Annotated in this window: 815 protein-coding genes, 5 tRNA genes, 6 rRNA genes, 8 pseudogenes and 3 riboswitches (1 of these 837 running past the window's edge); of the genes and pseudogenes, 395 read left to right on the forward strand and 439 right to left on the reverse strand. The window is 66.0% G+C overall.

The window, feature by feature from the left end; all coding sequences use genetic code 11:
- Positions 1-26 precede the first annotated feature (26 nt).
- The 3 genes from Q8Z05_RS03940 to Q8Z05_RS03950 are packed head-to-tail and all read right to left on the reverse strand — an operon-like array spanning position 27 to position 1,682.
- Positions 27-938 (reverse strand): NUDIX hydrolase, encoded by a 912-nt coding sequence (locus Q8Z05_RS03940; protein WP_305942193.1) that lies wholly within the window; start codon positions 936-938, stop codon positions 27-29.
- Between the two features lie 16 nt (positions 939-954).
- Complete coding sequence (locus Q8Z05_RS03945) at positions 955-1,524, reverse strand: RidA family protein (RefSeq protein WP_305942194.1); 570 nt, start codon at positions 1,522-1,524, stop codon at positions 955-957.
- Positions 1,525-1,526: 2 nt separating this feature from the next.
- The gene (locus Q8Z05_RS03950) at positions 1,527-1,682 is read right to left on the reverse strand and encodes a DUF4177 domain-containing protein (RefSeq protein ID WP_009359196.1); all 156 of its coding nucleotides are present in this window, start codon (positions 1,680-1,682) and stop codon (positions 1,527-1,529) included.
- Between the two features lie 37 nt (positions 1,683-1,719).
- Between Q8Z05_RS03950 and Q8Z05_RS03955 the strand changes: the two genes are divergently transcribed.
- The 5 genes from Q8Z05_RS03955 to Q8Z05_RS03975 all read left to right on the forward strand — a co-directional run bounded on the left by Q8Z05_RS03955 (position 1,720) and on the right by Q8Z05_RS03975 (position 8,906).
- Entirely contained in the window at positions 1,720-4,008 is a 2,289-nt protein-coding gene (locus tag Q8Z05_RS03955) for a transglycosylase domain-containing protein (protein WP_305942195.1), read from the forward strand.
- Positions 4,009-4,016: 8 nt separating this feature from the next.
- A complete protein-coding gene (locus Q8Z05_RS03960; protein ID WP_305942196.1) occupies positions 4,017-4,961 on the forward strand; it encodes a metallophosphoesterase in 945 nt (314 codons plus the stop codon).
- Between the two features lie 136 nt (positions 4,962-5,097).
- Positions 5,098-6,918, forward strand: a complete 1,821-nt coding sequence (locus Q8Z05_RS03965; protein ID WP_305942197.1) for an ABC transporter ATP-binding protein — start codon at positions 5,098-5,100, stop codon at positions 6,916-6,918.
- Positions 6,915-8,747: an ABC transporter ATP-binding protein gene (locus Q8Z05_RS03970; protein WP_305942198.1), complete on the forward strand. Its 1,833-nt coding sequence runs from the start codon at positions 6,915-6,917 to the stop codon at positions 8,745-8,747. Before Q8Z05_RS03965 ends, Q8Z05_RS03970 begins: the two co-directional genes overlap by 4 nt.
- Before the next feature lie 82 nt (positions 8,748-8,829).
- Positions 8,830-8,906 (forward strand) — tRNA-Pro (locus tag Q8Z05_RS03975).
- A gap of 84 nt (positions 8,907-8,990) precedes the next feature.
- Here Q8Z05_RS03975 and Q8Z05_RS03980 read toward each other — a convergent pair.
- Both Q8Z05_RS03980 and Q8Z05_RS03985 read right to left on the reverse strand, forming a co-directional pair.
- On the reverse strand, positions 8,991-9,335 hold the full coding sequence (locus tag Q8Z05_RS03980; RefSeq protein ID WP_305942199.1) for a hypothetical protein: 345 nt from the start codon (positions 9,333-9,335) through the stop codon (positions 8,991-8,993).
- 98 nt (positions 9,336-9,433) lie between these two features.
- The gene (locus Q8Z05_RS03985; protein WP_305942200.1) at positions 9,434-9,664 is read right to left on the reverse strand and encodes a hypothetical protein; all 231 of its coding nucleotides are present in this window, start codon (positions 9,662-9,664) and stop codon (positions 9,434-9,436) included.
- Between the two features lie 131 nt (positions 9,665-9,795).
- On the opposite strand from Q8Z05_RS03985, the gene Q8Z05_RS03990 reads away from it, so the two are divergent.
- Positions 9,796-11,070, forward strand: coding sequence for a helix-turn-helix domain-containing protein (locus Q8Z05_RS03990; RefSeq protein WP_305942201.1), 1,275 nt, complete (start codon positions 9,796-9,798; stop codon positions 11,068-11,070).
- Here the strand turns inward: Q8Z05_RS03990 and Q8Z05_RS03995 are convergent.
- Both Q8Z05_RS03995 and purD read right to left on the reverse strand, forming a co-directional pair.
- The gene (locus Q8Z05_RS03995) at positions 11,067-12,020 is read right to left on the reverse strand and encodes a phosphoribosylaminoimidazolesuccinocarboxamide synthase (RefSeq protein WP_305942202.1); all 954 of its coding nucleotides are present in this window, start codon (positions 12,018-12,020) and stop codon (positions 11,067-11,069) included. The genes Q8Z05_RS03990 and Q8Z05_RS03995 overlap by 4 nt on opposite strands.
- A 1-nt stretch (position 12,021) precedes the next feature.
- Complete coding sequence (gene purD, locus Q8Z05_RS04000; protein ID WP_305943475.1) at positions 12,022-13,338, reverse strand: phosphoribosylamine--glycine ligase; 1,317 nt, start codon at positions 13,336-13,338, stop codon at positions 12,022-12,024.
- Between the two features lie 91 nt (positions 13,339-13,429).
- Between purD and Q8Z05_RS04005 the strand changes: the two genes are divergently transcribed.
- From Q8Z05_RS04005 to Q8Z05_RS04015, 3 genes are read left to right on the forward strand one after another with little or no spacing between them, the layout of a single operon-like run.
- A complete protein-coding gene (locus tag Q8Z05_RS04005) occupies positions 13,430-15,007 on the forward strand; it encodes a molybdopterin-dependent oxidoreductase (protein ID WP_305942203.1) in 1,578 nt (525 codons plus the stop codon).
- A 56-nt stretch (positions 15,008-15,063) separates the two neighbouring features.
- Positions 15,064-16,080 carry an asparaginase gene (locus Q8Z05_RS04010; RefSeq protein WP_305942204.1) on the forward strand — a complete coding sequence of 339 codons (1,017 nt, stop codon included), beginning with the start codon at positions 15,064-15,066 and terminating at the stop codon, positions 16,078-16,080.
- Between the two features lies 1 nt (position 16,081).
- On the forward strand, positions 16,082-16,483 hold the full coding sequence (locus tag Q8Z05_RS04015) for a sterol carrier family protein (protein WP_305942205.1): 402 nt from the start codon (positions 16,082-16,084) through the stop codon (positions 16,481-16,483).
- A 27-nt stretch (positions 16,484-16,510) separates the two neighbouring features.
- Here Q8Z05_RS04015 and Q8Z05_RS04020 read toward each other — a convergent pair whose 3' ends face one another.
- The 4 genes from Q8Z05_RS04020 to Q8Z05_RS04035 all read right to left on the reverse strand — a co-directional run bounded on the left by Q8Z05_RS04020 (position 16,511) and on the right by Q8Z05_RS04035 (position 21,340).
- A complete protein-coding gene (locus Q8Z05_RS04020) occupies positions 16,511-17,290 on the reverse strand; it encodes an SDR family oxidoreductase (protein WP_305942206.1) in 780 nt (259 codons plus the stop codon).
- Positions 17,291-17,383: 93 nt separating this feature from the next.
- On the reverse strand, positions 17,384-18,874 hold the full coding sequence (locus Q8Z05_RS04025; RefSeq protein ID WP_305942207.1) for an NCS1 family nucleobase:cation symporter-1: 1,491 nt from the start codon (positions 18,872-18,874) through the stop codon (positions 17,384-17,386).
- A gap of 90 nt (positions 18,875-18,964) precedes the next feature.
- Positions 18,965-19,723, reverse strand: coding sequence for an aspartate/glutamate racemase family protein (locus Q8Z05_RS04030; protein WP_305942208.1), 759 nt, complete (start codon positions 19,721-19,723; stop codon positions 18,965-18,967).
- A 48-nt stretch (positions 19,724-19,771) separates the two neighbouring features.
- Complete coding sequence (locus tag Q8Z05_RS04035; RefSeq protein WP_305942209.1) at positions 19,772-21,340, reverse strand: NCS1 family nucleobase:cation symporter-1; 1,569 nt, start codon at positions 21,338-21,340, stop codon at positions 19,772-19,774.
- Positions 21,341-21,647: 307 nt separating this feature from the next.
- Here Q8Z05_RS04035 and aceE point away from each other — a divergent pair, with 307 nt between their 5' ends.
- Together aceE and nboR are read left to right on the forward strand one after the other, a co-directional pair.
- Complete coding sequence (aceE, locus tag Q8Z05_RS04040; RefSeq protein WP_305942210.1) at positions 21,648-24,389, forward strand: pyruvate dehydrogenase (acetyl-transferring), homodimeric type; 2,742 nt, start codon at positions 21,648-21,650, stop codon at positions 24,387-24,389.
- A gap of 21 nt (positions 24,390-24,410) precedes the next feature.
- A complete protein-coding gene (nboR, locus tag Q8Z05_RS04045) occupies positions 24,411-25,019 on the forward strand; it encodes a nicotine blue oxidoreductase (RefSeq protein WP_305942211.1) in 609 nt (202 codons plus the stop codon).
- A gap of 4 nt (positions 25,020-25,023) precedes the next feature.
- Here nboR and Q8Z05_RS04050 read toward each other — a convergent pair whose 3' ends face one another.
- Positions 25,024-25,674, reverse strand: a complete 651-nt coding sequence (locus Q8Z05_RS04050; RefSeq protein ID WP_305942212.1) for a uracil-DNA glycosylase — start codon at positions 25,672-25,674, stop codon at positions 25,024-25,026.
- 105 nt (positions 25,675-25,779) lie between these two features.
- Here Q8Z05_RS04050 and Q8Z05_RS04055 point away from each other — a divergent pair, with 105 nt between their 5' ends.
- Positions 25,780-26,304 carry a DUF488 domain-containing protein gene (locus Q8Z05_RS04055; protein WP_305942213.1) on the forward strand — a complete coding sequence of 175 codons (525 nt, stop codon included), beginning with the start codon at positions 25,780-25,782 and terminating at the stop codon, positions 26,302-26,304.
- Positions 26,305-26,353: 49 nt separating this feature from the next.
- On the opposite strand, the gene Q8Z05_RS04060 is transcribed toward Q8Z05_RS04055, so the two are convergent.
- The 6 genes from Q8Z05_RS04060 to Q8Z05_RS04085 all read right to left on the reverse strand — a co-directional run bounded on the left by Q8Z05_RS04060 (position 26,354) and on the right by Q8Z05_RS04085 (position 34,758).
- Positions 26,354-27,337 (reverse strand): aldo/keto reductase, encoded by a 984-nt coding sequence (locus Q8Z05_RS04060; RefSeq protein WP_305942214.1) that lies wholly within the window; start codon positions 27,335-27,337, stop codon positions 26,354-26,356.
- Positions 27,338-27,344: 7 nt separating this feature from the next.
- Positions 27,345-30,206 carry a molybdopterin-dependent oxidoreductase gene (locus Q8Z05_RS04065; protein WP_305942215.1) on the reverse strand — a complete coding sequence of 954 codons (2,862 nt, stop codon included), beginning with the start codon at positions 30,204-30,206 and terminating at the stop codon, positions 27,345-27,347.
- A gap of 2 nt (positions 30,207-30,208) precedes the next feature.
- The gene (locus Q8Z05_RS04070; RefSeq protein ID WP_305942216.1) at positions 30,209-31,198 is read right to left on the reverse strand and encodes an FAD binding domain-containing protein; all 990 of its coding nucleotides are present in this window, start codon (positions 31,196-31,198) and stop codon (positions 30,209-30,211) included.
- On the reverse strand, positions 31,189-32,484 hold the full coding sequence (locus Q8Z05_RS04075; protein WP_305942217.1) for an XdhC family protein: 1,296 nt from the start codon (positions 32,482-32,484) through the stop codon (positions 31,189-31,191). Before Q8Z05_RS04075 ends, Q8Z05_RS04070 begins: the two co-directional genes overlap by 10 nt.
- A gap of 250 nt (positions 32,485-32,734) precedes the next feature.
- Entirely contained in the window at positions 32,735-34,249 is a 1,515-nt protein-coding gene (locus tag Q8Z05_RS04080; protein ID WP_305943476.1) for an NCS2 family permease, read from the reverse strand.
- A gap of 14 nt (positions 34,250-34,263) precedes the next feature.
- On the reverse strand, positions 34,264-34,758 hold the full coding sequence (locus Q8Z05_RS04085; RefSeq protein ID WP_305942218.1) for a nucleoside deaminase: 495 nt from the start codon (positions 34,756-34,758) through the stop codon (positions 34,264-34,266).
- A 400-nt stretch (positions 34,759-35,158) separates the two neighbouring features.
- Between Q8Z05_RS04085 and Q8Z05_RS04090 the strand changes: the two genes are divergently transcribed.
- Entirely contained in the window at positions 35,159-36,523 is a 1,365-nt protein-coding gene (locus Q8Z05_RS04090) for an 8-oxoguanine deaminase (protein ID WP_305942219.1), read from the forward strand.
- Between the two features lie 47 nt (positions 36,524-36,570).
- Positions 36,571-37,815: a non-homologous end-joining DNA ligase gene (gene ligD, locus Q8Z05_RS04095; RefSeq protein WP_305942220.1), complete on the forward strand. Its 1,245-nt coding sequence runs from the start codon at positions 36,571-36,573 to the stop codon at positions 37,813-37,815.
- Positions 37,816-37,858: 43 nt separating this feature from the next.
- Here ligD and Q8Z05_RS04100 read toward each other — a convergent pair whose 3' ends face one another.
- Positions 37,859-38,056: a hypothetical protein gene (locus Q8Z05_RS04100; RefSeq protein ID WP_305942221.1), complete on the reverse strand. Its 198-nt coding sequence runs from the start codon at positions 38,054-38,056 to the stop codon at positions 37,859-37,861.
- A 361-nt stretch (positions 38,057-38,417) separates the two neighbouring features.
- Here Q8Z05_RS04100 and pucL point away from each other — a divergent pair, with 361 nt between their 5' ends.
- From pucL to Q8Z05_RS04120, 4 genes are all read left to right on the forward strand, one after another.
- The gene (pucL, locus tag Q8Z05_RS04105; protein WP_305942222.1) at positions 38,418-39,326 is read left to right on the forward strand and encodes a factor-independent urate hydroxylase; all 909 of its coding nucleotides are present in this window, start codon (positions 38,418-38,420) and stop codon (positions 39,324-39,326) included.
- A gap of 191 nt (positions 39,327-39,517) precedes the next feature.
- Complete coding sequence (locus Q8Z05_RS04110; RefSeq protein WP_305942223.1) at positions 39,518-41,023, forward strand: nucleobase:cation symporter-2 family protein; 1,506 nt, start codon at positions 39,518-39,520, stop codon at positions 41,021-41,023.
- 104 nt (positions 41,024-41,127) lie between these two features.
- Positions 41,128-41,952, forward strand: a complete 825-nt coding sequence (locus tag Q8Z05_RS04115) for a MurR/RpiR family transcriptional regulator (protein WP_305942224.1) — start codon at positions 41,128-41,130, stop codon at positions 41,950-41,952.
- A gap of 103 nt (positions 41,953-42,055) precedes the next feature.
- Entirely contained in the window at positions 42,056-43,630 is a 1,575-nt protein-coding gene (locus tag Q8Z05_RS04120) for an NCS1 family nucleobase:cation symporter-1 (RefSeq protein ID WP_305942225.1), read from the forward strand.
- Positions 43,631-43,684: 54 nt separating this feature from the next.
- Here the strand turns inward: Q8Z05_RS04120 and Q8Z05_RS04125 are convergent, their stop codons facing one another.
- The gene (locus Q8Z05_RS04125; RefSeq protein WP_305942226.1) at positions 43,685-44,440 is read right to left on the reverse strand and encodes an IclR family transcriptional regulator; all 756 of its coding nucleotides are present in this window, start codon (positions 44,438-44,440) and stop codon (positions 43,685-43,687) included.
- A gap of 223 nt (positions 44,441-44,663) precedes the next feature.
- Between Q8Z05_RS04125 and Q8Z05_RS04130 the strand changes: the two genes are divergently transcribed.
- The 6 genes from Q8Z05_RS04130 (at position 44,664) to Q8Z05_RS04155 (ending at position 51,422) form a co-directional block, all read left to right on the forward strand.
- Positions 44,664-46,112, forward strand: a complete 1,449-nt coding sequence (locus Q8Z05_RS04130; protein ID WP_305942227.1) for an NAD-dependent malic enzyme — start codon at positions 44,664-44,666, stop codon at positions 46,110-46,112.
- A 26-nt stretch (positions 46,113-46,138) separates the two neighbouring features.
- A complete protein-coding gene (aceB, locus tag Q8Z05_RS04135; protein WP_305942228.1) occupies positions 46,139-47,737 on the forward strand; it encodes a malate synthase A in 1,599 nt (532 codons plus the stop codon).
- 3 nt (positions 47,738-47,740) lie between these two features.
- Positions 47,741-49,015, forward strand: coding sequence for a DUF6986 family protein (locus Q8Z05_RS04140; RefSeq protein WP_305942229.1), 1,275 nt, complete (start codon positions 47,741-47,743; stop codon positions 49,013-49,015).
- 10 nt (positions 49,016-49,025) lie between these two features.
- Positions 49,026-49,838 (forward strand): bifunctional allantoicase/(S)-ureidoglycine aminohydrolase, encoded by an 813-nt coding sequence (locus Q8Z05_RS04145; protein WP_305943477.1) that lies wholly within the window; start codon positions 49,026-49,028, stop codon positions 49,836-49,838.
- Positions 49,839-49,968: 130 nt separating this feature from the next.
- Positions 49,969-51,123: a serine hydrolase domain-containing protein gene (locus Q8Z05_RS04150; protein ID WP_305942230.1), complete on the forward strand. Its 1,155-nt coding sequence runs from the start codon at positions 49,969-49,971 to the stop codon at positions 51,121-51,123.
- 80 nt (positions 51,124-51,203) lie between these two features.
- Positions 51,204-51,422, forward strand: a complete 219-nt coding sequence (locus Q8Z05_RS04155; RefSeq protein WP_028271163.1) for a hypothetical protein — start codon at positions 51,204-51,206, stop codon at positions 51,420-51,422.
- A gap of 14 nt (positions 51,423-51,436) precedes the next feature.
- Here Q8Z05_RS04155 and Q8Z05_RS04160 read toward each other — a convergent pair whose 3' ends face one another.
- From Q8Z05_RS04160 to map, 3 genes are all read right to left on the reverse strand, one after another.
- The gene (locus Q8Z05_RS04160; protein ID WP_305942231.1) at positions 51,437-52,135 is read right to left on the reverse strand and encodes an HAD family hydrolase; all 699 of its coding nucleotides are present in this window, start codon (positions 52,133-52,135) and stop codon (positions 51,437-51,439) included.
- Positions 52,136-52,149: 14 nt separating this feature from the next.
- A complete protein-coding gene (locus tag Q8Z05_RS04165; protein ID WP_305942232.1) occupies positions 52,150-52,461 on the reverse strand; it encodes a YegP family protein in 312 nt (103 codons plus the stop codon).
- Between the two features lie 92 nt (positions 52,462-52,553).
- A complete protein-coding gene (map, locus tag Q8Z05_RS04170) occupies positions 52,554-53,321 on the reverse strand; it encodes a type I methionyl aminopeptidase (RefSeq protein WP_305942233.1) in 768 nt (255 codons plus the stop codon).
- A 66-nt stretch (positions 53,322-53,387) separates the two neighbouring features.
- Between map and Q8Z05_RS04175 the strand changes: the two genes are divergently transcribed.
- A complete protein-coding gene (locus Q8Z05_RS04175) occupies positions 53,388-53,690 on the forward strand; it encodes a helix-turn-helix domain-containing protein (protein WP_305942234.1) in 303 nt (100 codons plus the stop codon).
- Positions 53,691-53,715: 25 nt separating this feature from the next.
- On the opposite strand, the gene Q8Z05_RS04180 is transcribed toward Q8Z05_RS04175, so the two are convergent.
- Both Q8Z05_RS04180 and Q8Z05_RS04185 read right to left on the reverse strand, forming a co-directional pair.
- Positions 53,716-54,600: a fumarylacetoacetate hydrolase family protein gene (locus Q8Z05_RS04180; RefSeq protein ID WP_305942235.1), complete on the reverse strand. Its 885-nt coding sequence runs from the start codon at positions 54,598-54,600 to the stop codon at positions 53,716-53,718.
- A 105-nt stretch (positions 54,601-54,705) separates the two neighbouring features.
- The gene (locus tag Q8Z05_RS04185; RefSeq protein ID WP_305942236.1) at positions 54,706-56,499 is read right to left on the reverse strand and encodes a glycoside hydrolase family 15 protein; all 1,794 of its coding nucleotides are present in this window, start codon (positions 56,497-56,499) and stop codon (positions 54,706-54,708) included.
- A 47-nt stretch (positions 56,500-56,546) separates the two neighbouring features.
- On the opposite strand from Q8Z05_RS04185, the gene Q8Z05_RS04190 reads away from it, so the two are divergent.
- From Q8Z05_RS04190 to Q8Z05_RS04200, 3 genes are all read left to right on the forward strand, one after another.
- Positions 56,547-57,437, forward strand: coding sequence for an aldo/keto reductase (locus tag Q8Z05_RS04190; RefSeq protein WP_305942237.1), 891 nt, complete (start codon positions 56,547-56,549; stop codon positions 57,435-57,437).
- A gap of 31 nt (positions 57,438-57,468) precedes the next feature.
- Positions 57,469-58,200, forward strand: coding sequence for a DUF72 domain-containing protein (locus Q8Z05_RS04195; RefSeq protein ID WP_305942238.1), 732 nt, complete (start codon positions 57,469-57,471; stop codon positions 58,198-58,200).
- 73 nt (positions 58,201-58,273) lie between these two features.
- The gene (locus Q8Z05_RS04200; RefSeq protein ID WP_305942239.1) at positions 58,274-59,332 is read left to right on the forward strand and encodes an App1 family protein; all 1,059 of its coding nucleotides are present in this window, start codon (positions 58,274-58,276) and stop codon (positions 59,330-59,332) included.
- Positions 59,333-59,427: 95 nt separating this feature from the next.
- On the opposite strand, the gene Q8Z05_RS04205 is transcribed toward Q8Z05_RS04200, so the two are convergent.
- From Q8Z05_RS04205 to Q8Z05_RS04220, 4 genes are all read right to left on the reverse strand, one after another.
- On the reverse strand, positions 59,428-60,927 hold the full coding sequence (locus Q8Z05_RS04205) for a GH1 family beta-glucosidase (RefSeq protein WP_305942240.1): 1,500 nt from the start codon (positions 60,925-60,927) through the stop codon (positions 59,428-59,430).
- Between the two features lie 40 nt (positions 60,928-60,967).
- Positions 60,968-61,357, reverse strand: coding sequence for a hypothetical protein (locus Q8Z05_RS04210; protein ID WP_305942241.1), 390 nt, complete (start codon positions 61,355-61,357; stop codon positions 60,968-60,970).
- 35 nt (positions 61,358-61,392) lie between these two features.
- Positions 61,393-61,743 carry a J domain-containing protein gene (locus tag Q8Z05_RS04215; RefSeq protein ID WP_305942242.1) on the reverse strand — a complete coding sequence of 117 codons (351 nt, stop codon included), beginning with the start codon at positions 61,741-61,743 and terminating at the stop codon, positions 61,393-61,395.
- Between the two features lie 85 nt (positions 61,744-61,828).
- Positions 61,829-62,254 carry an Hsp20/alpha crystallin family protein gene (locus tag Q8Z05_RS04220; RefSeq protein ID WP_305943478.1) on the reverse strand — a complete coding sequence of 142 codons (426 nt, stop codon included), beginning with the start codon at positions 62,252-62,254 and terminating at the stop codon, positions 61,829-61,831.
- 139 nt (positions 62,255-62,393) lie between these two features.
- On the opposite strand from Q8Z05_RS04220, the gene Q8Z05_RS04225 reads away from it, so the two are divergent.
- Positions 62,394-62,690 carry a MerR family transcriptional regulator gene (locus Q8Z05_RS04225; protein WP_305942243.1) on the forward strand — a complete coding sequence of 99 codons (297 nt, stop codon included), beginning with the start codon at positions 62,394-62,396 and terminating at the stop codon, positions 62,688-62,690.
- Positions 62,691-62,698: 8 nt separating this feature from the next.
- Here Q8Z05_RS04225 and Q8Z05_RS04230 read toward each other — a convergent pair whose 3' ends face one another.
- Complete coding sequence (locus Q8Z05_RS04230) at positions 62,699-63,004, reverse strand: MmcQ/YjbR family DNA-binding protein (RefSeq protein WP_305942244.1); 306 nt, start codon at positions 63,002-63,004, stop codon at positions 62,699-62,701.
- 6 nt (positions 63,005-63,010) lie between these two features.
- Complete coding sequence (locus tag Q8Z05_RS04235) at positions 63,011-63,793, reverse strand: phosphatase PAP2 family protein (RefSeq protein ID WP_305942245.1); 783 nt, start codon at positions 63,791-63,793, stop codon at positions 63,011-63,013.
- A 149-nt stretch (positions 63,794-63,942) separates the two neighbouring features.
- Here Q8Z05_RS04235 and Q8Z05_RS04240 point away from each other — a divergent pair, with 149 nt between their 5' ends.
- Together Q8Z05_RS04240 and Q8Z05_RS04245 are read left to right on the forward strand one after the other, a co-directional pair.
- Positions 63,943-65,052 carry a DNA alkylation repair protein gene (locus Q8Z05_RS04240; RefSeq protein ID WP_305942246.1) on the forward strand — a complete coding sequence of 370 codons (1,110 nt, stop codon included), beginning with the start codon at positions 63,943-63,945 and terminating at the stop codon, positions 65,050-65,052.
- Positions 65,053-65,172: 120 nt separating this feature from the next.
- Positions 65,173-65,388: a hypothetical protein gene (locus tag Q8Z05_RS04245; RefSeq protein ID WP_305942247.1), complete on the forward strand. Its 216-nt coding sequence runs from the start codon at positions 65,173-65,175 to the stop codon at positions 65,386-65,388.
- Positions 65,389-65,392: 4 nt separating this feature from the next.
- Here the strand turns inward: Q8Z05_RS04245 and Q8Z05_RS04250 are convergent, their stop codons facing one another.
- The 4 genes from Q8Z05_RS04250 to Q8Z05_RS04265 form a co-directional block, all read right to left on the reverse strand.
- Positions 65,393-66,202, reverse strand: a complete 810-nt coding sequence (locus Q8Z05_RS04250; RefSeq protein WP_305942248.1) for an NYN domain-containing protein — start codon at positions 66,200-66,202, stop codon at positions 65,393-65,395.
- A 156-nt stretch (positions 66,203-66,358) separates the two neighbouring features.
- Positions 66,359-67,390: an aldo/keto reductase gene (locus Q8Z05_RS04255; RefSeq protein ID WP_305942249.1), complete on the reverse strand. Its 1,032-nt coding sequence runs from the start codon at positions 67,388-67,390 to the stop codon at positions 66,359-66,361.
- An 8-nt stretch (positions 67,391-67,398) separates the two neighbouring features.
- Positions 67,399-68,271: an NAD-dependent epimerase/dehydratase family protein gene (locus Q8Z05_RS04260; RefSeq protein WP_305942250.1), complete on the reverse strand. Its 873-nt coding sequence runs from the start codon at positions 68,269-68,271 to the stop codon at positions 67,399-67,401.
- Positions 68,272-68,479: 208 nt separating this feature from the next.
- Positions 68,480-68,869: a DUF3040 domain-containing protein gene (locus Q8Z05_RS04265; protein ID WP_305942251.1), complete on the reverse strand. Its 390-nt coding sequence runs from the start codon at positions 68,867-68,869 to the stop codon at positions 68,480-68,482.
- A 63-nt stretch (positions 68,870-68,932) separates the two neighbouring features.
- On the opposite strand from Q8Z05_RS04265, the gene Q8Z05_RS04270 reads away from it, so the two are divergent.
- The 3 genes from Q8Z05_RS04270 to Q8Z05_RS04280 all read left to right on the forward strand — a co-directional run bounded on the left by Q8Z05_RS04270 (position 68,933) and on the right by Q8Z05_RS04280 (position 70,824).
- Positions 68,933-69,412: a universal stress protein gene (locus Q8Z05_RS04270; protein WP_305942252.1), complete on the forward strand. Its 480-nt coding sequence runs from the start codon at positions 68,933-68,935 to the stop codon at positions 69,410-69,412.
- A 79-nt stretch (positions 69,413-69,491) separates the two neighbouring features.
- Positions 69,492-70,205: a hypothetical protein gene (locus Q8Z05_RS04275; RefSeq protein WP_305942253.1), complete on the forward strand. Its 714-nt coding sequence runs from the start codon at positions 69,492-69,494 to the stop codon at positions 70,203-70,205.
- On the forward strand, positions 70,186-70,824 hold the full coding sequence (locus tag Q8Z05_RS04280) for a response regulator transcription factor (protein ID WP_305942254.1): 639 nt from the start codon (positions 70,186-70,188) through the stop codon (positions 70,822-70,824). The genes Q8Z05_RS04275 and Q8Z05_RS04280 overlap by 20 nt, the downstream gene beginning before the upstream one ends.
- 57 nt (positions 70,825-70,881) lie before the next feature.
- On the opposite strand, the gene Q8Z05_RS04285 is transcribed toward Q8Z05_RS04280, so the two are convergent.
- Positions 70,882-72,552, reverse strand: coding sequence for a GAF domain-containing sensor histidine kinase (locus Q8Z05_RS04285; RefSeq protein ID WP_305942255.1), 1,671 nt, complete (start codon positions 72,550-72,552; stop codon positions 70,882-70,884).
- A gap of 286 nt (positions 72,553-72,838) precedes the next feature.
- On the opposite strand from Q8Z05_RS04285, the gene Q8Z05_RS04290 reads away from it, so the two are divergent.
- Complete coding sequence (locus tag Q8Z05_RS04290; protein WP_305942256.1) at positions 72,839-73,918, forward strand: glycosyltransferase family 4 protein; 1,080 nt, start codon at positions 72,839-72,841, stop codon at positions 73,916-73,918.
- Here Q8Z05_RS04290 and Q8Z05_RS04295 read toward each other — a convergent pair.
- Positions 73,870-75,207 (reverse strand): phosphoribosyltransferase, encoded by a 1,338-nt coding sequence (locus tag Q8Z05_RS04295; protein ID WP_305942257.1) that lies wholly within the window; start codon positions 75,205-75,207, stop codon positions 73,870-73,872. The genes Q8Z05_RS04290 and Q8Z05_RS04295 overlap by 49 nt on opposite strands.
- A gap of 385 nt (positions 75,208-75,592) precedes the next feature.
- Between Q8Z05_RS04295 and Q8Z05_RS04300 the strand changes: the two genes are divergently transcribed.
- Positions 75,593-76,336, forward strand: coding sequence for a GAF and ANTAR domain-containing protein (locus tag Q8Z05_RS04300; protein ID WP_305942258.1), 744 nt, complete (start codon positions 75,593-75,595; stop codon positions 76,334-76,336).
- 4 nt (positions 76,337-76,340) lie between these two features.
- Here the strand turns inward: Q8Z05_RS04300 and Q8Z05_RS04305 are convergent, their stop codons facing one another.
- Positions 76,341-76,745 carry a hypothetical protein gene (locus Q8Z05_RS04305; RefSeq protein ID WP_317783411.1) on the reverse strand — a complete coding sequence of 135 codons (405 nt, stop codon included), beginning with the start codon at positions 76,743-76,745 and terminating at the stop codon, positions 76,341-76,343.
- Positions 76,746-76,900: 155 nt separating this feature from the next.
- On the opposite strand from Q8Z05_RS04305, the gene Q8Z05_RS04310 reads away from it, so the two are divergent.
- The 4 genes from Q8Z05_RS04310 (at position 76,901) to Q8Z05_RS04325 (ending at position 80,450) form a co-directional block, all read left to right on the forward strand.
- Positions 76,901-77,077, forward strand: coding sequence for a CsbD family protein (locus Q8Z05_RS04310; RefSeq protein ID WP_011693297.1), 177 nt, complete (start codon positions 76,901-76,903; stop codon positions 77,075-77,077).
- Between the two features lie 181 nt (positions 77,078-77,258).
- On the forward strand, positions 77,259-78,209 hold the full coding sequence (locus Q8Z05_RS04315) for an ABC transporter ATP-binding protein (RefSeq protein WP_305942259.1): 951 nt from the start codon (positions 77,259-77,261) through the stop codon (positions 78,207-78,209).
- Between the two features lie 2 nt (positions 78,210-78,211).
- Positions 78,212-79,462, forward strand: coding sequence for an ABC transporter permease (locus Q8Z05_RS04320; RefSeq protein WP_305942260.1), 1,251 nt, complete (start codon positions 78,212-78,214; stop codon positions 79,460-79,462).
- Between the two features lie 4 nt (positions 79,463-79,466).
- The gene (locus Q8Z05_RS04325) at positions 79,467-80,450 is read left to right on the forward strand and encodes a CapA family protein (RefSeq protein ID WP_305942261.1); all 984 of its coding nucleotides are present in this window, start codon (positions 79,467-79,469) and stop codon (positions 80,448-80,450) included.
- On the opposite strand, the gene Q8Z05_RS04330 is transcribed toward Q8Z05_RS04325, so the two are convergent.
- From Q8Z05_RS04330 to Q8Z05_RS04375, 10 genes are all read right to left on the reverse strand, one after another.
- A complete protein-coding gene (locus Q8Z05_RS04330; protein ID WP_305942262.1) occupies positions 80,447-80,653 on the reverse strand; it encodes a hypothetical protein in 207 nt (68 codons plus the stop codon). The two genes, Q8Z05_RS04325 and Q8Z05_RS04330, sit on opposite strands and share 4 nt — an antisense overlap.
- A gap of 186 nt (positions 80,654-80,839) precedes the next feature.
- On the reverse strand, positions 80,840-81,685 hold the full coding sequence (locus Q8Z05_RS04335) for a CPBP family intramembrane glutamic endopeptidase (protein WP_305942263.1): 846 nt from the start codon (positions 81,683-81,685) through the stop codon (positions 80,840-80,842).
- A gap of 31 nt (positions 81,686-81,716) precedes the next feature.
- Positions 81,717-83,810, reverse strand: coding sequence for a S8 family serine peptidase (locus tag Q8Z05_RS04340; protein WP_305942264.1), 2,094 nt, complete (start codon positions 83,808-83,810; stop codon positions 81,717-81,719).
- Positions 83,811-83,940: 130 nt separating this feature from the next.
- Positions 83,941-85,821: an FAD-dependent oxidoreductase gene (locus Q8Z05_RS04345; protein ID WP_305942265.1), complete on the reverse strand. Its 1,881-nt coding sequence runs from the start codon at positions 85,819-85,821 to the stop codon at positions 83,941-83,943.
- Between the two features lie 48 nt (positions 85,822-85,869).
- Positions 85,870-86,694: an aldo/keto reductase gene (locus Q8Z05_RS04350; protein ID WP_305942266.1), complete on the reverse strand. Its 825-nt coding sequence runs from the start codon at positions 86,692-86,694 to the stop codon at positions 85,870-85,872.
- On the reverse strand, positions 86,646-87,527 hold the full coding sequence (locus Q8Z05_RS04355; RefSeq protein ID WP_305942267.1) for a sugar phosphate isomerase/epimerase family protein: 882 nt from the start codon (positions 87,525-87,527) through the stop codon (positions 86,646-86,648). Before Q8Z05_RS04355 ends, Q8Z05_RS04350 begins: the two co-directional genes overlap by 49 nt.
- On the reverse strand, positions 87,524-89,569 hold the full coding sequence (locus Q8Z05_RS04360) for an FAD-dependent oxidoreductase (protein ID WP_305942268.1): 2,046 nt from the start codon (positions 89,567-89,569) through the stop codon (positions 87,524-87,526). Before Q8Z05_RS04360 ends, Q8Z05_RS04355 begins: the two co-directional genes overlap by 4 nt.
- 9 nt (positions 89,570-89,578) lie before the next feature.
- The gene (locus Q8Z05_RS04365; RefSeq protein WP_305942269.1) at positions 89,579-90,748 is read right to left on the reverse strand and encodes a Gfo/Idh/MocA family protein; all 1,170 of its coding nucleotides are present in this window, start codon (positions 90,746-90,748) and stop codon (positions 89,579-89,581) included.
- A gap of 76 nt (positions 90,749-90,824) precedes the next feature.
- Positions 90,825-92,201 (reverse strand): MFS transporter, encoded by a 1,377-nt coding sequence (locus Q8Z05_RS04370; RefSeq protein WP_305942270.1) that lies wholly within the window; start codon positions 92,199-92,201, stop codon positions 90,825-90,827.
- Between the two features lie 212 nt (positions 92,202-92,413).
- On the reverse strand, positions 92,414-93,244 hold the full coding sequence (locus Q8Z05_RS04375; RefSeq protein ID WP_305942271.1) for an IclR family transcriptional regulator: 831 nt from the start codon (positions 93,242-93,244) through the stop codon (positions 92,414-92,416).
- 50 nt (positions 93,245-93,294) lie between these two features.
- On the opposite strand from Q8Z05_RS04375, the gene Q8Z05_RS04380 reads away from it, so the two are divergent.
- The 6 genes from Q8Z05_RS04380 (at position 93,295) to Q8Z05_RS04405 (ending at position 98,352) form a co-directional block, all read left to right on the forward strand.
- Positions 93,295-94,230, forward strand: a complete 936-nt coding sequence (locus tag Q8Z05_RS04380) for a LysR family transcriptional regulator (protein WP_305942272.1) — start codon at positions 93,295-93,297, stop codon at positions 94,228-94,230.
- A gap of 162 nt (positions 94,231-94,392) precedes the next feature.
- Positions 94,393-94,695, forward strand: a complete 303-nt coding sequence (locus Q8Z05_RS04385) for a YciI family protein (protein WP_305942273.1) — start codon at positions 94,393-94,395, stop codon at positions 94,693-94,695.
- Positions 94,689-95,807, forward strand: coding sequence for an alcohol dehydrogenase catalytic domain-containing protein (locus Q8Z05_RS04390; protein ID WP_305942274.1), 1,119 nt, complete (start codon positions 94,689-94,691; stop codon positions 95,805-95,807). The genes Q8Z05_RS04385 and Q8Z05_RS04390 overlap by 7 nt, the downstream gene beginning before the upstream one ends.
- Positions 95,804-97,480: an FAD-dependent oxidoreductase gene (locus Q8Z05_RS04395; protein WP_305942275.1), complete on the forward strand. Its 1,677-nt coding sequence runs from the start codon at positions 95,804-95,806 to the stop codon at positions 97,478-97,480. The genes Q8Z05_RS04390 and Q8Z05_RS04395 overlap by 4 nt, the downstream gene beginning before the upstream one ends.
- A 322-nt stretch (positions 97,481-97,802) precedes the next feature.
- Complete coding sequence (locus tag Q8Z05_RS04400; protein ID WP_305942276.1) at positions 97,803-98,033, forward strand: hypothetical protein; 231 nt, start codon at positions 97,803-97,805, stop codon at positions 98,031-98,033.
- A 73-nt stretch (positions 98,034-98,106) separates the two neighbouring features.
- Positions 98,107-98,352, forward strand: coding sequence for a hypothetical protein (locus Q8Z05_RS04405; RefSeq protein ID WP_305942277.1), 246 nt, complete (start codon positions 98,107-98,109; stop codon positions 98,350-98,352).
- A gap of 117 nt (positions 98,353-98,469) precedes the next feature.
- On the opposite strand, the gene Q8Z05_RS04410 is transcribed toward Q8Z05_RS04405, so the two are convergent.
- Complete coding sequence (locus Q8Z05_RS04410; RefSeq protein WP_305942278.1) at positions 98,470-99,036, reverse strand: type 1 glutamine amidotransferase domain-containing protein; 567 nt, start codon at positions 99,034-99,036, stop codon at positions 98,470-98,472.
- 250 nt (positions 99,037-99,286) lie between these two features.
- Between Q8Z05_RS04410 and Q8Z05_RS04415 the strand changes: the two genes are divergently transcribed.
- Positions 99,287-99,775 (forward strand): hypothetical protein, encoded by a 489-nt coding sequence (locus tag Q8Z05_RS04415; protein ID WP_305942279.1) that lies wholly within the window; start codon positions 99,287-99,289, stop codon positions 99,773-99,775.
- An 82-nt stretch (positions 99,776-99,857) separates the two neighbouring features.
- Here Q8Z05_RS04415 and Q8Z05_RS04420 read toward each other — a convergent pair whose 3' ends face one another.
- The 4 genes from Q8Z05_RS04420 to Q8Z05_RS04435 form a co-directional block, all read right to left on the reverse strand.
- Positions 99,858-100,514: a response regulator transcription factor gene (locus tag Q8Z05_RS04420; RefSeq protein WP_305942280.1), complete on the reverse strand. Its 657-nt coding sequence runs from the start codon at positions 100,512-100,514 to the stop codon at positions 99,858-99,860.
- The gene (locus Q8Z05_RS04425) at positions 100,511-102,352 is read right to left on the reverse strand and encodes a sensor histidine kinase (protein ID WP_305942281.1); all 1,842 of its coding nucleotides are present in this window, start codon (positions 102,350-102,352) and stop codon (positions 100,511-100,513) included. Before Q8Z05_RS04425 ends, Q8Z05_RS04420 begins: the two co-directional genes overlap by 4 nt.
- 63 nt (positions 102,353-102,415) lie before the next feature.
- Positions 102,416-103,126 carry a response regulator gene (locus Q8Z05_RS04430; RefSeq protein WP_305942282.1) on the reverse strand — a complete coding sequence of 237 codons (711 nt, stop codon included), beginning with the start codon at positions 103,124-103,126 and terminating at the stop codon, positions 102,416-102,418.
- Positions 103,089-104,468 carry a sensor histidine kinase gene (locus Q8Z05_RS04435; RefSeq protein WP_305942283.1) on the reverse strand — a complete coding sequence of 460 codons (1,380 nt, stop codon included), beginning with the start codon at positions 104,466-104,468 and terminating at the stop codon, positions 103,089-103,091. The genes Q8Z05_RS04430 and Q8Z05_RS04435 overlap by 38 nt, the downstream gene beginning before the upstream one ends.
- A 245-nt stretch (positions 104,469-104,713) precedes the next feature.
- Between Q8Z05_RS04435 and Q8Z05_RS04440 the strand changes: the two genes are divergently transcribed.
- Complete coding sequence (locus Q8Z05_RS04440) at positions 104,714-105,187, forward strand: sensor histidine kinase (RefSeq protein WP_305942284.1); 474 nt, start codon at positions 104,714-104,716, stop codon at positions 105,185-105,187.
- 112 nt (positions 105,188-105,299) lie between these two features.
- On the forward strand, positions 105,300-106,616 hold the full coding sequence (locus Q8Z05_RS04445; protein WP_305942285.1) for an LssY C-terminal domain-containing protein: 1,317 nt from the start codon (positions 105,300-105,302) through the stop codon (positions 106,614-106,616).
- Positions 106,617-106,619: 3 nt separating this feature from the next.
- Here the strand turns inward: Q8Z05_RS04445 and Q8Z05_RS04450 are convergent, their stop codons facing one another.
- From Q8Z05_RS04450 to Q8Z05_RS04460, 3 genes are all read right to left on the reverse strand, one after another.
- The gene (locus Q8Z05_RS04450) at positions 106,620-107,552 is read right to left on the reverse strand and encodes a threonine/serine dehydratase (RefSeq protein ID WP_305942286.1); all 933 of its coding nucleotides are present in this window, start codon (positions 107,550-107,552) and stop codon (positions 106,620-106,622) included.
- Positions 107,549-108,349 carry an IclR family transcriptional regulator domain-containing protein gene (locus Q8Z05_RS04455; protein WP_305942287.1) on the reverse strand — a complete coding sequence of 267 codons (801 nt, stop codon included), beginning with the start codon at positions 108,347-108,349 and terminating at the stop codon, positions 107,549-107,551. The genes Q8Z05_RS04450 and Q8Z05_RS04455 overlap by 4 nt, the downstream gene beginning before the upstream one ends.
- 114 nt (positions 108,350-108,463) lie before the next feature.
- On the reverse strand, positions 108,464-109,300 hold the full coding sequence (locus Q8Z05_RS04460; RefSeq protein ID WP_305942288.1) for a shikimate dehydrogenase family protein: 837 nt from the start codon (positions 109,298-109,300) through the stop codon (positions 108,464-108,466).
- A gap of 155 nt (positions 109,301-109,455) precedes the next feature.
- Here Q8Z05_RS04460 and Q8Z05_RS04465 point away from each other — a divergent pair, with 155 nt between their 5' ends.
- Entirely contained in the window at positions 109,456-110,784 is a 1,329-nt protein-coding gene (locus tag Q8Z05_RS04465; RefSeq protein WP_305942289.1) for an MFS transporter, read from the forward strand.
- A 3-nt stretch (positions 110,785-110,787) separates the two neighbouring features.
- Here Q8Z05_RS04465 and Q8Z05_RS04470 read toward each other — a convergent pair whose 3' ends face one another.
- A complete protein-coding gene (locus tag Q8Z05_RS04470) occupies positions 110,788-111,216 on the reverse strand; it encodes a hypothetical protein (RefSeq protein ID WP_371745924.1) in 429 nt (142 codons plus the stop codon).
- Positions 111,217-111,225: 9 nt separating this feature from the next.
- Positions 111,226-113,151: a primary-amine oxidase gene (locus tag Q8Z05_RS04475; protein ID WP_305942290.1), complete on the reverse strand. Its 1,926-nt coding sequence runs from the start codon at positions 113,149-113,151 to the stop codon at positions 111,226-111,228.
- A 125-nt stretch (positions 113,152-113,276) separates the two neighbouring features.
- On the opposite strand from Q8Z05_RS04475, the gene Q8Z05_RS04480 reads away from it, so the two are divergent.
- On the forward strand, positions 113,277-113,873 hold the full coding sequence (locus Q8Z05_RS04480) for a TetR/AcrR family transcriptional regulator (protein ID WP_305942291.1): 597 nt from the start codon (positions 113,277-113,279) through the stop codon (positions 113,871-113,873).
- Between the two features lie 130 nt (positions 113,874-114,003).
- On the forward strand, positions 114,004-114,963 hold the full coding sequence (locus tag Q8Z05_RS04485) for a helix-turn-helix domain-containing protein (protein ID WP_305942292.1): 960 nt from the start codon (positions 114,004-114,006) through the stop codon (positions 114,961-114,963).
- A gap of 18 nt (positions 114,964-114,981) precedes the next feature.
- Here Q8Z05_RS04485 and gdhA read toward each other — a convergent pair whose 3' ends face one another.
- On the reverse strand, positions 114,982-116,319 hold the full coding sequence (gdhA, locus tag Q8Z05_RS04490; protein WP_305942293.1) for an NADP-specific glutamate dehydrogenase: 1,338 nt from the start codon (positions 116,317-116,319) through the stop codon (positions 114,982-114,984).
- A 207-nt stretch (positions 116,320-116,526) separates the two neighbouring features.
- Between gdhA and Q8Z05_RS04495 the strand changes: the two genes are divergently transcribed.
- A complete protein-coding gene (locus tag Q8Z05_RS04495) occupies positions 116,527-117,228 on the forward strand; it encodes an AmiS/UreI family transporter (RefSeq protein ID WP_305942294.1) in 702 nt (233 codons plus the stop codon).
- Here Q8Z05_RS04495 and Q8Z05_RS04500 read toward each other — a convergent pair.
- Entirely contained in the window at positions 117,205-118,680 is a 1,476-nt protein-coding gene (locus Q8Z05_RS04500) for an APC family permease (protein WP_305942295.1), read from the reverse strand. The two genes, Q8Z05_RS04495 and Q8Z05_RS04500, sit on opposite strands and share 24 nt — an antisense overlap.
- Before the next feature lie 264 nt (positions 118,681-118,944).
- Between Q8Z05_RS04500 and Q8Z05_RS04505 the strand changes: the two genes are divergently transcribed.
- The gene (locus Q8Z05_RS04505) at positions 118,945-120,354 is read left to right on the forward strand and encodes an aldehyde dehydrogenase family protein (protein WP_305942296.1); all 1,410 of its coding nucleotides are present in this window, start codon (positions 118,945-118,947) and stop codon (positions 120,352-120,354) included.
- A 67-nt stretch (positions 120,355-120,421) separates the two neighbouring features.
- Here the strand turns inward: Q8Z05_RS04505 and nagB are convergent, their stop codons facing one another.
- The 3 genes from nagB to Q8Z05_RS04520 are packed head-to-tail and all read right to left on the reverse strand — an operon-like array spanning position 120,422 to position 123,747.
- Entirely contained in the window at positions 120,422-121,231 is an 810-nt protein-coding gene (gene nagB / locus Q8Z05_RS04510; protein ID WP_305942297.1) for a glucosamine-6-phosphate deaminase, read from the reverse strand.
- On the reverse strand, positions 121,212-122,483 hold the full coding sequence (locus Q8Z05_RS04515; protein WP_305942298.1) for an N-acetylglucosamine-6-phosphate deacetylase: 1,272 nt from the start codon (positions 122,481-122,483) through the stop codon (positions 121,212-121,214). Before Q8Z05_RS04515 ends, nagB begins: the two co-directional genes overlap by 20 nt.
- A complete protein-coding gene (locus Q8Z05_RS04520) occupies positions 122,473-123,747 on the reverse strand; it encodes a PTS transporter subunit EIIC (RefSeq protein ID WP_305942299.1) in 1,275 nt (424 codons plus the stop codon). Before Q8Z05_RS04520 ends, Q8Z05_RS04515 begins: the two co-directional genes overlap by 11 nt.
- Positions 123,748-123,931: 184 nt before the next feature.
- Between Q8Z05_RS04520 and Q8Z05_RS04525 the strand changes: the two genes are divergently transcribed.
- Genes Q8Z05_RS04525 through Q8Z05_RS04540 form a run of 4 tightly spaced genes read left to right on the forward strand, consistent with a single transcriptional unit; the run spans position 123,932 to position 126,323 of the window.
- The gene (locus tag Q8Z05_RS04525; RefSeq protein WP_305942300.1) at positions 123,932-124,162 is read left to right on the forward strand and encodes a PTS glucose/sucrose transporter subunit IIB; all 231 of its coding nucleotides are present in this window, start codon (positions 123,932-123,934) and stop codon (positions 124,160-124,162) included.
- A complete protein-coding gene (locus tag Q8Z05_RS04530) occupies positions 124,159-124,695 on the forward strand; it encodes a PTS sugar transporter subunit IIA (RefSeq protein WP_305942301.1) in 537 nt (178 codons plus the stop codon). The genes Q8Z05_RS04525 and Q8Z05_RS04530 overlap by 4 nt, the downstream gene beginning before the upstream one ends.
- Positions 124,696-124,699: 4 nt before the next feature.
- Positions 124,700-125,419, forward strand: a complete 720-nt coding sequence (locus Q8Z05_RS04535) for a GntR family transcriptional regulator (protein WP_305942302.1) — start codon at positions 124,700-124,702, stop codon at positions 125,417-125,419.
- 46 nt (positions 125,420-125,465) lie between these two features.
- Positions 125,466-126,323, forward strand: coding sequence for a prephenate dehydratase (locus tag Q8Z05_RS04540; RefSeq protein ID WP_305942303.1), 858 nt, complete (start codon positions 125,466-125,468; stop codon positions 126,321-126,323).
- Positions 126,324-126,350: 27 nt separating this feature from the next.
- Here the strand turns inward: Q8Z05_RS04540 and Q8Z05_RS04545 are convergent, their stop codons facing one another.
- Entirely contained in the window at positions 126,351-128,252 is a 1,902-nt protein-coding gene (locus Q8Z05_RS04545) for an FAD-binding monooxygenase (protein WP_305942304.1), read from the reverse strand.
- A gap of 222 nt (positions 128,253-128,474) precedes the next feature.
- Here Q8Z05_RS04545 and Q8Z05_RS04550 point away from each other — a divergent pair, with 222 nt between their 5' ends.
- The 8 genes from Q8Z05_RS04550 (at position 128,475) to Q8Z05_RS04585 (ending at position 138,804) form a co-directional block, all read left to right on the forward strand.
- Complete coding sequence (locus Q8Z05_RS04550; protein WP_305942305.1) at positions 128,475-129,989, forward strand: fumarylacetoacetate hydrolase family protein; 1,515 nt, start codon at positions 128,475-128,477, stop codon at positions 129,987-129,989.
- The gene (locus Q8Z05_RS04555) at positions 129,982-130,677 is read left to right on the forward strand and encodes a GntR family transcriptional regulator (protein ID WP_305942306.1); all 696 of its coding nucleotides are present in this window, start codon (positions 129,982-129,984) and stop codon (positions 130,675-130,677) included. Before Q8Z05_RS04550 ends, Q8Z05_RS04555 begins: the two co-directional genes overlap by 8 nt.
- 10 nt (positions 130,678-130,687) lie before the next feature.
- Complete coding sequence (gene hpaE / locus Q8Z05_RS04560; protein ID WP_305942307.1) at positions 130,688-132,199, forward strand: 5-carboxymethyl-2-hydroxymuconate semialdehyde dehydrogenase; 1,512 nt, start codon at positions 130,688-130,690, stop codon at positions 132,197-132,199.
- Positions 132,200-132,249: 50 nt separating this feature from the next.
- The gene (gene hpaD, locus Q8Z05_RS04565) at positions 132,250-133,353 is read left to right on the forward strand and encodes a 3,4-dihydroxyphenylacetate 2,3-dioxygenase (protein ID WP_305942308.1); all 1,104 of its coding nucleotides are present in this window, start codon (positions 132,250-132,252) and stop codon (positions 133,351-133,353) included.
- A 2-nt stretch (positions 133,354-133,355) separates the two neighbouring features.
- Positions 133,356-134,141 carry a 2-oxo-hept-4-ene-1,7-dioate hydratase gene (gene hpaH, locus Q8Z05_RS04570; RefSeq protein WP_305942309.1) on the forward strand — a complete coding sequence of 262 codons (786 nt, stop codon included), beginning with the start codon at positions 133,356-133,358 and terminating at the stop codon, positions 134,139-134,141.
- The gene (locus tag Q8Z05_RS04575; protein WP_305942310.1) at positions 134,126-134,956 is read left to right on the forward strand and encodes an HpcH/HpaI aldolase family protein; all 831 of its coding nucleotides are present in this window, start codon (positions 134,126-134,128) and stop codon (positions 134,954-134,956) included. The genes hpaH and Q8Z05_RS04575 overlap by 16 nt, the downstream gene beginning before the upstream one ends.
- A gap of 25 nt (positions 134,957-134,981) precedes the next feature.
- Entirely contained in the window at positions 134,982-136,487 is a 1,506-nt protein-coding gene (locus Q8Z05_RS04580; protein WP_305942311.1) for an NAD-dependent succinate-semialdehyde dehydrogenase, read from the forward strand.
- Positions 136,488-136,632: 145 nt separating this feature from the next.
- The gene (locus Q8Z05_RS04585) at positions 136,633-138,804 is read left to right on the forward strand and encodes a transglycosylase domain-containing protein (protein ID WP_305942312.1); all 2,172 of its coding nucleotides are present in this window, start codon (positions 136,633-136,635) and stop codon (positions 138,802-138,804) included.
- A 23-nt stretch (positions 138,805-138,827) separates the two neighbouring features.
- Here Q8Z05_RS04585 and Q8Z05_RS04590 read toward each other — a convergent pair whose 3' ends face one another.
- Complete coding sequence (locus Q8Z05_RS04590; RefSeq protein WP_305942313.1) at positions 138,828-139,562, reverse strand: FadR/GntR family transcriptional regulator; 735 nt, start codon at positions 139,560-139,562, stop codon at positions 138,828-138,830.
- A gap of 190 nt (positions 139,563-139,752) precedes the next feature.
- Between Q8Z05_RS04590 and Q8Z05_RS04595 the strand changes: the two genes are divergently transcribed.
- From Q8Z05_RS04595 to Q8Z05_RS04610, 4 genes are all read left to right on the forward strand, one after another.
- Positions 139,753-140,298, forward strand: coding sequence for a gluconokinase (locus Q8Z05_RS04595; RefSeq protein WP_305942314.1), 546 nt, complete (start codon positions 139,753-139,755; stop codon positions 140,296-140,298).
- 55 nt (positions 140,299-140,353) lie between these two features.
- Positions 140,354-141,757, forward strand: a complete 1,404-nt coding sequence (locus Q8Z05_RS04600; RefSeq protein ID WP_305942315.1) for a GntP family permease — start codon at positions 140,354-140,356, stop codon at positions 141,755-141,757.
- Between the two features lie 365 nt (positions 141,758-142,122).
- Entirely contained in the window at positions 142,123-143,484 is a 1,362-nt protein-coding gene (locus tag Q8Z05_RS04605; RefSeq protein WP_305942316.1) for an ammonium transporter, read from the forward strand.
- Between the two features lie 256 nt (positions 143,485-143,740).
- A complete protein-coding gene (locus tag Q8Z05_RS04610) occupies positions 143,741-144,025 on the forward strand; it encodes a DUF1540 domain-containing protein (protein ID WP_305942317.1) in 285 nt (94 codons plus the stop codon).
- Between the two features lie 95 nt (positions 144,026-144,120).
- Here the strand turns inward: Q8Z05_RS04610 and Q8Z05_RS04615 are convergent, their stop codons facing one another.
- Positions 144,121-144,498: a hypothetical protein gene (locus tag Q8Z05_RS04615; RefSeq protein ID WP_305942318.1), complete on the reverse strand. Its 378-nt coding sequence runs from the start codon at positions 144,496-144,498 to the stop codon at positions 144,121-144,123.
- Positions 144,499-144,665: 167 nt separating this feature from the next.
- On the opposite strand from Q8Z05_RS04615, the gene Q8Z05_RS04620 reads away from it, so the two are divergent.
- From Q8Z05_RS04620 to Q8Z05_RS04630, 3 genes are all read left to right on the forward strand, one after another.
- Positions 144,666-144,815, forward strand: coding sequence for a hypothetical protein (locus Q8Z05_RS04620; protein ID WP_305942319.1), 150 nt, complete (start codon positions 144,666-144,668; stop codon positions 144,813-144,815).
- Between the two features lie 6 nt (positions 144,816-144,821).
- A complete protein-coding gene (locus Q8Z05_RS04625; protein ID WP_305942320.1) occupies positions 144,822-145,136 on the forward strand; it encodes a DUF6221 family protein in 315 nt (104 codons plus the stop codon).
- A 71-nt stretch (positions 145,137-145,207) separates the two neighbouring features.
- A complete protein-coding gene (locus Q8Z05_RS04630; protein WP_305942321.1) occupies positions 145,208-145,849 on the forward strand; it encodes an NADPH-dependent F420 reductase in 642 nt (213 codons plus the stop codon).
- A gap of 65 nt (positions 145,850-145,914) precedes the next feature.
- Here Q8Z05_RS04630 and Q8Z05_RS04635 read toward each other — a convergent pair whose 3' ends face one another.
- Together Q8Z05_RS04635 and Q8Z05_RS04640 are read right to left on the reverse strand one after the other, a co-directional pair.
- Entirely contained in the window at positions 145,915-146,517 is a 603-nt protein-coding gene (locus Q8Z05_RS04635) for a J-domain-containing protein (protein WP_305942322.1), read from the reverse strand.
- A gap of 97 nt (positions 146,518-146,614) precedes the next feature.
- Positions 146,615-147,083, reverse strand: a pseudogene (locus Q8Z05_RS04640) (NADPH-dependent FMN reductase); the annotation flags it as partial.
- Between the two features lie 198 nt (positions 147,084-147,281).
- Between Q8Z05_RS04640 and Q8Z05_RS04645 the strand changes: the two are divergent.
- The 9 genes from Q8Z05_RS04645 (at position 147,282) to Q8Z05_RS04685 (ending at position 159,196) form a co-directional block, all read left to right on the forward strand.
- The gene (locus Q8Z05_RS04645; RefSeq protein ID WP_305942323.1) at positions 147,282-148,301 is read left to right on the forward strand and encodes a matrixin family metalloprotease; all 1,020 of its coding nucleotides are present in this window, start codon (positions 147,282-147,284) and stop codon (positions 148,299-148,301) included.
- A gap of 101 nt (positions 148,302-148,402) precedes the next feature.
- A complete protein-coding gene (locus Q8Z05_RS04650) occupies positions 148,403-148,654 on the forward strand; it encodes a DUF2630 family protein (RefSeq protein ID WP_305942324.1) in 252 nt (83 codons plus the stop codon).
- 92 nt (positions 148,655-148,746) lie between these two features.
- A complete protein-coding gene (locus Q8Z05_RS04655; RefSeq protein WP_305942325.1) occupies positions 148,747-149,475 on the forward strand; it encodes a FadR/GntR family transcriptional regulator in 729 nt (242 codons plus the stop codon).
- 208 nt (positions 149,476-149,683) lie between these two features.
- Positions 149,684-151,096, forward strand: coding sequence for an aspartate ammonia-lyase (locus Q8Z05_RS04660; RefSeq protein WP_305942326.1), 1,413 nt, complete (start codon positions 149,684-149,686; stop codon positions 151,094-151,096).
- Positions 151,097-151,179: 83 nt separating this feature from the next.
- Entirely contained in the window at positions 151,180-152,481 is a 1,302-nt protein-coding gene (locus Q8Z05_RS04665) for a dicarboxylate/amino acid:cation symporter (RefSeq protein ID WP_305942327.1), read from the forward strand.
- Between the two features lie 599 nt (positions 152,482-153,080).
- Entirely contained in the window at positions 153,081-154,679 is a 1,599-nt protein-coding gene (locus tag Q8Z05_RS04670; protein ID WP_305942328.1) for a PucR family transcriptional regulator, read from the forward strand.
- Positions 154,676-155,620, forward strand: coding sequence for a glutaminase (locus tag Q8Z05_RS04675; protein ID WP_305942329.1), 945 nt, complete (start codon positions 154,676-154,678; stop codon positions 155,618-155,620). Before Q8Z05_RS04670 ends, Q8Z05_RS04675 begins: the two co-directional genes overlap by 4 nt.
- A gap of 75 nt (positions 155,621-155,695) precedes the next feature.
- Positions 155,696-157,210 (forward strand): amino acid permease, encoded by a 1,515-nt coding sequence (locus Q8Z05_RS04680; protein WP_305942330.1) that lies wholly within the window; start codon positions 155,696-155,698, stop codon positions 157,208-157,210.
- Between the two features lie 255 nt (positions 157,211-157,465).
- Complete coding sequence (locus Q8Z05_RS04685; protein ID WP_371745925.1) at positions 157,466-159,196, forward strand: thiamine pyrophosphate-dependent enzyme; 1,731 nt, start codon at positions 157,466-157,468, stop codon at positions 159,194-159,196.
- Between the two features lies 1 nt (position 159,197).
- Here the strand turns inward: Q8Z05_RS04685 and Q8Z05_RS04690 are convergent, their stop codons facing one another.
- Positions 159,198-159,878, reverse strand: a complete 681-nt coding sequence (locus tag Q8Z05_RS04690; protein WP_305942331.1) for a DUF2306 domain-containing protein — start codon at positions 159,876-159,878, stop codon at positions 159,198-159,200.
- A 405-nt stretch (positions 159,879-160,283) separates the two neighbouring features.
- On the opposite strand from Q8Z05_RS04690, the gene Q8Z05_RS04695 reads away from it, so the two are divergent.
- Positions 160,284-160,481 carry a hypothetical protein gene (locus tag Q8Z05_RS04695; RefSeq protein WP_305942332.1) on the forward strand — a complete coding sequence of 66 codons (198 nt, stop codon included), beginning with the start codon at positions 160,284-160,286 and terminating at the stop codon, positions 160,479-160,481.
- A 109-nt stretch (positions 160,482-160,590) separates the two neighbouring features.
- Here the strand turns inward: Q8Z05_RS04695 and Q8Z05_RS04700 are convergent, their stop codons facing one another.
- Genes Q8Z05_RS04700 through Q8Z05_RS04710 form a run of 3 tightly spaced genes read right to left on the reverse strand, consistent with a single transcriptional unit; the run spans position 160,591 to position 162,077 of the window.
- Positions 160,591-161,088, reverse strand: a complete 498-nt coding sequence (locus Q8Z05_RS04700; RefSeq protein ID WP_305942333.1) for an SRPBCC family protein — start codon at positions 161,086-161,088, stop codon at positions 160,591-160,593.
- A 14-nt stretch (positions 161,089-161,102) separates the two neighbouring features.
- On the reverse strand, positions 161,103-161,435 hold the full coding sequence (locus tag Q8Z05_RS04705; protein WP_305942334.1) for an ArsR/SmtB family transcription factor: 333 nt from the start codon (positions 161,433-161,435) through the stop codon (positions 161,103-161,105).
- Positions 161,436-161,492: 57 nt separating this feature from the next.
- Complete coding sequence (locus Q8Z05_RS04710) at positions 161,493-162,077, reverse strand: adenylate kinase (protein WP_305943482.1); 585 nt, start codon at positions 162,075-162,077, stop codon at positions 161,493-161,495.
- Between the two features lie 220 nt (positions 162,078-162,297).
- Between Q8Z05_RS04710 and Q8Z05_RS04715 the strand changes: the two genes are divergently transcribed.
- Entirely contained in the window at positions 162,298-163,563 is a 1,266-nt protein-coding gene (locus Q8Z05_RS04715; protein WP_305942335.1) for an NYN domain-containing protein, read from the forward strand.
- Positions 163,564-163,659: 96 nt separating this feature from the next.
- Here the strand turns inward: Q8Z05_RS04715 and Q8Z05_RS04720 are convergent, their stop codons facing one another.
- The gene (locus Q8Z05_RS04720; RefSeq protein WP_043484223.1) at positions 163,660-163,923 is read right to left on the reverse strand and encodes a GlsB/YeaQ/YmgE family stress response membrane protein; all 264 of its coding nucleotides are present in this window, start codon (positions 163,921-163,923) and stop codon (positions 163,660-163,662) included.
- Between the two features lie 311 nt (positions 163,924-164,234).
- Here Q8Z05_RS04720 and Q8Z05_RS04725 point away from each other — a divergent pair, with 311 nt between their 5' ends.
- Positions 164,235-165,722, forward strand: a complete 1,488-nt coding sequence (locus Q8Z05_RS04725) for a hypothetical protein (RefSeq protein ID WP_305942336.1) — start codon at positions 164,235-164,237, stop codon at positions 165,720-165,722.
- A 15-nt stretch (positions 165,723-165,737) separates the two neighbouring features.
- On the opposite strand, the gene Q8Z05_RS04730 is transcribed toward Q8Z05_RS04725, so the two are convergent.
- Positions 165,738-166,670: a DUF817 domain-containing protein gene (locus Q8Z05_RS04730; RefSeq protein WP_305942337.1), complete on the reverse strand. Its 933-nt coding sequence runs from the start codon at positions 166,668-166,670 to the stop codon at positions 165,738-165,740.
- Between the two features lie 15 nt (positions 166,671-166,685).
- Positions 166,686-167,459 carry an oxygenase MpaB family protein gene (locus tag Q8Z05_RS04735; protein WP_305942338.1) on the reverse strand — a complete coding sequence of 258 codons (774 nt, stop codon included), beginning with the start codon at positions 167,457-167,459 and terminating at the stop codon, positions 166,686-166,688.
- Positions 167,460-167,525: 66 nt separating this feature from the next.
- Between Q8Z05_RS04735 and Q8Z05_RS04740 the strand changes: the two genes are divergently transcribed.
- Positions 167,526-167,999, forward strand: coding sequence for an NUDIX domain-containing protein (locus tag Q8Z05_RS04740; protein WP_305942339.1), 474 nt, complete (start codon positions 167,526-167,528; stop codon positions 167,997-167,999).
- 28 nt (positions 168,000-168,027) lie between these two features.
- Here the strand turns inward: Q8Z05_RS04740 and Q8Z05_RS04745 are convergent.
- From Q8Z05_RS04745 to Q8Z05_RS04755, 3 genes and pseudogenes are all read right to left on the reverse strand, one after another.
- Positions 168,028-168,282, reverse strand: a pseudogene (locus tag Q8Z05_RS04745) (TfoX/Sxy family protein); the annotation flags it as partial.
- Between the two features lie 38 nt (positions 168,283-168,320).
- On the reverse strand, positions 168,321-169,367 hold the full coding sequence (locus Q8Z05_RS04750) for a hypothetical protein (protein ID WP_305942340.1): 1,047 nt from the start codon (positions 169,365-169,367) through the stop codon (positions 168,321-168,323).
- Positions 169,368-169,422: 55 nt separating this feature from the next.
- Positions 169,423-170,301, reverse strand: a complete 879-nt coding sequence (locus Q8Z05_RS04755) for a phosphatidylinositol-specific phospholipase C/glycerophosphodiester phosphodiesterase family protein (protein WP_305942341.1) — start codon at positions 170,299-170,301, stop codon at positions 169,423-169,425.
- A gap of 229 nt (positions 170,302-170,530) precedes the next feature.
- On the opposite strand from Q8Z05_RS04755, the gene Q8Z05_RS04760 reads away from it, so the two are divergent.
- Complete coding sequence (locus Q8Z05_RS04760; RefSeq protein WP_305942342.1) at positions 170,531-172,177, forward strand: alkaline phosphatase D family protein; 1,647 nt, start codon at positions 170,531-170,533, stop codon at positions 172,175-172,177.
- Positions 172,174-173,454: an alkaline phosphatase family protein gene (locus Q8Z05_RS04765; RefSeq protein WP_305942343.1), complete on the forward strand. Its 1,281-nt coding sequence runs from the start codon at positions 172,174-172,176 to the stop codon at positions 173,452-173,454. Before Q8Z05_RS04760 ends, Q8Z05_RS04765 begins: the two co-directional genes overlap by 4 nt.
- 69 nt (positions 173,455-173,523) lie before the next feature.
- On the opposite strand, the gene Q8Z05_RS04770 is transcribed toward Q8Z05_RS04765, so the two are convergent.
- Entirely contained in the window at positions 173,524-173,742 is a 219-nt protein-coding gene (locus tag Q8Z05_RS04770) for a hypothetical protein (protein ID WP_305942344.1), read from the reverse strand.
- A gap of 104 nt (positions 173,743-173,846) precedes the next feature.
- Here Q8Z05_RS04770 and Q8Z05_RS04775 point away from each other — a divergent pair, with 104 nt between their 5' ends.
- Positions 173,847-174,419, forward strand: coding sequence for an MOSC domain-containing protein (locus tag Q8Z05_RS04775; RefSeq protein ID WP_305942345.1), 573 nt, complete (start codon positions 173,847-173,849; stop codon positions 174,417-174,419).
- Positions 174,420-174,471: 52 nt separating this feature from the next.
- Here Q8Z05_RS04775 and Q8Z05_RS04780 read toward each other — a convergent pair whose 3' ends face one another.
- A complete protein-coding gene (locus Q8Z05_RS04780) occupies positions 174,472-176,118 on the reverse strand; it encodes an HNH endonuclease signature motif containing protein (protein WP_305943483.1) in 1,647 nt (548 codons plus the stop codon).
- A gap of 307 nt (positions 176,119-176,425) precedes the next feature.
- Positions 176,426-177,013: an adenylate kinase gene (locus tag Q8Z05_RS04785; RefSeq protein ID WP_371745968.1), complete on the reverse strand. Its 588-nt coding sequence runs from the start codon at positions 177,011-177,013 to the stop codon at positions 176,426-176,428.
- Positions 177,014-177,215: 202 nt separating this feature from the next.
- Here Q8Z05_RS04785 and Q8Z05_RS04790 point away from each other — a divergent pair, with 202 nt between their 5' ends.
- A complete protein-coding gene (locus Q8Z05_RS04790; RefSeq protein WP_305942347.1) occupies positions 177,216-177,389 on the forward strand; it encodes a CsbD family protein in 174 nt (57 codons plus the stop codon).
- Between the two features lie 85 nt (positions 177,390-177,474).
- On the opposite strand, the gene Q8Z05_RS04795 is transcribed toward Q8Z05_RS04790, so the two are convergent.
- From Q8Z05_RS04795 to Q8Z05_RS04830, 8 genes are all read right to left on the reverse strand, one after another.
- Positions 177,475-177,873 carry a DUF6221 family protein gene (locus Q8Z05_RS04795; protein WP_305942348.1) on the reverse strand — a complete coding sequence of 133 codons (399 nt, stop codon included), beginning with the start codon at positions 177,871-177,873 and terminating at the stop codon, positions 177,475-177,477.
- Between the two features lie 198 nt (positions 177,874-178,071).
- Complete coding sequence (locus Q8Z05_RS04800) at positions 178,072-179,097, reverse strand: LLM class flavin-dependent oxidoreductase (RefSeq protein ID WP_305942349.1); 1,026 nt, start codon at positions 179,095-179,097, stop codon at positions 178,072-178,074.
- Between the two features lie 87 nt (positions 179,098-179,184).
- On the reverse strand, positions 179,185-180,663 hold the full coding sequence (locus Q8Z05_RS04805; RefSeq protein WP_305942350.1) for a mannitol dehydrogenase family protein: 1,479 nt from the start codon (positions 180,661-180,663) through the stop codon (positions 179,185-179,187).
- Between the two features lie 3 nt (positions 180,664-180,666).
- The gene (locus Q8Z05_RS04810; RefSeq protein ID WP_305942351.1) at positions 180,667-181,617 is read right to left on the reverse strand and encodes a carbohydrate kinase family protein; all 951 of its coding nucleotides are present in this window, start codon (positions 181,615-181,617) and stop codon (positions 180,667-180,669) included.
- Positions 181,618-181,619: 2 nt separating this feature from the next.
- A complete protein-coding gene (locus Q8Z05_RS04815) occupies positions 181,620-182,681 on the reverse strand; it encodes an NAD(P)-dependent alcohol dehydrogenase (RefSeq protein WP_305942352.1) in 1,062 nt (353 codons plus the stop codon).
- Between the two features lie 35 nt (positions 182,682-182,716).
- Positions 182,717-183,631, reverse strand: a complete 915-nt coding sequence (locus Q8Z05_RS04820; RefSeq protein WP_305942353.1) for a carbohydrate ABC transporter permease — start codon at positions 183,629-183,631, stop codon at positions 182,717-182,719.
- Positions 183,628-184,596, reverse strand: a complete 969-nt coding sequence (locus tag Q8Z05_RS04825) for a carbohydrate ABC transporter permease (protein ID WP_305942354.1) — start codon at positions 184,594-184,596, stop codon at positions 183,628-183,630. The genes Q8Z05_RS04820 and Q8Z05_RS04825 overlap by 4 nt, the downstream gene beginning before the upstream one ends.
- A 20-nt stretch (positions 184,597-184,616) precedes the next feature.
- On the reverse strand, positions 184,617-185,969 hold the full coding sequence (locus tag Q8Z05_RS04830; protein ID WP_305942355.1) for an ABC transporter substrate-binding protein: 1,353 nt from the start codon (positions 185,967-185,969) through the stop codon (positions 184,617-184,619).
- A gap of 277 nt (positions 185,970-186,246) precedes the next feature.
- On the opposite strand from Q8Z05_RS04830, the gene Q8Z05_RS04835 reads away from it, so the two are divergent.
- The 4 genes from Q8Z05_RS04835 to Q8Z05_RS04850 all read left to right on the forward strand — a co-directional run bounded on the left by Q8Z05_RS04835 (position 186,247) and on the right by Q8Z05_RS04850 (position 188,834).
- Positions 186,247-187,170, forward strand: coding sequence for an AraC family transcriptional regulator (locus Q8Z05_RS04835; protein ID WP_305942356.1), 924 nt, complete (start codon positions 186,247-186,249; stop codon positions 187,168-187,170).
- Positions 187,171-187,261: 91 nt separating this feature from the next.
- The gene (locus tag Q8Z05_RS04840; protein WP_305942357.1) at positions 187,262-187,561 is read left to right on the forward strand and encodes a DUF4193 domain-containing protein; all 300 of its coding nucleotides are present in this window, start codon (positions 187,262-187,264) and stop codon (positions 187,559-187,561) included.
- Positions 187,562-187,621: 60 nt separating this feature from the next.
- Positions 187,622-188,005, forward strand: a complete 384-nt coding sequence (locus Q8Z05_RS04845) for an RNA-binding S4 domain-containing protein (protein WP_305942358.1) — start codon at positions 187,622-187,624, stop codon at positions 188,003-188,005.
- 415 nt (positions 188,006-188,420) lie between these two features.
- A complete protein-coding gene (locus Q8Z05_RS04850) occupies positions 188,421-188,834 on the forward strand; it encodes a hypothetical protein (RefSeq protein WP_305942359.1) in 414 nt (137 codons plus the stop codon).
- 4 nt (positions 188,835-188,838) lie between these two features.
- On the opposite strand, the gene Q8Z05_RS04855 is transcribed toward Q8Z05_RS04850, so the two are convergent.
- Positions 188,839-189,624, reverse strand: a complete 786-nt coding sequence (locus tag Q8Z05_RS04855) for an alpha/beta fold hydrolase (RefSeq protein WP_305942360.1) — start codon at positions 189,622-189,624, stop codon at positions 188,839-188,841.
- 146 nt (positions 189,625-189,770) lie between these two features.
- On the opposite strand from Q8Z05_RS04855, the gene Q8Z05_RS04860 reads away from it, so the two are divergent.
- On the forward strand, positions 189,771-190,181 hold the full coding sequence (locus Q8Z05_RS04860; protein ID WP_305942361.1) for a VOC family protein: 411 nt from the start codon (positions 189,771-189,773) through the stop codon (positions 190,179-190,181).
- On the opposite strand, the gene Q8Z05_RS04865 is transcribed toward Q8Z05_RS04860, so the two are convergent.
- Positions 190,171-190,851 (reverse strand): GOLPH3/VPS74 family protein, encoded by a 681-nt coding sequence (locus Q8Z05_RS04865; RefSeq protein WP_305942362.1) that lies wholly within the window; start codon positions 190,849-190,851, stop codon positions 190,171-190,173. The two genes, Q8Z05_RS04860 and Q8Z05_RS04865, sit on opposite strands and share 11 nt — an antisense overlap.
- Positions 190,852-190,996: 145 nt before the next feature.
- Here Q8Z05_RS04865 and Q8Z05_RS04870 point away from each other — a divergent pair, with 145 nt between their 5' ends.
- The 5 genes from Q8Z05_RS04870 (at position 190,997) to Q8Z05_RS04890 (ending at position 197,170) form a co-directional block, all read left to right on the forward strand.
- A complete protein-coding gene (locus Q8Z05_RS04870; protein WP_305942363.1) occupies positions 190,997-191,896 on the forward strand; it encodes a MurR/RpiR family transcriptional regulator in 900 nt (299 codons plus the stop codon).
- A gap of 78 nt (positions 191,897-191,974) precedes the next feature.
- Positions 191,975-192,922 carry an NAD(P)-dependent oxidoreductase gene (locus tag Q8Z05_RS04875; protein WP_305942364.1) on the forward strand — a complete coding sequence of 316 codons (948 nt, stop codon included), beginning with the start codon at positions 191,975-191,977 and terminating at the stop codon, positions 192,920-192,922.
- Positions 192,923-192,966: 44 nt separating this feature from the next.
- Complete coding sequence (locus tag Q8Z05_RS04880; RefSeq protein ID WP_305942365.1) at positions 192,967-194,514, forward strand: aldehyde dehydrogenase family protein; 1,548 nt, start codon at positions 192,967-192,969, stop codon at positions 194,512-194,514.
- Between the two features lie 56 nt (positions 194,515-194,570).
- Positions 194,571-195,797 (forward strand): amidohydrolase, encoded by a 1,227-nt coding sequence (locus tag Q8Z05_RS04885; RefSeq protein ID WP_305942366.1) that lies wholly within the window; start codon positions 194,571-194,573, stop codon positions 195,795-195,797.
- Entirely contained in the window at positions 195,794-197,170 is a 1,377-nt protein-coding gene (locus Q8Z05_RS04890; protein ID WP_305942367.1) for a DUF3100 domain-containing protein, read from the forward strand. Before Q8Z05_RS04885 ends, Q8Z05_RS04890 begins: the two co-directional genes overlap by 4 nt.
- 190 nt (positions 197,171-197,360) lie before the next feature.
- On the opposite strand, the gene Q8Z05_RS04895 is transcribed toward Q8Z05_RS04890, so the two are convergent.
- The 4 genes from Q8Z05_RS04895 to Q8Z05_RS04910 all read right to left on the reverse strand — a co-directional run bounded on the left by Q8Z05_RS04895 (position 197,361) and on the right by Q8Z05_RS04910 (position 202,108).
- Positions 197,361-198,029 (reverse strand): GntR family transcriptional regulator, encoded by a 669-nt coding sequence (locus Q8Z05_RS04895; protein ID WP_305942368.1) that lies wholly within the window; start codon positions 198,027-198,029, stop codon positions 197,361-197,363.
- A 77-nt stretch (positions 198,030-198,106) separates the two neighbouring features.
- Positions 198,107-199,093: an ornithine cyclodeaminase family protein gene (locus Q8Z05_RS04900; protein WP_305942369.1), complete on the reverse strand. Its 987-nt coding sequence runs from the start codon at positions 199,091-199,093 to the stop codon at positions 198,107-198,109.
- Positions 199,090-200,430 carry an amidohydrolase family protein gene (locus tag Q8Z05_RS04905; protein WP_305942370.1) on the reverse strand — a complete coding sequence of 447 codons (1,341 nt, stop codon included), beginning with the start codon at positions 200,428-200,430 and terminating at the stop codon, positions 199,090-199,092. Before Q8Z05_RS04905 ends, Q8Z05_RS04900 begins: the two co-directional genes overlap by 4 nt.
- Before the next feature lie 187 nt (positions 200,431-200,617).
- Entirely contained in the window at positions 200,618-202,108 is a 1,491-nt protein-coding gene (locus Q8Z05_RS04910) for an amidohydrolase family protein (protein ID WP_305942371.1), read from the reverse strand.
- Between the two features lie 169 nt (positions 202,109-202,277).
- Between Q8Z05_RS04910 and Q8Z05_RS04915 the strand changes: the two genes are divergently transcribed.
- Entirely contained in the window at positions 202,278-203,729 is a 1,452-nt protein-coding gene (locus tag Q8Z05_RS04915) for a DUF3100 domain-containing protein (RefSeq protein ID WP_305942372.1), read from the forward strand.
- A 97-nt stretch (positions 203,730-203,826) separates the two neighbouring features.
- On the forward strand, positions 203,827-205,152 hold the full coding sequence (locus tag Q8Z05_RS04920) for an amidohydrolase family protein (protein WP_305942373.1): 1,326 nt from the start codon (positions 203,827-203,829) through the stop codon (positions 205,150-205,152).
- Here Q8Z05_RS04920 and Q8Z05_RS04925 read toward each other — a convergent pair.
- Positions 205,088-205,786 carry a GOLPH3/VPS74 family protein gene (locus tag Q8Z05_RS04925; protein ID WP_305943484.1) on the reverse strand — a complete coding sequence of 233 codons (699 nt, stop codon included), beginning with the start codon at positions 205,784-205,786 and terminating at the stop codon, positions 205,088-205,090. The genes Q8Z05_RS04920 and Q8Z05_RS04925 overlap by 65 nt on opposite strands.
- Positions 205,787-205,910: 124 nt before the next feature.
- Between Q8Z05_RS04925 and Q8Z05_RS04930 the strand changes: the two genes are divergently transcribed.
- Positions 205,911-206,384 carry a GNAT family N-acetyltransferase gene (locus Q8Z05_RS04930; RefSeq protein WP_305942374.1) on the forward strand — a complete coding sequence of 158 codons (474 nt, stop codon included), beginning with the start codon at positions 205,911-205,913 and terminating at the stop codon, positions 206,382-206,384.
- On the opposite strand, the gene Q8Z05_RS04935 is transcribed toward Q8Z05_RS04930, so the two are convergent.
- Together Q8Z05_RS04935 and Q8Z05_RS04940 are read right to left on the reverse strand one after the other, a co-directional pair.
- Entirely contained in the window at positions 206,365-207,267 is a 903-nt protein-coding gene (locus Q8Z05_RS04935) for an NAD(P)-dependent oxidoreductase (RefSeq protein ID WP_305942375.1), read from the reverse strand. The genes Q8Z05_RS04930 and Q8Z05_RS04935 overlap by 20 nt on opposite strands.
- A gap of 143 nt (positions 207,268-207,410) precedes the next feature.
- Positions 207,411-208,439, reverse strand: a complete 1,029-nt coding sequence (locus Q8Z05_RS04940) for a substrate-binding domain-containing protein (RefSeq protein WP_305942376.1) — start codon at positions 208,437-208,439, stop codon at positions 207,411-207,413.
- 277 nt (positions 208,440-208,716) lie between these two features.
- On the opposite strand from Q8Z05_RS04940, the gene Q8Z05_RS04945 reads away from it, so the two are divergent.
- Genes Q8Z05_RS04945 through Q8Z05_RS04965 form a run of 5 tightly spaced genes read left to right on the forward strand, consistent with a single transcriptional unit; the run spans position 208,717 to position 214,399 of the window.
- A complete protein-coding gene (locus Q8Z05_RS04945) occupies positions 208,717-210,069 on the forward strand; it encodes an NAD(P)H-dependent oxidoreductase (RefSeq protein WP_305942377.1) in 1,353 nt (450 codons plus the stop codon).
- On the forward strand, positions 210,066-211,331 hold the full coding sequence (locus Q8Z05_RS04950) for an ABC transporter substrate-binding protein (RefSeq protein WP_305942378.1): 1,266 nt from the start codon (positions 210,066-210,068) through the stop codon (positions 211,329-211,331). Before Q8Z05_RS04945 ends, Q8Z05_RS04950 begins: the two co-directional genes overlap by 4 nt.
- A 26-nt stretch (positions 211,332-211,357) precedes the next feature.
- Positions 211,358-212,305, forward strand: a complete 948-nt coding sequence (locus Q8Z05_RS04955; RefSeq protein ID WP_305942379.1) for a carbohydrate ABC transporter permease — start codon at positions 211,358-211,360, stop codon at positions 212,303-212,305.
- A gap of 4 nt (positions 212,306-212,309) precedes the next feature.
- Positions 212,310-213,203 (forward strand): carbohydrate ABC transporter permease, encoded by an 894-nt coding sequence (locus Q8Z05_RS04960; RefSeq protein ID WP_305942380.1) that lies wholly within the window; start codon positions 212,310-212,312, stop codon positions 213,201-213,203.
- Positions 213,204-213,205: 2 nt separating this feature from the next.
- Positions 213,206-214,399, forward strand: a complete 1,194-nt coding sequence (locus Q8Z05_RS04965) for an ABC transporter ATP-binding protein (protein ID WP_305942381.1) — start codon at positions 213,206-213,208, stop codon at positions 214,397-214,399.
- 38 nt (positions 214,400-214,437) lie between these two features.
- On the opposite strand, the gene Q8Z05_RS04970 is transcribed toward Q8Z05_RS04965, so the two are convergent.
- The 6 genes from Q8Z05_RS04970 to Q8Z05_RS04995 all read right to left on the reverse strand — a co-directional run bounded on the left by Q8Z05_RS04970 (position 214,438) and on the right by Q8Z05_RS04995 (position 221,175).
- Entirely contained in the window at positions 214,438-215,424 is a 987-nt protein-coding gene (locus tag Q8Z05_RS04970) for an amidohydrolase family protein (RefSeq protein WP_305942382.1), read from the reverse strand.
- Positions 215,425-215,478: 54 nt separating this feature from the next.
- Positions 215,479-216,555: an ABC transporter permease gene (locus tag Q8Z05_RS04975; protein WP_305942383.1), complete on the reverse strand. Its 1,077-nt coding sequence runs from the start codon at positions 216,553-216,555 to the stop codon at positions 215,479-215,481.
- Positions 216,552-218,057: a sugar ABC transporter ATP-binding protein gene (locus tag Q8Z05_RS04980; RefSeq protein WP_305942384.1), complete on the reverse strand. Its 1,506-nt coding sequence runs from the start codon at positions 218,055-218,057 to the stop codon at positions 216,552-216,554. The genes Q8Z05_RS04975 and Q8Z05_RS04980 overlap by 4 nt, the downstream gene beginning before the upstream one ends.
- A gap of 19 nt (positions 218,058-218,076) precedes the next feature.
- Complete coding sequence (locus Q8Z05_RS04985; RefSeq protein ID WP_305942385.1) at positions 218,077-219,135, reverse strand: sugar ABC transporter substrate-binding protein; 1,059 nt, start codon at positions 219,133-219,135, stop codon at positions 218,077-218,079.
- Positions 219,136-219,270: 135 nt separating this feature from the next.
- Positions 219,271-220,212 (reverse strand): PfkB family carbohydrate kinase, encoded by a 942-nt coding sequence (locus Q8Z05_RS04990; protein ID WP_305942386.1) that lies wholly within the window; start codon positions 220,210-220,212, stop codon positions 219,271-219,273.
- Positions 220,213-221,175, reverse strand: coding sequence for a sugar phosphate isomerase/epimerase family protein (locus tag Q8Z05_RS04995; protein ID WP_305942387.1), 963 nt, complete (start codon positions 221,173-221,175; stop codon positions 220,213-220,215).
- 315 nt (positions 221,176-221,490) lie between these two features.
- Here Q8Z05_RS04995 and Q8Z05_RS05000 point away from each other — a divergent pair, with 315 nt between their 5' ends.
- Entirely contained in the window at positions 221,491-222,480 is a 990-nt protein-coding gene (locus Q8Z05_RS05000) for a sugar-binding transcriptional regulator (RefSeq protein ID WP_305942388.1), read from the forward strand.
- A 124-nt stretch (positions 222,481-222,604) separates the two neighbouring features.
- On the forward strand, positions 222,605-222,916 hold the full coding sequence (locus Q8Z05_RS05005; RefSeq protein WP_305942389.1) for a putative quinol monooxygenase: 312 nt from the start codon (positions 222,605-222,607) through the stop codon (positions 222,914-222,916).
- Between the two features lie 427 nt (positions 222,917-223,343).
- Here the strand turns inward: Q8Z05_RS05005 and Q8Z05_RS05010 are convergent, their stop codons facing one another.
- The 5 genes from Q8Z05_RS05010 to Q8Z05_RS05030 all read right to left on the reverse strand — a co-directional run bounded on the left by Q8Z05_RS05010 (position 223,344) and on the right by Q8Z05_RS05030 (position 228,044).
- Positions 223,344-224,048 (reverse strand): hypothetical protein, encoded by a 705-nt coding sequence (locus tag Q8Z05_RS05010; RefSeq protein WP_305942390.1) that lies wholly within the window; start codon positions 224,046-224,048, stop codon positions 223,344-223,346.
- 125 nt (positions 224,049-224,173) lie between these two features.
- Positions 224,174-225,652 (reverse strand): HNH endonuclease signature motif containing protein, encoded by a 1,479-nt coding sequence (locus Q8Z05_RS05015; RefSeq protein ID WP_305942391.1) that lies wholly within the window; start codon positions 225,650-225,652, stop codon positions 224,174-224,176.
- 59 nt (positions 225,653-225,711) lie between these two features.
- Positions 225,712-226,596: an aminoglycoside phosphotransferase family protein gene (locus tag Q8Z05_RS05020; RefSeq protein ID WP_305942392.1), complete on the reverse strand. Its 885-nt coding sequence runs from the start codon at positions 226,594-226,596 to the stop codon at positions 225,712-225,714.
- 96 nt (positions 226,597-226,692) lie between these two features.
- Positions 226,693-227,019, reverse strand: coding sequence for a helix-turn-helix transcriptional regulator (locus tag Q8Z05_RS05025; RefSeq protein WP_305942393.1), 327 nt, complete (start codon positions 227,017-227,019; stop codon positions 226,693-226,695).
- On the reverse strand, positions 227,016-228,044 hold the full coding sequence (locus Q8Z05_RS05030; protein WP_305942394.1) for a TerC family protein: 1,029 nt from the start codon (positions 228,042-228,044) through the stop codon (positions 227,016-227,018). Before Q8Z05_RS05030 ends, Q8Z05_RS05025 begins: the two co-directional genes overlap by 4 nt.
- A 264-nt stretch (positions 228,045-228,308) precedes the next feature.
- Here Q8Z05_RS05030 and Q8Z05_RS05035 point away from each other — a divergent pair, with 264 nt between their 5' ends.
- Entirely contained in the window at positions 228,309-228,848 is a 540-nt protein-coding gene (locus Q8Z05_RS05035) for a TspO/MBR family protein (protein ID WP_371745926.1), read from the forward strand.
- A gap of 60 nt (positions 228,849-228,908) precedes the next feature.
- Positions 228,909-229,646: a VOC family protein gene (locus Q8Z05_RS05040; RefSeq protein ID WP_305942396.1), complete on the forward strand. Its 738-nt coding sequence runs from the start codon at positions 228,909-228,911 to the stop codon at positions 229,644-229,646.
- A gap of 55 nt (positions 229,647-229,701) precedes the next feature.
- On the opposite strand, the gene Q8Z05_RS05045 is transcribed toward Q8Z05_RS05040, so the two are convergent.
- Positions 229,702-230,502 (reverse strand): GOLPH3/VPS74 family protein, encoded by an 801-nt coding sequence (locus tag Q8Z05_RS05045; RefSeq protein WP_305943485.1) that lies wholly within the window; start codon positions 230,500-230,502, stop codon positions 229,702-229,704.
- Positions 230,503-230,580: 78 nt separating this feature from the next.
- Positions 230,581-231,021: a CBU_0592 family membrane protein gene (locus Q8Z05_RS05050; RefSeq protein ID WP_305942397.1), complete on the reverse strand. Its 441-nt coding sequence runs from the start codon at positions 231,019-231,021 to the stop codon at positions 230,581-230,583.
- 193 nt (positions 231,022-231,214) lie between these two features.
- Between Q8Z05_RS05050 and Q8Z05_RS05055 the strand changes: the two genes are divergently transcribed.
- The 6 genes from Q8Z05_RS05055 (at position 231,215) to Q8Z05_RS05080 (ending at position 239,624) form a co-directional block, all read left to right on the forward strand.
- Positions 231,215-232,138: a LysR family transcriptional regulator gene (locus Q8Z05_RS05055; RefSeq protein ID WP_305942398.1), complete on the forward strand. Its 924-nt coding sequence runs from the start codon at positions 231,215-231,217 to the stop codon at positions 232,136-232,138.
- Between the two features lie 192 nt (positions 232,139-232,330).
- Positions 232,331-233,887, forward strand: coding sequence for a phospholipase D family protein (locus Q8Z05_RS05060; protein WP_305942399.1), 1,557 nt, complete (start codon positions 232,331-232,333; stop codon positions 233,885-233,887).
- Between the two features lie 112 nt (positions 233,888-233,999).
- Positions 234,000-234,626, forward strand: coding sequence for a TetR/AcrR family transcriptional regulator (locus Q8Z05_RS05065; protein ID WP_305942400.1), 627 nt, complete (start codon positions 234,000-234,002; stop codon positions 234,624-234,626).
- 98 nt (positions 234,627-234,724) lie between these two features.
- On the forward strand, positions 234,725-236,263 hold the full coding sequence (locus tag Q8Z05_RS05070; RefSeq protein WP_305942401.1) for an aldehyde dehydrogenase family protein: 1,539 nt from the start codon (positions 234,725-234,727) through the stop codon (positions 236,261-236,263).
- Positions 236,264-237,919 carry a GMC family oxidoreductase gene (locus Q8Z05_RS05075; protein WP_305942402.1) on the forward strand — a complete coding sequence of 552 codons (1,656 nt, stop codon included), beginning with the start codon at positions 236,264-236,266 and terminating at the stop codon, positions 237,917-237,919.
- A 124-nt stretch (positions 237,920-238,043) separates the two neighbouring features.
- Positions 238,044-239,624 carry an APC family permease gene (locus Q8Z05_RS05080; protein ID WP_305942403.1) on the forward strand — a complete coding sequence of 527 codons (1,581 nt, stop codon included), beginning with the start codon at positions 238,044-238,046 and terminating at the stop codon, positions 239,622-239,624.
- Positions 239,625-239,714: 90 nt separating this feature from the next.
- Here Q8Z05_RS05080 and Q8Z05_RS05085 read toward each other — a convergent pair whose 3' ends face one another.
- Positions 239,715-240,995, reverse strand: coding sequence for a wax ester/triacylglycerol synthase domain-containing protein (locus Q8Z05_RS05085; protein ID WP_305942404.1), 1,281 nt, complete (start codon positions 240,993-240,995; stop codon positions 239,715-239,717).
- Between the two features lie 112 nt (positions 240,996-241,107).
- Between Q8Z05_RS05085 and Q8Z05_RS05090 the strand changes: the two genes are divergently transcribed.
- Together Q8Z05_RS05090 and Q8Z05_RS05095 are read left to right on the forward strand one after the other, a co-directional pair.
- Positions 241,108-241,674, forward strand: a complete 567-nt coding sequence (locus tag Q8Z05_RS05090; RefSeq protein ID WP_305942405.1) for a hypothetical protein — start codon at positions 241,108-241,110, stop codon at positions 241,672-241,674.
- Positions 241,671-244,535: an ATP-binding cassette domain-containing protein gene (locus tag Q8Z05_RS05095; protein ID WP_305942406.1), complete on the forward strand. Its 2,865-nt coding sequence runs from the start codon at positions 241,671-241,673 to the stop codon at positions 244,533-244,535. The genes Q8Z05_RS05090 and Q8Z05_RS05095 overlap by 4 nt, the downstream gene beginning before the upstream one ends.
- On the opposite strand, the gene Q8Z05_RS05100 is transcribed toward Q8Z05_RS05095, so the two are convergent.
- Complete coding sequence (locus tag Q8Z05_RS05100) at positions 244,525-244,677, reverse strand: hypothetical protein (protein ID WP_305942407.1); 153 nt, start codon at positions 244,675-244,677, stop codon at positions 244,525-244,527. The genes Q8Z05_RS05095 and Q8Z05_RS05100 overlap by 11 nt on opposite strands.
- 21 nt (positions 244,678-244,698) lie before the next feature.
- Complete coding sequence (gene metH / locus Q8Z05_RS05105; protein ID WP_305942408.1) at positions 244,699-248,349, reverse strand: methionine synthase; 3,651 nt, start codon at positions 248,347-248,349, stop codon at positions 244,699-244,701.
- A gap of 535 nt (positions 248,350-248,884) precedes the next feature.
- On the opposite strand from metH, the gene Q8Z05_RS05110 reads away from it, so the two are divergent.
- Complete coding sequence (locus Q8Z05_RS05110; RefSeq protein WP_305942409.1) at positions 248,885-249,262, forward strand: hypothetical protein; 378 nt, start codon at positions 248,885-248,887, stop codon at positions 249,260-249,262.
- Positions 249,263-249,375: 113 nt separating this feature from the next.
- Here Q8Z05_RS05110 and Q8Z05_RS05115 read toward each other — a convergent pair whose 3' ends face one another.
- Together Q8Z05_RS05115 and Q8Z05_RS05120 are read right to left on the reverse strand one after the other, a co-directional pair.
- Positions 249,376-249,684 (reverse strand): hypothetical protein, encoded by a 309-nt coding sequence (locus Q8Z05_RS05115; RefSeq protein ID WP_305942410.1) that lies wholly within the window; start codon positions 249,682-249,684, stop codon positions 249,376-249,378.
- Positions 249,685-249,805: 121 nt separating this feature from the next.
- On the reverse strand, positions 249,806-250,219 hold the full coding sequence (locus Q8Z05_RS05120) for a MarR family winged helix-turn-helix transcriptional regulator (RefSeq protein WP_305942411.1): 414 nt from the start codon (positions 250,217-250,219) through the stop codon (positions 249,806-249,808).
- A 343-nt stretch (positions 250,220-250,562) separates the two neighbouring features.
- On the opposite strand from Q8Z05_RS05120, the gene Q8Z05_RS05125 reads away from it, so the two are divergent.
- Complete coding sequence (locus Q8Z05_RS05125; protein ID WP_305942412.1) at positions 250,563-251,822, forward strand: prolyl oligopeptidase family serine peptidase; 1,260 nt, start codon at positions 250,563-250,565, stop codon at positions 251,820-251,822.
- A gap of 338 nt (positions 251,823-252,160) precedes the next feature.
- Complete coding sequence (locus tag Q8Z05_RS05130; protein ID WP_305942413.1) at positions 252,161-252,388, forward strand: hypothetical protein; 228 nt, start codon at positions 252,161-252,163, stop codon at positions 252,386-252,388.
- Positions 252,389-252,481: 93 nt separating this feature from the next.
- Here the strand turns inward: Q8Z05_RS05130 and Q8Z05_RS05135 are convergent, their stop codons facing one another.
- From Q8Z05_RS05135 to Q8Z05_RS05150, 4 genes are all read right to left on the reverse strand, one after another.
- Complete coding sequence (locus tag Q8Z05_RS05135; protein ID WP_305942414.1) at positions 252,482-252,811, reverse strand: hypothetical protein; 330 nt, start codon at positions 252,809-252,811, stop codon at positions 252,482-252,484.
- A gap of 105 nt (positions 252,812-252,916) precedes the next feature.
- Complete coding sequence (locus Q8Z05_RS05140) at positions 252,917-254,032, reverse strand: exonuclease domain-containing protein (RefSeq protein WP_305943486.1); 1,116 nt, start codon at positions 254,030-254,032, stop codon at positions 252,917-252,919.
- 59 nt (positions 254,033-254,091) lie between these two features.
- Positions 254,092-255,453, reverse strand: a complete 1,362-nt coding sequence (locus Q8Z05_RS05145) for a DUF4041 domain-containing protein (protein ID WP_305942415.1) — start codon at positions 255,451-255,453, stop codon at positions 254,092-254,094.
- Between the two features lie 331 nt (positions 255,454-255,784).
- Positions 255,785-256,462 carry an SDR family oxidoreductase gene (locus Q8Z05_RS05150; protein WP_305942416.1) on the reverse strand — a complete coding sequence of 226 codons (678 nt, stop codon included), beginning with the start codon at positions 256,460-256,462 and terminating at the stop codon, positions 255,785-255,787.
- Here Q8Z05_RS05150 and Q8Z05_RS21455 point away from each other — a divergent pair.
- On the forward strand, positions 256,379-256,639 hold the full coding sequence (locus Q8Z05_RS21455) for a helix-turn-helix domain-containing protein (RefSeq protein WP_371745927.1): 261 nt from the start codon (positions 256,379-256,381) through the stop codon (positions 256,637-256,639). The two genes, Q8Z05_RS05150 and Q8Z05_RS21455, sit on opposite strands and share 84 nt — an antisense overlap.
- Positions 256,640-256,933: 294 nt before the next feature.
- On the opposite strand, the gene Q8Z05_RS05160 is transcribed toward Q8Z05_RS21455, so the two are convergent.
- From Q8Z05_RS05160 to Q8Z05_RS05170, 3 genes are all read right to left on the reverse strand, one after another.
- Complete coding sequence (locus tag Q8Z05_RS05160; protein WP_305942418.1) at positions 256,934-258,667, reverse strand: AIPR family protein; 1,734 nt, start codon at positions 258,665-258,667, stop codon at positions 256,934-256,936.
- Positions 258,668-258,867: 200 nt separating this feature from the next.
- The gene (locus Q8Z05_RS05165) at positions 258,868-260,865 is read right to left on the reverse strand and encodes an ABC transporter ATP-binding protein (RefSeq protein ID WP_305942419.1); all 1,998 of its coding nucleotides are present in this window, start codon (positions 260,863-260,865) and stop codon (positions 258,868-258,870) included.
- Positions 260,862-262,610, reverse strand: a complete 1,749-nt coding sequence (locus Q8Z05_RS05170; RefSeq protein ID WP_305942420.1) for an ABC transporter ATP-binding protein — start codon at positions 262,608-262,610, stop codon at positions 260,862-260,864. The genes Q8Z05_RS05165 and Q8Z05_RS05170 overlap by 4 nt, the downstream gene beginning before the upstream one ends.
- Positions 262,611-262,771: 161 nt before the next feature.
- On the opposite strand from Q8Z05_RS05170, the gene Q8Z05_RS05175 reads away from it, so the two are divergent.
- The 3 genes from Q8Z05_RS05175 (at position 262,772) to katG (ending at position 266,732) form a co-directional block, all read left to right on the forward strand.
- On the forward strand, positions 262,772-263,827 hold the full coding sequence (locus Q8Z05_RS05175; RefSeq protein ID WP_305942421.1) for an LLM class flavin-dependent oxidoreductase: 1,056 nt from the start codon (positions 262,772-262,774) through the stop codon (positions 263,825-263,827).
- Positions 263,828-263,948: 121 nt separating this feature from the next.
- On the forward strand, positions 263,949-264,272 hold the full coding sequence (locus tag Q8Z05_RS05180; protein ID WP_305942422.1) for an antibiotic biosynthesis monooxygenase family protein: 324 nt from the start codon (positions 263,949-263,951) through the stop codon (positions 264,270-264,272).
- Between the two features lie 165 nt (positions 264,273-264,437).
- The gene (gene katG, locus Q8Z05_RS05185) at positions 264,438-266,732 is read left to right on the forward strand and encodes a catalase/peroxidase HPI (protein WP_305942423.1); all 2,295 of its coding nucleotides are present in this window, start codon (positions 264,438-264,440) and stop codon (positions 266,730-266,732) included.
- A gap of 2 nt (positions 266,733-266,734) precedes the next feature.
- Here the strand turns inward: katG and Q8Z05_RS05190 are convergent, their stop codons facing one another.
- Positions 266,735-267,700 carry a GlxA family transcriptional regulator gene (locus Q8Z05_RS05190; RefSeq protein WP_305942424.1) on the reverse strand — a complete coding sequence of 322 codons (966 nt, stop codon included), beginning with the start codon at positions 267,698-267,700 and terminating at the stop codon, positions 266,735-266,737.
- Between the two features lie 133 nt (positions 267,701-267,833).
- Here Q8Z05_RS05190 and Q8Z05_RS05195 point away from each other — a divergent pair, with 133 nt between their 5' ends.
- The 5 genes from Q8Z05_RS05195 to Q8Z05_RS05215 all read left to right on the forward strand — a co-directional run bounded on the left by Q8Z05_RS05195 (position 267,834) and on the right by Q8Z05_RS05215 (position 270,694).
- Positions 267,834-268,472: an isochorismatase family protein gene (locus Q8Z05_RS05195; RefSeq protein ID WP_305942425.1), complete on the forward strand. Its 639-nt coding sequence runs from the start codon at positions 267,834-267,836 to the stop codon at positions 268,470-268,472.
- A gap of 30 nt (positions 268,473-268,502) precedes the next feature.
- The gene (locus Q8Z05_RS05200) at positions 268,503-268,859 is read left to right on the forward strand and encodes a DMT family transporter (protein ID WP_305942426.1); all 357 of its coding nucleotides are present in this window, start codon (positions 268,503-268,505) and stop codon (positions 268,857-268,859) included.
- Entirely contained in the window at positions 268,856-269,176 is a 321-nt protein-coding gene (locus Q8Z05_RS05205; protein ID WP_305942427.1) for a DMT family transporter, read from the forward strand. The genes Q8Z05_RS05200 and Q8Z05_RS05205 overlap by 4 nt, the downstream gene beginning before the upstream one ends.
- An 87-nt stretch (positions 269,177-269,263) precedes the next feature.
- Positions 269,264-269,701: a hypothetical protein gene (locus Q8Z05_RS05210; protein WP_305942428.1), complete on the forward strand. Its 438-nt coding sequence runs from the start codon at positions 269,264-269,266 to the stop codon at positions 269,699-269,701.
- A 135-nt stretch (positions 269,702-269,836) separates the two neighbouring features.
- Positions 269,837-270,694, forward strand: a complete 858-nt coding sequence (locus Q8Z05_RS05215; RefSeq protein ID WP_371745928.1) for a PhzF family phenazine biosynthesis protein — start codon at positions 269,837-269,839, stop codon at positions 270,692-270,694.
- Between the two features lie 7 nt (positions 270,695-270,701).
- Here Q8Z05_RS05215 and Q8Z05_RS05220 read toward each other — a convergent pair whose 3' ends face one another.
- The 8 genes from Q8Z05_RS05220 to Q8Z05_RS05250 form a co-directional block, all read right to left on the reverse strand.
- Complete coding sequence (locus tag Q8Z05_RS05220; protein WP_305942429.1) at positions 270,702-271,022, reverse strand: YegP family protein; 321 nt, start codon at positions 271,020-271,022, stop codon at positions 270,702-270,704.
- 110 nt (positions 271,023-271,132) lie between these two features.
- Positions 271,133-271,528 carry a hypothetical protein gene (locus Q8Z05_RS05225; protein ID WP_305942430.1) on the reverse strand — a complete coding sequence of 132 codons (396 nt, stop codon included), beginning with the start codon at positions 271,526-271,528 and terminating at the stop codon, positions 271,133-271,135.
- Positions 271,529-271,540: 12 nt separating this feature from the next.
- Positions 271,541-271,768 (reverse strand): ANTAR domain-containing protein, encoded by a 228-nt coding sequence (locus tag Q8Z05_RS05230; protein ID WP_305942431.1) that lies wholly within the window; start codon positions 271,766-271,768, stop codon positions 271,541-271,543.
- A gap of 327 nt (positions 271,769-272,095) precedes the next feature.
- A complete protein-coding gene (locus Q8Z05_RS05235; RefSeq protein ID WP_305942432.1) occupies positions 272,096-273,160 on the reverse strand; it encodes a hypothetical protein in 1,065 nt (354 codons plus the stop codon).
- A gap of 91 nt (positions 273,161-273,251) precedes the next feature.
- Positions 273,252-274,163 (reverse strand): hypothetical protein, encoded by a 912-nt coding sequence (locus tag Q8Z05_RS05240; RefSeq protein WP_305942433.1) that lies wholly within the window; start codon positions 274,161-274,163, stop codon positions 273,252-273,254.
- A 380-nt stretch (positions 274,164-274,543) separates the two neighbouring features.
- On the reverse strand, positions 274,544-274,993 hold the full coding sequence (locus Q8Z05_RS21460; RefSeq protein WP_371745929.1) for an HIT family protein: 450 nt from the start codon (positions 274,991-274,993) through the stop codon (positions 274,544-274,546).
- 536 nt (positions 274,994-275,529) lie between these two features.
- The gene (locus Q8Z05_RS05245; RefSeq protein WP_305942434.1) at positions 275,530-275,907 is read right to left on the reverse strand and encodes an ArsR/SmtB family transcription factor; all 378 of its coding nucleotides are present in this window, start codon (positions 275,905-275,907) and stop codon (positions 275,530-275,532) included.
- Positions 275,867-277,153: an MFS transporter gene (locus Q8Z05_RS05250; RefSeq protein WP_305942435.1), complete on the reverse strand. Its 1,287-nt coding sequence runs from the start codon at positions 277,151-277,153 to the stop codon at positions 275,867-275,869. The genes Q8Z05_RS05245 and Q8Z05_RS05250 overlap by 41 nt, the downstream gene beginning before the upstream one ends.
- 221 nt (positions 277,154-277,374) lie before the next feature.
- Between Q8Z05_RS05250 and Q8Z05_RS05255 the strand changes: the two genes are divergently transcribed.
- The 4 genes from Q8Z05_RS05255 to Q8Z05_RS05270 are packed head-to-tail and all read left to right on the forward strand — an operon-like array spanning position 277,375 to position 281,290.
- The gene (locus Q8Z05_RS05255; protein ID WP_305942436.1) at positions 277,375-278,736 is read left to right on the forward strand and encodes a hemolysin family protein; all 1,362 of its coding nucleotides are present in this window, start codon (positions 277,375-277,377) and stop codon (positions 278,734-278,736) included.
- Positions 278,729-279,769, forward strand: a complete 1,041-nt coding sequence (locus Q8Z05_RS05260; protein ID WP_305942437.1) for a hemolysin family protein — start codon at positions 278,729-278,731, stop codon at positions 279,767-279,769. The genes Q8Z05_RS05255 and Q8Z05_RS05260 overlap by 8 nt, the downstream gene beginning before the upstream one ends.
- A 38-nt stretch (positions 279,770-279,807) precedes the next feature.
- Complete coding sequence (locus Q8Z05_RS05265) at positions 279,808-280,605, forward strand: hypothetical protein (protein ID WP_305942438.1); 798 nt, start codon at positions 279,808-279,810, stop codon at positions 280,603-280,605.
- 1 nt (position 280,606) lies between these two features.
- The gene (locus Q8Z05_RS05270; protein WP_305942439.1) at positions 280,607-281,290 is read left to right on the forward strand and encodes a DUF4166 domain-containing protein; all 684 of its coding nucleotides are present in this window, start codon (positions 280,607-280,609) and stop codon (positions 281,288-281,290) included.
- Positions 281,291-281,309: 19 nt separating this feature from the next.
- Here Q8Z05_RS05270 and Q8Z05_RS05275 read toward each other — a convergent pair whose 3' ends face one another.
- A complete protein-coding gene (locus Q8Z05_RS05275) occupies positions 281,310-282,023 on the reverse strand; it encodes a TetR/AcrR family transcriptional regulator (protein WP_305942440.1) in 714 nt (237 codons plus the stop codon).
- A gap of 230 nt (positions 282,024-282,253) precedes the next feature.
- On the opposite strand from Q8Z05_RS05275, the gene Q8Z05_RS05280 reads away from it, so the two are divergent.
- The 5 genes from Q8Z05_RS05280 to atzF are packed head-to-tail and all read left to right on the forward strand — an operon-like array spanning position 282,254 to position 290,970.
- On the forward strand, positions 282,254-283,765 hold the full coding sequence (locus tag Q8Z05_RS05280) for an amino acid permease (RefSeq protein ID WP_305942441.1): 1,512 nt from the start codon (positions 282,254-282,256) through the stop codon (positions 283,763-283,765).
- Positions 283,766-283,818: 53 nt separating this feature from the next.
- Positions 283,819-284,745 (forward strand): urea amidolyase associated protein UAAP1, encoded by a 927-nt coding sequence (locus Q8Z05_RS05285; protein WP_371745930.1) that lies wholly within the window; start codon positions 283,819-283,821, stop codon positions 284,743-284,745.
- On the forward strand, positions 284,742-285,416 hold the full coding sequence (locus Q8Z05_RS05290; protein ID WP_305942442.1) for an urea amidolyase associated protein UAAP2: 675 nt from the start codon (positions 284,742-284,744) through the stop codon (positions 285,414-285,416). The genes Q8Z05_RS05285 and Q8Z05_RS05290 overlap by 4 nt, the downstream gene beginning before the upstream one ends.
- On the forward strand, positions 285,413-289,084 hold the full coding sequence (gene uca, locus Q8Z05_RS05295) for an urea carboxylase (protein WP_305942443.1): 3,672 nt from the start codon (positions 285,413-285,415) through the stop codon (positions 289,082-289,084). The genes Q8Z05_RS05290 and uca overlap by 4 nt, the downstream gene beginning before the upstream one ends.
- A complete protein-coding gene (gene atzF / locus Q8Z05_RS05300) occupies positions 289,081-290,970 on the forward strand; it encodes an allophanate hydrolase (protein WP_305942444.1) in 1,890 nt (629 codons plus the stop codon). Before uca ends, atzF begins: the two co-directional genes overlap by 4 nt.
- A 1-nt stretch (position 290,971) precedes the next feature.
- On the opposite strand, the gene Q8Z05_RS05305 is transcribed toward atzF, so the two are convergent.
- Positions 290,972-291,892, reverse strand: a complete 921-nt coding sequence (locus Q8Z05_RS05305; RefSeq protein ID WP_305942445.1) for a 2-hydroxyacid dehydrogenase — start codon at positions 291,890-291,892, stop codon at positions 290,972-290,974.
- A 136-nt stretch (positions 291,893-292,028) separates the two neighbouring features.
- Complete coding sequence (locus Q8Z05_RS05310; RefSeq protein WP_305942446.1) at positions 292,029-292,517, reverse strand: SRPBCC domain-containing protein; 489 nt, start codon at positions 292,515-292,517, stop codon at positions 292,029-292,031.
- Between the two features lie 194 nt (positions 292,518-292,711).
- Between Q8Z05_RS05310 and Q8Z05_RS05315 the strand changes: the two genes are divergently transcribed.
- On the forward strand, positions 292,712-293,077 hold the full coding sequence (locus tag Q8Z05_RS05315; protein WP_305942447.1) for a VOC family protein: 366 nt from the start codon (positions 292,712-292,714) through the stop codon (positions 293,075-293,077).
- A 14-nt stretch (positions 293,078-293,091) separates the two neighbouring features.
- Here Q8Z05_RS05315 and Q8Z05_RS05320 read toward each other — a convergent pair whose 3' ends face one another.
- Positions 293,092-294,282, reverse strand: coding sequence for an MFS transporter (locus Q8Z05_RS05320; protein WP_305942448.1), 1,191 nt, complete (start codon positions 294,280-294,282; stop codon positions 293,092-293,094).
- A 140-nt stretch (positions 294,283-294,422) separates the two neighbouring features.
- Between Q8Z05_RS05320 and Q8Z05_RS05325 the strand changes: the two genes are divergently transcribed.
- Entirely contained in the window at positions 294,423-295,304 is an 882-nt protein-coding gene (locus Q8Z05_RS05325; protein ID WP_305942449.1) for a helix-turn-helix transcriptional regulator, read from the forward strand.
- Between the two features lie 186 nt (positions 295,305-295,490).
- On the forward strand, positions 295,491-298,184 hold the full coding sequence (locus Q8Z05_RS05330; RefSeq protein ID WP_305942450.1) for an exo-rhamnogalacturonan lyase family protein: 2,694 nt from the start codon (positions 295,491-295,493) through the stop codon (positions 298,182-298,184).
- Positions 298,185-298,225: 41 nt separating this feature from the next.
- On the opposite strand, the gene Q8Z05_RS05335 is transcribed toward Q8Z05_RS05330, so the two are convergent.
- Positions 298,226-299,686 carry a cation:dicarboxylate symporter family transporter gene (locus tag Q8Z05_RS05335; protein WP_305942451.1) on the reverse strand — a complete coding sequence of 487 codons (1,461 nt, stop codon included), beginning with the start codon at positions 299,684-299,686 and terminating at the stop codon, positions 298,226-298,228.
- 152 nt (positions 299,687-299,838) lie between these two features.
- The gene (locus Q8Z05_RS05340) at positions 299,839-300,078 is read right to left on the reverse strand and encodes a hypothetical protein (RefSeq protein ID WP_305942452.1); all 240 of its coding nucleotides are present in this window, start codon (positions 300,076-300,078) and stop codon (positions 299,839-299,841) included.
- A gap of 281 nt (positions 300,079-300,359) precedes the next feature.
- Here Q8Z05_RS05340 and Q8Z05_RS05345 point away from each other — a divergent pair, with 281 nt between their 5' ends.
- From Q8Z05_RS05345 to Q8Z05_RS05355, 3 genes are all read left to right on the forward strand, one after another.
- On the forward strand, positions 300,360-300,902 hold the full coding sequence (locus tag Q8Z05_RS05345; protein ID WP_305942453.1) for a hypothetical protein: 543 nt from the start codon (positions 300,360-300,362) through the stop codon (positions 300,900-300,902).
- A 184-nt stretch (positions 300,903-301,086) separates the two neighbouring features.
- Positions 301,087-302,220 (forward strand): serine/threonine-protein kinase, encoded by a 1,134-nt coding sequence (locus Q8Z05_RS05350; protein ID WP_305942454.1) that lies wholly within the window; start codon positions 301,087-301,089, stop codon positions 302,218-302,220.
- Positions 302,217-302,771: a mucin-associated surface protein gene (locus Q8Z05_RS05355; protein ID WP_305942455.1), complete on the forward strand. Its 555-nt coding sequence runs from the start codon at positions 302,217-302,219 to the stop codon at positions 302,769-302,771. The genes Q8Z05_RS05350 and Q8Z05_RS05355 overlap by 4 nt, the downstream gene beginning before the upstream one ends.
- 7 nt (positions 302,772-302,778) lie before the next feature.
- Here Q8Z05_RS05355 and Q8Z05_RS05360 read toward each other — a convergent pair whose 3' ends face one another.
- Positions 302,779-303,636 (reverse strand): hypothetical protein, encoded by an 858-nt coding sequence (locus tag Q8Z05_RS05360; protein WP_305942456.1) that lies wholly within the window; start codon positions 303,634-303,636, stop codon positions 302,779-302,781.
- A gap of 147 nt (positions 303,637-303,783) precedes the next feature.
- On the opposite strand from Q8Z05_RS05360, the gene Q8Z05_RS05365 reads away from it, so the two are divergent.
- Positions 303,784-303,960 carry a CsbD family protein gene (locus tag Q8Z05_RS05365; RefSeq protein WP_305942457.1) on the forward strand — a complete coding sequence of 59 codons (177 nt, stop codon included), beginning with the start codon at positions 303,784-303,786 and terminating at the stop codon, positions 303,958-303,960.
- A 124-nt stretch (positions 303,961-304,084) separates the two neighbouring features.
- Here Q8Z05_RS05365 and Q8Z05_RS05370 read toward each other — a convergent pair whose 3' ends face one another.
- From Q8Z05_RS05370 to Q8Z05_RS05400, 7 genes are all read right to left on the reverse strand, one after another.
- Positions 304,085-305,341: a Gfo/Idh/MocA family protein gene (locus Q8Z05_RS05370; RefSeq protein WP_305942458.1), complete on the reverse strand. Its 1,257-nt coding sequence runs from the start codon at positions 305,339-305,341 to the stop codon at positions 304,085-304,087.
- Between the two features lie 44 nt (positions 305,342-305,385).
- Positions 305,386-306,135 (reverse strand): ThuA domain-containing protein, encoded by a 750-nt coding sequence (locus Q8Z05_RS05375; protein ID WP_305942459.1) that lies wholly within the window; start codon positions 306,133-306,135, stop codon positions 305,386-305,388.
- 1 nt (position 306,136) lies between these two features.
- The gene (locus Q8Z05_RS05380) at positions 306,137-307,240 is read right to left on the reverse strand and encodes a Gfo/Idh/MocA family protein (RefSeq protein ID WP_305942460.1); all 1,104 of its coding nucleotides are present in this window, start codon (positions 307,238-307,240) and stop codon (positions 306,137-306,139) included.
- A gap of 63 nt (positions 307,241-307,303) precedes the next feature.
- The gene (locus tag Q8Z05_RS05385) at positions 307,304-308,203 is read right to left on the reverse strand and encodes a carbohydrate ABC transporter permease (RefSeq protein WP_305942461.1); all 900 of its coding nucleotides are present in this window, start codon (positions 308,201-308,203) and stop codon (positions 307,304-307,306) included.
- Positions 308,200-309,132 carry a carbohydrate ABC transporter permease gene (locus tag Q8Z05_RS05390; protein ID WP_305942462.1) on the reverse strand — a complete coding sequence of 311 codons (933 nt, stop codon included), beginning with the start codon at positions 309,130-309,132 and terminating at the stop codon, positions 308,200-308,202. Before Q8Z05_RS05390 ends, Q8Z05_RS05385 begins: the two co-directional genes overlap by 4 nt.
- A 2-nt stretch (positions 309,133-309,134) precedes the next feature.
- Complete coding sequence (locus Q8Z05_RS05395; protein WP_371745931.1) at positions 309,135-310,496, reverse strand: ABC transporter substrate-binding protein; 1,362 nt, start codon at positions 310,494-310,496, stop codon at positions 309,135-309,137.
- Positions 310,497-310,697: 201 nt separating this feature from the next.
- Positions 310,698-311,696, reverse strand: coding sequence for a LacI family DNA-binding transcriptional regulator (locus Q8Z05_RS05400; RefSeq protein WP_305942464.1), 999 nt, complete (start codon positions 311,694-311,696; stop codon positions 310,698-310,700).
- A gap of 343 nt (positions 311,697-312,039) precedes the next feature.
- Here Q8Z05_RS05400 and Q8Z05_RS05405 point away from each other — a divergent pair, with 343 nt between their 5' ends.
- The 8 genes from Q8Z05_RS05405 to Q8Z05_RS05440 all read left to right on the forward strand — a co-directional run bounded on the left by Q8Z05_RS05405 (position 312,040) and on the right by Q8Z05_RS05440 (position 320,368).
- Positions 312,040-312,840: a hydroxypyruvate isomerase family protein gene (locus tag Q8Z05_RS05405; protein ID WP_305942465.1), complete on the forward strand. Its 801-nt coding sequence runs from the start codon at positions 312,040-312,042 to the stop codon at positions 312,838-312,840.
- A 125-nt stretch (positions 312,841-312,965) separates the two neighbouring features.
- Positions 312,966-313,844 carry a 2-hydroxy-3-oxopropionate reductase gene (locus Q8Z05_RS05410; protein ID WP_305942466.1) on the forward strand — a complete coding sequence of 293 codons (879 nt, stop codon included), beginning with the start codon at positions 312,966-312,968 and terminating at the stop codon, positions 313,842-313,844.
- Between the two features lie 162 nt (positions 313,845-314,006).
- A complete protein-coding gene (gene gcl, locus Q8Z05_RS05415) occupies positions 314,007-315,797 on the forward strand; it encodes a glyoxylate carboligase (RefSeq protein ID WP_305942467.1) in 1,791 nt (596 codons plus the stop codon).
- 2 nt (positions 315,798-315,799) lie between these two features.
- Positions 315,800-316,990: a glycerate kinase gene (locus tag Q8Z05_RS05420; protein WP_305942468.1), complete on the forward strand. Its 1,191-nt coding sequence runs from the start codon at positions 315,800-315,802 to the stop codon at positions 316,988-316,990.
- On the forward strand, positions 316,983-318,326 hold the full coding sequence (gene allB / locus Q8Z05_RS05425; RefSeq protein ID WP_305942469.1) for an allantoinase AllB: 1,344 nt from the start codon (positions 316,983-316,985) through the stop codon (positions 318,324-318,326). The genes Q8Z05_RS05420 and allB overlap by 8 nt, the downstream gene beginning before the upstream one ends.
- Positions 318,327-318,337: 11 nt before the next feature.
- Positions 318,338-319,024 carry a winged helix-turn-helix domain-containing protein gene (locus Q8Z05_RS05430; protein WP_305942470.1) on the forward strand — a complete coding sequence of 229 codons (687 nt, stop codon included), beginning with the start codon at positions 318,338-318,340 and terminating at the stop codon, positions 319,022-319,024.
- 74 nt (positions 319,025-319,098) lie between these two features.
- Entirely contained in the window at positions 319,099-319,578 is a 480-nt protein-coding gene (gene bcp / locus Q8Z05_RS05435) for a thioredoxin-dependent thiol peroxidase (protein ID WP_305942471.1), read from the forward strand.
- Positions 319,579-319,861: 283 nt separating this feature from the next.
- Entirely contained in the window at positions 319,862-320,368 is a 507-nt protein-coding gene (locus tag Q8Z05_RS05440; RefSeq protein ID WP_305942472.1) for a hypothetical protein, read from the forward strand.
- Between the two features lie 130 nt (positions 320,369-320,498).
- Here the strand turns inward: Q8Z05_RS05440 and Q8Z05_RS05445 are convergent, their stop codons facing one another.
- Both Q8Z05_RS05445 and Q8Z05_RS05450 read right to left on the reverse strand, forming a co-directional pair.
- The gene (locus Q8Z05_RS05445) at positions 320,499-321,464 is read right to left on the reverse strand and encodes a polysaccharide deacetylase family protein (RefSeq protein ID WP_305942473.1); all 966 of its coding nucleotides are present in this window, start codon (positions 321,462-321,464) and stop codon (positions 320,499-320,501) included.
- A gap of 15 nt (positions 321,465-321,479) precedes the next feature.
- A complete protein-coding gene (locus tag Q8Z05_RS05450; protein ID WP_305942474.1) occupies positions 321,480-323,033 on the reverse strand; it encodes a purine-cytosine permease family protein in 1,554 nt (517 codons plus the stop codon).
- A gap of 108 nt (positions 323,034-323,141) precedes the next feature.
- Here Q8Z05_RS05450 and Q8Z05_RS05455 point away from each other — a divergent pair, with 108 nt between their 5' ends.
- Positions 323,142-324,752: a PucR family transcriptional regulator gene (locus Q8Z05_RS05455; protein ID WP_305942475.1), complete on the forward strand. Its 1,611-nt coding sequence runs from the start codon at positions 323,142-323,144 to the stop codon at positions 324,750-324,752.
- 173 nt (positions 324,753-324,925) lie between these two features.
- On the opposite strand, the gene purU (Q8Z05_RS05460) is transcribed toward Q8Z05_RS05455, so the two are convergent.
- Genes purU (Q8Z05_RS05460) through glyA form a run of 7 tightly spaced genes read right to left on the reverse strand, consistent with a single transcriptional unit; the run spans position 324,926 to position 333,854 of the window.
- On the reverse strand, positions 324,926-325,825 hold the full coding sequence (purU, locus tag Q8Z05_RS05460; RefSeq protein ID WP_305942476.1) for a formyltetrahydrofolate deformylase: 900 nt from the start codon (positions 325,823-325,825) through the stop codon (positions 324,926-324,928).
- Between the two features lie 3 nt (positions 325,826-325,828).
- Positions 325,829-327,202 (reverse strand): L-serine ammonia-lyase, encoded by a 1,374-nt coding sequence (locus tag Q8Z05_RS05465; RefSeq protein ID WP_305942477.1) that lies wholly within the window; start codon positions 327,200-327,202, stop codon positions 325,829-325,831.
- Positions 327,202-327,837, reverse strand: coding sequence for a sarcosine oxidase subunit gamma (locus tag Q8Z05_RS05470; protein ID WP_305942478.1), 636 nt, complete (start codon positions 327,835-327,837; stop codon positions 327,202-327,204). The genes Q8Z05_RS05465 and Q8Z05_RS05470 overlap by 1 nt, the downstream gene beginning before the upstream one ends.
- Complete coding sequence (locus tag Q8Z05_RS05475) at positions 327,830-330,793, reverse strand: sarcosine oxidase subunit alpha family protein (RefSeq protein WP_305942479.1); 2,964 nt, start codon at positions 330,791-330,793, stop codon at positions 327,830-327,832. The genes Q8Z05_RS05470 and Q8Z05_RS05475 overlap by 8 nt, the downstream gene beginning before the upstream one ends.
- Positions 330,790-331,212 carry a sarcosine oxidase subunit delta gene (locus tag Q8Z05_RS05480; RefSeq protein WP_305942480.1) on the reverse strand — a complete coding sequence of 141 codons (423 nt, stop codon included), beginning with the start codon at positions 331,210-331,212 and terminating at the stop codon, positions 330,790-330,792. Before Q8Z05_RS05480 ends, Q8Z05_RS05475 begins: the two co-directional genes overlap by 4 nt.
- Positions 331,213-331,239: 27 nt before the next feature.
- Positions 331,240-332,460, reverse strand: coding sequence for a sarcosine oxidase subunit beta family protein (locus Q8Z05_RS05485; RefSeq protein ID WP_305942481.1), 1,221 nt, complete (start codon positions 332,458-332,460; stop codon positions 331,240-331,242).
- Positions 332,457-333,854: a serine hydroxymethyltransferase gene (gene glyA / locus Q8Z05_RS05490; RefSeq protein ID WP_305942482.1), complete on the reverse strand. Its 1,398-nt coding sequence runs from the start codon at positions 333,852-333,854 to the stop codon at positions 332,457-332,459. Before glyA ends, Q8Z05_RS05485 begins: the two co-directional genes overlap by 4 nt.
- Before the next feature lie 157 nt (positions 333,855-334,011).
- Between glyA and Q8Z05_RS05495 the strand changes: the two genes are divergently transcribed.
- The gene (locus Q8Z05_RS05495) at positions 334,012-334,683 is read left to right on the forward strand and encodes a GntR family transcriptional regulator (protein WP_305942483.1); all 672 of its coding nucleotides are present in this window, start codon (positions 334,012-334,014) and stop codon (positions 334,681-334,683) included.
- 168 nt (positions 334,684-334,851) lie between these two features.
- Here Q8Z05_RS05495 and Q8Z05_RS05500 read toward each other — a convergent pair whose 3' ends face one another.
- From Q8Z05_RS05500 to hxlB, 3 genes are all read right to left on the reverse strand, one after another.
- A complete protein-coding gene (locus tag Q8Z05_RS05500; RefSeq protein WP_305942484.1) occupies positions 334,852-335,436 on the reverse strand; it encodes a hypothetical protein in 585 nt (194 codons plus the stop codon).
- 485 nt (positions 335,437-335,921) lie between these two features.
- The gene (gene hxlA, locus Q8Z05_RS05505) at positions 335,922-336,545 is read right to left on the reverse strand and encodes a 3-hexulose-6-phosphate synthase (protein ID WP_305942485.1); all 624 of its coding nucleotides are present in this window, start codon (positions 336,543-336,545) and stop codon (positions 335,922-335,924) included.
- Positions 336,546-336,593: 48 nt separating this feature from the next.
- On the reverse strand, positions 336,594-337,196 hold the full coding sequence (hxlB, locus tag Q8Z05_RS05510; RefSeq protein WP_305942486.1) for a 6-phospho-3-hexuloisomerase: 603 nt from the start codon (positions 337,194-337,196) through the stop codon (positions 336,594-336,596).
- Positions 337,197-337,382: 186 nt separating this feature from the next.
- Here hxlB and Q8Z05_RS05515 point away from each other — a divergent pair, with 186 nt between their 5' ends.
- The 3 genes and pseudogenes from Q8Z05_RS05515 (at position 337,383) to Q8Z05_RS05525 (ending at position 341,857) form a co-directional block, all read left to right on the forward strand.
- Entirely contained in the window at positions 337,383-338,672 is a 1,290-nt protein-coding gene (locus Q8Z05_RS05515; protein WP_305943489.1) for a helix-turn-helix transcriptional regulator, read from the forward strand.
- A 51-nt stretch (positions 338,673-338,723) separates the two neighbouring features.
- Positions 338,724-339,286 (forward strand): annotated as a pseudogene (locus Q8Z05_RS05520) (GNAT family N-acetyltransferase).
- A 630-nt stretch (positions 339,287-339,916) separates the two neighbouring features.
- Positions 339,917-341,857 (forward strand): BCCT family transporter, encoded by a 1,941-nt coding sequence (locus Q8Z05_RS05525; RefSeq protein ID WP_371745932.1) that lies wholly within the window; start codon positions 339,917-339,919, stop codon positions 341,855-341,857.
- Positions 341,858-342,346: 489 nt separating this feature from the next.
- On the opposite strand, the gene Q8Z05_RS05530 is transcribed toward Q8Z05_RS05525, so the two are convergent.
- On the reverse strand, positions 342,347-343,027 hold the full coding sequence (locus Q8Z05_RS05530; protein WP_305942488.1) for a GntR family transcriptional regulator: 681 nt from the start codon (positions 343,025-343,027) through the stop codon (positions 342,347-342,349).
- A gap of 121 nt (positions 343,028-343,148) precedes the next feature.
- On the opposite strand from Q8Z05_RS05530, the gene purU (Q8Z05_RS05535) reads away from it, so the two are divergent.
- The 4 genes from purU (Q8Z05_RS05535) to Q8Z05_RS05550 are packed head-to-tail and all read left to right on the forward strand — an operon-like array spanning position 343,149 to position 348,135.
- Positions 343,149-344,063: a formyltetrahydrofolate deformylase gene (purU, locus tag Q8Z05_RS05535; RefSeq protein WP_305942489.1), complete on the forward strand. Its 915-nt coding sequence runs from the start codon at positions 343,149-343,151 to the stop codon at positions 344,061-344,063.
- Positions 344,064-344,117: 54 nt separating this feature from the next.
- Entirely contained in the window at positions 344,118-346,607 is a 2,490-nt protein-coding gene (locus Q8Z05_RS05540; RefSeq protein WP_305942490.1) for a GcvT family protein, read from the forward strand.
- 32 nt (positions 346,608-346,639) lie between these two features.
- Positions 346,640-347,266, forward strand: coding sequence for a cyclodeaminase/cyclohydrolase family protein (locus tag Q8Z05_RS05545; RefSeq protein ID WP_305942491.1), 627 nt, complete (start codon positions 346,640-346,642; stop codon positions 347,264-347,266).
- A gap of 8 nt (positions 347,267-347,274) precedes the next feature.
- On the forward strand, positions 347,275-348,135 hold the full coding sequence (locus tag Q8Z05_RS05550) for a bifunctional 5,10-methylenetetrahydrofolate dehydrogenase/5,10-methenyltetrahydrofolate cyclohydrolase (RefSeq protein ID WP_371745969.1): 861 nt from the start codon (positions 347,275-347,277) through the stop codon (positions 348,133-348,135).
- On the opposite strand, the gene Q8Z05_RS05555 is transcribed toward Q8Z05_RS05550, so the two are convergent.
- The gene (locus tag Q8Z05_RS05555) at positions 348,132-348,809 is read right to left on the reverse strand and encodes a GntR family transcriptional regulator (RefSeq protein ID WP_305943490.1); all 678 of its coding nucleotides are present in this window, start codon (positions 348,807-348,809) and stop codon (positions 348,132-348,134) included. The genes Q8Z05_RS05550 and Q8Z05_RS05555 overlap by 4 nt on opposite strands.
- A gap of 188 nt (positions 348,810-348,997) precedes the next feature.
- On the opposite strand from Q8Z05_RS05555, the gene Q8Z05_RS05560 reads away from it, so the two are divergent.
- From Q8Z05_RS05560 to Q8Z05_RS05605, 10 genes and pseudogenes are all read left to right on the forward strand, one after another.
- On the forward strand, positions 348,998-349,870 hold the full coding sequence (locus Q8Z05_RS05560) for a methylenetetrahydrofolate reductase (protein WP_305942493.1): 873 nt from the start codon (positions 348,998-349,000) through the stop codon (positions 349,868-349,870).
- A gap of 12 nt (positions 349,871-349,882) precedes the next feature.
- Positions 349,883-352,210 (forward strand): FdhF/YdeP family oxidoreductase, encoded by a 2,328-nt coding sequence (locus Q8Z05_RS05565; RefSeq protein ID WP_305942494.1) that lies wholly within the window; start codon positions 349,883-349,885, stop codon positions 352,208-352,210.
- Complete coding sequence (locus Q8Z05_RS05570) at positions 352,207-352,371, forward strand: hypothetical protein (RefSeq protein ID WP_305942495.1); 165 nt, start codon at positions 352,207-352,209, stop codon at positions 352,369-352,371. The genes Q8Z05_RS05565 and Q8Z05_RS05570 overlap by 4 nt, the downstream gene beginning before the upstream one ends.
- 415 nt (positions 352,372-352,786) lie before the next feature.
- Positions 352,787-354,004 (forward strand): formaldehyde dehydrogenase, glutathione-independent, encoded by a 1,218-nt coding sequence (fdhA, locus tag Q8Z05_RS05575; protein WP_305942496.1) that lies wholly within the window; start codon positions 352,787-352,789, stop codon positions 354,002-354,004.
- A 126-nt stretch (positions 354,005-354,130) separates the two neighbouring features.
- Entirely contained in the window at positions 354,131-355,402 is a 1,272-nt protein-coding gene (locus tag Q8Z05_RS05580; RefSeq protein WP_305942497.1) for a molybdopterin molybdotransferase MoeA, read from the forward strand.
- A 94-nt stretch (positions 355,403-355,496) separates the two neighbouring features.
- Positions 355,497-356,009: pseudogene (locus Q8Z05_RS05585) on the forward strand (formate dehydrogenase accessory sulfurtransferase FdhD); the annotation flags it as partial.
- 293 nt (positions 356,010-356,302) lie between these two features.
- Positions 356,303-357,103 carry an IclR family transcriptional regulator gene (locus Q8Z05_RS05590; protein ID WP_305942498.1) on the forward strand — a complete coding sequence of 267 codons (801 nt, stop codon included), beginning with the start codon at positions 356,303-356,305 and terminating at the stop codon, positions 357,101-357,103.
- A 395-nt stretch (positions 357,104-357,498) separates the two neighbouring features.
- Positions 357,499-357,645, forward strand: a complete 147-nt coding sequence (locus Q8Z05_RS05595) for a hypothetical protein (protein WP_305942499.1) — start codon at positions 357,499-357,501, stop codon at positions 357,643-357,645.
- A gap of 9 nt (positions 357,646-357,654) precedes the next feature.
- The gene (gene purU / locus Q8Z05_RS05600) at positions 357,655-358,650 is read left to right on the forward strand and encodes a formyltetrahydrofolate deformylase (RefSeq protein WP_371745933.1); all 996 of its coding nucleotides are present in this window, start codon (positions 357,655-357,657) and stop codon (positions 358,648-358,650) included.
- Positions 358,651-358,677: 27 nt separating this feature from the next.
- Positions 358,678-361,185, forward strand: coding sequence for a GcvT family protein (locus tag Q8Z05_RS05605; RefSeq protein ID WP_305942500.1), 2,508 nt, complete (start codon positions 358,678-358,680; stop codon positions 361,183-361,185).
- A gap of 112 nt (positions 361,186-361,297) precedes the next feature.
- Here the strand turns inward: Q8Z05_RS05605 and Q8Z05_RS05610 are convergent, their stop codons facing one another.
- Positions 361,298-361,585: a hypothetical protein gene (locus tag Q8Z05_RS05610; protein ID WP_305942501.1), complete on the reverse strand. Its 288-nt coding sequence runs from the start codon at positions 361,583-361,585 to the stop codon at positions 361,298-361,300.
- A gap of 162 nt (positions 361,586-361,747) precedes the next feature.
- On the opposite strand from Q8Z05_RS05610, the gene Q8Z05_RS05615 reads away from it, so the two are divergent.
- Together Q8Z05_RS05615 and Q8Z05_RS05620 are read left to right on the forward strand one after the other, a co-directional pair.
- Positions 361,748-363,142: an alpha-amylase family protein gene (locus Q8Z05_RS05615; protein WP_305942502.1), complete on the forward strand. Its 1,395-nt coding sequence runs from the start codon at positions 361,748-361,750 to the stop codon at positions 363,140-363,142.
- Positions 363,143-363,175: 33 nt separating this feature from the next.
- Positions 363,176-364,873 (forward strand): alkaline phosphatase D family protein, encoded by a 1,698-nt coding sequence (locus tag Q8Z05_RS05620; protein ID WP_305942503.1) that lies wholly within the window; start codon positions 363,176-363,178, stop codon positions 364,871-364,873.
- Here Q8Z05_RS05620 and Q8Z05_RS05625 read toward each other — a convergent pair.
- Genes Q8Z05_RS05625 through Q8Z05_RS05635 form a run of 3 tightly spaced genes read right to left on the reverse strand, consistent with a single transcriptional unit; the run spans position 364,812 to position 368,901 of the window.
- On the reverse strand, positions 364,812-367,136 hold the full coding sequence (locus Q8Z05_RS05625; protein ID WP_305943492.1) for an FdhF/YdeP family oxidoreductase: 2,325 nt from the start codon (positions 367,134-367,136) through the stop codon (positions 364,812-364,814). The two genes, Q8Z05_RS05620 and Q8Z05_RS05625, sit on opposite strands and share 62 nt — an antisense overlap.
- A gap of 5 nt (positions 367,137-367,141) precedes the next feature.
- On the reverse strand, positions 367,142-367,762 hold the full coding sequence (locus Q8Z05_RS05630) for an MBL fold metallo-hydrolase (protein ID WP_305942504.1): 621 nt from the start codon (positions 367,760-367,762) through the stop codon (positions 367,142-367,144).
- Entirely contained in the window at positions 367,759-368,901 is a 1,143-nt protein-coding gene (locus Q8Z05_RS05635) for an S-(hydroxymethyl)mycothiol dehydrogenase (protein ID WP_305942505.1), read from the reverse strand. Before Q8Z05_RS05635 ends, Q8Z05_RS05630 begins: the two co-directional genes overlap by 4 nt.
- A 423-nt stretch (positions 368,902-369,324) precedes the next feature.
- Here Q8Z05_RS05635 and Q8Z05_RS05640 point away from each other — a divergent pair, with 423 nt between their 5' ends.
- The 8 genes from Q8Z05_RS05640 (at position 369,325) to purM (ending at position 377,551) form a co-directional block, all read left to right on the forward strand.
- Positions 369,325-370,728: an MFS transporter gene (locus Q8Z05_RS05640; protein WP_371745934.1), complete on the forward strand. Its 1,404-nt coding sequence runs from the start codon at positions 369,325-369,327 to the stop codon at positions 370,726-370,728.
- 62 nt (positions 370,729-370,790) lie between these two features.
- On the forward strand, positions 370,791-372,047 hold the full coding sequence (locus tag Q8Z05_RS05645) for an aminopeptidase P family protein (RefSeq protein ID WP_305942506.1): 1,257 nt from the start codon (positions 370,791-370,793) through the stop codon (positions 372,045-372,047).
- Positions 372,048-372,136: 89 nt separating this feature from the next.
- Complete coding sequence (locus tag Q8Z05_RS05650) at positions 372,137-372,943, forward strand: IclR family transcriptional regulator (protein ID WP_305942507.1); 807 nt, start codon at positions 372,137-372,139, stop codon at positions 372,941-372,943.
- A gap of 425 nt (positions 372,944-373,368) precedes the next feature.
- Positions 373,369-373,866 carry a 2-oxo-4-hydroxy-4-carboxy-5-ureidoimidazoline decarboxylase gene (uraD, locus tag Q8Z05_RS05655; RefSeq protein ID WP_305942508.1) on the forward strand — a complete coding sequence of 166 codons (498 nt, stop codon included), beginning with the start codon at positions 373,369-373,371 and terminating at the stop codon, positions 373,864-373,866.
- Positions 373,863-374,204, forward strand: coding sequence for a hydroxyisourate hydrolase (gene uraH, locus Q8Z05_RS05660; protein WP_305942509.1), 342 nt, complete (start codon positions 373,863-373,865; stop codon positions 374,202-374,204). Before uraD ends, uraH begins: the two co-directional genes overlap by 4 nt.
- A gap of 106 nt (positions 374,205-374,310) precedes the next feature.
- A complete protein-coding gene (locus Q8Z05_RS05665; protein WP_305942510.1) occupies positions 374,311-374,661 on the forward strand; it encodes a hypothetical protein in 351 nt (116 codons plus the stop codon).
- Between the two features lie 47 nt (positions 374,662-374,708).
- A complete protein-coding gene (purF, locus tag Q8Z05_RS05670; RefSeq protein ID WP_305942511.1) occupies positions 374,709-376,382 on the forward strand; it encodes an amidophosphoribosyltransferase in 1,674 nt (557 codons plus the stop codon).
- Entirely contained in the window at positions 376,379-377,551 is a 1,173-nt protein-coding gene (purM, locus tag Q8Z05_RS05675) for a phosphoribosylformylglycinamidine cyclo-ligase (RefSeq protein ID WP_305942512.1), read from the forward strand. The genes purF and purM overlap by 4 nt, the downstream gene beginning before the upstream one ends.
- Positions 377,552-377,638: 87 nt before the next feature.
- On the opposite strand, the gene Q8Z05_RS05680 is transcribed toward purM, so the two are convergent.
- Positions 377,639-378,433, reverse strand: a complete 795-nt coding sequence (locus Q8Z05_RS05680) for a VOC family protein (RefSeq protein ID WP_305942513.1) — start codon at positions 378,431-378,433, stop codon at positions 377,639-377,641.
- 320 nt (positions 378,434-378,753) lie between these two features.
- Complete coding sequence (locus Q8Z05_RS05685) at positions 378,754-378,987, reverse strand: DUF3073 domain-containing protein (protein WP_043484564.1); 234 nt, start codon at positions 378,985-378,987, stop codon at positions 378,754-378,756.
- 236 nt (positions 378,988-379,223) lie between these two features.
- Between Q8Z05_RS05685 and Q8Z05_RS05690 the strand changes: the two genes are divergently transcribed.
- The gene (locus Q8Z05_RS05690) at positions 379,224-379,991 is read left to right on the forward strand and encodes a septum formation family protein (RefSeq protein WP_305942514.1); all 768 of its coding nucleotides are present in this window, start codon (positions 379,224-379,226) and stop codon (positions 379,989-379,991) included.
- Between the two features lie 30 nt (positions 379,992-380,021).
- Here the strand turns inward: Q8Z05_RS05690 and clpB are convergent, their stop codons facing one another.
- Together clpB and Q8Z05_RS05700 are read right to left on the reverse strand one after the other, a co-directional pair.
- The gene (gene clpB / locus Q8Z05_RS05695) at positions 380,022-382,691 is read right to left on the reverse strand and encodes an ATP-dependent chaperone ClpB (protein ID WP_305942515.1); all 2,670 of its coding nucleotides are present in this window, start codon (positions 382,689-382,691) and stop codon (positions 380,022-380,024) included.
- Positions 382,692-382,868: 177 nt separating this feature from the next.
- Positions 382,869-383,654, reverse strand: coding sequence for a S1 family peptidase (locus Q8Z05_RS05700; protein WP_305942516.1), 786 nt, complete (start codon positions 383,652-383,654; stop codon positions 382,869-382,871).
- A gap of 351 nt (positions 383,655-384,005) precedes the next feature.
- Here Q8Z05_RS05700 and Q8Z05_RS05705 point away from each other — a divergent pair, with 351 nt between their 5' ends.
- On the forward strand, positions 384,006-384,533 hold the full coding sequence (locus tag Q8Z05_RS05705) for a carboxymuconolactone decarboxylase family protein (protein ID WP_305942517.1): 528 nt from the start codon (positions 384,006-384,008) through the stop codon (positions 384,531-384,533).
- 44 nt (positions 384,534-384,577) lie between these two features.
- Here the strand turns inward: Q8Z05_RS05705 and Q8Z05_RS05710 are convergent, their stop codons facing one another.
- Genes Q8Z05_RS05710 through Q8Z05_RS05725 form a run of 4 tightly spaced genes read right to left on the reverse strand, consistent with a single transcriptional unit; the run spans position 384,578 to position 387,703 of the window.
- The gene (locus Q8Z05_RS05710; RefSeq protein ID WP_305942518.1) at positions 384,578-385,636 is read right to left on the reverse strand and encodes a sulfate/molybdate ABC transporter ATP-binding protein; all 1,059 of its coding nucleotides are present in this window, start codon (positions 385,634-385,636) and stop codon (positions 384,578-384,580) included.
- Positions 385,633-386,487 (reverse strand): ABC transporter permease, encoded by an 855-nt coding sequence (locus Q8Z05_RS05715; RefSeq protein ID WP_305942519.1) that lies wholly within the window; start codon positions 386,485-386,487, stop codon positions 385,633-385,635. The genes Q8Z05_RS05710 and Q8Z05_RS05715 overlap by 4 nt, the downstream gene beginning before the upstream one ends.
- A gap of 2 nt (positions 386,488-386,489) precedes the next feature.
- On the reverse strand, positions 386,490-387,296 hold the full coding sequence (gene modA, locus Q8Z05_RS05720) for a molybdate ABC transporter substrate-binding protein (RefSeq protein WP_305942520.1): 807 nt from the start codon (positions 387,294-387,296) through the stop codon (positions 386,490-386,492).
- Complete coding sequence (locus tag Q8Z05_RS05725; protein ID WP_305942521.1) at positions 387,293-387,703, reverse strand: TOBE domain-containing protein; 411 nt, start codon at positions 387,701-387,703, stop codon at positions 387,293-387,295. Before Q8Z05_RS05725 ends, modA begins: the two co-directional genes overlap by 4 nt.
- Before the next feature lie 168 nt (positions 387,704-387,871).
- Between Q8Z05_RS05725 and Q8Z05_RS05730 the strand changes: the two genes are divergently transcribed.
- The gene (locus Q8Z05_RS05730) at positions 387,872-389,206 is read left to right on the forward strand and encodes an FAD-binding oxidoreductase (protein ID WP_305942522.1); all 1,335 of its coding nucleotides are present in this window, start codon (positions 387,872-387,874) and stop codon (positions 389,204-389,206) included.
- 12 nt (positions 389,207-389,218) lie between these two features.
- On the opposite strand, the gene Q8Z05_RS05735 is transcribed toward Q8Z05_RS05730, so the two are convergent.
- Together Q8Z05_RS05735 and Q8Z05_RS05740 are read right to left on the reverse strand one after the other, a co-directional pair.
- Entirely contained in the window at positions 389,219-390,889 is a 1,671-nt protein-coding gene (locus Q8Z05_RS05735; RefSeq protein ID WP_305942523.1) for an HNH endonuclease signature motif containing protein, read from the reverse strand.
- Between the two features lie 62 nt (positions 390,890-390,951).
- On the reverse strand, positions 390,952-391,899 hold the full coding sequence (locus Q8Z05_RS05740; RefSeq protein ID WP_305942524.1) for an alpha/beta fold hydrolase: 948 nt from the start codon (positions 391,897-391,899) through the stop codon (positions 390,952-390,954).
- A gap of 91 nt (positions 391,900-391,990) precedes the next feature.
- Between Q8Z05_RS05740 and Q8Z05_RS05745 the strand changes: the two genes are divergently transcribed.
- Both Q8Z05_RS05745 and Q8Z05_RS05750 read left to right on the forward strand, forming a co-directional pair.
- On the forward strand, positions 391,991-392,860 hold the full coding sequence (locus Q8Z05_RS05745; RefSeq protein WP_305942525.1) for a DUF4031 domain-containing protein: 870 nt from the start codon (positions 391,991-391,993) through the stop codon (positions 392,858-392,860).
- Positions 392,857-393,609, forward strand: a complete 753-nt coding sequence (locus Q8Z05_RS05750) for a 2-phosphosulfolactate phosphatase (RefSeq protein WP_305942526.1) — start codon at positions 392,857-392,859, stop codon at positions 393,607-393,609. Before Q8Z05_RS05745 ends, Q8Z05_RS05750 begins: the two co-directional genes overlap by 4 nt.
- Before the next feature lie 27 nt (positions 393,610-393,636).
- On the opposite strand, the gene Q8Z05_RS05755 is transcribed toward Q8Z05_RS05750, so the two are convergent.
- Together Q8Z05_RS05755 and Q8Z05_RS05760 are read right to left on the reverse strand one after the other, a co-directional pair.
- On the reverse strand, positions 393,637-394,038 hold the full coding sequence (locus Q8Z05_RS05755) for a YccF domain-containing protein (RefSeq protein ID WP_305942527.1): 402 nt from the start codon (positions 394,036-394,038) through the stop codon (positions 393,637-393,639).
- A 78-nt stretch (positions 394,039-394,116) separates the two neighbouring features.
- Positions 394,117-395,553, reverse strand: coding sequence for a TrkH family potassium uptake protein (locus Q8Z05_RS05760; protein WP_305942528.1), 1,437 nt, complete (start codon positions 395,551-395,553; stop codon positions 394,117-394,119).
- Between the two features lie 258 nt (positions 395,554-395,811).
- Between Q8Z05_RS05760 and Q8Z05_RS05765 the strand changes: the two genes are divergently transcribed.
- Complete coding sequence (locus Q8Z05_RS05765; protein WP_305942529.1) at positions 395,812-396,828, forward strand: magnesium and cobalt transport protein CorA; 1,017 nt, start codon at positions 395,812-395,814, stop codon at positions 396,826-396,828.
- Complete coding sequence (locus Q8Z05_RS05770; protein WP_305942530.1) at positions 396,819-397,934, forward strand: serine hydrolase domain-containing protein; 1,116 nt, start codon at positions 396,819-396,821, stop codon at positions 397,932-397,934. Before Q8Z05_RS05765 ends, Q8Z05_RS05770 begins: the two co-directional genes overlap by 10 nt.
- A 50-nt stretch (positions 397,935-397,984) precedes the next feature.
- Here the strand turns inward: Q8Z05_RS05770 and Q8Z05_RS05775 are convergent, their stop codons facing one another.
- The 3 genes from Q8Z05_RS05775 to Q8Z05_RS05785 all read right to left on the reverse strand — a co-directional run bounded on the left by Q8Z05_RS05775 (position 397,985) and on the right by Q8Z05_RS05785 (position 400,352).
- Positions 397,985-398,530: a YceI family protein gene (locus tag Q8Z05_RS05775; protein WP_305942531.1), complete on the reverse strand. Its 546-nt coding sequence runs from the start codon at positions 398,528-398,530 to the stop codon at positions 397,985-397,987.
- Positions 398,531-398,615: 85 nt separating this feature from the next.
- Positions 398,616-399,698, reverse strand: coding sequence for an LLM class flavin-dependent oxidoreductase (locus tag Q8Z05_RS05780; RefSeq protein ID WP_305942532.1), 1,083 nt, complete (start codon positions 399,696-399,698; stop codon positions 398,616-398,618).
- Positions 399,699-399,755: 57 nt separating this feature from the next.
- On the reverse strand, positions 399,756-400,352 hold the full coding sequence (locus tag Q8Z05_RS05785; protein WP_305942533.1) for a phosphoribosylanthranilate isomerase: 597 nt from the start codon (positions 400,350-400,352) through the stop codon (positions 399,756-399,758).
- Positions 400,353-400,442: 90 nt separating this feature from the next.
- Here Q8Z05_RS05785 and Q8Z05_RS05790 point away from each other — a divergent pair, with 90 nt between their 5' ends.
- Positions 400,443-401,069, forward strand: coding sequence for a HutD/Ves family protein (locus Q8Z05_RS05790; protein ID WP_305942534.1), 627 nt, complete (start codon positions 400,443-400,445; stop codon positions 401,067-401,069).
- Here Q8Z05_RS05790 and Q8Z05_RS05795 read toward each other — a convergent pair.
- Positions 401,062-403,032: a glycogen debranching N-terminal domain-containing protein gene (locus Q8Z05_RS05795; protein ID WP_305942535.1), complete on the reverse strand. Its 1,971-nt coding sequence runs from the start codon at positions 403,030-403,032 to the stop codon at positions 401,062-401,064. The genes Q8Z05_RS05790 and Q8Z05_RS05795 overlap by 8 nt on opposite strands.
- A 258-nt stretch (positions 403,033-403,290) precedes the next feature.
- Here Q8Z05_RS05795 and Q8Z05_RS05800 point away from each other — a divergent pair, with 258 nt between their 5' ends.
- Positions 403,291-404,418 (forward strand): LacI family DNA-binding transcriptional regulator, encoded by a 1,128-nt coding sequence (locus tag Q8Z05_RS05800; RefSeq protein WP_305942536.1) that lies wholly within the window; start codon positions 403,291-403,293, stop codon positions 404,416-404,418.
- Here Q8Z05_RS05800 and Q8Z05_RS05805 read toward each other — a convergent pair.
- Positions 404,392-404,841, reverse strand: a complete 450-nt coding sequence (locus Q8Z05_RS05805) for a DUF5956 family protein (RefSeq protein WP_305942537.1) — start codon at positions 404,839-404,841, stop codon at positions 404,392-404,394. The two genes, Q8Z05_RS05800 and Q8Z05_RS05805, sit on opposite strands and share 27 nt — an antisense overlap.
- A gap of 112 nt (positions 404,842-404,953) precedes the next feature.
- A riboswitch (guanidine-III (ykkC-III) riboswitch) is annotated at positions 404,954-405,019 on the forward strand.
- A 9-nt stretch (positions 405,020-405,028) separates the two neighbouring features.
- Between Q8Z05_RS05805 and Q8Z05_RS05810 the strand changes: the two genes are divergently transcribed.
- Positions 405,029-405,352: a DMT family transporter gene (locus Q8Z05_RS05810; protein WP_305942538.1), complete on the forward strand. Its 324-nt coding sequence runs from the start codon at positions 405,029-405,031 to the stop codon at positions 405,350-405,352.
- Positions 405,352-405,693: a DMT family transporter gene (locus Q8Z05_RS05815; protein WP_305943494.1), complete on the forward strand. Its 342-nt coding sequence runs from the start codon at positions 405,352-405,354 to the stop codon at positions 405,691-405,693. Before Q8Z05_RS05810 ends, Q8Z05_RS05815 begins: the two co-directional genes overlap by 1 nt.
- On the opposite strand, the gene Q8Z05_RS05820 is transcribed toward Q8Z05_RS05815, so the two are convergent.
- The gene (locus Q8Z05_RS05820) at positions 405,635-406,720 is read right to left on the reverse strand and encodes a LacI family DNA-binding transcriptional regulator (protein ID WP_305942539.1); all 1,086 of its coding nucleotides are present in this window, start codon (positions 406,718-406,720) and stop codon (positions 405,635-405,637) included. The two genes, Q8Z05_RS05815 and Q8Z05_RS05820, sit on opposite strands and share 59 nt — an antisense overlap.
- A 197-nt stretch (positions 406,721-406,917) precedes the next feature.
- Between Q8Z05_RS05820 and pulA the strand changes: the two genes are divergently transcribed.
- From pulA to Q8Z05_RS05845, 5 genes are all read left to right on the forward strand, one after another.
- Positions 406,918-409,998 (forward strand): pullulanase-type alpha-1,6-glucosidase, encoded by a 3,081-nt coding sequence (gene pulA / locus Q8Z05_RS05825; RefSeq protein ID WP_305942540.1) that lies wholly within the window; start codon positions 406,918-406,920, stop codon positions 409,996-409,998.
- A 21-nt stretch (positions 409,999-410,019) separates the two neighbouring features.
- Positions 410,020-410,670: a nucleoside/nucleotide kinase family protein gene (locus Q8Z05_RS05830; RefSeq protein ID WP_305942541.1), complete on the forward strand. Its 651-nt coding sequence runs from the start codon at positions 410,020-410,022 to the stop codon at positions 410,668-410,670.
- Between the two features lie 174 nt (positions 410,671-410,844).
- Positions 410,845-413,046, forward strand: a complete 2,202-nt coding sequence (locus Q8Z05_RS05835; protein WP_305942542.1) for a putative bifunctional diguanylate cyclase/phosphodiesterase — start codon at positions 410,845-410,847, stop codon at positions 413,044-413,046.
- 80 nt (positions 413,047-413,126) lie between these two features.
- Positions 413,127-414,146, forward strand: coding sequence for an aldo/keto reductase (locus tag Q8Z05_RS05840; protein WP_305942543.1), 1,020 nt, complete (start codon positions 413,127-413,129; stop codon positions 414,144-414,146).
- A 21-nt stretch (positions 414,147-414,167) separates the two neighbouring features.
- Positions 414,168-414,818, forward strand: coding sequence for an MBL fold metallo-hydrolase (locus Q8Z05_RS05845; RefSeq protein WP_305942544.1), 651 nt, complete (start codon positions 414,168-414,170; stop codon positions 414,816-414,818).
- Between the two features lie 133 nt (positions 414,819-414,951).
- On the opposite strand, the gene Q8Z05_RS05850 is transcribed toward Q8Z05_RS05845, so the two are convergent.
- Positions 414,952-416,853, reverse strand: a complete 1,902-nt coding sequence (locus Q8Z05_RS05850; protein ID WP_305942545.1) for a DEAD/DEAH box helicase — start codon at positions 416,851-416,853, stop codon at positions 414,952-414,954.
- 405 nt (positions 416,854-417,258) lie between these two features.
- Between Q8Z05_RS05850 and Q8Z05_RS05855 the strand changes: the two genes are divergently transcribed.
- Together Q8Z05_RS05855 and cycA are read left to right on the forward strand one after the other, a co-directional pair.
- The gene (locus Q8Z05_RS05855) at positions 417,259-417,426 is read left to right on the forward strand and encodes a hypothetical protein (RefSeq protein WP_305942546.1); all 168 of its coding nucleotides are present in this window, start codon (positions 417,259-417,261) and stop codon (positions 417,424-417,426) included.
- 415 nt (positions 417,427-417,841) lie between these two features.
- Positions 417,842-419,359, forward strand: a complete 1,518-nt coding sequence (gene cycA / locus Q8Z05_RS05860; protein WP_305942547.1) for a D-serine/D-alanine/glycine transporter — start codon at positions 417,842-417,844, stop codon at positions 419,357-419,359.
- Here the strand turns inward: cycA and Q8Z05_RS05865 are convergent.
- Positions 419,356-420,768 (reverse strand): MFS transporter, encoded by a 1,413-nt coding sequence (locus Q8Z05_RS05865; RefSeq protein ID WP_305942548.1) that lies wholly within the window; start codon positions 420,766-420,768, stop codon positions 419,356-419,358. The genes cycA and Q8Z05_RS05865 overlap by 4 nt on opposite strands.
- 185 nt (positions 420,769-420,953) lie before the next feature.
- Positions 420,954-421,985, reverse strand: a complete 1,032-nt coding sequence (locus Q8Z05_RS05870) for an Lrp/AsnC family transcriptional regulator (protein WP_305942549.1) — start codon at positions 421,983-421,985, stop codon at positions 420,954-420,956.
- 140 nt (positions 421,986-422,125) lie between these two features.
- On the opposite strand from Q8Z05_RS05870, the gene Q8Z05_RS05875 reads away from it, so the two are divergent.
- The 3 genes from Q8Z05_RS05875 to Q8Z05_RS05885 all read left to right on the forward strand — a co-directional run bounded on the left by Q8Z05_RS05875 (position 422,126) and on the right by Q8Z05_RS05885 (position 425,192).
- Positions 422,126-423,349 carry a M20 metallopeptidase family protein gene (locus Q8Z05_RS05875; protein WP_305942550.1) on the forward strand — a complete coding sequence of 408 codons (1,224 nt, stop codon included), beginning with the start codon at positions 422,126-422,128 and terminating at the stop codon, positions 423,347-423,349.
- Between the two features lie 28 nt (positions 423,350-423,377).
- Positions 423,378-424,670, forward strand: coding sequence for an MFS transporter (locus Q8Z05_RS05880; RefSeq protein WP_305942551.1), 1,293 nt, complete (start codon positions 423,378-423,380; stop codon positions 424,668-424,670).
- A 183-nt stretch (positions 424,671-424,853) separates the two neighbouring features.
- A complete protein-coding gene (locus Q8Z05_RS05885; protein ID WP_305942552.1) occupies positions 424,854-425,192 on the forward strand; it encodes a hypothetical protein in 339 nt (112 codons plus the stop codon).
- Between the two features lie 116 nt (positions 425,193-425,308).
- Here Q8Z05_RS05885 and Q8Z05_RS05890 read toward each other — a convergent pair whose 3' ends face one another.
- The gene (locus Q8Z05_RS05890) at positions 425,309-425,449 is read right to left on the reverse strand and encodes a hypothetical protein (protein WP_305942553.1); all 141 of its coding nucleotides are present in this window, start codon (positions 425,447-425,449) and stop codon (positions 425,309-425,311) included.
- 159 nt (positions 425,450-425,608) lie between these two features.
- Between Q8Z05_RS05890 and Q8Z05_RS05895 the strand changes: the two genes are divergently transcribed.
- Both Q8Z05_RS05895 and Q8Z05_RS05900 read left to right on the forward strand, forming a co-directional pair.
- Entirely contained in the window at positions 425,609-426,901 is a 1,293-nt protein-coding gene (locus Q8Z05_RS05895) for an MFS transporter (RefSeq protein WP_305942554.1), read from the forward strand.
- A gap of 224 nt (positions 426,902-427,125) precedes the next feature.
- The gene (locus Q8Z05_RS05900) at positions 427,126-428,319 is read left to right on the forward strand and encodes an ABC transporter substrate-binding protein (RefSeq protein WP_305942555.1); all 1,194 of its coding nucleotides are present in this window, start codon (positions 427,126-427,128) and stop codon (positions 428,317-428,319) included.
- A gap of 51 nt (positions 428,320-428,370) precedes the next feature.
- On the opposite strand, the gene Q8Z05_RS05905 is transcribed toward Q8Z05_RS05900, so the two are convergent.
- Both Q8Z05_RS05905 and Q8Z05_RS05910 read right to left on the reverse strand, forming a co-directional pair.
- Positions 428,371-429,717 (reverse strand): MFS transporter, encoded by a 1,347-nt coding sequence (locus tag Q8Z05_RS05905; protein ID WP_305942556.1) that lies wholly within the window; start codon positions 429,715-429,717, stop codon positions 428,371-428,373.
- Between the two features lie 31 nt (positions 429,718-429,748).
- Positions 429,749-430,342, reverse strand: coding sequence for a class I SAM-dependent methyltransferase (locus Q8Z05_RS05910; RefSeq protein ID WP_305942557.1), 594 nt, complete (start codon positions 430,340-430,342; stop codon positions 429,749-429,751).
- 141 nt (positions 430,343-430,483) lie between these two features.
- Here Q8Z05_RS05910 and trmB point away from each other — a divergent pair, with 141 nt between their 5' ends.
- Both trmB and Q8Z05_RS05920 read left to right on the forward strand, forming a co-directional pair.
- A complete protein-coding gene (gene trmB, locus Q8Z05_RS05915) occupies positions 430,484-431,455 on the forward strand; it encodes a tRNA (guanosine(46)-N7)-methyltransferase TrmB (protein ID WP_305942558.1) in 972 nt (323 codons plus the stop codon).
- A 6-nt stretch (positions 431,456-431,461) separates the two neighbouring features.
- Complete coding sequence (locus tag Q8Z05_RS05920; protein WP_305942559.1) at positions 431,462-431,869, forward strand: hypothetical protein; 408 nt, start codon at positions 431,462-431,464, stop codon at positions 431,867-431,869.
- Between the two features lie 22 nt (positions 431,870-431,891).
- On the opposite strand, the gene Q8Z05_RS05925 is transcribed toward Q8Z05_RS05920, so the two are convergent.
- Both Q8Z05_RS05925 and Q8Z05_RS05930 read right to left on the reverse strand, forming a co-directional pair.
- Positions 431,892-432,338, reverse strand: a complete 447-nt coding sequence (locus Q8Z05_RS05925; protein WP_305942560.1) for a hypothetical protein — start codon at positions 432,336-432,338, stop codon at positions 431,892-431,894.
- 63 nt (positions 432,339-432,401) lie between these two features.
- Positions 432,402-433,979 carry a hypothetical protein gene (locus tag Q8Z05_RS05930; RefSeq protein ID WP_305942561.1) on the reverse strand — a complete coding sequence of 526 codons (1,578 nt, stop codon included), beginning with the start codon at positions 433,977-433,979 and terminating at the stop codon, positions 432,402-432,404.
- A gap of 316 nt (positions 433,980-434,295) precedes the next feature.
- Between Q8Z05_RS05930 and Q8Z05_RS05935 the strand changes: the two genes are divergently transcribed.
- Together Q8Z05_RS05935 and Q8Z05_RS05940 are read left to right on the forward strand one after the other, a co-directional pair.
- Positions 434,296-435,045, forward strand: coding sequence for a DUF1206 domain-containing protein (locus Q8Z05_RS05935; RefSeq protein ID WP_371745935.1), 750 nt, complete (start codon positions 434,296-434,298; stop codon positions 435,043-435,045).
- Between the two features lie 31 nt (positions 435,046-435,076).
- Positions 435,077-435,556 (forward strand): SRPBCC family protein, encoded by a 480-nt coding sequence (locus Q8Z05_RS05940; RefSeq protein ID WP_305942562.1) that lies wholly within the window; start codon positions 435,077-435,079, stop codon positions 435,554-435,556.
- Here Q8Z05_RS05940 and Q8Z05_RS05945 read toward each other — a convergent pair.
- The 3 genes from Q8Z05_RS05945 to Q8Z05_RS05955 are packed head-to-tail and all read right to left on the reverse strand — an operon-like array spanning position 435,553 to position 437,970.
- Positions 435,553-436,725 (reverse strand): pyridoxal phosphate-dependent aminotransferase, encoded by a 1,173-nt coding sequence (locus Q8Z05_RS05945; protein ID WP_305942563.1) that lies wholly within the window; start codon positions 436,723-436,725, stop codon positions 435,553-435,555. The genes Q8Z05_RS05940 and Q8Z05_RS05945 overlap by 4 nt on opposite strands.
- A gap of 31 nt (positions 436,726-436,756) precedes the next feature.
- A complete protein-coding gene (locus tag Q8Z05_RS05950) occupies positions 436,757-437,473 on the reverse strand; it encodes an anti-sigma factor family protein (RefSeq protein ID WP_305942564.1) in 717 nt (238 codons plus the stop codon).
- Positions 437,470-437,970: a sigma-70 family RNA polymerase sigma factor gene (locus Q8Z05_RS05955; RefSeq protein ID WP_305943496.1), complete on the reverse strand. Its 501-nt coding sequence runs from the start codon at positions 437,968-437,970 to the stop codon at positions 437,470-437,472. Before Q8Z05_RS05955 ends, Q8Z05_RS05950 begins: the two co-directional genes overlap by 4 nt.
- A gap of 235 nt (positions 437,971-438,205) precedes the next feature.
- Here Q8Z05_RS05955 and Q8Z05_RS05960 point away from each other — a divergent pair, with 235 nt between their 5' ends.
- Positions 438,206-438,718 (forward strand): COG4315 family predicted lipoprotein, encoded by a 513-nt coding sequence (locus tag Q8Z05_RS05960; RefSeq protein ID WP_305942565.1) that lies wholly within the window; start codon positions 438,206-438,208, stop codon positions 438,716-438,718.
- Positions 438,719-438,755: 37 nt separating this feature from the next.
- On the opposite strand, the gene Q8Z05_RS05965 is transcribed toward Q8Z05_RS05960, so the two are convergent.
- The 5 genes from Q8Z05_RS05965 to Q8Z05_RS05985 form a co-directional block, all read right to left on the reverse strand.
- Positions 438,756-439,532: a hypothetical protein gene (locus Q8Z05_RS05965; protein ID WP_305942566.1), complete on the reverse strand. Its 777-nt coding sequence runs from the start codon at positions 439,530-439,532 to the stop codon at positions 438,756-438,758.
- A complete protein-coding gene (locus Q8Z05_RS05970) occupies positions 439,525-440,076 on the reverse strand; it encodes an RNA polymerase sigma factor (protein WP_305942567.1) in 552 nt (183 codons plus the stop codon). The genes Q8Z05_RS05965 and Q8Z05_RS05970 overlap by 8 nt, the downstream gene beginning before the upstream one ends.
- Before the next feature lie 131 nt (positions 440,077-440,207).
- Positions 440,208-440,867 (reverse strand): protein tyrosine phosphatase, encoded by a 660-nt coding sequence (locus tag Q8Z05_RS05975; RefSeq protein WP_305942568.1) that lies wholly within the window; start codon positions 440,865-440,867, stop codon positions 440,208-440,210.
- 560 nt (positions 440,868-441,427) lie between these two features.
- Positions 441,428-443,839: a phosphoenolpyruvate synthase gene (ppsA, locus tag Q8Z05_RS05980; protein ID WP_305942569.1), complete on the reverse strand. Its 2,412-nt coding sequence runs from the start codon at positions 443,837-443,839 to the stop codon at positions 441,428-441,430.
- 151 nt (positions 443,840-443,990) lie between these two features.
- Entirely contained in the window at positions 443,991-444,809 is an 819-nt protein-coding gene (locus Q8Z05_RS05985) for a pyruvate, water dikinase regulatory protein (protein WP_305942570.1), read from the reverse strand.
- A 65-nt stretch (positions 444,810-444,874) separates the two neighbouring features.
- On the opposite strand from Q8Z05_RS05985, the gene Q8Z05_RS05990 reads away from it, so the two are divergent.
- Positions 444,875-446,104 (forward strand): pyridoxal phosphate-dependent aminotransferase, encoded by a 1,230-nt coding sequence (locus Q8Z05_RS05990; RefSeq protein WP_305942571.1) that lies wholly within the window; start codon positions 444,875-444,877, stop codon positions 446,102-446,104.
- Between the two features lie 30 nt (positions 446,105-446,134).
- On the opposite strand, the gene Q8Z05_RS05995 is transcribed toward Q8Z05_RS05990, so the two are convergent.
- Together Q8Z05_RS05995 and Q8Z05_RS06000 are read right to left on the reverse strand one after the other, a co-directional pair.
- Positions 446,135-448,138 (reverse strand): glycoside hydrolase family 32 protein, encoded by a 2,004-nt coding sequence (locus Q8Z05_RS05995; RefSeq protein ID WP_305942572.1) that lies wholly within the window; start codon positions 448,136-448,138, stop codon positions 446,135-446,137.
- A 123-nt stretch (positions 448,139-448,261) separates the two neighbouring features.
- The gene (locus tag Q8Z05_RS06000) at positions 448,262-449,110 is read right to left on the reverse strand and encodes a DMP19 family protein (protein WP_305942573.1); all 849 of its coding nucleotides are present in this window, start codon (positions 449,108-449,110) and stop codon (positions 448,262-448,264) included.
- 178 nt (positions 449,111-449,288) lie between these two features.
- Here Q8Z05_RS06000 and Q8Z05_RS06005 point away from each other — a divergent pair, with 178 nt between their 5' ends.
- Entirely contained in the window at positions 449,289-452,765 is a 3,477-nt protein-coding gene (locus tag Q8Z05_RS06005) for a DEAD/DEAH box helicase (RefSeq protein WP_305942574.1), read from the forward strand.
- A gap of 44 nt (positions 452,766-452,809) precedes the next feature.
- On the opposite strand, the gene Q8Z05_RS06010 is transcribed toward Q8Z05_RS06005, so the two are convergent.
- The 6 genes from Q8Z05_RS06010 to urtA all read right to left on the reverse strand — a co-directional run bounded on the left by Q8Z05_RS06010 (position 452,810) and on the right by urtA (position 458,302).
- Entirely contained in the window at positions 452,810-453,208 is a 399-nt protein-coding gene (locus Q8Z05_RS06010) for a hypothetical protein (protein ID WP_305942575.1), read from the reverse strand.
- Between the two features lie 236 nt (positions 453,209-453,444).
- Entirely contained in the window at positions 453,445-454,137 is a 693-nt protein-coding gene (urtE, locus tag Q8Z05_RS06015) for an urea ABC transporter ATP-binding subunit UrtE (RefSeq protein WP_305942576.1), read from the reverse strand.
- Positions 454,137-454,940: an urea ABC transporter ATP-binding protein UrtD gene (gene urtD / locus Q8Z05_RS06020; protein WP_305942577.1), complete on the reverse strand. Its 804-nt coding sequence runs from the start codon at positions 454,938-454,940 to the stop codon at positions 454,137-454,139. Before urtD ends, urtE begins: the two co-directional genes overlap by 1 nt.
- Entirely contained in the window at positions 454,937-456,109 is a 1,173-nt protein-coding gene (gene urtC, locus Q8Z05_RS06025; protein WP_305942578.1) for an urea ABC transporter permease subunit UrtC, read from the reverse strand. Before urtC ends, urtD begins: the two co-directional genes overlap by 4 nt.
- Positions 456,106-456,990, reverse strand: coding sequence for an urea ABC transporter permease subunit UrtB (gene urtB / locus Q8Z05_RS06030; RefSeq protein WP_305942579.1), 885 nt, complete (start codon positions 456,988-456,990; stop codon positions 456,106-456,108). Before urtB ends, urtC begins: the two co-directional genes overlap by 4 nt.
- Positions 456,991-457,036: 46 nt before the next feature.
- The gene (gene urtA / locus Q8Z05_RS06035; protein WP_305942580.1) at positions 457,037-458,302 is read right to left on the reverse strand and encodes an urea ABC transporter substrate-binding protein; all 1,266 of its coding nucleotides are present in this window, start codon (positions 458,300-458,302) and stop codon (positions 457,037-457,039) included.
- 278 nt (positions 458,303-458,580) lie between these two features.
- Here urtA and Q8Z05_RS06040 point away from each other — a divergent pair, with 278 nt between their 5' ends.
- Positions 458,581-459,528: a ketopantoate reductase family protein gene (locus Q8Z05_RS06040; RefSeq protein ID WP_305942581.1), complete on the forward strand. Its 948-nt coding sequence runs from the start codon at positions 458,581-458,583 to the stop codon at positions 459,526-459,528.
- A 33-nt stretch (positions 459,529-459,561) separates the two neighbouring features.
- Here the strand turns inward: Q8Z05_RS06040 and Q8Z05_RS06045 are convergent, their stop codons facing one another.
- From Q8Z05_RS06045 to Q8Z05_RS06095, 11 genes are all read right to left on the reverse strand, one after another.
- Positions 459,562-460,395 (reverse strand): alpha/beta fold hydrolase, encoded by an 834-nt coding sequence (locus Q8Z05_RS06045; RefSeq protein ID WP_305942582.1) that lies wholly within the window; start codon positions 460,393-460,395, stop codon positions 459,562-459,564.
- 135 nt (positions 460,396-460,530) lie between these two features.
- Positions 460,531-460,953, reverse strand: a complete 423-nt coding sequence (locus tag Q8Z05_RS06050) for a heat shock protein transcriptional repressor HspR (RefSeq protein ID WP_305942583.1) — start codon at positions 460,951-460,953, stop codon at positions 460,531-460,533.
- A gap of 49 nt (positions 460,954-461,002) precedes the next feature.
- A complete protein-coding gene (locus Q8Z05_RS06055; protein ID WP_305942584.1) occupies positions 461,003-461,989 on the reverse strand; it encodes a DnaJ C-terminal domain-containing protein in 987 nt (328 codons plus the stop codon).
- A gap of 94 nt (positions 461,990-462,083) precedes the next feature.
- Positions 462,084-462,776 carry a nucleotide exchange factor GrpE gene (locus tag Q8Z05_RS06060; protein ID WP_305942585.1) on the reverse strand — a complete coding sequence of 231 codons (693 nt, stop codon included), beginning with the start codon at positions 462,774-462,776 and terminating at the stop codon, positions 462,084-462,086.
- A 2-nt stretch (positions 462,777-462,778) separates the two neighbouring features.
- Positions 462,779-464,647 (reverse strand): molecular chaperone DnaK, encoded by a 1,869-nt coding sequence (dnaK, locus tag Q8Z05_RS06065; protein ID WP_305942586.1) that lies wholly within the window; start codon positions 464,645-464,647, stop codon positions 462,779-462,781.
- Positions 464,648-464,948: 301 nt separating this feature from the next.
- A complete protein-coding gene (locus tag Q8Z05_RS06070) occupies positions 464,949-465,416 on the reverse strand; it encodes a hypothetical protein (RefSeq protein ID WP_305942587.1) in 468 nt (155 codons plus the stop codon).
- A gap of 83 nt (positions 465,417-465,499) precedes the next feature.
- Positions 465,500-467,035 carry an arabinosylfuranosidase ArfA gene (arfA, locus tag Q8Z05_RS06075; protein ID WP_305942588.1) on the reverse strand — a complete coding sequence of 512 codons (1,536 nt, stop codon included), beginning with the start codon at positions 467,033-467,035 and terminating at the stop codon, positions 465,500-465,502.
- Between the two features lie 63 nt (positions 467,036-467,098).
- The gene (locus Q8Z05_RS06080; protein WP_305942589.1) at positions 467,099-467,998 is read right to left on the reverse strand and encodes a carbohydrate ABC transporter permease; all 900 of its coding nucleotides are present in this window, start codon (positions 467,996-467,998) and stop codon (positions 467,099-467,101) included.
- Positions 467,999-468,000: 2 nt separating this feature from the next.
- Entirely contained in the window at positions 468,001-468,945 is a 945-nt protein-coding gene (locus Q8Z05_RS06085; protein ID WP_305942590.1) for a carbohydrate ABC transporter permease, read from the reverse strand.
- Between the two features lie 94 nt (positions 468,946-469,039).
- On the reverse strand, positions 469,040-470,371 hold the full coding sequence (locus tag Q8Z05_RS06090; protein WP_305942591.1) for an extracellular solute-binding protein: 1,332 nt from the start codon (positions 470,369-470,371) through the stop codon (positions 469,040-469,042).
- A 181-nt stretch (positions 470,372-470,552) separates the two neighbouring features.
- Complete coding sequence (locus Q8Z05_RS06095; RefSeq protein ID WP_305942592.1) at positions 470,553-471,278, reverse strand: TetR/AcrR family transcriptional regulator; 726 nt, start codon at positions 471,276-471,278, stop codon at positions 470,553-470,555.
- 158 nt (positions 471,279-471,436) lie between these two features.
- Between Q8Z05_RS06095 and Q8Z05_RS06100 the strand changes: the two genes are divergently transcribed.
- Entirely contained in the window at positions 471,437-472,366 is a 930-nt protein-coding gene (locus tag Q8Z05_RS06100) for an NAD-dependent epimerase/dehydratase family protein (protein ID WP_305942593.1), read from the forward strand.
- 122 nt (positions 472,367-472,488) lie between these two features.
- On the opposite strand, the gene Q8Z05_RS06105 is transcribed toward Q8Z05_RS06100, so the two are convergent.
- Positions 472,489-474,705, reverse strand: coding sequence for an MMPL family transporter (locus tag Q8Z05_RS06105; protein WP_305942594.1), 2,217 nt, complete (start codon positions 474,703-474,705; stop codon positions 472,489-472,491).
- A 182-nt stretch (positions 474,706-474,887) separates the two neighbouring features.
- Between Q8Z05_RS06105 and Q8Z05_RS06110 the strand changes: the two genes are divergently transcribed.
- Both Q8Z05_RS06110 and Q8Z05_RS06115 read left to right on the forward strand, forming a co-directional pair.
- Positions 474,888-475,439, forward strand: coding sequence for a MarR family winged helix-turn-helix transcriptional regulator (locus tag Q8Z05_RS06110; RefSeq protein ID WP_305942595.1), 552 nt, complete (start codon positions 474,888-474,890; stop codon positions 475,437-475,439).
- A 63-nt stretch (positions 475,440-475,502) separates the two neighbouring features.
- Positions 475,503-476,318 carry a methyltransferase domain-containing protein gene (locus Q8Z05_RS06115; RefSeq protein ID WP_305942596.1) on the forward strand — a complete coding sequence of 272 codons (816 nt, stop codon included), beginning with the start codon at positions 475,503-475,505 and terminating at the stop codon, positions 476,316-476,318.
- 19 nt (positions 476,319-476,337) lie between these two features.
- On the opposite strand, the gene Q8Z05_RS06120 is transcribed toward Q8Z05_RS06115, so the two are convergent.
- A complete protein-coding gene (locus Q8Z05_RS06120; RefSeq protein ID WP_305942597.1) occupies positions 476,338-476,859 on the reverse strand; it encodes a hypothetical protein in 522 nt (173 codons plus the stop codon).
- A gap of 79 nt (positions 476,860-476,938) precedes the next feature.
- Here Q8Z05_RS06120 and Q8Z05_RS06125 point away from each other — a divergent pair, with 79 nt between their 5' ends.
- Both Q8Z05_RS06125 and Q8Z05_RS06130 read left to right on the forward strand, forming a co-directional pair.
- Positions 476,939-477,217, forward strand: a complete 279-nt coding sequence (locus tag Q8Z05_RS06125; protein WP_305942598.1) for a hypothetical protein — start codon at positions 476,939-476,941, stop codon at positions 477,215-477,217.
- Between the two features lie 103 nt (positions 477,218-477,320).
- Positions 477,321-477,944: a LysE family transporter gene (locus Q8Z05_RS06130; RefSeq protein ID WP_305942599.1), complete on the forward strand. Its 624-nt coding sequence runs from the start codon at positions 477,321-477,323 to the stop codon at positions 477,942-477,944.
- On the opposite strand, the gene Q8Z05_RS06135 is transcribed toward Q8Z05_RS06130, so the two are convergent.
- The 7 genes from Q8Z05_RS06135 to Q8Z05_RS06165 all read right to left on the reverse strand — a co-directional run bounded on the left by Q8Z05_RS06135 (position 477,945) and on the right by Q8Z05_RS06165 (position 487,423).
- The gene (locus Q8Z05_RS06135; RefSeq protein WP_305942600.1) at positions 477,945-480,536 is read right to left on the reverse strand and encodes an ATP-dependent Clp protease ATP-binding subunit; all 2,592 of its coding nucleotides are present in this window, start codon (positions 480,534-480,536) and stop codon (positions 477,945-477,947) included.
- 129 nt (positions 480,537-480,665) lie between these two features.
- Complete coding sequence (locus Q8Z05_RS06140) at positions 480,666-482,258, reverse strand: acyl-CoA synthetase (RefSeq protein WP_305942601.1); 1,593 nt, start codon at positions 482,256-482,258, stop codon at positions 480,666-480,668.
- Positions 482,259-482,300: 42 nt separating this feature from the next.
- On the reverse strand, positions 482,301-483,692 hold the full coding sequence (locus Q8Z05_RS06145; protein WP_305942602.1) for an MFS transporter: 1,392 nt from the start codon (positions 483,690-483,692) through the stop codon (positions 482,301-482,303).
- Between the two features lie 54 nt (positions 483,693-483,746).
- Complete coding sequence (locus Q8Z05_RS06150) at positions 483,747-484,202, reverse strand: MaoC family dehydratase (protein WP_305942603.1); 456 nt, start codon at positions 484,200-484,202, stop codon at positions 483,747-483,749.
- 131 nt (positions 484,203-484,333) lie between these two features.
- Positions 484,334-485,557 carry an acyl-CoA dehydrogenase family protein gene (locus tag Q8Z05_RS06155; RefSeq protein ID WP_305942604.1) on the reverse strand — a complete coding sequence of 408 codons (1,224 nt, stop codon included), beginning with the start codon at positions 485,555-485,557 and terminating at the stop codon, positions 484,334-484,336.
- 1 nt (position 485,558) lies between these two features.
- Entirely contained in the window at positions 485,559-486,452 is an 894-nt protein-coding gene (locus Q8Z05_RS06160; RefSeq protein ID WP_305942605.1) for an amidohydrolase family protein, read from the reverse strand.
- Between the two features lie 2 nt (positions 486,453-486,454).
- The gene (locus Q8Z05_RS06165) at positions 486,455-487,423 is read right to left on the reverse strand and encodes an SDR family NAD(P)-dependent oxidoreductase (protein ID WP_305942606.1); all 969 of its coding nucleotides are present in this window, start codon (positions 487,421-487,423) and stop codon (positions 486,455-486,457) included.
- A gap of 125 nt (positions 487,424-487,548) precedes the next feature.
- Between Q8Z05_RS06165 and Q8Z05_RS06170 the strand changes: the two genes are divergently transcribed.
- Complete coding sequence (locus tag Q8Z05_RS06170; protein WP_305942607.1) at positions 487,549-488,037, forward strand: MarR family winged helix-turn-helix transcriptional regulator; 489 nt, start codon at positions 487,549-487,551, stop codon at positions 488,035-488,037.
- 47 nt (positions 488,038-488,084) lie between these two features.
- Here the strand turns inward: Q8Z05_RS06170 and Q8Z05_RS06175 are convergent, their stop codons facing one another.
- Positions 488,085-489,374 carry an MFS transporter gene (locus Q8Z05_RS06175; RefSeq protein WP_305942608.1) on the reverse strand — a complete coding sequence of 430 codons (1,290 nt, stop codon included), beginning with the start codon at positions 489,372-489,374 and terminating at the stop codon, positions 488,085-488,087.
- A 180-nt stretch (positions 489,375-489,554) separates the two neighbouring features.
- Between Q8Z05_RS06175 and Q8Z05_RS06180 the strand changes: the two genes are divergently transcribed.
- Positions 489,555-490,250: an ArsR/SmtB family transcription factor gene (locus Q8Z05_RS06180; protein ID WP_305942609.1), complete on the forward strand. Its 696-nt coding sequence runs from the start codon at positions 489,555-489,557 to the stop codon at positions 490,248-490,250.
- A gap of 167 nt (positions 490,251-490,417) precedes the next feature.
- On the opposite strand, the gene Q8Z05_RS06185 is transcribed toward Q8Z05_RS06180, so the two are convergent.
- The 3 genes from Q8Z05_RS06185 to Q8Z05_RS06195 form a co-directional block, all read right to left on the reverse strand.
- Complete coding sequence (locus Q8Z05_RS06185; protein ID WP_305943497.1) at positions 490,418-490,690, reverse strand: hypothetical protein; 273 nt, start codon at positions 490,688-490,690, stop codon at positions 490,418-490,420.
- 167 nt (positions 490,691-490,857) lie between these two features.
- Positions 490,858-491,277 (reverse strand): DUF302 domain-containing protein, encoded by a 420-nt coding sequence (locus Q8Z05_RS06190; RefSeq protein ID WP_305942610.1) that lies wholly within the window; start codon positions 491,275-491,277, stop codon positions 490,858-490,860.
- 47 nt (positions 491,278-491,324) lie between these two features.
- Complete coding sequence (locus Q8Z05_RS06195) at positions 491,325-491,582, reverse strand: metal-sensitive transcriptional regulator (RefSeq protein WP_305942611.1); 258 nt, start codon at positions 491,580-491,582, stop codon at positions 491,325-491,327.
- A 132-nt stretch (positions 491,583-491,714) separates the two neighbouring features.
- Between Q8Z05_RS06195 and Q8Z05_RS06200 the strand changes: the two genes are divergently transcribed.
- From Q8Z05_RS06200 to Q8Z05_RS06235, 8 genes are all read left to right on the forward strand, one after another.
- Positions 491,715-492,365, forward strand: coding sequence for a rhodanese-like domain-containing protein (locus Q8Z05_RS06200; protein ID WP_305942612.1), 651 nt, complete (start codon positions 491,715-491,717; stop codon positions 492,363-492,365).
- Positions 492,362-493,249, forward strand: a complete 888-nt coding sequence (locus tag Q8Z05_RS06205; protein WP_305942613.1) for a sulfite exporter TauE/SafE family protein — start codon at positions 492,362-492,364, stop codon at positions 493,247-493,249. Before Q8Z05_RS06200 ends, Q8Z05_RS06205 begins: the two co-directional genes overlap by 4 nt.
- The gene (locus Q8Z05_RS06210; protein ID WP_305942614.1) at positions 493,240-493,581 is read left to right on the forward strand and encodes a rhodanese-like domain-containing protein; all 342 of its coding nucleotides are present in this window, start codon (positions 493,240-493,242) and stop codon (positions 493,579-493,581) included. Before Q8Z05_RS06205 ends, Q8Z05_RS06210 begins: the two co-directional genes overlap by 10 nt.
- A 32-nt stretch (positions 493,582-493,613) precedes the next feature.
- Positions 493,614-493,910 (forward strand): rhodanese-like domain-containing protein, encoded by a 297-nt coding sequence (locus tag Q8Z05_RS06215; protein WP_305942615.1) that lies wholly within the window; start codon positions 493,614-493,616, stop codon positions 493,908-493,910.
- A 59-nt stretch (positions 493,911-493,969) separates the two neighbouring features.
- Positions 493,970-494,332: a thioredoxin gene (trxA, locus tag Q8Z05_RS06220; protein ID WP_305942616.1), complete on the forward strand. Its 363-nt coding sequence runs from the start codon at positions 493,970-493,972 to the stop codon at positions 494,330-494,332.
- Positions 494,333-494,349: 17 nt separating this feature from the next.
- Complete coding sequence (locus tag Q8Z05_RS06225; RefSeq protein ID WP_305942617.1) at positions 494,350-494,733, forward strand: rhodanese-like domain-containing protein; 384 nt, start codon at positions 494,350-494,352, stop codon at positions 494,731-494,733.
- 115 nt (positions 494,734-494,848) lie between these two features.
- Entirely contained in the window at positions 494,849-496,258 is a 1,410-nt protein-coding gene (locus Q8Z05_RS06230) for a rhodanese-like domain-containing protein (RefSeq protein WP_305942618.1), read from the forward strand.
- 109 nt (positions 496,259-496,367) lie between these two features.
- Positions 496,368-496,997 carry a dihydrofolate reductase family protein gene (locus tag Q8Z05_RS06235; protein ID WP_305942619.1) on the forward strand — a complete coding sequence of 210 codons (630 nt, stop codon included), beginning with the start codon at positions 496,368-496,370 and terminating at the stop codon, positions 496,995-496,997.
- A 42-nt stretch (positions 496,998-497,039) separates the two neighbouring features.
- On the opposite strand, the gene Q8Z05_RS06240 is transcribed toward Q8Z05_RS06235, so the two are convergent.
- Positions 497,040-497,444, reverse strand: coding sequence for an SHOCT domain-containing protein (locus tag Q8Z05_RS06240; protein ID WP_305942620.1), 405 nt, complete (start codon positions 497,442-497,444; stop codon positions 497,040-497,042).
- Between the two features lie 98 nt (positions 497,445-497,542).
- The gene (locus Q8Z05_RS06245) at positions 497,543-498,319 is read right to left on the reverse strand and encodes a class I SAM-dependent methyltransferase (protein WP_305942621.1); all 777 of its coding nucleotides are present in this window, start codon (positions 498,317-498,319) and stop codon (positions 497,543-497,545) included.
- Positions 498,320-498,626: 307 nt separating this feature from the next.
- Here Q8Z05_RS06245 and Q8Z05_RS06250 point away from each other — a divergent pair, with 307 nt between their 5' ends.
- Entirely contained in the window at positions 498,627-499,898 is a 1,272-nt protein-coding gene (locus Q8Z05_RS06250) for a hypothetical protein (protein WP_305942622.1), read from the forward strand.
- A gap of 196 nt (positions 499,899-500,094) precedes the next feature.
- Here the strand turns inward: Q8Z05_RS06250 and Q8Z05_RS06255 are convergent, their stop codons facing one another.
- From Q8Z05_RS06255 to fae, 4 genes are all read right to left on the reverse strand, one after another.
- Positions 500,095-501,468, reverse strand: coding sequence for an MFS transporter (locus tag Q8Z05_RS06255; RefSeq protein WP_305942623.1), 1,374 nt, complete (start codon positions 501,466-501,468; stop codon positions 500,095-500,097).
- Positions 501,469-501,577: 109 nt separating this feature from the next.
- On the reverse strand, positions 501,578-503,044 hold the full coding sequence (locus Q8Z05_RS06260; protein WP_305942624.1) for an NAD-dependent succinate-semialdehyde dehydrogenase: 1,467 nt from the start codon (positions 503,042-503,044) through the stop codon (positions 501,578-501,580).
- Positions 503,041-503,976: an NAD(P)-dependent oxidoreductase gene (locus Q8Z05_RS06265; RefSeq protein ID WP_305942625.1), complete on the reverse strand. Its 936-nt coding sequence runs from the start codon at positions 503,974-503,976 to the stop codon at positions 503,041-503,043. The genes Q8Z05_RS06260 and Q8Z05_RS06265 overlap by 4 nt, the downstream gene beginning before the upstream one ends.
- A gap of 3 nt (positions 503,977-503,979) precedes the next feature.
- A complete protein-coding gene (fae, locus tag Q8Z05_RS06270; RefSeq protein ID WP_305942626.1) occupies positions 503,980-504,492 on the reverse strand; it encodes a formaldehyde-activating enzyme in 513 nt (170 codons plus the stop codon).
- Between the two features lie 145 nt (positions 504,493-504,637).
- On the opposite strand from fae, the gene Q8Z05_RS06275 reads away from it, so the two are divergent.
- From Q8Z05_RS06275 to Q8Z05_RS06300, 6 genes and pseudogenes are all read left to right on the forward strand, one after another.
- On the forward strand, positions 504,638-505,483 hold the full coding sequence (locus Q8Z05_RS06275; protein ID WP_305942627.1) for an IclR family transcriptional regulator: 846 nt from the start codon (positions 504,638-504,640) through the stop codon (positions 505,481-505,483).
- A 313-nt stretch (positions 505,484-505,796) separates the two neighbouring features.
- Positions 505,797-506,809 (forward strand): annotated as a pseudogene (locus Q8Z05_RS06280) (DUF4113 domain-containing protein); the annotation flags it as partial.
- Between the two features lie 24 nt (positions 506,810-506,833).
- The gene (locus Q8Z05_RS06285) at positions 506,834-507,592 is read left to right on the forward strand and encodes a prolipoprotein diacylglyceryl transferase (protein WP_305942628.1); all 759 of its coding nucleotides are present in this window, start codon (positions 506,834-506,836) and stop codon (positions 507,590-507,592) included.
- A complete protein-coding gene (locus Q8Z05_RS06290) occupies positions 507,589-507,963 on the forward strand; it encodes a hypothetical protein (protein WP_305942629.1) in 375 nt (124 codons plus the stop codon). Before Q8Z05_RS06285 ends, Q8Z05_RS06290 begins: the two co-directional genes overlap by 4 nt.
- Position 507,964: 1 nt before the next feature.
- Positions 507,965-509,569, forward strand: coding sequence for a radical SAM protein (locus Q8Z05_RS06295; protein ID WP_305942630.1), 1,605 nt, complete (start codon positions 507,965-507,967; stop codon positions 509,567-509,569).
- Between the two features lie 8 nt (positions 509,570-509,577).
- A complete protein-coding gene (locus Q8Z05_RS06300) occupies positions 509,578-509,964 on the forward strand; it encodes a hypothetical protein (protein WP_305942631.1) in 387 nt (128 codons plus the stop codon).
- Between the two features lie 41 nt (positions 509,965-510,005).
- Here the strand turns inward: Q8Z05_RS06300 and Q8Z05_RS06305 are convergent, their stop codons facing one another.
- Positions 510,006-510,356, reverse strand: coding sequence for a DUF3846 domain-containing protein (locus Q8Z05_RS06305; protein WP_305942632.1), 351 nt, complete (start codon positions 510,354-510,356; stop codon positions 510,006-510,008).
- A 160-nt stretch (positions 510,357-510,516) separates the two neighbouring features.
- On the opposite strand from Q8Z05_RS06305, the gene Q8Z05_RS06310 reads away from it, so the two are divergent.
- Positions 510,517-511,065, forward strand: coding sequence for a low molecular weight protein-tyrosine-phosphatase (locus Q8Z05_RS06310; protein ID WP_305942633.1), 549 nt, complete (start codon positions 510,517-510,519; stop codon positions 511,063-511,065).
- Entirely contained in the window at positions 511,062-513,146 is a 2,085-nt protein-coding gene (locus Q8Z05_RS06315; RefSeq protein ID WP_305942634.1) for a chorismate-binding protein, read from the forward strand. Before Q8Z05_RS06310 ends, Q8Z05_RS06315 begins: the two co-directional genes overlap by 4 nt.
- Position 513,147: 1 nt before the next feature.
- Here Q8Z05_RS06315 and cls read toward each other — a convergent pair whose 3' ends face one another.
- Positions 513,148-514,623, reverse strand: a complete 1,476-nt coding sequence (gene cls, locus Q8Z05_RS06320; RefSeq protein ID WP_305942635.1) for a cardiolipin synthase — start codon at positions 514,621-514,623, stop codon at positions 513,148-513,150.
- Between the two features lie 103 nt (positions 514,624-514,726).
- Here cls and Q8Z05_RS06325 point away from each other — a divergent pair, with 103 nt between their 5' ends.
- Positions 514,727-515,671 carry an aminodeoxychorismate lyase gene (locus tag Q8Z05_RS06325; protein WP_305942636.1) on the forward strand — a complete coding sequence of 315 codons (945 nt, stop codon included), beginning with the start codon at positions 514,727-514,729 and terminating at the stop codon, positions 515,669-515,671.
- 25 nt (positions 515,672-515,696) lie between these two features.
- Here the strand turns inward: Q8Z05_RS06325 and Q8Z05_RS06330 are convergent, their stop codons facing one another.
- The 5 genes from Q8Z05_RS06330 to Q8Z05_RS06350 all read right to left on the reverse strand — a co-directional run bounded on the left by Q8Z05_RS06330 (position 515,697) and on the right by Q8Z05_RS06350 (position 521,618).
- Positions 515,697-516,281, reverse strand: coding sequence for a DinB family protein (locus Q8Z05_RS06330; protein WP_305942637.1), 585 nt, complete (start codon positions 516,279-516,281; stop codon positions 515,697-515,699).
- 110 nt (positions 516,282-516,391) lie between these two features.
- A complete protein-coding gene (locus Q8Z05_RS06335) occupies positions 516,392-517,432 on the reverse strand; it encodes an EAL domain-containing protein (protein WP_305942638.1) in 1,041 nt (346 codons plus the stop codon).
- Positions 517,433-517,685: 253 nt separating this feature from the next.
- The gene (locus Q8Z05_RS06340) at positions 517,686-518,720 is read right to left on the reverse strand and encodes a PLP-dependent cysteine synthase family protein (RefSeq protein ID WP_305943498.1); all 1,035 of its coding nucleotides are present in this window, start codon (positions 518,718-518,720) and stop codon (positions 517,686-517,688) included.
- Positions 518,720-520,318, reverse strand: a complete 1,599-nt coding sequence (locus tag Q8Z05_RS06345; RefSeq protein WP_305942639.1) for an aromatic amino acid ammonia-lyase — start codon at positions 520,316-520,318, stop codon at positions 518,720-518,722. The genes Q8Z05_RS06340 and Q8Z05_RS06345 overlap by 1 nt, the downstream gene beginning before the upstream one ends.
- Before the next feature lie 4 nt (positions 520,319-520,322).
- Complete coding sequence (locus Q8Z05_RS06350) at positions 520,323-521,618, reverse strand: NtaA/DmoA family FMN-dependent monooxygenase (RefSeq protein WP_305942640.1); 1,296 nt, start codon at positions 521,616-521,618, stop codon at positions 520,323-520,325.
- A 231-nt stretch (positions 521,619-521,849) separates the two neighbouring features.
- Positions 521,850-521,964: riboswitch (SAM riboswitch) on the forward strand.
- A 34-nt stretch (positions 521,965-521,998) separates the two neighbouring features.
- Between Q8Z05_RS06350 and Q8Z05_RS06355 the strand changes: the two genes are divergently transcribed.
- Genes Q8Z05_RS06355 through Q8Z05_RS06365 form a run of 3 tightly spaced genes read left to right on the forward strand, consistent with a single transcriptional unit; the run spans position 521,999 to position 523,947 of the window.
- Positions 521,999-522,331, forward strand: a complete 333-nt coding sequence (locus Q8Z05_RS06355; protein ID WP_371745970.1) for a DUF1737 domain-containing protein — start codon at positions 521,999-522,001, stop codon at positions 522,329-522,331.
- The gene (locus Q8Z05_RS06360) at positions 522,328-522,738 is read left to right on the forward strand and encodes a rhodanese-like domain-containing protein (RefSeq protein WP_305942641.1); all 411 of its coding nucleotides are present in this window, start codon (positions 522,328-522,330) and stop codon (positions 522,736-522,738) included. Before Q8Z05_RS06355 ends, Q8Z05_RS06360 begins: the two co-directional genes overlap by 4 nt.
- Positions 522,739-523,947 (forward strand): O-succinylhomoserine sulfhydrylase, encoded by a 1,209-nt coding sequence (locus tag Q8Z05_RS06365; protein ID WP_305942642.1) that lies wholly within the window; start codon positions 522,739-522,741, stop codon positions 523,945-523,947.
- A gap of 99 nt (positions 523,948-524,046) precedes the next feature.
- On the opposite strand, the gene Q8Z05_RS06370 is transcribed toward Q8Z05_RS06365, so the two are convergent.
- The 6 genes from Q8Z05_RS06370 to Q8Z05_RS06395 form a co-directional block, all read right to left on the reverse strand.
- Positions 524,047-524,370 (reverse strand): hypothetical protein, encoded by a 324-nt coding sequence (locus tag Q8Z05_RS06370; RefSeq protein ID WP_305942643.1) that lies wholly within the window; start codon positions 524,368-524,370, stop codon positions 524,047-524,049.
- Between the two features lie 28 nt (positions 524,371-524,398).
- Entirely contained in the window at positions 524,399-525,625 is a 1,227-nt protein-coding gene (locus Q8Z05_RS06375; protein ID WP_305942644.1) for a glutamate--cysteine ligase 2, read from the reverse strand.
- 106 nt (positions 525,626-525,731) lie between these two features.
- A complete protein-coding gene (locus Q8Z05_RS06380; protein WP_305942645.1) occupies positions 525,732-527,255 on the reverse strand; it encodes a UDP-N-acetylglucosamine 1-carboxyvinyltransferase in 1,524 nt (507 codons plus the stop codon).
- A 109-nt stretch (positions 527,256-527,364) separates the two neighbouring features.
- A complete protein-coding gene (locus Q8Z05_RS06385; RefSeq protein WP_305942646.1) occupies positions 527,365-528,165 on the reverse strand; it encodes an energy-coupling factor transporter transmembrane component T family protein in 801 nt (266 codons plus the stop codon).
- Complete coding sequence (locus Q8Z05_RS06390) at positions 528,162-529,808, reverse strand: ABC transporter ATP-binding protein (RefSeq protein ID WP_305942647.1); 1,647 nt, start codon at positions 529,806-529,808, stop codon at positions 528,162-528,164. Before Q8Z05_RS06390 ends, Q8Z05_RS06385 begins: the two co-directional genes overlap by 4 nt.
- Before the next feature lie 16 nt (positions 529,809-529,824).
- Positions 529,825-530,457 carry an ECF transporter S component gene (locus Q8Z05_RS06395; RefSeq protein WP_305942648.1) on the reverse strand — a complete coding sequence of 211 codons (633 nt, stop codon included), beginning with the start codon at positions 530,455-530,457 and terminating at the stop codon, positions 529,825-529,827.
- A 72-nt stretch (positions 530,458-530,529) separates the two neighbouring features.
- Positions 530,530-530,672: riboswitch (TPP riboswitch) on the reverse strand.
- 151 nt (positions 530,673-530,823) lie between these two features.
- Here Q8Z05_RS06395 and Q8Z05_RS06400 point away from each other — a divergent pair.
- On the forward strand, positions 530,824-531,087 hold the full coding sequence (locus tag Q8Z05_RS06400; protein WP_305942649.1) for a DUF4235 domain-containing protein: 264 nt from the start codon (positions 530,824-530,826) through the stop codon (positions 531,085-531,087).
- Between the two features lie 93 nt (positions 531,088-531,180).
- Here Q8Z05_RS06400 and mnhG read toward each other — a convergent pair whose 3' ends face one another.
- From mnhG to Q8Z05_RS06430, 6 genes are read right to left on the reverse strand one after another with little or no spacing between them, the layout of a single operon-like run.
- Positions 531,181-531,615, reverse strand: a complete 435-nt coding sequence (gene mnhG / locus Q8Z05_RS06405; protein WP_305942650.1) for a monovalent cation/H(+) antiporter subunit G — start codon at positions 531,613-531,615, stop codon at positions 531,181-531,183.
- Positions 531,605-531,883 (reverse strand): monovalent cation/H+ antiporter complex subunit F, encoded by a 279-nt coding sequence (locus Q8Z05_RS06410; RefSeq protein ID WP_305942651.1) that lies wholly within the window; start codon positions 531,881-531,883, stop codon positions 531,605-531,607. The genes mnhG and Q8Z05_RS06410 overlap by 11 nt, the downstream gene beginning before the upstream one ends.
- Positions 531,880-532,425, reverse strand: coding sequence for a Na+/H+ antiporter subunit E (locus Q8Z05_RS06415; RefSeq protein WP_305942652.1), 546 nt, complete (start codon positions 532,423-532,425; stop codon positions 531,880-531,882). The genes Q8Z05_RS06410 and Q8Z05_RS06415 overlap by 4 nt, the downstream gene beginning before the upstream one ends.
- Complete coding sequence (locus Q8Z05_RS06420) at positions 532,422-534,086, reverse strand: Na+/H+ antiporter subunit D (protein WP_305942653.1); 1,665 nt, start codon at positions 534,084-534,086, stop codon at positions 532,422-532,424. The genes Q8Z05_RS06415 and Q8Z05_RS06420 overlap by 4 nt, the downstream gene beginning before the upstream one ends.
- Positions 534,083-534,673 carry a Na(+)/H(+) antiporter subunit C gene (locus Q8Z05_RS06425; RefSeq protein ID WP_305942654.1) on the reverse strand — a complete coding sequence of 197 codons (591 nt, stop codon included), beginning with the start codon at positions 534,671-534,673 and terminating at the stop codon, positions 534,083-534,085. The genes Q8Z05_RS06420 and Q8Z05_RS06425 overlap by 4 nt, the downstream gene beginning before the upstream one ends.
- A complete protein-coding gene (locus Q8Z05_RS06430) occupies positions 534,670-537,723 on the reverse strand; it encodes a Na+/H+ antiporter subunit A (RefSeq protein ID WP_305942655.1) in 3,054 nt (1,017 codons plus the stop codon). The genes Q8Z05_RS06425 and Q8Z05_RS06430 overlap by 4 nt, the downstream gene beginning before the upstream one ends.
- A gap of 215 nt (positions 537,724-537,938) precedes the next feature.
- Here Q8Z05_RS06430 and Q8Z05_RS06435 point away from each other — a divergent pair, with 215 nt between their 5' ends.
- From Q8Z05_RS06435 to Q8Z05_RS06445, 3 genes are all read left to right on the forward strand, one after another.
- On the forward strand, positions 537,939-539,342 hold the full coding sequence (locus tag Q8Z05_RS06435; protein WP_305942656.1) for an MFS transporter: 1,404 nt from the start codon (positions 537,939-537,941) through the stop codon (positions 539,340-539,342).
- 64 nt (positions 539,343-539,406) lie between these two features.
- Positions 539,407-539,889 (forward strand): cation:proton antiporter regulatory subunit, encoded by a 483-nt coding sequence (locus Q8Z05_RS06440; RefSeq protein ID WP_305942657.1) that lies wholly within the window; start codon positions 539,407-539,409, stop codon positions 539,887-539,889.
- A 5-nt stretch (positions 539,890-539,894) separates the two neighbouring features.
- Positions 539,895-541,082, forward strand: a complete 1,188-nt coding sequence (locus Q8Z05_RS06445) for a cation:proton antiporter (protein WP_305942658.1) — start codon at positions 539,895-539,897, stop codon at positions 541,080-541,082.
- Positions 541,083-541,185: 103 nt separating this feature from the next.
- On the opposite strand, the gene dcd is transcribed toward Q8Z05_RS06445, so the two are convergent.
- The gene (gene dcd, locus Q8Z05_RS06450; protein WP_305942659.1) at positions 541,186-541,761 is read right to left on the reverse strand and encodes a dCTP deaminase; all 576 of its coding nucleotides are present in this window, start codon (positions 541,759-541,761) and stop codon (positions 541,186-541,188) included.
- 156 nt (positions 541,762-541,917) lie between these two features.
- Between dcd and Q8Z05_RS06455 the strand changes: the two genes are divergently transcribed.
- A complete protein-coding gene (locus Q8Z05_RS06455; RefSeq protein ID WP_305942660.1) occupies positions 541,918-543,711 on the forward strand; it encodes a CAP domain-containing protein in 1,794 nt (597 codons plus the stop codon).
- A gap of 24 nt (positions 543,712-543,735) precedes the next feature.
- Here Q8Z05_RS06455 and Q8Z05_RS06460 read toward each other — a convergent pair whose 3' ends face one another.
- Positions 543,736-544,182 carry an SRPBCC family protein gene (locus Q8Z05_RS06460; protein WP_305942661.1) on the reverse strand — a complete coding sequence of 149 codons (447 nt, stop codon included), beginning with the start codon at positions 544,180-544,182 and terminating at the stop codon, positions 543,736-543,738.
- Between the two features lie 265 nt (positions 544,183-544,447).
- Between Q8Z05_RS06460 and Q8Z05_RS06465 the strand changes: the two genes are divergently transcribed.
- The 3 genes from Q8Z05_RS06465 (at position 544,448) to Q8Z05_RS06475 (ending at position 545,933) form a co-directional block, all read left to right on the forward strand.
- Positions 544,448-544,521: transfer RNA gene (locus Q8Z05_RS06465), tRNA-Gly, on the forward strand.
- Positions 544,522-544,626: 105 nt separating this feature from the next.
- The gene (locus tag Q8Z05_RS06470; RefSeq protein WP_305942662.1) at positions 544,627-544,776 is read left to right on the forward strand and encodes a hypothetical protein; all 150 of its coding nucleotides are present in this window, start codon (positions 544,627-544,629) and stop codon (positions 544,774-544,776) included.
- Entirely contained in the window at positions 544,773-545,933 is a 1,161-nt protein-coding gene (locus Q8Z05_RS06475; protein WP_305942663.1) for a N(5)-(carboxyethyl)ornithine synthase, read from the forward strand. The genes Q8Z05_RS06470 and Q8Z05_RS06475 overlap by 4 nt, the downstream gene beginning before the upstream one ends.
- On the opposite strand, the gene Q8Z05_RS06480 is transcribed toward Q8Z05_RS06475, so the two are convergent.
- Complete coding sequence (locus tag Q8Z05_RS06480) at positions 545,866-547,338, reverse strand: MFS transporter (protein WP_305942664.1); 1,473 nt, start codon at positions 547,336-547,338, stop codon at positions 545,866-545,868. The genes Q8Z05_RS06475 and Q8Z05_RS06480 overlap by 68 nt on opposite strands.
- 142 nt (positions 547,339-547,480) lie before the next feature.
- On the opposite strand from Q8Z05_RS06480, the gene Q8Z05_RS06485 reads away from it, so the two are divergent.
- Both Q8Z05_RS06485 and Q8Z05_RS06490 read left to right on the forward strand, forming a co-directional pair.
- Complete coding sequence (locus Q8Z05_RS06485; RefSeq protein ID WP_305942665.1) at positions 547,481-548,335, forward strand: LysR substrate-binding domain-containing protein; 855 nt, start codon at positions 547,481-547,483, stop codon at positions 548,333-548,335.
- A gap of 228 nt (positions 548,336-548,563) precedes the next feature.
- A complete protein-coding gene (locus Q8Z05_RS06490; protein ID WP_305942666.1) occupies positions 548,564-548,944 on the forward strand; it encodes a hypothetical protein in 381 nt (126 codons plus the stop codon).
- Positions 548,945-549,056: 112 nt separating this feature from the next.
- On the opposite strand, the gene Q8Z05_RS06495 is transcribed toward Q8Z05_RS06490, so the two are convergent.
- Complete coding sequence (locus tag Q8Z05_RS06495; RefSeq protein ID WP_305942667.1) at positions 549,057-552,602, reverse strand: bifunctional proline dehydrogenase/L-glutamate gamma-semialdehyde dehydrogenase; 3,546 nt, start codon at positions 552,600-552,602, stop codon at positions 549,057-549,059.
- A 335-nt stretch (positions 552,603-552,937) separates the two neighbouring features.
- Positions 552,938-554,401, reverse strand: a complete 1,464-nt coding sequence (locus Q8Z05_RS06500; RefSeq protein WP_305942668.1) for an amino acid permease — start codon at positions 554,399-554,401, stop codon at positions 552,938-552,940.
- Positions 554,402-554,542: 141 nt separating this feature from the next.
- On the opposite strand from Q8Z05_RS06500, the gene Q8Z05_RS06505 reads away from it, so the two are divergent.
- The 3 genes from Q8Z05_RS06505 to Q8Z05_RS06515 all read left to right on the forward strand — a co-directional run bounded on the left by Q8Z05_RS06505 (position 554,543) and on the right by Q8Z05_RS06515 (position 557,073).
- Positions 554,543-555,478: a LysR family transcriptional regulator gene (locus tag Q8Z05_RS06505; RefSeq protein ID WP_305942669.1), complete on the forward strand. Its 936-nt coding sequence runs from the start codon at positions 554,543-554,545 to the stop codon at positions 555,476-555,478.
- 64 nt (positions 555,479-555,542) lie between these two features.
- The gene (gene panD / locus Q8Z05_RS06510; protein WP_305942670.1) at positions 555,543-555,971 is read left to right on the forward strand and encodes an aspartate 1-decarboxylase; all 429 of its coding nucleotides are present in this window, start codon (positions 555,543-555,545) and stop codon (positions 555,969-555,971) included.
- A gap of 178 nt (positions 555,972-556,149) precedes the next feature.
- Positions 556,150-557,073 carry an AEC family transporter gene (locus tag Q8Z05_RS06515; RefSeq protein WP_305942671.1) on the forward strand — a complete coding sequence of 308 codons (924 nt, stop codon included), beginning with the start codon at positions 556,150-556,152 and terminating at the stop codon, positions 557,071-557,073.
- Here Q8Z05_RS06515 and Q8Z05_RS06520 read toward each other — a convergent pair.
- The 16 genes from Q8Z05_RS06520 to Q8Z05_RS06595 form a co-directional block, all read right to left on the reverse strand.
- On the reverse strand, positions 557,070-559,697 hold the full coding sequence (locus Q8Z05_RS06520; protein ID WP_305942672.1) for a trehalase-like domain-containing protein: 2,628 nt from the start codon (positions 559,695-559,697) through the stop codon (positions 557,070-557,072). The two genes, Q8Z05_RS06515 and Q8Z05_RS06520, sit on opposite strands and share 4 nt — an antisense overlap.
- Before the next feature lie 203 nt (positions 559,698-559,900).
- Positions 559,901-561,001: a PP2C family protein-serine/threonine phosphatase gene (locus Q8Z05_RS06525; protein ID WP_305942673.1), complete on the reverse strand. Its 1,101-nt coding sequence runs from the start codon at positions 560,999-561,001 to the stop codon at positions 559,901-559,903.
- 133 nt (positions 561,002-561,134) lie between these two features.
- A complete protein-coding gene (locus Q8Z05_RS06530; protein WP_305942674.1) occupies positions 561,135-563,231 on the reverse strand; it encodes a hypothetical protein in 2,097 nt (698 codons plus the stop codon).
- A 5-nt stretch (positions 563,232-563,236) separates the two neighbouring features.
- Positions 563,237-564,319, reverse strand: a complete 1,083-nt coding sequence (locus Q8Z05_RS06535; RefSeq protein WP_305942675.1) for a glycoside hydrolase family 130 protein — start codon at positions 564,317-564,319, stop codon at positions 563,237-563,239.
- A gap of 3 nt (positions 564,320-564,322) precedes the next feature.
- Positions 564,323-565,264, reverse strand: coding sequence for a carbohydrate ABC transporter permease (locus Q8Z05_RS06540; RefSeq protein ID WP_305942676.1), 942 nt, complete (start codon positions 565,262-565,264; stop codon positions 564,323-564,325).
- Between the two features lies 1 nt (position 565,265).
- A complete protein-coding gene (locus tag Q8Z05_RS06545; RefSeq protein ID WP_305942677.1) occupies positions 565,266-566,246 on the reverse strand; it encodes a carbohydrate ABC transporter permease in 981 nt (326 codons plus the stop codon).
- 13 nt (positions 566,247-566,259) lie between these two features.
- A complete protein-coding gene (locus Q8Z05_RS06550) occupies positions 566,260-567,561 on the reverse strand; it encodes an ABC transporter substrate-binding protein (protein ID WP_305942678.1) in 1,302 nt (433 codons plus the stop codon).
- 93 nt (positions 567,562-567,654) lie between these two features.
- Complete coding sequence (locus tag Q8Z05_RS06555) at positions 567,655-568,674, reverse strand: LacI family DNA-binding transcriptional regulator (RefSeq protein WP_305942679.1); 1,020 nt, start codon at positions 568,672-568,674, stop codon at positions 567,655-567,657.
- Between the two features lie 316 nt (positions 568,675-568,990).
- Positions 568,991-570,382, reverse strand: a complete 1,392-nt coding sequence (locus Q8Z05_RS06560; RefSeq protein ID WP_305942680.1) for an ethanolamine utilization protein EutH — start codon at positions 570,380-570,382, stop codon at positions 568,991-568,993.
- Between the two features lie 25 nt (positions 570,383-570,407).
- The gene (locus tag Q8Z05_RS06565) at positions 570,408-571,682 is read right to left on the reverse strand and encodes a D-arabinono-1,4-lactone oxidase (protein ID WP_305942681.1); all 1,275 of its coding nucleotides are present in this window, start codon (positions 571,680-571,682) and stop codon (positions 570,408-570,410) included.
- Positions 571,683-571,750: 68 nt separating this feature from the next.
- The gene (locus tag Q8Z05_RS06570) at positions 571,751-573,250 is read right to left on the reverse strand and encodes an aminobutyraldehyde dehydrogenase (RefSeq protein ID WP_305942682.1); all 1,500 of its coding nucleotides are present in this window, start codon (positions 573,248-573,250) and stop codon (positions 571,751-571,753) included.
- A gap of 143 nt (positions 573,251-573,393) precedes the next feature.
- Positions 573,394-574,140: a PDC sensor domain-containing protein gene (locus Q8Z05_RS06575; RefSeq protein ID WP_305942683.1), complete on the reverse strand. Its 747-nt coding sequence runs from the start codon at positions 574,138-574,140 to the stop codon at positions 573,394-573,396.
- Complete coding sequence (locus Q8Z05_RS06580) at positions 574,137-574,934, reverse strand: FadR/GntR family transcriptional regulator (protein ID WP_305942684.1); 798 nt, start codon at positions 574,932-574,934, stop codon at positions 574,137-574,139. The genes Q8Z05_RS06575 and Q8Z05_RS06580 overlap by 4 nt, the downstream gene beginning before the upstream one ends.
- A gap of 70 nt (positions 574,935-575,004) precedes the next feature.
- The gene (locus tag Q8Z05_RS06585) at positions 575,005-575,994 is read right to left on the reverse strand and encodes an LLM class flavin-dependent oxidoreductase (RefSeq protein WP_305942685.1); all 990 of its coding nucleotides are present in this window, start codon (positions 575,992-575,994) and stop codon (positions 575,005-575,007) included.
- A gap of 198 nt (positions 575,995-576,192) precedes the next feature.
- Entirely contained in the window at positions 576,193-578,394 is a 2,202-nt protein-coding gene (locus Q8Z05_RS06590) for a PxKF domain-containing protein (RefSeq protein WP_305942686.1), read from the reverse strand.
- Positions 578,395-578,726: 332 nt separating this feature from the next.
- Positions 578,727-579,533 (reverse strand): hypothetical protein, encoded by an 807-nt coding sequence (locus Q8Z05_RS06595; protein ID WP_305942687.1) that lies wholly within the window; start codon positions 579,531-579,533, stop codon positions 578,727-578,729.
- 107 nt (positions 579,534-579,640) lie between these two features.
- On the opposite strand from Q8Z05_RS06595, the gene Q8Z05_RS06600 reads away from it, so the two are divergent.
- The 4 genes and pseudogenes from Q8Z05_RS06600 (at position 579,641) to Q8Z05_RS06615 (ending at position 582,094) form a co-directional block, all read left to right on the forward strand.
- Positions 579,641-580,342, forward strand: coding sequence for a type 1 glutamine amidotransferase domain-containing protein (locus Q8Z05_RS06600; RefSeq protein ID WP_305942688.1), 702 nt, complete (start codon positions 579,641-579,643; stop codon positions 580,340-580,342).
- A gap of 44 nt (positions 580,343-580,386) precedes the next feature.
- Positions 580,387-581,116, forward strand: a pseudogene (locus Q8Z05_RS06605) (transporter substrate-binding domain-containing protein).
- A 93-nt stretch (positions 581,117-581,209) separates the two neighbouring features.
- Positions 581,210-581,674 carry a helix-turn-helix transcriptional regulator gene (locus Q8Z05_RS06610; protein ID WP_305942689.1) on the forward strand — a complete coding sequence of 155 codons (465 nt, stop codon included), beginning with the start codon at positions 581,210-581,212 and terminating at the stop codon, positions 581,672-581,674.
- A gap of 9 nt (positions 581,675-581,683) precedes the next feature.
- Positions 581,684-582,094: a VOC family protein gene (locus Q8Z05_RS06615; RefSeq protein ID WP_305942690.1), complete on the forward strand. Its 411-nt coding sequence runs from the start codon at positions 581,684-581,686 to the stop codon at positions 582,092-582,094.
- Positions 582,095-582,200: 106 nt separating this feature from the next.
- On the opposite strand, the pseudogene Q8Z05_RS06620 reads toward Q8Z05_RS06615, so the two are convergent.
- Positions 582,201-582,803, reverse strand: a pseudogene (locus tag Q8Z05_RS06620) (F420-dependent methylene-tetrahydromethanopterin reductase); the annotation flags it as partial.
- A gap of 2 nt (positions 582,804-582,805) precedes the next feature.
- Here Q8Z05_RS06620 and Q8Z05_RS06625 point away from each other — a divergent pair.
- From Q8Z05_RS06625 to Q8Z05_RS06635, 3 genes and pseudogenes are all read left to right on the forward strand, one after another.
- Positions 582,806-583,102, forward strand: a pseudogene (locus tag Q8Z05_RS06625) (GNAT family N-acetyltransferase); the annotation flags it as partial.
- Between the two features lie 9 nt (positions 583,103-583,111).
- The gene (locus tag Q8Z05_RS06630; protein WP_305942691.1) at positions 583,112-584,851 is read left to right on the forward strand and encodes a helicase HerA-like domain-containing protein; all 1,740 of its coding nucleotides are present in this window, start codon (positions 583,112-583,114) and stop codon (positions 584,849-584,851) included.
- Between the two features lie 142 nt (positions 584,852-584,993).
- Entirely contained in the window at positions 584,994-585,986 is a 993-nt protein-coding gene (locus tag Q8Z05_RS06635; protein WP_305942692.1) for a hypothetical protein, read from the forward strand.
- 158 nt (positions 585,987-586,144) lie between these two features.
- Here the strand turns inward: Q8Z05_RS06635 and Q8Z05_RS06640 are convergent, their stop codons facing one another.
- From Q8Z05_RS06640 to rpmB, 16 genes are all read right to left on the reverse strand, one after another.
- The gene (locus Q8Z05_RS06640) at positions 586,145-586,972 is read right to left on the reverse strand and encodes a DUF559 domain-containing protein (RefSeq protein WP_305942693.1); all 828 of its coding nucleotides are present in this window, start codon (positions 586,970-586,972) and stop codon (positions 586,145-586,147) included.
- 222 nt (positions 586,973-587,194) lie between these two features.
- Entirely contained in the window at positions 587,195-589,228 is a 2,034-nt protein-coding gene (locus Q8Z05_RS06645) for an NHL domain-containing thioredoxin family protein (RefSeq protein ID WP_305942694.1), read from the reverse strand.
- Positions 589,228-591,399, reverse strand: a complete 2,172-nt coding sequence (locus tag Q8Z05_RS06650; RefSeq protein ID WP_305942695.1) for a cytochrome c oxidase assembly protein — start codon at positions 591,397-591,399, stop codon at positions 589,228-589,230. The genes Q8Z05_RS06645 and Q8Z05_RS06650 overlap by 1 nt, the downstream gene beginning before the upstream one ends.
- Before the next feature lie 133 nt (positions 591,400-591,532).
- Positions 591,533-591,817 (reverse strand): HU family DNA-binding protein, encoded by a 285-nt coding sequence (locus tag Q8Z05_RS06655; RefSeq protein WP_011693739.1) that lies wholly within the window; start codon positions 591,815-591,817, stop codon positions 591,533-591,535.
- Positions 591,818-592,460: 643 nt separating this feature from the next.
- A 5S ribosomal RNA gene (gene rrf / locus Q8Z05_RS06660) occupies positions 592,461-592,577 on the reverse strand.
- Positions 592,578-592,783: 206 nt separating this feature from the next.
- Positions 592,784-595,909, reverse strand: a 23S ribosomal RNA gene (locus Q8Z05_RS06665).
- 539 nt (positions 595,910-596,448) lie between these two features.
- Positions 596,449-597,972 (reverse strand): 16S ribosomal RNA (locus Q8Z05_RS06670).
- The 16S, 23S and 5S rRNA genes sit together here, the layout of an rRNA operon.
- A gap of 537 nt (positions 597,973-598,509) precedes the next feature.
- Entirely contained in the window at positions 598,510-601,473 is a 2,964-nt protein-coding gene (locus Q8Z05_RS06675; protein ID WP_305942696.1) for a glycoside hydrolase family 2 TIM barrel-domain containing protein, read from the reverse strand.
- A gap of 181 nt (positions 601,474-601,654) precedes the next feature.
- Positions 601,655-602,410, reverse strand: coding sequence for a glucose 1-dehydrogenase (locus Q8Z05_RS06680; protein ID WP_305942697.1), 756 nt, complete (start codon positions 602,408-602,410; stop codon positions 601,655-601,657).
- A gap of 170 nt (positions 602,411-602,580) precedes the next feature.
- Positions 602,581-603,606, reverse strand: coding sequence for a LacI family DNA-binding transcriptional regulator (locus Q8Z05_RS06685; protein WP_305942698.1), 1,026 nt, complete (start codon positions 603,604-603,606; stop codon positions 602,581-602,583).
- A 97-nt stretch (positions 603,607-603,703) separates the two neighbouring features.
- Positions 603,704-603,820 (reverse strand): 5S ribosomal RNA (gene rrf / locus Q8Z05_RS06690).
- A gap of 206 nt (positions 603,821-604,026) precedes the next feature.
- Positions 604,027-607,152: ribosomal RNA gene (locus Q8Z05_RS06695) — 23S ribosomal RNA — on the reverse strand.
- Positions 607,153-607,691: 539 nt separating this feature from the next.
- A 16S ribosomal RNA gene (locus Q8Z05_RS06700) occupies positions 607,692-609,215 on the reverse strand.
- A gap of 676 nt (positions 609,216-609,891) precedes the next feature.
- On the reverse strand, positions 609,892-610,197 hold the full coding sequence (gene rpsN / locus Q8Z05_RS06705; protein ID WP_043485315.1) for a 30S ribosomal protein S14: 306 nt from the start codon (positions 610,195-610,197) through the stop codon (positions 609,892-609,894).
- A 5-nt stretch (positions 610,198-610,202) separates the two neighbouring features.
- Positions 610,203-610,370 carry a 50S ribosomal protein L33 gene (gene rpmG, locus Q8Z05_RS06710; protein ID WP_011693743.1) on the reverse strand — a complete coding sequence of 56 codons (168 nt, stop codon included), beginning with the start codon at positions 610,368-610,370 and terminating at the stop codon, positions 610,203-610,205.
- Positions 610,370-610,606, reverse strand: coding sequence for a 50S ribosomal protein L28 (gene rpmB, locus Q8Z05_RS06715; RefSeq protein WP_011693744.1), 237 nt, complete (start codon positions 610,604-610,606; stop codon positions 610,370-610,372). The genes rpmG and rpmB overlap by 1 nt, the downstream gene beginning before the upstream one ends.
- 502 nt (positions 610,607-611,108) lie before the next feature.
- On the opposite strand from rpmB, the gene Q8Z05_RS06720 reads away from it, so the two are divergent.
- From Q8Z05_RS06720 to Q8Z05_RS06730, 3 genes are all read left to right on the forward strand, one after another.
- Positions 611,109-612,554 carry a ferredoxin reductase family protein gene (locus Q8Z05_RS06720; protein ID WP_305942699.1) on the forward strand — a complete coding sequence of 482 codons (1,446 nt, stop codon included), beginning with the start codon at positions 611,109-611,111 and terminating at the stop codon, positions 612,552-612,554.
- A complete protein-coding gene (locus Q8Z05_RS06725) occupies positions 612,551-613,108 on the forward strand; it encodes an FMN-binding protein (RefSeq protein ID WP_305942700.1) in 558 nt (185 codons plus the stop codon). Before Q8Z05_RS06720 ends, Q8Z05_RS06725 begins: the two co-directional genes overlap by 4 nt.
- 61 nt (positions 613,109-613,169) lie before the next feature.
- Positions 613,170-613,994 carry an FAD:protein FMN transferase gene (locus Q8Z05_RS06730; RefSeq protein ID WP_305943500.1) on the forward strand — a complete coding sequence of 275 codons (825 nt, stop codon included), beginning with the start codon at positions 613,170-613,172 and terminating at the stop codon, positions 613,992-613,994.
- Positions 613,995-614,019: 25 nt separating this feature from the next.
- Here the strand turns inward: Q8Z05_RS06730 and Q8Z05_RS06735 are convergent, their stop codons facing one another.
- Both Q8Z05_RS06735 and Q8Z05_RS06740 read right to left on the reverse strand, forming a co-directional pair.
- Positions 614,020-614,781, reverse strand: a complete 762-nt coding sequence (locus tag Q8Z05_RS06735) for an SGNH/GDSL hydrolase family protein (protein ID WP_305942701.1) — start codon at positions 614,779-614,781, stop codon at positions 614,020-614,022.
- Between the two features lie 70 nt (positions 614,782-614,851).
- A complete protein-coding gene (locus tag Q8Z05_RS06740; RefSeq protein ID WP_305942702.1) occupies positions 614,852-615,331 on the reverse strand; it encodes a MarR family winged helix-turn-helix transcriptional regulator in 480 nt (159 codons plus the stop codon).
- A gap of 66 nt (positions 615,332-615,397) precedes the next feature.
- Between Q8Z05_RS06740 and Q8Z05_RS06745 the strand changes: the two genes are divergently transcribed.
- Both Q8Z05_RS06745 and Q8Z05_RS06750 read left to right on the forward strand, forming a co-directional pair.
- Positions 615,398-616,030, forward strand: a complete 633-nt coding sequence (locus Q8Z05_RS06745; RefSeq protein WP_305942703.1) for an NADPH-dependent F420 reductase — start codon at positions 615,398-615,400, stop codon at positions 616,028-616,030.
- A 62-nt stretch (positions 616,031-616,092) separates the two neighbouring features.
- Positions 616,093-616,380, forward strand: a complete 288-nt coding sequence (locus Q8Z05_RS06750) for a YciI family protein (RefSeq protein WP_305942704.1) — start codon at positions 616,093-616,095, stop codon at positions 616,378-616,380.
- Here Q8Z05_RS06750 and Q8Z05_RS06755 read toward each other — a convergent pair.
- The 6 genes from Q8Z05_RS06755 to Q8Z05_RS06780 form a co-directional block, all read right to left on the reverse strand.
- Positions 616,377-617,228: an SGNH/GDSL hydrolase family protein gene (locus Q8Z05_RS06755; protein WP_305942705.1), complete on the reverse strand. Its 852-nt coding sequence runs from the start codon at positions 617,226-617,228 to the stop codon at positions 616,377-616,379. The two genes, Q8Z05_RS06750 and Q8Z05_RS06755, sit on opposite strands and share 4 nt — an antisense overlap.
- Before the next feature lie 292 nt (positions 617,229-617,520).
- Positions 617,521-618,561 (reverse strand): siderophore-interacting protein, encoded by a 1,041-nt coding sequence (locus Q8Z05_RS06760; protein WP_305942706.1) that lies wholly within the window; start codon positions 618,559-618,561, stop codon positions 617,521-617,523.
- Entirely contained in the window at positions 618,558-619,373 is an 816-nt protein-coding gene (locus tag Q8Z05_RS06765) for an ABC transporter ATP-binding protein (RefSeq protein WP_305942707.1), read from the reverse strand. The genes Q8Z05_RS06760 and Q8Z05_RS06765 overlap by 4 nt, the downstream gene beginning before the upstream one ends.
- Position 619,374: 1 nt before the next feature.
- Positions 619,375-620,406 carry a FecCD family ABC transporter permease gene (locus tag Q8Z05_RS06770; RefSeq protein WP_305943501.1) on the reverse strand — a complete coding sequence of 344 codons (1,032 nt, stop codon included), beginning with the start codon at positions 620,404-620,406 and terminating at the stop codon, positions 619,375-619,377.
- 110 nt (positions 620,407-620,516) lie between these two features.
- A complete protein-coding gene (locus Q8Z05_RS06775; protein WP_305942708.1) occupies positions 620,517-621,608 on the reverse strand; it encodes a FecCD family ABC transporter permease in 1,092 nt (363 codons plus the stop codon).
- A 10-nt stretch (positions 621,609-621,618) separates the two neighbouring features.
- Positions 621,619-622,695, reverse strand: a complete 1,077-nt coding sequence (locus tag Q8Z05_RS06780; RefSeq protein ID WP_305942709.1) for an iron-siderophore ABC transporter substrate-binding protein — start codon at positions 622,693-622,695, stop codon at positions 621,619-621,621.
- A gap of 231 nt (positions 622,696-622,926) precedes the next feature.
- Here Q8Z05_RS06780 and Q8Z05_RS06785 point away from each other — a divergent pair, with 231 nt between their 5' ends.
- Positions 622,927-624,876 (forward strand): MFS transporter, encoded by a 1,950-nt coding sequence (locus tag Q8Z05_RS06785; RefSeq protein ID WP_305942710.1) that lies wholly within the window; start codon positions 622,927-622,929, stop codon positions 624,874-624,876.
- A complete protein-coding gene (locus Q8Z05_RS06790) occupies positions 624,873-625,430 on the forward strand; it encodes a TetR/AcrR family transcriptional regulator (protein ID WP_305942711.1) in 558 nt (185 codons plus the stop codon). The genes Q8Z05_RS06785 and Q8Z05_RS06790 overlap by 4 nt, the downstream gene beginning before the upstream one ends.
- A 35-nt stretch (positions 625,431-625,465) precedes the next feature.
- On the opposite strand, the gene Q8Z05_RS06795 is transcribed toward Q8Z05_RS06790, so the two are convergent.
- The 4 genes from Q8Z05_RS06795 to Q8Z05_RS06810 all read right to left on the reverse strand — a co-directional run bounded on the left by Q8Z05_RS06795 (position 625,466) and on the right by Q8Z05_RS06810 (position 632,219).
- A complete protein-coding gene (locus Q8Z05_RS06795; protein WP_305942712.1) occupies positions 625,466-626,185 on the reverse strand; it encodes a hypothetical protein in 720 nt (239 codons plus the stop codon).
- Between the two features lie 304 nt (positions 626,186-626,489).
- Positions 626,490-629,954, reverse strand: a complete 3,465-nt coding sequence (locus tag Q8Z05_RS06800; protein ID WP_305942713.1) for an ATP-binding protein — start codon at positions 629,952-629,954, stop codon at positions 626,490-626,492.
- On the reverse strand, positions 629,951-630,769 hold the full coding sequence (locus Q8Z05_RS06805; protein ID WP_305942714.1) for a DUF4194 domain-containing protein: 819 nt from the start codon (positions 630,767-630,769) through the stop codon (positions 629,951-629,953). The genes Q8Z05_RS06800 and Q8Z05_RS06805 overlap by 4 nt, the downstream gene beginning before the upstream one ends.
- On the reverse strand, positions 630,762-632,219 hold the full coding sequence (locus Q8Z05_RS06810; protein WP_305942715.1) for a DUF3375 family protein: 1,458 nt from the start codon (positions 632,217-632,219) through the stop codon (positions 630,762-630,764). The genes Q8Z05_RS06805 and Q8Z05_RS06810 overlap by 8 nt, the downstream gene beginning before the upstream one ends.
- A gap of 305 nt (positions 632,220-632,524) precedes the next feature.
- On the opposite strand from Q8Z05_RS06810, the gene Q8Z05_RS06815 reads away from it, so the two are divergent.
- From Q8Z05_RS06815 to Q8Z05_RS06825, 3 genes are all read left to right on the forward strand, one after another.
- Complete coding sequence (locus Q8Z05_RS06815) at positions 632,525-632,827, forward strand: hypothetical protein (RefSeq protein WP_305942716.1); 303 nt, start codon at positions 632,525-632,527, stop codon at positions 632,825-632,827.
- Between the two features lie 64 nt (positions 632,828-632,891).
- Positions 632,892-634,877, forward strand: coding sequence for an acyl-CoA dehydrogenase family protein (locus Q8Z05_RS06820; RefSeq protein ID WP_305942717.1), 1,986 nt, complete (start codon positions 632,892-632,894; stop codon positions 634,875-634,877).
- Between the two features lie 157 nt (positions 634,878-635,034).
- Positions 635,035-635,868, forward strand: coding sequence for a hypothetical protein (locus tag Q8Z05_RS06825; RefSeq protein ID WP_305942718.1), 834 nt, complete (start codon positions 635,035-635,037; stop codon positions 635,866-635,868).
- Between the two features lie 13 nt (positions 635,869-635,881).
- Here the strand turns inward: Q8Z05_RS06825 and Q8Z05_RS06830 are convergent, their stop codons facing one another.
- Positions 635,882-636,268: a YchJ family protein gene (locus Q8Z05_RS06830; RefSeq protein ID WP_305942719.1), complete on the reverse strand. Its 387-nt coding sequence runs from the start codon at positions 636,266-636,268 to the stop codon at positions 635,882-635,884.
- A gap of 225 nt (positions 636,269-636,493) precedes the next feature.
- Between Q8Z05_RS06830 and Q8Z05_RS06835 the strand changes: the two genes are divergently transcribed.
- The 5 genes from Q8Z05_RS06835 to Q8Z05_RS06855 all read left to right on the forward strand — a co-directional run bounded on the left by Q8Z05_RS06835 (position 636,494) and on the right by Q8Z05_RS06855 (position 641,460).
- Positions 636,494-637,141: a hypothetical protein gene (locus Q8Z05_RS06835; RefSeq protein ID WP_305942720.1), complete on the forward strand. Its 648-nt coding sequence runs from the start codon at positions 636,494-636,496 to the stop codon at positions 637,139-637,141.
- A gap of 152 nt (positions 637,142-637,293) precedes the next feature.
- Positions 637,294-638,367, forward strand: coding sequence for an aldo/keto reductase (locus Q8Z05_RS06840; protein WP_305942721.1), 1,074 nt, complete (start codon positions 637,294-637,296; stop codon positions 638,365-638,367).
- A gap of 70 nt (positions 638,368-638,437) precedes the next feature.
- A complete protein-coding gene (locus Q8Z05_RS06845; protein WP_305942722.1) occupies positions 638,438-639,442 on the forward strand; it encodes an aldo/keto reductase family protein in 1,005 nt (334 codons plus the stop codon).
- A gap of 2 nt (positions 639,443-639,444) precedes the next feature.
- On the forward strand, positions 639,445-640,305 hold the full coding sequence (locus Q8Z05_RS06850; protein WP_305942723.1) for an SDR family oxidoreductase: 861 nt from the start codon (positions 639,445-639,447) through the stop codon (positions 640,303-640,305).
- Positions 640,306-640,350: 45 nt separating this feature from the next.
- Positions 640,351-641,460, forward strand: a complete 1,110-nt coding sequence (locus Q8Z05_RS06855; RefSeq protein WP_305942724.1) for a sulfite oxidase — start codon at positions 640,351-640,353, stop codon at positions 641,458-641,460.
- 29 nt (positions 641,461-641,489) lie between these two features.
- Here Q8Z05_RS06855 and Q8Z05_RS06860 read toward each other — a convergent pair whose 3' ends face one another.
- The 4 genes from Q8Z05_RS06860 to Q8Z05_RS06875 are packed head-to-tail and all read right to left on the reverse strand — an operon-like array spanning position 641,490 to position 645,447.
- Positions 641,490-641,981, reverse strand: coding sequence for a ribose-5-phosphate isomerase (locus Q8Z05_RS06860; RefSeq protein ID WP_305942725.1), 492 nt, complete (start codon positions 641,979-641,981; stop codon positions 641,490-641,492).
- Positions 641,978-643,759: a dihydroxyacetone kinase family protein gene (locus Q8Z05_RS06865; protein WP_305942726.1), complete on the reverse strand. Its 1,782-nt coding sequence runs from the start codon at positions 643,757-643,759 to the stop codon at positions 641,978-641,980. Before Q8Z05_RS06865 ends, Q8Z05_RS06860 begins: the two co-directional genes overlap by 4 nt.
- A 46-nt stretch (positions 643,760-643,805) precedes the next feature.
- Positions 643,806-644,582 (reverse strand): SDR family NAD(P)-dependent oxidoreductase, encoded by a 777-nt coding sequence (locus Q8Z05_RS06870; RefSeq protein ID WP_305942727.1) that lies wholly within the window; start codon positions 644,580-644,582, stop codon positions 643,806-643,808.
- A gap of 40 nt (positions 644,583-644,622) precedes the next feature.
- Positions 644,623-645,447 (reverse strand): sugar phosphate isomerase/epimerase family protein, encoded by an 825-nt coding sequence (locus Q8Z05_RS06875; RefSeq protein ID WP_305942728.1) that lies wholly within the window; start codon positions 645,445-645,447, stop codon positions 644,623-644,625.
- A gap of 195 nt (positions 645,448-645,642) precedes the next feature.
- On the opposite strand from Q8Z05_RS06875, the gene Q8Z05_RS06880 reads away from it, so the two are divergent.
- The 4 genes from Q8Z05_RS06880 (at position 645,643) to Q8Z05_RS06895 (ending at position 649,686) form a co-directional block, all read left to right on the forward strand.
- Positions 645,643-646,980 carry an MFS transporter gene (locus tag Q8Z05_RS06880; RefSeq protein WP_305942729.1) on the forward strand — a complete coding sequence of 446 codons (1,338 nt, stop codon included), beginning with the start codon at positions 645,643-645,645 and terminating at the stop codon, positions 646,978-646,980.
- 41 nt (positions 646,981-647,021) lie between these two features.
- On the forward strand, positions 647,022-647,888 hold the full coding sequence (locus Q8Z05_RS06885; protein WP_305942730.1) for a transketolase: 867 nt from the start codon (positions 647,022-647,024) through the stop codon (positions 647,886-647,888).
- Entirely contained in the window at positions 647,885-648,889 is a 1,005-nt protein-coding gene (locus tag Q8Z05_RS06890; RefSeq protein ID WP_305942731.1) for a transketolase family protein, read from the forward strand. Before Q8Z05_RS06885 ends, Q8Z05_RS06890 begins: the two co-directional genes overlap by 4 nt.
- A gap of 137 nt (positions 648,890-649,026) precedes the next feature.
- A complete protein-coding gene (locus Q8Z05_RS06895; RefSeq protein ID WP_305942732.1) occupies positions 649,027-649,686 on the forward strand; it encodes a GntR family transcriptional regulator in 660 nt (219 codons plus the stop codon).
- A 19-nt stretch (positions 649,687-649,705) separates the two neighbouring features.
- On the opposite strand, the gene Q8Z05_RS06900 is transcribed toward Q8Z05_RS06895, so the two are convergent.
- The 7 genes from Q8Z05_RS06900 to Q8Z05_RS06930 all read right to left on the reverse strand — a co-directional run bounded on the left by Q8Z05_RS06900 (position 649,706) and on the right by Q8Z05_RS06930 (position 656,168).
- On the reverse strand, positions 649,706-650,488 hold the full coding sequence (locus Q8Z05_RS06900) for an SDR family NAD(P)-dependent oxidoreductase (protein WP_305942733.1): 783 nt from the start codon (positions 650,486-650,488) through the stop codon (positions 649,706-649,708).
- 116 nt (positions 650,489-650,604) lie between these two features.
- Entirely contained in the window at positions 650,605-651,393 is a 789-nt protein-coding gene (locus Q8Z05_RS06905) for a class F sortase (protein ID WP_305942734.1), read from the reverse strand.
- An 80-nt stretch (positions 651,394-651,473) separates the two neighbouring features.
- Positions 651,474-652,298 (reverse strand): DUF4397 domain-containing protein, encoded by an 825-nt coding sequence (locus tag Q8Z05_RS06910; protein WP_305942735.1) that lies wholly within the window; start codon positions 652,296-652,298, stop codon positions 651,474-651,476.
- Between the two features lie 205 nt (positions 652,299-652,503).
- Positions 652,504-654,231 (reverse strand): DUF4389 domain-containing protein, encoded by a 1,728-nt coding sequence (locus Q8Z05_RS06915; RefSeq protein WP_305942736.1) that lies wholly within the window; start codon positions 654,229-654,231, stop codon positions 652,504-652,506.
- A gap of 40 nt (positions 654,232-654,271) precedes the next feature.
- Positions 654,272-654,718: a flavodoxin family protein gene (locus tag Q8Z05_RS06920; RefSeq protein ID WP_305942737.1), complete on the reverse strand. Its 447-nt coding sequence runs from the start codon at positions 654,716-654,718 to the stop codon at positions 654,272-654,274.
- Positions 654,715-655,770 (reverse strand): zinc-dependent alcohol dehydrogenase family protein, encoded by a 1,056-nt coding sequence (locus Q8Z05_RS06925; protein WP_305942738.1) that lies wholly within the window; start codon positions 655,768-655,770, stop codon positions 654,715-654,717. Before Q8Z05_RS06925 ends, Q8Z05_RS06920 begins: the two co-directional genes overlap by 4 nt.
- Positions 655,767-656,168, reverse strand: a complete 402-nt coding sequence (locus Q8Z05_RS06930; RefSeq protein ID WP_305942739.1) for a hypothetical protein — start codon at positions 656,166-656,168, stop codon at positions 655,767-655,769. The genes Q8Z05_RS06925 and Q8Z05_RS06930 overlap by 4 nt, the downstream gene beginning before the upstream one ends.
- Positions 656,169-656,445: 277 nt before the next feature.
- On the opposite strand from Q8Z05_RS06930, the gene Q8Z05_RS06935 reads away from it, so the two are divergent.
- A complete protein-coding gene (locus Q8Z05_RS06935; RefSeq protein WP_305942740.1) occupies positions 656,446-657,084 on the forward strand; it encodes an SRPBCC family protein in 639 nt (212 codons plus the stop codon).
- Positions 657,085-657,096: 12 nt separating this feature from the next.
- Positions 657,097-658,626 carry an amidohydrolase gene (locus Q8Z05_RS06940; protein ID WP_305942741.1) on the forward strand — a complete coding sequence of 510 codons (1,530 nt, stop codon included), beginning with the start codon at positions 657,097-657,099 and terminating at the stop codon, positions 658,624-658,626.
- Here Q8Z05_RS06940 and eat read toward each other — a convergent pair.
- Both eat and Q8Z05_RS06950 read right to left on the reverse strand, forming a co-directional pair.
- Positions 658,623-660,056: an ethanolamine permease gene (eat, locus tag Q8Z05_RS06945; protein ID WP_305942742.1), complete on the reverse strand. Its 1,434-nt coding sequence runs from the start codon at positions 660,054-660,056 to the stop codon at positions 658,623-658,625. The genes Q8Z05_RS06940 and eat overlap by 4 nt on opposite strands.
- Positions 660,057-660,164: 108 nt before the next feature.
- On the reverse strand, positions 660,165-661,205 hold the full coding sequence (locus Q8Z05_RS06950) for a phosphotransferase enzyme family protein (protein ID WP_305942743.1): 1,041 nt from the start codon (positions 661,203-661,205) through the stop codon (positions 660,165-660,167).
- A gap of 277 nt (positions 661,206-661,482) precedes the next feature.
- On the opposite strand from Q8Z05_RS06950, the gene Q8Z05_RS06955 reads away from it, so the two are divergent.
- Entirely contained in the window at positions 661,483-662,841 is a 1,359-nt protein-coding gene (locus Q8Z05_RS06955) for an aspartate aminotransferase family protein (protein ID WP_305942744.1), read from the forward strand.
- An 18-nt stretch (positions 662,842-662,859) separates the two neighbouring features.
- Positions 662,860-663,636 (forward strand): GntR family transcriptional regulator, encoded by a 777-nt coding sequence (locus tag Q8Z05_RS06960; protein ID WP_305942745.1) that lies wholly within the window; start codon positions 662,860-662,862, stop codon positions 663,634-663,636.
- Between the two features lie 85 nt (positions 663,637-663,721).
- On the opposite strand, the gene Q8Z05_RS06965 is transcribed toward Q8Z05_RS06960, so the two are convergent.
- Positions 663,722-664,228, reverse strand: coding sequence for a hypothetical protein (locus Q8Z05_RS06965; protein ID WP_305942746.1), 507 nt, complete (start codon positions 664,226-664,228; stop codon positions 663,722-663,724).
- A 158-nt stretch (positions 664,229-664,386) separates the two neighbouring features.
- Between Q8Z05_RS06965 and Q8Z05_RS06970 the strand changes: the two genes are divergently transcribed.
- The 3 genes from Q8Z05_RS06970 to Q8Z05_RS06980 all read left to right on the forward strand — a co-directional run bounded on the left by Q8Z05_RS06970 (position 664,387) and on the right by Q8Z05_RS06980 (position 667,711).
- A complete protein-coding gene (locus tag Q8Z05_RS06970; RefSeq protein ID WP_305942747.1) occupies positions 664,387-665,292 on the forward strand; it encodes an SRPBCC family protein in 906 nt (301 codons plus the stop codon).
- A gap of 125 nt (positions 665,293-665,417) precedes the next feature.
- A complete protein-coding gene (locus tag Q8Z05_RS06975) occupies positions 665,418-666,731 on the forward strand; it encodes an HNH endonuclease (RefSeq protein WP_371745937.1) in 1,314 nt (437 codons plus the stop codon).
- Between the two features lie 362 nt (positions 666,732-667,093).
- Positions 667,094-667,711 carry a uracil-DNA glycosylase gene (locus tag Q8Z05_RS06980; protein ID WP_011693794.1) on the forward strand — a complete coding sequence of 206 codons (618 nt, stop codon included), beginning with the start codon at positions 667,094-667,096 and terminating at the stop codon, positions 667,709-667,711.
- Positions 667,712-667,722: 11 nt separating this feature from the next.
- On the opposite strand, the gene Q8Z05_RS06985 is transcribed toward Q8Z05_RS06980, so the two are convergent.
- From Q8Z05_RS06985 to Q8Z05_RS07000, 4 genes are all read right to left on the reverse strand, one after another.
- Positions 667,723-668,952 (reverse strand): type II toxin-antitoxin system HipA family toxin, encoded by a 1,230-nt coding sequence (locus Q8Z05_RS06985; protein ID WP_305942748.1) that lies wholly within the window; start codon positions 668,950-668,952, stop codon positions 667,723-667,725.
- Positions 668,949-669,233, reverse strand: a complete 285-nt coding sequence (locus Q8Z05_RS06990; protein WP_305942749.1) for a helix-turn-helix transcriptional regulator — start codon at positions 669,231-669,233, stop codon at positions 668,949-668,951. Before Q8Z05_RS06990 ends, Q8Z05_RS06985 begins: the two co-directional genes overlap by 4 nt.
- Before the next feature lie 111 nt (positions 669,234-669,344).
- Positions 669,345-670,673: a DUF4241 domain-containing protein gene (locus tag Q8Z05_RS06995; protein ID WP_305942750.1), complete on the reverse strand. Its 1,329-nt coding sequence runs from the start codon at positions 670,671-670,673 to the stop codon at positions 669,345-669,347.
- 27 nt (positions 670,674-670,700) lie between these two features.
- Positions 670,701-671,114: a hypothetical protein gene (locus Q8Z05_RS07000; RefSeq protein WP_305942751.1), complete on the reverse strand. Its 414-nt coding sequence runs from the start codon at positions 671,112-671,114 to the stop codon at positions 670,701-670,703.
- Between the two features lie 120 nt (positions 671,115-671,234).
- Between Q8Z05_RS07000 and Q8Z05_RS07005 the strand changes: the two genes are divergently transcribed.
- From Q8Z05_RS07005 to Q8Z05_RS07055, 11 genes are all read left to right on the forward strand, one after another.
- Positions 671,235-671,942 (forward strand): FadR/GntR family transcriptional regulator, encoded by a 708-nt coding sequence (locus tag Q8Z05_RS07005; RefSeq protein ID WP_305942752.1) that lies wholly within the window; start codon positions 671,235-671,237, stop codon positions 671,940-671,942.
- 55 nt (positions 671,943-671,997) lie between these two features.
- Positions 671,998-673,047, forward strand: a complete 1,050-nt coding sequence (locus Q8Z05_RS07010; protein WP_305942753.1) for an asparaginase — start codon at positions 671,998-672,000, stop codon at positions 673,045-673,047.
- Positions 673,048-673,095: 48 nt separating this feature from the next.
- Positions 673,096-674,511 (forward strand): aspartate ammonia-lyase, encoded by a 1,416-nt coding sequence (locus tag Q8Z05_RS07015; protein WP_305942754.1) that lies wholly within the window; start codon positions 673,096-673,098, stop codon positions 674,509-674,511.
- A gap of 57 nt (positions 674,512-674,568) precedes the next feature.
- Positions 674,569-676,125, forward strand: coding sequence for an amino acid permease (locus tag Q8Z05_RS07020; RefSeq protein WP_305942755.1), 1,557 nt, complete (start codon positions 674,569-674,571; stop codon positions 676,123-676,125).
- 214 nt (positions 676,126-676,339) lie between these two features.
- On the forward strand, positions 676,340-677,287 hold the full coding sequence (locus Q8Z05_RS07025) for an L-lactate dehydrogenase (protein WP_305942756.1): 948 nt from the start codon (positions 676,340-676,342) through the stop codon (positions 677,285-677,287).
- Positions 677,288-677,357: 70 nt separating this feature from the next.
- Positions 677,358-677,888 (forward strand): hypothetical protein, encoded by a 531-nt coding sequence (locus Q8Z05_RS07030; protein ID WP_305942757.1) that lies wholly within the window; start codon positions 677,358-677,360, stop codon positions 677,886-677,888.
- A 137-nt stretch (positions 677,889-678,025) separates the two neighbouring features.
- Positions 678,026-678,643: a DUF305 domain-containing protein gene (locus tag Q8Z05_RS07035; RefSeq protein WP_305942758.1), complete on the forward strand. Its 618-nt coding sequence runs from the start codon at positions 678,026-678,028 to the stop codon at positions 678,641-678,643.
- Positions 678,644-678,727: 84 nt separating this feature from the next.
- Entirely contained in the window at positions 678,728-679,606 is an 879-nt protein-coding gene (locus Q8Z05_RS07040) for a F510_1955 family glycosylhydrolase (protein ID WP_305942759.1), read from the forward strand.
- 117 nt (positions 679,607-679,723) lie between these two features.
- On the forward strand, positions 679,724-681,040 hold the full coding sequence (locus Q8Z05_RS07045) for an ATP-binding protein (protein ID WP_305942760.1): 1,317 nt from the start codon (positions 679,724-679,726) through the stop codon (positions 681,038-681,040).
- Positions 681,041-681,101: 61 nt separating this feature from the next.
- The gene (locus Q8Z05_RS07050) at positions 681,102-682,352 is read left to right on the forward strand and encodes a low temperature requirement protein A (protein ID WP_305942761.1); all 1,251 of its coding nucleotides are present in this window, start codon (positions 681,102-681,104) and stop codon (positions 682,350-682,352) included.
- Positions 682,353-682,446: 94 nt separating this feature from the next.
- Positions 682,447-683,949, forward strand: coding sequence for a carboxylesterase/lipase family protein (locus Q8Z05_RS07055; RefSeq protein ID WP_305942762.1), 1,503 nt, complete (start codon positions 682,447-682,449; stop codon positions 683,947-683,949).
- Here the strand turns inward: Q8Z05_RS07055 and Q8Z05_RS07060 are convergent, their stop codons facing one another.
- Positions 683,950-684,555 carry a phosphohydrolase gene (locus tag Q8Z05_RS07060; RefSeq protein WP_305942763.1) on the reverse strand — a complete coding sequence of 202 codons (606 nt, stop codon included), beginning with the start codon at positions 684,553-684,555 and terminating at the stop codon, positions 683,950-683,952.
- Positions 684,556-684,564: 9 nt separating this feature from the next.
- Positions 684,565-685,461, reverse strand: coding sequence for a tRNA glutamyl-Q(34) synthetase GluQRS (gene gluQRS, locus Q8Z05_RS07065; protein WP_305942764.1), 897 nt, complete (start codon positions 685,459-685,461; stop codon positions 684,565-684,567).
- 342 nt (positions 685,462-685,803) lie between these two features.
- On the opposite strand from gluQRS, the gene Q8Z05_RS07070 reads away from it, so the two are divergent.
- The 3 genes from Q8Z05_RS07070 to Q8Z05_RS07080 all read left to right on the forward strand — a co-directional run bounded on the left by Q8Z05_RS07070 (position 685,804) and on the right by Q8Z05_RS07080 (position 688,520).
- Positions 685,804-686,262, forward strand: a complete 459-nt coding sequence (locus Q8Z05_RS07070) for an Lrp/AsnC family transcriptional regulator (protein WP_305943503.1) — start codon at positions 685,804-685,806, stop codon at positions 686,260-686,262.
- Positions 686,263-686,343: 81 nt separating this feature from the next.
- On the forward strand, positions 686,344-687,837 hold the full coding sequence (locus tag Q8Z05_RS07075; protein WP_305942765.1) for a WXG100 family type VII secretion target: 1,494 nt from the start codon (positions 686,344-686,346) through the stop codon (positions 687,835-687,837).
- Positions 687,837-688,520 (forward strand): hypothetical protein, encoded by a 684-nt coding sequence (locus tag Q8Z05_RS07080; RefSeq protein WP_305943504.1) that lies wholly within the window; start codon positions 687,837-687,839, stop codon positions 688,518-688,520. The genes Q8Z05_RS07075 and Q8Z05_RS07080 overlap by 1 nt, the downstream gene beginning before the upstream one ends.
- Before the next feature lie 34 nt (positions 688,521-688,554).
- On the opposite strand, the gene Q8Z05_RS07085 is transcribed toward Q8Z05_RS07080, so the two are convergent.
- Positions 688,555-689,010 carry an Lrp/AsnC family transcriptional regulator gene (locus Q8Z05_RS07085; protein ID WP_305942766.1) on the reverse strand — a complete coding sequence of 152 codons (456 nt, stop codon included), beginning with the start codon at positions 689,008-689,010 and terminating at the stop codon, positions 688,555-688,557.
- Between the two features lie 105 nt (positions 689,011-689,115).
- Here Q8Z05_RS07085 and Q8Z05_RS07090 point away from each other — a divergent pair, with 105 nt between their 5' ends.
- Positions 689,116-689,781 (forward strand): LysE family translocator, encoded by a 666-nt coding sequence (locus Q8Z05_RS07090; protein WP_305942767.1) that lies wholly within the window; start codon positions 689,116-689,118, stop codon positions 689,779-689,781.
- A 15-nt stretch (positions 689,782-689,796) separates the two neighbouring features.
- Here Q8Z05_RS07090 and Q8Z05_RS07095 read toward each other — a convergent pair whose 3' ends face one another.
- The 6 genes from Q8Z05_RS07095 to Q8Z05_RS07120 all read right to left on the reverse strand — a co-directional run bounded on the left by Q8Z05_RS07095 (position 689,797) and on the right by Q8Z05_RS07120 (position 695,454).
- Positions 689,797-690,156, reverse strand: coding sequence for a nuclear transport factor 2 family protein (locus tag Q8Z05_RS07095; RefSeq protein WP_305942768.1), 360 nt, complete (start codon positions 690,154-690,156; stop codon positions 689,797-689,799).
- A 61-nt stretch (positions 690,157-690,217) separates the two neighbouring features.
- Complete coding sequence (locus Q8Z05_RS07100) at positions 690,218-691,183, reverse strand: hypothetical protein (RefSeq protein ID WP_305942769.1); 966 nt, start codon at positions 691,181-691,183, stop codon at positions 690,218-690,220.
- A gap of 42 nt (positions 691,184-691,225) precedes the next feature.
- Positions 691,226-691,726 (reverse strand): DUF456 domain-containing protein, encoded by a 501-nt coding sequence (locus Q8Z05_RS07105; RefSeq protein WP_305942770.1) that lies wholly within the window; start codon positions 691,724-691,726, stop codon positions 691,226-691,228.
- Positions 691,727-691,872: 146 nt separating this feature from the next.
- The gene (locus Q8Z05_RS07110) at positions 691,873-693,096 is read right to left on the reverse strand and encodes an NAD(P)-dependent malic enzyme (protein WP_305942771.1); all 1,224 of its coding nucleotides are present in this window, start codon (positions 693,094-693,096) and stop codon (positions 691,873-691,875) included.
- Between the two features lie 305 nt (positions 693,097-693,401).
- Positions 693,402-693,977 (reverse strand): TetR/AcrR family transcriptional regulator, encoded by a 576-nt coding sequence (locus Q8Z05_RS07115; protein WP_305942772.1) that lies wholly within the window; start codon positions 693,975-693,977, stop codon positions 693,402-693,404.
- 160 nt (positions 693,978-694,137) lie between these two features.
- Complete coding sequence (locus tag Q8Z05_RS07120; protein WP_305942773.1) at positions 694,138-695,454, reverse strand: MFS transporter; 1,317 nt, start codon at positions 695,452-695,454, stop codon at positions 694,138-694,140.
- A gap of 96 nt (positions 695,455-695,550) precedes the next feature.
- Between Q8Z05_RS07120 and rraA the strand changes: the two genes are divergently transcribed.
- The 3 genes from rraA (at position 695,551) to Q8Z05_RS07135 (ending at position 699,608) form a co-directional block, all read left to right on the forward strand.
- On the forward strand, positions 695,551-696,078 hold the full coding sequence (gene rraA / locus Q8Z05_RS07125; protein ID WP_305942774.1) for a ribonuclease E activity regulator RraA: 528 nt from the start codon (positions 695,551-695,553) through the stop codon (positions 696,076-696,078).
- Between the two features lie 111 nt (positions 696,079-696,189).
- Positions 696,190-697,854 (forward strand): MDR family MFS transporter, encoded by a 1,665-nt coding sequence (locus Q8Z05_RS07130; protein WP_305942775.1) that lies wholly within the window; start codon positions 696,190-696,192, stop codon positions 697,852-697,854.
- Between the two features lie 314 nt (positions 697,855-698,168).
- Positions 698,169-699,608: a sugar porter family MFS transporter gene (locus tag Q8Z05_RS07135; RefSeq protein ID WP_305942776.1), complete on the forward strand. Its 1,440-nt coding sequence runs from the start codon at positions 698,169-698,171 to the stop codon at positions 699,606-699,608.
- 95 nt (positions 699,609-699,703) lie between these two features.
- On the opposite strand, the gene Q8Z05_RS07140 is transcribed toward Q8Z05_RS07135, so the two are convergent.
- The 4 genes from Q8Z05_RS07140 to Q8Z05_RS07155 form a co-directional block, all read right to left on the reverse strand.
- Entirely contained in the window at positions 699,704-700,225 is a 522-nt protein-coding gene (locus Q8Z05_RS07140) for a GNAT family N-acetyltransferase (RefSeq protein WP_305942777.1), read from the reverse strand.
- Positions 700,226-700,387: 162 nt separating this feature from the next.
- Positions 700,388-701,542, reverse strand: coding sequence for a mannitol-1-phosphate 5-dehydrogenase (locus tag Q8Z05_RS07145; protein ID WP_305942778.1), 1,155 nt, complete (start codon positions 701,540-701,542; stop codon positions 700,388-700,390).
- Positions 701,542-703,503, reverse strand: a complete 1,962-nt coding sequence (locus Q8Z05_RS07150; RefSeq protein WP_305942779.1) for a PTS mannitol transporter subunit IICBA — start codon at positions 703,501-703,503, stop codon at positions 701,542-701,544. Before Q8Z05_RS07150 ends, Q8Z05_RS07145 begins: the two co-directional genes overlap by 1 nt.
- Before the next feature lie 58 nt (positions 703,504-703,561).
- A complete protein-coding gene (locus Q8Z05_RS07155) occupies positions 703,562-704,290 on the reverse strand; it encodes a TetR/AcrR family transcriptional regulator (protein ID WP_305942780.1) in 729 nt (242 codons plus the stop codon).
- Between the two features lie 161 nt (positions 704,291-704,451).
- Between Q8Z05_RS07155 and ptsP the strand changes: the two genes are divergently transcribed.
- The 5 genes from ptsP (at position 704,452) to Q8Z05_RS07180 (ending at position 708,716) form a co-directional block, all read left to right on the forward strand.
- Complete coding sequence (gene ptsP / locus Q8Z05_RS07160) at positions 704,452-706,137, forward strand: phosphoenolpyruvate--protein phosphotransferase (RefSeq protein ID WP_305942781.1); 1,686 nt, start codon at positions 704,452-704,454, stop codon at positions 706,135-706,137.
- Positions 706,138-706,170: 33 nt separating this feature from the next.
- Entirely contained in the window at positions 706,171-706,449 is a 279-nt protein-coding gene (locus Q8Z05_RS07165) for an HPr family phosphocarrier protein (RefSeq protein ID WP_305942782.1), read from the forward strand.
- Positions 706,450-706,509: 60 nt separating this feature from the next.
- On the forward strand, positions 706,510-706,908 hold the full coding sequence (locus Q8Z05_RS07170) for a helix-turn-helix domain-containing protein (protein WP_305942783.1): 399 nt from the start codon (positions 706,510-706,512) through the stop codon (positions 706,906-706,908).
- 112 nt (positions 706,909-707,020) lie between these two features.
- Positions 707,021-707,251, forward strand: coding sequence for a hypothetical protein (locus tag Q8Z05_RS07175; protein ID WP_305942784.1), 231 nt, complete (start codon positions 707,021-707,023; stop codon positions 707,249-707,251).
- Between the two features lie 97 nt (positions 707,252-707,348).
- Entirely contained in the window at positions 707,349-708,716 is a 1,368-nt protein-coding gene (locus tag Q8Z05_RS07180; protein WP_305942785.1) for an FAD-binding protein, read from the forward strand.
- A gap of 36 nt (positions 708,717-708,752) precedes the next feature.
- Here the strand turns inward: Q8Z05_RS07180 and Q8Z05_RS07185 are convergent, their stop codons facing one another.
- Entirely contained in the window at positions 708,753-709,973 is a 1,221-nt protein-coding gene (locus tag Q8Z05_RS07185) for a PucR family transcriptional regulator (protein ID WP_371745938.1), read from the reverse strand.
- A 234-nt stretch (positions 709,974-710,207) separates the two neighbouring features.
- Between Q8Z05_RS07185 and ald the strand changes: the two genes are divergently transcribed.
- Positions 710,208-711,326, forward strand: coding sequence for an alanine dehydrogenase (gene ald, locus Q8Z05_RS07190; protein ID WP_305942786.1), 1,119 nt, complete (start codon positions 710,208-710,210; stop codon positions 711,324-711,326).
- A gap of 106 nt (positions 711,327-711,432) precedes the next feature.
- Here ald and Q8Z05_RS07195 read toward each other — a convergent pair whose 3' ends face one another.
- From Q8Z05_RS07195 to Q8Z05_RS07225, 7 genes are all read right to left on the reverse strand, one after another.
- Positions 711,433-712,521 carry a Gfo/Idh/MocA family protein gene (locus Q8Z05_RS07195; RefSeq protein WP_305942787.1) on the reverse strand — a complete coding sequence of 363 codons (1,089 nt, stop codon included), beginning with the start codon at positions 712,519-712,521 and terminating at the stop codon, positions 711,433-711,435.
- Between the two features lie 297 nt (positions 712,522-712,818).
- The gene (locus Q8Z05_RS07200) at positions 712,819-714,528 is read right to left on the reverse strand and encodes an ABC transporter family substrate-binding protein (protein WP_305942788.1); all 1,710 of its coding nucleotides are present in this window, start codon (positions 714,526-714,528) and stop codon (positions 712,819-712,821) included.
- A gap of 53 nt (positions 714,529-714,581) precedes the next feature.
- Complete coding sequence (locus Q8Z05_RS07205; RefSeq protein ID WP_305942789.1) at positions 714,582-716,870, reverse strand: dipeptide ABC transporter ATP-binding protein; 2,289 nt, start codon at positions 716,868-716,870, stop codon at positions 714,582-714,584.
- On the reverse strand, positions 716,867-717,850 hold the full coding sequence (locus Q8Z05_RS07210) for an ABC transporter permease (RefSeq protein ID WP_305942790.1): 984 nt from the start codon (positions 717,848-717,850) through the stop codon (positions 716,867-716,869). The genes Q8Z05_RS07205 and Q8Z05_RS07210 overlap by 4 nt, the downstream gene beginning before the upstream one ends.
- A gap of 2 nt (positions 717,851-717,852) precedes the next feature.
- Positions 717,853-718,839 carry an ABC transporter permease gene (locus Q8Z05_RS07215; RefSeq protein WP_305942791.1) on the reverse strand — a complete coding sequence of 329 codons (987 nt, stop codon included), beginning with the start codon at positions 718,837-718,839 and terminating at the stop codon, positions 717,853-717,855.
- Between the two features lie 357 nt (positions 718,840-719,196).
- Entirely contained in the window at positions 719,197-719,871 is a 675-nt protein-coding gene (locus Q8Z05_RS07220) for a TetR/AcrR family transcriptional regulator (RefSeq protein ID WP_371745939.1), read from the reverse strand.
- 34 nt (positions 719,872-719,905) lie between these two features.
- Positions 719,906-721,924 (reverse strand): hypothetical protein, encoded by a 2,019-nt coding sequence (locus Q8Z05_RS07225; RefSeq protein WP_305942793.1) that lies wholly within the window; start codon positions 721,922-721,924, stop codon positions 719,906-719,908.
- Positions 721,925-722,190: 266 nt separating this feature from the next.
- Here Q8Z05_RS07225 and Q8Z05_RS07230 point away from each other — a divergent pair, with 266 nt between their 5' ends.
- Together Q8Z05_RS07230 and Q8Z05_RS07235 are read left to right on the forward strand one after the other, a co-directional pair.
- Complete coding sequence (locus Q8Z05_RS07230; protein WP_305942794.1) at positions 722,191-722,757, forward strand: NAD(P)H-dependent oxidoreductase; 567 nt, start codon at positions 722,191-722,193, stop codon at positions 722,755-722,757.
- A gap of 180 nt (positions 722,758-722,937) precedes the next feature.
- Entirely contained in the window at positions 722,938-723,741 is an 804-nt protein-coding gene (locus Q8Z05_RS07235; RefSeq protein ID WP_305942795.1) for a GerMN domain-containing protein, read from the forward strand.
- A gap of 61 nt (positions 723,742-723,802) precedes the next feature.
- On the opposite strand, the gene Q8Z05_RS07240 is transcribed toward Q8Z05_RS07235, so the two are convergent.
- Positions 723,803-724,648, reverse strand: coding sequence for an isocitrate lyase/PEP mutase family protein (locus Q8Z05_RS07240; RefSeq protein WP_305942796.1), 846 nt, complete (start codon positions 724,646-724,648; stop codon positions 723,803-723,805).
- Between the two features lie 120 nt (positions 724,649-724,768).
- On the opposite strand from Q8Z05_RS07240, the gene Q8Z05_RS07245 reads away from it, so the two are divergent.
- The 3 genes from Q8Z05_RS07245 (at position 724,769) to Q8Z05_RS07255 (ending at position 727,062) form a co-directional block, all read left to right on the forward strand.
- Positions 724,769-726,061, forward strand: a complete 1,293-nt coding sequence (locus Q8Z05_RS07245) for an aminotransferase-like domain-containing protein (protein WP_305942797.1) — start codon at positions 724,769-724,771, stop codon at positions 726,059-726,061.
- Between the two features lie 66 nt (positions 726,062-726,127).
- Positions 726,128-726,559, forward strand: a complete 432-nt coding sequence (locus Q8Z05_RS07250) for a universal stress protein (RefSeq protein ID WP_305942798.1) — start codon at positions 726,128-726,130, stop codon at positions 726,557-726,559.
- Between the two features lie 164 nt (positions 726,560-726,723).
- Complete coding sequence (locus Q8Z05_RS07255) at positions 726,724-727,062, forward strand: hypothetical protein (protein ID WP_305942799.1); 339 nt, start codon at positions 726,724-726,726, stop codon at positions 727,060-727,062.
- 31 nt (positions 727,063-727,093) lie between these two features.
- Here Q8Z05_RS07255 and Q8Z05_RS07260 read toward each other — a convergent pair whose 3' ends face one another.
- The 5 genes from Q8Z05_RS07260 to Q8Z05_RS07280 all read right to left on the reverse strand — a co-directional run bounded on the left by Q8Z05_RS07260 (position 727,094) and on the right by Q8Z05_RS07280 (position 733,053).
- Positions 727,094-727,999, reverse strand: a complete 906-nt coding sequence (locus tag Q8Z05_RS07260; RefSeq protein ID WP_305942800.1) for a LysR substrate-binding domain-containing protein — start codon at positions 727,997-727,999, stop codon at positions 727,094-727,096.
- A gap of 27 nt (positions 728,000-728,026) precedes the next feature.
- Positions 728,027-729,520 carry a dihydrolipoamide acetyltransferase family protein gene (locus Q8Z05_RS07265; RefSeq protein WP_305942801.1) on the reverse strand — a complete coding sequence of 498 codons (1,494 nt, stop codon included), beginning with the start codon at positions 729,518-729,520 and terminating at the stop codon, positions 728,027-728,029.
- Positions 729,521-729,545: 25 nt separating this feature from the next.
- Entirely contained in the window at positions 729,546-730,526 is a 981-nt protein-coding gene (locus Q8Z05_RS07270; RefSeq protein WP_305942802.1) for an alpha-ketoacid dehydrogenase subunit beta, read from the reverse strand.
- The gene (gene pdhA / locus Q8Z05_RS07275) at positions 730,523-731,785 is read right to left on the reverse strand and encodes a pyruvate dehydrogenase (acetyl-transferring) E1 component subunit alpha (protein WP_305942803.1); all 1,263 of its coding nucleotides are present in this window, start codon (positions 731,783-731,785) and stop codon (positions 730,523-730,525) included. Before pdhA ends, Q8Z05_RS07270 begins: the two co-directional genes overlap by 4 nt.
- A gap of 149 nt (positions 731,786-731,934) precedes the next feature.
- Positions 731,935-733,053, reverse strand: a complete 1,119-nt coding sequence (locus tag Q8Z05_RS07280; RefSeq protein ID WP_305942804.1) for a histidinol-phosphate transaminase — start codon at positions 733,051-733,053, stop codon at positions 731,935-731,937.
- Between the two features lie 60 nt (positions 733,054-733,113).
- Between Q8Z05_RS07280 and Q8Z05_RS07285 the strand changes: the two genes are divergently transcribed.
- Positions 733,114-733,539: a phage holin family protein gene (locus Q8Z05_RS07285; RefSeq protein ID WP_305942805.1), complete on the forward strand. Its 426-nt coding sequence runs from the start codon at positions 733,114-733,116 to the stop codon at positions 733,537-733,539.
- A gap of 5 nt (positions 733,540-733,544) precedes the next feature.
- Here the strand turns inward: Q8Z05_RS07285 and Q8Z05_RS07290 are convergent, their stop codons facing one another.
- Together Q8Z05_RS07290 and Q8Z05_RS07295 are read right to left on the reverse strand one after the other, a co-directional pair.
- Positions 733,545-734,969, reverse strand: coding sequence for a hypothetical protein (locus Q8Z05_RS07290; RefSeq protein ID WP_305942806.1), 1,425 nt, complete (start codon positions 734,967-734,969; stop codon positions 733,545-733,547).
- A complete protein-coding gene (locus tag Q8Z05_RS07295) occupies positions 734,969-735,274 on the reverse strand; it encodes a hypothetical protein (RefSeq protein WP_305942807.1) in 306 nt (101 codons plus the stop codon). The genes Q8Z05_RS07290 and Q8Z05_RS07295 overlap by 1 nt, the downstream gene beginning before the upstream one ends.
- Positions 735,275-735,479: 205 nt before the next feature.
- Here Q8Z05_RS07295 and purB point away from each other — a divergent pair, with 205 nt between their 5' ends.
- A complete protein-coding gene (gene purB / locus Q8Z05_RS07300) occupies positions 735,480-736,922 on the forward strand; it encodes an adenylosuccinate lyase (RefSeq protein ID WP_305942808.1) in 1,443 nt (480 codons plus the stop codon).
- On the forward strand, positions 736,919-737,590 hold the full coding sequence (locus Q8Z05_RS07305) for a histidine phosphatase family protein (protein ID WP_305942809.1): 672 nt from the start codon (positions 736,919-736,921) through the stop codon (positions 737,588-737,590). The genes purB and Q8Z05_RS07305 overlap by 4 nt, the downstream gene beginning before the upstream one ends.
- On the opposite strand, the gene Q8Z05_RS07310 is transcribed toward Q8Z05_RS07305, so the two are convergent.
- From Q8Z05_RS07310 to Q8Z05_RS07320, 3 genes are all read right to left on the reverse strand, one after another.
- The gene (locus Q8Z05_RS07310) at positions 737,587-738,474 is read right to left on the reverse strand and encodes a serine/threonine-protein kinase (RefSeq protein WP_305942810.1); all 888 of its coding nucleotides are present in this window, start codon (positions 738,472-738,474) and stop codon (positions 737,587-737,589) included. The two genes, Q8Z05_RS07305 and Q8Z05_RS07310, sit on opposite strands and share 4 nt — an antisense overlap.
- A complete protein-coding gene (locus tag Q8Z05_RS07315) occupies positions 738,471-738,782 on the reverse strand; it encodes a hypothetical protein (protein ID WP_305942811.1) in 312 nt (103 codons plus the stop codon). The genes Q8Z05_RS07310 and Q8Z05_RS07315 overlap by 4 nt, the downstream gene beginning before the upstream one ends.
- Before the next feature lie 84 nt (positions 738,783-738,866).
- Positions 738,867-739,415 (reverse strand): MarR family winged helix-turn-helix transcriptional regulator, encoded by a 549-nt coding sequence (locus tag Q8Z05_RS07320; RefSeq protein ID WP_305942812.1) that lies wholly within the window; start codon positions 739,413-739,415, stop codon positions 738,867-738,869.
- 154 nt (positions 739,416-739,569) lie between these two features.
- On the opposite strand from Q8Z05_RS07320, the gene Q8Z05_RS07325 reads away from it, so the two are divergent.
- The 5 genes from Q8Z05_RS07325 (at position 739,570) to Q8Z05_RS07345 (ending at position 744,920) form a co-directional block, all read left to right on the forward strand.
- The gene (locus Q8Z05_RS07325) at positions 739,570-740,073 is read left to right on the forward strand and encodes a GNAT family N-acetyltransferase (protein ID WP_305942813.1); all 504 of its coding nucleotides are present in this window, start codon (positions 739,570-739,572) and stop codon (positions 740,071-740,073) included.
- A gap of 126 nt (positions 740,074-740,199) precedes the next feature.
- A complete protein-coding gene (locus Q8Z05_RS07330; RefSeq protein WP_305942814.1) occupies positions 740,200-740,634 on the forward strand; it encodes an acyl-CoA thioesterase in 435 nt (144 codons plus the stop codon).
- Positions 740,635-740,849: 215 nt separating this feature from the next.
- Entirely contained in the window at positions 740,850-741,911 is a 1,062-nt protein-coding gene (locus tag Q8Z05_RS07335; RefSeq protein WP_371745971.1) for an extracellular solute-binding protein, read from the forward strand.
- Positions 741,912-741,960: 49 nt separating this feature from the next.
- Positions 741,961-743,103, forward strand: coding sequence for an ABC transporter ATP-binding protein (locus Q8Z05_RS07340; protein WP_305942816.1), 1,143 nt, complete (start codon positions 741,961-741,963; stop codon positions 743,101-743,103).
- Complete coding sequence (locus Q8Z05_RS07345; protein WP_305942817.1) at positions 743,100-744,920, forward strand: ABC transporter permease; 1,821 nt, start codon at positions 743,100-743,102, stop codon at positions 744,918-744,920. Before Q8Z05_RS07340 ends, Q8Z05_RS07345 begins: the two co-directional genes overlap by 4 nt.
- Positions 744,921-744,951: 31 nt before the next feature.
- Here Q8Z05_RS07345 and Q8Z05_RS07350 read toward each other — a convergent pair whose 3' ends face one another.
- The gene (locus Q8Z05_RS07350) at positions 744,952-746,007 is read right to left on the reverse strand and encodes an FAD-dependent monooxygenase (RefSeq protein WP_305942818.1); all 1,056 of its coding nucleotides are present in this window, start codon (positions 746,005-746,007) and stop codon (positions 744,952-744,954) included.
- A 54-nt stretch (positions 746,008-746,061) separates the two neighbouring features.
- Between Q8Z05_RS07350 and Q8Z05_RS07355 the strand changes: the two genes are divergently transcribed.
- Complete coding sequence (locus Q8Z05_RS07355) at positions 746,062-746,601, forward strand: TetR/AcrR family transcriptional regulator (protein ID WP_305942819.1); 540 nt, start codon at positions 746,062-746,064, stop codon at positions 746,599-746,601.
- 94 nt (positions 746,602-746,695) lie between these two features.
- Here the strand turns inward: Q8Z05_RS07355 and Q8Z05_RS07360 are convergent, their stop codons facing one another.
- The 3 genes from Q8Z05_RS07360 to Q8Z05_RS07370 form a co-directional block, all read right to left on the reverse strand.
- On the reverse strand, positions 746,696-747,883 hold the full coding sequence (locus tag Q8Z05_RS07360) for a 4-hydroxybenzoate 3-monooxygenase (protein ID WP_305942820.1): 1,188 nt from the start codon (positions 747,881-747,883) through the stop codon (positions 746,696-746,698).
- 146 nt (positions 747,884-748,029) lie between these two features.
- The gene (locus Q8Z05_RS07365) at positions 748,030-748,785 is read right to left on the reverse strand and encodes an IclR family transcriptional regulator (protein WP_305942821.1); all 756 of its coding nucleotides are present in this window, start codon (positions 748,783-748,785) and stop codon (positions 748,030-748,032) included.
- 97 nt (positions 748,786-748,882) lie between these two features.
- Entirely contained in the window at positions 748,883-749,959 is a 1,077-nt protein-coding gene (locus Q8Z05_RS07370; protein ID WP_305942822.1) for an FUSC family protein, read from the reverse strand.
- A gap of 195 nt (positions 749,960-750,154) precedes the next feature.
- On the opposite strand from Q8Z05_RS07370, the gene mscL reads away from it, so the two are divergent.
- The gene (gene mscL / locus Q8Z05_RS07375) at positions 750,155-750,628 is read left to right on the forward strand and encodes a large conductance mechanosensitive channel protein MscL (RefSeq protein WP_305942823.1); all 474 of its coding nucleotides are present in this window, start codon (positions 750,155-750,157) and stop codon (positions 750,626-750,628) included.
- A 28-nt stretch (positions 750,629-750,656) separates the two neighbouring features.
- Here mscL and Q8Z05_RS07380 read toward each other — a convergent pair whose 3' ends face one another.
- Positions 750,657-751,877 (reverse strand): DegT/DnrJ/EryC1/StrS family aminotransferase, encoded by a 1,221-nt coding sequence (locus tag Q8Z05_RS07380; protein WP_305942824.1) that lies wholly within the window; start codon positions 751,875-751,877, stop codon positions 750,657-750,659.
- Between the two features lie 233 nt (positions 751,878-752,110).
- Here Q8Z05_RS07380 and Q8Z05_RS07385 point away from each other — a divergent pair, with 233 nt between their 5' ends.
- The 6 genes from Q8Z05_RS07385 to Q8Z05_RS07410 all read left to right on the forward strand — a co-directional run bounded on the left by Q8Z05_RS07385 (position 752,111) and on the right by Q8Z05_RS07410 (position 758,346).
- Positions 752,111-752,965 carry an amino acid-binding protein gene (locus tag Q8Z05_RS07385; RefSeq protein WP_305942825.1) on the forward strand — a complete coding sequence of 285 codons (855 nt, stop codon included), beginning with the start codon at positions 752,111-752,113 and terminating at the stop codon, positions 752,963-752,965.
- Positions 752,966-753,314: 349 nt separating this feature from the next.
- Entirely contained in the window at positions 753,315-754,592 is a 1,278-nt protein-coding gene (locus tag Q8Z05_RS07390) for an MFS transporter (protein WP_305942826.1), read from the forward strand.
- Between the two features lie 83 nt (positions 754,593-754,675).
- Entirely contained in the window at positions 754,676-755,359 is a 684-nt protein-coding gene (locus tag Q8Z05_RS07395) for a GntR family transcriptional regulator (RefSeq protein WP_305942827.1), read from the forward strand.
- A complete protein-coding gene (locus Q8Z05_RS07400; protein WP_305942828.1) occupies positions 755,356-756,159 on the forward strand; it encodes an aspartate/glutamate racemase family protein in 804 nt (267 codons plus the stop codon). The genes Q8Z05_RS07395 and Q8Z05_RS07400 overlap by 4 nt, the downstream gene beginning before the upstream one ends.
- A gap of 10 nt (positions 756,160-756,169) precedes the next feature.
- A complete protein-coding gene (locus Q8Z05_RS07405; RefSeq protein ID WP_305942829.1) occupies positions 756,170-757,609 on the forward strand; it encodes an amidohydrolase family protein in 1,440 nt (479 codons plus the stop codon).
- 8 nt (positions 757,610-757,617) lie between these two features.
- Positions 757,618-758,346, forward strand: coding sequence for a maleate cis-trans isomerase family protein (locus Q8Z05_RS07410; protein ID WP_305942830.1), 729 nt, complete (start codon positions 757,618-757,620; stop codon positions 758,344-758,346).
- Positions 758,347-758,368: 22 nt separating this feature from the next.
- Here Q8Z05_RS07410 and Q8Z05_RS07415 read toward each other — a convergent pair whose 3' ends face one another.
- The gene (locus tag Q8Z05_RS07415) at positions 758,369-759,277 is read right to left on the reverse strand and encodes a diacylglycerol/lipid kinase family protein (protein WP_305942831.1); all 909 of its coding nucleotides are present in this window, start codon (positions 759,275-759,277) and stop codon (positions 758,369-758,371) included.
- A gap of 110 nt (positions 759,278-759,387) precedes the next feature.
- Here Q8Z05_RS07415 and Q8Z05_RS07420 point away from each other — a divergent pair, with 110 nt between their 5' ends.
- Positions 759,388-759,852, forward strand: coding sequence for a pyridoxamine 5'-phosphate oxidase family protein (locus Q8Z05_RS07420; protein ID WP_305942832.1), 465 nt, complete (start codon positions 759,388-759,390; stop codon positions 759,850-759,852).
- 22 nt (positions 759,853-759,874) lie between these two features.
- Here the strand turns inward: Q8Z05_RS07420 and Q8Z05_RS07425 are convergent, their stop codons facing one another.
- The 12 genes from Q8Z05_RS07425 to Q8Z05_RS07480 all read right to left on the reverse strand — a co-directional run bounded on the left by Q8Z05_RS07425 (position 759,875) and on the right by Q8Z05_RS07480 (position 771,421).
- Positions 759,875-760,699, reverse strand: coding sequence for an IclR family transcriptional regulator domain-containing protein (locus Q8Z05_RS07425; RefSeq protein ID WP_305942833.1), 825 nt, complete (start codon positions 760,697-760,699; stop codon positions 759,875-759,877).
- 125 nt (positions 760,700-760,824) lie between these two features.
- Positions 760,825-761,520 carry a 3-oxoacid CoA-transferase subunit B gene (locus Q8Z05_RS07430; RefSeq protein WP_305942834.1) on the reverse strand — a complete coding sequence of 232 codons (696 nt, stop codon included), beginning with the start codon at positions 761,518-761,520 and terminating at the stop codon, positions 760,825-760,827.
- A 1-nt stretch (position 761,521) separates the two neighbouring features.
- Positions 761,522-762,196 (reverse strand): 3-oxoacid CoA-transferase subunit A, encoded by a 675-nt coding sequence (locus Q8Z05_RS07435; protein WP_305942835.1) that lies wholly within the window; start codon positions 762,194-762,196, stop codon positions 761,522-761,524.
- A gap of 3 nt (positions 762,197-762,199) precedes the next feature.
- Positions 762,200-763,411, reverse strand: coding sequence for a thiolase family protein (locus Q8Z05_RS07440; protein WP_305942836.1), 1,212 nt, complete (start codon positions 763,409-763,411; stop codon positions 762,200-762,202).
- Entirely contained in the window at positions 763,408-763,854 is a 447-nt protein-coding gene (gene pcaC / locus Q8Z05_RS07445; RefSeq protein WP_305942837.1) for a 4-carboxymuconolactone decarboxylase, read from the reverse strand. The genes Q8Z05_RS07440 and pcaC overlap by 4 nt, the downstream gene beginning before the upstream one ends.
- Positions 763,851-764,669: an alpha/beta fold hydrolase gene (locus Q8Z05_RS07450; RefSeq protein WP_305942838.1), complete on the reverse strand. Its 819-nt coding sequence runs from the start codon at positions 764,667-764,669 to the stop codon at positions 763,851-763,853. Before Q8Z05_RS07450 ends, pcaC begins: the two co-directional genes overlap by 4 nt.
- Positions 764,662-766,107 (reverse strand): lyase family protein, encoded by a 1,446-nt coding sequence (locus Q8Z05_RS07455; RefSeq protein ID WP_305942839.1) that lies wholly within the window; start codon positions 766,105-766,107, stop codon positions 764,662-764,664. The genes Q8Z05_RS07450 and Q8Z05_RS07455 overlap by 8 nt, the downstream gene beginning before the upstream one ends.
- Positions 766,108-766,118: 11 nt before the next feature.
- Complete coding sequence (pcaG, locus tag Q8Z05_RS07460) at positions 766,119-766,727, reverse strand: protocatechuate 3,4-dioxygenase subunit alpha (protein WP_305942840.1); 609 nt, start codon at positions 766,725-766,727, stop codon at positions 766,119-766,121.
- Positions 766,728-766,743: 16 nt separating this feature from the next.
- A complete protein-coding gene (pcaH, locus tag Q8Z05_RS07465; protein ID WP_305942841.1) occupies positions 766,744-767,652 on the reverse strand; it encodes a protocatechuate 3,4-dioxygenase subunit beta in 909 nt (302 codons plus the stop codon).
- A 49-nt stretch (positions 767,653-767,701) separates the two neighbouring features.
- Positions 767,702-769,633 (reverse strand): bifunctional sugar phosphate isomerase/epimerase/4-hydroxyphenylpyruvate dioxygenase family protein, encoded by a 1,932-nt coding sequence (locus Q8Z05_RS07470; RefSeq protein WP_305942842.1) that lies wholly within the window; start codon positions 769,631-769,633, stop codon positions 767,702-767,704.
- The gene (locus Q8Z05_RS07475; protein ID WP_305942843.1) at positions 769,633-770,514 is read right to left on the reverse strand and encodes a shikimate dehydrogenase; all 882 of its coding nucleotides are present in this window, start codon (positions 770,512-770,514) and stop codon (positions 769,633-769,635) included. The genes Q8Z05_RS07470 and Q8Z05_RS07475 overlap by 1 nt, the downstream gene beginning before the upstream one ends.
- A 166-nt stretch (positions 770,515-770,680) precedes the next feature.
- The gene (locus Q8Z05_RS07480; protein WP_371745972.1) at positions 770,681-771,421 is read right to left on the reverse strand and encodes an IclR family transcriptional regulator; all 741 of its coding nucleotides are present in this window, start codon (positions 771,419-771,421) and stop codon (positions 770,681-770,683) included.
- Between the two features lie 379 nt (positions 771,422-771,800).
- On the opposite strand from Q8Z05_RS07480, the gene Q8Z05_RS07485 reads away from it, so the two are divergent.
- Positions 771,801-773,120, forward strand: coding sequence for an MFS transporter (locus Q8Z05_RS07485; protein ID WP_305942845.1), 1,320 nt, complete (start codon positions 771,801-771,803; stop codon positions 773,118-773,120).
- Between the two features lie 80 nt (positions 773,121-773,200).
- Here Q8Z05_RS07485 and Q8Z05_RS07490 read toward each other — a convergent pair whose 3' ends face one another.
- The 4 genes from Q8Z05_RS07490 to Q8Z05_RS07505 all read right to left on the reverse strand — a co-directional run bounded on the left by Q8Z05_RS07490 (position 773,201) and on the right by Q8Z05_RS07505 (position 777,190).
- On the reverse strand, positions 773,201-774,283 hold the full coding sequence (locus Q8Z05_RS07490; protein ID WP_305942846.1) for an ATP-dependent DNA ligase: 1,083 nt from the start codon (positions 774,281-774,283) through the stop codon (positions 773,201-773,203).
- 68 nt (positions 774,284-774,351) lie between these two features.
- Positions 774,352-775,725 carry an NAD(P)(+) transhydrogenase (Re/Si-specific) subunit beta gene (locus tag Q8Z05_RS07495; protein ID WP_305942847.1) on the reverse strand — a complete coding sequence of 458 codons (1,374 nt, stop codon included), beginning with the start codon at positions 775,723-775,725 and terminating at the stop codon, positions 774,352-774,354.
- Complete coding sequence (locus Q8Z05_RS07500; protein ID WP_305942848.1) at positions 775,722-776,018, reverse strand: NAD(P) transhydrogenase subunit alpha; 297 nt, start codon at positions 776,016-776,018, stop codon at positions 775,722-775,724. The genes Q8Z05_RS07495 and Q8Z05_RS07500 overlap by 4 nt, the downstream gene beginning before the upstream one ends.
- Positions 776,018-777,190 carry a Re/Si-specific NAD(P)(+) transhydrogenase subunit alpha gene (locus tag Q8Z05_RS07505; RefSeq protein WP_305942849.1) on the reverse strand — a complete coding sequence of 391 codons (1,173 nt, stop codon included), beginning with the start codon at positions 777,188-777,190 and terminating at the stop codon, positions 776,018-776,020. The genes Q8Z05_RS07500 and Q8Z05_RS07505 overlap by 1 nt, the downstream gene beginning before the upstream one ends.
- 135 nt (positions 777,191-777,325) lie before the next feature.
- On the opposite strand from Q8Z05_RS07505, the gene Q8Z05_RS07510 reads away from it, so the two are divergent.
- On the forward strand, positions 777,326-778,312 hold the full coding sequence (locus Q8Z05_RS07510; RefSeq protein WP_305942850.1) for a TIGR03885 family FMN-dependent LLM class oxidoreductase: 987 nt from the start codon (positions 777,326-777,328) through the stop codon (positions 778,310-778,312).
- Positions 778,309-780,000 carry an alpha-amylase family protein gene (locus Q8Z05_RS07515; RefSeq protein WP_305942851.1) on the forward strand — a complete coding sequence of 564 codons (1,692 nt, stop codon included), beginning with the start codon at positions 778,309-778,311 and terminating at the stop codon, positions 779,998-780,000. The genes Q8Z05_RS07510 and Q8Z05_RS07515 overlap by 4 nt, the downstream gene beginning before the upstream one ends.
- Before the next feature lie 107 nt (positions 780,001-780,107).
- Here Q8Z05_RS07515 and Q8Z05_RS07520 read toward each other — a convergent pair whose 3' ends face one another.
- Positions 780,108-783,269 carry a glucan 1,4-alpha-glucosidase gene (locus Q8Z05_RS07520; protein WP_305942852.1) on the reverse strand — a complete coding sequence of 1,054 codons (3,162 nt, stop codon included), beginning with the start codon at positions 783,267-783,269 and terminating at the stop codon, positions 780,108-780,110.
- A gap of 157 nt (positions 783,270-783,426) precedes the next feature.
- Between Q8Z05_RS07520 and Q8Z05_RS07525 the strand changes: the two genes are divergently transcribed.
- Both Q8Z05_RS07525 and Q8Z05_RS07530 read left to right on the forward strand, forming a co-directional pair.
- Positions 783,427-784,653: an ROK family transcriptional regulator gene (locus Q8Z05_RS07525; RefSeq protein ID WP_305942853.1), complete on the forward strand. Its 1,227-nt coding sequence runs from the start codon at positions 783,427-783,429 to the stop codon at positions 784,651-784,653.
- Positions 784,654-784,841: 188 nt separating this feature from the next.
- Complete coding sequence (locus Q8Z05_RS07530) at positions 784,842-785,078, forward strand: hypothetical protein (RefSeq protein ID WP_305942854.1); 237 nt, start codon at positions 784,842-784,844, stop codon at positions 785,076-785,078.
- A gap of 5 nt (positions 785,079-785,083) precedes the next feature.
- Here the strand turns inward: Q8Z05_RS07530 and Q8Z05_RS07535 are convergent, their stop codons facing one another.
- Genes Q8Z05_RS07535 through Q8Z05_RS07545 form a run of 3 tightly spaced genes read right to left on the reverse strand, consistent with a single transcriptional unit; the run spans position 785,084 to position 786,775 of the window.
- On the reverse strand, positions 785,084-785,371 hold the full coding sequence (locus tag Q8Z05_RS07535) for a MoaD/ThiS family protein (protein WP_305942855.1): 288 nt from the start codon (positions 785,369-785,371) through the stop codon (positions 785,084-785,086).
- Between the two features lie 9 nt (positions 785,372-785,380).
- The gene (locus Q8Z05_RS07540; RefSeq protein ID WP_305942856.1) at positions 785,381-786,514 is read right to left on the reverse strand and encodes a WD40/YVTN/BNR-like repeat-containing protein; all 1,134 of its coding nucleotides are present in this window, start codon (positions 786,512-786,514) and stop codon (positions 785,381-785,383) included.
- Positions 786,515-786,574: 60 nt separating this feature from the next.
- Positions 786,575-786,775 carry a hypothetical protein gene (locus tag Q8Z05_RS07545; RefSeq protein ID WP_011693915.1) on the reverse strand — a complete coding sequence of 67 codons (201 nt, stop codon included), beginning with the start codon at positions 786,773-786,775 and terminating at the stop codon, positions 786,575-786,577.
- Positions 786,776-786,997: 222 nt separating this feature from the next.
- On the opposite strand from Q8Z05_RS07545, the gene Q8Z05_RS07550 reads away from it, so the two are divergent.
- The 8 genes from Q8Z05_RS07550 (at position 786,998) to Q8Z05_RS07585 (ending at position 795,372) form a co-directional block, all read left to right on the forward strand.
- Positions 786,998-789,328 carry a CHAT domain-containing protein gene (locus Q8Z05_RS07550; protein ID WP_305942858.1) on the forward strand — a complete coding sequence of 777 codons (2,331 nt, stop codon included), beginning with the start codon at positions 786,998-787,000 and terminating at the stop codon, positions 789,326-789,328.
- On the forward strand, positions 789,325-789,684 hold the full coding sequence (locus Q8Z05_RS07555; RefSeq protein ID WP_305942859.1) for a CU044_2847 family protein: 360 nt from the start codon (positions 789,325-789,327) through the stop codon (positions 789,682-789,684). Before Q8Z05_RS07550 ends, Q8Z05_RS07555 begins: the two co-directional genes overlap by 4 nt.
- A gap of 108 nt (positions 789,685-789,792) precedes the next feature.
- Positions 789,793-790,299, forward strand: a complete 507-nt coding sequence (locus tag Q8Z05_RS07560) for a universal stress protein (protein ID WP_305942860.1) — start codon at positions 789,793-789,795, stop codon at positions 790,297-790,299.
- Positions 790,296-790,829, forward strand: coding sequence for a DinB family protein (locus Q8Z05_RS07565; protein WP_305942861.1), 534 nt, complete (start codon positions 790,296-790,298; stop codon positions 790,827-790,829). The genes Q8Z05_RS07560 and Q8Z05_RS07565 overlap by 4 nt, the downstream gene beginning before the upstream one ends.
- A 220-nt stretch (positions 790,830-791,049) precedes the next feature.
- Positions 791,050-792,243 (forward strand): MFS transporter, encoded by a 1,194-nt coding sequence (locus tag Q8Z05_RS07570; RefSeq protein WP_305942862.1) that lies wholly within the window; start codon positions 791,050-791,052, stop codon positions 792,241-792,243.
- Between the two features lie 41 nt (positions 792,244-792,284).
- Positions 792,285-792,632, forward strand: a complete 348-nt coding sequence (locus Q8Z05_RS07575) for a metal-sensitive transcriptional regulator (protein ID WP_305942863.1) — start codon at positions 792,285-792,287, stop codon at positions 792,630-792,632.
- Positions 792,633-792,726: 94 nt separating this feature from the next.
- Positions 792,727-792,957: a heavy-metal-associated domain-containing protein gene (locus Q8Z05_RS07580; protein WP_305942864.1), complete on the forward strand. Its 231-nt coding sequence runs from the start codon at positions 792,727-792,729 to the stop codon at positions 792,955-792,957.
- Between the two features lie 57 nt (positions 792,958-793,014).
- Positions 793,015-795,372, forward strand: a complete 2,358-nt coding sequence (locus Q8Z05_RS07585) for a heavy metal translocating P-type ATPase (protein ID WP_305942865.1) — start codon at positions 793,015-793,017, stop codon at positions 795,370-795,372.
- A gap of 15 nt (positions 795,373-795,387) precedes the next feature.
- Here Q8Z05_RS07585 and Q8Z05_RS07590 read toward each other — a convergent pair whose 3' ends face one another.
- A complete protein-coding gene (locus Q8Z05_RS07590) occupies positions 795,388-795,660 on the reverse strand; it encodes a DUF2277 domain-containing protein (RefSeq protein WP_305942866.1) in 273 nt (90 codons plus the stop codon).
- 231 nt (positions 795,661-795,891) lie between these two features.
- On the opposite strand from Q8Z05_RS07590, the gene Q8Z05_RS07595 reads away from it, so the two are divergent.
- Positions 795,892-796,155 carry a hypothetical protein gene (locus Q8Z05_RS07595; protein ID WP_305942867.1) on the forward strand — a complete coding sequence of 88 codons (264 nt, stop codon included), beginning with the start codon at positions 795,892-795,894 and terminating at the stop codon, positions 796,153-796,155.
- Between the two features lie 123 nt (positions 796,156-796,278).
- Here Q8Z05_RS07595 and Q8Z05_RS07600 read toward each other — a convergent pair whose 3' ends face one another.
- Positions 796,279-797,223: an EamA family transporter gene (locus Q8Z05_RS07600; protein WP_305943505.1), complete on the reverse strand. Its 945-nt coding sequence runs from the start codon at positions 797,221-797,223 to the stop codon at positions 796,279-796,281.
- A 173-nt stretch (positions 797,224-797,396) separates the two neighbouring features.
- Here Q8Z05_RS07600 and Q8Z05_RS07605 point away from each other — a divergent pair, with 173 nt between their 5' ends.
- Positions 797,397-797,939, forward strand: a complete 543-nt coding sequence (locus tag Q8Z05_RS07605; protein ID WP_305942868.1) for a CGNR zinc finger domain-containing protein — start codon at positions 797,397-797,399, stop codon at positions 797,937-797,939.
- 42 nt (positions 797,940-797,981) lie between these two features.
- On the opposite strand, the gene Q8Z05_RS07610 is transcribed toward Q8Z05_RS07605, so the two are convergent.
- From Q8Z05_RS07610 to Q8Z05_RS07620, 3 genes are all read right to left on the reverse strand, one after another.
- Positions 797,982-798,374, reverse strand: coding sequence for a hypothetical protein (locus tag Q8Z05_RS07610; RefSeq protein WP_305942869.1), 393 nt, complete (start codon positions 798,372-798,374; stop codon positions 797,982-797,984).
- A gap of 82 nt (positions 798,375-798,456) precedes the next feature.
- Positions 798,457-799,053 carry a hypothetical protein gene (locus tag Q8Z05_RS07615; protein WP_305942870.1) on the reverse strand — a complete coding sequence of 199 codons (597 nt, stop codon included), beginning with the start codon at positions 799,051-799,053 and terminating at the stop codon, positions 798,457-798,459.
- A gap of 87 nt (positions 799,054-799,140) precedes the next feature.
- Complete coding sequence (locus Q8Z05_RS07620; protein ID WP_305942871.1) at positions 799,141-800,493, reverse strand: MATE family efflux transporter; 1,353 nt, start codon at positions 800,491-800,493, stop codon at positions 799,141-799,143.
- A 153-nt stretch (positions 800,494-800,646) separates the two neighbouring features.
- Here Q8Z05_RS07620 and Q8Z05_RS07625 point away from each other — a divergent pair, with 153 nt between their 5' ends.
- Entirely contained in the window at positions 800,647-801,081 is a 435-nt protein-coding gene (locus Q8Z05_RS07625) for a DoxX family protein (RefSeq protein WP_305942872.1), read from the forward strand.
- A gap of 109 nt (positions 801,082-801,190) precedes the next feature.
- Here Q8Z05_RS07625 and aztD read toward each other — a convergent pair whose 3' ends face one another.
- Positions 801,191-802,576: a zinc metallochaperone AztD gene (gene aztD / locus Q8Z05_RS07630; protein WP_305942873.1), complete on the reverse strand. Its 1,386-nt coding sequence runs from the start codon at positions 802,574-802,576 to the stop codon at positions 801,191-801,193.
- A 612-nt stretch (positions 802,577-803,188) separates the two neighbouring features.
- On the opposite strand from aztD, the gene Q8Z05_RS07635 reads away from it, so the two are divergent.
- Positions 803,189-807,487 carry a rhamnogalacturonan lyase family protein gene (locus tag Q8Z05_RS07635; protein ID WP_442781330.1) on the forward strand — a complete coding sequence of 1,433 codons (4,299 nt, stop codon included), beginning with the start codon at positions 803,189-803,191 and terminating at the stop codon, positions 807,485-807,487.
- A gap of 107 nt (positions 807,488-807,594) precedes the next feature.
- The gene (locus Q8Z05_RS07640; protein ID WP_305942875.1) at positions 807,595-808,581 is read left to right on the forward strand and encodes an acyl-CoA thioesterase; all 987 of its coding nucleotides are present in this window, start codon (positions 807,595-807,597) and stop codon (positions 808,579-808,581) included.
- Between the two features lie 18 nt (positions 808,582-808,599).
- Here the strand turns inward: Q8Z05_RS07640 and dnaB are convergent, their stop codons facing one another.
- Positions 808,600-809,982, reverse strand: coding sequence for a replicative DNA helicase (gene dnaB / locus Q8Z05_RS07645; RefSeq protein WP_043479700.1), 1,383 nt, complete (start codon positions 809,980-809,982; stop codon positions 808,600-808,602).
- Between the two features lie 683 nt (positions 809,983-810,665).
- Between dnaB and Q8Z05_RS07650 the strand changes: the two genes are divergently transcribed.
- Together Q8Z05_RS07650 and Q8Z05_RS07655 are read left to right on the forward strand one after the other, a co-directional pair.
- Positions 810,666-811,133 (forward strand): hypothetical protein, encoded by a 468-nt coding sequence (locus Q8Z05_RS07650; RefSeq protein WP_305942876.1) that lies wholly within the window; start codon positions 810,666-810,668, stop codon positions 811,131-811,133.
- A 2-nt stretch (positions 811,134-811,135) separates the two neighbouring features.
- Positions 811,136-811,762 carry a hypothetical protein gene (locus Q8Z05_RS07655; protein WP_305942877.1) on the forward strand — a complete coding sequence of 209 codons (627 nt, stop codon included), beginning with the start codon at positions 811,136-811,138 and terminating at the stop codon, positions 811,760-811,762.
- A gap of 42 nt (positions 811,763-811,804) precedes the next feature.
- Here Q8Z05_RS07655 and Q8Z05_RS07660 read toward each other — a convergent pair whose 3' ends face one another.
- Positions 811,805-812,179 (reverse strand): TFIIB-type zinc ribbon-containing protein, encoded by a 375-nt coding sequence (locus tag Q8Z05_RS07660; RefSeq protein WP_305942878.1) that lies wholly within the window; start codon positions 812,177-812,179, stop codon positions 811,805-811,807.
- A 76-nt stretch (positions 812,180-812,255) separates the two neighbouring features.
- Positions 812,256-812,882, reverse strand: coding sequence for an FMN reductase (locus tag Q8Z05_RS07665; protein WP_305942879.1), 627 nt, complete (start codon positions 812,880-812,882; stop codon positions 812,256-812,258).
- Between the two features lie 151 nt (positions 812,883-813,033).
- Between Q8Z05_RS07665 and Q8Z05_RS07670 the strand changes: the two genes are divergently transcribed.
- Complete coding sequence (locus Q8Z05_RS07670; protein WP_305942880.1) at positions 813,034-813,456, forward strand: DUF1801 domain-containing protein; 423 nt, start codon at positions 813,034-813,036, stop codon at positions 813,454-813,456.
- Positions 813,457-813,577: 121 nt separating this feature from the next.
- Here the strand turns inward: Q8Z05_RS07670 and rplI are convergent, their stop codons facing one another.
- The 4 genes from rplI to rpsF all read right to left on the reverse strand — a co-directional run bounded on the left by rplI (position 813,578) and on the right by rpsF (position 815,350).
- Positions 813,578-814,030 carry a 50S ribosomal protein L9 gene (gene rplI, locus Q8Z05_RS07675; RefSeq protein ID WP_050057159.1) on the reverse strand — a complete coding sequence of 151 codons (453 nt, stop codon included), beginning with the start codon at positions 814,028-814,030 and terminating at the stop codon, positions 813,578-813,580.
- Positions 814,031-814,047: 17 nt separating this feature from the next.
- Positions 814,048-814,287 (reverse strand): 30S ribosomal protein S18, encoded by a 240-nt coding sequence (rpsR, locus tag Q8Z05_RS07680; RefSeq protein ID WP_003800144.1) that lies wholly within the window; start codon positions 814,285-814,287, stop codon positions 814,048-814,050.
- Positions 814,288-814,413: 126 nt separating this feature from the next.
- The gene (locus Q8Z05_RS07685) at positions 814,414-814,989 is read right to left on the reverse strand and encodes a single-stranded DNA-binding protein (RefSeq protein ID WP_305942881.1); all 576 of its coding nucleotides are present in this window, start codon (positions 814,987-814,989) and stop codon (positions 814,414-814,416) included.
- A gap of 55 nt (positions 814,990-815,044) precedes the next feature.
- Positions 815,045-815,350, reverse strand: coding sequence for a 30S ribosomal protein S6 (rpsF, locus tag Q8Z05_RS07690; protein WP_011693941.1), 306 nt, complete (start codon positions 815,348-815,350; stop codon positions 815,045-815,047).
- Positions 815,351-815,616: 266 nt separating this feature from the next.
- On the opposite strand from rpsF, the gene Q8Z05_RS07695 reads away from it, so the two are divergent.
- Positions 815,617-816,285, forward strand: coding sequence for a DUF1345 domain-containing protein (locus Q8Z05_RS07695; RefSeq protein ID WP_305942882.1), 669 nt, complete (start codon positions 815,617-815,619; stop codon positions 816,283-816,285).
- A gap of 24 nt (positions 816,286-816,309) precedes the next feature.
- On the opposite strand, the gene Q8Z05_RS07700 is transcribed toward Q8Z05_RS07695, so the two are convergent.
- Entirely contained in the window at positions 816,310-817,653 is a 1,344-nt protein-coding gene (locus Q8Z05_RS07700) for a M18 family aminopeptidase (protein ID WP_305942883.1), read from the reverse strand.
- 63 nt (positions 817,654-817,716) lie between these two features.
- Positions 817,717-818,628, reverse strand: a complete 912-nt coding sequence (locus Q8Z05_RS07705; RefSeq protein ID WP_305942884.1) for an intradiol ring-cleavage dioxygenase — start codon at positions 818,626-818,628, stop codon at positions 817,717-817,719.
- Positions 818,629-818,886: 258 nt separating this feature from the next.
- Between Q8Z05_RS07705 and Q8Z05_RS07710 the strand changes: the two genes are divergently transcribed.
- Together Q8Z05_RS07710 and Q8Z05_RS07715 are read left to right on the forward strand one after the other, a co-directional pair.
- Positions 818,887-819,378 (forward strand): Hsp20/alpha crystallin family protein, encoded by a 492-nt coding sequence (locus tag Q8Z05_RS07710; RefSeq protein WP_305942885.1) that lies wholly within the window; start codon positions 818,887-818,889, stop codon positions 819,376-819,378.
- 77 nt (positions 819,379-819,455) lie between these two features.
- Positions 819,456-819,701 (forward strand): hypothetical protein, encoded by a 246-nt coding sequence (locus Q8Z05_RS07715; RefSeq protein ID WP_305942886.1) that lies wholly within the window; start codon positions 819,456-819,458, stop codon positions 819,699-819,701.
- 58 nt (positions 819,702-819,759) lie between these two features.
- Here Q8Z05_RS07715 and Q8Z05_RS07720 read toward each other — a convergent pair whose 3' ends face one another.
- The 10 genes from Q8Z05_RS07720 to Q8Z05_RS07765 form a co-directional block, all read right to left on the reverse strand.
- A complete protein-coding gene (locus tag Q8Z05_RS07720; RefSeq protein ID WP_305942887.1) occupies positions 819,760-821,175 on the reverse strand; it encodes an amino acid permease in 1,416 nt (471 codons plus the stop codon).
- Positions 821,176-821,404: 229 nt separating this feature from the next.
- On the reverse strand, positions 821,405-822,157 hold the full coding sequence (locus tag Q8Z05_RS07725) for a response regulator (protein WP_305942888.1): 753 nt from the start codon (positions 822,155-822,157) through the stop codon (positions 821,405-821,407).
- Complete coding sequence (locus Q8Z05_RS07730) at positions 822,154-823,470, reverse strand: sensor histidine kinase (RefSeq protein ID WP_305942889.1); 1,317 nt, start codon at positions 823,468-823,470, stop codon at positions 822,154-822,156. The genes Q8Z05_RS07725 and Q8Z05_RS07730 overlap by 4 nt, the downstream gene beginning before the upstream one ends.
- A gap of 29 nt (positions 823,471-823,499) precedes the next feature.
- Entirely contained in the window at positions 823,500-824,426 is a 927-nt protein-coding gene (locus Q8Z05_RS07735; protein WP_305942890.1) for an ABC transporter permease, read from the reverse strand.
- Between the two features lie 3 nt (positions 824,427-824,429).
- Positions 824,430-825,374, reverse strand: coding sequence for an ABC transporter ATP-binding protein (locus Q8Z05_RS07740; RefSeq protein ID WP_305942891.1), 945 nt, complete (start codon positions 825,372-825,374; stop codon positions 824,430-824,432).
- Positions 825,375-825,536: 162 nt separating this feature from the next.
- Positions 825,537-827,045, reverse strand: coding sequence for a bifunctional phosphatase PAP2/diacylglycerol kinase family protein (locus Q8Z05_RS07745; RefSeq protein WP_305942892.1), 1,509 nt, complete (start codon positions 827,043-827,045; stop codon positions 825,537-825,539).
- Positions 827,046-827,111: 66 nt separating this feature from the next.
- On the reverse strand, positions 827,112-828,314 hold the full coding sequence (locus Q8Z05_RS07750; protein WP_305942893.1) for an MFS transporter: 1,203 nt from the start codon (positions 828,312-828,314) through the stop codon (positions 827,112-827,114).
- On the reverse strand, positions 828,311-829,081 hold the full coding sequence (locus Q8Z05_RS07755) for a DeoR/GlpR family DNA-binding transcription regulator (protein ID WP_305942894.1): 771 nt from the start codon (positions 829,079-829,081) through the stop codon (positions 828,311-828,313). The genes Q8Z05_RS07750 and Q8Z05_RS07755 overlap by 4 nt, the downstream gene beginning before the upstream one ends.
- A gap of 196 nt (positions 829,082-829,277) precedes the next feature.
- The gene (locus tag Q8Z05_RS07760) at positions 829,278-832,103 is read right to left on the reverse strand and encodes an FAD-binding and (Fe-S)-binding domain-containing protein (RefSeq protein WP_305942895.1); all 2,826 of its coding nucleotides are present in this window, start codon (positions 832,101-832,103) and stop codon (positions 829,278-829,280) included.
- On the reverse strand, positions 832,103-833,851 hold the full coding sequence (locus Q8Z05_RS07765; protein ID WP_305942896.1) for an L-lactate permease: 1,749 nt from the start codon (positions 833,849-833,851) through the stop codon (positions 832,103-832,105). The genes Q8Z05_RS07760 and Q8Z05_RS07765 overlap by 1 nt, the downstream gene beginning before the upstream one ends.
- A gap of 144 nt (positions 833,852-833,995) precedes the next feature.
- Between Q8Z05_RS07765 and Q8Z05_RS07770 the strand changes: the two genes are divergently transcribed.
- The gene (locus Q8Z05_RS07770) at positions 833,996-834,688 is read left to right on the forward strand and encodes a GntR family transcriptional regulator (protein ID WP_305942897.1); all 693 of its coding nucleotides are present in this window, start codon (positions 833,996-833,998) and stop codon (positions 834,686-834,688) included.
- A gap of 12 nt (positions 834,689-834,700) precedes the next feature.
- On the opposite strand, the gene Q8Z05_RS07775 is transcribed toward Q8Z05_RS07770, so the two are convergent.
- The 4 genes from Q8Z05_RS07775 to Q8Z05_RS07790 form a co-directional block, all read right to left on the reverse strand.
- Complete coding sequence (locus Q8Z05_RS07775) at positions 834,701-836,383, reverse strand: ABC-F family ATP-binding cassette domain-containing protein (protein ID WP_305942898.1); 1,683 nt, start codon at positions 836,381-836,383, stop codon at positions 834,701-834,703.
- 46 nt (positions 836,384-836,429) lie between these two features.
- Positions 836,430-838,436, reverse strand: coding sequence for a penicillin-binding transpeptidase domain-containing protein (locus tag Q8Z05_RS07780; protein ID WP_305942899.1), 2,007 nt, complete (start codon positions 838,434-838,436; stop codon positions 836,430-836,432).
- 73 nt (positions 838,437-838,509) lie between these two features.
- On the reverse strand, positions 838,510-839,166 hold the full coding sequence (locus tag Q8Z05_RS07785) for a response regulator (protein ID WP_305942900.1): 657 nt from the start codon (positions 839,164-839,166) through the stop codon (positions 838,510-838,512).
- A complete protein-coding gene (locus Q8Z05_RS07790) occupies positions 839,163-840,440 on the reverse strand; it encodes a sensor histidine kinase (RefSeq protein ID WP_305942901.1) in 1,278 nt (425 codons plus the stop codon). The genes Q8Z05_RS07785 and Q8Z05_RS07790 overlap by 4 nt, the downstream gene beginning before the upstream one ends.
- 197 nt (positions 840,441-840,637) lie before the next feature.
- Here Q8Z05_RS07790 and Q8Z05_RS07795 point away from each other — a divergent pair, with 197 nt between their 5' ends.
- The gene (locus Q8Z05_RS07795; protein ID WP_305942902.1) at positions 840,638-841,720 is read left to right on the forward strand and encodes an FtsX-like permease family protein; all 1,083 of its coding nucleotides are present in this window, start codon (positions 840,638-840,640) and stop codon (positions 841,718-841,720) included.
- 42 nt (positions 841,721-841,762) lie between these two features.
- On the forward strand, positions 841,763-842,476 hold the full coding sequence (locus Q8Z05_RS07800) for an ABC transporter ATP-binding protein (RefSeq protein ID WP_305942903.1): 714 nt from the start codon (positions 841,763-841,765) through the stop codon (positions 842,474-842,476).
- On the opposite strand, the gene Q8Z05_RS07805 is transcribed toward Q8Z05_RS07800, so the two are convergent.
- Positions 842,437-842,841: a winged helix-turn-helix transcriptional regulator gene (locus Q8Z05_RS07805; RefSeq protein ID WP_305942904.1), complete on the reverse strand. Its 405-nt coding sequence runs from the start codon at positions 842,839-842,841 to the stop codon at positions 842,437-842,439. The genes Q8Z05_RS07800 and Q8Z05_RS07805 overlap by 40 nt on opposite strands.
- 78 nt (positions 842,842-842,919) lie before the next feature.
- Here Q8Z05_RS07805 and Q8Z05_RS07810 point away from each other — a divergent pair, with 78 nt between their 5' ends.
- Entirely contained in the window at positions 842,920-843,561 is a 642-nt protein-coding gene (locus tag Q8Z05_RS07810; RefSeq protein WP_305942905.1) for an NAD(P)-dependent oxidoreductase, read from the forward strand.
- Between the two features lie 8 nt (positions 843,562-843,569).
- Here Q8Z05_RS07810 and Q8Z05_RS07815 read toward each other — a convergent pair whose 3' ends face one another.
- Together Q8Z05_RS07815 and Q8Z05_RS07820 are read right to left on the reverse strand one after the other, a co-directional pair.
- Positions 843,570-845,009 (reverse strand): phytoene desaturase family protein, encoded by a 1,440-nt coding sequence (locus Q8Z05_RS07815; protein WP_305942906.1) that lies wholly within the window; start codon positions 845,007-845,009, stop codon positions 843,570-843,572.
- The gene (locus Q8Z05_RS07820) at positions 845,002-846,471 is read right to left on the reverse strand and encodes a glycosyltransferase family 87 protein (RefSeq protein WP_305942907.1); all 1,470 of its coding nucleotides are present in this window, start codon (positions 846,469-846,471) and stop codon (positions 845,002-845,004) included. Before Q8Z05_RS07820 ends, Q8Z05_RS07815 begins: the two co-directional genes overlap by 8 nt.
- A gap of 180 nt (positions 846,472-846,651) precedes the next feature.
- Between Q8Z05_RS07820 and Q8Z05_RS07825 the strand changes: the two genes are divergently transcribed.
- Positions 846,652-848,175, forward strand: a complete 1,524-nt coding sequence (locus Q8Z05_RS07825; protein WP_305942908.1) for a glycosyltransferase family 39 protein — start codon at positions 846,652-846,654, stop codon at positions 848,173-848,175.
- A 191-nt stretch (positions 848,176-848,366) separates the two neighbouring features.
- Here the strand turns inward: Q8Z05_RS07825 and Q8Z05_RS07830 are convergent, their stop codons facing one another.
- From Q8Z05_RS07830 to Q8Z05_RS07840, 3 genes are all read right to left on the reverse strand, one after another.
- Complete coding sequence (locus tag Q8Z05_RS07830; protein ID WP_305942909.1) at positions 848,367-848,510, reverse strand: hypothetical protein; 144 nt, start codon at positions 848,508-848,510, stop codon at positions 848,367-848,369.
- Positions 848,511-849,205: 695 nt separating this feature from the next.
- Positions 849,206-849,790, reverse strand: coding sequence for a histidine phosphatase family protein (locus Q8Z05_RS07835; protein ID WP_305942910.1), 585 nt, complete (start codon positions 849,788-849,790; stop codon positions 849,206-849,208).
- The gene (locus Q8Z05_RS07840; RefSeq protein ID WP_305942911.1) at positions 849,791-851,281 is read right to left on the reverse strand and encodes a CCA tRNA nucleotidyltransferase; all 1,491 of its coding nucleotides are present in this window, start codon (positions 851,279-851,281) and stop codon (positions 849,791-849,793) included.
- Positions 851,282-851,489: 208 nt separating this feature from the next.
- On the opposite strand from Q8Z05_RS07840, the gene Q8Z05_RS07845 reads away from it, so the two are divergent.
- From Q8Z05_RS07845 to Q8Z05_RS07870, 6 genes are all read left to right on the forward strand, one after another.
- A complete protein-coding gene (locus tag Q8Z05_RS07845) occupies positions 851,490-851,990 on the forward strand; it encodes an NUDIX hydrolase (RefSeq protein ID WP_305942912.1) in 501 nt (166 codons plus the stop codon).
- A 57-nt stretch (positions 851,991-852,047) separates the two neighbouring features.
- Positions 852,048-854,057, forward strand: coding sequence for a murein biosynthesis integral membrane protein MurJ (murJ, locus tag Q8Z05_RS07850; protein WP_305943506.1), 2,010 nt, complete (start codon positions 852,048-852,050; stop codon positions 854,055-854,057).
- 168 nt (positions 854,058-854,225) lie between these two features.
- Entirely contained in the window at positions 854,226-855,851 is a 1,626-nt protein-coding gene (locus Q8Z05_RS07855; protein WP_305942913.1) for an ABC transporter substrate-binding protein, read from the forward strand.
- Positions 855,852-856,023: 172 nt separating this feature from the next.
- Positions 856,024-856,980 (forward strand): thioredoxin-disulfide reductase, encoded by a 957-nt coding sequence (gene trxB / locus Q8Z05_RS07860; RefSeq protein WP_305942914.1) that lies wholly within the window; start codon positions 856,024-856,026, stop codon positions 856,978-856,980.
- A 36-nt stretch (positions 856,981-857,016) separates the two neighbouring features.
- The gene (gene trxA, locus Q8Z05_RS07865) at positions 857,017-857,343 is read left to right on the forward strand and encodes a thioredoxin (protein WP_305942915.1); all 327 of its coding nucleotides are present in this window, start codon (positions 857,017-857,019) and stop codon (positions 857,341-857,343) included.
- 3,587 nt (positions 857,344-860,930) lie between these two features.
- On the forward strand, positions 860,931-861,215 hold the full coding sequence (locus Q8Z05_RS07870) for a hypothetical protein (RefSeq protein ID WP_305942916.1): 285 nt from the start codon (positions 860,931-860,933) through the stop codon (positions 861,213-861,215).
- A 2,034-nt stretch (positions 861,216-863,249) separates the two neighbouring features.
- Here Q8Z05_RS07870 and Q8Z05_RS07875 read toward each other — a convergent pair.
- The 8 genes from Q8Z05_RS07875 to rpmH form a co-directional block, all read right to left on the reverse strand.
- Positions 863,250-864,419 carry a ParB/RepB/Spo0J family partition protein gene (locus Q8Z05_RS07875; RefSeq protein WP_305942917.1) on the reverse strand — a complete coding sequence of 390 codons (1,170 nt, stop codon included), beginning with the start codon at positions 864,417-864,419 and terminating at the stop codon, positions 863,250-863,252.
- Positions 864,420-864,484: 65 nt separating this feature from the next.
- Positions 864,485-865,552, reverse strand: coding sequence for a ParA family protein (locus Q8Z05_RS07880; protein WP_305942918.1), 1,068 nt, complete (start codon positions 865,550-865,552; stop codon positions 864,485-864,487).
- A gap of 87 nt (positions 865,553-865,639) precedes the next feature.
- Positions 865,640-866,290: a 16S rRNA (guanine(527)-N(7))-methyltransferase RsmG gene (gene rsmG / locus Q8Z05_RS07885; protein WP_305942919.1), complete on the reverse strand. Its 651-nt coding sequence runs from the start codon at positions 866,288-866,290 to the stop codon at positions 865,640-865,642.
- A gap of 19 nt (positions 866,291-866,309) precedes the next feature.
- Complete coding sequence (locus tag Q8Z05_RS07890) at positions 866,310-866,876, reverse strand: Jag family protein (protein WP_305942920.1); 567 nt, start codon at positions 866,874-866,876, stop codon at positions 866,310-866,312.
- Positions 866,876-867,850, reverse strand: a complete 975-nt coding sequence (gene yidC, locus Q8Z05_RS07895; RefSeq protein WP_305942921.1) for a membrane protein insertase YidC — start codon at positions 867,848-867,850, stop codon at positions 866,876-866,878. The genes Q8Z05_RS07890 and yidC overlap by 1 nt, the downstream gene beginning before the upstream one ends.
- Before the next feature lie 16 nt (positions 867,851-867,866).
- On the reverse strand, positions 867,867-868,262 hold the full coding sequence (gene yidD / locus Q8Z05_RS07900) for a membrane protein insertion efficiency factor YidD (protein ID WP_305942922.1): 396 nt from the start codon (positions 868,260-868,262) through the stop codon (positions 867,867-867,869).
- On the reverse strand, positions 868,255-868,665 hold the full coding sequence (gene rnpA / locus Q8Z05_RS07905; protein WP_305943507.1) for a ribonuclease P protein component: 411 nt from the start codon (positions 868,663-868,665) through the stop codon (positions 868,255-868,257). Before rnpA ends, yidD begins: the two co-directional genes overlap by 8 nt.
- 42 nt (positions 868,666-868,707) lie before the next feature.
- Positions 868,708-868,845: a 50S ribosomal protein L34 gene (rpmH, locus tag Q8Z05_RS07910; protein ID WP_003800212.1), complete on the reverse strand. Its 138-nt coding sequence runs from the start codon at positions 868,843-868,845 to the stop codon at positions 868,708-868,710.
- A 466-nt stretch (positions 868,846-869,311) separates the two neighbouring features.
- Between rpmH and dnaA the strand changes: the two genes are divergently transcribed.
- The 12 genes from dnaA to Q8Z05_RS07970 all read left to right on the forward strand — a co-directional run bounded on the left by dnaA (position 869,312) and on the right by Q8Z05_RS07970 (position 882,644).
- Positions 869,312-870,733, forward strand: a complete 1,422-nt coding sequence (gene dnaA / locus Q8Z05_RS07915; protein ID WP_043479795.1) for a chromosomal replication initiator protein DnaA — start codon at positions 869,312-869,314, stop codon at positions 870,731-870,733.
- A gap of 537 nt (positions 870,734-871,270) precedes the next feature.
- Positions 871,271-872,395: a DNA polymerase III subunit beta gene (dnaN, locus tag Q8Z05_RS07920; protein ID WP_305942923.1), complete on the forward strand. Its 1,125-nt coding sequence runs from the start codon at positions 871,271-871,273 to the stop codon at positions 872,393-872,395.
- A 107-nt stretch (positions 872,396-872,502) separates the two neighbouring features.
- A complete protein-coding gene (gene gnd / locus Q8Z05_RS07925) occupies positions 872,503-873,387 on the forward strand; it encodes a phosphogluconate dehydrogenase (NAD(+)-dependent, decarboxylating) (RefSeq protein WP_305942924.1) in 885 nt (294 codons plus the stop codon).
- Positions 873,388-873,423: 36 nt separating this feature from the next.
- Positions 873,424-874,629, forward strand: coding sequence for a DNA replication/repair protein RecF (gene recF, locus Q8Z05_RS07930; protein WP_305942925.1), 1,206 nt, complete (start codon positions 873,424-873,426; stop codon positions 874,627-874,629).
- Positions 874,626-875,183 (forward strand): DUF721 domain-containing protein, encoded by a 558-nt coding sequence (locus Q8Z05_RS07935; RefSeq protein ID WP_305942926.1) that lies wholly within the window; start codon positions 874,626-874,628, stop codon positions 875,181-875,183. The genes recF and Q8Z05_RS07935 overlap by 4 nt, the downstream gene beginning before the upstream one ends.
- Before the next feature lie 412 nt (positions 875,184-875,595).
- Entirely contained in the window at positions 875,596-877,686 is a 2,091-nt protein-coding gene (gyrB, locus tag Q8Z05_RS07940; RefSeq protein WP_305942927.1) for a DNA topoisomerase (ATP-hydrolyzing) subunit B, read from the forward strand.
- A 65-nt stretch (positions 877,687-877,751) separates the two neighbouring features.
- A complete protein-coding gene (gene gyrA / locus Q8Z05_RS07945; protein ID WP_305942928.1) occupies positions 877,752-880,460 on the forward strand; it encodes a DNA gyrase subunit A in 2,709 nt (902 codons plus the stop codon).
- The gene (locus Q8Z05_RS07950) at positions 880,457-881,128 is read left to right on the forward strand and encodes a DUF3566 domain-containing protein (protein WP_305942929.1); all 672 of its coding nucleotides are present in this window, start codon (positions 880,457-880,459) and stop codon (positions 881,126-881,128) included. The genes gyrA and Q8Z05_RS07950 overlap by 4 nt, the downstream gene beginning before the upstream one ends.
- Positions 881,129-881,226: 98 nt before the next feature.
- Positions 881,227-881,300: transfer RNA gene (locus Q8Z05_RS07955), tRNA-Ile, on the forward strand.
- Positions 881,301-881,323: 23 nt separating this feature from the next.
- On the forward strand, positions 881,324-881,476 hold the full coding sequence (locus Q8Z05_RS07960) for a DLW-39 family protein (protein ID WP_305942930.1): 153 nt from the start codon (positions 881,324-881,326) through the stop codon (positions 881,474-881,476).
- Between the two features lie 72 nt (positions 881,477-881,548).
- Positions 881,549-881,624 (forward strand) — tRNA-Ala (locus tag Q8Z05_RS07965).
- Positions 881,625-881,729: 105 nt separating this feature from the next.
- Positions 881,730-882,644 carry a DMT family transporter gene (locus tag Q8Z05_RS07970; RefSeq protein ID WP_305942931.1) on the forward strand — a complete coding sequence of 305 codons (915 nt, stop codon included), beginning with the start codon at positions 881,730-881,732 and terminating at the stop codon, positions 882,642-882,644.
- A gap of 49 nt (positions 882,645-882,693) precedes the next feature.
- On the opposite strand, the gene Q8Z05_RS07975 is transcribed toward Q8Z05_RS07970, so the two are convergent.
- Positions 882,694-883,569: a glycosyltransferase gene (locus Q8Z05_RS07975; protein ID WP_305942932.1), complete on the reverse strand. Its 876-nt coding sequence runs from the start codon at positions 883,567-883,569 to the stop codon at positions 882,694-882,696.
- Between the two features lie 133 nt (positions 883,570-883,702).
- A complete protein-coding gene (locus Q8Z05_RS07980; protein ID WP_305942933.1) occupies positions 883,703-884,659 on the reverse strand; it encodes a hypothetical protein in 957 nt (318 codons plus the stop codon).
- 154 nt (positions 884,660-884,813) lie between these two features.
- Between Q8Z05_RS07980 and Q8Z05_RS07985 the strand changes: the two genes are divergently transcribed.
- Positions 884,814-885,359, forward strand: a complete 546-nt coding sequence (locus Q8Z05_RS07985; protein WP_028271893.1) for a peptidylprolyl isomerase — start codon at positions 884,814-884,816, stop codon at positions 885,357-885,359.
- A 6-nt stretch (positions 885,360-885,365) separates the two neighbouring features.
- Positions 885,366-886,235, forward strand: a complete 870-nt coding sequence (locus Q8Z05_RS07990; RefSeq protein ID WP_305942934.1) for a rhomboid family intramembrane serine protease — start codon at positions 885,366-885,368, stop codon at positions 886,233-886,235.
- 891 nt (positions 886,236-887,126) lie between these two features.
- On the opposite strand, the gene Q8Z05_RS07995 is transcribed toward Q8Z05_RS07990, so the two are convergent.
- Complete coding sequence (locus Q8Z05_RS07995; protein ID WP_305942935.1) at positions 887,127-887,738, reverse strand: DNA-3-methyladenine glycosylase I; 612 nt, start codon at positions 887,736-887,738, stop codon at positions 887,127-887,129.
- A gap of 153 nt (positions 887,739-887,891) precedes the next feature.
- Between Q8Z05_RS07995 and Q8Z05_RS08000 the strand changes: the two genes are divergently transcribed.
- Positions 887,892-890,177 (forward strand): immune inhibitor A domain-containing protein, encoded by a 2,286-nt coding sequence (locus Q8Z05_RS08000; protein WP_305942936.1) that lies wholly within the window; start codon positions 887,892-887,894, stop codon positions 890,175-890,177.
- 67 nt (positions 890,178-890,244) lie between these two features.
- Here the strand turns inward: Q8Z05_RS08000 and Q8Z05_RS08005 are convergent, their stop codons facing one another.
- Positions 890,245-890,499: a cell division protein CrgA gene (locus Q8Z05_RS08005; protein ID WP_305942937.1), complete on the reverse strand. Its 255-nt coding sequence runs from the start codon at positions 890,497-890,499 to the stop codon at positions 890,245-890,247.
- A gap of 176 nt (positions 890,500-890,675) precedes the next feature.
- On the opposite strand from Q8Z05_RS08005, the gene Q8Z05_RS08010 reads away from it, so the two are divergent.
- From Q8Z05_RS08010 to Q8Z05_RS08020, 3 genes are read left to right on the forward strand one after another with little or no spacing between them, the layout of a single operon-like run.
- Positions 890,676-891,470, forward strand: coding sequence for a class E sortase (locus Q8Z05_RS08010; protein WP_305942938.1), 795 nt, complete (start codon positions 890,676-890,678; stop codon positions 891,468-891,470).
- Between the two features lie 4 nt (positions 891,471-891,474).
- Positions 891,475-891,645 (forward strand): hypothetical protein, encoded by a 171-nt coding sequence (locus Q8Z05_RS08015; RefSeq protein ID WP_305942939.1) that lies wholly within the window; start codon positions 891,475-891,477, stop codon positions 891,643-891,645.
- The gene (locus tag Q8Z05_RS08020; protein ID WP_305942940.1) at positions 891,642-892,280 is read left to right on the forward strand and encodes an aminodeoxychorismate/anthranilate synthase component II; all 639 of its coding nucleotides are present in this window, start codon (positions 891,642-891,644) and stop codon (positions 892,278-892,280) included. Before Q8Z05_RS08015 ends, Q8Z05_RS08020 begins: the two co-directional genes overlap by 4 nt.
- A 25-nt stretch (positions 892,281-892,305) precedes the next feature.
- Here the strand turns inward: Q8Z05_RS08020 and pknB are convergent, their stop codons facing one another.
- Genes pknB through Q8Z05_RS08055 form a run of 7 tightly spaced genes read right to left on the reverse strand, consistent with a single transcriptional unit; the run spans position 892,306 to position 901,881 of the window.
- A complete protein-coding gene (gene pknB, locus Q8Z05_RS08025; protein ID WP_371745943.1) occupies positions 892,306-894,198 on the reverse strand; it encodes a Stk1 family PASTA domain-containing Ser/Thr kinase in 1,893 nt (630 codons plus the stop codon).
- A 56-nt stretch (positions 894,199-894,254) separates the two neighbouring features.
- Entirely contained in the window at positions 894,255-896,081 is a 1,827-nt protein-coding gene (locus Q8Z05_RS08030) for a protein kinase domain-containing protein (RefSeq protein WP_305942942.1), read from the reverse strand.
- The gene (locus tag Q8Z05_RS08035) at positions 896,078-897,538 is read right to left on the reverse strand and encodes a penicillin-binding transpeptidase domain-containing protein (RefSeq protein WP_305942943.1); all 1,461 of its coding nucleotides are present in this window, start codon (positions 897,536-897,538) and stop codon (positions 896,078-896,080) included. Before Q8Z05_RS08035 ends, Q8Z05_RS08030 begins: the two co-directional genes overlap by 4 nt.
- Positions 897,535-899,004 (reverse strand): FtsW/RodA/SpoVE family cell cycle protein, encoded by a 1,470-nt coding sequence (locus Q8Z05_RS08040; protein ID WP_305942944.1) that lies wholly within the window; start codon positions 899,002-899,004, stop codon positions 897,535-897,537. The genes Q8Z05_RS08035 and Q8Z05_RS08040 overlap by 4 nt, the downstream gene beginning before the upstream one ends.
- The gene (locus Q8Z05_RS08045; RefSeq protein ID WP_371745944.1) at positions 899,001-900,653 is read right to left on the reverse strand and encodes a protein phosphatase 2C domain-containing protein; all 1,653 of its coding nucleotides are present in this window, start codon (positions 900,651-900,653) and stop codon (positions 899,001-899,003) included. The genes Q8Z05_RS08040 and Q8Z05_RS08045 overlap by 4 nt, the downstream gene beginning before the upstream one ends.
- 2 nt (positions 900,654-900,655) lie before the next feature.
- Positions 900,656-901,138, reverse strand: a complete 483-nt coding sequence (locus Q8Z05_RS08050; RefSeq protein WP_305942945.1) for an FHA domain-containing protein FhaB/FipA — start codon at positions 901,136-901,138, stop codon at positions 900,656-900,658.
- The gene (locus Q8Z05_RS08055; RefSeq protein WP_305942946.1) at positions 901,135-901,881 is read right to left on the reverse strand and encodes an FhaA domain-containing protein; all 747 of its coding nucleotides are present in this window, start codon (positions 901,879-901,881) and stop codon (positions 901,135-901,137) included. Before Q8Z05_RS08055 ends, Q8Z05_RS08050 begins: the two co-directional genes overlap by 4 nt.
- 365 nt (positions 901,882-902,246) lie before the next feature.
- Here Q8Z05_RS08055 and Q8Z05_RS08060 point away from each other — a divergent pair.
- From Q8Z05_RS08060 to Q8Z05_RS08080, 5 genes are all read left to right on the forward strand, one after another.
- Positions 902,247-902,329 (forward strand) — tRNA-Leu (locus Q8Z05_RS08060).
- Between the two features lie 320 nt (positions 902,330-902,649).
- The gene (locus Q8Z05_RS08065; protein ID WP_305942947.1) at positions 902,650-903,744 is read left to right on the forward strand and encodes an ABC transporter substrate-binding protein; all 1,095 of its coding nucleotides are present in this window, start codon (positions 902,650-902,652) and stop codon (positions 903,742-903,744) included.
- Positions 903,745-903,749: 5 nt separating this feature from the next.
- Positions 903,750-904,583: an ABC transporter ATP-binding protein gene (locus Q8Z05_RS08070; RefSeq protein ID WP_305942948.1), complete on the forward strand. Its 834-nt coding sequence runs from the start codon at positions 903,750-903,752 to the stop codon at positions 904,581-904,583.
- Positions 904,580-905,437 carry an ABC transporter permease gene (locus Q8Z05_RS08075; protein ID WP_305942949.1) on the forward strand — a complete coding sequence of 286 codons (858 nt, stop codon included), beginning with the start codon at positions 904,580-904,582 and terminating at the stop codon, positions 905,435-905,437. The genes Q8Z05_RS08070 and Q8Z05_RS08075 overlap by 4 nt, the downstream gene beginning before the upstream one ends.
- Positions 905,434-906,255 carry an ABC transporter permease gene (locus Q8Z05_RS08080; RefSeq protein WP_305942950.1) on the forward strand — a complete coding sequence of 274 codons (822 nt, stop codon included), beginning with the start codon at positions 905,434-905,436 and terminating at the stop codon, positions 906,253-906,255. The genes Q8Z05_RS08075 and Q8Z05_RS08080 overlap by 4 nt, the downstream gene beginning before the upstream one ends.
- Here Q8Z05_RS08080 and Q8Z05_RS08085 read toward each other — a convergent pair.
- The 3 genes from Q8Z05_RS08085 to Q8Z05_RS08095 all read right to left on the reverse strand — a co-directional run bounded on the left by Q8Z05_RS08085 (position 906,183) and on the right by Q8Z05_RS08095 (position 909,075).
- The gene (locus Q8Z05_RS08085) at positions 906,183-907,562 is read right to left on the reverse strand and encodes an MFS transporter (RefSeq protein WP_305942951.1); all 1,380 of its coding nucleotides are present in this window, start codon (positions 907,560-907,562) and stop codon (positions 906,183-906,185) included. The two genes, Q8Z05_RS08080 and Q8Z05_RS08085, sit on opposite strands and share 73 nt — an antisense overlap.
- 173 nt (positions 907,563-907,735) lie before the next feature.
- Positions 907,736-908,128: a universal stress protein gene (locus Q8Z05_RS08090; protein WP_305942952.1), complete on the reverse strand. Its 393-nt coding sequence runs from the start codon at positions 908,126-908,128 to the stop codon at positions 907,736-907,738.
- Positions 908,125-909,075, reverse strand: coding sequence for a 2-hydroxyacid dehydrogenase (locus tag Q8Z05_RS08095; RefSeq protein ID WP_305942953.1), 951 nt, complete (start codon positions 909,073-909,075; stop codon positions 908,125-908,127). The genes Q8Z05_RS08090 and Q8Z05_RS08095 overlap by 4 nt, the downstream gene beginning before the upstream one ends.
- Before the next feature lie 311 nt (positions 909,076-909,386).
- Here Q8Z05_RS08095 and Q8Z05_RS08100 point away from each other — a divergent pair, with 311 nt between their 5' ends.
- Positions 909,387-910,241, forward strand: partial view of an ABC transporter substrate-binding protein gene (locus Q8Z05_RS08100; RefSeq protein WP_305942954.1) — the 5' portion only. Its footprint extends 702 nt past the window's final position; the window shows 855 of its 1,557 coding nt (coding positions 1-855); the start codon lies at positions 909,387-909,389; its stop codon lies beyond the right edge, outside the window.

Below are 910,241 nucleotides of genomic sequence, written 5' to 3' on the forward strand. Positions count from 1 at the left end.
GGTGTCGCCAGGAAGTTTGTGTGTCGTTAGCGCTCGCGCTGAGGCTCGCCGGCGACGGTCTTGGCGGCCTCGACTTCGAGCATCAGCTTGCCGTCTTCTTCAACCAGCTTCGGCTGGTAGACGTGGGCCTTTCGCTTGTAGCTGAGGTAGGCGATGCACCCGTTGGCGGCCGCCATCTTTTCGAGCATGATCTCGGAGCCGGGCACCAGCAGCTGGCCGAGTGTGAGTCCCACGGTGTTTTCCTGGCCCACTTCGTCGCCCAACGCTGTGGTGTCACGTTCGGCGATGACCTTGCTGGCACAGACCCAGCGGCCCCACACGCCTTTGCTTTGCAGCAATGTGGGCTGCTGGTTCACCGGCACGGTGGCGGCGAAGTAGCGCGTGTTGAAACGGCGGTGCGCAAAGTCCGGGCTCAGCCAGTTGACCAACGGTTTCAGCAGGTCCGTGCGGATGGACAGTCCGCGCTTGGCGAGGACATCAGTGAAGGATTTCTCCTGTTCGGCAACGGCGATCCTGGCGCGCATCCATTCGGGTGTGGAGGTGGCCTCCACTGTTGTGGACAGATCCGGGCCGGCAAGGAGCACACCGGTTTCTTCAAAGAGTTCGCGGATGGCACCCACCACGTGGCGGCGCGCCAGGCCGACGTCGGACGTTCCCATCTGGTCCGCCCAATGCTGCGGTGTGGGGCCGATCCAGCCGACAGCGTCCTCGTCGGACGACTCCAGGGATCCACCCGGAAAGGCGAGGACGCCGAGCGGGGAGGAACCCGGACGGTAGCCCAGCCAGGTTTCAAGTCCGGTGGGAGCGTCACGGAGCAGGACCACGGAGGATGCGGGACGGGCGGCACGCGGGGTCCGCTCGCCGTGTTCGAGCCAGCTTTGTGCTGCCCCCTCGAGTTCGGGAGGCAGCACAAACAGGCGACGGGCTAACTGGGGCAAGGGAAGTGACCGGCCTTTAGCTGAATTCGGCGATCAGTTCGACTTCCACCGGCGAATCCAGCGGCAGCACCGACACACCGACGGCGGACCGGGCGTGCTGGCCGGCGTCGCCGAGGACCTTGCCCAGGAGTTCCGACGCGCCGTTGATGACTCCCGGCTGGCCGGTGAAGGACGGATCGGAGGAAACGAAGCCAACAACCTTGACGATCCTGGTGATGCGGTCGAGGTCGCCGATCACGCTTTTGACCGCTGCCAGTGCGTTGACAGCGCAGACCGCGGCGAAGCGCTTGGCGTCTTCGGGAGACACGGTTGGTTCATCCGCGAAGCCTTCGGTGCCCGTTGACACCTTGCCCGTAGCTTCGAGTTTGCCGTTAATAAAGGGCAGCTGCCCGGAGGTGTAAACATGGTTGCCGGAGATGACGGCGGGAACGTAGGCGGCCACCGGGGCCGCAACGTCCGGGAGGGTCAATCCCAGCTCCGCCAGCCGCTGTTCGACGGCGGAAACCGGGGCTCCGCTTTCCGCCCCGGAGGCCGGATTCTGGGCGTGGGCCGGGGTTTCCGGCGCCGTACCTGCAGGGGTTGTCATAACTACTGCTTCTCCCTCTTAAGGTAGGCAACGAGGCCGTTGCCGTCGGGACCGGGGACTACCTGGACGAGCTCCCAGCCGTCCTCTCCCCACTGGTCCAGAATCTGCTTCGTGGCGTGAATAATGAGCGGAATCGTGGCGTACTCCCATTTGGTCATGAGCTAAAGACTAGTCCTTGCCGGTAAAGTGGAAAACATGGCGACTGGTAAGAACCCTTTATTCGACACGGCCACCACCCTCGGAAAGATCCTTGCCTTCCTTGGCGTGAGCGCTATTTGTGGTGTCCTGGTGGCGGGCCTGCTGGTCCCGGCGGCCGCTGTTTCCGGCAGCACGGCCAGCGGATCCATCGAATTCTTCGACACCCTCCCGGCGGAGCTGCAGGTGGACCCGCCCAGCCAGTCCACCAAGATCCTTGCGGCTGACGGCAGCCTGATCGCCAACCTCTATGCCGAAAACCGCACCCGCGTTTCACTGGACCAGATGTCGCCATTCATCAAGGACGCAGTGATCGCCATCGAGGACAGCCGCTTCTACGAGCACGGCGGCGTGGACACCACCGGCATCATGCGCGCGCTGGTCAGCACGGCCCGCGGCAACAAGCAGGGCGCCTCCACCATCACCCAGCAGTACGTGAACAACGTCATCAACGCCTCGCTCGAAGCTGAGGGCAACACCGAGGACATCAAGCTCAACGGCGTCAACAAGGGCGTGGGCGACAAGCTCCGCGAGATGAAGCTGGCCATCGCCCTGGAGAAGAAGTTCACCAAAGAACAGATCCTCGAGGGCTACCTCAATATCGTGTTCTTCAACCGGGACGCCTATGGCATCGAAGCCGCGTCCAAGTTCTTCTTCAGCAGCTCCGCCAAGGACCTGACGCTCCCCCAGGCCGCACTGCTGGCCGGACTGGTCAACAGCCCGTCGTTCTACGACCCCATCAACAACCCTGACAACGCGAAGAACCGCCGCGACCAGGTGCTGAATGCCATGTACACCCAGGGCAAGATCCAGCAGGCGGACTACGAGGCCGCCGTTGCAACTCCGGTGGAAACCAAGGTCACCCCTGCCCGCCAGGGTTGCGCCTATGCATCCACGGCCCCGTACTTCTGCGACTACGTCCTGCACCTCCTGCTGAATGATCCCGCCTACGGCGCAGACGCCACCGAGCGTGAGCGCAAGGTCTTCCGTGGCGGCCTGACCATCACCACCACCCTTGACCCCAACGCCCAGAACGCGGCCCAGGCCCAGGTGGACGCATCGGCGGGCGCCAACCCGGACAAGTGGGGCGCTGCGTTGGTGTCGGTCCAGCCGAACACCGGCAAGATCATCAACATGGCCCAGAACACCGTGTGGTTCGCCGGTGACGGCAAGTTCGACAGCCAGCTCAACTTCAACGTCGACCAGTACGATGCCAACGGCAACGACCTCAACGGCCTCGGCGGTGCGCAACCCGGTTCAACCATGAAGCCCTTCACGTTTGCCCAATGGCTGAACGAGGGCAATTCGATGAACGCGGTCCTGAACGGCGCGGTGCGTCGCTATCCGCAGAACTTCCCGTGGAAGAACACGTGCGCGACCCCGACTGTAGGCTGGTACGACAGCACCAACGGCGAATCCAAGGACCTGCAGAACGCCGAGGAAGGCTACTACCGGTCAATGTCGGTCCTCGACGGCCTCGCAAACTCCATCAACACCATGACGTTTGCCACCGCGGCCAAGGTGGATCTGTGCGGAATCCAGAAGATTGTGGACGCAGTGGGCCTCCATGAGGGCCTTCCCCAGAGGGACGACACGGGAAAGGTGGTCAACGCCCAGCCGCCCATCACCATGACGACGCTGGGTAACCTCCTCGGCTCCAGGCAAACGTCGCCACTGTCCATGGCAAGCGCCTTCGCCACCTTCGCGAACGACGGCAAGTACTGCGCCCCGATCGCCATCACGTCGGTGACCGACCAGACCGGCGCACAGCTGCCGGCCCAGTCCACGAACTGCCGCGACGCGCTCAAGCCGGAAGTCGCCCGCGGCGTGAACTATGCCCTGCAGGAGGTCCTCAACCGAGGATCCGGCTCGCTCATCCAGCCCCGGATCTCCACCAGGACCAGCTTCCCGATCGCTGCCAAGACCGGTACGTCCAACAACAACGGGTCCACCTGGGTGGTGGGCCACACCACCGGCCTGGCCACCGCGTCGTGGTTCGGCGACGCGCTCGGGTCGCAGCAGCGGGCAGGCCAGAACGTCACCGTCAACGGCAAGTTCTACAAGGGCATCGACGGCTACATGATCGCCGGTCCGATGTTCTCCAACTTCATGACGCAGGTGGCGCCGGCGTACGGCACCAACCCGTTCACGGCACCGCCGTCCAACATGATCAGCGGGACGACGCGGCAGACCACCCCGACGACGCAGAGCACGGCGCCTGCACCCGCGCCCACCACCGCAGCCCCGGAGCCTTCGCCCACCAAGGACAACGGCAAGGGCAACGGGTAAGGGCCCCGATGGTGGACGCAACGTCGCTGGCAAGCCGCGCCCGGAGCATCGGACGCGGCTTTGCCGTCACGGCAGCCGCCGGTGCCGCAGCCGGCCTGGCCGCGGCCGGATACGGCCTCTGGGAGAAGAACCAGTTCGTCCTGCGCGAGGAAACGCTGCCCATCCTCCCCCCGGGGTTCGGTCCGTTCCGGGTCCTGCACCTGAGCGATATCCACTTCGTCCCGGGACAGAACCGGAAGGCACAGTGGCTGGCCTCGCTGGCTGACCTGGAGCCGGACCTGGTGGTGAACACCGGAGACAACCTCAGCCACGTCAAGGCGATCGATCCGCTGCTGAAAGCGCTGACGCCGCTGATGGACTATCCGGGCGTTTTTGTGCCGGGCTCCAACGACTACTTCGCACCCAAGCTCAAGAACCCGGCGTCGTACTTCATGGGCCCCTCGAAGGCACATGAGAAGCCCGTGGAACTCGACTGGCCCCGGCTGCGCTCCTACTTCGGGATGTCCGGCTGGGTGGACCTGACCAACCGCAACCAGTCCGTGGTCCTCAAAGGCCTGCGCTTTGACTTCTCCGGCGTCGACGATCCCCACCTGAAACTGGAGCGGTACGCCGGCTGGCCGCGCGGGACCAAGGGCCAGGACAGCACTCCCCATCTCCGGGTGGCGGTCATCCACGCGCCCTACCAGCGCGTGCTGGACCACTTCACCGAGGACGGCGCGGACCTCCTGCTCGCCGGCCACACCCACGGCGGCCAGATCTGCCTGCCCGGCTACGGCGCCCTGGTGGCCAACTGCGATATCCCCACGTGGCGAGCCAAAGGCCTCAACGACTGGCAAAGCAACGGACGCACGACGCCGGTGAACGTGTCGGGCGGGATCGGCACCTCGCGCTTCGCACCGGTGCGCATCGCCTGCCGGCCGGAGGCCGTCCTGCTGACTTTGACGGAGCGCTAAGCCGCCGGGTCATTACGAACCGCAATGACTGGGCAAGATTCCCGCGGCGTGTGGAATCCTGTGAACGGCGTCACTCCATGGCATAGGGTAGTTGCTAAAGGAAACTACATTCGCAGTTGAGCTTTAAGAAGCGGGCATGGCCAAGCAGCAGACTCCATTCTTCACGTCAATCAGCCGACTCTACCCCCATGTAAAGCCGATCATCCCGCGGCTAATTATGGGACTCCTGTGCGCCCTCCTGGCCAGCATCGTGGCGCTTGCCATCCCCCAGGTCCTGCGGGTGCTCGTCAATGACTCGCTGCGGCCGGGCGGAGCCACCGACGCTGTGTTGACCGCGTCCCTGATCATCCTGGGCCTGGGCGTCGCCGAAGCAGGGCTGGTTGCCCTCCGCCGCCAGTTCGTCATCAACCCTGCAACCACCGTGGAAACCCGGATGCGGGTGTCGCTCTACGGGCATCTCCAGGACCTGACGGTCTCCTTCCACGACCGCTGGGGATCCGGGCAGCTGCTCTCCAGGGCCATGACGGACCTGAACTTCCTGCGGCGCTGGATGGCGTTCGGCGCCATCATGCTGGTGGTGACCACGCTGACGGTGGTGATCGGCGTCGCCGTGATGTTCTCCATGAGCTGGCAGCTGGCGCTGATCTTCCTGGCCGCGGCCGTGCCCATCATGGTCTACGGATTCCGGTTCCGGACACGCTTCAGCAAAGTGGCCCGCCGCAGCCAGGACCAGGCCGGCGACCTCGCCACCACCGTGGAGGAATCGGTCCACGGCATCCGCGTGCTCAAGGCGTTCGGCCGCAGCCGAGAGGCCCTGGAAAACTTCAACGAACAAGCCGAGGAACTCCGTCAGACCGAGATCGCCAAGGCTAAACACCTTGCCACGTTCAGCATGGTGGTCACCCTCCTGCCCGAACTGGCGCTCGGTGCGGGCCTGGTGGTGGGCATCATGCTGGCCGCGGACGGACAGCTCAGCATCGGCGCCCTGGTGGCATTCTTCGCCACGGCGGCCGTCATCGCCGCACCGGTGGAATTCTGCGGCATGCTGCTGGCCATGGCGCTGACGGCCAAAACAGCCATTGACCGGCATTTCGAAGTCATGGACGCGGCCAACACCATCACCAGCCCGGAGCAGCCCCGCAATCCGGCGCAGCTCACCGGAGCCCTCAGCTTCAACGCCGCGACGTTCGCTTTTGAGGACGCCCCGGACAAGCCGATCCTCAAGGACGTCAGCCTGCAGATCCGCCCCGGCGAGACCATGGCCCTTGTGGGCATCACCGGCAGCGGCAAAAGTGCGCTGCTCCAGCTGGTCCCCCGCCTCTACGACGTCACCGCGGGCTCCATCACCATCGACGGCGTGGACCTGCGCGAGTTCTCCGTGGAGGAACTGCGCACCGTGGTGGGCGTGGCCTTCGAGGACACCACCCTGTTCTCCAATTCCGTCCGCGACAACGTCCTGCTCGGGGCCAGGGAGCGGAGCCAGGAGGCGCTGGAGGAAGCCCTCGACGTGGCCCAGGCGCACTTCGTCTACTCGCTTCCCGACGGCCTGGAAACGCTGATCGGCGAGGAAGGCCTCAGCCTGTCCGGCGGCCAGCGGCAACGCATCGCCCTGGCCCGTGCCATCGCGGCGAAGCCCAAAGTCCTGGTGCTGGACGACCCCCTGTCCGCGCTGGACGTCAACACCGAGGAGCTGGTGGAAACCCGGCTGCGCGAGGTCCTTGCCGACACCACCACACTGATTGTCGCCCACCGGCCGTCCACCGTGGCACTGGCGGACCGGGTGGCGCTGCTCGAGGAAGGGCGGATCGCCGCCGTCGGGACGCATACCGAACTGCTGGCTCACAACGAGCACTACCGCTACGTGATCGCCAGCCTTGAAACGGAACCCCGGGACCTGGATTCCGAACTGTCCGACCTCTCAGAACTAGAGGACGAGTCCGAGGAGATTTCCCGATGAGCACCGCTACCTTCGGCACCGCCAACGAGGACAACACCCGCCTGAGCAAGAGCGAAAGCAAAACCGTACGACGGCGGTCGCTCGCCTTGCTGGGGTCCCTGATCCGTCCCGTCCGGCTGCGGTTCTGGCTCACCATCACCATGGTGGTTCTCTCGCAGGCCGCCCGGGTGGCCGGCCCGGCACTGATCGCCTTCGGCATCGACCATGCACTGCCGGCTCTTCGTGCCGGGGACAACATGCCACTGGTCCTCACCGGCGTCGCCTACCTTGCCGCGGCGGCCGCCACTGCCGGCCTCACCGCACTGTACGTGACGTCCACGGCCAGACTGAGCCAGGCGATGCTGCTGGACCTGCGCGTCCGCGTCTTCCGGCACACGCAGCGGCTCAGCCTGGAGTTCCATGAGAAGTACACGTCGGGGCGCATCATCGCCCGGCAGACCTCCGACCTTGAAGCACTCCGCGAACTCCTGGACTCGGGCGTCAGCTCGCTGGCCTCGGGGCTGCTCTTCATGGTGTTCACGGCCATCACCGTGTTCGCCCTGGACTGGCGCAGCGGCCTGATTGTGCTGGCCGCAGGGGTTCCCATGTATTTCCTGGCCCGCTGGTACCAGAAGCACTCCCAGATCGCCTTCCGCGAATCCCGGGTGGTCTCGGCACGCCTGATCGTGCACTTCGTGGAAACGATGACCGGCATCCGTGCGGTAAAAGCGTTCCGCAAGGAACGCGAAAACGCCGAACGCTACGGCGTACTCTCCGAGGACTACCGCAGGGTGACCGTCCGTTCGATCAACCTCAACGGCGTCTTCCAGCCTGGCCTGGTGCTGATCGGCAACGTGTGCGTTGCCGTGGTGCTGCTGTTCGGCGGCTTCCGGGTGCTGGGCGGGGACCTCGCCGTGGGTGTGCTGCTGGCCCTGATCCTGTCCACCAAGCGCTTCTTCCAGCCGGTGGACCAGATGGCGATGTTCTACAACTCGTTCCAGAGCGCCCAGGCTGCCCTGGAGAAGGTCTCCGGGCTGCTCGAGGAGGTTCCCACCGTGCGGCCCCCGAAGAACCCGGTAGCGCTCCGTGACGCCCGCGGCACCATCGACTTCAACGGCGTGGAGTTCCGGTACGGCGACGGGCCCGTCATCATTCCGAAGCTGGACCTGCACATCCCCGCCGGACAGATTGTTGCCCTGGTGGGTCAGACCGGCGCCGGTAAGTCCACGCTGGCGAAGCTGATCGCCCGCTTCTATGACGTGTCCGAAGGCTCCGTGACCCTGGACGGCATGGACCTGCGGAGCCTCGCCACACCGGACCTGCGGCGGAACGTGGTGATGGTCACCCAGGAGGCCTTCCTGTTCAGCGGCTCCGTGGCGGACAACATCGCCCTCGGCCGCCCGGAAGCCTCCCGCGAGGAAATCGAGGAAGCCGCCCGGGCCGTGGGCGCCCACGAGTTCATCATGGAACTCCCCGAGGGCTTCGACACCGACGTCAACAAGCGCGGCGGACGCGTCTCGGCCGGCCAGCGCCAGCTCATCAGCTTTGCCAGGGCATTCCTGGCCCGCCCGGCCGTACTCATCCTCGACGAAGCCACCTCCTCGCTGGACATCCCCTCGGAGCGCCTGGTTCAGAGCGGGCTCGCCGGCCTCCTGGAGGGCGTCGCAGGGCACGACACCGGGCGGACGGCCCTGATCATCGCACACCGGCTGTCCACGGTGGAGACCGCAGACCGCGTCCTGGTGGTCCATGACGGACGCGTCGTGGAGGACGGCACGCCGGAGGAACTAATCGGCGGCGGCGGGCGGTTCGCCGAGCTGCACGGGGCGTGGAAGGACTCGCTGGTCTAGCTCCTGTGAAGCTTCAAGCCGCCGATTTCACATGGGGGCCGGAATCGGATACTCTTGTGAAGTTGCTTTTGAAGCAACGGATCGGGATGTGGCGCAGCTTGGTAGCGCGCGTCGTTCGGGACGACGAGGTCGCAGGTTCAAATCCTGTCATCCCGACCAAAAAGCAAGAGGGTCTTCCATTCGGAAGGCCCTCTTGCTTTTGTTCCGGCGGCTTCCACCCTGACGGGGGCACGCCCGCGTGAGTCAGAGGCCCTCGAACGTGGATCGTTGACTGGCCTGGCCGTCGCCCACCAGCGGAATCCGTGGCCGCCCGGAGCCGTCGTCCTCCCGGTAGTCTCCGCGGCTGTCATAGGTCCGGACCTGGTTTATGTAACGGTGCCTCAGCCGGAGTCCATAGGCAAAGAGCACCAGCGCCTCCAACAGCGACGCAATGCCTACGATCCCCCACGCCAGCGTTCCGCCATCGGCCGTTCCGTCCAACACCTCGATTATTGCCGACCCCGCAACGGCGGCCACGATCAGGGAGGTCCCCGCTATGGTCCACGCGGCATAGGCGCGCTTCAAGTCATTCGGTTCGCTGCGGTTCATGACACTCCCCTTGCGTCGTTTGGCCAAAAAATAGCTCCGGGACATGGTTCGCGCATGTCCCGGAGCCTGTGTTCCCTTGCGGGAAGTACATCAACCGCTTACATCGGGTCCGGCCAGTTGCCGATGTATGACGGGAAAGACATGGGGTCCGGCCAGTTACCGATGGCCTGGGCAACCTGCATGGGATCGGGCCAGTTACCGATGGCGATGGTGCTTCCCAGCTGATCCGCCCAATTGCCGATAGGACCTGCAGACAACACTGCGGGGGCTGCGGCTGAAAATGCCAGTGCGCCAGCCAGTGCGGCGGCGGCTGCAATCTTCTTCAACATTAGGTTTCCTCAATACGAGTCGGATTCGTTACAAAGTCAGCACTGCCCTTGTTGACATACATTGTAAAATGTTTTCCACAGAGACTGTCAAGCATTTGGTATAAAGACTGTCCGGAATAAGGAGGAAACCCGTGGGGAACGGATTCGGGGAGAAGCTCCGCGCCGAACGACTCGAACGTGGGTTGACGCAAGCAGAACTGGGAAAGGACCTCTATTCTCCCAGCTACATCTCCCTCTTGGAAACAGGCCGGCGTGAACCAACCGCCGATGTTATCGAAGAGTTAGCCCGCCGGCTCGAACTGGCCCCCAAAGCCTTGGAAGCCTGGAGCCAGCCCATCTCGGTCAGCGACGCCGAGTACGTGCTGGCAGGGCTGTACGCCCGCCAGGCCTGGGACCTCCGCGACTACCCGCTCGCGGCTGCGCACGCCGCCACTGCCGCCCAGATCGCCCTGGAGGGCAAGAACACCAGCGCCTGGTGGAACATGACCTACATGCAGGCGGAATGCCTCATGAAGCAGGGCCAGCTACAGGAATGCCAGAACATCATGCTGCACCTCCTGGAGCACCCCATGGCCACCGAATCCGCCGGCCTGGGAGTCCGTGCCCGGCAGATGCTTGCCGCGGTGTGCCACGGGCAGGGCCAGCTGGCCACCGCCGTCGAGCATGCCCAGAAGGCCGTGGAACTGTGCTCGCAGCTGCCCAAGGGGTCCACGCTGATCATCGGCGCGCTGCGTGCGCTGATTGGCGCCCTGGCCGAAAGCGGCCGGCTGGACGAAGCCTGGACCTACTGCCAGGCCATGAACGACCAGATGGACGACCAATCCATCTCCCAGCTCGCAGGGGAAGTGGCCTGGGTGATTGGCAATGTTGCCTTCATGCGGCATGACTACCCCGAGGGCATCAAGTACCACGAACGTGCCGCCAAACTGCTCTCCCCGGCCAACGACATCGAGCTGTGGGCCCGCTTCAACAAGGCCTCCGCGGCTGTCCGGCTCTCCTCCGGCATCGTGGAACCGGAAACCCTCTCCGCAATCGAGCGCGCCGAACTGGCCCTGTCCATCGTGGGCGGAAACAAGACGGACCAGCTGGAAGTCGCGTTCATCCGGGCGCGCTGGCTGTACCTCACCGGCGACATCCCTGCCGCAGTGGACAAGCTCCGCGAGATCCACGCCGAGCGGAAGGCCCTCGCCCGCCACACGGCCGGCGAAGTCTCACTGCTGCTGGGGAAATCCCTCAAGGCCGCCGGGGAATCCGACGAAGCTCTGGTGCTCCTGGAAGAAGCCCAGCAGGAGTTCAGCGCCGCCGGCGCTTCCGACCGTGTCCAGCAGGCCATGGACGCCGTGCTGGAGATCAAGCTCGCCCAGCGGCGTGCCGCGGCCGCCAAGGCCGCGGCAGAGGCCAGCTAGACGAACCTCAGGCCGGTGAGCTTTTCGTAGGCCTCAACGTAGCGGCCGCGGGTACGGCTCACCACGTCCTCCGGCAGTGCCGGCGGCGGTGTGTCCGAAGCGCGGTCCCAGCCGGACTCCGCTGACGTCAGCCAGTCGCGGACGTATTGCTTGTCATAGGACGGCTGGGATTTGCCCGGCTCATAGGTGGCGGCGTCCCAGAACCGCGAGGAGTCCGGGGTAAGCACCTCATCACCCAGGGTAATCACGCCGGTGGCCACGTCGAAGCCGAACTCCACCTTCGTGTCCGCCAGGATGATGCCGCGTCCGCGGGCGATTTCCTCGGCCTTTGTATAGATCGTCAGCGTCAGCTCCCGCAGCCGGGCGGCAACGTCCTCGCCCACCAGGGCCACCACGGCGTCATAGGTGATGTTTTCGTCGTGCTCCCCGACCTCGGCCTTCGCGGACGGGGTGAAGATGGCTTCGTCCAGGCGGGAACCGTCCACCAGGCCCTCCGGCAGCGGGATGCTGCAGACGGTCCGGGACTGCTGGTATTCCACGAGTCCGGAGCCGGTGAGGTAGCCCCGGGCGATGCATTCCACCGGGAACATATCCAGCTTCTTGCAGATCATGGCCCGGCCCTCGACCGCTGCCGGAACCCCGCCCTCCACGGTGGATGCGAGCACGTGGTGCTCCACGTCGAGCTGGTCGAACCACCAGAGGCTCAGCTGGGTGAGGATGCGGCCCTTGTCCGGGATCTCGCTGGAGAGCACATGGTCGTAAGCGCTGATGCGGTCACTCGCCACGACCAGGACGCACTCCTGGCCAAACTGCTCCACGAGGGATTCGTCCGCGGGAACGTAAAGGTCCCGGACCTTACCGGAATACACGTGGCGCCAGCCCGGCAGGTCCAGCGTAGCGGTGTCCAGGCCTGCCTTGGAGGCGGCCTCGAGGGGGGAATTCTCAGTCATGCTATGCCTTTGCCTTCGTTACGGGCAGCGAACCTGTTGCGCCGGACGAGACCTTGATTTCGCCGCGGGCCGCCTTACGCCCGATGTCCGTACGGAACTGTCCGCCTTCCAGCTGAACCAGCTCCACGCCGTCGTACGCCCGTTCGCGGGCCTCCACGAGGTCGGTTCCCAGCGCCACCACGGCGAGCACGCGGCCGCCGGCGGAGACCACTTTGCCTTCCTCGTCCAGCTTGGTGCCGGCATGGATGACGTGCACGCCTTCCAGCTCGTCCACCTTCTTGAGCCCGCGGATGCGGTCGCCGGTGCGCGGGGTGTCGGGGTAGTTTTCGGAGGCGATGACGACGGCGACCGCGGTGTCCTTGGACCAGCGCAGCTCTTCCGCCTTGTCCAGTTCGCCCTTGGCGGCTGCCAGCAGCAGCGAGCCGAGCGGGGTCTTGAGCCGGGCCAGGACGGCCTGGGTTTCGGGATCGCCGAAGCGGACATTGAACTCGATGACACGGGTGCCCCGCGAGGTCAGGGCAAGGCCCACGAACAGCACGCCCACGAACGGGGTTCCCCGCTGAGCCATCTCGTTGACAGTGGGCTGCGCCACGCGTTCGATGACTTCCTGGACCAGGCCATCCGGAGCCCATTCCAGCGGGGTGTAGGCGCCCATGCCGCCCGTGTTGGGGCCTTCGTCGTTGTCGAAGATGCGCTTGAAGTCCTGCGCCGGCGAGAGCGCCACGGTATTGCGGCCGTCGCACAGCACAAACACGGAAACCTCGGGACCGTCCAGGAACTCCTCGATCACCACGGAGCCGCCGGCCTCGAAGCAGGTCTGCGCGTGCGCCAGGGCTTCGTCCCGGTTGTTGGTGACCACCACGCCCTTGCCCGCAGCCAGGCCGTCGTCCTTGACCACGTAGGGGGCGCCGAAAGTGTCCAGCGCATCAGCGGCTTCCTCGGCGGTGCTGGCAACCCGTGCCATGGCGGTGGGCACACCGGCCTCGGCCATGACCTGCTTGGCAAAGGCCTTGGAGGCCTCGAGCTGGGCCGCGGCCTTGCTGGGCCCGAACACCGGGATCCCGGCGGCACGGACGGCATCGGAAACCCCTGCGGCCAGGGGTGCTTCGGGGCCCACCACGACAAGGTCCACGGTCAGCTTGGTGGCCAGGGCGGCTACGGCCGCCGGATCATTGCCGTCAATGTTGTGAGTGGGGACGAGTTTGCCGATGCCCGCGTTGCCCGGAGCCGCGTGGACTTCGGAAACGTTGGGGTCTGCAAGCAGGGAGCGGACAATGGCGTGTTCGCGGCCACCAGGGCCAATGACAAGTACCTTCACAGTCTCCAAGGGTACTTTGTGCACCCGGTCCGGTCCTAAGCCGTGACCTGTCCCGGTCAATCCTTAACGCCGGCAGCTACGAACCACCGGCATGAAGAAGCTCACGAATTGGCTCAAGGGTCCCGCCGCGCTGGCGGCGCTGGCAGGCGTGGCCGCGGCCGCCGTCGTACTTTCCGTTGCGGAACTGATCGGCGCCTTCTTCACGGCGCGGGCAACGCCGCTCATTGCCCTCGGCTCCACGTTCATCGACTTCACGCCGCCGTGGCTGAAGGACTTTGCCATCGCGACGTTCGGCACCAATGACAAGGCTGCTTTGTTCGCGGGCATGGGACTGACCATCTTCCTGCTTGCCTGCGTGCTGGGCGTGGTGGCCTACCGGAAGTGGGCGCTGGGTGCTGCCGGCGTTCTCCTGATGGGTGCGGTGATTGTTGCCAGCGTGGTCACCCGGGCCGGTGTGGACCCGCTGGACGCCGTCCCCTCGCTCATCGGCACCGCTGCCGGCCTGGTCGCGCTGCGCCTACTGATGAAGCGGCTGTGGCAAATGCGCCCCTGGCCGGGTGTTGCCGCGGACGTGGCCGCCAAGGACACCGAACGTCCGGCCACGACGCGACGCGGCTTCGTCGCCGCCACCGCGATCACTGCGGCAGCTGCTGCTGTCGCGGCCACCGGCGGGCGGCTGCTCAGCGCAGCCCGGAGCAACATTGCCCAGGCCCGCGAATCGCTCCAGCTGCCCTCGCCGGCCAAGGCAGCGCCCGCTGTCCCGGCGGGCGTGCAGTCCGCCGCCCCGGGAGTCACGCCGTGGGTCACCCCCAACGGCGAGTTCTACCGGATCGACACCGCCTTGAGCGTGCCGGAGATCAACGCCGAGGAATGGGAGCTCCGCGTCCACGGTCTGGTGGAACAGGAAGTCACGCTCACCTTCCAGGACCTGCTCGACGCCGACCTGATCGAATCCCACGTGACCCTCACCTGCGTGTCGAACCCGGTGGGCGGAAACCTCGCGGGCAACGCCAAATGGCTGGGCTTTCCCCTGCGCGAGGTCCTCAAGATGGCGCGGCCCAAGGACGGCGCCGACATGGTGCTCTCCACCTCCGAGGACGGCTTCAGTGCCTCGACGCCGCTGGAAGTCCTGCAGGATGACAGGGACGCCATGCTGGCGATCGGCATGAACGGGGAACCGCTGCCGCTGGAACACGGGTACCCCGTGCGCATGGTGGTTCCGGGCCTGTACGGCTTCGTCTCTGCCACCAAATGGGTTGTTGACCTGGAAGTCACCCGCTTCGCGGACAGCAAGGCGTACTGGACGGACCGCGGCTGGTCCGAACGCGGCCCCATCAAAACCATGGCCAGGGTGGAGGTGCCCAAGTCCTTCGCGCAGGTTCCGGCCGGGAAGGTGGCCATCGGCGGCACAGCCTGGGCGCAGACCCGAGGCATCACCAAGGTGGAAGTGCAGATCGACAACGGCCCCTGGACCGAGGCAGTGCTGTCCACCGAAGCCTCCGTGGTGACGTGGCGCCAGTGGTCCTTCGAATGGGACGCCACGCCGGGTCCGCACTACATCAAGGCCCGTGCCACCGACGGTACCGGCGAGGTCCAGACCGACAAGCGTGCCGATCCCGTACCCGACGGCGCCTCCGGCTGGCAGTCGGTCATGGTGACTGTTCAATAGCCGGCCATGGCCCCGGATTTCCCGGGTTTCCGGCAGCGGCACCATAGACTTTAGCCATGCCAGAAAATCCGCATGCCACATTCACAGTGGAGTCCGCCGTCGAACTGGCAGTCGTGGAACGAAGCGGTTTCGTTGAATCCCGGCACATCGGCTCGGCCGTGGTTCTTGCCGCCGACGGAACGGTAGTCACGCAGCTCGGCGACATCACCACCCCCATCTACGCCCGCTCTGCACTCAAGCCCCTGCAGGCCCTGGCGGCCATGCAGGCCGGCGTCCCACTGCGCGGCGCCCAGGTTGCCCTCGCCTGCGCCAGCCACACCGGGTCCCTGGACCACATGGATGTGGTGGAGGGGATGCTGAAGGCCGCGGGAGTCAAGGAAGACCAGCTGCAATGCCCCACGGCGTGGCCGCAGGACGAGAACGCCCGCCACTGGCTCATCCGGTCCGAACAGGGCAGGTCCAAACTCGCGTTCAACTGCTCGGGAAAGCACGCTGCTTTCCTCTGGGCCTGCACCGAAAACGGCTGGGACACCCACAGCTACCTTGAACCCAACCACCCGCTGCAGCAGCGGGTCCGCTCGGCAATCGAAGAATACTCCGGTGAGCGGATCGCGCACCTGGGCATTGACGGCTGCGGCGCTCCGGTGGCGGCCATCTCCCTGACCGGGCTGGCACGGGCATACTCACGGCTGGCCAAGGCCCCCGGCGACAAGAACTCCAATGCCCGCGCCGCCACCATCGCCACCTCCATGCTCGACTACCCCTGGGCCGTCCAGGGCAAGGGCGAACCCAACACCATCGTGATGGACGAACTGGAGATCATCGCCAAGATCGGCGCCGAAGGCGTCCTGGCCATGGCCACCACCACCGGAGTTTCGGTGGCCATCAAGGTGCTGGACGGAAACCTGCGCGCCACCACCCTGGTGGGCCTTACCCTGCTTGCTGCCTCCGGTGCAGTGGACATCCCGGGGGTCTCCAGCGTCCTCGAAAAAGTGGTGGAACCCGTGCTCGGCGGCGGCCGCCCCGTGGGCAAAATCCGGCTGGGCCACGCCGTCTCGGCGTTGTTGGACTGACATGGCTGTTTCACGACGACGCATTGACATCGAGGAAGGCCGCGCAGCCCTGGCCGCGTGGCTGGAAGCCGGCGTTCCGGCGTCGGGCGTTCCGGCGTCCGGCGTTCCGGCGTCGGGCGTTCCGCGCGCGGTGACCGCGACCGCGGTGCGCTACACGCTGGAGGAAGTCACGGCGAGGGCCCCGGGCAATTCCGTGGAGGTCCGCGTTCCGCCGTTCGGCGTCACACAGTGCGTGGAGGGCCCGCGGCACACGCGCGGCACTCCCCCGAACGTGATTGAGTGCGACGCCGCCACCTGGCTGGCGATGGCCACCGGCCAGTTGAGCTGGGCAGACGCCGTCGCCTCGGGGAAGGTCGCCGCGTCAGGCCTCCGGGCGGACCTGTCGGAGCTGCTGCCGCTCTAGCTGTGGGCCCGGGACGCCGGGAAGGTCCTAGCCGCGGCCGATGAACGGCATTCCTGCTGCCGTGATGACCACCGAACCGACGCTGGCCGACGGCGGCATGCTTGCCATCAGCAGCACCGCGCGGGCGGCGTCCTGCACGGGGAACGTGGGCTCCACACGTCGGCTGCCGTCAGCCTGCAGGGCGCCGGAATCCACGCCGATGGTGCCCATGATGTCCGTGGCGGTGTTGCCGATGTCGATCTGGCCGCATGTGATGCCGAACCCCCGGCCGTCCAGCTCGATGCTCTTGGTCAGCCCTGTCATGGCGTGCTTGGTCACCGTATACGCCACGGTCCGGGGCCGGGGGGAATGCGCGGAGATGGACCCGTTGTTGATGATCCGGCCACCCTGCGGTTCCTGGGCTTTCATGGCCCGCACCGCAGCGGCAGCACACAGCATGGAACCGGTAAGGTTCACCGCCACCACCGCGTCCCAGTCGGCCACACTGATCTCGTCCACGGACGCCGCCGGGCCGAACACGCCCGCGTTGTTGAACAGGACATCCACCCTCCCCCACCGCTGGAGGGCAGCAGCGAAAAGGCGTTCGACGTCGTCGGGCACCGTCACATCGCACGGCACGGTGAGCGCCTGGCGGTGGCCTGCCGCGGACTCCAGTAGCGGCTCCTCCCGGCGGCCGGCCAGCACCACGCGGTACCCGTCGGCCAGCATGAGCCGCGCCACTGCCCGGCCGATCCCGGAACCCGCACCGGTCACGACGGCGACTGGCCCCGGCCGGTGGGGTGGTACAGGCCGGTGGGTTGCAGTCATTCGTGGCTCCTCTTAGAAGTTCCGGCCACGCCGGAAATGGACGATGAATCGATCACGGCGCTCGCCGTTTGATGGTGGCAGCAACGATTCCTCTTACCGATCATTATCGGAGGGGTGGATTGCAATCTTCCGCATGGCGGCCCAGTGGAAGATGCCGCCCAACGCGGCGCCCAGGATCCACGCGAACCCACTCAGCTGCGCCAGCTGCGGCAGCCACACGGCGAGGATCGAGAATATGGCAGCCAGACCGAAAGCAATCAGCGCCCGCCGGTTCCATCCGTTGGTGTAGTGGTATGCCCCTTGGGGGGAGGCTGAATACAGGTCGTGGAGATTGAGGCGTTGCTTCCGCACGAAGTAGTAGTCGGCAATGATGATGCCGTAGAGCGGTGCAAGCACGGCTCCAAGCGTGTCCACGAACTTGGGCAGTCCGATCGTCGAGATGACCGCCACCCACAGCGCCCCGATCACGAAGCCCGCCACTGCGGTGATCATTCCGGCCTTACGGAACGAGATCCTGGCAGGGCTGATATTGGAGAGCGAGTAGGACGGGGGGATGAAGTTGGCCACAACATTGATGCCAAGGGTTGCGACCAGGAACGTCACGGCGGCCAGCACAGTGAGGGGGACGCTGTCCACAAGCCCGACAATGTCGGCCGGATTGGTCAGCGGCTCTCCCTGCCCGTCCTGGTAGAGGAGGAAAGCACCCGCCGTGATGAAGACGGAGAGGAAAGTGAAAAGTGCCAGGCTGAGCGGAAGTCCGGTGAGGTTGCCCAAACGCATGGCCTTCTCCGTCCGGACGTTTCGGGCGAAGTCTCCGAAATTGATAACGACGGCGGCGAAGTAGGCCACCATGGTGCCCGTCACTCCCGCGAAGGCCGAGAAGGCAGCCCACCCTGTGACATCGGCCCTGGAAAAAATCGTTCCGACGGCCTGGGGTAGTTCAGCGCCCACCTGTACCCAGATCGCAACGAGCAGGGCGATCATCACCGCGTAAACGGCCGGTCCGGCGACATTGAGGAAATGTGCAATGCGTTCGATTCCGCCCAGGAACAGCAAGACCTGCAGGGCGGAGGCGATCACGTAAGAAGCCCAGGACACCCAGTCCATCCCCAGGAACTCAGGGCCGCCGGGGCGTCCAAGAAGGGCGTTCAAAGCCAATGAAATGGCCGTCGAGGCGAAGTACGTTTGTGCCCCGTACCAGAAGATGGCTACCACGGCGCGGACAATTGCCGGGAACTGGGCCCCTCGCACGCCCATCGAGGCACGTGCGAGCACGGGAAAGGGGAAGCCGTATTTGACGCTGGGCCGGCCGCTCAGGTCAACGAGTACCTTGATGATGAACCCCGAGAGAAGGATGGCGGCGAAAACGAACCAGCCATTGATGCCAGCGGTGATGAAAAGGCTTGCTGCCAGCGTGTAGCCCGCCAGGCTCTGGATGTCGTTCGACCATACGTTGAAGATGGCGAACCAGCCCCACGTGCGTCGGGAAGCCGGCAACGGGGCGAGATCCTCGTTGTAGAGGGATGGATCCGCCGAGCTGAGGGCCAGCTCGGCATCCTCAAGGTCGTTTTTCCGGGTAGACATGGCGGCCTCGATCTGTTCTTTGAGGGCTATCCGGGACTACGTATCGCGGAACACTCCCTCTGGCGAGAATATGGTTCAGCCCACTTCCGGTCAATGCCCGGACGCCCGGCTGGTGGCCACCATGTTCCCCTCCGTGAGGGGCCAGCCTATGACGGTCTTGGGCCGCGGGGTGGCGTATGTCCGGACTTTGGACGTGGACAGCCCCAGCCGCACCAGGGACTCGGCGATCGTCACGGCCGCCGCCACTCCATCCACCACCGGGACACCAGCACGCTTGCGGATCTCCTCGTCCAGGCCGGCCATCCCGCCGCAGCCCAGGACAATGACCTCGGCCTTGTCGTCGCGGACGGCGATCAGCGACTGTTCAATGATCGCTTCGACTGCCCGCTCCGGCTCCTCTTCCAGTTCAAGGACGGCCATGCCGCTGGCCCGCACCGAGGCGCACCGCGCATCGAGGCCGGCCAGCTTCAGCCGGTCCTCGATGAGCGGAACCGCACGGTCAAGGGTGGTTACCACCGAATACTTGTGGCCAAGGAACATCGCCGTGGAAGCGGCCGCCTCGGTGATGTCCACGACGGGAACGTCCAGGAGCTCCTGCAGCCCCTCGCGGCCGTGCTCGCCGTACCCGGCCTGGATAACGGCGTCGAACGGCTCCGGGTAGTTGACCACGGCGTCCATGACGGCGATGGCGGCGAGGTAGCTTTCGAAGTTTCCCTCACAGGAGTCCGCGCCGAACCTTGGCGTGATCCCGACGATCTCGGTCCCCGGCGCCGCGACGGACCGGGCCTGGGCGGCGATCGAGTCCGTCATGGACTGCGTGGTGTTTACGTTGGCAACAAGGATGCGCATAGTGGGTCTTCCGTTTTCGTGCTGGACGGGGCGGTCGGTGGGTATAGGTCAGTGGGTGCTTGCCACGGCGATGGCTTCGCCGTCGACGTCTTCCAGCCGCTGCGAGCGGTCCGCAATGAAGTAGTACACCACCGCGGCGATGCCGGCCGCGAAGAACCAGGCGAAGGGGGCGGCAGCCTCGAGCGCCGGAACGAACGCTATCAGGAGCGCGACGGAGGCTGCCGGGACCATGGCGATGATCGCCCGGGGGTTGAAGCCCTTCTTGTAGTAGTACGCTCCGGCAGGATCTTCCGTGTACAGCTCAAGCACGTTGACCCGCCCGCGGCGCAGCAGCCAGTAGTCGGCCATCACGACGCCGAACAACGGGCCGAGCAGGGCCCCGAGGCCCCCCAGGAAGTACACGATCACCAGCGGGTTGTTGTACATGTTCCACGGCAGGATGATCAGTCCGATGGTGCCGCTGACCCACGCTGCCTTGCGGAAGTTCAGGTGCTTCGGGAAGAGGTTTGTGAGGGCGTAGACGGGAGCCACGAAGTTGGCCATCAGGTTCACGGCGATGGTCAGGATGAGCAGCGCGAGGCAGGCCAGGACCAGGAACAGTGTGTTCGGGATGGTCTGGACGATGTCCGACGGGCTCTGGATGACCGTGCCGTTGATCTTGAACTGGCCGCCGGCCATGACCACCACGATGGCGCCGAAGAGGAGCATGTTGATGGGGATGCCCCAGAAGTTGCCGCGGACCACTGCCTTCTTGGAGACGGCGGACCGGGTGAAGTCGCAGAAGTTCAGGACGAAGGTACCGTAGATGGCCACCCAGAGCGCACCGCCGGCGAAGATGGTGCGCCACATCTCCGCGCCTTCGAGGGCGTTGTCTGAAGCCCAGGCGATGGAGCCGCCGGCCTCCACGAAGATCCAGACGGCAATGGCCGCCATGGTCACCAGGATGACGGGGCCCGCAAACGCTTCGTACTTGCGGATCATTTCCATGCCGAAGCTGACGATGACCAGCTGGACGATCCAGAGGAACACGAAGGAAGCCCAGCCCAGCGTGGAGAGCCCGAGGACGGCGTTGGTGTCCAGCTCACGCAGTGAAGGGACCATGGCCACCAGCATCACGCGGAGCACCACTGACGCCAGGTAGGTCTGGATGCCGAACCAGGCCACCGCCACGGCGCCGCGCAGGAGGCTGGCAATCTGGGCACCCCTGATGCCGAAACTGATCCGGCTCATGACGGGGAACGGCACACCGGTCTTAACGCCCATGAAGCCCGAGAAGCTCAGGAGTGCGAAGAGCAGGATGGCACCGACGCCGAGGGCCAGGAGGATCTGCCAGCCGCCTAGGCCCAGTGCGAAGAGTCCGATGGCGAAGGCATAGTTTCCGAGGCTGTGGACGTCGTTGGCCCACAGGGTGAAGATGCTGTAGCTCGTCCAGCGGCGGCCTTCCCGCTTCGTCGGGGCAAGGTCGATGTTGTACAGGCTGGGGCTGATGTTGCGCCCGGACGCGGCGCTCGCTGTTTCACACAGGGCGTCGATGCCCGTTGCGGGATGGACCGGCTGGCCCGACAACTCTGTCGGGCCGGGAGCCGTTTCGACGCCGACTGATGGGGTCGTCTGCATCTGGTTCTCCAGTTCTAGGGGGTGGGTAAGGACGGAAGCCTGCGCTTCCAAAGTTATTTCATAAGGTGGAAATTAGGTTTTGAGGAGTGGAATAACTGTATGACCTAGATCACCTTGCGGTCAAGGAAGCCGCATCCGGGCAGGCTGTCACAATCCGTCCGGGGGACACTGGCCCTCACGGCGGGAGCCGGCACCCGGCCGCCGCCTTGACCGTTTGGCTGCTTCTGCATAATCTCGAAAGGCAAGAATGTTTTCTCACAATACGAAAACTTAGAGCCCAGACATTCAAAGATGAAAAGAGGCTGCCGTGGCTGCAGGAGAAGATACCTCCCATATCCTCAGCGGGTTGACTAACCAGCTGCCTGATCGTGATCCGGAAGAGACCGCCGAATGGATTGAGTCCCTGGATACGCTGATCAGGGAACAGGGCACCGAGCGTGCCCAGTACATCATGCGCAGTCTCCTGCAGCGTGCCGGCGCCCAGAGCGTCGGGGTTCCGATGGTCACCACCACGGACTATGTGAACACCATCCCGGCGGACCAGGAAGCTGAGTTCCCCGGGAACGAAGAATACGAGCGCCGTTACCGGGCCTACATGCGCTGGAACGCCGCGGTGATGGTGCACCGGTCCCAGCGGCCGAACATCGGCGTGGGCGGGCACATCTCCACCTACGCCGGCGCCGCGACCCTGTACGAGGTCGGCTTCAACCACTTCTTCCGCGGCAAGGATGCCCCCGGCGGCGGGGACCAGGTCTTCTTCCAGGGCCACGCCTCCCCCGGCATGTACGCCCGCGCGTTCATGGAAGGCCGGCTGACCGAGGAGGACCTGGACGGGTTCCGGCAGGAAAAGTCCAAGGCCGGGCACGCCCTGTCCTCCTACCCGCACCCGCGGCTGATGCCGGAGTTCTGGGAATTCCCCACCGTGTCCATGGGCATCGGGCCGATGAACGCGATCTACCAGGCCCAGTCCAACCGGTACCTGCACAACCGCGGCCTGAAAGACACCTCGGACCAGCAGGTCTGGGCGTTCCTGGGCGACGGGGAAATGGACGAGCCCGAGTCCCGCGGCCTGCTCCAGCTCGCCGCGAACGAGAACCTGGACAACCTGAACTTCGTGATCAACTGCAACCTCCAGCGCCTGGACGGGCCGGTGCGCGGCAACGGCAAGATCATGCAGGAACTCGAAGCGTTCTTCCGCGGCGCGGGCTGGAACGTCATCAAGGTCGTCTGGGGCCGGGAATGGGACGCGCTGCTCTCCAAGGACTCCGACGGGTCGCTGGTGAAGATCATGAACGAGACCCCGGACGGGGACTACCAGACCTACAAGGCCGAATCCGGCGGGTTCGTCCGCGAACACTTCTTCGGCAAGACCCCGCAGACCAAGGACATGGTCGCGGACCTGACCGATGACCAGATCTGGAACCTCAAGCGCGGCGGCCACGACTACCGCAAGGTCTACGCCGCGTACAAGGCAGCCACCGAATTCAAGGGCAAACCCACCGTCATCCTGGCCAAAACGGTCAAGGGCTACGGCCTCGGCCCGAGGTTTGAGGGCCGGAATGCCACCCACCAGATGAAGAAACTCACGGTGGAGGATTTGAAGGAATTCAGGGACTACCTGAGGATTCCGATTTCCGACGCCCGCCTGGAGGAGGACCCGTACAGCCCGCCCTATTTCCACCCCGGAGCGGACGCGCCCGAGATCGCCTACCTTCTTGAACGCCGCGCGGAACTCGGCGGCTATACGCCCGAGCGCCGTCCCAACCACGCGGCCATTGAACTGCCCGACGCCAAGACGTTCGACGTCGCCAAGCGGGGCACCGGCAAGCAGCAGGCAGCCACCACCATGGCGTTCGTACGCCTGCTCAAGGACCTGCTCCGCGACAAGAAGTTCGGGCACCGGGTTGTGCCCATCGTCCCGGACGAATCACGGACCTTCGGCATGGACGCTTTCTTCCCCACGGCGAAGATCTACAACCCCGGCGGCCAGAACTACCTGTCCGTGGACCGGGACCTGGTCCTGGCCTACAAGGAATCCGCCCAGGGCCAGCTGATCCACCCCGGCATCAACGAAGCCGGCGCCGTGGCAGCCTTCACCGCCGCCGGCACCGCCTACGCCACCCACGGCGTCCCGCTGATCCCGGTCTACGTCTTCTACTCCATGTTCGGCTTCCAGCGCACCGGCGACGCCTTCTGGGCAGCAGCGGACCAAATGACCCGCGGCTTCATCATCGGCGCCACCGCAGGACGGACCACCCTCACCGGCGAAGGACTCCAGCACGCCGACGGACACTCCCCCATCCTCGCCGCCACCAACCCGGCAGTGGTCACCTACGACCCCGCCTACGGCTACGAAATGGGCCACATCGTCCGCGACGGCATCGAGCGCATGTACGGACCGGACTCAACCGACCGTAACCTGATGTACTACATCACCGTCTACAACGAACCCATCACCCAGCCGGCAGAGCCTGAGGAACTGGATGTTGAAGGCGTACTCAAGGGCATCTACCTGCTTGCACCGGCCAAGATTGACGGCCCCCGCACGCAGATCCTTGCCTCGGGCGTCTCCGTCCCCTGGGCCCTCGAAGCCCAGCGGATCCTGGCCGAGGACTGGGGCGTCTCCGCGGACGTCTGGTCCGTCACGTCCTGGAACGAACTGCGCCGCGACGGCCTGGCCGCCGAGGAGGAGGCCTTCCTGAACCCGGGCGAACCGGCACGGATCCCGTTTGTGGCCCAACAGCTGGCCGAGGCGCAGGGCCCGGTGGTGGCGGTCTCGGATTACATGAAGGCCGTCCCGGATCAGATCCGCCAGTTCCTCCCGAACGAGTTCGCCTCGCTCGGTGCCGACGGCTTCGGCTTCTCCGACACCCGCGCAGCAGCCCGCCGCTTCTTCAAGAACGACACCCACTCCATCGTGGTGAAGACGCTGCAAATGCTCGCGGCGAGGGGCGACGTCGAGGAGGGCGCGCCGTCGTACGCCATGGACCGCTACAAGCTCCTGGACGTCAACGCCGGAACCACCGGCGGAGCAGGCGGCGACGCCTGAACCACGCGCTAGGGTTTGGGCATGGCTGACTCACCAAAACCGGGCACCACGGCGGTGCTGCTCGCCGCCGGTTCCGGGTCCCGCCTGGGGCTTGGGCCCAAGGCCCTGCTCCCCTTCCGTGGCCGCACCCTGGTGGAAATTCTCGCCGGGGTGCTGCTCGACGGCGGGTGCCGCGACGTCGTGGTCGTCCTGGGTGCTGAGGCGGCAAAGGTCCGCGACGCCACCGATCTGGCCCCGTACACCGTCGTCGAAAACCCGGACTGGCAGACCGGGATGGGCGGCTCGTTCCGGGCGGGCGTTGCAGCGGCGCCCGCCCGCGACCACGTGCTGGTGGCACTGGTGGACCAGCCCGGCCTGACGCCGGAAACGGTGGCCCGGCTTCTGGCTGTCCACCGGCCGGGCCGGGTGACGGCCGCCGCCTACCGCGGACCGGACGGCACCCTGCGGCGCGGCCACCCGTTGCTGCTGGACGCCACCCTCCGTGCCGACGCAGCGGAATCAGCAACTGGCGACGCCGGTGCCAGGCATTTCCTGCAGACCCACCCGGAACTCATCGACCCGGTGGACTGCACCGACCAGTCCGGCGGCGAAGACCTGGACACACCGGACCAGCTGGGACTCCTCGGATAACCCGTCAGGGCTGCATCCCCGCTGCCATCAGCTCCTCCAGTCCCCGTTTGAAGCCGGCCCTGCCGCCATGGGCCGGATGCCTGATCTTCGGCACGTCGAAGCCGCTCCGTTGCAGGCTGCGGTGCGCCACATTGCCCACGGCCACCACGGATTCGATCGGAAAGAGCTGAGTCAGCGCCTGCCAAAAGGGAGTTCCGAGGGCTGCTTCGGCCGGCTTCGGGGTGCGGTTGGACAGCGGCCGCCCGGGCACATGGGTGTGCCACGGGCAGGCACTCCATAGCAAGGGCAGGAATTCCAGCTCGGAGAGGACCTGCCACATCACCGTTGCGGTGGGCTCGGACGGGATGCCTGCAGCTTCCGCCGGCAGGACGTATCCCTTTCCCGGACCGAAGAGCCCGAAGCTGTTCGCCGGCCCCTCGAACATGGTGCGGTTGGTGAAAGGGACACCCGTGATCCTCATGCCCCTGAAACCGGGGGCCTCCCCCACCAGCAGCACCTTCGGGGAGCGGTCCAGCATTTCCTGCAGGTAGATTCCCAGGTTCCGCCGTCGCTGGGCATTGGCCGGGTCGGCGTGGTCGAAGAAGTTGTTGCACCCCGGCCCTGTGGGCACGGCAGCGAGCCGGTCAACAAAGCCCTGAATGGAGGGTGAGCTCATTTCCTGCCCCTTCCTTGGCCGCTCGCCGGGCAACCAGAATATCCGGACCAGAATATCCGCCCCGGCACACCCCTCATCCGGAAGCGGCGCCTTAGCATGGGGGTCATGACGGACATGACCATCTTCACGGTGGGGCACTCCACTCATCCCATCGGCGAATTCATCGGCATCCTCAAAGCCCACGGCATCAGGAAGCTGATTGACGTGCGCACCGTCCCCAAGTCCCGGCATAATCCGCAGTTCAACGGGGACGCCCTGGCGGCGAGCCTGCGTGCCAGCGGGATCACATACCGGCGGATGGAATCCCTGGGCGGATTGCGGCACGCCCGGAAGGACAGTCCCAACGGCGCGTGGCGGAACGAATCCTTCCGCGGGTACGCGGATTACATGCAGACCGAGGAGTTTTCAACCGCCATCGACAAACTGGTGGAGCGCGGGCGGACCAGCAATGCGGCGATCATGTGCGCGGAAGCCGTCCCGTGGCGCTGCCATCGCTCGTTGATCGGTGACGCGCTTCTGGTCCGCAACATCGAGGTGCTGGACATCATGACCGAGAAGTCCGCCAAACCCCACACCCTGACCTCCTTCGCGCGGGTCGACGGAAATCGCGTGTGGTACCCGGCTTCCTGACAGGCGCCGGATGGCCGGCGCCGGAAAGGAACAGCGGGCAAGAGCCCGGCTACCAGCGCGGGTGGATCGTCTCGCGGAAGTCGCGGTCGTAGATTTCGTGGACGCCGACGTCGAACGTTGCGTCAATGCCGCTGACCGCTGCGGCGGCGGCATTGGAGCGGGCCTGCTCCACATTCCGGGCGCCCGGGATCACCGTGCTGACGCCGTCCTGCGCCGCAATCCAGGCGATGGCCGCCTGGGCGGTGCTGACGCCGTCGGGCACCAGTTCCTCGAATTCGGCCACCGCTTTGAGGCCCTGCTCGAAATCCACGCCGGAAAACGTCTCCCCGACGTCGAACGACGAGCCGGTGCGGTTGTAGTTCCGGTGGTCGTTCTCCGCGAAGGCGGTATCGGACGTGTACTTGCCGGACAGCAGGCCCGAGGCGAGCGGGACGCGGGCGATGATGCCCACCCCGGCGGCCTCGGCGGCGGGCAGAACCTCATCCAGCGGCTTGAGGCGGAAGGCGTTGAGGATGATCTGCACGGTGGCGGTGCCGTCGTGGCGGATGGCCTCAAGGGCTTCGTCCGTCCGCTCCACACTGACGCCGTAGTTCCGGATGACGCCCTCGGCCACCAGGGTGTCCAAGGCGTCGTAAACCTCGGCGTTGCTGTAGACGGCGGTGGGCGGGCAGTGCAGCTGGACCAGGTCCAGCTGGTCGGTGCCCAGGTTGCGCCGGGACCGGTCCGTCCACTCGCGGAAGTTGGCGAGGCTGTAGTTCTCCGGCTGCTGCTCCATCCGACGGCCCATCTTGGTGGCCACCGTAATGTCCAGGCCCGGATTGTCCGCCAGAAAGGCGCCGATGGCCTGCTCGCTGCGGCCGTCGCCGTACACATCCGCCGTATCGAAGAACGTGACGCCCTCTTCCACCGACGCCGCCAGGATGGCCTGCGCCTGCGCGGGGTCAACGTGGCCCCAGTCCGCGCCAAGCTGCCAGGTCCCCAGTCCGACGATGGAGACGTTCCGTCCGGTCTTGCCCAACATTCGCTTTTCCATCATCCGACTATAGGCCGTTAGCGCTCTCACGGTGAGAGGCGAGCCCCGCTTCCTTCAGCCCCAGGTAGATCTTGTCCCGGGCGATGGGCAGTTCTGCGAACCTCACGCCGGTGGCGTTGCGGATCGCGTTCGCAAGCGCCGGCGCCACCGGGTTGAAGGGGCTTTCGCTCATCGACTTCGCCCCCATTGGGCCCAGCTTGTCGCTGGTTTCAGCGAAGTACACCTCGCTGCGGGGCACGTCCGCGAAAGTGGGGATATGGTACTGCCGCAGGATGTCCGTGGTGACCTTCCCGCCGTCGTCCACCTTCACTTCCTCGTACAGTGCGGCGCCGAGGGCCTGCGCGATGCCGCCTTCGATCTGGCCGCGGCATTGCCGCGGGTTGACCACCACGCCCGCGTCCGCCGCCTGGACGCTCTGCAGGATCTTCAGCTCGCCCGTGCCGGTGTTGACGGCCACGCGGAAGCCCTGGACGTTGAACGCGACCGACCGCGGCGTCCCGCCCCAGTGCCCCTCAGTGGCAAGCTCGACGCCGGCCGCTTCGGCGGCGTCGTAGATTTCCGCCAGCGGCACGCGGGTTCCCTCGCACACGACGGCGTCTTCCTCGAGCACGCAGCCGGAGGACTGGACCTGCCGGATGCCGGCGGCGAACGCGCGGATCCGGACCGCGAGCTCTTCCGCCGCGGCGAGGGTGGCCTTGCCCGCCACCACGGTTCCGGCCGACCCAAAGGCGCCGGTGTCGTGCTGCACGAGGTCCGTATCCGACTGGCGCACGGTGACGCGCCCCGCCGTCGTGGACAGCGCGGTGGCCGCGAGCTGCGCGTGGACAGTGGTGGTGCCGTTGCCGAATTCGGCGGTCCCGACGTCGGCGGCGTACGTGCCGTCCGGAAGGAGCCGGAGCCTGGAGTGGGCAAAGTGGCCGCGCGGCGGGACGGTGTCGATCATGGACAGCGCCGTCCCCTCCCCCGTAACCCAGTCCGGGCCCAGGTCGTCCAGGCCGGCGGCCCGGTACCGTTCGAGCCCCCGGGCCAAGGCGTCCTGCACCAGGCTGGTGCACTGGTCCAGGCCGTAGCTGCCGTAGTGCACGTCCTCTTCCGGCTCGGAGTGGGTGGAGAGCATGTCGTCGCCCTCGAGGACCATGTTGCGGCGGCGGAACTCCAGCGGATCCATCCCGATCCCGGTGGCGAGCTCGTCGATGCCGGACTCGATGGCGAAGATCATCTGGCTCAGGCCGTAGCCGCGGAACGCCCCGGACGGCACCGTGTTGGTGTACACGGCATGCGCGTCCACCTTCTTGTTGGCGCATTTGTACACGCCCAGTGATTCGCCGCAGCCGTGGAACATTACTCCCGGGGCGTGGTTGCCGTACGCGCCGGTGTTGGTGAGGACGTCCAGCTGCAGCGCCGTCAGCATGCCGTCTTTGCTGGCTCCGGCCTTGAGGTGGATGGTGAACGGGTGCCGGGTGGTGGCGGACGTGAACTGCTCGGTGCGGGTGAATTCGAGCTGCACCGGACGCTTCAATTTCATGGCGGCGAGGGCAACGACGTCTTCCGTGAGCACCTCCTGCTTGCCGCCGAAGCCGCCCCCCACCCGGCCGGCCACCACGCGGATCTGTTCCTCGGGCATGCCAAAGACGCGGGACAGGGTGCGCCGGACCAGGAACGGGACCTGGCTCGACGTGCGGACCTGGAGCCGGCCGTCGTCGTCGACCGAGGCGATGGCGGCGTGCGTTTCCAGCGCCGTGTGCTGCACGCGGTGGGTCCGGTAGGTCTGTTCATGGATGAATTCCGCCTCGGCGAACCCGGCGGCTACGCTGCCCAGTTCCGAATGCAGCTCCGCCACCACGTTCTGTTCGGGCCGGCTGATGCGCGCCGTGGTGGCGTCCTTTTCCCCGTGGACCGCCGGGGCACCGGGGCGCATGGCTTCCTCCGGGGTGAAGACGGCGTCGAGGACCTCGTACTCCACCTTGAGCGCGCGGACGCCGGCTTCCGCGGCCGCCACGGAATCGGCGACGACGGCGGCAACCTTCTGTCCGATGAACCGCACCACGTCATCCAGGACGCGCGTGTCATCCGGATCGTCCGTGTAGAGCTCGTGCTGGGCGGTGGAGAACAGCTGCGCGGGGGCGTCCTCGTGGGTGAAGACGGCCACCACGCCGGGTACTTGGAGGGCGGCGGTTGAGTCGATGGAGATGACCCGGGCGTGGGCGTGCGGCGACCGCAGCAGCTTCAAATGCAACAGGCCGGGCAGTTCCTCCGCGGGCACGTCCAGGGTGTAACGGGCCTTTCCCGTCACGACGGCGAGGCTGGCGGGGGCGGGCACGTCGTCTCCCAGCTGGCCCGGTTTCGGCTCGGGCTGGCCTTCGCCGGCGATGCCCGAACCGGGGCCCCGGGGGTCCGGGTGTCCTTCGCGGCCGCAGACGGCATCGTCGATGGCCCGGTAGCCGGTACAGCGGCAGAGGTTGCCTTTGAGGTTCCGGGGCAGATTTTCCTTCTGCTTCTCGGTGAACGTGGCGGCCGTCATCACCATGCCGGCCGTGCAGAATCCGCACTGGAATCCCTGGCGGTCCAGGAACTGCTGCTGCATCGGGTGGAGTGCCCCGGCGGCTTCGGAACTGCCGCAGGTGCCGGCGAGGCCCTCGACGGTAGTGACGGCGTGGCCTTCCGCACGGACAGCCGGGTAGATGCAGCTGTGCACGGGCGTGCCGTCCACATGGACCGTGCAGGCACCGCAGTCGCCGCCGTCGCAGCCTTTCTTGACGCCGAAGTTGCCCTGCTCCCGCAGGAAAGTGCGCAGGCACTGGCCAGGGCGCGGTTCGGCAGTGGCCGGGACGCCGTTGATGTCGATGGTGCGGGTGGTGGTGTTGGCCATGCTCAGGCCCCTTCCTGCTGAGGCGAAGCCTGCGGTGAAGCTGTGTGCTGTGCGTTGCGCTGCGGCGGCCAGAAGTCCCCGGAGACGCGGGCGGGCGGAACCCCGGCAGGGGCTGCCAGTTCGGCCCTGATTTCCTCCGCCAGCCGGACCGTCATGTCTTTCCGCCACGCGGGCAGGCCGTGGATGTCGTCGTGGTAGAGCTCGGTCGGAATGGCGGCGTCGAGGGCCTCGACGAGGGCAGCCGCCGACGTCGGGGCGCCGGATGACGCGTCTCCGGACGGTGCATCCCCCGCCGGTGCCGGAAAGCGCAGCTGCACGGGGCGCCGGGTGGCGGCGGTGACGGTGAGGACCAGGGTGCCGTCGGCGTCGAGCCTTCCGATTAACAGCACCCCCGACCGTCCCAGGTTGCTGAGGGACAGCCGGCGGAACGCCACGCGGGACGCGAGGGCCGACGCCGGGAGGTGGATGCTGCGCAGGAGTTCGCCGGGGACCAGGCAGTTCTTGCCGTCCCCCGTGACGAAGTCGGCCACCGGGACGGTGCGGCGGGAGCCGCCGGGACCGTGGATGGTGGCCACTGCGTCGAGCGCGGCGCAGAGCGAAATCATGGGGCCGGCGGGCAGGGAGGTGCAGAGGTTGCCGCCGACGGTGGACATGTTCCACACCTTGAAGGAGGCTACGAAGGAGTCGCAGCAGGGCCGGATGAGGTCCAGGGCGGGCCAGGCGGCTGCGTGTTCCGCCACCGTGTCGGAGGCAGGCAGCGCATAGAGCTCCGCCACCGTGCAGGTGGCCGCGAGTTCAATGCCGTCTTCACTGATTGTGACGGCAGGCCAGCCGGCGGCGCCGAGGTCCAGCAGGCGCCGGAGCGGTTCTTTTCCGAAGGCGAGGCTGCCGTAGGAGAAGAGGACCGTTCCGCCGGCGAGCCAGGCATCCCCGTCGCGCCATTCGGCCGGGTCCTCGGTGCGGACCACGGCCTCGATGGTGTTCATGTCCATGGTGTCTCCTGGTGTTGCGGGGTGGTGACGTTGGAAAAGGTGCCGTGAAGAGGGCCTGCGCCGTGGATGGGGCCGGCACCGTCCTTCAGGGACGCGGCCTGCACGGTGGAGCCCGCGCGGCGGTTGCGGCCGGCCACGAGTTCGGCCGTGATGGACACGGCCACCTCGGCCGGGGTAACAGCGCCAAGATCCAGTCCGATGGGCGAATGCAGCCGGGCAAGGTCCTCGGCGCTGACTCCCGCGGCGAGCAGGGAATCAACCCGTTGCCGGTGGCTGCGCCGGGAGCCCATCGCGCCCACATAGGCCAGGTCCAGGCCGAGGGCCGCCTGCAGCAGGGGGATGTCGAACTTGGGGTCGTGGGTCAGGACGCAGGCGACGGTCCGGGCGTCGATCCGGCCGGCCGCGGCTTCCTCGGCCAGGTAGCGGTGCGGCCAAGCGGTGACCACCTGGTCCGCGCCGGCGAACCGTGCCTGGCCCGCGAAGACCGGACGGGCGTCACACAGGGTCACGTGGTACCCCAGCAACTGGGCGCCGGGCAGCAGGGCGGCGCCGAAGTCGTTGGCACCGAAGATCAGCAGCCGGGCCGGTGGCAGCCGGCTCTCCACGAGCAGGGTGATGGGCTCCGGACTGGTCGCCGCGCTGGCCCCTGCTTTTTGTGGCACAGCCGTGTCGGAAAGGCAGCCCTCCGGCGGGGCGAGCCGGACCAGGCCGGTCCGGCCGCCGCGCAGCAGCGGTTCCAGCTGGGCAGCGGCAGCCCGCATCAGCCGGCGCGCCTCCCGCCCGTTGGCGCCATCCAGGCCCAGAAGTACTGCCAGTTCCGCTGATTGCCCGGGGAGAAACGTTGCCGGATCCTGGATCACGACGGCGCCGCCCCCGTGGGCGTCAACCCGCCGGATCAGGGCGAGGGCGCCGGCAGCTCCGTCGCCGGCAAGGGTTCGCAGGTTCTCCAGCCGGAGCCCCCCGGGCGCTGTGCCGAGCGGCTCGATATGGACCTCCAGCTCCCCGCCGCAGGTGAGCCCGGCGGCGAACGCGTCCTCGGTGCTGTAGCCGAAATACTCACGGCGCATGCCGCCGTCGTGCATTGCCTCCAGCGCCGCCTCCACGACGGCGCCTTCAACGCACCCGCCGGACAGGCTCCCCAGGACCTCGCCGGATTCGGACACGAGCATGGAGGTGCCCAGCGGCCTCGGCACGGATCCGCCGGCACCCACCACGGTGGCTACCGCGCAGCGCCGTCCGGAGACGGCGGGCTGCCATTCCTTCAGCGAAGGCATCAGATCCAACATTGCTGCACTCCCTTTTCCTGCGCGGCGATGGTGTCCATATTCTCGTTCCTATCCTGCGCCGGGGGAAGCACCGGCGGTTGTGGCGCCGGCAGTATTTTCCCTGCAGTCGGCGATGATGCAGTTTGGTGGATGTCGCCGCTGGCGATCATCAAGTTTGGTGGACCGGGGCCGGCCCCATCTGCCTGCCCCGGTCCGGTCTGTGTGGTCCCTCCGCGGTGGTCCCTGCGCGGGAGTGCCTGCGCGGGAGTGCCTACGCGCCCAGCAGCGCGTTGATGGGACCGCGGGCGAAGTACACCAGGAAGCCGGCCGTGACCACCCACATCAGCGGGTGCACCTTCCGGATCTTCCCCGAGCAGGCACTGATGACCGCCCAGGAGATGAAGCCCACGCCGATGCCGTTGGCGATCGAGTAGCTCAGCGGCATCGTGACGATGGTCAGGAAGGCCGGCAGCGCCACGGAGAACTTGCTGAACTTGATCTCGCGGATCTGGGCCATCATCATGGCGCCCACCACCACCAGGGCGGCTGCCGCGACTTCGAGCGGCACCACGGAGGTGAGCGGGGTCAGGAACATCGAACCCAGGAACAGCACGCCGGTGACCACGGAAGCCAGGCCCGTGCGGGCGCCTTCCCCGATGCCCGCAGCGGAGTCGATGTACACGGTGTTGGACGAACCGGAGGTGGCACCGCCGGCCACGGCTCCCAGGCCTTCGACGATGAAGGCCGACTTGAGCCGGGGGAACGTGCCGTCCTTGTGCGCCACGCCGGCGCTCTTGGCCAGGCCGGTCATGGTGCCCATGGCGTCAAAGAAGTTGGTGAACACCAGTGTGAAGACCAGCATCACCGCAGCCAGGGCACCGATCCGGCCGAAGGAGCCGAAGAGGTCGAACTGCCCCACCAGGGACAGGTCAGGGGCGGAGACAAGCTGGCCGGAGAGGACCGGGGTGTTCAGGTGCCAGCCGCCGGGGTTGCTTGCGCTGCCGGGCCCGATCTTCATGACCGCCTCGACCACGGCGGCCAGCACGGTGGTGGCGACGATGCCGATCAGCAGGCCGCCCTGGACCTTGCGGGCCACGAGGATGCCCATGACCAGCAGGCCCACGATGAACACCAGGGTGGGAACCGAGGTGATGGACCCGTTGTCGCCCAGCTGGACCGGGGGTCCCGCCGTCGTGGCCCGGACAAAGCCCGAGTCAACGAATCCGATGAAGGCGATGAACAGGCCGATGCCCACCGTAATGGCGGCCTTGAGCTCCTTGGGCACGGCCCGGAAGATGGCTGTCCGGGCACCGGTGACGCCGAAGAGGACGATCAGGATGCCGTTGATGACCACCAGGCCCATGGCCTCGGCCCAGGTGACTTCCTGGATCACGGCCACGGCCAGGAAGGAGTTGATGCCCAGGCCCGCGGCCAGCCCGAACGGCAGGTTGGCGATCAGGCCGAACAGGATGGTCATGATGCCGGCGGTGAGGCCGGTGACCGCACCCACCTGCGCGGCGGACAGCCAGCCCCCGGCAACGTCGGTGGGGGCATTGTCCGCGCTGAATCCGCCCAGGATCAGCGGATTCAGGATAACGATGTACGCCATGGTGAAGAAGGTGACCAGGCCGCCGCGCACTTCGCGGGCCACGGTGGAGCCGCGCTTGGTGATCTCGAAGAAGCGGTCCAGGAAAGCATTCGACGGCTTCGGGCGTTGGGGGGCTGCCGGCTGCTGTTGCCCGCCGTGCTGCGGTTGCCCTTCGGAAGTAGTGTCCAGGATTGTCATCTCAGCCACCGGCCCTAGTAGTCAATCCTGGAATCAAGAGTGTTCCAGGTGGTGAACGGTTCGAGGACGGGCGGCGCCTGGGGGTCCTCGAGGTGCAGCCTGGCCACCGGCATGAGCGCATCGCGCTGGTCGTTTTCGAAGTACTCGTAGAACACGGCGTCGTCGAAGCCCACGGAGGCGGCGTCGTGCCTGTCCGCCGCGAAGACCACGCGCTCAACCCGTGCCCACAGCGCCGAGGCCAGGCACATGGGGCACGGCTCGCAGCTGGTGTAGAGGGTTGCGCCGGTGAGGTCGAAGGTGCCGAGTTCGCTGCAGGCGCGGCGGATCGCTGTGACTTCGGCGTGGGCAGTGGGATCGTTGGTGGCGGTGACGCGGTTGACGCCGTCGAACGCTTGTCCGTCTGCCGTGACAATGACGGCACCGAACGGACCGCCGCTGTTGAGGACGTTGGCAGTGGCCAACTCGATGGATCTGGCCAGGAATTCCTGGGCCGTGACGGTGGTACTCATGATGCGACTCCCTTTGCTGGGAAGCCGGTACGCCGAGGTGGGACGAAAGGGCCAGTTGCGACGGTTACCAGGCTTCAGCATGTGCTTTTGAAGGTTAAGTTGCGCCTGGTAGATAGCTTCCCCGGAGTCCGGGGGCCCGCCTTTGGCAAAATCGAGATTAGCACCGGAACGTGAGCTGCGCCATAGATTTTCGGAAAGTTAATTTCGAGATGTGAAATTTGACTGTTGGCCTGGGGTTACTGCGGACGGTCACAAACGGCGCGTTGACGCGGCACTTCCTGGCGCCTTACGCTGATGCCCACCCGGCGGCGCACCTTTCCCCCGCGGGGACGCCTGGATCAGCAGACAGGCCCTCCCTGAGCTGGCATTTCGTCCGCACGCTCAGACAGGAGCCCGCCCCATGACCAACCACCCTGCCGATTCCCGGCTCTGGATCCGTAATCCGCTCGCGGCTTTCACCGCAAACGCGCTGGACGCCACCGGCGGAATCGTGGTGAGCGGCGGCATCATCACGGAAGTCCTCGCCGCCGGCCAGCTGCCCTCCGCACCCTGCCAGGAAACGTTCGACGCCGGCAGCCACGTCCTGCTGCCCGGCCTGATCAACACCCACCACCACTTCTACCAGACGCTCACGCGCGCCTGGGGTCCGGCGGCCAACGCCCCGTTGTTCCCGTGGCTGCAGAACCTGTACCCCGTCTGGGCCCGGCTCACGCCGCGGGACCTGGAGCTGGCCACCACGGTTGCCCTCGCGGAACTGCTGCTCTCCGGCTGCACCACCGCGGCGGACCACCACTACCTCTTCCCGGCAGGCATGGAGGATGCCATCGACATCGAGGTCCGGGCAGTGCGGGAACTGGGTATGCGCGCCACGCTGACCCGCGGTTCGATGACGCTCGGACAGGACGACGGCGGGCTGCCGCCGCAGTCCACCGTCCAGCCGCCGGACGTGATCCTGGCGGACAGCGAACGGCTGATCCGCGAGTACCACGAGCGGGGCGACGGCGCCGTCATCCAGATCGCGCTGGCACCGTGTTCGCCGTTTTCGGTGACCAAGGAGATCATGACCGAAAGCGCTGTTTTGGCGGACAGGCATGATGTCCGGCTACACACGCACCTCGCCGAAACCCTGGACGAGGAGGACTTCTGCCGGGAAATGTTCGGGCTCCGCACGGTGGAATACCTGGACAGCGTGGGATGGCTCGGCAACCGGACCTGGCTGGGCCACGGCATCCACTTCAGCGACGCCGAGATCGCTGCGCTGGGATCCGCGGGGACCGCCGTCGCGCATTGCCCCACGTCCAACATGCGGCTGGCTTCGGGTACTGCCCGGGTGCTCGAACTGGAGGACGCGGGAGTGCCCGTGGGGCTGGGAGTGGACGGGTCGGCGTCGAACGATGCCTCGAACATGATCCTGGAGGCGCGGCAGGCGCTGTACCTGCAGCGGCTGCGCTACGGCGCGCAGGTGCCGGTGGAGCGCGCGCTGGGCTGGGCGACGCGGGGGTCGGCGGCCGTGCTGGGCCGTTCCGACCTGGGGCAGCTGGCGCCGGGGATGCAAGCGGACCTGGCGCTGTTCAGGCTTGACGAGCTGCGGTTCTCCGGCAGCCACGATCCCCTCGCCGCGCTCCTGCTGTGCGGGGCGGACCGGGCCGACCGGGTGATGGTGGGCGGGCGGTGGCGCGTGGTGGACGGGCAAATTCCGGGGCTGGACGTTTGCGGTCTCATCGCGGAGCATTCGGCTGCGGCCCGGAAGCTGGTGAACGGCTAGGGCCGCGGGGCTATGCCGCGGCAGCCGATCGTTGCTAGCGTGGCGGAATGAGCCCGTCGAAGGCCCCGCCCGAGATCCTCACCATTGACGGCACCGAGGTTCGCATTTCGAGTCCGGACAAGGTGGTGTTCCCCGAGCCCGGGCTGACGAAGCTGGACCTGGTGCGCTACTACCTCGCTGTCGCGGACGGCGCACTGCGCGGCGCCGGCGGCCGGCCGATGGTGCTCAAGCGCTTCCCGAAGGGCATCGACGCCGAGCCGTTCTTCCAGAAGCGCGTGCCCGAAAACCACCCCGGCTTCATCGAGACGGCAACACTGCACTACGCGTCCGGGACGTCGGCCGAAGAGGCCGTCATCCGGGATGCCGCCGGCCTGGCGTGGGTGGTCAACCTTGGCTGCCTGGACCTCAACCCGCACCCCGTGCGCGCCGAGGACCTCGAGCACCCCGACGAGCTGCGGGTGGACCTTGATCCGATGCCGGGGGTCGACTGGTCGCAGATCGTCGACGTCGCCTATGTTGCGCGGGAGGTGCTCGGCGACGTCGGGCTCGCGGGGTGGCCGAAGACGAGTGGATCACGCGGACTCCACATCCTGGTGCGCATCGCGCCGCAGTGGTCATACCGCGACGTGCGGCTGGCCGCCGAGGCCCTGGCCCGCGAGGTGGAGAACCGCGCCCCCGGCCTGGCCACCGCGCGGTGGTGGAAGGAGGAGCGCGGCGAGAGTGTGTTTGTCGACTTCAACCAGAACGCCAAGGACCGCACCGTAGCCTCGGCGTATTCGATCCGGCCCCTGCCCGATGCCCGGGTCTCGACACCCCTGGCCTGGGACGAGGTCCGCTCCACCCGGCCGGAACAGTTCACGGTGCTGACGGTGCCCTCGCGTTTCGCGGAAGTGGGCGACCCCCACACCGGGATCGACGACGCGCCGGGCTCCCTCGACGGGCTCCTCGCACTGGCGGCCGAACTCGGGCCCGCCGAGAAACCGCCGCGCAGCGGTGACGGCTCCGGCCGCCGGCAGTCCGTGATGCCGCTCATCGAGGTGGCCCGCACCAGGACCAAGCCTGAGGCGCTCGAAGCGCTGGATCAGTGGAAGACCCGGCATGCCGACCTGGTCCCAGGCCTGCATCCCGCCGATGTGCTCGTCGACGGAATGCGCGGATCGAGCTCGCTCTGGTACCGGGTGCGGGTGAACCTGCAGCACATCCCCGAAGCGGAGCGTCCGCCGCAGGAGGAGCTCATTGCCGACTATGACCCGTGGGCCGGCAAGGAATGGCCGGGGCGTCCGGGCTCCTGATGCAGGAGACACGCAAAGTGCCCGTCAGCGCAGATGCGCGTCGTCAGCCTCGCGACGAACGTTGGCCGCCGAAGCCCGGCAGGCCGTGGACCCAGCGCGAGAAGCGGCCCGGGACATGCTCCCGGTCTGCGGGCAGGTAGAAGTCCGGATCCGTTCCGCCTCCGAGGGGGAGGTAGAACTCCTGGACTGAAGGTGCCGCCGTCTGTGCCGGTGCAACCGGCGTTGTGTCCTGCTGGTACATCTGATCCTCCTCCGAGGTGGTTGGTCACGCTCTCAAGATTCCGCAAAATGGAAAATAACTTTTGCTATGTGAAATAGCCTAGAGCCCGGCCCGACGGTTCGTCAATGGTTCGCGAGGCCGCCGGTCACAATCGGATTTTTCAATGAGTGATGTACACCACGGCGAAGCTCGGCTACGCTTTAAACCAACTCGTGGCGTAGGTCACGTAACCTGGGAGCAGCAGGCAGGGTCGTAATGAGCTGGCGTCATTGGATGCCGGCTCTTTTTTGTTGGGTCGGCTCCATCAGAAACGCGTGGGTAACACGCGCTTAATTTCAATGATGGAACCTTGGTTCCACATCACGGAAGTTGGGAACAGACCATGAGCAGCAAAATCATCCTCGGCCAGAACCAGTACGGCAAGGCCGAAGTCCGGGTCGTCAAGATCACCCGCGACACCGACCGCCACGAGATCGAAGACCTGAACGTCACCTCGCAGCTCCGCGGTGACTTCGCCGCCGCCCACCTCGAAGGCGACAACAGCCACGTCGTGGCCACGGACACGCAGAAGAACACCATCTACGCGTTTGCCCGGGAAGGCGTCGGATCCCCGGAGGCCTTCCTCCTGCGGCTGGGCGAGCACTTCACGTCCAGCTTCGACTGGGTCAGCGGGGGCCGCTGGGAAGCCGAGTCCTACAGCTGGGACCGGATCCAGGCCCACGGCGCCGAGCACGACCATTCCTTCGTGCGCAATGGCCAGGAGGTCCGCACGGCGGTGCTGGTCCGCGACGGCGCGGCAACGCACCTCATCTCGGGCCTGAAGGACCTCACCGTCCTCAAGTCCACCCAGTCCGGCTTCGTCGGCTACCCGCGTGACAAGTACACCACCCTGCCGGAAACCACGGACCGCATCCTGGCCACGGATGTCTCCGCGCGCTGGCGCTTCAACGCCAACACGGACTTCACATCGCTCGACTTCAACAAGAGCTACGAAGACGTCAAGAGCCTGCTGCTGGAGGGCTTCACCGAGAAGTACTCGCACGCCCTGCAGCAGACCCTGTTCGACATGGGCGCCAAGGTCCTGGAAGCGCACAGCGAGATTGACGAGATCAAGTTCTCGATGCCCAACAAGCACCACTTCCTGGTGGACCTCTCGCCGTTCGGCCTCGACAACCCCAACGAGGTCTTCTTTGCCGCAGACCGTCCGTACGGCCTGATCGAGGCCACGGTCCAGCGCGAGGACGCCGCCCCGGCGGACATCGCCTGGTCCGGCATCGCCGGCTTCTGCTAAGCGGCCAGTAGCGGGCCCAGCCCACCCCGCACCGCCGGAGTTTTTGTCCAGATATCGAGGCTTGAGCACGCTCAAAGGCCCATTATCTGGACAAAAACTCCGGCCCAGGCACACCCAAACGATTCACAACTGTTAGCCAGACACCGTTAGCCAGACAAAGACGTCTGCCATGAACACCAAGAAAGTCTGCCATGAACACCAAGAAGAAAACGGCTGCTGCATCGGCCGCCACCGGCCGCAAGCAGTCCGACCGCCCCGAAGACCAGCGGCTGCCACTCGGAAGCACCTTCGCCTACGGCTTCCAGCACGTCCTCACCATGTACGGCGGCATCATCGCCCCGCCGCTGATCATCGGCGCAGCCGCCGGAATGTCCTCGCAGGACATCGGCCTGCTGATTGCAGCCTGCCTCTTCGTCGGCGGCCTGGCCACCATCCTGCAGACCATCGGCATTCCCTTCTTCGGGTCCAAACTGCCGCTGGTCCAGGGCGTCTCCTTCGCCGGGGTTTCCACCATGGTGGCGATTGTCCACGGCGGCGGCGGAATCCAGGCGGTCTTCGGCTCGGTCATTGCAGCTTCCCTGATCGGCCTGCTCATCACCCCGCTGTTCTCCAAGATCATCCGCTTCTTCCCGCCGGTGGTCACGGGTACAGTCATCACCACCATCGGACTGACCCTGATGCCGGTCGCGGCCAACTGGGCCATGGGCGGCAACAGCAAGGCACCGAACTACGGCAGCATGGCCAACATCGGCCTGGCCGCAGCCACCATGGCGATCGTGCTGCTCCTGAGCAAGGTGGGCAACGCCGCAATCTCCCGGCTTTCGATCCTGCTGGCCATGGTGCTTGGCACGCTGATTGCCTTCGTCTTCGGCATGGCTGATTTTTCCAAGGTGGGCCAGGGCGAGATCGTCGCGTTCCCCACCCCCTTCGCGTTCGGTCCGCCCACCTTCGAGATTGCCGCGATCATCTCCATGTTGATCGTCATCCTGGTGACGCTCACCGAGACCTCCGCCGACATCATTGCCGTGGGCGAGATCGTGGGCACGAAGGTTGACTCCAAGCGCATCGGCGACGGGCTGCGGGCCGACATGCTCTCCAGCGCCATCTCGCCCCTGTTCAACTCCTTCACCCAGAGCGCCTTCGCCCAGAACGTGGGCCTGGTGGCCATCACGGGCGTCAAGAGCCGCTTTGTGGTCAGCGCCGGCGGCCTCATCCTGGTGATCCTGGGCCTGCTGCCGGTTCTTGGCCGGGTGGTCGCAGCGGTGCCGACTCCCGTCCTGGGCGGTGCCGGCGTCGTACTCTTTGGAACGGTTGCCGCCAGCGGCATCCGGACACTGGCCAAAGTGGAGTACAAGAACAACATGAACCTGATCATCGTGGCGGCGTCCATCGGCTTCGGCATGATCCCGATCGCTGCGCCGGCGTTCTATGACAAGTTCCCGTCCTGGTTCGGCACCATCTTCCACTCGGGCATCAGCTCGGCCGCCGTCATGGCCATCCTGCTGAACCTGCTCTTCAACCACCTCAAGGCCGGCAACTCCGAGAACCAGTCGGTCTTCGTGGCCGGCACGGGCCGCGTGGTCCGGGAGGAGGACCTCAAGTGCCTGGCCCACGGCGACCGCTTCGAAGACGGCAAGCTGATCGACTGCGACGGCAAGGAAGTCCCGGTGGAGTCGTCGTCGAAATCTGATCACTAAGCGCGCAGACCGCCACAAGAAGCGCGAACGGACAGTTGCGGCCCCTTTCCGAAGGGCCGCAACTGTCCGTTCGCGCTTTGCGTGGGCTGTGAGACGGTTGTTTCATGAGGATCGATGAACGAATCGAACGGCAGTATGCGGAGCTCAGCCCCCAGGAGCAGAAAGCCGCAGACACGCTCCTGGACCGCCTGGGCGACCTCGCCGTCTACAACGCCGCTGAACTGGCCAGGCTGAGCGGTGTTTCCAAAGCGACCATGAGCCGGCTGTTCCGGCGGCTCGGCTTCGAGGATTTTAACGAGGTCAAGGAGCACACCCGGTCCATCCGTTCCAGCGGCATGCCGCTGGGTCCGCAGTCATCCGACGGCGGCCTGGCCGCCCACCTGGCGCAGGAGCAGGAAAACCTGCGCCGGCTGGCTGAATCGCTCGACGAGGACAAGCTCTCGGAGGCCGGCAACAAACTCGCCGGCGCCGGAACGGTGCTGCTGCTCGGCTTCCGCAACAGCTACCCCGTGGCGCTGCACTTCCGGCAGCAGCTCCTTCAGTGCCGCCCGGGCGTTTCCCTGGCGCCGCAGCCGGGCCAGAGCCTGGGCGAAGAACTGGCGGGACTGGGACCGGGGGACGCGGCGGTTCTGTTCGGCTTCCGACGGCGGCCCGCCGGGTTCCGCAAGATCCTCCAGGCCGCATCGGCCACCGGGGCAACAGTCATCCTGATCGGTGATCCGAGCGCACGCCGGCTGGCCGCCGACGCCACCATGTGGCTCGAGTGCCCGGTGGACGGTACCCACGCCTTTGACAGCTACGCCGCGGCCATGAGCCTGGTGAGCGTCCTGGCAAACGGCGTGCTCATCGCACTGGGACGCAGCGGCCGCGACCGGGTCCGCGAGGTCACGGGCATGTTTGACACCCTCGGCGAGATCGAGGCGAAGTAAACAGGATTTGTTGCGCCGGAAACAGCTTTGAAACATTGGTTCCATCTAATTGAAAGCGTGAAACGGCCGGATCGGCGGCTGTCCCAATCTTTCTGAGGAACCCATGACAGACTCCGCAATGGCCGCAGCCCCGGTTGACGCGCCCGCCCGCACCGGCCAGCTCCCCGAGTACGATCCCCGGCTCAGCAACGAGGACCTGGTCCCCCTGAAGAACCAGCGCTGGACCAGCTACAACCTGTTCGCCTTCTGGATGTCGGACGTCCACAGCATCGGCGGCTACGTCACGGCGGGAAGCCTCTTCGCACTGGGCCTGGCCAGCTGGCAGGTCCTCGTGGCCCTGCTGGCCGGCATCGTCATCGTCAATATCTTCTGCAACCTCGTGGCCAAGCCCAGCCAGCTGACCGGTGTCCCGTACCCCGTCATCAACCGGGCCGTCTTCGGCGTCAAGGGCGCCAACATCCCGGCCATCATCCGCGGGCTCATCGCAGTGGCCTGGTACGGCGTCCAGACGTTCCTCGCCTCCGAGGCCCTGGTCATCGTCTTCCTCAAGTTCTTCCCCGGCATGGCACCGCTGTACGACGTTGAACAGAACGGATTCCTGGGCCTCTCCGCCTTGGGCTGGATCTGCTACGGCATCCTCTGGGTGGCCCAGGCCGCCCTCTTCTGGAACGGCATGGAAAGCATCCGCAAGTTCATCGACTTCGCCGGCCCCGCCGTCTACGTGGTCATGCTGATCCTCGCGATCTACCTCGTCTCCAAAGCGGGCATCGGCAACATCAGCCTGAACCTGTCCAGCGGTCCGCCACTGGACTTCGCGGCCTCCATCCCCGTCATGATCTCCGCCATCGCCCTGGTGGTGTCCTACTTCTCCGGCCCGATGCTCAACTTCGGCGACTTCGCCCGCTACGGCAAGAGCTACAAGGCGGTCAAGAAGGGCAACTTCCTGGGCCTGCCGGTGAACTTCCTGTTCTTCTCGCTCCTGACCGTCATCACGGCGTCCGCCACCATTCCGGTGTTCGGCCGCCTCATCACGGACCCTGTCAAGACGGTCCAGGAAATCGACACCGTCTTCGCCGTGCTGCTGGGCGGACTGACCTTCGTCATCGCCACCGTGGGCATCAACATCGTGGCCAACTTCATCTCGCCGGCGTTCGACTTCTCCAACGTCAGCCCGCAGAAAATCAGCTGGCGGGCAGGCGGCATGATTGCCGCCGTCGGCTCCGTCATCCTGACCCCGTGGAACTGGTACTCCAACAACGACGCCATCCATTACACCCTCGGTGTTCTGGGCGCCTTGATCGGCCCGCTGTTCGGCATCCTGATCGCCGGGTACTACGTGGTGAGCCGTCAGAAAGTCTGGGTGGACGACATGTACACGCTGAAGACCACCGGCCGGTACTGGTTCCGGAACGGCTACAACCCGAACGCAGTCAAGGCCGTTGCCATCAGCGGCGCCATCTCCATCGCCTCCGTGCTGATTCCCAAGATCCTTCTCGACACCGGCGCCACCGCGGTGAACGCCACCTGGATCGGCAACTACAGCTGGTTCCTCGGCTGCGCACTCGGTTTCGTCGTCTTCCGCGCCCTGGAGCGCCGGTCCCCGATGATCTCGCTCGAACCCGCCGCCGGGGGCGGCACGGTCAGCGACGGCACTCTCAGCGACAGCCGCCCGCTGTAGCGGCGGCCGCCGTCGAACTCGCCGACGTGACGCGGCGAGTTCGACGGCGGGAGGTCAGCCTTGGTTGAGCTCGTCGGAGATTGCCTGGGCTGCTTCGCGCAGGAGCGGGATGGCGCGTTCGGCGAAGGACTGGTCCACGCGGGACACCGGCCCGGACACCGAGATGGCCGTGGGCGTCGGCGCGTTGGGGACGGCCATCGCAAAGCAGCGGACCCCGATCTCCTGCTCTTCCTCATCAATGGAGTAACCGCGTTCCCGGATCAGCTTCAGGTCCAGCAGGAGGGAATCGATGTCGCCGATGCTCTTGGGCGTGGGCGTGGGCATGCCGCTGCGCTGGACGATCCCGCGGACGGTCTCGTCATCCAGCTGGGCCAGGATCGCCTTGCCGACGCCGGTGGCATGGGTGTGTGCGCGGCGGCCCACCTCGGTGAACATGCGCATGGAATGCAGGGACGGCACCTGGGCCACGTAGATGACCATGTCCGAGTCCAGCACGGCCATGTTGGAGGTCTCCCCCAGCCGGTCCACGAGAGATTTGAGCTGCGGCCGGGCCAGGGCGCCGAGCTGCTTGTTGGCGCCTTCGCCAAGCCGGATGAGCCGCGGACCGAGGGCATAGCGCCGGTTGGGCAGCTGGCGGATGTAGCCCAGCGTGACCAGGGTACGCAGCAGGCGGTGGATGGTGGGGAGCGGCAGATCGGTGGAGGATGAGAGCTCGCTGAGCGTGACGTCCCCGCCGGCATCAGTGATCAGTTCCAAAAGTTCGAAGACGCGCTCAACTGACTGCACGCCTCCCGGGGCTTTTTCAGCCATAACCGTGGTCTCCTGCGGTATTGATTCCGACAACTCTTATCCACATCGTGAAAAAAATTGCTTAGAAGACCCAAGATACAGCACGCATCGTTCTCCGTCGATGTTCAACCGGGGGCTTGTGTTTCCACAAAGTAGATAATAATATCCATAATACGAAAACATTTGATTGAGCACCACGTCCGGAGACGCTGCGCGTCCCGGGCCCGACCAGGAGGAACATTCAATGGCGAACCCGAGCCCCGGAAATTCGATCACCCTGCGCGTGGAAGCGCCGTCCAGCTTCACCGCGACAAGCGAGCTGGCCGCCGCCGTCGGAGCCGCCGGAGCAGCCATCACCGCCCTGGACGTCACCGAGTCCCATCACGAAACCCTGGTGGTGGACGTCACCTGCAACACCACTGACGACGAACACGCCGCCCGCGTCAAGGACGCCCTGAACGCGCTCGACGGCGTCACGGTCCAGCACGTCTCCGACCGCACGTTCCTGATGCACCTCGGAGGCAAGCTCGAAGTGGTCCCGAAGGTTGCCCTCCGCAACCGCGACGATCTTTCCCGTGCCTACACCCCCGGCGTCGCCCGCGTCTGCCTCGCCATTGCGGAGGACCCCTCAGCGGCCCGCAACCTGACGGTCAAGCGGAACACGATCGCCGTCGTCACCGACGGCTCCGCCGTCCTGGGCCTGGGCAACATCGGCCCGGCCGCGGCGCTCCCCGTCATGGAAGGAAAGGCAGCCCTCTTCAAGCAGTTCGCCAACGTGGACGCCTGGCCGGTCTGCCTGGACACCCAGGACACTGAGGAAATCATCAAGATCGTCAAAGCCCTGGCACCGGTGTACGGCGGCGTGAACCTCGAGGACATCGCGGCCCCGCGCTGCTTCGAAATCGAGAACCGGCTCCGCGAGGAACTCGACATCCCCGTCTTCCACGACGACCAGCACGGCACGGCAATCGTCACCCTGGCCGCCCTGGTCAACGCCCTGCGCGTGGTGGGCAAGCAGCTCGCCGAGGTCAAGATCGTGGTCTCCGGCGTCGGCGCCGCAGGCTCGGCCATCATCCAGCTCCTCAAGGCCCAGGGCGCCCGGCACATCATCGCCGCGGGACGATCCGGCGCGATCCACTCCGGTGCGGAATACGGCGACGAACACCGCACCTGGATTGCAGCCAACACCAACGAGGAAGGCTTCTCCGGAACCCTGCACGAGGCACTTGTCGGCGCCGACGTGTTCATCGGCGTCAGCGCACCGCACGTGATCGGCGAGGAGCAGGTTGCCGCGATGGCCCCGGACGCGATCGTGTTCGCCATGGCCAACCCCACACCGGAAATCGACCCGGTGGTAGCGTCAAAGCATGCGGCAGTGGTGGCTACGGGGCGCAGCGACTTCCCCAACCAGATCAACAACGTCCTGGCATTCCCGGGCTTCTTCCGCGGCCTGCTGGACGCCGGGGCCTCGGACATCACGCCGGACATGCTCGTGGCCGCGGCCGAGGCCATCGCCAACCGCGTGGCCGACGACGAGCTCAACGCCAGCTACATCATTCCCAGCGTCTTCGACCCGCACGTTGCGGCGGACGTGGCCGCTGCAGTGGCAAACGCAGCACACGCTGCCCAGGCGGCACACACCGCGCGCACAGCCACCGCAGCAGACGCAACCCTAGAACCCGCCAACGCCTGATTCGCAGCCCAGAAAGGACCCGGACAATGGCTCTCTCAGTCACAGACCCGCAGCCGATTGCACGAGCAGAGGAAATCCTCACCCCGAAGGCCCTGGCCTTCGTGGAGGAGCTCCACAAGCGGTTTGCGGGCACCCGCGCCGAACTCCTCAAAGCCCGCGTGGCCAAGCGCGAGCAGGTGGCACGGACCGGAAAGCTCGATTTCCTGCCCGAAACCAAGGATGTCCGCGAGGGCGACTGGAAGGTTGCGCCGGCGCCTGCCGCGCTGCAGGACCGCCGGGTGGAAATGACCGGTCCGGCCTCGCCGGCCAAGATGGCCATCAACGCGCTCAACTCGGGCGCCAAGGTGTGGCTGGCGGACCTTGAGGACGCCAGCACGCCCACCTGGGCCAACGTCATCGACGCGATCCTGAACCTGCGCGACGCGGCCACCGGAACCCTGAGCTTCACCTCCCCGGAGGGCAAGGAATACCGGCTCCGCACGGATGCCCCGCTCGCCGTCGTGGTGGCCCGTCCCCGCGGCTGGCACATGGACGAACGCCACCTCCTGCTCGACGGCGAACACACCGTCGGTGCGCTGGTGGACTTCGGCCTGCACTTCTTCCACACCGCCAAGCAGCTCGTCCTCAACGGCCACGGCCCGTACTACTACCTGCCCAAGATGGAGAGCCACCTGGAGGCCCGCCTCTGGAACGACGTGTTCACCTTCGCCCAGGATTTCCTGGGCATCCCGCAGGGCACCATCAAGGCCACGGTGCTCATTGAGACCATCCCCGCGGCGTTCGAGATGGACGAGATCCTCTACGAGCTCCGCGACCACGCGGCCGGACTGAACGCCGGGCGCTGGGACTACCTGTTCAGCATCATCAAGTACTTCCGCGACGCGGGCGCCGACTTTGTGCTGCCGGACCGCGCCACCGTAGCCATGACTGCACCGTTCATGCGCGCCTACACCGAGTTGCTCGTCAAGACCTGCCACCACCGCGGCGCTTTTGCCATGGGCGGCATGGCTGCCGTGATCCCCAACCGCAAGCAGCCCGAGGTCACCGCCCAGGCCTTCGAGAAAGTCCGGGCGGACAAGACGCGTGAAGCGAACGACGGCTTCGACGGTTCGTGGGTGGCCCACCCGGACCTGGTGCCGGTGTGCCAGGAAGTGTTTGATTCCGTCCTGGGCGAGCGGCCCAACCAGCTGGACAAGCAGCGTCCCGAGGTCAGCGTCACGGCGGACCAGCTGCTGGACATCGCCTCGGCCGACGGCACGGTCACGGAGGCCGGGCTGCGCCTGAACCTCTATGTTGCGGTCGCCTACACGGCCGTGTGGATTTCCGGCAACGGCGCGGTGGCCATCCACAACCTGATGGAGGACGCCGCGACGGCCGAGATCTCGCGTTCGCAGGTCTGGCAGCAGATCCGCAACAAGGTGGTCCTGGCCGACACCGGCAACACGGTGACGCGTGAACTGGTCAGCACCATCCTCGCCGAGGAAACGGAAAAGCTCCGCGGCGAAGTGGGCGAGGAAGCCTTCGCCAAGTACTACAAGCCGGCAAGCGAGCTGATCGGGGACATCTGCCTTTCCGAGGACTACACCGACTTCCTCACCACTCCGGCCTACGAACTGGTGGGCTGAGGCATGGCGGTACCCTCCGGTTCCCTCAGCGCAGCGGACCTCGCCCGGATCGACCGCCAGCTGGCCGCCACGGACCAGCTCCTGGAGCGCAACTACCCGGGCGATGACGGCACCCGCCAGCCAGTGCATACCGTGTATGTACCCGCTGACCGCTTCACGCCGTCGTTCTCTGCCGAGTGGGGCGCGCAGGCGCTGGCGACGGCGGACGCCCACGGCGGACTGGCCCGGCTGGGCCACCTGCTGGGCCAGGACGCCGAACTGGCCGAGGCCGTGGCTGTACGGGTCCACGCGAAGCTGGAAAGCGAACCGATCGAGGACCTGCGCCTGGACTTCGAGGACGGGTTCGGGGACAGGGGCGACGACGCCGAGGACGCCGCCGCTGTCGCTGCGGCTTCCGCCGTGGCTGCCGCAGTCGCGGCCGGCAGCGCTCCGCCGTTCATCGGCATCCGCTTCAAGTGCTTTGAGGCGGCCACGCGTGCCCGCGGCCTGCGCACCCTGGACCTGTTCGTCTCCGGCCTGGCCGCGGCGGGCGAACTCCCGAAGGGCCTGATCCTCACCCTGCCCAAGGTCACCACCGTGGCGCAGGTGCAGGCCATGGACTTTGCCGTCTCCCGCCTGGAGGAAGCGCACTCGCTGCCCGCCGGCCGGCTGCGGTTCGAGGTGCAGGTGGAGACGCCGCAGCTTATCCTCGGCCCGGAGGGAACGTCCCCGGTGGCACAGCTGCCGCACGCCGTGCCCGGCCGGATCAGCGGTTTGCACTACGGAACGTACGACTACTCCGGCTCGCTGCAGATCTCGGCGGAGTACCAGTCCATGGAGCACCCGGTGGCGGACTTCGCCAAGGAAGTCATGCAGCTGGCAGTGGCCGGAACCGGCATCCGGCTTTCGGACGGCTCCACGAACATCATCCCGGTGGGCGACAACGTGGAAGACGCCTGGCGCCTGCACGGACGGCTGGTGCGGCGCTCCCTGGAGCGCGGCTACTACCAGGGCTGGGACCTGCACCCGGCCCAGCTGCCCAGCCGGTTCTCAGCCACGTACGCGTTCTACCGCCAGGGGCTCCCGGCCGCCGCGGCACGGCTTCGCAATTACGTGGAACGCACCGGGGGCGGGGTCATGGACGAGCCCGCCACGGCGCGAGCGCTGGCCGCGTTCGTACTGCGCGGCGTCCAGTGCGGAGCCGTCGGCGCCGAAGACGTCCAGGCGCTTGCCGGCGTCGGAATCCCCCAACTGACCGGACTGGCCCACCCGCGGCTGGCCCACTCCACTTCGAAGTAAGGATCCCATGATGGGCAAGTACTACTACCCCCAGGGCGGCCTGCCGCCGCAGACCCAGCTCACCACGGAACGGGCCATCGTCACAGAGGCCTACACCGTGATCCCCAAGGGCGTCATGACCGACATCGTGACCAGCAACCTGCCGGGATTCTCCAACACACGCTCCTGGATCATAGCCCGGCCGATTTCCGGCTTCGCCACCACGTTCTCGCAGCTGATCGTTGAGATCGGCCCGGGCGGCGGGGCGCCCAAAGCAGAATTCGAGGCCGGTGTTGAAGGCGTCGTCTTCGTCACCACGGGCAAGGTCAACCTGACCCTGGACGGCGAGCTGCACCACCTTGAGGAAGGCGGCTACGCGTACCTTGCTGCCGGATCAGAGTGGGGCCTGGAGAACGTCTCGGACGACATCGTCTCCTTCCACTGGATCCGCAAGGCGTACGAGCGGCTCGAGGGCTTCGAGGCGAAGTCGTTCGTCACCAACGAGAAGGACGTGGAGCCGACCTCCATGCCGGACACCGACGGCGCCTGGAAGACCACCCGTTTCACGGACTCCAGCGACCTGGCACACGACATGCAGGTCAATATCGTCACCTTCCAGCCTGGCGGCGTGATCCCCTTTCCGGAGACCCACGTCATGGAACACGGCCTCTACGTGCTCGAGGGCAAGGCCATGTACCTGCTCAACAATGACTGGGTGGAGGTGGAGGCCGGGGACTTCATGTGGCTGCGCGCTTTCTGCCCGCAGGCCTGCTACGCGGGCGGCCCGGGTGAGTTCCGCTACCTGTTGTACAAGGACATGAACCGCCAGGTGCGGCTCACCTAACGCCACCGCTGTCCCCGCCGAGATCGCCGGAAGCCTGCCAATTCGCCGCTGACTTCCGGCGATTTCGCACGTTTCCGGCGATTTCGGCGGTATCCGCCGGCTATTGACTGGACCGCGGGCCCTGAGGAACATGAGTTTCGTGGCCATGGTTCGCGCACTGCCGTTCAGGACGGCCGCTGCGGCAACCGCCGTCGTGCTGGCCGCCGTACTGAGCGGCTGCACTGCGGCGCCGGAGCAGCCCTCCTCCATGGCGCGGCTGGCGGCCGCGCTGGAAGAGTTTGGCAATGGAATGCTCGACGACGGCGCACCGGCCGTCCTGATGCAGGCCAAAGTACGGGGTGAAGAATGGTCCCGCGCTTCCGGTGTCAGGAGCCTGGAGGGCACGGAGCCGGTGGAGATCGGTGATTCCGTGCATGTTGCCAGCGTGACCAAATCATTCGTCGCTGTGTCTGTCCTCAAACTGGCCGCCGAAGGCAAACTGGGACTCGAGGACCCCGTCAGCAAGCATTTGCCGGAATTTGAGGACATCATGCACCCGCCCGGGCCGGTCACGATCCGGCGGCTGCTGCAGCACGAGTCAGGAATGCCGGATTACGTCATCCCGCTCCTTCAGCAGGGCAGCCTCCCTGAGGTGCTGTCGACGGGCCGGACCCACCGGGAACTCCTGGCCCTGGCCGCAACCCGGCGCTGGGAAGGGAGGCTGGCCCAGGGTTTTGAATACTCGAACTCGAACTACATCGCGTTGGGCATGATCGTGGAAAGGCTGCGGGGGCGGCCTATCGGCGAGGTGCTGCGGACTGAGGTGGTTGAGCCGCTCGGCCTCAGAGCCACCCGGATGACCGGGCCCGGCCAGGCTCCTCCCGGGCTGGTCCACGGCTATGTCACCAGCTTCGGCGAGCGCCTGGACGTCAGCTACCCTGCGCTTCATTCAGGTGACCCCGCCGGCGGGCTGGTATCCAGCGTCGGCGACTTGAACACGTTCTTCGCCGGACTGCTCCAAGACCGGCTGATCCCCCGTCCCATGGTCACGGAGATGCAGGCCCCGCTTTACGCCCGCTATGGCCTGGGCATCCAGCGCTGGAACGATACCTGCACCAACAACTTCTACTACGGCCACGCCGGTGACACCGCCGGCTACGGAACCCTGTCGATGTCCAGTGCGGACGGAACCCGGCAGGCATCAGTTGCCCTTGCCTACCCGCCGCAGCCCTTCAGCTTCACCGGCAACGGCATCGTGGAAGAACTCATCGACGTCGTCGAGGAAGCCCTCAACTCAAGCTGCTAAGCACACTGAGTAAATTCCTTGCATGCGGGCATCGTGGACCTTAGCGTTGAAGCATCCGAGCATCGAGGAAAGGCAACGACATGACGCTGTATCAACCAGAGCCGGTGGAAATCTCAACACGCATGCGCCCCGGCGAGTGGACGGAATCCAGCCTTGAAGAGCTGGTCACCTCCTATCGGGCCAAGCTGATGGAAATGGGAGCGGGGCCCGCCGACGTCATCACCGAAGTTGAGCGGGACGACGACGGATCAGTCAGCGTCGCGGTGTCCTGGAACAAGGGCGCCATCGCGGACGCCTGAAATTTCCCGAGCCGTCAGGAGCTTCTGGCGAGCCTGCCGATCGCGCTGTCCCGCAGGTTCGCCAGGAGCTCCCTGGGGTTTCCGTAGGTTTCCACCGCACCGGCCGCCAACAGCTCAGCGGCCGAGGTGCCGCCGCACGTGAGGCCAATGGTGGGAATGCCAAGTCCCCCGGCAGCATAGACATCCCAGACAGCGTCGCCTACATAGACCACGTCTTCCGGCCGCAGCCCGACAGCGTCCAGGGCGGCCTGCAGGATGTCCGGCGCCGGCTTTCCCGCCTTGGCGTCGTGGGCGCTCGTGGCGGCATGGATAAAGGCGTCGGCCCGCAATGTCGAACGCAGCACGTCAAGGTCCTGCTTCCGGGCAGACGAGGCAAGCGCTACGGCAAAGCCGCTTTCATAGCACTGGGCCAGCAGGTCCCTGGCTCCGTCAAGCGGACGGAGCGCGGGCCAGAAAGTGGCAAAGACAGCGCCGTGGGATGACTTGATGGTGGCGTCGCCCGATTTGTCCCGGCCTGGCGGCAGCAGGTGGTCCAGCAGTTCGGTGCCGCCCATGCCCACAGAACGATGGATGGCCGCCATCGGAATGTCCAGCCCCGCCTCCCGGAACGCCTGCCACCAGGCGAGGGTGTGCAGGTAACAGGAATCGACCAGGGTCCCGTCGACGTCGAAGAGCACGCCGCGTTTCCGGCCGCCCGGCCCGTTAGGAGACACGGCTGGCCGGGCGCTCAGTAATGTGTGCGCGCACGTTTGAGTCCGGTGGCTCCGGTGGGCCTCCCGGACCCCAGGACGCCGATGTTCTTAGGCGCCTTGACGTGCTGCCGCACAGGCGGCTGCTTCAAGGGCTCGGAATCCTGGCTTTCACTGAGGTCACGGATCAGCCCGGTGCCCGCAATTTCCCTTGCCTTGGTCACGCCCGCTGCCGCGGCACGCTTCGTCGGGAAAGTCACTGAAATGGCCATCAGGTTTCCGTTTCCATCGATGAGCTTGACGCGGTAACCGCCGTCGGGCGCATCAACCAGCTCGAAATGTCCAGCCATTGCCAATCCTCCGCTCCAACCCCTATCTGGGGTATTAGTAAGTATACTTACCTGTCCGGTTTACGGAAGCCATGCGGACACTTCGAGTCCATTTACGGCAAGGTGAGGATTTCGGCTCCGACGCTGGTGATGGCGATCGTGTGCTCGCTGTGTGCCGTCCGGCAGCCGGTGGCGCTGCGGAGCGTCCACCCGTCGGCATCAGTGATGAGTTCGGCGGTGTCGGCCATGATCCACGGCTCCAATGCGAGCAACAGGCCAGGGCGCAGTTTGTACCCGCGGCCGGGCCGTCCGGTGTTCGGGACGTGCGGGTCCTGGTGCATCGTGGATCCGATGCCATGGCCTCCGAACTCCGTGTTGATCGGGTACCCCGCCTCGCTGAGGACCGCGCCGATGGCATGGGAGATGTCGCCAATGCGGGCTCCGGGTCCGGCAGCAGCTATCCCTGCGCTCAAGGCGCGCTCGGTGGCACTGATCATCGCCACGCTCTCCGCGGGCCTGGCGTCGCCCACAATGAAGCTGATGGCGGAGTCGGCGGCAACCCCGTCTTTGGAAACGGCGAGGTCGAGCGTCAGCAGATCGCCGTCGGCCAGCGTGTAGTTGTGCGGCAGTCCGTGCAGCACGGCATCGTTGACGCCCGTGCAGATGTAGTGGCCGAACGGCCCGCGCCCGAAGGACGGCGCGTAGTCCACGTAGCAGGACTGCGCCCCGGCGTCGAGGATCATGGCCCGTGCCCAGCTGTCGATGTCCAGGAGGTTGGTGCCCACCGCGCAGCGGCTCTTCAGCGCCTGCAGGATGTCAGCGACCAGGGCGCCTGACTCCCTTGCTCGGGCCAGTTCGGTCGGGTTCAGGATCTCGATCATGCGGCGCCTCTCTCACGCAACCAATAACTATCCCGGCCATATTATCCCGGTATTAGTATTGGAGCCATGGTCAGGTTGCCACTCACGTCCGAAGAGGTCGAGCGCGGACAGCGCCTCGGCGCCCTGCTGCGCCGCGCCAGGGGCGGGCGCTCCATGCTGGAGACCGCACTCGAGGCACACGTCTCGCCGGAGACCCTCCGGAAGATCGAGTCGGGCAGGGTCGCTACGCCTGCCTTCCCCACCATCGCGGCGATCGCCGAGGTCCTGGGCCTCTCCCTCGATGCCGTGTGGAGCGAGATCAACCGGCCCGAGCGTGGTGCTGGACCGGCCGGCGCCGGTCACACCACCCGTGAGCGGCTGGCCTCGTAAGCCTTAATCCTTAGCTGCGCCATCCTTAGCTGCGCGGGAAGCCTGCTGCCGTCCGGCGGAGAACCTGGCGCTGACGGCCCAGGCCCTCGGCCTCCAGCTCCAGCACATCGCCGTCCTGCAGGTAGGGGAAGCGCCCCGAGAGGGCCACTCCCTCCGGCGTGCCGGTCAGGATGACATCGCCGGCCTCCAGAACCATGAACTGGCTCAGGTGGTGAACCACCGCCGGGACGTCGAAAATAAGGTCCGCAGTGGATGAGTCCTGGCGAAGTTCCCCGTTCACCCAGGTCCGCAGCCGCAGCGCGGAGGGATCCAGGTCAGCGGACGGGACGAACCACGGACCCAGCGGAGTGGAGGCGGGAAGCGACTTTCCCTTGACCCACTGGCCCGCCGCGCCGGGCAGCTGGTAGTCGCGCTCCGACAGGTCGTTGGCCAGCACATAGCCGGCAACATAGTCGGCGGCTTCGTCGGCCGACGCCAGGTAGGAGGCGCGCCGTCCGATCACCACGGCCAGCTCAACTTCCCAGTCGTACTTGGCGGACGACGGCGGAAGTGGTGCCTCGTCGAACGGCCCCGCCACCGTGTTTGTTGGCTTCAGGAACACCACCGGAACCTCCGGGATGGCAGCCCCCGACTCCGCGGCATGGCCGGCGTAGTTCAGGCCGATTCCCACGACGGCACCCGGGCGCGCCAGCGGGGTACCGACGCGCAGCGCGACGGCGTCGGGGATCTCGGCCAGGTTCCCGGCCGCGAGGGCATCGCGGACGCGGGCGACGCCGCCGCCTTCAAGGAAGGCTCCGTCGATGTCCGCCGTCAGGCCGGCGAGGGAATACCACTTCCCGTTGGACTCAGGCCCGCCGGGCTGAACGGCCGGCTGTTCCCTGCCTGGATCTCCGAGACGCGCAAATTTCACCGGTCCACACTCCTTCGTGCCTGCTCCAATAGGTTTCGTGACCATGGAACCACGCAGCAGGCTCCCGACCCCAGCTGAACAAAATGTGACCGCCGGGGACTGCCGCTAGTGCCCGTGCACGGGGGTGTCGCTGCGCTGCACACTGTCCTCGTGGAGTTCCATGGCACTCATGACCAGTGCGAAGTGGCTGAATGCCTGCGGGGTGTTTCCCAGCTGCCGGCCCGTCTCCACGCCCCATTCCTCGCTGAGGAGGCCCACATCGTTGCGCAGCGTCAGCAACCTTTCGAAGAGCTCCTTGGCTTCCCTGCGCCGTCCCACGCCGATGAGCGCTTCCACCAGCCAGAAGGAGCAGGCCAGGAAGACGCCCTCATCGCCGGGCAGCCCGTCGTCGGCCTCCGCCGGGCGGTAGCGGAGCACGAACCCGTCGCGGGTGAGTTCGCGCTGAACGGCGTCGATGGTGCCCACCACCCTGGGGTCATCCGGCGTCAGGAACCCGACACGGGGAATAAGCAGCAGGCTGGCGTCCAGCTCCGGGCGTCCGTAGGACTGGACGAAAGTGTTGCGCTCGGCGTCGAAGCCGTTGGCCATCACCTCCGCATGGATGGTGTCCCGCAATGCTTCCCAGCGGTCGGCCGGACCCACCAGTCCGAAGTCCCGCACGCCCTTGACCATCCGGTCCGCAGCGACCCAGGCCATCACCTTTGAGTGCGTGAAATGCCGCTGCGGGCCGCGCATTTCCCAAAGGCCGTTGTCCGGCCGCTGCCAGGCGCCTTCAAGGTGTTCCATCAGGGCAACCTGGACGTCCCAGGCTTCCTCACTGTGCTCCAGCTGGGAATGGCGGGTGAGGGCCAGGCAGTCCAGCACTTCACCCCACACGTCCAGCTGGAGCTGACCCGCAGCTCCGTTTCCGATCCGGACGGGCGCGGACTTCTCGTAGCCTTCCAGCCACGGCAGCTCCATCTCCGGCAGCCGGCGCTCCCCGTGGATGCCGTACATGATCTGCAGGTCAGCCGGGTCTCCGGCCACCGCCCGCAGCAGCCAGTCACGCCAGGATGCTGCTTCCTCGGTATAGCCGGCGCCCAGCAGCGCCTGGAGCGTGAGCGTGGCATCCCGCAGCCAGCAGTACCGGTAGTCCCAGTTGCGCGGCCCGCCCAGCTGTTCCGGCAAGGACGTGGTCACCGCGGCCACGATGCCTCCCGTGGGGGCATAGGTCAGCGCCTTCAGCGTGATCAGCGAGCGCTGGATGGCGTCCCGGTACGGGCCGGTGATTTTGCACCTGGCGGACCATTCACGCCAGAACGACTCCGTGGAAACCAGGACCGCCTCCGGATCAATGGACCGGGGGCGGGGCACGTGGCTCGGTGTCCAGGTCAGCACAAAGGGGACCCGCTCGCCTGCGCGGACGGTGAAGTCGCTGACGGTCCGCAGGCGTTCGCCGCGCAGCGGGGCTTCCGTGACCAGGTAGGCGGCATCCGGGCCGGCGATGGCGTGGATGCCATGGTCATCGTGGCGGACCCACGGCACGACGTGGCCGTAATCGAACCTCAGCGCCAGGTCGCCGCGCATCCGGACGGAGCCGCGGACGCCCACCACGATCCGCACAATGTCCGCCGTACTGTCACGCGGGGGCATGAAGTCGATGACTTTCACCTTGCCGGTTGAGGTTTCCCATTCGGTTTCCAGGATGAGGGTCTGTTTGCGGTAATGACGCCGTGTGCACTCCCCGGCACCGGCGGGTGCCAGCAGCCACCGCCCTGCCCTGGGGGTGTCCAGCAGCGCGTTGAAGCAGGCCGGGGAGTCAAACCGCGGCAGGCACAGCCAGTCAATGGAGCCCTCGGTGCTGATGAGGGCTGCTGTCTGCAGGTCGCCTACTACGGCGTAGTCCTCTATGCGTGCCATGGACCTTACAGTGCCACAACCGGTCCGGGCCGACTACTATCCAAGGCATGCTGCAACGGAACTTCGGAGAATCTGCCCTGACCGTATCCGCGCTTGGGTTCGGTGCGGGCCATATCGGCTACGACGACGTCAGTGAGCAGGAGGCCCACGGGCTCCTGGACCGGGCACTGGATCTGGGCATCACCTTCATCGACACTGCCCGGGGCTACGGACTCTCCGAGGAACGGATCGGCACCTGGCTATCCGGCCTTGGTGGACAACGCGACGCCGTCGTGTTGTCCACGAAGGTGGGGTACGACGTCGACGGCGCGGAGGACTGGAGCGCTGCCGCGGTGACCGGAGGCGTCGACGAGGCCTTGCGCAAGCTGGGCACCGACGTGATCGACGTGGTGTTCCTGCATTCGTGCCCGCTCACCGTCCTGCAGCAGGGCGATGCGGTGGAGGCGCTGCTCCGGTGCGCGGAGGCCGGAAAGGTCCGGGTGCCGGGCTACAGCGGCGAGAACGACGCCCTCGCGTGGGCCGGGAACGCCGGCGTGTTCGGCGCCCTGCAGTCTTCCGTGAACGTCGCGGACCAGCGCTCGCGGAGTGGCGTCCTGCCCGCCGCCGGCCGGCAGGGGCTGGGGGTGGTGGCCAAGCGGCCGCTTGCCAACGCCCCCTGGCGCCACGCCGAACGCCCAGTGGGGGTGTACGGCGAAACCTACTGGGACAGGCTCCGCCGGATGGGCATCGAGCCGGAAACCGATGACTGGCAGGGCACCGCCCTGCGTTTTTCAGCCTTCAGCCCGGGGGTGAGCACGGCGATCGTGGGCACTTCCAAGGTGAGCAACCTGGAGGCCGCGGCGGCCGCCGTCGGACGCGGCCCCCTGCCCGACAGCGAGCGGCGGCGGTGGGAGGATGCGTTCGCACCCTATGCGGCCGACTGGGCCGGCGAAGTCTGAGCCGGCCGGCTGAGCAGCGTCCAGGCACACTATGGGGATCCACATCGGCACTTCCGGCTGGAGCTATGACCACTGGGAGAACGTGCTGTATCCGCCGGGGCTTCCGGCCCGCGACCGGCTTGCCTACTACGTGGCGCGCTTCGGCACGGTGGAGCTGAATGCAAGCTTCTACCGCTGGCCGCGGGAATCATCCTTCGCCAGCTGGCGGCGGCGCCTGCCCGAGGGCTTCGTGATGTCGGTGAAGGCCCCGCGCGGACTGACCCATGCGAAGAAGCTTTACAGCCCCGAAGTCTGGGTGGAGCGGATCATCAGGTGCTGGCATGAGCTGGGTGACAAGAGGGCGGTGTTGCTGGTCCAGCTCCCGCCGGGGTTCGGCCGCGACGATGCCCGCCTTGGCTATTTCCTCGCGGCGCTGCCGTGGTGGGTGCGGGTGGCGGTGGAGTTCCGGCACCCCAGCTGGGACCACCCCGACGTGTATGCGCTGCTGGAGCGCCACGGGGCCGCGTACTGCATCATGAGCGGCGCCAACCTGCCCTGCATCCTTCGGGCCACGGCGCCTTTTGTGTATGTCCGCCTGCACGGACCGGACCACGACTACCTTTACGGGGGCTCGTATTCGGAGGATGACCTTCGCTGGTGGGCTGACCGCATCCGCGAGTGGCAGGGCCAGGGCAAGGACGTGTTCGTGTATTTCAATAACGACGGCGGCGGCAACGCCGTGCGGAACGCCGAGACCCTACGGTGGCTGCTGGGGGACGGCTAAGTCCTTGTTACGGCCCGGCGCCTTAGTGGCACCGCACCGGCGCCGACGTGCCGCGTTGTGGCAGAGTGGAGGCATGAAATCGGCGCCGCAGGAATCATCGTTGTCCGGAAACCACGCTTTCCGGGCGGCACACAAGCTCTCGGACACGGTCAACAGCGTCCGCATCAAGCTGGCTCGGCGCTGGAATTTTGTTCCGCAGACCGTCGCCTACCAGGGGTACGGCTCCACATCGTGGGTGCGGGTCCTCGGCCGGGTGGTCCTGACCACCAAGCCGATGCCAGGCAGCCGGGCCGAGCACGCCGCGAAGAACGGCAACCAGAACATCCGCGGCTGGCGGGCGTTTACCAGCGTGCCCCTGCAGTTCACCGACGTGGAAATCGACATCGAGGGCGTGACCAGGCGCGTCAAGGCGGACCGCGGCGGTCTGATTGACACCGTGGTGGACGTTGAGCTCTCCCCCGGCTGGCACACTGCCACCCTGCGGGCCGAGGGAACCGAGCCCGTGAAGGCCAACATCATTGTCATCGGCCCCGACACCAAGTTCGGCATCGTGTCGGACATCGATGACACCGTGATGGTCACCGCGCTCCCCCGGCCGTTCCTTGCCCTGTGGAACACCTTCGTGCTGAGTGAGCGGGCGCGCATGGCCACGCCGGGCATGCCGGTGCTCATGGACCGGCTGGTGGTGGAACACCCCGATGCCCCGGTGATCTATCTGTCCACCGGCCCCTGGAACGCAGCCCCCACGCTGGCACGGTTCCTGACCCGGAACATGTACCCGGCCGGGCCCCTCCTCCTGACGGACTGGGGGCTGACCCAGGACCGCTGGTTCCGCAGCGGCCAGGAGCACAAGAACGGAAACCTGGAACGGCTCGCGCAGGAATTCCCGGACATGAGGTGGCTGTTGATCGGCGACAACGGCCAGCATGACGAACAAATCTACTCGAAGTTCGCCAAGGAACACGGCGACCGCGTAGCGGCCATCGCCATCCGCCAGCTCTCCGTGAGCGAGTCCGTGCTGGCCGGCGGTCACTCCGAGAACGGGGACCACACCGGCTCCACGGTTCCGTGGATCTACTCCCCCGACGGCGCAGGCATCACCAAGGGCCTCGCCGACCTCAAGATCGTCTGAGCCAAGAACCCGGAAAGGCCGGCCCCTTCGGGCCGGCCTTTCCGGGTGGGTCTAATCTTGTCGCATCGGATCCTGCTGCGTCAGATCTTGCTGCGTCAGGCCACCGGTTCCGGTTCGCCGGCCGCACTGGTGTCAACGGCCGCCGCGGCAGCGTCCTTGCGGGCTTCCTGCAGCTCCTGGAGCCAGTAGTAGGACGCCTTGGGTGTCCTGGTGAGCGTCTCGAAGTCAACATGCACGAGGCCGAAGGGCTGCTTGTAGCCCGCGGACCATTCGAAGTTGTCGAGCAGTGACCAGACGTAATAGCCGCGCAGATCAATGGACTCCGCGGGCCCTCCGGGGCTGGTGGCCTCCACTGCACTGGAGATGTGCTCGGCAAGATAGCGCAGGCGGCGCTCGTCCGGAATGATGATCCGGTCCCGTGCCTTGTCCCGGACCACCAGGTCCTCAAAGCTCGCCCCGCCCTCCGTGATGAAGACCGGAGGCAGGTGGGGATAGCGTTCGGCCATTTCCGCCAGCGCCACGGGCAGGTAGTCGGGCCTGACCGGCCAGCCGTAGGCCGTGGTTTCGGCGTCGGGAAACTCGGTGATGTGGAAGGGCGCACCGGGAGCGCTGCCGCTGAGGTCATCCCCCATGGCCTCCGCCATCCCGGCGGGAACGGCACCTTCGCCGGGGCCGGCAGCCACCCGCGTGGGCATGTAGTAGTTGAGCCCGTAGAAGTCCAGCGGCTGCGAGATCAGCTGCAGGTCCTCCTCGGAGGGGCTGAACGAGCTGAAGAAGGTGGCGGCCCGGATGAGGTCCGGGTATTTTCCGAGCAGCACGGGATCCGCGTACAGCCTGTTCTGGAAAACATCCATCAGTGACGAGCTCAGCTTGTCCAGCGGGTTGATCGAGGCCGGAATCATGGGCGAGTAGACGTTGGTGATGCCGATTTCGCCGGGGACGTTTGCTGCACGGAGTGCCTGCATTGCCAGTCCGTGTCCAAGGAGCTGGTGGTGCACTGTGGGCAGCGCGTTGAGCAACTGTGACTCGCCCGGCGCATGCAGGCCCAGGGCGTAGCCGTTGGTGGTCACGGTGGCAGGTTCGTTGACAGTCACCCACCGGGCCACGCGGTCGCCGAAGGCCGCGGCCGCAATGGAGGCAAACTCGCCGAGCCGGTACGCCGTGTCCCGGTTCATCCAGCCGCCGGCCTCGTCGAGCGCCAGCGGGGTGTCCCAGTGGTAAAGGGTGACCATCGGTGAGATGCCGCTGGCCAGCAGCTGGTCCAGCAGGCGGTCGTAGAAGTCCAGGCCCTTGGGATTGACCGGACCGCTGCCGCCGGGCTGGATGCGGGACCAGGACAGCGAGAACCGGTAGGAGTCGATTCCCAGGTCCTTCATCAACGCAACGTCTTCGGGCATGCGGTGGTAGTGGTCGCAGGCCGTAACGGGGCTGTGGTCGTCCACGATCGCGCCGGGTTTCCGGGCAAAGACGTCCCAGCCGGACGGCCCGCGTCCGTCTTCGTCGAGGGCGCCCTCGATCTGGAAGGCCGCGGTGGCAACGCCCATGGTGAACGACGGCGGGATCGTGGCAGCCACATCTTTGGCGGAGAATTTCATCTGCTGGATCCCTTATGTGGTTTCGGATGGTGGACTGATTTTAGTGCACCGCAGCGTCGGAGCCGAAGAGGAACTCCTTGGCGTGTGCCAGTGCTTTCTTGAAGGCATCGTTGCGGAGCGTGATCAGGTGCTCCGTGTCATCCGCTGCGGGTTCAAGGTAGCCCGTGAAGCCCGGGCGCAGCACCCAGATGTCACCGCCCGGCGGCAGATAAAAGACCCCAAAGGACCGGTGCTGGCTGTCTTCCGGGGTCCAGATAGGGACCACCGCCAGTGCCGCGCCCGTTTCCGGATGGATCCATTGTGCCCGCGGCAGGGGCTCCTCATGGGCCTCCGGATCCAGGAACGGGGCTGTGCCCAGACCCCACCGTTTCTCGAAGCGTTCGTGGAACGCCGGAATCAGATGGGAATCATAGCGGCGCCAGGCGCTCATCGAATACTCCTTCTTTGGTTATCAGGTACCTCTCGTTATCGCATCCCCGGCCGGGGACCGCGCTCCCAAAAGACGGGTGAGACCCGCAGCAACGGGGGCTCCGAAGGGTGAACCCGGCGGACCGGAACATCCCGGGGCCCTGCGCGGTTGATGCGGGGAACAGACAGTGCGCGGTCGTAGGCAGCACGCGTTTTCGCGTCCCGAAGCACCGCGAAAGCCTCCATGATTCGCAACAGCCCGCCGTCGCCCCTGCCGTCTTCGGTTCCGCCTTCGAGGTCGGGGTGGTGCAGGCGCATCAGCGCCCGGTAGGCACGCGAAATTTCCTGCTTCGTGGCCGTCGGGGCCACGCTGAGAATGCCGTAGTAGTCAGGTAGCTGGTTGCTCATGGCCGCGTCACCTCATGGCCGTGTCACACTGTCCGGTGCGTGGCGGGGCGGCGGCCGGCACCTGCCGGCTGCCGCCCCGGTTCGACTAGGCGCTGATCTCGTGCGCCGTGTCGTGCTTGGTTTCGATTTCGATCTTGCGCGGCTTCGCCTGTTCGGCGACGGGGATACGGAGGGTCAGCACGCCGGCGTCGTACTTTGCCTTGACGTTGTCCGTGTTCAGGGTGTCACCGAGGATCAGCTGGCGGCTGAAGACGCCGCGGGGCCGTTCGGAAACGACCAGTTCCACATTGGGCTGGGTTTGATCGCGCCGTTCAGCCCGCACAGTCAGTACGTTCCGCTCAATATTGAGGTCCACAGAGTCGACGTCGACTCCCGGCAGATCGAATGCGACGACGAACTCCCCGTCCTCCTGCCAGGCATCCATCGGCATGGCCGCAGGCCGGGCGGCGGTGCCAAACACCTGCTGGGTCAACCTGTCCAGTTCACGGAACGGGTCCGTACGCATCAACATCATTTCCCACTCCTTCAGCTTGTGGTTGTTCCATTTTTTCCGTGCCCGCCTCGGCTATCTGTATTGGCGGGTATAGATTTTTTATAGCACCGGTGAGAGACTGTTGCAAGACGCTTTTCAGGAAAATTTTGGGAGGACCATGGCAGCGCGCAGTTCGGAGACAGGCCTGTACGCGATCTCCGTGGTGGCCCATCTGGTGGGCACCGGCCAACAGAACATCAGGCTTTACGAACGGAAAGGCCTGCTCACTCCGGACCGCACCTCCGGAGGGACGCGGCAGTACAGCGATGCGGATCTCGCCGTGCTGAAACGCATCGGCGAACTGCTGGACGAAGGGCTCAACCTCGCCGGAGTGGCGAAGGTGCTGGAGCTTGAAGCGGCCAATGCCAAGCTCAGGATCGAACTCAAAAAGGCACGCTCACGTCCGCAGGGCTGACGCGGGATTCAAGGCCGGCCGCCGGCAATGAGGTACGACTCCTCAAGGAGTTCCGCCAACTCCTGCACGTCGATCCTGTCCAGCCTGACCAGGACCAGCCGGGGTGAGCGATCGTGGTGCGGAGTCCAGAAATACGTTTCGGGATCGGTCCCGGCCAGCGCTTCCCGTTCCCGCGTCTTGACCGTGAGGACGCCGTCCTCCCAGAGCCTGGCCATCAGTGTCCGCGCGAACCACGCAGGCTGGTTCCAGCTGGGGCGCTCCGTGACCCCCGGAAGTGCAAGGCAGATGCGGCGGACGTCTTCTTCGGTGGCCACCTGTCGCTAGCTTTCGATGGTGTCGGCCTTGGACAGTTCACCGGTGATCTGTTCTCCCGGGATGCGGGCCGTTCGCCACGTGTCCAGCGCGATGACGGCCCCCAGGACCACGAAAGAGATAAACAGTGAGGCCAGCGCGTCACTGACCCAGTGGTAGCCCAGGTAGAGGCGGCTGATGGAGGCAAGGACAATACCGACGGCGGCCCCGGCAAAGCCCAACACAGCGGGCCAGGTGCTCTGGCGCCGTGAGAAAACCAGGAACGCGGTGACCAGCAGGAAATCACAGGCACCCAGCACGTGCCCGGAGGGGAAGGAGAAGGTGACGTCCGGACCAAACAGCATGAGGTCCAAGGGCGGACGCTGGCGCCCTACCGAGCGCCCGATGATCTGGGCCAGCGCAACTCCTGTGAGCATGGCCCCCGCCAGCAGCAGGGGGCGCCACGCGTGCTTGGCTGCGATCCCCCAGGCCACGGTGACCACCAGGATGATGATGGGCAGCGCCACAGGGCCGAACACGATCGCCAGGAAGATCATGACGGCCGTGGCGGGCTCCGAGCGCTGGCTGACCAACCAGGAGCGTGCAGGCTCATCCAGCCCGGTCAGCCCGTCCCTGCCAAGGACGTCCGTCAAGGTCAGCAGGAAGAGCCCGGCACCAAGGACCATCAGGAGCACGGCGATGCGGTAAAGGTTCTTCCGGGAGGCAGCACTCATGTACCGCTCTTCAACCACGAACTTGTCGTGGAAGACCCGCCACCAGTGCGGTGATTTCCGGGTTCGATCGTCAGCCATGTGCCGCTACCGCCTATGCAGTCCAGAAAAAATTGTGTCCGCTGACATTATCCCGGTTCCGCGATTTTGGCTCGCGGCGGCCCCTGGCACTCCGGGCTGCCGGGGTGGGGCGACCCGTCGTACGACGGCGGCAGCGGTAGCCTGACTGCATGGGTGCCATGAATGAGCTGATTGACCGAGCGGCCGTTGACAGGCTGGTGCGCGTTCTGGCGGATGTCGCTCCCGGCGTGGCCTGGACCAGGGTCGCGGGGGCCGGTGCCTCGCTGGACGACCTGAGCCTCCGGGAACGCACCGACCACGTGAGCCGGGGGCTGCTGGCGGATCTCGCCGCTGCCGGTGAAGCGGACTATTCGACGGCGGCACGGACCTTCCGGAGCGCCCTTCGGGACGCTGCCTTCACCGGCTGGACCATTTGGCCGGTCACGGAATCAGCAGTAACGCTCGCCCTCGGTTCGGCCGGATCGGACGATTTTGAAGACTGCCTCCTGCTCCTTGCCGAACTGACTCCGCGGCTGACCGGAGAGTTCGCCATCCGCCGACTGCTGGCCGCCGACCTGGACCGCGCCCTCGCCGTCGTGCTGACCTGGACCGCGCACCCTGACGAGCATGTACGACGCCTCGCCAGCGAGGGGACCCGGCCCTACCTTCCCTGGGCGGTCCGGATTCCGGGCCTGATCCAGCGGCCGGAGGCCACGCTTCCCATCCTCGACGCGCTCTACCGGGATCCGGTGGATTACGTCCGGCGTTCTGTGGCAAACCACCTCAACGACCTGGCACGCCATTCTCCCGAGGCGGTGCTGGCGACGGCCGCGGCCTGGGCCGCCGCACCGGATGCCAACACGTCGTGGGTGCTCCGGCACGGCCTGCGCACCCTGGTCAAAAAAGCCCACCCGGGCGCCCTCGCCCTGCAAGGGTTCGCGCCGGCGTCCCTTGCGGTGACACCGCCCAGGCTGGACCGGGACACCGTGACGCTTCCGGCGGACCTCGGCTTCGAGTTCGAGATTTCCAACACAGGGGCGGGCCCGGCCAGGCTGGCGGTGGACTACGTCGTCCACTACATGAAGGCGAATGGCTCGCAATCGGAGAAGGTCTTCAAGCTGGCGGCATTGACCCTGGACCCCGGCGAAACCCGGACCATGACCAAGCGCCACGCCTTCCGCCAGATGACCACGCGGGTGCACCACCCGGGCAGCCACGCCCTGGAACTGCAGATTAACGGGGTCCGGTACGCACCCACGGAGTTCGTGGTGGAAGTCTAGGGAAGGCCTTCCCGGGATCCCCCGGGCCCGAAACACGCCACAGACCCGGTGTGATTTGCTTCACAGTGCTGGCCCGGATAGCATTTCAGGATTGTTAGCGATCACAGACAAGGACCCGGAATGACCGCCCCCGCCCCCGTTCCTGAACCAGCGGTCGATTGGCAGCAGCTGATTGGCAGCCGGGTTGAACTGCGGCTCGACGGCAGGCTTGTCCGCACCGGCGAGGTGGAGGACGCCACGCACGATTCCGCCGTGATGTGGCTTGCCTTCGACGGCAACCACGGCCGCCAGCTCGTGTCCAAGGCGGACGGCTACGAGGTCCTTCCCGCCGGCTGAGGGCTCACACCTTTGCCCGGGCCTTGGGCCCGGCGGCGGGGGTACTGACGACCTTGAGCCCGCAGCCTTCCTCGGCAAATGAGGTCAGGGTCTTGTATCCGAAGGTCTTGTAGGTGACGTTGGGCCAGCGGTCCCTCAGCAACTGCCCGAGCCGGGGAGCGTTCACCAGGCCCTTCTCCCAGAGCGTGGGATCGTCCTTCAGGAACGCGTGGACACTCGCTTTGTAGAGTTCGAGCTCGGTGTGCGGCGCTTCGTCCTTCTTCTTCGCCGGCTTACCCACCGCGGGGGCGGCAACCGGGGCAGCCGGCGGCGCGGGAATGTCGATGACATGGAAATGGTCGGCAACCGACTGCAGGATCTTGTTGACGGCTCCGGCCTTCGGCTGCGTCGTGGTGGCCACCAGCGAGCGCTTTCCCAGCGCATGCAGTCGGCGCAGGAGCGGGACGAAGTCCCCGTCGCCGCTGACGATCACAAAGAGGTCTATCCACGGCATGTCCGCGGCCACTTCCAGTGCGTCAACCACCAGCTCAATGTCCGCGGCGTTCTTGCTGCTCTGGTCAAAGGAAAAGATCTGCACGGGTTTGATGTTGTGCGCCTGCAGCTGGCTCCGGTAGCCGGCCATGTCAGCCCGGGCCCAGTTGGCATACGCCCGGGTCAGCGCCGTTCGCCCGCCGAGGTCCGTGTCCCGGACGACCTTCTCGATGTCGCGGACCACCGTGGCCAGCGGCACCGACGTGACGTCGTTCTTATACCCGCCGAACAGATTCTCCATATCCAGGAAAATAGCCACGTTCCGTTGCTGCGATCCTGCCACGTGATCCGTCCTCCCCCAGCGAATAGTAAACAGATCCTACCGCCGAAGGGGCGCGGCGGAGCCAGCGCCGGGCACCTGCGTGGCAAGAAAGGAGGCCGACGACGGCAGGCACGTGCCGCCGTCGGCCTCCTCCTTCAGGGGTGCAGTCCGCGCCGGCTAGCGTCCGCCTTCAATCTTCCGGTTGCGCTGCTCGTGGGCCATGGGACCGTACGGGTACACACCAACGCGGGGCTGGCTGGCCTCGGTCAACCGGCGGGTTTCCTCCTCGGTCAGCTCCAGGTGCGCGGCTGCGAGGTTGTCCGCCAGTTGCTCCGTGGTGCGGGCGCCGAGGATCACCGATGTGACCGCCGGCCGGTCCGCCAGCCATGCCAGGGACACCTGCGAGGCACTCACGCCGTGGTCCGCGGCAATTTTCTCAACGGTTCCGATGACCTCCCAGGTGCGCGGGTCATCGTTGCGGGCCTGCCAGGCTTCCATGCCGCGCTGGGGGTTCTCGCCCAGCCGGGTGGCGCCGGCCGGTGACTCGTCGCGCCTGTATTTGCCGGAAAGCCAGCCGCCGCCCAGGGGCGACCACGGCAGCAGCCCGATCCCGGCATCCAGCGACGCCGGAACAATCTCCGACTCGATTTCCCGGACCAGCAGGCTGTACTGCGGCTGCAGGGTCACGGGGGCGCTCCAGCCGTGGGCCCTGGCGAGGTGCACCGCCTTGGTCAGCTGCCAGCCCAGGAAGTTGGAGAAGCCGTAGTAGGCGATTTTGCCGCTGCTGACGGAGTCGTGCAGGAAGCGCAGCGTCTCCTCCAGCGGCGTGATGGGGTCCCAGGCATGCATCTGGTAAAGGTCGATCTGTTCCACGCCGAGTCGGCGCAGCGAGTCGTCAAGGGCGCGGGTGAGGTGGCGGCGGGACGTTCCCAGGTCGTTCGGGGCCTTACCCATGGGGAAGCGGCCCTTGGTGGCCAGAACGGCGCTGTCCCTGACGTCGGGACGGGCCGCCAGCCAGCGGCCGATGATTTGTTCCGAAACGCCCTGGCTGTAGACGTCCGCGGTGTCGATGAAGTTGCCGCCAGCTGCGAAGTAATCGTCAAGGATGGCAAAGGACGTTTCCTCGGTGGCTTCGGCACCGAAGGTCATGGTGCCCAGCGCGTAGTTGGACACGACGGCGCCGCTGTTTCCCAGTGTGCGGTATTGCATAATTCTCCTCAGTCCTCGGTTGGTGTGGTGCGGTTCGAGTGGTAGGTGCGCCACGTGTGCTCCGGGGCGAACCCGAGCAGGCGCTTCGCCTTGTCGATGGAAAGCATGGTCTCGTGTTCGCCGAGTTCCTTGACCACCTTGACGCCGGGGAAGACTTCCGCCGCCAGGCTGGCACTGGAACGGCTCATCACGGTGTCCTCGTTGGCAATGATGAATGCCTCGAAGCCGGGCTTGCCGTGCTCCAGGGCCCGGGCCACGGCCTGTGCGCCGTCGCGGCCGTCGATATAGCCCCACAGGTTCCATTTCCGCAGTGTGGCGTCGGCGTCGAAGGAGGGGAAGTCCTCATAATCTTCGGGGTCCATCACGTTGGAGAACCGCAGGCCGGTGATGCTCAGCTCCGGATCCCAGCGGGTCAGCTGGATGGCCATCTGCTCCTCAAGGTGCTTCACCAGGGAGTAGGTGCTTTCCGGCCGGGCCGGGTATTCCTCGTCCACCGGGATATAGGGGGGATCGACGTCGAACGGCAGCCCCAGCACCGTCTCGCTGGAGGCGTACACCACCTTCTTAATTCCGGCCCGGCGGGCCGCCTGGAAGACGTTGTACGTGCCGAGCATGTTGTTCTCGAAGGTGGCGGCGTCCGGCGCGAGGCCCGGAGCCGGGATGGCCCCCAGGTGCACGATCGCGTCAAAGCCTGCGTGGCGGTCATCGAGGCCAAGGAGGACGTCCAGGACCTGCCCGTAATTGCGCAGGTCCACCTCGGTAAACCCGCGGTCCCTGGCGCCCGTGCGGTCCAGGTTCAGGACATCGTGGCCGTCCTCGGACAACCTGCGCACCACGCTCCTGCCCAGCTTTCCGCTTCCTCCGGTTACAGCAACTCTCATCAGGAACTCCTCTGGGTAGTTGGCGGCATGCCGTCTTCCGCGACTGCCGGCCGCCGCCGTCGTCATTCCACCCTAGGGGCGCAACGGCAAGGACGCAGCCCTTCTGGCTGGCCCTCTGAGTCCTAGGAAGGAGCGCCCCCGCCTGCCGGCGGCGCTCAGCCGCCGTGCCCCGGCACCCGACATGTGGCGAGGTCAGGCTGTTGGGGTCTTAGATATGCTGCGACTGGCCCGGCAAACCCATGCTCGGGCGCCCGAAACGAAGCCTGCTCGGACTGATGCCCAGGGATGCGTAGTAACCGCCGGCCACCATCACGGCAAACCCGGCGACCCCCAGGAACACCAGCTGGATGACGGCGCCCGCTATTACCGTGACGAACCCGATAACCACACACAGGGCACCGAGTATCACCCGCCGCATCAGCGACCGGGACTGGCCCTCCATGCGCGCGGCGAATCGCGGATCATCCTCGTGAAGCGACTGCTCCAACTGTTTCAGGATGTCCTTTTCATGGTCAGAAAGCGGCATCATTGACCTCCGAACCGGATTGATATTAAGGATCGTCCCTCCGGCGACAAAGTCAATAGAGCCGAAAGTCATGGGCGTAGCCGCGGTGACTTTCGACCCTAGGCAGGCGGACCCGGGCGGTGCAGGCTGGAATCCATGAACACTGAAGAACGGATCGTGGTGGGCGTGGACGGTTCCGAGTTCTCCACTGCTGCACTGCAGCTCGCCGGGCGGATGGCCGGCAGCCTGAACGCCCCGCTGGAGATCATCACCTGCCTGGGAACCTCTGATTTCTACCTCGCGTCCCATCTGCCTGCCGGGCGCGTCCCCAGCATGGAGGAACTCGAGGAGACAGCCAAGCGCCTGGTCGACCAGGCAGTTGAGAGGGCTTTTGGGGCGTCACCGCCGGCACATCTTTCCCGCACCGTGAAGTTCGGTCCGCCGGCAAAGACCCTGATCGATGAAAGCCGCGATGCGCAATTGCTGGTAGTGGGCCGCCGCGGGGAAGGCGGCTTCCTCTCACAGGTCATGGGATCCGTGAGCGGGGCCTGCGCCGCGCACGCCCACTGCCCCGTGCTCGTGGTGGGCCAGGACTCCAAGGTGGCCGAACCGGCAGCCGGCCCGGCGTCCGGGTGAGGCCCGGCACCTCCCCAATCCCTAATCTCTATGCACCAGCGCGGCAGGCACCGCGCACCCAAGTCCCGGGAGCATCGTCATGAAAGCAGCAACGGCGAGCATCATCGCAGGCGCAGTCCTCCTGCTTGCCGGCGTCCTGCTACTGCTGGACGCCCTGCGTGTCCTTGATACCGCATTGCTGGTGTGGCCGTTCATCTTTGGCACCGCCGGCGCAGTCTTCCTGGCAGTCTTTTCCAGGAGCCGGGATTACTGGTGGGCGGCCATTCCGGGGTTTGTCCTGCTGGGGCTGGCCGCAGTGTCCGCCACCACTCAGCTGTGGCCCGAATCAGGCGGGGACTGGCCGGGCTCGTTGTTCTTCCTGTCCATCTCCGCAGGGTTTGCGGCGGTGTACGTCCGGGTGCGGGACAACTGGTGGGCCCTGATCCCCTGCGGCGTAATGGTCACCCTCGCGCTGGTGGTGGCGTTGCCCCCAACACTGGACGGTTGGCCCGCAGCGGCCGTGCTGTTCCTGGGCCTCGCCGCCACTTTTGCGCTGCTGACCCTCACGCCGGAACGGATGAAGTGGCCGTTGATTCCGGCGGCGGGGCTGGCCGTTCTGGGTCTGTCCTTTGCCCTTCAGTCCGCCGTCAGTTTCCGCGCCGTGGAGTATCTCACCGCCGTGGTGCCGCTGGTGGCCGGCTTGGGCCTCCTGTACTACGCCTTCCGTAGCCAGCGCAGTGTCAGCCGGCACGCGGGGCAGGCTGTCACCGATCCGATGAAGCCAGGACTGGGTGATGCTCACGGTGGCCGCTGACCCAGCAATCCGGAACAACGGTGTTGGGGGGACGCGCGTATTCATCCTGGACAGCCATGCCCTGGTCCGGGTGGGAATCCGCGAACTGTTGGAAGAAGCGCGCTTTCAGGTGGTTGGCGAAAGCGGCTCGGCCACGGAAGCGAGCCGCGTGATACCGTCCCTGAGCCCCGATCTGGTGGTCATCGGAACCCACTTGCCGGATGGCACCGGCATCGAAGTATGCCGGGAAATTCTTTCCGACAACCCGGGCCTCCGATGCCTGCTCCTGAGCAGTTACGACGACGACCACGCCCTCAGCGGCGCGGTACTGGCCGGGGCGGCCGGCTATGTTCTCCGGCAGTTGCCCGGGACCGCGCTCCTTGACGGAATCCGCCGGGTGGCCACCGGCGAATCATTGCTGGAGCCCGGCGTCGAGCGCGAAGTCATGGAGCGGCTGTACAGGGCGCAGGTCAACCGCGCGCACAGCGGGCTGAGTTCGCAGGAGCTGAAGGTCCTGGCCCTCATGGGGCAGGGCCTGACCAACCGGCAGATCAGCGAGGAAACGCGCTTTGCCCGGACCGCCGTGAAAGTCCAGGTGGCCGCAATACTCACCAAACTGGGCTTCGAGCTGCGGGGCTAGCGGCGCCCGCCAGGGCCCCGGCCAGGGTCACCGCCGGCCAGGGTCACCGCGCCAAACTCACCGGGAAGGGGCGGTCCACGTGAGCCGGGTTCCGTGTCCGGGACGGCTCTTGATGGTGCATTCGCCACCCAGGGCCATGGCCCGATGCTTCATGTTGTCGAGGCCGCTGACGCGCGTGGGATTTTCGAACCCGCAGCCGTTGTCCATGATGTTGAGCTCCACGCAATCCGGCAGGGCGGTGAGTGAAATGTTGATTTCGTCGGCACCGGAGTGCCGGACGGCATTGCTCAGCCCCTCGGACAGCACCGGCAACAGCTGCTCGACGACGACGTCGGGGACCGCTTCGTCCACCGGTCCCGTCAGCTGGACTTTGGGTGAAAATTCGGAATTGCGGATCCCCTCGTGAATGGTCCGCATGATGAGGCCGGTGAGCGGCTCCTTCTCGCCGTGCCCGGTCCGCATCGAGTAGATGGTGTCCCTGAGTTCGTGGATGGTGCCGTCAAGCTCGGCCGTCACCGCGGAAATGCGTTCCTGTGCCACAGGATCCGGAATGTAGCGGCGGAGGCTCTGCATGCTGAGCCCCGCCCCGAAGAGACGCTGGATCACCAGATCGTGCAGGTCACGTGCGATCCTGTCCCGGTCGGTGGACAGCAGCTGCTCTTCGCGCCGCTGCCGTGCCCGGACCAGCCCGAGTGCCAGCCCCACGCGGGAACCGAAAACGGCGCTGGAGTGCAGGTCGGACTGGATGTACAGGGGGCCGCCGGCGGGTCGGGCCAGGATCAGCAGGCCGCGTTCGCTGCTCCTGCGCCCCAGGGCGGCCACCAGTAGCGGACCCAGTTTCTCATCCGTTCCCGCTCCGAAGACCTCGGTGGGGTCCCGGACCAGAGCCGAAGCTCCGGTCTCAAGGACCTCGGCAATGACGTCCGACGGCGGGAGCTCCTGGCCGGCAGGAAGGGACTGGACGCCAACCATCGTCCGGCAGCGTTGCGTGCCGTCAGCGTCCGGATAGGCGACCACAGCCAGGATGGAGTCCGAGACACCCAATGCCCGCTCGGCAACGAGGTCCAGGTTGTCGGTTTCGCCGGGGAAAACGGCCGCGCTGAGTAGGTCGCTGACCTCCAGTCCGGCCTCGAGCCAGCGCTGGCGCCGCCGGGTGTCCTCGTACAGCCGGGCGTTCTCGATGGCGACTCCGGCGGCCGACGCCAATGCCGAAGCAAGTTCCTGGTCCTCCAGGGTGAACGGCCCGCCGTCGAGCTTTTCCGTCAGATAGAGGTTTCCGAAGACGGAGCCCCGGACCCTGACGGGCACCCCCAGGAACGTCTTCATGTCAGGGTGGTTCGGCGGGAAGCCGCTGGCCATTTCGTGGGAGCCCAGATCGTCCAGCCTGAGTGCCTCCGGCCGGCGGATCAGGTGCCCCAGCACACCGCGGCCCGTGGGCAGGTCGCCGATCAGGCGGATGCCGTCGTCGTCAATTCCCACCGTGATGAAGTGCCCCAGCTCGTGATCATCGTCGATCACGCCCAGCGCGCCATAACGCGCGCCCACCAGCTCGCACGCCGACTGCACCACACGGTCCAGGACTGCCTCGAGACTGAGGTCCTCGGTCAGGGATACGACAGCCCCCAGCAGGCCCTGCATCTGGTCCTGGGCACGCACAAGTTCATCGGCCCGGGCCACGAAGTCGCGCAACAGGTCCTCGGTGCGCCTCCGGATGGGTTCACGCCACATGGCGCCACCCGGCGGAAGGATTGGAGGGATTAGGTGACCGATACTTGCTAACTACCGGAAGGTCCGGGCTCATGCGACTCCCCACAGCAGCGAGACACAAACGGCGGACTGCTTCACCGTTGTATTGCATCAACCCCAGACTGATATCAACACAGTACCAAGAGGGACACAGCGGCTCAAGGAAAAGCGGAATGGGGACTAAAGACACTGTGAAAGCTTTCGCGTGAGTGGCATTCTTGGCTCGCGGAAAAACGCTGCATCCCCGGGTGCAAGGAGATGATCCAACGTGCGTATCGGACTGATCGCGCCGCCCTGGCTGCCGGTGCCTCCGCCCCGTTACGGCGGCACCGAAGTGGTGGTGGACGGGCTGGCCCGCGGACTCCTGGCTGCCGGTCACGACGTCCTCCTGGCGGCGCCGGAGGGAAGCACCTGCCCGGTTCCGCTGGTGCCGGGCATGCCGGCGCCCGGAGCCGCTTCGGCCACCACCTGGTCCGCCACCGCGGAGCTGTACCACGTAGCCCGGGCCTATGCCTCGCTGGCCGGAGTGGATCTCGTTCACGACCACACGGTGGCCGGGCCCTTCTTCCGCTATCGCCCTGCCGCCCTGCCCGTCGTCACTACCAACCACGGCCCGTTCAGTTCACTCCTGGGCGACCTTTACCGGCTGATGGGTCCGGACGTGGCCATGGTGGCCATCTCGCACCGGCAGGCCGCGGACGCTGCCGGCGTGCAGATCGCGCGGGTGATCCACCACGGCATCGATGTTGATGCCGTGCCGGTGGGGGACGGCGCCGGCGGCTACGCGGCATTCCTCGGGCGGATGAGTCCGGACAAGGGGCCCCGGGAGGCAATCCTGATCGCACGGCGGGCCGGGTACAGGCTACTGATGTCTGCGCGCATCCTGGGCAGGGAGGAACAGGACTACTTTGACAGCCGGATTGCCCCGCTCATGGGACCTGAGGTGGAGTTCCTCGGCGAACTTACCACCGCGGAAAAGTACCAGCTCCTGGGCGGGGCGGTGGCATTCCTCAACCCGATCCAGTGGCCGGAACCCTTCGGCCTGGTGATGATCGAAGCGTTGGCAACCGGCACCCCCGTGGTGGGCACGGGCTCCGGGGCGGCCCCTGAAATAGTGGACGACGGCGTCACGGGCTACCTCCGGAGCGGCATCGGCGAACTGGCCGACGCCCTGTCGCTGGCCCCCGGACTGGACCGGCGTGCGTGCCGCCGGGCCGCCGGGCTGCGCTTCAGCACCGGCCGGATGGTGGCCGACCACATCTCCCTGTATGAGGAGATCCTGGGGGGCGGCCTGCCGCATCATTCCCCGGATTCGCCTCCGGACTGGCTTCCGCCGGGCACGAGGTAGCGCAGGAACCAGTCCCTCGCCAGCGCCGCGGCTTCAGACAATGTACCCGGCTCCTCGAAAAGGTGCGTGGCACCCGGAACAACGGACAGCTGGCTGGGACAGCGCAGCAGGGCCTGGGCCCAGCGGTTGAGCTCCAGCACTTCACGGTCCGCTCCGCCCACGATCAGGAGCGTGGGGGCACGGACCGCCGAGAGCTTCTCACCGGCCAGATCCGGACGGCCGCCCCGCGACACCACGGCGTCAATCCGGGCACCGGGTTCCGCTGCGGCCCACAACGCCGCACCGGCACCCGTGCTGGCACCGAAATATCCGATGCGGCTCCGGGCGGTGTCCGGGCGGTCGCCGAGCCATGCCGTTGCCCCCGTCAGCCGGCCGGCGAGCAGCCCGATGTCGAACACATTGGCCCGGTTGAGTTCCTCGGCCGGCGTGAGCAGGTCCAGCAACAGGGTGCCCAGCCCCGCACGCTGCAGGAACGACGCCACGAAACGGTTGCGGGGGCTGTGCCTGCTGCTGCCGCTTCCGTGCGCGAACACCACGACGGCGGCGCCCGCCACCGGCAGGTACAGGTGCCCCTGGAGCCGCACCTCCCCCGCCTGGATCTGGACGTCCTCGTCGACGGCGGTTCCGTTGGCAACTGTCTGGGCACTGTGCAGCCGCTTCGCTGCCGCATCCAGCAGCAGTACCACTTCGTCGTCGCCGGTGGGCGAGAAGTCCCGGTAGTGGTAGCCGACGGCGGTGAACTGGCGGGGCGTGGCGAGGCAGACGACTTCGTCCGGTTCCGTGAGGTCCGCGAGCGTATCGGCGGGCGCCACCGGCACCGCCAGGATCACCTTGGCGGCGCCCAGTTCGCGGGCGATGCGGCACGCCACGCGGGCCGTGGATCCGGTGGCGATGCCGTCGTCGACGATCACTGCGGTGCGTCCCCGCAAATCCGCGCGGGTCCGCCCCTTCCTGAACCGCGCCACCCGGGTCTCGAGCAGGGCGCGTTCCCGGTCTTCGACAGCTTCAAGTTCGGCCTGCGTCACGCGCACGCGGGAAATGATGTGCTTGTCCAGCACCCGCGCACCGCCTTCGCCGATGGCTCCCATAGCCAGCTCGGGTTGGAAGGGGACGCCCAGCTTCCGGACCACGATCACGTCCAGGGGGGCGTCGAGGGCCGTGGCCACCTCGTAGGCCACCGGAACACCGCCCCGGGGCAGGCCGAGGACCACGATGTTCTGGCCGCGAAGATATTCGAGGCGCTGCCCCAGCCGCCGTCCCGCTTCAACTCTGTCCTCGAAAATGCTCATGGCAGGCCGTTCGCCTCGTGGCTCCAGGCCGCCGTACGGGTCCGTGCACGCCATGGGTGTGCAGCCCGGCATGCGGGGAGGGACATCGGCGGCCACTGTTCTCCAACTATCCGGCAGGCGGCGGCCGGTTGCGAGGGACTTTCGGCCCGGATTCGCCGGTCCTTGAACGGCATCAGCCGTGCCGGGCCGGCTCAGCCGACGGCAGTGTCACATGCGTCCGGAGACTTTGAACTGATGTATATAATTTCCCGGTACGGTCTAGCAGAGGGCCGTTGGATAGTTCTACGATCCGGCTCCTCTGCCTGCTACCCCGCGTTGCGTACGCCAGGGTACACGCGGCGTTGCCGGATCGTTTTGACCTGAACGAAATGGCAGCAAGAACATCGTGGCCAGCGAGACGACCGCAAACACCTCAACGTCCATCAGCCAGCATCTGCACGAAATGGTGTTGAACAGCTCGGACGTAGGGCAATTTCTTCACGAACTCGCACGTGTCTCCGCGCGCAGCCTGTCCGAGCCCGGGGATGCAGTCCTCTGCGGAATTACGCTGCTTCGGCACCGGAAAGCGGCGACGGTGGCGAGCAGCAGCCCCGAGGCGCAGGCGATGGACGAAATCCAGTATGCCTATGGCGACGGCCCGTGCATGACCGCCTCCCGTGACCAGGTGACCGTGCACGTCGTGGACCTTGAGGCCCATGATCGATGGCCCAAGTACTCGGAGACGGTCTTGGGGCTCGGAGTCCGTTCCATCCTCGCCGTGCCGTTCCAGCTGGACGGCGACACCCGGGCGGCGCTGAACCTTTACTCCCACCGGCCCGGCCGGTTCGAGGGCAAGGTCCTGGAGCTCGCCGAGGACTTTGTCAGCCAGACGTCCATGGCCCTCCGGCTGGCCGTACGTTTTGCCCACTTCAGCGAGACGGCGGACAACCTCAAGGCAACGCTGGAGACCCGCACCGCCATCGACGTCGCCATAGGCATCATCATGGCCCAGAACCGGTGCAGCCAGGAGGAGGCCTTCGAGCTGCTGAAGGCGGCCTCAAGTGCCCGGAACGTCAAACTGCACGGCGTGGCCGCGGCCATTGTGGACTCCCTGGGCCAAGGTCCTGCAAGGACGCACTTCGAGCTGTAACGACTCAGAACATCGGCAGCAGGAAGCCGGCAACAAAGGCGGCCGCTCCGATGCCGCTCAGGATCCAGCCCAGGACGCCGGCCGCTTCGCCGCGGACCTCCGGCGCACTGGTCCGCCAGCGGGTGGGCGTCTTCACCGCATAGTGGATGGTGACGGCGTCCCCCGGGGCCATGTGCCGGATGTCGTGCGGAGACATGGGCGCGTTGTGGACCTGGTAATGGTGGTCGTACCAGCGGAAACCCACGCCGCTTTCGTCGGAGTAGACCACGCCCTCCGACTGGGTCCACTGATCCTCGAACCGCCGCATCGTCCCCACAGCCACCAGGAGGATCAGGCCGGCGGGCAGGCAAATCCAGGTCAGCACTTCCAGGATGGGGCCTGCAATGTCGAGTACTCCGGGCATGGTCATGATGGTACCGTTCCCGCACGCCTGAGGCAGAGCCAAGGACTTAAAAGCGCGTGGAGCGCCGGATGGAAAAAAGCGAAGCCGGTTGCACCTAGGGTGGAGGGGCAACGGCTGGCATCCGCCCGCCTGCGACTGATCAACTGATTGAGGAAACAAACATGGGTTTGGGCGACAAGATCAAGAACGCTGCCGAGAAAGCAATCGGCGAGGCCAAGGAAGCACTGGGCAAGCTGACCAACAACAGCAAGCTCGAGACCGAGGGCAAGATTGATCAGGGCACGGCCGACGCGAAGCACGCGGCCGAGGACGTCAAGGACACCATCAACGACAAGTAGTCGTTACCCAAAGCCGGGGCGCGGAGACTTCCGCGCCCCGGCTTTTGTATGCCGCGCCGGCGGCCAGGGGACCTTTGCCCCTTCCGTTTGCGGGACACTCCGGTCAGTCTGTTCACATGGCAGCCTGCCTCGGGGGGAACCGACGTTGGCGGGCAATGATTCGGTACAGGCGGCGACGGCCATGGACGAACCAGCGGTGCATATCAGCGGTTTCCGGATGGACTTCGCGGACACCACCGTGATCCGCGACCTCTCCTTCGATGTCCGCGCCGGCGAGACGTTCGGGTTCCTCGGCAGCAACGGCTCGGGCAAGACCACCACCATCCGCGCACTCCTGGGCCTCTACGAACCCACTGCCGGGATCCTGCACATCAACGGCCGGCCCTTCAAACCCGAGCACGGCGGCCGGCTGGGCTATCTCCCGGAGGAACGCGGGCTCTATAAGAAGGAAAAGGTCATGGACGTCATGACCTACTTCGGCCGGCTCAAGGGAATGGACCGGCACGCGGCGCGGCACTGGTCGCTGGCGTACCTGGACCGCGTGGACCTGGCCGGCAAGGCCGCCACCCAGGTGGACAAGCTCTCCAGCGGCGAGCAGCAGAAAGTGCAGCTCGGCGTCACCATCATGAACCGCCCGGAGCTCCTCATCCTGGACGAACCCACCAAGGGCTTCGACCCGGTAAACCGGCGGCTGCTGATGGACATCATCGCGGAGCAGAAGAACGACGGCGCCACGGTGGTCATGGTGACCCACCAGATGGAGGAGGTGGAACGGCTTTGCGACCGCATCATCCTCCTCAAGGACGGCACGTCGGAGGCTTACGGCACCATCGACGAGGTCCAGAACAAGTACGGCGGCAGGATCGTCCGCCTCCGGCACGCAGGACGCATTCCGGCGTCACCCCACTATGAAGTGACGCTCGAAGAAACCAACTATGCCGAGCTCTCCATCACTGACGACACCGACGAAGCGGCCATCCTGCGGGAACTCATGGACGCCGGCCTGGTCGTCCGCAGTTTCACCACCACCAAGATCTCGATGGAGGACATCTTCATCCGCGTGTACGGGGAGCACAGCCAGCCGCCGCCCGTCGCTGTCCCTGCCCGCGTGGCCGCGAGGCCGGGTGCCTAGCGATGGCCCGGCACAACCTTGGAACGGTCATCAGCTTCGAATTCGTGCGCACCGTGACCAAGCCCCGGTTCTGGATCGGCACCCTGTCCGTGCCCGTCATCATGGCCGTGGTGTTCGGGATGATCTTCCTCAGCAACACCAGCACCAGTTCCGCCGCCGAGGCGCAGAAGAACGCCCAGTTCAGCATCTCCTACCGGGACGCCTCCGGCCTGATCACCCCCGCCGACGCAGCCGCATTCGGCGCCGTTCCCGCGGACTCGTCCGACGCCGGTATCCGGGACGTCCAGTCCGGCGCCGTCGACGCCTACTTCGAGTTCCCCGCACATCCCGAGACCACGGCAGTGAAGGTGTACGGCACGGACAAGGGCTTGTTCGAGAACGGAAAGTACGCCGCCGTCGCGCAGGTCATGCTGGCACGCGCAGTGGCCGTGCGAATCGGCTCGCCCCAGCTGTCCAGCCTCGCGTCAGGGTCGGCGCAGGTGGAAACCGTCACCTACCAGGGGTCCGAGGTGGCGGGAGGCATGAACTCCGTGATTCCGCCGATGGCATTTCTGGTGGTCTTTTACGGGCTGGTGGTGCTCCTCGCGGGGCAGATGCTGAATTCCACGCTGGAGGAGAAGGAGAACCGGGTCACCGAAATGATCCTGACCACCCTCAAGCCCACCACCCTGATCACCGGCAAGGTGCTGGCCCTGTTCATGGTGGGCCTCGTCCAGGTGGCGGTGTTCGCTTCCCCCGTCCTGGTCGGCGCCCTCTTCTACCGGGATGCCCTGAGCATCCCCGAGTTCGAGGCGTCGCAGCTGATCTTCGACCCCCTGCGCATGACCGTCGGCTTCCTGATCCTCGTGGGCGGCTTCGCCCTCTTCACCACCACGCTGGTGGCCATCGGCGCCGTGATGCCCACAGCCAAGGAAGCCGGAAACTTCATGGGCGTGATGATCGCCCTGATTTTCATCCCCTTCTACTCGGTCAGCCTGGTGGTTTCCGAGCCGCATTCCCCGATCGTCCAGGTCTTCACGTACTTCCCGTTCTCTGCGCCGGTCACAGCGCTGCTGCGGAACGCCTTCGGCTCCCTCGGCGTCATGGAAGCCGCTCTGGTGATCGCCATCCTCTACGCCGGTGCCGCCGTGATGCTCCGCGTGGCCGTGCGGCTGTTCCAGTACGGGTCCATCTCCTACACCTCCAAGGTCAGCATCAGGACCGCCCTCAGGGCAGGGTCGCGGCATGCGGTGGCCGCCCCGGCGGAGAAGTAGCCGCATGCAGCTGGCTTTCGTGGGCGACGTGATGCTGGGCCGGCTGGTGAACCGGCAGCTCAAATCCGTCCCGCCTGGCTTCCCCTGGGGCGATACCCTGCCGGTCCTGGCGCGGGCGGACATCCGCTTCGCCAACCTCGAGTGCGTCCTGGCCGACGGCGGGGCGCCCCAGCCAGGTAAGGTGTTCCACTTCCGCTCGGACGTCCGCAACGTGGCCGTCCTGAGCGCGGCAGCCATCGACGCCGTCGCGCTCGCCAACAACCATGTCCTCGATTACGGGTTGGATGCTTTCCGGGAGACCCTGCCTGCACTGGACCGCTGCGGAATCCTGCACGCCGGGGCGGGGCCGGACCTGGAGGCCGCGCTGCGGCCGGCGATCAGGCGGGTGGGTCCAGCCGCCGTCGGACTCATTGCCTTCACAGACAACCAGCCGGACTGGGAGGCGGGGCCGCAGCGGCCCGGCGTGTATTACGTTCCGGTCGGGGAACGGCAGCGGGACGACGCGAGGGTCCGGGACCTGCTTGCCCTGGTCCGCCGCACCAGGGCCCGCGCGGACCTGCTGGTGGTTTCGGCCCACTGGGGCGGCAACTGGGGAGCCGAGGTGCCGTCCGCCCACCGGGAGCTGGGGCGGGCATTGGTGGATGCCGGGGCCGACGTCGTATTCGGGCATTCGGCCCACGTTTTCCGCGGCGTCGAACTCTACCGCGGACGGCCCCTCATCTACAGCGCCGGGGACTTCATTGACGACTATGCCGTGGACCCCGCGGAACGCAACGACCAGTCCTTCATCTTCCGCCTGGAAACGTCGGGCGGCGTCCCGGTCCGGCTGCAGCTCCACCCCACCGAAATCACCGGGTTCCAGGCGCGGCTGGCCGGAAAGGGCTCACGACAGATCGCAGCGCGGATGCAGGAACTCTGCGTTCAGCTGGGCACGCGCAGCAACTGGTCCGAGGACTCGAACGTGCTGGAAATACCGGTGGACATCTAGTCCCGCTTGTCCCGTTCGCTGAACTCTTCATCAAGGTCATAGTGCCGGAATTCGGTCTCCGGATTCGGTTCGCCCTCGGCCACGTATTCGTAATCGAGTTGGCGCTGGACCTGGCTGTCAAGAATTTGAAGATCCTTGTCCTCAACTTTTGAAAGATCCTCCGGAAAATCATCTTCCGGGCTGAGATGCAGCTTCTCTGACATGTCGCGCCTCTCTTGGCCAGGAACTGGGGTGCTGTACGGGCAGCATCCTGGCACGTCCCAGATTATCCGCGCCCGCCACCCGGCGGAAGACCAGACGGAAGGCTATTGGCCTTTCCTCCGCCCCGCTGCCCTGCCGCTCCGGAGTTTTTGTCCAGATAATGGCCGCTCAGGGGCATCCAGGTCCCGTTATCTGGACAAAAACTCCTTGCGCACAGCGGATCGGGACCTCACCGCGAAGTACCCGGCGACAGCCGCCGTCAGCACCGCCACTGCCGGAATGAACTGCCACCAGTCCACCGTGTCCATGCCCTGGGATGCATTCATGGACCCGTGCAGGAGCCCCAGGATCAGGATGCTCCCGCCGGTTCCGACAAAGACCATACCCAGTAGGTAACGGGCCAGGAAGGCGAACCCGAAGAGGACTCCCCAGGAAAGGGCCACGTCCGTCCAGGGCGTGGCCGTGAACCCGCGTTCGGCAAAGGCCTGGGGCAGATGGATCAGCGCGAACGGAACGGCCGTCAGGACTGAGCCCGCGAGCACGCCCTTACGGTCCATCAGCCGCCGCTGGACCACTCCCGCCCAGGCCAGCTCCTCCCAGACGTTGCCCAGCAGGGCACCGACGACAACAGCTTTCAGCAGGTATACCCCTGCGGTGGCCGCCCACCCGCTGGCCGGCTCTCGGAGCGTGCCGGTCACGACGGCGGTCAGCAGGGTCAGGAGCGGCAGCGCCAGCAGCGCCATGGCGTACCAGCCGGCGCCCACCCGCCAGCGGACCACGCCGCTGAACAGCCGCCGGACGCCGGCACGGCCTTCAGCCGCTGCCGTCACGAGGACCGCGGCCCCCAGCAGGACCAGGAGTTCCACCAGGAGCCCGGGAGTGACGTCCTGCAACAAGACGATGGCAAGGCACTGGGCCAGCCAGGCCGGCGGGATGGCAAGGATCAGAAAAGCGGCAACGGGGTGCGCGGCAATCCGGTCCCTAATCCGGGCGCGGATGCCTCCGCCGGTGTTCGGAGCTGGGTCAACGCTCATCACGTGCCTCGGTTCAGGCGTTATGCCACCCTTAGGACAGCCGCCACACGTAGGCGTAGGGCTGCGGGAACTGCGTGATCCGGAATGCACGGACCGTGATCCTGGCCTGGCCCGGCGGGATGCCCGTCCAGTGGACCTGTTCAACGTTGTTCCGGTGATCGAAGCCGGCGGTGGCTCCGGAATTTCCGTGCCGCTCGCTACCGTCGGCCGCCACCACGATGAGGTCGAGGTCGTTCTGCAGCTGAGGGCCGGGCGGATCGGACCATACAAGGGTGATCTTCAGGGTCACCCCGGCGGCGGTGGGTTCCGGGTCCCCGGCCGGACCCCGGTGCCGCCTTCCTTTGGGAGCAACCTTGGGGACCTCTTCGGGGATGTCGATAACGAAGGAGTCCTCCTCCCCCTGCTCCAGGGGGCCTCCTTCGCCCAGGCCCGCATTGCCGGGCTGCCCGGGAAGGACCACGGACCGGGCCAGGTTGACCCTGCCCCAGCCGGAGTTCCCGTTGGGTGATTCGCCGGCTTCGCTGGGGTTGTACTGTCCCGGCAGCTCGTCGGCGCCGTTGATCAGGAGGGCTTTGACCAGGGCGGCGCTGGGTGTTCCGAGTCCGTTTTTCACCAGGGTTTCGCGCAGCACCGCGGCGCAGCCGGCAACAAGCGGGGTTGCCATCGAGGTGCCAGAGTCGAAGAAGAACAGCGGGTCGGTGGAGGTGCCGAACGTGTTGCCCATCGGGGCGTTCCGCGAGAGGGCCGATAGGATGCTGGTCCCCGGGGCCACGACGTCGGGCTTGATGCGGCCCTCCTTGGTGGGCCCGCGGCTGGAGAAGGCCACCATCCCGTCCGGGTTGTTGGCCTGTTTGTCCCGCTTGACGGGGTTCGCAGGGAAGTCCCCCGGCCAATACGTGCCGTAGGACGGCGCGAATTCCTTGCGGAGGCTCTCGCTGGCGCCCACGGTGATGCAGTTCTTGGCCGCGGACTGCGATCCGATGGAATTCGAGTCCACCGTGCCGTCGCTGTTGCCGTCCACGCCGTCGTTTCCGGCGGCAAAGCAGATGACCTGGTCCGGGTGGTTCCACACGAACTCGTCGATCTCCCGGGAACTCGCGTCATAGGGGAGGTTGAGTCCGGGCACGCCCCAGGAGTTTGTGTGGACGCGGGCGCCGTCGTCGTAGGTCTTTTGGAAGAGGTCGTTGAGGTTGACCGGAATGCCGCCCAGGCCGCCGTTGGCGTCCAGGAGGCTCTGCAGGATCAGCAGGGCCTCCGGCGCCGTGCCCTCAATGTCACCGCCCATGGTGGCCGAGTTTCCCCGGCCCAGGACGGAGCCGGCCACGTGGGTGCCGTGGCCGTGCGGATCGTCCGCCTTGTCCGGCGCCGTGCGGCCCAGCGCATAGAGCGTCTGGACCCGTCCGGTGAACGCCGGATGCGGACTGGCGGCGTCGCCGGTGTCGAATCCGGTGTCCGCCACGGCCACCACTTCGCCGTCGCCCCGGTACGTGGTCCCGTTGAGCTGCACCCCGGCATTCAGGATCTGCCGGGCAACGTTGTTGAACAGCTGGCGATCGCGCACCGGATGGATCTCGCGGATCTCGTCGATGGCGGCCAGTTCCGGGAGCTGGCCCACCGAGGTGGTGATGCGCAGCTTTCCCGGGGTCACCGCCACGGCGTCGGGCTCCACCCGGGCCGCCACGGCAACCCGGGCGATCAGGTCCGGGCTGGCCTCCACGCCAGGGTGCAGGAGCAGGTCCACCCGTTCCAGCCGGCGGTCCGGGTGCGGCTCGTGGTCCGCCAGCGACCGGACATTCGCCGCATCGGCGCTGCGCGGCAGCAGCGGCGGCGGGATTTTGAAGACACGGGAGTAGACGTCGGCCCAGCTCACGAACGGCAGGGCGCGCACCCGGTCCAGGTCTGCCGGCGGGAACGCTGCCAGGTAGGTGTTGTCCGAGACGTATTCCTGCATTTCGACGTCGATGCCGGCAAGTTCCGCACGCTGTTCCGCCGTCAGCGGCTCCGCGGTCTGGATGAGGATGTGGTCCGATTCCGAGGCGTCCTCGGCGACCAGCCCGGCGTCACGCAGGGCACGGTTCTGTTTGATCGGATCGATGGTGATGCCGTTGATGGTGATGTCAGACATGAAATTGTGCCCCCTGGCGATCCGCCGGAAACAGCCTCGGCACCCGGCGGCCGCATGCGTTCTAGAAGGAGACCTGGGTCCCCGCCGAGCGGAGGCCCCGGAAGGTGAGCGTCAGCATACGCTCGGCACCCTAGGCGGTCAACGGCGCGCCGGTAGCCGGCATCGGGGCGGACCCCGCAGCCGCCGCCGCCCCAGGCACAGAGTCAGTCACCTCAGCGGGCAGCGTCCCGTCGTCCTCGTACGCGCCGGCCCCGGCGAGGTCGCGGCCGGCGATGTAGCCGAAGGTGAGGGCCGGTCCCAGATTGATGCCGCCGGCGGGGTAATGGCCGCCCATCACATTGGCCTGGTCGTTGCCTGCAACGTAGAGCCCGTCAATCGGCCGGCCGTGGTTGTCCAGCACGCGTGAACGGCCGTCGGCGTCGAGCCCGGCGAAGGTGCCGAAGCTGCCGGGAACCACGCGCACCGCGTAGAAAGGTCCTTTCTCGAGCGGGCCCAGCGAGGGGTTGGGCCGGTTCGCGGCGTCGCCGCCGTACCGGTTGAAGGCCGTCTCACCGCGGCCGAAGTCCGGGTCCACGCCGTCGCGGGCGTTGCGGTTGAACTCCTCCACGGTGGCTTTGAGGCCCGCGGGGTCGATTCCGCAGTTGGCCGCGAGCTCCTCGAGGGTCCGGCCCTTCTTCAGGTAGCCGGAACGGAGGTACGGGAACAGCGGGACCGGCAGCGGCTTGGCCATGCCCAGCGGGAACCTCCGGACGAACCTGCTGTCGGCGATCTGCCATGATTCCGCGGTGCCGCCCTCGGGGGTGGCGGCCATCAGCGCGGCAACGTAGTCGTAGTAGCCGTTGGCCTCGTTGACGAACCGCTTCCCGGAGCGCAGGACGCCGATGCTGCCCGGCTTGGCGCGGTCCATGATGTGCGGGAACGTGCCGGTGCGGCCGTCGCGGTACGGCACCAGGGAAACGGGGCACCACGCCGCGGCGGACTTCACATCGGTCTTGAACCGGGCGCCCACGGCCTGGGCCAGGCTGATGCCGTCGCCGCTGGTTTCCCGCGGCGCCAGTGTCCAGTGTTCCCGGCCCGTGGGAGTGTGCGGGAAAAGTTCCTTCCGGCGCTGGACGTCATGGGGGAAGCCTCCGGCGGCGAGAACGACGCCGCATGCTGCGTTGATCTGCAGCCCGCCTTCGGGGGACTCGACGACGGCGCCGGTCACCTTGCCGGCGTCGTCGGTAAGCAGCCTCCGGGCAGGCGTGGAAACGCGGATGTCCACACCGAGGTCGTCGGCTGACTTCATCAGGCGTCCGGTCAAGGCGGTCCCGTTGACCAGTTGCATGTTGCGGCGGTGAACCATCAGGTCCAGGAGGTGGCGGCCCAGGCGCCAGCCTGCGTGCACGATGCCTTGGGGGTTGCCCTGCGAGGCGGAGAGGAACTTGGTAAGGTCCGGTCCGGCCATGATGCCCATCCCCAGGAAGGACGTTTCGTAAAGCTGGTGGCGCATCTTGGCGCGGAGTTCCGGACGGATGCGCCGGGCATTGATCGGCCTGGGACCCACCGAGCGGTTGCCGGTGCCTGCACCCGGTATCTTGCCGTAGATGTCGTTGATCCTGGTGCCGGGAACAAACTGGAGCGATGTCTTGTCCTGGAAGAAACCCACCATGTGCGGCACGGCCTCGAGGAAGGCGTCCACCCTGTCCGCCTGGTACTCCTCCCGCAGGGTGTGGCGCAGGTAGGTCCGGAAGGTTTCCTTGTCCTCGTTCACGCCGGCGGCACTGGCCAGCGGGTTGCCGGGCGTCCAGGCCCAGCCGCCGGACCAGGACGTGGCACCCCCGCAGACTTCGGCCTTTTCCACCACGATGACCTTGAGTCCGTGGTAGGCAGCGGTGACGGCTGCGGACAATCCGCCGGCGCCGGATCCGACCACCAGGACGTCACAGTCCAGGGTTGGAAGGCGGCGTTCCTGCCCAGCGGAGGCCGGGGCCGGTGTCGAGTCCGGCGTGGGGTCGGTGTTCGCGTTCATGGGGTTCTCCATTGTGGTTCTCTCGGTGTCTCTTAGTGTCCGAAGCTCTTAGTGGCCGAAGGTGTCTGAATCGAGGCGCGGCGGGGCGCCGGTTTCCAAGGCGCTGATGGCCGCCAGCTGGTCCGGTGTCAGCTCGAAGCCGAAGACGTCCAGGTTCTGCCGCTGCCGGGCGTCGCTGGCGGACTTCGGCATGGCGATGCGGCCCTGCTGGACATGCCAGCGGAGCACGATCTGCCCGGGCGTTGTGCCCAGTTCGGCTGCCGGTGCGGTGATGGCCGGGCTGGCCAGGAAATCGCCGTTGCGGCCGAGCGGGCTGTACGCCCCGGTGGCGATGCCGTGCTCGCGGTGGAACGCCAGCTGGCCCGGCTGCCCGTGGGCGGGGTCCACCTGCACCTGGTTGACCGGCACGGTGAGTCCGGCGCCCAGGACCTGGCGGAGGTGGGCGGGCTTGAAGTTGGACACTCCCCAGGCGCGGATGGCGCCGTCGTTCGCCAGCTGCTGGAGGCCTTCGCAGGCTTCGACGAACCTGCCCTGCGCCGGGTTGGGCCAGTGGACCAGGAACAGGTCCAGGTAGTCCACGCCCAGCCTGCGCGCCGAGTGTTCGAATGCGGTCCGGACGCCGTCCCGGCTGTGCCAATCCCGGTTGAACTTGGTGGTGATGAAGATGTCCTGCCGGGCGATGCCGCTGCGCCGGATGCCCTCCCCCACGGCCTCTTCATTGCCGTAGTTCTCGGCCGTATCGATGTGCCGGTAGCCGTTGGCGATGGCGCGGTTCACGGCATCCGCGGCTTCCTCTCCCGCCATCGGCCAGGTGCCCAGCCCGATCAGCGGAACGTGGACGCCGGGGGCAAGTTCCGTCGTCGTGCTTTCCACTTGGCCCCTGCTTTCTGGAGGTTCTCCGCTGCCGCCAGGACGGCGTCGGCGGCGGCCCTAAGGGTGCGGGCCCAGCCCGGCCCGCCGAGCTGGGCAACGCGCCGGTCCGACGGCGTTTCCACGCTGACGGGCGTCGTGGCGGGGAAGGCGGCCACCAGCGCTGCGAGATCGAATCCGCCTTCGCCGGGGACGCCGCGCTCGGAGCGGGACTCAGTCACCAGGTCCTCACGGCTGGCGGGCCGCTGCGTTGGGCCGTCGCACAGCTGCAGCAGCGGGACGAGGTCCGCGCCGGCTGCGAGTTGCTCGAACGTTCCGCCGAAGCGGTTGAAGTGCAGGGCGTCCACCACGACCTTGCAGCCGGCGGCCCGGGCCAGGTCCACCGCGGCGGGGATGGAATGCACCGCCTGGTAGGAGATCGGTTCCAGCGTGGGCACGATGCCGAAGCCCCGGCCATCGGCTGTCATCCGGGCCAGGGTGTCCCCCAGCCGGGCGGTGTCCGGATCGGCGCCGGCCACGGTCAGCGAGCCGGCGCCCAGCGCCTGACCGGCTTCCATCATCCGCAGCCAGGCCTCGCGCTGATCACTGCCGTCCAGCAGCAGGAACTCGATGTCCTTCACGGCCACCCCGGTGTCCCGCATCCGGGCCAGGGTTTCCTTCAGCATGGGCGAGCCGGGCTGCAGGTCGTAGGCGCGTTCGGTGGCGGTGACCGGCCGGACGCGGGCGCCGATGAAGTCGAAGCCCGCCTCGGCTGCGATGGCCACGAGGTCCGGGGGTGCGGTTCCCACGAGGGACAGCTGGGCCAGGCCCACCTGGCGGCGTGACGGGATGGTCATGATGCTGCTCCGTTCAGGCTCAGTTCGCTCATGGCAGAGGAGTCCGCGGCCAGTGCGGCCGCCACGCGCTGGGCGGCGTCGTACCCGCTCTTCACGGCGTTGGAGGCGATGGCCGGGGTCTGGTCCACCACCGAGCCGGCAAGGGTCACGGGAACCCCGGCCACGAAGCTGAGCGCCGCGTCGCGTTCCCTGGCCGGCACGGAGCCGTCCAGCGGGGCCACCGAGCGGGAGACCAGCAGCGGCCCTGGAGCGTCCAGCCACTCGCCGCTGCCCAGCCGCACCCGGGTGCCGTCGTATTCCTCGATGGTGGCGCCCAGCCGGATCCGGACCCGCGGATTCTGCTCCAGCCTGGGCACGGCCAGGATCTTGGCGCGGCGGCCGGATTCCGGCGCGATGACCTCCTGCGGCCCCACCAGCAGCACGGCGGTGCCGCGGTCCGCCAGGGTGTCCGCCACGCTCATGGCCACCGAGTCGGCGCCCCAGATGGTCACGGCCGCGGGGACTTCGCCATCGGAAGCACCGCTGTCCAGAACGCCGGGACGGGTGGCGAGCCACTCACGCACGTCCTGGACGTTCGGGGAGTCCGCGCCGGGGAACCCGGCGTCCGGGCGTAAACCGCCCGTGGCCAGCACGACGGCGTCGGCACCGGTTCTGCGGGCCAGTGCGGCGACGTCGCTGGTATCCACGCGTGTTCCAAGCCGGATGTCGATGCCGAGCCGGGTGTTCTCCGCCGCGGACCATTCGGCGAAGCGGTGGAAGTCCGGGGTGGACTTCATCCGTTCCGCCAGGGCGAACTGCCCGCCGGGGCGGGCGCCGTCGTCGAGCACGGTCACCTGCGCACCGGCTTCGGCGAGTTCACGGGCGGCGGTGAGGCCTGCTGGGCCGGCGCCCACCACCACAACGCGGGAGCCCTCCCGGACGGCGGGCGTGGGCACAGGGACGCGGGAGCGTCCCACGGCCGGGTTTACCGTGCAGGTCACCTGGCCGAGGCCCAGGTTGTCGATGCAGACGTTGCAAGCGATGCACGGGCGGTACCGCCCGCCGTGCAGGACGCCGCCCACAAAGGCAGGGTCGGCATGGATGGCGCGGGCCAGGCTGACAAAGTCGCAGGTGCCTTCGTCGAGGACCTCTTCGATGATGGCCGCGGAGTTCAGCCGGCCGGCCATGCCCAGCGGAAGGCCGAACCGGCGGTAGGCCCTGGCGTACTCGGACAGGACGCCGGGCTTCCATTCTCCGGACTGGACAATCCATTCGCCGGCCTCGTAGCTGCCGGCGGAGATGTCCAGGAAGTCGAGTTTCTCAAGGTGTGCCTTGCCGATGATGGCCAGCTGCTGCTCTGCCGTGATGCCGTCCGCCGGGCCCTCCACCACGGAGACGCGCATGCCGATGATGGCATCTGGCGCGGCCTGCCGGACTTCGTCGATCACCAGGTTCATGAAGCGTTCGGGGGCGGCGAATTCGTCAGTGCGGTGGTTGGAGATGGGGGACATGAACTGGTGGATCAGGTAGCCGTGGGCGCCGTGGATGTTGATGACGTCGAAGCCCGCGTCCACCGCACGGCGGGCGGCCTGGCCGTACGCTTCCGCGAGGTCGTGGCATCCCCCGACGGTGAGTTCCCGCGGCACCTCGCCCCCAGCCACCGCACACGGGACCGGCGACGGCGCCAGGTTCTTGCGGCCGGACACTGCTGCCTGCGCGGTGCGGCCGCCGTGGTTAAGTTCGACGGCGGCGAGCGCACCTTCGGCGTGCAGGGCATCCGTGAGTTTGCGCAGGCCCGGGACCGTGGCGTCGCTGTGCAGGCCCAGCTGGTGGGTGCGGCCCTTGCCGTCGGCGCGGACATAGGTGGCTTCGGTGGTTACCAGCGCCAGTCCGGCCTTGGCCCGGGTGACCAGGTAGTCGATGTATTGCTCGGTGATGCGGCCGTCCGTGGTGCCGTAGTTGCGTTCCATCGGGGCGGAGGCGAGGCGGTTGCGGAGTGTCCGCGGGGTGCGGCCGTTGCGGCCGAGGGTCAGCGGCAGGGCCGCGTGGCTTTCGGTGGTCATTCGTCTTCCCTAACGTGCTGCCGGAATACGGGTGGCGAGGTCGGCTGCCGGGGCTTCCGGCGGGGAGTGCTGGCCGGTGACGTCCAGCTGGTCCACCGCGGCGAAGCGGACCGGGACGCCGGTGCGGGAGGACTCGTAGACGGCAAGCAGGATGCGCAGCGCCCTGGTGGCGTCCTCGCCGGTGATGGCCGGGTCGGTGCCGTTCTCCAGTGCGGCCACGAAGTCGCGGACCTGGCTGGTGTGGTGCGGGATGAGCTGGCCGTTGATGGTGGCCAGGTCCGCATTGGGCCGGATGCCCGCCGGGTGGACGGCTTCGGTGGTGATGGTTTCGCCGACGGCCCACAGGTCCACCCGGCCGTCGCTGCCCTCCGGGAACTCGGTGAGGGAGGCCGAGGCGCCGGTCTCGCCGGTGATCCGGATCTGCACGCCCAGGCTGGGCGAGACCGCCGTCGAGGCCTCCAGCGTGGCCATGGCTCCGGAGGTGAAGGTCAGGACGGCCGTGGCGGAGTCCTCCACCTCGATGTTGGCGCCGTGCTTGTAGGTGTTGATTTTCCCGTAGACCTCGGCGATGTCCCCCATGAACCACTGCAGCAGGTCGATGTAGTGGATGGCCTGCGTCATGAGCACGCCGCCGCCGTCGTTGGCCCACGTTCCCCGCCAGGCGTCCTTGGAGTAGTACTCGGGTTCGCGGTGCAGCATCACCGAGCACTGGCCCATCACCGGGCGGCCCAGGGTGCCGTCGTCGATCGCCGCCCGGATCCGCTGGGCGCCCGGCCAGAAGCGGCGCTGGAAGAGCACGCCCAGCTTCACCCCGGCGCCGGCGCAGGCCGCCGCCATCCGTTCGGCGGAGGGCAGGTCCGTGGAGATGGGCTTCTCGCAGAGGACGTGGACGCCCGCCGCGGCCGACTGCAGCACCACGTCCTCATGGGTGGGGTGCGGCGTGCAGACCGAGATGATGTCCACCCCGAGGCCCAGCAGTTCGGCCACCGTGTCCACGGCGTGCGGCACACCCCAGGACTTGGCCGTGGCACGGGCCCGGTCCAGGTCGATGTCGCAGACCCCGACGATCCGGACGTTGTCCAGGGCGCCGAAGGCCTCAAGGTGGTTGCGGGAGATGGCCCCGCAGCCGACGATGCCGACGCGGAAGGTACGGGCGGGTGCGGATGCTGATGATGTCACGGGAGGATCAACTTTCTGGTGCGTGGGCGCGCTGGCCGGTGGTGCGCTGGCCGGCGGTGCCCTGGCTGGAGGGGCGCTAGGCGGAAACGCGGCGCTTGCGGGGCAGGCCGAGCTCTTCGAGCGGGGTCTTGTGGGTTTCCCTCGCCGTGGCGATGGCGATCGCGGAGACCGTCAGGCAGACCACCGTGAAGCTGGCCACCGGAATCCAGCCGCCGGGGCCGGGCCGGGCGAGCATGGTGGCAATGACGGGGGCGAACCCGGTGAGGATCAGGCCCACCTGGCTGCCGATGGCCATGCCCGAGTAGCGGACCGGGGCGGGGAACATCTCGGGGAAGAAGACCGTCCAGACGCCGTTCCAGCAGGAGTAGAACACGCTCATGTTCAGGAACCCGAAGACGAAGATCAGCGGGACGTTGTGCTCGCTGATGGCCCAGAAGTAGCCGAATGAGGTGATGGCGCAACCGAGCGCGCCCACCAGGAGCACCTTCTTGCGGCCGAACCTGTCGGAGATGATGCCGGCCAGCGGGATGGTGAACATGGACAGGCCGATGGTGATGGCGTTGACGCTGAGCATCAGGGTCCGGTCCAGGCCGATGGAGGGTCCGGTGGCGTAGGCCAGGGCGTAGACCGTGAAGGTGGTCTGCATGACGGAGAACAGCATGACCAGGGCGATGCGCAGGACGTCGCGCCACTGGGTCTTCAGTACCTCGGCCGCCGGGATGCCCTTGGGCTTCGTCGGGTCCACGGCCTCTTCAAAGACCGGCGGTTCCTCCAGGCGCGTGCGGATCCAGTAGGCGACGCCCAGGACCACCACGGACATCCAGAACGGTACGCGCCAGCCCCAGCTGAGCAGCTGGTCTTCGGGCAGGGCGGCCAGCGGAATGAAGACCACGGTGGAGAGCACCATGCCGGAGGCGTAGCCGGTCATCACGAAGCTGGTGAAGAAGCCGCGGCGGCCTTCCGGGGAGTGCTCCATGGTGAGCGTTGATGCTCCGGCGGCTTCGGCGCCGGCGGAGAAGCCCTGCGCCAGGCGGCCGACGAGCAGCAGCGCCGTGGCCCAGTAGCCGATCTGGCCGTACGTGGGCAGGAAGCCGATGCCGATGGAGGCGACGCCCATGATGACCAGCGTGATCATGAGGGCCTGCTTGCGGCCCACCTTGTCACCGAAGTGGCTCATCACGATGCCGCCCAGCGGCCGGGCGAGGTACCCGACGCCGAAGGTGGCCATCGCCCCGAGCAGCGCCACCACGGGGTCGCCGCCGGGGAAGAAGATCTTGGGGAAGACCAGCGCCGCGGCGGTGCCGTAAATGAAGAAGTCGTAGTACTCCAGGGTGGATCCCAGGAAGGACGCGAGCGCAGCCTTCTTTGGCATCTTGGCCGGGCGGGTTTCCGCCGGCGCCGGGGCGTCAGTTGCCAGGGCATCTATTGCCGGGGGTTGCTGGACAGGTCCCATAGTGTCTCCTCGTCGAGTGTCACGGGTTAGGGGTGGTGGAGGGCCGCCGCCACGTTGCGGTGGCACGTTCCGTAAGCGTTTTTGGGGGCCAGGACCGTCCGCCGGCTGGCGGGCGGTGGCGTGGTTCCCTGAAGAAAAACTGTATGAGGGGCATCACAGAACTCAGCGGCAGATCCCATTCAACGGGACGGCATCGATAGAGCGGGCGCAGCCTAGATCTTCGCGTCCCGGCCGCCGGCAGCCTGGCGGCCCGGCTCCAGCCAAGGCCGGGTGCCGTACGGCCGGCGCTCCGCGCCCATGGTCCGGGAGAGGCCGCGGCCGGCAGCCACCAGCACCGGCAGGATCAGTTGTGGCTTCTCGTCCGCGGTGGGAACGACGACGGCGATCGCACCGATGACGCTGTTGCCCTCGCCGAACACGGGCACGGAGTAGGCGGTGTTTTCCGGGACCAGGACGCCGGCCAGCCGGACATAGCCCCGTTCCCGGATCAACGCCAGGTGCGCGCGGATCTTCACGGGGTCCGTCTCCGTGTTGGGCGTGGTCTTCTCCAGCGGGCCTGCCAGGAAACGCTCCTGGATGTGGCGCGGCATGTGGGCCATCATGGCGAGGCCCGAGGACGTGTTGTGGATGTCCAGCCGGCCGGCGACGTCGGCAAGGTTCAACACCGTGCCGTGCCGGTCCAGGCGTTCAAGGTAGAGGACGCTGCCGGATTCGACGTCGGGGACGGACAGGGAGACGTTCTCGCGGACGGCCGCGTGGACGCCTTCCAGGAAGGGAAGCCCGCGGCGCCGGAACTCTTCGAGGGGGTTGCTGCGCGAGGCAAGTTCCCACATTTTGACGCCCACGCCGTAGTCCCCCGAGTCGCCGCGGTTGAGCAGCCCGCTGTCCACGAGGTCCTTGGCCAGGCGGTGGGCAGTGCTGCTGGACATGCCGGTGATGCGGACCAGGTCGGCAAGGGTCAGCCGGGGGTGCCCCTTGGAGAAGGCATCCAGGATCTTCACCACGCGCTGGATGACGGACTCCCCCGATGCGGAGTTCGCCATGGTTCCTCCCGGGTTGTCGCCTGTGTCTTTCCTGCCAATATAGCCTTGGCGTGACAACACCTGAGCAAGGAACCAGCGGAAGGAACCACGTGGAGCTGCGGCAGATCGAGGCTTTCCTTGCCGTGGCCGAGGAATTGCATTTTGGCCGCGCCGCCCACCGGCTTCGCATGGCGCAGTCCCCGCTGAGCCAAACCATCAAGAAGCTGGAAAGAAGCCTCGGAACGGACCTCTTCGAGAGGAACACCAGGGCGGTCTCGCTGACGACGGCCGGTATCGCGTTCCTTCCCCACGCGCGGAAAATCGTGGAGGAACTGGACCTGGCGCGCCGGGCCGCCACCGCGGACAGCGGCGAAGTCTACGGCCGGCTCAGCATCGGATTTTCCGGAGCCCTCAACCACAGGACGCTCCCGCCGCTCACGCGGGCCCTGCGCAACAACTACCCGCATCTGGACCTCACCCTCAGCGGAGGGCTGCTGACGCAGGACGCCCTCGACCAGCTGCGCAACGGTTCCCTGGACCTGTCCTTCATCGGGCTACCGGTGGATGCTCCTTCCCTGGCCACGCGGCGCATCGCCGTGGAGCCGCTGGGCGCTGCCGTTCCGGTGGACCATCCCCTGGCCGGCCGGCCCTCCATCGCATTGGCCGACCTGGCGGCCGATGGCTTCGTCACCATGCCGGCAGCGCAGGGGTCCACGCTGCGGGAGGCCACTTTCTCGGCGTGCACCGCCGCCGGTTTCCGGCCGCGCATTGCGCAGGAGGTATCCGATCCCTATACGGCCCTTTCACTGGTGGCCGGCGGGGTAGGCGTCAGCCTGATGCCCGACTCCATGGCCGGCATCATGCCGGGCGGAACGGTGTTCATCCCGCTCTCCGGCGAGGTCCCGCTGCTGGACTCCGGAATCGCATGGAATCCGGCCCTCGTGTCACCCGCCCTCAAGCTGGCCCTTGAGCTGGCCGATACGGTCCTGCCCACGCCGCCGAGCTGATCCCTTCGAACCGCTGCCCCTCCGAACCAGAGCCGCCATGTTGGGTTGACTATGTGTTTTCAGCACATAGTCAAAGACCAAGTAAGTGTTGGACGCGTCTCAATCCTGCACCCACTATTGAATGACATCCCACCAGCGCTCAATGAAGAGGACACCGCACCCATGGCAACTTTCGCCGTCACCTATGCCTACACCGACGCCACCGCCGGACGCCGCGATGAGCACCGCCCCCGCCACGTGGAATTCCTGAAAACGCTGTTCGACGGCGGCAGGCTGATCACCAGCGGGCCCTTCGGTTCCGGGGAGGCCCCCGGCGCCCTGCTGATCCTCAAGGGCGAATCCAAGGCAGACGTCGAAGCACTGATGAACCAGGATCCGTTCTTCAGCAACAACCTCATCGAGGAGCGGACCATCCGCCAGTGGAACATCTTCTTCGGCGCCGAACGCGTGGACGCGGCATGCTGACCGCACGCACCGTTGCCAGGGAGACCATCAGCTACGAGGACGTGGCCGAGCCCGTCCTTGAACCGGGCCACGCTTTGGTCCGGGTCCACCACGTGACGCTCTGCGGCACGGACCTGCATATCTGGGAGGACGACTACCCCACCGAACTGCCCATCGTCCAGGGCCACGAGTTCTCCGGCGTCGTCGAGGCAATCGGCGATCACAACTCCGACAACACTGCCGGAATCCGGACCGGCGACAGGGTTGCCGTCAGCCCCATGACCTACTGCGGAACATGCCGGCCGTGCCTTCAGGGCAGGTTCAATGTGTGCCGGAATATCAGTTGCATCGGCTGCTATTCCGACGGCGCCCTGGTGGAAGTGCTCAGCGTCCCGGTGGAAAAGCTGTGCCCGGTTCCTCAGGGCCTCGCGCTGGATCTCGCCGCCATGGCCGAACCGGCATCCATCGCCATGCAGGCCGTGAACCGGGGCCGTCCCGAACCAGGGGAAACCGCCCTGGTCCTGGGCAGCGGACCCATCGGGCTGCTTGCCACCCTCTACCTGACTGATCTGGGGGTTGACGTCGTCTGCGCCGATACGGAGGCTGACCGCCTGGCGCTGGCACGCACCTTCGGCGCGGTGGACACCCTGCTGGTCGACCCCGCCTGCTTCCCCGGCAATGAGCAGTCCGCGCGGCTGGGCCGCCTGACCGACGGCTACGGCCCCGGCCTGGTCCTCGAGGCCACCGGCGTACCCTCTTCCCTGGAGAACGCCATCCGCCTCGTGGCAAGCGCCGGCCGCATCGTCCAGGTGGGCATCTCACCGCGCACGGCCGCGGTCTCCATGAAGGACATCCCCTTCAAGGAATTGGACCTGCTGGGCAGCCGGAACAGCCTCAACCTGATCCCGGACGGACTGGACCTGCTGGCCCGCCATCCTGAGCGCGCCCGGGCCCTGATGACCCACCGCTTCGGCTTCGCGGAGCTGCAGCAGGCCTATGAGCTGATGCGCAACCGCACAGAGAAAGTGGGAAAGATCGTCATCGAGATGCCGGCGGCCGGAATCGCCGGATCACCCGCCGGACCAGCCGCGGCATTCGCAGGGGCACTCACCCCGGCGGGAGGCCGGCCATGAGCACGGGCCTACGCACCGGCGCAAGCACAGGCGCTACCCGCACCGTGCTGACGCCGGCCGGGGAGCTCGCTGCCGCGTACGACGTTGTAGTGGCCGGCAGCGGCGCGGCCGGCCTGGTGGCCGCAGTCCGCGCGGCAGACGCCGGGCTGAGCGTGCTGGTGGCCGAGAAGGCGGCGCTGCTGGGCGGGACCACCGCCGCCGGCGGCGGGGTGATGTGGGCGCCGAACAACCACCTTGCCAGCGGGGCCGGCTTCAGCGACAGCCATGACCGCGCCGTCGCCTACCTCACGGAAGCAGCCGGGCACGTCCTCTCGGCGGCGGAAATCGACTGGTACGTCCGCACTGCACCCCGCGCCGTCGAGTACCTGACCGGGAACACCCGGGTGTCCATGACCCCCATCGCCCGCCCCGACTACCACCTGGAATGGAACGGAGCGGCCGACGGCGGGCGCGGCCTGGACAACGACGCTTTCGATCCGTCGGATTACCCGGGGCTGGCGGAGGCCATCCGGCCGTCGTCGTACTTTCCGCTCCTGACCATGACCGAGCGGGACGAGCTCAACGGCCGCGCCGCGGATCCCGGACTGCTCGCGAAGCGGGCGGCGACCGGGGTGCGCACCATGGGCGGGGCGCTGGTGGGCCGGCTGCTCGCGAGCGCCCTGGACAGGGGTGTCCGGATAGTCGCCGAAGCCCCCGTGGAGGACCTGGTCCGTTCGGAAAGCGGCTGGAGTGTCACGATCGGCAGCGGCGCACCTGGTGCTGGCAGCAGGACCGTGGCGGCTGCCGCCGTCGTGCTGGCCTCCGGCGGGTTCGAATGGAATCCACGGCTGCGCCAGGCGTTCCTGCCCTTCCCGGTGACGCCCATCAGCGCGCCCTCCAATGAGGGCGACGGGCTGGAACTGGGCCTTAAGGCCGGGGCCGCGGTGGCCGACATGACCGCCATCTGGGGCGTTCCCGTGATCTCCGCACCGGCGCATCAGTACGACGGCCGCCAGTCCGGCCGGATGGGCAACGTGGAGATGACCCTGCCCGGTTCCATCACGGTGAACGCCGCAGGAAAGCGCTTTGTCAACGAAGCACTGAACTACCACGACGCCTGCCGCGTGTTTGCCTCGGTGGACCCGCACACCGGGCGGCAGCAGAACAACCCGGCGTGGCTGGTGTTCGACTCCGCCTACCTGTCCAAGTACCCGGTGGCCGGCTCAACGCCCGGGCGGCCGGCCGAATGGATGACGTCCGCCGGGACCCTGGCGGAACTGGCCGAAAAGCTGGGGATCGACCCCGCCGGGCTCTGTGCAACTGTGGCCCGCTTCAATGCCGACGCTGCGGCAGGCACCGACACCGAGTTCCACCGCGGCGCCACAGCCCAGGACCGTTTCCTGGGCGATGCCGGCAACACCCCCAACCCGTGCCTGGCCCCGCTGGCCACCGGCCCGTTCCACGCGGTGCCCGTTTCGGCGGGCGTCCTGGGAACCTCCGGCGGCCTGGACACCGACTTCGACGGCCGGGTGCTGGACCGCCGCCGCCAGCCGATCCCCGGCCTGTACGCCGCGGGGAACGTGGCTGCCGGCGTGTTCCGGAACAACTACCCCGGCGGCGGCGCCACGCTGGGATCCGCCATCACGCGGGCCTTCGCGGTGGGCGAGCACCTGGCGGCGAGCCCACGGCACTAAAGGTCACCACAAAAGGCAAGGGGCCGACGGCGGAGGGTACCGCCGTTGACCCCTTGCCTTTGGCGTGTGATGCGGGACACAAAAGAAATTCCACCGAAGTGATTGCCTTGGGGCCGGTCGGTCGGCCACACTTAGGGTGGATCCGCAGGAGCGGCAAGACGTTCCCGATCCTCCCGCCGGACGCATGGAGCCGGCCCCGCCCCATCTCAGAATGCCGGGCCTTTTCGAATCACCTTCAGCTCGAATCATTTTCTGCCGTTACCGGCACCCCTTTTGCCCTCCCCGGATTCCACCGCCCCGCCACCGCGAAAGAGAGCACCCCATGATCAAGCACCACTCAGACATCCTGCTGGAAATCGTTGCCCACGATCCCGCCACCATCGAACACGACCTCAACAGTGCAGTGGACATCGCCCGCCGGCACGCCATCCAGGAACAGCGGCACGGAGTGCTGGTCACCCAAACGGGATTCTCCACCTACACCGTGGCCGTGAGCCGCGAGGTGCCCTACGGCGAGACCCGGGAGCTGCGGCAGTGGGCTTCCACGGCGTAGCACCGCGCCGAACCTGTACGGACCCCCGCCCCGCCTGTAGCGTGAAACCATACCGCGAGATCAGGAGCAGTCCATGAGCACCGAACATAAGCCCGAAGACATCGTGAACGACGGCGTCGAGGACCAGTCAAGCCCGGTGCCCCGGGACAAGCCGGCAGCCCAGGCATCCGGCCGCCACGCCGGCCCCGGCCCTGTTGATGGCAAGCCGGACCGTCCGGACGCAGCAGACGGCACCCAACCGCCGGGGCCCGCCGAAGAACAGAACCGCAAAACCGCGGACCACCGCGGCCTCACCACCGAACCCGGCTCGAGCGACTGAACCGACACGCAACAGAGGGGCCCGACGGCGGCAATCGCCGCCATCGGGCCCCTCTTCTTTGCGTTGTGCCGGCTTTGCGTTGCGCCGGCTTTGCGTCGTGCCGGCTGCTGCAGCCGGTCAGGCAGTCTGGCCGGCGTGCTCGCCCTCTTCGATCTCTTCAAGCAGTTTGTCGTTGAAGGCCTTGAGGTCCCCGGGGTGCCTGCTGGTCACGAAGCCCTGGTCCACCACCACTTCCTGGTCACTCCAGTCCGCGCCGGCGTTCTTCAGGTCGGTCTGGAGCGTGTGGTACGAGGTCAGCTTGCGGCCGCGGACCACGCCGGCGTCGATGAGCAGCCACGGCCCGTGGCAGATGGAGGCCACCGGCTTGTGCTGCTCGAAGAAGCTCCGGGCGAAGGCCTGGGCGTCCTTGTCCACGCGGAGGTGGTCCGCGTTGACCACACCGCCGGGAATCACCAGCGCATGGAAATCTGCGGCGTTGGCCTCGGCCACGGTGATGTCGACGTCGAACTTTTCGCCCTTTTCGGTGCCGTCGTAGCCCTGCAGCTTTCCGGCCTTCGGCGCCACCAGCGTGGGCTCGCCGCCGGCTTCCTTCACGGCGTTCCAGGGGCTGGTCAGCTCCACCTGCTCCACGCCGTCGGTCAGCAGGAACGCAACCTTCTTGCCTGCAATATTGTGCGCTGACATATGTCCTCCTCTTGACGGATGCCTTACGCGTTTAACACTAGGAACCCCGGAAATAATAAGCAAGCTGATAATCCTGCCGCCCCGATCAGACAGCCCCGATCAACCCGTGCGATCAAAACCGTGCCCATCAAACCGTGCTAGCACGGAAGTCAGCGACACCGCCCCGCGCGCACCATGGAACCACGGTCTCAGGAAAGGATTCCTGGCCGAAACCACCATCACCGCAACAGGAGCAAGAAGAAAAATGTCCATGACCGACGGAACAACGAAGTCCCGCCCCTCCCGCGCCAAGATCGCACTCGTTTCAGCAATGACGCTGGGACTTGCTGCGGGCGGCGTCGCCCTCGCCGCGCCCGCCCAGGCCGCCACCACCAACTACGCCTGCACCGTCACCCCGCTGAAGCCCGTCTTTGCCGGCTTCAATTCCTCGGGGACCAAGCTGGTGGACTACCAGATCCAGGTCCGCTGCTACAACGACCGTTCCGTCTACATTGAGCAGCAGCGCTGGGAAAGTGACGACTGGCCCAACGGCGACGACCACCTCGGCAACTCCAGCTTCAGCCGCTCGCTCGGCTACTACAGCGGAACGGTCACCATCCACAATGTCCGCACGCTGACCAACACCGAGATCGGCAACGAGGAGGTGTACCACAAGGTCCGCCACCAGGAAGGGACCGGCGGCGTCTGGTCGCCGTTCACCGGCTGGAAGGGCAGCGGCACCACGTCCATGTCGAATTAGCGCAGGTCCAACTAGCGCGCCCCATCCTCCGTCCGAACAACAGCGAACCGGCGGCCGTCCCCACGGGACGGCCGCCGGTCTGCTACTGCTGGCGCAGGTAGGTGAGCACGGCGAGGACGCGGCGGTGGTCCTCGGGCTCCGGCCGCAGCCCCAGCTTCAGGAAGATACTCCGGATGTGCGCCTCCACGGTCCGCTCCCCCAGGAACAGGGTCTTCCCGATCGCCTGGTTGGTCCGTCCCTCGGCCATCAGCTCCAGGACATCCCGCTCCCGGCTGCTGAGCTCATCTTCCCGGTGGTGTCCGTTGTGCGGCCGGGACACCATCCGGGCCACCAGTTCAGGATCGACGGCGGTCCCGCCGGCCGCCACCCGGTGCAGCGCGTCGATGAAGTCGTCGATGTCCGAGACCCGCTCCTTCAGGAGGTAGCCCAGCCCCTTTGCCCCGTTGCCGAACAGCGACATCGCGTTCTCCGTCTCCACGTATTGGGACAACAGGAGGACCCCCGTGCCGGGCTGGTCCCGCCGGATGGCCGTGGCAGCCTGGATGCCCTCCGTGGTGAATGTGGGCGGCATGCGGATATCGACGACGGCAACGTCGGGCTGCAGGGCAGCAACACACCCCAGCAGTTCCCGGGCATCCACTGCCTCGCAGACCACCTCCAGGCCCTCGGAACTGAGCAGCGCGGCCAGGCCGCGGCGGAGCAGCGCCGAGTCGTCCGCGATGGCTACGCGCAGGGTCATGGCATGTCCTCCGTTGGATCGGCCGAGAATGGCAGGGTTGCCGCCACGGTTGTTCCGCGGCCTTCCGGGCTGGTGACTGTCAGCGAGCCGCCCAGGGCGGCGGCCCGGTCGGCCAGCCCCAGCAGGCCGCCGTCGGAACCGGACGTCGCCCCGCCGATCCCGTTATCCGTGACGCTGAGAGTGAGTCCGGTGTCCGTGCCCCTGACGCCGATCCGAAGGTTCGAGGCCCGGGCATGTTTGGCCGCATTGGTCACGGCTTCGGCACAGATGAAGTAGGCGGCGAGTTCCACCGGCGGCGGGGGCCTGTGCGGCAGGTCAACGTCCAGCTCGACGGGCAGCGCGGAGCGCTCCGCGAGCGCCGTGAGGGAGCCGCCGAGTCCCCGTTCCTGCAGCGACGGCGGGTAGACGCCCCTGGCGAGCTCACGCAGTTCCGCCAGCGCAACGGCAAGTTCCTCGCTGGCCTGCTCCACAAGTTCCTTCATCTCCGCAGGGTCCGGGGCACGGCGGGCCCTGGCCAGGTCCATGGACACGGCCACCAGGCGCTGCTGTGCACCGTCATGAAGGTCCCGTTCCAGCTCACGGCGCCGGGCGTCCCCGGCGGTGACAATACGTTCCCGGGAGCGGCGCACCTCGACCAGCTGGTCCCGCAGCTGCTGTTCCATGTTCTGGTTGTCCAGGGCCAGGGACGTGGCGCTCTGGACGGCGGCGAGCAGCTGGGGCTGGTCCCGGAGTGCTTCGTCGAAGACCAAGGCCCCGACGGGGACGCCGTTGCGCTCGAGCACCATGGCCGCCCTCCCGGAACCGTCCTCCGGAATGGCACGGGGCACGCCGTCGTCGTCCACGAATCCGGACAGCGCAGGGGACCACCGCCACAGGCTGAGGGTGGGGTCCCGGACCGACCTGCGCAGGGCGCGGACCAGCCGGTCGCTGACCGGCGCCGTGCCGATCTCCACCATCAAGTCGCTCAGGGCGCCGCGGGCAAACCTGTAACGCCACAGCCCCAGCAACACTGCGAGCGGTACGATCGCCGTCGCCGGGTACTGCCACAGCAGGGCCTCGTTGGAGAGGGAGCCGGTCAGCTGCACCACGGCGAGGGACACCCAGACGGTGGATGCGGTCTTGATGATCACTGCCAGCCACAGCGGCAGGAACGCCGCGCGGTACGCTGGCGAGCCGGCCCGCCAGCGGGAGACGAGCACTGCCATGATGGCCAGGCCGATGCCCACCTGGACAATCCGGGCGGCGTCCCCGATGGCACTGGTGAGCTGCGGGCTGTCCCGGAGGAGGAGCAGGTTCCGGGACGTGGACTCCCCTGCGGCGATGTGCAGCCGCGGATCAAAGAACGCCCAGCTGGCCACCGCGATGACCGCCCAGGCGGCAAAAAAGAAGACGACCGCCGCCCGTTCCGCACGCGAACGCAGGACTCCCGACGGAAAGCTCAAGGCCAGCTGCAGCAGCGGCGGCTGGTACATAAGCGTCAGACCCACCCCCACCGTGAACAGGACGGGATCGCTGGACCGCCGCACCCCGGCAGCCAGCCACAGCAGGCCCGCGAGCACCAGCAGCAGCCCGGGGTTCCGGTTCGGCCGGGTCTGCCACGCCGCCACGCCGGCCAGGACGAAGGCGAGCCCCACGGCAATGAACAGGGAGAGCTCGGTCACCGTAAACGGTGCCCGTGTCGGGTTCTCGCCCCAGCGGATGACCCCCTGGGCGTTGAGGACTCCGAGGGTCCGGGCGGGATCCTGCAGGGCCGCCGGCCGCCAGTCAATCGAGATCAGCACCAGGGCCAGGACGCCCACGGTGGCAGCCACTACCAGTACCAGTTGCTTGGGAGTCACACTGCTTCCCTCCGCCAAGCTTAAGAATCCCACGCAGCCGGGCGGCGGGCCAGACCCGCGTAGCTAACCCAACAGCCGCCGTTCGTAGGCAAAGGCAACGAGCTGGAGCCTGGTGCGGAGCCCCAGCTTGTCCAGCACGCTGCGCAGGTGCGTCTTGATGGTGGCCTCGGACACGAACAGGCTGTCAGCCATTTCGGCGTTGGCCAGCCCCTTGGCCGCCAGCAGGAAGACATCGCGTTCACGCGCGGACAGCACCTCAAGGACGGAGAGGTCCGGCCCCGCGGAAGGCAAAGTGCGGGCTGCATGCTGAAAAAGCTCATGGACGGAGCCGGGCGCAATCACGGAGTAGCCCGAATGGACGGTGCGGATGGCCGCCAGGAGGAACTCGGGTTCCGCGCTCTTGAGGAGGTATCCGCTGGCGCCGGCCTGAACAGCCTCCACCACCGCCTGGTCGCGGTTGAAGGTGGTCAGGGCGATGATCTTTGGTTTGCTCCAGCCCTCGCAATCCGCCTGCTGCAGGATCAGCCGGGTGGCGGCGACGCCGTCGAGCACCGGCATCCGGAGGTCCATCAGCATCACATCAGGGGTCAGGTCCGCGGCGAGCGCCACTGCCTGTCCGCCGTCGCCCGCCTCCCCCGATAGCTCCATGTCCGGCTGGCTCTCGATGAGCATCCGGATGCCGGAACGGAAGAGCGGCTGGTCGTCCACGAGCGCCACCGAGATGCGCCCTCCGGCATCAACCACGGACGGCCGCTTCCGGGCGGGCTTCCCCATGCGGCGCCGCTTCCAGTTCCGCCGGCGCCTGTCCTCCTGCAGCCAGGCCAGTGTTTGTTCCGGCGGCGGATGTTTCCCCGGCCGCTGTAACTTCGCCCGCGGCGGCCTGCAGCCCGTACGGCACGAACGCTGTCACCCGGAACTGTTCGCCGTCCGGCCCGGCCGTCACCCAGCCTCCCGCCAGGTGCGCCCGCTCGCGCATACCGGGTATGCCCCGCCCCACCCGAAAACCGCCGTCGGTTTCCGCCGCGGCTCCCCGGTCGGCGGCCATCGCTGACGCGACGTGCAGCGCGAGCCCGGGCCCGCTCCAGTCAAAGTGCAGACGCACCGCGGTGCCCCGTCCGCCGTGCTTGAGGGCATTGGTGAGGCACTCCTGGACAATGCGGAACACGGCCAGCTCCTGGCCGGTGGTCAGGGGCGCCGGAGTGCCCGATTCGCTGCGGTCGATGGCCAGGCTGCCCTGCCGCATCCTCTCCACGAGCGGGGCGACATCACTGAGCCGGGGCTGGGGCGCGACCATGCCGTCGTCGCGGACTCCCTCGATGACGCGTTGCGCGTCCACCAGGGCACTCCGGGCGGAGCTGGCGATATTTTCAAGGGCGTTGAGCACGGCCTTGGGCTGGTCCGAACTCAGGTAGCGGGTGCCGTCCGCCTGCGCCGCGATGACTGCCAGGGAATGAGCCAGGACATCATGCAGGTCCCGGGCAATGCGCGTTCGTTCCTGCTCCACGATGAGGTCGACCTCTGCCTCCTTCAGGCCGGCCTGGGCAATGTTCCGTGCGTGGAACAGGCTGCCGCGTTCCTGATAGAGCTTCAATGCGAGCCCGACGGCGGCGCAGCCGGCGGCGATCAGTGTCAGGACGGAGAAGAGCTGCCAGCCGTGGACCTGCAAGGCCAAGCGGTCACCGCCGTACAACGGACGGAACCAGCCCACTCCGTAGCTGTACCGCCAGGAGATCATCAGGAACGTCATGGCCACGATGAAGACCGCGTTGGCCGAAACGGCCACCACCGCAGTCCGCCTGGCCGCGGTCCACAGGATGAACGCCAGGGCGATGAACGATCCGATGTAGATGGGCCAGTGGTTCGAGTACATGGCCGGGATGACGTAGAGGAACTGGCCCGCCAGCAGGATCGCCGTCAGGGCGAGCGAAACGATCGGCTGCCACACCGACACGGCGATGGCCGCCGTCATCAGAACCAGCGGGACCGTTCCCGGCCAGACGTTGAGTCCGGGCCACGGCCCCATCCTTCCTGCTTCGCCCACGCACCACAGCGCGAAGAAAAGAACGGCCGCCACGGGGGCGCCCCAATGCCGCATGAATTTCAGAAGTGGTTCCATGCCTGTCACCCTATCCACGCGCGCAGGCGCTCCTGTGACAACGACGGCCAATTCCGCCTGAGCTCCACCGCGAAGCCAGCAGATTCATCCTTCCAGCCAGGCATGCCGCGGAACTTGAGCCAAAATTGCATCAATGCCGCGTTATTCCTGATTCCCCCGGTTCACCCTTGAGTCATAACATCCAGGCGGGAACCCAGCACCCGCGAGAAGAAAGCATCACAGGCTGCAAGGAAGCAGGACCGGCCATGAAAAAGGCTCCAGCGGTCAACGAGGTCGCCGCGATCCACGGCGTCATTACCGACCAGGCTCCGGTGGATTTTCATGCCCTGGGGCTCGCCGGCTGCATCGACCGGCTCGCCGCGCCGCTGCGGGAGCAGGGAACCAGGATCCGGTGGGAGACGCCGCACCACGGCATCGAGATACCGGCCGGAAGCGCCGGGCTGCTGTACCACGCCGCCCAGGAGGCCCTGAGCAACGCCTTCAAATTCGCCGCTGCCACCGAACTGACCGTCCGGCTCGCAGCAGTGCATCACGGGATACGGCTGACGGTAGCCGACAACGGCACCGGCTTTGACCGCCACGATCACCACGGGAACCGCCCGCAGGGATTCGGACTGCTCCTGATGTCCATCGCGGTCCACGAAGCCGGCGGCACTGCAACCATCGACACCGCTCCCGGCAAGGGCACCTGCGTCACGGTCACGCTTCCGTTGGACTGACCGCACGCTTCCACTGCAATGACCACATGATTCTCTGGGGGGATCGCCATGCATCTCAGCCCGGGCCGCTGTGCCCACGGAACCATCCGCCGGCTCCAGTATCATTTTGCCCATGACCAGGCCTGCGGTGAGGGTCCCTGTCACGGGAGTAGCCCGCGAAGCCCTCGATACCGTCTGGGACCGGATCTTCTTCCTCATCGGTGGTGTCGCCGCCGCCTGGCTGACGTACCTTCTCCTTGAGCTCAGCTTCCAGTGGGGCTGGGGCCAGCTATGGTTCACCTTCGTCTTCTGGGCCATGCTCGCCTACCTCGTCCTGCCCAGGCTCCACTCAATCCTGACCCGCGTGTATGTGCCGGATTACTTCATCGGGCGCGCCCGCACCAGCGACGGCCTGCTCGGTGGTCCGGTGAATGTTGCCCTGCTGGGCTCCGAAGCCCAGCTCCACCACGTGATGCGCAGGGCCGGCTGGACCATCGCCGACGACGTGACCTTGGCCAGCAGCTGGCGGATCATCACCTCCACCGTGTTGCGCCGCAGCTACCTCGAGGCCCCTGTCAGCCCGCTCTTCCTGTTCGGCCGGCAGCAGGATTTCGCGTACCAGCAGGAAGTGGACGGAAATCCCGGCAAGCGCCACCACGTCCGCTTCTGGCGGTGTCCGCCCGGCTGGCTGCTCCCCGGCGGCGTGTCCGCTGACTGGCTGGCTGCCGGCACCTATGACAGAAGTGTCGGCTTCTCGTTGTTCACCCTCCAGGTCACGCACAAGATCGACGAACACACGGACGATGAGCGGGACCATATCGTCAGGTCCATGTCCGACGCCGAACCGTCCGCCGCCGTCCGGGTGATCCGGGACTTTTCCACCGGCTACCACACCCGCAACGGCGGGGGCGATGAAATTGCCACCGACGGCGACCTGCCCATCGTTGACTTGCGGGCAACGCCGGTGTCCGGCGTTGCCGTGGCACGGCTCCCGAGCGACAGCCGGAACAGGCGACCCGCCCCCACGATCATCGGGGCGGCCCTCGTCGCCGGCCGTGCATTGGCAGCCGCGGCACTGGCGGTGTCCATCCTGCTCTTCCCCGCCGAGCACCTGAGCGCGGACCAGTCCCAGCTGGTGCTTTACCTTGGCCTGGCAGTGGTGGTCCTGTTTGCCCTCGCAGAACTGCTGCTTGCCTGGTTCGTCTTCCTGGGCCGCAACTGGGCGCGCACGCTCACCATGGCCGTGAGTGCGGCCGCGATCGGCCTGCAGGTCATCGATGTGGTCAACGGAGGCCCCGGAATCACGCTGCAGACCAACCTTCCGGGCCTCACCCTGGACATCCTGTTGATCCTCGCCCTGTCCAGCGAGCGGTCCCGCGTCTACGCCCGCCGCGACCGCAAGGAACCAAAACGGATCGCTGCCCGGCCCGGCGGCCGCGCAGCCATCTGACGCTCAGACAGTTGCGGGGTCCGTATTCGCGCCGCACAGGACCACGGCCACGCGTTCGCCATCCCCGGGAACATAGGCCCCGGAGGTCAGCGCCGCAAACGCGGCTGCCGCGCCGTGCTCCACCACCATCCGGTAGTCGGCCCACAGCCGCGAGCGCGCGGTGACAATCTCGTCGTCGGACACCAGTACGCCCACCACACCGGTGCGGACTGCTACATCGAAGCCGATCCGTCCGATCCGGCGCGCGCCGAGGGAGTCCGCGGCGATTCCGGAGACCGGCACATCCACCGGTTCCCCCGCCTTGAGCGCGGCGTGCAGGGTGGGGGCGGTGGCGGGTTCCACGCCCACCACCCTGGCCACTCCTTCGACGGCGGCCGCGATTCCGGCCATCAGTCCCCCGCCGCCCACAGCCACCAGTACGGTGTCCACGCCGCCAAGCTGTTCCAGGAGTTCCGAGCCCACGGTGCCGGCGCCGGCGGCGATTTCGGGCTGGTCATAGGCGTGGCAGTACACGGCCCCGGTTTCGGCGGCGTACGCAATGGCCGCGTTATAGGCCACGGCGTACTCGGCGCCGCGCTGGATCACCGTGGCCCCGGATTCGCGGAGTTTCTTTACCTTCATGGCGGGGGCGGTCTCCGGGACAAAGACGGCCGCAGGAACCCCTGCCTGCGCCGCGGCATAAGCGTTCGCGAGGCCGGCGTTGCCGCCCGAGGCCACCACAATGCCCACGCCCTCTTTCAGCTCGCCCCGCTCACGGCAGGCCAGCACGCGGTTGAATGCGCCGCGTGCCTTGAACGTGCCGGTGTGCTGCATGAACTCGCACTTCAGCCAGATGGTCCCGGGAAAGCTCCCCTTGTCCGCTTCGATCACCGGGGTGCGGCGCACCAGCCCGGAAATCCTGGCAGCTGCTTCGTCGACGTCACGGCGAGTGATCATGACATCCCCCGGGTAGCCGTACGGGGAAGGGTGGAGCGGCCGCCGTAGTCGTGGCCGATCTGGCGTGCGGCGTCCTGGAGGAGCGGAACCACCGTCCTCTCGATGTCCTCCGCCGGCGCCCGGTGGGTCTGGAGGGACACATTCACGGCGGCCACCACGTCGTTGCCGTGCCAGACCGGAACGGCCACACCGCGGAGGCCTTCCTCCAGTTCCTGGGAAACCATGGACCACCCCTTGGCGCGGGCCTGTTCCACCTCCGCCTGCAGCTGGTCCAGGCTGCCGATGGAGCGCTCGGTGAAGCGCTGCAGCTGGACGGAGTCGAAGTACGTCTTCAGCTCTGCGCCGGACAACGCCCCGAGCAGGACGCGCCCCATGGACGTGGCCCAGGCGGGGAACCTCGTGCCAACACTGATGGAGACGCTCAGGAGCCGGGGCGAGGGAACGCAGGCCACGTAAACGACATCGGTACCGTCAAGGATGCAGAGCGATGTTGTTTCATTGAGTTCGGCCGCGAGCGATTTCAGGTGCTGCTCAGCGATTCTGGGGAGCGCCAGGTTTGCCAGGAAGGACTGGCCGATGTCCAGCGAGCGGGGAGTCAGCTCATAGTAGGGGCCGTCGGCCCGAAGGTAGCCCAGGTCGGTCAGCGTCATCAGGAACCTGCGGGCGGAAGCCCGGGTCATGTCCGATTTCACGGCGACCCGGGACACGGTCAGGCGGGGCTCATCCGGGGCGAAGGCGCGCAGTACGTCAAAGGCCTTCTCCACCGATTTCACGAAGTACGCGGGTTGCTCCGCCATGGAATGGTTTGCCCTCCCTGAAACTCATTGTTGGCGCCTGCAGGCGCGTGGCCGCAGGCTGGTTCCGATCATATCCGGATAACGCACGGCCGCCTCAGCAGGGCCAATTCCCGGTCAGCTCTCCACCCGGATGTCCGTGAGTGCCCGGCCCAGGAGTGCGCCAGTCTCGGGTGCCAGCCCGAGGATGGGAATCATGGCCGCCGCCTGCGCCCGCAGGTGGTCCCAGCCGTCGGCGCATGGCAGGCCCCGGGCCCTCGCGCCGGCGATAGTGGCCGTCGTGTGGCCGGCGTACACGAAGTCGTACACGAAGGCGTCCGGGGAAAGCTCCGCCGGCCCCCAGGCAGGTTCATCACTGCGTCCCTTGCCGATCGGGGTGGCGTTGACGATCAGGGAGGCGCCAGGCGCATGGTCCCGGGCCTCTGCCCATGCCACGGCGGCGGCTTCCATGCCGAGGCCCGTGGCCAGGTCCACCAATTGCCGTGATGCCAGCGGATCCTTGTCTGCCACGGTGATCCGGTCCGCCAGGCCTGCCAGCGCCACCAGGGCCGCACGGGCGGCTCCGCCCGCCCCGAGCATCAGCGCATGCCGCTGGTGCCGGCCGCCCAGGAGTTCGGCGACGGCGGTGATGTCCGTGTTGTGCGCAAGGAGCCTCCGGCCGTCCCGGACCAGCAGGTTGGAGGCACCGCTGAGCCGGACCTGTTCCGTGGCGGCGTCGGCTGTGCGCGCAGCCCACTGCTTGTGGGGCATGGTCACGTTCGCGGCCACGACGTCGGCCTCCAGCATCGCAGCGCGGACTCCGGACATGTCCTGTCCGGCCGGAACGTCCCAGGCCTCGTAGGTCCAGCTGTTTCCGAGCTGTTCCAGGACGGGGCTCCAGAGCCCGGGAGACATGGCGCTGGAGGCCTCGGAGCCGATGAGGAACAGCCGGTGGGCGGGCATTCGGTTTTCCATGGTGACACCTTTCATTGCGGGCGCTCAGTCAGGAAGGTGTTGTGAGGCACCTCACCCTGCGGTACTCTATTCCATAATCGCATACCGCACATCTGTTCGGAATGCGCACAAATCACAAACAAACAACCGTCTTTCAGCGCGGAAGGGCCAGCACCATGACAAACACAGCTACGGGCGCCAGCATCGGAGCCGAGCAGCGCCAGCTCAAGCGGGCCAAGAAGGCAGCCCTCGCCGCGTTCCTCGGCGGCGCCCTTGAGTACTACGACTTCTTCATCTACGCCACTGCGGCGTCGCTGGTCTTCTCCAAGATCTTCTTCCCCGCCGGGGATCCCACCATCGCCCTGCTGGCCTCCTTCGCCACGTTCGGCGTCGCGTACGTCGCACGCCCCTTCGGCGCCGTGGTCTTCGGCCACCTGGGCGACAAGATCGGGCGGAAGAACACCCTGGTGATGACGCTGGTCCTGATGGGATCGGCCACGTTCCTCATCGGCGTGCTGCCCGACTTCAACACCGCCGGCTACTGGGCACCGGCCCTGCTGGTGCTCCTGCGCCTCATGCAGGGCCTCTCCGCCGGCGCTGAAACGGCCGGCGCGTCGGCGCTGTCCACCGAGGAAGCCCCCGAAGGCCGGCGCGGCTTCTTCGCCAGCTTTGCCATGAGCGGCATTTCCGCGGGCATCGTCCTGGCCTCCCTGGCCTTCCTTCCGGTGGCTGCCATGAGCGAAGCCGACCGCCTGGCCTGGGGCTGGCGCATCCCGTTCTGGGGATCCATCCTCGTGCTGATCGTGGCATACCTGGTGCGGCGCTCGTTGGAGGAGCCGGAGGTCTTCGAGGAAAAGCATGACCACGGCGAACTGGTGAAGCTCCCCTTCGCCAAGATGTTCAAGACCCACCCGGCCCAGTTCTTCCAGGTTGCACTGATGTCCTTCGAAACCGTCACGAACACCTTCATGCAGTCCTTCGGCCTGGCCTACGCCGTGTCCGTGGGCGTACCGGCCTCCACCATGCTCTGGGTCAGCATCACCGGCAACATCCTGGCCGTGGGAACCCAGCCGCTCATGGCGTGGCTCTCCGACAAGTTCGGCCGCCGCCCGGTCTTCATCACCGGCGTCCTCGGTTCCGGTGCCATGATCTTCGTGTACTTCTCGGTGATTTCCACGGGCAACGTCCCCATGATCTTCCTGACCAGCACCCTGATCACCGCCGGCACCTACGCCATGTCCAACGCCATCTACCCGGCCTGGTTCTCGGAGCTGTTCAATGTCAAGGTCCGCTATTCCGGTATGGCCATCGGCCTGCAGATCGGCATCCTGTGCGCCGGCTTCACCCCGCTGCTCGGCACCGCCCTCGTCGGTGCGGACAAGGCAAACTGGGGCCCCGCAGCCTGGATCGTGGCTGCATCATCCATCCTGGCCGTGGCCGGTGCCTTCTGGGCCCGCGAGACCAGCAAGACCCCGCTGCGGGAACTGGGCAACCCCGTCCGCTGACCGCTACGCCGCCGCCGGCTGCTGCGCCCGCCGGAGCCGGGCCAGCAGCGTGGCGGCGAGGAGTGCCGTCGTAATTTCCAGGACGATGACGGCCAGCAATGCTTCGGCCGGCGTGCCGGCGGCCCCTGCCGCCGGCACGTGGACCGCCGCGTGGCCGTGGCCGGACACCGGCGAACCGGGGGCACCGCCCAGCAACAGGACGGCATGCAGCGCTGTCATTGCCAGCGCGCACGCCATCACCTGGCGCAGGGACCCGGGCCGGCCGCCGCGCCAGATGTGCACGGCGCACGGCAGGCAGACCCCCACCATGGCCAGCATCAGCAGGTTCAGCCACAGGCCGTGGTGATTCCCCAGGACAAGCCAGAGATGCACCATGCCGGACCCCGCAGTTGCCGCTGCGACGATGCGCGGGTGCAGTCCCGGGCCAGTCACGGCAGCTGCCTAGCCGTGGCAGTGCCCGCCGGCGGCGGGCGTGGTGTTCGGGTTGGCCGGCACATCCAGTACCGGACTGCGGTCAAAGAACCCCTCCGGGCGCAGTTTGAAGCCCACAGTATCCACGGGCATGATGGGCCAGTCCTCAATCCGGGGGAAGTGGGTCAGCCCGAAGGTGTGCCACACCACGATGTCCTGGCCGTCGATCCCGCGGTCCTGGGCAATGTATTCAGGCAGGCCCGCTCCCCCGGCGTGCTGGTTCACGAAGTCGCCCGTGGGGTACCGTTCGTCCTCGGCGAACCGGGTAACCCAGAGATCCTTGGTGGCGAATGCCGCCCGGCGGGCAATGGAGGAATCCGGGTCGGCGAGGAGCGTGGGCTGGCCCTGGGCATGCAGCTTGTAGCCCACGGGTTCGCCCAGGCGGTTGCGCGATTCCGGGTTGGAGATGATCCAGGTCCGGCCGCTGCGGGCGTCCGCTTCCCGGGCGGCTTCGGACTCCCTGCGCAAGACGGTCCGCTTCCGGGAGAAAGCGTTGCCGCGTTCGTTGCCTTCGCCCATGGGCTGCCGCACCACATCCTCTTCCTCCACCCGATTGGTGAAGCCGTCGATGGCCATGTCCAGGCGGGCGCTGAAGAGGTGCTGGTGGAAAGGTGCGCCGAGGCCGGGAGCGAGTTGGGAGATGTTGTCCGAGCCGCCCTCCGGGAAGGCGCTGGTGAACACAACACCGGTGGCCTTGGCTTCGAATTCGATGGTGCCGTCCAGGTACAGGTACCAGTAGAAGCCGTAGTCGTAGTTGCCGATGGTGGTGAAGAAGGAGATGACCAGGCGGCGGTTGCGGCGCGTGTAGTTGATGCCCGTCCAGAGGTCGCTGTGCTTGGCCAGGATGCCCCAGTCCTCCTCGTGCATGCAGATGCCGTTGCGGATTTCGCGGGGGTTGCCGAAGGCGTCGCTGATCACCGGGCTGAGGTAGGTGATCTCGCCGAGGCAGTCGCAGCCCAGTTCGAGCGAGTTGGCGTACTGGCCCACCAGGTATTCGCCGGTGTCGAAGTAGTTCTGCCAGGACCGGATCGGGGACGGGTCGCCGTACGGGACCACCATCTCGGCGATGGAGGCACGGTTGATGATGGGGCGCTTCCGCTCCCCGTCCTGGAAGGCCAGGTTGTGCAGCACCACGCCCTCGCGGACATCGAAGCCGACGTCGACGCTCCACTTTTCCCACTCGACATGGTTTCCGCCGGTGACCGTGAAACTGGGCCCCTCGGGCTGGGTGATGTGGAGCGGCTTCTGCGTGGTGCGGAGCGGGCCGGTGAGCTCGGGGTCGGTGTAATTTCCGTGTTCCGCCGGAATCGGGACAACTCCCAGGTCCAGGACCTGCGTGACTTCCTTGCTGACGACGTCCACGTAGGCCACCAGGCCGTCGACGGGGTGCGCCCAGGCGCTGTCCTCCGGAAAATCCTGCACGAACGCCAGGCCGCGGAGGATGCGCCGCCCCTTCTCCTCCGGGTATTCGAAGACGCCCGCGGACAGTGGCGCAACACGGACTTTACCGACGTCGAGCCCACGGTCCGCCAGGGCCTTCAGCCACCGCCCGTCGGAGGCCAGGAGTTCCTCAACCACCTCGAATTCCTCTTCCAGCACCGGAAGTTCGCCGGTGACGGCGGTGTCCAGTTCGACGGCGGAAGTCACCCCGCCGCCCGCGAGGGAGACCGTCACGTCGAGGGGGCGGCCGCCGGAAACATCATGGATGAACACCCTGAAGCGCCGTTCGCCGGAGTCCTTCGGCTGGTCGCGGGCGGGGTCCAGCAGGCCGAGGTAGGCGATCCGCTTCCCGGGGCCAAGAAGTCCACCGGCGGCGAGGATGCCTTGGACTTCGGTGATTTCCGCGCCGGTCGCCAGGCGGTACGGGGCGGCCGTGTCAGTTGGTGCAAGTGTCATGAGCGCTGCCTTTGTCCGGGACCGTGGTGGGGTCGGAATTTTTATTTTCTATAGGTGTAGAGAATAACGGTACGTAAGATGGGTCACAAGGGTTTGAGACAAGAAAGTTCCGGGGGATCACCAGCGTGCCAAAGATTGTTGACCATGATGCACGGCGCCTGGAACTGGTGGATGCGACCTGGCGGATCATCGCCAAGCTGGGCATCGAGGGCGCCACCATGCGCGAGATCGCCCTTGAGGCCGGCTTCGCCAACGGCGCATTGAAACCGTACTTCCCCACCAAGGACACGCTCCTGACCTTCGCCTTCCGGCACGTTTTCAACCGGACCAATGAGCGGATCCGGGAAGTGACCGCGGGGAAGGCGGGGATCCCGGCCCTCCGGGCCTTTTGCATTGAAGTGCTGCCGCTGGACTCCGAGCGCGTCAATGAGGCGCGGATCGTGGTCCCGTTCTGGCAGAAGGCGATCAACGATCCGGACAAGGCTGCCATCCATCGCGAGTCCATGGAACAGTGGCATGCCGCCATCCTGGAGTACCTGTCACAGGCGCGCGGCCAGGGGGACGTACGCGCCGCCGTCGACGATTCGGCAGTTGCCGGCCACCTGCTGAACATGCTGCTGGGCGCGCAGATCGCCGCAGCCCTTGCCCCCGGCAGCCAGGCGGACGCCGGCCTGGCCGGCCAGCTGGAAGCCTTCCTGACCTTGCTGCAGGCGGGTTCGTAATCTTTTTTTCCACACTTGTCGAAAAAAGATGACATCGCAGCACCACGGCGCTACCCTGAAATGACTGTGTCGCAGGACACAGTGCTTGGGGGACCGCTCTTCAGATGGCTATCCGGCGTCAGGAACATCCATGACTGCAATTTCAGCCCGCCCCGCGGGCCAGGACCTCATCTCCAGCACGGCCACGTCGTTTGACCACTGGCGGCACCTCGTGGCGGCGTCCTTTGTGCCGCTGGCCGCCGAAACGGATCATCCCGACACCTTCCGCGGCCGGATGCGCTCCAGGGTCCTGGACCGTCTGTGCATCGTGGAGGTTTCCGCCTCGGGCCACAGCGTCCACCGCACGCCGGCACTGGTGGCACAGCCCGGCCAGCGGTACTTCAAGCTCAACCTCCAGCTGGAGGGCACCGGGCTCCTGATCCAAGACAACCGCGAGGCAGTGCTGCGCCCCGGCGACCTCGCCATCTACGACACAAACCGCCCGTACACGCTGGCCTTCGAAGAGCAGGCCCGGGTCATGGTGGTCATGTTCCCGCACGACTCATTGACGCTGCCTTCGGACTACGTGGGCCAGCTCTCGGCGGTCCGGCTGGCAGGCGGGCACGGGCTGACCGGCATCGTGGGACCATTCATTGCCCGGCTGGCGGAAAACCTCGATGCCCTGAGCGGACCCAGCGGATCACGGCTGGCCGCCAACGCCCTGGACCTCGTGTCCACCATGCTGCACTCGGAACTGGACATGGCGCGGGACACCATGAAGCCGCAGGTGCTGCTGGCAACGTCGGTGCGCGAATACATTGAGGCCAACCTCGCGGATCCGCAGCTTTCGCCGGCCAGCATCGCTACGGCGCACTTCATCTCCACGCGCCACCTGCACAACATCTTCCACGAATCCGGATCCACGGTTGCCAGCTGGATCCGGAGCCAGCGGCTGGAGCGCATCCGCCGCGACCTGAGGGATCCGCTGCTCAACGGCACCTCCGTGGGCGCCGTGGCCGCCCGGTGGGGGTTCCTGGACGCAGCACATTTCAGCCGCACGTTCCGGGACGCCTACGGGGAATCCCCCAGCGACTGGCGGCGCGGTGCCTAACCGGCGCCTAAGCGGGGCCTAGATCAGCCCCTGCGCGAGCATGGCGTCAGCCACCTTGACGAACCCGCCGATGTTGGCGCCGAGCACGTAGTTCCCGGGCTCGCCGTATTCGTCGGCTGTTGAAGCGCAGCGGTGGTGGATCCCCACCATGATGTCCGTGAGCCGCTGTTCGGTGTGCTCGAAGGACCAGGAGTCACGGCTCGCGTTCTGCTGCATCTCCAGGGCGGACGTCGCCACGCCGCCGGCATTGGCGGCCTTGCCCGGCCCAAACAGCACCCCGGCCTCCTGGAACACGGCCACGGCTTCGCGGGTGGACGGCATGTTGGCGCCTTCGCCGACGGCGATCAGGCCGTTGCGGACCAGCCGTGCGGCCGCGCCGCCGTCGAGCTCGTTCTGCGTGGCGCACGGCAGCGCCACCGTCGCGTCGACGTCCCACACTGAGCCGGCCTCCACATAGGCGACCCCGGAACGGCGGAGCGAATAATCCTTGAGGCGTCCGCGTTCAACTTCCTTGATCTGGCGGAGGAGCCCGACGTCGATGCCCGCCTCGTCCACGATGTAGCCGGAGGAGTCGGAGCAGGCAACCACCGTGGCACCGAGCGACTGGGCCTTGGCGACGGCGTTGATGGCCACGTTGCCTGAGCCGGACACCACCACGCGTTGCCCGTCGAAGGACGTTCCGCGGGTCTTCAGCATTTCCTCGGTAAAGATCACCGTGCCGAAGCCGGTGGCCTCGGGCCGGACCAGCGAACCGCCCCAGGAGATGCCCTTGCCGGTCAGGACGCCGGATTCGTAGCGGTTGGTGATGCGCTTGTACTGGCCGAAGAGGTAGCCGATTTCGCGCCCGCCGACGCCGATGTCGCCGGCCGGCACGTCGGTGTATTCGCCGATGTGGCGGTAGAGCTCGGTCATGAAGGACTGGCAGAACCGCATGACCTCGGCATCGCTGCGGCCCCGGGGGTCGAAGTCCGAGCCGCCCTTGCCGCCGCCGATGGGCATGCCGGTGAGGGCGTTCTTGAAGATCTGCTCGAAGCCGAGGAACTTCACAATGCCCAGGTAGACGGACGGGTGGAATCGCAGGCCGCCCTTGTAGGGGCCGAGGGCCGAGTTGAACTCCACCCGGAAGCCGCGGTTGATCTGCACGCGGCCCTGGTCATCGGCCCACGGCACCCGGAAGATGATCTGGCGTTCGGGTTCGCACAGCCGTTCCAGGATGGCCGCTTCGAGGAATTCGGGATGCCGGTCGTGGACGGGGCCCAGGCTCTCGAACACCTCGACCACCGCCTGATGGAACTCCGCTTCTCCCGGGTTCCTGGCCAGGACGGTGTCCCTGATGGCCTCGAGCCGTGCATCCATGATGATTCCTAACGTCCGAACCGGGCGCCGGAAAGTCTCCGGCCTACACCGGACCTGCACCCTTTTATTGAAACTTCAACATACCCAATTGTGACTGCACGGGCCACGCATGGCCAATCGATGTTCCACTAACCTCCGTATTGTGACATTCAATTTCCATGAAACGAAAATAGTGGGTTCGGTTCGGGGTCCGGCGGGGGGCTTCTGATGGCCCACATTTGCCTGCTGCTCTCCGGAGCCGCGCTGCTGCTCAACGGCCTCGCGGCGCTGGATCTTCTCCCCCGCCGGGACGCTGCCGTGTTCAGCCTGGTCATCGGCAGCACCCAACTGGCCCTCGGCGTTGCATTCCTGGGCACTGCCCCTGCGGGGGCTTTACCGGGGAAGGCGAGCGACGGCGGCCCGCACTTACTGCTGGGAGCAGCCGGAATGTTCCTATTCGGGCTGACCTACGTCTACGTTGGGTTGGATTTCCTGCTGGGACTAGGTTCGCGGGGCCTCGGCTGGTTCTGCGGGATGGTGGCCGTGTGCGGCCTCCTGCTCGCCGCGACCTGGGCCGGGGCGGATCCGCTTTTGGCCGTTCTCTGGCTCTGCTGGACCTACCTGTGGCTGCTGTTCTTTCTCCAGTTGGCACTGGGTTTTTCGGGTCTGAAGCCGCTGATCGGCTGGTCCCTTGTCCTCACCAGCGCGGCGTCGGCCACGGTTCCGGCGTTCCTGGGCATCACGGGGCAGTGGCCCGACGGTCCCGAAGCGGCACCGTCGGCGGCCGCGGGAGCCTCAGTCCTTGCATTTCTCCTGCTGCTGGCCGCCGGATTCACCTGGCGCGGGCGGCGCGGGGGGCCAACCGCCCCCCGCGCCGCCGCCGTCGTTGTTCCCGTCGAAAGTCCGCTATCCGGCGAACTCAAGCTCTGAGGCCCGCACCCGCTTCTCCACCCGGAGCTCCACGAGGACTCCGGCCAGGAACAGTGCGGGGACGGCCACCAGCAGTCCGGTGGCCGTTTCGACGCTGCCTCCGATGAGGGACGTGAAGTTGCTGACCACCAGGTACAGCACCCACGCCAGCAGGGCGGACGCGAGCAGCGGGGCGATGAACGTCTGCCATTGCTGGCCGGCCACCCGTTCCCTGCGGAAATAGGCGACGACGGCCAGGGAACACAGCATGTACAGCACCAGCAGGGCGGCAACGGCGAGGCCGCTGAACCACGAGAACAGCGTCAGCACCGGGTCAAGTCCCAGCAGCGCGAACGGTGCCACCAGCAGGACGGCCACCGCGGTCTGGATCCAGGCAGCGGCGGCCGGCGCACGGTGCTTGTTGGTGCGGGCAACAACTGCCGGCAGGGAACCGCGCAGGGCCAGCGAGTGCAGGTAGCGGTTGATGCCGTTGTGGAAGGCGATGATGCCTGCCAGCAACGAGGTCACCAGCAGGACGCCGGTGGTGATCCCGGCCCAGGGCCCGAACATCTCGACGATGGGGCCGATCACGAACGAGGTGGCGTCCCCGGATTCCAGGGCGGCGCCGGCGGCACCGACGACGTGTGACGGCCCGTAGAAGCTGACCAGCATCCAGGTGATGAAGGAGAAGAACACGGCGATGATGCCCACGGAGAGATATGTGGCCCGCGCAACGGTCCGGTGCGGGTCTTTGGCCTCGGCGGAGTAGATGGCCGTGGATTCGAAGCCGAACATGGAGGCCACCGCGAACATGATGGCGACGCCGGGAGCTCCGCTGGCGATGGCTGCCGGCGCGAAGGAGGCGGCGATATCAAGGCCTTCGGGGCCGCCGCCCTTGAACAGCACGGAGAATCCGAACATCAGGAGGATGGCCACTTCCAGGCCCACCAGGACCGCCAGGACACGGGCGCCGAGCTCGATGTTCATGGAGCCCAGGACCTGGACCCCGGCCATGGTGACCACAGCCAGCAGCCACCACGGAACAGGTAACCCGGCAGAGGCCAGCAGGCCGGAAAACGCCGCTCCGTACAGTCCGTACATTGCCGCCTGCACCGTGCTGTAGGCCAGGAGGGCAAGCCATGCCGCCCCGGCGCCCACCCTGCGCCCGAACGCGGCGGTCACATAGGCGTAAAAGGCGCCGTTGGTCTGCACCTTCCGACTCATGGCCACGAACCCCACGGCGAAAATGACAATAACGATGCCGACGACTAGGTAGGCCCCCGGGGCGCCGGCCCCGTTGCCGAGCGCGGCCGCGAGCGGTGCCGCGCCCACGATGCCGGTCAGCGGGGCCTGCGCTGACAGGACAAAGAACAGGATGCCCAGGACGCCGATGCTGCCTGCGCGCAGGGCGGTGGAGTGTTCCTGGCGGGAACCGGGCTCTGCGGTCCGGGATTCGGGATTCGAAATACTCATTTGATCCTTCTAACGGTCATGAGTGCTGGGGGGAGTGAAATCCAGCATGGCAGTCGCCGCCCGAGGCGGCTTGTCTGGCAGCGATCAGTTGTTGTTCCTGAGCGCACGCGAGGCATCCAGTGCGGCCCCCTCCGGGGCTGTTCGCTCCCGCACAACAGCTCTTCGCGGATAGACAAGACGTCCCGCGGGCGGGCGGGCAGACTCGAGACAAGGCCCCGGGCCATGTCGGCCGGTGCGCATTGCCTACTCGAAGTGGAGTACCCCATGGAAACTTACGACGCCCTGCTGGCCTCGATCACCCCGGACGCCGGCGAAACCCGGGCCATCCTCGACCCGGCCACCGGCACGCTCGTGGGCACCGCCCCCGTCCATACCGTCCAGGACCTCGAGGCGGCCGTTGCCGCCGCGGCCGCGGCCCAGCCCGCGTGGGCAGCCCTGGGCCACGGCGCCCGGTCCGCCGCGCTCCTCAAAGCAGCCGACGCCGTCGAACGCTCCGCCGAAGAACTCGCCCGTCTGCTCTCCCGCGAGCAGGGCAAACCGCTGAACGGCCCCAACGCCCGCTTCGAGGTCGGCGCCTGCGCGGCCTGGCTGCGCGTCGCCGCCGGCACGCCGCTGGACCCGGAAACCGTGGTGGACGACGGCGAAACCCGTGCCGAACTGCACTACCGGCCCATCGGCGTCGTGGGAGCGATCGGCCCGTGGAACTGGCCCATGATGATCACCGTCTGGCAGATCGCCCCCGCCCTGCGGATGGGCAACGCCGTGGTGGTCAAGCCCTCGGAATACACGCCGCTCTCCGTCCTGGCCCTGGCCAAGGTCCTCAACGAGGAACTCCCCGAAGGCCTCCTGACCGTTGTCAGCGGCGGCCGCGACGTCGGCGCCCGGCTGGCCGAACACCCCGCCATCGGCAAGGTCATGTTCACCGGCTCCACCGCCACCGGCAAGGCGATCATCAAGTCCTCCGCGGAGACGGTGAAGCGCCTCACCCTGGAACTCGGCGGGAACGACGCCGGCATCGTCCTGCCCGACGCCGACCCCAAAGCCATCGCCGAGGGCCTCTTCTGGGGCGCCTTCATCAACACCGGCCAGACCTGCGCGGCGCTCAAGCGCCTGTACGTCCACGACTCGCTGTATGAGGCCGTTTGCGCGGAACTCACGGCGGTGGCCGCCGCGATGCCCATGGGCGTCGGGCTGGACGAGAACAACGTCCTCGGCCCGCTCCAGAACAGAGCCCAGTACGACATCGTGGCCGGGCTCGTGGAAACCGCCCGGGACTCCGGCGCCCGGATCCTGACCGGCGGCAACCCGGACCCGGACCAGCCCGGCCACTTCTACCCCGCCACCCTCGTGGCCGACATCGACAACAGCAACCCGCTGGTGGCCGAGGAACAGTTCGGCCCGGCCCTGCCGATCATCCGCTACGGAACCGTCGACGAGGCTGTAGCGATGGCGAACGCGCTCGACGTCGGGCTCGGAGCCTCCGTCTGGTCCTCGGATCCGGCTCGGGCCCGCGAGGTGGCCGCCCGGCTCGAGGCCGGCACCGTCTGGATCAACAAACACGGCGCCGTGGACCCCCGCATTCCCTTCGGCGGCGCCAAGCAGTCCGGCTACGGCCTGGAGTTCGGCGTCGAAGGCCTCAAAGCCCTGGGTGTTCCGCAGGTGATCAACGGCTAGGAAGGAGTTTTTGTCCACTTAGAGGGACTTCAGCCCCGGTTTGCGCCCATTATCTGGACAAAAACTCCTAGACTGCCGGCTGCCGCATCCACGGCCTGGTGGGCGTCTGGCCCAGCTGGTCGTTGAACTCCTGGGCTTCGCGGTAATACTCCAGCATGGAGAGCCGGGACGCGGCCGCCGGATCCAGGATCACCACGGCCCGGCGGTGCATCTGCAGCACCGAGGCGGGGCAATGGGCGCTGACCGGGCCTTCCACCATGGCCTGGACGGCATCAGCCTTGTTCTCCCCGATGGCCACCAGCACCGCCAGCCTGGCTTCGCGGATGGTCCCCAGTCCCTGGGTCAGGCACAGCCTTGGAACGTCGCCCGCCGGGAAGAACCGGGCGTTGTCCGCACGGGTGGCTCCTGCCAGGGTCTTTACCCGGGTGCGGGACACCAGCGACGAGGTGGGCTCGTTGAACCCGATATGGCCGTTGGCGCCGATTCCGAGGATCTGGATGTCCACACCGCCGGCGGCCGTGATGGCGGCGTCGTAACGGTCGGCCTCGGCAACGAGGTCCGGGGCGTCGCCCTGCGGCGTGAAGAGCTGCCCGGGCGGCAGGTCCACGTGGCCAACGAATTCCCGCCGGATGGTGGAGTGGTAGCTCTGTTCGTGCTCCGGCGGCAGCCCGGCGTATTCGTCCAGGGTGAAGGCCGTGACCCGGCTGAAGCTGAGCTGTTCGTCGCGGTGCCGGCGGATCAGCTCCTGGTACGTGGACCTCGGCGAACCGCCCGTGGCGAGCCCGAGGACGGCCGGGCCCTGCCTCACCCGGGCCTCGATGATGTCCGCGGCCCTGCCGCCTACGTGTTCTGCGGACTCACACAGAATGATCTGCACGCGTATTCCTTTCCTGCAGTAGTGGTGTGCCGGCCCGGTAGACCTGCACCAGTTCGAGTTCTTCGGTGGCCACCAGTACGTCGGCCCGTTTCCCCGCGGCGAGGGAGCCCAGGGGCGTGGAACCAGGTTGGCTGGCGTCCGTGTGGTCCAGGCCCATCAGGCGGGCCGGAGTGGCTGAGGCCGCCGTGACGGCATCGGCCAGGGGCACGCCCCACCCGACGCAGCGTTGGACGTTTTCCAGCAGAAGGCTTGTTGCCCCGGCGATCGCCCCGGGACGGCCATCGTCCGCGGAAACCAGCCTGGCCACCCGGTCCTGGACCAGCACGTCCAGGCTGCCGAGCGTGTACAGGCCGTCGGTCATCCCGGCCGCCGCCATCGCATCGGTAATCAGCGCTATCGACCCCGGCCCCACCAGGCTGAAGACCATGCGGACAATCTCCGGGTCCAGATGGACGCCGTCGGCAATCAGCTCCAGGACCATCCGGTCCGGCGACTGCCGCGCGGCCTGCAGGAGGACAGGGATAGGCCCCGGCGCCCGGTGGCCCAGCGGAGGCATCCGGTTGAACAGGTGGGTGGCGGACCACGGCCCGTCCCCTCCCCCGAGCACTTCCCGCGTCCGGGCCGCCGTGGCGTCCGTGTGGCCGATCGACGGCACCACCCGGTAGTCCCGGCACAGGGCCACCAGCTCAGCAAAGTGAGCGGTTTCCGGTGCCAGCGTGAGGGAGCGGACCGTGCCCTGTCCCGCTTCGAGCCATTCCTTCAGGAGTCCGGGGTCGCCGTCGATGATGGCCGCCGGGTCCTGGGCCCCGCACATGCTCCTGGTGATGAAGGGGCCTTCCAGGTGCAGGCCGGCCAATGTGCCGTCCTGCACCAGCGCCCGCAGCACTTCGATCTGCCCGAGCAGCACGTCCGGGTGGGCCGAAACGAGCGAGCCGAGAACCGACGTCGTTCCCTGCGCCGCGTAGTAACCCGCCGCGAGGCGGGCGCCCTCCGCATCCGCGGAGAAGGTGTGCCCGACGGCGCCGTGGCAGTGGACGTCCACCAGGCCGGGCAGGATGAGCGGAACCTGTGTTGTTTCGACGTCGACGCCGGCGGGCAGCTCCGCCGTCGGCCCGGCCCATACGATGCTGCCCCCGGCGATCACCACGGTGCCGTCGTCGATCATTCCGTCGCCGCTCCGGCCGGTGACGAGGCGCCCCCGCAGCCCCAGGTCGATGTCGCCTTTCCCCGGCAGCGTCAAGTCAGCTCGCATCGGCCTTGGCCATTGAACCGTTCTCGTCGGTCTCGTCTTCGCGGCCCATGGTGCGCAGGTTCCAGCGCCGGATCACGAAGCGGAACGTCACGTAATACACGGCCGCGTAGCCCAGGCCGATGGGGACCAGCCAGAGCGGATTCTGGGCGATCCCGAAGTTCAGCAGGTAGTCGATGGCTCCGGCGGAGAAGCCGAACCCGTGGTGGATGCCCAGGAAGTTGACCAGCATCATGGAGGTTCCGGTCAGGACGGCGTGGACGAGGTAGAGCGGCCAGGCCACGAACATGAAGGAGAATTCCAGCGGTTCGGTGATGCCGGTGAGGAACGCCGTAAGGCCGGTGGAGAGCATGACGCCGCCGACGATCTTCTTCTGGGACGGCTTGGCCTCGTGCCAGATGGCGAGGGCCGCAGCCGGCAGGGCAAACATCATGATGGGGAAGAACCCGGTCATGAACACGCCTGCTGAGGGGTCGCCGGCGAAGAACCGGTTCAGGTCGCCGTGCGTGCCGTTGTAGTCGCCGATGATGAACCAGACGATCGAGTTCAGGATGTGGTGCAGGCCCAGCGGGATGAGCAGCCGGTTGAGCGTGCCGTAGATTCCGCTGCCCACCACGGTGTTGTCCGCCACCGTGTTGCCGACCGCCGTCAGCCCGGAATTGAAGAGGGGGTAGATGAGTGCCATGACCACGCCGATCACGATCGCGGCGAAGGAGGTCAGGATGGGCACCAGCCGGCGGCCGGCGAAGAATCCAAGCCAGTCCGGCAGGGTGGTCCGGTGGAACTTCTGCCACAGCCATGCGGTGGTCAGGCCCATTACGATGCCGGCCAGCACGCCGTAGTTGATGACGGGATCCTTGCCGCCCTCCGGGGCGGCGCCCAGCACCAGCGGTGCCATGACTTTGAAAACGTTGGTCAGGACCAGGAAGCCGACGACGGCGGCCAGCGCCGTGGACCCGTCGCCCTTCTTGGCGAAGCCGAAGGAAATGCCGACGGCGAAGAGCAGGGGCAGGTTCTCAAACAGGGCCCCGCCGGCCGCGCCGATCACCTGGGCAACGGTAGACAGGCCTTCGAACCTGCCCAGCAGGTCGTCCTGGCCCAGCCGCAGGAGGAGTGCGGCGGCGGGAAGTGCTGCGATGGGGAGCATGAGGCTGCGGCCGAAGCGCTGCATGTTCTGCAGCGCTTTGCCGCTGCCTTTGGCCTTTCCCGGCGCCGGCGAGGCCAGCGGGCCGGCCCCGGCGGAAGCGGAGGGGTTTTCCGTGGACATGTGGTTCCTCGTTTCGAAAAGGGTGCTTGTGCGGGGATGCGGGATTCAGTAGAGTTTTGCTAACTGGTTATAACCAGTGACAATCATCACTGTGAAGTGCACCGGGCTTAGTTGTCAACCTCAGGCAGGAAAAAAGAACTTCCGGCCCGCCGGCCTTCACCGCGAACCATCAACAGGAGTGGACATGTCCAAAGCAGAGATCATCCTTGCCGCGCTGGGCGGCGCCGACAACGTGGAAGAAATTGAAGGGTGCATCACCCGCCTGCGCACCGAAGTGGTGGACGCTGCCCGCGTGGACGAGGCCGCCCTCAAGGCCGCGGGCGCCCACGGCGTCATGATGTCCGGCACGGTGGTCCAGGTTGTGGTGGGTCCCGAGGCCGAGAGCCTGGCTGAAGACATCCAGGACCTGATGTGAGCACGCCTGACGTGAGCACCGCAGGTACCGGCACGGCAGAAGCAGGCGGGCAGGCCACGCCCATCAGCGTGGCCTCGCCCCTGCCCGGCTGGCTCATCCCGCTGGGCGAGGTACCGGACCCGGTGTTCGCCAAAGGCCTTGTGGGCGGAGGCGCCGCCGTCATCCCGGACGACGACGCCGGTGTGCTCACCGCCGTCGCGCCACTGGACGGCCGCGTCATCAAGGTCATGCCGCACGCCTACATCGTCCAGCACGCCTCCGGGCCCGCAGTCCTGGTCCACGTGGGCATCGACACGGTGGGCCTGAAGGGCGAGGGCTTCAGCGTGCTGGCGCAGAAGGGCGACCATGTCCGGGCCGGCGATCCGATGATCAGCGTTGATGTCAGCTTTGTCCGGTCAAAAAACCTCAGCATGTGCAGCCCCGTGGTGATCCTGGACAGCGCACCGGACGCAATTGAACCTCCTGCCTCCGGCGGCCGCGTGGAAGCCGGCGGGCACCTGTTCGACCTGCCGGGACAACTTCCGGAAAAATAGACGGATGGATACCGCAGGGGAACTAAAACACGTCTGGGTGCGCCGGCAGCTCCAGGACCTCGTCGCCACCACGCTGCGACCCGGGGACGCGCTGCTGGGCGAACGCCAACTGGAGGAGCAGTTCGGCGTCTCCCGCATTACGGTGCGCCGGGCGATTTCGGACCTCGTCCAGGACGGTGCCCTGGTGCGGATCAAGGGCAAGGGGACCTTTGTGTCCCACGGACTGGTGCGCTCAACCCTGCATCTGGCCTCCTTCAATGAGGACATGCGGGCGGCCGGCTTCGAACCCAGCACCCGGGTCATCACTGCCACAACGGCGGAACCGGCCGCCGCCGCGGCCGAGCATTTGGGACTGGCTCCGGGGCAGGACGCCTACCAGGTCCGCAGGCTGCGCCTGGCCAACGGCGCGCCCGTCAGCGTGGACGAATCCTGGCTGCCTCCCCGGCTCCTGCCGGACCTGCTCTCGGAGGACCTGACCGGTTCCCTCTACCGGGTGCTCGCTGCCTCCGGGCATCCGGTGCAGCATGTGGAGCAGACGGTGGAGGCCGCTGCCGCTCCGGAGGAAACCGCGGCCCTGCTCGACATCGAGCCCGGCGCGCCCGTGCTGCTTTTCCGGCGTCGGTCATTCACCGGGGAGGACGATCCGGGCACGCCCATCGAATACTCCATTTCGACCTACCGCTCGGACCGGTACCAGGTGTCGATGCGGCTGGCGCTGGGCTGAGCCGTCCTGTCCGCATCCGGGCGCAGGTCGTGAAAGCATACGGATCGTGACCCAGAAAATTGCGTACCAGGGTGAGCCCGGCGCCAACTCAAATATCGCGTGCATGCAGATGTTCCCGGAACTGGAAAGCGTTCCGTGTGCCAGCTTCGAGGATGCCTTTGAACTGGTGTCCACGGGTGCTGCCGAGTTCGCCATGATCCCGATCGAGAACTCGATCGCCGGCCGGGTGGCGGACATCCACATCCTGCTGCCGCAGTCCCGCCTGCAAATAGTGGGCGAGTACTTTCTTCCCATCCATTTCGACCTGCTGGGCATCCCCGGGAGCACCATCGAAGCGGCCACCGAGGTCCACAGCCACATCCACGCCCTGGGGCAGTGCCGGCGGCTCATCCGCGAGGCCGGGCTGCGCCCCGTCATTGCCGGCGACACCGCAGGTTCCGCCCGGGAAGTCCGGGAGTGGAACGATCCCCGGAAACTGTCACTCGCTCCCCCGCTCGCAGCAAGCATTTACGGCCTGGAAGTGCTGGCCTCCCGGGTTGAGGATGACCCGTCCAACACCACCCGCTTCGTGGTCCTGGCTCCTGAAAAGGAACTGCCGTCCCGGGAGGAGCTGCCCGGACCGGCAGTGACCAGCTTCCTGTTCCGGGTGCGCAACGTCCCGTCAGCACTCTTCAAGGCGCTGGGCGGGTTTGCCACCAACGGCGTGAACATGACACGGCTGGAAAGCTACATGGTGGGCAACGAGTTTGCCGCCACGATGTTCATGGCGGACGTCGAGGGCCACCCGGCGGACCTGCCGCTGAGGCTGGCCCTGGAGGAACTGGACTTCTTCACCACTGAGGTGCGCATCCTGGGCGTCTACGCAGCCGCAGACTTCCGGGCCGGGCAGACCGTCAGCAGCTGACCCGAGAGTCCCCCCGGCGCTCATCCTCTAGGTGGTGGGGACCCGCTTGCGTCCTGCGAGGATCGGCGCGAAGAACGCGGCGAGCTCCTCCGTCGCTGTCAGGGGCAGGACGTTCGCCACGTACTGGTCGGGGCGGACAACCACCATCACGCCGCCCCGGTCGATGCCGCGCAGTTCGAAAATGTCCGACGCCGGAATGGTGCCATAGACCTTTTCCAGGTAGGTGAGCTTGAACGGCCCCACCTGGGGCTTGAAGACCGCCGGAACCGCGTTGAGGTCGATGTTCGTGTGGTCCTGCTGGTAGATCACCTTCACGTCGAACCAGGCGTCCGGGTCGGCGTCCGACGGCGTTGCGGCCAGCGGGGAGTCGGGCGCGGTGGCCAGCCACTCGGCAAGGTCGGTGGTGGGCGACTCCTGCCCCGGCGCGGCCCCGTCGGCGAAGACATAGATGCGCCAGCGGCCGTCCGCCGAGGCCTGGTGGCCGAGTTGCAGCGGGTTCGTGTCGCAGACCCGCACCGCCGGCGCCGACTTGAAGCGCTTGCCGATGGTGAATCCGGCGGCCAGTTCCTGGTGCGCCGGCTCGCCGATCAGCATCGAAGGAACGTACTGCGTCATGAAGCCGGCGGGGAATTCGGCCGTACTGACGTAGAAGTCCTCGAGCTCCGAGGGGGACGCGAATTCCTCGGGCTTCTTCGCCATGAGCGTGGACCACTCCTTGTCGAAGTCGATGAGGTTCTTCGCAATGACCTGGCGTTCGGCGGAGTAGGTGGACAGGAGGGATTCGGGGCTGCGGCCCTCCAGCACGTGGCCCAGCTTCCAGCCGATGTTGAAGCCGTCCTGCATGGAGACGTTCATGCCCTGGCCGGCCTTGGCGCTGTGCGTGTGGCACGCGTCGCCGGTGATGAACACGCGGGGCGTGCGGGTACCGAGCTCCTCCGGGCGGACGTCGTCAAACCTGTCGGTGAGGCGGTGGCCCACCTCGTAGACGCTGTGCCAGGCAACGTTGCGGACGTCGACGGTGTACGGGTGGACGATCGCGTTGGCTTTGGCGATGATCTGTTCGATGGAGGTCTTGCGGACGGCCCCGCGGTCGTCCGCGGCCACTTCGCCGAGGTCCACGTACATGCGGAAGAGATGCCCGCCCTCGCGCGGGATCAGCAGGATGCTGCCGCCGTCGTGGGACTGGATGGCGCACTTGAGGCGGATGTCCGGGAAGTCCGTATTGGCAAGCACGTCCATAACGCCCCAGGCGTGGTTGGCCTGGTCGCCGGCCATGGTGCAGCCGATCGAGTCCCGCACCTTGCTGCGGGCACCGTCCGCGCCCACGACGTACTTGGCCCGGACAATACGTTCCCGGCCTTCGTCGGCGCCGGAGGTGTGGGCCAGCGTCACTGCAACGGGGTACTCCCCCTCGCCGACGTGGAGCCCGCGGAACTCGTAGCCGTAGTCCGGCGCCATGCGGGTGGGGGCGTTCGCCATGACGTCGGCGAAGTAGTCGAGGACGCGGGCCTGGTTGACGATCAGGTGCGGGAACTCACTGATTCCGTGCGGGTCGTCCAGGGTGCGGGCCGCACGGACGATGTTCGCGGGATTCTGCGGGTCCGGCTTCCAGAACGCCATTTCGGTGATCCGGTAGGCCTCGGCAATGATCCGCTCGGCGAAGCCGAAGGCCTGGAAGGTTTCTACGCTGCGCGCCTGGATGCCGTCGGCCTGGCCGATCTCGAGCCGCCCGGGGCGGCGCTCCACGATGCGGGTGGTGATGCCGGGGAACTGGGACAGCTGCGCGGCGGTGAGCATGCCCGCGGGCCCGGTACCCACAATGAGAACGTCCACTTCGTCGGGAAGCTGCTCGGGACGGTTGATGCCGACGCCGGCGGCCGGCTGGACTCGCGGGTCACCGGATACGTAGCCGTGGTGGTGGAAATGCACGGGGTTCCTCACTTCGTTGTGTGGCTGTCTATGGCCGTCAAATGTGTTCGATATCAGAACTATTAGTTCGATAATAGAATCTACTGCTCATTCGAAACTGTACGCAGATATGACCTGCGTTACAAGGTTCCGCGAAAACTCCCGGAAAATCAGGGGTTGACGGCGGGAAGCTCCTAGGCAATAGTTATCGTATACGATTTCGTACTCGATGAGGAGTAACACTTGGAACAGGTCACCGACCACATCCTGGCCGCGGCCCGCAAGGTCATCGCGGTGCACATCAACTACCCCAGCCGGGCAGCCCAGCGCGGCCGCACCCCGGAGCAGCCCTCCTACTTCCTGAAGCCTTCGTCCTCCCTGGCCCTTGGCCCGGCGGACGCCCCGTCCACGGTTGAACGCCCGGCCGGCTGCGAACTCCTCGGCTTCGAAGGGGAGATCGCCCTGATCATCGGCAAGCCGGCCCGCCGCGTCGGCATGGCGGACGCCTGGAGCCACGTCGAATGGGTCACGGCCAGCAACGACCTCGGCGTCTACGACCTTCGCTACGCGGACAAGGGCTCCAACCTCCGGTCCAAGGGCGGCGACGGCTTCACCCCCGTGGGCCCCGGACTGATCGCGGCAGACGCCGTCGACCCCGCACAGCTCCGCGTCCGCACCTGGCACAACGGCGATCTGGTGCAGGACGACACCACCGAAGACCTGCTGTTCCCATTCGCCCGGCTCGTGGCGGACCTGTCCCAGCTCCTCACCCTCGAAGAGGGCGACATTATCCTGACCGGCACCCCGGCCGGTGCCTCCGTGGCCAAGCCCGGCGACGTCGTCGAGGTTGAAGTCAGCACCAGTACGACGACGGCGGGCGGCACTGCCGCCGGACTCACCACCGGCCGGCTGGTCACCCGGGTGACGGAAGGCACGACGCCGTTCGCCGACTTCGGTGCCCGGCCCAGGACCGATGACCTCCAGCGGGAGGAGGCCTACGGATCGCGCGAAGCCGCGGGCCTGGCTCCGGCGGCGCCCGCGGAAGCGCCGGCGTCGGTCCTGACCCCGGAGCTGAAGGCGAAGCTCGAAAGTGTCTGCACCGCCACCCTGTCCTCCCAGCTGCGCAAGCGCGGCCTGAACAACGTCAGCATCGACGGCCTCACGTCCACCCGCCCGGACAAGCGGATTGTGGGCCTGGCCCGGACGCTGCGCTACGTTCCCAACCGCGAGGATCTCTTCAAGACCCACGGCGGCGGCTTCAACGCCCAGAAGAAGGCCATCGATTCCGTCAACGAGGGCGAGATCCTGGTGATGGAGGCCCGCGGTGAAAAGGGCACCGGCACCATCGGCGACATCCTGGCCCTCCGCGCCCAGGTCCGCGGTGCCGCAGCCGTCATCACCGACGGCGGGGTCCGCGACTTCTCCGCGGTGGCGGCCATGGACATGCCCACCTACTATTCCAATCCCCACCCCGCGGTCCTGGGCCGCCGGCACATCCCTTGGGACACCGACATCACCATCGCCTGCGGCGGCACCACCGTGCAGCCAGGGGACATCATCGTGGCGGACTCCGACGGCATCCTGGTCATCCCGCCTGCCCTCGCCGACGAGCTCGCGGACGATTCCATTGCGCAGGAACGCGAGGAAGTGTTCATCGCCGAAATGGTGCAGCAGGGCCACAGCGTGGACGGCCTGTACCCGCTGAATGCCGAATGGCGTGCCAAGTATGAAACATGGGACGGCCCGGCCCATGACTGAAACAGTGATGGCCGGCAGCAAATCAGAGCAGGCCTACGCCGCCGTCAAGGCACGGATCGTGGACGGGACCTACTCCCCCGGCTTCCGGCTGGTGCTGGCGAAGATCGCCGAAGACCTGGGGTTCAGCGTGGTTCCGGTCCGCGAAGCCATCCGCCGGCTCGAAGCCGAGGGACTGGTCAAGTTCGAACGGAACGTCGGTGCCACCGTGTCCGGCATCGACCCCACCGAATACCTCTACACGATGCAGACGCTGAGCATCGTGGAGGGTGCCGCCACGGCGTTGTCCGCACCCCTCATCGGCGAAGCGGACATTGCCCGGGCGCGTGCCGTGAACGAGGAAATGCGCGAATGCCTGCAGCACTTCGACCCCGTCCGCTTCACCGCGCTGAACCAGGACTTCCACAGCGTCCTGTTCGAGCACTGCCCCAACCCGCACATCCTGGACCTCGTCCACCGCGGCTGGAACCGGCTCGCCTCGCTGCGGTCCTCCACCTTCCGCTTCGTCCCCGGCCGCGCCCATGACTCGGTGGACGAACACGAAGCCATCCTGAAACTCATCGAAACCGGGGCCGGCGCAGACCAGATCGAACGGGCGGCCCGGCTCCACCGCAGCGCCACCCTGGACGCCTACCTGGCCCAGGCGGCCCGCACTGATCTCGCTCCATCCCCGCAGCCCTCCCAGCAGTAAGGAAAAAACAATGACGTTCACTGCCGCAGAAGCCACCCACTACGTTCCGCAGGACCTCCCCACCCACATCCAGCACTACATCAACGGCGAATTCGTTGACTCCGTGGGCGGCAAGACCTTCGACGTCCTGGACCCGGTGTCCAACACCAACTACGCCACCGCCGCCGCCGGCCAGAAAGAGGACATCGACCTCGCCGTTGCCGCCGCCCGCGAAGCCTTCAAGAACGGCCCGTGGCCGAAGATGAAGCCGCGCGAACGTGCCCGCATCCTGAACAGGATTGCGGACGCCGTCGAAGCTCAGGAGGAGCGCCTGGCCGAACTCGAAACCTTCGACACCGGCCTGCCGATCACCCAGGCCAAGGGCCAGGCCCTGCGTGCCGCCGAGAACTTCCGGTTCTTCGCGGACCTGATCGTGGCCCAGTTCGACGACGCCATGAAGGTCCCCGGCTCGCAGATCAACTACGTGAACCGCAAGCCGATCGGCGTCGCGGGCCTCATCACCCCGTGGAACACCCCGTTCATGCTGGAGTCCTGGAAGCTCGCTCCGGCCCTGGCCACCGGCAACACCGTGGTCCTCAAACCGGCCGAGTTCACCCCGTTGTCCGCTTCCCTCTGGGCGACCATTTTCAAGGACGCCGGCCTGCCTGACGGTGTGTTCAACCTGGTCAACGGCCTCGGCGAGGAAGCCGGCGACGCCCTGGTCAAGCACCCGGACGTACCGCTGATCTCCTTCACCGGCGAAACCACCACCGGGCAGACGATCTTCCGCAACGCCGCGGCCAACCTCAAGGGCCTCTCCATGGAGCTCGGCGGCAAGTCCCCCTGCGTCGTGTTCGCCGACGCCGACCTCGACGCCGCTATCGACTCCGCACTGTTCGGCGTCTTCTCGCTCAATGGCGAACGCTGCACGGCCGGCTCCCGCATCCTGGTGGAACGCGCCATCTACGACGAGTTCTGCGAAAAGTACGCCGCCCGCGCCAAAAACATCGTGGTGGGCGATCCGCACGACCCCAAGACCCAGGTGGGCGCACTGGTCCACCCGGAGCACTTCGCCAAGGTGGCCTCCTATGTGGAGATCGGCAAGTCCGAAGGACGGCTCCTCGCAGGCGGCGGCCGTCCGGAAGGCCTCCCGGACGGCAACTACATCGCCCCCACCGTCTTCGCCGACGTCGCCCCGGACGCGCGGATCTTCCAGGAGGAGATCTTCGGCCCCGTCGTCGCCATCACCCCGTTCGAGAACGACGACGAGGCGCTGGCTTTGGCGAACAACACCAGGTACGGCCTGGCGGCCTACATCTGGACCCAGAACCTGACCCGCGCGCACAACTTCTCCCAGAACGTGGAGGCGGGCATGGTGTGGCTGAACAGCCACAACGTCCGCGACCTCCGCACCCCGTTCGGCGGTGTCAAGGCCTCCGGCCTGGGCCACGAGGGAGGCTACCGCTCCATCGACTTCTACACCGACCAGCAGGCCGTGCACATCACCCTCGGCACCGTCCACACCCCCAAGTTCGGCGCCTGAGTTTTTCGACCCAGCGCTCACCGGCCCCCTTTCAACGAAGAGAGAATCCCATGAACAGCCAAGTTTCACAGCACAACTTCATCCCCACCCCCTCCGTCCCGGCACCGGACATCGTCCGCTGCGCCTACATGGAAATCGTGGTCACGGACCTCGCCAAGTCCCGCGAGTTCTACGTGGACATGCTCGGCCTGCACGTCACCGAAGAAGACGAAAACAACATCTACCTGCGCACCCTCGAAGAGTTCATCCACCACAACCTGGTGCTGCGCAAGGGCCCCATCGCCGCCGTCGCCGCCTTCGCTTACCGGGTGAAGTCCCCCGCCGAAGTGGACGCCGCCGAGGCCTATTACAAGGAACTGGGCTGCCGCACCGAACGCCGCAAGGAAGGCTTCACCAAGGGAGTGGGTGACTCCGTCCGCGTCGAGGACCCGCTGGGCTTCCCCTATGAGTTCTTCTACGACGTGGAGCACGTGGAACGCCTCACCCAGCGCTACGACCTCTACTCCGCCGGCGAGCTGGTGCGGCTTGACCACTTCAACCAGGTGACCCCGGATGTTCCCCGCGGCCGCAAGTACCTGGAGGACCTCGGCTTTCGCGTCTCCGAGGACATCCAGGACTCCGACGGCGTCACGTACGCGGCCTGGATGCACCGCAAGCAGACGGTCCACGACACTGCCCTGACCGGCGGCAACGGCCCGCGCATGCACCACGTCGCCTTCGCCACCCACGAAAAGCACAACATCATCCAGATCTGCGACAAGATGGGCGCCCTGCGGATCAGCGACCGGATCGAACGCGGCCCCGGCCGGCACGGCGTGTCCAACGCCTTCTACCTCTACATCCTGGACCCGGACGGCCACCGCGTGGAGATCTACACCCAGGACTACTACACCGGCGACCCCGACAACCCCACCATCACCTGGGACGTCCACGACAACCAGCGCCGCGACTGGTGGGGCAACCCGGTGGTCCCGTCCTGGTACACCGAGGCCTCCCTGGTCCTGGACCTGGACGGCAACCCGCAGCCCGTCATCATCCGCGAGGAAAAGTCCGAGATGGCTGTGACGGTGGGCGCCGACGGCTTCTCCTACACCCGCAAGGACGGCTCTCCCGAGGGTGACCGGACCGGTTTCAAGCTCGGGGCGCAGCTCTAGCCATGCTGGATGCCACGACGATCGAGGCCATCGCGGACGAGCTGCTCGAGGCGGGCCGGAACCGCAAGCCGGTGCCCCGGCTAACGTCCCGCTACCCGGACATGACGGTGGAGGATTCCTATGCCGTGCAGCAGCTGTGGCGGAACCGCAACGAGGACGCCGGGCGGAAGCTTGTGGGCCGCAAGATCGGCCTCACGTCCAAGGCCATGCAGGCGGCCACCGGCATCACCGAACCGGACTACGGCGCCATCTTCGACGACATGGTGCTCGAGACCGGCTGCTCGGTGCAATGGGACAAGTACACGCATCCGCGGGTGGAGGTGGAGCTCGCCTTTGTCCTGAAAGACGCGCTCAAGGGCCCCGGCTGCACCATCTTCGACGTCCTGAACGCCACCGACTACGTGGTTCCGGCCCTCGAGATCCTGGACTCCCGGATCGAGATGGAGGGCCGGACCATCGTGGACACCATCGCGGACAACGCCGCGATGGGCGCCATGGTGGTGGGCGGCCGCCCGGTGAAGCCCGACGCGGTGGACCTCCGCTGGGTGTCGGCCATTCTCTATAAAAACCAGACCGTGGAAGAGACAGGCGTGGCGGCCGGGGTCCTGGACCACCCGGCCAACGGCGTGCACTGGCTGGCCAACAAGATCGCCGCGCACGGGGACGGCATGAAGGCCGGGGACATCATCCTGGCCGGGTCCTTCACCCGGCCGCTGTGGGTGTACAAGGGCGACACCGTGCACGCCGACTACGGACCCCTGGGAGTTGTCACATGCCGCTTCGAGTAGAAGACACGTTCCGCGACGCCCTGCACCACCAAACGGGCGCTGCCGGCCGTCCCCTGGCCGGGATGTGGGTGTGCTCCGGCAGCCCGCTCATCGCCGAACTCTGCGCAGGCGCCGGCCTGGACTGGCTCCTGGTCGACGCCGAACACAGCCCCAACGGCCTCGAATCGATCCTCGCCCAGCTCCAGGCAATCAACGGCTACCCGGTCCACACCCTGGTCCGGCCGCCGGTCAACGACACTGTGGTGATCAAGCAGTACCTTGACCTGGGCGTGCAGAACCTGCTCATCCCCATGGTCAACTCGGCGGCCGAGGCCGAAGCTGCGGTGGCTGCCACCCGCTACCCGCCGCACGGCGTCCGCGGCGTCGGCTCGGCGCTGGCCCGTGCCGCCCGCTGGAACCGGACGCCTGACTACCTCGCCCGGGCATCCGAGACCATCAGCGTCACCGTCCAGATCGAATCCACTGCCGCCGTTGACGCTGTTGAGGAGATCCTGGCGGTGGACGGAGTGGACGCCATCTTCCTGGGCCCCTCGGACCTCGCCGCCTCGATGGGCCTGCTGGGCCAGCAGGAACACCCGGAGGTGCGCGCCGCCGTCGAACGCTGCCTGGCAGCCGCCACAGCGGCAGGGAAGCCGGGCGGCGTCAACGCCTTCAACCCCGACACGGCGAAGCACTATCTGGACAGCGGCGCCAAGTTCATCCTGGTGGGGGCCGACGTCGCCATCCTGGCGAGAGGCTCCGAAGCCCTCGCCTCCCAATACATCACCACCCACCACATCAAGCCCGCCGACGGCGGCACACCGGCCAGCTACTGACCCTCCCCTTGTTAAGGACTCTTCGATGACAGTCACTTCTGCGCTGCCCCCTGCCCTTTCCCCGGAACGCGAAGCCGCGCTGATCGCTTCCGTCCCCACCGGCCTGCTGATCGGCGGGCACTGGGTGGAAGCGTCCGACGGCGGCACGTTCGACGTGCACGATCCCGCCACCGGGGAGGTGCTCGCCACCCTGGCGTCCGCCACCAGTGCGGACGCCGTCGCAGCGCTCGACGCAGCCGATGCCGCCCAGTCCTCCTGGGCGCGGACCGCGCCGCGGGTGCGGGCCGAAATCCTGCGCCGGGCCTTTGACCTGGTCACCGAACGCGCCGAGGACTTCGCCCTGCTGATGACCCTGGAAATGGGCAAGCCCCTGGCCGAAGCCCGCGGCGAGGTGAGCTACGGTGCCGAGTTCCTGCGCTGGTTCTCCGAGGAAACGGTCCGCGACTACGGCCGCTACCTCACCACCCCTGAGGGCAGGAACAAGATCCTGGTCCAGCACAAGCCGGTGGGACCGTGCCTGCTCATCACGCCATGGAATTTCCCGCTGGCCATGGCCACCCGCAAGGTTGCCCCCGCCATCGCCGCGGGCTGCACCATGGTCCTCAAACCCGCCAAGCTCACCCCGCTCACCGCGCAGTACTTCGCACAGACCATGCTCGACGCCGGCCTGCCCGCCGGCGTCCTGAACGTCGTCTCCTCCGCCAGTGCCTCCGGGATCTCCGGTCCGCTGCTGGCAGACCCCCGCCTGCGGAAGGTCTCCTTTACCGGCTCCACCCCGGTGGGCAAGCGGCTCATGGCCGACGCCGCGCAGAACGTCCTGCGGACCTCGATGGAGCTCGGCGGCAACGCACCGTTCATCGTGTTCGAGGACGCGGACCTGGACAAGGCCGTTGAAGGTGCCATGGCGGCCAAGATGCGGAACATGGGCGAGGCCTGCACAGCCGCCAACCGGTTCCTGGTCCAGGAATCCGTCGCCGCCGAATTCACGCAGAAGTTCGCCGCAGCCATGGGAGCCCTGGCCACCGGCCGCGGCACCGACCCCGCCACCCAGGTGGGACCGCTCATCGACGCCGGCGCCCGGGACGACGTGCACGCGCTGGTGGCCGCCGCCGTCGACGCCGGAGCGGTTGCCGTGACCGGCGGCGCACCGGTGGACGGGCCCGGCTACTTCTACCCGCCCACGGTGCTGGGAAACGTCCCGAACGACGCCGACATCCTGGGCCAGGAAATCTTCGGGCCAGTCGCCCCGGTGACCACGTTCAGCACCGAGGAGGACGCGATCCGGCTGGCTAACGCCACCGAGTACGGCCTCGCCTCCTACCTCTACAGCCGCGACTTCAACCGGCTCCTGCGCGTGGCCGAGCAGATCGAATTCGGCATGGTGGGATTCAATGCCGGCATCATCTCCAACGCCGCAGCACCCTTCGGCGGTGTCAAACAGTCCGGGCTGGGCCGCGAAGGCGGCTCCGAAGGAATCGCCGAATACACCACCACCCAGTACATCGGCATCGCGGACCCCTACGCCGGCTGAGCCGGCCGCCCGGCCGGGGTACCGCCGGAAACCCGACGGGGCGCCGCCGTCGCGCTCCGGCCGGCGGGTGGGCAGTTGGACTCTGGCTGGCGGGCGGCCGCCGGTCGTATTCTGGAATCACTGGCACGTTGATAGCTGGACACAAATGGCACCGAAGAAGCGATGGGGTTCTCGTCTGGCCGCAGCCTTGGGAAGGCTCGTGGGATTTATTGCCGTGAGCGCCATCTGCGGCGTCCTGGCCGCCAGCCTGGTGGCACCCAGCGTGGCGGCCGCCGGGGTGACGGTCAGCAATTCGATCACGTTCTTCAACAACCTGCCGGGAGAACTCACGGTCGACACTCCGTCGCAGTCAACAACCATGGTGACCGCCGACGGCCAGCCCATTGCCACGTTCTATATGGAGAACCGCGTGCGGGTCAGCCTCGACCAGATGTCGCCGTACATGAAGGACGCGATCATCGCGATTGAAGACAGCCGCTTCTATGATCATGCCGGCATCGACCCGCAGGGCATCCTCCGGGCGCTGACGTACAACGTCACCCAGGGCGGCCGGCAGGGTGCGTCCACCCTGACCCAGCAGTACGTCACCAACGTCATCAACGAGTCCTACCTTTCCGCGGACCAGGGCGAAGAGGTCATCCTCAGCGGCCAGAAGAGCGTTGGCGACAAGCTGCGGGAGATGAAGCTCGCCATCGAGCTGGAGAAGAAATACACCAAGGACCAGATCCTCGAGGGCTACCTGAACATCGTGTTCTTCAACCGCGACGCCTATGGCATCGAGGCCGCTGCAAAGCACTTCTTCAGCACGTCCGCCAAAGACCTCACCTTGCCGCAGGCCGCGCTGCTGGCCGGGCTCGTGAACAGCCCCAGCTTCTATGACCCCGCCGCGAACCCGGAGAACTCGCTGCAGCGCCGCAACCAGGTCCTGGGCAGCATGCTGGAACTGGGAAAAATTACCCAGGCCGAGCACGACGCCGCCGTGGCCACCGGAGTTGACCTGAAGATCACCCCGGGCAGGCAGGGTTGCGCCGCCGCCGTCATGGCAACGTACTTCTGCGATTATGTGTCCCATCTGATCCTTAACAACCCGGCTTACGGTGTGGAGCTCAAGGACCGGGAGCGGCTGCTGTACCGCGGCGGCCTGATCATCGTGACCACGCTGGACAGCAGGCTGCAGGCCGTAGCACAGGCCCAGGTGGACGCCACCGCAGGAGCGAATCCGGACAAATGGGGTGCCGCCCTGGTCACGGTCCAGCCTGGTTCCGGCCGGATCCTTGCCATGGCGCAGAACACCGTGTTCCTGCCGGCGGAAGGGAAATTCGACACCCAGCTGAACTTCAACGTCGACTCCCGGGACGCCAACGGCAATGACCTCAACGGCGCCGGCGGGTTCCAGCCCGGGTCCACCATGAAGCCGTTCACGTTCGCGGAATGGCTGAACGAAGGCAAGCCCCTGAACGCGGTCATCGATGCGTCCCGGCGGACCTATCCGCTCGACTTCCCGTGGCGGTCCAGCTGCGGGAAGGTCCTGGGCGCCTACAGCACCGCCCAGAGGAACGAGGGTGCGGCGGACGATCTCCGGAACAACGACGAGGGCTACTACCGCCCCATGCCCATCAATTACGGCCTCTACAACTCGATCAACACGGCCACCTTCGCTTCCGCCACACAGCTGGATTTCTGCGGAATCCAGAAGATGGTGGATGCCGTGGGGATCCACAGCGGCCTGGACGGGGCGCAGGTGAACATGCACCAGCTCGGCAACCTGCTGGGCGCCATCGGCGTGGCTCCGCTCCACCTGGCCAATGCCTTCGCCACGTTCGCCAATGACGGCCGCTACTGCAGCCCCATCGCCATCGCGGACGTGAGTGACCCGGCAGGGCGGCACCTCCCGTCCGAGTCCTCCCAGTGCCGCAACGCCGTCAAGCCCGAGGTGGCCCGCGGCGTCAACGCAGTGCTCCAGGACGTGCTGAAGATGGGATCCGGCGTCTACATCAACCCGAAGGTCCAGAGCCGGGTGCCGGTCGCGGCCAAGACGGGAACGTCCAACAACAACGGCGCCACCTGGGTGGCGGGCTACACGTCGGGCCTGGCCACCGCATCATTCTTCGGGGACACCCTGGAGGGGCAGAACCGGGCAGGCCAGAACATCACCATCAACGGCACCTTCTACAAGGCGATCGACGGCTACATGCTGGCCGGGCCGCAGTGGGCCAACTACATGATGCAGGTTGCCGGGCTTTACCCCGCGGCGGCCTTCCCGCCGCCGCCGTCTTCCATGAGCACTCCGCAGCCGACGCCTGCCCCCTCCCGTTAGGCGGGCACCCTGCCGCCAGGGGCCTACGGCAGTCCCATCGCGGTGCGGACCTCGTCCAGGATGTGGTGCATGGCGGTCTCCGCGGTACCGGCATCGCCCGCAGCAACCGCAGCTGCCACTGCCTCGTGGGCCGCGAGCGCTTCAGGGCGCGGCTTGAACGGCATCAGGCCCTGTTTGGTCCTGCTGGACAGGACCTCGGCCACCATGCCGTCCAGGGCCTTGAACATTTCGTTCCCGCAGCTGTGCAGGAGCAGGCTGTGAAAAGCGATGTCCGCCTTGAGGAATGCCTCCAGCTCCCCTGCTTCGCCCAGCCGCCTGAGTTCGGCGGCCAGCGCCGTCAGCTGGCGGCGCTCTGCTGCGCCCGCACGGCGGGCAGCACCCGCCGCGGCGATGGGTTCGACGGCGATCCGGAGTTCCGTGAGGCTGCTGTACTGCTCGGCACGGCGGCTGGACGCGAGCCGCCACCGCACCAGCTTGGGATCGAACACGTTCCACAGCTCGGGGTCCTGTACCACGATGCCTACCCGGCGGCGGGAGTACACCAGGTTCATTGATTCCAGGACGCGCATCGTGTCCCGTGCCAGGGTGCGCGACACGTTGTAGTGCTGCTGGAGGTCGTCCAGGGTGAGCCGCCTGCCGGGGGCCAGCTCGCCGGAGACGATTGCTTCGCCGAGCGCATCCAAGATGCGCAGGTGCAGGGCCGGTACCGACACATCCCCGTCGCTTGTCCCTGCCTGGTCCTCTGTCGCCGTCGACATTCGTGAAGCCTCCCTCTGCGCCGTGGCGCTTGGCTTCCAGTTTAGGCCACAAGAAGGCAAAGGTATGACCTGTGTTACAAAAAGATGCTACTAATGCTGTTTAATGGTGCTATCTTATTTTCCTAACCAGCGTCTCTTGCTGGCCTGAGCTTCATCCGAAGCCAACGACGTCTTCTACGGAGGTAGAACAATGAAGTTTCCTGCCATGCATTTGGTAGTCATGGGTGTCGCCGGAGCCGGCAAGTCCACCATTGCCGGAGCCCTCTCCCGCGATCTCGGGTGGGACATGGCAGAGGCCGACCAGTTCCACCCCGAAGCCAACATCGCCAAGATGAACGCCGGCACCCCGCTCCAGGACGAGGACCGCTGGCCCTGGCTCGAGTCCATCCGCGACTGGATGACCGCCCAGGCCACGGAAGGCAAGAGCACGGTCCTGACCTGTTCCGCCCTGAAGCACAGCTACCGGGAACTGCTTTCCGAGGCAGAGGGCAAGGTGGTGTTCATCCACCTCAACGGCGACCCCGCCCTGCTCGGCGAGCGCATGCGCGGACGCGAGGGCCACTTCATGCCGGTGACGCTGCTGCCCAGCCAGCTGGCCACCCTGGAACCATTGACACCGGAGGAACTCGCCGCCGGCAGCCTGCGGCTGGATATCACCCGCACCCCCGAGGACCTGGTGCAGGCCATCAAGGCCGCGCTTCACCTGCCGGCGGGCCACGCTCCCAGCGCTTCCTGATCCCTAACATCCTTTAGCTCCACAGCCCCCAACACACCCGCTTCAAAGGAGAACCATGACCATCGAAGGATGGACTCAAACCCTCGGCGCAGGCCCCCTGCTGCTGATTGCCGGCGGCGCCATTCTGGTGCTGCTGTTCCTCATCATCAAACTGCGCATGCACGCGCTTCTCGCCCTGATCCTGATCAGCCTGGCAACCGCCTTCGCCACCGGAATCCCGGCGGACAAGGTGGTTCCGGTGCTGGTCAACGGCTTCGGCAGCACGCTGGGCACAGTGGCCCTGCTGGTTGGCCTCGGCGCTATGCTCGGCCGCATCGTTGAGACCAGCGGCGGCGCCAAGGCGCTTGCCGACTACCTCATCAACCTCTTCGGCGAAAAGCGCGCACCCTTCGCGCTGGGCCTCGCCTCCCTGATCTTCGGCTTCCCCATCTTCTTCGATGCCGGCCTGGTGGTCATGCTTCCCGTGGTCTTCGCCGTGGCCCACCGCCTTGGCGGCGGCGTTCTGCGCTACGGCCTTCCCGCTGCAGGCGCCTTCTCCGTGATGCACATCTTCCTGCCCCCGCACCCGGGCCCGGTCTCTGCCGCAACGTTCTTCGACGCCAACGTGGGCCTGGTCATGATCGCGGGCCTCATCACCGCGATCCCCACCTGGTACGTCACCGCCTACCTGTTCGGCCTGTGGACCGGCAAGAAGCTGGTGCTCCCGGTCCCGGAATTGCTGGGCCACGCCGACCCCGCCGCCGAGCAGAACCCGCCGCGCTTCCGCACCATCGTGGGTGTGCTGCTCCTCCCGCTGGTCCTCATCTTCCTCAACACCGGCCTGAACACCCTGGCTTCCGCCGGCGTCCTTCCCGCCTCGGCCAAGAACGAAGCCTGGTTCCAGATCCTGCGCACCCTCGGTGAAACTCCCGTGGCACTGCTGATCGCCGTACTGGTGGCCATGTTCGTGCTGGGCAGGCTGCGCGGTTCCCGCGGCGCCACCTTGGAGAAGCTGCTCGAATCCTCCCTCGGCCCGGTCTGCTCCGTCATCCTGATCACCGGCGCCGGCGGCATGTTCGGCGGCGTGCTGCGCACCTCCGGCATCGGTACTGCCCTGGCCGACGTGCTGGGCGACGTCGGCATTCCCCTGCTCCTGGCCGGCTTCCTGATCTCGGCCATCCTGCGCATCGCCCAGGGTTCGGCCACGGTGGCCCTGACCACCACGGCCGGCCTGATCGCTCCGGCCGTTGCCCTTGCGGGCATGAACGGCATGCAGGTGGCCGCCCTGGTCATCGCCGTGGCTGCCGGTTCCGTGGTGGTCTCGCACGTCAACGACTCCGGGTTCTGGCTGGTGGGCCGCTTCTTCGGCATGGACGTCAAGACCACCCTGAAGACCTGGACCGTGATGGAAACGCTCATCGGCGTCATGGGCTTCGCCATCGCTGCCGCCATCTTCGGCCTGGCAGGCCTGGCCGGGTAGCCGGTTTACGCACCCGGAACACAACAAAAGCAGTACGACGGCGGGACGTCCCGCCGTCGTACTGCTTTTTAATGCGCGGCATTTTTTGCACGGCCAGGACACCTGCCTCCCAGCTCGGCCACAGTGAGCCGCCGTTCATCTTGCCGAAACGTACAGCACCGACCGCCCTCCGTCCCTCCCGTCAGGAGGCGTCGTTAACATTCCCGAAACAAGCCGGTCACGTGATCTTCACGCAGACCGCGTTCCTGTAACGTCACCGCAACTTTTCGCCCCATTGCCTGAAACATGCTGCGTGAAACATTGAGCGGGGGCGCGGCCCGGAACACTCGAGGCCCCGTACAGACTTGATGAGAAGGGATACGCAGGTGGAAATCACTGCGGAAAACGTCTGGGTGCTGGTGTCAACGGCCCTTGTGCTAATCATGACCCCCGGCCTCGGCCTCTTTTACGGCGGCATGACCCGCGCCAAGGCGGCGCTCAACATGATCATGATGAGCTTCATCTCGGCCGGCATCGTCGGCGTCATCTGGGTGCTGTGGGGTTACTCGATGACCAGCGGGGAAGGCGTGCTGGGCATCTTCGGGAACCCCTTTGCCAGCTTCGGGCTCACCAACCTCATCGGTTCCCCCGACCTCATCAAGGCAGCCTACGCGGGAACGTTCGCCATGGTCACCGTCGCCCTCATCAGCGGCGCCATCGCAGACCGCGCCAAGTTCAGCTCCTGGGCGCTCTTCGTGCCGATCTGGGTCACCCTGGTTTACTGCCCGCTGGCCTACATGGTCTGGGGCGGCGGCCTGCTGGGCGCCGACGGCGCCGTCACCTCCGTGTTCGGGCAGGTCATCGACTTCGCCGGCGGCACTGTGGTGGAGATCAGCTCCGGCGTCGCCGCGCTGGTCCTGGCCGTCATCGTGGGCAAACGCCAGGGCTTCGGAAAGGACCCCAACCACCGCCCGCACAACATCCCCTTCATCATGCTGGGTGCGGCGATCCTCTGGTTTGGCTGGTTCGGTTTCAACGGCGGCGCCGCCACCACCGCGGAGCAGGCCGGCCTGATCTGGATCAATACCCTGGTGGCACCGGCCGCGGCCATGCTGAGCTGGCTGGTCACGGAAAAGGTCCGCCACGGCCACCCCACCTCCCTGGGTGCCGCCTCGGGCGTGGTGGCAGGGCTGGTGGCCATCACCCCGTCCTGCGCCAACATCAGCCCGGTGGCCGCCATCGGCCTGGGCCTGGTGGCAGGCGCCCTCTGCGCGATCTTCGTGGACCTGAAGTACCGCTTCGGCCTGGACGACTCCCTCGACGTGGTGGGCGTGCACCTCGGCGGCGGCCTTATCGGCACGCTGGCACTGGGCTTCATCGCGCTGCCGGTGGACGGCCAGGGAGGCGGCCTCTTCTACGGCGGCGGGCTCCACCAGCTCGTGGCCCAGTCGGTGGCCGTGCTGGTAACCGTGCTGCTCTCCGGCCTGGTGACCGCCATCCTGGGCCTGGCCATCCACAAGACGCTCGGCTTCCGGGTCAGTGAGGAAGCGGAAAACGTCGGAGTGGACCTGTCCGAACACGCGGAAACCGCCTACGCCTTCGGCGAGCTGTCCCGCAGCCGGTTCAACCCCTTCCACCACCAGGTGGCCGCTCCGCTGACAGCCACCGAGGCAGCCACGGTGGATGCACCGGGAACAGTTCAGACCCCGCAGGAAGCAGCCCACGAAAAGGAAGACAGCCTGGTGTAGCTGCCTTGGACGGTTATCAGGGTTGAGGGGCCGGCGGCGGTTTGGGAAGGCCCCCCGGACGTGCCGGGAGTCGTGCCGTCGGCCCTACTTCAATTCTAGGAAGCCGGGGCCCGCGGGACCATAGGCCGTTATGCCCTGCCTGGCACGGCGTCCTTAATTAGGTCACACGTTTGGGTCTTTTTGATCCGGCCGGGCAGGCCTACCGTGGACACAGGGAGCCGCCCGCCCGGGCAGCCGAACCACGGAGGATCTTCCCATGACAACGCACGTCGCAGACTGCAGTGTTTCCAACTGTTCCTTCAACGACCATTCGAATTGCAACGCCGCCGCCATCACCGTGGGCGGTAGCCAGGACCATGCGTCCTGCGCCACGTTCATCGACACCGGAATGCACGGCGGCCTTCCAAAGGTCCTGGCCGACGTCGGGGCCTGCCAGCGCTCGGAATGCGTCCATAACGACCATCTCATGTGCAAGGCGCCCGAAGTCCATGTGGGACCCGGCGCAGACAACGCGGACTGCCTCACCTACTCACACGCGTAGCAGAAAGCAGCGGACGACGGCGGGAGTTCCCGCCGTCGTCCGCTTGCGTCAGCGGCTGCCCGGCAGCGCTGCCGGGCAGCTGAACGGTGGTCGTTTCAGTCATCGCGGGTGGCCGCCTCCGATTCGGATGTCTCCAGCCAGTTCACCACGCTGCTGCCGCCGTGCGCCCGGTTGAGCGTCTCCTGGAGGGCATCTGCCTCCTGTGCTGCGAGATCCAGTTCGGACACGGCAGTCATCACGCCGCGGGCGCTTTCGTTGTGCGGGCGTGAGTAATGCGTTCCTGCTGCCGCTGTCCTGTGCCATTGGGCCAGTTCGCGGATGGCCTGGGCGATGGAGCCCTGGGTTTCGGTGAGGCTGCGGAGGATTTCGTGGCTGTCCGAGGGAGTGTCCAGGTTCCTGGCGGCACGGGCCAAATACCGGGCCGCCTCCTGCATCTGCTGCGCTGCGCGCCGTGGTCCGTTCGTCTCTGACACTGTCCTGCTCCTTCGCTGGGCCGTCCTCCGATGGGACTTATTGTCCTCCAATCGCGAAGCCCGGGTAGTGCCGGAATGGTCCTTGACAGCTCCTCGGCTCCGGGAGCTAGATGATCAGTAGTGGGAGTCCACTAGTCACAGCACGAACCACCGCAGAAGGAGCGGACATGAGCGAGAACCCACAGGCGTCGGAGCGTGTCCACAGCGAAGCTCCGGCAGAGGGCGACGAGAACGCTGATCCGAGGGACATCCGGGTGCATTCGCAGGATCCGGCCGAAGGCCGGGACATCACAGAAGGGGCAGCAGCCGAAGGGTGAGGTGCCGTGGACATTGTCGAGTTCCTCTCCGAGCGCATCAGGGAAGACGAGGCAGCGGCCCGAAAAATCCTGAATGACCGCGCGGTCTCCGAATCGGGGAGATGGTACGAACACCGCCTGTTGCTGGAGTGCGAGGCGAAGAAGAGGGTCATCCGCATCGTCGAGTCGGCCCGGCAGACGGCGCTGGCCACCATGGTCAGCGACCCCTTCGAGGAGGAATCCCGCTGGATTCCCGAGGCCATCGAATGGACCACGCGGTCGCTGAAGGCCCTGGCACTGCCCTATGCCGAGCACCCGGACTTCGAAGAAGACTGGCGGTAAAGCCGGCTCCTGGCATGACGCTTTGTGGCACGCGGTGAAATATCCCCGGCCCGGGCGGTGTTGGCCCGGACATGACAACAATCGGAATCATCGGTGCAGGACACATTGGAAGCCAGATCGCCCGCAAGGCTGTGGAGCTCGGCTATGACGTGGTCATCAGCAATTCGCGGGGGCCCGAGACGCTGACGGACCTCGTGGCGGAACTGGGACCCCGGGCCCGGGCCGCAACAGCTGCGGAGGCGGCCGCGGCCGGCGAATTCGCCGTCGTGACCGTGCCACTCAGGAGCATCGGGGACCTTCCGGTGTACCCGCTCGAGGGCAAGATCGTGATTGACACGAACAACTACTACTGGGAGCGGGATGGCCGCTTCCCGGAACTGGACAGCGGTGAGGCCACAACGTCCGGGTTGTTGCAGAAACACCTTCCCACTTCCAAGGTGGCCAAGGGTTTCAACCACATCATGGCCAGGGAGATCACCACTGACGGGACGCCTGCCGGCACGGCGGGCCGCCGTGCCCTTGCCACGGCCAGCGACTACCCCGAGGCAGCCGAACTGGTAGCAAGGCTTTACGACGAGTTCGGCTTCGACACCGTCAATGTCGGCCCGCTGTCCGAAAGCTGGCGGGTTGAACGCGACCGCCCGGCATACGTCGTGCGCCAGACTGCCGCCGAGCTCACCGAGAGCGTGGCCCGGGCTCCCCGCACCGTCTGAGTTTCAGGCGTGTGACATTCAGGCGCTGACGTTCAGGCGCGAAATTCAGTCGCTGTGTGCCCTCCTCACGTTCCGCCATCCCGGATCCGCCGCCACCACGATCGCTTCACTTCCGGCTCCGGTGGCGGCTCAGCGGCGGCGCGGGCAGCCCGGCGTTCGCGCCAGCGTTGCACTTCCGCGTCTACGTCACGGGTCTTGGTGATGACCGGCGGGCCGCCCTGGAGCTGGCGGCGGGCATCGATCACGCGTTTGTTGAAGTCCTGCAGGATGTCGCGGACCTGCTTCTCCGAGTATTGGGCGTCAAGCCGGGCGTCCAGTTCGGCGTCTTCAGTCCGCAGGAGGATGGCTTTGGGCCCCATGCCGGTGAGGTTCTCGCGCTGGATCAGGCCCTTGACCCACCAGTCCGGATCGTAGTTCTCGCCCAGCCCGGGGATCGGCTTGCCCGCGTACTTCAGGTTGTCGAATTTCCCCTGGGCCATGGCATCACGGATCAGGTATTCGGCCCGTTTGGCGTCATCCACCTTCCGGCGCTTTTCTTTTTCCTTTTCCTCGGCAGCGGCGAGCTCCGCTTCCTCCTGGGCTGTCATGCCGGTGGCACGGACGGCACGCAGTTCGACCGCACGCTCCAGACGGCGCCTGAACGCGCCGCCGGCTCCTTCACTGTGCATGTCCACACCGTCCCTGGCCGATCCTGAATTATCTGCCTTCCAGTATTCAGAGGCCCCGCGGGAGTTTCAATCTTCACTTCGCTTTTGCGTGTGCCCTAAAATCGGCGGGATTGAACTTCAGGTAGGCCTCGGGGGCATTGAGCTGGGGCGCGTCGAGGAAGCTGAGGACCGCCCGCATGGAGGACTGCATGACCGCAGTGCCGATGCTGCCCGGTGATGCCCGGTGATGCCCCGATGATGCCGGTGGGTTTGCGGGCGAAGGAGTTGGTGCCCCAGGGGCGTGATCCCCAGTCGATGGCGTTCTTGAGCGCGCCGGGGATGGAGCGGTTGTATTCAGGGGACACGAACAGGATGCCGTCCGAGCCCTCGACGGCTTCCTTCAGGGCACGCCCGGCGGGCGGGAAGTCGGCGTCGTAGTCGTAGCTGTAGAGCGGGAGGTCCTTGATGGGGATTTCCGTAAATTCAAGTTCCTCCGGAGCCAGTTTGATCAAGGCCTTGGCGAGGGTGCGGTTAATGGAGCCGGAGGCCAAACTTCCGACGAAGTAGCCGATCTTGAACGTTGCCATGCGACAGGTCCCTTCTTTGGACCGGCCTGGGCCGGCTGGCCGACTGGTGGGCTGTGCCCGTGACAGGCGCCGCCCACCAGCCAGTCCAGCACACAACACCTACGGCGGCCAGAGCCTGGATGCTGGTTTCACCTGGCCAGCCCTTATGCTTTCCTCATCCGTCCGGGGAGACGGAGTTGTGCAGCCAGGGGGACACTGTTGCGTTTTGATTCCGGAGAGCCGGGCGCTCCTTCGAAGAACCTTTCAAACACCAACGGCATCCCGGCAGGGGTCCGTCGTTCCCGCAGCGGGCGGATTCCAAAGTGGGCCATCGACGAAGCCCTTGGCGGGATCGAGGATCCGGCGCCTTGGCGGTCTGATCCTTCTCCGCTCCAGCGCACCAAGGGTCCGGGCTTCTTCCGGCGCCCCGTCTGGAGGGCTGTCACCCGAAGGGCGGGGCGGAAGTCCACCGTTGCCCTGGCGATAGCCCTTGTTGTGGGGCTGTACTTCACGCCATCGCTCTTGGAAAGGTTCGTCCTCCCAATGGTTCTCCCGCACCTGCCGGGCGCCAACGTGCCGCCGCCGGGTGTTGAGGCCGCTTCTGCCCCGCTGGGCCACCCGCCGGCGCCTATAGAGTCCCGCTCTTTCGTGCTGCAGCCGTCGCCCGACCCCGACCAGCCTTTTGCCGCCTATGATCCGTGCCGGCCTGTGCATTATGTTGTTCGTCCGGATAACGCGCCGCCGGGCGCGGAGCAGCTGGTCGCGGAGGCCGTCGCCGAGGTTTCTGCCGCCAGCGGGCTGCGGTTCGTGTACGACGGAGTCACTGCGGAGGCTCCGAGCGACCAGCGAAAAACCTACCAGCCGGACCTCTATGGCAAACGCTGGGCGCCGGTCCTGATCGCATGGTCCACCCCGGAAGAGTCGCCCGGCCTGGCGGGAAATGTGGCCGGGCTGGGCGGCAGCAGCATGGTGAATGCCTTTGGCTCCCCGTATGTCCTGGTCGCGGGACAGGTGCGCCTGGACGCGCCTACGCTGTCCGACATCATGCAATGGCCGGAGGGATCCGCCCCGGCGCGCGCCATTATCATTCATGAACTCGCCCACGTCCTGGGACTCGACCACGTCAATGACCCGAGCCAGCTCATGTACGGCGACGGAAACCATGTGACGGGCCTTGCCGACGGAGACCGCGCCGGTCTGGCCCTGCTGGGCGGCGGCGAGTGCGTTCCGCAGCTGTGAGGTAAAAACTCACCAGCAGAACCCATCGTTCAACAGGGGTTCTGGTCATGCCCGGCGGTCAACACTACGCTGGCTGGTACCCCGCCAGGAAGAAGGACACCATGGACGAACAGGACATCCTGCAACGCATCCAAGGGCTCGTTGAGGAGGAACGCGAGCTTCGCGAAAAAGCGGAATCTGCTGCGCCCGGGCCCGAGCATGCACCGGACCGCACGCGGCTCAAGCGCATCGAAGAAAACCTGGACCAGTGCTGGGACCTGCTTCGCCAGCGACGTGCCAAGCTGCAGTACGGCGAGAATCCGGATGAGGCCGAGGTGCGCCCGGCCAAGCAGGTGGAGGACTACCGCGGCTGATTCGGCGTTCCTTGCGGGCGCCGAGCCACCTCGGACACCGAAACATTCAGGAGCCCTTTGACAGGTTCTGTGACAAGTGCCATAGTCGTCATATGAACCTGTTGGACAGCTGGACAGCTGCGCAAGATCGAGTGGTGCGAGTTGGCGCGGCGGAAGCCGTGTTCGCGTCCCTCCGCAGTGCCATCGAAGGCGGCAGGATCCCGGTAGGCACCCGTCTCGACTCGGAAGCCTCGCTCGCCAAGCAGTACGGCGTGAGCCGGACGATGGTCAGGGAGGCACTGCGTTCGTGCACCGCCCTGGGATTGACGGCCACACATACAGGCAAGGGCACCTTCGTCATCGCTGACAAGGTTGCCCAGGACCTCAAGCTCGGCAAATACTCGGCAAGCGCCCTGGTGGAGGCCCGCCCCCATGTGGAGGTGCCTGCGGCGGGGTTGGCAGCCCAGCGCCGCAGCGCCGAAGATGTGGAGGCCCTCCGGGAAATCCTCCGGGAGATGTCCGAGGAGGATGATATCCACCAGTGGGTGCTGTTGAACACCGAGTTTCATGTGACCATCGCCCGGTGCAGCGGCAACGGCGTGTTCGAATCATTCCTGTCGGACATCTGCGACGCCATGGCCAACCAGTCCAACACCCTCAACCTCGTGGCTGACCGGCGCAAGGAATCGGGCGAAGAACACGCACGCATTTTCGCTGCCATTGAGAGCGGTTCAGCCGAGGACGCATCCCAGGCAATGCGGATGCATCTGCACGGGGTGGAATGCGCCCTGGGCACCATCGTCCCGGGAAGCGAGAACACCACGTCCGGCCCGACACGCTAAACGCCAAGCCCCGCAGTTCGCCCAGCCACCCCTGACCTGACCTGATCCAAACCGCGCAAGACCACGCGGCTCCCCTGCCGTGGCACACCCATGCCTCCGCCCTGGGTGCGGCGTCCCTCAAGCCTGCCCAAAACCTTGATCTTTTCTGCCCAGTTGCCCGTCCAAAATTGCCCGTCCAAACCCGTCAAAGAAGCCCCGTGAGGACCCCATGACCATCCCCTTTGCCGCCCCTTTCCGTTCCGAGCACGACCTGCTGGGTGACCGTGACGTCCCCGCTTCCGCGTACTGGGGCGTCCATACGCTCCGGGCCGTGGAGAACTTCCCCATCAGCGGCCAGCCGCTCTCCTCCAACATGTACCTGGTCCGCGGCCTCGCCGCCGTGAAGCTCGCAGCCGCCCGCACCAACCGCGAACTGGGCCTGCTCGACGCCGAACGCGCCGACGCCATCGAGGCCGCCTGCACCGACGTCCTGAACGGCAAACTCAGCGACCAGTTCGTCGTCGACGTCATCCAGGGCGGCGCCGGGACATCCTCGAACATGAACGCCAACGAAGTCATCGCCAACCGCGCCCTGGAAATCCTCGGACACCCCAAGGGCGACTACGCCCGGCTCCACCCGAACGACCACGTCAACCTCTCCCAGTCCACGAACGACGTCTACCCCACCGCCGTGAAACTCGGCACCATCTTCGCCGCCCGCGAACTCCTCGCAGCCCTGGCAGAACTCGAAGAAGCCTTCGCCGGCAAAGCCGCCGAATTCCGCACCGTGGTGAAAATGGGACGCACCCAGCTCCAGGACGCCGTCCCCATGACCCTCGGCCAGGAATTCGGGACCTACGCCGTCACCATCGGCGAGGACCGGCTCCGCCTGGCCGAAGCGGACCTGCTGATCCACGAAATCAACCTCGGCGCCACCGCCATCGGCACCGGCCTGAACGCCCCTGCCGGCTACGCCGCAACAGCCTGCCGGCACCTGGCCGACATCACCGGACTGCCCCTGGTCACCGCCGTGGACCTCATCGAAGCCACCCAGGACGTCGGCGCCTTCGTGCACCTCTCCGGCGTCCTCAAACGCGTGGCCGTGAAACTCTCCAAAATCTGCAACGACCTGCGCCTGCTCTCCTCCGGCCCCCGCGCCGGCCTCGGCGAAATCAACCTCCCCGCCGTGCAGTCCGGCTCCTCCATCATGCCCGGCAAGATCAACCCGGTGATCCCGGAAGTGGTCTCCCAGGTCGCCTACGAAGTCATCGGCAACGACGTCACCATCACCATGGCCGCCGAAGCCGGGCAACTCCAGCTCAACGCCTTCGAACCCATCATCGTCCACAGCCTCCACAAGAGCATCTCCCACCTCGAAGCCGCCTGCCGCACCCTCACCGCACGCTGCGTCCGGGGCATCACCGCCAACACCGAACACCTCCGCCTCACCGTGGAACAATCCATCGGCCTGGTCACCGCGCTGAACCCCCACCTCGGCTACGCCACCGCAACCGCCATCGCCCAGGAAGCCCTCGCCACCGGCAAGGGCGTGGCCGAACTCGTCCTCGAACACCAGCTGCTCACCGCCGAGCAACTGCAAGAACTCCTCAGCCCGCAACGCCTGGCCAACCTCAGCAAATAACACCCCAACCACACCCCACCCGACCACGGGAGCAGGGGCACACCGCCGTGCCCAAAATCCCCGACCCTACCCAAGGACTGACTATGAAAAACAAATCAACGATGTGGATTCTGGCCGCACTCGTCTTCGGAATCCTCAGCGGGCTGGTCTGCCACTGGCTGCTGCCAGTGGCAACGCGCGAATCCCTTGTGACGGTCCTCGACACCGTGACGCACATGTTCCTGAACCTCATCAAGATGATCATTGCCCCGCTGATCTTTGCCACCCTCGTGTCGGGCATTGCAGGCGCGGCAAAATCCGCCGGAGTGGGCAAGCTCTTTGGCCGCTCCATGGTCTGGTTCCTGTCCGCCTCCGTCCTGGTGGGGGCCTTCGGATTCATCACCGCCCATATCCTCAACGTGGGTGACGGACTCAACCTGATGCCGGGCGGTGACGCCGGGATGGAAACGAAACCCCTCGATTACCAGGAGTTCATCACCCACATCATCCCCACGAGCGTCTTCGCAGCCCTGACGGCGAACAACCCGCTGCAGATCCTGGTCTTCGGTGCTCTCTTCGGCATCGCACTGCTGAACCTGCGCAAGAAGGGCCGCTCCTCCATAGCGGATGCCATCGACGAACTCATGGGCGTCATGCTGAAGGTCACCGGGTATGTCATGCTGGCTGCTCCAGTAGGCGTTTTTGCCGGCATCGCAGCGGCTTTCACGTCCCAGGGCCTGGACGCCTTCGCCACTTACGCTTCGTTCATCGGCGGCTTCTACGTGTCCCTCTCGGCCCTCTGGATCATCATGATCGCCGTCGCTGTGGGCTTCCTCGGAACCGCTGCCTTCCGGCTGGTCCGGATTGTGCGCGAACCGATGGTCATCGCGTTCGCAACCTCCAGCAGCGAAGCCGCCCTCCCCAAGCTCATTGAAGGCCTGACCAGGTTCGGCATCGAGAAGCGCACCACCGGTTTCGTGCTGCCGCTCGGCTACTCCTTCAACGTGGACGGTTCCATGATGTACATGACCTTCGCGTCGGTCTTCCTGATCAATGCCTACGGCATCGACATGGATCTTGGCCAGCAGATCGCCATGACCGCAATGCTTCTGCTCAGCAGCAAAGGCATGGCCGGCGTGCCGCGCGGATCACTCGTCGTCGTAGCGGCCGTCGTCCCCGGGTTCGGCATCCCCGCCGCCGGAATTGGTGTCCTGCTCGTGATCGACCAGCTCCTGGACATGGGACGCACCGCCACCAACATCCTGGGAAATGCCATTGCCACCGCGGTCATCGGCCAGAAGCATGACAGGTCCTCTTCCCGCCTCGAAGCGGAACCTTCCGCAACCTCACACGCCGCCGACGACACCGAATACAGCAGGGAGCCTGAGCGCGTTTCGATGCACTGACCGCTCCCGCCCAACCGCACCCCCTTCAACCAGCCGAATCCACCCCACCGAAAGAAAGGCCATGGCCAATGACCGCTGACTTGGAGCTTCAGAGCCCGACGGACGCGCAAACCACACAACGAAGGAAAAAGACGCCAAGAACACCCATCAAGGCACAAATCGTCGACTACCTTGCGAGCAACGGCGCAAGCAAAGTAGCCGACATCAGCACCGGCATCGCATGCTGCCGGGACTCCGTAAGGCACCATCTTGCCGCGCTTGAGAGCGCTGCGATCGTCCGTTCCAACATTGCCCCCGGAGAAAGAAGCCGGTTCACACCGTTCTACGCCCTCGCCCCTGAAAGAAGAGTTTCGGGCTCCTAACCGAAAGGCGCGGGCCACCTGGTGACCGGACGACGGCGGGACCTCCCGCCGTCGTCCGCCGGGGCACTACAGGCAAGGGGCCAACGCTGTTCTCCCCGAGCCGGTTGCGCCTTGGTTCCGGGACCTAAAAGGTGCCGCCGGATTTGGTCCGGCATCCATATTTTCCCGGAAATGCTCTGGATAGCATGGGGTGACCGGACAGAGCCGTCCGGCGGGTATCAATGCAGAAAGAAGCCCATGGCCGCAGTTACAGTGGACGATATCCTCTCGGATCTCCCCCTGGGTTTCGCCAGTCTCATCCTTCGGCCGTCCCGCGCCGATTCACCGATTGAACGCTTCCTGATCGTTGACGCCGACGACGAGACGTCCGACGGCGGCGCTTCGTTTGTCCTGCTGATCGGGGTTCGCGGACGCTCCGCTCTGCCGGCGCTCCGGCGCCTTGTCAAGAATCCTCCCCTCGTGCTGGCCGTCAAAGGCACTCCCGGCGAACTCGGGGAAGCTGAAGAGCTGCTCCGGGCAGCCGGAACAGGCCTTCTCCTGGTGGACCCCGCCGCTGACTGGGACCGGCTCCTGTCCATAGCCAAGGACCGGATCACGCCCCGCAGTTATCAAAGCGAAGTGCTGACCCTGCTGGAAGAGGACCTGTTCGCCATTGCGCAGACCACTGCACGCCTGACGTCGAGCCACGTGGTGATTGAGGACGCCGCCAACAAGGTCCTGGCCTATTCAACGGTGACGAATGACATCGACGAGCTCCGCAAGGCCTCGATCCTTGCCCGCCGCGGTCCGCGAAAATACGAACTCCTCCTCAAGGACCTTGGCGCTTACCGCGAACTGCACCGGACCCGGCTGCCTGTCAGGGTTCCGGCCCGGCCCCAGGACGGCCTGCGGGAGCGCATCGCCGTCACCCTGTTCGCCGGCGACCGCATCATGGGATACATCTGGCTGCAGGAAACCGGCGGCGGTTTCGGGGACGACGTCGACTACGTCCTCACCGGATCTGCCGCGCGAGTGTCAGCCGAGCTGATCCGCTACCGCAACCAGCAGTCGGTGCACATGCGCGAGGACCGGATTGCGCGGCTCCTCTCAGGCCCGGCGGAAGCCGCGGCGAGCGCCCACAGCGAGAAGATCCCGGCGGACCGGCCCTCGGCACTGCTTCTGATCGGAATGTCGGCATCCGGAGCGCAGGCAGACGATGCAGCGCTCAAACACGGGGAACTCGCCAACCTCGCCTCCATCCACGCGGCTGCCTACAAACAGTCCGCCATCGTGGGACAGTTCCACGGCGACACCGCCGTGATCATCCCGGCACTCCAGTCCGCCAATGCCGAAGCCGGACTTCGGAGCCTGGCCGAGGCCATCGTGCGGGACGCCGGGAAGCATCTGGGCATCAGTCCCTTCGCTGCAGTGGGACCAGTCGCCCCGGACCTGCTGTCGATTCATTCCGTGACCGCCAAAACGGAGGCACTACTGGGCTGCATGCGGCGCTCCCGGGCCGCAGCGGTGGCCACCGTGGACGATTTCGAAGCGGACATCCTCTTCCACGAAGCACTCGAAAATTTCACAGCTTCCGCTTTCCGCCATCGCGGCCTCTGGTCCCTCCTCCGCGACGACGGAGAACTGGCCGAGACCCTTCGCGTGTATTTCGAGGCGTCGCTGGACGTTGGTGAATGCTCAAAGCGCATGAAGCTGCACAAAAACACTGTCTATTACAGGATCAGCAAGGCCAGCCGGGTGACCGGTTTGAATTTCAGCGATCCCCGCCATTCATTGGTCGCCCTGCTCCACATCCAGGAGTGGGCCGGCAAGCATAAGGAGCACCTGGGCAACACATGAAAACAGCACTCGAATCACCGCCTCTCGGCCTGGTCCTGGACGACATCGTGCGATGCCACCGGCCCCGGATTGAGGCAGGGTCCGTTCCCGCCGGCATCCCCCACCTGTCGGCTCCGCCGTTCAGCCGTTTCGGGATTGCGGTGGCCACATGTTCCGGCGACCTGTTCAGCGCTGGTGACGCCGATCTTCCCTTCTCCATCCAGAGCATCTCCAAGGTCTTCACCCTGGCCCTGGCACTCGGCGGAGACGACCCCGGCGCGCTCTGGTCCCGGGTGCTCCGCGAACCGTCAGGCACATCGTTCAACTCCCTGGTCCAGCTCGAAGTGGAGCACGGCATTCCCCGGAATCCTTTCATCAACTCGGGCGCCCTGGTGGTCACCGACCACCTTATGGAGAGATTTCCCGACGCCGCCGACCAGGTCCTGCGATTCCTCTCCAGGCAAGCGGGCTACGAAAAGGGCGCGCAAGGCCCTTTCATCGACGAGGCCGCCGCGGACAGCGAGCTCGCCAACAGCAGCCGCAACCTTGCCCTTGCCCACTTCCTGAAGGACTTCGGCAACCTGCGGCGTCCCGCCCAGGCAGTGGTGGAGAACTACGTCCGGCAGTGCTCCATCATGATGACCTGCGTGGAGACGGCGAAGGCTGCGCTCTTCCTGGCCCAGGGCGGCCGGGGCGCGCAGGGCACCGTGGTCTCCCGGAGTGAGGCCAAGCGCATCAGCTCCATCATGCTGACGTGCGGCATGTATGACGCCGCCGGCGAATTTGCCTACCGCGTCGGACTCCCGGGAAAGAGCGGCGTAGGCGGCGGAATCCTGGCCATCGTCCCCGGCGAAGGCGCCATCTGCGTCTGGAGCCCCCGGCTGGACGCCAAGGGCAATTCCCTAGCCGGGACTGCTGCCCTTGCCGATCTGGCCGAGCGCACCGGGTGGTCTGTTTTCTGATCTGCCCCTCCACTTTTTCACGCAAACCCCAATAGAACCCCCATGTAGATCTTCAACCGGTCGAAAGGATCACCCATGTCCAACAACCCCAATGACGAGGTTGGCCAGTACGAGGCAGACGGCGGCCACGCGCACGCCTCTGACAGACTCCTTCATGCGGAGGATAAGGGCTACCACAAGAGCCTGAAACCGCGGCAGATCCAGATGATCGCGATCGGCGGCGCGATTGGCACCGGCCTGTTCCTCGGTGCCGGCGGCCGGCTGAACGCTGCAGGCCCATCCCTGGTCATCGCTTACGCCGTCTGCGGTTTCTTCGCCTTCCTCATTCTCCGCGCACTGGGCGAACTAGTGCTGCACCGCCCGTCGTCAGGCTCCTTTGTCTCCTATGCCCGTGAATTCTTCGGCGAGAAGGCAGCCTTTGTCTCGGGCTGGTTTTACTGGATCAACTGGGCCACCACCACCATCGTGGACATCACCGCCGCAGCGCTCTACATGAACTTCTTCGGCCACTACATCCCCTGGATGGCGGACGTCCCGCAGTGGGCGTGGGCCCTGATTGCCCTTATTGTCGTGCTGTGCCTGAACCTCGTTTCAGTCAAGGTTTTCGGCGAGATGGAATTCTGGTTCGCCATCATCAAAGTCGTCGCCCTCGTGGCGTTCCTCATCATCGGCACCTACTTCGTCATCTTCGGCACGCCGGTGGACGGACAGGCAGTCGGCTTCAGCCTCATCACCGACAACGGCGGAATCTTCCCCAACGGCATCCTGCCCATGATCATCCTCATGCAGGGCGTGCTGTTCGCCTACGCCTCGATCGAACTGGTCGGCACCGCCGCCGGCGAAACCGAACACCCGGAAAAGATCATGCCCAAGGCCATCAACTCCGTGGTCTTCCGCATCGCCGTGTTCTACGTCGGCTCCGTCATCCTGCTGGCCCTCCTCCTGCCCTATACCTCGTACGAAAAGGGCGTCAGCCCCTTCGTGACCTTCTTCGGCTCCATCGGCATCCAGGGCGTGGACGTCATCATGAACCTCGTGGTCCTCACCGCCGCGCTGTCCTCCCTCAACGCGGGCCTCTATTCCACCGGCCGCATCCTTCGCTCCATGTCCGTGGCCGGCTCCGCCCCCCGGTTCGCCCAGCGCATGAACAAAGCCGGCGTCCCCTACGGCGGCATCGCCATCACCGCCGGAGTGTCCCTCCTCGGCGTCCCACTGAACTACCTCGTCCCCTCCCAGGCTTTTGAGATCGTCCTCAATGTCGCCTCCGTAGGCATCGTCGTCACCTGGGCAACCATCGTCCTCTGCCAGATGCAGCTCAAACGCTGGGCGGACAGGGGCTGGCTGAAACGCCCCTCCTTCCGGATGTTCGGTGCCCCCTACACCGGCTACCTCTCACTCCTGTTCCTCGCCAGCGTCCTCGTGATGGTCTTCATCGATTCCCCGCTCACCCTTTTGGTCACCCTCATCGCCTGCGCCCTCATGGTTGCCGGCTGGTACGCCTGCCGGAAACGGATCCACGAAATCGCCGAGGCACGTGACGGCTACACCGGCGCCGCGCCCGTGGTGGCCAACCCGACTCCCATCCGATAGCTAGTCCCGCGATCGCCCCGGGCGCACCCCGCCAAACCACACCGACCGAAAGCCTGCCATGAACCGACAAGAGCTGCTGAGCCCCCAACCCGACCGGGCGCGCGCGGACAACCAGACGATGGACAGCTGCGAGGACGGCTGCTTCTTCTGCACCGGACCGGAAACCGACTAGGCGCCACCGGCGCCACCGCCCAACATGCACATCCACCCAACCCAAGAAGACAAGTAGTGATGACAACGGAGTCCGCATCCACCATGACAGCAACCGACACACAGCCGATCGACGGCGATACCATCAACCACCTCGCGGCACAGCCCCTTCCTTCGGCTGGCCCGGAGGCCATGGGCGGCCGCGGGGCCCTGAAATCCGCCGGGCACGTGATTGTCGACTCGCTCGTGGCCCATGGGGTGGAGCGCACCTATGTTGTTCCCGGCGAAAGCTTCCTGGACGTACTGGACGGACTGCACGGTTCGGACATCGACACCGTGGTCTGCCGCCACGAGGGCGGCGCGGCCTACATGGCCGAGGCCGACGGCAAAATGAACCAGCGTCCGGGCGTTGCCATGGTCACCCGCGGACCCGGGGCGGCCAACGCCCATGTCGGCCTGCACACGGCCTGGCAGGATTCCACCCCCATGCTGCTCTTCGTGGGGCTCATCCCTTTTGCGCACCGTGACCGCGAGGCGTTCCAGGAATTCGACATCAAGGCCTGGTTCGACACCGGGGCCAAGCGGGTCATGGTGCTTGACCATGCCGAGCGGGCGTCCGAGATTGTTGCCGAAGCCATGTTCGCTGCCATGAGCGGACGGCCGGGACCCGTGGTGGTGGGCCTGCCCGAAGACATCATCCGGCAGCAGGTCGACCCGGCGCTGCACCCCGCCATCCCGGTTGCCACCGGCGGGATGAGCAGCACGGATACCGAAGCCCTCGCCAGCGCCCTTGCACTTTCCAGCAAGCCGCTGTTTGTCACCGGAGGCAACGACTGGACGCAGGAAGCGGCCGGCCAGCTCACCCGCTGGCTCGAAAAGCACCACATCCCGGCCGCCGCTGAATGGCGCACGCAGGGTACCGTCTCCTTCGACTCGCCGTCCTACGTGGGTCCGATTGGCTACGGCCGCCCCCGCCCCACGTACGACCTCCTGGAGGAAACCGACCTGCTCGTTTTCGTTGGGACCGTGCCCGGAGACGTGATCACGGACGGATTCCTCTGCCGGCAGGACTGGAACAAGCAGAACTTCCTGGTCACCATCGACCCCTCGCTGCGGGGCCGCTCAGGCCCCGTCTCGCGGCAGATCGTGGCCAAGCCGGATGCCTTTGTCCGCGATCTGCTGGAGATCAACCTGCCGGTGAAGGAGGAGTGGAAAGCCTGGACGGCCAGGATGCGTGCCGAACAGACGTCCTTTGCCGCCCTGCCCAAGGCCGCGGCGGAAGGTCCCGCGAAGATGGACACCCTGATGGCCAATCTCGTCCCGCGGCTGCCCCAGGACGCCATGGTGACGTTCGGGGCAGGCGAGCACACCAACTGGGCGCACCGGTACTTCCCCACGCGCCGCTACGCCTCCATGATCAGCGCCAGGAACGGCTCCATGGGCTACTCCATCCCTTCGGCCATCGCCGCATCGCTGGCCAGTCCGCAGCGCCGGGTGGTGACCATCGCAGGCGACGGTGAATTCCTGATGAACGGGCAGGAGCTGGCCACCGCCGCCCAGTACGGGGCCACCCCGCTCATCGTCGTGATGGACAACCAGGAGTACGGCACCATCCGCACCCACCAGGAACGGCACTACCCGTCCCGGGTGTCGGGGACACAGCTGAAGAACCCCGACTTCGGCCTGATGGCCAGGGCCTTCGGCGGGTACGGCATCACGGTCACCCGGGACGAGGACGTGCCGGCTGCCCTCGACGCCGCGTTCCAGGCCATCGACCGGGACGGGACGTTTGCCCTCATTCACCTCATCGTGGAGCAGCGCGTGAAGGCGTACTGACCTATCGGCGGGGCACGCCCGCGACCCTGCGGCGGGTGGCGCGGCGGTGGATGACGTACTCGGCCACAACCACGTTGATCACCCAGCCCGCCCCCAGGAGCACCGCACGGGCGGGCGCGTCCGTGGGGCCGATCAGCAGCAGCCACGGGATGCCCACCAACGCCTGCGTTCCCGCGCCGACGGCGATCGCGTAAGCGCGCGTCATCCAGGCACCGTGCCCCACGAAATCCCGCCGCCTGATCGCGTCGAGACCCAGGACGATGCTCACCAGCATGGCCGAGCCGAAGAACAACCGGAGCGGGACGTCGGTGTAGCCGTCCGGGAGTGGATAAAACACCGACATCCACAGTCCGGAAAGCGCCGCGAGCAGACCGGCGGGGATGAGGATGCGCCCGGCGATGCGATGCCAGCCGCGCCTGTCCCGAAGGGCCGGCATGAACTGGAATGCCCCCAGCAGGGAGTACACGGTGACGCTGACAATGTGTGTCACCACCGGGACCGGAGAGGCGAAAAACCGCGCGTTCTGCGGCGTGACCGCCGAACCAGACGTCAGCTCGGCCAGCCGCAGGGCGCCAAAGATCACCGGGATCAGGCTCAGCAGGATGAGGCCGGCGGGCACGGGCCACTGGGGCCGTGCCCGCCGGACGGACGTGGCGGCGGGACTGATGACTTCGGTTGACATGGCGGATCCTTTGCAGGCTTGGTATACGGCGTACACCTCGTGCAACCGACCCTAGGTGTACGCCGTACACTTGTCAAGGGCACCAGCCCTGATCAACGGCCGCTAATGGCCCTGTGATGAGTCTCACGCGCAATGAACCGATATTGGCTTGAGACGCCCCCGCCCCTCTGTGCATCATGGAAAGGACGGTTGAGAACGCGATTTCACAACCGCACCAGCCCTGATTTCGCGCTTCGGCGGAGAGAATGCAGCGGCAAGGAACGACCCAACCTGGTGGACGCAACGAGGCCAAACCAGTGAGCTCGCCGAGCTGCGCAAGGCCTCTGAGCGTTCATGAATAGACCCGTCCCGGGCTCCGCGCCGATGCGAAGCCCACGACCGAATTTCTGAATGAGGCACCGAATAATGACGTTCGAAACCAATCACTCCGTGACCGTAAAAATCTGGGACCGCTCCGCGATCGACCACACGCTGGACGCCCTCGTGCACGACATTTCCTCGAAGGCCAACGCCCACCGGAACGACGTCGCCGTTACCCTCAGCGGTCCGAACACCTTCACGGTGAGCCTGAACCGCAGCGCCGCCCAGGGCGCCGCAGTCTAGGCGTACTAGCCGCGGACATTAGACGCAACAAAACGCCAGCGGACGACGGCGGGAATTCCCGCCGTCGTCCGCTGGCGTTTTCGGCTTGAACCGTCAGCAGCGGTCCGCGTCAGGCGTGGGAGTGCTCGGCGAGCAGGGCATCGATCTGGCCCGCGGCCTCCTTCATGCCTTCCTCCATGCCCATCTTGACCATCTCTTCCATCTGCTCTTCGGAATCGAAGGTGGACATGATGGTCATGCGGGTGCGGCCCCCGATGTCCTCAAGGTCAACAGCGGCATGGGCACTGCCCATGGCATCCACGGGCGCTCCGGTTTCGTCAGCGAAGCCGTCATCAAATTCGAGTTTGCGCGGCGCCTCGATGGTTCTGAATTTCCACCAGCCTCGGGGCTTCTCGCCTTCGGGGGTGGTCATGTAATAGTCGGCCTTCCCGCCGGGCTGGAAGTCGAACCGGTCAAACGTGGCCGGGTAGTTGGGCGGGCCCCACCAGCGCTCAAGCTGGCGCGGGTCCTCCCAGAGCTGCCAGACGCGCTGGACATCGGCGTCAAACTCGGCGATCAGGGTGAAGCTCAGGGCCTCGAGATTCTTGGTGGAACTGATAACGGTCATTGCGGAACCCTTTCCTATCCTTCAGCGAGAATGTCTGCGATCCGCTCGGCACGCTGCCGCCAGATCGCCTCGTACTCATCGAGCAGCCAGCGGGCTTTCTCCAGGCCATCATGGTTTCCCCGCACGATCTGCTCCCTTCCGCGCTTTTCCTTCGCGACCAGGGAAGCGCGCTCCAACACCGCCACATGCTTCTGGACGGCGGCGAAACTCATGGCGTAGAGGGCGGCCAGGCCGGAAACCGAATACTCCCCGACTGTCACCCGGCGCACGATGTCGCGCCGGGTGGCATCGGCGAGCGCCTGAAAGAGGCGGTCCAGTTCGGCTTCACTCATCTGATCTACAACCATTTGGTTGTAGAATATGACCGCCGGGGACTGCTGTCAATGGGCACCAGCTTGCCGGATCTAGCCGCCGGCCACCGTAACTTTCTTCTGGTTGTCGACGGCCGTCATGACCCTGTCGGTCACTTCGTCGACGCCGCCGATGCCGTCAACCCTGGCCAATATTCCCCGCTCGGCATACTTCGCCACGACGGCCTCGGTCTGCTCGTGGTACAGGTCCAGCCGGTGCCGGATGACGGCTTCGTTGTCGTCGCTGCGGCCGGTCTCCCGGGCGCGGCCCAGGAGGCGGTGGACCAGTTCGTCATCATCGGCGGTCAGCTGCAGGACCACCTCCAGCTCCTGGTCACCGTTGGCCAGGATCTCATCCAGGTAGTCCACTTGGGCCGCAGTGCGCGGGTAGCCGTCCAGCAGGAAGCCGGTTTCGACGTCGTCCTGGCTGAGGCGGCTGCGCACCATTTCGTTGGTGACGCTGTCAGGGACAAAGTCACCCACGTCCATGTACTTCCTGGCCTCGATGCCAAGGGGCGTCCCGCCCTTCACGTTCGCGCGGAAGATATCGCCGGTGGAGATCGCCACGACGCCGAGGCGTTCGGAGATCCGCTCCGCCTGCGTGCCTTTTCCGGAACCGGGCGGGCCAATAATCAGCATCCTCGTCATTCACATACCCTTCCTTGTGCCGTTGCTTCATGTCAGGTGAGACCAGACAGGCTGCATCGCTGCGGTGCCTGACAGAAGGGTACGACGGCGGGAGGTCCCGCCGTCGTCCACCGGCCTTTTTGTCCAGCTAACGGTAGCTATGGTGCAGTGGGCGGTCGCGCGTTTCGCGAAAAAGCTCCCCGGAACCCCCGCTTGCTGGCACACTGAGCCAATGAAAGAGGCGCGATCTCCCTTCCGACGGCCCGGAATCCGGGCGGCCATGTTTGTCGATTTCGACAACGTGTACACCGGCCTGCTGGCCCTCGATCCCCTGGCGGCGAAGCGGTTCGCCGAAGACCCCAAACATTGGGCGGATGCCTTGTCAGCCGGCGGCTCCGCCGAAAGTTCCCGCCGCTTCCTGATTCGAAACTGCTACCTCAACCCGGTGGTGTACTCGAAGTACCGGACGTACTGGACCCGCGCGGGCTTCCGTGTGATTGACTGCCCGTCGCTGACGCAGCGCGGGAAATCCAGCACTGACATCAACCTGGTGCTGGATGCGATGGACGCCCTGTCCGGCGGCGGGGGCATCGACGAGTTCTTCATCGCCTCGGCAGATGCTGACTTCACGTCCCTGATCCAGCGTTTCCGTGCCGCGGACAAGATGACCACCGTGATCGCCGCCGGAGCCGTGGCCTTTGCCTACCGTGAGATGGCGGACAGCGTGGTGGAGTCGCACGACTTCGTGGCCATCCTCAACGGCACCACCGGAGAGCCGATCCACGCCGTGGCCTCGGTTCAGCCGCCCCAGGCCCAGTCGGCCGCGAAGGCGAAGCCCAAGACATCATCGAAGAGTGTTTCCGCTGCCGTCCGGGAGGTCTGCGAGTTCGTTCGCACCGCCCCGGGTCCGGTTGTCGGGGCGATGGTGGCCCACCGGGCACTGACAGCGGATCCTTCCCTGAAGACCGACTGGGGAGGGTGCGGAAAGTTCGGGACCTGGGTGGCCCAGATCGGCAACGGCGTTGAATACTCCCCTTCCCGGGGCGGCTGGGTCTGGGACGCACAGAGGTTTTCCAGTGACGACCTGCCCGCGGATGCCGACGTCGAGCCCGGCATCGAAGAGCGGGTCACCAGGGTGACGGACGTGCCCGCGCTGTCGCAGGCCCAGTTCCGGCAGTTGTTCCAGGCAATGGCTGCCAGGCTTCGCGAGACGCCGGTCAACCGCAACGAGCCGGTCAACCGCAACGAACTGTCCCGGCTGGTCCGGGACGACTGTGTCACCGCGGGCCAGCCGGTCTCCCGGGGCGCCGTGAACTTTGTCATTCAAGGCCTGGGCTACGTCAACTATCCCCTCAATGAGAATGCGGCGGCGGACGGCTTGGCGGCGGCCTGGACCGAGAACGTGGAGGAGCTGTGCCGGGTGGCTCTGATGGAGTTCGACAACGGCGAGAAGGTGGCGCTGCGGCGCTGGGCCAGCGGCGGGTACCTGGAAGCGTAGTTCGCGCGGCAGGCGTCAGTGAGGGGACGACGGCGGGGAGGAACCGCCGTCGTCTGTCTCGGTCTGCTACGGTGTGCGGCCTCACGGACCGCGCGGTCATGCCCTGCTTCGGCGCGTCACGGCGCCGTAGATGCCCAGCACAATCACGGCGCCCAGAATAGCCAGCAGCCAAGTCCTGAGATCGAAGAATTCAGCGAGGCCGCCGCCGAAGACCAGCGAGCCGATCCATCCTCCAAGGATGGCGCCAACCACGCCCAGAACCATCGTGACGACCCAGCCGCCGCCCTGCCTGCCGGGAAGTATGGCCTTTGCGATAGCTCCCGCGATCAAGCCGAGCAGGAGAAAACCGAGAATTCCCATGACGAGCTTCCTTCCGAATAAGTGAACCGTTGAGGTGCGACAGGAGCAGGAATTCTGCCGGGACGTGCCACGTCCCCTGCCTGTTGCCCTTCCGCGATCCGGCTGCCGGCACCTGCCGGTGACCGAAGTCTAAGGACTCCCACCGGGCCCGTCACGAGTAGCCGACACCTGAATATGCGGCCGTACACATGAATTGCCGTCGCGGACTACGTGCCCGGGAAACACGGGGCGCGTAGTCCGCGCGGGAGGTCAAAATACCCTAGGCGGTATGCCCGTTGAATCATAGCCTTGGCTTCTGGCTAAGGAGGCCGATGATGTCCGTTCGTGGAGTCAAGACCGGCAGGTTCAGGGCGGGCACACAAAGCCGACCCCGGGTGGCCTGCGCCGTGGTGAGCCTGGTGGCTCTGGCGGGATGTTCATCCGGTGGAGGGACGCCGGGCGCCACTTCACCAGCGGGGACACCCACGGCGACAACTACTGCGCCGCCTGCCTCCTCATCGGGCAGCCCTGCAGCAACCGGCCTCCCGGAGGCGGTCTTCACGGACGCGCAGCTCGTGGCGATCATCAACGGCGTCGGCCAAAAACGGAACCTGCAGTTCCCTGCAGCCCAGGACTCCGAGCGCATGCGCAGCGGAGCGTCCAGCGGTTCCTTCCCCCAGGTCAGCACCGAGACAACCCCCGGCGAGTGCATCGCCTTCGTCCCCGAAAACCCGTTCGTGCGCTGGGCAGACAAGAGCGTGAACTTCGCCGAGGGTGTTATGCCGATCGGGGCGCAGTCGGGACCGACCACCACCATCATGGTCTCCCTGCGCAGCGCCGAAAAGGGTGCCATCGCCAAGGCCGATTTCGGCTACACGGACGATCTTGCCTCCCGCTGCAGCCAGTTTGACCTGGCGTCAACGGAGTCCGGCCGGACCTCGACGTACGCTGTCCAACTACTCCCGGCTCCCTTGGTCGGGGAGAAGCCTGTCGGGGAGAAGCAATACGGCTTGATGCAGACCACGAAGCCGAAGGGGCCAGGGGATTTCGGATTGGTCGGGTTACGGGTGCTTGCAGGATCCGTGTCCATCACCCTGAATCTCTCAGTGGCCGCGCTCAACTCCGAGTCCGAAGCCAAACCGGCCCTAGACGCCATGGCCGGCCTGGCTGAGGAGCTCATCGACCAGGCCATGACAAAGCCTCCGACAGTGGCTCCGTTGCCGCCCAACTCCCGTTCGGCTGACGATCTGGTCGCCCTATTCAAGGACGTGACCGGACCTAACGGGAATCCCGTAACCCTGCCTGGCGCTTCGGTCATCGGCCCCGTGCCTGGCTTCACCGCGTCCGCCCCCTCCTCACAGGGTGCCTCACCTCCCTGCATCTTCAACGATTCGGCGTACTACGGTTCGCTCGTGGGCGCGGTCCACGGCCAGGGGCAGATCCAGGGTGCCACCAAGATGGACTACACCGTGTTCAGCGTGATCAGCATGCCGGCCACGGCAACGCCGCCGTACCCGTTTGACACCCGGGCCACCGCACTTCGCGACTGCGCCACGATCCAGGAGGAAATGGTGGGCAGCGGTCCGCGAACGTGGTCGGCTGTCTCGCAGCTGAACAGCGCCATCGCCGCCGACTCGAGCTACGCCGTCGCCTACCAGGTATCCGACGGCACCGACGAGTGGCATGTCCGGGCCGGCGCCCGCAAGGGGACATTGTCGGTGGAGGCCGGCAGTCAGACGTCCTCACTGGCCGAAGCCCAGGCCACCGCCGACCGGCTGGCGGCATTCTTCGGCAGCGTGTTCTCCAATGCCGGGCTGTAGAGCCAGCCGACACCGTTATCGGCGCGGCTGGCTGGCCGGCAGGTCTTGGAGGGGCCCGGGAGGTAGTGCGCGGGCAGCTTCACTGCGGGCATCCTCCAGTGCCTCCGGCGGCTGCGGCTTGTACACCCAGGCCACCAGCACCACCGAGATGATCATCAGCAGGAACCAGGACACCAGTTTGTCGAGCGAGACCATGTGCCAGCCGTCCGCCTGGCTCGGGTAAAGCCATGCCCCGGACCACGTGGCGATGTTCTCCGCAATCCAGATGAACAGCGCCACCAGCAGGAACGCAGCCACCAGAGGCATCCGGAACTTCCCGCGGAAGACGCGGAAGTGCATGACGCACCGCCCGAAGACGATCACGACGGCGGCCAGCAGCACCCAGCGCGCGTCCCAGATGTAGTGGTGGGTGAAGAAGTTCACATAGACGGCCGCGGCGATGACCGCCGTGATCCACCGCCGCGGGTACCGGGCGAAGCGCAGGTCGAAGAGCCGGTAGACACGCACCATGTAGGAGCCCACGGCGGCGTACATGAAGCCGCTGAAGAGCGGGACCGCCCCGACGCGCAGGAACCCTTCGGCCTCGTAGGACCATGAGCCGGCGTCGGTCTTGAACAGCTCCATCACCGTCCCCACAATGTGGAACAGCACAATGACCCTGAGCTCGCAGACAGTTTCCAGCCGGGTTGCCACCATCAGGATCTGGATGACGACGGCGGCGAGGGTCAGGAAGTCGTTCCGGGCCAGACCGGCGTCGTCGGGATACCACAGGCGCGCCGCCAGCAGCACGGCGAGGAGCGCGGCGCCAAAGATGCATGCCCAGCCCTGTTTGAGCCCGAAGACCACAAATTCGGCGAGCCTGGACCGGGTGCCGCCCGCAGGCGCGCTGTCCAAAAACCGGTGTGCCCGCTGATCGATCAAAAGCTCTACGGATGTGAAGCTCCGCACTGATCCCCCGTTTCCCTAGGCTGCGCCGAGCCTGCCCAGGCAGTAGTTCTTTGGCCAGTGCCGGACTCTCCGCGGCAGCCGTGGATACACCGCCGCGGACCACCGCACGGTGCGGTCGAACCAGCGGCCGTGACGTGCAGTCCACGGTAGCCCGAACCCTTGCCGCAGCTGGTCCGGCAGAAGCCCCGCGGTGATGAAGCGGGCCAGCGGCATGACCACGCGCTGCCAGGGCCGGGGTTCCCGCGGATACAGCAGTTTGCGGGCCACGCTAGAGGTGACGTCGTCGGCCGCCAGCCGCTTCAGGCAACTTTCCCAGTAGCGGCTGAACGCCGCGCGGTCGGCAGGCCACAGGTCCGCGGGAAGCTGCAGTGCGGTGCCGATTCTGGCGTAGTCCCGGTACATGAGGTCGGCTGTCTCGTCGTCCAGCGGACCGTAGATTCTTTCGTAGACCGTGACGGCAGTGTCGTACAGGGTGGCCACCACCCAGAGCTGGGATTCCGCGTCGAATGCGCTGTAGCCGGGGGAACCTGCATCTGGCTTCCTGCGGACCGGCGCATGGGCTCGGTTGACGCTGCGGCGCACGGCCGCCGCCTGGTCCTCCGTCCCGTACACCACGGCATAGACGTAGGTCAGGGTGGAGCGGAGCCGTTCGAGCGGACGGTCCGCAAAGTTGCTGTGCTCGGCCACGCCGTGGCCCACCGCAGGGTTCGCGATCTGCAGCAAAATTGCGCGTCCCGCCCCGGCGAGCAGGACGGCTTCCGCTCCCATGTCGGCAAGTCCACGCACCATGCCCACACACTACCCGAGAGCCGGCCCTCGCCGCCGCCCGCGTATAGCCTTGGAACAGGAGGCGACATGACGGTTCGTAGCGCAGGCATCTTGCTCTACCGGTGGCCCCCGGCGGCCGGGCTGGAGGTCTGGATAGCCCACATGGGCGGACCCTTCTGGGCCCGCAAGGACGAGCACGCGTGGTCCATCCCGAAGGGTGAATACGCCGAGGACGAGGACCCGCTGATGGCCGCCCGGCGCGAGTTCGCCGAGGAAATGGGCCATCCGGCGCCGCCGGCCGACTACCTGGATCTGGGCGCCTTCAGGCAGCCGTCAGGGAAGGTCATCACAGCGTTCGCGGCCGAGTGGGACTTCCGGCCAGAAAGCATTGTGAGCAACACCTTCCCGCTGGAATGGCCCCGGGGATCCGGCGTCATCAACCACTACCCGGAGATCGACGACGCCCGCTGGTTCAGCGAGGCCGAAGCGCGAACCAAGCTGGTGAAAGGCCAGCTTCCCATCCTTGACGCCCTCGTGCAGCGGTTGCGGAACAGCGGTTAGGGCAGCGAGGGGACCGCGGACGACGGACCGGGAGCCCGACGTAGCCGCCCATGGGCCGTTCGGCCGGGCCGAAGGGCAGGGTTTCGCGGCTGCCCGCCAGCTCCTCGCGGTCAGCATCCGCGAGCCTCAGGCCCAGGGTGGAACCGAAAAGCCCGGCGAACATGTTTCCGTTGACGAAGGCGCCCAGGTTGCCGAACATCGGTTTGACGTCAATGCCGGGCAGCCCGCTCACCAGCGATCTGAACTGCTCTTTGTCAGCCTCAGTGGGCTTTGCCATTTCCATGGTGGCGCCTTCCGGTCCGGGCCTTCATTATCACCCGGCTACTGCTTGAAGGGGACCTTTTCCCAGGACAGCGCGCCCGGGCCGGTGGCACTGTTGGAAGCGACAGTGAACCTCACATAGTTGGTGGCGTTGGCGGACCCGTCCACGGTGATGCGCTGCAGATCATCGGCAGCCTCCTGGTTGTAGATGTCCAGCCAGGGCGATCCTTGCGCGAGCGGCTGGTTTTCGGCATAGACGTGGCTGTCGCCGTTGATGAGATAGACCGGGCCGTCGAAGCGGTTGGTCTCTTCGACGATGGCCGCGATGACTTCCCGGAAGCCTGATACCGCGTCCGGGTTGGCGGTGGCAGCAGCGAGGAGCGAGGGGTCGAACATGTCGGCCTGGGTCATCAGGACGACTGCCCGGTCGTCGCGGCGGGCCGCGTCGTTGAACGTGTCCCGCACCTGTTCCAGGACGGCCTTCGTCCGGTGGTCCACTTCAGCCTGCTGTTCGGGCGTGACCGCCGTTTCACCGATGCCGGTCCATGGCTGGAGCGAGTTGTTGCTGCCCTGGATGTTCACCACGGAGAACGCCACACGGTTCCTGGTGAAGCGGACGTTTTCCGGCAGCCCCAGCTCTTCCTGGCTCTTGACCGGCATCGTCGCACCGAGGGTCTTGCCGGGCGCGTCAAAGAACACCTCCCGGAGCTTGGCCAGCCGTTCCAGCGGGTTGTACGCGCCGTTGTTTCCGCGGTGGCAGTCCACCCATTCGTTGTCACCGGGCGTGTAGACCAGCGGATGCTCGAACGTATCGAACTCGGAGCGGATGTGTTCGAAGTAGTCATCCGAACACACGGAGGATCCGTTCTTGATGTCGCCCACGTGGGCCACAAAATCCAGGCTGCGGTCGGAATTAATGTCCTGGATGCGCGAGGGGAACTTTGCGATCTCGGCCTCGCCGTAGGGGATGTCGCCGATGACACCGAAGCTGAACGCCTGCTGGTTGGCGGCCTCCTCTTCGCTGGCCGTGGCTGAGGCGGCGGGGGCAAGGGCCCCGACCGCGAGGAGGGCAGCAGCTGTCGCCGCGGAAAGAGTCTTGAAGGTCATGGTGGATTCCTTGGGGAGTTCGGAACTTTTGCGTGTGAGGGGTGATGCCGGGTGACTAGTCCCGGGCGAGGAGGAAGGATTGCAGCGCAGGGAGGTCATCGGTGTTGATGTGGTCAACACCGGCGTCGGCGAGCTCGGTCCACATTGCCTCGCGAGCCGTTCCGGGCTGGTCCGGAGTGGCCCAGAAGCGCACTCTGTAACCTGCCGCGTGGGCGGTCTCCACGTAGGCGTGCAGCCTGGCCCGCTCCGCCTCGGGCATGGGTCCGACACCCTGCCAGGTAAACAGCTTGGTCCAGTTGTCGCTCACCAGCGGCATGAGCGCGGCCGGCATCCCGGAGGTGAGGTCCGCGGAGCGTCCGTCGTAGAAGCTGAACCGTTTTTCCTGTGCCTGCATGGTGGCCAGCGGACGGTTGCCGCTGATGACGGCGGTAACCGGTCCGGTCTTGGCGGTGCCGTTGCTGTAGCGGCTCATGATGGCCCGGTGTTCGCCCAGTTCCTGTTCAATGGCCGCGTAGGTGGATTCGCCCTCGCTCTTGATATCGATCAGCAGCTGCAGGCTGCCGTCCCACTGCGGATACACGCTGTGGCCCTGGTTCCGCACGAGCTCCTCCAGCGGATCCAAGTACAGGCTCTCAAGGGTCACACCCGGCTTGACGTCTTCGCGGTCGTGGGCCACCAGGAGTTCGCCGTCGACCAGCCACACGTCCGCTTCCACACTGGTGAACCCGTGCTCGAGGGCGTCGAACAGCGGCCGGGCGTGTTCGTAGTCGTTGTGCGCGTGCGCGGATGCCAGGGGCTCCCCGAGGACTACGGCTGGTGCGGCGTGTCCTGCTTCGGCTGAGGGCGAGGCGGCCGGTCCAGCGACGGCAGCGCCCGCGATTCCGGTCAGGGACATGAGGGCCACGAGGGCGGTGGCAGCGCTTTTCACGAGCACGGAAGTTCTCCTTGGTGCGGATCAACGGGTGTCAGCTCAGGCGATCTGGCGCTGAGCGAGGGTGCCTGAAAAGAGTGCCCGCCGCGGAATAACGCGCGAGGACGGGACGGTTTCGGGCCCATGAACAGGCGTGGGCCATCAGCCAAAAAAGCAAACACTAGGCGAACAGCCGGGAAACAGCGGCCGGGAAAGCCCAATCCACTACTGGCCGGTAGGAATACTGGAAACCATGAACAACTTTACTCGTCGTCAAGTTCTGCGTTCTGCCGCAGCGGTGGCCGCAGCCGCGGGCACCGTGGTGGCTGCCGCGCCCGGCGCCGCCGCCACCGCGGCAAGCACGGGAGTCTTTGCCCACGGCGTCGCCTCCGGCGACCCCATGCCTGACAGTGTGCTGCTGTGGACCCGGGTCACCCCGTCGGCGGAGGCACTGCCCGGAAGCGGACTGGGCCCGGATGTCCCGGTGGGCTGGGAAGTCGCGGCTGATCCCGGCTTCAGGAAGGTGGCGGCCAGGGGCACCGCCAATACAGGAGCTGCCCGGGACCATACGGTCAAGGTCGTCGCCGGCCGCCTTTCGCCCGCCACCACCTACTGGTTCAGGTTCACCGTGGGCCAGTCAGTGTCCCCTGCGGGTCGAACCCGAACGGCTCCGGCGGCCGGCACCCAGGTGGACCGGCTGAAGTTCGGAGTGGTGTCCTGCGCCAATTGGCAGGCCGGCTATTTCTCCTCGTACCGCCACCTCGCCGCCCGCGGCGACCTCGACGCCGTGCTCCACCTCGGCGACTACCTTTACGAATACGGGCCGGGCGAATACCAGGCGCGCGACGTGGTGGTGCGTCCCCACGAGCCGGCGCACGAGATGACCCGGCTGTCCCACTACCGCCGCCGGCACGCCCAGTACAAGTCCGATCCAGACCTGCAGGCGCTGCACGCTGCCGCGCCGTTCATCGTGACTTGGGACGACCACGAATCGGCAAATGACGCCTGGAAGTCCGGTGCCGAAAACCACACTGAAGGCGCCGAAGGGGCATGGAGCGAACGGTTTGCCGCCGCGCACCAGGCCTACGCCGAATGGATGCCCGTACGCTACGAACCGGGCGGCCGGATTTACCGGCGGCTGGACTTCGGTTCTCTGGCAAGCCTGTCCATGCTGGATCTGCGCTCCTACCGGGACCAGCAGGCCGCCAGCGGTATTGACGGCGCGGTCAAGGACCCCGCCCGCACCATCACCGGCGCCGCGCAGATGGACTGGCTCCTGGGCAACCTTGAATCCACCGGTCCGCAGTGGAAGCTCGTGGGCAACCCCGTCATGATCGCCCCCGTCCGGGTCCCCTCGACGCTGAGCACCGCCGAACTGGCCGCCGTCCAGAAGCTGATGGGCGGCACCAGCATCAATGGCGTGCCTTACAACGTGGACCAGTGGGACGGCTACGAAGCGGACCGCAACCGCGTGGTCCGCCACCTTCGGGATAACGCCGTCAAGGACACAGTGTTCCTCACCGGCGACATCCACTCCGGCTGGGCCTGCGACATCCCCGCGGATCCGGCCAGCTACCCGGCAACCGGCGACTCAGTGGCCGCGGAACTGGTCTGCACGTCCGTCACCAGCGACAACCTCGACGATATCCTCAACGTTCCGCCCCGGACGGGATCCGTCGCCGTGGAGAACGCCATCAAGGCGGCAAACCCCCACGTGAAATACCTCGACTTCGACTCGCACGGCTACTCTGTCCTCGACGTGACGCCCGCCGGAGTGCGGATGGACTGGTACGTGCTCGCCGAACGCACCTCCCCCGGCTCAGAATCCGCGCTGTCCACATCGTTCAGCGTTCAAGCCAACACCGGAAAAGTCACACCGGCCCAGGGAGGACTCCTGTGAGCAGCCCAGCAACTACGCGTTCGACGCCGGGACGCCGGCAGTTCCTCCAACTTGCCGCCGCCGGCGGTGCCGCCGTCGTGCTCTCCGCCGCACAGGGAACGGCATGGGCCGCCCCGTCGGCGGGACGGACGCGGAGCTATGTGCTCGTGGTGGACGGCTGCCGCCCGGACGAGATCACCGCCGCCCTGACTCCCAGGCTGGCCGGCTTGCGTGCAGCCGGCACCAACTTCCCGGCGGCACGCTCGCTCCCCGTCATGGAGACGATTCCCAACCACGTGATGATGATGACGGGAGTGCGGCCAGACCGGTCAGGCGTTCCCGCCAACTCCATCTTTGACCGCGCCGGGGGCGTGGTCCGCGACCTCGACCGGCCCACCGACCTGCGCTTCCCGACGCTCCTCGAGCGTTTGCAGGAGCGCGGACTGACCACTGGGTCGGTGCTGAGCAAGCAGTACCTCTACGGAATCTTCGGGACCCGGGCCAGCTACCGCTGGGAACCCCAGCCGGTCCTTCCGGTGACTGGTCATGCGCCCGATGCCGCCACCATGGACGCCTTGCTGGCGATGGTAAGCGGCCCGGACCCGGACTTCGTGTTCACCAACCTCGGCGACATTGACCGCGCGGGCCATTCCGACCTTTCCGGGACAACGCTGCGCGCTGCCCGGGAGGCCGCCTTGGCGGACACGGATCTGCACGTTGGCCGCTTCATCGATCACCTCAAGAGCACCGGCAAGTGGGAATCCAGCGTGGTCATGGTGCTCGCCGACCACTCCATGGACTGGTCCATCCCGACGAACGTGATTTCGGTTGACCTGATCCTGCAGTCCCGTCCGGAGTTGCGGAAGAATGTCAAAATTGCCCAAAACGGCGGAGCTGACCTGCTCTACTGGACCGGGCCCGATGCGGACCGCGCAGCCGGCCTGGCCGCCGTCGAACAGTTGGTGAGTGCGCATCAAGGCGTGCTGTCCGTCAACAGGCCGGCCGGTCTCCGGCTGGGAGCAGAGGCCGGCGACCTCGTAGCGTATTGCCGGGCGGGCTGGCGGTTCTCCGACCCCTATGTGGCCTCCAACCCCATCCCGGGTAACCACGGGCACCCCGCCACCGAGCCCATCCCCTTCTTTATCTCCGGAGGCAGCCCCCTGGTGGTCCCAGGGACGGTGTCCTCCGACCCCGCAAGGACTGCCGATGTCGCCCCGACGATCGGCGACATTTACGGCCTGAGGGCCCCGGACGGCGGGTACGACGGAACTTCCAGATCCGGCTCGCTGCAGCTGTGACTTAGACGCGCGGACGACGGCGGGACCTTCCCGCCGTCGTCCGCTCGCCTTTTCTTTGTCCCCCCTGGGCTACCAGGTGGTGGCCTCCGAGCGCGAGGCGAGCCACTCCCCGTCCACGCGGATGAAGTCCATGCTGAGCTGAAGCGGCCACTTGGCCCGTGCCCCGTAGACGGTCGCGTCGGTGATGATCCTGCCCACCGGCCGGGCGGTGTCGCCGTCCACCATGGCCTCCAACTGGGCCCGGTAGTTTTCCAGGATCTCGGCCCGGTCCTGTTCGTCTTCAGTCATGCCATCAACGGTATTGGCCCCGGTCGAGTGGCGGGAGGACCTGTCAGGACATGCCATCACTTGGCCCGTGTGCCGGTTTCTCCGATGGGCGGTAGTTTTGGGGAATGACGGAAAGCTACCGGTATGACGTGGAGGTCCTGCATCTGCTCGTGTCTCCGGCGCACGCTTACTTCGGCAGAGCACGCGAGGGTGCCGCCGACGTCCCCACCACGGACGCCGACCATGTGGAACTCGTGGCCGGCAAGGGGATTGTGGGCGACAGGTTCTTCGGCAAGGCCGCCCACATGGATGCCGCCGTCACCCTGCTAGCGGTGGAGGCCCTCGAAGCTATGGCCGCGGAGCTGGGTGCCGGCCCTTTTGATCCGCTGCTGACTCGGCGCAACGTGGTCCTCAGGGGCGCCCAGCTGGCCCCGTTGCTGGGCGGGGAGTTCGCTGTGGAATCGCGCGGCGACGTGGTCCGGCTCAAGGCCGGGCGGCCCGCCCACCCCTGTGCCTGGATGGACCAGATGCTCGCCCCGGGCGCACACAAGGCCATGCGGGGACGGGGCGGGGTCCGCTGCCAGGTTATTTCGGGCGGCATCCTGCACCGCGGGCCGGCGGTGCTGGTCAGCCCCGTGCCGCTGGACCCCGGGCAGGCCGGCGTGCCGGACCTGCTCAGGCCATCGCGGTTGCCGTAGGACGGCCGGCCCCAACGGGTTAAGGTCGACGGCGGCGCGGCGGCGGACACGCCTACGCTGCCGCGTTTGCCTCGGAGGACAGAAAGAGCGCCCAGTCGCTGAAGGGGTCCTCGGGTAATGGTTGATCTGTCAGTTCGAGGTCGGGCGGCGGGTTTTCTAGCCACGGGTTTTCTGGCAGCAGGTTTTCGGCCCATAGGTTTTCTGGCCACGGGTTTTCGGGCAGCAGGTTTTCGGGCCACGGGACGTCTTGTAGCGGTGCTTCCTCTGGCCAGTGCGGTGGTGTCCAGTCGGGGTCATCCGCCAGTTCCGGCCAGTGGGGTGGTTCCCAGTCGGGTTGTTCGCTGGCGTAGGAGCGGCCTGTTGGTGAGGTCCAGCCGGGCGGATCGTTGGCGCTGGCCCCGGTGGGAGTCCAGGCCGTGGCGTGCTTGAGTCGGTGGTGCCTGGGACAGGGCTGGGCGAGGTTGCTGATCCCGGTGGTCCCGCCGTTCGCCCAGGCGAGGAGGTGGTCTGCCTCGTTGTCCAGGGAAGGGTTGCTGCAGCCCGGGAACGGGCATTTGCCGTCCCTCAGCCGCAACCACTGCCGCAGCGCTTTGGGAATCCGGTAGGCGGCCCGGCCGATCTCCAACGGCGCACCGTCCCGCGGGTCAGTCAGCACCCGCAGCAACGACGACGCCCCGTCGGCCACGAGCGCACGCGCCATCGACGGCGGGATGGGGCCGTAGCCGTCCAACATGGCCGGTTCCCCGGTCACGCCGAGCAGCGAGAACACCGGAACGGTGATCAGGACCTGCGCCGCCGGGGACGGAACACCACCACCCGGGGCAAGACCGTCAGACACGCCGTCCCCGCCCGGAACAGCGTCCGGAGCCTGTCCGCGGCCGGCCGTCAGGAGCCAGGTCGCGGCGACGTCGGCGCGGAGCTGGGTGAGGGTCCTGGTCTCGTCCGGGCCCTGGAGGGCACGGGCGGCACTGGTGGTGCGGTCCCAGATCCCGGCAGCGGTGTCGGCCGGGAGGTAGGCCGAGAGCCAGGCCATCCCGTCACGGTCCGGGACGTACTCCACCCGCCGCTCCGCGACGCCCCAGACGTGGCGTTCTTCGATGCTGACCGGGTGGTGGCGTTCCCGCCAGGTACGGACCTTGGCCCGGAACCGGGACGGGACGAGGTCCCCGGCCGGGCATCCGCGGGCTGGGTTTAGTGCGTCGGCGTCCAGGAAATGTGCCTCCAAGCCGGCGGCTCCAGCCCGGTCCAGGTTCGCGGTTTCATCCACCATCACCCTGGCGTGCTGCCACGAAATACGCCCCTCCCCCAGCGCTGAGAGCGTCAGCGGCAAGGTGGTGGTCAGGGCATGCGCCTCCGACAGCAACGCCCCGGCCGTGCGTTCACTGACCGTCAAAACGCACGCGACCTCAGCCCTTACCGCCATGTCCCGCACGGTGTGCTCCTGCGGGGACACGGCCGGCGGCGCGAGGGCTGCGGCTGTTTCAACGTATCCGGCGGCGAGAAGCACCTTCACAGCAGCCATACCTGCCTCGACCCGGGCCACCTCAGCCATCCCGTCCAGGCACGCATCCGCCCGGTCATGTAGCGGGTCAAAACTCTCCGCGCCCGGAGCGCCAGTCCCGCGCCGGACCACAGCAGCCAGCACAGCGAAGGACGCCTCAACGGCCTCCAACGCCTCCGCAACTGCCATGCATTCCATACCCAAAGCATCCCAGCAGGCACTGACATTTTTCAGCCATACGTCGGCTGCCTGTGCCCAAACGTCGGGGACCGGCCGGTACGTGATTCCCGGCCGCGGATTCTGCGCTGCCGTGGCCTCCGAGGAAATTCCGATGGCCTGTCCCGTGGAGATGAGGGTCAGCCATTCGTCGACGCCATGCACCAGCCGGAACTCCGTTCCAATGAGCGTGGATGCGAAGCGGTGGTCAGCGAGGGGCGCCGGACGACAGCGACGTCGACGCCTCCGTTCGCCAGGCCGCCCGCGGGGACGGGGGCTGTTGGGGCAGTCACGGCGCCCTGACCAGGGCCGCCGTGCCGGGGCTCCCGATGGCGTCCATGACCCTGTCGGTGACTTCATCGATGGCGCCGATGCCGTCGACCCGCGTGAGGATGGTGCGCCGGGCATACGTGGCCACCACGGCCTCGGTCTGCTCGTGGTAAAGGTCCAGCCGGTGCCGGATGACCGCTTCGTTGTCATCGCTGCGGCCAGTTTCCCGAGCCCGGCCCAGGAGTCGCTCCACCAGCTCCTCGTCGTCGGCCGTCAGCTGCAGCACCACGTCAAGCGTCAGCTCCCGGGCAGCCAGGACTCCGTCCAGGTAGTCGATCTGGGCCACGGTGCGCGGGTAACCGTCCAGCAAAAAGCCGTTGTCGACGTCGTCCTGGCTGAGGCGGCTGCGCACCATCTCATTGGTGACGCTGTCCGGAACAAAATCCCCGGCGTCCATGTACTTCCCGGCTTCGACGCCCAGCGGTGTTCCGCCTTTCACGTGGGCACGGAAGATGTCCCCCGTGGAGATCGCAGCCACGCTGAGCCGCTCCGATATGCGCTCCGCCTGCGTGCCCTTGCCGGAACCGGGCGGGCCGATAATCAACATTCTCGTCATTCGGCTGACCCTTCGTCGTGTCATTCGTGGACATTTGCCCCCATGCTAGGACGTTAAAGGTTGCGAGCAGGCTGCATCGAGCCTCCGAACAAATTCAGTCAGCATGCTTACTATCGGGCGGGTTTCGGGTTTACGATGAAGTTGTGAGCCGCAGGCGGACCGCCGGCGGCTACCAACCGGAGGGAGTTTCACCATGGGTCTGGATGACAAGATCGAGAATGCTGCCGAGAAGCTTGGCGGCAAGGGCAAGGAAGCCGCCGGAGAGGCCAAGGGCGATCCGAACCTGAAGGCCGAGGGCCAGGCTGACCAAACCAAAGCGGACCTGAAGCAGGCTGGCGAGAAGGTCAAGGACGCCTTCAAGGAATAAGCGCCAGAACGCTGCCACAAGGCAAGCTAACAACAGGAAGGGTGCCATCCGGCCGAACGGGTGGCGCCCTTCTTTGCGGCAAGTCCTACCCCGTGACGGCCCAGCCCTCCTGGTACTCGGGGTGCCAGCCGTACACGGAGGCGAGGCACATCAGCACATACTCGCTGGTCCCGCCCATTTGCGACGGTATGTCGGTCACCAGCGGCACGTTGGCCAGGATCTTCCGCTTGGCAGCGCACTCGGCCAGCACCCGCGCGGCAGTAAACGGCGAAACTTCGAGTCCGGTCCGGACCACCGGCTGGCCCTGGCCGCCCGGGCCCGGCCCCGGGCCGCCACCCCCGCGCCTCGCCTCGAGTTCGGCGGCAGCCGCAGCGGCACCCGCAGCCTCCAACTCAGCAGCGGCCGCCTCGGCTGCGGCCAACTCCACCGCGGCCGCCTCGTCCTCGGCAATCCGGGCTTCCAGGAATTCGATGATGTCCGCCATGCCCCCCATTCTTCTGCGTCGGCATCCTTCCCCGAAAACCGGTCCGGCCTGCGAAACGGGATAGCCGCGCTTCCGAACGGGACTAGAGTTAGGAAAGTGCATGCAAATGCATGAATAATTCGAAGGATCAACCAAGGAGATACCCGGTGAAGACCCGGCCCTCCCAGCGTCGTCCGCTTCCGTTAACCGATCTCCCGCTTAACCGATCTCCCGGTTGACCGCCGGCATGATCTCGGTGGCCAGAAGCTCTATGGAGCGGGCGGTCTCGGCAAACGGCAGGCCGCCCAACCCGATCTGCGCCATGTAGCGGCTGTTGCCCAGGGTCTGGTGGATCTCGAGGAGCTTCTCGGTGATCTGCTGCGGGCTCCCCACCAGCAGTCCGCCGCCCGGCTCTGACCAGTCGTCAAAGGTGGAGCGCGGGAAGTGGTCCACCGGGCGGGGCATGTTCTGTTCGAAATAGGCCCGGTAGTGCGGGTAGAAGGTGTCCCGCGCCTGCTGCGAGGTGGCGGCTGCGTAGAAGTGTCCGCCCACACCAATCGGCAGGCTTGCCGCATCATGTCCGGCCTCGTCGGCGCTGTGCCGGTAGAGGTCGGCGAGTCGGCGGAACCGCTGGGGCCCGGCGAGCAGGGCGATGAACAGCGGGAGTCCAAGCCGGCCTGCCCGGGCAAAGCTCGCCGGGGTCCCGCCCACGCCCACCCATACCGGGAGCTGCTCCTGCACGGGGCGGGGCGCGATGTCCATGCCCGGAATACTTTGTGTCAGGGTCCCCTCCCAGCTCAGGGAAGCGTTGTCCCGCAATTCGAGAAGCATGCGCAGCTTCTCGTCGAAGAGGCCGTCGTAGTCTTCAGCGTCGTGGCCGAACAACGGGTAGGACTCGATGAATGCCCCGCGGCCGGCGATAATTTCCGCACGGCCATCGGAGATCAGGTCCAGGGTCGCGAACTGCTCGAAGAGCCGCACGGGATCCTGCGTGGACAGCACGGTGACGGCGGTGCTGAGCCGAAGGTTGGTGGTTTCCCGCGCAATGGCAGCGAGGACGATCTCGGGAGCAGACAGGGCAAAATCCCGTCGGTGATGCTCACCCAGGCCCAAAAAGCTGAGGCCCGCCTGGTCCGCCAGCTTGGCCAGCTCGATGATCTCTGCGAGGCGCTGACGCGGTGACACCGCGCTGCCGGTGCTGATGTCGCGGGAAAGCTCGCCGAAGGTGAAGATGCCAAAGTCCATATTTTATTGAACATTCAACCTTCTGGATTCATTCCGTGGTGAGGCGTACGACGACGGGACCTCCCGCCGTCGTACGCTTGCAAACCGCTACGAACGGGCCGCCAGCGATTCCAGGGCAGCCCGGGCGCCGACCCGGTGGAGGTCATCAAGGGCCTGGGTGTAGGCCGCCACGAAGACCGGATTGTCGATCAGGTCGCCGAAGACTTCACGGTTGGAAATGAAGGCGAGCGGCTCCTCGCGCTGCCGTGCCGCCGCTGCCATCAGCGGTTCCTTCAGGCGGTCGACGACGTCGATGGGGTTTCCCTGTTCATCGGTGCCTTCGTCGTAGCGTGCCCAGCTGGCCACAATCGCCGCGGAGCGGGCGATCTCCCCGCCCCGCTCCAGGTTGATGCGGATGACCGGCACCAGCCACTTGGGGATCCGGTCCGAACTTTCGGCGCACAGCCGGGCCAGGGTGTCCCTGACGTGCTCGTTGGAAAACCGCTCAATCAGGGTCCGCTTGTAGGCATCGAGGTCGATGCCGGGCACGGGGTGCAGCGTGGGAGTGGCTTCCTTGTCCATGTAGCCGAGCAGGAACTGCGCGAACTGGGCGTCCTGGGCCACCTCATGGGCGTAGCGGTAGCCGGCGAGGTAGCCGAAATAGCACATGCCCTGGTGGCTGACGTTGAGCAGGCGCAGCTTCATCAGTTCGTACGGTTCCACGTCCGCCACCATCTGGACTCCGGCGTCCTCGAACGGAGGCCGGCCCAGGCTGAAGTGGTCTTCGAGCACCCATTGTTCGAACGGTTCGCACACCACGGGCCAGGCGTCCTCGACCCCGAATTCCGCCGCGATCGCCTCGCGGTCGGCGTCGGTGGTCACCGGGGTGATGCGGTCCACCATGCTGTTGGGGAAGGGGACATTGTTCTCCACCCAGCTCCCGAGTTCAGGGTCCTTGAGGGTGGCATACGCGGTGAACATCTTCCGGGCCACGTCGCCGTTGCCCTGGATGTTGTCGCAGGACATCACGGTGAAGGGGGCGAGCCCGCGTGTCCGCCGCCTGGCGAGTGCTTCCGTAACGAGGCCGAACGTGGTCCGCGGTGCGGCGCCGGGCTGGAGGTCGTGGACCACGTCCGGGTTGCCGGCGTCGAATTCGCCCGTGACGTGGTGGAAGTTGTAGCCGCCTTCGGTGACCGTGAGCGAAACGATGCGGATCGCCTCGGAGGCCATCTTCTCGATGACGGCCTCCGGGTCCTCGGGGGCAAAGAGGTACTCGATGATCGAACTGATGACCCGGCCTTCCCGGGTACCGTCCGGGTTCTTCACCACCAGCGTGTAGAGGCAGTCCTGGCTGTCCATGACCTGCTTCATGCGGGCATCCCCGGGCAGGACCCCCACCCCGCAGAGGGCCCAGTCGTGGGCCTGCCCCGCGTTCATCAGCCGGTCCAGGTACATGGCCTGGTGCGCGCGGTGGAAACCGCCGACGCCGAAGTGGACGATCCCGGCGGTCAGGCCGGACCGGTCGTAGGAGGGTACTGCCACCGAAGCGGACAACCCGGAAAGTACGCTGGGCTCGAGTGCAGGCATTGTCTAACCTTCCATTGCGGTGAGGGAGCCGGTCAAGGAACCCAGCTCGGCTGACGTGGGCGGGTTGGCGCCCGGCCGGGAACAGGTGATGGCCGCGGCCCTGTTCGCGTAGGCGGCCAGGGCGTGCAGTTCACCTGGAGTGATGTCCCGCAGACGCTGCCGTCCACCGGCGCCCAGCGCGTCCAGCTGCGCGAGTCCTGAGACCAGGCCGGCCATGAACGAATCCCCCGCCCCCACAGTGTCCGCCACAGTGACGGCTTCCGCCGGCATTTTCACGCGTCCATGCCGGGTGATGATGACCGGCCCGTTCGCGCCGCGGGTCAGGGCAACAAGTGCCGGGCCGAGTTCCAGCCAGGCTTGCAGGCTCTCCTCCAGGGCCCTGTCCGGGTAGAGCCAGGCGAGGTCTTCATCGCTGGCCTTGACCACGTCGCTCGCGGCCACGAAGAGTTCCGCCTGCGTGCGTGCCGCGGCCGCGTCAGGACTGATCCCCGGGCGGCAGTTCGGGTCGAAACTGACCGTCGCGTGCTCCCGGGCCGCCCGCACCAACGCGAGCGTGGCCTGGGCCCCCGGCGGCAACACGGCTGCGATCGATCCCGTGTGCACGTGGGTGGACGCCTCGACGGCGGCCAGGGCGGGCAGCGATGCCCCGTTGATGTCCCAGCTGATGCCGAAGACGTAGCTGGCGGCGCCGTCGGGATTGAGCGTGGCGGTGGCCGTTGACGTGGGTGCACTGCCGCCCCTGACCGCCGTCACCCCGTTGGAGTGCAGGTGCCCTTCGATCATGAGCCCGTACCGGTCATCCGCGTAGTGCGTCACGAGGTTGGTTGCCAGGCCCAGCCGCGCAGTCCCCACCGCCACGTTGAGGGGGCTGCCGCCCGGGTGTTCCTGGACTTCCCGCGGACGGCGCGGGTCGCTGATGATGTCCACGAGGGATTCGCCGATGACGGTGATCATGGTCAGCGGCCCGGGTAGACCACGGCTTTGAGCTGGCCGGGCTGCTTGCCTGCCTTGAGCGCGTCTTCGGATTCGGTGAGGGCGAACTTTCCGGTGACCAGGATGTCCAGGTCCACTTTTCCGTCGGCGATCAGCTGGATCGCCAGCGGCCAGGTGTTGGTGTAGCGGAACACGCCGGAGAGCCAGATCTCCCGGTTCTGGAGATACGAGACGGGGAGTTCGACGTCGTCCGCCCCCAGCCCGACCAGGATGACCCTGCCGGCGGGCCCCACGGCCTTGATGCCGGAACGGACGGCCTGCGGTGCGCCGGAAGCGTCAATGAACGCGTCGACGTCGAGCCCTTCCACGCTGTCCGTCCTCGCGTTCAGCGCGTGCGTCGCCCCGTGTTCCAGGGCGAACGCGAGCCGGTCCTCGGCGATGTCGCTGACGTAGATTTCGGTGGCGCCGAAGGCCCGGGCGGCCTGGGCGGCGATGATGCCGATCGGGCCCGCGCCGGCGATCAGGACCCGGCTGCCGGGCTTGATCCCGGCACGTTCGCACGCCCAAAGGCCCACCGAGAGGGGTTCGATGAGGGCTGCGGCTTCGTCGCTGACGCTGTCCGGGATGTCGTAGGCGAAGTCGGACTGGATGGTGACGTATTCGGCGAACGCGCCGTCGAACGGCGGGGTGGCGTAGAACTCGATGTCCGGGCAGAGGTTGTAGCGGCCTGCCTTGCACTGCTTGCAGGTGCGGCAGGGGCGCTGGGGTTCGACGGCGACGCGCTTGCCGATCCGGGCAGGATCTACGGCACTTCCGACGGCGGCGATCCGGCCGGAGAGTTCGTGGCCGAGGATCAGCGGGTGGTCCACGACGTAGGGGCCGATCCGGCCGTGCTCGTAATAGTGGACGTCGCTGCCGCAGACGCCGACGGCGGCCACCTGCACCAGGACCTGGTCGGCATCGAGCTGCGGGACGGGCAGGGTTTCCATTGCCATGTCGCCCTGGCTCTTCAGGATGGCGGCGCGCATGGTGGACGGCACTTCAGGCTGCCCGAGCTCTGCGGTCTGGGCGGTTGATGTTGTCATCTGGGTAATCCTCTGGGAATCGAAGGGGAATGACGTTACTTGACGGCACCGAGGGAGAGACCCTGGACGAGCTTGTCCTGGGCGGCGAAGCCGGCGAACAGCACCGGAAGGGAGATCACGACGGCGGCCGCGCAGACCTTGGCGAGGAAGAGGCCCTGCCCTGAGACGAAGCCGGTCAGGAAGACCGGGGCGGTGCCTGCCACCACGCCGGTGAGGACCCGGGCCAGGAGCAGTTCGTTCCAGCTGAAGATGAAGCAGATCAGGGCGGTCGCGGCGATGCCGGGCATGGCCACGGGGGCGATGATTTTGCGAAGCGTCAACAGGAGGTTGGCGCCGTCGATCTGGGCGGCTTCCAGCATTTCGACCGGCACTTCGGCAAGGAAGGACCGCATCATCCACACCGCGATCGGCAGGTTCATGGACGTGTACATCAGGATCAGGAACCAGATGTTGTCCAGCGCTCCGACGGTCCGGGCGAAGAGGTACAGCGGGAGGATTGCCGCCACCACGGGCATCATTTTCGTGGAGAGGAAGAAGAACATCACGTCGGTCCATTTCTTCACCGGCCGGATGGAGAGGGCATACGCCGCGGGAATGGCCAGGACCAGGACGAGGACCGTGGACAGGATCGACGCGGTGGCGGAGTTGATCAGCGCCGGCCACGGGCTGACGCCGGACGTTTCGCCGAAGAACTCCCGGTAGGCGTCCAGGGTGAGGTTCGCAGCGATGGACGGCGGATTGGTGGCGGCGTCCGTTTCGGAGTGGAAGGACGTCAGGATCATCCACAGAACCGGGGCCGCGAACAGCAGGGCCAGCAGCCAGGCCGCGATGCCGGCTGCTGTGTTGTTGCGGGTCGGGTCCATCCGGGACTTGCCGCGGCGGACTGGTCCCGTGGCACGTGCGGCGGGCGGTGTTGCCTTGCGGGGAGCGGCGGGGGTGAGGGTGCTCATCGTGCTGCCTCCTTCTTGAAGAGCGAGAATACGGTGCGGAGCGCGAAGGTCGCCACGATGATGGTGCCGATGACCACCACGACTCCGGCGGCCGAGGCCAGTCCGTATTCGTTGGCGAAGTAGAACGTCTGGTAGATGGCGTAGGGCAGGTTGGCGGTGCCCAGTCCGCCGGCGGTGAGCGTGAAGACGGCGTCGAAGTTCTGCACGATGTAGATCGCTCCGAGCAGACCTCCGAGCTCCAGGTACTGGCGCAGGTGCGGCAGCGTGAGGTGGCGGAAGATCGCCCACGGGGTGGCGCCGTCCATCTGGGCGGCTTCCACGGTGTCCATGGGCCGGGATTGCAGCCCCGCCAGCAGGATGAGCATCATGAACGGCGTCCACTGCCAGACGAGCGAGATGATGACTGCCATCAGCGGCGCCTGGGACAGGAGGTCCAGCTGCGGCGGCGTGGTGCTGCCGAAGAGGGACCAGACCCAGGTCAGGATTCCGTTGATCAGCCCGTAAGTGGGGTTGAGGAGGGCGTGCTTCCAGATGAGGGCCGCGGCCACGGGCACCACCAGGAACGGTGCGATCAGCAGGGTCCGTGCCAGTCCGCGGCCGATGAATTTCTTGTCCAGCAGCAGGGCCAGTCCCAGCCCGATGACCAGGCTCGCCAGCACCACGGAGACGGTCAGGAGGATGGTGGTGAAGATCGCCTGGCGCAGGTCCGGATCCGTGAGGACGGTGACGTAGTTCTCGACGCCGGCGAAGGCGGTCTTGTCCGGGCTCAGGCTGTTCCAGTTCATGAACGAGATGATCAGGGTCACCACGAACGGAAGCTGGGTGACGATGATGAGGAAGATCAGGGCCGGCAGCAGCGGTGCGCGCCGTGCCCAGGCCAGGGCGCGTTCCCGCGACCGTGCGTTTCGTGTCGGTGTGGCTGCATTGCGTCCCGGGCGGGAGATGCGCGCCGTTGCGGTAGTCATGATGTTCTCCTGCGGTTCGGTTAAGGCTGCTTGTACTTGTTGCCGACTTTTTGTGCGGCTTCCTGGCCCTTGGCCAGCGCGTCAGCCACGGTGCCCTGGCCTGCGATGGCGGAGCTGACGCCCTGGGAGACATTGGTTCCCAGCGCAGCAAACTCGGGAATGCCCACAAACTGGATTCCGACGGCGGGGCGTTCCTGCGCTCCCGGATTCTTCGGGTCGGCGTTCTCAATGGCGAAGCGCTCGGCCTCGAAGAACGGAGCCGCCTTCTGGAATTCGGCGTTCTCGTAGGTGGAGATGCGCTTGCCGGACGGAACCTTGGCCCAGCCGAGCTTGGAGGCGACCAGCTCTTCATATTCCTTCGAGCTGGCCCAGGCGATGAATTTCCCGGCAGCATCCTGCTTTTTTGAGGCAGCCTGCATGGCCCAGGACCAGGTCCACAACCAGCCGGAGGATTTGGTCTCCTTGATCGGAGCCTGGGCGTAGCCGATCTTGCCCTTCACAGGGGAGGCGTCGGCTTCCAGGGCTCCGGCAGCCGAGGTGGCGTCGTACCACATGGCCACTTTGCTTTGGCTCATATTGTTCAGGCACTCGGTGAAGCCGGCCTGGGCGGCGCCCAGTTCACCGTGTTCGCGGACCAGTTTGGTGTAGAACTCGACCGCCTCGGTGAATTCCGGGGAGTTAACCTGCGCGTTCCAGTCCTTGTCGAACCAGGTGCCGCCGAAAGTGTTCACCACAGTGGTCAGCGGTGCGAAAACCTGGCCCCAGCCGGGCTGGCCACGAAGGCAGATCCCCTTCATGCCCGGGGCCGCGCCGTCGACCTGTGCAGCGATGTCCGCGACCTCATCCCAGGTGGGCTTCTCCGGCATCGTCAGGCCCTTGGCCTCGAGGATGTCTTTCCGGTACATCAGGAAGGATGATTCGCCGTAGAACGGTTCGCCGTAAAGCTTGCCGTCTTCGCCGGTAAGGGACGCCGTGTAGGCCGGAAGGATGTCGTCCTGGTCAAAACCGGGGTCATTGGCCACGCTGTCCAGCGGGGCGAGCCAGCCGTTGGCGGAGTAGAAGGGGATCTCGTAGTTGGACAGGGACGCAACATCGTACTGGCCGGCCTGGCTCGAGAACTCCTGGCTGATCTTGGCCCGGACGTCGTTCTCGGGAAGGATCGTGTAGTTGACCTTGACGCCGGTTTCCTTGGTGAAGTTATCCGCGGTGAGCCGCTGGAGGTCCTCCATCTGGGGGTTGTTCACCATCAGGACATTGATGGTGTTCGGATCATTGGCGGAATTGCCTCCGCCGGCACCGGCACAGGCCGAGGCGCTCAAGGCGACGCACAAGGCTCCGGCGGCCAGGGTCGCAGCACGCATTTTTGTGCGCATTCAAGGACTCCTTTGTTCTTCATGGGGGTGCACAGCCGCCGCACCCCGACTGCTGCGTCGACGTACCGGACTGGTGCGGGGCTTGGCATCGGAGACCCGATGTGCCGCGCTGATGTTCCTCAACTGTAGGTGTGTGCGGTAGGGCACAACTAGCGTCCTGCTTGCCCAAATCTGATACTTATTTTCCGTGCCGTTCCACCGTGGCAGGGGCTAACCTTGGGGAAGGCTCCCTGGAGCCGTCCATTTTTCATAACCACCCAGCCCACGGAGAACCACCATGACTGCCGCCGAGCCTACTGACGGAGCAACGGCCAGGCTGGCCGAACGGCTGCTGGGGATGCGTGCCAACCGGGAAATCATCCCGCCCGATCCCAACCATTCCGTCCGGTGGCACCAGCACGACTACCCCAGCCCCGTGGCACGGTGGAACTACCATCCCGAATACGAGATCCACCTGATCCGGAAGGGCACCGGGAAGTTCATCGTCGGAGACCATATCGGCACTTTCGAGGCCGGCCACGTGGCGCTTGTGGGGTCTGGGCTGCCGCACGACTGGGTCAGTGACCTTGAGCCCGGTGAAGTGCTGGAGAACCGGGACGCCGTCATCCAGTTCGACGCAAAATGGGTCGAACAGACCGCGTCCCTTGTCCCGGAGATGGTTGAGGTTAAGCCCCTCCTGGAGCAGTCCGCCCGCGGGATCGAATTCCTGGGCCGCTCAGCCGGGAACGCGGCCGCAGCCATCGAGGCGATGGGCGCCTCCACTGGCCTGGAACGGCTCCACCACCTCTTTGAATTATTTGCGGTTCTTGCCCATGCACCGCAGGAGGAACGGCGCTATCTGGCGGACGAGTGGTTCCGGCCGCAGCTGGACAGCCAGGCCGCCGCCGTCGTCGATCTTGTCCTGGAGTACGTGTTCACCAACCACGCCGGAAGCGTGACGATGTCGGAGGCAGCGGCGCTGGTGGGCATGCCGGAACCCACCTTCTCGAAATACTTCAAGCGCGCCACCGGCCAGAACTTCAGCGACCTGGTCCGCAAGCTCCGGCTGGCCCACGCACGGCGGCTCCTGGAGCGCAGTGACAAAGCGATCTCCGAGATCTGTTACGAGGTGGGGTTTTCGAACCTCTCCAACTTCAACCGGCATTTCCTCAACGACGCAGGCGAAACCCCGCGGCAGTACCGCCAGCGGGTCCAGGGCTGACCTTTCAAGTTCGCCCGTGAGTGGCTAGTATGTTTCTTCTTCAGACGGTGTGCAGACTCCGTCTCCGTCTTCTCCAAGGAGAGACCGGCCCATGGCAACCGACTACGACGCACCCCGGGTGTCCACCGAGGATGAGGCGAACGAGGCCTCGGACGTGCTCAAGCCTGAGCGCTCCGCTTCGGCAACGTCACAGATCGACGTGGACGAGTCCGACCTGGCCGATTCCTTCGAGCTCCCGGGAGCCGATCTGTCCAACGAGGAACTCCTCGTGCAGATCATTCCCGTCCAGAAGGACGAATTCACCTGCATGTCGTGCTTCCTGGTCCACCACCGCAGCCAGCTGGCCCGTGAGAAGGACGGCAAGATGTACTGCAAGGACTGCGAAGGCTAGGGACCGGCACAAGCTGTGCACGGCTAACGGGCGGGCGTCCCGCTATACTCGTCAGCACTCATGAGCAACCTTCCAGCATCCCCCGCTACGGTCCGCATTGACGCGTGGCTGTGGGCCATCCGTGCCTACAAGACCCGTTCGGCGGCGACCGCGGCCTGCCGCGCAGGGCACGTCCGCCTCAACGGAAACCCGGCCAAGGCGTCACAGTCGCTGGTGCCCGGAGATACCGTCCGGGTCCGCCAGCCGGGATACGAACGGATCCTCGAAGTCCGGCGGCTCATTGCCAAGCGTGTGGGCGCCGAGGCGGCCGGGCACTGCTTCACCGACCACACCCCGCCCAGGCCTGCCGCACCGGCGCTTGGCCTTCCCCAGCGCGACCGCGGAACCGGGCGGCCCACCAAGAAGGACCGCCGAGAAATGGAACGGCTGCGCGGGCCGGCTTAGGAGACGGACGCGGACGACGGCGGGACCTCCCGCCGTCGTGCGTTTGCGTTGGGTGCGGGCCACCTGAGCCACTGGTATGACTCCCGGGAGCCATGCGCCCAACACGGCCAGCGCAGTAGTCCAGGTTGTTCTCCGCCGTTTCAGGCCCGCACGGTTTAATACTACGAACTCGTCAGACCCGGCCCGGGAGGTCCCGCCGTCGTGCGCTGTTGGAATAGCTATTGTCACGCAGGCGGCTGGTGAGTAATCTACGGCCAACCGGACTTTCAGCCGCATCAGTCGGCACCCGGCACGGCGCTGTCGTCAGGGGCTACGCCCCGTACATATAAGACGCCCAATCACCGCACTGGCCGACAATGCGGAACGCAGGACGCCACACTTCCATTCAAGGGAGAACCTGATGTTAGGCACCAGAATGTGCCTCGCGGCCGCTCTTGCCGCCGCCCTCGTGACCATACCCACCCCCGCGCAAGCAGCCCCCGCCGCGCTGGTCAGCCTGGGGCCGGGAGTCCTTGTGGCCGACGGTGCCGCGGTGGATGTTCCCGTCACCTTCGTGTGCGATACCGATCCCGCTCTGATCATCGCGATACCCGTAGTCCAAATCACCCAAAGAGTCAGCGACGGGCGTATCGCCGGCGGTGGCGGAAACGATCAGCTCAGCTGCACCAAGCAGACCCAAACAGTCACCATACGAGTAATTCCAAATATGATGGCGTTCAACGAAGGCGCCGCCGCAGCTTCGGTCTACCTGCAAAGCTGCAGCGCGCAATTCCAGTGCTCCGCGATCATTATCCACACCGAAATAACGCTCGCCCATCCAGAAACTTAAGCCCCTACCCGTCGAGGAACCGCAGCAGTAGCGGGAATGTCGCGTGCATGGTCCGCAGGTCCCCGCCGCTTGCGGCTTCCTCGCCGAGGTAGTCGCCGTGGCCGCCGGGGACCACCAGCAGGCGGGCGCCAGTAATGGCGCCGGCCATCCGGGCGGCATACCCGGCGGTGACAATGTCCCGGTCACCGCTGACTACCAGCGTGGATGCCGTGATGCCGCGCAGTTGCTCGTCGGACCAGCCGGGGAAGTCCAGGATCCGCCGGCGGTCCAGCTCGAAGAGCCGCTCCAGGTGGCCGGGTTCAGGGTTGAGGAGCAGGTCGGCGTCCTTGTAGGTGGCAGGCATGTCCGCGAGGGTTGCCTGCGCCATGCTGTCCCAGAACCCGTCGGGCACGGCGTCGCGGCCCACGAACGTGGAGGCGATGATGAGGCGCCGGACAGCGGCGGGCCGCCCGAGTGCCATGGCGACGGCGGTGTGGCCGCCGGCGCTGAATCCCAGCACGTCCGCAGTGTCCACCTTGAGCTGGCGCAGAACGGCGAGGATGTCGCCGGCGGAGTTCTCCGCAGTGAGCGGGCGGCTGGTGGGCTGCGTGCGGCCGTGGCCCTCCTCCTCCACGGCAATCACCTGGCGGTGTCCGGCCAGCAACGGGATGAGCCCGCCGAAGTTGGTGCCGATGGTGGAGCCGCCGCCCGGGATCAGGAGCAGCGGCGGCTGGCCGGGCACCGCCTCCCCATGGACCTCGTAGTACATGCGAAGGCCGCCGTTGTCCGCGTAGCCGTGGGTGAAGGTCACACGGCATCCTAACGCCGGGCGTCTCCGCAGAAAAGGGCTGTGAGGCAGCCCCGCGGGCCCTCAAAAGAAGCACACTGGATACATGGAGCCGCCGGTTCTTGCTCCACGTCGTCGAGTATTTCCCCGGGTTCGGAAAGGAGCCGGCAATGACCAACGACCTTTCGGACATGGTCAGCGTCCGGTACATGGTGGACGACGTCGAGGCCGCCGTCGACTTCTACACCAAGCACCTCGGATTCACCCTCAGGATGAACGCCGCACCGGCGTTCGCCGACGTCGCCCGCGGCAACCTGAGGCTCCTGCTGAGCGGCCCGGCCAGCTCGGCGGGCCGGCCAATGCCGGATGGCGCGGTCCCGTCACCGGGCGGGTGGAACCGCATCCACCTCATCGTGGGCGACATCGCGGCCGAAGTGGACCGGCTGCGCGCCGCCGGCGTCACGTTCCGGAACGACATCGTCAAGGGCCCGGGCGGCCAGCAGATCCTGTTGCAAGACCCGGCCGGCAACGTGGTGGAACTGTTCCAGCACGCCGGCGAAGAGGGCCGGCCTAGGTCGTAGCCTCGGCCTCCGCCAGCCTGATCATGCGCAGTTCGTCCGCCACCGCACGCGCAGGCCAGTAGTCCTTCGCCAGCTCCCTTGCCTGTATGCGGTCCGCTGCCGGGAAGAGTTTGTCGAGCAGCCCGGCCGCCTCAAGGAGGGCGACAAGGGCTGTGGTCCTGGCATCGGACGGCTTTCCGTCCAGAGCCGCTTGGATCTTCTGCCGGATCGCCGCCTCCGGAGCATGGTCCTTCTCCGGATACCGCACGGTCCTGAACAGGCCCAGATGCCTTTCGCCGACCTGGTCCACGATGCCCCGGGACGCCAGCCCCTCAAGAACACGCTGCACTTCCGCGCGACCCTCCAGCATGGAGACCCACCGCTTGGGAGTATGCGGCCGCGACTTGTGACGGATGAGCTCCAGCTGGTGCTCGAACTCCGTTTGCGGCGTGCCTCCGGTAGCCCGGACGTGCTTTCCCTGCAGCCCGATAGCCCCGATCAGTTCCAGTTCGGCCAGGACTGACCCCGCCAACGTGGTCCTGAGTAAGTAGGCAGGCACTTCGGGTTCGCCGTCCGCGTCGTTCGTAACCAGCAGGAGGAAAGCCTGCGGAAGGCTCAGCTCCTCCGCCGTCGGTTCCTCGACCGGTTCCCCGGCCATCCGTTCCTCACCATTCGGTGTTTGTGCATCCATACGATCATGGTGGCGCAGTGAGGCGGGCACCACAATGAGGATTTACAAGCCGGAAATCAAAAAGCCTATTCGCAAACAAGATTGCATAGTACATTTATTGCAATCACACTTGCAGAGTGATCTGCGTTACGGAAGAGGTCCGGACTTGAACACGAACGCGGTCGATCTTGAAGCCGGCGGAGCAGGCGCCAACGGCGCCGGGAACGCCTCCCCGGCGTGGCTAGGCGACGCCCTGCCGGACGTTCCGCTGTCCAAAGCCCAGAGCCGGGTGGTGGATGTCATCGCCCGCAATCCGCAGCTGTCTTCCTACTCGGACATCGCCGAAATCGCCCAGCGGGCCGACGTCAACAACTCCACGGTGGTCCGTACGGCCCAACACCTGGGTTACCGCGGCTGGCCCGACCTCCAGCGGGAACTGCGCTCGCGCTACCTCGTCATGATCTCCACTGAAGACACCCTGACCGAGCACGGCGTCCACCGCAGTCCCCTCCATGACGCGCTCAACCATGACATCGAGAACCTGCGCCTGACGCTGGACTCCAACACCGGAGACGACGCCGAGGCCGCCATTGCGGCCATGGCCGCCGCGAAGTCCATCACCGTCGTCGGGCTTGGCTCGTTCGCCGGCCCGGCCAGCGTGATGGCCCACCTCGGCTCCACCATGGGCTACCCCATCACCTTGGAGAACCGCGCCGGCGTCCACCTGGCTTCCAGCACCAACACCCTCGGTGAAGGCGATGTCCTGGTGGTCGTCAACATGTGGCGCTCCATCCGGCAGATCATTGTTACCGCCGAAGCCGCAAAACAGGCAGGCGCCACGGTCATTGCGATCAGCGACATGCGCCGCGGCCGCCTTGCCGCTGCTGCCGACCACCTCCTGGTGGTCGCCTCGGAAGGAATCTCCTTCTTCCAGTCCGTGACAGCGGCAAACTCAGTGGTCTACGGCCTGCTCGCGGGCATGGAAGCGGCGCATCCCGAACGCAGCCGCGCCGCCATCCGCCGCACCCAACAACTGTGGAAAGACCTGGACATCTACCTCGACTGATCCCACCCCTCCCCCACCCCCAAACACACGCCTCCCCTCACAGGCATACCCTCCACACGCATACTCCAGGAGCAGTTCATGAACACCAGCACAGACCGCCGCATAGCCGTCATTGGTCTTGGAGCCATGGGCGGGGCAATGGCCGCAACGCTGCACAAAGCCGGCTGGGACGTCACCGGCTTCGACCCCTCCGAGGCCGCCCGGGCCGCCGCCGACCACACCGGTATCGCCACCACCGCCAGCCTTGAGGACCTCGCCGGAACCCCCTACGCCGTCCTCTCCCTGCCGGCGGCCAGCATCGTGGAAACCACCGTTCCCCTGCTCCTGGCGGCGCCGGGAACCGTGGCGATCATTGACACCACCACCTCCGAACCGGCCACCAGCAAGCAGATGGCCAGCCTTGCCGGCGCCCGGGGTGCAGCCTTCGTGGACGCCCCGGTCTCCGGTGGCCGCGACGGTGCAGCCACCGGATCGCTGAGCGCCTTCGTCGGCGGAACGGAAGCCGCCCTGAAAGCCGCCGAACCTGTCCTGCTCGCCCTCACCGGCGGCAAGTACAGCCACATCGGCGGCTCCGGCAGCGGTAACGTTGTCAAGCTCCTCAACAACGTCCTGGCAGCGGCCAACCTGGTCTCCGTCGGTGAGGCCCTCGGCGTCGCCAAGGCCTACGGCATCGATCCCGCCAAGGCGGCGGCCAGCATCAGCGAAGCCTCCGGCGGCAGCAAAGTCTCGGCCAACATGTATCCCAACTGGGTGCTCACCGGCACGCACGACTCAGGATTCTCCCTCGGCCTGATGGCCCGCGATGCCGCCCTCGCCGTGGACGTCGCCCGGCAGATCGGCGAAAGCCCCGCCCTGCTGGCAGCAGTCGCCGGCCAGTGGCAGGACGCGCTGGCCGCCCTCGGGCCCCGCGCGGATTTCACCGAAATCGCCCGGACCGTCGCCCCCGCCATCACGCCGTCCGGCGCACCGGACGCCGCACCGCGCACCGCAGACGGCACCGAAAACGGCACCACCGCCGTCGCCTGATCCCCCAGCCCCCTAAGCCTACCGAGCCCACAAGGAACACCACATTGAGCATCACCACAGCACCTACCTCCTCCTCGGCAGCCACCGCCCGGGCAGTCCTGGACGCAGCGTTTCCGGCCGGCCTCGGCGCCTTCCTTGACGGCCGCGTTGTCCGTGGCAACGGCGAGGGCATCACCCTCACTGCAGCCGCCACCGGCGAAGCCTTTGCCACCTATGCGGACCCTGGCACCGAAGGCGCCAACGCCATCCTGGAAAGCTCGACGGCGGGCGCAGCAGCGTGGGGCGCCCTGAACGGTTTCGAACGGGCAGCCATCCTGCGCAACGTCAGCCGGGTGGTGGAAGCCCATGCCGAGGAACTTGCCATCCTTGAGTCAGCAACCACCGGCAAGCCCCTCCGCGACGCCCGGGTCGAAGCAGCCAAGGTGGCCGAAATGTTCGGCTACTACGCCGGCTGGGCGGACAAGCTGACGGGGCTCACCATTCCGGTTCCCGGGCCGTGGCACACCTACACCGAGCGTGTCCCCTGGGGCGTCGTCGTCGCCATCACGCCCTGGAACGCCCCGCTGTTCACAGCCGGCTGGAATTCAGCCGCCCCGCTGGCCGCGGGCAATGCCGTGATCATCAAGCCCAGCGAATTCACTCCCGCGTCGTCGGTCCGGCTGGCCGAACTGGCGCACCAGGCCGGCCTGCCGGCAGGCGTGTTCAACGTGGCCGCAGGGCTGGGCCAGACTGTGGGCGCGGCCCTCACCAGCGACCGCCGCGTCGGCAAGGTCAGCTTCATCGGCTCCGTCCCGACCGGACGCCGGGTGGCCGTCGCGGCCGCGCAGGCCGGGATTCCCGCGCTGCTGGAACTCGGCGGCAAGAGCGCCAACATTGTGTTCGCCGACGCCGACCTGGACCGCGCCGCGGACGGCGCCGTCTCGGCCATCTTCTCCGGCGCAGGGCAGTCCTGCGTGGCCGGATCACGTCTTCTGGTGGAGCGGAGCGTGCACGCGCAGTTCATTGAGCTGGTGGCCGGACGCGCGGCGCGGCTGCGGGTGGGCGACCCGCTCAGTGCGGACACCGAGGTTGGCCCCATCATCACGGCCCAGCAGTTCGCCACCGTGAACACCCTCATCGAGGCAGGAGTGAACGACGGCGGCCGCCGGGTCACGGGGGCGGCTCTTCCGGATGCCCTAGCCGGGTCCGCCTTGGCGGGCGGCCACTGGGTGATGCCCACCCTGCTCGACGGCGTCACGCCCGCGAACCGCCTGGAAACCACGGAAGTTTTCGGTCCCGTGGTGGGCGCGGACGCGTTCGACACGGAGGCTGAAGCGATTGCGAGGGCCAACAACACCAACTTCGGCCTGGCCGGTGCGGTGTGGACGTCCGACATCTCCCGCGCACACCACATTGCCCGCGAGGTGAAGGCCGGAACTTTCTGGATCAACTCGTACAAGACCATCCACGTGGCCGTCCCGTTCGGCGGCTTCGGCGATTCCGGCCACGGGCGCTCGTCCGGCCCCGGTGTCCTGGATGAATACACCCAGACCAAGGCCGTCTGGGTTCCCACGCGGGCGGCAGGGTCCCCTTTCCCGTCCCTTTCCTACTAAGAGCGGCTTACTGACAGCGGCTTACCCAAGCGTCCTACGAGAACAGGCAGATGTTCATGGAACTGACTGACACACCCCCCGCCCTGGCGGCGCTCCGTGCGGCCCTTGCGGAAGGCGTCGACAACTGGAAGCCCCGGGTCCAGGCGTTGGCCCGGGAAATCCACGCCGCCAAGGAGGTCTCCTTCGAGGAGGTGCACTCGGCCGAGACGGCCGCGGCGCTGCTTGCCGAGGGCGGCTTCGAGGTTGAACGCGGCTCCGGGGGCCTTCCCACGGCCTTCACCGCGAGCGCCGGAAGCGGTGAACTGACGGTGGCATTGTGCGTGGAATACGATGCGCTCCCCGATATCGGTCACGCGTGCGGGCACAACCTGATCGCGGGCGCATCGGTCGCCGCCGCGCTGGCCCTGAGACCCTACGTGGACGAGCTGGCCATCACGCTGAAGGCCATCGGAACGCCGGCCGAGGAACATGGCGGCGGCAAAGTGCTCATGCTGGAGCAGGGAGCGTTCGACGGCGTCGGGCTGGCGCTGATGGTCCATCCCGTCCAGGACGGGCTCACCTACAACCCGGCCGGTACCAGCGCCCAGGCCGTGGGCCGGTACAAGGCAACGTTCACCGGTAAGGCGGCGCATGCTGCGGCGGCGCCGCATCTCGGTGTGAACGCCGCGGACGCGGCCGTCCTGAGCCAGGTGGCCATCGGACTGCTCCGCCAGCAGATCCCCGGAGACCACCGGATCGCCTGCTTCGTTGCCGAGGCCGGACACGTCACCAACATCATTCCGGAGCGGGCGGTGGTCCAGTTTGAATGCCGGGCCTTCACCCTGCCCGCATACGAGGCCTTACTGGAGCGTGTCCGCCGCTGTTTCGAAGGCGCCGCCCTGGCCACCGGAACAACGCTGGCCATCGAGGCGACCGAGCCCCTCTACGAGCCCCTGCTCCAGGACGACGACCTGGCCGCGCACTGGACCGGTGCGATGGATGTGTTCGGCAAGGACACCTCCCGCTCGTCAGGCCTGAGCGGCGGCTCAACCGACATGGGCAACATCTCCCAGGTCATCCCGTCCCTGCATCCCTGGTTGAGCATCCCGGGGGCTGATGTTCCCATCCATTCGCATGCGTTTGCCGCGCTTGCCGACACCCCCGAGGCCTACGGAGTGATGTTCGAGGCAGCCACCGCGCTGGCCTGGACCATCGCCGCCGCAGCCTCAACCCCCGCCCAAAGAGAACGCTTCATCACAGCGGCATACCGCCGTCGGACTGTCACCCAGGAAGGCACATCATGAGCAGCACCACCAAAACAGCGCGGATAGACAAGGCCGGCACCAGGCTGACCATCCCCATTGCCGCCCTGGCCCTTGTGATCGCCGTGGCGGTCCAGTTCATCGGCCAGGCGAAGATCGACGTCGGAATCGGCGCAATCATCATCTTCCCCATGGTGTGGGGCCTCATTGTGGGCCTGCTCGTCTCCATCCAGAAGTTCAAGCCGCTCGGTCTTGACCTCCAGCGCGTCGCCGCCGCCCTGGTGGGCGTCGCCGTGCTGCTCCTGGTGGCCCGGCTGGCCTTCAACATCGGGCCCAGCCTGCCCAGCCTCATCAAGGCGGGCCCGGCGCTGCTCCTTCAGGAGGTGGGGCACCTTTTGGGTACCATCGTGCTGGCACTCCCCCTGGCTGTCCTGCTCCGGATGGGCAAGGCCACGGTGGGCGCCACGTTCTCCCTGGACCGGGAACCGTCCTTTGCGATGGTCTCGGAAAAGTACGGGCCGGATTCGGACCAGTACCGCGGTGTGCTGGCCATGTACGTCTTCGGCACGCTGTTCGGCGCCGTGTTCATCACGCTCCTCACCTCCCTGGTGGCCAACTGGAAGATCTTCGATCCGCTAGCTTTGGCCATGGGCGCCGGCGTGGGATCCGGCTCCATGATGGCGGCCTCGGCGGCCAGCATCGTGGCCGCCTACCCGGCCGACCAGGAAGCCATCCTGGGCATGGCAGCCGTCTCCAACCTGATCACCACCGTCCTGGGCGTCTACGTGGGCATCTACATCGCACTGCCGCTGGCCGACCGTTTCTACAAGGCGCTCACCCGCAAACAGTCAGCCCGCGAGACTGCCGCCGTCACGGCAGGCGCCGCCGCTGAGCGCAGCACCGCGGACATTGAGCGGGACGAGGCACAGGCAGAGGAAAACCGGCGGTTCCGCGAGCGCGTAGCTGAATCCTCGGCGGCCATCAAGCTCCCGCTGTGGCTGTCCTTGTCCGTCCTGACCGTGCTCGGCATCGGCACGGCGTCGGTGGCGGCCAAGGGGTTCAGCCTGTCCATCGTTGCCGGGTACGGAATCATGCTGGCCCTGGTCCTGGTCAGCATTGCGCTGGCGAAGGTCACCCGGAAGATCTCGGCGATCGTGTACATCACCACCATCGGCGCCTACATCTCCAGCCCGTGGTTCTTCGGCGCCGAGGCGCTCACCGGGTTCATCAAGACCGTCGACTTCCTGTCCATCGCCACCGTCATGCTGACGCTCGCAGGCCTGTCCCTCGGCAAAGACATCCCGTTGCTGAAGAACATCGGCTGGAAGATCATTCCGGTGGGCCTGGTGGCCATCACGGCGTCCTTCCTGCTCTCCACCGTGATCGCGGAGTTCGCCCTGGGCCTCTGGCACTGATCCGGAGTTTTTGTCCAGATACAGCGACTTACGAGGCCCCCAACTCCCGTTATCTGGACAAAAACTCCCCGGGCTGTTCGGAACGGAAGGAACGGACGACGGCGGGACTTCCCGCCGTCGTCCGTTCTGTCCCGTCCGCTGGCGTCCCGTCCGCTTGCGTCCCGTCAGCGTGTCCAGTCAGCGTGTCCCGTCAGCTTTCGGGCAGGCGCCCGGCGAGTCCTTGGAGGGACGGCTCGCGGCCCAGCTCCACATGCGCAAAGGCCAACGCCGCCGCCAGCTCCGCTTTGCCGTCGTAAATGGCCTTGCACAGGCTCAGGTGCTCCGCGCACTGAACCTGGGGGTCACGATGCCCGGTCAAGGTGAAAAGCCACTGCATCCTGCCCAGCAGCGGCTTCATGGCGGACTCCAGCAGTGAGTTGCCGCCCAACGCCACGATTTCCGCATGCAGCGCGGTGTTGATCACCGGAATCTGTGCGTGGTCATGGCGGAGGGTCGCTTCCTCCGCCTGGTCCATCATCTGCTGCAGCCTCGATGATGACTCGCCCCGTGCCGCGGCGTGGGCTGCGAGGCGCGCGGCCAGGACTTCCAGGCTGAGCCGCACATCGAAGAGCTCATTGACGTCGCGCAGGGTGATCTGTTTGACAGTGGCACCGCGCCGCGGGGAGGTGTCAATGAAACCCTCAGCTTCCAGCTGCTGAAGGGCCTCCCGGACGGGCACCCGGGAAACAGCCAGCGTCTGGGACAGCTCGCGCTCCCGGAGACGGGCCCCCGGCACAAAGTCACCTGAGATGATCAGTTCCCGGATCCGTGCCCTGGCAGTGTCCGCCGAGGACGCGAGGGATTCCGCCTGGACTGTCATTCATGCCTCCGTTAGTACCGGGACGCCTCTGTGCCGCGCCTTCTCAGTTGTTCAACCTTCTCAGTTGTTCAACCCTCTCAGTTGTTCAACGCAACGCGGGTGCCCACCCCCTGGGTGAGCGCAGCGTCGTACAGGAGCCGTCCGATGGCAAGATCCTGCAGGCCGATGCCAACCGAGTTGAACAAGGTTATGTCCTCATCGCCAAGGCGGCCTGCGTTCTTCCCTGCCGCCACGTCCCCAAGCTCGGCTTCCACGTCCTCAAAGCTCATCACACCTTCGGCCACGGGGATAATCAGCCCGCCGGACTTGGCCCGGGCAGTGGGCAGGCTGTCGACGAAAACCCGTGCCCGCACCATGCCTGCCGAATCAACCTCCCGGTGGTCCGCCCGGGGACGGGAACCAACGGCGTTCACGTGGAGTCCGGGACGGAACCACTCACCCCTAACCAACGGTTCAACGGCCGGCGTCAGGGTGCAGAGCACGTCGGAGGCCTCCACGACGTCCCGGACGCTGGACGCCCGTGTGACAGCAAGTCCGTGACGGGAAATCTCCCCGCAGAAGGCCGCCACGGTGTCCGCGGAACGGGACCACACCACCACGTTCTCAATCGGAAGGACGGCCAGCATGGCTTCCACATGCGCCACGGCCAACGCGCCCGCACCGACCAGTCCCAGGGTGGTGCTGCCGGGCCGGGCCAGGAGCTTCGTGGCCACGGCGCTGGCGGCGGCAGTGCGGACCCGGGTGGGGACCTTGCCGTCCAGGATGGCCAGGGTCTCGCCGGTCAGCTGCGAGACAAGCATGATGGTGGACCGCTGCGTGGGCAGGCTGGACTCCCGGTTTGCCGGGATGTCTGCCAGCAGTTTCACCGATGCCAGCCCCTCGGCGCCGGACAGCGCCGCCATGGGCAGGAACCTCGCGTCCGAGGACGGCAGCAGGAGGGAGTCCGGCGCGGGCTGGACAGCGGTGCCCCGGCTGAGGCCGGCAAAAACGCGTTCGACGGCGGCGATGGTCGCAGGCATATCGGCCAGGGCATCGAGCTCGGAGGCTGTGAGAATCAGGGTCATGGCAGGTCGTTCCGGACCAGGACTCCCTGCGCCACCACGGCCTTGATTTGTTCGAGGGCGGAGGCGCTGCTCAAGGGGTCGGAGTCCACGATGACGGCGTCTGCATACGAACCGCGCACCAGGCGTCCAGCGTTATCACTCCAGCCGAGCAAGGCGGCGGCATTTACTGTCGCGGCCCTCAGCGCGTCCAGGGGTGAGAGCCCGGCCTCGGTCAACAGGCGCACCTCCGTGCCGATCGGGGTCACGTCGGATCCGAAGGAGTCCGTGCCTGCGACGACGGTCACGCCGGCTTCGTGGGCGGCTTTCACGGCCGCCTTGATGATCGGCGTGTACTCCTTGCCCCGGGCGGCAAGGATGGGGTTGGCGGAGCCTGCCATGCTGGTGATGGCATCCATGGTGGGGGTGAAGTAGGTCCCCTGGCTGGCCATCCGGGCGATGGTCTCCTCGCTGACGAAGACGCCGTGCTCGATGCTGCGCACGCCGGCCCGGACCGCGCCGTCGATCCCTTCCGCACTGTAGGCATGGCACAGCACGCCCGCTTTGCCTGCGGCCTTGACCACCGCAGACAGCTGCTCGTAGTTGTAGACCAGTTCGCGGGGGTCCTGTTCCGGCAGGCCTGCCCGCGGGTTCGCCCTTGTCTTGATCACCTGGGCGCCGCGCTTCAGGTTGACCCTGGTGAGGTAGGCAAGGTCCGTCGGTTCCGTCACTCCCCCGGCCAAGGCTGCCAGCGGTGCCAGGTCCGGGTCTGCGAGGAGGGAGTCCCCAAGCTGAGGCGAAATGAACAGACCTGCCGGGCTCATCCGGGGTGAGGCACCGGCGGCCCAGGCCGGCAGCGCAGCGAGGGCGACGTCCTGGTAGAAACTGCTCGAACCGCTCCTGACGCTGGTGGCTCCGCCCTGCAGGATGGCCCGGGCATCGGACAGCGCGTTCGCATGAACGTGCACGTCAATGAGGCCGGGAAGGACCCAGCGACCCGTGGCATCCACGATGCGGGCCCGTCCTGCAAGGGCGGCCACGGCACGCCGGGTTTCCTCCCGGGTGCCCACCGCGGTCACTTTGCCTCCCTCCAGGACAAGGACGCCGTCTGCCACTGCATCGCCCGTTTTGGGGTCAACGATGGTTCCGCCCTCGATGATCAGGGGGTGCGGTGAAGCGGGGCGGCCAGGGTAGCTTGCATTTGCCGGGTTGCCGCCCGCCTTCGCGGCGGGGGCGTTTCCAAGCTGCGCAGCAAGGCTTGCCACCGAGATTCCGGCGAGGGCAGCTGCCCCGGCGAGGATGCCGCGGCGTGGAACCGCAGTTGGCGGCAGGGCAGCAGGGGTGTGGTCGTGCAGGCACATGGTTCTCTCCAAGGGGAAGGGGCCGCTCCGCGGCAGTGCGGGCGCCGATGTCAGCAAGTCGAAGTCATGGTTCTATCTGGGGCGGATCAGCATCCCCCACGGTGGGCCGGAGCCGCGCAATGCATCCACTCTACCGCCTTTGGTATACCAAGCCAAGAGTGGGCAGGTGAAGAGCCGGCAGCTCCGGTCAGCGCGGAACAGCGACCGGCTGCCGGATTTCCGCGCGCGGGTAGGTGGGCGGGAACAGCTCGTCGGGCTCCCGGTTTCGAAGGTCCCGCTCCGAATAGGCAGCGCGCATCCGGTCGAAGAGCCGCTGCCCTTCATCCCGCAGCGATGCGAGATCAATGCCGGGAAGGGTACCGCCGACGACGACGGGGCGCCCTGCCACGAAGGTATCGGTCACCTGGCGCGCCGTTCCGTTGAGCACCAGCGTGCGCAGCGGGTCCTCGACCACGCCGTCGCCGAAGTGGCCCAGGGAGACCACCGCGATGTCGGCCTGCATGCCGGGGGCAAGCCGTCCCAGGTCCGCCCGCCCGAGAGCCTGCGCGCCGCCGAGGGTCGCGGCGTCGAAGTAGTCGGCCAGGCTTCCGGCATCAGGACGCCCCTCCACCAGCCGGGTCAGGTGCATGCCGACATCCATGCCGCGGACAAGGTCCGGCGGGAAGGAGTCAGTACCCAGGCACAGGTTGATGCCGGCCTGGCGGAAACGGTCGAACGAAACCAGCTGCTTCTGGTAGCGGAACGACGTCAGCGGGCAATGGACAATGCTGACGCCGTGCCGTGCCAGCACGTCAAGCGGGCCTCCCGGCACTGACGCGGCGGGGTCCGTCCCGTCGATCACCACACCATGGGGGATGAGCAGCCGCGCGCCGAACAGGCCGGTAGATTCGAGCAGTTCCATGACGCCGCGTCCGGCGGAACGCTGCAGGAGCTCATCCTCAAGCGGGGACTGGAGGCAGTGGAGCCGGACAATCGCGTCCCGCTCCCGGGCAATCCGCGCCGTCTCCCGCATGAGGTCCTCGGACAGCGTCTCGATGCGGCATGGCAGCAGGACCCCGGTGACGAGCGGGTCATCGAGGCCGGCGGCGTAATCCAGGAAACGCCCTGCGTCGCGCAGGCCGGCAAGCCCCCGCGCCTCGTCGAAGTGGACCTCCCGGCCGCCGGCGGCAGTGGTGACATGGACCCCGGACCGGTAGGCGGGCCCAAGGTAACCGCGCAGCCCGATCTGCCGGCTGATCTCCGCCATGCCCACCAGCTCATCGAGGCCCTCAGCCCAGGAACTGTGGATCTCCGAGGCGATCGGCATGTAGGTCGTGATGCCGTGCAGGGCGAGCTGGGCCAGGGCGAACTCGCGGACCGTGGCGCGCTCTGACGGCGTGAACACGTCCCGGCGCCGGTTGGCAAAGTAGTCGTCCGACCAGAGATGGCCGGCGGCGACCTCGGGCGAAGGCCACGAATCCAGGATGAGGTGGTCAATGTCGGCGAGGGCGTCCAGGTCTATCAGGCCTGGCATCACCAGGCTCTGGCCGTAGTCGTGATCCTCGTCGACCGGGCCGTCGTAGTCGCGCCCGACGAAGACGATGGAATCCCCCTCGAAGACGACTTCGCCGTCCTCGATGAGCGTGTGCCGTGTTCCGTCGAAACCCAAAACGTAGCGTGCCGAGATTTTCTTGTACAACGTGGCCTCCTTGGGCAGCCGCCGTGGCAGGTAGCCGGCGATTGAAAAATGTGACTTGCCTCTCAATGGGTACGAGTATACAGTCATTTGGTATACCAAAGCTTGATTCCGCTCATGCGAGACGTCTTTGTTCTGATCCCCTCATTCCCCCTTTGGAAAGGCCTGCTCCATGCCCAATGAAGCGAAGACCACAGGCAGTACCGTGTCCGCCCTCGTGGATGCGCCACCCTCACGTTCTTTCCATGCCCGTCCTGCCCAGTGGATCGCGATGATCGCCCTCTCCACCGCCATCTGCGCCGTTGCCATCATGATCGGAACCCACAAGTTCCACCTCGGCCCGGCCGCCATCGTCCTGATGCCCATCCTGTGGACCGTGCTCATCGGCGGATTCCTCGGCGTCCAGAAATGGAAACCCATCGGAGGGCGTGCCCGGGCGGTGTCCACGCACCTGATGGACGTCTCCATTGTTTTCTTCCTGGCAGGCCTTGGCACGCAGATCGGCCCGTCGCTGACGAAGTTCACCAACATCGGCCCCGCCATCCTCCTGCAGGAGGTGGGCCACGTGGTGGGCACAGTAATCCTCGCCCTCCCGGTGGCAGTAGCGCTCGGCCTGGGCCGCACGGCCATTGGTGCCACCTGGTCGATCGACCGTGAGTCCTACCTTGCCTTCGCCATCCAGCGCTTCGGTGTCCGCTCCCCCGAGTACCGCGGCGTGTTTGCCGTGTGGGTGCTGGGCAGCGTTTTCGGAGCCGTGTTCATTTCCCTCCTGGCCGGCCTCCTGGGCGGACTGGACTTCTTTGATCCCCGCGCCCTCGCTTTGGGCCTGGGACTCGGGTCCGCCTCTATGATGCTCGGCGGCGTGGGCGCCCTGTCCATCCTGTACCCGGAGATGGCAGGCGAAATCATGGCCCTCGCAGCCCTCTCCAACCTGGTCACCAACATCGTCGGCTTCTACGCCGGAGTCTTTATCGCGCTGCCCATGTGCCAGAAGCTCTACAGGATGTGGTCCCGCATCTTCGGACGGGACGACCTCGGCCGCCGTGTCCGCCGCGGCGCCCTCGTCCACGCTGCGGAGGGAACCAAGCCGGGCGGCGCAGATGCGGCGCGCCTGGACCGGGCCGGGATCGAAGCTGAGGGGGCATCCGACACGGTGGACGTCTACGGCATCGAAGAGGACCCCACTGTTGTCCGCACCCCCCGGACGTGGCTCATCGCTTTCGCCGCCACCGGAGCGGCCGGCTTCCTGCTGAATGCCCTCGGAACCGGGTCAGCGCAACCGGGGGACGTTACGGGGGTGCTCATCCTGCTGGCCCTTACCGCCGTCGCGCTGGTGCTTGCGAAGCTCGTGCCGGCGGTTCCGTCCAGCATCTGGGTCCTGGCCCTGGCCACCATTGCGTCCGCGACGTTCCTGCCCATCGGCCCCTTCATCGCCTCCGCCACGCAGCACATCAACGTCCTCTTCGCGGGCCTGCCCATGATCGCCCTGATCGGCATGTCGCTGGGCCGCGATGTGAAGGCGCTGCGCTCATTGAGCTGGAAGATTGTCATCGTGGCTCTGATGACCTTCACCGCGAGCTTCCTCGCTGCGGCGATCATCGCGCAGGTTGCCTTCCAGTTCTAATACATGCTGCGGTAGGGAAGGCGCCGGTCCCCGGGGATCGGCGCCTTCCCCGCCGTCGTTCCCATTGTCAGCACCGCCCAGCCGAAAGGAATGAACAATGCTCATCACCAACGTCCGCCCCTGGGGCGGAGACACCGTGGACCTCGAGGTTCGCGAAGGGAAGGTTGCGGCCGTCCATCCGGCGGGGACCGCCGTCGTCTCTTCAGTCGAAACCGGCAGGGCCGTGGACGGACGGGGCCGGATAGCGCTGCCCGCGTTCACGGACGTCCACGTCCACCTCGATTCGACCCGGATCGGGCTGCCGTTCCGGGAGCACACCGCCTCGCCGGGTGTGTGGAACATGATGTGCAACGACCGGGAAAACTGGCGCGACACCCCCATCCCCTACAAGGACGTGGTGGCCGGGACGCTGGAGCGAATGATCGCGCGGGGCACCACTCGCGTCCGTTCCTACGCCCAGGTCGACGTGGACTGCAAGCTTGAGCGCTTCGAGGCAGTGCTGGCCGCAAAGGAACGATTCGCGCACGCTGCCGACGTGGAGATCATGGCTTTCCCCCAGGCGGGCCTGTTGCTCGAGGACGGCACGGTCCCGCTCCTCGAGGAGGCCCTGCGGGCGGGGGCCACGACCATCGGCGGCATTGACCCGTGCCAGCTGGATCGCGACCCGGTCCGCCACCTGGACATCGTGTTCGGCCTGGCTGAGAAGTACGGGGTGGACGTGGACATTCACCTGCACGAGCCTGGCCATCTGGGGGTCTTCAGCGCGGAACTCGTCTTCGAGCGGACCCGCGCGCTGGGCATGCAGGGACGCGTGTCCCTGTCCCACGCTTATGAGCTGGCCAACGTCCACCCGGATGTGACCGCCAGGCTCGTGGAGCAGATGGCCGAGCTCGACGTGGCCTGGGCAACTGTCGCCCCGGCAACCGGCGGCACGCAGTTCGACCTGGCCCGGATGACCGAGGCCGGGATCCGTGTCGGTTTGGGCGAGGACGGCCAGCGGGACTACTGGAGCCCGTACGGCAATTGCGACATGCTCGACCGCACCTGGCAACTGGCTTTCACGCACAGGCTTCGCAAGGACCGGCTGATCGAACACTGTGCGGCGATCGCCACGATCGGGGGCGCCTCCATCATGGATCGCACCGTCCAGCGGCTCGCCGGCCCCGACGACCGGCCCGGCCTGGCTCCCGGAGATCGGGCCGACATTGTCCTGGTGGACGGCGAGACCGTCACGAGCACCGTCATGGACCGCGGCACCGACCGCACGGTCATCCACGACGGCCGGCTGGTCGCCGACCGGTTGGTCGTTTTTCCCGACCCGTCAAAGTGGTTCGCCGGGGTGGCGCCCCCGGCGAACGTCACTCCGGATGCCTTGCACGAACCGGGTCGGCCAGGATTGCCGCTTCGTCCTCCGCCAGCCTGATCATGCGTAGTTCGTCAGCCACCGCACGGGCTGGCCAGTAGTCCTTCGCCAGTTCCCTTGCCCGCCGTCGGTCCGCTGCCGGAGAGAGTTTGTCGAGCTGCCCGGCGGCCTCAAGGAGGGCGACAAGGGCTGTGGTCCTGGCATCGGACGGCTTACCCTCCAGCGCGGCATTAAGCTTGCGCCGGATCGCCGCCTCCGGAGCATGGTCCTTCTCCGGATACCGCACGGTCCTGAACACTCCCAGGTGCTTTTCGCCGACATGATCCACGATGCCCTGCGACGCCAGCCCCTCATAAACACGTTGCACTTCGGCCCGCCCCTCCAGGATGGAGACCCACCGCTTGGGCGTGTGCGGCCGCGACTTGTGACGGATGAGTTCCAACTGATGATCGAACTCCGTCTGCGGCGCAGTGCCGGTAGCCCTGACGTGCTTCCCCTGCAGCCCGATCGCCCCGATCAGTTCCAGTTCGGCCAGGATTGCCCCCGCCAACGTGGTCCTGAGTATGTAGGCAGGCACTTCGGGTTCGCCGTCCGTGTCGTTCGTAACCAGCAGGAGGAAAGCCTGCGGAACGCTCAGCTCCTCCGCCGGCTCCTCGACCGCTTCCTCGACCAGTTCGGCCGGTTCCCCGGCCATCCGTTCCTCACCATTCGGTGTTTCAGCATCCATACGATCATGGTGGCGCAGTTGGGCGGCCACCACAACGGCGGCGGCAAGGGCAACTTTCATAGTGGCCAGGCACGCCGGTAAATTTGAGGCGATGATTCACCTTGACCAGGATGACCCCGCGCGGGGAGATGTCAGCCAGCTCCTGAGCGAGCACCTGGCGGACATGTTCGCCACCTCGCCGGCGGAAAGTGTGCACGCGCTGGACCACTCCGCACTGTCCGCCCCGTCGATCACGTTCTGGACGGCCCGCGAGGACGGCGTGCTCCTGGGGTGCGGCGCGCTCAAGCACCTCGATTCCCCGGACGGCCCAGCCAGGCACGGCGAAATTAAGTCCATGCGCACCACGGCGAGCGCGCGGGGGCGAGGCGTGGCCACCATGATGCTCAGGCACATCCTGGATGTGGCCCGGACCCGGGATTTCGAGTGCGTCTACCTGGAGACAGGAACCGAGGACTATTTCGCGCCCGCACGGAGGCTCTATGTCCGCCACGGTTTCACCGAATGCCCTCCCTTCGGCAGCTACGTCCTGGATCCAAGCAGCGTGTTTATGGAACTCCGCCTCTAAGCACCAGGGTGCGGTGGATTCCCGTGTGGTCCAGTGCGCCGTCGCCCCGGGCCACCATCTCGTCGAAGAGCCCCCGCACAGTGTTGCTCAGGGGGAGCTCAAGTCCTTCCTGAGTCGCCGCGTCCAGGATGAACCTGAGGTCTTTGAGCTGGTTCCTTGCGCTCCCGCCGCCGTCGAAATCGTTGCTGATCCAGCGATGGCCCTTCTGCCGGAGCACCGCGGAATCGGCCAGCCCGCCCTGCAGCAGCTCGAGCATCACCGACAGGTCAAGGCCTCCCTTGCCCGCAAGGAGCATGGCCTCGGAGACTGCGGTCACGGTGGCGGCGACGACGATCTGGTTGCAGGCCTTGGCGAGCGCCCCGGATCCGCTCGGACCCATGTACCGGACGGTGGTGCCCATGGCTGCGAAGACCGGTTCCACCAATGTCACCGCTTCCCGGTCGCCGCCGACCATGATGCTGAGGGTTCCGTTCTCCGCGCCAACGGTGCCGCCGCTGACCGGCGCATCAAGGACCGTGACCCCGTGGTCACGAAGCAGCCGTTCCGCAAAGGCCGCGACGGCGATCGGCGAAACCGTTCCGTGGACCACAAGCACGGGGCGGGCCGTGCCCCTGGCCGACCAGCCTGCCAGCAGTCCACCCGGTCCCGGGAGCAGTGACTCAACCTGGTCCAGGTCCGGCAAAACCGTAAGAACGACGTCGGACGCGGCGTCAGCCGGCGAGGTGGCGGCGCGCGCCCCCAGCGCAACCAGCGGTTCCGTTTTCGTGGACGTCCGGTTCCAGACGGTAAGGCCGCCGTCGGAGTCCAGAAGCCGGCGGGCCATGGGTCCACCCATGGGGCCAAGCCCCAGAAGGGCGAGGGAGCGTGGCGTGGTTTCGGTCATTTTCACAGTCCTTTGAGTTCGGGGCGGGGGCTGGCTGCGCGGCAGTAGGCGGACGGCCATAGAAAGGCAGTAGAGCCAGGGTGGAACCGGTACACTTTTTGTACCATGCGAGTCGGTCGGCGTAAATCGCCGTCCGCGAAAGGCTAGCCGCGCGGCTTTGGCCGCGCCACGCTGGACCGTTCAACGAGCTCGGCGTCGACCCGGATCACGGTCGGCTTTCCGGACGACTTCCCGCTGGCGTTGGACAACGCCAGTTGCACCGAGTGCCGGGCCAGCAGGTCGATGGGCTGCCGGACAATCGTCAGGGGCGGAGTCATCAGCTCGGTCCACGGCGAATCCTCGAACACGATGACGGACAACTCATCCGGAATCGAGACGCCGGCGTGCGCCAGTCGCCGGAGAACGGCCGTCACCTGGGCTGTATTGGCCACCACGAGCGCAGTGGGCGGATCCTGCAGGTGGAGCAGCGCCGTCACAGCGTCCCCGCCGGCGGCACCCCGGAAGGCAGCGGAGCGGATCAGCAGGTCATCCTGCTCCAAACCGGCCGCTTCCAGGGCTTCGCGATAGCCCGCGACCCGGTCCCGACCGGTGGTCGATGTCGCCGGGCCCGAGATGATCGCAATGCGGCGATGCCCGTGGGCAGCCAGCAACGCCGTGGCCGATCTCGACGACTCAATGTTGTTGATTGTCACGACGTCCACCGCCGGCAGCGACGGGATGGAGCGGTCAACAAACACCACATCGGTCCCCATTTCCTGGAGCTTTTTCCAGATCTCCAGATTGTTCCCCGTAGGAGTCGCGATAATCCCGCTGACCCGCCGCTCAATGAGCGTGGACAGCCGCTCCGACTCCAGCTGGTCGTCCTCCTGCGTGGTCATCAGGAGCACCTGGATTCCGCGGGAGTGCGCCTCCTGCACAACTTGGTCCGCCAGCCGGGCGAAGAAGGGATTGGAGACATCGGCCAGGAGCAGCCCCAGCGTGGTGGGCGGCCCATGCTTCAGCTCCCTGGCCGCTGTGCGGGGGTGGTAGCCAAGGGTTTCCATCACCTCGTTGACACGACCTCGGGTCACCGCCGCCACGGGACCGGACCCCGGATTGAGGACGCGGGAAACGACGGCGACGGACACCCCCGCAGCCGCGGCAACATCGCGTATGGTCGGCTGCTTCTGCACGTGTACTCCTCCATCGGCTACTGCGGCTCCCCGGAACCTCCGGCAGGAACTTTTTCAGACTAGGGTATTGACCTCGTCGAGCAGGTATGACATAAAAGTGGAACCGGTTCCATTATGTTTACTTCGGAGCCGATTGTCTACCGCAGCCCCGCCCGGGATCCAGGCAGCACACCCCAGCCAGCCACCTGAGCGTCACTTCACCGCAACGCTGCGGCGGACCCGATGCTTTCTGCCGGCCATCCACACGGGATGGAGCCGCACCCATTGAAAGGTAGTTATGAACCTGCACAAACTCCTGACCCAACGCGAGGCCGAAGGCGCCCCGATCCGCGTGGGACTGATCGGCGCCGGACGTTTCGGCACCATGTACCTGGCACAGGCCCGCAACATCCCCGGCATCCATGTCGTAGCCATCGCGGACATCAACGCCGAACGCGCCAAGGGCGCGCTGAAACTGGTGGACTGGCCCGCGGAGGCCTTCGTGGAGGACATCGAAACGGCTATTGCCACCAGGGCCACGACTGTGGTGACCGATGCGTCAGTCCTGTTCGACGCCGACCTGGACGTCATCGTCGAGGCCACCGGCAACCCGATCGTGGGCATCAACCACGCCCTCCGCGCCATTGAAACGGGCAAGCACATCATCATGGTGACCGTCGAGGCGGACGCCCTCGCCGGCCCGGCCCTGGCCAAGCGGGCCAAGGAGGCCGGCGTCGTCTATTCACTGGCATACGGGGACCAGCCCGCCCTGATCTGGGAGCTCGTCGACTGGGCCCGGACGTCAGGCTTCGACGTCGTCTGCGCCGGCAAGGGCGCCAAGTACCTCTCGCACTACCACCAGATGAACCCCGACAACGTCTGGGAGAACTGGGAGTTCTCGAAGGAACTGACGGACTCCGGCCAGCTCAACCCCTACATGCACACCTCCTTCCGCGACGGCACCAAGGCCGCCATCGAGATGGCAGCCGTAGCCAACGCGGCCGGTCTGCGTCCGTCCGACGAAGGGCTGACGTTCACTCCCGGCGACGTCGAAGAGATCGCCACGATCTGCCGTCCCGCGGCCGACGGCGGCGTGCTCAGCAACGCCGGCAGCGTCGACGTCATGTCCAGCGTGACCCGTGAGGGCGACTGGATCCCCCACAACACCCAGGAAGGCGTGTTCGTCGTCGTCAAGGCCACCAACCAATACGTCTCCGGCTGCTTCCAGGAATACCCGTGGCACCCGGATCCCACCGGCCAGTACGCCGCCCTCTACCGCCCGTACCACTACGTCGGGCTGGAGCTCAATGTCTCCATCGCCAACGCAGCGCTCCGCGGTGTCGCCACCGGCGCGCCGGAAGGCTTCCACGCCGACGTCGTCGCCTGCGCCAAGAAGGACCTGCGTGCCGGGGAAATCCTCGACGGCGAAGGCGGCTTCACGGTCTGGGGCAAACTCATCTCGGCCGAAAAGTCGGTCCGGGACGGCGCCCTTCCTGTCGCCATGGCCCACCACGTCAAGCTCGTCAACGATGTCCCCGAGGGCGGCATCGTCCGCTGGGACGACGTCGAAATCGATACGTCCCTGGAAGAAGCGCTCAAGCTGCGGCGCGAGACGGAGGCCCTCGCACTCGAAGTGGTGCCTGCGACATGATCGACCGGCGCACCTTCCTGGGAGCCGCTGCAGCGAGCATGCTGCTGGCCGGCTGCGGGACCACTCCGGGAATCGACCCGAACCGTGCCGCCTCGGCCGGTGGCACCCTGAAGTTCGGCAGCTGGCAATGGCTCGAACCGGGCCGCGGCGAGGCCATGTGGAAGGCCATCCAGGCCTACCAGAAGGTGAATCCGTCCGCCGTCCTGGCGCAAAGCACCACGCCGTTCCTTTCCTTCGCGGACAAGCTCAACACCGAGCTCGGCGGCAAGGGCGGGCCGGACGTTTTCGTGGTCCAGGACGTGAATTTCTATCCGCTGGCCGATGCCGGCATCCTGGCCCCGCTCAGCTCCGTGATCTCCTCCCACAAGGGCACTCCGTTCAACCACACCAATGAATCCGGTCTGGTCAACGGCGTGCAGTACGGGATCACGTGGGAACGGCTGAACTGGAACTTCTTCTGGAACCGCAAGATCCTGGAGAAGGCCAGCGTGACGCCGCCGACGAATATCGCCGAGTTGATCTCGGCCGCCGGCCAGATCCGTTCCGCAACAGGCCTGGACGGCTTCGGCGTCCGGCACCAGATGACGGAATTCGATTCATGGTTCATGGATTTCGACGTGTGGACCTACGGACATGGCGGATCCTGGTCGGACGGCTCACGCCCAACGATTGACTCGGCCGAGAACATTGCCGGCGTTGAGGCGTTCGGCGAAATCTACCGCTCGGGTGCGATGCCCATCGGCGACGACGCGTCAACGATGCGTACCAAGTTCCGCGAAGGCCGCCTGGGCATGATGATCGACGTCTCCTCCACCGTCGCGGGCATCCTGCGGTCCTCCAAGGCCCTGACGTCGGCCGACATCGGCTTTGCCGAACGGATTCCGCTCCCCCGGCCCTCGGCACACCAGGAGATCGTGCTGGCAGTCAACGGGTACGGCAAGAACAAGAACCTCGCCGTCGACTTCGTCGGCTGGGTCGGTTCCGACGAAGGCCAGGCGGCGCTCCGGGCGGCAATGGGCCCGTCAACACTGGCCACGGACGTGCCGCTGGCTCCCGACTACGCCGCGGCCAATCCGTGGGCCAAGGCGTTCATCGACCTGGCCTCGGAGTCCCGCAGCCCCCTCATCAAGGGCTTCGAGGCACAGACCAAGGCCATCATGCGCGAAGTCATGACGCAGGTGGAACGCTACCTCGTGGACGGCGGCGACGCTGCCAAGGCACTCGCCACCGCACAGACACAAGTAACTCAGCTGCTTGGCTGAGAAGACCTAGGCAAAGGATCCGGGCAATGTCGCTCCGAACTTCGATCTCCCCGCCCGCCGTGGCGCAGCCTCCTATCCAGGATGCCCCTTCCCGGCATCACATGTGGCAGAGGATCTCCCCGTACATCTACATCGGCCCCGCCGTCGTGTACCTGATCATCTTCATGATCATTCCGGTGGTGCAGGGCATCCAGCTCAGCTTCACCAAGACCCCGCTGGTCAGGCCCGACGGCGGAACCGGCGTCGGGCTGGAGAACTATTCCCGCCTGCTCAGCAGTCCGCAGTTCTACAACTCCCTGGGCGCCACCATCCTGTACACGGCCGCCACCGTCATCATCGCCGTCGCCATCGGCGCGGGAGCAGCCCTGCTCCTGAACCAGGCCTTCAAGGGACGCACCATTGTCCGGGCCATCATCACCTTCCCCTGGGCCGTCCCCACGGTGGCCACCGCCCTGATCTTCAGCTGGATCTTCAACCGTTCCGACGGCGTCCTGAACGAAGTTGTCGGGGTGCTCGGCGTCGGCCAGCAGGGCTGGCTGGTCGATCCGAAATTCGGCATGGCCGCCGTCGTCCTGACCTCCGTCTGGAAGGTCATGCCCCTGGTCATGCTGGTAGTGCTTGCCTCACTGCAGTCCATCCCGAGCGAACTCTACGAGGCCACCCGCATGGACGGCGCCGGGGCACTGGAAACGTTCAAGGCCGTCACCTGGCCGCACATCGCCCCCACCGTCAGGGTGGTCACGCTCCTCATGACCATCTGGTCCATCCGCCGTTTCGAGATCATCTATCTCCTGACCGGCGGCGGCCCGGTGGACACCACCAACACCCTCGTCGTCAACGTCTACCGCCAGGCCTTCAGCAACCAGGAACTGGGCCGCGCGGCAGCCATCGGCGCCCTGGGACTGGTGCTGTCCCTGCTGGTCACAGTTGTCTACTTCATGATGGAACGGCGCAACGCCGCCAAGGAGGCCTAGAACAATGACCACCCAAGAAGCTCCTCCAATCACCCGGACGGCCCCGCACAAACGCCGGCTGAAAGCACCGGGCAACCGAAACTTCAGCAAGCCCGCCCGGTACGTTATGCTGGCCGCGTTGGTCCTCTTCTCAGGCTTCCCGCTCTACTGGATGCTGAACACGGCGCTCAGCCAAGACTCCGAACTGTACGGCCAGGCCCAGGGCTGGTGGCCGCACTGGGAACGGCTCGCCGACTTCGGCGACCTCATCGGCAGCGTCCCCATCTTCAAGTGGCTCACCAACTCGGTGGTGATCGCCGGCGGCACCACGCTGCTGTCCCTCGTCTTCGCGGTGCTGGCCGGCTATGCACTGTCCAGGTTCAAGTTCCACGGCAAGGGCGCCGCGGGGTTCCTGCTGTTCGCCACTCAGATGCTGCCCGAAGCGCTGCTCGTTGTCCCCATCTACGCGCTCTTCGCGTCGCTGGGCCTCCTCAACGGCATGGGCGGCCTGATCCTCGCCAACGTTGCCTTCACGATGCCTGTGAGTGTCTGGATCATCAAGGGCGCCATCGATGCGATCCCGTATGAAATCGAAGAAGCCGCTGCCGTCGACGGGTGCCCCCGCGTCACCATCCTCTCGCTGGTGCTCACTCCCCTGATTCTTCCCAGCATTGCCGCTGCCGCCGTCATCAACTTCTTCGACGGGTGGAACGAATTCCTGCTGGCCAAGACGTTCATCGCCGAACGGGACCTCTGGCCGGCGTCCGTGGGCCTGGCCTCGTTCATCGGCCAGTACCTGACCTCGCTGAACTCGGTCATGGCTGCAGCCTTGCTGTTCACGCTCCCGGCGTTGATCTTCTTCCTCCTTGTCCAGCGTCGCATCGTATCGGGCCTCACGGCCGGCTCAGTCAAAGGTTGATCATGGCAAAGCTCTCACTACGCAACATCAGCAAGCGCTTCGGGGACACCCAGGTCATCCACGACTTCAGTGCCGACGTTGACAACGGAGAATTCCTCGTCCTGCTCGGCGCGTCGGGTTCCGGAAAATCCACCCTGCTCCGCATCATTGCCGGGCTCACCGACGCCAGCGCGGGCGACATCATCTTCGACAACCTGCGCGTGAACCGGCAAAGCCCGCGCGAACGTGACATCGCCTTCGTGTTCCAGTCCTATGCGCTCTATCCGCACCTGACCGTCCGCGAAAACATCGCGTTCCCGCTGGCACTGGACAGGTTCAAGGGCTGGCACCACATCCCCGGCATCAGCACCATCGCACGCCGCGTTTATGGCTCGTCCAAGGAGATCGTCAAGCAGGTGGCCAGTGTCTCGTCGATGCTGGAACTGGACGAGTACGCGAACCGCAAGCCCGGTGGCCTCTCCGGCGGGCAGCGCCAGCGCGTGGCCCTGGCACGCGCGTTGATCCGCAACCCGTCGATGTTCCTGCTGGACGAGCCGCTGTCCAACCTCGACGCCAAGCTCCGTGCGGAACTCCGCGGCGAAATCGTCCGGCTGCACCGGCTGACGGGGAAGACCTTCGTCTACGTCACCCACGACCAAGTGGAGGCCATGACCATGGCCACCCAGATCGTCATCCTGCACAACGGCATCGTGCAGCAGCACGCCACTCCGCAGGAGATCTACGCGCGGCCCGCCAATACGTACGTTGCCCGCTTCATCGGCAGCCCGCCCATGAACCTCATGACCGCGGCCGTGAACGATGGGCAGCCGGCACTCGGCGGGCTCCGGCTCCCGGCTCCCGAACAACTCCGGCTCCGGCTCCGGAACGGCTCCGTGACCCTGGGCCTGCGCCCGGAACACCTCACGGTAACGGCCGACGTCGGCGGGCCAGGTCTGGCGGGAACGGTCCGGAGAATCGAGGACCTCGGCGCGGACACCCTGATCGGCGTCCAGCCCGACCCTGCACTTGGACTGAAGATGTGGGAACTCAACCAGGACGATCTCCTCTGGATCCGCCAGACGGGGCAGACCCGCCTGATGGCGGGAGATCCCTGCACCGTCACCCCCGAGGCAAGGATGGCCAGCTACTTCGACAGCGAAACCGGAGTGAACCTGGCGCCCGCCGACGAAACGTCCGGTGCCCTCCTGCCCGGCTAGGCCAGCCCGCCAAAGGAAGCCCGCCGCACCGATGGAATCTATCCGTCGGTGCGGGGGGCTTCCTTCATGCCATAGGTTTTTCGTGCTGTCTCGGCAAAGAGGTACCGACGTTCGTCAGCGGTCATGGCGGCGGTTATCTCATCGAAGGCAGTGTAGAGCGTGGTGAAGGTCGAGTAGAGGCTGTCCACCGGGAAGTTACTTCCGAACATGGTGCGGCGCGGACCAAAGAGGTCGATGGTGTCCAGGACGATTGGTCGGATTGATGCGGGCGTCCAGGAGTGATCGTTCGTTCCAAGTGCCGAAACCTTGGCAACGACGTTTGGTTGCTGTGCCATTTTCTTCATACCGACCCGCCAGTGTCGGAGGGACTCCGGATCACGGTGGATGGGCATCCCCGCATGGTCCAGGATGATGACGGTGTCCGGATGGGCGGCGGCAAGTTGCGCCGCCTGAGTGAGCTGGTCGGGGAAGACCTGGAGGTCGAAGGACAAGCCCAGGGATGACAAATGTGAGAACCCTTCCAGCCAACCGGGATCGGTGATCAGATCCGGACGGGAGGTGTGGGTGTATTTGGGTTCCGGATGCCAGTTGAGGATGTCGCGTACACCCCGCACCGATGGAATGGCGGCGAGCCCTTGCAGCCGGTGCCTCACTCCTGGCCCGACGAGGGACGCTTTGGCCACTTGGACGGAGGGCATGCCGGTGCTGTCGCGGACGCTCTGGATCCAGTCAGCTTCCCAGAGCGGATCGGCGGCACCGTTTTCGATGTGAACGGACCCGGCCAGGGTGAAATCCTTGGCGTCGGCCAGGTAGGCCTCGATGAGGTAGTTCCGCCGGAGCGGGCGATCATCCCCGTGATAGCGGACCGGTTCCGCCGGGCCCTGGAGCCAGGGGTATGAGCGGGAGAAGTCGCACAAGTGGTGATGGGCGTCAATGATGTCAAAATCCAGCACTGGGAGCTCCATTGTTTCCGGGAAGACGCGGGCGCCGGAAACGGCGGCAGCGGTGTCTTCCGCTGCCGTCACTCCCGGCGCTGCTTGAGGTAACAGTCATTGGCCCGGTGGACACCGGGCATTCGGTCAGGCCGCCGCTTCCTTTTTCGGCGGCGATTTCTTCTTCATCAACGGCCATCCCTTGCTTCCTTGGTCGAGGGCAACGGCAATGACGACGACGAGTCCGGTGACGATCTGTTCGTAGAAGCTCGGGACGTTGAGGAGCACCAGGCCGTTCGTGAGCGCCCCCAGGATCAGGGCGCCGACCAACGTACCGGCGATCCGTCCTTCTCCACCCATGAGGTTGGCTCCGCCGATCACGGCCGAGGCGATTGCTGTCAGCAGGTACGGGCTGCCGGCATCGGTCTGGGCCGCGTTAATACGGGCAACGATGACCAGACCGCCGACTCCTGCAAGGACGCCTGAGAGCGCGTAGACGGCAATTTTCACCCTGTCGACGCGGACGCCGGAGAGCCATGCGGTTTCTTCGCTGCCGCCGGTGGCGATGACATTCTGCCCGAACACTGTCCGGCGGAGCAGCAGCCAGCAGAGTATGGCGAGAACCGCAACGAGGATGACCGCCACCGGGATGCCGCCGACGTAGCTGTTAAGCATGAAGACGAAGTCTTTGGGGACGTTGTAGACCGGCCGCCCGTTGGTGACCACATAGGCGAAGCCCTGGTAAATACTCATCGTTCCAAGGGTGGCGATGAACGGGGGCAGCTTGAGTTTGGTGATCAGCAGGCCGTTGATGGCGCCGCAGACCAGGCCGAGTGCAATGCCTGCGCAGAGCGCGAGGAAGGGTGAGGTCCCGGCGTTGACCATGAGCGTGGCGGAGACGATCCCGACGAAGCTCGCGATCGAGCCGACTGCGAGGTCGATGCCGCCAGTGATAATGACGAACGTGATGCCGAGCCCGATGATGGCGTTGACACTGGCTGAGACGGCAATGTCCCTCAGGTTGCCCGAGGTGAGGAAGTTCGGGTTAAGCATTCCGAAGATCAGGAAGATGACAACTGCGGCAATGTAGATGCCGAGTGCCTGCAGGTTCACTGTCGGCCGCTGGCGTGGCAGCTTGGCAACGGAAGGTTCAGGCCGCGGGTTTACGAGGGTCCTCCGGCTGTCTTGGCCCGGGTCGTTCTTGGGCAGCGTGGGCTGGCTCATATCGTTGTTCTTTCTGCGATGCCCATGGCGTTGGCCACGAGGCTGTGTTCATTGATGTCGTCGCCGGTGTGCTCGGAAACGAACTGACCCTGCCGCATCACTTTGACCCGGTCGCTGAGGGAGATGATTTCCGGCAGGTCGGAGGAGACCACGATCACGGCGCTTCCGGCCTTGGCCAGAGCGTCGATGAGTTCATAGATTTCGACCTTGCCGCCGACGTCCACGCCCTTGGTGGGTTCGTCGAAGAGGAATACTTTCGTGTTTCGCCACGTCCACTTGGCGATAACGATCTTTTGCTGATTGCCGCCAGAGAACTGGCGTGCGTTGAGGCGGACGTTGGCGGGCCTGAGGGACATCCGCGCCGCCGCCTCTTCCGCAGCCGCAACCTGCTTCCGCAGGCTGATGATCGGGCCGAAGCCGTTGAACTGCCGGTCCGCGGTGAGGGCGATGTTGAAGTACGCGGGGACCTGCAGGACCAGCCCCTGGTGCTTGCGCTCTTCCGGGATGAACGCAATGCCGGCGTTTCTGCTGTCCCGCGGCGAGCGGATCCTGCGCTTTTTCCCGTCGATGCTCACCGCGCCGGTGCTGCCTTTGTCGGCCCTGATGATTGCTCGCAGGAACTCGGTGCGGCCCGAGCCGACCAGGCCGGCGATGCCCAGAACTTCGCCGGCCCGGACATCCACGGAGAGCGGTCCCCCACCCTTGGGGTGGCTGACCTCTGAGGCAGAAAACAGGACCGGCGCGTCTGGCCGTACCGGGTGCTGCCGCTTGAACGAGAGCAGCTCACGGCCGACCATGTTCCGGACTATGTCCTGTTCCGACGTCTGCGCGATGGGTCGGGTGTAGTTGACGTTGCCGTCGCGCAGGACCACCACCTTGTCGGAGACGCTCATGACCTCGGGCATCTTGTGTGACACGTAGATGATGCCTACCCCGCGGGTGTGTGCAATCTCCCGAACCCGGTTCAGCACTCCCTCGACGTTGTGCTCCAGCATGCTGGTTGTGGGTTCGTCGAGGGCCACGATCTTCGCGCCGAACGCCAGGGCCCGGGCAATGGTCAGGGCATGGCGCTGGGCGGGGCTCAGTCCGCGCACGGAGGCTTTGGCGTTGAGCGGGAACCCCATCTGGGCGACGTCGGCCAGCGCCTGGTCGATGTCTGTGCCGGCATCCCGGCGTTGCCGCGACGTGCGCCCGAGCACCAGATTCTGCTCCACGGACAACTGCGGAACGATGGCCGGTTCCTGGTGGGCGATTCTCACCCCGTCAGCCAATGCCTGGCGGGGTGAGAAGTGCTGCCGTTGGACGCCCTCGATAATTACGGCTCCGTGGTCCGGAACGAGGGAGCCGCCGAGAATGGCAAGCAGGGTACTTTTGCCCGCCCCGTTCTCCCCCGCCAATGTGCATATTTCTCCGCGTTCCAACGTGAAGCTGACATCATTCAGAGCGCGGACTCCGGGAAATGACTTCGCGATATTCTGCAGTTCCAGCAGCGGTGCAACCATGATGGAAACCGTTTCTGCCTTACGGCATTCCGGTCGGGTATTCCCCGACGTTCTTTGAATCGATGATGAAAGCGGGAACGTCCACCCAGCCCGGAACCTTCTTGCCGGCCAACAGCCAAAGCGCAGCATCCACGCCGCTGGCACCTTCGGTGACTGGCTGCTCGCTGACCGTGGCGGTCATGTTGCCTGCTTCGATTTCCTTCTTCGCCTGGGGAATGCCGTCAGTTCCGACCAGCACAACCTTCCCGGTGAGATTCTTCGCGGCGATCGCGGCCGCGACGCCGAACGCCATGCCGTCATTCTGGGAGTAGAACGCCTTAATGTCGGGGTTGGCTGTCAGCATGGCAGTTGCAATTTCCTGAGCCCTGGTCTGATCCCACTTCGCAGTCTGGGAGGCGACCAGCTGCAGGTTGGAGTGCTTGGCCAGGCCCTTTTTGAAGCCCTCGCCCCGGTTCAAGGCATTGGACGACCCCGGGTCGCCCTCAATCATGGCCACCTTGCCGCCCTCGGGGAGCTTGGCTGCGATGTAGTCTGCAGCCGTCTCGCCGATCGTCAAGGCATCAGGCCCGACGTAAACGCTCCCCGGGACGTTGCCCTTGGCGTCGTTGAGGATGACCACCGGCATCTTCTTGGCCAGGGCATCGGTGAAGACCGTGTCCAGCCCTGTCGCTGAAATAGGTGATGCAAGCAGTGCGCTGCAGCCCTGGTTCGCGGCACTCTTAGCCTTGTCCAGCTGCTCGGTAATGGAGGACTCATCGGTCACATCGAACGTCTGGTACTTGACGCCGAGCTTCTTCGCCTCGGCCTCAAATCCGTCCCGTTCAAAGCCCCAGAACTCGTTGGACAGCGTCCGGGTGATGTAGCAAAGCTTGGTGTCGGCCGACGCTGCAGGTGCGCCCAGGCTGGCTTTCACGTCCTCGATCGGTGTCTTGGCAGAGGCGTCAACCAGGCTCACCAGGTCACCGGACTGGGATGACTGGCCGGTAGGCCCCTCAGGGGTGGCACTGCAAGCGGCGAGCAACGCGACTGCGGCCGTAGCGGCGAAAAGCTGTGTAGCTGCGCGAGGAATTCTTGTCATTGTGATGGTTCCTTTCATCTTTGGAAGGCCCGCAATAGGCGGCACTCTTGCTGAATTGAGTTGCGGTACCGGTTCCTTTTGGGCACCACAACGGTTCTTGCCTTGTACTTGGTTTGACGAGTAGTAGCTGGAGACCTAGCGGCCAGCTGAGGCTCTGGCGAGGGAAACACCTAAGACGTTCTCGATGTGCAGTACGTCTTCCGGCGTGAGGAAGGATTCGGAGCGGCCACAAACAAGCCGGCCCGCCTCGTTGGCCGCCCTAAGGCATACGGGGAAGGGGTGCTCGTTGGCCATCGCCAGGACCATCGCTCCCAGGAAGCTGTCTCCGGCGCCGACTGAGTTCACCACATGGATCGGTTCGACCGCCGCCTGCACAAGATCGTTCCCGCTCAGCGCCGCCACCCCGCGTTCGCCGAGTGTCAGAACGGGAGTGTTGGCGCCGGCCTCTCGCAGTGCCTTAAGGAGCAGCGGTACGTCGGTGCTTTGCGGGACGTTCAGCACATGACAGGCCTCGCTGAGGTTCATAACTACGACGTCGGCGAGGCCAAGGAGGTCCTTCGCCTCTGCGTGCACCGGCGAGAGGTTCAACACCACGGTTGAACCGAGCTCACGAAATCGGGTGGCCGCACGTCTGACTGCGGGAAGGGGCACCTCAAGGTTCAGGACTGCAAACGCTGGCGGTTCATGGTCCTCGAGGTAGGCATCGACGTCAGCAGGCGAGAAATTGCCGTTAGCTCCCGGGACAACGACAGTGTCGTATTCGCCCTCGGGATTGACCCTTACATGCCCGACGCCGGTATGGGCCAGTCCGTCGCGAATGACGCCCCCGGTGGTGATTCCGCGTTCGCGGAGGGCTCCGGTGATGAAGTCTCCAAGGTGGTCAGAGCCGACACGTCCCACGAGTGTCACCGTCGGGTCCAGCGAGGAGATGCTCATCGCCGCATTCAGGCTTTTGCCGCCCGCAGCCATTTCGAAGTTTTCCCCGGTCACGTAGCTCGCCGCACTCACTTCGGCGCCGAGGTAGGCGATAAGGTCCACGTTCAGCGAGCCGACGACGCAGATACCGGTTGGCCTCACCTAGACACCCACGACTTTCGACCACAGAACGGACGATGAGTGCAGTGCGTCTCCGTCGGGGAGGTCCGGATAGTCCCGGACGAGCTCGCGGGCCTTGTCGATGATGGTCCCCATCCTCTCGATGTTCATTTCGCATTCGGCGACGGGGTTCTCGCGTACCGGATCGGTGTCGAAATAGTACGTTCCCTGATACCCCTCGCGGAGCAGGTAGTACACAAGTTCAAGTGTTTCCGCGAAGTGGATCGACGCTACCACGAGGCCGTCGTCTGCTACGCCGTGTGAATCGTTGAGCTGCAGCCCGAACAGTTTTTGCTCCCGCAAGCACATGGCTGCGGACTGGGACGGGTTCTCGCGGGCCATCAGCAGGTGCCCGAAGTCCAGGGTTACGCCGAGATTCGGGCGGTCACAGTCCTTGATGAGGTTCATGACGGCACCAGTGGTGTTAAGGATGGTGCGTCCGCGCGGCTCGGCCGGCTTGTACTCGATGGAGATGCGGATGTCCTGGTCGACGTCGGCGACGGCCTGCAGGCTTTCGACCATCCAGTTCCAGGACTTCATGTAGTCCATTTGCAGCGGGTATTCGTACCCGTCGTGGGCGGGCCAGAGGAGGACGTGGTCGGAGCCGAATTCCCGGCAGAGACTGATGGCTTCCTTGACCATTCCGACGGCCGCCTCCCGCAGCGCGGGATCAGGGTTTGTGAATCCTCCATTGGCGAACTGGGGCGCCGGCCACCGGAGTTGGATACCGCGTACGTCCAGATCGGCTTTTGCCAAGGCCGCCTTTATTTCCTCGACTGAGTGCTCGCCGAAGTGCTCCGGGAAGTTCAGTTCGAGCGAGGTTAGGCCCTTAACGCTGCCGGCGAGGGCGATCAGGTCGATCACCGAATCTTCCCCACTGGGGTATTTCTTTCCCTTACCCAAGGCAAAGGAATTGAGGCGGGTGGAGTACTTGATTGCTGTCATTGCAGTTCGCTTTCGATCGTGAAGGCCACTCGGTCCACATGGACGGCGATCGAAATTCCTGAAGGAACTTCGGCTCTGAAGTTGGGCTGGTGTTGGAAGTCTACGAGCCACCAGCGCCCGGGGATGTAGGAGAAACTGAATCCGCCTGCAAGAATCTGCACTACTGAATATTGATTCAGAGGGGCTTGCGGCTACCGTTTGGGAGGGACACATTCCCGACTCCCCGGAGACGGCCCGGGGCGCTACCACCCATATTCTCCGGGCGAGAATTCAGGTCTGCATATATATTCAAGACCACGACGAAAGTGACGAAATATGACGCAGCTCACAGGACCGTCGTCCTTCTTGTCGGTCAGCACCGAGCAACTCCGACTGTTCACCAAGATTGCCGTGCTGTATCACGAGGAAGGCCTCTCGCAGGGTGAAATCTCCCAGCGCCTGAACCTCTCCCAGGCAAGGGTTTCGCGCTATCTCAAGAACGCCGTAGAACTCGGAATCGTGCGGACATCGATCGTCCAACCGTCGGGGATTTATGTCGGACTCGAGAAGGCTCTCGAGGAGAAGTATCAACTCCGCGAAGTCGTGGTCGTGGACGTCATGGACGGCGCCTCGCTGGGAATGCGGCTGGGATCGTCCGCGGCGACCTACCTCGAAACCACAATTGACGCAGACGACTACCTGGGCATTTCCTCGTGGAGCACCACCCTCCTGCACACCGTCGAAGCCATGCGCTCACGGCCAAGGAAGATCGCGAATGAAGTAATCCAACTCATCGGGGGCGTCGGCAGCCCTCAGGCCCAGATACAGGCAACTCGCCTGGTCTCCCACCTTGCGGAACTGACATCCGCCAAGCCCTACTACATGGGATGCCCTGGACTTGTGGCAAACCAGCAGATCCGCGAGGCGTTCCTTGGCGATCCCGCCGTGGCGGCATCCATGGCAGCGTGGGAGCGCCTGACCACTTTGCTGGTCGGAATAGGGACGTTCCCGGCCTCGCCGCTCTGGCAGGCGAGCGGAAACGCCTTAAGCCGGGCGGAAGAAAGCGAACTCTCCGGAGCCGGCGCCGTCGGTGAGATATGTTTGCGCTTCTTCGACATCAACGGCCAGCCGATGAAGCCCGCCATCGAGGAGAGAATGATCTCCATTGAGGCCGAGGCCATGATGCAGGTACCCCGTCGCATCGGCGTTGCCGGAGGAATGCGCAAACTGGACGCCATCCGCGGCGCCGTCACCGGCGGCTGGATCAATGTCCTGATCACGGATGCCGATGTGGCGAGACAACTCCTGGAGCCGCCGCAACTTTAGTCCCGAACAATGCGCGGGAATCGCGGGAGCAACATTGTTCGCAAAAGTGGTATCGGTTACACTCTTGTAACACTGCCGCCATTCCCCTTTACAAGCAGAAGACTCGAGAAAGAGCAGGTCACCGATGACCATCATTGTCACCGCAGAATTCACTCCGAAAGAGGGCGCCTACGACCAGGTGGTTGCCGCACTCTCTCCTGCCATTGCAGAGGTCCATGAAGAACCCGGCTGCCTGCTCTACGCCATCCATGAATCGCCCACCGGCCAAATCATGATGATTGAAAAATGGGAAAGCGTAGACCTGCTCGATGCCCACGGCGCCGGCGACGCCGTCAAGCGCCTCAACGCCTCACTCGACGGGCTGCTGGCAAAGCCGGTGGACGTCACCCGGCTGGTGCCGATCCCGGCCGGGACTCCCCACCAGGGCGCGCTCTAGCAGTACCGGACAACTGCCAGCGGACGACGGCGGGACTTCCCGCCGTCGTCCGCTTTCGTTAAGTGCTGCCTTGTAAAACAGGCGAAACGGCGTGGATCGGCAGCGGAAACGTGCGGGTCGTACGCTGGCTCCAACGTCCCGTTAAGGGAAACATTTTTGGCTCGTATCTGGGACGGCCATTGAGCCTAAGTTGGGGAATGAGCCGTGAAATCACGTTCCGGAAATGCCCAGGAGACTGCCGCTTCACGTTCCGAGGACGCCGATCCTCCTGCTGATTACACGTTCGTGGGACCTTACGACACACAGTGCGATCGGGGTCAGTGTTTCTGCCACTCGCCTGAGTAGGACACGGACGACGGCGGCCGCCTGTGCTGGCGCGGCGTGACCATCGAGGCGTAAGCGGCCTTCTTCAGGGCGCTGCGCTGGGTTAGGGAAGAACGGACGACGGCGGGACGTCCCGCCGTCGTCCGGCCAGCTCGCTAAACCGGTCAACAGCCTGCTGCGCCGCCGACTGCAACTCCGGATCCAAGGAAACAGCCCGGGCATAGGTGCCCAGTGCGGCAAGGGCGTCGATGAGGAGCCGGGCGGCTTCTCCGGAGGCATCGCCGCCCTGCAGCAGTATGGCCTCACGATCAGCCGAAAGCGTGTCAGCCATGGTGCCCACCGTGATGCGCTGCCACACATCGGGAATGCTCTCCACGCTCGCCAGCTTTTCGCGCAGCGGCCATGATGCGATGAATCGGGCAAGCCAGGCCTTGTGCAGCTTTTTGTGCCGCCATCCCTGCCAATGCGGGTAGAAGCTGAAGACAACGGCGAAGGGCGCGATGATTCCCAGAACCACAAGCGCCCAGTCCGCTTCCGCCGGATTGGGTCCCTCTGCCGCGTCGCCGTAGATGCCAAGCATCACGCCCGCGGCAATACAGGCCAGGATCCACGTAACACCCAAGATATCCCGGGTGCGTTTCTGTGATCTCGTGGCGTACTGAACGGGGGCTGGATCGGAGACAATGAGGGCTTCGGCCGCAGTGAGCCCGGTGTTCAGGAGTTTGGATGCCGCAGCGCCCTGCAATCCGGAACGGTGCGGCACTTCCAGGTACACCGGCGGTAAGCCCTGCGTTTCCTGTGCAGGCACAAAAGTTCCGTCGTCCACGTCTCCCCCACTTAGGCCGTCCGGATTGGACTCTTGAGTATAAGGTCCGGCGCACGCCCTCCTGGGCATTCGCAACCGCTGGCTACAGTGGAGCGTCGGTCCTACGCCTACGCCGCGAGGAAGAGCGACCAGTCAGGCAGGGGATCCGCCGGTAATGGCGGCCCGGTCTCGTCGAGACCGGCGGCACTGGCAAGTACATTCAGCCAGTCAGGCGGTTCCCGGTCTTGGTCGTCGCCCGCGTGACCGGGAAGGTCCGGCCAGTGTGGCGGTTCCCAGTCCTGTTGTTCGCTCGGATAGGAGCGCCCCGCCGGTGAGATCCAGCCCGGCGGCTCGTCGCGGGTCGCACCGACCGGCCTCCACGCTGTGGTGTGTTTAAGCCGGTGGTGCCTCCGGCAGGGCTGGGCCAGGTTCGTGATCCCGGTGCCGCCTCCCTCGGACCACGCCAGCAGATGATCCGCTTCATTATCCAGAGAAAGATTGTTGCAACCCGGAAAAGGGCACCGGCCGTCCCGAAGCCGCAGCCATTGACGCATCGCCTTCGGAACCCGGTAGCTCTCGCGTCCGATCTCCAGCGGCGCTCCGGTCCGCGGATCGGTCAGCACCCGCAGGAACGACTCTGCGCCATCCCCGACAAGCCGGCGGGCCATACTCGCCGGAACGGGACCGTACCCGTCCAGCGTGGCCGGTTCCTCGCCTGCGCCCAGGAGCGATAACACCGGAACGGTCACCAAAACCTGCGCCTTCGGTGACGGGATGCCATTCACCACCCCCGCCAGCAGCCAGTCGGCAGCAACGTCCGCCCGGAGCTGGGCCAGCGTCCGGGATTCCGCCGGGCCCTGCAGGGCACGGGCCGCTTCCGTGGCACGGGACCACACACCCGCTGCCACATCCGCAGCCACGTAGGCCGAAAGCCAGTCCATGCCGTCCCGGTCCGGGACATACTCCAGCCGCCGGTCCTCCACGCCCTTGCGGTGCCGCGCCTCGATGCTCACCGGATGGTGCCGCTCCCGCCAAGTGCGCGCCTTGGCCCGGAACCTGCCCGGCACCAGCTCTCCCGCCGGGCAGCCACGCGCAGCAAACGGAGCGTCGGGGTCCAGGAAATGCGCCTCCAACGCAGCAGCGCCACCCGTGTCCAGGTTGGCGCTCTCATCACACATCACCCGCGCGTGCTGCCACGAAATACTCCCCGACCCCAGCGCAGACAGCGTCAACGGCAGGGACGTGGTCAGCGCGGCCGACTCCGCCAGGAATGCCGCCGCCGCCCTTTCACTCACCGTCAGGACACAGGCGACCTCTGCCGTCACCGCCATTTCCCGGGCGGTGCACTCCTGCGGGGAAACAGCCGGGACCGCCAAGGCGGCAGCAGCGCGGGCATACCCCGCAGCAAAATGCACCTTCAACCCCGCCAGCATGGCTTCCAACCGGCCCGCCACGCCCAGACCGTCCAGGCACGCGTCCGCTTCATCCCGAAGAGGATCAGCACCAGCCACGGCACCATCCCCGGTCCCGCGACCGGCCACAGCAGCCAACGCAGCAAGGGAAGCCTCCATGGCCTCCAACGTCTCCGCAACCGCCCTGCTATCCATACCCACAGCATCCCAGCAGGCACCGACAATTAACGCCGCTTCAGGTTTGCGGGCAAAAGTCAGCTTTCCAGGATCTGCCTGATGCCGAACTCTCCCACGGCGAACATCCGCGGGTTGTCGTCCGAGTTGCTCAGCATGGCTGTGGACAGGATGAGGGCCCAGCCCCGGGCCCTCATCCAGGTGTCCCCGTCCACTGCGGGGCCAAAGGCGCCCATGAAGCGCCGGCGGGCGCCGCCGTCGAACATCAGCCATCCCGCTGCGAGATCAACAGCAGGGTCCCCCGCCCCGACGTCGCCGAAATCGATGACGCCGGCCAGCGAGCCGCTCTCCGCCAGCAGGATATTGGCCGGGTGAAGGTCCCCGTGGAGCATCATCGCCGGACCATCCCAGGCTTTAGCGGCACGGGACTGCGCCCACACCGTTCTCAGTGCTGAAGCCTGCGGGTAGCGTTCGCGGTCCCCGAGCCGTTCCACCACCGCAGCGTCACGGTCCGTCAGCGGCACACCGCGGAAAGGATTCACCGGGACGCCGGTTTCGGCGGGCACGTGGAGGGCCCGGAGGAATTCGGCCAGGCCTTCGGCGGCCGGGCCACGGCCTGCCGGGCCGACGTCGGCCGCGGCGGCTCCGGAGACCCACCGCACGATGCTCCACGGCCAGGGAAAGTCCGACGTCGGCCGGCCGGCATGAACGGGGACAGGAACGGCAACGGGCGAGCGGCGGGCAATGTCCGGAAGGTAGCGCTGCTCATGGAGTATCAGCGAAACGGCCTCCGTCCTCCGCGGCAGCCGGACGGCAAGGTCGTCGCCAAGCCGGAAGGTCGCGTTGTCCCAGCCATTGGCAACCCGCGTCAGAGGACGATCGCCGAGGTCGGGCCGCTGGTCCCGGACGAGGCGCTGGACCGCGGCGTCACTCACCTCCACCGTGGCCGGTGGCATTACCGCCATTCAGTGATCCGCCTTCCATTGGTTCTGCGATGAAGTCTATGACTGACACGCTTGCTGGCCAGAACTGCCCAGACCGCGGGGAAAAGGGCAGCGTTCTTACGGTGACGGCTCCGCAAACAGGCGGATCAGCCCGTCGATTTCCCGGGCTGCCTCGGTGGGATGCCGGAAATGCTGGTGCGGCTCAATGTTGTAGCGGGTGCGGCGTCCCACCCGGGTGCGGTGCACGTAGCCTCCGTCTTCTAGGTCCTTGAGGATCTGGAGCGCTGCCCGTGGCGTGATGCCCACCCGGTCGGCGATGTCCGCCACGCGGATGTCCGGGTCGGCCGCCACGGACAGCAGCACGTGCCCGTGGTTGGTGAGGAAGGTCCAGCCTGCCCGCCCGGAGGCGGGCGGGCCAGGCAGGGGCGCTTCGTCCAGGTTCATGTCCGGATCGGCTTCTTACCAGGGCGCCGCCACAAGGGTTCCAGGGCGTCGATCTCCTCATCCGAGGCGGTCCCGAAGGGCGGGTTCTGCGGTGCGGGGAGCGCGTGGCGTCCCTGCCCGCGGGTGGCCCAGAGGCTTGCCGCCACGGATACGCCGAGGATCGTGGCGATGACGGCCAGGGATACCGGGGTGGGGATGTAGTAGACGTCGATCTTGAGGAGCATCTTGATGCCCACCCAGATCAGGACCAGGGCGAGTCCGATCTTGAGGTAGATGAACCGGTGGATCAGGTCGGCCAGCAGGAAGTACATGGCGCGGAGCCCCAGGATGGCGAAGGCGTTGGCGGTGAAGACCAGGAAGACTTCGTCGGTGACGGCGAAGATCGCCGGAATGGAGTCCACCGCGAAGATAATGTCCGTGACCTCGACCAGCACCAGGACGGCCAGCAGCGGGGTGGCAAGGAGGGCGCCGTTCCTGCGGATCAGGAACCGCTGGCCGTGGAAGTTCTCCGTCATGGGCACCCGCCGGCGGAAGAGCGCCAGGGCCTTCGACTTCTCCGGGTCAAGGTGCTCATTGCGGTGGCGGATCATCTGGTAGCCCGTGTAGAGAAGGAAGGCTGCGAACAGGTACAGTACCCACCCGGCGCTGGCGATGATCGCGGAGCCGGCAGCGATGAAGATGCCCCGGAACACCAGGGCGCCGAGCACACCGAAGAACAATACGCGGTGCTGGTACTCCCGGGGCACCGCGAAATATGTGAAGATGATGGCCCAGATGAACACGTTATCCACGGCGAGGGACTTCTCGATCAGGTATCCGGCGAAGTACTGCTGGCCGAACTCCGCCCCGTAGATCCGCCACACCAGGGCGCCGAAACCAACTCCGAAGGCCACCCAGACTGCTGACCACAGGGCCGCCTCCCGGACCCCGATCACATGCGCCCGGCGATGCGCGAAAAGGTCCACGGCCAGCATGAGGATAATGACGCCAAGAACGGCCAACCAGCCCCATAAGGGAACATTCATCAGTGAAACCCGCTTCCAGTCAGTTCAACCAACTGGAGGTCTTTCCCGGTCCCCGGGGGACCTGTCCCGCCGGGCCGTTCAGGGACGGCCGGACTGACGACGGAACATTCAGGGGATACTCCCCTCCGTGAAGAATAGTGAAACACACTTCACCTGTTGGGGCAATGGGTGAGTTTTGCCAGTCCGGGAAGCGAGGAGCACGACGGCGGGCGGTCCCGCCGTCGTGGTTTGACGGGAAGGCCTGCGGTTGTTCACAGTAAGTCAGTGCTCTTGAACGTTGAACATAGCGCCCCGGGCACTCCCGCCCCCGGCACACGGCCGCGGCGGCGGCAGATTGCGGCCCTCCTCGGTTTCCTGGCGGCATCCTGGACGGTTTCGGCGCTTGGCTCGCTGCCGATCAGGATGAACGGCGCCTGGTACGCGGCTGCGGAGAAGGCGCCGTGGACCCCGCCGGGGTGGATGTTCGGCTCTGTGTGGCTGGTGCTGTACGCAGCCATGGCGGTGGCGGCGTGGCTGGTGTGGCGTCAGCAGCATTCCCCGCGCCGGGAGGCGCTCAAGGCCTATGGCGGCCTGCTGCTACTGAACCTGTCGTGGCCGCTGGTGTTCTTCGGCATGTACCCCATGATGGGTACCGCCGCACTCTGGCTGGCGCTGCTGGTGATTGCGGTCCACTGCGTGATTGCGACCTTCGCCGTGCTGCACTTCGGACCGATCAGTACGACGGCGGGGGTGCTGATGCTGCCCTACGTTTCGTGGCTGGTGTTCTCGGCCAGCCTGAACCTGTACGCGGCCCTGAACAACTAGCGGGCTGAACAACCAGTGTGCCTCCCGTGTCGGGTATCAGCTCGGGTAGGGTCTGACGGTATGGCGTTGCGACTTGTACAGGTGAATTTCAAGGCCCGGGATGACTCGGCGCTGGGCCGGTTTTGGGCGGAGGCGCTCGGCTGGGGCGTTTCCAGCGAAGGCCCCGGTGTGACCAATGTTGAACCCGTGGGCTTCGCCTGGCCGGACCCCGCCGCCGTGTGCGTCGACGTCGTCACCGTCCCGGACCCCGAAACGGTGAGGTACCGCGCGCACCTCGATCTCGCTACCACTTCTGCGGCGCATCAGGCGGAGCTGGTGGCGCGCCTGTTGGAGCTCGGTGCAACGCCCGCAGATGTGGGCCAGGGTGATGTGCCGTGGACGGTCCTGGCTGACCCGGAGGGCAATGTGTTCTGTGTGCTGGAGCCTCGGGAGATCTACCGGGACACCGGGCCGATCGCCACGGTGGTGGTCAACTGCACGGATCCGCGGGCCATGGCACGGTTCTGGAGCGAGGCTACTGACTGGACCCTCCACGAGGTGACCGACGACCATGCGAGGCTGCGTTCGGCCACGGGTGTCGGGCCGTATCTGGAGCTACTCCGTACTCCCGGCGAGGATACCGTGTGGAACCGTGTCCACCTCGACCTGATGCCGTACCCCGGTGATGACCAAGCGGCAGAGGTGGCCCGGCTGCGGGCCCTGGGCGCCACTGACGCCGACGTCGGGCAAGGCGATGTGCCATGGGTATGCCTCGCCGACCCAGAAGGCAACGAGTTCTGCGTCCTCGCCCCGCGCTGACGTTGGTGAGTCTGCCCGCGCGGGGGCCCGCCCGCGTAGTGATGACAGGGCAGCCTCACAAGGTGGCGGCTTCTTCCTCTGCCAGTCTGATCAGGCGAAGTTCGTCCTCCACGGCGCGGGTCGGCCAATAGTCCCTGGACAACTCACTGGCCCGGGCTAGATCTGCTGCCGGGAAGAGCTTGCCGAGCAGTCCGGCCGCCTGAAGCAGGGCGATCAGCACTGTGGTTCTGACGTCGGGTGCCTTGGCGCCGGGCTTCGCGGCCTCAGCCGCCTTGGCGTTCGGCGCCCCGGCAGCGGCCGCCGCTGAAGGCGCCCCGGGAGCGGTCGCCGCTGACTCCGCCCCGCCGGCAGCCGCAGGCGCATCAGTCGCCGCTGTGTCCGGCACTTCCAGATCCGCCGGAGCACCGCTCAGTGCCGCCTCGATCTTTTTCAGGAGCGCCGCCTTCGGAGCGTGGTCCTTCTCCGGGTACCGCACGGCCCGGAACCTGCCTAGGTGTTTTTCGCCGACATGTTCCACGGTGCCCAGGGACGCCATTCCCTCGTACACACGCTGCACTTCGGCGCGGCTGTCCAGCACGGAGACCCACCACTTGGGAGTGCGGGACCGGGACTTGCCGCGGATGAGCTCCAGCTCGTCCTGGAAGTCCGTAGCGGGGGCAGTGCCAGTGGCCCTGACATGCTTCCCCTCCAGCTCGACCGCACCGAGCAGGTCCAGCTCGGCCAGTATTGCCCCTGCCACTGTGGTCCTGAGTGCGAACAAGGGCACTTCGGGCTTGCCGTTCTTGTCGTTTGTGGCCAAAAGCAGGAAAGCCTGGGGAAGGCTCGGTTCCACCGCTTGGGCTGATTCAGCATCCATAGGATCATGGTGGCCCAGTTCGGCATCCACCACAATGAGGATTTGCAAGCGTCGACGGTTACGTCTGGGGGAACGTCGTTAGCACTTCCCCACGGCGCTGCTCAGGTGGGCTGAGTCCGCTGTCCACCCGTCACGCAGGCTTGCCTGGCACTCAGCCGCGCGTCCGGCGACGTCGCCGTGAACGGCAGAAGTAATTGCCTCGACAACTGCGATTTGGCCGGTTGTGTCAGGTACGCCGGGAAACTGCACCTGCGGGGCCTCGACAGCGGCCACCGGCGACTCGGGCGTGGCGCGCATACGAAGAATTGCGATGGCGGAAATAAGGCACCAGGCAATGTTCGTGACCACGGAGGGCCACGCTTCGTGGACCGCACCATTGACGATGAAGGCGCATGCACCGATGAGGTTGGCCACCTGGAACCGCTTGCCGGCCTTCAACCAACCCATGGAGACAGACAGGTATGCCGACAGGATCAGAACTGCCCCCGACCAACCTGCGATTTCCCACAGCAGTTCCATGATGTCCTTTCAGAGGTGGTGCCCGGCTGCCGTCCGCTGGGCGGAGTGTAGATGGCGGGCTATGTGTGTGTTTTTGGCTTGGACGACCGGCCTGGACGCCTCCCGCGGACCGTCGTTTCAACAGCAATTATGAGGAAGGCACACCTTTAGAGCAATTGCATTCCACTGAAGGCATGGTTTAGAACTACTTAACATGGATATCGATCCGCGCCGGCTGCGCGTCCTTCTTGCGATTGCCCGCACGGGCGGGGTGCTCGCTGCGGCTGACGAGCTGGGAATTACGGCTTCAGCCGTCTCACAGCAGCTCAACAAATTGGAAGACGAGACCGGGCACGCCTTGGTGGTGCGTACGCCCAAGGGATCGGTCTTGACCCCCGCCGGCCTGGCAGTTGCCGAAGCCGGCGAGGAGATTGAACGCGCACTTAGCGTTGCCCGCGCCCGGATCGAAGGCGGGGCCACGGTCGCAGGTGTCGTGCGCGTGGGGGGATTCACCAGCTTTGTTCGGACAGTGGTGATCCCGCGCCTGCCCGAGTGGCGCGTGGAGTACCCGCAGTTGGAGATCAGGATCGTTGAGGACGACTTTCCTGCCTTGATGCGGCTGCTACGTCAGCGCCAGCTGGACGCCGTCGTGGTCGAGCTGGACTCGACGACGGCCGAGCAGCGTTCCCTTTCCGCCGGAATGATCGAAGAGCCCCTCCTCGACGAACCATGGAAGCTGGTGGTTCCCTCGGGCGCCCTGCTCAGCACCGAAAATCTTGACCTCGCCGGGCTGCCGTTTCCGTGGCTAGGCGTCGAGCCATCGGCCGCCAACGCGGCGGTGCTCGGTCGGCTTCGCCAGTCAACAGGTGCCCGGATGGAGACTGTCCATCAGTACCAGGAAACACTGACCGCCCTCGCACTCGTGGCTGCGGGCGAGGGCATTGCGATCGTACCCACCCTGGCTTTGAGCGGCGTGGTCCAGGACGGCGTCGACATCCTGGACGTCCCCGGGCTCGGAACGCGACGCATTGTCCTGCGGCGGTTCGACCGACGGCGGTCCACCAGCATGCCTGCGGACACCGTTGCACGCCTGCTGCGGGAATCGGCCGCGGCGTTCGACACACGGTCGACTTCCTGACCGGATGCGTTCGGGTGACGGACGACGGCGGGGCGTCCCGCCGTCGTCCGCTTCCTTTTGTCAGGCGTCGCTGAAGGTGAGGTCAGCACGGATGTTGGCCATAGTCGTAGGCTACTGAGTAGGCCGGACAATGAGGGCGGCCTCGGGCCCTGAAGGGAACATCGAGTGGACAGTAGTGCCTCTTACTGGTTCTTGAGTGGTGCTGAGCGGGGACATGCAGCCACCAGAGTGCACGCGGCCGGTGCGGGATCGCCGTCCTGGTCCGAGGGCAACCTCGTGCGGCCCCTGATCAATGGGGCAACGTACTTCGCCCGGCTGCATGAGGAGCTGTCGGCTCTTCAAGCGGGCGACCGTGTGTGGTTCACCGACTGGCGGGGCGACGGCGACGAGCGGCTTACGCCGGACGGGCCGACGATCGGCGAGTTGCTGGCGCGGTTGGCCCGGGCGGGTGTGGAAGTGCGCGGCCTGATCTGGAGATCCCACGGCGAGCGCCTGTCTGCCCCCATGAGTAACCGGTCCAATGAACTCCTCAGCCGCCAGATCAACGACGCCGGTGGCGAGGTGCTGCTGGATCAGCGGGTGCGCCTCTTCGGCTGCCATCACCAGAAATTGTTCGTCATCCGCAGTCGTAACGACCCTTCACGGGACATCGCGTTCGTCGGCGGAATCGACCTTTCCCACAGCCGTCGGGACGACGCCGATCACGCGGGAGATCCGCAGGCGGTGGACATGGATCCCCGGTACGGGAAACAGCCTCCGTGGCACGACGCCGCCCTCGAACTGCGGGGCCCGGTGGTGGCAGATGTGCTGAAGCTGTTCGCGGAAAGGTGGGATGACCCCCATCCCCTGGACCGGCGCACGCCGTACCGGATGCTGCTGCAACGTCTGGCCGATATGCCCCGGCACCCCGAACCCCTGCCGGAGACTGCGCCGCCACCGCCGCCGGCCGGCCCCCACGCCGTGCAGCTGCTGCGCACCTACGGAGTGAAGCATCCGCCGTTCCCTTTCGCACCCCATGGTGAGCGAAGCGTTGCCCTGGCCTACACGAAAGCATTCTCTTTGGCCCGCTCGTTGATCTACATCGAGGACCAGTACCTGTGGTCGGCAGAGGTCGCCGCCGGAATCGCAGCTGCCCTCGAGCAGAACCCCGGGTTGAACGTGATCGCCGTGGTGCCCCGCTACCCCGACTCCGACGGTCCGCTGGGAGGGCCGCCCAAGCGGCTCGGGCAACTGCGCGCCATCGAAACGATCAACCGCGTCGCAGCGGACAGGTTCGGCGTGTTCAACCTGGAAAACAGAGCCGGGACACCGATCTACGTCCATGCCAAGATCTGCATCATCGACGACACCTGGTTCACGTGCGGGTCGGACAACTTCAACCGTCGGTCCTGGACCACCGACAGCGAGCTGACCTGCGCGGTCATCGACACCACAGCCAGCACCGCGGCTTCCCGTCCGTTGCCCCACGAGCTCCGGCTCCAACTCTGGGCCGAACACCTGGGCCTGGACCAGGGTGACCCCCGGCTTCAGGACCCGGCGGCCGGGCTCAAGCTGTGGAATGCCGCCGCCGACGCCCTGGATCAGTGGCACGAAACCGGCGGCCGCCCGCCCCGCCCCCAGGGACACGTGCGGCACCACAGCACGGAACCGGTGACACGCCTTCAGCGCCTCTGGGCGGATCCGGCAAACCGCCTGCTCGTGGACCCGGACGGCCGCCCCCGGAAGATCCGCGGCACCACCCGGTTCTAGGGGCAAGTCCCCCCGTGGAACGGACGACGGCGGGACGTCCCGCCGTCGTCCGCTTTGGTCATGCGGCGCCCCCGAAAGTGCACTCGTACGGGTTAGGCAATAGTCTGGCCAGATGGGGACCAATGCCGTGAACTCCGGCGAACAGATGGACAGGCAGTCGCGCATTCTCGAGGCGGCGCTGGATCTGCTGTCCCGTCATGGGATTTCGGGTGTGAGCATGCGGGCCGTGGCCCGCGAAGCCGGCGTCGCGCTCGGCCTGGTGAACTACTACTACGACGACAAGACAAGCCTGATACGGGCCGCCCTGCGCCGGGTTGATGAGCACGACCTTCTGCTCGTGGCACCCGACCCGTCGTCGGATCCGAAGGAGCAGCTGCGCAAGGCCCTGCGGCGAGTGGCGGCCGCCGACCTGCTGACCACCCGCTATCTGTCCCTGCGCCTGCATCTTTGGGCGCTGGCCCAAGCTGACGAAGGCTATGCACAGATCAACGCCGAGGCGTTCGACCGCTATCTCGACGGCCTTGCTGCGCTGGTTTCCAACGCCCAGCCTGCTCTTTCCTGGGAGGCGTGCCGGGGGCGGGCCGCGGACATTGTCGTCATCCAAAATGGCATGTGGCTGACCGCGCTTCTGGGCATTGATGAGGCCTCCATCCAGCGAAGCATCGCCCGCACGGAGCAAATCGCCTTCGCACCTCTTCAGGACCACACCATCAAGGACCACGAGCTGCACGAGTCCTGAACCACCAGCATCGGGCAGGTTAAGCCCCCTCAGTAACATTGAACGAGTGTTCAAGAAAAGTATTGAACACTCGTTCAATCTGCATTACTGTCCCTCGTATGACTTACGCCACACCCGTACGGGACGCAGCTCAAACCGAAAAAACTGAAACAGCATCCACCCTGTTCATCAACGGTGCCTGGGAGCCAGCCTCCTCCGGCGCTGTGCGCGCAATCCGCAATCCCGCCGACGGCGAGTTGGTGGCCACCGTGTCCGAGGCCGGCCGGGAGGACGCCGAACGCGCCATCGCCGCAGCCCGTGCAGCCTTCGACTCCGGCGTCTGGTCCTCCGTCCCCGCACCCGAGCGCGGCACCTTCCTGCTCAAGGTCGCCGCCGGACTGCGCGAACGCCGCGAAAAGTTCGCCCGCGCCGAGTCGCTGGATACCGGCAAACGTATGGTCGAAAGCCGCATCGATATGGACGACATTGCCGCCTGCTTCGAGTACTTCGGCAGGCTCGCCGGGCAGCAGGCGGGCCGCATGGTCGACGCCGGGAACCCTGCCGTCGTCAGCAAAATCGTCTACGAACCCGTGGGCGTCTGCGGCCTGATCACGCCGTGGAATTACCCCCTGCTCCAGGCTGCCTGGAAGATCGCACCCGCCCTGGCCGCCGGCTGCACCTTCGTCCTCAAGCCCTCCGAGCTGACCCCGTCCACAGCCATCCTGGCGATGCAGCTGCTGCAGGACCTCGGCCTGCCGGACGGCGTCGCCAACCTCGTGACCGGGGCCGGCGCGGAGGCGGGCGCACCGCTCTCGGAACATCCCGACGTCGACCTCGTTTCCTTTACGGGCGGGCTGGAAACGGGCAAGCGCATCGCGGCCGCCGCCGCCGGAACCGTCAAGAAGGTGGCGCTGGAGCTCGGCGGCAAGAACCCCAACGTGGTGTTCGCGGACGCGGACTTCGACGCCGCCGTCGACAATGCCCTGAACGGCGCGTTCGTCCACTCCGGGCAGGTCTGCTCCGCCGGTGCGCGGCTGGTGGTGGAGGAGTCGATCGCCGAACGCTTCGTGGACGAACTGGTCCGCCGTGCCCGGGACATCCGGCTGGGCGGCCCCTTTGATGACGACGCCGAAACCGGGCCGCTGATTTCCGCGGCCCACCGCGACAAAGTCCATGCCTATGTCCAGCGGGGCATCCAGGAGGGTGCCCGGCTGCGGACCGGCGGTGCTGCGCCGCAAGGAGAAAAGTACGACGGCGGGTTCTACTACCAGCCCACCGTCCTGGACCGCGTCCACAGGGGAATGTCCGTGGTCATCGACGAGGCGTTCGGCCCGGTGGTCACCGTGGAAACGTTCCGCACCGAGGACGAAGCGGTGGCGACCGCCAACGACACCGTCTACGGCCTGGCCGGCGCGGTCTGGACCCAGGACGCCGGCAAGGCGCAGCGCGTGGCATCCCGGCTGCGGCACGGCACCATCTGGATCAACGACTACCACCCCTACCTGCCTCAGGCCGAGTGGGGCGGCTTCGGCCAGTCCGGCGTCGGCCGCGAGCTGGGCCCCACGGGCCTGGCCGAATACCAGGAAGCCAAGCACATCTACCAGAACACCAGCCCGCAGGTAACCGGCTGGTTTGCTGACCACAGCAAGGAGAACTAGATGCATTACGACAACATCGACGACGTCACCGACCGCGGGTTCGACTACGTCGTCATCGGCGGCGGATCCGCGGGTGCCGCCGTCGCGGCCCGGCTGAGCGAGGACCCGGACGTCACCGTGGCCCTGGTGGAAGCCGGCCCGGACGACCGCAACATCCCCGAAATCCTGCAGCTGGACCGCTGGATGGAACTGCTGGAATCCGGCTACGACTGGGACTACCCGGTGGAGCCGCAGGAAAACGGCAACTCCTTCATGCGCCACGCCCGTGCCAAGGTGATGGGCGGGTGTTCCAGCCACAACTCCTGCATCGCCTTCTGGGCACCCCGCGAGGACCTGGACGAGTGGGAGTCCAAATACGGTGCCACTGGCTGGAACGCCGACGCCGCCTGGCCCCTCTACCAGCGGCTGGAAACCAATGAGGACGCCGGCCCGGACGCGCCCCACCACGGGGACTCAGGCCCGGTGCACCTGATGAACGTGCCCCCGGTGGATCCTGCCGGCGTCGCGCTCCTGGACGCCTGCGAACAGACGGGCATTCCGCGTGCGAAGTTCAACACCGGCACCACCGTGATCAACGGTGCCAACTTCTTCCAGATCAACCGCCGCGCGGACGGCACCCGTGCCTCCAGCTCGGTCTCCTACATCCACCCCATCATCGACCGCCCCAACTTCACGCTGCTCACAGGCCTCCGCGCCCGCCAGCTGGTGTTCGATACGGAGAAGCGCTGCACCGGCGTGGACGTGGTGGACTCCGCGTTCGGCCGGACCCACCGGCTCTCCGCGCACCGTGAGGTCATCCTGTCCACCGGTGCCATCGACTCCCCGAAGCTGCTGATGCTCTCCGGCATCGGCCCGGCAGCGCACCTCGCCGCGCACGGCATCGAGGTGCTGGTGGACTCCCCCGGCGTGGGCGAGAACCTGCAGGACCACCCCGAAGGCGTTGTGCAGTTCGAGGCCAGGCAGCCCATGGTGCAGACCTCCACCCAGTGGTGGGAAATCGGCATCTTCACCCCCACCGAGGACGGCCTGGACCGCCCGGACCTGATGATGCACTACGGCTCCGTCCCGTTCGACATGAACACCCTGCGGTACGGCTACCCCACCACGGAGAACGGCTTCAGCCTCACCCCGAACGTCACGCACGCCCGCTCCCGCGGCACGGTCCGGCTGCGCAGCCGCGATTTCCGTGACAAGCCCATGGTGGATCCGCGCTACTTCACGGATCCCGAAGGCCACGACATGCGCGTCATGGTGGCCGGCATCCGCAAGGCCCGCGAAATCGCCGCCCAGCCCGCCATGGCCGAATGGACCGGCCGCGAGCTCTCGCCCGGCATTGAGGCGCAGACGGACGAGGAGCTGCGGGAGTACATCCGCAAGACCCACAACACCGTGTACCACCCGGTGGGCACGGTCCGGATGGGGCCGGCCGACGACGACATGTCGCCGCTGGATCCCGAGCTGCGGGTCAAGGGCGTCACCGGCCTCCGCGTGGCGGATGCCTCTGTGATGCCGGAACACGTCACCGTCAACCCCAACATCACCGTCATGATGATCGGCGAGCGCTGCGCCGAGCTCATCCGCGCAGGCCACAGCAGCGGCGCTGCAGGGCAAGTCGCTGCAAGGAAAGAGGAGGAGCTCAGCCCGTCCTTCGCCTGAGAGGCAAGTTCCGGAGGCTATTGATTTCACCCGCGCCCCCTTGCGGCCGCGGGGTGCATCGTCGTACTTTTCTGACTTAGGAGTTCACACATTGGAACCCAGCAAGAGTATTGATTCAAGCGGCATGGATGATTTTGGCTACACCCAGACCCTGGACCGGAGCATCGGCAAGTTTGCCAGCTTCGCCGCAGGCGTCAGTTACATCTCCATCCTCACCGGCGTCTTCCAACTGTTCTACTTTGGTTTTTCCATGGCCGGCCCGGCGTACGCCTGGTCCTGGCCCATCGTGTTCGTCGGCCAGCTGATGGTGGCGCTCTGTTTCGCCGAGCTGGCCGGCCGCTACCCCGTGGCCGGATCGGTCTACAACTGGGCCAAGCGGCTCTCGTCGGGGACCTCGTCCTGGCTGGCGGGCTGGCTGCTGATGCTCTCCTCCATCGTGGCGCTGGGCTCCGTGGCACTTGCCCTGCAGCTCACCCTGCCCCAGCTGTGGTCCGGCTTCCAGTTCGTCGGCGACGGCACCGGCCCCTACGACTTCGCGATGAACGGCGTGGTGCTGGCCACCATCATGATCACCATCTCCACACTCATCAACGCGTTCGGCGTGAAGCTGATGACCCGGATCAACAGCATCGGTGTTTTTGTGGAGCTGAGCGCAGCCGTGCTCCTGATCCTGGCATTGGGCTGGCACGTGGTGCGCGGCCCTGAGGTCTTCTTCGACACCGCCGGCTTCGGCGAAGGCCACGACCTCGGTTTCTTCGGCGTCTTCCTGATCGGCGCCATGGCGTCCGGCTACGTTATGTACGGCTTTGACACGGCCAGCTCCCTGGGCGAGGAGACAAAGGACCCTAAACGCACGGCACCCAAAGCCATCCTGCGGGCCATTACGGCCTCGTTCGTGCTGGGCGGCCTGATCCTGCTGTTTGGCATCCTGGCCGCACCGGACCTGGCGGATCCCAAGGTGGGATCGGCCGACGGCGGCCTGCAGTACATCGTGCTCTCCGTACTGGGCGGACCTTTCGGCAAGGCCTTCCTGGCGTGCATCGTGGTGGCCGTAGTGGTGTGCACCCTTGCCGTCCATGCCGCCGCCATCCGCATGATGTTCGCCATGGCGCGGGACAACAACCTGCCGTTCAGCCGGCAGCTCAGCAAAGTGGATCCGGTCCGCAGGACACCGACTGTTGCGGCGATCGTGATCGGCATCCTGGCCATCATGCCCCTGCTCATCAACGTCATGCAGCCGGCGATTTTCACGATCATGTCCAGCATCAGCATCGTCCTGATCTACCTCTCCTACCTCCTGGTCACTGTTCCCCTGCTGCGCAACCGGCTCCTGAAGAAGTGGCCACTCGCCGCAGACGGCACCGAGCCCGGATTCAGCCTTGGCAAATGGGGCCTGCCCGTGAACATCCTGGCGGTCCTGTGGGGCGGGGCCATGACCGTGAACCTGGTCTGGCCCCGGCCTGAGATCTACAACTCGGTGCCGCCGTTCGAGTGGTACCTGCAGTGGGGCGGCGTGATCTTCGTGGGGGCCGTAATCATTGGCGGGACCCTGCTCTACCGCCTGAAGATCCGCCACCAGACCGGGGTGCTGGCCGAGCACGCCGCGGCAGTCGCAGCACATCCGTCGTCGGGCGCCGCGCAGTACCAAACAGCACAGCGCGAAGCCCCGGAGGATGCGCTGGTGGCCGCGTCGGAAGCCAAGTAACAACCCTGAGCGGTCGACGGCGGGACCTCCCGCCGTCGACCGCTTTGCTTTGGAATGGGTCCTGCCGTCCTGCCGTAGGTCCCACTTTGCTCACCTGCCCAGCCGTGCCAGCTCCTCTCCCATGGCCTGGGCAAACACGTCACCTTGCACATTCGACGCGTCGAAGTGGATGCCGCAGCACAGGCTGCCCGCGTATGAGACAGCCGCGACACCGAGCCGCACGTTGCCAGCGAGCACCGCAACCGGCCAGAGCGCAATGACCGGAGCACCCGCGATGAGAAAAGTGCCTTCCGGACCCGGCACGTTGGTGACGAAACCGCCAACGAGATGCTGCCGCCGGGCGAGGCGGTCCATGATGCGCGCGCCGATCGGGCCACGCATGAACTCCAGGGTGCCCTGGTCCCTCGCCAGCGGCTTCTCCTCACGGGTCTGGGCGGCGATGAGCCGCAGGCGCTCATCGGGGTCTGGCTCGCCGAGCGGCAGCCGCACAAGCATGACTCCCACCTGGTTTCCTGCCGTCCCGCGGCGCCGCAACGCCACCGGCTCCGACACCGGCAGCCAAGCGGGAACTGGTTCACCGGCAGCAATCAAGGCTGCGCGGAAGCCTGCCGCCGCTGCGCCGAGCAGGGCATCGTTTACGGTGGCACCCTGCGGACGCACCGTCGCCTCGAGGGCTTCGATTTCCGCACGCAGAAACGCCACGCCGTGGTTCGCGCTGCGCTCCCCGAGCAGCACGGTGCCGCCCACGGCATGGCCCCACAAGGTCTTGCGTATGCGGCGCAGGCCGATCCCGAGCCGAAGCAGCGTGCGGCGTGGATCGTCCCGCGGACGGTATCGCCGTGCCTCCGCCAGCCCGTGTGTCTGCGGCTCGTTTCCCGCCGTCTCCCCCGGTTCACCCGGATCAAAGAGCTGCTGGACAATCACTGCTGCCGTCATGCCGTCCGCCACCGCGTGATGAATGCGCAACACGACACCGGGTCCCCTGGCCGTGGCGCCCGGTACCACCAGGATCTCCCATAACGGACGGTCCGCTGCCAGCGGTTGGCCCATGAGCTCGGCGCATCTGTTCTGAAGTCCGGCAAGACCGTCGACGGGCTCGACGAGGCGGACGTGATGCTCGACGTCGGGTATGGATTCGATCCAGTGATGCCGGCGGCCCACCCGGGCTGCTCTTTTGCGGAGCGCCGGCAACTCCGCAATCCGCTCGCGGAGGATTGCCCGCAGCCGTGCCATGTCCGGGGTGCCGTCCGGAGCCAGGAAGCCGCCCGGCCCGAGCAGGCCAGCGACAAGGAACACGTTGACCTGGCCGACGTGGTCGAGCACCAGGTTCGCCTCATCAGCAGGGGCCAGCTTTTGCGTCGCCGGGTGCATGCTTCGACAGTAACCGTGAATCAGCCTGCGTGTCAGTCGGATTTGTTGAAGCCGCACGTCACATAACGCGACGGCATCCGGATCCGGACAGGCAACGCCCTACCCTTAACACGTGACTTTGACTAAGATGCGCACCGCCGCCGCGAGCTCCCTCGCCGCCGCAGGTCTCCTGCTTTCCCTCGCCGCCTGTTCCTCACCGGCCGCCACCCAGCCCACCACCTCTGCCCCGGCATCCACGGCAGCGGCTTCTTCCAGTGCCGCACCCAGCGCCTCCGGGCCCTGCGACGGCGTGAAGGTCATCGTCGATTCCGGCGCCCTGAAGCAGGCTGCCGCCGACACCTCCGTGTGTGTGCCCGTGGACGAGCCCACCGTCGCTTCCAAGGTGCTGGACGAGGCCAACATCAAGACCGAGGGCACCACCGAATACCCCAACGAACTCGTATGCCGTGTCAACGGTGTGCCCGCCGCGGACTTCGACATCACCCACAAGGGCGGCACGTACCGGGAAGAATGCGGCAAGATGCCGGCCGCCTTTGCCTACTGGGCCCTCTGGGTGAAGCCGGCCTCCGGTGACTGGGCCTACGCCCAGGAAGGCCTCGCCACCCTGAAGGTGAGCCCCGGCGAGAGCCTTGAACTGCTCTTCACGGTCGACGGCGAACCGGCCGCCCCCGCGGCATGACCTTCCGACCCGCGCCGTTACGAGCCGCGGCGGCTCTCGCCGTCGTCTTCATCGCGGCGCGGGTCATCTACCGCGTCCTTTTCAACGGGACGGGCATTGGCGAACCGGTCCTGCTCGACCTGCCGGCGATCCGGCTGTCCGCCCCCTACTCCCATGTGGTCCTCCTCGGCCCGGTCACGGGACCCGGTCTGTGGGCGGCCGTCCTGTCCGCCCTGCCGATTGCCGGGATGTTCCTTGGCTTCGGCCTGCTCAACGCCTGGGTGGACGTGGCCCGCGGCTTCGTGCACCTGGCCCGCCGCGGCCCCATGCAGGGCGTTGCCCGGATGCTTGTGGTGGCCTGGGCGGCGCTCCCGGCACTTGCCGACGCCGTGACCTCCGTGCGCCTGGCGTTCCGGTTGCGGGGCGAAAAGTTTGGACCCCGTGCCCTGGTGCCCGTGCTCGAGCGCACCCTCGAGCACGCTGGCCGGGTTGCCGCGGCCCTGGAGCTGCGCGGCTTCGGGAGCCGGGCAGCACAGCCGCCCGGCCGGGGTACCGAAGCACCGGTCCTCGTCCGGGACGCAGAATTCCGCATCGGCGACGCACTGGTGCGCGTGGCGGACTTCGCGCCGTCGAGCGGGTCAATTGCGGTGATTACCGGGCCAACGGGCTCCGGAAAGTCCACCATCCTGCGGGGCGTCGCCGGCCTCCTCTCGCACGTTGACGGCGGAGAAGTCTCCGGCACCCTGCGCGTCGCCGGAACGGACCGCGCCGCCACGCCGCCGCGCGATACCGCCCGTCTCATCGGCGTCGTCCTGCAGAATCCCCGCGCCGCGTTCGCCACCACCCGGGTCCGGGACGAAATCGCCCTTGCCCTTGAGCTGCGCGGCATCGCCTCCGGGACCGCCAAGGCGCGGGTGCTGGAGGTCGCGGAGAGCATCGGGGTGTCGGCGCTCTTGGACCGGAATATCAGCACCCTCTCTGCGGGTGAGGCAACGCTCGTGGCCATCGCCGCAGCCGTGGTGGAACAACCGGCACTCCTCCTGGTTGATGAGCCCCTCGCAGACCTTGACACCGCAGCCCGCGGGCACGTCATCGCCGTCCTCAGCGCCCTTGCCCGCGAAGCAGGTGTCTGCGTCATCGTGGCAGAGCACCGGGCGGAGCAGCTGGTACCCGTTGCCGATTCGTGGTGGACCATCGACGACGGCGCCCTGGTGCCCGGTGTTGCACCGTCGCCGTCGCCCGCTGCCGTTCTCCGCCCGACGCCGGCACAGCCGGCCGGGCACGCGCCCGTACTGACCGCGGCAAAGCTTGCGGTGCACCGCAAGGGCACGCCGCTGGTGCGCGAGGCGTCCCTGACCCTGCACCGTGGTGAAGTTGTGGCCCTAGTGGGGCCGAACGGGGCCGGGAAGTCGTCCCTCCTGGTGGCGCTCGCCCTCAGTGAGGGAACGGGCGGTGAAGGACCGGTCGACGGCGGAACGGTCGACGGCGGCCGCATCGCCTTGGTCCCGGACGCCTCGGACGACCTCTTCACGAGGGATACCGTCGCAGCGGAGCTCCGCGCGGCCGAGCGGCGTCAGGCGCGCGCGGCCCGTAAGTCAGGCCGGGGCGGCGGCCAGCTTCCCCCACGGTCTGCGGAGTCGCACCTCGCCCGGTTGCGGGGGGACGTCCGGATTCCCATTGGGCACGAGCATCCCCGGGACCTCTCTGCAGGCGAGCGCAGGATCCTTGCCATCGCGCTTCAAACCATGGACGATCCCCAGGTGCTCCTCATCGACGAGCCCACCCGCGGACTCGATCCTGCGGCCCGCGCGGCAGTTTCTGCGGCGCTGCGGGCCGCAGCGAACTCCGGCGCGGCGGTCCTGATCGCCACGCACGACCACGATTTTGCCCACGGCCTCGGCGCCCGGATCCTCCCGATGCGTGACGGCGTCGCACCCTCTTCGCTGACAGAAGCCGTCCCGGCTGAAGCAGCCCCCACTGCTGTCCCAGCAGCACAACGCATGGCAGCACCACGGTTCACCGACCGCGGAACAGACATTCCAGCCGCGAAAACATCCCGCCGCGTCCGGATGCCGCGGGGCGTCGAGCTCGCAGTTCTCGCCGCCGCGAACCTCGTGGCCCTCGCGGCCTTCTGCTGGCCGCTGCTGGCGGCGGCCTTCCCGGAGGACGCCGCCGCGGCCCTCCCCTACGCGGCGCTGGCCATTGCGCCGCTCGCCGTGGTGGCCATTGTGGTGTCCCTCGACGGCTCGGTCAGCTCCGCCCACACGGTGGCGTTGCTCGGCGTCCTGGCCGCCGTCGGTTCGGCGGTGCGGGTGGCGAGCACCGGCGTCGGGGGCGTGGAGGCGGTCTTTATCCTGCTGATCCTGGCGGGCCGGGCCTTCGGACCCCGTTTCGGCATGCTCCTGGGCGCCGCCACCATCGCCGTTTCCAGCGCCTTGTGGGGCGGGATCGGGCCCTGGACACCGTTCCAGATCTTCGCCTGTGCGTGGGTGGGCGCGGGGGCGGGCCTGCTCCCCCGCCGCGTGCGCGGCCGGGCCGAACTGTGGATGCTGTGCGGCTACGGCGCCGTGGCGTCCTACCTGTTCGGCCTGCTGACCAACCTGTGGTTCTGGCCCTTCGCGGTGGGTGCCGGCACGGGCATCTCCTACGTGCCCGGCGCGCCGCTGGCCACCAACCTGAGCAGCTTCCTGCTCTACTCGCTGGTGACGTCGACGGCGGGCTGGGACACCCTGCGTGCCGTCACCACCATCATCGGAATCGTTGTGGTGGGGCGGGCCATCCTCGCCGCGTTCCGGCGGGTAAAACCGGTATACAACGACGGCGGGCAGGCCACCAAGGCCCAACCCGCCGTCGTACCTGACCTGGAGGAGATCAGGCGTTAGTTTTCCGCTTGAACCAGCCCCACACGGCCGTGGCCACGAACAGGATCAGGCCGATGAATGCCAGCCACAGCAGGCCCTTCACCACGAAGCCGAGGATCGACAGGGCAAGCCAGATAATAAGCAGTGTGATGATAATTCCCATGAGGGAAGCTTAGGCCCTAACTCACACCTTGAAGTACTTCGCCTCCGGGTGGTGGAACACGAATGCGTCGGTGGACTGTTCGGGGTGCAGCATCAGCTCATCGCTGAGGATCACGCCCATCCGCTCGGGACGCAGCAGCTCCGTCACCTTGCGGCGGTCCTCCATGTCGGGGCACGCGGGGTAGCCGAGCGAGAACCGGGCACCGCGGTAATCGAGCTTGAAGTACCCTGCCTTGTCCTTGGGCTCCTCGTCCGCGAAGCCCAGCTCGGAGCGGATGCGCGCGTGCCAGAATTCCGCCAGTGCCTCGGTGAGCTGCATGACCAGGCCGTTGAGCTCGTAGTAGTCGCGGTAGTGGTTCCCCTTGAACAGCTCGGACGTGACCTCGTCGATCTTCGAGCCGGCGGTGACCAGCTGCACCGGCAGCACGTCCACCTGCCCCGATTCGCGCGAACGTACGAAGTCGGCGAGGCACAGGTGCCGGTCCCGGCGCTGGCGCGGGAAGTCGAAACGCAGCCGCTCGGTGCCGATCGGACCGCCTGAACCGCCGTCGGGGGCGAGCAGTCCCGCAGTGCCGAGCACGCCGTCGTGATCCTCCCCGTGGTGCAGCACAACCACCTGTTCCCCCTCGGAGACCACCGGGAAGTAGCCGTACGCGACGGACGCGTCCAGCATTCCCTCGGCGAGGATGCGGTCCAGCCAGTACCGCAGGCGCGGCCGACCCTCGAGTTCCACCAGTTCCTCGTAGGAGGCGCCGTCATCGCCGCGGCCGGGCTTGAGGCCCCACTGCCCCATGAACGTGGCGCGCTCGTCGAGCAGGGCCGCGTAGTCGTGGAGTGCCACGCCGCGCACAATGCGCGTGCCCCAGAACGGCGGCGCAGGCACGTGGTTGTCGGCGGCCACGTCGGATCGGCCGGGCATGGCCTCCGGTTCGGTCACCGTGAACTTCGGGCCGCCCTTGTGGATCCGCTTCTTCAGCGGCGGAAGGCCGACGGCGTCCGGGTCGGCGCCGCGGGCCACCGCCACCAGCGGTTCCATCAGTGCCAGGCCCTCGAAGGCGTCCTTGGCGTACCGGACGGTGCCTTCAAACTGTTCCGCCAGGTCCTGTTCCACGTAGGCGCGGGTCAGGGCTGCGCCGCCGAGGATGATGGGCCACTTCTTCGCGAGGCCCCGGGACTGCAGTTCGGCGAGGTTTTCCTTCATGACCACGGTGGACTTCACCAGTAGCCCGGACATGCCGATGACGTCGGCGTCGTGCTCCTCGGCTGCGGCCATGATCTCGGCGATGCCCTGCTTGATGCCGATGTTGATCACTTTGTAGCCGTTGTTGGTGAGGATGATGTCCACCAGGTTCTTGCCGATGTCGTGCACATCGCCGCGCACAGTGGCGATCACCATGGTGCCCTTGCCCGACGCGTCCGACTTCTCCATGTGCGGTTCGAGCAGGGCCACCGCGTTCTTCATGACCTCGGCGGACTGCAGCACGAACGGCAGCTGCATCTCGCCGGCGCCGAAGCGCTCACCCACAACCTTCATGCCTTCGAGCAGCTGGTCGTTGATGATGGCCAGCGGTGACATGCCTTCGCTGCGGGCAAGGTCCAGGTCAGCTTCGAGGCCCTTGCCTTCGCCGTCGATGATGCGCCGCTGCAGGCGTTCGCCGGTGGGCAGGGCGGCGAGTTCCGCCGCGCGCTGGTCCTTGAGCGCTGCGGTGTCGACGCCGGCGAACAGGTCCAGCATGATGGCCAGGGGATCGTACGTGACGTTGCCGTCGGCATCGTATTCGCGGCGGTCATAAACGAGGTCCAGGGCCACTTTGCGCTGTTCCTCCGGCAAGGAGGCGAGCGGCACGATCTTGGCGGCGTCGATGATGCCGCTGGACAGGCCGGCCTGGACGGCTTCGTGCAGGAACACGGAGTTCAGCACCACGCGCGCTGCCGGGTTGAGGCCGAAGGAGACGTTGGAGACGCCGAGGGTGGTGTTGATGCCGGGGTACTTGGTGGTGATCTGGCGGATGGCCTCGATGGTTTCGATGCCGTCGCGGCGGGTCTCTTCCTGGCCGGTGGCGACGGGGAAGGTCAGGGCGTCCACGATGATGTCCTCGACGCGCATGCCCCATTCGCCCACCAGGGCGTCGACGAGGCGGGAGGCGATGGCCACCTTGCCTTCAGTGGTGCGGGCCTGGCCCTGTTCGTCGATGGTCAGGGCGATCACGGCGGTGCCGTGTTCCTTCACCAGCGGCATAATGCGCGCGAAGCGGCTGTTCGGGCCGTCGCCGTCCTCGTAGTTGACGGAGTTGACCACCGGGCGGCCGCCGATGAGTTCGAGGCCGGCCTGCAGCACGGGCGGTTCGGTGGAGTCGATGACCAGCGGGAGGGTGGAGGCCGACGCGAAACGCGACACGATCTCCTTGATGTCGGCCACGCCGTCGCGCCCTACATAGTCGATGCAGACATCGAGCAGGTGCGCGCCAACGCGGACCTGTTCGCGGGCGATGTCCACACAGTCGTCCCAGCGCTCTTCCAGCATCGCCTGGCGGAACGCCTTCGAACCGTTCGCGTTGGTGCGCTCACCGATGGCGAGGTAGGCGGATTCCTGGTCGAACGGGACGTGGTGGTAGAGGGAAGCGATGCCTGCTTCGCGTTCGGTGGGGACGCGGGCGCCGTCGGTTCCCCTCCCACCGCCGGTGACGGTGGCGCTGGTGCGGAAGGGCTCAAGGCGTTCGACGACGGCGGCCATGTGTTCCGGCGTCGTACCGCAGCATCCGCCCACGAGGCCCAGGCCGAATTCCCGGACGAACTGCTCGTGCGCGGTGGCGAGTTCGCTGGGTGACAGCGGATAGTGCGCGCCGTTGGGGCCAAGCACCGGGAGGCCGGCGTTGGGCATGCAGGCGATGGCCACGGAGGACTGCTTGGAGAGGTGGCGGAGGTGCTCGCTCATCTCGTCCGGCCCGGTGGCGCAGTTCAGGCCGATGGCGTCGACGCCGAGCGGCTCGAGCGCGGTGAGTGCGGCGCCGATCTCGGATCCCATGAGCATGGTTCCGGTGGTTTCGACGGTCACCTCGACGAAGATGGGGAGCCGGATGCCGCGGGTCACGATGGCCTGTTTGCAGCCGTTGACCGCGGCCTTGGTCTGCAGGAGGTCCTGGCTGGTCTCGATGAGGAAGGCGTCCGCTCCCCCGTCGATGAGGCCCTCAGCCTGCAGGGCGAAGGTCTGCTTGAGGTAGTCGTAGCTGGTGTGGCCGAGGCTGGGGAGCTTGGTGCCGGGCCCCATCGAGCCGAGGACCCACCGCATGCGTCCGTCTGTTTTTTCTGCGGCTTCTGCGCGTTCGCGGGCGATCTCTGCACCCTTGCGAGCGAGTTCCTCGATCCGGTCGTCGATGCCGTAGTCCGAGAGGTTGGACCAGTTGGCACCGAAGGTGTTGGTTTCCACGGCGTCGATGCCGGTGGCGAAGTACGCGTCATGGATGTCCGCGAGGACATCCGGCCGCGTGTCATTGAGGATCTCGTTGCAGCCTTCCAGCCCCAGGAAGTCCTTCTCGAGCGAGAGTTCCCGGCCCTGCAGCATGGTGCCCATTGCCCCGTCGGCAATGACGACCCGGTGGTTCACCGCATCCAGCAGCGCCTGGGCGCGGACGGGACGGGGAACGGACTCAATATCAAGCGCAAAACGAGGCATCTAAACAGATTACGTGTGGGGGCGGGAACGTTGCGCTGTGTGTCCGTGTGCTACGACGGGGGGCCAGGGCTACCTTCTGAAAAGACGGAGCGGACGATTTACGGCCGGGTGGATCCTTCACAGACATGACTGCGCCGTGCGCCGCTTTGCGAGGGCGACTTGGAGGCACCGCCGCGCCACTCTAAGCTCTCGAAGAGGGCTTGATGCCCGCAGCCAAGGGGGAAACAGCATGTCGACAGCAACGAGTGTGAAATACGAGACGAGGTCTGTGAAGACGGTTCGTGGCCTGGAGGCCAGGACTAGATCCAAGCTAGAGCAAGAGGGTTGGGAGTTCGTCTCCCATACCCAAGGGCCAATGCGATCGGAGCTTATCTTCCGACGCCCGAAACCAGCAACCCCGTGGAAACTGATCGGGATCGGTGGCGGTCTGCTCGCACTCCTTATCATCGGGCTCCCCCTCATTAATGCGCTCGGGGGCGGTGAAACTTCAAGCAACGGCGCCGAGGCCGTTCCGTCGCCAACTTCGTCTTAGGTTGTGACAACTGAAGCAAGCCCGCCATCAGCCGAGCCTGCGCCCGCCGGCCCTGTGGTTACCGCTATTACCGTCGATGAGTTGCTAGACAAGCTCAACTCCGGCAAGTCAGGTGGCATCAAGATTGGGGACCGGTTTGGGCTGACCGGCGAGCTGTTCATGTCGAAGCTGTGGATGACCGGGGCGACCGGGGAGTACAACGTCTTGCTTAAGGCCCAAGGAGGATCCCAGGACCTGTCCGTGTTCGTTGACAAGTCGGATGCGGCAGGGTGGCAGGACGGTACCAAGGTCCAGATGATTGTGGAAATGGGTGAGGCTACGATCAACGGCGAGACCACAGATGGCTGGCTAAGGGCCGTGTCCGTGAAGACGATCCCGTAGCCGAGGCAATAGCATCCAGACGACGACCAGCACGAATAAGCTACCTGTAAAACAATGCCATTGATGCTGATCACCAGATTGTCAGTCCGTACCCAAGGGCCAGAGTTTGCTGACTAATGGTCCGTCGGCCTGGCATTTCTGGCGATTCTGTAACCGGCCCAGAATGCAAGGACGAGCAGGCCGGTAACCGCTACGGCCAGGCCGACCTGCGTCCCCTGACTTACAAGGACAACGCCGTTCCCGGTGAAGACCTCATCGCTCAGCGGGGCGTAGGCGAACCAGCCGATGGAGGCATTCGCGTTGCTCCATGCGACCAGACACCCCACCAGCACCGCGACGAGGCCCACCACGGGCAGGATGGCAGCAGAGATTCGGCCTGGCCTGGGCGTTTTTGGTTCGCCGGATGTGTCGTGTTCCCCCATACGGAGAAGTCTAACGGGGCGTCCGGTGACCCGGCCGCGGGCGCCAGCAGGCATGCTGACCGGACGACGGCGGGACCTCCCGCCGTCGTCCGCTTGCGTTTAATGGTTCGCACGCCGCGATTCAGAGGTCCGGCTCGTTTTCGAACGGCTGCAGCTCCCGGGCTTTTTCGAGCATGCGCCGCAGTAAGCGATTGAGCTGCTCGACCTCGCTGCTGGAGAGATCGGCCAGGATGATCTCTTGTCCACGCATTGAGATGGGCAACATGGCGTCGTGCATCTCCGCGCCCGCCTGAGTCAGATACATAGGCCGTGAGCCGCGCGGGCCATCGATCAGCAGCAACAGGTGACGTTCAAGCAAGGTATTGACGCTCTTAGAAACGACGGCCTTGTTAAGTCCGAGAAATTCAGTAACCTCTGTTGCTGATGAGCCGGGGCGACTTGCCAGGGCCGAGATGACTCGCCAATCATTCGTACCCAGCTGGAACTGTCGCCGGAGTTCATGCGACTCGCGCCAAACGAGAGCGTTGGACAGCAACGCCAGAAGTCGTGGCGTGAAGTTCTCCGGATCTATGGATCCGGCTAGCGGATCCCTGACAGCCCCAGGTGGAGTGAGCGGACTCGGCCGGTCATGGTTGTCGATGATTCCCCTCTTTCTGATCGCGGAGTTTAGGTCGCGCTGATTTGTATGCGAAGGAGTCTCTATTGTCACCCGGCTTGGCCCGTTGCCCACACGCTACAGCGGAGTTTATGGGCAAACTTGTTTACACATAAACAGCGTGGTGTTAGTCTCGTCACCTCGAGGCCGTGAGACTCCACTGCCACGGATACTCGAATCTTCCACCGGTCTTCCAATGCGCATCCGAACAAAGGAGTTCCCATTGATTACCCCTATGTCCCGCCGCACGTTTCTGGCCGCTGGCACCGCCGTCGCCGTCGCCAGCCTTGCTCCCACCGCTGCCTTCGCCGCTGGTGAGGGTAACAACCCGCCCGCCGGCTCGGTACCCTTCACCCTTCACGCGGAGGTGCTCGACAGCGGAGAACAGGTCACGTCGGTGACCCTCGACGCCTCCCGACAGGGCGGCCTGAAGGAGGGCGATTTACCCACCTCCGCATTCATCGTCCACGCTCGCGGCACGAACCCGCTAACTGGAACCGTGGCGTACGATATGGACCGGACCGTGACCGCGGCGCGGGCCGACAACCGTGGCCGGATTGTCCTCGAACTCGAGCACGGTGAGGGTGTCCCAGGCGGCGCCACCCTGGGTTACATCGTGAGCGCCGGCCGCAACGTCATGCTTGACCTCGAATACACCATCACGCAGGTCGAGCCGCTCCCCCAGCACGGGAAGGCCGCGCCTCAGATCAAGTCCTTCACCCAGGGCGCTCTCATCGACCCCGAAGTGGATGCTTTCTCCCACCACGTGGCGGCCTCCGGCCTCAACTATCGCCTGTTCACTCCCCCGGAGCGGGGCCGCTCCCAGAAGCGTCCACTCATTGTGTGGTTGCACGGCGGCGGCGAAGGCGGCCTACTGACCGGCGGAAACAACTACTATGACAACGAAACTCCTCTCCGCGCCAACCGCGGGGCCCTCGGATTCACTACGGACGAGGCGCAGGGTCTCTTCGGCGGCGCCTACGTGGTTGCCCCGCAGTGCCCCTCTATGTGGTTGGCGGATGGCCCCGCCTTCGCACCTCTTATCTCAGCGGTGATCGAGGAAGTTTGCGCTGCCCATAGCGTGGACCGCGATCGCATCCACGTGGTGGGTTGCAGCAACGGCGGCTACATGACCCTCAAGATGATCGTCGAGAACCCGGAGGCTTTCGCCTCCGCGGTCCCAATCTGCCCCGTCGTCGTTCCGTTTAACTCCACCGGCCCGATGGTGCCCGACGCGCAGCTTGCCGCGATCGATACCCCTACGTGGCTGATCACCTCCGCCGACGACACAACCGTCGACCCGCAGGCCAACACGGTGCATGCCCATGAACTGATCCCGGAATCGATCATGAGCCTGTACCAGAACGTCACTTGGGACGGGTACAAGTTCCCCGGGCACTGGTCGTGGATCTACGCCGCTCGCAACGACCCATCACACCAAGGTGCCAGCCTGTGGAAGTGGATGGCTGAGCAGCAGCGCTGAGAACCCTTCTCCGAAAACGCAGGGCAGGAAGGAAAGCGGACGACGGCGGGATTTCCCGCCATCGTCCGCCCTTGCGTTTGGGTGAGGTGCTTTTACAGCGCCGTTCAGTTCACATCTCGACTGATACCGAGGGGTTATCTTGGGCATTTTTGGGGAGTTGAGCGTTTCTCCGCTGACGTTGCAGGGGTTCCGGGTCTAATCACGGTGAATGATTTTGTGCGGTTCGTAAGGAACGTATCGACCGTTAGGGCCAACTCTGGGTGACTTCAACCTGACGTTTGGCCCGACGGGTGACGTGTGGACCAGTCACAGTGGTGACCTCATTGGAAGGATCGTGCGTGGTGGATGAAGCCAGGACAGAGCAGGCGGTGATGGCAGTTGTCGTTAGGTACGACGAATTCCCCGACACCACCCCAGACGAGCGCGTTGCTTTGATGAGTTGGCATCTAGACGCGGAAGCAGCAGACCGAGAAGCAGCGCGACTCAATGCCGTCCGAGCTTGGGAAGGTGTGGTCTATTTCGTGAAATTGGTGCGGGATCCAAAGGGAAGGGATTTGCCCGGTTGATGGCGCTCTTTCGGCTCCGGGATGGCGCACGTGGCAACCTCACAGTCTGGAGTACGCCACCACTGGAGTCATCCTCACACGCACGAGAAATTGTTAGTTACGGAGGCGGGGAGCGCCACAATGAACGATCCTCACAGCCCAAACCGTGCCAAGATAACGGGGTCGAATGGACAGGGATTCAATCATCGCTTCCTCAGCGGCATCAACGGCCAGCCGGACCGCGGCCGCAACCGAAGATGGACGCAAGTACGTCTCCGGCCGGTACTCCGCTCCCTCAAAGGCGGCGATGCTACGGGCCATGGCAGTGTCAACGTAGCCGAGGCGGATGGACGTGACTCGAACACCGTTGACCCGTTCCTCCTCCCGCACCCGCGTCATCACCGCGGCGGGGGTTTCGAGCGCTGACAGGCTTCCCCTACCCATTGATGAGCCGACGACGGCGGGGTTTCCCGCCGTCGTCGGCTTTTGGGTGTCCGCTCCGAAATTGCCGGGAGGCGGGGCAGCATTCGGAAGTAAGCCTGACGACAGTTACTTCAGGCCAAGAACCCGCTTTAGAACCACCAGCCACCTAGGTTCCTCAGGAAGTTTCTCCACGCCGTTCGTTGCAGAGGCAGTCCTCGATGCGGTCGTCATTGCCGCTGCCATCGGCTTGGTGCTAGGAAGGTCAGACGAATCGACAAACGCCGTGGCTCCCGTGCCCGTTAGAAGCTGCATGAACTCCCGTTCCCCCAGCACTGTGATGTGTTGACCACCAGCAATGTAGTCGAGGGCCTTGCGCTCCTTGTTGGATGCGCCCAGGTCTCCGACTGATGCCGAATGCCCAGCGTCGGACCGCCCGATGACGACGTAGCTTGTCTTTTTCGTGACGCCCTGACGGTTGGTAGCCCCATAGTCCGCGACCGCGGCCATGGCCTCAAGCCTTGAGAAACTCTGTAGATCGCCGGTGAAACAGAACGTGTGACCAAAAAAGGGATGCTGTGAGTCGGCAGAGGAATTAGGTTGCGGCAGATCAGCCAGGCGAAGGCTCCGCTCGGTCGTGTAGTTGATTTGCCCGCCGGCCGGCGTCCGCGCCTTGCTCGAATCCAGCCGCTTGGTCTTCTTGGCGCCAAGCGGGGTGGTCCACATTTCAGCAACGGACTGCAGTTGTCCCATGCGCGCAATGGCAAGCACAACGCTGGCACAGGCGATCGCGTCTGCACCGGCCTCGTGGTGTTCAAAGGGCGGAAGATTCAAATGATCAGTGACGTCGTTCAACCTGTGGCGTGGGAGGTCCAAATGCCCCTGGGCGAGTTCCAGTGCGCAATAGAACTCGTGCTGTGGCAGGTCAATTCCAGTCGCATCCGTAGCGGCTCTCATGACGCTCGCATCGAACTTGGCGTTGTACGCCACGAACCGCCCGCCATCGGCGAATCGGAAGATGCTTGCGAGTGACGTTTCCCAATCGCGGGCGGTCACAACATCCTGTGCGCGGATGCCGTGAATGCTGACATTCCGAGGCTCAAAGTGATCGATGCCGCTGGGTGGCTTGATCAACCATGACGCTCGTTCGACTATCTCTCCATTTACAACCCTGGCCAGACCTACCGCACAGACCGAACCACGCTGACTGTTTGCCGTCTCGAAGTCGATGGCTATGAAGCTCATTTCACGCACTGATTTCCCCTAATTTGATTTCAAGATTCTTTGACGCGCAGTGCCATCCCCTAGATGGCGCCGGCGAGCTGTGCCGTCTGGCGCAGGTCCCTGGATGCTGCGAACTCTTCGGCTGGCGCGTTCTCCTGATATTCGACGAGCTCCACGTGATGTTCCACTAATGCGTGCTTTACCGCTGCCGGGGTGGCGTAGAAGTATTCACGGCGTAGGTTCACCAGGTTCACGCGCTGGGCGGCAAAGTGCTGGTGAAGCATGGTTTCAATACCTACGGCGTCCTTGGAGAAGAACAGTGCGTGCACATCGAAGAGGAATGGCACAGATGCGTCACCGAGTTCCCGCACGCGGTCCATGGGGTTGAGCCGACGCGTCATGCCGATCTTGACGACCCCATCGCCAAATGCCCCGAGGTTGGAGATGACGTACACGTAGCCGGCCCGGGTATTGAGCGCGTTGTCTTCGGCGTCCGCGAGCTTCGCCTCAGCCTCGTCCAGCTGTTCCTGAACTCGTTGTACGCCTTCAAGGTCTCCGGCCGCCTGGAGCTGGATAAGCACGTTGGCGTAGTGATCCACTTCCTTCTTCTGTTTGGCCTTCAGCGCTTCCCATTCGCGCTGGGCCTTGACTGCCTCGCGGGCTTCGGCGCGAGCCTCGGCCTCTAGCTGCTTCTGGATGGCAACGGCTTCTAGGTGCCGGGCAGCGAGTTCGAGCTCCTTCTCGCGCAATCCGTGGAAGGCGCTGGTGATTTGGAGTCCGATCATGGTTCCGCGTTTGGCGATCTGCTCGCGGGCCTTCTCGAGCCGGGCCGCGGCCGTGTGCAGGTTCCCGGCCTTCACTGTTTTCACACAGTTCTCGGCTTCGGCATTGTAGGCGCGCAGCAGGAGTGCGGAAAGGTCACGGACGAACTTGGAACCTTCCCTCGTGGAACCATTGAACGTGAACCCGGAGACGGTGGTGACCGCGGTCTTCTCACGCAGCCTGTCCTTGATTCTGGCGCGAACTGCGGCCAGTTCGTCGGCGAGCTTTACCGACGTCTCGGCAGGATGCTCGTAGTCGTAGAACCCGATGTTGTGGCGGTCGGCGACCTGCCGGACGTCAAGGACTTCACCTCGGACCGCGGCCAGTTCGGCGTTGGCCGCCGCCAACTCCCGTTCAGCGGATTCAATTTGGCGTGCCAGATTGGCATCATGGCGTTCCTTGGACAAAGTGTCCAGGGCACCGAGCCTCTGCAGGTCGGCGAGCATCTGGGCATTCGCCAGGTAGACCTCATCCGCGTACTGCTTCAGGCCCTTGGCCGGCACAGGCGGGGCGCCCAAACTGGTCCGATAGGTGTTCTCGGCACTCACGCCGAACCCTTCAGCAGGGGCGCCGAAGGATTTCTTGTACTGCTTCAGTACGTCCAGCAAGACCCACAGCACGCCTCCGGCGAGGAGGAGGCTAGCGGGGAATGCTTCGGACGGAAGGAAGGCAATTAGCACCAAACAGGTGCACGCCAATGCGATGTGCCTAGCAAAGCCCGCAGGCTTCTTCTTCGATTTCTCCGGTTCCGGCGCCGGGCCGGACGACAAGTCAGACATGGTTCCCCCAATAGTCGAGCGATGATTCTCGAACCGTAACAGCACCGACCGACAGGAAGTCCTACGTGACGGAACACTGACTCCAGCCGGATCAACACAGAGGGGCCGTTCACGCGCAGCGGACGACGGCGGGAGTTCCCGCCGTCGTCCGTTTGCGTCTGGTGCCGCTCCCCTACAGTGCCGACCAGCCGCCGTCGGACGCCTGGATGGCGCCGTTGACGTTGATGCCGTCGTCGCTGAGCAGGACGGTGGTGGAGGCGGCGAGCTGCGCAGGGCTGGCTGGTGTGGGCACCTGGCCTGCATCAGCGGGCCGAGGCGTTCGGCCGCAAGCCGGGATCCCCAGTCGGCCACGACGATGTTTGTGATGGTGGGGCCGGGGGCCACGGCGTTGAAGCGCGGGCCCCTGGGCCCGTACATCACAGCAGTGTTCTTGGTCAGGCCGACGACGGTGCTTGGACGCCGTGTAAGCGGCACTACGGCGCGGGTGAAGGCGCATGGGGGCCGTGACGTTGATCCGGAAGACGCGGTCCCAGGTCTCATAGTCCACGTCGTCGATCGGCGCGAACTTGTCCATGATGCCGGCAACGTTGGCCAGGGCATCCACCCTTCCGCCGGCAGCGGTGACCACAGCGGCAACGGTGTCCTCGGTGGAGATGTCGCCGGCCACCGGGACCTGGTCCAGTCCGGGGTTCTCTTCGACCAGCGCGTCGAGGCGTTCCTCGCTGATGTCCGCGGTAATGACGCGGGCGCCTCCGCCGTGGTCGCGATGGCGCTGCGGCTGTTCGCCGAACGCGGCTACGAGCAGACCTTCATGGAGGATATCGCACGCGAGGCAGGAAATGGGGCGCAAGAGCCTGTATCACTACTTCTCCAGCAAGGCGGAGCTCATCTGGGGCGGATGGAGCCGTGGTCGAGGCTTCCGGCAAGGTTTTGGATTCCGCCCGCTTTGAGGGAGCATCCGACGGCGACGTCCTGGCGGGGCTGCCGGAGGCCGCTGTCGCCGGGGTTTCTGTCCTGCCCGACCTAGCGGTCACGCGAGGGCGGCTGCCGTTAATCGCCGAGCATCCCGAGCCGGCGAGCCTGAGCTACGAGTCCCTGGCACCGCAGCGCGAGCGGGCGCGGGCCTATCTGGGTTCCGCCGGGGTGGGTGAGGTTCTTGCCGGGTACATATGCGCCGCCTAGGCATCTGGTGGACGCTCTTGGGGTGCTGCGGGCACCCTCGTAGTAGATTGCTTTGCTCCCTGCGGTACCACAAGAACGTGCAAGGGCGACGGCAAGATATTCCCACCGTCGCCCTCCAGGTTCCCAGCCGAAGTCAGAACTATGTGAGAATCCAGGACTCACTCTGCAACAACGCTCGGGCGGCGGCCGCCTCTTCGGCCACACGCTTCGTGAAGGTCGCCAGTTTGGAGAAGTCGCGAGTCAACTCGTTCCCGTCTGATGCGTCAACGACGACTTTGGCCGCCGCAGCGAAAATTGATTCACTATGAGTCGGATTCCAAAGAAGCGTCGCAAAGGATGCTGCTGCCCTCTTCTGCGCCGCGCTATTAAACGGCTCCAACTTATTCCCTGAGACAAGGTGGCGAACAGCCTGAAGAAGATGGTACCGAACGGGCTTCAGCTCATTCTTGAGGACACCACTTCGGAAGAGCGCTTCACTCCGAAATAGCGCCACGGCCGCAGCGTAATAGCTTTCCAGTTCATGATCATCGTTGAACAGACGCTCGCCAAGGACAGAGTAGAGAGTCGAGTAGTAGCGGCTCGCCCTGTTGGGTTCATCAAGGAAAACTGACGCAAAAGACTTAACCAGTTGCGCGCGAGTTACAACCCGACTTCTCGGTGTAGTTGAGATTGCTCGATATTGCTGAGATCGCCGCTCATAGTAAAGGCGCTCCGGCTCGGAGTAAGTCGCAAAGAAGGCCTCCAACTTGCGCTGAAACTGAAGGAGCGAATAGAGGTCTTCAGTTTTTACTTGGCTTTGACTATTAGTTGCATCGGTGATCTGCGTTGCAATTGAGTCGTCTTGGGTCACAATAATACGCACCGGGATGGTTACATCTGTGAGTGATTCCCTAGCTTCAAACAGAACGTTCGAAGTTTGACAGCCATTCACAATCTGAAAATCTTCGAGGGTGAAATCATCACCCAAGACTGTCGCTGCCTTAGCCACAATTGTCACACCATTGTTGAGAACGCTAAACCGGTCACCACTTGTTTCAATGGAAGTTCTAATCTTCGCATTAACCGGATTATTGGACCCTTGAAAGTCCCGGACGTTGTCTTCGAAGATGCCTCTTCGCAAATCACCATCGACATCTCTAATGATTTGAAGAAACTGAGATCCAGGCAGTACTCCAATATACGACTGTTGCACACCTTCGATTTTTGGAAGGGTGACTTTACTGGAGAAGGTGAAATTGACCTCCGTTTTACTGTGGGCGGCCCGGTACATATCTTGGAGCTGATTCGCCCCGACCGGAGTAAAGAGCACCTTGGAGAACATGTTTGTGTCTTCCAATCGCTCCACGGAAGTAGCAATCTTCTTCTGGAGGAAAGGATCATCATTCCATCTGCCTGGCGTGACGTAATACATGTGGCATGTCGGATTCCGTTTCAGCCGCATGCCGAGACTGAGAAGCTTTGTCGTTAGCTCCTTCGCCTCCTGGAGGCTGGCGTGCACGTCGGCACTCTGGAAGAAGGACCTGACTTCATCTGCGAAGTCAGCCATGCGCGCACCTTCAAATTTCCCACTCGTCTTACTTTGAATGAAATAAAAGTCAACATCAATGCTACTTCCGCTCTTGGTCAGCTCATCCAGCTCGTCCGGTGAACTGATCAGCGCCCCATTTGTCACAATGGCAAGAGAATCGATGCCAGGCGTACTGCCGTGACCCACGGCCACGTCATCGGTAGCGAGACTCTCATGCAACTTTGGGGCAATGACAGAAAAGGCAGCAAAGTGTTCGAAGGCTTCGTGCGCCTTTAGGTGCTGCAGCTGCTCTTGCTCAATAAATGAATTCAGCAGCGATTCTGTAATTCGGTCCAAGGTCGCCAATGAGTACCTTCCGTAAGCCTATCCGAGAACATGGTTGAGGTAAATTGTTGTGGTACACCAGAAGAATACAATGCCAACCCGGCAATAGCCAATTGCGCGCACTCACGGCAATACAACGTTATCTGGTTCCAGCAATGTCCTACAAATACTCCCAGAATTTACTGACGGATGATTCTTATTGTGAAGTCTGCGAGCAAACCTCAAACCTCCGCCACCGGAGCCGCGAACTGCGCCTCGTACAGCCGCGCATAGGCCCCGCCCGCAGCCAGCAACGACGCATGCGTCCCCTGCTCCACGATCTGGCCGGCCTCCATCACCAGGATGAGGTCGGCGTCGCGGATCGTGGACAGGCGATGCGCAATCACAAAAGAAGTACGGTCGCTCCGCAAAGCACTCATTGCCTTCTGCACCAGCACCTCGGTCCGCGTATCCACTGAAGAAGTCGCCTCGTCCAGGATCAAAACGGAAGGCCGCGCCAGGAACGCCCGCGCAATCGTCAGCAGCTGCTTCTCGCCCGCTGACACGTTCCCGCCTTCGTCCTCCAGCACCGTGTCGTAGCCCTCCGGCAGTGAGTGCACGAACCGGTCCACGTACGTCGCCCGCGCCGCCTCCAGGATCTCAGCTTCAGTAGCATCCGGCCGCCCGTACGCAATGTTGTCCCGGATGGTCCCGCCGAACAGCCACGTATCCTGCAGCACCATCCCCATCCGCGAGCGCAGCTCGCGCCGGGAAACAGAGGTGACGTCCACGCCGTCGAGCGTTATCCGGCCCGCATCAATCTCGTAGAAGCGCATCATCAGGTTCACCAGCGTCGTCTTCCCGGCCCCGGTGGGGCCGACGATCGCCACCGTCTGCCCCGGCTCCGCCACCAACGAAAGGTCAGAAATCAGCGGCTTGTCCGGTGAGTAGGAGAACGAGACGTTCTCGAACACCAGCCGCCCCCGCCCGCCGGCCGGGACAGAACCGGCAGCCTCCGGCGATTCCTCGTCCTCATCCAGCAACGCGAACACCCGCTCGGCGGACGCCACCCCGGACTGCAGCAGGTTGGCCATGGACCCCAGCTGCGCCAGCGGCTGGGTGAACTGCCGCGAGTACTGGATGAACGCCTGCACATCACCCAGCTGCATCGCCCCGGACGCCACCTGCAGGCCGCCCACCACGGCGATCCCCACGTACACCAGGTTCCCGATGAACGTCATGGCCGGCATGATCAGCCCGGAAATGAATTGCGCGCCGAAGCTCGCCTCATACAGCTCCGCGTTCTTCTGCCGGAACCGCTCCCCCACCTCCTGCTGCCTGCCGAACACCTTCACCAGCGCATGCCCGGTGTACGTCTCCTCGATCTGCCCGTTCAGCTCGCCCGTATGCTTCCACTGCGCCACGAACAGCTTCTGCGAGCGCTTGGCGATCAGCGCCGTCGTCACCAGCGTCAGCGGAATGGTCACCAGCGCAATCAGCGCCAGCGTGGGCGAGAGCAGGAACATCATCAGCAGCACGCCCAGCACTGTCAGCAGCGACATCACCGCCTGGCTGATGGACTGCTGCAGGCTCTGGGAGATGTTGTCGACGTCGTTCGTCACCCGGCTGAGCAGCTCTCCGCGCTGGATCGAATCGAAATACCGCAGCGGCAGCCGGTTGATCTTCGCCTCGATCCGCTCGCGCAGCCGGAACACCGTCCGCTGCACCACGCCGTTGAGAATGTACGCCTGGATCCACATGAACGCGGACGCCAGCACATACAGCACCAGCGCCCACAGCAGCACATTTGCCAGCGCCGTGAAGTTGATCCCGGTCCCCGGCGTCAGCGCCATGGGACTGAGCATGTCCGCCTTCTGGTTCTCCCCCGCGGCCCGCAGCTGCGCGATCAGCTGCGCCTTGCTCATCCCGGCTGGCAGCTCCTTGGACACCACGCCGGCGAAGATGATGTTGGTGCCCTCGCCCAGCAGCCGCGGCCCGATCACGGACATCGCCACACCGGCCACGCTCAGCCCGATCACCAGCACCAGCCACAGCCGCTCCGGCCGCAGAGTGCCCAGCAGCCGTTTGGCGGACGGCCAGAAGTTCAGCGCCTTCTCCGCCGGGATGTTCATCCCCGCGAACGGTCCGCCGTGCCCCGGACCGCCTCGCGGCCGGGGAATGCGTTCGACGGCGGCAGTCCCGCCGGGTGCGCCGGCTGCCGGCCTGCTGGGGGTGCTCATACCGCCTCCTCCGCCGCCAGCTGCGAGGACACAATCTCGCGGTACGTCTCCGATGTCTCCAGCAGCTCATGGTGCGTGCCCTGCCCCACAATCCTGCCGTCGTCGAGCACCAGGATCTGGTCCGCGTCCGCGATGCTGGACACCCGCTGGGCGATGATCACCAGGGTGGCGCCGGAGGTGTCGTGCTTGAGCGCCTGCCGCAGCCGCGCATCGGTGGCGGTATCCAGGGACGAGAAGGAGTCGTCGAAAATGTAGAGCTCGGGCCGTTTCACCAGCGCCCGGGCGATCGCGATCCGCTGCCGCTGCCCGCCGGAAACGTTGGTGCCGCCCTGCGAAATGGGCGCATCCAGCCCGCCCTCCATCTCCCGGACGAAGTCCTGCGCCTGCGCGGTGGACAGCGCCCGCCAGAGCTCATCCTCGGTGGCATCCGGCTTGCCGTACAGCAGGTTGCTGCGCACCGTGCCGGAGAACAGGTACGGCCGCTGCGGCACCAGCCCGATGTGCCCCCACAGCTGGTCCGGCTGCAGCTCGCGGACGTCCACGCCGTCGAACTTCACCGAACCGGAGGTCGCGTCGAAAAGCCGCGGCAGCAGGTTCACCAGGGTGGTCTTGCCGGAGCCGGTGCTGCCGATGATCGCCGTTGTCTGCCCGGACCGGGCCGTGAAACTGATGCCGGACAGGACCGGCTGCTCGGCACCCGGGTAGGCGAACCCGACGTCGTGCATCTCCAGCTCGCCGCTGCCCACCCCGCCCCTGCCGGCGCCGGCGGAGACCGGATGCTCCGGCGGCCGCACGCTGGACTCCGTGGTGAGCACCTCGCCGATCCGGTCGGCTGAGACCGCGGCGCGCGGGATCATCACGGCCATGAACGTGGCCATCATGACGGACATCAGGATCTGCAGCAGATAGCTGAGGAAGGCGATCAGCGTGCCCACCTGCATGGAGCCGTCCTCGATCCGGAACGAGCCGAACCAGATCACCGCCACGCTGGAGACGTTCAGCACCAGCATCACCACGGGGAACGCAAGCGCCATCAGCCGGCCGGCCCGGAGCGCGGTGTCCGTGACGTCCTCGTTGGCCTGGGCGAACCGGGCGGTTTCGATGTCCTCGCGGACGAACGCGCGCACCACGCGGATGCCGGTGAGCTGCTCGCGGAGCACCCGGTTCACGGTGTCGATCCGCACCTGCATCTTGCGGAACAGCGGCACCATCCGGGTGATGATCAGGGCGACGGCGAGCATCAGCACCGGGACGCTGACGGCGATCAGCCAGGACAGCTGCGCATCCTGCCGGACGGCCATGATCACGCCGCCGATGGCAAGCATGGGCGCGGCCACCATCATCGTGGCGGACATCAGCACCAGCTGCTGGACCTGCTGGACGTCGTTGGTGGAGCGGGTGATCAGGCTGGGCGCCCCGAACCGGGTGACCTCCTGCTCGGAGAACTCCCCCACCCGCGTGAAAATGGCCCCGCGCAGGTCACGGCCCAGCGCCATGGCCGCCTTCGCCCCGAAGTACACGGCCACCACCGCGCAGGCGATCTGCAGCAGGGTGATCCCCAGCATGAGGCTGCCCAGGCTGAGAATGACGCCGGTGTCCCCCTTGGCCACGCCCTCGTCGATGATGTCCGCGTTCAGCGTTGGCAGGTACAGCGATGCGATGGACTGCGCCAGCTGGAAGATCACGACGGCGATGAGCAGCCGCCGCTGCGGCCGCAGGTATTCAACAAGCAGTTTCCAGAGCATGGCGGCTCCTGGTCCAAGGCTCACGGAACGTGATGCGAAGGTCAGTTTACGTCCGCAGGCTGGGAGTTCAGCGGGCTGGTGGAGGAGAAATTCGGCCGGTTCACGGAGGGCGTACTGGCATACTCTGGGAAGCAGCCGCACCCCGATGCTGAAGGAAGCCCATGCCCGAGCCCACCCGCCCCTTACGCCAGCTTGGATTCCTCACCATCGGCCTGTTTGATCCGGCGGATCCCGCGCCGGGCCACCAATCCACGTTGCAGATCATCGAACTTGGCGAGCGGCTTGGGTTCGACAGCGCCTGGCTGCGGCACCGCCATCTGCAGTTCGGAATTTCTTCCCCTGTGGCAGTCATGGCCGCCGCCAGCCAGCGCACGTCCCGGATCCACCTTGGCACCGCCGTCACCCCGCTCGGATGGGAAAACCCGCTGCGCCTGGCCGAGGACCTGGCCACTGTGGATCTGCTCGCCGGGGGACGCATCCATCCCGGGCTGAGCGTGGGGGAACCCATGCACTACGACACAGTGAAACACGAGTTGTACCCGGATTCGGCCGAGCTGGAGGACTTCAGCTACGCCCGGGTGGAGCGGTTCGCCCGGCTGGTCGCCGGGGAAAAGGTGCGCGACTTTTCCGGCAGGCAAGGGGTGACCGAGGAATTCTCCAACCGCGTCGAGCCGCACTCGCCCGGGCTGCGGGACCGCCTTTGGTACGGGGCGGGAAGCAAAAAGTCGGCCGTTTGGGCCGGAGCAAACGGCTTCAATCTGCTCTCCAGCAGTGTGGTCTTCCCCGAACCTGACCAGGAACCGGACTTTGCCCGCATTCAGCAATCTCAGATCCGCGCCTACCGTGAGGCCGCTGCGTCAGCACAAGCGAAGGGGCCGGCCAGGGTGTCGCAGGGCTTGGTGGTGATCCCCACCGATTCGGCATCGCCTGGCCAGCGGGAGAAGTACCAACGCTACGTGGATGAACGCACTCCCCGCACCCGGGCGCCGCAGGGGCCGAAAGGCATGTTGTTCGCGCCGGACCTCATCGGCACCAGCGAGGAAATTTCCGAGCAGCTCTACGCCCACGCAGGATTCCAGGAGGTCGACGAGGTGGCATTTGCACTGCCCTTCAGCTTTGACCACGAGGACTACGTCCAGATCCTCACGGACATCGCAGGCAAACTGGGTCCCGCCCTGGGATGGACTCCGGCTGGGGCTGGGGTGGCCGCCAAGTAGGCGCGACGTAGAAGATCGATTCGCTGACGCTACGCGAAAGTCAGTTCTGCATCCAGGCTGCCCGGCAGCGGGTGGAGGCTGACTGGAATTCTTCGGACCGGAAGTTTGCAAGACTTGCGGGATGATCACTGAACACGCCCTGCTGCCTGTGATTCCTGGCCAGGAAGAAGCATTCGAAACGGCGTTCGCCCGCGCCCGCCCCATCATCGCCTCCATGCCTGGGTTCCTCACGTTGTCTCTCTCGCGGTCCATCGAGTCCCCCAACACGTACCTTCTGCTCGTGGAGTGGGACTCGCTGAAGGACCACACTGTTGGTTTCCGGGAATCCCCTGAGTACCAGGAGTGGCGCGCCCTCCTGCACCGGTTCTATGAGCCGTTTCCCGTCGTCGAGCACTACAACCTGGTCGCCTCGGTCCCTCGTCAGGGCTACTCCCCCGACATGTGACAGTGCAGAGCGGCTGCTTCGGTTCCCGCCACCAGGGCAGGCCGGATTGTGGTGCAGGAGAAGACTCCTATCCCCCTCCTCTCATGGCCGTCCCCGTGATCAAATGGGAAGGTTGAACCGGCCGCCCGAGTCCGACCACGGCCTCGGCCATATGGAAGGAAGCACATGACCGATCACCAGGACCATCCCCCGGTCCCCACTCCCGGAAGTGCCCAAGGCCTGGACCGCAAGGTTGAGGGTGGATGCCCTGTGGACCACGGCAGCGTGACCTCGCACGGCAGCGAGAGCGAAAACCCGGCCATCGACTCGCCCCAGCCCAAGGGGCACCGGCCGCGGACCGTCGCTGACTGGTGGCCGAACCAGCTGGACCTCTCCGTGCTCCACGCCCACAACCAGGCGGGCAACCCGCTTGGCCCCGCGTTCAGCTACCGCGAGGAGTTCCAGAAGCTCGACGTCGAGGCCCTCAAGCAGGACATCACACAGGTCCTGACCACCTCCCAGGACTGGTGGCCCGCGGACTTCGGCCATTACGGCGGCCTGATGATCCGGTTGAGCTGGCATGCGGCCGGCACCTACCGCGTCCACGACGGCCGCGGCGGCGCCGGGGACGGCAGCCAGCGGTTCGCCCCGCTGAACAGCTGGCCGGACAACGCCAACCTGGACAAGGCCCGGCGGCTGCTGTGGCCGGTCAAGCAGAAGTACGGCCAAAAGCTTTCCTGGGCCGACCTGCTGGTCCTCGCCGGAAACGTCGCGCTCGAATCCATGGGCTTCAAGACTTTTGGCTTCGCCTTCGGCCGCGAGGACGTGTGGGAGCCCGAGGAGATTTTCTGGGGGCCGGAGGACACCTGGCTCGGCGATGAGCGCTACATCGGCGAAGGACACATGGCGGAGGAGGTCGGCTCCACGGAAATGGGCCTGATCTACGTCAACCCCGAGGGGCCGATGGGCAACCCGGATCCCAAACTCGCGGCAGCGTTCATCCGCGAGACCTTCAAGCGCATGGCCATGAACGACGAAGAAACGTTCGCGCTGATCGCCGGCGGCCACACGTTCGGCAAGACCCACGGCGCCGGCGACGCCGATGCGCACGTCGGCCCCGAGCCGGAGGGCGCAAACCTGGAGGAGCAGGGCCTCGGTTGGATCAGCACGTACGGCAGCGGCAAGGGCGGCGACACGATCACCTCCGGCCTTGAGGTCACGTGGACGGACCTGCCCACCCAGTGGAGCAACCGCTTCCTGGAGATCCTGTTCGAATACGAGTGGGAGCTGGTCAAGAGCCCCGCGGGCGCGCACCAGTGGGTTGCTAAGGATGCCCCGGAAATCATCCCGGACGCACACGACTCGGAGAAAAAGCACCGCCCCACCATGCTGACAACAGACCTGTCACTGCGCTTCGACCCGATCTACGGCGAAATAGGGCGGCGCTTCCTGGAGAACCCGGACGAGTTCCAGCTCGCCTTCGCGAAGGCCTGGTACAAGCTGCTGCACCGCGACATGGGTCCCGTCGGTCCGCATATGCTCGGACCGTGGGTCCCGGAGGCCCAGCTCTGGCAGGACCCTGTCCCGGCGGTAGACCACGAGCTGATCGACGAGCAGGACATCGCCTCGCTCAAGGCGCAGCTGCTGGACTCGGGCCTGTCAGTCTCGCAGCTTGCCGGCACGGCGTGGGCGGCTGCGTCCACCTTCCGCAAGACCGACAAGCGCGGCGGCGCCAACGGTGCGCGCATCCGGCTGGAGCCCCAGCGCAGCTGGGAGATCAACGAAACCGAGCAGCTTTCGACGGCGGTGCAGGCGCTCGAGGCGGTGCAGCAGCAGTTCAACTCAGCCCAGGCCAACGGAAAGAAGGTCTCGTTGGCAGACCTGATCGTCCTCGGCGGCTGCGCGGCAGTGGAGAAGGCCGCGCAGGATGCCGGTTTCGCCGTCACCGTGCCGTTCCGTCCGGGACGGTCCGACGCCGCCCAAGACCAGACCGACGTCGAATCCTTCCAGTACCTGAAGCCGCGGGCAGACGGGTTCCGCAACTATGTACGAGCCGGCGAGAAGCTCCAGCCGGAGACCCTCCTGCTGGACAAGGCGTACCTGCTGGACCTCTCCGGGCCGGAGATGACAGTGCTCGTCGGCGGCATGCGTGCCCTCGGCACCAACATCGGCGGCTCCAAGCACGGCGTCCTCACCGACCGGCCGCAGGTCTTGACGAACGACTTCTTCGTTAACCTGCTCTCCCCGGGCACCAAGTGGAAGGCGTCGGAGGGCGAGGAGAACGTCTACGAGATCACCGATGTCACCACCGGCGAGCTGATGTGGACCGCCACGCCCGTGGACCTGGTCTTCGGCTCCAACTCCCAGCTCCGGGCACTGGCCGAGGTCTACGCGAGCGATGACGGCCGGGAGAAGTTCGTCAACGACTTCGTGGCCGCCTGGGTGAAGGTCATGGAGCTGGACCGCTTCGACCTGTCCTGAGCTTAAAGCGGCGACGGTGCCCCGCTGCGGGCATCAAAACGGCGCCGGTATTCCGTTGGTGTCGTGGAAAAGGCGGCCGCGAAGTTCTGGCGGAGGGTGACGGCGTTGCCGAATCCGCAGTCGGCCGAGATCTGGTCTATCGACAGGTCTGTGGTCTCGAGCAGGCGCCGTGCTGCGTCGAGCCGGCGGGCACGAATCCACGCTGCCGGTGTTGTGCCAGTTGCTGCCCGGAAGGCCCGGACGAAAGTGCGGCGGCTCAGGTGTGCCCGTGCGGCGAGATAGTCAATAGTGAGGGGTTGGGCCAGGTGCCCCAGGGCCCACTCGAGCAACCTTGAGATCGGGTCATCGGTGGAGCGCGGTGGGATGGGGTGCTCAATGTATTGCGCCTGTCCGCCCTCACGGTGCGGGGCAATGACGAGGCTGCGTGCCACGTGGTTCGCTGCTTCTGCTCCCAGCCGGGCACGCACCAGGTGTAGGCAGGCGTCCAGCGCGGAGGCGGTGCCGGCCGAGGTCAGGACGTCCCCGTGATCGATATAGAGAACGGACTGGTCAAGGGTGACGTCGGGGTGCCGCGCAGCCAAAGAATCGAACGCCTGCCAGTGCGTGACGGCCCGGCGTCCGGACAGCAATCCTGCGTCCGCTACCGGAATGGCACCAAGGCACAGCCCCAGGATGGCCACACCTCTCCCGTGCGCTCCCTGCAGCACCCGCCGCAACGAATCGCTGGGGACTCGCCCGTCGTCGAACCATGAGGGCACCACCACAACGTCTGCCTCTTCGGCGGCTTCGGGTCCTTTCACCTCCCCCAGCCGATACCCCTCAGCGGTTGTTATCCCGCCTGCCTGGTCAGAAAAAAGAACTGTCTCCCACCCGGCAATGCCCTGGCGGGCCACCTCGTCAAAAACCATCTGCGGGACAGCAAGGTGAAACATGGTTGCCCCGTCGAAGGCGTACACCGCGATCCTCATGCTGCACCTCTTCCTGATTGGCCCGATTCCATCGTATATGTGCCTTCGTGCCACTGTTGGCATTCGTCGGCAGCAGGAAGACTGAAACGGTTGCCAGAAGGCAGCCCAGAAACCCCCAGGGAGAACCAAGAACATGACCAGCCCCCGCCGCGCCCTTATCCTCATCGACGTGCAGCAGCAGTACTTCGGCGGCCCGCTCGAGATCCGGTACCCGCCGCACCAGGAGTCGCTGCCCATGATTTCGAAGGCAGTCGACGCCGCCACCGCAGCGGGCATTCCGATCGTCGCGATCCAGCACTCCGCTGGCGAAGGTGCACCCGTGTTTGCGCCCGGCACGCCCGAATTCGAGCTGCACCCCGAGATTGAACGCCGCAAGACCGGCAGCTGGCATTCCATCGTCAAGGACTACGGGTCCGTGTACGCCGGTACGGACGTCGCCGCCTGGCTGCGCCAGCACGACGTCGACACGGTCACCCTGGTGGGCTACATGACCAACAACTGCGTGCTCGCCTCAGCTGTGGAAGCAGAGTTCCTTGGCTTCACCACCGAAGTCCTCTCAGACGCCACCGGCGCCATTAACCTCGCCAACGACGCAGGCTTCGCTGACGCAAAGACGGTCCACACGACGCTCCTGACGTTGCTGAACTCGAACTGGGCAGCAGTAGCGGATACTGACACGTGGACCAGGGCGCTGGACAGCCGGCAGGCTCTGACAAGGAGTGATCTCGGCAGCTCCGCGGTGGCCGGTTCCAGGCTGCTCCCCCAGGCATAACCAGCCCAACAACTCTCAAGGACTTATTGAATGAAGTGGATTCTTCTGGCCGGTGCGATCCTCAGTGAGGTGAGTGCGTCCCTTGCCCTGAAGGCTGCCCTGGACCATCCTGCCTTCTTCATTGTTGTTGTCCTCGGCTACACCGCTTCTTTCGGTTTCCTCGCAGGGGTCCTCCGCCAAGGCCTTGGCCTGGGGGTCGCCTACGGCATCTGGGCTGCGGTGGGCGTAACCCTCACGGTGCTGCTGGCGGCCCTCATCTTCGGCGAAGCACTGACCCCTGTCATGCTGGTCGGGGTAGCCATGGTCATCGGCGGGGTCCTCTGCGTTGAACTGGGGTCGCACAAAACGCCGGCCGGAGAGCCGGCAAAGGAAATGGCCAGCTCATGATGTGGCTTCTGCTGGCAGGGGCCATCCTCACCGAGGTGACCGCCACCTTGTTCCTGCGTGTCGCGTCCACCGGCAAGCGCCGCTGGTACCTACCGGTCGGCGTCGGGTATTTCCTGGCGTTTGCCCTCCTCACCCTGACCCTGGACCAGGGAATGAGCCTCGGGGTTGCGTACGGCACCTGGGCCGCTGCCGGCGTCGCCCTGACCGCACTGGGAAGCCGCGTCTTCTTCAAGGAGACAATCACCCCAGTCATGATGCTGGGGCTCGGCCTCATCATCGGCGGCGTCCTGCTCATCGAGCTTGGTGCCGTCCACTAGGCAGGAAGTGCAGCGGGGGTTCCAGCTAGGCTGAAGTTTGGGTGCACCTTTGTGCCCGCGAAATACACGGTGTAGTGGGGGAATTCCATGGGGGAACAGCGTTTCATTTTTGGCGGAGCGGCCACGGTTCCGTCGGCAGTGAGAGCGTCGACGGCGTTCTGGATCGCCAGCACTTTTACTTCCTGGGCGGTGCCCGGGATCCTCACCCTGGTTCGGATCGGCACGCACCGGGCCGAATGGGGCTGGCTCGAACTGCTGGGGGTAGCGTTCGGGGCTCCTTTCGCCGCGCTTCAGGTCTGGGCGGCATTTCGGCTGCTCAGGGGCGCCCACTGGGCCAGGATCGTTCTGACTCTCGTCGCGGTGTTTTACGTTTCAAGCGCTGTCAACAACCACTGGTCCGTGCTTCCCATGGTGAGCCTCATCCTCGCCGTGGCCGGAAGCGTGCTGATGTGGCAGCCCGCAATCAACGCGTTCTTCCAACCACAGAAGGAGTTGCCGGCTTCCGACCAGCAAGCCAGAAGATAAGGCAAGGGCTCGTGCCGGACGGCTGCTCATCCCGAAGTGGTCCTGGCACGGGCTGGAATAGCGAGGGCTGAACAAGGCCACTTTCCGGAATTGGCTATGGTTCCGGGGCGCGCTGGCCACCTACGGTTGGTTGCTATGACCAGCATGCCCACCACAGCGAACGAATATCCCTTCTCACAGGTCGACGTCTTTGCCCCCGGCCCCAAGGCAGGCAACCCGGTCGCCGTCGTGCACGACGCCCGCGGCCTGTCCACGGAACAGATGCAAAGCTTCGCGAACTGGACCAACCTCTCCGAGACCACGTTCCTCCTGGAGCCGTCGCACCCGGAAGCGGACTACAAGCTGCGTATTTTCACGCCGGCGGCCGAACTGCCGTTCGCCGGGCACCCCACCCTTGGCTCGGCGCACGCGTGGCTGGAAAAAGGCGGGCAGCCCCGCCGTGACGGGGAGCTGGTGCAGGAATGCGAGGCAGGGCTGGTCAAGATCCGCCGCTCGGGCACTGATCTCGCATTCGCGGCACCGCCGCTGGTCCGTTCCGGTCCGGTTGAACCGGAAGTACTGGAACAGGCCCTCGCCAGCCTGGGCCTAGACGCCGGCCAGGTCCTCGGCAGCAACTGGGTGGACAACGGCCCGGGCTGGCTGGGAATCCGGCTGGACTCCGCCGAAGCAGTTCTGCAGTTGCAGCCCGACTTCGGACTGATGGATGAGCTCTGCATCGGCGTCATCGGACGCTACCCGGCGGGCGGACCCGCGGACTTTGAAGTGCGGGCGTTCGTTCCCGGTTTGAGCGTTCCCGAGGACCCGGTAACCGGCAGCCTCAACGCCGGGCTGGCGCAATGGCTCCTGCGCGAAGGCGTGGTGGACGGGAACTACACCGTCCAGCAAGGCACTGTACTGGGACGCGGCGGCCTCCTGACCGTCACCGTCGAGGATGACGCCATCTGGATCGGCGGGGTGAGCCGGTCCGTGGTGAGCGGCAGCGTATCCCTGTAGATGCGCTTTAGTGGACGGAGCTGCCGATCTGCGCGTGTTCCAGGTCGAGATGCGGGTGGGCTGCCCGCGCGCGGACCCGCTGAGTGCCGGTGTGGACCGGCACGGGCTGCGATGGCCTGATCCGGTGGGAGGGTTCGCCCCGGCGGCTCTCGGTCAGGTCGCGGATCAGGCCGGTCCCGGCGATCTCACCTACGCGATAGATTCCTGCCGCGGCCGCCCGTTTGCTGGGGAACTTTACCGACATCGCCACGAGTTCCCCCGACTTGCCGATCAGCTGGAACCTGTACCCGCCGTCGGGTGCGCTTATCAATTCGAAGTGTCCGGACATCGTTGTCAGCCTCCACTCTCTAGGTCATGCGTTAACGGGTTTCCAGCCTAGTTGCGGGGCGGCGCGCACCATCAGAGCAATAAGGCCCCTCCATATCGCGGTCAGGGCTGCTAGTCGTCGCCGGTCGGATCAGTCGGCTCGTCAGAGCCGGGCATGCCGCGAGCGCCGTGATCGCCGTCGTCGTCCTGCCCTGATTTCTGGGCTGGTTCCTGGGCCGACTGTTGCGCCGATTCCCAGGCGGAGCCGGCCAGATACGGGTCATCGGAGTACGGCGCATACAGGCGGGGAACGGCCTCGATGAGTTCGTTGGCGGCCATGGCGAGAAGGTCCCGCTGGATCGGCGGAAGGGACAGCAACCCCTGCAGATACGCTTCGACTTCGTATTCGCCCACACCGCCGCCGATGCTGAAGTAGTTCAGCCAGAGTTCCCCCGCCGTGAGGTCCGCGGCCTTCAGCGCTGCCCGGAGCTGCCGGCGTTGCTCGGGTTCGTTGAGATCGAAGCCCATGATGGCGAACCCTTAATCCCTGCCGCCCGGCATGGCTGCAATGATTTCCACGCTGGCCTCGGCAAGGGTCATCCGGCCCCGCTTGGCCAGGCGAATCAGTTCCTCCAAGGCCCGCTCGTATCCGAAGCCCTGCCGCTGCACCAGGATGCCGCAGGCACGGTTCACCATGTCTCTCAGGAGCAGGCGGCGGATCCTGCCGATTGCGCCCGAGAGCTCATCCAGTGGAAGTTTTTCAGCCATGGAACGTCCTGGAGCCAGTCCCCGGACAATCCGAGTCGGCGGGCCGTCCGGAGAAATCGTGTGCGGGTGAAATATCGTGCCCGCATTCAGCTTAGACCCGGCGGCGTCCGCGGCGCAGGGTTCGGCAGCTAGCTGCGGGTGATGGGAAGCTTCTTCCCCTTGGACTCGCTCAGCTCCCGCTCCGGAACGGCTGTGCAGACTTCGAGGACGCCGTCCTTGAAAGTGGCCTTGATGTCTTCCTCCTAAAGATAGGAGCCGGGATGCTGTCATAGGACAGCACCCCGGCTCTTTAGTCAGCCGCGCTCATGGCGAGACAGACTTGTCTACCTAGAGGAGGCTGTTGCCGCCATCGTTCACAACAGAACCCTCAGACACGGTGTTGGCCGCGGCATCGAGGTTCGCATCAGCGTTCAGGTTCAGACCGGCGTTCAGGTCCGACACAATGCTGCCCTCGGTGGAGCCTTCGTTCCAGGTGCCATGGCCGTCGTTCACAACCGAACCCTCAGACACGGTGTTGGCCGCAGCATCAAGGTTCGCATCAGCGTTCAGGTTCAGACCGGCGTTCAGGTCCGACACAACACTGCCCTCAGTGGAGCCTTCGTTCCACGTGCTGTGGCCATCGTTCACAACCGAACCCTCAGAGACGGTCTTGGCCGCAGCATCCAGGCTGGCGTCAGCATCCAGGTTCAGACCGGCGTTCAGGTCGGAGACGATGCTGCCCTCAGTGGAGCCTTCGCTCCAGGTGCTGTGGCCGTCGTTAACAACCGAACCCTCAGACACCGCGGTGGCCGCGGCATCCAGGTTGGCGTCAGCATCCAGGTTCAGACCGGCGTTCAGGTCCGACACAACGCTGCCCTCAGCGGAGCCTTCGCTCCACGTGCTGTGGCCGTCGTTCACGACAGAGCCCTCGGACACAGCCGAAGCTGCAGCATCCAGGCTGGCGTCGGCATCCAGGTTCAGACCGGCGTTCAGGTCCGACACAACACTGCCCTCAGTGGAGCCCTGGTTCCAGGTGGAGGTGCCGCCGTCGTTCACAACAGAGTCATTCACCACCGAACCCTCGGTCACGGTGTAGGTGGCCGTGTGGAGGTTGGCGTCGGCGTCCAGATTGAGGCCAAGGCCCGCACTCAGGTCCGAAACCACACTACCGTCAGTGGTGCCGTGCCCGGCGGCGGAGGACCCGCCGTCGTTCACTACCGAACCTTCAGACACCGCAGAAGCGGCGGCATCCAGGCTGGCGCCCAGGTTCAGGGCGATGCTGGTTCCCGAGCCGAGGCCAAGGTCGGATGTCGTGGTGGTGGAATCAGAGGCGGAGGCTGCGCCGGCGCCGAGGATGAGTACTCCGCCGGCGAACACGGCGCTGCACAGGGTGGTGCGTACGAAAGATTTCATGACAATTGGTTCCTTACTAGTGAAATGAGAGCCAGGCACGGGAGGTGCGTGGCGAAGTGCCGTCCGCGCAGAGGGCGCGGTGCCGGCCTCACTAGTCGGGGGAAAAGCCGTGGTCCAGGCTGACCGAACCGGGCAGCTCGTCGGAGGAATCGCGGACATCCTTGAGCGAGATCTGCGTCAAGGAAAACTGGAAGGCAGTGACGTCGGCTGCAGCGGCGGACCCGCCGTCGCCGCCCGTCCTCAGCATCGAGCCGGAACCCGCCGGGGCCGTTGCCGGCGCAGCGGGAGCTGGCGTTGCGGGACGCTCGGGAGCGGGAGTCCGCGCCGTCATGACGACGGTGCTGCCGCCGTCGGACATTGCCGTCTGGGCAGGCGCGACGTCCTGCACGGGGGTCGCCAGGGAAATCCGGGCCAGGCCCTCAGCAGCCGGGGCAGCGGCAGAACCGGCGACGTCCGCGGGTGCAGGCTTCGGCTGGGTGGACCCCGCGGTGGGCAGTTGTGCAGGATCGCCGACGACGTCGGGGACGGCGGCGGCAACATCACCGGCGGCAGACCCGACCGGGGCCAGCACAGGTGCAGTGACCTCAGCCGCCAGGCCGGTGACCGGCGCCGTGATGGCGGCGACCGTTTGCGTGACAGGGGCGACGACGTCGGACGCGAGCGCCGTAACCGGAGCAGTCGCTTGGGTGACCTGTTCGACGACGGCGGTGACCGGCGCCGCGACGGGCGCCACGGCGTCGTCAACGGGAGCCAAAACGGGTTCGGCGACGGCCTGGACCTGGGGCGCCAGCGGGGCTGCCACCGTGGCGACAGGTTCAGTCACCGCAGCCAGCGGGCCCTGATCAACTGTGGCGGCATCAGACGTGACTGTGTCCGTGACAGGCGGCAGCAGGGACGAAGCCTGCGCCGAGACGGCCCCGAAAATGACCCAGGCAGCCGCAAGCAGCGCACCCAAAATGAGGCTGCGCAGGGCGGAGGGAAGCCAGGACGCACTGGCGCGCATTTGCTTCACCTCCCGATCGGGGCCGGACATCATCGATTACCGCAGGACTTACAAGCCATTCGTGGCCGGCCGGGGAGGTGGATGGGTGCAGGTTCACAAAAGTTTGAATTGTGGTGGTTACTGCTTTCTCCTGAGCGTCGCAACATCTGACCGGAAGGGGTGTTTTGCGGGACGTTCGCGACGCGGTACGCGGAAGGTTGGGCCGTCGGGGCTTACGGACAAGCGCGAGCGATATGTTCAGCTGTTGCTAGAGGAACATTCGAACTCGGCCCCCCTGCACAATCCTCGAGATTCACCGGAATACAGGTGAACCGGCGGTTAAAAGATGGAAGAGATTAACGGTCGTCCCCGCGCCGTTCTCGAATGGGCCAGCGTTCGTCTCAGCCGCGCGGGCCGCTTAGTTCACCAGCATCAAACCCGCGGATAGCGTCGGCGAGTAAAAGCGCAGGGCTCTCTGAAATCTTCTTCAGGGAGCGCTGACTCGGCCATGTTGTCAACCCGTCAGCTTCCCATCGAGGAACGACATGGAAGTGAAGATGGGATACGGATTGCTCGGATCCTGGACCACTGGCGCTGAGTATATTCACGCCTGGGGCGCCCAAGGCGTGGCGCATGGCCAGACTGACTTTCTGGATAAGCGCCATTGTGGCGATTAGCGAAGAAAAACCCGCTTCGTGGACTCCCGATGCATGCGCCGTGGGGATCACCAGAGTGTGTCCGGGGGCTAATGAGCTCGTTGGCAGGGGTAGGAACGCAGCGGCATGCTCCTCTCTCGCGACCCAATCAGCAGATGTGGCCCCTAGCAGCAAGGAACAAAATACACAGCTCATGCAACCATCCTGCCCTGTGGAATGCTGCCACCGCTGCACTTTAGGAACCCCGAAAGGGACGATTCGCAGAGTGTAATGCAGCGAGAGGTTTTTGTGTTTGGGGGGACCCTTTCGACGAGCTGCCGCCTACGTCCGCTCCATTGCGGTTGTTCGAGGCGAGCACTTCTTGAACTCGGCGCTATGCCGCAGCACCGCTTGATGGATTATGCCTTCAAAGGGGTCAGCGGGACGACCCGATAATCCAACGCGACCGCATTCGTCGCAAACGTTTGGCTGAGAGAATAAGCCGCGTCCTGAGATCCAAATCGCAAAGCCTCGTTTTCTCGATAGCTCCACCGCTCTGGTCCTTGACTTCCGGCGGGCAAGCAGTAGTAGAGAATCTCGCCATCGTTCTTGCGAACGACGATGCCCCATTCTTGCTGTTTCAGCTTTCCCGCCTTCCCATGTTGCCATCCTCGTCTGATCGGATAGTTATGCCGAGGCATGCCCCATTTTTGCAGGCACCTCTCGCCCACGCTGCAGCGCGGCTGCGGGTGCTACTCGTGGACGGGCTCGCCGGTGACCCGGTGGTCCGCGTGGTTGATGGTCTCCTGGATGAGCCGGATCAGGTGCCCGTCGCGCAGGGAGTAAATGACGTGCCGCCCGTCTTTCCGCGTATCCACCAGCCCGCTGAGGCGGAGCTTGGCGAGGTGCTGGCTGACGACGGTGCGGGGCACGCCCGCCCGGTCCGTGAGTTCGGTAACGGTCTTCGGACCCTGGCCAAGCTGCCACAGCAGATGCAGCCGGGTGGGCTCGGCGAGCATCCGCAGGGTGCCGGCGGCCGTTTCCAGCAGTTCCGCACCGGGCGCTACAGCGTGGACGAGCGAGGGCTCGTCAGCGGACGCGGCTAGCGGGATGCTCGGTTGACTGCTCAACGGGCTGCTCCTCGGTCTCGGGCCGGACTGCCCCGGGGCTGCTGCGCCGGGGCCAGGACAGGAAGGCTCCTGCGCTTCCCAGTATCGCAAGGATTGTCAGCGCCAGCGCCGCCCAGCCCAGTCCGGCGGCCGCCCCGATCCATCCTGAGAGCGGATAGGCCACGATGTAGCAGGCGTGCGAGAGGGAGAACTGCGCCGTGAAAACATAGGGCCGGGTGTCCTCGGTGGAGGCGTCCCGCAGCAGCCGCGCCGACGGCGTCAGGATGGTGGAGTTGCCCGCCCCCAGCAGGAACCAGAGCCCCAGCAGCCACCACCACCCCGCACCGGGCGGCGCCAGGAACATGGTTGCGGTGGCGGCGCACAGCGCCACGGGAATGACGACGGCGCCGGTCAGCATCACCGCCCGGTCCCCGAACCGCTCCAGTACAGCAGGCGCGGACAGGGCCACCGCCATGGAGCCCACCCCGAAGCAGGCGAGCGCAAGGGCAAGGTCCGCGTCCGGGCGGTGCAGCACGTCACGGACATAGACCACGGTATTAACCAGCACCATGGCGGTGGGCGCCGCCACCACCACGTTCAGCGCCAGCAGGGACCGCAGCCGGCTGGTGCGCCAAAATATCCGCGCACCCAGCGTGGTCCGGTGCCACAGCGACGTCACCGGGCCCGCGGGGGCCATAGCCTGCGGCAGGACTGTCACAGCGACCATGATGGCGGAGAAAACAAACCCGAACACTGTGCCGAGGAACAGGTTGTTGTAGCTGACCACCGTCAGCAGCAGGGCTGCCGCCGCGGGACTGACCAGCGCTTCCATGTCGTAGGCCAGGCGGGACAGTGAGAGGGCCCGCGTGTAGTCGCGCTCATCTTTCAGCACGGTGGGGATCAGGGACTGGAACGCGGGCGTGAACGTGGCGGACGCCGACTGCAGCAGGAACACCACAACATAGATCTGCCAGGCCTCCGTTATGAAGGGCAGGCACAGCGCCATGCCTGCGCGGACCAGGTCCGCCCCGATCAGCACCGGCTTCTTGGGCAGCCGCGCCACCAGGGCATTGACCACCGGCGCGAATCCCACGTACGCGAGCATCTTGATGAGCAAGGCCGTGCCCATGACGGCGCCGGCGTTGCTGCCTTCCAGGTCGAACGCAAGCAGGCCCAGCGCAACCGTCAAAAGCCCGGTTCCCAGCAGGGCGACAACCTGCGCGGCAAACAACCGGCGGTAGGTTCCGTCCCGCAAAACAGTAAGCATGGCCCAACTTCCCGCGTGCATAAGTGCATGAGTGTGCACTTAATAGCCTATGTGTTCCTGAAGGGCACATCAACCGGGTTTTCGCCTACGGCGCACACTCCTAATCTCTGACCCCGCGACCAGTAGACTGGACGGCATTATGGATGACCCTCCTTCACATATGCCCAAGCCCCTCATCCTTCTGACCGGTTCGCCGGCCACCACGGGAGAGGGGCGCCCGAATGTATGAATGGATCATGCTCGGCATCGGCCTTGTCCTCACGGTCGGCACCGGATTCTTCGTCGCCTCCGAGTTCGCGCTGGTCAATCTGGACCGGAACGATCTTGAAGCCCGCCAGGCCCGCGGTGAGAAGCGCCTTGCGCCCACCATCAAGGCCCTGAAGATCACTTCGACGCACCTCTCCGGGGCGCAACTCGGCATCACCCTCACCACGCTCCTCACCGGCTACACCTTTGAACCTGCCATCAGCACCATGCTCAGCGGGCCGTTGCTCGCAGCAGGACTTCCCGAAGGCCTGGTACCCGGCGTGGGCGCCGTCGTCGGAATTTTCCTTGCCACCATCTTCTCGATGGTGATAGGCGAATTGGTTCCCAAGAACTTCGCCCTGGCCTTGCCGCTTGCCACCGCCAAGGTGGTGATTCCGTTCCAGGCCCTGTTCACCGCCGTCTTCAAGCCCGTGATCCTGCTGTTCAACAACACGGCCAACGGCATCATCCGGTCGTTCGGGATCGAGCCGAAGGAAGAACTGTCCGGCGCACGCAGCGCAGAGGAGCTCAGCTCCCTCGTCCGGCGCTCCGCGCTGGAAGGCGTGCTCGACGTCGACCATGCGGTCCTGCTGCATCGCACCCTGCGCTTCTCCGAGCACTCCGCTGCCGACGTCATGACCCCCCGGGTCCGGATGACGGCGGTCAACGCCGATGACTCGGCGGAACAGATCGTCGCCCTCGCCACCTCGACGGGCTACTCGCGTTTCCCGGTGATCGGCCGGGACCGCGACGAGGTCCTGGGCGTGCTGCACGTGAAGCAGGCGTTTGCCGTGGCCCTGGCGGACCGCGCCACTGTCACCGCCGCTGAGCTCATGATCGACCCGCTGCGCGTCCCCGAGTCCATGGGCGTGGACACCCTGCTGGTCCTGCTGCGCAGGCAGGGCCTCCAGGTGGCCATCGTGTCCGACGAGCACGGCGGAACGGCCGGAATCGTCACGCTCGAAGACCTGGTGGAAGAAATTGTGGGCGAGCTCGAGGACGAACACGACCGCGCCCGTGTGGGCGTGGTCCGGACGGGCCGCTCCATCACGTTCGACGCCTCACTGCGCCCGGATGAACTCCTCGACCGGACCGGTATCGAAGTGCCGGACGGCGAGGAATACGACACGATCGCCGGCTTCGTCACCGACCAGCTGGACCGCATCCCCGAACTCGGCGACGAAGTCACCGTCAACGGCGGTGCCCTGCGGGTGGAACGGGTGGTTGGCACGCACGTGGAGCGCCTGCGCTTCACGCCGGACGAAACCCAGGAAGCTCCCCAGAGCCCGCACGACCGCATCATCGACAACCTCACGCAGGAGCTGACCCATGAGTGAATACCTTCCCGGCATCATCTGGCTGGCGGTGCTCCTGGTGGTCAACGCGTTCTTCGTGGGAGCCGAGTTCGCGGTGATCTCCGCCCGCCGTTCCCAGATCGAGCCCAAGGCTGAGGCCGGCAGCAAGGCAGCGAAGACCACGCTGTGGGCCATGGAACATGCCACGCTCATGCTGGCCACCAGCCAGCTGGGCATCACCGTCTGTTCACTGGTGATCCTTAACGTCTCCGAGCCGGCCATCCACCACCTGCTCGAGATCCCGCTGGGCCTGACCTCCCTGTCCGGCGAGGCAATCGGCATCATCGCCTTCGTGGCGGCACTGCTGCTGGTGACCTTCCTGCACGTGGTCATCGGCGAAATGGTCCCCAAGAACATCTCGTTCTCGGTTCCCACCCGGGCCGCGCTCATCCTGGCCCCGCCGCTGGTGATGGTGGCCAGGGTGTTCAAGCCGGTGATCTGGGCCCTCAACGGGATAGCCAACTCCATCCTGCGGCTCTTCAAGGTCCAGCCCAAGGACGAGGCCACCAGCGCCTACACGCTGGACGAAGTGGCGAACATCGTGGAGCAGTCCACCCGGGACGGCATGCTCACCGACACCAGCGGCACCCTGACGGCGGCGTTCGAGTTCACGGCCAAAACCGTTGCCGACGTGGAGGTGCCCATCAGCGAAATGGTGCTCCTGCCGGCGTCGTCCACCCCCGCGGACATCCAGCGTGCGGTGGCTCAGCACGGCTACTCCCGTTACATCCTCACGGACGACGACGGCGTACCCTCCGGGTACCTGCACCTGAAGGACGTCATGGACCTGACAACCCCGGAAAAGTTCGGCAGGCCGGTCCCGGCAAAGCGCATCCGCAAACTGGCGTCCGCCTTCAGCGGCAGCGAACTCGAGGATGCCCTGGCCACGATGCGCCGCACCGGCGCCCATGTGGCCCGGGTCTTCGACGCCGACGGCAACACCACCGGCGTCCTCTTCCTGGAGGACATCATCGAAGAGCTCGTAGGCGAAGTGCAGGACGCCACCAGCGCGTAACGCCCTGGCGAACGAAGCGGGGGAATTAGGATGCTGGAATGGGGGAGCATCAACGCGGGAAACCATCGGGGACGCATGGGCAGATTTACGTCGAAATTGGCATCTGCACATCCATGGAGCGGCTGTGGACACTGAGCCAGGATCCGGCCCTGCATCCCCGCTGGGACCTGCGGTTCTCCCGGATAGTCCCCACCGAGTCCGACGACGGCGGGACTGCCCGCTTTCGCTACGAGTTCCAGCTTCCGTTCCACACCATCAAAGGCACCGGGACTTCCCTGGGCCACCGAATGCATGCCGACGGGCAGGCCACCTCCGTGCTGAAGTTCACCACCGCAGATGCTCTCTCGCCCATCGGGCCAGGCTCCGGTTATTGGCGGTACATCCCAACCGCTGACGGCGTGCGCTTCATCACCGGCTACAACTACCGGCCGGGCATGGGCATACTTGGAAAGATGCTGGACGGCCGCGTCATCCGGCCGGCGTTGGGCTGGGCGACGGCCCTCAGCTTCGACCGCCTGCGGCTGTGGGCAGAGTCTGACCTTGATCCTGCTGATTCACGGAACAGGTGGATCATCGACGCTCTGGTCAGGGCAAGCGGCCTCGTCGCGGCGGCCCTGCTGCTCCGGCAGGCACTGACCGGACACCACGCGGCCGCGGCCGCTGCTTTGGGTGCAACTGTGGCGCTGGCCTCATGCCTCCTCCCGGCGCACCGGACCGTACCTCGGGCCGGGCGGTGCCTGCGGCATGCGCCGGATGAGCGGGCCGGGCTTGCCCCTTCCGCTCTGGCGGTGCTTCCGTCGCCGGACCGTGCGGGCTGGCCGGCGGAGAGGAAGTAGCGTGGCTTCGATCTTTGAGCAGGCGCTCGGGCGGGATTTCGGCCGGCTCCACCCGATGCTGCAGAAACGCTTCGGCGTTGACACCGATGCCGGCTACGCATGCGTGGGCCGCGGAGTCTTTTCCGAGGTCCGCCGGGGGGCATGGTGGACGGTTCCGTTTCTGCGGATCGGGGCATACCGCAACATCCTCTTTCCCGACCAGGGCGAGAACGTCCCGTTCACCATCGAGAACTATCCCTATATTGATGGATTTGGCCGGCCCACCGTCACTTTCGTCCGCACCCTCGAACTCCCGCGGTCCAGGAGGCGCCGCTTCGATGCCACCATGGTTTACAGTCCGGACACCGGGGGCATCATCGACTACCTCGGCACACACCAGCATCTAGCCACGGGACTCTTCTTGGAGGTGCTGCCGGACGGGTCGCTGCATCTCCAGTCAACGGGCCAGCGGTTCTACGAGGGCTTCATCGGATTCACTTTTCCCGCACTCTTCACTGGTACCGCGGAGCTGTACGAGAGCTTTGACGACAAGCGCGGGGTTTTCACCATTCAGATGCAGGTACGGAATCCCGTCCTGGGGTTCCTCTTTGGCTACCGGGGCGAGTTCACCTGCACGTTCCCCGCCACACCCCCTGAGGGTGCGCCGCACCGGCTCAGACCAGTCCGCGAAGAAAGGCGGCAGTAGCAGGCTGCCAGCTTGAGGCTTAGCGGACGACGTCCGGCCCGGAGAGCTCACCGCCATGTCCAGATATCAGGCTTCTGCTGAGTGACCGGACCTCGGCCAGTTCAGCGGGGAGGCCTGCCAGCACAACGGCTGCATCGGCCGTCTGCGAAGCTGAGTGATCGTCCACGAGCCCGTCGGCGCGTAGGTTGATCAATGACTCAACCAAGCGGAACGCGAGCTCACCGAGGGGCGCGCTGCCGGGGCCGCCGGCAGGTGGGAGCAGTTCCTCGACCCGTTGGCCCAGGTTCCGGTACAGCTGCCGCAGCTCGCGCCTGTCCGCCATGAACGTTTCGAAACGTTCCGCCCGGGCTTCCGGCAGGTGATAGAGGACGCCGAGGTTCCAACGGGCCCTGCACAGCAGGCTCCCGTCATAGAGCGCCACTGCGTGGAGCGCGGCAGCCGCCGTCACTGCCCGGTCCGGCCGGGAAGCCGAAAAGACAGCCCTCGCGAAGTCCAAACCGCCAGCCACGGTCCCCTTCAGCAGTTCACCGAGGATGTCATCTTTCGTGCCGAAGTGATGGTAGAGCGATGACTGGCGCATGCCCACGGCATCGGCGATGGCCCGCGTGGAGGTGTTCGCGAAACCCTGGCCGGTGAAGAGTTCGGCGGCAGCATCGAGGATTTCGTCCCGGGCAGTGGCCCCCGGGCGCACTGGCTGCTGCTTGCGGGGTCGTCCCGGTCCGGCTGAAGTCACCCCACATTCTTACACCGCACGGCAGGCGGAATGCGCCGCCTCAGCAGGCCAGGGAGCCGGTGAGTTTTTGTTCACAGAACTGAAACACCCCGAAATCCAGCTTTTACACCGGCGAAACGGAACCGGGACAGTGCACTGGAAAACTATCAAGTGACCGGTATTTCGGGAGGGGCCATCCAGCGGCTACCCAGATGTGGTCACCAGCCCCCGTTCCAGACACGGAGAATCCGATGACTTCCACCATTTCGACGGCGTCCGCCCACGCAGACGATGCAGACCTGACCTCGCTCGGCTACCAGCCGTCATTGCACCGCAAACTTGGGCGCTACGCGTCCTTCGCCGCAGGATTCTCGTTCGTTTCGATCCTGACCACGATCTTCCAGCTCTTTGCCTTCGGCTACTCCTTTGCCGGACCTGCGTTCTTCTGGACCTGGCCGGTAGTACTGATCGGCCAACTGCTCGTTGCCCTGAACTTCGCCGAACTCGCAGCCCGCTACCCGTTGTCGGGTGCCGTTTACCAGTGGGCCCGCCGAATGGGCGGCGAACTGGTGGGCTGGTTCGCCGGCTGGTTCATGGCCATTGCCCAGGTTGTCACCGCGGCCGCCGCCGCCATTGCGCTCCAGGTGGTCCTCCCCCAGTTGTGGGACGGCTTCCAGGTTGTGGGCGGCGATCCCGCACTGGCCACCGTCACCGGCGCCGCCAACGCGGTGGTGCTCGGCGCCGCACTCCTGGTGGTCACCACCGTGATCAACTGCCTGGGCGTCAAGCTCATGTCCCACGTCAACTCCATCGGCGTGACTTGCGAAATCGTCGGTGTGGCGGCCGTCATCCTCGCCCTGATCTCGGCCGCCCAGCGCGGGCCCGAAGTGGTGGCGGACGTCAGCGTAGTGGCCGGCTCGGATCTGGGCGCCGTTGGCGCCTTCCTGGTCTCCGGCCTGATGGCCGCCTACGTCATGGTCGGTTTCAACTCCGCCGGAGAACTCTCGGAAGAGACCAAGAACCCCCGCAGGACAGCACCCCGCACCATCCTCTCGGCCCTCATTATTTCCGGCATCGGCGGCGGGCTCATGATCATCACGGCGCTCATGGCCGCACCCAGCCTCGACGATGGACGCCTCGCGGCCGAGGGCCTGCCGTACGTGCTGACCGCCGTCCTGGGAACTTTCTGGGGCAAGGTCCTCCTGGTGGACGTCGCCGTGGCGATCTTCGTCTGCACCCTGGCCATCCAGACGGCGGGATCCCGCCTGGTGTTCTCGATGGCCCGCGACGGCAAACTCCCCGCCTCCGCACTTCTCTCCTCCGTCCACCCGGAGCGCGGCACCCCGATGTGGCCGTCCATCGCGATCGGCGGCCTCGCCGTCGGAGTCCTGGCCATCAATATCGGCAACGCCGCCCTGTTCACCACGCTCTGCAGTGTGTGCATCGTCATGGTCTACCTGGCTTACCTTCTGGTCACCGTTCCGCAGCTGCTCAGCCGTCTGCGCGGAGACTGGGACCGTGTGGGCCAGACCATGCCCGCGGGACTGTTCTCGCTGGGGCGCTGGGGACTCCCCGTGAACATCCTGGCCGTCCTCTACGGCGCCGTGATGGTGGTGAACCTCGCCTGGCCGCGCCCCGAGGTGTACGACCCCAGCGGCGAAAACGGTCTCCTGCTGTTCTCCGCACCCCTCATGGTGGGCGCTGTGTTGCTCCTCGGCCTCTGGGTACGGAGCCGTAAAAACCCCGACGCGCCAGCAGCGTAGGGACAGACGACTGATCACCGACAACACAGCCAACCGGCTAAGACAGCCAAGAAATGACTGACATGACACAGACCATCGAATCCGCACAGACCGCCGCCGGAACCGCCACCGTCGGAACCGCCGCCGCCGGAACCGCCACCACGGCGGGTGCACGCGCCCACGCCCGCGCCCAGCACGGGCGGACGACGGACACCATGATGTACGTGCCCGCGGCAGCAGCACCCGAATGCCTGACCGCCGGGCTGCCGGAGGCAGCCGCAGCCTCGCTCACCTGGGCAGAATCCCTCGCGTTTGGCCGGTACACCCACTTGGAACTGGCCCGCGGAACCAGGATCCGGCTCACCGATACTGACGGCGACGCCTGCGTCCACGCCGTGCTCTTCCGCGCCGGCGCGAGCTTCGAGCGGATCAACGTGGCTGACACGGTGAAGGTCCCGTGGCAGGCCTACCTCGGCCAGGGCCATCCGCTGCTGTCCGATGCGGGACGGCTGATGGCCACCCTCGTAGCCGACTCCTCAGGCAGGCACGATGCCCTCACCGGAACCACCAATCTTGCAGGCAACCAGGCAAAGTACGGTGCCGGCTCCGCGCACAGCGCGTCACCGGCCGGCCGCGAACTGCTCACGCTCGGCGCCCTCAAGCACGGCATCAGCCAGCGGGAAGTGCCGCCGTCGATTTCCTTCTTCAAGGGCACCACCGTGGACGCCGACGGCGGCATCCGGTTCACCGGCAGCGCCGGTTCCGGCAGCGCCGTCGAACTTCTCCTTCACATGGACGCAGTCCTGGTGCTGGCGAACTCTGCCCACCCGCTGGATCCGCGGCCGGGCTTCACCGGAACCGCCGTGGACATCGTTGCGTGGCAGGCCCCGCAGGACCTCGAAGCACTCGCCGCCGGCGGACTCGGATTCACGCCCGGTCCCGAGCACCTGCTCGCCCTCCAGAACACCGAACACGACTTCACCGCAAGGACTTCCGCATGAACACCAGCACATTCAGCATCCAGCCGGACGCCGCAACCGCCGCCCTGGTCCCGGGACACGTCGTCCTGGACGAATACGTCGAAGCCCGCGGCCCGTGGTCTGCTGTGGTGGAAGCCGGGGACGTCCTCACCATCGTGGACCTGGAAGGCAACCAGGCCGTTGACTGCCTTCTCTACGCAGACGGAGACACCGCTGCCAGGTACTCCGCCGCCGCAACCATCGCCGCCCAAGGCTCCATCTTCCTCACCACCGGATCGGTGCTCAGGTCTGACAGCGGCGAACCGCTCATGACCGTCGTTGCCGACGAGGTGGGTGTCCACGACACCATCGGTGGTGCCTGCTCGCAGGAATCCAACACTCTGCGCTACGGCCAGCACACCCACGAACAGCACGCCTGCGTGGAGAACTTCCTCATCGAGGGCTCCAAATGGGGCCTCGGCAAACCGGACATCGTCTCCAACATCAACTGGTTCATGAACGTGCCCGTGGACCCGGACGGCGCCCTGGGCATCGTGGACGGGCTCTCCGCTCCCGGCAAGCGCGTGGCACTCCGCGCCGAGGCCGACACCCTGGTCCTGGTCTCCAACTGCCCCCAGATCAACAACCCCTGCAACGGCTTCAACCCCACGCCCGTGCGCATGATCGTCACCCGCCCGGAGGCCTCACGATGAACCGCTTCGACACCCTCCTCGTCGCCAACCGCGGCGAAATCGCCTGCCGCATCATCGAATCCGCCCGCAAGGTGGGGCTGCGGACCGTTGCCGTCTTCTCCGAGGCGGACCGCGGCGCCAAGCACGTGCGCCTCGCCGATGAAGCCGTGCTGCTGGGACCGGCACCCGCCAAGGAGTCGTACCTCCGGGTGGACGCGATCCTGGCCGCAGCGGCTGCAACCGGCGCCGGCGCCATCCACCCCGGCTACGGCTTCCTGTCCGAAGACGCCGGGTTCGCCGAGGCCATAGAAGCCGCCGGGCTGGTCTTCGTGGGCCCTACCCCGGACCAGCTGCGGATCTTCGGCACCAAGCACACAGCCCGGGACGCCGCCCACCGCGCCGGCGTGCCCATGATCGCCGGTTCGGGACTGTTGGACGACCTCGACGCAGCAGTCGCTGCCTCCGCCACGATCGGTTTCCCGCTGATGCTCAAGGCAACCGGCGGCGGCGGCGGCATCGGCATGGCCGTATGCCGCAGCGAAGCCGAACTGGCCGAGAGCTATGCCCGGGTGGCCCGGCTCGCCAGCTCGAGCTTCGGCACCGCCGGGGTGTTCGCGGAGCGCTACATCGAGCAGGCCCGCCACGTTGAGGTGCAGATTTTCGGCGACGGCGAAGGCCGCGTGGTCAGTCTCGGCGACCGCGACTGCTCGTTGCAGCGCCGGCACCAGAAAGTACTCGAAGAAGCGCCGGCCCCGGACCTTCCGGACGGGCTGCGCGAAGAACTGCACCGCAGCTCCCGGGCCCTGTGCGCGTCGGTGGACTACCGCTCCGCGGGAACCGTGGAGTTCGTCTACGACCCCGTCCGGCAGGAAGCGTCCTTCCTCGAAGTCAACGCCCGCCTCCAGGTGGAGCACCCGGTCACCGAAGCCGTGACCGGCGTCGACCTCGTGGAATGGATGCTCAACCTTGCGCAGCAGCAGCCCGTGCTGGACGGCCTGCCGGACAGCCTTCCGGTGACCGGCCACGCTGTGGAAGCCCGGATCTACGCCGAGGACCCGGCCCGCAACTTCCAGCCCAGCGCCGGAACCGTCACCAACGCCCAATACCCGAGCTCCGGCGTCGTCCGCGTTGACGCCTGGGTGGAAACCGGCAGCGACGTGTCCACCAACTACGACCCGCTCCTGGGCAAACTCATCACCTTCGGCGCCAGCCGGGACGAAGCCCTCGATTCCCTGGCCGATGCCTTGGCGGAAACGCGCATGGACGGCATCGAAACCAACCTCGGCATGCTCCGGTCCGTCACCGGGCTGGACGTGGTCCGGGCCGCCGCGCACTCCACCGGCACCTTGGACAGCGTCGGCGACCCCGAACCCCGCATCACCGTGGAGCGCCCCGGACTCCAGACGAGCGTTCAGGACTGGCCCGGACGGACCGGCCTCTGGCAGGTGGGCGTTCCCCCGAGCGGCCCCATGGACGATCTGTCCTTCCGCCTGGGCAACGTGGCACTGGGAAATCCGGAAGGTGCGCCCGGGCTCGAATTCACTATGGCCGGGCCGGCGCTGCACGTCACCCATGCCACCACCGTCTGCGTCACCGGAGCCGACGTGGCCGTCACCGTCAACGGCGATGCCGTACCGGCCTGGGAACCGGTCACAGTTCCCGCTGGCGGCGTGCTCGACGTCGGATCGGCCGAGGGCGCCGGACTCCGCGGCTACATCCTCTTCGAAGGTGGCCTCGACATCCCGACATACCTCGGCAGCGCGTCCACGTTCACCCTCGGCCAGTTCGGCGGGCACGGCGGCCGGGTGCTGCGCGCCGGTGACGTGCTCCGTAACGTCGCCGGGACCGCACCTGACATTGTGCCCTCCCCCGTTCCGCCGGAAAGCCGCCCGGCACTGGCCAGGCAGTGGGAGCTCATGGTGGTGGAGGGACCGCACGGGGCCCCGGAGTTCTTCCAGCGCGAGGACATCAACGAACTGTTCGCGGCGTCCTACGAGGTGCACTTCAACTCTGCCAGGACCGGCGTGCGCCTCATCGGACCGAAGCCGCGCTGGGCACGGAACGACGGCGGCGAAGCCGGTCTGCACCCCTCCAACATCCACGACACCGCCTACTCGGTGGGCGCCCTGGACTTCACCGGAGACACCCCCATCCTGCTGGGCCCGGACGGTCCCAGCCTCGGCGGCTTCGTCTGCCCGGTCACCGTGGTTACCGGCGACCGCTGGAAGCTGGGCCAGCTCCGGCCCGGCGACACGGTCCGCTTCGTTCCGGTCACGACGGTCCAGGCGCCGTCCGCGAAAGAACTCGGACCGGCCCGGCAGCTGCTCCTGCCCGGCTCAAAGGGCGACGGCTCAAAGGGCGACGGCTCAAAGGGCGACGGCGACGACGGCGTGCTGGGCCGCGTGCCCGAAGGCGACGGCCGCCCGGCGGTCACCTACCGCCGCTCGGGGGACGACAACCTGCTCGTGGAATACGGCGACATGGTGCTGGACCTCGGCCTCCGCGCCCGGGTCCACGCCCTGCACCAGGAGCTCGAGCGGCTGCGGCTTCCCGGCATCGTGGACCTCACGCCCGGCATCCGTTCCCTTCAGGTCAAGGCCGATCCGTCCGTCCTCCCCACCGCCCGGCTGCTGGGCATCGTGCGGGAAATCGATGCCGGCCTCCCCGCCAGCTCGGAGCTCGTCGTTCCGAGCCGCTCCGTCAGGCTTCCGCTGTCCTGGGACGACCCCGCCACGCGTGAGGCAATCGAGCGGTACATGGCTGGCGTGCGCGACGACGCACCGTGGTGCCCGTGGAACATCGAGTTCATCCGCCGCATCAATGGACTGGACTCCGTGAACGACGTGTTCGACACCGTCTTCAACGCCGACTACCTCGTGCTCGGCCTGGGCGACGTCTACCTCGGTGCTCCCGTGGCCACGCCGCTGGACCCGCGGCACCGCCTGGTCACCACGAAATACAACCCCGCCAGGACCTGGACTCCGGAGAACGCCGTGGGAATCGGCGGCGCCTACATGTGCATCTACGGCATGGAAGGGCCGGGCGGCTACCAGTTCGTCGGCCGCACCACGCAGGTCTGGTCCCGGCACGCCACGGCTGCCCCGTTTGAGCCCGGCTCACCGTGGCTGCTCAGGTTCTTCGACCGGATTTCCTGGTACCCCGTCAGCCCGGAGGAACTCCTGGACCTGCGGGCGGACATGGCAGCCGGGCGGGGCCGGGGCGTGGAGATCGAGGACGGAACCTTCTCCCTTGCGGAGCACGAGGACTTCCTTGATGAGAACAGCGATTCGATCGCCGCCTTCCGGGCACGGCAGGAGAAAGCTTTCGCCATCGAACGCAAGGCCTGGGAGGACGCCGGGGAGTTCGACCGCGCGGAAAAGGCCGTCGCCGTCGCCCTGCCGTCGGAAGACGTGGTGGTTCCCGACGGCGGGACCCTGGTGAGCTCGCCGTTCGCGGCCAGCGTCTGGAAGGTGGACGTCGCGCCCGGAGACAAGGTGGTGGCCGGCCAGCCGCTGGTCTCCATCGAAGCCATGAAGATGGAAACCGTCCTCACCGCACCCAGCGACGGGATTGTGCTCCGGGTGTTGCCCAGCGCCGGGTCCCAGGTGGTGGCAGGTGAGCCGCTGGTGGTCCTCGAAGCCGCAGAAATCAACGAAGAGAACTTCGTCCTCGAAGGGAGCGCGGCATGAGCGGCGTCAGCGAATCAGCCACCAACCGGGTGACGGCGGCACTCGCCGCAATTGACGCCGTCGACCGCCCCGAGATCTGGATCAAGATCCGCAGCCGCGAAGACCTGCTGGCGGAGGCGGCACACATCGACGCCCAGGCGGCCGCCGGCGAAGACCTGCCCCTGGCCGGACTCCTGCTGGCGGTCAAGAACAATGTGGACGTCGCCGGAGTGACCACGACGGCGGCATGCCCGGGCTTCGGATATGAGCCAGCGGAGGATGCCGCGGCAGTGGCACGGCTGCGTACCGCCGGCGCGGTGGTGCTGGGCGCAACCAATCTGGACCAGTTCGCCACCGGGCTCGTGGGGACCCGGAGCCCCTACGGCGCCGTCCGTGATGCACGGCAGCCGGAGAGGATCTCGGGAGGATCCAGCTCGGGGTCCGCTGTGGCCGTGGCGCTGGGCCTTGTGGATATCGCCATCGGAACGGACACTGCAGGGTCCGGCCGGGTTCCGGCCGGGCTGCAGGGAATCGTGGGCATCAAGCCCACCTTGAATGTGGTGTCGACGGCGGGAATGGTGCCCGCGTGCCGTTCCTGGGATACCGCCACCATCCTGGCCCGCGACCTCGACACCGCGGAGCTGGCCATGGGGATCATGGCCGGGGCATCGCGAACGTGGCCGGCGGACACACGGCTGGCCGCACCGTCCCGGCCGCGGGCGGCGTACCCGGCGTCGCTGCCGGCGCTGCCGGATGAATGGGCTGCGGAATTCGGCGCCCAGATCGACCGGCTGCGGTCCACGGGTGTGGACGCCGAGCCGATCGAACTGGACGTCTTCCTGCGGGCGGCCCGGCTGCTGTACGACGGCGCCCTCGTGGCCGAGCGCCACGCCGCCGTCGGACAATTCATAGACGCCGCCGTCGCCGGTGACGGGTTCAAAAGCGGCGCCGCCGCGGGGCTGGATCCGACGGTGACCGGCATCATCACTGCAGCGGGCGGGGTGCCCGCCCACCAGTATGTGACGGACACGGCGGCCCTGGAGGAGCTGAAGCGGGAGGCCCTGTCCCGGCTTGAGGGATTTGATGCCCTGATTGTGCCCACCACTCCGTTCCACCCGACGCTGGCGGAGGTGGCCGCGGACCCGGTGGGGGTCAACTCGCGCCTGGGCACGTACACCAACTTCTGCAATCTTTTCGATATGTGTGCAGTCGCTGTTCCGGCCGGCACCGTGGCAGAGGCTGACGGCGGCCGTGCCGCGCAGTTCGGCCTCACCGTGGTGGGGCGCACGTTCGACGACGGTGTAGTGGCCGGTATTGCCCGCAGGATTGAAGCCACACCGGACCTCCCGGCACTGTTCGCTACCGGGGCCGCACCACGCCGTGCCGCCGCTGACCGGCGGCCTTGGCCCGTTGCCGCCGGTGCGCAGGCGGTGCCGCTGGTAGTGGTGGGCGCGCACCGCAAAGGCCAGCCGCTGGTGGCCGAACTGGAACGGCGGGGCTCGTTCTGGGACGGTCCCGTTACCCTGGCACCCCGTTACCGGATGGTGGCGCTGGACACCCAGCCGCCGAAGCCCGGCGTCGTCCGTTCCGACGACGGGGCCGAACTGGCGGCCGAGAGGTGGCTGTTGTCCGAGGCCGCCCTCGGGTCCTTCCTCGCGGAGCTCCCTGAGCCGATGCTGCTGGGTTCGGTCCAGCTCAGCGACGGATCGTCCGCCGTTGGCTTTGCCTGCGACGCAGTGGCAGCAGCCCGCGGCCGGGACATCACGCATTTCGGGGACTGGCTGGTGGCCCAAGCTTCAGCCGGTACCGGGTTAGCCGGTGCCGGGACCGCGGACAAGGCCGGCCACGGCATCTGGAGGCAGACCGGGGAGGCGTTACTGACGGGCCTGCAGCGCGGCCGCGGGTAGCTCAGCCGCCGAGCACCACATTGACCGGCGGCTCCCCCGCCAGCATCAAGTCAATCTGCCGCTGCAGCAGCCGGCCCATGCGCGGGCGCATCGCGGAGCTTGCTCCGCCCACGTGCGGGGTGATGATGACGCCGGGCGTGCCCCACAGCGGGTGGTCCTGCGGCAGCGGTTCGGGATCCGTGACGTCCAGCGCGGCGCGGATCCGGCCGGAGCCGGTGTGGCGGACCAGCGCCTCCGTGTCCGCCACCGGTCCGCGGGCCACGTTGACCAGCAGCGCGCCGTCGGGCATTGCCGAAAGGAAGGCGTCATCGATCAGGTGCTTGGTGGCGTCGCTGAGGGGAACACCGACCACCACGATGTCGTGCTCCGGCAGCAGCGCGGGCAGTTCGTCTATGCCGTGGATGGTGCCGTTTTCGTCCGTCCGCTGACGGCTGGCCACCCGAGTGACACTTGTTTCGAACGGGATGAGCCGCTGCTCGATTGCCTTGCCCACTCCGCCGTAGCCCACAATGAGGACGCGGCGGTCGGCCAGGCTGGCGGTGGGCCGGGCGTCCCAGACGCCGTCCTGTTGGCTCTTCATGAGCCGCGGAAGTTCCCGCTGGCTGGCCAGGATCATGGCCAGCGTCAGCTCGGCAGTGGATGTCTCGTGAACGCCGGCCGCGTTGGCGAAAACCCGGCCTTCCGGGAGCGAGTCGGCCACGCCGTCGTACCCGATTGACTGGCTCTGCACCAGGGCGGTCTCCACCGCCTCGAGGTTCCGGAGGACCCGCGTTCCGCCCATATACGGCGGGACCACGATATCGATCTGCGGCTGCGGCGGCTCGCCCGCAAAGTCCCACTCCACAACGGTGACGTCCGGGTGCGGCGTCAGGTACTCGCGAAGTACGGCATCGGGCAGGCTGACAGTGATCTTCCGGGTCATGATTCTCCAACAGCTCGGTCGGCTCGGGGCAGGCTGATGCCACAAAGGGCGGCCCGCCGGGAGGGTTCTTTGCTTGCCAGCCTAGTGGAGGGACGCGTCCCGGCGGGTTTCCCATCTCCTCGGCTGAGGCCGGCGGTCAGTCATCAGTGCTGGATTCCGAACTGGGGCGGAGGTAGTCCCGCAGCAATGGGAATTCCGTGCGCACGTGGGCATCCAGCTCCGCGATGAATGTGGGCGTGAAGTACAGCCGGAGCAGCGGGTCCAGCACGCGGCCGATTCCGGGCCATCCGGCGGTGATCGTGTGGCGCACCGACACCCCGCCCGGTACCGGGGTGAGCTCCAGGGTCAGGCGCGCCGGTAGAGGAACGATCTTCCGGAAGCGCCACACTAGCCTGCGGCCCGGTTCGGCAGCTTCCACGACTCCGCGCAGGCGCAACCGGCGCCGGCCTACGAACTCGTCCATGACCACCACGTCGCCTACCCCGCCGGTGGCCCGCCCCAGCACGTGGAGCTGCAGGTGGGTGCCGGGCCACCAGTTCCGGTATTGCTCATCGGTGCAGGACACCATGAAGTCGGTGACATCACGGCCCGTCAATCCCGCGACATCGACTGTCGATTCTGTCACCAGCATCGGTGCCACCAGTACCGCCGTGCGGCCGGGCGTTCCGACGGGAGATCCGCTAGGTCCGGGTTGTCAGAGATGAGTTCCATGGGCCAACGCTACGCACCCGACGTGCGCGGTCAAGAGCAACTACTCGAGGCAGCAGAAAGATCCCGCGGTGCGTTGCAGGGCAGTGTGCGTCGGTGTACCTTGGCCGGATGCTGAGCATTGGCTCGATCGTGATCCGGGTTGACGACCTCCAGGCCCAGATGGCCTTCTGGCAGGCCGCCCTCGGCTTCGAGCCGCGGCACGCGCCCGACGACGACTTTGTGATCCTGCAGCCGCCGGGCGGTGCGGGCACCTGCATCTCGCTGGACCGCGTCCCGGCGGCAGTGCAAATCCCGCCGCGCATCCATCTGGACCTTTACACCGAGGACCAGGCAGGCGAAGTGCAGCGGCTCCTGGGCCTCGGCGCCACCCGGGTCGAGTGGAGCAAACGGCCCGCGGACGCGGACTACGTGATCATGGCCGATCCCGAAGGCAACCGCTTCTGCGTCATCGACACCGCCGGACGGAGCGGCTAAGCGGGACGGAACGACTACGCGGTCCGCCTGCCGAGCCACCACAGCAGGAGTCCGAACAGGCACAGTCCCGAGCCGGCCACCATGATGGCCGTCCAGCCGCCGATCGGCCAGAGCACTGCGACGGCCGCGGATCCCGCGGCACCGCCGATGAAATTGCCGGTCACAAAAAGGGTGTTCAGGCGGCTCCGGGCCTCATGGGAGACTTCGAACAGACTGGCCTGGTTGATCCGGTTGATGACCTGGATGGCGATGTCGATGACAATGACGGCAAGAATGATGATCACTACGGAACCGGCGCCCAGGGCGGCGGCCACCAGAGTCAGCAGCGTCGCGGCCCAGGCGGCACCGGTCGCGGGGAACCCCCAGCCTCGGTTGTAGAGCCAGCCGGCGCGCTGGGCAGTGATGACCCCGGCCAGCCCTGCGAGACCGAACAGTCCGATGACCGGGACCGGGTAGGAAAAGGGAGCAGCGCTGAGCAGGAAGGTCAGCGACGTCCAAAACATGGTGAAGACGGCGAAGGCGGTGGCACCCAGGAGCAAGGTCCACCGGATCATCCGGTGCTGCGCAAGGATCGTCCCCAGCGATGCCAGAAGGGCCGCATACGGCATTGAAGTCTTGGGTTCCAGCTGCGGAATGGCCCTTCGCAGCACTACGGCGAAAACGACGGCGGCGATCGCGGCGACGATGTAGACGGCCCTCCACCCGAGAAGGCCGGCAATAAAGCCGCTGATAGTCCGGGAGAGCAGGATGCCGGTGAGCATGCCCGCTGTCACGGTTCCCACCACCTTCACCCGCGCGCCGGGTCCGGCAAGGTCGCCCGCCAGGGGAACCAGCAACTGGCCGGCAACGGTGCTCAGCCCGACGGCAAACAGCGCTGCCTGGAGAACAACGATTGATGGCGCCGCCGCGCAAACAGCGAGTGCGACGGCGGAACACAGCAGGATCAGCGGGACAACACGCTTCCTGTTGAGGACGTCCCCCAGCGGCACAACCAGCAGGATGCCGAGCACGTAACCGATCTGCGTGAGAGTCACCAGCCAGCCGGCGGTTGCCGCCGATGACTGAAAATCGCGGGCTATGAACTCCAGCAACGGCTGCGACCAGTAGAGGTTGCCCACAGCGGCACCTCCAGCCACAGCGAACAACAGGGTCAGCCCCCGGCTCATCAGCTGCGGCGTTGAATCAGTCTTGTCTGTGGTGCTCAAAGGGTGGTCCTCTCCATCTCGTCAGACCAGTCAAGCAACGGTTTCGACGGGCGGGAAGGCCGCGGTTAACCACGGGTGCGGCGTACCCGGGTACTGGCAGGGCCCCCCAAAGCGCAGGTCCGGAGGGCTACCATCGATCCATGGATTACCAGTCGGAGATCAGGAGTTTCCTTGTCTCCCGCCGCGCCCAGCTCTCGCCCGAACAGGCCGGAGTGCCCTTCCATTCCGGCGCCCGACGCGTCCCCGGACTGCGCCGCGAAGAGGTTGCCCAGCTTGCCGGCGTGAGCGTGGATTACTACACCCGGCTGGAACGGGGGAAAACCAAGGGCGCCTCCACCGAAGTACTCGAGGCCATTGCCGAGGCCCTCCAGCTCGACGACGCCGAACGCGAGCACCTCATGCATCTGGCCCAGGCCAGCCGCCCCAAACGCCGCGCCTCGGCCAACCCGGGCCGGAAGTCCGTCCGCCCGGCCATCCAGATGGTCCTCGACTCCGTCACCGGCCCGGCGTACGTGCAGAACGGCCGGATGGACCTGCTCGGCGCGAACCAGCTTGCCCGCGCCGTCTACTCACAAATGCTCGAGGATACTACCGGCCAGGCAAACTTCGCCCGCTTCAATTTCCTCGATCCCCGCGCCCGCGACTTCCACTACAACTGGGAGCAGACGGCACGCAACAGTGTTGCCCTGCTGCATGCTGCCGCGGCGCGTGATCCCCAGGACCAGGACCTCATCAACCTGATCGGGCAACTATCCACCCAGTCCACGGATTTCCGGACCCTCTGGGCATCGCACAACGTGCTGAGATACCGCTCAGGAATCAAGCGCTACCACCATCCCTTGGTGGGCGACCTCAGCTTCGGGTTCGAGGGGTTCGAAATCGCCACCGATCCCGGACAGCTGCTGACCGTCCTTACGGTTGAACCTGGATCGCCGTCAGCGGCAGCGCTTAATTTGCTCGCCAGTTGGACTGCGCCGGCCCGCGGCGCCGTGGCCGCACCCTCACAGCCTGTCGCGGAGTGATGAAGCTCCACGGACGTTGACTTCCGACGCACCCGACTGTTAGAAAGAGACGGAAAACGTTTTCCCACGTACCACGGCCACCCTCCCCAATTCAGCACCGGGTCAGCCTCCGCAGATTTTGAAACGATCTAAAAATGTGGAAGCCCCAGCCAATGGCCGCGACCCATCCCGTTTCGAAGGAGAAGCATGACCACCGAAGCACAGCTCAACTGGCTCGACGGCGGCGCGCCCGCGCAGAGTTCCGGCGGCACCACATGGGGCATGCCGTTCGCCCGCGGCGCAGTTGCCGGCGTCGGCGGCATCTCCGTCTCGGATCCCGCCGGGCGGACCGTCCCCTCGCAGGCCTGGCCGCTGGCCACCTGGCCGGACGGCTCGCTGAAGTGGGCCGGCATCGCCCTGCCGGCCACCGATTCCCCCTCCACGCACTACCGGGTAATGTCCGACGGCGGCACCACGCCCGCAGCCGGACGCCTGCCGGCGCCCGAGGCCTCGCCGGCGCCTGGGCCCGCACCGCAGGTCGCCGTGACGGAAACGGAGGACACCATCACGGTGTCCACCGGCACGCTGGACATGGTCATCAGCCGCACCGGATCAGCCCTGTTCACCTCCCTCTCCCGCGGCGGCACGGTGGTGGCAGAGGGCGCCCGGCTGGTCAGCCTGCTCCAGGACGGTGTCCCGGAAGGCCCCGGCAGCGCCAGCCGGCATGCGTTCACCGGCGAGGTGACCGCCGTCGTGCTTGAACAACGCGGCCCGGTCCGCGCGGTGGTCCGGCTGGAAGGCGCGCACCGGCCGGACACCGCGGACGACGCAGACGGAAAGCAGCGCAGCTGGCTGCCGTTCGTGGTCCGGTTCTACTTCCACGCCGGCGCCCGCAGCGTGCGGATGGTCCACTCCTTCGTCTGGGACGGTGACGCGGAGCGCGACTTCCTGGCCGGGCTGGGTGTCCGCTTCACAGTTCCGCTGGAAGGCCAGCTCCACGACAGGCATGTGCGGATCGCAGGGGCCGACGGCGGTTTCCTCACCGAGGCGGTGCGCGGCCTGACCGGGCTGCGCCGAGACCCCGGCGACGACGTCCGCCGAGCCCAGATCGCGGGGCAGGCAACCCCGCCGCTGGAGGAGTGGAGCGAGCTGGTCTCCACGCGGCTGCACCTGATCCCCGCGTGGGGCGACTACACCCTGACCCAGCTGAGCGCGGACGGCTTCGAGCTCCGCAAGCGCACGGCTGCCGGCCACGGCTGGGTGGGAATCTCCGGCGGCACGCGGGCGGCCGGGTTCTGTTCCCTCAGCACTCCCGAGGGCGGCTTCGGCATCGGCGTCCGCAACTTCTGGCAGTCCCACCCCGGCCAGCTGGACATCCGCAACGCCGCCACCGCGCAGGCGGAAGTCACAGCCTGGCTCTACTCCCCCGAGGCGCAGCCCATGGACCTGCGGTTCTACCACGACGGCCTGGGCCAGGACACCTTCGAGGACCAGCTCGAAGGCCTGGAAATCACCTACGAGGACTACGAGCCCGGCTTCGGCAATCCCCATGGCATCGCCCGCACGCACGAGCTGACGCTGTTCGCCTACGAATCCACGCCGGACACCCGCGCCCTCGCCGCCGACCTGGAGGCATCCTCCACGCCGCCCCTCCTGCAGGCCACCCCGGAGTACCTGCACTCGGCCGGCGTGTTCGGCGACTGGTCGCCCGTGGACCGCAGCACGCCGGAGCGGGCCGGGCTGGAGGACAAGCTGGACTTCCTGTTCGACTTCTACGCCGGCCAGGTGGAGCAGCGCCGCTGGTACGGCTTCTGGAACCACGGCGACGTGATGCATACCTACGACGCCGACCGGCACGCCTGGCGCTACGACGTGGGCGGGTACGCCTGGGACAACTCGGAGCTCTCCCCCGACCTGTGGCTCTGGTACATGTACCTGCGGTCCGGCCGGGCGGACGTGTTCCGTTTCGCCGAGGCCATGACCCGCCACACGGGCGAAGTGGACACCTACCACGCGGGCCCCTGGCAGGGCCTGGGTTCCCGGCACAACGTCCAGCACTGGGGCTGCAGCGCCAAGCAGCTCCGCATCAGCACCCCTGCCTACCGCCGCTTCTACTACTACCTGACGGCCGATGAACGCACCGGCGACCTGCTCTCCGAGCTTGTGGACAGCGACCAGAACTTCCTGGGCCTGGACCCCACGCGGAAGGTGCGCCCGGACGCCGCCACCTACCGGCCGGACCGCAGCGCACTGGCCGTGGGCCTGGGAACCGACTGGGGATCCCTGGCCGCAACGTGGCTGACCGACTGGGAACGCACCGGCAACCCCCGCTCGCGGGACAGGCTGCTGGGCACCATGGCGGACATCGGCGCCCTCAAATACGGCTTCCTCACGGGCGAGGCGCTGTACGACCTGGATAAAGGACGGTTCGACGCCGGCCGCGAAGTCATCAGCGTCTCGCACCTCTCCGCGGTGTTCGGGCTGGTGGAAATCTGCAGCGAACTGGTCAGCCTGGTGCCGGACGCCGCCTTCGAACGCGCGTGGCTGCAGTACTGCCGGCTGTTCCTGGCCTCGCCGGAGGATCAGGTTGCCGAGGTGGGCCGGCCGCTGGACGGCATCTATCTGACCCAGGCCCACAGCCGGCTCTCCGCGTACGCAGCCTCCCGGCTGGGGGATGCCGGGCTTGCCGCCGGCGCCTGGCGCAGCTTCGCGGAGGGCGGTGAACACCTCAACCACGCGGAAGCGTTCACGCTGCGGAAGATCGAACCGCCGTATGTCCTCATGCCCGTGGACGAGGCAGCCACGGTGTCCACCAACGACGCCGCACAGTTCGGCCTGGCGGTGATCCAGAACCTGGCCCTGATCGGCGACCACCTCCCCGTACTCGAACCCGCCCCGTAAGCGGCGGGTTCGAGTGCGGGGTGCCGGGACGCGCCTTCGCGTTAGCGAGCTGCCACAGGCTCGACGGCGGCATCAGCCGCCGGTGCGCCGCCCGCCGTCGCGCCTTCCGCCGTCGCGCTTTCCGGAGTTTCCAGTGTTTCGGTTCCTTCGGTGAGCTCACCGCGGAAGGCGCGGAGCATGGCGTCGCGGTCGAACTGGCCCTCCCATTTGGCCACCACGAAGGTTGCCACGCAGTTGCCCAGCAGGTTCACGGAGACGCGCATGGAGTCCATGAGGCGGTCCGCGCCGAGGAGCAGGGCCACACCGGCCACCGGGAAGATGCCCAGCGCGGCCGCGGTGGCCGAGAGCGCCAGGAAGGCGGACCCGGGGACGCCCGCCATCCCCTTCGACGTCAGCATCAGGATGCCCAGGGCCGCGAGCTGCTGGCCCAGGTCGAGGTTGTACCCGAAGGCCTGCGCCAGGAACAGCAGGGAGATGGACAGGTAGAGCGCGGCGCCGTCCAGGTTGAAGGAGTAGCCGGTGGGCACCACCAGGCCGGTGGTGGCGCGGGAGCAGCCGGCGTTGGTCAGCTTGGTCATGATGCGCGGAAGCACGGACTCGGTGGACGCCGTGCCGAGCGCCAGCAGGAACTCCTCCCGGCTGTACTTGATGAACTGCCACAGCGGGACGCGCGGGTACACCCAGGCCACCACGAACAGCAGGCCGATGAAGATGATGGCAGCCCCGTAGCAGGCGGCGATCAGCAGCGCATACGTGCTCAGCGAACCGAGGCCGTACTGGCCGATGATGAACGCCATGGCGCCGAACGCGCCCACCGGCGCAACACGCATCACCCAGCCCATGATCTTGAAGAACAGCTCCAGCACCGTCTCGAGGAGATTCACCACGGGCAGGCAGCGCTCACGGCCCACCACCACGATGGCCGCCCCGAAGAACACCGAGAAGCAGAGCACCTGCAGCAGGCTGTTGGAGGCGAACGCGCCCACCACGCTGGTGGGGATGATGCCCAGCAGGAATGCGCCGGCATCCTTGGGCGGGGCCGTGCCGGTCTTGGCGTTGAGGGCGTCCTGCGAGAGCGTGTTCGGGTCGATGTTCAGTCCGGCGCCGGGCTGCACGATGTTGCCCACCACCAGCCCGAACACCAGGGCGAAGAGCGTGGCCCCGGTGAAGTACAGCAGCGCCTTTACGCCTACCCGGCCCACGGCCTTCACGTCGCCCACGGCCGAAATACCGGTGACGATCACCAGGAAGATCAGCGGCGCGATGATCATCTTGATCAGCTGGATGAAACCGTCTCCCAGCGGCCGCAGCGCCGAGCCGAGGTCGGGCCAGAAGTGGCCGATCCCGATGCCCAGGCCGACGGCCACGAGGATCTGGACGAAGAGCGACTTGTACAGCGGCTTCTTCGGCGCCTGCTGCGGGGCCGCCGCGGTGTTCGTTTCGTGAACCGCGGACGCGGAGGACGCCGGGGTCGGGGTGGGGGTCGGGCCGGGGATCTTCATCAGGGCTGCCAATCAACGGGGAAAAGGCGCGCTGGACGCCTTCAGGTCATGGGCAACGCTAGGATCCCCGTGTTTCCGGCAGGCTAAATCCGTACTGCGGAATTGTTTAACCGCAGAATGGAATCAAAATGCATGCTCCCGGTTACGCGGCGTTACACCTCGTCGTCCCACGTTCCGGCGTCCTGCGCCGCCTCCTCGGGCTTGCGTTCCGCGTCCGGATCGCCGCTGCCAACGTACGACGCCGGGACGGTCCCCCCGGCCTGCGTCTGCTGTTCTTCGCGGATGTTCTTCGCCGCACCCTTCTCCGGGTGGGGCTGCTGCCTGACGGCGTCCGGGTCGCCCGGGCCGATGAGGCCCGCCGGATCGGTTGCTGCGTCCTGGGGGTCGGTCATGGTGGCGCCTTTCATTCGTGGAAAAACCAGCCTATGGCGCCATGTTCACCCCGGCCAGATTTCCGGATGTTCAACATCCTGAATAAGTCCGCATTTTCCGCGTAAATTCGCGGGAAAATGGTGCGCATCGGCTCTGGCGCTAGTGCAATAGCAGGGGGGAGGATTGTACTACCGGGCCACGAAAAGCCGTTGGCAGCGCCCGGAGTCAAGCCCCCGCAGGGACCGGGTGTGCTGTTTTGAAAATGGGATGGGCAGGCCCCGGCCGCAACCAGGTTTTGATCGTGGCCGGACGACTCTGCCCGAAATGGTTCGCATCCTTCCTAGGAGCAAAAGAAATGTCCATCACTCCAACAATGAAAGCCGGAATCCGGGCAAAAATCGCACTTGTCCCGATCGTGTCACTAGGTCTGCTTGGGGGGTCCGTGGCAATGGCCGCCCCGGTCCAGGCGGAAACTGAGCGGCACGGCTGTACCGTGGACCCCTTGGATCCACGTGACCTGCGCGGCAACAGGGTCGATTTCAGAATCAAGGTTGACTGCGACGGCAAGAAGACCGTCCAGATCCGCCAGCAGCGCTACGAAGATGAGCGCGGCCCGCGGCGCAGTGACGATTTCCTTGGCGCATCTCGGTTCACCGAAGAATTCAAGAAGAACGACGGAGCCAGGACCATCCGCAGTGTTGACCGCGTTCGCAACCTCGACAAGAGGGGCGCCGAAGAGGTTTACCACATCGTTTCCTTCCGCGTTCAGAAGAAAAATGGCGACTGGACCGATTGGACCAGGTGGGAGAAGAGCGACGTTGTTGAGGTTCACCGCGGCCGGTGAACTGATCCTTTTCGCGATTCGCACTAGGGAGCCAGGGGCACTCCGCCCCTGGCTCTTCCGCGCTACAAAATCCAGCCGCCTGATGCCAATCACAGAATTATCAGTATGCTTAGTAACTAACGTGCACAGGCCGGCGGAGTATCCGTGACCATGGCCAGGAGTTGTAGGTGGCTAGGAGCGATGGATGATGACAGAAGTTGCGAAGAAGCAAACCACGGAGCTGTCTTTGGGCGGCCGCTACCGATTGATCGAACTCGTAGGCAGGGGGGCCGCGGCGGGCGTTTTCCGCGGCCGCGATGAGTCCCTGGGACGTGAAGTGGCCGTCAAGCTCTTCAACCGCCAGAGCACGGACCCCGACGTGCTTGCCCGGCAGCAGGCCGAAATCAGGATCCTTGCATCACTGAACCATCCATCCCTGGTGACCCTGTTCGATGCCGGGTCCGAGTCGCCGGATTCCGGGGATGAGCGGGCATTTGTGGTGATGGAGTATGTTGCCGGCCCCGACCTTCGCAGCCTCATCCGTACCAGCCCGCTCGGCATGAAGCAGGTGGCAACCATCGGGGCGGACCTTGCCTCCGCTTTGGACTACGTGCACAGCCATGGCGTCATCCATCGGGACGTCAAGCCAGGGAATGTCCTGCTGTTCGAGCCGACAGCCACAGCAGGCACCGGCCGCTGGCGGGCCAAGCTTGCGGACTTCGGCATTGCACGGATGCTGGAAGCGGACCGGCTGACCGTTACCGGCAAAACCGTGGGAACAGCCGCCTACCTGAGCCCCGAACAGGCCCTGGGGGAAGCCCTGACCGGGGCAAGTGATGTGTATTCGCTGGGTCTCGTCCTCCTCGAGTGCTTCACCGGGCAGGTGGAGTTCCCGGGAAACCACGTGGAGTCCGGCATTGCCAGGCTCCAGCGGGATCCTGTCATTCCGGAAACCCTCAGCAGGGGCTGGCAGCAGGTGCTCGCCCACATGACCGCAAGGCGTCCGGAAGACAGGCCGTCGCCGGCAGACGCCTCGGCACTGCTACGCGAGCTGGAACAGGAGACCCCCTTCCGCCGTACTTCAGTTGACCGGCAGACCACCCCGCCTGTCGGCCACACGCCCCATCACGCCAGCCTCGGGCAGCCCCCTCGGCGGCGGAAGCTCAGCAAACGGGTAAGGGGAGCCGCCGGGGCCATACTGGCAGGCTCGCTCCTCCTCGGCTTCACCACCGCCACCTACGGAGGCGCTCCCGCGGCGCCGGTCCCGCCGGCAGGATCCCTCCACACGAATCCCCTCGATTACCATCTGGACGAGCTGGAAAAGACGTTGACGCCATGACCCTGCGCACCACTGCCTCACCCCGCACCATGCCCGCCGTGTTGAAGACGATTCTGCTGGCGGGCCTCCTGGCCTTCCTTCCCGGCTGCAGCCCGCAAGCATCGGAGCTTTCGGCCGATTCAGCAGCAGCCCTCAGCAGCCGCCTGGCCACCGTGCGCGCAGCGGCCGCAGCCAGCGACCCGGACGGCGCCCTGCGCGAACTGGAACGCCTGGAAGAACACGTCAAGGGTGAGGCCGCCAACGGCGGGATGACTTTCGCCAGGTTCCAGAGCATCAAGTCAGCACTTGATCTGGTGCGCACCGACCTGCAGGCCCTGGCCCAGGCGGCGGCAGACGAACGGGCCGCTGAAGCCGCGAAGCAGGAAGCCGCACCGGCGCCGCAGCCCACTACGGCCGCACCGGCGCCCGCCGTCGCCCCGTACGTTGCCGACCAGACACCGGCCGACGCCGCCCCGGACGAGCCAGACCCTTCCGTCCCGGACCATGCGCCGGGACAAGGCAACGGCAAGGCCAAGTCCGGGGAGGCCGCCCACAAGGGCAAAGGCCCCTGAGGCGTAACTAGTTCGACGGCGAGGGCGTCGCCGAAGGCTCGGTCGGAGTCACGGTGACTGTCGCCGTCGTCGTTTCCGTAACGCTTGGCGTTGCGGTTCCGTCGGTCGGGGTGACGGTCGACGTCGAGGTTCCGGTCGGCGTCGACGTGGCCGTTCCGGTGGAACCTCCCTCAGCCTTCTCGAGGACCGCGTTGACCAGTTCCTCCAGCTCCTCCTGATCGGCGTCGTCAAGATCTGCCCCGCCCTTGGTGGCCACCACCAGCAGGCGGCCGTGGGCTGCAGAGACCTGCATCAGCATGTCAGAAGCGTTGCCTCCGCGGGTGCTGACCGTCGCGAAAGTTTCCTCGCCGTCGGTTTTGGCCTCCAGTTCCTTGCTGGCGACTTCGTAACGCTGCCCCAGGACCGAAAGCGTAAAGTTGCTGCACTGGTCCATCTTTCCGCTCACTTCATTGAGCAGGGCGACGGCGTCCGGACCGTCGGCACCCGACTGGGCGGACAACGTCCGCGGCTGCTGGCTCTCCGAAATCGCAATGGCCACGTCACCGTTTTCGACCTGGTCCAGCAGGCCGGCCGTGGCGAGCGCCTCGCAGTCCGCGGGCTCGGTGGTGGCGGCGCTCATCAGCAGGTTCGCGATGTTGCTGCCCTGCTCCACCTGGTCCTTGGAGTACAGCTTGAGCTCGCTGCCGTCCTTGTCGGACCGGCCGGAGATCAGCTCGCGGAGTTCATCTTCGCTGTAGACCTTGTCCTGCACTGCGGTAGTTGTTGCGGTGGCGGTGGGTGACGGGGATTGCCCGCCTCCGCCCGTACAGGCGGCCAGGGCCAGCATTGCTGCGGCGGCAACGCCAAGAGCAGGAATCTTCTTCATGAGAACCACCTATTCAGATAGAAAGCATGCTTATGGTTCCTAGGGTACTCCCTCAGTGCCATGGACCTGGAGCCAATTCTTCCTACAATTTAAGTGGCGGCATGAGCGGCAACCGGCCGCGCCGGCCGCACCACAAGGAGGACCGCAATGGGTTTGGGTGACAGGATCCACAACGCCGCGGAAAGGCTTCACGGCAAGGGAAAGAAGGCCGCTGGCGAGGCCACCGGCAACGAGCGCCTGAGGGCTGAAGGCAAGGGCCGCGCAGTCAGGGCTGACCTCAAGCAGGCCGGCGAAAAGATCAGGCACGCCTTCAAACGGCACTAAGACACACAACAGATACAGCGGGCGGCTCCGGCAAGGGGCCGCCCGCTTTTCTGCGCCCTGCCTACACAACAGTTGTCCGTGAGAGCGGGCGGGCACGGATTGCTGCCTGAACCCTGGAAGAAGCTTAGCCGCCGGAAACGCGGCCCGGCAGCGCCGCGTAAAGGTCGTCCAGGTCGTCTTTCTCCCAGCGCGGGACGCACCGTTCGGTGGAGGCTGCAACCGCGGTGACGGTGCTCCTGTTTTTGGCAGATTCTTCGACCGCGGTCAGGACGCGCTGGATCTGGAGCCCGTCGTCGAACGACGGCGACGGCTGGCTTCCGTCCCGAATCGCAAGGAGGAAGTCCCGAATCTGGTGGGTGAACGTGTGCTCCCACCCGATGATGTGGCCCTGCGGCCACCACGCTTCGAGGTACGGGTGCTCCGGCTCGTTCACGAGAATCCGCCGGAATCCCTGCTCCCGGACGGGCAGTCTGGCATCGAGGAAGTTCAGTTCGTTCAGGTTCTCGAGGTCAAACGTCAGCGACCCGAGGGAACCGTAGATTTCGAGCTTGAGCGAGTTCTTTTGACCCGTGGCAACCCGGGATACCTCCACGGACGCGCTGATGTTCCCCGTCATGCCAAGGGTGGCCCAGGCGGCGTCGTCGACTGTTACTTTCTCCGTACCGCCAGGGCCGGGACGTTCGGTGACAAAAGTCCTCAACGTTCCGGTCACCTCAGTGACGGTTTGACCGGTGAGGTGCTGGACTTGGTCGATGGCGTGCGAGGCGATGTCACCCAACGCTCCGGATCCGGCCGTTTCCTTGCGGAGCCGCCAGGTCATGGGAGACTCGGCGTCGGAGAGCCAGTCCTGCAGGTAGGCGGCGCGGACGTGCCGGACAGTGCCCAGCCGGCCCTCTGCAATGAGCTCGCGTGCCAGTGCCAAAGCAGGGACACGGCGGTAGTTGAAGCCGATCATCGACTGCACACCCCGGGCCCGGGCTTCAGCGGCGGCTTCCATCATGGCCTCAGCCTCCGAGATGGTGTTCGCGAGCGGCTTTTCCACGAGGACGTGCTTACCGGCGGCCAGTGCAGCGATGGCGATTTCGGCGTGCATCCAGCCCGGGGTACAAATGTCCACGATGTCGATGTCGTCCCGTTCAATGACGGCACGCCAGTCCGTGGCGGACTCGGCCCAGCCATACTTGGCTGCGGCTTCGGCCACCTGGGTGGCATCCCGGCCTACGAGCACTTTCTGCTCGATGGCCGGGACGTCGAAGAAACTGGCCACGTTCCGCCACGCATTCGAATGGGCCTTTCCCATGAAGGCGTAACCAATGGCGGCCACGCCGAGCGGGGGCGAAACCGGCGAGGAAGGTTGGGACGAGTGTGCGGAGATGGTCATGTATTCGTTCCTAGAGAGTGAGTATTCTGCGAAAGTAGAGGGGCTTAGGCTTCCTCGAACCAGCCCCGTGCAGGGTTGGAGACCTCAGGTGCCTCCCGGAACCGCTCCGGCTGGGCCACCCAAGCAACGCCGTTGGCGATGACCTTCTGGATTTGCGGCTGGTGGTACACCGGGTATTCCTGGTCGCCGGGACTGAAGTAGAAGATTCGGCCCTTTCCCCGGGAAAACGTCACGCCGGAGCGGAACACCTCACCACCGGCGAAGGAGCTGATGAAGATCAGGTCATCGGGTTCCGGAATATCGAACAGTTCTCCATACATCTCCTGCCTGGGGATGACGATGGGACTTTCGATGCCGGCCGCGATCGGGTGGGAAGGCTTGACCGTCCACACGAGCTCACGTTCGCCATCGTTGCGCCATTTCAGTGAGCAGGTGGTGCCCAGCAGTCTGGTAAAGATCTTGGCGAAGTGCCCGGAGTGCAGCACCACCAGGCCCATGCCTCCCAGCACGTGGCGCTGCACGCGTTCCACCACTTCGTCGCTGACTTCCTGGTGGGCGATGTGCCCCCACCACAGCAGGACGTCGGTCTGCTCCAGCACTTCCTCGGAGAGCCCGTGCTCGGGGTCGGCCAGGGTGGCTGTGGAGATTTCGGAGTCCGGGTAGTAGGCACGGAGCCCGGCGGCAATGGCGCCGTGGATCCCTTCCGGGTACATCTCGGACATGGTTTCCGGCTCATTACGGGCCTCGTGGACGGCCTCGTTCCAGACGACGATGTTCAGTTTCTTGTCAGACATATCAGAGCACCACTTCACGTTTTTCGAGGGCGGATTTATAGCAGGCATCAAGAATCAGGGCGCGGCTGAGGGCAAGTGACCCATCGTGGCTTCCCCACACTGTCTCGCCGCCACGCACTGCGGCAACGAAGTCGTCGACGACGGCCTGATGGGCGCGGCCGGGTTCGGCCACCACTTCAAAGTCGGCATTTTCGCCGTTCTTTTCAGTGAAAACGTGCACGTCGGCCACGGGATTCTCGGAAGCGCCGACAGAGCGAAGCTCGGCACCGCCTTCGGTTCCGTAGACGGTGAAGTCCATCAGGTCCCGCTCGTCGCGGTAGCTGGCCCATCCGGCTTCCAGGATCAGCGTCCCGCCGCCCTCCAGCCGGATGAAGGCGGACGCGAAGTCTTCCACTTCGAACTTGTGGCTGGAGTTCGAGGCGGTGTAGCGGGCGTTGCCGCCAAGGCCGCGCGGACCGAGTTCGGAATGGGTCGAGGCCGAGACAGCCAGGACTTTGGGTTCGCCAAGGAGGTGCAGTGCGTAGTCCAAAACGTGCACACCGATGTCTGCCAACGGACCGCCGCCGGCGAGCTCCGGATTGGTGAACCAGCTGCCCAGCATCGGAATGCCCTTGCGGCGGAGCCAGGATGCTTTGGCGTAGTACGGGCGGCCCAGCGTGCCGTCGTCGATCACTTCCTTGAGGGCTTGGATGTCGCCGCGGCGGCGGTGGTTGAACGCGACGTCCAGGACCCGCCCGGCCTCGCGGGCTGCGTCCACCATCGCCTGCCCTTCCACGCCATTGCGGGCCAGCGGCTTTTCGCTCAGCACGTGCAACCCGCGCCCCAAGGCTGCAATCGAGATCGGTGCATGCAGGAAAGTGGGCACGGCGACACTGACGGCGTCGAGGGCCTCAAGCTCAATCATGTCTTCCCAGCGGGCGAAAGCATGAGGAATGCTGTACTCCTCCTTCAGCCGGGCAAGAAGTTCTGTTTCCATGCCCGCGACGGCGACAATTTCGACGCCGTCGATGTTGCTGTACGCCTTGAGGTGCTGCTGGCCGGCCCAACCAATGCCTACAACTCCTACCTTGAGGGTTGCGGACGGGGCCTGCTGCTGAATGCTCACGTTGTTCCTGTTCTTTCTGTGATTCTGGTTGAAGTCTGTGGATGGGTCTGCAGCCAGTGGTGATTAGCCCTTGACGGCGCCGGCCGTCATGCCCGAAACAATGCGTTTCTGGCACACGAGCACAAGGATGACAAGCGGGACCGTGATGATCACTGACGCGGCGCTGATTGTGCCCAGTGGCTGGTCGAACTCGCTGGTTCCGCTGAAGAAGGCAATCGCGACCGGGACCGGGCGGGCCTCCGGCGAGGTGGTCAGGGTGACGGCAAGGAGGAATTCGTTCCAGACCGAGATGAACACCAGGATCGCTGTCGTGGCCAGGCCGGGGACCGCCAGGGGCAGGATGACTTTGCGGAAGGCCGTGAACGGCGTGGCGCCATCCATGTACGCGGACTCCTCGAGTTCCCGAGGGATCTCCTTGAAGAAGGACGTCAGCGTGTAAATCGCCAGCGGCAAGGCGAACGTCAGCTTCGGGATGATGAGGCCAAGGAGTGTGTCGTACAGGCCGATTTCCCGCCAGATGGAGAACAACGGGGCCGCGATGGCGATGGCCGGGAAGGTTGTCACCGAGAGGATCAGCGTCAGGATCAAGGCCTTGCGGCGCATCTTCAGCCTGGCCAGGGCATAAGCAGCGAAAGATGCGAACACCAGTGCCACTGTGGTGGTGACGACGGCGATAATCACCGAGTTGCGCAGGGCCAGGAGGAACTCGGGGTTCTGGAATACCACAAGGTAGTTCTCAAAGGTGGGCTGGCTCGGGAACAGCTCGCCCCGGGACAGGCTCGCCCCCTTCTTGAGCGAGGTGTTGACCAGCCAGTAAAACGGGATGAGTGAGAAGCCCATGACGGCTACGACGAACACCCACACCAGGGGGTGCAGTTTCGCTTCGCCCCGGAGCCGACGCTTCGGTGCCCTGGGGCGCGTGGCGGGTTCCGCCGTCGGGCGTTCTGCAGTCAGCGTGCTCATTGTTCCTCCTTGGCTACTTCGCGGATGTTGCCGCCGGCGAAGCGGACGTAAATGACGGAGACCACCATGACGGTCAGGAAGGTCAGGATGGACAGCGCCGATCCTTCACCCACCAGCCGGTTTTCGCGCAACTGGGTGTAGGCCAGCATCGACATGGACTCGGTGCCGTTGGCGCCGCGGGTGAGCACGAACGGCAGGTCGAAGACGCGCAGGGCATCCATGGTGCGGAAGATCGCCGCGAGGACGATTGCAGGACGCAAGAGCGGCAGGGTGATGTGTGCAAATGTCTGCCACTTGCTGGCGCCGTCGAGTTCTGCGGCCTCGTAGGTCTCGGAGGAGATGACCTGCAGGCCGGCCAGGATGATGAGTGCCGCGAACGGCGTGGTCTTCCAGACGTCGGCCAGAACGATCACGGCCATGGCGTATCCGTGCTCGCCGAGCCAGACGACGTCGCCGCCGGGCAGGCCGAGGGCGGAGAGGACGTTGGTTACCAGACCCATGTTTGGCTGGAACATCGTCTGCCAAGTGATGGCGCTGACCACGGTGATGATGGCATAGGGCAGCAGAACCACGGTGCGCAGGAGGGCGCGACCCTTGAAGGCGAGGTTGAGCAGCAAGGCCATGGCCGTGCCGAGCACCAACTCCAAGGAGACCGAAAGTCCGGCGAAGAGGAATGTCTGGCCGAAGGCAGCCCACCATTCAGGGCTGCTCAGGGCGGAGATGTAGTTCTCCAGACCGACGAATCGGGAGAGGCCTGCAGTGCGGACGCTGTACTGGTTCAGGGAGAGCCAGATCGCGTAGCCAATGGGGACCGCCGCCACCAGGGCCATGATGACCAGGGAGGGGGCGGTCATGCGGACCGCTAGCCGCCGCTCGGCCCGGTCGCGGCCGTTCACTCCGCGACCGGGAACAAGTGTTTTATTGGCCATGTTCAGAAGCTCGCCTTGGCGGTGGTGATCTCCTCGGCCATCTTCTTCACGGCGTCCTCGGCCGAGGCAGTTCCGGAAAGGACGGCATATACGTTCTTGTAGATCGCCTGGGAGATCTGCGGGTAGACCGGGGAGATCGGGCGGGGCTTGGCACCTTTGACGGACGCGAGCAGTTCGGTGGCGAAGGGCATCTTTTGGAGAACCGCTGCATCAGAATAGGCGGCTTCATTGACCGGGGCCTGGGAGTAGTCCATGGCCACGTGCTTCTGCCATTCCGGCGTGGTGGCAAAGTCAATGAACGCCACGGCCCCGGACTGGTTCGTGGCGTGGGCGGAGATAGCCAGGTTCCAGCCACCCAGCACGCCGGATGCCTTGCCGCCTTCCCATGCCGGCAGAGGTGCCACGCCAAAGCTGCCGGCCAGGGAGGTGGCGTTGAGCAGGCGGTATACATGCGGCCAGTTGCGCTGGTAGCCGAAGTCGCCGGACTCATAAGCGAGACGGGCGGGGTCTTCGTTGTAGGTCAGGACGGCGCGGTCAGCTGCGCCGTCCTTGAGCCCGTTGCTCATGAAGTCGAGGACCTCGCGCGTCTCCGGCGAATCAATGGCCACGTCGCCCTTGTCGTCGAGTACTTCGCCGCCTGCGCTGTACAGCATTTCGAGGAAGTTCACCGTCAGGCCCTCGTACTGCTTGCCCTGGTAGACGTATCCGTTGCCGGGAGCCTTGGCTGCTTCTGCGTAGAGCTGCTGCCAGGTCTCAGGCTTGGCCACCTTGTCCTTCTGGTAGTAGACCAATCCGGCGTTCGTGAAGAACGGCGAGGCCCAGTACTTGTCCTGGTACTTGGTGGTCGCCACCGTGGAAGGAATGAGCCGGTCCTTGTTGGCCTCTACGAGCTTGGTCTGGTCCAGCAGCCAGCCCTGGGAGGCGAACTCGGAGGTCCAGATGACGTCCGTGAGGAAGATGTCGCATTCAGTGGACTTACCTTCGAGCCGCTGGACGATCTGGGTGCGGGCCTCGTCTGTGGTGGCGCCGATCTCGGTGTACTTGGCCGTGACCTTGCCGTTCGCCTTGGTGAATGCCTCCGCAGTGCCTTTGTAGATACCCGACGCGTCCTTGACGCCGCAGATGTTGACGCTGCCGCTGGCATTAGCGCCCGAGGCCGGATCGGCAGCTGCCGCCTGTTCCGCACCCTGGGGTGCGGCTCCCCCGCCGCAACCGCTGATCAGGAGGCCCGCGGCGATAGCCGCTGCGGCGACAGTCACCAAGCGTGTCCGCAGGGAACCTGCGCGCAGTTCGGTCATGTGTGCGGATGTCTGTGATGTTGCGGTGTCCTCCTGGAGTGGAGAAGCAGGTCGATTCAAGTCCACAAGTGGCTCCTTTGGGGGCTGTGGGCGGTGGGAAGTTCAGGGGGCGGCGGCTGCCGCGCACGCTGAACAGGGCTTCTTTGCCGATGGTTCATTGAATTTTGGAATCGATTCCAAAACTGCGAAAAATATAGGGCCTGCGGCCGTGGAATCGATTCCAAAATAGTGTGACAGGGACCACGCGAGGCTGTCAACCCTCTTTCTTCAGCTCTTGGTGGAGTCCCGCACCACGAGCTCATGCGGGAGGAAAGTCCGGCCGCGGCGATGGGCGCCAGGCACGGTCATCCGTTCGAGGAGTTCGGCGAATGCCATACGGCCCATCTCATAGGCCGGCTGCCGGACCGTGGTCAGTTCCGGGACGCACATTTCGGCCTGGGCCGAGTCATCGAAACCTGCCACAGCGATGTCGCCAGGAACCCGCAACCCGGCGTCGGTGAGTTCACGGACGCACCCGGCCGCAACGATGTCAGTGCCGCAAAACACCGCATCCGGAAGGTCCCCCGCCTCCAGCAGTTTCCGGGCAAGACTGCGCCCAGAGTGGAAGCCGAAATTGCCTTCGGCGAACAGGATTCGGTCCGGTGCCAAGCCCGACTCGGTTAGCGCCTGACGAAAGCCTTCTTCGCGCAGCCGGCCCGAGCGGGCACCCCTGTGGGCGAGCATGGCCAGCCTCTTGCCGCCGGTGTCGATCAGGTGTCGGGTGATGTCATAAGCGGCCTGCCGGTCGTCGATGGACACGCCGAAAGCCGATTCGGCGTCGACGATCTCACAGACCTGAACGACACTCATCTGCTCGGCAACGGCATCAACTTCCTGATCCGACATCGTCGGAGAAAACAGCACCAGTCCGTCCACGGAGCCATTCCGCAGCATGTCCACCAGTTGCTGTTCGCGATCCAGGTCCCCGGACGTCGCTGCGATGAGGCTGACATAGCCCGAGTCCGCGGCGGCGTCGCCCACACCGCGGAAAACTTCACTGATCACCAAAGAGTCCAGGTTCTTGGCGAGAGCGAGGACGCGCATGGTCCGGTCGCGACGAAGGTCCCTTGCCGAGGCGAGTGGGCGGTAGCTGAGCTGGCGGATTGCGGCATTGACCTTTTCCTTGCTCGACTCACTGACAGCCGGGCTTCCGTTCAAAACGCGGGACACCGTCCCCACAGACACTCCCGCCGTTTTGGCGACGTCCTGTACTGTCGGCCGAGCCATTCGATTGTCCTTCCGCGACCAGTGACAATGGTCCTTGCCGCCATACCACTGCCGTGCCATACCGGCGTTCCTCAGCATAGTCGCAGGGGCGAGCGGCGATATCAGAGTCAAGCGGATTGGGCATGGCCCAGGTGTCGGCGCAGCGGATGCGGCCCCGAACTCCCCCTTTTCCATATGCCTCATGCCCGCACCCGCCCGGTCCCCCTTGACTCGCACCCTCACCTTCCCTAAACTTTTCATAAAGCAGAATCTAAATTCCACAAAGCGGAATGTTTAGCCGAACCGGCAGAGGCAATCCAAGGGGAAGATAGATCAAAGCCCCTCCCCCGGAAGGACACCTACGATGACGTACACAGTGAACTGCTCCATCCTGCTGACGGAACTGCCGCTCCTGGAGCGGCCCGCCGCAGCGAAGGCCGCCGGCTTTGACGCCGTCGAATTCTGGTGGCCCTTCGAAACCTCCGTCCCCACCGACACCCAGGTCACCGAGTTTGAAAACGCCATCAAGGACGCCGGCGTTCAGCTCACCGGCCTGAACTTCAACGCCGGCAACATGCCCGGCGGCGACCGCGGCCTGGTCTCCTGGGTGGGCCGTGAAGGTGAGTTCAAGGACAACATCGACGTCGTCGCCGGAATCGGCGAGCGCCTCGGCTGCAAGGCCTTCAACGCCCTCTACGGCAACCGCCAGGACGAATTCACGCCGGAGGAGCAGGACGAACTGGCCGCCAGGAACCTGGCCGCAGCCGCAGCAGGGGTGGCCCGCATCGGCGGCACCGTCCTCCTGGAACCCGTGAGCGGCGCCCCCAGGTACCCGCTCCTCAAGGCCCTGGACGCCCTCGATGTCATCGCCCGGGTCAAGGCGGAGTCAGGCGTGGAGAACATCAAGCTCCTTGCCGACTTCTACCACCTGGCCGTCAACGGTGACGACGTCGCAGCGGTCATCGAAAAGCACGCCAAGGACTTCGGCCACATCCAGATCGCCGACAACCCCGGCCGCGGGGCTCCCGGAACCGGGCAGCTTCCCCTCGGCGAATGGATCGCCCGCAGCCGCGAACTCGGCTACGAGGGCTACATCGGCCTCGAGTACAAGGAACCGCAGGAAACGGCCTTCAGCTGGGCCATCCGCCAACGCGTCTCCCAGTAGCTTTCGCTCCCCACCGCACCACCCGCCCAACTGGGTAGCAGCAGACGTCGTTTAGAACCCTCAAAACGACATCTACTGCGACCTAGTTGGGTAAGCCTCCCCAGACTTCAGGAAAGAGAAACACAATGAGCAACGTTGCAGTCATCGGACTCGGAATCATGGGCCTGCCCATGGCCATCAACCTCGTCAAGGCCGGCCACACCGTCACCGGCTTCAACCGCAGTCAGGACAAGATCGACAAGCTGGTCTCCGAGGGCGGCAAGGGTGCCACGAGCATCGCGGACGCCGTCAAGGACGCCGACGTCGTCATCACCATGGTGCCGGACTCCCCCGATGTTGAGGGCGTCGTCAGCGGCCCGGACGGTGTCTTCGCCAACGCGAAGCAGGGCACCCTGTGGATCGACGCGTCCAGCATCCGCCCGGACGTCGCCAAGCGGCTCTCCGAGGACGCGGTCGCTGCCGGCATCCGCCCGCTCGACGCCCCGGTTTCCGGCGGCGAACAGGGCGCCATCGACGCCGCACTCTCCATCATGGTGGGCGGCGATGCGGCAGACTTCGAGGCAGCACAGGACGTCCTCAACGCCGTCGGCAAGACCATCGTCCACGTCGGCCCCTCCGGCTCCGGCCAGACCGTCAAGGCAGCCAACCAGCTGATCGTCGCCGTCAACATCGAGGTCCTCGCCGAGGCCATCGCGTTCCTGGAGGCCTACGGCGTGGACACTGACGCCGCACTTAAGGTCCTCGGCGGCGGGCTTGCCGGTTCCAAGGTCCTGGACCAGAAGGGCCAGAAGATGCTGGACCGCAACTTCGACCCCGGCTTCCGCCTGGCCCTGCACCACAAGGACCTCGGCATCGTCACCTCGGCCGCCCGCGAAGCCAAGGTCGCCATCCCCCTGGGCGCCGTCGTCGCACAGCTCGTCGCCGCCACCGTCAACCAGGGCGACGGCGGCCTGGACCACTCGGGACTCTTCAAGCAGGTCCTCCAGCTCAGCGGCCGCAAGTAAACATCACGTAGCACGCGGCCGGCGGCCCCGAAACGGGGCAGTTCGACACGAACACGCCGGCCGCCGTCGTAATTTAGGACGCCGACTCCCCCAAAGTGCCCCGCGACGAGCGCCGGGCCTTCCTTCAGCACACCCAAAAACAGACTTCCCAAGGAGTACACAATGACCAAGATGCGCACCGTAGACGCTGCCGTCGCGATCCTGGAAAAGGAGGGCGCCACCGAGGCGTTCGGCCTGCCGGGCGCGGCGATCAACCCCTTCTATTCAGCCATGCGGGCCCACGGTGGCATCCGCCACACGCTGGCCCGCCACGTTGAAGGCGCCAGCCACATGGCGGACGGCTACTCCCGTGCCGCCGACGGCAACATCGGCATCTGCATCGGCACCTCCGGCCCGGCCGGCACGGACATGATCACCGGCCTGTACGCCGCGTGGGCCGATTCCATCCCCATGCTCTGCATCACCGGCCAGGCCCCCGTGGCCAAGCTGCACAAGGAAGACTTCCAGGCCGTGGACATCGAGTCCATCGCCAAGCCCGTGACCAAGATGGCCATGACCGTCCTGGAGCCCGGCCAGGTTCCCGGCGCCTTCCAGAAGGCCTTCCAGCTGATGCGCTCCGGCCGCCCCGGCCCGGTGCTGCTGGACCTGCCGATCGACGTGCAGCTGGCCGAGATCGAATTCGACATCGACACCTACGAGCCGCTGCCCGTGGAGAAGCCCAGGGCCTCCCGCAAGCAGCTGGCAAAGGCCCTGGACATGCTGACGGCAGGCGAGCGCCCGCTGATCGTTGCCGGCGGCGGCATCATCAACGCCGACGCCTCCGAGCAGCTGGTGGAACTGGCCGAGCTGCTGGGCGTTCCGGTCATCCCCACCCTGATGGGCTGGGGCGCCATCTCCGACGACCACCCCCTGATGGCCGGCATGGTGGGCCTGCAGACCAGCCACCGCTACGGCAACGAGAACTACCTGCGCAGCGACTTCGTGATCGGCATCGGCAACCGCTGGGCCAACCGCCACACCGGCGGGCTGGACACCTACACGGCCGGCCGCACGTTCGTGCACATCGACATCGAGCCCACCCAGATCGGCCGTGTGTTCTCCCCGGACCTGGGCATCGCGTCCGACGCCGGTGCGGCGCTGGCCGGGCTGATCGAGCTGGCCCGCGAACGCCGTGAGGCCGGGTCCCTGCCGGACTACTCCGCCTGGGCAGCCGAATGCGCCGAGCGCAAGGCCACCCTGCACCGCAAGACGCACTTCGAGAACATCCCCATCAAGCCGCAGCGCGTTTACGAGGAGATGAACAAGTCCTTTGGCAAGGACACCACGTACGTGTCCACCATCGGCCTGTCCCAGATCGCCGGCGCCCAGATGCTGCATGTGTTCGGCCCGCGCAAGTGGATCAACGCCGGCCAGGCCGGTCCCCTGGGCTGGACCGCCCCCGCCGCCCTGGGCGTGGTCCGCGGCAAGCCGGACGAGACCGTTGTGGCCCTGTCCGGTGACTACGACTTCCAGTTCATGATCGAGGAACTGGCCGTGGGCGCGCAGTTCAACCTGCCGTACATCCACGTGGTGGTCAACAACTCCTACCTGGGCCTGATCCGCCAGTCCCAGCGCGGCTTCAACATGGAGCAGAACGTCTCCCTGGCCTTCGAGAACATCAACAGCACCGATCTCTCGGCCACCGCCAGCGGCTACGGCGTGGACCACATCAAGGTGGCCGAGGGCCTGGGCTGCAAGGCCGTCCGCGTGGAGGACCCCAGCGACCTGGCGTCCGCCTTCGACAAGGCGAAGGCGCTGGCCGGCGAGTTCAAGGTTCCCGTGGTGGTGGAAGTGATCCTGGAAAAGATCACCAACATCTCCATGGGCGTGGAAATCAACGCGGTGAACGAGTTCGAGGAACTGGCCGAGTCCAGCGCCGACGCCCCCACCGCCATCCTGGCAATGCAGGCCTAATCATGCGGATCGTGATCGCCCCGGACAAGTTCAAGGGCTCGCTGTCCGCCCCGGACGTGGCCCGGCACCTGGATGCCGGGCTGCAGTCCGCCACCGGCCACAACCTTGAGGTACTCCGGATTCCGGTGGCCGACGGCGGCGAGGGCACCCTCGACGCCGCCGTCGGCTCCGGCTTCACCCGCCGGAGCGCCGTGGTCAGCGGACCTACCGGGCAGCCGCTCCGGGCGGACTTTGCGGTCCGCGGCCGGGAAGCGGTCATCGAAATGGCCGCGGCGTCCGGCCTCGCCGTCCTCCCCGGCGGCACCTTGGACGCCAAGGGAGCCACCAGCCTGGGCACAGGGGAACTGATCCGGGCAGCGCTCGACGCCGGATGCCGGCAGATCATCCTGGGCGTCGGCGGGAGCGCCAACACCGACGGCGGCGCCGGCGTCCTGCAGGGACTCGGCGCACAGCTCCTGGACGCGGAAGGCAACGAACTGCCGCCCGGCGGTGCGGCCCTGGCCAGGCTGGACCGGATCGACTTTTCCGGCTTCGACGCCCGGCTGGACGAGGCACGCTTCGTCCTCGCCAGCGATGTGGACAACCCGCTGCTAGGAACCGAAGGCGCGCCGGCGGTCTTTGGCCCGCAGAAGGGCGCCACCCCGGAGGACGTGGCAACCCTGGACGCTGCACTGCAGCATTTTGTGGACGTCCTCGCCGCGGAGATCGGACCCCGCGCGCTGAAGGCCGCGGACGCGCCGGGCGCCGGAGCGGCGGGCGGCGTGGGTTACGCCGCCATCGCGGTCCTGGCCGCGACGCGCAGGCCGGGCATCGACGTCGTGCTTGAATTCACCGGGCTCGCTGACCGGCTGGCCGGCGCGGACCTGGTGATTACCGGCGAAGGCAGCCTGGACGAACAGAGCCTGCTCGGCAAAACGCCCATGGGCGTGGCCCGCGCGGCCGCCCGCGCCGGTGTTCCGGTGGTGGCCGTCTGCGGCCGCACCACCCTGACGCCGTCGCAGCAGACGGATTCAGGATTCCGGCAGGTCTACCCGCTGACCTCGCTGGAGGCCAAGGTAGAAATATGTATAGCCGAAGCAGGACCCCTGCTTGAACAATTGGGAAAGCACATCGGCGCGGCACTGGCGGACCTGACCCAGGCGGCCACCGCACCGGCGAACAGCGCCCGTACTAAGGAGCCCCTCAATGTCTGAAGAACGCTTTGACCTCGTCATCCGGGGCCAGCGCATCCTCACCACCGCCGGCATCGCCGCGCGTGAAGTGGGCGTGCGCGGCGGCAAGATCGTCGCCATCGAACCGCTCGGCAACGGCCTGTCCGGCGACGCCGTGATTGAACTCGCCGACGACGAAACCCTCATCCCCGGCCTGGTGGACACCCATGTCCACGTCAACGAGCCCGGCCGCACTGAGTGGGAGGGGTTCGCCTCCGCCACCCGCGCCGCCGCAGCCGGCGGCGTCACCACCATCATCGACATGCCGCTGAACTCCATCCCGCCCACCACCACGGTGGAAGGCCTCAAGCTCAAGCGCGAGGTGGCCGAGGACCAGGCGTTCGTGGACGTCGGGTTCTGGGGCGGGGCCGTCCCGGGCAACAAGGCGGACCTGCGCCCGCTGCACGACGAGGGCGTCTTCGGTTTCAAGTGCTTCCTGCTGCACTCCGGCGTGGACGAGTTCCCGCACCTGGAAGCGGACGAGATGGAAGAGGACATGGCCGAGCTCAAGTCCTTCGACTCGCTCATGATCGTCCACGCGGAAGACTCCCACGCGATCGACCGGGCACCGCACCCGGGCGGCGACCACTACGCCACGTTCCTGGCCTCCCGCCCGCGCGGCGCCGAGAACAAGGCCATCGCCGAAGTGATCGAACGGGCCCGCTGGACCGGCGCCCGCGCCCACATCCTGCACCTGTCCTCCTCCGACGCGCTGCCGATGATCGCCTCCGCCAAGCGCGACGGCGTGCACCTCACGGTGGAAACCTGCCCGCACTACCTCACGCTCATGGCCGAAGAGATTCCGGACGGCGCCACCGCCTACAAGTGCTGCCCGCCGATCCGCGAGGCCTCCAACCGCGAGCTGCTGTGGCAGGGCCTGCAGGACGGCACCATCGACTGCATCGTCTCCGACCACTCCCCGTCCACCCTCGACCTGAAGGACCTGGAAAACGGCGACTTCGCCGTCGCGTGGGGCGGCGTTTCCTCACTCCAGCTGGGCCTGTCCCTGATCTGGAGCGAAGCGCGGCACCGCGGCATCCCGCTGGAGCAGGTGGTGTCCTGGATGGCCGAGAAGCCCGCCGCCCTGGCGCGCCTCTCCCACAAGGGCCAGCTGGCACTCGGCTATGACGCGGACTTCTCCGTGTTCGCCCCGGACGAGGCCTTCGTGGTGGACGTCTCCAAGCTCAAGCACAAAAACCCGATCACGCCTTACGACGGCAAGGCGCTTTCCGGTGTGGTGCGGAAGACATTCCTGCGCGGTCATGAAATCGACGGCAAGACCCCCGGCGGCAAGCTCATCCGCCGCGGCGGCGTCTGAGGCACCACACCATGGCAGTCCAGGTACATTCCCCGCGCGGCATATGTGCTGGCCCGGCCAGGCCGGGGCCGCAACTCAAAGCCCATGGCCTGGCCGTCTGGGTAACCCCGGACGGCGAGCAGGACATTGACGACGCCGTGATGGCACGCGCTGCGGAACTGTTGCTGGCGCGTGCCCTGAAGATTGCTCCGGAGGCGGAAGTCCACGTCTGGCCCGCCGCCGGAGCTGCAACCTCCGCTGCCCATGCTGCCCCGTCGGGGGGACCGCAAGGGGCCGCCGGCAGCGGAACCCCAGTGCCGTCGTCGTCCGTTCCGGAGGACTCCCCGGAAGAGGGCGACGACGGCACAACCCACGTCCCGCCGTCGGCCGGTCCGGCGAGCCTGGTGTCCGTGGACCTTGCCGCCGGCGAGGTCAGGCTGGACGGGACGCAGGTGGCGCTGACCGGCGTCGAGTTCAAGCTGCTGCGCTACCTCGTGGAAAATTGTTCGCGGGCCATCAGCCGGGAGGAACTGCGGCTGTTCCTGGAATCGTTAGATTCACCGGCGGCGGCCTCGCGTTCCATCGATGTGTACGTGGGCCGGGTGCGGCGGAAGCTGCGCCGCGGCCGGCACGCGATCGCCACGGTGCGGGGCGGGGGCTACCAGTTCGTCCCCGGCCCCCACACGAAAGTGCGCGGACCCGCGGAATACTGCATCTGAACCGGCGGTTGTGCCAGTAACACGTCCGCTTCCTAACACGCTTTTGTCAGAAACCAGACTCCCGAAGGATCACCATGAGCCCCACACTGACCACCAAGCTCCAGCCCGGAACCCAGGCACCGGACTTCACCCTGCCCGATGCGGAGGGCAAGCCGACGTCCCTGGCCGATTACCGCGGCAAGAACGTGATTGTGTACTTCTACCCGGAAGCGGCCACCCCGGGCTGCACCACCGAGGCCTGCGACTTCCGTGACAGCCTCGAGTCGCTGCAGGGCTCCGGCTACGAGGTCCTGGGCGTCTCCCCCGACGCCCCCGAGAAGCTGGCCCACTTCACGGGCGACTTCGCACTGACCTTCCCGCTCCTGGCCGACGAGGACCATTCCGTTGCCCTGGCCTACGGCGCGTGGGGCGAAAAGCTGCGCGACGGTGAGGTCACCGAGGGCATCGTCCGCTCCACCGTGGTGCTCGATCCTGAAGGCAACGTCAAGCTGGCCCAGTACCAGGTCAAGGCGCAGGGCCACGTGGCGGCGCTGAAGGAAGCCCTGGGCATCTAGCTTTTCCCCGCATCTCCCCCCCCCCCCCCCCCCCGACGCTCTCTCACTTTTGACCCGTTTCGGGGCGACGCTCTGTCACTTCTGACCCGTTTTGAACAGACGCTCTCTCACTTTTGACCCGATCCGGGGCGATGCTCTCTCACCCAGGTGAGAGAGCATCGGTGCTTAAGCCCCCGGTAGTGAGAGAGCGTTGCCGTGGGCACGGTGTTCGTGGTCATGCCGGATCCAGTCATGCCGGATCCATGGGGCATGCACAGGAACGGCACAGCCGGCCCGGGGACTGTTGAAGGGACCCGGCCAGAACTACTACCTCTGGTACAGCCTCGAAACCAAGAAGATCTCCGTCATCTCCTGGGACCTGAACCTGGCCATCACCGGCAATGCCACAGCTTCCCCGGATGAGCAGGTGTCCATCGGCGGCGGGGGCGGAGGCGGCGGGATGCAGCGGCCTCCGGGAGCGGACGACGACGGCGGCGCACCGCCGTCGGGGGCTGCCCCGCCGGACGCTGCGGCCGGTTTGGACGCCGGTGCCGATGCCGGCGGCCGGGGCGGCAACGAACTGAAGGAGCGGTTCCTGGCCTCAACCGCGTTCCAGTCCGTTTATAACACCGCCTATGCGGAGCTTTATGAACAGCTGTACAGCAGCGGGACCGCCGCCGGCCTCCTCGACCGGCTCGCCGCCGTCGTGCCTGCCAGCGACGGCCTCACGGAAGTGGAACTCGCGGAGCAGACCGCAACGTTCCGGAAGTTTATTGAGGAACGCACCGAGGCCCTCAAAAACCAGGTCTGACTCCCCGCACGTTCCAGCCGGACCCTCTCTCACTTCCTGCAACAAAAACCGGAACCGTCTCTCACTGTCTTGACGAAAGTGAGAGAGGGTTCCGGTTTTTTGGGTCAAAAGTGAGAGAGCGTCCCTGGGGTTAGAGGCGGGACCGGTCGGAGGCCAGTGCCGGCTGGCGCACCTGGGCCGGGGTGAAGCGGGCTCCGGCGTCGGGGAAGCCTGGCACCTCGATGCGGGCGTGGCTGTGGACCTCGGTGACGGTGTCCCGCGTGTGCTCGGCGATCTTGGCCATGGTGGTGACCCACATGCCGTCCATGGCCTTGACCCGGCTGATCAGCTGTTCCAGGGCCACGGCCTTGGAGGGCCGGCCGGAGATGAACGGGTGGTTGGTCAGCACGAAGCAACTCCCGGCCGCATGGTGGGCCTCCGCCTCCAGCATCCACATTTCCAGGACCTTGGCGGGGCTTTCGATCACTCCGCTGCCGGTAACCCCGGGGTAGAAGGCGTACTGCTCCCAGTCGTCCAGCGCCCAGTCCACCGGGATTTCCACCAGGTCCCGGGAATCGCCCTCGGCGACGCTGAAGCGGTACGGCGCGTCGCCGTCGAGCAGGCTGGAATCGTAGAGGAAGCCGCGGTCCGCGAGGAGCGCCGGCGAGTGCCAGTTCAGCTCCCACCAGGGAGCGCGGTAGCCCACCGGCCGGACGCCGGCGACCTTGGCCAGTGCCTCCAGCCCGCGGTCGATGTACCGCGCCTCGGTGGCGGCATCGATCCCCTGCATGGGTTCGTGCAAGTAGCCGTGGTGGGCGATCTCATGGCCCGCGTCCACGATCCGGCGTACCACATCCGGGTAGCTTTCGGCCGTGAATCCGGGGATGAAGAAGGTTGCCTGCACGTCCTGGCGGTCCAGGATCTGCAGCAGCCGCGGCACCGCGACCTTGGGCCCGTAGGACTGGTGGGTCATGAGGGACATCCGGCGCGTGCTGGTGGGATCGTGAGCGATGGTGCATGACTCCGCATCCACATCGAACGTGAAGGATGCGGCCGCCCGGTAACCTTCGGGCCAGGAGATGGGATGGGCGGAGTCCGGGAAACCGGGGAATTCCATGGTCCGTTTTCCTTTCTAGAGTGAGATGGCGGTGGGTGCCGGGCGGACTGCCGCTTCAGTGGGGGCCGCTTCAGGGGCGGCCGCTTCCTGGGCGGCTACCGGGACCGGAGCGGATCCGGCGTGGGCCAGAAATTTGCGGTGGACCCGGGGCCCGAGAACCGCGTAGCTGACGGCGCTGCTGACTCCGCCGGCCAGCCAGGACAGATCCCAGCCGCCCAGGGCCACGGCGATGGGGCCCTGCATGGCGGGGACAAGTCCGTACATGAACAGCCAGGTGGAGAAGATGCCCACCAGGAGCGATACGATGCCCGCCCAGTTGACGCCGGGGAGGCGCCTGGTGCCCACACCGTCGAAGAGGCGTGCGGTCTCGCCGGGCCAGCGCTTCTCGATCCAGAAGTAGTGCACCAGCATCACGCCGCCCCAGGCAGCCACCCAAGCCACGAGGCCGATCAGCCAGGCGTCCAGCACGGCGGCGAAATCCTCCTGGAAGATGAAGAAGACGACGGCGATCAGCGAGAAGACGCCGACGAAGAGGTTGAGCTTGCGGCGGCTGATGGTGATGTCAAGTGCCTGTGTGGCAACGGAGAAGGTGTAGATGTTCAGGATGTTCGTGGCGATGGGTCCGTGCAGGACCATCAGGAGGACAGGGAGTGCCAGGACACCGAAGTTCTGGACAATGAGCTTTCCGGGGTCAATCTCGCCGCTGTTGGTGGCCAGGCTGGCACCAAGGATGCCGAGCCAGACGACGGGGATGAACTGGCCCAGGACTGAGGCGAGGTAGACCTTCTTCTTGGGCACTTCGGTGCTCACGAAGCGGGAGTAGTCGGCGGCGTAGGTGAACCAGGTGATGCCCCAGCCGATGCCGATGGCAGTCATGACAGCGCTCATCGCGGCGATCCGCTCCGACCCTTCAAGGATGTTGCCGGCAGGACCGGCGTAGCCCCAGTCGATCTTCATGCCGAACCAGGCGACGGCGGACATGACAGCAAGAATGATGATGGTGGGCGGCACTGTCCACTTTTCAAACGCTGCGATGGCCTTGTAGCCGAACCAGGCGATGGCTACCTGCGCGGCCATAATGGCCGTGGCCACGCCGATCTTCCACGCATAGTTCTGCGCTGTCGGATCAACCCAGCCAAGGGTACCGAACAAGGCCATGACCAGGTCGAGGATGATCCAGGTGTTGACAGCGCACCAGCCGATGACCAGCAACGCCTGGATGGCGGCGGGCAGGTAGTTTCCGCGCCTGCCGAATGCTGCCCGGGCGAGCACCATGCCCGTGGCCCCGGTCTTCTGGCCGAGCAGGACGAAGCAGCCGAACAGCAGCATTCCGATCAGGTTCCCCAAGACCAGAACGGTGACCGTGTCGGCAAAGCCAAGGCCCAGGTGGATGCCCAGTGCGCCGAGCACCCAGTTGATGGGTGCGAGGTTGGCGCCTGCCCAGATCCAGAACTGCCCGGACACCTTCCGGGTCCGCTGGGATTCGGGGATGGGCTGAAGCCAGGCTTCGACGTCTTCGCCGGCTACGGGCGCTTGGCCGGCCGGTGCTGCAGTGGAGTTGTTATGCATGGGGGCCTCCGTAGGGGGAATGGGGATACGTCCAGATTATGTGTTCCAAGCCACACCCAACAAGATACGATGTGTATATCAGAACCGTCCTTTGCGTTACGGAGCGTCATGCCAATCAAGCTCGATGAAGTCCTGAATCACGCCACCCTCACGGCCGCGGATCCGGTGATCCGCGCCGGTGCCGCCGCAGTGGCCGGTACGCAGTTGCGGTGGGTGCACTCCAGTGAGGTTTTGGACATCGCACCTTTACTTAGCGGCGGTGAGCTGCTCCTCACCGGCGGCGATGCGCTGGTCACGGCCTCGGACGCGCGCCGCGTGGAGTACGTGCGGCAGCTCGCTGAGCGCGGGGTGGGCGCGCTGGTGGTGGAAACGGGCCAGCGGCTCGCTTCCCTTCCGTCCTCCATGGTGCGGGCAGCGGAGGAAGCCGGGCTGCCCCTCATTGAGTTCCGCAAAGTGGTGCCGTTTGTGGGCATCATGCAGGCCATCAACTCCATGCTGGTCAGCGAATCAGTGACGCACCTTCGCCGCGCTGACGAGGCCAGCCACGAAATGGCCGTTGAACTGGCCCACGGCAGCAGCCTGGACCAGATCCTTGCCGTACTGGCCGGCATCATCGGCGCAACGCTGGAGCTTAGGTCCGTGTCCGGCGTGACGCTCGGCAGCGCGGGTCCCGAAGGCGCTGGCCCCGGCGGCGCCGGCTCACCGCCGGAGGACGCCGGATCACGGCCGGAGGACGCCGGCCACGGTTCGGTCTCCGAACACCAGCCCGGCACAGAGGGGCACGGAACTGACGGCGCCCTGATTAACATCGATGTGCCGGTCCGCGGCGTGCCGTCGGCCAGGCTGATCATCAACGTCCCGGCCGACGGCGACGTCAACCTGGCGCGCGTCGCCGGCGGGCGGTGCGTGGATATCCTTTCGCTCGCGCTGCTGCAGCGGATGCCGCCGGGGCTGAAGGAAGTGGCGGGGACGGCACTGTTGCGGGCAGTCAGTTCCGGCAGCCAGCCGTGGCGGCTCCAACAGCTCTCCCCCGCCGCCGGGATTCCGGCCGCCGCAACGATGGTGGCCGTCGTCGTCCGGACCTCCACGTCACAGCAATTGCGGGCAGCCATGGACAAGATCCTGAAGAGGACGGCCCAGCAGAGCGCCAGCTACGTTGACAACGCGGAGCTCCTGGCGCTTGCGGCCCTGCCGTTTGACGGGGCGGCGGCGGCCCGGACCGAACTCGTGTCCGCCTTGCAGGAACTGCCGGTTGAACCCGGAACGATGACGGCGGTTGGCCCGCTGGCGGCCGGAATCGAAGACGCACCGTGGTCGCTGTCGGAGGCGAAGATTGCCCTGGACCTTGCCTCGAGCGGGACGCTGACGGCGGCGGTGCCGCCTTCGGACACTGACGGTGTGGTGCTCGACGTCGAAAATCTCGCCGTGGAGCGGTTGGCGGCGCAGCACCTGGGCCAGGGCCCGCGGCAGGATTTTGTCCGCCGGCAGCTGGGACCCGTGCTGGACCACGACGCCCGGCGGAACTCCCGGCTGCTCCAGACCCTGTCCATCTGGCTCGACTCGGGCTGCAATACAGCGCAGGCCGCCCGGGAACTGCATGTGGAGCGGCAGTCCATGCACCACCGGCTGCAGCGGATTTTTGAGTTGTGCGGCGGCGATCCGCGCGGGTCCGGCCGGCTCGCCGCGCTGCACCTGGCCACCCGGCTGGCCGCGTTGTAGCCAGGCATGGCAGGGACGCTCTCTCACTTAACGCACGAAAAAACGGGACGCTCTCTCACTTAACGCAGAAAAAGCCGGGACGCTCTCTCACTTCCCCCAAAGAAGTGAGAGAGCGTCCCGGTAGGACCGGCAGGAAGTGAGAGAGCGTCCCGGTAATGGCAGGGCGGACGTAGTTAGCGGAGCACTACCGTCCGGTTGCCGCGCAGGATGACCCGGCCTTCGCAGTGCCAGCGGACCGCGTTGGACAACGCCTTGCACTCGGTGTCGCGCCCGGCCGCCACCAAGTCTTCCGGACCGTACGTGTGGTCCACCTCCACCACCTGCTGGGCGATGATGGGCCCCTCATCCAGCTCGCCGTTGACGTAGTGCGCCGTGGCACCCACCGTTTTCACGCCGCGGGCGTAGGCCTGGTGGTACGGCTTGGCGCCCTTGAAACTGGGCAGGAACGAGTGGTGGATGTTGATGGCACGCCCGTCCAGCTTGCGGGTGAGCCCGTCGCTGAGGACCTGCATGTAGCGGGCCAGCACCACCAGTTCCACGTCGTACTCGTCCACCAGTTCCAGCAGCCGAGCTTCGGCCTCGGGCTTGGTGGCCGCGGTGACGGGCACGTGGAAGAACGGGATGCCGTGCCATTCCACCAATGTCTGGTGGTCGGTGTGGTTCGAGACCACTGCCACCACGTCCACCGGCAGTTCGCCGATCCTGGCGCGGAACAGCAGGTCGTTGAGGCAGTGCCCGAACTTGGACACCATGATCAGCACCTTGCGCTTGGCGCCATTCGGCTCCAGCCGCCAGCTCATCCCGAAGCGTTCAGCCACCGGGGCGAAAGCGGTCCGCAGCGTATCCGCGGTGGAGGCGTCGCCGTCGGACGCGAAGTGCACCCGCATGAAGAAGTGCCCTTCGGAACGTTCGCCGTACTGCTGGTTGTCGATGATGTCGCAGCCGTGTTCCAGCAGGAAACCGGAGACGGCGTGGACGATGCCCGGTGACTCGCGGCAGTCCAGGGTCAGGACATGCTCAACGGTGGTGGCCGGGTCGGGACGGGATGACGTTTCAGTCTGGATGGCAGTCATGGCTCAGCACTCAATCACGTTGACGGCGAGGCCTCCGCGGGAGGTCTCCTTGTACTTGGTTTTCATGTCGGCTCCTGTTTCGCGCATCGTTTTGATGGCTTTGTCGAGGGACACCTTGTGGCTGCCGTCCCCGTGCAGGGCAAGGCGGGCGGCGTTGATGGCTTTCACACTGGCAATGGCGTTGCGTTCGATGCAGGGGATCTGCACCAGGCCGCCCACGGGGTCGCAGGTCAGGCCGAGGTTGTGTTCGATGCCCACTTCGGCGGCGTTCTCCACCTGTTCGGGTGTGCCACCGAGGACCTCGCACAGGCCGGCCGCGGCCATGGAGCAGGCCGAGCCCACCTCGCCCTGGCAGCCGACTTCCGCGCCGGAGATGGAGGCGTTGATCTTGAACAGGATCCCGACGGCGGCCGCGGCCAGCAGGAAGCGGACCACACCGTCGTCGTCGGCTCCGGGAACAAACTTGGTGTAGTAGTGCAGCACCGCAGGAACGATCCCGGCCGCGCCGTTGGTGGGAGCGGTGACGATCCGCCCGCCGGCGGCGTTTTCCTCGTTCACTGCGAGGGCGAACAGGTTCACCCATTCCATCGCCCGGAGCGGATCGGTCACGCCGGTGTCCGCGGTCAGGGTCTTGAACAACGACGGCGCCCGGCGCCTGACGTTGAGCCCGCCGGGAAGGATCCCTTCCGCGGCGCAGCCGTTGTCCACGCATTCGCGCATGACGGCCCAGAGTTTCAGCAGTTCCGCGCGGAGTTCGGCTTCGCTGCGCCACACGAGCTCGTTGGCGAGCATGACGTCGGAGATGGACATGCCCTCGCGCTTGCAGATCGCGAGGAGTTCGTCGGCCGTGGTGAAGGGGTATGGCAGCGGCGTGTCGTCCGCGACCACTTTGTCTCCGGCGTCGGCGTCCCCGTCAACGACGAAGCCGCCGCCAATGGAGTAGAAGCTTCGTTCGCTGAGGACGGCGCCTTTGTGGTCCAGCGCGCGGAAGGTCATGCCGTTGGGGTGGGCGGGCAGGGACTTGCGGCGGTGCAGCACCACGTCCTCGTCCCAGTTGAAGTCCACCCGGTGGTCCCCGCCGATCCGGAGTTCGGCGTCGAGCGCGGCGGCGGCCACCTGGTCGTCGGCGGTGGAGGTGTCCACGGTTTCCGGGTCCTGGCCCTGGAGCCCGAGCACTACGGCTTTGTCGGAGCCGTGGCCCCGGCCGGTGGCGCCGAGCGATCCGAACAGTTCGGCCTGGACCCGTGTAGTGGCGCTCAGGTGGCCGTCACCTTTGAGCCCCTCGGCGAACAGTTTCGCCGCCCGCATCGGGCCGACCGTGTGTGACGACGACGGCCCGATGCCAACGGAGAAGAGGTCCAGGGCGCTCAGCGCCATCAGGGCACCTCGGGGGAGGCGTATTCCCTCATGGCGTCCAGGAGCCAGCGGCCCAGGTAGTCCGCGAACGAAGCCCGCGGGAAGAGCCGGAAGCTGTCCTCGCCGGACTTCAGCAGGACCACCGGGATGTTGCCCACCTCGGTGTTCAGCGCAGTTCCGGGCGTGAAGCTGCGGGGGTGCAGGTCCAGCGCACAGCCCTTCTCCAGGACGGCGCGGGCGCGCGGTCCGGCGAGTTCGAACGTGGTGCGGTTGGCGGAGAGGTCCACCACCTGTCCCGGAGCGTCGCCCAGGGCGGCTACGAGGGAGCCGATCAGGTTGCCGCCGAGGGAGTCGTGGGCTTCTTCCGGTGCCACCGCCAGGAACTCGGCGGGGCCGAGCCAGAGGACGCTGACGTCCTCCGTGCCGGCCACTTCGCCGCAGCGTGCCGGCAGGCCGCCGGCGACGGAGGCGATACGTGCTCCTTCCTCGGAGCGGGGGTCCACGCGGATCCCGGCCATGGTCTGGAACGGGCCTTCCTTCAGGACAACCGTTCCTTCCACGGAGCCGGCTTCCAGCGCGGCGGCCAGGTGTGAGGCCGGGCTGCGGCGGATGTCCCGGAGTCCATTGATGCCTGTCAGTGCTGCTGTGTTAGCCATCTTTGCGGGTCCCTTCGGGGTCAAAAAGTACGGTTTCTGCGACGACTACGTCAACGAGCTGGTCACCGGCGGCGGCCACGAGGGTCTCGCCGATGCGGTTGCGGCCGTTCTTGATCAGTGCCAGGCCAAAGGACCGGCCCAGGGCGGCGCTGTGGTAGCTCGAGGTCACGAAGCCCTGCATCGGGACGGGTCCGTAGGCGGGGTTGGTGGTAACACCCTTTTCCACGAGCTGGGTGCCTTCGGGCAGCCGCAGCGTTCCGTCCACGGGAAGGACGCTGACCAGGTGCTTGCGGTCCTCGCGCCGGGCGTCGGCCCGGGCGTAGGAGCGTTTGCCGATGAACTCCTTGGCCTTGGAGACCACCCATTCCATCCCCGCGTCCTGCGGGGTGACCGTGCCGTCGGTGTCCTGCCCGACGATCGGGTAGCCCTTTTCGGCGCGGAGCACGTGCATGGTTTCGGTGCCGTAGGGGGTGATGTTGAATTCGGCCCCGGCGGCTGCGACGGCTTCCCAGGTGTTCAGCCCGTACCAGGACGGCACGTTGATTTCGTAGGCCAGTTCGCCGGAGAAGGAGATCCGGCAGATCCGGGCCTGCACGCCGGAGGCGAGGGTGGTTTCGCGGAAGGTCATGAACGGGAAGGCTTCCGCCTCCAGTCCGCCGCCGGCGGCGAGTTCGGGCGCCACCTTGGCGATCACCGCGCGGGATTTGGGTCCGACGACGGCAATGGTGGACCACTGTTCGGTCACCGAGGTGCAGTGCACGTCCAGCTCGGGCCATTCGGTCTGCAGCCATTCCTCCAGCCAGTCCAGCACCTTGGCGGCGCCGCCGGTGGTGGTGGTCATGAAGAACCGGTCCTCGTCCAGGCGCAGGGTCACGCCGTCGTCGAAGATCATGCCGTCGGCCATGCACATCACGCCGTAGCGGGCGGAACCCGGGGCGAGCTTCTTGAACGCGTTGGTGTAGATCCGGTTGAGGAACTCACCGGCGTCCTTGCCGCGGATTTCGATCTTGCCCAGCGTGGTGGCGTCCATGAAGCCCACGGACTCGCGGACGGCGGCGCATTCACGCAGCACGGCGGTGTCCATGTCCTCCCCGGCCTGCGGGTAGTACCAGGGACGCTTCCACTGCCCGACGTCCTCGAACAGGGCGCCCTTGGCGAGGTGCCACGGGTGGATCGAGGTGACGCGGGCGGGGTCGAAGAGTTCCCCGCGCTGGCGTCCGGCGAGTGCCGCGAACGCCACCGGGGTGAACGGTGCACGGTAGGTGGTGGTGCCGATGTCGCCGATGCCCCGGGACGCTTCGCCGGCTGTGCGCAGTGCTGCGGCGATGACGCCGATCGCGTTGACGCCGGAGGTTTTGCCCTGGTCGTTGGCGGTGCTGATGGAGGTGTAGCGCTTGATGTGTTCCACGGACCGCATGCCGGCGCCGGTGGACCGCAGCACGTCAGCCACGGACTGGTCGCGCTGGAAGTCCACGAAGTGGTGGTGCCAGTCATCCGGCGTGCCCGCCTGGCCCGGGACCAGCCACAGCTGGCGGGTGGGGGCGGAGGCCTTCGGCTCGCCGATGACGGACGGCTTGGTTTCGGAGGCGAAGCCGGCGGCGATGGCCGCCGACGCACCGGCGGAGATGCCCTCGGCCAGGCAGTCAGCGAGGTCGAAGCTGCCGCGGCCGGAGCCGATGGTCTGCTGGTTCGGTACCACGGTACTCGGCACGAACGCCGCCAGCTCCTCGTCCCAGCGCAGCTTGCCCTGCCGCTGGGAGTGGAGGTGGACCAGCGGGCTCCAGCCGCCGGAGACTGCCAGCAGGTCGCAGGCGATCTCTTCGATGCCGGAGGTGAGTTCGCCGTCGTCGTTGATGCTGCGGACGGTGACGGAGGTCAGCCGGCCGCCGTTTGATCCGGCGTCGCCGGACTCATCAGCAGCGGTGTTGGCCACCGCGCTGCCGATCAGCACGCGGGTGCCGGATTCGACGGCGGCGGCAGCCGCCTCCGTGAGGCGGGGACGGGCATCCACGACGGCGGCGACCTTGACGCCGGCGGCCCGCAGGTCCGAGGCCAGGGCGTAGGCGCTGTCGTTGGTGGTGCTGATGACAACGCGCTGGCCGGCGGCCACGGCGTAGCGGTTGAGGTAGCTGCGGACGGCGGAGGCCAGCATGATTCCGGGGCGGTCGTTGTTCTCGAACACCAGCGGGCGTTCGTGGGCGCCGGGCGCCACCACCACCTGGTTGGCACGGATGTGCCAGATCCGCTGCCGGGACACGCCGGGGGCGGCCGGGCTGGAGAGGTGGTCGGTGCGGTTCTGGACCGCCACGACGTAGTTGGCGTCGTAGGCGCCGAAGGCAGTGGTGCGGTTCAGGACGGTGCATTCGGCCGCGGACACGAGTTCGGCTTCCACGTCAGCCACCCATTCAAGGGCGGGCTTGCCTTCGATGGCCTCGGCCAGCTCGGGAGCGGTGGAGCCGGACAGGAGCGTGCCGCCCAGTTCGGGCTGGTCGTCCAGCAGCATGACGCGGGCGCCGGTGCGTACGGCTTCGCGGGCAGCGGCCAGGCCGGCGGGGCCGCCGCCGATCACCAGGACGTCGGTGTGCACGAACTTCTTGTCGTACTCGGCGCGGTCTTCCTCGGGGTCCAGGCGGCCCAGGCCGTTGAGCAGGTCCGCCTTCAGGCCGTCCACCAGGGTGACGGTGGTGGCGGGAAGCATGGACTCCGCCACGTGGCCCGGGAACCGTGCCTCGACCCTGACGAGGGCGTTGGATTCCTCCACGCCGGCGGACATGATGCCGCGGGGGCGGTCCTCGTACAGCGAGTTGCCGGTAGCGATCCGGCCGTTGGCGAGCAGCGCCGAGGCGAGCGTATCGCCGGGGTGTCCTGTGAATTCCTCGCCGTCCACGGTGAAACGCCAGGAGATGCTGCGGTCGATGCGTCCGCCGGCGGCGAGGCGGGCGTTCTGGGAAGTCACTTGGTTGCTCCTTCCGGGGCGGTGGTGCTGGAGGCGTTGGTGCTGGTTTCAGCGATGCTGGTTGCCGAGGTGCTGGGTCCGGCGGACCCGGTGGTGGTGCTGTCAGCGGCGAGGCTGGCAGTGCCGGATTCGGCGGCCGCGGCGGCGGCTGCGGGACGGGGCGTGCCCATCGGGTAGACGGCCTGGATGTCGTAGCTGACGGTGTCGCGGAGCATGTTGAACCACTGGCGGCAGCCGGTGCTGTGGAGCCACCGTTCGGCAAAAACGCCCTTGGTGTTATCGCGGTAGAACAGGAACTCGGCCCATTCGCGGTCGTTCAGTTCGTTCGGGTTCTCCGGGTAGGGCACGTGGGCCTGGCCGCCGTAGTGGAACTCGGTCTCGTCGCGCGAGCCGCAGTTGGGGCATGAGATAAGCAGCATGTGCGTCTTCTTTCTATGGGACGGCGGCTAGTGGGCGACGGCGGCTGCGCCGTGTTCGTCGATCAGGGCACCGGTTTCGAAGCGTTCCAGCGCAAACGGCTTGTTCAGCTTGTGCGGTGCCCCGGTGGCGATGGTGTGGGCGAAGGTGAGGCCGGCAGCAGGGGTGCCCTTGAAACCGCCCGTTCCCCAGCCGCAGTTGACGAACATGTTCTCCACCGGCGTGGTGCCCACGATGGGCGAGGCGTCCAGGGTGGTGTCCACGATGCCGCCCCAGGTCCGGAGCACGTGTGCCCGGGCGAAGATGGGGAACAATTCAACGGCGGCGGCCATCTGGTTCTCGATCACGTGGAAGGAACCGCGCTGGCCGTAGCCGTTGTAGGAGTCCACGCCGGCGCCCATGACCAGTTCGCCCTTGTGCGCCTGGGAGACGTAGACGTGCACGTGGTTGGACATGACCACCGTCGGGTGGACCGGCTCGTGCAGTTCAGAGACCAGGGCCTGGAGCGGGTGCGACTGGATGGGCAGCCGGAAGCCGGCCATTTCAGCCAGGACCGAGCTGTGGCCGGCCGCGCACAGGCCCACCTTTTCAGTGTTGATGGTGCCGCGGTTGGTCTTGACGCCCACCACGCGGTTGCCGTCCTTGAGGAAGCCGGTGACTTCGCAGTTCTGGATGATGTCCACGCCGAGCTCGTCGCACTTGCGGGCGAAGGCCCAGGCCACGTGGTCGTGCTTGGCGATGCCGGCACGGGGCTGGTAGGTGGCGCCCATGACGGGGTAGCGGATGTTGTCGCTGATGTTCAGGATGGGGCAGAGTTCCTTGACCTGGTCCGGCTCCAGCCATTCCGCGTCCACGCCGTTGAGCTTGTTCGCTCCGACGCGGCGGATGCTTTCGCGGACATCGCCGAGGGTGTGGGCCAGGTTCATGACGCCGCGCTGGCTGAACAGGAAGTCGTATTCGAGCTCTTCCGGCAGGATCTCCCACAGCTTCAGTGCGTGCTCGTAGATGGCCGCGCTCTCGTCCCAGAGGTAGTTGGAACGGATGATGGTGGTGTTGCGGGCCATGTTGCCGCCGGCCAGCCAACCCTTTTCAAGGACGACGATGTTGGTCATGCCGTGGTTCTTGGCCAGGTAGTAGGCCGTTGCCAGGCCGTGTCCGCCGCCGCCGACAATCACGGCGTCGTAGGAGGACTTGGGCTCCGGGTTGCGCCAGAGGAAATCCGGGTGCTCGGGGAGGAGATCTGCACTCACTGGGCTGCTCCAATCAGGTCTGATTCGAAGGCGGCAATCTCGGTGCCGTTGATGAGGTGGGGGTAGAGCGGGAACTGGTCGGCGAGGGCGGTGACGCGGGCGCGGAGTTCGACGGCGGTATCCTCGCTGAGCGATGCGCCGCCGGTTTCGCTGCCGGCGGTTTCGCTGCCGGCAGTTTCGCTGCCGGCGGTTTCGTTGCCGGCAGCGGCGATCAGTGCCGTCGCAATAATGTCGGCCACTTCGGCGAATTCCACGGCGCCGAAGCCGCGGGTGGCGAGGGCGGGTGTGCCGATCCGCAGGCCGGAGGAGACCATCGGAGGGCGGGGGTCGAACGGCACGGCGTTGCGGTTGACCGTGATGCCGATCCGGTGCAGTGCGTCTTCGGCCTGCTGCCCGTCCAGTTCAGAGTTCCGGAGGTCCACCAGGACCAGGTGCACGTCGGTTCCGCCGTTGACCACGGAGATACCTGCTGCGGCCACGTCGTCGCGGAGGAGGCGCTCGGCCAGCAGCTTGGATCCCTGCAGGACGCGTTCCTGGCGTTCCTTGAACTCCGGCGAGCCGGCCAGCTTGAAGGCCACGGCCTTGGCGGCGATGACGTGCTCCAACGGGCCGCCCTGCTGGCCCGGGAACACTGCGCTGTTGATCTTGCGGGCGTACTCCTCCTTGGCCAGGATGACGCCGCCGCGGGGACCGCCGAGGGTTTTGTGCGTGGTGGTGGTGACGACGTCGGCATACGGCACCGGATTGGGGTGCAGCCCTGCAGCGACCAGGCCGGCGAAGTGGGCCATGTCCACCATGAGGTAGGCGCCAACCAGGTCGGCGATCCGGCGGAACTCGGCGAAGTCGAGCTGGCGGGAGTACGCGGACCATCCGGCCACGATCAGCCGGGGGCGGTGCTCCAGGGCGAGGGCCTCCACTTCGGCCATATCGATCCTGAGGTCCGATTCACGCACGTGGTACGGAACCACGTTGTAGAGCTTGCCGGAGAAGTTGATCTTCATGCCGTGGGTCAGGTGCCCGCCGTGGGCGAGGTTCAGGCCCATGATGGTGTCGCCCGGGTTCAGCAGGGCGAACATGGCGGCGGCGTTGGCCTGCGCGCCGGAGTGCGGCTGCACGTTGGCGAACTCCGCGCCGAACAGCGCCTTCACCCGGTCAATGGCCAGCTGCTCGATCACGTCAACGTGCTCGCAGCCGCCATAGTAGCGCTTGCCCGGGTAACCCTCGGCGTACTTGTTGGTCAGGACCGAGCCCTGTGCCTCCATGACCGCCGCGGGGGCGAAATTCTCCGAGGCGATCATTTCCAGCGTTGACTGCTGGCGGTCCAGCTCGCGGACAATGGCCTGCTGGACCTCGGGATCGACTGCGGAAAGTCGCTCGTTCAACTGCTCAACCACGGTTGCTCCTTTGAAATACTATTGCTGCAAAACTAATATATTAGTGTGAGTGCAATGGTATGATTGGGATCACAAGAGAGTCAAGGGGTGGAAGCAAAGTGACACTGAGCTTCCGCTTGGAACCCGGATTCTAAGTAGCGATGAATGGAGCGGCGCCTTGAATGCACTTCCCGCCCTGGCCTCCGTCGAGGACGAGGCCCCGTCCCAGGCGGAGGCCGCGTACCGGCAGCTGCGCGACAAGCTGATCATGCTGGAGATCCGCCCGGGCGAACCCATCAATGATGGCCAGCTGGCGGTCGAGTTCGGATCCGGCCGTACTCCTGTGCGCGAAGCGATCAAGCGGCTGGAGGTGGACCACCTGGTGGTGTCCTATCCCCGCCGGGGAACTTTCGCCACGAACGTTGACTTCACGGAGTTGGCCGATGTGTCGGAGGTCCGGGAGCTACTCGAACCGCTGGCGGCGCGGCGCGCGGCCACCAGAGCTAGTGCGGCCATGCGCCGCGAACTGCTGCAGGTGGCCAGGACCATCGCCGAACTGGAGCCCAGTCCCGCGGAGTCCCGCGAACTCATGCGGTACGACCTGACGGTCCACCGCCTCATCTACAAGGCGGCCGCGAACCCGCACCTGGAGAACACCCTGATCCGCTACGACAACCTTGCTACCCGGATCTGGTGCGTGGTCCTGGACAAGGTTCCGTCAGTGAGCGGCCACATCACTGAACATGTGGAACTCCTCGAAGCGGTTGCGGAGGGCGACGCCGACAGGGCTGCCAAGCTGGCGCTGCACCACGTCACGAGCTTCGAGGAAACGATCCGGAAGGTGCTCTAAGCCGCCTCCACCCCGGACGCTCTCTCACTTTTGGCGCCAAAAACCGAAACGCTCTCTCACCTATCGCATATTAAAACGAAACGCTCTCTCACTTTCCTCAAGAAAGTGAGAGAGCGTTTCGCCTGGAGCGGCAGGAAGTGAGAGAGCGTCCCGAGGGAGGTGGCAGCGCTACCGGCCGCCTCCCCCGATCACCCCGCCTCCCCCGATCACCCCGGCTTCCACGGCTTTGGTGACGGCGTCGGCTTCAGCCTGGGTCAGCTTGCCGTCGATGACGGCAGTGTCCAGCCGGGTCTTGAGGGCTGCTGCCCGTTCGGCCTGGCTGGCCGCGCGGATTTCCTCCAAGGCTGCGGTGACCTTGGATTCCTCGACGCCGAGCGCTTCAGCCAGGGACTTCGCCATCTCCGCGTCCATGGCGGAGCGGTCCGGCTTGGTTCCTTCGGCCGGCTTGGTGCCATCCGCCGCCTCGGTGGGCTTGTTGGCCTCCCGGAACGCCTGGATGGCCTCGGTCACCTTGGCTTCCCCGACGCCGAGCTTCGTTGCCAGGTCTGCTGCGAGCTGTCCTCGGTCGCCGCCGCCCTTGTGTCCGCCGCGCTTTCCGCTCTCAGTGGCTGTTGAGCTGTCGGTGCTGGCCGACGCCGTGGCGCTGGGGGTGGGGGTCTCTGCCGCCGAGGCCATCCCGGTAACTCCGAGTCCGGCGCCCAGCGCAAGTGCCCCGGCCGTCAGGCCGAGCGTGATTCTCTTCGTGTGTGACATTCTGATATCTCCTCGATCCGCCGTATGAAACGGCTCTGTGGGGAAGAACGGCCGGTTTGCACCGTCCTTCACTCAAAGATGCAGCGCCAACATAGGGCACTGCTGTTCGGATCCTGTCGGCATGCTGTGAATGCTTGCCGGGAGGTCACGCCACCCGCCGAAGACGTTGAAGCGCAGTGCGTCAGCCGTGCTTCTTCCAGCGCCTGGGCCAGCGGATATTCAACAACAGCAGTCCCAGCAGCAGCGAGTCCACGGTGACGATGGCCGCTGTCAGGTACGCCCAGCCGATCATCATGGGGTGCTCACCGCCACCCGACGGCCGACGGTACGGGGTTGCATCACAGTGCCCATGACAATCTCCTGACGTGGATCCCCCCAGTCAATCGATTAGTCCACCAAGTGTGGCACGGCTGCGGCCCGGGCGGAACGGCGGTCACTACTCGAATCCGGCCGCCGTTCCGCACCTCGGGCCGCGGCAATACTTGCTAAATGATTGCGGCGCGCAGTTCCTTCGCGGCCAGCGCGGGATCAGCGGCGCTGTAGATGGAACCACCGACGACGGCGACATCGGCACCGGCGCGCTGCACTGCGTTGATGGTGGAAATGTTCACTCCGCCGGCGACGGAGAACGGCACCCGGGCTTCCTCGCCGGCGCTAAGCAGCACATCCAGGTTGAAGCCGGGTTTCGCCTGCTCGTCGAGGCCCGCGTGGAACTCGATGAACTTGGCGCCCAGGGCGCGGGCTTCCTGGGCGCGGGTAACTTTGTCCGCGACGCCGATCAGGTCAACAACGATGCCCTTGTTGTGGGCCTTGGCTGCCTTGACGGCGCCGGCAATGGTGGAGTCGTCGGCGCTGCCCAGGACGGAGACCAGGTCTGCGCCCGCGCTGAAAGCGATCTCGGCTTCGAGTTCGCCGGCGTCCATGGTCTTCATGTCGGCAAAAACGATCTTGTCCGGGTGGGCCGTCTTGACGGCGGTCACGGCGGACAGCCCGGCGTTCTTCACCAGCGGCGTGCCGAGTTCGATGATGTCAACGTATTCGGCAACTTTGCCGGCGAGTTCAAGGGCAGCTTCGACGGTGAGGACATCCATGGCGACTTGCAGTTTCATGTGTTTCTTCCTTGGGGTTGTTTGGGTGGTATCTGGGCGGTCTGTGGTTTATTCGAGGTTGGCGTGGCGTTCCCAGAGTTCTTCGGCTGCTGCCGCATCCTCATCCCAGAGGCTTTGGAAGACGGCTTCGGTGGTGGCGAACAGAACCTGTTCGAAGAGGCTGCCCGAGTACTGCCGGGAGACGGCGGTGCCGTGGTCAGTTTTTTGCGCAGCCGGGATGAGTACGACGGCGGCAGCCACCGCCGCGAGCGGGGAACCGGTGTTGGTGGTGTAGGCGGCCACCCGCGCACCCTGGCCGGCCGCGGTTTCGGCCGCTTTGACGACGCCGGCAGTGGTACCGGAGCCGGAGGCTGCCAGTAACAGGTCGCCCGGACGGATGGCCGGCGCGGTTGTCTCGCCGACCACGTGCACCGTCAGCCCGAGGTGCATCAGCCGCATGGCCGCCATTTTCAGGACGAGGCCGCTTCGACCGGCACCCGTCACGAAGATCCTGTCGGCCAGACGCATTTCGGTCACGAGGGACGCGACCTGCGCCGGATCAACGCGCTGGAACACTTCGCTGATTTCGTCCTGGACAAGAATCCGGTTGTGGATGAAGGCCCGGGATGTGTCGGCATGGGCGGCCGGATCGGTTTCCGTGATGACGCTCATTGGCTGCTACTCCTTGTACGAGAGTTGTTACATATTCATCCTGACTCTCCTGCAGGGTAGGTCCAACGCCATGATCGGACGGTCTCTCCTACCCAAAAGGGTAGGCACGGGAAAAGAAATCCGTAGAATGGGCAGGTGAGCAAACACTCCGACACCTATGCTGCCCTCGTTATCCCCACCCCCGGCCTGCCCCGGACCGTCGAGGAGGCGCAGTCATTGCTCGGCGCGGTAGCCGCGTTGTCCACCGCGCCGCTGGCCACCATTGCACAGCGATTGCGGGACGCCGTTGACCCGTATCTGGGCAGTAGCGCGCTGGTGATCTTCACGGAGGACTGCACGGGCCGGCCCCAGAAGAAAGCCGGCGACGAAGCCGTCATCAGCCGGGTATCCATCGCCGAACTCGACCACATCCGCGCCGCCCTGCCTGAGGGCGGAGCTTCGCCGGGCGGGGCGTGGCAGGGCGACGCCGTCCTTGGCGGTGAGGAACGCCCGGTTCTGGCCCTTTCCTCGCCGAGCAACGCGCTGCTGGTGTTCACAGACCCGCAGCCTCGTCCGGATCCGGCGGAGCATGCGGCCGCAGAGCGGATGCTCCGCTACCTGTGGGCCCTCGCAGCCGAACGGATCCGGGAAAAGGTGGCTGATGCGCCGCCGTCGTACCTCATTGAATCCCGCGCGGCCTCGGCCGAGCGGGTCAGGGTGACCGCCGAACTGGTGGACCGTCACTCCACCACCCTCGAAACCCTGCTGGCCGCGCTGCGGTCGCCCGCACTGGCGGATGACGCAGCGCGGAAGTCCGCCACCGACGTCGCCGCCAAGGCATTGGTGGGGCTCCGCACGCTCAGCGACCGCACCACAGAACTCGTGGAGGAACCGGTCGCCACCGCGTTCCAGCGTCTCCGCGAGGACCTGAAACCATTGGCGCATTTCAGCGGCATCGACGTTCAGTTCATCGAGCCTCCCCTCAATGGCCGCGCCCTGCCCGGCGAAGTGGCCCATGCGGCGCGGGCGATCGTCAGGGGCCTGGTACTTGCCATGGTGGATCAGGGCGGCGTCCGCCGGATACGCACTCAATGGGACTGCGACGGCGAAAACCTCCTGGTCAACGTCCGCGACGACGGCCCGGGCGAACTGTCCAAGGCGGCACCCAACATGGCCCGCCTGGGCCAGCGCGTGGAGGCCCTCAACGGCCGCATGTCGGTGGATGTGATGTCCGGCTGGGGAGCTGACGTCGCCGTGTCAATTCCCCTCGATCCGCCGGCCGGTCCGCTGGCGGATGTCTCAGGCTGGAAGCTCGCCGAACGGGAACTGGAGGTACTGCAGCTGCTGGCCGCGGGACAGCGGAACCGGGCCATCGCGGCGAAACTGCACATCAGCGAGAACACCGTGAAGTTCCACCTGCGCAATATCTACCGGAAGGTTGGCGCAACCTCACGCACGGAAGCTATCGCCATGGCCCACAGCAGCGGCCTGCGCTAGCCGGGCCTTTGCGCCCTTGCCCCGGCGACCGGCCAGTGACAGGGTGGCGGCATGGCAATCGAAATCCGTCCGGCGACGCAGTTCGAGGACGTGCAAACGATAGTTGGCCCCAAGAGCCCCGGGGCCAACGTCTGCTGGTGCCTGAGCTACCGGATCCCGTCAAAGCAGAATGTGGAACTGCGCGGCCCGGCACGCGGGGACCTCGTGAGGGAACTGGTCCGGGAGGATCCGCCGCCCGGTGTGGTTGCGTACGACGGCGACGAGGCGGTGGGCTGGGCAGCTGTCCATCCGCGGGCGGACACCAGTTTTTCCCGCAACCGAAAGATTCCCCACGTTGACGACCTCGACGTGTGGTCGGTGTGGTGCGGCCCGGGCACCGAGGCCAGGGCATCTCGCACCTGCTGCTGCAGGGCGCCGTCGAGTTCGCCCGCAGCCACGGCGCGCCGGCCATCGAGGGCTACCCGGTGGACAACCAGGGCAGGAAAGTGGACCTCACCATGGCATATGTGGGCACCCGGAAGCTCTTCGAACAGGCGGGGTTCGCCAAGGCCTCCGACACCGGTTCCGTGATCAACGGCTTCCCTCGCGTGATCATGCGCCGTTCCCTGCGTTGATATCTGTGAAAGATCGCGCCTGCCACGAGCTTCGGCGCCAGGGCTTCAGCGTCGCCTTACGCAACATGCATCACGATATGCAACAGGGTGACGCATGCCGCGATCGGTGTCAAGGTACTGCCGGAACATGCGAAATACCTTGACTTTGCGCGTGACCTGGCGCACTCTGTTGCTTACCGCGAATTGTGTTGACTCTTGCGGAACAATCTCCGAAGCCTAAGGTAGACCGTTTGCGAATCCAGTCCCTGAACTCTAAAGAGGTGCACCATGCACAAGGCCTGCCCGCTCAGGGAATCCGCTCCCGGGGAGGCGCCATGGCTCGAAACCGCTCCGCCTATCGCCGTCTTCCACACGGACGAAGGTGAGCTGGTGTTCCGCCGGCCAAACTGCCGGTCCGCACACACAACGTCAAGATCGTCGACGGCAACATCATGGTCATCGAATCGGACGAAGCCCCCAACCTTCCGCCCGGTCTAGCTCCCGAAGGCCATGTTTAAACGCAAGCCCATGACTCGCCGAGATAAGGACCCGCTCATGGCTATTAATAGTGAAGTAACATCCCCTAAACCCAACGAGGCTCCTACCGACAGCAGTCCGGCGGATTCTCCCGACAACCCGGATGCTGAAAGTATGGATAGCTCCCGCGAAGCAACCCGCATCTCAACTGATGAAATTCCACCCTCAGTCCTCGAACCAGAGGACGGCATAACCGCAAGCCTGCCGGATGAAGAAGAATACGCTCAAATCCTTGAGGAACTTCGCCAAAGCAAAACAGAGCAGGCCGTCTCCAAACGCCGGAACCAGAAACTAACCCTCGACAAGGTCACCTTCGGGATCACAGGCGCCATTGCCATCGCCTTCGTGATCTGGGGCTTTGTCGGCAAGGACAGCCTGTCCAGCACCTCCAAGGACGCCCTCGACTGGGTGATGGAATACACCGGTTGGCTCTTTATGGTGCTGGCCTCCCTTTTCGTTGTTTTCGTCCTCTGGCTGGCCCTCGGCAAGTTCGGAAACATCCCCCTGGGCAAGGACGGTGAGAAGCCCGAATTCCGAACCGTCTCCTGGGTGTCCATGATGTTCGCGGCCGGCATGGGTATTGGACTCATGTTCTACGGCGTCGCTGAACCTCTCTACCACTACGTCTCTCCCCCGCCCGGAACCGTCGACGGCCGCACGCCCGCAGCCATTCAGACCGCCATGGCAACATCCATCTTCCACTGGACCCTGCACCCCTGGGCCATGTACGCCGTGGTGGGAATCGCCATGGCCTACGGAACCTACCGGCTGGGCCGCAAGCAACTCATCTCGGCAGCCTTCACCTCACTGTTCGGCATCAGGATGGTGGAAGGACCGGTGGGAAAATTCATCAACATCCTGGCCATCTTTGCCACCCTCTTCGGCACCGCCGCATCGCTGGGCCTGGGCGCCCTCCAGATCGGCAGCGGCATGACATCGAACGGCTGGGTAGGGGAAATCGGGACTCCGGTGCTCGTGGTTATCGTAGCGATCCTCACGTCCTGCTTCGTCGCCTCCGCCGTCTCAGGCATCAGTCGCGGCATCCAGTGGCTCTCGAACATCAACATGGTCCTGGCCGTGATCCTCGCCCTCATCGTGTTCGTTGCCGGCCCCACCCTGTTCATCCTGAATCTCATCCCGTCCGCGGTTGGCGACTACGCCCGGGACCTCGCCGAGATGTCCTCCCGCACGGAAGCCGTCGGCGACGAGGCCCTGCGCACCTGGATGTCCGGCTGGACCATCTTCTACTGGGCCTGGTGGATTTCCTGGACGCCCTTCGTGGGCTTGTTCATTGCCCGGATCAGCCGCGGCCGCACGATCCGCCAGTTCGTCACCGGCGTCCTGCTCGTCCCCAGCATCGTCAGCGTCATCTGGTTCTCGATCTTCGGCGGCACGGCGTTCCGTGTCCAGGAGGAAGCCGACAAGGCAAACGCTCCCGGCCTGGTAACGATGGTCGACGGAAGTCCGTCCATCAATTTTGATGGAGCACTCTTCGACCTGGTCAAGAACCTGTCGATGCCGGACTGGCTGACAGCAGCAGTGATCGTCCTGGCGATGGTCCTGGTCGGGATCTTTTTCATCACGGGTGCCGATGCGGCCTCCATTGTGATGGGATCACTTAGCTCCAACGGCGCCGAGGAGCCACGTCGGGGAGTGGTCATTTTCTGGGGCACGCTCACCGGTGCAGTGGCGGCGGTCATGCTCCTTGCCGGCGGCGATGAGCCCTCGGCGGCTTTGTCCGGCCTGCAGCGGATTACCATCGTGGCGGCGCTGCCGTTCGTGCTGGTCATGCTGCTGCTGTGCTTCGCCCTGGCTAAGGACCTCCGACGCGACCCGCTGTCCTTGCGCCGGCGTCTGGCCACCTCCGTGGTGGAGCGGGCCATTCGTACCGGGGTGGAACAGCATGGCGGCGTCCAATTCGACCTCGTCACCAGGCACGATTGCGCCGAGAAATGCTCTGACTCGGACTGCCACGGCGGGACCCTAACCGGCGGTATCCCAACTGTCGGGAAGCCCGGCAGCGACGATACCAAGCCAAAGACCAACCTCAACTAATTAATCCCCTAGTTCTGTCCCCGGCGGCAACCCCTTCGCGCCGGGGACAGAACTTTTTTCGCACCAGCAAAGGCTTAACAGACATGTCCCAGCATCAGGAACAAGACAGCATCCTTCGCGTTTCCAGCGACAGCGGCAGCACCGTAACCCTCCACCTCGACGCATCCGCACCCGTGACCGTCCGACTTCAGGTTGACGGGGGCTGCACCTGCGAGCACACGCCCCGGCCCGGCTCATACATTGATAGTGACCCGGGTTCGCGATGACGAGGACCGCGGTGCTCCTCAAAACATGCACGGCTTGAAATCATGACCGTCCAATTCGGAATCCCCGTGCTACGCGCCGCGCCCGACAGCCGCGGACCTGCGACACAGCCGAGGGAAAGATCATGAGCTGCTTGTTTTCCCGTGAGGAGTTCAACCTCCTGGGTCTCCTGCGGGGCGGGGCGGACGACGACGTCATCGACGTCCTGCCGCCCTTTGCCGGAGGCTAGGCGGCAAAGAGGGCCTGGCGGACAGCATGCTCGAAACCGCTGACGTGAACGCGCGCCAGCTCCGCAGCCCGTGCCTCATCGCCGTCAATGACTGCACGCAGGAGGTCGAGGTGCTCGCGGACATGGTGGGAGAGATCCGGAAGCCGGTCCAAAACCATGCACCAGATCCGGGTGGCAAGGTTGTCGTAGCGAATGAGGACGTCTTCCAGGTGGGGGTTCGCAGCAGCCGCATAAATACCCTGGTGCACGCTGGCGTCGAGGCGCAGGGTTTCGACGACCGAGGCCGCGCTCACGTCAAAGGCCTCAACCTCCTCCATCACGCTGCGTAACCGCGCCCTGGTTGCCGGCGAAGCCACGCGCGCGGCCCTGGCGGCCGCCAATGGCTCCAGCTGGGCGCGGATTTCAGAGATGAAAGCAAGGTCGGTCACCTCAACCCGGGTGGCGAAAGTTCCGCGACGGGGGTAGGTGACCACGAGGCGGTCCAGCTCAAGGCGCTTGAGGGCTTCCCGCACGGGCGTCCGCCCCACGCCCAGGTCCTTGGAGAGGACCTCGTCATTGAGGAGGTCGCCTGGCTTGATGTCCAGCATCAGCAGCCGGTCCCGGATGCTCGCATACGCAACGTCCGCCAGGGACTTTCCAGCCGCAGCATCCGTAAAGGCCAAAGATTCAAATGCCACGGTAGCAACCCCTTCCATCACGCCATTTATGGCTATTGACCTCACCCAATGACCAGTATACGCTAGGTGGGAATTCTAATATATCAGTATCGACCACAAGAATATATCTAAAGGAGGCACCATGACCCTCGTGGATACCGGCTTAGCTGCCAGCACCCAGGCCCAGTCCCTCGCAGTAGCGGACAAGCCTGCGCAGAAGTTCGTGCTCACACTGTCGTGCGGCGAACGCGCAGGCATCGTTCAGGCTGTCACCACATTCCTGTTTGAGCGGGGTTTCAACATCGACGAGCACCAGCAGTTCGACGACGGCCTGCGCCAAACACTTCACCTGCGCACTGCGTTCTCTCGTTCCTCGGCCTACTCCCGGGACAAGCTCGAAGAAGAGTTCCGTCCGATCGCGGACCGTTTCGGGATGAAGTTCGAGGTCCACGACCAGACCAAACAACGCGTCCTCGTCATGGTGTCCAAGTTCGGCCACTGCCTCAATGACCTGATCTTCCGCTGGCGCGGCGGCAGCCTCGGCGGGGATCTCGTTTTGGTGGTTTCCAACCACGAAACCCACCGGGCGATGGCGGAGGCCGCGGGCCTCCCGTTCGTCCACATTCCCGTGACGTCCGAGACCAAGGCAGACGCAGAGCGTCAACTGCTCGACCTGATCGACGAGCACAACATCGACCTCGTGGTGCTGGCGCGCTACATGCAGGTGCTTTCCAACGACCTTTGCCGGGCCCTGGAGGGACGGGCCATCAATATCCACCATTCCTTCCTCCCCGGATTCAAGGGCGCGCGCCCCTACCACCAGGCCTACGATCGCGGAGTCAAACTCGTGGGGGCCACGGCGCACTACGTGACTGCCGACCTTGACGAGGGTCCCATCATCGAACAGGAAGTCATCCGGGTCGATCACACGTACGGCCCCACCACCCTCTCCACCGTCGGCCAGGACGCGGAAGCCCTGGCCCTGTCCCGCGCTGTGCGGTGGCATTGCGAGCACCGAGTGCTGCTGGACCAGACCAGCACCGTGGTGTTCCGGTAACCACAACCGCAACCCAGCAGAGTCCACGCACGAAACATCAGCAGGAGAAACCACATGGCATCGACGCCACGCATTGTCATCATCGGAGCTGGAATCGTCGGCACCAATCTGGCCGACGAACTTGTCACCCGGGGTTGGAACAACATCACTGTCCTGGATCAGGGACCGCTGAACATGCCCGGCGGCTCAACGTCCCACGCCCCCGGCCTCGTTTTCCAGACGAACCCTTCAAAGACCATGGCAACCTTCGCCAAGTACACGGTTGAGAAGCTCCTGTCCCTGACCGAGGACGGCGTCAGCTGCTTCAACCAGGTCGGCGGCCTGGAAGTCGCCACCACCGAGACCCGCCTCGCGGACCTGAAGCGGAAGCTCGGCTATGCCGCCGCGTGGGGCATCGAAGGCAGGATCCTCTCCCGCACCGAGTGCAAGGAGCTCTACCCCCTCTTGAACGAGGAAGACATCCTTGGCGGCCTCCACGTTCCCAGCGACGGCCTGGCACGTGCCGCCCGCGCCGTCCAGCTGCTGATCAAGCGCACGGAAGCCGCAGGCGTCAAGTACTTGGGCAACACGACGGTGACGGGCATCGAACAGTCGGACCACCGGGTCACCGGCGTCCAGACGGCCGAAGGCACCATCCCCGCCGACATCGTGGTCTCCTGTGCCGGTTTCTGGGGCGCCAAGATCGGCGAGATGATCGGGATGTCCGTCCCGCTCCTGCCGTTGGCCCACCAGTACGTGAAGACCACTCCGGTGCCGGCGCAGAAGGGACGCAACGAACTGAACGATGCTTCCCTGCCGATCCTGCGGCACCAGGACCAAGACCTCTACTACCGCGAGCACGGCGACCGCTACGGCATTGGTTCCTACGCGCACCGCCCCATGCCCGTGGACCTTGATGAACTGGGGTCTTACGACCCCAACAGCATCACTGAACACAACATGCCCTCGCGTCTCGATTTCACCCTGGACGACTTCCTGCCGGCATGGGAGGCCACCAAGCAGCTGCTGCCGGCCCTGCACGAAAGCGAAATTGAGGACGGTTTCAACGGCATCTTCTCCTTCACTCCCGACGGCGGACCCCTGGTGGGCGAGTCCAAGGAACTCGATGGCTTCTTCGTGGCCGAAGCCGTCTGGGTCACCCACTCGGCCGGCGTGGCCCGTGCCGTCGCCGAACTCCTGACCACGGGGAGGTCGCAGATCGACCTCGGAGAATGCGACATCCACCGCTTCGAAGAAGTCCAGCTGACCCCCGAATACGTCAGCGAAACGTCCCAGCAAAACTTCGTGGAAATCTACGACGTCCTGCACCCGCTGCAGCCCAAGCTCTCGCCGAGGAACCTGCGCGTCAGCCCCTTCCACGCCCGCCACAAGCAGCTGGGCGGTTTCTTCCTGGAGGGCGGCGGGTGGGAGCGCCCCTACTGGTTCGAAGCCAACGCGGATCTCCTCAAAGAGATGCCGGCGGAATGGCAGCCCCCGGCACGCGACGCCTGGTCCGGGATGTTCAGCTCGCCCATCGCCGCCGCCGAAGCCTGGAAGACCCGCACCGCGGTGGCCATGTACGACATGACGCCACTCAAGCGCCTTGAGGTATCCGGCCCCGGCGCCCTCAAGCTGCTGCAGGAGCTGACAACCGCGGACATGTCCAAGAAGCCCGGAGCCGTCACCTACACCCTCCTGCTGGACCATGCCGGCGGCATTCGCAGCGACATCACGGTGGCGCGGCTGAGCGAAGACACCTTCCAGCTCGGCGCCAACGGAAACATCGACACCGCCTACTTTGAGCGGGCCGCACGGCACCAGACGGAAAATGGCAGCGCCAGCGACTGGGTCCAGGTGCGCGACACCACCGGCGGGACATGCTGCATCGGCCTCTGGGGACCACTGGCACGCGACCTTATCAGCACCGTCAGCAGCGACGACTTCTCCAACGACGGCCTGCGCTATTTCCGGGCCAAGAAGGTCGTCATCGGCGGCGTCACCGTCACCGCTATGCGGCTGTCCTACGTCGGTGAGCTGGGCTGGGAACTGTACACCAGCGCAGACAACGGCCAGCGCCTGTGGGACGCACTGTGGAAGGCAGGTCAGCCGTTCGGCGTGATCGCCGCAGGCCGCGCCGCATTCAGCTCACTGCGCCTGGAAAAGGGCTACCGCTCATGGGGCACCGACATGACCACGGAGCACGACCCGTTGGAAGCGGGACTTGGTTTCGCCGTGAAGATGGCCAAGGAAAACTTCGTCGGCAAGGAAGCACTGGAAGGCCGGACCGAGGAGAATGCCGCTCGCCGGCTGCGCTGCATCACAGTCGACGACGGTCGCAGCATCGTGCTGGGCAAGGAACCGGTGTTCTACAAGGACCAGGCGGTGGGCTATGTCACCAGCGCAGCCTACGGCTACACCGTTTCAAAGCCGATCGCCTACGCCTACCTGCCGAGTGAAGTCTCATTGGGTGATTCCGTGGAAATTGAGTACTTCGGCCGGCGTATCCAAGCCACCGTCACGGAGGATCCACTGTACGACCCCACCATGACCAGGCTTCGCGGCTGACATTCCGCAGGCCCCCAGCCAGGAACGGACCCATGATCAGTTCAGAAACAATTAGCGACTACCTCTCCAGGCTTGCCTCCCGCCAGCCCACTCCCGGCGGAGGTGCGGCTGCTGCCCTGCATGCCGCCCAGGGCGCCGCGCTCGTGGCCATGGTTGGCCGATACACTACCGGCGGCAAATTCGAGCAGCACGCCGCAACAGTGGAGCGAATCATCCAGGCCGCTGACGAGCTCGTAGATGAAGCCCTGCGCCTCGCCGACGCCGACGAGCGTGCTTTCCAGGGCGTCATCGATGCCTACAAGCTCGCTTCCGGGACGGACGAACTCAAAACCGCACGGGCAGCAGCCATTAGGGATGCCCTTGTTCAGGCAGCGCAGACTCCCGCACAGCTCATAAAAGTTGCCGGTGCCGTGGTGGACCTGGCCACCGAACTGTTCGACGTTGCCAACCCGAATGTCATCAGCGACGTCGCAGCTGCCGCCGATGCCGCCCGGGCAGCTGCGACCACAGCCCGCGTGAACATCGACATCAACGTGGTGGCCGTCAAGGACCCGGATGCACGCACGCTGCTGGCCCATCAAACAGACGGGCTCGAGGACAAAGTCGTCCTGGCAGCGGACTCCCTTGCGGCACGCGTACGCGAAAGGATCCTCAGTTGAGCATTGCAATGCTGTCCGGCAAGCCGCTCGCCGGCCTCATCCAGGAGAGGGCCACGGACGCGGCCCGGGCACTCGAAAACGACGGCCTGCGCCCTACCCTGGCCGTAGTCGTTGCAACGGACGACGAGTCCACGCTCTGGTACGTCCGGTCGATCGAGCGGGCAGCAGAACGTGCTGGTGTCGGCTGCAGAATCATCGACCTGGGACACGACGCTACAGAGCAAGTCCTCGCCAGCGTACTGACGGACCTGAGCGCGGCACCGGCAATCAATGGCATCATCCTGCAGACCCCGCTGCCTCCCAATGTACGGACGGATGAGCTGGTGGGTCACATCGCCCCGGAGAAGGACATCGACGGAGCCAATCCGTTGAGCCTTGGCCGGCTGGCAGTGGGTCAGCCTGCCTTCGCTCCCGCTACGGCCCGCGCTGTCGTCGAAATCCTTGACCACTACGATATCCCGGTGTCGGGCCGGAACGTTGTCGTGGTGGGCCGGTCCGCCGTCGTCGGAAAGCCGCTCTCCCTTCTGCTTCTGGAAAGGGACGCCGCCGTTACCGTCTGCCATTCGAGGTCGGGCCCGTTGGAGAAGTACACCCGTGCTGCCGACATCGTGGTTGTCGCTGCCGGGCGGACCGGCCTGCTGACCGGCAGCCAGGTGTCACCTGGAGCGGTGGTAGTCGACGTCGGCACAAACGTCCTTGCGGACGGTTCCCTGGTGGGAGATGTGGACGCGGACAGCGTCCGCGGAATTGCAGCGGCCCTGACTCCGGTCCCGGGTGGCGTCGGGTCAGTGACCACAGCCTTGCTAATCCTGCACACTGCAGAGGCCGCGCGTGAACAGTCAGTGGCCGGCCGGTTGCCCGTGGCCTAGAGGACGGCCCGGATCAGGTTCTCAAATTCGGTGACGTGCCTGGAGGTCAGCCGGGCGGCTGCCTCCGGGTCGCCGTCCGCGATGATTTCAAGCAATTCGATGTGCTGCGCAATGTGTTCTGAGACCGGAGGCAGCTTTTCCAGGACGAGGCTCCAGATCCGGGTCGCCAGGTTGTCGTAGCGAATCAGGACATCCTCCAGGTGCCGGCTACCCGCCGCCCGGTAAATCGCCCGGTGAACCCGCATATCCAACCGCATGAGATCCCGTTGCGCCAGCCGGCCGGCCAGGAGTTGCTCCACTTCCCGGGCGAACTCCCTCAATTCCTGCTTCATCCGGGGCGAAGCCACCCGGGCGGCACGCGCTGATGCAGCAGGTTCCAGGAGCTGCCGTATCTCGGAAATCTCGGCCAGGTCCGTAATATCCACGCTGGAGGCAAACGTCCCCCGGCGGGGGTAGGCCACCACCAAATGGTCACTCTCAAGACGCTTCATGGCTTCCCGGATGGGCGTCCTGCCCACTCCGAGCCGTCGGGAAAGGGACTCGTCATTGAGCGGTTCCCCGGGTTTGATGTCGAGGACGATCAGTTCGTCGCACAGTACCCGATAGGCATAGTCGGCGTATGTCTCGTCGTCCTGGCGCTCGGGTACATCGGCATTCCCGGTTTCGACCGGTATCTCGGCGCTGCGTGTCACTTTCGGGTCCCTTCCGCTGCGTGCCGGAGCCTTGACGCGAACCGCTCCATGAACATACTATTCCTAGAACTGATATATCAGTAAATCGGAATAGGAATGTCAGCATTCTTTTCCAGCTGCGGACAACTGCCGCAACCGGCAGCCGGACGGTTGCCAATGAACGGAGAACCATGAACATGGAAGCTGCCGCACAAATGCGGTTGGAAGTTGTTCCCTCTGCCGATCTGCTCAGCCGGCTTCCGCTCATCTTCGAGGCACCAGGCACAGTAAGCGTCACGTGCCTTCCGCACCACGGGCCTGAGAAGACGGTAGCAACTTCGATCGAGCTTGTGCGGCGCGGCTACCGGCCGGTCCCCCACCTTGCCGCCCGCAGCATCGGCAGCCAAGCCGAACTGCACGCACTGCTGCAGCGCCTGATCGATGAGGGCATCAACGAACTGTTCCTCGTGGCAGGTGACCGCCGCACGCCTGCGGGCCCCTACTCCTGGAGCGGCGAACTCATGGAAGCGGTAAGGGCCTTCGCCCCGGAACTGTCTGTCGGTGTCGCCGGATACCCGGAAGGCCACCCGCAGTTCAGCGCGGAGCAGCTGAGGAACAGCCTGGAGGCCAAGGCGCCCATGGCCACCTCCCTGGTAACGCAGATGTGCTTCTCCGCCGACGCCATCAGCCAATATCTTGGGGCACTCCGCCGCAGCGGGGTCCGGCTCCCCGTATGGGTCGGTGTCCCCGGTCCGGTCTCCGTGAAGAAACTGCTCGCGATGGGCGCTCGCTTGGGAGTGGGCCGATCACTCAAACTGGCGCGCGGAACGGGCATGGCCGGAGCCCTCTGGCGACGCGCCGACGTTCTGGATTTTGACAGCGCCCGCCTCATCCGGGAAGTGCAGCAAAAACTGGCAAACGACCCCTTGTTTGCGGGATTCCACGTCTACACCTTCAACGACTTCGACCGGCTGCCGGGACTTCTGGACAGCCTTCCCCTGCTGGAGCCTCGCTCCACACCCGGCATCAACCGCCCGCAGGCTCTATCTCCTGCCAAGATCTGAAGGGAAGATCGCATGGCCTCCAAAGCCCCCCGCGAGAATATCGATGAGTCAAAGCTGACCCTGTCGAAGCCGAAAACGACTGCCGTCGGCCTTCCGGCTGTTGCAAACGCGTTGAAAATTTCTCTTGAGCAAATGGGCCCGCTGCGCAGCATCCAGACACTCCTGGCAGTCAACCAGGTTGACGGCTTTGACTGCATGGGCTGCGCCTGGCCTGAGCACGAAAAGCGCAATGCTGCCGAATTCTGCGAAAACGGCGCCAAGGCGGTGGCCGAAGAAGGCACGCGCCGCCGCGTCACGCCTGAATTCTTCGCGAAGCACTCCATTGCGGACCTCAAAACGCGGGACGACTACTGGCTGGGCCAGCAGGGCCGGCTGACGCATCCGATGCTCCTCGAAGAAGGCGCAACCCACTACAAGCCCATCGAATGGGGCGACGCTTATGAGCTCATCGCCCAAGAGATCAGGGACATGGAGCACCCCGACCAGTCGGTCTTCTACACATCCGGTCGGACATCGAACGAGGCAGCCTTCGCCTACCAGCTCCTCGTTCGGGGCATCGGGACGAACAACCTGCCCGACTGCTCCAACATGTGCCACGAATCGTCCGGCTCAGCCCTGGTCGAAACGATCGGCATCGGCAAAGGCTCCGTCAGCCTCACGGACCTGGAGACGGCGTCGCTGATTTTCGTGGCGGGCCAGAATCCCGGCACCAACCACCCGCGCATGCTCAGCGCGCTGGAGAAGGCGAAGAAGAACGGCGCTGTCATCATCTCCGTGAACCCGCTTCCCGAGGCCGGGCTTCTGCGGTTCGAGAATCCGCAGAACATTTCCGGCATGGTGGTGGGCACACAGCTGACTGACGACTTCCTCCAAATCCGCGCCGGCGGCGATCAGGCCCTCTTCCAGGGGCTCGGCAAGTACCTTCTCGAAGCCGAAGCGCAAGGGCGCAAGACCCCCGGCCTCCCCACCGTGCTGGACCATGAGTTCATCAAGGACCACACTGTTGGCATCGACGAATACCTGCGGTACCTCGAAAAGGCCGAATGGGACGACATCGTCGAAGCCACCGGACTGACGCTGGAACAGATCAAGTCCACTGGCGAGCGCCTGCTGGCCTCGAGCGCCACCATCGTCTGCTGGGCCATGGGCCTGACCCAGCACAAGCACTCGGTTCCCACCCTCCGCGACGTGGTCAACGTTCTGCTTCTCCAAGGCAACATCGGCAAGCCCGGAGCCGGTGTCTGCCCCGTCCGCGGCCACTCCAACGTCCAGGGCGACCGGACCATGGGCATTTTCGAGAAGATGCCGGAGAGCTTCCACGACCGGCTTGATCACGAGTTCCAGTTCCTGTCCCCCAGGGCGCATGGCTTCGACACCGTGGCCGCCATCCGCGCCATGCGGGACGGCAAGGTCCGCGTCTTCATCGGCATGGGCGGAAACTTCGTGCGGGCGGCACCGGATTCCGAGGTCACGGAACAGGCGCTGGCCAACACCCGCCTGACGGTGCAGATCTCTACGAAACTTAACCATTCCCACGTATCGACGGGTCGTCGTGCGCTGATTCTTCCGACGCTCGGACGCACCGAGAAGGACACCCAGCGCACCGGCGACCAGAGGGTAACCGTGGAGGACTCCATGAGCGCAGTCCATGCCTCCCGCGGACGCCTGAAGCCCGCCAGCGAGCACCTGCACTCCGAGGTGGCCATTGTGTGCAACATCGCCCACAAAATCTTCACCGGCAGCGACAACCTCCCGCTGCCCAATACCCCCAAAGCCGACTGGCCCGCCATGAAGGACGACTACTCCATCATCCGGAAACATATCGAAGCGGTCCTCAGCGGCTTTGAGAACTTCGAGGAGCGGATCCAGAACCCTGGCGGGTTCGTCCTTCCCCACCCACCCCGGGACGCCAGGAAGTTCGATACTGCTTCGGGCAAGGCCCGCTTCACAGGCAACGAACTGGAATTCATCAGGGTCCCTGCGGGTCGGCTGGTCCTTCAGACCTTGCGCTCCCATGACCAGTACAACACCACCATCTACGGCAAGGATGATCGCTACCGCGGCATCCACGGCGGGCGCCGCGTAGTCATGGTCAACGCGGACGACATTACTGAGCTGGGATTTGCTCACGGCGAGATGGTCCACCTCATCTCTGAATTCCAGGGGACCGAACGGCGGGCCGAAAACTTCCGCATCGTGTCCTACTCGACGCCCAAGGGTTGCGCGGCGGCCTACTACCCCGAAACCAACGTCCTCGTGCCGCTTGATTCCGTCGCCGACACCAGCGGCACGCCGACGTCAAAGTCGGTTATTGTCCGGCTGGAACGGGCCCACGCGTGAGCGCCGCCCTGACGACTGAAGCGACGGTTGCCAAAGGAGTGGACGGAACCAGGATCGAACGGGCTGTGGACTCTATTCCACCTGCGAACATCACCTGGTGCGGTGGACTGCGCCTGCCGGCAGCCCGCGCCGAGGCGCTGAGCCTGATTCCGGGCCGCTAAGAAATCTCTGGACACAGTCTCCCCGCTGCCATACGATGTAACTGATATATCTTTACTGATCGATAAAAAATATCAGTACACCACAGACACGATCAACGGAGAAACAATGTCTGATATCACTCAAGCCCAGGCCGTAGCCTCCGCGGGCGCGGCCGCCCAGAGCTGAACAGAACCGGGATGCCGCGCCCGCTGGCACGGCATCCCGGTGACAGCCTCCGTCCTCACAAAGGATGAGCTGTCCCGTTCCCGTGAATGGTGCTTCGGTGGCCTGACACCTGGGGAGGTATCCTCATCGAAGCACCGCTCTCGGGCAACGGGGCAGCACCGGCAACTTGCCGGACCAGTGCAAGGCAATCCAATACGGCAAGCCTGGCACCAGACCCCAGCACCGCCCCCCGCAGCCCAAGGAGTGTCCATGTCAGGAAACAGAGCCGTCGCCTACAAGGAACCCGGCGTCGTCGAAATCATCAACACCGACTACCCGACGTTCGAACTCAAGGACGGGCCGGGCGTCAACCCAGCCAATGTGGGCCGGAAAGTACCCCACGGCGCGATCCTGCGCACGGTAACAACCAACATCTGCGGCTCGGACCAGCACATGGTACGCGGCCGCACCACCGCTCCCCAGGACCTCGTCCTCGGCCATGAAATCACCGGCGAAGTGGTGGAAGTTGGTCCGGATGTGGAGTTCATCAAGGTAGGAGACATTGTCTCGGTACCTTTCAACATCTCCTGTGGCCGTTGCCGAAACTGCAAGGAACGAAAGACCGGCATCTGCCTGAACGTCAACCCGGACCGTCCGGGCAGCGCCTACGGCTATGTGGACATGGGCGGCTGGGTGGGTGGCCAGGCAGAATACGTGCTGGTCCCCTACGCCGACTGGAACCTGCTCAGGTTCCCGGACCGCGACCAGGCCCTGGAAAAGATCATGGACCTGACCATGCTCTCCGATATCTTCCCCACCGGCTTCCACGGCGCCGTCACCGCCGGAGTCGGCGTCGGGTCCACCGTTTACATCGCCGGCGCAGGCCCGGTGGGCCTGGCAGCCGCCGTCGGCGCACAGTTGCTTGGCGCCGCCGTCGTGATTGTCGGCGACATGAACGAAGACCGCCTGGCGCAGGCCCGCTCCTTCGGGTGCGAAACGGTGAACGTTTCCAACGGAGACCCGAAGGACCAGATCGAGCAGATTCTGGGCGTCCCCGAGGTGGATTGCGGCGTCGACGCAGTTGGATTCGAAGCCCGCGGCCACGGCAGGGATGCATCCCATGAAGCCCCGGCCACAGTGCTGAATTCCCTCATGGACATTACTGCGGCGGGTGGGGCCCTTGGAATCCCCGGCCTGTACGTCACCGGCGACCCGGGCGGGATCGACGAGGCAGCCAAGCACGGCTCCCTCTCGCTGTCACTGGGCACCGGATGGGCAAAGTCCCTGTCCTTCACCACCGGGCAGTGCCCCGTCATGTCCTACAACCGCCAGCTGATGATGGCCATCCTGCATGACAAGGTCCAGATCGCCAAGGCAGTAAATGCCAAGGCCATTCCGCTCGAGGATGCGCCCCGCGGCTACGCCGAGTTCGACGCCGGAGCGGCAACGAAGTTCGTGCTGAACCCGAACGGCTACGTCAAGGCCTAGCCCGCGACAGCGGATTTGCTGGGGCTGCAAGGCAACCACCACACAGGTGCAGGCCTTGCAGTCCCCGGTCCGCGCTGTCCTGCAACCAACATCCACTGCTTCAAGACATTCAGGAAGGCGGCATCGATGACCCCCCATGACACCGCCGTCAGCGCTCACGCTTCCCAGCACCTGCCTGTCCCCGCGCCGTCTCCCGCCTGGTCCGAAGCCCGGCAAATGGCCTTCGATTGCACCAGCCCCCTCCCGCCGGTGAACCTCCCCCTCGCGGCAGCATCCGGGCGCACGCTGACCCGGGATGTGACCGCGCTGCAAAACCTTCCGCATTATGCCTCTTCCGCAATGGACGGCTGGGCAGTAAACGGCAGCGGACCCTGGATCCTTGCAGAACCCGGACACGCGCTCTCCGCGGACCAGGCCGGCGTCATTGCCACCGGCGGACTTGTACCTGACGGTGCGGAGGCCATCCTCCGCAAGGAGAGCGGCCGTGTCTCCGAAGGTCCGGCCGGCAAGGCCCTCCTCACGCCCACTGCCGAGGCGAAACACGGCGAGCCGCAACTGGGTCAGCACATACGTCCGGCAGGCGAAGAAGCCGGAGCCGGTGACGTGCTCATCCCGGCCGGCACCATCCTCAACCCGGCCCACGTCGCCTTGGCGGCGGTGGCAGGGCATGACGAGGTGCAGGTCCAGGGCAAACCGGTGATCGCCATCGTACTCACCGGTTCCGAGGTAGTAACGTCGGGCGTTCCCGCTCCGGGAGAGGTCAGGGACACCTTCGGTCCGCAGTTGGGGACCGTAATTTCCCTGTTGGGCGGAATTCCCGGCAGCCCCCTCAGGATCGGGGATTCCTACGAAGAGTGGCTTGCGGCCCTTGCAGATGTTCCCGGACCTTCGGGACAACGAGCGGACGTGATAATAACCACCGGTGGTACAGGCCGGTCCGGAACGGACCATTTCCGGACTGCGGTGACCGCCTGCGGCGGGCAGGTGCTGCTGGACGGTATCGCCATGCGTCCCGGCCACCCCGCCGTGCTGGCCGAACTCCCGGACGGTCGATTCGTCGTCGGACTGCCCGGAAATCCGTTGGCCGCCATGATGGCCCTCATAACAATCGGGGCCCCGCTGTTGGCCGCACTTGGAAACAGGCCGCTGCACCCGGTCGATCACATTATCTCGGGCAATGACATCGGACCGGATGCGGGCCGGACACGTCTCATTCCCGCAAGAATTCTCCATGGGCTGGCGTTCCCCGCATCCCATACGGGCCCGGGCATGATGCGAGGCCTGGCATGGGCAGACTGCATCATGGCCGTTCCCCCTCGCGGGGCCTGTTCGGGCGAGCGGGTTCCTGTCGTGCCCTTGCCGTGGAGTTCCTCCGCCCTGGCAGCTTCCCTGCGGTGATGTGCCTGGCAGGCATGACGTCCACAACGGACGGACTCGGCCGCCCGAAGCTGTTGTCCACCATCGAGCGACGACGGGATACCCCACGGCACGCATGACACAGCGCCGAAAAACTCACCGCTTCCAGTTGGACGGATCGGCAACCGAATACCCGGTCCGGTTCAAGGAAGACGTCCTGGCGGCTGAGGAACCCCTGGAAATCCGGATCGGCGGCCGCTCTTTCGCCGTGACCATGAGGACCCCCGGAGATGATTTTGACCTGGTGGCCGGGTTCCTGGTCTCAGAGGGCATCATCCGCGGCCAGTCCGAACTCATTTCCCTGCGCTTCTGCGCCGGCGAAGCCGAGGGCCGGCAGACGTTCAATGTGGTGGAAGCCCAGCTTCGGCCGGATGTCGTCATGCCGGACACGATGCGGCACGTCTACACCTCCAGCTCCTGCGGCATCTGCGGCACCGACTCCATCGAGGCCGTCCGCAAGACCCTCCATTTCGACCCTGCGCAGGATCAGCTGCGGGTCCCTGTGGACGTTCTCGGCGAACTTCCCGGGCGGCTGCGTGCGGCACAGGCCGTATTCGACAAGACCGGCGGCGTCCATGCAGCCGAGCTCGTCCAAAAGGCGGCGCTTGCGGTCACCCGCCCGCACAAGCTGGCGGTTGAGGGCGACGAAGCGGGAGCAGCAGCCAACAAGATCGGCTAACACCTCACTGCCCCTTGGCTGGCCCTGCGCCAACCCGAACACCCCGCCACGGATCCTCCGCGGCGGGGTGTCCTGCGTTCCCCCACGATGTGCCGATTGAGGGGGCCAGTGCTGCGTCGGTCTAGGATGAAAGAAGATGTGGGAGCAGGGCGGCTGGAACCTCCGGGCTCAAGCACCCTGCATGGATAACGACACGAGGCACGATGGCCGCACACAATGACCCGGACAAGGACGCAGACGCACAGGCTGGGGGCGTCCAATCGGTGGACCGTGCCCTTCAGATCCTGGAAATCCTCGCCAGGGAGGGCGACGCTGGTGTCAGCGAAATCGCCGAGGAGATGGGCATCCACAAATCCACCGTGTCCCGGCTGGTGGGATCCCTGGTCGGCCGTGAACTGGTCCGCCAGAACAGCGAACGTGGAAAGTACCAGCTGGGCTTCGGCATCCTGCGCCTGGCATCATCCATCCCCGGCCGGTTGAGCGTAGTGCATGAGGCCAGGGAAGTCCTGGAGAGCCTCGCAGCAGAGTACAAGGAAACGGTCAACCTTGCCGTCCTGCGATCGAATTACGCGGTCAACGTGGACCAGGCCATGGGTCCGTCGACGTTGGCCACCTATGACTGGGTGGGCAGCCTGACGCCGCTGCACGCCACCTCAAGCGGCAAGGTGCTGCTCGCAGCACTGACAGCCGATGAAAGGGACGCGATCCTCAAGCGGATCGGCCTGCCTGCCCGCACTCCGCGTACCATCACCAGCCGTGCGGTGCTGGAAAAGCAGCTGCTGAACGTCGCCCGCGATGGCTACGCCGTCGTTAACGAAGAATTTGAGATCGGGCTGACCGCGATTGCAGTGCCGATCTACAACCACCTGGGCAACGTCATCGCTGCGGTGAGTATTTCCGGCCCGGCCTTCCGGTTCGCGCCGGAGGAACAGCCCGGGCTCATTGACGGCCTCCGCGAGGCAGGCCTGACCATCAGCGCCAAAATGGGCTACAGACGCCGGTAGGCCCCGCCCCGACGGGCCAGGCCTACCGCTTCCTCCAGGGACCTGGGAGCACCAAGCAGCCATCCTGCCTGCAGGTCGTCAGTCTCAGCCTCCAAGGAGAGGTCTTCGGCGGTGATTCCGCCAACGAGGCTCCCACCATCACAAGCGTCTCCATCGACGCTCCCTTCATCGCTTAACGCGCAACAAATAGCGTTATCCGCAACAGCGTGGTGGATGTCATTTCTGCTGTCAAGGCCCGCCTCAAGGCGGGAAATAGTCCCGCAATAGAACACGAACTCTTGACAATGCGTGTGAGCCACCGCACGCTGTTGCTTATGGCGATTGCAGTTGTTCAATACGGAACGTCGAAACGACGGTCGCACGAACCGAACCGCGACCGAACATGGGGTCATCACATGCACACGGCCTGCCCGTTTCATGCCTCACGGTTCAGCCTGCGCGAGGGGAGTGTCGACGCACCGTCGGCCAAGCTGCCTGTGCGCTCCCACGAAGTGACCGTCATCGACGGCAACACCGTCGCTAACCAGCGCCGCACCAACTAGGAGAGAACCGTGACCACCACCCTTGACGCCCGCCCGGGCGGCGCCGTTCCGGCCGCACTGGTCGAGGCCACCGCCGCACGTTCCGCACCCGGGAGCCGCACCGCAGAATTCGTCCTCACGCTGGCCTGCCCCGAACGGCCGGGCATCGTCCGGGCGGTCACCACTTTCCTCGCCGACCGCGGCTTCGACATCGTGGAGCATCAGCAGTTCGATGACCACATCAGCGGCAAACTGTACCTGCGTACCGCCTTCACGCGCAGCGGATCGGAAGCACGTGACCGGGCCGATCAGGACTTCACAGGCTCTGATCCCCAAACGCTCAGCCAGCAGACCAATGCGCTCCTTACAGCGGAGTTCGACCCGACGGCCGCCGAATTCGGTATGGATTTTGCCTTCCATGACGGCCGCCCGCAGCGTCTGCTGGTCATGGTCTCCAAGTTCGGGCACTGCCTCAATGACCTGATCTACCGCTGGCGGGCAGGCAGCTTGGGTGCCGAGATCGCCGTCGTGGTTTCCAACCACGAGGACCTCCGCCCCATGGCGGAAAACGCCGGGCTGCCGTTCATTCATGTTCCGGTGACCCCCGCAACCAAGCCGGAAGCCGAGGCGCGGCTGCTGGAACTCGTGGCCGAGTACGACGCGGACCTGGTGGTCCTGGCCCGCTACATGCAGGTGCTGTCCAACGACCTGTGCACCAACCTCCGCGGCCGCGCCATCAACATCCACCATTCGTTCCTGCCCGGTTTCAAGGGGGCCAAGCCGTACCACCAGGCCTATGACCGCGGTGTGAAACTGATCGGTGCCACAGCGCACTACGTGACCCCGGATCTGGATGAGGGACCGATCATCGAGCAGGAGGTCTTCCGCGTGGACCACAGCCTCGATCCGGACGCCCTCGTCACGGTTGGCCGCGACGCCGAATCGCAGGCCCTGTCCAGGGCTGTCCGGTGGCATTGCCAGCACCGCGTCCTGCTCAACAACACCCGTACCGTCGTATTCCGCTAAAGCACGCAAAGCCAGGAGAAACAATTCATGAGCGCATCACCACGCGTCGTCATCATCGGCGCCGGCATCGTCGGCACCAACCTCGCGGACGAACTCGCCACGCGGGGCTGGACCAACATCACGGTGGTCGAACAGGGGCCGCTGGAACTGGCCGGCGGTTCCACCTCGCACGCCCCCGGGCTGGTGTTCCAGACCAACCCGTCCAAGACCATGACCGAATTCGCCAGCTACACGGTGGACAAGCTGCTCTCCCTCAGCGCCGACGGAGTGTCCTGCTTCAACCAGCTGGGCGGGCTGGAACTGGCCACCACCGAAGCACGGCTCCAGGACCTGAAGCGCAAGCTGGGATACGCCACCTCCTGGGGCATCGAGGGCCGGATCATCGACCCCGACGAGTGCGAGAAACACTATCCGCTTCTAAACACCGGCTCCTTCGAGGACGGACGCACGGTCCTGGGCGGCCTCCACGTCCCCTCCGACGGCCTGGCCTCCGCGGCCCGCGCCGTCCAGCTGCTGATCAGCCGCACCCGCGAAGCCGGAGTGACCTACCTAGGCTCCACCGCCGTCACCGGCATCGAACAGTCCGGCGGCAAGGTCACCGGCGTCGAAACGGCCGACGGCGTGATCCCCGCGGACATCGTGGTGTCCTGTGCCGGCTTCTGGGGCCGGGAGCTCGGCAAGATGGCGGGCCTGAAGGTGCCGCTGCTGCCGCTCGCGCACCAGTACGTGAAAACCACGGCCCTGCCCGAGCTGAAGGGCCGGAACGAGCTGCCCAACGGTGCCCGCCTGCCCATCCTCCGCTACCAGGACCGGGACCTCTACTACCGTGAGCACGGCGAGCGCATCGGCATCGGCAGCTACGCTCACCGCCCCATGCCCGTGGACATGGCACAGCTGCCCCGCGTCGGCGCCGCCGAGATGTCCGACCACCGCATGCCCTCCCGGCTGGACTTCACCATGGAGGACTTCCTGCCCGCCTGGGAGGACAGCAAGGACCTCCTTCCGGCCCTGCGCGGCGCACAGATCGAGGACGGCTTCAACGGCATCTTCTCCTTCACTCCCGACGGCGGACCGCTGATGGGTGAAGCCCCTGACGTTGCGGGCCTGTTCGTGGCCGAGGCTGTCTGGGTCACCCACTCGGCCGGTGTTGCCAGGGCGATGGCGGAAATGCTCATCGAGGGCCAGTCCCGCACCGACCTGCACGGCTGCGAGCTCACCCGCTTCGAGGAGGTCCAGACCAGCGACGAGTACGTCAGCGAAACATCCCAGCAGAACTTCGTGGAAATCTACGACGTCCTGCACCCGCTGCAGCCCAAGGAATCCCCCCGGGACCTGCGCGTCAGCCCGTTCAACGTCCGGCAGAAGGAGCTCGGGGCGTTCTTCCTGGAATCCGCCGGCTGGGAGCGCCCGCACTGGTTCGAAGCCAACCGCGCGCTGCTCGAGGACCTTCCGGCCGAGTGGCAGGCGCCGGAACGGGACGCGTGGGCAGCCATGTTCTCCTCCCCCATCTCCGCGGCCGAGGCGTGGAAGACGCGCACCGCCGTCGGGCTTTATGACATGACGCCGCTGAAGCGGCTGGCCGTCACCGGCCCCGGCGCGCAGGCCCTGCTGCAACGGCTCAGCACCGGAAACATCGCCAAGAATCCGGGTGCGGTCACCTATTGCCTGCTGCTGGCGGACGACGGCGGTATCCGCAGCGATGTGACCGTTGCCCGCCTCGCGGAAGAACAGTTCCAGCTGGGAGTGAACAGCAACGTGGACTTCGATTACCTGCGCGTCGAGGCCCGCCAGCAGTCGGCCGCGGACCCTGCCCAGTGGGTACACGTCTCCGACATCACCGGCAGCACCTGCTGCATCGGGCTGTGGGGGCCGCTGGCCCGCGAGGTCATCGGCAAGGTCAGCTCCGATGACCTCAGCAACGACGGCCTGAAGTACTTCCGCACCAAGGAAATCTCGGTGGGCGGCATCCCCGTCACGGCCATGCGGCTCTCCTACGTGGGCGAGCTCGGCTGGGAGCTGTACACCACGGCCGAGTACGGGCTGAAGCTCTGGGACCTGCTGTTTGAAGCCGGGCAGGAGCACGGCATCATCGCGGCCGGGCGCGGCGCGTTCAACAGCATGCGGCTCGAGAAGGGCTACCGGCTGTGGGGCACGGACATGACCTCGGAGCACCACCCGTACCAGGCCGGCCTGGGCTTCTCGGTGGCCAAGGACAAGACGGGGTTCGTGGGCTGCGAAGCCCTGGCGGCCCGGAAGGAGCAGCAGCCGGACAAGGTGCTGCGGTGCCTGACCGTGGACGACGGCACATCCATGGTCCTGGGCAAGGAACCCGTGTACGTCAACGGGGTGCCTGCCGGTTATGTCACCAGCGCAGCGTTCGGCTACACGGTCCGCAAGCCGCTCGCCTACGCCTGGCTTCCGGCGTCGGTGTCCGAGGGCGACGCCGTGGAGCTCGAGTACTTCGGGAAGCGCGTCGCGGCCACGGTCACGGCCGAGCCGCTGTTCGATCCCGGCATGGAGCGGCTGCGCGGCTAGTTCGACGGCGGGTCAGGACGGCCACCCGCCGTCCTGGCCCTCTACTGCGCCAGAACGACGGCGACACACCGGCGAGCCCGGGGTGTCGCCGTCGTTCGCGGCTAAAACGGGGTCAGCTGGCCGCGTAGGTTTTGGCTTCACGCTGAATAAGCCGCGTGACTTTTTCGACCCGTTCAGACATATACGAGCCCACCTGGAGCCGGTCGCCGGGCCAGCTGGAGGCCTCCCGGGAGTCCTCGAGTGCCTTGGCCAGGGCCCGGGATAGGGAGTACACCTTCCACGAATGCTTCAGGTAGTGCAGTGCCCGCCTCTTGTACCCGGGGGCTTCCCGCAGCAGTCCGACGACGGCGCGCGCCAGGGCCTCGCCCAGCAGTTTCTCCCCGTTTTGAATTCTTTCCATGCGGACCTTCACCATCCCCGGCGCGCAGACTTTCTACCTGACCTTCCCTTCGAGTGTGGCTAAAGTGCCTCAGCATCCGCTCAAGGATGCTTGAGGATTCGCTCAAGTCCCGTCCACGGAGCTGACGGAGTATGTTGGGAAACCGACGAAAGGTGGATCCCCATGACGGAGCCGGACTGGGTTCAACACGCTATCTGGTGGCAGGTCTATCCGATCGGCTTCGTGGGCGCGGAACAGACTGCTGCAGAGCATTCGGCCGCCCAGGCGGGGCAGCCCGTGGCGCACCGGCTGGGCCAGCTGGTTCCCTGGCTCGACTACGTGCTGGAACTCGGTGCTTCCGGCATCGCCTTGGGGCCGGTTTTCGCCTCGGAAACCCACGGCTACGACACCACGGACTACTTCCGGATCGATCCCCGGCTGGGTGATGACGCGGACTTTGACGAGCTCATCGCCCAGTGCCATGCCCGGGGGCTGAAGGTCCTGCTGGACGGCGTCTTCAACCACGTGGGCCGCAGCTTCGGGCCGTTCCAGGGCGTGCTTACTGGCGGGCCCGGAGCGCCTGCCGCCTCATGGTTCCGCCTGCAGTGGCCGGACTCCGGGTGGTCGCCCGGGACCGAGCCCGGCTACGACGACTTCGAGGGCCACCACCACCTCGTGGCGCTCAACCACGGCGATCCCGGGGTGGCCGCCCTGGTCACGGACGTGATGAAGCACTGGCTGGGCCGGGGCGCGGACGGATGGCGGCTGGACGCGGCGTACGCCGTCCCGCCGTCGTTCTGGGCGCCCGTGCTGGCGGACGTGCGCCGGGACTATCCGGAGTCCTACTTCGTGGGCGAGTACATCCACGGCGACTTCGCCGCCGAAGTGGAGCGGAGCACCCTGGACTCGGTGACGCAGTACGAGCTGTGGAAAGCGGTCTGGAGCTCACTCAACGATGCCAACTTCTACGAGCTGGCCTCCGCCCTGGAACGGCACAACGGGTTCCTGGACACCTTCGTGCCGCTCACGTTCGTTGGCAACCACGACGTCACCCGCCTTGCCAGCAAGCTGAAAAACCCGGAGCAGCTGGCGCTTGCGCTCACGGTCCTGATGACCGTGGGCGGGACACCGTGCATCTACTACGGCGACGAGCAGGCCTTCCGCGGCATCAAGGAGGACCGAGCCGGCGGGGACGACGCCGTCCGTCCGGCTTTCCCCGCATCCCCCGCGGATCTGGCCGGGGACGGCTGGCCCGTCTACCACCTGCACCAAGAACTGATCGGCCTCCGCCGGCGGCATGCCTGGCTGCACACGGCACGCACCACCGTCCTGACCCTCAGCAACGAGCACCTCGTCTACCAGGTCCGTGGCGACGGCGGTACAGACGGTAGTACAGGCGACGGTGGTGCGGCCGACGGCGGTGCGCTGACGGTCGCGCTGAACCTCTCCGGCTCGCCGGCGGACCTGCCGCTGCCGTCCGGGTCCGGCGGGCTGCTGGCCGGGCAGGCCCGGCAGCACCCCGGTCACACCGTCCTCACCGTGCCCGGCTACGGGTGGGCCGTCCTCGGAAACAGCTAGCCCGCCGCGGGCCGGAGCGGGTACAACTAAGTCATGACAACCTCATCCCTGGTGCTCGGCCCCATGATCCGGTACGTGGATGAGACCTCGGCGAGCATCTGGGTGGAAACCCGGAGTGATTCCCCGGTCACCGTCCGGGCCGGGAACCGGAGCTGGGAAGCCCGAACCTTCGCTGTGCACGGCCACCACTATGCCTTGGTGGAGGCGGAGGGACTGGAGCCTGGAACGGTGCTGCCCTACACCGTGGAAATCAACGGAACACAGTGCTGGCCCGAGCCCGCCTCCGAGTTCCCGCCGCCGGTGATTGCCACGTTGAAGCCGGGCAAGCCGCTGCGCCTGGCGTACGGTTCGTGCCGCACAAGTGTCCCCCACGACGAATCCGGCAACCGGTCACACGGCGTCGACTCGCTCCGCGCCTACGCATTGGCGATGGCTTCGGGCGGCGATCTGCGGTGGCCGGATCTGGTGGCCTTCCTCGGAGACCAGGTGTACGCAGACCTCACCAGCGAGCAGATGCAGGATTTCATCCGGGCCCGCCGTGACATCGATGCACCGCCGGGCGAGGAACTCAAGGACTATGAGGAGTACGCCCACCTCTACTATCTGGCCTGGTCCGATCCGGCGAACAGGTGGCTGCTGTCCACCCTGCCCAGCGCCATGATCTTCGATGACCATGACATCCGCGACGACTGGAACACCTCACTCAGCTGGAAAAGGGAGATGGAGGCCACCTCCTGGTGGCATGGCCGGATTGTCGCCGGCCTCGCCTCCTACTGGGTCTACCAGCATCTGGGAAACCTCTCGCCGCAGGAACGTGCCGCAGATCCCGTCTGGAAGCGGATCTCCGGGCACACGGGCGGGGACGAGATCGATCTGAGCGCGGAGCTGGACAGTTTCGCGGACCGGGCCGACCGGGACCCGGAATCCTACCGTTGGAGCTACTGCCGGGATTATGGGGACACCCGGCTGATCGTGGTGGATTCGCGGGCGGCCCGGGACCTGGCGCCGGACCGCCGCGCGTTGGTGGACAAGGCGGAAATGGCCTGGCTGGACGGACGGATGCGCGGCGGATTCCGCCACCTGCTGGTGGCGACGTCGCTGCCCTTCCTGCTGCCGATGGGCCTGCACTACGTCGAGTCCTGGAACGAGGCCATCTCCCAAGGTGCATGGGGGAAGACCGCCGCCCGTGCCGGTGAGAAGCTGCGCCAGGCGGTGGACCTTGAACACTGGGGCGCCTTCCAGAACAGCTTCCGGGAAGTGGCGGTGATGGTCACCGACGTTGCCGACGGCAAACGGGGCCCGGCACCGGACACCATCGCCTTTCTTTCCGGAGACGTCCATTATTCCTACGTTTCAGAGGTGGAGCGCTCCTCGGGCAGCCGGATCATCCAGGCCGTCTGCTCACCCATCCGCAACCCGCTGCCCCGGCTCATGAGGTCCTTCGCCGCCATCATGTCCTACGGCCTGGCCACGCCGGTCGGCGCCCTGGTGGCCCGCTCGGCAAAGGTCCCCGACCCGCCGTTCCGCTGGTCCGGCGTCAAAGGGCCCTGGTTCGACAACAACCTGGCCAGCCTGGAGGTCACCCCGGAAGGGCTGGACCTGTGGTGGCAGACCGGCGTGGTGGACGGCGGGGACCACCTTCATCCCAGGCTCGAACGCGTGGCTTCCGTTACTGTGGCATCCCGGAGTCCGCAGGAGCGTGCGGCACGAAGCGGACGAACATCGCCTTGAAGCCCGGGGTGTTCGACTCCCTGGCCACGTTTTCCTTGTGGACCAGGGCGTTGGCCTCGGGGAAGTACGCCGCGGCGCAGCCCTTCGCCGTCGGGTAGGCCACGAGGCGGAACTTGTCCGCCTGCCGGTCGTTCCCGCGGAACGTGCTGACCACGTCCACCAGGTCCCGGTCCTTGAAGCCGAGTTCGGCCAGGTCCTCCGGATGCACCAGGATCACCCGGCGCCCGTCCGAGATGCCGCGGTACCGGTCATCCACGCCGTAGAACGTGGTGTTGTACTGGTCGTGGCTGCGGATGGTCTGGAGGACCAGGTGGCCCTCCGGCGGTGTCAGGTATTCCAGCGGGCTGACCGTGAAGCGTCCGCGCCCGATGTCCGTCTTGAAGGACCGTGTGTCGCGCGGCGGGTTGGGCAGCACGAAGCCGTTCTTGGTCCGGATCCGCTCGTTGAAGTCCTGGAAGCCCGGGATGACGCGGGAGATGTGGTCCCGGACCACGTCATAGTCCGCGGCCATGGCCTTCCAGTCCACCGGGTGGTCCTCGCCGAAGGTGGCGTCGGCCATCCGGGCGATGATCACCGGCTCCGCGAGCAGGTGGTCAGAGACCGGGTGGAGCCTGCCCTGGGTGGAGTGGACCACGGACATGGAGTCCTCCACGGACAGGAACTGGGCGCCGCCCGGGTGCTTGTCGTCCTTGTCCGTCCGGCCCAGCGTGGGCAGGATGAGCGAGGTGCGCCCGTGCACCACGTGGGACCGGTTCGGCTTGGTGGATACATGCACGGTCAGGCCGATGCGCTGCATCCCGGCCTCCAGGGTTTCGGTGTCGGAGCAGGCCAGCGAGAAGTTCCCGCCCATGGACACAAAGACGTCCACGTCGTCGCGTTCGAAGGCCTCCATCGCTTCCACGGCGTCGTAGCCGTGGCCGCGCGGTGACTGGATGTTGAACTCCTTGTCCAGTGCTTCGAGCAGCCATTCCTTCGGCTTCTCCCAGATGCCCATGGTCCGGTCTCCCTGGACGTTGGAGTGCCCGCGGACCGGGCAGGCGCCGGCTCCGGGCTTGCCGAAGTTGCCCTGCAGGAGCAGGACGTTGACCATTTCCTTGATGGTGTCCACCGAGTGCGGCTGCTGCGTCACGCCCAGGGCCCAGCAGAAGATCGTGGCCTTGGACCGGATCAGCATCCCGGCCACATCCTCAATCTGCTTCCGGGCCAGGCCGGTGGCCTTCTCAGTCTCGTCCCAGTCAAGCTCGCGGCGGGCCTCGCGGTACGCGTCGAACCCGTCAGTCTGGGCGTCAACGAAGGAACGGTCGACGACGGTGCCCGGGTTGCGTTCTTCCTCCGCCAGGAGCAGGTGGCCCAGCGCCTGGAACAGGGCCAGGTCCCCGCCCACCTTAATCTGCAGGTACTCGTCGGCAAGGGGCGTTCCGTGCCCCACCACGCCGGAGACGGTCTGCGGGTCCTTGAAATTGAACAGGCCGGCCTCAGGCAGCGGATTCACCGCCACCACTTTGCCGCCCTTGTCCTTGCACTCCTTCAGCGCAGACAGCATCCGGGGATGGTTGGTGCCTGGGTTCTGGCCGACCACGAAGATGAGCTCCGAGTCGTGGATGTCATCCAGTGACACGGTGCCCTTGCCGATGCCGATGGTCGGGTTCAGCGCGGAGCCCGAGGATTCGTGGCACATGTTCGAGCAGTCGGGCAGGTTGTTGGTGCCCAGGGCCCGCGCGAACAGCTGGTACATGAACGCCGTCTCATTCGCCGTGCGCCCGGAGGTGTAGAAGACGCAGCGGTCCGGCGTGCTGGCCCGGACGTGCTCCCCGATCAGCTCGAAGGCGTCCGCCCAGGAGATCGGAGAGTAGTGGGTTTCACCTTCGCGGATCACCACCGGTTCACTGAGCCTGCCCTGGTTGCCCAGCCAGTACTCCGTCTTCCCGGACAATTCGGCGATGGAATGCCTGGCCCAGAACTCGGCACCCACCGTCCTGAGGGTGTTCTCCTCGGCCACGGCCTTGGCGCCGTTCTCACAGAACTCGGCCGTCTTGCGTTTCTTGTCCGATTCGGGCCAGGCGCAGCCCGGGCAGTCGAACCCGCCGCGCTGGTTCAGCCGCAGCATCGAATGCACGGTCCGCGACACCCCTGCCTGGGACACGGCGCGCTCCAGCGCAACCATCACTGCCTTGACTCCGGCGGCTTCCTTCTTCGGAGCGTGGACTTCGAGGTTGTCCTCGTTGATGTCCTCGACCGGGGCGGGCTGCCTGCCGAACTTCAAAGGATTCACTGGTCCACCTTGGCCAGCGTTTCGCGCTCGGCCCCGATGGTGGTGTTGTCGCCGTGGCCGGTGCGGACCACGGTTTCGGCAGGCAGCGTCAGCAGCCGTTCGCGGATGGAGGCCAGGATGGTGGGGTAGTCGCTGTAGGACCTGCCCGTGGCACCCGGGCCGCCGTTGAACAGGGTGTCCCCGGTGAACACGGTGCTTTCGGACTCCAGGACGAAGCACGTGGAGCCCGGCGAATGCCCGGGGGTGTGCAGGGCGCGCAGCGTGGCCCCGCCCACCTGGAACACGTCGCCGTCCGCCAGCTCGCGGTCCGGTTTGACGTCCGGGTAGACCTGCTCCCACAGCACCAGGTCGTCAGGGTGCAGGTAGATCGGCGCGTCCACGGCCTCGGCCACGGCACGTGCCGCCCCGATGTGGTCGTTGTGGGCGTGCGTCAGCAGGATGGCCAGGACCTTCCGGCCGCGGACCTGGTTGATGATCGCTTCGGCGTCGTGCGGGGAGTCGATGATCACGCATTCGTCACCGTTCCCCACGATCCAGACGTTGTTGTCCACGTCCCAGGTGCCGCCGTCGAGCGAAAACGTTCCCGAGGTGACCAGGTTCTCGATGGTGACGCTCATACGGCCGCTTCTTCCTGGGCGGCCGCGGTGGCGGTGACGGTTTCAGCGCCCGGGTGGATTTCCACGACTGACCGCAGCACCTTGCCCTCATGCATCTTGCCGAAGGCCTCCTCCACCTGGTCGATGGTGATGCGTTCGGTCACGAAGGCGTCCAGGTCCAGGTTGCCCAGCTTGTAATGCTGCACCAGCATGGGGAAGTCACGGGACGGCAGGCAGTCGCCGTACCACGAGGACTTCAGGGATCCGCCGCGGCCAAAGACGTCCAGCAGCGGCAGTTCGAGCTTCATGTCCGGCGTCGGAACGCCCACCAGCACCACGCGGCCGGCGAGGTCGCGTGCGTAGAACGCCTGCTTGTACGTTTCCGGGCGGCCCACCGCTTCAATCACGACGTCGGCGCCCTTGCCGCCGGTCAGCGCCCGGATGGCTTCGATGGGATCTTCCTTGCTGGAGTCCACGCCGTGGGTGGCGCCCAGGGACTTGGCCATTTCCACCTTGTTGGCGTCGATGTCCACCGCAATGATGGTGGTGGCGCCGGCCAGCTTTGCGCCAGCGATCGCGGCGATGCCCACGCCGCCGCAGCCGATCACGGCCACGGATTCGCCGCGCTTGACCTCACCGGTGTTAATCGCGGCGCCAATGCCTGCCATGACACCGCAGCCGAGGAGCCCGACGGCGGCCGGATCGGCGTCGTCGTCCACCTTGGTGCACTGCCCGGCGGCGACGAGCGTCTTCTCCGCGAACGCCCCGATACCCAGGGCAGGCGACAGCACCGTGCCGTCCTCGAGCGTCATCTTCTGGGTGGCGTTGTGCGTGTCGAAGCAGTACTGCGGCTGGCCCTTGGCACAGGCACGGCATTCGCCGCACACCGCACGCCAGTTCAGGATTACCCGGTCGCCGGGGGCCACTTCGGTGACGTCCGGGCCGACGGCGCTGACCACACCGGTGGCCTCATGGCCCAGCAGGATGGGGAAATCGTCGGTGATTCCGCCCTGCTTGTAGTGCAGGTCAGTGTGGCAGACGCCGCAGGTGAGGATGTCCACCAGTGCCTCGCCCGGTCCGGGATCCGGCACCAGGATGGTCTCCACCGAGACCGGAGCGTTCTTTTCCTTGGCAATGACGGCTTTTACTTTGTGAACCATGATTCGTGTGTTCCTTTCCTGAGCCCGGAAGGACTCGTTGGCAACGGCACCCGTTGCCAATCTAGCTCGTTCAGCACGCCCAGCGGGGACATTGCATTCCCAAATTGCGCATTAAACAACACGATGCACATAACGCGTACTTGAAATATCGCAGTCGTCCCACGAGGGCGTCAAGGGATCTCCGCATTGATGAATTCATGCGCGGGAAGGGATCACAGCCTCACGCCGCAATCTGCAACCTGGTCACATTCAGTGCAACAAATCCGCGGCGGCGTGTCGCTCCCGCCCGAAGCTAGCCCAGGTCCACTCCAAGATAAAACTCCATAATTCCGAAACCCAGAGGTATTGACTGTGTCACACATCACCCCTAGTCTGGTGCAACAGCGTTGCGCTGAATGCAACCCCAACAACTTTGGTGGATACATGAGTAACGAAACTTCCTCTCCCGCTCCTGCGGGAGACCTGGGCGCGGAGCCTAATGGCATGCATGAGGACCGCACCGCCCGCCGCAGCACGTTGAGCGGCCAGAAATTCGAACCGGCTGACAATGACGTCAGCAAGGAAACCCGCCGCAGGGTCATCGCGGCCAGCTTCATCGGCAATTTCGTCGAGTGGTTTGACTATGCCGTGTACGGCTACCTCGCCGTCACGATCGCGACGGTCTTCTTTCCTGAGTCAGATCCACAGACCGGGCTTCTGCTGACTTTCGCCCTGTTCGCGATCTCGTTCCTGGTGCGGCCGCTTGGCGGGTTCGTCTGGGGCCACATCGGTGACAGGGTGGGCCGGCGGACGGCTCTGTCGCTTTCCATCCTGATCATGTCCGGTGCGACGTTCTGCATCGCCCTCATTCCGGGCTATGACACCATCGGCATCTGGGCCCCGGTCCTGCTTCTGATCATCAGGGTCATCCAGGGCTTCTCAGCCTCAGGCGAGTACGCCGGGGCCTCGGCATTCCTGGTGGAGTACGCCCCCGCCAACAAGCGCGGCCTCTACGCCGCCGTGGTTCCCGCGAGCACTGCAGCAGGCTTGCTCCTTGGTTCCCTGATGGCGGGCCTGCTGACGGTCCTGCTCAGTTCCGATGCGATGCACAGCTGGGGTTGGCGCCTGCCGTTCCTGCTGGCGGCCCCGATGGGCCTGATCGGACGCTACATCCGCACCAAGCTGGAAGACACCCCCGTCTTCCGCGAAATGGCAGCCGAGGACGAGGCCGTCAAGGCGCCTGTTTCCAGCCTCTTCCGGAACCACTGGCGGCAGCTGCTGCAGGCGGTCGGAGCTGTGCTGCTGAACGCCGTCGGCTTCTACGTGATCCTCAGCTACATGCCCACGTACCTGTCCTCGGAGCTGGGCCTCGGCGAGACCGAGTCCTTCCTGGCCACCACCATCGCGCTGCTGACCTACATCGGTTTCATCTTCCTGACAGGGATGCTTTCGGACCGTTACGGTCGCAAGAAGGTGCTCATCTCAGCCTCCGTCAGCTTCATCCTGCTGACCGTGCCCGCGTTCGCACTGCTGGGAACCGGTAATTTCCTGGTGATCGTCCTGGTCCAGATCCTGCTCGGCGCCATGCTCACGCTCAACGACGGGACGCTCCCCAGCTTCCTGGCCGAAATGTTCCCCACCCGGGTCCGGTACAGCGGCTTCGCGGTCAGCTTCAACCTCTCCAACGCCCTGTTCGGCGGCACCGCCCCATTCATGGCAACCCTCCTGATCGCGGCCACCGCCAGCGACCTGGCGCCGGCCTGGTACCTGGTTGCCGCGGCAGTCATCTCCCTGGTCGCCGTCGCGCTCTCCAGGGAAACCTGCAAAGAACCGCTGCGCCACGAGTAACCACAAATCCTTTTCCACTTCTCCCATCTCAAGTAACTGCACCACAGAAAGGCACCACCACAATGACCACCACAGCATCCGAGAACGCAACGTCCGTCGCCGAACTGGAGCGCCTCAAAGTCCTCAAGAACGGCGACAAGGTCAAGCTGACCTTCTCCGATACGGAGTTTGAACGCCGCCTCGCCGGCCTGCGCCGCATCATGGCCGAGAAGGACCTGGACGCCGTCGTCCTGACCAGCTACCACTCCATCAAGTACTACTCCGACTTCCTGTTCACCACCTTCGGCCGCTCCTACGCCATGGTGGTCACCAAGGACGACAACGTCACCGTCACCGCAAACATCGACGCCGGCATGCCCTGGCGCCGCAGCTTCGGCGACAACATCGTCTACACGGACTGGCGCCGGGACAACTACATCTTCGCCATCCAGGAAGTGCTGCGCACCCGCGGCATCAACCCCCGCAGGCTCGGCGTCGAGGACGATTCCCTGCCGCTGGACAACCGCAACAAGATCCAGGCCGCCTTCCCGTCGGCAACCCTTGTGGACGTGGCCCAGGCGGCCATGCGCCAGCGCATGATCAAGTCCGCTGAGGAGATCGAGGTCATCAAGCACGGGGCACGCATCGGCGACCTCGGCGGCGAGGCCATCCGCAATGCCATCACCGCGGGGATCACCGAGTACGAGGTCGCCCTGATCGGCACCGAAGCCATGGTCCACGAGATCGCCCGGACCTTCCCGGATTCCGAGATCCGCGACACTTGGGTCTGGTTCCAGTCCGGCATCAACACCGACGGCGCGCACAACTGGGCCACCACCCGCAAGATCCAGGAACACGACATCCTGTCGCTGAACTGCTTCCCCATGACCTCCGGCTACTACACGGCACTGGAACGCACACTGTTCTACGGCGAACCGGATGCCCGCTCGCTGGAACTGTGGAACATCAACGTGGAAGTCCACAAGCGCGGCCTGGAACTGATCAAGCCCGGCGCCGTCTGCAAGGACATTGCCGCTGAACTGAACGAGATCTACGTCGGCTACGGCCTCCTGGCCAACCGCACGTTCGGCTACGGCCACTCCTTCGGCGTCCTCAGCCACTACTACGGCCGCGAAGCAGGGCTGGAGCTCCGCGAGGACATCGACACGGTGCTGGAACCCGGCATGGTGGTTTCCATGGAGCCGATGATCACGGTCATGGACGGCGAGCCCGGCGCCGGCGGCTACCGCGAGCACGACATCCTGGTGGTGGGCGAGGACGGCGCGGAGAACATCACCAAGTTCCCGTTCGGTCCGGAATACAACATCATCGGCGCATAGCCGGCACTGGTTTTGCCCTCACCCGAAAGCGGCGCCACGTACTTCGTGGCGCCGCTTTCCGGCTTACATACGGAATGATGGTGGACACCATGACCTCTGCAGATGCTCCCGAAACCAGCAGCAACGGCGACGCCAAGGGCACGTCCGTCATCGTCAACGCCATCGCCGTGCTGCGATGTTTTACCGCTGACGAGCCGCTGCTGGGCGTCACCGAGATCGCCAACCGCGTAGGCCTGCACAAGAGCACCGTTTCCCGCATCCTGGCCACGTTCGAGCAGGAACACCTGGTGGAGCGCGATCCTGAGACCCGCAGGTTCCGCCTGGGCCTGGGGCTTATCGCCGTCGCAGGGCCGCTGCTGGCCGAACTCGAAGAGCGCCGCGTGGCCTACCCCGTCCTGCGTGAACTCACGGAGCAGACCGGCGAAACGAGCGCCCTCATGGTGTGGAACGGGTCCGAGTCGATGTGCGTGGAGCAGATCGCCAGCCATCACCAGATCAAGCACACCACCCCGCTGGGCGCGCGGTACAGGGATGCCCTCAGCGCTTCGGTGCAGGTCTTCCTCGCCGCCGAGCCGGCCGAGCGCGTGCGGGTACTGCTCCGCAGCGGCGAAATTGCCCATCCCGGCCTGGACGACACCAGCCTCGAGGCCTACCTGATCCGGCTCGGTGACGTGGCCCGGCGCGGCTGGGCGACCAACTACGGCGAGTCGTCACTGGACGAAGTGGGTCTGGCCGCCCCCGTTTACGACCACCGCGGCGACATCGTGGCAGCAGTCCTCATCCCGGCCCCGCGCTTCCGGGTATCCCCGGACACGCTGCAGCGACTCGGGGAATCCTGCAAGGCAGCCGCAGACCGGGTCACTGCCCGCCTCGGCGGCTCCGCCCCCTCCCGCTAAGACGCTCTCTCACTTCCTGACGGTTTTTCCCCAACGCTCTCTCACTTCCCGCCGGTTTTTAATCGACGCTCTCTCACTTCCAGTCTGGGACGCCCTCAGGGTGAGAGAGCGTCCCGGTTAAAGCGGCGTCAAGTGAGAGAGCGTCAGGGGGATGATGCGGAAAAGGAACCGGGTCCGGACCATGACCCAGAGCAGGCCCACGGCCTAGCGGAGCGGATCGCCTCGGCCCGGAGTGGGGTACTCTCTTGACACTGGCCGCACATCTCGGGTTGACTATTACGCATGCTGAAATAACAGTTCCATGATGTGGAATGCAGTCGGCGTGCGGGGTAGGGATGATCCGTACACCACTGCAGCGGGGCATTCCCCTTTTCCGCATAGCCGACGCCATGGATGCCAGCATTTTGCACGAGGGATGAACAAGCATGCAGCTTGCCGTATTCAACGGGGCGGACCGCGCGGAAGTCACCGCGGCACTTCGCCCCTGCATCGACGTCCAGCGCTGGGTGGACCAGATCGCGGATGCCCGCCCGTTTGCCAGCAGCGAGGCGCTGCTGGACTTCGCCCGCAACGCCGCCGACCCGTTCACCCCGGACGAGGTGGAGTCGGCCATGGCCCACCACCCGCGGATCGGGGAACGGCCCGCCGCCTCCACCGCCGAGGCGTCCATGTCCCGCTCCGAACAGGCCGGCGTGGATCCCGCGGACCGGGACATCACTACGGCGCTGGCCGAGGGGAACCGGGCCTACGAGGAAAAGTTCGGCAGGGTGTTCCTGATCCGTGCAGCCGGGCGGACCGCACCGGAAATCCTGGCAGCGCTGCACGAGCGCCTCAACCACACAGCCGGCGAAGAAGACGCCATAGTCGCCCAGCAGCTGCGCGAAATCGCCCTGCTCCGGCTCGAAGGAGTGATCAGCGAATGACCGTTTCACAGGTGACCACCCACATCCTGGACACCGGGGCCGGACGCCCGGCTGCCGGCGTCGCCGTCGTACTTTACGCGCGCGACGGCGGCGGCTGGAACCTCGTCGCTTCGGGCGCCACCGATGCGGACGGCAGGGCGAAGGACCTGGGTCCGGAGCTCCTCCCGGCCGGAACATACCGGCTGAACTTCGCCACGGGCGCCTACTACGAGGGACTGGGCACGGCCACGTTCTTCCCGGAGGTGGACCTGGTGTTCACCGTGTCCGACGCCGGCGAGCACTACCACGTGCCGCTGCTGCTGAGCCCGTTCGCCTACTCGACGTACCGCGGCAGCTGATCCGCCCAACCCTCTTACGCCCGGAGTTTTTGTCCACATATCGCGAGCTAAAGCGCCTCCAAGGGGCATTATGTGGACAAAAACTCCGGGCAGTAGGCTAGATGGCATGGCTTCTGAAGACACCCCCGTTGAACGGCGCGAAATCACCGTGCGCCGCGCACCCAAATACGTGCCCTTCCTCATACTGGGAGGACTCGTGGGCATCATCGTGGCGGCGGTCATTGCCTTTGCCCTGCCCGGCGACCCCGGTTACGATCCCAACTCCGTTTTCGGCTTCTTCATGGTCCTTTTCGGCGCCGGCGGCGTGATTCTGGGCGCCATCGTGGCACTCCTGCTGGACCGGCTCAGTGTCCGCCGGGCCGAACACGCCGTCGTCGAAGCCGTGCCGGAGGATGCGCCGGGCACCGATCCGGACGACGACGACCACAGCGGCACCGGGACCGGCCGTCAGTCATAAACGGGCGGCCGGAAAAGTCCTACCCCATCACGTGAGATAATCGACCAGTGGCACGCGGCGATGGAAAACTTTCTCATGATCTTCTCCCTGGCGAAAAAGGCCCCCAGGACGCTTGCGGCGTCTTCGGGGTCTGGGCACCAGGTGAAGAAGTAGCAAAACTCACCTATTACGGGCTGTATGCATTGCAGCACCGCGGTCAGGAGTCGGCTGGCATAGCAACCAGCGACGGCAAGCGGATCAACGTCTACAAGGACATGGGCCTCGTGTCCCAGGTCTTCGACGAGACCACGCTGAACACCCTGACCGGGCACCTGGCCGTCGGCCACTGCCGCTATTCCACTACCGGCGCCAGCCACTGGGCCAACGCCCAGCCCACGCTTGGCGCCACCGCCACGGGCACTGTGGCACTGGCCCACAACGGCAACCTCACCAACACTGCCGAGCTCAACGCCATGATCATCGACCGCAACGGCGGCCAGCTCAGCGGCGAAATGAAGCAGGGCAACACCTCGGACACCGCCCTGGTCACGGCACTGCTGGAGGGCGAAGAGGGCAAGTCCCTGGAACAGACCGCCATCGAGCTGCTGCCCAAGATCAAGGGCGGCTTCTGCTTCGTCTTCATGGACGAAGGAACCCTGTACGCTGCACGCGACACCTACGGCATCCGCCCGCTGGTCCTCGGCCGGCTGGAGCGCGGCTGGGTGGTCGCCTCCGAGCAGTCGGCCCTGGCCACCGTCGGCGCCAGCTTCATCCGCGAAATCGAACCCGGCGAGTTCATCGCCATCGACGAAGAGGGCGTACGCTCCCAGCGTTTTGCGGAGCCGACGCCGGCAGGTTGCGTTTTCGAATACGTCTACCTCGCGCGTCCGGACGCCGCCATCGCAGGGCGCTCCGTCTACGAGTCCCGCGTGGAAATGGGCCGCCAGCTGGCCCGGGAAAACACCCAGGAAGCGGACATCGTTATCCCGGTGCCCGAGTCCGGAACCCCCGCAGCCGTGGGCTACGCCGAGGAATCCGGCATCCCGTTCGCGCACGGCTTCGTCAAGAACTCCTACGTGGGCCGCACGTTCATCCAGCCGTCGCAGACCCTGCGCCAGCTGGGTATCCGGCTCAAGCTCAACGCCCTCGAATCCGTGATCCGCGGCAAGCGCGTTGTGGTGGTGGACGACTCGATCGTCCGCGGCAACACCCAGCGCGCCATCGTCCGGATGCTCCGGGAAGCCGGTGCCGCCGCGGTGCACGTCAAGATCTCGTCCCCGCCTGTGCAGTGGCCGTGCTTCTACGGCATCGACTTCGCCTCCCGTGCGGAGCTGATCGCCAACGGCGCCACCATCGAGGAAATCTCGCAGGCCATCGGCGCCGATTCGCTGGCCTACATCTCCGAAGACGGCATGATCGGAGCCACCCAGCAGCCGCGCGAACGCCTGTGCACCGCCTGCTTCACCGGCAAGTACCCCATCGAGCTTCCGGGCTCGGACAAGTTGGGCAAGAACCTGCTGGAGCGCACGGACCTGGGCGGCCTGCCCGCGGCAGGCACCGCGGCAGGCACCGCTGCCGGAACCGCTGCCGGAACCGCTGCTTCGGCCGTTGCCGTTGACGCCGACGAGGACCCTGCCGAAAAGCCCGGCGCCACGGGCTGCGATCCGGGACCGGACGCCGAGTTCGAGAACCTGCTGACCGACGCCGACAAGCTGACCGCTGACAAGAAAGAGTCCGTATGACTTCCGCATCTTCCTCCGCCGGTAACTCCTCAGAAACAGCCCGGGGCATCACGTACGCCTCCGCCGGCGTTGACGTCGAAGCGGGAGACCGCGCCGTTGAACTGATGAAGGACGCCGTCAAGGCCACGCACAATTCCTCGGTGATCGGCGGAGTGGGCGGCTTTGCGGGCCTTTACGACGTTTCGAGGCTCCTCACCTACAAGCGCCCGCTGCTGGCAACGTCCACGGACGGTGTGGGCACCAAGGTGGCCATCGCCCAGGCCATGGACATCCACGACACCATCGGTTTCGACCTCGTGGGCATGGTGGTGGACGACATCGTGGTGGTGGGCGCCGAGCCGCTCTTCATGACCGACTACATCGCCTGCGGCAAGGTTGTTCCCGAGCGCATCGCGGACATCGTCCGCGGCATCGCAGCAGCCTGCTCCGTGGCCGGCACCGCCCTGGTGGGCGGCGAAACCGCTGAGCACCCCGGCCTGCTGGGTGAGCACGAATACGACGTCGCCGGTGCAGCCACCGGTGTTGTCGAGGCCGACGCCCTGCTGGGTCCGGACCGCGTCCGGGCCGGCGACGTTGTCATTGGCATGGCATCGTCCGGCCTGCACTCCAACGGCTACTCGCTGGTCCGCCGCGTCATCAACCACGCGGGCTGGGCCCTTGACCGCCAGGTTTCCGAACTCGGACGCACGCTGGGCGAGGAACTGCTCGAACCCACCCGCGTCTACGCCGCCGACTGCCTGGATCTGGCCCGCACTTTCCCGGTGAACGGCGCTGCGGTTGCCGGCGGACAGGTCCACGGCTTCAGCCACGTCACGGGTGGCGGCCTCGCCGCCAACCTGGCCCGGGTCCTCCCCCAGGGCCTTGTGGCCACGGTGGACCGCGCCACCTGGGAACTGCCTGCCATCTTCAAGCTGGTCTCCGAACTGGGCAACGTCCCGCTTGCCGACCTCGAGCGCACGCTGAACCTGGGCGTGGGCATGGTGGCCATCGTGTCCCCGGAGGCCGCCGACGCCGCCGTGAACCGCCTCAACGACCGCGGCCTGCCGTCCTGGATCATGGGCACCGTCGAGGAGAACTCGGACTCGATCGTGAAGACCGGCCCGGACTACGTCCAGGGTGCCAAGGGTGTTGACGGCGGCGCGGTCCGACTGGTGAACGCCTACGCCTAAGTAAGTCATCGATTGCTCCGTAACCGCCGTTTAGAGAGTTGAAAACGGCGGTTGCGGAGCACTCGCTCTGTTTAAATCTGCAGCAGGTTAGACCGCCAGGAGGCTGAATACCCCGCCCTGCGGGTCCCTCAGCGTGGCGACGCTTCCGGCGTCCTCGTCATCACTGGCGTCACCCTCCGGTTCCACCAGTACGACGGCGCCCGCCGCCACTGCCGCGGCCACCGCTTCAGGGATGCTGGAGACGCCGAAATAGACCTGCCAGCCGGGTTCGAGCGCGTCCTGGGCATCACCGGGAACCCTGGCGATCCCGGCCACTTCCGCGCCGTGCACCATCAGCGTGGTGTACGTCCCGCCGTCGTCCTGCGGGTATTCGGTGACCTCGTGCCCGAACAATTGCTGGAAGAACGCGACCGCAGCCTGCGGTTCGGGCGTCAGCAATTCCGCCCAGGCCAGCGCCCCGGGTTCGTTGTACTTGGCCGTGCCGGCATGGCTTCCGGGCTGCCACACCCCGGTGGTGCCGCCTCCTGGGGGTGCCACGAACACCATGACCCCGGTGTCCGCCACGTCCTCGGGGCCGAACTCCACGGTGCCGCCGGCGTGCGGGGTTTCCTCGGCGATGGCCTTGGCATCGGCGGCGGCGAAGTAGATGTTCCATTGCGCTGCAGTCCCGGACGCTTCCTGGAGGGGATTCTGGGGCGCAATGACAGTGACGAGGTCATCGTCCAGGAAAGCCTTCGAATAGCTCCGCCCGTCCGGTGTGGGCAGGTCTTCGTACCGCCACCCGAACACGGCGGCGTAAAAGGACTTGGCCGCTTCCACATCCCGGGCCTGCAGGTCCACCCAGCAGATCTCGCCGGCGTCGAAAGTGGTGCGCCCGGTCATGGTGCGTCCTGCTTGTGGGTCTCGATTGCTGGCATGGAAATATTCCCTTTCGACCGCTGGAGTTCGGAACCGCCACGATCAACCTAATACGGGGCTCAGGCACTGACAACAAAGGGGCCCACCCAACCGAGCGTCGGACTTAAGCCAGAAAGGCCCGTCAGGGCGCACCGGAAACCGGCGCGCCCTGACGGGCCTGATATCTATGGTCAGCACCCGGGGTGCTGGAAAAGAAGAGCCGAATGACCGTACGGATCACTGTGGTGAAAGGTACGACGGCGGCACGCCACTGAATGCCTTACGGCATGCTCAGCGGGCGACAACTATCCGATTCGACGGGTGTCAACCTCGTCGTCGTCTTCTTCCAAATCATCCGCGTACTTATCCACATAAGCCGAATAATCCGGTTCAACCGGCTCACTCGAGAAACGGCTCGGTGCACGACCCTCAGCGCTCTTCAGCTCACGCTGAAGCGCAGTGTAGTCAGTGTTCGGGGAATAGTACTTAATATCCCGAGCCTGCTTGGTAGCTTTTGCCTTTTGACGGCCGCGCCCCATGGCGTGACCCCCTTTTGTACTCGGACCGGAGGTGGTCACCATTGGCGTTAGTGAGGCCCCGGAATGTTTGGTCAATTTGTCGTACACCTAGATTACATGCTTTCAGCGGTAACTGCGCCCCGGATCGGGCCTCCGGAGGGCAGCGGCCACGTTTGCGCAGGTCCCGGCCTTCTCCGGTCAGAAGTTTTTCTTCGGTAGAGTCGGGGAAGACGACGCCGGGAAGGGTAAATCTTCACGTGAAAGACCAGAACGCAACGGGCACCAGCGCCGGGGAGCAGAAGGCATCCCCCGGCCCCGGAACCCCGCCGGTCGTGCCGCCTCCGCCCGCCCGGCCACCCACCAGCAGCCTTCCTGTCCAGCCGCCCGCTGCGGCGGACAAACCGCCAGCTGCGGCGGACAAACCGGCGCCCGCCGGGAAGCCGGCTCCGGCCACAGTGACCGGCCGGGCCGCTCCCGACGCGGACGAGCGAAAGCAGACATTGTCCAAGGTTGCCTTCGTTGCGGGTGGACTGGTGCTGCTGGGCCTGGTCATCTGGTGGCTGGCCACGCTGATCGCGAGCGGCAATGAACAGGCCGCCCAGCAGCCGCCGGCCCCGACGTCGGCCGGGACCGCGCCGGTGTCCCCGTCCCCGCAGGCAACCCGCAGCCAGCTGCCCATGGATGGTGTGGGCGCCCTGGACTATCAGCTGGGCGACTGCTTCGAGAACTTCGACCCCGAAGCCACGGAGTCGCGCGTGGTGGCCTGCACCAGCGGCCACTCCGCGCAGCTGGTTGCCGTGCACCGGTACCCGGAGTCGGATTCCTACCCGGGTATAGCCGCGTTGCGCCAGAAGGGCCGTGAGATCTGCCAGGGCGCCGGATTGACCGACGCCGTGGCCAACTACGTCCTCATGCAGCGCAACGCGTACCCGAGCGACACCAGCTGGGCGCAGGGCGACCGGCGGGTGGACTGCTACGTCACTGCGGACAAGGGAAACATCATCATGGAATCCCTGATCCCCTAGCACCTGCGTCCCACTAATGCTTACGGCGTACTAGCCCTTACGCCGCACGGACAGGCCGCTTCCGGCGAGGGCACCGCCGTCGGGCCCTTCCTGCCCGCCCAGGCTGGCAATGGTGAGTTCGTCGACGTCGGCCGCGGTGTCCACCAGGACGGTGTCGCCGTCGGCGATGTCGCCGGCCAGGATGGCTTTGGCCAGCCGGTCGCCGATTTCCCGCTGCACCAGCCGGCGCAGCGGACGGGCACCGTAGGCGGGATCGAAGCCCGTCATGGCCAGCCAGGCACGGGCTCCCTCGGTGACTTCGAGGTCAAGGCGGCGATCGTGCAGCCGCTTGCCCAGCTCCGAGACCTGAAGTTCCACGATCCGGGCCAGTTCCTCGACGTTCAGGGCATCGAACAGCACCACTTCATCCAGCCGGTTCAGGAACTCCGGCTTGAAGGACGCGTGCACGGTGGCCATCACGGCACTGCGCTTGGCGTTGTCATCCAGGGTCTGGTCCACCAGGAACTGGCTGCCCAGGTTGGAGGTCAGTACCAGGATCACGTTGCGGAAGTCCACGGTGCGGCCCTGGCCGTCAGTGAGCCTGCCGTCGTCGAGCACCTGGAGCAGGATGTCGAACACCTCGGGATGGGCTTTCTCCACTTCGTCCAGGAGCACCACGGAGTACGGGCGACGGCGGACGGCTTCGGTCAGCTGGCCGCCTTCCTCGTAGCCCACGTAGCCCGGAGGTGCGCCGACCAGCCGGGCAACAGAGTGCTTCTCGCCGTACTCGGACATGTCGATCCGCACCATGGCGCGCTCGTCGTCGAACAGGAAGTCCGCCAGGGCCTTCGCCAGTTCGGTCTTGCCCACGCCGGTGGGGCCCAGGAACAGGAAGGAGCCCGTGGGCCTGTTCGGGTCACTGATGCCGGCGCGCGCACGGCGGACGGCGTCGGACACGGCGGTGACGGCCTTCTTCTGGCCGATCAGGCGCCTGCCGAGTTCCTCCTCCATGTGCAGCAGCTTCTGGCTCTCGCCCTGCAGCATGCGCCCGGCCGGGATGCCGGTCCAGGCGGAAATCACCTCGGCAATGTCACCGGCCGTGACTTCATCGGCCACCATGAGTTCCTGCTTCGCACCGCCGCCGGCAACCCGGGCGGCTTCCACCTCAGCGGCAGCGGACAGCTCGCGTTCCAGTGCGGGAAGTTCGCCGTACAGGATGCGGGAGGCGGCAGCGAGGTCGCCTTCGCGCTGGTACTTCTCAGCGGCCGAGCGCAGCTCGTCGATCCGGGCTTTGAGGTCACCGACGTGGTTGAGGCCGGCCTTCTCAGCTTCCCAGCGCGCGTTCAGTGCCGACAATGCTTCCTTTTTGTCCGCCATGTCCGCCCGCAGCGCCGCGAGCCGCTCCACGGAGGCGGCGTCCTTCTCATTGGCGAGGGCCAGTTCCTCCATGGTCAGCCGGTCCACCTGGCGCCGCAGCTGGTCGATTTCCTCCGGTGCGGAATCGATCTCCATGCGAAGCCGGGACGCGGCCTCATCCACCAGGTCGATCGCCTTGTCCGGCAGCTGGCGGCCGGAGATGTAGCGGTTGGACAGAGTCGCCGCAGCCACCAAAGCGGAGTCGGCGATGGAGACCTTGTGGTGGGCCTCGTAGCGTTCCTTCAGGCCGCGGAGGATGCCGATGGTGTCGTCCACGCTGGGCTCGCCCACGAAGACCTGCTGGAAGCGGCGTTCCAGGGCAGGGTCCTTTTCGATGTTCTCGCGGTACTCGTCCAGGGTGGTGGCGCCGATCAGGCGGAGTTCACCGCGGGCCAGCATGGGCTTGAGCATGTTGCCTGCGTCCATGGAGCTGTCCCCGGAGGCGCCTGCGCCCACCACGGTGTGGAGTTCGTCGATGAAGGTCACAATCTGCCCCTCGGAGCTCTTGATCTCCTCCAGGACGGCCTTCAGCCGCTCCTCGAACTCGCCGCGGTACTTGGCCCCGGCCACCATCGAAGCGAGGTCCAGGGCAATGAGGGTTTTGCCGCGCAGGCTCTCCGGCACGTCATTGGCGACGATCCGCTGCGCCAGTCCTTCGACGACGGCTGTCTTTCCGACGCCGGGCTCGCCGATGATCACCGGGTTGTTCTTGGTGCGGCGGCTCAGCACCTGGATGATCCGGCGGATCTCGGCGTCGCGGCCGATCACGGGGTCCAGCTTGCCGGACCTGGCAATGGCAGTGAGATCGGTGCCGAACTTCTCCAGCGCCTGGAACGTGTTCTCAGGGTCGGCGTTGGTGACTTTGCGGTCGCCGCGGACACCCGGCAGGGCGGCGAGCAGGGCCTCATGGGAGGCGCCGGCGTCGCGCATTAACTTTCCGACGGCGTCACTGCCGGCCGAAATCCCCAGCAGCAGGTGCTCGGTGGAGACATACGTATCCCCCAGCTTGTCCGCCTCGTTCTGGGCGTTTTTGATGGTTTGGAGGGCCGCCCGGGACAGCTGGGCCTGCTGCACAGAGGTGCCGGACGACGCCGGCAGCGCCTTGATGGCGGTGCTTGCCTGGACGCTGACGGCGTCCGGATCGGCGCCGGTGGCGCGGAGGAGCGCGACGGCGACACCCTCGCGCTGGTCCATGAGCGCCTTGAGCAAATGGGCGGGCTCCACCTGGGGATTTCCTGCGGTGGAGGCGTTCATGGCTGCTGCCGAAAGAGCCTCCTGGCTCTTGGTGGTGAACTTGGCGTCCAAAGAGAGCTCCTTTCGGGGATAGATCAACTCTTAAAGTTGAGTGTACATGACTCAACTTTGCGGGATCGGCATTAAAGTCCATGTTTGCCCACGGCGGAATGGCTGTCTAGGGGCGATCGGCCCCCGGTGCGGCAGTGCCGCCACCGGGGGTTGCACTGGTTAGCAGGTCGCCGCCAGTCAGGACGCCCTGACGCCGGTGACGGCGTCGATCCAGTTCAGGTGGTGGGAAAGCGCGGCATGGTCGTTGTAGAAGCCGGTGAAGCTGGGCGGACTGCCGCCGGGCAAAACGCTCGACGTCGACAGCACGCCTACCAGCTTCCCGCCCACGACGAGGGGCCCGCCCGAGTCCCCGGACAGCGGGTGCCCCGTCCGGGACTGCGTCCGCACGGAGGGTCCGCCGAAAGCATCCGAGCCCTTCCCCCACACGGCCACGCTGGCAGCCTTGACCCGGGACGACATGGCCCCGGACCCCTCGGACTGGTCACCCCAGCCGAACACGCGGGCGGCAGTGCCGGGCGACGGGATGGTCCGGGACAGGCCCGCATACGATCCCGCATGCGGGACGGAGAGTTTGAGCAGCAGCACGTCGCCGTCCGGCGATGCGTACCGGGCAGCGACCGACCGCACCGTTCCGCCGGCGCCCAGGTGGGGGGTGCCGAGCCGGACGGACCGAAGGCTCGCGGAGTCGCAATGCCTGGCCGTGACCACCCAAGCCGCCGAAATCTGGCTGCCGGTGCACCGCACGCTGATCCCGGCGGAATCGTAGGCGATCTGGACTGCGAAGGGTGCCTCAGAAGCGGTTGCCGCCTCGCCTCCGGCGATGTCCGTTTCCACCGGCCCCGGGACCGCCGGGCCGGATGCGAACCCCGGCATTGATGGCGCGAAGAGCATCGAAACGAGAAGCGCGGCGACGGCAATCACACGCCACGCGCGGCGACCCCGGCCCTTCAGGCGACAACGCATTTTCACATGGTAGGACTCCGGCTCCGGAAACGTTAGCCCCCGGCACTTGGCGTGCGATCTCTGATGCCGGGGCACCGCGGCGGGGGCTCCGGGCGCCGGGCTCCGGGGCGCCAGGGCTCCGGGCAAGGGCGGCCGGACGCGCAGGAGGGCGGTTCCCCCAAGGAACCGCCCTCCGGCTGGCGCGGGTAGCCTGCGCATCGCACTTGCGCAGCCTCCATGCAGAGACTTCTTTGGTTGACCGCCGCCCGCCGCGAGGCAGGCAGGCGGTCCGGTGAAAACCCTACAGCGCTTTTTTGATCGTGTCACGAATATGACAAGACCCGTCATACGCCGATAGGTATTCTGGGAGCCATGGAGCAGACCCAGGAAGCCGGAAAGTCAACTACGCAGCACATCTTCATCGACAAGGAGAGCCCGGCCGTCTGGCGCGCGCTGAACGGCCTCGGCCTGAAGGCCAGGGAAGCCGCCGACGAAGCCGGCATCAGCAGATCGCTGACCGAACTGCTCAACGTCCGGATCTCGCAGATCAACGGGTGCGCCTACTGCCTCAACATGCACGTTGCCGACGCCCTCAAGAAGGGCGAAACCACGCAGCGGCTGGCCGTGCTTTCCGCTTGGCGGGACACCGCCCTGTTCACCGAAAAGGAGCGCGCGGCACTGGCTCTGGCCGAGTCCATCACCACGCTGCCCGATGCCCACACCCGTGAACGGGAGGATGCGTACGCCCGGCAGTTCTTGAACACGGCCGAATACTCGGCCGTGAGCTGGCTGGTCATCACCATGAACGCGTTCAACCGCGTGTCCATCACCAGCCAGCACCCGGTCCGGCGTGAGGCCAAGGAACAGGCCGCGCCGCAGGAGCAGGCCGCACACGAGTAGGCCGCACACGAGTAGTGCCGTCAGCGGCAGCTTGAGGGAGTTTGCTAGGCCGGATAGACGGCCACTGCGGCCGCTTTGATCACGAAATAGACGGTCATCCCGGGGGCGAGGCCCAGGTCCGCCGAGGCGGCCGGGGTGATGTCGGCGGACATCCCGCCTGCCCGGACCCGGATCTGGTCGCCGTGCTGTTCAAGGTCCGTCACCGTCACGGGGAAGGAGTTCCGCGGACTGCCGTGCGCTTCCGTGAAGAACACAGAGACGGCCGACGGCGGGAAGGCCGCCACACCGGCTTGCCCGGAGCCGGCCGCGAAGGCTTCCTCGTCCTGGTGTCCCGCCACCTCCCGGCCCTCTTCGGTCAGAATCCCGGTGGACGTCAGTGTTCCAGGAATGAGATTGAGGCCGGCCAGCCCGGCGGCAAACCGGCTCCGCGGCCGTTCCAGGACCTGCCGGGTGGGTCCTTCCTCGGTGATCCTGCCGTCTTCGAGGACGATGACCCGGTCGGCCAGCATCAGCGCATCAAGGACGTCGTGGGTGATGATGATGGCGCGGCGCCCGGCCAGGACCTTCTTGAGGAGCCTGCGAAGCAGCGGCGCGGCGTGGATGTCCAGGGCCGCCATGGGTTCGTCCAGCAGCAGCACCTCAGGGTTGGCCGCCAGTGCCCGGGCCACCGCCACCCGCTGGGCCTGGCCGCCGGAGAGTTCAGCAGGCCGCCGTGCTTCGAGGTCCCCGGCATCCACCGCGGCCAGCCAGGTCCGGGCGGACTCCCGGGCGGATTTCCGGGCGATCCCGGCGCTGCGCGGGCCGAAGGCGACATTTTCCAGTGCGCTCAGGTGCGGGAACAGCAGCGGCTCCTGCGCAAGGAGGGCTGTGCCGCGGCGGTGCGGGGCAGTCCAGGTGGCGGCACCGCCGTCGAGGTCGAACAGCACTTTTCCGTCGATTTCGGCCCGGCCGGAATCGGGCCGCAGGAGTCCTGCAACCACGTTGAGGAGGGTCGATTTTCCGGCCCCGTTCGGGCCGAGCACTGCCACGGTTTCGCCTGCCGCGAGGCTGAGCCCGGCGTCGAATCCGCGGGCACGCACGGTTGCCTGCATGTGGAAGGTCACCGGGCACCCTCCGGCCGTGCGGCGTCGGTGCTGCCCGCCGGGGCACTGCGCCGGCCTTGCTCCCCCGGCCGCCGGTAGGTCAGGCCCACCACCGTCACGGCCACTGCCACCAGCACGAGGGAAAGCGCGACGGCGGCGTCGGCGTCGGTTTCCCGCTGCAGGTAGATTTCCAGCGGAAGTGTCCGGGTCACCCCCTCCAGGCTCCCCGCGAAGGTGAGCGTCGCACCGAATTCGCCGAGGCTCCGGGCGAAGGACAGCACTGCGCCGGACGCCAGTCCGGGCAGCACCAGCGGCACGGTGACGCGCCGCAGTACCGTGGTGGGCCGGGCTCCGAGGGTTGCAGCTACTGCCTCATACCGTCCGCCGGCTGTACGCAGTGCGCCTTCCAGGCTGACCACCAGGAACGGCAGTGCCACAAAGGTCTGAGCCAGCACCACCGCCGTCGTCGAAAACGCTATCTGGATCCCGGCAGCCTCAAGGCTCCTGCCGAGGAGGCCCTGGCGGCCGAAGGTGTACAGCAGGGCAATGCCGCCCACCACCGGAGGCAGGACCAGTGGCAGCAGCACAAACGCGCGCAGCAGGCGCTGGCCGGGGAAGCGTGCACGCGCCAGCACCAGGGCCAGGGGGACGCCGAAAATGATGCAGAGTGCGGTGCTCGCCGCAGAGGTCCGCAGGCTGAGGCCGAGGGCCGTCAGGGAGGATTCGGACGTCACCAGCGGGATGAACTGCGGCCAGTTAACCCGGGCCGCCATCGCCGCCAGCGGCAGGAGCACCAACAGCCCGCCCGCGGCTGCGATGGCGTAGATCCAGGGCGGAATGCCGTGGTATCCGCCTCCGTTGGTCGGCCCCATGGTCAGGGAACCCCGAACCCGGCGTCTGCGAGCGTCTTCCGGCCTTCGGAACCCGTCACCATGGCGATGAAAGCCGCGGCGAGTTCCTTGTTCCTGCTCGGGCCAACGGTGGCGATGGGATAGGTGTTGACGGCTTCGGCTGCTTCCGGGAACGGGATTCCCTTCACCTTGCCGCCTGATCCTTTGACGTCGGTGACGTAGACCAGGCCGGCGTCGGCCTCGGCGGAGGCCACCTTGCCCAGGACATCGGTGACGGACGATTCCTCGCTGACCGGGGCAAGCGTTACACCTGCCGCCTTTTCCACGGCGTACGTTGCGGCACCGCAGGGAACCTGGCCGGCGCACACAACCACTTTGACGCCGGGCCGGGCGAGATCCGCCAGGGAAGCGATGGCGGCCGGGTTGGACGGCGGAACGGCTATCTGCAGGTGGTTGGTGGCAAAGTTCGTGGCCGCACCGTCGAGGAGCCCGGCGTCGGCGAGCTTGGCCATGTTCCTGGGGTCCGCCGAAGCAAACACATCAGCGGGCGCACCTTGGGTGATCTGCGTGGCCAGGTCCGAGGAGCCGGCGAAGCTGAGCGCCACCGTAGCCCCGGGGTTCTTCGCTTCGAACTCGTCCGCCAGTGCGCTGAAGCTGGCCTTGAGGGAGGCGGCAGCAAAAACCGTGACCGTTCCGGTGAGCTGACCGGCCGCGTCCGAGGACGCGTTTCCGCCAGGGCCGGTCGGCGCCGATGGTGCGCAGGCAGCCAGGCCGGGGGTGAGCACGGCCGCTGCCAGCAGCGCTGCGATCCGAGGTTTCCCGGTGCTCACACGATGCCCTTTCCCTGCGGAGTTTCAATGATCACCGTGGTGGCTTTGACCACGGCCGTTGCCACGGAGCCCAGCTCCAGGCCGAGATCCCGCACGGCCTCGCTGCTCATCAGTGACACCACGCGGAACGGCCCGCACTGCAGTTCGACCTGGGCCATGACCTTGTCCGCCGTGATGCCCGTGACCAGCCCCACGAACCTGTTCCGGGCCGAACTTCCCACCCGGGTGGGGTCCTCCGGCAGCTGCGCCTGCTCGCGGGCCAGGGTGGCCAGCTCGAACCCGTCCACGGCCAGGCGCCCGGAGTCATCCTTCACCGGGGTGAGGCTGCCGTTTTCGGTCCAGCGGCGGACGGTGTCGTCGCTGACGCCCAGGAACCTGGCAGCTTCCGCAATCCGAATGGTAGGCATTTCTTCAGCCTAATACCTCATATGCGGATCCGGAAGGTCACTCCGGCCGCAAATTCGGAATGTGCTCGTCCTATTCAGGGTTGCCGTAGCGCCGGACATAGCCCGCCGTTCGCCACGGCAGTACGATTTTCGGTGGGGGCGGAGCCGCCGGCGCTGAGGAGCGTTGCAATGAAATGGATCAGGCCTGACAGTCCGGATTATGACGAGTCCCGGAAGCTTTTCAACGCAATGATCGACCGGCGCCCGGCGGTCATTGCCCAATGCAGCACCCCTGCCGAAGTCGCCCAGGCCCTGCAGCATGCACGCGACAACGAACTGGCCGTGGCTGTCCGCGCCGGCGGGCATTCAGTGGCCGGAATGTCCATGAACGACGGCGGCCTGGTGGTGGACGTCCGGCCCATGAAGTCTGTCCGTGTGGACCCGGAGAACCGTACCGTAACTGCCGGCGCGGGGCTCACGTGCGGCGAGTTTGACCGTGCCACGCAGGAGTACGGCCTGGCCCTGACCGGCGGACGGGTGTCCACCACCGGGCTGGCAGGCTTTACGCTGGGCGGCGGCTCGGGATGGCTGGAGCGGGCCTTCGGTTTTGCCTGCGACCATCTGATTTCGGTGGACCTGGTCACGGCCGACGGCGGGCAGGTGACGGCCAGTGCCCAGGAGAATCCCGAGCTGTTCTGGGCACTGCACGGCGGCGGCGGAAACTTCGGCGTGGCCACATCTTTTACCTTCGCGCTCCGTGAGCTGGGTCCAAAAGTCCATGCCGGCCTGATGGTCTGGCCTGGGGAGGCAGCCACCGACATCAGCCGCGGATTCCGGGAGCTGGCCCTCGCGGCCCCCGACGAGGAATGCGCGACGCTGCTCTATTTCACTGCGCCGCCCGAGCCGTTCATGCCGCCGGAGATGGTTGGCAAGATGGCCGTCGGCGTGGTGTACATCTACGCCGGTGACGCCGGCGTTGGTGCGGACCGTGCCAAGCCGTACCGGGCGCTCAGTCCGGCGGTTGACCTGGTGGAGGATACGAACTACGCCGACTTCCAGTGCTCACTGGATGATCCGCCAGGCTTGTACAACTACTGGAGCGCCGATTATCACAACGAACTTTCCGACGACGCCCTGGACATCGTCATCGACTCTGCCCGCAACCTGCCGGGCCAGCATTCCCAGCAGCTGATTGCTCGCTGGGGCGGCGCGGTGGGCGGACCGGCCGCAGCACTGACACCCCTGCAGAACCGCAACGCCAACTGGGTCAGCCACCCGTTCGGGCTGGGCGAAACACCGGCAGAGGGTCAGGAAGCCAAGGCATGGGTGAAGCATTTCCGCCACGACATTGCTCCCTACGCCACCGGTGGCGTGTGGCTGAACTTCATCGGTGACGAAGGCCAGGCCAGGGTGCGGGCAGCGTTCGGGAACGAGAACTTCATCCGGCTGTCGCAAGTGAAACGCGAATACGATCCGGACAACGTGTTCCGCGGCAACCAGAACATCCCGCCTGCCCCGGCGTAGGGGTGCCGCCGTTCAGCACCGGAAGTAGTGGTTCCTTTGAGGTTTTTGGCGTGGGTCGATGTGGGGCGGCGGGATGAACCACGGGATCCCGGTTTTGACCTGGATCTGCCACTGTTCTTTGTGGATCAGGTGGTGGTGATGGCTGCAGAGCAGGGTGCCGTTGTCGGTGCTGGTGGTTCCGCCGTGTGACCAGTAGGTGATGTGGTGGGCTTCGCACCAGGGGGCCGGGATGGTGCAGCCGGGGAAGGCGCAGCCCTGGTCGCGGGCGGTGAGGGCTTTGCGGATGTGGGGCGGGAAGATCCGGGTGGTCCGGCCGATGTCCAGGATGCGGCCCTGGCTGCCGAGGAGGACCGGGATGATGTCCGCGTCGCAGGCGATCTTCCGGACCGTTGAAGCGGTGACGGGGCCCGTGAACGTGAAGGAGCCCGTGCCGGGGATGGCTGACGTCCCGGTGACCCCGGCAGTGTTGCTACCTTGTCCGAGCCTGCCCAGGAGGTCGCGGTAGTCGATGGTGACCATGACCTGCGGCCGCATCCCGCCGGCGGCAGGCAGGTCTCCGGTGCTGAGTCCTGCTTTCGTGGCGCCGACGAGGCCGTCGAGTAGCCGCTGCGGCCTGGTGCGCAGGTCCAGGTATGGGTCCGCCGGGCCGCTCCCCTCAGCTTCGCAGTCGCCGCCTCCGGCTGTCTTGTCCTGGGTGCGGGGGTTAGTGGCGGTGTTCATCGCGGTCAGGAGGGGCTCGAACTGGTCCGGGGTGGCGAAGACCTCAAAGTGCTGGAGTCCGCGGCGGGGCCGGCGGAGGAAGACGCCCTGGCGGCGCCGGAGTTCTTCCTCGGACGGTTCGGACCCGTCCTGGTCAAGCCCGTCGACCCAGTGCCGGGCGACCCGGGACAGCAGATCGGCATCGCTCTCGGCCGCCTGGCTGGTCAGCATGTGTTCCATACGGGCAACAGTCTCTCCGGGGGCGTGGTGCCGGACCCGGTCCAGGGCAAGCGTGATGATGGTCGCGGCGCGGGACGCGACAGTCCCTGCGGCCACGGCGGCGGCGAGCACGGGTCGTGCCGGTTCCTCGTGGTGGCCGGTGATCCCCGTGCTGGGCAACAACGCTTCGGCAAGGCTGATCCGGCGACGGGCTTCGACGGCGCTGATCCGCAATCGACCCCGCAGGAACTCGGCAGCATTCCTGTACCCGTCGTCAGCAGGGTCCGGTTCGGCCGGATCCGGCTCGATAGCCTGAACCTGGCCGGCTGCCCAGCCGATGGGTCCGTGCACAGCAGTGGCTTCACCCCACCCGGTGGTCCAGCCGGCCGCCGCCCCCGGGCTAGCCGACCCCTGGGCCCGGCGCCGGGTCCGGTCCACGGCTCCGGCCGCCACCACCTGCAAAAACTCCGCCGCCCGGGAGATCTCCTCAACGTCGGCGGCGAAGTCGGCAGCCTCACGAACGCCGAAACCTACAGCATCCCCCACCGCCGCCGACCCAATAGCCTTCAACAGCTGAAGGCTCCGGGCCAGATCACTGAACACGCCGTCGGACGCCGAAGCCTCCGGATTCCGCGGTCCCGCCGCGAGGATCCGCAGGCCGTGCGCTGCACTCGGAAGATCCGCCGCAGCAGTGTCAGGTACAGCGGGCCATGTGGCCCACCGCAACACCCCTTCTGTTGCTTCGCGTTCCCCAACGGCGTCCATGGGATAACTCTGCCAAAGGGCACCGACAATTTACCCTTCGCGGCGGCCTGTCCAAAAGCAACTCAGATCATGGCTGCAATGTCTTCGACTGCCTCTGACAATGCCGCCATGGATGCCGGGCCGCCATGACCCTCGTTTTCGATGACCGCAAGCCGGCTCGATTGCCATCGCCGATGCAACTGCCACGCGGTGGCAGCAGGACCGCTGATGTCTCGCCGCCCGTGGATGAGGTACCCGGGGATGCCGTTGAGCTCGTGAATCCGGGGGATGATCTCCTGTCCGTCGGTCAGGAATCCGTCGTGGGCCCAGTAGTGCGTCACGAGAAGGGCGAACGTCATGCGCTCATTCTCATCGTCAAAAAGCGCGCCAGGAACCCAGTTGGGATCCAGGGATACATGCGTGGACTCCCAGCGGTCCCAGGCCAGGGCGGCCCGTCGGGCGTCATCGCGGTCTTCCCCGGCGAGCCGGCGGGCGTAGGCCTCCACAATGCGTTCGCCCGGGTTGGCGCGGGATGCCTCGGAAAACTCATTCCATGCTTCCGGGAAGATGCGTCCGACGTCCTCGGTGATCCATTCAACCTCGCTCCGGCTGGTGGTCGTCACTGCCACCAGGGCGATCCCGAGCACCCGGCCGGGATGTTTGAGGGCATAGGCGAGGGCAAGCGTGCTGCCCCAGGAAACTCCGGTGACGATCCACTTTTCGATACCCAGGTGCTTCCGCACCGCCTCAATGTCCTCGATGAGGGCCTGCGTGGTATTCCCGGACAGGTGGTCAAGGTCGTCCTGGACGGCCGGAGTGCTCTTGCCGCACCCGCGTTGATCCAGCCCGATGATCCTGAAGCGGGTGGGGTCGTGCCGTTTACGGTATCCGCCCTTGCCAAGGGAACCGCCGGGGCCACCGTGAAGGTACAGGACGGGAATGCCAGCAGGTTCGCCGGTCGATTCCCAGTAGATCCTGGCATGGGGCACTTTCACCCAGCCGCTGATTGTTTCCGTTTGCTCGCCCGTCACCCGCCCACAATATGCCTGCCCCAGGCGGACCGCGCCCGCAAGCGACCTGGCGCCGCCGCGCCCCGGCACCCGCGGCACTAGAATTTCCCCCATGGCCGTTTACCTTGATCCGCCGCTCTGGCCTGCCCACGGAACCCACTTCTCGCACCTGATCTCCGACACGTCCCTCGACGAACTGCACCGCTTCGCAGAGGCCGCCGGCATCCCGGAACGTGCGTTCGACGGCGACCACTACGACGTCTCGGAAGCCCGGTACGGCGCCCTGGTGGAGGCCGGCGCCATCCCCGTGGAGGCCCGGGTCCTGGTCCGCAAGCTGATCGCCTGCGGGCTGCGGATACCTGCCCGCGAGCGCGGCAAGGCCCTCAAACTGCCGCTGCTGAACCGGTGGAACGCCGTCCTGCCCGGCCATGACGCCCTCTTCCTTGACCTCCTGGACCGCTGGGGCGAGGAACACCGGAAATACCACGGCCGCACCCACCTGCTGTCCGTCCTCGAAGCGCTGGACCTGCTCACCGAGCCGGCAGATCCGCCCCGCACCGTGGTCCTCGCGGCCTGGTTCCACGACGCCGTGTACCGCGGCATTGCCGGACAGGACGAGGAGGAATCGGCAAGGCTGGCGGAGGACAGGCTCCTGCACGCCGGGCTGTCCGAGGACGACGCGTATGAGGTGGGGCGGCTGGTCCGGCTCACTGCCGACCACCGCCCGGAGGCCGGGGACGACGACGGCGCCCTCCTCTGCGACGCGGACCTGTCGGTTCTCGGCGGCGATCCGAAGGCCTATGGCCGTTATCTCAGCGCCGTCCGGGAAGACTTCGCGCACATCGGCGACGCCGACTTCGCGGCCGGACGCGCCGCCGTCGTCCGTCACCTCCTGGAACTGGACCCGCTGTTCAACACGCCCCGCGGCCGTGAGCTGTGGCTGGATTCAGCCCGGCGCAACCTGGCGGGCGAACTCGCGTGAGCGAGGTTCAGGCCGCGCACCGGCAGCTGCCGTTTACGGTCCGCTTCGATTGGGGGCACGACGGCGCCATGGCCGTTGCGCCCGGGGCCGAACTCGCCGTGGTGGTGGACGTCCTGTGTTTCACCACGTGCGTGAGCGTCGCCGTGGATCGCGGCGCCGACGTATTTCCGTACGCGTGGAAGGACGGCGGGGCAGCCGGCTTCGCCGCCGGGAAGGACGCCGTGCTCGCCGGCCGGCGCGGCGGCAACGGCGTGAGCCTCTCCCCCGCCAGCCTGCGCTCGGCACCGTCGCTGGAACGGCTGGTCCTGCCCTCGCCCAACGGGTCGGCGCTGGCCCATGCCCTTTCAGGAACGGTGCCGCGTGTCGCCGCGGTGTGCCTCCGCAATGCCCGGGCAACGGCCGAATGGGCCGCCCGGAACCTTCCGCCTGCCGCGGTAATCGCCGTCATCGCCGCGGGCGAAAAATGGCCCGACGGCGGACTCCGGCCCGCGCTTGAGGACCAGCTGGGGGCGGGGGCTTTCCTGGCCGCGCTTCCTGAGCACCGCACGGCCGGTTTCTCCCCCGAGGCACGGTGGGCCATGGACGCCTTCACCGCTGCCGAACCGCGGCTCGGCGACATGCTGCTGGAATGCTCCAGCGGGCGCGAACTCGTTTTCGGCGGCTACCAGGAGGACGTGGAGATCGCCGGGGAACTCAACGGCAGCGCCGCCGTCGCACTTCTCGACGACGGCGCGTTCCGCCGGGCGTAGCGGCGTGCCCGTAGGCAGGTGGCTGGCTTAGCGGTAACTGGTGACGAACGGCCGGTCGGTGGGCACAATCTGCTTGCCGAGCGGCATCAGCGAGACGGGGATGAGCTTCAGGTTGGCGATGGCCAGCGGGATCCCGATGATGGTGATGGCCATGGCGAATGCCGTCACCACATGGCCGATCGCGATCCAGATGCCGGCGACCACCAGCCAGATCACGTTTCCCAAGAGCGAAAACACCCCGTTGCCGCCCGGTTTGTCCACCACCATGCGGCCGAAGGGCCACAGGGTGTACGACGCAATCCGGAAGGAGGCGATGCCCCAGGGAATCGTCACGATGAGCAGGCAGCAGATAATACCCGCCAGGAAGTACCCCAGCGCCAGCCAAAGCCCGCCGCAGACCAGCCAAATGATGTTGAGCAATGTCTTCATACGGCCATTCTCCCCCGCGCCCGAGTCATCCGGCGTCGGGGATTGCCCTGATCCCGCCCTGAATTCAGGTCTGCTGCGTCAGCCGATGATCGGCCGCTCTTCAGGCAAATGGTAGAGCCTCGGATGCGCGGACAGTGCCAGCGCCGAGGCGACGGTGATGGTCCCGATCCGGCCGATGAACATCAGGGCCATCAGCACCCACTGTGCGCTGGCCGGCAGGTGGTACGTGATGCCCGTACTCACCCCCACCGTTGCGAACGCGGAAATGGATTCAAAGAGCACCTTTTCGAGGGTGTAGTCGGTGAACATCAGGAGCAGGAGAGTTCCCACGACGACGGTGGCGACGCCCAGCAACGCAACGGAAAGCGCCTGGCGCTGGGCCGAGGAGCTGATGGACCGGTGCGCAATGGTGACCTGCTCGCGGCCGCGGACCTCGTTCCAGATGGCGAAGCCCAAAATGAGGAACGTGGTGATTTTGATTCCGCCTGCAGTCCCTGCACTCCCGCCGCCGATGAACATCAGGATGTTGGTGACCATCAGCGTTTCCGGTGTGGCTGCGCCGTAATCGATGCTATTAAAACCGGCAGTCCTGGGAAACACGCTGCCGGCCAGTGCCCCGAGGAACTTGCCTCCGGTGCTGAGCGGCCCCAGGGTTTCTGGCCTGTTCCATTCGAAGGCCGCGAACAGCACGAACCCGGCCGCCAGAAGCAGCAGCGTGCCGTAGACGGTGAGTCGGACATGGACGGTCCAGTCCTTGATCCGGCGCCCGTCCCGCATCAGGGCAATGATCACAGGGAATCCCAGCCCGCCGGCCACGACAGCTGCGCAGATGGGAACGATGATCCAGGGGTCTTCGGCGAGACCGACGAGGTTGTCGCTGTACAGCGAGAAGCCGGCGTTGTTGAAGGCGGAGACGGCGTGGAAGACACCGTGCCAGAGGGCCGTCGCCGGGTTGGCGTCATAGCCGATCCAGAACCGGAGGGTCAGTACCACCGCCGTGCCGCCCTCCAGTGTGGCCATGATCTTCGCGACCCGCACCAGGACGGAGCGGACATCTCCGAAATTCAGTGTGTGTGTTTCAGACTGGGCCACGAGCTGTCCGCGGAGGCCGAGGTTCTTGCGGACCAGCAGTGCCAGCAGGGTTGCCAGCGTCATGATCCCGAAACCGCCCACCTGGATCAAAGCGAGGATCACGGCCTGGCCGAAGGGCGTCCAGAACGTGGCGGTGTCCACGGTGATCAGTCCGGTCACGCAGACGGCGGACACCGATGTGAACAGGGCCGGCATGACCGTGTCGGACTCCGTGGGGTAATGCGAGGCGGGAAGCAGGAGCAGGCCGGCCCCCAGCAGAATCACGGCAAGGAACGCGGCCGGCACCGACCGGACCGGGTGCAGCAGCAGGCGCCTGATCCGGCTGTCCTTCGGGCGGAGCTTCCCGGGCCGCTGGTTTGCCGGCAGGTTCTTCGGCTTGGCCCTCCCGGGTGCTTTGGCCCGCCCCTTCAGCGGTACGGCCATCGGACATCCTCTCATCGGCGGGCGTGCGAAGCGCTTCCGGCCTCGCGCCCGCAGACCGGGCCCACAGTTCAACGTTTCCCGGAGACTAACACCGCACCATTCCGGCAGAACCCGGTCTTTACGAAATCCTTACGCGGCCCTTTTTCGCGGCTTCACGGCGGCTTCACAGCTTCACGGCCGCGAAGGCGCAAACTGTTGGCAGGGTATCGGCGAAGGGCTAACGTCACAGCAAGGGGCGGTGCCGGAAGGAGGCGCAGGGTGACCATTGTTGACAATGCCGTCTACGTGAACGGCCTCCGGACCGCCGACCCTGAAGGGCTGGAGGAGACGTACTTCCTGCTGCGGCAACGCCAAGGGATGGCCTGGATCGGGCTGTACAGGCCTGACTCGCAGGAACTGCGGTCCGTGGCAGACGAATTCGACCTCAGCCACCTGGCAGTGGAGGACGCCCTGAGCGGGCACCAGCGTGCCAAGCTTGAGCACTACGGCGAAGCCCTGTTCCTGGTGCTGCGCCCGGCGCGCTACCTCGACGACGTCGAAAAGGTCGAGTTCGGTGAGATCCACGTTTTCGTGGGCACCGACTTTGTGGTCACCGTCCGGCATGCCGAATCACCGGACCTTGCCCGCGTCCGCCGGCGGATGGAGTCCCAGCCCGAGTTCCTGGCGCTGGGACCGGACGCAGTGCTGTACGCCATCCTGGACCAGGTGGTGGATGAATACGAGCCGGTGGCTGCCGGGCTGGAAAACGACATCGACGAGATCGAGGATGACCTCTTCGGCGGCGACCCCGACGTGTCACGCAGGATCTATGAACTCTCGCGCCAGGTCATCATGTTCCAGCGCGGAACCAGTCCGCTGGCGGGAATCCTGCAGGCCCTGCTCGCCGGAACACCCGAGCACCGGCCGGGCCCCGAGCTGCAGGACCATCTGCGCGACGTGCTGGACCACGTGCTGCGGCTCGGCGAGCGGACCGCCTCCTTCCGGGCCCTGCTGCAGAACGCGCTCACGGTCAACGCCGCGCTGGTAGCCCAGCGGCAGAACGATGAGATGCGGCGCCTGACGGAATCCAGCTTCGCGCAGAGCGAGCAGGTCAAGCGCATCTCCTCCTGGGCTGCCATCCTCTTCGCGCCCACGCTGGTCGGCACCATTTACGGGATGAATTTCCGCACCATGCCCGAGCTCGACTGGGTCTTCGGCTACCCCATGGCTTTGGCCCTGATGCTGATCTTGGGCGTGGCCTTGTACGCGACGTTCAAGCACAACAAATGGATCTGACCGCAGTCCGGGCCGCGCTCACGGACACAGCGCGCAGGGGCCGTGTTCCGGGGATGTCACTGGCCGTCGTGTCGCGGGACCGGGTGCTCCATCTCGGCGGGACAGGTTACGCGGATCTGGCGGCACGCACGCCGGCCACCGCGGACACGGTGTATCCGTGGTTTTCGATGACGAAGCCGGTGACAGCCACCGCCGCCCTGCGGCTGTCCGACCAGGGGCGCCTGGACCTGAACGCACCCGTGCACGAATACCTTGACTGGCTGCGCGCCCCTGGTTCCGCCCAGCCGACTGTGTGGCAGCTGCTGGCCCACTCGTCCGGCCTGGGCAATCCCGTCCCCGTGAAATGGATTCATCCCGCGGACGCCCCGGGGCCGGACCAGGAGCACATGCTGCGGAAACTGATGGCCCGGCGCCGCGCCTTCCGCTACCCCGTGGGGCGCGCCGGACATTATTCGAACGTCGGCTACCTTGTGGCGGCCCAGGTCATCAGCCAGGTCTCCGGCGAGCCGTTCCCAAGCTATGTCCGGCGCGAAATCCTTGGTCCGCTGGGGATGGATTCGACCGGCTTCTCGTATCCGCCGGGCCATACCGCGGCCACCGGCTATGTCCGCATTCCCCGCCCGCTCACGCCGGTAATCGCGGGAATCCTCCCGTCCGGCACGATGGGCCCGAGGCATGGCGCCTACTCGTCGCTCCTCCGGTTCCTGGTGGACGGCGCAGGCTACGGCGGCCTGGTGGGAAGCGTGCGGGACGCAGCCGAGTTTGTCCGGCTGCACCTCAACGACGGCCTGGCTGTTCCGCCCGGAACCGCCAACGCTCCCGCTGAACCGCAGGGGCACCGCATCCTGCAGGAGTCCACGGCGCGGGCAATGCGCGACATCAACGTCAAAGGAAGGCAGTTTGACCACTCCGCCGGCTGGTTCCGGAAGCACGCCAACGGCCCCCACGCATCCTACGTGGAGCACTTCGGCACCGGGCTGGGATTCTGGAACATCATGCGCCTCTACCCGGAGCGGGGCAGGGGAATCGTGATCATGTCCAACAGCACTACCAGCTACGACTACGACGCACTGTTTTCGCTGGTCCTCCGCGTGCCCTGGACGTGAGCCGTGGCGCGAGCGGCGTGTACGGTGGCGGTGCGCAATGGGCCGTGCGCCTAGGCCTGCTTGACCAGGGCCGCTTCCACGTTGATCTTGACCTTGTCGCTGACCAGCAGCCCGCCGGCTTCCAGGGCAGCATTCCAGGTCAGTCCGAATTCCTTGCGGCTGATCTCGGCTTCGGCGCTGAATCCCGCCCGGGTGGCGCCGAACGGATCAACCGCCACGCCGGTGAACTCCACTTCGAGCTCCACGGGCTTGGTGATGCCGCGGATGGTGAGGTCGCCGGTGACGGTGTAGTCCTCGCCGTCGCCTTCAATGCCCGTGGCCCGGAAGGTCATCTCCGGGAACTGCTCGACGTCGAAGAAGTCCGCTCCGCGCACATGGGCGTCACGGTTGGCGTCACCGGAATCGAAGCTTGCCGTCTTGACGGTGGCGTGCAGGCTGGACGCCGCCAGGGACGCGCCCACGTGCGCCTCCGCCGAAGCGTCGGTGAAGCGGCCGCGGACTTTGCTGATGCCGGCGTGGCGGACGGTGAACCCGATTTCGCTGTGGGACATGTCGAGGGTCCACTTGCCGGGGGTAATACCTTGGGGCAGAGTCACAACGGGTCTCCTTCGACTCGGTTGGCGGGCGCCTGGCCCGCCGGTTCTTCGGGGATGCTCCCCAGCTGAATGCTAGCGAAGACCCTCAGCCACGGCTAGCCTTCGCCCCGGGCACCGGAAGACCGGCAGACGGGGCCGCGGACCACTTCGGCTGCCAGCCGATGGCGGGGGCGATGTGGCGCGCAATGTTGCCCAGCAGCTTGGCGTTGAAGTCCACTCCCAGTTGGTTGGGGACGGTGAGGAGCAACGTGTCGGCAGCCTGCACCGCGGCATCTGCCGCCAGCTCTTCGGCAATGGCCTCGGGCTCGCCCACGTAGCTCTTACCGAACCGTGCCACCAGTCCGTCAATGATGCCCACCTGGTCCCGCCGTGGCCGCAGGGCGTCAAGGCCGAAGTACCGGCGGTCCTCGTCGTCGACAATCGGCAGCACGCTCCTGCTGACCGAAACCCGCGGCGTGTGCTGGTGGCCAGCCGCTTCCCAGGCGCTGTGGAACATGCTGATCTGCTCCGCCTGCAGCTCGTCGAACGGCACACCGGTGTCTTCCGTCAGCAGGGTGGAACTCATCAGGTTCATCCCCTGCTCCGCGGTCCAGACCGCGGTGGCGCGCGATCCGGCGCCCCACCAGATCCGGCGGGCAAGGTCCGGCGAGTTGGGCTGGACCGGCAGCCGGCCAGTGCCCCCGCCGTAGCGGGGATCCCCTTCGGCCACCCCGGCGCCGGTAATGGCGTGGCGGAACACCGCTGTGTGGCGGCGTGCCATGTCCGCGGGGCTCTCGCCCTCGGCCGGAACATGGCCGAACACGGCGGCGCCGTCCCGGGCCGGTTCGGGTGAGCCGCGGCTGACGCCGAGCTGCAGCCTGCCGCCGCTGATCAGGTCCGTGGCGGACGCTTCCTCCGCCATATACAGCGGGTTTTCATACCGCATGTCGATCACGCCGGTGCCCATTTCGATCCTGTTGGTGCGGGCAGCGATGGCGGCCAGCAACGGGAACGGGGACGCCTGCTGCCGGGCGAAGTGGTGCACACGGAAAAAGGCACCGTCGATTCCCAGTTCCTCGGCTGCCACCGCCAGCTCGATGCCCTGCAGCAGGGCGTCCCGGGCGGTGCGGGTACGGGACCCCTCAACGTTGCCCCAGTGGCCGAACGAAAGAAATCCGATGCGCTTCATGACTGCGGCAACAAGGACCGCGCGCCATCCATTCCGGCCGCTAATTCCGGCAGGGTGCTAGGCCTTCGCGGCCAGCACGAACGCCCGGATCTTCGCCAGGTCCTTGACCCCGCGGGAACTTTCGACGCCGGACGAGACGTCCACTCCCCACGCCTCGGCTTCCTTCGCGGCCCGGGAGACGTTCAGGGGGTCAAGGCCTCCCGCCAGCAGCCAGTTCCGGCCGGCCAGCCCCTTGGCCTGCACCGATGCGTAGTCCCAGGCCTCGCCGGAACCGGGCACGGCGGCGTCAATCAGCAGCAGTTCCTCGCCCCAGCTGCCGAACGCCTCCGGCGCGGCACCCATGGTGACGGCCCTGATCACCTTCATGCCGGCGTCGTGCGTTGCTTTCACGTCCTCCGGCGTGCGGTTCCCGTGAAGCTGGATCCACTCGAGGCCCGCCTCACGGGCGCGCGCGATGGCGTCCGCCACCGGCTCGTGCCGGAACACGCCGACGGCGGGAGTGCCGGCCGGCACGTGGGCAAGAAGCTCACGGGCCTGCTCCGGCGTGACCTCGCGCGGGCTCCTGGTCAGGACGAATCCGACGGCGTCCGCCCCGGCACCGGCCGCTTCCCGGACCGACTCCGGCGTACTCAGCCCACACACCTTGACGAACATTCCAGGCTCCTCCTGCAGTATTTCCTCTTCCTGACGTTAGCAAGCCCTCGAAGTCCGCGCCGACGTTACACCGGCCGCTAGGCTGGGCGGATGGAGATCATCCGCTATGCCGAGCTCACGGCCGAACCGTGGCGCAACAAGGGCGGGGTCACCCGCGAACTGGCCAGCCATCCGAAAGCTGCCTCCTCCCAGGACGGCGCGTGGGACTGGCGGGTGAGCATCGCCGAGGTGTCCAAAGCCGGGCAGTTCTCAGCGTTTCCCGGCATGGACCGGGTGCTCACCGTGGTGGAGGGCGAACTGCTGCTGCTGACCGTGGACGGCGCCGAGCACCCGCTGGAGAAGTACCGGCCCTTCCGGTTCTCCGGTGATGCGGACGCAGCCGGCGCGCTGCCCACGGGCGATATCCGCGACCTGAACGTGATCACGCGAAACGGTGCGTTCAAGGGTTACACGTCCATCATCGAACTCTCGAAGAAGCGCGCGCATCCCGTCTTCGCGGGCCAGTTCGGCATCCTGCTGCAGGGGCAAGCCACCGTCAGCCCGGGCAACGCCGGCGGGGACTCATCCGGCGACGGCGAAGCAGCCGAAGCAGCCCCCGCGCCCGGCGAGCCGGAGACGCTGGGCCGCTATGACGCCGTCGTCGGTTCCGATTCCGGCACGCCGGAAATCCTGGGCCGGGGCTTCCTGGCCGTCGTGTCGATCGACAGGGTCACCTAAGGACCCCACTGGCGGCGGATGCCTGCAGGAGCTCCTCCTGTGCCGGCCCCGCCGGGGTGAGAGCCGCAGCGATCACCACCGAGCTCGCGGAAGCCCACGCCTGTGGACGGCAGCTCGCCGGGAACGGAACGGGGGTGCGCATCGTGTCCGCACCATGCCCGCCGAAAAGCTCCGGCAGCCGCCAGTCGTTGGCCTCGGCCACATTCAGCAGCCCGGCCGCGAGCTGCGCCGCTTCCTCCGGGAAGCCGTCCGCCAGCATTCCGCTAATGATCAGGGCCGTGTCATGGCTCCAGACGGCGCCGGCGTGGTAGCGGGTGGGCCAGTAGCCGCCGTTGGTGGTGGACAGGGTCCGGATGCCGTAGCCGGAGAACATGGTGGGATCCATGACGCGATTGACGACGATCCGCTGCTCGTCCTCGTTGAGGATTCCGGTGCCGAGCAGGTGCCCCATGTTGGAGGTCACACCGTCCACCGGGCGCTTGTCGGCATCCAAGGCAAGCGCCGGATACGGCCCGAGCTCGTCCTCGCACCAGAACTGCGCGCGGAAGCGTTCGGCCATGCCTGCCGCGTAGTCGCGCCACTCCTGGGCACCCGGACGTCCGAAGGCATCCAGGATCTCCGCGCCCACCACCGCTGCTTCGTAGGCGTAGGCCTGGACTTCGGCGAGCGCAATGGGTCCCTTCGCCAGTGAGCCGTCATGCCAGCGGATGGCGTCGCCGGAGTCTTTCCAGCCCTGGTTCACCAGGCCTTGGCCCGAGGCATCGAGGTACTCCAGGAAGCCGTCCCCGTCCAGGTCGCCGTGGTCCCTGAGCCATTCGAGGGCGTCCTGGAGGTTGGGCAGCAGTTCCTCAACTTCCGCGTCCGGCATCCCGGCCTTCCAGGCATCGTGCAGAAGGCAGATCCACAGCGGGGTGGCGTCAATGGTCCCGTAGTACACCGGCGGCAGGCGCAGCGCGTGGCCGCTCTCGGCCATGGTCAGGACGGTCCGGCGGACCTCGTGCAGGATCTTGCCGGGCTGGACGGCGGTGGTGTGGTCCGTCTCGGTGCCCTGCCGGCCGGCCAGCGCGCGGAGCGTTCCGCCCGCGATGGCCGTGTTGATGGGCAGCAGCATGCGGGCCGCAATGATCGAATCGCGGCCGAACATGGTGAAGAACCACGGGGCGCCGGCGGCAAGAAACGTGTCGTGCGGATGCGAGTAGTGGGCAAGGCGGAGGCTGTTGAGGTCGCTGACGGACCTCTCCAGGAGCCTGCTGAGCCGGGGATCGTTCGACGCCGGGACGGCGATGGGCTCACCGTCCGCCGCGAGCATCGGCGAGTCCGCATCGGTCAAATCCACGGACCAGGCCAGGTGCACGGGCTCCCCCGGAAACACCTCCACGGCCCATTCGACGGCCACCGTGCTGCCGTTGAAGCTGACGGTCGCGTTGTCCGCCGTCAGCGCCAGGGCGGTGTCCTTGTCCCGCCAGGACCAGGCGGGCCCCTGCGGCTCGACCGGGGCCGCGCCGCGCACGCCCTGCTTGACGTCTTCCATGGTGGTGTTGTCCGCCCGAAGGGTCATCCGGACCGTCAGCGTGACCGGCTCCCGCATGGCTGACTCGAGGCGCAGGTCCTCAGCCACCCTGCCGGTGCACCCGGTGAGGAACTCGGTGTCCTGTCCGGGGCGGATGCGGCCCGAGTGGGCCGAGCGCGTGCGCACCAGGGAGAGCAGGGGGTCCGCCACTTCGGCGTCCGCACGGACGAAGTAGATGTAGTCGGTTTCCTTGGAGGAACGCAGCTGGGTGGACACCCATTCAGGCTCCCGCCCGTCCACGGTGAGGACGGCAGTGTCGAGCACGCGGTCGTCGCCGCAGTAAATCCCCTGCGCGCCGGTGTGGCGGATCTGCCCGTGCGCGTCGGACCACGCCTGGATGGGAGCGCTGAAAACGCCGGAAAGATTGTGCAGGTATGGCTGTTCAGAGGCCACGGTGAAACAACTCCTGTGCTGCTGGCTTTGGGTGCGGAGGCTGGCGTCCGCTTTACCGGGCGAGAACCTTGGCGCACAGATTTGATCGATCAAATTTGCGCGGTTAAATCGTCTCACACGTTACGGTAGGAAGGAAAAGTCCGGCTTGGCCCTGCCGTCCGGACCGCCAGCGGCTGGTTGCGCACCCGCCCTGCACCCCTGCCCGCTGCCCACCCTGACCCTGCCCACCCTGCCGACCCGCACGCCAAGGAGCCCCGTTTGTCCCGGCCCACCCTCGCCAGCCTGGCCAGCGACCTTGGCGTATCACGGCAGACCATTTCCAACGTGCTGAACGCTCCGCACAAGGTCAGGCCCGCCACCCGCGAGCGCGTCCAGGCCGCCATCACGGCTGCCGGCTACCGGCCCAGTGCCGCCGCCCGCCAATTGCGCACGCAACGGTCCATGAACCTGGGCATGCGGCTGCTCCCCGCCACGGACGGCATCAACGGCGCCGTCCTTGACCGCTTCCTGCACGCGCTGACGGAAGCCGCCCAGGCGGCCGGATACCGCCTCACGCTCTTCTGCGCCGACTCGGACGACGACGAAATCCTCCACTACGGACAGCTTCTCGACGTCGCGGGGCTGGACGGTTTCATCCTGACTTCCAGCACTCCCGACGACCCGCGGACCCGCTGGCTGACGGAGCGCGGCACGCCCTTCGCAGTTTTCGGCCGGCCCTGGGGTGCGGCCGGGCACCCGGCTGTGGCAGCGCATCCCTGGGTGGACGTGGACGGGGCGGCCGGAACGGAAGCGGCGGCAAGGATGCTGCTGGCACAAGGCCACTCGAGGATCGGCTTCGTGGGCTGGTACACGGGCGATCCGGTAGGCGCGGACCGCCGCCGCGGCTGGGAGCGCGCCATGGGCTCGTCGGGATATGGCGCCGACACGGGTTTCCTCTGCGTGGAAGTGGAGGACACCGTTGCCGGCGGAGCGGCCGGCGCGGCCCTGCTCGTTTCACGGGGAGCCACGGCCGTGGTCTGTTCCAGCGACTCGCTTGCCCTGGGGGCCCTGGGGGAAATCCGCGAATCACAGTTCGGCCCTGTCCTGCCCGGCCAGCCGGAGCGGCCGGTGGCGGTGGTGGGCTTCGACAACACGCCGGTGGCTGCCGCGCTGGGACTTTCCAGCGTGGCCCAGCCGGTGGAGGACGCAGCGCGGCACATCGTCCGGGTGCTCGCGCACGTCCTGGCAGGTTACCCGGGCGAGTCCCCTCCCGGGGCCGCGGCGGCCGGGACCGCAGCCGCGCCCGAAAAGCAGCTCCTCCTGGAACCTCAGGTGGTGGAACGGATTCCGCTGCCCCTGGCGGCACGGCCCCGCGGGGCTTCAGCCAAGATACATCCTGGCCAGTAGCTCCTTCGCGGGGCCCTTCATCGTTGACGGGTGCAGTTCATCATGGGGTATATCGCCTGTGGTCCCGGCCCAGACGGCGCTCCAGAAGGCGTCCTCTCCCTCCGCATTCACCGGGGGACGGATGAACCAGTCATAGCCCCTCGGCCTGGGCGGGAGTCCGGCATCGGCAAGGTAGGTATCGATGTCGTCGTCAATCGACGCCAGGTCGGCCTCCGTCAACAGGAACGGGGCACGTCGTTCACTTCCGTCCGGGGAACGATAGACGGCGGTGCCATGGCGATTGTGTCCAGCAGCAGGGACCCGGACAAAGTTGCCGCGGCCTGCCGCCCACACGACAAGCGCGCCCCACCCGTTCTCGGTGGCAAGGATCCAGCCGGCGGGTGCTGTGGCAACTTCCGGCGATGCCCAAGGGTCCAGGTTCATACCGGACATTCTTCATCGCCGGCGGAAATCCGTAAACCGACGCGGGAAACCGCACCGGTGACCTTAGCCACCAACGGTGGCCTCCCGCCGTCGTGCGTTGCTACGCTTGGAATCAAGGTTCCCCTCTGGAACCTCCGGACGACGGTTCAGTACCCGGCACGCGACAAGACTGGCCAAAGGATCTGTCATGTCGTGGTTAATCCTCATTCTTTCCGGAGCGCTCGAGGCCGTCTGGGCCGCCGCGCTGCACCGGACATCCCAGGCCAAGGGCCGCCGTCGCATCATGCCGGCGGCGCTCTTCCTGGTTTCCGTCATCGCCAGTACCGGCGGCCTCGCCGTCGCGATGCAATCCATCCCCACGGGCACCGCCTACGCGGTGTGGGTGGGTGTGGGCGTGGTCCTGACCTCCGCCTACGCGATGGTCACCAAGGTGGAACGCGCGACGGCGGCGCGGCTGCTGCTGCTCGCCGGCATCGCCGCGTGCGTGGTGGGCTTGAAGGTGGTGGCGTGATGTTGGGGAAATCCGCCGCAGCCTGGCTGATCCTGCTTGCGTCCGCCGTCCTCGAGGCCGTCTGGGCCACCGCCCTGGGACTGTCCGACGGCTTCTCCGAGGCGCTGCCCACCGCCGTCTTTGCCGTCACGGCCACGCTGAGCATGGTGGGACTGGGGATCGCCGTGAAGACCATTCCCCTGGGGACCGCCTACGCCGTGTGGGTGGGCATCGGCGCCGCCCTGACTGTGGGCTGGGCCATGGCCACCGGGGTGGAACCCGCCAGTCCGCTGAAGCTGCTGTTCATCGCCGGGATCGTGGGCTGTGCGGCGGGACTGAAGCTGCTGCCGCAGGACCGGTAGAGCCGCGCACCACAAGATCGGACGCCAGGACCACCGGCGAGCGGCTGGAATGTTCGCCGGCAATTTCGGCAGCCAGGGCATGGACTGCCGCATGCGCGATGGCGGCGACCGGTTGCCGCAGCGTAGTGAGCGGCGGATTGGTGAGGGCCATCAGCGGTGAGTCATCGAAGCCGACGATGGACACGTCCTCGGGCACGCGCAATCCCCTGGTCTGGGCCGCCCGGATGGCACCGAGGGCCATGACGTCGGAGGCGCACACAATGGCCGTGTGGCCGGAGTCGAGGAGTTCGTTGGCCGCGCTCTGCCCGCCTTCCACCGTGAACATGCTGGTGGCGGTATGCGGTTCCGGATCCTCGGCGCCAAGGTACTCGGCCAGTGCCGAGCGGAACCCGGCCAGTTTCTGCCGGCTGGGAATGAAGCGGTGCGGGCCGATCGCCAGTCCGACCTTCCGGTGGCCCAGGCTGGCAAGGTGCTGCACTGCCGTGCTGACTGCCGCCGCATCGTCGTTGGATACGGAAGCGGCCGCCAGCTCCGGGCGGGCGCCGTTGACCAGGACGAACGGGATGCCGCGGCCGAGCAGCCGGTGGTAGCGCTCCAGGCTTGCCTGACCGTCCGCGTGTGAACTGCAGATGAAAATAATGCCGGAGGCCTCCTGGGCCACAAGCATCTCGATGTACTCGTCCTCGGAGCGGCCACCACCCGGCAGGGCACAGAGGATCGGGATGAAATCCTCCTGCGACAGCAGCGAAACCATGCTCTGCGCGATGGCCGGAAAAATCGGATTGGTCAGGTCCGGGACGATGATGCCCACCTGGCCGCGGACGGTGCTGCGTGCACGGTCCGGCCGCTCGTAGCCAAGGTCGTCCATCGCGGCGAGGACCGCCTGCCGCACCTCCCGCGAAACGCCTTTCCGTCCGTTGACCACGCGGGACACGGTGGCGATGCTGACGCCGACCTTCCGGGCGAGGTCCTCCAGCTTCGGCCTGTCCGGGGCGGCGTGATCTGCCCGGCCCGCTGTCGTGCTCATAGCGCTCCTTCACCGGAACGGCCGTCCGGAAGTCATGGTGTGTTTCCAGTGTACGTAAATTGCACGACGTCTTACGTGAAAACAGAACGCAAAATTTTCAGCAAACTGTTGACGTGCGTCATAACGGGTCCCTAGGCTCGTCACTATCCCCGCTCACCGCTGATGCCGTTCTGGGGCATTGCCAAGGAAGGTCTCCCATGATTCGCCACTCCCACTTGCCCGGGTCCCCGCCCGCCCTCAACCGGAAACTGCTGGCTGCCCTGGCGGCCGCCTGCGTCACGCCCCTGGCCCTCGGCGGCCTCGCCCTCCCCGCCTTTGCGGACCACACCGCCTCGCCGGGGACTGTGGCACTCGTCGGATCGCTGCAGTCCGAAATCGGCTGCCCCGGAGACTGGCAGCCCGAGTGCCCCGCCAGCAGGCTGCTGCCGGTGGAGGGCTCTGCAACCCTCTTCAAGGCCACCTTCGATGTCCCCGCCGGCACGTACGGCATGAAGGTTGCCCTCAACAATTCCTGGGACGAGAACTACGGCGCCGGCGGTGTGGCCGGCGGCGGCGACCTGGTGCTCAATGCGCCGGGCGGACCCGTGACGTTCACCTACGACCACGCCAGCCACACCCTCACTGACAACGTTCCGGATGCGCTGGGAGCCGAGGCGGGCGCGCACTGGCTGACGGCAGACACCATCGCCTGGCAGGTCTCAGCAGCCGCAGGCACCACGTACCGGCTCTTTAGCGCCCCCGACGGCGGACTGGCAGTTGCTGACGGAGAGGTCACCGGGGGTTCCGCCCTCCCGCTGGAGCCCGTTGCCCAGGGCCTGGAAGCCGGCCTCGCGGCCAAGTATCCGCACCTTGCGGGCTATACCTCCCTCCGCCTGCCGGAAGCGGACGCCGCCCTCCGGGCCAGGGAACTGCTCAAAGGCCAGCTGCTCGTAGCCGCCATCGGGGCGGACGGCGCGGTCACCGCCACCACCGGCGTCCAGGTACCCGGCGTCCTGGACTCGCTCCACCCCGGGGCGGCGAAGCAGGAACTCGGCCTGACGTGGAAGGGCAAGCGCCCGGAACTCTCCCTGTGGGCCCCCACGGCCCGCAGCGTGACCGTCCACTCCTACGGCTCCGGTTCCGGCGGGGAGCCCGTGTCCAGCAAAGCCATGGAACCCGCCGGGGATGGCGTATGGTCCGTCACCGGGGACAAGGACTGGAACGGCGCCTACTACCTGTACGAAGTGGAGGTCTTCGTCCCGGAAACCGGCAAGGTTGAGCGGAACCTCGTCACGGACCCCTACAGCGTGGGTCTCTCGGCCAACTCCGAACGCAGCCTTTTCGTGGATCTCGGGGACAAGTCCCTGGCACCGGCCGGCTGGGCCAAACTGCAGAAGCCCGCGCTCAGCAAGCCGGAAGACCTTTCCCTCTACGAACTGCACGTCCGCGATTTCTCCATTACCGACGGCTCCGTTCCCGCCGAGCACCGCGGCACCTACAAGGCGTTCACGGACACCGGCAGCAACGGCATGAACCGCCTGCGGGAACTGGCGGACGCCGGGATGAACGCGGTCCACCTGCTGCCCGTCAACGACATCGGCACCATCGAGGAGCGCCGCAGCGAGCAGCGCGAACCCCTCTGTGACCTCGCCGCCCTGCCGGCCGATTCAGAAGAGCAGCAGGCATGCGTGGCGGAGACGGCTGCCAGGGACGGCTTCAACTGGGGCTACGACCCCCTGCACTACACAACGCCGGAAGGCTCCTACTCCACCAATCCGGAAGGAGCCACCAGGATCACGGAATTCCGTGAAATGGTTGCCGCACTCAACACTGCCGGCGCACGGGTGATCCAGGACGTCGTCTACAACCACACGTCCAGTGCGGGCCAGTCCGGGAGCAACAACCTCGACCGCATTGTCCCGGGCTACTACCACCGCCTGAATCCCGCCACCGGATCACTGGAGACGTCCACCTGCTGCGCCAACACGGCCACGGAAAACGCCATGATGGGCAAACTCATGGTCGACTCCGTGGTGACGCTGGCCAGGACCTACAAGCTCGACGGCTTCCGTTTTGACCTCATGGGGCACCACTCCCGGCAGAACATGCTGGACGTCAGGGCCGCACTCGATGAGCTGACCGTGCCCAGGGACGGCGTGGACGGCAAAAACATTACCCTGTACGGCGAGGGCTGGAACTTCGGCGAAGTGGCCAACAACGCACGGTTCGTCCAGGCCACCCAGGCGAACATGGCCGGGACCGGCATCGGAACGTTTAACGACCGCCTGCGCGACGCCGTCCGCGGCGGTGGCCCCTTTGACCCGGACCCCCGGGTCCAGGGATTCGCTTCCGGCCTGTTCACGGACCCCAACGATTCCCCCGCCAACGGCACCCCGGAACAGCAAAAGGCCGCGCTCCTCCTCGCCCAGGACCTGATGAAGGTGGGCCTGACCGGCAACCTGAAGGACTACTCCTTCGTTGACCGCACCGGTACTACAGTCAAGGGCTCGGACGTGCCGTACAACGGCGCCCCCGCCGGGTACACCAGTGATCCGCAGGAGGCCATCACTTACGTGGAGGCCCACGACAACGAGACGCTGTTCGATGCCCTGGCCCTGAAGCTGCCGCAGGACACTGCCATGGCAGACTGGACCCGCATGCAGACCCTCGCGCTGAGCACCACCGCCTTCGGGCAGGGAATCTCGTTCTGGCACGCGGGAGGAGAATCACTGCGCAGCAAGTCCCTGGACCGCAACAGCTACGATTCGGGCGACTGGTTCAACATCCTGGACCACACGGACGCCACCAACGGCTTCGGCCGCGGCCTGCCGCCCAAGGCTGACAACGAGGACAAGTACAGCTACATGCGCCCGCTGCTGGCAGATCCGGCCCAGAAGCCGGCTTCCACCGACATCGCAGAAGCCCGCAGCCGGGCCGCGGAACTGCTGCAGATCCGCAAGAGCACACCGCTGTTCCACCTTGGCGAGGCGGCCCTGGTGCAGCAGAAGGTGTCCTTCCCCGCCGGCGGCCCCGAACAGACCCCTGGCGTTGTGGTGATGCGCATTGACGACTCCGTCGGACCGGACGTGGACCCGGACCTGCGCGGGCTCGTGGTGGTGTTCAATGCCTCGGATGAGGCCACCAGCCAGACCGTGGCCGGAGCGGCGGGCCAAGCGTATGCCCTGCACCCCGTCCAGGCCGGCGGCGTCGACTCCGTGGTCAAGACGGCCTCCCATGATGCGGCATCCGGTACCTTCACCGTCCCCGCCCGCACCGCGGCAGTGTTCCAGGCCAGGTAGGGGCGACTTAGGCTGGTGGGCATGGCAACTTCTCCGCCCGTCCCTTTCCGGCATCCCGATGTGGCGGCAGCCGTGGCGGACCTGCGTGCCCGCCTCGCATCCGGGAACCGGATGCTGCTCGGCATCACCGGTTCGCCGGGGTCGGGGAAGTCGACCTTCGCGGCCGGGCTGCAGGCGGTCTTCGGCGGCAGCACCGCCGTCGTGATCCCCATGGACGGCTTCCACCTGGGCAATGCGATCATCGACGGCACGCCGCTGCGGCAGCGCAAAGGGGCAATCGACACGTTCGACGTCGGCGGCTACCTCTCGCTGTTGCAGCGGCTGAGGCGGCGGGATGAGCCGGTGGTTTACGCACCGGATTTCCGCCGCCAGATCGACGAGCCCGTGGCAGCTTCCATCGCCGTTCCGGCCTCGGTGCAGCTGGTGATCACCGAAGGGAACTACCTCCTGGCCGGCCACACCGTATGGAAGCAGGTCCGGGCGCAGCTGGATGAGGTCTGGTTCATGGACACGCCCCCGGACCTGCGCCTCGCCCGGCTGGTTGACCGGCATGTGGAGTTTGGCATGGACCGGCCGGCCGCCGAGGAATGGGCCGCCGGCTCCGACGAGGCCAACGCCCGGCTCATCGAATCCACCCGTCCCGGGGCAGACCGGATCATCCCTTGGTCCTAGGGTTCCCGTTCGTTCACCGCTGGCCGGACCGGAGTTTCCGTTGGTCTTATTTCAGTGGCAAACCGTCCAAGGCCGTGCACCCTGTTAGCCTGCTCCTAGGATCACCGGACCATCATCGGGTCTCAGCCGGTGGCTGGATCCCCCGTGGCTCCTGGACGCAGAGGACAACAGCACATGGATGCGCAAGCGCCGGGCATTGCTTCAGGAACAGCGGCCACACCACCGGAAGGCTCCACCACGGGGCCTGCCGCGTCGGGGCGCACCTGGAGCCTCCGGCGCGAATGGTCCAGGGCGTTCCTGCTCATGCTCGCCGCACTGTTGATCGGCGCCGTGGTCACGATCGTGGGTGTGCGCGGCCTGATGGACCAGGTGCAGGAAACATCCGGCCGGCTCCAGCTCGAACTCGAAAAAGTAGAGATCCTCCGGTCAGCCCTCGACGGCCACGAGCAGCTGGGGCACCAGCTGCTCTCCAACGCTCCCGTGGACCGCTCCACGTTCCTCCGGCAGCAGGAGGAAATCTCCCGCCTCTTCGAGGACGTGGCCGCCGTTCTGCCGGCTGAAACGGAAGGGCGGGCAACGATTGTCGCCGCCCGGCAGTTCTGGCAGGAAGCCTTGACGGAACATGGCCTGTGGGGCAGCACGGTGCTTTCACTCCAGGGCAGCCACGTGGAGGAGACCCCCGCATTGGCCGCCTCCAGCGCAGAAATCCGGACCCGGCTGGCGGACATCCGGCGCTACTCCCTGGCCGAAATGGACAACGGACTCGCGCACAGCGCCGAACTCGAACGGTTCCTGGTTATCGCGCGCAGCATCCTGTTCGTGGTGGCAGTGGGCGCCACGGTGTACTTCCGCCGCAGGATGGTCAAGGACCTCATGCGCCCAGTAGGGAGCCTGCACCAGGGTGTCCGCAAGCTGCAGTCCGGCAACTACAAACACCGCATCGAGGTGTTCCGCCGCGACGAACTCGGCGAGCTGGCGGACGCCTTCAACGGCATGGCCGCCGCTGTCCACAGCAGCCATGAAGCCCTTACCCACCGGGCGACGCACGACCCCCTCACCGGTCTGGCAAACCGGGCGGCCCTGATGGAACGCCTCACCGCATCCTTTGGGACCGGCAGCACGCGCAGGAACCGGAACGAGGGACTGCTGTTCATCGACATCGACGACTTCAAGGAGGTCAACGATTCACTGGGACACGAGCGGGGTGATGCGCTGCTCATCCAGCTGGCCGCCCGGCTCAAGGGCTGCGTACGCTCCGACGACGTGGTTGCCCGGCTCGGCGGGGACGAGTTCGCGATTGTGGTGATGGACGACGACGACGGCTCGGTCACCGCCGGGATCGCCGAACGGATCCACGAGGCACTGCGCGCTCCGTTCTTCGTTGGCGACGACCGCCTGACCGTCACAGCCAGCATGGGTGCGGCGCAACGCCGCCCTGACACCATAGACGCTGCCGAGCTGCTGCGGCAGGCGGACTTCGCGATGTACCTGGCCAAGCACGGCGGAAAGGCCCGCTTCCAGCTTTTTGACGCCGAGGGCTACGACCATATGACGTACCGCGCCGCCCTCAAACGGGACCTGGCCTCCGCCGTGACCGCCGGTCAACTCCGCCTCGAATACCAGCCCATTGCCGATCTGACCAGCGGAGCCATCCTCGGGTTGGAAGCGCTGGTGCGCTGGGAGCACCCTACGCTGGGGCTGCTGGCGCCGGACGAGTTCATTCCGCTCGCCGAAGAGACAGGCGACATCGACGCCGTCGGCTGCTGGGTGCTGGACAACGCGAGCCGTCAGGCGGCCAGCTGGCGGACATCCCTGCCGCAGTGCGAAGGGCTCTGGATTGCCATTAACCTCTCCACCATCCAGCTACCCAACCCCCGGAACCTGGCCGCCATCAAACGCATCCTTGCCGACCCCGCGGCGCAGGCAGACAAGGTGGTGCTCGAAGTCACCGAAACAGCCCTTGCGGGAAGCACGGACGGCGGGATCGCCGCCCTCAAAACCCTGAAGGAAACCGGTGTGCGTGTGGCCATCGACGACTTCGGGACGGGGTATTCCTCGCTGAGTTCCCTGGCGGTGCTGCCGGCGGACATCCTCAAGATCGACCGTTCGTTCCTTGGGCGGCAATCGTCCGAGGCGCAATCGGCGGCGATGCTCGAAGGCATCCTGGGTCTGGCCCGCATGCTCTCCCTGGAAGTGATTGCAGAAGGGGTCGAGGAGCCCGGACAGCTGGACCTCCTCCGTGCCCTGGACTGCCGGATGGGCCAAGGCTACTTCCTGGCCCGGCCGGGTTCCGCCGAGGCGATCGAAACGCTCCTGGCGTCGGGTGCCCGCCTTCAGCCCGGCCCGGCAGCGCTCGAGCCGGCGGTCGATTCATGAGGAATACTGGCTTTGCCGCAGGAGTTCCTGGCTAAGACGGCACTTCCCGGAATACGTAAACCAGCGAAACGGAGACTCTTATGGCACCCGCATCCGCACCATCGGTCCGCCTCGGCGACGGGCTGGACGTCAGTCCCCTCGGATTCGGCGGCATGGCCCTCACCCCGGTCTACGGCGACGTGGACCAGGGAGAGGCGCTGCGCACGCTGCACCACGCGGTTGATGCGGGCGTGACCTTCATCGACACCGCAGACATTTACGGCGGCGGCAGCAACGAGGAACTGATCGCACAACTGCTGAAGGAACGCCGGGCCGACGTGCAGCTGGCCACAAAGTTCGGGCTGGTGGGCACGCCGTCGGCCGGCTACACGGACATCCGCGGCGACGCCGCCTACATCCGGCAGGCGGTGGACGCCAGCCTCCGCCGCCTGGGCACCGACACCATTGACCTGTACTACATGCACCGCCGCGACCTCCGCGTTCCGATTGTGGAAACCGTGGAGGCCATGGCGGCGCTGGTGCAGCAAGGCAAGGTGCGGCACCTCGGCCTGTCGGAAGTGACCGCCGAGGAACTGCGGGAGGCCAGCAGCGTCCACCCGATCGCCGCCGTCCAGAGCGAATGGTCCATCTGGAGCCGCGATGTGGAACGCAACGTTGTTCCCGCGGCAGCCGCCCTGGGCGTGGGTTTTGTGCCCTATTCGCCGCTGGGCCGGGGATTCCTCACCGGCACAGTGGACGCTTCAAAGCTCGGGAGCGGCGACTTTCGCCGCAACATCCCCCGGTTCGCCGCTGACGCAGCGGACGCCAACCAGGGAGTGGTGGCCGCCGTCCAGGCCGTTGCAGCAGAGCTCACCGTCGCCGGCGAACCGGCAACGCCGGCCCAGGTGGCGCTGGCCTGGCTGTTTGCACAGGGCAAAAAGCTGGGCCTGCCCGTGGTCCCCATCCCGGGCACGCGCAAGGCCGAACGGATCGACGAGAACCTGGGCGCGCTGGCGTTGAACTTCACCACTGCACAACTGGACATGCTCGACGCCGCCGCGGACGCCGTCGTCGGCTCCCGTTCAGCGGACCCGAAGTGGGTGTCCCAGGGCCGCGAATAGGGCTTCCGTAGACTGGCGTCCATGGATTCCCTCATTCACGACCTGCGTGACATCACCATCCGCCGGATTTCGGTCAGCGAGATGGACAACAACGTGTATCTGCTCACCAGCAAGGCGTCCGGTGCGCAACTCCTGATCGATGCGGCCGATGATCTGGCCGCCATCCAGGGGCTGCTTTCCGACGCCGCCGCAGACACGTCCGCGACGCCGAAGCTTGCGCTGATTGCCACCACCCACCAGCACTGGGACCACGTCCGGGCACTGCCGGGCTTGGTGGAAGCCACCGGAGCGAAGACGGCGGCCGGGACGGAGGACGCCCCGGAACTGCCCGTGCCGGTGGATGTGCTGCTGGACCACGGGGACGTGGGCAACTTCGACGGCTTCGACGTGACCGCCGTGCACCTGCGCGGCCACACCCCGGGATCGGTGGCTCTGGTGTACCAGGACCCGGAAGGTCCCGCGCACATCTTCTCCGGCGATTCGCTGTTCCCGGGAGGCGTGGGCAACACCCAGCAGGATCCCGAGCGGTTCAACCAGCTGATCACGGACGTCAGCGACCGGCTGTTCGACGCCTACCCCGATGACACCGTGGTGCACCCGGGCCATGGCAAGCCCACCACCCTCGGCGCGGAACGCCCGCATCTTGGGGAGTGGCGCGCCCGCGGCTGGTAGCTTTCGCTGCGCTTCGTGATTTACGCTGCGCTTCGTGAATTGCGCTGCGCTAAATGCCGGTCGCTACGGATATACCCGCAGCGACCGGCATTTTGCGTGTCGCCCGCTACTTTTGGTAGCGAAAACGCGAGCTTTAGCGGCTGCGGCGTTCGTTCGACGCCGGAGCTGACGCGCGGCGGGGGCCGCCGCTGCGTGCCGGACGGCCTTCGCCGGAACGGCCATTGCCGCCGCCGGAGTAGGATCCGCCCGAGGTGCCGCCGGTGTTGGAGGACCAGACAGCGGCGTTGCCGCCGGCCGAGCCGGACTTGCTGCCGGCCGCGGCGCGCTGGCCCGTTGCCGGACGTCCGCTGCGCTGGCCGCCCGTTGCGCCGCCGGTGCGGGGTGCGCCGCCACGGCCTGACGCGCTGCGCGGTGCACTGGTGCGGGTAGCAGCGCCGCGGGCATCGCCACGGCCGTCGGTTGCACGTGCGTCAGACCCGCGGCCGGCCGATGCACGGCCGCCTGCTGCGGGAACGTCGTTGTGGTGCGAGTAAGCAGTGGCACGGCCGCGGCCGCGGGCATTGCGGCGCTCGGCGCGCTCTGCATCGGCACGGTCCTGGTTCTTCTCCGCCACGCGTTCGGCGGCGTTACGGGCTGCGGCCTGGCCTTCGTAGGCCACGGCCCGGCGCTCGGCGCGGGGAAGATCAGTGCGGGGAGCCTCGGCGCCAACGCGTCCGCGTCCGCCACGTCCGCCGCGGCCACCCGCGGTGGGTGCAGCCTGGCGGCGGGCGCGCTTACGCTCGGCGTTGGCACCGGTGGAGGTGCCGCCGCCGTGCTGTGCAGCCTTGGCCGCGAGCAGGGCGGCGCGGGTGCGCGGATCGATCTTGTCGGCCATTTCGCCCACCAGTTCGGCAACCAGCGGTGAGTTGGCGGTGACGCGCTCGAAGTTGACCTCGACGCCTGCAGCCTTCATGAGCTTCTTGACATCGGACTGCTGCTCCGGAAGGGTCAGCGTGACCACGGTGCCGTCGGAACCTGCACGGGCGGTACGGCCTGAGCGGTGCAGGTATGCCTTGTGCTCCGTGGGCGGGTCAACGTGGATGACCAGTTCGACGTCGTCCACGTGGACGCCGCGGGCTGCGACGTCGGTGGCCACCAGGACGCGCACGTCGCCGGAGGAAAACTCGGCGAGGTTGCGGTCACGGGCGTTCTGCGAGAGGTTGCCGTGCAGGTCGACGGCGGGAATGCCGGCGTCCGTGAGGGTCTTGGCCAGCTTGCGGGCGTGGTGCTTGGTGCGCATGAAGAGCACGCGGCGGCCGGAACCCGAAGCGAGTTCGACGATCAGCTGCTTCTTGACGGTCTGGTCGTTGACGACGAGCACGTGGTGTTCCATGGTGGTCACCGCGGCCTGCGGATCGTCCACGGAGTGGGTCAGCGGGTTGGAGAGGTAACGCTGGACGATCTTGTCCACGCCGTTGTCCAGGGTGGCGGAGAACAGCAGCCGCTGGCCCTGGCTCGGGGTCATGTCCATGAGCTTCTTGACCACCGGCAGGAAGCCGAGGTCGGCCATGTGGTCGGCCTCGTCCAGAACGGTGACCTCAACAGCCTCGAGGGTCAGGATGCGCTGGCGGATCAGGTCCTCCAGGCGGCCCGGGCAGGCGATGACGATGTCGACGCCGGCGCGCAGGGCCTTTTCCTGGCGGGCCTGGGAGATGCCGCCGTAGATCACGGTGGTGTTCAGGCCCATGGCCTTGGCCATCGGCTCGATGGTGGCGTTGATCTGGGTGGCCAGCTCGCGGGTCGGTGCAAGGACCAGGCCCATCGGGCGGCCGGGCTTGCGGAAGTGCTTGGCTTCCCGCTCAGCGAGTCGTGCTACAAGCGGGATGGCGAAGGCGATGGTCTTGCCGGAGCCGGTGCGGCCGCGGCCCAGGACGTCGCGTCCGGCCAGGGTGTCCGGGAGGGTCTTGACCTGGATGGGGAACGGCTCGGTGATTCCCTGTGCGGTGAGGGTATCGGCAAGTTCTTTGGGCGTGCCGAGGGCAGCAAAAGTAGTCATGTGTTTCAAAGGTCTTTCAGGCGGTATCCGTGCGGATATCGGCCCCCGGTGCCGGTTGGCCCAGGGGTTCGCCGAAGAAAAGTCAGGTGATCAACCGGGCTGCCGCAAACCTTGCGGTAGCGGCGGCCGGGACCAAATAGAACGCGTTCATCGACGCAGGATGTGCCTCTCACATGAAAAAAACCCACTCCCTGCCGGACAAATCCTTCGGGGGATCCGGTTGATGAACCGAATCAAAGTGGGCATCACTGCACATCAAGTTCCACCAGTCTAGCATTAGCGGCCCGCGGTCCCGTTTCGGCCCGGAAAATGGTGCCGGACTTCACCCCGCGATATGGCGCCACCCATCCGGTTCCCGTCCTGCTCCGAATCCCCACCGGGACGATCTACCCGAAAGGACATTCCATGGGACCCGAAGACAACGGACGCAACGTCGTCATCAACCATCTCCGCGGCGCCAGGGAGCACGCAGGCCGGCCTGCCGCCAGCCTCGGGTTCCCGCAAAGCGGCCTGCCGGAGCGCGCCCCGGCCAAGCCCGCGGAAACCGCCGAGGACGCCGAGGCTTCCGGGTAGCGACGCTGCAGCAGCCTTTGTGACGTCCAACAACGGACTACAGTTGATGCCCTGAGGCTCGACGTTTGTCGAGTCGCAAGCGGCACGGACCGCGGCCGATCCGCCGTCCCGGGAGGCGACGAAAGGCAGGCCCGGCCATGGCAGCACAGCCCGGCACCACGCCGGGGCATGCCCTTTCCCGCCGCCCGGAGCCAGCGGCGCCACGGGGCCACCCGCCGTCGAACTTCCTGCGTCCCGCCGTGCGGCGCCTACAGCAGCGCGTCGCATGACAGGCCCCGGACCGACCTAGTCTTAATCCACCCCCAACTGTTACCTCCGTCACATTCGTGGCGGCTCCGTGCGGACAGCGGCGCGGCACCTGCCTGCAGAGGCAGGCCGCCGGCGCAGTCCGCCTGAGATAAGGAAAGAAGCACAGATGTCTGAACGCACCACTACGGCTGCCAGGAACACTGCAACGGAATCCGCCAGCAGCCACAGCCAGGAACCGCACCTTGCCCGGGCGCTGGGCAACCGCCACATCCAGCTGCTGGCCATCGGCGGTGCCATTGGTACCGGGCTGTTCATGGGCTCCGGCAAGACCATCTCCCTCGCCGGCCCGTCCGTCATCTTCGTCTACATGATCATCGGCTTCATGCTGTTCTTCGTGATGCGGGCCATGGGCGAACTCCTGCTGTCCAACCTGAACTACAAGTCCTTCAGCGACTTCGCCGGGGACCTCCTGGGTCCGTGGGCGGGATTCTTCACGGGCTGGTCCTACTGGTTCTTCTGGGTTGTCACCGGCGTGGCAGACATCGTGGCGATTGCCGGCTACGTGGACAAGCTGGCCCCCGGAACCCCGCTGTGGATCCCCGCGCTCATCACCCCCGTAGTGCTGATCCTCCTGAACCTCCCGACGGTCAAGGCCTTCGGCGAAGCAGAGTTCTGGTTCGCGATCATCAAGGTGGTGGCCATCCTGGCACTGATCGGCACCGGCATCGTGATGATCGCCACGAACTTCACCTCCCCCAACGGCGCCGTGGCCGGCCTCGCCAACATCTGGAACGACGGCGGGATGTTCCCGCACGGCATGTTCGGCTTCATCCTCGGCTTCCAGATCGCCATCTTCGCCTTCGCCGGCATTGAACTGGTGGGCACGGCGGCAGCCGAAACAAAGGACCCGGAGAAGAACCTCCCGCGGGCCATCAACTCCATCCCGATCCGCGTCCTGCTCTTCTACGTGGGCGCCCTGGTGGTCATCATGGCGGTCAACCCGTGGCGGACCATCGATGCCGCCAGCAGCCCGTTCATCGGCATGTTCACCCTGGCCGGCCTGGGCATCGCGGCAGTGGTCATCAACCTGGTGGTCCTCACCTCCGCAGCTTCCAGCGCCAACTCCGGCATCTACTCCACCTCGCGCATGGTCTACGGCCTGGCGCAGGACGGCAACGCTCCGAAGGCGTTCGGCAAGCTGAGCATCCGCAAGGTCCCGCAGAACGCCCTGCTGTTCTCCTGCATCTTCCTGCTGGCCGGCCTGGTGCTGCTCTACTCCGGCGACTCCGTGATCGGCGCGTTCACCGTGGTCACCTCGGTTGCCTCGGTGCTCACCATGTTCGTCTGGTCCATGATCCTGGTCAGCTACATTGTGTTCCGCCGCCGCCGGCCGCAGTTGCACGCAGCGTCCGCCTTCAAGATGCCCGGCGGCGCGTTCATGCCGTACGTGGTGCTGGCGTTCTTCGTGTTCATGCTGGTTGCCCTGGCCCAGGCTGAGGACACGCGCCTCGCCCTGGTGGTGGCTCCCCTCTGGTTCCTGATCCTGGGCGCTGCCTGGCACTTCAACCGGAAGACGCCGCTCCAGCAGGCGCGGATCGAGGAGTGGAAGGCTGAGTCCGCCTCGGACCAGGCCGCCGCGCAGAAGGCTGCTGCCGGCAAGTCAGGCGCAGGCGCCCTGAGCTAGGACGCCTTGCGCGCCGCAACCCGCGGCGCCACCACCACAGCGACGACGGCGATGGCGGCCGTGAGGGCGAAGACTCCTGCGAAGGAGCCGCCCGGCACCCCGCCCGCCGTCGTCGTCGTGGTTAGCGCAGTAAAGACGATTCCGGTGGCGGCCAGCGCCAACGCTCCGCCCAGGGAATCCGCAATGGACATGGCCGAGCTGTTGAACCCCTCGGTGGCAGGCGTGGACATGGCCAGCGTCATCACGCTCAGGCGCGGATACATCAGCCCCATGCCGCCGCCGGCGGAAATCCAGCCGGCAATCGCCACGGCGGCCGGCCAGCCCAGGACGGTGGTCACCAGGGCAAGGACGACGGCGGCAAGCACCATCACCGATCCGATCACCATGGCCCGGAGGTTGCTGAGTTTAGCGCCCATCCGCCCTTGGACGGCCGACGCACCGGCCCAGGCGAGGGCGCCGCCGGTGAGGGTGAGGCCCGCGAACGTGGGCGAAAAGGAGTATCGCTCCACCAGCAGGTACGGAAGATAAACCTCCGCTCCGAAAAACGCCGCCGAGACCAGACCGCGCGCCAGGATGACGCTCGGCAGTCCGCGGCGGGCCAGCAGAGTGCCGCGCGGCACCAGCGGGCGCACCGCAACCAGGGCCATGACGACGGCGGCCGCTGCCAGGATGCCGCCGGCCACCGGAACCTGCGCGGACAGGTTCAGCGCCAGGACGGCCAGCGCCGCGAGGGCGGCCCATGCGAGCCTGGCGTAGGACCAGCGCCCCGGGTCCGAACTTCCCTCCGGGGCGCCTGTTCCGGCCGGGGCGCGGAGTCCGCGCAACGCCGGAACGACCATCAGGAGCGCCGGAACCACCAGCCCCACCACGCCGAGGAACACCCAGTGCCAGCTGGCCGCCTGGGCCACGATGCCGGCGGCGAACGGTCCCACCAGGGACGGAATGACCCACGCTGCGGAAAACGCGGCGAAAATCTTCGGATGCAGCACGGGCGGATAGACGCGCGCCACCACAACGTACAGCGCCACTGTCAGGGCTCCGCCGCCCAGGCCCTGCACCAGCCGCCCCGCCACCAGGGACGCCATGCTTCCGGCAGTGCCCGCAATCAGAAGCCCGAGCACAAACAGTGCCACGGAAGCGTACAGCGGCCCCACCGGTCCGCGGCGGTCGGACCAGTTGCCGGCCGCCACCATCCCGATCACGCCGGTGGCAAGCGGCCCGGCGAACGCCAGGGCGTACAGGTCCGCGCCGTCCAGTTCGCGGCTGACCAGCGGCATGATGGTGGTGACGGCCAGGGATTCGAACGCCGCCAGGAACACCAGGGCGCACGCCCCGGACGTCACCAGCAGGTAGTGACGGTGCAGGATTCCTGCCGCTTCGGGGGCGGCGGCTGGGGCGCTACGTTGCACGTTGACGGCCTGATCGGTAGTGGTGGCTGGTGCCTGCCATTAAACACCTGACCTCGTTGACTTGGTGCGTGCGGGCGAGCTACCCGGCATCCTGGCCTGCTGGAGTCGCGGGCGGCGCCCTGGCCGGTCTTCCGCCCGTACCTCGACGTGCTCGACGAGGCCGCCGTCGACCGCAAGGTGTGCGACTAGGCCTCCAGCCGCAGCCCTGCCGACGGAACCACGGCTCCGGTGGCGGTCGAATCGGGGTTGAGCATCCAGCCCACCCTCTTGGCGGAGCTCAGGACCACCACGCTCTCCGCCAGCTCGATTCCGGGGATCCGTTGCTGGAGTGCCAGTTCGGCATTCATCACGTCCGCGAGGGAATGCAGCCACATGATCACCACGAAGTTCGTCCGCCCGGTGGTGGAGGCGGCCAGCCGGATGTTCCGGAACCCGCGCAGCTCGGCTGCCGCGGCCTCGTGCTGGCCCGGCGGCACGTTGGCGAACCACTGGCAGGTGACCGGGTAGCCGGAATACTTCTGCGCGATCTCACAGCGGAACGACAGCATCTGGCTGGACAACACCCTGTTGAGCTGCCGCTGGACAGTTGCCGGGCTGCGGCCCAGGCTGCGGGCGATGTCCGCCGCCGTCGCCCTTCCGTCCCGCGCAAGGAACGGAATAAGGTCCAGGTGGCTCGGCGGAAGCGGGGCGCCGGGAACGGCGGGCGGGGCGGAGCCGGACGCTTCGGGCCCGGCGAGCGCCTTGAGGGCGTTCTGCTGCGCCTTGTCCAGGACGTTGAGCCGCCACGCGTAGCCGCCCACATGCAGGCGGGTGCAGAGCGCGGTCCGATACTTGAGCAGGCCCGGGATCTCCTTGAACTGCGGCACCACTAATTCACTGAAACGGCCAAGGGTGGGCGTGATGACTGTCAGCATCAGGTCACGGTTGCTGGCGGCTTCCTCCACCGTGACCACTTCGGGGATGGCCGCGAGCGCGGCGGTGACTCCGGCGCGCTGCCGCATTTCGCAGTCCACGTCCACCAGGGCAAGGCACATCTGCTTGGGATCGCCGATCAGGTGGGCGGTGGTCCAGGCAGCGCCGGCGGCCCGCAACCGGTCCCAGCGCGCCGCCAGCGTGGTGGCGTGCACGCCCAGGATTCCGGCAGCATCGGACCAGCTGACCCGCGGGGCGATTTGCAGCGCGTTGATCAGCTGGAGATCTTCCTCACTGATTTCCACGCGGCGGCCCCTTCCATGCACGAATCCTGCAACTCCAAGCATAGTTATGATTCTTTCCTGCTATTTCCAAGCTTGTGAACCACCTCACTCCAGAATGGGTTGCAGGTCACAAACCGATCGTTCGGGAAAGAGGAGAACATATGTCGATCACCGCCGATGCCAGGGAACTGCAGGGCGACATTGCCCGGTTCCGCCAGGAGCTGCATCGGGAGCCGGAGATCGGCCTGGACCTCCCCCGGACCCAGGAAAAGGTCATCCGGGAACTCGAGGGCCTGCCGTACGAGATCACCCTCGGCGAGAGCACGACGTCGGTCACTGCGGTTTTGCGCGGCGGCGCGCCGCACGCGTCGGCCGAGCGGCCGGCGGTCCTGCTCCGCGCGGACATGGACGGCCTGCCCGTCCAGGAACGCACCGGCGTCGACTTCACCTCGCGGATCGACGGAGCCATGCACGCCTGCGGCCACGACCTCCACACGTCCATGCTTGCCGGCGCAGCCCGGCTCCTGGCCGACCGCCGGGATCAGCTGGCCGGCGACGTTGTGCTGATGTTCCAGCCGGGTGAGGAAGGCTTCGACGGCGCCTCCCACATGATCCGCGAAGGCGTCCTGGACGCAGCCGGACGCCGCGTGGACGCCGCCTACGCCATGCACGTGTTCTCCGCCCTGGAACCGCATGCCCAGTTCTGCACCAAGCCGGGCGTCATCCTGAGTGCCTCGGACGGGCTCTTCGTCACCGTCCTGGGAGCAGGCGGCCACGGTTCCGCACCGCACTCCGCAAAGGATCCGGTGACGGCGGTCGCCGAAATGGTGACGGCGCTGCAGGTAATGATCACGCGGCAGTTCAACATGTTCGATCCCGTGGTCCTCACAGTGGGCCTCCTGCAGGCAGGCACCAAGCGCAACGTCATCCCTGAATCCGCGCGCTTCGAGGCCACCATCCGCACGTTCTCCGATGCGTCCCGGGAGCGGATGATGACGGCCATTCCGGTCCTGCTCAAGGGCATCGCGGCGGCCCACGGCCTCGAGGTGGACGTCGACTACCGCTCCGAGTATCCCCTCAGTGTCACGGACGAAGACGAAACGCACACTGCCGAGAAAGCCATCCAGAAGCTGTTTGGCGATTCGCGCCTCACCCGCTGGGCCACGCCGCTCAGCGGCTCGGAGGACTTCTCCCGGGTCATGGCGGAGGTGCCCGGCACCTTCATCGGCCTCAGCGCCGTCGCCCCGGGGGCGGACCACACGTCCACCCCGTTCAACCATTCCCCCTACGCCACGTTCGACGACGGCGTTCTCTCCGACGGCGCGGCCCTCTACACGGAGCTTGCCGTCTCCCGTATCGCGGCCCTTGCGGCCGCAGGCAACTGATCCTTCCCCCACCACTTTGGAGCGCCACATGACTTCCACCGTAGGCACGCCAGCCGACGTCCAGGTCCACAAATCCCATCTGCGCACCCTCATCGGCACCGGCATCGGCAACGCCGTCGAATGGTACGACTGGGCCATCTACGCAACATTCTCGCCCTTCATCGCGAGTGCACTGTTCAGCAAGGCGGATCCGACGTCGGCCTTCCTCGCCACCCTGGCGATCTTCGCCGTCGGATTCGTGGCCCGTCCGTTCGGCGGCTTCGTATTCGGCTGGATCGGTGACCGGATAGGCCGCAAGACGTCCATGACGTTCGCGGTGGGGCTCGCCGCACTGGGCAGCCTGCTGATCGGCATTGCCCCGACCTTCGAAGCCGTGGGAGCCTTCGCATCCGTGATGCTGCTGGTGGCCCGCCTGATCCAGGGCCTGGCCCACGGCGGCGAGCTGCCGTCGTCGCAGACCTACCTCTCCGAGATGGCCCCCAAGGAAAAGCGCGGCTTCTGGGCCACGCTGATCTACACCTCCGGCACCGCCGGAATCCTGGCCGGAACCTTGCTCGGGGCCGTCCTGTCCAACGTCCTGAGCCAGGCCGACATGAACGCGTGGGGCTGGCGCATCCCCTTCCTGATCGGCGGCGCGCTGGGTGTCTATGCCCTGGTGATGCGGGCACGGATGAGGGAAACCGAGGCCTTCGCAGCCGAAACGCCCAAGGAAAAGCACGAGCCGATGTGGCCGCAGATCTACCGGCACCGCAAGCAGGCACTGCAGGTCATCGGACTGACCGTCGGCCTGACCGTGAGCTACTACATCTGGGGCGTCGTGGCGCCGAGCTACGCCGCCACCGCGCTGAAGATGGACCGCGGCGAAGCCCTCTGGGCCGGGGTGATTGCCAACATCGTCTTCATCGCCGCCCTGCCGTTCTGGGGCAAACTGTCGGACCGCATCGGCCGCAAGCCGGTCCTGATCGCGGGTTCAGCCGGCGCCGCGCTGTTCCACTTCCCCATGACCTGGCTGCTGAAGGACTCCCCCTGGCAGCTGGCCGTCACGATGTCCGTGATGCTGTTCTTCATCGCCGCCAGCGCGGCCATCGTTCCGGCCGTCTACGCCGAGCTCTTCCCCACCAAGATCCGCACCGTCGGCGTCGGGGTCCCCTACTCCATCTGCGTCGCGGCCTTCGGAGGCACTGCCCCGTACCTGCAGACCTGGCTGGGCACCATCGGACAGGCCAACCTGTTCAACGTCTACGCCGTGCTCCTGCTGCTGGTGGGCATCGCGTTCGTCTTCACCATCCCTGAGACCAAGGGCAAGGACCTGACGCACTAGCTGTCACCGGCCGGCGGCATAGTCCGCCTGAGGGGCCAACTGAGGAGGAACGGCCAAGGCCGGGCGGCACTGCCGCCCGGCCTTAGTTATGGTCGCGTCTGGAGCGTCACAAGCCCGGCCCGCACACCGGATGCCCAGCCGGACCTGCGTACAATCGACCGACAGCCATCTACCAAGGGAACCATGAAGAAACTCACCACGGCCCTGCTCGCCGCCGGGCTCATCATCTCCGCTTCCGCCTGCTCCGCACCGGCACAGCTGACCACAGCGGAAACCTGCGACCGGCTCAAGATCGTTGTGACGGACTCCAGCACCAGCGCCGGCAAGACCGGGATGATTATCCTGGGCAACCGGCTCCGCCCGCTCGTCGGGGGTGCCTCCGATGAGATGAAGCCCGCCGTGCAGGCGATCCTGGATTACGCCGATGAGAACGCGAAAGAGTCGCCCGACGCGGAAAAGATGGCCCAGCTGCAGGCCGACTACCAGAAGGCCGGCGCTACATTCGGGCAGTTCTGCAACTAGTCGCTGCCACCAGTTGTTTCGGCGCGGCGCAGCCCTTGTCCCTATCGGCGGTTAGCCCAGGTGGACGGGAGCGGCGTCGGCGCCGGAGCCGCTGAACGTCGTCCGGTCGATCCTGATCAGGACCAGGGCAGGGGGCGGACCCCGGTTTCCTGGTGGGACTTCCGCTTGACGTCGGCAGAGATATCAAGGATGGCCACAGCGAGGGCACGGAGGTCCACTGCCTGCGCCGCTCCTTCGCCTGGGCCAACATTTCCCATCCCCTCAGCATAGGCGCGGGAAGGACCACGGCCGGTATGATTTCCCGGGCCGGGCCGCTCCGGGTGCCACGCGTGATTCCGGCCGAAATACCCCTTAGGGTATATTGGGCGTGTTCCCGGGCCGCCGGGAAGCCATGCAGGAAGCCCCGAAGGATCAGGATGAACGCAGAGGAACGGCCGGAAGGCCTGCAGCTAGACGAGTCCGCCACACCGGGAACGGCGGCCGGAGCGGACCGGGCCGGACTGGATGGCCACCGCCTTCAACGCCACGTGGTATCCGTTCTCGTCTGCGGCCAGATCCTCGGCGGCATCGGCATGGGGGCAACCCTCTCCCTGGGATCCCTGCTGGCGGCACAGCTCTCCGGATCGAACGCATGGTCCGGCATGGCAGCCACCATGAGCACCCTCGGCGCCGCTTTCGCCGCTGTCCCGCTGGCCCGCCTGGCCCAGGCCCGCGGCCGGCGGATCTCGCTGTCCACCGGCGCCCTGATCGCCGGAGCGGGAGCCGTCCTGGCCATCAGCTCCGCCGCACTGGGCCTTTTTCCGTTGCTGCTGGTGGGCCTGATGCTCCTCGGCGCGGGCTCCGCAGTAAACCTGCAGGCACGTTTCGCCGCAACCGACCTGTCCCGCCCGGGGTCCCGGGGCCGTGACCTCTCCATAGTCGTATGGTCCACAACCATCGGTGCGGTCCTGGGGCCGAACCTCTTCGGCCCTGGCGAGACAGTCGGTGCCGCCCTCGGCCTTCCCCCGCTGACCGGCGCTTTCGCCTTTTCCGTCGCCGCCCAGCTGGCTGCCGCCGTCGTCTATTCCACCGGCCTGCGGCCGGACCCCCTGCTCACCGCCATGGCCTCACGCGTGCCCGACCTCGCAGCACCCCGGCCACAAAGCGGCCTGCGGATTCTGCGGCGCAACCCCCGGGCGCGGTATGCCGTGGCCGCTGTCGCGCTCAGCCACGCCGCCATGGTGGCGCTGATGTCCATGACGCCCGTGCACCTGAAAGACCACGGGGCCAGCCTCACGGTGGTCGGACTGACGATCAGCCTGCACATTGCCGGCATGTACGCGCTGTCTCCCGTTTTCGGCTGGATGGCGGATAAAGCCGGCCGGCTGCGCACCATCCTGCTGGGCCAGGCCATGCTGCTGGTTTCACTCATGCTGGCCGGGCTGGCTCCGGACTCCGGCACGGCCGTCACCGCTAGCCTGATCCTGCTGGGGCTGGGCTGGTCCGCCTCTGTTGTTGCCGGGTCGGCGCTGGTGGCCGAGTCCGCGCATGTGCAGGACCGGCCGGCGATCCAGGGTGTTTCGGACCTGAGCATGAACGCGGCCGGGGCAACCGGCGGCGCGCTGGCCGGTCCGGTGCTGGCCGCCGTCGGGTACTCCGGGCTTGGATTCCTTTCCACCGCACTGGTGGCCGCCGTGATCATCTGGACTTTCCTGCAACCCAAACAATGACGACGGCGGCAGTTACCTCGCGTGACGCCCAGTTACCTTTGACACGCCCGGCGCCTCCCTTTCGGGCTCCCCGATGACGCTTTGAGTCACTGGATTAACGCGGGTGAACGCGCGCGACGCGGGCCATTGATGGTCCGACAGGCCGGACCGTAGTCTCAGTCCAATCGACCGCAGGCCTGCGGTGAAGCCCCCGCTGGGACCACCGCAATCGTGAAGGAATCCCCATGTCATCGCATCAGAACCCCGAAGGATCCACCCGCATCGTTGCGGGGCAAACCTCCAAGCCCCAAAGCTCCAATCCGAAGCGCAAGCGCGCCCTCGGAATCGGCATCGCCGCGGGCCTCGTGGCACTCATCGCCGGCGGCGCGGCAGTGGCATCGTCGCTGTCCGGCACCACGGGCAATACCGCAGCGCAGCCGGCGGCCGCAGCCGCAGCACCCGCGGCGGAGTTGAGGCTGGGCTATTTCGGCAACGTCACGCACGCCCCGGCCCTGGTGGGGGTGAAGGAAGGCTTTATTGCGAAGAGCCTGGGGGAGACGAAGCTGAGCACGCAGGTGTTCAACGCCGGGCCGGCGGCGATCGAGGCGCTGAACGCCGGGGCCATTGATGCGACGTATATCGGGCCGAATCCGGCGATCAACTCGTTCGTGAAGAGCCAGGGCGAGTCCGTCAGCATCATTGCCGGTGCCGCGGCCGGCGGTGCGCAGCTGGTGGTCAAGCCCGGGATCGGTTCGGCCGCGGACCTGAAGGGCACGACCCTGTCAACGCCGCAGCTGGGCGGCACCCAGGATGTGGCGCTGCGGGCGTGGCTCGCCGCGCAGGGTTACAAGACCAACACCGACGGCAGCGGCGACGTCGCGATCAACCCGACCGAGAACGCGCAGACGCTGAAGCTGTTCCAGGACGGCAAGCTCGACGGCGCATGGCTGCCTGAGCCGTGGGCTTCCCGGCTGGTGCTGCAGGCCGGCGCGAAGGTCCTGGTGGACGAGAAGGAGCTGTGGGACGGGTCGCTGACGGGCAAGCCGGGCGAGTTCCCCACCACCATCCTGATCGTGAACAAGAAGTTCGCCGCCGCCCACCCGGAGACCGTGAAGGCGCTCCTGAAGGGCCACGCCGAATCCGTCACCTGGCTCAACTCCGCCGCCGCTGATGAGAAATCCACTGTCATCAACGCCGCCCTGAAGGAAGCCTCCGGCGCAGAACTGAAGCCCGACGTCATTGAGCGGTCCCTCAAGAACATCGTGTTCACCGTGGATCCGCTGGCCGGCGCGTACAAGAAGCTGCTGCAGGACGGCGTGGATGCCGGCACCACCAGGCAGGCCGACATCAACGGCATCTTCGACCTCGCCGCCCTGAACAGCGTCACCACGGAAACCGGGGCCAACCAAGTCAGCGCCGCCGGGCTTGGCAAGGACTGAGGCAGGCCACTGCCGTGATGCCGAGGGGGCGGCGGCCGCCCCCTCTCCGGGTTAACCCCCGATGAAACGATCCCGTCCGGCCCGGTACCCGAACAAGGCGGCGAGCGAGCCCACCACCAGGAACAGCACCCCCGCTGCGGCAAACGATCCGGTGGCCTGGTGCAGCTGCCCCACCATCAGCGTGCCCGTGGAGCCGACGCCGTAGCCCACGCCCTGCATCATGCCGGACAGGTGGGCCGCCGTGTGGCCGTCCCGGGTCCGCAGCATGATCATGGTCAGCGCCACCGCGGTCAGGCTGCCCTGGCCGAGCCCCAGCAGCCCGGTCCACACCCAGATGAAGTCCAGCGGCCCGAAAATGCTCAGCGCGAACCCGCCGCCGGTCATGAGCGCCACCACCGTGTTGATGGCCCGCTGGTCACGGAACCGGGCCGCCAGCGCCGGCGCGAAGAGTGAGCCGAGCATCTGCAGGACGATGGAGGCGGAGACGATCAGCCCCGCGGTCCCGCCGTCCACTCCGCGTTCCCGCAGGATGGGCGCCAGCCAGGCGAACACGCTGAAGGACATCATGGCCTGCAGCACCATAAAGATGGTGACCTGCCAGGCCACCGCCGAGCGCCACACGTTCACGCCGTCGGCAACGGCCTGGTGCCGCGGGTGCCGCTGCCGGACAGCCAGCGGAAGGAACAGGACAAGTACGACGGCGGCGGGCAGCGCCCAGAACCACAGCGCCGCTGTCCACTCCCCCGACTCGGCGAACACCGGGTACGTGAACCCGGCGCCCAGGGCGGCGGAGGCGCAGATCGCGGTGGTGTACAGGCCTCCCATCAGCCCCAGCCGGTGCGGGAAGTCGCGCTTCACCAGGCCGGGCAGCAGCACGTTGCAGAGGGCGATGGCGGCGCCGCAGGCGGCTGTTCCGGCCAGCAGTGCGGGCAGGTGGCCGGCGCCGGGCAGGTCAAGCGGACGGAGCAGAAGCCCGGCGGTGAGCACGCCCATGGCTCCGAGCAGCACCCGCTCGGCACCGAACCGCCGGGCGAGGACGGGCGCCAGCGGCGCGAATACTCCCAGCAGGGTCACCGGCACGGTGGTGAGGACCACCACCGCCCAGCCGGGCAGCCCGGCGTCGGACCGTATTTCCGGAAGCACCGCCGCGAAACTGGAGAACACCGTGCGCAGGTTCAGCCCGATCAGCACCAGGCACACGCCGAGGTAGACCAGTCCGCGGCGGCCGCTGACGTGGGTGGGTTCGGCGGCGGGCAGCTCATCGATTTCGGCGTCCACCAGCGTGCCGGCGGTGTCGCTCCTGGAGCGGCCTGGGGCTTTGGTCTTCGCGGGATCGCCCGCGGGATTGCCCGCGGCGGCGTTCTTGGCTCGGTTCGTGGCTTCGGTCACGCGCCCCATTCTCGCAGGCAGCGGCGCGCAACCGCCGCCGCTAGGACGTGCTGACTATCAAGTAGCGCTCGTCCGTGATCTCCTTGCCCCACAACGCCGGGTCCCCCAGCATGGTCACGGTAGCATTCTTGCGGTGGCGGCGAACCAGCTCAACGCAGCGGTCAGCGGGGATCCCCGCACCGGTTCCCCACAATCCCTCCACGAGGATTATGGTGCCCGGATCGCGAAGCAGCCCGGTCCAGCGGGCCAGGGCCGCGTCCGGATCCGGCAGAGCCCACAGCACGTGGCGGGCAAGCACCGCATCGAAGGAGCCCGGTGCCAGGGCAGGGGAAGAGGCGTCGCCCACCACGAACTCCGCAGACACCCCGGCGGCCGCAGCCTTCGCCCGGGCGATGTCCACCATGTTCCCTGACAAGTCCATGCCCCGGACCCGGTGGCCGGCACTGCCCAGCAGCAGCGAAAGACTGCCGGTCCCGCAGCCAAGGTCCGCCACGTCGCTGCCGGGTTCCGGGATCAGCGGTAACAATAGCGCCTCCCATGCTCCGCGGACGGCGGGGTCGGCGAGCCCGTGGTCCGCTTCGTCGTCGAATGTCTCGGCTTGGGCATCCCAATAGCTGCGCACGGCATCAGTCATGCGGGACAGTCTCGCACGTCCGGCGCCGACTCAAAAGGCCGGGAGGTACCCCCGGGCCCAGGGAGTTTTTGTCCACTTATCGAGAGTTGGAGCGCTCTCATCCCGCGTTATCTGGACAAAAACTCAACTATTCTGGAAGGGATGAGTGAATCCCCAGAAACCCCCGAGTCCGCACCTGCCCAGACGCCGGAGGCCACCCCGGGTTCAGCCGCCGACCAGCCGCAGGCGGCCCGGCCGGTGACCCCTGGCAGCCAGGCGTCCTTCGGCACCTACGGCGGCCGGCCTGTCAGCTTCGTTCGCCGCGGAACCCGTTTGCAGGGCCGCCGGCAGCTGGCCTGGGAGGAGCACTCGGACCGCTGGGCGGTTGACGTCCCGCGGCACATCGCCAACACTTCCGTGCACCCCGACTACGTTTTCGACGCCGCGGCGGAGTTCGGACGCACGGCTCCGCTGATCGTGGAGATCGGTTCGGGCCTCGGCGATGCCGTCTGCCACGCGGCCGAAGAGAACCCGGACTGGGATTTCCTGGCTGTGGAGGTCTACACCCCCGGGCTCGCCAACACCATGATCAAGATCAACAGCCGCGGGCTCAGCAACGTCCGCGTGGTGGAAGCCAACGCGCCCGAGGTCCTCGCCACCATGCTGCCGGCAGGCTCCGTCAGCGAGGTCTGGGTCTTCTTCCCCGACCCCTGGCACAAGTCGCGCCACCATAAGCGCCGCCTGATCCAGCCCGAGTTCGCCGCGCTCGTTGCCGCGGCGCTGAAGCCCGGCGGCCTGTTCCGGGTGGCCACCGACTGGTCAAACTACGCCGTCCACGTCCGCGATGTGATGGCCGGCTCCGCCGATTTCGTGAACCTGCACGACGGCGAGCGCAGGGGTCCCGAAAGCCCGCTCACGCAGGTATGGCAGTCCGGGGTTGAATCCCTGGTGGGCGGCGCGCCGGTCAAGGAGGGCCGCGCCCCGGTGAGCACCGAACACACCGGCCCCAACGAGGGCGTGGACGAAACCGGCGGCTGGGCGCCGCGGTTCGAGGGCCGGATCCGGACGAGCTTCGAAAACAAGGCGCACGAAGCGGGCCGGCTCATCTTCGATCTGTGCTATCGGCGGCTATGATGCACCATGGCCTCCGCACCGCCGCCGGTACCTCCGCACGTCCCGCAGCGCCGGTCCGCTGACTCGCGCGGGCTGGCGGCCGGCATCACCAGCCTCGTCACCGCAGTGCTGGCGCCGGTGGCGGCCATGTTCGGCCTCTCGACGTTCATCATGGCGGCCGCGGAGCCCCTCCTGGCCAACGTCCCGCTGCCTGACACCAGCGGTTACTGGGTCCTGCTGACCGTCCTGGTGGGCCTCCTGGCCGGGCTGGTCCTGACCTCGGTGATCACCGGAATCGTGGCCATCAGGCGCTCACAGCGGATGAACGCCGGCAGGATCACCGGACTGCTGGGCCTGGCGTTTACGGCGTTCAACATGACGGGTGGCCTCTGGACCTGGGCCGGCTTGGCCGGACCGTGGCCCCTCCTCGGCTAAGCACCGGGTGCCGGGCCAGGCGTCAGCTCACCCGGATGGCGCCGACCACTTCCTTGAGCAGGCCGATCCGCGGCTCCAGCTGCGGGTCGGCATACGGCCAGATCACCACCACACCGATGAAGCGGTCCTTTTCCCACACGCCCACGGTGGCGGCAGCTTTCGCGTCACCGCGTGCGTCGTCATAACCGACGACGACGGCGTACGCGGCCTTGCCGGGAAGGTTCAGTTCGCCTTCGGTCAGCAGCGTGCCGCCGCGCTCTTCAAGGTAGTGCGCTGACATCAGGTGCGCCCAGCCGTTGGCCTGCGCCGGACCCGCAACGGAGGTGTCGTCTTTGATGACAGTGACGAGGACGTCCCCCGGCAGCCCGTACTGCTCCGTGCCGGGACCGGCGGTGGAGTCATCCAGGATGAAGGTGTGGTCGGGGAAGTCCGCGGTGAAACCGAGCGGGGAGTCGATGTGAACTGTCATGGCTGGCGATTGCTCCTTCAGCTGTAACGCAGTGTTTTGCAGGTTCGTAGGGAGGCGTCGGGACTAAAGCCGGGACAGCCTGGTGTCGTTCGGGACCTTCTGGTAGGTGCTGACGTTCGTGCTGACCTGGTTTTCCGTGCTGACCTTGACCTCGCCCGCCTTGACGTCGAATCCCGCCTCGTTGGACGCCGTGACCACGCTGTTCACCTGAATGGTGGCCGAGCCGGCCTCGTAAAGCCTGGCGGCGTCACGGGCAGCTGCCGCATCGTTCCCCAGTGCCACATTCTTCATGTAGCTGTCGATCACGGCGCTGTTCTCCGGCGTGTAATCGATGTCGATCTTGACGCTGCCCTGCGTGCCGGCCGTCACGCTGGATTCGATGCTGCCGGCCTTCACGTCCATGCCCTCCTTGACGCCCTGCGCCACGGTACCCTCCATGGACAGCGACACCGAACTGAGGTTGTTGTCCCTGTCCATGTTCAGTTCCAGTCCGCCCTTGCCGGAGGCCTCGAACGTCCGGCCGTCCAGGTCCAGGCTGCCCTGCGCGGAAACCTCCACGCTGCCCTTGGACGTCCCGTCACTCAGGTTCTTTTCGTAGGCCAGTTCCAGCTTGGCGGAGCCCTCGGCATCGGCGGAATCTGCCCCCGCTTCAAAGCTCAGCGACCCCTTGGCTTTGTCCTCATGGCCGCTGGACCCGTTATCCGACGCTGCGTCATTGAGGGTGTCCAGGATGTAGTCCGGCGGGTTGCCGGCCACGTCCTTGATATCGCCCACGCTGTCCGGCGGAAGGTCCGCGTACATCTGGTTCCGGGCCGCCACGGCCTCTTCAATGCTGCGGAACGTGTACTCCCGCGCCACTTCGCCGCTGAGGGTGGCGCCGGCAGATCCGGTGGCGTCGTTCACGCCCAGGCCCATGTTGCCGTAGACCTTCACCGTGGCCGAGCCGTCGGCGTTCTCCACCACTTCGGTGCCCACTTCCGCACCGCCGTGGATCCACAGCACACGGGCGTCGATTGTAGCTTTGCCCGTCTCCGTATAGACGGGGATGTCTTCCCTGGCCAGCTCCAGCAGGTGCTCCCGGGCCAGGTTCTGGGCTGATTTCGGGATCCCGCCGTCCATGGACATCAGGTCGAGCGCCAGCGGACCGTCCGGGCCTTCACCCTCGATCAGGTATTTCTTGTCCGCTGCCGGGAGCCCGTCCCACCACGCGGCCTGTTCCTCGGGACTGGCCCCGGCCATCGCCTCCAGCTGCCCCCGCAGTTCGGCCCGGTGCTCGGCGGCCTCACGGGCAGCCTCCAGTTTTTCCTGCGCCCAGTTTTTCAGCTGCCCGAGCAGTCCGGTCAGCCCGCCCTGCCCTGCACCGGTGCCGCCGGAACCGGCAGCCGAGGACCGTTCCTGTTCCGCGGCGTGCTGCAGCAGGAGCTTCGAGTTCTGCCGGAGGCTCGCCACCACCCGTTCAATGCCGGGACGGTGGCTGCCGGTCCATTCCTGACGGAAGCGCTCTCCGTCGCTGCCTTTCCACGGGGCTGCAATGATCTGGCTCTGCAGCGAGGAGGCCCTGGTGCTGAGCAGCGAAGCAGCCTTGTCTGCGGCCTTGGCCAAGGCGCGAAGCTGACTGACGTCAGCACCGTAAAAAGTCATGGAGTCTCCCCGGAGAATGGTGCAGCTACGAAGTTGGTGGCTGGTCCATATCGTGCCATCCTGCAGCAGGGGATGCCATGGGCAACACTCCCCATCCGGCACCGGAGCCGGCGGCTGCCCTCCAGCCTAACGCCGCACCGGGCGCCGGGCCGGGAACTGTTCCGGAACCCGTTCCCGTGGCACGATTGGCCTTTAACACCACGGCGGGACAGCCCCGCGGCGACGAGAACTGCACGAGGATCCGGACATCAAAAAAGAACTGAGAGAGGCCGCAGGGACGGCTGAGGAAGTCACCAACTCGCGGCCGCTGGAGCTCATGGCCCGGGCCGGATTCGGAGTAAGCGGCATCCTGCATTTCCTGGTGGGCGCCATCGCCATCCGCCTGGCCATGGGCGGGGAGGGCAAGGCGGACGTCAGCGGCGCCGTGCAGGAACTTGCCAGCCAGCCTGCCGGCCCCATCCTGCTGTGGAGCAGCTTCGCGGCCTGCGTGGCCCTGGCCATCTGGCAGACGAGCGACGCAATCTTCGACTACAGCCACCTGCCGACCCGGGAGAAGGTCCTCCGCAAGCTCAAGGCAGCCGGCCAGGCAGTGGTCTTTGCCGCCTTCGCCCTCACGCTCGTCTCCTTCGCCATAGGCACCGGCAAGGACAACAGCCAGTCCACCAGCGATTTCACCATCGCCCTCATCAAGGCCCCCGGCGGGATTGCATTGCTGATCGTCATCGGCGCAGCCGTTGCCATTACCGGCGTCGTGTACGGGATCCGCGGCATCCGGAAATCGTTTGAAAAGCACCTTCTACTGCCTGCCCCGGGCACCATGCGCACCGGGGTGACCGTCCTGGGCGTGGTGGGCTACGTCGCCAAGGGGTTTGCGCTCCTGCTGGTAGGCCTGCTCATTGTCATTGCCACCATCCGGGCGCATCCGGAGGAGTCCACCGGGCTCGACGGCGGACTGAAGGCCCTGCGGGACCAGCCGTTCGGGCTTTACCTGCTGGCCGCCGTCGGAATCGGGCTGATCTGCTACGGCGTCTTCCAGATGGTGCGCGCCAAACTGGCCAAAATGTGAGCCCGGGCGGGCCCCCGGCTAGGGTGGACGCATGCCCCAGGTACGCGCCGAGCGCTTTATCCGCCTCGATCCGGAGACCGCCTTTGCGTTTTCCCAGACCACCGGCGACTTCCGGCTGAAGTGGGATCCCTTCATTTCGGCCCAGGGCTGGCTTGACGGTGCCAAGGCCGCGGGTAAGGGCGTCCGCACCCGGACGGTCTCGAAGATGGGGCTGGTGATGGTGAGCGAGTACGTCTCCTACGCACCGCCCCGGAACGTGGGCATGACCATGGTGTCCGGCCCGTGGTTCTTCGGCAACTTTGGCGGCGGGTGGCGTTTCACCGCGGCCGACGGCGGCACCCGGGCAGTCTGGAAGTACACCTTTTCGTGCCGGCCGGCGTGGTTGCGTCCCGTGGCGGAGAGGGTGGGAAGCTGGCTGCTGGGCCGCGAGATCGAGAAACGCATCGAAGCCTTCGCGCGGGCGTGCGAGGATCCGCAGCTGGTGCAGGAGTTCCGCGCCTTGCAGCCCTAAGGCCGCCCGCCGTCGAGGGCTGCCCTGACACGCACCCCGACGCCGCGCAGTCTGTCCAGGGGCTCGGTGGCGTAGACCAGCCGCACGTACCGCGGCGCCACGTCCTCTCCCCACGCCGTCATGGGGGTCGCGGCGACCCGGCCGGCAGCCAGGAGCCGCCGCGACAGCTCCGGTGCACCCATCCCCAGCGCCTCCGCATCCAGCAGCAGCGACCAGCCGCCCTCCGGCACCACGACAGGCAGCCCGGCCAGCTCCTCCACCACCAGGTCCCGCCGCGCCTGCCACTCCCGCACCGCGCCGGGGATCCCGTCATCGCTGTTGGTCAGCGCCGCGAGGACCCCGGCCTGGTTGAAGCCGCTGGCCACGGCTGTGTTGTAGATCGCGGCGAGTGCCACATCTCCCATCACCTCCGGCGGCCCGGCCACCCAGCCGACGCGCCAGCCGATCATTCGGTAGTTCTTGGAGACGCCGCCCAGGGTGATGGTGTGCGGGGCCAGTTCCGGGAACGACGCGGGATGGCGGTACGGCAGGCCGTCGAACAGGATCCGGTCCATGGCGGCGTCATAGAGCAGCCAGCAGTCCGCATGCAGGCAGGCGTCACGGACGGCGCCCCACTCGGCGTCGTTGAGCACGTGGCCGGTGGGCATCGCAGGGCTCATCAACAGGATGGCGCGGGTGCGGGCAGACACCGCCTCGGCCAGCCGGCCCGTGTCCAGCCGCCAGCGTCCGCCGGAAACCACCAGCGGAACAAACACCGGCACGGCCCCCGCCAGCCGGACCCTGTTGATCATGCCCGCATAGGTGGGATCCGTGAGGATCACCTCGTCGCCGTGGTCAACGGTCGCCAGGAGAACACTGAGCATTCCCGCGAGCGCACCGCCGGTGATCACCACCTCGGAGCGGGGATCGTACGCGAGCCCGGTCTGCTGCCGGAGCCGGTGCGCCACGGCCTGGCGGAGGGCCAGCGTGCCCGTGAAAGGGAGCCAGCTGTTGGCGGCCTTGTTTCCCACCGCTTCCCGTGTTGCGATGACGGCCGACGGCGGCGGCGCGACATCCGTGTCCAGGTTCTCCATGCGAAGCACGTCGGGATCACCACCGACGGCGGCTGCCACCTTATCGATGCCGAAAGGCTGAATCCGGGCGAACCGCCCGGTCCTGCCGCGGACCATGCGCCCAGCGTCCCACCGGGCGCGGAACGCGTCAATGGGTCCCGGGCGGGCCTTCCACCATGGAGATGACGGCCACAGTCTGCTGCCCTTCGTTGCGCAGTTCCACGCTGCTGATGCTGCTGATCTGGGTGGGCGTTGCTCCGGTGATCCTGGACCGGCCCCCGGGCGTCGCGGACCAGCTGCAGGCCCGGTCCTCAGTGCCGTCCTGGCCTTTGACCCACAGGGACAGCGTGCCCTGGGTGGGCAGTCTGGTGCCGGAGAACGAGACCTCAGTCCCCCATGCTTTCTTCATAAGGGCAAGCTGGACCTGCAGGCCACCCGGCGCCTCCACCGAGTAGCTGGCATCCGGGCGGGGCGGGGGGTTGAATACCGGCGCCGCGAGCACTCCCAGTGCCAGGCACGCGGCCGCCACGGCCGCGGCGAAAGCCGCCCGCCGCCGTCGTGATTTCCGGCGCCTGACCGCCAGCTCATCCAGCAATGCGGCGGGCTCCCCCGCGGAAGCTACCCCCAACGATGTAGCTTCCGCGGCGGCTGTCGACCCGGATGGTGCTCCGGCCAGGGCAGTCAGGGCGACGGCGTCGGCAACAGGCAGGGCGTCCAGCAGCGCCGGAAGGCTGGCGAGTTCGTCCAGCTCCCGGCGGCAGTCCGCGCACACGCCCAGATGCTGTTCGAACAGCGACGCTTCGGCCGGCTCGAGGCCGCCCAGCAGGTAGGCGCCCAACAGGTGGTGCAGGTCTGCGTTGTTCACCGCTGCACCCCCATTTCGTCCAGGATGGTCCGCAGCGCCCGCACCGCGTAGAACGCGCGGGACTTCACCGTCCCCGCCGGGATGTTCAGTTCCACGGCCGCCTCCGCGACGGTGCGGCGGCGGTAGTGCAGCGCCACCAGGACATCGCGGTGTTCGGTGCTGAGCCGCAGCAGGGCTTCCTCCATCAAGACGCGGTTGAGCAGCTCATCAACCCGTTCGCTGGCCTCCGCAGGATCCGCCACGTCCCGCTCCGTCGCTTCGACAGGACGGCGCTGGGCCTTGCGGTAGTTGTCGATCATGATGTTCCGGGCGGTGCGGAAGAGGTAGCTCCGCAGGCTGCCGGTGATTTCCGGAGCCTGCTGCCAGACGCGGAGCACCGTCTCCTGGACCACGTCGTCAGCCAGCTGCGGATCCCGCGAGGCGCTCAGCACAAAGCGCCGCAGCGCCGGGCCGTGTTCCCGGTAGATCGCTGCCACCACATCCTCATCGAGCGGCATCCGCGCCCCTCCCGCCGTGCTGATGGTGCCATGCATTGTGTGTGCTGCCTCATGCTGCCTGGTGCTGCCGCGGCGGGCCGGACGCCCTCCGTTCCCCTGTTATGACGCCGCCCGGGCCTAAACGGTTCACCCGGCAGAACCATTCTGCGTTCTGAACCATTCTGCTTCCTTGCACGTCATACCGGATAGCGCCGGACCCCACAGTCCTGGCCGGCACGAATCCAAGGAGCTGGACATGAAAAAACAATGGGGCGCCGGGCTGTCCATCATGGCGCTGGCCGCCGTCCTGACCGCCTGCGGCGGCGGCACCACACCCACCACTGGTACTCCCGCCACCGGCACACCCACCACGGTGGAGAGCACGACGGCGGCCTCCGCCCCGGCCGAACTGAAGACCGCGTCAACAGCCGCCGGCCAGGTTGTGGTGGACGCGCAAGGCATGAGCGTCTATTTCTTCACCAAGGACGTCAAGGACTCCGGCACCAGCGCGTGCACCGGGGCGTGCATCGCCGCGTGGCCTCCGGTCCTCACGGAATCCGACGAGCCTGCCGTCGAAGGCATCACGGGCACCGTGGGAACCATCTCCACGCCGGAGGGCAAGAAGCAGGTGACCATTAGCGGCCTGCCCGTGTACTACTACGTCAAAGACAAGGCCGCCGGTGACATTACCGGCCAGGGCGTCAACGACGTCTGGTACCTGGTCAGCCCGGCGGGAGAGATGGCGAAAGCCCCTTCGGCAGGCTATTAGGCCGGAGGCCCGCAGCCCGGGTACTGACCGGTGCGGACTACTTGGACGGCAAGGGACCAGGCAGCTCGGGAACCTCGACAGGCGCTGTGGGAATCAGCCCGGAGGGATCGGGGCCCACCGGGGAAGAAGGAAGCGGCTTCCCGGCGGGCAGCTGGCCCGGATCCGGAATGGTGCCCGGGTCCCGCGGATCGAGCTTGTCGGGCAGCGTGTGGCCCGGGGTGCCGGCCGTGCCCGGTGATGGCGTGGCGGGATCGGCCGTGGTGCCGCCGGCCTGACCGCCCGGGCTTGAGCCGCCGTCCGCCGGAGTCGCCCCCGGCGTCGTGGGGGCGGTCGCGGGCGAACCGGGTACCGTTCCCCCGGTTTCCGGTGAAGGCTGGCCCGTCGTCCCTGTTCCGGAGGTCAGGGTCCCCACAACGACCGTCACGGCGTGCCGGACGTTTCCCAAGGTATGGCGGAAATTCTCATCGGAGGCGGCCGCGGCGGCACCGCCGGCGGCAAGGGCAGCAGCGACCGAAAAGGCCGTGAGCGGCAGGCGGCGTTTGCGGCGTCGTCGGGCAGCCAGTTCGTCAACGGCCGGCTGTTCCACGGCGGGCTGTGCCACAGCGGACTGGTCGACGGCGGAGGCAGCCGCCGCGGGGAACGTGGCGGCCGGGGCCATCAGGGCTTCCACTGCGGCGGACGGCCGGGGGCTGTCCGTTGCCAGGGCACGTAGTTCCAGCAGGACGGGGCGAAGGTCGCCGGCGTCTTCCATGCCGGCGTCGGCCAGCAGTTCGTCGATGATTTGCTGGTTCCGGGATGAGGAGGTGTCACTCATGATGTGCCTGGCTTCCTATTGAGGCGCGTTCCCTGAGGGCGCTCAGCGCCCGGCGATGCAACTGTTTGACTGCCCCGGTGGTCCTGCCCATGACCTCGGCGGCCTGTTCCACGGACAGGTCCGCAACCACCCTGAGGGCGAGGACTTCCTGGTGGTCCGGGCTGAGACCGTCGAGCAGGGCTCCCGCACCGTGGACATTCTCGAGCGCCAGTTCCTCGGCGGACGCCGTACTGCGCGCGTCAAGGTCCGATTCGTAGGGGCTGAGTGCCGGGGTGCGCTCGTTGCGGCGGTAGTAGTCCACCATGCGTGCGTGGGCGATGGAGAAGATGAGTGACTTGGCACCCTGGAGTCCGCCGCTCAGGCCGTCAAGCTTCGGATAGAAGGCCAGGAACACGTCCTGGGTGACCGCTTCCGGATCGTCCACTCCCCGCGCCCTCAGGTACCCGAGGACGGCGCCGGAGAACTTGCGGTAGACAAGGGTGAACAGCACGGCGGGGTCGGTCCCGTCCGTGTGCACGTATTCATCTGCCAAAGTGTCGAGCACCCTCAGGCTCCTCCATCCCACGCAGCGCGTTCGCATCCTTCCGGGTTCCGAAAGGCTGTGACCGGCTCCTGTTGCACCGCGGGACTCCCGCCACAGCGAAGGAGTCCCGCGATCCACCATAGGTGGCTGTATTACTGACGGCCAGCTGAGGTGGGCAGCTCCGGGAGCTCAGTGGGGACCTCGGCGGGGAGTTCCGGCGCGGCCGGAACGGCTGCCTCGGTGGGCAGTTCCGGTGCTTCCGGAACCTCCGGGGCTTCAACGTCGACGGCGGCATTGCCGTTGCCGGCAACCTCGGCCCCGTTGCCGTCAGCCTTGGCGGCTGCATTGGCACCTGCGTTGCCGGCGACAACGACGTCAGCGCAGTAGCCCTCGATGTTGGCTTCGCCCTCAGCGGCGACGGCCAGCGACTTAAAGCCGGTGGAGGAGGCGTCCAGGCCGCCCCTGGTGAAGGCGGTGCACAGGCCGTATGCGGCAGGGCCGGTGGCGTCCGGACCGACGGCGGCGGCCGATGCTTCGGCGCTGGCGTCTTCCCCTTCAACGGAGCCGGCTGCGTCGGCGGAAGCGGACGGCGTGGCGGAAGCGGATGCCTCAGCGGCGCCGGACGCGGCGGTCTCGGAAACGCCGCCGACGTGCGGAGCGGGGGCGCCGAGCAGTTCGTGGGCGCTCTGCTGGATGTCAGAGGGAAGGGCTCCGGCAAATGCGGCTGCGCCGGTGCCGCCGACCGCCAGCGTGCCGGCCGCCAATGCGCTCGCAGCAACCTTACTAGTGGCAAAAATAGTGAACAAGGACATGAAACCCTCCGAAAACATATACAACAGTGTCAGTAACGGCCAGGTTGGATCCGGCCACTCAAGCGGCGCGGACGCGGTCCGCACTCCCCTTACATCGATGCGGGGTCCGGAAAAGTTACGCGGTTCCGGAAATTCTTTCGGGGACGGCGTCGGGCCGCGCTTTTCCGGGGACCGCAGACGGGCCGATGGCCGGCACTAGGATCACGACATGCGAAACCCAACCGACCTGAAGAACGCCGCCAGGACTTGGCAGACCATGGTCGACAACAACCACGCGCTGCTACTGCGCAAGTCCGGCCACCCGGCGCTGCGCCCCATCGCGGACGCATTCCTGGCCTGGGCAGCGGAAACCGAGGGCGTGGAAATCCAGCTCCGGAAGGGCTACGTGTCCCTGCACTCGCCGCGGCTGAAGTTCGCCCAGGTCAAGCGGGCGAACAAGAAGTGGACGACGACGTCCTGGACTTCCTGGCGAAAGCGCTCCAGCAGAACAGCTGAGGATGTGACAGGGGGAACCCGCCGCTGCACGCGGCGGGTTCCCCCTGTCGGTGCGGGATGCCCCGCTAGTTCGCCGCTGCGCCGGCCGTGGCACCGACCTCGGCATCGGCACCGGCAAGCCGGAGCCAGGTGTCCACCACGGTGTCGGGGTTCAGCGAGACGGAATCGATGCCTTCCCCGACCAGCCATTCGGCGAAGTCCGGGTGGTCGCTGGGCCCCTGGCCGCAGATGCCGACGTACTTGCCGCGGGCCTTGCACGCCTTGATGGCCATGCTGAGGAGCTTCTTGATGGCGGGGTCGCGTTCATCGAAGCCACCCGAGACAATCGCCGAATCGCGGTCCAGGCCCAGGCCCAGCTGGGTCATGTCGTTGGAGCCAATGGAGAACCCGTCGAAGTGGTCGAGGAATTCGTCGGCGAGCAGCGCGTTGGACGGAATCTCGCACATCATGATCACCTCGAGGCCGTTCTCGCCACGCACCAGGCCGTTCTCCGCCAGCAGCTCGATGACGCCGCGGGCCTCGTCCAGGGTCCGCACGAACGGGATCATCAGCTTGACGTTGGTGAGCCCCATCTCGTTGCGGACGAAGGACAGGGCCTCGCACTCAAGGTCGAAGCAGTCCCGGAAGGACGGTTCCAGGTACCGCGAGGCGCCGCGGAATCCGAGCATCGGGTTCTCTTCGTGCGGCTCGTAGGCGGGTCCGCCGATCAGGTTGGCGTACTCGTTGGACTTGAAGTCGGACATGCGCACAATCACCGGTTCCGGCGCGAAGGCCGCCGCGATGGTGGACACCCCTTCGGCCAGGCGCTTGATGTAGTAGTCGCGCGGGCTGCCGTAGGCGGCGATCCGTTCCCGGATCACCGCGGCCACGTCCGCCGGCTGCTCGTCCAGGTTCAGCAGCGCCTTGGGGTGGATGCCGATCTGGCGGTTGATGATGAATTCGAGCCGGGCCAGGCCAACTCCGTGGTTGGGCAGCTGCGCGAAGGTGAACGCCTGCTCCGGGGTACCGACGTTCATCATGACCTTGACCGGGGCCTCGGGCAGCTGGGTGATCTCGGTGTCCTCGACGATGAAGTCCAGGAGCCCTTCGTAGATCACGCCCGTCTCGCCGTCGGCGCAGGAAACGGTCACCTCGAGGCCGTCGGACAGGACGTCCGTGGCGCCCCCGGTACCGACGACGGCGGGAATCCCCAGTTCCCGGGCAATGATGGCCGCGTGGCAGGTGCGTCCGCCGCGGTTGGTCACGATGGCGGAGGCACGCTTCATGATCGGTTCCCAGTCCGGGTCGGTCATGTCGGCCACCAGGACGTCGCCGGTCTGGAAGGCGGCCATCTGGTCGATCGAGCTGAGAATGCGGACGGTGCCGGCGCCGATGCGCTGGCCGATGGCGCGGCCTTCGACCAGGACCCGGCCGGTTCCGTTGAGCCGGAAACGGCTCAGGCTGCCGGAGGCGCGGCGGGACTGCACTGTCTCGGGGCGCGCCTGGAGGATGTACAGCCCGCCGTCGATCCCGTCTTTGCCCCATTCGATGTCCATGGGGCGGCCGTAGTGGTTCTCGATGGCCACGGCGTGCCGGGCGAGCTGCTCGACGTCGTCGTCCGTGAGGCTGAAGCGGTTCCGCAGCGAAGCCTCAACCGGAACAAAATCGATGGTGTGGCCCACTTCGCGGTTGCTCGTGTAGGTCATCTGGAGCGCCTTCTCACCCAGCCCGCGCTTGAGGATTGCCGGGCGGCCGGCCTGCAGGGCGGGCTTGTAGACGTAGAACTCGTCCGGGTTGACGGCGCCCTGGACCACTGCTTCGCCGAGGCCGTAGGAGGAGGTGACGAACACGGCGTCGTTGAATCCCGATTCGGTGTCCATGGTGAACATGACGCCGGAGGCCCCGACGTCGGAGCGAACCATCCGCTGAATGCCGGCAGAGAGTGCCACCTCGGCGTGCTCGAACTTGTGGTGCACGCGGTACGCGATGGCACGGTCGTTGTAGAGCGACGCGAACACATCCTTGATGGCGAGCAGGATGTTCTCGATGCCGCGCACGTTCAGGAAGGTTTCCTGCTGGCCGGCGAAGGAAGCGTCCGGGAGGTCTTCCGCGGTGGCGCTGGAACGGACGGCCCAGGAGAGGTCCTCGGAGCCTCCGTGTTTCTCCACCAGCTGCTGGTACGAGTTCCTGATCTGCGCCTCGAAGTCCGGCAGGAACGGCGTCTCGCGCATGAGGGTGCGGATCTCCTGGCCTGCCGAGGCGAGGGCGGTCACGTCGTCGGTGTCGAGGCCGATGAGCCGGGCGGCGATCTTCTGGTCCAGTCCGGAGTCTGCGAGGAAGGTCCGGTACGCGTCCGCAGTCGTGGCGAAACCGTCGGGAACCTGGACGCCGGCAGAGGTCAGGTTCTGCACCATCTCGCCGAGGGACGCGTTCTTTCCGCCCACCCGGTCCAGGTCCTTGAGTCCGAGTTCTGAGAACCACAGGATGTCTGTCGTCATAGTTGCTGCTCCTTTGCAGATGATGGCATGCAGATGTGCCGCCCCGCTCGCGGCGATAGCCGGTTGGTGGGCGCGAATCCTGTCCACAGTGACAGGTCTCGGGCGCTCTTTCCACATGATGTGCGCCACACTGAGATTGTGAAACTTTTCCCTAATGCTTGAGGTTCATGCGCTGCAGGATGGTCGCAGCCATTTCCTCCACGGAGACTGTTGCTGAATTCAGGTACGGAATCCGGTGGGAGACGTACAACTGCTCGGCGCTGCGCAGCTCGAAGCCGCACTGCCGAAGCGACGCGTAGGGCGAACCGCGGCGCCGTTCGGTGCGGATCTGGCTCAGGCGCAGGGGGTTGGAGGAGAGGCCGAAACATTTCTCAACGAAGGGCCTCAGCGGCTTGGGGAGTCCCTCCCGCTCAAAGTCCTCGTCCACCAGGGGGAAGTTCGCGGCGAAGATTCCGTGTTGCAGCGCCAGGTACATGGTGGTGGGAGTTTTTCCGCAGCGGGACGGCGCCACCAGGATAACCTGGGCCTTCTCCAGCGCACGCAGGCTTTGCCCGTCGTCGTGTTCCATGGCGTACTCGACCGCGGCCATCCTGGACTGATAACGCTCCGCGTTGCCCAGGCCATGCGCCCTGCCGGGCTCGCCGCTGGCCGGCGAGCCGAGGGCCTGCTCCAGCTGTCCGACATGCGTCCCGATCAGGTCCACGATGATCCCCTGGCACGTGGCCAGGGTCTGGCGGATGTCGCTGCTGACCGCTGTGGAGAAGACGATCGGCCGCAGACCGCTGGCGGCCAGTTTGTCGATGGTGCCCACGACTGTCCTGGCCTGTTCGACGGTGGTGATGAAAGGGACCGTGATGCGGTCGAAATGATTAGCGGGAAACTGCGTCAGCAAGGTGTTGCCGAGCGTTTCCGCGGTGATGCCGGTGCTGTCCGAAAGGAAGTAGACAGGCCGAAGATCGTCATTGGTCATGAACGCATTCTGCACTAAGACGGACCTTCTTGCCGTGTCCTGTCCGCGCTGTGAAAAGATCAAGCATGCGTCCCATGCAGCACTCCAGCAAGCTCCAGAACGTCCGCTACGAACTCCGCGGGCCCATCCTCCAGGCGGCGAAGGAGATGGAAGCCGAAGGGCACCGGATCCTGAAGATGAACCTTGGCGACACCGCGCCGTTCGGGCTGGAAACCCCCGAGTCCGTGGTGGTGGACATGATCCACCACCTGCGCGGCGCCCAGGGCTACAGCGATTCCAAAGGCATCTTCTCGGCCCGCACGGCCATCTCGCAGTACTACCAGACGCGCGGCCTGATGCAGATCGGCGTCGAGGACATCTTCATCGGCAACGGCGTGAGCGAGCTTATTTCCATGTGCCTCCAGGCCTTCATGGAAGACGGTGACGAAGTCCTGGTTCCCGCCCCGGATTACCCCCTGTGGACGGCAGCCGTCACGCTGACCGGGGGCAAGCCCGTGCACTACCTGTGCGACGAGGACGAGCACTGGTGGCCGGACATGGCCGACGTCGAATCAAAGATCACCCGCCGCACCAAGGCAATCGTGATCATCAACCCGAACAATCCGACCGGCGCGGTCTACCCGCGGCACGTCCTGGAGCAATTTGCGGCGCTGGCGCGTAAGCACCACCTGGTGCTCTTCTCGGACGAGATCTACGAGAAGATCCTGTACGAGGATGCCCGGCACATCCACACCGCCTCGGTGGCCGAGGACATCTGCGTCCTGACGTTCAGCGGCCTGTCCAAGGCCTACCGGATGCCCGGGTACCGGGCAGGGTGGGTGGCCGTCACCGGACCGCTCGCGGCAACCCTGGCGTACCGCGAAGGGCTGGAGCTCCTGGCATCCCTGCGCCTGTGCCCGAACGTGCCCGCCCAGCATGCCATCCAGACGTGCCTTGGCGGCTACCAGAGCATCGAGGCCCTGGTCCGGCCCGGCGGCCGGCTTCGCGAGCAGCGGGACCGCGCCTATGAGCTGCTCACGGCCATTCCCGGCGTCACGTGCGTCCCGGCGGCGGCGGCCATGTACCTGTTTCCCCGCTTGGACCCGGAGCTCTACCCGTTCAAGAGCGATGAACAGTTCGTCCTGGACCTCCTGCGGGAACAGAAGATCCTGATTTCGCACGGGACTGCGTTCAACTGGCCGCGGCCGGACCACTTCCGCTTCGTCATCCTCCCGTCGGTCGAGGATATCGAGGAAGCAGTGCGCCGGATCGCCGCCTTCCTCGCCTCGTACCGGACCGGCGTGGAGGACGACTGAATCAGGACGGGCAACGCCTCAGGACGGCGCTCAGGACGTGGCGGCCATCGGCGTGTAGCTGAAGGATTTCAGGGTTAGCGTCCCGTCCCTGGTCAGCGCCTTCAGGCCCGTTGGTGCACCCGCGGGAAAGACGAGTGAGCTGAGCGTCCTCTCGCCGCCGTTGACGAACACTTCCACGGAGCTGTAATCCACATAGATGACCAGTTGGACCCGGCCGTCGCGGGGAGCCGACTGCGCCCGCCGGACGGTGCCGTAGTCCGGCGCGAGTCCGGCAGTCTCTTTGGCGGCGCCGTCCCGGGAGACGAACGCGGTTTCCGACTCGAAGTCATAGCCCACCGTGGCGAAGACGCCGTTTTCGGCGAGCAGTTCCACCTTGGCCTCGGACCCGTCCTCGCCTGCCGCGCGTTCGAGCGTCAGGTCGAGGCGGTACGCCCCGCCGCCGGCGGCGGAAAGGTCCGTGGCGGGAAGGTCCGGCCCGGGAAGGTCGCCGGCACCGTCCGGAGTCACTTTCCGGTCCGTCACGGTGGCTGTGTCACCGTCCAGGGCCTTGAGCGCACCGGTGGGCGCGGAGACGAGCGTGGGCTTTCCGGAGACGGTCTTCAGCCGGATGTCCCGAACCACTGTGTCGGCGCCGCCGTGCCAGTCCTCGGTCGGCAGCTTGCGCGCGTAGGACCAGTTGTTCAGCCAGGCGATGGCGTGGCGGGAACCCATCCGCTGGCTTTCCGTGAGCCGGGGATCGTCCCAGGTCACGGCCGCGTAAAAGTCGGACCCGTCATCGAGCCACTGGTGCTGCTGGTCCGCGGGTTCGAACCGGGTACCGTCCCAGGTCCCGGTCCAGTACGCCACGCCGGTGGACTTTCCCTCCTCGGCCCCGTTGGCGCTGGCGGCCAGCACCCAGGTCCGCTTGGCGGGGTCGCCGTCGACGTCGAGCTGGAAGAGTTCGGGGCACTCGAGGACGCCCAGCCCTTCGCGCTCAAAGCCGGACAGGTAACGCCATTCCTTCAGGTTGGCGGAGGCATACAGGCCGATTTTTTCCCCCTCCGCCAAGGCCATCACCCACTGGTTGTTCGCCTCATCGCGGATGATCTTGGGATCGCGCCAGTGCTGCTCCCCCGGGTTGTCCATCACCGGGTTCCCGTCGTAGGGCTTGAACGAATAGCCCTTGTCCGTGGAATAGAACAGCGACTGCCGCTGGATGCCCTCGTCCTGCTGCGTCATGACGGCGATGACCGCGCCCTCGCCGAACCCGGCGGTGTTCCCGTGGTCCACCACGGCGCTGCCCGTCTCAATGTCGCCGAGGCCGTTCTTGTACTTTTCAATGGCCACCCCCTCGTCCTTCCAGTGCACCAGGTCGGTGCTGGTGAGGTGGTACCACTCGGTGCCGTTTTCCTCGGGGTAGCCGGCGTTGTAGAGGTAGTAGTAGTGCCACTGACCGTCCAGCCAGAAGGGCCGCTGGGGATCATTCATCCAGTTTTCGCGGGGCGTGATGTGGTAGCTGGGCCGGTAGGCGGAAGCCCCGTCCGGCCGGGCAAAGGCGGACTCCGCCGGCGCGGGCAGCTCGGGCCCGGCACCCAGGTCTGCCAGCATGGCATCCACCGCTTCGGGCGTGACACAGTCCGGGCGGGCAAAGTCTGTGGAACCCTCCGGTGTTGCCTTTGCCTGGACGGCGGAGTCCTGAACGCTGGATCGCACCATGACGTCCTGCCCCGCCCTGGCGGCGGCCACCCAGCCGTCGGCGCATTCGATGGCGCGGAGGTCGGACACCCCTCCGGTCCGCAGCGGGCGCGCCAGGTTTTCCAGGCTGCGGTCTCCCCCGGCCAGCCAGAACGAGCCGTAGCGGCCCGTCGCCTGTTTGGCTTCCGCCTGGGCGCTGGCGACGTCGGCCAGGGCTTCCTCGGCCGGGCCGTCCGGGTCCTGCTGCGACCCCGCACCCACCACGATGGCCACGGCCACCAGCACCAGCGCAGCGGCAGCGGCCACCGCCGCCCACAGGGCGCGGGGCGTGAGTTTACTGGGAAGGAACCTGAGCGACATGTCCACCGATCATCGTGATGCACAAACGCCGGCGCCGGTCTTATAACCGGCGCCGGCGTTCAGCAAGTTGGTCTGCTTCCGCTCAATTTTACAGGGTGCGGGCTTTCGCGGCCCCGCGGGTCTCTAGGCGTCAGCCTCTTCGAACTCCACGGCGGCAACGATTTCCTTGGTCGAAGGGCTGATCATGAAGGCCTCCTCGTCCTCTTCCACCATGATGAACTCGCCCTGGTCCGTGGTGAAGTGCCAGGCCAGGATGGTCTCCCCGTTGTGCTCGTAGTTGGGATCGCCCATGGTGATCTTCTGCAGTTCCTGGCCCGCGACGTCGCACAGTTCGCGGATGATGAGTTCAAACTCCGGTGCGTTCTCGAGGGCTTCTTCGGCCGCCTCGGCCTGGCGTTCCGCGAGGTTGGGGATCTGGGCCACGCGCTCGGCGATGTGCAGCTCCAGCTGCTCCTCATCAAGCAGCAGCAGGCCCTCCTGGCCGCGGAGCCAGGCGGCGTTGAGCGCGAGGATGTCCTCGGTCTCCAGCAGCGACTCGAAGGCTTCATCGAGCTCTTCGAGTTCCCGGACCGGCTCGGGGGTGGCAGTCTCCCCGTCCGTATCCCCGTCCAGGTAAATGTCGGCGTCATCCTCGGAAAGCGCATCAAATGCCTCGGCCGTGCGGTTGAACAGCGCCAGGTGGGCGGTGGCGCCCATGCCTTCCAGGCCTTCGCGGACGTAGGCGTCGATCTCCTCGCGTTCCGGCACCGTGAAGACGTACTGGGCGAAGCCGCCGGCCAGTGCCTGGGTGAGGTAGAAGTCGACGTAGTAGCTGCGCAGGGCGTTCGGCGCGATTTCCGGGGCGTCGAGGAGCTCAGCGTACATGGCGTTGACCACCGTCACGTTGGAGTCGACAACGTCCTCGTTGGCTGCCTCGGCGGCTTCGGTTGCCAGGACGACGGGGTGCTTGCTGGCGGTCTGACCGGTGCTCATGGGAAATCCTCACTGCTGAAAGCGGGTGTTACTCAGGACCCTTCCACGCTATGCGGGTGAACGGGCCGGCAGGCCGAGGAACAGTTGAACGTTGGGCGAAGTTTCAGGGCCCCTTCCGGCTCGCTAAGATGGATCAGATAACCTGCAGATTTTTGACCTGCTGAAAGTAGCGCGCACCATGCCATCCCAACCGGACGAGAGTGCGGCACTGGCGATTCAGACCCCCGCGATCAACGACCGCTCCCTTGCGGCCGGCCTTGCCTACGCCATGGGCAGCCGGGTTTCGGGGATCTCCTTCGATGCCGCCACCGGCCTGATGCTCGGCAAGGTCCGCGGCGGGGCGGACGCGCCCTACTCCACCACCGCCAAGCTGGTCCGGAAGACCGGCGGCTGGAGCTGCACCGTCGGAGTGTGCAGCTGCCCGGTGCGGAAGGACTGCAAGCACGTGGCCGCGCTGCTGTTCGCGGCGGAGGACAATCCGGCCACCCGGGTGCAGCTGCTGGCACCTGCCGAGTCCACCCGTCTGTCCCGCGAGCCGATGATCCAGGACGTGCCGGACTGGGAACAGGCCCTGGGCCCGCTCATCGCACGGCCGGGCATCACTCCGTCCACCAACGGCATCCCGCTGGCCCTGCAGTTCGACATCGAAGAGCCCGCCCCGCACTTCTCCTACACCGGCCGGCGTGATCCGCTCCGCAGTGTCCGCCAGCTCAAGGCGAGGCCCGTCATCATGGGCGCAAAAGGCAAGTGGATCCGCGGCGACGTCTCCTGGAACACTCTCAGCTACCTCAATTACCGGCGTGAGTGCAACGAGGCCCACGTGGAATGGATGCAGGAATTCCTCGCGTCCCATACCGCCCTCGCCAACAGGCAGCACAACTCCACCGCGCCCTGGCTGGGACTGAACACCTATGCCGGAAAGAACCTGTGGAGCCTGCTCGCCCAGGCCCGGAAGATCGGCGTCGCGCTGGTCCATGCCGGCAGCCCGGAACCCGTGCGGTTCGTGGAGGAGCCGGCCGCCGTCGGGCTTAACCTGACCCGTTTCGGCAGTTCCGGCGCAGCTGAAAACGGCACTGCCGCCGTCGAAACCGGCACCGCCGGCCAAATCGCCACACAGTCCGACGACGGCGGGCTGACGCTCGCGCCCACCATCACCGTTGAGGGGGAAGTGGTTGATCCCGCGTCCGTGGGGACCATCGGCCGGCCGGCGCACGGGATCTTCCTGACGTCCGGAGCAGACGCCCTGCCCGGCGTCGGCACCGGATCAATCATCACGCTGGCTCCGCTGGAAAGCGGACTCAGCGAGGAACTGCTGACCTTCGTGACCGCCGGCAGCACCCTGCACATTCCGGCGCGGGACGAGACGCGCTTCCTCACCGGTTTCTATCCCAAGCTCAAGCAGGCCGCCCGCGTCACTGCCTCGGACGAGTCCGTGGAGCTGCCCGCGCTGGCCGTTCCCACCCTGTCCCTGCTGGCCAACTACGGCGCCGACCATAAGGTGCGGCTGCACTGGGAATGGCACTACAAATCCGGGAACCTGGTCACGGCGCAGCCGCTGTGGAGGCACCCGGGCGACCACGGCTACCGTGACGACCCCGCCGAAGCCCGCATCCTCGAGGCCGTGGGCCAGCCCTGGGATATTGTCCCGAAGCTGGGCGAGTCCGCTACCGGCGGCTGGGGCACTCCGCGGCTGGCAGCCTCGGCGGAGCTCAGCGGCCTGGATACCCTGGCCTTCACCGAGGAAGTACTCCCCCGGCTCCGCAATACCCCGGATGTCGTGGTGGACACGGCGGGCGACATCGCCGACTACCGCGAGGCTGAGGAGGCCCCGGTGGTTTCCATTTCCACCAAGGCCACGGAACAGCGCGACTGGTTCGACCTTGGCATTGTGATCACGCTCGAGGGCCAGCCGGTGTCCTTCGCGGCCTTGTTCTCCGCCCTCGCCGCGGGCCAGACGAAGATGCTGCTGCCCAGCGGCGCCTATTTCTCGCTGGACCTTCCGGAACTGCACCAGCTCCGCGACCTCATCGAGGAAGCCCGTTCGCTGCAGGACAACAAGGACGCACCGCTCCAGATCAGCCGTTTCCAGGCCGGGCTCTGGGACGAACTGGCACATCTTGGCATCGTGGACCAGCAGGCCTCCGCCTGGCGCGACGCCGTGGGCGGGCTGCTGGAGGGCGGCATCAAGGGACTGCCCCTGCCGGCAACGCTGAACGCCGAGCTGCGTCCGTACCAGCTGGAGGGCTTCAACTGGCTGAGCTTCCTGTACCGGCACGGGCTGGGCGGGGTGCTGGCCGATGACATGGGCCTGGGCAAAACCGTCCAGGCGCTGGCGCTGATCTGCGCCGCGAAGGAAGCCGCGGGGGCCGCGGGGGAAACGGCCGACGGCGCCGCGGCACCGGCAGCCGCCGGCTCCGCACCGTTTCTGGTGGTGGCCCCCACCAGCGTGGTGGGCAACTGGGAGGCCGAAACCGCGCGGTTCGCGCCCGGGCTCACCGTCCGCGCCATGGGCGAAACGTTCGCGAAGAACGGCATGGACCCGGCCGAGGCCATGGCAGGCGTGGACATCGTGATCACGTCCTACGCCCTGTTCCGGATCGACTACGAAGCCTACGCGTCGCGGGAGTGGGCCGCCCTGGTGCTGGACGAGGCCCAGTTCGTGAAGAACCACCAGTCCAAGGCCTACCAGTGCGCGCGCAAGCTTCCGGCGGCATTCAAGCTGGCCATTACCGGCACCCCGCTGGAGAACAACCTGATGGAGTTCTGGGCGCTCACCTCGATTGTGGCGCCGGGCCTCTTCGCGAGCCCCAGCCGCTTCGCGGAGTACTACCAGAAGCCGGTGGAAAAGAACGGCGACAAGGGGCAGCTGGACAAGCTCCGCCGTCGGGTCCGTCCGCTCATGATGCGCCGCACCAAGGAGCAGGTCATCCACGACCTGCCGCCCAAGCAGGAGCAGATCCTCGAGGTGGTGCTGAACCCACGGCACCAGAAGGTGTACCAGACGCACCTGCAGCGCGAGCGGCAGAAGATCCTGGGCCTCATCGAAGACGTCAACAAGAACCGTTTCACCATCTTCCAGTCGCTTACCCTGCTGCGGCAGCTCAGCCTGGACGCGTCCCTGGTGGATCCGTCCCTGTCCGCGGTCCGGTCCAGCAAGCTGGACGTGCTGTTCGAACAGCTGGAGGACCTGGTGGCGGAGGGGCACCGGGCCCTGATCTTCAGCCAGTTCACCGGCTTCCTGGGGAAGGTCCGGGAACGGCTGGTGCAGGAGGGGATCGAGTTCTGCTACCTCGACGGCGGCACCCGCAACCGTTCCGATGTGGTGAACGAGTTCAAGAACGGCTCCGCGCCCGTGTTCCTGATCAGCCTCAAGGCCGGCGGCTTCGGCCTGAACCTGACGGAGGCGGACTACGTGTTCCTGCTGGATCCGTGGTGGAACCCGGCGTCCGAGGCCCAGGCCGTGGACCGCACCCACCGGATCGGCCAAGCACGCAACGTGATGGTGTACCGACTGGTGGCCAAGGACACCATCGAGGAGAAGGTCATGGCGCTGAAGGCCAAGAAGTCGCAGCTGTTCGCGGATGTGATGGAAGGCGATGCCCTCTCCGGCGGTTCCCTGACGGCGGAAGACCTGGCCGGCCTGTTCAACGACTAAGCGTCAGCTTAAGGCGATCAGCCAATGACAGCCAGCCATGGCAGTCAGCCCATGGCCGGGGCCAGGGACCTTCCCGAGGACATCTGTTTCCGGGCCCAGCGGGCGAGCTTCTTGCCCTTGCCCTTCCACCAGTTGTCCTCCTCCTTGTCGTGGTGCAGGCGGAAGATGATCATCACCATCACGAAGACGCCCATGGCAACGTCCAGCCAGGACGAGAAGACGGCGTCGATGAGGACGCTGACCCCCATGACCAGGACCGACGGCAGCGCCAGCGACCGGAAGACGGTGCTGGCCACGTAGCGCCGGTGGGACCTGGGCACGGACAGTGCGCGGACCATGTCAAAACAGAGGCACGCCACCACCATCGCCTGCCCCAGGGACAGGATGACCAGGCCGGCCATCGAGCCGGCGAACACGGCAACGGATTCCATCCCCGGGCTCATCGGACACTCTTCCTTGTCGCACGGGACAGGGCAGTCGCAGGATTGCAGAAGACACGCATAGGAATAACCCCCAGAGACCAGAGACCACAGCTGTGAGACCCAGCTGTGCTCCATTCAAGCCGCTGCCGCGCCAGCCCGTCACGAGTAGTGTGTACTCTATTTTGGCGGCCGGGGTGACCGGGCTGACTCCTGAGTACTCAGTCCCCCCGCCGGGCGGTCCGGGCATGGTGCCGGCCTCAGATCAGCATCGCTTCACGTACTTTCCCTGCCGACTCCGCTCCGCCGCTGCCCCGCGAACTGACCCGTCCGGCGGCCAGCACGTAGTAGCTGTCGGCGGCGTTCAGGGCGAATCCGATGTGCTGTTCCACCAGCAGGACCCGCATGCCGCTGCGCTGGGACAGCTTGATGATGGTCTCCTGGATTTCGGCCACGACGTTGGGCTGGATCCCTTCCGTGGGCTCGTCCAGGATCAGCAGCGTGGGCTCGGTGATCAGGGCCCGGGCAATGGCCAGCTGCTGCCGCTGCCCGCCGGACAGGAGGCCGGCCCGGCGTGCGAGCAGCGGGTTGAGCGCGGGAAACATGTCCAGCGCGTCGGCCACGCGCTCCCTGGCGTTCCTGCGTCCGTCAGCCACGAGCTGGAGGTTCTCCAGGGCGGTCAGCTGCCCGAACGACTGCTGTCCCTGCGGAACGTAGGCCATGCCGCGCGCCACCCGCTGGTGCGGCCGGAGCGCGGAGATGTCCTCCCCGTCCAGCGTGATGGTTCCGCGCGTGGGTTTGAGGAGCCCGACGACGGCACGCAGCAGGGTGGTCTTGCCCGCACCGTTGTGGCCCAGGATGGAGACCAGCGAGCCATCGGGCACCGTGATATCCACTCCCGAGATGACCTGGGTGCGCCCGTATCCGGTCTGCAGATCCGTGATTTCCAGCATCAGTGCCCTTCCATTCCGGCCGTGCCGAGGTAGACGTCCTGCACTTTCCTGTCCGCCTGGACCTGTGCCACGCTGCCCTCGCTGAGGACCTTGCCCGACGCCAGGACGGTCACCGAGGTGGCGAACTCCCGCACGAAGTCCATGTCGTGTTCGATCACCAGGGTGATGCGGCTGGCGGCGATCCGGCGGAGCAGCTGCCCGGTTTCGTCCCGCTCGTCCTGGCTCATTCCGGCGATGGGCTCGTCCAGGAGCAGCACGTCCGAGTTCTGGACCAGCAGCGTGCCGATCTCCAGCCACTGCTTCTGGCCGTGGGCCAGCGTTCCGGCCTGCTTGTCCGCGGCCTGCTCCAGCCCGATGATTTCCAGCGCCTCCTGCACGGCCGGTTCCACGCCCTTCCGGCGCCGCAGCAGTTCGCGGGCCTTCCGTCCGGGACCGGCGGCGATGTCCAGATTCTGCAGCACCGAAAGGTTCTCGAAAACGCTTGCCGTCTGGAAGGTCCGCCCCACGCCCAGCCGGGCGATCTTGTGCACCTTGCGGCCCAGGATCTCAGTGCCGGTGTGGTTCACGGATCCGGTGGCCGGAACGAGCCCGGTGATGGCATCGATGATGGTGGTCTTGCCTGCCCCGTTGGGGCCGATGAGGAACCGCAGGTCGCCCTGGATGACGTCGAGGTTGACCTTGTCCACGGCGACGAAACCGTCGAACGCCACGGTGAGGTCGCGGATCTCCAGGTATTTGGGCCGGCCGTGCCGGAGCCCGCCGGCCTGTGGCTCGCCGTCGGGCAGCAGGGTGGGGGTGGTCATCGGCTTGCCTCTTCCGGAATGGTGGATGCTGCGGGCGTGGAGGCCGCCGCGGGGACCGGTGCAGGTGCCGTGCGCCGCCGCCCCGGACTGCCCTGCCTTGCATTGCTGTGCCCTGCCCCGCGCTGCTTCAGCCGCGCTGCGATACGCGGCAGTGAGGCAAGGCCGCCGGGCATGAACCCGATGACCAGCACGAAGAGCAGGCCCTGGAAATACACCCAGAAAGAAGGGAAGGTGGACGCCAGGCTGGTCTGCGCGATGGCCACGCTGAGGGCTCCCAGGACGGGGCCCAGCAGCGTTGCCCTGCCGCCGATGGCCACGCCGATCAGGAAGGCGATGGACGGAATCACGCCCACGTCGGCCGGCGAGATGATCCCCACGATGGGAACGAACAGAGCACCGGCAATCCCCGCCACGACGGCTGCGATCACGTAGGTCACGGTTTTGATGGTGGCCGGGTCGTAGCCCAGGAAGCGAACCCGTTCCTCCTGGTCCCGGACGGCCACGAGGAGCTCGCCGAACCGGCTGTGCATCAGCTGCCGGGCCGCAGCAAGGGCCAGCAGCAGCACCACGGCGGCGATCGAATAGAGCATCAGCTTGTTCGCGGGGTCCTTCAGGTCGAACCCGAAGAACGATCGGAAGCCACTCAGCCCGTTGGATCCGCCGGTGGTGGCCTGCTGGCCGATCAGGAACACAGCGAAAGCGGCCGCCAGGGCCTGGCTGAGGATCGCAAAATAGGCGCCCTTGACGCGCCGTTTGAACACGGCGAGCCCCAGGAGGAGCGCCACCAGCCCCGGAACAAGGACGACGGCGGCAAGGGTCACCGCCGGACTCCGGAACGGTTCCCACCAGCCGGGGACTTCGCCGCTGCCGTACAGCGACATGAAGTCCGGCACCCCGGACCCGCCGAAAAGGGAGGCGTCCGCCAGCTTGAGGTGCATGGCCATGATGTACGCGCCGAGCCCGAAGAACACGCCCTGGCCCAGGGTCAGCATGCCGCCGCGCCCCCAGGCCAGGCCGATCCCCACCGCCACGATCGCGAAGCAAATGAACTTTCCCAGAAGGGCGAGGTTGAACGCCGAGAGCGCTGCCGGAGCCGCCACCAGCAGCAGTACCGCGCCCGCGGCGAAGCCGGCCAGCACGCCCCACCGGGATTGCAGGAAAGTGTTCATGCCAGGCTCCTTGTCTTGAGGCTGAAGATGCCCTGGGGCCGCAGCTGCAGGAAGACCACGATCAGCACCAGGATCAGCACCTTGCCGATGCTCGCCGTCGTCGAAAATTCAAAGACGGACTGCAGCACGCCCAGCGCGAAGGCGGCAATCACGGCCCCCTTGATTTGGCCGACTCCGCCGGCCACCACCACCAGGAAGGCGTCCACGATGTAGTTGGTGCCCAGGTACGGTCCGGTGGAGCCGATCAGCGTGACGGCCACGCCCGCCACTCCGGCGAGGCCCGACCCGATGAAGAACGTCAGCTGGTCGGTGCGCCGGGTGGAGATGCCGCTGGTTTCAGCCAGGTCCCGGTTCAGGACCACCGCCCTGATCCGGCGTCCGAGCGGGGTCGCCCTGAGGATCAGCACGAGTCCCGCCAGGCAGACAAGGGAGAGCAGCAGGATGAAGAGCCGGGTGAGCGGGATGGGCGCCCCCAGCAGTTCGATGTTGCCCTGCAGCCAGGCCGGCGCCCGGACGTCCACGCTGGGGGCGCCGAAGATGTCCCGCGCGGCCTGCTGCAGGATGAGCGCCACCCCGAACGTGACCAGCAGGGTGTCCAGCGGCCGGTGGTACATCCGCCGGAGCAGCACCGCCTCGAGCACCAGCCCCAGCAGGCCGCCCACGAGGAAGCCCACTGGAATGGAAACCAGCAGCGAGACGCCGGCATCGGAGATGCTTCGCTGCACCACGAAGGCCGTGTACGCACCGGCCATCATGAACTCGCCGTGGGCCATGTTGATGACCCCCATCTGGCCGAAGGTCAGCGACAACCCCAGTGCGGCCAGCAGCAGCACCGAGCCGAGACTGAGTCCGGCAAACATCTGTCCAATCAGCAGTTCCATTCCAGCGGGCCTTTCCTCCGGGTTGATGCAGGGGTGGTGGAAGCGGCTACTTGGCCAGGTCCTTGGCCCAGGGGTAGCTGGCCAGGAACGGATCGGGTTCCACGGCCTTCGGCGAAGACCACACCGTGTCGATCAGGCCTTCGGAGTTGATCTTTCCGATCCGGGGAGTCTTGGTGATGTGGTTGTTCTCGCCGTCCACCGTGACTGTGCCCTCAGGCGCCTCGAACGTCACTCCGCCGGCGGCTGCCTGGACCTTGTCCACTTCAAAGGACCCGGCCTTTTCCACCATGGCCTTCCACAGGTACAGCGAGGTGTACGCCGCTTCCATGGGATCGCTGGTGACGCGTTCGGCACCGAACTTCGCCTTGAACGCGGCGACGAACTTCTGGTTGGCGGGGGTGTCCAGCGTCTGGTAGTAGTCCCAGGCGGTGAGCTGGCCCTCCACGTTTTCCAAGCCGACCCCGGGGACTTCCTCTTCGGCGATGGATACCGAAACCACGGGCATGGATTCCGCGGTCAGGCCGACGCTCTTGTACTGCCGGAAGAAGGCCACGTTGCTGTCACCGTTGAGGGTGTTGAACACGGCGTCTGCCTTGGAGTCGCGGACCTTGTTCACGATGGTGGAGAACTCGGTGGACCCGAGCGGGGCATATTCCTCGCCGAGGACCTCCATGCCGTGGGCTTTGGCGTAGGCCTGGATGATCTTGTTGGCCGTCCGCGGGAAGACGTAGTCGCTGCCCACCAGGAAGATGGACTTGGTCCCCTGCTCGGCCAGGTAGTCGAGGGCCGGGATGATCTGCTGGTTGGTGGTGGCGCCCGTGTAGAAGATGTTCTTGGATGCTTCGAGGCCTTCGTACTGCACCGGGTAGAACAGCAGGGCATCGTTGGCTTCGAAGACCGGGAGCATGGCCTTGCGGCTGGAGGAGGTCCAGCCGCCGAACACCGCGGCCGTGCAGTCCTGCTGGATCAGCTTTCCGGCGCGTTCGGCGAACTTGGTGGGTTCACTGGCGCCGTCCTCGCTGACCACCTGCAACTGCTTGCCCATGACTCCGCCGGCGGCGTTGATCTCCTCGGCTGCCAGGCTCAGGGAATCGAAGACGGTGTTCTCGCTGATGGCCATGGTCCCCGAGAGCGAGTTGATGAATCCGACCTTGACGCTGCTGCCCGACGTATCGACGCAGGAACTGCCGCTGCTGGCGGTGGAATTGGCGGACGCGGGATCCGAAATCTGGCTTCCGCAGCCGGCCAGGACCGTCGCCATTGCCGCCGCGGCCAGGGGGATCAAAGCGCGTTTAGTTACTGAAACCCTCATGATTACCTGCTTCTCGCTCCGCGCTGCCTGACGGCAGCGACTGGTCTCCAAGGTCCTGACGGGGACCCGTTCGGCTCAATCTAGGAGCGAATTGTTTCCAGAGGCATGGTGGTTCGTTTCCGCACTATTTCCGACCGGGCCTTCTCCCCCGCGGCCACGCGCAGCAACACTAAGTTTGCTGGCAAAATGGCGGAAAATGCGGACGGCAAAGTTAACCTGAAGGAAACTTCCCCGCCGTCATGTACGGATTGGCGGCGACACATAGCCCTAGGAGCAGCATGACCAGCCAGCAGAACGCCCAGCCGGACGCCCAGCGGATCCTGGTTGTCGGGGCGGGAGCCACCGGTGGATACTTTGGCGCGCGCCTGGCGCAGGCAGGCCGGGACGTGACATTCCTGGTCCGGGAGGGGCGGGCAGCCGTCCTGCGCCGGCGCGGCCTGCGCATCACGGGCCTGGGCCGCGAGGACGCCATTGAACCGAAGCTGGTCACCGCTGCGGACCTCGACGGCCCGTACGACCTGGTGCTGGTGACAGTCAAGGCCGCCGCCCTGCCCCGGGCACTGGCAGACCTGGCGCCGGCAGTCGGGCCGGAAACCGTCGTCGTTCCCTTCCTCAACGGCATGGCCCACGTGGACGCGCTCATAACCGCTTTCGGCGCCGGCCGGGTGCTCGGCGGCGTCGTCAAGGTGGTCACCACCGTCACGGACGACGGCGACATCCTGCAAATGAATCCGATGGCCACACTCACCGTCGGTGAACTGTCCGGCCCGCCGAGTGAGCGCGTGCTTCGGGCCGTTGAGACCCTCACCGTGCCCGGGTTCAAGGCCTCGGCCACGGCCGATGCCCTGGCGTCGATGTGGCACAAATGGGCCTTCATCGTCGCGGCAGGTACCGTCACCTGCCTGCTCCGGGGACCGGTGGGCGCCATCGTGGCGGTGCCGGGCGGCACGGACTTCGTGCACTCGGTGCTGGCGGAAGCCGGCGCCGTTTCGGCCGCCGCCGGCTACCCGGTTCCGGCCCAGGAACAGCAGCTGTCCGTGGAGATACTGACGCAGCCGGGGTCAACCTTCACGTCGTCGCTCTACCGCGACGTCGTTGCAGGGCTCCCCGGCGAGACCGAACACCTGCTGGGCGATTTCACCCGGCGGGCACGGCTCCTGGGCGCGGACACGCCGCTGATCGACCTGGCCCTGATGCAGTTGAGGGTCAGCGCCGCGACCGCCTAGCGGCGGCCGGCTCCTGGTACTTCTTCTCCCGGGCTACTTCTTCAGGAAGCCGAGAAGGGCCTGGTTGATTTCCTTCGCGTGGGTCCACAGCATTCCGTGCGGTGCGCCTTCGATCTCCACGTACTCAGCGGCGGGAAGGGCCTCCTTGAAACGTCGGCCGGTGACGTCGATGGGCAGGATGTTATCCGCCGTTCCGTGGACGATCAGGGCGGGAACGTCGATCTTGGGGATGTCCGCGCGGAAGTCCGTCAGCCACGTAGGCTGGGCAGCCACGGAGGCATGCGCCGAGGACTTGCTGGCGGTGGCCCAGTTGGCGCGCAGCGCTTCTTCGCTGAGGCGGCTGCCAAGAGTGTCGTCCGTGTTGAAGAAGTTCTTGAAAAACTCCGTGAAGAAGGCGTACCGGTCTTCCTTCACGGCGCTGAGGAGGCCGTCGAACACGTCCTGCGGGACGCCGTCGGGGTTGTCTTCCGTCTTGAGCAGGAAGGGCTCGAGGGAGCCGAGGAACACCGCCTTGGAAACCCGGTCCGATCCGTAGGTGCCGAGGTAGCGGGCCACTTCGCCGGTGCCCATCGAGAAGCCCACCAGCACGGCGTCGTCGAGATCAAGCTCGGTGAGCAACGTGTTGAGGTCGGCGGCAAAGGTGTCGTAGTCGTAGCCTTCGGTGGGCTGGCTCGATTTGCCGAAGCCGCGGCGGTCGTACGTAATGACCCGGTAGCCTGCTTCCAGCAAAGCGCTGGTCTGCCGTTCCCACGACGCACCGTCCAACGGGTAACCGTGAATAAGGACCACCGGCTGTCCCTGTCCGTGGTCCTCGTAGTAAAGCTCAACAGTGGTGCTGTTTTCTTTTCCGACAGAGACAAAGGCCATAAGGCGTTCCTTCCGGGGCGGTTCAACGGGCCGTGAACAGGCTGACCATCCACTCTGTTCCGGCGGGCCTGCCGTGTCAAGGAATCAGCGCCAGCCGGCGTTTCGGCTCACCCCGCAGTGCTCACTCCGCAGTGCTCACTCCGTGGAGCGCGGCCGCCACACCACCACGGCTTGGGAACGTGCCCGGGGCCGCTGGCCGCGGGCCAGGCTCACGACGTCCCCGGCTGCCCCGGCCGCGAAAATGCGCGAATCCAGCGGACTGCGCCGGCGCCCCAGTTCTTCGGTCAGTTCACTCACCCGGCGCTGCAGCGCAGCCACCTGGTTCTCGAGCTGCAGGATCCGTTTGATGCCTTCCAGCGATACTCCTTCATGCGAGAGCCGCTGCACTTCCCGGAGCACGTTGACGTCCCGCTGGGAGTACCTCCGGGATTTTCCGGGCGCGCGGCTGGGCGAGACGATGCCCAGGCGGTCATACTGCCGCAACGTCTGCGGGTGCATGTCCGCCAGCTCAGCCGCCACCGAGATAACGAAGATCGGCTGATCGAAATCAATGTCCATGGCCGGCTCCTCCCGCTAGTCCCAGTCCCAGTCCGCGCACGCGCGTTTCCTACAGCCGTGCCTTGGCTGTCAGTCCGGCCCGGACATCCTCGCCGCCGGTGGCTGCAGCGAACGCCTTCACGGCTTCCTCAGCTTCCTTGGTCAGCTTTTGCGGAACCACGACGTCGATGGTCACCAGCAGGTCGCCGGTGGCCTTCGCGTGCTTGACTCCGCGGCCCTTGACCCGGAGTGTGCGTCCGGACGGGGTCCCCGGGGGAACCCGGACCCTGACCTTCTCGCCGTCAATCGTCGGCACCTCGATGTCGGCGCCCAGGGCAGCCTCCGGGAAGGTGACCGGTACATGGATGCGGAGGTTGTCGCCGTCGCGCGTGTAGAAGTCATGGCCCTTGACGTTGACGGTGACCATCAGGTCGCCGTTGCCGGCCGGGCCATACTGGCCCTTGCCGCGGACACGGACCTTCTGGCCGTCCTTGATTCCGGCCGGAACCCGGACGTCGATGACGTCTCCGTCCGGTTCCCGCAGGCCGATGGTGGTGCCCCGGATGGAACCGGCGAAGGAAATGGTGGTGGTTGCCGTGCGGTCGGCGCCCTTCTGCGGTCCGCGCTGGAACCCCGCTCCGGAACCCGGGCCGCCGAATTGCCCGCCGAAGAGGTCGGCGAACTCCGGCGGGATGCCGCCGGAGGTGCTGTAGCCCCCGGAGTGGCGTCCGCCGCCGCCGGTGAAGAGGCCGCCGAAGAGGTCTTCGAACCCGGCGTTGCCGGCCCCGCCGCCCCCGCCGCCGGGAGCAAAGCGCGCGCCGCCGCCCATGGCACGGATGGCGTCATACTGCTGGCGCTCGTCCGGATCCGAGAGAACGGAGTACGCCTCGGAGATGTCCTTGAACTTCTTCTCCGACGCAACATTCCCCGCGTTGGTGTCCGGGTGATGCTGCCGCGCAAGCTTCCGGTAAGCCTTCTTGATATCGGCGTCGGAAGCGTCCTTGGCGACTCCAAGGATCTTGTAGAAGTCCTTGTCGACCCAGTCCTGGCTAGCCAATGGCGTTTCCTTTCAAATCTTTGTGCCGAGATGGCAGTTCGCGGCAATGTTCTTGCGAATCACTGCTGCGAACTGCCATCTCGATGGGGCAATGCTACGCCGGAACTGCGACGATAACCTGTGCCGCCCGCAGGACCCGCTCGCCGGACTTGTAGCCGGAGCGCAGGACCTGGCTGACGGTGTCGATTTCGACATCCTGGCCGGGCTGCTGGATGAGGGCCTCGTGGATCGTGGGATCGAACTCCACTCCGGTCTCATCGATGCGCACCAGGCCGTAGGTCTTCAGCGCGTTCTCCAGCTTGGCGGCGATCGCGGCGAACGGACCGTCGGCCAGGTCACCGTGCTGGCGGGCGGCGTCGACGTCGTCCAGCACCGGAAGCAGCGAGTTCAGGACGCCGATGACGGCCATCTCCCCTGCCACGGCGCGGTCGCGTTCCACCCGCTTGCGGTAGTTAACGTACTCAGCCTGCAGGCGGCGGAGATCGTTCCTGAGTTCCTCCGCCTCCTCCGCGCCGACGCCCTGGGCCACCGATTCCTCGGCCGGAACCTCAACGCTGTTGAGGATGTCCTCGGCCTGGGACAGTGCGTCCCCGGAACCGGAGCCCCCTGCGGCGGCGTGCTCCTGGTCAGGGTGGCGGGCCTGGCCGGTCTTCGGATCAACCTTGCGGTTGTCGTGGATCACCGGCTTCTGCGGCTCGTTCTCCTGGCGCTCGTTCTCGCGGTTGTCGCGCGCGTGCTGCTGGTCTTTGGAAGAGCTGTGCTCTTCTTCGTTACCGTGATGCGGCATGATTACTTCTTCTCGTCTTCGTCAACAATCTCGGCATCGACGATGTCTTCATCGGCCTTGGTGCCTTCGGAGCCGGCGGCACCTTCCGCACCTGCGGCACCCGTTGCACCGTCCGGCGAACCGGCCTGGGCGTAGATGGCTTCACCGAGCTTGCCCTGGGAAGCCTGCAGCTTCTCAAAGGCGGTCTTCACAGCGGCATCGTCGGTGCCTTCGAGGGCCTTCTTGAGGGCGTCGACGTCGGCCTGGACCTCGGTCTTGACCTCTTCCGGCAGCTTGTCCGCGTTGTCCGCGATCAGCTTGTCCACGGAGTAGGCGAGCTGCTCGGCCGTGTTGCGGGTGTCGGTTGCCTCGCGGCGGGCCTTGTCCTCGGCTGCGTGCTCCTCGGCGTCCTTGACCATGCGGTCAATGTCTTCCTTGGAGAGCGCGGTGCCGCCGGTGATGGTCATGGACTGTTCCTTGCCGGTGCCCTTGTCCTTCGCCGAGACGTGGACGATGCCGTTGGCGTCGATGTCGAAGGTGACCTCGACCTGCGGAACGCCGCGCGGAGCCGGCGCAATGCCGGTCAGCTCGAACGTGCCCAGCGGCTTGTTGTCCCGGGTGAACTCGCGCTCGCCCTGGAAGACCTGGATGGCCACGGACGGCTGGTTGTCGTCAGCCGTGGTGAAGGTCTCGGACCGCTTGGTGGGGATGGCCGTGTTGCGCTCGATCAGGTGCGTCATGATGCCGCCCTTGGTTTCGATGCCGAGCGACAGCGGCGTGACGTCGATCAGGAGGACGTCCTTGCGCTCGCCCTTCAGCACGCCGGCCTGGAGGGCGGCGCCGACGGCGACGACCTCATCCGGGTTGACGCCCTTGTTGGGCTCCTTGCCGCCGGCGAGTTCCTTGACGAGCTCGTACACGGCGGGCATGCGGGTGGAACCGCCCACGAGGACAATGTGGTCGATCTCGGAGAGCTTGATGCCGGCTTCCTTGATGACGTCCTGGAACGGCTTCTTGGTACGGTCCAGGAGGTCCTTCGTCAGGTCCTGGAACTTGGCGCGGGTGAGCTGCTCATCCAGGTGGACCGGACCATCGGGGGTGACGGACAGGTACTGGAGGGAAACGTTGGTGCTGGTGGAGGAAGAGAGTTCCTTCTTGGCCTGCTCCGATGCCTCGCGCAGGCGCTGCAGGGCAATCTTGTCCTTGGAAAGGTCGATGCCCTTGACCTTGAGCTGGTTCAGCAGGTAGTTGACAACGCGCTGGTCCCAGTCGTCGCCGCCGAGGTGGTTGTCACCGGCGGTGGCGCGGACCTGGATGGTGGAGAAGTTGTCTTCGTCCTTGCCCACTTCCAGCAGGGAAACGTCGAACGTTCCGCCGCCGAGGTCGAAGACGAGGATGAGTTCATCTTCCTTGCCCTTGTCCAGGCCGTAGGCCAGGGCCGCAGCGGTGGGCTCGTTGACAATGCGGAGGACGTTGAGGCCCGCGATTTCCCCGGCTTCCTTCGTGGCCTGGCGCTGTGCGTCGTTGAAGTACGCGGGAACGGTGACCACTGCGTCGGTGACCTTTTCGCCGAGGTAGGACTCGGCGTCGTTCTTCAGCTTCATCAGGATGCGCGCGGAGATTTCCTGCGCGGTGTACTTCTTGTCATCGATGGACACGTTCCAGTCAGTGCCCATGTGGCGCTTGACGGAAGCGATGGTGCGGTCGATGTTGTTGACGGCCTGGCGCTTGGCGATCTCGCCGACCAGGACTTCGCCGGACTTGGAGAACGCAACGACGGACGGCGTGGTGCGGCCGCCCTCGGCGTTGGCAATAACGGTGGGCTCGCCACCTTCGAGAACGGAGACGACGGAGTTGGTGGTTCCGAGGTCGATACCTACTGCACGTGACATGTGTTGCTTCCTTCTTTCCTTGGAAACGACCCGGCGCCGGGTTGCCGGGCTGGCCGGTTCAGGCTGGTCGAAATTCAGGCACGCCCACTCATTGAGCGATCTACACTCAACTTTACCCACGGCCGGAATTAAGTCAATCCAAGGTTGAGTCAACCACGCTCAACTTCGGATTTCCCTTGGGGAGCACGGGTGCCTGAGCCCACCAACAAGGCCGCGAATCCGGGCCGGACACGGAGCGCCCGGCGGCGGTTTCGCTGTGCGTGAAACCGCCGCCGGGCGGGTCGGGAGCCGGGCGGGGCCGTCAGCGGGTGTCGCCGGACTCTTCGGCAGTATCCGCCGGGCGGGCAGTACCGGCGGCCGGCCCGGCCGTACCGGCTTCGCCGTAGTCGCCGTCCGGGTACTCGGCTTCGTCAGGATTCACCGCGTTCTCCCCCGCGGTGCCGTCCTTGCCGTCATCGCTGGCTCCGTATTCGCCTTCGCCGGCTCCGGCCGGTTTCCCGACTGCCCCGGCAGTTCCGTAATCACCTTCGGAGTATTCGCCTTCGCCGGCCCCGGCCGGTTTCCCGACAGCCCCGGCACTTCCGTAATCACCCTGGGAATATTCGCCTTCGCCGACGCCGGCCGGTTTCCCGACAGCCCCGGCAGTGCCGTAATCACCTTCGGAATATTCGCCTTCGCCGGTGCCTTCGACTGCCGGCGCGGGCTCGGTGCTGCGCTGCTTTTCAGCTTCGAATTCGCTGTTCTCTGAAAATTCGCTGTTCTCTGACACTGACGGTTCCCTCCTGGAAGCATCGGACGCCCGGACGGGCGCAGGGGCAGTCTATCCATCCGTCCGATGCTTCAACAGGGGCGTCAGCTGCGCACGACCTCCAGTTCGATAGCAGTCCAGGACAGTGCCGGCAGGCTGGCGCGGACTTCGCCGCCGGCAGCCTTGACACCTTCCAGCGCGGTCAGGCCGACGGCACCGGGGTTGTCCTGGGTGTTGGTGATGAACCGGTCTGCGCCGTCGGGAATGCGCAGCACGTCGGCCCGGACCACCTGCCGTGCATCAAATCCGCGAAGGACCACTTCGACGTCGGCGGCTTCTTCCAGCCCGCGGTTGGCCAGGAACAAGGCGATGCGCCCGGTTTCCTCGTTCCAGGTGGCGCTGACGTCCACAAGGTCGGCGTCGCCGAATTTGGCGTTGCTGTATTTGTCCGAGTCGACGGCGAGCCGGAGGATCTGCCCGTGCGCCAGCTCGGCCATGCGGGCAAACGGATGGAAGATGGTCTGCTTCCACGCCGGACCGTTTTCCTCGCTGAGGATGGGGGCAATCACGTTGACCAGCTGCGCCTGGTTGGCGATCTTGACGCGGTCGCCGTGCCGGAGCAGGGAGTTCAGGAACGTTCCGACGACGACGGCGTCCGTCACGTTGTATTTGTCTTCGATGACGCGGGGGTGCTCACGCCAGCCGTGCCTGCCCACCTGTTCAGGGCTGTCGGCATCGCCGGGCCGGGTGTACCAGACGTTCCATTCGTCGAAGGAGAGGTTGATGTGCTTTTTGTGCTTGCCCTTGGCCCGGACGGCGTCCGCCGTGGCGATCACGGATTCGATGAAGTAGTCCATGTCCACGGCGCTGGCGAGGAAGCTGCCGGCGTCGCCGTCGTGCTCCTGGTAGTACGCGTGCAGGGAGACGTAGTCCACCTGGTCGTAGGTGTGCGTCAGGACGGTCTGCTCCCAGGCGCCGAAGGTGGGCATTCCGGAGTTGGAGCTGCCGCACGCCACGAGCTCGATGTCCGGATCGACGAAGCGCATGGCCTTCGCCGCTTCCTGCGCCAGGCGGCCGTATTCCTCGGCCGTCTTGTGTCCGATCTGCCACGGGCCGTCCATCTCGTTGCCGAGGCACCACAGCTTGATATTGAAGGGGTCCTCGTGGCCGTTCTTGCGGCGCAGGTCGGACAGCCGGGTGCCGGACGGAATGTTGGCGTATTCCACCAGCTCACGGGCTGCGTCCACGCCGCGGGTGCCGAGGTTGACGGCTTCCATGACCTCCACGCCGGCCTCGCGGGACCAGTCCACGAATTCGTGCAGGCCGAAGGCGTTGGTTTCGAGCGTGTGCCAGGCTCCGTCCAGCCTGCGCGGCCTGTCGGCCGCCGGCCCGATGCCGTCCTCCCAGTTGTAGCCGGACACGAAATTTCCGCCCGGGTAGCGGACCACGGTGGCGCCGAGCTCCTTGACGAGGTCCATGACGTCGCGGCGGAATCCGCGCTCGTCAGCCGCGGGATGGCCCGGTTCATAGATGCCGGTGTAGACGCAGCGGCCCATGTGCTCAACAAAGGATCCGAAAATCCGGCGGGGAACCTCACCTACGGTGAAGTCGCGGTCAATGGTGATGCGTGCGCGGGACATTTTGCTCCTGTCCTGGTGGTGGGCTTGATTCGGGTGGCGGGGCTGGTGTTGCGGGCTGCGGCGTCAGGTGCCGGCGAGGCCGGTGGTGGCCACGCCCCTGATGATCTGCCGCTGGAAGAACAGGAACACCACGATCAGGGGCAGTGCGGCCAGCAGCGCGGACGCCATGTTCTGGGCGTACTGGATCCCGTAGGCGCTCTTGATGGTCTGCAGGCCCACCGGCAGGGTGAGCAGCGAGCTCTCGTTGGTGGCGATGAACGGCCAGAGGAAGTTGTTCCAGGCGCCGATGAACACGAAGATCGCGACGGCGGCCAGGATCGGCCGGGACAGCGGAAGGACGATCGTGGTGAAGATCCGCAGCCTTCCGGCGCCGTCCATCAGCGCGGCCTCCTCGAGTTCGCGCGGGATCTGGTCGAAGAACTTCTTGAGCACAAACACCATTGGCGAGTGGATCACCTGCGGCAGGATCAGCGCCCAGTACGTGTCGATCAGGTTCAGCGCCTGCATCTGCTGGAACAGCGGAATGATGAGGACCGGCGGCGGGACGATGATGGATGCCACGATCACGCCCATCAGCATTTTCTTGCCGCGGAAATCAATCCTCGAAATGGCGTAGGCAACGGAGGCGGAGATCACCAGCGTGATGGCGGTGATCGCCGCGGACGTGAACAGCGAGTTGAGCGTCCAGGTGGGGATGTTGCCGCTCTGCAGGACTTTGGCAAAGGCGTCAAGGGTGAAGCCCGACGCCGGTATCCAGCTGATGGGGGTGGAGGCAGCATCAGTTTCGCTCTTCAGGGCGGTGGCCGTGGCCCAGGCGAAAGGTACCAGCCACGCCACGGCAAGGACCGCCACAATGACGGTGGCCAGGATGCGGGACAGCGGCGTCTTCGGGCGCCGGTTTGGCATGGTTTCCGCGGAACCCTTTGGCTGGAGTGCGGGCTTGGAAAGTGTGGTGGTAGCCATGGCTAGGCGCTCCTTTTCCGGGTGGCGAAGACCTGGGCCAGCGCGATGAGCAGGATCAGGCCGAAGAAGATGTAGGAAATGGCGGCGGAATAACCCAGCCGGTAGCCCGTGAAGCCGGCCTCGAAGATGTACTGCACGATGGAGCGGGTCGCTCCGCCCGGTCCGCCTTCAGTCATCTGGTAGATCTGGTCAAAGACTTTCAAGGACGCGAGGATCTGCAGGATCACGATCATCACCGTGGTGGGGCCAAGCTGGGGAAGGCTGATGGAGAAGAACTGGCGCCAGCCGCCGGCGCCGTCGAGCGAGGCTGCCTCGTAGTGCTGCTGCGGGATGTTCTGCAGCGCGGCCAGGTACAGCAGGAAGTTGAAGCCGATGGTCCACCAGACCGTGGCGATCACCACGGCCCACATCGCCACCGCGGGATCGTTGAGCCACGCCACCGGCGGAATGCCCACCTTTGCGAGCAAATCGTTGAACAGGCCGAGCTCCGGGTTGTACATCCAGGCAAAGAACAGCGAGACCACGGTGGAGGCCAGCAGGAACGGGGAGAAGAAGGAGAGCCGCCACAGCCACTGCGCCGGCAGGCCCATGTTGACGAGTGCTGCCAGCGCCAAAGCAATGACCACCAGGGGCACGGTGCTGATCAGCGTGAAGTAGAGAGTGTTCCCCAGGGAGCGCCACATGTCCGCGTCGGCGAAGGCCTCGGCGTAGTTGGCCAGGCCGATGATTCCGCTGTTGGCGCCGGTGAGGGATTTGCCGGTGAGGCTCATGATGGCGCCGGAAATCATGGGCCAGACCAGGAACAGCAGGAAGAAGACCAGGAACGGCGCGGAGAAGGCCCAGCCGTGGATGTTGTCACGCCGGGAGCGTGGCGACGTCGCGGCGGGCGCTGATTTTGCCGCTGGCGCTGATGTTTTCGCGGGCGCTGTGGTGCGGGCGGTGCTCATGAGGACTCCTTTGTCACGGGCGGGTCGGTGCTCAGGTTGGTGCTCAAGCGGGGTTCGGCAATGCGTGCTCCAGCAGTGGTGCCGGGTCCGGCGCTCATACCGGATTCGGCATGGCCAGAACCGTGTTGATGCGCTTCATGAAGGCATCCCAGCCGTCCGCGGCCTTGTCCCGCCCCAGGAACACGTTCTGGACGTTCTCGGCGAAATAGCCCTGGAAATCGGATCCGGAACCGGTGAACCAGGCCACGGGGTCGTAGTTGATGATGTCCGCCGCGTGGGCATAGTCCGCCTGCGGCTTCAATGCCGCGTACTCCGGCGAGTTCACCACCGGCTGGTAGGCCGGAATGTGGCCGGCTTCGGCCCAGCTCAGGGAGTTCTTGAGCATGGACGCGACGAACTGGTAAACGCCGCGGCGCCTGGATTCGTCCAGCGTTGCCTGGTGCGGCAGCACGAACGAATGCGAGTCGGCGAAGGCTGCCGGCGTTCCGAACAGAGTGGGGATGGTGCTGGCACCGAACGGGACACCCGCCGTCTTCATGGTGGGCAGCTCCCAGACACCGGTGAAAAGCAGCCCCGACCCCTGGCTGGCGAACTCGGCGATGGCCGTGCCGCCGTCGCCGCTTTTCGTGGAAATGGTGTTGTCCAGCAGCGAAGTGATGAACTCCAGGCAGTCGATGGCCACATCCCGGTCCACTTGGGCGGGCCTGCCGGGTTCCAGGATGAAGTCCGCGCCGTGCTGGCGGTACAGGGTGTAGAAGAGGCGCCACATCTGCGCGCCGTCGCCGAGGTAACCGTAGGAGAGCCCGTGCTTGCCGGTGACGCGCTGCAGTTCACGGCTCACCTCGAGGAACTGCGACGGCGAGGAAATGTCCGCGAGCCGGCCATCGCTGCCCAGGACGCCGGCTTTGTCCGCCACTTCCGTGTTGTAGAGCATGACGAACGGGTGCGAATCCAGCGCCAGCGAAAAAACCTGGCCGTTGAACTGGCTCTTCTCCCAGATCCTGGAGCCGAAGTCCTCCGGGCGCACACCGAACTCCGCCAGCAGGTCCAGGTCCCACGCATCCAGCAGCCCGCCCGGGGCATAGCCGGGGACCCTTGCCGCGTGCATCACGGCCACCTCGGGCGGGCGCCCTCCGGCCGAGGCCATGGCCAGCTTGGTGTAGTACGGCGTACCCCAGGCGAGCACCGTGGGCTTGATCCTGAAGTCAGGATGGTCCGCGTTGGCCTTGTCGATCATGGCCATCATCTTGATGCCGTCTCCTCCCGAGAGCAGATGCCAGAACCGGATGTCATTGCCGGCCGCCTGGGCCGCTCCGCCGCATCCTGTCAGGCTTGCTCCCAGCGAAAGGCTGCCTGCGAGCACACCTCCCCCAAGCAGCAGCTGCCTTCGGGTCATCTGCATCGGGCGTGAATCAACTTGCTTCACCGTCACTCCTTTGGACGTAGCCGTTGGAAAAATCCGCCTGCCGCCGGGCTACTGCCGGTCATGTGGACCGGGCCCGGCGGCTGTGGGCTGAGACACACTTTATATCGTTGTAAATGCAGTTACAAGGAAAATTTGTTAGCGCTCACAAACTAAGAGCCTGCACTCCCTGGCGCCTTCGCCTTTAGTCGAGTCCGGCCACGCCCGCCAGCACCCGGAGGTGGTGCTCGAACAGATCATCCCTGGCCGCGAAGGTGCCCTCTCCGTACTGGCCGAACACCTCGAAGCTGACTGCGCCGAACAGCGACGTCCAGACCAGAGCCCCGCGAGCCAAGAGGTCGTCCGGGACCGCCAGGCCCAGCTCCTCGCGGATCACCGCCAGGTCCTGCGCCAACGGCCCGGACACGGCAGCTGAGGGGGTCTCCACGAGGAGGGCGCCGGCCCGCCAGGCGCCGTCGAAAATGTCCATCAAGGCGTTGATGACCCGCGTCCCCGGACCCGTGGTCCGTTCCGCGGGCGCCTGGTACCCGGGCACGGGGCTGCCGAAGAGCAGGGCATAGCGCGCGGGCTCGCGGACCGCCCAGCTGCGGACGGCCCGCCCCAGGGCCCGGAATCGTCCGGCGAAGTCCGCTTCCGCCACGCGCCCGACGGCGGCATCCACCTCGTCACCCAGCTCGCCGTACGCATCGATCAGCAGGAGGGTCAGCAGTTCGTCCCGGTTCTGCACGTACCGGTACACAGCCGAGGACACCACCCCCAGGTCCCTGGCGACGGCCCGCAGGGACAAGGCCGCCGCCCCGTGGACGGCCAGGTGCTCCCTGCCCAGCCGGACGATATCGGCGACGGTCTGCGCCCTGGCCCGCTCACGCGGAGTGCGGGGCATCGGACTGGGGGAAGGTGCGGCCGGCATTCCCCCAGCATTCCATGATTCAGAGCACTGTCAACATTGAAGAGCAGTGCTCTTGACTTTGCGTGCCCTGCGGAGCATCCTTATTCCGAGAGCACCGCTCTCTACTAGCAGGCGCAGAACTAGCAGGCGCCGACTGAAGGCCCAGAAAAGAGAATCCGATGCCCGAACTGTATGTAGTCACCGGCGCAGGCCCTGTCGGCTGGACCATTGCGGAGCAGCTGGCCGGCCAGGGAAACCGGGTGCGGGTCCTGACCCGTTCGGGCAGCGGCCCGGCGCACCCCCTCATCGACAGGATGTCCGTGGACGCCTCCAATGCCGGCCTGCTCGGCGAGGCCATCGCCGGGGCGTCGGCCGTCTTCCACTGCATCCACGGCTCCGCCTACGCCGCGGACGCATGGATGCGGGAACTCCCGCGGGCCGAAGAAGCGGTGCTGGCTGCAGCCGGCGAGGCGGGCGCCGTCGTCGTTTTTCCCGAAAGCCTGTATTCCTACAGCCGGCCGGATGCCGTCATGGCGGAGGACAGCCCGCGGGACGCCCAGGGCGGAAAGCGGGGCGTCCGCACGGCGCTGCTGAAGGCGCGGGACTCCTCCCCCACGGACACCGTGAGCGTCGTGGCGGGCGACTTCTTCGGCCCCCGGGTGCTGAACTCGCACGCCGGTGAGCGCATGGTCCCTGCCGTGCTGGCCGGAAAGAGGCTGCTGGTGATTGGCAGCGCGGACCAGCCGCACTCTTTCACGTATGTGCCCGACCTTGCCGCGGCCATGATCCGCGCGGCGCAGACACCGTCCGTCTGGAACCGTGTATGGCACGCCCCCACGGGCCCGGCCGTCACCCAGCGCCAGCTCGCCACGGCCTTCACGGAAGCCGGCGGGGTGACTGCCCCGAAAGTCGGCGCAGTGCCGGGTTGGCTCCTCCGCGCCATGGGATTCGTCTCCTCCGGCACCCGGGAGCTGGCCGAAACGCTGTACCAGTTCGAGCGGCCTTTTGTGATGGATTCGCACGCCAGCGAGGCCGCCCTGGGGCTGCACCCGACCCCGCTGCCTGAAGCGGCCGCGGCCACGGTGGCCTGGTGGCGGGCGCGGGGCTGAGGGGCCGAGACGTCACGCAGAGCAGGCTTTAAGCCAACCAGGAAGGGTGCGGCCGCGTAAATTCACGGCCGCACCCTGAGCGGAGTCCTAAAAGTGTGCGTGGCCTGACGCCGCCGCTGCGCCTAGCTGCGCGAAGCGCCCTCCAGGTCGGTCTCCAGGCCGGCCTCGTCGCCGCGTGATCCGGCAAGCGCCCGCTCGTCGTCGTCCAGCCGTCCCAACCTGCTGGGCCACCAGATCCGCCGGCCCAGATCGTAGGAGAGCGCCGGGACCAGCAGCGAGCGGACCAGGACCGTGTCCAGCAGCACCCCGAAGGCGACGATGAACGCGAGCTGCACCAGGAACATGATGGGGATGACGCCCAGCGCCGCAAACGTTGCGGCCAGGACCACACCGGCGGACGTGATGACGCCGCCCGTCACACCGAGGCCGCGCAGGATTCCCGGCCTGGTGCCGTGCTTGAGGGATTCCTCCCGGACCCGGCTCATGAGGAAGATGTTGTAGTCCACGCCCAGCGCCACCAGGAACACGAAGCCGAACAGCGGAACCGTGGCATCCGCGCCCGGGAACCCGAAGATGTTGTTGAACACCAGCGCCGAAACGCCCATGGCGGCGGCGTAGGAGAGAACCACAGAGGCCACAAGGAGGACCGGGGCCAGCACGGAGCGCAGCAGCAGCATGAGGATCAGCAGGATGACGGCGAGCACCACCGGGATGATGACCAGCAGGTCCCGCTGGGCTGTGGTGTTGGTGTCCAGGGCCGTCGCGGTCACGCCGCCCACGAGCGCGCCGTCGTCGATCTTTTTGAGTTCCTCGCGGAGCTTCACCACAACGTTCTCGGCGTCATTGGAGTCCGCCGCGTAATTCAGGGTTGCGTTGATGAGCACTTTTCCTTCGCGGACATCGGGCGCGCTCGGAGCTCCCGGGACCGCAGTGATCGGCACACTCCCCTCCGCCAGGAGGTAGGCATCGCCGACGCCGCCCATCGCCTTGGTTTTCTCCAGCACCTGCTGCGCCTTCGCTTCGTCGGTAACGATCACCGCAGGGCTGCCGGACCCGGCGTCGAAATGGCGCGCCAGCGCGTCCTGCCCGTCCACGGCATTGGAGGCGGTGAGGATGACATCGGTCTGCGGCACACCGTTGGCCTTGAGCTGCAGGATGCCCGCTGAGGCCACCAGAAGCAGGAGCACCGATGCGACCCAGACGGCCCGGGGCCGGCGGGCAACAAGGGACCCGGTGGCGCGCCACAGTCCCTTCTGGCCTTCGAGGCCGGTGACGAACCGGGGTTCCCGTTCGGCGTCGGGGACCAGCTTGGGGCGGAACGGCCAGAAGGCCGTGCGGCCCAGCAGCGCCATCAGCGCCGGGAGCAGCGTGAGTGCCGCAAAGAGCGAACAGAGAATGCCGGCTGCAGCCACCGGGCCCAGCGCCTTGTTGGAGTTCAGGTCGGAAAACAGCAGGCACAGCAGGGCGATGATCACCGTGGCGCCGGAGGCCAGGATGGGCTCGAAGGATGCCTTCCATGCGGTGAGGACGGCCGCAGTGCGGTTGGTGGTGTGGGTCAGCGCTTCACGGAACCTGGCCACATACAGCAGTGCGTAGTCCGTGGCTGCGCCGATCACCAGGATGGAGAGGATGCCCTGACTTTGGCCGCTGAGCTGGATCCAGCCGAGCTTGGCCATGCCGAACACCAGCAGGATGGCAGCGCAGAGTGCGAACACCGAGGTGAAGAGCACTGCGATGGGCAGGAGCAGGGAACGGTAGACAATCAGCAGGATGATGAACACTGCAGCGAGGGCCACCAGCAGCAGGATGCCGTCAATGCCCGCGAAGGCGCTCACCAGGTCCGCTGTCAGCCCCGCCGGACCGGTGACGAACGTCTGCATACCCTCCGGCGCAGACGCCTGGACCTCATCCCGGAGCTCCTGGACGATTTCCTTGACCTCTCCCGAGGAGGAAATGGGCACCACGAACTGGACGGCCTCGCCGTCCTTCGACGGGATGGGTCCGATGACCGCACTGCCCGCCTGCAGTTCCTCGAGCTTGGCCTTGAGGGCAGCCGCCTCCCCCAGCTGAGCAGGAGTGAAGGCGGTTTCGCTTTCGACGACGATCACGGCCGGAATCTCATCCGAGTCCCTGAACTTGGCCTGCCAGTCCTGGGCCTCCGTAGCCTCAGCGCTGGCGGGCAGGAATGAGGCCTGGTCATTGGAGGACACTTCCTCCAGGCGGCCGAAGGTGGGGCCGCCAATCCCGGCAATGGCGAGCCAGGTAATCACGAGCAATACGGGGACCAGCCAGCGGAGCCAGAACGGAACGCGCGCAGTGCCGGGATGTCTCTGTTTCATGTGTCCTTCTGGTGGTTCCTCGGAGGAGTAGAATCTACTCCATCGTAGACTATCTCTATTATGGAGATAAGTAGCCGGACGTAAATAGTCGCTAAACATTCCGTCGGTGAGAGAATCTTGGCGGAGCCAACAGATTTCCGCAGGCAAGAAGCCTGCGAAACCACGCAGCAAGGAGGGACGCCGTGTCGGAAGACCCTGCCGAGCGCCCCGGACCCGCTGCACCCCAGGGCCTGGTCCGGCTGCTGCAGGAGTTCACGCTCGAAGCCAACCGCTACGTGGACGCGGCCGGCGGGCGCAACGACATGCACCGCACGGACCTCAACGCACTCGCCGTGATCATGCGGCACGCGGCCAAGGACCAGGTGGTCACGCCGGGCGTGCTCCGGAAGGAACTCAACCTCAGTTCCCCCGCCACCACGGCGCTCATCGACCGGCTGCACACGTCCGGACACGTGGTGCGCGAACGACAGGGTTCGGACCGCCGGCAGGTCCAGCTGCGCATGACCGAAAAGGCCTACCGCGACGGCGGGGCCATGTTCCTGCCGCTGGCCCGCCACATGGGCGCGGCCATGGCGGAATTCACCCCCGCGGAGCTGGAGGTGGCGGCACGCTTCATGGAGTCCATGACCGAGGCCACCATCCGCGCCGCTCAGGAAGCGGCGGGGCCGGGCGCGGCGGGGCCGGGCGCGGCGGGGCCGGGCGCGGCCACGCAGGGTGCGGCGGCGCCGGAATAACCGGGCCTGCTTTGGTCAGCTCGATTGCCGCGCATTTTCCCGCCGGAGCGGTAGCGTTTCCTTATGAGTGCACAGCAGCCTGAAGACGTGTACACGCATGGTCACCACGAGTCCGTGGTCCGCGCCCATGCCTCACGGACCGCAGAGAATTCCGCCGCGTTCGTGATCCCGTACCTCACCCCCGGCACGTCCGTGCTGGACGTGGGCTGCGGGCCGGGCAGCATCACGTGCGACTTCGCGGGCCTTGTGGCGCCCGGACACGTGACCGGGCTGGACCGTTCCCCGGATGTGATCACCCACGCCACCGAGCTTGCCGCCGAACGCGGGGTGGAGAACGTCGAGTTCGTGGCGGGGAATATCTACGACCTGGACTTCGACGACGAAACGTTCGACGTCGTCCACGCCCACCAGGTGCTTCAGCACCTGACGGACCCGGTGGAGGCCCTGCGCGAAATGCGCCGGGTGGCCAAGCCCGGCGGCATCGTGGCAGTGCGCGACGCCGATTTCCACGGCATGAGCTGGTATCCCGCCATCCCGGAACTGGACGAATGGATGGAACTGTACCAGCGCATCGCCCGCCGCAACGGCGCCGAACCGGACGCCGGACGCCGCCTGGTCTCGTGGGCCCAGGCCGCAGGATTCACCGACGTCGCGCCCACCAGCAGCAACTGGCTGTATGCCACAGGACAGCAGCGCCGGTGGCAGGCCAGGGTCTGGGGCGAGCGCGTGCTGCATTCGGCCTTCGCTGACCAGGCGCTGGAGTACGGCTTCGCCAACGCCGCTGACCTTGCCCGGATTTCCGCAGGCTGGCACCGCTGGGGTTCCACCGACGACGGCTGGTTCCTGATCCCTAACGGCGAGGTCATCGCGCGGGCCTGAGCTCCCGCGGTCGTCCGGGCTAGCCTTGCCGTGCGGGAAGCGTCACCCTGGCGGACTCTCCCATGGCCTGGTCGGCAGTGAACCCGACCACGCCGATTTCGACCGCGCGGCCCCGGTGTACATCCGTCATGGATGCGGTCCGCGCACCGCCCTCCACCAATCCGGCCGGAATGCCGTCCACGGTCAAACCCCAGCGGTAGGGTTCCGCCCCGCTCGGCTCCCAGGAAATTTGGACGGTGCTCACGTCTCCGGCATCCGCAGTGACCACTACGGTGACGTTGCGAGGCGCTGCCGGCAACCCGTCCCAGGGTCCCCGTCCGATGTGCACGGCAGCGGTCGCCGTCGACGCCCCTCCCGTGAAAAAGGTAATCCTGACCTCCGCAGTTCCTTCGAACACGTCATTGAACGTGTGCGCCGCGACCGGAAGCGGACCGACTTCATCAATCACGCCGTCGCCGTCAAAGTCCCATTCATAGAGCGCCGCACTGACCCCCGCGGGTAAAGACGGGGACACGTCGAAGGTGATCTCCTGGCCCGGCATGGCGTAATAGTCGGGGTGCCGGAACGCCGCCTGAGGGAGTGGTGCAGCGGGCTCAGAGTCCGCCCCGCCCCCTTTGTTCATGATGTCCGTCATCGGACCCCGGGTGGCGGCAGAACTTTGGGTGCCGGCCGTCTCCCGGGCCGGGCTGGAGGGCGCCGCTGTACCTGGCTCCGCCGCTCGCTGCCCGGGAGCCGGGTTGGGCACCGCGCAGGAGGCCGCCGCCATCAGGACTACCCCTGCGAAAACTGTGCTGACGGCCCTGTTCATCGACTCCCCCAAGTCATGGACTGCTCCCCGGACGAAGCAGGCTTACGCCGCGGTCCCGGCAAACCAGGTGGTGCGGCTAACTGCATCGTAGCTCTGCAGTACCTGTATGTCTGCAGCGGCGCCCATCGTCTGCAGCGGCGGATGGCTCCGGCAGTAGGAAATAGTCCCCATACTTCGGCCTCTAAACTGGATAGGTGCAACCCTCCCTTTGGCTGGCCCTGGCCGGCGCCGGCGTCCTGATCAGCTTTACCCCCGGAGCGGGTGCCATCAACACCATGAGCAACTCGCTGAATTCCGGCTTCCGACGCGCCATCTGGGGAATCCTGGGCCAGCAGGCCGCACTGGTGGTCCACGTGGTGATCGTTGCGCTGGGTGTGGGCGTCCTGGTTGCCAGCTCGCCCGTGGCGTTCAATGTGATCCGGTACGCCGGGGCCGCCTATCTGGTCTACCTGGGCATCCGCCAGTTCCTGCACAAGCCGGACCTTGACCAGGAGAAAGCGGCCGAGCTACGCAACGAACCGGCCGGCTCCATGTTCCGCCGGGGCCTGTGGGTCAACCTGCTCAACCCCAAGGCCGTCGTTTTCTTCCTGGCCTTCATGCCCCAGTTCATCAGGCCTGAGCAGCCGCTGCTGCCCCAGTATCTCGTCCTCACCGCCACCGTGGTGGTCATCGACATTCTGGTGATGTGGTTCTTCTTTGCGGCCGCAGCCAAGTCCTTCCAGCGCTTCACGCACAACGCCCACGGGCAGAAGATCCTGAACCGGACGTTCGGGGTGCTCTTCGTGGCCGTGGGCGTCATGCTGGCGCTGATCCACTAACTACGCGGCCAGCGGAACCTCCGGGCTGCCGGCAACCACCACGAGTTCAGGCCCGCCCGCGGAGACGGTGACCTGTGCTCCGGCCGTGAGGCCGGAGCCCACCAGCAAATCGGCGATCCGGTCGTCGAGTTCGCGCTGGATCACGCGGCGCAGGGGCCGGGCACCGTACTCGGGTTCGTAGCCCCGCTCAGCAATCCAGTCCACCGCGTCCTCGCTGACGGACAGCGCGATCCCCTGCGCGCGCAGGCGGGCTTCGGTGTCGTTGAGCATCAGCCGCACGATCTGGCGCAACTGGGCCTGGTCCAGCTTGCGGAACAGCACGATCTCGTCGATGCGGTTCAGGAACTCAGGCCGCATCGATTCCCGCAGCCGTGCCAGGACACGGTCCCGCAGGGCCTTCTCCGAGCCGAAGGCGCTTCCCTCGCCGGCGGCGGTGAACCCGGTGGGCCCGGCCTTGCTGGCCAGGAACTCCGAGCCGAGGTTCGAGGTCATGATGACCACCGTGTTGCGGAAGTCCACGGTGCGTCCGTGGCCGTCCGTCAGGCGCCCGTCGTCGAGCACCTGCAGCAGGAGGTTGAACACATCCGGGTGCGCCTTTTCGATCTCGTCGAGCAGCACGATCGAGTAAGGATTGCGCCGTACCCGCTCTGTGAGCTGGCCGGCTTCGTCGTAACCCACGTACCCCGGCGGGGCACCCACAAGGCGGCTCACGGTGTGCCGTTCGCCGAACTCGCTCATGTCGAAGCGGATCATGGAATCTTCGCTTCCGAACAGCGAGCCCGCCAGCGCCTTGGCGAGTTCGGTCTTGCCGACGCCGGTGGGGCCCAGGAACAGGAAGCTCCCGATCGGCCTGCCGGCAGCGCCCATGCCCGTGCGGTTCCGCCGGACGGACTTCGCAATCAGGCTCACGGCGTCCTCCTGGCCGACGACCCGCTGGTGCAGGTCCTCTTCCAGCCTGGCCAGCCGCTCCCGGTCACCCTCGGTGATCCGGCTGGCCGGGATACCCGTTGCACGCGAGATGATCTCGGCAATTTCCGGTTCGCCGACGACGGCGGCGGCAGCATCGCTGGAAACGTCACCGCGGGCGTCCTGGCCGGCCGCACCGCCGTCGAGCTTCTCCTTCAGCGCTTTCGCTTCGTCCCGCAGCCGGGAGGCTTCTTCGAAGTCCTCCGCGGCTATGGCAGCGTTCTTCGATTCCTCGAGCGCCGCGAGCTGTTCGCGGAGGGCCGCAACGTCCTGCCGGGCACCGAGCTTGAGGCTCAGTCTTGCCCCGGCCTGGTCAATGAGGTCGATCGCCTTGTCCGGCAGGAACCGGTCCGTCACGTAACGGGCGGACAGTTCGACGGCGGCCCTGATCGCCTCGTCGGTGTAGCGGACGCCGTGGTGTTCCTCGTACCGCCCGCGCAGTCCGGAAAGGATCTGCACGGCGTCCTCAATGGCGGGCTCCCCTACCTGGACGGGCTGGAAGCGGCGCTCAAACGCGGGATCCTTCTCCACCTTGCGGTACTCGTTCAGCGTGGTGGCACCCACAACGTGGAGTTCGCCGCGGGCCAGCCGCGGCTTCAGGATGTTGCCTGCATCCATGCCGCCCTCGCCCGCGCCGCCGGCCCCGAGGACCATATGCAGCTCGTCGATGAACAGGATGAGCCGGCCCGCGTTGGCAGTCACTTCGTCCATCGCCTTGGTCAGGCGCTCTTCGAAGTCCCCGCGGTAGCGGGTCCCTGCGAGCATGGCGGGAAGGTCCAGCGAAATGACCCGCTTGTTGCGGAGCTGTTCCGGCACGGTGTCGTTGGCAATGGCCTGGGCCAGGCCTTCCACGATGGCCGTCTTGCCTACGCCGGCTTCGCCGATCAGCACCGGGTTGTTCTTGGTGCGCCGGGCCAGGATTTCGATGGTCTGGGCCGTCTCGTCGATCCGCCCGATGACCGGGTCCAGGCCGCCTGAACGCGCCAGGGCGGTGAGGTCCGTCCCGTAGGTGTCCAGCGTCGGGGTCTCTGAAGCGGCTTCCGGTTCCCCTGCCGGGGCAGTTCCGGGGCGGCCGTTTCCGGGCTGTTCACCGCTGTCCGCGTCGCGTGCCCCGGCCTGGAAGGATTCGGGCGTGACGCCGGCCGCTGCAAGCACCTGCCCCGCCGGAGCGTCCTGGTTTAGCACCAGGGCGAAGAACAGGTGCTCCGGGTCGATGTAGGTGGACCCGAACGCCCGGGCAACCTGGTAGGCATCCAGCAGGGCCCGCTGGGCGGACGGCGTCAGCGCGGGGGCTGCCGTCACCGCCCGGGCGGATTTCTCCGGCAGCCGTTCTTCAGCCGCCTTGGCCACGGCCGCGGGGTCGGCCCCGGCGCGGCGCACGTAGCTGACGGCCGGCTCAGCCCCTGCCATGGTCCGCAGGACATGCAGGGCATCCACATCGCCGTGTCCGAGGTCCACGGCGAACTGGCCGGCGAGCGAGAGCACTTCGTGGGTGCGGCGGCTCAGCAGCCTGGTGATGTCCGTGGGGCGCCCGGACCGGGCCGCGCGCTGGCCCTGCAGGTAGCGCGCAAGGAACTCGTCAAACGATCCGCTGCCGGTACCGGCAGGTCCAAAAAACGTTGGCATGTACCCTCCGTAGGTAAAGTTGAGTGCAATTGACTCAAGTCTCTAGCTACGGAGATTATTCCCGGTCCGGCGGCGGGGCCGCAACTGCCCGTTCGCGCCCGCCCCCGGGCCGCAACTGTCCGTTCGCGCTTACGGCAGCTGGCCGTTCGCCGGCGCCAGCTTGCGCAGATCCGCCTTCCGGATCTTACCGCTGGCAGTCCTGGGCATCTCCTCCACGAACACCACCGACTTGGGGATCTTGTACCGGGCAAGCCGGCCGTCCAGATGGGCCCGCAGCTGCTCTTCGCTCAGCTGCGCCCCTTCCCGCAGGAGCACCACGGCCCGCGGCACCTCGCCCCATTTCTCGTCCGGCACGCCGATCACGGCCACACTCCCCACGGCATCCAGCTCGGTGATCGCCTGCTCCACTTCGGCCGGATAGATGTTCTCGCCGCCGGAGATGATCATGTCCTTGAGCCGATCCGAGATGAACACGAAGCCGTCGTCATCCTTGTAGCCCATGTCGCCGGACTTGAACCAGCCGTCGCCGGTGTAGGAGTCGGCCGTGGCGTCGGGCCGGTTCCAGTACTGGTGGATGACATTGGGGCCCTTGATCTGGATCTCCCCCACCGTTCCCGGCGCCGCGGCGCCCGCACCGGGATCGGTGAGGTCCGCGACCCGGACCTCCGTGAAGAAGTGCGGCAGGCCGGAGGATCCGGCCTTGTCCCGGGACCGTGCCGCCGGCAGTGTGGTGGCCCCCGGCGCCGTTTCGGTCATTCCGTAGCCGTTGGAGAACCGCAGCCCGCGCTTCTCGTAGGCATCCAGCACGCGCAGCGGCACGGCTGATCCGCCGCAGGTCAGCTTGTTCAGGGAGCTAAGGTCCGTGGCGTCCCAGGCGGGATGTTCACAGAGCATCTGGTACGTGGTGGGCACCCCGCTGATGGTGGTGGCCCGGTGCCGTTCGATGAGCTGAAGCGTGCGGAGCGGGTCAAACCTGGGTTCGAGGATCACGGTCCCGCCTTTCAGCAGGGTGGGCAGGACGCCCATGTCCAGGGACGCCACGTGGAACATCGGGGAGATCATCAGGGCCACATCCGTGGAGGCGAAGTCGAAGTCGACAATCACGTTGAGGCAGTTCCAGGTGATGTTTCCGTGGGTCAGCAGGGCGCCCTTGGGGTGTCCGGTTGTTCCGGAGGTGTAAAGGATCATGGCGCCGTCGTCCAGGCCCACCGGCTCGTCCGGGGCCGTCGTCGAGCCGGAGGCGACGACGGCCTCATAGTCCTCCGCCGCCGTCGTGCCTTCCGTTTCACTTCCCGCAGGAGCGGCACGATCTCCTGTCACAGCGGCGTCGTCGACGGCGATCCGCCGGGCCACCGCCGTCCCTTCGCCGCCGCGGACCGCCAGGCCCGAAAGGCTCGAAGCATGCACCAGCAGCGCAGCGCCGCAGTCCCTGAGCTGGAACTGGATTTCCGGCGGCGCCAGCCGGGTGTTGAGCGGAACGAAGACCGCTCCGGCAAGGCCGCAGGCGAAAAGCGTCTCCAGGAAGGACGGATCGTTCTCCCCCAGGTACGCCACCCGGTCCCCGCGCGAGACGCCGCGGTCACGGAAGGCGTTGGCGAGCCGGACGGAACGTTCCGCCAGTTGCTCGTAGCTGACCTCCCGGTCTCCGGCGATGATTGCTGCCTTGTTGCCCGACTTCGGGCGTCGCCGTTGCAGCCACGAGCCGATGCCAAAATTTTCCACGGCAAGTCCTTTCTAATAAAACGGTAGTCCCTGGCGGCCGGATCAGAGCCGGACGGTCTGGAGATCGTTGTTCTTGGGTTCCCGGGTCAGCAGGATGAAGACGATCGACACCACGGACATGACGGCCAGGTACCAGACCACCGCACCGGTGTTCTGGCCGGAATCCTTGAAGATCTGCGCCACGATCCCGGGGGTGAAGCCGGCCCCGAGCAGCGTTGCCAGCTGGTAGCCCAGCGAGGCGCCGGTGTACCGGGAGGTGGTGCCGAACTGTTCGGAGACGAAGGCCGCGAGCGGACCGAACAGCATGGAGTGGATCATCAGGCCCACCGCGAATGCCACGAAGATCAGCATGATGTTGTTGGAGGACAGCAGCTGGAACATCGGCACGAGGTAGGCGATGAACACCACCAGTCCGCCCACCATCACGGGCCGCCGGCCCAGCTTGTCCGAAAGCCTTCCGCCCAGGACAACAAAGACGATGGAGATCAGGGAGGCCGCCGCGTAGGCATAGAGCACACCCTGGCGGTCCGCTCCCTTGGAGACGGCGAAGGTCACCGCGAACGTTGCCAGCACCACCTGCAGCGCGAACCCTGCCGCCCCGGCCAGCATGGTGAAGATCAGCGTCTTCGGCCGGCGGAGCACCTGCAGGAGGGGAATTTCGCGGCGGGCCGGGGCGGAACCGGCCGGCTGGGAATCCTGTGCCTGCAAACCTTCAGCCTGTTCGGCCATCTCCTGTTCGCGCTTCTCCTGCTCGAGCGCGGCCTTGAAGATGGGGCTCTCGGAAACCTTGAGGCGGACGAACATGCCCACGCCCAGCAGTACGAAGGAGAGCAGGAACGGCACGCGCCAGCCCCAGGCGAGGAACTGCTCGTTCGGCAGGGAGGAGAATGCCCCCATGATGAAGGTGCCCAGCACCGCGCCCGTGGGGGCTCCGGCGTTCACGAACGATGCCGCGAAGCCGCGCTTGCCGGACTCCGAGTGTTCCAGCGCCATCAGGGCGGCGCCGCCCCATTCACCGCCGACGGCGATGCCCTGGAAGACGCGGAGGATCACCAGCATCACGGCGCCCCACGGGCCGGCCACGGAGGCGTCCGGGACCAGGCCGATCAGGGTGGAGGCCACGCCCATGACCAGCATGGACACGATCAGCATTCCCTTGCGGCCCAGCTTGTCACCGAAGTGGCCAAAGATGACCCCGCCGAGCGGGCGTGCCACGTAGCCGGCGGCGAAGGTGCCGTAGGCGGCCACCACACCCACCCAGTCGTCCATTCCGGAGAAGAAGACCTTGGGAAAGACGACGGCGGCGGCCGTGGCGTAGAGGAGGAAATCGTAGTACTCGATGGTGCTGCCCAGATAACTGGAGGCGATGACCGTGCGCGCTTCCTTGCGGCGTTCGGCCGTACCCATGGCGTGAAGCTGAGTGAGTCCAGACATGGCTGTTCCTTTAGGACAGAGGGACAAAACGGGTTTTGGGACGTGAAATGCGGCCTACTTGTAGAAGCGGGCCAGGAATTCGGCCACGACGGCCGGGCGCTCCTGGCCTTCGATCTCGATGGTGTTGGACACCTTGATCTGGGCGCAGCCCTTGACCTCGGTGACCTCGGCGATGGTGGCCCGCATGCGGATCCGCGAGCCCACCTTGACCGGTGAGGTGAAGCGGACCTTGTCCAGGCCGTAGTTCACTTTGGTGGTGACGCCGTCGACGTCGAACAGCTCGCCCCAGAACGGGATGATGAGCGAGAGCGTCAGGAAGCCGTGGGCGATCGGGGCACCGAACGGGCCGTCCTTGGCGCGTTCCGGATTCACGTGGATCCACTGGTCATCGCCGGTGGCATCGGCGAATTTGTTGATCTGTTCCTGCGTGATTTCGCGGTATTCGGTGACGCCGAGATCGGTCCCGGCGAGCGTGAGCAGTTTGTCGAAGTCGACGACGAGATTGGGCATCTTTGCCTCCTGGGGCGGTTTTTGGGTGTGGGGAATTACGACGGCGGCGCGGTGCTTCCGCCGTCGGGTGTCAGTTGCTGTTCGGTTGAGTGCGTGCTGGCGCCGTTTAGTTCGGGCGCCTCAGTGCTGCGTCAGCGGGTGAAGGCGCTTTCGCCGGTGAGGGCGCGGCCCACGATGAGCGCGTTGATTTCGTGCGTGCCCTCATAGGAGTAGACGGCTTCGGCGTCGGCGTGGAACCGGGCGACGTCCGTTTCCAAGGTGATGCCGTTGCCGCCCACCACCTCGCGGGCCAGTGCCACGGTTTCGCGCATCAGCAGGGAGGTCTGCATCTTGGCCAGGGCGGAATCCTGGTCGCGGTAGATGCCCTTGGCCTGCTGCTCGGTCAGCCGCACCACCAGCGACAGCGAGGATGTGACGTTCCCGAGCATCCGGGCCAGCTTTTCCTGGACCAGCTGGAAGGATCCCACCGGGCGGCCGAACTGCCGGCGTTCCGTCACGTAGCGGAGGGCGGCTTCGAACGCGCCGGCCTGGATTCCGGCGGCAATCCAGGCAACGTCCGAGCGCATGGCCCGGAGCATCGCGGCAACGTCCTTGAAGGAGTTCACGTTGTGCAGCCGCATGGCTTCCGGCACGCGGACGCCCTCGAGGGTGATGTGGGCGTTCTGCATCATCCGCAGGGCGGTCTTGCCGTGGATCTTCTCCAGCGTCACGCCGTCCGATTCGCGGTCCACCAGGAAGGCTTTCACCTGGCCGTCTTCCTGGTCCCTGGCAAAGACCGCCAGGACGTCAGCGCTGGCCGCCCCGCCGATCCATCGCTTGGCACCGTCCAGGACCCACGAATCCCCCTCCCTGCGGGCGGTTGTGGAGAGTCCGCCGGCGATGTCCGAGCCGGAGTCGGGTTCGGTGAGGGAGAAGACGCCCTTGAGGGAGAAGCCGATAACCTTCGGCATCCATTCAGCCTGCTGCTCCGGCGAGGCACCCACCCGGATGGCCGTGCGGAAGAGCCCGGCCTGGGACGTGTACCAGGTGGCCAGCGAGGCGTCCGTGCGGGCCAGTTCGAAGATCCGGAAGCCTTGGTAGATGCCGCGCGCAGGCCTGCTGCCCGGACCACCCGTGAGGTCCGCCGGTTCCATCAGGTCCAGGTCGATCAGGGGCTGTGCAAGTTGCGTGGGGAAATCGCCCCGCTCCCAGTAATCGGCGAGCAGGGGCCGCGCTTCCCGGTCCAGGAAGCTGCGAAGCCTGCCCAGGACACGGCGCTCGTCCTCCGTGAGGAGGGACTCTGCATCGTAGTAGTCGGCCACTTCGTAGAGGCGTTCCGCGACACCCACGGCGGGTTCCGCCGTCGTCGTGGTCATCTCAGCCGTCCAGTCCGAGCAGGCGCACGGCGTTGTGCTTGAGGATCTTGGGCCGGACCTCGTCCTTGAGCGGCAGGTCGCCGAACGCGGCCAGCCACTTCTGTGGCGTGATGAGCGGGAAGTCCGTGCCGAACAGGACCTTGTCCTGCAGCACCGAGTTGGACATGCGCACCAGCGATTCCGGGAAGTACTTGGGCGACCAGCCGGAGAGGTCGATGAACACGTTGGACTTGTGCGTGGCGATCGAGTTCGCCTCGTCCTGCCACGGCACCGAGGGGTGCGCCATGATGATCCGCAGTTCCGGGAAGTCCGCGGCCACGGCGTCCAGCAGGAGCGGGTTGGAGTAGGCCAGCTTGATGCCGTAACCGCCGGGGAGGCCGGCACCCATGCCGTTCTGGCCGGTGTGGAAGATTGCCGGCAGGCCCAGTTCCTGCAGGGTTTCCCACAGCGGATAGAACTGTTCGTTCGACGGGTCGAAGCCCTGCAGGCTGGGGTGGAACTTGAAGCCGCGGGCCCCCAGGTCGATGGCCTGGCGCTTGGCGCCCTGGATGGCGTCGGCGCCGGTGCGCGGATCCACGCTGCCGAAGGGGATCAGCACGTCGTTGTTCCTGGCCGCACCGGCGATCAGGTCCTCAATGCTGTTGGGTTCGTGCTTGAGCTGGGTGCGGGCGTCCACGGTGAACACGACGGCGGCCATGTTCAGTTCCCGGTACACCGCGGCGATGCGGTCCAGCGACGGTGTGCGGTCCTCGGATTTGAAGTACTTGGCCGACGCCTCGGTCAGTGCCGGCGGCAGTGACTCGTGGCCGTGGCCGTCCACCTCGAGGTGGACGTGCATGTCGATCGCGTCGAGCTTCGAGGCGTCGATGCCGAGTTCGTAGCGGGCGGCAGCCATTGCTAGCCCACCTTCACGGGGGCTGCGGCAGGCTGTGCAGGTGCAGGCTGTGCCTCGGGCTTCAGGTCTTCGGGCAGCGGGAGGAATTCCTCGCCCACTGACTGCAGCTTCCCGCCGAAGAGCGGGCCGAAGTTCTCCACGAGGTCCTCGTACCGCCAGCCGCCCTCGCGGTATTCGGTGGCCGCGGCTTCGGGGTGGGTCCAGAGCTGCAGGCGGTCACCGCCGGCCCCGATGGCCTGGCCGGTAATGCCGGCTGCCTCATCGGAGGCGAGGAACGCCACCAGCCCGGAGACGTCGTCGGCCGTTCCGAAACCGAGGTCGTGGCGGAAGAAAGCCGGCATGGCCTCGCCGCGCTCGTCCGCCTCGACTGCCTTCTGGAAGTACGGGACGGTCTTGGTCATGGCGGTGGCCGCCACCGGGATAACGGCGTTGGCGGTCACGCCCGCCTTCTTCATTTCAAGCGCCCAGGTGCGGACCATGCCCACAATGCCGGCCTTGGCGGCGGCGTAGTTGGTCTGGCCGAAGTTTCCGCGCTGGCCGGTGGGCGAGCCGATGGTGATGATCCGGCCGGCGATGCCGTTCTCCTTGAAGTAGGCGAACGCTTCCCGGACGCAGGTGAAGGTGCCGCGGAGGTGGACGTTGATGACGGCGTCGAAGTCCTCGTCGGTCATCTTCAGCAGGCTCTTGTCGCGGAGGATGCCGGCGTTGGTGACCAGGATGTCGAGGCGGCCGAACTCCGTGACGGCGGCCTGCACCAGCTGCCTGGCAACTTCAGTGCTTCCCACGGGAGCCACCACTGCGGCGGCCTTCCCGCCGTCGGCCCCGATGGTCCGGACTGCTTCCGCGGCCACCTCGGCGTCGACGTCGTTGATGACGACGGCGGCACCCTGCCGGGCGAGCTCCCGGGCGTAGGCCAGGCCAAGGCCCCTGCCGCTTCCGGTGACGATTGCTACTTTGCCTGACAGGCTCATGGCTGCTCCTTTGCTAGCTGACCTTGTGCATCCCGGCTCTCGGCGTGGGATGCTGTTCTGTATCCATGAAATGATGGATAGTTGAAAATGTCAACGATTTATTTTGAGGATTATTGGAGTCGGCCATGACGATCGAGACACAGGGCGATCAGCGGACCGAACAGGCACACAAGCTTGTCGCCGCGTCCATCAGCCGTGACCTGGGGTTCCTGCTGGCCAAGCTGCACGCCACCGGGTCCGTGCTGAACAACAGGGCATTGGCCGAGTTCGACCTCAAGGAGCGCTCGTACTCAGTGCTGATCCTCGCCAACAGCGGGCTTGAGCCGACGCAGCGCGAAATGGCGGACTTCCTCAGCCTGGACCCCAGCCAGATTGTGGCCCTGGTGGATGAGCTGGAAAAACGGCGGCTCGTGGTGAGGGCGCCGGGGAAGCAGGACCGCCGGGCAAAGACTGTCACGGCCACCGCCAAGGGGGAAAAGCTGCTGCAGCAGGCCAGCAGGGCTGCGCAACAGGCAGAAGCGGAGGTGCTCGGGGGCCTGGCCGCGGAAGAATCGGCCCAGCTGAAGGCGCTCCTCCGCAAAGCGCTGTGGGGTGGCGCCGGGGCATCGGACTGAGAGCCGGGGCCACGAGGCCCGCATGATTCGGCCCGGGGCGATCCGGCTCAGCGGGACGAGGGTTTGTGGTCGGCGCCCCGCATCCGGACAGCCACCACAAGACCGGAAGCACCGGTCAGGACGGCAACGACGGCGACTGCCGCCGGGATGCCATAGGCGTCGGCGATAATTCCGGAGAGCACGGCACCGACGGCAAAGCCGCCGTCACGCCAGAGCCGGTAGATGCCCACCGACCTCGCCCGCCATTCAGGATGGGCAACATCCCCGATGGCGGCCAGCAGTGTCGGATAGACCATGGCAGTGCCCGCTCCGAGCAGCACCGCCGCGGCCAGCCACGCGTCGAAGCCGGCACCAAAGGCAACCAGGCCCAGCGCCGCCGCCTGCACCAGCATGCCTCCCACAATCAGGGGCTTGCGCCCGATCCGGTCCGACAGTGCCCCGGTCACCAACTGGCCGGCGCCCCACACGGCCGGGTACACGGCCGCCAGGATCCCGATGCGTTCAATGCTCAATCCGGCGGCCGCGAACAGTACGGGGAACAGGCCCCAGGCCAGGCCGTCATTCAGGTTGTTCACCATGCCCGCCTGGCTCACGGAAGACAGCGACTTGTCGCGGAAGCTGGTCAGCGTGAACACCTCGCGGTTGCTGAGCTGGGCGTGCGCCCCCTCGTGGACCGCAACATGGTTGGCGGCCTCGGCCCTGGCGTGGTGGTGCGTCTCCCGCACGGTGAGCACGGAGAGCCCCAGGCCGACGGCGATGAAGGCCGCGCCGAGCAGGAATGGACCCGGGCGCAGGCCGTAGGTGGACGCGATGTAGCCGGTGGCCAGCGCGGTTCCGGCCACACCGAGGTAGCCGGCCGCCTCGTTCAGACCCATGGCCCGGCCGCGCTGGGACGGGCCCACCAGGTCCATCTTCATCATCACCGTGGTGGACCAGGTTAGCCCCTGGCTGATGCCGAGGATGACATTGGCCGCGACGATCCACCCCCATGACGGCCCGAAGATCAGCATCAGCGGGACGGGCAGGGCTATCAGCCAGCCCGCCACCAGCACCGGCTTGCGGCCGTAACGGTCCGACAGGGTTCCGGCGAAATAGTTGGTGGCCGCCTTGGCCACGCCGAAGGCCAGGATGTACGTCAAAGCGCTGGTATACAGGTCCAGCTTGAAGACCTCGCTGGCCAGCAGCGGCAGGACGGTCCTCTCCTGCCCCAGGGTTCCACCCACCAGGGCGTTGACTGCCACGAGGATCATGAACTGTGGAAGGTTCTGCCGCAGGCCAAGGGTTATGGCGTCCCGCGTGTGGTGGTGATGCTTGGGAGAGGTGCTTCCTGGTGTCATGGGGTGCGTTCCTTGTTTCCGCCGGGTTTCGGTATCCGCCGGGTTTCGGTATCCGCCGGGTTTCGGTATCCGCCGGTTTCCGCGGCGCCGTTTTCACGGGGCCTGCGGGGCGAGGCTGGCATTCCACGAAAACGTGGAATATTCTTAATTCCAGTATTACATGGAATATTGGAGGTATAAATGGGCGACAGTGCAAAGAAGGCTGCGTTGTTCGAAGAGTTCGCCAAGGTGGGGAAGGCCATGGGCCACGGCAAGCGCCTGGAGCTGGTGGACCTGCTTGCGCAGGGCGAACGGAGCGTCGAGTCACTCGCCAAGGCAGCCGGGCTTGGCCTAAGCACCGCATCGGCCCACCTGCAGACGCTCAAGCAGGCGGGGCTCGTGGCCACCCGCCGGGACGGCGCCCGGATCTTCTACGACCTGGCCGGGCCGGACGTTGCCTCCCTGTACAGCCTGGTACGCAGCGTGGCCCGGTCGCGCGTTGCCGACGTCGAACAAAAGCGCGCGGACTACCTTGGCCTCACCGGCAACTCAGCACAGGACGGCCCCGGGCTGCCTGCAGAAATGACCAGGGAGGAACTCCTGGAACGGGCGGAGGCCGGAACGGTCACCGTACTGGATGTGCGACCCGCAGAGGAGTACGGTGCCGGCCACATTCCCGGCGCGTTGTCGATCCCGCTTGAGGAGCTCAGCAGCAGGCTGGGCGAGCTGCCTCCGGGCAGCGAGGTAGTGGCCTACTGCCGCGGAGCATACTGCGTGCTGGCATACGAGGCCGTGGAGCTCCTGCAGGCCAAGGGCCGGAACGCCTTGCGCTTGAACGACGGGATGCTGGAATGGCGCCTGAGCGGACTGCCCGTAGATACAGGGCGCGCAGCGTGATGTCCAGGCATCCCGCCCCGCGGAGGAAGTGCGCCGTTCAGAAGGGCCGACGGCGACTGGGGACAGCCCGGGTCTCAGCGGGCTTTTCGCCGCCGGCCCCATAACAATTTTAGGAGATTCCTCCCCGCCGCGTGCGAGTGGACGCTACCCGTTTTCCCCTGGTTCCGTCAGGCGGATTTGGTACCGGCCACGCGGCCGGCCGCGCGGGCAGCGCGGTTCCGCCACCAGCGGCGGACGAGGTCAACCATGGCCAGCAGTCCCGCGAGGGGCGAAAGGACCGCCGCGGCGTAGACGAAGAGCAACCACGTGAGGGTCGCGATGGGCGGCTGGTTGGTGCTCAGGAGCGACAGTCCGCCAAAGAAGGCGACCGTCCAAAAAAGCACGACTCCAAAGAGCACCGCCGCAGCGGGGAAATACTCATTCGTCACAACGTTCATCACAGTGTTCAAGGCTCTTCCTCCTGACTGGTTTGGCGCCGGACATCACCGCGTCAATCTCAGTATGGGGGCAGCCAAACTCGGATTCCGGCAGGACGCAGAAACCGTGATGAAAATAACCTCAGCCCATGCACCGGCCCGGTCAGGCGGAGCCCGTTCATGGCGGGGCCTTAGGCCTCCGTGTGCGCATCCAGGGAGGCCAGCGCGGCACGCAACCGGGCGTCGGCGTCGTCAGCCACCTCCCGCACTTCAGGACTGCCGCTGAGCTGGACCATCGTCTGTGGATCAATGGCCTGGATGGTGGTCACCTCAGCGCCCCGGCCGCGGCGCACCACGACGTTGCAGGGCAGCAGGACGCCCAGGTCCGGTTCAGCGGCCAGTGCGCGGCTGGCCAGCGCAGGGTTGCAGGCACCCAGGATGACGTAGTCACCCAGCGCCTCAGCGGCGTCGACACCAAGTTTGGCCTCGAAGGTCGCGCGGACGTTGATTTCGGACAGAATGCCGAACCCCTGCCCGGCGAGCGCCTCACGCGTCCGCTCGACGGCGTCGCTCCAGGACAGCGGAACGGTCACGGTGTGGGTGTAAGTCATGGGGTCTCCTTGATGCGTTGGATTGGCGGTTGGCGGTTGGATGCGGCTCAGGCCAGGGAAAGGAAGAGCTTTTCCAGGTCTTTCGTGTCCATGCTTGCATCCTTGCGGACGATGCACTGCTCAAGTCCGCTGGCAATGATGGCAAAGCCCGCCCGGTCCAGCGCCTTCGAGACTGCTGCGAGCTGGGTGACGACGTCCTTGCACTCGCGCCCCTCCTCCAGCATCCGGGTCACTGCGGACAGCTGCCCCTGGGCTCGCTTGAGCCGGTTGATGACCGGGGCGAGGTCGGTTGAATCGAGTTCCATGATGCCTCCGAATAGATGGTTCGCTTGGTGTCCAGAATATACCCCCTGGGGTGTTTTTGACTACCCCCGGGGGTATCTGTAATACTCGGTGGGGTATTCAGCTTTCGCATGATCCGTCTTGAAAGGACATCCATGACACGCTCCACCGCCTCAGGCCCCTCTCCCGTTTCACCGGCCGCTCCCGCAGTCACCGCTCTGGATCCGGACACGCTGAAGGGTTGGTTCCAGGAACACCAGGACCTCGCGGTGATCGACGTGCGCTCGGCCGCTGAGTTCGAGGGGATGCACATCCGGGGTTCGTACAACGTGCCCCTTCCGCTGCTTTCCGAGCACACGGACGAACTGGCCGAACGGCTGGGGAGCCGCGTGGTGCTTGTCTGCCAGTCGGGGGCACGGGCCGAGCAGGCCCGCCAGCGCCTCGGCGGGGCCGGGATCGGCACTGCCTACGTCCTGACCGGCGGGGTACCCGGATTCGCGGCCGCCGGCGGCAACGTTGTCCGGGGCAAGGCACGCTGGGACCTGGAGCGCCAGGTCCGCCTTGCAGCCGGTTCCCTGGTGGTACTGGGCCTGGCCGGCGGAAAATTCGTCTCGCCCAAGATCCGCCTGCTCGCCGGCGCCATCGGCACGGGCCTGACCTTCTCGGCCGCCACCAACACCTGCGCCATGGGCCAGGCCATCTCGGCGATGCCGTGGAACAAGGCGGCGAAGGAGCCTACCCGCGAATCCGCCATCCTGCAGTTCCCCGCCGCCGGCAAGGCAACCCCGGAGGCCAAGGCCTCATGACCGTCACGCTCATCTTCGTTCTTGCGCTCTCCGTGGTCATCGGGCTCTCGCTCGGTGTCCTCGGCGGCGGCGGATCGATCCTGACCGTCCCGATCCTGGTCTACGTGGCCGGGTTCGAGGCCAAGGAGGCAATCGCCGCTTCCCTGTTCGTCGTCGGAGTCACCTCCGCCGTCAGCGTGATCAGCCACGCCCGCGGCAAGCGCGTGATGTGGCGGACCGGACTTGTCTTTGGCGCGGCAGGCATGGCCGGCGCATTTGTCGGCGGGCTGCTCGGCGGCCACATCCCCGGCGAGATCCTCCTGATTGCTTTCGCCCTGATGATGGTGGCCACTTCCGTGGCCATGCTCCGTGGCCGAAAGAAGGGCCCGACGCCGGATCCCCCCTCCGGCTCCACCCGCCACGCCGAACTTCCCCTGGGCCGGGTGCTGCTCGACGGCGCCGTGGTCGGCCTGGTCACCGGGCTGGTAGGCGCCGGCGGAGGATTCCTGGTGGTTCCCGCGCTGGCTCTCCTTGGCGGCCTCCCGATGTCCGTTGCGGTGGGCACTTCGCTGGTGGTCATCGCCATGAAGTCCTTCGCCGGACTTGCCGGATACCTGACAACGGTCCACCTCGACTGGGGAGTGACGCTCGCCGTCACTGCCGCCGCAATCGTGGGAACCCTGATCGGATCCAGGATCGCAGGCAGGATCCCCGAGGCCGCGCTGCGGAAGGCGTTCGGCTGGTTCGTGCTGGCCATGGGCGCCTTCGTGCTGATCCAGCAGGCACCTGCGGACCTGCGCTGGGTCATAGCTGCCGCCGGCGCCGTCCTCGCAGCAGCCGCCGCCGGAATCTGCTGGTTCTTCGTCACCTCGTGCCCGATCAAAAGGAGAATCTCATGGGCCTGATCGACTCGCTGAAGAAGGCTTTCAGCAAACCCTACAAAACCGTCTCAGTGGCCGAAGCCAAGGAACTCCTCGCGTCCCGGGCGGTGCTGATCGATGTCCGCTCCGCGCAGGAGTGGCGCAGCGGCCACGCACCCCAGGCCAAGCACGTGCCGCTCGACAGGCTGCAGGGCGGCACGTCCGGCCTGCAGAAGGGCCGGCCGGTCGTCGCAATGTGCCAGTCGGGAGTCCGCTCGGCATCGGCGGCACGGCTGCTGGCGGGCCAGGGCTACGAGGCCTATTCGCTCCGCGGCGGCATCGGCGCCTGGCGCCAGGCCGGCGAACCGGTCCGCTAAACATTTCACCCAATCCGGAAAGGAACCCCGTCATGGCAGAAATCACCGTCACCGAAGCCGAGCAGCGGCGCACCAGCGCGCAGATCCTCGACGTCCGCGAAGACTTCGAAGTCGCCGAGGGCATGATCCCCGGCGCCCTGCACATCCCCATGGGGCAGCTGCAGGCCCGCTTGTCCGAACTGGACCCCCGAGTCCCCGTCATCGTGGTCTGCCGCAGCGGCAACCGCAGCGCCCGTGTGGCGGATGCCCTCAACGCCGCCGGATACGACGCCGACACGATGGCCGGCGGCATGATCGCCTGGAGCCGCGAAGGACTCCCCGCCGCCTAACCCGGCCATCCACCCCGCCCGTTCCCCCGCTTCACCAGCCACAAGTAAGGAATCCAGCCATGGCTACCATCGACATCACGGAAGAATCGCTTGCCCGGACGCTTGAGGACAACGACATTGTCCTCATTGACTTCTGGGCTGGCTGGTGCGGCCCCTGCCGCATGTTCGCCCCCACCTACGACGCCGCCTCCCGGAAGCACCCGGACGTTACCTTTGCCAAGGTGGACACGGAAGCCGAGCAGGCCCTGGCGGCCGCTGCCGGCATCACGTCCATCCCCACGCTGATGGCTTTCCGAGACAAGACCCTGGTCTTCTCCCAGCCCGGTGCCCTCAACGCGGCAGGCCTGGAACAGGTCATCCAGGGCGTCAAGAATCTGGACATGGCCGCAGTCCGTGCGCAGGCAGCGCAACGGCAGTCCTGACGAATAGCCGTCAGCCGATGCGCAGCGTTACGCCCGGTGAGCTCGCGGCAATCTGGCCCCGCGCCGCGGTAGTGGACGTGCGGGGCCAGGAGGAATACGCCACTGCCCACATCCCCGGCAGCCGCAACATCCCCCTCGATGAACTGCCGCTGCGGCAGCAGGACCTGCCGAACAGCACGCTCTACCTCCTGTGCGGTTCAGGCAAGCGCAGCAGCCAGGCCGCTGCCCTCCTTTCGGACCGGGGATACGACGCGATCAACGTCGCCGGAGGCATCACGGAGTGGTACCGGGAGGGCCATCCGGTGAGCTACGCACCGGCAGTCCCGGAGGAGCCTCCGGCCGGGCTGTGGAGATTGCTGGTGCAAATACTCCGGAAGTGGCACCGCCGAAGCACCCGGTGACCGCCTCCAAACCGCGGCGGTTAGCTGTTGCGATATACCCCCCTGGGTATTATGATTTCGACTAGACCAACGGGGACCAACCAGGAACCCCACCAACTTCACGAAGGAGAACCCCATGCTTCTCGAGCGCATCTACGACGAAGACCTCGCTCAGGCCAGCTACCTCATCGGCTGCCAGCGGAAGGGGGAGGCAGTTGTTGTCGACGCCCGCCGTGATATCGACACCTACCGCTCCCTCGCCGCGGCCAACGGCATGAAGATCGTGGCCGTCACCGAGACCCACATCCACGCCGACTACCTTTCCGGCACCCGTGAACTGGCCGCCGCAACCGGCGCGAAAATCTACGTGTCGGGCGAAGGCGGCCCGGACTGGCAGTACGGGTTCGACGGCGAGCGCCTGTTCGACGGCAGCAAGATCACCATTGGCAACATCACCGTCCAGGCGCTCCACACCCCGGGGCACACGCCCGAACACCTGTCCTTCCTGATCACCGACGGCGCATTCAGCTCCGAGCCCGGCTACCTGCTCTCCGGCGACTTCGTCTTCTCCGGTGACCTTGGCCGTCCCGATCTCCTGGACGAGGCCGCGGGCGGCGTGGACACCCGCTTCGAAGGCGCCAAGCAGCTGTTCTCCAGCCTGCGTGACAAGTTCCTCACCCTGCCCGACTTCGTCCAGGTCTACCCGGGGCACGGCGCCGGCAGTGCCTGCGGCAAGGCCCTCGGCGCCATCCCGTCGTCGACGGTCGGCTACGAGCGGCTGTACGCGTGGTGGGGCCCTTACCTGGCCGCTAACGACGAGCAGGGCTTCATCGACGAACTGCTCGACGGACAGCCGGATGCGCACGCCTACTTCGGCCGCATGAAGCGCCAGAACCGCCAGGGCCCGGCCGTCATGGGCGAACGCGCCCCGCTCGAAGAGCTGGACACTGCCGCCGTCGTCCGTGACCTGGCGGCAAACAAGGTGACCTTCGTGGACACGCGACCCAACACCGAGGTGCACCGGGGCACCGTGGCAGGGGCCCTGAACATCCCCGCAGGCAAGTCAGTTGCCAGCTTCGGCGCCTGGGCCGTGGACCCGGAACGGGACAGCCGTCCGCTGGTGCTGCTGGCCTCGGGACAGGAGCAGGCGCAGGAGATGTGGGACCACCTGGTCCGCGTCGGCATCGACAACGTGGGCGGCTTCGTCACCAGCGTTGACGGCCTGCCCTCAGCCACTCCGCGCCTGGTCCAGCCCGAGGAACTCGAAGGCTTCGATGCTGCGGTTGTCCTGGATGTCCGCAACCGCACCGAACACACGGCCGGGCACATCCCGGGTTCGAAGCAGCTCAGCGGCGGCCGGGTCCTCTGGAACCTGGACCAGCTCCCCACCGGCGGCACCATCGTGACCTACTGCCAGAGCGGCGTCCGCAGCTCGGTGGCGGCCAGCGCGCTGCGCCACGCCGGTTACGACGTCGTGGAACTCGACGGCAGCTACGCTGCCTGGGCCGCCCGGGAACAGTCGCTGCAGACGACGTCGGCACGCTGACCAGGAGCCGACTTCCACCGCAGAGGCCCCCGTCCGGATTTTCTCCAGGCGGGGGCCTTTTGCCCGGGGCACCATCGCGCCTGCCGGCGGACCCCCGTAGCATGGGCGCATGAGCCGAGTCACGTGCGATCTGACCATCTCCCTCGACGGATTCCTCGCCGGCCCGAACCAAAGCCTGGCCGAACCGCTGGGCGAGGGCGGGGAGCTCCTGCACAGGTGGCAGTTCGAAGAAGCCGAGTCCAACGCAGCGGCGCGCGAAGGTATCCTCGCAGCAGGCGCCTTCATCATGGGGCGGAACATGTTCGCCGGGCCCGGTCCCGGGGCATGGGCTGAGGAATGGCGGGGATGGTGGGGTGAGGAGCCGCCCTATCACGCGCCCGTATTCGTACTCACCCACCATCCCCGGAATCCGCTGGTGATGGAAGGCGGCACCACATTCAACTTCGTGGCCGACGGGATCGAATCGGCGCTGGCGCACGCGCGGAAGGCCGCCGGCAGTAAGGATATCGCCATTGCCGGCGGAGCACAGACCGCCCGCCAATACCTTTCAGCGGGGCTGATCGACGAGCTGCGCCTCCACATCGCACCCATGGTCCTGGGAGCAGGCGAGCGGCTGCTGGACGGCGTCGCGAACCTCAAGCTGGAGCCGACGGAAGTGAGCGGCACCAGCCTTGTCACCCACATCCGCTATCGGGTCACCGGCAGTGAGCAACCCGGCGCCGGCGGGCGGGCCTCGTAGGCGCGGCCGTCGTCGTTTCGGGTGATGCACTCCCCCGGAATATCAGTGTCCAAGGACGCGGTGCTTGGCGGCTTTGAATTCCTCATCTGAAAGTGCGCCTTTCGCATGAAGGTCCGCAAGGAGCGAAAGCTCTGATGCCAGGGACGTCCTGCCTCGCATCCTGCCAAACACCACCTGATGCCTTCCGGCACGGGCTGCCCGCGGCGCCTGCTCCGGCTTCTGCCGCCGCGAGGAGCTGCTGACGGCGTATGCAATCAGCAGGGTGACGGCCAGGACACCCAACGCGATTCCCAACGGGGCTCGGAAGGGCTCCGTTGCGTTCGCCACGACAGCAATAATCAGCCCGGCAGCGACCGCACACCACCCGGCTATTCGAAGCGACATCCTGCTGACGCTGAATGCGAAGAGATACCCGCCGGCCCCGGCCGAAACCGCATGTTCGTCCATAGGCCGAGAGTAGCGCTGCGAACGCTCCTTGAACATCCCCGGAGTGGGCACCGCGACTCGAAGAGAGGACGGGCACGACTTCAGTATCTACGGTAGCTTCACCGGCGGCCAACAACCCACTGCGCCAGTTCCTCATCGGCCGAAACGGGCATGTCTGTTCGTGTTCCGGCTTTGTTTGCTTCGAGGACGAAGAAGATGAAGGACAGGAACGCTGTCCTCTCGCCGTTGAGGATGCGCGGCGGGAGGAGTTCGTGCGGTGCGTCTGGAGACGGCTCCGGTTCGCTCACGGCGGCTAGGTGAAATCCCGCCGACGTGAAGGCGCTGATCATCGCGTGAAGTGGTCGGTGCCAGAAGGTCAGGACCGCAGGCTCGCCGTCGAACACGTAATCCTCCGAGTACTGCCGGATGGCGAAGTAGTCCTCCGTTGCTTGGGTGACAACGCTGACCGTGGGGTGGTTGACCGACAGGATCAGGCGACCGCCCGGCTTCAGCACACGCCGCAGTTCGGCAAGTGGTGCTGACCAGTCCTCCAGATAGTGCAGGACCAAGGACGAGACAACGTCGTCGAAAGAGCCATCGGCGAAAGGGAGCGGCTTGCTGAGGTCGGCCACGCACAGGTCTGCGGTCGCGCCCAATCGCCGTCTTGCCAATTCGAGCATCGCAGGACTGGAATCGAAGCCGGTCATGATCGCGCCTTTCGCGCTCAGTGCCGCGGACAGGGGCCCGGAGCCGCACCCTGCGTCCAGAACCCGGTGACCGTCGACGTCGCCGGCAAGGCCAATCATCGCCGGCCGCTCGTAGTACGCGTTGAGGAGGCTGGACTCATTTTCAGCCGAGTAGTTCTCGGCGAAATCGTCATAGTGGTTGGCCTTCACGTCTCTTCCCTTTCAGGCGAATCCTCACGGCCGGGACAACAGGGTCGACCCTAGCAAGCAAGAGCCGTCCTCCTCCACCACTTACGGGACACCCCTTAGTGTCCTTTTGCATTCTCCAACATCCACCCAGGTCGTCCGGCGACCGGAGTTGGTGTGCCTCAACTGCTACACCGCCCCGGAAAAGACATGCTCGCTATGCCATAGAACCGGCCGGGTCGCCACACACCTTGAAGGAAAATGCGTATGCGCCCGCTGCTACTACGGCATGCGGAACCCACACCCATGCCCCGAATGCGGCCAGCGGCCGATGCTGACAAACCTCCTGCACGAACAACTCGTCTGTGCTGAATGCGCAGGCGCCCCGGTCACCATGGCTTGCCCCGGCTGCGGCTCGGTCCAGGAATCACGCAAACATCACCTGTACGCGCAATGCCGCCGACCCCTCGTCGTCCGGCGGCTTCTCTCCGACGAAACGGGCGAGATCCGGGACGAGATGCAGGGGTTGGCCGACTACCTGATCTCGCACCACACGCGAGCAGAGTCGCTGAGCCGCTGGGTAGACAACAGCAGCGCCGCAGCCACGCTCCGCGACCTTGCCGGCGGCGCACTGCCACTGGAACCCGCAGCAATCATCGAGCGGGCAGGATCCGTGCAGTCAGCCTCGTTCGTCCTCTCCCTGCTCGTGGAATCCGGCACGCTGCCTGACCTGAACGTCCAACACGCCCGCTTCGAGTACTGGCTTCGCGTCTGGCTCGCCTCTCTCGAATCACCAGAGGACCGGCTCCTCCTGCGCCAATACAGTGCGTGGGGATTGAACTCCACAACCCACACCACACCACGCGACGCCACCAAAGCCCGCTACCAGAAACAACGTGCAGCCCTGAGGTACTGCGCCGAGCTTCTCCGACACATCCGCGTCGAAGGCCACTCGCTCAGGACCTATCTGCAACGCGAGCTCGATGCCTTCCTCACGGGCTCCCCGAGTCAACAGGACGCACTGGCGCCCTTCACCCGTTGGTTGCACCAGAACCGAATGAGCCGCCTCAGAATTGAACACCGCAAGAATCAGCTCGCCGGGAGCGGATTCGACTCCGACCACCGCTGGAAAATGGCTCGCCTGTTCCTAAGAGACACCCACATATCACCCGTTGATAGGGTCGCGGCCCTGCTCGTCCTGCTCTACGGCATGCACCTGACGAGGATCGTGGCCATAGAACGCGCCCACGTAGGTGTCCTCCAAGATCGAGTGACCCTGAGCCTCGGGAAGGAAGCGATCGAGCTGCCCCGTGCGCTAGGCGAAGCCCTCACGGAGCTCCTCAATCTGAGCCAGCCCCGATCGGAGCGCTGGCTCTTCGCCGGACGAAACCCCAATGCGCCCCTCACGGCCGGCGCCCTCGGAAAACGGCTCAACCATCACGGCATGCAGACCGGCAGCGCCCGGGTCACGGCCCTCCTTGAACTCGCGCCGCAGATGCACCCCAGAGTCCTCTCGGACCTCCTCGGAATCTCCACAACCTCAGCGACAGCGTGGTGGCGCCTCGCCGGAGGAGACTGGGCTACCTACCCCGCGCTCCGTTGACGGGAAGCGCCACGCACCTGGAAGTGCGCGCTTCCGGCAGTTTGCGTCTGCCTTGCTGCCTGACTTGTGGGGATTGGGTTCGCTCACATGGCCTAACTTGTGTTCCTGCATAAGTAGGGACCCGCTGGATTAGCGGGTCCCTACTTGCATGGCTCCCATGCGTTGCAGCGCTGCGTCGACGGGAGAACCTTTTTATCTAGTCCTGGGGTGTGACTGCGCAGTCGGATAGTGCTTTGTTCTTGGTCTCTGGTGCCCAGAGAACTGAGACAATCAATCCTATCGCCAGCACTCCGGCGAGGATCATCATGGTGGTGCCGAGACCAAAGTTCGTCATTGATATTGGTAGCAGGAACGTTGATGCCACTGAACCAAGGCGCGATACGGCGGTCGCCAGGCCAATTCCGGACGAGCGAACCGGGGTTGGGAAGCTTTCGGCGGGGAAGACCCCTACAAGGTTGCTGACTGCTGAGAGGGCAAAGGTGAACACCGCGAAGAGGATCACCATGAGTGCCCCCAAGGTTGTGGGAACCCAGGCGAGTGCGGCCAGGGAAATGGTGAGAACGATAAAGGAAGAAATCAGGAAGCCTCGACGGCTGAACCGCATGGTGAACCAGATCCCGGCCAGAGCGCCCGCGAGAAGGAAGATGTTGAGGTAGATTTCGACGGCGTATCCCCCGCCGCTGGTGGCCAGTTCGGAGAGCCCCATTTTGTCGAGAATGTTGGGGAGGAATGTGTAGATCGCGAAGTACGGGGCCACGATGCAAGCGAAGAAGACGCAGTTGAAGATGGTGCGGCGAATGTATTGGCTGCTGAAAAGGGCCTTGAAACCCTGGGACATTACGTTTTCCCCTGGTACGGCCGTGATGGTGACATGGGTTCCAAAGTGTCGGTCCAAGACTTTCCGGGCTTCTGCGTCGCGGCCCTTGTCCATGAGCCAGCGGGGGGATTCAGGGGTGCCGAGACGCGCGACGAGTATGATTGCCGCGATCAGTGCAGGTGCGACAAGCATCCAGCGCCAGGCGTCCTCGATGTTCGATTGCATCAGTGCTATGCCCAGGACGGTTGCCAGCACGTATCCGAAAGTCCAGATGACGGAGAAGGAACCCAGGATTTCGCCGCGGCGCTTTTGCGGCAGGATCTCGGCCAGCATGGTGTGCCCGACTGCGTAGTCTCCGCCGATTCCCATCCCCATGATGACGCGCAGGATCAGCAATTGCCATGGGTCGGTGACGAAGAACTGGGCTGCGGTCGCGAGTGTGATGACCAGGAAGCTTGCAGCGAAGATCTTCTGACGCCCGATCCTGTCGGCGAGACGACCAAATATCAGTGCCCCCAGGAAGAGCCCGAAGAGCGCCCCGGCGCCGAGTGCGCCGGTCCACCAATCGTTCAGTTCCATGGCGCCGGTGCGTCCTATGAGCACGATTGCCATGCCGATGATTCCAACAGCGAATCCGTCGTTGAAGTGAGCGCCGAACGTGAGCGCTGTGATTCGGACATGGAACTTGTTCAACGGAATATGGTCGAAGTCAATCGTTCTTTGTTGCGAGATGCTGGTTTGTAGTGGAGCCATGATGGCACTACCCTTCTTGGTGTCCCGTTCCGGGTGGCAAGCCTTACGGGATAGGGAAAATGAGGTTGAGCTTGGGGCGCCGTGGTTGCGGCGCCCAAGACGATCGCGGTTAGCGTTCGTTCGGGTCTGAGATGCCCACGTATACGGTTTCCAGGTACTCGAGGATGCCTTCAGCTCCACCCTCGCGGCCGAGACCGGATTGTTTGACACCACCGAAGGGGGCTGCGGGGTTTGAGACAACGCCTGTGTTGATTCCAAGCATTCCTGTTTCAAGGGACTCAGCGAGGCGGAGCGTGCGGTTCAGATCCTTTGTGTAGGCGAAGCAGACAAGCCCGTACTCCGAGTTGTTGGCTAGGCTGACCGCTTCCTCTTCACTGCGGAATGTCGTGATCGGCGCCACCGGACCGAAGATCTCCTCCCTGAGGATCTGTGCGCCGGCGGGAATGTCGGTCAGGACTGTCGCGGGGTAGAAGTAGCCTTCACCTGGGAGGATCTCACCGCCGGTTCGAAGGGTTGCCCCGGCCAACACAGCGGATTCGACAAGTGAATGCACCTTGGTCCGGGATTTCTCGTCGATGAGGGGCCCAAGCTGGGTTTCGGGTTGAGCGCCGTCACCCATCGTGACTTCATTCATGCGTTTGACCAGGCGGGAAGTGAACTGCTCCGCGATGGATTCGTGGATAAGGAATCGGTTCGCGGCCACGCAGGCTTCTCCGCCGTTACGCAGCTTGGCGACCATGGCGCCCTCAATGGCTGCGTCGAGGTCTGCATCTTCAAAAACGAGGAATGGCGCGTTGCCGCCCAGTTCCATCGAGACGCGGAGCACTTGCTCGGCGGAGTCCCTGATGATTGCCCGGCCAACTGCAGTCGAACCGGTAAATGAAACTTTGCGGAGCCTTTCGTCCCGAAGGAGCGGCCCGGTCAGCTCGCCAGGCTGTGTGGTGGGCACGACGTTCACCACACCGGCAGGGACTCCTGCATCTTGGAGTAGTTCAGCGAAACGCAATGCTGTCAGTGGAGTGAGTGCCGCCGGTTTGAGCACACTAGTGCATCCGGCTGCTAGCGCCGGGGCGACCTTGCGGGTTGCCATCGCCAGCGGAAAGTTCCAGGGCGTGATCAGCAGCGAGGGACCGACTGGGCGGTGGTGGACCATCAGTCTGTTCCGGCCATCAGGGGCTACGGAATACCGCCCGGCAAAGTGGGTTGTTTCCTCCGCGAACCAGCGGAGGAACTCGGCCCCGTAATTGACCTCAGCGACCGATTCTGCGAACGGTTTGCCCATTTCCGCGGTGATGATGGCGGCCAGCTCATCGCGGTGCTCAATGACAAGGTCGAAGGCCTTGGCGAGGATGTTGGCCCGTTCGCGTGGAGAAGTTGCAGCCCATGCCTTCTGGGCATTTGCCGCCGCGGTCAGCGCGGCTTCGCCGTCGGCCGCGGTGGCATCGGCAACCTCGGCAATGACCTTGCCGGTGGCCGGGTTCACCACCGGGAACGTCGCGCTGTCGGAGGCCTGCACCCACTGGCCGCCGATGAACAGTCGTGTCGGCACGGAGTCGAGGATCGTCAGGACGCTCATGCTGAGACCTTCCTGTCAGCCGTTGCCAAACGCAAGGGGACGCCGAGCAGATCTTCGTAGAGGCGGATGGCGCTCATTTCGCCAGCAGTGTCTCCGTAGGCGCGGCGGGCTCGGCGGTGGATTTGTTCCACCAGGGCAGAGAGTTCGCTGGGCATCCCCACGGTGCGGGACAGGTCGACGTACAGACCCATGTCCTTGCAAGCCAGGGCGATTGCGAATCCTTCGTCGTAGTCTCCATGGTCGAGCACGGAGAGGACGTCGTGTTCGAGGAAGTTGCTGTTGGCCGGGCTGGCAATGAGGGATCGGCGCAGAACGTCAAGGTCAACACCGGCAGCGGTACCGACGGCCAGTACTTCGGCGGTGGCAACCAAGTGTGAGAACCACAATTGGTTGATCATGAGCTTGACAGCGTAGCCGGCCCCGTGGCCACCCACGTGCAGGATACGCTCCGGGTCTCCCATGGCTTCCAGCACCGGGCGCATCCGTATAACGTCCTCGGATTCCCCGCCGATGAATATCTGCAGTGTGCCGTTGGCGGCACCTACGGACATGCCACTCACCGGTGCGTCCAGGACGTGCAGTCCCGCGAAGGCTGGATCATTGATCACTGACTTCGCCACGTCAGGAACCGAAGTGGACATGTCGATCCACGTCGCGTCAGGCGAGATTCCGGCGAGGATGCCGTTTGGTCCTCGAAGCGCGGCTTCGACGTGCTTCGGGGTTGGCAGCATCGTAATGATGACATCACTCAGACGTGCTACCTCGGCCGCGGTTTCGGCCCACAGTGCGCCGTTGGCGACCAGCTCGGCTGCTGCGCCCGGGCGCAGGTCGGTGACCACCAAGCTGAATCCAGCCTTCTGCAGGTTGCGGGTCATCCCCGAGCCCATGTGACCCAGGCCGATGAATCCGATGTTTGGTGTGGTGCTGGGCATCGCTTATGCCTCCGACTTCGGTGTGTAGAAAGGGTTGCTGGGGGTGTTGCGGGCCGCAAGGACCTCATCGAGGCGGGGTTCGTTGGCCCTCGCCGCTACGATGGCGCGCCGGGTCGCTTCCCGGTTGTTGCGGTAAATTTCGTCGTGGTCATCCGTTTCCGGGTTGACCCAAACGGCGACGATGAGCGCATGCGAATCGGTCTCCTCTTCGCTGATGGCGCCTTCGTGTACGGCATCCGCTACGCCGGCGGCCACTCCGGCCTGCGCAGGGCCCCACAGCGCATTGCCGTGAAAATCGCTGACAGGCGCCGCTTTGCCCACGAGCAAAGTCAACGGTTTGACCGGAAGCGACGGCCGGAGGATCGCAACAAACGGGACGTGTCCCGCGCTGGGGGTTGCCAGCGCTGTTGTCCAGGCCGCGCCCGCCGGACCATTCCGGTCACCCAGCACGATATTGATATGGGCGGCGTTGCGGCCGCTCCCCACGAAGCTTTCTCCGATCAGCACGTCTGACATCGAGATTCCGTTCTGGCCAAGGGCCGGTTTTCCAGTGGTTCAGATCACGTGACCTGTTAGCAACAGACTAGAAACGGTGTTCCGACTCGCACAATCGTAGTTGTGTATATCGGAACCTGGATCGATTGGGCATAGACTTTTGACCATGGCGATCCGCAATGGAGAGATAAATTCAACTGGCTTGGCGCGGGACATTCGCCTGCTGGAACTGCTTGCCAGTGACAGGGCAGCCAGGACCAACGGGCTGGGGGTTACGGAACTGGCCAACCTCACGGGACGCAGCAAGGCTGTTGTCTCGCGGGCGTTGGCGACCTTGGCCGAAGCGGGGCTGGTCTCACGGGACCATGCAACGCTTCGCTACTCGGTGGGGCCTCGTGTGTTGGCGTTGGCGGCACGCTCGGGCAGTTCCGGTCTTGTCCGTTTGGCCCGGCCGCTTCTTCGCTCTCTTGTGCAGGCCACCCAGGAGACCGCTCACCTCTCGGTACTCTCTGACAACAGCGTCCTCACCCTGGCAAGCGAAGTCAGTCCCCATCAGGTGCGGTCGGCGGCGTGGGAGGGTGTCAGGACGGCTGCCTGGCGAACCCCTTCCGGTCGCGTGCTCATCAGCGAATGGTCAGGCGAAGAACTGGAAGAGTGGTTCCGGGTCCACTGGAGCGACGACATTGTTTTGGACGCAGTGGTTTTCCCACGTGAGGACAACCCTTTCCGGTTGCTGCAGACACCCAGCAAAGGCGTGGATCCGGACAACCGTCTGGACGCATTGCATGCGGAACTGGCGACCATTCGCCGCCAAGGCTTCGCCCTCATGGACGAGGATTTTGAAGAAGGAGTCATCGGAGTCTCCGCACCAGTCCGCGACAGCACCGGCGCCATAGTGGCAGCCCTGAATGTCAGCGGACCCAAAATGCGGTTGAGTTCCCGCCTCCATGAAGTCAGCCGTCAAACACGATTCGCTGCACAGGCCCTAACGGACCTCATGGCTGCAGGCTGAAGATTTCAATGAAACTGTTCTAAGCCACCGAGGCCGAGGCGTCAGAGCTTCAACCTAGCGTGAGCGGACACATACAAAAGAAGGACAACGCTTTGCAGTTGGGGCGCGCAGCTAGGACCGCTCCTTAGACCAGCGGAAGTTGCAGCGAGCGAGTTCGTGGCGCTGCGAATGAGCGACGATCCAGCAAAAGATCAGCGAGCCAATACGCTCGTCACGGCGACCTTCAGTCACGATTTGACGTCTACAGGAACATCGTTGACATATTCACTCATTCGGAAGCGAATAGTGAACTTCTGAATACGCGCTCCTGCCAGTAGAGCTCCTGGGCCGCTACTCGGCCTGGCTGGAGGTGTACAGCATCGACGAAGCGTTCCTCGGGGTCAAAGGCACCCCCGTCGAGCTCCTGCGGCTCGGCCAAACCATCAAGTCAGCCGTCCGCCGGAACGTCGGCGTGCCGGTCTGCGTGGGAATCGCCGGGACCAAGACCCTCGCGAAGCTGGCCGACAAATGGGCGAAGAACAATCCCGGCCTCAACGGCGTCTGCCACTGGGACGCCATGCCTCCGCCCGCCCGCGAAGCCCTGATGGGCCGGGTATCCGTCATTGAACTCTGGGGCGGGGCTTCCCGGCTCACCAGGCGGTTGAACAGCCAGGGCATCTTTTCGATCCTTGACCTCGCCCGCGCCGATCCGGTGCGGATCCGGGACCGCTTCTCCGTTGTGCTGATGCGGACGGTGGTGGAACTGCAGGGCACTCCGTGCATCCCGTTGGAGGAGGAACGCATCGGCCGCGATCAGCTCATCTTCAGCCGGTCCTTGCAACACCCATCACCACCGCGGCGGACCTGAGGCAGGTCATGAGTGTTTACGGACAGCAAGCCAGTGCACGCCTGGCCAAGCACAATCTGCAGGCCAAGGTCCTCACGGCGTTCGCGGGCACGTCGCACTACAGCCCGCTGGACACGTCCTACCCGTCGGTCTGCGTCACTTTGCCCGCCCCCACCGCGGACCCTGTGCTGTTGACCAAGGCTTCGCACGCCCTGCTGCCCCGGATCCAGGAAGGCACCAAGTACGTCCGTGCCGGCATCATGGTCACCGACCTGCGGCCCACGGGACTGCAGTCACCGTTGGAGGTGTTTGCCAACCCGCACGAGGAACGCGGCATCGGACCGCTGCTGGAAGACATCAGCCGCCGGTACGGCCGGGGTTCCGTGGGGCTCGGACACGCAGGCATCCGCGGAGGCCCGGACTGGTCCATGCAGCGCACCATGCTCTCGCCCCGGTACACGACTCACTGGGACGAGCTCCCCGTGGTCAAAGCTGCCTAAAGTCGCGCCTGTTACACTCTGCTCATGATCGGGCTTCCCTTCGCGGGAGATGGGCTTGTGCACGGCATCCTGACGGGGCTTGGCATTGTCGCGGCCCTGTTGTTTTACGCCCATGAAAAGCGCCGCCGTGGCCTCACCGATCCCCGGCTATGGCCCATCGCAGGCTTCGCTGTAGCGTTCGGGGCCATCGGATCCCGCGTCCTCACCTGGGACGTTTCCACGCAGGTTTCCCTGGCGGACTGGTGGGGCAATGGCGACCGCAGCATCCTCGCAGGCCTGGTGGGCGCCTGGTTCGGAGTCCATCTTGGCAAGCGGCTGACCGGCTACCGTGAGTCCACCGGCGACCTGCTGGCTCCCGCCGTTGCACTGGCGATGGTTCTCGGGCGGGTCGGTTGCCTCCTCACCGAACTGCCGGGTACTCCGACCGGCGGTGCCTGGGGAATCGTGCTCACCCCGGCGCAGGCCGCACTGATCGGCGGACCTTCCGGGGCCGGGCTCCATCCGTCCTTTGCCTACGAAATCGTCTTCCATGCGGTGGCGTTCGCCGTCATGTGGCGCTTTCGCGATCGCCTCGCACACCCCGGCGACCTTTTCATCTGCTACGTGACCGCTTACGCGCTCTTCAGGTTCGGCGTGGAGTTTGTCCGCGGCAACGAGGTGCTCTGGCTGGGAATGAGCCGCCCGCAGTGGTTCCTGCTGGCGGTCCTCCCCCTGTTGATCTGGCGCATGCGGCGGGTGTTCGGGAAACCGGTCCGTCCTGAGTTGAAAGGAAGAGCGGCATGAGCGAGGACAACCCTGATGTTCCCCGGAACCCGCCCCCGCCCCAACCTCCGCCGCCCCCGGCGGACGGGCACGGGACGCCCCAAGAGCCGGCGGGAGGCTCCATGGCTCTCGGCGCCGTGCTCGGCGCCCTGGTCCTCTACGTGGTCTATGTCGGATCGCTTATGGCCGCCGGACCCTACGCATGGAGCTCCTTCGGCCTCGGGGGCCTGGCCGGCTTCATACCGATCGTCATTTACTTGCTGGTGGCCATCCTGCTGGCCGTCAGGCGCCGCACCTCGCGGTTCGGTGCGGGACTCCTGATTGGCCTTGGAATTTTTGTCCTGTTCGGCGGCGGACTCTGCGTCGGCGCCCTCACCCAGATGGGGGCCTGATATGAATCCTTCACCTTTAGCCGCAGGACGGGCGCTGCCCGGCCCCGGCCAGCCCCTGCGCGGTGACCGGATCCACCGGTATGTTACTGCGTTCTGCCCCCGCTGCCACGAGACGAACCCTCCGCTTGCCCAGGTGCGGCGCCTGTCCGGGGTGCTGCTCATCCGGGATGACCGCGTGTGGCTCGAACGCGGCTGCCCCGACCACGGCCTGGTGCGCACCCTGTACGACGAATCGCCGGAGATCCTGCGCTACCTGGAGAAATGGCAGGCGCCCACCAAACAGCACATCCCCGACCAGGCGGACAACTACCGCCCGATACCCGAGGCCTACGCCTACGGGCTTCCGGCCATGCAGACGCAGCATACGTGCATCCTCCTGCAGGACATCATCGAGCACTGCAACCTGCGCTGCCCCACCTGTTTCACCTCATCCGGCCCGCAACTGCAGGGGGTTGCACCGCTCAGCGAGGTGCTTGCGAATATTGATGCACGCCTTGCCCGGGAGAACGGGCGCCTTGATGTGTTGATGCTCTCCGGCGGCGAGCCCACACTGTATCCGCATCTCGCCGAACTGCTGGAGGAACTTGTTGCCCGGCCGATCGTGCGGATCATGGTGAACAGCAACGGCATGCTGATCGCGACCGACGACGAACTGCTCGCCTTGCTGGCCAGGCATCGCGACCGGGTGGAGGTGTACCTCCAATACGACGGCCCCTCCAAGGAAGCGTCGATCCACCACCGCGGCGGGGACCTGACGCGCTTCAAGGATGCGGCCATCTCACGTTTGTCCGAGGCGGGCATCTTCACCACCCTGACCATGACGGCAACCCTCGGCGTCAACGACGGCGAGGTGGGCGCCGTCGTCATGCGCGCCCTTGAAACCCCGTTCGTGGGCGGAGTAGCGCTGCACCCGGTGTTCGGTTCCGGCCGCGGGCACGGAATCGATCCCCTGGACCGGCTCACCCACACGGGCGTCCTCGAAAGGCTGGCGGAGCAAACCAACGGGGTGGTCTCGTGGCATGACCTGACAGCACTGCCCTGCTCGCATCCGCACTGCGCGTCCGTGGGCTACATGCTGAAGGACGACTCCGGTGTCTGGCGCTCGCTGACTGCCCTTATCGGGCACGACCAACTGCTCGCGTGGCTGGAACTCAACCCGGACAGCCTCGCCAACCGCATCGCCGACAGCGCGATCCCGCTCGAACTGCGCAGCCTGATGAAGTCCTCGCTGCTCGACCTGCTGAGCGAACAGTCGTCCCTGTCCCACCCGCGGACCGCTGACCTCTGGGAAAACATCTGCACCCAGTGTGACCTGGGCATCGGGACGCTCACCACTCTGGCCGCCGGCAAGCTACCGGGCCAGCAGCAACGGCTGCGCAGGCTCCTCGCCGAACGCGTCACCCGCATCATGGTGAAGCCGTTCATGGACATTTCCACCATGATCGAAGAACGGCTCACGCAGTGCTGCGTCCATGTGGGAACCAAGAGTGACGCAGGCGGTCACCAGTGCGCCCCCTTCTGCGCAGTGCAGGCGTGGCCCGCCCTGTCCAGGCAACGGATGAGCACTGCTACGGGTCAGCAACTGCTCCCGGTGCGGCAGCTTTAGGGAGGATCATGGGTTCCAACTCGGACGCCCGGCGCATCGCAGCCGGCCCCCTGCCCTCGCAGCTGGTACCACCCCGGGACGGCGCCGGGCCAGCCGCCCCGCCCGGGGGCAAGCCCAACTCCGACGCGCAACCGCAGGAGGCTGCCCCGTTCGATCCGCTGCGACTCTGCATCTTCGCCACGATCGCCCTGCTGGGCTGGCTGGCCGGCCCGGTGGCATTGGCCGTGTTCGCGGCCATCGGGTTCACCGGGTACTGGAAAGCGCGCCGGAGGGGCCTGAAGAAGTCGAACTGCTACCTCCGCGACACCCGGCTCGTGCTCGGTTATCTGGGCGTCCTCCTGGCCGCCGGCCTGTGGGGGATTTACGCGCTCGGGGCTCGTCTGTTGGGTTTCTGAAGCAGGCTGAAGTGGCGCATTTCCTCGCGGGCCAGTCACACCTACGCCGCCAGCGGGGAGCCGAACATTTCCGCTGCACGCCGCAACAGGTGCTCCGGAACGTCCGCTTCGCCGCCGCGCCCGGTACGGCCCAGGAACACCGCTGTGCCCCGGGCGGCATCGGACAGGTCGAGCCCGGCCTCACGGATAAGTTGGGCAGCGCGGATGTTGGGCGGCAGGTCCATAAAGTGGCCTTCGGCGTTGAGGTAGACATGCCAGTCACCGCGGCTGACGGATTCCAGATGTCCCCCGACGAGGCCCTGAAGGGTGTCGGTCGTCGCCTCAAGGGTCATGGTCCGCAGGGGCTCACCCAGCCGGGCCGGGATAACCAATGCTTTACATGTGGTGCTCATTTTTCTTCCTCAGTACTAGTAACTGGGAGCTGCCTCAATCTGTTCCCGATCGCTCACTGCGAACGCCAAATATGACGGAATCCGACACGGCATTGACCGAACCGTAATGCGGGCGGCCCGTGACTAGCCAAGAAGGCCCGCCATCCCCCATGCTTGCTCCATGTCCTCAATGTCGAGCCCATACCGGATCATCGCGGTCTGCACCGGAAACATCTGCCGGTCCCCGATGGCCGAGCTGATGCTGGCCGAGGCCTTCGCAGCAGCGGGGCTCGCCGGCGCCGTCGTCGTTGATTCCGCCGGAACCACAGCGTATGAGGCCGGCCGCCCCATCGATCCCCGGGCCGCCCGCAAACTGGCTGCCCACCAGCTCACCTCGGACCGGCACGTTGCGCGGGAGTGGCGGCCTGAATGGTTCCGCGACCGCCACCTGATCCTCGCCTTGGACGTGGACCATTACGGCTGGCTGCGGGCCACCGCCCCTGACGGGGAGGCCCTGGCCCGGATCCGTATGCTGCGCAGCTTCGATCCCGCCGTATCCGGCCGCGACCTCCTGGACCAGGGCATCGAGGACCCCTGGTACGGCGGCCACGCGGACTTTGACGTGACGTGGGACCTCATCAAGGCCGCCATTCCGGGAATCGTGGACCACGTCCGCCGGGAAGCGCCGCAACAGAACCAGTCCGGGCAGCAGGTACGCTCTATTTCATGACCCCTGCACCCGTGATCATCGCCATCGACGGCCGGTCCGGCGCAGGAAAAACCACTCTGGCGATCGAACTTGCCGCCCGGCTGCGGGAGCACCACAAGGTGTCGCTGTTCCATCTGGAGGACATCTATCCCGGCTGGAACGGGCTGGCGGCCGGCGTCGAACGCTATGTCAGCACCGTGCTGGCTCCGCTGCACCGCGGGGAGGCCGCTGAATGGGTCAGCTGGGACTGGGAGAAGCATTACGACGGCGCAACGCGCACCACCCTGCCGGCGGAGATCGTGATCGTGGAGGGTGTGGGCGCCGCGGCCGCCGCCGCCCGCCCGCTGCTGGACGCGGTCGTCTGGGCGGAGTCCTCCGACGACGACCGCCGCATCCGTGCCCTGGCCCGTGACGGGAGCACGTACGAACCGTTCTGGGATCAGTGGGCCGCGCAGGAGGACGAATGGCTGGCAAGTGACCCGGTGCAGGACACGGCCGACATCCGGGTGCTCAACCGCGCCGACGGCACGGCCCCTGACGACGTCCTCCAGGCGCTCCAGTACCTTCCCGCCCTCGCCGCGGTGATGCTGCCCGAGCTCTCGGCCCGCCGCGGCCTTCAGCTCCACGCCGAGCGGCTGGACTGCGATCCCGACCCCGCCCGGCTCTTCGACGCCCTCTACGGCCGTTCGCCACATGCCGTGTGGCTGGACTCCTCGCTTCGGACGGAGGGGACGGCCGGCGAGCGCAGCCGCTTCAGCATCCTGGCGGACGACGGCGGCAGGTTCGGCCAGGACGTCCGGCACCGGTCCGGCGTCACCCGCCTGACGACAGGCACCGCCACGGTTTCCACCGCGGGACCGTTCTTCCGCTGGCTGGACGGCGTCTGGGGCCGCCGCGCACTCCGCCCGCCTGAAGGCTACCCCTGCGAATTCACGCTCGGCTGGCTGGGCTACCTGGGCTACGAGCTCAAGCGCGAAACCGGCGGCAGCGACGTTGCCTCCGGAACCCCCGACGCCGCCCTGATCTTTGCCGGCCGGGCCGTGGTGCTCGACCACCGCGAGGGCAGCACATGGCTGCTTGCCTTGGAGTCACCCGACGCCGCGGACTGGCTGGCCCGCGCCCGCTCGGCAGTCACGGCGGCTGCGGCTCCAGCCGCACCACCGGAACTCGGCGCCAGCACCGCCGTCGTACCCGGAACACAACCTGCCCCCGCCTTCACCGGCCGCGATACCCAGGCAGCCTACAAGCGCAAGATCGCGGACGCGCAGCATGAAATTTCCGAGGGGAACAGTTACGAGGTCTGCCTCACCACCGCCGTCAGCGCCGCCGTGCCGGCCGGCCCGGACGCAACGGCCGGTCAGGTCGGAACGGACGCGCTGGATCCCTGGCGGGCGTACCTGGCCCTTCGCCGGAAGAACCCGGCACCGTTCGCCAGCTACCTGCGCTTCGGTGAGCTGACGGTGGCCAGCACGTCACCGGAGCGATTCCTGCGGATAGCGGCCGACGGCGGCATGCGCGCAGAGCCGATCAAGGGCACCCGCCCCCGGGCCGCGGAGCCTGCCCGCGACGACGAGCTGCGGCGGGACCTTGAGTCCTCCCCCAAGGACCGCGCCGAGAACATCATGATCGTGGACCTGCTCCGCAACGACCTCAGCCACTTCGCCGTGGCGGGGTCCGTCACCGTCAGCCGGCTCTGCGCGATCGAAAGCTACGCCACGGTGCACCAGATGGTCAGCACCATCGACGCCAGGCTCAAACCGGGGCTGCCGCGCGCCGAAGCCGTTGCCGCCTGCTTTCCCGCAGGGTCCATGACCGGGGCTCCGAAGATCAGCACCATGGCCATCCTGGACCGGCTCGAAGGGGCGCCGCGCGGGGTCTACTCGGGCGCCATCGGCTACTTCTCGCTGAGCGGGGCGATGGACACGGCGGTGGCCATCCGGACGCTGGTGATCCGCGCGGACGGTGCCGGCGGCACGGAACTGAGTCTCGGCGTCGGCGGTGCCATCACGGCGGATTCCTCCCCGCAGGAGGAATACGACGAAATCCGGACGAAGGCATACGGGATCCTGTCCGCGCTGGGCGCGGAGTTCCCGGAAAGCTGACCTACTGCAGGGTGGCCGTGAGCCGGGCGACGTTGTCCACGTATTTGACCGCCATGGGCCGCTCCATCCAGTCCTCCAGCGTCAGCTCGCGGGAAATGTCCCGGTAGGTGTCCTCCACGGCGCGCATCTTGGCCACGATGTCGGCGCCCAGGAGCATCACTGAAACCTCCAGGTTCAGCGAGAAGGACCTCATGTCCATGTTGCTGGAGCCCAGGACGGCCACTTCGTCGTCGATGGTGAAGTGCTTCGCGTGCAGCACGAACGGCGCCTTGTACAGGTAGATCCGCACGCCCGCTTCCAGCAGCGCCTCGTAGTAGGACTGCTGGGCGTGGTGGACCAGGAACTGGTCGCCTTTTTCCGAGACGAAAAGTTCGACGTCGACGCCCCGCTGCGCCGCCGTCGTCACCGCATAGAGCAGCGAATCGTCGGGGACGAAGTACGGGCTGCAGATGGAGATCTTGTGCTGGGCCGAGTAGATGAGCGTGTTGAACAGGCGCAGGTTGTTCTCGGTGATGAAGCCGGGGCCGCTGGGCACGGCCTGGGCGGTCACGGTGCCCGGGGCCAGTTCCGGCCGGTGGGCCAGCTGGTCCTCCAGGGACTCGTCCGTCTCGCTAAGCCAGTCCGTGGCGAAAACCACGTTGAGCGTGGTGACGATCGGCCCGCGCAGGCAGGCCATGAGCTCCACCCACTCGCGCCCCACTTTGCGGTGCCGGGGGTTGTTGTAGGAGGGCTCGATCAGGTTCTGTGAGCCCGTGAAGGCGATTTCGCCGTCGATCACCATGATTTTGCGGTGGTTGCGCAGGTCGGGACGGCGCCACTGGCCGTGCACCGGGCGCAGCGGCAGCATAGGCCGCCACTGGATCTTGCTCGCCTTGAGGCGCTTGATGAGCTTCCGGTAGCCCTTGATCCGCAGGGTGCCGAGGTGGTCGAACAGCACGCGGACTTCCACGCCTCGTTCCGCCGCCTCTTCCAGGGCCGCGAACAGATCCTCGGTGATGTGGTCCGTGCTCATGATGTAGAACTCGGCGTTGACGAATTCCTTGGCCCCGCGCACAGCTTCAGCCATGGCCTTGATGGAGTCCGGGTAGCCGGGCAGGAGCTCCACGCTGTTGCCGTCCACCATGGGCAGCGAACCGAGTGTCTTGTTCAGTTCCGCCGCCGAGGCCACCCATTCCGGGCCGCTGTAGCGGCTTTCGACGGCGGCCAGCTGCGACGTGCCGGCCCGGACCCGTTTGTTCACGGCATCCTGCTGCGCCCGGCGCTTGCGGGAGAGCTTGAAGTTTCCGAACAGCAGGAACAGGATCAGCCCAACGGCGGGCACAAAGAAGATTCCCAGCAGCCAGGCCATCGCCGTGGTGGGACGGCGGTTGCCCGGGATGATGCCGAGCGCCAGCACCCGGATGACCAGGTCAACAATGCTCAACGTGAGCACCAGCCAGTACGGCGCGGTGCCCACCAGCGGAAACGGCCACAACACAGAGAAACCCCCACGGTAACTCGCCCGCCGGACCGGTTCCGGAGAGGCATTCAGCACAGCCTATCCCGCGGCCGGACTCCGGTGCCGCGGCTAAGCTTGAGGCATGACTGCTGCTGCCCCGGCCACCGTGCTCGTATTCCTTGACCCCCGGTTCGAAGAGGGCCGGATCGCCGATGCGTCGCAGCCCCAACTGATGGCCACGGACCAGGGCGCCACCCGCGGCGACGGCGTCTTCGAATCCATGCTGGCCGTGGGCGGGACGCCCCGGAAGCTCGACGCGCACCTGCGGCGGCTGCAGGGTTCCGCTGTTGCGCTGGAACTGTCGATTCCGGGCGAGGACGCCTGGCGCCGGGCCATCGCGACGGCGGTCAGCGAGTACCGTTCCCAGCACCCCGCCAGCACCCCCGACGAGGACGAGGCGGTAGTGAAGCTGATCTGCACCCGCGGCGCCGAGGGCGGCGCAGCCCCCACCTGCTGGGTCCAGGCCTCACCGGTTCCTGCGGCTGGCCGCCGGCAGCGCGAAACCGGGATCGACGTCATCCTGCTGGACCGCGGGTACGACAGTGAAGTGGGCGAACGCGCGCCGTGGCTCCTGCTCGGTGCCAAGACACTTTCCTACGCCGTGAACATGGCTGCCCTCCGGTACGCCCACAGTCAGGGTGCGGACGACGTCATCTTCACGTCGTCCGACGGCAGGGTCCTCGAAGGCCCCACGTCCACGGTCCTGCTCGCTCACCTTGACACGTCCGACGACGGCGCCGGCGGCACCCGCACAGTGCGCCGCCTGATCACGCCGCAGCTCGACAGCGGCATCCTTCCGGGCACCTCGCAGGGCGCGCTGTTCGCAGCCGCCAAGGCGGCAGGCTGGGAACTCGGCTACGGCCCGCTGGAACCGCGGGACCTCTTCGATGCCGACGCCGTATGGCTGATTTCCAGCATCCGGCTGCTGGCTCCCGTGAACCACATCGACGGCAAGGAGATCGGCACGCCCGCGCTGCGGAAGCAGCTGACGGACGAACTCAACGAACTGTTCGCCACGATCGAATAGCGTTACCGTCCCCCCGGACGCTCTCTCACTTCCTGCCGGCTGCCGCGCGCGCCGCGGCGTCGATCCGCGCGCGGTGCGCGGCCCATTCCCGGGCGGTTCGCGTGGTCAGGTTCTGATCACCCGGCCGCTGGCCGGCAGATCCGTCGATGAGCTCGCGGAGGATGTCCGCGTGGCCCAGATGCTGGGCCGTTTCCACGCACATGTGCACCAGGATCTGGTGCAGGGTCACATGCCTGCGCTCCTCAGGCCACCACGGGACGATGCCCGGCGCGTCCAGCGGGAGGGCGTCAATGGTCGCATCGCTGTGCGCCGCGGAGAAGTGATGAAGTTCAAGAATCTGCTCCTGGCTCTCATCAGGCGTTGCCCACATGTCGGCGTCCGGTTCTGCATCATTGGCATCCCAAGGCAAATCGCGCGGACTGGGGCGCCCGAAGACCTCGCCGAAATAGCCGAGTTCCACGCTGGCCACGTGTTTGACGAGGCCCAGCAGGTTGGTGCCGGTGGGTGTCAGCGGCCTGCGCGCGTCGTACTCGCCCAGCCCGTCGAGTTTGCCGAGGAGGTCCGCGCGGCGGGTGCGCAGGTAGCGGTGCAGAACTTCCTTGTCATCCATAGCGGGCACTATACCGACTCCCCCACCGTCATAAGTGAGAGAGCGTCCGGACTGGCGCGGCAGGAAGTGAGAGAGCGTCCGGAAATGGACGGCAGGAAGTGAGAGAGCGTCTAGGTGGCCTGGCCGTTGGATCCCGAGGTGGATGCCTCGTGATCCGCCGAGGTCCGCCATGCTGCCCAATCGAGCGGCTGGACGGACGGGCGGCCCAGCAGGTACCCCTGCCCAAAGGTCATCCCGAGGTCCATGACCGCGGTCAGTTCGGCCTGGGTTTCGATCCCTTCCGCGACAAGATCCGCCCCGACCTGCCGGGCGAATGCCACCATGGCCGCGCCCAGGGTCTTCTGGCCGGCGGCGTGGTCGATTCCCGCGATGAGGCTGCGGTCGAGTTTGATGATGTCGGGACTCAGGTGCGTGACCTGGCTCATCGAGCCGAATCCCGCTCCGGCGCCGTCAACAGCCACCCGGAGTCCGCGCAGCCGCAACGGAGCCAGTGCTGCCACAACGGGCTCGTATTCGTCCTCGGCAAGCCGCTCCGTCAGCTCGATGACGATCCGGTCCAAGGCCAGCTGGGAGTGCTCCGCGAACGCCCGGAGCCGGGGGTCGAGGCAGGTGGCCGGCGAGAGGTTCAGAGCCACGTAGACGTGCGCCGGCAACTGCTCTGCCGCAGTAAGGGCTGCCTGCAGGGCCGCAAATTCAAGGTCCGCCCCGAGGCCAACGGCGGCGGCCTCGTTGAACCAGTGGTCCGCGCTGGCGCCGTCGTCGCTGACAAAACGCGTCAGGGCTTCGACACCCACCACGTTCCGGCTAGAAAGCTCATGAATGGGCTGGAACGCGGTGAGGAGCATCCGGTCGCCGAGGATCGCCTCTATGCGGCGCCTGCTCCGGCGGGTGAACAGCACCATGTTGCCGTAGTCCTCATCCGGCAACGGCAGATCGGAGCTGGGCAGGTTGGGCTCGGACTCTTCCGATTGCTCGTCCGTAATGCTCCGGGTGGCCATGAGGTGCTCCAGGAGCGCACGTTCCGGATTTCCCGGGTGAGATTCCATCCGGGTGCGCAACTGCTCACGCGCCCACTCACTCTGCGGAGTGGTGTCATCCAGCACAGACTCGATGATGTCCCGCGCCTGTCCACGGATCGTCGGATCACCCACGTCCGAAGGCGGGTTCGACTGGGGTCCCCGGTGCACAGTCGATTCCCCATCGGTCAATGCTGGAAAAGAAGTCTCATCCATTGACATGGTCTATTCCTTTATAAGTGCTGGTCCCGGCTGAGCCCGGGACCCGGCCGTGGATACACCGCATTCTGATTCGAGGATGCGGGAACCGCGAACGTTTCAAAAGCGTACAACGAGACCGGGCTGTCTGTCTGTAGCTGTATCCGACTCGTGATGCTAAGCAGGCGGACTATTCCTCCACGAATTCCGCGGCCAGATGGATGTGGTTGTCCGCCAGCCACACCGGGTTGAAGGCTTTGCTCAGGTAGTTGCTGCCGGCGTCGGGCGCGATTGCCACCACCACGGATCCGTGCGGAGCGGCAAGCGCCACCCTGAGGGCGGCGGCCACCGCAAGCCCGGAGGAAGGACCCAGCGAGAGTCCCTCCTCGTTCAGCAGCCGGTGCTCGGTGGTGTACACCTCGTCGTTGGGAATGCGCAGGAAACGGTCCACGATGCTGCGGTCGAAGATTTTGGGCCACTCGGCCTCAGGCCACGAGTTCCCCACGCCGTCCACCAGGATTTCGCCCGGGTGGCCGCCGCTGTACACGGAGCCGGCCGGGTCGGCGGCGATCACCTCAACATGGCCGCCGGTCTTTTCCTTCAGGTAACGGCCGTTGCCGCTGATGGTCCCGCCCGTGCCGATCCCGGCCACGAAGTGAGTCACTTTCCCGGACGTCTGCTGCCAGATCTCCGGCGCGGTCCCCTCGTAATGGGCCAGCGGGTTGGCCGGATTGTCGAACTGCTGCGGCCGCCAGGCACCGGGATTTTCCGCCGTGATCCGTGCCGCGACGGCCCGCGCGTTCTCCGGCGACTCCGACGGCGCGGTCCAGTCCGTCACCACCACCCGGGCGCCATAACGGTGCAGTGCGGCCAGCTTTTCGGAGGAGATGGTGTCCCCGGTGACCACCACCACGGGATGCCCGGTCAGCGCGCCGATCAGCGCCAGCCCGATCCCGGTGTTCCCCGACGTGCTCTCGACAATGGTGGCGCCGGGCCGGAGCTCGCCGCTGCGCTCAGCCGCGCGCACCATGCTCAGGGCGGTCCGGTCCTTGATGGACCCGCCCGGATTGTCGGATTCAAGCTTGACGTAGACCCTGCTGCCCAGTCCCTTTCCCAGGACGTCCAGCGGCACCAGCGGAGTGTTTCCCACCTGCGCCAGGACAGCGGCGGCGTCCGCCGCAATATCGGCGTCGTGAACCGCGTGCCTGCCTGTCATGATGCTCATCATTGCCTTTCCGCACGGCCGGCAGTGTGGTCGGCCGCGTGATCGGCAGAGCCGATCCGGACGCCGTCCACTAAGCCGTGCAATTCGACGCGGGCCTGGTCCACCAGCGCTGCCGCCGGCAGGTGCCGGGCCAGCAGGCCGGAAAGACGGTCGACGACGGCGGCCGTTCCCTTGCCGAGCGGCCGCACCGCACGCGCTTCCGCCCCGCCCAGCAGGTAGGCGGCTGTCAGCGCCTCGATCGCGAACAGCTTCTCGGCGGCCTCCACTGAGCGCTCCAACTGCTGGAGGGCGAGCGGTGCCAGCGTTGAGTGGTCTTCGACGTCGGCGGACAGCGTGGGCGCGCCCAGCGTGGCCGGCGCCGCGAGAACTTTGAGCTCGGACAGCAGGCCGGCCGCGGAATACCACAGCAGCCCGGGCAGCTCTTCGGGCTGCAGCGGAGCTCCGTGCGTGGCCGCTTCGAGGTGCCGCTGCCGGATCTCCCGCTGCGGCGGGTAGAGCTTGGCGGTCCGCCGCTCGCTGCTGATTCCCAGGTGGGCCAGCCCCAGGCGCAGCGCCTCGAAGGCGAGCGCCAACTGCATGGGCTGGAAGTTTCCGCCGGACACCATCCGCCCGGAATCGACGTCGGTGAGCGGGTTGTCGCCCCGGCCGTTGAGTTCCACCTCCAGGGCATCTTCCAACGCGGCGACCTGCCAGCGGATGGCGCCGTGCGTCTGGGGTGCCGCCCGGAAGGAGAGCGCGTCCTGGACGGACACTTCCCTGGCCGGGTCCTCGAGCCAGCCACCCTCAAGGAGCCGCAGCACATGGCCCGCCGTGACGGCCTGCCCGTTCACCGCCTTGGCCGCCTGCACCGCCGGCGAAAACGGACTGAGGTTGCCGCCGCCGTCGTGCCGCGCCGTCGCCTCGAGCGACAGCGCAAGCGCGGTGTCCGCAAGGTCGGCGAGCCGGAGGATGCGGTGCAGCACCAGCGCGCCCACACCGATGGAGTATGAGTTGGAGCTGACCAGGGCAAGGGCTTCCCCGGGCGCCAGCTCCAGCGGGGCCAGCCCGGCGTCGGCCAGGGCCTGCCCGCCGGGCAGCAGCTGCCCGTCCGCCGCCACCGCCTGGCCCTCCCCGATGGCGACGGCGGCCACGGCGGCGAGGTGGGTCAGGTCTGCGGAGCCTACGGAGCCTTCGCGCGGGACGGCGGGGACCACGCCGCGGTTTAGCATCTCGGCGTAGAAGCGCGCCGTTTCAGGCCGGACTCCGGAGCCGCCCCGGCTGAAGCCCACCAGCCGCGCCAGGATCACGGCCCGGACCTCATCAGCGCCCAGCAACCCGCCCACCCCGCTGTTGTGGTACCGCACCACCTGCACCTGGTACGCGAGGATCGCCTGTTCATCCACGGCGGTGTCACGCCCGGATCCCAGCAAGGTGTTGAGGCCGTAGACGCGGTGGCCGGAGTCGATGGCCCGCTGCACCACCTCGCGCGAGAGGCCGATCAGCTCCAGGGCGTCCGCGCTGAGGACGAATTTCACGTCCGGGTCAGCCGCGGCCTCGGCGATGTCCCGGGCGCGCAGGTGGGCCGTGCCGATCAGGAAGTTCCCGCTGCCGTTGCCCATGGCACTAGAAGTCCAGCAGGTTCCGGCGGAAGCCGCCGTCGCCATAGCTTGTCCGGAGCAGCCCGCGGCGCCGCAGCACCGGGGCCAGGCGGTCCAGCACACCATGGACGGTGGCCGGATCGACGAAGCCGGAGAACAGGAACCCGTCCCCGCCCACCCGGGCGCCGGTTTCCTCGAGGTAGTCGGCAATCTCCTCGGCTGTGCCGATGATGCTGTCCCCCGCGCCGCCGCTGCGGGCTGCCAGGAGCTGGCGTAGCGTGGAGCCGGGCGGACCGGCCTTGGCGAAATGGTCCAGGGTGCCCTGGTTGCTGTTGGTGGTGAGTTCGGGGAGCGGGGCGTCGAGGTCGAACTGTTTGAAGTCGATGACGGAGAGGTAGGAGATGGAGTTCAGCTGGCTGTCGATGTCACGCTGCGTCAGCTGGCGGCGCTGCTCCCTGAGCTCGTCCGCCTCGGCGCGGGAGCCCACCACGGTGGGCTTCAGGACGTACAGCACCTTGACGTCGTCGGGGTTCCGCCCCGCAGCGGCCGCCTCGGCCCGGATCGAATCGCGGTAGGCCTTCATACCGTCCGCACCCCTCGCCAGGGCAATGGCGACGTCCGCGTTGCCGCCCGCGAACGCCTTCCCCCGCGGGGACGCGCCGGCCTGCACCAGCACCGGTTCCTCGGGCATCGGCGCGGTGTTGAGCGGACCGCGGACCTTGAAGAACCGGCCGTCGTGGTTGATCGGGTGGACCTTCGTATGGTCCGCGAAGATTCCGGCGTCGGCATCCTCCACGATGGCGTCCGGCTCCCAGCTGCGCCAGAGCTTGCGCACCACGTCCACGAATTCGTCCGCTTTTTCGTAGCGGAGGTCATGCTCGATCTGCTGGTCCAGTCCGTAGTTCTGCGCGGCGAGGTCGCTTCCGGAGGTCACCACGTTCCAGCCCAGCTGGCCGCCGGAGAAGTGCTGCAGGGTGGCAAGCAGGCGTGCCGCGGTGAACGGCGGGTAGAAGGACGCGCTCACCGTCGGGACAATGCCGAGGTGTTCGGTGGCGGAGAGCAGGTACGGGACCAGTGCCAGCGGATCGTGCTTCGGCGCGAACGACGCCTGTGCGAGCGATACCTCGGCGCTTCCGCCGTACGTGTCCGGCACCGTGAGGGAATCCTCGATGATGAACAGGTCCAGCCCGGCCCGTTCGAATTCCTGCACGGCGTGCTGGTACACGGCCGGTTTCTTCCAGTCGTACCCGATGCCGTAGCCGGGCGTGCCCCAGCCCTGGACGCCAAAGCCGTGGCCCACAAACCAACCGAAGTGCAGCATGGGACTGACTGTATTCCCGTTGGATTCATTCACGGCTGCCTGATTTCATCCGGCGTTACAGCGGTTCATTTCCCGTCATTATCCTCCCGGCGAGGGTTTTTGTAACTGCACCCCGGCGCCGGGCGCACACGCAGCGGCAGGGCACCGGCGGCGCGGTGGTGCCGGGTCCCGTTACGGAAGATGACGACGACGGCGGTGCGGGCCGCCGTCGTAAGTGTTACGTTTTTGGGGAGTAATGAGAACCGGTGACAAGCCCTGACTGGCCGGTCGGCAACCCTCCTTCCGCGGCGGGGTGCCTCAGGTGAATACTCGGCATATCGAACCATTCGACCTGCAAGCGTGAGAGAAGGAGATCCGTCGTGTCTGACGCACCCGCATCACTGGCCCCGGCTACCGAACCGGCCCCCGCCGGCCAGGAACATCCGGCCCAGGACCTGCCCCAGGAAAAGCTGGCCTACCGGCTCATCACCGGCCCCGATGACCGTTCGTTCTGCGAGCGCATCTCCGCGGCCCTGGCCGACGGCTACGTTTTGCACGGGAGCCCGGCAGCCACGTTCAACGGCAGCAGCGTGATCGTGGCGCAGGCCGTGGTCCTGCCGGCAGCCATCGCCAGCTCGGATGCCGCAGTGGCAACCGCGGTGGACGAACTTGAGTTCGACGCCGAATTCCCGGGGGAAGGGTTCGAGGACGAAGGTTTCGAGGGGCACGCGTGAGCTACGCCGGAGACCTGAGCCCGCAGGACGCCTGGGCCAAGCTGGAACAGGGCGCAGTCCTGGTGGATGTCCGCACCGAAGGCGAGTGGGCCCATATCGGCATCCCGGACACAAAAGCCACCGAAAACGATCCCCTCTTCATCCAGTGGACCTTCCCGGGCGGCATCCCCAACCCGGACTTTGTCGACCAGCTGAAGCAGCAGGCACCGGAGGACACCGGCGTCGAACTGGTGTTCCTTTGCCGTTCCGGCGTCCGCTCCGTGGCCGCGGCAATCGCCGCCACACAGGCCGGCTTCACCGCCTACAACGTCCTCGAAGGCTTCGAAGGCGAACCGGACCGCTACGGCGAGCGCACCGTCAACGGCTGGAAGAACCGCGGACTACCCACCAACCTCGGAAAGAACTAAGTGACTTTCAATCCCGACGCCGCCGCCTGGAGCCCCGACACCCAGGCTGTCCGCGGCGGCCTTGACCGCACCAACTTCCAGGAGACGGCCGAGCCGATCTTCCTCAACTCCGGCTTTGTGTACGAATCCGCGGCAGCGGCCGAGCGCGCGTTCACCGGCGAGGACGAACGGTTTGTGTACTCCCGCTACGGCAACCCGTCGGTGGCCACGTTCCAGGAGCGGCTGCGCCTGCTCGAGGGCACGGAGGCGTGCTTTGCGACGGCGTCCGGCATGTCCGCCGTGTTCACGGCCCTCGGCGCGCTGCTGGCTGCCGGCGACCGCGTGGTGGCTGCCCGCTCGCTGTTCGGCTCCTGCTTTGTGATACTCAACGAGATCCTGCCCCGCTGGGGCGTCGAAACGGTGTTCGTGGACGGCCCGGACCTGGAGCAGTGGCGGGCTGCTTTGGCAGAGCCGACGACCGCCGTCTTCTTCGAGTCGCCGTCCAACCCGATGCAGGAAATCGTGGACATCGCCGCCGTCAGCGAACTGGCCCACGCGGCCGGGGCGACGGTCGTCGTCGACAACGTCTTTGCCACTCCGCTGCTGCAGCGCTGCGGCGACCTCGGCGCGGACGTGATTGTGTACTCCGGCACCAAGCACATTGACGGCCAGGGACGGGTCCTGGGCGGCGCCATCCTGGGCACCAAGGAGTTCATCGACGGCCCGGTCAAGCAGCTCATGCGCCACACCGGGCCCGCCCTTTCAGCGTTTAACGCCTGGGTGCTGACCAAAGGCCTGGAAACCATGGCGCTGCGCGTCAACCATTCCTCCGCCTCCGCCCTGCGCCTGGCCGAGTGGCTTGAGAAGCAGCCGGCTGTCAGCTGGGTCAAGTACCCGCTCCTGACGTCGCACCCGCAGTACGAGCTGGCCGCCAGGCAGATGAAGGCCGGCGGCACCGTGCTCACCTTCGAGCTCTCGCCGTCCGCCGGGCGTTCGGCGAAGGAAGCGGCCTTCGCCCTGCTGGATGCGCTGCGGATCATCGACATCTCCAACAACCTGGGCGACGCCAAGACGCTCATCACCCACCCGGCCACCACCACGCACCGCGCGATGGGTCCGGAAGGCCGTGCGGCCATCGGGCTGAGCGACGGCGTGGTCCGGTTGTCGGTGGGGCTCGAGGATGTGGACGACCTTACCCGCGACCTGGAGCAGGCGCTCAAGCAGATCTGACCGGCGCGCCCGACCAGCGCAGGTAAGAACAGAGACCAAAGCTACGGTACTGCGGCCGGACCAAACAGAGTGTTCACTACCTGTTTGGTCCGGCCGCACTCAGGTGTCTAGCTCCCAGTGCAGCCGGATCGCTTCAGCTATGGGACCGGCGGCAACATCCACCCGGAAGGCCACCGGCGCCGTGCCGGTCTCCTCGATGACGGCGTCGTGGTAGACGCGGCCGCAGGCGGGGCACAGCGTGTAGAGGTCCTCGTCCCCGGGCCACTCCGCCAGCCCGGCAGGAACGGGAGTGTCGTCACCCAGATGAACGGGCATGCCTTCGGCGTTGGCCTGGATCAGTCCTTCGTCGCTGACGGTGTTCCCGCAGACGCAGGTAATGGTGGTGACATCGTGGCCGGTGACTTGTGCGAATTCGGTTTCCATGGCGCACTCCGGGGTAGTAGGAACCTGGTCAGGACTGGCGAACGCGCAACAGCACCGGCGCCGCCTCGCGCGCGGCGGCGGCTTCGGCCTGGCGCATGGTGACATTCACTGCATGGGCCACCACGGCGGCCAGCCCGGAGGCAGCGTCCGACGTCGCGTCAAGGTTCTCCTGCATGGCGCGGCGCTGCTCTTCCGAACCGGTCCCCCGGTCCAGGATTCTCCGCACGCCTTCCCGGGCCAGTTCCAGCTCGCCCTGTTCAGCCAGGACCGGCGCCACGTAATCCACCAGGGCCTCCGCCACTTCCGCGGCGGGAGCCGGACGGAAGGTGCCGAAATCGAGCAGGTCGCTGCGAAGCCCGCAATTGCTGGCCTGCCAGGCGGCCATCCGCAGGAGCACGGTGGGTACAGGGGCCGGGTCCACACCGGACCGCCACTCCCGGCTTGCCGATTCCACCAGTCCGCGCACCAGGACGGCAATCAGGGCTGCGTCCTCGGCCTGCAGGCAGACGTCGGCCACGCGGACCTCCACTGTGGGGTGGTTCCTGGAGAGCCTCGCATCGAAATAGATCATGCCCTCGTCCAGGAGCACGCCGCTGTCCAGCAGACGGGTGACCACACGCCGGTACATGGAGTGGGTGCCGAAGATCTGGGACGGCCCCGACGTCGGCCAGCGGTTCCAGGCCTGCGTGCGGTAACTTTCGAACCCGGTCTCCACGCCGTTCCAGTATGGCGAGTTGGCGCTCAACGCCGTGAGGACCGCCAGCTTGTCCCGGATCCGGTCGATGACGGCAACGCCTTCTTCGGGGGACTCGACGAACGTGTGGACGTGGAACCCGCAGGTCAACTGTTCATGGACGGTCAGCCCGAAGCGCTCCTGCATGGTGGCGTAGCGGGGGTTCGGCGTGGTGTGCGTCGTGGAGGCAATCGGCGAAGTAGCGAGCGCGGCCACCCGCGCATTGTGCTTCTTCGCGGCGGTGTCCGCCAGGGCTCGGCCCTGGCGGATCTGCAGGAGCAGCTCCGCATAGTCCAGGCACGGGCGGGTCTGGGTCTCGATCTGCTCAAGCTTAAGCTCAGCCGTCAGCCCCGTGTCGCCGTCGGGCCGGGCAGGATCGTGGGGGTCCGGGATCCGCGGCTTGTCCGGCGCGTCGTCGGCAGCGAGCTTCCGCCCTGTCAGGAGGGCGTCCGCCAGCGCCAGCGGCTCCCCGGTCACGGGGTCCACAATCAGCAGCTCTTCCTCAACCCCGAAAGTTCGCATGCATACATTGTGCCCCCGTGACGCGCTGTTAGACAGGAGCCGGGACTGGACAGGGCCGGATACTGGAGCGGCACCGCAACGGAGCCGTCATCCAGCCACCGTACGGTCAGTCCTGGAAGTACTCGATCTTCGCGCCGATGGTGTTGAGGCGCTCGGCCAGGTCCTCGTATCCGCGCTCAATCACGTAGATGTTGCGCAACTCGGAAACCCCGCGGGCCGCCAGCATGGCCAGCAGGATGCAGGCGGCCGGCCGGAGGGCCGGAGGGCAGCCCACTTCCGCGGCGCGCCACCGCGTGGGTCCGTTCACGTAGATCCGGTGCGGATCCAGCAGCTGGACGCGGGCTCCCAGCTTGTTCAGCTCGGTCAGGTAAATGGCGCGGTTCTCGTAGACCCAGTCGTGGATCATGGTCTGGCCTTCGGCGTTGCCGGCAATGACGGCGAAGAAGGGCAGGTTGTCGATGTTCAGCCCGGGGAACGGCATGGGGTGGATCTTGTCCGCGGGAGCATGCAGCACTGAGGGCTTGGTGGTGACGTCCACCAGCCTGGTGCGCCCGTTGCGGGCAAAGTACTCGCCGGAGATTTCCAGTTCCTGGCCCATCTGTTCCAGGGTGGCGAGTTCGATCTCCATGAATTCGATGGGGACCCGGCGGATGGTGACCTCTGAATTGGTCACGATGCCGGCGGTGATGAGGCTCATCGCCTCAATGGGGTCCTCGGACGGGAAGTATTCAATGTCGACGTCGATGGACGGCAGCCCGGTGATCTTCAGCGTGGTGGTGCCGACGCCGTCGATCTGCACGCCCAGGCCCTGCAGGTAGAAGCAGAGATCCTGGACCATGTAATTGGGGCTGGCGTTGCGGATCACGGTGGTGCCGCGGCGGTGCGCAGCCGCCATGATGGCGTTTTCGGTGACCGTGTCACCGCGTTCGCTCAACACAAAGGTGCGGTTGTCGCCGTCGGCCGGTGGTGCCTGCACGGAGTAGAAGCCGGACGTGGCCTCCACTGACAGGCCGAACTGGCGCAGGGCCTGCATGTGCGGCTCCACGGTGCGGGTGCCCAGATCGCAGCCGCCCGCGTACGGGAGCCGGTACTCGGCGGACTCGTCCAGGAGCGGCCCCAGCAGCATGATCACGCTGCGGGTGCGGCGGGCAGCGTCCACGTCCATGGAATCCAGGTCCAGGACGGCGGGGCGGCGGATCTGCAGGTCATTGGCGTTGAGCCAGGTGCATTCGACGCCGATGCTGGTGAGGACCTCAACGATCCGGTTCACTTCCTCGATCCGGGCCAGCCGGCGCAGCGTGGTGGTGCCGCGGTTGATGAGGCTGGCGCAGAGAAGGGCCACGCCGGCGTTCTTGCTGCTGTTGACGTCCACTGAACCGGAGAGCGTGCGGCCGCCTTCCACCCGGAGGTGCGTCATCTGCGGCCGGCCCACCTTGACGATACTGCGTCCCACGATGGCTTCGAGCCGCTGGATCATCTTGAGGCTGAGGTTCTGCTTGCCCTGCTCCATCCGGGCGATGGCGCTTTGGCTGGTGCCCAGCTCGCCGGCAAGCTGCCCCTGGGTCCAGCCCTTCTCAGTGCGGGCATCGCGGAGCAGCAGGCCTACGTGTTCAGCAGTCTCTTGAGTCATAGGAAAAAAATATCACGCATGAGCTATTTCAGCGCGCAAATCACCCCGCACTGCCGCCAAGGTCACAGATTATTCTCCTGATGCGATATGGCGACGCGAACCATGCAGTTTACTGCTCGAGGAACACCATGTTCCACGTGCCCGCCCCTACTGCCGCGGACACGGCCGAAGCGGCAATCAGGAGCCCTCCGAGCACCACCCAGATGTCCAGCGTGCTGAACGTCGATTCACGTGCCCAGGTCCGCTGCGCACCGCCGAACCCCCGCGCCTCCATGGTGACGGCGAGGCGGGACGCCCGCCGGACGGCCTGGACCAAGAGTCCGAAGCTCTGCCCCAGGGTGGCCCGGAGCCGCTGCGCCGGGCTCCCGTGCGAGCCCACACCGCGGGCACGCCGGGCCATGCCGATGGTCTGCCATTCCTCAGCCATCAGGCCCACAAGCCGCATGGCCGCCAGCGTACCCAGCACAAAGCGGTGCGGCAGCTTCGCTTTCTGCGCCAGGGCGTCGGCCAGGTCCGTGGGGTCCGTGCAGCTCATCAGCAGCACCGCGGGCAGGGCGATCGCCACGCCCCGCAACAGGAATCCCAGCCCCAGCTCCAGCGAACCTTCGCTGATGGACCAAATGCCGACGTCGAGCAGGATCCTTCCGGTGTCCGGCGCCAGGATTGAGGTGCTCCAGCCGCCCAGCGCTGCCGCCAGTATCAGCGGCCAGCCCCGCTGCCAGAGCAGCACGACGGTCAGCCCGGCCAGGGGAAAAAGGAGCAGCTCAAAGGCAAGCGCAACAGAGGCGGACACCCAGTCGATGGACAGCGCCAGCACCACAGTCATCAGCATCACGACGGCGAACTTGGCCAGCGGATTGGCCCGCGTGAGCAGGGCATGGTTGGCGCCCAGGGTCAACGCTTCCCTCACGGTGCGGTCACCTCCGGGTTGTGCAGGCCGGGTTTCAGCGCAGCAAGTTTGAGTTCAGGCGCACCGAGTGTCAGCTCGGTGCCGCCCAGGACATCGCTGAACTCCTGGTCGTGCGTCACGGACACCACAGCGGTGCCGGCGTCGAGGAGCTCGGACAGGAAGGATGCCAGTTCCGCCCAGGTGTTGGCGTCCTGGCCGAAGGTGGGCTCGTCGAGGATCAACACGCGGGGATGGGCGGCCAGCACGGTGGCGACGGACAGCCTGCGCTTCTCCCCGCCCGAGAGCGTGTACGGGTTCGCGTCCACCAGCTTGCCCAGCCGGAGGCGTTCCAGGAGTTCATCCACGCGTTCCTCGCCGTGCCCCAGGTGCCGCGGGCCGAACATCAGCTCGTCCAGCACCCGGCCGGTGACGAACTGATGCTCCGGCTCCTGGAACACGGTGCCGATCCGCGAAATAAGCTGCTCCGCCTTCCACTTGTACGGATCAATGCCCGCGCCTTCGCTGAGGTCCACCGTCGCGGAGACCTTGCCTTCCACCGGCCGGAGCAGCCCGGCCAGGGTCAGCGCAAACGTGGACTTGCCGGAACCGTTGGGGCCGGTGATGGTCAGCGCCTGCCCGGTCCGGACCTGCGCCGTGATGCCGGACTGCACCGGGACGGGCGGGACGGCCTTGAAGCCCCTCCGGCGGGGACGTTCGCGGGAGACGGCCAGGTGCTCCGCTGCCAGCAGGAGGTTCCCGTTACCCGGCACTCCCCCCGAGGCCACGCCCGCGGGCGCCCCGGCATCACCGGGTGCTCCGCCCGCGGCACCGGACCGCGTCCGGGTCGCCGGGACGTACCCGGGCACCCAGACGCCGGCGGCGATGAGCAGGTCCCGCGCCTGTGCCAGGACCTGGTCCGGGGCGCCGTCCAGGAGCACTGCAGAATCCGTGGCGGATCCCGGCTGCAGCACCACGATCCGGTCCACGAGGTCTTTCCACACGCCGACGCGGTGTTCCACCACCACCATCGTTGCCCCGGTCTTATCCAGGCACCGGCCCACGGCGTCGCGGACTTCCAGCACTCCGGCCGGGTCAAGGTTGGCGGTGGGCTCGTCCAGGAGCAGCAGTCCCGGGCGCATGGCGAGGATGCCGGCGAGCGCAAGGCGCTGTTTCTGCCCGCCGGACAGGGCCGACGTCGGGTGGTCCAGCGGCAGGTGCGCCAGCCCGACGTCGTCGAGCGCCTCCCCGACGCGCGTCCAGATGTCCGCGCGGGGCACGGCAAGGTTCTCGGCGCCGAAGGCGACGTCGTCCCCCACCCGGGAGAGGACAACCTGCGTCTCCGGGTCCTGCTGCATCAGGCCGGCGGACCCTCGCCGGGCACGCGGCGGGGCGCCGTCGATCAGCAAGCTGCCGGTCTCGTCGGAGTCCTCGGCGTCCGGCGTGCCCCCGTGGTGGGCGCCGGCGTCGCTGTCTCCAAGCACGCCGGCGAGGGCGTGCAGCAGCGTGGATTTACCGGCGCCGGACGGACCGAGCAGCAGCACGCGTTCGCCCGGCCGGATGTCCAGGTCCAGGCCGCGGACGGCCGGCAGGGACCGGCCGGCGTGCCGCCAGCCCCAGCCGCGCGCCGTGACCGCTGCCGGGCGGACGTAGTCCGACGATGTCATGAGCAGTGTGCGTTCATCAGGAGAAGACGGGCTCCGTTGCTGCCTTGCGGGAGGCGAAGGAGCTGAGCACACCGGTCCTGGCCAAGCCGCGGGTGGCGATCCAGGACAGTGCACCGGCGATGACGGCTCCGGAGATGGCGGTGAAAATGATGTACGCCAGCTTGTCGCCGGCAGCGTAGGCGATGTTCCAGCCCCACGGAGCGAACGAGTCGTTCAGGCCACAGAAGAGGCCTGCAGCGGCACCGGCCAGCAGCGACACGGGCAGGTTGAACTTCTTGTACACGAACACCGCAAAGATGATCTCCGCACCGAGCCCCTGCACGAAGCCGGAGAACAGCACCGACGCACCGTACTGCGAGCCCATGATCAGTTCTCCCGTGGCGGCTACCGATTCACAGAACAGGGCGGCGCCCGGCTTGCGGATGATCAGCATGCCCAGGACGGCGGGAATCATCCAGCCGCCGGCAATGAGGCCGGTCAGCGGCGGGTACACGGCGTTCATGGCCGGCGAAACCGCGGCGGCCCCCTGGGACCAGGCCCAGAAAATGACGCCGCCGGCCACTGCGATCAACGCGGCAACCACAATGTCCACCACACGCCAGCTGCGCTTGCTGTGTGGCAGTGTCTGCTTTGCAGAAATATCAGTCATGTCTTCCTCCTGAGGTACAGGAGGGGAGAGTGGTTGCCGGCGGGGCCGCGGCTTCCGCCGCCTGCTGCCGGTCACTCTGAGAACTCGACTCCCTTGCGCCGGTACTAACCGGATCAGGTTCGAGGGTCTGCGGCTGTCCGCACTCTCAGCGCCCGCCTCCGGTTCCCTGGACTTTTCCAGTGATGCCCGACGGCGACGCTCCCCTGTCGTATCAATTCGCCCTTGTGGGCGTGCATAAGTTTACACCCGCGGGCCCGCCGAATCCCGGGGCCGGTGTCACAATCGGCGGTGATCCGGCGGGGCTGATGCGGTTAGGCTAGGGGAAGTCCTGTTTCCGCCGTCTCCCACCTGTAAGGGGTACTGGATATGAGTTTCTTCATCAAGCTGTTTGGGACCGGAGTAAGCCTGCTGGCCGGGTTCGCCGGCACCAAGGCCGTCGACGTTGTCTGGGAAAAGGTCACCGGCCGGAAGCCCCCGAAGGGCGACAAGGATGACGTCCCCACCACCCTGCGCACCGCCCTGACCTTCGCGCTGATTTCGGCGGCTGTCAGCGCCATCATCCAGGTCCTGGCCAACCGCGGCACCCAGCGTGCGATCACGCGCTTCGCCAAGAGCCAGGACATCGTCTAGGTCCCAACCCAACCCGAGTTTTTGTCCAGATAACGCGAGCTAACCGGCCTCCACGTCGCGTTATCTGGACAAAAACTCTTTGCAGAGTGATCCCTAGGCTGATCCGCGCTGGTGGTCGTCCCCGGACCGCTTGCCCGGGTCCTGCGGCTCGGCAGTTTTCTTGTCGGCGGCCTTCAGCACCACGGCTTCCAGCTCGTCCACCGTCAGGAGCTCCCTGTGCAGGTGCTTGGTGCGGTAGCCGGCCCTTCCCACCATGTGCGCGGACACCGGAACGGTGAGCACCTGGAAGATCCACGCCACGAACAGCACCGGCCACACCCACCAGGTCCGCAGCTGCAGGCCCACCGAGGCCAGCAGCAGGAAGAGCCCCAGCACCTGGGGCTTGGTGGCCGCGTGCATCCTGCTCATCAGGTCCGGGAAGCGCAGCAGGCCGATCGCCGCGCCGAGGGACATCACGGCGCCCACCACCATAAAAACAGCCGACACCGTGTCAATGATGGCGTCCACGGAAGATGGTTCAGGATTCATTGGGCTGCTCCCGCCGGTCGGCCACGAAGCGCGCCACGGTCACTGATCCGATGAACCCGATGATGGACAGCGCCACCAGCAGCATCAGGTTGTTCAGATGCCTGTTCACGGCCATGTCGATGCAGAGCGTGGCGCCGATGATGGCCAGCAGCACGTCCGAGGCCAGCACCCGGTCCAGCAGGGACGGGCCGATGGCGATCCGGACGATGGCCCCGGCTGCCGCCAAGGACAGGATCACGGCCGTTACGGTCAGCACGATGTCCATCATGCGTCCACCTCCTGTTTCAGTGCGGCCAGTTCCTCTCTGGTGCCCATGATCCGGATCAAAGCCGCCTCGGCATCCCGGACCTCCTTGCGCAGGTTCACGATGTCCTCTCCGCTCCGGACGTTCAGTCCGTGAATGTAGAGCGTGGAGGTGGAGCGGTCCACCTCCACCACCAGAGAGCCGGGAATCAGCGAGATGACATGTCCGGTGGCGGTGACCATCAGATCCGAGTGGCTGCGGAGCCGGACCGCGACGACGGCGTTGGTCACCTTGGGCCCGCGGGCCACGGCCAGGTACAGCACCTGGAAGCTGGCGGCCACCACTTTGCCCAGGAAAACGATCGCGAACGGGACGGCCCGCAGAACATTGAACCGGCCCCCCAGTTCCACCGGAGGCAAGTAGAACAACCGCGCCACCACCACGGCGATGAGGGCTCCGAACAGGAGGTTTCCGGGGCTGAAGTCCTGCCAGAGCGCACCCCATACAAAGACCAGCCAGACGAGCAGGGGCAGTTCCTGCCGGATGGAGATCCGCCGGCGGTTCATTTCTGCCCCCCGAGCTGCAAGTCCACCGGCTGCGAGTCCACCGGTTGCGCAGGTTCAGGCTGGGGTGGTTCAGGCTGCGCGAGCGGGGGCACGGGAGCGTTCTCGCCCAGTACCGCCTGGATGTAGGAGGACCTGTCCAGCATGTCCACGGCGGACTGGTCCGCCACCCGGAACAGCGGCCCGGCGAAGACGGTAAGCGCGACGCCGAAAGCGACGAGCCCCATCGTTGATCCCACCATGGTCCGCGGCAGCAGCGTGACATTCCGTTTGCCCGCACGGTCGCCCGTGTCGGCGTCCTCAGGGTCCGCCAGCAGCACGGGGTCCGGGTTCTCGGCGTCCTCGGGCTTGCGCCAAAACGCTCGGTTCCACACGCGGGCAACGGCCAGCAGCGTCAGCAGGCTGGTCAGGACACCGCCGATCACCAGGGCGTAGGCAAGCGGAGTGCCGAGCTCCACACCGGCCTGCAGCAGCCCGAGTTTGCCGAGGAACCCCGAGAACGGCGGGATGCCGGCAAGGTTCATGGCCGGGATGAAGAACAGCAGGGCAAGCACCGGGGACAGCTTGGCAAGTCCGGCTACGCGGTCGATCGACGAGCTTCCGCCGCGCCGTTCGATCAGGCCCGTGACAAGGAAGAGGCTGGTCTGGATGGTGATGTGGTGGGCCACGTAGAACACGGCGGCGCCCAGGCCGGCCACCGAGGACATGGCCAGCCCGAACACCATGTAGCCGATGTGGCTCACCAGGGTGAACGAGAGCAGACGCTTGATGTCGCTCTGGGCCAAGGCGCCCAGGATTCCCACCACCATGGTCAGCAGGGCCGCCACCATCAGCGGAGTGTTCAGCGAGTCCCCCGGGAAGAGGAGCGTCTCGGTGCGCACCATTGCATAGACGCCCACCTTGGTCAGCAAGCCGGCAAACACGGCCGTGACGGGGGCCGGCGCGGTGGGGTACGAGTCAGGGAGCCAGAAGGACAGCGGGAAGACAGCCGCCTTGATGCCGAAGGCCACCAGCAGCATCACGTGCAGCAGCATCCGCGTCCCGGAATCCAGGTCCGCGAGCTTGATGGCGAGGTCCGCCATGTTGATGGTTCCGGTGGCACCGTAGATCATGGCGATGGCGATCAGGAACAGAACGGACGACACCACGGAGACCACCACGTACGTGACGCCGGCGCGGATGCGGGGGCCTGTACCTCCGAGGGTCATCAGCACGTAGCTTGCCGTCAGCAGGATCTCGAACCCCACGTAGAGGTTGAAGAGGTCTCCTGAGAGGAACGCGTTGGACACCCCGGCCACCAGGATCAGGTAGGTGGGGTGGAAGATCGACAGCGGCGCGTCCTGGTCGCCGTCGGCCATTCCCTGGCCGGTGGCGTACACCAGGACGGCGAGGCTGACCGTGGAGGAGACCACCAGCATCAGGGAGGAGAACTGGTCCACCACCATCACGATGCCCCACGGCGGCAGCCAGCCGCCGATATTGACGGCTGCGGTCCCGCCGTCCCAGACCGAGGCCAGCAGCACGCACTCCAGCAGGAGGGTCAGGGACAGGAGCGTGATGCTGACGGCCCGCTGGGCCCGCGAGTGCCGGATCAGCACGAACGTCAGTGCGGCACCGAGGATGGGAAGTACGACGGCGAGCGGGGCAAAGCTTGCGATGTTCACTTCACGCCTCCTTCCGGGCCGGGGGTCACGTTCTGGGAGCCGGGCTGCTCTTCGGCGGCGGCGTCCTTGGCTTTGATCTTGTGGTCGCCCGCCTTCACGGTGCCGGTCTCGGAGTCTCCGGAGCCGGACATGCCCGAATTGGATATTCCCCGGCCGTCGGAGCCCACCATGGTCAGCGGAAATTCGGACGTTTCCACGGGGATCTCGGAATCGTCCTCGGCATCGAAGCTGGGGGTTTCGGCAACGCGGATATCCTCGACGTCGTCTTGGATCTCATCGCGGCGGGCCAGCACCCAGGTCCGGTAGATGATGCCCAGCATGAACGCGGTCACGGCGAAGGAGATCACGATCGATGTCAGGATCAGGGCCTGCGGGAGGGGGTCGTTGTAGTCCCGCGGGTCAGTGTCCTTGCTGAACATCGGGGCCAGGCCTGCGTAGCCGCCGGTGGCCAGGATCAGCATGTTGGTGGCGTTGGCCAGCAGCATCAGGCCCAGCAGCACCCTGGTGAGGCTGCGTTCCATGATCAGGTAGATACCGCACGCATAGAGCGCACCCATGACGGTCAGCAATGTCAGGTTGACGCTCATGCCTTCCCCCTCCCGGTGGTTTCGGCGGGAACTTCATCCGCTTCCTGCGCCGGGGTCTCGGCTTCAGGGTTTTCTTCAAAGTGCTCGTCGATCTCCGCGCCCAGGCTCCGCAGCACGTCCAATACCAGTCCCACCACCACGATGTAGACGCCGATGTCGAAAATGGTGGAGGTGACGAACTTGATGTCGCCGAACACGGGCAGCCACAGCTCGATGATGGCGCTCTGGAACACCTGGCCGCCCAGCAGCAGCGGAACCACCCCGGACGCCGCAGCCGTGGCCAGGCCGATGCCCAGGAGCGTCCCGGCCCCGACCGGAGTGGCCTCCCGCAGTTCGAAGCGGCCGCCCGCGAGGTAGCGGATGGTGAGGGCCAGCCCGGCGGTCAGTCCGCCGGCGAACCCGCCGCCCGGCAGGTTGTGGCCGGCCAGCAGGAGGTAGATGGAGAAGACGATCATCGAGTGGAACACCAGCCGGGTGACCACTTCGAAGATGATGGAGCGGCGCTCGGGAGCCAGGGTGCGTCCCGCCACGAGCCAGGCGTCCCGGGTGGAGGCGGCAAACTTGCGGCTCAGGGCCAGCGCGGCACTGTCCCGCGAGCTCTGGCCGGCTCCGGACCGCCGGCCCACCGTCCCCTCGGCCACGGAGGACGAGGCCCGGATGCCGTCGCCGCGCCCCTTCACGAAAATGAGGCTGGCCACGCCGGTGGCTGCCAGGGCGAGCACGGAGATCTCGCCGAAGGTGTCCCACGCCCGGATGTCCACGAGGGTGACGTTGACGATGTTCAGTCCCCCGCCGCCTTCATACGCGAGCCGCGGAAACTCCAGGGACACAGGCGTCGCGATCCGCGCGCCCATGGCGTAGATGGCCACGAAGATCATGGTGAGCCCGAAGGCCGCCCCGATGATCACGCGGATCACCCGGTATTTGCCGCCGGTGCGGTCCCGGAGCTCCGCGGGCAGGCTGCGCATGGCCAGGACGAATGCCACCAGGATGATGGTTTCCACCAGCATCTGGGTCAGGGCCAGGTCCGGGGCGCCCTGCAGGGCGAACATCAGGGCAATCCCGTAGCCGGTCACGGAAACCATCAGCACCGCGAGGAACCGCTTGTTGGCCTTTACGGCGGCCAGCGCACCGATGACGATGCCGGCTCCCGCCACCAGCTGCAGCGGGGAATTCGGATCGATGAAATAGAGGTTGTCCGGCAGGGGCTTGCCGGCAATGAGCAGGGCGGTGAGCGGCAGCGCGAACGCCACGGTGAGGATCACGGCCAGGTAGAAGAACAGCGAACCACGCTGTGTGCGCCCCGTGACCCAGACGGCGACGTCGTCCAGGGCGCCGATCGTCATCTGGTAGGCGCGGTCCCCGTCCACCCACGCCGGGACCCTGCCCTGGGCCCGTGCAACGAGGTTCCGTCCGTAGTACATCGCCAGGCCGAGCGCGAAGGTGATGGCCGTCAGTCCCAGCGCGGGAGTAAGCCCGTGCCACAGCGCAAGGTGGCCCGCCGCAGCGGCCGGGTCGCCGCCGTCGTGCACGAATTCCGCAGCGTACGGCTGGATCCACGCGTCCACCGGTGCCGGCCACAGCCCGTAGACGATGGTGAGCAGGCTCAGCACGGCCGGGGCGGCAAGGAAGGACGGCTTGATGGCCTTGAACGGCGTGGGGTCGAGGCCCGGTTTCGACGCGAAGGCGCCCCACATGAAACGTGCACTGTAGGCGAAGGTGAGGATGGACCCCAGGACCAGCCCCGCGAGCACCACCAGGCCCCAGGCGCCCGGCTGCCCGCTGGAATCAGGGGAGGTGCCGTAGTGCACGAAGGCCTCGAACACCGATTCCTTGGCTACAAAGCCTGCCAGCGGCGGGATGCCTGCCATCGAGGCGGCACCGATGGCAGCAACAACAGCAAGGGCACGGGAGGACTTGTAGACGCCGGACAGCTTGCGGAGGTCACGGGTCCCGGACTGGTGGTCGATGATGCCCACCACCAGGAACAGGGTGGCTTTGAAGAGGCCGTGCGCCAGCAGCAGGGCCAGCCCGGCCAGCGCTGCGTCCGGTTTGCCGAGGCCAACCACCATGGTGAGGAAGCCCAGCTGGCTAACCGTGCCGTACGCGAGGATGAGCTTGATGTCGGTCTGCCGGAGCGCCCGGTACCCGCCCACCAGCATGGTGGCCAGGCCCAGCCCCAGCACCATGGGCAGCCAGTACGCCGTCTCGGCGAACCCCGGCGCCAGCCGCGCCACGAGGTAGACGCCGGCCTTGACCATCGCCGCGGCGTGGAGGTAGGCACTCACGGGGGTGGGGGCCGCCATGGCTCCGGGGAGCCAGAAGTGGAACGGGATGAGCGCCGACTTCGTCACGGCACCGATGAGGATCAGTACGACGGCGGCAGCCACGGCATCCGCTGCCGGCCCGGCGGCCAGCACGGGAGCCTGTTCCAGGATGGCCGAGATCCGGTACGTTCCGGCGCTGGAGCCCAGGACAATAAGGCCCACCAGCATGGCCAGGCCGCCCGCCGTGGTGACCATCAGCGCCTGGAGCGCGGAGCGCCGCGCGGAGAGCCTGGTGCGGGCGTAGCCGATCAGCAGGTAGGACAGGATGGTGGTGAGTTCCCAGAAGATGAACATCAGGAGCAGGTCATCGGCCGTGACCAGGCCGAACATCGCCCCGGCGAAGGCCAGGAGCTGGGCGCCGAAGCCGCCGAGGTTGCTGTCCTTGTTCTTGAAGTAGCGCGCACAGTAGACCAGCACCAAGGCGCCCACTCCGAGCACCAGCAGGGACATGATCCAGGCCAGCGGGTCCATCCGGAAGGCGAGCTCGATCTTCAGTTCGGGAATCCAGGGAATGATCTCCGTGACGGCGCTTCCCGTGGACGAGTGTGCCCCGGAGGCCTGGCCGGCCGCGCCGGAATAGACGGCCTCACGCTGCAGGAGAAGCCAGACGAACGAACCTGCGGGGACCGCGGCCAGCGCGTAGAACGCGTTCCTGCGGAATTTTTTGAAGAAGAACGGCGCCACGGCAGCCACCGCGAAATGCACGGCAAGGACTGTGATCACTGGTATCTCCGCAACGTCAGGGATTCGATTGTCAAAAGTTGGAGCAGGCGGTCATTCGTCAGGTTCAGTGCCCACAGTTTATCAAGCGGTTGCAATCACTTTTGACATGACTCCGCGGCCTGCAGCACGGAATCCCCGTGACGCCGGGAAGGTTCCACCCTTCGTTCACTCGCAAATCGCTCCCCGTATCGCCGGGGGCGGATACCATTCAGCCTATGAACCGCGTCGCCGCCTCCCCGGCTACCCAGCCCCCGTCCGAACTGGAGTCCGGCACGAAGGCCGCCAGCAAGGGAAAGGTCCTTGCCTGGGCCGCCTGGGACTGGGGTTCAGCGGCTTTCAACGCGGTGATGACCACGTTCGTGTTCACCGTGTACCTGACCTCCAACGCCTTCGGCGGCGAGGACCAGGCCTCGGCCGTGCTCGGCGGAGCCTTGGCGATAGCCGGCGCTGCCATCGCACTCCTGGCCCCCGTGACGGGCCAGCGGTCAGACACCGGCGGCCGCCGGAAGCTGTGGCTGGGGGTGAACACGGCCGCCGTCGCCGTCCTGACCGGATTGTGCTTTTTCGTGTTTCCGCGCCCCGAGTTCCTACTCCTGGGCGTCACGCTCATCGCCCTCGGCAACGTCTTCTTCGAATTCGCCGGCGTCAACTACAACGCCATGCTGGCGCAGATCTCCACCCCGAAGAACATCGGCAAGGTCAGCGGCTTTGGCTGGGGAATGGGCTACCTCGGCGGCATCGTCGCCCTGCTGATCGTGCTGCAGCTGTTCGTCCAGCCCAGCTTCGCTTGGTTCGGCGCCTCCACCCAGGACAGCCTCAACATCCGCCTCGTCGCGGTGTTCTCCGCCCTCTGGTTCTTCATCTTTGCCTTGCCTGTCCTGTTCGCCGTACCGGAACTGCCCAGGCCGCAGCCAGGCGCCAAACTGGGATTCGCGGCCTCCTACGGCCTGCTGCTGCGCCGCATCAAGGCGATCTACCGGACCAGCCCGCACACCATCTTCTTCCTCCTCGCGAGCGCCATCTTCCGGGACGGCCTGGCCGCTGTCTTTACATTTGGCGGAATCATCGCGGCGGGAACCTTCGGCTTCGAGCTGAAGGAAGTCATTTTCTTCGCGATCTTCGGCAACATCGTCGCTGCCGTGGGAGCCATGATCGGCGGCTTCCTGGACGACCGGATCGGGCCCAAGGCCGTCATCCTCGGCTCGCTCGTGGGATTGCTGGTTGCGGGCACTGCCATCCTGGTCCTGGGCAATAGCAGCTACGTCTTCTTCGGCCAGGACTGGGCCGGCACCACCACCTTCTGGGTATTCGGTTTGTTCCTGTGCCTCTTCGTAGGTCCGGCCCAGTCGTCGTCCCGCGCGTACCTTGCCCGGCTGGCGCCGCACGGGGAGTCCGGGGAACTCTTTGGCCTGTACGCCACCACCGGCCGCGCCGTCAGCTTCCTGGCGCCGACACTCTTTACGCTCTGCATCGCGGTGGCCTCGCCGCTCGTGGCGCCGGGGGAAGCCCAGCGCTGGGGAATCCTCGGCATCATGGCGGTGCTGCTGGCCGGGCTGCTGGTGCTACTGCCGGTCAAGCCGCCCGGGAAAGTGGAAATCGCCGTGGTTCCGGCCGCCTGAGCGGGCGGCGGGGAAATAGCCGTTTCGACGCTCCAACTGCCCAGGCGCGGACTAGGCTGGTGCCATGAACGTGGATGAGACAGACCTCCCTGGCCTCGGCAGGCGCAAGGATTTCATGACCGCTTCCGGACGCCGGATCGGCGTGGTGGAGTACCGCGAGGGGCAGACCGAACTGATCGTTTCCACCTGGGACGATCCGGACACGTGCCAGGCGTCCATTCCCCTGACTGCCGAAGAAGCCGCAGCCCTGGGGAACCTGCTCGGCGGACAGCGGCTGGCCATGCAGCTTTCCGAGGAGCACCGCGAAATTCCCGGAATCGTCACCCGCCAGTTCTCCATCGGCGGGGAATCACCGTTCCACAACCAGCCCATGGGCAAGGCCTGCATCCGCACCCGGAGCGGCGTCTCCATCGTCGCCATCATGCGGGAAGGCGAAGTCCTCCCTTCCCCCGGGCCTGACGTCGTCCTTCACCCGGGCGACCTGCTCGTGGCGGTGGGAACGCAAGAAGGCCTCGATACGGCGGCCGATATCCTGCGCAACGGCTAAGCGGCATGGACCCGCTCGCGCTAACCCTCATCGAACTGGGGGCCGTCGTGTTCTGCCTGGGCCTGCTGGCCAGGCTGGCCGGGCGGATCGGGATGTCCCCCATTCCCCTGTATTTGGTGGGCGGGCTGTTTTTCGGCGCCGGCGGCCTGGTCAAGCTCGAGGGCATGCACGAGTTCGCACATATCTCCAGCGAGATCGGCGTCATCCTCCTGCTGCTTATGCTCGGATTGGAATATACGGCCGCCGAACTGGTCACGGGGCTGCGCCGGTCCTGGAAAGCCGGTGTCCTTGACCTCCTGCTGAACTTTCTACCCGGCGCCGGGCTTGCCGTCCTGCTGGGCTGGGGCCTAGTGGGGGCCATGGTGATGGGCGGAGTGACCTACATATCCTCATCCGGCATTGCCGCCAAGGTGATCACGGACCTCGGTCGGATCGGTAACCGTGAAACCCCGGTGGTGCTCTCCATCCTGGTTTTCGAGGACCTTGCGATGGCCATCTACCTGCCCATCCTGACAGCGACCCTGGCCGGGGTCAGCTTCCTCGTGGGACTGCAGACCGTGGGGATTTCGCTTGCAGTGGTGGCGGTGGTGCTGGTGGTGGCCCTCCGGCACGGGCACCACGTGTCCAAGGCGGTACACAGCGAAAACTCAGAGGTGTTCCTGCTGAACCTGCTCGGGGCTGCGCTCCTCGTTGCCGGCCTCGCCGCCGCCATGCAGGTCTCGGCCGCAGTGGGGGCGTTCATGCTGGGGATCGCCATTTCCGGAGCCACTGCACACAGTGCAACCCGGGTCCTCGAGCCGCTGCGGGATTTGTTCGCAGCGCTTTTCTTTGTGGTCTTCGGCCTCAACACGGACCCCGCGTCCATCCCGCCGGTGCTCGGCTGGGCACTGCTCCTGGCGGTCCTCACGGCCGCCACCAAGATGATCACCGGAGTCTGGGCGGCCAAGCGGGCAGGGATTGGGCTGCCCGGCCGCTTCCGTGCGGGGGCCGCGCTGATTGCCCGCGGCGAGTTCTCCATCGTGATCGCCGGGCTGGCAGTGGCCTCCGGCGTGGTGCCGCAGGACCTCGCAGCGCTGGCCACGGCCTACGTGCTCATCATGGCGATCATGGGGCCGCTGGCGGCCCGCTACGTGGAGCCGATCGTCAAGATGCTGCGTCCGGCCAGGGCCCGACCCGTCGCCCGCCCCATCTGACGCTCTCTCACATCCTGCCGCCTCCCCGGCGACGCTCTCTCAGATCCTGCCGCCTCCCCGGCGACGCTCTCTCAGATCCTGCCGCCTCCCCGGCGACGCTCCCTCAGATTTCGGTGCGGTGGAAGTTCAGGTGGCTGCGGCTGGCCGTGGGACCGCGCTGGCCCTGGTAGCGGTTGCCGTACTCGCCGGATCCGTAGGGGAATTCAGCGGCCGAACTCAGCTTGAAGAAGCACAGCTGGCCGATCTTCATGCCCGGCCACAGCTTGATGGGCAGCGTGGCCATGTTGGACAGCTCCAGGGTGACGTGGCCGGAGAATCCGGGATCGATGAACCCTGCGGTGGAGTGCGTCAGCAAGCCCAGCCGGCCAAGTGAGGACTTGCCTTCGAGGCGTGCCGCAATGTCGTCCGGCAAGGTGACGGTTTCGTACGTGGACCCCAGCACGAATTCGCCGGGGTGGAGGATGAACGGCTCGCCGGCGTCCACTTCCACGAGTCGCGTCAGCTCGGGCTGGTCCTCGGCGGGGTCGATGTGGGCGTACTTGTGGTTGTCGAACAACCGGAAGAACCGGTCAATCCGGACGTCCACGGATGACGGCTGGACCATCACCGGATCGTACGGGTCCAGGACAATCCGTTGGGAATCAATTTCGGCACGAATATCGCGGTCGGAGATCAGCACACTCAAAAATACCGCACCATTGCCGAGCCCGCGGTCCGGGGTTACTGTTACTGCTGTTAAGGAACGTCATCTCCGATAAAGGATGAGCGTGAAGTTGCTGTTGTGACAGTGGTTCTCCCTCTCCAGGAGGCGGCGCCTATCGGATCTGGGGTTGGCTTGAGGAAAATTTCGGCACGTGCACTGGCGGCCATGATCTGCGTTCTGGCGCTCATCCCGCCTGCCGCCGGCCAGCTGGGGGGATCTTCCTCAAGCCCGGACCCCGCCGTGTCTTCCGTGGCGGGCGGTCAAACGCAGAGCGTGACCCTCGGCCCGCCGTCGGCCGTGTACGACGGCGGAACAGACGCCGCTGCTGCGTCGCCGGACCGGCGCCTCGCCCCCGCCGTGGACCCCGATATCACAGAAGGGGACCCCGGCAGCCCCGCGGCCGCTTTGGCCGACACCTCGGGAACAGCGGACTCCGTCGCAGCCGCCGGCACGCTCTCCACCGAGGCACAGCCCGACTCTCCCTCCACCGAGGCGTCAACCGAGGAACCGGCTTCGGACTCAGCGCCCGAACCGGCGTCCATTCCCCCGCTGTCGGCCACGGAGTCAGACCTGGCGGCACTCACCCAGGCGTCACCGGAGCAAACGGCCCCCGCGACGGGAACGGAATCCCTCCGCAGCGAGTCGCTGACAACCCAGGCGCTGGTCCGCGACGACGCGTCTTCACAGATCAATGCTGTGTTCAACGCCATCAACAGCTACCGGGCATCATTCGGCCTGCCCGCTGTGAAGTACCACGCCACGGTGGCCGGGATGGCCCAGGAGTGGTCGGACAGCATCGCGTCCCGGGAAGTCATCGAACACCGCTCGAGCTTCTGGACCGATTCGCGGGCCCTTAGCCCCACGAACGGTGCCGGCGAGGTCATCGCAGTCCGCTGGGACCGCGATGCCGCGCAGCTAGTGGAGTGGTGGAAGGGCTCACCCGCCCATAACGCGCTCCTGAAAGACCCGCGGTTCAATGTGATGGGCATCGGCATCACCTTCACGGACGGCAACTGGCAGACCACCCCCAACCGGTACACCATGTGGGGCGTGGTGAACTTCTTTGGGTACAGCTCCTTGCCCGCGGGCACCACGTCCAGCCCGGGCGGCACCAGCACATTGCCGGTGCAGCCAGCGAGTGTGTGCGACCCCCTGTCACGGCACATGCCGCCGACGGCCTCCCTGGCCGCGGCAGCCATCAAGGGTCCCGGCGACCTTGTCTCAGTTGACTCGACAGGCCAGCTCCTCAACCGCCCGTCGTTGGGGAACCGGCAGTACGGCGCACAGCAGGTCATCGGCACCGGTTTCGGTTCCGCCAAGGAGCTTTTTGTCACGGACTGGGAGCGGGACGGTGTCTTTGACGTCCTGGTCCAGTGGACTGACGGGCGCGTCACGCTGCACTCAGGTGCGGCGGGCGGCGGGTTCCTCACCGCCGTAACGCTGGGACGGTCCGGCTGGGCCGGCATGACGGTGGCAGTGGGAGGCTGGTGCGCCAACAACCGGCTCCCGCAACTGGTGGCCCTGGACGGCTCCGGAAACCTCTGGCTGTACCCGAACCGCGGGAAAGTGGACCTGGTGGAACGGACGCTGATGGCATCCGGAGTGACAGCCAACCGGCTGGCCATGGCGGATTACGACGGCGACGGTTTCCAGGACCTGCTGGCCCGGCAGCCGGACGGAAACGTTCGTCTCTACCGAGGCTCGGGCGCGCCGGCGCCGCGGGCCGAAGCCCGGGCCGTGGTGGCCAGCGGATGGACGGACGTCACCGCCATTCGTTCGCTCCGGGATGTCACGGGGCTGAACTCGAGGGGGCTGGCCCTTCGGCGCGCCGGCGACGTGGTGCAGTACTGGGACCTCAGCGGCGGAAGCCTGGCGTCGCCGTCGTCCATCACGGGTGCGTGGGCGGGCCAGCGGCTCGCACAGTAACCCGGTAAGCGGTGCGCCGCGCTGCTAAGACTCGGCCGGCCGGGCTTCCAGAACCTGCTTAAGTCGTTCCAGCTGGGCCACTTCCGTCTTCATGGTCCGTTGGATCATGAAATCCATCAACCCTGCGAGGCCTTTGGGCCGGTACTCCAGCGCGAAGCGGACCCTGGTGTTGGTCCCCTCGCTGCTCAGGTAGTAGCCGCCGTGCGGGCGGGCGGGGCCGGCAACCACCTGGAACTGGATCTCTGCACCGGGCCGCAGGTGCGTAATTTGGAAGTCTGCGGCAATGGGGCGTCCCGCAGGGCCCGTGAGGGTTTGCTGGTAAACCGCGCCCTTGGCACCGACGGCGCCCGCACGAAGTTCAATGTTCCGAATGCCTTCCCGCCATGAGGGAAGGTTCAGCCCGTCCTGCAGGAACCGGTACACGGTCATGGCATCGCGTTCCACGACGACCTCGTACTCTGCAAATGCCACGGGGATCCCTTGGTTGTCGGACAGCGTTCTGGCGTAGCCCGTTCCCCTGATACTGCAGCTAACCCACACAGGATAGTCAGCCCGGGCTTTCCCTGGGCGGCTGCGGGCGCGCCTTAACCGAACAGTTATCGAACGGACCCAAGCGTTACCGAAAGGGTCCTGCTGCCTGACGGACGTGTCCCTGTTCAAGGAGGGTGCACGGCTGGGGTAAAGTAAATCCGGTTGACGCAACCGGGACCTGGCCGAGGTATTGGCGGGACCCCTTGCGGCTGTAGCTCAATGGTAGAGCGCTAGCTTCCCAAGCTTGATACGCGGGTTCGATTCCCGTCAGCCGCTCCATTTCTTCCGCCGGCCTTCCTCACCCCGCTATTCCGCCGGGGCATTAGGTTGCTACCTGTATCGTCAGGAGTCAGGAACCCCTTCGGTTCCGCTACAGGAGCAATCATGGCTGACAAGTCCCCGCGTCAAGCAGCATCCGCAAAATCCGGCAAATCCATCAAGGAAAAACGTGCCGACAAGAGGGCCGCGGCAGCGCCGCCCAGCTCCCTCGACAAGGTAACGGCCGCCAAGGCAGCGAGCCCCAAAAAGAAGTGACCGGTTCCGCGAACCACCTCATCCTCGGAGTCCTTGCCAGCACAAGGAAGCCGGACGAACGCCGGCTCCCGCTGCACCCCCTCCATTTTGACCGCATCGCACCGGAAGTGCGGCAGCAGATCGTCCTCGAAGAGGGCTACGGTGAACGGTTCGGCATCTCGGACGACCACCTGGCCACCCTCGTGGGACGGATTGCCACCCGCACCGAGATCATCGCCGAAGCCGACGTCGTGCTGCTGCCCAAACCGCAGCCCGAAGACCTTGCAGAACTCCGCGACGGCCAGGTCCTCTGGGGTTGGCCGCACTGTGTCCAGGACCGCGCCGTCACCCAGCTGGCCATCGACAAGAAGCTCACGCTGATCGCTTTCGAGGCCATGAACCACTGGGCCAGCGACGGCGGCTTCGGCCTCCACGTCTTCCACAAGAACAACGAACTGGCCGGTTACTGCTCGGTCATTCACGCCCTGGCACTCACCGGTTCCACGGGCGATTACGGCCGGCGGCTCACCGCCGTCGTGATCGGCTTCGGCGCTACAGCCCGCGGCGCCGTGACGGCGCTGAACGCCCACGGCATCCACGACGTCCAGGTGCTGACCAACCGGGGCGTTGCCGCCGTCGGCTCTCCCATCCATTCGGTGCGGATCGCGCAGTTCGACCATGACGACAAGGCGCCGTTCCTCAGCCAGGTCATCACCGAACGCGGGCGCGTGCCGCTGGCTCCGTTCCTCGCCGAGAGCGACATTGTGGTCAACTGCACCCTGCAGGATCCCAACGCCCCGTTGACCTACTTGCGCGAAGAGGACCTCGGAGCGTTCCATCCCGGCAGCCTGATCGTGGATGTTTCCTGCGACGAGGGGATGGGCTTCAGCTGGGCGAAGACCACCACCTTCGCCGAGCCCATGCTCACTGTGGGCGACCACATTGACTACTACGCAGTGGACCACAGTCCGTCCTACCTGTGGAACTCCTCCAGCTGGGAGATCAGCGAAGCGCTGCTCCCCTTCCTGGACACCGTGGTTTCCGGCCCCGAGGCGTGGGCCGGAAATGAGACGATCGCCCGGGCCATCGAGATCCGCGACGGCGAGATCCTCAACAAGGACGTGCTGCAGTTCCAGCAGCGGCAGGCGGAGTACCCGCACGCCCCGCTGGACGCTTAGCCGCTGCGCGGCTGACAATCCGGAGCAGGCGGCGCCGGTCCTTGAGGTCCACTTTGAGGGTCAGCGCACCGCGCCGGGCCAGCACGACGGCGACAGTCAGCGCCGCAAGCACCGGCACCCCGCCGGACACCAGGATGGCCGTGTGCGGATCCAGATGTTCGGCGATCCAGCCGATCATGGGACCGCCGATGGCCTGGCCGCCGATCAGCACCATGATGTACAGGCTCATGACGCGGCCGCGAATGCCCATGTTGGAGCTGATCTGCACCAGCTGGTTCGACGCCGTCAGGAACATCAGGCACCAGAAGCCGGACAGCACCATGGCCGCGCCGAACCAGGCCATGGACGGCGCCAAGGCCGCCAGGCAGAGCATCAGCCCGTACATTCCGGCGCCCAGGACCACTGACCGCAGCCGCAGGTGCCGGCGGCGGGTCGAGGTAACTGCTCCGGCGAGCGCACCGAGCGCCACCAGCGCGTTCAGCAGGCCGTAGCCTCCGGCGCCGGCGTCGTACACGTGGTCCGCGAAGGCGGCCAGCAGCACCGGCAGGCTCATGGCAAAAACCGCAATAAACCCGGCCATCAGCCACGGCCAGTAAATGGTCGGTTTGCTCAGCGCGTACTGCAGCCCCTCCCGCAGCATGCCCTTGCGCTTCGGCGCGGGCGCGCTGATGAACAACCGGTCCTTGCGCAGGAGCAGCAGCATGGCCACCGTCGAACAGCAGGCCACCGCGTTCGCGGCAAAGGCCCAGCCTGCACCGACGGCGGTGAGCAGCAGCCCGGCAAGGGCGGGTCCGATCAGGCCGCCCAGCTGGAACGTTGTGGAGTTTACGCTGATGGCATTGCGCAGGTAGGCGGGTCCGACGAGCTCGTTGACGAACACCTGCCGGGCAGGCTGGTCCAGTACGGTGACGAGCCCCAGGGCAAGGGCGATCGCGTAGACGTGCCACACCTCAATGCGCTGGCTCAGCGCGAGGACGGCAAGGGCCGCGGCGAGAACGGCGGCCACGGCCTGGCACAGGATCAGGATTTTCCGTTTCGGGAACCTGTCGGCCATCATCCCGCCCCATGGACCCAGGACCAGCGAGGGCAGGAACTGCAGCGCCACCGTGATGCCGACGGCGGTCACGGAGCCGGAAAGCTGCAGCACCAGCCAGTCCTGCGCGATCCGCTGCATCCAGAGGGCAATCACCGCGATGAAGTGTCCGATCGCGAAAATGCGGAAGTTGGGAACGCGGAGGGAAATGAAGGTGTGGCGCCACGGGAGCCGTTCACTGACGACGGCGAGCGGCTGGGTCACGTCACGCGGTGGCGGTGGCGGGGACTGCGGGGACGTAGGTGGCGGGGAGGCTGCGGAGTCGATGACGGGCTGGCTGACGGTTGCCGTGGAAGGCGGAGGGGGTGGCACAGGGAATCCTCAAGGTGCGGGCGGGCGGGATATGTCCACGCTATGGTGGCCCCGAGGGATTATGGAAGCGTATTGTTCCTATAACTAACATTGCGAAACGTAATACCGCCGCCCACGCAGTCCAGCCCAGCCCGGGAGTGCCATGTTTGAACCAGCCCAGCTCCGCTCCTTCCTGGCGGTAGCCGAAACCCTCAGCTTCACCAAGGCCGCGGAGCGCCTGGGGCTGGCCCAGCCCACCGTCAGCCAGCATGTGCGCAAGCTCGAGGCGGCGGCAAAGCGGGTCCTCATTGCCCGCGACACCCGGGACGTCCGGCTGACGGACAACGGGGATGCCATGGCCGGGTTCGCACGGACCATCCTCGCCGCGCACGATGCAGCCTCCCGTTACTTCTCCGGGTCGGCGATGCGGGGCCGGCTGCGCTTCGGGACGGCGGACGACCTCGCGATCACCGGGCTCCCCCGCATCCTCCGGGAGTTCCGCCAGATCTACCCCCAGATCAACCTGGAACTCACGGTCGGCCAGAGCGACCAGCTCTACCGGAAGCTGAACGCCGGCCAGCTCGACCTCGTGTTCGTGAAATGGGTCGCCGGTGCCAAGGACGGCACAGTGGTTCAGCACGACGCCTTCGCGTGGGTTGGCCTGGAGCAAACTGCGCTGGAACCCGGCGATCCTGTTCCGCTGATCGCCTACCCCTCACCCAGCCTCAGCAGGAAGCTTGCCATCGACGCCCTCGAGTCCCGCGGCCGGACCTGGCGCATCACCTGCACCACCCGCCAGATCAGCGGCGTGCTGGCGGCCGTCCGGGCGGGCATCGGAGTGGCCGTGATGCCGTCGTCGCTGGTTCCGGACGATCTCAAGATCATCACCCGCCGCTTTGACCTGCCACCGGTGGGAGACGTCGATTTCACCCTGATCCGCAACCCGCTGGCCAATGCCGAAGTGATCGAAGCGCTCACCCAGTCAATTGTGGGCCGCACCCTTAAACGCACGGGTTAGCGGCATTCGAAGTTTCAATTAGGGTGTCGGGGCCTAATTAATCAAGTAGGCACTGACCGCACGCGGGTAATCATGGCACGTAAGTGATTGAAGTTATTACGTGCGTAATTTATGCTTGAATTCTGTTAAAGGTTAAGCAGAAGCCGATGACTACGATTCGATGACGAACCGTGTCCGCCGCCGCTGCCTAGGGGGCGCCTGACGGACAACGTTCGGGATAGGCACGCGATGACGCCAACCACGAACCACCCGCATCTTTCAGTCTCAAATTCAGTCCACTCGTTCAAAACGGTACGCCCGCTGACCGTCGGTACGCACCGCAACACGCAGGCACATCACGAAACAAACGCACACGCTGAGCCGGTCAGTCAGCGCGAACCGCACCCCGCAGCCACCCTGGTGGACACTGAGTTCGTAGGCAGCCCCTATTGCGAGCGATGCGGAACGGATGAATTCATCTACCTGGAGACCTTCGTCCCGGCAAAGTTCCGGCACGACGGCACGCTCCGGAAGCCGGGCGAAGTAACGTACTTCTGCACCGGATGTGAAGATTTCTCGGCCCACTCGGTCCCGGCCTCGTGGGTGCCGCCCGGCTGGTATCTGGGCTAGCCAGCTTTCCCTGCCAACCTTTAACAGCGAAACAGCAATCGCCGCCGGCGCTCACCCCAAGGTGAACACCGGCGGCGATTGCTGTGAACCCACCCTTGAACTGCCCCCCCCCCTAAATCAGGCTGTCCGAGAGGTGGTTGGGCGTTCCGAAACGGTGCGCGGTGATGCTGACGGCCTGCTCATGCAGGAACGGCAGCAGCTCCACGCGGCCGGCTTCAGTGACCGGGTGGGCGTAAACGGCCAGGTCCGGACGTCCCCCGGTGGCTTCGGCCAGGGCCTTCGCGTCACCGCCAAGGAGCCGGATCCGTCCGCCGGACAGCTGTCCGGCGTCAGCGAGCCTTCCCGCGGAGTCCAGCCAGGCGGCGTCGTCCTCCACCGTGACGGTGATGTCCAGGGCGGCGAGCGCTGCCCGCAGCGGAGCGGGAAGTTCGACGGCGGTGGACACTGTGAGGGCCGAGCCGGCCAGGACACCGGCGGCCACTGTCCGTGTCAGGGCAGCAACCTCCTCCTTCTCGGAAAGGCGGACCGTCACCGGCAGGGAACGGTAGCGGAAGATGTTCCGTTCCGCGCTCAGTCCGGAAACATCCTTGGCGGTGCCGAACTCTTCTGCCCAGGCGACGGCGTCGGAGGCCACTGCGCGCTGCAGGGCTTCGACGGCGGGAGCGTCCAGGGCACCCTGCGCGGCACCCACGAGGCGGCGGACCCCGGGGTTGGTCACCGCTGCGGAGGCGCCGGAACCGCTGGCGCTACTGGCCTTGCTGACCCAGTCACCGAGGCCTGCGAGGTAGTTGGGTCCACCGGCCTTGGTGCCGGCACCGACAGCCGATTTCTTCCAGCCGCCGAAGGGCTGGCGCTGCACGATGGCGCCGGTGATGCCGCGGTTCACGTAGAGGTTGCCTGCCTGAATGGTGTCCAGCCAGAGTCCCACTTCCTCCGTGCTCAGCGAGTGAAGGCCGGCAGTCAGGCCGTACTCCACCTGGTTCTGGATGGCGATGGCGTCTTCCAGGGTGTCCGCCGTCATGACGCCGAGCACCGGACCGAAGAACTCGGTGAGGTGGAAGTAGGATCCGCGGCGCACGCCGTAACGGACACCCGGGCTCCAGAGCCGGCCGGTCTCATCGAGCTGCCGCGGTTCGACGGCCCAATTCTCGCCTTCGCCCAGGGTGGTGAGCGCGTTGAGGAGCTTGCCGCCGGCGGGTTCGATGATCGGCCCCATCTGGCTGGCCGGATCCTCGGGGTAGCCCACCTTCAGGGAAGTGACGGCGTCGATCAGCTGGTTGTGGAACCTCTTCGAGGTGGCAACGGAGCCCACCAGGATCACCAGTGAAGCGGCGGAGCACTTCTGCCCGGCGTGGCCGAAGGCTGAGTAGGCAACGTCCTTGGCGGCGAGGTCCAGGTCCGCACTGGGCGTGACGATGATGGCGTTCTTGCCGCTGGTTTCGGCCAGGAGCGGCAGGTCCTTGCGGAAGGAACGGAACAGTTCGGCGGTTTCGTAGCCGCCGGTGAGGATCACTCGGTCCACGGCCGGGTGCGAGATCAGCTGCTTGCCCAGTTCCCGTTCCCCCAGCTGGACCATGGTGAGGACGTCCCGGGGCACGCCGGCTTCCCAGAGGGCCTCGATCATCACGGCACCGCTGCGGCGGGCCTGCTTGGCGGGCTTGATCACGACGGCGGAGCCGGCGGCGAGTGCCGCCAAAGTGGAGCCGGCCGGGATGGCCACCGGGAAGTTCCACGGCGGGGTCACCACGGTGAGCTTGGCCGGAACGAAAGTGGCGCCGTCGACGTCGTCCAGCTTGCGGGCGGACTCTGCGTAGTAGTGGGCGAAGTCCACGGCTTCGCTGACCTCGGGATCACCCTGGTCGATCGTCTTGCCGGTTTCGCTGGCCATGACCTCGAGCAGGTCGGCGCGGCGGGCTTCAAGGATGTCGCCGGCGCGGTGCAGGACCGCGGCGCGCTCGGCACCGCTGAGGGAGCCCCAGGCTTTGCCCTTTTCGACAGCGGTTTCGATCACCGTGTTGAGGGTGTCCACGTCGGTGATCGTGGCGGCCTCCACGGACGCGTTGCCCAGCGTGGAGGACGGAACGCGCTCCAGGATGGCACGGCCCCAGTCGCGGTTGGCCGGCAGGGACGGGTCCGTGTCCGGCGTGTTTTCGAAGGAGTCGTGCGGCATCGGCTCGGCCGGGAGGCTGCGGTTCTGCCGGCGGTTGGGGCCAGGAACCTCGTCGTCGAGCTCTGCCAGGGAAGCGAGGAAGCGCTGCTTCTCGCGCTCAAAGAGCGTTTCGTTTTCGCTGAGTTCGAAGACCGCGGACATGAAGTTGTCCTGGCTTGCGCCCTCTTCGAGGCGGCGGATCAGGTAGGCGATGGCGACGTCGAACTCGGCCGGGTGGACCACCGGTGTGTAAAGCAGCAGCGAGCCGACGTCCTTCTTGACGGCTTCGGCCTGGCCCTGCGCCATGCCCAGCAGCATCTCGAACTCGATACTCTGCTGTGCGGTATCCGCGATGCCGCGCTGCTTGGCCAGAAGCCAGGCGAAGGCGATGTCGAAAAGGTTGTGGCCGGCCACGCCGATGCGGATGTTCTTAATCCGGTCCGGGTGCAGCGAGTAGTTGATGACGCGCTTGTAGTTCGTGTCCGAGTCCTGCTTGGTGTGCCAGGTGGCCAGCGGCCAGTCGTGCAGTGAGGCCTCGACCTGTTCCATGGGGAGGTTGGCGCCCTTGACCACGCGGACCTTGATGGCGGCGCCGCCGTTGGCGCGGCGTTCGGCGGCCCAGTCCTGCAGCCGGATCATCGCAGCGAGTGCGTCCGGGAGGTAGGCCTGGAGGACGATGCCGGCTTCCAGGTTCTTGAACTCAGGCTTGTCCAGGATCCGGGTGAAGACCGCGATGGTCATGTCCAGGTCCTTGTACTCCTCCATGTCCAGGTTGATGAACTTGGCTTTGCCTCCGCCGGTTGCGAAGGACGCCGCACGGGTGAAGAGCGGGGTGAGCTTTTCGACGACGTGCTCCACGGCCTCGTCGAAGGCCCAGGCGGAGTGCGGGGCCACGGTGGAGGAGACCTTGATGGAGACGTAGTCCACGTCCGGGCGGGCCAGCAGGGTGTGGGTTCCCTCCAGCCGGCGGGATGCTTCGTGCTCACCCAGGACTGCCTCGCCCAGGAGGTTGACGTTGAGCTTGATGCCGTCCTTGCGGATCTTGGCGATGGCAGGGCCCAGCTTGGCATCCGTGGCGTCCACGATCAGGTGCCCCACCATTTCGCGGAGCACCTTCCGGGCCACGGGGATGACCACCTGCGGCAGGACCGGGGCCATGGTGCCGCCCAGGCGGACCGCGCTGCGCATGTACCAGGGCAGGAACGCCGGGACCTTCGGGGCCAGGGCAGCCAGGTTGCGGGCGGCGACGTGCAGGTCTTCGGGGCGGACCACGCCATCGACGAATCCGACGGTGAAATCGAGCCCGTTCGGGTCCTTCAGGACGCCGGCGAGCTGTTCAGCGGAGGCATCCACGGGAACCTTTGCGGCCTCCGTCAACCAGTGGCGCACCAGTCCGATGGTTTCCCCGGCCAGGGCCTGGGCTTCGGGGACGTGGGAACCGCCCGCGAGGGCCGATTCGGTGGCCGGCTTTCCGGTACGGACACCGGGCTCCGTCGAAATGTGGGTCATGGCTAACACTCGTTCTTTCCGTTGGTGAGGACCTTCTTTCCATCAGTATGGGCCTCCCGTCACTTAAGATAAAGCGACGTTTTCTGAGCAATACAGATTAGAAAAACCGATGATTCTGCGGTCCCGCAAACCCCGTCCCCGACGCTCTCTCACTTCCTGCCGCTTCCCCGGCGACGCCCTCTCACTTCCTGCCGCTTCCCCGGCGACGCCCTCTCACTTCCTGCCTTAAGCGGCAAACCCCCTCCCACCGGAGTGAGAGAGGGTTCGTCGATATGGCACCGGATCTGAGAGAGCGTCCGGTTAGGTGTGGCAGGAAGTGAGAGAGCGTCGGATGGCTACGCCAGGGGGCGGTGCATCTCCACGGCCTCTTCGTGCCGGGGGCTGTCCGGGTTCATCAGCGAGTGCTTGCGTCCATACCCGAAGTAGATCGCGAGGCCGATAATAAGCCATACCCCGAAACGGGCCCAGGTTTCCCAGTGCAGCTGGAACATCAGGAAGGCCGAGGCCAGAACGCCGAACGCCGGCACCAAAGGCATGAAAGGCAGGCGGAAGGCGCGCGGAGCATCCGGCTTCTTGTAGCGGAAAATGATCACCGCGAGGCAGACGACCACGAACGCGGCGAGGATGCCGATGTTCGTCAGGTCGGCCACGGCCTTGATCGGGAAGACACCAGCCAGCAATGCAGACGCAACGCCCGCGATCCAGGTGACGCGCTGCGGGGTTCCGTGGTGGTCCGTCTTGGCGAACCAGCCCGGGAGCAGTCCGTCGCGGCTCATGGAGAACCAGACACGGGTGACGCCGAGCAGGAAGGTCAGCATCACGGTGAGGATGGACAGGACCGCGAACACGGAGATGATGGTGGCGATCACAGGCAGGCCGACGCCGGTGAACGCGGAGGCGAAGCCGGCCTTCGGGTCGATGTCCTGGTAGTTCTGCATACCGGTAAGGACCAGGGTGGCCGCCACGTAGAGCAGCATGGCGATGATGAGGGACAGGATGATCGCCTTGGGCATGTGCTTCTTGCCGTCAGTCGCTTCCTCGGCCGCGGTGCTCATGGCGTCGTAGCCGAAGACCGCGAAGAACACGGTGGCCGAACCTGCCAGCACCGGACCGAAGCCGCTGGGCATGAACGGGTTGTAGTTGTTCGTGTCGATGTAGAAGATGCCCAGGCCGATGATGAAGAGGATCAGGACAACCTTGATGGCCACCGCCACCAGCTCAAACCGGCCGAATGCCCGGGTGCCGCGGGACAGGATCCAGGTGACGATCAGGCAGACCACAATGGCGGGAATGTTGACGATGCCGCCCTTGCCTTCATCCGGCGTGGACGTCATCCACACGGGCATCTGGATGCCGATGCCGGTGAGGAACGCGTCGAAGTAGCCGGAAATGCCAATGGCCACAACGGCCACGATCGCAATGTACTCGAGGAGCAGGTCCCAGCCGATAAACCAGCCGATCACCTCGCCGAGGGCCACATACCCGTAGGTGTAGGCCGAACCTGCGCGGGGAATCATCCCGGCAAATTCCGCATAGGACAAGGCGGCGGCTGCAGAAGCGAGGCCGGCAATCAGGAAGGAGAACAGCACTGCCGGCCCCACGCCGGGCTCGGATTCGCTGCCGTGGGCAACGAGGCCCGCCAGGGAAAAGATGCCGACGCCGATAATGCCGCCGACGCCGATTGCCGTCAGCTGCCAGAGACCCAGGCTTTTCATCAGCCCGCTGTGCTTGTTTTCCTCTTCGATGTCGTCAATCGGTTTTCGCCGCATGATCGACTGGGATAAATCTTTAGTGCTCATCAGGGACTCCTGCATAGATGTGGACCCATCAATCCGCCCTGTGATGGGACTTACTCAGTCTGTTTAGTATGCAAGCCTCATTGCATTAGATAAAGTGAATTCTCCTAATTAATATTCATTAGATTTAGCGAAGGAACATGCATGCTCGACGTCCGGCGGTTGAGGCTGCTCCGTGAACTCAAAATCCGGGGGACACTCGCCGAGGTGGCGGAGGCACTCCAGTACAGTCCGTCGTCGGTCTCCCAGCAGCTGGCCCTCCTCGAGAAGGAGGCCGGGGTGCAACTGCTGCGCAAGACCGGGCGCCGCGTCCAGCTGACTCCGCAGGCTGAAGTCCTGGTGGCGCACACCGCCCACCTGCTCGAGACGATTGAACAGGCCGAGGCCGACCTGGCAGCGAGCCTCACCACCGTTTCAGGCACCGTCCGGATCGCCGTCTTCCAATCCGCCGCCCTTGCGCTGATGCCAGGCACCCTCACCCGGATGGCGGCCGCCTACCCCGAAGTCAGGATCGAGATGGTCCAGCGGGAACCGGAAACGGCACTGCACGAAACCTGGGCCCGCGACTTCGACCTGGTCATCGCCGAGCAGTATCCCGGCCACGCCGCCCCGCGGTACGCGGAGCTGGACCGCCTCCGGCTGACCGGCGACGCCATCCGGCTTGCCGTGCCCGGGCCGGAAAAGGGCCTTCCGCCCATCCGCTCGCTCGAGGACACCGCCGACCTTGCCTGGGTGATGGAGCCCCGGGGCGCGGCATCCAGGCACTGGGCTGAGCAGGCCTGCCGCAGCGCAGGGTTCGAGCCCGACGTCAGGTATGAAACGGCCGACCTGCAGGCGCAGATCCGGCTGATCGAGTCCGGCAACGCGGTAGGCCTGATGCCCGACCTCGTCTGGACCGGACGGGGAACGTCGGCGCAGCTGCTGCTCCTGCCGGGCAACCCGCACCGGACCGTCTTCACGTCCGTGCGGCGGTCCAGCGCCAAGCGGCCCGCCATCCTGGCCGCCCGCGAGGTTTTGGCCATCACAGCCGATTCGATCGCCCCGGCCGGGCCGGTACCTCCGGAGTCAATCTCCGCATAGGCCCCCGGCGGAAGTACCCTACGTCACAGCGCGGAACTGCGCCGGGCGTTAGACTGGGCACGTTATGAATCGCACAATGTTTAAGTCCAAAATCCACCGGGCCACTGTCACCCATGCCGACCTGCACTACGTGGGGTCGGTCACCGTTGACCTGGACCTGCTGGAGGCTGCTGACATTCTCCCGGGCGAGCTTGTGGCGATCGTTGACGTGACCAACGGCGCCCGCCTGGAGACGTACACGATAGCCGGCGAGCGCGGTTCCGGTGTTATCGGCATCAACGGTGCAGCGGCGCACCTGATGCATGAGAACGACATCGTCATCCTGATCACCTATGCCGAGATGACCACCGAAGAGGCCCGGGCGTACACGCCCAAGGTGGTCCACGTGGACAAGGACAACAAGATTGTCCAGATCGGCAACGACCCCGCCGAGGGGCACACCCGCGGCCTCATGCGGCCCCCGTATGCGCTGAACAACTCCGCCCTGAACTAAGCGCCGGGGCAGCCAGGCAGCCGGGGACCAGGTCCTTCCGGATACCGAGATCCTGCCCACACTGCGGCTTGAGGCTGAATAAATCTGATTAGGCTGGGTGGGTGACCGCCAACGCCCGAAACGCCGTCGTGCCCGGCTCCCCAGGAAACCTGCCCGGGAAACTGCCAGGGGCACCCTGGTGCTAGGCGTTCTCGCGGGCTTCTTCGTAGTGTGGTCCATCATCCTGGTGGGCATGTTCGTGGGCCGGAGGAACGTCCTCGGAGAAAATGCCCGCTCCGTGCTGAGCGCACTGACCTTCTTCGTGGCCAGCCCTGCCCTCCTGTTTGAGACCCTCAGCAAAGCCAAGCTCCACGACGTTTTTGCCGCACCCCTGCTGGTGACGGCCGTCGGCGCCATGGTGACGGCCGCGATCTTCTTTGTGATCGTCCGGTTCATGCTGAAGCGGACCGTGCCCGAATCCCTGACGTCATCCATGAGCGCGTCACTGGCGAACTCCGCCAACCTGGGCATTCCCATCGCCGTGTACGTGCTCGGTGACGCCAACTACGTGGCGCCGCTGCTGATCTTCCAGCTGGCCTTCTTCACGCCGCTCTTCCTGATGGCCCTGGATGCCACTACCAGCTCGCATCGGACCACCCCCGCCGGCTTTGCTCTCATGATCCTCAGGAACCCGATGATCGTGGGGTCAGCGCTGGGCCTGGCGGTGGCCGGAACGGGGTGGCAGGTGCCGGAACTGGTCATGCAGCCCATCCATCTGGTTGGCGGGGCAGCCATCCCGGCCATGTTGATCGCCTTCGGCATGAGCCTGAACGGATCCCGGCCGCTGCAGGCAGCCGCAGGCCGCCGCATGGACACGCTCCTCGCCAGCGCGTTCAAGCTCGTGGTCCACCCGGCCATCGCCTATCTGGTCGCCCGGCTGATCGGCATGGAGGGGCAGGCCCTGTTCGCCGTCGTGGTGACGTCCGCCCTGCCCACCGCCCAGAACGTATTCGTGGCCGCCAGCCGCTACCGCACGGGCATCACCGTGGCCAAGGACACCGTCCTGATCACCACGATCGTCGCAGTGCCGGCCATGATCGGCGTGGCGCTTCTCCTGGCTTAGTTCTTCTGGTGCTGGTCCAGGATCCGGGCACAGCGGATGAAGCCCAGGTGGGAGTACGCCTGCGGATGGTTGCCCAGGTGGGTTTCGGTGCCGGGATCGTACTCTTCCGGGAGCAGGCCGGTGGGGCCGAACAGGTTCACCAGCTGGTCGAACAGGTCCCACGCCTCCTCGATCCTTCCCACCGCCACATAGGCCTCGATCAGCCAGGTGGTGCAAATGTGGAAGCCGCCCTCCAAACCCGGCAGCCCGTCGTCGTACCTGTACCGGAAAACGGTGGGGCCCACCCGGAGCTCCCGTTCCACGGCGGTGACGGTGTCCAGGAACCGCTGGTCCTTCACGTCCAGCAGGCCGGACAGGCCGATGTGCAGCACGGCGGCATCCAGGTCCGGGCTGTCGTAAGCCACGGTGTAGGACGCCGCGCCGTCATCCCAGCCCTCGCGGAGGACTTCCTCGCGGATGGTCGCGGCGGTGGGCGCCCACGCGGGCTCCGGCGCCCGGCCGTGCCGGGCGGCGGTGCGCAGCGCCCGGTCCAGCGTCACCCAGCACATCACCTTGGTGTACACGTGGTGCCGGGGTGCCCGGCGTGCTTCCCAGATCCCGTGGTCCGCCTCGTGCCAGCGGGCCATCACGGCAGAGGCCATCTGGACCATTAGCTCCCAGTGCGAATCGTCCAGTCCGCCCTGGCGTTCACTCACCGCACAGATCAGTTCCGCGATGGGCCCGAAGACGTCCAGCTGCACCTGGTGGTCCGCCGCGTTGCCGATCCTGACAGGGCGCGATCCCGCGTAGCCGGGAAGGCTTTCGATGATGGCCTCCGTGGAGAGCGGCGCCCCGGTGACCGAGTACAGCGGGTGCAGCCATTCCGGACCGGGCGCGTTGTCCAGGATCCGGCCCAGCCAGCGCAGGAATCCGTACGCCTCCGCCGTGGAGCCCAGGTCCACCAGCGCATTGACCGTCATGGAACCGTCCCGCAGCCAGCAATAGCGGTAGTCCCAGTTACGGGTGCCGCCGATTCCCTCCGGCAGCGAGGTGGTGGGGGCGGCCAGCACGGCGCCGGTGGGTTCGTGCACCAGCGCGCGGAGCACCAGCGCCGAGCGGCGCACCAGCGAAGGCTTGACCCCTGGCAGCTCCAAATCCTGGACCCACCGCCGGGAGTGATGGGCGACGGCGGCGCGGCGCTCCGTCTCGCCGCCCACGCCGGCGTGGGTGAATTCGGTGTCACCGCAGCGCAGGTTGAGCACCACGGGACCGTTTTGCAGGTTGACGTCGGCGGTGGCGGTGGCATGCCGGCCGTCCGAGGTAATGGAAAAGCTGACCCCGGGGGCCAGCAGGATGATGGGATCGGATGTGCCCACGACGTGCAGTTGATCGCCCCGGGCCTCCATGCTGAACGGTGCGTTGGCATAGTCTGGCCGGGGTGCGAAGACGATGCGTGCCGCGCCGCTCCCGGACAGCACCCGGACCAGGCTGGTGATCCCGTCCGGGGCCGGTTCGAGGTAGTCGGTGACGGTGACGTCGGCCCAGCGGGTTTCCACGATCATGGTGCTGTCCACGTAGCGCTGGCCCAGGACCTGGGACGCCTTGACCGGTTCCACCGAGAAGTGGCCCGCGGCGTCACCGCCCAGGATGTGGGCGAACAGGGACCCCGAGTCCGGCAGCGGGTGGCTCATCCAGCAGACTTTGGCTTCAGGGGTGATCAGGGCGGTGGAGGAGCCGTTGCCGATCATGGAGTGGCGCTCCAGGCCGACGGCGTCCTCGCCGAAGAGCCAGGCGCGCCGCAGTTCGAACAGGATGGCCAGGACCCGGGCGAAGGATTCGGGGTCACGGAGCCGGTGGGCGGCCGCAGTGGGGCCCTCCCCCACCCTGATGCCCATGTCCGGACCGCGCAGGGTGGCCATGGCCAGTTCGTCGCTGGAGGCGTCCCCGGCGAAGAGAGCGGCGCTCACTCCGAGGCGGGCACGGAGGTGTTCCAGGGCGTCGGCCTTGGACGGTTCCACCACGGAAAGGTCCAGCACGGAGCCGTCCACGATGTAGAACAGGCCGTGGGCGCGGGCCACTTCCTCCGCCTTCTCCAGCACCTTGGCGACGATAGCGGCGGAGGCCGGGCGGGTGTGCACGGACACCGCCACGGGCTTGCGTTCGATGCTGATCCCCTTGTAAGCGCCGATCGTTTCCACGAGGGCCTGGCTTGCCTGCTGCAGCACCGACTCGGTGGCCAGCGACAGGCCGTGGGCAAAGCCCATGTCGAACTCTGCGCCGTGGGAGCCCACCAGGTGAACCTCCGCCGGAAGCCTGGACACGGCCGCCAGGTCCCGCAGCGACCGGCCGGAAATGACCGCGGCGTGGGTGTTGGGCAGGGCGGCCAGCGCCCGGAGCGCAATTGCGGCGCTGCCCAGCGGCAGGGTTTCGGTGGAGATCCCTTCCGCGTCGCAAAGCGTTCCGCCATAGTTGCAGGCCACCAGCAGCCCGGGGGTGCGGGCCAGGATCTTGAGTTCAGCGAGCAGCTGCGGCGTAAGGCCGTCGTCCGCGGCATCGGACTGCACAAAAGCGCGGAGCAGGCCAAGCGGCAGGGAACGGGTCAGGAGGGCGGAATCGGCCACGGACTGGTTGAGCGGAGTAGGCACAGGCGACGTCCTTCGGATAATCCCCAATAATGCGTGAGAAAAGTCCGGCGAGGGACATACCCCCAGTTTCCGATGCCGTCGTTACACCAGAATATCCCCGTCATTGCCGGAATGTAACGTGTGCGGAGCCCCGGTTTCCGGGCGGCGGGCGCGGGCGCCGCCCGCACGCGTACCGCGTCCGTTGCAGCCAGCGCGCCCTTCAGCTACAGCGCGCGCTTCAGCACAACAGCAGTGGCGTCGTCGGAGACGTCGCGGCCCGAGGCCAGCGCAAGGACAGCGTCGCAGGCAGCCTGGGCGCTGGGACTGCCGGAGACGGTGCCGGCCACCACGGCCGTGAGGACGTCGACGTCGGGGTACACATCAAGCAGGCCGTCGCTGACTACCGCCAGCCAATCGCCGGGCTCCAGCGAAACCTGGTGGGCGTCCCATTCCTGGTCCGGCCAGGCACCCACCGGGGGTCCGCCGGTGATCAGCCGTGAGCAGCTTCCGTCCGGCTTGATGTGCAACGCCAGGCCGTGGCCGGCGTCGACGTAGTGCAGGATTCCGGCGGCTGCGTCGAGGCGGGCGTGGAAGAGCGTGACGAAGGAGGCGGACTGTTCGAGGTCGGCTTCCAGGATCCGGCCGGCCGAGCTGAATGCCTCGCTCAGCGGCGTCCGGTACGCCACGGACCGCATGACGGCGCGGACGGTGGCCGCGATCAGCGCGGCACCCATGCCCTTGCCCATGGCGTCGGCCAGCGTCAGCTGCAGCCCGCCGTCGTTCGGGTACCAGTCGTAAAAGTCGCCGCCGACATTGCGGGACGGACGGAAGGATCCCGCGATGTCGAAGCCGTGCGTGGACAGGCCCTCGGCCGGGAGCAGGCTTCGCTGGACTTCGACGGCGCGGCGCAGTTCGTCCTGGGCTGCGGCTTCGTGGACGGCACTGGCTCGGGGCCTGCGGAACAGGGCAGTGATCCGCGAGCCGAGCTCGCGCGGGCTGAAGGGCTTGGTGATGTAGTCATCCGCGCCGGTGTCGAGCCCGGTGAGCCGGTCCAGTTCCTCGCCGCGGGCAGTGATCATCAGGATGTAGGCGTCGGAAAAGCGGCGCAGCTGGCGGCAGACCTCAACGCCGTCAATATCCGGCAGGTTCAGGTCAAGAGTCACCAGTTCGGCGCCGTCGCGCTGCATCAGTTCAACGCCGGCCCGCCCGGACGACACGGCGGAAACCTGGAAACCCTGCTTCGTCAGGATGTGGACCAGCAGGCCGCGGATATCGTCATCGTCCTCAATGACCAGGGCACGGCGTACGTCCGGCTCATCAGTCATGCACCAATTAGACTCCGTGCGGGCTTCGTTGTCACATCGGTCCCAGCCGGGCCGTCCTGTAACACCAGTCCCGCGCCGGGCGGGACGCCAGGTCCGGTGCCCCGTCGGCGCCGGACCCCTCACCGGGCGGCGTTCAGCGGGCCAGGAACGTCACCATGGTGAAGCCCCCGGGCGCCACCGCCACCTGCCCGGACCGGGCAGCGGCGTCGTTCTTTCCGCCTGGCACCGGCTGCCCCGAAGAATCGTACTGGCGCTGGATCATGGTGAAACCGTCCGGTACAGCGACGCTTTCCACCGTGGTGGACCCGGCCGCGCTGACGTAGAGCGTGGAATCGCCGCCGGCCCCGGATACCGACACCGTGGAGATTTGCGGCTGGAGCAGCAGTGCGTCCAGGGCAACGTCGCCGTCAGTGGTGCCGACGACGGCGGCCAGCCCGGCGGACAGCGCCCGTTTGAGGGAGTAGGGGAAGAGGATGCCCGGGGCATCGGTGATGCCCTGTTCCCCTGCCCCGCCGTTTTCCGTGGTGCCCAGCGGCCCCTTGGCGGACGTCCAGGCGGTGGTGCCGGCCGGGGCGGTCCCGCGGTTCACGATGGGGTAGATGTTATGCGGCTGATCCGATGCCGGGAGCGGAATGTCCAGCGAGGCGCCGGCCTGCAGGTCCACATAGGCACCGCCGGAAAGGTTGGCTTCGCCGGTCCAGGCTGAGGCCGGCTTCACCACCGATCCCGGGCCGGTGATGGTGCCGGATTCGGCTTCCACCACGCTCAGGCCATGCGTGGACACCGTCCGGCTGATGCCCAGGGCAGCCGTCTTCAGCGCCGGATCCGCGTCCAGGGCCAGCATGGTGAGCAGGGCATGGATGGTGGATTCCGCGCCGGAGTTGGGGTTGACCCGCCCGTCCGGTTCGATGCCGTCGATGGCTGTTCCCGTGGCGGGGTTGTAGGCCGGGGCGCCGCTGGGGTTGGCGCCGAAGAACCATCCCGCCGTGATCGCGGCAAGGTCCCGCAGGCCCGGAGCGTCAGCCGCCTTGGCGGTCGCCACCAGGCTTTGGACCCGGGAGTCCACGCCGTACGCGATCTGGGCTTCGCCGGGGGCGGGGCTCCACGCATTGTCCGGTCCGCCTGCCGCGAGGAGCTGGGGTGTGAATTGGGCTGTGTCCTTGACTGCCGCTTCGAGCAGCGCAGGACGGTCCAGAACCTCGGAGGCGGTGGCGACGGCGGCGGGAGCCATGCCGCCCCAGGCGTGCCAGAGCGTTTGCGATTTGTTCCACGGCATGATGGCACCGAAGGGCCATTGGCCGGTGGTGCCCGAGGACATGGCGGCCACGCCTTCGCTGAGCCGGTCCAGCGCAGTCGCCGCCAGCTCATCGTCCGGAACGGACGTCACGTAGGAGGAGAGACCCAGCACGGCCTCGGCCGACGCGTCGGCGCCGCCGGCGATCAGCCATGCCGGCACCTGCACGCCGTCGGCAGTGTCATACGTGCCGTACTTTGCCAGTGACTGCCGGTTGAGTGAGCCGAGGGCGAGGCGCAGACGGTCCTGCAGGAACCCGGCGAACTCGGGATCCTCGTCCTGGAATGCCGTGAAGCCTTCCCCGAGTGCCCAGACAGTCCGCGCCAGCCAGTAGGACTCGGCCGAATCGGAGGGGTCCGGCAGTTCGACAGGCTTGGCGCTCGGCGTCAGGCTTCCGTCTTCCTGCTGCCACAGCACCACGTTGCCAGCATTCGGGCCGTCCGTGGTTTGAAGGTATGTCAGCGAACGCAGCGTCTGGAATGCCCGCTCCCTGCTGGCGGCGTCGCCGGTCTGCTGCCAGTGCCGCAGGTACACCACCGCAGTGCGTGCGATGTCATCGGCGTTGTAGGCGCCCTGGGTCCAGTACCCCGTGGCGGGGTCCAGATTCCCGCCGCCAACGCGCCCGTAGCTCCCGTCCGCTTTCTTGTCAGCGTAGGTCCACGGCGCCAGGGCGGACGGGATCTCATCCAGTTTGTAGGTGGTGTGGCCGGGCACGGGCGTGAGCGGGACCGTCTCCATCAGGAAGTCGAGGTGCCCCGTGTTGGTGAGGCTGCCGCCGTCGGCCAGGACGGGTGCCGCCGGCGCGGTAAGTGCGCTGGCGGACGACGGCGGCACTGCCGGTGCCGCTGTCACGGCGCCCGCCTGCAGCGAAACAGCCAGCATGGACACGGCCGCCGCAGCGACCACCGGACGCGCGGCCTTGGGTGAATACGCCACGGGCCTTAGACCCGGTCCAGGCGGGCGACGCCGATCTTCGAATCAGCCATGCCGTAGAACACGAACAGCTGGCCGTCCACTTCTTCGATCGCGGTGGGGAACACCACGTTGGGCACGATGCCGGAGATTTCGTCTTCGGTTTCCGGGGCGAGGAGAGGCTTGTCGCTGCGGGCAATCACCTTGGAGGGGTCGGTGGCGTCCAGGATCATGGCGGCCGCGGTGTAGTTGACCTTCTGCTGGTGGTCGAACGCGGATTTCTCCAGCGCACCGGCCACGCCGTGATGGATGAGCAGCCAGCCTTCGTTAATGCGGATCGGTGCGGGGCCGCCGCCGATCTTGAGTTCCTCGAACGGAAACTCGCTGAGGGCCACGAGGGTGTGCTTGCCCATGTGCACCAGGTTACGGATGTCCTTCTCCACGTCTGCCACGGCCACGTAGGAGATCCAGATGCCGGGACGGTTGTCCGTGACGCCGGCGGGCAGGTGCTCGCCTTCGCCGTCGCGGATCCAGCCGAGGTCCCACATGGGGCGGTGCAGCATGGCGTAGGAGGGAACGCCGTCGGGGTCGTTGACCGGTTCCGGGAAGAACACGGCGTCCTTGTTGGGGAAGAGGTTCAGGTCCATGGAGAGCTCGGCCTTGTACTCGAAGAAGCACGGGCCCAGGCGTTCCCAGCTGCGGAGGTCCTCGGAATGCGCAAAGGCGAGGCGCGGGCCCAGCGGACCGTAGGCGACGTAGGTCATGAGGTGCTTGCCAAGGGTCGGCACCCAGGTGGTGCGGGGGTCCTCGGTACCGGCGTTGTTCATGCCGCGTTCCCAGCCCTCGTCCGGGGCGAGCACCACGCCCTGGCGTTCCACTCCGGTGGGAACGCCGTCCTCGATGACAACCTTGGCAAGGCCGACGCGGGACACGTTGCCCTTGGCCACCAGGCGGGGCAGCAGGTAGAGCTCGCCGTCCGGGCCGCGGCCGCTGGCGGGGTTGAGGACGCCCTCGGCCTCGAAGTCGTTGCCCGCTTCAGGGGACATGATGACCCCGGCGCGGGTGAGGGTGAAGGGAACGGTGGGGAGTGCAGAAGTGTGGGGGGAAGTCATGAATTAGCCCTTTACGCTTGATCCGATATTGGTGGAAATGAACTGGCGCTGGAAGAAGATGAACAGCGCGATGGCAGGTGCAGCGAGGACGCATGCCCCGGCAAGGATGGCGCCGAACGGGTTGGAAGCCGTGGCGGCGACGTTGGAAATGTAGTTGGCGAGGGACACCGCGAGCGGCTGGATGGACGAGTCCTTGGTGACCAGGAAGGGCCACAGGAATTCGTTCCACGGCCCGATGAACGTCAGCAGGATCGCTGTGACAATCGCAGGCCGGACCAGCGGGATGGCGATCTGCCACAGGATCCGCAGCTCCGAGGCGCCGTCGATCCGGGCAGCCTCAAACAGCGTGGACGGCAGCTGCATGAAGTACTGGCGGAAAACGAACACCGCGGTGGAGTTGATGGCGAACGGCAGGATCATGCCGATGTAGCTGTCCGCCAGACCGTAGTCCCGGACGATCATCACGTAGAGCGGGATGAGCAGCAGCTGGAACGGGATCATCTGCACCAGCAGCATCATGCCGAACACGAAGCCCTTACCGCGGAAGTGCATCTGTGCCAGGGCGTAGCCCACCAGGAGGCCGAAGACCACGGTGAACAAAATGACGCCGCCGGTGAAGATTCCCGAGTTGACCAGGCCTTTCAGCAGGTCAACGGAGGCGTTGATGTTGGCATAGTTCTCGCCGGTGAGGTTGGCCGGGTTGGGAAACGCGCCCGCCACCGAGGTGTCCGGGGACGTCTGCAGCGAGCCGATGAACATGTAGTAGAAGGGGAACAGGAACACGAAGGCGCCCACGGCAAGCAGCACGAAGCTGCCAATGCCGAGGTTCCTGCGCTTTTCCACTGTGGAACCTCCGTGGCCGGGAGGAAGGGCACCCGGCCGCCCGGCGTCGTCGTTCTTTCCGTTTTCATTGTTGGCGGCGGTGGCCGCATCGATGACAGACATGTCAGTCCTCCTTTCCGCCCACGAGGCGTTTCTGGATCAGGGCGATCAGCAGGACGCCGATCACCAGGACGACGCCCAGCGCCGCAGCCACGTCGGGGTTTCCCTGCAGGATGCCCTTCTGGTACATCAGGAACACCGGTGAGGTTGAGGCGCCGTCGGGGCCGCCTCCGCCGGTGAGGAGATAGGGCTCGGTGAAGAGGTTGGCGCCGGTGATGGTGGCGAGCAGCGTGACCAGCACGCTGGCCGAACGCACACCGGGAACTGTGATGTTCCAGAACTGGACCCATTTGTTGCCGCCGTCCACCGAGGCGGATTCGTACAGCTCATCCGGGATGTTCTGCAACGCTGCCAGGTACAGCAGGATGAAGAATCCCAGCTGTTTCCAGGTCACATACAGCGCTACCGTTGGCATGGCCAGCCAGGAGTTGGTCAGCCACGACGGGTCCGGGGCCAGCGGCCCCAGCAGCGCATTGACCAGCCCGTTCTGCTGGAACAGGAAAAGCCAGACGCCGACGACGGCGACACTCGCCGTGACGTACGGGACGTAGTAGCTGACCCGGAAGAACGTCCGCAGCTTCGTCACACGGTTGAGGGCGTTGGCCAGGACCAGGGACAGCCCCACGGTCAGCGGAACATTGATGACCAGGAACACGCCGATGTTGGCGAAGGAACGCTGGACGGCGGGATCGGACAGGACCGCAATGTAGTTGTCCAGGCCGACGAAGGGGCGGTCCACCTTGACCCGCGGCGCGGTGAAGAAGAAGTCGTGGAAGGAAATGTAGACGGCGTAGCCCAACGGATAGGCCAGGACGGCCAGGACGTAGATGACGTACGGAGCGCTGAACAGCAGCCCCAGCGGCTGGCGGCCCAGGAAGTTCTTGCGTTTCCTGGGCACCAGCCGCCGGTCCGCCGTTCGCCCGACCGGCGCTCCCGCTGCGGGCGGCCCCGCCGCGGGGCCGCCGTCAGAAGAGCGGAGTGACATTGGGGATCACCCGTTACTTCTGGGCTGCCAGTTGGTCGACCTTTTCCGCAGCGCCCTTGAACGCGGAGTCGATGCTTTCGTTGCCGAAGATCACGGACTTGGCGTAGGCGGTGCGGAAGGTCTGCCACACCTCAACCGAGTTGGGCACGTTGGGCACCTCGACGGTGCGCCCGGCCTGCTCGGCGAACTGGGTGTAGAGCGGGTTCTTGGTGAAGTAGTCGGCGTAGGCCGTAGTCAGGTCCTTGCGCATGGGCATCTGGCCGGTGTCGGCCAGCAGCTTGCCGTCCTGCTCCTGGCTGGTGGCGAACTTCATGACCTCCCAGGCCGTGCCCTGGTTCTCGCAGGCGGAGTACATGGCCACGTTCTTGGCATCGGCGAACGTGGAGGTCTCGGCCTTGGCCTCAGCAGCCGGGACCGGCACAGCACCCCAGTTCACCTTGTCCTTGTAGGCCGCGATGGCCCACGGCCCGGCCATTGCCATGGCCGCCTTGCCCTCGCCGAAGGCGTCACCCTGGAAGACCTCCTTGGAAGCCAGGTTCTCCTTGTAGAGCGTCTCGAACATGGTGGCGACCTGCTTGCCCTGCTCGCTGTTGAAGGTGGCCTTGCCGTCCTTCAGGAGCGGGGTGCCCTCGGAGTTGGCGGCGTAGAACGGGTAGAAGTCGAACCAGGACTGGAAGAAATCGCTTGCCGGGGACGGCCACACGGCGTTGGCCGCGGCACCGGACTTCACGAGCGTCCGGGCGGTGTCCAGGAACTCGGCATGTGAGCCCAGCTTGGGGTTCTCGGCGTCCAGGCCGGCCTTGGCGAAGATGTCCTTGTTGTAGAACAGGACCACCGGGTTGGACTTCCACGGCAGCTGGTACATCTTGCCATCCGCGGACTTGTACTGGTCCGCGAGGTCGCCGGTGCGGTCCTTGATGTACTGCGCGCCGTCCGGGAAGGAGTCAAGCGCTACAAGCCCGCCCTGCTTCTGGAACTGCGGGACGGCCACCGGGGCGGTGTTGAAAACCAGGCACGGGGCGTTGCCTGCCGTGATGGCCGCTCCGATGACTTCCTCGGAACTCTTGCCTGCCGGGATCTCCTGGGCGTCGATCTTCTCGTCCGGGTGCGCGGCGTTCCACGACTCCACCATGGCCTTGCCCCACTTCACCTCGAACTCATTGTTGGAGTACCAGATCTTGATGGGGCCCTTGGCGGCCGTGGCCGAATCGGAAGAGCTACCTCCCCCTCCCCCGCCGCAGGCTGCGAGGCCTGCGCTCATGATGGTCAGGGCGGCCACGGACAATACGCGCGTGGCTGTTGAAAAGCGCTTCATTGCGACTCCTATTTAGGGGAAACAGAGGGGTTGGGGGCAGGGCTAAGTTCAGTGGGGGCGTTGGGGTGGCCCGGCCGGCGGGCTTGGGCCGGGCTAGCCCGCGGGCACCGGGCCGGTGGAGGCCCGGACCAGAAGACTCGGGGCCTTAAGGACGGTGTCTTCGCCGTCGTGGGCGTTGCTGAGCTGGTTGAGGAGCACTTGGGCGGCCACCCGGCCCCAGAGCATTGGCTCCGTGGCCACGGTGGTGAGGGGCGGATTGAGGTATTGCGTGAAGTCGGCATTGTCATAGCCGGTGACGGAAAGATCGCCGGGGACGCTGAGCCCCTGGGTTTGGGCGTACGACTGGCCGGCCGTCGCCATCAAATCATTGGCGTAGACGATCGCCGTCGGCCTGTCGGCCCGCCGAAGCAGATCAGCGGTGGCAGCCATCCCGCCGGCTGCGGTGAAGTCAGCCTCTGCGAACAGGTCGGCGCGGAGCCCCGCAGCGGCCAGCGCATCCTCCCACGCCTGGCGTCGGCTCCGGCCGTGGATGTACTCCTGGCCGCCGCCCACATGCGCAATGCGGGTATGGCCCAGCCCCACCAGATGCTCCACGGCCGCCGTGATTCCGGCGCAGTCGTCCATCGACACGGCAGGAAATGGCGAATCGGCGTCGGGCCGGTTCAGGGTGACGGCCGGGAGCTTGAGTTCCTGCAGCAGCGGGATGCGGGAGTCGTCGTGGCGGACGTCGGTGAGGAGGAAACCGTCAACGCGCCCGTTCTCGGCCAACTTGCGGTAGCAGCGCTCCTCCGCCCCGGCGCCGGTGGCAACGCTGAGCACCAGCGTGTAGTCGTGTTCGGCGAGGGCCGTTTCAATGCCGGCGATGAATGCCGGAAAGAAGGGGTCCGTTCCGAGCAGGGAAGGGTCCCTGGCTACCACCAGGCCCAGCGCATAGGCCTTGGCGGAGGAGAGTCCCTTGGCCCGCAGGCTGGGCTTCCAACCGAGCTCCTTGGCGACCTTGAGGATCCGCTCGCGGGTCCCCTCGCTCACTCCCGGCTGGCCGTTGAGGGCATAGGAGACAGCACCCTTGCTGACGCCTGCCGCGTGGGCGACGTCGCTGATGGTGACTGCCATGGAGCCTGCCTTCGTTCGATCCGGCGGCCCAGTGATACAACTCACTGAACCGGTTCAGTGGTTACTACTAAACCGGTTCAGTGCGGAGTTGTCAAGGGACTGACCCGATGAGGAGGAGGCTGACCCGGGCCAGCCCTGCGGCCTGCCCGCCAGCGGCTTGACGGCGGGGCGACGGCGGGGCGACTGTCAGGCGGTGCAGGCTATTGGCCCCACCGAGCGGTGCCGGCCGCGGAATTCCGCGGCCGGCCGCCGTCGTACGTTCCAAAAGTTTGCCGGGCGTGACGCCGTCCTCCGGACAGAATGCCCGACGGCGGGACTAGTCCACTCGCGTGCGGATGGCGCCGCTCCCAGGTTGAGACTTTGCCACCCCATCAACAGCTGGCAGGTCACTACCAGGACCGCCGTCAGCGGATTGCGGTGCTTCGACAGCGGAAGCAGCAGGCTCCATCCCTGCGTCCCTGACACGGGCGGGAAGGTGCGAGTGGCGGTATTCGTCGGGACCGATCACACCCGCTGCACGGTCCTGGGATTCCAGCACCCGAGCGTAAGGCAACGCCAGCCAGAGCGCCAGCACGATGCCAATGACACCGCCCGCGAGCTTCCCGATAATGAGGGCGAAGACCATGTTCGGCTGGAAATTGGCACTGAACGCCAGATGGTCGCCGAAGGTAAATGCAGCGCACACTGCGAAGGCGATCGTCAGCACTTTGTCCCGGGGCGGCATCAGCGTGATGATGCGGAACAGAGCCAAAATGTTGGCGGCGCCGGCGAGCAGGCCAGTGGCCCCTTCTTCGCTGAAGCCGAGCTTCCCGCCGGCCCTTTCCAGCGGCTTGGCGAGCCATGTGCGGATGGCGTAGACCATGGGGAAGGCTCCGGCGAGCATCACGCCGATGTAGCCGGCTACCTCCAGGGCGCGGAACTGGTCATCGGCGTCGGCAATGAACGGCGCGAGCGGCCAGGGCCCGAAGACGTCGAACACGTTGGTGAAGTACTGCACTACGGACAGGGCCAGGGCCAGCTTGATCAGGATATCCAGGAACCGGCCAAAGTAGATGAACCCTGTGACCATGATCCGGGAAGCAAACCGCAGCCCGAGCGCCAGCAGGACAACGAAGACCGTCAGCGGCAGCAGGTTGAGCAGGATCTCGCCCAATGGCAGGTCAAAGGGCGTCGTCGAGGCCGAACTGGTGGAGACGTCTTCGCGCAGCGGAGTGTGGGCGGTCTGGAGCAGCAACGTGATGATGAAGACGGCAAACGGGATGGCCAGCAGGCCCGCCATCACACCGAGGGCCATGTACTTGTGGTCACGCTTTTGCAGCATCGCCAGACCCACGGGGATGGAGAAAATGATCGTGGAGCCGGCGGTGAAACTGACCGCGAAGGCCATGATCCAGGCGCTATGGCTGCCGGCGGTCTCGTGGGCAAGATGGTAGCCGCCCATGTCGCCGGCGATCAGCGTGGTTGCCGCCAATGAGGGGTCGGCGTGCAGCAGCGAGTACAGCGGTGCCACGTAGCGTGCAACCAGGTCGCTGAGGATCGGGATGAAGCACATAATGCCCGCGACGGGCAGGAAGATGGGCCCGATCGAATAGATCCCCTCTTTAAACTCCTTCCCGAAGCCCTTTTCGTCGTTAAAGATGGCACTGACCGCCCCGACGAGCAGGAACGCCATCATGATGTAGATGATTACTTGGCCGATGATTTCCATGGTTGGTCCGGTTCCGATTCGTTGATCAGGCCAGTAGGGCGCGGGTGTGGTCGTTGAGGAAGACGCCGTGGGGATCGAATTCCCGGCGCACGGCCACGAACTCCTCATATCCCGGGTACAGCGCGGCGACCCGTTCGCGGGTCAGGAAGTGGATCTTGCCCCAGTGAGCGCGGGCATCGAAATCCTGGAGCATCTCGTCCACATCGCGCAGGTAGGGCCAGTAGTTGGTGCCGGGGGCACCGGAGACGGAGAGCACGGTGGTGTTCCTGCCCTGGAAGGGGGAAAGGTAGCCGTCTTCCGCTTTCACCCACCGCACTTCGATGGGGTACTTCTGGTCCGCGTGGCGGGTACGGATCAGGTCCTGCAGGGCCTCCACGGCCTCACGGCCGCGTTCCATGGGCACATAGTATTCGAGTTCGTGGAACGGGATCATGAAGCCGCCGGCGTAGATGCGGTATGCCCTGTCCCGCCTGGCCCCTTCAGCACTGGAAAGATCGGTGCTTTCATCGAGTTCCACGGCGTTGTAGCGCTTGGTGTAGCTGCGGTTGATCATAGATTCTCCCGCGGGGGTGGGCAGTTCATACAGCCCGGCCGATTCCTCGCCCTGGCACCAGAGGAAGGAATAGTGGCGGTTGCTGGAAATATCAGTATCCCAACTCGCCACCGTTTCGCTCCATGTGGGGTACGTGATCTGCTCGGCCAGGTGGTAGCGCGGAGAGACAGCCAGTTCCACCTCCAGGAGGATTCCAAGCGTACCCAGGGCCACTTGCGCGGCCTTCAGCTCGCGCAGGTCGCTTTCGCCGATCTCCACAATCTCGCCGTGGCCGTTGATCAGCCGCGCCCAGCGCAGGGCGGAGGAGAAACTGCCCAGTTCGACGCCGGAGCCATGGGTTCCGGTGGACAGGGCCCCGGCGATGGCCTGCTTGTCGATGTCTCCCTGGTTGGTCAGGGAGAGTCCGGCGTTCCAGAGCGGCTCCCCGAAGTCGCTGATGGCAGTGCCGGCCCTGGCCCGGGCCCGCAGCCGCTCGGTGTCAGTTCCGGTGATCCCCGATATCCCGGCGAGGTCCAGCAGGATTCCGCCGGTCTGCACCAGCGGGGTGAAGGAATGCCCGGCACCAACGGCGCGTACGGGCAGGCCGGCCTTGATGGCATAGCGGACCACCTCGAGCACTTCCTCGTCGGTGCGGGGGCGGACGGTATATGCGGGGGTGGCTGACTGGTTGCCGCCCCAGTTGCTCCATTGGCGGTGGATTTCGTGCGGCACAGCGGGGAACTCGGTGGTCAGGGTCTTTGCGGGCATGGTGTGTCCTTGGTTTGTCAACGAAAGTTGCGGGGTGCAAAGTGCACAGGAGGGCGCGGGATCCTGTCCTAGGCGCCGTGGTTCGTCATGACGTGCTTGGTGCGGCTGAAATCGTCCAGTGCGTAGAGCGAGAGATCACGGCCGTAGCCCGAACCCTTGAAGCCGCCCCAAGGCACCTCGTTGGCGAGTACCAGGTGCGAGTTGACCCAGACAGTGCCAAAATCCAGCTTCCGGGGAATCGCAGTGCTGCGTTTGGCGTCGCTCGTCCACACGGAGGCGGCCAGGCCGTACTCGGTCTCGTTGGCCCGGCGTACGGCCTCTTCGTCCGTCGCAAACGTCTCCACCGTGACCACGGGCCCGAATATCTCGTTGCGAGTGGCCTCGGAGCCCTCGCGGGCACCGGTCAACACGGTGGGAGCGATGAAGTACCCGGGGCCCGGCAGCGGCCCGCCGCCCACCGCCGCCTGCAGGCCTTCGGCGGCCGCGCGGTCCAGGAAACCCTTCACTCGTTCGAAGTGGGCTTCGGACACCATCGGCCCGATCTCGACGTCGGCTCCGGCGCCAGGCTCGCCGACCACCAGTGTGCCGATCTCACGAACCAGTTGTTCAATCAGGGCCTCGGCAACGCTTTCGTGCACCAGCACCCGGCAGGCCGCGCCGCATTCCTGGCCGGAGTTCCAGAAGCCGGCGGTCCGGACGCCTCGGGCAACGTCGGCGAGGTCTGCATCGGCGAACACCAGGACCGGGGCTTTGCCGCCAAGCTCCAGATGTACGCGCTTCCGCGAGGGCGCGGCCGCGGCGGCGACTGCGGAGCCGCTGCCGACGCTGCCGGTGAGCGCTACGAGTGCGATGTCGGGGTGAGCGGATATCCGCGACCCCACGGGATCCCCGTATCCGGTGACGATGTTGACGACGCCGGCGGGAATGATGTCCGCGATGAGTTCGGCCAACTTCAGCGTGGTCAACGGCGTCTGCTCCGAGGGCTTGAGCACCACCGTGTTGCCGGCGGCAAGAATAGGAGCCAGCTTCCAGGCCGCCATCAGCAACGGATAATTCCACGGCGTGATGACGCCGACGACGCCGAGCGGCTCGCGCAGAATGACGGAGGTATGTCCTGCGGCGTAGTCACCCGCTGCAAGGGAGCTCATGGTCCTGCAGGCACCTGCCATGAAACGGAAGGTGTCCACGGCGCTGCTGACATCATCCTCAGCCACTGCCGGGGGCTTTCCGGTGTTGAGGGATTCCAGCCGCATGAGGTCATCGGAATTTGCAGCCAGGCGGTCCGCAATGAGATGCAACACCTCGGAGCGTTCGCGCGGCGTCATGGCGCCCCACGCCGGCTGCGCGGCGCGGGCGGCGGCCACGGCGCTGTCCACGTCGTCAGTGGTCCCGGCAGCAACGGTGGTGATGGGTTCCCCAGTGGAGGGGTTCACGACGTCGATGCTGCCGCCGCCGGGGGTAAAGGTGCCGTTAATGAAGTGGCCGGCAGGAGCCAGCGCATCATCGCGGTGGCCTGACCCGGCGGCGCGGCGGACGTCAGGGAGGATATGGGAAATTATCTGTGTCATCGCGGACTCCGGATTTCTCGGGTGCGTTGTTGCGACCGGCTTGGAAGTGTGCGCCGCATCACATCGGGGAAGATAATTCCATTGAACTTTAGTTTTAAAGGTTTGACAAGGGGTGTGTAGGAACTTTTCTGTCGCTGGGCCGGTCAGCCGTTCTTCAGGATCCCCACAAGCCAAGGGATTCGGCCCGGCTCAGCGGACGGGACCGATACGTAATCATCGAACAGGGCCGCGAAGGCCGAAGGGGAGGTGGCGCTCAGGAGCGTCCCGGTGGAGTGCCGGGCGGTATTGGACGTGACCACGCGCCCGCCATCGTTCACCATGACCACAGCGCGGTCCCTGGTAGCCACGGATTTCAGGAAAATCGACGCTAGTACCGGCAGGAAAAGGTCCGCTCCCAGCGCGCTTGGGCTCCCGTGGGCCGTCTGGACGGGAACGGCCAGAGTCACGATGTTGAGGTCCGTGCCGCCGCTGTCGATGTAAGGTCCCGTGGCCAGTGAGCGCCCGCTCATGGTTGGCAGCTGAAACCAACTCATGGCGGAATACTCGTAGTAGCGGATGGAATTTGGATTGAAAACGTGGGCAGCAAATTCGGGTTCACCGCCCTGCCCCAGGCGCCACCATTCCAGCCACGATGCAGCGTCGTGAAGGACATCGCGGCCGAAAGCTATGCCGGCGCCGTCCACTAATCCGTCGTGGCGAGCCATGATGGCCTGGAGTTGCGGACGTAGCGGCTCGAAATCAGCCTTCGCCGGGCGACCGCCCGGCGAAGCGTCGGCGATGAGCAGGATATCCGGGAGCAAATTATTCAGGTCAGCAAAGACGGCGTCCAGACGCGCACCGATGAGTTCCGCCGTCGCGCGGATGATCCGGGAGAGCTGTTCCGGGCTCATGCTTCCTCCGGGGTAGTGGTGGTTGCCAGTTCGAGGAAGTAGTCCAGCAGCGCTTCGGATTCGCGCTCGAAATGCGCAGCTGAGAGGCGGTCGGCGGCCTCCTCGTCGCGTCGTTCGATGGCGTCGAGTATGGCGTCGTGCTCTTCGCCGGCCGTTTCGATGGATGCTGTTGAGGCCCCGGCGATCCACATCAGCGCCGCCAGCTCGCTGTGGACCTGGATAGTGGCGTTGGTCAGCCGGCGCGACTGGGCCGCCACGCCGAGGCTGATGTGGAAACGGCTATCGGTCCGCCGCAGCTCCTCCGCTGTCGAGGCGCGGGCGAAACGGCTTGCCAGTTCGCGGGAGCGCCGCAAATCCTGCTCGTCCGCCCGCAGCGCCGCCCGCCGGCCCACGCCCGCCGCTACCGTGGCGGCGAGATCGCCCAGATCACGCAGATCCTCCGGGCTCCGGCGCTTGAATTCGGACAGCAGCTGCTCCGGAGTTGTCAGCGCCTTCCCGCTTATGAAGCTGCCGCCACCGCGCCCGCGACGGGTTTCGACCAGGCCTTTCAGCCGCATCTCGGCGAGGGACTGGCGCAACGTAATGGAGGATACGCCAAGCTGTTCAGCGAGGATGTTTTCCGGCGGCAGCTTATCGCCTTCGTTGAGCAGGCCCACCGCAATAGCGCTTTCGAGCTGCCGCGAAATCCGGTCCGACAAGCCGGTGCCCGCGGCATCGACCCCGCGCAGCTGGGCGATCATGTCAATGGTCCCGACGTGGACCGCCGTGTCGACGTCCGGGCTGTGTGCACTCACGCGGCAACACTAGCACCGCCCCCGGTTTGCGCCGGCCGGGCGGCAGCCGGGCGGCGTCAGGCGGGCGGCGTCAGGCGCGGACCAGCCCCGCAGCCATGGCGAGCAGTTCCACGGACCGCAGGCGGGCCTCGGTTCCGTTGCTTTGGTGGGCCACGATCAGTTCGTCCGCGTCAGCATGGGCCGTGAACTCATCCAGGTAGTCCATCACCACATCCGGCGTACCGATCGCCGAGTACTTCATCATCTGGGCCACGTGCTGCCCCTGTGGCGAGTCCAGGATCATGTCCGCTTCATCGTCCGTGAACACCCTGCCGTTGCCGAAGAACAGGGACACCCGGGCGCGCTTGGTGGCCTGGAACATTTCCTGGGCCTCGGAGGCGGAATCTGCCGCTATCACGTTGACTCCGGCGATCACGTGCGGCGCGTCCAGCTGGGCCGAAGGCTTGAATTCCCGGCGGTAGATGGTCACGGCATCCTGCAGGGCGTTGGGCGCGAAGTGGGACGCAAAGGCGTAGGGAAGGCCAAGCTGCGCTGCCAGCCGGGCCCCGAAAAGTGAGGACCCCAGGATGTACAGCGGCACGTTGGTGCCCTTGCCAGGCGTCGCCTCAACGCCCTGGATGCGGGTAGGGCCGGTCAGGTAGCCCTGTAGTTCCAGGACGTCCTGCGGGAAGCTGTCCGCGGACATCGGCTCCCGGCGGAGGGCACGCATGGTGTTCTGGTCGCTGCCGGGCGCCCGGCCCAGGCCCAGGTCGATGCGGCCCGGATGCAGGGTCTCCAGCGTGCCGAACTGCTCGGCGATGGTCAGCGGGGAGTGGTTCGGCAACATGACGCCGCCGGCACCCAGCCTGATACTGCTGGTGTTGGCGGCGATGTGGGCGATCAGCACGCTCGTGGCCGAGGACGCGATGGAAGACATGTTGTGGTGCTCCGCGTACCAGACCCGCCGGTAACCCAGCTCTTCCGCCCGCTGCGCCATTGCCACGCTCCCGGCGAAGCTTTCGGCCGCCGTCTGGCCCTTAGCGATGGTGGCCAGGTCAAGGATGGAAAGCGGAACAGTCACGGAGGAGCCGGCCTTTCGTAGCGGTGCATAGCGGGCGGCCCGCTCCGGTGGCGGAACAGGCACACTGGCGACAACGACGGCGGCGCCCGGGTTATTTCTGGAGGGTCACCGTGGCGCCGGACACGCGGGAGCGGGGCCACCGTTTCCGGCCGCCCCGCTCCGTTTTAGCTCGCTTGTGCTATTTTGCGTCTACCGCGCCTACTTCACCTTGAAGTTGGCGGCGATGACGGAACCGTCGTCGGCCAGCGTCGAGAGCTGGAAGCAGGCCCCGGGCAGGTTTGGTGTCTTCCAGTTGTAGATGAACTGGCCGCCCGTCGAGTCGTACCGCAGCGACGTGTTCCCGGTGGCCGTGATCTCGATGTTGTCCTGGACCGCCAGCGGACTGCACGCGATCTGCCGGATCTTCATCTCCACGAAGCTCGTGTCCGTCAGTTCCGTTGCACCGGCGAACAGTTCGAACTTGGCAGGAACCGTGCTGCCCGCCTTGACCGTGTTGACGACATTCGCCCCCATATCAATGGGCTGGTAGAACCCCTTTGTTTCCCAGTGCTTGACCGTGTACGTGTGCGTCGTGGTGGACGTGCGGCCCGCAACATCCGTGGCCGTGGCCGTCAGCGTGTGGGTGCCTGCAAGCGAAGAATATCCGCTCACTACGCAGCCGGCCGGGCCGGAGCCCGAATCAGAGGCCGTGCACGTGGGCTCGGCGCCAACGAAGCCGAAGTACGCGTCCGCAGGAACGGAATCGAACGCTGCAACCGGGTCGGTCAGGTCCACGTTGAAAGCATCGCTGGACACTTCGCCGGCGGGGATGGTGTTGTCCGCCCTGTCAGTGAAGGCCGGGCTGGTCAGGACCAGGCCTGTGCCTTCGCTGCTGGATACCGAGGTCCCTGTAGGCGACTCAAGGCCGGACAGCTCATCCGTACCGGTGAACGTCGCGGTGACCGGGCCGGTGAACCAGCCGTTTGAGCCCTCGAGCCCGCTCAACCCGGTGAAGGAAACGAGGGGCACCGTGACGTCGATATCGAAGTTAGCCGACGCCGTACCGGCCTCTGCCGTGTTGCCGGCAACGTCCTCAAAAGCAGGGCTGTCAACGACCACACCAAATCCCTCGCCGACGGACGCTGCGGTCTGCGTCGCCAGGGCCGGTCCGGAGACGGCGTCGGTCGCGGTGAACGTCGCCGTGACCGGAGCGTTGTACCAGCCGTTGGCATTGGGCGCCCGGTCGGCTTGCGTGTAGGCCACGGACGGGGCTGTCCCATCGATGCTGAAGCGCTGGATGACCGCACCAAGAACGGACGAGTTGCCGGCGGTGTCGCTGAACACCGGACTCCTGACCTCAATCGATTCGCCCTCCGCGCCGTCGGCTGTTGTTGCGGTTGCCGTTTGCGACGCCGGACCGGACGTTGCGTCGGTTGCTGTGAAGGTTACAGTGACGGGTCCCCTGTACCAGCCGTTGTTGCCGGCCAGGCCTTCCGCTCCCGTGTAACTGACTTCGGGGTCGGTGGCATCAAGTCCAAGCGGCACGGTATCCACGGAAGCCGTCCCGCCCGCGCTGGTTGCAGAGCACGGATAGGCAATCTTTACCTGGTCCGCAGTAATGGACCGATCCTCGCAGCCGGTGAGCGTCAGGGAACCTGGCGACTCTGCATCGGTGACCGTCCAGCTGAGGTTCAGCGGAACAGTGAACCATTCGCTGAGGCCGTTGGGGGTCCCCGGGGTCAGGGTGTAGCTGATCTGCGGCCCACTGGGGTCAGCAATGTTGTAGGTCGCGGAGCCGCTGGCGGTGAGGCCGCCGCCGTCCGTGTAGCTGCAGTTCGCTGTCCGCTCGCCGATGCCGTCCGACGAGTATGGACCGGTGATGTCGCTCAGTGTTGCGGCGAACGATTTGAGGCCGTCTTCAGCGTCCACGACGTCGCAGGTGGCGGCAGGGACCGAGCCCTTGTCGTAGGAGGCACCCGTGCTAACTCCGACCACCGTGAGTGTTGGCGCCGTGTTGGCAGGGGCGGGAGCTACCACGTTGACGGTGAATGTCGCCGGCGCAAGGTTGAAGGTTCCGCCGGTCGTGTTGGCGGTCTGGCGGGCGGTGACCGTCGCGGTGCCGCCAGCCACCGGCGTGACGGTCAGCACTTTGGTTTCGCCGCAGCTTCCGAACGTCACGGATGCTGGGCTGACGGTTGCTACTGCAGCGTCACTCGATGCGAGACTCAGGGTGAGTACGGTGCTTCCGGTCAGGTTGCAGCCGCTCTTGCCGTCTAAGCCAGTGATCCGAAGTGCCAGCGTGGTAGTCCCCGCAGCCCCGCCCACATTCAACGGCATGTTCTCGGCCACTGCGTCAATTATCCCGTCAAGATCGTTGTAAATAATGTCCGCCTGCGCCACACCGGCCGCGGCAAGAAGCATCCCGCCCGCCGTCAAAGCGGCCAGCACTTTCCGGCCTGCACCGCCCGCGGACCACGCGGGCCCCCCGGCCGTTCCTTGCCCGCTTTCCGGTCCCCGCCCGGGGCCCCTTCTCCCTGATTTGTTCACTGCAGCGCCTCCCATCGCAACAATGCGGCCGTCCTTGGCCGCAAATGTAGTCCCGATGCTAGGGCGGCGTGCTCAGAAAAACACCAGTAGATTCCACTCGACTTTCGGTGGTTTTATACCTGTTTTTTATCCGTAGTACTCACTTTTGCACTCTGGTTAACTCTGGCAATAAATAGTGCACAGCTGTCACACCGCTTACGCGCCGCCTACTTGCAGGCGACGTTGTAGTCGAGGCCGCCGGAGACATACTGCGCCAGGGCCACCCTGCTGCCCGGCGTCAGGCCCGGAAGGGAGCAGTTCGACTTGGCGCCCCTCACGGTTCGGGCGCCGGCGAGCCAGCTGGGAAGCCCCGCCAGGTTGCTGGTTGAGGGAACGGTTCCGGCAATCTTGCCCCACTGGTAGCCGGTGGAGTAGATCCCGACGTCGGCGCCAATGCTTTCGAAGTAGGCGGTCATGCCTTCCAGGTCGGCCCGGTTGGCTGCCGTGTCCGGCTGCCAGCTGTTTTCCGTCTCCACATCCAGCCACCAGAAGTAGGTGTCCGCGTCATCCACTCCGCGCAGCACGGCGTCGTCATACGCCTTCGCATAGCCGTATATGTAGGCGCACGCTGCATCGTTCTTACCCTGGCAGTCCCCGTAAGGGTTGTCCACGGATGCCCCCATGTAGACGTTGGAGGAGGGCCACCAGGAACCGGCCAGCCCCGGGTTGGCGGTATTCACGTACAGGGCAACGCGCGGCTGGCTGGTTGCCTGCGGATACCTGATGGTGGCTTCGGCCCAGTCCAGCTGTTCCTGGAGGCAGGGATTCGTGGTGTTCGCGAGCCCGTTGTTGACGCCCACAATCGCGAAGGCAAGCCCTTCGGGAAGGGTCTGCCCGCATTGCGGCCAGGAGACGTCGATGCCCGGGGAATCAGACGGACGCGGAGGCGCTGCGGTCGCCGGGCCGCCGCCCATCAGTGCCAGGGTAAGCGTGGTGGCAACGGACAGAACCATCTTCAACAGTGACGAGGCCATGCCAGAGTCTACTGCGGAGACCTGCCGGCGAGGAATACTCAGCGTACTTACCGTGTTGCCGCCCCTATGAGCCGGTCCGGACGGGCCGGCAGGACAGGAGCTACATCATGGCAAACATTCTGATGGTCGTATCCGGCGCCGATTCCCTCACCATGCGGGACGGCACCCAGCACCCTACTGGCTACTGGGCGGAAGAGCTGGTGGTATCGCACCAGACATTGCGCGACGCCGGACACACGGTGCACATCGCAACCCCCGGCGGCGCCAAGCCCACCGTGGATGAGGTGAGCCTCGCCCCGGAGTCGGCCGGCGGCCAGGACCGCGCGGACAGCTTCCGTAACTATCTGGCCAGCATTGATGCCGAGCTTTCCGCGCCGCTGGTGCTCGCCGACGTCGACCCGTCCGCTTACGACGCCGTGGTGATGCCGGGCGGCCACGGCCCCATGGCGGACCTGTACCAGGACGCCGATCTGGGCCGTATCCTGGCCGCGGCGGACGGGGCCGGTAAGGTCATCGCCCCGTTCTGTCATGGCCCGGCGGGCCTCCTCAGCGCCGTTGACGACGACGGGAAGTTCACTTTCGCGGGACGCCGCCTCACCGTGTTCACGAATGAGGAGGAACTCAACGGCGGCACCGGACCCAATACCCCGTGGTTCGTCGAGGATGTGCTGAAGGAAAAGGGTGCCATCGTGGAGAACGGCGCCGCATGGGGCTCCAACGTGGTCCGTGACGGCAACCTGGTCACCGGGCAGAACCCGCAGTCCAGCGAGGACGTGGCAAAGGAAGTCATCAAGGCCCTCGGAGAGTAGGACGGCTTCCCCCTGTCTCGCCGGGTTGCACCGGGCTTTGACTATTGGGGCTTGCAGGGTGCTCCGACCCCGGCGCGGCGGCGGCTTCCGGGTCCGCCCCGGCAACGTCGTCCACGGGCGTCAAGCAGTTCAACCTCTCACCGGAGCAGGACCGCGTAGCGGCTGCCGTGGACCCGGCAGTCGCGGCGCTGGTGCCGGAAGCCATCAAGAAGGACGGCAAGCTGACAGTCGCCGTCAGCCCGTTCGCGGCACCGCTGGCTGTCTACGCCACGGACAATAAGACGCCGGTGGGCAACGAGGTGGATATCGCCGTCGCGCTGGCCCAGACGCTGGGACTGGAAGCTGACATCGTTCCCACCGCGTGGGCCGACTGGCCCCTCGGCGTGGAGTCCGGGAAGTATGAGGCCGTGCTGTCCAATGTCACGGTGACTGAGGAGCGGAAGCTCAAGTTCGACTTCGCCAGCTACCGGGACGACAAGCTGGGATTCTATGCGAAGGGCGGACCTGACGTTCGGGCCGAATGCGACGGCGGCCTTCAAGGCGGCTTCCGACGCCAAGACCAAACTGGTCGGTCTGGTGGACGGCGGCTGGCCGCTGAAGGCAAGCATCGCGGCCACCACTAAGAAGGGCAACGGCTTTGCCGCCGCAGCCCAGGCGGGCCTGAACCACCTGATCGAAGACGGCAGCTACGCCAGGATCCTGGACCGCTGGGGCCTCCCCGCGGAGGCCGTCCAGAAGTCGGAGCTGAACCCCGCGGGACTGACCAAGAAGTAGCCCGGGCTTTCCACGGGGAATGTGCCGGGCAGCCGGCGGCTGCCCTGCACTTTCGTCGTGGCAAACGTCTGCGCCGCGGCGTACGCTCAGGACATGACCCCGCAAGAGCTCGCCAACCTTGCGCACCTGCGCCGGGCGCGGGACCTGATCGACAGGGACTTCGCCCGCGCCCTGGACGTGCCCACCATGGCGCGGAAAGCACTGATGTCACCGGCCCATTTCTCGCGGCAGTTCCGGGCCGCGTACGGCGAAACCCCTTACAGCTACCTGATGACCCGCCGGGTTGAGCGGGCCATGGCGTTGCTCCGTGGCGGCATGACCGTCACCGATGCCTGTATGGCGGTGGGCTGTACTTCGCTGGGATCCTTTAGTTCCAGGTTCACGGAGCTCGTGGGGGAAACGCCCAGCGCCTACCGGGCCCGCGAACACAGCGCGGTGGAGGCCATGCCCGCGTGCGTGGCGAAGATCCGCACACGGCCTGCCCGGCACAGCACGGGCACTGCGGCCGGCGCCCAAGTGAGCAGGATTCGAGAAGCGGCCCTGACGCCCGCGGAATAGCTTTGTTGCATGAACATTTCACTCCAGTACTGCAACATCACTGTCGATGACACCGAGAAAGCCCTCGCCTTCTACCGCGACGCCCTCGGCCTCGAACTGCGCAACGACGTGGCTTCCGGAGGATTCCACTGGATCACGCTCGGCAGCGCGGACCAGCCCGGCCTGGAAATCGTGCTCTCGGAACCGCACGCCGGCCGGTCCCCGGAGGACGGGGACACGATGCAGGAGCTCCTGACCAAGGGAGTCCTGCCGATGCTTGTCTTCCGCACCGACGACCTCGACGCAACCTTCGAAAAGGTGCGCGCTTCCGGCGCCGAGGTCCTGCAGGAGCCCATCGACCAGCCCTGGGGTCCGCGCGACTGCGCCTTCCGCGACCCGGCCGGCAACATGGTGCGGATCAACCAGGCGCCGAAGGACTGACTAGAGATACTGCTGCCAGACAGTCAGCTGCAGCCTGATGGTGTCCGCAGCTGACTCCCGGTCAGCATCTCCCGCGTCCGTGCCGGACACGCCCTCGCCCATCGGCTCAGACCCTCGCTTCCGAGGGCGCAGCCCTGACGGCGGCCTCAGCCCCGGGATGCTCCGGTGCCGCCAGCCCCAGGTTTTCCCGCAGCGTGCTGCCCGCGTATTCGGTGGGGTAGACATCGCGTTCCTGGAGCTCGGGCACCAGGTGGTTGACGATGTCGTCCAGGCCGGTCGGGATCAGCCACGGCGAGATGTTGAAGCCGTCCACTGCGCCGGTTCGGGCGTACTCCACCAGCCGGTCAGCCACTTCGGCATAGGAGCCTGTAAAGGTCGCATCCACGCGGCTGGTCTTGGCGGAGACGAACTGGCGTATGGACAGTCCCTTCTCCTGGGCTTCGGCCCGCCACTGGTCGGCCAGCTGCCGGGCCTTGGCCCCGTGGAAGCCGCTGCCGCGGGTCTCGGAGGTCTCCTCCACCACCGGATCAATCTCCGGCAGCGGGCCGTCCGGATCGTAGCTTCCCAGCTCGCGCCCCCAGAACTGTTCCAGGTAGGCGATGGCCTGCTGCGGGCCGATCTGGAGGCTACGGACCCAGGCCTCCTTTTCCAGGGCTTCCTCCGGCGTTGCGGCAAGGATGAATTCGCTGGCAGGCATGATCTTGACGTTGCGAATCCGTGGCCGGCGGGGCGTTCCGGCGTCACGGTCCGGGGACGGCAGAGTTCAAACGCATCTGGACGCACTCCGCCCACCGCCGCCGCGGCCTGGCCCGGTTCGTGCCGGCCGAACTCGAGGCGCTGGCCGCCCGCCGCGGCTACAGCCGGTTGTACCTGACCACCGGCCCGCGGCAGCCCCAGGCCAAGCACCTCTACCTGAACTCGGGATACGAGCCGCTGTTCGATCTGGCGGCCGATCCGGAAACCATCAAGTTCCTGGCATTCAGCAAAGATCTGGAGCCCCGCGGCTAAGCTATCGGCATGGCCATCAAATCCACCGCAGATAAAGTCGCCACCATCCAGAAGGGCTACACCCTGGAAGGCGCCACCATCGAGCTGGGAGCCGCGATCGTCGACGGCGAAGTCCACAAGGACGCGCCCGTCCGGCTGCCGCTTTCCATGATGAACCGGCACGGGCTGGTGGCCGGCGCAACGGGCACCGGCAAGACCGTGACGCTCCACATGATGGCGGAGCAGCTGTCCACGGCCGGAGTTCCGGTGTTCCTCGCGGACATCAAGGGAGACCTCTCCGGGCTGGCCACCGCGGCCGCGGGCAGCGAGAAGCTGAAGGCGCGCACTGACGGCATCGGCCAGGCCTGGTCAGGCAAGACCTTTCCCGTGGAGTTCCTGGCGCTCGGCGGGGACGGCAACGGCATCCCCGTCCGTGCCACCATCACCTCCTTCGGCCCGATTCTTCTCTCGCGCATTCTGGAGCTGAACGACACGCAGGAATCCAGCCTGCAGCTCATCTTCCACTTTGCGGACAAGAACAACCTGGAACTGATCGACCTCAAGGACCTCCGGGCAGTCATCCAGTTCCTCAGCTCGGACGAGGGCAAGGACGAGCTCGAGGCGCTGGGCGGCCTCTCCAAGGCGACGGCCGGCGTCATCCTCCGCGAACTGGTGACGCTGGAGGCCCAGGGCATGGAGGCCTTTTTCGGCGAGCCCGAATTCGACACCGCCGAACTGCTGCGCACAGCCCCTGACGGCCGCGGCGTCGTCACCTGCCTGGAGCTGCCCACGCTGCAGACCAAGCCCATGGTGTTCTCCACCTTCCTGATGTGGCTGCTCGCGGACCTCTTCGAGGACCTGCCCGAAGCCGGGGACCTCGACAAACCGAAGCTGGTCTTCTTCCTCGACGAAGCCCACCTGCTGTTCAACGATGCGTCCAAGGCCTTCCTCGAAGCGATCACCACCACTGTCCGGCTCATCCGGTCCAAGGGCGTGGGCATCTTCTTCGTCACCCAGACGCCGAAGGACGTGCCGGCCGATGTCCTGGGGCAGCTGGCCAACCGCATCCAGCACGCCCTCCGCGCGTTCACACCGGAAGACGCCAAGGCCCTGAAGGCCACCGTCTCCACCTTCCCCATGAGCGACTACGACCTCGAAGAAACCCTCACCTCGGCAGGGATTGGCGAAGCCGTCATCACGGTGATGAATGAGAAAGGCGCGCCCACCCCGGTGGCCCTGACCCGGCTGCGGGCCCCGGAATCGGTCATGGGCCCCAGCACCGAGGAACTCGTCAAGAGCACCGTTGCCGGCTCCGCACTGCTCGTCAAGTACGGCACTGCGGTGGACAACGTCTCCGCCTACGAGAAGATCTCGGGGAAAGCTGCCGCGCCCACCGGAGCGGCAGCCCCCGGCCAGCCTCCCACGCCGGCCGCGGAGGTTTTTGTTCCCGGCAGCCCTCTTCCCGGCAGCCCCGTTCCGGGAGCCGTGGACCGTGACGCGGTCGACGCCGATGCCCGCCGCATCGAGGAAGAGATCCTGGGGCGCCCCAGCAGCAGGCCTGCTCCGGAACCGGAACAGCCCCGCAACGGAAGGCGCCAGGCTCCCCCTTCACGGCAGGAATCAGGCGGAGGCATGGTGGACGACCTGGCCGGAGCCCTGGGCGGTGCCCTCGGCGGCGGCCTCAAGAGCATGGCGCGGTCCCTCGGTACGCAACTGGGCCGCGAGCTGCTGCGGGGCGTGTTCGGCACCTCCTCCAGGCGCCGCCGCTAGCGGTTCGGCGGGATTCACGGCGGGGTGGCCCGGGGGCCGGCAACCCGCCGTCGGACTGTCCGAGAACGGCTCACAAGCGTCATGCGGGGCATCCGCTACACCTGCTTTCGCGCGCCTTGCAGGTAACGTAAGGTGCGTGCAGATGAGTCAAGCGTTGGTGAGGATCGCGGCCGGGTGGCTGCTGGGCCTTATGCTTGCCATCGCCGGAGCCATCGTGGCAGTGAACCTGGTGAACGCCTCCGTGGCCAGTCCCGAGCAGCCCGTCCGTGAATACCTGGACGCCTTGCAGAAGGGCGAAGGCGAAAAAGCGCTCGGTCTCCTGCGCGCCTCCGTGCCGGACAGCGACGCCGCCATGCTGGATGGAACGGCGCTGCAAACCGCCGCCTCCCGGGTGACGAACGTGAAATTCGGCGAGACCCAGGAGCGGGCCGGAAACCAGGTCGTGGTGCCCATGGAGTACTCCATCGACGGCAGCCGGCTCAGCACGGAGTTCCTGCTGGAGCGGACCGGGACCGAGTGGCTCTTCTTCAACAAGTGGGCCTTCGTGCCCGCCGCGCTGCCCGTCCTGGAAGTCACAGTGGTCAACTCCAACCAGGCCACCCTCAACGGCATCCCTGTGAACATGCCCAACGGCCGCAATTCCTTTGCGGTCTTCTATCCCGGCGAGTATGAGGCCAGCCTTAACGGCGAATTCTTCTCGGCCCCGGCCAGCCGCGCCACCGTGTCCGGCCGCGACGTGCCGACTGCCCCGCTGAGCCTCCTAACGGAAGCCACCCCGGCGCTGAAGGACGCGGTGGGCGCCAAGGTCAAGGAATTCCTGGACACCTGCGCCGCAGGGGCCGTGAAGGAGCAAAAGCTTCAGCCGGACTGCCCGTTCTACCACGCCACCTTCAACCGGGTGACGCTGGGGACCATCGACTGGAGCATCAGCGAGTACCCCAAGGTGTCCATTGAGCCGTTCGGCGGCCGCTGGGTGGTGGCCCCGCTGGACGGAAAGGCCCGGCTGAAGGCGCAGCAAACCGACCTGTTCACTGGCGCCGTGACCAATCTGGATGTGGAACACGACTTCAGCTTCACCACCCGCCTGGACGTTGACGGCGACACCATCAGGGTCACCCCGCTCCTCAGCTACTAGGCGCCGTCGTGGTCCCGCGGCCACCTGTCACGCGGCGCGCAGCACGCAGCGCGCGTCACGCAGCGCAGACTTTCACACTGAGGCGGAGCATATCTGCCCGGAATCCCGCGGCACTTCATGCCTTAGCGGCTCAAAAGCATGCGTGCAGTGACGGCAGTTCAGGGCTCCCCACGACGGTGCCCGGCAAGCACCGCGAGAACTTCGGCCAGCATTTGGCCAGGGTTGTGGACAACGTCGGCGTAGTAGTAGCGAAGCACTGTGTAGCCCTGCACAACAGACCGGTTGTTCCGGCGCTGGTCCTTCTTCACCTGGGTCCATTCGCCGTGCTGGCGCCCATCCAACTCGATCACGAGCCAGCCATCCAGCAACAGGTCCACGTAACCGACGCCGTCGATATATACCTGAACCTCGACCTGGATCCCGGCCTGCCGAAAGCACGTCCGTGCCAGGGTTTCCAGCATCGAGTCCGCTCCGCGGTCCACCCACTGCAGGACCTCGCGGGCACGGCCGTTCCTTCGCCCGGGCAGCCGGTGCCGGAGAAACTCCAGGGTCATGTCTCCCCGTCCCACGGCGCATTCCACCATGACCAGCGACTCCCGCAGCGGCAAACACCTTAGGGCGTGGATCAGGACGTCGCCGAGAGACGCTACGGGTCTGGTGGGGTGAGGTGGCAGCAGCAGCCCGCCGTGCGGCACGTCGCCGTCGAACGCATCGCCCCGTGGGTGATACACATGGGCCGGGGCTGACGGGCCCAGCGTCCACAGCCCATACAAGGGCGCGGCACTGACACAGGTGAGGAGTTGGCGGCGCAGGAGCAGGCCCACAGTGTCCGGATTGGCCGTCTGGAGCGCATAGAGCCCGCGGGCAGGCTGTCGTACGCCGGCCCGTACAGCCCGACGCAACGCAGCATCGTCAACGCCGAGCCGGGCAAGAACGGGCCGCCGCGCCGCTCCCCCGCACGCAGCAAGCGCTGACTTCACCTCCATGCCGCCATATTGCACGCGGCGGGAGCCCCCAGGCAGCTGCGGACAAGGCTATGTGGAAATCCACTGCGTCCGCCTCCGGCGTCACGCCGTGCAGACTCTTGCGGCCGGACCGACAACGTCGCCTTGGATCCGCGGCGTCTGCAGGCTTCCTTAACGCCAAAAGGCTGCGGCGCGTGACGCTTGGTCACGGGCTCCAGCCTTTAGCGGTGCTTAAGGAGGAGCTCAGTCCATGCCGCGGAGGTCCAGGACCAGCTCGGTGTCGCCGTCGGCCTGCAGCACCACAGGGATGCCCCAGTCCTGCTGGTAAAGGTGGCAGGCAGCGTGGTCCGGGATCTCGCCGTTGGCCGTTTCGGGGCCGTCGCAGGCCGCCGCGCGCGCCGTAATGTGGAGCACGCCGTCGGGAATGTCGGAGGAGAGCTCCAGCGTTCGCTGCAGGCCCACCGACGTTCCGCCGCCGGCCACCAGCAACTCTGGCGGGGTGGACGAGATCTTCAGCTGTGTGGGGTCTCCCCAGCGGTCGTCGAGCTTCTGCCCGGTGGGCGCCGTGAAGCGCACGGTGAGCTCCAGCGTCCCGGGGGCAACAGGGCTCTTGGGCCGGTGTGTCTGCACCGCGCCCTCGTCCACCTGTTGCGCTTCCTTGGGGATGGGCACATAGATCAGCTGGTGTTTGTTGGCTTCCACCACCACCAGCAGCGGCTCGGCACCGGCCGTGTGCGTGTGGTCCACAATCACGTCGGACGGCTCGGACAGTCCCCGGGCCAGCGTGGACACCGTTCCGCTGGCGGGGTCGTAGCGGCGCACGGCACCGTTGTAGGTGTCGGCGATCGCCACCGAGCCGTCCGGCAGCACGGTGACACCGAGCGGGTGCTGCAGCCGCGCCTCCTCGGCCGGCCCGTCGCGGAAGCCGAAGTCGAACAGGCCCTTGCCGACGGCGGACTCCACGGTGACCGTACCGTCGTCGCCGATTACCAGTTTGCGGAGTGCGGAGGTCTCCGAGTCCGCCACCCAGATGTTGCCGTCGGCGTCCTCCGCCAGGCCGGAGGACTGGGCGAACCAGGCCTCATGGGCGGGTCCGTCAAGGAGTCCCTCGAGACCGTTGCCGGCCAGGATGGACACCGCGCCGGAAACCGGGTCGAAGCTGAAGATCTGGTGGACGCCGGCCATGGCGACCACCACGGCGTCGAGCTTGGCCGACCAGACAACATCCCATGGCGAGCTGAGCGCGACGTCCAGGGGATGGTCGCTGAGGCGGCCGGTGAAGCCTGCGGCGTCTTCGTCCACCCGCGCCGGCCCTGTCTCGAGCAGCCGCTGCACGCCGCTGCCGGCGAGCGTGGTGACGGTTCCGTCCGCAAGGGACAGCCCCCGCAGGCGGTGGTTGACGGAGTCTGCAATCACGACGTCGTAACCCGTCTTCGCTGCCACGTCTTCCGGCAGGAGCACAAGGCCCTGCGGTTCGTTGAACTGTGCGGTGGGCTTGACGGAGTCGACGTCGGCGCCGGGACCGTCGGCGTAGCCCTTCGTTCCGGAACCGTAAGTGCGCAGCACTGAGTGGAAGTCAGTGTCCAGCTCCACCAGGCGGTGGTGACCGGTGTCCGTGACGAGCCAGGAACCGGCGTCGGGCGCGGCGCCGTCGGAAGTCCCGCCGTCGGAAGCTTCCGCGCCTGACGCTCCGTTGGAGCGGGCGCCGCGGCCGGCCGGAAGGAAGAGCGCCTTGCCAGGGAAACGCAGCGTGCCCGACGTCGGCTCCGGCGCAACGTAGGGGCCGTTGCCGCGGTGCAGGGTGCCCTTGGCCTCGTGCTGGGCGATGAGTTCCGGGATCAGTACGGACAGGCCGTCCGCGTGGCCTTCGCCGGAAAGGTGCGCCACGATGTAGCCCTCGGGGTCGATGACCACCAGGGTGGGCCAGGCTCGGGCGGTGTAAGCCTTCCAGGTCTCCAGCTCGGGGTCGTCCAGGACCGGGTGGTGGATTTCGTAGCGCTCCACGGCGGCGGCGAGGGCAACGGGATCGGCCTCGTGTTCAAACTTCGGCGAGTGCACACCCACCGTCACCAGGACGTCGGAGTACTGCTCCTCCAGCGGGCGCAGCTCGTCGAGGACGTGCAGGCAGTTGATGCAGCAGAAGGTCCAGAAGTCCAGGAGCACGATCTTGCCCCGCAGGGCTTCCAGGTCCAGGGACTTCCCGCCGGTGTTCAGCCAGTTACGGCCCACCAGTTCGGAGGCGCGGACCCGGAGGTGGGTGCGTACGGTTTCGCTCATCAGCGTCCTTCCAGCTTTGAGTTGCGTTCAGCCAGCTTGGCGTCGCGTTCAGCCAACTTGGCAAACATATCGTTGTAAGCAGTGAGATCGGCGTCGTTATTCCTGTCCGCCGCGCGGTCGGACCGTTTGGACTCCCGCGCATCGGAACGGGACCACATAATGGCGACGCCGATGGCCACCAGGAGCGTGGGTACTTCGCCGATCCCCCAGGCGACTGCGCCGCCCATCTGCTGGTCTAGCAGTGCGGAGGGTCCCCAGGTCCGGCCCAGGTTGCCGAAGTAGTCAGCGGCCAGCAGGTTGGTGCCGCCCATGATCGCTACGCCGAAGAAGGCGTGGAAGCCCATGGTGGCCAGCAGCAGCAACAGCCGCATGGGGTACGGCGCGCGGCGGGGCAGCGGGTCCGTGCCGATCATGGTCAGGACGAAGATGTAGCCGGTGAGGGCGAAGTGCAGGTTCATGAGTTCGTGGCCCACGTGGTCGCGCATGGCATAGCCGAACGCGTCCGAGTAGTAGAACAGAACGATCGAACCGGCGAAGTTGGCCGCGGCGAAGAGCGGGTGGGTCACCAGCTGGGAGAACTTGGAGTGCACGAACAACAGCAGCCATTCGCGCAGGCCCCGCGAGCCGTCTCCGCGAGCCGGCAGTGCCCTGAGCGCCAGCGTCACCGGGGCGCCGAGCACCAGGAAGATCGGGGCCACCATAGTAAGCGCCATGTGGTCTACCATGTGCGCGGAGAACAGCACGCGGCCGTAGACTGCCGGCGGGCCCGAGGTGATGTAGGTGAGCACCACCAGTCCGATCACCCAGTTGACGCTGCGGAACCAGGACCATTTGTCGCCGCGGCGCAGGACCTTGGCCACACCGAGGAAATAGGACACCAGGCCGACGGCAGCGACGGCGATCCAAAGCCAGTCCAGCCGCCATTCGGTAAGCCAGCGCTCCGGAGTCAGCTCAGGCGGCAGTTCGTAGCCGGAGAGGATGAACGCCGGTGAGGCATCAGGGGCGAAGGTGGTGGGCTGCGGCGGGGCGGAACGGCCCAGCGCGACGGCGATTCCCGACGTCGCGCCCATGATCAGCAGTTCCGCGATGACCAGCTGCCACAGCACCCGCCGGGAGGACAGGGCGGCGCCCTTGCGGTTGAGCTGCGGGATGACCCACTGGCGGTGCATCAGGCCGATACCGCCCAGCAACAGCGTGGCCATGGCCTTGGCAAGCACCATCTGGCCGTAGGCGGATCCCAGCAGGTCATTCCAGCTGGTGATCCGGATGCTCGCGTTGATGACACCGGAGGCAAAGACCAGGATGAACGCAAACCCCGCGAGCGAGGAGAACCGGCGGAGCGTGGGCTCGGTGATGTCGGCTTTGCCGCCTGGGTTGGCTTTGCCGCCTGCGCTGGCCTTGCCCCCGGTCAGGATGCCGGACAGGAGGGCGAGCATGATGATGCCGCCCACCCACGCGGATACGCCCACCAGGTGCAGGGCAAGGGAGTTGATGGCCCCTTCGTGGTCGCTGGAGCTTGAGGAGTGGCCGATGAGGGCGATCGGGACCATTCCCACCAGCGACAGCACCAGCGTGATGGCCAGGCCGGTGAGGGACCGCACGCCGAACAGGGCAGTGGTCACCACAGCGGCCACGATGGTCACGGCCAGCCAGGCGCGGCCGGTCTCGATGTCGGTCATGAAATAGACCAGCGCGCGGGTGAACTCGGCATCCCCGGAGAGTGACTGGCCAGCCACATCGGAGTACGTCAGCACCAGCACCGCGATCGCTGACAGTGTCCACGCGGCACCTGCCCCCGCAGCCACAGCCAGGGCACGGGCGAATGCCGGATGCTCGGGCGCGCTGGAGTCCTTGGCGCGGGAACCAGCGGCGTTACGCGGGAGAATGCCGGCAGCGAAAATCAGGCCGCCGATAACGGTGGCCAAGGAGACGTTGTGGATGGCCTTGCTGACGGGCAGGCCCCACCGGATCAGCGCCCCGGGGTCGGACACCTCGCGTGCGGCGGCCGCTCCGGAGAACAGGAGGGCTGCTGCGAGGCCCAGAATGAGCGCAGCAAGGCCGGCGAACTGCCACAGCCGGGAAATACCCGCCGCACCGCCGGACACCCCAGTCTTCCCCGGCGTGGGGGAAGGCTGCGGATGGGTGGGGCGGGATTTTGCTGCTGAGGGCACCTATCCATTGTCCGCTACGGGTGCCTGCGCCGCGAATCGGCGGCTGCGCTCAAAGGCTCGCAGGGGCGGGTTAACGCAAAGGGAGCGGCAACCCTCGGGTTGCCGCTCCCTTTCAAGCGTTGGACGCCGGATGCTACTTCTTGGAGACAGCAGCCTTCAGCTTGGAGCCGGCGGTCAGCTTGACGCTGTGGCCAGCGGCGATCTGGATGGTCTCGCCGGTCTGCGGGTTGCGGCCGGTACGGGCTGCACGGTCGGTGCGCTCAACTGCGAGCCAGCCCGGGATGGTGATCTTCTCGCCCGCGGCGACAGAGGTCTCGAAAACCTCGAACAGTGCATCGAGTACGGAGTTGACGGCTGCCTGGCTGGTGCCGGCCTTGCCTGCTACCTCTGCAACAAGTTCACTACGGTTCTTAGCCATTTATGTCCTCCTGGACGGTCATGATTTCTGGAGCCTGAACGCGGCATGCGCACAAGCCACTGTTCGAAAACTTACCAGCTTGCCGCGGTCAGGTCCGCAAATTCCGCGTGTTTCCGCCATTTTTTGAGGTAAATCACCGGTTTTGAGGCCTTTTGGCCCCGTTTTTCGCCATCAGCGGACGGCCGCCCAGGCTCCCGCCAGGAGGGGCGGGCGGGGTCGCGGTGAGGTCTGGCGCTGCGTGCGGCAGCCGCAGCCCGGGCCGCGGCCAGCACCGGAGGCGGGGTCGGGGTCGGGGTCGGGGTCGGGAGGGCAGCTTCCCTAGCTTTCCGCCCCCCTGCGACGCTCTCTCAGTTCCTGCCGGGTTTCCCCGCGACGCTCTCGCAGTTGCTGCCGGGTTTCCCCGGGCGCTCTCTCAGTTCCCGGGGGTGGGTGTTCGACGGCGGGTGTGCCGGGTGGGGTGTGCCGGGTCCCGGCACGGGTGCGAGAGGGTCCGTCGAAAAGGTGCGGGTACTGAGAGAGGGTCCGGCAAAAGGGGTGCCGGATGTGAGAGAGGGGGTGAGGGTGGGGGTTTGGGTGGGGGTTTGGGTGGTTAAAGTGGGAGAGCCTCCAAACGGGTGTTTGGAGGCTCTCGACCTGAATGATGTTCCGGCGGTGACCTACTCTCCCACACCCTCCCGGGTGCAGTACCATCGGCGCTGTGGGTCTTAGCTTCCGGGTTCGGAATGGGACCGGGCGTTTCCCCCACGCTATGACCGCCGTAACCCTGTTACCCGTTCCCCCGTCGGTTGTGTGCCCTGGGGGGTGGGAAAAATGTGGTTACAACATTGTGGTGTTGTTATTTAGTTGTCGGTTCGCCAAAGCAACGGGTTTGTTGTTTGGGAACCACATAGTGGACGCAAGCAGTCTTGTTTTCTTTTTACCACCCCTGGGTGCAAACCTCTTTTGAACGGTTTGCGGGGGTGGTGTGTGGTGTAAGTTATCGGCCTATTAGTACCGGTCAGCTTCACGAGTCGTTAGTCCTCGCTTCCACATCCGGCCTATCAACCCAGTGGTCTGGCTGGGGGCCTCTCACACACAAGGTGTATGGAAATCTCATCTCGAAGCGAGCTTCCCGCTTAGATGCTTTCAGCGGTTATCCCATCCGAACGTAGCTAATCAGCGGTGCACTTGGCAGTACAACTGACACACCAGAGGTTCGTCCGTCCCGGTCCTCTCGTACTAAGGACAGCCCTTCTCAAATTTCCTGCGCGCGCAGCGGATAGGGACCGAACTGTCTCACGACGTTCTAAACCCAGCTCGCGTACCGCTTTAATGGGCGAACAGCCCAACCCTTGGGACCTACTCCAGCCCCAGGATGCGACGAGCCGACATCGAGGTGCCAAACCATGCCGTCGATATGGACTCTTGGGCAAGATCAGCCTGTTATCCCCGAGGTACCTTTTATCCGTTGAGCGACGGCCATTCCACAATGTACCGCCGGATCACTAGTCCCGACTTTCGTCCCTGCTCGAGATGTCTCTCTCACAGTCAAGCTCCCTTGTGCACTTACACTCGACACCTGATTGCCAACCAGGCTGAGGGAACCTTTGGGCGCCTCCGTTACTTTTTAGGAGGCAACCGCCCCAGTTAAACTACCCATCAGGCACTGTCCCTGACCCGGATTACGGGCCGAAGTTAGATGTCCAAAGTGACCAGAGTGGTATTTCAACGATGACTCCACCCGAACTGGCGTCCGGGCTTCAACGTCTCCCACCTATCCTACACAAGCCACTCCGAACACCAATACCAAACTATAGTAAAGGTCTCGGGGTCTTTCCGTCCTGCTGCGCGTAACGAGCATCTTTACTCGTACTGCAATTTCGCCGAGTTTATGGTTGAGACAGCGGGGAAGTCGTTACTCCATTCGTGCAGGTCGGAACTTACCCGACAAGGAATTTCGCTACCTTAGGATGGTTATAGTTACCACCGCCGTTTACTGGGGCTTAAATTCTCAGCTTCGCCTTGCGGCTAACCGGTCCTCTTAACCTTCCAGCACCGGGCAGGAGTCAGTCCGTATACATCGTCTTGCGACTTCGCACGGACCTGTGTTTTTAGTAAACAGTCGCTTCCCCCTGGTCTCTGCGGCCCCGATCCCCTCCCACCAGCAAGTGGTGTTCAAGGTTGGGGCCCCCCTTCTCCCGAAGTTACGGGGGCATTTTGCCGAGTTCCTTAACCATAATTCTCTCGATCGCCTTAGTATTCTCTACCTGATCACCTGTGTCGGTTTGGGGTACGGGCGGCTAAAACCTCGCGTCGATGCTTTTCTAGGCAGCATAGGATCACCGAATCCCCCCCTACGGGGGTCCCGTCAGGTCTCAGGCATCATGAACAGCGGATTTGCCTACCGTTCGCCCTACATCCTTGGACCGGGACAACCATCGCCCGGCTCGGCTACCTTCCTGCGTCACACCTGTTAATACGCTTACCTCCCAGGATCAGGTCCCGCGCTCCACCAAAACCCTCACACCACAAGGGTGATCGGGCAGGTCTCGGGCAGTTAGTATCCCCTGTTCAGCATGGGCGGTTTTTCGCCGGTACGGGAATATCAACCCGTTGTCCATCGACTACGCCTGTCGGCCTCGCCTTAGGTCCCGACTTACCCAGGGCAGATTAGCTTGACCCTGGAACCCTTGATCATTCGGCGGACGGGTTTCTCACCCGTCTTTCGCTACTCATGCCTGCATTCTCACTCGTGTAGGCTCCACCGCTGGTTTACACCGCGACTTCACTGCCCACACGACGCTCCCCTACCCATCCACACTCCTGAACCACAAAGGCTTGGATAAAATGTGAATGCCACAACTTCGGCGGTGTACTTGAGCCCCGCTACATTGTCGGCGCGGAATCACTTGACCAGTGAGCTATTACGCACTCTTTTAAGGATGGCTGCTTCTAAGCCAACCTCCTGGTTGTCTTCGCAACTCCACATCCTTTCCCACTTAGCACACGCTTAGGGGCCTTAGTTGGTGGTCTGGGCTGTTTCCCTCTCGACTATGAAGCTTATCCCCCACAGTCTCACTGCTGCGCTCTCACTTACCGGCATTCGGAGTTTGGCTGACGTCAGTAACCTTGTAGGGCCCATTAGCCATCCAGTAGCTCTACCTCCGGTAAGAAACACGCAACGCTGCACCTAAATGCATTTCGGGGAGAACCAGCTATCACGAAGTTTGATTGGCCTTTCACCCCTACCCACAGCTCATCCCCTCCATTTTCAACTGAAGTGGGTTCGGTCCTCCACGACGTCTTACCGTCGCTTCAACCTGGCCATGGGTAGATCACTTCGCTTCGGGTCTAGATCACGCCACTGCAACGCCCTATTCAGACTCGCTTTCGCTACGGCTGCCCCACACGGGTTAACCTCGCGACGTAACACTAACTCGCAGGCTCATTCTTCAAAAGGCACGCCGTCACCAGAATCAGACTGGCTCCGACGGATTGTAAGCACACGGTTTCAGGTACTGTTTCACTCCCCTCCCGGGGTACTTTTCACCTTTCCCTCACGGTACTGGTCCGCTATCGGTCATTAGGGAGTATTTAGGCTTATCAGGTGGTCCTGACAGATTCGCACGGGATTTCTCGGGCCCCGTGCTACTTGGGATACTCTCCAGGCGGTACACAACATTACGGTTACGGGGCTCACACCCTCTCTGGCCGGCCTTTCAAGACCGTTCACCTATGCCTGCACATCACACCTCACCAGTCCGGCAGAACTGATACGGAAAGTCCCACAACCCCGACCATGCAACGCCCGCCGGCTATCACACATGGAACGGTTTAGCCTGATCCGCGTTCGCTCGCCACTACTAACGGAATCACTATTGTTTTCTCTTCCTGCGGGTACTGAGATGTTTCACTTCCCCGCGTTCCCTCCACGCACCCTATGTGTTCAGATGCGGGTCACCAGGCAACTCGCGCCCCTGGCGGGGTTTCCCCATTCGGACACCCTGGGATCACAGTCCGGTTATCGACTCCCCCAGGCTTATCGCAGATTCCTACGTCCTTCTTCGGCTCCTAATGCCAAGGCATCCACCGTGTGCTCTTAAAAACTTGACCACAAAAGATCAAAAACGCTAATTTTCGAGAGAACCACGAAAACCACTGCACCATCCCGAAAGACAGCACAACAGATCCAGGTTCATATTCTTGGAAATTGCTTCTTATAAAAGATGCTCGCGTCCACTATGTAGTTCTCAAACAACAACCCCGTACCACACACCCCACACACCACCCCTCCCGAAGGAAGAACAAACCGTGTGATCGGTGCAGCCAGGAAACCAGAAACAAACAAAACCCACACCACCACGAACGCCTCCCCGAAAGGAAACCCCGCAATGCCATGGCCCTGTTGCCTCAGGACCCAACAGTGTGCCAAACACTAAACCACCCGTCACCCTCCCCGCACCGTTCCAGGACAACCCTCCACAAGTGAAGAACATCCGTACTGGGTGCCGGCAGGAAACCAGCGGCCGCTATTTGTTGATATTCCACCCGTGAGCACCCGCCGCAGAACTTGCGTCTGCGCAACGGGCAACTTCCTGACAACACCACCACACCCGCATACACGGGGTGAGGTTGCTGTAGGTGCTCCTTAGAAAGGAGGTGATCCAGCCGCACCTTCCGGTACGGCTACCTTGTTACGACTTAGTCCCAATCGCCAGTCCCACCTTCGACAGCTCCCTCCCACAAGGGGTTAGGCCACCGGCTTCGGGTGTTACCAACTTTCGTGACTTGACGGGCGGTGTGTACAAGGCCCGGGAACGTATTCACCGCAGCGTTGCTGATCTGCGATTACTAGCGACTCCGACTTCATGGGGTCGAGTTGCAGACCCCAATCCGAACTGAGACCGGCTTTTTGGGATTAGCTCCACCTCACAGTATCGCAACCCTTTGTACCGGCCATTGTAGCATGCGTGAAGCCCAAGACATAAGGGGCATGATGATTTGACGTCGTCCCCACCTTCCTCCGAGTTGACCCCGGCAGTCTCCCATGAGTCCCCGCCATTACGCGCTGGCAACATGGAACGAGGGTTGCGCTCGTTGCGGGACTTAACCCAACATCTCACGACACGAGCTGACGACAACCATGCACCACCTGTGAACCGGCCCCAAAGGGGAAGGACTGTTTCCAGCCCGGTCCGGCCCATGTCAAGCCTTGGTAAGGTTCTTCGCGTTGCATCGAATTAATCCGCATGCTCCGCCGCTTGTGCGGGCCCCCGTCAATTCCTTTGAGTTTTAGCCTTGCGGCCGTACTCCCCAGGCGGGGCACTTAATGCGTTAGCTACGGCGCGGAAAACGTGGAATGTCCCCCACACCTAGTGCCCAACGTTTACGGCATGGACTACCAGGGTATCTAATCCTGTTCGCTCCCCATGCTTTCGCTCCTCAGCGTCAGTTAATGCCCAGAGACCTGCCTTCGCCATCGGTGTTCCTCCTGATATCTGCGCATTTCACCGCTACACCAGGAATTCCAGTCTCCCCTACATCACTCTAGTCTGCCCGTACCCACCGCAGATCCGGAGTTGAGCCCCGGACTTTCACGGCAGACGCGACAAACCGCCTACGAGCTCTTTACGCCCAATAATTCCGGATAACGCTTGCGCCCTACGTATTACCGCGGCTGCTGGCACGTAGTTAGCCGGCGCTTCTTCTGCAGGTACCGTCACTTTCGCTTCTTCCCTACTGAAAGAGGTTTACAACCCGAAGGCCGTCATCCCTCACGCGGCGTCGCTGCATCAGGCTTTCGCCCATTGTGCAATATTCCCCACTGCTGCCTCCCGTAGGAGTCTGGGCCGTGTCTCAGTCCCAGTGTGGCCGGTCACCCTCTCAGGCCGGCTACCCGTCGTCGCCTTGGTGAGCCATTACCTCACCAACAAGCTGATAGGCCGCGAGTCCATCCAAAACCACAAAAAGCTTTCCACCCCCCACCATGCGATGAGGAGTCATATCCGGTATTAGACCCAGTTTCCCAGGCTTATCCCAGAGTTAAGGGCAGGTTACTCACGTGTTACTCACCCGTTCGCCACTAATCCCCCAGCAAGCTGGGATCATCGTTCGACTTGCATGTGTTAAGCACGCCGCCAGCGTTCATCCTGAGCCAGGATCAAACTCTCCGTTGAAGTAAAACAGACACAACCAGGAACCACGGGAAAACGCGGAACCAGGCTGCACAAAATTTGAAACCAGCTGTAAAAACCAGACCCATCCACGGGGTGGACAAACCTGGCCAAAACAACCAATCAATAAAACAATTGGTATCAACAAACTTGGCACACTATTGAGTTCTCAAACAACAGACACACCCGGCACCACCACAACCAACATCCAGCCAGTCGCAGCTCGCTCCGGAGCAACTTCCCAAACTTACCCGATCCCGGACCGCTTTGCAAACCGGCGTTACCGCCAACCACAAGCACCACAGGAAGGGCCCCCGCCCGGTTTCCGCACGCCATAAAGGCGCCGTTTTTCAGGCCATTCAGAAGGGGGTCGGTCGCAATCTTTCCGCATCAGCGGCGGCGACTCGAATTACTTTACACGCCCACAGCACCACACACAAATCCACCCCCACACACCAAAGAACAGCCCAAAAACCGTGGAATTCCGCGGTTTTCGCGCCCTTCCCGCCGCCTGCTGCCGCCCCCGCGGCTCGATCAGCTTTATGTGGACTGAGTCACAGCAAAGTCGAACGAGAAGTCCGCCTCCCCCGGTTCCAGTCGGTAGCCCTCCAGGACTCCCGGACCGCACGCCGCAGTTCCCACCCCATGCACCGCGTGATCGAGGTACATGTAGCTGCGCCCGTCCGGCACAAGGTCGGGCCGATGCGTCGCGGCGTCGAGTACTCCCAGGCTGTACGGGCGCACGGTAAGGGCAAACGGTTCACCCCTGACGGTGAGCCGGCCGGCGTCGAGGTTCATTGCCGCGGAGCGCACGCCGGAGCGGGCGCCGGACTCCTGCGGCCGGACATAGTCCACATCCATGTCTCTCAACGGCAGGTTGTGCCAGCCGAGCCTGGCGCCCTGGCCGGTATCCGGATAGCTGTGATGCGGCCCTTGGCCGAACCACTCCACGGATTCGGTCGGCGACTTCAGCACGAGTTCCACGCCGATCCGCGCCCACGGCACCGGCCGGCCGGAGTTGGTCCACGAACCGTCGGGTTTGACCGTTGTCCGCAGGCTGACACTGTCCCCGTCGCTGGTCCAGACATAGTTGGCGAGCACACCAAACTGCTTGCCGGCAGGGGCAACCCGGGTCCGGACAACGAGCTCCTCCCCGCCGCCGGCCGTGGGACGGGAAGAAATACCGACGAGCCGGGCATGCATCCGGTTGAGCCCGGCGTCCAGCCATTGCGTAGCCACGGGACGGGGATCCGGGCTGTCCCAGCCGGCACCGAGGTCGTTATCCGTGGGTACGCGCCACAGCAGGAGCCGGAATCCCTCGACGGCTGTGCCGCCAAGCCGGACGAGCTGACCCGTGGTCCGTTCGAATTCGGCCGGCCCCAAGCGAAGGAGACCGCCGTCCACCTCGACACCGGCCGTGGCCGCAGGCCGCTGCGCCACACGCACGTTGGCTGATTCCTGGCCCCAGGCAAGCTCGTGGCCCGCGGGGGCCCAGGCGGAATCTTCCTTGAGCACGGCATGCACCGTCAGCACCGCCGTCGCCTGCGCGGCACGTTCCCGCAACCCCGCCGGTAACCGCACGTCGGCGGATTCACGCGGCGCCACGGGCGCAACGTCAACCCGGCCGCCGTCGACCGTTCCGCCGTCGGCCTCCACCCGGTACCGGAACTCCAGCCCCGACGTATCAGCGAAATCGAAGCGGTTGGTCACACTGAACGCGGACCAGTCCTCCGCCACCTCAATGGATAGCGGCTCGATGACCTTCTTGAAATCCAGGAGGCCCGGCCGGGGGACACGGTTGGCGTCCACCAGCCCGTCCGTGACGAAATTGCCGTCATGCACTTCCTCGCCGAAGTCTCCACCGTAAACGAAGTACTCCTGGCCATCGGGCCCCGTCCGTGTGATGCCGTGCTCCAGCCACTCCCACACAAAGCCGCCCATCAGCCTCGGGTAGCGATGGAACAGATCCTGGTACTCGGACATGCCGCCCGGCCCGTTGCCCATGGCGTGGACGTACTCGCACAGGACAAACGGCATGGCACGCCGCCGCGCATCGAGGCCGGCGTCATCCAGGGGAGGTTCCACGCCCTGGCCGATCAGCGCGGTCTCCGCCTGGCTTGCGTACATCCGCGAGTACACATCCACGTAGGCAGAGCTCCAATCTCCCTCATAGTGGATGGGCCTGGACGGGTCACGGAGTTTGGTCCAGCGGGACATGGCCGCCAGGTTCCCGCCGGTGCCTGCCTCATTGCCCAGCGACCACATGATCACCGATGCATGGTTCTTGTCGCGTTCCACCGTCCGGGCCATCCGGTCCAGGAGGGCAGGCTGCCACTGCGGATCCGCGCTGGGATTCTGCTGCCAGGCGCCCTCTTCGAAACCGTGCGTTTCAAGATCGCATTCGAGGACAACGTAGAAGCCGAGCTGGTCCGCCAGCGCCAGGAAGTCCGGGTGCGGAGGGTAGTGTGAGGTCCGGATGGCGTTGATGTTGTGCTGCTTCATGAGCCGCAGCTCGCTCTCCATGACCTCCCTCGGCACCACGCGGCCCAGCCGGGGATGGTGTTCGTGGCGGTTGACGCCGCGGAGCAGGATCCGCTGCCCGTTCACCTTGAACTGCGCGTCCTCGATGCTGATGGAACGGAAGCCGAGCTGCACCGAAACTGTCTCGCCCGCAGTGCTGACAGTGGCGTTGTACAGCCTCGGCAGTTCTGCCGACCACGGTGAGATATCCGGGAGGCGATGCGCCTCGCCGGCGTGCAGTTCCAGCGCCAGTTCCGGGACGCGCACGACGGCGGCAACCGGCTCGCCTGCCCGGCTCACCTCAACGCGCAGGATGCCTTCGCCGCTGTGATGATCGAAGTCCGCATGGACAAAGACGTCGTCGATGCCCTCCGACGGGCGCGCCTGCAGCGTCACGTCCCGGAAGATGCCGGGGAGCCACCACATGTCCTGGTCTTCGACGTAGCTGGCTGCCGAGAACTGGGCCACCTGGACCGCCAGCACATTCCGGCCCGGAACCAGCACACCGGTGACATCGAACTCATGCGCCAAACGGCTTCCGCGCGTGGTCCCCAGCAAAGTGCCGTTCAGCCACACCGTTCCCGCCGAGTCGATGCCGTCGAAACGAAGCAGGGCTTTCGGGAAAAACTCCGGGCCGGCCTCGAACTCAACGAACAAGTCACCGACGGGGTTGGCATCCGGGACATGCGGAGGTTCCACCGCGAAGGGGAATTGCACGTTGGTGTACCAGGGTGTGCCGTGGCCGTGCATGGGCCAGCTCGACGGCACCGGGAGATCGCCGAACTCCGGCCTGTCCCCGCCGGCCTGCCAGCCGTCCTGCGGCGCCTGCCGGATGCCCGGGTGGAGCCTGAACTTCCACACGCCGTTCAGCGACATACGCGGCGCAGTGCTGTCAAGGTAGGCCCGTGCCGGCAGCGTGCCCTTCGGTGGTGCCACCGAAGCGAGGTCAGCGACCTGCGCGGCGGCCGCCTCGAGCGTCCGCACGGCGGAACCTGGACTAGAGGCTGGGGCTGGGGTGGCGGCGGAAGACTCAACAGTCATGGCATTCCTCGGTGTGGGATCGATTTCGGTAAAGCACGTACATCACGACGGCACCGGCGCAATTTCGTGAACGTTCACGTTCCCATCGATCGTACTCGGACTCACCACGTTTGGAAAGGGTGCGTCAGCTGCCCGAGCCTCCCGGAGGCGGCAACACGGTCCCGGCGGTTTCGCCGCCGTCGATGACGAACTCGGAACCGGTCACAAAGGAGGATTCGTCCGACGCAAGGTACACCACGAGGTCGGCAACCTCCCGGGGCTGGCCGATGCGGTGCAACGGTACGTGTCCGACGTCGAACGTCATGCCCGCCGTCATGGGCGTCTCAATAACCCCCGGGTGCACGGAATTCACCCGTGTTCCGGTTATTCCGAGGTCCAGGGCAGCGCTCTTCGTCAAGCCGCGGACACCCCACTTGGACGCCGTGTAGCCGGACAGGCTTTCATATCCCCGTACACCGGCAATGGACGAGATGTTGATGATCGAGGCGGATCCGGCATGCGCCAGGGCCGAAGCGGCTGCCTTGATGCCGTTGAACACGCCGGTCAGGTTGACGTCGATGATCCTTGCCCACTCTTCATGGGGGTACTCCTCGATCCGGCCAAAGTTGACGATGCCGGCGTTGTTGACCAGCACGCTGAGACTGCCGAATTCGGTGACAGCCGCCTGGACTGCCTGCTGCCAGTCCGCGGGGCTCGTCACGTCGAGCCGGACGAACCGGACATCGCTGCCGAGCCTGGCTGCGAGATCGGACCCTTCCTGGTCCAGGACGTCTCCGATGATCACCCTGGCGCCTTCTTGCAGCATCCGCTCGGCGATCGCCGCTCCGATTCCGCGCGACCCGCCGCTGATGAGGCCTACCTTGCCGTCCAGTCGTCCCATCCCTGCTCCTGTTCACCAGTTGGCGCCGAGCGGCCTTGGTGCGCTCACGCGCGGACCTGCAGCGCCCACCTGGACGGGCAGCAGTCCGCTCCCAGCTTGAGGCTCGGGACGTGCGGGCGAAAGGGCACTACGACTCATATCTACTCGGCGAACCCATGCCGGCGGCAAAATCAGGCTGTTTCCCGGTGAATCAGCTGATGTCTAAGGGTGAGGCGTGACGCCTCTGATCCGGGGATGACGGACCCCGAAAGCAAACCATCAAGAAGTTCGACGGCGGCCCGTCCCACTTCCCGCAGGTCAAGTGCCATGGTGCTGAGTTGGGGGGTCAGGAGCACACCCAGCGGGATACCGTCCATGCCGATCACGGCGCAGTCCCCAGGGACCGTGCGCCCTGCCGCAGAGAGTGCTTTGAGCACGCCGGCGGCCATCAAATCGTTGAAGGCCAAGAACCCGTCCGTCTCCGGATGCTCCCGGAGAAATCGGGCCACTGCCGCCCTGGCTGCCTCGGCCGTCTCCTCGGCGACAATCAGGGACCACGACGTCCCGAGGTGCTGCAGCCGACCGGCCACGGCTTTCCCTCGGACGGTGCCCGGAGATTGTCCGCCACCGCCGGCGGCAAATCCTGCCTCCAGGTAGGCGATGTTCCTCCGGTTCGATTTCACCAACTGGTCAACGGCCAGTTTGGCTGCGTGGTCGTAGTCAAAGTTGATGCTTCCCGCCGCATCGCCAGGAGTCTCGTCCAGGACTATGAGGGGCCGGCGGCCAAGGGCGGACTGGGCCTGCTGCGCGTAACCGCCAAGGTAGCCAATTACGGCATCCACTTGGGGCGCCAGATGCTGGACGGCGTCCAATCCGCTGCGGCCGCCGTGTCCGTAGTCATCGACCACGACGTGCCAACCGCGGAGTGTGGCCAGTTCCACGACGCTTGAGGCAAAAGCCGGGAAATACGGGTTTGTGAGGTCGGGGATCGCCAGGCCTACCGAAGTCCGTGCTCCCTGGACGAGGCCTTTGGCGAAGCGGCTCGGGGTATAGCCAAGCTCCTGGGCCAACTGCTGCACACGTTGGCGTGTGGATTCCTTGATGCCCGGCATGCCGTTCATGGCCCGAGTCACTGTTTGGCGCGACACCCCGGCGGCAGCGGCCACGTCGAGGATGGTGGCCCGCTTGGCCGGGTATGCCGGCGGTGAGTGGCTCATGAAGAGTAAGTCTAGAGGCCTCAGGAGGTGGGGGTTTGGGTGGTTAAAGCGGGAGAGCCTCCAAACGGGTGTTTGGAGGCTCTCGACCTGAATGATGTTCCGGCGGTGACCTACTCTCCCACACCCTCCCGGGTGCAGTACCATCGGCGCTGTGGGTCTTAGCTTCCGGGTTCGGAATGGGACCGGGCGTTTCCCCCACGCTATGACCGCCGTAACCCTGTTACCCGTTCCCCCGTCGGTTGTGTGCCCTGGGGGGTGGGAAAAATGTGGTTACAACATTGTGGTGTTGTTATTTAGTTGTCGGTTCGCCAAAGCAACGGGTTTGTTGTTTGGGAACCACATAGTGGACGCAAGCAGTCTTGTTTTCTTTTTACCACCCCTGGGTGCAAACCTCTTTTGAACGGTTTGCGGGGGTGGTGTGTGGTGTAAGTTATCGGCCTATTAGTACCGGTCAGCTTCACGAGTCGTTAGTCCTCGCTTCCACATCCGGCCTATCAACCCAGTGGTCTGGCTGGGGGCCTCTCACACACAAGGTGTATGGAAATCTCATCTCGAAGCGAGCTTCCCGCTTAGATGCTTTCAGCGGTTATCCCATCCGAACGTAGCTAATCAGCGGTGCACTTGGCAGTACAACTGACACACCAGAGGTTCGTCCGTCCCGGTCCTCTCGTACTAAGGACAGCCCTTCTCAAATTTCCTGCGCGCGCAGCGGATAGGGACCGAACTGTCTCACGACGTTCTAAACCCAGCTCGCGTACCGCTTTAATGGGCGAACAGCCCAACCCTTGGGACCTACTCCAGCCCCAGGATGCGACGAGCCGACATCGAGGTGCCAAACCATGCCGTCGATATGGACTCTTGGGCAAGATCAGCCTGTTATCCCCGAGGTACCTTTTATCCGTTGAGCGACGGCCATTCCACAATGTACCGCCGGATCACTAGTCCCGACTTTCGTCCCTGCTCGAGATGTCTCTCTCACAGTCAAGCTCCCTTGTGCACTTACACTCGACACCTGATTGCCAACCAGGCTGAGGGAACCTTTGGGCGCCTCCGTTACTTTTTAGGAGGCAACCGCCCCAGTTAAACTACCCATCAGGCACTGTCCCTGACCCGGATTACGGGCCGAAGTTAGATGTCCAAAGTGACCAGAGTGGTATTTCAACGATGACTCCACCCGAACTGGCGTCCGGGCTTCAACGTCTCCCACCTATCCTACACAAGCCACTCCGAACACCAATACCAAACTATAGTAAAGGTCTCGGGGTCTTTCCGTCCTGCTGCGCGTAACGAGCATCTTTACTCGTACTGCAATTTCGCCGAGTTTATGGTTGAGACAGCGGGGAAGTCGTTACTCCATTCGTGCAGGTCGGAACTTACCCGACAAGGAATTTCGCTACCTTAGGATGGTTATAGTTACCACCGCCGTTTACTGGGGCTTAAATTCTCAGCTTCGCCTTGCGGCTAACCGGTCCTCTTAACCTTCCAGCACCGGGCAGGAGTCAGTCCGTATACATCGTCTTGCGACTTCGCACGGACCTGTGTTTTTAGTAAACAGTCGCTTCCCCCTGGTCTCTGCGGCCCCGATCCCCTCCCACCAGCAAGTGGTGTTCAAGGTTGGGGCCCCCCTTCTCCCGAAGTTACGGGGGCATTTTGCCGAGTTCCTTAACCATAATTCTCTCGATCGCCTTAGTATTCTCTACCTGATCACCTGTGTCGGTTTGGGGTACGGGCGGCTAAAACCTCGCGTCGATGCTTTTCTAGGCAGCATAGGATCACCGAATCCCCCCCTACGGGGGTCCCGTCAGGTCTCAGGCATCATGAACAGCGGATTTGCCTACCGTTCGCCCTACATCCTTGGACCGGGACAACCATCGCCCGGCTCGGCTACCTTCCTGCGTCACACCTGTTAATACGCTTACCTCCCAGGATCAGGTCCCGCGCTCCACCAAAACCCTCACACCACAAGGGTGATCGGGCAGGTCTCGGGCAGTTAGTATCCCCTGTTCAGCATGGGCGGTTTTTCGCCGGTACGGGAATATCAACCCGTTGTCCATCGACTACGCCTGTCGGCCTCGCCTTAGGTCCCGACTTACCCAGGGCAGATTAGCTTGACCCTGGAACCCTTGATCATTCGGCGGACGGGTTTCTCACCCGTCTTTCGCTACTCATGCCTGCATTCTCACTCGTGTAGGCTCCACCGCTGGTTTACACCGCGACTTCACTGCCCACACGACGCTCCCCTACCCATCCACACTCCTGAACCACAAAGGCTTGGATAAAATGTGAATGCCACAACTTCGGCGGTGTACTTGAGCCCCGCTACATTGTCGGCGCGGAATCACTTGACCAGTGAGCTATTACGCACTCTTTTAAGGATGGCTGCTTCTAAGCCAACCTCCTGGTTGTCTTCGCAACTCCACATCCTTTCCCACTTAGCACACGCTTAGGGGCCTTAGTTGGTGGTCTGGGCTGTTTCCCTCTCGACTATGAAGCTTATCCCCCACAGTCTCACTGCTGCGCTCTCACTTACCGGCATTCGGAGTTTGGCTGACGTCAGTAACCTTGTAGGGCCCATTAGCCATCCAGTAGCTCTACCTCCGGTAAGAAACACGCAACGCTGCACCTAAATGCATTTCGGGGAGAACCAGCTATCACGAAGTTTGATTGGCCTTTCACCCCTACCCACAGCTCATCCCCTCCATTTTCAACTGAAGTGGGTTCGGTCCTCCACGACGTCTTACCGTCGCTTCAACCTGGCCATGGGTAGATCACTTCGCTTCGGGTCTAGATCACGCCACTGCAACGCCCTATTCAGACTCGCTTTCGCTACGGCTGCCCCACACGGGTTAACCTCGCGACGTAACACTAACTCGCAGGCTCATTCTTCAAAAGGCACGCCGTCACCAGAATCAGACTGGCTCCGACGGATTGTAAGCACACGGTTTCAGGTACTGTTTCACTCCCCTCCCGGGGTACTTTTCACCTTTCCCTCACGGTACTGGTCCGCTATCGGTCATTAGGGAGTATTTAGGCTTATCAGGTGGTCCTGACAGATTCGCACGGGATTTCTCGGGCCCCGTGCTACTTGGGATACTCTCCAGGCGGTACACAACATTACGGTTACGGGGCTCACACCCTCTCTGGCCGGCCTTTCAAGACCGTTCACCTATGCCTGCACATCACACCTCACCAGTCCGGCAGAACTGATACGGAAAGTCCCACAACCCCGACCATGCAACGCCCGCCGGCTATCACACATGGAACGGTTTAGCCTGATCCGCGTTCGCTCGCCACTACTAACGGAATCACTATTGTTTTCTCTTCCTGCGGGTACTGAGATGTTTCACTTCCCCGCGTTCCCTCCACGCACCCTATGTGTTCAGATGCGGGTCACCAGGCAACTCGCGCCCCTGGCGGGGTTTCCCCATTCGGACACCCTGGGATCACAGTCCGGTTATCGACTCCCCCAGGCTTATCGCAGATTCCTACGTCCTTCTTCGGCTCCTAATGCCAAGGCATCCACCGTGTGCTCTTAAAAACTTGACCACAAAAGATCAAAAACGCTAATTTTCGAGAGAACCACGAAAACCACTGCACCATCCCGAAAGACAGCACAACAGATCCAGGTTCATATTCTTGGAAATTGCTTCTTATAAAAGATGCTCGCGTCCACTATGTAGTTCTCAAACAACAACCCCGTACCACACACCCCACACACCACCCCTCCCGAAGGAAGAACAAACCGTGTGATCGGTGCAGCCAGGAAACCAGAAACAAACAAAACCCACACCACCACGAACGCCTCCCCGAAAGGAAACCCCGCAATGCCATGGCCCTGTTGCCTCAGGACCCAACAGTGTGCCAAACACTAAACCACCCGTCACCCTCCCCGCACCGTTCCAGGACAACCCTCCACAAGTGAAGAACATCCGTACTGGGTGCCGGCAGGAAACCAGCGGCCGCTATTTGTTGATATTCCACCCGTGAGCACCCGCCGCAGAACTTGCGTCTGCGCAACGGGCAACTTCCTGACAACACCACCACACCCGCATACACGGGGTGAGGTTGCTGTAGGTGCTCCTTAGAAAGGAGGTGATCCAGCCGCACCTTCCGGTACGGCTACCTTGTTACGACTTAGTCCCAATCGCCAGTCCCACCTTCGACAGCTCCCTCCCACAAGGGGTTAGGCCACCGGCTTCGGGTGTTACCAACTTTCGTGACTTGACGGGCGGTGTGTACAAGGCCCGGGAACGTATTCACCGCAGCGTTGCTGATCTGCGATTACTAGCGACTCCGACTTCATGGGGTCGAGTTGCAGACCCCAATCCGAACTGAGACCGGCTTTTTGGGATTAGCTCCACCTCACAGTATCGCAACCCTTTGTACCGGCCATTGTAGCATGCGTGAAGCCCAAGACATAAGGGGCATGATGATTTGACGTCGTCCCCACCTTCCTCCGAGTTGACCCCGGCAGTCTCCCATGAGTCCCCGCCATTACGCGCTGGCAACATGGAACGAGGGTTGCGCTCGTTGCGGGACTTAACCCAACATCTCACGACACGAGCTGACGACAACCATGCACCACCTGTGAACCGGCCCCAAAGGGGAAGGACTGTTTCCAGCCCGGTCCGGCCCATGTCAAGCCTTGGTAAGGTTCTTCGCGTTGCATCGAATTAATCCGCATGCTCCGCCGCTTGTGCGGGCCCCCGTCAATTCCTTTGAGTTTTAGCCTTGCGGCCGTACTCCCCAGGCGGGGCACTTAATGCGTTAGCTACGGCGCGGAAAACGTGGAATGTCCCCCACACCTAGTGCCCAACGTTTACGGCATGGACTACCAGGGTATCTAATCCTGTTCGCTCCCCATGCTTTCGCTCCTCAGCGTCAGTTAATGCCCAGAGACCTGCCTTCGCCATCGGTGTTCCTCCTGATATCTGCGCATTTCACCGCTACACCAGGAATTCCAGTCTCCCCTACATCACTCTAGTCTGCCCGTACCCACCGCAGATCCGGAGTTGAGCCCCGGACTTTCACGGCAGACGCGACAAACCGCCTACGAGCTCTTTACGCCCAATAATTCCGGATAACGCTTGCGCCCTACGTATTACCGCGGCTGCTGGCACGTAGTTAGCCGGCGCTTCTTCTGCAGGTACCGTCACTTTCGCTTCTTCCCTACTGAAAGAGGTTTACAACCCGAAGGCCGTCATCCCTCACGCGGCGTCGCTGCATCAGGCTTTCGCCCATTGTGCAATATTCCCCACTGCTGCCTCCCGTAGGAGTCTGGGCCGTGTCTCAGTCCCAGTGTGGCCGGTCACCCTCTCAGGCCGGCTACCCGTCGTCGCCTTGGTGAGCCATTACCTCACCAACAAGCTGATAGGCCGCGAGTCCATCCAAAACCACAAAAAGCTTTCCACCCCCCACCATGCGATGAGGAGTCATATCCGGTATTAGACCCAGTTTCCCAGGCTTATCCCAGAGTTAAGGGCAGGTTACTCACGTGTTACTCACCCGTTCGCCACTAATCCCCCAGCAAGCTGGGATCATCGTTCGACTTGCATGTGTTAAGCACGCCGCCAGCGTTCATCCTGAGCCAGGATCAAACTCTCCGTTGAAGTAAAACAAAAACAGACACAACCAGGCACCACGGGAAAACGCGGAACCAGGCTGCACAAAATTTGAAACCAGCTAAAAACACCAAACCATCCACGGGGTGGACAATCCGGCAAATTCAACCAATTCAATACAATAAATTGGTATCAACAAACTTGGCACACTATTGAGTTCTCAAACAACAGACACACCCGGCACCACCACAACATCCCAGCCGTGGATCGCTCCGGAGCAACTTCCCAAACTTACCTGAACTCAAGACTCAAAGCAAATCAGCGTTTCCGCGATCTGCCGGTCATCGAGACCATCCCCGCCTTCGAACCGCACGCCAAGTGGCGAACCGTTTTTCGGCTGTTTAGAAGGGGTTTTGGCCGCCTTCGGTAACCAGCTTCTCGCCGGCCCCCTCTCGGCGACTTAGAAAACAATACACCTACTTTGGCCCCACCGCAAACCCTCCCCCGCGTGGACGCCAAACCCCGCCAATCCGCGGCGAAACGGCCACCGGGGGCACTTTCCGGGACGCCGGCGTCGTCCTTGGATTCTGTGTGCTGCATCACCGCCCCCTGATCCAGGCCGGACGAGATAGCGGTTAAGCGCAAAAAGGGCCGGCAACCGTGAGGTTGCCGGCCCTTTTTAGACCGCTGGAATCAGCAGTGCTGGTTTAGCAGCAGTGTTGGATTACCAGGAAGACTTGGTGATGCCCGGGAGCTCACCGCGGTGAGCCATGTCGCGGAAGCGTACACGGGAGATACCGAACTTCTGGAAGGTACCGCGGGGACGGCCATCGATGATGTCGCGGTTACGCAGACGTACCGGGGAGGCGTTGCGGGGCAGCTTCTGCAGGCCGAGGCGTGCAGCTTCGCGTGCTTCGTCGGTTGAGTTGGGGTCAACCAGGGCCTTCTTCAGTTCGAGGCGCTTTGCAGCATAGCGCTCGACGATGACTTTACGCTGTTCGTTCTTAGCGATCATTGACTTCTTAGCCATAGTGCTTAGCGCTCCTCTCGGAATTCGACGTGCTTACGGATGCGGGGGTCGTACTTCTTCAGAACCATGCGGTCCGGGTCGTTACGACGGTTCTTGCGCGTGACGTAGGTGTAACCCGTGCCAGCGGTCGACTTGAGCTTGATGATCGGACGTACGTCCTTGTCCTTTGCCACTAGAGCTTCACTCCTCGTGCCAGGATTGCGGCGACGACAACGTCGATGCCACGTACGTCGATGGTCTTGATGCCACGTGCAGAGACCTGCAGGGTGACATTACGGCGCAGGGACGGAACCCAGTAGCGCTTCTTCTGGATGTTCGGGTCGAACCGGCGCTTGTTGCGGCGGTGCGAGTGCGAAATGCTGTGTCCAAAGCCCGGCTCGGCTCCGGTCACCTGGCAGTGTGCTGCCATGACGACTCTCCTCATGAAAATAAATGAAACGGTCCGCAGAGTTCCGCGTCCCGTGCGACAGGCGGCGTCCGCATCCAGCGTCCAGATCAGGATGTCCGCAGGCGTGGACAGCCGGTGAAAGCCGGCTGTTTCCGTCCCTATGGGCGAACGTGATTGGCCACGAGTACCGGGCAGCGGAATCCACTGCGAAGTACCGGGATGCTGGGCGAATACAGGAGTGCACGCAACTTGAGCCCCTAACTACCGGCCTTTAGGACTGTCGAATGTTTGGACAGATCCCGCCAACCGGAGCAATTGCACACGCTCCGCGCCACCTAGCGCCTACCAAGTCTACGAGCTTGACTAATTAAAGGCCAATCGGGTAGCCGCCATTGCCCGCTGCGGGTGTATAAGGCCGCACTCCTCACCGGTCGAAAGTGCTTCGCCGAACACCTTCACAGGTCACAACGGAGCTGCAGTCTTTTCACAGCAGAACGAAAGGATCGGGCCGCACCGTTGAAGCATGAACACACAACTCCTCCCGGCGCTGCCCGCCGGTTCTCCGGGCTCGCGTAAGGGCCCTGGCACGTTTGGGGCCCGGCACCGCCGGCGCCTGTTGCGGGCGGACCTGCTGACGACGGCGGCCTGGGCTTCCCTTGCGGTCGCTGTGGCGTTGTGGCTGGCCGACGGCGTCGCAACGGGTTTCTCGACACCCGCCGGAGCGTTCACCGCCCTGGGCATTGTGGCCGGGCTGGCCGGCATGGACCTTGTCCTGCTGATGCTGCTGCTCGCGGCACGGATTCCACTCATTGACCAGACCGTGGGCCACGACCGCGCCCTGGAATTCCACCGGAAGCTTGGCAAACCGTCGCTCTACCTCCTGCTGGCGCACGGAACCCTCATCGCCACGGGCTACGGCTTGGCCGAGGGGCTGGATCCGCTCAGCGAAGCAGCTTCCCTCTGGGTGCTGGTGCCGGATATGTGGCTGGCCTTCATTTCGATGGCGCTCTTTGTCGCCGTGGTGGTGACGTCGCTGGTTGCCGTCCGCAGGCGCTTTCCTTACGAGTTCTGGTACGCCGTGCACCTGCTGACCTATGCCGCCGTCGTCACCTCGCTGCCCCATCAGTTCAGTGTGGGCGGGCTGTTCGCCGAAGGTACCTGGCAACGCTGGTACTGGCTGGCCGTATGCATCGCCACCGGCGCAGCCCTCCTGCATTACCGCGTCCTCGAGCCGCTCGTCGCAACATTCCGGCATCAGCTGACCGTCAGCCGCGTGGTCCAGGTGGCACCCGGTGTGGTCAGCATTGAGATGCACGGGCTGCGGCTCAATGAGCTGGCCGGAACCGGCGGAAGGTTCTTCATCTGGCGCTTCCTGGCTCCCGGCCTGTGGTGGCACCCGCATCCGTACAGCCTCTCCGCCGAGCCGCTGCAGTTCGATTCGTCAGGGCGGGGCCTGCTGCGGATCACCGTCCGCAACCTGGGGCGGGGATCGGCCCAACTTGCAGGCCTGCAGCCCGGGACAAAGGTCGCGGTGGAGGGACCATACGGCATTTTCAGCACCGCGGCACGGAGCCGGGACAAGGTGGTAATGATCGGTGCCGGGATCGGCATCACGCCACTCCGTGCCCTCTTGGAATCCACGCCTTTCGCACCGGGACAAGCCACCGTGATCCTCCGGGGCCGCAGTGAGCAGGAACTGTACCTCGGCGACGAAATCCTGGAACTTGCCCGGAACCGGGATTCCACCGTATTCCACCTGACGGGCGTCCGCTCGGCCCGGCAGCCGGGAAGCTGGCTCCCCGGCCATGCCACCGACGCCGGCTATCGGCTGACGGACTATGCCCCCGACATCGCCGCAGCGGACGTCTACGTCTGCGGCCCGGCGGCGTGGGCACGCAACGTTCTTGACGATGCCCGTGCCTCGGGTGTCAGGGAAGACCAACTCCACTACGAAAGGTTTGACTGGTGAGAATACGGGCAGCAATATCGGCAGCACTCGCCTGCGCAGGCATCCTCCTCGCCGGATGGCAATCAGGAATCCACGTGGAGGCTACGGGGAGCGCCGCGGCCAGCACGTCGGCGGGAGCCAACGGTGCCACGGGCGCCGACGGTTCGTCCGGCACCACAGGTTCTTCCGGTTCCTCGAGCTCCAGCTCGGGATCCACCACTGGATCCAGCTCGTCCGGCGCCACCGGGAGGGGCTCAGGCGCGGCAGCAGAACCCACCACGGGTGCCGCCGCAAAGGCCGGCGGGACGTATGCAGGAAGCGTGGTCCAGACCCGCTTCGGCGCGGTCCAGGTCCAAATCACGGTGAAGGCGGGGGCCATCACCGATGTAGAGGCCCTGCAGCTGACAGATGACGACCGCAAGTCCGTCCAGATCAGCAACCGGGCGGCACCCCTCCTTAAGGCTGAAGTCCTCGCCGCCCAGTCAGCCGACGTCCAGACCATCGGAGGCGCCACTGTAACCAGCGACGCCTACCTGAGCTCCCTCCAGGCGGCCATCGATGCAGCGAATCTCTGAAAACCACACCCGGGCTGAATCCCTGCGGCGGCCCGCGTTGCGGGCCAGGACCTTCAACTGCATGGGAACGGTAGTCAGCCTGACCGTTCCCTCAACCTCGGGCGAGGACGAGCTGGTAGCGGCCACCGCCGTCGTCGAACAGCTTTTTGCCGGGCTGGACGAGACGTTCAGCCTCTACCGCCCCGACTCGGAGGCGAACCGGATCGCGCGGGCCGAAATCATGCTGCCGGATGCGTCCGAGGACATGCGACGGCTCTACGCCGATGCCGTGGGCTGGCGGCTGGTGACCGAAGGGGCCTTCACCCCGGAACGGCCGGACGGCGTCCTGGACCTGTCCGGGATCGTGAAGGGATATGCCATCGGGGAGGCGGGGACATCCCTGCTGGCGCTGGGCCTTCGCGACTGGTGCCTTAATGCCGGCGGCGATGTCCTGGTCAGTGGATCGCCCGTGCCTGCGAGCGCCGAAGCCGGGACCGGGACCGGGACCACGGTATCCGGTTCCCGTGAGCCGTGGCGGGCAGGGATTGTCGACCCCGCGGACCGCCGCACCCTGATTGCCGGTTATCCGCTGGGCGGCCACCCGGAGGCGAAGCTGGCGCTGGCGACCTCCGGTTCCGCCGAACGGGGAGACCACATCTGGGCGGCTGGCGGAGGGACCGGAGCGGGCCGCGGGCCGGGCACCGTCGCCGGTGGCGGCCGGGCAGCTCCGGCGTTCCGGCAGGTATCCGTCGCTGCGGCGGACATCGTGACGGCCGACGTGCTGGCGACGGCGATCGTGGCCGGCGGGATGCCGATGCTGGACCGTGCCACGGACGGATGGGACATCGACGTACTGGCAGTCCGGGCTGGCGGCGGACTGGTCGCGACGCCGGGCTTCCGGCGGTAAGTTCCGGCGGATGCGCCAGCGAAAATTAGAGGCGGGTGAGCTGGCTGTAACGCGGCTGGAGGCCGTCGCCCGAGGACCGTCCGGTGACCCGGCGCATCACCCAGGGGCCGGCGTGCTCCCGCACCCAGCGGGCGTTGGCCCGGATGGCGTCCGCCCGGCTCAGCTCAGGGACGGGGGTCATGGGCGGCACATCGATGGAGTGGTCGTGCTCAAGGACGGTCAGCACCCTCTTGGCCATGTTCGCGTGTCCTGCGGCGGACATGTGCATCCGGTCCTTGGCCCACATGCCCCAGTCGTAGTATTCGCTGAAGCGCCAGTAGTCCACCAGCAGGGCGCCGTGGTCGCCCGCGATGCCGCGCACCAGCTCGTTGTAGATGGCGGTACGGCCGCGCATCGTGCCGAAAACCTTCGAACCACGGGCATCAAAGCCCGTAAACATCACCACGGTGGCACCCGTGGCACTCAACTTGCGGATGCCGGCGTCGTACTCCGCCAAAAGGCCGTCAATGTCTATTCGTGGACGGAAAATGTCGTTGGCCCCGGCGTAAATGGTCACCAAGGTGGGCTTAAGTTCGACGGCGGCGTCCACCTGCTCGGCCATGATCTGCCGGAGCTTCCGGCCCCGGATGGCGAGGTTGGCGTAGCCGAACGACGGGTCCGCGGCGCATAGCTGCTCAGCCACCCGGTCCGCCCAGCCGCGCACACCGTTGGGCCGGGCCGGATCGTCGTCGCCGAGCCCTTCCGTGAACGAATCTCCCAGGGCTACATAACGGGCGGAAAAATCCATATCGACAGTCTGCCATCCCGTTGCCGGGAGCAACAAAGCAGCGGGTTACCCGTTGGGGCCGTACGGCCGGTCAGGACTCCCGCAGGATCCAGTGGTCGGCATCCAGGCGGCCCACGATTTTCTCCCCGATGCGGGCCAGGTCGGCGACGTCACGATCGGTCAGGGCATCGAGGAACAGCGACCGGACGGCTTCCACGTGACCGGGTGCCAGCTCCACGATGGTGGCCATGCCGGCGTCGGTCAGGTGGGCGGTTGTCACGCGTGCGTCGCGCGGATGGGGACGGCGTTCCACCCACCCGCGGTTCTGCAGCTTGGTGACCACGTGGGACAACCGCGACAGCGATGCGCTGGTCCGGGCGGCGAGCTCGCTCATCGGCAGGAAGCGGCCTTCCGCTTCAGAGAGCATGGCGAGTACGTTGTAGTCGAAGAGGGAAAGCTTGCCCGCCGCGTGCATCTTTGTGTCCAGCGCCGCCGGCAGCAAGGTGTTAATGCTCAGCTGGGCAAGCCAGGCGCGGCGCTCATCGGCGTTAAGCCAGCGGGGTTCGGTCATGGATACATCCTAGGAGAAAAAATCATTGACAGTTCAAGCCCCGGCTGTCCGATGGAAGGAAGCGTCATGACGGACATCACGATCATTGGCACCGGCAACATGGCGGCCGGCATCGCCGCCCGGGCTGCCAGCGCGGGCCGCAGCATCCAGATCCTCAGCCGCGATGCCGTGGCTGCCTCCGCCCTGGCCTCCGCAACGAACGCCTCCGTCGGAACCACCGGGAAGGACATCGAAGGCAGCATCGTTATCCTGGCCACCTTTTTCGACGTGTCCAAGGAAATCGCCAGCCGTTACGGCACAACACTGGACGGTAAAACGATCGTGGACATCTCCAACCCCGTGAACACGGACACTTATGACTCCCTGACCGTGCCCGCCGGAAGCTCCGCGGCCGAGGAAATCCAGGCGCTGGTTCCCGGCGCGAACGTGGTCAAGGGCTTCAACACGGTCTTCGCCGCCACGCTGGCTGCCGGAGAAGTTGCCGGGCAGACCCTGGATGTCTTGCTGGCCGGCGATTCCGACGAGGCCAAGGCGGCCGTGGCCAGCTTCATCAATGATTCCGGGTTACGCGCCGTCGACGTCGGGCCGCTGCGCCGCGCGCGGGAGCTGGAAGCCTTCCAGCTGCTGGTGGTGGGGTTGCAGCTCAGCGACGCCCACCCGGAGTACAACTGGAACAGCGCGCTCAAGCTGCTTCCTTAGCGGCCCCGGACCGGGTCGGGTAACGCTCGCGGGGGCGATTCGGGAACGGGTAGGCTGTCCGCATGTACGTAGTCTCCCTGACCTACAAGGTCCCCGAAGAGATCGTCGATTTCCACCTCAAAGCCCACGTTGAATGGTTGCAGGACGCTTTCGACCGGGGCATCTTCATTGTGGCCGGCCGGAAAATCCCACGCACCGGCGCCCTGCTGCTCTCCAATGCGGACCGTGCCAGCCTGGACGCGTCACTGGTCAAGGACCCGTTCTACACGAACGGGGTGGCGGAGTTCGACGTCGAAGAATTCCATGCCGGCAGGGTGGCTCCGGGCTTCGAAAACCTGCTGGACAGCTAGTTTTCCCGGGGCTCCGGCCCGGGCATCTTCTCGACGAGTTTTTTCAGTCCGCCCTTCCTGGGGACTTTGACGGGTTCGGGCCACCGGGGACTGAGACTGTCCCCCAGCGTCACACCGCGCAGTTTGCGGCCAAAAAGTGGCAGCACCCAGTCATGCAGCCAGCGGCGTTGCCGCTGTTCCCACTCCCGCAGGCTCAGTTTCGACGGCGGATCCCACTCCAGCGGGCTGATTTTGTGCGGCACGCCCAGGTGGTCCAGGACCTGGGCGGCGAGGTATTTGTGGCCGGCTTTGGACATGTGCAGCCGGTCCGAATCCCACATCCGCCGGTCGTGGAACGCATCAAAGCACCAGTAGTCCACCAGCACGGCGTTGTACTTGGCCGCGATTTCCCGGACGCGCCTGTTATAGGCGGTATTGCGCTTCCTCAGGGGCTCCAGGACAGCGGACACCTTGACATCGAAACCGGTGAACAGCACCACCGTGGCACCCGTTCCGGCCAGCCGGGCCACGGCGGCTTCGTACTCGGCCATGAGCGCATCCACGTCGGTGCCGAAATCGAGGATGTCGTTGCCCCCGGCGTACAAGGTCACCAGCGTGGGTTCCATCGCGAGCGCCGGTTCCAGTTGTTCGTCGATGATGTGGCGAAGCCTCTTGCTGCGGATGGCGAGGTTTGCGTACTCCCACCCCGGTTCGGCTTTGGCCAGTCTTTCGGCCACCCGGTCAGCCCAGCCTCGCACCCCGTTGGGCAGCCGCTTGCTCCGGTCCCCCACGCCCTCGGTGAACGAATCCCCCAGGGCGACAAACCGCCGTCGCCCTTCCCGGTCCGGAAGTAAAGGAAATGAACCCACCCCGGCACCCTAGCCGCGAAAAGAAACGACAGGGTTAACGGCCAGCCACAGGAAGTGCAAGAGCGTTTGCGATTGAGCGACAGGAAGTGCGAGAGCGTGCCAAGAAAACGCGCAGGAAGTGAGAGAGCGTTGGAGTCAACCGGGAGGCCGGCGGGGAGGCATCCGGCAGCGTGCGTCTAAGCTGGGCCCACGGCGACAGGATTCCCTGGCCGAGCCTGCGAGGTTAGGGAGTCGCTGGCGAGGAACGAGCGAGCACGCAGAGGATGTCTGTGCGCCGGCTGAACTCGAGTCTTTAAAGCTCCGCTTTCCCCTGGCGCCAGTAGCCCATGAAGGCCACCTGCTTGCGGTCGATCCCGACGTCGCGCACCAGGTAGCGCCGCATCTCTTTGATGACTCCCGCTTCGCCGGCAATCCAGGCGTAGAACGGCATGGCTCCTGCGGGCATTCCGGGGTTTTTCGTGGCGGCAATGGCCGCGGTTTCCATCCTGGCAGGCGTTTCCCAGAGGATGTCCTGGTCCACGTCCACGTCTTCCGGTTCCGGTCCGGCCCCGCCGGACGCGGCCTTGATGCCCACCCAGCCTGGCTCGGGTACGGCGGCGCGGACGGCTTCCTGCAGCAGTTCGCCGTGCGGACGTGAGCGTCCGATCGAGGCGCCGCGTGCCAGCCAGGTGATTTCGACGTCGGCGTCCGACTTCAGGTCAAGGAAGTCGCCGGCCTCGGGGACTTCAAGGAACGCGTGCCCGCTCATATAGGCTGGAAGGCTTTCGAGGATGGCACTGATGGCGGGAACTGCCGTTTCGTCTCCTGCGAGCAGGACGCGCTGGGCCAGGCCCGGCCGCCACTCGATGCCGGAGTAGATCTCTGCAGTGACGCAGTGCGCGGCGCGGTTGTTGGGGCCGATGATCGTGAGCGCGTCTCCGGGCTTGGCGCCCAGTGCCCAGTTGGCTGCGGGACCGCCGTTGCCCGCGGCGTCGAAGTGCATCACGAAGTCCACGTCGATTTCGGGGTAGACGGCGTCGAGCCGTTCCTGCCTGACGGTGTAGGTCCGCATGGAGCCGCGGGTCGCCGGATCCATGGCCAGCCATTCCCGGTACCAGCCGGACTGCTCCATCTGGAAAACAGGCAGCGGCAGTTGGGTGCCGTCCTCGGCAAGGGACGGGATCATCAGCTTCACGCGCAGATCCAGGGTGCCGCCGTGGACGCCGAAGTCACGCAGGGAGTAGCCGCCAAAAGTGATGCGGCGGAAGTTGGGGCTCAGTTCCTGGACGGCGGTGACCGTCACGTCGAACGCCAGGGTCATGGGTTCGGTGGTGGCAATGTCGCGGGTTTTCATGAAACGAGCTCCAGTTCAGTTGCAGTGGTGTGGTGCCGGCCGAGCGGAATGATCAGCGGAGTGCCGGAAACGGGATCGGGAAGCACCCGCGATTCCAGGCCGAAGACGTCCCGGACCAGGTCCTCAGTGACCACGTCGGTGGAGGCGCCCTCGGCCACGATCCGGCCACCCTTCATGGCGATCACGTGGTCGGCGTAGCGCACCGCGAGGTTCAGGTCGTGCAGGACGATGGCCACGGTGGTGCCCCGCTTGCGGTTGAGGTCCGTGACCAGGTCCAGGACTTCCACCTGGTGGGCGAGGTCCAGGTACGTGGTGGGTTCGTCCAGGAGCAGCACGTCGGTCTCCTGGGCCAGCGCCATCGCGATCCAGACCCGCTGGCGCTGGCCGCCCGACAGTTCGTCCACGTTGCGCCCGGCGAGTTCCAGCGTTTCGGTGGCTTCAAGCGCGCGCTGCACTGCGGCGTCGTCGTCCGGTGACAAGCTACGGAAGAAGCCTTGGTGCGGATAGCGCCCGCGTCCCACGAGGTCGCGGACGGTGATGCCGTCCGGGGCCGTGGGATGCTGGGGCAGGAGGCCCAAGGTCCGGGCGACGTCGCGGGCGGAGCGGCTGTGGATGTCCTTGCCGTCCAGCATCACGGTGCCGGCGGCCGGCTTCAGCAGCCGGGACAGACCGCGGAGCAGGGTGGACTTGCCGCAGGCATTGGCGCCCACGATCATGGTCACCTTGCCTTCGGGAATTTCCGCATCAAGCCCGTCAACCACCGTGCGCTGGGCGTATTTGAGGGTGAGGTCCGTGGCGCGCAGAACAGCCATCTCAGGCATCCTTTCGGTTGGAAGTGACCAGCAGCCACAGCAGGAACGGTGCGCCCAGGGCGCCGGTGACCACGCCGACCGGCAGGACGGTGCCGTCCAGCAGCAAGGGCGCGATGTTTGCGGCAAAGTAGTCCGCCGCCAGCACGATCAGTGCCCCGACGAAGGCCGACGCCGGAAGGCTGGCTTTCGCGGTGAAGCGGCGGGCGATGGGACCGGCCAGGAAGGCGACGAACGCAACCGGACCTGCTGCCGCTGTCGCCACTGCCGCAAGGGCCACGGCAACCACCACAACAGCCAGACGGGTGAACCCGACCCTGATGCCCAGGCCGGCGGCGGTGTCGTCGCCCAGTTCCAGGATGCGCAGGGGGCCGGACAGCGCTGCAGCGGCCGGGACGAGGACCAGGAGTGCAAGCCCCAGCACGCCGGCGCGGTCCCAACTGGCGGAGTTGAGGGAGCCGTTGAGCCACACCAGGGCGTCGGCAGCGGTGCGGATGTCCGCCCGCGTCATGAGGAAGCTGACCACGGCGTGGAGTGCTGCGGCGATGCCCACGCCGGCCAGGATCAGCCTGCTGCCGGCGGCGCTGCCGGTTCCACCGGACCCCAGGGCCCCGCCCCGCGAGATGCCGTAGATCAGCGCGGCGACACCCAGTGCACCGGCGAGGGCCGCACCGGAGACCACGGCGCCGGACGCACCGAAAACAACTATGGCCGTGACGGCGGCGGCGCTGGCCCCGTAGCTGATGCCGATGACGTCGGGGCTGGCCAGCGGGTTGCGGAGCATGGTCTGGAAGAGAGCGCCGGCCAGGCCGAAGGCGGCGCCGATCATGGTGCCGATCACCGCGCGCGGAAGCTTGTTTTCCATCACGATGAAGCTTGCGCCGGGGATTTTGGGGCCGCCGGTGAGGTGGGCGAGCAGAATCTTGAAGAAGTCCGGGATGGTCACGGTGTAACTGCCCAGCAGCACACTGACGGCGAACAGGACCACGACGGCGAACGCCAGGACTGCGGTCCGGTTCACTGTGGTGCGGCTCAGCGTGGTGCGGTTCCGCACACCATCGCGAACGGACAGATCAGGCCCTGTTTTCGCGTTTTTGAGGGCATTATCTGCCCGTTCGCGCCCCGCGTGGGCCAGGTCAGACCTGCTCACAGCCCGGCCCCCTTCCCGCGGCGGACAAGCCACACGAACACCGGAGCGCCGACGAGGGCCGTCATGATGCCTGCCGGGACTTCGCCGGGCAGGAGGACCACGCGGCCCAGGATGTCGGCGGACAGCAGGAGCACCGGCGCCAGAACGAGGGAAAACGGCAGGATCCAGCGGTAGTCGGGTCCCGTGAGGAATCGGACGGCATGGGGAATGACGAGCCCCACAAAGCCGATTGGCCCGGCCAGTGCCGTGGCGGAACCGCACAGCAGCACGATGCCCAGGGCGGTGATGCCGCGGACCAGGCCAACCCGCTGGCCGAGGCCGCGGGCTATGTCGTCGCCCAGTGCGAGGCTGTTGAGGATCCGGCCCGTTGCCAGCACGATGCCTGCGCCAAGAATGAGGAACGGCACCCCGGGCAGCACCACGGACCAGTCGCGCCCGGCAATGCCGCCCACCTGCCAGAACCGGAACCGGTCCAGGGTGTCCTGGCTCGAGACCAGGATGACGTTCATCAACGAGTACAGTCCGGCACTGAGGGCGGCACCGGCGAGGGCGAGCTTCACCGGCGTCGCACCGTCCCTGCCCAGCGAGGCGACCAGGTAAACGAGGGCGGCGGCCGCCGCAGCGCCGATGAACGCGAACCAGATGTAGCCGGTCAGCGAGGAGATCCCAAAGACGTAGATTCCGGTGACCACGGCCAGCGCGGCTCCGGCGTTGACTCCCATGATGCCGGGATCGGCCAGCGGATTGCGGGCCACGCCCTGCATGGCGGCTCCCGCCAGGCCCAGGGCCCCGCCGGCGAGCAGTCCCAGGACAGTGCGCGGGATGCGGGCGTGGACCACAGCGTGGTTGCCGTTGGCCGGATCGAACCGGGCCAGCGCCCCCCACACGGTTTCGAGGGGAAGCCCGCGGGCGCCGACGGCCAGCGATACTGCTGAAACAAGAACAAGTACGACGACGGCGGCCAGCAGCCACGCGGCACGCCTTCCGGCTGCCCGCGGGGCCTTAAGTGTCCGTTCGCGCTGGGCGGGACGGCTGGAAGGCGAGCTCAAAGCATGGCCCGGACCCGCCGCCGTCGTACTTGTTGTCATCGCGGAATGCTTACTTCACTGCGTCCGCTGCGCTGGCAAGCTGCGGCAGGAACGTGTCCAGCGACCACGGCAGGCTCAGGGGCGATGACGCCGAGATGGACAGCGTGAGCGTGTTGTCCGAGTCGGCCACCAGGGCGCCGTTCTTGATGGCCGGGATCTGGCCGAGCAGGGGGTCGGCCTTGATGGAATCGGTGGTGGCGGCGTCAGGAACCCAGGTCACGAAGATGTCCGATTCGAGCTCGTTGGCCTTCTCAGCGGACCACGGGATGAAGAACTCCTTGGAGCCCTTCGAGTTCTCCTCCACAACGGGAGCCAGCGTCATGCCGATCTCCGAGAGGAAGCGCGGACGGTTGTCGTTGGCCGTGTAGACGTTCACGCCGTCGCTCTTGGCGGGTTCCAGGTTGCCGTAGATGAAGCTCTTGTCTGCCAGCTGCGGGTACTTGGAGACCTTGTCCTTGATGGTGGCTTCGGTGTCGGAGACCAGTTTGGCGGCCTCCACTTCCTTGCCCAGGGCCTTGCCGATGATGCTGGTGGAATCCTGCCAGGACGTGCCGTAGGCGATTTCGGGGTGGGCGACAACCGGCGCGATTTCGCTGAGCTTCTTGTAGTCCTCTTCCGTCAGGCCGGAGTAGGCGCCCAGGATGACGTCCGGGTTGAGCTTGGCGATCTCGGTGAAGTTGATGCCGTCCGTCTCGGAGAACTGGACCGGCGCCTTCTCGGTGCCGAAGCCGGCGCCGAGCTCTTCCAGCTTGGCGTCCTTCCACGGCGTGGAGCCCTTGTCATTGCCGCCCCACTCATTCTTGGGAACGCCGACCGGAACAACGCCCAGTGCAAGCGCAACATCGTCATTGACCCAGGAAACCGTGACGACGCGCTGCGGCTGGGACTCGATGATGGTCTCGCCGAAGACGTGCTTGATGGTGACGGGGAACTGCGAGCTGGCTGACTGGCTGGCCGTTGCGGTGCCGGCGCCGGATGCTGCCGGACCGGTGGAGCAGGCGGTGAGTGAAAGGGCGGCGGCGGCCAGGACGGCCGTCGCAGTGCCTGCGGTCTTGAGCAGGGCGCGGCGTGGGAGAAGGGAAGCCACGGGACTCCTTAAGTAAGTGATGCGAACTCAAGTAAGGCTAGCCTATCCTTCTGTGAATTACGGAAGCTTTGCGTAACGTAATTGTCTCAATGCTCCACCGCGGGCCGGACCTGGGTCAAAAGTGAGGAGTCGCACGGCCAAATATGTGGAGTATTGGGGGTGAACAGTGGTTCACTCTTAAGAGAGTAAACACGCGTTCACCCCGGTGGCCGCCACACGCCAGAAGGTTCCATGACCCAATCCCGCAGCAGATCCCTGTCCCCCGGCGCCATCACGGCGGTCCTCGCGCTGAGCGGAACCGTAGTGGCGCTCATGCAGACCCTCGTGGTGCCGCTCCTTCCGGACTTCCCCGGGATCCTCGGCGTGACGGCCGACGACGCCTCCTGGCTCGTCACCGCCACCCTCCTCTCCAGCGCCGTGGCCACCCCGATTGTGTCCCGCAGCGCGGACATGTACGGGAAACGGAAGATGATGGTGATCTGCCTGGCCATCATGGTTACCGGTTCGGTGGTGGCAGCCGTCGGGGGAAGTTTCCTGTGGCTCATCATCGGCCGGGCACTGCAGGGGTTCTCCTCGGCCTTGATTCCCGTGGGCATCAGCATCATGCGTGACGAGCTGCCCAAGGAAAAGATGGGCTCCGCCGTCGCCCTGATGAGCGCCACGCTGGGCATCGGCAGCGCCCTGGGCCTCCCGCTCGCCGGGGTTCTCTATGAGAGTCTGGGCTGGGAATCCATCTTCTGGGTCTCCGCTGCCGCCGGCGCCCTGCTGCTCGCCGCCGTCGTCCTGGTGGTCCCCGAATCCAAAGTGCGCACGCCGGGCCGGTTCGACTACCTCGGAGCAGTGATTCTTTCCGGCGCCCTGGCGGCACTGCTCCTGGCCATTTCCAAGGGCGGTTCGTGGGGCTGGGGTTCGGAGCCGGTTCTGCTGCTGTTTCTGGCCGCCGCAGTCCTCCTTGCCGCCTGGCTGCCGTACGAACTGAAGGTCAGCCAGCCGATGGTGGACCTCCGCACATCCGGCCGGCGCCCTGTCCTGCTGACCAACCTGGCATCCCTCCTGGTGGGCTTCGCCATGTTCGCCAACATGCTCCTGACCACCCAGCAGCTTCAGCTGCCCGCCTCCACCGGTTACGGGTTCCAGCTGAGCGTGATCACCGCGGGCCTCTGCATGGTCCCGTCCGGCCTGGCAATGGTGGTTTTCGCTCCCGTTTCGGGCGGGATCATCCGGCGCTTCGGCGGGAAGTCGGCGCTGATCGCGGGTGCCGCCGTCATGGTCGTCGGCTACGTGGGCCGCGTCTTTTTCTGGGATTCCATTGCGTCGGTGATCATCGGCTCCACGGTGGTGAGCATCGGCACCGCCATCGCCTACGCCGCGATGCCCACCCTGATCATGGGCGCCGTGCCCATCACCGAAACAGCCTCGGCCAACGGCCTCAACAGCCTGGTCCGGTCCATTGGAACCTCGACGTCGAGCGCAGCCGTCGCCGCCGTCCTCACGTCCGTGACCATCACCGTGGGATCCGCCCGCCTGCCGTCCTTCGAGGCGTTCAAGGACGTCTTCTGGATGGCTGCGCTGGCGTCCGCCGCTTCCATGGTGGCTGCGGTGTTCATTCCCCGGGCCGCGGCCGCCGCCAAGGCAGCACTCCCTGCACCCGCCGCCGAACTGGTGGTGCAGGGACGCGTCCTGACAGCCGACCGCCGCCCCGTCACTCCCGCCGTCGTCACCGTCCTGCAGACCGGCGGCGAACCGGTGGACTGGAGCCGGGTGGACAGTGACGGCAACTATTCCGTGGCGCTGCCCGGCGCGGGCAAGTACCTGATGGTGGCCAATGCCGCCGGCTGGGCGCCGATGGCGGAGGTATTCGACTTTGACGGCCGCACGCTGCAGCAGAACTTCCATCTGGAGGACCGCCTTGAACTCGCCGGAACCGCCTCAGCGGGCGGCACAGTGCTGCCGGACGCGGTGGTGACGCTGCTGCAGGCCTCCGGTGAACATGTGGCAACCGTGCGGACCGATTCAGAGGGCCGGTATTCGCTGCCGCTGCCCCTGGCCGGCCGCTACATCGTGACCCTGCTGCACCCGGCGACCCACCAGGCCATGGCACGGAAACTGGCGGTGGACAACCGCTCAGTGTCCGCGGACCTGGCAATGGACTCCCCGGCCGGGCAGCTGGTGGACGCATGAGCGCAGCCGGGATGTCCAGCCGCGATGCCGTCCTGGATTCCGCCGGGAGGCTGTTCGGCGAACGCGGCTACCGCGGCGTGACCGTCCGCGACATCGCCTCCGACGCCGGCGTCTCGGCGGCGCTGGTGATGAAGCTGTACGGTTCCAAGGAGAAACTGTTCGCCGCCGCCAAACCGGACGAATCGTTGCTGTCCGAACTCGACGTCCCGGCCGCGGAACTGGGCGCGACGCTCGTGTTCCGCGTGCTGATGCGGCGGGAGCGCGGGCTGCAGGAGCCCTGGGCCATGCTCCCGTTCACCATCCAGGACTCCCCGACGCCCGACGCCGCCCGCGCGGACACGCGTGAACGGTACCTTACAAGCATGGCCGGGCTCCTCGAAGACCCGACGCCGGACCGGCGTTACGCTTCCACGGTGGTGGCGCTCATGACCGGTTTTGGCGAGGCTGTACGCACGCTCGGCATGTTCGAAGGCTGGGACTTCGACGAGCTGGTGGCCCACTACGGGGCGATCGTCCAGTCCCAAATCGACGCCTGCCGGCCAGCCCGTCCCTGACAGGCTGGCCGGCAGCCGGACCTTCGGCCCGGCAATCAGCTGGACGACATGCTCAGCAACAGCGCCTTGAGAGCCTGGCCCTCGGCGCCTTCCAGCCACGACCTGGCCGCCTCGTCGCTGGAGAAGGGCTTCTCGATGAACCGGACATCGGCCACCAGGACCTTGTCGCCGACCCGGATGATCCCGTCAACCCGGGAATCCTCCCCGGCGGGAGGCGCCCCGGCCGTCAGGTGCATGCGGTAGGTCGGGTTGTCATCCATCCGGTCCACATAGAAGGAATAGTGCGCGGCGGGAGCGGGCTGCTGGCTTAGTCCCGGCACGGGCTCGGACTCGAAGACGGTCCTGGCCACCCGATGGCTGACAGCATCCGCCACCTGCCCGTAATACACCGTTGCCTGCTCGGTACCACCCGCGTCGAAGACGGTCGCCGTACCCGACAGTGAAGGATCCCCTGCCCCGGTGAACAGGTCCACCCGCCAATCCGCCGGGTGCTGGAACGACAAGCGCCCGCCCGGGAACGTATACGTCGCGGTGCTGGCAGAAGCGGGAGCGGACGACGACGGCGGGGTGCCTTCCGCCGTCGAACTCGGCGTGGTGGGGGCAGACGTCGCACCCCCCGATTCCGAGGGAACGCTGACGCCTGACGGCGATACTCCGGAGGAGGCCTCAGTGACGCCCAAACCGCAGCCGGACAGGCCGAGGACGGCCGCGGCAGCGAGGGCGGGGATGAAGGGGACGCGACGCGCAGAGTGCATGATGGTGCCTTTCCCGAAAAGGCCGTCAGCTCGGTGGGACTGGCTTCCGGCCTGCCGTTGGGGCCGTGGCTCGCGGCGACCCTACGGGAGCGTGTGGCGATGTGTTGTGCTCTACAGAATCGCACGCACGGCAACCGCCCCTCCAGAGGAACAACAATAAATCCATCGATTTGTTATAAATCACCGCGGCGACGTCTGACCCGGCGAAAAGTGAAAGAGCGTCCGCCCAAACCCGACAGGAAGTGAGAGAGCGTCCGCCCAAACCCGGCAGGAAGTGAGAGAGGATCCGGATGGGCGGGTGGGGTCAGCGCAGGACGATGTCCACCGGGTTCGCCTCGGACCTCCACTGCCCGTCGGCCCCTCCCCCGATTACTGGTGCCGTGAGCACGCCGGAGCGGTTGGTGCGCTTGTCCCGCAGGATTTCCGTCACGGAGCCGAGGTGCCTGGACAGGTCGATCACGTTCTCCGGCGCCGCCAGCAGCAACTGGAAGCCGAATTCGTGCAGCGCCTTGATGCCCGCCCCGGCGAACTCCTCCGACGCGAGGACAAACGCCTCGTCCATCATCACGGTGCCGTAGGTGGTGAAGCCCTGCTCGGCAATGCCCAGCTGGTAGCTCAGGGCAGCAGCCATGATGAACGCCGTGAACCGCTGCCGCTCGCCGCCGGACATGGAGCCCGTGTCCGCGTGCATGAACACGTCGGTCCGCTTGCTCCCGCGCGGGCCCTGTACCTCCCGGTGCTCCTTGCATTGGATGAAAAGGTGCCCGCGCACGTCCAGCACCTCTGCCCGCCAGCGCCGGTCCTCCGGCGTCTGCGAGCCCAAACGCTTCACGAGCGTTTCCAGCGACTTGTAACGGTTGGTGAGCTCGGCGTCGTCGTCCGTTTCCGGGGTGGAGGCGCCGGAACCCGTAGCCGCCGCACCTGCGGACCGCGAGGGCCGGGTGTGCCGGGTCCTCAGTGCGTTCTGGATGGCGTCCTTGAACTGCTTCGCGCTGGGCGGCAGCGTCTGCTTGATGTCCAGTTCCAGGAAGCTGCCCTCGTGGAAGTTGACCTCGGACAGGATCCCGTTCAGCGGCAGGATCCGGCTGGTGATGGACCGGCGCTCCTCGTCCAGCAGGTGCAACAGCGTGCTGAACGATTCGTGCGTGCGCTGGTTAAAGAACTGCCGGAACTCGGCCTCCTGCGCGGGCAGGCCGTCGCTGACAATGGCGTGGTACCGGGCCTCGAACTCCCCCGCGGCGCCGATGGACGTGCCGTGGTCCGCGGAGATCGCAGTGCCCCATTCCCGCACGAACCCCTCGAACATCCGGGTGAGCCGCTCGGACGTGGCCTGGCCGCGGGACTCGGCCGCGTGCAGCTCGGCGAGGAGCCGGGTCCGCACCTGGTTCGCCACGTTGTCCAGCTCGTGCATTTCCGTGATGTCACCAGCGCCGGCAAAGTAGGGTTCCAGCGCTGTAACGGTGGCGTCCGACGGCGGTGCCTGGTCCAGGCGCGTCCGCGCGGCGTCCAGCAGCGAATCCGCGGCGGTGAGCTGCTGGTCCAGCGCCTTGTATTCACTCTGCAGGACTGCTGCGGCTTCGGTGCTGGACTGGTGCTTCTGCCGGACCGCTTCTATGTTTGCCCGCAGCGGTTCCAGGTCGGCCTGCGCGGCGAGGGCATCCCGGAGGCGCTGCTCGATCTTCGCGAGCTCGTCCTGCGCCACCGCGGCGGACACCTGCTCCCAGGGCCGGTGGTCCTCGGCGATCCGGCGCAGGGCCTCCAGCTGGCGGGTCATTCCCTGGTGCGACTCTTCGCGGCTTTGCGCCAGTTCAGCGGCTTTGGCCAGTTCCTGCTGCAGGTCCTCCACCTGCGCGGCCACAAGCTCAAGCTTCGAGGCGTTGTCGAAGCCGAGGACGTAATCCTGCCTGCTGGTGAAGCGGTCGTCCTTCTCCACGGTGTGGCGGTTTCGCTTGACCACACCGCCCAGGCTCAGGCCCTTGTCCAGCGCAGCGAGTTCGTTCGGGTCCTCGACGCAGGGGTACGCGAAATCAACCGCGATCCGCTCACGGATCCACTGCCCGGCGTCGCCCGCCGTCCCGGTGGTGAGGATGTCCAGCTTGGTGAGCAGGTCGCCGTCGGCCACGTCCTCCACGGCCAGGGCGCCGCCGGCGAGCGGCTTGGACACGTCGACGGCGCGGAGCGCGCCGCGGATGGAGTGGTCGTTCAGGTAGCGGGTGACGGCCGCGAAGTACTCGCCGGGAACCAGGAGCGTGGTGGCGAGGTTCCGCAGCGCGCGTTCGGCGGCCGGCCGCCACTGCTCCTCCCCTTCGGCCAGGTCGATCAGCTCGCCGCCGAACGGCATCAGCTCCTCCGGCACACCCGTTGCAGAGGCGATCGCGGTCCGGTTTTCAATGCTCGACGGCGGCAGCAGGGACTTGCGCGTCTTCAGCGAGACGAGTTCCTGCTGAGCCGCCGCAAGTTCGCGTTTCCTGGTGGCATGGCCGTCGAACGCCTCGAAGCGCAGCTCCTTGAGCGCTTCGGAGTCGTCCTGCAGTTCGGCGGAGCGTGCGGCCGCCTGGGTGTGGGCCTGCTCCCAGCCCTCGGACGTCCACTCGAGATCGAGTCCGGCATCGGCCAGGGCCTTCCGCGCCGAGTCCTCGACCTGCTGGCGGAGCTTCAGCCCCACCCGGGCGTTTTCCAGCGACTGCTCGATCGCGGAGATCGCGTTGCCGCCCTGGTTGTTGTAGTCCGCTTCAAGCTGCCGCAGGTCCTTGGCCAGGCTGTCCCGGACCGCGCGCTCGGCGCCGAGCTCCTTGGCTTTCGAGTGGGCGAGCCCCTTAAAGCGGGCCAGGGTCGTCTCGTGGACAGTTACGGCGAGCTGCTGCTTGTACGCATCGAACTCTTCGCCGGCAAGCTCACGGAGCCGGTTCGCATCCAGCAGGGACTGCGCATATTCCTTGTTCAGGCCGGGAACCGGGGCGAGCTGGTCGCGCTGCTGGCGCACGTCCTCCAGCCGCTGGCGGATGGACATCAGGTTGCTGAATTCCTCGACGACGTCGTCCGCCGCGGCCAATGTGGCGGGCGCGTCCAGCACCTGGTCCCGGAAGAAGGTGTTGACGCTGCCGCCGAGGCCCTTGCCGGCCTGGATCACGCGGAGCAGCGGCAGGGCCTGGTCCGAATTGATGCCCAGCAGGCGCCGGAACCGCTCGGCGAACGCCTTGTGCACATCGAAGACCTGGGCGTCCGGGAAGATCGCATCCAGTGCAGCCTTGGTGAAGCGCTTCTCCGCAATTCCCTCGATCGCGGCAAGGTCCAGCGGCTGGTTGTCAATCAGGTAGTACCGCCCGACGCTGGATTCCGTGCCGTTCTTTGGCAGGTCGAACAGCGCCGACACCGTCACCTTCGTACCGGCCGCGTTATCGAACGTCAGGGCGACGGCGGACCACGTGGCGCCGGGCCGCTGGAAGGCACTGGCCGAGCCCTCGCCCACGGCCTTGTCCCCCACCTTGCCGCGCATGTAGGTGAACGTGGTCCGTTTGTCCTCCACGGCACCGGAGCGCTGGGCGGCGGCCTCGTTGGACCGCGGCCTCGCATCGAAGACCCGCAGCATCGCGTCGAACAGCGTGGACTTGCCGACGCCGGAGTTGCCCGTCAGCAGGGTGCCGTTGCGGTCCACGTGCATCGTGTGGGCGCCATGGAACGTGCCCCAGTTGACCACCTGGACCAGCGCGAGCCGCATCTGTCCGGGGTTGGTGAGCTCGCCCATCGGCAGCATGGTTGCGATGCTCACTTGGTGGTTCCTTCCTCGTCTTCAGTGTCGTCATCCGAGCGAACGGGATTCTCGCCGTCGAGCTCTATCAGCGCTTCCGTGCCCGCGGGGTCTGCCGTGGCTGCTACCAGGGCTTCGATGTGGGCGGGGATGTCGCCGATGTTCTCGAAGGGGAGGGCCAGCGGGAGGGCGTTGGAGATGGCGAAGACGTCGTCGAGGCCGGTGGTGATGAGGAGCTGGCGGGCCAGGAGCTTGGTGATGGCGCGGTTGACGACGTCGGAATCGCGCAGCGCGTCCTGCTGGCCGGACGGCTGGTAATGGGCCACGAGTTCGGCGATTTCCTCGCGCGTAATCGTCGGATCCGTCTGGGCCGTGACATGGCGGTCCAGGAGGAGCCGCAGGCGCAACAGCACGATGGTCTCCACCCGGCTGAGCGCACGCTGCTGGCGCAGGATGCTGGAACGGGTGCTTCCGCCGATGGCGTCCGGGTCCACCGGGCGGAGAACTGCCACCTTGCGTTCGTGGTCCAGCTGGAGGGTCAGGAACAGCTCGGAAAGGCGGCTGCGGAGGATCAGCTGGTTGTCCAGCAGTGTGGTCCAGAGCTTTTCGTCCCGGCCGCCGTCGATGTACGGGCCCTTCAACAGCTTGACGAGGGCCTGTCGGACCTTCATGGGGAGCACGCCGGTATCGCCCGGGAAGAGCGCGGCACCGTCCACGAAGGTGTCGCGCGGGGTCACCGTAAACGGCTCGGCGTGGATGTGTTCGGGAGCGGGGTGCGCTTCCGGAGCGTCACCGACGACGGCGGCATCCGCCGTCGTCGTAATCTCTTCAGTCATGCGAATCCTTTGTGAGGGTGACCACCGGCAGGAAAGCCTTGCGGGTGGTGCCGTCTATCTGTTCGAAGTCGATGGCGTCCCAGCCGGCGCGGTCGAATCCGGCGCCGTCCTGCAGTGCGTGGGACAGCAGTGCGCGGATGGAGTTGATGTGGCGTTCCTCCGGCGGAAGCTGGCCCCAGGCCTCCGGGAGCGTCGCGGCCCCGGCGAGCGCGGCGCGGATGGCTGCCGGTTTGGCCTTTCCGGTGCGCGGCGAGCGCACGCGATCCGAATCGTTGAAAGCGATGGGATCGGCAAGCCTAGGTGGCGTTGCGAACTCGTCCGGGTCGAAGAGCTTGACCATGGACAACGATTCGAAGCCCGCATTGAAGAGCGCCGGTCCGGGCACCAGTCCCGGGCGTTCCCGTTCGTAAGGCAGTGAGCGGATGGCCTGTTCGGCTTCGCGCAGCACCTTGCGCAGCCGCACGGACTGGCGGAAATCGTCGCTCTGCACGTACGTGTTGAGGCTTTCGCTGAGCTTGCCGTAGATCCGCTGGATCTGGCTGTGCTGGGTCCGCAGTTCGGCCACCAGGTTCTTCAGCGTCTCCCGGTCCTCATGGCTGAGGTCGTCCGCGAACTGGCGGCTGAGCACCTCGCCGATCGCCGAGCGGAAACGCAGCTGCTGCTGGGGATCCTCCAGGAACGCGGTGAAGGAACGGAACGTCCTGCCCTCGGGGCTCTGCCGGAGCCGCTTGTCCGCCTCCAGCACCTGCGCCATCGTGGCCCCCTTGCTGAGGGACTCCTCGATGATCTGGTTGCGAAGCTCGCCCACCAGTTCCTCGATCCGGTCACGCATCTTCTTGTAGTCCGCCGGCAGGCTGGCCGCGAGGTCCAGGATGTTTCCGGCGGCCTCCACGGCCTCGTCGTCGTCCAGCAAGCCGTCGAAGTCGCCGGAGCTGATGTCTTCGATGAGCTGCTGCCGCTCCTCGATCTCGTCCTCGAGGGACTCCAGCCGGGCGGTCTGGTCCGGGTTCGTCTCATTGGCGAGCTTTTCGACGTCGCCCAGCAGTGTCCCCAGCCGGGAACCGTTCAGGGTGGAGCGTTCGCTGGAGAGGCTGTCCAGGAAGGCGAGGACGCGGGCAGCGGGCTCCGTGACTTCGTACACGATCTGCCCCGACTGGTTGCGGCGGGTCAGGAAATTCTTGCGGGTCCATTCATCGCCGAAGGACTTCCCGTTGGCCATCCCGCCCAGCCCGGGGTCCTGGCGGCGGAGCTGCTCAAGGAAGGCGTCGACGTCGGCATGGAACTCTTCCAGCGGAAGCTGCGGACGGGTGCGAGTGAAGGAAGCCTGCAGGACTGCGATAACCCAGGGCGCGGACCTGGTCAGCGCCCAGGCCGGCCCTTTGGTCAGGAGTTCGAGGTCCCGGAGCCGGGCACTGATCGCGTCCGAGGAGGACGGGGCGGATCGGGACACACACTCTCCTTCAGCTGCCGCAAGACTCGTCGGGCAGCGGAAAACCCGAAAACTGCCAACTACAAGGTTAACGCAGTGGCCCGCGCGGGCCGTCCGGGTCCCCGTTGGCGGCTGCATCCGCTCGCAAGCCCTGTTACGCATGTGACTGGTGGGGTTTCAGTGACCGCACCGTGACCTACGCCCCGGTAGCATTTCGATCCCGTATCAACCCCCGCGCCACGGCACGCCGGGTCTGGTTGGCAGTGCCGCCCGCACCCTACGCTCGTGCTACTTGATCCATCCAGGCAATGACGCAGGGGGAAACCATGCAGTTCGATCTCAGCGCAGTTGAAACAGGCACTCTGGTGTTTATCGGAACACTGGTGTTTGCGATGCTGATTGTGGGTTTCATGATGACGGCCGCTTTCCTGGCCATGGTGCTCGTGGGGGTGGGCCGCTTCGCCTGGTTCATCGTCGCCGGCACCCTGCTGGGACTGGTCCACGGCATCAACCACCTGTGGGACCGGCTGGTGCACCACGCCTCCACTGTGGAGCTCCCCGGCGACTTTCAGGGCCAGCCTGCCCCTAGCACGGGAACCTACCCGCGGGTAGCATTGAGGGACAGCTGAAGGGTTCTCCACCCGAGGCGGACCCAGGGCTCGAACCGGCCACCCCGGTTAGAGGAGATGCCCCGTGAGCTCTGCCACTGACAGTCCAGCCGCCGACGTTCCCGTCGCCCCCGAAAAAATCGGCCCCGAGGCCACAGAAGCCGATGCCCGGGCCATCACCGAGGCCGCCCGGGAAACTTCCTGGGACCGGCCCAGCTTCGCCAAGGGTTTGTACCTGGGCAGCTTCGACCTCTCGCTCATCCACCCCTGGCCCGAGGCCCGGATGGAGGATGTGGAACGCGGCGAAGAGTTCATGGGTCGCCTCACCGCCTACTGCAGGACAATGTCCGGCCGCCTGATCGAGCGGGACTCCCGGATACCGGACCAGTACCTCGCCGGCCTGGCCGAGCTGGGCGTCTTCGGCATGAAGATCCCGCGGGAGTACGGCGGCCTGGGCCTGTCCCTCGTGTACTACGGCCGGGCGCTGGCACTCCTGGGTTCGGTGCACCCGAGCCTCGGCGCCCTGCTGTCCGCCCACCAGTCCATCGGCGTGCCGGAGCCCGTGAAGGTGTTCGGCACCGCGGAACAGAAACAGGAGTACCTTCCCCGCTGCGCCGCTGGCGCCATCACGGCGTTCCTGCTGACGGAACCGGACGTCGGAAGCGACCCCGCCCGGATGGGCAGCACCGCGGTTCCCACGGACGACGGCGACGCCTACATTCTGGACGGCGTGAAACTGTGGACCACCAACGGCGTGATCGCCGAACTGGTGGTGGTCATGGCGCTGGTGCCGCAACACACGGACTCCGATGGCACCGTCCACAAGGGCGGCATCAGCGCCTTCGTGGTGGAAATGGACTCCCCCGGCATCACGGTGGAAAACCGCAACGCCTTCATGGGGCTGCGCGGCATCGAGAACGGCGTGACACGGTTCCACCAGGTGCGCGTCCCCGCGGCAAACCGCCTTGGCCGGGAAGGCCAGGGCCTGAAGATTGCCCTCACCACCCTCAACACCGGACGGCTTTCCATTCCGGCCCTCTGCGTGGCGTCCGGCCGGTGGAGCCTGAAGATCGCCCGCGAATGGTCCAACGCCCGCACCCAGTGGGGCCGGCCGGTGGGAAGGCACGAAGCCGTGGGCAAGAAAATAGCGTTCATCGCCGCGAGCGCCTTTGCCCTGGACGCGGTGTTCGAACTGTCCGCCGAAATGGCCGACGCCGGCCAGAAGGACGTCCGGATCGAGGCCGCCCTTGCCAAGCTCTGGTCCACGGAGATCAGCTGCAGGATTGCGGACGAACTGGTGCAGATCCGCGGCGGCCGGGGCTTCGAGACGGCGGATTCCCTGGAGGCCCGCGGCGAACGGGCGGTGCCGGCCGAACAACAGCTCCGGGACCTCCGGATCAACCGGATCTTCGAGGGTTCCTCGGAAATCATGAAGCTCCTGATTGCCCGTGAGGCCGTGGATGCGCACCTGGCCGCCGCCGGGGACCTTGCCTCCGCGGAGGCCAGCCTTTCCGACAAGGCGAGGGCCGCCGTCGGCGCTTCAGGCTTCTACGCGAAGTGGCTGCCCAAGCTGGTGGCGGGCGCCGGAATGGACCCTCGGTCCTACACGGAATTCGGCAGGCTGGCCAAGCAGCTGCGGTTCGTCGAGCGGTCCTCGCGCCGGCTTGCCCGGCAGACGTTCTACGGGATGGGCCGCTGGCAGGCCAGGCTGGAACACAAACAGGCGTTCCTGGGCCGGGTTGTGGACATCGGCGCCGAGCTGTTCGCCATGGCGGCATGCTGCTCGCGGGCCGAAGGCATGCTTCACACCTCACCCGAGCAGGCAGCCACCGCCTATGAGCTAGCCGAAGCCTATTGCGAGCAGGCGCGCGTTCGGGTTGACGAATACTTCGACCAGCTGTGGCGGAACACCGACGACGCCGACCGCGAGCTCACGGAGAAGGTGCTCGCCGGCGACTACACCTGGCTCGAAGCCGGCGTCCTGGACCAGTCCGAAGGCACCGGACCATGGATCGCCGATGCGTCCCCCCGGGCGTCCGTGAAGGAGAACCTGCACCGCAAATACCGCTGATTCACGCCGTTTTTCGACCCGCCGGCGATGCTAAGCACCCTTGCTACCACTGCCATGGCGTGGTTAGGTGGACGTAGGACCACCATGCACGTCTCCGCATAGCGGTGGCCGGCCCAAGCAATGGGCGCGGTTCAATCGATGAAAGCGAGAACGCCTGATGAGCAGCACAGTAGGGCCCGAAGACAGACAGTCGCGACGCGCCGCACGCGCTGAGGGCACAGACAGCGTCGACGCCACCCGCGTGGACGGCGGCGGCGTTGAAAACAGGCTGGAGGGCCGGCGCAGCTTCGCTGACGCCCCGCAGGCCAGCCGCAATTACGACGCCGGCACGGATTACGACGACGACACCCGCGCCTACCCGGTGCCGCCCACGGGAGGGCACGCACTGGCCGCCGACCCGAGTGCCGCCACCCGCGAGACCGTGGTTGCCCGCGAAAAAGAACAATTCGGCGGGATCAAGATCGGCTCCGCCTTCTTTGGCTGGCTGGCCGCGACGGGAATGGCCGTCCTGCTGACGGCTTTGGTCGCAGCGGCCGGAACTGCCGTGGGGCTCGCCACCAGCACGGACGTGAACGAGGCAGTGAACCAGGCCTCCTCCGACCAGAGCGTGGGCCTGGTGGGGATCATCGTGCTGCTGGCCATCCTCTTTGTGGCCTACTACTGCGGCGGCTACGTTGCCGGCCGCATGGCGCGGTTCAACGGCGCCAAGCAGGGCTTCATGGTATGGGTCTGGGCCGTGATCTTCGCAGTGGTGGTTGCAGTGCTGGCGATGATCGCCGGCGAGCGCTTCAACATCCTGGCCAGCCTGAACAGCTTCCCGCGCATCCCGGTGAATGAAGGACAGCTGACCACCACCGGCATCATCGCCGCCGTCGTCGTGGCCGTCGTGGCCATGATCGGCGCCGTGCTTGGCGGCCTGGCCGGAATGCGTTTCCACCGCAAAGTGGACCGGGCCGGCTTCACGCCGGTGGAGGCTGACACTGACCGGTAATGCATGACCGGACCTAGGGCATGATGGCGTCGAGGTAGTACCAGCGGCGGTCCACGCGCACGAACCTGCTGGTTTCGTGGTGGACCCCCCGCTCTCCGTCATGCCGGAAATAGGCCTTGAACTCCACTGTCCCCTCCGAATCCAGGGGCCCTCCGCGGCCAGTCGAAACGACGTCCAGACGGCGCCACTGCATGGCCGGATCGAATTCGAGTTCCCCAGGCCGTGTGTCCGGATGCCACGTGCGGAGCAGGTATGCGGCATCCTGCACCACAAAGGCGCTGTACCGGGAACGCATGAGCTGCTCCGCCGTAGGGGCATCCGCGTCGCCGCGATGGAACCGGCCGCAGCAGTCCGCATACTGCTCACCGGACAGGCACGGGCAGTTTCCGTTGTGGGGCACAGATGGTCCTTTCGGGATGGCTGGCAGGCCCCGAGAGGGGCGCTTCCGACTATAGGGCCAGACCGCCCCGAAACGGGTGTGTCATATCCGGTAACAGCTTCGACACAACCCCGGCACGGCGCCCGCTGCGGGCGTGTTGCCCGGCAAAAGTCCGTATTGTTAAGGGGTGCCGATCGCCGGGTATGACTTCCCGTGCACAGGCGCTGCAGGCGTGAGGAGAGGTAAATGGGAGATCCCACCACCATTGCCCTGAACCTGACCTTTTTTGGCACGCTCGGTGTGGCCTTCGTCATGTTCATCGGACTGTTCCTGGTTTTCGTGGCCACGCTGCTGATTGCAGGGCTGGGCCGGCTGGTCGGCGTCACCGTGATGGCGCTCGTCGGGCACCGCCCTGCGAGGCCTTCCCGCCCCGCCGGGTCCTCCCGTCCCCCTGAGTCCTTCCGTCCCGCGGTGCAGTCCGAGAAAACCCCGGCCCGCGCTCCACGCCCACCCAAACCGCACGTCCATCAGGCGCGCGCAGGGGCCGTCCGACGCGAAGCCCCAGCACTCTCCGGGGACTGGGCTGCGGCGGTTGCCCGAGCCGATGCCCGTGCCGCCGCCCGCGCCAAGGCCGCAGCGGCGCCCGAAGTGAAGGTCACCGTCCGCGATCTCCCCAGCCCGGACGCCCCGGTGGAAGAGGTCAAGGCAATAGCGCCCCTGGTGGAGTCCGCCACGGACCAGCACGACACGGTCAAGGCCACTCCGCGTTCCTTCGAAAAGCCCCCGGGACCCGGGCGGATGGCCATGCTGGACACCGGCTCCCTGGTTTCCCTGGCCGGACATCCCGGCACCGTGAAAGGCACGCTCCCGGCGGAGCACCGCCGCGCGGGCTGATTCACAATTCGTCATTGACGCCCGCTGCGTTACTTCGGACTACGCAGCGCTAAGAAGTGCTTCACCCGGCGGTCTGCAAACGACCACTTTTGGGTAGCCTCATGACGATCCACAGCAATCAGCCGTGGGAGTCAAGCGTGAGGAAACCGGGAATGAGCCTCAACCAGCTACGGGTGTTCGGGCGCAGCGGGACACTGATCAGTCCGCTCACGCTGGGCACCATGAACTTCGGCGAGGGCGCCGCGGCAGCCCCGGGCGGTCCGGGCGGCGCGGCCCAGGGCTACGCGCCCACCGGCGCCGATGAAAGCATCCGCATCATCCACGCGGCGCTGGATGCCGGCATCAGCGCAGTGGACACGGCCGACGTCTACTCCCAGGGGCAGAGCGAGCAGGTGGTGGGCCGAGCACTCAGGGGCCGCCGCGACGACGTCTTCATCGCTACTAAATTCCACGGCCAGATGAGTGCCAACCCGGCGCACTCCGGCAACTCACGGCGCTGGATCATGCAGGCAGTGGAGGGTAGCCTCCGCCGCCTGCAGACGGACCGGATCGATCTCTACCAGGCACACCGTCCGGACTACAACACCGACGTCCTGGAAACCATCACGGCACTGAACGACCTCATCCGCCAGGGAAAAATCCTCTACTACGGAACGTCCGTGTTTACGCCGGCGCAGCTGGTGGAGGCCCAGTGGCTGGCCACCACCAACCACCTCATTCCGCCCGTGGCCAACCAGGTCCCGTATTCGATGCTGGTCCGCGGCACCGAACGCGATGTCCTTCCGATCGCCCAGCAGTACGGCCTGGGCGTGCTCGCCTACGGACCGCTGGCCGGCGGCTGGCTGTCCGGGAGTTTTGTCCTGGACGCCGGGAAGCCGCCCACGCGGGTCCACTCCCTCCCGGGCAGGTACGACATCTCCGGCCCGGCGAGCGAACGGAAGCTGCTCGCCGCTGATTCCCTGGCCCGGCTGGCGGACAAGCTGGAACTGCCGCTGGTGGACCTGGCGGTCGGTTTCGCACTGAACCATCCGGCCGTCAGCAGCGTGATTGTGGGCCCCCGGAGTGAGGATCATCTGCGGGCCTACCTGAAAGCCGCGGACACGGTGCTGGACGAAGCCGTGCTGGACGCGATAGACGAACTGGTGCCGCCCGGCACCAACTTTGTGGAGCGGGACGCCGGCGCCGTGGTCCCCTCCCTCGAGTATGCGGAACTGCGACGGCGATAAGACGGAGATAAGGGAGGCAGCCCGAGGAAAGCCCTTACCCTGAGCAACCAAGTGGGCTACGGTGAAAACCATGGAATTCAGATACCTTGGCAACAGCGGCTTCAAGATCTCCGAAATCACCTTCGGCAACTGGCTCACGCACGGCTCCCAGGTGGAGAACGATGTGGCCACCCAGTGCGTGCGGGCGGCGCTGGACGCTGGAATCAGCACCTTCGACACCGCCGACGTCTATGCCAACACGGCGGCGGAGAAGGTCCTGGGCGAGGCATTGAAGGATGAGCGCCGCGAGTCCCTGGAGATCTTCACCAAGGTGTTCGGCCCCACCGGGCCCAAGGGCCACAATGATGTGGGGTTGTCCCGGAAGCACATCATGGAGTCCATCAACGGTTCGCTCACGCGTCTCCAGACCGACTACGTGGACCTTTACCAGGCGCACCGCTACGACTATGAGACGCCGCTGGAAGAGACCATGCAGGCCTTCGCGGACATCGTCCGGCAGGGCAAGGCGCTGTACGTCGGCGTGAGCGAGTGGACTGCCGACCAGATCCGGGACGGCCATGCCCTGGCCAAGGACCTGGGATTCCAGCTGATCTCCAACCAGCCGCAGTACTCCATGCTGTGGCGGGTCATCGAAGCAGAAGTAATCCCGGCCTCCGAAGAGCTCGGCCTGTCCCAGATCGTCTGGTCGCCCATGGCCCAGGGTGTGCTGAGCGGCAAGTACAAGCCGGGCAAGCCCGCCCCGGAGGGCAGCCGGGCCACGGATACCAAGGGCGGCGCCCGGATGATCGAACGGTGGATGTCCGACGAAGTGCTCAGCGGCGTCCAGCAGCTCAAGCCGATCGCGGCGGAAGCCGGGCTCACCATGGCCCAGCTGAGCATCGCGTGGGTGCTGCAGAACAAGAACGTTGCCTCCGCCATCATGGGCGCCTCCCGCCCCGAACAGATTGCCGGCAACGTTGCCGCCGCCGGCGTGAAGCTGGACCAGGGGATCATGGACAAGATCGACGACGCCATCGGGTCCCTGGCCGAGCGCGACCCGGGCCAGACCAAGTCACCGGCATCCCGGGAAGCCTAGCCGTGGCGCCCGGTTCCCTGCCCGATCTGGCTGTCACGGGATCCACCGGACACCTGGGCGGACTGGTCGCCAGGATCCTTGCCGACGCCGGGCAGCCGCAACGGCTGCTGGTGCGCGACGCCGCGCGGGCACCAGATCTTCCGGGTGCCGTTCCGGTGGTGTCCACGTATGCGGACCCCGAGCTGGCCGGGGCCTCTCTGGCCGGGGTGAAAACGCTGCTGATGGTGTCCGCCGCGGAAGCCGAGGACAGGCTCCGGACGCATTACGCCTTCGTGGATGCGGCAGCGGAGGCCGGGGTTGAGCACATCGTGTACACGTCCTTTTTCGGCGCCTCCGCGAACTGCACCTTCACACTGGGCCGGGACCACTACGCCACCGAGGAACGCATCAAGGCCTCCGGAATGAACTACACGTTCCTGCGGGACAACCTGTACCTCGACATCCTGCCGCTCCTGGTGGGAGAGGACGGCGTGATCCGCGGCCCAGCGGGCGACGGCGTGATGGCGGCTGTGACCCGCGGGGACATCGGCCGGTGCGCCGCGGCAGTGCTGGCCGCTCCGGAGATGCACGTGGGACGAACCTACAACCTGACCGGCCCTGAGGACCTTTCGCTGCAGCGGGCTGCCGAACTCCTCACCGAGGGCACGGGCCGGACCATCAGCTACCACCCCGAAACCGTGGAGGAGGCCTATGCCTCCCGGGCCTCCTACGGCGCACCGGCCTGGCAGCTGGACGCCTGGGTGAGCACCTACACGGCGATTGCCAACGGCGAACTCGCCGGCCCGACGTCGGACGTTCGGGTCCTCACGGGCAGGGAACCGCAGGGGCTCGCGGACTTCCTCAAAGAGGCGCATCACCTCTAGGGGCTGCCGCTTGACGCCCCGGCAGCGGCGGCGTAGACCAGTGCCATGACGAAGCAGATTTCCCGGCGCCGTCAGTCCGCGAAGCCCTCGGCGCATGCAGGAGAACCCACGCACGGCCCGCTCACCGCAGAGGAACTGCAGCTGGCGGTCCGGAACCACTCGATGCCGCTGGAAGCCTTGCGGGAGGACACCACACCGCCCGGGCTCCACTACGTCCTGACCCATTTCGACATCCCGTTCATCGACGCGGACTCGTGGCACCTGAGGATCGGCGGCGCGGTGCAGCGGGCGGTTGAGATCAGCCTCAGGGCCCTCCGCCGGGACCCGAGCATCAGCATTCCGGTCACCTTGGAGTGCGCCGGCAACGGCCGTTCCCTGCTGCATCCGCGGCCATTGAGCCAGCCGTGGCGGCTCGAAGGCGTGGGAACGGCGGAGTGGACGGGGGTTCCGCTGGCCTACCTGCTGGCCCAGGCGGGCGTTGACGACGACGCCGTCGACGTGGTGTTCACGGGCGCTGATGCCGGGATCCAGGGCGGAGTCCGGCAGCAGTATGCGCGAAGCCTGCCCATCAAGGAGGCGATGCGCCCCGACATCGTCCTGGCATACGAGATGAACGGCCGCGAACTGCCGCCGCAGCACGGCTACCCGCTGCGGCTGGTGGTACCCGGCTGGTACGGCATGGCCAGCGTCAAATGGCTGGAATCCATTCACGTGGTGACCCACCCCTTCGAGGGATTCCAGCAGGCAGTGGCGTACCGCTACCAGAAGGACGCGGACGACGCCGGCACGCCGGTATCCCGGATCAGGGTCCGTTCGCTGATGATCCCGCCGGGCATCCCGGACTTCTTCACCCGCAGCAGGGTCCTGTCCCCCGGTCCCGTCATGCTCCGGGGCCGCGCCTGGTCCGGTGAAGGGTCCGTGGTCCGGGTGGAGGTGGGGATCGACGGAAAGTGGGTGCCCGCGCATCTGGGACATCCGGCCGGCCCGTTTGCCTGGTGCGAATGGACGCTGCCGTGGGTGGCAGACCGGGGCGAGCACGAGCTCGCCTGCCGGGCCACCGACGCCACCGGATCAGTGCAGCCGCTGGAGCAGGCCTGGAACTACCAGGGCATGGCCAACAACGTGGTGCAGCGCGTGAAGGTGACCGTCGAGTAGTTGCCGCCGGCCAGTCCCCAAAAGTCCGCTCAGCAGCCTTCGAAGTCGGTCAGCACTTTGACCTTGCCCGCCGACGCGGATGCGGGGTCGAACGTGTAGCCCAGCCATTCCCGGGCCAGCCTGCGGGCAAGCTCCACGCCCACCACGCGCTGGCCCATGGTGAGCACCTGGCAGTCGTTGGAGAGTACCGAACGCTCCACAGAGAACGAGTCGTGGGCCGTGGCTGCCCGGATCCCGTCCACCTTGTTGGCGGCGATGGCCACGCCGATTCCGGTGCCGCAGAACAGGATGGCCCGGTCCGCACGGCCGTCCTTGATCATCTCCCCGGCGGCGATCCCCACGTACGGGTACGGAGTGGTGAACTGCTCAGGGGCGTCACTGCGGTTGACGCCGATGTCGATGATTTCGCTGACCCGCGGATCGTTCCGCAGGTCCTCCGCGATCCGGTCCTTGTAGTCCACGCCGGCTTCGTCAGCGCCCAGGATGAGTCGAATGCCCACGGGCTGTCCTTCCATTGTCATGACGGTGTTCCTGCGGTCCGGCGGCCTGCCGCTACAGCTTTGGCTGAAACGGGGGCGGCAAGGTGCGGGCCCATGACGGTGAAGATCATGGCCAGGGAGGTGGCCCCGGGGTCCGCGGTGCCCACGCTCTTTTCGGCGAGCGGCCGGGCGCGGCCCTTGAGCGGGCGCAGTGAGGCGGTGGCTTCCGCCGCCGTTGTTGCGGCGGCGGCAGCCTCGGCCCACGCCGCTGCCACGGGCTGGTCGCCGTTGCCGCCGTCGGCCACCCGCCGGCTGAACGTTTCGGTGAAGGGCAGCAGGGCGTCCACCATGGTCTTGTCCCCGGTTTCCGCTTTGCCGAGGCCGGTGATCCGGGCCGCGAACGCCGTGACAGCGGATGCCAGGTCCGACGCTCCCGGAACGTGCCGGTCGCCGAGAACTTCGCCGAAGGACCGCAGCCCGGCACCCCACAGCACGCCCGAGGTTCCGCCGGCTTTGTCAGCCCAGGCGTCCCCGGCGGCAGCCAGGACGGCGCCAGCTCCGGCGCCGCGGGCAGCGGCGTCCCCGGCTGCGGCTACGGCCGCGTCGATGCCGCGGACCATCCCGCGTCCGTGGTCTCCGTCTCCGGCGACGGCGTCCATGTCGCCCAGGCGGGCTTCGGCGTCTTGCAGGGAGTCCCGCGCGGCAGCCAGCGCTGTAAGGCAGCTCGCCGCATAACCGCGCGACTCTTCAGTGGCCTCGAACGCTTCCGGTGCGGCGCCGCCGTCGGACACTTCCTCCGCCATCCGGCTACCGGGTTCGAGGGCGGCGTTGCCCCTCCGGTACGCCGGTGTGTCGGCCGGTGCGGTCCACAGCGGTTCAAGTTCGTCGTCCAGCCAGGTGATGGTGAGGGAGACGCCGGACATGTCCAGGCTGGTGACCAGTTCGCCCACCTCAGGCATCACCAGCGTGTAACCGGCGGCGCGGAGCAGCGGGGCGATGCTGAGCCAGAGGACAAAGAGTTCCTCGTGCTTGGTGGAGCCGAGGCCGTTGAGGATGACGGCGATGCGGTCGCCGGCTCCGTGCGGGGTCTCGGCGAGCAGCCGGGAGACGAATTCCTGGCCCAGCTCTTTGGCGGGCGGCAGCTCGGTGTCGAACAGTCCGGGTTCGCCGTGGATGCCCAGGCCCAGGCCCATCTGCCGGTCCTTGAGGGTGAACAGCGGGGTTTCAGCGCCCGGGAAGGTGCAGCCGTGGAAGGCGCTGCCGATGGTGCGGGTCAGGCTGTTGGCCTTGCGGCCAAGACGGACGACGTCGGCCAGGTCCGCGCCCGCTTCAGCGGCCGCACCCATGATCTTGAAGACGGTGAAGTCGCCCGCGATGCCGCGGCGTTTCTCCGATTCCGACGGCGGAGCACTGGCGACGTCGTCCGTCACCAGGACGTTTTCCACCCGGATGCCCTCTGCTGCAAGCCGTTCGCTGGCCATCCCGAAGTTCAGGACGTCCCCGGCGTAGTTGCCGTAGGTGAACACGACGCCGGCACCCGAGTCCGCGGCCTTGGCCACGGTATAGGCCTGCTGCGCGGAGGGCGAGGTGAAGATGTTGCCCACCACGGCGCCGTCGGCCAGTCCCGTGCCGATCAGGCCGGCGAAGGCCGGGTAATGGCCGGACCCGCCGCCAGCGAGGACTGCCACTTTGGGCTTGGCGGGGCGCCGGCGGCGCACCGCCCCGCCGGGCACCTGCCGAACCAAGTCGGCGTGGACGTCGCAGAACCCGGCAAGGGCCTCCTCGGCGAAGTCGGAAGGATCGTTGAAAATTCTGGTCATGGTGGGCTCTCTGGGCTGCGCTCGGTCTCTTGGAAGGCGGAGGCTGCTAGTGGATGTGGCTTCCGCCGTTGATGTCGATGGTGGTTCCGGTCAGGTAGGCCGATTCCTCGGAGGACAGGAAGGTGATGACGGCGGCAACCTCTTCCGTGGTGGCGTTGCGTCCCAGCGGGATGCCGGCGTTGATGGCGGCTTCCTGCTCTTCGGTGCTACCTACGCGGATGTTGGTGTCCACGGCGCCCGGGGTGATGGCGTTGACGGTCACTCCGGTGGCTCCGATTTCGCGGGCCAGGGCCTTGGTGAAGCCAAGGATGGCGGCCTTCGCGGCGGAGTAGGGGACCTTGCCGAACACGCCGCCGCCGCGCTGCGCGGAGACCGAGGACATGTTGACGATCCGGCCCCAGCCGCTGGCGATCATGTCCGGCAGGAACGCCTTGGTGACCAAGTAGGTGCCGGTGGCGTTCACATCCATCACCTTGTGCCAGAGTTCCAGGGTGGTCTCCAGGAACGGCACCGGCGAGGTGATGCCGGCGATGTTGGCCAGGGCGCCCACGGCGGGAAGGTTGCCGGCGCTCACTTCTGCCTTGACGGCTGCGTAGGCGGCGTTGACGGATGCTTCGTTGGCAACGTCGATCTCGTGGCCGAAGGCGGGAACGTTGAATTCATTGCCGATTTCGGCAGCAACCTTGGCGGACTTCTCACCGTCGAGGTCCAGGATCACCACTCCCCAGCCCTGGCTGGCGTAGCGGCGTGCGGTGGTGATGCCGATGCCGCGGTCCGAGGTGGCTCCGGTGAGGACGGCGGTGCGCTGGATGGTGCTGGTCATGGTGATTCTCCTTGGATTGCTTGGTGCGTGTTTGGTGGAGTCAGATGAGGTCGGTGATGAAGCTGGCTGCCTTGGCGGCGGCCGCCGGGCGTTCGTCGTGCGTGACGTCCCGGGTTTCCAGTTCCAGCGAGAAGTGGCCGGCGTAGCCGCGGGCCGCGAGTGAGCGCAGTCCGGCGGCAAAGTCCGCCTGGCCGTTTCCGATGCTGACGTTGATGTTGCCCGGGACAGCGTCCCTGAGGTGGACGTGGGTTATGCGGCCGTCATGGCGTTCGAGGTATTCCAGCGGGTCCTCGCCGGCGGCAACGATGTGGCTGAAGTCCATGACGATGCCGACGCCGGAGCCGGCCAGTCGCTGGGCCAGCTGTACGGCGCGTTCCAGGTTCCAGCAGAACCTGAGGAAGTGTAGGGATTCGGTCCAGAGTTCGACGCCGAATTCAGCCGCGCGCTGCCCGGCGTGGATGAGCTGGGCGGCGATGGTGTCCAGGTCCTCGTCAATGCTCCGGACGGGATCGTGTCCCAAGGCACCGCACGGGAGGACCAGGGCTTTCGCTCCAATATTTGCCGTGAGCGTGAGCAGCGCCTCGAGGTGCCGTTCGCGGTCCGCCTGCCGGCCGGCGTCGAGAACTGCATTGAGGTCCCCGATATCCCCGTTGACCGAGCGGACGTGCAGCCCGGAGGCGGCAACGTCCGCGGTAACGGCGCTGACGGCGTCCGCATCCAGTTCATAGGGAACGTGGTCGCAGACGCCGGGCAGGGCGCCCAGGTCTATTTCCTCGAAGCCCAGGCCGCTGATGGTCCGCAGGGCGGTGCCCAGGTCCTGATGGCGGAAGCTGATGGAGGAGCAGCCGAGTCGGGAGTTGAACATCTTCGTTGATCCTCTAGTCGTGCCCGGGGGCGGTGGTGATGGAGACCACATTACTTTCGTTAACTGTCAACAGTCAACCCTTGAAGTTGACTGTTGACAGAGTGAATGACGCAGGTCACACTTGTCGTACCAGTTGTTAACAGTCGACAGTGTCGGAGCGGAAGCGCCAGTCACTCTTCGAAAGGGAATCCAGCAATGAGCAATGAAGCTCTGAAGATGCGCGGACACGTGCATGGCACCAAGGACGCCAAGCGCGTCGCGATCGGCTCCGGTGTCGGCGCCGTCATCGAGACGTATGACTTCATCGGGTTCGGCACTGCCGCGGCCCTGTACTTCGGTACGGCGTTCTTCCCCACCGGCGATCCGGTGACGGGCACGCTGGCCGCGTTCGCCACGCTGGGCGTTGGCTTTGCCGCCCGCCCCATCGGCGGCATCATCGGCGGCCACCTGGGCGACAAGGTGGGCCGCAAGCCCGTCCTCGTGGCCTCACTGATCCTCATGGGCGTGGCCACGTTCCTTATCGGCCTCCTTCCCACCTACGAGCAGGTGGGCCTGCTGGCTCCCGCACTGCTGGTGTTTGTCCGCGTCGTCCAGGGCCTGGCCTTCGGCGCCGAATGGGGCGGCGCCATCCTGATGAGCTACGAGCACGCACCCTGGAAGTCCAAGGGCAAATACACCGGCATTGTCCAGGCCGGCTTCCCGGTTGGCCTGCTCCTGGCAAACCTCGTCTTCCTGGTCAGCGTGAACCTCGGCGGCGAACTTGCCTGGCGCGTTCCGTTCCTGGCCAGCATCGTGCTGGTCGCCGTCGGCCTGATCATCCGCTCCAAGGTGCCCGAGTCCCCGGTCTTCGACGAGGTCAAGGAAAGCGGCTCGATCGTCAAGTCCCCCATCATTGAGGTCATCAAGACCGACTGGCGCAGCATCGTCCGCGGCATCGGCCTGCGCATCGCCGAGACCGCCGGCTACGCCGTCTCCATCACCTACATGATTTCTTACCTCCACACCCAGCAGCTCGCCGACAAGACCCAGACCCTCGTAGCACTCTGCATCGCGTCCTTCATCGGCATCTTCGCCACCATGGCCTGGGCCCGCCTCACCGACAGGATCGGCCGCCGGCCCCTTTACGTCTGGTCCACAGCGTTCGCACTCCTGTTCGGCATCCCCATGTTCCTGCTGGTCAACACCGGAATGTTCATCTTCATCATCGCCACCATCGTCATTTCCTACGCCGTCTGCCAGAACTCCCTGGCCGGCGCCCAGGGCCCGTGGTTCCCGGAGCTGTTCCAGGCCAAGACGCGCTCCTCCGGAGCCTCACTGGCATACCAGATCTCCGCCATGGTCTCCGGCTTCACGCCCTTCGTCACCACCCTCCTCTTTGTAGCCCTGGGCTGGATGGGCCCCGCCCTCCTCTTCAGCTTCTACGCCGCCATCGGCCTCTGGGCCGCCCTCGTCACCCGGGAAACCTGGGGCAAGCGCGAGCGGCAGCTCGCGGATGAGGCCACCAAAAGCACCCCCCAGTCGGTGAACGCCTGATGACCGCCACCCACGAACTGCACACGACTCATAAGGAACGAATGCTTCACGAGACACCCTCAGAACGCCTCGACCGGGTCTCCGCTGCGGCCTACCGGATCCGGCACCACGCCCTGAACATGGGCGAAGTCCAGGGCCAGGGCTATGTGGGCCAGGCGCTTGGAGCCGCGGACATGCTGGCCGCCGTCTACGCGGACCAGCTCCGCTTCCAGGCCGCCGACCCGGAGTGGGAGGGGCGGGACCGCTTCCTACTCTCCACCGGGCACTACGCGATCGGGCACTACGCCGCTTTGGCCGAAGCCGGGATCGTACCGGTCGAGGAACTGGAGACGTACGGCTCCGACGATTCCCGGCTCCCCATGTCCGGAATGTCCACCTACACCCCCGGCATGGAAATCTCCGGCGGCTCCCTGGGCCACGGCCTCACCATCGCCGTCGGCATGGCACTTGGCCTGCGTTACCAGGACTCCTCCGCGAGGGTCTACAACTTCCTCTCCGACGGCGAACTGGACGAAGGCTCCACCTGGGAAGCCGCCATGGGCGCGCACCACCACCAGCTGGGCAACCTCACCGCCATGGTGGACATCAACGCCCTGCAGGCCGACGGCAAGACCGACACCGTGCTCCGCACCGAGCCCGTGACGGAAAAGTGGGAGTCCTTCGGCTGGTACACCCAGCGGGTGGACGGGAACGACGTCGGCGCGCTGCTGGCGGCGTTCGACAACGCAGCTGGCCAGGCCGCCGCCGTCGGACGTCCTTCCGTGATCCTGTGCGACACGAAGGTGGGCCGCGGAGTGCCGCTGCTCGAGGAGCGCGAAAAGGCGCACTTCATGCGCATCGAGGAACACGAATGGCAGCAATGCCGCGAACAGCTGACCGCAGGATACGAAGGAAAGGCAAGCCGATGAGCACCACCGCCCTCAAGGGCAGCGCCCCCAAGCTGAAGACCTCGGCCATGATCGCGTCCTTCGCTGATCCGGGCCAGAAAACCTCGTCCGCACCCTTCGGGCACGCCCTGGTGAAGGCAGCACAGGAGAACGACAGGATTGTCGGGCTCACGGCGGACCTGGGCAAATACACGGACATGCACATCTTCGCGCAGGCCTTCCCGGAACGCTTCTTCCAGATGGGCATGGCCGAACAGCTCCTCTTCGGAGCAGCCGCCGGGCTGGCCGAGACCGGCCTGGTGCCGTTCGCGTCCACCTACTCGGTGTTCGCCGCGCGGCGGGCCTACGACTTCCTCTGCCTGGACAGCGCCGAACCGAACCTGAACGTGAACATCGTGGGCGGCCTGCCGGGCCTCACCACCGGCTACGGCCCCAGCCACCAGGCCACGGAGGACATGGCGATTTTCCGCGGCATGCCCAACCTGACCATCGTGGACCCCTGCGACTCCATCGACATCGAGCAGGCCGTCCCCCAGCTCGCGGCCAGCGACGGGCCCACGTACCTGCGGCTGCTGCGTGGCAATGTGCCCACGGTGCTGGACGAATACGGCTACACGTTCGAACTCGGCAAGGCGAAGGTCCTGCGCGGCGGGAACGACGTGGTCTTCATCTCCAGCGGGCTGATGACCATGCGGGCGCTGCAGGCCGCCAAGGCACTGGCCGAACACAACGTGGACGTTGCCGTCGTCCACACCCCCACCATCAAGCCGTTCGACTCCGAAACCGTCCTGGCAGAGATCAACACCGACCGCCTTGCAGTGACGCTGGAGAACCACAGCGTGATCGGCGGGTTGTTCGAAACCGTCGCGTCCGCCGTCGTCACCGCGGGGCTGGGCAAGCGGGTGGTGCCCGTGGCGCTGCCGGACGAGTTCCTTGACGCCGGCGCCCTGCCCACCCTCCACGAACGCTACGGCCTGTCCGTACAGCGGATCGTTGCCAAGGTCCTCACCGAACTGGGCTAGCGCATCAGGCGGGGAAACCCGCGAACAGCGGGAGCGCGGACCGGCGGACACGAGACGGTGCCGCGCTTCTGCCGTAAGATCAACAGTTAACACACCGACTGTAAACAGTCGACCACTGACATTGAGGAAGTACCGCGATGGCCGGAGCAACAGCACCCCTGCTGGGATTGCAGAAGAAGAGCCTCCGTGAGCAGGCCCTGTCCGCCCTGCGGAGCGCCATCACCAGCGGAGAGCTGGAGCCCGGCCGCCACCTGGTGGAAACCGAGCTCTCGGACATGCTCCAGATCAGCCGCGGCACCCTTCGGGAAGCGCTGCGGCAGCTCGAGCAGGAAGGCCTGCTCTCTGCTGGCCCGCGCGGCCGGCTTTCCGTCCGGCACCTGGATGCCAAGGAAATCCGGGACATCTATTCCGTGCGTGCGGCGCTGGAATCACTGGCTGCCCGAACCCTCTGCGAACTTCCGGACCGCCAGCACGTGATCGGCTCGCTGCGGGCGGCCATTGACGCCATGGATGCTGCGACCAAGGGGTCCCTCGAGGAGCGGATCGAATCGGACCTGGAATTCCACCGCACCCTGTGCCGCCTCACCGGCAACGAGACGCTGCTGCATTCCTGGGAATCGCTGGAAGGCTCCATCCGGATGTCCATCATGTTCGCCGGGCTGGAAAAGGGCGTGTCGAACATGAGCGTTGACCGGCACCACGACATTGTGGCGGCCATCGAAACCGGAGACGCCTCACTGGCCCGCAAGACCATCCGCGAACACATGGACACCGCGGCGGACAACCTGGTGGCTTAGGCGCCGCCGGGAGGAGCACTCAGTAGTCCACGATCGCGCCGCAGGAGATGTTCACGGTGGCATCCGTGATGGCCGCGGCCCGGTCCGAGGCGATGAACACTGCCACGTTGCCCACGTCCTCCAGCGTCGCCGTCCGGTTCAGGTGCGCGGTCCGGGCGATTTCCTTCACGATCTCTTCACGGCCCTCGGCCTGCCACGGAATGGTTTCCACGATCCCGCCCGTAACCATCGTGACCACCCGGATGCCGTTCTTCCCGAGTTCCAGCGCCCACTGCCGGCGCTGACCCTCCATGGCGTCCAGCGCGACCTTCAACCCGCCGAGCCCGTGCAGGGTCTGCGGCCCGGAGCCGCCGAACATCAAAACGACGCCGGAGCGCTGCCTGATCATGTGCCGTGCCGCGGCGCGCGTGGTGAGGAAGTGGGTCCGGGTCGCGGTGTTGACGGGCTGGCTGAAGTCCTCGGCGGAAATGTCCATCAGCGGCTGCTGGACGTCGCCGTAGGAGATCAGGTTGAAGGAGATGTCGATCCGTTTGGTCTTCCTGGCGGCCTGGTCCACGAACGTGTTCACCTGGGTTTCGTCCAGGGCGTCGACGACGGCGGTGTCAGCGCTCCCGCCCGTCTCACGGATGTCCCGTGCTACTTTGACGAGGCTGGACTCCGTGCGTCCGGCCAGGAAGACAGCTGCTCCTTCCGCCGCAAAGGCCCGCGCGACGGCGCCGCCGATTGGACCGCCCGCTCCATAGACCAGGGCCGTTCTGCCCTTCAGCAGGCCGGCTGGCCCGGTTTCGTTGTCCAGCAGCATTGCGGGCCTCCTGCCCGGAAGTGGTCGGTTCCTCCCACTATCTTCCTGCGGGCGGCCGGTGGCAAGTGTGCGCTGCAGGACCCGGACGGAAACCTTGTGGTGGTTGCCACCGGCTCCTAGGGTCGGAGTGCAGGCACCGCCGTGACAATCACGTTGTCCCCATAGTCCTGTTGTTCGTCCAGCCACCGGCCGCCGCAGGTCACGAGTTTCAGCCCGGGCGGGCCGTCGCGCCGGAAGATGGACGCGCCGTCGAATGCGTCTTTGGCCATGAGTTCCACTCCGGTTACCCGGAACGCCACCGGTTCCGCCCCGTCACGCTGGACGGTAACGAGGGTGCCCGGCGCGAGCGATCTGAGCTGGGAGAACGGCGCGGAATTGGAGGTGGTGTCCACGTGGGCCGCGATCACTGCGGTGCCCGCGGCGGCTCCGGGGGCAGGTCCAAAGCGGTACCAGCCGGCCTCGTTGAAAGGCTCCGGGATCTCCATGGCCCCGTCCGCGCTGACCCCCACCTCCACGATCGGCATGTTGATGGTGGTGCCTTGCACAGTAAGAAAGCGGGGCCCCGGGTCCTTGGGCGCCCGGGCAACCGGCGTTGCCGGACGGATGGGGACGGCCGACGCCGGGACTGGAGGGGCGGCTGTCCTCCCCGGCGGCCGGGACTGCGATGACGATGCGCCGGGCGAAGCGACAGGAACGGCTGAGTCCAGAGCGGTTTTCTCCGTGACCGCCGCCTCCGGGGCAACGGACTGCGGAGAAACGGTGTCCCCTGGCGCGGCGCAACCGGCGATCAGCAGGCACACCGTTACTCCCACAACCGACCTCCAGGCGGCGGACCGCTGCACGGCAGCCGGCCTGCCCGGGCCGGGGGGACGCCGTCGGGGGCCCGCCGCCGTCGTGGTGTGCATCTCAAGTCTCCTCTTGGCCGATGGATGTCAGGGGGCCGGCCGCCCGGGGGACCGGGCGGCCGGGGTTTTGCGCTTGCGGTCTAGCGGGTCCGGCGGAGCGCCAGCTGCCTGCGGGACACAGCGACCCCGCCGGCGAGCAGCAGGAGCGCTGCGGCGCCGATGCCCACGGTGGCGGCTGATGCGTTTCCGTTATCAGCGGCGCCGGACCGCCCACCGGGAACTCCGGCAGGGGCGGAGTGCAGACCTTCAATGTTCTGCACGGCCAGCTGCAGGTTGTTGTCCGTGAGGCTGCCCCAGGCGTACACCACGGTGTGGGTGCCTTCTGCCACTGTGACATCCGCGGGGCCGATGACCGGAGCTGTGGTGCCGGCGGCAGCAACAGCAACGGACAGGGTGCCAGGATCCAGCGTCAGCATCTTCTCGGTGGGGTTGGCCAGGCCGGAGATGACAGCGGTGCCGCCGGCGAGGATGTCCACGGCCGGTGCCGCTGCCGTGTGCCGCACCGTGAGCTTGCCCTTGCCGGGGCCGATCTGCGATACGTCGTTCGTGAAGAAGTTGGCAGTCGGTTTGCCGTCTGCGTCGAGGTTGGCGACGGCGGTGTAGTTGCCGCTTGCGGCGAGGGTGACCTTCACGGGCCCGATCACAGGAGCGGAAGCGTCCGCGGCGTCGGACGCGGTGATGGCCAGATCGTAGTCCCCGGCCGGCAGGGCGAGCGGACCGGCAAGGGTGCCGGGGGTGAAATCGTCAAGGGTACGTGCGCCGTTGACCCACACGTCGACGGTCAGTCCCGGGACTCCGTGGAGTACGGAAAGCTGGGCATCGGACTCGGCCGCCTGGGCGGGGCCGGCAAGGGTGAGAGCCGCCGCAATTGCCACGGCACCCGCTGTGAAAAGGCTGGTTCGCATTTGCATCTCCTTCAACGGCCCGCCAGGCGGGCGATTTTTGCTTACACCCCTATTACCGACGCAAAAGGCTTTTTGGATGCAGATGCATGTAAATATCTTTGCCGGGGCTGAAAATAGCTCGAAGCTGCGCGGAGCGCGGGCACAGCGGAGCGGCCGGGCGGCCCGGTGTGGACTGCCCGGCCGCGGCCGGGATAACGGGAGGGTGCTAGACGCGAGGCGGCCCGGCGGGGCCGGGTGGCGGCGGAGGTTCCGTGCGCGGGCCCGGGGGCTCCGCCACAGGCGGCGGGGGTGGCGGCCCGGCCTGCGACGCGGGGACCGGCGGCGGGACGTAGCCTTCAGGCGGGACATAGCTGGCGGGCGGAGCGTCGGCGGGATCTGCGGGGCCCATGTCGAGGCGGAACGGCGGGTATTCGTCACGCATCAGCGCTACGTAGGCAATAACGCGGTAGATCCAGCGGTCCAGGCCGATCAGCAGGTCAAAGAGCCTCCGGCCAAAGCGGCCCGTGAACACCAGGCTGAAGCCGGCCACGAGCACCAGCAGCCCGATCAGCGAGATCCCCCCGCCCCCGCCGTCGTATCCCACCCAGGTTCCGTCAACCCACCTGCCGTCAACCCATCGCCCGTCAACCCACATACGCCGGTTGCCCCAGGTGCTCGCCGTACCTGAGAAAGCGGCGACGATCAGGAGTTGGGGAAGGGCCAACAGCCACCATTTGACCAGCACCAGGCCCCGGGAGAGCTGCTCGGGGTAGTCGACGTCGAAGTCCGCCGGGTAGTCGGTTCGCGCCAGCGTGAAGGGAGGGTAGCGGTCCGTCCCGATCGCGGCGTAGGCGTAGAAGGCAACGCGCCAGTTCCAGCGCAGGACACCGACGTTGAAGTTGAACAGCGAGCGCGGGTAGCGGCCGGTGAACAGGATGGCGAAGCCGGCCACGATGGTGGTCACGAAGAACGCGAACCACAGGAAGAACAGCACGATGTAGTGCGGGATCGCCAGGAACCACTTGATCAGCCACATGCCTCGGGAAAGTGCCGGGTCAAGGTGCCCGTTCAGCCGCACCGGGTACCGCGACGTGTCCGAAGGCTGGGGGTCCGTGGGCAGCGGCGTGCTGCCGCCGGGCGGCGCCGGTGCAGTTGCGCCACCATACGGGGTGGCACCATAGGGTGCTGTGCCGTGGGGTACGGCACCATACGGGGCTTCGGCGCCCGCGGACACACCGCCGGGGCCCGTGGGTCCGGCGGCCGGCCGGTGCGGCGGCGGGCCGTGCCTGCCGAGTCCGGCGGCGCCGGCCACGATCAGCGGGACCCCCACCACCAGCAGGACGATGCCGCCGATCAGGAGCCCGATGAACACGGGCCAGAGCAGGTCGGAACGGACGCCTGCCTGCAGGTCAACGGAAACCGGAGCCCCGCCGTCGGCGTTCATGACCACCACTGCCCAGCGGCCGCTGCGCAGGTCCCACTCGATCTGCTGTGTCCCGCTTCCCTGGGCGGACGTGGACCAGAACGGCTGCGCCCCCGGGGCTGCGGGTTCGGCGTCGCCGGGCACCTCACGGTACTGGACGCGGAACGGGTACCAGTCCAACTCGGTGATTTCGGAACGCCGGACGTTGGCCAGGTAACGGGCCACGTCCTCTTGCGGCCCGATGCCGATGAAGATCTCCTGCCCGGCGGCCGACGTGCCGCGCAGCAGCATCCGGCCCGCACTGTCCACGGGCAGCACGTCAGGCAGTTCCTCGTCCACCAGGAGGTCCAAGCCGGGCGAGGTGATGGCGCGGGTGGCCACGTCGTACCGCTCGGTGGGCGTGGTGAAGTATCCGTTGTCGCGTTGTTGGAAGTTGACCCATCCGACACCGGCGGCGGCTGTCAGCAGTCCAAGCCCCAGCAGGGCGGCGAGGGTGCCGAGCACCAGCATGACTATCCGGCCTGGTTTCATGGCCGCAGTCCTTTCTTGCATCTTGCCTGCCCCCCGGCGGCTATCCACCCACTCTTTTGAGCAGGTCCGCGGCCCATGCGGCCGCTTTGTCGAGTTCCCCGCTGCGGAGCGGACCCTCGCTGCCTTTCACGTAGAAGGCCATGGGCTTGGAGATGATCTCCGCGCCGCCGGTTTTGAGCGATTCGGTCATCTTCTTCGCCGCGTCGCCGTGGATGAAGAGCCGCACGCGGGTGTCGAACGCCGCCGCCTTGACGCCGTTGAGCCGTCCGTCGCCGAGGGCGGACAGCAGCTCGGTGATCTTCGGCGTCGGGCGCCAGCCGTTGATGGGACTTCCGACGACGAGAAGGTCGCCTTCCGCAAGTGCGGGTGCCTTGAACTCCGTCACGGAAACGGCCTCGGCCTGCAGCGGGCCGAGGGCTTCGACGATGGCCTCGGCCACCTGCCTGGTGTTGCCGTAGGCGGAGTCGTAGACAACCAGCGCTTTCACGCCGTGATCACCACTTTGAGGGCCTTGGTCTCGGCTGCTCGGGCGAACGTGTCGTAGGCGTCCATGAACTGGCTGAACGTGAAGTGGTGGGTGGCGAACTTCTCCGCCGGCACCTTCTTCTGGGCCACCAGCTTCAGGAGCATCGGCGTGGTGTTGGCGTTGACCAGGCCCATGCTGATGTTGATGTTCTGGATCCAAAGGTTTTCCACATGCAGCTCCACGGACTTTCCGTGCACACCCACGTTGGCCACATTGCCGCCGGGTCGGACGATGTCCGCGCACATGGTGAAGGTGGCCGGGATGCCCACCGCTTCGATGGCCACGTCCACGCCCTGTCCGTCCGTGAGTGCCAGCACCTGCTCCTTCCAGTCGGAGTCACCGGAGAGGACAACGTCGGTGGCGCCGAACTCGCGGGACTTTTCCAACCGGTTCGCGTCAAGGTCGATCGCGATGATGGTGGCGGCGCCATACAGCCCGGCGGTGGCGATTGCTGCCAACCCGACCGGCCCTGCGCCCACAACCGCCACGGTGTCCCCCGGCTTGACCCGCCCGTACTGGACGCCGATTTCGAAGCCGGTGGGAAGGATGTCGGAGAGCATCACCGCCTGGTCGTCGCTGACCCCTTCGGGCAGGAGATGGAGCGAGTTCTCCGCATAGGGGACGCGCACGTATTCGGCCTGGGTACCGTCGATCAGGTGTCCGAAGACCCAGCCGATGCCGGCTGCCCCTTCCTCACCCATGCAGTGCGAGTAAAGCCCGGTCTTGCAGTTGGCGCAATGGCCGCAGGACTTGATGCAGGAGATGATGACCCGGTCCCCCACTTTCAGGCTGGTAACCGAAGAGCCCACCTCGGTGATGGTCCCCACCCCTTCATGGCCCAGGATCCGCCCCTTCTGCACCGCGGGCACGTCCCCTTTAAGGATGTGCAGGTCTGTTCCGCAGATCGTGGTGGTGTCCACTTTGACGATCACGTCGCTGGGGTTCTGGATGGTGGGATCCGGGACGTCAGTCCATGATTTTTCGCCGGGACCGCCGTAGACGAGCGCTTTCATGCGCACTCCTTCACTCTGTGGATGAAGCCGGGGTCAACGATTTTCACGGAGCACGGCACTACTGAACGGTCCACCCCTGATGCCAGCCGGGACAGGCGGGCGCATTCGTGGAGTTGCTCGAGGACCGTATCGGTCACCCGGGCGCGGGAGAGATCGATGGTGAGTTCTTTGCCATGCAGGAGCGACGTTGTTCGACGGGCCACCACATACAGCGCGCGGAGGTTGGCGCCCGTCACAACGCCCCGGACTTCGATATTGGCAGCGGCCAGGTCCGCTTCAATGCGGACCACCACCTTCAGCCGGTGGTCGGAATGTTCGTAGTGTGTGGTGGACGGGAGGCCGTGCCGGGAGAGGACGGAGGGTCGAGGACCCAGGACAGTTCGGGCAAGCTGATTCATTAAGCCGGGTCTCCTGCTGTGTTCGGGAGGCGCAGTGCGCCAGCCCTTCCCCAATGGTGTGGCGAGACCTGGTGCTGATCGGCGAAGCATTTCCCTCCCCAAGGTGCGTGCGCGAGTAACGCAGGCGTGAGATGCCCCACATCAAGGATGGCCGGTCCGCGCAGCGGGGGTAAGGGACGAAAGGCCCTGATGCGCAAGGCCGGGATATGTGCCGGCGCCACCCGGCCCGGGGCTTATGGCCCGTGACAGGGCCACCGGCGCTCTGGAGAATTGCCCGATGACGAAACGCCAAAATTTGAAGCATCTTTACGGGCCCGCGGTGTTGGCCTGGCTGGTGGCAGCGGGCTTCGTGTTCCGGCGCTTCCAGTTGCGCTGGGGTGCCACCGCTGCCGAAGCCGACGGCGGGCTGCCGGGCGATGATTTCCTGACCACCGCAGATCTGCAGTCAACGCGGGCGGTCACCATCAAGGCTCCGGCGACGGACGTGTGGCCCTGGCTGGCGCAGATGGGCCAGGGACGCGGCGGGCTCTATAGCTACGACTTCCTGGAAAACCTCGCCGGCCTTGAAATCCACAGTGCCGACCGGATCCACCCTGAGTGGCAGGACATCAAGGTGGGCGACCGCTTTCACCTGGCACCCGCAGCGTCGGCAGACCTGGAAGTGGGGCTGGTGGACCCGGGCGCCGCGCTCGTGCTGCGCGTTCCGACCGGTTCCCCGCCCGGACCGTTCGACTTCAGCTGGGCATTTGTCCTGCAGCCGCAGCCCGACGGCGCCACCCGGCTGCTGGTGCGGGAGCGGTACGCCTGCCGGCAGTGGTGGGCGCGGTGCCTGGTCGAAGCGGTGGAGGTTGCCAGTTTCATCATGTCCCGGCGGATGCTCCACGGGATCAGGAGCCGCGCGGAGGGGAACTCTTAGTAGCCTGTCCCTATGCCTGAATCCGCCGCGCCCGACATTGTCCTTGCCTCCGTCCGGCAGCCCGGGGAGACGGGCTCTTCAGACATTCACATCGCCCGGGGCATTGTCACCCGGATAACAGCGGCGGAGGAGCGGCCCGACGGCGCCCGCGATCTTGCCGGTGTCCGCGTTGTTGACTTAGCCGGCCGTTACGTCATCCCGGGCCTGTGGGACGAGCACGTGCACATGACGCAGTGGGCCATGGCCGCCAACCGGATCGACGTATCGCGCGCCGCATCGGCGGGTGACGCCGTCGACGTCGTTCGGTCGAGTATCCCCGCCATCCGCGGCAACGGCCGTACGGACACGGACGACGCCGGGACTGTCCCGACGCTGGTGGGCGTCGGCTTCCGCGACGCCATCTGGGCGGACGAGCCCAGCCTGGCGATGCTCGACGCCGCGACCCAGGGGGCGCCCGTGGCCTTGATCAGCCATGATCTCCATTGCGTCTGGCTGAACAGTGCCGCCGCCGTGCGCCACGGGGTGTCGGTGGACGGCTCCGGGCTGCTGCGGGAGGAGCCGGCGTTCGTCCTGACCCGTGAGCTGGGCCGCCTGCCGGATGCAGTGGTTGACGCCTGGGTCGATGAGGCCGCACGAAAGGCCGCCGCCCGCGGCGTGGTGGGGATCGTGGACTTTGAAATGACCTGGAACCGCGAGGTGTGGCTCCGGCGTGTCGGCGGCGGCTTTGGGTCCCTTCGCGTCGAAGCGGGCGTCTACCCGGAGCACCTGGAGCGTGCGCGGCGGGAGGCCATGCGCACGGGGCAGGACATTCCGGGAGGGAACGGCCTGCTCCGCGTGGGCCCGCTCAAGGTGCTGATCGACGGCTCGCTTAACACCCGGACCGCCTACTGCGTGGACCCTTATCCGCACGGCGGGCGGGGCCTGCTCACCGTGAGCGAAACGGAACTGGTGGAGCTGCTGGTCCGGGCCAGGGAAGCCGGCTTCGTGCCCGCAGTCCATGCGATCGGTGACGCCGCGAACCAGGTGGCGCTGAACGCCTTCGAGGCGGCGGGCATTGCGGGGCGGATCGAACATGCCCAGTTTGTCCGGCAGGAGGACTTCGCCCGTTTTGGCCGGCTGGGCCTGGTTGCGAGCGTCCAGCCGGCCCATGCCCTCGACGACCGTGACGCCGCGGACGCCAACTGGGGCGACCGCACCGACCGGGCGTTCCCGCTGCGGTCGCTGCTGGCGGCCGGGGCCACGCTGGCCTTCGGTTCGGACGCTCCGGTGGCGCCCCTGGACCCGTGGACCGCAATGTCGGCCGCCGCCACCCGGTCCGCACTGGACGGACGTGGACCGTGGCACCCGGAGCAAGCCATCACCCGGGAGGAGGCCCTGGCTGCGTCCTCCCGGGGCCGGCGCCGGATCCAGGTGGGAGATCCGGCGGACATCGCGGTGCTCGACGACGACCCGCTCCGCGTATCGGACGAGGTGTTCGCGTCCATGCCGGTAGCGGCAACCCTCGTCGCAGGCAGGTTCACCTACGGCGGAGGCTCGGTTTAGCGCAGCTCCGCTTCCGACTCCCTGATCCGGGCGAACTCCTCCTCCGGCGCGCCTGCCACCAGGTGGTGGCGGCTGTGGAAGGCAAAATAGAGCAGCCCGACGACGAAGATGCCGGCCGTAATTGCCGCGGCCTGGATGTCCACGAAGAAGGTGGCAACCACCGCGATGACTGCAAGAACAAGTCCGACGCCGGTGGTCACCACCCCGCCGGGCGTCCGGTACGGGCGGTGCAGCTCCGGTTCACGCCTGCGCAACACGATGTGTGAGAGGTTGAGCAGCACATAGGACACGGCTGCTCCAAAGACGGCGATGTTGATGAGTTTGTCGCCGTCGCCCACTGCGGCGGCCAGGATGAAGCCGACGATCCCGGGGACGATCAGCGCCCAGGTGGGGGTCTTCCTCGAGTTGGTGCGGCTGAGCCAGGTGGGCAGATAGCCGGCACGGGACAGCGCGAAGAGCTGGCGGGAATAGGCGTAGACGATGGAGAAGAAGCTGGCCACCAGCCCGGCGAGGCCCGCGTAGTTCACGAAGACAGCCAGGCCTTCATTGCCGACGGCCCGCAGCGCATCGGGCAGCGGGCTGGCGGACGTGCTCATCAGCGCGCTGCCGGCGCCGCCCGGTGCCAGGACAAGGACTGCCAGTCCGGTGAACGCCAGAACGGACATGGCCACGATGATGGCGCGCGGCATGTCCCGTTGCGGGTTTTCCGCCTCTTCGGCGGCCAGCGGAACACCCTCCACGGCAAGGAAGAACCAGATGGCGAAGACCAGCGCGCCGATGATGCCGCCGAAACCGTTGGGCAGGAACGCGCTGGCACCGGCCGCATCACTCACGGGGATGTCGAACAGCTTGGTGGCGTCGAAGTGCGGCACCATTCCGACGACGAACGCGATGAGCGCCACCACCGCGATGCCCGTGATGGCGAACATCGCCTTGAGCGCCTCGCCGACGCCGATGAGGTGGATACCGATGAACAGCGCGAAGCAGACGAGGTACACCGGCCAGCCGTCCGTGATGCCGAACAGGCCAAGGCTCTCCACATAGCCGCCGATGAAGACGGCGATCGCGGCCGGAGCTATCGAGTACTCGATGAGGATGGCGAGCCCGGTGGCGAAACCACCCAGCCGGCCCAGTGCGCGGCGGGCGAAGCCGTAGCCGGCGCCTGCCACCGGAAGTGCGGAAGACATTTCGGCAAGGCCGAAGACCATGCAGGCGTACATCACGCCCATCAGGACGAAGGCGATCAGCAGGCCGCCCCAGCCGCCGGCTTCCAGGCCGAAGTTCCAGCCGGAGAAATCGCCGGAAATCACGTACGAGATGCCAAGGCCGGCCAGGAGGAGCCAGCCGGCGGCACCCCGCCTGAGGGTCCGCTGTTCAAAATAGGCTTTGTCGACGGCGCGCTGTTCAGCGGCCGGAAGGGTTTCAGTCATGGAAGCCTCCGGTAAACGTGGGCGTGAAATTTGGGTGTGCAGGGAAGAGCCGGGGCGGGCCCGGTTGCAGAGCGGGGAACTAAGCGAAGACTCAGCCGAGAGCCGGGCTTAGTCGAAGAGCCAGGTGGGCGATGCCAGGTAGCGCTCGGCGACGGCCACGGTGCCGGGGATCTGGGCGTCCCAGAGTTCGGCCGGCAGCGCGTCGGCGCGGTGGGTGGTGGTCCAGCCGAGCATGGTCAGGCGCCGGATCATGCTGAGCGCGGCGGCGTGGGCCAGGTCCGTGTCGGTGAGCGGGCGGACGGTCCGGTAGCCTGCAACCCAGCTCTTGGCGATGTCCGGCGCGTAGGGCTCGTGCTCGATGAAGGACAGCGCAGACGCGAAGTCGTACAGCAGCCAGGAGAAGCCGCAGTCGTCGAAGTCGATCACGGTGAGGGCGCCGCCGTCGATCATGATGTTGGACGGGCGCAGGTCCGCATGCACCAGGCCCCAGCTGTCACCGGAGACGGGAAGGCCGTCCAGGGCCGTGACTGCTGCGAATTCGGCACGGCCCAGCACGGCCGCCTGTTCGGGCGTGAGGTCTGCGCGACGCCAGTCCCCCCACCTGCTCGTTTCACCAAGCATGTCGCTCAGCTGCCAGGAAAAACGGGTGAAATCGGCCGGCAGCGGCCAGCGCCTGACCTGCTGGTGCAGGCGCGCCGTCGTGGCGCCGATTTCCGCATAGTAGGGCCGCGGATCGGCGAAGTCCTCCAGGATGTCCCCGGCGACGAACGCAAACGCTACGCAGTGCCATTCGGACCCGCCCGGATCCGTGAAGGTATGCAGGAGGGAACCGCTGGCGGTGGGCACGACGTCGGGAACGCGCACTTCCGCTTCTTCCGCCAGACGCCGGACCCAGGTGAGCTCGCCGGCGATCTGGCGGGCATCCCCCACATGGCCGGGACGGTGCACGCGCAGAACGGACACGGGAACGCCGTCGACCTCGATCCGGAACGTAGCGTTCTCCGAGACGGCAATCAAAGTGATCACGGTCCGGTCCGGGATCAGGCCCCAGGCGGACATGACGGCGGTGCCGATCCATTCAGGGGCAGGTTCCCCGCGGCGCAGGCCGTTGAAGACGGCGAGTGGGGAAGTGTCTGTCATGGTGTTCATGGATGCTCCTCGGAGGCGAGGAGGGTTGGGCTCCAGTAGCGAGTATTGCACGGCAGAACCGGCGGAACCGTGCCGATCCGGAGGAATTTACCGCCTCGAAACAAAGCCGCGACTCGGAAACAAACCGTTCAATTTGCGGCCGCTTTTAGTAACGCCGGCTTAATTTGCGGGAGGTTTTCGGCGGCGCCGCCCAAACATACTGGAAGGACAGAAATTCGATTCGAGGGTTGGGCCCGCACGGACGAAACTGCACGCACCGATCAGCAAGGAACCAGCCATGGTCATCCGTTCCACCATTATGGACACCAACAGCTTCCGCACGGACGACGCCGCCGGCCTCGACCCCGAGACGCGGCTGCTGACCGAGCGCCGGGACACGGTCCTCGGCGCCTCCTACCGGCTCTTCTACCGCAACCCAGTGCACCTGGTCCGCGGCGAAGGGCAGTACCTGTGGGACGCGGCCGGCCGGAAATACCTCGACGCCTACAACAACGTGGCCAGCCTGGGCCACTGCCATCCGGCCGTCACGGCAGCCGTGACCGCGCAGATGCAGCAGCTGAACACGCACACCCGGTACCTGCACGAACGCATCCTGGATTACACGGACGATCTCCTCTCCACCATGCCTGCCGAGCTCGACAAGGCCATGTACATGTGCACCGGATCCGAAGCGAACGACCTCGCCATCCGCGTGGCCAAGGCGTACAGCGGCGGCGAGGGCATCATCGCCACCACGGAGGCGTACCACGGCACATCCGAGCTGACCTCGGGAGTGTCGCCTGCGCTGGGAACCGGGCAGCCGCTCGCACCCACCGCGCGCCTTGTTGCCGCGCCGGATGCTTACCGCCTGGGTGCCGAGGCCGGTTCGGACGCCGCGGAACTCGGTACGTGGTTCGCCAACAAGATCCGCGCTGCGATCGCGGACATGGAGTCGAACGGCATCCGTTTCGCCGGCTTCATTGCCGACTCGATTTTCTCGTCCGACGGCGTCCTGCCGGGCCCCGCCGGTTACCTTCGCGAAGCAGCCGACGTCATCCACCGCGCCGGCGGCATCATCATTGCGGACGAGGTGCAGCCCGGTTTCGGGCGGACCGGCGAGGCGTTCTGGGGATTCCAGCGCCACGGAATAGTTCCCGACGTCGTCACACTCGGCAAGCCGATGGGGAACGGGATTCCCGTCTCCGGGCTGGTGGCCAAAGCTGACGTTCTAGCGTCGTTCAGCGACACGATTCCTTACTTCAACACGTTCGGCGGCAATCCGGTGTCCATGGCAGCCGCCCAGGCTGTACTCTCCACCATCCGGTCAGAAGGCCTGCAGGAACACAGCCGGGTGGTCGGAGCGCACTTGCTTTCGGCACTTGCCGGTTTGGCGGACACCCACGAGTCCGTGGGGGATGTCCGGGGCGCCGGTCTGTTCATCGGCTTCGAGCTGGTCAAGGACCGCAATACCCGTGAACCGGACCGCGAACTCGCGCTGGCCGTGCTTGAACAGCTGCGGGAACGCGGTGTGCTGACGTCCGTTGCAGGGCCGCACGGGAATGTTTTGAAGCTGCGCCCGCCGCTGGCCTTTCAGCCCATGGACATCGACTGGCTGGTGGGGGCCCTTGACGAGTCGCTGACTGCACTCGGCGCCTAGTTTGTATACTTTGGGACGATGGCAATGGGCGCGGGCGAAGAGCCGGACAAAATGACGGCCGCTGATGCCGCCCACGCGGCACTGACCCGGTTCGCGCGGGCGGAGATGTTTCGCCCGGGCGAACTGATGGGCAGTGAACGCGCACTGGCCGAGCGGCTCGGCATCGGCCGGGCTGTCCTCCGTCAGGCGATCGACCGGATGGAGGCCGAGGGCACCGTCCGGCGGGTTCTGGGGCGTTCGGGCGGCGTGTTCTTCAACGACGGCCGGATCCAGCGGCACCTGAACACCGTGGAGGGCGTTCCCCAAATGGTGCTCCACCAGGGCCGCTCCATTTCCACCACCGTGGTGCGCGCCGAGATGGGCCTGCCGCAGCCTGACGAGCGGCGGAACCTGCACCTGAACGGCGGGGATGCGGTCCTGCGCATCCGGAGACTGCGGCTGGTGGACGGGACCTCGTGGTCACTGGATCTGTCAGTGCTGCCGGCCGCCCGCTTCCCGGGACTGTTCACGCATCCGTTGACGGGCTCGCTGTACCACTTGCTGACCACCGAGTACGGGCTGGAACTGGACCGTGCCGACGAGACGGTGGAAGCCGTGCCCGCCACGGACGAGCAGGCCAGTGTGCTGGACGTGCCGCCCGGATCGGCGTTGCTGGAAATCCGCCGGGTTGCCTGGGACGTACATGGAACTCCTGTGGAGTTCGCGCAAGACTTCTTCCGCGCTGACCGGACTCGCGTTCACATGCAGAAGTACGGAACCAACTGGAAGCGGACAGTCCGGCTGGAACGCGGCTGAACAGCGCGAACGGACACGTACGGACCCAAAGCCGCCGGCCGCCGTCGTGCACCACAACCCTCACAGACACTTACGGCCCTGGTTGCTAGCCCTTGACCCGGGCCTGGACCAGGTTGGCGAACGGGAGGCGGCCGTACGCCCCACGGAAGTCGGCGTGATACTTGGCCTCAGCCTGGTTCAACCCGCCTGCGGGTAGCTCTTTCCAGGCGAGGAGCAGGGAATCGGTGTTCGCGAGCTGCCAGATGAGCCGTCCGTCCCAATGCCCCGGGGGTTTGCCGTTGCCGAAGTCCAGGAATTCCTGGATCTGCCGGCGCAGCCCGCGGTTGCCCTTGCTGCCGGGTCCTGCCTTTCCGACGTAGAGGACCTCCGCGCCGTCCACCCATTCGGCAGCGAGCTTGTCAGCGGAAAGCGAGGGGTCCTTTTTCTTAAACACCCCGGCCGTGCTCCTGGCCAGGAACTGCACCTGGAAACCTTCGGGCTGGAGAACGGCGAAGATCCCCGGCGCCTGCGGAATCCGGTTGATCTCAACGTCCGCGAAGGTCCTGAAGCCCGCAAAGCCGCCTTCCCGGAGCGCCCGTTTGTCGACCTGCATGATTGGGTCCTTGGCTCGTGAACACGTGGAACGGCGGCGGCCGCCAAGGAAACTCTAGCCGGACAGCTGCATCAAAGTTATAGTAAGCATACTGATTACTTGACGGATCACCGCCGTCGTCAGTCGATGCACAACCCGTCCTAGTCAAAGGAGACACCATGAGCACGAAGGTCGAGAAACGCATTCTGGTCAACGTCCCGACAAGCACGGCGTACAACCAGTGGACCCAGTTCGAGGAATTTCCGCACTTCATGGGTGGCGTCAAGAGTGTGACGCAACTGAGCGACGACCGCCTTGAATGGGTGGCCGAAATCGCGGGCGTCCGCCGGAAGTGGGAGGCGAAGATCCTGGAGCAGGTTCCGGACCGCAAGGTCGCCTGGGCCGCGACCGAAGGCGCAACCAACGCAGGGACCGTAACCTTCGAAGACGTGGGAGGGGGCCAGACGTCGGTGCAGCTCTCACTCGAATACGAACCGGAAGGAATCGTAGAAACCATCGGAGACAAACTTCACGTCGTTGACCGCCAGGTGGACGCGGACCTGAAGAGGTTCAAGGAGTTCATCGAGGACGAAGGCTACGCAAGCGGCGCGTGGCGCGGGACCGTCAACGAGGGCCTTTCACCGGCGACTCCCGGGGTGGACGCCGCAGCGGCATCACGCGGCGATTCCGGCAAGGCCGGCGTCTCCGGAAAGGTGGCGGCGGGAGTCGGGGTTGCCGCTGCGGCCGCAGCCGGCGTGGCCGCGAGCATGCGGGACAAGGACACGGAACGGGTCCACGACACCACGGCACCGGTTTCCGGGAATCCTGTCTCAGCCGTTCCGGCCACCGACGCTTCCGGCTACGTGGAGCCGGTGCCAACGGCGGGTGCCACAACCGGCACGGGCTCCGCTTTGAGCGACGAGCGGATCGCCAAGCCGTTCGATCAGACCAACGGGCTGGTGGACTTCGAGGGCGATTCGGACGAAACAGCCGACAGTGACACGCGAAGTGCGGCTGAGCGCCGGGACGAGGAAAAGCGCGACGGCGGCCTGCCGCCTGCGGCAGGGAACCTCGGCCAGCACTAGGAGTCATCCCACCAGGGGCGAGCACAAGGGGCGTCGCCTCCCGTCCGGAACGGGAGGCGACGCCCCTTGCCTATTCCTTTCAGCGAGTAGCGTTAAATGTCGGTGGTCGCGGGGAAACTTAATGCATGGACGGCGGTCAGGGACCTGAGCGGGTCTCGAATGCAACGGTCGGTGTGTCGGTCAGGGAAATGATCCGCACACTGGCTGACACGCGGCCGGCCGCGGACAGCGCAGGGATGATTGACCAGCTCCGTGAACTTGAAGACCTGAAGTCCGCTGCCGCGGCGCGGCAGGCCCGGATCGCGGTTGCCTTCGACTTAAAGCAGCGCAGTGAGCAGGCCCGCGCCGGCATGCCCGCCGAAGAGCTCGGCACCGGCGCCGCAGCGCAGATCGCCCTCGCCCGGCGCGAATCACCGGCCAGAGGCAGCCGGATCCTAGGCCTGGCGAAGGCCTTGGTCACAGAGATGCCACATACCCTCGCCGGCTTGGAGTCGGGCCAGCTTAATGAATGGCGCGCCACACTGTTGGTGCGTGAGACTGCCTGCCTCTCCCCGGCCGACCGCAGTGCCGTTGACGAAGAGTTGGCGTCCGACGTCGGGACGTTCAGTGGAGCAGGCGACCGTGCGGTGATTGCCGCGGCACGGTCCGCCGCCTATCGGCGCGATCCGAGGTCCGTTGCGGACCGCGCGAGCCACGCCGCCGCCGAGCGCCACGTCAGTCTTCGGCCGGCGCCTGACACCATGTGCTACGTGACGGCGTTCCTCCCGGTCGCCGAGGGTGTGGCCGTCCACGCAGCCCTCACCAGGCACGCCGACACGTTAGGCTCCGACGGCGACAGACGCTCCCGCGGCCAGCTCATGGCCGATGCTCTGGTTGAACGCGTCACGGGAACGGAAGGCGGAATCAGCGGGGTCGAGATCCAGCTCGTGATGACCGACCGCACGCTGTTCCAGGGAGCCAGCGAACCCGCCCGGCTTCCGGGCTACGGCATTGTCCCCGCTGGCTGGGCCCGGGAGATCGCTGTCCAGGGCCATCTCGTGGCCATGGACTCGAGGGCAAGGCTCTTTCCGCCCGGATTGGGCCGCTTCATCCGGGTCCGCGACCATACCTGCCGAACGCCCTATTGCGACGCTCCGATCCGGCATCTGGATCACGTGCTGCCGTGGCACAGCGGCGGAACCACCACGCAAGGCAACGGCGCCGGACTCTGTGAGGCCTGCAACCACACCAAGGGAGTTCCCGGCTGGCGGGCCCGCCCCGGGACCGGGCCCCGGCATACAGTCCAGCTGACAACGCCAACGGGGCATAGCTACCAGTCCACAGCTCCGCCGTTGCCGGGACATTCGCCTCCCGATCAAGCAGCATCCCGTCACCGTCGGGAACTCCGGCACCGGGCCAAGGCGCTCAAGCGCGTCAAGCTTAGATCCGTGGCCGCATAGCTCCGCGGCTGGAGAGGGCGCTGGTCTATAGAGGGCAGTGGCCTCAATGCTGACGCGCGAATGAACGGGCAAGGACGCCCTTAAACACGAAAGACCTGCAGGTACCTTCGCGATCTCGCTAAGAGACGGCCCGGACATTTGCATGTCCCGAACGGCCCGCGTTATCTGAACGGTTACCTGCAGGCGCTTTAAGCGTACGCCTATTCGTGCCGTCAGAAAATAGGTCGTGAGACTCTTGCCGCTGGGCCCCACCACGATGCCGGGAACCCCGGATTTGGAATCCGCCGAACACCAACCCCGGCCAAAAGCGTAGAGTGGAACCAGACGCCTGATTCTGGACGCCGTGTGCTGAGGGAGAAATCGTGACGATTGACTGGGACGAAAAAAAGGCCCTGCTGCAGGAACCGAACATCGCAGCTGTAACCCAGCTTTGCGACGAACTGATGGAAAAGAAGCCGGGCTCAATAGTCCCGTATATCGATCCCGTTCACGACGAAGACGAATGCAGGATCGTCAGCCTCCACGTCAGTCCCGGCAAGGGCACCGAATCGGGTTTTGTTTCGCACTTCAACGACGACGAAGCAGCCCGGCGGGCCACCTCAATCTACGAAATCGTGGAACTCGACCCCCGCTACGTCATGCCGTGGAACGCCTACCCCTGGGTGCGCGACCCCGATCTCCCCTCAGCCCTCAACGTCCAGGAGAAGACGGACGGCTTGCGGCCCTTCCGCCAGTTCCTGAAGATCAACAGGCGCGTCTCGGCCATCATCGCCCACGGCACGGATGCCCAGACCTTCCTGACCCTCTTCGAAAAGACGTACCATCAGTCCCTGAAAAACTCCGGGATCAAGATCTACAAGGCAAGCGCCCTCGGCGGACGGGCCTTCGCAGTATCCGCCAACAAGCAGGAAGAACTGCTGAGCAAGAGCGTCGAGATCTACCGGGACGCGATGCAGCGGGCCGGGATCCAGCACCTCTAGGCACACTTTCCCTACCCTTCCAGCAACCTGCGCCGGTGCTTGAGCTCCTTGAGCCACGACCTGGTGACCGTCGCCGAAAACGGCGAGGCGCCGTCGTCGTTCGTTGACACAAAAGCGGTGCCTGACTCCAGGTCGGCCACCAGCGGACCCGACGCCTTGAGGCCGAGCTCCAGCACCTGGACGGCGGCGCGCTCTGCCAGCCCCAGGCCGGTTGCCCAGCCCAGGAAATGCTTCCGCGAGATCCCCGTGCGTTTGCCGCCCAGCGTAAGGGCGAGCGTTTTATCCCCGTAAACCACTGTGGAGGGGATGTCGTAGACGGGGGCGATGGACCACTCCCCCGACGGCTGCTGCACCATCGACACGTTCTTCGCATGGAGATCGCCGTTCCCGCTCAGCCACGCAAAAGCCGCCTGGATGGCCAGGTTCCGCAACGCCGGCAGCGGCGCTGAACAATACTCCGCCAGGGCGTGGCACACCTGCCCGTACCCCACGTTGTACTTGTCCGCGGGATACAGCCCCAGCACCTGCGCACCATCCTCGACGGCCAGCCGCTGCACCGCGCCGTGCGCGCCGCCCGCCAGGGGGATCCGGTCGAACCGCTCCACCAACAGCCCCGGCCGGCCCCCGACGTCCCGGATCAGCCGCACTTTGCTCAGCGGTATCCGCAGCTTGGCGGCGTAGCGGAACATCACCAGTTCGTTCTCCACCACGTGCGGGAACTCGGGCGCATTGAGCTTGAGGATGTAGCGCCGCCCGGCGCTGGCCACGGGCATGGAGATCATCCCGGCGGACAGTTTGTCCTGCACTCCGGCAAGCGCCACGGGGTCGATCAGTCCGGAATCGCCCAGCAGGGCGTCGAAATCGACCGGCGCCTTGGGGTTCAGTTCGACGGCGTGCTCGTCCGGGTCCAGCGGCTCGCCGTGGCCAACGATCTGCACATCACCCACCGGGTTGGCGCCCGCCGCGATCAGGAGCGATAGTTCGTCGTCAACGCTCGTCTTCACCGAACGCCGAAGCGCGTTCAGCCGCCTGCCCTCCGGCAGCAGCCCGGTGAAGTACGGCGGCGCTGCTCCCGCCGCTGACAGCACGGGCTCAGGGCTCAGCGGCAGCGAACTGGCGACGGCGGGACCTCCCGCCGCGAGGTACGCCTGCAGGTAGCTGAACATGGTGCCGCCGCCGTGCCGTTCTAGGCGGGCGGCCAGTACCCCGGCCTTGTAGACATCGGCGACGCGGTGCCTCATGATTCTGTTTCCTCGCGCGCCGCAAGGCCCTGAACCGGTGCAGGTGCGGACAGCGCCCGGGCGGCCTGGCTGGTTCTGGTGGCAAGGCGAAGCTCGAGGCCCAGGGTTTCCAGCACGGCGGTTAGGGAATCCAGCTGAATACTCTGCTTGCCCTGCTCCACGAACCTGACGAATCTTTCCGAGACTCCGGCCATATCCGCGAGATCCCGCTGAGTCAGGCCCAGGGCTATCCGACGTGAGCGCACCTCTGTTGCCAACGCGGCCGTGAAACTTTCCGTCATGACTACTCCGATAGGTACGATCGTGCCGTTTTCTCCCCAACCAAGAGTCTACGCCGAGTCACGGATAACTATCAGGAGCAGACCGGTACGAACGTGCCGACGGTCGGACGCTCAGATGTGCCGGTACCCGCGGTACTCGGTGACCTCGAGGACGGAGCCGGGTGGAGGAGGCGCGTCCGGGTTCCACGTCGTATTCGAGGTGCCCCGCGTGATGAAGATGCCGAGATGGTCTCCGTCCACAAGGAGCGCGCCGTCCGGTGCCAGCACCCGAAAGCCGCGGATGTTCTCGCCGCTGTTGCTGACGACGAACGACCCGTTATCCGCAGTGATCCGCAGTTCGTGACGAGCGAGTTCCGGTGTGCCGACGGGCCCGGGGCGGAACGGCACGTGGCTGGTGCGAAGGATGTTCTCAGCGAGCACGCGGAAGTCGACAACAAGTGAAGTGAGACTGCCGTCGGCGGCCAAACCCCAGTAGCACGGGTAGGTCCCGTCGCCATATCCGCTCGTGACCATGACCGCATCCACCACCCCGCCGGTGAGGGTGAACATGGCGCCCGGCGTCTCCATGAGCCGCCCTACGTGCTCTTGAAACATCGCCTCGACGCGCTGCGCCTGGCACGCCACCAGCGCGCCAAAGTCGACGAGGGCGACGTTTCCGGCATCGACTCCCACCTCGTGCGTGCCGTCGGTGAACTCGGAGGGGTGCCAGCTAACCTCCGGCGACTCGGAGAGCAGCAGCCTGACCGCGACCGTCACGCCCGCCACCATGGAGACTTCAACAGGATAGGTCCCCGGCGTTACCCGTCGCGTCAAGGGGACGATGTGTGCGTCAACGGACCCGAAGTCCACAATCGTCAGCACCCCGGAGGCGCAGGTGAGCTCGCCAAGATGGCGGACCTCGAGCGGCGCTGGTTTGCCAAACGGCGCGACCAACCGGCCCGCTGTAAACAATCCCGGCACGTCGAGCACCAGCTGCGACGGCAGGTCGGGCAAGGCGGCGTCGGGTGTTGCGCCCTGCATGAGCGCCTCGGCCCGGACCGGATCTATCAGGGGTGCGCTGGGCGGGTCGAGGAAGGTCGAAAGTTGGGAGATCCGCCAGCGGTCGTCGCTGCGCAACAGCCGGTATTCGTAGTAGAAGGCGGCGCTCCCGGCCGCCTGGATTACCGAGCGGACCGTCGCCGTATCCTCGTCGACCTCGATCTGGGTGATCTGCTCGGCGGCCGGGTCGTGCGCAGGACTGGAAGACAGCGCACCTTCCTGGCCGGTGCGGACTCCGGGGGTGCAATGGGTCGCGACCAGTTCCTCCAGCTCGGCTGCCCAAGCCTGGAAGGCGCCAAGGTCGAACGCGGCCATGCCCGGCATCTTGCCAGACCGCTCCCACCTCGTGTGAAAATCTGAAACGAATGCCTCGATCCTGCCGCGGACCTCGTTCTGACTCATGCCACGCACCTTTCCGCCGTCTCCACGCTAAAAAAGCGGCGCCGTATTCTTCTCCACGAGGGCGGGATTCCCCACGGATTCCCGCTTTCTCTTGAGGAAACCGGCCCGCTGATACCGCTGCGCCATGATGAATCCTGCCGGCGTACCGTGCTCGTAGGACTCAACAAAAACGGCCTCCTGCCGCCCCTCCGAAGTTGTCATGAACCCATCCCAGGCAACGGCGGCGCGATCCGGCGCCGGCTCGTCCCTGACGGACTGCCTGGCCGCAGCGACGCCTGCCTCAAGCTGATCCCCCACGAGGTAACGCTGCAGGTTCCGTTGGCCGCCATGCTCCCGGATGACAAACGGCACCAGATCTGCGCCCGACGAGACTACCGAATCGATCGCGTGGTCCAGCGCCATGAAAGCGAGCCTGACGAGTTCCTCCGAGTATTCATCCATGGGAGGAGACTAACCAGCGACCCTTGGATAAGGAAGACCTTGGCCGGGAGGCGCACCGGTGCATCCCCTGACGCGCCCTTCACAATTGACACCCCGTGTGACCCGTGCCATATTTTAACCGTGAACCTGTCAGACAGCCGGACAGCAGGACAGCCCGGAACCCAGCCCCTCGCCCGCCTCAGCGCGGCCGAAGCCGTCTTCAACGTCCTCCGCGCGGAAATCGAATCCGGCAAGCTTGAGGTCGGCACCAAGCTGAGCTCCGAAGCCACCCTCAGCCAGCAGTACGGGGTGAGCCGCTCCGTGGTCCGTGAGGCTCTGCGCTCCTGCAACGCCCTCGGCCTCACCACAACCAAGACCGGCCGCGGCACATTCGTGGTGGCCAGCCGGGTTGCCAAGGACCTGGTGCTCGGGCAGTACTCCGCCCTGGACCTCACCGAGGCCCGCCCCCACATTGAAGTCCCCGCCGCCGGCCTCGCCGCTCAACGGCGTACTGCCGAGGAACTTGACGGGCTGCGGGATATCGTGGCCGCCATGGCCGCCGAGGACGACCCCGAAGCCTGGGTGGCCCTCGACTCCAGCTTCCACGCAGCAATCGCCCGCGCCAGCCACAACAAGGTGTTCGAAAACGTCGTTTCCGACATCCGCGACGCCCTGGCGCACCAGTCAGAAACCCTCAACATGGTGGCCGACCGCCAACACGCCTCGGACCAGGAACACCAGCGGATCCTGGCCGCCATCGAATCCGGCAACGCCGCCGAGGCCAGCGCCGCCATGCAGGAGCACCTACAGGCCGTGGGTGCAGCCCTCGACTCCATCCTCAACCAGTAGCCGCACCAATCACCCATCACGCAACCGACGCCGCACCACCGATCCCAAGGACTCCATGCTCTCCCCTGCCTTGCCCGCCCACGCCCACGCTCCAGCACAGGAACAGGATCTTGCGGCCCTGCCGCAGCACACACCGTTGGCCGTGCAGACCCGCGACGGGCTCGTGGAAAGCATCCACTACGGCTCGGTGATCGCCACCGCCCGGGATGAAACAGTCGACGGCGGCCTCCGCACGCTGCTTTCGGCGGGCGACCCGCTGGCCCCCTTCTACCCGCGCTCGTCCCTCAAACCGCTACAGGCCGTCGCCATGGTCAGCGCCGGCCTTGACCTGCCCGCCGACCTCCTTGCCCTCACCGCCGCCAGCCACTCCGGAGCAGCCATCCACCGCGACGGCGCCCTGCGTATCCTCGAGATGCACGGGTTGACGGCTGACGCCCTGGAGAACAGCACCGACCTCCCGTACGGCCCGGACGAACGCGAAGAATGGCTCCGCGCCGGCGGAACCGCCACGAAAATCACCCAGAACTGCTCCGGCAAACACGCCGCCATGGCCGCCACCTGCGTGATCAACGGCTGGCCGGTCCGCGGCTACCTTGATCCGGGGCACCCCCTGCAGCAACTGGTGGCCGCCACCGTCCGGGACCTCACCGGCGAACAGCCCCAGCGCACCAGCACTGACGGCTGCGGCACTCCGCTCTACGCCCTCACCCTCCGCGGCATGGCCCGGGCCTTCGGCCGCCTCGCCGCGGCGGTGGTGACCGATCCCGGAAGTCCGGAAGCCGCCGTCGGACGTTCCATGATGCAGCACCCCGACAAGGTGGCAGGCGAGGGCCGCGACGTCACCGAACTGATGCGCCTGCTCCCCGGAGCGGTAGCCAAGGACGGATTCGAAGGCGTCCAGCTCGTCGGGCTGCCGGACGGCAGCGCCGTGGCCGTGAAGATTTCCGACGGCGGCGACCGCGCCCGTATGCCGGTCACTGTCCGCGCGCTGGAAGCGCTCGACGTCGACACCGCACCCCTGGCGGGCATCGCCACCTCGGCTGTCCTGGGCGGCGGCCGACCCGTAGGAACGCTGACCGCCACCCACTTCGTCCCGGCAACGTAGCCGCGGCCTCACCAATCCATCTCCCCAGCCCCCCTCCCGAGGATATTCATGACCGAAACTGCATCCCCCGCCGCCGTCCGCTCGGAGCACGACCTGCTGGGTGACCGCGATGTCCCCGCTTCCGCGTACTGGGGCGTCCATACGCTCCGGGCCGTGGAGAACTTCCCCATCAGCGGCCAGCCGCTCTCCTCCAACATGTACCTGGTCCGCGGCCTCGCCGCCGTGAAGCTCGCAGCCGCCCGCACCAACCGCGAACTGGGCCTGCTCGACGCCGAACGCGCCGACGCCATCGAGGCCGCCTGCACCGACGTCCTGAACGGCAAACTCAGCGACCAGTTCGTCGTCGACGTCATCCAGGGCGGCGCCGGGACATCCTCGAACATGAACGCCAACGAAGTCATCGCCAACCGCGCCCTGGAAATCCTCGGACACCCCAAAGGTGACTACGCCCGGCTGCACCCGAACGACCACGTCAACCTCTCCCAGTCCACGAACGACGTCTACCCCACCGCCGTGAAACTCGGCACCATCTTCGCCGCCCGCGAACTGCTCGCAGCCCTGGCAGAACTCGAAGAAGCCTTCGCCGGCAAAGCCGCCGAATTCCGCACCGTGGTGAAAATGGGACGCACCCAGCTCCAGGACGCCGTCCCCATGACCCTCGGCCAGGAATTCGGGACCTACGCCGTCACCATCGGCGAGGACCGGCTCCGCCTGGCCGAAGCGGACCTGCTGATCCACGAAATCAACCTCGGCGCCACCGCCATCGGCACCGGCCTGAACGCCCCGGCCGGCTACGCCGAAACAGCCTGCCGGCACCTGGCCGACATCACCGGCCTGCCCCTGGTCACCGCCGTGGACCTCATCGAAGCCACCCAGGACGTCGGCGCCTTCGTGCACCTCTCCGGCGTCCTCAAACGCGTGGCCGTGAAACTCTCCAAAATCTGCAACGACCTGCGCCTGCTCTCCTCCGGCCCCCGCGCCGGCCTCGGCGAAATCAACCTCCCCGCAGTGCAGTCCGGCTCCTCCATCATGCCCGGCAAAATCAACCCGGTGATCCCGGAAGTGGTCTCCCAGGTCGCCTACGAAGTCATCGGCAACGACGTCACCATCACCATGGCCGCCGAAGCCGGGCAACTCCAGCTCAACGCCTTCGAACCCATCATCGTCCACAGCCTCCACAAGAGCATCTCCCACCTCGAAGCCGCCTGCCGCACCCTCACCGCACGCTGCATCCGGGGCATCACCGCCAACACCGAACACCTCCGCCTCACCGTGGAACAATCCATCGGCCTGGTCACCGCGCTGAACCCCCACCTCGGCTACGCCACCGCAACCGCCATCGCCCAGGAAGCCCTCGCCACCGGCAAGGGCGTGGCCGAACTCGTCCTCGAACACCAGCTGCTCACCGCCGAGCAACTGCAAGAACTCCTCAGCCCCCAACGCCTGGCCAACCTCAGCAAGTAACACCCCCACCACCGAAGCACCTCCGGCTCCTCCCCAACAGGAAACCAAAGGACTCCCATGACACAGCCCCAGCAGGACACTGCCCAAAAGCAGGCCGTCACCGACCACACCATCCCGGCGCACGCCCACGCCTCCGAAGCCACCCTCCACCGCGAGGACGAGGGCTACCACAAGGGACTCAAGCCCCGGCAGGTCCAAATGATCGCCATCGGCGGTGCGATCGGCACCGGGCTCTTCATGGGCGCCGGCGGCCGGCTGGCCACTGCCGGGCCGGCCCTCATCATCAGCTACGCGGTGTGCGGCTTCTTTGCCTTCATGATCCTCCGCGCCCTCGGCGAGCTCGTGATGCACCGCCCTTCGTCGGGATCGTTCGTTTCCTACGCCCGTGAGTTCTTCGGCGAGAAGGCCGCGTTCGTCACCGGCTGGCTGTACTGGCTGAACTGGGCGATGACCGCAATCGTGGATATCACCGCCGTCGCGCTTTACATGAACTTCTTCAAGAAATACTGGGCACCCATTGCGGAAGTTGACCAGTGGGTCTGGGCGCTGACGGCCCTGATCCTGGTCCTCGGCCTGAACCTGGTCTCCGTCAAGGTCTTCGGCGAGCTCGAGTTCTGGTTCGCGCTCATCAAGGTGGTGGCGCTGGTGACCTTCCTGGTGGTGGGCATCTACTTCGTCATCTTCGGCACCCCCGTGGACGGCCAGCAGGTGGGCTTCAGCTTGATCGCGGACAACGGCGGCATGTTCCCCAACGGGCTGCTGCCTGCGATTGTGGTGATGCAGGGCGTGGTGTTCGCCTACGCTTCGATCGAGCTGATCGGCACCGCGGCCGGCGAAACCGAGAACCCGGAAAAGATCATGCCCAAGGCCATCAACACGGTGATCGTCCGTATTGCGGTGTTCTACGTCGGCTCCCTGGTGCTGCTTTCCCTGCTGCTGCCGTACACCTCGTACAAAGCCGGCGAAAGCCCGTTCGTCACCTTCTTCGGTTCCATCGGGGTGGAGGGCGTGGACGCCATCATGAACCTGGTGGTCCTCACCGCGGCGCTGTCCTCGCTCAACGCGGGCCTCTACTCCACCGGCCGCATCATGCGCTCCATGTCCGTCACCGGGTCCGCCCCCAAGTTCGCCGCCCGCATGAACAAGGCAGGTGTCCCCTACGGCGGCATCGCCCTGACCGCTGCCGTGGCTGTCCTGGGTGTAGTGCTCAACGCCATCGTTCCCGCCGAAGCCTTCGAAATCGTCCTCAACGTAGCGTCCCTGGGCATCATCAGCACCTGGGCCGTGATTGTGATGTGCCAGATGCAGCTGGCCCGGCTGGCCAAGCGCGGCGAACTCCTGCGGCCGGCGTTCCGGATGCCGGGTGCACCGGTGACCGGCTGGATCACGCTGGCCTTCCTGCTGGCAGTGCTGGTCCTCATGGCCTTCGACTCACCCGTGGGCACTTGGACCATCGCTTCGCTGCTGGTGGTCATTCCGGCGCTGATGCTGGGCTGGCGCCTCTGCCGGGACCGGGTCCTGGAGCTTGCCGCGGTCCGCGACGGCTTCACCGGCCCCTACCCGCTCGTGGCCAACCGCCCGGGTCCGGGCTCAGGCTCGGAAGACAACAGCTAACCACCCACGAATCCCCGTAGCGCGAACGGACACTTGCGGCCCCAAAATCTTCGGATTCAAAGGCCGCAAGTGTCCGTTCGCGCTCTTGCCGGGGGCTTAAGTGTCCGTTCGCGCTGGTGTGCGGCTGCTACTGAATCGGTAGCATGAAGCCATTGCGGGCAGTTGCCCCACCAGCGCGGGTCCTGGCACTCCGGGGCCGGGGAAGAGGTAACTCATGTCAGGATCCAAACTTGCCGTGGTGGGTGCCGGGAGCGTGGGCACATCGCTGGCCTACGCCGCCCTGATCCGGGGTTCGGCCAGTAACATCGCACTGTTCGACGTCAACGCCCTCAAAGCCGAGGCTGAAGTCCTGGACCTCGCCCACGGCACCCAGTTCGCCGCGGCAGCCGCCACCGTCACCGGCGGCGGCGACATCGCCGTGACGGAAGGCGCCGACGTCGTGGTGATCACCGCCGGGGCAAAGCAGGCGCCGGGCCAGACGCGCCTGGACCTCGCCGGGACGAACGTCCGCATCCTCGAACAGCTCATGCCGCAACTGCTGGAACAAGCCCCGGACGCGGTCTACGTCCTGGTCACCAACCCCTGCGACGTGCTCACCGTGGCAGCGCAGAAAATCTCCGGGCTGCCGCCCGAACGCGTCTTCTCATCCGGCACCGTGCTGGATACCTCGCGGCTGCGGTGGCTGCTTGCCCGCCGCGCCGGCGTCTCCGTGGCCAGCGTCCATGCCAGCATGGTGGGCGAGCACGGCGACACGGAGTTTCCCGTCTGGTCCGGCGCCACGATCGGCCCCGTCCCCATCCGCGAGTGGGAGGACGACGGCGAACGCATCTTTACACCGGACTACCTCGCCGAGACGGCCCGCGAGGTGACGCAGGCGGCCTACAAGGTCATCGCCGGTAAGGGAGCAACCAACTACGCCATCGGACTCTCCGGCGCACGGATCGTAGAAGCCCTGCTCCGGGACGAGAACGCCGTCCTGCCCGTGTCCACTGTGCTGGACGGACAGTACGGGATCTCGGGCGTGGCGCTGTCGCTTCCCAGCATTGTGGGACGCGGCGGTGTGCGCCGCGTGCTTCACACGCCCATGGACGACGGCGAACTGGCGGCGCTGCAGCATTCGGCAGATACGTTGCGGAACACCATGGGTACGCTGGGAATCTAAAACCTGCATCCGTCGTTGAACGGGTGGACGCTACAGCCACTGCGCGCGGTACCAAGGAAGGGAGAACGCTGTGCCTCACATTGCCGGTTCCCTGTCCTTCCGTGCGGGATCCTTCCCCGGGGGCCGCTGGCTCCGGTCCGCCCTGTTTCTGGGCGTCCTCGCAATCCTGGCCGGATTCATCGGCATGCACGTCTTGGCGCCCTCGCACACACAACACGGCCCGGGCGCCCTGGCGGCCGTTCCCGCCGGCACCCATGCAACCCATGCAACCCACGCCGCAGCGCAGGGTGCAGCGGAACAGACCGCGCCAAGCCCAACGGCGCACGCGGCAGCCCTCGATCCGGCTTCCGCCCGGCCCATGGGCAGCAGCGCACCGGAACCGCCGCCGTCGTGCGTATCCACCGGCGAAACCGGCGAGATGTCCGCCCCGCACGCAAGCTGCATCCCTGCACCGGCCACCGCGGGCCTGTCCGCGCCGCCCCCCGGCACCACATCTTTGTCCGGCCCGGAACCGGCAACGGACACCGGCCGGGTGCTGTACGCCTATGCGCACGTGCCCGGCAGTCCCACGCCCGGCGAACTCTCCATCAGCCGGACGTAAACCGGCAGCTGCACCGTGACGCTCCCGGTGCTTCCCCCGCCCAGGGATGCCGGCTCCCCGCGTTGAACCCCGCGCACCGAAGCCAGGCATCCGCCATCCCGGCGCCCCATGCCGGATTCCCGAAGGACACCATTCACATGAAGAAGAAACTCACCCTTTCAGCCGCTGCCCTGGCAGCCGTCATCACACTCGCCGGCTGCGGCTCGAACGCCACCACCGGCTCCTCGTCCATGCCCGCGGACCACGGGGCAATGAGCTCCGGTTCCGCACCGTCGGGCAGCGCTGCCATGGGCCACAACTCCGCGGACACGCTGTTCACCCAGTCCATGATTCCGCACCACGCACAGGCCGTGGAAATGAGCGACATGATGCTCGGCAAGCAGGGCGTCAACCCGGCCATCACCGACCTGGCCACCAAGATCAAGGCCGCGCAGGGCCCGGAAATCGAACAGATGAACGGCTGGCTCAAGGGCTGGAACGAACCCACCGCCATGGCCGGGCACGGCGAAGCGGGCCACAGCATGTCCGGCATGATGAGCGACGACGACCTCAAGGCACTTGACGCCGCCCAGGGCACGGAAGCTGACAAGCTGTTCCTCACCCAGATGATCGCGCACCACGAGGGCGCCGTGCAGATGGCGAAGGCCCAAATAGCCGACGGGCAGAACAGCGACGCCGTGAAGCTCGCCCAGGCGATCATTACCGCCCAGGAGGCTGAAATCAAGCAGATGCAGGACCTGCTGGCGACGCTTTAGGCCGCCGGTCCCCGGCGCCGGACCGGGCCCACCCCTGGTCCGGCGCCACCGTCCGTTACCCATTCCAAGCCGCTGGAGCCTGCCTTGTATCCATCCCATGCTGCCCGGCGCGGCCGCCTCATCGCTGCCGTATCGGGCCTCGTTCTATTTCTCACGGGCTGCTCAGCCGCCCAGCAGCCAACCGGCGGAGGTGCCAGTCAGCAGGCACCCCAGCAGGGCCTGCCCAACAGCCACGTCCATGGCCTGTCCGTCAACGGGGAGACCGGCAAGCCGCTCCTTGCCACTCACGACGGCTTGTTCGACCTCTCGGCAAACCCGGCGGTCAGGATCGGGCCCGGGCACGACCTCATGGGGTTCACTGCCGGCCCTGACCAGGGCACGTTGTACGCTTCGGGCCACCCGGAGAAGGGCTCAACCCTCCCGGACCCGCTCGGCCTGATGCGCTCAACCGACGGCGGCGCCACCTGGGAGCCCCTCTCCAGGCAGGGGGCATCCGACTTTCACGCCCTGACCACCACGGCCTCCGGGTTCGTTGCGTTCGACGACGCCCTTCGGGTCAGCTCCGACGGAAAGTCATGGCAAAAGGTGGCGGCATCCTTTGTCCCGGCCGCCCTGGCGGGAAGCCCGGACAGCAACGTAGTGCTCGGCACCACCGCGGAAGGGCTGCAGCGGTCCGCTGACGGCGGCCGCACCTGGACGTTGAACCGGGCCGCCCCGGTCCTCCGGTTCGTTGCGTTCGTCGGCGACAACGACGTCATAGGCGTGGAGCCAGGCGGCGCAGTCCACCAGTCCCGCGACGGCGGCAGCAGCTGGGTTCCGCGCGGGACCCTGCCAGGCGAGGTGTACGCCATTGACGCGTCAAGTGGCAGCGGCGGCTCCGTGCGTGTGTGGGCAGCCACGTCAGGCGGGCTGCTGGAGTCTGAAGACGCCGGGGTCACCTTCCGTCCCCACAGTCCCTCCTAGCGTGGTTGCGCCGGCGTAATGCAACGCCGGCGCAACCCCGGGCGCGGTCCGGTTCGCATATGCTCAGCTAAGAAGTTCACGCTGGCTCAACGACGAACCACCTCGGGAGAAACGATCATGACCACCTGGCGGATCAGGGATTTCCACTCGGCCGACCTTGACGGCATCCTGCACCTCTGGGAGTCGCTCAAGGCCACCAACATTGAACCCGTCTACGCACTGTCCGAGGTCCTGGCATCCTGCGAAAAGGACCACGCCGTGGTGGCGGTGCAGGGCGATATGGTGGTGGGCGCCGCCGTCGGCCGCGCCGCGCACGACCAGGGCTGGATCGTCTTCCTGGCCACCCTCCCCGAATACCGCGGCCGCGGGATCGGGACCTCGCTGCTGGCCGCCGTCGAAAACCGGATGGCGCCGCACGGGCTGAACAAGCTCTCCGCCCTGATGCCGGAGGCCGAAACCCGGGTGGAGGCGTTCCTCAGCCGCGGCTTCGTGCTCAAGAAGAACCTCCGGTACTTCGAGCGCACCATCCCCGTCCAGCGCCAGGAGCTCGAGCCGCTGGGCCTCCTCGGCGGCCGCATCCTGGCCCGCGACCTTTGGGAAAACGTGGCCGGCATGCGGAACGAAAAGGAACTGCTGGAACGCCGGCTGGTGCTTCCCCTGGCCGAGGCGGACCTCGCGGACGAGTTCGGCGTGGTGCCGCCCCGCGCCGTTGTCCTCTTTGGCCCTCCCGGGACCGGAAAAACGACGTTCGCAAAGGCCATCGCGTCCCGGCTCGAATGGCCGTTCGTGGAAGTATTCCCCTCCAGGCTCGCCGCCGATCCCAAGGGGCTCGCTGGCGCCCTCCGTGAAACCTTCCTGGAGATCGCCGAGCTGGAACATGCCGTGGTGTTCATAGACGAAGTGGAAGAGATCGCGTCCCAGCGCTCCGGCGAGCCGCCATCTCCCCTGCAGGGTGTCACCAACGAGCTCCTCAAAATCATCCCCGCCTTCCGCGAACAGCCCGGCCGCCTGCTGGTCTGCGCCACCAACTTCATCCGCGCACTCGACACCGCGTTCCTCCGGCACGGCCGCTTTGACTACGTGATCCCCATCGGGCTCCCGGACCGCCAGGCCCGCGAGGCCATGTGGCAGCGCTTCATTCCGGCCACCGTGGTGGACGACGTGGATGTGGCGTTGCTGGTGGACCGCACCGAGGGCTTCTCCCCCGCGGACATTGAGTACGCCGCCCGGAGCGCGTCCCAGCGAGCGCTCGAAAAGGCAGTGTACGACGACGGCGGGCTGGCTTCTGGCGGCAGCGCCTCCGTACGCGAGGCGGTCCGGAAGGGCCCTGCCACGCAGGACTACCTCGACGCGATCGGGGACACCCGGACCACGGTCAGCAAGGAGGTCCACCAGGACTTCCTCGAGGACATCGACTCGCTGGGCCGGGTGTAGTCCCCCTTAGTATTTAGCGCCCTCTGGAGTGGGCCCACGATACCGCGGTACTGTGTGAGCCATGTCCACCAACCCCCTTCGGCATGCCATGGCGCGCATGGGCGGCCGCGATCCGCACGAGAAGCACCGGGCTGCAACGCCGCTGGAGCTGTTCTTCGATCTCACCTTCGTCATTGCCTTCGGAGTTGCCGGCAGCCAGTTCGCCCACGAGATCTCCGAGGGCCACTTCGGTGCAGGGCTGCTGGGGTTCTCCTTCGCGATGTTTTCGGTGATCTGGGCCTGGATCAACTTCACCTGGTTCGCCAGCGCCTACGACACCGACGACTGGGTGTTCCGGGTGGTCACGATGATCCAGCTGCTCGGCGTGCTGATCCTCGCCATGGGCATCGAGCCGATGTTCCACTCGCTGGTGGAGGGCGACCACGTGGACAACGGCGTGATGGTGGGCGGCTACGTGATCATGCGCCTTGCCCTGGTGTTCCAGTGGCTGCGCGCGGCACGGCAGGACCCGGTCCGACGCCGGACCTGCCTGCGCTACGCAACATACCTTGGCGCGGTGCAGCTTGGCTGGATCGCGGTGCTCATCGTCGAGGCAGATATCCTGACCACCTTCCTGGTGGCTGCACCCCTGTTCATCCTGGAGATGGCTGCGCCCTATGCAGCGGAGCGCGGCATGCGGACCCCGTGGCACGCACACCACATCGCCGAACGCTACGGCCTGCTGGCCATCATCGCCCTCGGCGAATGCCTGATCGGCGCGATCGAAACGCTCCGAGCCATCGTGGCCAACCACGGCTGGAGCGTGGACGCTGCCCTGGTGGGATTTGGCGGAACGGCGCTGGCCTTCGCCATGTGGTGGATCTACTTCATCCTTCCCGCCGGCCGGGCCCTGCACCTCCAGAGGCACCGTTCCTTCTTCTTCGGCTACGCCCACATGCCGCTCTTCGCTGCCATCGCAGCAACAGGTGCCGGACTGCACGTGGCCGCCTACTTCATCGACCACGAGGCGCACATCAGCGCCGCCGTGGCCGTAGCCAGCATCGCCGTACCCGTAGCGCTCTTCAAACTTTCCCTCACGTGGCTGTACAGCGTCATGATCTGCGTGGACCGTGCCGTCCTTGCCGTGACAGCCGGCGTCCTGGCAGCGCTGGCGGGCAGCGTGGGACTTGCCGCCGCCGGTTTCTCGGTGCCCGTCTGCCTGCTGGTGATCGTGCTGGCGCTCGGAGCATCGATTGTCATTGACGAGAGGCGCGCCACCGGCAAAATGAATGCCACGCTGGAGCAGATGGAGCGGGCGTCCTCCCAGCGGTAAGAGCAACGGGTGACCTTCGGCCCTTCAGCAACACCCCCGGTGCTGCCAAGGTGACACTGTGGCCGGAAACCCCGGGACCGTGAAGGTGGTAGGCATGAATACCGTCGTCAAGACCATGCATGGCCAACTGCAGGGCAGCGTTGCCAACGGCGTGCACCGTTTCCTGGGCGTTCCCTACGCGGCGCCGACTTCGGGCGCGAACCGGCTCCGGCCGCCGCAGCCGGTGCAGCCCTGGAGCGGAGTCCGGGACGCCACCCAGTACGGCGCAGCCCCTTTCCAGCTGGCTCCCCCGGAAAGTGCGGGCACGGAGTGGGACACCGCGCTGGCCGGTGAGGACTGCCTGAACCTCAACGTCTGGACCCCCGACCCCGGCTCGGCGGGCCTGCCGGTGATGGTCTGGATTCAGGGCGGCGCGTTCGAGATTGGCTCGACGGCGGCGTATAACGGCACGAACTTCGCCCGGGACGGTGTGGTTTGCGTGGTGATCAACTGGCGTGTCGGGGCCGACGGATTCCTGGACCTTGGAGACGGGCATGCCAACGTGGGCCTCCTCGACCAGGTCGCTGCCCTGGAGTGGGTCCGCGGGAATATCCCGGCCTTCGGCGGGGACCCCGGCAACGTCACGGTCTTCGGCCAGTCGGCAGGTGCCATGAGCATCGGAGTACTCCTCTCGATGCCCCGGGCCGAGGGTTTGTTCCGGCGGGCCATCCTGCAGAGCGGGGCAGCCCACCATGCGATTCCCACAGGGACCGCACAAAAAATCGGCAGGTTCCTCGCCGAGAAGCTCGGGGTTCCGCCGACTCGGGACGCTCTTGCGGCCGTGCCTACCCAGCGGTTCCTCGCGGCGCAGGCTGAATTGAAGGCTGATCTCTTCGCCCAGCCGGACCCGGAGCGTTGGGGACGCGATGCTGTGGCGGGCCTCATGCTGTGGCAACCGACAATCGACGGCGACGTCGTTCCGCAGCGGCCCATCGAACGGATCGGTGCCGGCGCCGGCGCGACCGTCGACGTCATAGTGGGCACCAATACCGAGGACTGGAAGCTGTTCCTGGCGATTACGGGGGTGATCGCCAAGGTCACGGAGCAGGACCTTGCGGACTCCAACAGCGTGGACGGTTTCCCGCCCATGTCCGCGTACGGGCTCCCTGCCGACGTGGCATACCGCGCGTATCGTTCCCACTACCCGGCCGGTTCCCCCGGCGATCTGCTGGCCGCGGTGGAAACCGACTGGTGGGTGCGGCTCCCCGCCCTCCGCCTGGCGGACGCCCACGCGGAGGCGGCGTCTGCCCGCACGTATATGTACGAGTTTGGCTGGCCCGCCCCCGGCCTCGGCGCAGTCCACGCAGTGGAGGTGCCGTTCGTCTTCGACACACTGGACAAGGAGTCCAGGCTGTTTGGTCCGCTGCTGGGAGCAGACCCGCCACAGGAGCTGGCCGATGCCATGCATGCCGCGTGGATTTCCTTCGCCGCTACCGGCGATCCGGGCTGGCCGGGCTACGACCCCGCGCGCCGGACCACCATGCTCTTCGACACCGAATCCCGCGTCATACACGACCCCCGGGCGTGGGAACGGGCCCTCTGGGAGGGCATCCGCTAACTAGGATTCGTAGGAGAGGTTCTCGTAGTCGGTATCGTCCGCCTCGTCCAGGCGGTCGTCCAGTTCCTCGAGCAGCCAAGGGTTCACCCGGGCCAGGATCATCCGGACTTCTTCCACCGGCACGGCGTTGTAGAGCACCGGCCGGGCTTCGTCATAGCGCGTGACGGGCGGCTTGTCCGGCCACTTTTCAGCCAGGGCCTTGACGCGCTCGGGCAGCGAATTGTGGGCGTTGTCCGCGATCTTGACCAGCGTGGCGTCGTGGTCCTCGGCGATGAACCGGATGCCGGCCTGGTAGTCATCCGGGTTGTCGTGCAACCGTTTCGTGACGCGCTCGATGATCCCCACAGCACGCTCGGAGACGCCCATGTCCAGCAGGGCCTGCCGTGTGATGGGGGTGTCCTCGGCGATGTCGTGGAGATAGCCGGCAATCCGGATGTCGTCATCGAAATCCGCCAGGGCATCGCCGACCGCGAGAACATGGTCGCGGTACGGCCGCTTGAGTTTGTCCTTCTGGCGGTTGTGGGCAACTTCGGCAAGGACCTTGGCCGTCTCAACAGTGAATCGTGGCTGGGGGACGCTTGCGTCCGTGGTTCCTGTGTCTGGCATGGTTCCAGCCTACGCGCCTGCCGCCGTCACACCGGGCCACACCCACGGCTCCCGCGGCAGCGCCGAAGGGTCAAAGGACGCGAGGGCCAGCGGAAGCGGTCCGGGCGGGAGCCCCAGCGATTGCAGGATGATGTCCCGAACCGCGCCCGCGTCCCAGCCCGCGGCTGCGAGGTCCGCCAGCGTCACGGCACCGTCCCGCTTGGCCAGCCGCGCGCCGTCGGAATTCACCACAAGCGGCACGTGAGCATATTCCGGAATTGGAATATTCAGAAGCGAGGCCAGGTACGCCTGCCGGGGCGTGGAGGGCAGGAGGTCATCGCCCCTCACCACCTGGTCGATCCCCTGTGCGGCGTCATCAACCACCACCGCGAGGTTGTAGGCAGTGACGCCGTCATTGCGGCGGAGCACAAAGTCGTCCACCACACCTGTGTACAGCCCGTGCAGGAGGTCTTCGACCGTCCACTCGGCCATGGCGGAACGAAGCCGGATCGCCGCAGGCCGGATTGTCCTTTTGAAGGCACGTTCAGCTTGATCGAGGTTCCGGCACGTCCCCGGGTACGCCCCCTGGGGGGCATGCGGCGCGGACGGCGCTTCCTGGATTTCGCGCCGGGTGCAAAAACATTCGTACGTCAGCCCCGCCGCAGCGAGCCTGCTGATCGCTTCCGCATACAGCGGCTCGCGGTCCGTCTGGCGTACGACGCCGCCGTCCCAGGTCACACCGATGGTCGCCAGATCGCGGAGCTGCTCCGCCTCCGCGCCCGCCCGCGCGCGGTCCAGGTCCTCCACCCGCATCAGGAACCGGCGGCCGGTGGAGCGGGCGAAGAGCCAGGCCAGGATGGCCGTCCTGAGGTTTCCCACATGAAGTTCGCCGGAGGGGCTGGGAGCGAAACGGCCGGCGGAAGTCATGGCACCAGCCTAGGCTGATCTGCGGCGTCCCGAACAAACACAAGAGCCCCTCAGCTACCGATGACTTCGGGAATCCGACGTCGGGAGCTCAGGGGCTCTTGCCGTGTTTGCGGAGTGACGATGCGTGAACAAGTGTCAATCAGCGGGCAGCCTCCTTGCGGGAAACCTGTTCCAGGGACCGGGTGGTGTGCCGGGGATCCTGTAGCCTGCGGGATCCGGCGGTAGCCTGCGTCCCTTGTTGCCATTATTTGAACAGAAGACCTACAGTTGGCGCAATGAGCCGCGGCGTCACTGGTCAGAGTGATCAACTGCGGAGCCGAGGATGGACAGGAAGTGGTCAGATTGCAGGAACTCGATCCAACGGACCGTAGGATCCTTGCCGCACTGGACGATGATCCCCGCGCGCCCATCATGGTGCTGGCACAGAAGCTGGGCCTGGCGCGCGGAACGGTCCAGTCGCGCCTGGAGCGGATGACGGCGTCGGGCGCCCTCCGTCCCAACAGCAGCCGCGTACTGCCCTCGGCGCTCGGCCGCGGCGTGGCCGCAGCGGTGAGCGCTGAGCTGGACCAGAGCCACCTGAACGAGGCCATCGCGGCCCTGCGCAGGATCCCTGAAGTCCTGGAATGCCACGCGCCGGCCGGCGATACCGACCTCCTCATCCGCGTGGTGGCCAAGAGCCCGGACGACCTCTACCGGGTGTCGGAAGAAATCCGCCTCTGCCCAGGCATCGTCCGCACCTCCACCAGCATGTTCCTGCGCGAGGTCATCCCTTACCGCACTACCGGGCTGCTGGGCACCTGAGACTGCCGGAGGGGACTTGTCCCCATCGCCGCCCCGGGTCAAAGCCGTTACGCTTGCCGTGGACTTCAACCAGGGGGAAACATGGCGGGGAACTTCTACGGCGCTGATGTGGCGCAGCTGCGCCAGCTCGCCAAGGAACTGGCGACGGGTGCCGGCAGGCTGGAGCAGCTGGGGCAGCAGCTTGGCGGGTCCATCGCCTCCAGCCCGTGGAAGGGCAACGACGGCGACCGGTTCCGCAGCGATTGGGACGCCTCCCACGCCAAGGCGCTCCGTGCGGCCGCCGCCGGCATCCAGGACGCGTCCAGGGCACTGCTGCGGAACGCCGACCAGCAGGATCAGGCCAGCACCGGTTCAGCGGGTAGCGGCAACGGCGGGTCCGGTCCCGCGGGCGGCAATTTACCGAACGACGGCGCCGCGCAGGAGCTGACGGACAAGCTCAACGGTATGACCCCCGCGGAACGCCAGGAGTATCTGACAAGCGAAGAGTTCAGGCAGTGGGCGCTGGCCAACCCGGACGCCGCAAAGTCCGCCCTGGACGCTGCCGCCGACTCGGGACTGATCGAGAAGAATTCGCCGGAGTATTCGGCGTTCCTCTCCGACTACTGGAACCAGCAGGCCATGCGGGACATGGGCATCGATCCCGCGGACTGGGATACGTCCAAGGGCACGGAATACAACTGGGAGACCATCAAGAAGGTCTATGACTTCTACGGGCAGGCCTACCTGTCCAACCCGGACCTGCAGTGGGCCGGAATGGCCAACATGATCGGCCCGTCGTTCGCCGGCGGGTTCAAGGACATGGCCGCGATGCGGGACCTCGCGCAGCAGATCGCCGACAACCCGGCGTCGGACATTCCAGTGCCGGTGCTGGACCAGATCGAACAGCTGGCCGGCATGACCGACCAGGAGATCAAGTTCTACGAGACCAGCATGCTGGACATGAACAAGGAGATCTTCCTGGACCAGGCCCGGCAGCACCAGGCATACATGGCCGGCGGCCTGGAGGAGATCAACCGGCTCCGCGACTCCGGCGCCATCGACTACCCCACGGCACGCGCCTGGGCCCAGGTCGATTCCGGCGACCCCGCGCAGGTGCAGGCAGGCAACACCACGCTCCTGTATCGCGAGCAGAACGAAATCATCGCTGACGACTACGACACCATGCGCAGCCATCCCGGCGGGGAAGCCGTGACCTACATGGTGACCCTGGCCGGTGAACCATCCATCCCCGGCGCCAGGAGCTACCCCGAAGTGTTCCCCTACAAGTTCAGCGTCGAAAGTCCGGGCCCGGAAAACGTGCCCTTCACCAACTGGGACAACCCCACCCAGTTCCGCACGGACTTCACCACCGGCTTCCCCGACGGGAACATCGCCAATGCAGACCAGCGCTGGGAGCTCATCAAGCAGGACACCCTGCCGGCCTACCAGGACCTGCTGGCTACCGACCCGGCCGGGGCCCGGCAGATCATCGGCTCGGATTTCAACGACCGCGTGGACCAGTACCGTCCCACCAACAACATCCCGGGCATCATGGACCGCTTTGCGTCCGGTTTCGACGCCGAGGTGCACCAGTGATGCCCGCGCGGCGGGCCGGCCTCCCGCGCCTTCGGCGGCAGGCCGCCGTCGTCCGCCATGTCTTGCCGGTGTTGGTCCTGGCCGGAAGCCTCGCCCTCACCGGCTGCCAGATCAGCAACCCCAACGCCACCGAACCGACGTCCGCCGCATCATCTTCTGCAGGGAGCACCGTGAGCACCTCCGAATTTTCCACCCTCGATGCCGCCGGAGTGGACCAGATCCGCGCCACCAAAACCGCGCGGTTGGACATGCGTTCGGGTTCGCTGAACAAGGCTGACGTGCGGGTCACCGAGGACAGCTCCGGCCCGGAAATCAACACCCGCGACTCGGGCAAGATTGCGCTGACGATTGTGGCCCCGAACGGCGAAATCGCGGGCGAAACGGACCGGATCCGCTTCAACACCACGGATAAGCGCCCCGACTTCAGTGAAGTAACCTACTTCCTGACCGCAGATTCGGCGGCTGAGTACTTCGGCCTGATCCGCGACGGCGTGCAGCGCTACGGAATCGACGGCGGCTCCGCTGAGCGGTGGATCTCATCGACGGAGAAAGACCCTGAAGGGAAGAGCGACTTTTCCATCACTCCCGGGACGTCCACCGGCTTGGAGGTCAACTACGACCTCCGGTATGACGGCTCCAAGGACACCCAGGTGATCATCGTCCACGTCAGCCCCGCAGCCTGACTCGCGGACCCCGGCCGAGACCGAACAGCTTCCTCTACACCGGCGGCCCCGCGTTCGATTTGAGGTTTTTCATTACCAGCGTTGACGTCAGCCGCTCCACGCCGGGCAGCGAGGTGAGCTCGGCGTCGTAGAAGCGCTGGTAGGCGGGCAGGTCCTCCGCGATGACCTTCAGGAGGTAGTCCGGCGAGCCGAACAGACGCTGCGCCTCCACGATGTTGGGATTGTCCGCCACCCTGTTCTCAAAGATCTCCATGGTGGGCCGGTCCACCTGCCTGAGCGTCACGAAAACGATTGCCTCGAACCCGAGCCCGACGGCGGACGGGTCAATGTCCGCGCGGTAGCCCCGGATCACCCCTGATGACTCCAGATCGCGGAGCCTCCGGTGGCATGGGGCAACGGTGAGTCCGACCTTTGCCGCCAGTGCCGTGGCAGTCATCCGGCCATCCTCCTTGAGGTGGCGCAAGATATTTCTGTCGATATTGTCAATCACGCAATAATCTTACCCGGAACCGGCATTTCCTGGGGAAATCAGGGAACACTTATGGCGGCATTTTGCCTAGAGTTTCTCCTATCAGCAGACCGTAGGAGGCCGCCCGTGAATCCCCAGTTGTTCCTCGCATTCCTGGTGGTTGCCGGTGCCCTGGCCTGCACACCCGGGGTGGACTGGGCCTACTCCATCGCCGCGGGCCTGAGGCAGCGCAGTTTCGTCCCTGCCGTGGCGGGGCTCTGCGGCGGCTACGTCCTGCACACGGTGCTGATGGTGGCAGGACTGGCGGCCCTGCTTGCCGGGCTGCCCGGCGTCCTGGGCTGGCTCACGGTGGCGGGCGCGGCCTACCTGCTGTGGCTGGGCTTCGGGACCATCCGGTCGTGGCGCGGCGCCACATTCGGCGACGGAGCGCCTTCCACGGAGGCATCCCGCCCGGCGGAATCCACCCAGTTCCGGACCTTCCTCCAGGGCGTGGGCACCAGCGGGATCAATCCCAAGGGGCTGCTGTTCTTCGTGGCGCTGGTCCCGCAGTTCGTCAGCACGGAAGCGCCGCTGCCGGTTCCGGTGCAGTCCGGGCTACTGGGCCTGACGTTTGTCTTGCTGGTGGCGGTGGTATACACCTGCGTGGCGCTGCTCTCCCGGAAGCTGCTGCACTCGCGGCCGGCGGCCGCCCGGCGGGTGACCCTTGCCAGCGGGATCATCATGGTGGCGCTGGGGGCCGTGCTGCTGTCCGAGCAGCTGGTTCCGCTCGTAGCCGGAATCACCTGGCACTAGTACCGCCCGTGCTCCTCAGATTTTGCGCTCCATGAACCATTCGGTGAAGGCGGAGGCCCGCCCGTCCGGTCCGAGCCGGACCACCCACAGGTTCTCGTAGCTGGGACGGTCCCCCAGGTACGTGGTGCGCCCCTGGACGAAATGCAGGTCTCCGTCCGAACCGAGCGGCGACCATTCAAACGTCCACTCATCGGGCTCGTCCGCCGCGGTCAGCCAGCGTTCCACGATCTGCTCGTGTCCGCGCCAGGCGTCCGGGTCATAAGGCCGGGTGGCGTAGACGGCGTCCTCCGTGAAGAGCGCCCGGATGTCCTCCGGCTTGTTGGTGGTCCATGCCGTGACGTATTTTTCCATCCACTGCCTGATTGCGTCGTTCATTGGTCCGTTGTACCGCGGGCCGCCACCGCCCACAAGGGCCACCCGGCTCGCCGTCCCGGGATCATTCCCGGTCCAGCTGCTTCCACTCCTGCTCCCAGAGCCTGCGTTCCTCAACGTCCTTGCGGATGACCTCGAAGGTTTCGAGCTCTGCGGGCCGTCCGCGCAGCCAGTCCCGCGGATTGAGGGATTTCCGGCCGTTGTCCAGCAGCAGCAGGGCCCGGTCGGTCAGGGCATCGTTGCGTAGCGCCAGATGGGTTTTCCGCCGCCTCAGCACCTCCTTCAGGGACTGCTGGGCGGCGGCCTGGGCACCGAGCCGCCGGAGTGAACGGGCGCGGACCAGCAGCAGCGCGGCGGAGAGGTCATCGGCGTTGAGCAGCCCTTCAGTCCACACCACCACTTCCTTGTCGCGCCCCAGGGCGTGTGCCAGCGAGCAGCGCGCCAGGGCGGACGGCAGCGACGGCGGAAGCGAGGACACAGTTTGCAGCGCTGCCTCGAGATGGCCTGTTTCCCGGAACGAGTGCGACAGCGCCAGGAACACGGCCTCCTCGCTGAACAGCACGGGGACTTCGATGCGTTCGGCAACTTCAACCCGGGTGACCACCCGCGTCAGGTAGCCCGACGCGAACTGGTTCGCGTCGTCGTCGTTCCTGGTGGTCAGGCCGCGCTGCAGCAATTCCGAGGCGCGCAGGTATCCGCCCTGTTTGTAGGCGAGGAGCCCGGCCATGACGTAGCAGAGCCCGGCCCAGCCGGGGTAGGCGCGGCCGGCGGCGATCAGCCGGTTCGGGTCGGTGTTGTGGAAGATCGCGTCGTACACGGCCCTGGCAGCCTTCCCCGGCAGCCGCTTGATCCTCGGGACAGGACCGTCCACGCTGAGGAGCGCACCGTTCCGGCCGCCCAGGGCGCTGTGCAGGATCCCGCCCACGCCGTCCGCGATGTCCCGCACCGGTGTGCGGACCTGCGTGTTGCCGAACGGGGTGAGGTCGCGGTGGTCGCGATAAATCGGTCCTGAGGTCTGTCCGGCGCTCATGATTCCATGCTAGTGGTGCACGCTTGGCGGCAGCTGTAAGAACTAGCTGGCGGCAGTCACCCAGACACCGATCACCCAGGTGCTCGCCGCAAGGCAGGCCAGGCCGAATTCCACCAGCATGCCCACGCCGGTGGCTTTCAACGCCGCCCAGCTGGTGGTCATGGCGGTCCGGAAATCACGGGTTCGGTGGGATTCGCTGAGCAACAGGCCGGCAGCAAACCCCACGAACAGGCCCACCACCGGGATGAGGAACATTCCCACCACGCCGAAGACGAGCCCCGCCACCACACTTCGGCTGGGGATGCGGTGTTCCCTGAGTTTGCGGCCCGTGAGGACGGCGCTGGCCGCCATTCCCGCGAGCACGAAGATCATGCCCATCCCGAAGACCACCCAGCCGGCTGTTCCGGCGCCGCCCCAGATGGCCCATGCCAGCAGGCTGAGTCCGATGAGGATGCTGCCGGGCAGCACGGGGATCACGGTGCCGGCTACGCCCACCAGGATGGCAAGGCCGCAGAGGACAGTCACAAGGATTTCGGGGTTCATGCCCCCAGTCTAGGGTTGCCTGCCGGGCCGTCCGCGGACGGCGCTTGCTTAACGAACGACGACGGCGGGTTAACGAACGACGACGGCGGTGCCTCCCCAGCACGGGAGGCACCGCCGTCGAACTTCGTGGCGGAGGTGATCCGCGGTTACTCCGCTTCGACCGCCGCGGCGACGGCGGCGGAGACGGCCGGCGCAACGCGCGGGTCCAGCGGGCTGGGTACGATGTAGTCCGCGGACAGCTCGGACTCGGCCAGTTCAGCGATGGCGCGGGCTGCGGCAAGCTTCATGGCGGGCGTGATCCGGCGGGCGCCGGCGTCGAGTGCGCCGCGGAAGATTCCCGGGAAGGCCAGCACATTGTTGATCTGGTTGGGGAAGTCGCTGCGTCCGGTAGCCACAACGGCGGCGTAGCGTGAGGCGACCTCCGGCAGGACTTCGGGGTCCGGGTTGGAGAGGGCGAACACAATGGAGCTGTGGTTCATGAGCTTCAGGTGTTCCTCGTCCAGCTTCGAGGAGGAGACGCCGATGAACACGTCGGCGCCGAGCAGGGCCTCGCCGGGGCCGCCGGTGATGCCGCGCGGGTTGCTGCGCTGCGCCATCTGAGCCTTTTTGCTGGCGGGATCGGCGGCGATGTCCGCACGGTCCTTGTTGATGACGCCGCGTGAGTCCAGCAGGACGACGTCCTGGATGCCGGCTGTGAGCAGGATTTCAGCGACGGCGATGCCGGCGGCACCGGCACCGGAAACCACCACGCGGAGTCCTTCGAGTTCGCGGCCGGTCACCTTGGCGGCGCCCGTCAGGGCGGCGAGGACCACGACGGCGGTGCCGTGCTGGTCATCGTGCATGACCGGGCAGTCCAGGGCTTCGATGAGCTTTTCCTCGAGCTCGAAGCAGCGCGGAGCGGAGATGTCTTCCAGGTTCACGGCGCCGAAGCTGGGGCGCAGGCGGACCAGGGTTTCCACGATTTCGTCCACGTCGGTGGTGTTGAGGACCAAGGGGATGGAGTCAAGGTCGCCGAAGGACTTGAACAGCGCGGACTTGCCTTCCATGACCGGCAGGGACGCGCTCGGGCCGATGTTGCCGAGGCCCAGGACGGCAGTGCCGTCGCTGACCACAACAACAAGGCGCTCGGCCCACGTGAGGGTCTTGGCAAGCTCCGGTTCGGCGTGGATGGCCCGGCTGACCTGGGCTACACCCGGAGTGTAAGCAATGGAAAGGTCGCGCTTGGTGGACAGCGGGACGGTGCTGGAGATAGATAGCTTGCCGCCCTGGTGTGCGTCGAAGATCTCCTGATCGGTGAGGACCGTGGAGGGCTCAGCGGAGGCGGCGCCGGCGGAAGTGCTGTCTGCGGGAGTGATGGTTTCAGTGGACACGTCGTTGTCTCCTGGGGCTAGCCGTGGGCGCACGGCACAATGAGGCTCAAGCACATAGGAGGCTCAAGATGGTCAGGCGGAAATTCTGCGGCCCAAGGGATGGCGGGACCGCGGTAAAGCTCCTGCGAGGGACGGGCTGCTAGCCACTCCGGTTCTCCAATGGTAAACAGACGCGGGGCGGCCGAGTGGACACTGGGCCGACCACTCCTTCTGATAAAACGTTTTATCAAAGATTTTAGTGAGCTACGTCACTGGAATTCCCGTCTGGAATGCCTTGAGTGGTCTAGACCGGTTACGCGATGCGGCTAGCACCGGGTCAGCAGCGAACAGGCCTTCTTCAGGTCTTCCTCGGCCTCGAAGAGCGATAACCGACGGCATCGCACTGCCTGGACCAGACCGGTGACGGTCAGCAGCAGCACGCGGGACTTGGCGGCGTCGCCGCTTGCCACCGTAACGGCCTGCTCAGCCATGACGTCGATCTCCCGCAGCAGGACCGTAGTGTCCTTGTCCTTCGTGTAGACGCACTTGTTCAGGCACTGCTCCACCGCCGGCTGCATCAGCCGCATGTGGAAAATCTCCATCACCACGCCGGCCAGGGAATGCACCCGGCCTCCGCTGGACTCCGGCCAGCTTCCCACCTGCAGATCCCCCAGCTGCTTCCGGTACAGCCCCAGCATCAGGTGGGTGGGGGAAGGGAAATACCGGTACAGGGTTCCCAGCGGGACGTTGGCTTTGGCGGACACCTCGGACAGGCTCACGGAGTCCAGCCCTTTCCGGGCGAAGCCGGCGGCGGCATCCAGGATCCGGGCATAGCGGATTTGTTGTCGGGGCAGGGTCGGCGGCGCGGCCATGGGGGGAAGATCTGAATTGAGTTCGAGCATCAGCAGCGTTCCGGGAGTGGGTTTCGTACAGCGGTCAGGCGATCCCCATCAGAGCACTGCCGCAGCAATTCGAGTCCACTATACGTCACACGCCTTGCGGCTAATCCGTGCGTCAATTACTCAAAACGGTGTGCTGCGGGAGGCGGCCGGCCGCCCGTCTTCAGTCCACGCCCTTGATCTTCACCACGAAAACTGCGCCCAGCAGGCCGATGACCGCGGCGGCGATATACAGCGACACGTAGCCGCCCCACAGCGTGACGAACGGGAAGGCAATCAGGGGTGCAAGGACCTGCGGGAGCGAATTGGCGATGTTGATGACACCCAGGTCCTTGCCGCGGTCCAGGGCGCTGGGAAGGACCTGGGTGATGAGGGCAAAGTCCACTGCCAGGTAGGCGCCAAAGCCGATCCCCAGCACGGCAGCGCCGGTCAGTGCACCGGCCCAGTTGGGGGCGAATGCGAGGATCAGCGATGCGACGGCGATAATCACGGACGAGGCGATGACCAGCGGCTTCCGTTTGCCCATGCGGTCACTGAGCGGACCGCCGATCACGCTGGTGATGATCACCATGACCGCGTACAGGCCGGTGAGAATCAGGACGCCGAAGGCCGGTTCGATTCCCTGCGTCTCTTTCAACTGCACCGCATCCGTCAGGAAAAACAGCAGATAGAGGGTCACCATGTGGTTGCCGATGTTCACCAGCAGCCGGGTCAGCCATGCCCACGCGAAATCCGGGTAGAGCACCGGCGAGATCCAGAATCCCCTGGCGAAGCCCGCCAGGCTGAACGGCGGTCGCACCTCCCCTGGCAGCGGCACGTCGTCACTCTTGAAGAAGTACAGCGCGACGCCGGCTATTAGCGCAGCCGCACACACCAGGTATCCCAGGCCGAAGTTCCCGCTGACGACGGCGGCGATCACCGCGCCGATCAGTATTCCCACCGTCTGCCCCATGGCGGCGAGCCCGCCTACGGCGCCGCGCTGAGGCACGGGCACTCGGTCCGGGATGGCCGCGGTGATGGCGGCATATGCGCCGTTGCAGCCTGCCTGGACCAGGCACCAGAGGATGGTCATGACGGCCACGTTCGGCGCGCCGGCCAGGGCAATCAGTGCGGCGGCGCCGAGGATGGCCCCGAACAGCACCCACGGGACGCGGCGGCCCAGCCGCGACGTCGTACGGTCACTGAAGGCGCCAAAGAGCGGATTGGCCACGAGGGAGACGGCGGCGCCGGCGCCGGTGACGAGCGCCAGAATGGCTTCCTTGTCACCTTCGCTGAAGTGTGCGGCCTGCTGCCCGAGCAGAACCTGGATGGGGCCGAAGAACGCCGCGTTGATGCCCACGTTTACCAGCACGACGCCGGTGGTCCAGAGCGGACGGACACGCCGCTCCGGCTCGGCGAGCGCCGCCGTGGAACCTCCTCCCGGGGACGCGGCTGCAGCGGAAGGTTCCGGGACGCGCCCCGGCAAGTCGGACAGGCTCATTGCGGCTCCCCGGGAACTGATGATCGGTGTGCAATCAGACTATCGTGAGCATCACAGCCCGATGCGGGTTGTCACAGCTGATTCCGAGGAGGACCAATGACCGATTCCCCCGCAGGCACCCCAGACAACGCAGACACCACTCCCACGGCGGAGAGCCGCAGCATCAACACGGCCGACCTCTACGACGAGCGGGGCGAGGAACTCAATTCCATCGGGCTCCAGTTCCAGTCCCTGGGCGGGCTCACCCACTTCAGCGGGCCGGTCCGCACCATCCGCTGCCTCGAGGACAACGCCCTGGTCAAGTCCACCCTGGGTACTCCGGGTGACGGCGCGGTACTGGTGGTGGACGGCGCCGGTTCCCTGCGGACCGCCCTCATGGGGGACATGATCGCGGCGAGCGCCGTCGCGAACGGCTGGGCCGGCGTCGTTATCAACGGGGCCATCCGGGACCGTGAGGTCCTGGCCGACCTGCCGCTCGGCGTCAAGGCGCTGGGCAGCAATCCGCGCAAGAGTGCCAAGACCGGCGCCGGCGAAACGGATGTGGACTTGGAGATCGACGGCGTTACGGTGCGGCCCGGCGCCATGATCTGGTGCGATCCGGACGGGATTCTCGTGGAGCGCTGAGGTTAAAACTGCATTTCGCGCAGGCAGGGCCGGGGGAACAAATCTCACCCTAAGATAGTTACTGAAAGCAACTATCAAGCGTGATCCCCTTTTCTTTGTAATGGAGCAGTCATGTCCAAAACCGCCGCCGGGCCCGTAACCGGGGATGTCCTGACGAAACGTCAGACCGTCACAGTGATGGTGGGCCTCATGCTCGGCATGTTCCTCTCGTCGCTTGACCAGACCATCGTGTCCACCTCGATCTACACCATCGCCAACGACCTCGACGGACTCTCCCTGCAGGCCTGGGCCACCACGGCCTACCTGATCACGTCCACGGTGAGCGCCCCGCTGTACGGCAAACTCAGCGACATCTTCGGACGCCGCCCGCTGTACCTCGCCGCGATCGTGATCTTCCTGGCAGGCTCCCTCTATGCCGGCTCGGTGCACTCCATGACGGAGCTAGCCATCGCCCGCGGCATTCAGGGCATGGGCGCCGGCGGCCTACTGGCCCTCGCGCTGACCATCATCGGCGACATTGTTGCGCTCAAGGACCGGGCCAAGTTCCAGGGCTATTTCATGTCCGTCTTCGGCATCTCGTCAGTGCTGGGCCCCGTGGTGGGCGGCGCCTTCGCCGGCTCCGCGAACATCCTCGGCTTTGACGGCTGGCGCTGGGTGTTCTTCATCAACCTGCCCATCGGCCTCGCCGCCCTGGCCGTGGTTTTCCTCTACCTGCACCTGCCCGCCAAGCACGTGAAGCAGAAGATCGATTACTGGGGCGCGGCCGCCATCACGCTGGCAATTGTTCCGCTGCTCCTGGTGGCCGAGCAGGGGCGCAGCTGGGGCTGGACCTCGGCGGCGTCCCTCCTGTGCCTCGGACTGGGCATCGTGGGTATCATCGCGTTCCTGCTGGCCGAGAAGCGCGCCGGCGACTACGCCCTGATTCCGCTCCGGCTCTTCCGGAACCTTACTTTCGGCCTGTCATCCCTGCTGAACTTCATCATCGGCATCGGCATGTTCGGTGCCATCGCAATGCTGCCGATGTACCTCCAGCTGGTAAAGGGCCTCACCCCTACCGAGGCCGGCCTGATGATGATCACGTTCACCGTGGGCATCCTCACCGGTTCCATCACCGCCGGACGGACCATCTCGGCGTCGGGCACGTACCGGATCTTCCCGATCATGGGCACCGCCGTGCTGACCGCGGCAGCCGTTGCCATGGGCCTCTCGCTGGGCGTGGACACCGGACTCTGGGTCCCGGGCGTCATCGCGGTGTTCTTCGGCCTGGGCCTGGGTTTCTGCATGCAGCCGCTCACGCTGGCCATGCAGGTTTCCGTCCCGCCGAAGGACATGGGCGTGGGCACGTCCTCCGCCGCGTTCTTCCGGTCCATGGGCGGGGCCGTGGGCACTGCCGTCTTCATTTCCATGCTGTTCAGCCTCGCCGCGGACCGCATCGCCACGGGCATGAAGGACGCCATGCAGAACGCCGACTACCTGGCGGTGCTGAAGGATCCCGCAGTGGCTGCCGACCCCGCCAACGCCAAGCTCTATGAGTTCTTCCAGAACGGCGCCACGAACGATTCCCTCAACGACACCAGCTGGCTGCACACGGCCAACCCCGTGCTCACCCGGCCCATCACCGAGGGCTTCGCGCAGTCGATCGACGCTGTGATGCTCACCGCCGCAGTGCTCACCGGCATCGCGTTCCTGATCAGCTTCGCGCTGCCGAAGAAGAAGCTGACGGACCCGAAAGCAGCTTCGCACGAAGCAGGATCAGAGTCCGTGCCGGCGCACTAGCCTCCCCACCCAGTTCGCACGTACGTCACGGGAGGCAGCCTTTTAGGCTGCCTCCCGTGGTGTTTCCCCGGAATCCCCGGGCTCCGCGGTGCCACAGCCGGCAAAAGCCTGCGCTGCGTGACGGTCCGCATGGCCGCCGGGCAGACGACGACGCCGGGACGTCCCGCCGGCGTCGACTTCCGTCCCTAAGTGGAACCTCACAGCGTGAAGTGGCACACTGTTTAGCGCGTGTGCGCCAGCCAACGGGGCTGGTTCCGTGGTCAACGATGTCCGCACAGCTAAAACCCAAAGCGTCAAAATCCCAAGGGAGATCCATGTCCACATCCAGCACCGAAGGCCGCCCCGGCGTTCCCCGCAAGGTGATCGGCCTCGCAATCGCGGGAGCGGTGGGCGGGTTCCTCTTCGGCTTTGACTCCTCCGTTGTCAACGGGGCCGTCGACGCCATCAAGGACGAGTTCGTCCTCAGCGAGGCCGTCACCGGCTTCGCCGTCGCCGTCGCCCTGCTGGGCTGCGCCGCCGGCGCCTACATGGCGGGCAAGGTGGCCGACAAGTACGGCCGCATTCCCGCCATGAAACTCGGCGCCGTCCTGTTCCTGGTGAGCGCCCTCGGCACCGGCTTCGCGTTCGGCGTCTGGGACCTGATCTTCTGGCGGCTGGTGGGCGGCCTCGGCATTGGCTTGGCCTCTGTCATTGCCCCCGCGTACATCTCGGAGATCTCGCCGCGGCACGTGCGCGGCCGGCTCGCCTCGCTGCAGCAACTTGCCATCACCACGGGTATTTTCGCCGCACTGCTGTCCGACGCCCTGTTCGCGAACTCGGCCGGCGGCGCGGACCAGCCGCTCTGGCTCGGCATCGAGGCCTGGCGGTGGATGTTCCTCGCCGGCGCCGTCCCCGCCGTCGTGTACGGCTGGATCGCGTACACCCTGCCCGAATCCCCGCGTTTCCTGGTCTTCAAGGGCAAGGAGGACGAGGCACGCAAGGTGTTCCAGACCATCGCACCGTCCGAGGACACCGACCGCCACATCCGCGAAATCCAGTCCGCCATCGAGGAAGACAAGCTGGCCGGCCAGAAGGGCTCGCTCCGCGGCAAGGTCTTTGGCCTGCAGGCCGTGGTGTGGATCGGCATCACCCTGTCCGTGCTGCAGCAGTTCGTCGGCATCAACGTGATCTTCTACTACTCCACCACCCTGTGGAAGGCCGTGGGCTTCCAGGAAAAGGACTCCCTCACCATTTCGGTGGCCACGTCCGTCACCAACATCCTGGTCACCCTCGTGGCCATCGCGCTGGTGGACCGCATCGGCCGTCGCCCCATCCTGCTAGCCGGTTCGGTGGGCATGGCGGTTTCACTGGGCGCCATGGCGCTGGCCTTCGCCTCAGCCACTGGCTCAGGTGAGGAGATTTCGCTGCCCGGCGCCTGGGGCCCCGTTGCCCTGGTGGCCGCCAACGTCTTTGTGATCAGCTTCGGAGCCTCGTGGGGCCCGCTGGTGTGGGTTCTGCTGGGCGAGATCTTCCCGTCCCGGATCCGCGCCCGCGCCCTTGGCCTCGCCGCGGCCGCACAGTGGATCGCCAACTTCGCCATTACGCTGAGCTTCCCGGTGATGGCGGCAGGTTCGCTGCCGCTGACGTACGCCATGTACGCACTGTTTGCAGCGGCGTCGTTCTTCTTTGTGATGTTCAAGGTGCCGGAGACCAACGGCATGTCGCTGGAGCAGGCGGAAACACTGTTCGTGCCGAAGGGGACCGTCAAGGTTTAGGACCGGCACGCTCGAATTCCGCCACTCCGCGCGAGCGGACAGATAAGGCCCATGTTCTTCCTGAACGTGGGCCTTATCTGTCCCTTGGCCAAGGACTAGAGGAGGAGTTTCATGCCCTCATGGCTTGCCGTGAATCCCAGGCGTTCGTAGAAGCGGTGGGCGTCCTTGCGCGACTTGTCCGTAGTCAGCTGCATCAGGGAGCACCCCCGGTGTCGGGACTCGGCGGCAGCCCAGATGACCATGGCGGCTCCGATCCCAAGGCCGCGCAGTCGTGACGACACCCGGACGGCTTCGAGCTGGCTGCGCCAGGAACCGCGGCGGGAGAGGCCCGGGATAAAGCTCAGCTGGAACGTGGCGACGACAGGCCGGGCCGGCTCCCCCGGTTCCATGAGTTCGCCGACCACCAGAAGGTGGGCAGGGTCGGCGTCAATCGCTTCGAAGGCCCGCTCATAGGGGGCCAAATTGGAGGTGTCCTCGCGGGCTGCGCCCAGCTGGTCGTCTGCCAGGAGTTTGAGTATTTCGGGCAGGTCCGCCCGCGATGCCGGACGCAGGCGGAATGTCCCGCCGTCGACGTCGATGGTCAGCAGGGCAGCCGGGTCAGGTTGCGCGGAAGTCATCCGCCCAGCCTGCCACAGCAAACGCTCTCTCACTTTTCGCAGGGAAACCACAAACGCTCTCTCACCTGACGAACCGGGGTGAGAGAGCGTTTGTGTACATCCCGCAGGAAGTGAGAGAGCGTCCGTGGGGAGCGGGGAGTGGGGGTAGTGGGTGGTTGGGCCCTAGACCTTGGCCTCCGCCTTGACCTCTTCCACCAGCGCCTCGACGGCCGCGAAGAGCGGGTGCCCGGGCGTCAGGCCGGTCACCTTTTCCGTTGCCTCCGCAGCCGTGGACGATGCCACGATCTGCGCCAGCTCGGTTGCTTCGGCGTCGGCGGGATCGTTGAAGCGCAGGGCTGCTGCCATGGCTCCAAGCAGCGCCTCGGGCACGATTCCCCGTTCGGCCAGTTCCGCGGCCGGGCCGATGAAGCGCTCGTGCCGGCTGAGCTTTCGAAGCGGCGCGCGGCCCACCCGGTTCACGGTATCCGGCAGGTGCGGATTGGTGAAACGGCCAAGGATCTTCTCGACGTAGGCTTCCTGCTCCTCGCGGTTGAAGCCGTGCTTGTGGATCAGCAGTTCCTTGGTTTCGTCCAGGACGGCGCGCACATCGGCGGCTACGTCCTGGTCCGCCATGGCCTCCGAGATCTTGCCAAGCCCGGCCTCAAACCCGAAGTACGCTGCGGAAGCGTGCCCGGTGTTCACCGTAAAGAGCTTCCGCTCAATGTACGGCCCCAGGTTGTCCACAAACGTGGCGCCCGGGATGACCGGAACGTTGTCCCCGAACGGCGTGCGGTCGATGACCCACTCGTAGAACGTCTCCACCGTGACGTCCAGGCCCTTGCCCGGCTCCTGGTTGGGGACGATCCGGTCCACGGCCGTGTTGGCGAACACAGCCGCGGCCTCGAGCGGACCCGACGCCGGATCCCACTGCGCCGCCACTTCGTCCCGCAGGATGTCCGTGGCGTTGATGGCGTTCTCACACGCCATCACCTGCAACGGGGCCAGCCCGGCAGCCCTCGCGGCAATGCCCTTGGCAATCACCGGCGCCACGAACTTCAGGATGTGCGGCCCCACCGCTGTGGTGACGACGTCCGCCGTCGCGATTTCCGCCACCACGTCCGCCTCCTGGGTGGCGGAGTTGAGCGCCCGGAAGTTGTCAACGGTCCGCACCGTGGGGTTCTCTCCCACTTCGTGGACGTCATAGCTGTCCGCGGCGGCGAGCTGCGAGATCAGGTCATCCGCGACGTCGGCGAATAAGAGCTCGTAGCCTGCCTGGTGCAGCAGCAGGCCCACAAAGCCGCGGCCGATGTTCCCGGCCCCAAAATGAACAGCTTTCACTATGCGTTGACCTTTCCGAACAGCGCCAGAACTTCGTCAACCGTGGTGGCCGCCTCGAGCTGGGCCACCTGCGCCTTGTTGGTGAAAACCTTGGCGATGGAGGACAGGATCTGCAGGTGCTCATTGTTGATGCCGGCCACGCCCACCACGAACTTGACCTCCTTGCCGTTCCAGTCGATGCCGTTCGGGTAACGGATCACGGACACCGCGGACTTCATGATGTGGTCCTTGGCGGCGTTGGTGCCGTGCGGAATGGCCAGGAAGCTGCCCATGTAGGTGGACACTGATTCCTCGCGTTCGTGCATGGCGTCGATGTAGCCGCTGTCCACGGCGCCGCGGTCCAGCAGCAGCCTGCCCGCTTCGTCGATTGCGGCGTCACGGGTGGTAGCGGTGCCGTTGAGGACCACGCTGTCAGCCACCAGGATGTCCGACGGCGTCACGGCCTCCGGCGCGGCGGCTGCGGCAGGTGCGGCTACGGGAGTAGCGGCGCCTGGAGCCGTTCCCTCGGTGTTGCTGCTCTTGACCAACTCCACGATCTCGTCATAGCGCGGGCTGTTCATGAAGTTGTCCACGGACACGTGCACGGCGCTGGCCGTGGCAGGTTTGGCCCGCTCAGTGAGGTCCTGGTGCGTGATCACCACATCGTAGGTATCGCTCAGGTTGGCGATGGCGGAGTTGGTGACCTTGACGTCGGGGTAGCCGGCCGCCTTGATCTTGTTCCGCAGCACCGAGGCGCCCATCGCGCTGGAACCCATGCCGGCGTCGCAGGCAAACACGATGTTCTTGATGGGACCTGCCATAACGGCGGTGGTTGCTCCCGCACCGGTCAGGGCGGAGGAGATGGAGCTCTTCTTGCCCTTCATGGATTCCATCCGGGAGGTGGCGGCGCTGAGGCTGTCCTCTTCGGTTTCGCCGACGGGGGTCTTGCTGGCCTTCAGGATCACCGAGGCGATCAGGAAGGACACCGTGGCGGCGAGCAGCACGGACAGTGCCACCCCGAAGTAGCTGTCGCTGGCGGTCGCGGCGAAGACGGCGATGATGCTGCCCGGGGCGGCCGGGGAGCGCAGGCCGGCGCCGGTGAGCACCAGCGTGAAGATGCCGGTCATGCCGCCGCCGATGGCCGCCAGGATGATGATGGGCTTCATCAGCACGAACGGGAAGTAGATTTCGTGGATGCCGCCGACGAACTGGATCAGGGCGGCGCCGGGGGCTGACGCCTTGGCCAGGCCCTTGCCGAAAATCATGTAGGCGAGCAGGATGCCCACGCCGGGGCCGGGGTTGGCTTCGAGCAGGAACAGGAGGGACTTGCCGTTGGCGAGCGCCTGCTCCGTCCCCAGCGGCGTCAGGATGCCGTGGTTGACGGCGTTGTTCAGGAACAGCACCTTGGCCGGCTCGATGAAGATGCTGGTGAACGGCAGCAGTCCGTTGGTGACCAGGAATTCGACGACGGCGCTGGCGCCGTTGCTGAAGGCCTTCACCACCGGGCCGATCACCAGCATGCCGAAGATGGCCAAGGCCGCGGCAACAATGCCGGCAGAGAAGTTGTCGATCAGCATCTCGAAGCCCGGCTTGACCCGGCCTTCCCAGACCTTGTCCAGCTTCTTCATGATCCACGCCGTCAGCGGCCCCATGATCATGGCACCGATGAACATGGGGATGTCGGTACCGACGATCACGCCCATTGTCGCGACTGCGCCCACAACGCCGCCGCGGACGCCGTGGACAATCCGGCCACCGGTGAAGCCGATCAGGAGGGGCAGGAGGTAAGTGATCATTGGCCCAACAAGCTTGGCCAGTTCCTCATTGGGAGTGAAGCCAGCCGGAATGAAGAAGGCCGTGATGATGCCCCAGGCGATGAAGGCCCCCATGTTGGGCATGATCATTCCGGACAGGAACGTCCCGAACCTCTGGACGTGAACCCGCATGCTTGTGCGGGGTTTTGCAACTGTCTCTGTTGCCATGTGATTTCCTAACCGTGATTCCTGCTGCACCGCAGGATGGTCCGATATTTTCCGACGACTAGCTGGTGGGACTGGTGGAGATCCGGTGGAGCCATTCGAGAAAGAGCTTGAGTTCCGAGCTGGAGAGCTGGTCCGAGTGCGATGCCTGGAGCGCGGCGTTCAAAGCGATCGCTGCCACCACAACCGAGGACTTTCCGGACGTGTCGGGCCCGGCGCCGTTGGCCTGTTCCGCGGAAACCGCGAAAATCATGGCGTCACGGGTCATAGTGGATAGTTCAAGGTTGCGTTCCGCGGCAGGCTCAGCAATCAGCATGAGTGTCACGCCCACGTTCGCCGCCAGGATGCTTCTGGCCGCTTCGCGCGGTTGGACATTCAACTGTCCTGCCACGGCTGCTTTGTTCAGCATTTCCTCCATGAGCGCCTCGGCATCGGCGACGATGGCCGGACGGCTCTCAGGGCGAATGTTGCCAAACATGACCAAGTAGAGTTCCGGCTGGTTCAGCCCGAACTGGACATGGTTGTCCCACATCCGCCGGATGTCTTCCAACGGATGTCCGGACGGCGCGAAGTCGCGTTCGCCGGCCACGTATTCTTCGAAACCCGCCGCGACGACGGCGTCAAACAGCCCTTCCTTGTCACCGAAGTGGTGATAGAGGGTGGGAGCGGAGACCCCTGCCAGCTGGGTGATCTGGCGGGTGGAAACTGCCGCGCCACCGGAGTTGGCCAGCAGTTCGGCGGCTGCACGCAGCAACCGAACTTTGGGCGGAAGCTGGCCATCGAAACTCATAACCGCTACCCTAGCACCTATAGCAACGCTATATGAAGTGCATCACATACAATTTTTTCAGGCACCGCAAAAGCCGTCGGACGTAGCCGTTGCGACGGTCCGGGCAATCGCCCGGGCAACGAATGGCGGGGCCTGCTTACGGCAGAGAACGAGGACCTTCAGTGCAGAACTTCCCAGGAGTAGGCGTCAGCCCCGGCCGCATCATCGGCACCATCCGCCAAATGCCCAAGCCCATCAGCGAACCACCTGCAGGCGAACAACTGCCCGCCGGCGTCACAGCCGAGGATGCGACAGCCGCCCTCAAGGCGGCTTCCCAGGCAGTGCACGATGAACTGAAGTCCCGGGCCGCCCACGCCACTGGCGATGGCAAGGCGGTGCTGGAAGCCACTGCACTGATGGCCAAGGACACCATGCTGATCAAGGGTGCGGCCAAGCTCGTTGCCCGCGGCGTCTCGAGTGAGCGCGCCATCTGGGAGTCCGGCTCCTCCGTCTCCGAAATGCTGCACAACCTGGGCGGCTACATGGCCGAGCGCGCCACCGACGTCCTGGACGTACGCGCCCGGATCGTCGCCGAGCTGCGCGGCGTGCCCGCCCCCGGCATCCCCGCCTCCAACACGCCGTTCGTCCTGGTGGCCGAGGATTTGGCGCCGGCCGACACCGCGACCCTGGACCCCAACAAGGTCCTGGCGCTCGTCACGGCAGGTGGCGGCCCCCAGTCCCACACCGCCATCATCGCCCGCTCCCTGGGCCTTCCCGCCGTCGTCGCCGCCGTGGGCGTGGACGAACTCCCCGACGGCATCGAAGTTTTTGTGGACGGCGCCGCCGGCACCGTCACGTCCGAACCCGACGACTCCCTGCGTGCCGCAGCGGAGGCATGGACGGCCACGGCTTCCCTGCTGGCCGAGTTCAGCGGCACCGGTTCGACGGCGGACGGGCACCTGGTGCCTCTCCTCGCCAACGTCGGCGGCGGCAAGGACGCGGAGGCAGCCGCCAAGCTGGGCGCGCAGGGCGTAGGACTGTTCCGCACCGAGTTCTGCTTCCTGGAACGGGACACCGAGCCCTCCGTGGAAGAGCAGGCCGCAGCCTACAAGAGCGTCTTTGATGCCTTCCCGGGCAAGAAGGTGGTCCTGCGCACGCTCGACGCCGGCGCCGACAAGCCGCTCCCGTTCCTGACCGACTCCACTGAGCCCAACCCAGCGCTGGGCGTCCGCGGCTACCGCACGGACTTCACCACGCCCGGCGTCCTGGACCGCCAGCTGGAGGCCATCGCGCTGGCCGAAAAGCAGTCCGAAGCGGACGTGTGGGTCATGGCCCCGATGATCTCCACGGCGGAAGAGGCCGCCCGCTTCGCCTCCATGTGCGCCGACGCCGGCATCAAGACACCCGGTGTGATGGTGGAGGTCCCCTCTGCCGCGCTCACGGCCGAGGCCATCCTGCGCGAAGTGGGATTCGCCAGCCTGGGCACCAACGACCTCACCCAGTACGCCATGGCGGCTGACCGGCAGCTCGGCCCGCTGGCCGCGCTGAACACCCCGTGGCAGCCCGCCGTCCTGCGTCTCGTCGGCCTGACCGTCGAGGGTTCGCGCGCGGAGGGCCACAACAAACCCGTGGGCGTCTGCGGCGAGGCAGCGGCGGACCCGGCCCTCGCCGTCGTACTGACCGGACTCGGCGTCTCCACGCTGTCCATGACCGCACGGTCGCTGGCGGCCGTGGCCGCAGTGCTCAAGACCGTCACGCTGGCCGAAGCACAGGAACTGGCCAAACTGGCGCTGTCCGCACCGAGCGCCACCGAAGCCCGGGCCTGGGTTCGCGAGAAGCTGCCCGTGCTCACCGAACTCGGCCTCTGACAGCCGCCCACCGACAATCCACCAGGAGAACCAATGCTCGAACGTACCGCAACCATCGCCAGCCGCTCCGGCCTCCACGCCCGCCCTGCGGCGCTGTTCGCCGAAGCGGCCGGCAATGCCGGCGTCGATGTCACCATTTCCATGCAGGGCGAGCCGGCGGAAGAGGCCCTCGACGCCGCCAGCATCCTTTCGCTGATGACGCTGGGGGCTGCCAAGGGAGACGTCGTGGTCCTGCGGGCCGATGGCGACGGCGCGGACCAGGCCTTGGATGCCTTGGTCACCCTGCTGGAGACGGACCTCGACGCCGAATAGCGGCGCGGTGCCGGATCGTCGACACAGGGCCGGGTCACGCCGGGGCGCTAGGATTTCCGCATGGCACTGATTGCTCCCCGCGTGACCGCCGGGCTCCCCGGCGACGAAGCCCTGAAACTGAAGCAGGCCCTCAACGGCAGCCACGACATCACGGTGTTCGTGGACGGCACGGTCCACCGCCTGCCGGCCCAGGCGAGGGACGCCGTCGTTGACCTGCTCAGCCGCTTCAGCCGCGGCGAAGCAGTGACCGTCAGCAGTGTTGAGGAAATGCTGACCACCTCCCAGGCCGCGGAGCTCGCCGGAATTTCGCACACGTACCTTCGCAACATGACGGATCGCGGCGAAATACCGGTGGAATACCGCGGCACGCACCGGCGGATCCGGCTGGCGGCCATCACGGAATGGCTGGAGGCGCAGAAGAAAACCAAGCCAGCCCACGACGGCGGCGAGCAGCCGTGATCGAGCGGCGTTCGTTTAGCGCGGACCGCCATTTGTGAAGCAGTGATAAGGATCAAGCAACGATCACTGCTTACCGCCAAAACGCCCCAAAGGCCGGGGTTACCCTTTATTTGTGGGTAAGTTCAGAGGGTGGCACATTGTGGCGGGGTTCGCCGCCATGCTGCTGACTGCCGTCCTCGGAACGGCCATGGGCCTGAGCAACACCGCGGCGTTTATGGCCAGTTGCGTGGCTTTCGTTGCGGTCTCCAAAGGCCTGGAAAGCCACTTTGCCCGGCGCCGCCGTGAAGCGGCCAGCCGTCAGCTCGAGCAAAGCCAGTCACGGACCTCGATGGAAGACCGCTGACAGGTGGATGGCCATTGACACGGAGCGGGCGGCTCACCAGACTTGTTAGCGGTAACAATCTCCCGGCGGCCGCATGGTCCGGCGCGAAAGGTAAGCAATGCGCACTGAGGTCAGCGAACTCCCCGGGCTAGGCAGTCGCTCCGGATCCGGAAACTCTGCACCGGGACTGAACTGGGCGGGGAATTACCGCTACACGGCCGCCGCGATCCACCGCCCCCGGAGCTTGGAGGAGGTCCAGGAAGTGGTGGCCGGCGCCACGAAGATCCGCGCCCTCGGCTCCCGCCACTCGTTCAATGCCATCGCGGACTCTCCCGGGGACCTGATCTCCCTCGACGAGCTGGAACCGGGCATCCACATCGACTCCGCCGCACGTACCGTGACAGTCTCGGGCGGAACCCGCTACGGCACCCTCGCGGAAAAGCTGGAGGCCAACGGCTTTGCGCTGCCCAATCTGGCTTCGCTCCCCCACATCTCGGTGGCTGGCGCCGTCGCAACCGCAACCCATGGTTCCGGGGACGCCAACGGAAACCTGGCAACCTCCGTCGCCGCACTGGAAATCGTGGCGGCGGACGGAACCGTCCATCATCTGGGCCGGGGCAGCTCGCCCGACTTCGAAGGCGCCGTCGTCGGCCTCGGCGCACTGGGCGTGGTCACCAAGGTGACCCTGGACATCGAACCCACGTTCACGGTTCGGCAGGACGTCTTCGAGTCGCTTCCCTGGGGAACCGTGATGGAAAATTTCGACGCCGCCACCTCCAGCGCCTACAGCGTCAGCCTGTTCACGGACTGGAGGGGCAACGCCGTCGATCAGGCATGGCTCAAGAGCCGGGTTTTCGGCGCAGACACCGCCGGCGGGGACTCGAGCGCTGCCTCCGGCAACGCGGCCCCGGAACCGGCGTTCGCCGGCAGCACCTTCTTCGGTGGTACCCGCGCCACTGCAGCCCGGCATCCGCTGCCCGGGGTGTCGGCTGAAAACTGCACCGAACAGCTCGGGGTCCCCGGGCCGTGGTCCGAGCGCCTGGCCCACTTCCGCATGGCGTTTACGCCCAGCAGCGGCGAGGAGCTCCAGAGCGAATTCTTCGTCCGGCGCGAGGACGCCGTGGCCGCCATCGCGGAACTGCGTGCCCTGTCGGACCGAATCACCCCGCTATTGCTCGTGTCGGAAATCCGCACCGTGGCGGCCGACCGGCTGTGGCTCAGCGGGGCCTGCGGCCGGGACTCCGTGGGATTCCATTTCACCTGGAAGCAGCGGCAGGACGAGGTGGAGGAGGTGCTCCCCGCCATGGAGGAGGCACTTGCCCCGTTCAACGCCCGGCCGCACTGGGGCAAGCTGTTCCACGCAGGCGCCGCCCGCCTGGCCGGGCTGTACCCGCGCTTTGCCGACTTCAAGGACCTCGCCGAGCGCATGGATCCGGAGCACAAATTCCGCAACGAGTTCCTGGCCCGGAAGGTCTTTGGCAGCTAGCCGGAGGGCGGGTATCAGTGCGCGGCCGGGTCCGCGCTAAATCCGCGGCCGCCCTGCCCAGCGGCGGGCCTTGAGCGCCGCATGGAGTTCCAGCCGCACCATGCCCTTCAGCGGATCCACGCCAAGGACCTGCCGGATGCGGCCCAGCCGGTTGTAGATGCTGCTCCGGTGCAGGTGCAGTTTGGTGGCCACGTCCTGCACCGACCCGTCATTGTCGTAGAGGAGTTCAAGCACGGGCAGGAGCTCACCGTTCCGGTCATGGTCCTCCAGGATGCGCGAGTAGACGGAACCGGCGTCGGCCCAGGCCCCCGCCCCGCCGCCGGCGGACGCCAGCAGCTGGTAAACGCCCGTGGCCCGGCAGTCCACCAGTTCGCCCAGCTGCGGGTCCACCGCCGCGGCCTGTGCAGCCTGCTTCGACTGCCGGTAGGCATCGGCAATTTCGCGGGGTTTGGCGAAGCCTTCACTCGTTCCCAGGATGATCCGGCGCACCGGCCGGCCGGACCGCTTGGCGAGTTCCAGCTGGTAGTGGACCAGGACCTGCGCGTGCGCCGCGCGCCCGGTGGACTCCCGGAACAGAATCACGGCGTGGGTTTCGGTGCCTGCGCTGAAGAGCGCCGCATCCACGCCGATGGTGGCCTGCAGCGCCGCGGAACGGTGGATCAGGGTGGAGGCGATGGGGTCGGATCCCTCCGCCCAGCCGTCGGCGTCAAGCACCGTGACGAGCTGCCACGGACCGCGCCCCTGGACTTCCTTCCAGCCGGCCACCGCCGCCACGGCGTTTGCCTCGCCGCGGCAGGCGCTGAGGAACTCCTGTTCCCTGCGGCGCCGGAATTCCGATTCAGCCGTGTTCGACTCAAGCAGCAGGCCGGAGAGCAGCTCAAGATCATCCCGGACGCCGGGCAGCTGGGTGAGGATCGCCGTCGCGCTCTGGTCCTCGATGTCCTGCTGCACCCACAAGTAACCGACGCGGAAGCCGCGCACCAGCAGCGGGACGCAGACGCGTCCCAGCATCCCCAGGTCCTCATTGGCGGGTACGACGACGGGACGCACCGCCGTCGCGATGCCGTGCGAGAGCTGCCATGCCTTGACGTCCGCCGGCACGCGTTTGCTGAGGAGGAAGTTCACCCTGACCCGGTCCGCGTGCGACTGGTTGGAGCTGTAGGCGAGCAGGACGCCGTCGAGATCCTCAAGCGAAAGCCCGCGGCCAAGCTTCACGGCCACCTGCTCAACGAGCTGTTCCACATCCTGCTGGTGCATGCTTGCCACATTACTGCCCGGCGCCGCTGAAGCGTGAACGGACACGAGGCGACACCTGACGCCCCACGGCTCGACAGATGTCTAGGTGCGGAGTTCAAAAACCCCGGAAACACGCGGAAGAGGCGGGCGGGCAGGAGCGGAATTCTGTCAGCTACCTCACACGCGGATTTATTCTGGAAGTACAGATTCCCCCGCTCATTCGGCCCAAGAGGCCACCAACGATGGAGCCCACAAATGATCATCGGCGTCCCCAAAGAGATCAAGAACAACGAATTCCGCGTCGCCATCACGGCAGCCGGCGTGCATGAATTCCGCACCCACGGCCACACCGTGCTCGTGGAGCGCGGTGCGGGGCTGGGCTCCGGAATCACCGACGAGGAATACGCCATCGCCGGCGCCGAGATCGTCACCGAAGCTGACGACGTCTGGGCCCGCGCCGACATGGTCATGAAGGTCAAGGAGCCCATCGCCGCGGAATACCACCGCTTCCGCAAGGGCCTGATCCTCTTCACCTACCTCCACCTGGCCGCCGAGCCCGAACTGACCCGGGAGCTCATCAACTCCGGCGTCACCGCGATCGCCTACGAAACCGTCCAGGAAGGCCGCACCCTGCCGCTGCTGGCCCCGATGTCAGAAGTTGCCGGCCGCCTGTCCGTCCAGGTCGGCGCCACCTCGCTGATGGCTCCCGCCGGCGGCAAGGGCGTGCTCCTCGGCGGCGTCCCGGGCGTCCGTCCGGCCAAGGTGGTTGTCCTCGGTGCAGGCGTGGCCGGCACCAACGCCGCCGCCATGGCCCTGGGCCTCGGTGCCGACGTCACCATCCTGGACATCAACATCAACCGCCTGCGCGAACTCGACGCCCAGTACCAGGGCCGGCTGAAGACCGTCGCGTCCAACAAGTACGAGATCGAGAAGTCCGTGGTGGATGCGGACCTGGTGATCGGCTCCGTGCTGATCCCGGGCGCCAAGGCCCCCAAGCTGGTCACCAACGAACTGGTTTCCCGGATGAAGCCCGGCTCCGTGCTGGTGGACATCGCCGTGGACCAGGGCGGCTGCTTCGAAGACACGCACCCCACCACGCACCAGGAACCCACGTACAAGGTCCACAACACGATCTTCTACTGCGTGGCAAACATGCCCGGCGCCGTTCCCAACACGTCCACGTACGCACTCACCAACGTGACCCTGCGCTACGGTGTTGCCCTCGCCAACCTCGGTGTGAAGGCCGCGTTCGAGAAGGACCCCGCCCTGGCAGCCGGCCTCAACATCGCTGCCGGCCACGTGGCACACCACTCCGTCTCCGAAGCGCACAACCTGCCGCTCGTAGGCGACTGGCACGAACTGGTCTCCGCATAACTCCTTAGTTCGTCCCGCTGCGCTGGACGACACACATCCTCGGCGTGCTGCTCCTTCGTCGCTTTGACGCACGCTGCCGGATGTCTGTCGTTCAGCGCAGTTTTGGTTAAGCTCTGTGCAGAGCCAGTTCGCGTGCCTTTTCTATTAGTTTGAGGACCTCGATCGGGCCGGAGGGGTTTACTGGCAGGGGCAGCGGCGAGGCCGTGCCGCCGTCGTTGATTTTGTCCGCGAGGATCCGGTAGAACTCCGGGTAGGCGCCGCGTTCGGTGGACAGCCGGTCCAGGTGTCCGTCACGGCCTAGAAGCCCGGCCCATTCGGCGCCCTCGACACCGTATTCCTCGTCCAGAGGCCCTCCGCCGGCCACAATGTACGGCTCCTGGGGGTCGACGCCGTGCTTGGTGAAGCCGCCTTCCGAGCCCAGGAGCCGGTAACGGGGTCCCTGCTGGGCGCAGAGCATGTTCATCCAGAGGTGGCTGACCACGCCGGAGTCATGCTGCAGGGCCACGAACACGTCATCGTCGGTCTTTTCCCCGGGCCGCCGGGCCCGAAGTTCCGCGTGAATGACGGTTGCCGGGCCGAACAGCTGCAGCGACTGGTCGATGAGGTGCGTCCCGAGATCAAAAAGCACCCCGCCGCCGTCGTCCGCCGTCGCATCAGCTTTCCAGGCCTTGGAAACTTCCGGGGACCAGCGCTCGAACCGCGACTCAAACCGGGTCACAGTACCCAGGGCGCCGCTTTCCAGCAGGCCCTGGACCGTGAGGAAGTCGCCGTCCCAGCGGCGGTTCTGGAAGACCGTCAGCACGCGGTCCAGCCGCGCGGCGAGATCCATGAGTTCCTGGCCCTCGGCGCTGCGCACCGCAAAAGGCTTGTCGACGACGACGTCGAGTCCCGCCTCCAGCGCGGCCTTCGCCAGCGGGTAGTGGGTGGCCGGCGGCGTCCCGAGGACTATGAGGTCAAGGTCGCCGGCGAGCGCCAGGAGGTCGGCAGGGCTGTTCACTAGCTGAGCCGCCGGGTAGCTGGCGGACGCATCTTCCTGCCTCCCGGCGTCGGACGTTGCAATGGCGTCCAGGGAGTACGCGGAGTTGGCGGTGATCAGCGGTGCGTGGAACACGCGGCCGGACAGTCCGAAGCCGGCGACTGCCGTCCGGATGGAGGGCTTGCCCGGGCCGGAGCCGGGCGTTGCTTCTATGCTCATGGTCCAACGCTACCCCCGCACGCTCTCTCACTTCCTGCGTTGTTTCATCAAACGCTCTCTCACATCCTGCAACCGCCGGACCAACGCTCTTTCACTTCCTGCGGGAGCGTGCCGGGGAATGCGGCAACAGTAAGAGAGGGTCTCGGGAAAACGCGCGAAACGTGAGAGAGGATCGCCCGGAAAGGCGCAGGAAGTGAGAGAGCGTCGGAGGGGACGGCGAAGGCCGGCACCCCGTGAAAAGTCCGTATGAACGGATCACGGGGATGCCGGCCCGGCGTTACTGCTGGCAGGCTGCTGTTACTTCTTTTCCCAGCCGATGGTGGTCCAGTCCGGAACCTGGGACAGGCTCTTGAACAGGGACGGACCGTAGTTGGCCAGGCCGGTGCGGACGAACGAGATCTGGGGACCGTTCATCACAACGCCCATGGAGAAGTACTTGGCCATGTGCTTCTTTTCAACTTCCATGGCTGCCTTGTTGCGTTCGGCGTTGTCCTCGATGCTGCTAAGCGCCTTGATCTCGGCATCCAGCTCGGCGTCGCCCAGCTCGTTCTCGTTGGTCTTGGAGTCGTAGAACTGCTTGACGGCGTCCGTTGCGTCAGCACCCACCGTGTAACCGGAGACGCTGAGGAAGAAGTCGCGGCTGCCCAGGACCTTGCCGAAGTCGGCAGAGGCACGCTGGTCGATTCCTACGTCCATGCCGCCGGCCTGGAGCTGCTTCTGCAGGGTCTGCACGAAGGCCAGGGTGGTGGGATCATCACCGAAGTTGCTGATCTTGAATGCGGCCGGGACGCCGTCCTTCTCCATGATGCCTGCTGCGTTGGGCTTGTACCCGGCATCGGTCAGCACCTTCTTGGCTGCCTCGGCACCGGATTCCGTGGCCGGGTAGTTGTCCTGGTAGTACTTGGAGAACGGCAGCAGCATCATGGAGCCGGAGCTGGTCTCTTCCCAGTTCAGCCCGTTGAAGCGGACCTTGCGCAGGGCCTCACGGTCAACGGCGGTGAAGATTGCCTTGCGGATGGCGACGTCCGTCAGCGGGGCCTTCTGCGCGTTGAGGTTCAGGCCGCCGGCGAACAGCCGCTGACCGCGGCGGATCTCGGAATCCTTCGTGCCGTCCAGCTGCTTGTACGGGGTGATCGTGTTGGCGGACACACCGTCGATCTCGCCGTTCTTGAAGGCTGCAATCGCGGCACTGCTCTCCAGCTGGCGGAACACCACCTTGTCGAGGACAGGCTTGGCGCCCCACCACTTGTCGTTCTTGGCCAGGGTGACAGTCTTGGCGGCGCTGTCGTACTTGTCCAGCTTGAAGGGTCCTGCCATCCACTCCGGGTGCATGTCGCCGGTGAAGCCGGTGTTGAAGATCTCCGGCGTGTTCACGGCCGGGTGGATCAGGCCGGTGAAGAGGGCATCCAGCGGGTAGACGGGCTGGGTGGTGGTGACAACGACTTCCTTGTCACTGGCGCCTGCCTTCACGGAATCAACGAACTCGTACGCGCCGGAGCTGACGATGTCGATGTCCTTGTTTTCGCCCTTGAGCATGTTCCAGGTGTTCTCGAAGGCTTTGACGTCGATCGGCGTGCCGTCGTTGTACGAGGCCTTCTCGTTCACCTTGATGGTGATGGTCTGCTTGCCGTCCTTGACCTCGCTCTTGACGTCCTCGCAGAAGTCCTTGTTCGGCGTCGCCGTGCCGTCGAAGTCGAAGTTCCAGCAGCCCCACGTGCCGGCCTGGTCAATCGGGCGGTGCAGCGCCGTGTTGTCCGCGCTGTTGCCGTTGTTGGAGAAGCCGTTGAAGTCCGGACCGATGTTGCCCAGCGGAAGCGTCACGGTGCCGCCCGGTTCCAGGTCCTTGGCGTCCTTGGCGTTAATGCTGATCAGCTTGGTGAGGTCGCTGCCGGCTTCCTGGCCCTTGCCCGCGTCGGGGCCCGAGGGGGTGCCGCCTCCGCCACAGCCGGTAAGCGCGAGCGCTGCCGTTACGGCGGCCACCCCGCCAATCTTGGTCAGATTCTTCATGGTTTTCCCTTCATTTTTGGTGCGAGAGTTGGTGCTTTGGGGGATCGGGCAAGTCATGGGCTGTCGTGGACAACAAGCATGTCCGCGTCGAGTTCGCCGTCCGGGAAGAAGCAGGCGAACTGCTGGTCCGTCGGCAAATCTTCCGCTGCCGCGGGCGTCTGCGACCGGACCTCCTGCGGGTGGGCCGCCGCCGGGCGGGAGACAGTTTCCAGCGGCGGCTCAAGCGTGAGGCATTTTTCCTGCTTCGCGGCGGGCAGCGCGGCAAACACCGGGCAGCGGGTAGCGAAGTTGCACCCCTTGGGCGCATCCAGCGGGGACGGCAGGTCGCCTTGCAGGATGATGCGTTCGCGGGTCCGTTCCAGCTGCGGGTCGGGCACCGGGATCGCGGACAGAAGGGCGCGCGTGTAGGGGTGTCGCGGGTTGTCGAAAACGCTGTCCACGTCACCGATTTCCACGATCTTGCCGAGGTACATCACGGCTACGCGGTTGGAGATATGGCGCACCACGGACAGGTCGTGGGCCACCATGAGGTAGCTCAGGCCGAGTTCCGCGCGGAGCTTGTCCAGGAGGTTGATGACGCCTGCCTGCACGGACACGTCCAGTGCGGACACGGGTTCGTCGAGGACCACCAGCTTGGGGTTGACGGCGAGTGCGCGGGCGATGCCAATGCGCTGGCGCTGGCCTCCGGAGAACTGGTTGGGGAACCGGTTGACGTGGTCCGGCTGGAGGCCAACCAGCTCCATCAGTTCCATGATGCGCTTCCGGATCGCGGGCCTGGCCATGCCGGCGTTTTCCAGCGGTTCGGACAGGACTTCAAACACCGTGAAGCGCGGATCAAGGGCACCCGTCGGGTCCTGGAACACCATCTGGAGTTCCTTGCGCATGGCGGTCTTCGTTTTGGCATCGGAGGCTGCCTTGTTGCTCAGCCCGCCGATGGTCACCTCGCCGTCCTGGTCCTTATGGAACTCCATGATTTCCAGCAGTGTGGTGGTCTTCCCGCAACCGGACTCCCCCACGATCGAAAAGCATTCACCCTCGCGGATATCGAAGCTCAGCCCGTCCACGGCCTTCACTGTCCCGATGCGCCGCTTGATGAGCGCACCCTTCAGCAGCGGAAAGTGTTTCCGGACGTCCCGAAGTTCCAGTACCTTTTTGCGCTCGAGCCGCGGAACGGCGTCGAAGCGGGAGACCGGAACGGCCGGAGCTTGGAAGATCTCGTGGACGTCCACTTCGGCGCCCAGGGAATCGGTCTTGATGCAGGCTGCTTTGTGTGCGCCGCTGCCGGCCGGCCCGCCGCCAGGCAGTCCTTTCCCGGCTCCCCGGGGGCCACTGACCGGCCACAGCTCAGGTTCACCCTGCAGGCAGGCATCGCTCGCCAGCGGGCACCGCGGCGCGAAGGAGCAACCCGTGGGTGGGTGGATCAGATTCGGCGGAATGCCCTCGATGGGCACCAGCGAGGCCTTTTCCGCGACGTCCACCCGCGGCACGGCGCCGAGAAGGCCCATGGTGTAGGGCATCCGCGGGCTGTAGTAGATGTCATCCACACTGCCGGTTTCCACCGGTTTTCCTGCGTACATCACCATGATGTCGTCAGCCATGCCAGCCACCACGCCAAGGTCGTGCGTGATCATGACGACGGCGGCGCCGGTTTCCTCCTGCGCGGTATGCAGCACCTCCAGGACCTGCGCCTGGATGGTGACGTCCAGTGCCGTCGTCGGCTCATCCGCGATGAGCACCCGCGGGTTGTTGGCGATCGCGATGGCGATCATCACGCGCTGGCGCATGCCGCCGGAGAATTCGTGCGGGAACGCCTTCAGGCGGTCCTTCGGGCTGGGGATGCCCACCATGTCAAGAAGTTCGACGGCGCGGGCTTCTTTGGCCTGCTTGCTCATTTTGGGATGGTGGACGGTGAGCGCCTCGATGATCTGGTTCCCCACCGTGTACACGGGGGTCAGGGACGAGAGCGGATCCTGGAAGACCATGGCGATGTCGTTGCCGCGGTAACGGCACATGGCCTTGTCGCTGAGGCCCAGCAGTTCCGTGCCGTTCAGCCTCACGGAGCCGGTGATGTCTGCGGTCGAGGGGAGCAGGCCCATGATGGCCAGCGACGTCACTGACTTCCCCGAGCCGGACTCGCCCACGATGCCCAGCGTCTTGCCGGGCAGGAGATCAAAGCCCACGCCGCGTACCGCGTGGATAACGCCGTTTTCCGAGTTGAACCGGACGTTCAGGTCACGGACGGACAGGACGGCGTCCGCCGGGGCATCCCCCGGTGCATGCAGCCCTGCGACGTGCAGGCGCTCTGCGGTCATCTCAGTGCTGGCGGTGGTGTCGCTGCTCATTTGCGGGCCTTCCCTGCAGTCTTGTGGGTTCTGCCCTTGGCGCGGCCAACTGAGCTGGAGCTGGGGTCGAACGCGTCGCGGAGGCCGTCGTTCATCATGGCCAGGGAACCCGTGAGCAGGAACATCGCCACCAGCGGAACCCAGAACATCCACGGGAAGGTCTGGACCTGGGAGGTCGCCTGGTTGATGAGGACACCCAGACTCACATCCGGGACCTTGATGCCGATGCCGATGAAGGAGAACGCCACCTCGGCCAGGATGGCGCCGGTGACGCCGCGGGTGATGTCCAGGACCAGCAGGGAACCGATGTTGGGGACCAGGTGGCGCCAGACAATCCGGCGGGCCGGGATGCCCATGTACTGGGCGGCCTTGACGAAGTCGCGCTGCATGAGCGACATCGAGAGGGAGCGGATCAGGCGGGCGGTGCCCATCCAGCTGAAGACCAGGAGCACGATGATCAGCAGCAGCCAGCTGGGCAGGTTCTCCCGCAGGCCGTTGCCTCCGCCGCTGGTGGCCACGGCCACCACCAGCAGTGCCGGCATCATGATGAGGGCCTCCAGGATGAAGAGCATCACCTTGTCCACTTTGCCGCCGAAGTAGGCCATGGTGCAGCCGTAGACGGCGGCGATCAGCACCGACACCAGGCCGACCACCAGGCCGATGAGGATGGAGATCCGGGTTCCTTCCACCATCAGGGCATAGAGGTCGATGCCGGCCTGGGATGTGCCCAGCAGGTGCTCCGCCGAGGGCGGCATGCCGATGTTGAACGGGTCGATTGTTTCCTTGTCCCAGGGGGAGAGCAATCCTCCCACAAAGGAGAAGACCGTCAGGGCGAGGAAAATGACCAGGCCGGCCACGGCTGTCTTGTTCCGCAGGAAGCGCCGCAGGATGATCGAGGACTTGGCGATGACGACGTCGTCGTTCTCGATCTTTGCTTCCTCGGCGACGGCGGCCGGGTCGATGGCATTGAGGTTGGTCATGGTTACTGCACCCGCACTCTCGGGTCGACAAGTGTGGTGGCGAAGTCCGCGAGGATGGCGCCGATCGCGAAGATGACGGAACCGTAGGCCAGCGTGGCGGTGGCCGCGTTGACGTCCTGCAGGGCAATGGCGTCGATGCTCCACGAACCGACGCCGGGCCAGGCAAAGATCTTCTCGGCGAAGAAACCGCCGGCGAAGATGGCCGGGATGGTGAAGGCGATGCTTTGGGCCACCGGGATGAACGAAACCCGCAGGGCGTGGCGGGCGATGGCCTGGTTGCGGGTGAGGCCCTTGGCGCGGGCCGTGCGGACGAAGTCGGCATTGACGTTGTCCAGCAGGTACTGGCGCTGGGCGATCTGGTAGGTTCCCCAGCCCACCAGCGTGATGGCCAGCGTGGGCACTGCGTAGTGGGCGAGCATGTCCACGAACTGGACCCAGGCGTTGCCCTCCAGTCCGGGAGTGGAGATGCCCGTGACGAAGAAGATCCGTTCGCCGATGGATTCGTTGATGTTGATGGCGCCCAGCTGGACCAGGAAGTAGGCGATCGGGGCGGGCACGATGTACACAAGGTAGCTGTAGGACGTGATGACGCGGTCCTGGAACTTGTACTGCCGGGCGGCGGTGTACACACCCAGCGCGACGCCGATGATGAGGGTCAGGACGATGGAGGCCAGGAACAGCCGCGTGGAAATCCATACGCGGTCGCCGAATTCGGCATTGATGAACGCGCCGTTGGGGCTTCGTCCCCAGTCCCAGCGGGTCACGACCGCCGTGAGCCAGTCCACGTAGCGCTCCCAGGGACTGAGTGTCGGATCAAGGCCCTTGAGCCGGAAGGAATTGGTCACCTGCTCGGGTGTAGGCCGTGGAATGCGTTCCTGTTCCAGCAGCGCGGGCTGCAGTGTGCTGACGGCAAGGAAGTAGCCCGCCGTCGTGGTCAGGAAGATCATGAGCAGGTAGGTGGCTGCCCTTTTGGCGAGGTAGCGGAACATGTCTGCCTAGCTCTGGATCGCCGGCGCCAGTTCCGCGCCGCGCAATGACGGCGGCGCTGCGGAGGTGCCGTTCCCGGCGGGTGTCATTTCAGCATTCACAGCAGTTGATCCTTCCGTCATCCCCCGCACCGGCGAGGGTTCCGCCGCCGATCCAGGATCATGGCCAGCGGGTGTCTGGCCGCCCGCACGCCCAAGGGCACTGTCCTGGTGGACTATGTTGCGGGTCACATTCCAGAGGAAACTACCACATATGGAGAAGCCGCCAGGATGCCCTCAACCGGAAACACGGGGGTCCTGTACCAGATCGTTATGAATAAATCACGATGGTTGATTTGAGTGGCCGGCCATCCGCTGGATTTACGCTTCGTCCGGTGGAAATGTCCTCCGTCCCTCAGGCCCGTTGGCCTCCCGGCGGTCGACGCCGCCGGGGCACTTGACGAGGCTCGTCACCAGCTCGCGCCAGGACTCCACAAGCCGTTCCGGAGCCACGTGATGGACCCGCACCGCATAGAGCAGGCGTTCCGGATCCAGGGTGGAGCTCAGCGACATCGCCATGAGCCACGGATCCGCGCTCACCCCGGCCGCGCGGAGGAGCATTTCGATGTGCCGGTGCCACAGCACGGCGGCGGGTACATCAAAGCGGTTGTAGGCGGAGGAGTCCGCGGCGCGGGCCAGCTCCCCGTACTCCAGGACGTAGGCGATCCGCTCCGCGCCGAAGGCCACGAGCCTGTCCAGCGGGGGTGCGCCCGGACCGAGCGGCGGGGGGCCGAACATGAACCGGCCCTGGAACTCCGCCTCCGAGTCGCTCAGCAGCGTCATCATCAGCCCGGCCCGGGAGCCGAAGCGCCGGAAGACCGTGCCTTTGCCGACTCCGGCCCGTTCGGCCAGCCGGTCCATGGTGAGGCCGTCAGCGCCGCACTCCTCAATAAGTTCGCGGGCGGCCCTGAGCAGCAGCTCCCGGTTGCGGACGGCATCGCTGCGTTCCGTTTCCCCGCCCAGCTGCGATCCGGACCGGATTGGGATGAGGCTCACACCGGACATTCTAGCCCCGCTTTGTTCGCGGAAATCAGTTCACGCTGATGGTTCGCTTGAGGAGCTGCTCGGACAGTCCTTCGGAGGCAAGAAAGTCTCGAAGGGCCGCATCAAGGACAAGGGAAACGTCCGGATCCGCTTCCAGCACATCTTCTGCGACGCGGGCGAGATTGCCTCCGTAGCCCTCGTGGAGCGGCCGCAGTTCCTCCACCAGCCCGTTCGTGTTCTGATTGTGGGTGCCCGTCAGCGCCAGGTACCACGTGGCCGCCAGGAGCGGATCAATCTGCTCGGAATTGATGATGAACATGGCATCCCCCCGACCGGCCGTGTGGGTCTCCGCGGCGCGGAACAGCTGCGTGGCGGCATCAGCATTCTTGCTGGTGTGCGACTCGATGGTGGACATCCCCTGCTGATACGGCGTCATCGGATCCATGCCGAGCGGCCTGGTGTCCTGGACGGTGAGCCCGAAGACTTGCGTGGACGCCAGGGCTGCCAAAGCAGACATGACCGCCAGCCCCCTGGGGCGGCCATACCTTTGGGACGCAAGCCACCGGCCGACCAGTGCCGTCACGGCAATGCACGCAATGACGGGCAGGATGAGCTCCACCGCCAAGGCCAGCTTGAGCGAGTAGTAGTTGACTTTCCCGGCAGTGATGATCTGGTAGGTACCCAGCGCGATAACAACTGCAAGGCCGAGGACAGGGGTCACCACAAGCCTGGCGGCCGCAGGAAGCTGTCCTTGACCGGCGAGGAATGCCCTGAAGTTACCGTGCACCAGCAATATGGACGCGGCCAAGGCAACAAGGAACGTGGCGATTTCCACGCCGTGGGTGGAGCTCGGAACCCTACCAATGGCTGTCACGACTGTGCCGGTCTCGATCCGGGAAATTTGCAGGCCGATCAGGGCCAGGCCGAGTAAGCCGGCCGTCGCCGTCACGCTGTTTGCCAGCCATTCTGCCCTCGTACCCTGCCACCGTTGCCGCGACCACGGGAAGACGGCAAAGGCGGCCACCGGCACAACCAGGAGCAGCAAGAGCGCCCAGGTGTTGGCAATTCCGACTACCGCGGCAGCAGAGGTTGCGAAAACCACAGGCTTGCCCAGGGAGTCCGCGAAGGACACCACGATCATCAGGCAAACCAGCAACGCAACACCGACAACAAAGTTCTGGAACGCATGGAGCGTGGCTATGGAGGCGGTGCCGAAGGACCACGCCGTGATGGCCAGCACCACAAAAGGCGTACACATCATGGGCCGCTCCCTGATCCAGGGCAAGGAGGTGAGTGCGGCGGTCACCATCACCGTGGCACCAACGGCAGCGAGGGAACTCAGCCGGCTGTAGGTCACCAATTCAATCCCCAGCAGCCCCGGTGCATGTCCCACGGCAAGGTCCGCCATGGTTGCGAGAGCGGTGTGGAACCCCTGCGGATACTCCATGAAGGTCCACGGATGGCCGCTCTCCGAGATGCCGGCCATCGGGACCACCGTGCCGTGGGTTCGGATCATGTTGTACATGCTGAAGTGGGAAGAGTTGTCCCAGCTGGCCAGCAGGAGCCCCAGGGCCTGTGGACCCGTTGAGACGCGAAAATACGGCACTAACACTGCTGAGGCCAGTGCCGCGGCAACCAGGAGCAGGGTGTCCGCCTTGCCCGCTGACGGCAGGAGCGAGGCTGCGGCCGCCTTCCGGTCCGGGGACCCGATGATCCACATCGCAAGCCCGGAAATCAGCCCGCCGAGGAGTAGCTGGCCCCACCCCGGGAATTCCGCGGGAAGGGGCATCCACCACAGCAAGGGAACCGCGCCAAAGTACAGGCATCCCAGGATGACTATCCGCTGCGACAACTGACGTGCGGTTGGCACCGCAAGGGCCAGCACACCTGTCAGTGCCAGGACCCACCACCCGCTAAGAGGCTGAAGCTGAACCAGCAGCAGGAATCCCGCCATGACGACGAGCCCGAGGCAGATGCCAACGACCTTGCGGTTCCATGGCCGGGACGGGCGGCCTTGAGCCACCGCGGCCGGACGGCGTTCGGCTGTCTCTGGGGGGTGGGGCACATCGACTCCGTGGGCTTGGCTGCGAACTTCCGTTGGGGACGCAGTCCCGTTCCCCAGTGATCATGAACCGCTGACGGACGAGCGACCGCCTTTGAGTCTAATCGAGCGGCGGGCGGGGAGCGCGTTGCGACGAGGCTCACACGGGGAGATTCAGTTGGGGGAATAATAATCGGACCGCAGTCCGTTTAGCATGAGTGAAGGCATCAACCAGCCTCCATGACCAATCAGCCGGCGGGTACTCCCGCGGCCAGACACTAGGAGTTCACATGTCCAAGAGCACCGTACTTACCCTGGTCGGCAGCCTCCGCGCCGAATCCACCAACCAGAAGCTCGCCGAGGCCATCCAGCTGAACGCGCCTGAGCAGGTTGACGTTGTTATCCACGAGAGCCTGGGCAACATCCCGTTCTACAACGAGGACATCGACGTCGAGGGCCAGGTTCCGGCTGCTGCCGCCGCCCTCCGCGCCGCCGCCAACGACGCCGACGTCCTGCTGCTGGTGACCCCGGAGCACAACGGAACCGTGCCCGCGTCGCTGAAGAACGCCATCGACTGGCTGTCCCGCCCGTTCGGCGCCGGGGCCCTCAACGGCAAGCCGACCGCCGTCGTGGGTACCGCGTTCGGCCAGTACGGCGGCGTCTGGGCGCAGGACGAAGCCCGCAAGGCTGTCGGCATCGCCGGCGCCAAGGTCGTCGAGGACGCCAAGCTTGCCGTTCCGGGCTCCATGGTGCGCTTCGCCGAAGTCCACCCCAAGGATGACGCCGAAGTTGTGGAGCAGATCAAGGGCGTCTTCGCTGCCCTGGCCAACGCGGAAACTGCAGCCGAAGCAGCCTGATCCAACGCACCACGTCAGATTCACTCCACATAACGCCCCCGGCAGCAGCCGGGGGCGTTTTGCGTCACCATTCCGTGATGGAGCTGACGCACAACCGTCACTCGGCGCATATTCCGCGCACAGACGCTCCGCCGTAACGTGGAGACGGGGACGTGCGAGAGCTGGAAGTGCGGTGCGTTCATGATGTCCACGCCTGGGATCCGGGCAATTGCGGCAACTGCCGCGTTGATGCTTCCGGTGTGGCTCGGATCGTGCTCGCTGCCTCCCGAAGCTTCACCGGTCAGTACGGCTGTCCAGCCCGGCGGCATGCCGGTTCCGCAGCCGCTGCCAGCACCATTCCTGGTCACCGCAAGCACCGCTGCCGCACTCGCCGAATCGGCTCCGGCGACGGCTGCCTCGTCCGAACCGGAGACTGCGGCTTCCGGCCCGACGACTGCCGCCCCCTCCGGCCCGCCCCCCAAACCGAGGGCGGCGGACAGCATCGCGCCGCAGGCCGGCGCCAACGGCGGAGCCGCCGCCACGATAGACGGTTCCGCCACCGACACACTGCCGGCGGCCGGCGGCCGGGCCGCGCCGGAGGGCCTGGTGCCCGGCGGGACGCCCGTGTACTTCGTGGCAGTGGACGACGGCGGCAGCACCGGCGTGCGGTTCGGGTGCAATGACAGCCTGGTGGCTGTCTTCCACAGCCCCGCCGCGGCGGAGGAACCGCTCCGGACCTCCCTGGCCATCCTGCTGGGAGGCGGAAACCCTCCGGAGGGTCTGTACAACTCGTTGGACAACTCCGCGCTGAAGTACCTTTCCGCCTACTTCGACGGGACCACCGTGGTGGTCCACCTGACCGGGACCCTCCGCCCGGGCGGCACCTGCGACATTCCCCGGCTGGAAGCCCAGCTTACGCATACGGCCGTTTCAGCCGTGGGTGCGGCCCGGGCCGAGATCTACATTGACGGGCGGCGGCTCGCAGACATCCTGAGCCTTCGGTAAGCCCGGGCGAAGGGCCGGGCGACGATCCGAAGGGCGGCCCCCGACCGGGAATCCGGTCAAGTCAGCTGCCCCCAAACAGATCGTCCATGGCCTCGTGGCTGCGGGCACCGGCGAGCTCGGACCAGTTGCCGTCGCCGAGCACGTCTTCGGCCACCCGGGACACCGTGGCATAAGCGGCCTTCGCCGTGTTGCCGCCGATACTGATCCGGCGAACGCCGGCGTCGTGAAGTTCCCCCACGGAGGGCGCCCCCAGGCCGGCCAGCGCATTCAAGGGCGCGGCAATCCGCCGTGCCAGGTCGTGGAGCACGTGCAGGTCCTGCACCCCGGGCACGAATATTCCGTTGGCCCCGGCGGCAAGGTAGGCCTCAGCGCGGCCGAGCGTTTCCGTAAATGCAGTCTCCGCAAACCGGCCGGACAGATAGGTGTCCGTGCGGGCGTTGATGAACAGGTCAACCCCTTCTTCTTCCGCCGTGCGGCGGACGACGGCGATGCGGCGCGCCTGCTCGTCAACGTCCGTCAGCGGCTGCTCACCGGAGTCCTCGAAATTCACACCCACCGCCCCGGCGGCAAGCACAGCGCGGACGGTTTCGCGCAATTCGCCGTCATCGAACCCGCCGCCAACGTGCGCATACCCGGCCTCAATGTCAGCCGTAACCGGCAAGGCCGTGGATGCGGCGATCCGGCGAAGGGCCGCCATGGCCAGGTCACGCGGCATATGGTTGCCGTCCGGAAAGCCCAGGCTCCACGAGAGGGCGGAACTGGAGGTGGCCAGCGCGGCTGCTCCCGCTTCCTCCACGAGGCGGGCGGACGCCACGTCCCAGACATTCACCAGGACCAGCGGGACCGCGCCCTCGTGAAGGGCATGGAAGGAGGCGGCCAGGGATCCGAGGTGACTGTTCGTTGCCATGGCTCTATTCCATGCCCTGCGCCGCCGCAGGTAAAGCACTTCAGGCCGGAGCCGCCGGGGTGGGCAAATTAAGTGAACAACCGTTGCCTAGTGGACAACATATGGCTGTATCCTGTGGATGTGACCCACGAAACACTTGACGCCGCCGCCGATGTCCTGCCGGCCGAGGCAATTGATGCAATCGAACGCGCGGCAACGTCCGCACACCGCCACGACGAACTGTTCTCGGAGCGCGCAGCAAACATCAAACAATCCGCGGTCCGCGACGTCTTCGACATCTCCCTGCGCCCGGGACTTGTGTCGCTTGCCGGAGGCAGCCCGTACCTGCAGTCGCTGCCGTTGGAACGGCTCGGCCAGACAGCTGCGAAGATCATTGCTGAACAGGGCATGACCGCCCTCCAGTACGGCAGCGGCCAAGGGACCGAAGAGCTCCGCGCCCAGATCTGCGAGGTTATGGCGGCTGAGGGAATCCTTGACGCTGATCCCCGCAACGTGGTGGTCACTGCCGGCTCCCAGTCCGCCCAGGACGTGGCCACAAAGGTGTTCTGCGATCCCGGCGACGTGGTGCTGGTGGAGGAACCGACCTACGTGGGCGCACTGAACACCTTCGAGGCTTACCAGGTGGAGGTGGCCACCGTACCCATGGACGAGCACGGCCTGGTTCCGGACCTCCTGGAAGCCCGGATCGCAGCCCTCCAGACGGCCGGACGGAACATCAAGTTCCTGTACACCATCCCCAACTTCAACAACCCGTCGGGCATCACCCTCGCAGCGGAACGCCGGCAGGAAATCGTCGATATATGCCGCAAAGCAAATATTTTGGTCTTGGAGGACAACCCGTACGGGCTGCTGCGCTTCGACGGCAAACCGTGGGCGCCGCTGCGGGCCGCCAATCCGGACGACGTCATTTACATGGGCTCATTCTCGAAGATCTTCGCGCCCGGGCTAAGGATCGGCTGGGCGCTGGTGCCGGCCCACCTTCAGCGCCGCTACTACCTGGCCTCGGAGGCCGTGACGCTCTGCCCATCGACCCTGAACCAGATGCTGGTCTCCGCCTACCTGCGGGACTACGACTGGAAAGGGCAGATCGAAACCTACCGCGGGCTCTACGCCGAGCGCTGCCAGGCGATGTTGGCCGCCTTGGCTGAGTACATGCCGGAGGGACTGAGCTGGACCCGGCCGGAGGGCGGCTTCTTCGTCTGGGTGACCCTCCCCGAGGGCGTGGACACCTACCCGCTGTTGCGCAAGGCAATCGACGCAGGCGTAGTGTTCATTCCGGGAGCGGCGTTCACGCCATCGGACGAACCGTCCAACAAGCTGCGCCTGGCGTTCAGTGCCGTTCCTCCGGAGACAATCGCGGAGGGCGTGCGGCGCCTCGCGCCGGTACTGCGGGACGCCATAGCGGCGCTGTAGCCTGAGTCATAACTGCATGCAGCCGGGCACTTTCATGAGGCTGACCGAATCCTGAGGAGCTGGAGCATGACCGGAATTATTGTTGTCGGTGTTGACGGCAGCGAGACTGCAATGCGGGCCGCCGAAACGGCGCGGGGACTGGCCGCATCACTGGGGGCCACGCTCCATGTGGTCACGGCCTTCGACAGCGACCGCACCGAGGTGTTCGGCAGCGGCAGCGACCGCTGGATTGTCTCCGACGCCGGGGACGCTGAGAAGGTGGCCAAGGACGTCGCGGCCCGGCTGAGCACGGAAGACCTCAAGGTCACCTACTCGGCAGCCCGCGGCAAGCCGGCGGAAGCCCTGATCAAGGAAGCCGAGCGCTTCGACGCCCGCATGATCGTGGTGGGGAACCGCCGGATGCGCGGGCTGGGCCGGGTGCTGGGCAGCGTCGCTAACAGCGTGGCGCACAATGCGCCGTGCGACGTCTACATCGCCAAGACCGACGACGCCGACTAGGTCGTCCCGGCCCTAGGTCGTCCCGGCCCGGGGTTGACCGGCGTCACTCCCCCTGGTGGGCAGTCTCACCCGTTTTTCGCCGGAATCACGCGGTTTGCGGCGATAAAATTGAAGGGTGCTCGATGGTGCGGACATCCGAGTACCGACGACTTCAGGGGAACAATATGCTGACGCTTCAGCGCCGCCAGCTGGTAGGCCACGACATCCTTCTTGCCCGCCACGGCAACCACATCAGCACCATGCGGGTGGACCGGGCCAACGACCGGGTGATCGCGTTCCTCGACGACGGATCCACCGACACCGCACCCAACCTGATTGCGCCCGGCCTGAACCTGCCGGAAACCATCCGCAGCGTCATGCGCGATGACTGGAAATTCTTCGCGGTTGTCACCGCCTGCGTCACCGGCTTTTCCGGCGTGATGATCGCGGCAGCAGTGGGACTGAGCGGAATGACCGCCGATCCCGCCCTCGCCCAGATGCTCTCAAACTACCCCGCGTACTAGGCGGGCCTACCGGACCCATGGGCGCTGCCGCCTACTCGACCCCTGGCACGTCGGGCACGGGAAACGCAGGCAGCGAATCGAAAAGTGCCAGGAAACTTTCCAGGAGCGGCGATTCGCTGGTGCGGTTCCACGCCACTGCAAGGTCCACCGGAGGCGGGTTCCGCAGCGCGCGGAACACCACACCCTGGAACGAAAACATCCGTGAGGTCATAGGCACAAGCGCTATCCCCATGCCTGCGGCCACGAGGGACAACAACGTGGACGTTTCCTTGGCTTCCTGAACCAGCCGCGGCTGGAACCCCGCCTGCCGGCATGCATCGATGACGATGCCGCTCACCGCCGATGACGCGGGATAACCAATGAAATCGTGCGACGACAAGTCCGCAAGCTCCAGCGGTCCCTGTCCGGCCAACAGCGAATCGGCCGGGAGCGCGGCCACCAGCTGGTCCTGCTCCAGCAGCTTCAAGGCAATGTCACCGGAGCGGACCGGGGGCCGAAGAACGGCGACGTCAAGCCGGCCCTCCTCGAGTGCCGCCTCCATTTGCGGGGTGAGCATTTCGCCCTGGACAGTAATCCGCAGGCCGGGAAGAGTGCGCCGTGCTGCCTGCACCACTGCCGGCATCAGCCGGTACGTAGCTGTTCCGGTGAATCCCACCCTGAGTACGCCCGTAGCGCCGGCACCGACCTGCTTCACGTCCGATTCCAACACCTCGAGTTCCTGCAGCAGCTGCCGGCCCCGGTCCAGGAGCAGCTGTCCGGCAGGCGTCAGGTCCACTTTCCGTGTGGTCCTGACCAGCAGCTGTGTTCCCAGCTGCTCCTCGAGTTGGCGGATCTGTTGCGACAGCGGGGGCTGGGCCATGTGCAGCCGGACCGCGGCACGGCCGAAATGCCGCTCTTCAGCCACCGCAATGAAGTACTTGAGGTGTCGCGTCTCCATCGGTGTGCCTCTCGACTGGAAGAAGTTCTAATCCAGCAGGAGGGCTGGCTCCTCAAGGATCGCCGCAACATCCGCCATGAAGCGGGCCGACAGGTCTCCGTCCACCACCCGGTGGTCGAACGACCCGCCGAGGGTGGTGATCCAGCGCGGAATGACTTCTCCGTCCAGCACCCACGGCTTCTGCTTGATGGTGCCGAAAGCTACGATCGCCACCTCGCCGGGATTGATGATCGGTGTGCCGGTGTCGATGCCCAGGGCACCGATGTTGGTGACAGTCAGCGTGCCACCCTGCATTTGGGCGGGCTGGGTCTTTCCGGCGCGGGCCGTGACCGCCAGGTCATTGAGCGCCAGGGCCAGTTCCTTGAGCGAGAGGTCCTGGGCGTTCTTGATGTTGGGCACCATCAGGCCGCGCGGGGTTGCCGCCGCGATGCCGAGGTTCATGAAGTGCTTGACGTGGATCTCGGCCGAATCGCTGCCGTCCGGACTGTCCACCCACGTGGCGTTGACGCTGGGGTTGCGCGCGGCCGCCCAGATCACGGCCTTGGCCAGGATCAGGAGAGGCGAGACCCTGATGCCCTCGAAGTCGCGCGAGGCCTTGAGGCGCTTGACGAACTCCATGGTGCGGCTGGCGTCGACATCCACGAAGATGCTGACGTGCGGTGCCGCGAACGCGGACTCCACCATGGCTTTGGCGGTGGCCTTACGGACTCCCTTGACGGGAATCCGCTCGATGCGCTGATCCTGCGGCCGGCCGGACTTGCCCCAGAAGGTGTCCGCCTTGTCCACCTCGGCGTCGCGCTGGGCCTGGTAGCTGACCAGGTCCTCGCGGGTAACTTCGCCGCGCGCACCGGTGGGCACCACGTCGGCGAGGTCGATCCCGAGGTCCCGGGCGATCTTCCTTACCGGAGGCTTGGCCAGGACCCGGTTCACCAGGCCGCTGATGGTGCCGCCGAGGGTGGGCCGCCCCGGGGCTTCCCCGGGAGCCGGGGCTTCCGTGGCGGACTGTGCGCCGGCGTTGATCCAGATACCCTGCGTCTCGACAGGCTCGACTGCCGGAGCCGGCGCGAACGCTGGAACTGGCTGGACCACTGCTGTGGACGCTGCAGCCGGGGACGGCGTGGACTTCCGCGGGCGGCGCTTGACGGCGTCGGCCTTGGGACCCGACCCCACCAGGGGTGCCGCTGCCGTGCCCGGAGCCGGCTGTGCCGGCGCCGGACGCGGTGCGGCTGCTGCCGGGGCCGGCGGAACGGGCGCATCCGCGGGCGTGGGATCCCCGGCCACCGTGTCACTCACGCTGATGATCGGGGTGCCGACGTCGACCGTCACTCCCGTTGGCACGAGCAGCTCGGTGACCGTGCCCGCAAAAGGGGACGGCAGTTCCACAAGGGACTTCGCGGTTTCGATTTCGCAGAGGATGTCGTTGACCGCGACGCTGTCGCCGGGCTTGACGTTCCACGAAACGATCTCGGCCTCGGTGAGTCCTTCGCCCACATCGGGGAGGTTGAACTTGTTTACAGTCATGGGGTCCTCGGTTTGGAAGGCGTCGTCAGTAGGCAAGGGCGCGGTCCAGCGCCTCCAGGATGCGGTCGATGTCCGGCAGGTAGTCCTCTTCCACCTTGGCCACGGGATAGGGCATGTGGAAGCCGCCCACCCGAATCACGGGGGCTTCGAGGGACAGGAACGCCCGCTCACTGACGCGGGCCGCGATTTCGCCGCCGATGCCGCCGAACGTCGGTGCCTCATGGGCCACGATGAGCCGGCCCGTCTTCTTGACGGAGTCCGTGACGGTGTCGAAATCGATCGGTGAGATGGACCGCAGGTCAATGACCTCCACGCTGCGGCCATCCTCGGCGGCGGCGCCGGCAGCGGCGAGCGCAACCGGCACCAGCGGGCCGTAAGCCACCACGGTGGCGTCCGTGCCTTCGCGTAGGACATGGGCCTTGAACGGGTCGCCCGAGGGGCCGGGCGATTCGGTGTCGACCTCGCCTTTGAGCCAGTAGCGCCGCTTGGGCTCGAAGACGATCACGGGGTCCTGGCAGTCGACGGCCTGCTGGATCATCCAGTAGGCGTCGTGCGGGTTGGACGGGGTGATGATGCGCAGTCCTGCGGTGTGGGCGAACAGCGCCTCCGGGGACTCCGAGTGGTGCTCGATGGAGCCGATGCCGCCGCCGTACGGGATGCGGATGACGACGGGCACCGTGAGGTTTCCGTTGCTGCGTGAGTGCATCTTGGCCAGCTGCGTGGTGATCTGGTTGAAGCCCGGGAAAACGAAGCCGTCAAACTGGATCTCGCAGACCGGCAGGTAGCCGCTCAGGGCAAGTCCGATCGCCGTGCCGATGATGCCCGACTCTGCCAGCGGAGTGTCCACCACGCGGTCGGCGCCGAATTCGCCGATCAGCCCGTCGGTGACACGGTAGACGCCGCCGAGCGGACCGATGTCCTCACCCATGAGCAGGGTGCGGGGGTTGTTGTTCAGCGTCGCGCGCAGGCCCTCATTGATGGCCTTGGCGATGGTCATGGTGGTCATCGGTTGGCTGCCCCGTCTGTATTTGCCTCGGCGGCTTTTACGTCGGCTGTTTCTGATTCATCAGCGAATCCCGCACTGTATTCCTCGAACCAGGCCAGCTCTTCGGCCACGAGCGGGTGGGCCTCGGCATACGTGTTGGCGAACGCCGTCCGGATGTCCGGGGTTTCGAGGTCGTGGGTGGTCTTGCGCACGTACGCGGCGAGCTCATCGCCGTCGGCCTTGACCTTGGCGAAGAAGGCGTCGTCGGCCAGCCCCTCGGCGCGAAGGTACTTCTCCAGGCGTTCGAGGGGGTCCTTCGCCCGCCACTGCGCTTCCTCTTCGGAGCCGCGGTATTTCGTGGGATCATCGGCGGTGGTGTGGGCGCCCACCCGGTACGTGAAGGCCTCGATCAGTACCGGGCTCTTTCCTTCACGGGCGCGTTCCAGTGCCCACTCCGTCACGGCATGGACTGCGATGACGTCGTTGCCGTCCACGCGGATTCCCGGGAAGCCGTAGCCCTTGGCGCGATCGGCCAGCGGGACGCGGGTTTGCACGGTGCTGGGCACCGAGATGGCCCAGTGGTTGTTCTGGCAGAAGAAGACCACCGGCGCGTTGTACGACGACGCGAACACCATCGACTCGTGCACGTCGCCCTCGGAGCTGGCGCCGTCCCCGAAGTAGACCATGACGGCGGCCTTGGGCTCCTGCGGCTGGCCCGGGGTGGCGTTGGCGGCCGCAAGCTTCTGGTCCCGCTGGATGCCCATGGCGTAGCCGACAGCATGCGGAGTCTGCGCCGCCAGGACCAGGGTGTAGAGGTGGAAGTTGGTGTCCTTGGGGTTCCAGCCCCCGTTGGACACGCCGCGGAACTGGCGCAGCAGCTCGGCCAGGTCTACGTTGCGGGTCAGGGCGACACCGTGTTCGCGGTAGGTGGGGAAAATGTAGTCCTGCGGCTGGCTTGCCCGCCCTGAACCGATCTGCGCCGCCTCCTGGCCGGTGAGGGGAACCCACAGGGCCAGCTGGCCCTGGCGCTGCAGCGCAGTGGCTTCCTGGTCGAACCGCCGGATGGCCGCCATGTCCGCGTAGAAACCGCGCAGCTTTTCAGCGTCGAGCCGGTTGGCGTATTCCGAGAAGACCGGGTCCTCGCCCATGGCGCCGTCCGGCCCCAGGAGCTGGACCATGGGGGCGTCGGGCGCACCCAGCACGGCCTCGGCTTCCGCCTCGAGCTGATCGTCTACCCCGGTTCCGTCGAACTCGGTAGCGGGCAGATGTGTGGCGCCCATACCGTCTCCTTGCTTGCCGCACCTGAATGCGTCGCAATCTCGCTGGGATATATGCCGGGTCAGGAATACATTCCCGGTCCGGCATATATTTTGGCTTACTGTCCCTTACTTTATCCGCAGTAGGCGGACGCCGGGGGTTATGTTAAGCGCTAGGAACGCCGTGGCGGCTTTGTATAGTCCGTACAGAGCTCGAGGAAACGGGTGTTCGCTTCCGCCTCGCCGATGCTCACCCTGACCCCCTCATTGCCGAATGCCCGGACGGACAGGGCGCGCGCTCCCGCCAGTGCTGCGAATTCCGCGCTGTTTTCACCCAGATCGAGCCACACAAAGTTGCCCTGTGCGTCCGGTACAAACCAGCCGAGATCCCGCAGTCCCGCCGTGACGCGGTCGCGCTCATCCACCAGGCTTTGTACCCTTTCTACAACCTGGCTGAAGTTCTGCAAGGAAGTGACCGCTGCCCGCTCGGCGATCTGGGAGACGGCGAAAGGCGTAGCAGCTACGCGGAGATGCTGCGTGAGGTCCGGGTTGGAGACGCTGTAGCCAACGCGAAGGCCAGCCAGCCCGTGCGCCTTGGAGAAGGTCCGCAGGACCACCACGTTGGGGTACTTGCGGTACATCTCAATGCCGTCCACGGCGTTTCCGGCACGCACGAACTCCTGGTAGGCCTCGTCGATGACAATGACGACGTCGGACGGGACGGACCGGATGAACCGTTCCGTTTCTTCCTTCTCGAGGATGGGCCCCGTCGGGTTGTTCGGTGTGCAGAGCAGGATGACCTTTGTCCTTGCGGTGACTGCGGCGGCCATGGCATCAAGGTCGTGGCGCCCGTCCGCGGTCAGGGGGATCCGGACGCTTTCAGCACCGGCCAGCCCGACAGAGATGGGATAGGCCTCGAAGGACCGCCAGGCGTAGATTACTTCGTCGGCTTTGCCGTCGTCGTTCTGTCCGGCAAAGGTCACCAGCAGCTGGTTCAGGGCGCCCAGGCTGCCGGCACCCGTGACGATGTCCTCGGCCGGGACCTGCAGGAACTCCGAGAGCGCGCCGCGGAGCTTGCTGCTCAGGGGATCCGGGTAGCGGTTGAAGTCGGTCTGGTCCGCGATGGCCTGCAACACTGCAGGGATGGGCGGAAGCGGGTTCTCGTTGGATGACAGTTTGTAGCTGGAAAGGCCCTCGACGGCGGCAGGAGGCTTACCGGCGGCATAGCGCGGAAGCCTGTCCACCACCGGGCGGGGCCTGATTCCGCCGGCGGGGTTCTCTGGTGAAGTCATGCCAACTAGCCTACTTCTCCACTCCTGCCGCTTTCCTCTCCCGTGTGAAAGCATGGGGCCATGTTTTCTTTCATCGTGCGGGTCCTCATCAACGGCCTGGCTCTCTGGATTGCGAGCTGGATCCTGCCGGGCCTGGATATCTCCACCGCCGCAACGACCGAAGCCGTTGCGCAGGGTGGCGTGACACAGGGAACCGACCCGCTGGGCATCGCTCTTGCCTACCTGTTCATCGGCCTGATCTTCGGGCTGGTCAACGCCCTGGTGCGGCCGATTGTCAGCCTGCTGTCCCTGCCGATCACCATCCTGACGCTTGGGCTGTTCACCATCGTCATCAATGCGGCGATGCTGTACCTGACGTCCTGGCTGAGCAGCTACACCCCGGTCAAATTCACCATTGACTCCTTCTTCTGGACCGCGGTGCTGGCAGCAATCATCATCACGGTGGTTTCCCTTGTGGCCGGCAAAATTACCGGCGTCCGCCGGTAGGGTGGCTAGCGTGCAACCCATCGGGCCGCGCCCGGCGGCGGGCCGGGCTGGCGATCGGCCGTAATCTGGGCTTCGCGGTTCACTGCAAAGCGGGTCGCCGTTGCGGCACCGCCCACACCCACCACTCCGGCGAGGACTGCCGTGTTGGCCACCAGGGACGGGTCCCCGCTCGCGGCAACCGTTCTCGCCGCTGCCTCGTAATTTTCCAGGTTGTGGCCAGGCCCGAGGCCGGGGTCTTTTCCGTCGGGGGTGACCACCCTGTCCGTGAGCGTGACGGTGACCCTGTCCCGGGTGTCCGCGTTCGGAATACCGTCGCTGCCGGGGACCCAGTCCTGGCGGTGTTCAAGGTGGAGGGACGTGATTCCGGCTGCCGGGGTAATCCCGCCCACCGGCGAACCGGCCGTCAGTACATATTTCAGGTCGAATTCGGCGAGGAACGCCTTGTCGCTGCTGAGGTTCATGGCATGCGCGCCGCCCTGGCTGTAGCCGACGGCCACTACCTGGTCCCCCTTGGATGCCCCGGCCTGGCGCAAGGCGGACGCAACAGCGGCATTGAGCTGCTCCGAGCCATATCCCAGTGCCTCCACAATTCCGGCCTCATCCAGCGGGTTCACTCCGCCGGGCGGATCCGTGGGCTGCGTCCCGGGGACAATGACGATGAATGCCTTACGCCCGCCGTTCTCGACCTGGACCACCTCGATTGTTCCGTGCCCGTCCGCGTCCAGCTCCCGGAGCCGGGCGAGCAGGCCCGCCGGGGAGGTGTCGACGTCGACGTCGCGCGTCAGTTCCTCTACCGCAGTGACCGGCCTGGGTTTCAACTGGGGGAAATGGTTCTCCGCCAACCTGCGAAGGACGGGACCCGTTGCTGACATGTACCGCCCTGCGGCCAGCTCTGCGGCCATGGCCCGGGCAAGGTCCTCCTTCGCCATGGTGGTCAGCAGCCCGATTGCCACCGGCAGCGCGAGGGCCTCCGCTGCATCACGGCTGGGGTAGTTTGCCCGGGTAAGATCCACGAACAACAAGGGCAGGAAGTTCCAGCCGTCCTGCGGGAGCCGGAACCCTGCCACCGAAAGGGACTCCGCTCTTTCGTAGTCGCGGTGGCTTGCGCGGACCTGGTCGCCGAGGCGCTGGAGTGCTTCCCTGACAGCACGTACCGATTGGCAACCTTCGCCCACTGCTATCAGTGCTGCGGTCCCGCTGGGCCGCGGCTCGTACTGGTAGGGACACAGCTCTTCCCAAATCCGCCGCACTCCGACCTCGATGGTGGCGAGTTCGTCGGCCATGCCGTCCAGCTCGGCCACACCCGCCATGAGTTCCTCCAGCTGGAAGCGTATACCGCCCACTCCGCCACGGATCCGCATGGTGCCTTCGGTTGCCAGTTCCAGGGGCCCCAGCGGTCCGCCGCTTCCGGAGGGGGTGGCCTCGGCCATCAGTAACCTCCCCCTGGAGTCCGCTGGGATGAGACAGGAACCTGCTGTGAATGGCGAAGCACAGCGTCGGAGGCCGCCATGAGTCGCTCCCGCGCGCGCCCCAGGGCGGCCGCCTGCATGGAGATGGCGGTGCGGTAGGCCTGGCCGGCAGGCGACTGCCACTCGGACAGCTCAACCCGGCCGAACCTGAGCATCAAGGTGTCGAGGGTGTAGGCGAATGCGGCCACCCGCCAGGCGAGCTGCTGAACCTCGAAGCTCCGCGAGGCGCACGCATTGGCATCTGCCGCGGTGATACTGCCGCTCATTCGAAATCTCCTGACCGTGTCTGTCTTGGTGTCTGTCTTGGTGTCTGTTCGATGATGACGACGCTACGTAGCGGGACTGCCTGCCGGAACTGGCGTCGTCGGCTATGTGGACAACGAACGAGGCCCGGAGCCTTCACCCCGGGGAGGAAAAGTCACACGGACCCCGCACTTAAGGGGCGGCGCGACTTCGTGAAAGAATCAGCACATGCCTGAAACTGCCGCCACAGCCGATACCCGCACGCCCTCCGGACGCCTGGCCCTTGCCGCGTCACCGGACCAGATCGCCTTGGGCCCGCTGGACGGCCGCTACCAGTCCGCCGTCGCCCCCCTCGTTGACTACCTGTCCGAGGCGGCGCTCAACCGCGACCGCGTGGCCGTCGAAGTTGAATGGCTCATCCACCTGACCAGCAACAACGTGCTCCCCGGCGCCGGTCCGCTGACCCAGGACCAGCAGGACCAGCTCCGCGCCATCGTCACGGAATTCGACGCCGCGTCGGTCACCGAACTGGCCGACATCGAGGCCGTGACGGTGCACGATGTCAAAGCCGTGGAGTACTACATCGGCCGCCGGCTCCCGGCCATCGGCATTGAGCACCTCACCGCCATGGTCCACTTCGGCTGCACGTCCGAGGACATCAACAACCTTTCCTACGCCCTCGGCGTTAAGGGTGCTGTGGAGGACGTGTGGCTGCCCGCGGCCCGTGCCCTGGTGACCCAGATCAGCAAAATGGCCGAGGACAACCGCGCGGTTCCCATGCTGTCCCGCACGCACGGCCAGCCCGCCACCCCCACCACGCTGGGCAAGGAACTGGCCGTCATCGCGCACCGCCTGACCCGCCAGCTGGACCGGATCGCCAAGACCGAATACCTGGGCAAGATCAACGGCGCCACCGGCACCTACGCCGCCCACGTCGCTTCCGTCCCCGGCGCCGACTGGCAGCACGTGGCCAAGTCCTTCGTCGAGGGCCTGGACCTGACCTGGAACCCGCTGACCACCCAGATCGAAAGCCACGACTGGCAGGCCGAACTGTACGCCGACGTCGCCCGTTTCAACCGGATCCTGCACAACGTCTGCACCGACATCTGGAGCTACATCTCCATCGGCTACTTCGCGCAGATCCCCGTGGCCGGCGCCACGGGATCCTCCACGATGCCGCACAAGGTCAACCCGATCCGCTTCGAAAACGCCGAGGCCAACCTGGAGATCTCCTCCGGCCTGCTGGACGTACTGGGCTCCACGCTGGTGACCTCCCGCTGGCAGCGCGACCTCACCGACTCCTCCAGCCAGCGCAACATCGGCGTGGCCTTCGGTCACTCCCTCCTTGCCATTTCCAACGTGGCCAAGGGACTGGAGCGCCTGGACGTGGCCGAAGACGTCCTGGCCGCGGACCTGGACACGAACTGGGAAGTCCTGGGCGAGGCCATCCAGATGGTGATGCGCGCCGAGGCGATTGCCGGCGTCGAAGGGATGGAAAACCCCTACGAGCGCCTCAAGGACCTGACCCGGGGCCAGCGCGTGGATGCCGCCCGGATGCAGGAATTCGTCCAAAGCCTCGGTCTCTCCGCAGAAGCCGAAGCCCGGCTGCTGGCCCTGACTCCGGGCAAGTACACGGGCATCGCGGACCAGCTGGTGGACCACCTCAAATGAGGCTCCTGCTCATCCGCCACGGCCAGACCCCCGGCAACGTCCTGGGCCAGCTGGACACCGCGCACCCGGGGCCGGGACTCACCGAACTCGGCGAGCAGCAGGCGGAGGCGCTGTCCCGCGCGTTAGCGAATGAGCGGATCCACGCGCTGTACGCCTCCACCCTGGTCCGGACCCAGATCACCGCTGCGCCGCTTGCCCGACTTCACGGGCTGGACACCGAGGTGATTCCGGGCATCCACGAGATCGAGGCCGGAGCGCTCGAAAAACTGACCGACCACGAATCGCACAAATGCTACCTGGGCACCATATTTTCCTGGGCAGACGGCGATCTGGACCGGCGGATGCCCGCGGGGCCGACCGGACGGGACTTCGTCGACCGCTATGACGCCGCGATCGCCATGGTGGCCGAACGGGCTAACGGCATCGGTGACTCCGGGGCGGTTGCCGTGGTCAGCCACGGTGCAGCCATCCGGGTGTGGGCTGGCCTGCGGGCAGGAAATATTGAACCGGGCTTTGCCGCAAAACACGTTCTCAACAACACGGGCATTGTTGCCCTGGAAGGCGCTCCGGACGACGGCTGGGAGCTCATCCACTGGGACGACAGCCCGGTGGGCGGGCTGGCCCTGGCCGACCCGGGCGCCGGGGACCCCACGGGCAGGCCCGCCTAGCAGTAGCTCCCCGAGCGTGCGGCCACGCGCCGGCGAAGCGGATGCGGCGGCTGCAGCAGCATGGCAGCCTCAGCCGTGGCCTCCAGCGCCGTCGGGCGGTCGGCCGCGTGCATGGCTGTCATGGATGCCAGCAGCGATTCCCAAGGTGCACCAAGGTGCCGGGGTATGGCCGGGCTCCGCTGCGTCCTTGCGACGAGGGACTCGATGGCAGTCCCGGGAAAGGCTTTGGCTCCCGTGAGGCATTCGAGGAGGACCAGGCCCAGGGCATAGATGTCATCCGCAGGCCGGACTACCCCGCCGCCTGCCTGCTCCGGACTCATGTACTGCACCGTGCCGGAGGATGTCCCCGGCTCCGGTCTGGTTCCCGCGGGCGCGGCTATGCCGAAGTCGACAATCCGGACCGGGCATTTGCGTAGGTGGCTGAGCAGGAGGTTTGCAGGCTTGATGTCGCGGTGCACTATCCCGCGCGCATGGAGATGCCGCAGTCCGGACAGGAGCCCTACTGCCCACGGAGCGACCTCAGTTCCGGGTGCGGGACCTGAGCGGATCCTTTCCGCCAGGCTGCTTCCGTACACAAGCTCCTGGACAAGGAAGGCGCGGCCCGGCCAGGGGCAGTCCCGCGCGGCAGTTCCCTGATCAACGAACCGCACGAGTGCCGGGTGCCGCACGCCCGCCATCAGTGCGGCCTCGGCGGCTAGCCGCTCCCGATGCCGGTCCCCGGCGAGTGCAGCCACTTTGATGGCGACAGGACGGCCGTCCCGCAGGTCGGTGCCGCGGTACACCTCGGCGGTGGCGCCGATGCCGATGCGTTCGTTGAGGAGATAACGCGCGTCCGAAGATTCATCCCGGATCTCGCGGGACTGACGTGCGTCCGTCCCCGTCACGATCGGCTGATATCGGCCAGGACGCCGGCGGCAGGCGCCATGTTGACCCAGGAGTCCAGCTGGAACCCGCAAGAGCACCGCCACACGTCCGGCAGGTCAGCCAGGGTTTCGCCGGCATCGTAGGAATAGGCGGCCATGGTCCGGGCAGCAGGCGTGGACCACTCCATGGGAACGCCGCAATGTTCGGGCGGATAGCCCGCCGGGGCGGTCCCATTGGAGAAGCGGCCGTACTCCAGCCGGGAGCCGGACTGCGGGACCGCAGGCCCGGTCCGCTGGTCCGGCCCGTCAAACCCGGTAAACGCGACCAAGTGAACGCAACTCCTTATGCCAACCATCGGGACAACCTGATAGTAAGCATACATATAAGTAGTCTAGATAACTAGTTTGTCTAACTACTTAGCTGGGCCCTGCTTAGCCGGGTCGGAAGAGAGTTGCGCCGGCGGGGAATCAGGGTGCGGCTCAATCGCCTCGCGCATGCGCTGGAGAAATGCGATGACGACGCCGGCCTCTTCGACTGTGAGCTCTTCCGCGACGGCCATCATCCGGCGGTGCATATCCCCCAGGGTTGCGCGGACTTCGGTGTCGGATTCCACAGTGGGAACAACAATGAGCGATCGCCTGTCCGTGGGGTGGGGCTCGCGCCGGACGTGGCCGCTGCCCACCAGGCGGTCAATCAGGGAGGTCGTGGAGGCGCTGGTGATGCCCAGGAACAGGCTGAGGTCCTTGGGAACGACGGACCGGTTGGACGCCCGCGCACGCAACAGGTAGCGCAGGGCGAGGATGTCCGTCTCCCCCATGCCCATTGAGTCCCTGGTGGAACGCCTGGTCGCCACTTCGGCATGGCGGTATTCGCGGAGGGCCTGCAGGACGGCCGCGCCATGGTCGAACTGCCCGTCGGCGCCGTACCAATAGCCGGACCCGGCACTGCTGTTCAAAGCCATTGAATTATCCTAGCCGATCTGATAGCTAGGCTGGCTTCCTACCTGACGGAGGTTGTGGCGTCCTGTTCTCCGGACGCTTACGCGCAGGAAACACCGCGGAAACGGCCCCCTCATAGGCTTGTTTTGCATAACCCTTCGGCGAATCGAGGCAGTGATGCAGACCAACCCCCGTCTCAACATCAGGCAGGTCACGTGGGCCAACCCCGTGGGCGCCGATCTGCGCGCAGCCCAGCAGGCGGAACTGGATGCCCGCTTCGGCACGAAAGACCACGAACCCGGACCGCCGCCGTCGGAAGTGGACACCGCCGTGTTCCTGGTGGCCTACGAGAAGAGCTCCGGCCAGCCGGTGGGCTGCGGCGGGCTGCGGATGCTGGACTCGAAGACGGCGGAGATCAAGCGGCTGTACGTCCTCCCCTACACTCGGGGCTCGGGCGTTGCGAGCTCCATCCTCGCTGCGCTGGAGGCGCACGCCTACGGCATGGGCGTCACCTCGATCACCGCAGAGGCGGGCTCGGCCCAGCCGGACGGCAGGAACTTCTATCAAAGCTGCGGCTTCGATGAAGTGCCCAACTTCGGGCCCTACATCGGGGTTGAGCACTCGTACTGCTACGCCAAGAAGATCGACTCACACAGCGCCGCGCACACCGCAATGGCCTGAGGCGGCCGCTGGCGGCCCGCCAGCTCCGGCGCAGCGGCAATCAGGCCGGACGACGGCGGCAGCCGCCTGCCGCCGTCGTCGTCGTCACACTGCGGCAGCCGGGCCGCCGTCGGCTAATCTCGCACTATGGAATCGGCAGACATCACTTTCCGGACCCGCAAATGGGTGCGGCCTGAAGACCTCAACGCGAACGGCACGCTGTTCGGCGGGAGCCTGCTGAAGTGGATCGACGAGGAAGCGGCCATCTACGCCATCCTGCAACTCGGCAACGGCCGGGCCGTCACCAAATACATTTCCGAGATCAACTTCGTCAGCTCCGCGGTGCAGGGCGACCTGATCGAGATGGGGCTGACCGCCACGCGGTTCGGCCGGACATCCCTGACGATGCGCGCCGAAGTACGGAACATGATCACCCGGCAGAGCATCCTCACCATTGAGGAAATCGTGTTCGTGAACCTCAACCCGCACGGCAAGCCGGAACCCCACGGCTACACCGAAATCACCTACGACCGCGACCGCATCCCCACGCACCACCTGACAGAGACCCTGGAACAGGACTGAGGGCGCACTGCGGGGACGCTGGAAGTTCATCGCACGTTAAAGCCGCGGGCACACCCCGTTAGGGAGCCCCGACAAGACTCGAACGCCGAGGCCGAGTAGTTTATCGAATCGATAGCTATAAACGGCCCTAATCGGCATGAGCCGCTATAGGCTTGCCGGACAATGCTCCGGTTCCAGTTCAGAAATGAGTCTCAATCGTGCACAAACTCAAAACCATGATTGCCGCCGCCGTCGCCGTCACCCTCCTGGCCGGCTGCGGTGCCGGCGCCGCAGCACCCGGAACGTCGGCAACTCCGTCCGCCGGCGGGGCATCCGGCGACACGCTGGTCGTTTACACCAACTCCAATGGTGAAGGCCGCGGGGAGTGGCTGACGAAGAAGGCCGCGGAAGCCGGCTTCAAGATTGAGATTGTGGGCGCCGGCGGGGCCGACGCGACCAACAAGCTGATCGCCGAGAAGAACAACCCAATCGCCGACGTCGCCTTCGGCCTCAACAACATGTACTTCGCGCAGGTTAAGGCAGCCGATGCCATCGAGGCCTATGAACCGGCCTGGGCCGGCGAGGTCGACGCGTCACTGGCAGACAGCGGCGACGACAAGGCCTACTGGCCGCTGGTCAAGCAGGCCATCCTGCTCGGCTACAACTCGGACAAATTCACACCGGACCAGGCCCCGAAGGACTGGACCGACCTGTGGGCCAAGGACGAATTCAAGACCCGTTATGAGCGGGTCACGGGGCTCGGCACCGCCACGGCGCAACTGGTCTTTGCGGGCATCCTCTCCCGCTACAAGGACGACTCCGGGGAGCTTGGCATCTCGGACGAAGGCTGGAAGCAGGTGGAGCAGTACTTCCAGAACGGCAGCCCGGCCGTCGCGAAAACCGATCTCTTTGCCCGCATCGCGTCAGGGGAAGTGGACATGGGGCAGATGCCGTCTTCGATCGTGGCCGAACGCGAGAAGTCCTTCAAGGTGAACGTTGAAACAGTGATGCCGTCCGTGGGTGTGCCGCTTGCAGTGGAGCAGGTGGCCCTGGTGAAGGGAACGGACAAGAAGGAACAGGCCCTGAAGTTCATCGACTGGTTCGGCAGCGCCGACGTCCAGGGTGAATGGGCGCAGCAGTTCAATTCAATGCCCGTGAACAAGAGCGCGGCCGCCAAGGCCAAACCGGAAGTGGTCGCATTCTTCGACGGGCTCAAGCAGCAGGACATCGACTGGGACTTCGTCCAGGAAAACATGGGCTCCTGGGTGGAGAAGATCGAGCTCGAGTACATGACCTGAGCCCTGCCCTGCCCTCCCTGCTTCAACCGCCACACCAGACAGGCTCCCCATGATCCGCTTGGACAACATCGAAGTTTCCTTCGGCGATTTCATTGCCATCCCGCACTTGGACCTCCACGTCCGGCCGGGTGAATTCTTCACCCTGCTGGGCCCGTCCGGCTGCGGCAAAACGACGGCGCTTCGGACCCTGGCCGGATTCATCGAGCCGTCGGCGGGAACGGTCCATGTGGACGGCAGGAACGTCACGCGCCTGCCCAGCGACAAGCGCCAGGTGGGGATGGTGTTCCAGAACTACGCCCTGTTCCCCAGCATGAGCGTCCGGGAAAACATCGCCTTCGGGCTGCGCGTCCGGAAGGAGAAGTCCGCCGAGAGCGACCGCCTGGTGCGCGACATTGCGCACCGGGTGGAGCTCAGCGACGAACAGCTGGACAAGAACGTGGCGGAGCTTTCGGGCGGCCAGCAGCAGCGGGTGGCAGTTGCCCGCGCACTGGTCCTCCGGCCCAAGATCCTGCTGCTGGACGAGCCTTTGTCCAATCTCGATGCCAAGCTGCGGCACCAGCTCCGGCAGCAGCTCAAGGATCTGCAGAGCGAATTCGGCATCACCACCGTTTACGTGACCCACGACCAGGACGAAGCCCTGGCCATGAGTGACCGCGTGGCCGTCTTCAACAAGGGCGTAGTGGAGCAGGTGGGCACTCCGCAGGAGATTTACGACCATGCAGCCACGGAATTCGTGTGCAATTTCATCGGCGATAGTTCCACGCTGACCGCGGAATTCGTTAGCGAAGTGAACCGGCTTTCCGGCGCGGGGCTCAGCACGGCCGCCAATTCCTACCTGCGGGTGGAAAAAGCATCACTGACGCCACCTGCAACCGGCGGTAAAGCAGCCGGCGGCACATTAGACGGCGGTACAGCAGCCGGCGGCACCGCCGTCGGGCTTCCCGGCAGGGTGGTGTCCCGCACCTATCACGGCCTCCACAGCCGCTATGTGGTGCAGAGCCACGGCGCAGAGATCCGGCTGCTGGTCAAGGAAGACGGCGGGGTGCACCCCGAAGCGGGTGCGCAGACCACCGTGTACGTGCAGCCGGACCATGTGCTGCAGTACCGCCCCGACACGGGCGCGAGTCTTGCAGCGCAGGACCAGGCAGCGCAGGACCAGGCAGCGCAGGACCAGGCGGCGGCCCTCCGATGAGCGGCACCCCGGCCAGGAGCATGCTTCGTTCCCCGTTCATCATCATCGTGGGAACGGTCCTGACATGGTTCATCGCAGCCTTCCTCGTCTGGCCCAACGCGAACGTGCTGATCGAAACCTTCTTCCCCGACGGAAGCTTTTCGGGCCGGGCGGCGGAGAAGCTCCTTTCCTCCCAGCGCGCCATGAAGTCGCTGGGCAACAGCTTCCTGCTGGCTGTGGCACTGTCCATCACGGTGAACGTGGTGGGAATCTTCATCGTCCTGGTCACCCACTACTTCAAGATCCGCGGTTCCAGGATCCTGTTCCTGGGCTACGCCACCACTTTCATCTATGGCGGCATTGTGCTGGCGGCGGGCTACAAGTTCATCTACGGCGACAAGGGAATCGTCACTGTCTTCCTGCTGAACGTATTTCCCGGCATGGACCCCGGCTGGTTTTCCGGATTCTTCGCCGTGTTGGCGGTCATGACGTTCGCCACCACCACCAACCACATGCTCTTCGTCGCGAACGCCCTCAAAGGCGTCGATTACCAGACCATCGAAGCTGCCAGAAACCTCGGCGCCTCCACCTGGACCATCCTTCGCCGCATCGTGCTGCCCATGCTCAAGCCCACGCTTTTTGCCGTCACCATCCTGTCCTTCCTGACCGGCCTGGGGGCGCTCAGCGCGCCGCAGGTCCTCGGCGGCCGCGACTTCCAGACCATCACCCCGATGATCCTCACGTTTACGAACAGCCCCACGTCCCGTGACCTGGCGGCGCTGCTGGCCGTCATCCTGGGCGTAGCCACGATCCTGATGCTCGCGGTGATGTCGCGCCTGGAAAAGGGCGGGACGTACTTCTCCGTATCCAAGGTTTCCTCCGCGCTGCAGAAGCAGAAGATCACCAACCCGGCAGCCAATATCGCCATCCACGCCGCCGCGTACCTGCTGTTCGCGGTGTACACGCTGCCGGTAGTCCTGATTGTGCTGTTTTCCTTCGCCGACGGCGCCGCCATCCAGACGGGCCAGCTCTCACCGGGCAGCCTCACGCTGGACAACTACGTGCGTGTACTGGCCCAGCCCTCGGGCCTGAGGCCTTTTGTCATCAGCATCATCTACAGCGCACTTGCTGCGGTCATCGCCGTCGGCGGCCTGCTCTTTGTGGCACGGATCCTGCAGAAGCACAAAAACTGGGTGACAGCAACGTTCGAGTACCTGCTGCACATCCCCTGGATCCTGCCGTCGGCTTTGCTGGCACTGGGGCTGATCATCAGCTACGACCACCCGAACCCGCTGGTGGGCGGTGCCGTCCTGACCGGGACCACCGTCATCCTCCTGATCGCATTTGTCACGGTGAAGATCCCGTTTACGCTCAGGATGCTGAAGGCCTCCTTCGCTTCGGTCAATTCCTCCCTGGAGGAGGCGGCAACCATCATGGGGGCCAGGACCATCTATGTGTTCCGGCGCATCCTGCTCCCCTTGGTCCTTCCCGCCGCAGCGGCCATCGCCGCCCTGAACTTCAACAGCATGCTGGACGACTACGACACCGCCATTTTCCTGGCGCACCCCTTGGTCCAGCCGCTCGGCCTCGTCATCAAGGCCAACACGGACGGCGCAGAGGGCGTGGACGGCGTGGCAAATACCTTCGTCTACACCGTGCTGCTGATGGTCATCACCGGCGTCACCATGTATCTCGTGTACGGGCGGTCCCGGCGGATCGGAACGGGACGGAAGCGCCTTCCGGCCGGGCCCCCTGCTGCGCAAGTCGCCGCCCGGGCGCTCCCCGCCGATGCTGCCGGCGGTGACGACACCAGGCAGCCCGCCGCCACCGTCCGCTGATTATCCGCAGACTTTCCTGGCTAACCGCTGATCACCGCGGGGAACTGCTGACGACGGCGGCGCGTTGGTTCCGCCGTCGGGCGAGCCCCAGGAGGCGGTCACGGAGCGGCTGGGCACGATCCGCCAGTGCCACCCTCATCATCGCGGAGGACGCCAGGGCCAGGGCCTGCGTGCGGATCCGCCGCCGGCGGTTGTAGGACGCGAGGGCTTCCTTCACGGGAAGAGTGTTCAACAGTTCAGCCAGCGTGGTCGCGTCCACCAATGCCTCGCACGCTCCCCTGCCGAGGTTTGGCGTCATGGCATGGGCGGCATCACCGATCAGCACCGCGTTGCCGCGGACGTAGGAACGCAGCCGCGGTGTGGTCCAGATCCGCTGCACGAGAGTGTGTTCAGGCGTGGCCTCGGCAAGCACACGGCGAATCACCGGAGCATGCCCTGCGAAGTGATGCCGGGTCTGCTCAAGGACCGCGGCCACGTCGATGCCGGACGGGCCGAGATCGGAGCGGTAGCTCCCGTACCAATTGATGCCCCGGGCGGCGTTGGCTACGCCGAAGAGGTCTCCCCGGCCCCAGTACTCGCCCACCTCACGGGGGTCCACCCGGGAAGGAACGATGCCGCGCACGGCAAGGCAGGACGTGAGCCGGCCGGCAGCACTCGCACCCCACGCTTCCCGGCGGACAACGCTGTGCACGCCGTCGGCGCCAACCACCAGTCCCGCCTCCGCCGGCACGGAAGCGGCTGTGGCCGTTGTCCGCCGGACCGATGCGGGGACGGCGGAGTCGAGGAGGCGCAGGAGGTCGATCCTGGAAATGCCAAACATATCGCCGCCGTTCACGGTGATCCAGGGATTGCCGGACGCATCGCGGATGGAGCCGCTTCCAACCACAGGGCTCACGGCCCGGGCCTCGGCCAGGACGCCCGCTCTTTCCAGCGCGCGCTGCGCGTTGGGCCACATGGCCAGCACTGTTCCAACGGCCGGCAGTTGCGGCCGCTTCTCGATGATGGTCACCTCGAAGCGGTCCTGGTCCAGGCAGGAGGCCAGCGCCAGGCCGGCAATGCCACCGCCAACAATCGAGATTGTTTCCATGCCGGCAATGTTACTACTTTTGTAGTGAATTGGAAGGGCAATTACACTGGTCCCATGCCGGACCGCCGCATGGAACTGATGGATGCCGCCCTCAAGGTGGTGGCGGAAAAGGGCATGAAAGGCCTTACCCACCGGGCCGTTGATGCAGCGGCCCAGCTGCCCGAAGGCACCACCTCCAACTACTACCGGAACCGCGCCAACCTCGTCGAAGCGGTGCTGGACCGCCTGCTGGAGCTGGACGCTGCGCTCCTGCAGGACCAGGGACCGGCCGGCTTGCCGGGGAACATTGCGGAGCTGGCGGATCAGCTGGCCCGCCTGGTGCTGGCCCTGGCCGGACAACATGCCGGCCTTACCCGGGCCCGGCTGGCCCTCTCGCTCGACCGGCCCGAGTCAGTGACAGCCGGGCACTTCCGCCTGGTGGGCGGCCTGGAACAGGCCCTCACCGCGCTAGGGGTAGCTGATGCGCCTGCCCGTGCCCGCGACGTGGCGGACTACGGCGACGGCGTGCTGCTCCACCTCCTCACGGTCAGGCGGGACGAGCAGCCTGACGCTGCAGCCATCGCCGCAGCAGTCCGGCGGCTGCTGGCGCCCTGATTCGCCGTCCGCCACAGAGCACGAAGTCAGGCGGAGGGCCACCCTCCCCGGGCGGCAAAGCCCGCCGCGCCGGAGTCCCCTGCGCCGGAAAACGTCAGGCGGACGGCCAGCCGGTGTAGGCCTCGGCCAGGTATGCCCTGCCGTGGCGGGACGAAACAACGGAGTTGAGCTCGCCCAGCTGGCGTGCTCGGGAGAAGTCATCCGCATCCACGGGGGTGTGGAGCATGGACGTCATCCAGTAGGAGAACTGCTGGGCTTTCCAGACGCGTTCCAGCGCGCGGTCGCTGTACACGTCCAGCAGCACAGTGGAGCCGCCCTTGTAGTAGCTTTCCAGTCCTTCGAACAGGACCTTGACGTCGTGGATGGCAAGGTTCAGGCCCTTGGCCCCGGTGGGCGGCACCGTGTGCGCGGCGTCGCCGGCCAGGAACAGCTTCCCGTGGCGCATGGGGGCGTGGACAAAACTGCGGAACTTCAGCACCATCTTGTCGATGACCGGTCCTTCCTTGAGTTCGAAACCGTTGCCGTTGACCCGGCTGCGGAAGGCGTCCCAGATGCGGTCCTCGCTCCAGTCGTTGACGTCCTCATTGGGATCGCACTGGAAGTACATGCGCTGGACGGTCTCGGTCCGCTGGCTGATCAGGGCAAAGCCGTTCTCCGAGTTGGCGTAGATCAGTTCATCGGAACTGCGCGGCGCCTCGGCCAGGATTCCGAACCACGCGAAGGGGTATTCGTGGAAGTACCATTTGCGGTCCGCCTCGGGGATCTGGAAGCGGCAGTGGCTCCGGGAACCGTCCGCACCGGCGATGAAGTCGGCCTGCAGCTCATACTCCACACCCTCGGCGTCCGTGAACCACACCTTCGGCGAACGCTCGATGTCGTGAATGGTGGTGTCCGTGACGCTGTAGCGGACGTCCCCGCCGTCGGCCTCACGCCGTGCGGCGAGGTCCATGAACACATCCGTCTGCGGGTACAGCCACACCGACTCCCCCACGAGGTCCTGGAAGTCGATCCGGTGGCTCTCGCCGTTGAAGCGCAGTTCGATGCCGTCGTGCCGGTCCCCGTCCCGCAGCACCCGGTCCGAGACGCCGCTGTCCACCAGCATGTTCACGGTGCCGTGCTCCAGGATGCCGGCCCGGACCGTCTCCTGGATTTCCTGGCGGCTTCGGATTTCGATGACCGTGGATTCGATGCCGGCCTTGGCCAGCAGATGCGAGAGCATCAGTCCTGCCGGGCCGGCGCCCAGGATGGCCACCTGGGTGGTGATGACTTTGCGGGCTGCCATGGTGTTCCTCGCTTCGTTGCGGCGGCCGGCGGATGAGTCCGGGGCCTGTTGGATCGTCTGGCTAACAGTGTGCGCCCGAAGGGGTGATCGGCGTTACGGGAATTCCGTTGAATGGAATCATGGCGCTGCACTTCTCTTAATCCTCGCTACGCGGGGCCCTGCAGCTCAGCCAACCGGCGTCCGATGCCCCGGGCGGCTGTCTGCAGCGCCGGCACCAGCGCCTGGAGGCGCACCTCGTGCAAGGGAACGACGACGCCGATCGCGGCCACCGTCCGCTTCTTGCGGTCCGTCACGGGGACGGCGATGCCCCAGGTGTCCGGATCCACCACACCGGCCAGCTGGGCGTAGCCCTGGTGCGCAGCCTCGCTGAGCTGCGCGCGGAGCTGCTCCACTGCCAGCCTGCCGGCCGGATCCCGGAAGCCAGCAAGGTATTCCGCCTGGACGGCATGAGGCTGGTTGGCCATCAGGACGAGTCCCGCGGACGATACGTGGACCGGCATGCGGCCGGCCACCTGCGCCCGGTTAGCCACGGAACCGCGCCGGGAAAGCCGCTCCACGAAGAGCGCTTCCCAGCCGTCCAGTACCGCTAGGTTCACGTTCTGGTTCAGGACCTGCTGGATGTCCTCCATAAACGGCATGGCCGCCTGGCGCAGTTCCAGCGTGGGCGAATTGCGGTTGACCAGCTCCCAGAGCCGCAGTCCCAGCTGCACCGAACCGCCTGACCCGACATCCAGGAGTCCGTGGCCGGCCAGCTGGCGGACCAGCCGGTGCGCCGTGGTGAGCGGAAGCCCCGCCCGGGCTGCGAGTTCGGAGAGCGGCAGGACGTTGACACCCTCGGGAAAGGCGCCGATAACGCGGACCACACGGTCCACCACCGAATCCCCTGAGCCCGAGTTTGCCACGCCGCCACCTTCCATTGAATGGTTTGAAGTGTCTCATGTGCGGGGGCACGCCGGTAGGGGCCGCCGTCGGGCGTTACCTGGATTACGGCGCGCGTCCTTATGCCGCCAGGCGCTGCGCCTTTTCCCGCGCCCGCAGCCGCCGCCACACGGCCGGGGCCACCACAACCGCAATGCCGACGGCGGCGCCGATCACCGTCTCCACGATCCTGTCCCTGAGCAGGACGTCCGGCGCAGCGGGGGCGGCCAGCAATGTGGCACTCAGGGCCAGCGGCGTCACGAATATCTGCGCCAGGACATACTGGCGTGCAATAAACATCTCCGCCCCGAACTGGCAGGCGGCGATCACCAGGACAATCTGCCACGGGGCAGGATTCAGCAGGAGCACGCCGGCCAGGACAACCAGCCCCAGCACGGTGCCGATGATTCTCTGGATGCCCCGTGCCACCCGGTGCCGGGTGGTCCGGCCCACCAACGGAACAACGGCAGCCACCATGGCCCAGTAGTTGTGGCCGAACCCCAGCCATTGGCCCACCACGGTGGCCAGGGTTCCCGCAAGGCCCGCAGCCACGATGTAGCCCACCGCTTCGAGCTGTGCGGCACGCTTTTCGCCCGGTGTGAGCCTGGCGGGCTCGGGCATGGCCCACGGCGTTCGCCGGCTCCGCACCAGCCGGGAGGAAATGCCGATCAGCAGGCAGAACCCAGTAGTCAGGATGGCGACGAGCATGCACTGCCAGAGCGGCGGCTGGTTCGGTATCGAGGCGATGGCCGCGAAGGCGAAGATATGGAACAACGAACCGGCAGGCCGGTGCCGCCACCAGGCAATCACCAGCGAACACGCACCCGCAACCACCGTGGTGGCTGCCACCTGCGTCCACGTGCTGGCCGTCTCCGACAGCCCGAGGGCCTGGCTGGCCCGGGCGGACAGGGTGGCCAGGAGCATAACGAGCAGCATGAGCGATCCGGCGCGCATCTGGATGAAGAGCCGCTTCCGGTGCAGCTCGCCGCGGCCGTAGATCCCGGTGAAGGCGCCGAAGGAAGCAAAGATTGCCAGATCCACCCGGTCCATGAGGACCAGGATGATCAGGGGGACAAAGACGCCGACGGCGCAACGGATGGCTACGTGATGGTCCTTGTTGCCGGGGGCAATAGTGAACATCTCGGCGAGCATCTTCACGGGGGTCGCGCCTTTCCATACGGTGCCGGTCTGATGGCGGCAGCGTTGGCGTCCACTCCAAATCCTACGCCCGGGCCGCACGGCGCCGCCGTCGAATGTGTCACGCCCCACCACACGGGAACGGGCCGTGTGGCCGCACGGACTGGTATCGTCTATCGGTTGAATCGCAGACTGAAACGCATACCGGAGGCCCCCATGCTCAAAGGATTCAAAGATTTCATCCTTCGCGGCAACGTGATCGAACTGTCCATCGCCGTCGTCGTCGGCACGGCGTTCACGGCTCTGGTCAGCGCTTTCACCACGAACATCGTGAACCCGATCATCGCCGCGGCCGGCGGCGTCCAGACCGAAGGGCTCGGCTTCCACATCTGGCCCGGCAACGACAAAACGTTCGTCAACTTCGGCGGAGTCATCACCGCCTTCGTGACGTTCCTCATTACCGCCGCGGTGGTGTACTTCATCTTCGTGGCGCCCATGAACAAGATCAATTCGCTGGTGAAGAGCCGGCTGGCGACGGCGGAACCCGAGGAAGAGCCCCTGCCGGCGGACACGGCGCTGCTGGCCGAGATCCGCGACCTGCTGGCCCAGCTCGCGGGTAACGACCGGGAGCTTGTCCTGGCGGGAAAGGCGGCCGGACCGGCAGCGAAGGAGTCCGACGACCCGCGCTGAAAGAAGACCCGCGCTGACGAGGGTGTGATCAGGCGCTGGCGGCGTCCGCCCGCCGGAACCCGCCGTTCCATTTCCCCCGCCGCACGGTGACGGGTATCCCGGCTGCAGCGAGCCGGACGGAGCGCAGGACCCGCGACTGCTCGCCGGGAGTCAATTGATGGTAGACCGGCAGGACCACCAGCCTGTCCACCAGCCGTTCGGTGACTGACAGGTCTGCCGAGCCAATGTCCCTGTGCCAGTAGGCCGGCTGGCGGTGGACCGCGGTCAGCCCGGCGCCGGCCGAAATACCGTCGCGCGACAGCCGGTCCAGAAGCTCATCGCGCGCCAGCGCGAACGAAGGCAGCACTTCAAGCCAGAAGGACTGGAAATTGCTGGTGCCGTAGTCAGGCTCCCTGAGGAACCGCACGCCCCCGATCCGCGAGAGGGCAAGCTGGTAGCTTGCCACAATTTCCCGGCGGTGGGCAACGGCTTCCTGCAGCCGCCCGAGCTGCACCAGTCCGATGGCAGCCTGCAGGTCGGTCATGCCGTGTTCGGCTCCGGAACCGCTTCCGTTTTCTTCACGAAATTGCCGGGCCAGGCTTGCCCAGGCCTCATTCCGGGTGGTCAGCATCCCGCCATCCCCGGTGGTCAGCACCTCGCATGAATCGAAGGACCACACGGCCAGGTCGGCTCCGGCTCCCACCGGCCGGCCCCGGTACGTGGACCCCACTCCGCATGCGGCGTCCTCGATGACCGTGACGCCTAGCGGGTCGCACAGTTCCTTGATCGGGTCCAGGTCAACCGGCACGCCTCCCTGGTCCACAACGATCACCGCCCGCGTACCCGGCGTCAGGGACTCCTCGATGGTGCCGTACGATACGTTGCCGGTATCCGCCTCGACATCGGCAAAGACCGGCCGGGCGCCCAGGCTGCTGACGGCGTCGGCGGCCGTTGTGGGGCAGAACGAGGGCATGACGACGTCGTCCTGCGGTTGAATCCCGGCCACCCTCAGCGCCAGATGAAGTGCCGCGGCTCCGCTTGACACTGCAACGGCGTGCGGCGCCTGCTGCGCCGCTCCGAACGCCTCCTCAAACTGTCCCACGCGCGGGCCTTGGGCCATGCGGCCCGAAGCAAGCACTTGCACGACGGCATCCGCTTCCTCCTGCCCGAGCCACGGCCTCATAACACCGATGTGGCTAACCGCACGGTCTTCGCTGATGGTCACCGCGTCCTCCCGCTCGTCAAAACGGCAATGGATATGCCCTTCCATTCAACGCGCCAATCGTCGCTGCAGTCACGAGAGTCACGTACGCGCATTTTCCCTCCGGACACCGCTGTTACGGTGCGGAATACCCGCTTGGCGACCGCCATGCCGCACGGGCAATACTTGGATTGCTTGCCGCAGGACACCCCGCCATTACCTGCCCAGCCGTGGAGGCTTCACGCCCGTAATCGTGACGCGGGCGCAACGCCCCTGAAACAGCGCGCGGACATGATGTGAGTATGAAGCGCAAGGCACAGTCCCCCGAACCGGCCGAGTTGAGCTGCGAGGTTTGCGGCCAGATGCCGGAGCCCACAAAAACACGGCTGACCTTGGCGAACATCGCTGTCATGCTGCCCATCGAGCTGCTGGTGCACGCCGCCGTGGTGGAGACGCATCTCCCCTACGTGGCGAAAGTCCTGGTCCTCACCCTGACCGCCACGGTGCTGGTGATCTGGGTGGCGGAGCCTTCCGCGGCCCGGATGCTGAGGAGCTGGCTGCACGCTCCGGCACTGCGGCACCGCAAACGGCTGACCACTGCACCGGCCCTGTGGCGTGCGCGCACCGTACTGCACGACCAGCCCGGCTCACTCCAGAAAATCACGCAGGCGCTTGCCCGGCTGGACACCAATATCCTCAGCATCCACCTTCATCCGGTGGCAGGCGGCGTGCTCGACGAGTTCGTCCTGTCAGCTCCCGGGAACCTCGGCGAACGTGAACTGGTGGATGCCCTGCGCTCAGGAGGCGGCAGGCACCCCCACGTCTGGCCCACCACGGCCCTGGCAATGGCGGACGGTCAGACCAAGGCGCTGAGCCTGGCAGCGCGGATTGCCGGCAACCCGGATGAGCTTCCCCTGGCCGTCGCTGAGCTGTTGTCGGCCAGGATTGTTCCCGAGGCCGTTGAGGGCCGCCAGGAAGCTCCGGCCTCGGCCGACGCCGGAACGGTGCTCAAGATCCCTACCGCCTGGCACGGCCCCATCACCTTCTACCGGCCGGGCGAACCGTTCACTCCCGCGGAGTCGGCGCGGGCGCACCGGCTGGCCGAACTCGCGGAGATCCTGGCGCACACGCCAGAGGCCGGCAGTCACAATCGGTAAATAGGCGGTCCGGACAGGTGTCGTCCGAAAAACCTTGACAGTGGCAGGGGTCACTTCTATCTTTATTTTTGGGATCCCAAAACGGGATCCCAAAAGTGCACATCCTCCCGAATGCTGGCGCCACCCATGGCGTATCCCCGGATCCAGCACGGGAGCGCAAAGCCTCCGCCCGACCAGGCCGCGGCCGGCCCAGAGTCTTACCCCTGCCCGCAATCTTCCCCGTGAAGGAGAAGCTGTGTCTCTTCCAAGCACCCAAACATCATCCACCGGACCCGACTCACCAGACGTTCAAACACCTGAGGGCCAAACAAGCCAGACCGGCCAAACAGACCAAACCGGCAAGGACGGCGTGCAACGGCGCACCAACGTCCGCTGGAAGCTCTTCCTCCTGCTCCTCGTCCTCGTGGCCGTCAACTACATTGACCGTGGATCCATCTCGGTGGCGCTCCCCATCATCCAAAAGGAATTCAACCTCGCCCCGGAACTGGTGGGCCTCCTGCTCTCCGCCTTCTTCTGGACATACGCCCTGATGCAGATCCCCGTCGGCTGGCTGATCGACAAGTTCGGCCCACGCAAGGTCATGACAGCCTCCTGCGTCGGCTGGGGAGCTGCAACTGCAGCCTCCGGCCTGGCCGGCGGCTTCCTGAGCATGTTCATCGCCCGCCTCGGCATCGGCGTCACCGAAGCCGGCGTCATGCCCGCCGGCGGCAAGCTCAACGCCGTCTGGATGCACAAATCCGAACGCGGCCGCGGCGCCACCATCCTTGACGCCGGAGCTCCCCTGGGCGCCGGGCTCGGCGGCATCCTGATTGCCGGCCTGATCGCCTCCACCGGCAGCTGGCGTACGGCCTTCATCATCGCCGGCGCCGCCACCGTGCTCATGGGCCTCGCCGTCTGGTGGTACGTCCGGGACAACCCGCGCCAGCACCGCGGCGTCAACGCTGCCGAGGCCGAATACATCGAGGCCTCCCACGCCGCCGAGGATGCCGAAGCCGAACTGGACGGCAGCAAAGGCAAGCGCGCCCTGCTCCCGTACCTGAAGTTCCGCTCCTTCTGGGCCATGTGCTTCGGCTGGCTGGGCTTCAACGGCGTGTTCTACGGCCTGCTCACCTGGGGACCGCTGTACCTCGCCCAGGCCAAGGGTTTCGACCTCAAGACCATCGGCTGGTCCACCTTCGTGATCTTCGGCGCCGGCTTCGTCGGTGAAATCCTCGGCGGCACCATCGCCGACAAGTGGCGGGCGGCCGGCGCCTCGGCCAACCGCGTCATGCGGACGCTCCTGGGCATCTCCAGCGTCGTCGTGATCGGCGGCCTCATCGGGGTGACCGTCGTCGCTGACCCGACCACCGCCGTCGTACTTCTCTCCGTGGTGATGTTCTTCCTCCGCTGGGTGGGCCTCTTCTGGAGCATCCCCTCCATCCTGGGCGGCCGGACCAACGCCGGCGTCCTCGGCGGGGCGATGAACTTCAGCGGCAACATCTCCGGCTTCGTCACTCCGATCGCCGTCGGCCTGATCGTGGGCGCCACCGGCTCCTACACCTGGGCGCTGCTGTACTTCGTCGGGTCCGCGATCATCATGGGCGTGTCCGTTCTCCTGCTGGATTACAACAAGCGCCTGCCCGTCTAGGCCACCGGCCCTAAGCTAGGCACCGCAGCACCTCCTCCCGGCGCCGGGAGCGCACTACCCCTCAAGAACCCGAATGGAGCACCATGCTTGCCGCAGAAGAAACCCAGGACAAGGAACGCCCCCTCCGCGAGACCGTCCGGGACACACTCCGCACCAGGATCTTTGAAGGGCATTACGCTCCCGGCACCCGGCTGGTGGAACGCGACCTGGCAGCGGAATTCAACGTCTCCCGGCTCCCCGTCCGGGAGGCGCTCAGGATGCTTCGCCAGGAAGGACTCCTGAGCGACCGGGGCGCCCGCGGCGCCGAAGTCAGCACTCTCAGCCCCAAAGACGTGGAGGACCTCTTCGATGTCCGGCAGTCCCTGGAGGTGCTGGCCTGCCGGCTCGCCGCCGTCCGGGCCACCGCCGAGGACCTCAGCTACCTCGACGGGCTGCTGGACGAAGCGGAACGCTGCCTCGCTAAAGGCGCCGTCATGGAGGCCCACCGCGCCAACAGCGAATTCCACGACGCCATCACCAGGATCGCGGACAACGGCTTCCTCAGGTCCGCCCTGGAGCCGCTGCAGGGCCGCATGCACTGGCTGTTCCGCCACGTGAGCGACCTGCCCGAACTGATCCAGGAGCACCGCGAGCTCTACGCCGCCATCGCCAGCGGCGATCCGGACCGCGCCGCCGCCCAGTCGGCGTCGCACATCGGCAAATACCGCGAACAGTTCCCGGACGACTTCCAGAAAACAGAACCCTCCCTTCACCGGAAGAAGAAATGAAACTCCTCGTCATCAACCCCAATATCAGCGACGACGTCACGGCGCTGATCGAATCGGAAGCCCTGCGCTCCGCCTCGCCGGGCACCGAACTGGTGGTCCGCACCGCCGGGCACGGCGTCGAATACATCGAAACCCGCTTTGAGGCCCTGATCGCCGCCGGCGCCGTGGCCGAGGTGATCGCCGAGTACGCCGCGGCACCTGTCGACGGCGCATCCATCGACTGCGTCGTAGTGGCGGCTTTCGGCGATCCGGGCATGCCGGCCCTGAAGGAACTCACGGATGTTCCCGTCATCGGCATCACAGAAGCCGCGCTGTGCGCCGCCGCCCTGCAGGGGCACCGTTTCTCGATCATCGCCATTTCAGACCGTATCCGGCCCTGGTACCTGGACTGCGTGGAGCGATTCGGGCTCGGCGGCCGGCTCGCCTCCATCCGCTCCATCAACGAGAGCCTCAACACCATTGGCTCCGTGCAGCAGGACTTCAAGGAAACGCTGCTGGCCCTCAGCCGGCAGGCCGTCGCGGAGGACGGTGCCGACGTCGTCATCCTCGCCGGGGCACCCCTCGCCGGGCTGGCCCGCGAACTCCGCGGCCAGATCCCGGTTCCCGTGGTGGACGGCATTTCAGCCGGCATCCGCATGGCGGAGGCCGTCGTCGGACTTCAGTCCGGACCCCACCGCGCGGGTGCCTTCGCGCCGCCGCCCGTGAAAGCCCGCAAGGGGCTCTCCGAAAACCTCGACGCCGCCCTGGCGGCCGCCCAGTCTGCATCCACCGCTTCAACAAGCGCCGCTTCAACCAAGTAGGAGGACAACGATGTCCCGCACTCCAGACCTCGTGATCGCCCACGGCACCGTGGTGAATAGCTTCGGCCGCCGGAACGCCCACGTGGTGGTCCACGACGGCCGCATCGAACAGCTCGTCGACGCTGCCGAACCCGTCCCCGCCGCTGCCCGCACCATCGACGCCGCGGGCCGGCTGGTCATTCCCGGCGGCGTGGACGGCCACTGCCACGTGGCCCAGGTGACCGGCCGCTTCCGCACCCTGGACGACTACCGCACCACCTCCACCGCCGCGCTCTGGGGCGGCACCACCACGATCATCGACTTCGGCATTCCCCGCGACGCCCAGGAAACACCGCTGGCGGCGGTCCTGCACAAGAAGGAACTGGCGCAGGAGTCCCGCTGCGACGTCGCCCTGCACGGCTCGGTGGTGAGCTGGGACGAGACCGTTCCCTGGCAGCTGGAGCAGCTCGCCGCCGAGGGTGTGCGCTCGGTGAAGATGTACACCACCAACCGCGGCACCACCATGGCGGACGGAGACACCATCCTGAAGGTGATGCGCGAGATGGTCCGGCTGGACGGCCTCACCTACATCCACGCCGAACACGACCCCATCATCAGCGACTGCACGCAGCAGCACGCCGACGACGGCAGGATCGGGATCGAGCACCTGCACCGGACCCGTCCGGAGCTTGCCGAGGAAATTTCCGTCAAGGAAACCCTGGCCATGGCCGAGTACACCAAGGCTCCGGTTTACTTCGTGCACCAGTCCACGCCCGGCGCCGTGGACCTTGTCACCGACGCGCGGGCCCGCGGCCAGGAAGCCTACTCCGAGACCTGCCCGCACTACCTCACGCTCGATGACACGGTGTACGGCTCCGCGTTCCCCGAGTGGTACGCCTGCTGCCCGCCCATGCGCAGCCCCGAAACAGTCGCCGCGCTCAAGGAACGGCTGGCCGACGGCGCCATCCACACAGTTTCCTCGGACCACTCCTGCTATGACCTCTCGCAGAAACGCGAACGCACGGACGACATCCGCGCCATGCCGCACGGCCTGCCCGGCGTGGAAACCCGGATGCCGGTCACCTTCACGGCCATGGCGTCCGCCGGCAGTTCGGTGGAGGACTTCGTGGAAGTCTTCGCCGCCGGGCCGGCCCGCATCAACGCGCTGCCCGGCAAAGGATCCATCGCCGAGGGCTTCGACGCCGACCTAGTGATCTTCGATCCCGCCGAGGAACGGACGGTCGACGGCGGCGCGCTGCACATGGGAACTGATTTTTCGCCTTTCGACGGCCGGGCACTCACCGGCTGGCCCGCCGTCGTGGTGTCCGCCGGGCGCGTGGTGCTCGACGGCGGCGGCTTCCACGATCCCGGCGCCGTGGGGCGCTTCGTGGCCCGTAACGGCTTCCGCGAACATCTGGCTTCCGGCGCCGGGTCCACTGCCACTCCCGCAACCCTTTCCACAGCAAAGTAGGAGCATCCATGCCTTCCGCAGTACGCAAGACCCGCATCGGCATGATCGTGCCGTCCTCGAACACCTGCCTGGAGCCGCAAAGCTACCGCATCCTGGGCGACCGGGACGACGTCACCATCCATTTCACCCGGATCCCCGTCACCCGGATCGCGTTGGACCGCTCCTCCGACAAGCAGTTTGATCCCGCCGTCATGCGGGCCGCCGCCGAGCAACTGGCGACGGCCGATGTGGATGTCATCGCCTGGAACGGCACGTCCGGGTCCTGGCTCGGCGCAGACCACGACCGCGAACTGGTCCGGGAAATCGTGGACGCAACCGGCGTTCCGGCCACCACGTCCACGCTCGCCTACCTGGCGGCCTTTGAGTCCTTCGGCACGGAGCGGATCGCCCTTTTCACCCCGTACACGGAGGACGTCAACCGCGCCGTCATGGCCTCCTACGAGCGGGACGGCATCAAGACCATCGACCACCGGGCACTGGGACTCAGCGACAACGAGTCATTCGGCCGGGTCACGGACGACGAAATGCGGCCGGGGTCGCTGGAGCTCGCAGCAGCCCGCCCCGATGCCCTGATCTACCTCTGCACGAACCTGTACGGTGCCAATATCGCGGCGGAAATCGAGGAGGAAACCGGCGTTCCCGTGCTGGATTCCGTGGCTGTGACGCTGTGGCACTGCCTCAAACTGGCCGGGTCTCCCCTGCTCGCGCCGAAGTGGGGCAGGCTGCTGGCCGGGTAGGGCACTGCGGCCAGGGGAGGACCTACATGCGCAGGGTCAGCGCTGCGGGTTCGATGGTCATCCGGACGTGCTTGCCTTCGCCCTCGTGGTCTCCGTCCAGCTGGTAGTCATCGTTGTGTTCCAGCGTTACCTCCACCGTTTTTCCCTGGAAGTACTCCACGGAGGTGTCCTTGTTCCGGCCCTTGCCGATGATGCCTGCCAGCACGGACAGCCAGCCCAGGCGGCCATGGTGGGGCGCGAGTACTGCAACATCCATCAGACCGTCGTCCACCTTGGCGTCGGGGAAGATTTCGAGGCCGCCCTGGACTTTGCCGCAGTTGCCGATCATTACGCTGCGGACTCCACGGCGGACCACGGTCTTGCCGTCAATCACGACGGTGGCCTTCACCGGCTTGCCCGGCAGGTTCCGGATGCCGGCATCCACATAGGCCAGCCATCCCACTTTGTCCTTCAGGTCCTCGTTGGTGTCCGCCATGATGGTGGCGTCGTAGCCCACACCCGCCATCACCAGGAAGAGCTGTTCTTTGTCGGGATCGCTCCGGACCGCGCGCACAACGTCGATTTTGCGCTCCGTACCTGCCAGGGCGCCGGCCATGGCACCGTCAAAGTCGGTGACGTCCATGCCCAGGTTGCGGGCCAGGAGATTGCCTGTGCCGAACGGAAGCAGCCCCATCGGCACGTCACCGCCTGACAGGACCTCAGCGACGCACCGCACGGTGCCGTCACCGCCGGCCGCAATCACCATGTCGGCACCCTGTTCGAGCGCTTCCTTGGCCTGCCCGACGCCGGGATCCTCCTTGGTGGTCTCCAGCCAGATGGGCTCGCCCCAACCGTTCTCCGCACAGTGCTTGGCCGCCAGGGCGCGCACGTCAACGTCCACCGGCTTGGCAGGATTGATGATGATGGCCGCGCGCTTACTGTTCTGGGTCATGACGTCCTTCGCAGGCAGATGGTCCGGGGATTCCCCCAAAGTGAAGCGTAACTGAAATCAGGGTCTTACTGCCTTGCCGCAACGCGGACCGGACGCCTAGGCTCAGCACCATGAACACCTCTGGGCCGGGGCCGGAAACAGCAGAACTTACCGTCCGTGAATGCTGGCAGCACCTTCGCTCCGCCTCCGTGGGACGGCTGGCGGTGATCAGCAACGGCAAGCCGGAAATCTTCCCCGTGAACTACCTGCCTGACGAGGGCACAGTGATCTTCCGGACGGGACCCGGAACCAAGCTGGACGCCGTGCTCTCCGGGGAACCGGTGGTTCTCGAAGCCGACGGGCTGAACGTCTACGGAACCATCGCATGGAGCGTGGTGGTCAAGGGGACGGCTGGGGCGGTGCAGCCCGGCGAAGACGCCCCTGCCGAGACGCCGTCGCCCTGGCAGGAAGGGGCGAAGGACATCCTGGTCCGGATCACGCCCAGCGAAGTGAGCGGGCGCCGGTTTGTCATCGGTCCGCCCACCAAGTGGTGGCCGCCCGTGGAGCCGATCACCCTTCACGGGAAGCAGGACTGAGCCTGCGGGCTTTGCCGGGCGCTCAGTGCTTGGCTGAGAGGTCCGCGGAAATCAGCCGGGCCGTCTCCACAGTTTCCTTCTGCACCATCTCGAGGTAGGCCTTGGGATCCGGCTTGGTGGCCACGGACTGTGCCTGCAGCGACACGTTGATGGCTGCCACCACCTTTGTGGGGCCGTGGTAGACCGGCGCAGCGATGGACATCAGGCCAAGTTCGAGCTCCTGGTCCAGCAGGCACCAGCCCTGCGCGCGGACCACGTCCAGGGCGGCAACCAGGTCTTTCCTGGTGCCGATGGCCCGGGGCGTGAGCGGCTTGATCTCAGCCTCATCGAGGTATTTCTGCAACGCGGCCGGCGGAAGGGCGGCCAGCAGCACGCGGCCCATGGACGTGGCGTAGGCCGGGAACCGCGTCCCCACCGTGATGCCGATATTCATGATCCGGCGGGTGGTGACGCGTGCAATGTAGGCAATGTCCTTCCCGTCCAGGACAGCGGCCGACGTCGACTCGCCGAGCCGCAGCGAAAGCTCCTCAAGGTGCGGCTGGGCCAACTGGGGCAGCGACAGGCCGGACAGGTACGCGTAGCCGAGCTGGAGCACCTGGGCCGTGAGGGCGAAGGTTTTCCCGTCGGTGCGGACATAGCCCAGTTCCACGAGGGTGTGCAGGAAACGGCGGGCGGTGGCGCGGGTCAGGTCGGTGCGTGCCGCCACCTCAGTAAGGGTCATCACCGGGTGGTCGGTGTCGAAAGCCCGGATCACGGCCAGCCCGCGGGCCAGGGACTGCACGTACTGGTCACTCGCCTGGGGCGCAGAGGAGGGCCTGGGCGCGGTCTCTGCTGCTGCGTCGGTCATGGTTACTAATCCTATTAGCCCGCCCGGCGCGAACGGGCACTTCCGGCCCCCCGGGTGAGCGCGAACGGACACTTCCGGCCCCTGCGTGGGGCTTAAATGTCCGTTCGCGCTGTGGGCCGTGGCGGTTAGCGTTCGACGGCGGGAGCTGCTGTGAGGGGGACCGGCACCAGGGCCTGAAGCTCCTCGAGCGTGCAGCCGAACGTTTCGCGCACCTGGACGCCGTCGGGGCCCGTGAGGAACACCGCCTTGTCCGTGTACACGCGGGTCACACAGCCCACGCCGGTGAGCGGGTAGGTGCAGGCCTCCACGATCTTGGACGCACCGTCGCGAGTCAGGAGCGTCATCATCACAAAGACGTCCTTGGCACCGGTGGCCAGGTCCATCGCGCCGCCCACGGCCGGGATGGCGTCCGGTGCCCCGGTGTGCCAGTTGGCCAGATCACCGGTGGCCGAGACCTGGAACGCGCCGAGTACGCAGATGTCCAGGTGGCCGCCGCGCATGATCGCGAACGAGTCGGCGTGGTGGAAGTAGGACGCACCCGGGAGTTCGGTGACGGGAATCTTGCCGGCGTTGATGAGGTCCTCATCAATCTCGTCGCCCTTGGCTTCCGGGCCCATGCCCAGCATCCCGTTCTCGGTGTGGAGCGTGATGTTCTGCTCCGGCGCGAGGTAGTTGGACACCAGGGTGGGCTGGCCGATGCCCAGGTTCACGAACGAGCCGGGTTTGATGTCGCGCGCCACCAGGCGGGCCAGGTCGTCGCGGCCCAGGGGCGTCTCGCTGGTCTGGATCGAGCCGGTCTCGCTGCTTGTCTGTGCGCTCATGTCAGGCCACCTTCAGTGAGTTGACGCGAACAATGCTGTTCACGTAGATGCCGGGGGTCACGACGTTCTCGGGGTCGAGTCCGCCGGTGGGGACAATCTCGGAGACCTGGACGATGGTGTGCTTCGCCGCGGCCGCCATGATGGGGCCGAAGTTCCGGGCGGTCTTGCGGTACACCAGGTTGCCGACACCGTCCGCCTTGAGTGCCTTGATGAGCGCGACGTCGGCGTGAATGGGGGTTTCGAACACCTGGCCGCGGCCGTCCAGGATGCGGGTTTCCTTGCCCTCGGCCAGCATGGTGCCGTAGCCGGTGGGGGTGAAGAAGCCGCCGATGCCGGCGCCGGCGGCCCGGATGCGCTCGGCCAGGTTGCCTTGCGGGACCAGTTCCAGTTCGATTTCGCCGGCCTTGTATTTGGCGTCGAAGTGCCAGGAGTCGGACTGCCGCGGGAAGGAGCAGATCATCTTCTTCACGCGGCCTTCCTTGATGAGCAGGGCCAGGCCCTGGTCGCCCTGGCCGGCGTTGTTGTTCACCACGGTGAGCTCGCGGGCGCCGCAGTCCATCAGGGCGTCGATCAGTTCGAACGGCTGGCCGGCGTTGCCGAAGCCGCCGATCATCACCGTTGAGCCGTCCTTGATGCCGGCGACAGCCTCGCCGACGGTGTCAATGAAATTCAGCATTGCTTACGCCTTTCCTGTGCTGGTTTCGGCAACGGTCATGTTTTCGAGGACGACGGCGAGGCCCTGGCCGACGCCGATGCAGATCGCGGCGACGCCCCAGCGCTCACCGGAGGCCTGCAGGGACCGGGCCAGGGTGCCCAGGATCCGGCCGCCGGACGCGCCCAGGGGGTGGCCCATCGCGATCGCACCGCCGTGCCGGTTCACAATCTCATGGTCGATCCCCCAGGCGTTGATGCACGCCAGGGACTGCGCGGCGAACGCTTCGTTAAGTTCGACGGCGCCCACCTGCTCCCAGCTGATGCCCGCCTTCGCGAGGGCCTTGTTCGCAGCCTCCACCGGGGCGTACCCGAAATACTGCGGATCGTTCGCGTGCGCACCCCGGCCCGCGATCCGCGCCAGCGGCTCCAGCCCCAAGATCCCCGCGGCGTTCTCCGAACCGATCCACGCCGCGGACGCCCCATCGGAAAGCGGGGACGCGTTCCCGGCCGTGACCGTGCCGTTCTCGGTGCGGAACACCGTCTTCAACCCCGCAAGCTTCTCCGCCGAAGACCCCGCCCGGATCCCTTCGTCGCGGACCAGGTCCGTGCCCGGCACCGGAGCCACCAGGTTGTCATAGAAGCCCTCGTCCCACGCCGCGGCGGCCAGGTTGTGCGAGTTCGCCGAAAACTCATCCTGCGCCTCGCGGGTCACGCCGTACTTCCCGGCCAGGCGTTCGGTGGCCTCGCCCAGGGAGATGATCCAGTCCTTCGGCATCGCCTTGTTCACCAGCCGCCAGCCCAGCGTGGTCGAGGCCAGGTTCAGGTCACCGGCCGGGTAGGGCTTCTCCGTCTTCGGCAGCACCCACGGAGCCCTCGACATCGACTCGGCCCCGCCGATCAGCATCAGCTCCGCGTCCCCGGCGTTGACCTGCCGGGAGGCGATGATCGCCGCGTCCAGCGAGGATCCGCAGAGCCGGTTGACCGTGGTGCCCGGGATCGAGACCGGCAGCCCGGCCAGCAGCGTGCCCATCCGGGCCACGTTCCGGTTCTCTTCCCCCGCGCCGTTGGCGTTGCCGAACACCACCTCGTCAATCCGCTCAGGATCCAAACCCGGAGCACGCTTGACGATCTCACCGATCACATGCGCCGCAAGGTCATCCGGACGCACCGCGGCCAAACCGGAACCGAACTTACCGAACGGGGTGCGCACGGCGTCGTACACAAAAGCCTGATTCATGAGGATGCATCCATTTCTTTAAAAACCTGTTGCGCTGTCTTGAAGGCGGTGTTCGCGGAGGGAACTCCGCAGTAGATGGCGGTCTGCAGCAGGATTTCCTTGATTTCATCCCTGCTCAGGCCGTTGGTGATGGCTGCGCGGATGTGCATGGCCAGTTCTTCCCAGTGCCCGTGCGCCACCATGGCGGTGATGGTGACGGCGGAACGCATCTGCCGGGTCAGCCCGGGCCGCGTCCAGATGCCGCCCCACGCAATGCGGGTGATCATGTCCTGGAAATCCTCGGTGAAGGAGTCCTTGTTGGCGTTGGCGCGGTCAACGTGCGCGGCACCGAGCACCTCGCGGCGGACCACCATGCCGCCGTCGTAGACTTCCTTGCTGGTGGCGTCCGGCTGGACAACGCCGTTCCGTTCGGCGCCCGGGCGCTGTGCCCCTGCGCCGGTCACTTGGCTGCTCCGCTGGTTTCGCTCCAGGTGATGAGGCTGCGCAGCAGCTCGGCCACGTGGGCGGGCGCTTCGGCCGGAGCCAGGTGCGCCACACCTTCCAGCGTCACCGCGTTGGCGGTGCCGCCTCCGGCAGTAATTCCCGCCACTACTTCCGCAGCGAACGACGGCGGCGCAACACCGTCTTCCGCACCGGCAACAGCCTGGGTGGGAACCCGGATGCTGCCGAGCTCTGCCCGGACGTCGAAGCCGGCCAGCGCCTCGCAGCAGAACGCGTAGCTGAAGCGGTCGGCGTCGCGCAGGGAGTGCAGCAGCCGGCTGCTGAGCTCGGGCTCGCGTTCCATGAATCCGGGTGCGAACCAGCGCTGCGCCGACCCCTGGATCATCACCGCGGTGCCCTGGGTGCGGACGGTTTCGGCTCGCTCCAGCCAGCCTTCGGGGGTGCCCAGCTTGGCGCCGGAGCACTGCACGGAGAGGCTCTTGAGCCGTTCGCCGTGCTTGATGCCCAGCTGCAGCCCGGTGGCTCCGCCGAGGGACACGCCGGCGTAGTGGAACCGCTCGCCCGGGGCGATGGAATCGACAAGTTCGACGACGGCGTCGGCCAGTTCGGCGACGTCGAACGATTCCGTCGCGGCCGGTGAGACGCCATGGCCGGGCAGGTCCCAGGCGACGACGTCAAAGTCGTTACCCAGCAGTGCGCCGGCCTGCGTCCACAGCACCGAGGACGTCCCTAGTGACGGCCCCACCACCAGCAGGGGCTTGTCCCCCAGCCGGCGCTGGGGGGAGAGCAGTACTGCCTTGACTGTTGGTCTAGCCACGGGGGTCTCCGTTCGGATCTGTTTTGGTGGGCGTGCGCGCAAAGTCGGGGAAGGCGGCCAGGATGCGGCGGGAAATCTCAGCGGCCTGGCCCAGGTAGCTCGCCGGGTCCAGGAGTTCTTCCAGCCGTTCGTCCGGAAGGGCACTGACCGGGACCGCTTCGCGCAGGAGCCGGCGGTACGTGGCGGACTGCTCGGCGGACGGAGCCTTGAGCGTCCGGTCCACCACCTCCTGGAGCTGCTGCTTGCCACTGTGGCCGTCCCGCTCTTCGAGCAGCGGCGCCACGGCGGCGGACACTCCTTCGCTGAGCAGCAGCGGCCCGGACAGTTCCAGGTTGCGGCGCATGGCATCCGGGAAGACCTGCAGGCCTTCGGCGAGCTCGCGCAGGTGCCCGGCCGAGCCGAGCGCCAGGCGGAGCAGCTGCCGGAAGGCGAGCCATTCGCTGTGCCAGGCGCCGTCCGGGCGTTCATCGTTGAAGTTGGCCGCAGCCAGGTGCAGCTGCGCGGCCAGGTTCGGGGCCTGCAGTGCGGCGCTGCGGACCAGCACGGACAAAACCGGGTTCTGCTTCTGCGGCATCGCCGAGGACACCCCGCGCCCGGCGGCCCGGGGTTCTCCGAGCTCGCCCACTTCCGGCCGGCTGAGGAACAGCACGTCGCTGGCGATCTTGCCCAGCGCATCCGTCACCGCAGTCAGCGCATCGCCCAGCGCCGTGACGGCCAGCCGGTTGGTGTGCCACGGACCCGGTGCTGCCGCCAGGCCAAGGTGCGCGGCCAGGTTCCCCGAAAGGTCGAACGGCGTCTCCACCGAGTCCCGCGTCAGCACCGTCGCGGCGGCGAGCGTGCCCGCGGCGCCGCCGGTCTGCAGCGGCAGCTCGGCAGCTTCAAGGCGCCGCGCGGCAGCGGCCAATCCGTGGAACCACTGCGCCGCTTTGAGCCCGAACGTAAACGGCAGCGAGTGCTGCGTCAGGCTCCTGCCGACGCACAGCGTCTCCGCATGCTGCTCCGCCATGGCCGCCAGCGCCGTCGTGATCCCGCGAAGGTCAGCCAGAAGCGCCGTAACGGTGTTCTTTGCCAGCAGCATTAGCGCCGAGTCCAGCACGTCCTGGCTGGTCAGCGAGGTGTGCACCGCCCTCACGGCACCCACGCCGTCCGTATCCAGGGCCTTGACCTCGGCGCGGAGGTCGGCCAGCAGCGGGATGACCGGGTTGGCACCGCCCTGCGCACGCACGGCGATGCCCGCCACGTCATAGCGGTCCACGTCAGCGGCGGCATCCACGACGGCGGCAGAGCCGGCCGGCGCGAGGCCCGCCTTCTCCAGCACCGAAGCCCAGCCGGCCTCGACGGCGAGGATCGCCGCAAGCACCGCCCGGTCCCCCGTCAGCGCCGCCACAACAGGCGACGCCGACACGGGGCTCAGAAGGCCGACGTCACCGTCGGACACGTGGAAATCATTCACTGTGCGGCGCCCCCGGAAGCTGCACCTTCGGGACGCCCGGAACCCTCGAAGTCGAGGAACACGGTTTCACCCTCGCCCTGAAGCCGGATGTCCCAGGTGAGGCCGCCATCCGCATCGCGGCGCGCAATCAGCGTGCTGCGGCGTTCGGGGTCCAGGGAGGAGAGCAGCGGATCGGCTGCCAGGGCTTCCTCGTTCTCCGGCAGGTACACCCGGGTGAAGAGGCGGTTCATCAGGCCGCGGGCAAACACGGCCACGGAGATGAACGGCGCTGCGCCGGGCTCGGTGGGACCGGGATTCACCGTGGTGAAGGTGTACACGCCGGTGTTGCCCACGGCGCTGCGGCCAAAGCCGGTGAACGTGTAGCCGTCCCGGACCAGCGAACCGGTCCGGTGCACCACGTTTCCATCGGAATCCGGCTGCCAGATTTCCAGGATCGCGTCCGGGATGGGGTGTCCGGCGCCGTCGTACACGGTGCCCTGCAGGCGGATGGAGCCCGGCGAACCCGGAGCCAGCAGTTCACGGTCCTTCTCGTACGGGAGGGCGTAGCCGTAGAAGGGGCCAACAGTCTGGCCGGGGGTGGGGGTCAGCTTCGTGGTGTTATTCATCCGACTACTCCTCTGCCTATTCACTGTCGTCGCCTGCAGTACCGAACGCTTCATTTTCAGTCCAGGTCCGCTTGGAGCCCGTCAGGACAATGTCCCAGTTGTAGCCGATCGCCCACTCAGGCCTGGTGAGGTCGTGGTCGTAGGTGGCCACCAGGCGGTCCCGGGCATCCTGGTCCACGATCGACTGGTAGATCGGGTCCAGCGGGAAGAGCTGGTCACCGGGGAAGTACATCTGGGTGACGATGCGCTGGGTGAACTCCTGCCCGAACAGCGAGAAGTGGATGTGCGCCGGCCGCCAGGCGTTGAGGTGGTTCTTCCAGGGGTACGCGCCGGGCTTGATGGTGGTGAAGCTGTAGGAGCCGTCGGCGCCGGTGATGCAGCGGCCCACGCCGGTGAAGTTGGGGTCGAGCGGGGCGGGGTGCTGGTCCCGCTTGTGGATGTAGCGGCCGGCCGAGTTGGCCTGCCAGATCTCCACGAGCTGTCCGGCCACGGGACGGCCGTCGCCGTCGAGCACGCGGCCGGAGACGATGATGCGTTCGCCCAGGGGCTCGCCGTTGTGCTGGATGGTCAGGTCCGACTCCAGTGCGTGCACGTCCATGTGTCCAAAGGCCGGCGAGTACAGCTCGATGGTCTCCGGATCCGCGTGGTGCAGGTCCTTGGTCGGGTGGCGGAGGACGCTGCTGCGGTACGGGGCGTAGTCCAGCCGGGGCTGGATCTCCGCCGGCGCGCCGTCCTTGAGCGCCTTCGCATACGCTTCGCCGATCGACTTCATCTCGGCGCTGAGGTCCGCCTGCGATTCCGCAGCGGCATCAAGCGGCGCATAGGTCTTGGGTGCGGCTTCGGTTCCGGCCTGGGGCGCCGCATCCGACACGTCTTCGGTGATCGGGTCGGCGTTGAAAATCTCAAGGTTGATGTCTTCAGGCACAGCAGCCTCCTTTCAATTGTTGGTGTTGGTTGTGGTGTGGCTGGTCTGGTCAGGTCGAGCGGCTCAGCTGGTGCAGGTGGTCGTACTGGACGGCGTGCCGCACCGGCGCGTTGGGCGCACCGTAGCCGTCGTAACCGCCGCGGCGTTCCACCATTTCGAAGAACACACTGCCCACGGTGGCGGTGTAGAAGTGCAGGAACTCGCCGTCGGCATCACGGTCGTACAGCAGGTTCAGGTCCCGGAGGGTGGCCAGGAAGGCGGGGTCCAGGTCGAACCGCGCGTCCAGGTCCTCGTAGTAGTTGGCCGGGATCCGCAGGAAATCCAGTCCCCGGTCGCGGGCCGCGCGGGCCGTCTCCACAAGGTCGTCCACGGCGAAGGCGATGTGCTCCTGGTACGTCTTCCGGTGGGCGGTTCCCGCCTCCGCGCCGTCCTGCTGGATCACGGGGGCAAGGTTCAGCACCAGGCGCACGGCGCGGTCCGCCGTCAACATCACCTGGGAGCGGACCAGTCCGCTGGGGCTGGGCACCTCGGCGAACGGCTGCGGTTCGAGGGCCAGGGCGCTGGTGTAGAAGAGGACGGCTTCATCAAAGTGCTGCCATGGCTGCGCAAGGTTCACGTGGTCGATCACCGCATTGCGGCTGCCGGCGGCCGGAACCTCCAGGCCTTCGCCAAACTCGCGGGTCCAGGCCGCGGTGCCGTCCGGGCTGCCCTGGCAGAGGAAGATCTCGGTGGAGTCCGGCGCGGCAAAGCCCTGGAACACTTCCTCGTTGGCCTGGCTCTTGCGGGGCACGGCGGGCGCTTTGAGCTGCTGGGCGCGGGCGGCGGCAATCACGGGCGAATCGACGTCGAAGCCGAGGGCGGCAATCGCCGGTGAAGAGTCCCCGGCGTCCACCGCCGCCTCGTTGATGATCACGCGCGCGTGGCCCATGCTCCACAATTGCACGTCCTTGGTGCGGTGTCTGCCGTTGAATTCGAACCCCAGCTGGCCCAGCACCGTCTCGAGGCCTGCGGTGTCAGCTGCTTTGACCTCGGCGAAGTTGAAGCCTGCCGGTTCGGCCACCTGCGGGAGCGTGGCCAGTTCCATGGGATAACGACGGCGGCCTGTTGCGCCTGCGCCGGCAGAACCAGCGCCGGCAGCGCCGTCAGTAAGGGCCGCGTTCGCATCCAGCCACTTGGCGCTCTGCTCCTCCAGCCAGATCAGCGACCGCATGGCGTCCACGGCGGTGCGTTCGACGTCGGACTGGCGGAAGACGTCGTTGAAGACCTCCAGCGAGACCGGACCGGTGTACCCGGCCCGGACCACATGGCCCATGAACTTGGCGAGCTCAAACTGGCCTTCGCCCGGGAACACGCGGTAGTGGCGGCTCCAGGACAGGACGTCCATGGACAGCTTCGGGGCGTCGGCCACCTGGACGAAGAAGATCTTGTCCGCGCGGAACGCTTCGATGGGCGCAGTGTCCCAGTCGCGGGAAAGGATGTGGAAGGAGTCCAGGCAGGTGCCCAGGTTCGGGTGGTCCACGGCTTCCACCAGGCGGTGGGCGTGCTCGTAGTCATTGACGTACTTGCCCCAGGCCAGCGCCTCGTAGGCCACCTTCACGCCATGGTCCCCGGCGAGTGCGGCCAGCCGTCCCAGCTGTTCTGCGCGCAGGGCGTCGTCATCGATCGTGGCCGTGCCAACGTTGGAGCAGACCAGGATCGTGTCCATGCCCAGGCGGGACATCAGCTTGAACTTGGCTTCCGCGCGGCGGAGGTTCGACGCGAGGAGGTCCTCGGAGACGCTGTCGAAATCGCGGAACGGCTGGTAGAGGTCCAGCGTCAGGCCCAGGTCAGAGGCCATCTTCCGGACGTCCTCCGGGCTCAGTGACGACGTGACCAGGTCCTGCTCGAAGATTTCGATTCCGTCGAAGCCGGCAATGGCGCAGGCCTGCATTTTTTCCTTCAGCGTGCCGGACAGGCACACCGTGGCGATTCCGGTGCGCATCAGGCAGCCACCTCCTCTGCCGCCACAAGCTCCAGGAAGTGGGAGCGCATGCGGTCGGCATCCGCTTCGAGGCCGGTGAAGATCCTGAAGGCATCGGCCGCCTGGCCCACGGCCATGCGGCCGCCGTCCAGCACCTCGCAGCCCTTGGCACGGGCTTCGCGGACCAGTTCGGTCTCGATCGGGCGGTAGACAATGTCCGCCACCCAGTGCCGGGATTCGAGCAGGGAGAGGTCCAGCGGCGCGCCCGGGTGCGCGGCCATGCCCACCGGGGTGCAGTGCACCAGACCGTCGGCGAGGGGCATCAGCTGCGGCAGCTCCGCCGTCGTGCGTCCCGCAACGGTGCTGTCCGGGAAGAACCCGGCCAGTTCCGCGGCGCGCGCGGCGCAGCGGTCCGCATCCGTATCCACAAGGTCCAGGTGGCGGACGCCGGCGGTGAGCAGGGCGTAGGCAACGGCGGAACCGGCGCCGCCGGCACCCAGTTGGACCACGCGGTCCAGCTTGGCCCCGGGCAGGCCCGAGGCAAGGGCGGCCGCGAAGCCGGAAAAGTCCGTGTTGTGGCCGATGAAGCGGCCGTCCCGGATGGTCACCGTGTTCACCGCTCCAAGGCGGCGGGCATCCGGGGAAATTTCGTCAAGGTGGTCCAGGACCAGCTGCTTGCACGGGTGGGTGATGTTCAGCCCGTTGAAGCCGAGGCGGTGGGCGCTCTTCAGGAGCTCGCCCACGGATTCACCCGGGAGGCCCAGCTCCAGCAGGTCGATGGGGCGGTAGAGGTACCGCAGGCCCTGCACGTCGCCTTCGCGTTCGTGCATGTGGGGCGTGAGCGACGGCATCACGCCATCGCCTACGAGGCCCACCAGAAAGGACTCTGCTCGATTGCTCATCCGTTTAGCTCCTTTGACAACGGCACTCGGCTTGCCGGGACGCACTGGGCGCCGGCCGTCTGCCGGGTGGTAGGGATTACAGTACAGGAAAAGTTCACATGTTGCACTACTGTTCTTATCGCGAACAAATTACGACGGCGACGCACGGCTCCGCGAGCGGCGCACCTCATCGCTGCGGCAGCCTGGCCGCCAGCTCCGCGGCGGCTTCCTGAAGGACGGGAACAAGGGCCACCAGGTCGTCCAGGCTGAGCCGGAAGACCGGAACGGCCGTGGCCAGGGAGGCGAAGGCGTAGCCCTGCGCATTGAATACGGGAACAGCCACGGCGCGCATGCCCAGCTCGTTCTCCTCGTCCATGACGGCGTAGCCCCGGCGGCGGACCTGGTCGATCTCGGTCCGGAAGGCCTCCCGGTCCGTGACGGAAAATTCAGTCAGCGGGTCAAGCGGCAGCTCCTCCACCAGGCGCTTCCGCTCAGCATCCTCGGCAAAAGCCACCAGGGCCTTGCCCACCGACGTGGTGTGCAGCGCACCGAGGTGCCCCGGATCGCTCGTCACACGGAACGTCTGCGGTCCGTCCACCTTGTTGACCGTAAGGTGATGGTTTCCGTCCCGGACGGAGAGGATGGTGGCCTCCCCGGTTTTCTCGGTGACCCGGCGAAGGATGGGCAGCGCAGTGCCGGCAAATCCATGGTGGTTGGATACCCGCTGGCCCAGCTGGAAGACGCGCAGGCCCAGGTGGTAGCGGCGGCCGTCCGGCTCGTAGTCCACAAAACCATCCCGCGTGAGCGAGCCAAGCAGGCGGTACGTGGTGCTGAACGGCAGCTCCGCGCGGCGGGACAACTCCGCAGCACTGGCACCGCGCGGTTCATCGCCCAGCAGGACAAGCAGACCCAGCGCCTTGCCTACCATGTCCGTGCGGGAGTCTTCCTTGGCCCCCTTGGGCGCCTTGGCTGTCCCGGTTCCCCCGCCCGCCGCAGCAGCGACTCGTCCGGCGGCTTCCAGCTCTGTGTCTTGATTCACACTCATATCTCGATGTTGCCACATTGTGAGAGCTATTTCTAGATGGTGACTATTTTCCTTGACAAGTGACAGTCCTCACAGCCATCATTGCTATATCGCACAAGTAGCTCCCACCATGTGGCTACTCGTCCGGGTCTTTACACGGACCACCAGCCGCCGCCGGCAAGGGCCAACCATCAAGGCCTTGGCCGGGGTTTCCAGAAACGAAGCGCGGCAGCTGCGAAAATCCTGATCCATCCGCGACAATGTCGTCACACAAAGGAACACCATGAGCCAGACACTCCCGTCCACGACGCCGGGCACCGTTGCACCGGCCGGGACCCCGAAGAAGGCAGCCCTCGCCAGCTTCCTGGGAAGCGCCGTCGAGTACTACGACTTCTTCATCTTCGGTTCCGCCGCAGCGCTGATCTTCCCGCACGTGTTTTTCCCCAATGCTGATGCCAACGCCGCCATCATGTCCTTCGCCACGTTCGGCTTCGCCTATGTGGCCCGCCCGGTGGGGGCGGTCATCCTGGGCCACTTCGGCGACCGTGTGGGCCGGCAGAAGGTCCTCATGTTCACCCTGGTGCTGATGGGAGCCTCCACCTTCCTCATCGGCTGCCTCCCCGACTTCAACACCGTGGGCTGGTGGGCTCCGGCCCTGCTGGTGCTCGCCCGCCTCTGCCAGGGCCTCTCCGCCGCCGGCGAGCAGGCCGGCGCCTCGTCGATGACCCTGGAACACGCACCGGATAACCGCCGTTCGTTCTTCACGTCCTGGACCCTCACCGGCACCCAGGGCGGCCAGATCCTCGCCGCCCTCGTCTTCATCCCCGTGCTCGCGCTGCCCGACGAGATCAAGTACGGCATCGGCTGGCGCGTCCCGTTCTGGCTCAGCGCCGTGGTGGTCCTGGTGGCCTTCTTCATCCGCCGCACGCTGCACGAACCGCCGGCATTCGCCGAAGCCCAGAAGTCCGCCGCCATCTCCAAGCTCCCGGTTGCCGACCTCCTGAAGCACCACTGGCGCGACGTCCTCCGCGTCGTAGCCTGCGCCTTCATCGCCGCCGTCTCCACCGTGTTCGGCACCCTGGCCATCAGCTACGCCAAGACCGTGGCCGGCGTGGACGGCACTACCACCCTCTGGCTCGTAGTCGGCGCGAACTTCGTGGCCCTCGGCACCCAGCCGCTGTTCGGCATGCTGGCGGACAAGATCGGCCGCAAGCCCGTCTTCATCTACGGCGCCGTGGCCAGTGCCATCCTGACGCCGGTCTTCCTGGTCAGCCTCGAGTCCGGCAGCGTCCCGCTGATGTTCGCGGCAGCCATCGGTTTCTTCTCCTTCGGCTACGCAGCCTCCAACGCCGTCTGGCCGTCCTTCTACGCCGAGATGTTCAGTACCAAGGTCCGGTTCTCCGGCCTGGCCATCGGCACCCAGCTCGGCTTCCTGATGGCCGGCTTCGCCCCGGCGATCGTGGCTGCCATGGGCGGCATCAAGCCCGGCGGCTGGGTCCAGATCAGCATCTTCACGGCAGTCATCTGCGGCGTTGCGGCGATCTCCGCCCTCACGGCCAAGGAATCCTTCAAGACCCCCACCCGCGAGCTCGGCCTCAAGTAAACGCGCAATATACGACGGCGGCCCGTCCCCTCCCGGGGGCGGGCCGCCGGTGTTTAACCACCAGGAGGCTCAAACAAAGGTCAGGTGGCCAGGACCTCGGCCAGGTTGTACTTGACCGGCTCTTCCAGCTGGTCGTAGGTGCAGGATTCCGGGTCCCGGTCCGGGCGCCAGCGGACAAACTGGGCGGTGTGGCGGAACCGTTCGCCTTCCATGTGGTCGTACTTCACTTCCAGCACACGCTCGGGGCGGAGCGGGATGAAGGACAGGTCCTTGCCGGCGCTCCAGCGGCTGCCTTCGGCCTTCCGCGGCGTCCGGCCGCCCTCCTCCTGCTTGGCCCAGGCCCAGGGGTGGCCGTCGAAGTCCGTCACCAGCGGCTGGAGTTCCTGGAAAAGTTCCTTGCGGCGCTGCATCGGGAAGGCCCCCACCACGCCCACGCTGGCCAGCCCGCCGTCGCCGTCATAGAGCCCCAGCAGGAGCGAACCGATCCGGTCCGACCCGCTGGTGTGCACGCGGTAGCCGGCCAGGACGCAGTCGGCCGTGCGCTCGTGCTTGACCTTGAGCATCACGCGCTTGTCCGGCTGGTACGTGCCGTCCAGGGCCTTGGCCACGATCCCGTCGAGCCCGGCTCCCTCGAACTGGTGGAACCACTGCTGCGCGGTGGCGTTATCCAGGGTCGCGGCGGTCAGGTGGACGGGCGCGGAACTCCCGGCGAGGGCCTTCTCCAGCATGCTGCGCCGCTCGGTGAACGGCCGCCCGGTAAGGTCCTCGTCGCCCAGGGCCAGCAGGTCGAAAGCCACGAACTTCGCCGGCGTCTGCGCCGCGAGGAGCTTCACCCGGCTGGCCGCCGGATGGATCCTCTGCTGGAGGGCCTCGAAGTCCAGCCGGTCGCCGGAGGCGCCCACCAGGACGATTTCGCCGTCGATCACGCACCGCGGCGGCAGGTTTGCCTTCAAGGCCTCCACGAGTTCCGGGAAGTAGCGGGTCATGGGCTTGCCGTTGCGGCTGCCGATCTCCACCTCGTCGCCATCCCGGAAGATGATGGACCGGAAGCCGTCCCATTTGGGTTCAAAGCTCCATTTCGGGCCGGACTCCGGGACGTCGGGCAGGCCGCTGACGGCTTTGGCGAGCATGGGTGCGATCGGAGGCATCACCGGCAGTTGCATAACGCCCATTCTTGCCCGGCACCGGGCTTCGCACCACCCCCGCGGCGGGCCGGTGTGCCGGGACCCGGCTACAGGGCCTTGACCGCCCCCAGGACCTTGGTCAGCGAGTCCTTCGCGTCGCCGAACAGCAGGGTGGTCTGCGGTTCGTAGAGCAATTCGTTCTCGATGCCTGCGAAGCCGGGGCGCATGGACCGCTTGAGGAACACCACCTGCCGGGCGTCGGCCACTTCCAGGATGGGCATCCCGTAGATGGGCGATCCGGACGAGGTCTTGGCGGCGGGGTTGACCACGTCATTGGCGCCGACCACCAGGGCGACGTCCGCGGTCTTGAAGTCCGCATTGATCTCGGTCATTTCCCGGAGCTCCTCGTACGGAACGTTGGCTTCGGCCAGGAGCACGTTCATGTGCCCGGGCATGCGGCCCGCCACGGGATGGATGGCGAAGTCCACCTGGATTCCCCGGAGCTGCAGTGCCTTGGCCAGTTCCGCCGCGGTGTGCTGGCCCTGGGCCACGGCCAGGCCGTAGCCGGGAACAATGATCACGCGCTGCGCGTAACCCAGCAGCACGGCGACGTCCTCCGCGCTGGAGGAGCGCACCGGGCGGTCACTGACCGCGGTGGAGCCCGCCGTCGAACCTCCCCTGAAGGCTCCGAACAGGATGCCCGCCACGCTGCGGCCCATGGCGGCAGCCATGGCCCGGGTCAAGATGGTACCCGAGGCTCCCACCAGGGTGCCGGCCACGAGCAGCAGCACGTTGCCCAGCACCAGTCCCGAGGCCGCGACGGCCAGGCCCGTGAAGGCGTTCAGCAGCGAGATGACGATCGGCACGTCCGCGCCGCCCACGGGCAGCACCAGGAAGATGCCCGCGCCGAGTCCCAGGATCAGCAGCACCAATGCCAGCGGCAGCGAGCCGGTCAGGACGACGGCGACACCGGCACCCAGCGCGGCCAGCAGCACCGCCGCCATGACCACGGGCAGTCCGGGGAACACCACCGGACGGGTGGTCATGAGCTCCTGCAGCTTGGCGAACGTCACGGCGGAACCGGCGAAGGACACCGCACCCACCAGCAGGGTGAAGGCGATGGCCAGGCGGACCCAGGCGTCGGCCGTGTGCCCGAGTTCAAGGAGTGCCACGAGCGCAGCGGCACCGCCGCCCACGCCGTTGAACGCGGCGACGAGCTGCGGCATCTGGGTCATCTTGACGCGCCGGGCCACGGGGGCGGCAACCGCCGAACCCACGGCTATCGCGCCGAGGATCCAGGGAATGTTCTCCAGCCGGGCCGAGAGGAACACCGTGGCCACGCCCAGCACGGCGCCCGCGGCGCCCACGAGGTTGCCGCGGCGGGCGGTGCGGGGCGAGTTCAGGCCCATGAGCGCCAGGATGAACAACACTGCCGCCACGAGGTAGAGGAGGCCCGTCCAGGTGGGGTCCAGGATGCTCATCGTGGCCCCTTCCCGTCCCTGCGCCCGCCGAACATCTCCAGCATGCGGTCGGTCACCACGAATCCGCCCACCAGGTTGGCGGTGGCCAGCACGACGGCGAGGAGCGCGACGGCGAGGACCCACGGGTCCGCGGCCTGGCCGGCCACGATGATGGCACCCACCAGGATGATGCCGTGGATGGCGTTGGCCCCGGACATCAGCGGTGTGTGCAGGGTGCTGGACACCTTCGAGACCACTTCGAAGCCCACGAAAACCGCCAGCACGGTAATCGTGAGCAGGCTGATGCCGTCCATCAGGCCACCCCCTCGTTGTCGAACTTCCGGTTCGCTACTGCCAGGGCGTCCGCCGTGGGCGCATGCCGCACCACGCCGTCGTGCGTCAGGCACGTGCCGGCCACCACTTCGTCGCCGAAGTCGAGGGCCAGGGTTCCGTCCCGGACCATCAGGGCCAGCAGGTTGGCCACGTTCTTGGCATACAGCCGGGACGCGTCCGCCGGCATGGCAGAGGCGGCGTCCTTCATACCCACCAGAGTCACGGTGCCCTGGCCGTCGGCGGTCTCCACCGCGATGTCCTGGCCGGGAACCGATCCCTCCACATTGCCGCCGGACTCCGCGGCAAGGTCCACCACCACGGAGCCGGGGCGCATGCCCTGCACCATCTCCCGGCTCACCAGGAGCGGGGCCCGCCTGCCGGGGACAGCCGCCGTCGTAATCAGCACGTCCGCCTGGGCAACGTGCGGCGCCAGCAACTGCCGCTGCAGGGCGCCGCGGTCAGCGCTTAACTCCCGCGCATAGCCGCCCGAGGCCTCGGCCGTCTCCAGGTCCAGCTTGATGAAGGTGCCGCCCATCGAGGCAACCTCGTCCGCCGAAGCGGGCCGGATGTCGTTCGCGGAGACCCGGGCGCCCAGCCGCTTTGCCGTTCCGATGGCCTGCAGCCCCGCCACGCCGACGCCGAGCACCAGGACGCGCGCAGGCGGGATGGTTCCGGCCGCTGTCATGAAGAGCGGGAAAAAGCGGGGCAGGCGGATGGCCGCTTCCAGCACGCAGCGGTAGCCTGCCACGAGGGCCTGGGAGGACAGGGCGTCCATCGACTGGGCCCGGGAAATCCGGGGCACCAGTTCGAGTGCGAAGGAGGTGACACCGGCGGCGGCCAGCGCCTGTACAGCGGGCAGTTCGGACGACGGCGATGCGAGGCCAACGGTCACGGCACCGCGGCGCAGTGCCGCCGCCGTCGCCGGTTCCAGCGGGCGCACATGGGCGAGGACATCGAGTGAACCGGGGTCCAGTTCGGGGACGATCCGCGCGCCGGCCCGGACGTAGGAGTCGTCACTGTGGCCGGCCGCGGTTCCCGCCCCGGATTGGACCAGGACCTCAAGCCCCAGGCCGATCAGCTGCTGCACCGTCTCCGGCGTCGCGGCAACCCGCCGCTCGCCCTCGCGGTGTTCCCGCACAATGCCTAGCTCCACCCCGCCACTCCCTTTCCAGCGTCATCGCTGTCCGGTGTCCCGCTGTCCCGGGTCGGTATGGCTAGAGTCTATGCAGAATCCGAGTCCGCGCGTGCTTTCCTCGACACGCGCACTCCCCGCCGGTAGACATTAACGATGGCAACTATCGGATTTCACGCATCGCATGAACAGATCAGCCCGGGCCAACTGCTCCAGGACGTCCAATTAGCCGAGCAAGCGGGATTCGACGCCGCCATGTGCTCGGACCACATCGAACCCTGGTCCGCGCGGCAGGGCCACTCCGGTTTCGCCTGGTCCTGGCTGGGTGCAGCGCTGGCCACCACCTCGCTGCGCTTCGGCGTGGTCACGGCGCCGGGCCAGCGCTACCATCCCGCGATCATCGCGCACGCCTCGGCCACCCTGGCGGACATGTTTCCCGGGCGGTTCTGGATGGCTCCGGGCAGCGGGGAGAACATGAATGAACACATCACGGGCGATGCGTGGCCGGCCAAGGAAACCCGCCAGCAGCGCCTGGAGGAGTGCGTGGACGTCATCCGACGCCTGCACAACGGCGAGGAGGTGACCCACCACGGCCTGGTCACGGTGGAACAGGCACGGCTGTGGGATGTCCCGGAGACCAAGCCGCCGCTGATCGCCCCCGCCATCAGCGTGCAGACCGCACGGCGCGCAGCGGACTGGGCGGACGGCCTGGTCACCGTCAACCAGCCCCACGCAAAGCTGAAGGAAATGCTTGCCGCCTACCGGGACAACGGCGGCCGGGGCAAGGCAGTGCTCCAGATCCACCTGTCCTGGGCGCCGCGGGAGGAAGAGGCGGTCTCAATCGCCCTGGACCAGTGGCGGTCCAACGTCTTCGCTCCGCCCATCCCCTGGGACCTGCCCACCGCCGCGCACTTCGACGGTGTCAGCACCGACGTCGGCGAGGAACAGGTCCGCAAGGCCGTCAACATCTCCTCCAGCCTGGACCAGCACGCCACATGGCTGCAGGAATACGCGGACCTGGGCTTCGATGAGCTGTACCTGCACTTCGTGGGCCAGGAGCAGAAGCCCTTCATCGAGGCGTTCGCCGAACACGTGCTCCCCCGGCTGCGGGCCGGCAGCGGGACCCGGGCGGTGACGGCATGAGGATCGCGGAGACGTCCGATCTGTGGTGGAAGAACGCCGTGGTCTATTGCCTGGACCCGGAAACCTTTTTCGACGACGACGGCGACGGCACCGGGGATTTCGGCGGCCTGATCCAGCGCGTGGATTACCTGGCGGCGCTGGGGGTCACGTGCATCTGGCTCATGCCGTTCTACCCGTCCCCGGACCGGGATGACGGCTACGACATCACCGACATGTACGGCGTGGACCCGCGCCTTGGCACCCTGGGCGACGTGGTGGAGTTCATCCGGACCGCGAAGGACCGGGGAATGCGGGTGATCGCGGACTTCGTCATCAACCACACCTCGGACAAGCACCCCTGGTTCAAGGAGTCCCGGAAGTCCGTGGACAACCCGTACCGGGACTACTACGTCTGGCGGAAGGACACTCCCCCGGACACGTCGGAACAGGTGGTGTTTCCCGGCGAGGAAACGTCCATCTGGACCCAGGACAAGGCCACCGGCGAGTGGTACCTGCACATGTTCGCCAAGCACCAGCCGGACCTGAACGTCGCCAATCCGAAGGTCCGGGACGAGATCGCCAAATCCATGGGTTTCTGGCTGCAGATGGGTCTGGACGGGTTCCGGCTGGACGCCGTGCCGTTCTTCCTGGAGCTGCAGGGCGTGTCCAAGGAGGACGCGGCGAAGATCGATCCGCACGACTACCTGGCGGCCCTGCGCAGCTTCCTCAACCGGCGCAACGGGAGTGCTGTGCTCCTGGGCGAGGTCAACCTTCCGTACAAGGACCAGGTGAAGTACTTCGGCGGGCCGGACGGCAACGAGCTGAACATGCAGTTCGACTTCCTGAGCATGCAGAACCTTTACCTTTCCCTGGCCAGGGAGGATGCGCGCCCGCTGGCCAAGACCCTGACCGGCAGGCCGGCCATCCACCCGGACAACCAGTGGGCCATGTTCGTGCGCAACCACGATGAGCTGACGCTGGACAAGCTCACCGATGAGGAGCGGGCCGAAGTCTTTGCCGCCTTCGGCGCGGATCCGGACATGCAGATGTATGGACGCGGACTCCGGCGCCGCCTGCCCCCGATGCTCGACGGCGATCCCGCCCGGCTCCGCATGGTCTACTCGCTGATGTTCTCCCTGCCCGGAACGCCGGTCCTGTTCTATGGCGAGGAAATCGGCATGGGTGAGGACCTGCGCGCCGAGGGCCGGTCGGCGGTTCGGTCCCCCATGCAGTGGAACGACACCGACAACGGCGGATTTTCCACCGCGCCCGCGGACAAGCTGGTGGCGCAGGTGGTTGACGGCTACTTCGGGCCCAAGAACATCAACGCCGCGCAGGCCGTCCGGGACCCTGACTCGCTGTGGAATTTCATCGCCACCCTCATCCGGCGCTACCGGGAAAGCCCGGAACTCAGCTGGGGCGACTTCGAGCTCATCAAGCAGGCCAATCCCGGGGTGCTCCTGCACAGCTGCACCCGTGCCGGTTCCACGCTGGTCCTGGCGCACAACATGGCCGCGCAGCCGGCCTCCGTCACGGCAAGGGTTTCGTCGCCGGAAGATCCCAAGGAGACGTTCGGCGGCGCCATCCTGCTGGACCTGCTCGACGGCGAAAACATCGCCCTGGCGGACGACGGCGGCTTCGAGCTGGAGTTGGAGCGCTACGGCTACCGCTGGTTCAGGATCCAGCGGTCAGGCGACCGCCGGATCTGACAACCCCGGATATAGCACCGCCGCATCTGACGCAGTAAAGCACGACGCCGGCAGCCCCGTTTCCGGGGCGGCCGGCGTCGTGTTTCCAGTTGCGGCGCTGACGGGCGCTAGGGCGTCAATCCCACCATCGGGACCACCACGGGCGATCCTGCGCGCCAGTCGAGGACGATGGCCTGGCTTTGGCCGTCGCCCACGATCACGTCCAGGGCATTCGGGTCCCTGGTGTCGGAGTCGCGGGAGTCCAGGCCGCCGTCGAAGACTCCGGCGCCGCCACCGAAGCGCCATTCCTTGATCCACGACGGATCGCCGGCTGCCCAGTAGTCGCCGTCGTACACCGGGCGGACATTGCCGATTCCTTCGCCTGCCTCGGCGTTCCCGAACATCGCGACGGACATCCGGGCCGTAGCCGGATCAAGGCTGCCCAGTGCCGCCTTGGGCACACGGGTGACAATTTGCCGCGCCTCAGGGACAGCCAGCAGGCTCACGGCGGAGGTCCGCGTGCCGTCGGGAGAGAAGACACCGGCGCCGTCGAAGCGGCCGTCCGTGACGATCACCGAGTCCCAGGCGTGTTCAACATTGATGTTGGTTCCGGGCAGGCCGGGAACAGCGCCGCCGGTGCCGGTGCCCAGGTAGATGTTCAGGCGCTGGTGCGAGATGCCCTGGCCGCCCCAGGGGTTGGTGACCTCCCCGGCGATGGTGGTGACAAACGCGTAGTCCTCGCCGGCGTCGTAAACCTCCACTCCGGTGAGGTCGAAGGCGCCGGGCACATAGGCCGGGTTGGCGGGGTAGGTGTAGCTGCCGGGACCGTTGTCGTCACCGCCCGGATCCGCGAGGGCTCCGAGGCGGGTGCCGTAGTAGAGCACGGTGGTTTCTTCCTGGGCGGTGCCTCCGTCGGCGGCCACGCCCGCGACGACGATCTTGTTTTTGGCCCCGGTCAGCGGAACATCGAGCGAGAAGGACCCGACGCCGTCCGCACCGGCCGTGACCGGCGCCTCGGTGACCGCGCCATTCACGGAGACATACACCGTGGAAGCGTTCGTCGTGCCGGCGACAGTAGTCGTGGCGGCGTCCGCGATGGACAGGGCAGCAGGGCTCGTCAGGTCCAGCTCCGGCGTGGAGACGGTGGCGCCGGAGGCGTAGCGGGCGGCCACGTTGGCCGGCGTTTCCACCGGGGAACCGTTGTTCACGCCGGCCGCGAGCCGCACGTACTGGGCCATCGCCCAGGACAGCGGCGAGGCGGAGCCGGTGCTGCGTCCCAGTTCGTGGCCGTAGGAGGTGGGCTCTTCCGAGTCCCAGACCTGCTCCGGAATCATGAACCCGGCATTGGCCGCCGAATGCATAGTCTGCAGGTACGGCAGCGCGTCCTCGCCGTTGGCCAGCGCGTATTCGCCGCGCTCACCGCTCAGAAGCGGCCAGAGCCGGCCGATCCCGGTGCCGTCCCACGGCGAGCCGTCCGCTTTTTCGCCATAGCCGTCGTAGGTGTAGCGGTGCCACATGCGGCCGCCGGGGGTCTCCTGGGAGATGGAGGCGTCCGTTTCAGCCAGCGAGTCCGCCACAAACGGGTCGTCGGGAGCCTTGACGCCCAGGCGCACCAATTCGAGGAAGCCTGCGTCCAGCACTGCGTTCTCCGGATGCTGGCCGGCGCCGTTGCCCCAGTCACGGGACGCGCCGTCGTTCGGGTTGCCGCTCGCGCTGATACGGAGGTAGTAGTTGCCGTCGCCCACGGGGCCGTTGGTGGTGAACATCCACTTCTCCGTGCTTCGCTGCCACTCGTCGGCCGTGGCGCGGTAGATCGCGGCTGATGCGGCGTCGTCGTTCTTCCCGGCGATGTCCGCAGCGGCGGCAAGCGCGGCGATCTGGGAGGCGAGGGTCGACGTCGAGTACCCACCGGTCTCCTCCCAGCGCTCCTGGGGTGTCTTGGCACCGGCCGCCACGAGGTAGTCCGCGGCCGGTTTGAGCTCTTTGCGGTAGAAACCGCCGTCCGTGCGGCCCACTTGGTTGGCGAGCAGGATGGGGAAGGCTGTTTCGTCCAGCTGGATGCCGTTCTGGCCGATTGTTCCGTCCACCTTCGAGGTCTGCGGGAAGTGCCCGTCGGGCTGCTGCTGGTATTCGAAGAGCCAGTCGACGCCGCGCCGGGCAGCCTGGGTGTCCCCGGCGGCCAGGAGAGCCGTGACCGACTGGTACATGTCGCGGGCCCACACCGCGTGGTAGCCCTCACGGTGTGTTTCGGCGCTGGCAACCTGGCCCCACGGAATGGTCAGGGAAGCGATGAAGGCACCGGGGTAGGTCTTGTCCTCATGCGATTTCACGGTCATGAGCGAAACGTCATACTGCGTCCGGAGCCCGCCTTCCAGTTGGCCGGAGGGCTCGTTGAGCGAGGCGAGGTACTTCCGCCATTCGCCGGTGTACTTCCGGGCAACCTTCGCGTAGCCGCTCTTGAGGCTGGCAGTAGCCGTGGCCAGCGCCTCCGCGGTATCGGCGCCGAAGCCCATGGCCAGTGAGAACTCCGTGCGACCGCCGGGGGTCAGCGGAATCTGCCCCGTCTGGGAGATGTTGCCGGGTCCTGCGGCCGGATGTGCGCCATCCAGCGTGCCGTCGGACGAGAGGTCCGTCCAGCCGTCGCTGCTGCCCGCATAGCCGTTGCCCATGGCTGCGAACCCGGCAGACGAGACCAAGGCTGTGGCAACAGGTGTGGCGGCATCTTCCAGGTCGGAAGCCAGCAGCGCGCCCTCGGAGATGCTGCCGGTGTCCCCGCCCGAGGTGCCTGCCAGGGACGGATCGGAGAGCACGAACAGCTGGTAGTCGCCGCCGTCGAGGACTTCGAAGGTGACACCGAGCATCACGGTGGACCGGGCAGGGTCCGTGACGTACGTCTTGGTCAGCCGCCAGCGGCCCGCGTCGTCGGTGGTGATCTGCCGGTAGCTGAGCGCCTTGGGGTCGGCCAGCTCAACGGTGCGGCTGGCCTGGTCGCTTTCGCGCTGTGCCGTGGTGCCGTCGCTGACGGCGAACTGCAGTTCACGGGTGTTAGGCGTGTCGGCGCGGGGATAGTAGACCTCGCTCATGGTCCCCTCGGTCAGGGTGTACCAGACCTTTGACGCCGTGCCGAGGGCCGTGCCTACGCCCTCTTTGTCGCCCTTGGTCCAGGTGGCGGCTGATCCCGGTGCGCCCGGCGCATCAGCGGCTTCCGCGACGGCGGGGGTCAGGCCCAGGGCCGAGACCGCCACTGCCAGTACGGTTGCCGTGCATGCAGATTTGAGGCGTTGCTTCATTGCTCTCCTCGAAGGTGGGTTGAGTGATGGCCAAGCCCGGACTCCCACGTCTGTCGGTCCAACTTGAGCCTGATGAGTATTTATTAGAGACTCTAATAAACCACTGCCAGCTAGTATGTGAGCTGGATGATTGCCACGTCAAGGGGGGTGCTGGAAGATGTCCGAGCGACGTACCGCTGCCACAACACCTGTCCTGCGCCGCATCACGGCGGAAGCTGTGCTGAGCGCCCTGGTCACCTCAGGCGAACTCAATGCCAACGACCTCATCACCGCCACCGGCCTCTCCAGGCCGACAGTCCACTCGGTGTGTGACGAATTGATCGCCCTCGGCTGGGTGGTGGAGACCGGCGGGGCCGGGGGGACGCCAGGGGGTCCTGTCCGTTCCGGACGGCCGTCGCGCCGGTACTCCCTCAACGCCGGGGCAGGATTTGTGGCAGGCGTGGACCTGGGCGCCACCAAAGTCACATGCTGCCTGGCCGACCTCAAGGGCCGGATCGTCGCGGAACGCACCGAGGCCTGGCGGGACGAACATGTGGGCGCGCCCGAGCGCCTCCGGCTCACCCGGAAGCTGCTGCAGGAGCTACTGCCGAAGGCCGGGATCGATCCCCGCAACGTGCTGTCCTGCGGCATGGCAGTACCTGCCCCCGTCACGTCGGACGGGCATGCCGTGGCCCTGGAGTCCTACCTGCCGGGAATGGCGGCCCTGGACCTGCGCGAATCCCTTCAGCCGGACTTCAGCTGGCCGGTGCTGGCGGAAAACGATGCGAACCTGGCCGTGCTGGCGGAGCGTTGGCTCGGGGTCGCCCAAAATGTGGACAACGTGATAGTCCTGCTGGCGGGCGAACGCTTGGGAGCAGGAATCTGCCTGGGCGGCCGGCTGATCCGCGGGGGCGGTGCCGCAGGCGAGATGCGGTTCCTGGAACTCGTGGAGGGCGTCGGCAACACGGACGCAGTGGGCGGGATGTGCCGCGAACTCGGCGCCGTCGCCGCAGCGGAAATCATTGCGGGCGAACGGGACGAAGCCCCCGGCGGCAGCGCCCTGGTGGCATTGTCCGGAGGGAACCCCGGCAGCATGACCGCCGAAATCGTGGTCGACGCCGCCCGGCGCGGGGACCCGGCCGCCGTCGAAGTCATCGCCGTGGTGATGGAGCGCACTGCCCGCGCTGCCGCCGTCGTAAGCACACTCCTGGACCCGGAACTCCTGGTGCTGGCCGGCGGACCTGCGGGCGCCGGGGACGTCCTGCTTCCTGCCCTCGAACACGAGCTGAACAGGCTCAACTCCGCCCGGCCAAGGCTGGCGGCTTCCACGCTTGGCGACCACTCAGCCCTGACGGGTGCCGTCCGCCTCGCCCTGGACCACGCCTTCGAGGGTCTGCTGGACTGACACCGGACGAGCCGTTGGCGGCCACGGGCCCGGGGGACAGGCCCGGCCGGGGGGCCGGAAACAGCGCGGGCGCGGAAAACTAACGCGGCCATTACCGGCATGAAACGCAGCGGCAACAATGGCGCAGGACACTGGATGTGCCGGCAATTGCAGGCACATCCACAAGCTCCGGCTCAGGAGGCCCCGCCATGTTGAAGGAAGCCAAAGCACATGTAACCCGCGTTCGCGCCCTGGACCAGCTGCACCGCGGCGACGAGATTGAAGCCCGCCTCTCGGTGGGTCCCAGCTATGACGATGTAGTGATCCGCCGGGGCCGCGTGCAGGAAACTGCGCCGGGCATCGGAGTGGTGTGGATCATGGACCGCCTGACCGGGATGCGCAAGGCGATCAATTCGGACGAGTGCAGCATTTGGCGAGTAGCCTGAGCCCTTCAGCCGCCTGCCACGGACTGGATGATCACCACTTCCTGTCCGGCAGCCACCTCAGTTTCCAGTCCCTGCAAGCGCCGGACCTCGTCCCCGTTGACGTAAATATTCACGTAGCGGCGGAGGGCACCGGTTTCATCCCTCAACCGCCTCGCCAGCACGGGATAGTCCCCGGCCAGCGAGTCCAGCAAGAACCCCACAGTCACGGCCCCGTCGGCGGGTGTAGTCAGTATGGACTGCCCGCCGGCGAGCGGCTGGAGGACGCCGGGCAGCACCACGCTGATGTCAGCCACAACGGACCCTCAAGCGGGTACCGGAGCGCCAGGCACCAGAGCCGCGGACACCACGGCGGCGCGGACACACAGGACGTCCGGCAGATGTGAGGCCACTTCGGTGAAGTGCTCACCTTCGTCAGGGCTGGCGTAGACCGAGCCACCGCGCGTTCCGAAGTACACCCCGGCCGGTTCTGCGGAATCCACCGAGGCAGCGTCACGGAGCACCGCGTTGTATTCGCCCTGCGGCAGCCCGGAATCCAGGCGTTTCCAAGTCTTCCCGGCATCGTCCGTACGGTGTACGGCGAGCTTCCCGTCGGGCGGGATGCGTTCGCCGTCGGCCTTCAGCGGAATCACCCATGCGGTGCCTGCCCGCCGTGGATGGGTCAGCATCACGAAGCCGAAATCGGCGGGCAGGCCTTCCGCAATTGATTCCCAGTTCTCGCCGTTGTCATCCGTGCGGTATACACCGTGGTGGTTTTGGGCGTAGAGGCGGCCCTCGACGGCGGAATCCGCCGCGATCTTGTGCACGCACTGGCCGAATTCCGGGTTGGGATCCGGCATGAAGTACGCCGAGATGCCCTTGTTCCGGGGTTCCCAGGAGGTGCCGCCGTCGAGCGAGCGGTAAACGCCGCCGGTGCTCATAGCAACGTGAACGTTGTCCCCGGACGGATTGACAACGATCGAGTGCGCGGCCGCTCCGCCGTACCCGGCGCCCCACTCGCTGCGGTGCGGATGGTCCCAGAGCCCGCGGTTCAGTTCGAAGTGTTCGCCGCCGTCAGTGGATTTCCAGACGGAGATGGGTTCGGCCCCGGCCCAGACCACGCCCGGGCGGGATTCGGCGTCGGGGTAGATCTGCCAGATGCGTTCCACGGCGGCGTCGGTGCCCTCCGGGAACTTGATGGCGCCCTGTTCGGGCTCGGTCCAAGTCGCCCCGAGGTCGTCCGAATGGGCAACGGTGGGTCCCCAGTGCTCGGAGCGCACACCCACCATGATCCGGGCCCGCCCGTTGCGGGTATCGATGCCGATGCTGGGGACTTCGCTCATCAGGAAATGGGGGCCGGACATGGACCATGCCTGCCGGTCCTGGCTGGTCGCCAGCCATAGCCCTTTTTTGGTTCCGATCGCTAGGACATAACTCTCTTCGGTGGCCATGCACCCCATGCAACCACTCCGGCGCGGAGGCCGCAATGGTTTTGGCACGGCATTGTTGGCCGCGAAAAGTCAGTCCACGAATTCCGACTGGGTCTCGATAAAGTCCCAGTCCGCGTTCGTGAGGACCCCTGTGGCGGTGTCCGGGTGCGGGCCGCCGGCCTCGGCAATCCCCTGCAGCACGAACAACGGCAATTCATCCGCGCGCAGGTTTTCGCGCAGCCATTCCTTGCTGGCCAGATCCAGATCAAGCCACCACATGTAGATTTCCACCACGGACCACCTCTCCCTATGCCTCAACGTTATTCCGGGGCAAGGGGGTGTACAAGGGCCCAACGGCCGTGGTGCCCGCTTCCCCGGCCGGACAGCTGATTGCCCCCTTGTGCCGGCAGTTACGCTGCGCCAATCTTGTCTTGTGGAGCTGTCCGGCACCGGAACTACCGGCGCCGAAGATCCACTGTGGAGGGCACTCCGCACAGCGCTGAGAAGGTTGCCATGGACGGTGACATAGAACTCGAACTCGCATCAGGTTCCGAGCGGGGCGAGTACACGGTGCGCGTGGTTCAGGCGCCGGCCGGAGGAAACACCTCGGGGGTGTTCAGGCTGGACGTAGACCGGATCCTGGCACGCCGCGCCGAATTGGAGTCCACCGTCCTGGCCTCTGCCGTGGCCGCCCGACGCACCACACCGGTCGCCGAGCTCCCAGTGCGGGGCGTGGGCCAGGAACTTTTCCAGGCCCTGTTTACCAGAGAGGTCTACGGAACATACCGGGCCAGCCTGGGCGCTGCCCAGCACAGCGGCCAGCAACTCAGGGTGGTGTTGCGCCTCGCCGCTCCTGAACTGGCTGCGATGCCGTGGGAAATGTTGTTTGATCCGGAAACCGAAAGCTACCTGTGCCAGACGGAGCCGCTGCTTCGTCATATTCCGGCGCCGGACTATCATCTGAACCCGCTGGAAATCGTCCCTCCGCTGAGGATCCTTGGCCTGATTGCCTCCCCGCGCGACCTTCCGCAACTGGACGTCGAAGCGGAACGCGGCCACCTCGCCGCAGCCCTGGCGGGCCCGGTTTCCGAAGGCAGGATTGAACTCGTGTGGGCGCCGGGCGGCGCGTGGGACGAGATCCAGTCGATGCTGCTCGACGGACCCTGGCACGCCGTCCATTTCATCGGCCACGGTGACTATGACGCCAAGAACGATGAGGGCCGGATCGCCCTGGTGGGGGCCGACGGCCGGGCCTCCATGGTGCGGGCCATCCGCCTGATGGCCCTCTTGAGCGTTGCCGTGCCGCGCCCCCGCCTGGTGGTCCTCAATTCCTGCTCCTCCGGAGAAACCGGCCGTGAGGATCTGTTCTCCGGCACAGCATCAACGCTGGTCCGCAGCGGCATCAGTGCAGTCGCAGCCATGCAGTTTGCGATCAGCGACGGCGCCGCTATCGCCTTCGCACAGGGTTTCTATGCCGCGATCGCAAACGGCCGCGGCGTGGACGAGGCCGCCCGGGTGGGGCGGATCTCCGTCATGGGAAGCCCTGACGGAACTCTGGAATGGGTGACGCCGGCGCTGTACGTCAGGGGTGGCGACACGCAGCTGTTCAATTTGAAGGCACCGGCCCGACCCGCGCTGAAGGACAGGCCGGCAACGGTGGGGCCCGCCAGGGACACATCCGGTGACAATACGGTCGGATCAGCGGCGCGGTCCAGTGCCCGGATCCGGCAGGCCGAGCTCCGCGCGCTGTACGTGCAGGCCTGCGCTGAGCTCCGAACCAAGCATTATCCGGTGGCCATCGAGCTGTTCGATGACCTGCTGACCCTTGACGGCGGTTACCGCGATGCGGCGTTGCTTCGTGCTTCCGCTGCGCAGCACCTGAAACGTTCCGAGGCCTACCGACATGCCAGGGAAGCCGAAGACGCCGGAGATTGGTCGGCGGCCGCCGACGGCTTCACCGCTGTGCAGGACGATCCCGACTTCCCCGACGCCGCCGCCCGGGCCCGGGATTGCGCCAAACGGCAGCGGACCGCCGACCTGCAGGGTGAGCTGGAGTATCACGCAGGCAGCGGAAACTGGCAGGCCGCGGTGGACGTGGCGGCGGAACTGTATGCCCTGGATCCCGCCGCTTCTGATCCGGACGGGCTGGCGACGAAGGCGCGGAACGAACTGCGCCGCGAAAACGACGCCTTGCGGGCGGCGCAGAAGACAGCACAGCGGACTGCTCGACAGGCCGCAGCGGCCCCGGCCGGCGCAGAAAGGCCTCCATCAGAACTGCAGCCGAAGCAAGCGACAGCAGGTCTGGATCCCCGTTTCCTTGCCGCGGGCGGGATTGTCCTGGCCGTTGCCGGCGCACTCCTGGCGGTCTTCTTCGCCTACCTCAACTGGGTGGACCGGGACTGGTGGTATTCCGGAGGGGAAGCCAGCGTGCGCTTTGTCTACGCACTCCTGGCGCCAGCGGGTTACCTCCTGCTCCTGCTCGCCGGGCTGCCTGATCGGACCGAAAGGGGGCGCGTGACGCTGGCCATGGCGGCCGGTGCCGGTGCGCTCCTCGGGGTGGTCGGCCTGGAAACGGACTTTCTTTGGGCGGCCACGGCCGCCACCATCTTTCAAGCACTTTTTGGCGCATGGGCAGGCGTTCTGGCCATCCGCGCCCCCAACACACCGGCGTTGGCCGGCTGGCTTCTCCTGGTTTGCCTGGCCACGCTCCCGCTGATGTGGCTCCCGGGCGAGGACCTGTCAGCCCGGGCGGTGGTGCTCACGGTGCAGAACGCAACCGTAGCCGCCAGCGGTTTGATCTTCCTTGGGCTGGCCCTCAAACAGAATTGGAAGGACGCGAAATGACACGGCTGGTGGAATTTCCGACGAACGACGGCGGAACCGTGCTGCTGGAAATATCAGACAACAGCGGCGGGCTGGTGACCCGCGGAGGCGGACAGAGCAGCGTTTTCGCCCGGGCGCAGCAAACCTTTGAACGCGCCCTCAGCAACATCCGGCCCGCGGTCCAAGGCGTCATCGATGAGCTGACGGGCCTTCCCGACAAGCCGGACGAAGTGTCGGTCAGGTTCGGCCTGGACCTGCACGCCGAAGCCGGGGCTTTCATTGCCGCCGCCAGCACCAGCTCAAACTTCACCGTAACGCTGACGTGGCGCCGCCCCAAGCCAGCGAGGGAGGCTCCGGACGACGACGAACCGGACTGAGGGGACCCGGACCAGGCATCGTCCGGCGACCCTGCTGCCGGCGCCAACGGCCGTGGCCCTGGCCGCAGCCGCACTGTTCAAGATCTGCAGGGGGGACCACAATGAAGTATGTCTCCTGAACGCTTCAGCGGCCCCCCTCCCCTGGTGGTCGGCGTGCTGCCGGGCCAGCACCCCGAGGTGCTGCAGTCTGCCACCGGCCTTGCAGAGAAGATGGGCGCTCCCCTGCTGTGCGCCTATGTGGACGAGGCAAGCTACCTGGTCGAGTGGGACCCTGCGCGGTCAGCGCACCGGATGTCCCTCCATCCGGGCAAGGACGACGCCGACGTCCGCGCCGTCAGCGAAGAACTCCGCGGCACGGTGGGGGCCGCCTGCGCCGGAAAACCGGTGGAGTGGACGCTGCGGATCCTCTCCGGAGACCCGGCACGCGCCCTGGGACGGGTGGCGGCCGAGGCCAACGCCGCCCTGATCATCGTGGGAACACCGGAACGCGGACTGGGGCACCGCATTTCGGCGGCCCTCAACGGCTCCGTGGCCGCATGGCTGACCCACCACCAGGACCGCCCGGTCCTGGTGGTCCCGGCCCGCATGGGCGCCCACCGGGACACACCGGAGTGAGCGCGGCTCCGGGAACCATACAGCACGGCTACGAGCGCAACTGCAGGGAACTCGAGCGATGGCTGGCCGCGGCGTCCGACGCGGACCTCCGCCGCCGGAGCGACGGCACCCGCTGGACCAACGAGGAACTGCTGTTCCACATGGTTTTCGGCTACATGGTGGTGCAGGCCCTGCTGCCTCTGGTCCGCTTTTTCGGAGTGCTGCCGGCGCCTTTCAGCCGGGCGTTTGCCTGGATCCTCAACGCAGGAACAGCACCGTTCGACGTCGTCAATTACCTGGGTTCCAAGGCTGCGGCCCGGTTTTTCAACCGCAGGAGGATGGCGGCGAAGCTCCGGCGGGTCACGCGCTCCCTTGAGCGGCGGATGGGACGCGAGAGGGCCCAAGCGATGGCCCGGGGAATGTCCTTTCCCGACCGCTGGGACCCGTTCTTCACCCCGTGGATGTCCTTGGCGGATGTCTATGCCTACCCCGTTCAGCACTTCGACTTCCACGCCACCCAGCTCAGCCTCGGCCAAGGCACGGGGACGTGACGGGCCCGCTGGAAAAGGGTCAGTAAAAGAGGGACGAAAGACCCTATAAAAGTAAAGCGAAAGTAGTTATTCGAGGTGGTGGCGTTCCCCGCAACCGCCACGTAAGCTTGAATTCGCAGGAAGATGTTGGACCTGCCCCATAAGCTGCTCCGGAGTGCGTATCCCCCAATAACGCACTCCGGAGCTTTTTAATGTCCAAACACCTGCCAGGAGCCGTCCCATGACCACAGCGCCAAGCCAAACGCCGACAGCGACACCAGCCATCACGGCGCCGCTCTATGCTGCCGGCTTTGTCACAGCTTTCGGCGCGCACAGCATCGCCGCCGGAATGGGCGCCCACAGCGGAGATATCGGGCTGAGCCTGCTCAACCTGGGCATTATCCTGGCCGTTTATGACCTGGCGGAGGTGGTGCTGAAACCTGTATTCGGAGCACTGAGTGACCGCATCGGCACCAAGCCCGTGGTGGTTGCGGGGCTCTTCGCTTTTGCCCTGATGTCGCTGATCGGGCTGTGGGGCGCAAACCCCCTGATGCTTGGCCTCGCACGGATCGGCCAGGGCGCGGCCGCCTCGGCATTTTCGCCGGCCTCCTCGGCGATGGTGGCGCGGCTCGCCGGACGCAGCGCAGGAACGTATTTCGGCCGCTATGGTTCGTGGAAGAGCCTGGGCTACGTTGCGGGGCCGCTGATCGGGGCCGCGCTGATCTTCCTGGGCGGCTTCACCTTCCTCTTTGCCGCCCTGGGCATCCTTGCAGCGGCCACCGCAGTGTGGGCGATGGTGGCGCTGCCGCAGCTGGACCCATTGCCCAGGCCCCGCTACACACTCTTGGACCTTGCCCGCCAAGCCACTCACCGCAGCTTCCTCGTCCCGACCCTCGTCCTGGCAGCCGCCACCGGAGCCCTGGGCACGGCCATCGGCTTCCTCCCCGCGCTGGCCACCCGGCACGGCCTGGATCCGGTGGCGGCCGTGGCCGCCGTCAGCCTGCTGGCACTGGCTTCTGCTGCTACACAGCCCTGGATCGGCCGGCTTCGCGATCAGGGCCGGCTGCACGACGGTCCCGGCATGACCGCCGGGCTGCTGCTGACGGCGGCAGGGATCGCCGGCGTGGCCCTGTTTCCCGGGCCAGCCACCATCTTCGCTGCCGCGGCAGCAATCGGCGTAGGGATCGGCACCGCCACACCGCTGGGCTTTGCGCATCTCGCGGCAACCACACCGGCCGAGCGGCTGGGCCGGACCATGGGATCAGCCGAGCTGGGAAGGGAGCTTGGGGATGCCGGCGGCCCGCTTCTGGTGGGTGCCATAGCCACAGCTACCGCCCTGCCCCTGGGACTGGGAGTTCTGGCCGCCGCCGTCGCCGCCACCTCGTTGCTCGGCATCGGCAGCAGCCTGGGAAGCAACCAAAAAGATACCCCCTAGGGGTACTTGTTTTATACCCCTTAGGGGTATATGTTGTGAGCATGGAATCGCCAGAAAACGCCGCCCCCCGGACCGCGGATGCCGAAACCGCCCCCCAGCATGGTTACACCTCCAACAAGGAGGCATACCTGCTGCGGCTCAAGCGCATTGAAGGCCAGGTGCGGGGCATCGCCCGGATGGTGGATGAGGACAAGTACTGCATCGACATCCTCACCCAGGTTGCCGCCGTGAACAAAGCCCTTCACGCCGTGAGTCTGGGACTCGTCGAGGAGCACATCGGCCATTGCGTCGTCGGTGCCGCCTCGGAACCCGACCCCGCACTCCGCGCGGAAGCCATCGATTTCAAGGTCAAGGAGGCCACCGATGCCATCGGACGCCTGCTGCGGTAACGGCAACCCCGGACACCACACCCTCCGGATGATTCAACCGGACCAATCCGCCACTACGGCACCATCGGCAACGCCGAAGAACAGGAGCACCACCATGAGCCCCGTATCCACCACCGTGAACGTGTCGGGCATGACCTGTGGACACTGCGTGTCCTCCGTCAGCGAAGAACTCGAGGCCCTGGAAGGCGTGGAAGCGGTCGACGTCGACTTGAACGCAGGCGGGATTTCCACCGTGACCATCACGTCCGACAAGGCGCTCTCCCGCTCCGAAATCGGTGAAGCCGTGGCGGAAGCGGGCTACCTGGTGGTGGCCAACGAAGCCTGAGCGCCACCGCCCCACCTGCACCCCCAGCCAAACCGAAACTGACATCGAGGACACTCCGTGAGTAACGAGCAACTGCTGCACCAGCCGGGAACCCGGGTGATTGAACTCGACATCGAAGGCATGACCTGCGCTTCCTGCGTGGGCCGGGTGGAACGCAAACTCGGCAAGCTCGAGGGCGTGGAGGCTTCGGTGAACCTCCCGCTTGAGTCAGCCCAGGTCACAGTCCCGGCGGGAATCACCGACGAACAAATCACGGCCACCGTCGAAGCCGCCGGCTACAAAGCGAGGGTGCGTCCGCATGCGTCTAAGCGAGGCACGAGCGAGCATGCAGAGCATGTCTCCGGTGGTGCCGCGGCTGGTGACCACATGGCCCAAGATGGTGCCGCGGCTGGTGACCACATGGCCCAAGATGGTGCCGCGGCACAGCTCAAGCCGCGACTCATCCTCGCAGCCATCCTGACCGTCCCCGTGTTCGCAATTTCGATGCTGCCGGCGTTCCAGTTCGCCAACTGGGGCTGGGTGGCGGGGATTCTGGCTTTGCCGGTGGTCACCTGGGCGGCCTGGCCGTTCCACCGTGCCGCCGGCATCAACGCCCGGCACTTCGCCTCCACCATGGACACCCTTGTTTCCATCGGCGTCATTGCCGCCTTCTTGTTCTCGGCCTGGCAGTTGCTGGCCGATCCCCGCATGACCGAACATCCCGGCATGGAGATGGGCACGGGGGGCCTCTACTTCGAGGTGGCCGCCGTGGTCACCACCTTCCTGCTCTTGGGGCGTTACCTGGAAGCCAACGCGAAGCAAAAAGCCGGCGACGCGCTGAAGGCGCTGCTGAACCTGGGGGCGAAGGACGCCACGGTACTGGCCGACGGCGCCGAGCTCAGGATTCCGGCTGAGCAGCTGGCCGTGGGCGACGTCATCGTGGTCCGCCCCGGCGAGAAGATCGCCACGGACGGCGTGGTGATCGAGGGCACCTCTGCGGTGGACACCTCCCTGGTCACGGGTGAGTCGGTGCCCGTCGAGGTGGGTCCGGACAGCCCGGTCACGGGCGCCACCATCAACACCTCCGGCCGCCTGCTGGTCCGCGCCACCCGGGTGGGCTCCGAAACCACGCTGGCCCAGATGGCCCGCCTTGTATCGCAGGCGCAGACCGGGAAGGCTCCCATCGCCCGCCTCGCTGACCGCATCAGCGCGGTGTTCGTTCCGATTGTGCTCGTGATTGCCGTCCTCACCTTTGCGGCATGGCTGCTGCTTGCGGGCCCCGTCGTCAGCGACGCTGAACTGCGCGCCGCCTTCACCGCCGCCGTGGCGGTCCTTGTCATTGCCTGCCCGTGCGCCCTGGGCCTGGCCACTCCGGTTGGCCTCCTCACCGGCACGGGCCGCGGCGCCCAGCTGGGGATTCTCATCAAGGGTCCGCAGGTGCTTGAGGACACCCGCACCGTGGACACCATCCTGCTGGACAAGACCGGGACGGTGACCACCGGCCACCTTGCCGTGGACGGCACGTTGGCCTTCGGCACACGCGGCGCCGCGGACGTGCTGCGCCTTGCCGGGGCGGTTGAGGCCGCTTCCGAGCACCCCATCGCCCATGCCATTGCGGCTGCTGCGCTGTCCGCAGAGCGCCGGAACGACGACGGCGGCCGGCTGCCCGCCGTCGAGCAGTTCCGGTCCGCGCCGGGCGGCGGCGTTTCCGGCCGCGTGGGCGGCCGGATGGTCATCGCCGGCCGGACGGGCTGGCTGCAGGAAAACGGCATACCGGTCACACCGGAACAGCAGGAGGCATTGCAGGACGCCGAGAAATCCGGCGCCACCGCGATCTGGGTTGCCGTGGACGGCGAACCGGCGGGCATTGTCTCTCTGCGCGACACCATCAAACCGGGCTCCGCTGAGGCGATTTCGCAGCTCAGGCACCTGGGCCTCCGGCCGATCCTGCTGACCGGAGACAATGCCGCGGTAGCCGCGCAGGTGGCCGCCGCCGTCGGAATCGCTCCGGAGGACGTGTTCGCGGGGGTGCTGCCGGAAGGCAAGGTCGAGGCCGTGCGGAAGCTCCAGGCCGCCGGCGCCACGGTGGCCATGGCCGGCGACGGCGTTAATGACGCGGCGGCCCTTGCGCAGGCCGATCTTGGCATCGCCATGGGGTCCGGCACGGACGTGGCCATCGAAGCCGCCGACCTGACCGTGATGGGCAACGACCTGGCGCAGGTGGCTCAAGCCATCGAGTTGTCCCGGCGCACGCTGGCCACCATCAAGACCAACCTGTTCTGGGCCTTCTTCTACAACGCCGTGGGCATCCCCGTGGCGGCGCTGGGCTTGCTGAACCCCATGATCGCCGGAGCTGCAATGGCCGCGAGTTCAGTGCTCGTGGTGGCAAACTCGCTTCGGCTCCGCAACTTCGGCAGGCCCTCTGCCGCCAGGTAGCGGGCCGGCAGAAGCCTAGGCGGCGCCGAAGCGGACGGCAGACCTGGCGCGCGCCTTGGCGGCTTCCTCGTCCCGGTCCTTGGCCGGGGCGTGCGTCACCAGCGCATCGAGCAGGTGCTGGGTGGCATGGGCGATCTCGTGCACAGCGCGGTTGAACGCTTCCTCGTTCGCCTTGGATGGCTTGGTGCTGCCGCTGATTTTGCGCACGTACTGCAGCGCAGCGGCTTCCACCTCGGCCGACGTGGCGTGGGGCTCGAAATTATGCAGGGTCCGGATGTTGCGGCACATATTCCCATGCTAGGCTCTGGACCGCCTGGGATCGAGGCCCGCAGCCTGTTTCGGCGACGCATTGCCCGGAAGCTGCGCTGCCGCACGGAACGCGCAGCAGGGCATGGGGAGCGGTGCCCATCGACAGTGGTTTGGGCCGCGGGATAGTTTCTAGGTAATGGATCTTCCGGATGAGCCGGGGGCCGCTGGGGAGCCGATCGGATCGGGTCCGTTGACTGAAGGAGATAACTAATGGCTATTTGGGGTGCAGACATTGCCCAGCTCAAGGCGCTGGGAAGCAAGCTTCAGGCTGGTTCGTCCGAGATTGAGAAGGCGAAGTCGCAGCTGACGAAGGCTCTGGACAGCACTGACTGGAAGGGCCCGGACGCGGAGAAGTTCCGCAGCGAATGGTCGGGTTCCCACGTCACCAACCTGACCAAGGTGGCGCAGGCGCTGGAGCAGGCCGGCAAGCAGGCAACCAAGAACGCTGCCCAGCAGGAAGAGGCTTCCCGCTAGGAACGCCTCCCGCCAGGGACGGGTTCCGAGGAACTCCCATATGTACCGGATGCCCCGGACGCAACAATGCGTCCGGGGCATCCGGCTTTAACAGGTCTAATGGAACGCAGGGTGGTGGGCCGCTTAAGGGACGGGCTCGACGTCGTTCGCGTGGTCCAGCGGCGCCGGCACCGGCGCTGCGGCGTCGCCCGTGCCGCGAAGCTCATCGACGCGGACCAGAACCACCCCGCCCACAATCAGCACCCCGCCGAGCAGCTGGATGGCACCGGGCAATTCACCGAGCAGGAGCCATGCCCAGATAACGGCAAAGAGCACCTCGGTAAGCGACACAAACGACGCCACCTTCGAACCCAAAGCCCGGGCAGCCACAATGCCCGAAACGTAGGCGAGGACGGTGGCCAGGACAATCAGTCCGCCCAGCGAAATCCACCACGGCGTGACCCACGGTCCGAGCTTGGTGTCCGCCGTGCTGAACGCCATGGGCAGCAGGCCGGTGGCTGCGGCCAGCCACATCACCGCCGCGCCGACCAGCAGTCCGCCGGATGCCAGGACGATCGGCGGAAGGGTGTCATTTTCCTTGGCCGTGATGAAGAAGTAGATCGCCAGGCAGACCGCTGCGGCGATGCCCCACAGGACACTCACAAAATCAATCTTGACCGCACCCGTCAGGTCCAGAACCAGAACGAGCCCGCCCAGTGAAAGCAGCGTTCCGGCAATGGTGAGCGCCTTGGGACGCCGGCGGCTTGCTGCCCACAGCCAGAGGACGATGATCACCGGTGCCAGGTACTCGAGGAGCAGGGCAACGCCCACGGAAAGTCGTTCGACGGCGTTGAAGTAGAAGAGCTGGCAGGCCGCCACACCGATCAGTCCGAACAGCAGGATGGTCAGCCAGTTGTCCTTCAGCTGGTGCCAGCGGCCGCGCAAGGCCGGGACAGCGGGGATGGCGAGGATGATGGCAGCACCGGTCAGGCGGGCTGTCACTGCCGCACCCGGGGTCCAGCCGGTTTCGAGCAGTGACTTGGCAAACGATCCGGAGAGGCCGAAGACGGCCGAGGAAAACAGTGCCACGCCGAGCCCGGAGGCAAGGAACCCGCCGGGCCGGTGCGTTGCACCGGAGCGGGAAACGGCGCCCTGGACGGACGCTTCGGCGCGTTTGCTTACGGCAGGCACGGCTGCCTCCTGTCAGGAGTAAAGTAGGGTAATGGTCATGACATTACGCCGGGAACCTGTAAGGAGTCAAGATGGTTTTTGCCCCTGACACTGAAGTGGCGCTGCGCACCGTGGTGGCGCTGATCAACAGCGCGGCGAACAGTGAGGAGCATCTTGCCACAATCGAGGACCTGGACCGCTTCCTCCAGGCGGAAGGTTTCTCCGGCGCGAGGACCCGGGATGCGGCAGAGCTGGCCAGCGTCCACAAGCTGCGGAGCCAGCTCACCGGGCTTTGGACCATGGATGAGGACGCGGCCGTGGAAACGGTAAACCGCCTGCTCCGGGAAGCAAACGCGCTTCCGCAGCTGATCAAGCACGATGAATGGGACTGGCACCTGCACGCCACCACGCGGGAGGCGCCGCTTGCGGACAGGATGGGCACCGAGGCCGCGATGGCACTGGTGGATGTTATCCGCAGCAAGGAGATGGACCGGATGCTGGTGTGCGCCGCGGAGGATTGCGATGCCGTGGTGCTGGACCTCAGCCGGAACCGGTCCAAGCGGTATTGCGATACCGGGAACTGCGCCAACAGGGCGCATGTGGCGGCCTACCGCGCCCGGAAGGCCGCTTCATAGCGGGAGGCGCCTCAGCGGGAGGCGGATCCGGCGGGAGCGGACCTAGCGGGCGTCGCTGCCGGGCGAGGAATCCGTCGCACCGGGAGCCTGGACATCCGGCGCCTGGGGGCCGCCGGCCTGGGCGCCAGGCCGTGCGGAATAGCCGCCATGTCCGGCGGACTTCTTGGAACTCAGATTGACGCCGGAACCCTTGCCGAGGTGGTCGGCATTGTCTTTGTGGCTCATCGAAAGCATCGCGGCAATCACCAGCGTTACGATGAACGCAATGCCCGCTCCCGTGAACGCGAGGTCGAAACGGGGCGCCCGGGCACTACCGCCGGAGGCAAAAATCAGTACGGCGACGAAGGCAAGAACAGCCCAGAATGCCGAGAACATGAGGGGTCCCTTGACCGAGGTCCGCAGATTGCGCGGCTCTCCTGGTTTCTGGTGTGCCAAGGTGTTTCCTCCCGTGCAGCGCGGCCGGAGCCCCGCCGCTTAAGTCAAGCGTTTGTTCTACACGAAGTAGAACCGTTCGCTACTAGTTTACGGCCTCGCTGGAAACCGACCGCGCATCGTGCCGCAGGGTCAGTGCCGCCAGGATCCAGAGGACGCCGGAAATGATGGCTCCGCCACCGGCAACGCCGAGCAGGGCATGTGCTCCGAGGCCGATGAAGAACGGCAGGGCCACGGCAGTCCCCAGCCCGATCACCCCGGAGGCCAGCCAGTCACGGGCCAGGACGCTGCGGCCGCGGTACCGGAAGCCGAGGTAGAGTTCCGCCGCCCCCAGCACGCCCAGGCCAAGGGCCCCCAGGACACCGAAGACAAGTTCGCTGCCCAGGAATGCCACGGCCACACCGGCTCCGGTCAGGACGGCGCCGGCGGCTGCCATGACCTTGCCTGCCGGTTGCCCGCCCGCCAGACCGAACTTCCCGAGTCCGCGGAGCAGCGTCACGCCGACGGCCAGCAGGTAAAGCCCGGCCGCCCAACCCATTTCGGAGGCCGAGGGAGACGCCCAGAACACCGTCACCGCGCCGAAGGCGAGGGCAACGACAGCCCTGGTCAGCACCGGCTTCCACAGGTCCGCGGCGGGAGCCGTGAGGGAAGCGGGATCGGCAGGAGATGCGGGGAGGGTCACGGGTCCAGTTTAGTGCGCCGCGGAATCCACGCGAACCGGGGGAAGCCGGCCCTTGGCGGCGACCGGCTGGACCGTTCGGAGTCCCGCCTAGGGCGAACCGACAACCATCCACGTGTCCGTCCTGGCCCGCAGGCCCAGCGTCACCGCCCGGGCGGCCATATAGCCCACCGAAAAAGCCGCCCATAGCCACGCGAGTCCCGCGGCCCCATCGACGTCGGAGAGCCGGACGGCCGCCAGCAGCGGCAGGTATACCGCAAGGTTCACGACGCCGGCAATCGCCAGGTACTTGGCATCGCCGGCCCCGATCAGGACGCCGTCCAGCACAAATACATAGCCGGCCACAGGCTGCCCGGCGGCGAGCACCCACAGGGCGAGCATCAGCGCCGTCTGGACGCCGGCGTCGGACGTGAACAACGCACCGGCCCAAGGGGCCGCAACGGCAAGCAGCACTCCGGTGACCACGCCGAATCCCGTACCCCAGCGGATCATTGTCCGGGTCAGTTCGCGTACGACGGCGGGGTTCGCTGCCCCCAGTTCCTTGCCGATCAGGGCCTGGGCGGCGATCGCCAGGGCATCCAGTGCGAAGGCCAGGAAGGTGAAGATGGCCATGGCCAGCTGGTGGGCGGCCAGGTTGACGGGTCCCTGCGCCGTAACCACCAGCACTGTTGCGAGGATCGCAATGCGGAGGCTCAGTGTGCGCAGCATGAGCCAAGACCCCACTTTGGTCATGGCACGCACTCCCCGCCAGTCGGGCCGGAGCAGTACTCCGTGGTCGTGTGCATTGCGCCGCAGGATCACCAGGTACACCAGGGCCATGCCCCACTGGGCGATGCTGGTGCCCACGGCGGAACCGGTCACGGACCAGCCCAGGCCGTAGACCAACCCGAGGTTGAGGAGGATGTTCAGGGCGAATCCCGCCGTGGCCACGGCCAGCGGCGTGCGCGTGTCCTGGAGGCCCCGCAGCACGCCGGTTCCGGCAAAAATCAGCAGCATGGCCACGAGCCCGGGCATGGACCAGCGGAGGTAGTCGACCGCAAACTGGCGGACGTCGCCCGTGGCGCCCATCAGGTCGACAAGAAACTCGGCACCCGCGAACCCCGCCACAGCGATCAACAGGCCCAGGACGAGTGCCAGCCAGACGCCGTCCCGGCCGGCCGCGAGGGCCTTGGGAAGCTTGCCCTCGCCAATGGCCCTGGCAACCGCGGGCGTGGTGGAATACGCCAGGAACACCATCAGGCCCACGGCCGTATGAAGCACCGCCGATGCCAGTCCCACGCCGGCCAACTGGGACACGCCGAGGTGTCCGACGATCGCCGAGTCCGCCAGCAGGAACAGTGGTTCTGCGATGAGGGCACCGAACGCCGGGACGGCAAGGCGGAGGATTTCCCGGGCATTCCGGCCGGCGGGGACGGCCCGGGGGGCGGTACGTGATTCAGGCACGTGATTCAGCCTAGCCCGAGAGTCCCGTCACATGCCGACCTATTTAGTTGACTCTTCAAGTAATCATTGGCACAGTTGACTATTGAAGCTACAACAGCGCCCCCCGAAGGGCGTGCGGCCACATGTCCCCGATCCCCGAAACGGTAGAACTCCATGAACCAGTCCACCCTGACCACCACAGCACTCACCATCCTGCGCGTCATCGCGGGCTTCCTCTTCGCAGCCCACGGCTGGCAGAAATTCAACGAGTGGACCATCGCCGGCACCCAGGCTGCTTTCGCAAAAATGGGCGTTCCCGCCGCCGAACTGGCAGCCCCCGCCGTAGCCACCCTCGAGCTTGTTGGCGGCATCGCCCTGATCCTGGGCGTGCTCACCCGCGTTTTCGCGGCGCTCCTCGCTGTTGACATGCTCGGCGCCCTCTTCCTGGTCCACGCACCCGCCGGCGTTTTTGCCGCGACAGGCGGTTACGAGCTGGTGCTGCTGCTGGCAGCCGGAGCTCTGGCCATTGCCCTGACCGGCGCCGGCAAAGTGGCAGTGGACCGGGCACTGTTCGGCCGCAGCAACTCAAAGCTGAGCGTCCTCGCCTAAGCGAAATTCAACCCCCAGGCCCAGCGCCGAGCAAAAGCGGGCCGGTCACGCAAGTGGCCGGCCCGCCGTCGTTCATGGTCGGAACCCGATATATTCTAAACCGGGAATATTATCCGGAAACGCCCGTCAGTTCGTTCGGTATATGCGGAAGTTCAGCGGATTTGCTGACCTTGCCGGACGAAAGATCCACGGCATGGATGGCACTGCTAGCCGGTTCCGTCACATAGGCAGTGGAGCCCTGCACGAACAACGCGGGACGGGGATCCTGCCAGGTTTCAGATTCCTCCCACGCAGCAACCACCGGAATGGCTGCCGTGATGTTTCCGGTCAAAGGGTCGATGACGCGCAAGGCGCCGTCGGTCCCCAGGACAAGGGCCTCGCCGGAGGGCCCCCTGCCCAGCGACCGGAACGAGTAGCTCGCGCCGAGTTCCACGAGCTGGAGGGCGGCAGTCTCCGTGTTCACGAGTGAGATTCGCGTGGGCCGCTCAAGCACGGCATCCTTGTCGACCTTGTAGTCGCCCAAGATTACCGGGGACTTGGGGGATCCCGCCTGGTTTCCCATCCGGCCATAGTCGTCGGGACTGGACACTTTCGAGATCTTGCCGTCCCGGTAGATCAGCATCCCGTCTTCACAACCAACCACGACGGCGTCATGACCGGCCACCGCCTCGCCGTGCACGCCGGGGCAGTCCTCATTGCGCACCAGTTCCGCCCGATCCTGGCCGGTGCCGGCCGCCAGTACCGCAATCCCCCGCCTCGACTCGTCGTCGCCGAGCGTGACGAGCAATTTCCCTTCCGGCAAGGGCACGGCAACGCCGTGATGGGCTTCCGGCGTGGTGTAGACGTCACTTTCGGGAAGGACGCCCGGTTCTTTCGCCAGGCCGTCCGGCTCAAACATCTCCACCTTGCCCGACCCGTCACTGAAGAGCGCGGTCCTGCCGGAATGAAAGACCGCATGCCCGGACTTGTCGGCCCCGAAGGAAGCATCCGTGAGGACTGGCGGGGCAGCGTAGGAGTGCCCATGATCACCGTGCTTTTCGGTCCACACACCGGCATCAAACACCCTGAATGCGTCCCCCGTCGATACCAGGACGTGCCGGCCGTCTCCGGCCGGGTTCAGCCGGTTGAAGCCGGCCCTGCCCGCCTCCCCCACCACCTCCAGCGAGCCGGCGTCGAGCACGGTTATGCCTTCGGCATGGGTCAGCACCAGCCGGGGTGCGGGACCTTGGACCTCCCGGCTCGCAGGGGACGACCCGGCGGGCTGACCGCCGGAGTCCGCGCCTGCTCCCGGGAGCTGCTCCCCCGCATCCAGGCCGGGATCGGCGGCGCAGCCAGCCAACAGCAGCGCGGCTACGGCGATTGCGGCCGCTGCGGACAACTTCGGCGGACCCAGCCACGGACGCTGCCGCGAATCGGCCCGTGCGCCGGGCGTCCCGGACGGAGACGGGAAGCGGGATGTGTGGAGGAGGCGGACAACGCCAGATGGGATCTTCATGTCGTAAATGATAGTGATTCTCATTAGCTTAGCAAAGCGGGATGACTCACTTGGCAACGGCGTCTAACTTATTTGTGACATCGCATAACAAAAACTCACAGAAACGAAACAAAAATCCTTGACCTTTGAAACGATCCACTGATAAACCTGTTCCGATACCTCGGGGCAGTACACGTTTTCTCGGCAGGCAGCTTCAGCACCGCTGGAGCTGCAGCCGGAGAAGATGCAGCCGGTGGGGCCGCCCTGGCGCGCGCCACGTACTGCGCGGATGAAGCATCAGGCATCCATTCCTGGCCTCATCCACCGGGGGTAGCACCCGCCCCAGGGATCCCTGTCCGACCTCACTTTCCACCCCGTTCCGCATCCAGGCATTGAAACGATACAAAGTCCAACACTGTGGTTGGCATTTTCCACAGGCCATCAAAGGAGATGTTCGTGAGCTATCCCCCGCATCAAAGCATCCGGCAGGACGGCCGCTCCGGCCTCCCGCCGGAAGGACGGTCCGCACCCCGTAACGGGACCGACGACGGGAACGGCCGCGTCGCCCGCGGAGCCGGCAAAGGCCGTTTCTCCGGAGCGCGGTTCGCGGGCGCCAAGACCGTCACAGCCGCCATGGCGGCCGCGGCCGTAGCTTTCACGGGCCTCCCCGCGGTCCACGCGGAAACGCCGCTGCCGCCCGCCGGTTCAGGTTTCCGCTTCGACTTCGGACCGGGGGCCACCGCTGACGGCTACACCCGGGTGGACGCCGGTCAGGCGTACAGCGCCGCATCGACGTTCGGTTTCACGGACACCACCCTGACGTCCGGTGAAGACCGCGGCACCCCCGACCCGCTGCGGTCCGACTTTGTCCAAGCCCAGGGCGGAAGCTTCCTGGTGGACCTCCCCAACGGCGATTACACCGTCAAACTCATTGCCGGCGACGCCGCAGCCGCCACAAACATCGCCATCACGGCCGAGAAGATGGCCAAGGTCCAGCTCACGGACAAGCCGGCGGGCCAGTATCTTGAAATGGAATTTCCCGTCTCGCTTGTGGACGGGCAGCTGAACCTCGATTTCAGCGGCAGCGCGGCCAAAATCAACTCACTCGTCATCGCTGCCCGTGCACCGCGGACCGCCACTGCGGATCCTGCCGTCTACCTCGCGGGCGACTCCACTGTGCAGACCTACGACGCCGGCTACATCCCGCAGGCCGGCTGGGGCCAGATGATCAACCGCTACTTCGATGACAAGGTTTCCTTTTTCAACCACGCGATCGGCGGACGCAGCTCCAAGAACTTCATCAGCCAGGGCCGGCTGGATGAAATCCTGCGCGTCATCAACCCCGGCGACTACCTGATGGTGCAGTTCGGCCACAACGATGCCACGGTGGGTGTTGATGACCGGTACGCGTCCCCTGCGGACTATAAGGAGTACCTGCGCACCTACGTCAACGGAACCCGCCAGCGGGGAGCCACACCGGTCCTGGTCACACCGGTGGGACGGCGTGACTTCGACGAGGCCACCGGTAAATTCAACGTCAGCTTCCCCGAGTACGTGGCCAAGATGAAGGAACTGGCCGCCGAAGAGAACGTGGCACTGGTGGATCTGTCCGCCCTGAGCCGCGCCTATTTCGATGAAATCGGCCCGGAGGACACCAAGTCGGTCTTCCTCCACGTGGATGCCGGCGTGTACCCCAACCGACCGAACGGAACCGTGGATAACACCCACTTCCAGGAGTACGGCGCCATCCAGATGGCACGCCTGCTGGCGGGCGGTGTCAAGCAGCTCAGCATCCCGCTGGCCCCACGCGCCAAGGAGGTCATCCCGCCGTCGGCCGTTCCCGCCAAGCCCCTGGGCCTGGTGGCCGGCAGCATCTCCAATGCCGGCGCGCTGCTCAAATGGCAGCCTACCGACGGCGCGGACATCTACAAGGTGTACCGGAAGCTGGCCTCCGAACCGGACAGCGCCTTCACGCTGGCCACCACGGCAACCGTCCCGACCGCAAACCTCGCGGGCCTGGCTGAAGGAACCGCCTACAGCGTGCGGATCGCTGCTATGAACGGAAAGGGCCTGTCCGAGCCCAGCGATGCCCTGGGCCTCACCACCAAAGAGGCCAGGTACAAGTTCGATTTCGGCCCCGTGGGCGCCCCCGTGGAGGCCGGTTACACCGAAGTCAACCGCACCATGGCGTACAGCAAGGATCGCGGCTTCGGCTTCAAGGATCTCTCGGTCCTCAGTGACCGGGACCGCGGTGACGTCACCACCAACCTGCTCCGCGACTTCGTGCTCAGCGGCTCCAGCTTCGAATTCCAGCTGGACGTGCCCAACGGAACCTACGCACTGAAGACCTATCACAGCGACTGGATCGGCTCGACCCGCACGGACGTGGCGGTGGAAGGCAAGGGCTACGGGCAGGTCTCATCCGGCAAGGCCTCCTCTGCGGAGAAAATCGTGAGCCAGGTCCTGGTGACCGATGGCCAGCTCAATGTCACCATCAGCGGTTCCGGCCAGCGGCTCAACGGCCTGGAAGTCACTCCCCTCCTGGTGGGCCCCACCAACCTGCGGACCACCGCCGTGGATGCCGCAGCTGATCCGGCGGCAGTGGAACTCGCCTGGGACGCCGTTGCCGACGCCGCCAGCTACAAGGTCTTCCGGCAGGCAAATTTCGAGGCGCAGCCTCAGCTTGTTGCCGAACATGTCACGGAAACGGCCTTCAAGGACACCACGGCGTTCGCAGGACTTCCCTACAAGTACCACGTCATCGCCGTGGACAACACCGGCCTCGAGTCAGTGCCGTCAAACACCGTGGAGGTGTCCCTGACGGACCCGAACACGCCACGTCCCGCGGCCCCGTCCAAGGTGGACATCAAGGGCATTGAGAAGAGCAGTGTCAGCCTCAAGTGGCAGAAGGTCAGCGGGGCAGCGGCTTACCATGTGTACCGTTCAACGTCGGCAGACGGCACCTTCGCCTACGCCGGACGCGCCATCGAGGTGACCTTCACGGACACCACGGTGCTGACCACCATCAAGTACTACTACCGCGTCACGGCCGTAAACAAGGGCGGCGAGTCGGCACCTTCACCGGTGATCGGCACGGACAGGGTCACAGTGGTGAACCGGCAGGCGGAGACGCTGGACCGCGCCCCCGTGGCCCTGCTGACGGAAGAAGGCGTCCGTGTCGGCTGGCGGATGCTGGGACTGGATCCCGAGCAGATCGGCTTCCATGTCATCCGCGACGGCGTCCAGCTCACTGTGGATCCGGTCCGGAACAGCACCTCCTACCTTGACGCCGGCGGAACGGCCTCGTCCAGATACGTGATCAAGGCTGTGGGCGCCGGCGCAGACCAGCTGACGGCCGAGTTCACGCCAATGTCCCGGAACTACCTGGCCATCAGGCTGGACAAGCCCGCGGACGACTACACCAAGGACGGGCAGCCCTACAGCTACTCTGCCGGAGATGCCAGCGTGGCCGACGTCGACGGCGACGGCGCCTACGAAGTCATCCAGATGTGGTCCCCCTCCAATTCCAAGGACAACTCGCAGGCCGGCTACACCGGTACGGTGTACGTTGACGCCTACAAGATGGACGGCACCAAGCTCTGGCGCATCAACATGGGCCCGAACATCCGTGCCGGCGCCCACTACACCCAGTTGCTCGCCTACGACTTCGACGGCGACGGCAAGGCCGAAATCGCCATGAAGACGGCGGACGGCACCCGCGACGCGGCCGGAACGGTGATCGGCAACCCGAACGCCGACTACCGGACCAGCAGCGGCTACGTCCTCACCGGCGACGAGTTCCTCACCGTTTTCCACGGACAGACCGGCACCATCATGGACACCGTGAAGTACGACCCTCCGCGCGGCGACGTGGCGGCGTGGGGCGACGGCTACGGCAACCGCGTGGACCGCTTCCTCGCGGCAGTGGCATACCTGGACGGCGAACACCCGTCCATGATGTTCAGCCGCGGCTACTACACGCGCGCGGTGCTGGCGACGTACGACCTCGTGGCGGGCAAGATCATCAAGCGCTGGATCTTCGACTCGGACGTATCCGGCACGCAGTACCGCGGGCAGGGCAACCACAACCTTTCCGTGGCGGACGTGGATGCGGACGGCAAGGACGAGTTCGTTTTCGGCTCCATGACCATCGATGACAACGGCCAGCCGCTCTACACCACGGGCCTGGGCCACGGCGACGCGATCCACACCAGCGACCTCGATCCGTCGCGGCCCGGGCTGGAGACGTTCGCGGTGCACGAGGACATGGGTTCCAGCGGGAACCGCGGCGCGACATTCCGGGATTCCCGGACCGGTGAAGTCTTGTGGAGCATCCCGGCGTTGAAGGACACCGGCCGCGGCGCAGCCGGCGACATCGACCCCCGCTATGCGGGAGCCGAAGGATGGGCCATCGGCGGCACCGCGGCATGGAACTCGCCCGTGGGCCAGCTGATGTCAGCCAAGGGTGAGCTGATCGCTGAGAAGATTCCCGCCGCCAACTTCCTGGCATGGTGGGACGGCGACCTGCTGCGCGAGATAGTGGATCACGATTTCGACGACGCCACGTACAGCGGGGTGCCCACCATCAGCAAGTGGAACTGGAATACCGCCTCCAGTGACAAGCTGCTGACGGCCACTGGCGCCAAATCCAACAACGGCACCAAGGGCAATCCGGCCATCCAGGCGGACCTCCTGGGTGACTGGCGTGAGGAAATCGCCTGGCCGTCGTCGGACAGCTCGGAACTGCGGATCTACACCACCGCGGCCTCCACTGACGTCCGCCTGCGGACCCTGATGCACGATCCCGTGTACCGCCTCTCCGTGGCACGGGAGAACGTCTCCTACAACCAGCCCCCGCACCCGGGCTTCTTCATCGGTGCGGGAATGGAGATGCCGTCCCAGCCGGACATCGCCTATACCGGAGCCCGCTAAGGAATCCATCCCCTGAACAGACGCCGTCCCACCCGCATGTGGCGGGTGGGACGGCGTTTGTGTCAGACCGACCCGCCGGTATGCCGGGTGATCAGTAAACTCTCAGCATGAGCGAGACTGCCGCCAATTCAGTGACCCTCCGCTTCCTTGCCGCCCCCATGGACGTCGGCCACAGCGGCTCCGTCGACGCCGGCACGGTTCTTGAATGGGTGGACAAGGCGGCCTATGCCGCAGCAGTCGGCTGGGCCAAGTCCTACTGCGTCACGGCCTACGTGGGCAACATCCACTTTGCCGATCCGGTCAACAGCGGAGACATGGTGGAAGTCACCGCCACCATCGTCTACACCGGGCGGTCCTCCATGCACATCCGCACGGTGGTGTCCTCCGGCGATCCCAAAGGCGGACCGGCCACCATGCGCAGCCAGTGCATGGTGATTTTTGTGGCCGTAGGCCCGGACGGCAAGCCCGTGCCCGTGCCGCAGTTCGAGGCTTCCAGCCCGGATGAGATCGAGCAGCGGGACCACGCCCTGGCCCGCATCAAGGTGCGCGAGGACATCGTCAAGGCGATGAACGCACAGGAATATACGGACGCCGGCACCGCCGAACGCGTGGTCCTCCGCTTCATGGCAGCCCCCACCGACGTGAACTGGGGCGGCAAGGTGCACGGCGGCATCGTCATGAAATGGATCGACGAGGCCGCCTATGTCTGTGCGTCCCGGTACTGCGGCAGGGACACCGTCGCGGTGTTTTCGGGCGGGGTGCGTTTCTACCGGCCGTTGCTGATCGGCCACGTGGTGGAGGTGGAGGCGCGGCTCGTGTACACCGGCACCAAGGGGATGCATATTGCTGTCCACGTCCGATCCGGAGATCCCAAGGGCCGGGAGATGAACCTGACCACCTACTGCCTGACCGTCATGGTGGCCAGGGACGCAGCAGGAAACTCGGTGCCCATTCCGCCGTGGGTTCCGGTCTCCGAAGAGGACAAGCGCCTCCATGCCCACGCCCGCGAACTTCTGGAGATCCGGGGCCGGGCGCCGGGGAACCGGCTCCCCAACCACCTTCTCACCGCAGGCGGAGTCCAGCAGACCCCGTAGGCCGGTGGCCAGCGGCCGCTAGAAGCCGCCGCCTCCGGCGTCGGCCGCCATGTTGGCGAACCGCGAGTAGTGGCCCTGGAAGGCCACCACGATGTCCTTGGTGGGGCCGTTACGGTGCTTGGCGATCAGGATGTCCGCCTCACCGGCGCGCGGCGATTCCTTGTCGTAGACGTCCTCGCGGTGAAGCAGGATGACCATGTCGGCGTCCTGCTCGATGGAGCCCGATTCACGGAGGTCAGAGACCATCGGCCGCTTGTCCTGGCGCTGTTCAGAGCCACGGTTCAACTGCGACAGGGCAATCACGGGCACCTGGAGTTCCTTGGCCAGCAACTTCAGCGCACGGGAGAACTCGGAGACTTCCTGCTGGCGGGACTCCACTTTCTTGCCGGAGCTCATGAGCTGCAAGTAGTCAAGGATGACCAGTTTGAGGTCGTGCTGCTGCTTGAGCCGGCGGCATTTCGCCCGGATCTCCATCAGCGACATGTTGGGGCTGTCGTCGATGAATAGCGGGGCGTCGTTCATCCGGCCCATGGTGGTGGCGATCTTGGACCATTGCTCGTCCTTGATGGTGCCCTTGCGGAGATCCTGGAGGCCAATGGTGGCCTCCGCGGAGAGGAGGCGCATGGCAATTTCGTTCCGGCCCATTTCCAGCGAGAACATCACCGTGGCCAGGTTGTTCTTGATCGCAGCGGACCGGGCAAAGTCCAGTGCGAACGTGGACTTACCGACTGCCGGGCGGGCCGCGATAACGATCATCTGGCCCGGGTGCAGGCCGTGGGTCAGCTCATCCAGTTCGTAGAAGCCCGTGGGGACGCCCACCATTCCCTCGCCGCGGTGGCCGGAGGCCTCGATCTCGTCCACCGTGGATTCCATGACGTCCTTGAGGACCACATAGTCCTCGGCAGTGCGCCGCTCGGCCACGGCGTATACCTCGGCCTGCGCCTGGTTGACGAGGTCCTCCACTTCGCCGTCCGAGCCGTAGCCAAGCTGGACGATCTTGGTTCCGGCATTGACCAGCCGGCGCAGGACGGCACGCTCCGCAACGATTTCCGCATAGTACCCGGCGTTGGCTGCCGTGGGGACGGTCTGGATGAGTTCGTGCAGGTAGGCGGGTCCGCCGATCCTGTTGATCTCGCCGCGCTTGGTGAGCTCGTCTGACACCGTCACGGCATCGGCGGGCTCGCCGCGGCCGTAGAGGTCAATTACAGCCTCATAGATGGTCTCGTGGGCGGGACGGTAGAAGTCCTGGCCTCGCAGGATCTCCACGACATCGGCAATGGCGTCCTTGGACAGCATCATGCCGCCCAGGACGGATTGCTCGGCGGGAATGTCCTGCGGCGGCTTGCGGCTGCCTTCGGAACTCCGGGTGCCCTCGATTGAGTCCAGGTGCGTAACTGACAAAGCTGCCGTCCTCCGTTGTGTACCGCGGCGGGTTCCTCTTGCCGTCGGTGCTGTAGCTATCTGTCATCGGGTGGCCTGCGCAGCGGAACCCCGCTGCCTGGCAGGTCCAGTACTACCAGCCGGCACTGACAGCCCTTCCAAGGGCCGGGCCGGCACCGGCTGTTCCGGCGGTAAATCCAGTTATCCCCAGTTTGCGGAGGTTATCCACAATCGAGCATCCGGGCCCGCCGTCTGCTGTACGCCGAAGGCTTCGGCCGGGCGGTGGAAATCACGTACTTATGCCCCAAGAACAGGTATCCCGCTACGTTAGTACCCCTTGTCCCGGCCACCAAGCCCACATACATGCACAGCTGTGGATAAGTTGTGGACTACGTGCCCCTGCTTGTGCACAGCCTGTGTGGCAACCTGTGGAAACAAAAAAAGTTTGGCGACCGGCAGGCCTCTGACCTGCGGAAACGTGCTAAATGACTTGTGGATGAAAGATATTTTTGGGGAACATTCATCCACAGCTTTCAGGTTCCCACTGGGGATACCGGCCAGTAACCCGGCGCGTCAGGAGCCAAACATGCCCATTCTGTGATGTACGCCACGATCGTGGGTTCGAATTGACGCCTGCACCGCGGGGCTGTATGCGCCCGTCAGAATATGCTGTGGATAACGGCGAACTGGCATAAGCTCTTGGTATGGGCGATGTGTTGATAGTTATCCTGCCTGCCCTCATCCTTGTGGCAGTGATCTGGGCGGTTTCCACGGCACTCAAACCGCGGGACTCCGGCATCTCCGACGCAGAGCGATACCAGCTGGAACTGGCCCTCCGGTCCCAGGCGCACTACGCCTCACAGGTGAAGGCCGCCACGGCGGCGAGGGCGCGCGTCGATGCAGCCACCCGTCCCAGCCAAAACGAGCAGCAGCAATCACAGCAGGCCGACCATGCGCGGGCGGCCTTGCGCGCCCAGGCCGGGTCAGGCCCGGGCGTGGGAATGCACGGCTACCAGGGTCCAGTGCTCCCCGGCGGCCAATTGAACCCGCAGTTCGCCCTGCAGCTTCAGTCCATGGCCCGCAATGGCCGGAAACTCCAAGCCATCAAAATGCTGCGGCAGGCAACGCATTCAGATCTTTTGACCGCCAAGAATTACATAGATCGGCTGTAGCAATGGAATCGCTAGTCATCCCCGTCCTGATCCTGCTGCTTGCGGGTGCCGCCGTCCTGCTGGCGGCACGCGCCTGGGGACGGCGAACCGCCGGCTCCGGGGTTTCCGCCGCCGGCGCAGGCGGGGCGAAGGCGGGCAGCGCCAGGGTGTCCACGACCGCGGCAGGCAGCACCTCTGCTCCCGGAGATCCGGTGGAACGCGCCCGTGCCGCGGCAGCCAAGCTCACCGAGGACCAGCACCGGCGCCTTTACGCCCTGATCGCCCAGGGCCAGGCCATGGCGGCCATCAAGTTGTACTACGAAGCCTCTGGCGAGGGCCTGCGGGCCTCCCGCGACGCCGTCGGCGCCCTGGCCGCCCATCCGCAGCCGTTCCGTTCAGCGGCTCCTGAGGCGCCGGAGCCCGACGACGACGACACCCCCCGGCGCTTCCCCTACCGCTACCGGGCCATCGCCAGCAAGGGCGATGTGACCCGCGAGGTCAGCAGCAACATGCTGAATGACGAAATCTATGGCCGGATCCGTACCCTGGCCCGGAGTGGCGACACCGAAGCGGCAGCAACGGCACTGACGCGGCACTCAGACATTTCCATGAAACAGGCCCGGGAGTTCATCGCCCTGCTCGACGATTGAGCCACCGGGACACCGGTACTGGCAGTCCCCGGAGATCAGGCCTCAGAAGTCAAAGAGCTCGCCGAGCCAGCCTTCCTTCTTTTTGGGACGCCGGTGGTCGTCATAGCGGCGGTCGTCGTACCGGGGCTGGTCAGACCGGGGCCGTTCCCGGCGGTCGTCGTAGCGTCGCTCGTCCGGCCGACGGTTATCCCTGCGCGGGTCCAGGTTGCCGTACAGCGGCGGCGGAATAAATCCGGGAGCAGGAGGGGCAGCCGGCGGAGCCGCGGGACCCGGACCTGCCATCTCAGCGGCGCGGTCTATGATCTTGTCCAGTTCACCGCGGTCAAGCCACACACCCCGGCACTGCGGGCAGTAGTCGATCTCCACGCCGCTGCGCTCACTCATTACCAGGTCTATAGAATCCACAGGACATTTCATGTCCCGCTCAACGACTGGAACCTTCGAATAGTTCGGCCGGCGCCGGAGTGGTTGCCGGGGGCCTGGCCCGGGCAGCCTAGCGGCTGCCGGAGATCCCGGCCAGGAGTTGTTCAAAAGGCAGTGACTCGGCGGCCTGCGGCGTCCGCCGCGGCTGCGCGTCCTTGACCAGTCCGGCGAATTCATCCGCGGCCCGGTCGATGCGCACCGAAAGGGGCGAGCCGCCGTCGTCCGCGCTGCCCCAGTCCTGGGGGCCGGCGAAGACGCCGGTGGCGGCCGTGCGGGTCCGCAGGTAGCTGAAGAGCGGGCGCATCGCATAGTCCAGGACCATCTGGTGGCGGTCCGTGCCCCCGGTTGCGCCAAGGAGGACGGCCTTGCCCTCGAGCGACTTCGGATCCAGGACGTCGAAGAAGGACTTGAAGAGGCCGCTGTAGGAGGCGCTGAAGACCGGGGTGACGGCAATAATGCCATCCGAGTCCGCCACACCGGCAATCACGTCGGCCAGCCGGGGCGCCGCGTAGCCGGTCACGAAATTGTTGGCAATGTCCACGGCGAGATCGCGGAGTTCCACCACGTCCACGGTCACTGAAAAGCCGGCAGCAGCCAGCCGGCGTTCGACTGAGGCAGCCAGTTGATCGGCCAGCAGCCTGCTCGACGACGGTACGCCGAGTCCGGCGGAGAGGACGGTGATGCGGCGGGTTTCCACGGTGTGCTCCTGAAGGTCAGCGGTTCTATTAGAGTATATGCGTTTGCATCTATCCACTAAACCAGCCGGTCCTCGGGTTTATTCCGCGGCACCGCACCCCCGCCGAGTCGGGCCTGCTGACAAGCGCAGCGGTGTCTGCCAGACTGCCGTCATGGCTGAAAACAAGACCCAGGCAACCGACGCCTCCGTGGAGGACTTCCTTGACGGCGTGGAGAACCCCCCACGCCAGCGGGACGGCCTGAGGCTGCTGGCCCTCATGAAGGAAAACACCGGCGAAGTGCCCGTGATGTGGGGTCCCGGCATCGTGGGATTCGGCAGCTACCACTACCGCTACGAAAGCGGCCGCGAGGGGGACACAGTGGCCGTCGGTTTCTCACCGCGGAAAGGAAGCATTTCACTGTACGGACTCACCTACGCGCCCGAGGCCGCGGAACTGCTGCCGCGGCTCGGCAAGCACAAGGTCGGTGCCGGATGCCTCTACATCAACAAGCTCGAGGACGTGGATGAAGCGGTCCTGGCGGAACTCATCCGGGCAGGCCACCGGCACTCCACCACCGTGATGCACCAGGACTAGCCCCGGGACCAGGCGGGCCTTAAGAACAAAGGCCCCCGCGTCCGGTTCCCCAAGGGAATCCGAATGCGGGGGCCGTCTGCAGTTCAGGACTGCGTAGAGCTCTGGCGAAAAGCCGGAAGAACTACTTGCCTGCGACTACGTCGAGTTCGATCACAGCGGCAACGTCGTCGTGCAGACGAACGTTGGCCTGGTAGGAACCGACCGACTTGATGTGTGCCGGCAGTTCAACCTTGCGCTTGTCGATGCGGCCGAGGCCAGCGGCCTCAACAGCGTCGGCTACGTCGCCCTGCTTGACGGTGCCGAACAGGCGTCCGGTCTCGCCAGCCTTGACAACGAGCTTGACCGGCTTGGCGGAGAGTGCAGCGGCCTGCTTCTGAGCGTCTTCCAGGGAAGCGTGCTCGCGGGCGGCACGGGCAGCCTTGATGGACTCAACCTGCTTCTCGCCACCCTTGGACCAGGTCAGGGCGAAGTTGCGGGGCAGCAGGTAGTTACGTGCGTAACCGTCCTTAACCTCGACAACGTCGCCAGCAGCACCGAGACCGGTTACTTCGTGGGTCAGAATGAGCTTTGCCATTTTAGTTAATCCCTTCCTTAGCCGCGGCCAGCGCCGGAGTAAGGCAGCAGGGCAACTTCGCGGGCGTTCTTGATTGCCTGTGCGATCTTGCGCTGTTCCTGCACCGTGACGCCAGTGACGCGACGGGCGCGGATCTTTCCGCGGTCGGAGATGAACTTGCGCAGCAATGCTACGTCCTTGTAGTCGATGACAGTGATGTCAGCGGCCTTCAAGGGGTTGGACTTTGGTTTGGGCTTACGGAGTTCAGCCTTAGCCATCGTGGAGCTCCTATTCTAGGGAGCCCGTGGATATTGATCCACGGGATGGTGGTGGTTCGACGGCGGCACTCACCCGGGAGCCGTGAGGCATCCCGGCGGGTTCCGGCGCCGGACCTGAATTATTGGTTAGAAGGGAGGTTCGGAATCCGGGCCGTTGCCCCAGCCGCCGCCTGCATTGCTGACACCGGGCGTTGCCCAGGGGTCTTCCTGCGCTGCGGGCTGGTTGCCGCCCCAGCTTCCTCCGGTGTTGCCGCCCTGGTTTGCACCCTGGCCGCCACCGAACCCACCGCCGCTGTTGCCTCCGCCGAAGCCACCCTGGCCACCCTGACCGCCGGAGCGCTGGGTGCGGTTGACCTTGGCGTTGGCGTAGCGCAGGCTCGGGCCGATTTCATCGACTTCGAGCTCGATAACGGTGCGCTTCTCGCCTTCTTTGGTTTCGTAGGAACGGCTCTTCAAACGGCCGGAAACGATAACGCGCATACCCTTTGTGAGGGATTCTGCGACGTTTTCGGCTGCTTCACGCCACACCGAAGCGCGGAGGAACAGGGTTTCCCCGTCCTTCCACTCATTCGACTGGCGATCGAAGGTGCGGGGCGTAGAAGCGATGGTGAAATTCGCTACTGCCGAACCTGACGGTGTGAACCTCAGTTCGGGGTCATTGGTGAGATTACCGATGACCGTAATAGTGGTTTCGCCTGCCATCTACTGCCTCCTTGTTCGTTCCTGCGGGGTAAAGATTGAATGCCCGGAGCTGAAATTACTCAGCAACGACCTTCTGCTCTTCGGGGCGGGTGATCTTGGTGCGCATGATGGTCTCGTTGAGACTCAGCTGGCGGTCAAGTTCTTTGGCGGTGTCCGGCTTGGCGGTGAAGTTCACCACGGCGTAGATACCTTCAGACTTCTTCTTGATTTCGTAAGCCAGTCGACGACGGCCCCAGATGTCAACCTTTTCGATGGTTCCACCATCGTTGGTGATGACGTTCAGGAACTTCTGAAGCGACGGCTCAACGGTACGCTCTTCGACCTCGGGGTCGATGATTACCATCAATTCGTAAGGACGCATATGTGAACCCACCTCCTTTGGGCTAAGCGGTTACGGCATTTCCGTAACAGGAGGTTCATTTGCGGCGCCGTGCCCATCCGGTCCCCAAAACGGAGGCAGGACGGAGCACAGACTTCACTATCTTAGTGCATTTGGGCCTGTTTCGGCGATTCGGCGCCCTTTCAGGCTAGTCCGGGGGCCGTCCAGCGCGGAAGCGCACCGCCGCCTATGTGGAAAAACGGTCCGCAGCCCGGTCCCGCCGGTTTGTTTGGCTAGAGTATCGACACATGGACACCCGACCTCCGCCCGCCACGGTCAAACGAAGCCGGCTGCGGTTCTTTGCCATGGTCACGGCAGGACTGGGGGCCGCGGCGGGCACCGGCCTGTCCGGACATTGGGTGGAGGCACCTGCCATCGGATGGGGCAGCGCCGCACTGGTATACGTTGCCTGGGTCTGGCTAGTGGTGGGAAGGCTCGACCCTGCGGGGACCCGCGCCCATGCGACGTCTGAGGACCCGTCCCGCCGCACCACCGACCTGCTGATCCTGGTGGCCAACGTCGCCAGCCTGGCAGCAGTTGCCGCTGTGGTGGTGGATTCCCACAGGGCCGACGGCGGCTCGCGGCTGACCGGCGGGTTCCTGGCCCTGGCCTGCGTTGCGTTGTCGTGGATCCTGGTTCAAACACTGTTCACCCTGCGCTACGCCGAGCTTTACTACAGTCCCGAAAAGCGCGGCGGATCAGACGCAGGCGGCATCGATTTCAACCAGGAACGGCCGCCGCAATACACGGATTTCGCCTATTTGGCCACGAGTCTTGGCATGACGTACCAAGTGTCAGACACCAATCTCCAGAACCACCTGATCAGGGCTGAAGCGCTCAAACACAGCCTGCTTTCCTATCTCTTCGGCACCATCATCCTTGCCACGACCATCAACCTGGTGATCGGACTCGCCTGACTGCTGCAGGGCCTGCGGGCCGGGCTATGCCGCCGTCCGGAAGAACAACTCGGTCACGCGGGACAGCCGGAACGGGTCCTCCACGCCGCACAGTTCGCGGGCGGAGTGCATGGACAGCAGCGGCACGCCCACGTCCACGGTCCTGATGCCCAGGCGTGTTGCCGTCAGCGGCCCGATGGTGGACCCGCACGGCATCACGTTGTTGGAGACGAACTCCTGGTAGGGAACCCCCGCCTCGCCGCACAACCGCGCCCAGAAGGCGGCGCCCGGCGCGTCGGTCGCGTACCGCTGGTTGGCGTTGATCTTGAGCAGCGGGCCGCCATTGAGGACCGGCCGGTTGACGGGGTCGTGGCGCTCGCCGTAGTTGGGGTGCACTGCATGGCCGGCATCGGCGGAGACACAGAACGACGCCGCCAGGGCCTGGCGCCGCTGGCTCGCGGACGCACCAAGGCCGTCAGAGATGCGCACCAGGACGTCCTCGAGGAGGGGTCCGCAGGCGCCCGACCGCGAGTTGGAGCCAATTTCCTCATGATCGAAGGCCGCGAGCACCGCAATCGGCGCACCGTCCGCCTGCTCCCCGGCCCCTCCGTGTGCGATGAGGGCGGCCAGTCCGGCATGGGTGGCGGACAGGTTGTCCAACCGCCCGGAGGCAAAAAACTCACCCTTGGCACCGAATACCGCGCCCGGCTGCGTATCCGCCACAACGACGTCGTATCCGCCGATCCGTGCCGGATCCACCGGCGGGGAGCCGGGGGCCGCTGCGTTGGCCCGTTCGGCGAGCAGCGCAAGGAGGTCCACGCCTGCCGGATCGCCGAGCCCGAAAACGGGATTCATGTGCTGCTGTTTGTCCAGCGCCAGGCCCTCGTTAACCGCCCGGTCCAGGTGGATCGCGAGCTGTGGGAACCGCAGCAGCGGCCCGGTGGAGGTCAGCCGCTGCGTCCCGTCCAGCATCACCAGCCGGCCGGCCAGCTGAAGTTCCCGATCCAGCCAGGAGTTGAGGAGCGGGCCGCCGTAGACCTCCACGCCTGCCTGGAGCCATCCGAACTTCCCCGTGGTGGGCTTGGGCTTGAGCTTGAACGACGGCGAGTCGGTGTGTGCGCCCAGGACGTTGAACCCCGTGGTGGGGCCGGCCGTCTCCGGAGTCACCCAGGCGATCAGGGCACCGTCTCGGACCACGTAGAACCGTCCTGCCGTCCCGGAACCCGCGGCCGCGCCGGCCGGCCAGGCCGCCAGTTCGTCCAGGCCCGTGAAGCCTGCCTCGTCCAGCCGCCTCGCGGCTTCGTGCACCGCGTGGAAGCTCGACGGCGACGCGTTGACGTACGCGCCGAGGTCCTGGATGTGGTCTGCGGCAGTGGTGTGGGAAGGCATGGCTCCGAGTCTAGCCGCGCGGCGGCGGGCCGCGTCGAGGCGCCCATCCCTGACGCATTGCGCCTACACCGTGACGTTGAGTCCTGCCGTGTAGCCGCCGGCTACGGAGCCGGACATGGTAGCCAGCTGGTGGATACCGCCGTCGCCGCCGAAGACGTTGTCCGAGGTGAGGGTGGTGTTGGGAAAGTTGCGGGCGCTGGATTCATAGCCTGCCGTGGCGTAGACCACGTTGCAGGTTGCCTCCGTCAGGGCGATCTGGGACACCGCCAGGACCTGGCCGGCCGCCGTGGCATTGCTCATGGACTCGAAGACCTCGAAGTGGATGTGCGGCCAGCGGCCGTTGTATGCCCCCGGAAAGATGGTGGTGAAGGTGACCTGCCCGTTGGCATCGGCCTCCTGGACGCCGCGGAGGAAGTTCTCGTTTTCCAGGCCGGCGTCGTACATCGAGTACTTGCCGTCGCGGTCGCAGTGCCAGGCGTAGACGGCGGCTCCGGCGAGGGGTTTGCAGCCGTCGGCGTTGTCCAGGAGAGTCAGGGTGACCGTCAGCGGGACCCCTTCGGCCTTGGTGGTGGAGGCCCCGAAGCTGGCCGTGATGTCCTGCCGGACAACGCCGGAGGCCTCCAGGACGTTCGGGCCGTTGGAACCGTCGCCCGGATAGGGGCCGGCTGTTTCCTGCGGAATTTCCACCCCGCATTCCGCGATGGCGCGGGTCAGTGCGGGCGACGCCGAGGGCGTAGCGGACGCTGACGCTGAGGGGGTCGCCGCACTGCTGGCGGATGCTGTTGCCGTGGTGGAACTGCTGGCTGCTCCCGAGGTGGACCCGCCCGGAGTGCAGGCTGCGAGAGCCGCTGCCGCCGTGCCCGCGCCGAAGAACAGGCCCAGGGAACGCCGGCTCATCAAAGTCGAGAGGTCGAATTCGAGGCCGCGGTCGTGGTCGGGGTGGGGTTCGTGGGGCGGCTGCGGTGAAGTAGTCATGGACCCATGGAACCCTGAGTGGCTATGCCGCGCATAGGCCTTTCCTGTGAGCGCGCTGTGCCACCTGCCACCTCCCGTGAAGGACCCGGCCATCCGGGGACTTTGGGCCCTGTTGCACGTTCCCGGGATGGGTATCTACTGGAGGTTCAGCCAGGGCCGCAACGGTGCGGTCCTGCTAATGAACTACTTGCAACTCCCACCCCTGCCGCCACCTTTAGCCAGCAAACCGCTTTGCCAAGAGACACCCAGGAGAGAGCCATGTCCGGTGCGTTGAAATGGTCCCCGTTCGAATCGGCGCAATGGCCGTCTGCCCACGAGGGGGCAGGCAGGAACCCATCGCAGTTCGCCGGCGCCAACGGGCGGCCCTTTGAACCCGCCGGCAGGCCGGCCCCCGTCCTTGGGGAGGAGGTCAGCGTCGACGAGTACGTCGACCAGGAGGCACTTGTGGTCCGGGCCCAGCTGCCCGGAGCGGATCCGGACAGGGACATCGAGGTCTTTGTTGCGGGGGGCGTGCTGCACATCCGGGCGGGGCGCAATGACTCCCGCGGCCACGCCGACGGCAATGGAACCGGCCTTCATTCCGGGGCGCGGTACCGCCCGTTCGCCCGCAACCTCCCGTTGCCGGAAGGGGTCACCGCCGCGGACATCAAGGTGTCTTTCAGGGACGGCGTTTTGGAAGTGAGGACGCCGCTGCCGGGAGTACCCGGCACGGCTGCTGCGGAGAAGCGGCTCCCCATCAGCCGCGATTAGCGGCGGCTCCAGCACCAACAGCACAACAGCCGGGCAACCGGGAAAGAGGTAACTAAACACATGGAACGGCTCGGCTCATGGAACTGAAATCACAGTGGCACCGGCTTGATCCTGCCACCCGCCGATGGCTCATGGACAATCCCGGCTGTGTGGTGCTGCCAAGGACAATCTCCACGATCGTTGCCCGGGTTGCTGATGAGCCGGTGGTGCGCGACCAGCACGGCACGATCCAGCTCAGCGCTGCCGACGTCAGCTTCATCCGCACCCGGGTCCGCAGTTCGTCGGCCGGGGCGGAAAGCGCGGAGTCCGGCCCCCTCGACTAAGGATGGCCGGACTCCGGTTCCGCCGGGAAACGCCCGCTCCTGCTGCGCTAACCCGAATTTACGACGCCGGGCCGGCGCCCACCGCGGCTTCTTCGGCTGTGATTTCTTCCGCAGCCGGTCCGGCACTGCCACCCTTGCGGTAGCGCCAGACGCCGATCCCCACCACGACGGCGGCCAGCGCCAGCGAGAGGAACAGCGACTCGCGGGTGGACTCAAGGATCACCATGCCGACAATCAGCGCAACGATGCTGACGATGGCTACCCAGGTCAAGTAGGGGAAAAGCCACATCTTGAGTGCAAGGTCCTTGGCGGCGGCACCCATGCGCCGGCGGAGGATCAACTGCGAGGCAGCGATGACCAGCCAGACGAACAGCGCAATGGCCCCCGAGGTGTTCACCAGGAACAGGAACACGGTGTCCGGCGCAATGTAGTTCAGGCCCACGGTGATGAAGCCGACCACGGTGGAGGCCAGTACGGCAGCGGCAGGTACGCCGCGCTTGGAGATCTTCGTCCACGCCCGCGGCGCGTCCCCGCGGCGGGACAGTGAGAACAGCATGCGGCTGGCCGTATAGAGTCCCGAGTTCAGGCAGGACAGCACCGATGTCAGCACCACAATGTCCATGATGGTGCCGGCGCCCGGAATGCCGAAGAGTTCGATCACGGCAACATAGGGGCTCTTGGCCACGGAGGCGGAGTTCCACGGCAGCAGGGTGACCACAATGGCGATGGAGCCGATGTAGAACACCAGGATGCGCCAGACCGTGGACTTTACGGCCTTCTTCACGGCGTCCACCGGGTTCTCGGATTCGCCTGCCGCGATGGTGGCGATTTCGGCGCCGAAGAAGGAGAAGACCACCACAAGGATGCCGGCCAGTACCGCGCCCGGGCCGTTCGGCAGGAACCCGCCGTTGTTGACCAGGTTGTCCAGCCCGGGTGCCGGAACGCCCGGAATCAGGCCCAGGATGGCGGCCGCGCCGAAGAGCAGGAACAACACAATGGCAGCCACCTTGATGGAGGCGAACCAGAACTCGAATTCTCCGTACGACTTCACCGAGCCGAGGTTGGTGAGCGTCAACAGCACCATCAGGATCAGGGCCCAGACCCACTGGTCGATACCCGGAACCCAGCGGTGCATGATGGCAGCGCCTGCGGTGGCTTCGATTCCCAGGACGATGATCCAGAACCAGGCGTAGAGCCAGCCGATGCTGAATCCGGCCCAGCGTCCCAGGGCTTTGTCCGCGTACGTGGAAAAGGATCCGGTTTCCGGGTTGGCTGCAGCCATTTCGCCGAGCATCCGCATCACCAGGATCACCACGATGCCTGCGGCCATGTAGGCGAGCAGGATGCCGGGGCCGGCCTGCTGGATGGCGGCGCCTGAGCCCACAAAGAGGCCGGCGCCGATGACGCCGGCAATGGCGATCATGGAAAGGTGCCTGGGTTTCAGGGACTTGGAGAGCTGTTGGTCAGCGTGCATGGAAGCGCCGTCCTTCGTTGGGGGTGTGGGCCCTGGACGGACACGGATCGCCGTGTGTCAGGCCACATTTCTTTTTCACCCTAGACCGGATGCCGGGACGCGGATCTTGTGCAGTCGAACATTTTGACGTGGACGGAAAAGGAACTTCCCACAATGAATGGCATGGGAGAGCAACGAAAGTTACGCGCAGTGCAACTTTGAAATGTGTTTGAAATCTACCTCCGGGTAGCTAGTAGTCCGGATTGCTGGGGACCACCAGTCCCGTTTCGTAGGCGTAGACCACGGCCTGCACCCTGTCCCGGAGATGCAGCTTGGCGAGGATCCGGCGCACGTGCGTTTTGACGGTCGCCTCGGAGAGGAAGAACCGGTGGGCGATCTCGGCGTTGGACAATCCTTCGGCCATGGCTTCCAGCATTTCCGTTTCGCGCGGCGTCAGCGCCTCCAGCAAGGGGTCCATCTGCTGTTCCTCGCCATAAGGGTGCCGGCCCCGGCCTGTTCCCGGTGTGGAGGCGCCGGTTCGCTGCCCGGATACAGCCGCGGGGTGGTCCCCGCGGACATACGCTTCCAGCAGGCGGCGGGTGACTCGGGGTGCCACCACGGCATCCCCGCTTGCCACCACGCGCACGGCACTCACCAGCTCAGCCGGCGCCACGTCCTTGAGCAAGAACGCCGAAGCTCCTGCCTGCAGCCCGGCAAAGGCGTATTCATCGAGGTCGAAGGTGGTCAGGATGATCACCTTGGCGCGGGACCCTGACGAAGTCACGGCCCGGGTTGCCTCAATTCCATCCAGGACCGGCATCCGGACATCCATCAGCACCACGTCGGGGTTCACCTCCCGGACCTGCCGGATTGCTTCCGCCCCGTCCGAGGCCTCGCCCACAATGCGAAGGTCGTCCTCGCCCTCGAGGATGAGCCGGAAGCCCATCCGTAACAGCGGCTGGTCATCCACCAGCAGAACATTGATCGGTGCCTTGCCGTTCATGATTTTCCTTGGTCCCCATTCCAATTCAGTACCGCGCTGACGCGCCAACCGCCACCGGCAGTGCGTCCGGCCTCCACCGTACCGCCGTAAATCCCCGCACGTTCGCGCATACCGGTCAGGCCCTGTCCGGAACCCGCCGGCCGCATCCCGGCGGAAGCTGCCTCCGGCCCGCTACCCACGGTGCCCTTGCCGTCGTCGAGCACTTCAATGGTGACCATGCCGTCAGTGCGGGCCATGCTCACGTCCACCCGGCCCAGCGCCCGGCCGTAGCGGAGCACGTTCGTGAGCGACTCCTGCACGATCCGGTACACAGTCAGCTGGAAGGCTGCGTCCTCGGGCAGGGCTGGCCCGGTGTGTGAGTAGTGCAGCGGCAACCCCGCCGTGCGGAAGCCCTCAAGGAGCTTGGCCAGGCTGTTTCCCGCGCTCAGGGGCTGGCGCGGCGCCAGGCCGGCCGGTGATTCGTCGCGGAGGACCCCCAACACCCGGCGCATGTCCGCCAAAGCCGTTCGCCCGGTCCGCGAAAGCTCGCCCAGGACCTCCGCGGCGCGGTCAGGACTCTTCCTGACCACCACTGCGGCGCCGTCGGACAAGGTGAGCATCACCGTGAGGGAGTGGGCAACGACGTCGTGCATCTCCCTGGCGATCCTGTTGCGTTCGGTGACCGAACCCAGCTCCGCGGTCCGGGCGGCCCAAGCGGCGATTTCCTGTTCGTGTTCCCGCCGCTGCCGGACGGAGATGCCGATTCCGGCGGCGATGATGTTGGACAGCGTGATGGTGATACCGGCAACGATTCCGAACACAAGCTGCGAATTCTCCGGCGCAGCGGGACCGCCGTCGGGAAGAGCGCGTTCCAGCGGACCCACCAGGGTCAGGAAGTACAACAGGGAAAGCGGAGTGTTGGCCAATGCCAACGCAGTGATGGAGAACCTGCGGGACCGCTGCACCGCAAGGGCATAGAGGGCAAACCACAGGCCGGCGGAGACGTTGGAGCCCCAGGGGTGCAGGAAGGTAATGCAGACTTCCAGGACAGCCACGGCGGCAACAACGGCCACCGGGTGGGACCGGCGGAAGACGAGCGCCGCGGCGACGGCGGCGAGCAGCGCGACCGCAGCCCAGCCGCCGTCGAGCACGGCATCCACGGCGGTGGGAGTGACCAGGAGCAGGTAGCACAGCACCACCACCGCATCCATGACCCGGGGGTGCCGGTGGAGGTACCGGCGGAGCCGTCCGCGCCGCCGGTCGGCGAGTTCGGCAAAGGACGCATCAACCTGAGTCAGGGCTGACGCGTCCTTTGCCGGTGGTTCGTCATGCATGTGTTGAGCCTAGACGGCGATCCGGCCGCTCAAATGTCCCGCTTCTTCAGCAGAACCATGGCCAGCACTGCCGGAACCGCCACCCATGCGCCAAGCACCAGCGCCGCCTGCCATGCCTCAAGGGTCCCTTCCACATGTTCGACGGCGGTCAGCGGGGTCACGGTGTTGCCGGGAAGGTACTTGCGGGCTTCCTCGAAGAAGTCGCCGGGGATCAGCTGGAAGGCGATCGGCGCCACGAAGAACAGGCCCACCAGGCTCATGATCCCTCCCGCAGAGTTGCGGATGATGCTGCCCAGGGACATACCGATGGAGGCCACCGCCGCCACATACAGGCTGTTGACCACCAGCAGTTTGACGGACTGGGAACTGGCCAGGTCCAGGCTGAGGCCGTAGTTGTCCAGGATCGGGACGGACACCAGGCCGGCCAGCAAGGTGGACACGCCGGTGAGGACGAAGGAGACCGCCACCACCACGAGGAGCTTCGCCACGAAGGCCGGAATCCTCTTGGGTACGGCCGCGAACGTGGAACGCGCCATACCGGTGGTGAACTCGGAGCTCATCAGCAGCACGCCCAGGGATCCGAGGATCAGCTGGGCGAAGGCAATGCCGGACGTTGGAGCGCTGACCGCGATGTCACCGCCCTGGGCAGCCATCTGGGCTGCGGCTTCAGGATCGGAGGCCATCTCCTCGCGGAACTGTCCGGTGGACCAGGCCGCCAGCGCGCCGAAGCCCACCATCACCAGCATGGTGGAAGCGAGCAGGATCAGGGTGGACAGCAGGGTGCGGAACTTGATGAATTCCGAGTGCAGAACGCGCAGGAAACTGGGGCCCGGGCCGGGCGAAGCCGGGCTGCCACCCGAGCGGACGGCCTCTCCGGAGGGACCGCCGGCCCGGGGTGCCGCGCCGCCCTGCGCCCTGCGGCCTGAAGGGTTGGGTTCCAAAGTTGTTGAGCTCATGGCTTACTTGCCTCCGGTCTGGGTGGGAACGGGGGCTCCCGTGGTGATCAGCGAGTGGTATTCGACCTCATCCTTGGTCAGCTCCATGTACGCCTCTTCGAGGCTGGCCTGGAGCGGGGTGAGTTCATAGATCATGATGTGGTTTTCGAGCGCTGTACGGGCGATCTGCCGCGGGTCCAGGCCCCTGACCTCCAGCAGTTCGTGCTCCTGGGCTTCCACCGAAACTCCGGTTCCGGCAAGGAAACGCATCAGCTGGTCCGGCTGGTCGGTGCGGACACGGGTGCGGACCGCGCCGTTGCCGGTGATGATGTCCTTGATCGGGGCGTCCGCGATGATCTTTCCGCGGCCGATCACGATCAGGTGGTCTGCCGTCACGGCCATTTCGCTCATGAGGTGGCTGGACAGGAAGACGGTGCGACCTTCCGAGGCCAGGTACTTCACCAGGTTGCGGACCCACACCACGCCCTCCGGATCCAGCCCGTTCACCGGCTCGTCCAGGATGACGGTCTGCGGGTCGCCCAGCAGCGCCGCGGCAATTCCCAGCCGCTGGCCCATGCCGAGCGAAAAGCCCTTGACCTTCTTCTTCGCGACGTCTGACAGTCCGGTCATTTCGATGACCTCGTTGACGCGCTTCTTGGGGATGCTGTGTGTGGCGGCCATGGCCAGGAGGTGGTTGTAGGCTGAACGGCCGGTGTGTACGGCCTTCGCGTCCAGGAGGGCGCCCACTTCACGTAACGGCGCCGCGTGCTTGGTGAACGGGACTCCGTTCACGGTGACCGAGCCCGACGTCGGGGCGTCCAGTCCCATGATCATTCTCATGGTGGTGGATTTGCCGGCTCCGTTGGGGCCCAGGAAACCGGTGACCCGGCCCGCCTGAACCGTGAAATCCACTCCGCCCACGGCGGTTTTGTCGCCGTAGACCTTGGACAGGCCTCTTGCTTCAATCATGGAAGCGTTCCTTTGCGTAGCTGTGGATGCTGTGACGGCTTCTGCACGCCGCAGATCCGTTCGTACCGCCCACGCTACAGACGCCGGGTTCGCATTTCGCCGGTCTCAGGGATGATTCAGGGTGGATTCAGGGTAGTCCCAAGGGATGACCGCCGCTGCCGCTCAGGAAGCCGGCGACGGCTGCGGGGTGTAGTAGGTCAGTGCCCCGGGCAGCACCGAAAATTCAACGCGGCGTACGCCCGACAAGGCTTCACCGTCCACGGCAAGTGCCATGGGCGGTCCTGCCGCTTCCACGGTTACGGTGGTCGATTCCGTCAAATGCGTGATCCTGGACGTGGCCACCGTGCCTGTCAGGACGGACCACAGCAGCCGGAGCCTCGCGAAGGACTCGTCCGCAGTGATCATCCGGAGGTCCAGGACGCCGTCGTCCATCACCGGGCGCACCAGCGGTGCGTGGTCGCGGGGGTAGTAGCGTCCCCGGCCCACGTACAGGATCCACAGCTTGTGGCGGACGCCGTTCACAGCCATGGTGGTGGGCCTGCCGGCCGCGAAGGTGCGGAACATTGCGGCAACCCCGGCGAGCGGTTTACCAAGGGCCGGCTGCAGCTGTTCCCGGCGGCGCACCAGGTTTGGATACAGGCCGATGCTTGCCGTGTTGAGCATGATCCGTTCCAGCTTTTCGGGGCTCCCGGCGAGGCCGCGCTCCACGAGCACATGCCCCACGTCCGCCCGGGCCGCCGCCCCGGCCGAAGCAGCCTCCACGGCGCCCACAAGGCTGGACGTTCCGGCGTCGCGGGCAAAGTGGTTCAGCGTTCCGCCGGGCAGCACGAGCAGGGGGAGGGAAAGTTCGACGGCGACGGCCGCGGCCGTTCCCACCGTTCCGTCGCCGCCCCACACCCCGAGCCCGGCTGTACCGGGACGTCCGGCAACCGCCCGGATCTCGGCGGCGACGTCCCCGTCTTCGTCGATCTCCTGTATATGCGCTAACGGGAATACATCCTGCAGCGCCTTGATGGTCTCGGGCGCATATGATCCGCCCAGGGTGTTGACGGCGATGCTGAGTCCTTCGCCCCCGGGCAGCTTTGCGGCGCGGGTGGCCGTCCGGGTGGTCGGCGGGAAGGGCGGGCGGACGGGCCACCATTTGCGGGTGATCATGGCGGCGCCGGCCCCAATGGCTGAACCGAACAGAACATCCGACGGCCAGTGGGCCCCGGTATGCACCCGCGAGTACGCAACGCCGGCGGCGAGCGGAGCCAGGGCGGCGCCGATCGCAGGCTGGACCAGCCCGACGCCCACGGCAAAAGCGGCCGCGGACGCGGAATGGCCGGACGGCATCGAGGAGCTGGTGGGCTGCGGATTCACGAACCGGAACACGGGCAGATGCTCGGGCAGCGGCCGTGCCCGCGGAAGCAGGGTTTTGAACACCACGTTGGTGACTGCCGAGGCCACGCCCTGGGCAATCAGCCCGTGGAGTGCAGCGCGCCGGGGCTTGCCGGGAATGAGGGCCAGCCCGCCCGCCACAGCGAACCACAGCTTTCCGTGGTTCGCTGCCGCGGAGAGCCGGCGGAACAGGACGTCGTGGTTTCCGCCGGGCAGGCCGGAGACGGCTTTGAGTAAGGTCCGGTCCAGCCCCGCCACCAGGCCCGGGCCTTTCCTCAGCATCCTTCGCATTTCCCCACCCTACCGCCGCCGGACAGGATGGCAGGGGTGCACGGCAGGGGTGGTGCGTGCCGGATCCTACTCGTTGCGGAGCGGTGCCCCTGGCAGCGGCTTGGCCGCTCCGGCGAGCAGGAGCGCCACCAGGATGGGCACCATGATGGCAAGGAGGGCCAGGTGGATGCCGGTGAGGTCGCCCAGGTATCCGAGCAATGGCGGACCTGCCAGGAAGGAGATGTAGCCCAGCGTGGACACCACCGAAACCCGGGCCGCGGCCTTCTTCGGGTCGTCCGCAGCGGCGGACATGCCCATGGGGAAGGCCAGCGCCGCGCCGATTCCCCACAGGGCGGCTCCCGCGGTGGCCAACCAGACGTTGCCGGCGAGGACAAAGAGGCCAAGGCCCGCGGCGGCGGCGGCCATGCTGGCGCGCAGCACGGCAACGCGGCCGTACTTGTCGATCACGAAACCTCCGCAGAACCGCATTGCCGTCATGGCCAGGACAAAGACGGCGAACATCAGCGCGCCGGTGGATTCGCTGGTGCCCAGGCCGTCCACGGATGCTTTGGCGATCCAGTCGTTGCCGGCACCTTCGGTCAAGGTGGCACCAAGGACCACAACACCAATCAGCAGCGTGCGGCTGTCCCGCCAGGCGGACTCGCCCTTTGGTGCCGCGCCTTCGCCGACGGGATGGACGGCAGCGGCCGCGTGCGGAAGGAAGTACCGGGGAGCCACCATGGTGAGCACTGCCACGACTGCCGCAATGACCAACAGGTGGGCCGGCAGTCCCACGCCCAGTCCGGAGAGGCCGGCGCCGATCAGGGCGCCCACAAATGCGCCGCCGCTGAAAGCCGCGTGGAACTGCGGCATGATGGTGCGCTTAAGCCGGTGCTCGACGTCGGCCCCTTCGATGTTCTGGGACACGTCCCACAGTCCGACGCCGATTCCGAAAAAGAACAGCGCCACTGCAGTTCCGGGCACAGACTCGGCCAGCAGCGAGAAGGCGATGCCCACCCCGGCCAGGGCGGCCAAAAGCCCGCTGGCGCGGACGGCGTTGGCGGTTCCGATCCGTCCCACCACCCACCCTGCCGTGGGAAGGGCAATCAGGGAACCGACTGCGGTGCACAGAAGCAGCGTGCCCATCTGTCCGGAGGTCACGTGCAGGATTTCGGTGACGGCGGGGATTCGGGCCGCCCAGCTGGCAAACACGAGTCCGTTGATCCCGAAGACCAGGAACGTGGCGGCGGCCGCGGCGTTCAGCTTCTGGGTGGAGACGGCGACGCTCATACGTTCACTACTTTCACTGAGTGTTTTCCAAGTTGTTCGAGTTCCTGTGGACTGAAGGCCCTGTCCGTGACGATGACGTCCACCGTGTCCAGAGTAGCCACCAGCGCCACGGCGGCGGCGTTCCATTTGGAGCCTGCGCAGGCGGCGATGACCCGGCCGGCCGATTCGAGCCCCGCGCGTTTCACGGCGGCATCGTCAAGGTCGTGCGCCAGCAGCCCGTCTTTGAGGTTGACTGCGCAGGGCGTCACCACCGCGGTGTCGAAGCGGAGGGAGCGGATGTTGGCCTCGGCCAGCGGACCCCGGAAGCACAGCTCGCCGGGGATCAGGCTTCCGCCCGGCACCAGCACGGCGGGGCGGCGCCCGGCCGGGCCTTCGGCAGTCAACGCGTTGAGGGCGGGCAGCGACATGGGCATGAGCGTCAGCTCGCGTTGACGCAGCTGGCGGGCGATCTCCGTGGCTGTCGTGCCGCTGTCCAGCCAGACGTGCTCCCGGTCCTGCAGCAGGCCCGCCACGCCGGCGGCGATCCGGACCTTGGCGTCCTGCTCTTCCAGCTCCCGCTGCCCGTACCCGGGATTCTCGCCACGGAACAGCAGGCTTTTGGCTCCGCCGTGCACGCGGCGGAGGACGCCTTGGACGGCCAGGGTGTCCAGGTCACGGCGGATGGTGGCTCCGGATGCCCCGCATTCGGCCATCAGTTCGTCGACCGTCACCTCTTCGCGGCTCCGCAGCAGCTCACCGATCAACCGGTGCCGCTCGTCAGTCCTCATGTTCAAATGCTAAGTGCAGATGATCATTTGATCAAAGTTGCTGATTATCTGAGCGAAAGCATTTCATCAACCTTCTCTCACTTCCTGCCGGAAATCGGCCAACCCTCTCTCACGTCCCGCAGGAAAAGCGCCAACCCTCTCGCACGGATGAGAGAGGGTTGGCGCAAAACGGGCAGGAAGTGAGAGAGCGTCCGGTTTAGCGGGTGACCTCTTCCAGCAGTTCCAGCACGTGGCGGTACTGCTCCCCCGTGGCCCGGGTCATGCCCAGTTCGCAGGTCCGGTTGCACGAGGCGTGTGCCACGGCTCCCATGTCCGCAACCTCGGCAGCCTGTTTCGCCGTTGCCGACGCCGTCAGTTCGGGGTGCAGCATGCCCCGGTCCCCGGCGAACGCGCAGCAGCCCCAGTTTTCCGGAACGTCGACCCGCTCGGCGACGGCACCGGCCACCGCGCCGAGGGCATCGTTGAGGCCCATCCGGGTGGACGAACAGGTGGGGTGCAGGGCCAGCGACTCCAGCCTTCCGTGGTCCGGCAGCCGGGGCAGGATCCGTTCTGCAGCGAAGTCGACGGCGTCCACCATGCGTAGGGATCGCTGCCCGGGAGCTGGCGCGTCCGATTCCACGGCCTGCCGCAGGCCCTCGGTGCAGGAGGACGCGTCGCACACGATCGGCAGCTCGCCGTCCCGCGTTGCCTCCCGGAGGGCCGCCAGGGTCTTCTCCCGCATCGTCTTCCGGCCGGCATCCATCCCCTTGGAGGACCAGGGCGTGCCGCAGCACAGGCCGTCAATGCCTTCCGGAACGAGGAGCGTGAGCCCTGCCCGGTCGCACAGCTGTTCGAAGCTGTACTGGACGCCGCGTCCTTTGGTGTCCCCGCCCGCGCCAGCCGGGCCGAACATGGTCCCCACGCACGCCGGGAAGTAGACAGCGTCAACATCACCAGACGGCGTCGGACGCTTCCGTACGGAACCGCCGCCCGGCAATTCGGCGGAATACAGCGGCACGGTGTCCTTCCCGAGCACTGCGCGGGCGGCCTTGTTGGGTGGCGTGATGGCGGCCGCCGGGAGCCTGTCCACTACCGTCAGCGCCAGCGAAGCACCGCGGGTCACGCCCTCCCAGTGCTTGGCGGCGGCGTTCCATGCCCCGTTGGCGAGCGGACCGGCCTCGGCTTTCCGCAGTTTCTTCACGAGCGAGCCCGTGTTGATGTCCACCGGGCAGGCGGTCTGGCACATCCCGTCCACGGCGCAGGTATCCACGGATTCGTAGTCGTAGTCCTTTTCCAGTTCCTTGACCAGCGCCGTGTCCCCGGCCAGCCGGGCGGACTCGATGGCGCGCAGCGTCACGATCCGCTGGCGCGGAGTGAGGGTGATGTCCTTGCTGGGGCACACCGGCTCGCAGTAGCCGCAGGAGACGCAGCGGTCCACTTCCTCCGCCACGGGCGGCGCGGTCTTGATGTGCCTTAGGTGGGCCAGCGGGTCCTCGTCCATCAGCACGCCCGGGTTGAGCATCGCGGCAGGGTCGAAAAGCCGCTTGATGCTGCGCATGACGTCATAGAGCTCATCGCCGTATTGCCGCCGCACGTACGGGGCCATGACGCGCCCGGTCCCGTGCTCGGCCTTCAGGGAGCCGCCCTCGGCCAGGACCAGGTCCACCATGTCCTCCGTGAACGCGCTGTAGCGGTCCAGTTCTGCCGCGGTGGCAAAACCGTCGGTGAGCATGAAGTGGACGTTGCCGTCCTTGGCATGGCCGAAAATCACACTGTTGCTGTAGTTGTACTTGTCGAAGAGCCGGATCAGTTCCCGGCAGGTGCGGCCCAGCACCGGGACCGGCACCACAATGTCTTCCAGCAGCGCGGTGGTGCCCCGGGGGCGCGCCCCGGCCACCGAGGCGTAGAGGCCCTTGCGCAGTTGCCAGAGCTGCCCGCGTTCCCGGGCGTCTCCGGTGAACCGGGCAGGGGCGGACAGCCCGAGGCCCGGAAGGATGCCCTCGCCGCTGCCTTGGAGTTCCGCCAGGTGCCCGGCGCTTCCGGCGGAGTACTCCACCAGCAGGGCGGCATGGTCCCGGACCGCCAGGTCATGGACGACGGCGGGCGTTCCCTTCAGCGTCTGGCCTACCTTCAGGGACAGCGCATCCATCAGTTCGATGGTCGCGGCGCCCGTTTCAACGAGGGCAGGCAGGGCGGCGTTGGCTGCCTCGAGGTCGGGGAACACCAGGAGGCCGGCGGCGGCGTGCTGGAGCCGCGGAATGGTGCGGAAGACCGCCTCGGCCACAAAACCCAGAGTGCCTTCGCTGCCGACGATCAGGTGGGCCATGATGTCCACCGGGATCCGGAAGTCCAGCAGGGAGTTCAGGCCGTAGCCCATGGTGTTCTTCATGGCGAACTGCTGGCGGATCCTGTGCACGGAGTCCGCGTTGTTCCGGACCCGCTCGGCCAGCCGGGACAGGCCTTCGTGGAGTTCCGGTTCCTGGGCGCGGAACTTCCGGTCGGCGTCAGGCGCTCCGGTGTCGACGACGGTGCCGGACGGCAGCACCACGGTCAGGGACTCCAGGGTGCGGTAAGTGTTGTCCACAGTCCCGCAGTTCATGCCGGAGGAATTGTTGGCCACCACGCCGCCGACCGTGCAGGCCGCTTCGCTGGCCGGATCCGGGCCGAACTTCCGGCCGTACCGGGCGAGCCTCGCATTGAGTGCCCGCACGGTGACCCCCGGCTGGACGCGCACCCGGGCGCCGTCGTCGAGCACTTCGATATCCCTGAAGTTGCGCCGGACGTCAACCAGCACGCCGTCGGTGACCGCCTGCCCGCTCAGGCTGGTCCCGCCCGAGCGGAAGGTCAGCGGAACGCCCTGGGCAGCGCTGGCCCGCAGCAGCCCGCCGACTTCGGCAGCACTCCCGGCCGTCACCACCGCCTGCGGGACCATCAGGAAATGCGAGGCATCATGGGCGTTCGCATGCAGGTCGATCGCCCGGGTCTTCACCTGGCCGGGATGGTGCACTGCCGCGCGCAGGCCCGCTATGTCCAGGGGAGCCATCAGGGGACCATCCAGCCGAGCACGGGAGTGGACTGCAGGAAGATCAGCACGGTGATGAGTGCCAGCAGGCCCAGGCTCCAGCCCAGGAGCTTCCGGAAGAGGGTTCCCTCGGCGCCATCAAGGCCCACCGCCGCCGAGGCCACGGCAAGGTTCTGCAGCGACAACATTTTGCCCATCACGCCGGCGGACGAGTTGGAGGCCGCCATCAGCACCGGAGACAGGCCGGTCTGCTCGGCGGCGGTGGCCTGCATCTGGCCGAACAAGGAGTTGGAGGACGTGTCCGAGCCGGTGAGGGCCACACCGATCCACCCGATCAACGGCGAGAGGATGGCAAAGAAGCCGCCCGCGGAGGCCAGCGCAAAGCCCAGGGTGGTGGTCTGGCCGGAAAGATTCATCACAAAGGAGAGCCCCAGGACGGCGGTGACGGTGACAATTGTCCAACGTAGCTGTACCAGGGTGTCCCGGTAGATCCGCAGGCCCTGTGATGCAGTGATTTTGTACAGCAGCATGGTGAGCAGCCCGGAGAACATCAGCAGCGTGCCGGTCGCCTTGAGGTGGTCGAGCTTGAATTTGGTGGCCGCCACCGGCTTACCGGCCGAATCGGTGATTTCCAGCCCGGGCCAGGCAAACGTCACGCTGCCAACCTGGCCCAGCCAGGTCTTGACGAACGGAATCTGGGCCACTGAGAACACCGCGATGATGATCAGGTAGGGAGCGATCGCCATCCAGATCTGCCGCGGTTCGGGCCGGGAGTTGTCCGTGGGCACCGGGGCGCCCGAGGCAGCACTTGCAGTGCGCTCCGCACCGCGCCCGACGGCGGAACCGCCGGCGGCGCTGACAGCGGCACCGCTGTCACGGGCGCCGGTCCCCACGGCGGCGGCAGCGTGCGCCGCCGCCGGCACGGTTTCCACGGCACCGCCCATTCCCACGGTTTCCTTCGGCTGCCAGACCTTGAGCATCAGCAGCACTGCCGCCACCGTAACGACGGCGGCAACAACATCGGTGAGCTCCACGGCGAAGTAGTTGGAGGTGACAAACTGGGCCGCGCCGAAGGCCACGCCGGCCACCAGGGCCACCGGCCAGGTCTGCTTCACACCGCGCCGGCCGTCAACGATGAACACCAGCAGCAGCGGCACGATCAGTGCAATGAAGGGCGTCTGGCGCCCGGCCATCGAGGAGAGGTCATGCAGCGGCAGGCCGGTGACGCCGTTCAGGGCGATGATCGGCGCGGCCATTGCGCCGAAGGCCACGGGAGCGGTGTTGGCGAGCAGCGAGACGATGGCCGACTTCAGCGGCTTCATGCCGGCAGCCATCAGCATGGCGGCGGAGATCGCCACGGGTGCGCCGAAGCCCGCGAGGGATTCCAACAGGGCGCCGAAGCAGAAGGCGATCAGGATGGACAGGATGCGGAGGTCGTTTGAGATGGAACGGATGGTCCGTCCCAGTACCTCGAACCACGGCGTGGCCACGGTGAGCCGGTAGATCCACAGCGCGTTCACCAGGATCCACAGGATCGGGAACAGGCCGTAGAAGATGCCGGCCGCGGTGGCGCTCAAGGCCTGGTTGACCGGCATCTGCCAGCCGGCAATCGCCAGCACCAGGGACAGGGCGAGGCTGGCGAGGGCGGCCTTGGGTGCCTTGACTTTGAAGACGCCCAGGAGGACGAAGAGCAGGACGAGGGGGAGCGCTGCGCAGAGCGCCGAAAGCACAAGGGACCCGGCGATCGGGTCAAGGATCTGCTGAAACATGTGTCTCCAGATTGTGTGAGGCGTCACAACACGGTGGCGCCCTTCGATTGTCTAACAAGTACACATGATGGTCAAGAGCTACATGTTGGCTTGTCTGGCAAGATGGGGACTGAATCTAGTGTCCTTGGCGGGAATGGAGCTCCGGTGGCCGGCCGAATTACAGCAGTTTCGATCGTGGACGCGATCGCCGCGGACCTGCGGAGCCGGATCTTTTCCGGTGAACTCGGTCCCGGCCATACCCTCACCGAAACAGACGTGGCCACGTCCTACGAGGTGGCGCGTCCCACGGCGAAGGCGTCGATTGAGAAGCTCGTCGCCGAAGGGCTGCTGGACCGCGGGACGCACAAGACCGCACGTGTGGTGGAACTCGGACCTGATTCTGTGCGGGATATTTACCTGGCCCGCGCCTACTTGGAAAGCGAAGTGCTCCGGCGGCTGGCACGCACCAAGGAGGTGCCGGAAGCAGCCCGACAGGCCAACCGGGACATCGCCGCGCTGCGGACCGGAGCCCCGCTGGACGTCATTGAACCGGACATGCGGTTCCACACAAGCCTGATCGACGCCGTGGGCAATGAGCGCATCAGCAGGATGTACCGCTCGCTCGTGGGCGAGGTGAAGCTGTGCATGGTCCGCATCCAGTCCCTGCACCTGCTGGACACCGCGCTGATCCAGGCGGAACACCAGAAGATCCTCGAACTGATCGAGGCAGGCCAGGGGGAGGCCGCTGCCGACCTGCTGGACGAGCACCTGGGGCGCGCCCGCGAACGCCTTGTCTCCGCCATGGGCGGAACTGCCGGACCGGAGGCCGAGGTCCCCTCCGAACTGCTGCCCGAGTAACGTCTCCCGCCGTTAGCGGGCGCGTTCCACCCGCTTCTCATCCCAGACCGGTTCCGCGGATTCGTACACCCTGCCGTCGGAGCCGAAGACCAGGAAGCGGTCGAAGGTCCGGGCAAACCAGCGGTCGTGGGTGACAGCCAGGACCGTCCCCTCGAAGTGGTCGATGGCGCGCTCCAGGGCCTCGGCCGAGTGCAGGTCCAGGTTGTCGGTGGGCTCGTCGAGGAGCAGCAGCGTGGCACCGGAGAGCTGCAGCAGCAGGATCTGGAAACGCGCCTGCTGCCCGCCGGAGAGGGATTCGTACTTCTGCTCCGACTGTGCGGCCAATCCGTAGCCGTCCAGGGCACCGGCAGCGGCCTCGCGTCCCAGCCCGGAGCGGTGCTCGTCGCCGCGGTGCAAAATTTCCAGCAGGGTCTTGCCCAACAGATCCGGACGGACATGCGTCTGGGCAAAGAAACCTGGCCGGATGCGGGCCCCGAGTTTCACGGTGCCGTCATGCGGCACTTCGGCGATGTCGACGTCGGACACCGGCAGGTGCTCCCGCTCCGGATCCGTTCCCCCCGTGGCCAGCAGGCGCAGGAAGTGGCTCTTGCCGGAGCCGTTGGAGCCCAGCACGCCCACACGGTCGCCGAACCACACTTCGGTGGAGAACGGCTTCATCAGCCCGGTCAGCTCCAGCTTTTCGGCAACAATCGCGCGCTTGGCGGTACGGCCGCCCTTCAGCCGCATCTGCACGTTCTGTTCAATCGGCAGTGCCTCGGGCGGGCCGGCTTCCAGGAACTTCGCCAGCCGGGTCTGGGCGGCGTGGTACCGGTTGGCCATGTCGGAGCGGAACGCGGCCTTGTTCTTGTACATGTTGACGAGTTCCTTGAGCTTCACGTGCTCCTCGTCCCAGCGTTTGCGCAGCTCCTCGAAGCGGGCGTTGCGGTCCGCGCGGGCGTCGACGTAGGAGCCGAAGCCTCCGCCGTGGATCCACGCACCGGCACCGTTGATGCCCGGTTCGAGCGTCACGATGCGGCCTGCGGCGTTGTTCAGCAGCTCGCGGTCGTGGCTGATGAAAAACACGGTCTTCCTGGACTCGTTGAGCTTGGCCTCAAGCCAGCGCTTGCCCGGCACGTCCAGGTAGTTGTCCGGTTCGTCAAGGAGCAGGAGTTCGTCGGGGCCGGCGAACAGTGCCTCCAGCACCAGCCGCTTTTGCTCGCCGCCGGAAAGGCTCGACGCCGGGCGGTGCTGCGCGCGGTCGAACGGAAGTCCCAGCGCTGCCATGCAGACTTCGTCCCAGACGGTCTCGACGTCGTAGCCTCCGGCGTCTCCCCAGTCCACGATCGCCTGGGCGTACTGCATCTGGGTGGGCTCGTCGTCGTGCTCCATCATGGCCAGCTCGGCGTCGTCGACGGCACGAGCGGCGGCGGCCAGGGCCGGCGGGGCGGCGGAAACCAGGAGGTCGCGGACAGTGGAATCATCCCGGACCTGGCCCACGAACTGTCGCATGATGCCCATGTTGCCGGACCGGCCGATCACGCCTTCGTCCGGGACCAGATCGCCGGAAATGATGCGGAACAGCGTGGTTTTGCCGGTTCCGTTGGGTCCGATCAGCGCAGTCTTGGTACCGTCCGGGACCTTGAAGGTCACCCCGTTCAGCAGCTGGGTGCCGTCGGAGAGGAAGTAGTCGATGCCGGAAACGTCAATATGGGCCACGTATTCAATCTTCCCACGGCTGCATGCGCAGGAGTTTTACGCCGGACTAACCCGCTGCGACCAGGAACTCCTTGAGCAGCGGACCGGATGTTGTGGCTCCCAGGCCCCCTTCTTCGACAAAGACGGCCACGGCGAGGTCGCCGTGCACGGCCACAATCCAGGCATGCGTCTTCGGCGGGTTCTCCGTGCCGAATTCAGCCGTGCCCGTCTTGGCTCCCACGGGTTCCCCCGGCACGGAAGCCAGGAACCCTGCGTGCCCGGAAGTGACCACGGCCCGCATCATGTCCGCCAGGGCGGCGGCCTCTGCTGCCGTGACCGGTTTCTCCGCGGCCTTCGCGGGGGCAGGAGCAGTGGAGGACAACGACGGCGCCGTTCCCTCCGCCGTCGCGGTTCCGGACCCTTCCGTGGCTGCCGTTCCAGTGGCAGGGCCGCTGCCGGCGTCGGTGTTCAGCACGAGAGTGGGCGATACGGGGGAGCCCTTGGCCACGGATCCGGCCATCACCGCAGCCGCCAGCGGGGAAAGCAGCACCTTGCCTTGTCCGATCATGGACGCGGCGTGCTCGGTGCCCTCGGCCTCCCCCGGCACTGAACCGAGGAACGCGTCTGCCCCCAGGGCCGGCGCCTCGACCGCAACGCCGAGAGAGGTGGCCGCGGATTCAAGCTGGGCCTGGCTGACGGACTCGCGGGCCGCGATGAACGCAGTGTTGCAGGAGTGCGCGAACGCGTCCCTCAGGGTGACGGATCCCAGCGAGCCTTCCGGATAGCCCTCGGCATTCTTGAATGTCCGGCCGTCCACCGTGAGTGTGGGCGTGCATTCGACTTTCGAATCCGGCGTCAGGCCGTTGCGGATCATGGCCAGCGCGTCCACCATCTTGAATGTCGAGCCGGGAGCGTACTGGCCCAGCAGCGCCGTGTTGTAGCCGTTGCTGCCCGGTCCCGAGGCTGCGGCGAGGACGGCGCCGCTGGAGGGGCGCAGGGCAACGATGGCAGACGCCGGGCCGACATCCGCCAGGACGTCTTCGGCGAGCTGCTGCAGCTTCGGGTCCAGCGTGGTCTTCACCGGCGTTCCCGGCTTCATCTCAACCTGGAACAGGATCCGGCGGCCCTGGTTCGGCAACGCCTGCTTCTCCTCGGCGGTGAGGCCTTCCTTGACGGCAAAAACCTGGACGCCGTTGGTGCCGCGGAGCTGGGCGTCATATTGCTGCTGGAGCCCGCCGGTGCCGGTGGTGTCCCCGGCCTTGAGCGCCCCGCCTGATTTTTCGATCTGTTCGGCATTTGCCTCGGCCGCGGTGCCCAGGAGGGCGCGGGCGAAAGTCCGGGTAAGTGCCAGTGGCAGGAGGTCGGGGACGGACCGGGCGCCGGGAATCTGGGCGATCTGCTCGTCCGTGACGGTCCGGCCGTCCTGGCGCAGCGTGATGGCGGCGACGAATGCCTCGGGGCCGGCCGCTTCGACCTGCTGCGTGTAGGCAGCCGGATCCACCCCCACCAGCTGGGCGAGTTTCGTAGCGGACGCGGCCGGGTCGGCGGACACCAGGCGCGGTTTGTCGATGCCGACGTACACCACGGGCCGGTAGGTGACGAGTTTCGCATCGCCGGCACCCAGGATTTCCGCCCGTTCCGGGGCCTGGTTCGCGGTTCCAATGACTTCACCGTCTGCCAAGTCAGGGGCCAGCAAGGCGGGCTTCCACACGGTCAGCCATTTGTCACCGGACTTCTTCAGCTCAGCGGAGGCGGTGTATTTCCACTCTCCGGAGCCGATCTTCCAGCTGTAGTTCAGCGGAACGGTTGCGGTGTCTTTCTCCAGTTTCAGCTCTCCGGCCTCGACTGCCGGTTTGGCGGGATCGAGCGCCTGGAACACTTCCTTCAGCTGTTCGTTGGCCGCTGCGGCATCCTTGCCCTCGAAGGCGACGGACCCGACGTCCAGCGCCGCGACCCCGGCAGCGAGTTGCTTCGCGGCGTCCTGCGCGCCGGCACGGCCGTCATCGCAGGCCACCAGCGATCCGCCAATGATGAGTCCGACAAGGGCAAGCGAAAGTTTCTGAAAGTTCCCCACGGCGCCATTATGCCCGCAAGCCCGGACAAAGTACTTGTCACATGGCAGCCGGCGTCAATCAAGCGGGCGTCGATCAGCCGGGGCGGATGATCCGGCGCTGCGTTGCCACTGAAATCGCGGCAGTGCGGTTGTCCACGCCGAGTTTCCCGTAGATGTGCACCAGGTGGGTCTTGACGGTGGCTTCGGAGATGAAGAGCTGGCGGGCGATGGCACGGTTCGGCAGTCCGGTAGCGAGGAGCTGCAGCAGCTGGATTTCCCGGGCCGACAGTGCCGGCTCCGGATCCCGGATTCGGCCCATCAGCCTGGCCGCAACCTCCGGAGCAAGCGCCGTCCCGCCGGCGGCTGCGGAGAGCACGGCCTGGCGGATGTGCTCGGGCGGCGCATCCTTGAGCATGTACCCGCTTGCCCCGGCTTCGACGGCGGCGAGGATATCGGCGTCGGAATCATAGGTGGTGAGAATCAGCACCGGCGGGGCGGGCGTGCCTGCCTCACCGGCCTTGATCTTTCGCGTGGCGGTGACGCCGTCCATGCCGGTGCCCATCTGCAGGTCCATGAGGACCACGTCCACGGGCTCGCCGAGGGTGCGGAGCCGGGACAGCTGGGCCAGCGCGGCGGCGCCGTCGCCGGCTTCGGCGGCCACCGTGATGCCCTCGAAGTCGCTGAGCATGGCACGGAGCCCGGCGCGGACCACGGGGTGGTCGTCCACCAGCAGGATACGGAGTCCGGTCATTGCGTTTCCTGACTGTCCACCAGCGGGAGTCGGATGGCCACCACTGTTCCCTCGCCCGGGGCGGACTCGATGTCCAGCGTTCCGGAGAGCGCCGCCACGCGTTCCCGCAGGGATTGGAGGCCATAACCGGAACCGTCCTTTCGCTGGGGACCGACCCCGGCCCCCGCCGCCTCCGGGCGGAACCCGACGCCGTCGTCGTAAATATCCATGGCCACTTCGGTGTCCATAAAGGACAGGGTCACGACGGCGGTGCTTGCCTTCGCGTGGACCCAGACGTTCGCAAGGCTCGCCTGGGCTGCGCGGAGGAGGGTGGTGGAGTACGGGTTGGGCAGCTCGACGGGGGTGCCTTCGAGGTCGAAGCGGCACCGCAGCCCTGCCCCGCGTGCCGCCGCTTCCGCCTCGGTCTTTTCGCAGAGCCGGCGGAGGCTGCCGGCGAGGGACACGTGCTCGAGCTCCGGAGATTGCAGGCCGCGGACAAAGTTGCGTGCCTCGGCGAGGTTGGCGGACGCCGTTTCCTGAACGGTCCGGAGCCTGGCGCGCGCCGTGGCCGTGTCGCCGTTGTCGAGGGCTTTTTCGGCCGAGCGGCCCATCAGCACAATGCTGGAAAATCCCTGGGCCAGGGTGTCGTGGATTTCGCGGGCCAGCCGCGCCCGCTCGGTCAACGTTCCGGCGTCGTGCTGGCTGCGGGCGAGTTCACCGCGCGTGCGGCGCAATTCCTCGGCTGCAAGCCGCTGGTTCTCCGCCTCGAGGTACAGCGCCCGGTAGGCAAGGCCGGTGACCACGGCGAAGGCCGCGCCGAAGACCGGCCCCAGGACCATCGGCAGCTCCAGGCCTGGGCCCGCTGCCCCCCGGTTGTGGAACCAGAGCGCCACCACCACCAGCACCGTGGACGCCGCAATCACGGGCAGCGCCACGCGCCTGGGGAGGACGTGCAGCTGGAGGAAGAAAAGCGGAAAGGCCAGCCAGACGAAGTCCGCGCTGCACCAGATCAGCACCAGCCACAGGACCGAGACGGCACCGAGCCACCATGTGGCATAAGGCCGCGGATCAAAGCGGTGCGTGTCAGTGGAGTGGCGCTTCTCCAGGACGGTGCCGATGAGGTAGACGGCGGCGAGCAGTGCCGCGAGGACCAGCGGCAGCCGGCCGGACGGCACCGGAGCGGACATCAGGACGCGGGCCATGGCCACCACCAGCAGGACGGCGAAGCCGACGTGAAGGCAGGTCCTCAGGAGCCGCAGGATTACCGCGGAACCGCTGGATTCCCCCTGTATCAACGCGTGCCTCGCATCAACCCAGCGTATCCTCCGGAGCCCCTGTTTCCGGGCGAAACAGGGCTGGACGGCCGGAGATCAACCATTTGGTTGATCCGCGGCTGCACCCCCTGTCTGCAGACGGCCCACCGGGCGGCCGATGTGCGTTGCGGCGCACGGCGGAAGAGTGGAAAGGAGCCACCCCCCACGAAAGGAACACCTTGTTTCTCGCCATTCGCGATCTCCGCTTTGCCAAAGGACGCTTTGCCCTCATGGCATCCGTCATCGCCCTGATCACCCTCCTGCTTGTCATGCTCTCGGGGCTGACGGCGGGCCTCGGAAACCAGTCGACGTCGGCCGTCGCCGGGTTGCCGGCCGACCAGATCGTCTTCGGCGCCCCAGCGGGTACTCCGGCCAAGGCATCCTTCACGGAATCCGAGGTCACCCGGGACCAGCTGGCAGCCTGGTCCGGACAGGAGGGCGTGTCCGGTGTGGAAGTGCTCGGCATCAGCCAGGTCCGTGCGCAGGCCGCCGGAACAGCCGGCGCGCCCGGAGGCACGGCGAACGTGGCTGTCTTTGGAGCCGGCAGCGGACTGTCCGCTGCGGACAACGGAACCGTCGTTGTCGGCGAGTCCCTCGCCGCGGACCTGCACCTCAGCCGCGGCAGCCTCCTGGATGTGGGAGGCACTGAACTTGCTGTTGCGGACATCGTTCCTGACCAGTGGTATTCGCACACGGTTGTCGTCTGGACATCGCTGGACGACTGGCGGCAGCTGGCCCGCTCAGGCAGCGAATCTGTCGGCACCGTGCTGGCAGTAGCGTTCGACGCCGGTTCACAGGTTGACGTGGACGCTGCCAATGCGGCGGCCGGGACAGTCAGCGCCACCAGGGAGGGTTCCTTCCAGGCCCTGGGGTCCTTCAAAAGTGAAAACGGGTCGCTGGTGCTGATGCAGGCCTTCCTCTACGGCATCTCTGCCCTCGTCATCGCCGCGTTCCTGACGGTGTGGACCGTCCAGCGGACCCGTGACATCGCCGTGGTCAAGGCAATGGGCGGGTCCGCGGGCTATGTGCTCCGGGACGCGTTGGGGCAGGCCGCCGTGGTGCTGGCCGCGGGCACTATCGCGGGCGGCGGACTGGGCTTGGCCGGCGGCTTCTTCGCTTCCCGGGCTGCCCCGTTCCTGCTCACCCCGGCCACCACGCTGGTACCCATCGCCGGAATCCTGCTCCTGGGCCTCGGAGGAGCTGCGGTGGCGGTCCGCGGCGTCACCCGGGTGGACCCGCTGCTTGCTCTCGGTGGCAACTAATTCCTAGCTTCACAGCCTTACATTCCTCGAAAGGAATATTCAATGAACGCTCCGCTCACCCTCGCCAACGTGACGCTCGAATATCCGGACGGAGGCACCACCCTCAAGGCGCTGGACCGGGTCAGCCTGGCGCTCGGCGCCGGCGAATTCCTCGCGCTGGTGGGCCCCTCGGGTTCCGGAAAATCCTCCTTGCTGGCAGTCGCCGCGGCGCTCATCCGTCCCACGTCGGGCGTGGTGAGCATCGACGGACATGAAGCCACAGGCTTGCCGGGCGCCCAGCTGACGGCGCTGCGGAGGAAGAAGATTGGCATCATTTTCCAGCAACCGAATCTCCTCCCGTCCCTGACCGCGTTGGAACAGCTGCTCCTGGCGGACCACCTCCGCGGCAAGCCGCTGGCTGCTGCCCGCCGGCGCGCAGCGGAGCTCCTGGACCTCGTCGGACTCGGGCCGGTGCAGGGCAAACGGCCGCATCAGCTCTCCGGCGGGCAACGCCAGCGCGTCAACATTGCGCGCGCCCTGATGGGGCTGCCGAAGGTACTGCTCGTGGATGAACCGACGGCGGCCCTTGACCAGGAGCGAAGCGGCGGCATCGTCCGCCTGCTGCGCGAGGTCACCGACGAATTCAGCGTGGCCACGGTGATGGTTACCCACGACACGGAATTCGTCCCGCTGACAGATGCCGTGGCCAGCATGCGGGACGGACGGCTCTCGGCTCTTCAGCCCTCCGGCAGCGCCGCTTCCCGGGCGTCGTCGTAGGCATCCCTGGCATCCAGGATGCTGGGGACATTCGACTCGGCCCATTCGCGGAGGACAGCGAGCGGGCCGAGCAGGGACAGGCCCAGACCGGTCAACTCGTAGTCGACCCGGGGAGGTACCTGGGCATAGACGGTCCGGGTGATCAGGCCGTCCCGTTCCAGCGTCCTCAGTGTCTGGGTCAGGACCTTTGGCGTGATGACGTGGACCTGTTGACGCAGTTCGGAGAATCGCACGGGTCCGTCGGCCAGCACCTGCACCACCAGGGACGCCCATTTGTCTCCGATCCGCTGGAAGACAACCCGGGACGGGCACTGCGGATCCATGATGTCGGCACCGGGCGTGGCGGCAGGCAGAACGGTATCCATTCAACCCCTCGTTTCTTCTGGCTCCTCGGTATCCTAGAGATACTTTGAACTCCTACAGTACCCACTATGAGGGGCGGCATGAAAATAGCCGTGTACGGTGCCACCGGGATGGTGGGCGCCCAGATCGTCAAGGAATCGCTGCGGCGGGGCCACGAGGTCACGGCTGTTTCACGGTCGGGCGCGCCAGTCCCGGGCGCCTCGGCGTGCCGCGCCGAACTGGCGGATGTCCGCACGTTCGCCAATATCGTCAATGATCACGACGCCGTGGTACTGGCCACGGTGCCCAGCCGCACGAGCGGCAATCACAGCGAATGGCTGGCAGCAATGAAAGCAGCCTTCGAAAGCGCCGGATCGACGCGCCTGATGGTGGTGGGAGGGACCGGCGGGCTTGAAATCGGCGGCGTGCGTTTGTGTGATTCCCCGGGTTTCCCGGAGGCTTACCGGGCCGAAGCCCGCACCATGGCCGCCGTGTACGATGAAATCCGGTCAGCCCCTGACACCCTCGACTGGACCATGCTGGCGCCCGCGCCCGCCATGCAGCCGGGGGCACGCACCGGTTGCTATGTGACAGCAGGGGATTCGCCGGCGGGCTCGTCCATCACCGTCCCGGACTTCGCCGTGGCGCTTCTCGACGAGCTGGAATCACCGGCCCACCGCCGCTCGCGCTTTACGGTGGCGAACCCGGACAGGGGCACGGACACCGCAGCGGGGCGCCACTGAGCAGTGCGCTACAGGCCCAGTTTTGGCAGCGGAAGCCCAAATATGTCCCTGAGGGCATATCTTGCAGCGTGGAAACCCGGCATGCCGGTAACCCCTGGCCCCGGGGGTGTCGAGGAGGAGCACAGGTACACCCCGGCAATCGGCGTCCGCCAGGGCACGGGGCTGATCACTGGCCGCTGGATCAGTCCGCGGAGGTCCATGAGTCCTGCAGCGAAGTCGCCGCCTACGTAGTTCTGGTTGTACTCCGCCAGGCCGGCCGCCGTCGTCACGTGCACTTGCATCACAATGTCCCGGAATCCAGGCGCAAAACGTTCCAGCTGGGCCGTTACAGCCTCGGCCATATCCACCGTCGACCCGGCCGGCACATGGCAGTAGGTCCAGAGGATGTGGCGGCCTCCCGGGGCACGGGAATCATCGAAGCGCGACGGCTGGGACACCAGGACGTAGGGCCGTTCCGGGTGCTTTCCCGCGGCCACCTGGTTTTCGGCGTGGGCCACCTCGGCCCGGGTGCCGCCCACATGGACAGTTCCGGCATCGGCCAGTTCTGCCGCGGCCCATGGAACGGGCCCGGACAGGATGAAGTCCACTTTGCAGGCGGCGTTTCCAAAGCGAAATGAAGCCAGGGACCGGCGGTATCCGGCCGGCAGCCTGTCCCCGCCCAGCCTGAGCAGTGCCGGCGGGGCAATATCCAGGAGTGCCGCCTTAGTTGCGGGCAGCTCCGCCAATGACTCGATCTGCCGCCCGGTTTCCACCGTGCCACCGTGCGCTTCAATGTCACGGACCATGGCACGGGCGATCGACGCCGAACCGCCCACCGGAATGGGCCAGCCCTGCGCATGGGCCAGGGTCCCGAGCATCAGCCCGGCCCCGGCAGGTGCCAGCGACGGCAGCCCTCCCACGGAATGGGCGGCAACGCCGGTCAGGAGGGCAGGTGCCAGCTCGTCCCTGAACCTTGCGTTCCACGCCGGAGAACCCTGCTCCAGTGCCCGCAGGCCGAACAGGAGAGCGGCAAGGGGGTCGCGCGGGATCCGGAGCAGCTGGTTGAGGGTGAAGTCCGCAACGCCGCCGGCCCGGCGCACGAGGGGCGCCATCAGGCGGCGGTAGGCGGGACCGTCCCGTCCGAGTCCTGATGCAGTGCGGTCCAGCGAACGGTACGCGAGGGCCGCCCGGCCGCCGTCCAGCGGCGAGCCGAACGAGAGCTCCGGCGTGATGAGATCGACGCGCCGTGACAGCTCGAAGCCCTGGAAGAACGGTGAGGCAAGGGCCATCGGCTGGACTGCCGAGCAGATGTCGTGCAGATGGCCGGGCTGCATCAGCTCCGACGTGCGCAGGCCACCGCCCGCGCTGGCCGCGGCCTCGAACACATGCACCTTAAGGCCGGCGCGGGCCATCGTCACCGCAGCGGCCAGGCCGTTGGGCCCTGAACCGACGACGGCGACGTCAGGCATCGCTGGCCGCCCGCCGCCAGGGGAGTACTGAAGCCGCGGGGTCTCCCGGGTTGATCCGCAACCAGTCCCGCGCGCCGTCGAACGGCCCGCCCTGCGGATCATCCATGGCGTGCCGGCGGATGACGTCGTAGCCCGGGTCCCGGATATCCCAGGCCACGCGGACCATCAGGTACGCCGTGGCGATCATGTGCAGGCCCACCGCCAGTACGTAGTAGGGCATATCGATATTGTGCTGCGTCGGACCGCCGCTAGTCACCTGTCCGAGGTACATCCACACGGCCGCCCAGTGCACGCCCTCTATGCCTTGCCAGATGAGGAAGTCACGCCAGCGCGGGCGCGCCAGGGCAAGGAGGGGGATGAGCCAGATGACGAACTGGGGTGAGTACACCTTGTTGGTCAGGATGAAGGCAGCCACGATCAGGAACGCCAGCTGGGCCAGTCTGGGGCGCCGCGGCGCCGTCAGCGCCAGCACGGCGATGAGCACGCAGCTGATGAGGAACAGGTTGAGCGCGAGGGTGTTAATCGCTTCAGGTCCCAGGGCAGGCCATTGCAGGCGCCCGGCCACCAGGTTGTAGGCGAACCAGGGGGAGCTGTAGCCGGCCGGGCGGTCCTCCGTGAATTGGTAGAAGTACTTCCAGCCGGAGGGGTTCATGGCGGCAATCGGGAGGTTCACGGCCAGCCAGGCCGCGGCGGCCGCTGCAGCGGTGACCAGCAGGGGCCTGATCTTTCCGGTCCGGAGCGCCAGAAGGAGGATGGCCCCGAACACGAGCACCGGGTACAGCTTGGTGGCTGTTCCCAAACCGAAGAATATCCCGGCCAGCACCAGCCGGTCACGGGAGAAGAAGTACATCCCGACGGCCAGCAGGCACACGGCCCACATGTCCCAGTTGATCACCCCGGCGAGGATGATGCCGGGGGCTACGGCCACCATGGCGGCATCCCAGGGCCGGCGGCGGCTCATGCGGGCAGTCGCGAGGACCGTGACGACCCAGACGGCGGCGATGAGGGTGGCGTTGACGTCGAAGTAGCCCAGAATGCGCGCGTCGGTGGCACCTTCTCCGGGGACCATCATGGCCGTCAGGCCGGCGATGATGCCCATCAGGACCGGATATTCGAAGAAGCTGCCTTCGCTGAAGAAGGGGAAGGTGCCGTCGCCGAGGCCGCGGTTGCGGAAGAGTTCCGGGAAGTCCGAGTAGCAGGTGGAATAGAACTGGCCCGGTGAATCCCAGCCGTTTGCGCGGCAGTAGTTCTTGGCCATGATGCTTGCCAGGGCCGCCAGCACCGTGAGGATGATGAGGACGCGTTCAACGGTGAAGATCCCGGGTGAGACGATGCCCGGCGCTGCCCGGTGTCCCATGGGGCCGCCGATCAGTTCGGTGAAGTTCCTGAGCAGGAGATCACTTCGGCTGGGGATAACCAGGCGTGACCGTTTTCGGTGCGCCGGCGGCATTGTCTCCTGCATTCCTCGAGCTTACCGTCGCCCCCTGCAGGATCAGGCCCCGCCGTCCGGGGACGGTGTATCGTCAAACGTGTGCGCCGTGTGGATCTTTCCCACGATGGCCCCTTCCGCTCTTTCGTTCAGGAGCAGACTCGAGGTCGGTCTGCTCCGCCGCAACCTTCAGGCCTCAGGGGGCATCCTGTTGTGAATCAGCTTTCCCGCGTCCGCGACCGGCAGCGCCTACGCCAGGCTGCGCCGTCGGACGGTGCGCACCTTCCCTGGGCGGGCCGGTGGCCGGCGCCTGCCGGCATTGGACTGCTGGCCCTGCTCATCGCGTTTGTCGGCTCCTGGAATCCGTCTTTCTGGGACGACGAAATAGCCACGATTTCGGCAGCCGGACGCTCGCCGGCCGACCTGGTGGAACTGTTGCGGTCAGTGGATGCCGTTCACGGCTTCTACTACTTCTTCATGCATGCCTGGACGTCTGTTTTCGGGTTCTCCGAAGTGGCCATGCGCTTGCCTTCGGCACTGGCCGTGGGGCTCGCCTGCGCCGGAACCGTCATCATTGGACGAAAACTCGGCTCTGAGTCCATCGGCGTTGCCTCAGGACTTGTCCTCGCCGTTCTGCCCCGCATGGTGTGGGCAGGAACGGAGGCCCGGCAGTCCGCGTTCACCGCGCTGCTGGCCGTGGGGCTCACCCTGCTGCTCATCAGGGCCTGGGAATCGAACCGCCCCATTGACTGGGTGCTATACGGCCTCTGTGCGGTGGCCGGCGTGTGCATGTTCATGTTCTTTGCGCTGGCCGTCGCCTCGCATGCCCTGGCCGCCATCATCCTTCGCAAGCGGCCCCTCGCGGTGCTCATCACGTGCGCGGCAGCCGGGGCGGCCGTCCTGCCCTTCCTGCTCTTTGCCATGACCCAAAAGGCCCAGGTCGAATGGATCCAGAACCGCTCGCTGCTGGAAAACCTCACGATTGCCGCCGTCAAGCAGTTCTTCTACGGGGACGACCGTCCCACGGGCAACCTCCCTCCGCAGTGGGTTCTCGCTTTTGTCCTTGTCCTCGGCCTCACCCAGGTCGGCCTCGTCGCCTGGGGGCTGTGGTCTGTGCGCAGCATGTCCTCCTACCGTCCCCTGGTGGTCCTCAGCCTGACGGGCGTGGCGCTTCCCATGCTTGGCCTTCTCCTGGTGAGCGTGGCCCTGCAGCCCGTTTATGTTGCCCGCTACCTGACCTTCACGGCTCCGCTGTTCGCCCTCCTGGTGGGTCTGGGCCTTGACCGGCTGCGCGCAGGCCGCAGGTGGCTCCTCCCGATCGCCGCCGCCCTGGTTGTTCTGGGCAGCCTCGTTCCCCAGCTCACGATCAAGAGCTTCGTGAACGAACCAGTGGACACAGAACGGCAGATTGCCGGCCTGATCGCCTCGCAAACAACCAAGCCGGCCAGCATCGTGTACCTCCACCCCGAACTGCGGGATATGGCCCTTGCCTATCCGCAGGATTTCCGGCTCATCACCGACCTCTCGCTTGCTGAAAGCCCGGCGGATTCGGGCACCCTCTGGGGCGCGAATGCAACAGTCACAGCTGACCAACTGAGGAGCCGCGGAGACGTCTGGTTCGTTGGTGCCGGCGGCGGAGCTCCCAATGATCTGTCCGCCTTCGAAGCGGCGGGATGCCAGCAGACGCAGAACGTGACCTTCCAGCGGATGGCCCTGATCTCGTTCACCTGCCCCTGACGGGACGTCACCCTGGCGGCAGCTCACATCCCGGCGGAACCGCACCAAACAAAAAGCCCACGCGTCGCCGCGTGGGCTTTTTGTGGAGCTATTCCTTGTGCCTGGATGTCGGTTGTCGCCACCGGGTCCTCCTCGATATTTCCGTTGCCGGCTGCAGCGCGGCGTGGACAGGACGGAGAGAAGGTCCCGGGTCAGCGGATGACGCCGCCCATCTGGTGCAGTACGACGTACACGTCTTCACGGTTCTGGTCGAGGAGCTGGCCGTTGAACAGCGTCCTGTCCTTCAGGGCCGGCTGCCAGCCGAGGCGTAGAACCCTCGCAAGCCTTTTCATCATGGGTACCTCCTCTCGCGGTGTTGCCGGGCGGCGTGTTTGCCGGTGGTCTGTTTGCCGGCGTCGGTCACGGTCGGCCTGTTGCGCGGTGCTGGCGGTGATGCTCACTCTGGTTCCTTTGATGGTGTTTTCGCCCGAAATTGGGCACGACAAATAGAGCCGCTAATTTGAAAGAATTAATTGCGGTAATTAGGGCATAGGAATGCCCGGTGAATATGCCCCGGGTATTAAATCCAAAGCAAGGGGTGGATTTCGCCAGGCGAAGGGTGGCCCCGGACGCAGCAACGCCGCTCTCCCCAACAAGAAGCCGGGTTCCGAACTATGGGGGTGTTGCGTCACCGCGAGGGGGCCGCGTGGACAGCCGACCGCCGGTAGCTTCCCCGATAGGGAAGGCGGTCACCGTGGGTTCCGGCTGCAAAAGCCGGAAATCAGCAGGTTAGGAGGCAGTCACTCCGCGAAAAGGGCGCGAGGCAGCAACGGAGGCCGGGGTGGCGGTGATGGTCATCTTCCATCCGCTAGTCAAAGTAATCATTTTCCCAACCTCCTTTTCTGCTATGCCGCTGAGCAGTTGACTAACTGAGCAGCGCGCGCCGACGACCCTGGCAAATCGCACTGGAGTCAGGAATAAAATTACACTACCCAAAGGGCATTTGACTACTGAATTTAGAAGATTCCCCGAAGTATTTTATAAATCGTCTTTATAGTCCCCAGCGGACCACTGCGGGGGTTTTCTTGTCCCAGCCCAGCGTGCAGACTTTCGCTGTCCCCAGGATGAAATGCCGGCCTTCGTGCGGATCCAGTCCCAGCCAGCGCGCAGTCAGGATCCTGGAGAAGTGTCCGTGGGCCACAATGAGCACGTTGTCCAGTCCGGATTCCAGCACCCGGGCCACTATTTTGTCCGCCCGACCGGCTACTTCCTCCAACGCTTCGCCGTTGGGGACGCCGTGGGTCCAGATCAGGTACTCCGGGTTGTCCTTGCGGATCAGGTCGGAGCTGATCCCTTCGTAGTCGCCGTAGTTCCATTCCACGGCGAGGGGTTCCTGTTCGGCGTCGGGAAAACCCGCCAGCTCCGCCGTCCGGCGTGCCCGCCGCAGCGGTGAGGTCAACACCAGGTCGAAGTCGACGGCGTCAAGGACCTTCCGTGCCTCAACGGACTGCTGCTCGCCCTCCACCGTCAGGGGAAGATCGGTGAGCCCGGTGTACTGGCCGCTCTTGGACCATTCGGTTTCGCCGTGGCGCAGGATCCAGAGCTGGGGGCGGGCGTTGCTGTTCAGTGAAACCACTTAGGACTCCTCGGTAGTGGAAAGTTCGACGCCGGCGGCTGGCTGGGGTTCGGCGGCCTCGGGCTGCTGCGCCCACCACTCGCGCAGCCTGGCCTCAGCCACGTCGCGGTCGAGCGGGCCGTGCTCCATGCGCTGGTCAAGCAGGAATTTATAGGCCTTGCCCACCACCGGCCCCGGCTTCAGTCCCAGCAGGGCCATGATCTGGCCGCCGTCCAGGTCCGGCCGGACCGCTTCGAGCGATTCCTGCTCCCGCAATGACGCGATGCGTGCTTCAAGATCGTCATAGGCGAAGGACAGCCGGTCCGCCTTGCGCTGGTTGCGGGTTGTCACATCGGACCGGGTCAGCCGGTGCAGCCGCTCCAGGACGGGTCCGGCGTCCGTCACATAGCGGCGAACCGCGGAGTCGCTCCAGCCGGCCTCCCCATAGCCGTAGAAACGCATGTGCAACTCGACCAGGCGTGCCACGGCCTTGATGGTGTCGTTGTCGAAGCGGAGGGCCTTCATCCGTTTCTTGGTCAGTTTGGAGCCCACCATGTCGTGATGGCGGAAGCTCACCGCACCGCCCGGTTCAAAACGGCGCGTGGCCGGCTTGCCGACGTCGTGCATGAGCGCTGCAAAGCGCAGGACAAAATCGGGGCCGGGCACGGCGCCGTCGGGATCCGTTTCCAAGGCTGCGGCCTGCTCCAGCACCTGGAGCGAGTGCTGGTATACATCCTTGTGGCGGTGGTGTTCGTCGGCTTCCAGGCGTAGCGCGGACACTTCCGGCAGGACGAATTCGGCCAAGCCGGTGTCCACGAGGAGGTCAATGCCCACGCGCGGGTGCGTGCCGCAGATGAGCTTCACCAGTTCCTCGCGGATGCGCTCCGCCGAAATGATGGTGATCCGTTCCGCCATCTGCTCCATTGCCTGTTTAACGTCCTCGCGAACCGCCACGCCAAGCTGCGAGGCAAAGCGGGCCGCCCGCATCATGCGCAGAGGGTCATCGGAAAAGGACGTCTCCGGCGCGCCGGGAGTGGCCAGCACGGAGGCATGGAGGTCGCGGACACCACCGAACGGGTCCACGAGCTCCATCGAGGGCAGCCGCAGCGCCATGGCGTTGATGGTGAAGTCCCGGCGCAGGAGGTCATCCGTCAGCGACGACCCGAAGGCCACCATGGGCTTCCGCGACTCGGGATCGTACGCCTCGGCGCGGTAAGTGGTGATTTCAATCTGGAAGCCGGACTTCCGCATCCCGATAGTGCCGAATGCCCTGCCGATTTCCCAGAAGTTGTCCGCCCACTTACGGATCAGCGCGAGGGTCTGCTCCGGCGTGGCGTCCGTGGTGAAGTCAAGGTCAGGGGAGAGCCTGCCGAGGAAGAGGTCACGCACAGGCCCGCCCACAAGCGACAATTCGTGTCCGGCGTCGACGAAGCGCTGCCCGAGCTCAAGGACCACCGGGTCCACCTTGAAATCGACGGTGTGCGGGTCGGACTTTTGATGTGCGTGCGCCATAGTTACTTAAGCTTGTCAGAAAACCACGCCAACAAGCACCAATAGGGGCCGCCGAACCGCGCCGTTACGCCGGTGGTTCAGGAATTCACGTCACACGCAGTCCACTTTCTTGTCATGTTCCGGTCATCAGGAACGGGCAAGAGTCGTTAGAGTGGACTTCATGGCCCATCCCGTACCGAGTGCTCCTGGCAGGAGGACAAACCCACCGTTGCCGTCGGCAATCGGTGCCCATGTCGCGCCCGCCCCGCACCCGGGGCCTGCCTCGCTGCCCACCGTCGAGGAAATCTCCGCCGGAGGCGTTGTTGTTGATACGTCCGACGGCGAACTCAGGGTTGCGATCATCGCCCGCCTCAACCGCGGAGGCCGCCTCGAATGGTGCCTTCCGAAGGGCCACCCGGAGGGCAAGGAAAAGAACGAGGAAGCGGCTGTCCGGGAGATCGCCGAGGAAACCGGCATCAGCGGCAACATCCTGGCCCCGCTGGGCAGCATCGACTACTGGTTCACCGTCAGCGGGCACCGGGTCCACAAGACTGTGCACCACTACCTGCTCCGCGCCACGGGCGGCGAGCTGACCATCGAGAACGATCCCGACCAGGAGGCAGTGGACGTCGCCTGGGTGCCCATCCACGAGCTCGCCCGCAAGCTGTCCTTTCCGAATGAGCGCCGCATCGCCGACCTCGCAAGAGAAGTCCTGCCGGAACATCTCTGAGGTCCTGTGACTGAATCAAAGACTGTCCAGCAAGGCGAGGCCCGTTCCAGTGCGATCATGGCTGCCGGAACGCTGGTCTCCCGTTTCCTTGGCTTTGGCAAAACGTGGATGCTGGGAGCGGCCCTTGGCCTGGGCTCCACGGTCAATGACACGTTTATCAATGCCAACAACCTGCCGAACCTGATTTTCCTGCTGGTGGCCGGCGGCGTGTTCAACGCCGTCCTGGTTCCCCAGATCATCAAGGCCAGTAAAGCGCCGGACAGGGGATCGGACTACATCAGCCGGCTGCTCACGCTGGCTGTCCTAGTGCTTCTCACCCTGACGCTGCTGGTGACGCTCCTGGCTCCCTGGGTCATCGAACTGACCACCCAGGGATACTCGCCGGAACAGAAATCCCTCGCGGTCTCCTTTGCCTTCTGGTGTCTGCCCCAGATCTTCTTCTATGGCCTCTATGCCCTGCTGACGCAAGTACTGAACGCCAACGGGGCATTCGGGCCGGCCATGTGGGCTCCCATCCTGAACAACATCGTGGCCATCGCCGGGCTGGGCATGTTCATCTGGATCCTCGGACCCAACCTCACGAACCCCCATACACTGGACAACTGGGGACCCACCCAGACGTTCCTGGTGGCCGGATTCTCCACCATCGGTGTGGTTGCGCAGACGGCCATCCTGCTGATTCCGGTGTTCCGGCTCAAGCTGGGTCTCCGTCCGAAGTTCGGGTGGCGCGGGGTGGGCCTGGGACAGGCAGCCAAACTCAGCGTGTGGACGCTGCTGACCGCCGCCGTCGGACAGCTGGCCTTCCTTTACGTCATGCGTATCGCCACCATTCCGGGTACCGAGCGGTTGCGGCTGGAGCGGGCAGGGGATCCGGCGGCCGACTTCCTCCCGGGCAACGCCGTCCTGGAAGTGGCCAGCCAGCTGTACCTGCTGCCGCATTCCATCATCGCGCTGTCGCTGGCTACTGTGCTCTTTAACCGCATGACCCGAGCTTCCCAGGACGGTGACCGGGCCGGGCTGCGCGACGCCCTGTCCCACGGCCTCCGCACCATGGCGGTGGCCACGGTCTTCGGGGCACTGGCCCTGTTCGCGCTGGCCGGCCCGCTGGGCATGTTCTTCTCCGGCGGCAAGGTGCAGGACGGCGTGATGCTGGCCCAAACGCTCACCATCCTGGCCCTCAGCACCCCGTTCATGAGCGCCAACTTCATGATGTCCAGGGTCTTCTACGCCAATGAGGACGCCCGCACGCCGTTCTATATCCAATTGGTATTGGCGATTGTCAACGTCGTGGCGGCCTTCGCCATCCAATTCCTGCCCTTCGACCAGATCATCTTTGCCATTGCCATCCTCTACACGGGCGGCAACATCCTCTCGGTGGTGGTGAGCGCGTTCTTCCTCCGCCGCCTGCTGGGACACCTGGATGGCCCCCGTGTTGCCAATTCCTACATACGGATGGGCTACGCGGCGCTCGGCTCCGCACTGGCCGGTGCCGGCGCGCTGTGGCTCATGGGCAGCTACAGTGCCGACGGTTTCGCCTGGAGCGGCAGGATCGAAGCCCTGGTGACCATCGTCGTCGTAGGTCCTGTGATGCTGGTGGCGTACCTGTTCCTTCTGAAACTTTTCCGCGTCACGGAACTTCGGGACCTGCTGCAACCGCTTCTCGGCAGGCTGGGCCGCCGCTCCGCACCCGCCGCACCGGCAGAAGCCGCCGGCGGCGCGGCTGGCGGTACCGGGCCGGCCACCGCTACTGGCCGGGAACGCACGACGCCGGAACGCGCCACCGTTTCCGTGGACACCGGCCTGATCCCCAGGATTTCCGGCGAATTCGACGCCGCCTCGTTCCGCGCGGGGCCGCAGGTTGAGGAGCCGGCAGCCCGTCCCGATGCCCAGCCAACCGATTCCCCGGGCGGTTACCTCCCGGCTGAAGACCAGCCCAGCACGGCACGGGGGAGCATCATGCGCGAGGAAATCCCGCTCCCCGGACGCCGGACCTTCCAGGGAACAGCCGGCCGGAACCCGTACTTCAGCAGGCGGTCCGATAGGGCCCGGCGCAGGAAGAAAAGGTGACATCACCCCGGTTTCCCTGTGCCTGTCTCCCGCGGCCGTCACACACCATCGGCTAGGATCAGAAGCTAACTAGGGTAGTAGTAACAGACCAGAAATTAACCGGCTAACCGGCGTATCCGCTTTGGCACGATTGAGGCGGCAATTCCCCGGACAGTCTAGGAGGAACCCGTGTCCCACCCGATCGATGTTGGATCAGTGCTCGGCGGCCGCTACAAGGTCACCGCCACCGTATTGACCTCACACGACCATGATCTGGTGCTGGACGGTGTTGACCAGGTCCTCAACCGTCCGGTGAGCATCCTGGTTGCAGGTCCTGACAACACGGAGCAGGTGGCCCAGAGCGCCCGCGAGGTTGCCACCGGGGAACGTCCCGGGCACGTGCAGATCCTGGATCTGGGCGTCAGCGAATCCACCACCTACCTGATCACCAACCACACGTCGGCTGCCGACCTCCTGGACCTCGTGGTTGCCTCCAATCCGCCGTATGTGGAGCCTTTTTTCACGGACACCCTGGGCAGCGAAATTTTCGGGCAGGCACGGTCCCACGAGCCGGAAACTTATGACGGCCAGTATGACGAAGAAGAAGTCGAAGCCGGTTACATCAATTACGGCAACAACCAGCAGACCGGCCAGGACCGCAAAGCGTCGTCCCCGCCGGCAGTGCCGCCCGTTGTGCCGCCGCGCGCCGCACCCGTGCGCCCGGCGGCGGCCCCCTCCGTCGGCTCCTCCGGAGCCGGTACCGCCGGTTCACGCGGAGCCGGGGCTGGTGCAGCCGGTGCCGCTGCCGGGGCGGCGGGACTCGCTGCCGGGGCGGCAGCAGCCGGCAAATCATCCTTGGGCCCGACGACTGCACCGCAGGCGACCACCCCTCAACGAGCCGTTCCGCAGCAGGCGGGTGCTCGGCAGTCCGATGCCAACGGTGGGAAGAACACCGAAGCCATCAGTACCCAGGCCCCGGCCGCGGAATCGCCCAAAGTCTCCTTGTGGGCGAACGACGAGGACCACTACCCGCAGGAAGCAGACCGCTCCACCGGGCCGGCCAGAACCGCGCGGGAGCGGATGGCAGCCACGTTCCCGGCGTTCGCCGGCCGCGGCGGCGACGACGAAGCAGACGATTACTATGACGACGAAGAGCCTCCGGAGCGCGAGCCGCGTTCCATGCGCTGGCTCGTGGGAGGGCTCCTGGCTGCCGTACTGGTGGTGGGCCTGATCTTCGCCGTATCCAATTTGGGAAGCTTGTTCAAGACCGAACCACAGAGCAATCCCGTTCCAGGAACGTCCAGCAGCTCCTCCGAGCCGCAGGCCAGTGGTGAGCCCTCGTCACCCCAGACTTCGGCGCCGGCGGCAGGTCCGCCGGCCGTTGAGGGCGTGTCCCGTCTTGGCAACTTCGATTTTGCCGCCACCTACGACGGTGACCTGACAAAAACGTTCGACGGCAACGCGGCCAGCTACTGGTCCGACATGGAGTTCGCCACGGACAACTGGGGCGGCCTTGCTACCGATGTTTCCCTTGTGGTGAAGCTGAAGAGTCCGTCAAAGGTTTCGTCCATCACGCTCAACCAGCTGGGCGGCTCCGGCGGCAACATCAGCGTCCTGACGAACGACCGTCCGTCCATGGAAGGCGCCAAGCAGGTTGGCACCAACAGCTTCACGTCACCTGATCTGACCATGCCGCTTTCGGAGCCTGTCACGGCGCAGTATGTGATCGTGTCCATCAAGAACCTGCCCAAGCTGGCGGCACCGAAGACGCGATTCGGCTACGGCCTGCGCCTTGCCGAGATCAAGGTTCAGTAGCAGCAGACACCCGGTAACACGGAGCCCTCCAGACCAGCAAGGCGGTACCCTGAGTGGTGGCGCCTTGCTGGTCCACCTCGTTGCCCGGAATATTCAGGTTCAACAATCGGTTGTGCCATGTGGCCGGCCAGCAAAAGCAGGCGCATCGACTAAGGAAGAGGTTCACCGTACAGTGAGCACCGCAGAAAACACCGCGTCCCAGGTACGTGATGTCATCATCGTCGGCTCCGGCCCTGCAGGCTACACCGCCGCAGTCTATACGGCACGAGCCAACCTGAAGCCGCTGCTGCTTGCCGGTTCCGTCACTGCCGGCGGGGAACTGATGAACACCACCGATGTGGAGAATTATCCCGGGTTCCCTGAAGGCATCATGGGTCCTGACCTCATGGAGAACTTCGAAAAGCAGGCCGCCCGCTTCGGCACGGAGATCCAGTTCGAGGACGTCACTGCGCTGGAACTCGACGGCGACATCAAGACGGTCACCATCGCCACGGGGGAGACCTTCCGGGCCCGCGCGATCATCCTGTCCACCGGATCGGCTTACCGTGAGCTCGGGCTTCCCAACGAGAAGCGACTTTCAGGCCACGGCGTTAGCTGGTGTGCAACCTGCGACGGTTTCTTTTTCAAGGACCAGGACATCGCTGTCATCGGTGGCGGCGACTCCGCCATGGAGGAAGCACTGTTCCTCACGAAGTTCGCCAAGTCCGTCACTGTGGTTCACCGCCGCGACACCCTGCGGGCTTCCAAGATCATGGGTGACCGCGCCCAGGCGCACGAGAAGATCAACTTCGTGTGGAACACCGGCGTTGAGGATGTCATCGGGGGAGACAAGGTCACCGGCCTGAAGCTGAAGAACCTCGTGGACGGTACCGAGTCCGAACTGGCTGTCACCGGGGTCTTCGTTGCAATTGGAAACGATCCTCGCACCGAACTCGTCAAGGACACCTTGGACATTACCCCGGAGGGAACCATCGCCGTTGAAGGCCGCAGTTCCAAGACGAGCGTGCCGGGTGTTTTTGCGGCAGGCGACGTTGTAGACCCCACCTACCGCCAGGCCATCACTGCCTCCGGCTCGGGTTGCGTTGCAGCCATCGACGTCGAGCACTACCTCGCAGACTTCCACGCCTAACAGCGCACTATTGATCCGAAGGGAAACAACAAGGTAATGAGCAACGCAAAAGACGTAACGGACGCAAGTTTCAGCACGGATGTACTCTCGGCCGACAAGCCGGTCATCGTGGACTTCTGGGCTGAATGGTGCGGCCCGTGCCGCAAACTCGGTCCCATCCTGGATGAGATTTCGGTCGAATACAGCGAGAAGGTCGACGTGGTCAAGGTGAACGTTGATGACAACCCGGCGATCGCAGCGGAATACGGCATCACCTCCATTCCTGCCGTCTACCTGTTCCAGGACGGCGAAGTGAAGAACACCGTTATCGGCGCCAAGCCGAAGCAGTTCTTCGAAAAGGAATTTGCTGACGTCCTCTCGTAGTTCGTAGACTGCCTGCCACTAGCGGTGGCCATCACCACACCACGGTGATGGCCACCGCTTTTTTGTTTGTCCGCGACTTTTTGTTTGTCCCGCGACGCGGCATTCAGTGCGTGGTCGTTGGTTGGGCGTTGTGGTTGGTTGGGATGGTCGTTGGTTGGGATGGGGAGGCCGGTTGCGGGGGAGCGCCTAACTCGCAATGGTTTTAGCGGGACTGGGACTCCAGACGTGTGAGTCCATTGGATAGCCAACTTTAGTGAGTTGTGGATGTCATCCATTTTCGACAGAAACTCCTTCACGGTGGCCTGCCTCCGAACATGGCTGGGCTGGCCAGCACCACGGCTAAACGACGAATTCCGGGATTTCGAGTGGGCGATTAGTTCACCTAGCTCATTGGTTCGGGGGAGCAATGCCTCCCTGGCACCGTTGCCAGGCACCGCTGACGGGCAGGCTGCAAATCGCGGAATACCCCGGATGCGGTGGTGCACATGCGTCAATAGACACTTGTGTACGCCTGGATCGGCGCGGTTGATTCATCGGGGGGTGGCGCCGATGTTTCACGTGAAACACGCAGGGGAGGTCCGTGCCCCAAGACCCCTAGCCTAAATCGAGCACAACACCTTGAACTCTAATTACCACGGGAGAACAGGCGTCCAAAGAAGCCTCGCTCGGACCCGTGTTCCCATATCGGAGGCTCTATAGTGTTTCACCAGGACAAGCCCTTTGCAGCAGACTTGGCGCGGAATTTCGGTGTTTCACCAAGCCGCTCCCGAGAGGAAGCAATTCCGCAAGGCAATTGGACGGACGGCAGGAGAACGGTTCGAAGGCGTTCTAAACCGCTGATGATTGGGGTGGCCTGGCAGCCTGCTGCTGCCACCACAAACGCCCGGAACGGCGACTTTCCATGGGTGGGCACGATCGGCCATTTTGCCCCTAAGGCCTAAAAGGTGAGGTTCTTTGCAGGATTCTGGGTCACGGAGCGGTCGACACAGCCACCGGACGCGGTGATTCCGGGCGGCCATGTTTAGGTGTGGAGTTTGTGTTTCGACGCCAACTGGTTGGAAGCGTGCGGCCTCAAGACCGAACCGAAGGTGGGCTCGGGCAATTTTCGGATTTAGCGGACCGCCGACGTTAGGGCTTAGGCCTTGCGCCGCGATTCAGGCGCCAAGCGGCCTTCCGCAGGCATGAACGTGTTTCACCGCCGTGCTACGAAGTCTCGATGTTTCACGTGAAACGCGGGAGAGGGAGTACAACGAGGCACGGGCGCGGAACGATTTGTCCCCCACTTGCGCGCCGCGCGAAATCTTACCCCGTAAAGACTGGACGCGACATGTGGATTCGACCGACGATCAAGACCTAGGTACTCACCGTATGCCCGGCCTTTCTGATGCACTAAACCTGGTTCTTGATGCGGCGAGCTCACAATCGGAACGCCTTTCGTTAAGTCTCGAATGCTGGTGCCTCCGCTGTCAGCTCAAAAACTAGGTTCATCGACGACAAACTACCGCTCGGAGCCTGCGTCGACCGAATATCGGAACCCTTCGTGCGTTAGCAGGCCGTCAGACCAAATGCGTGAAGCCGTTGGGTCCGAAGTCTAGAGTGGCCGGTGGACTGTCATCGTTTCACGTGTAATGCAGAGCCGCGCGTTTCACGTGAAACGTCAGGCCGAGGAACCCACGTGAAATGCCACCAAGGCTATGCCGTGGCTACCGGACTGCGGTCCAAGGTGCCAGGCGCTCCGGGCCTCCCCGCACTGCACATCTGACTCGAAACAAGTGGCCCCCGAGGCTGGTTCCGCAACAGCGAAACCGCAGCATCCAAGCAGCCCACGAACGGCACACATGACCGAAACAAGAGTTCCTCCCGGGACAGTTCAACACGCCGTAGTCAGGACTTGATTCAGGGGGTTCCTCGACGTGCGAGTCGGTTGTCCTTGACAGGGCACTGCCCCGACCTGAGCCAGAAGCCCAACATGCGCAGTTGCACGGCACGAGGCCGATGTTCCAAATCCACCCACAGATAGCCGAGCGTGAGATCGCATCGATCCGGTGCTGCGCCCAACCCGAGAATTGCGATAGGGCCCCCCGGAGATACCAGGCGTGGTCCGCATCCATAGATGTCTCACGTGAAACCAACGCCGCTCCGGGGTTGGAAACCAATCGGACTTGTACAGCATGCTTGTTCAAGCCTTGCGATCGATGATGTCGAGCTCAGGTACAAGGTCGGGGATGCCAGGCTAGTCGGACACGGAGTCAGGTCCAACCATCGGTCCACAATTGGTAGCTCCCACTGACTTAGTTTTGTGGCCCGCGCGTTCCCCTGGCGTGCGGCGTGTTCGTCCGCCTTTCCTCGATTCGTTGTTCGATGTGACACTAGTAGCTCAGTCGCCTGTAGGACGTCCCCTTGCCGCGGGGGCAGGGTTCGGATATCCCGTGCCGGAACCAGAGAACCACCCTGTGGCGCTATGTCAGCACCGGTCCCCAAAAGATCACCTGCAAGTAGTGCATCGACGTCTTGGCGCCCGGTCACGTCAAACCCACCATTCCGTGCGGGGGCTCGGATGACACCCCGGACTCTGGTGACCGAACCATGAGTTCGGTGCTGGGTCGGGGTTCTCTATATTGACAGCCTCCTATCCGGGGGAGTGCACTCCTATTCAGGGGGAATTCGAAGGAATGCCTAGCTGCCCGTCGCTCGTCTCCGCGTCGCGTGGATCCTCTCCGTCTGGCAGTATCGGCGCCATGCCCAGCACGGGTTCCTGAACTCTTCGATAGCTTCGGACATGATGTTCCTGGGCGCCAGGCGTGTCGCTACAGAAGCCACTTCTCGGTATCCTCTCGTGCCGGCTAGACTGCCCATCGCGAAGTGGCGGAGCGCGGCACGTCATTCCAGACCCTTACCCTGTGCACCGGCCCATCTCGTGGCAAATCGGATAGGGGCACATCATTTCAAACCCACGTCCTGGTCGCCAGCCAGACCACGTGGGGATTAGGTCGTCTAGGAAGCCGAGTCGAAGCGCCACTCTGCCTCTTGCCACGCGGTGACATCAGAGAGTTGTGAAAGGCTTGAGCCACGCAGATGGAGGCTCAAAGCGCTAGCTTCTGCGATGCTGCCTCTCCCATCAATTCGCTCAATCAGCCCGAGACAGGAACGAAACCTGGCTGCAAGTCCTCTTAGGCCGGTCTAACCCCCAGCCTCAACCCTCTCAGTCGCGCCCGAACCTAGGGAAGCCACTTGGAATCCGGTGCATCTTTCAGCTCGGCATGACTTCGCATTTGCAGGGCGGACCTCAGATCAGGAGTGGCTACACTCTGCGGCGGCGGCCGTTCCAGAGCATCTTTGTTGGCAAGTTCGGAAGCATCCGTACTGGCCTGGGATCTGCGGCACGCCAGAACGGTTCAACCATGGAGGCCGGTTTTCCCCAGCCGAGCTAGCCTTTTCCACACAGGATATCCACAGCCTTATCCACATAGTCTCACGGTGGCGTCGACCTGTGATTTTCCACATTGAGCACACTCACACCAGGGGCCGTCCTCATGTGAAAGGAGTCACGTTAAGCGCTGCGTGGGGATGGACGACGTATTCGTCCCATGGCGCCGGCAAATGACGGCAAAAGTGCCGTTTATCTGCTGAAAACGCAGGAACTTCGCGATATTTCAAAAGGCGTTCTGGTCAAGCAGATGTTTCACGTGAAACGCAGCGGCACTCTGACGGCGATCGGGGTATTGGATCTCGCCGGTCCCGCGCTCGGAGTGCCCACCGAGCGCAAAGCCAGCTCATATTGTCCACATAGTTATCCACAACGATATCCACTGAGTTATGCACCGACCAATGCACCGGTTCCCAACACGTTTGGTGACTCCCACACTGTCTAGGGAGGCGAAGGCACCTGCGGGAATTCCCTCAACACTCGCATCCGAAACTATAGAACTGCTCAGTGACCGGTGGACAAGAAGACCCTACGGATCCCAAGATCGCTTGCTATTTGGCATTCCCTCCTATCCCAACGCAACACAGCTGCACCTCCCACGGTCGATGGTTCGGGAAAGCTCCCAGCGTGACGTGCACTGCCTGTCATGAATAGTCGGCCCGGCACGAGGCTTCGTGTGGCTGGTTCGACTGCGGTTTCAGGCACAGGGGCAGCATGAGCGCCCTAAGACAGCACGGTTATCTAGCTATTGAGGTGCTCGCAAAGTCGGCTGTGGGAGACTACCGACAGGGGAGTACCGACGGTGGCAGCAGGCAGATTGGGGACTGGACTCGGAGCTTCCATATTTCAGTGATCCCAGGGCACAGCAAGTCGACCCACGAAATACGCAGCCGGCGTCTCTGGTGCAGCCATCCGTTCCATCGGGACTCTCAAGTAGCTATTCCCTCCCCACGTGAATGTCGTTGAATCACTGGGTGGTCCTTGTCCTTCCAGCGAGTTCGTGTTGCAGTGAGGTGATTGTGGCCAGACGTGCCCGTCGGAATACGGCGGCAGCCTCCGCTGGAACAAGCCTCCCTTCTGATGGTTGGCCTACGTGCGCTTTGTTGGAGCATCACGTGAACCAAGGCACCTGGGATGATGCGGTTGGGGGAGCACAGCGAATAAGTATGACAACATCGAACAGCGGCCAGCTCCTTCGTTTCACGTGAAACATCGCCGCCTCGTGTCCGGCAGTGAAACAACTGCGCAGGCGCGCCAGACCTCAGACGGAGGCACCCGCAGCCACTCGCCCTAAAGCGCGCCGGAAAGGATCGACCGCGGCCCGACATCAGCACGTGCGCAGAAACCAACAACCTGATCCCCGCTTCACCAAGGCTACCTCCGCGTCCTCTAGCGAACTAGGAATAGGGGCCGCGTATGAGTTATGGAAGAGCGCCAATGCGGACGATCGAATAGCCAAGCTTGTTCGGGAAACGCCCACAGGGGAGATCAACCATATGGCGATACCTGGTACGCGAGACAGCAAGGGGCCACCTGCACTGTTGGTACCGAAATTCCGGATAGTCCCGCAGGAGCAGCCGGTCGGTTCAGGGGAGAGTCCAGATCACAAGGAACGGGCTTGACAGGATTTTGGCTACTTGGATTGTGGCTGGTTGAACGCATTTTACACATAGGAGGTCTGCACGAATGTTTCACGTGAAACTGTAGAGCGCTACGCAAGGGCATGTACGGCTTGTCCATAATTCTCGGCCCCGATCTCTCCTCCGCAGTGGGCATATTGCCAAGTAGGACAGCCTTGGGGAGATGGCGGCAAAGCCGCGCCGTCTCCAGAGTTTCCCCCTTGTCGTGACGACTAATCGCCTGCGAGTAGCAGGCCGACTTTTGCCGTCGCTGCTGTCTTCTGCGCGACTATCAGCCGGTCGCCTCCTGTAGACAGGATTGCTGTGCCCCGTGACCATAAACCTCCGCCCGAACCACACTTCACCGGGGCTGGGTTTCTGCTGTCCTAGCGAACAATCCAGGTAACAACGAATCACGTACATCGGTCCGCAAACACGATCCGCGCGACTGAGTACTGGCGCGCTCGGGGGGCCTGGCACAGTCTCTGCAACGTGTGCGGGGCCCGGAGAGTGCCTGCGGGGAGCCTCTAAGGCCATCGATGGCCCACTTGGAACGCAGAGGCCGTGGCGTCACCTGGAAGCCCCTGCAGACGCCGCTGATGGATCCATAGCCTTGGACCGCTGGCCTAACTGAATACTCCGTCAAATAACCGCACCAATAGAGCGTGCCGGCACTGCCGAACCGTAGAGAAGGACTCTGCTGTGTCGCTCCCAAGGTCCACCACACTGGACTACTACGGGTGCTCCGTGCTGGCCTGCCGCGGCTGAGCGCAGGTGGTTGCCATAAAGTAAGCGCGGCGGGTACAAAGAAGCGGGGCCTGTTTCACGTGAAACAGGCCCCGCTTAAGCGTAAAAGATACTCAGTTCTCCGCACCCGGTGTCAGTACGTCCATGATCCGGTTCAAATCCTCCACGCTGGCGAACTCGATACTGACGCGGCCCTTCCGGGCGCCGAGCGAGATCTTTACGTTGGTATCCAACCGATCCGACAAGGAAGACGCAAGGTAGTCCAAGCGCTCATGACGGGCACCCGGGCGGGGGACGTTGCTCTTAGCCGGCGCACCCGGGCTCTGGTAAAGCGTTACGGCTTCCTCAGTTGCCCGAACCGACATTCCCTCTGCAACGATCTTCTGTGCCAGGCGTTCCATCGCCGCCGCATCGGGCAGCGCAAGAAGCGCGCGGGCGTGACCTGCCGACAGAACGCTTGCAGCCACCCTACGCTGCACCAACGGCGGCAGCTTGAGCAGTCGCAGCGTATTCGAGACCTGGGGCCGCGACCGGCCGATACGGTCGGCAAGCTGCTCATGCGTCGTGCCGAAGTCTTCCAGCAGCTGCTGGTAGGCAGCAGCTTCTTCAAGTGGGTTCAGCTGGCTGCGGTGAAGGTTTTCAAGCAGTGCATCCCGAAGCAGGTCATCGTCAGTGGTGTCCCGGACAATTGCCGGGATAGTTTCAAGCCCTGCAGCCTGCACGGCCCGCCAGCGGCGCTCACCCATGACGAGCTCGAAGGGTTCGCCACCTTTTTCGGTTGACGTACGGACCACAATTGGCTGGAGGACACCTATTTCACGAACAGAGTGAATGAGCTCCGCCATGTCGTCCTCGTCGAAGACGGAACGCGGCTGTTTGCGGTTGGGGTGGATGTCGCCCACCGGAATTTCAGCGAACCTGACACCGGGAACTTCCACGAGTTCCGGGAGAGCGTCTGTGGTTGCAACCGTCCGAGCTGAACCGGCACCGTTCTCTTCGGTTTTGTCCGACTCGATTGTCTTGGCTGCCGGTTTCCGGGCGGGCGTCTTCGTTTCGGAAGGCGTCACCGTGCTGGCGGGCTTCTTGGCTGCACTGGACGGCGACGGAGCTGCGTCGTCATCGATGACAGCCGCCGCTGCGTTCGTGGGCGTCTTCCTGGCTTCCGGAAAAAACAGGTCCACTGGCCGTGAAGGCGCTGCACCATTGCCGGAAGCGTTAGCCGGAGCGGAACTTGGAATGAGTGCGCCAAGACCACGACCGAGGCCGCGTCGCTTATCGCTCATAGGTAAATCCCTCCAATGGAAGAGTCCGGCATACCCGACTCTGGCTAGTGCAATTGTTGAAAATTCTAACGTTCAGCGATTTCCGCTGCGGCTTCCAAGTAGGAGAGTGCTCCGCTGGAGGACGGATCGTAGGTCATCACAGTCTGCTGGTAGCTGGGCGCCTCGGAGATCCTCACGGAGCGCGGGACGACGGCGCCAAGGACCTGGTCCGGGAAGTGCTGGCGGACTTCGGCAGCCACCTGCGCGGCAAGGTTAGTGCGGCCGTCGTACATGGTGAGAAGAATGGTGGACACAACCAGCTCGGCGTTGAGGTGCTTCTGGATCATCTCAATGTTTTTCAGCAGCTGGCTGAGGCCTTCCAGTGCGTAGTACTCGCACTGGATGGGGATCAGCACTTCGCTGGCGGCGCAGAAGGCGTTGACCGTCAGCAGGCCGAGGCTCGGCGGGCAGTCAATGAAGATGTAGTCAAGGCGCGGTTCGCCGGCCTTCTGGCGTTCCTTGGCGTAGACGTCGATGGCGCGGCGGAGTCGCTGCTCCCGGGCCACAAGGGACACCAGTTCGATTTCGGCGCCGGCCAGGTGAATGGTGGCCGGCGCGCAGATCAGGTTGTCGATATCGGGGCACTGGGCCACGACGTCTTTGAGCGGCACGTCGTTGATCAGGACATCGTAGATGCTGTCCACGTCCGCATGGTGTTCAATGCCCAGGGCTGTGGAGGCGTTGCCCTGGGGGTCAATGTCAATGACCATGACGTTCAGTCCGGCGGCAGCGAGGGCGGCTGCAATATTGACGGTGGTGGTTGTCTTACCAACCCCGCCCTTCTGGTTCGAAACCGTGAAGACGCGGGTCTTCTCCGGCTTCGGAAGCTGCCGGCCGATCAATCGTTCCCGGCGCCTGTTTTCGTGGGCCAGGTCGCGGGCGATCGGGCTGGAGTCGTCGATCGAGTCCATGACATTTCCGGAGACCGAGGCACCAGTTTCACGTGAAACCGCAGCCGACTTGGAGCGGCTCGCAACCGAGTTCAGGTGATTCCACGCATCGGTCGGCGCGATGGAGGGCGCGACCATGGCCCGCGCGGACCCCAGGGACACGAACGGGGGTATCCGCTGTGTGGAGGCTTCGCTACTGGTCACTGTGACACACTCACTCTCATTCGGCTTTTTCTGCCGTTCACTAGCCTAACCGCTTCCCCCAAAAGTCCTGTGGCACCGGGCCAGAGGCTAGGCAATCTTTTGCGTCTTATTAACGATGATTCGGACCACAGTGGTGGGTTCCTCAAGGAGATCCTCGCCGACCACCACCACAGAAGTCTGCACGCCACCAAGCTTGCGGATGGCCTTGGCCGCCTTCTCGATCTCTTCACCGGCACTGCGGCCCTTGATCGCCACAACCTCGCCCTTCCCCGCAAGCAGGGGGATGGTCAGCCCGGCAAGGTTGGACAGCGCGGAAACGGCCCGGGCGGTGACAACGTCGGCATTCACCATGCCCACGGCCAGTTCAGCGCGGGTCCGCATCACCGTCACGTTGCTCAGCCCGAGATCGTCCACAACCTCCTGAAGCCAGATCACCCTGCGTTCCAGCGGTTCGATCAGGGTCAGCTCAAGGTCGGGCCGTGCGATGGCCAGGCACAGCCCCGGCAGACCGGCGCCGCTCCCAACATCCGCGACGTGGCTGCCCGGGGCGATTTCCCGCTCGATCACGGCACAGTTCAGCACATGCCGGCTCCACAGCCGCGGTATCTCGCGGGGGCCGATCAGGCCGCGCTCTGTACCGGATGTAGCCAGGTGTTCCACGTAACGTTTGGCGAGCTCGAGCCGATCACCAAAGATGGCCTCGGCTGCCCTGAGCTCCGCAGCAGTAATTTCAACCATTGTCCGCGTCCCGGCGTCTTCAGTCTGCGGAGACAACGATGTGCCTCCCGGCACCTTCGCCTTCAGATTCGCTGACGAAGCCAAGGTCGGCCACGGCATCGTGGACGATCTTCCGCTCGTAAGCGCTCATCGGCTCCAGTGCGACAGCGTTTCCGGACTCCTTCACGGAGGCGACAGCGTCCTCTGCAATCTTCTGCAGGTGGCCCGCGCGCTCCTGGCGGTACCCGTTGATGTCCAGCACCAGACGGGAACGGTTCTCCGTGGCGGAAAGGACCGAGAGTCGGGTCAGCTCCTGCAGGGCCTCCAGCACCTCGCCGTCCCGGCCAACCAGGCTTTCGAGTCCTGCGGACTCTTCCTCGGCCACGATGGAAATGTAGGTCCGTCCGTTGCGGACCTCAATGTCGATGTCGCCGTCGATGTCGGCAATGTCCAGCAGTTCCTCAAGGTAATCTGCTGCGACGTCGCCTTCTTCTTCCAGCCGGCTCGCGGATGAACCTTTGTCCGAATCCCGGGTCTCATCCCCGGCGTCGTCCTGGTCTTCAATGGCCTCGGCGGAAACGGCGTTTTCGGTGCTATCGACAGACATTACTTCTTCTTCCTGTTCTTGCGTTGTGGCTGGATGCGCTGGCTCTTGGCCTCGGCGACCGCGGCAGCGGCGGCGGCTTCAGCCTCGACATCGGCCTTCTTGCCTCCCAGGATGGGCAGGGCCGGAAGGCCCTTGGCGGCACGGCGTTCGGCGAGGGCCTTGGCGGCGGGGGATCCCGGCGTCGGCATGCGGCGGATGACGAAGAACTGCTGTGCCATGGTCCAGAGGTTGGTGGTGGTCCAGTAGATGAGGACACCGATCGGGAAGTTGATGCCGCCCACGCCGAAGACGATCGGCAGAATGTAGAGCATCATCTTCTGCTGGCGCATGAACGGGCTGGCCATGGCCTCTTCGGACATGTTCTTGGCCATGATCTGCTTCTGCGTGATGAACTGCGAGGCCGTCATGGCAAGGATCATCACGATGGACAGGATCCATACGGAAGTCAGGTTTCCCTCGCCACCGTGCAGCAGCGATGCGGAGAGCGTTGCCCCGAAGATGGTGGACTCATCAAACTGAACTACCTGATCGTGGCTCATCGCCCCGATGCCGAGGCCCTTGTCACGGGCCGTGCTGATGCCGGAGAGCACGGTGAACAGTGCGAAGAAGAACGGCATCTGGATCAGCATGGGCAGGCAGGCCGAGAACGGGTTGGTGCCGTGCTTCTTGTACATGGCCATCTGTTCCTGAGCCATGGCCTGGCGGGAAAGCTGGTCGGTCTTGCCCTTGTACTTATCCTGGAGCTTCTTCAGGTCAGGCTGCAGCAGCTGCATGCCGCGCTGGGCCTTAATCTGCTTGACGAACACGGGAATCAGGGCGGCACGGATCACCAGCACCAGCCCGATGATGGACAGGGTCCACGTCCAGCCGGAAGCCTCCGGCAGGCCGATGCTGCTCAGGCCCTCGTGGAAGCCCACCATGATGATGGAAACAAGCCACTTGAACGGAAACATGATTGTTTCAAAGAAGTCCATACGATATCCCTATTCGTTAGGCCGCAGTGCGGCCTTCTCCATCAGACTGCGCAGCCAGGTACTTGTCCGGGTTGTTCAGTACAACAATTGTGGGGGTCTGGCGTTCAGGCCAGTGGCGGTGACCGGCGGGGACGTGGTCCACGCCGCCGGCGTTCCAGGGATGGCAGCGCGCCAGGCGCCGGACTGCCAGCCAGCTTCCTTTAACGGCACCGTGCACCGTGATCGCTTCGAGGGCGTAGGCCGAGCACGAAGGAAAGAAGCGGCAGACCTGGCCGTACAAGGGCGAAATCACCTTGCGGTAGGCCATCAGCAGCAGAATGAGAAAGTTGCGGGGCAGGTTCCAGAGCGTCTTGCCCACCAGGGCCGCTGCCAGTTTGAAGAAGCGGACGACGGCGGCTATGGAGTTACGCACGCGGTGTCCCTTCCTGTGTTGTTTGCCGTGAAACCGCTGACGCGGCCCGAGGAAGGCGGCCGCCCAGCCGTTTCATGGTCGTTTCCAGAGCGGCGTTGTAGTCCGCCAGCAGTTGGTCCCAGCTGGCAGACGAGGCCGCAGGCAGTGCCCGGACCACAATGGCGAACCCGGTACCGTATTCCTGCAACGACAAAGCACCGGCTTCCCTCAGTCTCCTCTTAACGAGGTTCCTGACAACAGCGTTCCCAACACTCTTGGAAACGATGAATCCGATCCGGCTTGGTTCGTCAGCAGCAATAGCTACCGTATATAACACTACGTTCCGGCGTCCATTGCGGACGCCGGAACGTACAGTTGTTGAAAAATCGGTTGATGTCCTCAGACGGTTCCTGGTGGCTAGCACCGTCAAACTCGCAAAGGGATGTTGACCGACGAGTCAGTGTATTTAGGCCGACAGTTCGGTGCGGCCCTTGCCACGACGGGCTGCCAGGATGGCACGGCCGGCACGGGTACGCATACGAAGGCGGAAGCCGTGCTTCTTGGCTCGACGGCGGTTATTCGGCTGAAAAGTCCGCTTGCTCACGTTAGTTACTCCAGTGGATCAAAGGTGCGCCCACCCGATCAAAAAGGGGAAGAACTGGCCGACGCTAAGTTTTGTATATGCACGCTGCCCTCGGCTCGTAGGACGCAGAACGTCAGAGAGATTCAAATGAGGTCGAAAAGCGGACACAAAGGACTTCACAACGTTAGGCCAAAAAGCGTCCCCTCGTCAAACCGGGCTGACTCTCACTGCCCTGCACCGGCTGTGGTTAACCCCTGCCCACAGCCTGTGGATGAAGTGGCTCACAGGCCCCGTTTTAGAACCACAACAGTGTAATTATCCACAAGGCTGAACCCAGCTATCTTCTAGGCTTTTCATCCCCTAGAGTGGCTCAGTAGCCGATTATCCACGCTCTGTGCATAACCCTGTGGATTAAGCCCGAACCAGCACGTCTGGTTCAGCTTGTGGCTGCAGGTAATGCAGGCAAGCAAGTTTGAGGAACTGATTGATGACAGTAGACGAAGCCAACCACGCGAATACTGTCGGAAGTTCCTGGCGGCGGGTTGTGAGCCTTTTGGAGCAGGACCACCGGGTTTCACCCCGGCAGCGCGGCTTCGTCATCCTCGCCCAGGCGCAGGGACTGATCGGTTCCACGCTGCTGGTGGCCGTGCCCAACGAACTCACCCGCGAAGTACTGCAGACCCAGGTCAAGGAAGCCCTTGACGACGCCCTGCACAACGTTTTCTCCGACGACATCCGGTGCGCCATCGACGTCGACACCGATCTGGTGCCCCTGCACACGGAGCCGGAGCCCGCCGTCGAACTTTCCCTGGCGACTGACCCCACCGTGGAACAGAAGCCGCAGCCCATGCTGCCGAGCACTTCCCACGAGTTCGGCCGGCTGAACCCGAAGTATGTGTTCGACACCTTCGTGATTGGTTCATCGAACCGGTTCGCCCACGCGGCCGCCGTCGCCGTCGCCGAGGCTCCGGCCAAGGCCTACAACCCGCTGTTCATCTACGGGGATTCCGGCCTGGGCAAGACCCACCTGCTGCACGCCATCGGTCACTACGCCCGCCGGCTCTACAGCGGCATCCGGGTCCGCTACGTGAACTCCGAGGAATTCACCAACGACTTCATCAACTCCATCCGCGATGACGAGGGCACCAGCTTCAAGACCACGTACCGGAACGTGGATGTCCTGCTGATCGATGACATCCAGTTCCTGGCCGGCAAGGACCGGACGCTGGAGGAGTTCTTCCACACCTTCAACGCGCTCCACAACAACAACAAGCAGGTTGTCATCACCTCCGACCAGCCGCCCAAGCTGCTCGCAGGATTCGAGGACCGGATGAAGTCCCGCTTCGAATGGGGCCTGCTGACCGACATCCAGCCGCCGGAATTGGAAACCCGGATCGCGATCCTCCGCAAGAAGGCCCTCAGCGAAGGCCTCTCAGCTCCGGACGACGCACTGGAGTACATTGCGTCGAAGATTTCCAGCAACATCCGCGAACTTGAAGGCGCCCTTATCCGCGTCACCGCCTTCGCCAGCCTGAACCGCCAGCCGGTGGATGTTGCCCTGGCCGAAATGGTGCTCAAGGACCTGATCACGGACGACGGCGCACAGGAGATCACCTCGGCGCAGATCCTGACCCAGACGGCGGACTACTTCAAGCTCAGCATGGAAGAGCTCTGCAGCAAGTCCCGGACGCGCACGCTGGTGACCGCCCGCCAGATCGCCATGTACCTGTGCCGCGAACTGACGGACATGTCGCTTCCCAAGATCGGGCAGGAGCTCGGCGGCCGCGACCACACCACGGTGATCCACGCAGACCGCAAGATCCGTGAGCTGATGGCCGAGCGCCGTGTGATCTACAACCAGGTTACGGAGCTGACCAACCGCATCAAGCAGCAGCAGCGGGATTCCTAAGCCCGGCTTCCCGCCCGCCTCCTTACCTTATTAACAGGGGCATGTGGATAAGCCTGTGGATAGTTAAGGGGACAACCGCGGTTAATGGGCTTAAAACCCTTAAGGCATCTGTGGATCAGCGAAACGGCCCAAAAAGTTGTCCCCATCCACACCCTGTTTAAAACCTGCTTCACCCACAACGGATGAACAGGGCTTAACCGCGGGATCGTGCCGTGAAACAGGGTTATCCACAGTTTCCACAGCAGTTATTAACACTACTAATCCCAAAAAATTGAAATTCCCTCAAACAACAATCTCGTTCCCTGCCGCACACAGCCTCGGGGCCTCGGCCCGAAAGGGCCAGCGTCCCTGCCGGAGATGGGGAAAACCTGTATCTTCCGGCTAAGCTGTCAGCAGCGCTCCCATCCTTGGGTCTGTTTGTGGTTCAGCAAGCGCGGACCATGCAGGTTCCGGTGTCCGGGGGCAAAGGTTTTGCGAACTCCCTGCGGGAGTTCCCGTTCAGAAAATGGCAGCAGCAATGAAAGGCGGCACCCTTCCGTGAAGTTCAGAGTCGAACGGGACGTCCTGGCGGAAGCCGTCACATGGACCGCCCGGTCGTTGTCTCCGCGGCCGCCCGTTCCGGTGCTTTCCGGGCTCCTCCTCAAGGCCGAAGCCGGCACAGTAAGCCTCTCGAGTTTTGACTACGAAACCTCGGCCCGCCTTGAAATCCCGGCTGACATCAGCGTTGAGGGCACCATCCTGGTTTCCGGACGTCTTCTGGCTGACATCTGCCGCAGCCTGCCGTCCGCACCCGTCGACGTCGAAACCGACGGCAACAAAGTCACGCTCACCTGCCGCCGCAGCAGCTTCCACCTGGCCACCATGCCCGAAGCCGAATACCCTCCGTTGCCGGCCCTGCCCACCATCAGCGGAACAGTTCCGGGCGATTCCTTCGCCCAGGCCGTATCCCAGGTGATCATCGCTGCCAGCAAGGACGACACCCTGCCGATCCTGACCGGCGTCCGGATGGAGATCGAGGACGACCTCATCACCCTCCTGGCCACGGACCGCTACCGGCTGGCCATGCGCGAAGTACCCTGGAAGCCCGTCACCCCCGGCATCTCCACCAGCGCCCTGGTCAAAGCGAAAACGCTCAACGAAGTTGCCAAGACACTCGGCAACAGCGGCGACATCAATCTGGCACTGGCGGATGATGACAGCCGGCTGATCGGCTTCGAAAGCGGCGGACGTACCACCACCTCCCTGCTGGTGGACGGCGACTACCCTAAAATCCGTTCACTGTTCCCGGACGCCACCCCGATCCACGCCACGGTGCAAACGCAGGAACTGGTCGAGGCCGTCCGGCGCGTATCACTCGTCGCCGAACGCAACACGCCGGTCCGGCTGGCGTTCACTGAAGGCCAGCTCCACCTCGACGCAGGCACCGGCGAGGACGCCCAGGCTTCGGAGGAACTGGAAGCACAGCTCACCGGCGATGAAATCACGGTTGCTTTCAACCCGCACTACCTCATTGAAGGCCTGAGCGTGATTGAGACGAAGTTCGTCCGGTTCTCGTTCACCACCGCGCCCAAGCCGGCCATGATCACCGCGCAGGCTGACGCCGACGGCGAAGACCAGGACGATTACCGATACCTGGTCATGCCGGTGCGCCTTCCCAACTAGGTAGCAGCTGATGTCGTTATGGGCAGCCAAAACGACATCTAATGCGACCCAGTTGGGACCACCATCGCAGCCCCTCCACCACACCAGCGCAGAAAAGAGTTCCTCCCGTGCATATCGGACTGATCGGCCTTGGCAAAATGGGTTTCAACATGCGCGAGAGGCTGCGCAAGGGCGGCATCGAGGTCACCGGCTTCGACCGCAACCCTGACGTCACGGACGTTGCCACGGTGGACGGACTCATCGCGGCCGTTCCCGCTCCGCGTGTCATCTGGGTCATGGTCCCGGCCGGTGAAATCACCGATGCAGTGATCACCGAACTGGGGTCCAAGCTCGACGCCGGCGACTTGGTGATCGACGGCGGAAACTCCCGCTTCACCGAGGACCAGAAGCACGGCGCAGCGCTGGCCGAGAAGGGTATCCGCTTCGCCGACTGCGGAGTATCCGGCGGTGTGTGGGGGCTGCAGAACGGTTACGGATTGATGGCCGGCGGCGACGCCGCCGATATTGAACGGGCGATGCCCGCTTTCGATGCACTCCGTCCCGAGGGCGACCGGGCGGACAGCTTTGTCCACGTTGGCGGAATTGGCGCAGGACACTACGCCAAGATGGTGCACAACGGCATCGAGTACGGGCTCATGCAGGCGTATGCGGAAGGCTACGAACTGCTGGCCGCCAAGGACATCGTGACGGACCTGCCGGGAACCTTCCGCGCCTGGCAGAAGGGAACGGTTGTGCGTTCCTGGCTGCTGGACCTCATGGTCAAGGCCCTGGACGAGGATCCGGGCCTGGCCTCGATCGACGACTACGTCGAGGATTCCGGGGAAGGGCGCTGGACCGTTGAAGAGGCAATTGCCAATGCGGTTCCGGCGCCGGCCATCACAGCGGCGTTGTTTGCGCGTTTCTCCTCCCGCGAGGACAACTCCCCGGCCATGAAGATGGTGTCGGCACTGCGGCACCAGTTCGGCGGGCATGCCACCCGTCCGGCCAAGTAACGGCATTTTGAGCAGTCCGGGAATCCTGAAGACGGCGTGTACCTAGAAAAGCTTTCGCTGACCGATTTTCGCAGTTATGCCCAGGTGGACCTCACCTTCGAACCCGGGGTGACGGTGCTGGTGGGATACAACGGCATCGGCAAGACCAACCTCATGGAGGCCATCGGGTATCTGGCCACGCTCAGTTCACACCGGGTCAGTTCCGATGCTCCGCTGTTGCGTTTCGGCACCGAGCGGGCGCTGATCCGGGCCAAGCTGGTCTGCGGCGAGCAGTCCACCGTGCTGGAGCTGGAAATCAACGGGAGCCGCGCCAACCGCGGCCGGATCAACCGCAGCAACCCGGTCCGTGCCCGCGACATCCTCGGTATTTGCCAGACGGTGCTTTTCGCGCCCGAGGACCTCGCCCTGGTGAAGGGAGATCCTTCCAACCGCCGGCGTTTCCTGGACGAGCTGCTGGTCAGCCTGATGCCGCGCCACGCCGCCACGCGCACTGACTACGACCGGGTCCTCAAACAGCGCAACGCCCTCCTCAAATCCGGCCGGGCCGGGAAGTTTACCGCCGGGCACGAGGCCACCCTGGATGTGTGGGACCAGCACATGGCCCGGGCCGGCGCGGAACTGCTGCACGCGCGGCTCGCGTTGGTGGAAACGATCCGTCCCCACCTCAAGGCGGCCTACGCCCAGCTGACCGACGGGTCAAAGGAAGCGGACGCGATTTATCGGTCCACCCTCCAGGACATGATGGACGACGACGGCGCCGGGGCACCCTACGCTGCGGAACCCGCCGCCGTCGAACGCGTTGAGGACCTCCGCCAACTGTCCGTCGACGAACTGGCCGACCGCTACGTTCAGGCTTTTGCAGCCTCGCGCCGCAAGGAACTGGAACGGGGCGTCTCCCTCGTTGGTCCGCACCGCGACGACGTTGAGCTCATCCTCGGCGAGGCGCCCGCGAAGGGGTACGCATCCCACGGCGAAACGTGGTCCATGTGCCTTTCCCTGCGCCTGGCGTCCTATTACGTGATGCTCGACGACGCCCGTACCGGCGGGTCCGCCCCGATCCTGATCCTTGACGATGTGTTTGCCGAGCTCGACGTCCAGCGTCGGCGTAAACTGGCGGCAATAGTATCCGGTGCCGAACAGGTGCTGGTGACCGCCGCCGTCGATGCCGATATTCCGGAAGAACTCGCCGGGCGGCGGGTGAAGGTGGTCCCCGGAGGAATCGATGAGTCGGAAAACCGATGAATAAAGATGCTGGCGGCCTGCAGCCGGGCCGTGATCCCGACGATATCGATGCGCCCCAGGCCGCGCTCAACCGGATGCGAGAGGCCGCGGCTGCCCGCGGCGAAATCCGCCGGAAGTCCCCGCTTCCCGGAAACGCAGCCAAGAAGCCGGGACGCAGCGCCGCCGGAACGCGCGGTTTCACCCAGTTCCATGGCACCGGCCGCGATCCCCTGGGACTGGGCAAGGTGGTGGGACGGCTCGTGGCTGAACGGGGCTGGACGTCCCCGGTTGCAGTCGGATCGGTAATGGCGGAGTGGAGCACGCTGGTGGGTCCGGAAATTTCGGCACACTGCACCCCGGAGAGTTTCACCGACACCACCCTGCACGTGCGGTGCGATTCCACGGCGTGGGCCACCCAGCTGCGCCTCCTGAGCTTCAGCCTGCTGGAAAAGTTCCGCACCGAACTGGGCGAGGGCGTTGTCACCAAGATCCAGGTTCTGGGACCGGCGGCGCCGAGCTGGCGGAAGGGCGGTCGGACAGTCAACGGGCGCGGTCCCCGGGACACCTACGGATAGCGGAGGACCATGGCGGCGGGCGTGATGCCGGCGGCAGCTCCCCGCGACTCTTGAAAAATGGCCAAACGGCGTGTAGGGCGCCCTGATGCCCCGTGGCCGTATAGGAACCCAGAGGCATAACCCCTGGAGCCTTGCAGGCGGAGCCAATGGCCTGCCAGCACCATATTCCCGCGCGTTTGCGGCCTTGGAATGCGGGATTACGCTCTCCAACACGGTAGAATCGTGGTAGATAACTGGGCGCCGGTGAAACGTTGACTGAGTCCGTTTTCCGGCGCTTTTCCTGCGGTCGGGGCGCGGTTCCGCCAGTCAACCAAGTAATCGGCGTTATCAGTGACGTGCCTGTTGGCAGGAGCCCCTTCTATCGGAGACGGTGACGGCCGGCCATACGAATACAGAGGAGTCGAAAGCGCCTGTGGCTAACGACAATGCAGATATCCCGGCAGTGGAACCCGCAGCTGAGGATGCCCGTACAACTGATGCGCCGGCGAAGGCAGCCGAACGCAAGGAATACGGTGCGAGCGACATCACCGTCCTTGAAGGACTTGAAGCTGTCCGGAAACGTCCCGGCATGTACATCGGTTCCACGGGTCCCCGCGGACTCCACCACCTGGTATATGAAGTGGTGGACAACTCCGTAGACGAAGCCCTCGCGGGGTACTGCACCCACATTGAGATTGTTCTCCAGGCCGACGGCGGCGTCAAAGTGGTCGACGACGGACGCGGTATCCCGGTGGACATGCACCCCACCGAGCACAAGCCCACGGTCGAGGTCGTCATGACCATCCTGCACGCCGGAGGAAAGTTCGGCGGCGGCGGCTACGCCGTCTCTGGCGGCCTGCACGGCGTGGGCATCTCCGTGGTCAACGCACTCTCCAGCCGGGTGGACACCGAAGTGCGGCGGCAAGGCCACGTCTGGCGGATGTCCTTCGCCGACGGCGGCAAGCCCCAGGGCAGCCTGGTCAAGGGTGAAGAGACGGACACGACAGGCACCACCCAGACCTTCTACCCGGATGCCGGCATTTTTGAGAGCACGGAATTCGACTTCGAGACCCTCCGTGCCCGTTTCCAGCAGATGGCGTTCCTCAACAAGGGGCTGCGCATCACGCTGACGGACGAGCGCCAGGGTCTGCATGAGACGGCCGAAGACGAGGACCTGGACCTCGATGCCGTTCCCACCGAAGGTGAAGTAGCCGCCGAATACCGGACGGTTGTCTACCAGTACGACGACGGCCTGCTGGACTACGTGAAGCACCTGAACTCCGGCAAGAAGGTTGACGTGGTCCATGAGGACGTCATCGCCTTCGAAACCGAGGACACGGAACGAAAAATCGCCCTCGAGATGGCGATGCAGTGGACCAATGCGTACTCCGAGAGCGTCCACACCTACGCCAACACCATCAACACCCATGAGGGCGGGACCCACGAAGAAGGTTTCCGCGCCGCCATGACTTCGCTGATCAACCGCTATGCGCGGGAGAAGAACATCATCAAGGAAAAGGACGACAACCTCACCGGTGATGACATCCGCGAAGGCCTCACTGCCGTGATTTCCGTGAAACTGGCGGAGCCGCAGTTCGAGGGCCAGACCAAAACGAAACTCGGAAACTCCGAAGTCAAGGGTTTCGTCCAGCGCGTGGTCACCGACGGCCTGGGCGACTGGCTGGAGCGCAATCCAGGGCCGGCCCGCGACGTCATTCGCAAGGCGATATCCGCAGCGCAGGCCCGGATGGCCGCCCGGAAGGCCCGTGACAACGCCCGCCGCAAGAGCCCGTTGGAGTCCTTCGGCATGCCGGGCAAGCTGTCAGACTGCTCCTCCAAGGATCCGGAAAAATGCGAGGTCTACATTGTGGAGGGCGACTCCGCCGGCGGTTCGGCGAAGCGCGGCCGCAACCCGGAGACCCAGGCCATCCTCCCGCTGCGCGGCAAGATCCTGAACGTTGAGCGGGCCCGGCTGGACAAGGCACTCGGCAACAACGAGGTCCAGTCCATGATCACCGCCTTTGGCACGGGCATCGGCGAGGACTTCGACCTCGCGAAGCTGCGTTACCACAAGATCGTGCTCATGGCCGATGCCGACGTTGACGGTCAGCACATCACCACGCTCTTGATGACGCTTCTGTTCCGCTACATGCGCCCGCTGATTGAGAACGGCTATGTGTACCTGGCGCAGCCGCCGCTGTACCGCATCAAGTGGTCCAACGCTCCGCATGATTACGTCTACAGCGACCGTGAACGCGACGCCCGGCTTGTGGCCGGCCAGGCCGCCGGGCGCCGGATTCCGAAGGACAACGGTATCCAGCGCTACAAGGGCCTTGGCGAGATGGACTACACGGAACTGTGGGACACCACCATGGACCCGGACCACCGGACGCTCCTCCAGGTGACCATGGACGATGCCCTCGCTGCGGACCAGATCTTCACCGTGCTGATGGGCGAGGACGTTGAATCCCGCCGAAACTTCATCCAGCAGAACGCCAAGGATGTCAGGTTCCTGGATATCTAGTAGGCGCTGGTAGGCGCCCTAAATATTCCTAAACTGACATATACCTGAAACGGAAAATATAGACAATGAGTGACGAAACACCCGAGGTTCCCGGCGACTCCGCCGGTCCCGTCGAGCCCGTCCTGGAGGGCGACGTGCTGGTCGACCGCGTGGAACAGGTGGACCTGCAGACGGAAATGCAGCGCTCCTACCTCGACTACGCCATGGCCGTTATCGTGGGCCGCGCGCTGCCGGACGTCCGTGACGGACTCAAGCCCGTCCACCGCCGCGTTCTCTACGCCATGTTCGACGGCGGCTACCGCCCGGACCGCTCCTTCAACAAGTGCGCCCGTGTGGTGGGCGAAGTCATGGGCCAGTACCACCCGCACGGTGACACTGCCATCTACGATGCCCTGGTTCGTCTGATCCAGGACTGGACCATGCGCTACCCGCTGGCGCTCGGGCAGGGCAACTTCGGCTCGCCCGGCAACGACGGCGCAGCAGCCCCGCGGTACACCGAAACAAAAATGGCACCGCTTGCCATGGAGATGGTCCGCGACATCGACGAGGAAACCGTCGATTTCCAGGACAACTACGACGGCAAGAACCAGGAACCCACCATCCTGCCGGCGCGGTTCCCCAACCTGCTGGTCAACGGCTCCTCGGGCATCGCCGTCGGCATGGCCACCAACATTCCGCCGCACAACCTTCGTGAGGTGGCGGACGGCGTGCAGTGGTACCTGTCCAACCCGACGGCCAGCCGTGAAGAGCTGCTGGAAGAGCTCCTGCTGCGCATCAAGGGACCGGATTTCCCCACCGGTGCGCAGATCCTGGGCCACAAGGGCATCGAGGACGCCTACCGGACCGGACGCGGCTCCATCACCATGCGTGCCGTGGTCAACGTGGAGGAGCTCCAGGGCCGCACCTGCCTGGTGGTCACCGAACTGCCGTACCAGGCCAACCCGGACAATCTGGCCATCAAGATCGCCGAATTGGTCAAGGACGGGAAGATCTCGGGCATCGCCGACCTCCGTGACGAGACGTCCGGCCGGACGGGCCAGCGCCTGGTGATCGTGCTCAAGCGCGACGCCGTGGCCAAGGTGGTGCTGAACAACCTCTACAAGCACACCCAGCTGCAGGACAACTTCGCGGCAAACATGCTCGCGATTGTTGACGGCGTGCCGCGGACACTCAGCCTGGATGCCTTCATCCGCCACTGGGTGGCGCACCAGATGGACGTTATCGCACGCCGGACCCGCTACCGCCTGCGCAAGGCAGAAGAGGAGGCGCACATCCTGCGCGCCCTCCTCAAGGCGCTGGACATGCTGGATGAGGTCATTGCCCTCATCCGTGCGTCCAACACCACCGAGGCGGCCCGCGACGGGCTGATGGAGCTGCTGGACATTGATGAGCTGCAGGCCCGCGCCATCCTGGACATGCAGCTGCGCCGCCTGGCAGCCCTGGAACGCCAGAAGATCCAGGACCGCCACGCCGAACTCGAAGCCCTGATCGCCGAGTACAACTCGATCCTTGCCTCGGAAGAGCGCCAGCGCGAAATCATCAGTACCGAACTGGCCGAGATCGTGGCCAAGCACGGAGACGACCGCAGGACCCACATCCTGATGGGCTTCGACGGCGACATGTCCATGGAAGACCTCATTCCCGAAGAGGAAATCGTGGTCACCATCACGCGTGGCGGCTACGTCAAACGCACCCGCAGTGACAACTACCGCTCGCAGCAGCGCGGCGGCAAGGGCATCAAGGGAGCCCAGCTGCGCGGGGACGACGTCGTGGAGCACTTCTTCGTGACCACCACCCACCACTGGTTGCTGTTCTTCACCAACCTGGGCCGCGTCTACCGGGCCAAGGCCTACGAACTGGCTGAAGCCGGCCGGGACGCCAAGGGCCAGCACGTGGCCAACCTGCTGGCATTCCAGCCGGATGAGCACATCGCCCAGGTACTGGACCTCCGCGACTACCAGCATGCCCCCTACCTGGTGCTGGCCACCAAGCGCGGCCTGGTCAAGAAGACCCGCTTGGAGGATTACGACACCAACCGCTCCGCCGGTGTGATTGCGATCAACCTGCGTGACGGCGACGAACTTGTCTCCGCCCAGCTGGTCTCGGAAACGGACGACCTGATGCTGGTCTCACGGATGGGCCAGTCCATCCGCTTCACGGCCACGGACGATGCGCTGCGCCCCATGGGCCGCGCCACCTCCGGCGTGACCGGCATGAAGTTCCGCGAGGACGATGAACTGCTGGCGGCCGACGTCGTCAAGGACGGCTCGTTCGTCTTCATCGTCACTGAGGGCGGGTACGCCAAGCGGACCGCGGTGGAGGAATATCGCCTCCAGGGCCGTGGCGGTCTCGGGATCAAGGTTGGCAAGTACCAGGAAGAGCGCGGCCACCTCGTGGGTGCCCTTATCGTCCAGGAAGAGGACGAAGTCCTGGTGGTCATGGAAGGCGGCAAGGTGGTCCGTTCCTCGGTGGCCGGTGTGCCTGCCAAGGGCCGTGACACCATGGGCGTCATCTTCGCCAAGCCGGACAAGAACGACCGCATCATCGAAGTGGCACGGAACAGCGAACGCGGACTTGAAGGCGAGGAGGCAGAAGCCACCGACCCGGAAAACCCGGCCGAAAGCCCGGCTGCGGCCGGGGATGACGTAACGTTGGCAGAAGGTGCCGGACCAGATAACGGGTCCGCAGAGGCAGATTCAGCACCGGCCGTGGAATCCGACGAGTCATCGGACAACGCTGAGCTGGACGAAGAAAATACCGGAGGTAACGAGTGAGTAATTCCGACTCATATCCCAAGCCGAACAGCAACACTCCCGGCGGGATCAGGCAGCCGGCGTCCGCTCCGCGCGTGAACGCCCCCGTACGTCCCCAGCAGCGGCCTTCGACGCCGGGTGCCCCGGCACAGCGTCCGACGGTCCCCGGCCAGCGCCCGGCGCAGGGGCAGCGACCCGGCCAGGCGCCCCAGGGGCAGCGCCCCGGTGTGCCCGGCCAGGCACCCCAGGGCCAGCGTCCCGGAGTTCCGGGTCAGCGCCCGGGCCAGGGTGCCCCTGGCCTGGTCAAGCCGGCACCGAAGGCGAAAGTGCGCCGCGCCCGGCTCCTGGTCAGCAAGGTGGACCCCTGGTCCGTGCTGAAGATGGCGTTCCTGCTGTCCGTTGCCCTCGGCATCGTGACAGTCGTAGCTGCAATCGTCCTCTGGACCGTCCTGGACCTGACCGGCATCTTCGACCAGGTGGACAGCCTGCTGGGCACGCTGGCAGGTTCCGAAGGCGGCGGATTCGAGTTGAAGAAGGTCGCATCCCTCGGCCAGGTGGCTTCCTTCGCGGTGATCATTGCGGTTGTCAACGTGGTGCTGCTGACTGCCCTGTCGATGCTCTCGGCGGTGCTCTACAACATTTCCGCCACCCTCGTGGGCGGCATCGGTGTGACCCTGACGGACGATTAGTCCGCGGAATTTTGCCGGAATTTGCCCGGTGAAATGCCTCGATTTGAGATCGGGCCGGGATGTGCTGTAAAGTCATGTCTCGGCCCGATGAGGCATCGGGGCGTATAGCTCAGGCGGTTAGAGCGCTTCGCTGATAACGAAGAGGTCCCAGGTTCAAGTCCTGGTACGCCCACGGAACCTGCACAGGTTTTGGAAATGGTTCGGATAACACCGGGCCGGAACGGGGTGCATGTGAAGAAGTTGCTGGTTGTTGCAGTGGCTATCGCAGGCGCGCTGCTCGTCAAGAAAGTGCAGGAATCCGAAGCCCGGAAAACGGTCTGGAGCGATTCGACTGACACAGTCGAATAGTCCGGTTCCCCGGTACGGACGCTGGTTAGAAGCGTTCCGGAACTAGGGTATGATTGACGGGTTGCTTCTTATGGGGGCATGGCGCAATTGGTAGCGCACCTGCTTTGCAAGCAGGGGGTTCGGGGTTCGAGTCCCCGTGCCTCCACCATAAAGGAAGGTCCCGGAACGCGGAAACGCGGTCCGGGACCTTTTGTTTTGCCCGCTGTCCCCGGGCTGGCGGCGCCGCACCGGCGGCACCATTACTGTTGGAACAGTGAACTTCTTCCTTGCCGCTTTGGGCGTGCTCGGTGTGGCCTCCTCAGGACCACTCATCGCCGCAACGCTGGGCGCCACGACGGTCAGCGCCCTCGCCATCGCCTTCTGGCGGAATGCCATCGGGGCCGCGGTGATGGCCGCTCCGGTGCTAGTGGCGAGTCCCCGGCAGTTCGGGATGGTGACGGCCCGCGAGTTCCGCTGGTCGGCGCTTGCCGCCGTCGCCCTGGCACTGCACTTCGCCTGTTTCATCACCTCCCTCCAGCTGACCTCCGTAGCGGCGGCCACGGCGCTGGTTTGCCTTCAGTCCGGCTGGATCGCGGTCTTCCAGCTGTTCCGGGGCGTACGCCACCGCTGGCAGGTTCTGGTGGGCCTTGGAATGGCTTTCGGCGGCGTTGTGGCCATCACGGGGTTCGACATGGGCACCTCCCCGGATGCATTGCTGGGAGACCTGCTGGCCGTGGCAGGCGGCGCCCTGGCCGGCCTGTATACCCTCGCAGGCGGCAAGGCACGCGCGACCATGGGAACGGGGACCTACACCACGCTTTGCTACGGCATGTGCGCGGCCTTGGTGGCACTGCTGGCACTAGCGACTCAACAGCCGCTGGTGGGCTTTGACGCCACCGGATGGCTGGGGATCCTGGCCATCACCGTATGCGCCCAGCTCGTGGGGCATACGGCCTTCAACCATCTGCTGGCCACCATGAGCCCCCTGCTGGTATCCATGATCATCCTGCTGGAGATCCCTGGTGCGGCGCTGCTGGCGGCGCTGTTCCTGGACGAGACCCTGCCGGGCGGCACCTACGCGGGTCTGGCGCTGATCCTGGTGGGTCTCGCCGTGGTGGTGGCGGGCCAGCGCCGCAGAAAGCCGGTACGCGCCGGCGAAGCCCGGCTGGCGGAACTGGGAGCGGACTGAATCCTTGGCGGGCAACCCGAATGGCCGGGTTGTCGGCCTGCGGCTGGACTTACTGGCCGCCGCGGCGAACAGGCTGGGCGGAGTTCACTGTGTGAATGGCGCGCAGGAGCTTGGCCGGGAAGTATACGGAGAAGAACACCACCATGGGCGCCTTGAGGGCCATTTTCTTGACGTTGTGGGCCTTGTAGGTCCGGTCGAACCGGGTCACGTAGTACCGGTAGTCACGAGGTGAGTCCTCGAGGCGGCGGGCGGACATGCCGGACACCATCTGCGGCCAGTACTGTACGCGCAGGTCATGCTCAGCCAGGTGCAGGGACAGGTCAATGTCCTCGTGCATCTCGTCCTTCTCATCCCGGCATGTTTCGTCGCGGATGGTCTCCCAGGCCGAGCGGCGCAGCGCCATGTTGGAACCGAAGAGGAAGTGGTATTGGTGCTTGGCCAGCTTGAGCATCAGCTGGCGCATTTTGTCGTCAGCCTTGAGGCCGAAGCGGCGCATGGGCATGTCGTAGTACACCACCGGGCCGGTAGCAGCCTGGACAGACGGGTCAAGGAACGCCTTCTGGACCTGTTCCACCCAGTCCGGTTCCACCACGGAGTCTGCGTCGATCCGGCCAAGTACATCGCCGGTGGCATGGTTGAGGCCGAAATTGCGGGTGGGAATGAGGCCCTGGTGCTGGTCCTGGCTGAGCAGGATGACGGGGCTGTCGGGATATTCCTGCTGCATCTGTCGAACGATGTCAGCCGTGCGGTCCTTGGACATATTGTCCACGACGATGATCTCCGCGGCCGGAACCGACTGGTAGATCGCCGCAATAAGGCACTGCCTGATAACGCTTGCCTCGTTGTAAGCCGGTATGACGATGGATACGCGCGGCATAAGCGGAGCGTCCTGCGAGGCATCCTCGGCGGATCTATCGGGTGACATCACCACAAATTTAGCACCCTTGTGTGCAACAGCACGGGACGGCGGGTGAAGGCCAGGGAAACAACAGAGGAGCCCCGCACCGTTTTCGGTGCGGGGCTCCTCTGCTGCAGTGCCGTCCGGTGAGGGCCGGGTTTTAGCTTTCGGTAGCCTTGGTGGAACCGTTGTTCATGCTGGAAGCGATGTTCCTGGTGGCAGTCTTGGCATCTGTGGCAACCGTGGCTGCCTCGTCCTTCGCATCCTCAACGCTGTCAGCAGCCTTCGCGGCGGCGTCGTCCGATGCGTCAGCAGCCGAGTCCGCGGCGTCAACAATCTTTTCGCCGGCGGCGGCCGTGACGCTTGTGTCGGATGCCGCGTTCACATCACTGACGGTCGTGGCAGGAACGGGGGCGGGTGCGGGCGTTACCGGAGCAGGAGTCTTCCAGGGATCCTCAACCGGCTTGGAAGCCTTCCAGGCAGCCACGCCGGCGGCGACGGCTGCAGCGATGACGCCGAAAATCAGCAGTCCGCGGTGCTTGGGCTTCTGCGGCTTGGCTGCCTCCCCCGTGACAACGCGGGTGGCCTCGGCTGCAGCAGCCTTGAGCTGGTGGCCAGCGGCCTGGGCCTGGTCCTGGATGGTGTGCACCACGCCGGAGTCCGCAAGCCTCTGGGCGACGGCGTCCACGTGGGAAGGTGCGCTTTCCAGAGTGCGGTGAACGGCCTCCGAAGCGTGCCCGATCTGGTCCGAGAGCCTGGGCAGGTATTCCACCACGACGCGGTCGCGGGCATTCAGGATCACCGGGGCGGCCTTGTCCAGCGCCTCGTGCAGGCGGGGCGTGGTGCCCTCAACGGCGTCGTGGATTTTCGGCGCGAGGTGGGCGAGTCCGTCCTGGATGCGGGGCGTGACGGTGGCAACGCCGTCGGCCAGGTTGTGGGCTGCCGATTTGAGCCCTTCCTGGATCTTCGGGGAAGCGGTGTCAATCCCGTGCTGCAGGCGGGGAACCGCCCAGTCCACGGCTGCTTCTACGCGGGGGGCTGCCCAATCCTTGGCGTTCTCTACCGCGCTGCTGACTGACTGCTCCAGGTCACGGGCAATACGATCCGATTTCTTCACAACTACCTCCCGATTAATGTGACGGTTCTGTTGTTAGCCTACGTGGATTGCCCCGCACCGGCTATTCATCAGGGCCATTTCGGGCCGATTTCACCTAGCGCGGAACTGCCGGGCAGGCCTGATGTGCAATAGCCCGACGTGGAACAATGGGCCTATGACTGCCATCGCAACTGCAAAAGCAACCATCCACACCAGCCTCGGCGACATCGTCGTCAACCTCTTCGGCAACCACGCGCCCAAGACGGTCAAGAACTTCGTCGGCCTGGCCACCGGCGAGCAGGCCTGGACCCACCCGGAAACCGGTGAGGACAAGACCGGTACCCCCCTGTACAACGGCACCATCTTCCACCGCATCATCAAGGACTTCATGATCCAGGCCGGCGATCCCCTGGGCCGCGGTGTCGGCGGACCGGGCTACAAGTTCGACGACGAAATCCACCCCGAGCTGACCTTCAACCAGCCGTACAAGCTGGCCATGGCCAACGCCGGCATCCAGATGGGCAAGGGCACCAACGGCTCGCAGTTCTTCATCACCACCATCCCCACGGACTGGCTCCAGGGCAAGCACAGCATCTTCGGTGAAGTTGCGGACGAGGAATCCAAGAAGGTTGTGGACGCCATTGAAGGTGTCCGCACCGGCATGGGCGACCGCCCGGTCGAGGACGTCGTCATCAACAGCATCGACGTCGAGCAGCTCTAATACCCCATGAGTTACGGAATTCCGGCGGCTGAGCCGTCCGCGCAGATACCGGTGTGCCCCCGGCACCCGGACAGGCCTTCCTATGTCCGGTGCCAGCGCTGCGGGCGCCCGGCATGCCCGGAGTGCCAGCGGGCGGCCGCCGTCGGATTCCAATGCATTGACTGCGTCAACGAAACAAAACGAACGACGCCGGCAGCCAGGACCGTCTACGGCGGCACCGCCGTTGGCGGCCGGCCTGTGGTGACGTTCGGGATCATCGCCATCTGCGCCCTTGTCTATGTGCTGCAGTGGGTTGTTCCCAACGACGGGATGTACCAGGACTTCGCCTTCGCCTCGGTCTACGCCACCACCGAATACGGCGTATTTGAGCCCTGGCGCATGCTCACCTCCGCCTTCCTCCATTCCCAGGGATTCATCCTCCACATCGCGCTCAACATGTACATGCTGTGGATGTTCGGGCAGGCGCTGGAGCCCCTGCTTGGCAGGTTCCGCTTCCTCGCCCTGTACGTCATCTCGGCCATCGGCGGATCAGTCGGATTCCTCCTCCTGACACCCGTCCTTCCCCCTTCGGGAGTGGTGGGCGCCTCAGGCGCGATCTTTGGACTCTTCGGCGCCATGCTGGTGGTCCAGCGCCACCGCGGCGGCGACACCAGGCAGCTGTGGGTGCTGATAGCCATCAACGGTGCCATCGGTTTTATCGTCCCGCAGATCGCCTGGCAAGCCCATCTTGGCGGCGCGGTGACCGGTGCGGCCTGTGCCGCAGTCATCGCCTATGCCCCCCGCGGCCCACGCCAGCGGATGTGGCAGGCGGCAGGCCTGGTGCTTGTCCTCGGCCTGCTCATCGGCGCCACCTGGCTGAAAACGGCCGTCGCCTAGACGCGGCGGCATTTTCCCCACAGCCCCAAGCAGCCTTCCCCCGCGGCCCGCGTGTACTCCGGGCCGGGGCTCCGTCATCAGTGCTGTCAGCAGCCGTCGTCTCTCCTGGCCGTGCCCTCTGTGCGTCTGCCGTCTCCGCACGGGGAATCTTTTGCCTGCTCGCGGCTGCTCCCGGCGCCCTCTCGCACTGCACCCCTTTGTTCCGCACGCGCTCTGCATTCTTCGCCCCGGGGTCCGCGCGGCATCCACCCTGCGCCCTGATAACGCCCGGGTTTTCCACAGGAGTTATCCACATTGTGTGTAACTTACATGCTTGTAGTTCAGGACTCCTCCCCTGCGTAGTCCTTGCCAGCTGGCGCTTATGGCCGTGGGCGGTCACAGGTGAGTCAGGTCTTGTCCACATCTGTGGATAAAGATGTTCCTGAAAACTGTGGTTAAGTGGACAAGTCTGCTGCCCCGGCCAGGCGGCGATTGAGCCGCGCGCCTCTGTGGAGGCCGGTCCGGAGTGGCACCGGGCGGGCAGGGAGCTCGTCAACAGGTTATGCACACTGTTAATAACTGCAGCGTCGGAAACCGCCCGCGGGAATTCGGCGCTCTTACGCCAAGTCGGCGTCCTCCGGGGACAATTATCCCCTAGGTTATCCCCACCTGTGGATAACTTCTGGGGATACCGCTGTTGTTAAGTGGATAACTTCCGTGAAGAGCGTGATCACGGAGCAAAAGGTCCCGGGAACAGGTTATCCACAGGGAATCCACACTGTTAATAACTTTCGGATGTTGTGAACAGCCCGAGTGAGGGTCCCTGGCGGGCCATGACCCGCGGAAGTGCCGCTCGAGTGTGCCGGAATTATCAACATTGTGGATAAGTTTCCCCACAGGGCCGGGATAACTTCAGGGTAACTCGGTCCATACGCCGGATGAACCGCGGCGGTGGCTGTCCACAAGATGGGTGTCAATCATGCCGATCGCTTCCATCAGCGCATGCATCGTGGTGGGTCCCACAAAAGCGAAGCCCTTGGCCCTCAAGGCCTTGGAAAGGGCGATGGATTCCGGCGACGTGGTGGCGATCTCTGCATGTGTCCGGGGACTGGGGGTCACCTCGGGCTGGAAGCTCCAGACGAAGCCCACCAGTCCGCCGTCCTTCCGCAGCGCGATAGTGGCATTGGCATTCGTGATGGCCGCCTTGATCTTCATCCTGTTGCGAACGATGCCGGTGTCAAGCATCAGGCGCTCCACGTCGTCGTCGGTGAAAGCCGCAACCGTTTCCGGCTCGAAGTTGTGGAACGCCGCGCGGAACGCGGGCCGTTTCCGCAGGATCGTTGCCCAGGACAATCCCGCCTGGAAGGCCTCCAGGCTGATCCGCTCGAACAGCCCCTGCTCGTCGCGGACGGGCATGCCCCATTCAGTGTCGTAGTACTCCTGTAGCAGGGGATCCACAGCGGCCCAGGGCGGGCGGGCAAGGCCGTCGCCTCCGATGATGGTGCCGCGTTCGTCCGAGGTCATGTGGGTTCCTTAGCTTTCGTGCACGCTGTTGCTGCCTACAGCATATTCATGCGGCTGCCGCCGGAATCGTCCACTGGCAAGGCACGGTTGATAGTCGAACGAGCACTCTCACATTATGCTGTGGCTCTGATCACAAATTACTGGGAGGTACGTGTGAGGAAAACCAAAATTGCCGTGGCCGGCGTGGCGGGGGTCGTTCTCGGGATGCTCAGCATCCAGGCCCCTGCCGCAGCCGCACCGCCTGTGGACGACGGGTCAACAGGATCCGCCGCCGCAGTGAGGCAGGACAACCGTCCCGGACCGCGGACGAAGGAGCTTGTCGAACGGCGCAAGGCCGCCATCGACAAGGTGGCCAAGGGACAGGCAAAGGCAAATGATGAGGGCGTGGTCCAGCTGGCGCCGGACAAGTTCGCTGAAATCGAGACCGTCAAGCAGGACAAGATCTTCACCATCCTGGCCGAGTTCGGCGACCAGAGCTCGGGCCGCTACGGCACAGCAACAGGCCCGCTGCACAACACGATCGCCAAGCCGGACCGTTCCGTGGACAACACCACGCTGTGGACCAGCGATTTCAGCCCCGCGTACTACGAAGAACTCTTCAACGGCAGCGGCGAATCGATGAAGGGCTACTACGAGGCCGTTTCCAACAAGGCGTACTCGGTAACCAACACCGTAACGGACTGGGTCAAGGTGCCCAACAACGGGTCCTTCTATGGGGACAACGCCACTGAGGACACCGGCGGTGCGTGGGCTTTTGTCCGGGATTCCGGCAACGCCTGGTGGGATTCCCAGGTGGCGGCCGGCAAAACCCCGGCCGAAATTGACGCGTATCTTGCACAGTTCGATGTGTGGGACCGCTACGACTTCAACAACAACGGCAACTTCGACGAGCCGGACGGCTACATCGACCACTTCCAGGCAGTCCATGCCGGTGAGGGTGAGGAAGGCGGGGGCGGTGCCCTGGGCGAGGACGCGATCTGGTCCCACCGCTGGTATGCCTTCGGTAACCAGTTCGGTTCCACCGGCCCTGACGGAAACCTTGCCGGCGGAACCCGGATCGGTTCCTCGAAGTACTGGCTGGGCGACTACACGACCGAACCCGAAAACGGCGGAGTGGGCGTCTTCGCCCACGAGTTCGGCCACGACCTGGGACTGCCGGACTTCTACGACACTTCCGGCGCTGCCACCAACAGCACGGCCTTCTGGACCCTCATGAGTTCAGGGTCCTGGCTGGGCCACGGTTCCGCCGCCAACGAAGGAATCGGCACCACCCCTGGCCTGATGGGACCCGAAGAGAAACGCTTCCTGGGCTGGCTGGACCACAGTGAGGTCGAGCTCGGCACGAGCGGCGACTTCGTCCTGAACCCGTCGCAGCTCCAGGTTGACGGTAAGGACCAGGCCGTCCGGGTCAACCTGCCGGATAAGACCACCACCACCAGCTACACGGTCCCCTCCTCGGGCACCACCGCGTGGTGGACCGGCAGCGCGGACAACCTTAATGATTCCCTGACCCACGCCGTCCCGGCTCAGTCGCGGGTGACCGTCACGGCGAACGCCTGGTACGACATCGAGGCAAACTACGACTACCTCTACGGTGAATACTCCACGGACGGCGGCAACACCTGGCAGTCCGCCGGACGTCCGCTCAGCGGATCGGCAGCCTGGGGCCAGGTGCGCTACTCCTATGACGCGGGCGGCCTCGAGTCACTCTTCCGTTTCAGGTACCAGACGGACGGCGGCGTCCACAACCCGGGCGCGTTCATCGACGACGTAAAGATTTCGGCCGGAAAAACCGTCATCCTCAGCGACGACGTCGAATCCGGCGCCGGGAAGTGGACCGCCGAAGAGCCGTGGCAGCTGAGCACCGGCTCCGTAACGAAAACCACCCCGCAGTACTACCTCGTGGAGAACCGCGAATACGTGGGTTTTGACGCCACGCTGGCGGAAGGGCCGTACGCCTTCACCAGGGGCATCAGCGCCCCGAACTGGGTGGACTTCTTCAAGTACCAGAACGGCATGCTGGTGTGGTATATCGACGAGTCGTACGCGGACAACAACGTTTCGGCCCACCCCGGTGCCGGCCTGGCGCTGCCGGTGGATGCCCGGCCCGCACCCTTCAAGTGGTCCGACGGCACCATGCCGGGCAACAGCCGCCAGCCGTTCGACGCCACCTTCGGACTGGAAGCAACGGATCCGCTGTGCATCGCCAAGGAAGTGCAGTCCGGCACAAAGCGCACCCAGGCGGTCAGCTCACTGGACGCCTGCGCCGTGAGCAGCGCAGCGATCAGTGTCTTCAAGGACATTGACCCGCTGGCTTACTACAGTGCGGACAACCCCTACGGAAGCGTCAAGGTCGCAGGCCACGGCGTGGAGATTTCCGTAACGTCCGACGCCGGTTCCGACCTTGGGATCCGCGTGGTCAACCCGGCCCGGAAATGAGCCAATAAACAAAAAAGTCGGTCCGGCACGTTGTGCCGGTCCGACTTTTTTGTGTGAAAGGTATGTATCAGGAACGCCAGCGGGTGGTCATCAGGAAGCCTGCAATCGCAATACCGAACCCGGCCACGATGTTCCAGGATTCCCATTCCCTGACAGGGAGGGCGCCCTCGCTGATGTAGAAGGTGATGATCCACAGCAGGCCGATGATCATCAGGCCGAACATGACGGGCTTGAACCACACGGCGTTGGGCTTGTAGGCCTGCGATGCAGAAGCCGGCTTTTCAGCTGCGGCGTTCCTCTTTCGTGGCTTTGACTCGGGCACGGGTCCTCCTCGTCGGGCTGAATCAAGGGCGGAGCCTTCGGCTTGATATCCTGCAGGAAGGAACATGCCGGCGGGGTTGGCGCCTTTGGTCAGGTCTGAATTCTTACTAGCAGCCAATTCTAGCTGTAGTTCAGAACACACCGGCGCCAGCCCGAGCCGCCAATTGAGGAGACCACGTGGTGTTGCTGGAGAAGGAGACGACCGCCGCCGTGCCGGCACGCGGCGTCGGCGTTCTCCGGAAACTCATCCAGGTTGTTGGCGAGCTCCTGATCACGGTGGGAGTCATCCTGCTCCTGTTCGTCGCATGGCAGCTTTGGTGGACCAACGTGGAGTCCGATGCGAAGCAGGGCGAAGCCATCAGGAACTTCGCCCAGGAACTGGGCGGACCCCCGGCTCCCGCAGCATCCGGCGCCCCGGACGCGGCCGCATCCGGTCCTGCCGACTACGGTCCGCCGAAGGTCGCCGAAGCGCCAGGGCACGGCCAGACCATTGGCATTATGTATATCCCCCGTTTTGGCGCGGACTACACCCGGCCCATCGTGCAGGGAACCTCAACGGACGTCCTGGACACGCTGGGCCTGGGCCATTACCGCGACACCGCGATGCCCGGGGCAACCGGAAACTTCGCCGTGGCAGGTCACCGCCAGACGCACGGAGCCGTGCTGGACAACATCCACACACTGGTTCCCGGGGACAAAATCTACGTCCAGACCAGGGACGGATTCTACGTCTACGTCTTCCGGAACATCCAGATTGTGCTGCCCTCGGCCACCGATGTGCTGCTTCCCGTGCCCACCCAACCTGCCGCCCGGCCCACGGAGGCCTACCTCACCATGACGAGCTGCAATCCGCGTTTCGGATCGCAGGAACGCATCATTGCATACTCCCTCCTGGATCACTGGCAGCCCGCGTCGGCGGGGCCCCCTGCTGAAATTGCGGCCCAGGTGGCCAAAGCACTCGGGAAGGGCTGACGCTATGTACGGATGGATTTTCCGCCACCTGCCGGGCCCGCTGTGGCTCAGGATTGCGACGTCACTGGTGCTGCTTGCCGGCGTGCTGGTATTGATGGTTCAGTTCCTCTTCCCCTGGATGTCACAGTTCACCCAGTTCACCGACTCAACGATTGGTTTAGTAACTCGACAATGAGCACCAAGATCCTGGTCGTAGACAACTACGACAGCTTTGTTTACACCCTGGTGGGATACCTCCAGGAGCTCGGCGCCGAGACGACAGTGGTCCGCAACGACGACGTAACGCTCGCCGAGGCGATCGAGATGGCGGAAGCGCGCGACGGCGTCCTCATCTCGCCGGGGCCCGGCACCCCCGCGGAGGCCGGCGTCTGCATCGACCTGATCAAATGGTGCGGCAGCCATGACAAGCCGATGTTCGGCGTCTGCCTGGGGCACCAGGCCCTGGCTGAGGCGTATGGCGCCACGGTGACGCACGCCCCTGAACTGATGCACGGCAAAACGTCACTGGTGGAGCATGAAGGAGCCAACGTCTTCGCCGGACTCCCCTCCCCCGTAACGGCCACGCGTTACCACTCGCTGGCGGCTGTCCGGGAAACCATCCCCGACATCCTGGAGATCACCGCACAGACGGCCAACGGCGTCATCATGGGCCTGAGGCACCGGACAGCACCGCTCTGCGGCGTCCAGTTCCATCCGGAGTCCGTGCTCACGGAGGGCGGTTACCAGATGCTCGGCAACTGGCTGGAATCCCTCGGCATGGCGGGAGCAGCCGAACGGGCAGCCAAGCTGAGCCCGCTCATCCAGCACTAACCCGCCGGCAGTACTTTGACGGGTGCTAGCCCCGGTCCCGGCCCGTCTCTGTGGGCGTAGGCGTGGGCGTCGGAGTAGGAGTGGGCGCCGGAGCCTTGGCAACGATCACGCTGATGGTCTTTCCCTGCTCCACCAGCGCGTTGACGGGATCGCTCTGCTCGGTCACCTTGCCCGGTTCGACCTCGGAGTTTTCGACTTCCCGCACTGCGATGTTCAGGCCCAGGTTCTTGAGGGCGGCCTCTGCTTCCGGCTGCGGCAGGCCGCGGAGTTCGGGCATGGCAACCTTGCCGGTGGACACCACGATTTCCACGGTGGTTCCGACAGCCACGGACTCGCCTGGAGCGGGTTTCGTGGTGATGACCAGCCCGGCCGGGACCGTTGCGCTGTTCGCCATGGTGGTGCCGGGAGCACCGGCAAGGCCGATCTGGCGCAGGACGTCGCGGGCCGCTGCTTCAGTGCGGCCCGGCAGGTCGCCCGGAATCTTGACGGCGCTTGGACCGTCGGAGATGTTCAGGGTCACCTTGGAATCGGGCTCCATGGATGTTCCTGCGGCGGGCACCGTGCCAATGGCTGTTCCCTTGGCGATGGCGTCGTGGGGAAGCCTGCTGATGGTGGGGCTGAAGCGGGCGTTATAAAGCTTCTGCAGCGCCTCGGTTTCCGTCAGTGACGTCACCGTAGGGACGACGATTTTGGCCACCGGGGGCGGCGGCTGGTTCATCATGTTGTAGAGCCACAGGCCGCCGCCTGCCAGGACCAGCAGCGTGAAAATCACCAGTGTGGCAATCCACGTCCGACGGCGGGACTTCTGTCGGGGGGTGCGCTCACGTTCCGGCGGGAATCCCAGCGGAAGATCGTTCGACTCCGACGGCTCGTAGACCTGGGCGGGAATGGGCTGGTCGTCGCCGAGTGTGTCGTGGACGGGCCGGAGCCGGCCGCCCGGTGAGTCGTCCAGGAAGCTCGCACCGGTCAGCGAGTATGGCGCGGCCTGGGCCGTACGCTCTGCGGCCGGGACCGTGTTGACGGGATCCGTTGATTCCTCGCCCGCCGCGACGTCGGGCACCGGAACACCGTTGCGTGCGGCCCTCAGGGCACGCTGGAAGGCGGCAGCATCCTGGAAACGGTCTGCCCGGTTCTTTTGCAGCGCCTTGGCCAGGACGCTGTCCAGGGCCTCCGTCACCTCAGGGTTAAGGCTGCTGGCGGGTTCGGGCATCTCGCGGACATGCTGGTAGGCGACGGACACGGGACTGTCACCAATGAAGGGAGGGCGCCCCGTCAGCATTTCGTAGAGCAGGCACGCTGCGGAGTAAAGATCGCTGCGGGCATCCACGGTTTCGCCGCGGGCCTGTTCCGGTGACAGATACTGGGCGGTGCCCACCACTGCCTGGGTCTGCGTCATGGTGGCGGACGAATCGGCCATGGCGCGGGCAATCCCGAAATCCATGACCTTGATCGTGGCCGAGTCTTCGCAGAACATCACGTTCGCCGGCTTGATATCCCGGTGGACGATGCCCGCCCGGTGGCTGTATTCGAGGGCGGAGAGCACGCCGAGGGTGAAATCGATGGCGTGGTCGATGCTGACTTCCTTCGCACGGATCAGGTCCCGAAGGGTCTTTCCGTCCACGAATTCCATCACGATGTACGGCACCCGGACAGTATCTTCGGGGCCGCCCGGGACAGCGTGGTCCCCGGTGTCGTAGATGGCAACGATCGAAGGATGGTTCAACGCAGCCACAGCCTGGGCTTCGCGCTTGAACCGCGCCTGGAACTGCGGATCCCGGGCAAGGTCAGGCCGCAGCAGCTTGATGGCCACTGTCCTGCCCAGCCGGGTATCCACACCGCGGTGGACGTCTGCCATGCCGCCGCGGCCGATCAACTCACCGAGCTCGTACCGTCCGTTGAGGACGCGCTGGGTATTCACTGGGAGGCTGTCCTCTCTGTGCGACGGGAGACGGGGTGAGTCCGGCACGGTGCGCCCTAGTTCGACGTCGACGTGGTGGGGGTGGGCAGGATTTCCTGGGCGAGGTGGTACGTCACGACGGATCCGGCGGGCACCTTGGTGCCGGCGCCCGGTTCCGAACTGACGAATGTCCCGGCTTTCTGCCCGGCACTGCCGGGAACATCTGCCCCCTTGACCCAGCGCAGGCCGGCGTCCTCGATGGCCTTCTGTGTTTGCGACTCGGAACTGCCTACGCCGACCGCGGGCACAGAGGACTCCGGAGCCGGTTCTTGGCCCTTGGAGTAGGTGACGGTGATGGTCTCGCCGGGGGCCACTGGGCCGGACGGCTCGATGTTGGTGACCGTTCCCTCCGCCTTGTCGCTGAACACCGGGTCACCCTTGACGGTCAGCCCCATGCCCACGAGCTGGCTGCGGACCGTGTTGTACGGCTGGCCCAGGTAGGCATCCGGGATCAGGTTGATGGTTTCCGGAGTGGACTGCGTGGGAGTCGGGCTCGCACTCGAGGCTGTGGGGCTGGCCGAGGTGGACGTCGGCGAGGCGCTGCGGCTGGTGGGCTTGGCGCTGGTGGACGTCGCCGACGACTCGGCCGGGCTGGACGGGGAGAAGATGCCTGCCTGGGTAAGCAGGACACCCGCCAGTGCGAAGAGGACGAGCACGATGAGGGCGATAAGCGGCCACGTCCACGGGCTGCGGCCCTTTCGCTGCGGCTCGTCAACAGGTTCGTCGTAGCGGTCCTGCTCCTCTTCCTGCTCCCACGTGCGTTCGGCAGCCAGGGCATCTGCGCGCGACAGGGCGTCGCGCGGGCCGGCGGCTCCTGCAGCAGCTCCGGCGGCGAGTCCTGCAGCGGCACCTGCGCCCGCGGCGCCGACCACCGGAAGGGCGGAGGTCGCCGTCGTCGATTTGTCCTTTTCGGGCGTCTCGATGACGCCGGTGGCGGCCGTGGGAATGTCCACCGGCGCGGTGATCGGACCGGTGGCCGCTTCGAAGAGCAGCATTCCGGGCACGGCCGCGTGGGCAGCGGCGATGTCACCGTTGCGGATGGCTTCCGCTGCCTCGGACAGCTTGATGGCGTTCGCGGGGCGGTTCTTGGGATCCTTGGCGAGCATGGACATCAGGAGGGCCCGTACCGGCGTCGGCAGGGTCTCCGGGAGCGGCGGCGGCGCATCGTTGACCTGGGCCAGCGCGATGGCGATCTGCGACTCCCCGGAGAACGGGCGGTGCCCGGTGAGGCACTCGTAGCCGATGACGCCGAGCGAGTAGATGTCCGAGGCACCCGTGGCGGTCTGGCCCGTTGCCTGTTCCGGTGCGAGGTACTGGGCAGTGCCCATGACCTGACCGGTCTGGGTCAGCGGAACCTGGTCCGCCAGCCGGGCGATGCCGAAGTCCGTGACCTTGACGCGGCCGTCCGGCGTGATCAGCAGGTTGCCCGGTTTGATGTCTCGGTGCACCAGGCCCTGGGCGTGGGCAACGGAGAGGGCGCGTGCCGTCTGGGCAATCATGGACAGTGTCCGGTCCGGCGAAAGGACCTGTTCGTGTTCAATGATGCTGCTCAGGGGCTGGCCCGGGACCAGCTCCATGACCAGGTAGGCCGAGCCTTCTTCTTCGCCGTAATCAAAAACGTTGGCTATGCCCACGTGGTTCAGCAGCGCCGTGTGGCGCGCCTCGGCACGGAAGCGCTGGAGGAACCCGGGATCGCCCGTGTACTCCTCTTTGAGCACCTTGATGGCGACAATCCGGCCAAGGATAAGGTCCTTGGCTTTCCAGACTTCTCCCATCCCGCCAATCGCAATACGCGTGGTCAGCTGGAATCTCCCGCCGAGGGTGATCCCTGATGTAGGCCTCACTTATTCAACACCGCCTCAAAAATCTTCTTCGCGTTCGGACTGGTTAGCTGTGCGCCGGTGGTGATGTCCACGCCCTGCATGACGATGGTCACCGACACCTGCGGGTCGTTGGCCGGGGCGAACCCGGTAAACCATGAATTGTTCAAGCCGTCGGTTCCCAGCTCGGCTGTGCCGGTCTTGCCGGCCACTTGGACGCCGGGAACGGCCGCGCCGCGGCCGATTCCTTGACTGACCACGCTGGTCATCCACTCGCTGATCTGCCGCGAAATCTCCGGGCTGGTGGACGTCCGTAGGACTTCGGGCTTCGGTTCGCTGATGATGCGCAAATCCGGGGACCGCACCGTCTTGATGAGGTTGGGCCGCATCTGGACGCCGCCGTTGGCTATGGCGGACGTCATCAGTGCGATCTGCAGCGGAGTGGCACGGACATCGCGCTGGCCGATTGCTGACTGGGCCAGTCCTGCCGCATCCAGCTCCTCCTCCGGGAAGGCCTTCTTGGCGTAGTCCAGCTTCAGCTGGTCGCCGAGGTCCTCGCCGAAGCCGAACTTGGCCGCTTGTGCGGCGATGGCCTTCTGGCCCAGGTCCCGGGCGATCTCCGCGAACGGAGTGTTGCAGGACTGCTGGAGTGCGAAGGCGAAGCTCGCCGTGCTCTGTGTGTAGCAGTTGCCTCCGGCGTAGTTCGGCAGCTTGTATTCGATGCCGGGGAAACTCATCTCGGCCGGGTTGGGCAGCTCACTGTCCTTGTTGTACTTGCCCGAGCTGAGTGCCGCGGCGGTGTCCACGAGCTTGAAGACCGAACCCGGTGCCAGGAGGGCGCCGGTGGGACCGCTGACGTTCTGGTTCAGGTTGATCCCGGGGATTTTGTTCAGTTCATTGAAGTTGGCAGCCTCGGCGTCGGCGTCCTGCGTTGCGATCAGGTTGGGATCGTAGGACGGTTTGGACACCATGGCCAGGATGTCACCGGTCTTGGGGTTCGTCACCACGATGGAGCCCCGCTGGCCGTCCGGGATCAGGTCGTAGGCGAGCTTCTGGAGCTCAGGGTCCAAGGTGAGTTCAACCGAGGCGCCCTTGGGCTGGTTGCCAAGGAAGAGTTGGCCGATGCGGTCCAGGAAAAGCTGGTCCGAGCTGCCGGCCAACTGCTCGTTAAGGGCACTTTCCAGACCGGTGACGCCGTAATTCTTGGAAAAGTAGCCCGTGATGCCGGCATAGAGTTCAGGTTCCGTGTAGGTCCGCTGGAACTTGCAGCTTTCGGAGGCGGCAACGGACTGCGCGATGGGCTTCCCCCCCACGATGATGGCTCCGCGGTCGTTGCAGTAGTTCTGCAGGATGGCGCGTTTGTTCCAGGCGTTGGCCTGCAGTTCGTCGGCCCCCACAACCTGCACATAGCTGAGCGCGCCGAAGATCAGCGCGAACATGGCGACCGCGGCAATCCATGAATTCCGAATGGCATGGTTCACAGTTGTTTCACCGCTTCAGTTGGTGCGTCGGGATGGGCGGATGAAGGTTGCCGTGCGGGCTGTTTTGCCGGCCGTGCCGGTGACGGCGGAACAGGCTTCTGCTCGCCGGGTTCGCCGGGCTCGGCGCCGTGCGGCATGGGAGTGGTGTCCACGGGGCCGCGTGCAGTGTGCGAAATCATCAGCAGCAGGCCAACGATGATCCAGTTGGCGAGCAGCGAGGATCCGCCGGCCGCCAGGAAGGGGGTGGTGAGCCCGGTAAGTGGAATCAGGCGCGTGACGCCGCCGATCACCACGAAGCATTGCAGCGCGATGGCGAAGGACAGACCGCAGGCAAGCAGCTTCCCGAAGGCGTCGCGCGTGCCCAGTGCCGCCCGGAAACCCCGCGTGAACAGCAGCAGGTACATCATCACGATGGCGAAGAGGCCGATCAGGCCAAGTTCCTCACCGAAGGAGGCAATGATCATGTCGCTGTTTGCAAACGGCACCAGGTTCGGCCGCCCCTGGCCCAGGCCGGTGCCCACGAGGCCGCCGTTGGCCATGCCGAACAGGCCCTCCACGATCTGGAGGCTGCCGCCGTACTGCCGTCCGTAGACTTCGTCGGTAAAGGCATTGAGCCACCCGTCGATGCGGAGGCCCACATGGGAGAACACCCGGGAGGCAATGAAGCCTCCGCCAAGCAGCAGTCCCACGCCGATGATGACCCAGCTGATCCGGCTCGTGGCGACGTAGATCATCACGATGAAAAGTCCGAAGAAAAGAACCGACGAGCCGAGGTCGCGCTGGAAGATCAGCACGCCGATGCTGACCAGCCACGCCGTGATCATGGGGCCCATGTCCTTGAACCGCGGGAACTGCAGCGGTCCGATTTTGCGCCCGGCCAGGAGGATCAGGTCACGGTTTGACGATAGATACCCGGCGAAGAATATTGCCAGGGTGATCTTGGCTACCTCACCCGGCTGGAAGGTCATGGGGCCGATCTTGATCCAGACGCTGGCGCCAAGGATTTCGCCGGCGGAGATGCCCGGCACCAGGGGAAGGATCAGCAGCAGGGCGCTCACGGCAAGGGAGATGTAGGTGAAGCGGCGCAGGATCCGGTGGTCCTTGAGGAACCAGATGACGGCGATCGCGACGCCCATGGCCACCAGCGTCCAGCGGAGCTGGTTGTTGCCGGTGTCTTCGCCCACGCGGTCCAGACGGTGGATCATGGCCAGCCCCAGGCCGTTCAGGGCCACGACGAGCGGAAGTATTACCGGGTCAGCATATTTAGCCCGGATGCGCAGAACGATGTGGAAGACGAGGGCGGCGGCAGCGAGGAGGCTGGACTGGAACCAGAAGTCCTGGTCAAATGCCTTTTCCTGGTCCACGCCCACCAGGGCATTGGCGCCGATGCCCACGGCAAGGGCAAGGATCAGGAGCGCCAACTCGGTGTTCCTGCGTGGCTTGGGGGTGGCCTCAATCTGTGTCATTTGGCCTCCTCACAAGCGTTGGGCGACGGGCTGGGACTTGCTGACGGTGCGGTTGTTCCGGGTGGCGACGCTGTGCCGCCCGCCGTCCCCGAGGCGGAGGGGGCAGCGGTGGCCGTGGGGCTCGCACATTCGTCTGCCGGCGACGTTGTTCCGGTCAGGTCGAGGTTCTTGACGATCCGCTGCGCGTCGTAGAGATCACGTGCCGGGACGGTCTGGCGGACCCGCTGCTGGGAGAACTCCGGGAGGTCCGACATGCGGATCTCCGTCACTGTCTCCAGCGTTGAGAGCTGGATCGGCCCCAGCCGCTGCGAAACGCCGTTGTAAATGGCAACCCGTTGGTCGTATTCGCCGATGTAGTAGCGCGTCTGCGTCCAGGCATAGCCGAGCCACAGGCCGACGCCCAGGATGACGAGGAGGGCCGCGGCCGTGGCGATCGTCACCCAGCGGCGCGGCTTGGCGGCGGGCTTGTATTCGTCGGTTTCCTCGCGGTTCTGATCCGACTTGTGCGTGAGCACGGTCGCCGCGCGGCGCGCCACAGTCCGGCCGGCAATCGTGGGAATGGACCCGGATTCTGCCGCCGCGGCAGCTGCGCCAACGAGTTCATGGGGACGGTTGGACAGTTCCTCGCGGAGCACCGCCGCGGAAAGGTGTTCGCCCAGATGAGGGTCCGTGCTGGTGGTCGGCTCACCGGGTTTTGAAGCGGGCTTGGGGACGGTGTCGTCCGCGCCGGAAGCAGTGTGGCCGGTATCTGCCGCGGGTTTGGGTGTGGCGTCATCGGAAGGGACTGCCTGGGAAGGGGCCGGGGCGGCAGTCTTCGTGGCCTCGACGCTGCCAGCCGGCGGCTGAACGATTTCGACGGCGGCGGTGCGGACGTCGTCGGGAGTCTCTTCGACGATTTCAAGCATGACCACTGTGACGTTGTCCGGTGCGCCGGCCTCAAGGGTGAGGTCCACGAGCGTCTCCACGCATTCGCGCAGGTCCTTGGTTTCGCGGACCATGCGTTCCACCACGTGCCCGGCAACGTAGTTCAACCCGTCGGAACAGAGCAGCCAGCGTTCGCCGGGTTCGACGTCCAGGGTGGCGAGGTCGAGCTCGGGGCTGGCGTCGACGTCGCCCAGGACGCGCATCAGCACGTTCTTGTGCGGATGGGTCTCGGCTTCCTCGGGACGCAGCCGGCCTTCATCGATGAGTCTCTGCACGAACGTGTGGTCCACGCTGATCTGTTCGAATTCGCCGTTGCGCAGCCGGTACGCCCGGGAGTCGCCGATGTGGGCGAAATGAAGCTTTCCTTCGGCCAGGAGCAGGGCCGTCACGGTGGTACCCATGCCGGCCAGCTTGGGATTGATGTGGACCAGTTCAGACAGGAGGGAATTCGCGGTCTGGATTTCATCTGCAAGAACGGTTCCGGCGTCGCCGTCGTAGTGCCCGTGGTCCAGGTGGAGCATGTCCAGCACAGTCGCCGCGGAGGCCACGTCACCCCCGGCATGGCCTCCCATGCCGTCGGCCACGATGGCCAGGTGCCGGCCGACGTAGGCGGAGTCGTCATTCTTGGCGCGGATGCGTCCTACATCCGAGCGGGCCGCATAGCGCATGATGAGCGGCCGCTTCGGGATGGGGCCCTTGTCGGCGGGGTTTTCCGGGACGGCCACGGCTATGGCCTCAATTCGATGACCGTCTTGCCGATTCTCACGGGGACACCGAGCTCCACCGGGAGGGCGCGGGTGAGCTGCTGATTTGCCAGGTATGTGCCGTTGGTCGAGCCAAGATCCTCGATGAACCAGCGGCTGCCTTGCGGGAAGAGCCGGGCGTGCCGGCCGGAAGCATAATCGTCTTCAAGTACCAGGGTGGCCTCTTGGGCGCGGCCCAGGAGGATGGGACTGTCCGCCAGTGGAATGGTGGTGCCTTTGAGGGGCCCCTCGGTGACTACGAGTTGGCGGGCCTGCTGCTTCGCGGGCGGCGGTGCTGTTTCCGCCAGCTCGGGGTGTTTGCGGACCTGGCGGGCAGTGGGAGCACCCATTGCCGCTTTCCTACCGATCATTAGGTCCCGCCGCATGGCGGACACGATGCTGAAGATGAGAACCCACAGCAACAGGAGGAATCCGAACCGCAGGGCCGTAATGGTCAGTTCGCTCACGGGCGGCCACCGGAGTTGGCGGGCAAAAGGCGGAAGATGATTTTGGTCCGTCCCATCGTGATGGTGGAGCCGTCAGTAAGGTCGACGCTGCCGACAACCTTGTGTCCATTGACGTAACTGCCGTTGGTGGATCCCAGGTCTACGGCTTCTGTGGCGCCGTTGGCGGTGCGGATTTCGAGGTGGCGGCGTGAAACTCCGGTGTCGTCCACCAGGATGTCCGCCTCCGAGGACCGGCCCAGCACGATGGACGGGGCGTTCAGCGAGTAGCGCTGGCCATCAATGTCCAGGACGGGCTGAAGCCGCACCGGTTGCCGGCTCGGTGCAGCGGGCACGTTGTTCCTTGGCATGGGCGGAGCCGCAGCGGAACCGGACGCCTGCTCCGTCTTCGAATCGATTTCGAAGTCGCCGGCACGGATTTCCTCGTCGCGCCGGAAGGAAATACGCACCGATCCCCGGAGGGTGTAGCCCTGGCTCCGGACATGGTTGATGACGACGTCGCAGAGTTCCTCGGCCAGGGGCGTGCCCCATTCCTGCGCCCGCTTGAAGTCGTCCTCGCTGAGTCGGACGTCAAAAACGTTGGGGGCAAGGGTGCGGCCGGCCGCGATGGTGATGGCCTTGTGGTCCACTTCGCGGCGGAGCCGGCTGGCGATTTCCACAGGCTCAACCTGGGCCCGCGAACCGGTGGAGAAGACACCGCGGACGGCCTTTTCGATGCCGCGCTCGACTTTGTCCAGCATTCCCATGGCACCTCTCCTCTCCTGGCGGCTGCGGGGCAGCACTCGTTTCGGAACTCAGTTCACAACATTGCCGGGAGTGCGCCGGGGACGGGCACTCCTACATCTGATACTACTGGCCGGTGCTGTGAATGACCTTAATGCACAACGCCGGGGCGGGGAGATTCGTTCATTCCGTCCCGCGCTGCTGCCTGTCCTGACAGGGTCCGAAAGGCCGCGTTCACGGGATAGTCCCCGGCCGCGATTTCGACTGCGGGGCCTGCAACGGGACCCGATTGGTGTTTTGCCGCAGTTGTCCGTTATGCTTGATCTCGCTGCTTTCACAGGGCTGGCAGTCCGAAAAACCGGGCTTCCTGCCGGACGAAAGAAGTTGCGCGCGAGTGGCGGAACGGCAGACGCGCTGGCTTCAGGTGCCAGTGTCCGAAAGGGCGTGGGGGTTCAAATCCCCCCTCGCGCACGCAAATGAAGAACCCCGGTCTTAGGACCGGGGTTTTTCTGTTTTAAGCACGGGCCTCGATGACGATTCCCCGCTTCCCGGTCATATCCCCTTGGCGATACCGGGGGATATGTCCATCTGGCGGGGAAAGCCGCGCCGCCTCGCCCGGACTCGTGCGCCGCCGCGCCCGGACTCCTGCGGCCGCGCCTCCCCAGCTAACTGACAGTTAACTTCGCTGAAACGGCCGAAGCAGATTCCTGAAACAACTGTTCCATAGTGTCGGTGCCAGACGGCCCGCAGGGGCCGCTTCATGTGACCGCCTCCCGATTTGGAGTAGAAGAATGACAGCTTTCAGTTCGGAAAAAGGCCCGCTGCGCCCGTCGCGGCGGATGGTGCTGGCAGGATTTTCGTCAGCGGCACTGGCGGCCCTGACCGGCTGTGGAGGTGAATCGGGTGCCACTGCACCCGCTTCGGGAGCGGCGTCCGGCGCTGCTGCCGACTTCGGGACCCTGGAGGTCCAGCTTTCGTGGCTGAAGAACGCGGAATTCGCCGGCGAGTACTTTGCCGACAGCAAGGGCTATTACAAGGACGCAGGCTTTAGCGCCGTCAACCTGATCGCCGGGGGACCGGGAGGGGCTTCGGCGGAAACCATGGTCCTGTCCGGCAAGGCCCTGGTGGGCACGTCGTCGCCCGTGGGAGTGGCACCGGTGGTACTCAACGAGGGTGCGCCGCTGAAAATCATCGGTTCCACCTACCAGAAGAACCCGTTTACCATCGTTTCCCTGGCTGCCAATTCGATCACCGCCCCGGATGACCTGGTCGGCAAGAAGATCGGGGTCCAAGCCGGTGTCAATGAGACGTTGTTCGATGCCTTGCTGGAGGTCAACAAGATTGATGCGTCGAAGGTCACCAAGGTGCCGGTGCAGTACGATCCGCAGCCGCTGCTGAACGGCGACGTCGAGGGCTTCTTCGCCTACCTGACCAACGAGGTGCTCACCCTTGAGCTGGGCGGGCACAAGACGGCGGTCCTGCCGTTTGCGGACAATGGCCTGCCTTTCATTGCAGAGAGCTTCGTGGTCACGGAGGAGTCCATCAAGGACAAGAGGCCCCAGCTGAAGGCGTTCCTGGCGGCCACCATCAAGGGCTGGAAGGATGCCCTGGTGGATCCTGGGGAATCCGCCCGGCTCGCGGTGGAGGTGTACGGCAAGGAACTGGGCCTGACCATGGCCAAGGAGAAGGCTCAGGCGGAAGCCCAGAACACCAAGCTCATTGCCACGCCGGAGACGGACAGCAACGGCCTCTTCACTGTGTCCAAGGAGCTGATGGACAAGAACATCGAGATCCTCAAGCTCGCAGGCTACGACACCACCGCGGACGCGATCTTCGACCTGAGCCTCCTCGACGAGGTCTATGCCGAGAACCCCGATCTTAAGTAGGACGCATGACTGAAGTGAGCACGGAGGCAGTGGCCGGAGGGCTGCTTTCCGGCACAGGGATTTCGCTCAGCAACCTGGGCAAGAGCTTCCGGATGGGCCGGAAGAGCGTGGTGGCACTCGAGGACGCCAACCTGATGACATCCAAGGGGACGTTCCTTTCCCTGCTGGGTCCGAGCGGGTGCGGCAAGTCGACCATCCTGAGGATCCTCGCCGGACTGGAAACGCCCACCACGGGGGAAGTGACAGTGGACGGCCACACGCCGGCGGAGCTGCGGACCCGGCACGAGCTGGGGATCGCTTTCCAGGATCCCGCGCTGCTGCCCTGGCGGAGCGTGGTGTCCAACATCCGGCTGCCCTTCGAGGTGGCCGGCCTCCCCGTTGACCACGCGATGGTGGACGACCTGGTGGAACTGATCGGCCTGAAGGGCTTCGAAAAGGCAAAGCCGGCCCAGCTGTCCGGCGGCATGCGGCAGCGGGTGTCCATAGCACGGGCACTGGCGCTCAAGCCGTCGGTGCTGCTGCTGGATGAGCCGTTCGGGGCGCTGGACGACATGACCCGGCAACGGCTGAACCTGGAACTGCTGAGGATCTGGACGGAGAAGCCCGCCACCACCCTGATGGTCACCCACGGCATCGCCGAGGCCATGTTCCTTTCGGATGTGGTGGCCGTGATGAGCGCGCGGCCGGGCCGGATCCAGGAGATCATCACCGTGGACCTGCCGCGGCCGCGGACCCCGGAAATGATGCGGACGCCGGAATTCCATGCGCTATGCGACCGGGCCTCCGAACTCCTGTTCGGCGGCGCCGGAGCGCCCCTTGAGGAAGAGAAATCACTGTGATCCGGCCTTTCCTGTTAAGTACGAGGCTGTTAAGCACGACGGCGGCACGGCCGCTGCCGCCGTGGGCTGCGGCCGTGGTGGGGGTGGGGGCCACCGTTGCGGTCTGGTGGCTGGCCGCGGCAACGGTGCTTTCCGGTGTGGGTGCCAGTGCGGACGGTTCCGGCGGTGCTGTACCGACGCCGCCGGAAGTCCTGGGGCAGCTGGTGCGCGACGGCGTCGGGTTTTACTGGCCGAACCTTGCAGTGACGATGGCGGAGGCTTCTGCGGGGTACTTGTGGGGGAACGCCGCTGCGCTGCTGCTGTCAGCGAGTGTCCTGGTGATTCCGTCCCTGGAACGGCTGGTCACGCAGCTGGCGGTGATCAGCTATTGCCTGCCGATCGTGGCCATCGGGCCGCTGGCCTTCATTGTTATCGGCTCGCCGGCACGCGGGGAATCGTCCGGAACGGCGGTGCTGCTGGCCGGGATCTCGGTCTTTTTCACTACCGTGGTGGGCGCCTTGGCGGCGCTCAAGAGCGCGGACCGGGCGAGCTTGGACCTCGTGGCTGTCTACGGCGGGGGCCGGCTGAAGCAGTTGGTGAAGGTGCAGCTGATCTCAGCGCTGCCCGGAATCCTGAACGCCTTGAAGATTGCTGTCCCGGCCGCCGTCCTGGGTGCGGTGCTGGGCGAGTACGTGGGCGGCGTGGACCGGGGGATCGGCCCGGCCCTGGTCAACGCACAGCAAAACCTCGAGATTGCCCGGGCGTGGGGTGTTGCCTTGGTGGCGGGACTCCTTGCCGGGGCCGGCTACGGCGCCTTCGCGCTGCTGGCGAGATTCGTGACGCCATGGTCCTCCGGACGCCAGGCGGCGGCATGAAGCCGGGATCGGCGGCAGGCATGGCCGCATTGAAGCGCGCGGGCCGGGCGGCCGCCGGCCTGCTTGTTTCCCTGGCGGTGGTCCTGCTGCTGTGGGTCGCACTGCTGAAGGCCTTCAACATCTCGCCGTTCGTCGGCAAAGGACCGCTGGACGTGTTCAACTTCCTGTTCACGGTGCCCGCCGCGGAGAACAACCGGCAGGTCATCCTACAGAACCTCGGCCAGACCATGGTGGATGCGTTCCTGGGCTTCGCAGCAGGAATGGTGGGCGCCGTGGTCATTGCCGGTGTATTCGTGCTGTTCCGCGGAGTGGAAAACGCCCTCATGCCGGTGGCCATGCTGCTGCGCTCCGTGCCGCTCGTGGCTTTGGCACCCATCATTATCCTGATCTTCGGCCGGCAGGAACCGGCTGTGGCGGCCATCGGCGGGATCGTGGTTTTGTTCCCCGCCCTCGTCACGATTGTGTTCGGGCTCCGCTCGGCCTCCCCGGCCATGCTCGAAGTCATCGACGTCTATGGCGGCTCACGCTGGACCGCCCTGCGGAAGGTCGCACTGCCGTCGTCACTGCCGGCTTTCTTCACCGCCGTGAAAGTGTCGATTCCCGGCGCGATCACGGGCGCGCTGCTGGCGGAGTGGCTCGCCACCGGCAAGGGAATCGGCTACGCCATCATCTCCGCTGTGTCCCGGGCAAGGAACAACGAGGTATGGGCCTCGGTGGTGGTGATCACCGTGGTGTCGATCCTCCTTTACACCGTGGTGGCGCTGCTTGAAGAGGCCATGCTGCGGCGGTCCGGCACGTCCGCGTCAACGTCCGGGTGACCCGCCGTCGTCGTCCGTTCCTTGAGGAAGTACACCAGGCCGGCGGCGAGGGTGGAAGCCGCCGCCAGGGCGAACAGTCCCGGGACCACGCTGCCGGTCTGTTCCTTGATGATGCCGAACCCGAACGGGGCCACGAAGCCGCCCAGGTTTCCGAGCGAGTTGATGATGGCGATGGCGGGCGCAAGGACCAGGGGGTGCAGGCCTGACTGGGGGATGGTCCAGAACAACGGGGATGCGCTCTTGAAACCCATCGCGGCAACGGCCAGGAACACCAGGGCCAGTACCGGGGTGGCCACGGCCGCGGCGAAGGTGCCCACCGCGGCTATGAGCAGGGCGAGCACCAACAGGGGGCGCTTGGATGTGGCCCGGTCCTGCCACTTGGCCGCGAAGTACATGGCGACGACGGCGCAGACCCAGGGGATGGCGGACAGGAAGCCGACGCTCAGGTCCGTGGTGCCGGGAATCTGCTTGACGATACTCGGCAGCCAGAACGTGTTGGCGTAGATGGACAGCTGGACGGCGAAATAGATGCCGCACAGCAGGAGGATCTGCGGGTTCAGCAGCATGTTCCAGCGGTTGACCTTGGTGCCGCTGCTGTTGCCGTTGGCAGTGGCGTGTTGGGCATCCTCGTTGGAGATCGCGCCAATAAGCGCGCCTTTCTCCTTGAGGGTCAGCCATTTGGCGTCCTCGATCCGGGCATCGAGCAGGAAATAGACCGTGATGCCGACAACCACGGAGAGCAGGCCTTCGAACCCAAAGAGCCACTGCCAGCCGCGGAATCCCAGCGCGCCGTGGAGGCTGAGCAGCATTCCGGCGATGGGTCCGGACAGTGCCGCGGCAACGGAGGAACCGGCGATGAAAATGGCGGTGGCCTTACCCCGCTGGCCGGCCGGAACCCACCGGGCGAAATAGAAGATGACGGCGGGGAAGAACCCGGCCTCAGCCGCGCCGAGCAGGAAGCGCAGCACGTAGAACATCACCTCGTTCTGCACAAACGCCATTAGGAAGGACACGATGCCCCAGCTGACCATGATGCGGGTGAGCCACACCCTGGCGCCGAACTTCTCCATCATCACGTTGCTGGGGAGTTCGAAGATCGCGTAGGCGACGAAAAACAGGCCGGCTCCGAAACCGTAGGCTGCGGCGCCGATTCCAACGTCCGCCTCCAAGTGCTCGTGGGCATAACCGATGTTGGACCGGTTCAGCTGGTTGCAGACGAGCATAATCAGCATGATGGGCAGGACGCGCCGGAAGAACTTCCTGGTGGCTGACGCCAGATCCGTGACAGCGGTGTCGACAGACTGCATGGGAAAAATCCTCTGAATCGATGAGTGGAGCTCGCTGCGGGGACCGGGAGGCCAGCCCTTTGTGGTCCTCGCCACAGCGTCACCTAGACTTTATTCACCCTCCGCGATGCACGTCCAACACGTTTTTTGCATTACGTGATACCCCGAGGGCACTATCCTGTCACCGCCGCGGCTTAGGAGCGCGGTCCGACGTCGGCCTTAACCGCAGTGACCGGGCAGCCTGCCTCGAGAATCACCCGCTGGGCAGTACTGCCCAGGAAAAGCTTCCCCACGGGGGAGCGCCGCCGGACTCCGATCACTATCAGCTCAACGTCCTCCTCATAGGAGGCATCGATCATGAACTCCGCTGCGTCAGTACCTTCGGTGGGGCGGAGCGATGCCTGCACGCCTGCAGCCGCTGCCGCGGCGATGGCGTGGCGGATGTCCGAGTCCGCCTCCGCGGACCCTTCGCCCTCCACGGGGCCCATAATCTGCAGGGCAGTCCTGCGCAGCGCCGCCTCTTCGATGGCGGCACTCAGTGCGGCACGGCCCTCCTGGCTCGCGACGTATCCTACTGCGACGCTCATGCCTGCACCGCCGTCAGGACGGTACCCGTGGCCACGAAGTGCCGCAGGTTGGCGAGCGTAAGTTCGGCCATCGCGGCCCTCGTTTCGTAGGTCCCGCTTCCGAGGTGCGGCAGTAAGACCACGTTGTCCAGGGTGAGGAGGTCTTCCGGAACCTTGGGCTCCTCCGCAAAGACGTCCAGCCCTGCGCCGGCCAAGCGCCCGGCGAGCAGGGCAGCCACGAGGGCTTCTTCATCCACCACTGTTCCCCTCGCGATGTTAATCAGGTATCCCTCAGGCCCGATCGCATCGATGACGTCGGCGTCCACGAGTTTGGCCGAGCCGGACCCGCCGGCCGCGGCGACAATCAGGACGTCGCAACCGGCAGCGAGTTCGCGCGGTGAGGCCTTGTACTCGTAGCTGGTCCCTTCCACCGGGTTGCGGCTGTGGTAGCTGATATCGCAGTCGAAGCCTTCCAGGCGCCGGGCGATGACCCGCCCGATCCGGCCGAGCCCGACGATTCCCACTCGCTTCCCGCTGGCCTTGGTGGCGAGTGGGAAGTTGCCCTTGCTGAGCCAGTCACCCCGGCGGACGAAGCGGTCCGCGGCGCTCACTCGGCGCAGGACGTCCAGGTACAGGGCGATGGCGGTGTCCGCCACGCAGTCGTTGAGGACATCGGGGGTGTTGCTGACCGTAATGCCGCGCCGGGCGGCCTGGGCAACATCCGTGGTGTCATAGCCGACGCCAAAGTTGATGACCGCCCGCAGGTTGGGAAGGGCGCCCATCAGCTCCGGTCCGACGCCGAACTTTCCGGAGGTCACGGCCACCTCGAAGGAACCGCCGTGGCGCTGCAGGAATTCCTCCCGCTCCGGGGTGGAGTCGGGGAGACTCAGGGCGTCGTACTCGCCCCGGATGGATTCTTGGACGGATGGCATGAGTGGCCCTACCTGCAGGACAGCGATGTTCTTCATATCTGCACCCTAGGTTTCCGATCCATACGCGTCCAACATGTAAATGGCATTGATCGATGCCCGAAGTGAATCGATTGCAGCACTCCCCCGGAAGCGCGCGGATTTTTGGGGAGAGTGGTGCCCGTCACAGGGTGTTGACGACGTGAGCGGGCCTTGCCGGGCACCCCGGGCGGCCGGCAAAAACCTTGTGGACCCCTAAGACCTCAACTAGCTTGAGTCCAGCGCGGCCCGAGACACCTGGTCTTGATGCCTGGTTTCCACTCGTACAAGAGCAACCCCCTGCCGCAAACACCCCAATTCGGAGGAATCCAATGACGTCTTCTTCAAAGCCCCCCTTTCCTGCCTTGCTCAAATGGCCGGCCCTGGCATCCGTTGCGATGCTCGGGCTTAGCGGCTGCTCCGTAGCCAATTCCGACGCCGGTGCCGCCTCCTCGAATACGGTCCGTGTGGTGCTCGGCCAGGAACCACCCACCCTGGAAGCCTGTGAGTCGAACCTGACGTCCACCGGTGTTGTGGTGCGCTCGAATGTCACCGAACCGTTGATTGAACGCAACCCGCAGAGCGGCGAACTCGAGCCCAAGCTCGCCACCGAATGGAAAGCCACCTCCGATACCGAGTGGACCCTCAAACTGCGCGAAGGGGTGACGTTCCAGGACGGCACGCCGTTCAATGCCGACGCTGCCGCCTTCACCATCGAAAGGGCGGTCAACTCCAAGCTCGGCTGCAACGTGGAGGGCTACGTCTTTGGCGACGCGGACCTCGCCGTGAAGGCTGTGGACGCGACCACCCTGACTGTCACCACCCCGGAGCCTGATCCCATCCTGCCGCTGCGCCTCTCGTTCCTCGAAGTGGTTCCGACCTCCACGAGCGCCACGGAGAAAGTCCGTGAACCGATCGGTACGGGTCCTTACAAGATCGAGCAATGGGACGCCGGCCAGAAGATCACGCTGTCCAGCTGGGATGGCTACTGGGGCGACAAGCCCGCCTACGCCAAGGCTGAGTACCAATGGCGCTCGGAGAGCTCAGTGCGCGCTGCCATGATCACCAGCGGCGAGGCTGATGTTGCCATGGGACTGAGCCCGGACGACAACATCGGCGACCTGGGCGTCGACTACCCCAACAACGAGACCGTTGCCCTGCGGCTCGATGCCAACGAGGCACCTCTC

Source organism: Arthrobacter oryzae (genome assembly GCF_030718995.1).
GTDB lineage: Bacteria > Actinomycetota > Actinomycetes > Actinomycetales > Micrococcaceae > Arthrobacter > Arthrobacter oryzae_C.

What these genes read in the sequence shown, in the direction of transcription:
- Q8Z05_RS07440 (WP_305942836.1), bottom strand. Translation starts at nt 763,411, where the DNA reads ATGAATCAGGCTTTTGTGTACGACGCCGTGCGCACCCCGTTCGGTAAG.
- Q8Z05_RS06545 (WP_305942677.1), bottom strand. Translation starts at nt 566,246, where the DNA reads ATGTCACTCCGCTCTTCTGACGGCGGCCCCGCGGCGGGGCCGCCCGCA.
- Q8Z05_RS06740 (WP_305942702.1), bottom strand. Translation starts at nt 615,331, where the DNA reads ATGACCGAACCCCGCTGGCTTAACGCCGATGAGCGCCGCGCCTGGCTT.
- Q8Z05_RS04750 (WP_305942340.1), bottom strand. Translation starts at nt 169,367, where the DNA reads ATGACCTTCAAGACTCTTTCCGCGGCGACAGCTGCTGCCCTCCTCGCG.
- Q8Z05_RS04840 (WP_305942357.1), top strand. Translation starts at nt 187,262, where the DNA reads ATGGCAACCGACTACGACGCACCCCGGGTGTCCACCGAGGATGAGGCG.
- Q8Z05_RS05170 (WP_305942420.1), bottom strand. Translation starts at nt 262,610, where the DNA reads ATGCTCTGGAAACTGCTTGTTGAATACCTGCGGCCGCAGCGGCGGCTG.
- Q8Z05_RS03945 (WP_305942194.1), bottom strand. Translation starts at nt 1,524, where the DNA reads ATGACAACCCCTGCAGGTACGGCGCCGGAAACCCCGGCCCACGCCCAG.
- Q8Z05_RS05410 (WP_305942466.1), top strand. Translation starts at nt 312,966, where the DNA reads ATGAGCAACGTTGCAGTCATCGGACTCGGAATCATGGGCCTGCCCATG.
- Q8Z05_RS05400 (WP_305942464.1), bottom strand. Translation starts at nt 311,696, where the DNA reads ATGGCTCGGCCGACAGTACAGGACGTCGCCAAAACGGCGGGAGTGTCT.
- Q8Z05_RS05525 (WP_371745932.1), top strand. Translation starts at nt 339,917, where the DNA reads ATGGATAGCTCCCGCGAAGCAACCCGCATCTCAACTGATGAAATTCCA.
- Q8Z05_RS05685 (WP_043484564.1), bottom strand. Translation starts at nt 378,987, where the DNA reads ATGGGGCGCGGCCGTCAAAAGGCAAAAGCTACCAAGCAGGCTCGGGAT.
- Q8Z05_RS06575 (WP_305942683.1), bottom strand. Translation starts at nt 574,140, where the DNA reads ATGAGCCCGGAACAGCTCTCCCGGATCATCCGCGCGACGGCGGAACTC.
- Q8Z05_RS04690 (WP_305942331.1), bottom strand. Translation starts at nt 159,878, where the DNA reads ATGTCAACCGAAGTCATCAGTCCCGCCGCCACGTCCGTCCGGCGGGCA.
- Q8Z05_RS05940 (WP_305942562.1), top strand. Translation starts at nt 435,077, where the DNA reads ATGCCCCAGGTACGCGCCGAGCGCTTTATCCGCCTCGATCCGGAGACC.
- panD (WP_305942670.1), top strand. Translation starts at nt 555,543, where the DNA reads ATGAATCGCACAATGTTTAAGTCCAAAATCCACCGGGCCACTGTCACC.
- Q8Z05_RS06160 (WP_305942605.1), bottom strand. Translation starts at nt 486,452, where the DNA reads ATGGCTGCCGCCCGCTACGAACTCGGCATCGACGCCTCGAAGCTCGAC.
- Q8Z05_RS06410 (WP_305942651.1), bottom strand. Translation starts at nt 531,883, where the DNA reads ATGATGGACATCGTGCTGACCGTAACGGCCGTGATCCTGTCCTTGGCG.
- Q8Z05_RS07700 (WP_305942883.1), bottom strand. Translation starts at nt 817,653, where the DNA reads ATGCCTTCCCACACCACTGCCGCAGACCACATCCAGGACCTCGGCGCG.
- Q8Z05_RS07345 (WP_305942817.1), top strand. Translation starts at nt 743,100, where the DNA reads ATGAGCGGCACCCCGGCCAGGAGCATGCTTCGTTCCCCGTTCATCATC.
- Q8Z05_RS06205 (WP_305942613.1), top strand. Translation starts at nt 492,362, where the DNA reads ATGACCGTCACGCTCATCTTCGTTCTTGCGCTCTCCGTGGTCATCGGG.
- Q8Z05_RS05840 (WP_305942543.1), top strand. Translation starts at nt 413,127, where the DNA reads ATGGCACCCGCATCCGCACCATCGGTCCGCCTCGGCGACGGGCTGGAC.
- allB (WP_305942469.1), top strand. Translation starts at nt 316,983, where the DNA reads ATGTCTGAAGAACGCTTTGACCTCGTCATCCGGGGCCAGCGCATCCTC.
- Q8Z05_RS04195 (WP_305942238.1), top strand. Translation starts at nt 57,469, where the DNA reads ATGGGGATCCACATCGGCACTTCCGGCTGGAGCTATGACCACTGGGAG.
- Q8Z05_RS04015 (WP_305942205.1), top strand. Translation starts at nt 16,082, where the DNA reads ATGGCTGTTTCACGACGACGCATTGACATCGAGGAAGGCCGCGCAGCC.
- Q8Z05_RS07650 (WP_305942876.1), top strand. Translation starts at nt 810,666, where the DNA reads ATGGGCGATGTGTTGATAGTTATCCTGCCTGCCCTCATCCTTGTGGCA.
- Q8Z05_RS05210 (WP_305942428.1), top strand. Translation starts at nt 269,264, where the DNA reads ATGGGGGAACAGCGTTTCATTTTTGGCGGAGCGGCCACGGTTCCGTCG.
- Q8Z05_RS04345 (WP_305942265.1), bottom strand. Translation starts at nt 85,821, where the DNA reads ATGAACGCGAACACCGACCCCACGCCGGACTCGACACCGGCCCCGGCC.
- Q8Z05_RS07475 (WP_305942843.1), bottom strand. Translation starts at nt 770,514, where the DNA reads ATGAGCAATCGAGCAGAGTCCTTTCTGGTGGGCCTCGTAGGCGATGGC.
- Q8Z05_RS05055 (WP_305942398.1), top strand. Translation starts at nt 231,215, where the DNA reads ATGGATATCGATCCGCGCCGGCTGCGCGTCCTTCTTGCGATTGCCCGC.
- Q8Z05_RS06325 (WP_305942636.1), top strand. Translation starts at nt 514,727, where the DNA reads ATGACTGCTGCTGCCCCGGCCACCGTGCTCGTATTCCTTGACCCCCGG.
- Q8Z05_RS21460 (WP_371745929.1), bottom strand. Translation starts at nt 274,993, where the DNA reads ATGAGCTGTGTATTTTGTTCCTTGCTGCTAGGGGCCACATCTGCTGAT.
- Q8Z05_RS04280 (WP_305942254.1), top strand. Translation starts at nt 70,186, where the DNA reads ATGCTCACGGTGGCCGCTGACCCAGCAATCCGGAACAACGGTGTTGGG.
- Q8Z05_RS04705 (WP_305942334.1), bottom strand. Translation starts at nt 161,435, where the DNA reads ATGGTTGTAGATCAGATGAGTGAAGCCGAACTGGACCGCCTCTTTCAG.
- urtA (WP_305942580.1), bottom strand. Translation starts at nt 458,302, where the DNA reads ATGAGGGTTTCAGTAACTAAACGCGCTTTGATCCCCCTGGCCGCGGCG.
- bcp (WP_305942471.1), top strand. Translation starts at nt 319,099, where the DNA reads ATGAGCCCCACACTGACCACCAAGCTCCAGCCCGGAACCCAGGCACCG.
- Q8Z05_RS04050 (WP_305942212.1), bottom strand. Translation starts at nt 25,674, where the DNA reads ATGAGCTCACCCTCCATTCAGGGCTTTGTTGACCGGCTCGCTGCCGTG.
- Q8Z05_RS05050 (WP_305942397.1), bottom strand. Translation starts at nt 231,021, where the DNA reads ATGGAACTGCTGTGGGAAATCGCAGGTTGGTCGGGGGCAGTTCTGATC.
- Q8Z05_RS05430 (WP_305942470.1), top strand. Translation starts at nt 318,338, where the DNA reads ATGGCAGTCCAGGTACATTCCCCGCGCGGCATATGTGCTGGCCCGGCC.
- Q8Z05_RS05220 (WP_305942429.1), bottom strand. Translation starts at nt 271,022, where the DNA reads ATGTCCGGACACTTCGAATTGATAAGCGCACCCGACGGCGGGTACAGG.
- Q8Z05_RS04975 (WP_305942383.1), bottom strand. Translation starts at nt 216,555, where the DNA reads ATGAGCCAGCCCACGCTGCCCAAGAACGACCCGGGCCAAGACAGCCGG.
- Q8Z05_RS06060 (WP_305942585.1), bottom strand. Translation starts at nt 462,776, where the DNA reads ATGCCGCATCACGGTAACGAAGAAGAGCACAGCTCTTCCAAAGACCAG.
- Q8Z05_RS05960 (WP_305942565.1), top strand. Translation starts at nt 438,206, where the DNA reads ATGAAAAAACAATGGGGCGCCGGGCTGTCCATCATGGCGCTGGCCGCC.
- cycA (WP_305942547.1), top strand. Translation starts at nt 417,842, where the DNA reads ATGTCTGAACGCACCACTACGGCTGCCAGGAACACTGCAACGGAATCC.
- Q8Z05_RS04265 (WP_305942251.1), bottom strand. Translation starts at nt 68,869, where the DNA reads ATGACTTTCGGCTCTATTGACTTTGTCGCCGGAGGGACGATCCTTAAT.
- Q8Z05_RS04660 (WP_305942326.1), top strand. Translation starts at nt 149,684, where the DNA reads ATGACCATCCCCTTTGCCGCCCCTTTCCGTTCCGAGCACGACCTGCTG.
- Q8Z05_RS08090 (WP_305942952.1), bottom strand. Translation starts at nt 908,128, where the DNA reads ATGAGCGTCGCAGTAGGATACGTCGCGAGCCAGGAGGGCCGTGCCGCA.
- Q8Z05_RS06500 (WP_305942668.1), bottom strand. Translation starts at nt 554,401, where the DNA reads ATGAGCACTAAAGATTTATCCCAGTCGATCATGCGGCGAAAACCGATT.
- Q8Z05_RS04585 (WP_305942312.1), top strand. Translation starts at nt 136,633, where the DNA reads ATGGCACCGAAGAAGCGATGGGGTTCTCGTCTGGCCGCAGCCTTGGGA.
- Q8Z05_RS06165 (WP_305942606.1), bottom strand. Translation starts at nt 487,423, where the DNA reads ATGAGCCTGTCAGGCAAAGTAGCAATCGTCACCGGAAGCGGCAGGGGC.
- Q8Z05_RS07340 (WP_305942816.1), top strand. Translation starts at nt 741,961, where the DNA reads ATGATCCGCTTGGACAACATCGAAGTTTCCTTCGGCGATTTCATTGCC.
- Q8Z05_RS05595 (WP_305942499.1), top strand. Translation starts at nt 357,499, where the DNA reads ATGCACACGGCCTGCCCGTTTCATGCCTCACGGTTCAGCCTGCGCGAG.
- Q8Z05_RS05990 (WP_305942571.1), top strand. Translation starts at nt 444,875, where the DNA reads ATGCGTCCCATGCAGCACTCCAGCAAGCTCCAGAACGTCCGCTACGAA.
- Q8Z05_RS05005 (WP_305942389.1), top strand. Translation starts at nt 222,605, where the DNA reads ATGACCATCATTGTCACCGCAGAATTCACTCCGAAAGAGGGCGCCTAC.
- Q8Z05_RS04325 (WP_305942261.1), top strand. Translation starts at nt 79,467, where the DNA reads ATGCAGCTGGCTTTCGTGGGCGACGTGATGCTGGGCCGGCTGGTGAAC.
- Q8Z05_RS06400 (WP_305942649.1), top strand. Translation starts at nt 530,824, where the DNA reads ATGAGTTTCTTCATCAAGCTGTTTGGGACCGGAGTAAGCCTGCTGGCC.
- Q8Z05_RS05405 (WP_305942465.1), top strand. Translation starts at nt 312,040, where the DNA reads ATGACGTACACAGTGAACTGCTCCATCCTGCTGACGGAACTGCCGCTC.
- Q8Z05_RS04650 (WP_305942324.1), top strand. Translation starts at nt 148,403, where the DNA reads ATGGACGAACAGGACATCCTGCAACGCATCCAAGGGCTCGTTGAGGAG.
- Q8Z05_RS05240 (WP_305942433.1), bottom strand. Translation starts at nt 274,163, where the DNA reads ATGCGCGCCAGTGCGTCCTGGCTTCCCTCCGCCCTGCGCAGCCTCATT.
- Q8Z05_RS07235 (WP_305942795.1), top strand. Translation starts at nt 722,938, where the DNA reads ATGATGTCCACGCCTGGGATCCGGGCAATTGCGGCAACTGCCGCGTTG.
- Q8Z05_RS06265 (WP_305942625.1), bottom strand. Translation starts at nt 503,976, where the DNA reads ATGCCCAGCACCACACCAAACATCGGATTCATCGGCCTGGGTCACATG.
- Q8Z05_RS04070 (WP_305942216.1), bottom strand. Translation starts at nt 31,198, where the DNA reads ATGGACATGAACACCATCGAGGCCGTGGTCCGCACCGAGGACCCGGCC.
- Q8Z05_RS07655 (WP_305942877.1), top strand. Translation starts at nt 811,136, where the DNA reads ATGGAATCGCTAGTCATCCCCGTCCTGATCCTGCTGCTTGCGGGTGCC.
- Q8Z05_RS05905 (WP_305942556.1), bottom strand. Translation starts at nt 429,717, where the DNA reads ATGGGGCGCGTGACCGAAGCCACGAACCGAGCCAAGAACGCCGCCGCG.
- Q8Z05_RS04235 (WP_305942245.1), bottom strand. Translation starts at nt 63,793, where the DNA reads ATGGCTGACGATCGAACCCGGAAATCACCGCACTGGTGGCGGGTCTTC.
- Q8Z05_RS07130 (WP_305942775.1), top strand. Translation starts at nt 696,190, where the DNA reads ATGTCCAAAACCGCCGCCGGGCCCGTAACCGGGGATGTCCTGACGAAA.
- Q8Z05_RS07520 (WP_305942852.1), bottom strand. Translation starts at nt 783,269, where the DNA reads ATGAAGCAACGCCTCAAATCTGCATGCACGGCAACCGTACTGGCAGTG.
- Q8Z05_RS05080 (WP_305942403.1), top strand. Translation starts at nt 238,044, where the DNA reads ATGGATGATTTTGGCTACACCCAGACCCTGGACCGGAGCATCGGCAAG.
- Q8Z05_RS05335 (WP_305942451.1), bottom strand. Translation starts at nt 299,686, where the DNA reads ATGAAGATCCCCGGCCCGACCCCCACCCCGACCCCGGCGTCCTCCGCG.
- Q8Z05_RS04575 (WP_305942310.1), top strand. Translation starts at nt 134,126, where the DNA reads ATGCCGCTTCGAGTAGAAGACACGTTCCGCGACGCCCTGCACCACCAA.
- Q8Z05_RS05470 (WP_305942478.1), bottom strand. Translation starts at nt 327,837, where the DNA reads ATGGCTAACACAGCAGCACTGACAGGCATCAATGGACTCCGGGACATC.
- Q8Z05_RS05360 (WP_305942456.1), bottom strand. Translation starts at nt 303,636, where the DNA reads ATGAAGAAGATTCCTGCTCTTGGCGTTGCCGCCGCAGCAATGCTGGCC.
- Q8Z05_RS07995 (WP_305942935.1), bottom strand. Translation starts at nt 887,738, where the DNA reads ATGACCTCGGACGAACGCGGCACCATCATCGGAGGCGACGGCCTTGCC.
- Q8Z05_RS06485 (WP_305942665.1), top strand. Translation starts at nt 547,481, where the DNA reads ATGTTTGAACCAGCCCAGCTCCGCTCCTTCCTGGCGGTAGCCGAAACC.
- Q8Z05_RS04010 (WP_305942204.1), top strand. Translation starts at nt 15,064, where the DNA reads ATGCCAGAAAATCCGCATGCCACATTCACAGTGGAGTCCGCCGTCGAA.
- Q8Z05_RS04055 (WP_305942213.1), top strand. Translation starts at nt 25,780, where the DNA reads ATGACGGACATGACCATCTTCACGGTGGGGCACTCCACTCATCCCATC.
- Q8Z05_RS04920 (WP_305942373.1), top strand. Translation starts at nt 203,827, where the DNA reads ATGCTCATCACCAACGTCCGCCCCTGGGGCGGAGACACCGTGGACCTC.
- Q8Z05_RS04260 (WP_305942250.1), bottom strand. Translation starts at nt 68,271, where the DNA reads ATGAGAGTTGCTGTAACCGGAGGAAGCGGAAAGCTGGGCAGGAGCGTG.
- Q8Z05_RS05630 (WP_305942504.1), bottom strand. Translation starts at nt 367,762, where the DNA reads ATGAGCGTCACCATCGAGAACCTGGTCACCTCGGGAACGTTTTCGCTC.
- Q8Z05_RS05115 (WP_305942410.1), bottom strand. Translation starts at nt 249,684, where the DNA reads ATGGGGGAACACGACACATCCGGCGAACCAAAAACGCCCAGGCCAGGC.
- Q8Z05_RS07480 (WP_371745972.1), bottom strand. Translation starts at nt 771,421, where the DNA reads ATGGTAGGCAAGGCGCTGGGTCTGCTTGTCCTGCTGGGCGATGAACCG.
- Q8Z05_RS04080 (WP_305943476.1), bottom strand. Translation starts at nt 34,249, where the DNA reads ATGACAATCCTGGACACTACTTCCGAAGGGCAACCGCAGCACGGCGGG.
- Q8Z05_RS04935 (WP_305942375.1), bottom strand. Translation starts at nt 207,267, where the DNA reads ATGACCGAAACCACGCCACGCTCCCTCGCCCTTCTGGGGCTTGGCCCC.
- urtE (WP_305942576.1), bottom strand. Translation starts at nt 454,137, where the DNA reads ATGCTGGAAATCACGGATCTGCAGACCGGATACGGGCGCACCCAGGTC.
- Q8Z05_RS07805 (WP_305942904.1), bottom strand. Translation starts at nt 842,841, where the DNA reads ATGGATACCGTTCTGCCTGCCGCCACGCCCGGTGCCGACATCATGGAT.
- Q8Z05_RS04485 (WP_305942292.1), top strand. Translation starts at nt 114,004, where the DNA reads ATGACTGCAATTTCAGCCCGCCCCGCGGGCCAGGACCTCATCTCCAGC.
- Q8Z05_RS06880 (WP_305942729.1), top strand. Translation starts at nt 645,643, where the DNA reads ATGAGCAATGAAGCTCTGAAGATGCGCGGACACGTGCATGGCACCAAG.
- Q8Z05_RS05205 (WP_305942427.1), top strand. Translation starts at nt 268,856, where the DNA reads ATGATGTGGCTTCTGCTGGCAGGGGCCATCCTCACCGAGGTGACCGCC.
- Q8Z05_RS06895 (WP_305942732.1), top strand. Translation starts at nt 649,027, where the DNA reads ATGGCCGGAGCAACAGCACCCCTGCTGGGATTGCAGAAGAAGAGCCTC.
- Q8Z05_RS06105 (WP_305942594.1), bottom strand. Translation starts at nt 474,705, where the DNA reads ATGAAACAGAGACATCCCGGCACTGCGCGCGTTCCGTTCTGGCTCCGC.
- ligD (WP_305942220.1), top strand. Translation starts at nt 36,571, where the DNA reads ATGAGCCCGTCGAAGGCCCCGCCCGAGATCCTCACCATTGACGGCACC.
- hpaD (WP_305942308.1), top strand. Translation starts at nt 132,250, where the DNA reads ATGAACAGCCAAGTTTCACAGCACAACTTCATCCCCACCCCCTCCGTC.
- Q8Z05_RS06635 (WP_305942692.1), top strand. Translation starts at nt 584,994, where the DNA reads ATGAGTCAAGCGTTGGTGAGGATCGCGGCCGGGTGGCTGCTGGGCCTT.
- Q8Z05_RS04145 (WP_305943477.1), top strand. Translation starts at nt 49,026, where the DNA reads ATGGGCAAGTACTACTACCCCCAGGGCGGCCTGCCGCCGCAGACCCAG.
- Q8Z05_RS04005 (WP_305942203.1), top strand. Translation starts at nt 13,430, where the DNA reads ATGAAGAAGCTCACGAATTGGCTCAAGGGTCCCGCCGCGCTGGCGGCG.
- Q8Z05_RS04515 (WP_305942298.1), bottom strand. Translation starts at nt 122,483, where the DNA reads ATGCGAGCTGACTTGACGCTGCCGGGGAAAGGCGACATCGACCTGGGG.
- Q8Z05_RS06215 (WP_305942615.1), top strand. Translation starts at nt 493,614, where the DNA reads ATGGCAGAAATCACCGTCACCGAAGCCGAGCAGCGGCGCACCAGCGCG.
- katG (WP_305942423.1), top strand. Translation starts at nt 264,438, where the DNA reads ATGACCGATCACCAGGACCATCCCCCGGTCCCCACTCCCGGAAGTGCC.
- Q8Z05_RS04060 (WP_305942214.1), bottom strand. Translation starts at nt 27,337, where the DNA reads ATGGAAAAGCGAATGTTGGGCAAGACCGGACGGAACGTCTCCATCGTC.
- Q8Z05_RS05480 (WP_305942480.1), bottom strand. Translation starts at nt 331,212, where the DNA reads ATGCTGCTTATCTCATGCCCCAACTGCGGCTCGCGCGACGAGACCGAG.
- Q8Z05_RS04465 (WP_305942289.1), top strand. Translation starts at nt 109,456, where the DNA reads ATGACAAACACAGCTACGGGCGCCAGCATCGGAGCCGAGCAGCGCCAG.
- Q8Z05_RS06300 (WP_305942631.1), top strand. Translation starts at nt 509,578, where the DNA reads ATGGGTTCCAACTCGGACGCCCGGCGCATCGCAGCCGGCCCCCTGCCC.
- Q8Z05_RS06350 (WP_305942640.1), bottom strand. Translation starts at nt 521,618, where the DNA reads ATGCTGCACTTCGGTTGGTTTGTGGGCCACGGCTTTGGCGTCCAGGGC.
- Q8Z05_RS04860 (WP_305942361.1), top strand. Translation starts at nt 189,771, where the DNA reads ATGACCAACGACCTTTCGGACATGGTCAGCGTCCGGTACATGGTGGAC.
- Q8Z05_RS04275 (WP_305942253.1), top strand. Translation starts at nt 69,492, where the DNA reads ATGAAAGCAGCAACGGCGAGCATCATCGCAGGCGCAGTCCTCCTGCTT.
- Q8Z05_RS04980 (WP_305942384.1), bottom strand. Translation starts at nt 218,057, where the DNA reads ATGGTTGCACCGCTGCTGGAACTGCAGAATATCGCGAAGTCATTTCCC.
- Q8Z05_RS07635 (WP_442781330.1), top strand. Translation starts at nt 803,189, where the DNA reads ATGGCGGCCGCGGCCGTAGCTTTCACGGGCCTCCCCGCGGTCCACGCG.
- Q8Z05_RS07640 (WP_305942875.1), top strand. Translation starts at nt 807,595, where the DNA reads ATGAGCGAGACTGCCGCCAATTCAGTGACCCTCCGCTTCCTTGCCGCC.
- Q8Z05_RS06645 (WP_305942694.1), bottom strand. Translation starts at nt 589,228, where the DNA reads ATGAGCGAAACCGTACGCACCCACCTCCGGGTCCGCGCCTCCGAACTG.
- Q8Z05_RS07280 (WP_305942804.1), bottom strand. Translation starts at nt 733,053, where the DNA reads ATGACTTCACCAGAGAACCCCGCCGGCGGAATCAGGCCCCGCCCGGTG.
- Q8Z05_RS04025 (WP_305942207.1), bottom strand. Translation starts at nt 18,874, where the DNA reads ATGTCTACCCGGAAAAACGACCTTGAGGATGCCGAGCTGGCCCTCAGC.
- Q8Z05_RS04330 (WP_305942262.1), bottom strand. Translation starts at nt 80,653, where the DNA reads ATGTCAGAGAAGCTGCATCTCAGCCCGGAAGATGATTTTCCGGAGGAT.
- Q8Z05_RS04185 (WP_305942236.1), bottom strand. Translation starts at nt 56,499, where the DNA reads ATGGCACGCATAGAGGACTACGCCGTAGTAGGCGACCTGCAGACAGCA.
- Q8Z05_RS06490 (WP_305942666.1), top strand. Translation starts at nt 548,564, where the DNA reads ATGACGCCAACCACGAACCACCCGCATCTTTCAGTCTCAAATTCAGTC.
- Q8Z05_RS04740 (WP_305942339.1), top strand. Translation starts at nt 167,526, where the DNA reads ATGACGGTTCGTAGCGCAGGCATCTTGCTCTACCGGTGGCCCCCGGCG.
- Q8Z05_RS04400 (WP_305942276.1), top strand. Translation starts at nt 97,803, where the DNA reads ATGATCAAGCACCACTCAGACATCCTGCTGGAAATCGTTGCCCACGAT.
- trmB (WP_305942558.1), top strand. Translation starts at nt 430,484, where the DNA reads ATGAGTGAATCCCCAGAAACCCCCGAGTCCGCACCTGCCCAGACGCCG.
- Q8Z05_RS04065 (WP_305942215.1), bottom strand. Translation starts at nt 30,206, where the DNA reads ATGGCCAACACCACCACCCGCACCATCGACATCAACGGCGTCCCGGCC.
- Q8Z05_RS06960 (WP_305942745.1), top strand. Translation starts at nt 662,860, where the DNA reads ATGGCAATGGGCGCGGGCGAAGAGCCGGACAAAATGACGGCCGCTGAT.
- Q8Z05_RS05550 (WP_371745969.1), top strand. Translation starts at nt 347,275, where the DNA reads ATGCTGTCCGGCAAGCCGCTCGCCGGCCTCATCCAGGAGAGGGCCACG.
- Q8Z05_RS06950 (WP_305942743.1), bottom strand. Translation starts at nt 661,205, where the DNA reads ATGAACACCATGACAGACACTTCCCCACTCGCCGTCTTCAACGGCCTG.
- Q8Z05_RS05700 (WP_305942516.1), bottom strand. Translation starts at nt 383,654, where the DNA reads ATGCGTTGTCGCCTGAAGGGCCGGGGTCGCCGCGCGTGGCGTGTGATT.
- Q8Z05_RS06005 (WP_305942574.1), top strand. Translation starts at nt 449,289, where the DNA reads ATGCCATCCCAACCGGACGAGAGTGCGGCACTGGCGATTCAGACCCCC.
- Q8Z05_RS05255 (WP_305942436.1), top strand. Translation starts at nt 277,375, where the DNA reads ATGTATGAATGGATCATGCTCGGCATCGGCCTTGTCCTCACGGTCGGC.
- Q8Z05_RS06085 (WP_305942590.1), bottom strand. Translation starts at nt 468,945, where the DNA reads ATGAGCACCGCCCGCACCACAGCGCCCGCGAAAACATCAGCGCCAGCG.
- Q8Z05_RS05340 (WP_305942452.1), bottom strand. Translation starts at nt 300,078, where the DNA reads ATGACCGACCCCCAGGACGCAGCAACCGATCCGGCGGGCCTCATCGGC.
- Q8Z05_RS06610 (WP_305942689.1), top strand. Translation starts at nt 581,210, where the DNA reads ATGACCCCGCAAGAGCTCGCCAACCTTGCGCACCTGCGCCGGGCGCGG.
- Q8Z05_RS04125 (WP_305942226.1), bottom strand. Translation starts at nt 44,440, where the DNA reads ATGGCTGAAAAAGCCCCGGGAGGCGTGCAGTCAGTTGAGCGCGTCTTC.
- rpsN (WP_043485315.1), bottom strand. Translation starts at nt 610,197, where the DNA reads ATGGCTAAGAAGTCAATGATCGCTAAGAACGAACAGCGTAAAGTCATC.
- Q8Z05_RS04220 (WP_305943478.1), bottom strand. Translation starts at nt 62,254, where the DNA reads ATGTTGATGCGTACGGACCCGTTCCGTGAACTGGACAGGTTGACCCAG.
- Q8Z05_RS06125 (WP_305942598.1), top strand. Translation starts at nt 476,939, where the DNA reads ATGATGTCCGTCATCGGACCCCGGGTGGCGGCAGAACTTTGGGTGCCG.
- Q8Z05_RS06045 (WP_305942582.1), bottom strand. Translation starts at nt 460,395, where the DNA reads ATGGCCTTTGTCTCTGTCGGAAAAGAAAACAGCACCACTGTTGAGCTT.
- Q8Z05_RS04200 (WP_305942239.1), top strand. Translation starts at nt 58,274, where the DNA reads ATGAAATCGGCGCCGCAGGAATCATCGTTGTCCGGAAACCACGCTTTC.
- Q8Z05_RS07165 (WP_305942782.1), top strand. Translation starts at nt 706,171, where the DNA reads ATGCTCGAACGTACCGCAACCATCGCCAGCCGCTCCGGCCTCCACGCC.
- purU (WP_305942489.1), top strand. Translation starts at nt 343,149, where the DNA reads ATGACCCTCGTGGATACCGGCTTAGCTGCCAGCACCCAGGCCCAGTCC.
- Q8Z05_RS06315 (WP_305942634.1), top strand. Translation starts at nt 511,062, where the DNA reads ATGACCCCTGCACCCGTGATCATCGCCATCGACGGCCGGTCCGGCGCA.
- Q8Z05_RS04905 (WP_305942370.1), bottom strand. Translation starts at nt 200,430, where the DNA reads ATGTGCCTGCACGACCACACCCCTGCTGCCCTGCCGCCAACTGCGGTT.
- Q8Z05_RS05945 (WP_305942563.1), bottom strand. Translation starts at nt 436,725, where the DNA reads ATGGTCCGCGGCAGGACCGGGCGGTTCGCCCGGATTCAGCCTTTCGGC.
- Q8Z05_RS04720 (WP_043484223.1), bottom strand. Translation starts at nt 163,923, where the DNA reads ATGGGAATTCTCGGTTTTCTCCTGCTCGGCTTGATCGCGGGAGCTATC.
- Q8Z05_RS04875 (WP_305942364.1), top strand. Translation starts at nt 191,975, where the DNA reads ATGAACACCAGCACAGACCGCCGCATAGCCGTCATTGGTCTTGGAGCC.
- Q8Z05_RS04555 (WP_305942306.1), top strand. Translation starts at nt 129,982, where the DNA reads ATGACTGAAACAGTGATGGCCGGCAGCAAATCAGAGCAGGCCTACGCC.
- Q8Z05_RS05260 (WP_305942437.1), top strand. Translation starts at nt 278,729, where the DNA reads ATGAGTGAATACCTTCCCGGCATCATCTGGCTGGCGGTGCTCCTGGTG.
- Q8Z05_RS06375 (WP_305942644.1), bottom strand. Translation starts at nt 525,625, where the DNA reads ATGCGAACTTTCGGGGTTGAGGAAGAGCTGCTGATTGTGGACCCCGTG.
- Q8Z05_RS06550 (WP_305942678.1), bottom strand. Translation starts at nt 567,561, where the DNA reads ATGAAGCGCTTTTCAACAGCCACGCGCGTATTGTCCGTGGCCGCCCTG.
- Q8Z05_RS05085 (WP_305942404.1), bottom strand. Translation starts at nt 240,995, where the DNA reads ATGCACCCGGCGACGCAAAAGCTGGCCCCTGCTGATGAGGCGAACCTG.
- Q8Z05_RS04390 (WP_305942274.1), top strand. Translation starts at nt 94,689, where the DNA reads ATGCTGACCGCACGCACCGTTGCCAGGGAGACCATCAGCTACGAGGAC.
- Q8Z05_RS05070 (WP_305942401.1), top strand. Translation starts at nt 234,725, where the DNA reads ATGACTTACGCCACACCCGTACGGGACGCAGCTCAAACCGAAAAAACT.
- Q8Z05_RS05935 (WP_371745935.1), top strand. Translation starts at nt 434,296, where the DNA reads ATGGCCCGGGCCGGATTCGGAGTAAGCGGCATCCTGCATTTCCTGGTG.
- Q8Z05_RS04595 (WP_305942314.1), top strand. Translation starts at nt 139,753, where the DNA reads ATGAAGTTTCCTGCCATGCATTTGGTAGTCATGGGTGTCGCCGGAGCC.
- Q8Z05_RS06445 (WP_305942658.1), top strand. Translation starts at nt 539,895, where the DNA reads ATGGACCCGCTCGCGCTAACCCTCATCGAACTGGGGGCCGTCGTGTTC.
- Q8Z05_RS06930 (WP_305942739.1), bottom strand. Translation starts at nt 656,168, where the DNA reads ATGAATCAGCTTGCCCGAACTGTCCTGGGTCCTCGACCCTCCGTCCTC.
- Q8Z05_RS05140 (WP_305943486.1), bottom strand. Translation starts at nt 254,032, where the DNA reads ATGAGCTTCATAGCCATCGACTTCGAGACGGCAAACAGTCAGCGTGGT.
- Q8Z05_RS08020 (WP_305942940.1), top strand. Translation starts at nt 891,642, where the DNA reads ATGAGCACCAAGATCCTGGTCGTAGACAACTACGACAGCTTTGTTTAC.
- gluQRS (WP_305942764.1), bottom strand. Translation starts at nt 685,461, where the DNA reads ATGACTTCCGCCGGCCGTTTCGCTCCCAGCCCCTCCGGCGAACTTCAT.
- Q8Z05_RS07800 (WP_305942903.1), top strand. Translation starts at nt 841,763, where the DNA reads ATGAACGCTCCGCTCACCCTCGCCAACGTGACGCTCGAATATCCGGAC.
- Q8Z05_RS05995 (WP_305942572.1), bottom strand. Translation starts at nt 448,138, where the DNA reads ATGTCGCTCAGGTTCCTTCCCAGTAAACTCACGCCCCGCGCCCTGTGG.
- Q8Z05_RS07265 (WP_305942801.1), bottom strand. Translation starts at nt 729,520, where the DNA reads ATGACTGTAAACAAGTTCAACCTCCCCGATGTGGGCGAAGGACTCACC.
- Q8Z05_RS07420 (WP_305942832.1), top strand. Translation starts at nt 759,388, where the DNA reads ATGAACACCTCTGGGCCGGGGCCGGAAACAGCAGAACTTACCGTCCGT.
- Q8Z05_RS05640 (WP_371745934.1), top strand. Translation starts at nt 369,325, where the DNA reads ATGAGTAACGAAACTTCCTCTCCCGCTCCTGCGGGAGACCTGGGCGCG.
- Q8Z05_RS07250 (WP_305942798.1), top strand. Translation starts at nt 726,128, where the DNA reads ATGACCGGAATTATTGTTGTCGGTGTTGACGGCAGCGAGACTGCAATG.
- Q8Z05_RS05455 (WP_305942475.1), top strand. Translation starts at nt 323,142, where the DNA reads ATGCCAATCAAGCTCGATGAAGTCCTGAATCACGCCACCCTCACGGCC.
- Q8Z05_RS05680 (WP_305942513.1), bottom strand. Translation starts at nt 378,433, where the DNA reads ATGACCGGGCGCACCACTTTCGACGCCGGCGAGATCTGCTGGGTGGAC.
- Q8Z05_RS04590 (WP_305942313.1), bottom strand. Translation starts at nt 139,562, where the DNA reads ATGTCGACGGCGACAGAGGACCAGGCAGGGACAAGCGACGGGGATGTG.
- Q8Z05_RS07055 (WP_305942762.1), top strand. Translation starts at nt 682,447, where the DNA reads ATGAATACCGTCGTCAAGACCATGCATGGCCAACTGCAGGGCAGCGTT.
- Q8Z05_RS05065 (WP_305942400.1), top strand. Translation starts at nt 234,000, where the DNA reads ATGGGGACCAATGCCGTGAACTCCGGCGAACAGATGGACAGGCAGTCG.
- Q8Z05_RS05315 (WP_305942447.1), top strand. Translation starts at nt 292,712, where the DNA reads ATGCTGAGCATTGGCTCGATCGTGATCCGGGTTGACGACCTCCAGGCC.
- Q8Z05_RS06310 (WP_305942633.1), top strand. Translation starts at nt 510,517, where the DNA reads ATGTCCTCAATGTCGAGCCCATACCGGATCATCGCGGTCTGCACCGGA.
- Q8Z05_RS05810 (WP_305942538.1), top strand. Translation starts at nt 405,029, where the DNA reads ATGTCGTGGTTAATCCTCATTCTTTCCGGAGCGCTCGAGGCCGTCTGG.
- Q8Z05_RS04460 (WP_305942288.1), bottom strand. Translation starts at nt 109,300, where the DNA reads ATGGAAAACCGAATGCCCGCCCACCGGCTGTTCCTCATCGGCTCCGAG.
- Q8Z05_RS07755 (WP_305942894.1), bottom strand. Translation starts at nt 829,081, where the DNA reads ATGAGGACTGACGAGCGGCACCGGTTGATCGGTGAGCTGCTGCGGAGC.
- Q8Z05_RS08055 (WP_305942946.1), bottom strand. Translation starts at nt 901,881, where the DNA reads ATGGGAATGCTGGACAAAGTCGAGCGCGGCATCGAAAAGGCCGTCCGC.
- Q8Z05_RS04305 (WP_317783411.1), bottom strand. Translation starts at nt 76,745, where the DNA reads ATGACCATGCCCGGAGTACTCGACATTGCAGGCCCCATCCTGGAAGTG.
- Q8Z05_RS04190 (WP_305942237.1), top strand. Translation starts at nt 56,547, where the DNA reads ATGCTGCAACGGAACTTCGGAGAATCTGCCCTGACCGTATCCGCGCTT.
- Q8Z05_RS06190 (WP_305942610.1), bottom strand. Translation starts at nt 491,277, where the DNA reads ATGACTTACACCCACACCGTGACCGTTCCGCTGTCCTGGAGCGACGCC.
- Q8Z05_RS04205 (WP_305942240.1), bottom strand. Translation starts at nt 60,927, where the DNA reads ATGAAATTCTCCGCCAAAGATGTGGCTGCCACGATCCCGCCGTCGTTC.
- Q8Z05_RS05015 (WP_305942391.1), bottom strand. Translation starts at nt 225,652, where the DNA reads ATGGATAGCAGGGCGGTTGCGGAGACGTTGGAGGCCATGGAGGCTTCC.
- Q8Z05_RS07540 (WP_305942856.1), bottom strand. Translation starts at nt 786,514, where the DNA reads ATGGGGTGCATGGCCACCGAAGAGAGTTATGTCCTAGCGATCGGAACC.
- Q8Z05_RS07935 (WP_305942926.1), top strand. Translation starts at nt 874,626, where the DNA reads ATGAATAAAGATGCTGGCGGCCTGCAGCCGGGCCGTGATCCCGACGAT.
- Q8Z05_RS06925 (WP_305942738.1), bottom strand. Translation starts at nt 655,770, where the DNA reads ATGAAAGCGCTCGTCTACGGCGGTCCCGGCGAAAAATCATGGACTGAC.
- Q8Z05_RS04295 (WP_305942257.1), bottom strand. Translation starts at nt 75,207, where the DNA reads ATGAGCATTTTCGAGGACAGAGTTGAAGCGGGACGGCGGCTGGGGCAG.
- Q8Z05_RS05760 (WP_305942528.1), bottom strand. Translation starts at nt 395,553, where the DNA reads ATGGCCGTACCGCTGAAGGGGCGGGCCAAAGCACCCGGGAGGGCCAAG.
- Q8Z05_RS04420 (WP_305942280.1), bottom strand. Translation starts at nt 100,514, where the DNA reads ATGACCCTGCGCGTAGCCATCGCGGACGACTCGGCGCTGCTCCGCCGC.
- Q8Z05_RS05465 (WP_305942477.1), bottom strand. Translation starts at nt 327,202, where the DNA reads ATGGCGCTGAGCGCCCTGGACCTCTTCTCCGTTGGCATCGGGCCGTCG.
- Q8Z05_RS04825 (WP_305942354.1), bottom strand. Translation starts at nt 184,596, where the DNA reads ATGACTACCGCAACGGCGCGCATCTCCCGCCCGGGACGCAATGCAGCC.
- Q8Z05_RS07570 (WP_305942862.1), top strand. Translation starts at nt 791,050, where the DNA reads ATGACCACAGCGCCAAGCCAAACGCCGACAGCGACACCAGCCATCACG.
- Q8Z05_RS04175 (WP_305942234.1), top strand. Translation starts at nt 53,388, where the DNA reads ATGGTCAGGTTGCCACTCACGTCCGAAGAGGTCGAGCGCGGACAGCGC.
- Q8Z05_RS05165 (WP_305942419.1), bottom strand. Translation starts at nt 260,865, where the DNA reads ATGAGCACCCCCAGCAGGCCGGCAGCCGGCGCACCCGGCGGGACTGCC.
- Q8Z05_RS07820 (WP_305942907.1), bottom strand. Translation starts at nt 846,471, where the DNA reads ATGCAGGAGACAATGCCGCCGGCGCACCGAAAACGGTCACGCCTGGTT.
- Q8Z05_RS04445 (WP_305942285.1), top strand. Translation starts at nt 105,300, where the DNA reads ATGACCAGGCCTGCGGTGAGGGTCCCTGTCACGGGAGTAGCCCGCGAA.
- pcaG (WP_305942840.1), bottom strand. Translation starts at nt 766,727, where the DNA reads ATGAATAACACCACGAAGCTGACCCCCACCCCCGGCCAGACTGTTGGC.
- Q8Z05_RS04335 (WP_305942263.1), bottom strand. Translation starts at nt 81,685, where the DNA reads ATGAGCGTTGACCCAGCTCCGAACACCGGCGGAGGCATCCGCGCCCGG.
- Q8Z05_RS06565 (WP_305942681.1), bottom strand. Translation starts at nt 571,682, where the DNA reads ATGCCCGCAAAGACCCTGACCACCGAGTTCCCCGCTGTGCCGCACGAA.
- Q8Z05_RS04165 (WP_305942232.1), bottom strand. Translation starts at nt 52,461, where the DNA reads ATGGCTGGACATTTCGAGCTGGTTGATGCGCCCGACGGCGGTTACCGC.
- Q8Z05_RS05375 (WP_305942459.1), bottom strand. Translation starts at nt 306,135, where the DNA reads ATGTCTGACAAGAAACTGAACATCGTCGTCTGGAACGAGGCCGTCCAC.
- fae (WP_305942626.1), bottom strand. Translation starts at nt 504,492, where the DNA reads ATGTCAGACGTGCTGATCGGAGAAAGCTTCGTGGGGAGCGGCCGCAAC.
- map (WP_305942233.1), bottom strand. Translation starts at nt 53,321, where the DNA reads ATGATCGAGATCCTGAACCCGACCGAACTGGCCCGAGCAAGGGAGTCA.
- Q8Z05_RS08085 (WP_305942951.1), bottom strand. Translation starts at nt 907,562, where the DNA reads ATGCAGTCTGTCGACACCGCTGTCACGGATCTGGCGTCAGCCACCAGG.
- Q8Z05_RS07405 (WP_305942829.1), top strand. Translation starts at nt 756,170, where the DNA reads ATGTCCCGCACTCCAGACCTCGTGATCGCCCACGGCACCGTGGTGAAT.
- Q8Z05_RS04760 (WP_305942342.1), top strand. Translation starts at nt 170,531, where the DNA reads ATGAACAACTTTACTCGTCGTCAAGTTCTGCGTTCTGCCGCAGCGGTG.
- Q8Z05_RS05215 (WP_371745928.1), top strand. Translation starts at nt 269,837, where the DNA reads ATGACCAGCATGCCCACCACAGCGAACGAATATCCCTTCTCACAGGTC.
- Q8Z05_RS08065 (WP_305942947.1), top strand. Translation starts at nt 902,650, where the DNA reads ATGACAGCTTTCAGTTCGGAAAAAGGCCCGCTGCGCCCGTCGCGGCGG.
- Q8Z05_RS04110 (WP_305942223.1), top strand. Translation starts at nt 39,518, where the DNA reads ATGAACACCAAGAAGAAAACGGCTGCTGCATCGGCCGCCACCGGCCGC.
- Q8Z05_RS06855 (WP_305942724.1), top strand. Translation starts at nt 640,351, where the DNA reads ATGACGAAGCAGATTTCCCGGCGCCGTCAGTCCGCGAAGCCCTCGGCG.
- Q8Z05_RS04315 (WP_305942259.1), top strand. Translation starts at nt 77,259, where the DNA reads ATGGACGAACCAGCGGTGCATATCAGCGGTTTCCGGATGGACTTCGCG.
- Q8Z05_RS04610 (WP_305942317.1), top strand. Translation starts at nt 143,741, where the DNA reads ATGACAACGCACGTCGCAGACTGCAGTGTTTCCAACTGTTCCTTCAAC.
- Q8Z05_RS07490 (WP_305942846.1), bottom strand. Translation starts at nt 774,283, where the DNA reads ATGCAACTGCCGGTGATGCCTCCGATCGCACCCATGCTCGCCAAAGCC.
- Q8Z05_RS07120 (WP_305942773.1), bottom strand. Translation starts at nt 695,454, where the DNA reads ATGAGCCTGTCCGACTTGCCGGGGCGCGTCCCGGAACCTTCCGCTGCA.
- Q8Z05_RS06825 (WP_305942718.1), top strand. Translation starts at nt 635,035, where the DNA reads ATGAGCAGCACAGTAGGGCCCGAAGACAGACAGTCGCGACGCGCCGCA.
- Q8Z05_RS05445 (WP_305942473.1), bottom strand. Translation starts at nt 321,464, where the DNA reads ATGGAATTCCCCGGTTTCCCGGACTCCGCCCATCCCATCTCCTGGCCC.
- Q8Z05_RS06435 (WP_305942656.1), top strand. Translation starts at nt 537,939, where the DNA reads ATGAACCGCGTCGCCGCCTCCCCGGCTACCCAGCCCCCGTCCGAACTG.
- Q8Z05_RS06115 (WP_305942596.1), top strand. Translation starts at nt 475,503, where the DNA reads ATGAGTGCACAGCAGCCTGAAGACGTGTACACGCATGGTCACCACGAG.
- Q8Z05_RS04415 (WP_305942279.1), top strand. Translation starts at nt 99,287, where the DNA reads ATGACCGACGGAACAACGAAGTCCCGCCCCTCCCGCGCCAAGATCGCA.
- Q8Z05_RS05590 (WP_305942498.1), top strand. Translation starts at nt 356,303, where the DNA reads ATGGCCGCACACAATGACCCGGACAAGGACGCAGACGCACAGGCTGGG.
- Q8Z05_RS07020 (WP_305942755.1), top strand. Translation starts at nt 674,569, where the DNA reads ATGACACAGCCCCAGCAGGACACTGCCCAAAAGCAGGCCGTCACCGAC.
- Q8Z05_RS06535 (WP_305942675.1), bottom strand. Translation starts at nt 564,319, where the DNA reads ATGACTTCCCCCCACACTTCTGCACTCCCCACCGTTCCCTTCACCCTC.
- Q8Z05_RS04775 (WP_305942345.1), top strand. Translation starts at nt 173,847, where the DNA reads ATGACGGAAAGCTACCGGTATGACGTGGAGGTCCTGCATCTGCTCGTG.
- Q8Z05_RS07385 (WP_305942825.1), top strand. Translation starts at nt 752,111, where the DNA reads ATGAAGCGCAAGGCACAGTCCCCCGAACCGGCCGAGTTGAGCTGCGAG.
- Q8Z05_RS04310 (WP_011693297.1), top strand. Translation starts at nt 76,901, where the DNA reads ATGGGTTTGGGCGACAAGATCAAGAACGCTGCCGAGAAAGCAATCGGC.
- Q8Z05_RS04670 (WP_305942328.1), top strand. Translation starts at nt 153,081, where the DNA reads ATGGCCGCAGTTACAGTGGACGATATCCTCTCGGATCTCCCCCTGGGT.
- Q8Z05_RS06340 (WP_305943498.1), bottom strand. Translation starts at nt 518,720, where the DNA reads ATGAGCATCATGACAGGCAGGCACGCGGTTCACGACGCCGATATTGCG.
- Q8Z05_RS04795 (WP_305942348.1), bottom strand. Translation starts at nt 177,873, where the DNA reads ATGGCGGACATCATCGAATTCCTGGAAGCCCGGATTGCCGAGGACGAG.
- uca (WP_305942443.1), top strand. Translation starts at nt 285,413, where the DNA reads ATGAACCGCTTCGACACCCTCCTCGTCGCCAACCGCGGCGAAATCGCC.
- Q8Z05_RS03995 (WP_305942202.1), bottom strand. Translation starts at nt 12,020, where the DNA reads ATGACTGAGAATTCCCCCCTCGAGGCCGCCTCCAAGGCAGGCCTGGAC.
- Q8Z05_RS04655 (WP_305942325.1), top strand. Translation starts at nt 148,747, where the DNA reads ATGAACCTGTTGGACAGCTGGACAGCTGCGCAAGATCGAGTGGTGCGA.
- Q8Z05_RS06000 (WP_305942573.1), bottom strand. Translation starts at nt 449,110, where the DNA reads ATGAGCACCGGTCAGACCGCCAGCAAGCACCCCGTCGTCCTGGCAACC.
- Q8Z05_RS06230 (WP_305942618.1), top strand. Translation starts at nt 494,849, where the DNA reads ATGCTTCTCGAGCGCATCTACGACGAAGACCTCGCTCAGGCCAGCTAC.
- Q8Z05_RS03965 (WP_305942197.1), top strand. Translation starts at nt 5,098, where the DNA reads ATGGCCAAGCAGCAGACTCCATTCTTCACGTCAATCAGCCGACTCTAC.
- Q8Z05_RS04130 (WP_305942227.1), top strand. Translation starts at nt 44,664, where the DNA reads ATGGCGAACCCGAGCCCCGGAAATTCGATCACCCTGCGCGTGGAAGCG.
- Q8Z05_RS05265 (WP_305942438.1), top strand. Translation starts at nt 279,808, where the DNA reads ATGGGGGAGCATCAACGCGGGAAACCATCGGGGACGCATGGGCAGATT.
- Q8Z05_RS05650 (WP_305942507.1), top strand. Translation starts at nt 372,137, where the DNA reads ATGACCTCTGCAGATGCTCCCGAAACCAGCAGCAACGGCGACGCCAAG.
- Q8Z05_RS07155 (WP_305942780.1), bottom strand. Translation starts at nt 704,290, where the DNA reads ATGAGTTTCGATGGCCAGCTTCCGCCCAAAGTTCGGTTGCTGCGTGCA.
- Q8Z05_RS07530 (WP_305942854.1), top strand. Translation starts at nt 784,842, where the DNA reads ATGTTGAAGGAAGCCAAAGCACATGTAACCCGCGTTCGCGCCCTGGAC.
- gyrA (WP_305942928.1), top strand. Translation starts at nt 877,752, where the DNA reads ATGAGTGACGAAACACCCGAGGTTCCCGGCGACTCCGCCGGTCCCGTC.
- Q8Z05_RS07580 (WP_305942864.1), top strand. Translation starts at nt 792,727, where the DNA reads ATGAGCCCCGTATCCACCACCGTGAACGTGTCGGGCATGACCTGTGGA.
- rpsR (WP_003800144.1), bottom strand. Translation starts at nt 814,287, where the DNA reads ATGGCTAAGGCTGAACTCCGTAAGCCCAAACCAAAGTCCAACCCCTTG.
- Q8Z05_RS04620 (WP_305942319.1), top strand. Translation starts at nt 144,666, where the DNA reads ATGAGCGAGAACCCACAGGCGTCGGAGCGTGTCCACAGCGAAGCTCCG.
- Q8Z05_RS04385 (WP_305942273.1), top strand. Translation starts at nt 94,393, where the DNA reads ATGGCAACTTTCGCCGTCACCTATGCCTACACCGACGCCACCGCCGGA.
- Q8Z05_RS04140 (WP_305942229.1), top strand. Translation starts at nt 47,741, where the DNA reads ATGGCGGTACCCTCCGGTTCCCTCAGCGCAGCGGACCTCGCCCGGATC.
- Q8Z05_RS07305 (WP_305942809.1), top strand. Translation starts at nt 736,919, where the DNA reads ATGAGGCTCCTGCTCATCCGCCACGGCCAGACCCCCGGCAACGTCCTG.
- Q8Z05_RS04985 (WP_305942385.1), bottom strand. Translation starts at nt 219,135, where the DNA reads ATGACAAGAATTCCTCGCGCAGCTACACAGCTTTTCGCCGCTACGGCC.
- Q8Z05_RS04700 (WP_305942333.1), bottom strand. Translation starts at nt 161,088, where the DNA reads ATGACCGTTATCAGTTCCACCAAGAATCTCGAGGCCCTGAGCTTCACC.
- Q8Z05_RS07200 (WP_305942788.1), bottom strand. Translation starts at nt 714,528, where the DNA reads ATGAAGAATCTGACCAAGATTGGCGGGGTGGCCGCCGTAACGGCAGCG.
- Q8Z05_RS04810 (WP_305942351.1), bottom strand. Translation starts at nt 181,617, where the DNA reads ATGATCACCGTCATCGGCGAATCCCTCGTGGACATCATCAGCGACCCG.
- Q8Z05_RS04665 (WP_305942327.1), top strand. Translation starts at nt 151,180, where the DNA reads ATGAAAAACAAATCAACGATGTGGATTCTGGCCGCACTCGTCTTCGGA.
- Q8Z05_RS05190 (WP_305942424.1), bottom strand. Translation starts at nt 267,700, where the DNA reads ATGAGGATCGCGGTGTACGCCTTCGACGGGGCAACCATGTTTCACCTT.
- Q8Z05_RS07330 (WP_305942814.1), top strand. Translation starts at nt 740,200, where the DNA reads ATGGAATCGGCAGACATCACTTTCCGGACCCGCAAATGGGTGCGGCCT.
- Q8Z05_RS05330 (WP_305942450.1), top strand. Translation starts at nt 295,491, where the DNA reads ATGACCACCGAAGCACAGCTCAACTGGCTCGACGGCGGCGCGCCCGCG.
- Q8Z05_RS07990 (WP_305942934.1), top strand. Translation starts at nt 885,366, where the DNA reads ATGAGTTACGGAATTCCGGCGGCTGAGCCGTCCGCGCAGATACCGGTG.
- Q8Z05_RS04455 (WP_305942287.1), bottom strand. Translation starts at nt 108,349, where the DNA reads ATGGCGGAGCAACCCGCGTACTTCGTGAAATCGGTGGAGAAGGCCTTT.
- Q8Z05_RS07670 (WP_305942880.1), top strand. Translation starts at nt 813,034, where the DNA reads ATGGCTGAAAACAAGACCCAGGCAACCGACGCCTCCGTGGAGGACTTC.
- Q8Z05_RS04020 (WP_305942206.1), bottom strand. Translation starts at nt 17,290, where the DNA reads ATGACTGCAACCCACCGGCCTGTACCACCCCACCGGCCGGGGCCAGTC.
- gcl (WP_305942467.1), top strand. Translation starts at nt 314,007, where the DNA reads ATGACCAAGATGCGCACCGTAGACGCTGCCGTCGCGATCCTGGAAAAG.
- Q8Z05_RS07000 (WP_305942751.1), bottom strand. Translation starts at nt 671,114, where the DNA reads ATGGATGAATACTCGGAGGAACTCGTCAGGCTCGCTTTCATGGCGCTG.
- Q8Z05_RS06095 (WP_305942592.1), bottom strand. Translation starts at nt 471,278, where the DNA reads ATGCCGGCCGCACCTTCCCCCAGTCCGATGCCCCGCACTCCGCGTGAG.
- Q8Z05_RS04435 (WP_305942283.1), bottom strand. Translation starts at nt 104,468, where the DNA reads ATGGAACCACTTCTGAAATTCATGCGGCATTGGGGCGCCCCCGTGGCG.
- Q8Z05_RS07730 (WP_305942889.1), bottom strand. Translation starts at nt 823,470, where the DNA reads ATGCATGACGAACCACCGGCAAAGGACGCGTCAGCCCTGACTCAGGTT.
- uraD (WP_305942508.1), top strand. Translation starts at nt 373,369, where the DNA reads ATGCAGCTTGCCGTATTCAACGGGGCGGACCGCGCGGAAGTCACCGCG.
- Q8Z05_RS05500 (WP_305942484.1), bottom strand. Translation starts at nt 335,436, where the DNA reads ATGTCACACACGAAGAGAATCACGCTCGGCCTGACGGCCGGGGCACTT.
- Q8Z05_RS07525 (WP_305942853.1), top strand. Translation starts at nt 783,427, where the DNA reads ATGTCCGAGCGACGTACCGCTGCCACAACACCTGTCCTGCGCCGCATC.
- Q8Z05_RS06975 (WP_371745937.1), top strand. Translation starts at nt 665,418, where the DNA reads ATGGACGGCGGTCAGGGACCTGAGCGGGTCTCGAATGCAACGGTCGGT.
- Q8Z05_RS07015 (WP_305942754.1), top strand. Translation starts at nt 673,096, where the DNA reads ATGACCGAAACTGCATCCCCCGCCGCCGTCCGCTCGGAGCACGACCTG.
- Q8Z05_RS06395 (WP_305942648.1), bottom strand. Translation starts at nt 530,457, where the DNA reads ATGACTGATATTTCTGCAAAGCAGACACTGCCACACAGCAAGCGCAGC.
- Q8Z05_RS06225 (WP_305942617.1), top strand. Translation starts at nt 494,350, where the DNA reads ATGCGCAGCGTTACGCCCGGTGAGCTCGCGGCAATCTGGCCCCGCGCC.
- Q8Z05_RS04215 (WP_305942242.1), bottom strand. Translation starts at nt 61,743, where the DNA reads ATGAGCAACCAGCTACCTGACTACTACGGCATTCTCAGCGTGGCCCCG.
- Q8Z05_RS04075 (WP_305942217.1), bottom strand. Translation starts at nt 32,484, where the DNA reads ATGTTGGATCTGATGCCTTCGCTGAAGGAATGGCAGCCCGCCGTCTCC.
- Q8Z05_RS04945 (WP_305942377.1), top strand. Translation starts at nt 208,717, where the DNA reads ATGAACCTGCACAAACTCCTGACCCAACGCGAGGCCGAAGGCGCCCCG.
- Q8Z05_RS05605 (WP_305942500.1), top strand. Translation starts at nt 358,678, where the DNA reads ATGAGCGCATCACCACGCGTCGTCATCATCGGCGCCGGCATCGTCGGC.
- Q8Z05_RS07115 (WP_305942772.1), bottom strand. Translation starts at nt 693,977, where the DNA reads ATGCTCGAACTCAATTCAGATCTTCCCCCCATGGCCGCGCCGCCGACC.
- Q8Z05_RS07095 (WP_305942768.1), bottom strand. Translation starts at nt 690,156, where the DNA reads ATGAACGACGCAATCAGGCAGTGGATGGAAAAATACGTCACGGCATGG.
- Q8Z05_RS07400 (WP_305942828.1), top strand. Translation starts at nt 755,356, where the DNA reads ATGAAACTCCTCGTCATCAACCCCAATATCAGCGACGACGTCACGGCG.
- Q8Z05_RS07705 (WP_305942884.1), bottom strand. Translation starts at nt 818,628, where the DNA reads ATGACTACTTCACCGCAGCCGCCCCACGAACCCCACCCCGACCACGAC.
- Q8Z05_RS06080 (WP_305942589.1), bottom strand. Translation starts at nt 467,998, where the DNA reads ATGGCTACCACCACACTTTCCAAGCCCGCACTCCAGCCAAAGGGTTCC.
- Q8Z05_RS05875 (WP_305942550.1), top strand. Translation starts at nt 422,126, where the DNA reads ATGTCGATCACCGCCGATGCCAGGGAACTGCAGGGCGACATTGCCCGG.
- Q8Z05_RS04805 (WP_305942350.1), bottom strand. Translation starts at nt 180,663, where the DNA reads ATGCCTGCACTCGAGCCCAGCGTACTTTCCGGGTTGTCCGCTTCGGTG.
- Q8Z05_RS06915 (WP_305942736.1), bottom strand. Translation starts at nt 654,231, where the DNA reads ATGAAACCAGGCCGGATAGTCATGCTGGTGCTCGGCACCCTCGCCGCC.
- Q8Z05_RS06720 (WP_305942699.1), top strand. Translation starts at nt 611,109, where the DNA reads ATGAACACACAACTCCTCCCGGCGCTGCCCGCCGGTTCTCCGGGCTCG.
- nboR (WP_305942211.1), top strand. Translation starts at nt 24,411, where the DNA reads ATGGCTGACTCACCAAAACCGGGCACCACGGCGGTGCTGCTCGCCGCC.
- Q8Z05_RS03955 (WP_305942195.1), top strand. Translation starts at nt 1,720, where the DNA reads ATGGCGACTGGTAAGAACCCTTTATTCGACACGGCCACCACCCTCGGA.
- Q8Z05_RS04680 (WP_305942330.1), top strand. Translation starts at nt 155,696, where the DNA reads ATGTCCAACAACCCCAATGACGAGGTTGGCCAGTACGAGGCAGACGGC.
- Q8Z05_RS05725 (WP_305942521.1), bottom strand. Translation starts at nt 387,703, where the DNA reads ATGCCTACCATTCGGATTGCGGAAGCTGCCAGGTTCCTGGGCGTCAGC.
- Q8Z05_RS07270 (WP_305942802.1), bottom strand. Translation starts at nt 730,526, where the DNA reads ATGACCACCATGACCATCGCCAAGGCCATCAATGAGGGCCTGCGCGCG.
- Q8Z05_RS06835 (WP_305942720.1), top strand. Translation starts at nt 636,494, where the DNA reads ATGGGAGATCCCACCACCATTGCCCTGAACCTGACCTTTTTTGGCACG.
- Q8Z05_RS04270 (WP_305942252.1), top strand. Translation starts at nt 68,933, where the DNA reads ATGAACACTGAAGAACGGATCGTGGTGGGCGTGGACGGTTCCGAGTTC.
- aceB (WP_305942228.1), top strand. Translation starts at nt 46,139, where the DNA reads ATGGCTCTCTCAGTCACAGACCCGCAGCCGATTGCACGAGCAGAGGAA.
- Q8Z05_RS07740 (WP_305942891.1), bottom strand. Translation starts at nt 825,374, where the DNA reads ATGATTGAAGCAAGAGGCCTGTCCAAGGTCTACGGCGACAAAACCGCC.
- Q8Z05_RS06235 (WP_305942619.1), top strand. Translation starts at nt 496,368, where the DNA reads ATGAGCCGAGTCACGTGCGATCTGACCATCTCCCTCGACGGATTCCTC.
- uraH (WP_305942509.1), top strand. Translation starts at nt 373,863, where the DNA reads ATGACCGTTTCACAGGTGACCACCCACATCCTGGACACCGGGGCCGGA.
- Q8Z05_RS06370 (WP_305942643.1), bottom strand. Translation starts at nt 524,370, where the DNA reads ATGGAAACCGAATTCGCACAAGTCACCGGCCACGATGTCACCACCATT.
- Q8Z05_RS06805 (WP_305942714.1), bottom strand. Translation starts at nt 630,769, where the DNA reads ATGACTGAAGAGATTACGACGACGGCGGATGCCGCCGTCGTCGGTGAC.
- Q8Z05_RS06795 (WP_305942712.1), bottom strand. Translation starts at nt 626,185, where the DNA reads ATGCACTCTGCGCGTCGCGTCCCCTTCATCCCCGCCCTCGCTGCCGCG.
- Q8Z05_RS21455 (WP_371745927.1), top strand. Translation starts at nt 256,379, where the DNA reads ATGGCGCTGCGGCTGTTCGCCGAACGCGGCTACGAGCAGACCTTCATG.
- Q8Z05_RS04600 (WP_305942315.1), top strand. Translation starts at nt 140,354, where the DNA reads ATGACCATCGAAGGATGGACTCAAACCCTCGGCGCAGGCCCCCTGCTG.
- Q8Z05_RS07325 (WP_305942813.1), top strand. Translation starts at nt 739,570, where the DNA reads ATGCAGACCAACCCCCGTCTCAACATCAGGCAGGTCACGTGGGCCAAC.
- Q8Z05_RS04900 (WP_305942369.1), bottom strand. Translation starts at nt 199,093, where the DNA reads ATGACCCTGATTCTCACAGCCTCCGAGCTCGATGCCCTGGCCGATATG.
- Q8Z05_RS04780 (WP_305943483.1), bottom strand. Translation starts at nt 176,118, where the DNA reads ATGGAATGCATGGCAGTTGCGGAGGCGTTGGAGGCCGTTGAGGCGTCC.
- Q8Z05_RS07685 (WP_305942881.1), bottom strand. Translation starts at nt 814,989, where the DNA reads ATGGCAGGCGAAACCACTATTACGGTCATCGGTAATCTCACCAATGAC.
- Q8Z05_RS07410 (WP_305942830.1), top strand. Translation starts at nt 757,618, where the DNA reads ATGCCTTCCGCAGTACGCAAGACCCGCATCGGCATGATCGTGCCGTCC.
- Q8Z05_RS08080 (WP_305942950.1), top strand. Translation starts at nt 905,434, where the DNA reads ATGAAGCCGGGATCGGCGGCAGGCATGGCCGCATTGAAGCGCGCGGGC.
- Q8Z05_RS05230 (WP_305942431.1), bottom strand. Translation starts at nt 271,768, where the DNA reads ATGGCTGAAAAACTTCCACTGGATGAGCTCTCGGGCGCAATCGGCAGG.
- Q8Z05_RS05615 (WP_305942502.1), top strand. Translation starts at nt 361,748, where the DNA reads ATGACGGAGCCGGACTGGGTTCAACACGCTATCTGGTGGCAGGTCTAT.
- purU (WP_305942476.1), bottom strand. Translation starts at nt 325,825, where the DNA reads ATGACTGCCATCCAGACTGAAACGTCATCCCGTCCCGACCCGGCCACC.
- Q8Z05_RS04405 (WP_305942277.1), top strand. Translation starts at nt 98,107, where the DNA reads ATGAGCACCGAACATAAGCCCGAAGACATCGTGAACGACGGCGTCGAG.
- Q8Z05_RS04830 (WP_305942355.1), bottom strand. Translation starts at nt 185,969, where the DNA reads ATGCGCACAAAAATGCGTGCTGCGACCCTGGCCGCCGGAGCCTTGTGC.
- Q8Z05_RS06730 (WP_305943500.1), top strand. Translation starts at nt 613,170, where the DNA reads ATGGGAACGGTAGTCAGCCTGACCGTTCCCTCAACCTCGGGCGAGGAC.
- Q8Z05_RS07060 (WP_305942763.1), bottom strand. Translation starts at nt 684,555, where the DNA reads ATGCCAGACACAGGAACCACGGACGCAAGCGTCCCCCAGCCACGATTC.
- hpaH (WP_305942309.1), top strand. Translation starts at nt 133,356, where the DNA reads ATGCTGGATGCCACGACGATCGAGGCCATCGCGGACGAGCTGCTCGAG.
- Q8Z05_RS05705 (WP_305942517.1), top strand. Translation starts at nt 384,006, where the DNA reads ATGGAGCAGACCCAGGAAGCCGGAAAGTCAACTACGCAGCACATCTTC.
- Q8Z05_RS05580 (WP_305942497.1), top strand. Translation starts at nt 354,131, where the DNA reads ATGACCCCCCATGACACCGCCGTCAGCGCTCACGCTTCCCAGCACCTG.
- Q8Z05_RS07510 (WP_305942850.1), top strand. Translation starts at nt 777,326, where the DNA reads ATGGCAACTATCGGATTTCACGCATCGCATGAACAGATCAGCCCGGGC.
- murJ (WP_305943506.1), top strand. Translation starts at nt 852,048, where the DNA reads ATGGCTGCCGGAACGCTGGTCTCCCGTTTCCTTGGCTTTGGCAAAACG.
- urtB (WP_305942579.1), bottom strand. Translation starts at nt 456,990, where the DNA reads ATGGAACTGCTGATTGGACAGATGTTTGCCGGACTCAGTCTCGGCTCG.
- Q8Z05_RS07100 (WP_305942769.1), bottom strand. Translation starts at nt 691,183, where the DNA reads ATGAGCGCCGGACAGACCTCAGGACCGATTTATCGCGACCACCGCGAC.
- Q8Z05_RS06745 (WP_305942703.1), top strand. Translation starts at nt 615,398, where the DNA reads ATGACGGACATCACGATCATTGGCACCGGCAACATGGCGGCCGGCATC.
- Q8Z05_RS06790 (WP_305942711.1), top strand. Translation starts at nt 624,873, where the DNA reads ATGAGCGCAGCCGGGATGTCCAGCCGCGATGCCGTCCTGGATTCCGCC.
- Q8Z05_RS06615 (WP_305942690.1), top strand. Translation starts at nt 581,684, where the DNA reads ATGAACATTTCACTCCAGTACTGCAACATCACTGTCGATGACACCGAG.
- Q8Z05_RS05420 (WP_305942468.1), top strand. Translation starts at nt 315,800, where the DNA reads ATGCGGATCGTGATCGCCCCGGACAAGTTCAAGGGCTCGCTGTCCGCC.
- Q8Z05_RS07135 (WP_305942776.1), top strand. Translation starts at nt 698,169, where the DNA reads ATGTCCACATCCAGCACCGAAGGCCGCCCCGGCGTTCCCCGCAAGGTG.
- Q8Z05_RS04340 (WP_305942264.1), bottom strand. Translation starts at nt 83,810, where the DNA reads ATGTCTGACATCACCATCAACGGCATCACCATCGATCCGATCAAACAG.
- Q8Z05_RS06840 (WP_305942721.1), top strand. Translation starts at nt 637,294, where the DNA reads ATGAGCCTCAACCAGCTACGGGTGTTCGGGCGCAGCGGGACACTGATC.
- Q8Z05_RS04120 (WP_305942225.1), top strand. Translation starts at nt 42,056, where the DNA reads ATGACAGACTCCGCAATGGCCGCAGCCCCGGTTGACGCGCCCGCCCGC.
- Q8Z05_RS07810 (WP_305942905.1), top strand. Translation starts at nt 842,920, where the DNA reads ATGAAAATAGCCGTGTACGGTGCCACCGGGATGGTGGGCGCCCAGATC.
- Q8Z05_RS08095 (WP_305942953.1), bottom strand. Translation starts at nt 909,075, where the DNA reads ATGAAGAACATCGCTGTCCTGCAGGTAGGGCCACTCATGCCATCCGTC.
- Q8Z05_RS05850 (WP_305942545.1), bottom strand. Translation starts at nt 416,853, where the DNA reads ATGACTACTTTTGCTGCCCTCGGCACGCCCAAAGAACTTGCCGATACC.
- Q8Z05_RS05805 (WP_305942537.1), bottom strand. Translation starts at nt 404,841, where the DNA reads ATGAACCTGGACCCTTGGGCATCGCCGGAAGTTGCCACAGCACCCGCC.
- Q8Z05_RS06195 (WP_305942611.1), bottom strand. Translation starts at nt 491,582, where the DNA reads ATGGAACTCGATTCAACCGACCTCGCCCCGGTCATCAACCGGCTCAAG.
- Q8Z05_RS05450 (WP_305942474.1), bottom strand. Translation starts at nt 323,033, where the DNA reads ATGCATAACAACTCCACTGCAGCACCGGCCGGCCAAGCGCCCGTAGCC.
- Q8Z05_RS05290 (WP_305942442.1), top strand. Translation starts at nt 284,742, where the DNA reads ATGAACACCAGCACATTCAGCATCCAGCCGGACGCCGCAACCGCCGCC.
- Q8Z05_RS07500 (WP_305942848.1), bottom strand. Translation starts at nt 776,018, where the DNA reads ATGGACGGCATCAGCCTGCTCACGATTACCGTGCTGGCGGTTTTCGTG.
- Q8Z05_RS05770 (WP_305942530.1), top strand. Translation starts at nt 396,819, where the DNA reads ATGGATCTGACCGCAGTCCGGGCCGCGCTCACGGACACAGCGCGCAGG.
- Q8Z05_RS07715 (WP_305942886.1), top strand. Translation starts at nt 819,456, where the DNA reads ATGGAACTGAAATCACAGTGGCACCGGCTTGATCCTGCCACCCGCCGA.
- Q8Z05_RS07960 (WP_305942930.1), top strand. Translation starts at nt 881,324, where the DNA reads ATGGTTCGGATAACACCGGGCCGGAACGGGGTGCATGTGAAGAAGTTG.
- Q8Z05_RS04630 (WP_305942321.1), top strand. Translation starts at nt 145,208, where the DNA reads ATGACAACAATCGGAATCATCGGTGCAGGACACATTGGAAGCCAGATC.
- Q8Z05_RS05365 (WP_305942457.1), top strand. Translation starts at nt 303,784, where the DNA reads ATGGGTTTGGGTGACAGGATCCACAACGCCGCGGAAAGGCTTCACGGC.
- Q8Z05_RS06735 (WP_305942701.1), bottom strand. Translation starts at nt 614,781, where the DNA reads ATGGATTTTTCCGCCCGTTATGTAGCCCTGGGAGATTCGTTCACGGAA.
- Q8Z05_RS05645 (WP_305942506.1), top strand. Translation starts at nt 370,791, where the DNA reads ATGACCACCACAGCATCCGAGAACGCAACGTCCGTCGCCGAACTGGAG.
- Q8Z05_RS06750 (WP_305942704.1), top strand. Translation starts at nt 616,093, where the DNA reads ATGTACGTAGTCTCCCTGACCTACAAGGTCCCCGAAGAGATCGTCGAT.
- Q8Z05_RS04675 (WP_305942329.1), top strand. Translation starts at nt 154,676, where the DNA reads ATGAAAACAGCACTCGAATCACCGCCTCTCGGCCTGGTCCTGGACGAC.
- Q8Z05_RS06965 (WP_305942746.1), bottom strand. Translation starts at nt 664,228, where the DNA reads ATGCAGGTCGACAAACGGGCGCTCCGGGAAGGCGGCTTTGCGGGCTTC.
- Q8Z05_RS07335 (WP_371745971.1), top strand. Translation starts at nt 740,850, where the DNA reads ATGATTGCCGCCGCCGTCGCCGTCACCCTCCTGGCCGGCTGCGGTGCC.
- Q8Z05_RS06970 (WP_305942747.1), top strand. Translation starts at nt 664,387, where the DNA reads ATGAGCACGAAGGTCGAGAAACGCATTCTGGTCAACGTCCCGACAAGC.
- Q8Z05_RS06900 (WP_305942733.1), bottom strand. Translation starts at nt 650,488, where the DNA reads ATGCTGCTGGACAACGAAACCGGGCCAGCCGGCCTGCTGAAGGGCAGA.
- Q8Z05_RS04155 (WP_028271163.1), top strand. Translation starts at nt 51,204, where the DNA reads ATGACGCTGTATCAACCAGAGCCGGTGGAAATCTCAACACGCATGCGC.
- Q8Z05_RS05135 (WP_305942414.1), bottom strand. Translation starts at nt 252,811, where the DNA reads ATGGGTAGGGGAAGCCTGTCAGCGCTCGAAACCCCCGCCGCGGTGATG.
- Q8Z05_RS05250 (WP_305942435.1), bottom strand. Translation starts at nt 277,153, where the DNA reads ATGCTTACTGTTTTGCGGGACGGAACCTACCGCCGGTTGTTTGCCGCG.
- Q8Z05_RS06905 (WP_305942734.1), bottom strand. Translation starts at nt 651,393, where the DNA reads ATGCACACCACGACGGCGGCGGGCCCCCGACGGCGTCCCCCCGGCCCG.
- Q8Z05_RS07495 (WP_305942847.1), bottom strand. Translation starts at nt 775,725, where the DNA reads ATGAGCATCCTGGACCCCACCTGGACGGGCCTCCTCTACCTCGTGGCG.
- Q8Z05_RS05830 (WP_305942541.1), top strand. Translation starts at nt 410,020, where the DNA reads ATGGCAACTTCTCCGCCCGTCCCTTTCCGGCATCCCGATGTGGCGGCA.
- pdhA (WP_305942803.1), bottom strand. Translation starts at nt 731,785, where the DNA reads ATGGGCGCCACACATCTGCCCGCTACCGAGTTCGACGGAACCGGGGTA.
- Q8Z05_RS04210 (WP_305942241.1), bottom strand. Translation starts at nt 61,357, where the DNA reads ATGAGCGCCTGGCGCCGCTATGATTCCCATCTGATTCCGGCGTTCCAC.
- Q8Z05_RS05890 (WP_305942553.1), bottom strand. Translation starts at nt 425,449, where the DNA reads ATGGGAAATGTTGGCCCAGGCGAAGGAGCGGCGCAGGCAGTGGACCTC.
- Q8Z05_RS04285 (WP_305942255.1), bottom strand. Translation starts at nt 72,552, where the DNA reads ATGTGGCGTGAACCCATCCGGAGGCGCACCGAGGACCTGTTGCGCGAC.
- Q8Z05_RS06815 (WP_305942716.1), top strand. Translation starts at nt 632,525, where the DNA reads ATGCAGTTCGATCTCAGCGCAGTTGAAACAGGCACTCTGGTGTTTATC.
- Q8Z05_RS06050 (WP_305942583.1), bottom strand. Translation starts at nt 460,953, where the DNA reads ATGGACATTGATTTCGATCAGCCGATCTTCGTTATCTCGGTGGCGGCT.
- Q8Z05_RS07435 (WP_305942835.1), bottom strand. Translation starts at nt 762,196, where the DNA reads ATGCTGAATTTCATTGACACCGTCGGCGAGGCTGTCGCCGGCATCAAG.
- Q8Z05_RS06145 (WP_305942602.1), bottom strand. Translation starts at nt 483,692, where the DNA reads ATGTCTGGACTCACTCAGCTTCACGCCATGGGTACGGCCGAACGCCGC.
- Q8Z05_RS07890 (WP_305942920.1), bottom strand. Translation starts at nt 866,876, where the DNA reads ATGTCTGTCGATAGCACCGAAAACGCCGTTTCCGCCGAGGCCATTGAA.
- Q8Z05_RS06630 (WP_305942691.1), top strand. Translation starts at nt 583,112, where the DNA reads ATGGCCATCAAATCCACCGCAGATAAAGTCGCCACCATCCAGAAGGGC.
- Q8Z05_RS04535 (WP_305942302.1), top strand. Translation starts at nt 124,700, where the DNA reads ATGGATACCGCAGGGGAACTAAAACACGTCTGGGTGCGCCGGCAGCTC.
- metH (WP_305942408.1), bottom strand. Translation starts at nt 248,349, where the DNA reads ATGCCTCGTTTTGCGCTTGATATTGAGTCCGTTCCCCGTCCCGTCCGC.
- Q8Z05_RS07050 (WP_305942761.1), top strand. Translation starts at nt 681,102, where the DNA reads ATGTCCACCAACCCCCTTCGGCATGCCATGGCGCGCATGGGCGGCCGC.
- Q8Z05_RS07240 (WP_305942796.1), bottom strand. Translation starts at nt 724,648, where the DNA reads ATGGCAACGAACAGTCACCTCGGATCCCTGGCCGCCTCCTTCCATGCC.
- mnhG (WP_305942650.1), bottom strand. Translation starts at nt 531,615, where the DNA reads ATGAATCCTGAACCATCTTCCGTGGACGCCATCATTGACACGGTGTCG.
- Q8Z05_RS04890 (WP_305942367.1), top strand. Translation starts at nt 195,794, where the DNA reads ATGAGCAGCACCACCAAAACAGCGCGGATAGACAAGGCCGGCACCAGG.
- Q8Z05_RS06175 (WP_305942608.1), bottom strand. Translation starts at nt 489,374, where the DNA reads ATGACACCAGGAAGCACCTCTCCCAAGCATCACCACCACACGCGGGAC.
- Q8Z05_RS07105 (WP_305942770.1), bottom strand. Translation starts at nt 691,726, where the DNA reads ATGAACCCCGAAATCCTTGTGACTGTCCTCTGCGGCCTTGCCATCCTG.
- Q8Z05_RS05610 (WP_305942501.1), bottom strand. Translation starts at nt 361,585, where the DNA reads ATGGAAAGAATTCAAAACGGGGAGAAACTGCTGGGCGAGGCCCTGGCG.
- Q8Z05_RS07785 (WP_305942900.1), bottom strand. Translation starts at nt 839,166, where the DNA reads ATGACCGGACTCCGTATCCTGCTGGTGGACGACCACCCCGTGGTCCGC.
- Q8Z05_RS05385 (WP_305942461.1), bottom strand. Translation starts at nt 308,203, where the DNA reads ATGAGCACGCTGACTGCAGAACGCCCGACGGCGGAACCCGCCACGCGC.
- Q8Z05_RS06555 (WP_305942679.1), bottom strand. Translation starts at nt 568,674, where the DNA reads ATGGCAGTCACCATCAGCGACGTCGCCCACGCGGCAGGCGTCAGCAAG.
- Q8Z05_RS06150 (WP_305942603.1), bottom strand. Translation starts at nt 484,202, where the DNA reads ATGCCCAATCTCGTCGTCGACTTCGACAAACTGCTCACGCTCGCCGGG.
- rraA (WP_305942774.1), top strand. Translation starts at nt 695,551, where the DNA reads ATGACCGATTCCCCCGCAGGCACCCCAGACAACGCAGACACCACTCCC.
- Q8Z05_RS06890 (WP_305942731.1), top strand. Translation starts at nt 647,885, where the DNA reads ATGAGCACCACCGCCCTCAAGGGCAGCGCCCCCAAGCTGAAGACCTCG.
- Q8Z05_RS05045 (WP_305943485.1), bottom strand. Translation starts at nt 230,502, where the DNA reads ATGGATGCTGAATCAGCCCAAGCGGTGGAACCGAGCCTTCCCCAGGCT.
- Q8Z05_RS06860 (WP_305942725.1), bottom strand. Translation starts at nt 641,981, where the DNA reads ATGACAATGGAAGGACAGCCCGTGGGCATTCGACTCATCCTGGGCGCT.
- Q8Z05_RS04085 (WP_305942218.1), bottom strand. Translation starts at nt 34,758, where the DNA reads ATGAGTACCACCGTCACGGCCCAGGAATTCCTGGCCAGATCCATCGAG.
- Q8Z05_RS06845 (WP_305942722.1), top strand. Translation starts at nt 638,438, where the DNA reads ATGGAATTCAGATACCTTGGCAACAGCGGCTTCAAGATCTCCGAAATC.
- Q8Z05_RS06685 (WP_305942698.1), bottom strand. Translation starts at nt 603,606, where the DNA reads ATGAGCCACTCACCGCCGGCATACCCGGCCAAGCGGGCCACCATCCTC.
- Q8Z05_RS06275 (WP_305942627.1), top strand. Translation starts at nt 504,638, where the DNA reads ATGGCGATCCGCAATGGAGAGATAAATTCAACTGGCTTGGCGCGGGAC.
- urtD (WP_305942577.1), bottom strand. Translation starts at nt 454,940, where the DNA reads ATGACCACCCCCACCCTGCTGCCCGACGGCGAGCCACAGGCCGGCGGG.
- Q8Z05_RS07430 (WP_305942834.1), bottom strand. Translation starts at nt 761,520, where the DNA reads ATGAGCGCACAGACAAGCAGCGAGACCGGCTCGATCCAGACCAGCGAG.
- Q8Z05_RS07360 (WP_305942820.1), bottom strand. Translation starts at nt 747,883, where the DNA reads ATGGCAGCCCGCAAAGTCATCACCACCCAGGTGGCCATCCTGGGCGCC.
- Q8Z05_RS04685 (WP_371745925.1), top strand. Translation starts at nt 157,466, where the DNA reads ATGACAGCAACCGACACACAGCCGATCGACGGCGATACCATCAACCAC.
- Q8Z05_RS07815 (WP_305942906.1), bottom strand. Translation starts at nt 845,009, where the DNA reads ATGCCTGACGTCGCCGTCGTCGGTTCAGGGCCCAACGGCCTGGCCGCT.
- Q8Z05_RS05635 (WP_305942505.1), bottom strand. Translation starts at nt 368,901, where the DNA reads ATGGTTCACAAAGTAAAAGCCGTCATTGCCAAGGAAAAGAACGCTCCG.
- Q8Z05_RS07840 (WP_305942911.1), bottom strand. Translation starts at nt 851,281, where the DNA reads ATGGCGCACGCACATCAAAAGTCCGACCCGCACACCGTCGATTTCAAG.
- Q8Z05_RS07355 (WP_305942819.1), top strand. Translation starts at nt 746,062, where the DNA reads ATGCCGGACCGCCGCATGGAACTGATGGATGCCGCCCTCAAGGTGGTG.
- Q8Z05_RS04035 (WP_305942209.1), bottom strand. Translation starts at nt 21,340, where the DNA reads ATGCAGACGACCCCATCAGTCGGCGTCGAAACGGCTCCCGGCCCGACA.
- Q8Z05_RS08070 (WP_305942948.1), top strand. Translation starts at nt 903,750, where the DNA reads ATGACTGAAGTGAGCACGGAGGCAGTGGCCGGAGGGCTGCTTTCCGGC.
- Q8Z05_RS04725 (WP_305942336.1), top strand. Translation starts at nt 164,235, where the DNA reads ATGATGTCCGTTCGTGGAGTCAAGACCGGCAGGTTCAGGGCGGGCACA.
- Q8Z05_RS05040 (WP_305942396.1), top strand. Translation starts at nt 228,909, where the DNA reads ATGGCGTTGCGACTTGTACAGGTGAATTTCAAGGCCCGGGATGACTCG.
- Q8Z05_RS07210 (WP_305942790.1), bottom strand. Translation starts at nt 717,850, where the DNA reads ATGACCAACCTCAATGCCATCGACCCGGCCGCCGTCGCCGAGGAAGCA.
- Q8Z05_RS04255 (WP_305942249.1), bottom strand. Translation starts at nt 67,390, where the DNA reads ATGCAATACCGCACACTGGGAAACAGCGGCGCCGTCGTGTCCAACTAC.
- Q8Z05_RS05620 (WP_305942503.1), top strand. Translation starts at nt 363,176, where the DNA reads ATGACAACCTCATCCCTGGTGCTCGGCCCCATGATCCGGTACGTGGAT.
- Q8Z05_RS07350 (WP_305942818.1), bottom strand. Translation starts at nt 746,007, where the DNA reads ATGGAAACAATCTCGATTGTTGGCGGTGGCATTGCCGGCCTGGCGCTG.
- Q8Z05_RS06135 (WP_305942600.1), bottom strand. Translation starts at nt 480,536, where the DNA reads ATGCCAACGTTTTTTGGACCTGCCGGTACCGGCAGCGGATCGTTTGAC.
- Q8Z05_RS04475 (WP_305942290.1), bottom strand. Translation starts at nt 113,151, where the DNA reads ATGACACTTGCACCAACTGACACGGCCGCCCCGTACCGCCTGGCGACC.
- Q8Z05_RS06170 (WP_305942607.1), top strand. Translation starts at nt 487,549, where the DNA reads ATGACGATCGAGACACAGGGCGATCAGCGGACCGAACAGGCACACAAG.
- Q8Z05_RS04355 (WP_305942267.1), bottom strand. Translation starts at nt 87,527, where the DNA reads ATGACCATCCCGTCACGCCGCCAGGTGGGCCTGGCCCAGCTGTCCCTC.
- Q8Z05_RS05910 (WP_305942557.1), bottom strand. Translation starts at nt 430,342, where the DNA reads ATGACTGATGCCGTGCGCAGCTATTGGGATGCCCAAGCCGAGACATTC.
- Q8Z05_RS04030 (WP_305942208.1), bottom strand. Translation starts at nt 19,723, where the DNA reads ATGCGCATCCTTGTTGCCAACGTAAACACCACGCAGTCCATGACGGAC.
- trxA (WP_305942616.1), top strand. Translation starts at nt 493,970, where the DNA reads ATGGCTACCATCGACATCACGGAAGAATCGCTTGCCCGGACGCTTGAG.
- Q8Z05_RS04790 (WP_305942347.1), top strand. Translation starts at nt 177,216, where the DNA reads ATGGGTCTGGATGACAAGATCGAGAATGCTGCCGAGAAGCTTGGCGGC.
- Q8Z05_RS04150 (WP_305942230.1), top strand. Translation starts at nt 49,969, where the DNA reads ATGAGTTTCGTGGCCATGGTTCGCGCACTGCCGTTCAGGACGGCCGCT.
- Q8Z05_RS07215 (WP_305942791.1), bottom strand. Translation starts at nt 718,839, where the DNA reads ATGTTCCGCTACCTCGCCAAAAGGGCAGCCACCTACCTGCTCATGATC.
- Q8Z05_RS07230 (WP_305942794.1), top strand. Translation starts at nt 722,191, where the DNA reads ATGTCCAAGAGCACCGTACTTACCCTGGTCGGCAGCCTCCGCGCCGAA.
- pulA (WP_305942540.1), top strand. Translation starts at nt 406,918, where the DNA reads ATGATTCGCCACTCCCACTTGCCCGGGTCCCCGCCCGCCCTCAACCGG.
- Q8Z05_RS06995 (WP_305942750.1), bottom strand. Translation starts at nt 670,673, where the DNA reads ATGAGTCAGAACGAGGTCCGCGGCAGGATCGAGGCATTCGTTTCAGAT.
- Q8Z05_RS07010 (WP_305942753.1), top strand. Translation starts at nt 671,998, where the DNA reads ATGCTCTCCCCTGCCTTGCCCGCCCACGCCCACGCTCCAGCACAGGAA.
- Q8Z05_RS06240 (WP_305942620.1), bottom strand. Translation starts at nt 497,444, where the DNA reads ATGGACGAACATGCGGTTTCGGCCGGGGCCGGCGGGTATCTCTTCGCA.
- arfA (WP_305942588.1), bottom strand. Translation starts at nt 467,035, where the DNA reads ATGTCCCGCGCACGCATCACCATTGACCGCGACTTCACCGTAGGTGAG.
- Q8Z05_RS07555 (WP_305942859.1), top strand. Translation starts at nt 789,325, where the DNA reads ATGACACGGCTGGTGGAATTTCCGACGAACGACGGCGGAACCGTGCTG.
- Q8Z05_RS07470 (WP_305942842.1), bottom strand. Translation starts at nt 769,633, where the DNA reads ATGCGCACCGGAATCGCCACGGTGTGCCTGTCCGGCACGCTGAAGGAA.
- Q8Z05_RS04770 (WP_305942344.1), bottom strand. Translation starts at nt 173,742, where the DNA reads ATGACTGAAGACGAACAGGACCGGGCCGAGATCCTGGAAAACTACCGG.
- Q8Z05_RS06680 (WP_305942697.1), bottom strand. Translation starts at nt 602,410, where the DNA reads ATGGGACGACTGGACGGCAAGGTAGGCCTCATCAGCGGCGGGTCGCGC.
- Q8Z05_RS05545 (WP_305942491.1), top strand. Translation starts at nt 346,640, where the DNA reads ATGATCAGTTCAGAAACAATTAGCGACTACCTCTCCAGGCTTGCCTCC.
- Q8Z05_RS04785 (WP_371745968.1), bottom strand. Translation starts at nt 177,013, where the DNA reads ATGTTGATTATCGGCCCGCCCGGTTCCGGCAAGGGCACGCAGGCGGAG.
- pucL (WP_305942222.1), top strand. Translation starts at nt 38,418, where the DNA reads ATGAGCAGCAAAATCATCCTCGGCCAGAACCAGTACGGCAAGGCCGAA.
- Q8Z05_RS06330 (WP_305942637.1), bottom strand. Translation starts at nt 516,281, where the DNA reads ATGGATGACAAGGAAGTTCTGCACCGCTACCTGCGCACCCGCCGCGCG.
- Q8Z05_RS06425 (WP_305942654.1), bottom strand. Translation starts at nt 534,673, where the DNA reads ATGAGCGTCAACCTGACATTGCTGACCGTCATGGGTGCGCTCTATGCG.
- Q8Z05_RS06305 (WP_305942632.1), bottom strand. Translation starts at nt 510,356, where the DNA reads ATGAGCACCACATGTAAAGCATTGGTTATCCCGGCCCGGCTGGGTGAG.
- Q8Z05_RS04375 (WP_305942271.1), bottom strand. Translation starts at nt 93,244, where the DNA reads ATGGCGAACTCCGCATCGGGGGAGTCCGTCATCCAGCGCGTGGTGAAG.
- Q8Z05_RS04835 (WP_305942356.1), top strand. Translation starts at nt 186,247, where the DNA reads ATGACTGCCGCCGAGCCTACTGACGGAGCAACGGCCAGGCTGGCCGAA.
- Q8Z05_RS04450 (WP_305942286.1), bottom strand. Translation starts at nt 107,552, where the DNA reads ATGATCACTCGCCGTGACGTCGACGAAGCAGCTGCCAGGATTTCCGGG.
- Q8Z05_RS06940 (WP_305942741.1), top strand. Translation starts at nt 657,097, where the DNA reads ATGCCTGAATCCGCCGCGCCCGACATTGTCCTTGCCTCCGTCCGGCAG.
- Q8Z05_RS07320 (WP_305942812.1), bottom strand. Translation starts at nt 739,415, where the DNA reads ATGGCTTTGAACAGCAGTGCCGGGTCCGGCTATTGGTACGGCGCCGAC.
- Q8Z05_RS06040 (WP_305942581.1), top strand. Translation starts at nt 458,581, where the DNA reads ATGACCAGCCAGCAGAACGCCCAGCCGGACGCCCAGCGGATCCTGGTT.
- Q8Z05_RS04635 (WP_305942322.1), bottom strand. Translation starts at nt 146,517, where the DNA reads ATGCACAGTGAAGGAGCCGGCGGCGCGTTCAGGCGCCGTCTGGAGCGT.
- Q8Z05_RS07025 (WP_305942756.1), top strand. Translation starts at nt 676,340, where the DNA reads ATGTCAGGATCCAAACTTGCCGTGGTGGGTGCCGGGAGCGTGGGCACA.
- Q8Z05_RS05235 (WP_305942432.1), bottom strand. Translation starts at nt 273,160, where the DNA reads ATGAAATCTTTCGTACGCACCACCCTGTGCAGCGCCGTGTTCGCCGGC.
- Q8Z05_RS04525 (WP_305942300.1), top strand. Translation starts at nt 123,932, where the DNA reads ATGTCCAAAGCAGAGATCATCCTTGCCGCGCTGGGCGGCGCCGACAAC.
- Q8Z05_RS05785 (WP_305942533.1), bottom strand. Translation starts at nt 400,352, where the DNA reads ATGTTCGTCAAGGTGTGTGGGCTGAGTACGCCGGAGTCGGTCCGGGAA.
- Q8Z05_RS04695 (WP_305942332.1), top strand. Translation starts at nt 160,284, where the DNA reads ATGACGTTCGAAACCAATCACTCCGTGACCGTAAAAATCTGGGACCGC.
- Q8Z05_RS05540 (WP_305942490.1), top strand. Translation starts at nt 344,118, where the DNA reads ATGGCATCGACGCCACGCATTGTCATCATCGGAGCTGGAATCGTCGGC.
- ppsA (WP_305942569.1), bottom strand. Translation starts at nt 443,839, where the DNA reads ATGACGACAGACATCCTGTGGTTCTCAGAACTCGGACTCAAGGACCTG.
- Q8Z05_RS05955 (WP_305943496.1), bottom strand. Translation starts at nt 437,970, where the DNA reads ATGCCGCTCGATGAGGATGTGGTGGCAGCGATCTACCGGGAACACGGC.
- rplI (WP_050057159.1), bottom strand. Translation starts at nt 814,030, where the DNA reads ATGGCAAAGCTCATTCTGACCCACGAAGTAACCGGTCTCGGTGCTGCT.
- Q8Z05_RS05900 (WP_305942555.1), top strand. Translation starts at nt 427,126, where the DNA reads ATGTCATCGCATCAGAACCCCGAAGGATCCACCCGCATCGTTGCGGGG.
- Q8Z05_RS06525 (WP_305942673.1), bottom strand. Translation starts at nt 561,001, where the DNA reads ATGACTGATGAGCCGGACGTACGCCGTGCCCTGGTCATTGAGGACGAT.
- Q8Z05_RS07735 (WP_305942890.1), bottom strand. Translation starts at nt 824,426, where the DNA reads ATGAGCTCAACAACTTTGGAACCCAACCCTTCAGGCCGCAGGGCGCAG.
- Q8Z05_RS07595 (WP_305942867.1), top strand. Translation starts at nt 795,892, where the DNA reads ATGGCTATTTGGGGTGCAGACATTGCCCAGCTCAAGGCGCTGGGAAGC.
- Q8Z05_RS04520 (WP_305942299.1), bottom strand. Translation starts at nt 123,747, where the DNA reads ATGTCCACGGAAAACCCCTCCGCTTCCGCCGGGGCCGGCCCGCTGGCC.
- Q8Z05_RS06495 (WP_305942667.1), bottom strand. Translation starts at nt 552,602, where the DNA reads ATGACCCACATTTCGACGGAGCCCGGTGTCCGTACCGGAAAGCCGGCC.
- Q8Z05_RS06655 (WP_011693739.1), bottom strand. Translation starts at nt 591,817, where the DNA reads ATGGCTAAGAACCGTAGTGAACTTGTTGCAGAGGTAGCAGGCAAGGCC.
- Q8Z05_RS07750 (WP_305942893.1), bottom strand. Translation starts at nt 828,314, where the DNA reads ATGAGCGTCGCCGTCTCCACCCAGAAGCTGAACGCCGCGGCCGCCGCC.
- Q8Z05_RS07415 (WP_305942831.1), bottom strand. Translation starts at nt 759,277, where the DNA reads ATGACCCAGAACAGTAAGCGCGCGGCCATCATCATCAATCCTGCCAAG.
- Q8Z05_RS06640 (WP_305942693.1), bottom strand. Translation starts at nt 586,972, where the DNA reads ATGGAGGTGAAGTCAGCGCTTGCTGCGTGCGGGGGAGCGGCGCGGCGG.
- Q8Z05_RS04225 (WP_305942243.1), top strand. Translation starts at nt 62,394, where the DNA reads ATGGCAGCGCGCAGTTCGGAGACAGGCCTGTACGCGATCTCCGTGGTG.
- Q8Z05_RS05325 (WP_305942449.1), top strand. Translation starts at nt 294,423, where the DNA reads ATGGATTACCAGTCGGAGATCAGGAGTTTCCTTGTCTCCCGCCGCGCC.
- Q8Z05_RS06875 (WP_305942728.1), bottom strand. Translation starts at nt 645,447, where the DNA reads ATGTTCAACTCCCGACTCGGCTGCTCCTCCATCAGCTTCCGCCATCAG.
- Q8Z05_RS04915 (WP_305942372.1), top strand. Translation starts at nt 202,278, where the DNA reads ATGCCCAATGAAGCGAAGACCACAGGCAGTACCGTGTCCGCCCTCGTG.
- Q8Z05_RS06505 (WP_305942669.1), top strand. Translation starts at nt 554,543, where the DNA reads ATGCTCGACGTCCGGCGGTTGAGGCTGCTCCGTGAACTCAAAATCCGG.
- Q8Z05_RS04710 (WP_305943482.1), bottom strand. Translation starts at nt 162,077, where the DNA reads ATGCTGATTATTGGCCCGCCCGGTTCCGGAAAAGGCACGCAGGCGGAG.
- Q8Z05_RS05820 (WP_305942539.1), bottom strand. Translation starts at nt 406,720, where the DNA reads ATGAGCACGACAGCGGGCCGGGCAGATCACGCCGCCCCGGACAGGCCG.
- Q8Z05_RS05925 (WP_305942560.1), bottom strand. Translation starts at nt 432,338, where the DNA reads ATGACAGTTCACATCGACTCCCCGCTCGGTTTCACCGCGGACTTCCCC.
- Q8Z05_RS06345 (WP_305942639.1), bottom strand. Translation starts at nt 520,318, where the DNA reads ATGGGCAACGGCAGCGGGAACTTCCTGATCGGCACGGCCCACCTGCGC.
- Q8Z05_RS05225 (WP_305942430.1), bottom strand. Translation starts at nt 271,528, where the DNA reads ATGGGCTTCGATCTCAACGAACCCGAGCAACGCCGGCAGCTCCGGGCA.
- Q8Z05_RS07560 (WP_305942860.1), top strand. Translation starts at nt 789,793, where the DNA reads ATGTCTCCTGAACGCTTCAGCGGCCCCCCTCCCCTGGTGGTCGGCGTG.
- Q8Z05_RS06775 (WP_305942708.1), bottom strand. Translation starts at nt 621,608, where the DNA reads ATGACAACAAGTACGACGGCGGCGGGTCCGGGCCATGCTTTGAGCTCG.
- Q8Z05_RS04885 (WP_305942366.1), top strand. Translation starts at nt 194,571, where the DNA reads ATGGAACTGACTGACACACCCCCCGCCCTGGCGGCGCTCCGTGCGGCC.
- Q8Z05_RS07695 (WP_305942882.1), top strand. Translation starts at nt 815,617, where the DNA reads ATGGACACCCGACCTCCGCCCGCCACGGTCAAACGAAGCCGGCTGCGG.
- Q8Z05_RS06010 (WP_305942575.1), bottom strand. Translation starts at nt 453,208, where the DNA reads ATGAGCCCGGGGATGGAATCCGTTGCCGTGTTCGCCGGCTCGATGGCC.
- trxA (WP_305942915.1), top strand. Translation starts at nt 857,017, where the DNA reads ATGAGCAACGCAAAAGACGTAACGGACGCAAGTTTCAGCACGGATGTA.
- Q8Z05_RS04240 (WP_305942246.1), top strand. Translation starts at nt 63,943, where the DNA reads ATGGGTGCCATGAATGAGCTGATTGACCGAGCGGCCGTTGACAGGCTG.
- Q8Z05_RS04800 (WP_305942349.1), bottom strand. Translation starts at nt 179,097, where the DNA reads ATGGACTTTGGCATCTTCACCTTCGGCGAGCTTTCCCGCGACATCAGC.
- Q8Z05_RS06870 (WP_305942727.1), bottom strand. Translation starts at nt 644,582, where the DNA reads ATGACCAGCACCATCCAGCGCACCGCCGTCCTCACCGGAGCCACCTCG.
- Q8Z05_RS06765 (WP_305942707.1), bottom strand. Translation starts at nt 619,373, where the DNA reads ATGGCTGTTCTGCGCGCCACGGACCTCACCCTCAAATACGCCCAGCGC.
- Q8Z05_RS07075 (WP_305942765.1), top strand. Translation starts at nt 686,344, where the DNA reads ATGGCGGGGAACTTCTACGGCGCTGATGTGGCGCAGCTGCGCCAGCTC.
- Q8Z05_RS04960 (WP_305942380.1), top strand. Translation starts at nt 212,310, where the DNA reads ATGACCACCCAAGAAGCTCCTCCAATCACCCGGACGGCCCCGCACAAA.
- Q8Z05_RS05745 (WP_305942525.1), top strand. Translation starts at nt 391,991, where the DNA reads ATGGCCGTTTACCTTGATCCGCCGCTCTGGCCTGCCCACGGAACCCAC.
- Q8Z05_RS04360 (WP_305942268.1), bottom strand. Translation starts at nt 89,569, where the DNA reads ATGACCACCGAAAGCCACGCGGCCCTGCCGCTGACCCTCGGCCGCAAC.
- Q8Z05_RS07550 (WP_305942858.1), top strand. Translation starts at nt 786,998, where the DNA reads ATGGACGGTGACATAGAACTCGAACTCGCATCAGGTTCCGAGCGGGGC.
- Q8Z05_RS05885 (WP_305942552.1), top strand. Translation starts at nt 424,854, where the DNA reads ATGAAGAAACTCACCACGGCCCTGCTCGCCGCCGGGCTCATCATCTCC.
- Q8Z05_RS07255 (WP_305942799.1), top strand. Translation starts at nt 726,724, where the DNA reads ATGCTGACGCTTCAGCGCCGCCAGCTGGTAGGCCACGACATCCTTCTT.
- Q8Z05_RS05355 (WP_305942455.1), top strand. Translation starts at nt 302,217, where the DNA reads ATGACCCTGCGCACCACTGCCTCACCCCGCACCATGCCCGCCGTGTTG.
- Q8Z05_RS06885 (WP_305942730.1), top strand. Translation starts at nt 647,022, where the DNA reads ATGCTTCACGAGACACCCTCAGAACGCCTCGACCGGGTCTCCGCTGCG.
- Q8Z05_RS05350 (WP_305942454.1), top strand. Translation starts at nt 301,087, where the DNA reads ATGATGACAGAAGTTGCGAAGAAGCAAACCACGGAGCTGTCTTTGGGC.
- Q8Z05_RS06155 (WP_305942604.1), bottom strand. Translation starts at nt 485,557, where the DNA reads ATGACCACGACGACGGCGGAACCCGCCGTGGGTGTCGCGGAACGCCTC.
- Q8Z05_RS05895 (WP_305942554.1), top strand. Translation starts at nt 425,609, where the DNA reads ATGAACGCAGAGGAACGGCCGGAAGGCCTGCAGCTAGACGAGTCCGCC.
- mscL (WP_305942823.1), top strand. Translation starts at nt 750,155, where the DNA reads ATGCTCAAAGGATTCAAAGATTTCATCCTTCGCGGCAACGTGATCGAA.
- Q8Z05_RS04505 (WP_305942296.1), top strand. Translation starts at nt 118,945, where the DNA reads ATGGAAACTTACGACGCCCTGCTGGCCTCGATCACCCCGGACGCCGGC.
- Q8Z05_RS04320 (WP_305942260.1), top strand. Translation starts at nt 78,212, where the DNA reads ATGGCCCGGCACAACCTTGGAACGGTCATCAGCTTCGAATTCGTGCGC.
- Q8Z05_RS05755 (WP_305942527.1), bottom strand. Translation starts at nt 394,038, where the DNA reads ATGAAGACATTGCTCAACATCATTTGGCTGGTCTGCGGCGGGCTTTGG.
- Q8Z05_RS05025 (WP_305942393.1), bottom strand. Translation starts at nt 227,019, where the DNA reads ATGAACCTGGACGAAGCGCCCCTGCCTGGCCCGCCCGCCTCCGGGCGG.
- Q8Z05_RS04930 (WP_305942374.1), top strand. Translation starts at nt 205,911, where the DNA reads ATGATTCACCTTGACCAGGATGACCCCGCGCGGGGAGATGTCAGCCAG.
- Q8Z05_RS07150 (WP_305942779.1), bottom strand. Translation starts at nt 703,503, where the DNA reads ATGGCAACAGAGACAGTTGCAAAACCCCGCACAAGCATGCGGGTTCAC.
- Q8Z05_RS05100 (WP_305942407.1), bottom strand. Translation starts at nt 244,677, where the DNA reads ATGGGAATTATCATCACACTGCTTATTATCTGGCTTGCCCTGTCGATC.
- Q8Z05_RS04865 (WP_305942362.1), bottom strand. Translation starts at nt 190,851, where the DNA reads ATGGATGCACAAACACCGAATGGTGAGGAACGGATGGCCGGGGAACCG.
- Q8Z05_RS07830 (WP_305942909.1), bottom strand. Translation starts at nt 848,510, where the DNA reads ATGATGAAAAGGCTTGCGAGGGTTCTACGCCTCGGCTGGCAGCCGGCC.
- Q8Z05_RS07625 (WP_305942872.1), top strand. Translation starts at nt 800,647, where the DNA reads ATGAACCAGTCCACCCTGACCACCACAGCACTCACCATCCTGCGCGTC.
- Q8Z05_RS06295 (WP_305942630.1), top strand. Translation starts at nt 507,965, where the DNA reads ATGAATCCTTCACCTTTAGCCGCAGGACGGGCGCTGCCCGGCCCCGGC.
- Q8Z05_RS06415 (WP_305942652.1), bottom strand. Translation starts at nt 532,425, where the DNA reads ATGAACCGCCGGCGGATCTCCATCCGGCAGGAACTGCCCCTGCTCGTC.
- Q8Z05_RS05175 (WP_305942421.1), top strand. Translation starts at nt 262,772, where the DNA reads ATGCCCGAGCCCACCCGCCCCTTACGCCAGCTTGGATTCCTCACCATC.
- Q8Z05_RS05095 (WP_305942406.1), top strand. Translation starts at nt 241,671, where the DNA reads ATGACCTTCCGACCCGCGCCGTTACGAGCCGCGGCGGCTCTCGCCGTC.
- Q8Z05_RS05285 (WP_371745930.1), top strand. Translation starts at nt 283,819, where the DNA reads ATGACTGACATGACACAGACCATCGAATCCGCACAGACCGCCGCCGGA.
- Q8Z05_RS05815 (WP_305943494.1), top strand. Translation starts at nt 405,352, where the DNA reads ATGTTGGGGAAATCCGCCGCAGCCTGGCTGATCCTGCTTGCGTCCGCC.
- Q8Z05_RS04500 (WP_305942295.1), bottom strand. Translation starts at nt 118,680, where the DNA reads ATGAGTATTTCGAATCCCGAATCCCGGACCGCAGAGCCCGGTTCCCGC.
- Q8Z05_RS07290 (WP_305942806.1), bottom strand. Translation starts at nt 734,969, where the DNA reads ATGGCCGAGGCCACCCCCTCCGGAAGCGGCGGACCGCTGGGGCCCCTG.
- Q8Z05_RS04995 (WP_305942387.1), bottom strand. Translation starts at nt 221,175, where the DNA reads ATGACAGCAATCAAGTACTCCACCCGCCTCAATTCCTTTGCCTTGGGT.
- Q8Z05_RS05200 (WP_305942426.1), top strand. Translation starts at nt 268,503, where the DNA reads ATGAAGTGGATTCTTCTGGCCGGTGCGATCCTCAGTGAGGTGAGTGCG.
- Q8Z05_RS07575 (WP_305942863.1), top strand. Translation starts at nt 792,285, where the DNA reads ATGGAATCGCCAGAAAACGCCGCCCCCCGGACCGCGGATGCCGAAACC.
- Q8Z05_RS07765 (WP_305942896.1), bottom strand. Translation starts at nt 833,851, where the DNA reads ATGTTTCAGCAGATCCTTGACCCGATCGCCGGGTCCCTTGTGCTTTCG.
- Q8Z05_RS04090 (WP_305942219.1), top strand. Translation starts at nt 35,159, where the DNA reads ATGACCAACCACCCTGCCGATTCCCGGCTCTGGATCCGTAATCCGCTC.
- Q8Z05_RS07760 (WP_305942895.1), bottom strand. Translation starts at nt 832,103, where the DNA reads ATGGCTCCCCTGGACATAGCGGGCCTGCGCGCGGCAGTGCACCATCCC.
- Q8Z05_RS05845 (WP_305942544.1), top strand. Translation starts at nt 414,168, where the DNA reads ATGGATTCCCTCATTCACGACCTGCGTGACATCACCATCCGCCGGATT.
- eat (WP_305942742.1), bottom strand. Translation starts at nt 660,056, where the DNA reads ATGACTGAAACCCTTCCGGCCGCTGAACAGCGCGCCGTCGACAAAGCC.
- Q8Z05_RS07605 (WP_305942868.1), top strand. Translation starts at nt 797,397, where the DNA reads ATGGTTTTTGCCCCTGACACTGAAGTGGCGCTGCGCACCGTGGTGGCG.
- ald (WP_305942786.1), top strand. Translation starts at nt 710,208, where the DNA reads ATGATCATCGGCGTCCCCAAAGAGATCAAGAACAACGAATTCCGCGTC.
- Q8Z05_RS04495 (WP_305942294.1), top strand. Translation starts at nt 116,527, where the DNA reads ATGGCCCACATTTGCCTGCTGCTCTCCGGAGCCGCGCTGCTGCTCAAC.
- Q8Z05_RS06380 (WP_305942645.1), bottom strand. Translation starts at nt 527,255, where the DNA reads ATGACTCAAGAGACTGCTGAACACGTAGGCCTGCTGCTCCGCGATGCC.
- Q8Z05_RS05790 (WP_305942534.1), top strand. Translation starts at nt 400,443, where the DNA reads ATGGAGATCATCCGCTATGCCGAGCTCACGGCCGAACCGTGGCGCAAC.
- Q8Z05_RS08015 (WP_305942939.1), top strand. Translation starts at nt 891,475, where the DNA reads ATGTACGGATGGATTTTCCGCCACCTGCCGGGCCCGCTGTGGCTCAGG.
- Q8Z05_RS07425 (WP_305942833.1), bottom strand. Translation starts at nt 760,699, where the DNA reads ATGACCGACGCAGCAGCAGAGACCGCGCCCAGGCCCTCCTCTGCGCCC.
- hxlB (WP_305942486.1), bottom strand. Translation starts at nt 337,196, where the DNA reads ATGAGCGTCATCACGGAAACCGATCCGGCCGCCCATGCCGACACATCC.
- Q8Z05_RS06285 (WP_305942628.1), top strand. Translation starts at nt 506,834, where the DNA reads ATGATCGGGCTTCCCTTCGCGGGAGATGGGCTTGTGCACGGCATCCTG.
- Q8Z05_RS05930 (WP_305942561.1), bottom strand. Translation starts at nt 433,979, where the DNA reads ATGACTTTTTACGGTGCTGACGTCAGTCAGCTTCGCGCCTTGGCCAAG.
- Q8Z05_RS06290 (WP_305942629.1), top strand. Translation starts at nt 507,589, where the DNA reads ATGAGCGAGGACAACCCTGATGTTCCCCGGAACCCGCCCCCGCCCCAA.
- Q8Z05_RS07260 (WP_305942800.1), bottom strand. Translation starts at nt 727,999, where the DNA reads ATGGAGACGCGACACCTCAAGTACTTCATTGCGGTGGCTGAAGAGCGG.
- Q8Z05_RS07395 (WP_305942827.1), top strand. Translation starts at nt 754,676, where the DNA reads ATGCTTGCCGCAGAAGAAACCCAGGACAAGGAACGCCCCCTCCGCGAG.
- Q8Z05_RS03960 (WP_305942196.1), top strand. Translation starts at nt 4,017, where the DNA reads ATGGTGGACGCAACGTCGCTGGCAAGCCGCGCCCGGAGCATCGGACGC.
- dnaK (WP_305942586.1), bottom strand. Translation starts at nt 464,647, where the DNA reads ATGTCACGTGCAGTAGGTATCGACCTCGGAACCACCAACTCCGTCGTC.
- Q8Z05_RS03980 (WP_305942199.1), bottom strand. Translation starts at nt 9,335, where the DNA reads ATGAACCGCAGCGAACCGAATGACTTGAAGCGCGCCTATGCCGCGTGG.
- Q8Z05_RS05965 (WP_305942566.1), bottom strand. Translation starts at nt 439,532, where the DNA reads ATGAGTGACACCTCCTCATCCCGGAACCAGCAAATCATCGACGAACTG.
- Q8Z05_RS06910 (WP_305942735.1), bottom strand. Translation starts at nt 652,298, where the DNA reads ATGCGAACCAGCCTTTTCACAGCGGGTGCCGTGGCAATTGCGGCGGCT.
- Q8Z05_RS04955 (WP_305942379.1), top strand. Translation starts at nt 211,358, where the DNA reads ATGTCGCTCCGAACTTCGATCTCCCCGCCCGCCGTGGCGCAGCCTCCT.
- yidC (WP_305942921.1), bottom strand. Translation starts at nt 867,850, where the DNA reads ATGGACTTCTTTGAAACAATCATGTTTCCGTTCAAGTGGCTTGTTTCC.
- Q8Z05_RS05565 (WP_305942494.1), top strand. Translation starts at nt 349,883, where the DNA reads ATGGCCTCCAAAGCCCCCCGCGAGAATATCGATGAGTCAAAGCTGACC.
- Q8Z05_RS06540 (WP_305942676.1), bottom strand. Translation starts at nt 565,264, where the DNA reads ATGTCTGTCATCGATGCGGCCACCGCCGCCAACAATGAAAACGGAAAG.
- Q8Z05_RS04925 (WP_305943484.1), bottom strand. Translation starts at nt 205,786, where the DNA reads ATGGCCGGGGAACCGGCCGAACTGGTCGAGGAAGCGGTCGAGGAGCCG.
- Q8Z05_RS03985 (WP_305942200.1), bottom strand. Translation starts at nt 9,664, where the DNA reads ATGTTGAAGAAGATTGCAGCCGCCGCCGCACTGGCTGGCGCACTGGCA.
- Q8Z05_RS06570 (WP_305942682.1), bottom strand. Translation starts at nt 573,250, where the DNA reads ATGACACAGATAATTTCCCATATCCTCCCTGACGTCCGCCGCGCCGCC.
- Q8Z05_RS04895 (WP_305942368.1), bottom strand. Translation starts at nt 198,029, where the DNA reads ATGACAGTCCAGGCGGAATCCCTCGCGTCCTCGGCGGACACTGCCAGG.
- rpmB (WP_011693744.1), bottom strand. Translation starts at nt 610,606, where the DNA reads ATGGCAGCACACTGCCAGGTGACCGGAGCCGAGCCGGGCTTTGGACAC.
- Q8Z05_RS07170 (WP_305942783.1), top strand. Translation starts at nt 706,510, where the DNA reads ATGGCACTGATTGCTCCCCGCGTGACCGCCGGGCTCCCCGGCGACGAA.
- Q8Z05_RS07205 (WP_305942789.1), bottom strand. Translation starts at nt 716,870, where the DNA reads ATGAGCAGCGACACCACCGCCAGCACTGAGATGACCGCAGAGCGCCTG.
- Q8Z05_RS05000 (WP_305942388.1), top strand. Translation starts at nt 221,491, where the DNA reads ATGACGCAGCTCACAGGACCGTCGTCCTTCTTGTCGGTCAGCACCGAG.
- Q8Z05_RS04820 (WP_305942353.1), bottom strand. Translation starts at nt 183,631, where the DNA reads ATGAGCACCCTCACCCCCGCCGCTCCCCGCAAGGCAACACCGCCCGCC.
- Q8Z05_RS06865 (WP_305942726.1), bottom strand. Translation starts at nt 643,759, where the DNA reads ATGACCAGAATTTTCAACGATCCTTCCGACTTCGCCGAGGAGGCCCTT.
- Q8Z05_RS04580 (WP_305942311.1), top strand. Translation starts at nt 134,982, where the DNA reads ATGACAGTCACTTCTGCGCTGCCCCCTGCCCTTTCCCCGGAACGCGAA.
- atzF (WP_305942444.1), top strand. Translation starts at nt 289,081, where the DNA reads ATGAGCGGCGTCAGCGAATCAGCCACCAACCGGGTGACGGCGGCACTC.
- Q8Z05_RS07185 (WP_371745938.1), bottom strand. Translation starts at nt 709,973, where the DNA reads ATGCACCAGCAGGATGTGGAACAGCTCGTTGAGCAGGTGGCCGTGAAG.
- Q8Z05_RS04965 (WP_305942381.1), top strand. Translation starts at nt 213,206, where the DNA reads ATGGCAAAGCTCTCACTACGCAACATCAGCAAGCGCTTCGGGGACACC.
- Q8Z05_RS07180 (WP_305942785.1), top strand. Translation starts at nt 707,349, where the DNA reads ATGCGCACTGAGGTCAGCGAACTCCCCGGGCTAGGCAGTCGCTCCGGA.
- Q8Z05_RS07035 (WP_305942758.1), top strand. Translation starts at nt 678,026, where the DNA reads ATGAAGAAGAAACTCACCCTTTCAGCCGCTGCCCTGGCAGCCGTCATC.
- Q8Z05_RS04430 (WP_305942282.1), bottom strand. Translation starts at nt 103,126, where the DNA reads ATGGGGAAGCCCGCCCGGAAGCGGCCGTCCGTGGTTGATGCCGGAGGG.
- Q8Z05_RS07080 (WP_305943504.1), top strand. Translation starts at nt 687,837, where the DNA reads ATGCCCGCGCGGCGGGCCGGCCTCCCGCGCCTTCGGCGGCAGGCCGCC.
- Q8Z05_RS04845 (WP_305942358.1), top strand. Translation starts at nt 187,622, where the DNA reads ATGAGCAACCTTCCAGCATCCCCCGCTACGGTCCGCATTGACGCGTGG.
- Q8Z05_RS07515 (WP_305942851.1), top strand. Translation starts at nt 778,309, where the DNA reads ATGAGGATCGCGGAGACGTCCGATCTGTGGTGGAAGAACGCCGTGGTC.
- Q8Z05_RS06200 (WP_305942612.1), top strand. Translation starts at nt 491,715, where the DNA reads ATGACACGCTCCACCGCCTCAGGCCCCTCTCCCGTTTCACCGGCCGCT.
- Q8Z05_RS04440 (WP_305942284.1), top strand. Translation starts at nt 104,714, where the DNA reads ATGAAAAAGGCTCCAGCGGTCAACGAGGTCGCCGCGATCCACGGCGTC.
- urtC (WP_305942578.1), bottom strand. Translation starts at nt 456,109, where the DNA reads ATGAACACTTTCCTGCAATCCCGGTGGGGCGTGCTGGCCGGCTTCGCC.
- Q8Z05_RS06560 (WP_305942680.1), bottom strand. Translation starts at nt 570,382, where the DNA reads ATGGAAATCATCGGCCAAGTAATCATCTACATCATGATGGCGTTCCTG.
- Q8Z05_RS05560 (WP_305942493.1), top strand. Translation starts at nt 348,998, where the DNA reads ATGAACATGGAAGCTGCCGCACAAATGCGGTTGGAAGTTGTTCCCTCT.
- Q8Z05_RS06120 (WP_305942597.1), bottom strand. Translation starts at nt 476,859, where the DNA reads ATGCCGGGCCAGGAGATCACCTTCGACGTGTCCCCGTCTTTACCCGCG.
- Q8Z05_RS05665 (WP_305942510.1), top strand. Translation starts at nt 374,311, where the DNA reads ATGGCTTCTGAAGACACCCCCGTTGAACGGCGCGAAATCACCGTGCGC.
- hpaE (WP_305942307.1), top strand. Translation starts at nt 130,688, where the DNA reads ATGACGTTCACTGCCGCAGAAGCCACCCACTACGTTCCGCAGGACCTC.
- Q8Z05_RS06440 (WP_305942657.1), top strand. Translation starts at nt 539,407, where the DNA reads ATGAACGTGGATGAGACAGACCTCCCTGGCCTCGGCAGGCGCAAGGAT.
- Q8Z05_RS05280 (WP_305942441.1), top strand. Translation starts at nt 282,254, where the DNA reads ATGACTTCCACCATTTCGACGGCGTCCGCCCACGCAGACGATGCAGAC.
- Q8Z05_RS05985 (WP_305942570.1), bottom strand. Translation starts at nt 444,809, where the DNA reads ATGACCAATGACGATCTTCGGCCTGTCTACTTCCTTTCGGACAGCACC.
- Q8Z05_RS05390 (WP_305942462.1), bottom strand. Translation starts at nt 309,132, where the DNA reads ATGGCCAATAAAACACTTGTTCCCGGTCGCGGAGTGAACGGCCGCGAC.
- Q8Z05_RS07725 (WP_305942888.1), bottom strand. Translation starts at nt 822,157, where the DNA reads ATGAACGGCAAGGCACCGATCAATGTTCTGCTGGTGGATGACCAGCCG.
- Q8Z05_RS04850 (WP_305942359.1), top strand. Translation starts at nt 188,421, where the DNA reads ATGTGCCTCGCGGCCGCTCTTGCCGCCGCCCTCGTGACCATACCCACC.
- Q8Z05_RS06470 (WP_305942662.1), top strand. Translation starts at nt 544,627, where the DNA reads ATGGCTGACAAGTCCCCGCGTCAAGCAGCATCCGCAAAATCCGGCAAA.
- rsmG (WP_305942919.1), bottom strand. Translation starts at nt 866,290, where the DNA reads ATGGTTGAAATTACTGCTGCGGAGCTCAGGGCAGCCGAGGCCATCTTT.
- Q8Z05_RS04100 (WP_305942221.1), bottom strand. Translation starts at nt 38,056, where the DNA reads ATGTACCAGCAGGACACAACGCCGGTTGCACCGGCACAGACGGCGGCA.
- Q8Z05_RS04245 (WP_305942247.1), top strand. Translation starts at nt 65,173, where the DNA reads ATGACCGCCCCCGCCCCCGTTCCTGAACCAGCGGTCGATTGGCAGCAG.
- Q8Z05_RS07745 (WP_305942892.1), bottom strand. Translation starts at nt 827,045, where the DNA reads ATGCGAAGGATGCTGAGGAAAGGCCCGGGCCTGGTGGCGGGGCTGGAC.
- Q8Z05_RS07985 (WP_028271893.1), top strand. Translation starts at nt 884,814, where the DNA reads ATGACTGCCATCGCAACTGCAAAAGCAACCATCCACACCAGCCTCGGC.
- Q8Z05_RS04370 (WP_305942270.1), bottom strand. Translation starts at nt 92,201, where the DNA reads ATGGGACCTGTCCAGCAACCCCCGGCAATAGATGCCCTGGCAACTGAC.
- Q8Z05_RS07140 (WP_305942777.1), bottom strand. Translation starts at nt 700,225, where the DNA reads ATGACTTCCGCGCAACCTGACCCGGCTGCCCTGCTGACCATCGACGTC.
- Q8Z05_RS07875 (WP_305942917.1), bottom strand. Translation starts at nt 864,419, where the DNA reads ATGAGCGATAAGCGACGCGGCCTCGGTCGTGGTCTTGGCGCACTCATT.
- Q8Z05_RS07720 (WP_305942887.1), bottom strand. Translation starts at nt 821,175, where the DNA reads ATGCACGCTGACCAACAGCTCTCCAAGTCCCTGAAACCCAGGCACCTT.
- Q8Z05_RS07285 (WP_305942805.1), top strand. Translation starts at nt 733,114, where the DNA reads ATGTTTTCTTTCATCGTGCGGGTCCTCATCAACGGCCTGGCTCTCTGG.
- Q8Z05_RS06255 (WP_305942623.1), bottom strand. Translation starts at nt 501,468, where the DNA reads ATGGCTCCACTACAAACCAGCATCTCGCAACAAAGAACGATTGACTTC.
- Q8Z05_RS05075 (WP_305942402.1), top strand. Translation starts at nt 236,264, where the DNA reads ATGCATTACGACAACATCGACGACGTCACCGACCGCGGGTTCGACTAC.
- Q8Z05_RS04815 (WP_305942352.1), bottom strand. Translation starts at nt 182,681, where the DNA reads ATGACAACATCAACCGCCCAGACCGCAGAGCTCGGGCAGCCTGAAGTG.
- Q8Z05_RS05780 (WP_305942532.1), bottom strand. Translation starts at nt 399,698, where the DNA reads ATGAAGCGCATCGGATTTCTTTCGTTCGGCCACTGGGGCAACGTTGAG.
- hxlA (WP_305942485.1), bottom strand. Translation starts at nt 336,545, where the DNA reads ATGAAACTGCAAGTCGCCATGGATGTCCTCACCGTCGAAGCTGCCCTT.
- Q8Z05_RS08040 (WP_305942944.1), bottom strand. Translation starts at nt 899,004, where the DNA reads ATGACACAGATTGAGGCCACCCCCAAGCCACGCAGGAACACCGAGTTG.
- Q8Z05_RS05195 (WP_305942425.1), top strand. Translation starts at nt 267,834, where the DNA reads ATGACCAGCCCCCGCCGCGCCCTTATCCTCATCGACGTGCAGCAGCAG.
- Q8Z05_RS07975 (WP_305942932.1), bottom strand. Translation starts at nt 883,569, where the DNA reads ATGTCACCCGATAGATCCGCCGAGGATGCCTCGCAGGACGCTCCGCTT.
- gdhA (WP_305942293.1), bottom strand. Translation starts at nt 116,319, where the DNA reads ATGGATGCACGGCTCGAGGCCATCAGGGACACCGTCCTGGCCAGGAAC.
- Q8Z05_RS07870 (WP_305942916.1), top strand. Translation starts at nt 860,931, where the DNA reads ATGGCGCCGGCAAATGACGGCAAAAGTGCCGTTTATCTGCTGAAAACG.
- Q8Z05_RS06250 (WP_305942622.1), top strand. Translation starts at nt 498,627, where the DNA reads ATGCTGACAAACCTCCTGCACGAACAACTCGTCTGTGCTGAATGCGCA.
- Q8Z05_RS06935 (WP_305942740.1), top strand. Translation starts at nt 656,446, where the DNA reads ATGACGAAACGCCAAAATTTGAAGCATCTTTACGGGCCCGCGGTGTTG.
- Q8Z05_RS06595 (WP_305942687.1), bottom strand. Translation starts at nt 579,533, where the DNA reads ATGGCCTCGTCACTGTTGAAGATGGTTCTGTCCGTTGCCACCACGCTT.
- dnaA (WP_043479795.1), top strand. Translation starts at nt 869,312, where the DNA reads ATGACAGTAGACGAAGCCAACCACGCGAATACTGTCGGAAGTTCCTGG.
- Q8Z05_RS07380 (WP_305942824.1), bottom strand. Translation starts at nt 751,877, where the DNA reads ATGGAAGGGCATATCCATTGCCGTTTTGACGAGCGGGAGGACGCGGTG.
- Q8Z05_RS04410 (WP_305942278.1), bottom strand. Translation starts at nt 99,036, where the DNA reads ATGTCAGCGCACAATATTGCAGGCAAGAAGGTTGCGTTCCTGCTGACC.
- Q8Z05_RS07295 (WP_305942807.1), bottom strand. Translation starts at nt 735,274, where the DNA reads ATGAGCGGCAGTATCACCGCGGCAGATGCCAATGCGTGCGCCTCGCGG.
- Q8Z05_RS05975 (WP_305942568.1), bottom strand. Translation starts at nt 440,867, where the DNA reads ATGTCCTTGTTCACTATTTTTGCCACTAGTAAGGTTGCTGCGAGCGCA.
- Q8Z05_RS03950 (WP_009359196.1), bottom strand. Translation starts at nt 1,682, where the DNA reads ATGACCAAATGGGAGTACGCCACGATTCCGCTCATTATTCACGCCACG.
- Q8Z05_RS04715 (WP_305942335.1), top strand. Translation starts at nt 162,298, where the DNA reads ATGAAAGAGGCGCGATCTCCCTTCCGACGGCCCGGAATCCGGGCGGCC.
- Q8Z05_RS05835 (WP_305942542.1), top strand. Translation starts at nt 410,845, where the DNA reads ATGGATGCGCAAGCGCCGGGCATTGCTTCAGGAACAGCGGCCACACCA.
- Q8Z05_RS06260 (WP_305942624.1), bottom strand. Translation starts at nt 503,044, where the DNA reads ATGAGCGTCCTGACGATCCTCGACTCCGTGCCGACACGACTGTTCATC.
- purB (WP_305942808.1), top strand. Translation starts at nt 735,480, where the DNA reads ATGCCTGAAACTGCCGCCACAGCCGATACCCGCACGCCCTCCGGACGC.
- Q8Z05_RS07485 (WP_305942845.1), top strand. Translation starts at nt 771,801, where the DNA reads ATGAGCCAGACACTCCCGTCCACGACGCCGGGCACCGTTGCACCGGCC.
- Q8Z05_RS05030 (WP_305942394.1), bottom strand. Translation starts at nt 228,044, where the DNA reads ATGAATGTTCCCTTATGGGGCTGGTTGGCCGTTCTTGGCGTCATTATC.
- Q8Z05_RS04950 (WP_305942378.1), top strand. Translation starts at nt 210,066, where the DNA reads ATGATCGACCGGCGCACCTTCCTGGGAGCCGCTGCAGCGAGCATGCTG.
- Q8Z05_RS04395 (WP_305942275.1), top strand. Translation starts at nt 95,804, where the DNA reads ATGAGCACGGGCCTACGCACCGGCGCAAGCACAGGCGCTACCCGCACC.
- Q8Z05_RS06180 (WP_305942609.1), top strand. Translation starts at nt 489,555, where the DNA reads ATGGGCGACAGTGCAAAGAAGGCTGCGTTGTTCGAAGAGTTCGCCAAG.
- Q8Z05_RS05305 (WP_305942445.1), bottom strand. Translation starts at nt 291,892, where the DNA reads ATGACCCGGAAGATCACTGTCAGCCTGCCCGATGCCGTACTTCGCGAG.
- purM (WP_305942512.1), top strand. Translation starts at nt 376,379, where the DNA reads ATGACTTCCGCATCTTCCTCCGCCGGTAACTCCTCAGAAACAGCCCGG.
- Q8Z05_RS05730 (WP_305942522.1), top strand. Translation starts at nt 387,872, where the DNA reads ATGAAATGGATCAGGCCTGACAGTCCGGATTATGACGAGTCCCGGAAG.
- Q8Z05_RS06100 (WP_305942593.1), top strand. Translation starts at nt 471,437, where the DNA reads ATGCCCGAACTGTATGTAGTCACCGGCGCAGGCCCTGTCGGCTGGACC.
- aztD (WP_305942873.1), bottom strand. Translation starts at nt 802,576, where the DNA reads ATGAAGATCCCATCTGGCGTTGTCCGCCTCCTCCACACATCCCGCTTC.
- Q8Z05_RS04115 (WP_305942224.1), top strand. Translation starts at nt 41,128, where the DNA reads ATGAGGATCGATGAACGAATCGAACGGCAGTATGCGGAGCTCAGCCCC.
- Q8Z05_RS07660 (WP_305942878.1), bottom strand. Translation starts at nt 812,179, where the DNA reads ATGAAATGTCCTGTGGATTCTATAGACCTGGTAATGAGTGAGCGCAGC.
- Q8Z05_RS07590 (WP_305942866.1), bottom strand. Translation starts at nt 795,660, where the DNA reads ATGTGCCGCAACATCCGGACCCTGCATAATTTCGAGCCCCACGCCACG.
- Q8Z05_RS06785 (WP_305942710.1), top strand. Translation starts at nt 622,927, where the DNA reads ATGACCCAATCCCGCAGCAGATCCCTGTCCCCCGGCGCCATCACGGCG.
- Q8Z05_RS03970 (WP_305942198.1), top strand. Translation starts at nt 6,915, where the DNA reads ATGAGCACCGCTACCTTCGGCACCGCCAACGAGGACAACACCCGCCTG.
- rpsF (WP_011693941.1), bottom strand. Translation starts at nt 815,350, where the DNA reads ATGCGTCCTTACGAATTGATGGTAATCATCGACCCCGAGGTCGAAGAG.
- Q8Z05_RS06600 (WP_305942688.1), top strand. Translation starts at nt 579,641, where the DNA reads ATGGCAAACATTCTGATGGTCGTATCCGGCGCCGATTCCCTCACCATG.
- Q8Z05_RS05855 (WP_305942546.1), top strand. Translation starts at nt 417,259, where the DNA reads ATGGGACCCGAAGACAACGGACGCAACGTCGTCATCAACCATCTCCGC.
- Q8Z05_RS05735 (WP_305942523.1), bottom strand. Translation starts at nt 390,889, where the DNA reads ATGGACGCCGTTGGGGAACGCGAAGCAACAGAAGGGGTGTTGCGGTGG.
- Q8Z05_RS05880 (WP_305942551.1), top strand. Translation starts at nt 423,378, where the DNA reads ATGACTTCCACCGTAGGCACGCCAGCCGACGTCCAGGTCCACAAATCC.
- Q8Z05_RS05920 (WP_305942559.1), top strand. Translation starts at nt 431,462, where the DNA reads ATGGCCTCCGCACCGCCGCCGGTACCTCCGCACGTCCCGCAGCGCCGG.
- Q8Z05_RS05715 (WP_305942519.1), bottom strand. Translation starts at nt 386,487, where the DNA reads ATGGGGCCGACCAACGGAGGCGGATACCACGGCATTCCGCCCTGGATC.
- Q8Z05_RS05370 (WP_305942458.1), bottom strand. Translation starts at nt 305,341, where the DNA reads ATGACCATCTCCGCACACTCGTCCCAACCTTCCTCGCCGGTTTCGCCC.
- Q8Z05_RS07195 (WP_305942787.1), bottom strand. Translation starts at nt 712,521, where the DNA reads ATGAGCATAGAAGCAACGCCCGGCTCCGGCCCGGGCAAGCCCTCCATC.
- Q8Z05_RS06210 (WP_305942614.1), top strand. Translation starts at nt 493,240, where the DNA reads ATGGGCCTGATCGACTCGCTGAAGAAGGCTTTCAGCAAACCCTACAAA.
- Q8Z05_RS06390 (WP_305942647.1), bottom strand. Translation starts at nt 529,808, where the DNA reads ATGACATCGTCGGACTACGTCCGCCCGGCAGCGGTCACGGCGCGCGGC.
- Q8Z05_RS06985 (WP_305942748.1), bottom strand. Translation starts at nt 668,952, where the DNA reads ATGAGGCACCGCGTCGCCGATGTCTACAAGGCCGGGGTACTGGCCGCC.
- Q8Z05_RS06990 (WP_305942749.1), bottom strand. Translation starts at nt 669,233, where the DNA reads ATGACGGAAAGTTTCACGGCCGCGTTGGCAACAGAGGTGCGCTCACGT.
- Q8Z05_RS07045 (WP_305942760.1), top strand. Translation starts at nt 679,724, where the DNA reads ATGACCACCTGGCGGATCAGGGATTTCCACTCGGCCGACCTTGACGGC.
- Q8Z05_RS06760 (WP_305942706.1), bottom strand. Translation starts at nt 618,561, where the DNA reads ATGAAAACCCGCGACATTGCCACCACCGAACCCATGACCCTGGCGTTC.
- Q8Z05_RS07710 (WP_305942885.1), top strand. Translation starts at nt 818,887, where the DNA reads ATGTCCGGTGCGTTGAAATGGTCCCCGTTCGAATCGGCGCAATGGCCG.
- fdhA (WP_305942496.1), top strand. Translation starts at nt 352,787, where the DNA reads ATGTCAGGAAACAGAGCCGTCGCCTACAAGGAACCCGGCGTCGTCGAA.
- Q8Z05_RS06955 (WP_305942744.1), top strand. Translation starts at nt 661,483, where the DNA reads ATGGTCATCCGTTCCACCATTATGGACACCAACAGCTTCCGCACGGAC.
- Q8Z05_RS05180 (WP_305942422.1), top strand. Translation starts at nt 263,949, where the DNA reads ATGATCACTGAACACGCCCTGCTGCCTGTGATTCCTGGCCAGGAAGAA.
- Q8Z05_RS06590 (WP_305942686.1), bottom strand. Translation starts at nt 578,394, where the DNA reads ATGCTTCTTGCCGCGGCCGGTGTGGCGCAGGCGGACATTATTTACAAC.
- Q8Z05_RS04735 (WP_305942338.1), bottom strand. Translation starts at nt 167,459, where the DNA reads ATGGTGCGTGGACTTGCCGACATGGGAGCGGAAGCCGTCCTGCTCGCC.
- Q8Z05_RS05020 (WP_305942392.1), bottom strand. Translation starts at nt 226,596, where the DNA reads ATGGCGGTAATGCCACCGGCCACGGTGGAGGTGAGTGACGCCGCGGTC.